858 protein-coding genes, 6 tRNA genes, 1 other RNA gene and 11 pseudogenes (2 of these 876 only partly in view) are annotated in these 903715 nt (G+C 65.3%); 436 read left to right on the forward strand and 440 right to left on the reverse strand.

Features of this window, described 5'->3' with window-relative positions; all coding sequences use genetic code 11:
* A protein-coding gene (gene amaB, locus ACSQ1W_RS05240; protein ID WP_436042058.1) for an L-piperidine-6-carboxylate dehydrogenase crosses the window boundary here: on the reverse strand, positions 1-415 show its 5' end (the start). Its footprint begins 1118 nt before the window's first position; only the first 415 of its 1533 coding nucleotides appear in the window; the start codon lies at positions 413-415; its stop codon lies off the left edge, out of view.
* A 255-nt stretch (positions 416-670) separates the two neighbouring features.
* A tRNA-Arg gene (locus tag ACSQ1W_RS05245) sits at positions 671-747 on the reverse strand.
* A gap of 107 nt (positions 748-854) precedes the next feature.
* On the opposite strand from ACSQ1W_RS05245, the gene ACSQ1W_RS05250 reads away from it, so the two are divergent.
* The 6 genes from ACSQ1W_RS05250 to ACSQ1W_RS05275 all read left to right on the forward strand — a co-directional run bounded on the left by ACSQ1W_RS05250 (position 855) and on the right by ACSQ1W_RS05275 (position 8284).
* Positions 855-1310: a GNAT family N-acetyltransferase gene (locus ACSQ1W_RS05250; protein ID WP_436042060.1), complete on the forward strand. Its 456-nt coding sequence runs from the start codon at positions 855-857 to the stop codon at positions 1308-1310.
* A 332-nt stretch (positions 1311-1642) separates the two neighbouring features.
* Positions 1643-4135, forward strand: a complete 2493-nt coding sequence (gene thrA / locus ACSQ1W_RS05255) for a bifunctional aspartate kinase/homoserine dehydrogenase I (RefSeq protein ID WP_436042062.1) — start codon at positions 1643-1645, stop codon at positions 4133-4135.
* A 31-nt stretch (positions 4136-4166) separates the two neighbouring features.
* Entirely contained in the window at positions 4167-5096 is a 930-nt protein-coding gene (locus ACSQ1W_RS05260) for a homoserine kinase (RefSeq protein ID WP_436042063.1), read from the forward strand.
* Between the two features lie 54 nt (positions 5097-5150).
* On the forward strand, positions 5151-6446 hold the full coding sequence (thrC, locus tag ACSQ1W_RS05265; RefSeq protein WP_436042064.1) for a threonine synthase: 1296 nt from the start codon (positions 5151-5153) through the stop codon (positions 6444-6446).
* A 9-nt stretch (positions 6447-6455) separates the two neighbouring features.
* Complete coding sequence (locus ACSQ1W_RS05270) at positions 6456-7493, forward strand: L,D-transpeptidase (protein WP_436042065.1); 1038 nt, start codon at positions 6456-6458, stop codon at positions 7491-7493.
* A 56-nt stretch (positions 7494-7549) separates the two neighbouring features.
* Positions 7550-8284 (forward strand): murein L,D-transpeptidase catalytic domain family protein, encoded by a 735-nt coding sequence (locus ACSQ1W_RS05275; protein ID WP_436042066.1) that lies wholly within the window; start codon positions 7550-7552, stop codon positions 8282-8284.
* Between the two features lie 7 nt (positions 8285-8291).
* Here the strand turns inward: ACSQ1W_RS05275 and ACSQ1W_RS05280 are convergent, their stop codons facing one another.
* On the reverse strand, positions 8292-9152 hold the full coding sequence (locus ACSQ1W_RS05280; RefSeq protein ID WP_436042067.1) for an MBL fold metallo-hydrolase: 861 nt from the start codon (positions 9150-9152) through the stop codon (positions 8292-8294).
* A gap of 109 nt (positions 9153-9261) precedes the next feature.
* Between ACSQ1W_RS05280 and ACSQ1W_RS05285 the strand changes: the two genes are divergently transcribed.
* The 6 genes from ACSQ1W_RS05285 to ACSQ1W_RS05310 all read left to right on the forward strand — a co-directional run bounded on the left by ACSQ1W_RS05285 (position 9262) and on the right by ACSQ1W_RS05310 (position 15276).
* A complete protein-coding gene (locus ACSQ1W_RS05285; RefSeq protein ID WP_436042068.1) occupies positions 9262-9738 on the forward strand; it encodes an OsmC family protein in 477 nt (158 codons plus the stop codon).
* 99 nt (positions 9739-9837) lie between these two features.
* Positions 9838-10872, forward strand: coding sequence for a LacI family DNA-binding transcriptional regulator (locus ACSQ1W_RS05290; RefSeq protein WP_436046105.1), 1035 nt, complete (start codon positions 9838-9840; stop codon positions 10870-10872).
* Positions 10873-11001: 129 nt separating this feature from the next.
* Positions 11002-13107 (forward strand): TonB-dependent siderophore receptor, encoded by a 2106-nt coding sequence (locus ACSQ1W_RS05295; protein WP_436042069.1) that lies wholly within the window; start codon positions 11002-11004, stop codon positions 13105-13107.
* Positions 13108-13137: 30 nt separating this feature from the next.
* Positions 13138-13422 carry a hypothetical protein gene (locus tag ACSQ1W_RS05300; RefSeq protein ID WP_436042070.1) on the forward strand — a complete coding sequence of 95 codons (285 nt, stop codon included), beginning with the start codon at positions 13138-13140 and terminating at the stop codon, positions 13420-13422.
* Positions 13422-13685, forward strand: coding sequence for a hypothetical protein (locus tag ACSQ1W_RS05305; protein WP_436042071.1), 264 nt, complete (start codon positions 13422-13424; stop codon positions 13683-13685). The genes ACSQ1W_RS05300 and ACSQ1W_RS05305 overlap by 1 nt, the downstream gene beginning before the upstream one ends.
* A gap of 10 nt (positions 13686-13695) precedes the next feature.
* Positions 13696-15276 carry a PepSY-associated TM helix domain-containing protein gene (locus ACSQ1W_RS05310; RefSeq protein WP_436042073.1) on the forward strand — a complete coding sequence of 527 codons (1581 nt, stop codon included), beginning with the start codon at positions 13696-13698 and terminating at the stop codon, positions 15274-15276.
* Between the two features lie 4 nt (positions 15277-15280).
* Here the strand turns inward: ACSQ1W_RS05310 and ACSQ1W_RS05315 are convergent, their stop codons facing one another.
* On the reverse strand, positions 15281-16900 hold the full coding sequence (locus tag ACSQ1W_RS05315; RefSeq protein ID WP_436046107.1) for an alpha-amylase family glycosyl hydrolase: 1620 nt from the start codon (positions 16898-16900) through the stop codon (positions 15281-15283).
* A gap of 68 nt (positions 16901-16968) precedes the next feature.
* Complete coding sequence (locus tag ACSQ1W_RS05320) at positions 16969-18354, reverse strand: MFS transporter (protein WP_436042074.1); 1386 nt, start codon at positions 18352-18354, stop codon at positions 16969-16971.
* A gap of 377 nt (positions 18355-18731) precedes the next feature.
* Here ACSQ1W_RS05320 and ACSQ1W_RS05325 point away from each other — a divergent pair, with 377 nt between their 5' ends.
* Both ACSQ1W_RS05325 and ACSQ1W_RS05330 read left to right on the forward strand, forming a co-directional pair.
* Positions 18732-20348: an alpha-glucosidase family protein gene (locus ACSQ1W_RS05325; protein WP_436042076.1), complete on the forward strand. Its 1617-nt coding sequence runs from the start codon at positions 18732-18734 to the stop codon at positions 20346-20348.
* Positions 20349-20667: 319 nt separating this feature from the next.
* Entirely contained in the window at positions 20668-23442 is a 2775-nt protein-coding gene (locus ACSQ1W_RS05330) for a TonB-dependent receptor (protein ID WP_436042077.1), read from the forward strand.
* A gap of 129 nt (positions 23443-23571) precedes the next feature.
* Here ACSQ1W_RS05330 and ACSQ1W_RS05335 read toward each other — a convergent pair.
* Positions 23572-23647 (reverse strand) — tRNA-Ala (locus ACSQ1W_RS05335).
* A gap of 17 nt (positions 23648-23664) precedes the next feature.
* Positions 23665-24774 (reverse strand): ribonuclease D, encoded by a 1110-nt coding sequence (gene rnd, locus ACSQ1W_RS05340; RefSeq protein WP_436042078.1) that lies wholly within the window; start codon positions 24772-24774, stop codon positions 23665-23667.
* Positions 24775-24876: 102 nt separating this feature from the next.
* Here rnd and ACSQ1W_RS05345 point away from each other — a divergent pair, with 102 nt between their 5' ends.
* From ACSQ1W_RS05345 to ACSQ1W_RS05380, 8 genes are all read left to right on the forward strand, one after another.
* Positions 24877-26748: a formylglycine-generating enzyme family protein gene (locus ACSQ1W_RS05345; RefSeq protein WP_436042079.1), complete on the forward strand. Its 1872-nt coding sequence runs from the start codon at positions 24877-24879 to the stop codon at positions 26746-26748.
* A 17-nt stretch (positions 26749-26765) separates the two neighbouring features.
* Positions 26766-27680: a M48 family metallopeptidase gene (locus ACSQ1W_RS05350; protein ID WP_436042080.1), complete on the forward strand. Its 915-nt coding sequence runs from the start codon at positions 26766-26768 to the stop codon at positions 27678-27680.
* The gene (locus tag ACSQ1W_RS05355) at positions 27677-28222 is read left to right on the forward strand and encodes an SRPBCC domain-containing protein (protein WP_436042081.1); all 546 of its coding nucleotides are present in this window, start codon (positions 27677-27679) and stop codon (positions 28220-28222) included. The genes ACSQ1W_RS05350 and ACSQ1W_RS05355 overlap by 4 nt, the downstream gene beginning before the upstream one ends.
* Before the next feature lie 34 nt (positions 28223-28256).
* Positions 28257-28496 (forward strand): hypothetical protein, encoded by a 240-nt coding sequence (locus tag ACSQ1W_RS05360; RefSeq protein ID WP_436042082.1) that lies wholly within the window; start codon positions 28257-28259, stop codon positions 28494-28496.
* 68 nt (positions 28497-28564) lie between these two features.
* Entirely contained in the window at positions 28565-28888 is a 324-nt protein-coding gene (locus tag ACSQ1W_RS05365) for a hypothetical protein (RefSeq protein WP_436042083.1), read from the forward strand.
* Between the two features lie 28 nt (positions 28889-28916).
* Positions 28917-29267, forward strand: coding sequence for a DUF7079 family protein (locus tag ACSQ1W_RS05370; protein WP_436042085.1), 351 nt, complete (start codon positions 28917-28919; stop codon positions 29265-29267).
* 132 nt (positions 29268-29399) lie between these two features.
* On the forward strand, positions 29400-29750 hold the full coding sequence (locus ACSQ1W_RS05375) for a VOC family protein (RefSeq protein ID WP_436042086.1): 351 nt from the start codon (positions 29400-29402) through the stop codon (positions 29748-29750).
* Between the two features lie 191 nt (positions 29751-29941).
* On the forward strand, positions 29942-30382 hold the full coding sequence (locus ACSQ1W_RS05380; protein ID WP_436042088.1) for a phage tail protein: 441 nt from the start codon (positions 29942-29944) through the stop codon (positions 30380-30382).
* 3 nt (positions 30383-30385) lie between these two features.
* On the opposite strand, the gene ACSQ1W_RS05385 is transcribed toward ACSQ1W_RS05380, so the two are convergent.
* The 6 genes from ACSQ1W_RS05385 to gluQRS all read right to left on the reverse strand — a co-directional run bounded on the left by ACSQ1W_RS05385 (position 30386) and on the right by gluQRS (position 34063).
* Positions 30386-30601 (reverse strand): hypothetical protein, encoded by a 216-nt coding sequence (locus ACSQ1W_RS05385; protein ID WP_436042090.1) that lies wholly within the window; start codon positions 30599-30601, stop codon positions 30386-30388.
* Between the two features lie 43 nt (positions 30602-30644).
* Entirely contained in the window at positions 30645-30815 is a 171-nt protein-coding gene (locus ACSQ1W_RS05390; RefSeq protein ID WP_157074144.1) for a hypothetical protein, read from the reverse strand.
* 47 nt (positions 30816-30862) lie between these two features.
* On the reverse strand, positions 30863-31603 hold the full coding sequence (phbB, locus tag ACSQ1W_RS05395; protein ID WP_436042092.1) for an acetoacetyl-CoA reductase: 741 nt from the start codon (positions 31601-31603) through the stop codon (positions 30863-30865).
* Positions 31604-31677: 74 nt separating this feature from the next.
* Positions 31678-32184 carry a polyhydroxyalkanoate synthesis repressor PhaR gene (gene phaR, locus ACSQ1W_RS05400; RefSeq protein WP_192268752.1) on the reverse strand — a complete coding sequence of 169 codons (507 nt, stop codon included), beginning with the start codon at positions 32182-32184 and terminating at the stop codon, positions 31678-31680.
* 175 nt (positions 32185-32359) lie between these two features.
* Complete coding sequence (locus tag ACSQ1W_RS05405; protein WP_192268750.1) at positions 32360-33100, reverse strand: beta-ketoacyl-ACP reductase; 741 nt, start codon at positions 33098-33100, stop codon at positions 32360-32362.
* Positions 33101-33145: 45 nt separating this feature from the next.
* Positions 33146-34063, reverse strand: coding sequence for a tRNA glutamyl-Q(34) synthetase GluQRS (gene gluQRS / locus ACSQ1W_RS05410; protein WP_436042095.1), 918 nt, complete (start codon positions 34061-34063; stop codon positions 33146-33148).
* 121 nt (positions 34064-34184) lie between these two features.
* Between gluQRS and htpX the strand changes: the two genes are divergently transcribed.
* On the forward strand, positions 34185-35066 hold the full coding sequence (gene htpX, locus ACSQ1W_RS05415) for a protease HtpX (protein WP_192268746.1): 882 nt from the start codon (positions 34185-34187) through the stop codon (positions 35064-35066).
* Positions 35067-35146: 80 nt separating this feature from the next.
* On the opposite strand, the gene ACSQ1W_RS05420 is transcribed toward htpX, so the two are convergent.
* Complete coding sequence (locus tag ACSQ1W_RS05420; RefSeq protein WP_436042097.1) at positions 35147-37222, reverse strand: EAL domain-containing protein; 2076 nt, start codon at positions 37220-37222, stop codon at positions 35147-35149.
* A 97-nt stretch (positions 37223-37319) separates the two neighbouring features.
* A complete protein-coding gene (epmB, locus tag ACSQ1W_RS05425; RefSeq protein ID WP_436042099.1) occupies positions 37320-38339 on the reverse strand; it encodes an EF-P beta-lysylation protein EpmB in 1020 nt (339 codons plus the stop codon).
* A gap of 103 nt (positions 38340-38442) precedes the next feature.
* Here epmB and efp point away from each other — a divergent pair, with 103 nt between their 5' ends.
* The 9 genes from efp to ACSQ1W_RS05470 all read left to right on the forward strand — a co-directional run bounded on the left by efp (position 38443) and on the right by ACSQ1W_RS05470 (position 46568).
* Complete coding sequence (gene efp, locus ACSQ1W_RS05430; RefSeq protein ID WP_192268741.1) at positions 38443-39009, forward strand: elongation factor P; 567 nt, start codon at positions 38443-38445, stop codon at positions 39007-39009.
* Positions 39009-39218, forward strand: coding sequence for a hypothetical protein (locus tag ACSQ1W_RS05435; RefSeq protein WP_436042102.1), 210 nt, complete (start codon positions 39009-39011; stop codon positions 39216-39218). The genes efp and ACSQ1W_RS05435 overlap by 1 nt, the downstream gene beginning before the upstream one ends.
* Before the next feature lie 11 nt (positions 39219-39229).
* On the forward strand, positions 39230-40570 hold the full coding sequence (locus ACSQ1W_RS05440) for a TRZ/ATZ family hydrolase (protein ID WP_436042104.1): 1341 nt from the start codon (positions 39230-39232) through the stop codon (positions 40568-40570).
* A gap of 37 nt (positions 40571-40607) precedes the next feature.
* A complete protein-coding gene (gene ubiG / locus ACSQ1W_RS05445; RefSeq protein WP_436042106.1) occupies positions 40608-41327 on the forward strand; it encodes a bifunctional 2-polyprenyl-6-hydroxyphenol methylase/3-demethylubiquinol 3-O-methyltransferase UbiG in 720 nt (239 codons plus the stop codon).
* Positions 41324-42007, forward strand: a complete 684-nt coding sequence (locus ACSQ1W_RS05450; RefSeq protein ID WP_436042108.1) for a phosphoglycolate phosphatase — start codon at positions 41324-41326, stop codon at positions 42005-42007. Before ubiG ends, ACSQ1W_RS05450 begins: the two co-directional genes overlap by 4 nt.
* 135 nt (positions 42008-42142) lie before the next feature.
* The gene (locus ACSQ1W_RS05455; RefSeq protein ID WP_436042110.1) at positions 42143-42850 is read left to right on the forward strand and encodes a squalene/phytoene synthase family protein; all 708 of its coding nucleotides are present in this window, start codon (positions 42143-42145) and stop codon (positions 42848-42850) included.
* A 115-nt stretch (positions 42851-42965) separates the two neighbouring features.
* Positions 42966-43898: a GTP cyclohydrolase FolE2 gene (gene folE2 / locus ACSQ1W_RS05460; RefSeq protein WP_436042112.1), complete on the forward strand. Its 933-nt coding sequence runs from the start codon at positions 42966-42968 to the stop codon at positions 43896-43898.
* A gap of 84 nt (positions 43899-43982) precedes the next feature.
* The gene (locus ACSQ1W_RS05465; protein ID WP_436042114.1) at positions 43983-45650 is read left to right on the forward strand and encodes a sensor domain-containing diguanylate cyclase; all 1668 of its coding nucleotides are present in this window, start codon (positions 43983-43985) and stop codon (positions 45648-45650) included.
* Positions 45651-46568 carry a hypothetical protein gene (locus ACSQ1W_RS05470; protein WP_436042116.1) on the forward strand — a complete coding sequence of 306 codons (918 nt, stop codon included), beginning with the start codon at positions 45651-45653 and terminating at the stop codon, positions 46566-46568.
* 382 nt (positions 46569-46950) lie between these two features.
* Here the strand turns inward: ACSQ1W_RS05470 and ACSQ1W_RS05475 are convergent, their stop codons facing one another.
* From ACSQ1W_RS05475 to yidD, 3 genes are read right to left on the reverse strand one after another with little or no spacing between them, the layout of a single operon-like run.
* Positions 46951-47799 (reverse strand): M23 family metallopeptidase, encoded by an 849-nt coding sequence (locus tag ACSQ1W_RS05475; RefSeq protein ID WP_436046109.1) that lies wholly within the window; start codon positions 47797-47799, stop codon positions 46951-46953.
* Positions 47800-47801: 2 nt separating this feature from the next.
* Positions 47802-49148 carry a dihydroorotase gene (locus ACSQ1W_RS05480; RefSeq protein ID WP_436042118.1) on the reverse strand — a complete coding sequence of 449 codons (1347 nt, stop codon included), beginning with the start codon at positions 49146-49148 and terminating at the stop codon, positions 47802-47804.
* The gene (yidD, locus tag ACSQ1W_RS05485) at positions 49148-49408 is read right to left on the reverse strand and encodes a membrane protein insertion efficiency factor YidD (RefSeq protein WP_436042120.1); all 261 of its coding nucleotides are present in this window, start codon (positions 49406-49408) and stop codon (positions 49148-49150) included. Before yidD ends, ACSQ1W_RS05480 begins: the two co-directional genes overlap by 1 nt.
* 95 nt (positions 49409-49503) lie before the next feature.
* Here yidD and dksA point away from each other — a divergent pair, with 95 nt between their 5' ends.
* Together dksA and ACSQ1W_RS05495 are read left to right on the forward strand one after the other, a co-directional pair.
* Entirely contained in the window at positions 49504-50610 is a 1107-nt protein-coding gene (gene dksA / locus ACSQ1W_RS05490) for an RNA polymerase-binding protein DksA (protein ID WP_436046111.1), read from the forward strand.
* A gap of 79 nt (positions 50611-50689) precedes the next feature.
* Positions 50690-51145 carry a nucleoside deaminase gene (locus ACSQ1W_RS05495; protein ID WP_436042122.1) on the forward strand — a complete coding sequence of 152 codons (456 nt, stop codon included), beginning with the start codon at positions 50690-50692 and terminating at the stop codon, positions 51143-51145.
* 18 nt (positions 51146-51163) lie between these two features.
* On the opposite strand, the gene ACSQ1W_RS05500 is transcribed toward ACSQ1W_RS05495, so the two are convergent.
* The 3 genes from ACSQ1W_RS05500 to cysS form a co-directional block, all read right to left on the reverse strand.
* Positions 51164-52405, reverse strand: coding sequence for an MFS transporter (locus tag ACSQ1W_RS05500; RefSeq protein ID WP_436042123.1), 1242 nt, complete (start codon positions 52403-52405; stop codon positions 51164-51166).
* Positions 52402-52839: a SufE family protein gene (locus tag ACSQ1W_RS05505; RefSeq protein ID WP_436042125.1), complete on the reverse strand. Its 438-nt coding sequence runs from the start codon at positions 52837-52839 to the stop codon at positions 52402-52404. Before ACSQ1W_RS05505 ends, ACSQ1W_RS05500 begins: the two co-directional genes overlap by 4 nt.
* A 157-nt stretch (positions 52840-52996) precedes the next feature.
* Complete coding sequence (cysS, locus tag ACSQ1W_RS05510; protein ID WP_436042126.1) at positions 52997-54385, reverse strand: cysteine--tRNA ligase; 1389 nt, start codon at positions 54383-54385, stop codon at positions 52997-52999.
* Positions 54386-54527: 142 nt separating this feature from the next.
* Between cysS and ACSQ1W_RS05515 the strand changes: the two genes are divergently transcribed.
* The 13 genes from ACSQ1W_RS05515 (at position 54528) to ACSQ1W_RS05575 (ending at position 66769) form a co-directional block, all read left to right on the forward strand.
* On the forward strand, positions 54528-55034 hold the full coding sequence (locus tag ACSQ1W_RS05515; RefSeq protein WP_192268711.1) for a hypothetical protein: 507 nt from the start codon (positions 54528-54530) through the stop codon (positions 55032-55034).
* Between the two features lie 272 nt (positions 55035-55306).
* Entirely contained in the window at positions 55307-56308 is a 1002-nt protein-coding gene (locus ACSQ1W_RS05520) for an N-acetylornithine carbamoyltransferase (protein ID WP_192268709.1), read from the forward strand.
* A 78-nt stretch (positions 56309-56386) separates the two neighbouring features.
* Positions 56387-57592 carry an argininosuccinate synthase gene (locus ACSQ1W_RS05525; protein ID WP_436042127.1) on the forward strand — a complete coding sequence of 402 codons (1206 nt, stop codon included), beginning with the start codon at positions 56387-56389 and terminating at the stop codon, positions 57590-57592.
* Between the two features lie 13 nt (positions 57593-57605).
* Positions 57606-58046: a GNAT family N-acetyltransferase gene (locus tag ACSQ1W_RS05530; protein ID WP_436042128.1), complete on the forward strand. Its 441-nt coding sequence runs from the start codon at positions 57606-57608 to the stop codon at positions 58044-58046.
* Positions 58043-59140, forward strand: a complete 1098-nt coding sequence (locus ACSQ1W_RS05535) for an acetylornithine deacetylase (RefSeq protein ID WP_436042129.1) — start codon at positions 58043-58045, stop codon at positions 59138-59140. The genes ACSQ1W_RS05530 and ACSQ1W_RS05535 overlap by 4 nt, the downstream gene beginning before the upstream one ends.
* A gap of 88 nt (positions 59141-59228) precedes the next feature.
* Positions 59229-60548 (forward strand): acetylglutamate kinase, encoded by a 1320-nt coding sequence (locus tag ACSQ1W_RS05540; RefSeq protein WP_436042130.1) that lies wholly within the window; start codon positions 59229-59231, stop codon positions 60546-60548.
* 1 nt (position 60549) lies between these two features.
* Positions 60550-61173 carry a GNAT family N-acetyltransferase gene (locus ACSQ1W_RS05545; protein WP_436042132.1) on the forward strand — a complete coding sequence of 208 codons (624 nt, stop codon included), beginning with the start codon at positions 60550-60552 and terminating at the stop codon, positions 61171-61173.
* On the forward strand, positions 61170-62132 hold the full coding sequence (gene argC, locus ACSQ1W_RS05550; RefSeq protein ID WP_436042134.1) for an N-acetyl-gamma-glutamyl-phosphate reductase: 963 nt from the start codon (positions 61170-61172) through the stop codon (positions 62130-62132). Before ACSQ1W_RS05545 ends, argC begins: the two co-directional genes overlap by 4 nt.
* Complete coding sequence (gene argH / locus ACSQ1W_RS05555) at positions 62129-63421, forward strand: argininosuccinate lyase (RefSeq protein WP_436042135.1); 1293 nt, start codon at positions 62129-62131, stop codon at positions 63419-63421. Before argC ends, argH begins: the two co-directional genes overlap by 4 nt.
* 14 nt (positions 63422-63435) lie before the next feature.
* Positions 63436-63675 (forward strand): YciI family protein, encoded by a 240-nt coding sequence (locus ACSQ1W_RS05560; protein WP_436046113.1) that lies wholly within the window; start codon positions 63436-63438, stop codon positions 63673-63675.
* Between the two features lie 9 nt (positions 63676-63684).
* Positions 63685-64833: a glutamate 5-kinase gene (gene proB / locus ACSQ1W_RS05565; protein WP_436042137.1), complete on the forward strand. Its 1149-nt coding sequence runs from the start codon at positions 63685-63687 to the stop codon at positions 64831-64833.
* Positions 64834-64852: 19 nt separating this feature from the next.
* Positions 64853-66118: a glutamate-5-semialdehyde dehydrogenase gene (locus ACSQ1W_RS05570; RefSeq protein ID WP_436042139.1), complete on the forward strand. Its 1266-nt coding sequence runs from the start codon at positions 64853-64855 to the stop codon at positions 66116-66118.
* Between the two features lie 75 nt (positions 66119-66193).
* The gene (locus tag ACSQ1W_RS05575) at positions 66194-66769 is read left to right on the forward strand and encodes a hypothetical protein (RefSeq protein WP_436042141.1); all 576 of its coding nucleotides are present in this window, start codon (positions 66194-66196) and stop codon (positions 66767-66769) included.
* 293 nt (positions 66770-67062) lie between these two features.
* On the opposite strand, the gene ACSQ1W_RS05580 is transcribed toward ACSQ1W_RS05575, so the two are convergent.
* Positions 67063-67139 (reverse strand) — tRNA-Pro (locus tag ACSQ1W_RS05580).
* Positions 67140-67288: 149 nt separating this feature from the next.
* Between ACSQ1W_RS05580 and hisS the strand changes: the two genes are divergently transcribed.
* Together hisS and ACSQ1W_RS05590 are read left to right on the forward strand one after the other, a co-directional pair.
* A complete protein-coding gene (gene hisS, locus ACSQ1W_RS05585; RefSeq protein ID WP_436042143.1) occupies positions 67289-68671 on the forward strand; it encodes a histidine--tRNA ligase in 1383 nt (460 codons plus the stop codon).
* A 1-nt stretch (position 68672) separates the two neighbouring features.
* The gene (locus ACSQ1W_RS05590; protein ID WP_436042145.1) at positions 68673-70562 is read left to right on the forward strand and encodes an HAL/PAL/TAL family ammonia-lyase; all 1890 of its coding nucleotides are present in this window, start codon (positions 68673-68675) and stop codon (positions 70560-70562) included.
* Between the two features lie 108 nt (positions 70563-70670).
* On the opposite strand, the gene ACSQ1W_RS05595 is transcribed toward ACSQ1W_RS05590, so the two are convergent.
* Complete coding sequence (locus tag ACSQ1W_RS05595; protein WP_436042147.1) at positions 70671-72497, reverse strand: sensor domain-containing diguanylate cyclase; 1827 nt, start codon at positions 72495-72497, stop codon at positions 70671-70673.
* A 233-nt stretch (positions 72498-72730) separates the two neighbouring features.
* Here ACSQ1W_RS05595 and ACSQ1W_RS05600 point away from each other — a divergent pair, with 233 nt between their 5' ends.
* The 11 genes from ACSQ1W_RS05600 (at position 72731) to ACSQ1W_RS05650 (ending at position 82507) form a co-directional block, all read left to right on the forward strand.
* A complete protein-coding gene (locus ACSQ1W_RS05600) occupies positions 72731-73060 on the forward strand; it encodes a YerC/YecD family TrpR-related protein (protein ID WP_192268681.1) in 330 nt (109 codons plus the stop codon).
* 8 nt (positions 73061-73068) lie between these two features.
* A complete protein-coding gene (hisG, locus tag ACSQ1W_RS05605; protein WP_436042149.1) occupies positions 73069-73983 on the forward strand; it encodes an ATP phosphoribosyltransferase in 915 nt (304 codons plus the stop codon).
* A complete protein-coding gene (hisD, locus tag ACSQ1W_RS05610) occupies positions 73980-75293 on the forward strand; it encodes a histidinol dehydrogenase (RefSeq protein ID WP_436042151.1) in 1314 nt (437 codons plus the stop codon). Before hisG ends, hisD begins: the two co-directional genes overlap by 4 nt.
* Positions 75290-76372 carry a histidinol-phosphate transaminase gene (gene hisC, locus ACSQ1W_RS05615; protein WP_436042153.1) on the forward strand — a complete coding sequence of 361 codons (1083 nt, stop codon included), beginning with the start codon at positions 75290-75292 and terminating at the stop codon, positions 76370-76372. Before hisD ends, hisC begins: the two co-directional genes overlap by 4 nt.
* Positions 76369-77442: a bifunctional histidinol-phosphatase/imidazoleglycerol-phosphate dehydratase HisB gene (gene hisB, locus ACSQ1W_RS05620; protein ID WP_436042155.1), complete on the forward strand. Its 1074-nt coding sequence runs from the start codon at positions 76369-76371 to the stop codon at positions 77440-77442. Before hisC ends, hisB begins: the two co-directional genes overlap by 4 nt.
* Entirely contained in the window at positions 77442-78041 is a 600-nt protein-coding gene (hisH, locus tag ACSQ1W_RS05625) for an imidazole glycerol phosphate synthase subunit HisH (protein WP_436042157.1), read from the forward strand. The genes hisB and hisH overlap by 1 nt, the downstream gene beginning before the upstream one ends.
* Complete coding sequence (gene hisA, locus ACSQ1W_RS05630; RefSeq protein WP_436042159.1) at positions 78038-78775, forward strand: 1-(5-phosphoribosyl)-5-[(5-phosphoribosylamino)methylideneamino]imidazole-4-carboxamide isomerase; 738 nt, start codon at positions 78038-78040, stop codon at positions 78773-78775. Before hisH ends, hisA begins: the two co-directional genes overlap by 4 nt.
* On the forward strand, positions 78769-79545 hold the full coding sequence (gene hisF / locus ACSQ1W_RS05635) for an imidazole glycerol phosphate synthase subunit HisF (protein ID WP_436042161.1): 777 nt from the start codon (positions 78769-78771) through the stop codon (positions 79543-79545). Before hisA ends, hisF begins: the two co-directional genes overlap by 7 nt.
* On the forward strand, positions 79535-80161 hold the full coding sequence (gene hisIE, locus ACSQ1W_RS05640; protein WP_436042163.1) for a bifunctional phosphoribosyl-AMP cyclohydrolase/phosphoribosyl-ATP diphosphatase HisIE: 627 nt from the start codon (positions 79535-79537) through the stop codon (positions 80159-80161). Before hisF ends, hisIE begins: the two co-directional genes overlap by 11 nt.
* A 181-nt stretch (positions 80162-80342) precedes the next feature.
* A complete protein-coding gene (locus ACSQ1W_RS05645) occupies positions 80343-81923 on the forward strand; it encodes a calcineurin-like phosphoesterase C-terminal domain-containing protein (protein ID WP_436042164.1) in 1581 nt (526 codons plus the stop codon).
* Positions 81924-81925: 2 nt separating this feature from the next.
* A complete protein-coding gene (locus ACSQ1W_RS05650) occupies positions 81926-82507 on the forward strand; it encodes a YdeI/OmpD-associated family protein (protein ID WP_436042166.1) in 582 nt (193 codons plus the stop codon).
* A 163-nt stretch (positions 82508-82670) separates the two neighbouring features.
* Here ACSQ1W_RS05650 and yddG read toward each other — a convergent pair whose 3' ends face one another.
* The 6 genes from yddG to ACSQ1W_RS05680 all read right to left on the reverse strand — a co-directional run bounded on the left by yddG (position 82671) and on the right by ACSQ1W_RS05680 (position 88608).
* Positions 82671-83552, reverse strand: coding sequence for an aromatic amino acid exporter YddG (gene yddG, locus ACSQ1W_RS05655; RefSeq protein WP_436042168.1), 882 nt, complete (start codon positions 83550-83552; stop codon positions 82671-82673).
* On the reverse strand, positions 83549-84253 hold the full coding sequence (gene mtnC, locus ACSQ1W_RS05660) for an acireductone synthase (protein WP_436042170.1): 705 nt from the start codon (positions 84251-84253) through the stop codon (positions 83549-83551). Before mtnC ends, yddG begins: the two co-directional genes overlap by 4 nt.
* Before the next feature lie 90 nt (positions 84254-84343).
* On the reverse strand, positions 84344-84904 hold the full coding sequence (locus tag ACSQ1W_RS05665; RefSeq protein WP_192268657.1) for a 1,2-dihydroxy-3-keto-5-methylthiopentene dioxygenase: 561 nt from the start codon (positions 84902-84904) through the stop codon (positions 84344-84346).
* A gap of 95 nt (positions 84905-84999) precedes the next feature.
* Positions 85000-85641: a methylthioribulose 1-phosphate dehydratase gene (locus ACSQ1W_RS05670; RefSeq protein ID WP_436042172.1), complete on the reverse strand. Its 642-nt coding sequence runs from the start codon at positions 85639-85641 to the stop codon at positions 85000-85002.
* A 27-nt stretch (positions 85642-85668) separates the two neighbouring features.
* Positions 85669-86970: an amino acid permease gene (locus ACSQ1W_RS05675; protein WP_436042174.1), complete on the reverse strand. Its 1302-nt coding sequence runs from the start codon at positions 86968-86970 to the stop codon at positions 85669-85671.
* Between the two features lie 99 nt (positions 86971-87069).
* The gene (locus ACSQ1W_RS05680) at positions 87070-88608 is read right to left on the reverse strand and encodes an amino acid permease (protein ID WP_192268651.1); all 1539 of its coding nucleotides are present in this window, start codon (positions 88606-88608) and stop codon (positions 87070-87072) included.
* A gap of 157 nt (positions 88609-88765) precedes the next feature.
* Between ACSQ1W_RS05680 and ACSQ1W_RS05685 the strand changes: the two genes are divergently transcribed.
* Positions 88766-89311, forward strand: a complete 546-nt coding sequence (locus ACSQ1W_RS05685) for an NUDIX hydrolase (protein WP_436042177.1) — start codon at positions 88766-88768, stop codon at positions 89309-89311.
* Between the two features lie 30 nt (positions 89312-89341).
* Here the strand turns inward: ACSQ1W_RS05685 and serA are convergent, their stop codons facing one another.
* The gene (gene serA, locus ACSQ1W_RS05690; RefSeq protein WP_436042179.1) at positions 89342-90583 is read right to left on the reverse strand and encodes a phosphoglycerate dehydrogenase; all 1242 of its coding nucleotides are present in this window, start codon (positions 90581-90583) and stop codon (positions 89342-89344) included.
* A gap of 192 nt (positions 90584-90775) precedes the next feature.
* Between serA and ACSQ1W_RS05695 the strand changes: the two genes are divergently transcribed.
* From ACSQ1W_RS05695 to ACSQ1W_RS05705, 3 genes are all read left to right on the forward strand, one after another.
* Positions 90776-92164: an FAD-binding oxidoreductase gene (locus ACSQ1W_RS05695; protein WP_436042181.1), complete on the forward strand. Its 1389-nt coding sequence runs from the start codon at positions 90776-90778 to the stop codon at positions 92162-92164.
* Between the two features lie 89 nt (positions 92165-92253).
* On the forward strand, positions 92254-92553 hold the full coding sequence (locus ACSQ1W_RS05700) for a DUF2388 domain-containing protein (RefSeq protein ID WP_192268643.1): 300 nt from the start codon (positions 92254-92256) through the stop codon (positions 92551-92553).
* Entirely contained in the window at positions 92553-94376 is a 1824-nt protein-coding gene (locus tag ACSQ1W_RS05705; protein ID WP_436042183.1) for a DUF7844 domain-containing protein, read from the forward strand. Before ACSQ1W_RS05700 ends, ACSQ1W_RS05705 begins: the two co-directional genes overlap by 1 nt.
* 7 nt (positions 94377-94383) lie before the next feature.
* Here the strand turns inward: ACSQ1W_RS05705 and yeiP are convergent, their stop codons facing one another.
* The 8 genes from yeiP to ACSQ1W_RS05745 all read right to left on the reverse strand — a co-directional run bounded on the left by yeiP (position 94384) and on the right by ACSQ1W_RS05745 (position 103229).
* The gene (yeiP, locus tag ACSQ1W_RS05710; protein WP_093297452.1) at positions 94384-94950 is read right to left on the reverse strand and encodes an elongation factor P-like protein YeiP; all 567 of its coding nucleotides are present in this window, start codon (positions 94948-94950) and stop codon (positions 94384-94386) included.
* A 47-nt stretch (positions 94951-94997) separates the two neighbouring features.
* The gene (locus tag ACSQ1W_RS05715; RefSeq protein WP_436042185.1) at positions 94998-95768 is read right to left on the reverse strand and encodes an SDR family NAD(P)-dependent oxidoreductase; all 771 of its coding nucleotides are present in this window, start codon (positions 95766-95768) and stop codon (positions 94998-95000) included.
* Positions 95769-95939: 171 nt separating this feature from the next.
* The gene (locus tag ACSQ1W_RS05720; RefSeq protein WP_436042186.1) at positions 95940-98498 is read right to left on the reverse strand and encodes a sensor domain-containing protein; all 2559 of its coding nucleotides are present in this window, start codon (positions 98496-98498) and stop codon (positions 95940-95942) included.
* On the reverse strand, positions 98495-99406 hold the full coding sequence (locus ACSQ1W_RS05725) for a hydroxymethylglutaryl-CoA lyase (RefSeq protein ID WP_436042187.1): 912 nt from the start codon (positions 99404-99406) through the stop codon (positions 98495-98497). The genes ACSQ1W_RS05720 and ACSQ1W_RS05725 overlap by 4 nt, the downstream gene beginning before the upstream one ends.
* A complete protein-coding gene (locus ACSQ1W_RS05730) occupies positions 99403-100032 on the reverse strand; it encodes a hypothetical protein (RefSeq protein WP_436042188.1) in 630 nt (209 codons plus the stop codon). Before ACSQ1W_RS05730 ends, ACSQ1W_RS05725 begins: the two co-directional genes overlap by 4 nt.
* Positions 100029-102020 (reverse strand): acetyl-CoA carboxylase biotin carboxylase subunit, encoded by a 1992-nt coding sequence (locus tag ACSQ1W_RS05735; protein ID WP_436042189.1) that lies wholly within the window; start codon positions 102018-102020, stop codon positions 100029-100031. Before ACSQ1W_RS05735 ends, ACSQ1W_RS05730 begins: the two co-directional genes overlap by 4 nt.
* Positions 102020-102421, reverse strand: a complete 402-nt coding sequence (locus ACSQ1W_RS05740) for a VOC family protein (protein WP_436042191.1) — start codon at positions 102419-102421, stop codon at positions 102020-102022. Before ACSQ1W_RS05740 ends, ACSQ1W_RS05735 begins: the two co-directional genes overlap by 1 nt.
* A 4-nt stretch (positions 102422-102425) precedes the next feature.
* Positions 102426-103229, reverse strand: coding sequence for an enoyl-CoA hydratase-related protein (locus ACSQ1W_RS05745; protein ID WP_436042193.1), 804 nt, complete (start codon positions 103227-103229; stop codon positions 102426-102428).
* Positions 103230-103337: 108 nt separating this feature from the next.
* Here ACSQ1W_RS05745 and ACSQ1W_RS05750 point away from each other — a divergent pair, with 108 nt between their 5' ends.
* The 3 genes from ACSQ1W_RS05750 to ACSQ1W_RS05760 are packed head-to-tail and all read left to right on the forward strand — an operon-like array spanning position 103338 to position 105679.
* On the forward strand, positions 103338-103583 hold the full coding sequence (locus ACSQ1W_RS05750) for a FeoA family protein (protein WP_436042195.1): 246 nt from the start codon (positions 103338-103340) through the stop codon (positions 103581-103583).
* The gene (gene feoB, locus ACSQ1W_RS05755; protein WP_436042197.1) at positions 103580-105442 is read left to right on the forward strand and encodes a ferrous iron transport protein B; all 1863 of its coding nucleotides are present in this window, start codon (positions 103580-103582) and stop codon (positions 105440-105442) included. The genes ACSQ1W_RS05750 and feoB overlap by 4 nt, the downstream gene beginning before the upstream one ends.
* A 3-nt stretch (positions 105443-105445) precedes the next feature.
* On the forward strand, positions 105446-105679 hold the full coding sequence (locus ACSQ1W_RS05760) for a DUF6587 family protein (RefSeq protein ID WP_436042199.1): 234 nt from the start codon (positions 105446-105448) through the stop codon (positions 105677-105679).
* 6 nt (positions 105680-105685) lie between these two features.
* Here ACSQ1W_RS05760 and ACSQ1W_RS05765 read toward each other — a convergent pair whose 3' ends face one another.
* The 9 genes from ACSQ1W_RS05765 to ACSQ1W_RS05805 form a co-directional block, all read right to left on the reverse strand.
* Positions 105686-107071, reverse strand: coding sequence for a DnaJ domain-containing protein (locus ACSQ1W_RS05765; RefSeq protein ID WP_436042201.1), 1386 nt, complete (start codon positions 107069-107071; stop codon positions 105686-105688).
* Positions 107068-108759, reverse strand: coding sequence for an Hsp70 family protein (locus tag ACSQ1W_RS05770; protein WP_436042202.1), 1692 nt, complete (start codon positions 108757-108759; stop codon positions 107068-107070). Before ACSQ1W_RS05770 ends, ACSQ1W_RS05765 begins: the two co-directional genes overlap by 4 nt.
* 66 nt (positions 108760-108825) lie before the next feature.
* A complete protein-coding gene (locus tag ACSQ1W_RS05775) occupies positions 108826-109194 on the reverse strand; it encodes a hypothetical protein (RefSeq protein WP_436042204.1) in 369 nt (122 codons plus the stop codon).
* Positions 109191-109727 carry a bactofilin family protein gene (locus ACSQ1W_RS05780; RefSeq protein ID WP_436042206.1) on the reverse strand — a complete coding sequence of 179 codons (537 nt, stop codon included), beginning with the start codon at positions 109725-109727 and terminating at the stop codon, positions 109191-109193. The genes ACSQ1W_RS05775 and ACSQ1W_RS05780 overlap by 4 nt, the downstream gene beginning before the upstream one ends.
* Positions 109728-109894: 167 nt before the next feature.
* The gene (locus ACSQ1W_RS05785; protein WP_436042208.1) at positions 109895-110644 is read right to left on the reverse strand and encodes an SDR family oxidoreductase; all 750 of its coding nucleotides are present in this window, start codon (positions 110642-110644) and stop codon (positions 109895-109897) included.
* 3 nt (positions 110645-110647) lie between these two features.
* The gene (locus tag ACSQ1W_RS05790) at positions 110648-112255 is read right to left on the reverse strand and encodes a carboxyl transferase domain-containing protein (protein WP_436042210.1); all 1608 of its coding nucleotides are present in this window, start codon (positions 112253-112255) and stop codon (positions 110648-110650) included.
* A gap of 192 nt (positions 112256-112447) precedes the next feature.
* Positions 112448-112792, reverse strand: a complete 345-nt coding sequence (locus ACSQ1W_RS05795) for a hypothetical protein (RefSeq protein ID WP_192268608.1) — start codon at positions 112790-112792, stop codon at positions 112448-112450.
* Positions 112793-112959: 167 nt separating this feature from the next.
* Positions 112960-113304, reverse strand: coding sequence for a hypothetical protein (locus ACSQ1W_RS05800; RefSeq protein ID WP_192268606.1), 345 nt, complete (start codon positions 113302-113304; stop codon positions 112960-112962).
* 172 nt (positions 113305-113476) lie between these two features.
* Positions 113477-114652 carry a thiolase family protein gene (locus ACSQ1W_RS05805; protein ID WP_436042212.1) on the reverse strand — a complete coding sequence of 392 codons (1176 nt, stop codon included), beginning with the start codon at positions 114650-114652 and terminating at the stop codon, positions 113477-113479.
* Positions 114653-114780: 128 nt separating this feature from the next.
* Between ACSQ1W_RS05805 and ACSQ1W_RS05810 the strand changes: the two genes are divergently transcribed.
* Both ACSQ1W_RS05810 and ACSQ1W_RS05815 read left to right on the forward strand, forming a co-directional pair.
* Positions 114781-115554, forward strand: coding sequence for a DUF2189 domain-containing protein (locus tag ACSQ1W_RS05810; RefSeq protein WP_436042214.1), 774 nt, complete (start codon positions 114781-114783; stop codon positions 115552-115554).
* Positions 115555-115617: 63 nt separating this feature from the next.
* Positions 115618-118506: a S8 family serine peptidase gene (locus ACSQ1W_RS05815; RefSeq protein ID WP_436042215.1), complete on the forward strand. Its 2889-nt coding sequence runs from the start codon at positions 115618-115620 to the stop codon at positions 118504-118506.
* Positions 118507-118609: 103 nt separating this feature from the next.
* Here ACSQ1W_RS05815 and ACSQ1W_RS05820 read toward each other — a convergent pair whose 3' ends face one another.
* Together ACSQ1W_RS05820 and ACSQ1W_RS05825 are read right to left on the reverse strand one after the other, a co-directional pair.
* Positions 118610-119782, reverse strand: a complete 1173-nt coding sequence (locus tag ACSQ1W_RS05820) for an isovaleryl-CoA dehydrogenase (protein ID WP_245122801.1) — start codon at positions 119780-119782, stop codon at positions 118610-118612.
* Between the two features lie 58 nt (positions 119783-119840).
* A complete protein-coding gene (locus ACSQ1W_RS05825; protein ID WP_192268595.1) occupies positions 119841-120941 on the reverse strand; it encodes a Glu/Leu/Phe/Val dehydrogenase in 1101 nt (366 codons plus the stop codon).
* A 220-nt stretch (positions 120942-121161) separates the two neighbouring features.
* Between ACSQ1W_RS05825 and ACSQ1W_RS05830 the strand changes: the two genes are divergently transcribed.
* The 3 genes from ACSQ1W_RS05830 to ACSQ1W_RS05840 all read left to right on the forward strand — a co-directional run bounded on the left by ACSQ1W_RS05830 (position 121162) and on the right by ACSQ1W_RS05840 (position 126449).
* A complete protein-coding gene (locus ACSQ1W_RS05830) occupies positions 121162-121782 on the forward strand; it encodes a TetR/AcrR family transcriptional regulator (protein WP_436042217.1) in 621 nt (206 codons plus the stop codon).
* 70 nt (positions 121783-121852) lie between these two features.
* Positions 121853-122731 (forward strand): alpha/beta hydrolase, encoded by an 879-nt coding sequence (locus ACSQ1W_RS05835; protein ID WP_436042218.1) that lies wholly within the window; start codon positions 121853-121855, stop codon positions 122729-122731.
* A gap of 121 nt (positions 122732-122852) precedes the next feature.
* The gene (locus ACSQ1W_RS05840) at positions 122853-126449 is read left to right on the forward strand and encodes a methylmalonyl-CoA mutase family protein (RefSeq protein ID WP_436042220.1); all 3597 of its coding nucleotides are present in this window, start codon (positions 122853-122855) and stop codon (positions 126447-126449) included.
* Between the two features lie 52 nt (positions 126450-126501).
* Here the strand turns inward: ACSQ1W_RS05840 and ACSQ1W_RS05845 are convergent, their stop codons facing one another.
* A complete protein-coding gene (locus tag ACSQ1W_RS05845) occupies positions 126502-126702 on the reverse strand; it encodes a hypothetical protein (RefSeq protein WP_436042222.1) in 201 nt (66 codons plus the stop codon).
* A gap of 833 nt (positions 126703-127535) precedes the next feature.
* Here ACSQ1W_RS05845 and ACSQ1W_RS05850 point away from each other — a divergent pair.
* A complete protein-coding gene (locus ACSQ1W_RS05850; RefSeq protein ID WP_436042224.1) occupies positions 127536-128624 on the forward strand; it encodes a serine hydrolase domain-containing protein in 1089 nt (362 codons plus the stop codon).
* Positions 128625-128925: 301 nt separating this feature from the next.
* Here the strand turns inward: ACSQ1W_RS05850 and ACSQ1W_RS05855 are convergent, their stop codons facing one another.
* Positions 128926-129801 (reverse strand): type II toxin-antitoxin system RelE/ParE family toxin, encoded by an 876-nt coding sequence (locus ACSQ1W_RS05855; protein ID WP_436042226.1) that lies wholly within the window; start codon positions 129799-129801, stop codon positions 128926-128928.
* Between the two features lie 124 nt (positions 129802-129925).
* Between ACSQ1W_RS05855 and ACSQ1W_RS05860 the strand changes: the two genes are divergently transcribed.
* Together ACSQ1W_RS05860 and ACSQ1W_RS05865 are read left to right on the forward strand one after the other, a co-directional pair.
* A complete protein-coding gene (locus ACSQ1W_RS05860; protein WP_436042228.1) occupies positions 129926-130339 on the forward strand; it encodes a hypothetical protein in 414 nt (137 codons plus the stop codon).
* 205 nt (positions 130340-130544) lie between these two features.
* Positions 130545-130754 carry a hypothetical protein gene (locus tag ACSQ1W_RS05865; RefSeq protein WP_436042229.1) on the forward strand — a complete coding sequence of 70 codons (210 nt, stop codon included), beginning with the start codon at positions 130545-130547 and terminating at the stop codon, positions 130752-130754.
* Between the two features lie 65 nt (positions 130755-130819).
* On the opposite strand, the gene ACSQ1W_RS05870 is transcribed toward ACSQ1W_RS05865, so the two are convergent.
* Positions 130820-131095: a hypothetical protein gene (locus tag ACSQ1W_RS05870; RefSeq protein ID WP_436042231.1), complete on the reverse strand. Its 276-nt coding sequence runs from the start codon at positions 131093-131095 to the stop codon at positions 130820-130822.
* A gap of 155 nt (positions 131096-131250) precedes the next feature.
* Between ACSQ1W_RS05870 and ACSQ1W_RS05875 the strand changes: the two genes are divergently transcribed.
* Both ACSQ1W_RS05875 and ACSQ1W_RS05880 read left to right on the forward strand, forming a co-directional pair.
* Positions 131251-132090, forward strand: a complete 840-nt coding sequence (locus ACSQ1W_RS05875) for an amidohydrolase family protein (protein ID WP_436042233.1) — start codon at positions 131251-131253, stop codon at positions 132088-132090.
* Positions 132091-132438: 348 nt separating this feature from the next.
* On the forward strand, positions 132439-132939 hold the full coding sequence (locus tag ACSQ1W_RS05880) for a hypothetical protein (protein ID WP_436042235.1): 501 nt from the start codon (positions 132439-132441) through the stop codon (positions 132937-132939).
* A gap of 255 nt (positions 132940-133194) precedes the next feature.
* On the opposite strand, the gene ACSQ1W_RS05885 is transcribed toward ACSQ1W_RS05880, so the two are convergent.
* The gene (locus ACSQ1W_RS05885) at positions 133195-133575 is read right to left on the reverse strand and encodes a hypothetical protein (RefSeq protein WP_436042236.1); all 381 of its coding nucleotides are present in this window, start codon (positions 133573-133575) and stop codon (positions 133195-133197) included.
* On the reverse strand, positions 133572-133868 hold the full coding sequence (locus ACSQ1W_RS05890) for an autorepressor SdpR family transcription factor (protein WP_436042237.1): 297 nt from the start codon (positions 133866-133868) through the stop codon (positions 133572-133574). The genes ACSQ1W_RS05885 and ACSQ1W_RS05890 overlap by 4 nt, the downstream gene beginning before the upstream one ends.
* A 121-nt stretch (positions 133869-133989) precedes the next feature.
* On the opposite strand from ACSQ1W_RS05890, the gene ACSQ1W_RS05895 reads away from it, so the two are divergent.
* Both ACSQ1W_RS05895 and ACSQ1W_RS05900 read left to right on the forward strand, forming a co-directional pair.
* Entirely contained in the window at positions 133990-134469 is a 480-nt protein-coding gene (locus ACSQ1W_RS05895; protein ID WP_436042239.1) for a nuclear transport factor 2 family protein, read from the forward strand.
* A gap of 95 nt (positions 134470-134564) precedes the next feature.
* Positions 134565-135683: a hypothetical protein gene (locus tag ACSQ1W_RS05900; RefSeq protein ID WP_436042241.1), complete on the forward strand. Its 1119-nt coding sequence runs from the start codon at positions 134565-134567 to the stop codon at positions 135681-135683.
* Between the two features lie 93 nt (positions 135684-135776).
* Here the strand turns inward: ACSQ1W_RS05900 and ACSQ1W_RS05905 are convergent, their stop codons facing one another.
* From ACSQ1W_RS05905 to ACSQ1W_RS05920, 4 genes are all read right to left on the reverse strand, one after another.
* Positions 135777-136631 (reverse strand): PA4780 family RIO1-like protein kinase, encoded by an 855-nt coding sequence (locus tag ACSQ1W_RS05905; RefSeq protein ID WP_436042243.1) that lies wholly within the window; start codon positions 136629-136631, stop codon positions 135777-135779.
* Between the two features lie 506 nt (positions 136632-137137).
* Complete coding sequence (locus ACSQ1W_RS05910; RefSeq protein WP_436042245.1) at positions 137138-137398, reverse strand: hypothetical protein; 261 nt, start codon at positions 137396-137398, stop codon at positions 137138-137140.
* Between the two features lie 10 nt (positions 137399-137408).
* Complete coding sequence (locus ACSQ1W_RS05915) at positions 137409-138734, reverse strand: TFIIB-type zinc ribbon-containing protein (protein WP_436042247.1); 1326 nt, start codon at positions 138732-138734, stop codon at positions 137409-137411.
* A 12-nt stretch (positions 138735-138746) separates the two neighbouring features.
* Entirely contained in the window at positions 138747-139895 is a 1149-nt protein-coding gene (locus ACSQ1W_RS05920; protein ID WP_436042249.1) for an SPFH domain-containing protein, read from the reverse strand.
* A gap of 170 nt (positions 139896-140065) precedes the next feature.
* Between ACSQ1W_RS05920 and ACSQ1W_RS05925 the strand changes: the two genes are divergently transcribed.
* Together ACSQ1W_RS05925 and ACSQ1W_RS05930 are read left to right on the forward strand one after the other, a co-directional pair.
* On the forward strand, positions 140066-140593 hold the full coding sequence (locus ACSQ1W_RS05925) for a hypothetical protein (RefSeq protein ID WP_436042251.1): 528 nt from the start codon (positions 140066-140068) through the stop codon (positions 140591-140593).
* A 23-nt stretch (positions 140594-140616) separates the two neighbouring features.
* A complete protein-coding gene (locus ACSQ1W_RS05930) occupies positions 140617-141285 on the forward strand; it encodes an REP-associated tyrosine transposase (protein WP_436042253.1) in 669 nt (222 codons plus the stop codon).
* 260 nt (positions 141286-141545) lie between these two features.
* On the opposite strand, the gene ACSQ1W_RS05935 is transcribed toward ACSQ1W_RS05930, so the two are convergent.
* Positions 141546-144452, reverse strand: coding sequence for a two-component regulator propeller domain-containing protein (locus ACSQ1W_RS05935; protein WP_436042255.1), 2907 nt, complete (start codon positions 144450-144452; stop codon positions 141546-141548).
* 217 nt (positions 144453-144669) lie between these two features.
* Between ACSQ1W_RS05935 and ACSQ1W_RS05940 the strand changes: the two genes are divergently transcribed.
* Positions 144670-146808, forward strand: a complete 2139-nt coding sequence (locus tag ACSQ1W_RS05940) for a prolyl oligopeptidase family serine peptidase (RefSeq protein ID WP_436042256.1) — start codon at positions 144670-144672, stop codon at positions 146806-146808.
* A 39-nt stretch (positions 146809-146847) separates the two neighbouring features.
* Here ACSQ1W_RS05940 and ACSQ1W_RS05945 read toward each other — a convergent pair whose 3' ends face one another.
* Complete coding sequence (locus ACSQ1W_RS05945; protein ID WP_436042258.1) at positions 146848-147648, reverse strand: DUF2306 domain-containing protein; 801 nt, start codon at positions 147646-147648, stop codon at positions 146848-146850.
* A 190-nt stretch (positions 147649-147838) separates the two neighbouring features.
* Here ACSQ1W_RS05945 and ACSQ1W_RS05950 point away from each other — a divergent pair, with 190 nt between their 5' ends.
* Positions 147839-148978, forward strand: coding sequence for a helix-turn-helix domain-containing protein (locus ACSQ1W_RS05950; protein WP_436042260.1), 1140 nt, complete (start codon positions 147839-147841; stop codon positions 148976-148978).
* A gap of 9 nt (positions 148979-148987) precedes the next feature.
* Here ACSQ1W_RS05950 and ACSQ1W_RS05955 read toward each other — a convergent pair whose 3' ends face one another.
* From ACSQ1W_RS05955 to ACSQ1W_RS05965, 3 genes are all read right to left on the reverse strand, one after another.
* Positions 148988-149467 (reverse strand): VOC family protein, encoded by a 480-nt coding sequence (locus ACSQ1W_RS05955; RefSeq protein WP_436042262.1) that lies wholly within the window; start codon positions 149465-149467, stop codon positions 148988-148990.
* Between the two features lie 85 nt (positions 149468-149552).
* Complete coding sequence (locus ACSQ1W_RS05960; RefSeq protein WP_436042263.1) at positions 149553-150170, reverse strand: dihydrofolate reductase family protein; 618 nt, start codon at positions 150168-150170, stop codon at positions 149553-149555.
* A gap of 119 nt (positions 150171-150289) precedes the next feature.
* The gene (locus ACSQ1W_RS05965) at positions 150290-151816 is read right to left on the reverse strand and encodes an esterase/lipase family protein (RefSeq protein WP_436042265.1); all 1527 of its coding nucleotides are present in this window, start codon (positions 151814-151816) and stop codon (positions 150290-150292) included.
* Positions 151817-151961: 145 nt separating this feature from the next.
* On the opposite strand from ACSQ1W_RS05965, the gene ACSQ1W_RS05970 reads away from it, so the two are divergent.
* Positions 151962-153011 (forward strand): S66 peptidase family protein, encoded by a 1050-nt coding sequence (locus ACSQ1W_RS05970; protein ID WP_436042267.1) that lies wholly within the window; start codon positions 151962-151964, stop codon positions 153009-153011.
* Positions 153012-153158: 147 nt separating this feature from the next.
* Positions 153159-153968 carry a GNAT family N-acetyltransferase gene (locus ACSQ1W_RS05975; protein ID WP_436042269.1) on the forward strand — a complete coding sequence of 270 codons (810 nt, stop codon included), beginning with the start codon at positions 153159-153161 and terminating at the stop codon, positions 153966-153968.
* Between the two features lie 28 nt (positions 153969-153996).
* Here ACSQ1W_RS05975 and ACSQ1W_RS05980 read toward each other — a convergent pair whose 3' ends face one another.
* From ACSQ1W_RS05980 to ACSQ1W_RS06005, 6 genes are all read right to left on the reverse strand, one after another.
* A complete protein-coding gene (locus tag ACSQ1W_RS05980) occupies positions 153997-154260 on the reverse strand; it encodes a hypothetical protein (RefSeq protein WP_436042271.1) in 264 nt (87 codons plus the stop codon).
* An 11-nt stretch (positions 154261-154271) separates the two neighbouring features.
* Positions 154272-154589, reverse strand: coding sequence for a YkgJ family cysteine cluster protein (locus tag ACSQ1W_RS05985; RefSeq protein ID WP_436042273.1), 318 nt, complete (start codon positions 154587-154589; stop codon positions 154272-154274).
* The gene (locus ACSQ1W_RS05990) at positions 154586-155248 is read right to left on the reverse strand and encodes a class I SAM-dependent methyltransferase (RefSeq protein ID WP_436042274.1); all 663 of its coding nucleotides are present in this window, start codon (positions 155246-155248) and stop codon (positions 154586-154588) included. The genes ACSQ1W_RS05985 and ACSQ1W_RS05990 overlap by 4 nt, the downstream gene beginning before the upstream one ends.
* Before the next feature lie 207 nt (positions 155249-155455).
* Positions 155456-155776: a DUF6122 family protein gene (locus tag ACSQ1W_RS05995; RefSeq protein ID WP_436042276.1), complete on the reverse strand. Its 321-nt coding sequence runs from the start codon at positions 155774-155776 to the stop codon at positions 155456-155458.
* A 7-nt stretch (positions 155777-155783) separates the two neighbouring features.
* Positions 155784-156254: a YaiI/YqxD family protein gene (locus ACSQ1W_RS06000; protein WP_436042278.1), complete on the reverse strand. Its 471-nt coding sequence runs from the start codon at positions 156252-156254 to the stop codon at positions 155784-155786.
* On the reverse strand, positions 156251-156412 hold the full coding sequence (locus tag ACSQ1W_RS06005) for a hypothetical protein (protein ID WP_436042280.1): 162 nt from the start codon (positions 156410-156412) through the stop codon (positions 156251-156253). Before ACSQ1W_RS06005 ends, ACSQ1W_RS06000 begins: the two co-directional genes overlap by 4 nt.
* A gap of 274 nt (positions 156413-156686) precedes the next feature.
* Here ACSQ1W_RS06005 and ACSQ1W_RS06010 point away from each other — a divergent pair, with 274 nt between their 5' ends.
* On the forward strand, positions 156687-157883 hold the full coding sequence (locus tag ACSQ1W_RS06010; RefSeq protein ID WP_436042281.1) for an alpha/beta hydrolase: 1197 nt from the start codon (positions 156687-156689) through the stop codon (positions 157881-157883).
* Between the two features lie 16 nt (positions 157884-157899).
* Here ACSQ1W_RS06010 and ACSQ1W_RS06015 read toward each other — a convergent pair whose 3' ends face one another.
* Together ACSQ1W_RS06015 and ACSQ1W_RS06020 are read right to left on the reverse strand one after the other, a co-directional pair.
* Positions 157900-158724, reverse strand: coding sequence for a class I SAM-dependent methyltransferase (locus tag ACSQ1W_RS06015; RefSeq protein ID WP_436042283.1), 825 nt, complete (start codon positions 158722-158724; stop codon positions 157900-157902).
* A 2-nt stretch (positions 158725-158726) separates the two neighbouring features.
* Positions 158727-159560 (reverse strand): class I SAM-dependent methyltransferase, encoded by an 834-nt coding sequence (locus tag ACSQ1W_RS06020; RefSeq protein WP_436042285.1) that lies wholly within the window; start codon positions 159558-159560, stop codon positions 158727-158729.
* Positions 159561-159783: 223 nt separating this feature from the next.
* Here ACSQ1W_RS06020 and ACSQ1W_RS06025 point away from each other — a divergent pair, with 223 nt between their 5' ends.
* Positions 159784-160329, forward strand: coding sequence for an OsmC family protein (locus tag ACSQ1W_RS06025; protein ID WP_436042287.1), 546 nt, complete (start codon positions 159784-159786; stop codon positions 160327-160329).
* Position 160330: 1 nt separating this feature from the next.
* Positions 160331-161335, forward strand: a complete 1005-nt coding sequence (locus tag ACSQ1W_RS06030; protein ID WP_436042288.1) for an AraC family transcriptional regulator — start codon at positions 160331-160333, stop codon at positions 161333-161335.
* Here ACSQ1W_RS06030 and ACSQ1W_RS06035 read toward each other — a convergent pair.
* Both ACSQ1W_RS06035 and ACSQ1W_RS06040 read right to left on the reverse strand, forming a co-directional pair.
* Positions 161317-161922, reverse strand: coding sequence for a DUF1579 domain-containing protein (locus ACSQ1W_RS06035; protein WP_436042290.1), 606 nt, complete (start codon positions 161920-161922; stop codon positions 161317-161319). The genes ACSQ1W_RS06030 and ACSQ1W_RS06035 overlap by 19 nt on opposite strands.
* 82 nt (positions 161923-162004) lie before the next feature.
* Complete coding sequence (locus tag ACSQ1W_RS06040; protein WP_436042291.1) at positions 162005-162847, reverse strand: class I SAM-dependent methyltransferase; 843 nt, start codon at positions 162845-162847, stop codon at positions 162005-162007.
* Between the two features lie 121 nt (positions 162848-162968).
* Here ACSQ1W_RS06040 and ACSQ1W_RS06045 point away from each other — a divergent pair, with 121 nt between their 5' ends.
* The 6 genes and pseudogenes from ACSQ1W_RS06045 (at position 162969) to ligD (ACSQ1W_RS06070) (ending at position 168490) form a co-directional block, all read left to right on the forward strand.
* Positions 162969-163895: a M14 family metallopeptidase gene (locus ACSQ1W_RS06045; RefSeq protein WP_436042292.1), complete on the forward strand. Its 927-nt coding sequence runs from the start codon at positions 162969-162971 to the stop codon at positions 163893-163895.
* 96 nt (positions 163896-163991) lie between these two features.
* Positions 163992-164258 (forward strand): DksA/TraR family C4-type zinc finger protein, encoded by a 267-nt coding sequence (locus ACSQ1W_RS06050; RefSeq protein WP_436042293.1) that lies wholly within the window; start codon positions 163992-163994, stop codon positions 164256-164258.
* An 81-nt stretch (positions 164259-164339) separates the two neighbouring features.
* Positions 164340-165257, forward strand: a complete 918-nt coding sequence (locus ACSQ1W_RS06055) for a Ku protein (protein WP_436042295.1) — start codon at positions 164340-164342, stop codon at positions 165255-165257.
* Between the two features lie 3 nt (positions 165258-165260).
* The gene (locus ACSQ1W_RS06060; RefSeq protein WP_436042296.1) at positions 165261-165890 is read left to right on the forward strand and encodes a GIY-YIG nuclease family protein; all 630 of its coding nucleotides are present in this window, start codon (positions 165261-165263) and stop codon (positions 165888-165890) included.
* A gap of 69 nt (positions 165891-165959) precedes the next feature.
* Positions 165960-167459, forward strand: a pseudogene (ligD, locus tag ACSQ1W_RS06065) (non-homologous end-joining DNA ligase); the annotation flags it as partial.
* Positions 167405-168490: a non-homologous end-joining DNA ligase gene (gene ligD, locus ACSQ1W_RS06070; RefSeq protein ID WP_436046115.1), complete on the forward strand. Its 1086-nt coding sequence runs from the start codon at positions 167405-167407 to the stop codon at positions 168488-168490. The pseudogene ligD (ACSQ1W_RS06065) and the gene ligD (ACSQ1W_RS06070), both read left to right, overlap by 55 nt.
* Before the next feature lie 94 nt (positions 168491-168584).
* Here the strand turns inward: ligD (ACSQ1W_RS06070) and ACSQ1W_RS06075 are convergent, their stop codons facing one another.
* On the reverse strand, positions 168585-169040 hold the full coding sequence (locus tag ACSQ1W_RS06075) for a PA2169 family four-helix-bundle protein (RefSeq protein ID WP_436042297.1): 456 nt from the start codon (positions 169038-169040) through the stop codon (positions 168585-168587).
* A 179-nt stretch (positions 169041-169219) separates the two neighbouring features.
* Here ACSQ1W_RS06075 and ACSQ1W_RS06080 point away from each other — a divergent pair, with 179 nt between their 5' ends.
* Positions 169220-170182, forward strand: coding sequence for an HDOD domain-containing protein (locus ACSQ1W_RS06080; RefSeq protein ID WP_436042298.1), 963 nt, complete (start codon positions 169220-169222; stop codon positions 170180-170182).
* Positions 170183-170287: 105 nt separating this feature from the next.
* The gene (locus tag ACSQ1W_RS06085) at positions 170288-170878 is read left to right on the forward strand and encodes a DUF6151 family protein (protein WP_436042299.1); all 591 of its coding nucleotides are present in this window, start codon (positions 170288-170290) and stop codon (positions 170876-170878) included.
* 17 nt (positions 170879-170895) lie between these two features.
* Here ACSQ1W_RS06085 and ACSQ1W_RS06090 read toward each other — a convergent pair whose 3' ends face one another.
* Complete coding sequence (locus ACSQ1W_RS06090; protein ID WP_436042300.1) at positions 170896-172971, reverse strand: putative bifunctional diguanylate cyclase/phosphodiesterase; 2076 nt, start codon at positions 172969-172971, stop codon at positions 170896-170898.
* Positions 172972-173172: 201 nt separating this feature from the next.
* Here ACSQ1W_RS06090 and ACSQ1W_RS06095 point away from each other — a divergent pair, with 201 nt between their 5' ends.
* The 3 genes from ACSQ1W_RS06095 to ACSQ1W_RS06105 all read left to right on the forward strand — a co-directional run bounded on the left by ACSQ1W_RS06095 (position 173173) and on the right by ACSQ1W_RS06105 (position 178548).
* Entirely contained in the window at positions 173173-175296 is a 2124-nt protein-coding gene (locus ACSQ1W_RS06095) for a M13 family metallopeptidase (RefSeq protein WP_436042301.1), read from the forward strand.
* Between the two features lie 118 nt (positions 175297-175414).
* A complete protein-coding gene (thpR, locus tag ACSQ1W_RS06100) occupies positions 175415-176005 on the forward strand; it encodes an RNA 2',3'-cyclic phosphodiesterase (protein WP_436042303.1) in 591 nt (196 codons plus the stop codon).
* A gap of 68 nt (positions 176006-176073) precedes the next feature.
* Positions 176074-178548 carry an alpha/beta hydrolase family protein gene (locus tag ACSQ1W_RS06105; RefSeq protein ID WP_436042304.1) on the forward strand — a complete coding sequence of 825 codons (2475 nt, stop codon included), beginning with the start codon at positions 176074-176076 and terminating at the stop codon, positions 178546-178548.
* A 10-nt stretch (positions 178549-178558) separates the two neighbouring features.
* Here the strand turns inward: ACSQ1W_RS06105 and ACSQ1W_RS06110 are convergent, their stop codons facing one another.
* Positions 178559-179644 (reverse strand): tetratricopeptide repeat protein, encoded by a 1086-nt coding sequence (locus ACSQ1W_RS06110; RefSeq protein ID WP_436042305.1) that lies wholly within the window; start codon positions 179642-179644, stop codon positions 178559-178561.
* Between the two features lie 88 nt (positions 179645-179732).
* On the opposite strand from ACSQ1W_RS06110, the gene trxC reads away from it, so the two are divergent.
* From trxC to ACSQ1W_RS06135, 5 genes are all read left to right on the forward strand, one after another.
* A complete protein-coding gene (trxC, locus tag ACSQ1W_RS06115; RefSeq protein ID WP_436042306.1) occupies positions 179733-180176 on the forward strand; it encodes a thioredoxin TrxC in 444 nt (147 codons plus the stop codon).
* Positions 180169-180747 carry a GNAT family N-acetyltransferase gene (locus ACSQ1W_RS06120; protein WP_192268482.1) on the forward strand — a complete coding sequence of 193 codons (579 nt, stop codon included), beginning with the start codon at positions 180169-180171 and terminating at the stop codon, positions 180745-180747. Before trxC ends, ACSQ1W_RS06120 begins: the two co-directional genes overlap by 8 nt.
* Positions 180744-181526 (forward strand): SAM-dependent methyltransferase, encoded by a 783-nt coding sequence (locus ACSQ1W_RS06125; protein ID WP_192268480.1) that lies wholly within the window; start codon positions 180744-180746, stop codon positions 181524-181526. Before ACSQ1W_RS06120 ends, ACSQ1W_RS06125 begins: the two co-directional genes overlap by 4 nt.
* Positions 181527-181740: 214 nt before the next feature.
* Positions 181741-181995 carry a hypothetical protein gene (locus tag ACSQ1W_RS06130; RefSeq protein WP_192268478.1) on the forward strand — a complete coding sequence of 85 codons (255 nt, stop codon included), beginning with the start codon at positions 181741-181743 and terminating at the stop codon, positions 181993-181995.
* A 50-nt stretch (positions 181996-182045) separates the two neighbouring features.
* Entirely contained in the window at positions 182046-183851 is a 1806-nt protein-coding gene (locus tag ACSQ1W_RS06135) for a tetratricopeptide repeat-containing diguanylate cyclase (RefSeq protein WP_436042307.1), read from the forward strand.
* A gap of 9 nt (positions 183852-183860) precedes the next feature.
* Here the strand turns inward: ACSQ1W_RS06135 and ACSQ1W_RS06140 are convergent, their stop codons facing one another.
* Positions 183861-184943 (reverse strand): diguanylate cyclase, encoded by a 1083-nt coding sequence (locus tag ACSQ1W_RS06140; protein WP_436042308.1) that lies wholly within the window; start codon positions 184941-184943, stop codon positions 183861-183863.
* 176 nt (positions 184944-185119) lie between these two features.
* Between ACSQ1W_RS06140 and ACSQ1W_RS06145 the strand changes: the two genes are divergently transcribed.
* Genes ACSQ1W_RS06145 through ACSQ1W_RS06155 form a run of 3 tightly spaced genes read left to right on the forward strand, consistent with a single transcriptional unit; the run spans position 185120 to position 186372 of the window.
* Positions 185120-185782 (forward strand): DUF998 domain-containing protein, encoded by a 663-nt coding sequence (locus ACSQ1W_RS06145; RefSeq protein WP_436042309.1) that lies wholly within the window; start codon positions 185120-185122, stop codon positions 185780-185782.
* Positions 185783-185811: 29 nt separating this feature from the next.
* Positions 185812-186156, forward strand: coding sequence for a RidA family protein (locus ACSQ1W_RS06150; RefSeq protein ID WP_436042310.1), 345 nt, complete (start codon positions 185812-185814; stop codon positions 186154-186156).
* Between the two features lie 3 nt (positions 186157-186159).
* Positions 186160-186372 (forward strand): hypothetical protein, encoded by a 213-nt coding sequence (locus tag ACSQ1W_RS06155; RefSeq protein ID WP_436042311.1) that lies wholly within the window; start codon positions 186160-186162, stop codon positions 186370-186372.
* Between the two features lie 176 nt (positions 186373-186548).
* On the opposite strand, the gene ACSQ1W_RS06160 is transcribed toward ACSQ1W_RS06155, so the two are convergent.
* Complete coding sequence (locus tag ACSQ1W_RS06160) at positions 186549-187811, reverse strand: TIGR03862 family flavoprotein (RefSeq protein ID WP_436042312.1); 1263 nt, start codon at positions 187809-187811, stop codon at positions 186549-186551.
* A gap of 97 nt (positions 187812-187908) precedes the next feature.
* On the opposite strand from ACSQ1W_RS06160, the gene ACSQ1W_RS06165 reads away from it, so the two are divergent.
* Entirely contained in the window at positions 187909-189519 is a 1611-nt protein-coding gene (locus ACSQ1W_RS06165; RefSeq protein WP_436042313.1) for a serine hydrolase, read from the forward strand.
* Positions 189520-189523: 4 nt separating this feature from the next.
* On the opposite strand, the gene ACSQ1W_RS06170 is transcribed toward ACSQ1W_RS06165, so the two are convergent.
* Positions 189524-189958 carry an FKBP-type peptidyl-prolyl cis-trans isomerase gene (locus tag ACSQ1W_RS06170; protein WP_436042315.1) on the reverse strand — a complete coding sequence of 145 codons (435 nt, stop codon included), beginning with the start codon at positions 189956-189958 and terminating at the stop codon, positions 189524-189526.
* A gap of 88 nt (positions 189959-190046) precedes the next feature.
* Here ACSQ1W_RS06170 and ACSQ1W_RS06175 point away from each other — a divergent pair, with 88 nt between their 5' ends.
* Positions 190047-190409: a DUF6164 family protein gene (locus ACSQ1W_RS06175; RefSeq protein WP_436042316.1), complete on the forward strand. Its 363-nt coding sequence runs from the start codon at positions 190047-190049 to the stop codon at positions 190407-190409.
* A gap of 3 nt (positions 190410-190412) precedes the next feature.
* On the opposite strand, the gene ACSQ1W_RS06180 is transcribed toward ACSQ1W_RS06175, so the two are convergent.
* From ACSQ1W_RS06180 to ACSQ1W_RS06195, 4 genes are read right to left on the reverse strand one after another with little or no spacing between them, the layout of a single operon-like run.
* Positions 190413-190970 (reverse strand): SRPBCC family protein, encoded by a 558-nt coding sequence (locus ACSQ1W_RS06180; protein WP_436042317.1) that lies wholly within the window; start codon positions 190968-190970, stop codon positions 190413-190415.
* Positions 190967-191428, reverse strand: coding sequence for an SRPBCC family protein (locus ACSQ1W_RS06185; protein WP_436042319.1), 462 nt, complete (start codon positions 191426-191428; stop codon positions 190967-190969). The genes ACSQ1W_RS06180 and ACSQ1W_RS06185 overlap by 4 nt, the downstream gene beginning before the upstream one ends.
* 18 nt (positions 191429-191446) lie before the next feature.
* Entirely contained in the window at positions 191447-191899 is a 453-nt protein-coding gene (locus ACSQ1W_RS06190; RefSeq protein WP_436042320.1) for an SRPBCC family protein, read from the reverse strand.
* On the reverse strand, positions 191896-192258 hold the full coding sequence (locus ACSQ1W_RS06195) for an ArsR/SmtB family transcription factor (protein ID WP_436042321.1): 363 nt from the start codon (positions 192256-192258) through the stop codon (positions 191896-191898). The genes ACSQ1W_RS06190 and ACSQ1W_RS06195 overlap by 4 nt, the downstream gene beginning before the upstream one ends.
* Positions 192259-192344: 86 nt before the next feature.
* Here ACSQ1W_RS06195 and ACSQ1W_RS06200 point away from each other — a divergent pair, with 86 nt between their 5' ends.
* The 4 genes from ACSQ1W_RS06200 (at position 192345) to ACSQ1W_RS06215 (ending at position 196539) form a co-directional block, all read left to right on the forward strand.
* Positions 192345-193094 (forward strand): sulfurtransferase, encoded by a 750-nt coding sequence (locus ACSQ1W_RS06200; RefSeq protein ID WP_436042322.1) that lies wholly within the window; start codon positions 192345-192347, stop codon positions 193092-193094.
* 5 nt (positions 193095-193099) lie between these two features.
* Entirely contained in the window at positions 193100-194659 is a 1560-nt protein-coding gene (locus ACSQ1W_RS06205; RefSeq protein ID WP_436046117.1) for a protein adenylyltransferase SelO, read from the forward strand.
* Positions 194660-194799: 140 nt separating this feature from the next.
* Positions 194800-195471 carry a glutathione S-transferase gene (locus ACSQ1W_RS06210; RefSeq protein WP_436042323.1) on the forward strand — a complete coding sequence of 224 codons (672 nt, stop codon included), beginning with the start codon at positions 194800-194802 and terminating at the stop codon, positions 195469-195471.
* Positions 195472-195555: 84 nt separating this feature from the next.
* Entirely contained in the window at positions 195556-196539 is a 984-nt protein-coding gene (locus ACSQ1W_RS06215) for an LLM class flavin-dependent oxidoreductase (RefSeq protein WP_436046119.1), read from the forward strand.
* A gap of 117 nt (positions 196540-196656) precedes the next feature.
* Here ACSQ1W_RS06215 and ACSQ1W_RS06220 read toward each other — a convergent pair whose 3' ends face one another.
* From ACSQ1W_RS06220 to ACSQ1W_RS06230, 3 genes are all read right to left on the reverse strand, one after another.
* Positions 196657-198261, reverse strand: a complete 1605-nt coding sequence (locus ACSQ1W_RS06220; RefSeq protein WP_436042324.1) for a carboxylesterase/lipase family protein — start codon at positions 198259-198261, stop codon at positions 196657-196659.
* Between the two features lie 69 nt (positions 198262-198330).
* A complete protein-coding gene (locus tag ACSQ1W_RS06225) occupies positions 198331-199512 on the reverse strand; it encodes an NAD(P)/FAD-dependent oxidoreductase (RefSeq protein WP_436042325.1) in 1182 nt (393 codons plus the stop codon).
* Positions 199513-199516: 4 nt separating this feature from the next.
* Positions 199517-200074, reverse strand: coding sequence for a YaeQ family protein (locus tag ACSQ1W_RS06230; RefSeq protein WP_436042326.1), 558 nt, complete (start codon positions 200072-200074; stop codon positions 199517-199519).
* 302 nt (positions 200075-200376) lie between these two features.
* On the opposite strand from ACSQ1W_RS06230, the gene ACSQ1W_RS06235 reads away from it, so the two are divergent.
* Entirely contained in the window at positions 200377-200586 is a 210-nt protein-coding gene (locus ACSQ1W_RS06235; RefSeq protein WP_162110978.1) for a cold-shock protein, read from the forward strand.
* 68 nt (positions 200587-200654) lie between these two features.
* Here ACSQ1W_RS06235 and dbpA read toward each other — a convergent pair whose 3' ends face one another.
* From dbpA to ACSQ1W_RS06255, 4 genes are read right to left on the reverse strand one after another with little or no spacing between them, the layout of a single operon-like run.
* Positions 200655-202031, reverse strand: coding sequence for an ATP-dependent RNA helicase DbpA (gene dbpA, locus ACSQ1W_RS06240; RefSeq protein ID WP_436042327.1), 1377 nt, complete (start codon positions 202029-202031; stop codon positions 200655-200657).
* Between the two features lie 41 nt (positions 202032-202072).
* Positions 202073-202507, reverse strand: coding sequence for a barstar family protein (locus ACSQ1W_RS06245; RefSeq protein WP_436042328.1), 435 nt, complete (start codon positions 202505-202507; stop codon positions 202073-202075).
* Positions 202504-203073, reverse strand: coding sequence for a ribonuclease domain-containing protein (locus ACSQ1W_RS06250; RefSeq protein ID WP_436042329.1), 570 nt, complete (start codon positions 203071-203073; stop codon positions 202504-202506). Before ACSQ1W_RS06250 ends, ACSQ1W_RS06245 begins: the two co-directional genes overlap by 4 nt.
* Before the next feature lie 7 nt (positions 203074-203080).
* The gene (locus ACSQ1W_RS06255; RefSeq protein WP_436042330.1) at positions 203081-203860 is read right to left on the reverse strand and encodes a YbaY family lipoprotein; all 780 of its coding nucleotides are present in this window, start codon (positions 203858-203860) and stop codon (positions 203081-203083) included.
* Between the two features lie 140 nt (positions 203861-204000).
* Here ACSQ1W_RS06255 and ACSQ1W_RS06260 point away from each other — a divergent pair, with 140 nt between their 5' ends.
* The 3 genes from ACSQ1W_RS06260 (at position 204001) to ACSQ1W_RS06270 (ending at position 206396) form a co-directional block, all read left to right on the forward strand.
* Complete coding sequence (locus tag ACSQ1W_RS06260; protein ID WP_436042331.1) at positions 204001-204606, forward strand: YdeI/OmpD-associated family protein; 606 nt, start codon at positions 204001-204003, stop codon at positions 204604-204606.
* A 104-nt stretch (positions 204607-204710) separates the two neighbouring features.
* A complete protein-coding gene (locus ACSQ1W_RS06265; RefSeq protein WP_436042332.1) occupies positions 204711-205592 on the forward strand; it encodes a ZIP family metal transporter in 882 nt (293 codons plus the stop codon).
* 51 nt (positions 205593-205643) lie between these two features.
* Positions 205644-206396, forward strand: coding sequence for a glutathione S-transferase family protein (locus ACSQ1W_RS06270; protein WP_436042334.1), 753 nt, complete (start codon positions 205644-205646; stop codon positions 206394-206396).
* 121 nt (positions 206397-206517) lie between these two features.
* Here the strand turns inward: ACSQ1W_RS06270 and ACSQ1W_RS06275 are convergent, their stop codons facing one another.
* Complete coding sequence (locus ACSQ1W_RS06275) at positions 206518-208272, reverse strand: M14 family metallopeptidase (RefSeq protein ID WP_436042335.1); 1755 nt, start codon at positions 208270-208272, stop codon at positions 206518-206520.
* Between the two features lie 147 nt (positions 208273-208419).
* On the opposite strand from ACSQ1W_RS06275, the gene ACSQ1W_RS06280 reads away from it, so the two are divergent.
* The 3 genes from ACSQ1W_RS06280 (at position 208420) to ACSQ1W_RS06290 (ending at position 211466) form a co-directional block, all read left to right on the forward strand.
* Positions 208420-210060 (forward strand): POT-type proton-dependent oligopeptide transporter, encoded by a 1641-nt coding sequence (locus ACSQ1W_RS06280; RefSeq protein WP_436042336.1) that lies wholly within the window; start codon positions 208420-208422, stop codon positions 210058-210060.
* 9 nt (positions 210061-210069) lie between these two features.
* Complete coding sequence (locus tag ACSQ1W_RS06285) at positions 210070-210693, forward strand: rhomboid family intramembrane serine protease (protein ID WP_436042337.1); 624 nt, start codon at positions 210070-210072, stop codon at positions 210691-210693.
* An 80-nt stretch (positions 210694-210773) separates the two neighbouring features.
* Complete coding sequence (locus ACSQ1W_RS06290; protein ID WP_436042338.1) at positions 210774-211466, forward strand: hypothetical protein; 693 nt, start codon at positions 210774-210776, stop codon at positions 211464-211466.
* Positions 211467-211613: 147 nt separating this feature from the next.
* On the opposite strand, the gene ACSQ1W_RS06295 is transcribed toward ACSQ1W_RS06290, so the two are convergent.
* A complete protein-coding gene (locus ACSQ1W_RS06295) occupies positions 211614-211817 on the reverse strand; it encodes a hypothetical protein (protein ID WP_062355340.1) in 204 nt (67 codons plus the stop codon).
* 198 nt (positions 211818-212015) lie between these two features.
* Between ACSQ1W_RS06295 and ACSQ1W_RS06300 the strand changes: the two genes are divergently transcribed.
* From ACSQ1W_RS06300 to cfa, 3 genes are all read left to right on the forward strand, one after another.
* Positions 212016-212315, forward strand: coding sequence for a GNAT family N-acetyltransferase (locus ACSQ1W_RS06300; protein ID WP_436042339.1), 300 nt, complete (start codon positions 212016-212018; stop codon positions 212313-212315).
* A gap of 75 nt (positions 212316-212390) precedes the next feature.
* On the forward strand, positions 212391-213224 hold the full coding sequence (locus ACSQ1W_RS06305) for a DUF3298 and DUF4163 domain-containing protein (protein ID WP_436046121.1): 834 nt from the start codon (positions 212391-212393) through the stop codon (positions 213222-213224).
* A 5-nt stretch (positions 213225-213229) separates the two neighbouring features.
* The gene (gene cfa, locus ACSQ1W_RS06310; protein ID WP_436042341.1) at positions 213230-214348 is read left to right on the forward strand and encodes a cyclopropane fatty acyl phospholipid synthase; all 1119 of its coding nucleotides are present in this window, start codon (positions 213230-213232) and stop codon (positions 214346-214348) included.
* A gap of 65 nt (positions 214349-214413) precedes the next feature.
* On the opposite strand, the gene pilH is transcribed toward cfa, so the two are convergent.
* From pilH to purB, 12 genes and pseudogenes are all read right to left on the reverse strand, one after another.
* Positions 214414-214806: a twitching motility response regulator PilH gene (pilH, locus tag ACSQ1W_RS06315; RefSeq protein ID WP_055942820.1), complete on the reverse strand. Its 393-nt coding sequence runs from the start codon at positions 214804-214806 to the stop codon at positions 214414-214416.
* Positions 214807-214908: 102 nt separating this feature from the next.
* Positions 214909-215904 (reverse strand): YhdH/YhfP family quinone oxidoreductase, encoded by a 996-nt coding sequence (locus tag ACSQ1W_RS06320; RefSeq protein ID WP_436042342.1) that lies wholly within the window; start codon positions 215902-215904, stop codon positions 214909-214911.
* A gap of 93 nt (positions 215905-215997) precedes the next feature.
* Positions 215998-216957 (reverse strand): hypothetical protein, encoded by a 960-nt coding sequence (locus tag ACSQ1W_RS06325; RefSeq protein WP_436042343.1) that lies wholly within the window; start codon positions 216955-216957, stop codon positions 215998-216000.
* A gap of 58 nt (positions 216958-217015) precedes the next feature.
* Entirely contained in the window at positions 217016-217609 is a 594-nt protein-coding gene (locus ACSQ1W_RS06330; protein ID WP_436042344.1) for a TIGR00730 family Rossman fold protein, read from the reverse strand.
* Between the two features lie 98 nt (positions 217610-217707).
* Positions 217708-219144: a dihydrolipoyl dehydrogenase gene (gene lpdA / locus ACSQ1W_RS06335; protein ID WP_436042345.1), complete on the reverse strand. Its 1437-nt coding sequence runs from the start codon at positions 219142-219144 to the stop codon at positions 217708-217710.
* Positions 219145-219254: 110 nt separating this feature from the next.
* The gene (gene sucB / locus ACSQ1W_RS06340; protein WP_436042346.1) at positions 219255-220478 is read right to left on the reverse strand and encodes a dihydrolipoyllysine-residue succinyltransferase; all 1224 of its coding nucleotides are present in this window, start codon (positions 220476-220478) and stop codon (positions 219255-219257) included.
* Positions 220479-220521: 43 nt separating this feature from the next.
* Positions 220522-223347 (reverse strand): 2-oxoglutarate dehydrogenase E1 component, encoded by a 2826-nt coding sequence (locus ACSQ1W_RS06345; RefSeq protein WP_343227280.1) that lies wholly within the window; start codon positions 223345-223347, stop codon positions 220522-220524.
* A gap of 186 nt (positions 223348-223533) precedes the next feature.
* A complete protein-coding gene (locus ACSQ1W_RS06350) occupies positions 223534-224445 on the reverse strand; it encodes a GNAT family N-acetyltransferase (protein ID WP_436042347.1) in 912 nt (303 codons plus the stop codon).
* Positions 224446-224447: 2 nt separating this feature from the next.
* Positions 224448-225692: pseudogene (locus ACSQ1W_RS06355) on the reverse strand (ribosomal protein uL16 3-hydroxylase); the annotation flags it as partial.
* 85 nt (positions 225693-225777) lie between these two features.
* Complete coding sequence (bla, locus tag ACSQ1W_RS06360) at positions 225778-226683, reverse strand: subclass B3 metallo-beta-lactamase (RefSeq protein ID WP_436042349.1); 906 nt, start codon at positions 226681-226683, stop codon at positions 225778-225780.
* Positions 226680-227078, reverse strand: a complete 399-nt coding sequence (locus ACSQ1W_RS06365) for a VOC family protein (RefSeq protein WP_436042350.1) — start codon at positions 227076-227078, stop codon at positions 226680-226682. The genes bla and ACSQ1W_RS06365 overlap by 4 nt, the downstream gene beginning before the upstream one ends.
* Before the next feature lie 24 nt (positions 227079-227102).
* The gene (gene purB, locus ACSQ1W_RS06370; protein WP_436042351.1) at positions 227103-228470 is read right to left on the reverse strand and encodes an adenylosuccinate lyase; all 1368 of its coding nucleotides are present in this window, start codon (positions 228468-228470) and stop codon (positions 227103-227105) included.
* Positions 228471-228609: 139 nt separating this feature from the next.
* On the opposite strand from purB, the gene ACSQ1W_RS06375 reads away from it, so the two are divergent.
* Positions 228610-230046 (forward strand): class II fumarate hydratase, encoded by a 1437-nt coding sequence (locus ACSQ1W_RS06375; RefSeq protein ID WP_436042353.1) that lies wholly within the window; start codon positions 228610-228612, stop codon positions 230044-230046.
* Positions 230047-230087: 41 nt separating this feature from the next.
* Here ACSQ1W_RS06375 and ACSQ1W_RS06380 read toward each other — a convergent pair whose 3' ends face one another.
* From ACSQ1W_RS06380 to ACSQ1W_RS06415, 8 genes are all read right to left on the reverse strand, one after another.
* Positions 230088-230741 carry a DUF2884 family protein gene (locus tag ACSQ1W_RS06380; RefSeq protein ID WP_436042354.1) on the reverse strand — a complete coding sequence of 218 codons (654 nt, stop codon included), beginning with the start codon at positions 230739-230741 and terminating at the stop codon, positions 230088-230090.
* Positions 230742-230756: 15 nt separating this feature from the next.
* Positions 230757-231593: a hypothetical protein gene (locus ACSQ1W_RS06385; protein ID WP_436042355.1), complete on the reverse strand. Its 837-nt coding sequence runs from the start codon at positions 231591-231593 to the stop codon at positions 230757-230759.
* A 62-nt stretch (positions 231594-231655) separates the two neighbouring features.
* Complete coding sequence (locus ACSQ1W_RS06390; RefSeq protein WP_436042356.1) at positions 231656-232330, reverse strand: hypothetical protein; 675 nt, start codon at positions 232328-232330, stop codon at positions 231656-231658.
* 107 nt (positions 232331-232437) lie between these two features.
* Positions 232438-233079 carry a hypothetical protein gene (locus tag ACSQ1W_RS06395; protein WP_436042357.1) on the reverse strand — a complete coding sequence of 214 codons (642 nt, stop codon included), beginning with the start codon at positions 233077-233079 and terminating at the stop codon, positions 232438-232440.
* A gap of 80 nt (positions 233080-233159) precedes the next feature.
* Positions 233160-234158 (reverse strand): ABC transporter permease, encoded by a 999-nt coding sequence (locus tag ACSQ1W_RS06400; protein WP_192268386.1) that lies wholly within the window; start codon positions 234156-234158, stop codon positions 233160-233162.
* Positions 234155-235030, reverse strand: coding sequence for an ABC transporter ATP-binding protein (locus ACSQ1W_RS06405; protein ID WP_192268384.1), 876 nt, complete (start codon positions 235028-235030; stop codon positions 234155-234157). The genes ACSQ1W_RS06400 and ACSQ1W_RS06405 overlap by 4 nt, the downstream gene beginning before the upstream one ends.
* Positions 235030-235392, reverse strand: coding sequence for a GntR family transcriptional regulator (locus tag ACSQ1W_RS06410; protein WP_062356164.1), 363 nt, complete (start codon positions 235390-235392; stop codon positions 235030-235032). Before ACSQ1W_RS06410 ends, ACSQ1W_RS06405 begins: the two co-directional genes overlap by 1 nt.
* 3 nt (positions 235393-235395) lie before the next feature.
* Complete coding sequence (locus ACSQ1W_RS06415) at positions 235396-235656, reverse strand: hypothetical protein (protein ID WP_436042358.1); 261 nt, start codon at positions 235654-235656, stop codon at positions 235396-235398.
* Between the two features lie 135 nt (positions 235657-235791).
* Between ACSQ1W_RS06415 and ACSQ1W_RS06420 the strand changes: the two genes are divergently transcribed.
* The 6 genes from ACSQ1W_RS06420 to ACSQ1W_RS06445 all read left to right on the forward strand — a co-directional run bounded on the left by ACSQ1W_RS06420 (position 235792) and on the right by ACSQ1W_RS06445 (position 240378).
* Positions 235792-236355, forward strand: coding sequence for a glutathione peroxidase (locus tag ACSQ1W_RS06420; RefSeq protein WP_436042359.1), 564 nt, complete (start codon positions 235792-235794; stop codon positions 236353-236355).
* Positions 236356-236437: 82 nt separating this feature from the next.
* Positions 236438-237373: an FKBP-type peptidyl-prolyl cis-trans isomerase gene (locus ACSQ1W_RS06425; RefSeq protein WP_436042360.1), complete on the forward strand. Its 936-nt coding sequence runs from the start codon at positions 236438-236440 to the stop codon at positions 237371-237373.
* 48 nt (positions 237374-237421) lie between these two features.
* Positions 237422-238774, forward strand: a complete 1353-nt coding sequence (locus ACSQ1W_RS06430) for a UDP-glucose dehydrogenase family protein (protein ID WP_436042361.1) — start codon at positions 237422-237424, stop codon at positions 238772-238774.
* Positions 238764-239000: a SlyX family protein gene (locus ACSQ1W_RS06435; RefSeq protein WP_192268374.1), complete on the forward strand. Its 237-nt coding sequence runs from the start codon at positions 238764-238766 to the stop codon at positions 238998-239000. Before ACSQ1W_RS06430 ends, ACSQ1W_RS06435 begins: the two co-directional genes overlap by 11 nt.
* A 35-nt stretch (positions 239001-239035) precedes the next feature.
* A complete protein-coding gene (locus tag ACSQ1W_RS06440) occupies positions 239036-239659 on the forward strand; it encodes a DUF2058 domain-containing protein (protein WP_436042362.1) in 624 nt (207 codons plus the stop codon).
* Positions 239656-240378, forward strand: coding sequence for an alpha/beta fold hydrolase (locus ACSQ1W_RS06445; RefSeq protein ID WP_436042363.1), 723 nt, complete (start codon positions 239656-239658; stop codon positions 240376-240378). The genes ACSQ1W_RS06440 and ACSQ1W_RS06445 overlap by 4 nt, the downstream gene beginning before the upstream one ends.
* On the opposite strand, the gene ACSQ1W_RS06450 is transcribed toward ACSQ1W_RS06445, so the two are convergent.
* The 5 genes from ACSQ1W_RS06450 to ACSQ1W_RS06470 all read right to left on the reverse strand — a co-directional run bounded on the left by ACSQ1W_RS06450 (position 240375) and on the right by ACSQ1W_RS06470 (position 247721).
* A complete protein-coding gene (locus ACSQ1W_RS06450; protein WP_436042364.1) occupies positions 240375-241556 on the reverse strand; it encodes an MFS transporter in 1182 nt (393 codons plus the stop codon). The genes ACSQ1W_RS06445 and ACSQ1W_RS06450 overlap by 4 nt on opposite strands.
* A gap of 39 nt (positions 241557-241595) precedes the next feature.
* On the reverse strand, positions 241596-242951 hold the full coding sequence (locus ACSQ1W_RS06455) for an amidohydrolase family protein (RefSeq protein WP_436042365.1): 1356 nt from the start codon (positions 242949-242951) through the stop codon (positions 241596-241598).
* Positions 242952-243025: 74 nt separating this feature from the next.
* Positions 243026-245713, reverse strand: coding sequence for a methionine synthase (gene metH / locus ACSQ1W_RS06460; RefSeq protein WP_436042366.1), 2688 nt, complete (start codon positions 245711-245713; stop codon positions 243026-243028).
* Positions 245710-246795 carry a homocysteine S-methyltransferase family protein gene (locus ACSQ1W_RS06465; RefSeq protein ID WP_436042367.1) on the reverse strand — a complete coding sequence of 362 codons (1086 nt, stop codon included), beginning with the start codon at positions 246793-246795 and terminating at the stop codon, positions 245710-245712. The genes metH and ACSQ1W_RS06465 overlap by 4 nt, the downstream gene beginning before the upstream one ends.
* Positions 246792-247721: an ArsR/SmtB family transcription factor gene (locus ACSQ1W_RS06470; RefSeq protein WP_436042368.1), complete on the reverse strand. Its 930-nt coding sequence runs from the start codon at positions 247719-247721 to the stop codon at positions 246792-246794. The genes ACSQ1W_RS06465 and ACSQ1W_RS06470 overlap by 4 nt, the downstream gene beginning before the upstream one ends.
* 126 nt (positions 247722-247847) lie before the next feature.
* Between ACSQ1W_RS06470 and ACSQ1W_RS06475 the strand changes: the two genes are divergently transcribed.
* Together ACSQ1W_RS06475 and ACSQ1W_RS06480 are read left to right on the forward strand one after the other, a co-directional pair.
* On the forward strand, positions 247848-248996 hold the full coding sequence (locus ACSQ1W_RS06475; protein WP_436042369.1) for an acyl-CoA dehydrogenase family protein: 1149 nt from the start codon (positions 247848-247850) through the stop codon (positions 248994-248996).
* Positions 248997-249159: 163 nt separating this feature from the next.
* A complete protein-coding gene (locus ACSQ1W_RS06480; RefSeq protein ID WP_436042370.1) occupies positions 249160-251034 on the forward strand; it encodes a DUF885 domain-containing protein in 1875 nt (624 codons plus the stop codon).
* 61 nt (positions 251035-251095) lie between these two features.
* Here ACSQ1W_RS06480 and ACSQ1W_RS06485 read toward each other — a convergent pair whose 3' ends face one another.
* Positions 251096-251998 (reverse strand): SDR family oxidoreductase, encoded by a 903-nt coding sequence (locus tag ACSQ1W_RS06485; RefSeq protein WP_436042371.1) that lies wholly within the window; start codon positions 251996-251998, stop codon positions 251096-251098.
* Positions 251999-252125: 127 nt separating this feature from the next.
* Here ACSQ1W_RS06485 and ACSQ1W_RS06490 point away from each other — a divergent pair, with 127 nt between their 5' ends.
* Complete coding sequence (locus ACSQ1W_RS06490) at positions 252126-252509, forward strand: winged helix-turn-helix transcriptional regulator (protein WP_192268354.1); 384 nt, start codon at positions 252126-252128, stop codon at positions 252507-252509.
* Between the two features lie 25 nt (positions 252510-252534).
* Here the strand turns inward: ACSQ1W_RS06490 and ACSQ1W_RS06495 are convergent, their stop codons facing one another.
* From ACSQ1W_RS06495 to ACSQ1W_RS06520, 6 genes are all read right to left on the reverse strand, one after another.
* Positions 252535-253062, reverse strand: coding sequence for a hypothetical protein (locus tag ACSQ1W_RS06495; protein WP_436042372.1), 528 nt, complete (start codon positions 253060-253062; stop codon positions 252535-252537).
* 125 nt (positions 253063-253187) lie between these two features.
* The gene (locus tag ACSQ1W_RS06500) at positions 253188-256373 is read right to left on the reverse strand and encodes an efflux RND transporter permease subunit (RefSeq protein WP_436042374.1); all 3186 of its coding nucleotides are present in this window, start codon (positions 256371-256373) and stop codon (positions 253188-253190) included.
* A 12-nt stretch (positions 256374-256385) separates the two neighbouring features.
* Entirely contained in the window at positions 256386-257522 is a 1137-nt protein-coding gene (locus ACSQ1W_RS06505) for an efflux RND transporter periplasmic adaptor subunit (protein ID WP_436042375.1), read from the reverse strand.
* 335 nt (positions 257523-257857) lie between these two features.
* Positions 257858-261022 carry a multidrug efflux RND transporter permease subunit gene (locus tag ACSQ1W_RS06510; RefSeq protein ID WP_436042376.1) on the reverse strand — a complete coding sequence of 1055 codons (3165 nt, stop codon included), beginning with the start codon at positions 261020-261022 and terminating at the stop codon, positions 257858-257860.
* Between the two features lie 15 nt (positions 261023-261037).
* A complete protein-coding gene (locus ACSQ1W_RS06515; protein ID WP_436042377.1) occupies positions 261038-262219 on the reverse strand; it encodes an efflux RND transporter periplasmic adaptor subunit in 1182 nt (393 codons plus the stop codon).
* On the reverse strand, positions 262216-262923 hold the full coding sequence (locus ACSQ1W_RS06520; protein ID WP_436042378.1) for a TetR/AcrR family transcriptional regulator: 708 nt from the start codon (positions 262921-262923) through the stop codon (positions 262216-262218). The genes ACSQ1W_RS06515 and ACSQ1W_RS06520 overlap by 4 nt, the downstream gene beginning before the upstream one ends.
* A gap of 432 nt (positions 262924-263355) precedes the next feature.
* On the opposite strand from ACSQ1W_RS06520, the gene ACSQ1W_RS06525 reads away from it, so the two are divergent.
* The 5 genes from ACSQ1W_RS06525 to ACSQ1W_RS06545 all read left to right on the forward strand — a co-directional run bounded on the left by ACSQ1W_RS06525 (position 263356) and on the right by ACSQ1W_RS06545 (position 271550).
* Positions 263356-268308 (forward strand): NAD-glutamate dehydrogenase, encoded by a 4953-nt coding sequence (locus ACSQ1W_RS06525; RefSeq protein WP_436046123.1) that lies wholly within the window; start codon positions 263356-263358, stop codon positions 268306-268308.
* A gap of 84 nt (positions 268309-268392) precedes the next feature.
* On the forward strand, positions 268393-269160 hold the full coding sequence (locus ACSQ1W_RS06530) for an NAD kinase (protein WP_192268338.1): 768 nt from the start codon (positions 268393-268395) through the stop codon (positions 269158-269160).
* A gap of 119 nt (positions 269161-269279) precedes the next feature.
* Positions 269280-269768 (forward strand): hypothetical protein, encoded by a 489-nt coding sequence (locus tag ACSQ1W_RS06535; protein ID WP_436042379.1) that lies wholly within the window; start codon positions 269280-269282, stop codon positions 269766-269768.
* A 44-nt stretch (positions 269769-269812) separates the two neighbouring features.
* Entirely contained in the window at positions 269813-270721 is a 909-nt protein-coding gene (locus ACSQ1W_RS06540; RefSeq protein ID WP_192268334.1) for a 5'-nucleotidase, read from the forward strand.
* A 172-nt stretch (positions 270722-270893) separates the two neighbouring features.
* Positions 270894-271550 (forward strand): hypothetical protein, encoded by a 657-nt coding sequence (locus ACSQ1W_RS06545; protein ID WP_436042380.1) that lies wholly within the window; start codon positions 270894-270896, stop codon positions 271548-271550.
* Between the two features lie 19 nt (positions 271551-271569).
* On the opposite strand, the gene ACSQ1W_RS06550 is transcribed toward ACSQ1W_RS06545, so the two are convergent.
* The 17 genes from ACSQ1W_RS06550 to asnS all read right to left on the reverse strand — a co-directional run bounded on the left by ACSQ1W_RS06550 (position 271570) and on the right by asnS (position 285899).
* Positions 271570-272112, reverse strand: coding sequence for a DUF2939 domain-containing protein (locus ACSQ1W_RS06550; RefSeq protein ID WP_436042381.1), 543 nt, complete (start codon positions 272110-272112; stop codon positions 271570-271572).
* Between the two features lie 31 nt (positions 272113-272143).
* Positions 272144-272830 carry a DUF2461 domain-containing protein gene (locus tag ACSQ1W_RS06555; protein WP_192268328.1) on the reverse strand — a complete coding sequence of 229 codons (687 nt, stop codon included), beginning with the start codon at positions 272828-272830 and terminating at the stop codon, positions 272144-272146.
* A gap of 59 nt (positions 272831-272889) precedes the next feature.
* A complete protein-coding gene (sbcB, locus tag ACSQ1W_RS06560) occupies positions 272890-274329 on the reverse strand; it encodes an exodeoxyribonuclease I (protein ID WP_436042383.1) in 1440 nt (479 codons plus the stop codon).
* A complete protein-coding gene (locus tag ACSQ1W_RS06565; protein ID WP_436046125.1) occupies positions 274326-275690 on the reverse strand; it encodes an FAD-dependent oxidoreductase in 1365 nt (454 codons plus the stop codon). The genes sbcB and ACSQ1W_RS06565 overlap by 4 nt, the downstream gene beginning before the upstream one ends.
* A 21-nt stretch (positions 275691-275711) precedes the next feature.
* Entirely contained in the window at positions 275712-276986 is a 1275-nt protein-coding gene (kynU, locus tag ACSQ1W_RS06570; protein ID WP_436042384.1) for a kynureninase, read from the reverse strand.
* A gap of 58 nt (positions 276987-277044) precedes the next feature.
* Positions 277045-278055, reverse strand: a complete 1011-nt coding sequence (locus tag ACSQ1W_RS06575; RefSeq protein WP_436042385.1) for an amidohydrolase family protein — start codon at positions 278053-278055, stop codon at positions 277045-277047.
* 79 nt (positions 278056-278134) lie between these two features.
* Positions 278135-278542 carry a hypothetical protein gene (locus ACSQ1W_RS06580; protein WP_436042386.1) on the reverse strand — a complete coding sequence of 136 codons (408 nt, stop codon included), beginning with the start codon at positions 278540-278542 and terminating at the stop codon, positions 278135-278137.
* Entirely contained in the window at positions 278526-279167 is a 642-nt protein-coding gene (locus ACSQ1W_RS06585) for a nucleotidyltransferase domain-containing protein (protein WP_436042388.1), read from the reverse strand. Before ACSQ1W_RS06585 ends, ACSQ1W_RS06580 begins: the two co-directional genes overlap by 17 nt.
* 44 nt (positions 279168-279211) lie before the next feature.
* Positions 279212-279760 carry a 3-hydroxyanthranilate 3,4-dioxygenase gene (locus ACSQ1W_RS06590; protein ID WP_436042390.1) on the reverse strand — a complete coding sequence of 183 codons (549 nt, stop codon included), beginning with the start codon at positions 279758-279760 and terminating at the stop codon, positions 279212-279214.
* 1 nt (position 279761) lies between these two features.
* Positions 279762-280157, reverse strand: coding sequence for a RidA family protein (locus tag ACSQ1W_RS06595; RefSeq protein ID WP_436042392.1), 396 nt, complete (start codon positions 280155-280157; stop codon positions 279762-279764).
* Entirely contained in the window at positions 280150-280824 is a 675-nt protein-coding gene (can, locus tag ACSQ1W_RS06600; RefSeq protein WP_192268311.1) for a carbonate dehydratase, read from the reverse strand. Before can ends, ACSQ1W_RS06595 begins: the two co-directional genes overlap by 8 nt.
* A 15-nt stretch (positions 280825-280839) precedes the next feature.
* Positions 280840-282261 (reverse strand): aldehyde dehydrogenase, encoded by a 1422-nt coding sequence (locus ACSQ1W_RS06605; protein ID WP_436042395.1) that lies wholly within the window; start codon positions 282259-282261, stop codon positions 280840-280842.
* Positions 282262-282305: 44 nt separating this feature from the next.
* Entirely contained in the window at positions 282306-283094 is a 789-nt protein-coding gene (locus ACSQ1W_RS06610) for an SDR family oxidoreductase (protein ID WP_436042396.1), read from the reverse strand.
* 142 nt (positions 283095-283236) lie between these two features.
* Positions 283237-283881 carry an FMN-binding negative transcriptional regulator gene (locus ACSQ1W_RS06615; protein WP_436042398.1) on the reverse strand — a complete coding sequence of 215 codons (645 nt, stop codon included), beginning with the start codon at positions 283879-283881 and terminating at the stop codon, positions 283237-283239.
* A gap of 7 nt (positions 283882-283888) precedes the next feature.
* Positions 283889-284197 (reverse strand): hypothetical protein, encoded by a 309-nt coding sequence (locus ACSQ1W_RS06620; RefSeq protein ID WP_436042400.1) that lies wholly within the window; start codon positions 284195-284197, stop codon positions 283889-283891.
* Positions 284194-284499, reverse strand: coding sequence for a hypothetical protein (locus ACSQ1W_RS06625; RefSeq protein WP_436042401.1), 306 nt, complete (start codon positions 284497-284499; stop codon positions 284194-284196). Before ACSQ1W_RS06625 ends, ACSQ1W_RS06620 begins: the two co-directional genes overlap by 4 nt.
* Positions 284499-285899, reverse strand: a complete 1401-nt coding sequence (asnS, locus tag ACSQ1W_RS06630) for an asparagine--tRNA ligase (RefSeq protein WP_436042402.1) — start codon at positions 285897-285899, stop codon at positions 284499-284501. The genes ACSQ1W_RS06625 and asnS overlap by 1 nt, the downstream gene beginning before the upstream one ends.
* Before the next feature lie 113 nt (positions 285900-286012).
* Here asnS and ACSQ1W_RS06635 point away from each other — a divergent pair, with 113 nt between their 5' ends.
* The 10 genes from ACSQ1W_RS06635 to ACSQ1W_RS06680 all read left to right on the forward strand — a co-directional run bounded on the left by ACSQ1W_RS06635 (position 286013) and on the right by ACSQ1W_RS06680 (position 296851).
* Positions 286013-286351, forward strand: coding sequence for a HesB/IscA family protein (locus tag ACSQ1W_RS06635; protein WP_436042404.1), 339 nt, complete (start codon positions 286013-286015; stop codon positions 286349-286351).
* Positions 286352-286523: 172 nt separating this feature from the next.
* Positions 286524-286949 (forward strand): 30S ribosomal protein S6, encoded by a 426-nt coding sequence (gene rpsF / locus ACSQ1W_RS06640; RefSeq protein WP_192268294.1) that lies wholly within the window; start codon positions 286524-286526, stop codon positions 286947-286949.
* A gap of 11 nt (positions 286950-286960) precedes the next feature.
* Entirely contained in the window at positions 286961-287191 is a 231-nt protein-coding gene (gene rpsR, locus ACSQ1W_RS06645; protein ID WP_056880329.1) for a 30S ribosomal protein S18, read from the forward strand.
* Positions 287192-287288: 97 nt separating this feature from the next.
* Positions 287289-287738, forward strand: coding sequence for a 50S ribosomal protein L9 (gene rplI, locus ACSQ1W_RS06650; RefSeq protein WP_192268292.1), 450 nt, complete (start codon positions 287289-287291; stop codon positions 287736-287738).
* A gap of 211 nt (positions 287739-287949) precedes the next feature.
* Positions 287950-289350: a replicative DNA helicase gene (locus ACSQ1W_RS06655; protein ID WP_192308861.1), complete on the forward strand. Its 1401-nt coding sequence runs from the start codon at positions 287950-287952 to the stop codon at positions 289348-289350.
* 42 nt (positions 289351-289392) lie between these two features.
* Positions 289393-290589 (forward strand): alanine racemase, encoded by a 1197-nt coding sequence (gene alr / locus ACSQ1W_RS06660; protein ID WP_436042406.1) that lies wholly within the window; start codon positions 289393-289395, stop codon positions 290587-290589.
* 30 nt (positions 290590-290619) lie between these two features.
* The gene (locus ACSQ1W_RS06665; protein WP_436042408.1) at positions 290620-292038 is read left to right on the forward strand and encodes a cryptochrome/photolyase family protein; all 1419 of its coding nucleotides are present in this window, start codon (positions 290620-290622) and stop codon (positions 292036-292038) included.
* Positions 292039-292097: 59 nt separating this feature from the next.
* The gene (locus ACSQ1W_RS06670) at positions 292098-293558 is read left to right on the forward strand and encodes a WS/DGAT/MGAT family O-acyltransferase (RefSeq protein WP_436042409.1); all 1461 of its coding nucleotides are present in this window, start codon (positions 292098-292100) and stop codon (positions 293556-293558) included.
* Between the two features lie 108 nt (positions 293559-293666).
* A complete protein-coding gene (locus tag ACSQ1W_RS06675; RefSeq protein WP_192268281.1) occupies positions 293667-294341 on the forward strand; it encodes an OmpA family protein in 675 nt (224 codons plus the stop codon).
* Between the two features lie 152 nt (positions 294342-294493).
* Complete coding sequence (locus ACSQ1W_RS06680; RefSeq protein ID WP_436042411.1) at positions 294494-296851, forward strand: Tex family protein; 2358 nt, start codon at positions 294494-294496, stop codon at positions 296849-296851.
* Between the two features lie 34 nt (positions 296852-296885).
* Here the strand turns inward: ACSQ1W_RS06680 and ACSQ1W_RS06685 are convergent, their stop codons facing one another.
* Positions 296886-298934 carry a hypothetical protein gene (locus ACSQ1W_RS06685; protein WP_436042413.1) on the reverse strand — a complete coding sequence of 683 codons (2049 nt, stop codon included), beginning with the start codon at positions 298932-298934 and terminating at the stop codon, positions 296886-296888.
* Between the two features lie 206 nt (positions 298935-299140).
* Between ACSQ1W_RS06685 and ACSQ1W_RS06690 the strand changes: the two genes are divergently transcribed.
* On the forward strand, positions 299141-300391 hold the full coding sequence (locus ACSQ1W_RS06690) for an exo-beta-N-acetylmuramidase NamZ family protein (protein ID WP_436042415.1): 1251 nt from the start codon (positions 299141-299143) through the stop codon (positions 300389-300391).
* A gap of 92 nt (positions 300392-300483) precedes the next feature.
* Here ACSQ1W_RS06690 and ACSQ1W_RS06695 read toward each other — a convergent pair whose 3' ends face one another.
* From ACSQ1W_RS06695 to smpB, 6 genes are all read right to left on the reverse strand, one after another.
* Positions 300484-301116, reverse strand: coding sequence for a DUF2894 domain-containing protein (locus tag ACSQ1W_RS06695; protein WP_436042417.1), 633 nt, complete (start codon positions 301114-301116; stop codon positions 300484-300486).
* Positions 301116-301757, reverse strand: a complete 642-nt coding sequence (locus ACSQ1W_RS06700; protein WP_436042419.1) for an OmpA family protein — start codon at positions 301755-301757, stop codon at positions 301116-301118. The genes ACSQ1W_RS06695 and ACSQ1W_RS06700 overlap by 1 nt, the downstream gene beginning before the upstream one ends.
* Positions 301754-303841: a DUF802 domain-containing protein gene (locus ACSQ1W_RS06705; protein WP_436042421.1), complete on the reverse strand. Its 2088-nt coding sequence runs from the start codon at positions 303839-303841 to the stop codon at positions 301754-301756. Before ACSQ1W_RS06705 ends, ACSQ1W_RS06700 begins: the two co-directional genes overlap by 4 nt.
* Positions 303838-304515 carry a DUF3348 family protein gene (locus ACSQ1W_RS06710; RefSeq protein WP_436046127.1) on the reverse strand — a complete coding sequence of 226 codons (678 nt, stop codon included), beginning with the start codon at positions 304513-304515 and terminating at the stop codon, positions 303838-303840. Before ACSQ1W_RS06710 ends, ACSQ1W_RS06705 begins: the two co-directional genes overlap by 4 nt.
* Positions 304516-304633: 118 nt before the next feature.
* Positions 304634-304987: a transfer-messenger RNA gene (gene ssrA / locus ACSQ1W_RS06715) on the reverse strand.
* Between the two features lie 232 nt (positions 304988-305219).
* Positions 305220-305708 (reverse strand): SsrA-binding protein SmpB, encoded by a 489-nt coding sequence (gene smpB, locus ACSQ1W_RS06720; RefSeq protein WP_192268265.1) that lies wholly within the window; start codon positions 305706-305708, stop codon positions 305220-305222.
* A 41-nt stretch (positions 305709-305749) separates the two neighbouring features.
* On the opposite strand from smpB, the gene ACSQ1W_RS06725 reads away from it, so the two are divergent.
* Together ACSQ1W_RS06725 and ACSQ1W_RS06730 are read left to right on the forward strand one after the other, a co-directional pair.
* Complete coding sequence (locus tag ACSQ1W_RS06725; protein ID WP_436042423.1) at positions 305750-306178, forward strand: type II toxin-antitoxin system RatA family toxin; 429 nt, start codon at positions 305750-305752, stop codon at positions 306176-306178.
* A 1-nt stretch (position 306179) separates the two neighbouring features.
* Positions 306180-306428: an RnfH family protein gene (locus ACSQ1W_RS06730; RefSeq protein ID WP_436046129.1), complete on the forward strand. Its 249-nt coding sequence runs from the start codon at positions 306180-306182 to the stop codon at positions 306426-306428.
* Positions 306429-306432: 4 nt separating this feature from the next.
* On the opposite strand, the gene ACSQ1W_RS06735 is transcribed toward ACSQ1W_RS06730, so the two are convergent.
* Positions 306433-306828, reverse strand: coding sequence for an outer membrane protein assembly factor BamE (locus tag ACSQ1W_RS06735; RefSeq protein ID WP_436042425.1), 396 nt, complete (start codon positions 306826-306828; stop codon positions 306433-306435).
* Positions 306829-306931: 103 nt separating this feature from the next.
* On the opposite strand from ACSQ1W_RS06735, the gene fur reads away from it, so the two are divergent.
* Positions 306932-307336 carry a ferric iron uptake transcriptional regulator gene (fur, locus tag ACSQ1W_RS06740; protein WP_192268259.1) on the forward strand — a complete coding sequence of 135 codons (405 nt, stop codon included), beginning with the start codon at positions 306932-306934 and terminating at the stop codon, positions 307334-307336.
* 114 nt (positions 307337-307450) lie between these two features.
* On the opposite strand, the gene recN is transcribed toward fur, so the two are convergent.
* Positions 307451-309118, reverse strand: a complete 1668-nt coding sequence (recN, locus tag ACSQ1W_RS06745) for a DNA repair protein RecN (protein WP_436042427.1) — start codon at positions 309116-309118, stop codon at positions 307451-307453.
* A gap of 88 nt (positions 309119-309206) precedes the next feature.
* Between recN and hrcA the strand changes: the two genes are divergently transcribed.
* The 13 genes from hrcA to recJ all read left to right on the forward strand — a co-directional run bounded on the left by hrcA (position 309207) and on the right by recJ (position 325851).
* The gene (hrcA, locus tag ACSQ1W_RS06750) at positions 309207-310256 is read left to right on the forward strand and encodes a heat-inducible transcriptional repressor HrcA (RefSeq protein ID WP_192268254.1); all 1050 of its coding nucleotides are present in this window, start codon (positions 309207-309209) and stop codon (positions 310254-310256) included.
* A 41-nt stretch (positions 310257-310297) separates the two neighbouring features.
* Complete coding sequence (grpE, locus tag ACSQ1W_RS06755) at positions 310298-310819, forward strand: nucleotide exchange factor GrpE (protein ID WP_436042429.1); 522 nt, start codon at positions 310298-310300, stop codon at positions 310817-310819.
* Between the two features lie 109 nt (positions 310820-310928).
* Positions 310929-312854, forward strand: a complete 1926-nt coding sequence (gene dnaK, locus ACSQ1W_RS06760; RefSeq protein ID WP_192268250.1) for a molecular chaperone DnaK — start codon at positions 310929-310931, stop codon at positions 312852-312854.
* Positions 312855-312948: 94 nt separating this feature from the next.
* The gene (gene dnaJ, locus ACSQ1W_RS06765; RefSeq protein ID WP_436042432.1) at positions 312949-314067 is read left to right on the forward strand and encodes a molecular chaperone DnaJ; all 1119 of its coding nucleotides are present in this window, start codon (positions 312949-312951) and stop codon (positions 314065-314067) included.
* A gap of 55 nt (positions 314068-314122) precedes the next feature.
* On the forward strand, positions 314123-315226 hold the full coding sequence (locus ACSQ1W_RS06770; protein ID WP_436042433.1) for a prephenate dehydrogenase: 1104 nt from the start codon (positions 314123-314125) through the stop codon (positions 315224-315226).
* Positions 315227-315368: 142 nt separating this feature from the next.
* Complete coding sequence (locus tag ACSQ1W_RS06775; protein WP_436042435.1) at positions 315369-316679, forward strand: sensor domain-containing phosphodiesterase; 1311 nt, start codon at positions 315369-315371, stop codon at positions 316677-316679.
* A gap of 56 nt (positions 316680-316735) precedes the next feature.
* Positions 316736-317455 carry a 4-hydroxy-tetrahydrodipicolinate reductase gene (gene dapB, locus ACSQ1W_RS06780; protein ID WP_436042437.1) on the forward strand — a complete coding sequence of 240 codons (720 nt, stop codon included), beginning with the start codon at positions 316736-316738 and terminating at the stop codon, positions 317453-317455.
* A 224-nt stretch (positions 317456-317679) separates the two neighbouring features.
* Entirely contained in the window at positions 317680-318807 is a 1128-nt protein-coding gene (gene carA / locus ACSQ1W_RS06785; protein WP_436042439.1) for a glutamine-hydrolyzing carbamoyl-phosphate synthase small subunit, read from the forward strand.
* Complete coding sequence (locus tag ACSQ1W_RS06790) at positions 318804-319367, forward strand: hypothetical protein (protein ID WP_436042440.1); 564 nt, start codon at positions 318804-318806, stop codon at positions 319365-319367. The genes carA and ACSQ1W_RS06790 overlap by 4 nt, the downstream gene beginning before the upstream one ends.
* An 80-nt stretch (positions 319368-319447) precedes the next feature.
* A complete protein-coding gene (carB, locus tag ACSQ1W_RS06795; RefSeq protein ID WP_192268236.1) occupies positions 319448-322693 on the forward strand; it encodes a carbamoyl-phosphate synthase large subunit in 3246 nt (1081 codons plus the stop codon).
* Positions 322694-322701: 8 nt separating this feature from the next.
* On the forward strand, positions 322702-323166 hold the full coding sequence (gene greA, locus ACSQ1W_RS06800; RefSeq protein ID WP_192271214.1) for a transcription elongation factor GreA: 465 nt from the start codon (positions 322702-322704) through the stop codon (positions 323164-323166).
* A gap of 7 nt (positions 323167-323173) precedes the next feature.
* Complete coding sequence (locus tag ACSQ1W_RS06805) at positions 323174-324127, forward strand: phosphoglycerate mutase (RefSeq protein ID WP_192268234.1); 954 nt, start codon at positions 323174-323176, stop codon at positions 324125-324127.
* Positions 324124-325851, forward strand: a complete 1728-nt coding sequence (recJ, locus tag ACSQ1W_RS06810; RefSeq protein ID WP_436042443.1) for a single-stranded-DNA-specific exonuclease RecJ — start codon at positions 324124-324126, stop codon at positions 325849-325851. The genes ACSQ1W_RS06805 and recJ overlap by 4 nt, the downstream gene beginning before the upstream one ends.
* A gap of 7 nt (positions 325852-325858) precedes the next feature.
* Here recJ and ACSQ1W_RS06815 read toward each other — a convergent pair whose 3' ends face one another.
* Positions 325859-327073, reverse strand: a complete 1215-nt coding sequence (locus ACSQ1W_RS06815) for an acyltransferase (RefSeq protein ID WP_436042445.1) — start codon at positions 327071-327073, stop codon at positions 325859-325861.
* A gap of 154 nt (positions 327074-327227) precedes the next feature.
* Here ACSQ1W_RS06815 and ACSQ1W_RS06820 point away from each other — a divergent pair, with 154 nt between their 5' ends.
* Positions 327228-328112, forward strand: a complete 885-nt coding sequence (locus ACSQ1W_RS06820; RefSeq protein ID WP_436042447.1) for a LytTR family DNA-binding domain-containing protein — start codon at positions 327228-327230, stop codon at positions 328110-328112.
* Here the strand turns inward: ACSQ1W_RS06820 and ACSQ1W_RS06825 are convergent, their stop codons facing one another.
* Positions 328113-330041: a diguanylate cyclase gene (locus tag ACSQ1W_RS06825; RefSeq protein WP_436042449.1), complete on the reverse strand. Its 1929-nt coding sequence runs from the start codon at positions 330039-330041 to the stop codon at positions 328113-328115.
* Between the two features lie 129 nt (positions 330042-330170).
* Between ACSQ1W_RS06825 and prfB the strand changes: the two genes are divergently transcribed.
* From prfB to ACSQ1W_RS06845, 4 genes are all read left to right on the forward strand, one after another.
* Positions 330171-331296 (forward strand): peptide chain release factor 2 gene (gene prfB, locus ACSQ1W_RS06830; protein ID WP_157074069.1). Its coding sequence is split into 2 segments (ribosomal slippage): positions 330171-330245 and positions 330247-331296, totalling 1125 coding nucleotides; the frame shifts between segments, so codons are not numbered across the junction.
* Positions 331297-331396: 100 nt separating this feature from the next.
* A complete protein-coding gene (gene lysS / locus ACSQ1W_RS06835) occupies positions 331397-332908 on the forward strand; it encodes a lysine--tRNA ligase (protein WP_436042451.1) in 1512 nt (503 codons plus the stop codon).
* A 407-nt stretch (positions 332909-333315) separates the two neighbouring features.
* Complete coding sequence (locus tag ACSQ1W_RS06840) at positions 333316-334398, forward strand: HD domain-containing phosphohydrolase (RefSeq protein ID WP_436046131.1); 1083 nt, start codon at positions 333316-333318, stop codon at positions 334396-334398.
* Positions 334399-334401: 3 nt separating this feature from the next.
* On the forward strand, positions 334402-336597 hold the full coding sequence (locus ACSQ1W_RS06845) for an ATP-binding protein (protein WP_436042453.1): 2196 nt from the start codon (positions 334402-334404) through the stop codon (positions 336595-336597).
* A gap of 187 nt (positions 336598-336784) precedes the next feature.
* Here ACSQ1W_RS06845 and ACSQ1W_RS06850 read toward each other — a convergent pair whose 3' ends face one another.
* Both ACSQ1W_RS06850 and ACSQ1W_RS06855 read right to left on the reverse strand, forming a co-directional pair.
* Entirely contained in the window at positions 336785-337651 is an 867-nt protein-coding gene (locus tag ACSQ1W_RS06850; RefSeq protein WP_192268215.1) for a crotonase/enoyl-CoA hydratase family protein, read from the reverse strand.
* Between the two features lie 266 nt (positions 337652-337917).
* Entirely contained in the window at positions 337918-339597 is a 1680-nt protein-coding gene (locus tag ACSQ1W_RS06855; RefSeq protein WP_436042455.1) for a long-chain fatty acid--CoA ligase, read from the reverse strand.
* Positions 339598-339711: 114 nt separating this feature from the next.
* On the opposite strand from ACSQ1W_RS06855, the gene ACSQ1W_RS06860 reads away from it, so the two are divergent.
* The gene (locus tag ACSQ1W_RS06860) at positions 339712-340152 is read left to right on the forward strand and encodes a nuclear transport factor 2 family protein (RefSeq protein WP_436042457.1); all 441 of its coding nucleotides are present in this window, start codon (positions 339712-339714) and stop codon (positions 340150-340152) included.
* Here ACSQ1W_RS06860 and ACSQ1W_RS06865 read toward each other — a convergent pair whose 3' ends face one another.
* Entirely contained in the window at positions 340153-340620 is a 468-nt protein-coding gene (locus ACSQ1W_RS06865; protein WP_436042459.1) for an LppP/LprE family lipoprotein, read from the reverse strand.
* Between the two features lie 138 nt (positions 340621-340758).
* On the opposite strand from ACSQ1W_RS06865, the gene ACSQ1W_RS06870 reads away from it, so the two are divergent.
* On the forward strand, positions 340759-343218 hold the full coding sequence (locus ACSQ1W_RS06870) for a S9 family peptidase (RefSeq protein ID WP_192268207.1): 2460 nt from the start codon (positions 340759-340761) through the stop codon (positions 343216-343218).
* 66 nt (positions 343219-343284) lie between these two features.
* Here ACSQ1W_RS06870 and acnA read toward each other — a convergent pair whose 3' ends face one another.
* The gene (gene acnA, locus ACSQ1W_RS06875) at positions 343285-346053 is read right to left on the reverse strand and encodes an aconitate hydratase AcnA (protein WP_436042461.1); all 2769 of its coding nucleotides are present in this window, start codon (positions 346051-346053) and stop codon (positions 343285-343287) included.
* Between the two features lie 215 nt (positions 346054-346268).
* Between acnA and ACSQ1W_RS06880 the strand changes: the two genes are divergently transcribed.
* From ACSQ1W_RS06880 to acnB, 3 genes are read left to right on the forward strand one after another with little or no spacing between them, the layout of a single operon-like run.
* On the forward strand, positions 346269-346475 hold the full coding sequence (locus ACSQ1W_RS06880; RefSeq protein ID WP_162337357.1) for an AbrB/MazE/SpoVT family DNA-binding domain-containing protein: 207 nt from the start codon (positions 346269-346271) through the stop codon (positions 346473-346475).
* A complete protein-coding gene (locus ACSQ1W_RS06885) occupies positions 346472-346873 on the forward strand; it encodes a type II toxin-antitoxin system VapC family toxin (protein WP_436042464.1) in 402 nt (133 codons plus the stop codon). The genes ACSQ1W_RS06880 and ACSQ1W_RS06885 overlap by 4 nt, the downstream gene beginning before the upstream one ends.
* Positions 346874-346923: 50 nt before the next feature.
* A complete protein-coding gene (gene acnB, locus ACSQ1W_RS06890; RefSeq protein WP_436042466.1) occupies positions 346924-349515 on the forward strand; it encodes a bifunctional aconitate hydratase 2/2-methylisocitrate dehydratase in 2592 nt (863 codons plus the stop codon).
* Between the two features lie 60 nt (positions 349516-349575).
* Here the strand turns inward: acnB and hflD are convergent, their stop codons facing one another.
* The 4 genes from hflD to ACSQ1W_RS06910 are packed head-to-tail and all read right to left on the reverse strand — an operon-like array spanning position 349576 to position 352243.
* Complete coding sequence (gene hflD, locus ACSQ1W_RS06895; RefSeq protein WP_436042468.1) at positions 349576-350187, reverse strand: high frequency lysogenization protein HflD; 612 nt, start codon at positions 350185-350187, stop codon at positions 349576-349578.
* Complete coding sequence (mnmA, locus tag ACSQ1W_RS06900) at positions 350184-351302, reverse strand: tRNA 2-thiouridine(34) synthase MnmA (protein ID WP_436042470.1); 1119 nt, start codon at positions 351300-351302, stop codon at positions 350184-350186. The genes hflD and mnmA overlap by 4 nt, the downstream gene beginning before the upstream one ends.
* Positions 351299-351760, reverse strand: coding sequence for an NUDIX hydrolase (locus ACSQ1W_RS06905; protein WP_436042472.1), 462 nt, complete (start codon positions 351758-351760; stop codon positions 351299-351301). The genes mnmA and ACSQ1W_RS06905 overlap by 4 nt, the downstream gene beginning before the upstream one ends.
* Positions 351761-352243 (reverse strand): hypothetical protein, encoded by a 483-nt coding sequence (locus tag ACSQ1W_RS06910; protein ID WP_436042474.1) that lies wholly within the window; start codon positions 352241-352243, stop codon positions 351761-351763.
* Between the two features lie 91 nt (positions 352244-352334).
* Here ACSQ1W_RS06910 and clpS point away from each other — a divergent pair, with 91 nt between their 5' ends.
* Both clpS and clpA read left to right on the forward strand, forming a co-directional pair.
* On the forward strand, positions 352335-352655 hold the full coding sequence (clpS, locus tag ACSQ1W_RS06915; protein ID WP_192201152.1) for an ATP-dependent Clp protease adapter ClpS: 321 nt from the start codon (positions 352335-352337) through the stop codon (positions 352653-352655).
* A gap of 151 nt (positions 352656-352806) precedes the next feature.
* Positions 352807-355089: an ATP-dependent Clp protease ATP-binding subunit ClpA gene (gene clpA / locus ACSQ1W_RS06920; RefSeq protein WP_436042476.1), complete on the forward strand. Its 2283-nt coding sequence runs from the start codon at positions 352807-352809 to the stop codon at positions 355087-355089.
* A gap of 71 nt (positions 355090-355160) precedes the next feature.
* Here the strand turns inward: clpA and ACSQ1W_RS06925 are convergent, their stop codons facing one another.
* The 6 genes from ACSQ1W_RS06925 to trxB all read right to left on the reverse strand — a co-directional run bounded on the left by ACSQ1W_RS06925 (position 355161) and on the right by trxB (position 359812).
* Positions 355161-355529 carry a hypothetical protein gene (locus ACSQ1W_RS06925; protein WP_436042478.1) on the reverse strand — a complete coding sequence of 123 codons (369 nt, stop codon included), beginning with the start codon at positions 355527-355529 and terminating at the stop codon, positions 355161-355163.
* A gap of 186 nt (positions 355530-355715) precedes the next feature.
* Complete coding sequence (gene infA, locus ACSQ1W_RS06930; RefSeq protein WP_055943174.1) at positions 355716-355934, reverse strand: translation initiation factor IF-1; 219 nt, start codon at positions 355932-355934, stop codon at positions 355716-355718.
* Between the two features lie 85 nt (positions 355935-356019).
* The gene (aat, locus tag ACSQ1W_RS06935; protein WP_436042480.1) at positions 356020-356766 is read right to left on the reverse strand and encodes a leucyl/phenylalanyl-tRNA--protein transferase; all 747 of its coding nucleotides are present in this window, start codon (positions 356764-356766) and stop codon (positions 356020-356022) included.
* A 43-nt stretch (positions 356767-356809) separates the two neighbouring features.
* On the reverse strand, positions 356810-357937 hold the full coding sequence (locus ACSQ1W_RS06940; protein ID WP_436042482.1) for a GNAT family N-acetyltransferase: 1128 nt from the start codon (positions 357935-357937) through the stop codon (positions 356810-356812).
* Positions 357938-357948: 11 nt separating this feature from the next.
* A complete protein-coding gene (locus ACSQ1W_RS06945) occupies positions 357949-358833 on the reverse strand; it encodes a metallophosphoesterase (RefSeq protein WP_436042484.1) in 885 nt (294 codons plus the stop codon).
* Positions 358834-358858: 25 nt separating this feature from the next.
* The gene (trxB, locus tag ACSQ1W_RS06950) at positions 358859-359812 is read right to left on the reverse strand and encodes a thioredoxin-disulfide reductase (protein WP_436042486.1); all 954 of its coding nucleotides are present in this window, start codon (positions 359810-359812) and stop codon (positions 358859-358861) included.
* 289 nt (positions 359813-360101) lie between these two features.
* Here trxB and ACSQ1W_RS06955 point away from each other — a divergent pair, with 289 nt between their 5' ends.
* The 9 genes from ACSQ1W_RS06955 (at position 360102) to ACSQ1W_RS06995 (ending at position 370089) form a co-directional block, all read left to right on the forward strand.
* Positions 360102-362465 carry a DNA translocase FtsK gene (locus ACSQ1W_RS06955; RefSeq protein ID WP_436042488.1) on the forward strand — a complete coding sequence of 788 codons (2364 nt, stop codon included), beginning with the start codon at positions 360102-360104 and terminating at the stop codon, positions 362463-362465.
* Positions 362466-362558: 93 nt separating this feature from the next.
* Positions 362559-363182 (forward strand): outer membrane lipoprotein chaperone LolA, encoded by a 624-nt coding sequence (gene lolA, locus ACSQ1W_RS06960; protein ID WP_436042489.1) that lies wholly within the window; start codon positions 362559-362561, stop codon positions 363180-363182.
* Positions 363183-363229: 47 nt separating this feature from the next.
* Positions 363230-364597, forward strand: coding sequence for a replication-associated recombination protein A (locus ACSQ1W_RS06965; protein WP_436042491.1), 1368 nt, complete (start codon positions 363230-363232; stop codon positions 364595-364597).
* Positions 364598-364619: 22 nt separating this feature from the next.
* On the forward strand, positions 364620-365033 hold the full coding sequence (gene crcB, locus ACSQ1W_RS06970) for a fluoride efflux transporter CrcB (protein WP_436042493.1): 414 nt from the start codon (positions 364620-364622) through the stop codon (positions 365031-365033).
* A gap of 211 nt (positions 365034-365244) precedes the next feature.
* Positions 365245-366771 carry a hypothetical protein gene (locus ACSQ1W_RS06975; RefSeq protein WP_192268173.1) on the forward strand — a complete coding sequence of 509 codons (1527 nt, stop codon included), beginning with the start codon at positions 365245-365247 and terminating at the stop codon, positions 366769-366771.
* A gap of 116 nt (positions 366772-366887) precedes the next feature.
* On the forward strand, positions 366888-367304 hold the full coding sequence (locus ACSQ1W_RS06980; protein ID WP_436042495.1) for a hypothetical protein: 417 nt from the start codon (positions 366888-366890) through the stop codon (positions 367302-367304).
* Positions 367301-368005: a C39 family peptidase gene (locus ACSQ1W_RS06985; protein ID WP_436042497.1), complete on the forward strand. Its 705-nt coding sequence runs from the start codon at positions 367301-367303 to the stop codon at positions 368003-368005. The genes ACSQ1W_RS06980 and ACSQ1W_RS06985 overlap by 4 nt, the downstream gene beginning before the upstream one ends.
* Positions 368006-368036: 31 nt before the next feature.
* A complete protein-coding gene (locus tag ACSQ1W_RS06990; RefSeq protein ID WP_436042499.1) occupies positions 368037-368510 on the forward strand; it encodes a hypothetical protein in 474 nt (157 codons plus the stop codon).
* Between the two features lie 52 nt (positions 368511-368562).
* Positions 368563-370089, forward strand: a complete 1527-nt coding sequence (locus ACSQ1W_RS06995) for a transporter (RefSeq protein ID WP_436042501.1) — start codon at positions 368563-368565, stop codon at positions 370087-370089.
* Positions 370090-370099: 10 nt separating this feature from the next.
* Here the strand turns inward: ACSQ1W_RS06995 and ACSQ1W_RS07000 are convergent, their stop codons facing one another.
* Positions 370100-370474, reverse strand: coding sequence for a DUF4345 domain-containing protein (locus tag ACSQ1W_RS07000; protein WP_436042503.1), 375 nt, complete (start codon positions 370472-370474; stop codon positions 370100-370102).
* 156 nt (positions 370475-370630) lie between these two features.
* Between ACSQ1W_RS07000 and ACSQ1W_RS07005 the strand changes: the two genes are divergently transcribed.
* Positions 370631-371077 (forward strand): hypothetical protein, encoded by a 447-nt coding sequence (locus tag ACSQ1W_RS07005; protein WP_436042505.1) that lies wholly within the window; start codon positions 370631-370633, stop codon positions 371075-371077.
* Positions 371078-371087: 10 nt separating this feature from the next.
* Here the strand turns inward: ACSQ1W_RS07005 and hemN are convergent, their stop codons facing one another.
* Together hemN and ACSQ1W_RS07015 are read right to left on the reverse strand one after the other, a co-directional pair.
* Positions 371088-372494, reverse strand: coding sequence for an oxygen-independent coproporphyrinogen III oxidase (gene hemN, locus ACSQ1W_RS07010; RefSeq protein WP_436042507.1), 1407 nt, complete (start codon positions 372492-372494; stop codon positions 371088-371090).
* Between the two features lie 45 nt (positions 372495-372539).
* Positions 372540-373775, reverse strand: a complete 1236-nt coding sequence (locus tag ACSQ1W_RS07015) for an MFS transporter (protein ID WP_436046133.1) — start codon at positions 373773-373775, stop codon at positions 372540-372542.
* 173 nt (positions 373776-373948) lie between these two features.
* Here ACSQ1W_RS07015 and ACSQ1W_RS07020 point away from each other — a divergent pair, with 173 nt between their 5' ends.
* Positions 373949-376258, forward strand: a complete 2310-nt coding sequence (locus ACSQ1W_RS07020; protein WP_436042509.1) for an FdhF/YdeP family oxidoreductase — start codon at positions 373949-373951, stop codon at positions 376256-376258.
* Complete coding sequence (gene fdhD, locus ACSQ1W_RS07025) at positions 376242-377048, forward strand: formate dehydrogenase accessory sulfurtransferase FdhD (RefSeq protein WP_436046135.1); 807 nt, start codon at positions 376242-376244, stop codon at positions 377046-377048. The genes ACSQ1W_RS07020 and fdhD overlap by 17 nt, the downstream gene beginning before the upstream one ends.
* 13 nt (positions 377049-377061) lie before the next feature.
* Here fdhD and ACSQ1W_RS07030 read toward each other — a convergent pair whose 3' ends face one another.
* Both ACSQ1W_RS07030 and ACSQ1W_RS07035 read right to left on the reverse strand, forming a co-directional pair.
* Positions 377062-377190, reverse strand: coding sequence for a hypothetical protein (locus ACSQ1W_RS07030; RefSeq protein WP_436042511.1), 129 nt, complete (start codon positions 377188-377190; stop codon positions 377062-377064).
* 183 nt (positions 377191-377373) lie between these two features.
* Positions 377374-378489 carry a hypothetical protein gene (locus ACSQ1W_RS07035; protein WP_436042513.1) on the reverse strand — a complete coding sequence of 372 codons (1116 nt, stop codon included), beginning with the start codon at positions 378487-378489 and terminating at the stop codon, positions 377374-377376.
* Between the two features lie 248 nt (positions 378490-378737).
* On the opposite strand from ACSQ1W_RS07035, the gene ACSQ1W_RS07040 reads away from it, so the two are divergent.
* From ACSQ1W_RS07040 to ACSQ1W_RS07070, 7 genes are all read left to right on the forward strand, one after another.
* Complete coding sequence (locus tag ACSQ1W_RS07040; protein ID WP_436042515.1) at positions 378738-379373, forward strand: hypothetical protein; 636 nt, start codon at positions 378738-378740, stop codon at positions 379371-379373.
* Positions 379366-381351 (forward strand): hypothetical protein, encoded by a 1986-nt coding sequence (locus ACSQ1W_RS07045; protein WP_436042517.1) that lies wholly within the window; start codon positions 379366-379368, stop codon positions 381349-381351. The genes ACSQ1W_RS07040 and ACSQ1W_RS07045 overlap by 8 nt, the downstream gene beginning before the upstream one ends.
* Positions 381341-382261: an ATP-binding protein gene (locus ACSQ1W_RS07050; RefSeq protein ID WP_436042518.1), complete on the forward strand. Its 921-nt coding sequence runs from the start codon at positions 381341-381343 to the stop codon at positions 382259-382261. Before ACSQ1W_RS07045 ends, ACSQ1W_RS07050 begins: the two co-directional genes overlap by 11 nt.
* Positions 382262-382868: 607 nt before the next feature.
* Positions 382869-383582 (forward strand): hypothetical protein, encoded by a 714-nt coding sequence (locus tag ACSQ1W_RS07055; protein WP_436042520.1) that lies wholly within the window; start codon positions 382869-382871, stop codon positions 383580-383582.
* Between the two features lie 101 nt (positions 383583-383683).
* A complete protein-coding gene (locus tag ACSQ1W_RS07060; protein ID WP_436042522.1) occupies positions 383684-384190 on the forward strand; it encodes a DNA-binding protein in 507 nt (168 codons plus the stop codon).
* Between the two features lie 371 nt (positions 384191-384561).
* A complete protein-coding gene (locus ACSQ1W_RS07065) occupies positions 384562-385551 on the forward strand; it encodes an alpha/beta hydrolase family protein (protein ID WP_436042524.1) in 990 nt (329 codons plus the stop codon).
* A gap of 217 nt (positions 385552-385768) precedes the next feature.
* Positions 385769-385954: a hypothetical protein gene (locus tag ACSQ1W_RS07070; RefSeq protein ID WP_436042526.1), complete on the forward strand. Its 186-nt coding sequence runs from the start codon at positions 385769-385771 to the stop codon at positions 385952-385954.
* On the opposite strand, the gene ACSQ1W_RS07075 is transcribed toward ACSQ1W_RS07070, so the two are convergent.
* From ACSQ1W_RS07075 to ACSQ1W_RS07090, 4 genes and pseudogenes are all read right to left on the reverse strand, one after another.
* Positions 385955-386305, reverse strand: coding sequence for a response regulator (locus ACSQ1W_RS07075; protein WP_436042528.1), 351 nt, complete (start codon positions 386303-386305; stop codon positions 385955-385957).
* Positions 386302-387449, reverse strand: a pseudogene (locus tag ACSQ1W_RS07080) (two-component system sensor histidine kinase NtrB). The gene ACSQ1W_RS07075 and the pseudogene ACSQ1W_RS07080 overlap by 4 nt, the downstream one beginning before the upstream one ends.
* A gap of 70 nt (positions 387450-387519) precedes the next feature.
* Entirely contained in the window at positions 387520-388443 is a 924-nt protein-coding gene (locus tag ACSQ1W_RS07085) for an NAD(P)/FAD-dependent oxidoreductase (protein WP_436042530.1), read from the reverse strand.
* A 38-nt stretch (positions 388444-388481) separates the two neighbouring features.
* Positions 388482-389207 (reverse strand): SOS response-associated peptidase, encoded by a 726-nt coding sequence (locus ACSQ1W_RS07090; RefSeq protein WP_436042532.1) that lies wholly within the window; start codon positions 389205-389207, stop codon positions 388482-388484.
* 113 nt (positions 389208-389320) lie between these two features.
* On the opposite strand from ACSQ1W_RS07090, the gene ACSQ1W_RS07095 reads away from it, so the two are divergent.
* Both ACSQ1W_RS07095 and ligD (ACSQ1W_RS07100) read left to right on the forward strand, forming a co-directional pair.
* Complete coding sequence (locus tag ACSQ1W_RS07095; RefSeq protein ID WP_436042534.1) at positions 389321-389500, forward strand: DUF3606 domain-containing protein; 180 nt, start codon at positions 389321-389323, stop codon at positions 389498-389500.
* Between the two features lie 90 nt (positions 389501-389590).
* Positions 389591-391576, forward strand: a pseudogene (gene ligD, locus ACSQ1W_RS07100) (DNA ligase D); the annotation flags it as partial.
* Here the strand turns inward: ligD (ACSQ1W_RS07100) and ACSQ1W_RS07105 are convergent.
* Positions 391573-391866, reverse strand: coding sequence for a hypothetical protein (locus ACSQ1W_RS07105; protein ID WP_436042536.1), 294 nt, complete (start codon positions 391864-391866; stop codon positions 391573-391575). The pseudogene ligD (ACSQ1W_RS07100) and the gene ACSQ1W_RS07105 overlap by 4 nt on opposite strands.
* Positions 391867-391984: 118 nt before the next feature.
* Between ACSQ1W_RS07105 and ACSQ1W_RS07110 the strand changes: the two genes are divergently transcribed.
* Positions 391985-392941, forward strand: coding sequence for a magnesium transporter CorA family protein (locus ACSQ1W_RS07110; RefSeq protein WP_436046137.1), 957 nt, complete (start codon positions 391985-391987; stop codon positions 392939-392941).
* Here the strand turns inward: ACSQ1W_RS07110 and ACSQ1W_RS07115 are convergent, their stop codons facing one another.
* Positions 392942-393118, reverse strand: a complete 177-nt coding sequence (locus tag ACSQ1W_RS07115; RefSeq protein WP_436042538.1) for a hypothetical protein — start codon at positions 393116-393118, stop codon at positions 392942-392944.
* A 138-nt stretch (positions 393119-393256) separates the two neighbouring features.
* Here ACSQ1W_RS07115 and ACSQ1W_RS07120 point away from each other — a divergent pair, with 138 nt between their 5' ends.
* The gene (locus tag ACSQ1W_RS07120; RefSeq protein WP_436042540.1) at positions 393257-394150 is read left to right on the forward strand and encodes an SDR family oxidoreductase; all 894 of its coding nucleotides are present in this window, start codon (positions 393257-393259) and stop codon (positions 394148-394150) included.
* A gap of 22 nt (positions 394151-394172) precedes the next feature.
* Positions 394173-394958 (forward strand): annotated as a pseudogene (gene xth, locus ACSQ1W_RS07125) (exodeoxyribonuclease III); the annotation flags it as partial.
* A 16-nt stretch (positions 394959-394974) separates the two neighbouring features.
* On the opposite strand, the gene ACSQ1W_RS07130 reads toward xth, so the two are convergent.
* Together ACSQ1W_RS07130 and ACSQ1W_RS07135 are read right to left on the reverse strand one after the other, a co-directional pair.
* A complete protein-coding gene (locus ACSQ1W_RS07130) occupies positions 394975-395529 on the reverse strand; it encodes a cysteine hydrolase family protein (RefSeq protein WP_436042541.1) in 555 nt (184 codons plus the stop codon).
* Between the two features lie 9 nt (positions 395530-395538).
* Positions 395539-396198 carry a DUF6766 family protein gene (locus ACSQ1W_RS07135; protein ID WP_436042543.1) on the reverse strand — a complete coding sequence of 220 codons (660 nt, stop codon included), beginning with the start codon at positions 396196-396198 and terminating at the stop codon, positions 395539-395541.
* 126 nt (positions 396199-396324) lie between these two features.
* Between ACSQ1W_RS07135 and ACSQ1W_RS07140 the strand changes: the two genes are divergently transcribed.
* Both ACSQ1W_RS07140 and ACSQ1W_RS07145 read left to right on the forward strand, forming a co-directional pair.
* Positions 396325-396933 (forward strand): hypothetical protein, encoded by a 609-nt coding sequence (locus tag ACSQ1W_RS07140; RefSeq protein WP_436042544.1) that lies wholly within the window; start codon positions 396325-396327, stop codon positions 396931-396933.
* Positions 396934-397293: 360 nt separating this feature from the next.
* A complete protein-coding gene (locus tag ACSQ1W_RS07145) occupies positions 397294-399420 on the forward strand; it encodes a catalase (RefSeq protein ID WP_436046139.1) in 2127 nt (708 codons plus the stop codon).
* A gap of 40 nt (positions 399421-399460) precedes the next feature.
* Here ACSQ1W_RS07145 and ACSQ1W_RS07150 read toward each other — a convergent pair whose 3' ends face one another.
* The 3 genes from ACSQ1W_RS07150 to ACSQ1W_RS07160 all read right to left on the reverse strand — a co-directional run bounded on the left by ACSQ1W_RS07150 (position 399461) and on the right by ACSQ1W_RS07160 (position 401546).
* Positions 399461-400261, reverse strand: a complete 801-nt coding sequence (locus ACSQ1W_RS07150) for a hypothetical protein (protein ID WP_436042546.1) — start codon at positions 400259-400261, stop codon at positions 399461-399463.
* Between the two features lie 43 nt (positions 400262-400304).
* A complete protein-coding gene (locus ACSQ1W_RS07155; protein ID WP_436042548.1) occupies positions 400305-401054 on the reverse strand; it encodes a hypothetical protein in 750 nt (249 codons plus the stop codon).
* Positions 401055-401201: 147 nt separating this feature from the next.
* On the reverse strand, positions 401202-401546 hold the full coding sequence (locus ACSQ1W_RS07160) for a BON domain-containing protein (protein ID WP_436042550.1): 345 nt from the start codon (positions 401544-401546) through the stop codon (positions 401202-401204).
* Positions 401547-401738: 192 nt separating this feature from the next.
* Between ACSQ1W_RS07160 and ACSQ1W_RS07165 the strand changes: the two genes are divergently transcribed.
* Entirely contained in the window at positions 401739-402734 is a 996-nt protein-coding gene (locus tag ACSQ1W_RS07165) for an SDR family oxidoreductase (RefSeq protein ID WP_436042552.1), read from the forward strand.
* A gap of 141 nt (positions 402735-402875) precedes the next feature.
* On the opposite strand, the gene ACSQ1W_RS07170 is transcribed toward ACSQ1W_RS07165, so the two are convergent.
* Positions 402876-403034 (reverse strand): hypothetical protein, encoded by a 159-nt coding sequence (locus ACSQ1W_RS07170; protein WP_436042554.1) that lies wholly within the window; start codon positions 403032-403034, stop codon positions 402876-402878.
* Between the two features lie 780 nt (positions 403035-403814).
* Between ACSQ1W_RS07170 and ACSQ1W_RS07175 the strand changes: the two genes are divergently transcribed.
* Positions 403815-404306 (forward strand): hypothetical protein, encoded by a 492-nt coding sequence (locus ACSQ1W_RS07175; RefSeq protein ID WP_436042556.1) that lies wholly within the window; start codon positions 403815-403817, stop codon positions 404304-404306.
* Here ACSQ1W_RS07175 and ACSQ1W_RS07180 read toward each other — a convergent pair.
* On the reverse strand, positions 404303-405403 hold the full coding sequence (locus ACSQ1W_RS07180) for a catalase family protein (protein WP_436042557.1): 1101 nt from the start codon (positions 405401-405403) through the stop codon (positions 404303-404305). The two genes, ACSQ1W_RS07175 and ACSQ1W_RS07180, sit on opposite strands and share 4 nt — an antisense overlap.
* Positions 405404-405416: 13 nt before the next feature.
* The gene (locus ACSQ1W_RS07185; protein WP_436042559.1) at positions 405417-405743 is read right to left on the reverse strand and encodes a hypothetical protein; all 327 of its coding nucleotides are present in this window, start codon (positions 405741-405743) and stop codon (positions 405417-405419) included.
* Between the two features lie 144 nt (positions 405744-405887).
* On the opposite strand from ACSQ1W_RS07185, the gene ACSQ1W_RS07190 reads away from it, so the two are divergent.
* Positions 405888-406784: a Ku protein gene (locus ACSQ1W_RS07190; protein ID WP_436042561.1), complete on the forward strand. Its 897-nt coding sequence runs from the start codon at positions 405888-405890 to the stop codon at positions 406782-406784.
* Positions 406785-406899: 115 nt separating this feature from the next.
* Here the strand turns inward: ACSQ1W_RS07190 and ACSQ1W_RS07195 are convergent, their stop codons facing one another.
* From ACSQ1W_RS07195 to ACSQ1W_RS07220, 6 genes are all read right to left on the reverse strand, one after another.
* Positions 406900-407412, reverse strand: a complete 513-nt coding sequence (locus ACSQ1W_RS07195) for a lipocalin family protein (RefSeq protein WP_436042563.1) — start codon at positions 407410-407412, stop codon at positions 406900-406902.
* Between the two features lie 64 nt (positions 407413-407476).
* Complete coding sequence (locus ACSQ1W_RS07200; protein WP_436042565.1) at positions 407477-408481, reverse strand: diguanylate cyclase; 1005 nt, start codon at positions 408479-408481, stop codon at positions 407477-407479.
* A gap of 21 nt (positions 408482-408502) precedes the next feature.
* Positions 408503-409027: a hypothetical protein gene (locus tag ACSQ1W_RS07205; RefSeq protein ID WP_436042567.1), complete on the reverse strand. Its 525-nt coding sequence runs from the start codon at positions 409025-409027 to the stop codon at positions 408503-408505.
* 140 nt (positions 409028-409167) lie between these two features.
* Complete coding sequence (locus ACSQ1W_RS07210) at positions 409168-409911, reverse strand: response regulator transcription factor (RefSeq protein WP_436042568.1); 744 nt, start codon at positions 409909-409911, stop codon at positions 409168-409170.
* Between the two features lie 65 nt (positions 409912-409976).
* The gene (locus tag ACSQ1W_RS07215; RefSeq protein ID WP_436042569.1) at positions 409977-410870 is read right to left on the reverse strand and encodes an NAD(P)H-hydrate dehydratase; all 894 of its coding nucleotides are present in this window, start codon (positions 410868-410870) and stop codon (positions 409977-409979) included.
* On the reverse strand, positions 410867-411634 hold the full coding sequence (locus ACSQ1W_RS07220) for a histidine phosphatase family protein (protein ID WP_436042570.1): 768 nt from the start codon (positions 411632-411634) through the stop codon (positions 410867-410869). The genes ACSQ1W_RS07215 and ACSQ1W_RS07220 overlap by 4 nt, the downstream gene beginning before the upstream one ends.
* A gap of 118 nt (positions 411635-411752) precedes the next feature.
* Between ACSQ1W_RS07220 and ACSQ1W_RS07225 the strand changes: the two genes are divergently transcribed.
* From ACSQ1W_RS07225 to ACSQ1W_RS07240, 4 genes are all read left to right on the forward strand, one after another.
* Entirely contained in the window at positions 411753-412085 is a 333-nt protein-coding gene (locus ACSQ1W_RS07225) for a hypothetical protein (protein ID WP_436042571.1), read from the forward strand.
* Between the two features lie 367 nt (positions 412086-412452).
* Entirely contained in the window at positions 412453-415251 is a 2799-nt protein-coding gene (locus ACSQ1W_RS07230; protein ID WP_436042572.1) for a PAS domain-containing protein, read from the forward strand.
* A gap of 73 nt (positions 415252-415324) precedes the next feature.
* Complete coding sequence (locus tag ACSQ1W_RS07235) at positions 415325-416281, forward strand: L,D-transpeptidase family protein (RefSeq protein WP_436042573.1); 957 nt, start codon at positions 415325-415327, stop codon at positions 416279-416281.
* Positions 416282-416283: 2 nt separating this feature from the next.
* Positions 416284-416961, forward strand: coding sequence for a M23 family metallopeptidase (locus tag ACSQ1W_RS07240; protein ID WP_436042574.1), 678 nt, complete (start codon positions 416284-416286; stop codon positions 416959-416961).
* A 562-nt stretch (positions 416962-417523) separates the two neighbouring features.
* Here ACSQ1W_RS07240 and ACSQ1W_RS07245 read toward each other — a convergent pair.
* Positions 417524-418132: a DNA-3-methyladenine glycosylase gene (locus ACSQ1W_RS07245; RefSeq protein ID WP_436042575.1), complete on the reverse strand. Its 609-nt coding sequence runs from the start codon at positions 418130-418132 to the stop codon at positions 417524-417526.
* Between the two features lie 533 nt (positions 418133-418665).
* Between ACSQ1W_RS07245 and ACSQ1W_RS07250 the strand changes: the two genes are divergently transcribed.
* The 6 genes from ACSQ1W_RS07250 (at position 418666) to ACSQ1W_RS07275 (ending at position 422534) form a co-directional block, all read left to right on the forward strand.
* Positions 418666-419145, forward strand: a complete 480-nt coding sequence (locus ACSQ1W_RS07250) for a LexA family protein (protein WP_436042577.1) — start codon at positions 418666-418668, stop codon at positions 419143-419145.
* A complete protein-coding gene (locus tag ACSQ1W_RS07255; protein WP_436042579.1) occupies positions 419129-420376 on the forward strand; it encodes a Y-family DNA polymerase in 1248 nt (415 codons plus the stop codon). The genes ACSQ1W_RS07250 and ACSQ1W_RS07255 overlap by 17 nt, the downstream gene beginning before the upstream one ends.
* 7 nt (positions 420377-420383) lie before the next feature.
* Entirely contained in the window at positions 420384-421229 is an 846-nt protein-coding gene (locus ACSQ1W_RS07260; RefSeq protein WP_436042580.1) for an endonuclease, read from the forward strand.
* 228 nt (positions 421230-421457) lie between these two features.
* Entirely contained in the window at positions 421458-421703 is a 246-nt protein-coding gene (locus ACSQ1W_RS07265) for a hypothetical protein (RefSeq protein ID WP_436042581.1), read from the forward strand.
* Between the two features lie 145 nt (positions 421704-421848).
* Positions 421849-422244 (forward strand): H-NS histone family protein, encoded by a 396-nt coding sequence (locus tag ACSQ1W_RS07270; RefSeq protein WP_436042582.1) that lies wholly within the window; start codon positions 421849-421851, stop codon positions 422242-422244.
* Between the two features lie 68 nt (positions 422245-422312).
* Positions 422313-422534, forward strand: a complete 222-nt coding sequence (locus ACSQ1W_RS07275) for a hypothetical protein (protein WP_436042583.1) — start codon at positions 422313-422315, stop codon at positions 422532-422534.
* On the opposite strand, the gene ACSQ1W_RS07280 is transcribed toward ACSQ1W_RS07275, so the two are convergent.
* Positions 422535-423206, reverse strand: coding sequence for a hypothetical protein (locus tag ACSQ1W_RS07280; protein ID WP_436042585.1), 672 nt, complete (start codon positions 423204-423206; stop codon positions 422535-422537).
* Positions 423207-423470: 264 nt separating this feature from the next.
* Here ACSQ1W_RS07280 and ACSQ1W_RS07285 point away from each other — a divergent pair, with 264 nt between their 5' ends.
* The 3 genes from ACSQ1W_RS07285 to ACSQ1W_RS07295 all read left to right on the forward strand — a co-directional run bounded on the left by ACSQ1W_RS07285 (position 423471) and on the right by ACSQ1W_RS07295 (position 426606).
* Entirely contained in the window at positions 423471-423812 is a 342-nt protein-coding gene (locus tag ACSQ1W_RS07285) for a helix-turn-helix domain-containing protein (RefSeq protein WP_436042586.1), read from the forward strand.
* Positions 423813-424471: 659 nt separating this feature from the next.
* On the forward strand, positions 424472-424714 hold the full coding sequence (locus ACSQ1W_RS07290; RefSeq protein ID WP_436042587.1) for a hypothetical protein: 243 nt from the start codon (positions 424472-424474) through the stop codon (positions 424712-424714).
* 17 nt (positions 424715-424731) lie between these two features.
* Entirely contained in the window at positions 424732-426606 is a 1875-nt protein-coding gene (locus ACSQ1W_RS07295; RefSeq protein WP_436042588.1) for a mechanosensitive ion channel family protein, read from the forward strand.
* 4 nt (positions 426607-426610) lie between these two features.
* Here the strand turns inward: ACSQ1W_RS07295 and ACSQ1W_RS07300 are convergent, their stop codons facing one another.
* The 5 genes and pseudogenes from ACSQ1W_RS07300 to ACSQ1W_RS07320 all read right to left on the reverse strand — a co-directional run bounded on the left by ACSQ1W_RS07300 (position 426611) and on the right by ACSQ1W_RS07320 (position 432719).
* Entirely contained in the window at positions 426611-428722 is a 2112-nt protein-coding gene (locus tag ACSQ1W_RS07300; RefSeq protein WP_436042589.1) for an amylo-alpha-1,6-glucosidase, read from the reverse strand.
* 3 nt (positions 428723-428725) lie between these two features.
* Positions 428726-429778, reverse strand: coding sequence for a glycosyltransferase family 4 protein (locus tag ACSQ1W_RS07305; protein WP_436042590.1), 1053 nt, complete (start codon positions 429776-429778; stop codon positions 428726-428728).
* 92 nt (positions 429779-429870) lie between these two features.
* Positions 429871-431181: pseudogene (locus ACSQ1W_RS07310) on the reverse strand (alpha,alpha-trehalose-phosphate synthase (UDP-forming)); the annotation flags it as partial.
* Positions 431174-431944 (reverse strand): trehalose-phosphatase, encoded by a 771-nt coding sequence (gene otsB / locus ACSQ1W_RS07315; protein WP_436042592.1) that lies wholly within the window; start codon positions 431942-431944, stop codon positions 431174-431176. The gene otsB and the pseudogene ACSQ1W_RS07310, both read right to left, overlap by 8 nt.
* Positions 431945-432362: 418 nt before the next feature.
* On the reverse strand, positions 432363-432719 hold the full coding sequence (locus tag ACSQ1W_RS07320) for a GNAT family N-acetyltransferase (RefSeq protein ID WP_436046141.1): 357 nt from the start codon (positions 432717-432719) through the stop codon (positions 432363-432365).
* On the opposite strand from ACSQ1W_RS07320, the gene ACSQ1W_RS07325 reads away from it, so the two are divergent.
* Positions 432601-432921, forward strand: a complete 321-nt coding sequence (locus ACSQ1W_RS07325; RefSeq protein WP_436046272.1) for a hypothetical protein — start codon at positions 432601-432603, stop codon at positions 432919-432921. The two genes, ACSQ1W_RS07320 and ACSQ1W_RS07325, sit on opposite strands and share 119 nt — an antisense overlap.
* A gap of 217 nt (positions 432922-433138) precedes the next feature.
* Here ACSQ1W_RS07325 and ACSQ1W_RS07330 read toward each other — a convergent pair whose 3' ends face one another.
* From ACSQ1W_RS07330 to ACSQ1W_RS07375, 10 genes are all read right to left on the reverse strand, one after another.
* Positions 433139-435250: a family 16 glycosylhydrolase gene (locus tag ACSQ1W_RS07330; RefSeq protein ID WP_436042593.1), complete on the reverse strand. Its 2112-nt coding sequence runs from the start codon at positions 435248-435250 to the stop codon at positions 433139-433141.
* Between the two features lie 17 nt (positions 435251-435267).
* Complete coding sequence (locus ACSQ1W_RS07335; RefSeq protein WP_436042595.1) at positions 435268-436116, reverse strand: glycosyltransferase family 32 protein; 849 nt, start codon at positions 436114-436116, stop codon at positions 435268-435270.
* Between the two features lie 70 nt (positions 436117-436186).
* Positions 436187-437812 (reverse strand): carbamoyltransferase C-terminal domain-containing protein, encoded by a 1626-nt coding sequence (locus tag ACSQ1W_RS07340; RefSeq protein WP_436042597.1) that lies wholly within the window; start codon positions 437810-437812, stop codon positions 436187-436189.
* A 179-nt stretch (positions 437813-437991) separates the two neighbouring features.
* Positions 437992-439923, reverse strand: a complete 1932-nt coding sequence (locus ACSQ1W_RS07345; RefSeq protein ID WP_436042599.1) for a UvrD-helicase domain-containing protein — start codon at positions 439921-439923, stop codon at positions 437992-437994.
* Entirely contained in the window at positions 439920-441797 is a 1878-nt protein-coding gene (locus ACSQ1W_RS07350; RefSeq protein WP_436042601.1) for an ATP-dependent nuclease, read from the reverse strand. The genes ACSQ1W_RS07345 and ACSQ1W_RS07350 overlap by 4 nt, the downstream gene beginning before the upstream one ends.
* Before the next feature lie 12 nt (positions 441798-441809).
* A complete protein-coding gene (locus ACSQ1W_RS07355) occupies positions 441810-442094 on the reverse strand; it encodes an AAA family ATPase (protein WP_436042603.1) in 285 nt (94 codons plus the stop codon).
* A 92-nt stretch (positions 442095-442186) separates the two neighbouring features.
* On the reverse strand, positions 442187-442447 hold the full coding sequence (locus tag ACSQ1W_RS07360) for a hypothetical protein (RefSeq protein ID WP_436042605.1): 261 nt from the start codon (positions 442445-442447) through the stop codon (positions 442187-442189).
* Between the two features lie 64 nt (positions 442448-442511).
* Positions 442512-445529, reverse strand: a complete 3018-nt coding sequence (locus ACSQ1W_RS07365; RefSeq protein WP_046933271.1) for a Tn3 family transposase — start codon at positions 445527-445529, stop codon at positions 442512-442514.
* Between the two features lie 24 nt (positions 445530-445553).
* Positions 445554-446822 carry a site-specific integrase gene (locus tag ACSQ1W_RS07370; RefSeq protein ID WP_046932193.1) on the reverse strand — a complete coding sequence of 423 codons (1269 nt, stop codon included), beginning with the start codon at positions 446820-446822 and terminating at the stop codon, positions 445554-445556.
* Entirely contained in the window at positions 446819-447241 is a 423-nt protein-coding gene (locus tag ACSQ1W_RS07375; RefSeq protein WP_046932166.1) for a MerR family transcriptional regulator, read from the reverse strand. The genes ACSQ1W_RS07370 and ACSQ1W_RS07375 overlap by 4 nt, the downstream gene beginning before the upstream one ends.
* Positions 447242-447340: 99 nt before the next feature.
* On the opposite strand from ACSQ1W_RS07375, the gene ACSQ1W_RS07380 reads away from it, so the two are divergent.
* The 6 genes from ACSQ1W_RS07380 (at position 447341) to ACSQ1W_RS07405 (ending at position 455258) form a co-directional block, all read left to right on the forward strand.
* Positions 447341-448525, forward strand: coding sequence for a DUF3703 domain-containing protein (locus tag ACSQ1W_RS07380; RefSeq protein ID WP_127170488.1), 1185 nt, complete (start codon positions 447341-447343; stop codon positions 448523-448525).
* The gene (locus ACSQ1W_RS07385) at positions 448522-449139 is read left to right on the forward strand and encodes a cation diffusion facilitator family transporter (RefSeq protein WP_046932167.1); all 618 of its coding nucleotides are present in this window, start codon (positions 448522-448524) and stop codon (positions 449137-449139) included. The genes ACSQ1W_RS07380 and ACSQ1W_RS07385 overlap by 4 nt, the downstream gene beginning before the upstream one ends.
* Positions 449140-449551: 412 nt before the next feature.
* Positions 449552-450829 carry a TolC family protein gene (locus ACSQ1W_RS07390; RefSeq protein WP_056878741.1) on the forward strand — a complete coding sequence of 426 codons (1278 nt, stop codon included), beginning with the start codon at positions 449552-449554 and terminating at the stop codon, positions 450827-450829.
* The gene (locus ACSQ1W_RS07395) at positions 450826-451776 is read left to right on the forward strand and encodes an efflux RND transporter periplasmic adaptor subunit (protein ID WP_436042607.1); all 951 of its coding nucleotides are present in this window, start codon (positions 450826-450828) and stop codon (positions 451774-451776) included. The genes ACSQ1W_RS07390 and ACSQ1W_RS07395 overlap by 4 nt, the downstream gene beginning before the upstream one ends.
* Before the next feature lie 8 nt (positions 451777-451784).
* A complete protein-coding gene (locus ACSQ1W_RS07400) occupies positions 451785-454973 on the forward strand; it encodes an efflux RND transporter permease subunit (protein WP_046935219.1) in 3189 nt (1062 codons plus the stop codon).
* 9 nt (positions 454974-454982) lie between these two features.
* Positions 454983-455258 carry a hypothetical protein gene (locus ACSQ1W_RS07405; protein WP_046933400.1) on the forward strand — a complete coding sequence of 92 codons (276 nt, stop codon included), beginning with the start codon at positions 454983-454985 and terminating at the stop codon, positions 455256-455258.
* A 281-nt stretch (positions 455259-455539) separates the two neighbouring features.
* Here ACSQ1W_RS07405 and ACSQ1W_RS07410 read toward each other — a convergent pair whose 3' ends face one another.
* The gene (locus ACSQ1W_RS07410) at positions 455540-456628 is read right to left on the reverse strand and encodes a UvrD-helicase domain-containing protein (protein WP_046933399.1); all 1089 of its coding nucleotides are present in this window, start codon (positions 456626-456628) and stop codon (positions 455540-455542) included.
* Positions 456606-458183 carry an ATP-dependent nuclease gene (locus ACSQ1W_RS07415; RefSeq protein WP_046932181.1) on the reverse strand — a complete coding sequence of 526 codons (1578 nt, stop codon included), beginning with the start codon at positions 458181-458183 and terminating at the stop codon, positions 456606-456608. Before ACSQ1W_RS07415 ends, ACSQ1W_RS07410 begins: the two co-directional genes overlap by 23 nt.
* 262 nt (positions 458184-458445) lie before the next feature.
* Here ACSQ1W_RS07415 and ACSQ1W_RS07420 point away from each other — a divergent pair, with 262 nt between their 5' ends.
* Entirely contained in the window at positions 458446-459498 is a 1053-nt protein-coding gene (locus ACSQ1W_RS07420; protein ID WP_054668669.1) for a DNA-binding protein, read from the forward strand.
* A gap of 20 nt (positions 459499-459518) precedes the next feature.
* Here ACSQ1W_RS07420 and ACSQ1W_RS07425 read toward each other — a convergent pair whose 3' ends face one another.
* Positions 459519-460277, reverse strand: a complete 759-nt coding sequence (locus tag ACSQ1W_RS07425; protein ID WP_228903388.1) for a hypothetical protein — start codon at positions 460275-460277, stop codon at positions 459519-459521.
* Positions 460278-460397: 120 nt separating this feature from the next.
* Between ACSQ1W_RS07425 and ACSQ1W_RS07430 the strand changes: the two genes are divergently transcribed.
* The 9 genes from ACSQ1W_RS07430 (at position 460398) to ACSQ1W_RS07470 (ending at position 469477) form a co-directional block, all read left to right on the forward strand.
* Positions 460398-460748 carry a helix-turn-helix domain-containing protein gene (locus ACSQ1W_RS07430; protein WP_046934799.1) on the forward strand — a complete coding sequence of 117 codons (351 nt, stop codon included), beginning with the start codon at positions 460398-460400 and terminating at the stop codon, positions 460746-460748.
* Positions 460749-460924: 176 nt separating this feature from the next.
* Entirely contained in the window at positions 460925-461344 is a 420-nt protein-coding gene (gene copL, locus ACSQ1W_RS07435; protein ID WP_046934798.1) for a transcriptional regulator CopL, read from the forward strand.
* A 113-nt stretch (positions 461345-461457) separates the two neighbouring features.
* Positions 461458-463326 carry a copper resistance system multicopper oxidase gene (locus tag ACSQ1W_RS07440; RefSeq protein WP_046934797.1) on the forward strand — a complete coding sequence of 623 codons (1869 nt, stop codon included), beginning with the start codon at positions 461458-461460 and terminating at the stop codon, positions 463324-463326.
* A complete protein-coding gene (locus ACSQ1W_RS07445) occupies positions 463323-464594 on the forward strand; it encodes a copper resistance protein B (protein ID WP_046934796.1) in 1272 nt (423 codons plus the stop codon). Before ACSQ1W_RS07440 ends, ACSQ1W_RS07445 begins: the two co-directional genes overlap by 4 nt.
* Positions 464595-464606: 12 nt before the next feature.
* Positions 464607-465455 carry a c-type cytochrome gene (locus ACSQ1W_RS07450; RefSeq protein ID WP_228903386.1) on the forward strand — a complete coding sequence of 283 codons (849 nt, stop codon included), beginning with the start codon at positions 464607-464609 and terminating at the stop codon, positions 465453-465455.
* Between the two features lie 70 nt (positions 465456-465525).
* Complete coding sequence (locus ACSQ1W_RS07455) at positions 465526-466068, forward strand: DUF411 domain-containing protein (RefSeq protein ID WP_080955570.1); 543 nt, start codon at positions 465526-465528, stop codon at positions 466066-466068.
* Between the two features lie 40 nt (positions 466069-466108).
* Positions 466109-468535: a heavy metal translocating P-type ATPase gene (locus ACSQ1W_RS07460; protein WP_379605912.1), complete on the forward strand. Its 2427-nt coding sequence runs from the start codon at positions 466109-466111 to the stop codon at positions 468533-468535.
* Between the two features lie 28 nt (positions 468536-468563).
* A complete protein-coding gene (locus tag ACSQ1W_RS07465) occupies positions 468564-468878 on the forward strand; it encodes a hypothetical protein (protein WP_046934794.1) in 315 nt (104 codons plus the stop codon).
* A 74-nt stretch (positions 468879-468952) separates the two neighbouring features.
* Positions 468953-469477 carry a DUF305 domain-containing protein gene (locus ACSQ1W_RS07470; protein ID WP_046934793.1) on the forward strand — a complete coding sequence of 175 codons (525 nt, stop codon included), beginning with the start codon at positions 468953-468955 and terminating at the stop codon, positions 469475-469477.
* A 75-nt stretch (positions 469478-469552) separates the two neighbouring features.
* Here the strand turns inward: ACSQ1W_RS07470 and ACSQ1W_RS07475 are convergent, their stop codons facing one another.
* Genes ACSQ1W_RS07475 through ACSQ1W_RS07485 form a run of 3 tightly spaced genes read right to left on the reverse strand, consistent with a single transcriptional unit; the run spans position 469553 to position 470433 of the window.
* Positions 469553-469765, reverse strand: a complete 213-nt coding sequence (locus ACSQ1W_RS07475; RefSeq protein ID WP_080955569.1) for a GDCCVxC domain-containing (seleno)protein — start codon at positions 469763-469765, stop codon at positions 469553-469555.
* Position 469766: 1 nt separating this feature from the next.
* Positions 469767-470060, reverse strand: a complete 294-nt coding sequence (locus tag ACSQ1W_RS07480; RefSeq protein ID WP_046934792.1) for a heavy-metal-associated domain-containing protein — start codon at positions 470058-470060, stop codon at positions 469767-469769.
* Positions 470061-470070: 10 nt separating this feature from the next.
* Complete coding sequence (locus ACSQ1W_RS07485; RefSeq protein WP_046934791.1) at positions 470071-470433, reverse strand: mercuric transporter MerT family protein; 363 nt, start codon at positions 470431-470433, stop codon at positions 470071-470073.
* 47 nt (positions 470434-470480) lie between these two features.
* Between ACSQ1W_RS07485 and ACSQ1W_RS07490 the strand changes: the two genes are divergently transcribed.
* Entirely contained in the window at positions 470481-470879 is a 399-nt protein-coding gene (locus ACSQ1W_RS07490) for a MerR family transcriptional regulator (RefSeq protein ID WP_080955572.1), read from the forward strand.
* Between the two features lie 2 nt (positions 470880-470881).
* On the opposite strand, the gene hutG is transcribed toward ACSQ1W_RS07490, so the two are convergent.
* Genes hutG through hutC form a run of 4 tightly spaced genes read right to left on the reverse strand, consistent with a single transcriptional unit; the run spans position 470882 to position 475803 of the window.
* Complete coding sequence (hutG, locus tag ACSQ1W_RS07495) at positions 470882-471847, reverse strand: formimidoylglutamase (RefSeq protein ID WP_046934806.1); 966 nt, start codon at positions 471845-471847, stop codon at positions 470882-470884.
* The gene (gene hutH, locus ACSQ1W_RS07500; RefSeq protein WP_202924162.1) at positions 471844-473382 is read right to left on the reverse strand and encodes a histidine ammonia-lyase; all 1539 of its coding nucleotides are present in this window, start codon (positions 473380-473382) and stop codon (positions 471844-471846) included. Before hutH ends, hutG begins: the two co-directional genes overlap by 4 nt.
* On the reverse strand, positions 473379-475070 hold the full coding sequence (gene hutU / locus ACSQ1W_RS07505) for a urocanate hydratase (protein WP_046934789.1): 1692 nt from the start codon (positions 475068-475070) through the stop codon (positions 473379-473381). Before hutU ends, hutH begins: the two co-directional genes overlap by 4 nt.
* Before the next feature lie 7 nt (positions 475071-475077).
* On the reverse strand, positions 475078-475803 hold the full coding sequence (hutC, locus tag ACSQ1W_RS07510; RefSeq protein WP_046934788.1) for a histidine utilization repressor: 726 nt from the start codon (positions 475801-475803) through the stop codon (positions 475078-475080).
* Positions 475804-475960: 157 nt separating this feature from the next.
* Between hutC and ACSQ1W_RS07515 the strand changes: the two genes are divergently transcribed.
* The 8 genes from ACSQ1W_RS07515 to ACSQ1W_RS07550 all read left to right on the forward strand — a co-directional run bounded on the left by ACSQ1W_RS07515 (position 475961) and on the right by ACSQ1W_RS07550 (position 487383).
* Positions 475961-476353 carry a CopL family metal-binding regulatory protein gene (locus tag ACSQ1W_RS07515; RefSeq protein ID WP_046934787.1) on the forward strand — a complete coding sequence of 131 codons (393 nt, stop codon included), beginning with the start codon at positions 475961-475963 and terminating at the stop codon, positions 476351-476353.
* A gap of 117 nt (positions 476354-476470) precedes the next feature.
* The gene (locus ACSQ1W_RS07520; protein WP_046934786.1) at positions 476471-479191 is read left to right on the forward strand and encodes a TonB-dependent receptor; all 2721 of its coding nucleotides are present in this window, start codon (positions 476471-476473) and stop codon (positions 479189-479191) included.
* Between the two features lie 50 nt (positions 479192-479241).
* Complete coding sequence (locus ACSQ1W_RS07525) at positions 479242-479949, forward strand: PepSY domain-containing protein (RefSeq protein WP_201421093.1); 708 nt, start codon at positions 479242-479244, stop codon at positions 479947-479949.
* 8 nt (positions 479950-479957) lie between these two features.
* Positions 479958-481772 carry a PepSY domain-containing protein gene (locus tag ACSQ1W_RS07530; protein ID WP_436046143.1) on the forward strand — a complete coding sequence of 605 codons (1815 nt, stop codon included), beginning with the start codon at positions 479958-479960 and terminating at the stop codon, positions 481770-481772.
* Positions 481773-481854: 82 nt separating this feature from the next.
* Positions 481855-482451, forward strand: a complete 597-nt coding sequence (locus ACSQ1W_RS07535; protein WP_200909222.1) for an RNA polymerase sigma factor — start codon at positions 481855-481857, stop codon at positions 482449-482451.
* Entirely contained in the window at positions 482448-483389 is a 942-nt protein-coding gene (locus tag ACSQ1W_RS07540) for a FecR family protein (protein ID WP_436042612.1), read from the forward strand. Before ACSQ1W_RS07535 ends, ACSQ1W_RS07540 begins: the two co-directional genes overlap by 4 nt.
* A gap of 98 nt (positions 483390-483487) precedes the next feature.
* Entirely contained in the window at positions 483488-486526 is a 3039-nt protein-coding gene (locus tag ACSQ1W_RS07545; RefSeq protein ID WP_436042614.1) for a TonB-dependent receptor, read from the forward strand.
* A gap of 26 nt (positions 486527-486552) precedes the next feature.
* Complete coding sequence (locus tag ACSQ1W_RS07550; protein WP_046932602.1) at positions 486553-487383, forward strand: DUF4198 domain-containing protein; 831 nt, start codon at positions 486553-486555, stop codon at positions 487381-487383.
* A 104-nt stretch (positions 487384-487487) separates the two neighbouring features.
* Here ACSQ1W_RS07550 and ACSQ1W_RS07555 read toward each other — a convergent pair whose 3' ends face one another.
* From ACSQ1W_RS07555 to ACSQ1W_RS07575, 5 genes are all read right to left on the reverse strand, one after another.
* Positions 487488-490628, reverse strand: coding sequence for an efflux RND transporter permease subunit (locus ACSQ1W_RS07555; RefSeq protein WP_046932604.1), 3141 nt, complete (start codon positions 490626-490628; stop codon positions 487488-487490).
* Complete coding sequence (locus ACSQ1W_RS07560; protein WP_436042617.1) at positions 490625-492139, reverse strand: efflux RND transporter periplasmic adaptor subunit; 1515 nt, start codon at positions 492137-492139, stop codon at positions 490625-490627. Before ACSQ1W_RS07560 ends, ACSQ1W_RS07555 begins: the two co-directional genes overlap by 4 nt.
* A complete protein-coding gene (locus tag ACSQ1W_RS07565; RefSeq protein ID WP_184578737.1) occupies positions 492136-493440 on the reverse strand; it encodes a TolC family protein in 1305 nt (434 codons plus the stop codon). Before ACSQ1W_RS07565 ends, ACSQ1W_RS07560 begins: the two co-directional genes overlap by 4 nt.
* Positions 493441-493514: 74 nt before the next feature.
* Complete coding sequence (locus tag ACSQ1W_RS07570; RefSeq protein WP_056878755.1) at positions 493515-493910, reverse strand: hypothetical protein; 396 nt, start codon at positions 493908-493910, stop codon at positions 493515-493517.
* Between the two features lie 304 nt (positions 493911-494214).
* The gene (locus ACSQ1W_RS07575; RefSeq protein ID WP_056878756.1) at positions 494215-494586 is read right to left on the reverse strand and encodes a hypothetical protein; all 372 of its coding nucleotides are present in this window, start codon (positions 494584-494586) and stop codon (positions 494215-494217) included.
* A 244-nt stretch (positions 494587-494830) separates the two neighbouring features.
* On the opposite strand from ACSQ1W_RS07575, the gene ACSQ1W_RS07580 reads away from it, so the two are divergent.
* The 5 genes from ACSQ1W_RS07580 (at position 494831) to ACSQ1W_RS07600 (ending at position 499494) form a co-directional block, all read left to right on the forward strand.
* Positions 494831-495463 carry a hypothetical protein gene (locus tag ACSQ1W_RS07580; protein ID WP_170298374.1) on the forward strand — a complete coding sequence of 211 codons (633 nt, stop codon included), beginning with the start codon at positions 494831-494833 and terminating at the stop codon, positions 495461-495463.
* A 69-nt stretch (positions 495464-495532) separates the two neighbouring features.
* Positions 495533-497611 carry a 2Fe-2S iron-sulfur cluster-binding protein gene (locus ACSQ1W_RS07585; RefSeq protein WP_436046145.1) on the forward strand — a complete coding sequence of 693 codons (2079 nt, stop codon included), beginning with the start codon at positions 495533-495535 and terminating at the stop codon, positions 497609-497611.
* Positions 497612-498298: a hypothetical protein gene (locus ACSQ1W_RS07590; protein ID WP_054665526.1), complete on the forward strand. Its 687-nt coding sequence runs from the start codon at positions 497612-497614 to the stop codon at positions 498296-498298.
* Positions 498295-499098 (forward strand): multiheme c-type cytochrome, encoded by an 804-nt coding sequence (locus ACSQ1W_RS07595; RefSeq protein ID WP_054665529.1) that lies wholly within the window; start codon positions 498295-498297, stop codon positions 499096-499098. The genes ACSQ1W_RS07590 and ACSQ1W_RS07595 overlap by 4 nt, the downstream gene beginning before the upstream one ends.
* A 12-nt stretch (positions 499099-499110) precedes the next feature.
* On the forward strand, positions 499111-499494 hold the full coding sequence (locus tag ACSQ1W_RS07600; RefSeq protein WP_054665533.1) for a DUF1622 domain-containing protein: 384 nt from the start codon (positions 499111-499113) through the stop codon (positions 499492-499494).
* A 113-nt stretch (positions 499495-499607) separates the two neighbouring features.
* Here the strand turns inward: ACSQ1W_RS07600 and ACSQ1W_RS07605 are convergent, their stop codons facing one another.
* On the reverse strand, positions 499608-499811 hold the full coding sequence (locus ACSQ1W_RS07605; RefSeq protein ID WP_162407209.1) for a heavy-metal-associated domain-containing protein: 204 nt from the start codon (positions 499809-499811) through the stop codon (positions 499608-499610).
* A 151-nt stretch (positions 499812-499962) separates the two neighbouring features.
* On the opposite strand from ACSQ1W_RS07605, the gene ACSQ1W_RS07610 reads away from it, so the two are divergent.
* From ACSQ1W_RS07610 to ACSQ1W_RS07635, 6 genes are all read left to right on the forward strand, one after another.
* A complete protein-coding gene (locus ACSQ1W_RS07610) occupies positions 499963-502335 on the forward strand; it encodes a heavy metal translocating P-type ATPase (RefSeq protein ID WP_287998941.1) in 2373 nt (790 codons plus the stop codon).
* A gap of 1 nt (position 502336) precedes the next feature.
* Positions 502337-502810: a Cu(I)-responsive transcriptional regulator gene (gene cueR / locus ACSQ1W_RS07615; protein WP_287998575.1), complete on the forward strand. Its 474-nt coding sequence runs from the start codon at positions 502337-502339 to the stop codon at positions 502808-502810.
* Between the two features lie 338 nt (positions 502811-503148).
* Positions 503149-505029 carry a copper resistance system multicopper oxidase gene (locus ACSQ1W_RS07620; RefSeq protein ID WP_436042622.1) on the forward strand — a complete coding sequence of 627 codons (1881 nt, stop codon included), beginning with the start codon at positions 503149-503151 and terminating at the stop codon, positions 505027-505029.
* A gap of 167 nt (positions 505030-505196) precedes the next feature.
* Complete coding sequence (locus tag ACSQ1W_RS07625; protein WP_287998579.1) at positions 505197-506072, forward strand: copper resistance protein B; 876 nt, start codon at positions 505197-505199, stop codon at positions 506070-506072.
* A gap of 126 nt (positions 506073-506198) precedes the next feature.
* On the forward strand, positions 506199-507533 hold the full coding sequence (locus ACSQ1W_RS07630) for an ABC1 kinase family protein (RefSeq protein ID WP_436042624.1): 1335 nt from the start codon (positions 506199-506201) through the stop codon (positions 507531-507533).
* Positions 507487-507786 carry a hypothetical protein gene (locus tag ACSQ1W_RS07635; protein ID WP_436042626.1) on the forward strand — a complete coding sequence of 100 codons (300 nt, stop codon included), beginning with the start codon at positions 507487-507489 and terminating at the stop codon, positions 507784-507786. The genes ACSQ1W_RS07630 and ACSQ1W_RS07635 overlap by 47 nt, the downstream gene beginning before the upstream one ends.
* Positions 507787-507848: 62 nt before the next feature.
* Here ACSQ1W_RS07635 and ACSQ1W_RS07640 read toward each other — a convergent pair whose 3' ends face one another.
* The 7 genes from ACSQ1W_RS07640 to ACSQ1W_RS07670 all read right to left on the reverse strand — a co-directional run bounded on the left by ACSQ1W_RS07640 (position 507849) and on the right by ACSQ1W_RS07670 (position 516569).
* Positions 507849-509576: a DUF3141 domain-containing protein gene (locus ACSQ1W_RS07640; protein ID WP_246194441.1), complete on the reverse strand. Its 1728-nt coding sequence runs from the start codon at positions 509574-509576 to the stop codon at positions 507849-507851.
* Positions 509577-509693: 117 nt separating this feature from the next.
* Positions 509694-511220, reverse strand: a complete 1527-nt coding sequence (locus tag ACSQ1W_RS07645; RefSeq protein WP_054665550.1) for a thymidine phosphorylase family protein — start codon at positions 511218-511220, stop codon at positions 509694-509696.
* Positions 511217-512572: an MBL fold metallo-hydrolase RNA specificity domain-containing protein gene (locus ACSQ1W_RS07650; RefSeq protein ID WP_081420139.1), complete on the reverse strand. Its 1356-nt coding sequence runs from the start codon at positions 512570-512572 to the stop codon at positions 511217-511219. Before ACSQ1W_RS07650 ends, ACSQ1W_RS07645 begins: the two co-directional genes overlap by 4 nt.
* Before the next feature lie 11 nt (positions 512573-512583).
* Positions 512584-513585: a ribose-phosphate pyrophosphokinase gene (locus tag ACSQ1W_RS07655; protein WP_054665556.1), complete on the reverse strand. Its 1002-nt coding sequence runs from the start codon at positions 513583-513585 to the stop codon at positions 512584-512586.
* A complete protein-coding gene (locus ACSQ1W_RS07660) occupies positions 513582-515534 on the reverse strand; it encodes a heavy metal translocating P-type ATPase (RefSeq protein WP_164490769.1) in 1953 nt (650 codons plus the stop codon). The genes ACSQ1W_RS07655 and ACSQ1W_RS07660 overlap by 4 nt, the downstream gene beginning before the upstream one ends.
* Before the next feature lie 134 nt (positions 515535-515668).
* Entirely contained in the window at positions 515669-516334 is a 666-nt protein-coding gene (locus ACSQ1W_RS07665; protein WP_054665562.1) for a methyltransferase family protein, read from the reverse strand.
* Positions 516324-516569, reverse strand: a complete 246-nt coding sequence (locus ACSQ1W_RS07670; RefSeq protein ID WP_054665565.1) for a DUF2933 domain-containing protein — start codon at positions 516567-516569, stop codon at positions 516324-516326. The genes ACSQ1W_RS07665 and ACSQ1W_RS07670 overlap by 11 nt, the downstream gene beginning before the upstream one ends.
* Positions 516570-516788: 219 nt before the next feature.
* On the opposite strand from ACSQ1W_RS07670, the gene ACSQ1W_RS07675 reads away from it, so the two are divergent.
* The 4 genes from ACSQ1W_RS07675 (at position 516789) to ACSQ1W_RS07690 (ending at position 519841) form a co-directional block, all read left to right on the forward strand.
* The gene (locus tag ACSQ1W_RS07675) at positions 516789-517223 is read left to right on the forward strand and encodes a hypothetical protein (protein WP_054665567.1); all 435 of its coding nucleotides are present in this window, start codon (positions 516789-516791) and stop codon (positions 517221-517223) included.
* A gap of 185 nt (positions 517224-517408) precedes the next feature.
* Positions 517409-518089, forward strand: a complete 681-nt coding sequence (locus ACSQ1W_RS07680; RefSeq protein WP_054665569.1) for a heavy metal response regulator transcription factor — start codon at positions 517409-517411, stop codon at positions 518087-518089.
* The gene (locus tag ACSQ1W_RS07685) at positions 518082-519494 is read left to right on the forward strand and encodes a Cu(+)/Ag(+) sensor histidine kinase (RefSeq protein ID WP_162407215.1); all 1413 of its coding nucleotides are present in this window, start codon (positions 518082-518084) and stop codon (positions 519492-519494) included. Before ACSQ1W_RS07680 ends, ACSQ1W_RS07685 begins: the two co-directional genes overlap by 8 nt.
* Positions 519495-519640: 146 nt before the next feature.
* Positions 519641-519841 carry a hypothetical protein gene (locus ACSQ1W_RS07690; RefSeq protein WP_155944466.1) on the forward strand — a complete coding sequence of 67 codons (201 nt, stop codon included), beginning with the start codon at positions 519641-519643 and terminating at the stop codon, positions 519839-519841.
* 271 nt (positions 519842-520112) lie between these two features.
* On the opposite strand, the gene ACSQ1W_RS07695 is transcribed toward ACSQ1W_RS07690, so the two are convergent.
* Positions 520113-520520 carry a MerR family transcriptional regulator gene (locus ACSQ1W_RS07695; RefSeq protein ID WP_436042631.1) on the reverse strand — a complete coding sequence of 136 codons (408 nt, stop codon included), beginning with the start codon at positions 520518-520520 and terminating at the stop codon, positions 520113-520115.
* Positions 520521-520620: 100 nt separating this feature from the next.
* Between ACSQ1W_RS07695 and ACSQ1W_RS07700 the strand changes: the two genes are divergently transcribed.
* Complete coding sequence (locus ACSQ1W_RS07700) at positions 520621-521259, forward strand: cation transporter (RefSeq protein WP_162407217.1); 639 nt, start codon at positions 520621-520623, stop codon at positions 521257-521259.
* On the opposite strand, the gene ACSQ1W_RS07705 is transcribed toward ACSQ1W_RS07700, so the two are convergent.
* The 11 genes from ACSQ1W_RS07705 to ACSQ1W_RS07755 form a co-directional block, all read right to left on the reverse strand.
* Positions 521256-521621, reverse strand: a complete 366-nt coding sequence (locus ACSQ1W_RS07705) for a lipid-A-disaccharide synthase N-terminal domain-containing protein (protein WP_407073747.1) — start codon at positions 521619-521621, stop codon at positions 521256-521258. The two genes, ACSQ1W_RS07700 and ACSQ1W_RS07705, sit on opposite strands and share 4 nt — an antisense overlap.
* A 5-nt stretch (positions 521622-521626) precedes the next feature.
* On the reverse strand, positions 521627-522361 hold the full coding sequence (locus tag ACSQ1W_RS07710) for a glycosyltransferase family 2 protein (protein ID WP_277729974.1): 735 nt from the start codon (positions 522359-522361) through the stop codon (positions 521627-521629).
* Between the two features lie 70 nt (positions 522362-522431).
* Positions 522432-524135, reverse strand: coding sequence for an ArnT family glycosyltransferase (locus ACSQ1W_RS07715; RefSeq protein WP_162407219.1), 1704 nt, complete (start codon positions 524133-524135; stop codon positions 522432-522434).
* Positions 524136-524198: 63 nt separating this feature from the next.
* Complete coding sequence (locus tag ACSQ1W_RS07720) at positions 524199-524945, reverse strand: hypothetical protein (RefSeq protein ID WP_436042634.1); 747 nt, start codon at positions 524943-524945, stop codon at positions 524199-524201.
* A 22-nt stretch (positions 524946-524967) separates the two neighbouring features.
* Positions 524968-525339, reverse strand: a complete 372-nt coding sequence (locus ACSQ1W_RS07725; RefSeq protein ID WP_162407221.1) for a diacylglycerol kinase — start codon at positions 525337-525339, stop codon at positions 524968-524970.
* 111 nt (positions 525340-525450) lie between these two features.
* A complete protein-coding gene (locus tag ACSQ1W_RS07730; RefSeq protein ID WP_246194443.1) occupies positions 525451-527070 on the reverse strand; it encodes a phosphoethanolamine transferase in 1620 nt (539 codons plus the stop codon).
* Between the two features lie 91 nt (positions 527071-527161).
* Positions 527162-528058: a cation diffusion facilitator family transporter gene (locus ACSQ1W_RS07735; protein ID WP_287998594.1), complete on the reverse strand. Its 897-nt coding sequence runs from the start codon at positions 528056-528058 to the stop codon at positions 527162-527164.
* Between the two features lie 81 nt (positions 528059-528139).
* The gene (locus tag ACSQ1W_RS07740) at positions 528140-531328 is read right to left on the reverse strand and encodes an efflux RND transporter permease subunit (protein WP_277729868.1); all 3189 of its coding nucleotides are present in this window, start codon (positions 531326-531328) and stop codon (positions 528140-528142) included.
* A gap of 11 nt (positions 531329-531339) precedes the next feature.
* Entirely contained in the window at positions 531340-532377 is a 1038-nt protein-coding gene (locus ACSQ1W_RS07745; RefSeq protein ID WP_277729867.1) for an efflux RND transporter periplasmic adaptor subunit, read from the reverse strand.
* Positions 532378-532387: 10 nt separating this feature from the next.
* Positions 532388-533656, reverse strand: a complete 1269-nt coding sequence (locus tag ACSQ1W_RS07750) for a TolC family protein (RefSeq protein ID WP_162407226.1) — start codon at positions 533654-533656, stop codon at positions 532388-532390.
* Positions 533657-533710: 54 nt separating this feature from the next.
* Positions 533711-534115, reverse strand: a complete 405-nt coding sequence (locus tag ACSQ1W_RS07755) for a hypothetical protein (RefSeq protein WP_277729866.1) — start codon at positions 534113-534115, stop codon at positions 533711-533713.
* 151 nt (positions 534116-534266) lie between these two features.
* On the opposite strand from ACSQ1W_RS07755, the gene ACSQ1W_RS07760 reads away from it, so the two are divergent.
* Positions 534267-534629, forward strand: coding sequence for a hypothetical protein (locus ACSQ1W_RS07760; RefSeq protein ID WP_162407228.1), 363 nt, complete (start codon positions 534267-534269; stop codon positions 534627-534629).
* Between the two features lie 137 nt (positions 534630-534766).
* On the forward strand, positions 534767-537259 hold the full coding sequence (locus ACSQ1W_RS07765; RefSeq protein WP_162407229.1) for a heavy metal translocating P-type ATPase: 2493 nt from the start codon (positions 534767-534769) through the stop codon (positions 537257-537259).
* A 105-nt stretch (positions 537260-537364) separates the two neighbouring features.
* On the opposite strand, the gene ACSQ1W_RS07770 is transcribed toward ACSQ1W_RS07765, so the two are convergent.
* A complete protein-coding gene (locus ACSQ1W_RS07770; RefSeq protein ID WP_281353321.1) occupies positions 537365-537862 on the reverse strand; it encodes a DsbA family protein in 498 nt (165 codons plus the stop codon).
* Positions 537863-538075: 213 nt separating this feature from the next.
* On the opposite strand from ACSQ1W_RS07770, the gene ACSQ1W_RS07775 reads away from it, so the two are divergent.
* Positions 538076-538348: a BPSL0761 family protein gene (locus tag ACSQ1W_RS07775; RefSeq protein ID WP_046933515.1), complete on the forward strand. Its 273-nt coding sequence runs from the start codon at positions 538076-538078 to the stop codon at positions 538346-538348.
* Positions 538349-538350: 2 nt separating this feature from the next.
* Positions 538351-539112 (forward strand): SseB family protein, encoded by a 762-nt coding sequence (locus ACSQ1W_RS07780; protein WP_162109351.1) that lies wholly within the window; start codon positions 538351-538353, stop codon positions 539110-539112.
* 398 nt (positions 539113-539510) lie between these two features.
* On the opposite strand, the gene ACSQ1W_RS07785 is transcribed toward ACSQ1W_RS07780, so the two are convergent.
* The 3 genes from ACSQ1W_RS07785 to ACSQ1W_RS07795 all read right to left on the reverse strand — a co-directional run bounded on the left by ACSQ1W_RS07785 (position 539511) and on the right by ACSQ1W_RS07795 (position 541644).
* Positions 539511-539975 carry a hypothetical protein gene (locus ACSQ1W_RS07785; RefSeq protein ID WP_436042638.1) on the reverse strand — a complete coding sequence of 155 codons (465 nt, stop codon included), beginning with the start codon at positions 539973-539975 and terminating at the stop codon, positions 539511-539513.
* 27 nt (positions 539976-540002) lie between these two features.
* Positions 540003-540434: a hypothetical protein gene (locus tag ACSQ1W_RS07790; RefSeq protein WP_436042640.1), complete on the reverse strand. Its 432-nt coding sequence runs from the start codon at positions 540432-540434 to the stop codon at positions 540003-540005.
* 121 nt (positions 540435-540555) lie between these two features.
* Complete coding sequence (locus tag ACSQ1W_RS07795) at positions 540556-541644, reverse strand: site-specific integrase (protein WP_436042642.1); 1089 nt, start codon at positions 541642-541644, stop codon at positions 540556-540558.
* A 7-nt stretch (positions 541645-541651) separates the two neighbouring features.
* Here ACSQ1W_RS07795 and ACSQ1W_RS07800 point away from each other — a divergent pair, with 7 nt between their 5' ends.
* From ACSQ1W_RS07800 to ACSQ1W_RS07845, 10 genes are all read left to right on the forward strand, one after another.
* The gene (locus tag ACSQ1W_RS07800) at positions 541652-542719 is read left to right on the forward strand and encodes a DNA-binding protein (RefSeq protein ID WP_436042644.1); all 1068 of its coding nucleotides are present in this window, start codon (positions 541652-541654) and stop codon (positions 542717-542719) included.
* Positions 542720-542789: 70 nt separating this feature from the next.
* Positions 542790-543122, forward strand: a complete 333-nt coding sequence (locus ACSQ1W_RS07805) for a hypothetical protein (protein ID WP_436042646.1) — start codon at positions 542790-542792, stop codon at positions 543120-543122.
* Positions 543123-543196: 74 nt separating this feature from the next.
* Positions 543197-543478: a hypothetical protein gene (locus ACSQ1W_RS07810; protein ID WP_436042647.1), complete on the forward strand. Its 282-nt coding sequence runs from the start codon at positions 543197-543199 to the stop codon at positions 543476-543478.
* Positions 543479-543581: 103 nt separating this feature from the next.
* The gene (locus tag ACSQ1W_RS07815; protein ID WP_436042649.1) at positions 543582-544145 is read left to right on the forward strand and encodes a (2Fe-2S)-binding protein; all 564 of its coding nucleotides are present in this window, start codon (positions 543582-543584) and stop codon (positions 544143-544145) included.
* Positions 544142-545203 (forward strand): FAD binding domain-containing protein, encoded by a 1062-nt coding sequence (locus ACSQ1W_RS07820; protein WP_436042650.1) that lies wholly within the window; start codon positions 544142-544144, stop codon positions 545201-545203. The genes ACSQ1W_RS07815 and ACSQ1W_RS07820 overlap by 4 nt, the downstream gene beginning before the upstream one ends.
* A complete protein-coding gene (locus tag ACSQ1W_RS07825; protein ID WP_436042652.1) occupies positions 545196-547490 on the forward strand; it encodes a xanthine dehydrogenase family protein molybdopterin-binding subunit in 2295 nt (764 codons plus the stop codon). The genes ACSQ1W_RS07820 and ACSQ1W_RS07825 overlap by 8 nt, the downstream gene beginning before the upstream one ends.
* 302 nt (positions 547491-547792) lie before the next feature.
* Entirely contained in the window at positions 547793-548032 is a 240-nt protein-coding gene (locus ACSQ1W_RS07830) for a hypothetical protein (protein WP_436042654.1), read from the forward strand.
* 276 nt (positions 548033-548308) lie between these two features.
* On the forward strand, positions 548309-548935 hold the full coding sequence (locus ACSQ1W_RS07835) for a DUF4142 domain-containing protein (RefSeq protein WP_436042656.1): 627 nt from the start codon (positions 548309-548311) through the stop codon (positions 548933-548935).
* A gap of 116 nt (positions 548936-549051) precedes the next feature.
* Complete coding sequence (locus tag ACSQ1W_RS07840; protein ID WP_436042658.1) at positions 549052-549738, forward strand: DUF72 domain-containing protein; 687 nt, start codon at positions 549052-549054, stop codon at positions 549736-549738.
* Entirely contained in the window at positions 549731-550474 is a 744-nt protein-coding gene (locus ACSQ1W_RS07845; protein WP_436042660.1) for a DNA-formamidopyrimidine glycosylase family protein, read from the forward strand. The genes ACSQ1W_RS07840 and ACSQ1W_RS07845 overlap by 8 nt, the downstream gene beginning before the upstream one ends.
* Positions 550475-550538: 64 nt before the next feature.
* Here ACSQ1W_RS07845 and ACSQ1W_RS07850 read toward each other — a convergent pair whose 3' ends face one another.
* The gene (locus tag ACSQ1W_RS07850; protein ID WP_436042662.1) at positions 550539-553172 is read right to left on the reverse strand and encodes an excinuclease ABC subunit A; all 2634 of its coding nucleotides are present in this window, start codon (positions 553170-553172) and stop codon (positions 550539-550541) included.
* A gap of 886 nt (positions 553173-554058) precedes the next feature.
* On the opposite strand from ACSQ1W_RS07850, the gene ACSQ1W_RS07855 reads away from it, so the two are divergent.
* Positions 554059-554331: a BPSL0761 family protein gene (locus tag ACSQ1W_RS07855; RefSeq protein WP_436042664.1), complete on the forward strand. Its 273-nt coding sequence runs from the start codon at positions 554059-554061 to the stop codon at positions 554329-554331.
* A 2-nt stretch (positions 554332-554333) separates the two neighbouring features.
* The gene (locus ACSQ1W_RS07860) at positions 554334-555269 is read left to right on the forward strand and encodes an SseB family protein (RefSeq protein ID WP_436042666.1); all 936 of its coding nucleotides are present in this window, start codon (positions 554334-554336) and stop codon (positions 555267-555269) included.
* Between the two features lie 6 nt (positions 555270-555275).
* On the opposite strand, the gene ACSQ1W_RS07865 is transcribed toward ACSQ1W_RS07860, so the two are convergent.
* From ACSQ1W_RS07865 to ACSQ1W_RS07905, 9 genes are all read right to left on the reverse strand, one after another.
* Positions 555276-555830: a hypothetical protein gene (locus ACSQ1W_RS07865; protein WP_436042668.1), complete on the reverse strand. Its 555-nt coding sequence runs from the start codon at positions 555828-555830 to the stop codon at positions 555276-555278.
* Positions 555831-556233: 403 nt separating this feature from the next.
* On the reverse strand, positions 556234-557283 hold the full coding sequence (locus tag ACSQ1W_RS07870) for a trypsin-like serine protease (RefSeq protein WP_436042669.1): 1050 nt from the start codon (positions 557281-557283) through the stop codon (positions 556234-556236).
* Positions 557280-558599, reverse strand: a complete 1320-nt coding sequence (locus ACSQ1W_RS07875) for a hypothetical protein (RefSeq protein WP_436042670.1) — start codon at positions 558597-558599, stop codon at positions 557280-557282. Before ACSQ1W_RS07875 ends, ACSQ1W_RS07870 begins: the two co-directional genes overlap by 4 nt.
* A gap of 132 nt (positions 558600-558731) precedes the next feature.
* The gene (locus ACSQ1W_RS07880; RefSeq protein ID WP_436042672.1) at positions 558732-560150 is read right to left on the reverse strand and encodes a hypothetical protein; all 1419 of its coding nucleotides are present in this window, start codon (positions 560148-560150) and stop codon (positions 558732-558734) included.
* Positions 560150-561160: an ATP-binding protein gene (locus tag ACSQ1W_RS07885; RefSeq protein WP_436042674.1), complete on the reverse strand. Its 1011-nt coding sequence runs from the start codon at positions 561158-561160 to the stop codon at positions 560150-560152. Before ACSQ1W_RS07885 ends, ACSQ1W_RS07880 begins: the two co-directional genes overlap by 1 nt.
* Positions 561161-561219: 59 nt before the next feature.
* Complete coding sequence (locus ACSQ1W_RS07890; protein ID WP_436042675.1) at positions 561220-563070, reverse strand: hypothetical protein; 1851 nt, start codon at positions 563068-563070, stop codon at positions 561220-561222.
* Positions 563063-563782: a hypothetical protein gene (locus tag ACSQ1W_RS07895; protein ID WP_436042676.1), complete on the reverse strand. Its 720-nt coding sequence runs from the start codon at positions 563780-563782 to the stop codon at positions 563063-563065. The genes ACSQ1W_RS07890 and ACSQ1W_RS07895 overlap by 8 nt, the downstream gene beginning before the upstream one ends.
* A gap of 111 nt (positions 563783-563893) precedes the next feature.
* Complete coding sequence (locus tag ACSQ1W_RS07900; protein WP_436042677.1) at positions 563894-564139, reverse strand: hypothetical protein; 246 nt, start codon at positions 564137-564139, stop codon at positions 563894-563896.
* 243 nt (positions 564140-564382) lie between these two features.
* The gene (locus ACSQ1W_RS07905) at positions 564383-564679 is read right to left on the reverse strand and encodes a hypothetical protein (RefSeq protein ID WP_436042678.1); all 297 of its coding nucleotides are present in this window, start codon (positions 564677-564679) and stop codon (positions 564383-564385) included.
* Between the two features lie 73 nt (positions 564680-564752).
* Here ACSQ1W_RS07905 and ACSQ1W_RS07910 point away from each other — a divergent pair, with 73 nt between their 5' ends.
* Positions 564753-565823, forward strand: a complete 1071-nt coding sequence (locus ACSQ1W_RS07910) for a hypothetical protein (RefSeq protein ID WP_436042679.1) — start codon at positions 564753-564755, stop codon at positions 565821-565823.
* Between the two features lie 32 nt (positions 565824-565855).
* Here the strand turns inward: ACSQ1W_RS07910 and ACSQ1W_RS07915 are convergent, their stop codons facing one another.
* Positions 565856-566632 (reverse strand): hypothetical protein, encoded by a 777-nt coding sequence (locus ACSQ1W_RS07915; protein WP_436042680.1) that lies wholly within the window; start codon positions 566630-566632, stop codon positions 565856-565858.
* A 290-nt stretch (positions 566633-566922) separates the two neighbouring features.
* Here ACSQ1W_RS07915 and ACSQ1W_RS07920 point away from each other — a divergent pair, with 290 nt between their 5' ends.
* Entirely contained in the window at positions 566923-567318 is a 396-nt protein-coding gene (locus ACSQ1W_RS07920) for an H-NS histone family protein (RefSeq protein ID WP_436042681.1), read from the forward strand.
* 19 nt (positions 567319-567337) lie between these two features.
* On the opposite strand, the gene ACSQ1W_RS07925 is transcribed toward ACSQ1W_RS07920, so the two are convergent.
* A complete protein-coding gene (locus ACSQ1W_RS07925) occupies positions 567338-568090 on the reverse strand; it encodes a hypothetical protein (protein WP_436042682.1) in 753 nt (250 codons plus the stop codon).
* A 95-nt stretch (positions 568091-568185) separates the two neighbouring features.
* Between ACSQ1W_RS07925 and ACSQ1W_RS07930 the strand changes: the two genes are divergently transcribed.
* The 9 genes from ACSQ1W_RS07930 (at position 568186) to ACSQ1W_RS07970 (ending at position 578348) form a co-directional block, all read left to right on the forward strand.
* Complete coding sequence (locus ACSQ1W_RS07930; RefSeq protein ID WP_436042683.1) at positions 568186-568512, forward strand: helix-turn-helix domain-containing protein; 327 nt, start codon at positions 568186-568188, stop codon at positions 568510-568512.
* Between the two features lie 202 nt (positions 568513-568714).
* A complete protein-coding gene (locus ACSQ1W_RS07935) occupies positions 568715-569035 on the forward strand; it encodes an ArsR/SmtB family transcription factor (RefSeq protein WP_436042685.1) in 321 nt (106 codons plus the stop codon).
* A 21-nt stretch (positions 569036-569056) separates the two neighbouring features.
* Positions 569057-569560, forward strand: a complete 504-nt coding sequence (locus tag ACSQ1W_RS07940) for an arsenate reductase ArsC (RefSeq protein ID WP_436042687.1) — start codon at positions 569057-569059, stop codon at positions 569558-569560.
* A complete protein-coding gene (locus ACSQ1W_RS07945) occupies positions 569557-570201 on the forward strand; it encodes an aquaporin (RefSeq protein ID WP_436042689.1) in 645 nt (214 codons plus the stop codon). Before ACSQ1W_RS07940 ends, ACSQ1W_RS07945 begins: the two co-directional genes overlap by 4 nt.
* A 312-nt stretch (positions 570202-570513) precedes the next feature.
* Complete coding sequence (locus tag ACSQ1W_RS07950) at positions 570514-572868, forward strand: TonB-dependent receptor (protein WP_436042690.1); 2355 nt, start codon at positions 570514-570516, stop codon at positions 572866-572868.
* 41 nt (positions 572869-572909) lie between these two features.
* Positions 572910-573587, forward strand: a complete 678-nt coding sequence (locus ACSQ1W_RS07955; protein WP_436046148.1) for a response regulator transcription factor — start codon at positions 572910-572912, stop codon at positions 573585-573587.
* Complete coding sequence (locus ACSQ1W_RS07960) at positions 573587-574810, forward strand: sensor histidine kinase (RefSeq protein ID WP_436042692.1); 1224 nt, start codon at positions 573587-573589, stop codon at positions 574808-574810. The genes ACSQ1W_RS07955 and ACSQ1W_RS07960 overlap by 1 nt, the downstream gene beginning before the upstream one ends.
* 357 nt (positions 574811-575167) lie before the next feature.
* Complete coding sequence (locus tag ACSQ1W_RS07965; RefSeq protein ID WP_436042694.1) at positions 575168-576910, forward strand: hypothetical protein; 1743 nt, start codon at positions 575168-575170, stop codon at positions 576908-576910.
* A 463-nt stretch (positions 576911-577373) separates the two neighbouring features.
* Positions 577374-578348, forward strand: a complete 975-nt coding sequence (locus ACSQ1W_RS07970; protein WP_436042696.1) for a bifunctional helix-turn-helix transcriptional regulator/GNAT family N-acetyltransferase — start codon at positions 577374-577376, stop codon at positions 578346-578348.
* A gap of 429 nt (positions 578349-578777) precedes the next feature.
* On the opposite strand, the gene ACSQ1W_RS07975 is transcribed toward ACSQ1W_RS07970, so the two are convergent.
* Together ACSQ1W_RS07975 and ACSQ1W_RS07980 are read right to left on the reverse strand one after the other, a co-directional pair.
* Entirely contained in the window at positions 578778-579959 is a 1182-nt protein-coding gene (locus ACSQ1W_RS07975) for a sensor histidine kinase (protein ID WP_436042697.1), read from the reverse strand.
* Positions 579960-579969: 10 nt separating this feature from the next.
* Positions 579970-580662, reverse strand: coding sequence for a response regulator (locus ACSQ1W_RS07980; RefSeq protein WP_436046150.1), 693 nt, complete (start codon positions 580660-580662; stop codon positions 579970-579972).
* 166 nt (positions 580663-580828) lie between these two features.
* On the opposite strand from ACSQ1W_RS07980, the gene ACSQ1W_RS07985 reads away from it, so the two are divergent.
* The 7 genes from ACSQ1W_RS07985 (at position 580829) to ACSQ1W_RS08015 (ending at position 591572) form a co-directional block, all read left to right on the forward strand.
* Positions 580829-582241: an efflux transporter outer membrane subunit gene (locus tag ACSQ1W_RS07985; protein ID WP_436042699.1), complete on the forward strand. Its 1413-nt coding sequence runs from the start codon at positions 580829-580831 to the stop codon at positions 582239-582241.
* Positions 582242-582301: 60 nt separating this feature from the next.
* Entirely contained in the window at positions 582302-583399 is a 1098-nt protein-coding gene (locus ACSQ1W_RS07990; protein ID WP_436042701.1) for an efflux RND transporter periplasmic adaptor subunit, read from the forward strand.
* On the forward strand, positions 583396-586482 hold the full coding sequence (locus ACSQ1W_RS07995) for an efflux RND transporter permease subunit (RefSeq protein WP_436042703.1): 3087 nt from the start codon (positions 583396-583398) through the stop codon (positions 586480-586482). Before ACSQ1W_RS07990 ends, ACSQ1W_RS07995 begins: the two co-directional genes overlap by 4 nt.
* Before the next feature lie 127 nt (positions 586483-586609).
* Complete coding sequence (locus ACSQ1W_RS08000) at positions 586610-587899, forward strand: NAD(P)/FAD-dependent oxidoreductase (protein ID WP_436042704.1); 1290 nt, start codon at positions 586610-586612, stop codon at positions 587897-587899.
* Between the two features lie 4 nt (positions 587900-587903).
* A complete protein-coding gene (locus tag ACSQ1W_RS08005) occupies positions 587904-589835 on the forward strand; it encodes an esterase/lipase family protein (RefSeq protein ID WP_436042706.1) in 1932 nt (643 codons plus the stop codon).
* Between the two features lie 92 nt (positions 589836-589927).
* Positions 589928-590932 carry a lipid A deacylase LpxR family protein gene (locus ACSQ1W_RS08010; RefSeq protein WP_436046151.1) on the forward strand — a complete coding sequence of 335 codons (1005 nt, stop codon included), beginning with the start codon at positions 589928-589930 and terminating at the stop codon, positions 590930-590932.
* Between the two features lie 394 nt (positions 590933-591326).
* Complete coding sequence (locus ACSQ1W_RS08015) at positions 591327-591572, forward strand: hypothetical protein (protein ID WP_436042708.1); 246 nt, start codon at positions 591327-591329, stop codon at positions 591570-591572.
* Here the strand turns inward: ACSQ1W_RS08015 and ACSQ1W_RS08020 are convergent.
* Positions 591569-591925, reverse strand: coding sequence for a helix-turn-helix transcriptional regulator (locus tag ACSQ1W_RS08020; RefSeq protein WP_436042710.1), 357 nt, complete (start codon positions 591923-591925; stop codon positions 591569-591571). The two genes, ACSQ1W_RS08015 and ACSQ1W_RS08020, sit on opposite strands and share 4 nt — an antisense overlap.
* Before the next feature lie 679 nt (positions 591926-592604).
* Here ACSQ1W_RS08020 and ACSQ1W_RS08025 point away from each other — a divergent pair.
* From ACSQ1W_RS08025 to ACSQ1W_RS08050, 6 genes are all read left to right on the forward strand, one after another.
* A complete protein-coding gene (locus ACSQ1W_RS08025; RefSeq protein ID WP_436042712.1) occupies positions 592605-592892 on the forward strand; it encodes a hypothetical protein in 288 nt (95 codons plus the stop codon).
* A 343-nt stretch (positions 592893-593235) separates the two neighbouring features.
* Positions 593236-594822: a sensor domain-containing phosphodiesterase gene (locus tag ACSQ1W_RS08030; protein ID WP_436042714.1), complete on the forward strand. Its 1587-nt coding sequence runs from the start codon at positions 593236-593238 to the stop codon at positions 594820-594822.
* Positions 594823-595133: 311 nt separating this feature from the next.
* Positions 595134-596024, forward strand: coding sequence for a hypothetical protein (locus ACSQ1W_RS08035; RefSeq protein ID WP_436042716.1), 891 nt, complete (start codon positions 595134-595136; stop codon positions 596022-596024).
* A 16-nt stretch (positions 596025-596040) separates the two neighbouring features.
* Entirely contained in the window at positions 596041-596442 is a 402-nt protein-coding gene (locus ACSQ1W_RS08040; RefSeq protein ID WP_056878796.1) for a hypothetical protein, read from the forward strand.
* Positions 596443-596511: 69 nt separating this feature from the next.
* A complete protein-coding gene (locus ACSQ1W_RS08045) occupies positions 596512-597918 on the forward strand; it encodes a phospholipase effector Tle1 domain-containing protein (RefSeq protein ID WP_436042718.1) in 1407 nt (468 codons plus the stop codon).
* A gap of 132 nt (positions 597919-598050) precedes the next feature.
* Complete coding sequence (locus ACSQ1W_RS08050) at positions 598051-598749, forward strand: hypothetical protein (protein ID WP_436042719.1); 699 nt, start codon at positions 598051-598053, stop codon at positions 598747-598749.
* A 49-nt stretch (positions 598750-598798) separates the two neighbouring features.
* Here ACSQ1W_RS08050 and ACSQ1W_RS08055 read toward each other — a convergent pair whose 3' ends face one another.
* The gene (locus tag ACSQ1W_RS08055; protein ID WP_436042721.1) at positions 598799-599458 is read right to left on the reverse strand and encodes a DUF6988 family protein; all 660 of its coding nucleotides are present in this window, start codon (positions 599456-599458) and stop codon (positions 598799-598801) included.
* A 107-nt stretch (positions 599459-599565) separates the two neighbouring features.
* Here ACSQ1W_RS08055 and ACSQ1W_RS08060 point away from each other — a divergent pair, with 107 nt between their 5' ends.
* Positions 599566-600582, forward strand: a complete 1017-nt coding sequence (locus ACSQ1W_RS08060) for a hypothetical protein (RefSeq protein WP_436042723.1) — start codon at positions 599566-599568, stop codon at positions 600580-600582.
* Between the two features lie 67 nt (positions 600583-600649).
* Here ACSQ1W_RS08060 and ACSQ1W_RS08065 read toward each other — a convergent pair whose 3' ends face one another.
* The 3 genes from ACSQ1W_RS08065 to ACSQ1W_RS08075 form a co-directional block, all read right to left on the reverse strand.
* Entirely contained in the window at positions 600650-602368 is a 1719-nt protein-coding gene (locus ACSQ1W_RS08065; RefSeq protein WP_436042724.1) for a hypothetical protein, read from the reverse strand.
* A gap of 69 nt (positions 602369-602437) precedes the next feature.
* Positions 602438-603997 (reverse strand): esterase/lipase family protein, encoded by a 1560-nt coding sequence (locus ACSQ1W_RS08070; protein WP_436042726.1) that lies wholly within the window; start codon positions 603995-603997, stop codon positions 602438-602440.
* A gap of 87 nt (positions 603998-604084) precedes the next feature.
* A complete protein-coding gene (locus ACSQ1W_RS08075) occupies positions 604085-604702 on the reverse strand; it encodes a hypothetical protein (protein WP_436042728.1) in 618 nt (205 codons plus the stop codon).
* 153 nt (positions 604703-604855) lie between these two features.
* On the opposite strand from ACSQ1W_RS08075, the gene ACSQ1W_RS08080 reads away from it, so the two are divergent.
* Complete coding sequence (locus tag ACSQ1W_RS08080) at positions 604856-605188, forward strand: hypothetical protein (RefSeq protein ID WP_436042729.1); 333 nt, start codon at positions 604856-604858, stop codon at positions 605186-605188.
* Positions 605189-605207: 19 nt separating this feature from the next.
* Here the strand turns inward: ACSQ1W_RS08080 and ACSQ1W_RS08085 are convergent, their stop codons facing one another.
* The 12 genes from ACSQ1W_RS08085 to ACSQ1W_RS08140 all read right to left on the reverse strand — a co-directional run bounded on the left by ACSQ1W_RS08085 (position 605208) and on the right by ACSQ1W_RS08140 (position 618786).
* Positions 605208-606650: a hypothetical protein gene (locus tag ACSQ1W_RS08085; RefSeq protein WP_436042731.1), complete on the reverse strand. Its 1443-nt coding sequence runs from the start codon at positions 606648-606650 to the stop codon at positions 605208-605210.
* A gap of 71 nt (positions 606651-606721) precedes the next feature.
* Positions 606722-607621, reverse strand: coding sequence for a hypothetical protein (locus ACSQ1W_RS08090; protein ID WP_436042732.1), 900 nt, complete (start codon positions 607619-607621; stop codon positions 606722-606724).
* A 42-nt stretch (positions 607622-607663) separates the two neighbouring features.
* Complete coding sequence (locus ACSQ1W_RS08095) at positions 607664-608272, reverse strand: hypothetical protein (RefSeq protein ID WP_436042734.1); 609 nt, start codon at positions 608270-608272, stop codon at positions 607664-607666.
* A complete protein-coding gene (locus ACSQ1W_RS08100) occupies positions 608269-609363 on the reverse strand; it encodes a patatin-like phospholipase family protein (RefSeq protein WP_436042736.1) in 1095 nt (364 codons plus the stop codon). The genes ACSQ1W_RS08095 and ACSQ1W_RS08100 overlap by 4 nt, the downstream gene beginning before the upstream one ends.
* Positions 609360-611606, reverse strand: a complete 2247-nt coding sequence (locus tag ACSQ1W_RS08105; RefSeq protein WP_436042737.1) for a Mov34/MPN/PAD-1 family protein — start codon at positions 611604-611606, stop codon at positions 609360-609362. The genes ACSQ1W_RS08100 and ACSQ1W_RS08105 overlap by 4 nt, the downstream gene beginning before the upstream one ends.
* Positions 611599-612762: a hypothetical protein gene (locus ACSQ1W_RS08110; RefSeq protein ID WP_436042739.1), complete on the reverse strand. Its 1164-nt coding sequence runs from the start codon at positions 612760-612762 to the stop codon at positions 611599-611601. Before ACSQ1W_RS08110 ends, ACSQ1W_RS08105 begins: the two co-directional genes overlap by 8 nt.
* 167 nt (positions 612763-612929) lie before the next feature.
* Positions 612930-613106 carry a hypothetical protein gene (locus tag ACSQ1W_RS08115; protein ID WP_436042741.1) on the reverse strand — a complete coding sequence of 59 codons (177 nt, stop codon included), beginning with the start codon at positions 613104-613106 and terminating at the stop codon, positions 612930-612932.
* Between the two features lie 444 nt (positions 613107-613550).
* Positions 613551-614504 (reverse strand): hypothetical protein, encoded by a 954-nt coding sequence (locus ACSQ1W_RS08120; RefSeq protein WP_436042742.1) that lies wholly within the window; start codon positions 614502-614504, stop codon positions 613551-613553.
* 18 nt (positions 614505-614522) lie between these two features.
* Positions 614523-615299, reverse strand: a complete 777-nt coding sequence (locus ACSQ1W_RS08125; RefSeq protein ID WP_436042744.1) for a DUF2971 domain-containing protein — start codon at positions 615297-615299, stop codon at positions 614523-614525.
* Between the two features lie 338 nt (positions 615300-615637).
* Entirely contained in the window at positions 615638-616513 is an 876-nt protein-coding gene (locus ACSQ1W_RS08130) for a toll/interleukin-1 receptor domain-containing protein (protein WP_436042745.1), read from the reverse strand.
* 18 nt (positions 616514-616531) lie between these two features.
* The gene (locus tag ACSQ1W_RS08135; protein WP_436042747.1) at positions 616532-617590 is read right to left on the reverse strand and encodes a ComEC/Rec2 family competence protein; all 1059 of its coding nucleotides are present in this window, start codon (positions 617588-617590) and stop codon (positions 616532-616534) included.
* An 86-nt stretch (positions 617591-617676) separates the two neighbouring features.
* Positions 617677-618786 (reverse strand): tyrosine-type recombinase/integrase, encoded by a 1110-nt coding sequence (locus tag ACSQ1W_RS08140; RefSeq protein ID WP_436042749.1) that lies wholly within the window; start codon positions 618784-618786, stop codon positions 617677-617679.
* Between the two features lie 106 nt (positions 618787-618892).
* Here ACSQ1W_RS08140 and ACSQ1W_RS08145 point away from each other — a divergent pair, with 106 nt between their 5' ends.
* The 8 genes from ACSQ1W_RS08145 to ACSQ1W_RS08180 all read left to right on the forward strand — a co-directional run bounded on the left by ACSQ1W_RS08145 (position 618893) and on the right by ACSQ1W_RS08180 (position 639029).
* Positions 618893-619831, forward strand: coding sequence for a DNA-binding protein (locus ACSQ1W_RS08145; protein ID WP_436042751.1), 939 nt, complete (start codon positions 618893-618895; stop codon positions 619829-619831).
* Positions 619832-619858: 27 nt separating this feature from the next.
* Complete coding sequence (locus ACSQ1W_RS08150) at positions 619859-620410, forward strand: hypothetical protein (protein ID WP_436042753.1); 552 nt, start codon at positions 619859-619861, stop codon at positions 620408-620410.
* A 218-nt stretch (positions 620411-620628) separates the two neighbouring features.
* A complete protein-coding gene (locus tag ACSQ1W_RS08155; protein ID WP_436042755.1) occupies positions 620629-622803 on the forward strand; it encodes a type I secretion system permease/ATPase in 2175 nt (724 codons plus the stop codon).
* Complete coding sequence (locus ACSQ1W_RS08160) at positions 622800-624221, forward strand: HlyD family type I secretion periplasmic adaptor subunit (protein ID WP_436042757.1); 1422 nt, start codon at positions 622800-622802, stop codon at positions 624219-624221. Before ACSQ1W_RS08155 ends, ACSQ1W_RS08160 begins: the two co-directional genes overlap by 4 nt.
* A gap of 228 nt (positions 624222-624449) precedes the next feature.
* Positions 624450-624944, forward strand: a complete 495-nt coding sequence (locus ACSQ1W_RS08165; protein WP_436042759.1) for a hypothetical protein — start codon at positions 624450-624452, stop codon at positions 624942-624944.
* 22 nt (positions 624945-624966) lie between these two features.
* Entirely contained in the window at positions 624967-633258 is an 8292-nt protein-coding gene (locus tag ACSQ1W_RS08170; RefSeq protein ID WP_436042760.1) for a calcium-binding protein, read from the forward strand.
* A 681-nt stretch (positions 633259-633939) separates the two neighbouring features.
* Positions 633940-638289: an RHS repeat-associated core domain-containing protein gene (locus ACSQ1W_RS08175; protein ID WP_436042762.1), complete on the forward strand. Its 4350-nt coding sequence runs from the start codon at positions 633940-633942 to the stop codon at positions 638287-638289.
* Between the two features lie 305 nt (positions 638290-638594).
* Positions 638595-639029, forward strand: a complete 435-nt coding sequence (locus ACSQ1W_RS08180) for a hypothetical protein (RefSeq protein ID WP_436042763.1) — start codon at positions 638595-638597, stop codon at positions 639027-639029.
* A gap of 130 nt (positions 639030-639159) precedes the next feature.
* Here ACSQ1W_RS08180 and ACSQ1W_RS08185 read toward each other — a convergent pair whose 3' ends face one another.
* The 4 genes from ACSQ1W_RS08185 to ACSQ1W_RS08200 all read right to left on the reverse strand — a co-directional run bounded on the left by ACSQ1W_RS08185 (position 639160) and on the right by ACSQ1W_RS08200 (position 646995).
* On the reverse strand, positions 639160-640515 hold the full coding sequence (locus tag ACSQ1W_RS08185) for a hypothetical protein (RefSeq protein WP_436042765.1): 1356 nt from the start codon (positions 640513-640515) through the stop codon (positions 639160-639162).
* Between the two features lie 267 nt (positions 640516-640782).
* Complete coding sequence (locus ACSQ1W_RS08190; protein ID WP_436042767.1) at positions 640783-643110, reverse strand: DEAD/DEAH box helicase; 2328 nt, start codon at positions 643108-643110, stop codon at positions 640783-640785.
* A 1-nt stretch (position 643111) separates the two neighbouring features.
* Positions 643112-644464: an ATP-binding protein gene (locus ACSQ1W_RS08195; protein WP_436042769.1), complete on the reverse strand. Its 1353-nt coding sequence runs from the start codon at positions 644462-644464 to the stop codon at positions 643112-643114.
* Positions 644461-646995, reverse strand: coding sequence for a TerB N-terminal domain-containing protein (locus ACSQ1W_RS08200; RefSeq protein ID WP_436042770.1), 2535 nt, complete (start codon positions 646993-646995; stop codon positions 644461-644463). The genes ACSQ1W_RS08195 and ACSQ1W_RS08200 overlap by 4 nt, the downstream gene beginning before the upstream one ends.
* A gap of 171 nt (positions 646996-647166) precedes the next feature.
* Between ACSQ1W_RS08200 and ACSQ1W_RS08205 the strand changes: the two genes are divergently transcribed.
* The 7 genes from ACSQ1W_RS08205 to ACSQ1W_RS08235 all read left to right on the forward strand — a co-directional run bounded on the left by ACSQ1W_RS08205 (position 647167) and on the right by ACSQ1W_RS08235 (position 652139).
* The gene (locus ACSQ1W_RS08205; RefSeq protein WP_081420128.1) at positions 647167-647733 is read left to right on the forward strand and encodes an antitoxin Xre/MbcA/ParS toxin-binding domain-containing protein; all 567 of its coding nucleotides are present in this window, start codon (positions 647167-647169) and stop codon (positions 647731-647733) included.
* Positions 647730-648206: an RES family NAD+ phosphorylase gene (locus tag ACSQ1W_RS08210; RefSeq protein WP_056878718.1), complete on the forward strand. Its 477-nt coding sequence runs from the start codon at positions 647730-647732 to the stop codon at positions 648204-648206. Before ACSQ1W_RS08205 ends, ACSQ1W_RS08210 begins: the two co-directional genes overlap by 4 nt.
* Positions 648207-648327: 121 nt before the next feature.
* Positions 648328-648765, forward strand: coding sequence for a hypothetical protein (locus ACSQ1W_RS08215; protein WP_327482803.1), 438 nt, complete (start codon positions 648328-648330; stop codon positions 648763-648765).
* Between the two features lie 88 nt (positions 648766-648853).
* Entirely contained in the window at positions 648854-649276 is a 423-nt protein-coding gene (locus ACSQ1W_RS08220) for a hypothetical protein (RefSeq protein ID WP_327482804.1), read from the forward strand.
* 159 nt (positions 649277-649435) lie between these two features.
* Positions 649436-649708, forward strand: coding sequence for a BPSL0761 family protein (locus tag ACSQ1W_RS08225; protein ID WP_436042773.1), 273 nt, complete (start codon positions 649436-649438; stop codon positions 649706-649708).
* A gap of 2 nt (positions 649709-649710) precedes the next feature.
* A complete protein-coding gene (locus ACSQ1W_RS08230; RefSeq protein ID WP_436042775.1) occupies positions 649711-650472 on the forward strand; it encodes an SseB family protein in 762 nt (253 codons plus the stop codon).
* 710 nt (positions 650473-651182) lie between these two features.
* Positions 651183-652139 carry a tyrosine-type recombinase/integrase gene (locus ACSQ1W_RS08235; protein WP_436046153.1) on the forward strand — a complete coding sequence of 319 codons (957 nt, stop codon included), beginning with the start codon at positions 651183-651185 and terminating at the stop codon, positions 652137-652139.
* On the opposite strand, the gene ACSQ1W_RS08240 is transcribed toward ACSQ1W_RS08235, so the two are convergent.
* From ACSQ1W_RS08240 to ACSQ1W_RS08365, 26 genes are read right to left on the reverse strand one after another with little or no spacing between them, the layout of a single operon-like run.
* Complete coding sequence (locus ACSQ1W_RS08240; protein WP_436042777.1) at positions 652129-652578, reverse strand: single-stranded DNA-binding protein; 450 nt, start codon at positions 652576-652578, stop codon at positions 652129-652131. The genes ACSQ1W_RS08235 and ACSQ1W_RS08240 overlap by 11 nt on opposite strands.
* Complete coding sequence (locus ACSQ1W_RS08245) at positions 652575-654413, reverse strand: DNA cytosine methyltransferase (protein ID WP_436042779.1); 1839 nt, start codon at positions 654411-654413, stop codon at positions 652575-652577. The genes ACSQ1W_RS08240 and ACSQ1W_RS08245 overlap by 4 nt, the downstream gene beginning before the upstream one ends.
* A complete protein-coding gene (locus ACSQ1W_RS08250) occupies positions 654406-654576 on the reverse strand; it encodes a hypothetical protein (RefSeq protein WP_436042780.1) in 171 nt (56 codons plus the stop codon). The genes ACSQ1W_RS08245 and ACSQ1W_RS08250 overlap by 8 nt, the downstream gene beginning before the upstream one ends.
* On the reverse strand, positions 654564-654914 hold the full coding sequence (locus ACSQ1W_RS08255) for a hypothetical protein (protein ID WP_436042782.1): 351 nt from the start codon (positions 654912-654914) through the stop codon (positions 654564-654566). The genes ACSQ1W_RS08250 and ACSQ1W_RS08255 overlap by 13 nt, the downstream gene beginning before the upstream one ends.
* Positions 654911-655198 (reverse strand): hypothetical protein, encoded by a 288-nt coding sequence (locus ACSQ1W_RS08260; RefSeq protein ID WP_436042784.1) that lies wholly within the window; start codon positions 655196-655198, stop codon positions 654911-654913. The genes ACSQ1W_RS08255 and ACSQ1W_RS08260 overlap by 4 nt, the downstream gene beginning before the upstream one ends.
* A complete protein-coding gene (locus ACSQ1W_RS08265; protein ID WP_436042786.1) occupies positions 655195-655323 on the reverse strand; it encodes a hypothetical protein in 129 nt (42 codons plus the stop codon). Before ACSQ1W_RS08265 ends, ACSQ1W_RS08260 begins: the two co-directional genes overlap by 4 nt.
* On the reverse strand, positions 655320-655901 hold the full coding sequence (locus ACSQ1W_RS08270) for a hypothetical protein (RefSeq protein WP_436042787.1): 582 nt from the start codon (positions 655899-655901) through the stop codon (positions 655320-655322). Before ACSQ1W_RS08270 ends, ACSQ1W_RS08265 begins: the two co-directional genes overlap by 4 nt.
* Positions 655894-656514 carry a hypothetical protein gene (locus ACSQ1W_RS08275; RefSeq protein WP_436042788.1) on the reverse strand — a complete coding sequence of 207 codons (621 nt, stop codon included), beginning with the start codon at positions 656512-656514 and terminating at the stop codon, positions 655894-655896. The genes ACSQ1W_RS08270 and ACSQ1W_RS08275 overlap by 8 nt, the downstream gene beginning before the upstream one ends.
* Positions 656507-656947 (reverse strand): hypothetical protein, encoded by a 441-nt coding sequence (locus tag ACSQ1W_RS08280; protein WP_436042789.1) that lies wholly within the window; start codon positions 656945-656947, stop codon positions 656507-656509. Before ACSQ1W_RS08280 ends, ACSQ1W_RS08275 begins: the two co-directional genes overlap by 8 nt.
* Positions 656944-657207: a helix-turn-helix domain-containing protein gene (locus ACSQ1W_RS08285; protein ID WP_436042791.1), complete on the reverse strand. Its 264-nt coding sequence runs from the start codon at positions 657205-657207 to the stop codon at positions 656944-656946. Before ACSQ1W_RS08285 ends, ACSQ1W_RS08280 begins: the two co-directional genes overlap by 4 nt.
* 3 nt (positions 657208-657210) lie before the next feature.
* The gene (locus ACSQ1W_RS08290) at positions 657211-658302 is read right to left on the reverse strand and encodes a hypothetical protein (RefSeq protein WP_436042793.1); all 1092 of its coding nucleotides are present in this window, start codon (positions 658300-658302) and stop codon (positions 657211-657213) included.
* Complete coding sequence (locus ACSQ1W_RS08295; protein WP_436042794.1) at positions 658302-658868, reverse strand: hypothetical protein; 567 nt, start codon at positions 658866-658868, stop codon at positions 658302-658304. Before ACSQ1W_RS08295 ends, ACSQ1W_RS08290 begins: the two co-directional genes overlap by 1 nt.
* Positions 658865-659125, reverse strand: a complete 261-nt coding sequence (locus ACSQ1W_RS08300; protein ID WP_436042795.1) for a hypothetical protein — start codon at positions 659123-659125, stop codon at positions 658865-658867. The genes ACSQ1W_RS08295 and ACSQ1W_RS08300 overlap by 4 nt, the downstream gene beginning before the upstream one ends.
* 3 nt (positions 659126-659128) lie before the next feature.
* Positions 659129-659368 carry a hypothetical protein gene (locus ACSQ1W_RS08305; RefSeq protein ID WP_436042796.1) on the reverse strand — a complete coding sequence of 80 codons (240 nt, stop codon included), beginning with the start codon at positions 659366-659368 and terminating at the stop codon, positions 659129-659131.
* Positions 659365-660351, reverse strand: a complete 987-nt coding sequence (locus ACSQ1W_RS08310; RefSeq protein WP_436042798.1) for a tyrosine-type recombinase/integrase — start codon at positions 660349-660351, stop codon at positions 659365-659367. The genes ACSQ1W_RS08305 and ACSQ1W_RS08310 overlap by 4 nt, the downstream gene beginning before the upstream one ends.
* Before the next feature lie 4 nt (positions 660352-660355).
* Positions 660356-661300 (reverse strand): recombination-associated protein RdgC, encoded by a 945-nt coding sequence (locus ACSQ1W_RS08315; RefSeq protein WP_436042800.1) that lies wholly within the window; start codon positions 661298-661300, stop codon positions 660356-660358.
* A 3-nt stretch (positions 661301-661303) separates the two neighbouring features.
* A complete protein-coding gene (locus tag ACSQ1W_RS08320; RefSeq protein ID WP_436042802.1) occupies positions 661304-661525 on the reverse strand; it encodes a hypothetical protein in 222 nt (73 codons plus the stop codon).
* Positions 661522-661770, reverse strand: coding sequence for a hypothetical protein (locus ACSQ1W_RS08325; RefSeq protein ID WP_436042803.1), 249 nt, complete (start codon positions 661768-661770; stop codon positions 661522-661524). The genes ACSQ1W_RS08320 and ACSQ1W_RS08325 overlap by 4 nt, the downstream gene beginning before the upstream one ends.
* Positions 661771-661772: 2 nt before the next feature.
* Positions 661773-662042 (reverse strand): hypothetical protein, encoded by a 270-nt coding sequence (locus ACSQ1W_RS08330; RefSeq protein ID WP_436042805.1) that lies wholly within the window; start codon positions 662040-662042, stop codon positions 661773-661775.
* Position 662043: 1 nt separating this feature from the next.
* A complete protein-coding gene (locus ACSQ1W_RS08335; protein ID WP_436042807.1) occupies positions 662044-662274 on the reverse strand; it encodes a hypothetical protein in 231 nt (76 codons plus the stop codon).
* On the reverse strand, positions 662274-662876 hold the full coding sequence (locus ACSQ1W_RS08340; protein ID WP_436042808.1) for a hypothetical protein: 603 nt from the start codon (positions 662874-662876) through the stop codon (positions 662274-662276). The genes ACSQ1W_RS08335 and ACSQ1W_RS08340 overlap by 1 nt, the downstream gene beginning before the upstream one ends.
* 10 nt (positions 662877-662886) lie before the next feature.
* Positions 662887-663135 (reverse strand): hypothetical protein, encoded by a 249-nt coding sequence (locus ACSQ1W_RS08345; protein ID WP_436042810.1) that lies wholly within the window; start codon positions 663133-663135, stop codon positions 662887-662889.
* Between the two features lie 17 nt (positions 663136-663152).
* A complete protein-coding gene (locus ACSQ1W_RS08350; protein WP_436042812.1) occupies positions 663153-663380 on the reverse strand; it encodes a hypothetical protein in 228 nt (75 codons plus the stop codon).
* On the reverse strand, positions 663377-663664 hold the full coding sequence (locus tag ACSQ1W_RS08355) for a hypothetical protein (RefSeq protein WP_436042814.1): 288 nt from the start codon (positions 663662-663664) through the stop codon (positions 663377-663379). The genes ACSQ1W_RS08350 and ACSQ1W_RS08355 overlap by 4 nt, the downstream gene beginning before the upstream one ends.
* On the reverse strand, positions 663661-664458 hold the full coding sequence (locus ACSQ1W_RS08360; protein ID WP_436042816.1) for a recombinase family protein: 798 nt from the start codon (positions 664456-664458) through the stop codon (positions 663661-663663). The genes ACSQ1W_RS08355 and ACSQ1W_RS08360 overlap by 4 nt, the downstream gene beginning before the upstream one ends.
* Positions 664458-664670: a helix-turn-helix transcriptional regulator gene (locus ACSQ1W_RS08365; protein WP_436042818.1), complete on the reverse strand. Its 213-nt coding sequence runs from the start codon at positions 664668-664670 to the stop codon at positions 664458-664460. The genes ACSQ1W_RS08360 and ACSQ1W_RS08365 overlap by 1 nt, the downstream gene beginning before the upstream one ends.
* 105 nt (positions 664671-664775) lie before the next feature.
* Here ACSQ1W_RS08365 and ACSQ1W_RS08370 point away from each other — a divergent pair, with 105 nt between their 5' ends.
* Together ACSQ1W_RS08370 and ACSQ1W_RS08375 are read left to right on the forward strand one after the other, a co-directional pair.
* The gene (locus ACSQ1W_RS08370) at positions 664776-665144 is read left to right on the forward strand and encodes a helix-turn-helix domain-containing protein (RefSeq protein WP_436042820.1); all 369 of its coding nucleotides are present in this window, start codon (positions 664776-664778) and stop codon (positions 665142-665144) included.
* Between the two features lie 48 nt (positions 665145-665192).
* Positions 665193-665597, forward strand: coding sequence for a hypothetical protein (locus tag ACSQ1W_RS08375; protein ID WP_436042822.1), 405 nt, complete (start codon positions 665193-665195; stop codon positions 665595-665597).
* Here ACSQ1W_RS08375 and ACSQ1W_RS08380 read toward each other — a convergent pair.
* The 34 genes from ACSQ1W_RS08380 to ACSQ1W_RS08545 form a co-directional block, all read right to left on the reverse strand.
* Positions 665594-665800 (reverse strand): hypothetical protein, encoded by a 207-nt coding sequence (locus tag ACSQ1W_RS08380; protein WP_436042824.1) that lies wholly within the window; start codon positions 665798-665800, stop codon positions 665594-665596. The two genes, ACSQ1W_RS08375 and ACSQ1W_RS08380, sit on opposite strands and share 4 nt — an antisense overlap.
* Positions 665793-666212 carry a hypothetical protein gene (locus ACSQ1W_RS08385; RefSeq protein ID WP_436042826.1) on the reverse strand — a complete coding sequence of 140 codons (420 nt, stop codon included), beginning with the start codon at positions 666210-666212 and terminating at the stop codon, positions 665793-665795. Before ACSQ1W_RS08385 ends, ACSQ1W_RS08380 begins: the two co-directional genes overlap by 8 nt.
* Positions 666212-666589 carry a hypothetical protein gene (locus ACSQ1W_RS08390; RefSeq protein WP_436042828.1) on the reverse strand — a complete coding sequence of 126 codons (378 nt, stop codon included), beginning with the start codon at positions 666587-666589 and terminating at the stop codon, positions 666212-666214. Before ACSQ1W_RS08390 ends, ACSQ1W_RS08385 begins: the two co-directional genes overlap by 1 nt.
* Complete coding sequence (locus ACSQ1W_RS08395) at positions 666586-667032, reverse strand: hypothetical protein (RefSeq protein WP_436042830.1); 447 nt, start codon at positions 667030-667032, stop codon at positions 666586-666588. Before ACSQ1W_RS08395 ends, ACSQ1W_RS08390 begins: the two co-directional genes overlap by 4 nt.
* Positions 667029-667583: a hypothetical protein gene (locus tag ACSQ1W_RS08400; protein ID WP_436042831.1), complete on the reverse strand. Its 555-nt coding sequence runs from the start codon at positions 667581-667583 to the stop codon at positions 667029-667031. Before ACSQ1W_RS08400 ends, ACSQ1W_RS08395 begins: the two co-directional genes overlap by 4 nt.
* A gap of 58 nt (positions 667584-667641) precedes the next feature.
* A complete protein-coding gene (locus ACSQ1W_RS08405) occupies positions 667642-668064 on the reverse strand; it encodes a hypothetical protein (RefSeq protein WP_436042833.1) in 423 nt (140 codons plus the stop codon).
* Entirely contained in the window at positions 668061-668699 is a 639-nt protein-coding gene (locus tag ACSQ1W_RS08410) for a hypothetical protein (protein ID WP_436042835.1), read from the reverse strand. Before ACSQ1W_RS08410 ends, ACSQ1W_RS08405 begins: the two co-directional genes overlap by 4 nt.
* Positions 668696-671182: a host specificity factor TipJ family phage tail protein gene (locus tag ACSQ1W_RS08415; RefSeq protein WP_436042837.1), complete on the reverse strand. Its 2487-nt coding sequence runs from the start codon at positions 671180-671182 to the stop codon at positions 668696-668698. The genes ACSQ1W_RS08410 and ACSQ1W_RS08415 overlap by 4 nt, the downstream gene beginning before the upstream one ends.
* Positions 671175-671567, reverse strand: a complete 393-nt coding sequence (locus ACSQ1W_RS08420) for a C40 family peptidase (RefSeq protein ID WP_436042839.1) — start codon at positions 671565-671567, stop codon at positions 671175-671177. Before ACSQ1W_RS08420 ends, ACSQ1W_RS08415 begins: the two co-directional genes overlap by 8 nt.
* Positions 671564-672043 (reverse strand): DUF1833 family protein, encoded by a 480-nt coding sequence (locus tag ACSQ1W_RS08425; protein ID WP_436042841.1) that lies wholly within the window; start codon positions 672041-672043, stop codon positions 671564-671566. The genes ACSQ1W_RS08420 and ACSQ1W_RS08425 overlap by 4 nt, the downstream gene beginning before the upstream one ends.
* A gap of 240 nt (positions 672044-672283) precedes the next feature.
* Positions 672284-673057, reverse strand: a complete 774-nt coding sequence (locus tag ACSQ1W_RS08430; RefSeq protein WP_436042842.1) for a hypothetical protein — start codon at positions 673055-673057, stop codon at positions 672284-672286.
* Between the two features lie 9 nt (positions 673058-673066).
* Entirely contained in the window at positions 673067-675136 is a 2070-nt protein-coding gene (locus tag ACSQ1W_RS08435) for a hypothetical protein (RefSeq protein ID WP_436042844.1), read from the reverse strand.
* Complete coding sequence (locus tag ACSQ1W_RS08440) at positions 675133-675537, reverse strand: hypothetical protein (RefSeq protein WP_436042846.1); 405 nt, start codon at positions 675535-675537, stop codon at positions 675133-675135. The genes ACSQ1W_RS08435 and ACSQ1W_RS08440 overlap by 4 nt, the downstream gene beginning before the upstream one ends.
* Complete coding sequence (locus ACSQ1W_RS08445) at positions 675530-677917, reverse strand: phage tail length tape measure family protein (RefSeq protein WP_436042848.1); 2388 nt, start codon at positions 677915-677917, stop codon at positions 675530-675532. Before ACSQ1W_RS08445 ends, ACSQ1W_RS08440 begins: the two co-directional genes overlap by 8 nt.
* Positions 677901-678269 (reverse strand): hypothetical protein, encoded by a 369-nt coding sequence (locus tag ACSQ1W_RS08450; protein ID WP_436042849.1) that lies wholly within the window; start codon positions 678267-678269, stop codon positions 677901-677903. Before ACSQ1W_RS08450 ends, ACSQ1W_RS08445 begins: the two co-directional genes overlap by 17 nt.
* A gap of 38 nt (positions 678270-678307) precedes the next feature.
* Complete coding sequence (locus ACSQ1W_RS08455) at positions 678308-678724, reverse strand: hypothetical protein (protein WP_436042851.1); 417 nt, start codon at positions 678722-678724, stop codon at positions 678308-678310.
* A gap of 25 nt (positions 678725-678749) precedes the next feature.
* Positions 678750-679745 carry a phage tail tube protein gene (locus ACSQ1W_RS08460; RefSeq protein WP_436042852.1) on the reverse strand — a complete coding sequence of 332 codons (996 nt, stop codon included), beginning with the start codon at positions 679743-679745 and terminating at the stop codon, positions 678750-678752.
* Between the two features lie 6 nt (positions 679746-679751).
* Positions 679752-680027, reverse strand: coding sequence for a hypothetical protein (locus ACSQ1W_RS08465; protein WP_436042854.1), 276 nt, complete (start codon positions 680025-680027; stop codon positions 679752-679754).
* Positions 680028-680032: 5 nt separating this feature from the next.
* Positions 680033-680527 carry a hypothetical protein gene (locus ACSQ1W_RS08470; protein ID WP_436042856.1) on the reverse strand — a complete coding sequence of 165 codons (495 nt, stop codon included), beginning with the start codon at positions 680525-680527 and terminating at the stop codon, positions 680033-680035.
* Complete coding sequence (locus tag ACSQ1W_RS08475) at positions 680524-680934, reverse strand: hypothetical protein (RefSeq protein WP_436042858.1); 411 nt, start codon at positions 680932-680934, stop codon at positions 680524-680526. The genes ACSQ1W_RS08470 and ACSQ1W_RS08475 overlap by 4 nt, the downstream gene beginning before the upstream one ends.
* Positions 680934-681380 (reverse strand): hypothetical protein, encoded by a 447-nt coding sequence (locus tag ACSQ1W_RS08480; protein WP_436042860.1) that lies wholly within the window; start codon positions 681378-681380, stop codon positions 680934-680936. The genes ACSQ1W_RS08475 and ACSQ1W_RS08480 overlap by 1 nt, the downstream gene beginning before the upstream one ends.
* 43 nt (positions 681381-681423) lie before the next feature.
* A complete protein-coding gene (locus tag ACSQ1W_RS08485) occupies positions 681424-682530 on the reverse strand; it encodes a hypothetical protein (RefSeq protein WP_436042862.1) in 1107 nt (368 codons plus the stop codon).
* A gap of 13 nt (positions 682531-682543) precedes the next feature.
* Entirely contained in the window at positions 682544-682888 is a 345-nt protein-coding gene (locus ACSQ1W_RS08490; RefSeq protein ID WP_436042863.1) for a DUF2190 family protein, read from the reverse strand.
* A gap of 15 nt (positions 682889-682903) precedes the next feature.
* Positions 682904-683986 carry a hypothetical protein gene (locus ACSQ1W_RS08495; protein ID WP_436042865.1) on the reverse strand — a complete coding sequence of 361 codons (1083 nt, stop codon included), beginning with the start codon at positions 683984-683986 and terminating at the stop codon, positions 682904-682906.
* Positions 683983-684366, reverse strand: coding sequence for a hypothetical protein (locus tag ACSQ1W_RS08500; RefSeq protein ID WP_436042866.1), 384 nt, complete (start codon positions 684364-684366; stop codon positions 683983-683985). Before ACSQ1W_RS08500 ends, ACSQ1W_RS08495 begins: the two co-directional genes overlap by 4 nt.
* Positions 684367-684466: 100 nt before the next feature.
* Complete coding sequence (locus ACSQ1W_RS08505) at positions 684467-686602, reverse strand: minor capsid protein (RefSeq protein WP_436042868.1); 2136 nt, start codon at positions 686600-686602, stop codon at positions 684467-684469.
* A 261-nt stretch (positions 686603-686863) separates the two neighbouring features.
* Positions 686864-688741, reverse strand: coding sequence for a hypothetical protein (locus ACSQ1W_RS08510; protein ID WP_436042870.1), 1878 nt, complete (start codon positions 688739-688741; stop codon positions 686864-686866).
* Entirely contained in the window at positions 688741-689466 is a 726-nt protein-coding gene (locus tag ACSQ1W_RS08515; protein WP_436042872.1) for a hypothetical protein, read from the reverse strand. Before ACSQ1W_RS08515 ends, ACSQ1W_RS08510 begins: the two co-directional genes overlap by 1 nt.
* A gap of 14 nt (positions 689467-689480) precedes the next feature.
* On the reverse strand, positions 689481-689870 hold the full coding sequence (locus ACSQ1W_RS08520; RefSeq protein WP_435998530.1) for a hypothetical protein: 390 nt from the start codon (positions 689868-689870) through the stop codon (positions 689481-689483).
* Positions 689863-691002 carry a tyrosine-type recombinase/integrase gene (locus tag ACSQ1W_RS08525; RefSeq protein WP_436042873.1) on the reverse strand — a complete coding sequence of 380 codons (1140 nt, stop codon included), beginning with the start codon at positions 691000-691002 and terminating at the stop codon, positions 689863-689865. Before ACSQ1W_RS08525 ends, ACSQ1W_RS08520 begins: the two co-directional genes overlap by 8 nt.
* Positions 691003-691339: 337 nt before the next feature.
* Positions 691340-692281: a hypothetical protein gene (locus ACSQ1W_RS08530; protein ID WP_436042875.1), complete on the reverse strand. Its 942-nt coding sequence runs from the start codon at positions 692279-692281 to the stop codon at positions 691340-691342.
* Positions 692278-692790: a hypothetical protein gene (locus ACSQ1W_RS08535; RefSeq protein ID WP_436042876.1), complete on the reverse strand. Its 513-nt coding sequence runs from the start codon at positions 692788-692790 to the stop codon at positions 692278-692280. Before ACSQ1W_RS08535 ends, ACSQ1W_RS08530 begins: the two co-directional genes overlap by 4 nt.
* Complete coding sequence (locus ACSQ1W_RS08540; RefSeq protein WP_436042877.1) at positions 692787-693752, reverse strand: DNA adenine methylase; 966 nt, start codon at positions 693750-693752, stop codon at positions 692787-692789. Before ACSQ1W_RS08540 ends, ACSQ1W_RS08535 begins: the two co-directional genes overlap by 4 nt.
* A gap of 91 nt (positions 693753-693843) precedes the next feature.
* Complete coding sequence (locus tag ACSQ1W_RS08545; RefSeq protein ID WP_436042879.1) at positions 693844-694848, reverse strand: glucokinase; 1005 nt, start codon at positions 694846-694848, stop codon at positions 693844-693846.
* Between the two features lie 157 nt (positions 694849-695005).
* Between ACSQ1W_RS08545 and ACSQ1W_RS08550 the strand changes: the two genes are divergently transcribed.
* The 6 genes from ACSQ1W_RS08550 (at position 695006) to ACSQ1W_RS08575 (ending at position 701644) form a co-directional block, all read left to right on the forward strand.
* Positions 695006-695416, forward strand: coding sequence for a CopL family metal-binding regulatory protein (locus ACSQ1W_RS08550; RefSeq protein WP_436042880.1), 411 nt, complete (start codon positions 695006-695008; stop codon positions 695414-695416).
* A 119-nt stretch (positions 695417-695535) separates the two neighbouring features.
* Positions 695536-697338 (forward strand): copper resistance system multicopper oxidase, encoded by a 1803-nt coding sequence (locus ACSQ1W_RS08555; RefSeq protein WP_436042881.1) that lies wholly within the window; start codon positions 695536-695538, stop codon positions 697336-697338.
* Complete coding sequence (locus ACSQ1W_RS08560; protein WP_436042883.1) at positions 697335-698258, forward strand: copper resistance protein B; 924 nt, start codon at positions 697335-697337, stop codon at positions 698256-698258. The genes ACSQ1W_RS08555 and ACSQ1W_RS08560 overlap by 4 nt, the downstream gene beginning before the upstream one ends.
* A gap of 11 nt (positions 698259-698269) precedes the next feature.
* Complete coding sequence (locus tag ACSQ1W_RS08565; RefSeq protein ID WP_436042885.1) at positions 698270-698779, forward strand: DUF411 domain-containing protein; 510 nt, start codon at positions 698270-698272, stop codon at positions 698777-698779.
* Between the two features lie 91 nt (positions 698780-698870).
* The gene (locus tag ACSQ1W_RS08570; protein ID WP_436042887.1) at positions 698871-699266 is read left to right on the forward strand and encodes a heavy metal-responsive transcriptional regulator; all 396 of its coding nucleotides are present in this window, start codon (positions 698871-698873) and stop codon (positions 699264-699266) included.
* On the forward strand, positions 699263-701644 hold the full coding sequence (locus ACSQ1W_RS08575; protein WP_436042889.1) for a heavy metal translocating P-type ATPase: 2382 nt from the start codon (positions 699263-699265) through the stop codon (positions 701642-701644). Before ACSQ1W_RS08570 ends, ACSQ1W_RS08575 begins: the two co-directional genes overlap by 4 nt.
* Positions 701645-701693: 49 nt before the next feature.
* Here the strand turns inward: ACSQ1W_RS08575 and ACSQ1W_RS08580 are convergent, their stop codons facing one another.
* From ACSQ1W_RS08580 to ACSQ1W_RS08680, 21 genes are all read right to left on the reverse strand, one after another.
* Positions 701694-702134 (reverse strand): excinuclease ATPase subunit, encoded by a 441-nt coding sequence (locus tag ACSQ1W_RS08580; protein ID WP_225589121.1) that lies wholly within the window; start codon positions 702132-702134, stop codon positions 701694-701696.
* 104 nt (positions 702135-702238) lie between these two features.
* Positions 702239-702778 carry a hypothetical protein gene (locus tag ACSQ1W_RS08585; RefSeq protein WP_436042891.1) on the reverse strand — a complete coding sequence of 180 codons (540 nt, stop codon included), beginning with the start codon at positions 702776-702778 and terminating at the stop codon, positions 702239-702241.
* Entirely contained in the window at positions 702775-703227 is a 453-nt protein-coding gene (locus tag ACSQ1W_RS08590) for a hypothetical protein (protein ID WP_436042893.1), read from the reverse strand. The genes ACSQ1W_RS08585 and ACSQ1W_RS08590 overlap by 4 nt, the downstream gene beginning before the upstream one ends.
* 52 nt (positions 703228-703279) lie before the next feature.
* Positions 703280-704515, reverse strand: coding sequence for a beta-ketoacyl-ACP synthase (locus ACSQ1W_RS08595; protein WP_436042895.1), 1236 nt, complete (start codon positions 704513-704515; stop codon positions 703280-703282).
* Complete coding sequence (gene fabG, locus ACSQ1W_RS08600) at positions 704512-705246, reverse strand: 3-oxoacyl-ACP reductase FabG (RefSeq protein WP_436042897.1); 735 nt, start codon at positions 705244-705246, stop codon at positions 704512-704514. Before fabG ends, ACSQ1W_RS08595 begins: the two co-directional genes overlap by 4 nt.
* Positions 705243-705698 (reverse strand): ApeP family dehydratase, encoded by a 456-nt coding sequence (locus tag ACSQ1W_RS08605; RefSeq protein WP_436042898.1) that lies wholly within the window; start codon positions 705696-705698, stop codon positions 705243-705245. The genes fabG and ACSQ1W_RS08605 overlap by 4 nt, the downstream gene beginning before the upstream one ends.
* Complete coding sequence (locus ACSQ1W_RS08610; protein ID WP_436042900.1) at positions 705698-706888, reverse strand: beta-ketoacyl-ACP synthase; 1191 nt, start codon at positions 706886-706888, stop codon at positions 705698-705700. Before ACSQ1W_RS08610 ends, ACSQ1W_RS08605 begins: the two co-directional genes overlap by 1 nt.
* Positions 706885-707433: a DUF3261 domain-containing protein gene (locus ACSQ1W_RS08615; RefSeq protein WP_436042902.1), complete on the reverse strand. Its 549-nt coding sequence runs from the start codon at positions 707431-707433 to the stop codon at positions 706885-706887. The genes ACSQ1W_RS08610 and ACSQ1W_RS08615 overlap by 4 nt, the downstream gene beginning before the upstream one ends.
* On the reverse strand, positions 707421-708653 hold the full coding sequence (locus ACSQ1W_RS08620) for an NAD(P)/FAD-dependent oxidoreductase (protein WP_436042904.1): 1233 nt from the start codon (positions 708651-708653) through the stop codon (positions 707421-707423). The genes ACSQ1W_RS08615 and ACSQ1W_RS08620 overlap by 13 nt, the downstream gene beginning before the upstream one ends.
* Positions 708650-711016, reverse strand: coding sequence for an MMPL family transporter (locus tag ACSQ1W_RS08625; protein ID WP_436042906.1), 2367 nt, complete (start codon positions 711014-711016; stop codon positions 708650-708652). The genes ACSQ1W_RS08620 and ACSQ1W_RS08625 overlap by 4 nt, the downstream gene beginning before the upstream one ends.
* Complete coding sequence (locus ACSQ1W_RS08630; RefSeq protein WP_436042908.1) at positions 711009-711632, reverse strand: LolA family protein; 624 nt, start codon at positions 711630-711632, stop codon at positions 711009-711011. Before ACSQ1W_RS08630 ends, ACSQ1W_RS08625 begins: the two co-directional genes overlap by 8 nt.
* Entirely contained in the window at positions 711629-712060 is a 432-nt protein-coding gene (locus ACSQ1W_RS08635) for an acyl-CoA thioesterase (protein ID WP_192268043.1), read from the reverse strand. The genes ACSQ1W_RS08630 and ACSQ1W_RS08635 overlap by 4 nt, the downstream gene beginning before the upstream one ends.
* Positions 712050-713603 (reverse strand): HAL/PAL/TAL family ammonia-lyase, encoded by a 1554-nt coding sequence (locus ACSQ1W_RS08640; RefSeq protein WP_436042910.1) that lies wholly within the window; start codon positions 713601-713603, stop codon positions 712050-712052. Before ACSQ1W_RS08640 ends, ACSQ1W_RS08635 begins: the two co-directional genes overlap by 11 nt.
* The gene (locus ACSQ1W_RS08645) at positions 713584-714528 is read right to left on the reverse strand and encodes an LpxL/LpxP family acyltransferase (RefSeq protein ID WP_436042911.1); all 945 of its coding nucleotides are present in this window, start codon (positions 714526-714528) and stop codon (positions 713584-713586) included. The genes ACSQ1W_RS08640 and ACSQ1W_RS08645 overlap by 20 nt, the downstream gene beginning before the upstream one ends.
* Positions 714525-715304 (reverse strand): glycosyltransferase family 2 protein, encoded by a 780-nt coding sequence (locus ACSQ1W_RS08650; protein WP_436042913.1) that lies wholly within the window; start codon positions 715302-715304, stop codon positions 714525-714527. Before ACSQ1W_RS08650 ends, ACSQ1W_RS08645 begins: the two co-directional genes overlap by 4 nt.
* Positions 715294-716979, reverse strand: a complete 1686-nt coding sequence (locus ACSQ1W_RS08655; RefSeq protein ID WP_436042914.1) for an AMP-binding protein — start codon at positions 716977-716979, stop codon at positions 715294-715296. Before ACSQ1W_RS08655 ends, ACSQ1W_RS08650 begins: the two co-directional genes overlap by 11 nt.
* Positions 716972-717523 (reverse strand): hypothetical protein, encoded by a 552-nt coding sequence (locus tag ACSQ1W_RS08660; RefSeq protein WP_192268035.1) that lies wholly within the window; start codon positions 717521-717523, stop codon positions 716972-716974. The genes ACSQ1W_RS08655 and ACSQ1W_RS08660 overlap by 8 nt, the downstream gene beginning before the upstream one ends.
* A 16-nt stretch (positions 717524-717539) precedes the next feature.
* Positions 717540-717794, reverse strand: coding sequence for an acyl carrier protein (locus ACSQ1W_RS08665; RefSeq protein ID WP_192268033.1), 255 nt, complete (start codon positions 717792-717794; stop codon positions 717540-717542).
* Positions 717795-717818: 24 nt separating this feature from the next.
* Entirely contained in the window at positions 717819-718079 is a 261-nt protein-coding gene (locus ACSQ1W_RS08670; protein ID WP_162337822.1) for a phosphopantetheine-binding protein, read from the reverse strand.
* Positions 718046-718861 carry a lysophospholipid acyltransferase family protein gene (locus tag ACSQ1W_RS08675; protein WP_436042916.1) on the reverse strand — a complete coding sequence of 272 codons (816 nt, stop codon included), beginning with the start codon at positions 718859-718861 and terminating at the stop codon, positions 718046-718048. Before ACSQ1W_RS08675 ends, ACSQ1W_RS08670 begins: the two co-directional genes overlap by 34 nt.
* A complete protein-coding gene (locus tag ACSQ1W_RS08680) occupies positions 718854-719591 on the reverse strand; it encodes a beta-ketoacyl synthase chain length factor (RefSeq protein ID WP_192268029.1) in 738 nt (245 codons plus the stop codon). The genes ACSQ1W_RS08675 and ACSQ1W_RS08680 overlap by 8 nt, the downstream gene beginning before the upstream one ends.
* Positions 719592-719730: 139 nt before the next feature.
* Between ACSQ1W_RS08680 and ACSQ1W_RS08685 the strand changes: the two genes are divergently transcribed.
* The 5 genes from ACSQ1W_RS08685 (at position 719731) to radC (ending at position 723267) form a co-directional block, all read left to right on the forward strand.
* Positions 719731-719806 (forward strand) — tRNA-Ala (locus ACSQ1W_RS08685).
* Between the two features lie 51 nt (positions 719807-719857).
* Positions 719858-719933 (forward strand) — tRNA-Glu (locus tag ACSQ1W_RS08690).
* Between the two features lie 212 nt (positions 719934-720145).
* Positions 720146-721345, forward strand: coding sequence for a tyrosine-type recombinase/integrase (locus ACSQ1W_RS08695; RefSeq protein ID WP_001062689.1), 1200 nt, complete (start codon positions 720146-720148; stop codon positions 721343-721345).
* Complete coding sequence (locus tag ACSQ1W_RS08700) at positions 721342-722406, forward strand: PDDEXK nuclease domain-containing protein (protein ID WP_003092331.1); 1065 nt, start codon at positions 721342-721344, stop codon at positions 722404-722406. Before ACSQ1W_RS08695 ends, ACSQ1W_RS08700 begins: the two co-directional genes overlap by 4 nt.
* Positions 722407-722757: 351 nt before the next feature.
* Positions 722758-723267 carry a RadC family protein gene (radC, locus tag ACSQ1W_RS08705; protein ID WP_003092330.1) on the forward strand — a complete coding sequence of 170 codons (510 nt, stop codon included), beginning with the start codon at positions 722758-722760 and terminating at the stop codon, positions 723265-723267.
* A 66-nt stretch (positions 723268-723333) separates the two neighbouring features.
* Here the strand turns inward: radC and ACSQ1W_RS08710 are convergent, their stop codons facing one another.
* Positions 723334-723489 carry a hypothetical protein gene (locus ACSQ1W_RS08710; protein ID WP_436042920.1) on the reverse strand — a complete coding sequence of 52 codons (156 nt, stop codon included), beginning with the start codon at positions 723487-723489 and terminating at the stop codon, positions 723334-723336.
* A 27-nt stretch (positions 723490-723516) separates the two neighbouring features.
* On the opposite strand from ACSQ1W_RS08710, the gene ACSQ1W_RS08715 reads away from it, so the two are divergent.
* Positions 723517-724533, forward strand: coding sequence for an IS30-like element IS1394 family transposase (locus ACSQ1W_RS08715; RefSeq protein ID WP_032728035.1), 1017 nt, complete (start codon positions 723517-723519; stop codon positions 724531-724533).
* An 11-nt stretch (positions 724534-724544) separates the two neighbouring features.
* On the opposite strand, the gene ACSQ1W_RS08720 is transcribed toward ACSQ1W_RS08715, so the two are convergent.
* Complete coding sequence (locus ACSQ1W_RS08720; protein ID WP_436042921.1) at positions 724545-726893, reverse strand: ATP-binding protein; 2349 nt, start codon at positions 726891-726893, stop codon at positions 724545-724547.
* Positions 726894-727285: 392 nt separating this feature from the next.
* Between ACSQ1W_RS08720 and ACSQ1W_RS08725 the strand changes: the two genes are divergently transcribed.
* From ACSQ1W_RS08725 to ACSQ1W_RS08740, 4 genes are all read left to right on the forward strand, one after another.
* Entirely contained in the window at positions 727286-728113 is an 828-nt protein-coding gene (locus tag ACSQ1W_RS08725; RefSeq protein ID WP_003092327.1) for a DUF932 domain-containing protein, read from the forward strand.
* 80 nt (positions 728114-728193) lie between these two features.
* The gene (locus ACSQ1W_RS08730; RefSeq protein WP_000994919.1) at positions 728194-730263 is read left to right on the forward strand and encodes a ParB/RepB/Spo0J family partition protein; all 2070 of its coding nucleotides are present in this window, start codon (positions 728194-728196) and stop codon (positions 730261-730263) included.
* A gap of 61 nt (positions 730264-730324) precedes the next feature.
* On the forward strand, positions 730325-730534 hold the full coding sequence (locus tag ACSQ1W_RS08735) for a hypothetical protein (RefSeq protein WP_022580212.1): 210 nt from the start codon (positions 730325-730327) through the stop codon (positions 730532-730534).
* Positions 730535-731309: 775 nt separating this feature from the next.
* Positions 731310-731624: a DUF736 domain-containing protein gene (locus tag ACSQ1W_RS08740; RefSeq protein WP_001273857.1), complete on the forward strand. Its 315-nt coding sequence runs from the start codon at positions 731310-731312 to the stop codon at positions 731622-731624.
* Between the two features lie 312 nt (positions 731625-731936).
* On the opposite strand, the gene ACSQ1W_RS08745 is transcribed toward ACSQ1W_RS08740, so the two are convergent.
* Complete coding sequence (locus ACSQ1W_RS08745; RefSeq protein WP_006379425.1) at positions 731937-732230, reverse strand: helix-turn-helix domain-containing protein; 294 nt, start codon at positions 732228-732230, stop codon at positions 731937-731939.
* A gap of 287 nt (positions 732231-732517) precedes the next feature.
* Between ACSQ1W_RS08745 and ACSQ1W_RS08750 the strand changes: the two genes are divergently transcribed.
* The 9 genes from ACSQ1W_RS08750 (at position 732518) to ACSQ1W_RS08790 (ending at position 739976) form a co-directional block, all read left to right on the forward strand.
* Positions 732518-732865, forward strand: coding sequence for a DUF2958 domain-containing protein (locus ACSQ1W_RS08750; RefSeq protein WP_016487838.1), 348 nt, complete (start codon positions 732518-732520; stop codon positions 732863-732865).
* Positions 732866-733207: 342 nt separating this feature from the next.
* Positions 733208-733978, forward strand: coding sequence for a DUF2285 domain-containing protein (locus ACSQ1W_RS08755; protein WP_003092318.1), 771 nt, complete (start codon positions 733208-733210; stop codon positions 733976-733978).
* Positions 733979-734089: 111 nt separating this feature from the next.
* The gene (locus ACSQ1W_RS08760) at positions 734090-734374 is read left to right on the forward strand and encodes a helix-turn-helix transcriptional regulator (RefSeq protein WP_001247107.1); all 285 of its coding nucleotides are present in this window, start codon (positions 734090-734092) and stop codon (positions 734372-734374) included.
* A gap of 14 nt (positions 734375-734388) precedes the next feature.
* Positions 734389-735246 carry a replication initiator protein A gene (locus ACSQ1W_RS08765; protein ID WP_003092315.1) on the forward strand — a complete coding sequence of 286 codons (858 nt, stop codon included), beginning with the start codon at positions 734389-734391 and terminating at the stop codon, positions 735244-735246.
* 241 nt (positions 735247-735487) lie between these two features.
* On the forward strand, positions 735488-736126 hold the full coding sequence (gene parA / locus ACSQ1W_RS08770; protein WP_003092312.1) for a ParA family partition ATPase: 639 nt from the start codon (positions 735488-735490) through the stop codon (positions 736124-736126).
* Complete coding sequence (locus tag ACSQ1W_RS08775; RefSeq protein WP_000147048.1) at positions 736123-736386, forward strand: hypothetical protein; 264 nt, start codon at positions 736123-736125, stop codon at positions 736384-736386. The genes parA and ACSQ1W_RS08775 overlap by 4 nt, the downstream gene beginning before the upstream one ends.
* On the forward strand, positions 736383-736940 hold the full coding sequence (locus ACSQ1W_RS08780) for a DUF2840 domain-containing protein (RefSeq protein WP_023093372.1): 558 nt from the start codon (positions 736383-736385) through the stop codon (positions 736938-736940). The genes ACSQ1W_RS08775 and ACSQ1W_RS08780 overlap by 4 nt, the downstream gene beginning before the upstream one ends.
* Complete coding sequence (locus ACSQ1W_RS08785) at positions 736937-737524, forward strand: S26 family signal peptidase (RefSeq protein ID WP_003092304.1); 588 nt, start codon at positions 736937-736939, stop codon at positions 737522-737524. Before ACSQ1W_RS08780 ends, ACSQ1W_RS08785 begins: the two co-directional genes overlap by 4 nt.
* A gap of 448 nt (positions 737525-737972) precedes the next feature.
* Complete coding sequence (locus ACSQ1W_RS08790; RefSeq protein ID WP_226031007.1) at positions 737973-739976, forward strand: relaxase/mobilization nuclease domain-containing protein; 2004 nt, start codon at positions 737973-737975, stop codon at positions 739974-739976.
* A gap of 66 nt (positions 739977-740042) precedes the next feature.
* On the opposite strand, the gene ACSQ1W_RS08795 is transcribed toward ACSQ1W_RS08790, so the two are convergent.
* The 3 genes and pseudogenes from ACSQ1W_RS08795 to ACSQ1W_RS08805 form a co-directional block, all read right to left on the reverse strand.
* Entirely contained in the window at positions 740043-740642 is a 600-nt protein-coding gene (locus ACSQ1W_RS08795) for an ABC-type transport auxiliary lipoprotein family protein (protein ID WP_226031008.1), read from the reverse strand.
* 92 nt (positions 740643-740734) lie between these two features.
* The gene (locus tag ACSQ1W_RS08800) at positions 740735-741664 is read right to left on the reverse strand and encodes an MlaD family protein (protein ID WP_000433686.1); all 930 of its coding nucleotides are present in this window, start codon (positions 741662-741664) and stop codon (positions 740735-740737) included.
* Between the two features lie 91 nt (positions 741665-741755).
* Positions 741756-742082: pseudogene (locus ACSQ1W_RS08805) on the reverse strand (ABC transporter ATP-binding protein); the annotation flags it as partial.
* A 52-nt stretch (positions 742083-742134) separates the two neighbouring features.
* Between ACSQ1W_RS08805 and ACSQ1W_RS08810 the strand changes: the two are divergent.
* Complete coding sequence (locus ACSQ1W_RS08810) at positions 742135-743202, forward strand: IS481 family transposase (RefSeq protein WP_306685855.1); 1068 nt, start codon at positions 742135-742137, stop codon at positions 743200-743202.
* A 37-nt stretch (positions 743203-743239) separates the two neighbouring features.
* On the opposite strand, the pseudogene ACSQ1W_RS08815 reads toward ACSQ1W_RS08810, so the two are convergent.
* The 7 genes and pseudogenes from ACSQ1W_RS08815 to ACSQ1W_RS08845 form a co-directional block, all read right to left on the reverse strand.
* Positions 743240-743752, reverse strand: a pseudogene (locus tag ACSQ1W_RS08815) (ABC transporter ATP-binding protein); the annotation flags it as partial.
* Complete coding sequence (locus ACSQ1W_RS08820) at positions 743746-744903, reverse strand: MlaE family ABC transporter permease (protein WP_000063629.1); 1158 nt, start codon at positions 744901-744903, stop codon at positions 743746-743748. The gene ACSQ1W_RS08820 and the pseudogene ACSQ1W_RS08815, both read right to left, overlap by 7 nt.
* A complete protein-coding gene (locus ACSQ1W_RS08825) occupies positions 744900-745520 on the reverse strand; it encodes a DUF3313 family protein (protein ID WP_122166040.1) in 621 nt (206 codons plus the stop codon). The genes ACSQ1W_RS08820 and ACSQ1W_RS08825 overlap by 4 nt, the downstream gene beginning before the upstream one ends.
* A gap of 15 nt (positions 745521-745535) precedes the next feature.
* Positions 745536-745883, reverse strand: coding sequence for a DMT family transporter (locus tag ACSQ1W_RS08830; RefSeq protein ID WP_038421338.1), 348 nt, complete (start codon positions 745881-745883; stop codon positions 745536-745538).
* Between the two features lie 80 nt (positions 745884-745963).
* Positions 745964-749070, reverse strand: a pseudogene (locus ACSQ1W_RS08835) (efflux RND transporter permease subunit).
* 24 nt (positions 749071-749094) lie between these two features.
* Positions 749095-750126 (reverse strand): efflux RND transporter periplasmic adaptor subunit, encoded by a 1032-nt coding sequence (locus ACSQ1W_RS08840; protein ID WP_225984323.1) that lies wholly within the window; start codon positions 750124-750126, stop codon positions 749095-749097.
* A gap of 131 nt (positions 750127-750257) precedes the next feature.
* Complete coding sequence (locus ACSQ1W_RS08845; RefSeq protein ID WP_436042932.1) at positions 750258-750899, reverse strand: TetR/AcrR family transcriptional regulator; 642 nt, start codon at positions 750897-750899, stop codon at positions 750258-750260.
* 100 nt (positions 750900-750999) lie between these two features.
* On the opposite strand from ACSQ1W_RS08845, the gene ACSQ1W_RS08850 reads away from it, so the two are divergent.
* The 4 genes from ACSQ1W_RS08850 to ACSQ1W_RS08865 all read left to right on the forward strand — a co-directional run bounded on the left by ACSQ1W_RS08850 (position 751000) and on the right by ACSQ1W_RS08865 (position 754074).
* Entirely contained in the window at positions 751000-752403 is a 1404-nt protein-coding gene (locus tag ACSQ1W_RS08850; protein WP_000078291.1) for an efflux transporter outer membrane subunit, read from the forward strand.
* Between the two features lie 93 nt (positions 752404-752496).
* The gene (locus tag ACSQ1W_RS08855; protein ID WP_000405670.1) at positions 752497-753402 is read left to right on the forward strand and encodes a LysR family transcriptional regulator; all 906 of its coding nucleotides are present in this window, start codon (positions 752497-752499) and stop codon (positions 753400-753402) included.
* 32 nt (positions 753403-753434) lie between these two features.
* Positions 753435-753698, forward strand: a complete 264-nt coding sequence (locus tag ACSQ1W_RS08860) for an EexN family lipoprotein (RefSeq protein WP_000717310.1) — start codon at positions 753435-753437, stop codon at positions 753696-753698.
* A gap of 58 nt (positions 753699-753756) precedes the next feature.
* A complete protein-coding gene (locus ACSQ1W_RS08865) occupies positions 753757-754074 on the forward strand; it encodes a DMT family transporter (protein ID WP_000539741.1) in 318 nt (105 codons plus the stop codon).
* Between the two features lie 228 nt (positions 754075-754302).
* On the opposite strand, the pseudogene ACSQ1W_RS08870 reads toward ACSQ1W_RS08865, so the two are convergent.
* The 3 genes and pseudogenes from ACSQ1W_RS08870 to ACSQ1W_RS08880 form a co-directional block, all read right to left on the reverse strand.
* Positions 754303-754482 (reverse strand): annotated as a pseudogene (locus tag ACSQ1W_RS08870) (integrase core domain-containing protein); the annotation flags it as partial.
* 101 nt (positions 754483-754583) lie between these two features.
* A complete protein-coding gene (locus ACSQ1W_RS08875) occupies positions 754584-755114 on the reverse strand; it encodes a hypothetical protein (protein ID WP_000043569.1) in 531 nt (176 codons plus the stop codon).
* A 281-nt stretch (positions 755115-755395) separates the two neighbouring features.
* Positions 755396-756301, reverse strand: coding sequence for a LysR family transcriptional regulator (locus tag ACSQ1W_RS08880; RefSeq protein ID WP_023093368.1), 906 nt, complete (start codon positions 756299-756301; stop codon positions 755396-755398).
* A 305-nt stretch (positions 756302-756606) separates the two neighbouring features.
* Between ACSQ1W_RS08880 and ACSQ1W_RS08885 the strand changes: the two genes are divergently transcribed.
* From ACSQ1W_RS08885 to ACSQ1W_RS08950, 14 genes are all read left to right on the forward strand, one after another.
* Positions 756607-758604 (forward strand): conjugal transfer protein TraG, encoded by a 1998-nt coding sequence (locus ACSQ1W_RS08885; protein WP_001163195.1) that lies wholly within the window; start codon positions 756607-756609, stop codon positions 758602-758604.
* Positions 758601-759077, forward strand: a complete 477-nt coding sequence (locus tag ACSQ1W_RS08890) for a ribbon-helix-helix protein, CopG family (protein WP_000085131.1) — start codon at positions 758601-758603, stop codon at positions 759075-759077. Before ACSQ1W_RS08885 ends, ACSQ1W_RS08890 begins: the two co-directional genes overlap by 4 nt.
* Positions 759074-760144, forward strand: coding sequence for a P-type conjugative transfer ATPase TrbB (gene trbB, locus ACSQ1W_RS08895; RefSeq protein ID WP_023093367.1), 1071 nt, complete (start codon positions 759074-759076; stop codon positions 760142-760144). Before ACSQ1W_RS08890 ends, trbB begins: the two co-directional genes overlap by 4 nt.
* Positions 760141-760527, forward strand: a complete 387-nt coding sequence (locus tag ACSQ1W_RS08900) for a TrbC/VirB2 family protein (RefSeq protein WP_000150010.1) — start codon at positions 760141-760143, stop codon at positions 760525-760527. The genes trbB and ACSQ1W_RS08900 overlap by 4 nt, the downstream gene beginning before the upstream one ends.
* A complete protein-coding gene (locus ACSQ1W_RS08905; RefSeq protein WP_003092280.1) occupies positions 760524-760793 on the forward strand; it encodes a VirB3 family type IV secretion system protein in 270 nt (89 codons plus the stop codon). The genes ACSQ1W_RS08900 and ACSQ1W_RS08905 overlap by 4 nt, the downstream gene beginning before the upstream one ends.
* A gap of 12 nt (positions 760794-760805) precedes the next feature.
* Entirely contained in the window at positions 760806-763256 is a 2451-nt protein-coding gene (trbE, locus tag ACSQ1W_RS08910; RefSeq protein WP_000933135.1) for a conjugal transfer protein TrbE, read from the forward strand.
* Complete coding sequence (trbJ, locus tag ACSQ1W_RS08915; protein ID WP_003092277.1) at positions 763253-763996, forward strand: P-type conjugative transfer protein TrbJ; 744 nt, start codon at positions 763253-763255, stop codon at positions 763994-763996. Before trbE ends, trbJ begins: the two co-directional genes overlap by 4 nt.
* Positions 763997-764008: 12 nt before the next feature.
* Positions 764009-764335 carry a hypothetical protein gene (locus ACSQ1W_RS08920; protein WP_014603538.1) on the forward strand — a complete coding sequence of 109 codons (327 nt, stop codon included), beginning with the start codon at positions 764009-764011 and terminating at the stop codon, positions 764333-764335.
* A complete protein-coding gene (trbL, locus tag ACSQ1W_RS08925) occupies positions 764332-765699 on the forward strand; it encodes a P-type conjugative transfer protein TrbL (RefSeq protein WP_023093366.1) in 1368 nt (455 codons plus the stop codon). The genes ACSQ1W_RS08920 and trbL overlap by 4 nt, the downstream gene beginning before the upstream one ends.
* 18 nt (positions 765700-765717) lie before the next feature.
* Positions 765718-766422, forward strand: a complete 705-nt coding sequence (trbF, locus tag ACSQ1W_RS08930) for a conjugal transfer protein TrbF (RefSeq protein ID WP_001211312.1) — start codon at positions 765718-765720, stop codon at positions 766420-766422.
* Positions 766419-767411: a P-type conjugative transfer protein TrbG gene (gene trbG, locus ACSQ1W_RS08935; protein ID WP_000776560.1), complete on the forward strand. Its 993-nt coding sequence runs from the start codon at positions 766419-766421 to the stop codon at positions 767409-767411. Before trbF ends, trbG begins: the two co-directional genes overlap by 4 nt.
* A gap of 2 nt (positions 767412-767413) precedes the next feature.
* Positions 767414-768694: a TrbI/VirB10 family protein gene (locus tag ACSQ1W_RS08940; protein WP_003092274.1), complete on the forward strand. Its 1281-nt coding sequence runs from the start codon at positions 767414-767416 to the stop codon at positions 768692-768694.
* Positions 768691-768936 (forward strand): DUF2274 domain-containing protein, encoded by a 246-nt coding sequence (locus ACSQ1W_RS08945; RefSeq protein ID WP_000108283.1) that lies wholly within the window; start codon positions 768691-768693, stop codon positions 768934-768936. The genes ACSQ1W_RS08940 and ACSQ1W_RS08945 overlap by 4 nt, the downstream gene beginning before the upstream one ends.
* Before the next feature lie 454 nt (positions 768937-769390).
* Positions 769391-769618 carry a hypothetical protein gene (locus tag ACSQ1W_RS08950; protein ID WP_436042941.1) on the forward strand — a complete coding sequence of 76 codons (228 nt, stop codon included), beginning with the start codon at positions 769391-769393 and terminating at the stop codon, positions 769616-769618.
* An 18-nt stretch (positions 769619-769636) separates the two neighbouring features.
* Here ACSQ1W_RS08950 and ACSQ1W_RS08955 read toward each other — a convergent pair whose 3' ends face one another.
* Complete coding sequence (locus ACSQ1W_RS08955; protein ID WP_436042943.1) at positions 769637-770119, reverse strand: DUF1249 domain-containing protein; 483 nt, start codon at positions 770117-770119, stop codon at positions 769637-769639.
* A gap of 113 nt (positions 770120-770232) precedes the next feature.
* A complete protein-coding gene (gene ppsR, locus ACSQ1W_RS08960) occupies positions 770233-771054 on the reverse strand; it encodes a posphoenolpyruvate synthetase regulatory kinase/phosphorylase PpsR (protein WP_192268023.1) in 822 nt (273 codons plus the stop codon).
* 154 nt (positions 771055-771208) lie between these two features.
* Between ppsR and ppsA the strand changes: the two genes are divergently transcribed.
* Positions 771209-773581: a phosphoenolpyruvate synthase gene (gene ppsA, locus ACSQ1W_RS08965; RefSeq protein WP_436042945.1), complete on the forward strand. Its 2373-nt coding sequence runs from the start codon at positions 771209-771211 to the stop codon at positions 773579-773581.
* Between the two features lie 93 nt (positions 773582-773674).
* The gene (locus tag ACSQ1W_RS08970) at positions 773675-774631 is read left to right on the forward strand and encodes a mechanosensitive ion channel family protein (RefSeq protein ID WP_436042947.1); all 957 of its coding nucleotides are present in this window, start codon (positions 773675-773677) and stop codon (positions 774629-774631) included.
* 57 nt (positions 774632-774688) lie between these two features.
* On the opposite strand, the gene orn is transcribed toward ACSQ1W_RS08970, so the two are convergent.
* Entirely contained in the window at positions 774689-775249 is a 561-nt protein-coding gene (gene orn, locus ACSQ1W_RS08975) for an oligoribonuclease (protein WP_436042949.1), read from the reverse strand.
* 101 nt (positions 775250-775350) lie between these two features.
* Between orn and ACSQ1W_RS08980 the strand changes: the two genes are divergently transcribed.
* Positions 775351-775815 (forward strand): DUF2721 domain-containing protein, encoded by a 465-nt coding sequence (locus ACSQ1W_RS08980; protein WP_436042950.1) that lies wholly within the window; start codon positions 775351-775353, stop codon positions 775813-775815.
* Here ACSQ1W_RS08980 and tadA read toward each other — a convergent pair.
* The 4 genes from tadA to folD form a co-directional block, all read right to left on the reverse strand.
* Complete coding sequence (gene tadA / locus ACSQ1W_RS08985; RefSeq protein WP_436042952.1) at positions 775812-776288, reverse strand: tRNA adenosine(34) deaminase TadA; 477 nt, start codon at positions 776286-776288, stop codon at positions 775812-775814. The genes ACSQ1W_RS08980 and tadA overlap by 4 nt on opposite strands.
* Positions 776288-777853 carry a glutamine-hydrolyzing GMP synthase gene (gene guaA, locus ACSQ1W_RS08990; protein WP_436042954.1) on the reverse strand — a complete coding sequence of 522 codons (1566 nt, stop codon included), beginning with the start codon at positions 777851-777853 and terminating at the stop codon, positions 776288-776290. The genes tadA and guaA overlap by 1 nt, the downstream gene beginning before the upstream one ends.
* Before the next feature lie 60 nt (positions 777854-777913).
* Positions 777914-779371 carry an IMP dehydrogenase gene (gene guaB, locus ACSQ1W_RS08995; RefSeq protein ID WP_192268005.1) on the reverse strand — a complete coding sequence of 486 codons (1458 nt, stop codon included), beginning with the start codon at positions 779369-779371 and terminating at the stop codon, positions 777914-777916.
* A gap of 121 nt (positions 779372-779492) precedes the next feature.
* A complete protein-coding gene (folD, locus tag ACSQ1W_RS09000) occupies positions 779493-780350 on the reverse strand; it encodes a bifunctional methylenetetrahydrofolate dehydrogenase/methenyltetrahydrofolate cyclohydrolase FolD (protein WP_436042956.1) in 858 nt (285 codons plus the stop codon).
* 67 nt (positions 780351-780417) lie between these two features.
* Between folD and ACSQ1W_RS09005 the strand changes: the two genes are divergently transcribed.
* Together ACSQ1W_RS09005 and ACSQ1W_RS09010 are read left to right on the forward strand one after the other, a co-directional pair.
* Positions 780418-780714, forward strand: coding sequence for a DUF1244 domain-containing protein (locus ACSQ1W_RS09005; protein ID WP_192268001.1), 297 nt, complete (start codon positions 780418-780420; stop codon positions 780712-780714).
* Positions 780707-781504 carry an alpha/beta hydrolase gene (locus ACSQ1W_RS09010; protein ID WP_436042958.1) on the forward strand — a complete coding sequence of 266 codons (798 nt, stop codon included), beginning with the start codon at positions 780707-780709 and terminating at the stop codon, positions 781502-781504. Before ACSQ1W_RS09005 ends, ACSQ1W_RS09010 begins: the two co-directional genes overlap by 8 nt.
* Positions 781505-781513: 9 nt before the next feature.
* Here the strand turns inward: ACSQ1W_RS09010 and ACSQ1W_RS09015 are convergent, their stop codons facing one another.
* The 3 genes from ACSQ1W_RS09015 to ACSQ1W_RS09025 form a co-directional block, all read right to left on the reverse strand.
* The gene (locus tag ACSQ1W_RS09015; protein ID WP_436042960.1) at positions 781514-783358 is read right to left on the reverse strand and encodes a monovalent cation:proton antiporter-2 (CPA2) family protein; all 1845 of its coding nucleotides are present in this window, start codon (positions 783356-783358) and stop codon (positions 781514-781516) included.
* A 60-nt stretch (positions 783359-783418) separates the two neighbouring features.
* The gene (locus tag ACSQ1W_RS09020) at positions 783419-783667 is read right to left on the reverse strand and encodes a hypothetical protein (protein WP_436042962.1); all 249 of its coding nucleotides are present in this window, start codon (positions 783665-783667) and stop codon (positions 783419-783421) included.
* A gap of 101 nt (positions 783668-783768) precedes the next feature.
* Positions 783769-784542, reverse strand: a complete 774-nt coding sequence (locus ACSQ1W_RS09025) for an SDR family oxidoreductase (protein ID WP_436042964.1) — start codon at positions 784540-784542, stop codon at positions 783769-783771.
* Between the two features lie 161 nt (positions 784543-784703).
* Between ACSQ1W_RS09025 and ACSQ1W_RS09030 the strand changes: the two genes are divergently transcribed.
* Complete coding sequence (locus ACSQ1W_RS09030; RefSeq protein WP_436042966.1) at positions 784704-785594, forward strand: helix-turn-helix transcriptional regulator; 891 nt, start codon at positions 784704-784706, stop codon at positions 785592-785594.
* Here ACSQ1W_RS09030 and moeB read toward each other — a convergent pair whose 3' ends face one another.
* The 9 genes from moeB to ndk form a co-directional block, all read right to left on the reverse strand.
* Complete coding sequence (moeB, locus tag ACSQ1W_RS09035) at positions 785595-786731, reverse strand: molybdopterin-synthase adenylyltransferase MoeB (protein ID WP_436042968.1); 1137 nt, start codon at positions 786729-786731, stop codon at positions 785595-785597.
* A 36-nt stretch (positions 786732-786767) separates the two neighbouring features.
* A complete protein-coding gene (locus ACSQ1W_RS09040) occupies positions 786768-787985 on the reverse strand; it encodes a molybdopterin molybdotransferase MoeA (protein WP_436042969.1) in 1218 nt (405 codons plus the stop codon).
* Positions 787982-789382, reverse strand: coding sequence for a ribosome biogenesis GTPase Der (gene der, locus ACSQ1W_RS09045; protein ID WP_436042971.1), 1401 nt, complete (start codon positions 789380-789382; stop codon positions 787982-787984). The genes ACSQ1W_RS09040 and der overlap by 4 nt, the downstream gene beginning before the upstream one ends.
* 180 nt (positions 789383-789562) lie before the next feature.
* On the reverse strand, positions 789563-790750 hold the full coding sequence (bamB, locus tag ACSQ1W_RS09050) for an outer membrane protein assembly factor BamB (RefSeq protein ID WP_436042973.1): 1188 nt from the start codon (positions 790748-790750) through the stop codon (positions 789563-789565).
* Positions 790747-791382 carry a YfgM family protein gene (locus ACSQ1W_RS09055; RefSeq protein ID WP_436042975.1) on the reverse strand — a complete coding sequence of 212 codons (636 nt, stop codon included), beginning with the start codon at positions 791380-791382 and terminating at the stop codon, positions 790747-790749. The genes bamB and ACSQ1W_RS09055 overlap by 4 nt, the downstream gene beginning before the upstream one ends.
* Before the next feature lie 61 nt (positions 791383-791443).
* Positions 791444-792259, reverse strand: coding sequence for a helix-turn-helix domain-containing protein (locus tag ACSQ1W_RS09060; protein ID WP_436042977.1), 816 nt, complete (start codon positions 792257-792259; stop codon positions 791444-791446).
* Positions 792256-793077, reverse strand: coding sequence for a type IV pilus biogenesis/stability protein PilW (gene pilW, locus ACSQ1W_RS09065; RefSeq protein WP_436042979.1), 822 nt, complete (start codon positions 793075-793077; stop codon positions 792256-792258). The genes ACSQ1W_RS09060 and pilW overlap by 4 nt, the downstream gene beginning before the upstream one ends.
* Positions 793067-794290 carry a 23S rRNA (adenine(2503)-C(2))-methyltransferase RlmN gene (gene rlmN, locus ACSQ1W_RS09070; protein ID WP_436042980.1) on the reverse strand — a complete coding sequence of 408 codons (1224 nt, stop codon included), beginning with the start codon at positions 794288-794290 and terminating at the stop codon, positions 793067-793069. Before rlmN ends, pilW begins: the two co-directional genes overlap by 11 nt.
* A gap of 10 nt (positions 794291-794300) precedes the next feature.
* A complete protein-coding gene (ndk, locus tag ACSQ1W_RS09075) occupies positions 794301-794726 on the reverse strand; it encodes a nucleoside-diphosphate kinase (protein WP_093485870.1) in 426 nt (141 codons plus the stop codon).
* Positions 794727-794948: 222 nt separating this feature from the next.
* Here ndk and ACSQ1W_RS09080 point away from each other — a divergent pair, with 222 nt between their 5' ends.
* Genes ACSQ1W_RS09080 through ACSQ1W_RS09090 form a run of 3 tightly spaced genes read left to right on the forward strand, consistent with a single transcriptional unit; the run spans position 794949 to position 799207 of the window.
* A complete protein-coding gene (locus ACSQ1W_RS09080) occupies positions 794949-795578 on the forward strand; it encodes a TetR/AcrR family transcriptional regulator (RefSeq protein ID WP_192267976.1) in 630 nt (209 codons plus the stop codon).
* A gap of 24 nt (positions 795579-795602) precedes the next feature.
* Entirely contained in the window at positions 795603-797975 is a 2373-nt protein-coding gene (locus tag ACSQ1W_RS09085; protein ID WP_436042983.1) for a 3-hydroxyacyl-CoA dehydrogenase/enoyl-CoA hydratase family protein, read from the forward strand.
* A 26-nt stretch (positions 797976-798001) separates the two neighbouring features.
* The gene (locus tag ACSQ1W_RS09090; protein ID WP_436042985.1) at positions 798002-799207 is read left to right on the forward strand and encodes an acetyl-CoA C-acyltransferase; all 1206 of its coding nucleotides are present in this window, start codon (positions 798002-798004) and stop codon (positions 799205-799207) included.
* A gap of 71 nt (positions 799208-799278) precedes the next feature.
* Here ACSQ1W_RS09090 and ACSQ1W_RS09095 read toward each other — a convergent pair whose 3' ends face one another.
* The 10 genes from ACSQ1W_RS09095 to cmk all read right to left on the reverse strand — a co-directional run bounded on the left by ACSQ1W_RS09095 (position 799279) and on the right by cmk (position 809246).
* Positions 799279-799623 (reverse strand): tRNA-binding protein, encoded by a 345-nt coding sequence (locus ACSQ1W_RS09095; RefSeq protein ID WP_436042987.1) that lies wholly within the window; start codon positions 799621-799623, stop codon positions 799279-799281.
* Positions 799620-800912 carry an NAD(P)/FAD-dependent oxidoreductase gene (locus tag ACSQ1W_RS09100; protein WP_436042989.1) on the reverse strand — a complete coding sequence of 431 codons (1293 nt, stop codon included), beginning with the start codon at positions 800910-800912 and terminating at the stop codon, positions 799620-799622. The genes ACSQ1W_RS09095 and ACSQ1W_RS09100 overlap by 4 nt, the downstream gene beginning before the upstream one ends.
* A 72-nt stretch (positions 800913-800984) precedes the next feature.
* Positions 800985-801887, reverse strand: a complete 903-nt coding sequence (galU, locus tag ACSQ1W_RS09105; RefSeq protein WP_192267969.1) for a UTP--glucose-1-phosphate uridylyltransferase GalU — start codon at positions 801885-801887, stop codon at positions 800985-800987.
* Positions 801884-803797, reverse strand: a complete 1914-nt coding sequence (locus ACSQ1W_RS09110) for a polysaccharide biosynthesis protein (protein ID WP_436046154.1) — start codon at positions 803795-803797, stop codon at positions 801884-801886. Before ACSQ1W_RS09110 ends, galU begins: the two co-directional genes overlap by 4 nt.
* Before the next feature lie 18 nt (positions 803798-803815).
* The gene (locus ACSQ1W_RS09115; RefSeq protein ID WP_436042990.1) at positions 803816-804787 is read right to left on the reverse strand and encodes a lipopolysaccharide biosynthesis protein; all 972 of its coding nucleotides are present in this window, start codon (positions 804785-804787) and stop codon (positions 803816-803818) included.
* On the reverse strand, positions 804787-805965 hold the full coding sequence (lapB, locus tag ACSQ1W_RS09120; RefSeq protein WP_192267965.1) for a lipopolysaccharide assembly protein LapB: 1179 nt from the start codon (positions 805963-805965) through the stop codon (positions 804787-804789). Before lapB ends, ACSQ1W_RS09115 begins: the two co-directional genes overlap by 1 nt.
* A 3-nt stretch (positions 805966-805968) precedes the next feature.
* On the reverse strand, positions 805969-806253 hold the full coding sequence (locus tag ACSQ1W_RS09125; protein ID WP_436042992.1) for a lipopolysaccharide assembly protein LapA domain-containing protein: 285 nt from the start codon (positions 806251-806253) through the stop codon (positions 805969-805971).
* 70 nt (positions 806254-806323) lie between these two features.
* Entirely contained in the window at positions 806324-806629 is a 306-nt protein-coding gene (locus ACSQ1W_RS09130) for an integration host factor subunit beta (protein ID WP_192267960.1), read from the reverse strand.
* Between the two features lie 97 nt (positions 806630-806726).
* A complete protein-coding gene (gene rpsA / locus ACSQ1W_RS09135) occupies positions 806727-808418 on the reverse strand; it encodes a 30S ribosomal protein S1 (RefSeq protein ID WP_192267958.1) in 1692 nt (563 codons plus the stop codon).
* A 150-nt stretch (positions 808419-808568) separates the two neighbouring features.
* Entirely contained in the window at positions 808569-809246 is a 678-nt protein-coding gene (cmk, locus tag ACSQ1W_RS09140; protein WP_192267956.1) for a (d)CMP kinase, read from the reverse strand.
* A 174-nt stretch (positions 809247-809420) separates the two neighbouring features.
* Between cmk and ykgO the strand changes: the two genes are divergently transcribed.
* The 8 genes from ykgO (at position 809421) to ACSQ1W_RS09180 (ending at position 816227) form a co-directional block, all read left to right on the forward strand.
* Complete coding sequence (gene ykgO / locus ACSQ1W_RS09145) at positions 809421-809546, forward strand: type B 50S ribosomal protein L36 (RefSeq protein WP_010342887.1); 126 nt, start codon at positions 809421-809423, stop codon at positions 809544-809546.
* Between the two features lie 122 nt (positions 809547-809668).
* Positions 809669-809998, forward strand: a complete 330-nt coding sequence (locus ACSQ1W_RS09150) for a hypothetical protein (protein WP_436042994.1) — start codon at positions 809669-809671, stop codon at positions 809996-809998.
* Positions 809999-810030: 32 nt separating this feature from the next.
* Entirely contained in the window at positions 810031-811062 is a 1032-nt protein-coding gene (locus ACSQ1W_RS09155; protein WP_436042996.1) for an agmatine deiminase family protein, read from the forward strand.
* Positions 811063-811188: 126 nt separating this feature from the next.
* Entirely contained in the window at positions 811189-812166 is a 978-nt protein-coding gene (locus ACSQ1W_RS09160; RefSeq protein ID WP_436042998.1) for an aldo/keto reductase, read from the forward strand.
* Positions 812167-812170: 4 nt separating this feature from the next.
* Complete coding sequence (locus tag ACSQ1W_RS09165; RefSeq protein ID WP_436043000.1) at positions 812171-813478, forward strand: NTP/NDP exchange transporter; 1308 nt, start codon at positions 812171-812173, stop codon at positions 813476-813478.
* An 84-nt stretch (positions 813479-813562) separates the two neighbouring features.
* Positions 813563-814447, forward strand: coding sequence for a carbon-nitrogen hydrolase (locus ACSQ1W_RS09170; protein WP_436043002.1), 885 nt, complete (start codon positions 813563-813565; stop codon positions 814445-814447).
* A 9-nt stretch (positions 814448-814456) separates the two neighbouring features.
* Positions 814457-814987, forward strand: a complete 531-nt coding sequence (locus ACSQ1W_RS09175; RefSeq protein ID WP_436043004.1) for an N-acetyltransferase family protein — start codon at positions 814457-814459, stop codon at positions 814985-814987.
* A 4-nt stretch (positions 814988-814991) separates the two neighbouring features.
* Complete coding sequence (locus ACSQ1W_RS09180) at positions 814992-816227, forward strand: TraB/GumN family protein (RefSeq protein WP_436043006.1); 1236 nt, start codon at positions 814992-814994, stop codon at positions 816225-816227.
* Positions 816228-816291: 64 nt separating this feature from the next.
* Here the strand turns inward: ACSQ1W_RS09180 and ACSQ1W_RS09185 are convergent, their stop codons facing one another.
* From ACSQ1W_RS09185 to ACSQ1W_RS09195, 3 genes are read right to left on the reverse strand one after another with little or no spacing between them, the layout of a single operon-like run.
* The gene (locus ACSQ1W_RS09185) at positions 816292-819378 is read right to left on the reverse strand and encodes an efflux RND transporter permease subunit (RefSeq protein ID WP_436043008.1); all 3087 of its coding nucleotides are present in this window, start codon (positions 819376-819378) and stop codon (positions 816292-816294) included.
* A 5-nt stretch (positions 819379-819383) separates the two neighbouring features.
* Positions 819384-822848, reverse strand: a complete 3465-nt coding sequence (locus ACSQ1W_RS09190; RefSeq protein WP_436043010.1) for an efflux RND transporter permease subunit — start codon at positions 822846-822848, stop codon at positions 819384-819386.
* Positions 822845-823987 carry an efflux RND transporter periplasmic adaptor subunit gene (locus ACSQ1W_RS09195; protein ID WP_436043012.1) on the reverse strand — a complete coding sequence of 381 codons (1143 nt, stop codon included), beginning with the start codon at positions 823985-823987 and terminating at the stop codon, positions 822845-822847. Before ACSQ1W_RS09195 ends, ACSQ1W_RS09190 begins: the two co-directional genes overlap by 4 nt.
* A gap of 366 nt (positions 823988-824353) precedes the next feature.
* On the opposite strand from ACSQ1W_RS09195, the gene ACSQ1W_RS09200 reads away from it, so the two are divergent.
* Together ACSQ1W_RS09200 and ACSQ1W_RS09205 are read left to right on the forward strand one after the other, a co-directional pair.
* Positions 824354-824749 (forward strand): c-type cytochrome, encoded by a 396-nt coding sequence (locus ACSQ1W_RS09200; protein WP_436046155.1) that lies wholly within the window; start codon positions 824354-824356, stop codon positions 824747-824749.
* Between the two features lie 7 nt (positions 824750-824756).
* Positions 824757-825212 (forward strand): c-type cytochrome, encoded by a 456-nt coding sequence (locus ACSQ1W_RS09205; protein WP_436043014.1) that lies wholly within the window; start codon positions 824757-824759, stop codon positions 825210-825212.
* 175 nt (positions 825213-825387) lie between these two features.
* Here the strand turns inward: ACSQ1W_RS09205 and ACSQ1W_RS09210 are convergent, their stop codons facing one another.
* Together ACSQ1W_RS09210 and ACSQ1W_RS09215 are read right to left on the reverse strand one after the other, a co-directional pair.
* Positions 825388-827049 carry a hypothetical protein gene (locus tag ACSQ1W_RS09210; protein WP_436043016.1) on the reverse strand — a complete coding sequence of 554 codons (1662 nt, stop codon included), beginning with the start codon at positions 827047-827049 and terminating at the stop codon, positions 825388-825390.
* A gap of 15 nt (positions 827050-827064) precedes the next feature.
* Positions 827065-827661 carry an NfuA family Fe-S biogenesis protein gene (locus tag ACSQ1W_RS09215; protein WP_436043018.1) on the reverse strand — a complete coding sequence of 199 codons (597 nt, stop codon included), beginning with the start codon at positions 827659-827661 and terminating at the stop codon, positions 827065-827067.
* Between the two features lie 93 nt (positions 827662-827754).
* Here ACSQ1W_RS09215 and ACSQ1W_RS09220 point away from each other — a divergent pair, with 93 nt between their 5' ends.
* The 3 genes from ACSQ1W_RS09220 to ACSQ1W_RS09230 are packed head-to-tail and all read left to right on the forward strand — an operon-like array spanning position 827755 to position 828915.
* Positions 827755-828102 (forward strand): 4a-hydroxytetrahydrobiopterin dehydratase, encoded by a 348-nt coding sequence (locus ACSQ1W_RS09220; protein ID WP_436043020.1) that lies wholly within the window; start codon positions 827755-827757, stop codon positions 828100-828102.
* Entirely contained in the window at positions 828102-828515 is a 414-nt protein-coding gene (locus ACSQ1W_RS09225) for an energy transducer TonB (protein WP_436043022.1), read from the forward strand. The genes ACSQ1W_RS09220 and ACSQ1W_RS09225 overlap by 1 nt, the downstream gene beginning before the upstream one ends.
* Before the next feature lie 10 nt (positions 828516-828525).
* A complete protein-coding gene (locus ACSQ1W_RS09230; protein ID WP_436043024.1) occupies positions 828526-828915 on the forward strand; it encodes a DUF1761 domain-containing protein in 390 nt (129 codons plus the stop codon).
* A gap of 10 nt (positions 828916-828925) precedes the next feature.
* Here ACSQ1W_RS09230 and ACSQ1W_RS09235 read toward each other — a convergent pair whose 3' ends face one another.
* Entirely contained in the window at positions 828926-829924 is a 999-nt protein-coding gene (locus ACSQ1W_RS09235) for an RluA family pseudouridine synthase (protein ID WP_192267922.1), read from the reverse strand.
* A gap of 386 nt (positions 829925-830310) precedes the next feature.
* Between ACSQ1W_RS09235 and rne the strand changes: the two genes are divergently transcribed.
* On the forward strand, positions 830311-833517 hold the full coding sequence (rne, locus tag ACSQ1W_RS09240) for a ribonuclease E (RefSeq protein WP_436043026.1): 3207 nt from the start codon (positions 830311-830313) through the stop codon (positions 833515-833517).
* A gap of 150 nt (positions 833518-833667) precedes the next feature.
* Entirely contained in the window at positions 833668-834426 is a 759-nt protein-coding gene (locus ACSQ1W_RS09245; RefSeq protein ID WP_436043028.1) for a hypothetical protein, read from the forward strand.
* A 26-nt stretch (positions 834427-834452) separates the two neighbouring features.
* Here the strand turns inward: ACSQ1W_RS09245 and ACSQ1W_RS09250 are convergent, their stop codons facing one another.
* Positions 834453-835100 carry a response regulator gene (locus ACSQ1W_RS09250; RefSeq protein ID WP_192267916.1) on the reverse strand — a complete coding sequence of 216 codons (648 nt, stop codon included), beginning with the start codon at positions 835098-835100 and terminating at the stop codon, positions 834453-834455.
* 167 nt (positions 835101-835267) lie between these two features.
* Here ACSQ1W_RS09250 and ACSQ1W_RS09255 point away from each other — a divergent pair, with 167 nt between their 5' ends.
* The 3 genes from ACSQ1W_RS09255 (at position 835268) to ACSQ1W_RS09265 (ending at position 837678) form a co-directional block, all read left to right on the forward strand.
* Positions 835268-836137, forward strand: coding sequence for a M28 family metallopeptidase (locus ACSQ1W_RS09255; RefSeq protein WP_436043029.1), 870 nt, complete (start codon positions 835268-835270; stop codon positions 836135-836137).
* 428 nt (positions 836138-836565) lie between these two features.
* Positions 836566-836787, forward strand: coding sequence for a hypothetical protein (locus ACSQ1W_RS09260; protein WP_192267913.1), 222 nt, complete (start codon positions 836566-836568; stop codon positions 836785-836787).
* A gap of 99 nt (positions 836788-836886) precedes the next feature.
* A complete protein-coding gene (locus ACSQ1W_RS09265; RefSeq protein WP_436043031.1) occupies positions 836887-837678 on the forward strand; it encodes an isocitrate lyase/PEP mutase family protein in 792 nt (263 codons plus the stop codon).
* Positions 837679-838080: 402 nt separating this feature from the next.
* Here ACSQ1W_RS09265 and ggpS read toward each other — a convergent pair whose 3' ends face one another.
* From ggpS to ACSQ1W_RS09285, 4 genes are all read right to left on the reverse strand, one after another.
* Positions 838081-840378, reverse strand: coding sequence for a glucosylglycerol-phosphate synthase (gene ggpS, locus ACSQ1W_RS09270; protein WP_436043033.1), 2298 nt, complete (start codon positions 840376-840378; stop codon positions 838081-838083).
* Positions 840379-840707: 329 nt separating this feature from the next.
* Positions 840708-840962, reverse strand: a complete 255-nt coding sequence (locus tag ACSQ1W_RS09275; RefSeq protein WP_436043035.1) for a hypothetical protein — start codon at positions 840960-840962, stop codon at positions 840708-840710.
* 177 nt (positions 840963-841139) lie between these two features.
* Positions 841140-841580: a hypothetical protein gene (locus ACSQ1W_RS09280; RefSeq protein ID WP_436043037.1), complete on the reverse strand. Its 441-nt coding sequence runs from the start codon at positions 841578-841580 to the stop codon at positions 841140-841142.
* Between the two features lie 42 nt (positions 841581-841622).
* Positions 841623-842111 carry an Lrp/AsnC family transcriptional regulator gene (locus ACSQ1W_RS09285; protein ID WP_436043039.1) on the reverse strand — a complete coding sequence of 163 codons (489 nt, stop codon included), beginning with the start codon at positions 842109-842111 and terminating at the stop codon, positions 841623-841625.
* Positions 842112-842184: 73 nt separating this feature from the next.
* Between ACSQ1W_RS09285 and ACSQ1W_RS09290 the strand changes: the two genes are divergently transcribed.
* The gene (locus ACSQ1W_RS09290) at positions 842185-843150 is read left to right on the forward strand and encodes a DMT family transporter (protein WP_436043041.1); all 966 of its coding nucleotides are present in this window, start codon (positions 842185-842187) and stop codon (positions 843148-843150) included.
* 298 nt (positions 843151-843448) lie between these two features.
* Here the strand turns inward: ACSQ1W_RS09290 and ACSQ1W_RS09295 are convergent, their stop codons facing one another.
* From ACSQ1W_RS09295 to ACSQ1W_RS09325, 7 genes are all read right to left on the reverse strand, one after another.
* Complete coding sequence (locus ACSQ1W_RS09295; RefSeq protein WP_436043042.1) at positions 843449-843718, reverse strand: hypothetical protein; 270 nt, start codon at positions 843716-843718, stop codon at positions 843449-843451.
* A 52-nt stretch (positions 843719-843770) separates the two neighbouring features.
* Complete coding sequence (locus ACSQ1W_RS09300) at positions 843771-844706, reverse strand: ZIP family metal transporter (protein WP_436043044.1); 936 nt, start codon at positions 844704-844706, stop codon at positions 843771-843773.
* On the reverse strand, positions 844687-845319 hold the full coding sequence (locus ACSQ1W_RS09305; RefSeq protein ID WP_436043046.1) for a superoxide dismutase: 633 nt from the start codon (positions 845317-845319) through the stop codon (positions 844687-844689). The genes ACSQ1W_RS09300 and ACSQ1W_RS09305 overlap by 20 nt, the downstream gene beginning before the upstream one ends.
* A 29-nt stretch (positions 845320-845348) precedes the next feature.
* A complete protein-coding gene (locus tag ACSQ1W_RS09310) occupies positions 845349-845843 on the reverse strand; it encodes a hypothetical protein (protein WP_436043048.1) in 495 nt (164 codons plus the stop codon).
* Positions 845844-845997: 154 nt separating this feature from the next.
* The gene (locus ACSQ1W_RS09315) at positions 845998-846279 is read right to left on the reverse strand and encodes a hypothetical protein (RefSeq protein WP_436043050.1); all 282 of its coding nucleotides are present in this window, start codon (positions 846277-846279) and stop codon (positions 845998-846000) included.
* A 145-nt stretch (positions 846280-846424) separates the two neighbouring features.
* Complete coding sequence (locus ACSQ1W_RS09320; protein ID WP_436043052.1) at positions 846425-847498, reverse strand: hypothetical protein; 1074 nt, start codon at positions 847496-847498, stop codon at positions 846425-846427.
* Between the two features lie 421 nt (positions 847499-847919).
* The gene (locus tag ACSQ1W_RS09325; protein WP_436043053.1) at positions 847920-848843 is read right to left on the reverse strand and encodes an STM4504/CBY_0614 family protein; all 924 of its coding nucleotides are present in this window, start codon (positions 848841-848843) and stop codon (positions 847920-847922) included.
* 223 nt (positions 848844-849066) lie between these two features.
* On the opposite strand from ACSQ1W_RS09325, the gene ACSQ1W_RS09330 reads away from it, so the two are divergent.
* Both ACSQ1W_RS09330 and ACSQ1W_RS09335 read left to right on the forward strand, forming a co-directional pair.
* Positions 849067-850248 (forward strand): tyrosine-type recombinase/integrase, encoded by a 1182-nt coding sequence (locus tag ACSQ1W_RS09330; RefSeq protein ID WP_436043054.1) that lies wholly within the window; start codon positions 849067-849069, stop codon positions 850246-850248.
* A gap of 125 nt (positions 850249-850373) precedes the next feature.
* Positions 850374-850574, forward strand: a complete 201-nt coding sequence (locus tag ACSQ1W_RS09335; RefSeq protein ID WP_436043055.1) for a helix-turn-helix domain-containing protein — start codon at positions 850374-850376, stop codon at positions 850572-850574.
* 537 nt (positions 850575-851111) lie between these two features.
* On the opposite strand, the gene ACSQ1W_RS09340 is transcribed toward ACSQ1W_RS09335, so the two are convergent.
* On the reverse strand, positions 851112-851963 hold the full coding sequence (locus tag ACSQ1W_RS09340) for a DUF2971 domain-containing protein (RefSeq protein ID WP_436043057.1): 852 nt from the start codon (positions 851961-851963) through the stop codon (positions 851112-851114).
* 370 nt (positions 851964-852333) lie between these two features.
* Between ACSQ1W_RS09340 and ACSQ1W_RS09345 the strand changes: the two genes are divergently transcribed.
* The 6 genes from ACSQ1W_RS09345 to ACSQ1W_RS09370 all read left to right on the forward strand — a co-directional run bounded on the left by ACSQ1W_RS09345 (position 852334) and on the right by ACSQ1W_RS09370 (position 857742).
* Positions 852334-853308, forward strand: coding sequence for a hypothetical protein (locus ACSQ1W_RS09345; RefSeq protein WP_436043059.1), 975 nt, complete (start codon positions 852334-852336; stop codon positions 853306-853308).
* On the forward strand, positions 853305-853679 hold the full coding sequence (locus ACSQ1W_RS09350) for a hypothetical protein (RefSeq protein WP_436043061.1): 375 nt from the start codon (positions 853305-853307) through the stop codon (positions 853677-853679). The genes ACSQ1W_RS09345 and ACSQ1W_RS09350 overlap by 4 nt, the downstream gene beginning before the upstream one ends.
* 2 nt (positions 853680-853681) lie before the next feature.
* Entirely contained in the window at positions 853682-853954 is a 273-nt protein-coding gene (locus tag ACSQ1W_RS09355; RefSeq protein ID WP_436043063.1) for a hypothetical protein, read from the forward strand.
* A 246-nt stretch (positions 853955-854200) separates the two neighbouring features.
* Positions 854201-854656, forward strand: a complete 456-nt coding sequence (locus ACSQ1W_RS09360) for a Mor transcription activator family protein (protein ID WP_436043064.1) — start codon at positions 854201-854203, stop codon at positions 854654-854656.
* Between the two features lie 2 nt (positions 854657-854658).
* The gene (locus ACSQ1W_RS09365) at positions 854659-857376 is read left to right on the forward strand and encodes a phage tail tape measure protein (RefSeq protein ID WP_436043067.1); all 2718 of its coding nucleotides are present in this window, start codon (positions 854659-854661) and stop codon (positions 857374-857376) included.
* Positions 857377-857469: 93 nt separating this feature from the next.
* Positions 857470-857742: a hypothetical protein gene (locus ACSQ1W_RS09370; protein WP_436043068.1), complete on the forward strand. Its 273-nt coding sequence runs from the start codon at positions 857470-857472 to the stop codon at positions 857740-857742.
* A 35-nt stretch (positions 857743-857777) separates the two neighbouring features.
* Here the strand turns inward: ACSQ1W_RS09370 and ACSQ1W_RS09375 are convergent, their stop codons facing one another.
* The 3 genes from ACSQ1W_RS09375 to ACSQ1W_RS09385 form a co-directional block, all read right to left on the reverse strand.
* A complete protein-coding gene (locus tag ACSQ1W_RS09375) occupies positions 857778-858752 on the reverse strand; it encodes a hypothetical protein (RefSeq protein WP_436043069.1) in 975 nt (324 codons plus the stop codon).
* A 173-nt stretch (positions 858753-858925) separates the two neighbouring features.
* A tRNA-Ser gene (locus tag ACSQ1W_RS09380) sits at positions 858926-859015 on the reverse strand.
* 113 nt (positions 859016-859128) lie between these two features.
* Entirely contained in the window at positions 859129-860136 is a 1008-nt protein-coding gene (locus tag ACSQ1W_RS09385; RefSeq protein ID WP_436043070.1) for a LysR family transcriptional regulator, read from the reverse strand.
* Between the two features lie 116 nt (positions 860137-860252).
* Between ACSQ1W_RS09385 and ACSQ1W_RS09390 the strand changes: the two genes are divergently transcribed.
* Together ACSQ1W_RS09390 and ACSQ1W_RS09395 are read left to right on the forward strand one after the other, a co-directional pair.
* A complete protein-coding gene (locus tag ACSQ1W_RS09390) occupies positions 860253-860831 on the forward strand; it encodes an NAD(P)H-dependent oxidoreductase (RefSeq protein WP_192267891.1) in 579 nt (192 codons plus the stop codon).
* Positions 860832-861000: 169 nt separating this feature from the next.
* Positions 861001-861735, forward strand: a complete 735-nt coding sequence (locus tag ACSQ1W_RS09395; protein WP_436043071.1) for a DNA alkylation repair protein — start codon at positions 861001-861003, stop codon at positions 861733-861735.
* A gap of 228 nt (positions 861736-861963) precedes the next feature.
* Here ACSQ1W_RS09395 and serS read toward each other — a convergent pair whose 3' ends face one another.
* A complete protein-coding gene (gene serS / locus ACSQ1W_RS09400; protein ID WP_436043072.1) occupies positions 861964-863244 on the reverse strand; it encodes a serine--tRNA ligase in 1281 nt (426 codons plus the stop codon).
* 111 nt (positions 863245-863355) lie between these two features.
* Here serS and ACSQ1W_RS09405 point away from each other — a divergent pair, with 111 nt between their 5' ends.
* From ACSQ1W_RS09405 to ACSQ1W_RS09415, 3 genes are all read left to right on the forward strand, one after another.
* Positions 863356-864003, forward strand: coding sequence for an energy transducer TonB (locus ACSQ1W_RS09405; RefSeq protein WP_192267887.1), 648 nt, complete (start codon positions 863356-863358; stop codon positions 864001-864003).
* A gap of 10 nt (positions 864004-864013) precedes the next feature.
* Entirely contained in the window at positions 864014-864433 is a 420-nt protein-coding gene (locus tag ACSQ1W_RS09410; protein WP_436043073.1) for a hypothetical protein, read from the forward strand.
* A gap of 146 nt (positions 864434-864579) precedes the next feature.
* Positions 864580-865146, forward strand: coding sequence for an energy transducer TonB (locus tag ACSQ1W_RS09415; RefSeq protein ID WP_436043075.1), 567 nt, complete (start codon positions 864580-864582; stop codon positions 865144-865146).
* Positions 865147-865386: 240 nt separating this feature from the next.
* On the opposite strand, the gene aroA is transcribed toward ACSQ1W_RS09415, so the two are convergent.
* The 3 genes from aroA to serC all read right to left on the reverse strand — a co-directional run bounded on the left by aroA (position 865387) and on the right by serC (position 869170).
* Entirely contained in the window at positions 865387-866697 is a 1311-nt protein-coding gene (gene aroA / locus ACSQ1W_RS09420; protein ID WP_436043076.1) for a 3-phosphoshikimate 1-carboxyvinyltransferase, read from the reverse strand.
* Between the two features lie 135 nt (positions 866698-866832).
* The gene (pheA, locus tag ACSQ1W_RS09425) at positions 866833-867984 is read right to left on the reverse strand and encodes a prephenate dehydratase (protein WP_436043078.1); all 1152 of its coding nucleotides are present in this window, start codon (positions 867982-867984) and stop codon (positions 866833-866835) included.
* A 97-nt stretch (positions 867985-868081) separates the two neighbouring features.
* Positions 868082-869170: a phosphoserine transaminase gene (gene serC / locus ACSQ1W_RS09430; RefSeq protein ID WP_436043080.1), complete on the reverse strand. Its 1089-nt coding sequence runs from the start codon at positions 869168-869170 to the stop codon at positions 868082-868084.
* A gap of 169 nt (positions 869171-869339) precedes the next feature.
* On the opposite strand from serC, the gene msrP reads away from it, so the two are divergent.
* Positions 869340-870308: a protein-methionine-sulfoxide reductase catalytic subunit MsrP gene (gene msrP / locus ACSQ1W_RS09435; RefSeq protein ID WP_436043082.1), complete on the forward strand. Its 969-nt coding sequence runs from the start codon at positions 869340-869342 to the stop codon at positions 870306-870308.
* Positions 870309-870947, forward strand: a complete 639-nt coding sequence (gene msrQ, locus ACSQ1W_RS09440; protein ID WP_436043083.1) for a protein-methionine-sulfoxide reductase heme-binding subunit MsrQ — start codon at positions 870309-870311, stop codon at positions 870945-870947.
* On the opposite strand, the gene ACSQ1W_RS09445 is transcribed toward msrQ, so the two are convergent.
* A complete protein-coding gene (locus ACSQ1W_RS09445) occupies positions 870916-871719 on the reverse strand; it encodes an FHA domain-containing protein (protein WP_436043085.1) in 804 nt (267 codons plus the stop codon). The genes msrQ and ACSQ1W_RS09445 overlap by 32 nt on opposite strands.
* A gap of 99 nt (positions 871720-871818) precedes the next feature.
* Between ACSQ1W_RS09445 and ACSQ1W_RS09450 the strand changes: the two genes are divergently transcribed.
* Positions 871819-872094: a polyhydroxyalkanoic acid system family protein gene (locus ACSQ1W_RS09450; protein ID WP_062358489.1), complete on the forward strand. Its 276-nt coding sequence runs from the start codon at positions 871819-871821 to the stop codon at positions 872092-872094.
* On the opposite strand, the gene ACSQ1W_RS09455 is transcribed toward ACSQ1W_RS09450, so the two are convergent.
* Positions 872091-872807, reverse strand: a complete 717-nt coding sequence (locus tag ACSQ1W_RS09455; RefSeq protein ID WP_192267870.1) for an FFLEELY motif protein — start codon at positions 872805-872807, stop codon at positions 872091-872093. The genes ACSQ1W_RS09450 and ACSQ1W_RS09455 overlap by 4 nt on opposite strands.
* Positions 872808-872894: 87 nt before the next feature.
* Here ACSQ1W_RS09455 and ACSQ1W_RS09460 point away from each other — a divergent pair, with 87 nt between their 5' ends.
* The 4 genes from ACSQ1W_RS09460 to ACSQ1W_RS09475 all read left to right on the forward strand — a co-directional run bounded on the left by ACSQ1W_RS09460 (position 872895) and on the right by ACSQ1W_RS09475 (position 876485).
* Entirely contained in the window at positions 872895-874139 is a 1245-nt protein-coding gene (locus ACSQ1W_RS09460) for a patatin-like phospholipase family protein (protein ID WP_192267868.1), read from the forward strand.
* A 93-nt stretch (positions 874140-874232) separates the two neighbouring features.
* Positions 874233-874796 carry a phasin family protein gene (locus ACSQ1W_RS09465; protein WP_436043087.1) on the forward strand — a complete coding sequence of 188 codons (564 nt, stop codon included), beginning with the start codon at positions 874233-874235 and terminating at the stop codon, positions 874794-874796.
* A gap of 243 nt (positions 874797-875039) precedes the next feature.
* Complete coding sequence (locus tag ACSQ1W_RS09470; RefSeq protein ID WP_436043089.1) at positions 875040-875984, forward strand: restriction endonuclease; 945 nt, start codon at positions 875040-875042, stop codon at positions 875982-875984.
* An 84-nt stretch (positions 875985-876068) separates the two neighbouring features.
* Positions 876069-876485 carry a group II truncated hemoglobin gene (locus ACSQ1W_RS09475; RefSeq protein ID WP_436043091.1) on the forward strand — a complete coding sequence of 139 codons (417 nt, stop codon included), beginning with the start codon at positions 876069-876071 and terminating at the stop codon, positions 876483-876485.
* Between the two features lie 19 nt (positions 876486-876504).
* Here ACSQ1W_RS09475 and ACSQ1W_RS09480 read toward each other — a convergent pair whose 3' ends face one another.
* Together ACSQ1W_RS09480 and ACSQ1W_RS09485 are read right to left on the reverse strand one after the other, a co-directional pair.
* Positions 876505-877128, reverse strand: a complete 624-nt coding sequence (locus ACSQ1W_RS09480; protein ID WP_436043093.1) for a hypothetical protein — start codon at positions 877126-877128, stop codon at positions 876505-876507.
* A 9-nt stretch (positions 877129-877137) separates the two neighbouring features.
* Positions 877138-879126: an SDR family oxidoreductase gene (locus ACSQ1W_RS09485; RefSeq protein WP_436043095.1), complete on the reverse strand. Its 1989-nt coding sequence runs from the start codon at positions 879124-879126 to the stop codon at positions 877138-877140.
* 151 nt (positions 879127-879277) lie between these two features.
* On the opposite strand from ACSQ1W_RS09485, the gene ACSQ1W_RS09490 reads away from it, so the two are divergent.
* Both ACSQ1W_RS09490 and ACSQ1W_RS09495 read left to right on the forward strand, forming a co-directional pair.
* A complete protein-coding gene (locus ACSQ1W_RS09490; protein WP_436043097.1) occupies positions 879278-879535 on the forward strand; it encodes an acyl-CoA-binding protein in 258 nt (85 codons plus the stop codon).
* Entirely contained in the window at positions 879535-880161 is a 627-nt protein-coding gene (locus tag ACSQ1W_RS09495; RefSeq protein ID WP_192267855.1) for a TetR/AcrR family transcriptional regulator, read from the forward strand. The genes ACSQ1W_RS09490 and ACSQ1W_RS09495 overlap by 1 nt, the downstream gene beginning before the upstream one ends.
* A gap of 140 nt (positions 880162-880301) precedes the next feature.
* On the opposite strand, the gene ACSQ1W_RS09500 is transcribed toward ACSQ1W_RS09495, so the two are convergent.
* Positions 880302-881255, reverse strand: a complete 954-nt coding sequence (locus ACSQ1W_RS09500) for a helix-turn-helix transcriptional regulator (RefSeq protein WP_436043099.1) — start codon at positions 881253-881255, stop codon at positions 880302-880304.
* A gap of 88 nt (positions 881256-881343) precedes the next feature.
* Between ACSQ1W_RS09500 and ACSQ1W_RS09505 the strand changes: the two genes are divergently transcribed.
* On the forward strand, positions 881344-881751 hold the full coding sequence (locus tag ACSQ1W_RS09505) for a GFA family protein (RefSeq protein ID WP_436043101.1): 408 nt from the start codon (positions 881344-881346) through the stop codon (positions 881749-881751).
* A 70-nt stretch (positions 881752-881821) separates the two neighbouring features.
* On the opposite strand, the gene ACSQ1W_RS09510 is transcribed toward ACSQ1W_RS09505, so the two are convergent.
* Positions 881822-882232, reverse strand: coding sequence for a hypothetical protein (locus ACSQ1W_RS09510; protein ID WP_192267849.1), 411 nt, complete (start codon positions 882230-882232; stop codon positions 881822-881824).
* 165 nt (positions 882233-882397) lie between these two features.
* On the opposite strand from ACSQ1W_RS09510, the gene ACSQ1W_RS09515 reads away from it, so the two are divergent.
* From ACSQ1W_RS09515 to fliJ, 21 genes and pseudogenes are all read left to right on the forward strand, one after another.
* Complete coding sequence (locus ACSQ1W_RS09515) at positions 882398-883252, forward strand: hypothetical protein (RefSeq protein ID WP_436043103.1); 855 nt, start codon at positions 882398-882400, stop codon at positions 883250-883252.
* Entirely contained in the window at positions 883236-883799 is a 564-nt protein-coding gene (locus ACSQ1W_RS09520) for a hypothetical protein (RefSeq protein WP_436043105.1), read from the forward strand. The genes ACSQ1W_RS09515 and ACSQ1W_RS09520 overlap by 17 nt, the downstream gene beginning before the upstream one ends.
* A 343-nt stretch (positions 883800-884142) precedes the next feature.
* The gene (locus ACSQ1W_RS09525; protein WP_192267843.1) at positions 884143-885351 is read left to right on the forward strand and encodes a flagellin; all 1209 of its coding nucleotides are present in this window, start codon (positions 884143-884145) and stop codon (positions 885349-885351) included.
* A gap of 81 nt (positions 885352-885432) precedes the next feature.
* Positions 885433-886635 (forward strand): flagellin, encoded by a 1203-nt coding sequence (locus ACSQ1W_RS09530; RefSeq protein ID WP_192267841.1) that lies wholly within the window; start codon positions 885433-885435, stop codon positions 886633-886635.
* Between the two features lie 84 nt (positions 886636-886719).
* Positions 886720-887937 (forward strand): flagellin, encoded by a 1218-nt coding sequence (locus tag ACSQ1W_RS09535; protein WP_192267839.1) that lies wholly within the window; start codon positions 886720-886722, stop codon positions 887935-887937.
* Positions 887938-888124: 187 nt separating this feature from the next.
* Positions 888125-889282, forward strand: coding sequence for a flagellin (locus ACSQ1W_RS09540; RefSeq protein ID WP_192267837.1), 1158 nt, complete (start codon positions 888125-888127; stop codon positions 889280-889282).
* Between the two features lie 170 nt (positions 889283-889452).
* Entirely contained in the window at positions 889453-890652 is a 1200-nt protein-coding gene (locus ACSQ1W_RS09545) for a flagellin (RefSeq protein ID WP_436043108.1), read from the forward strand.
* A 347-nt stretch (positions 890653-890999) separates the two neighbouring features.
* Positions 891000-892364 carry a flagellar filament capping protein FliD gene (gene fliD / locus ACSQ1W_RS09550; RefSeq protein ID WP_192267835.1) on the forward strand — a complete coding sequence of 455 codons (1365 nt, stop codon included), beginning with the start codon at positions 891000-891002 and terminating at the stop codon, positions 892362-892364.
* A gap of 51 nt (positions 892365-892415) precedes the next feature.
* Complete coding sequence (fliS, locus tag ACSQ1W_RS09555; RefSeq protein ID WP_192267833.1) at positions 892416-892832, forward strand: flagellar export chaperone FliS; 417 nt, start codon at positions 892416-892418, stop codon at positions 892830-892832.
* Positions 892829-893134: a hypothetical protein gene (locus ACSQ1W_RS09560; RefSeq protein WP_162338489.1), complete on the forward strand. Its 306-nt coding sequence runs from the start codon at positions 892829-892831 to the stop codon at positions 893132-893134. Before fliS ends, ACSQ1W_RS09560 begins: the two co-directional genes overlap by 4 nt.
* Positions 893135-893137: 3 nt before the next feature.
* On the forward strand, positions 893138-893728 hold the full coding sequence (locus ACSQ1W_RS09565) for a PilZ domain-containing protein (protein WP_436043111.1): 591 nt from the start codon (positions 893138-893140) through the stop codon (positions 893726-893728).
* A gap of 215 nt (positions 893729-893943) precedes the next feature.
* Entirely contained in the window at positions 893944-894576 is a 633-nt protein-coding gene (locus ACSQ1W_RS09570; protein ID WP_192267828.1) for a response regulator, read from the forward strand.
* 237 nt (positions 894577-894813) lie between these two features.
* Positions 894814-896238 (forward strand): RNA polymerase factor sigma-54, encoded by a 1425-nt coding sequence (gene rpoN / locus ACSQ1W_RS09575; protein WP_436043113.1) that lies wholly within the window; start codon positions 894814-894816, stop codon positions 896236-896238.
* A gap of 15 nt (positions 896239-896253) precedes the next feature.
* Positions 896254-896634 carry a response regulator gene (locus ACSQ1W_RS09580; protein WP_192267824.1) on the forward strand — a complete coding sequence of 127 codons (381 nt, stop codon included), beginning with the start codon at positions 896254-896256 and terminating at the stop codon, positions 896632-896634.
* A complete protein-coding gene (locus ACSQ1W_RS09585) occupies positions 896627-898096 on the forward strand; it encodes a sigma-54 dependent transcriptional regulator (RefSeq protein ID WP_436043115.1) in 1470 nt (489 codons plus the stop codon). Before ACSQ1W_RS09580 ends, ACSQ1W_RS09585 begins: the two co-directional genes overlap by 8 nt.
* Before the next feature lie 76 nt (positions 898097-898172).
* Positions 898173-898532: a flagellar hook-basal body complex protein FliE gene (gene fliE, locus ACSQ1W_RS09590; RefSeq protein WP_192267821.1), complete on the forward strand. Its 360-nt coding sequence runs from the start codon at positions 898173-898175 to the stop codon at positions 898530-898532.
* A 42-nt stretch (positions 898533-898574) separates the two neighbouring features.
* Positions 898575-900248 (forward strand): flagellar basal-body MS-ring/collar protein FliF, encoded by a 1674-nt coding sequence (gene fliF, locus ACSQ1W_RS09595; RefSeq protein ID WP_436043118.1) that lies wholly within the window; start codon positions 898575-898577, stop codon positions 900246-900248.
* 16 nt (positions 900249-900264) lie between these two features.
* On the forward strand, positions 900265-901251 hold the full coding sequence (fliG, locus tag ACSQ1W_RS09600) for a flagellar motor switch protein FliG (protein ID WP_192271183.1): 987 nt from the start codon (positions 900265-900267) through the stop codon (positions 901249-901251).
* A 77-nt stretch (positions 901252-901328) separates the two neighbouring features.
* Positions 901329-901865: pseudogene (locus ACSQ1W_RS09605) on the forward strand (FliH/SctL family protein); the annotation flags it as partial.
* On the forward strand, positions 901862-903259 hold the full coding sequence (gene fliI / locus ACSQ1W_RS09610) for a flagellar protein export ATPase FliI (protein WP_192267818.1): 1398 nt from the start codon (positions 901862-901864) through the stop codon (positions 903257-903259). The pseudogene ACSQ1W_RS09605 and the gene fliI, both read left to right, overlap by 4 nt.
* 18 nt (positions 903260-903277) lie before the next feature.
* A protein-coding gene (gene fliJ, locus ACSQ1W_RS09615) for a flagellar export protein FliJ (protein WP_192267817.1) crosses the window boundary here: on the forward strand, positions 903278-903715 show its 5' portion. 15 nt of this gene lie beyond the right edge of the window; the window shows 438 of its 453 coding nt (coding positions 1-438); the start codon lies at positions 903278-903280; the stop codon falls past the right edge of the window.

Consider the following 903715-nt stretch of genomic DNA (forward strand, 5'->3'; position numbering starts at 1 on the left):
AGTGCATGGTGTAGCCGTACAGCATGCGGCTCTGGCCTACCGCGAAGTCGGCGATGTCGATCATCTCCTGCACTTCGCCGTCGCCCTCGGGCTTGCTCTTGCCCATCTCCAGCGCGACCAGCGAGCCCAGCGCGTCCTTGTGCTTGCGCAGCGCTTCGCCGCACAGGCGGATCGCTTCGCCGCGGCGCGGCGCCGGGGTGGTGCGCCAGATCTTGAAGGCGGCCTGCGCACGCGCGACGACCTTCTCGTAGTCGGCCTGGCTGCTGGCGTGGACCTCGGCGATCACCTCGTTGGTGGTCGGGTTGATCGACTGCAGCAGGCCGGCGTCGGTGGTCGTGGACCACTCACCGCTGCCGAGGTAGGTGCCGGAGTTGGTGGTGGCGAGGCCGAGGGCCTTGAGGAGGTCAGCAGGCATGGAAGCTCCAGGGTCATTGCACGGGATGCCACCGGACGGCGTGGCACCGAAAGAGGTGCGCGATTCTACCAGAACGGGTCGGCCAGGCCGCGCGTAAGTCCGTGTTTTTCCAATGGTTCTTGTGCAACAGCAGGTTGCGTGCGCCGCCGTTGATCCGCTGCCGGGGTTTGTTCGCTTCGCCGACCCTGCGCGGAGGCGTTCGGCGATTCGCCGAGCGGACCAAGGTGACTGCAAGGTGCCGCGTGCGATGGAAGATGGTGACCCCGGCGCGATTCGAACGCACGACCTGTCCCTTAGGAGGGGACCGCTCTATCCAGCTGAGCTACGGGGCCATCGGTGGCGATTCTCGCACGAAGCGCGCTTGGGCACGACGCGCGTATCCAGCGATCCGCCCGCGTGGCACGGTGGCCTCATCCTCCCTCGCTCCGTTCGCCCCCCAATGGATATCCGCCTCGACGACCTTCGCCATCCCGCCGTCGTCGCGCTGCTGCAGGAACACCTGGACTGGATGCACCGCACCTCGCCACCGGAGAGCGTGCACGCGCTCGACCTGGGCGCCTTGCGGCGCGACGACATCTCGTTCTGGGCGGTGTGGGAGGGCGAGGCGCTGGCGGGCTGCGGTGCGTTGCGCGAACTGGCGCCGGGCCATGGCGAAGTGAAATCGATGCGTACCGCGCAGACGCATCTGCGCCGTGGCGTGGCGACCGCGATGCTGGACCACATCCTCATTGAAGCGCGTCGACGCGGCTACGCGCGCCTCAGCCTGGAGACCGGATCGATGGCGTATTTCGCGCCGGCCCGTGCCCTGTACGCGCGTGCAGGCTTCGTTGCGTGTGCGCCGTTCGGCGACTACACCGACGACCCGAACAGCGTCTTCATGACGCGCATGTTGTAGGGCAGGACGCATTGGTTTCAGTTGCATCCATCTGAAATCATTGGCTTTGTTGCGTCGCAGCGCTTGACAGCCCCCCGGGGTGGCGTGTTTCTCTTTCGCCATGCGCTCCCATGCACACCACGCGACGTTCCCGACATCGGCTCTTCCGCCGGCGGTATCGCGTGCAGGCGCCGGACGCACGGGTATTACCACCACCATTACCACCCTGACTCGTCGGGTGCGGTTGGTTGTGTTCGCGTAGTTCGCAGACCACGGCCCCGCACCCGGATCAGGATGCAGGGCCACCCGACTTCCTGATGCGTGCCGGGCCTCCTTACCGAGGTTCCTGACCCATGTCGTTCCGCAACGCCGAAGTCGAACAACCCAAACGCCGCACCGTCGTCCACAAGTTCGGCGGCACCTCCGTCGCCGATGCCGACCGCTACCGCCACGTCGCGCAGCTGCTCCTCGCCCGCGACGAGGACCTGCAGGTCACCGTCGTCTCCGCGATGAAGGGCGTCACCGACGCCCTGATCGAACTGTGCGAACTCGCCGCCGCCAACCGTCCGGAGTGGCAGGACAGCTGGCATGCGCTGCGCGCACGCCATCGCGGCGCAGCGGTGGCGCTGTTGGGCGAGGCTGCGGGGCCGGTGATCGAATGGGTGGACGAGCGATTCCAGCGACTGCACGAGATCCTCAACGCGCTCATCGTCATCGGCGGCCTGCCGGAGCTGGTCCTGCAGCGCGTGCAGGGCCTGGGCGAAGTGTGCTCGGCGCGCCTGCTGGGCGAGTACCTGACGTTGCAGGGCGAGGACTGCGCCGTGCTGGACGCGCGCGAGGTGCTGCGGGTCGACCACGGCGAGCTTGGGGTGGTGGTCGACTGGGAAACCAGCGCGCAGCGGTTGGCGGCGTGGCAGGCCTCGCATCCGCAACGCCGTGTGGTGGCGACGGGCTTCGTGGCGCGCGATCGCGAGGGCCGCTTCACCACCCTGGGACGCAACGGCAGCGACTACTCGGGCGCGATCTTCGCGGCGCTGTACGACGCGGCGGAGCTGCACATCTGGACCGATGTCGACGGCGTGCTGTCGGCCGACCCGCGCCTGGTGCCGGAAGCGGTGCAGCTGGAAGCGTTGAGCTACGACGAAGCCTGCGAGCTGGCGTACTTCGGTGCGAAGGTCGTGCATCCGCAGACGATGTCGCCGGCAATGGAGCGCGGACTGCCGATCATCATCCGCAACACCTTCCATCCGGAGCATCCGGGCACACGCATCACCGCCGAGCGGGATGCGGTCGGCCCGGTCAAGGGCCTCACGCTGAGCGCCGACCTGGCGCTGCTGAACCTGGAGGGCACCGGCCTGATCGGCGTGCCGGGCACCGCGGAACGCGTGTTTTCCGCCCTGCGCAACGCGCACGTGTCGGTGGTGATGATCTCGCAGGGCTCGTCGGAGCATTCGATCTGCTGCGTGGTCAAGGCCAGCGAGGCGGCGAAGGGGCAGGCGGCGCTGCTGGAGGTGTTCGCGCATGAACTGGACACCCGGCAGATCCAGCGCGTACAGCGCCGGGATGGTGTCAGTGTCCTGGCCGCCGTCGGCGATGGCATGGCAGGCACCCCGGGCGTATCCGCGCGGCTCTTCGGCGCGCTGGCCCACGCCCAGGTGAATATCCTGGCGATCGCGCAAGGCTCATCGGAACGCAATATTTCCGTCGCCATCGACAGCGCCGACGCCACCAAGGCCCTGCGCGCCGCACATGCCGGGTTCTGGCTGTCGCCGCAGACCTTCGCCGTCGGCGTGATCGGGCCGGGCAACGTCGGCGCCACGCTGATCGAACAGTTGCGCGCCGCGCAACCGCAGCTGCTGGGCAAGGCCAACCTCGACCTGCGCCTGCGTGCGATCGCCTCCAGCAAACGCATGCTGCTGGACGAGCGCAGCATCGGCGCCGACTGGCGTGCGCGCTTCGACGCCAGTCCGCAGGCGGCCGACCTGGACCGCTTCACCCAGCACCTGCTGTCGGCGCACATGCCGCACGCGGTGATCGTGGACTGCAGCGCCAGCCCGGAGGTCGCGGACCGCTACGCCGGGTGGCTGGCGGCCGGCATCCACGTGATCACGCCGAACAAGCAGGCCGGCGCCGGCCCGTTGGCGCGCTACCACGCGATCCGCGATGCGGCCGCGGCCAGCGGCGCGCGCTTCCGCTACGAGGCGACGGTCGGTGCAGGTCTGCCGGTGATCTCCACGCTGCGCGACCTGCTGGATACCGGCGACGCGGTGGTGTCGGTGGAAGGCATCTTCTCCGGCACGCTGGCGTGGCTGTTCAACAAGTTCGACGGCAGCGTGCCGTTCTCGCAGCTGGTCACCGAGGCGCGGGGCCTGGGCTATACCGAACCGGATCCGCGCGACGACCTGTCGGGTACCGATGTGGCGCGCAAGCTGGTGATCCTGGCGCGCGAGGCCGGTCGCGAACTGGCGCTGGAGGACGTGCAGGTCGAGAGCCTGGTGCCGGAAGCGCTGCGGCAGGCGAGCGTCGACGATTTCATGGCCCGGCTGGGCGAAGTGGATGCCACCTTCGGTGAGCGTCTGTCGAAGGCGCGCACGGCCGGCAACGTCCTGCGCTACGTCGCCCGGCTCGATGCCGAAGGCCGGGCGAACGTCGGCCTGGTCGAATTGCCGGCCACGCACGCGTTCGGCAACCTGCGCCTGACCGACAACATCGTGCAGTTCACCACCCGCCGGTACTGCGACAATCCGCTGATCGTGCAGGGTCCCGGCGCGGGCCCGGAAGTCACCGCCGCGGGCGTCTTCGCCGACGTACTGCGGGTGGCCGCGGGGCAGGGCGCGAAGCTGTGAGGCATCCGATGACGAAGGATCTGGAGTGGGCATGAGGCAGCAGGCAAGTGCGTTCTCGCCGGCATCGGTGGGTAATGTGGGCGTAGGGTTCGACATCCTGGGCCATGTGATCGAAGGCGTCGGCGATACCGTGACGGTCCGCCGCATCGAGGCGTCGGAGGTGCGCATCGCCGCGATCCGCGGCGCCACCGTCGACCTGCCGCTGGATGCGCCGGGCAATACGGCAGGCGCAGCGCTGATCTCGCTGCGCGAGGCGCTGGCGCTGCCGTTCGGTTTCGAGGTGGAGATCGAGAAGGGCATACCGCTCGGTTCCGGCATGGGCGGTTCCGCCGCCTCGTGCGTGGCCGCGCTGGTCGCGGCCAATGCGCTGCTCGACGTGCCGCTGTCGCATGAGGCGCTTTATCCGCACGCGCTGGTCGGCGAGGCGGTCGCCAGTGGCGGCAAGCACGGCGACAACCTGGGCCCCATGCTGTTGGGTGGCCTGGTGCTGTCCACGGCGGATCGTCTGGTGCGCGTGCCGGTACCTGAGCATTGGCACAGCGTGCTGGTGCACCCGGAGGCGATCCTGGAAACGCGGCGTGCGCGCGCCGCCCTGCAGGGCGCATACGAGCTGAAGGAGTTCGTCGCGCAGAGCGCCAACCTGGCACTGGTCCTGGCCGGTTGCCATGCCGGCGATCCCGCGCTGGTGCGCGACGGTCTGCGCGATGTCCTCGTCGAGCCACGGCGTGCGCCGCTGATCGTCGGCTTCGACGCGGCGAAACAGGCGGCATTGGAGGCCGGTGCGATGGGGGCCAGCATTTCCGGTGCAGGCCCCAGCGTGTTCGCATGGTTCGAATCGCGCAGGGAGGCGGAAGCGGCCGCGCCTGCGGTGCAGGCGGCATTCGCTGGCGTCGGCTTCGACAGCCAGGCTTGGGTGTCGCCGATCAATGCGACCGGCGCTGAACTGCTTTCCGCGAACTGACTCCCTTTCTCCGGCGTCCACGCTGCGCGCGGCACGCCTTCCCGACGGCAGACCATGAACTTCATCTCCACCCGCAACGCCGCTCCCGCCGCCACGCTCAGCCAGGCCATCGCCGCCGGCCTGGCGCCCGATGGCGGCCTGTACGTACCCGAAGCGCTGCCGACGCCGCGCACGCTCGTGGCCGGTCGTGATGTCGCCGACACGGCCGCGACGCTGCTGGCACCGTTCTTCGCCGGCGATGCGCTGGCGGCCGAACTGCCGGCGATCTGCCGCGAGGCGTTCGACTTCCCGGTGCCGTTGCGTCCGCTGGGTACGCCTGGCGATCACGTGCTGGAGCTGTTCCATGGTCCGACGGCGGCGTTCAAGGACTTCGGCGCGCGTTTCCTCGCCGGCACCATGGCGCGACTGCGTCGCAACGAAGCGAAGCCGCTGACGATCCTGGTGGCGACGTCCGGCGACACCGGTGCGGCGGTGGCGGCGGCTTTCCATCGCCAGCCCGGGTTGCGCGTGGTCGTGCTGTACCCGGACGGTCGCGTGTCGCCGCGGCAAGCGCATCAACTGGGGTGCTTTGGCGACAACATCACCGCCCTGCGGGTGGCCGGTTCGTTCGACGACTGCCAGGCGCTGGTGAAGCAGGCCCTGAATGACGTCGAGCTGCAGGCGCAGGCGCCGTTGAGCTCGGCCAACAGCATCAGCCTGGGACGCCTGCTGCCGCAGATGAGCTACTACGCGCATGCGGCGCTGACGCACCACGCCACGACCGGCCGCGTGCTGGACTTCGTCATTCCCACCGGCAACCTGGGCAACGCCATGGCGGCGATCCTGGCGCGCGCGCTCGGCGTGCCGCTGGGCCGCATCGTGTTGGCGACGAATGCGAACCGGGTGTTGCCCGATTTTTTCGCCGGGGGCGACTACGCACCGGCTGCCAGCGTGGCCACGCTGGCCAATGCGATGGATGTGGGCGCGCCCAGCAACTTCGAGCGCCTGCGCTGGCTTTATGCCGGCGATGATGCGGCGCTGCGTGCGGCGTTCACCTCGGCCAGCGTCGACGACGCCACGATCCGCGACGTGATCGCGCGGCGCAACCGCGACCATGGTGAAGTGCATTGCCCGCACACGGCGACGGCGGTGAAGGTGCTGGAAGATTTGCGTGTGCAGGGCGAGGCCGGTGACTGGGCCGTGGCATCCACGGCGCATCCGGCCAAGTTCGAGAGTGTGGTGGAGCCGCTGGTCGGTCGCGAAATTGATGTTCCGCCCGCGCTCGCCGACCTGCTCGCGCGGCCCGCCCATGCCGAGCCCGTTCCCAACGACTACGACGCGTTGCGGCGCGTGGTTCTCACCGGCCTGTAAGCTGCGCCGATGACACGCCTACTGCCCACACTCGCCCTTTCGATCCTGCTGGCGCTGGCGCCTGCAATCCGTGCTCAGACCGCGGCAGGTGTGTCGCCGCCCGATGTGCGAGCGCTGAAGCCCGGGGACTACCTCTGGTATCCTCAGATCGCGCCGGAGGGGCCGGTGGTGCTGGTAGTCAGCCTCGACGAGCAGCGTGCCTACGTCTACCGCAACGGCATCGCCATCGGCGTGTCGACGATCAGCTCGGGCAAGGCGGGCAAGGACACCCCGACCGGCGTGTTCACCATCCTGCAGAAGAACAAGGACCACCGGTCGAACCTCTATAACAACGCGCCGATGCCGTACATGCAGCGGCTGACCTGGGACGGCATCGCGCTGCACGGCGGTCACCTGCCGGGTTATCCCGCCTCGCATGGCTGCGTCCGTCTGCCGCAGGCGTTCGCCGAAAAGCTGTTCGGCATCACCCGCTTCGGCGATTCGGTGGTGGTGGCGAACGCGAAGGCGTCGCCGGCCAGCCTGGTGCATCCGGCGGTGCTCGCGCCGGTGACGGCCGGCGGGCAGGCGGCGCATCCGGACCTGTCGACCTACGAGGTCTACTGGAACGAGGCGGCGTCGCCCGAAGGCCCGGTCAGCATCCTGGTCAGCCTGTACGACCAGCGCGTATCGGTGCTGCGCAACGGCGTACTGATCGGCGCCGCGCCGTTGCAGATGGTGCGCGACTTCGCGCTCAACGGCACCGTGCTGCTGGTGATGACCACCGAGATGGAAGACATCCCGAGCCTGCTCGATCCGCAGCAGAAGGAACATCGCTGGGTCGCGCACCGCGTGCTGGGCGAGGCCGGCGCGCCGATGCCGCCGCTGCGTGCGCTGGGAGATTCGTTCTGGATTCCGCAGGATTTCGCCCGTCGCCTGTACGGCGTGCTGACGCCCGGTACCACGGTGCTGCTGTCCGACCTGCCGGGCGTGCGCGCAACCCCGGGTGACCAGCCGTCCGTGCCGGTCTTGGAATCGGACGAAGCCAACCCCATAACGGGCGTGCGCTGAGCCTTGCGGATGGAATCGGGACGCCGGCGTTTCTCTGTCGATACCCGAACGCTGTCATGAGTCGATTCCTCACGCTGCCGCTGTCTCTTGCCATCGCCGGACTGGCGTTCGTCGGCACGGTGCGTGCCGGATCCGCCTCGCCGGGATCATCCGAACCGCTGGTCGAGCGCCTGCATCGCGCCGCGCCATCGCTCGACCGCAAGGTGCTGTCCATGGCGGCACACGCGATGACGTGTTCGATCCGTCGCGGCGAGCCCGTGCCGATGCGCCGGCTCAGCGTGATCGATTATTCGTTGCCGTCGACGCAGCCACGTCTATGGGTGTTCGACCTGGAAGGCGCGCGGCTGCTGTTCGAAGAGCGGGTCGCGCACGGGCGCAATACCGGCGAAAACCTGGCGACGCGCTTCTCCAATGCCACCGGCAGCTACATGTCGAGCCTCGGCGCCTTCGTCACCCAGGAATCCTATCGCGGCGCCAACGGCTATTCGCTGCGACTGCAGGGCCTGGAGCCGGGCTTCAACGACAAGGCGCGCGAACGCGCGATCGTCATTCATGGCGCACCCTATGTCAGCGAGGCGCTGGTCAGCGCGCAGGGGCGACTTGGCCGCAGTCTGGGCTGTCCGGCGGTACGCGCAGCGGTGGCGCAGCCGTTGATCGACAGCATCCGCGGCGGTTCGTTCCTGTTCGCGTATTACCCCGACCCTGCCTGGCTGAAGCAGTCGCGCCTGCTCGGGGCGGATTGCGGCAATGGAGTCGCGGCCCATCCCGTCGCCTCCGCGGCGGGCGGTTGAACCACCTTCAGAGCTTCAGCGGGATCTTCAGGTAGCGCCGGCCGTTGGCTTCGCTTTCGGGCAGTCGGCCGGCGCGGATGTTGACCTGCAGCGAGGGCAGCAGCAGCGTCGGCGCGGACAGCGTCGCATCGCGCGCCTCGCGCATCGCCACGAAGCTGTCCTCGTCCACGCCCCCTCCCACGTGCACGTTGCGCGCCTTCTCGTCGGCGACCGTGGTCTCCCACGCATAGTGGTCGCGTCCCGGTGCCTTGTAGTCGTGGCACAGGTACAACGTGGTCTGCGGGGGCAGGGCCAGGAGCTTCTGGATCGAGCGGTACAGCGTGCGTGCGTCGCCGCCGGGGAAATCCGCGCGTGCGGTGCCGTAGTCGGGCATGAACAGCGTGTCGCCGACGAACGCGGCCTCGCCGATGCGATAGGACACGCAGGCCGGCGTATGACCGGGCGTATGCAGCACTTCCACCTGCAGGCCGCCCAGCGGAAACACGTCGCCGTCGCGGAACAGGCGGTCGAACTCGCGGCCGTCGCCGCTGACATCGTCCAGCCCGAACACCGGCGCGAAGGTGCGCTGTACCTCGGTGATGCGTTCGCCGATGCCGATCGGCGCGCCGGTCTTCTCCTTCAGGTAGGGCGCGGCGCTGAGGTGATCGGCGTGCGCATGTGTTTCCAGTATCCACTGCACCGACAGATCATGGTCGGCAACGAAACCCAGGATTGCGTCGGCTGACCGATGCGATGCGCGGCCGGACCGGTGGTCGTAATCCAGTACCGGGTCGATGATCGCCGCATGGCGGGTGGACGGGTCCCAGACCACGTAGGTGATGGTGTTGGTGGCCTCGTCGAACCAGGCGTGCAGGGCAGGGATGGCCATGAGGCCTCCGGCTACGATGTCGACCGGCATTCTACGTCCTCGCACGTAAAGCCAAGCCGCTGCCGCCGCGCGATGCGATGATGGCGTCGGGACCAGCCAGGGAATCGCCATGAGCGACACGCAGACCATCCGCCTGACACTCGAACAGGAAGACGACTACGCCTTCCGCATCCGTTTCGACGAGACCACCATCGCCGACCTGCTGACCGACGAGCCGGCCCCGCTGGGCAAGGGCGAGGGGCCGAATCCCACCCGCCTGCTGCTGTCGGCGGTCGCCAACTGCCTGTCGGCCAGCCTGCTGTTCGCGCTGCGCAAGTTCAAGAACACGCCCGGCAAGCTGGTCACGCAGGCGACTGCGGACCTGGTGCGCAACGAGCAGGGGCGGCTGCGCGTGGGGCATATCCACGCCGACATCCAGCTGGCCGAGGCGGGCACCGCGCATGCGTCGCTGGAGCGGATCCTGGCCCAGTTCGAGAATTTCTGCGTGGTGACCGAGAGCGTGCGCCACGGCGTCGAGGTCTCGGTCAGCATCACCGACGCGGATGGCGTGCAGTTGCATGGTGCGGCGCGGACATCTGTCAGCTGAGAGGGCTGTAACCGGTTACGCCGCTGCGCCGGGGTCGAACCGCTGCAGGCGGCGTGTCATCATCGGAGCTCCTGCCTTTCGTCGTCGACACCATCCGTGATTGCGCCCATCAAGGGAAAGGCCACTTCGCTGGACATCGCCCATCTGGCCGGCGTGTCGCAGCCGACCGTGTCGCGTGCCTTGCGTGGCAGCCCGATGGTCAACGAGGAGACGCGCAAGCGCATCCTCGCCATCGCAGAACAGTTGAACTACAAGGTCGACAAGAACGCCTCCAACCTGCGCCGTCAGCATTCCGGCACGCTCGCGCTGCTGTTCTTCGAAGACCCGACGCCCGACGAGTCGGCGATCAATCCGTTCTTCCTGTCGATGCTGGGCAGCATCACCCGTGCCTGTGCATTGCGGGGCTACGACCTGCTGATCTCGTTCCAGCAGCTGTCCAACGACTGGCAGGCGGACTACGAGGACAGCAAGAAGGCCGACGGCATCATCCTGCTGGGCTACGGCGACTACCTGGAATCGCGTGGCCGGCTGGAGCGGCTGGTCGAGCAGGGCACGCACTTCGTCCGCTGGGGCGCGGTGCAGCCGGGCACGCCGGGCGTATCGATCGGCTGCGACAACACCCAGGGCGGCCACGACATCACCGGGCACCTGCTGGCGCAGGGCCGTCGCCGCATCGCCTTCCTGGGGCATGCGTCGAACCACTATCCCGAGTTCTTCGAGCGCTACCTCGGACATCGCCAGGCGCTGGAGGCGGCCGGGTTACAGACGGATCCGGCGCTGCAGGTCGATGCCATCACGACCGAACAGTCCGGGCAGGAGGCCGCCTGCGAGCTGCTGGCGAGAGGTGTGGCCTTCGATGCGGTGTTCGGTGCCAGCGACCTGATCGCGGTCGGCGCCATGAAGGCGTTGCTGGATCGCGGCTTGCGGGTGCCGGAGGACGTGGCGGTGGCCGGTTTCGACGACATTCCGCTGGCAAGTTTCGTCAACCCGGGTCTGTCGACCGTGCAGCAGGACACCAAGCGGGCGGGTGCGCTGCTGGTGGAGAGCCTGCTGGCCCTCATCGACGGGGAGCCGGCCGAGAGCCAGACCATCCCGGTCCGGCTGGCCCTGCGAGGTTCCACGGCGCTGAAGTGATTGCCTGAACAGGGCTGCCGGCCATAAAATAAGAATGATTCTTATTCTGGCTGGCGCCGGGCATTGCCCGCGGCCTGATGTCGACCGGTAGGCGGCGACACGGGCACCGGCCGTCTCCGAGCCGTCCCCATGACCCGCACCACGTCCTTCCGTTCCCTCAGTCTCGCCATTGCCGTTGCGCTGGCGACACCCGGCCTCGCACTGGCCCAGACCGCTTCCGATGACGCCGCCACGCTGGACGCTGTCCAGGTGCAGGCGCCGATTCCGAAGGACACCGGCACCGCCACCAAGACCGCGACGTCGCTCAAGGAGATCCCACAGTCGATTTCCGTGGTCACCTCGCGCCACATGCAGGATCGCGGCATCCACGGTGTCGAAGAAGCGGTGTGGTTCACCGCCGGCGCCCAGGGCGGCGCTTACGGCAGCGACAGCCGCAGCGACTGGCTGCTGGTGCGCGGCTTCACGCCGGCGCGCTACATGGATGGCCTTGCGCTGCCGGAAGGCTCGGGTACCGGCATCACCCGCATCGAACCTTATGGCCTGGAGCAGATCGAGGTCCTGAAGGGGCCGGCTTCCGTGAACTACGGTGCCATGCCTCCCGGTGGTCTGGTCAACTACGTGAGCAAGCGTCCCACCGAAGACACGCTGCGCGAAGTGGAAGTGCAGGTGGGCAGCGACGACCTGCGGCAGGTTGCGGTCGACTTCGGTGGCAAGCTCAACGAGAGCGGCACGCTGCTGTACCGCCTGACGGCGCTGGGTCGCAACAGCGATACGCCGGTCGACTACATCCACGACGATCGCTACTACGTTGCGCCGGCCATTACCTGGAAGCCGGACGAAGCCAACGAACTGACGGTACTGGCGCGTTACCAGAAGGCCGACACCAAGGCGGGCGCCGGTTTCCTGCCTGCAGCGGGCACCTTGCTGCCGAACCCGAACGGCCGGATCAACCCAAGCCTCTACACGGGCGAGCCGAACGCGAACGACTACGTAAAAACGCTGAAGTCGCTGGGCTACGAGTTCCGCCACGACTTCGGTGGCGGCGTGGCGTTCAACCAGAGCGCACGCCTGATGGATTCGGAAGTCGAACCCAGCATCACCGTCGGCACGTTCGGCCTGCTTCCCGACCAGCGCACCCTGTCCCGTTACCTGTGGTCCACCCGTGAAGACGAGAAGACCTTCGGTCTGGACAACAACCTGCAATGGAAATTCAGCACGGGCCGCGCCGAACACACACTGCTGGCCGGCCTGGATTACCGCCGCGGGAAGTGGAGCTACGACTCCAATTTCGTGTTCGCCGCCACGGGCCTGGACGCCTACAACCCGGTGTACGGTTCCATGCCGAATCTGGCGCCGACCTTCGATCCCGTCACCACCGCCAGTACCCGCCAGACGCAGAAGCAACTGGGCCTCTACGTGCAGGACCAGATCAAGCTGGATCGCTGGGTGTTCACCGTGGGTGGACGGCAGGATTGGGTGGGCACGGACACGAATGGTGGCCACCAGAGCGATGACAAGTTCTCCGCGCGCGTCGGCGTGAACTACGTGTTCGACAATGGCCTGGCCCCGTATGTGGGCTGGTCGCAGTCGTTCCAGCCCACCATGGGTGCGGACTTCTTCGGTCGCGCGTTCGAGCCGACAACCGGTGAGCAGATCGAAGCCGGCCTGAAGTACCAGCCCGCCAACGGCAAGGTGCTGGCCACCCTGGCGCTGTACGAGGTGACGCAGGAGAACACGCTGACCATCGACCCGGATCCGACCCATCCGCTGTTCCAGATCCAGCAGGGCGAAACCAAGGTGCGCGGCGTGGAACTCGAGGGTCGCTGGAACATCGGCCGCGGCCTGAGCGTCTACGGTGCGTATGCCTACATCGATTCGGAAGTGACCAAGAGCAACGACCTGGCGACGCTGGGCAAGCAGATCGCATTGCAGCGCAAGCACTCGGCGTCGGCTGGCGGCGACTACACCATCACCAGCGGTGCGCTGTCCGGGCTGGGTTTCGGTGCCGGCGTACGCTATACGGGCAAGCACTACGGCGATGCGCCGAACCTGTGGGAAACGCCGTCGTATACGCTGTTCGACGCGGCCGTGCATTACGACTTCTCCAACTGGCGCTTCCAGTTGAACGTGCAGAACGTCGGCGACAAGGAGTACATCAGTGCGTGCAATGCCGTGTACTGGTGCTACTACGGCTATGAGCGTTCGGTCTCCGCGACGGCGCGGTACCAGTGGTAAGCCACCGATAGTCGCCGGCCAGCCATTGCCATGCCTTCACTGTCTATCGTGGCCGCCGTCCTCGCCGCCGTGCTCTCGGCGGCGGGCCTGTATGCCGGCTCACGCCATTGCCGTTGGGATGCGTGGCGCCGCCTGGGGCGTGCCGGCACGTGGGCCGGCGTGCTGCTGGCGGTCGCGTCGCTGGCGCTCTGGATCCACACACTCGGCGCCGGCGCCGGCGTCTGCGCCATGCTGGGCACCTGGATGTTCGCGATGATGGCATTGCCCTACATCGCCGGCATGCGGGTCGAACACGCCGCGCGGGGTGATGGCTGATGTGGGCGCGTGCGCTGGCCGGTATCGTGCCCGGATTCTTCCTGTCGGCCGCCATCGTCGGCCTGGTCAGTTGGCTGCTGCCGGGGCCGTGGCAATCCACGCTGGTGGCCGGTGGTCTGGTGTTCTTCCCGGTGTGGGTAGGCGTGTTCTGCGCGGGCTTCCAGTTCCGCAGCGGCGCGCGCGCCTGGGTGATCTACAGCCTGGCATCGGTGCTGGGGCTGGCGGCGTTGGCGCTGCTGCGCCATCTGGACTGGGTGCAGTAGGAGTGAGTCGTTGAAACTGAAGTCTTCCACGCTGCGCACCTTCACCACCCTGCATACCTGGGTGGGTCTGGTAGCCGGCTTCGCGCTGTTCGTCGCCTTCTATGCGGGTGCGATCACCGTCTTCCACCACGATCTGATGGTCTGGCAATCGCCGCATGCCGTCGAGCAGCCCGTCGGCACGCTGGATGACGCCCAACACCTGCTCGATGAAACACTGGAGCGCCATCCCGCTGCGCGCACCTGGGTGGGCATGATGTTCCCGGGCGAAGAGTCGGCGCAGCCGCTCGTCTACTGGCCGGATGCCAAGGGCACCTGGTACTACGCAACGCCGGACGACCTGGCCGGCAGCACCGAACCGCCCGCGGCGGCGCTGGCCGAACTGGTCAACGCATTGCACTACTCGCTGGGCATCCCGGTGGCGGGCATCTATCTGATGGGTATCGTCAGCCTGCTGTATGGTGTGGCGCTGGTGTCCGGCATCGTGATCCACCTGCCCAAGCTGGTGGAGGACCTGTTCGCGCTGCGGCCGGGGCGCAACCTCAAGCGGTTCTGGCAGGACGCGCACAATCTCATCGGTGTGCTCGGCCTGCCGATGCACGTGATGTTCGCCGCCACCGGCGCACTGCTGTGCCTGGCGATGGTCGTCGCGCTGGCGCTCAACCCGCTGATCTACGGCGGCAAACTGATGGAGGCGATGCCGGCCGCGCTGGACACCGCACCGCAGGTCGCCGCCGCCGGCAAGTCGGAACCGCTGGGCGGCCTGGCGATGTGGCATGCGCGCGCTCAGCAAGAAGCGAAGCAGCGTGGGCTGGACGCGTTCGAACCCGTCTACCTGAAGCTCACGAACGCCGGCGACGCCCATGCCGTGGTCGAGATCACCGGCGAGGCGCCCCGCACACTGGGCGCGTTGGGCGCCGTGGCCCTGAACGCAAATACGGGCGAACTGATCGCCAGCCAGTTGCCGGGCAGCCGCGACGCCAACCACGCCACGCTGTCGATCGCCTACCTGTTGCATTTCGGCGAGTACGGCAGCGCCTGGGTGCAATGGCTCTACTTCCTGCTCGGCGTCGGTGGCGCATTCCTCTTCTATTCCGGCAACCTGCTGTGGATCGAATCGCGCCGCAGGAAGCGGCAGGCGGAGCAGGGCACCGCGCAGGTCTGGATGGCCAAGGCGACGGTCGGTTTCTGCATCGGCGTCTGCGTCGCCATTTCGGCGGCGTTCGTGGCGTCGCAGGTGCTGGAAGCGAAAAGCACCGTGTGGGGCGTCGACGTCGCGACCGGCATCAATGTCGCGTGTTTCGGTACCTGGGCGGCCTGCCTGGCCTGGGCTGCGTGGCGCCCGCCGATCCGCGCCGCCGTGGAACTGCTCGGCGCGGCCGCCGTGGTCACCGCGCTGGTGCCGGTGGCGCACGGCGCCATGACCGGTGCGTGGTTCTGGCAGAGCGCGGCGGCCGGCCATACCGCGCTGTTCGCGATCGATGCGGGTGCCCTGGCGATGGCGGCCGGCTTCGCCTGGCTGGCGCGCGTGTCGCGCCAGCGTGCCCGCGTCGGAGAATCCAACAGCGTGTGGGCGTTGCCGGGCAACGCCTGAAGACCTACTGCGGGTCGGTCTTCTTGCGGGCCATCAGGTCCGCCAGACGCGCGCGCGTGTCCTCGCGCGTCAGCGGCTGCTCGAACAGGAACACGCGCACGCCGTGCGCCGGCACGTCCGCCTGCAGGCGATTGCGCACGCGCTGGGTCTTGCCGGTGAAGGCATCTCGCCAGGTGCCGGCTTCCAGGTATTCGGACACCGACAGTTTGGCGGGCGCGTCGCCCTTGTTCAGCAGCACCAGTGCGGTCTGGGTGACGCCCTCGTGCTGCAGCACGCGATAGAAGATGGCCTGGTCGCCCTTCAGGCGGACATTGAGCTGCAGGCCGCGCTGAAGTGCCGGCGTGTCGCGACGCAGGGTGGCGATGCGCTTCAGCGGGGCGAAGATCGGGCTTTGCGGTGCGGCGTCGATGCGTTCCTGGCCGAAGTAGTTGCGGTTGCCCGCATGCTCGGCATGACCACGCTCGAAGCCGGTCTCCGAACCGTAGTAGATGACCGGGATGCCGCGGGCGGTGAACAGCCAGTTGTGCGCATCGGTGAAGCCCGCGTCGGTCGCTTTCATCCGCGCCATATCGTGGTTGTCGTAGAAGGTCATCAGGTCGTACGGGTTGGCGTACGGACCGTCCTCCAGGTACAGCGCCTTGCCAAGCTCCTCGTAGCTGGTGCCCGGCTTCTCGAACACCTCCGTGAGCTTCGCCTTCAGCGGGAAGTCCAGCACGCTGTAGCTGCCGTTGCGCGTCCACGTGTGGCCAGCGATGCTGGCCGCGTCGTAATTGAAGTTTTCGCCGAACATGAAGAAGCCCGGCTTCTTGGCGCGGATGCGGTCGGCGAATTCCTTCCAGAACGCATGCGGCATCCACGCGATGGTATCCACGCGGAACGCGGCCGCGCCCTGGTCGATCCACTGCTCGTAGGCGCCGACCAGGTAGTCCATCACCGCCGGGTTGTTCTCGTTGAAGTCGGACAGCTGCGCCAGTCCGCCGCCGGTGTTGTAGAACGCGTGCATCGGCTTGCGGCGCGGGTCGAGCTTGTCCGGGTCCAGGTTCTGGTGGTCGGCGATCAGCTTGCCGTCCTTGTCCCAGATCTTGCCGTACTGCGGCTGCATCTTCGGCATCGAGTAGGCGGGTGAACCATGGTTGCCGACGATGTCCAGCACCACGTCCAGCTTCTGTTCCTTCATGCCGCGGGTGAAGCCGGCGAAATCCAGGCCGTCGCTGGGCAGGTGCTCATCCAGCTTGTAGAAGTTGATGCCCCAGTAGCCGTGGTAGCCGGTCTTGCCGCGGTCGGTGAACATGCCGGCCCACTTCACTTCTTCGCCACCGGTGAAGGCTTCGTCCGGGTTGTCGATGATCGGCGTGACCCACACCGAGGTGAAGCCGAGGTCGCGGATGTAGCCGGCATTGTCAAGCACGCCCTTGAAGTCGCCCCCGAGGTAGCCGACGTTGTCGGTCTGGCCAGCCGGTGCGCCTGGGGTGGGGCGGTCGAAGGTCGGATTCTTGCCACCCTGGTCGCGATGGTCGTTCGACGGATCGCCGTTGACGAAGCGGTCGGTCAGCACGAAGTACACCGCTTCCTTCGCGAAAGGCTCGGTGGTGCCGTAGAACTCGTCGACGGGGACGACCGCCAGCGCAGTCGCAGGCATGCACAGCAGGGCCGTCAACGCGGCGGCGAGTGGACGGGACGTGGAGGGACGCATCAATGCACCTGGGGAAAAACGGAAGAAGAGGAAACGGACGCTTCGCGGACGCCCAGCAACGCGACCGCGGCCAGCAGCAGGCTGATGCCGCTGATGACCAGCGCAAAGATCGCTTCGTTGCCGAAGAAACTGCGCAGCGCAGGTCCCAGCAGCGTCGCGGCGACGATCTGCGGGATCACGATGAACATGTTGAAGATGCCCATGTAGATGCCCATCTTCTCCGCCGGCACATGGCTGGACAGCAGGGCATACGGCATCGACAGGATGCTGGCCCACGCCACGCCGACCAGGGCGAACGAGCCGATCAGCCAGGACGGGTTCGGCACGAACCACATCGACAGGAAACCGATGCCGCCCAGCACCAGCGATCCGGCATGCACCGCCTTGCGGTTGAGCGGCAGGCGGGCGGCGTAGAAGCTCAGCAGCAGCGCGACCAGCATCGACGACAGGCCGTAGTAGCCCATGTAGGAACCGACCAGGTCGGCCGCGTTCTGGAAGGCCGCATTCGCACTCGTAAAGGCCGTCGCCTGCGCCGGCACGGCCATGTCGAAGAGGGCAGGATCGGGCGCCGGTGCCTTGAACACGTGCTCGGTCAGGCCGGGCGTGGCCATGCTCCACATCGCGAAGAACGCCAGCCAGCTGAAGAACTGCACCACGCCCAGCCGCAGCATCTGCGCGGGCATGTGGATGACGTGCTGGACGATCTCGTTGATGACGTTGCCTTGCGCCTTCTTCTCGGCGCGGAATCGCTCCATGTCCTCGGGCGGGTACTCGCGCGTGGTGAGGATGGTCGCCAGAATGCTGGCCATGAAGACGAACGCGCCGATGGCGAAGGCGATCTTCACCGAGGGCGGCACCACGCCCGGACCGGCCTCGTTGGAGACGCCGAGCTGGGCGATGAACCACGGCAGGTTGCTGGCGACCCAGGTGCCGATGCCGATGATCAGGGTCTGCAGGACGAAGCCATACGAACGCTGTTCTTCCGGCAGCTTGTCGGCCACCAGCGCACGGAACGGTTCCATGCTGATGTTGATGCTGGCGTCGAGCACCCACAACAAACCGGCGGCCATCCACAGCGTAGGCGAGTGCGGCATGAAGACCAGGGCAATCGAACTCAGGATCGCGCCAGCGAGGAAGTAGGGACGGCGGCGGCCGAGCAGCGGATGCCAGGTGCGGTCGCTGAAGTAGCCGATCACCGGCTGCACCAGCAGGCCGGTCAACGGTGCCGCGATCCACAGCAGCGGCAGCGCGTCCTTTTCCGCGCCCAGTGTCTGGAAGATGCGCGACATGAAACCGCCCTGGAGCGCGAAGCCGAACTGGATGCCGAGGAAGCCGAACGACATGTTCCATATCTGCCAGAAAGACAGGCGGGGCTTGGCGGTCATTCGGATTCCCTGGCAGTGCGATGCGGACGAACGAAGGGCGCGCGCACGTCGGCGGGCGTGGCGGCATCTTGCCGACATGCGCGCATGATTCCATGCTGCACCGCAAACAACCTTTGTGCAGCGACGTCCGCATCGCCGCATGCCTCCGCCGCGTGCGGTCGCTATGGAAACCGTTGGTGCGCTTGCGTTTCGGGGATGAGCACGCATGGCACGCGCATCGTCGGGCGGTTACCGCCTCGATTCGTCCTGCCGCCACCTGCATACGTATTCATGCGCGCCGATGACGACCGGCCTGCGCGTATCCCGAGGCGTCGTGGAATAGTGGCGCCCGCCGAGCGCACCGGAGGGGTGCGTTACGCATTGCGACGGGTGCATCGATGACGAAGAACAATTGGTGGCGGGGCGCGGTGATCTACCAGATCTATCCCCGCAGCTTCCTGGACACCAACGGGGACGGAGTAGGCGACCTGCCGGGCATCGTCGAGAAGCTCGACTACATCGCTGGCCTGGGCGTGGATGCCATCTGGATCTCGCCGTTCTTCAAGTCGCCGATGGCCGACTTCGGCTACGACATCGCCGACTACCGCGACGTCGACCCGCTGTTCGGCACGCTGGCCGACTTCGACCGCCTGCTGTCCAAGGCGCACTCGCTGGGCGTCAAGGTGATGATCGACCAGGTGCTCAGCCACTGCTCGGTCGACCATGCATGGTTCAAGGAAAGCCGCGAGAGCCGCGACAACCCGAAGGCCGACTGGTACGTGTGGGCCGATGCGAAGGAAGACGGCACGCCGCCCAACAACTGGATGTCGCTGTTCGGCGGCGTCGCCTGGCGCTGGGAGCCGCGCCGCGAGCAGTACTACCTGCACAACTTCCTCGCCAGCCAGCCCGACCTGAATTTCCACAACCCGGCCGTGCAGCAGGCCACGCTGGACAACGTGCAGTTCTGGCTGGACCGCGGCGTGGATGGCCTGCGGCTGGATGCGATCAACTTCTGCTTCCACGACGCGCAGCTGCGCGACAATCCGCCCAAGCCGAAGGAAAAGCGCGTCGGTCGCGGCTTCAGTCCCGACAATCCCTACGCCTACCAGTACCACTACCACAACAACACGCAGCCGGAGAACGTCGTCTTCCTCGAGCGCCTGCGTGAGCTGCTGGACCAGTACCCGGACGCGGCCGCACTCGGCGAGATCTCATCCGAGGATTCCTTGGCGACCACTGCCGAGTACGTGACCGACCAGCGCCTGCACATGGGCTACAGCTTCGAACTGCTGACCGAGGACGGCAGCGCGACCTACATCCGCACGACGGTCGAACGACTGGAGGCGGCGATGGCGGAAGGCTGGCCCTGCTGGGCGGTGTCCAACCACGACGTGCAGCGCGCGGTGACGCGCTGGGGCGACGGCGATGCATCGCCCGCACTCGCGGCGCAACTGGTGGCGCTGGTGTGTTCGCTGCGCGGTTCCGTCTGCCTGTACCAGGGCGAAGAGCTGGGCCTGCCAGAGGCCGACGTGCCGTACGAAGCGCTGCAGGATCCCTACGGCAAGACGTTCTGGCCGAACTTCAAGGGCCGCGATGGCTGTCGCACGCCGATGCCCTGGAACGACGAGGCGCAGGCCGGCTTCAGTCGCGGTCAGCCGTGGCTGCCGATTCCGGCAGAGCACCGCGCCATCAACGTGGCGAACCAGGACGCCGATCCTTCGTCCGTTCTCAATCTGGTGCGCGGATTCCTCGCATGGCGGCGCACGCAACCCGCGTTGCGCAGCGGCAGCATCCGCTTCCTCGATGCATCCGAACCCGTGCTCGCCTTCGTGCGTGAAGAAGAAGGTCAACGCATCCTGGTGGTGTTCAACCTGTCCGCCCGGCCGGTGCAATGGCCGTTGCCGGACGGCATCGTCGCCGAGGCGCTGGAAGGCCATGGCCTGCAGCGTGCGACGCGCGAGGGCGGGACGCTGTCGCTGCCGGCGCGTGGCGTGTACTTCGCCAACATCGCCTGACACCCTGCCTCCGACCGCGTGTTGGAGGCCGTGCGCGCCGATCGAAGGCGCCATGTTCCGCCGCCACGATGCGGCGTTCATGAACCGGGCGCGGACATGATGCGGATGCCGTTCCAATGCCTGTTTTTCCGTATGGAATGCGTGTTACGGCGGTTCGCGGAAATATGCATGAATACGTATGCAGGCCGATTTGTGCGGCCGCGCACGCCACTACCATGGCCGCACATTCCGGGGCGCGTGCCCTGGCATGGCAGACCCGGGCGATCGCAGCATGCGACGCACCCGGTTCATCGCATACAACGTCCTTGGAGAGGGGAACATGCATTTCAAGCGCAACCTGCTGAGCGCGGCGTTGGCGTCCGCCATCGCGCTCACCGCGACCGGCGTCCAGGCCCAGACGGCCGACACGCCGGCTGACCAGAACCAGACCGACGCGACCGAACTCGACACCGTCGTCGTCACCGGCATCCGCCGCGGCATCGAGAGCGCCATCTCGGTCAAGCGCGATTCCACCTCCATCGTCGAAGCGGTATCCGCCGAAGACATCGGCAAGCTGCCGGATGTCAGCATCGGTGAATCCATCGGTCGCCTGCCTGGCCTGGCGGCGCAGCGTGTTGCCGGCCGTGCGCAGGTGATCAGCGTGCGCGGCCTGTCGCCGGATTTCTCCACCACGACGCTCAATGGTCGCGAGATGGTCAGCACGGGCGACAACCGCAGCGTCGAGTTCGACCAGTATCCGTCCGAACTGGTCGCCGGCGTCACGGTCTACAAGACGCCCGACGCCGGCCTCATCGGCCAGGGCCTGTCCGGCACGATCGACATGCAGACCGTGCGTCCGCTGAGCTTCGATGCGCCGGTCGGCACGGTGGGCGTGCGCGGCCAGCGCAACGCGCTGGGTGCCGCGGCGGACTCCTCCGCTTACGGCGAGCGCATCAACGCCAGCTACATCACCCAGAACGAAGCGCGCACGTTCGGCTTCTCTATCGGCTACTCGCACACCACCACGCCGATCCAGGAAAACCAGGTCGGCCTGTACGAACCGTGGCAGGCGATCGGCGACAACTGGCGTCCGGGCGTGCCGGCCGGCACGTTCTATTCCGACGGCATCAAGGCACTGCGCCGTACCGGCGAAAGCAAGCGCGATGGCGTGATGGCGACGCTGCAGTTCCGCCCGTCCAACGCCTGGACCAGCACCCTGGACCTGTTCCATTCGGAAGCCGAACAGGTCGACACGGCCAACCAGCTCGAAGTCCACATCGGCGACTACAACGGCACGAATGGCGCGATCCGGCTGGACGTCACCAATCCGAGCATCAACGGCAGCAATACCTTCACCGGGGGCACGGTCGGCAACGTCTATCCGCTGGTACGCGGCATGTACAACAAGCGCGAAGACGAGATCAACGCGTTCGGCTGGAACAACGAATTCACCGCCGGCCAGGCACGCATCATCGCCGACATCGGTTGGTCGCGCGCCAAGCGTGACGAGCTGAACCTCGAGAACAACACGCAGTTGCTGCCGTCGCCGCAGCAGTTCGACACGCTGCAGCTCCAGATCCGCAACAACGGCTTCTCGCAGATCAATCCCGGCCGCGACTACTCGAATCCGGATTCGCTGTACCTGACCAGCACCATCTACGGCTCGGGTTACGGCAAGGTGCCGAACGTGGTCGACGAACTGCGTACGGGCAAGCTGGCGGCCTCCTTCCCGGCGCCGGCCTTCCTGTCGTGGATGTCGGACATCGACGTCGGCCTGAACTACGCCGACCGCGAGAAGAACAAGCGCCAGCCCGAAGCCAACATCAACCTCGGCCCGCAAGGCGACACGACCATCGCGTCGGACCTGCAGTACCGCCCCGTCGACCTCAGCTTCGCCGGCGTCGGCTACATTCCGTCCTGGAACGTGCCCGGTGCGGTGGCCCGCTACATGACGTTCGAGCCGAGCGGCGACGCGTTCCCGTATCTGATCGCCAAGGCGTGGGACGTGCGCGAGAAGACCAGCACCGCCTACGTGCGCGGCAACATCGACACCGAATGGGGTGGCGTGAGCGTGCGAGGCAACGCCGGCGTGCAGGTACAGCGCGTCGACCAGTCATCCGATGCCGTCCGCCTTAGCGGTGGGTCCGATACCCAGCCCATCCACATGGGCAAGACGTTCACCGACGTGCTGCCGAGCATGAACCTGGCGTTCGGCTTCGAGAACGACCAGTCCCTGCGCGTCGCGCTGGCCAAGCAGGTGGCGCGTCCGCGCGTCGACCAGTTGCGCGCTTCGCTGGAAGTCACCGCGTCCGATGGTCCGGATCCGACCAACGGTACCGGCCTGCGCAATAGCTACGCCAGCGGCGGCAATCCGCTGCTGGATCCGTGGCGCGCCTACGCGTTCGATATCTCCTACGAGAAGTACTTCGGCACCCGGGCCTACGTGGCGGCGGCGTACTTCTACAAGGACCTGCAGACCTACATCTACACCCAGACCGATCCGTTCTACGACCTGTCCGCCTATACGCCCGACATCCCGCCGAATGCGAGCAACCCGGGCGTCGACGTCAATCCGATCGGCAGCTACTCGCGGCCGGTGAACGGCGAGGGCGGCACGCTGCAGGGCCTGGAACTGACGGCGTCGTTGCCGTTCGACATGTTCAGCGAGGCGCTGCAGGGCTTCGGCGTGGTGGCCAGCGCCACCTTCAACGACAGCAACATCCAGATCCGCGATCCGGAAAGCGCGTCCAGCGTCGGCGCCGGCGACATCGACCTGCCGGGCCTGTCCGAGCGCGTCTACAACCTGACGGTGTACTTCGAGAAGAACGGCTTCGAGGCGCGCGTCAACCAGCGTCGTCGTTCCGACTTCATCGGCGAGATCGGCAACTTCAACGGCAACCGCACGCTGCGTTACGTCGTCGGCGAGAACATCACCGACGCGCAGGTCAGCTACTCGTTCCCGGAGGGGCATGCGCTGGGCGGCCTGAGCGTGCTGTTCCAGGCCAGCAACCTGACCAACGAGGCCTACCAGACCTACGCCGGCACCAAGGACCGTCCGCTCGAGTACGTCGAGTGGGGCCGCAGCTACCTGCTGGGCGTCAGCTACAAGTTCTGATCGCGCAACATCTCGCTCTCCCGGCCCGCCGGCATCTAGTCGGCGGGCTTTTTATTGGTCGGAGGAGCCTTGCAGGCAGGACGCAGGCAACAAAAAAGGCCAGGCATTCGCCTGGCCTTTCGTGTTGGATGGTGGAGCCAAGGAGGATCGAACTCCTGACCTCGTCGATGCGAACGACGCGCTCTCCCAGCTGAGCTATGGCCCCACAAGAGCGGCGCCATTCTAGCCCGTGGCGGGCGCGGGTGCCAAGCCTGACCGGTCGAGGATGGGGTCCAGCGCCGGCGCCAGCTCCTGCCGCCGCCAGCCGGACAGCGCGGCGGGCCACTGGCCGGACTCCTGGAGGGCTTCCAGGTAGCGGCGCGAGGCCAGCACGCCGTCGGGCAGGCCGAGTTCCTGGCTGCGCGCGGACACGGCGTCCTGCAGGCGCTTGACCTGCGCCTTGTCGTCGTCGGTGGCGTTGCGCGCCACCGGCATCGAGGCTTCGTCGTCCAGCGCCGTGGAGAGCGCCTGCCAGACGGCGTCGGCCAGCTTGCGCGGGGCCTTGGGCTGGGTGTCGAACAGGCGCAGCAACGCGGCCTTGTCGATGGGCGGGGTGCGCGCCAGGGCGACCGCCAGTTCGTTGTCGAGGATCCAGCTGCGCGGCTTGTCGCTGGTGCGGGCCTGCGTCTCGCGCCAGCGCAGCAGGCGCACCAGGCGGCGTTGCGCCTCGACGTCGAGGAACTGCGCGCTGCGCATCGACAGGTGCGGCCAGCGTTCGCCCTCATCGTGCGCCGCGTTGTCGACGAAACGCGCGCAGTCCTCTTCCACCCACCCCTGGCGGCCTGTCGCCGCCAGTTCGGCCTGGAGGAAATCGTGCACGGCGAAGAGGTAGCGCACGTCGTCGGCGGCATAGTGAAGCTGCGATTCACTCAGCGGACGACGCAACCAGTCAGAGCGCGTCTCGCCCTTGGGCAGCGCGATGCCGGTGACGCGCTCCACCAGCTTCTGGTAGCCGATGCCGGCGGCGACGCCCGCGATGGCCGCGGCGATCTGCGTATCGAACAGGGGTGAAGGCAGTGCGTTGCAGGCGACCTTGAATGCCACCAGGTCCTCGCTCGCGCTATGCATCACCTTGGTGATCGAAGGATCGAGCAGCCATGGCCGCAAGGCCTCGGTCATGCCCGGGGCCAGCGGGTCGACCAGCAGCACGTCGTCCTCCAGCGCGATCTGCACCAGCGCGAGCTGGGGCCAGTAGGTGCGCTCGCGGACGAATTCGGTGTCCAGGCCGATCCGTGTGGGCCGGCGCTGCAGGTGCGCATCCAGCGCGGCGGGGGTATTGATCCAGTGGGGCACGTCTTCTCCACGTGATGCGTCGTTTGCTCAGTCAGGCGACAATAACCTAAGGTCCCGGTTCAGCCGGTAACGTCTGCCGGTCATGTCGGCCGGCATTCTCTCATGGGGGCCGGAGGCTCCCATCACGGAGGGTGTTTGCGCGCGATCCTCGCCGCCTTGTTGTTGTCGCTGCCGTGGCTCGCCGGTTGTTCGCGCGATGCCGCGAACCCGGACGGCGCGGACGACGGTGCCGATGCGATCCGCATGCCCAGCGTCACCGTCAGCGGCGACGACAGCGCCGTCGATGAATTGAACTGGCGTCCGCCCCCGGTTGCGCTGGCGCCGGAGGGCACCGCCGAAGCGCACCAGCGCGCCGCGGAAGCCTTGTCCGAGGGACGCCTGTTCGACGGGCCCGAGGATGCGATCCCGCTCTATCTCGCGCTGCTGCGGCTCGATGCCGCCGACACGCGCGCGAAGAACGGCCTTGGCCGAAGCCTGGACCGCCTGCTGGAGCAGGGCGCACAGGCGCTGCGGCACGCCGAGGACCGGACCGAGTCGTTGCGCCGTGCGCGCCAGATCGCCGCCGTGGCGCGGACGGTGGCGCCGGGCGATGCCGCGGTCGCCGCGTATCTGGCGAAGGTGGATGAGGCCGACCAGCTCACGCGGCTCAACCTCGCCAGCGAACGCGCCCTGCGCGAAGGCCGGCTGGGGGAGGCCGGCGGCGGAGCACTGGCCGGCTTCCGCGAAGTGCTCAAATGGAAGCCCGGCCAGCCACGCGCCACGCAGGGCGTGGCCGCGGTCGAGAGTGCGATGGTCCGGCATGCCGAGGATGCAGCGCTGGCCAGCGATTTCACCACCGCACTGCGTTGGCTGGAGCACGCGTCGAAGGTCCGCGAGGACGCGCAGACCGTGGCCGACGCACGCGTGCGCGTGGAGGCCGTCCGTCTGGCCCGCATCGTCGAGTTGCGCGACGCTGGCGTGCGCGACATGGCCACGCCGATCGGCCTGAAGGATGCGCGCATCAAGCTGGCCGAGGTGTTGCGCATCGCCGAGCCGGGCAACCGCGTGGCCGCCGACTTCCGCTTGCGTATCGATCTGGCCACGCACTATGGCCAGTTCCGCCCCGGCCAGGCCTTCACCGACGGGCTCCACTACGGGGGGCGTGGCCCGGAAATGGTGGTGGTGCCGCATGGCGGCTTCCTGATGGGGGCCGCCGCGGAAGAGAACGGCGCGGCCGATGCCGAGAAGCCGGCACACTACGTGCGCTTCGACCGTGGTTTCGCGATGGCACGGCACGCCGTGACGGTGGGCGAGTTCCGTCGCTTCGTCGAAGCCACGCAGTACCGCCCGCGCGCCACGCGCCGCGGGCATTCGATCGTCTACGACGAGCGCAGCGGCAACTTCGTGCGCCGCAGCGGCGTGGACTGGCAATCCGACTATGCGGGCCTGCGCGCCACCGACGACATGCCGGTGCTGCACGTCAGCGTGTACGACGCCGAAGCCTATGCCGAGTGGCTGGCCGGACAGACCGGACACAGCTACCGCCTGCCCAGCGAAGCCGAGTACGAATACGCGCTGCGCGCCGGCGAACAGGGCCGCTATCCGTGGGGCAACGGCCAGCCCCCGCGCGGGTTCGGCAACCTGACCGGCGGCAACGACACCTCGCCCAGCGGGCGCACGTGGAGCAACGCCTTCGTCGGCTACGGCGACGGTTACTGGGGGCCGGCGCCGGTGGGGCGCTTCCGCGCCAATGCGTTCGGCCTGAAGGACCTGGGCGGCAACACCAGCGAATGGGTAGGCGACTGCTGGCATGCCAGCTATCGCCGCGCACCGGCCGATGGCGCGGCGTGGTTCAATCCCGGCTGCCGGTCGCGGGTGGTGCGCGGCGGCTCCTGGGCCAGCTCCCCGGCGCAGGCGCGGGCCGCATGGCGTTCGTCCTCGGATTCGGATATGACTAATGCGCGGGTGGGCTTCCGCGTCGTTCGCGGCATCTAGCCGCCAGGGAGAGGGTGATGAGGCAAGATCCTTACGGTCGCTCGCAATACGGGCGAGGCGGCGGCGGACGCCGTGGCGGCGGGCTGGGCAACCTGCGCTGGCTGATCCTGCTGGGCTTCCTGGTCTACGGCGGCTGCTACTACTTCAGCAACCGCGTCGTCGATCCGTACACCGGCGAGAAGGTGCTGATCGACAACTCGATCGGCGTGGAAGAAGAAAAGGCCCTGGGCCTGCAGGCCTACCAGGAGATCCTGCAGCAGGAGCGCCCGGTCGATCCGAATTCGCAGATCGCGCAGCAGGTGCGCACCATCGCCCAGCGCCTGATCGCGAAGATTCCCGAGGTGGAAGCCGCCATCGCGGCGGAGAAGGGCACCCAGCCCAGCGGCAACTGGAAGACCTTCGACTGGGACGTCAACGTCATCGAGTCCGAACAGGCCAATGCCTTCTGCCTGCCCGGCGGCAAGATGGCCGTCTACACCGGCCTGATCCCGGTCGCGCAGAACGCCGACGCCGTCGCGGTGGTGATGGGCCACGAGATCGCCCACGCGCTGCTGCGCCACGGTGCGCAGCGCATGTCGCAGCAGAAGCTCACCCAGATCGGCCAGATGGCCGGCGCGATGAGCGGCATGGATCCGCAACAGCAGCAGATGGTGATGGCCGCGATGGGCTACGGCTACCTGCTGCCGTATGCGCGCGAGCACGAGACGCAGGCAGATGAAGTGGGCCTGATGCTGGCCGCGGCGGCCTGCTTCAACCCCGAGGAAGCCGTGCCGCTGTGGCAGCGCATGGGCGAAGCCAGCGGCGGACAGGCGCCGCCGGAGTTCTCGTCCACGCACCCGAATCCGGGTACGCGCATCCAGAACCTTACCGCGCTCATGCCGAAGGCGATGGAGTACCGGCAGAAATTCTGCCCACAGGGCGCGGCGCGGTGAAACGCTTGCTGCGCAGCGCGTTGCTGGCCGCGGCGATGATGGCCGCGCCGACGTACGCCGCAGTCAAGGATGCGACGCCCGAGGGTTTCACCGTCGAGAATTCGGTGTGGGTGCCGGCGAAGCCGCAGGTTGCCTATGCCGCGCTGGTGAACGATGTCGGACGCTGGTGGCCCGCGGATCACACATGGTGGGGCGACGCCTCGAAGCTTTCCATCAGCGATAAGGCCGGCGGCTGTTTCTGCGAGATCAGCGACGCGCAGCAGGCCTGGCACATGACGGTGACGTTCGCCGATCCCGGCAAGCTGCTGCGCATGACCGGTGGCCTCGGTCCGCTGCAGGGCATGGGGCTCAACGGTGCGCTCGAGTGGCGCTTCGCCGAAGAGAACAATGGCACCCGCATCACCCTGTGGTACCGCGTCGGCGGCTATACGCCGGACGATCTTGGCAAGTTCGCACCCGTCGTCGACAAGGTGCAGGGCGTGCAGCTGGGCGGACTCGCCACCTTCCTCGGCGTACCGCCGGCGCCAGCCCCTTCACGTTGAGCTTCATCCCATCCCTCAAGGAGAGCAGGACCGCATGAGCATTCGTCTGACGGAAAAGGACACTGGCCGCACGCTGGGCACGATCTCGCAGGAAGACTTCCAGCTGCTGGTCGACCACATGGAAGAGGAATCCTCGACGGATCAGGACTACTACGTCGAACACACCGCCATCGACGCGCTGGAAAGCCTGGGCGCGAGTGCCGGCTTCATCGCGCTGCTGCGCAGTGCGGTGGGTGAGTCCGAGGGGATTGATGTGGTGTGGGCCGAGGCGTAAGGGAACGCTTGGCTACGCGTGAGCCGCACTCCACGGATTCGTCTGGCGCGGCCGGAGCGTCCGCCTTTGTGGTGCTCAGCGTCGGCGTCCTGCAGCTCATCACAGGTGTTGCGGTGCTGGTGTGGGCATTGCCGCTGTTCGCAGACCCGCCGTTCCTCAGTCAAGGGCTGGTAAAGGAGTATCACGACATCCGGCAGATGCTTCCCCGTGATGACGCCACGCTGGCGACGCTGAAGGGTCTTCGTGGGAAGCTGGAATGGTTGTTCCTCCGTCAGACCGAAGGCGCCATGTTGGGCATGGCCTTGGGCGCCTTCCTGCTGATGTGCGGATCGGTTCTGGTGGGTGCAGCAGGGTGGCCACGGATTGCGCGGATGCTCGGCAGGGCACGATGATCGCGGCGAGCTGACGTCGAGGCGCCTGATGAGGTTCTCAGCGAGCGAGCTCGAGATCGGTCGACCCCTCTGGATCGCCCTGAGCGATCTCTACCTCGATACCGTGCCGGAATGGGGTCGCATCGCCGGATACTGCGCGCGCTCGCCCTTCAGCATCGCCGAACTGCAGCGCATCCTCGTCGACGAAGTGCATCCCGTTGTCCACGCGAACCTGTGGTCGGTGGACGGGGTCTACGAGGACTGGCTGGTGGCGTCCATCGTGGCCCGCAGGCGCAGGCCGTTGTTCCGGCTTCCCTGGCCGGAAGACTGCCGATACCCTTGGCGTGAGCTGAAACCACTGATCATCGCGTTGCGTCGACATCCCGAACGCGAATCCTGACGTTTGCGTGGGATGGGTTGGCGAAGCGGCTTTCAACGGCGAAGCCGGTCTACCCATCATTCCCGATGTTCATCTGTCCGCGTGATGGGTATCGCCTGCGGCTCCACCCATCCTACAAAGGAGCAGATTTCCGTGCCCCGCATCATCCCCATGCAGCCCGTCCGCCATCTGCCGCGGGCGATCGCGTTCTACGAACAACTGGGCTTCACCGTCGAGGATCGTCGCGATGACTGGGGCTGGGCGAAGCTGCGCTGGGGCGAGTGCCAGGTGATGCTCGACCAGTCGATCAACGTCGCGGCGGACGCACCTCGGGGTGCGGTGCTGTACCTGTATCCGGACGACCTGGTGGCGTTCCACCGGCAGGCGCGCGACAACGGGCTGGATGTCCCCGACCTGGACGACACGTTCTACGGCATGCGCGAGTTCCGCATCGACGATCCGGATGGCAACCGCCTGTGGATCGGACAGGCGGCGACGGCCTAGGTCATCGGGGACACGGGGAAGCATCCAGGGCGCTTCTTTTTCACATTCGCCGGCGCGGATGGCAGTCCGAGTGCCACCCCGGGCGAGCACGAACGCGACGTCGCTGACCGCTGGCGTGAGGTGACTGCGTTGGAGAGAGAAGTCGGTCGCGGCTGAGCGGCCGATCTCCCTCTCTCACATGGAACCTGCCCATGGCCGTACAGCGTGACCGTCCCTATGCCGGAATGAACTTCCATGTCGACCTCGGCCTGGGCGACGGGCCCGACGCCGGAGTGTCGGAGGTGCTGTTCCCCGCGGCGCGGCTGCAGCTCAACGAGTACCGCAACGGCAACGACAAGGTGTTGGAAGCGACCAAGCTGTCCACGCTGACGCACTACGAGAACCTGGTGCTGCGGCGTGGCGTGATCGGTTCGCTGGCGTGGTACCAGTGGTGGAACGAGGCGCGCAATGGCGGCGATGCCCGACGCAACATCACGGTCACGCTGCTGGACGAGCAGGGCAACCCGGCGATGAGCTGGCGCTTCCTGCGCGCGCGGCCGGCGGGTTACCTGACCTCGCCGCTGGACGCGGCGGAGGCGGAGACGGTGTTCGAGACGCTGGAGATCGCGTTCGACCGCTTCGAGATCGAGTAGCGGTCAGTCCAGTGGACCGCGCGGCGTGTCGCGGAAATACTCCAGCACGAAGCCGATGACCAGCCCGAGCAGGGCGCAACCGACCGCCATCGCCGCCGAGGACGGCGCCTTGCCGGTCAGGAAGAACACGCCCGCGCCCGCGGCGATGCCCAGCAGGGCGGGAACGGCGAAGCGCGGCGCCGACCACAGGCCGGACAGCAGGGACCCGATCAGTTCCATGATGTGCTCCCGGCGACGGATGTCGGGAGCATAGCGCCGGACGTCAGAGCTTGCTGAAGAGCGTTGCGGCCACCAGCAGGCCGAAGCCGGCGACCACCAGCCAGAACGCGTGCGGGGCCAGCACGGGCACGTAGCCGAACTTCGCGGCGATACCGCCGCTGCCGAGCAGCAGCGCGATCAGCCAGACGCCGAAGGTGGGAGGAGTGAGTTTCATCGGGAATCCTTTTCGTCTTGTCGGAGTAGCGCTGGTGCGGGCGGCGCTCAGAAGCTCATGAACAACCCGCCGTTGACCGGCAGGTTGGCGCCGGTGATGTACCCGGCATCGTCGGCGGTGAGGAAGGCGACCGCGCGTGCGATGTCGTCCGGCTGGCCGATACGGCCGACCGGCACCGCAGCGACGGTGCGGTCGCGCACGTCGTCGGGCATCGCGCGGGTCATCGGCGTTTCCACGTAGCCGGGCGAGACGCTGTTGACGGTGACGCCCTTGCGCGCCACTTCGCGTGCCAGCGACATCGAAAAGCCGTGCAGGCCGGCCTTCGCCGCCGCGTAGTTCACCTGGCCGAAGTTGCCGGTCTGGCCGCTAACCGAACTGATGTTGACGATGCGGCCGAAGCCGCGCGCCTGCATGCCGTCGACCGCATGGCGGCACAGGTTGAACACGCTGTCCAGGTTCACCCCGATCACCGCGTCCCACTGCGCCTTGTCCATCTTGCGCAGCGTCGCATCGCGGGTGATGCCGGCGTTGTTGACCAGGATGTCGAGCGCACCATGGCGCGCTTCGATGTCCTGCACGAAGCCCGCGCACGCCTCGAAGTCGGCCACGTCGACGGTGGCGGTCTCGATGTCCAGTGAAGCGGTCTGCGTGTGGAAGTGCTCCAGCCGTTCGGGCGAAGCGGGCAGGTCGGCGGCGATGACCTTGCGGCCGGCGCGGGCCAGTGCCTGGCAGATCGCCAGTCCCAGCCCACCCATGCCCCCGGTCACCACGGCGATGCGTTGCGTCATGCGGAGTTCCTGTGTCCGGACTCAAAAAAAGGCCCGCGCAACAGGGCGCGGGCCGGGTTTCACTACAGTGGATATCAGCGCGCGCGCGTCTTCGGCGTTTCGCGCGGGGTGTCCTTCGGCTTCACCGTCGTCGGGCGGCCCATGCCACCTCCCGTGAGGTTGCGCTGGAATTCCTGCCACAGCTCCATGTTGCGCTCGGTGAGCTGGTTCATCATGGTCCACGGCGTCTGGCCGAGCAGGTTGCCCATCTGGCTGCGGAACTGCTGCTGCTGCTCCATGAACAGCTGCATGCTGCGCTCCAGGTAGTTGCCCATGAAGCCCTGCAGCGAATCGCCGTAGAAACGGATGATGTGGCTGAGCAGCTGGGTGGACAGGATCGGCTCGCCGTCCTGTTCCTGCTCGCTGATGATCTGCAGCAGGACGGTACGGGTCAGGTCGTCGCCGCTCTTGGCGTCGCGGACCTCGAAATCCTCGCCGTCGACGATGAGCTGGCGCACGTCCTCAATGGTGATGTAGCTGGAGATCTCGGTGTCGTACAGGCGACGGTTGGGGTACTTCTTGATGATGCGGATCGCAGCCATTGAGTCTTCGCTCTAAACGCGTATGACGGCAGCATGACGCAGCGCAACAGCCCTTGCAACAGGCCACAAGGCAGGGATCCCCTGTTCAGGAAAGGAAACATGTTGCGCAGCATCAGGACGGACGACGCCCCTTGCGGGGCGTCGTGGAAACCGGTGGAGGTGGAATGCCGCAGGCTTACCAGCCCATGTGATGACCACCGTTGATGTCGAGATTCGAGCCGGTGATCCAGCTGGCCTGCTCGTCAACCAGGAAGGCCACCGCGTACGCGATCTCCTCGGGTTTGCCGAGGCGGCCGGTGGGGATGTCGGCGGCGATCTTGGCACGGACTTCCTCCGGCACCGCCATCACCATGTCGGTGGCCACGTAGCCGGGCGAGACCGTGTTGACGGTGATGCCGAGCTTGGCGTTCTCGCGCGCCAGCGAAATGGTGAAGCCGTGCATGCCGGCCTTGGCGGCCGCGTAGTTGGCCTGGCCGTACTGACCCTTCAGTCCGTTGATCGAGCTGATCTGGATGATGCGGCCCCACTTGCGGTCGCGCATGCCGTCGATCACCGGGCGGGTGACGTTGAACACCGAGTTGAGGTTGGTGTTGATGACATCGCCCCATTGGGTGGCGGACATCTTGTGGAAGGTACCGTCGCGGGTGATGCCGGCGTTGTTGACCAGCACCTCGACCGGGCCGAGCGTCTGCTCGACTTCCTTCACCATGGCCTGCGCTTCGTCCGGCGACGTCACGTCGCCTTTCACCAGCGCGAAGTCGTAACCGTCCGCCTTCATCTGCGCCTGCCACGCGCGCGCTTTTTCCTCGTTGCGGTAGTTGGTGGCGACCTTGTGGCCCATGTCGGCCAGCTTCTTGCAGATGGCGGTACCGATACCTCCGGTGCCACCGGTGACCAGGGCGACGCGCGATGTCATGTGGGGAATCTCCTTGGACCGTCGCAGGCCGACGGCCACCCGATTCTAGACAGCGCCTGCGACAGGATTGTTGTGCGCTGCAGCGAACGTCAGTGACGTCACTTTTGGCAGGCGATCCGGGCGGAATTCGCGGTGGGCGAACCGCATGGCGGAGGCCACGTCCGAAACACCCCCAAGCACGCTCGCCGGCTGGCCCAGCGCTTCCCACGCGGCCCGCAGGGCAGGCAGCGGGGCGCCGTCGTCGATGGGCAGCGACGCCATCGATTTCGACAGCTTGTTGCCATTCGCGTCGACGATCAGCGGCAGGTGCAGGTAGCGCGGACTGGGCAGGCCCAGTGCGCGTTGCAGCAGGATCTGCCGGGGCGTGGAGTCGAGTAGGTCGGCGCCGCGGACGACATCGGTGATGCGCTGGTCCGCATCGTCGACGACCACGGCCAGCTGATACGCCCAGAACCCGTCGGCGCGGCGCAGGACGACGTCGCCCACCTCGCGGTCGAGATGCTGTTCGACCGTTCCCTGCAGGCCGTCATCGAAGACCACGACGGTGCCGTCGGGTACGTGCAGCCGGATGGCCGGCGTGCGGGTGGGATCGCTCGCCACACAATGCCGATGGATGCCGCCGGTCGCGGCCAGGTCGGAGCGGCTGCAGCGGCATTCAAAGGCACTGCCGCTTGCCAGCAGTCGTGTCAGCGCATCGTGGTAGAGGTCGTGCCGTGCGCTCTGCCAGACGACCGGCTCGTCCGAGGTCAGTCCGAATGCCGCCAACGTCGCCAGTTGCCGCTCGGCCGCGCCGGCGACTTCGCGCGGCGGATCGAGATCCTCCACGCGCACCAGCCACCTGCCGTCGTGATGGCGCGCCAGCAACCAGCTTCCCAGCGCGGCGGCCAGCGATCCGAAATGCAGCGCGCCGGTAGGCGAGGGCGCGAAACGGCCGCGATACGGGGAGGGAACGTTGTCGCTCATTCGTAAGTTGGAGGAGGAAAACTGAACCGCGCAGTCAGGAAGTCGCTTGAATTCAAGCGGGCACAGCCGCAATTCTGCGGTCGTAACCGTTTGCATACCACTCATTCCGGAGATCCCTGTCGTGTTCACGCGCGTCGCGTTGTTCCTCGCTACCAATCTGGCCGTGCTGGCCCTGGCCAGCGTCGTCATGTCCCTGCTGGGCGTCAATTCCAACCAGATGGGCGGCCTGCTGGTGTTTGCGGCGATCTTCGGTTTCGGCGGTTCGCTGATCTCGCTGCTGACCTCCAAGTGGATGGCCAAGCGCGCCACCGGCGCGGTGGTCATCGAGCAGCCGCGCAACGATGCCGAGCGCTGGCTGGTCAGCACCGTGCAGCGGCAGGCGCAGGCCGCCGGCATAGGCATGCCCGAGGTCGCCATCTACGACGCGCCGGAGATCAACGCCTTCGCCACCGGCGCCAACCGCAACAACGCACTGGTGGCAGTGTCCACCGGCCTGCTGCGCTCGATGACGCAGGACGAAGCCGAAGCCGTGCTGGGCCATGAAGTCGCGCACGTCGCCAATGGCGACATGGTGACGATGGCCCTGCTGCAGGGCGTGCTGAATACGTTCGTCATCGTGCTGGCGCGCGTGGTGGGTGGCATCGTGGACAGCTTCCTGTCCGGCAATCGCGAAGGCGGTGGCCGTGGCTTCGCCTACTACATCATCGTGATGGCGCTGGAAGTCGTGTTCGGCCTGTTCGCCACGATGATCGCGATGTGGTTCTCGCGTCGCCGCGAGTTCCGCGCCGACCAGGGCGGCGCCACGTACGCGGGCCGCCAGAAGATGATTGCCGCGCTCGAGCGCCTCAACCAGCAACAGCGTCCCAGCACGCTGCCGGCGCAGGTGGAAGCGTTCGGCATCGCCGGTGGCATCGGCCAGGGCATGAAGAAGTTGTTCCTGAGCCATCCGCCGCTGGAAGAGCGCATCGCCGCGCTGCGTGCGCAGCAGGGCACCTTCGCCTGATTCCTGCGCTGTCGCCGTGAACGGAAAACCCGCCGGAAGGCGGGTTTTTCTTTTGCGAGGAACCGCGGAGAAGGCCGCTTTCAGCTGAAGTCGTAGTTCATCGCCGGGCCGGGTGCGGCCAGGAAGTTGCCTTCCACGTAGTCCACGCTCGCCGTGAACAGGAAGGCCATGGTCGCGGCGTCCTGCACGTGTTCGGCTACGGTCAGGATGCCCAGTGCCTGCGCGCGCTCGGCGATCTCGCGGATCTTCTGCTGGTGCTCGGTGTTCTTGCCCAGGTCCTCGCTGAAGACGCGGTCGATCTTGAGGAAGGTCGGCTGGAAGTGCGACAGCAGCTGGAACGAATCCAGACCGGCGCCGAAATGCTCCAGGCCCACCTGGCAGCCCAGCTTGGCGGCGGCCGACTGGAAGGCCTGCGCCTGGCGCAGGTGGGTGAACACCTTCGCCTCCGGCGTCTGCAACCACAGGCGGTCGCCGGGCACGTCGTGCGCGGCGAGCTGCCTGGCGATGAGGTCGAGCAGGCGGTTGTCGGCAAAAGACGCGGGGCTGACCTTCACCACCAGGCGGGTGTCGCGGCCAGCGCGCATGCGTTCGGCCAGTACCTCGATGGCGCGGTTCACCACCCAGCGATCGATCGCATCGAGCAGGCCGTTTTCTTCCGCGATACCGATGAAGGACTGCGGTGGCACGACTTCGCCGTTGGATTCCAGCCGCAACAGCGCTTCGTACACTTCGCCGGGCTCGCCCTGAAGGTTGACCACCGGCTGGTAGTGCAGGCGGAAGCTGCCGTCCTGCAGCGCTTCCTGCAGCCGCTTGATCCAGTTCTGCACGCGCTCTTCCTCGGCGCGGTCCACGGCGCCGGGGTCGAAGATCTCGAAGCGGTTGCCGCCCAGGTTGGTGGCGGTCTGCAGGCCGTCGGTCGCGCGCGTCAGCACCGGCCCCACACTGGCGATCTTCTCGCCGATCTGCACGCCGCCGATGCTGGCGGTGACCGAGGCCGAGCGTTCGCCGACATTGAACACGTGCGAGGCGTAGGAGGCCCGCAGCTTTTCCGCGAGTGCCGCGGTCTGCGCGTGGTTGCCCCGCAGCAGGACGGCGAAGGTGCGCTCGCCGAAGCGGGCGGCCAGGGTGCCTTCGTCCAGCTTCTCGGACAGACGTGCCGCCAGGGCGGCGGCCAGGGCGTCGGCCGAATCGATGCCGATCTCCTGCAGCAGGCGCTGGTAGTGGTCGGGTTCGAGCAGCAGCAGGGCGTACTGGTCCTCGCCGCGGGCCACCTGGGCCACCGCGTTCTCCAGCTCGCGCAGGAAGGTGGGGCGGTTGAGCAGGCCGGTGACCATGTCGCGCTGGCGCAGGTCCTCGACCTCGCGGGCGAGTTCCGGGTCGAACTCCTCGCGCCGGCGGAAGACCACCTGCACGCACGCCTCGCCTTCGTACGTGGCGGTGGCGAACTCCAGCGTGGCCGGGAAACTGTCGCCGTCGATGCTGCGGGCTTCCAGTTCGAAACGCGGCGGTGGCGCCTCGCCCTTGCTGAGCTTCTTCAGCAGGGCCTTGAAGTCGTTGACGTACTGCGGACCCACCAGGTCGAGCAGCGACAGGCCTTCCACGTCCTCGAACGATTCGAAGCCGAACATCTCCAGGTAGGCATCGTTGGCACGGATGTGCATGCCTTCGTGGATGTAGGCGATGGGGTCGCGCGAGGACGAGATCAGCGCATCGCAGCGGCGCTCGGTTTCGCGCATCTGGCTTTCCAGCCGGCGCTGCGAACGGCGCGCATCCAGATCGGCCCATTCGCGGCGCAGCACCGTGAGCACGTGCTCCGGGCGGCCCCGCAGGGCGACCGCGCGGGCACCGGCCGCCTGGTCGGCGAGCAGGTCGGTTTCGCTGATCGTATCGGCCAGCACGATCACCGGGATGTCCTTGCCGCTGGCGTCGACCTGGCCCAGCACCGTGGCCAGCGGAATGCCCTTGGCGCTGCGCGAGGCGATCAGCAGGTCCATCGGCTGGCCGGCCACCATCTGCCCCAGTTCGCCCGCGTCGATCGGTCGCAGGGGACGCACGGCGATGCCGCCGTTGCGCAGCGTGGAGACGATCGCCTCCGCGTCCTCGGCGCTGTCGTCCACCAGGGTCAGTCGTAGCGTGGTGTCTTTGCCGATCTGCATGCAACGTGTCCGCGAGGGGTGCGCGTTTAATACCTGAACACGTGAGACGAGTCCAATGCAGCCGTCGCAGATGCAGACATGGCCCGCGGCCGGATCGTCAGAGCGGACGCTTGCCGGTATCGCCGGCGACTTCCCGTACCAGCCGCGGCACCAGGTAGCCGGAGAGGCGGGCCGCCAGGGCCGCATGCAGGGCTCTGGCCCGCGCGTCGTCCACTTCGAAATGGGCCGCACCCGCGACCCGGTCGAGCTGGTGCAGGTAGTACGGCAGCACGCCGGCCGCGAAGCCCCGTTCGCTGAGCGCGACGAGGGCGTCGACATCGTCGTTCACGCCCCGCAGCAGCACCGCCTGGTTGAGCAGGTGCACACCGGCAGCGCGCAGGCGTGCGAGCGCCACGTCGACCGCGGCATCGAACTCGTTGGCATGGTTGGCATGGATGACCACGGTGACCGGCCACGGCAGGCCGGACAGCCAAGCGATCAGGCCCTCGTCGATGCGCTCGGGCAGGACCACGGGCAGCCGGCTGTGGATGCGCAGGCGCCGCAGGTGCGGGACGCCGGCCAATGCCTCGGTCAGCTCGGCGAGCTTGGCGTTCGACAGCGACAGCGGATCGCCGCCGGACAGCAGCACTTCCTCGATGCTGTCGTCGTGGCGGATCAGGTCGACGGCTTCGCGCCAGCCGTCGCGGGCGGCGGTTTCATCCGAGTAGGGGAAATGGCGGCGGAAGCAGTAGCGGCAGTTGATCGCGCAGCTGCCGGTGGCGACCAGCAGGGCACGGCCGCGGTACTTCTGGATCACCCCGGTCCCGCTGCGGGCGGCACCGTCGCCGACCGCGTCCAGGCCGTAGCCGGGAACGGGCTGCATTTCGTCGTCCAGCGGCAGCACCTGGCGCAGCAGCGGGTCGTGCGGGTCCCCGTGGCGCATGCGGGCCACGAAGCCGCGCGGCACCCGCAACGGGAACTGTGCGGCGGCTTCGTCCGATACCCGGTTGGCCAGCGCGTCCAGTCCCAGTAGCGCCAGCAGCTCGCGCGGATCGCGCACGGCATCGCGCCAGGCCTGCTGCCAGCGGGATGCGGCCCACTGGGCGGGCTGTCGGGGTTCGGGGGCTGCGGTTATCATGTCGGGTCTGAAAACAAGCACCCGCCGGGTCCGGCGGGTTCCCACATTCTATCCGGCCGGCCGCCTCGCGCGGCGGGTACGCCTTACCTCCAGGAGCAGCAGCATGGCCAGTTACGGCATGAACGACGTCAAGAACGGGATGAAGATCCTGATCAACAACGACCCGGCGATCATCACCGACACCGAGTACGTCAAGCCGGGCAAGGGCCAGGCGTTCACCCGCGTGAAGTACCGCCTGATCAAGAGCGGTCGCGTGCAGGAAATCACCATGAAGAGCACCGACTCGGTCGAGGCGGCGGACGTGGTGGATACCGACATGCAGTACCTGTACACCGACGGCGAGTACTGGCACTTCATGCAGCAGGAGACCTTCGAGCAGGTGCAGGCCGACAAGGCCGGCATGGGCGGCGCCGAGAAGTGGCTGAAGGGCGAGGAAGACTGCGTGGTGACGCTGTGGAACGGCAACCCGATCCAGGTGACCCCGCCGAACTTCGTCGAACTGCAGATCACCGAGACCGACCCGGGCGTGAAGGGCGATACCGCCGGTACCGGCGGCAAGCCGGCGACGCTGGAAACCGGCGCGGTCGTGCGCGTGCCGCTGTTCGTCGGCCAGGAAGAGATCATCAAGGTCGACACCCGCACCGGTGAATACGTCAGCCGCGTGAAGTGATGGGACAGCTCGCGCTCTACCTCGGCGTCTGGGCCATCGGCGTACTGCTCGCCGGGCTGGGCGTGATGCTGTGCTGGAACGCCAGCCTGGCGGCGCTGTTTCCCGGCGTGCCACGGCTGGGCTACGGCCGTGCGCTGGCGCTGATGCTGCTGTGCTGGCTGCTGTTCGGCGCCGGCGCCATCGGCCTGACCTATACGTTGGGATTCTGAACCGAGGTTCCATGAACGACCGTATTCCCGATGCCTGCGACCTGTTGATCGAAGCCGGCTTCGTGGTGCCGGTCGTCCCGCACGGCGTGGTGCTGGAAAACCATGCGGTCGCTGTGACCGGCGGTCGCATCGTGGCCATCCTGCCGGTGGCCGAGGCGCGCCAGCGCTTCCTGCCGCGCGAGACGGTGTCGCGCCCGGACGCCGCGCTGATCCCGGGCCTGGTCAACGCGCATACGCACAACCCGATGACGCTGCTGCGCGGCGTCGCCGACGACCTGCCGTTGAAGGTCTGGTTGCAGGAACACATCTGGCCGATCGAGGGCGCAGTGATCGGTCCGGACTTCGTGGCCGACGGCATCACCCTGGCGATCGCCGAGATGCTCCGCGGCGGTACCACCTGCGTCAACGAGAACTACTTCTTCCCCGACGTGCAGGCGGCCACGTACAAGCACCACGGTTTCCGTGCGCGTGTCGGCTTGCCGGTGATCGATTTTCCGACGGCGTGGGCGTCCTCGGACGACGAGTACTTCGAGAAAGCCGGCGAAGTGCACGACCAGTGGCGCGACGACGCGCTGATCGCCACCGCGTTCGCGCCGCATGCGCCGTACACGGTGAACGACGCCAACTTCGAGCGTGTGCGCATGCTGTCCGACCAGCTCGACGTGCCGGTGCACCTGCACCTGCACGAGACCGCGCAGGAAGTCGAGCAGTCGCTGGAAAAGTACGGCCAGCGCCCGATCGCGCGCCTGGACCGGCTGGGGCTGGTCAACGACCGCCTGATCGCCATCCACATGACCCAGCTGACCGAGGCGGAAATCCACCTCTGCGCCGAGCGCGGCGTCAGCGTGGTGCACTGCCCGGAATCCAACCTCAAGCTGGCGTCCGGCTTCTGCCCGGCCTGTGCGCTGGAGCGCGCGGGCGTGACGCTGGCGGTGGGTACCGACGGCTGCGCCAGCAACAACGACCTGGACATGTTCAGCGAAACCCGCACCGCCGCTCTGCTGGCCAAGGCGGTGGCGCAGGACGCGGCGGCGCTGGATGCGTTCAGTGCGCTGCGTGCGGCCACCCTGGGCGGCGCGAAGGCGATCGGGTTCGACGACCTTATCGGCTCGATCGAGCCGGGCAAGGAGGCCGACCTGGTCTGCGTCGACCTGTCCGCACTGGAAACCCAGCCGCTGCACCACGTGGTGTCGCAGCTGATCTACGCGACCGGGCGACAGCAGGTCAGCGACGTGTGGATCGCTGGCCGGCCGAAGCTGCGGCAGCGCGTACTGGTCGACATCGACATCGATGGCGTCATCGCCAATGCGCGGCAATGGCGCGAACGGATCGCCGGCATCCGCCTGTCCTGATCCGGCGCTGTCGTCGGGTCGGCCTTACAATGGCGCCATGACGACCACGACTTCGCCCCGCGACGACAACTTCACCCAAGCCGAGCTCGACAAGTTCGGCGCGTTGGCCAACCGCTGGTGGGATCCGGATGGCCCGCAGAAGGCCTTGCACGCCTTGAACCCCGTCCGCCTGCAGTACGTGCGCGAGCGCGCGACGCTGACGAATGCCGCCGCACTGGACGTCGGCTGCGGTGGCGGCCTGCTGAGCGAGGCGCTGGCGCGCGAGGGCGCCCAGGTCACCGCGATCGACCTGGCCCCTGAACTGGTGAAGGTGGGGAGGCTGCACAAGCTCGAATCCGGCGTGCAGGTCGACTACCAGCTGCGCTCGGTCGAGTCGCTGGCCGAAGAGCGGCCGGGCAGCTTCGATGTGGTCACCTGCATGGAGATGCTGGAGCACGTGCCGGATCCGTTGTCGATCATCCGCGCCTGCCACACCCTGCTCAAGCCGGGCGGCCACCTGTTCCTGTCCACGCTGAACCGCACGCCGGCCGCGTTCGCCTTGGCCATTGTCGGCGCCGAATACATCGCGCGCCTGCTGCCGAAGGGCACGCACCACTACAAGGAATTCATCCGCCCGTCCGAACTGGCCGCATGGCTGCGCGCAGCCGGCTTCCAGTTGCAGGACGTCACCGGCCTGGCCTACGAGCCATGGCGCCAGCGCGCCCGCCTGACCTCGCGCACCGACGTCAACTACCTCGCCAGCGCGGTGAAGCCGTGACGGCGACGGGGTTTCCGCGCGCTGCGCTGTTCGATCTGGATGGCACGTTGCTCGACAGCGCGCCGGACATGCTGGCGACCGCCAATCGCATGCGCGCGTCGCGCGGCTTCGGTCCGATGACCATCGAGGGTTTGCGTCCGCATGTGTCGAAAGGATCGCGCGCCATGCTGGCGGCTGCATTCCCCGACATGGAGCAGGGCCCGCGCGAGGCGCTGGTGCCGGAATTCCTGACGATCTACCAGGAGGAGCTCGGCCGCCACAGCATGCTGTTCGACGGCGTGGCGGAGATGCTCGACGCCCTGGAGGCCGCGGGCAGCGTCTGGGGCATCGTCACCAACAAGCCGGAGTACCTGGCGCGCGACATCCTGCCGCAACTGGGGTGGAGCGATCGCTGCGCGGTGCTGATCGGTGGGGACACGCTGGCCGAGAAGAAGCCGCATCCGCTGCCGTTGCAGGTCGCCGCCGAACGCATCGGCATGGCCATCGCGGACTGCGTCTACGTGGGCGACGACGAGCGTGACATCCAGGCGTCGCGTGCGGCGGGCATGCCATCGATCGCGGCGCTGTGGGGCTACCGGCAGGCGCATGAGGATCCCGGGCAATGGAAGGCGGACGTCATGGTCGAGCTGCCGGCAGCGCTGATCGCGCCATCGGCATGGCCCGCGCCCAGCGTGTCGTAGGAGCGACGTAAGTCGCGACCGCACGTCTACAGGCGTCCGTCGTACACCAGCACAACCGTATACGGCCGTTGCCGATTGCCCGCTCGCTCCGGCATCACGGTCGCGACTCACGTCGCTCCTACAGGTTTTCATCACATGTCCGATTCCGCCGCCCTCGACAGCTTCCTGGAAAAGTGGCGTATCCGCTGGCCCGAATGGTCGGTCGGGGAGATCTTCGTCGCGCCTGCGCGCCGGGACGTCGCGGTGGCTTGGTTCGCGTTGCTGCAGGAATTCGATGACGTTCTCAACATCAGCGGCGATCCGCTGCCGGCCGATGCCAAGCTGGCATGGTGGAGCGAAGAACTGCGCGGCTGGAGCGGGCAGCGTTCGCGCCATCCGCTTGGGCGCCGGCTGGAGCCGCTGCATGCCCCCTGGACGCAGCTCGCCGACGCGTTGCCGGCCCTGGTGGCCGCGCGGGAGACGCCAGCGTCCGCGGCAGATGCCTTCGCCGCGCTGGCGGGCTACGGCGCCGCGGTCGCGGCGGTGGAAGCCCAAGTGCTGGATCGTGCGCCCGACGCGGACGCGGTCATTGCCCAGATGCTCGCTGCGCGCGTGGCCGACATGGGCAGCATTGCGGTGCCGGCCGCCCTGCGGCAGCCGGATGACGCGGTCGCCGTGCAGGCATGGGCGAAGGCGATCCTGCAACGCTGGCAGGCATCGCGCCAGGGTGCGCGGGAGCGTCGAGTCCTGACGGCGTATGCACGGGGCAGACTGGAACGCCTGTCCAGGAAGGGCGTGCCCGCACCGCTGCCGTCGCGCCCCGTTCTGCTGTTCGCCGGCTGGCGTGCGGCGCGCGGCGACTGAAGGCCGCGCATATCGCTGCGATAGCCACAGGAATGGCCCGTAACGGACTGTTTCATCGGGAAATTCAGGGGCAGGGCGTACAATTGCGCGGCATCCACTCCCCCGTGCAATGACCATGGCTCCCTCGCTTCCCGTGGCGCCCCGCGCCGATCTTCCCGATGTCGCCCCCCAGCGCGTACCGCTTGCGCGCCCCCTGGACTGGGTGGGCATGGAGAACATCGCGCTGCCGGTCCGCATCGCCGACGGACTGGGCGGGCAGCTGCAGGTGGCGGCCAGCATCGACCTGTCGGTGAACCTGGCCAATCCCGACGCACGCGGCATCCACATGTCGCGCCTGTACCTGCAGCTGCAGGATGGGTTGGCGCGTGAAGCGATCACGCCGGCCGGGCTGCGGCACCTGCTGCAGGACGGTGTGGCCTCGCAGGCCGGGTTGGCCACCAGTGCACGGCTGAAGATCCGGTACGACGCGCTCCTGCAGCGCAAGGCGCTGGAAAGCGACTACGCCGGCTGGAAGCGCTATCCGGTGGAAATCGAGGCGACGCTGGTCGATGGACATCTCAACCTGGCACTGTCCTTCGCGGTCGAGTACTCCAGCACGTGCCCGGCGTCCGCCGCGCTGTCGCGACAGGCCAACGCCGAGCGCTTCACCCGTGATTTCGATGCCTCATCCGCGCTGTCGGTCGATGTCGTGCACGACTGGCTGGCGTCCGAGCGTGGCCTGGCTGCTACACCGCACGCGCAGCGCAGCCGCGCCAGCGTGCGGGTGGAACTGCGTCCGCAGTTCGATGAGTTGCCGCTGGTGCCCTTGGTGGATGCCATCGAAGCCGCACTCGGCACGCCGGTGCAGACGGCGGTCAAGCGCGTCGACGAGCAGGCCTTCGCCCGCCTCAATGCCGAGAACCTGATGTTCTGCGAAGACGCCGCCCGCCGCGTGGCATCGGTACTGTCCGCCGACGCCCGCGTGGCCCGCTACGACGCCACGGTCGCTCATTACGAGAGCCTGCACCCCCACGACGCCGTCGCCCGCGTGGCCGGCAGCAACGACTGACACCCGGGCCGGGCCGCCCACACTCAAGTCACAATCCGCCGGATCCGCGTTATGCTCCGCCGCTGACTGAACGGCGGAATGGATATGGGGAATCCACGGCGCCAGGCCAGAGGATGGTTGCTCTGGTTCTGCCTGATCGGGTGGGGCGTTCCCGCCACAGCACAGACGCTCTCGCTGGCCAGGCTCGACGCCGATGCGCCTGCGGGCGAGGTCGTGTCCGGGCAACGGGATGCCGGCTTCGCCGCCGCCCGCGATGGCGTGATCTTCGAACCCGGGTCGTCCCCGCGCTGGTGGCGGGTGACCAGTTCCGTCGACGTGGACGCGGCGTTGCAGCCGCACCTGGTGGTGCGTGCGCCGTACCAGAACCGGGTGGAGCTGTGGACCGGCGATGGTCCGCCGGTCGTACGGGGCCTGTTCGGCGAGGAGGCCGATCTGGCGTTCTCGGCCCGCGCCCTGGCATTCCCGCTATCGGATGGCCTTCGTGCCGGCCAGCCCCTGTACCTGCGGGTGGTGACCGTGGGCGGCACGCCGATGCCACTGTCGATCGAACCGCTGCACGAGGTGCACAGGCAGGACCTGGAGCACGTGGCATGGCGCGCGATGGTGCTCGGGGCGATGGGCGTGCTGGCGGTGCTCGCCTTGGGTTTCTGTATCGGGTTGGGCGAGCGCAGTTACGGGTTCCTTGCGCTGACGCTGCTTTCGCAGGCGCTGTTCCTCGCCCTGGCGGGCGGCGAACTGCGCAGCGTCGACGTTTTCGGTCATGTGCTCGGGTCGGATCCGCGCATGTCGCGGGTGGTCGGCATGCTGGCGGTGATCGCCAGCAACACGTTCCTGGCGTTCTATCTGGATCTCGCCACCCGCGGTCTGGTGATCCTGCGTGTGCTGCGTGCATGCAACCTGCTGTTGGGCTGCCTGATCCTCGCGTCGCTGGTCAGCACCAGCCCGCTGGTGCCCAAGGTGGGCAACCTGGTGCTGTTGGTGGCGACGGCGGGTGTGCTGTTCGCCAGCGTGCGAGGCACCCTGCGCAACGAACGGCCGGCCTTCTTCCTGCTGCTTTCGTGGCTGCCGATGATGCTGCTGACCGCGGCGCGGGTGGGCGAACTGCTCGGCTGGTGGGTGGGGCCGGCGTGGCTGATCCACGCGTTTCCGCTGGGGTTCGCCTTGGCTGGCCTGGTGCTCACGGTCGGTCTGGCCGACCGCATGCAGCAACTGCGGCGCGACCGCGATCATGCCAGCCGGCTGGCCGCGCAGGACACGCTGACGGGCGTGCTGTCGCGCACGGCGATCATCGAGCAACTGCAGCGCGAAGTGGACCTGGCCCATGCGCAGGACACGCCGCTGTCGGTGGTGTTCTTCGACATCGACCACTTCAAGCGGATCAACGACGAGCACGGCCACCCCGTGGGCGACCAGAGCCTTCGATTGGTGGCGACGCGTACGCGCGGGAAGCTGCGCAAGCGCGACTTCCTCGGCCGGTACGGCGGCGACGAGATGCTGGTGCTGCTGCCCGACACGACGTTCGACAACGCCCTGGTCGTGGCGGAACACCTGCGAGCCGCGGTGAACAACCGGCCCCTGACCATCGACGGACGCGTCATCGATACCAGCCTCAGCCTGGGCGTGGCCCAGCTGGCCGCGGGCGAGACGTTCGAACGCCTGCTGGAGCGCGTGGACGTGGCGCTGTACTCCAGCAAATCGGCGGGACGCGATCGCGTCACCGGCGACCTTTTTTCGCAACCAGGAGATGCCTGAGTGGATCCGCAGCCCGTTGCCGCCCGCTTCCCCGTCGAGCAGTTGCAGGTCGGCGACCTGCTGCTGATGCTCGGCAAGAGCCAGCTGTCCAAGCTGATCGCCTGGTTCGGCGACAGCACCTACAGCCATGTGTCGCTGGTGTCCGCGGATGGCCTGTTGATCGAGGGCATCCGGCCCGCGGTGAAGGAGAGTCCGTTGGCCGACCGCCTGGCGCCGGACGGTCCGGTGGTGTTCGTGGACGCCTATCGTTCGCTCGCGGCGGATGGCGGTGCGCTGGGTACGGAGGACCGTGCAGCGGTGCTGCGCCATGCGCGCTCGTTGATCGGCACCACGTTCGCACAGGATGACCTGGTGACCATCGGGCTGCTGGTCGCCCTGCGCGGCAAGCCCCGGCATCTGCCCGTCTGGTTGCGCTGGCTGATCCGCGAAGCCACAGAACACGCGATCCGCGCCGATTCGGACCGGATGCTGTGCAGCGAGTTCGCCTACCGCGCCTTCGCCGATGCGGACACGACGCCCGCACGCCGCCTGGCGCGTCCCATCGTGCCCGGTGAACCCAGCGACCTGCCGTTCCCCGATGTCGACTACGCCAAACTGCAGGAAGAAGTGCGCGAGATGCTGAAGCCGAAACACAAGGTGCTTGGGCAGAACGCGATTGGCGCCGAAGCGCTCGCGGGATCGGCGCCGGTGTGGGACACCATCGATGCCCTGGAACTGGATGACGACGCGCTGGAGGCTTCGATCGCCGCGCTGCGTGCGCAGGTCGGTCTGGCCGCGCCGCACCACGTCGATGTGGCAAATGCGGCCGAGGGTCTGTTGGGCGTAGCGTGGCCTGAGCGTGGTCCACCGAACCCCAAGCTCGTCCGCCCGCGCGACCTGGCAGACAGCCCTGCCAGCCAGTTCCTCGGGCGGCTCTGAACGAAACCGCGTGCGGCTACTTCCCGCGTTCGAGAACGCGCAGCGGGTCGATGCGGGTATCGAACCGCGCCATCGGGATCTTCGAGAGGGATAAAGCCGAGCGCGTCGCAACGCGCCCGGATGGCGAACGGTGGTCGGTCACTTGCCGCGTTCGAGAACGAGCAGGGGGTCGATACGGGTATCGAACCGCACCACCGGGAGCTTCGAGAGGGATAGAGCTGACCGCGTCGCAACGCGCCCGGATGGCGAACGGTGGTCGGTCACTTGCCGCGTTCCAGAACGAGCAGGGGGTCGATGCGGGTATCGAACCGCGCCACCAGGATCTTCGAAAGGGATAACGCCGAGCGCGTCGCAACGCGCCCGGGGGGTGAACCGTGTGCGTTTACTTGCCGCGTTCCAGAACGAGCAGCGGGTCGATGCGGGTATCGAACCAGTTCATCCCCCAATGCAGATGCGGCCCCGTCGCACGCCCGGTCGCACCCACGGCGCCGATCACCTGGCCGGGCTCGATACGGTCGCCCGCCTTCACGTCGATGCGCGACAGATGGAGGAAGTTGGAACTGACGCCGTGGCCGTGGTCAAGCAGCAGGGTGCCGCCGGTGAGGTAGAGGTCGGGCGATGCGAAGGTCACGATGCCGCCCGCAGGCGCCTTGACCGGCGTGCCGGTCGGCGCCGCGATATCCATGCCGGAATGGCCGGCGCCGGGCTGGCCGTTGTAGACGCGGGCATTGCCGAAGCGGCCGCTGATGCGGCCCTGCACGGGCCACTGGAACGGCAAGGCGAAGTCGGCGCGCTCGTCGTCGCGACCGCGTGCGGCGGTGACCAGCGCCTGTTCGCGCTGAATACGTGCGGCGATGTCGGGCGGCGGATTGACGGTCTTCGGCGGCACGCCGTTGACGCGTTCGACCGGCCAGTCGCGCGGGGAGACCGTGATGCTGACGGATTCCGCACGCCCCGACGGCGTGGTGACATCGACCTTCAGCGGGCCTGCTTCGTCACGACCTACGCCGAACACCACGGTGCCATAGCCGGTGGCGCGCAGGATGCGTTCCCGATACCGCACCTGGCTGCCCGGCGGTACCTTGCCGAACACCAGCGCACCCTGCGACACGCCGGCGGGAAACACGACGCGTTCTTCCTGCGATACCGGTGCCGCGGGATTCGCATCCTGTGCAGCGACGAGCGGAATCCATCCGGCACACACAGCGGCGAACAGCGCCGCGACCGCCAGCTTCAACGTGCGAACTCCAGGCGTTGGCCGTTGGGCGTGCCGACCAGGTGCTCGCCGTTCCAGACCATGCGGCCGTTGACCCAGGTGGCGCCGATGCGCGAACGGAAGCTGCGGCCTTCGAACGGCGACCAGCCCACCTTCGACAGCACGTCCTCGCGTTTCACGGTGAAGGGCTCGTCGTCGATCAGCACGAGGTCGGCGAAATAGCCTTCGCGCAGGTAGCCGCGCTCCTTCACGTCGAACAGCTGCGCCGGCGCGTGGGCGAACTTCTGCACGACGCGGGTGACGTCCATGCGCTGCTCGTGCACCAGTTCCAGTGCGGCCACCAGCGCGTACTGCACCAGCGGCAGCCCAGACGGCGCCTGCACGTACGGCTTTTCCTTCTCTTCCAGCGTGTGCGGCGCGTGGTCCGTCGCCAGCACGTCGACGATGTCGTCCACCAGCGCCCGGATCAGTGCCTCGCGGTCGCTGGCGTCCTTGATCGCGGGGTTGCACTTGATCAGGTTGCCCAGCGCGGCATAGTCCGCGCGATCGAAGCGCAGGAAGTGGATGCAGGTCTCCGCGGTGATCTTCTTGCGCGTGCCGTCGGCGGCGATCAGCGGGCCGGGGGTGAACAATGCCAGTTCATCGGCGGTGGAGATGTGCAGCACATGCAGGCGGGTGCCGTGCTTGCGCGCCAGCGACATCGCCAGGCGCGTCGACTTGATGCAGGCCTCGCGGCTGCGGATATCGGGATGGTGTTCGGCGCTCAGCGCATCGCCGTACTTGGCCTGGAAGGCGGCCAGGTTGGCGTCGATGGTCGGCGTGTCTTCGCAGTGGGTGATGATGGGCGTGGGCGCTTCGCGGAAGATCGCGTCCAGCGTTTCCGGGTTGTCGACCAGCATGTTGCCGGTCGATGCGCCCATGAACACCTTGATGCCCGGCGCCGTCTTCGGGTCCAGCGTGCGGATCGCCTCGAGGTTGTCGTTGCTGGCGCCCATGTAGAAGCCGTAGTTGCCCCAGGCGCGTCCCTTGGCGCGCTGGTACTTGTCCTCCAGCGCGGCGGCGTCGAGCGTCGGCGGGCTGGTGTTGGGCATGTCCATGAACGTGGTCAGGCCGCCGGCCACGGCTGCGGCGGACTCCGTGGCCATGTCGCCCTTGTGCGGCATGCCCGGTTCGCGGAAGTGGACCTGGTCGTCGATCATCCCCGGCAGCAGCCAGCGCCCTGCGGCGTCGATGACGGCGTCTTCCCCCTGCGGACGGATCTCGGCGGCGATCCGGGCGATGCGCCCGTTCTCGATGCGCAGGTCACCCTCGGTGACGCGGCCTTCATTGACCAGACGGGCGTTGACGATGACGGTAGCGGGCATCAGGGGTTCCTGGAGGGGCAGGGGGAGGAAGGACGCTCGTGGTCGCACGACGGTACAGGATCGTATCCGCCGGGGTGCAGGGGATGGCAGCGGCCGATCCGGCGGACCGCCAGCCAGCCGCCCTTCAGCGGGCCGAACCGGCCGATCGCCTCCATGGCGTACTCCGAGCACGACGGCACGAAGCGGCAGCGCGGTCCCAGCAGCGGGCTGATGAAGCGCTTGTAGCCCTTCAGCAGCAGGATGAGCAGGCGGGCGAGCATGGCCCGATGATACCGCGTCGGGTTGCCGCTGCCTCCCGGGTAGGCTATAAAAGCGCGCTTTCCCGATGCTCGGGAAGAACAAGGAAGCGCTGTTCGTGGCTGCAAAGAAACCTGCGAAGAAGGCCGCCAAGGCCGCCAAGAAACCCGCTCAGACCGTCGCCAAGAAGCCTGTCGCGAAGAAGGCTGTCGCCAAGAAACCGGCCCCCAAGCCGGTAGCGAAGAAAGCGGCCCCCAAGCCTGTCGCCAAGAAAGCGGCCGCCAAGAAGGCCGCTCCGGCCAAGAAGGCAGCCCCGGCGAAGAAGCCGGCGGCCAAGCCTGCGGCGAAGCAGGCGGCACCGGTCAAGAAGGCGGTCGCCAAAGCGACCAAGCCCGCAGTCGCCAAGAAACCCGCGCCCGCGCCGGCCACCAAGGCGGCGCCGGTGAAGGCAACGGCCAAGGCCGCGAAGCCCGCTCCCTCCGCACCGAAGCCTGCCGCCAAGCCGGCTCCGGCAAAGTCCGCCCCCACCGCGGCTGCGACCAAGACTCCAGTGCCTGCGCCCGCCCCCAAGGCGGCCGCCCAGGCTCCGGCGCCCGCCGCCAAGGTTCCGTCCCCCCCGAAGCCTGTGCCAGCCCCGAAACCGAATACCAAGAACGCCAAAGCCTCCACCGCCGTCGAAGCGCCCGTGAGCCCCCGTCCCGCCGTTGCCCGCCCCGTGGGCAAGGTCGCGGTCGCCGTGGCCGCCCGCCCTGCGGCGCCGGTCGTGCGCGGCAAGGTGAAAGAAGTGCCTTACAAGACCGACGAAGCCACCGGCCGTCCGATCGTGCCGACCGGCTACAAGCCCTCGTCCGACGAGGAGTACATGAGCCCCCTGCAGCTCGAGTATTTCCGCCAGCGCCTGCTCAACTGGCGTGCCGACCTGGTCGAGGAATCCAAGCAGACCATCGAGAACCTCAAGGACGAAGTCCGCGACATCGGCGACGAAGCCGAGCGCGCGACCCGCGAAACCGAGAACTCGCTGGAACTGCGTACCCGCGACCGCTACCGCAAGCTGATCGGCAAGATCGACAGCACGCTCAAGCGCCTGGAGGGTGGTGACTACGGTTACTGCGTCGACACCGGTGAAGAGATCGGCCTGGACCGCCTTGAAGCGCGTCTGACCGCCGAGCGCACCATCGACGCGCAGGAGCGTTGGGAGCACCTGCAGAAGCAGCAGGGCGATTGAGCCCCGCCGCCGACGCACATCGCAGAACCCCGCTCCGGCGGGGTTTTGCGTCTCTGGAGTCTGTCGCACAGGAGCGCATATGCAGCACGAAGACTTCATGCGCCAGGCCGTGGCGCTGGCCCGCGCCAACATCGCCGACGGCGGCCGTCCGTTCGGTGCAGTCGTGGCCAGAGGGGGCGATGTCGTCGCCTGCGCGGCCAACGGCATCCATCGTGACCACGACCCGACCGCGCACGCGGAGTTGCTGGCGATCCGCGATGCGGCGCACCGGCTCGGTACTCCGCGTCTGGAAGGGTGTGTGGTCTACGCCAGCGGCCATCCCTGTCCGATGTGCTTGGCTGCGATGCACCTGTGCGGCATTTCGCAGGCGTGGTACGCCTACGGCAACGAGGACGGCGAGCCCCATGGCTTGTCCACTGCCGAGGTGTATCGCGAGATGGCACGGGCGCCGGCGGAGCATCTGACGCTCCAGCTCGGTGCGCTCAGGCCCGAAGGCGAGCAGGGCCTGTACGACGAATGGGCCGCGCGGCGCTGACGTCGCGCAGCGACGCCGTCACTGCAGCTCGCGCAGGTCCAGCCGGCGCAGGCGCGGGGCCTTCCACGCGGTCACACCCGCCACCGACAGGATCGCGAAGCCGCCCAGGATCACCGCCGGCACCAGCCCCAGCAGTTTGGCCATCGTGCCGGCGTAGAACGCGCCGAGTTCGTTCGACGAACTGACGAAGATGCCGTTGATCGAGGAGACGCGCCCGCGCATTTCATCCGGCGTGGACAGCTGCAGGATGGTCGAACGCACCACTACCGACACGCCGTCGCACATGCCGTAGAACAGCAGGATGACGGCCGACAGCCAGAAGCTGCGCGACAGGCCGAAGGCGATCACGCTCAGACCGAAGCCGGCCACCGCGAACAGCAGCACACGGCCTGCATTCTTCTGCAGCGGATGACGTGCCAGCCACAGGCCGACGCAGACCGACCCGGCCGCCGGCGCCGCGCGCAGGATACCGAGGCCTTCGGGTCCGTAATGCAGGATGTCGTGGATGAAGGCCGGCAGCATCGCCACCACGCCGCCCAGCAGGACGGAAAACATGTCCAGCGCCATCGCGCCGAGCATGATCTGGTTGTTCAACACGAAACGCGCGCCCTGCGCGATGCTGGCGAACACGGGCAGGCTTACTGCCGGCGGTCCCGGCTCTTCCACGCGCAGGCGCGCCAGCACGGTAGCCGCCAGCAGCGCGAAGACCACTGCCATCGCGTACGACAGTGTCTTGCCGCCGAAGCCGACCAGCAGACCACCCAGTGCGGGCCCGGTGACCAGCGCCGCCTGGAAAATCACGCTGCCCAGGCCTGCCGCGCGCACGAAATCCTCACGCGGCAGTACTTTCGCGAACAGCGCGTTGTAGACCGGGCTGAGGAAGGAGCGCGCCATGCCGGTCAGCGCGATGGCCGCGTAGATCGGCCACGTCCCGTGGAACGGCAGCCAGCCTGCGGAGACCGCCACCAGGATCACGGCCGTGGTCGCCAGCGCCGCACATGCCACGATGCCGACGCGCCGCCGTGGGAGGTGATCGACGAGGTAGCCGGCGAACGGGGCCACGCAGAAGAAGGGCAGCACTTCCGCCAGACCGACCAGGCCCAGCGAGAACGTGTCGCGGGTCAGTTCGTAGATATGCCAGCCGACGGTGACGGCGACGATCTGGTACGACAGCAGGGCGCAGATGCGGTACGCCAGCACCGCCGCATAGCCGCGGTTGCGGAGCAGCGAGAACGCAGAGGGCGTGCCGGTGGCGCTCACTTCGCGTGGGCGGCCGTCTCGCGGATGAAGGCCAGCAGCGAGGCCAGGCCGTTGCTGCGGGTGGGGGAGAGGTGCTTGGCCAGGCCGATATCGGCGATGTAGTCCGGCGAGGTGGCGAGGATCTCGGCCGCCGGGCGACCGGCATACACGCGCAGGGCCAGGAAGATCAGCCCGGACACGATGGCCGAATCGCTGACGGCGTGGAAATCCAGCTTCGACGCCTCGCCTTCGGGCACGATCCAGACCATCGACTGGCAGCCGAGCAGTCGGTGCTCCTCGCGCTTCCATTCCTCGGGGAAGGCGGGCAGCTTGCGGCCCAGGTCGATCAGGTACTGGTAGCGTTCGGACCAGTCACCGAAGAAGGCGAATTCGTCCTTGATGGCCGCCTGTGCGTCGGCAGCGGTGGGTTCGAGCGGGAAGATCGTGTCGGTCATGGGGCTTTCTATCATTCTCTGAAGCCCCTCTCCCGCCGGGAGAGGGGTTGGGGAGAGGGTGCGGCGAAGTCCATTGAGCACCGGCATCCAGACTTCGTCGAACCTTCATCCGGCGCTTCGCGCCACCTTCTCCCGGGGGAGTAGGGAAGGGAGGGCGTCACGCCCGCTTCCAGCGCACACCCTGAGGCGTGTCTTCCAGCAGGATGCCTTCGGCCGCCAGCTGGTCGCGGATGGCGTCGGAGCGGGCGAAGTCGCGGGCCTTCTTGGCCGCTGCGCGCTCGTCGATCAGCGCCTGGATGCGGGCATCGTCGTCGGAAGAGGTGCCGCGACCGAACCATTCGGCCGGATCCTGCTGCAGCAGGCCGAGCACGCGGCCGGCGCCGAGCAGTTCGCTCTTGAGCCGGTGCTTGTCCGCGTCGTTCGAGGCCTTGCGGGCTTCCGCGGCGATGCGGGCGACTTCTGCCAGCGCCTGCGGCGTGTTGAGGTCGTCGTCCAGTGCGTCTTCGATGACCTGCGGCGTGACAGCGGCGGCATCGATGTCGCCCAAGTCGCGCAACGTGCCATACAGCCGGTCCAGCGTGTTTTTCGACTGCTCCACCAGCGCTTCGGACCAGTCCAGCGGCTGCCGGTAGTGCGCGGAGAGCAGCGCGTAGCGCAGCGCTTCCGGCGGGTGCTGCTGCAGCAGGTCGTGGACCTTTTCGATGTTGCCCAGCGACTTGCTCATCTTGGCGCCGCCGAAGTTGAGCATGCCGTTATGCACCCAGAAGCGGGCGAACGTCTTGTGCGAGCCGTCGGCGTGCTTGTGCGCGCACTCGCTCTGCGCCACTTCGTTCTCGTGGTGCGGGAACTGCAGGTCCACGCCGCCGGCATGGATGTCGATGGTCTCGCCCAGGTGGGCCGCGGCCATCGCCGAGCATTCGATATGCCAGCCCGGACGACCGATGCCCCAGGGCGAGTCCCAGCCCGGCAGGTCCGGCGTGGACGGCTTCCACAGCACGAAATCGCCCGGGTCGCGCTTGTACGGGGCGACTTCGACACGGGCGCCGGCCAGCATTTCCTCGGGGTCGCGACGCGACAGCTTGCCGTATTCGGCGAAGCTGCCGACGGAGAACAGCACATGGCCTTCGGCCGCATACGCATGCCCGCCGGCGATCAACTGCTCGATCATCGCGACGATCTGGCCGATATGGTCGGTGGCGGCCGGCTCGATGTCCGGGGCGAACTCGCCGGTCACGCCCAGGCCCGCCATGTCCTCGCGGTAGGCGGCGGCGTAGCGGTCGGTGATGGCCGAGATGGCCACGCCCAGTTCCTTGGCCGCCGCATTGATCTTGTCGTCCACGTCGGTGATGTTGCGGGCGTAGCGCAACTGGCCGAAGCGCCGGCGCAGCAGGGCCGCCAGCACGCCGAACACGACCGGGCCGCGTGCGTTGCCGATGTGGACGTAGTTGTAGACGGTGGGCCCGCAGACGTACATCGTGGGGATCGGGCCAAGGGGTGCGAAGTCCTCGACCCGGCGGGTGAGGTTGTTGTGCAGGCGCAGGGTCATGGGGACAGGGCAGGGGAGAGCCGTGGAATTCTACCGCCTGCGCCGTGCGCGAGGGTCTTGCGAGGTCCCGGGCGGCCGATGTTCAGCCTCACTCAAGGCGTGATTCTTACACTGGGGCCCCTGGATACCGCTTGCAGGCCACATGCCCCGCCTCCGCACCGCCCTTCTCCTGTCCTGTTGCCTGCTCGCCGCCCCGGTCGTTGCGCAGGAACGGGTGATCCCGACGGAGAACGTGCGTCTGGACTATGCGCAGGTGCTGGGCGTGGAGCCGGTCTACCAGACCCTGCGGGCGACCCGCACCGAGCAGCGTTGCGATGAAGTGCCCGCATCCAAGACTGAAGCCGCTGCACCGGAAGCAAAGGACGAGGGTCGCTGGAGCCGGATGGTCAGTTCGGTGCGGGGCTGGTTCGGCGGCGATGACGAGCCGGCTCAGACGCCTCCGGTGACGCTGCCCGCGGTCAAGGTCAATTGCCGCGTCGTGCCCATCGAGCGCGAGTTCCAGCGTCCCATCGCCTACGACGTGGACTACATCTACAAGGGCGTGAAGTACCGCTCGCGGCTGGCCGAGGATCCCGGCAACCGCCTGCGCATCCGCATTTCCGTGGTGCCCTATGTGGCGCCCGTCCAGCCGACCGCCAGCGGCCCCTGATTCGTGCACGGTTGCACACGCAACCGAATCCGTCCTTGCGCTGCGCCGCAGCACATGCGAGCATTCGCGCCCATGAAGATGAACGCACACGCCCATGCTGACAGCGCGGCCTCCCAGGCCTCGAGCATGACCTCGCGTGCCCGTCGACCGGAATCCTGCATCTAGCTGGGTACCCCGGACGTCGTCGCTTGTTCACCGGAAACCCAGCCAGAGGCTGGGTTTTTTCGTTTCCGAAGCCCGTTTTGCCACATTCCCGAAACCAGGATGCCGTAATGAAGCACTTCTTGAACACGCAGGACTGGAGCCGCAGCGATCTCGACGCGCTGCTGACGCAGGCCGCCCTCTACAAGCAGAACAAGCTGGGCGACGCGCTGAAGGGCAAGTCCATCGCGCTGGTGTTCTTCAACCCGTCCATGCGCACCCGCACCAGTTTCGAACTTGGCGCGTTCCAGCTGGGAGGCCATGCGGTGGTGCTGCAGCCGGGCAAGGATGCGTGGCCGATCGAGTTCAACCTGGGCACGGTGATGGATGGCGACACCGAGGAGCACATCGCCGAAGTGGCGAAGGTGCTGGGCCGCTACGTCGACCTGATCGGCGTGCGGGCGTTCCCGAAGTTCGTCGACTGGGCCTACGATCGCGAGGACATCGTGCTGAAATCGTTCGCCAAGTATTCGCCCGTACCGGTGATCAACATGGAGACGATCACCCATCCCTGCCAGGAGCTGGCGCATGCGCTGGCGCTGCAGGAGCACTTCGGCACCTCCGACCTGCGCGGCAAGAAGTACGTGCTCACCTGGACCTACCACCCGAAGCCGCTGAACACCGCCGTGGCCAACTCGGCGCTGACCATCGCCACGCGCATGGGCATGGACGTGACCCTGCTGTGCCCGACGCCGGACTACGTGCTGGACGAGCGCTACATGGGCTGGGCCGAGCAGAACGTCGCCGAGAGCGGTGGCTCGCTGCAGGTCAGCCACGACATCGACAGTGCCTATGCTGGCGCCGATGTGGTCTACGCCAAGAGCTGGGGCGCACTGCCGTTCTTCGGCAACTGGGAGCCCGAGAAGCCCATCCGCGACCAGTACAAGCACTTCATCGTCGACGAGCGGAAGATGGCGCTGACCAACAACGGCGTCTTCAGCCACTGCCTGCCGTTGCGCCGCAACGTGAAGGCGACCGATGGCGTGATGGATTCGCCGCAGTGCATCGCCATCGACGAAGCCGAAAACCGCCTGCATGTGCAGAAGGCCATCATGGCGGCATTGATCAAGTAGGGCGGGCCCACGCCCGCCGCTTCGACACCGACACCACACCATCCGGTGGGCCAAGGCCCACCCTACGAGAGTTCCAAGATGACCACCCCCCACGACTCCAACGACATCGTCCTCGCCTTTTCCGGCGGCCTCGACACCAGCTTCTGCGTGCCCTACCTGAAGGAGCGCGGCTGGAACGTGCACACCGTGTTCGCCGACACCGGCGGCGTGGATGCCGAAGAGCGCGCCTTCATCGAGCAGCGCGCCGCCGAGCTGGGCGTGGCCAGCCATGTCACCGTCGATGGCGGTCCTGCGATCTGGGACGGCTTCGTCAAGCCGTTCGTGTGGGCGGGCGAGGGCTACCAGGGCCAGTATCCGCTGCTGGTGTCCGACCGCTACCTGATCGTCGACGCCGCGCTGAAGCGTGCGGCGGAGCTGGGCACCAACGCCATCGCGCACGGCTGCACGGGCATGGGCAACGACCAGGTGCGCTTCGACCTGGCGGTGAAGGCCAGCGGCGACTACCGCATCGTGGCGCCGATCCGCGAGATCCAGAAGGAGCACACCCAGACCCGTGCCTACGAACAGGCCTATCTGGAAGAGCGCGGCTTCGGCGTGCGCGCCAAGCAGAAGAGCTACACGATCAACGAGAACCTGCTGGGCCTGACCATGTCCGGCGGCGAGATCGACAAGTGGGAAGCGCCCGGCGAAGGCGCGCGTGGCTGGTGCGCACCGCGCGCCGAGTGGCCCGAAGCGCCACTGCGGGTGACGATCGGCTTCAAGCACGGCGAAGCCGTCAGCCTGGACGGCCAGCCCGTCGCCGGCGCCGCGCTGCTGGCGAAGTTGAATGCGCTGTTTGCGCCATACGGCGTGGGCCGCGGCGTGTACACCGGCGACACCGTGATCGGCCTGAAGGGCCGCATCGTGTTCGAGGCGCCGGGCCTGGTGTCGCTGCTGGCCGCGCACCGCGCGCTGGAAGAGACCGTGCTGACCAAGCAGCAGAATCGCTTCAAGCCCGAGGTCGCGCGCAAGTGGGTGGAGCTGGTGTACGAAGGCTTCTACCACGATCCGCTGAAGGCGGACCTGGAAGCCTTCCTGCAGTCGTCGCAGTCCATCGTCAACGGCGAAGTGGTGCTGGAGACCCGCGGTGGCCGCGTCGATGCGGTGGCGGTGAAATCGCCGCACATCCTCAATGCCAAGGGCGCGACCTACGCGCAATCGGCCGACTGGGGCGTGGAGGAGGCGGAAGGCTTCATCAAGCTGTTCGGCATGAGCTCGACCCTGTGGGCCGAGATCAACCGCTGACCGGAACGCGTCGATGAGCGCCCTGCGCGTCAGCACGGACAAGGCGGAGCTGGACCTGCCGTTGATCCACCGTTTCCTTTCGACCGAGGCTTACTGGAGCCTGGGGATCCCGGAGGAAACGGTGGCGCGCGCGGTCGCGGGCTCGCTCTGTTTCGGCGGCCACGTCGACGGCGTCGGGCAGGTGGCGTTCGCGCGGGTCGTTTCCGATTTCGCGACCTTCGCCTACCTGGCCGATGTGTTCGTGCTGCCGGCGCATCGCGGTCGTGGCTACAGCAAGCAGCTGGTCGCCGAGGTCATGGTGCATCCGCAACTGCAGGGACTGCGCCGGTTCATGCTGGCCACCTCCGACGCGCACGGGCTGTACGCACAGTACGGCTTCGACACACCGGCCAGGCCGCAGACGCTGATGGAAGTGTCCAGGCCGGATATCTACAACGAGATCAGAACCGCATGACCTTGCTCGCGACCACGCTCAAGCACCTCGAAGCACTGGTGTCGTTCGACACCAGGAACCCGCCGCGCGACATCGGCACGGACGGGATCTTCGACTACCTGCGCGCGCAGCTGCCGGACTTCCGCATCGAGGTGACCGACCATGGCGCCGGTGCGGTGTCGTTCTTCGCCGTGCGTGGCCAACCGAAGCGGGTGTTCAACGTGCACCTGGATACGGTGCCGTCGTCGCCGGCGTGGAGCGCCAGTCCGCATGTGCTGCGGATCGAAGGCGATCGCGCGATCGGCCTCGGCGCCTGCGACATCAAGGGCGCCGCCGCCGCATTGGTGGCGGCGGCACAGGTGACGAAGGGCGATGCCGCCTTCCTGTTCACCACCGACGAAGAAGCCAACGACGCGCGCTGCATCGCCGCCTTCCTGGCACGCGACCACGGCTTCGGCGAGGCCATCATTGCCGAGCCGACCCGCTGCGAAGCGGTGCTCGCGCACCGCGGTATCAGTGCCGTGCGCATGGCGTTCAAGGGACAGGCGGGCCATGCGTCGGCGGAGAACGCGCTGTCGTTGAGCGCACTGCACAACGCCATGCGCTGGGGCACGACGGCGCTGGATTTCGTGCAGGAGCAGCATCACCTGCGCTTTGGTGGGCTGACCGGGCTGCGCTTCAACATCGGCCGGGTCGAAGGTGGCATCAAGGCCAACATGATCGCGCCCAGTGCGGAGGTGCGGTTCGGCTTCCGTCCGCTGCCGTCGCAGGACATGGATCGGCTGCACGCGACCTTCCGCGGCTTCGCCAACGCCGACGCGCTGGACGAGTACGAAGAGACGTTCCGCGGCCCATCGTTGCCGTCCGGCGATGTAGCCCGTGCGGAAGAGCGCCGCCTGGCAGCGCGGGACCTCGCGGACGAACTCGGGCTGCCGATCGGCAACGCGGTGGACTTCTGGACCGAGGCCTCGCTGTTTTCGGCCGCAGGTCTGACCGCCTTCGTCTATGGACCGGGCGACATCGCCCAGGCGCATACGGCCGACGAATGGGTGGCGCTGGAGCAGTTGCAGCGCTACGCCGACAGCGTGGCAAGAATTCTGGATCAAACGAACTGACATGTAGGAGGGGCTTCAGCCCCGACCGGTAATTCCAGCATGACAGTCGGGGCTGAAGCCCCTCCTACAAGAAGCTATTGAAATCGACATGGAATCGAACAAGCAAACCCGTCAGACCATCATCCGGCTGCTGTCCAGCATGGGCAGCGCGAAGGAGATCTCGCAGTACGTCAAGCGCTTCTCGCAGCTGGACGCCAAGCGCTTCGCGGTGGTGAAGGTCGGCGGCGCAGTCCTGCGCGACGACCTGGAAGCGCTGACGTCGTCGCTGACGTTCCTGCAGGAAGTCGGCCTGACCCCGATCGTCGTGCACGGCGCCGGTCCGCAGCTGGACGAGGAAATGACGGCCGCCGGCATCACCAAGCAGACCGTCAACGGCCTGCGGGTGACCACGCCGGAAGTGCTGGCCATCGTGCGCAAGGTGTTCCTGCAGCAGAACCTCGCGCTGGTCGAGGCGCTGCAGCAACTGGGTGCGCGCGCCACCTCCATCGTCTCCGGTGTGTTCGAGGCCGAGTACAAGGACCAGGCCACCTACGGGCTGGTCGGCGACGTCACCCGCATCAACCAGTCGCCGATCGAAGCCAGCCTGAAGGCCGGCTCCATCCCGGTGATTGCCAGCATGGGCGAAACCATCGGCGGCCAGATCCTCAACATCAACGCCGACTTCGCCGCCAATGAGCTGGTGCAGGTGCTGCAGCCGTACAAGATCATCTTCCTGACCGGCACCGGCGGCCTGCTGGATGCGGAGGGCAGGGTGATCGACTCGATCAACCTGTCCACCGAGTACGACGAACTGATGGCGCAGCCGTGGATCAACGGCGGCATGCGGGTGAAGATCGAACAGATCAAGGACCTGCTGGGCCGCCTGCCGCTGACCTCGTCGGTGTCGATCACCAAGCCTGCCGAACTGGCCAAGGAACTGTTCACCCACCGTGGTTCCGGCACGCTGGTGCGTCGCGGCGAACGCGTGCTGCGCTTCGGGAACGGCTGGGACGGCGTGGACCTGCCGCGGCTGAAGACGCTGATCGAATCCAGCTTCGGCCGCACGCTGCTGCCGGATTACTTCGAACGCACGACGCCGTACCGCGTCTACATCAGCGAGAACTACCGCACCGCGCTGATCCTGACCCGCGAGGAGGGCTTCGCGTATCTCGACAAGTTCGCGGTGCTCGACGATGCGCAGGGCGAAGGCCTGGGGCGCGCGGTCTGGCACGTCATGCGCGAGGAGAATCCGCAGCTGTTCTGGCGTTCGCGCCACAACAACCAGGTCAACATCTTCTACTACGCCGAATCGGACGGCTGCTACAAGCAGGAGAAGTGGAAGGTGTTCTGGTACGGCATCGAGGATTTCGGCGATATCGAGCGTTGCGTGGCGCATTGCCGCACGCGCTTGCCGACGCTGAAGGACTGAGATGGCTGCCGCCTCACTTCCCGCCGCTTGGAAGCAGGTCCCCGTGCTGACGGGGCGTCACGCGCGCCTGGAACCGATGTCGCGCGACCACGTCGACGGCCTGCGTGCGGCGTTGGCGGGCGACGCGCTGGCTGCCTTGTGGTTCACCAGCGTACCGAAGGCCGACGAGGCGGCGAGCTACGTCGACGCGGTGCTGGCGGCGCAGATCGACGGCCGCGTGCTGCCGTTCGTGGTGCTGGATGCCGATGACCGCGTCGTCGGCAGCACACGCTACTACGGGCTGGAAGCGGACGTGCCCAAGCTCAGCATCGGCTACACCTGGTACGCACCGGACGTCCAGCGTACCGGCGTCAATACCGAGACCAAGCTGTTGCTGCTGACGCACGCTTTCGAAACGCTGGGCTGCATCAGCGTGGTGTTCGAGACCAGCTGGTTCAACCATCGTTCGCGCGCGGCCATCGCCCGCCTGGGCGCCAAGCAGGATGGCGTGTTGCGCAACCACAAGCGCCACGCCGACGGGTCGCCGCGCGATACCGTCGTCTTTTCCATCATCGACAGCGAATGGCCCGCAGTGAAACGCAACCTGCAGGCACGGCTGGCGCAGCACGAACAGGAATCCCCATGAGCAGCAAGAAGACCGTCGGCATCGTCGGCGCCCGCGGCCACACCGGCGCGGAACTGATCCGCCTGATCGCCCGCCATCCACAGCTGGAACTGGCGTTCGTATCCTCGCGCGAGCTGGACGGGCAGAAGGTCAGCGACCATATCGCCGGGTTCGTCGGCGACCTGCGCTACGAGAACCTGAACCACGACCAGGTCGGCGGCAAGGGCGCGGACGCCGTGATCCTGGCGCTGCCCAACGGCAAGGCCGCCGAACTGGTTGCTGCCATCGATGCGCAGGCGCCGGACACGGTCGTCGTCGACCTGTCGGCCGACTTCCGCTTCGACGAACACTGGTACTACGGTCTGCCCGAACTGACCCGGCAGAAGTACGCCGGCCAGAAGCGCATCAGCAATCCCGGCTGCTACGCCACCGCGATGCAGCTGGCCATCGCGCCGCTGCTGGATCGCCTGGCGGGGCCGCCGCAGTGCTTCGGCGTGTCGGGCTACTCCGGTGCGGGTACGTCGCCCTCGGACAAGAACAACACCGAACTGCTGCGCGACAACCTGATGCCGTACGCGCTGACCGACCACATGCACGAGCGCGAGGTCAGTCGGCAGCTCGGCGTGCCGGTGGAGTTCATGCCGCATGTGGCGCCGCATTTCCGTGGCATCACGATGACGGTCAATCTCTGGCTGCAGCAGGCCATGAAGATCGACGACGTCCGTTCGCTGTACCGCGAGCGCTACGCCGCCGAGCCGCTGATCCGCGTCCTCGACGAAGCGCCGTGGGTCAGCCGGATCGCCGGCCGGCACGGCGTCGAGATCGGCGGTTTCACCCTGGCGCCGGGCGGCAAGCGCCTGGTCGTGGTCGCCACGCTGGACAACCTGCTCAAGGGCGCGGCGACGCAGGCGATGCAGAACCTCAATCTCGCTTTCGGCTTCGATGAGCTGGAGAGCATTCCGCAGGAGACGACGGCATGAGCGACCTGTTGTGGCAGAAGCCCGGCGTGGCGGTGGACGCGGAGATCCAGCGTTTCCTTGCCGGCGATGACGTGGTGCTGGACCGGGAGTTCTTCCTGCACGACATCCAGGCCAGCGCCGCGCATGCCGAAGGCCTGCAGCGCGCCGGCATCCTGTCGGGCGACGAACTGGCGGGACTGAAGCGCGAGCTGGCGATCCTGGCCGATGACTTCCGCCGTGGCGACTTCGTGCTCGATGAGCGCTTCGAGGACGGCCACTCCGCCATCGAGGCGCGCCTGACCGAACGCCTCGGCGATGCCGGCCGCAAGATCCATACCGGCCGCAGCCGCAACGACCAGATCCTGGTCGCCACGCGCCTGTGGCTGAAGGAAAAGCTGGCACGTGTGGCCGTGCTGTCGCGCGAGATCGCCAAGGTCGCGCTTGACCGTGCGCAGGCCGAACGTGACCTGCCGATCCCCGGCTACACGCACATCCAGCGGGCGGTGGTGTCGTCGGCCGGCATGTGGTGGGCGGGCTGGGCCGAAGCCTTCATCGACAACACCACACGCGCCCGCGACACGTTGCGGCTGGTCGACGCCAATCCGCTGGGTACCGCCGCCGGCTATGGCGTCAACCTCAAGCTGGACCGCGAGCACACCACGGCTGCTCTCGGCTTCGCGCGCATGCAGGTCAGCCCCATCTACGCCCAGCTGTCGCGCGGCAAGTTCGAACTGGCCGCGCTGGAAGCCCTGGGCGGCGCCACCCTGGACCTGCGCCGCATCGCGTGGGACCTGTCGCTGTTCACCAGCGCCGAGTTCGGTTTCGTCGCGCTGCCGGCGCAGTACACCACCGGCAGTTCCATCATGCCGAACAAGCGCAATCCCGATGTCATCGAGCTGATGCGCGCGACCCACGCCAGCGTCGCTGCCGCGCGTACCGAGATCGAGCACTTGCTGTCGCTGCCGTCGGGTTACCACCGCGATCTGCAGGCCAGCAAGGGCGCGATCTTCCACGGCTTCGGCCGCGGCCTGCCGGCGCTGGAGCTGCTGCCGGCGCTGCTGGCCAACCTGGGGTGGCGCGAAGACAAACTGCGCGCCGCGATCGATTCCGGGATGTACGCCACCGACGTCGCCGTCGAGGCGGCAGTCGCGGGCGTGCCATTCCGCGAAGCGTACAAGGCCGCGGCCGCGTCGGCCGACAGTGCAGGGCAGGGACGTACGCCGGAAGGCAGCCTGGCCGCGCGCGTCTCGCCCGGCGCGGCGGCCGATCTGCGCCTGGACGAACTGCTCGCCCGCTGGGACGCCCTGTGACGCGCTACCTCGTCATGGCGATGCGTCGCCCCTCGTTCGACGATGCGGTCATTGCGCCGCATCTCGCATTTCTCGACGAGTTGCGCGCCAGCGGACAGCTGGAAATGACCGGCGGCTTCAGCGACAGGAGCGGCGGCGCCTACGTGCTGGTCAACGTGGCGTCGCTGGACGAGGCAAAGGCGATCGCGGCGCGCGATCCCCTCGCGCTGACCGGCACGTCCGACCTCACCGTCTACGAATGGAACACACGCTGAGCTGATGCCATGACGCACGCCACGCCGCTTCCGTTCTCCGAACAGCCGTTGCCGGCCTGGCGCCGCGCCGTGCTGAAGGTCGGCAGCAGCCTGCTGGCGGCCGATGGCGAGGGGCTCAGCCCGCGCCATGCACTGAACCTGGCGCAGTTCGTGTCGTCCAGCATTGCCGCGGGGCGCGAAGTGGTCATCGTGTCGTCCGGTGCGGTCGCCGCGGGACGTGGCCTGCTGCATCGCAAGCCGCAGGCCGGCGTGGCGATGGCGGAACGGCAGGCGCTGGCGGCACTGGGCCAGGCGCAGTTGATCGCGTTGTGGCAGCGCTTCTTCGACCGTCCTGTGGCGCAGGTGCTGCTGACCCACGACGACCTGCGCAACCGCCGTCGTTATCTCAACGCCCGCGCCACGCTGCAGGAACTGCTCGCACTGGGCGCGTTGCCGGTGGTCAACGAGAACGACACCGTATCGGTGGACGAACTCAAGCTCGGCGACAACGACAACCTCGCCGCGGTCGTCGCGGCGTTGATCGATGCCGACGCGCTGTTCATCGCCACCGACATCGACGGCTTCTATACCGCCAATCCGCGTACGCACGCCGATGCGCGTCCGATCCTCGATGTCGAGGCGCTGACGCCGGAGTTCTTCGCGATGGCCGGTGGCGCGGGCAGCGGCGTCGGCACCGGCGGCATGCATACCAAGCTGGAAGCCGCGGCCAAGGCCGCGGCGGCCGGCATCGAGACCTTCCTGTTCAACGGCACGCAGGCGGCGACCGTCTCCACGCTGGCACGCGGCGCGCTGCTCGGTACGCGCTTCCGGCCCGCGCAGAACCGGCTGGCGGCCCGCAAGTACTGGCTGCGCAACGTGCCGGTCGAATCCGGCGCCATCGTGGTCGACGCCGGTGCGGCGAACGCGATGGGCCAGAAGGGCGCGTCGCTGCTGCCGGGCGGCGTAACCACGGCGGAAGGTGATTTCCGCCGTGGCGACATGGTCGAGCTGGTGCTGCGCGACGACGGCGGCGACCGTCGCATCGCGCGCGGCGTCAGCCAGTACTCGGCCGTCGATATCCGGCGCATCGCGCGCCGGCACTCGCGCGACATCGAAGGCATCCTCGGTTACACCTACGGCGAGAACGTCGTCCATCGCGACGACCTGGTCCTGGTGTGAGCATGCAGACGGAAACCCCATGACCGGCCAGATCACCCAGCAAGCCCTGCAATGCCGCGATGCGGCCCACGCCATCGCGTCGCTGCCGACCGAGGCGAAGAATGCGCTGCTGCAGGCGATGGCCGATGCATTGCTGACCGACGCGGCGGCGATCCTGGCGGCCAACGCGCAGGACATCGAGGCGGCTTCGGCCAAGGGCATCGGCACCGCCATGCTGGATCGCCTGCGCCTGGATGGCGTGCGATTGCAGGGCATCGCGGCTGCCGTGCGCGAAGTGGCGGCGTTGCCCGATCCGGTCGGGCAGGTGACCCGTGCCTATGATCGTCCGAACGGCATCCATGTCGAGCGCGTGCGCGTGCCGCTGGGCGTGATCGCGATGATCTACGAGGCGCGCCCGAACGTCACCGCCGATGCCGCGGCGCTGTGCCTGAAAGCGGGCAATGCGGTGATCCTGCGTGGCGGCTCGGAGGCGATCCATTCCAACACCGCCATCGCGGCGGCGCTGAAGCGTGCGTTGCGCGAGGCAGGGTTACCGGAGGCGGTGCTGACGCTGGTCGAAGACCTGCGTCGCGAGACCATCCTGGAGCTGATCCAGCTCAGCGACATCGTCGATCTGGTCATCCCGCGCGGGGGCGAGGGGCTGATCCGCTTCGTCGCCGAACACGCGCGCGTACCGGTGATCAAGCATTACAAGGGTGTCTGCCACCAGTACGTCGATGCGGGCGCGGACGAGGACCTGGCGCTGGCCTTGTTGATCGATGGCAAGGTGTCGAGACCGTCGGCCTGCAACTCGCTGGAGACGCTGCTGGTCCATCGCGATATCGCGCCGACCTTTTTGCCGCGTGCGGCCAAGGAGCTGCGGGCTCGCGGCGTCGAGGTCCGGGCGGATGCGGCGGCCAGGGATCTGATGCCGGATGCGACCAGTGCGACGGACGACGATTTCGCCGCCGAGTTCCTCGATCTGGTGATCGCGGTCGGCGTAGTGAATGACCTGGACGCCGCCATCGCCCATATCCGCCGCCATACGTCCGACCACACCGAGGTGATCGTCACTCGCGATCCCGTCCATGCGGAGCAGTTTCTCAACGCATTGCGCTCAGCCGTGGTGATGGTCAACGCCTCGTCTCGTTTCTCGGATGGCGGCGAACTGGGACTGGGTGCGGAGATCGGCATTTCCACCACGCGGCTCCATTCGTACGGCCCGATGGGGCTGGAGGCGCTGACGGTGGAGCGGTTCGTCGTGCGTGGGGAAGGGCAGGTGCGGCATCCCGATTTGCTCAGCTGAGATCGGGCGAGTCCAGATGTTAGGGTTTGACGTTCATCACAACCTAGACTCCGCAGCCGGAAGATGGAGATGACGATGCCGACGTATTACCTGATTTCGTCCAGCGATTCTGACAAAAAATGGGGCGGCAAGGAACTTCTGAGAGACAGCATCATTGATGTCGACGGTGCTGAGGTTGGAAACGAAGTTGCATTCGGGAAGAGTTCTTTTGATCAGACCTGTTTCGGAGAGTTCCTAAGGACTGGGACTATCTCGCCCGTTCAGTTTGTTTTTACGGCGCGAATACTGGTGATCTCCGATGTGGTACGTAAGTTCGAAAGCAGCGATGTTGAATCGATGGAGTTCATTGAACGGTCGACTGGCAGAGATTTTCGAATTTTCCGGCCGAAACTCGCGGTCGATGCGACCGATTTCTCGAGATCCAACATTGATCCATGGCCAGATCACGCCGTTCTGCGACCATGGCACGATCCGAGAGGCAGAATGTTTCTCCGTCCCGCAATTGATTGGGGAAAGATTCCGCTAGGCACGGATGCATTCCGTTTGGCCGATTGGCCAGGAGTGTCAAACATCGTTGTCTCGGATGTGTATAAGCGCCGTATTGAGGATGTCATCGAGGATGGGTACATCTCGTTTGAGCAGATGAGCTAGCGCATAGGTTGGGGTGAACGAAGTGAAGCCCAACATCGATACGCGGGCATCTCCCGGTGTTGGGGTTCGCAGGCTCACCCCAACCTATAGGCTTTCATAGGAACGGTGGACGCAACGCCGACTGGCGGAGAGGGAGGGATTCGAACCTTGGACACCGGTAGCGATTTGCTTGTGATGTCGGAAGTAGGAGTCGAACCAACCATTGCCCGCGATGAGATCAGCAGCTTGCTGGAAAATCGCGGGCATGAAAAAACCGCCACTAGGGCGGTTTCGTCGTAACACTCTGAATCTATTGGTCGGGGAGACAGGATTCGAACCTGCGACCTCTACGTCCCGAACGTAGCGCTCTACCAGACTGAGCTACACCCCGACTGAGCGCGAAATTATAGGGGGGTGAACCGGCCCGGGCAAGCCCCCGGAACGATCCTCTGACGAAAGTTGGGTGGACGGGCTGCGAAAGGCTGCGGCGGATACGCCAACGAAAGTAAAATGCGCCGTTCACGAAAGCCGGAGTTCCCCTTGATCAAGCCCCGTACCCCGCCTGGCGTCATGGAGCTGCTCCCGCGCGAGCAGATCGCGTTCCAGCGCATGCTGGACACCATCCGCCGGAACTACGAGCGCTTCGGCTTCCTGCCGGTGGAGACCCCGGTCTTCGAACTGTCCGAGACCCTGCTGACCAAGTCCGGCGGCGAGACCGAACGGCAGGTCTACTTCGTCCAGTCGACCGGCGCCCTGGCCAAGGAAGGCGAAGGCCTGCCCGAACTGGCCCTGCGCTTCGACCTGACCGTGCCCCTGGCCCGCTACGTGGCCGAACACGAACACGAACTGACCTTCCCGTTCCGCCGCTACCAGATCCAGCGCGTCTACCGCGGCGAGCGCGCCCAGCGCGGCCGCTTCCGCGAGTTCTACCAGTGCGACATCGACGTCATCGGCAAGGACGCGCTGAGCGTGCGCTTCGACGCCGAGATCCTGGCGGTGATCCACGCGGTCTTCAGCGAACTGGGCATCGGCGCCTTCACCATCCAGCTGAACAACCGCAAGCTGATGCGCGGCTTCTTCGAGGCACAGGGCGTGACCGACGGCGAACAGCAGGCCCTGGTGCTGCGCGAAGTCGACAAGCTGGACAAGCGCGGCGCCGACTACGTGCGCGAGACGCTGACCGGCGAAGGCTTCGGCATGTCGGCCGAGGGCGTCGACCGCATCCTCGATTTCGTCGCGGTGCGCAGCACCGGCCATGCCGATGCGCTGGCGAAGTTAGATGCGTTGGGGCAGGGCAGCGACACCTTCAACCAGGGCGTCGCCGAACTGCGCGAAGTGCTGGAACTGGTCAAGGCGCTGGGCGTGTCCGAGGACGCGTACTGCCTGAATTTCTCCATCGCCCGCGGCCTCGACTACTACACCGGCACCGTCTACGAGACCCAGCTGGACGGTTATCCGCAGATCGGCTCGATCTGCTCCGGCGGCCGCTACGAAGACCTCGCCAGCCACTACACCAAGTCGAAGCTGCCCGGCGTGGGCATCTCGATCGGCCTGACGCGCCTGTTCTGGCAGCTGCGCGAGGCCGGCCTGATCGCCGGCAGCGACGAGAGCAGCGTGCAGGCCATGGTCGCCCTGATGGACGACGGCCAACTGGCCGGTTCGCTCGACATCGCGCGTCGCCTGCGCGCGGCGGGCATCAATACCGAAGTGCAGATGGAGAGCCGCAAGCTGGCCAAGCAGTTCCAGTACGCCTCGCGTGCCGGCATCCGCTTCGTGGTGCTGGCGGGCGAAGACGAACTCGCCCGCGGCGTGGTGACGGTCAAGGACCTGCAGCGCGAACAGCAGTTCGAAGTGACGCGCGAGGAACTGGCCAGCAGCCTGAAGGTCGAGCTGGAACAGGCGCGCGCACTGGCGGGGCGCTGACATGAAACCGATCCTGCTGGATGGCAAATCCCTCACACGCGACCGTCTGGTCGAGATCGCGTTCGGCGCCAGCGTCGAGCTGGACAAAGGCGCGCTGAAGGACGTCGCGCGCGCGGCCGACTTCCTGGCCGAACAGGTCCGTCGCGAAGAGCCGATCTATGGCGTCTCCACCGGCTTCGGCAGCAACGCCGACAAGCTGCTCGGCGCGCATCCGTTGCGCGACGAACTGCCGGGCGCCGCCAAGTCCGGCCGATCGCTGCACGAGGAACTGCAGTACAACCTGATCGTCACGCATGCCGTATGCGTCGGCGAGCCGATGGCGCCGGAGATCGTCCGCGCCATGCTCGGCATCCGCATCAACACGCTGCTGAAGGGCCACTCCGGCATCCGCGTGGAAACCCTGCAGGCACTGGCGGCGATGCTCAATGCCGGCATCGTGCCGGTGGTGCCGTCGCTGGGCTCGGTCGGCGCCTCGGGCGACCTGGCGCCGCTGTCGCACCTGGCCATCGTGCTGCTGGGCGGTGGCGAGGCCTTCTACGAAGGTGAGCGCATCACCGGTGCCGAGGCGCTGAAGCGCGCGAGCCTGTCGCCCGTAAGCCTGTCGTACAAGGAAGGCCTGGCGCTCAACAACGGCACCGCGCAGATGCTGGCGATGGGCGTGCTGGCGACCTACCGGCTGGACCAGTTGCTCGACACCGCCGATCTTGCCGCCGCGATGACGATCGACGCGTTCGCCGGCCGCCTGGGCGCCTTCGCCGAGGAAGTGCATGCGCTGCGTCCGCATCCGGGCCAGGTGCACGTCGCCAGCCGCCTGCGCGAGCTGCTCGAGGGCTCGACGCTGGCCGATATTCCTTACCACCTGGTACCGAGGTTCCGCCCGTGGTTGCCGCGCAGCTGGGACACCGCCGAGGCGCAGGCGCTGCGCTTCGATATCGGCTGGGACTGGGTGCCGACCGACCAGCGCCACGGTCGCGAAAAGTTCTACCTGCGTTTCATGCCGTTCCGCGGCGGCAAGAAGCACCAGCCGCAGGACAGCTATTCGCTGCGCTGCATCCCGCAGGTGCACGGCGCCGTGCGCGATGCGGTCGAGCAGGCCCGGCGCGTGCTCGAGATCGAACTCAACGCAGTCACCGACAATCCATTGGTGTTCCCCGACAAGCAGGCCGAGCACGTCGAAGAGCAGGTGATCTCGGCCGGCCACTTCCACGGCATGCCGCTGGCGCTGGCGATGAGCTACGTGAAGGCGGCCATCCCGACGCTGGCGTCGATTTCCGAGCGCCGCCTCAACAAATTGGTCGATCCGTCGACCAACGACGGCCTGCCGGCGTTCCTGATCGGCAACGAGGACGGCACCGAATCGGGCCACATGATCGTGCAGTACTCGGCGGCGGCCATCGTCAACGACCTGGCCAGTCGCGCGCATCCGGCCAGCGTGTTCTCGGTGCCGACCAGTGCGAATGCGGAAGACCATGTGTCGATGGGCGCCAACGAGGCGCGCCACGTGCTGGCGATGGTGCAGGACCTGGGCAAGGTGCTGGCGCTTGAGCTGTACACCGCGGCGCAGGCGCTGGACCTGCGTCGCGACATGATCAACGCAGCCCGCGCCCTGTCGGACCGCACCGATGCCGAGGGCCTGGCCGTGAAGGTGGCCGGTGGTCCGCAGGCGGGTGCGGAGGGGCGCGAGGAGTTCCTGCACGAAGTCGAGGCGCTGCGTGCTGCCCTGGCGTCGAGCGAGGCGTTCCACCCGGGCCATGCCGTCGCGGCCGCGCATGCCGCGATCCGCGCGAAGATCCCGTTCCTCGACCGCGACCGTGCGCTGGATGGCGAGGTCGCCACCGCCGTGCGTCTGGTGGAATCGGGCGAGATCCTGGCAGCGGTCCGTAATCGCTGAGGCACAGGGGAGAGTGAGTGTGGGAGCGACGTAAGTCGCGATAGCTTTGAAAAGCTCGCGACTTACGTCGCTCCCACATCAGAAATCCCAGACCAGAAAATCCCGGCCCTACAGCGTCCGCACGCAGTCTCGCCCTTCGGCCTTGGCTGCGTACAGCGCCTGGTCGGCGACCTGCAGCGCCGACTCCAGGCTGTCGCGCGCTTCCAGGTCGACGCAATGCACGCCGATACTCGCGGACACGGCGATCTCGAGATCACCGCTGCGGCACGGCTGCGCGCGCAATGCATGCCGCAGTTCTTCCGCCACCACGCTGGCTTCACCCAGCCCCATTCCGGGCAGGGCGGCGATGAATTCCTCGCCACCGAACCGGGCCAGCAGCGCACCGTGCGGACGCAGGGTCTCGGCCAGCGTGTTCGACGTGCAGCGCAGGCAGTCGTCGCCGACCAGGTGGCCGTAGGTGTCGTTGATGCGTTTGAAGTGGTCCAGGTCGATCATCAGCAGCGAGATCGGTCGCTGCGAGTTGCGCGACTGCGACAACAGGTGCTCGAAGGCTTCGCGGAAGTGCGTGCGGTTGTAGAGGTCGGTCAGGCCATCGAGGCGGCTGGACTCGCGCAGCCGGTGATGCGCGCTCTCCAGTTCCGACATCGCCTGGCGCAGTTCGCCTGTCCGCTCGATGACCTGCGCCTCCAGCGAGTTCTTCGCGTCGCGCACGATGCGCTCGTTCTCGTTGCGCAGCGCGGCGTAGCGGTAGCCCAGCGCCACCGACAGCAGCAGCATCTCCAGCGCCGAACCGATCTGCACGCCGTACTCGGTGATGAAGGTCTTCGGCAGCAGGCCGAACGCCAACGCCACGAAGATCCCGGTGCCGAGCAGGAACATCGCCCACGCCAGCAGGAACACCTTGGCGGGTCGGTAGCCGGTACGCACCACCATCAGCGTGATCACCGCGATCCAGACGATGCTGGGAAACACCGCCGCCGAGGCGATCGGCGTGGCCACGTGGTAAGGCAACTGCGTGGCAGCGATGCCCAGCAGCACGAAGAACGCGATGATGCCCTTGCTGATGCGGTCGCCCAGCCGCCATCGCGTATTGAGGTCGAGGAAGGTGCGCGAGAACTGCTGCATGCCGATCTGCGCCAGGCAGACCGAGAGCGGCACCGACTTGTCCGCCAGCCAGGTGGAATGCGGCCACAGGTACTCGAAGCCCAGGCCGTTGAGGGTGAACAGCACCAGCCCGAAGGCGCTGATGTGGAACAGGTACCAGAAGTAGCTGCCGTCGCGCAGCACCAGCCACAGCACCAGGTTGTAGAAGAACAGCGCCAGCAGGATGCCGTAGTAGATGCCGATGCCCAGCTGGCCGTCGCGCGACAGCTCCGCAAAGGCGGCGGGCGTGTACAGGAACAGCGGCACCTGCATCGAACTCTGGCTCTGCACCCGCACCAGCAGGTCGACTTCTTCGCCGGTCGGCAGGTCGAGCCAGAAATTGGGGTGGCGGTAGCGGATGCTGCGTTGTTCGAACGGGAAGGCGTCGCCGCCGGCGTGATGCACGGTGCGGCCGTCCGGATAGCGGGCATACACGTCGATGCGGTCGCTCAGCGCGTACTGCTGGACCAGCAGCCAGCGTTGCTCGCGCGGGTTCTCGTTGGTCACGCGGACGTGGAACCAGAACGCGCCGGTCTGGAAGCCGAAGGAGGCATCGCCATTGGGTAGCGGGTCGAAGCGGCCGTCGTCGAGCAGGCGGTGCGTCTGGTCCAGCGTCGCTGCGCCGCCGGTGTCGTGCAGGTAGGTCGTCTGCGGCGCGAGGGGCAGGTAGGTGGTGTCGCGGGTGATGCGCGCCGGGGTCTCGGCGGCCACCAGCAGCGGCGCGAGGACAAGCAGCAGGAACCAGCCCGCCAGCCCGTGGCGCGCGAATCGCGAGTTGCGTGATGGCGGCATACCCGTCCCCCCCGGGGTGCCCGGCAGGCGGTCGGTCTTCCCGGTCCGGCGTTCAGGCGTCCTTGGCAGTGTACTCATCGTCCGTGTCCGCTCCAGTCCATCGCGGGTCCCCGTCCTGTCCTGCCCAAGACAACGCAATCGACGCGTGTATCCAGACAACAGACGGGTTGACGCTCTGCAACAATCCAATTAATGTACTAGCGCATTAATACATTGAAACGAGCCCCAGATCCATGAAACGCCGTTCCGCCAACGAAGACATCGCGTCCGCCTCCGGCCCGCTGCAGGCGCTGGCCGAGGCGCTGGCCGCGCTGGAACAGGCGGGCGAGGTGCGGGCCTTCCTGGAAGACCTGTGCACCCCGGCCGAGCTGGAAGCCATGTCCGACCGCTGGCGGGTGGTGCCCCTGCTGCTGAAGGGCGTGCCGTACCGCGAGATCCACGACCTGACCCAGGTCAGCGTGACCACCATCGGCCGCGTCGCCCGCACGCTGGAGCGGGGGGCCGGTGGCTATGCCGCCGCCGTCCAGCGCCAGCAGGCCGCGACGGCCTCCGCTTCCCACTGAGTTCTCCCATGAGTCCCTCCCTGACCCCCGCGACGCGCGAGCGCCTGCGTATCGCCATCCAGAAGAGCGGGCGGCTGGCCGAGCCGGCGCGCACGCTGCTGGCCGCCTGCGGCCTGAGCTGGCGCGAAAGCCGCGACAAGCTGTTCTGCTATGGCGAATCCCTCCCGGTGGACCTGCTGCTGGTCCGCGACGACGACATCCCCGGCCTGATCGCCGATGGCGTCTGCGACTTCGGCATCGTCGGCCGCAACGAACTGGACGAGCAGGCCGGCGAGCGCGCCCTCAACGGTCTGCCGCAGGCCTACCGCGAACTGCGTCCGCTGGGCTTCGGCAGCTGCCGGCTGATGCTGGCCATTCCCGATAGCTGGGAATGGGAAGGTCCGCAGCAGTTGCAGGGCCTGCGCATCGCCACCAGCTATCCGTCGATCCTGCGCCAGTGGCTGCAGGCGCGCGGCATCGACGCGGCGGTGGTCGAACTGTCCGGCTCGGTGGAAATCGCGCCGAAGCTCGGCACGGCCGACCTGATCTGCGATCTCGTCTCCAGCGGCGCCACGCTGGCCGCCAACCAGCTGAAGCCGGTGGAAACCCTGCTCGACAGTGAGGCGGTGCTGGCAGGCCCGGCGCGCGAATTCGACGATGCCCGTGCCGGCCTCGCCGACATGCTGCTGCGTCGCCTGGACGGCGTGTTGAAGTTGAAGGACAGCAAGCTGCTGATGTTCCGCGCCGAGCGCGACACCGTGCCCGCGCTGTCGCGCCTGCTGGGCGACAGCGACGGCCTGATTACCCTGCCGGGCGGCGACGAAGGTCCGCTGTCGCTGCAAGCGATGTGCCACGGCACGGTCACCTGGCAACGGCTGGAGGAACTGCAGCGCGCCGGTGCGCAGGGACTGATGGTGCTGTCCGTCGAGAGGTCGCTGGCATGACCGCATCGCCCGCTCCCGTGTACGACTGGACCGTGCTGGACGATGCCGCGCGCGATGCGCTGCTCGCACGCCCGGTGCAGTCCGTCGCGCAGCGCACGCGCGATGCCGTGGCCGGCCTACTGGCCGACGTGCAGGCACGCGGAGACGTCGCGCTGCGCGAGGTCACCGCGCGCTTCGACGGCGTGGAGCTGGCCACGTTCGAAGTCAGCGAGGAAGAATTCGCTGCCGCGCACACTGCGGTGTCCGCCGAGCTGCGCCAGGCGATGCAGGAGGCCGCGGACCGCATCGAGGCGTTCCACCGTGCCGGCATGGCGCAACCATATGTCGTGGAAACAGCGCCTGGCGTGATCTGCGAACGCGTGATCCGGCCGATTCACCGCGTGGGCCTGTACGTCCCGGCTGGCAGTGCCCCGTTGCCGTCGACCGCGTTGATGCTGGGTGTTCCGTCGCGCTTGGCGGGTTGCCGCGAGGTCGTGCTGTGTACGCCGCCGCGCAAGGACGGTACCGCCGATCCTGCGGTACTGGTCGCCGCGCAGCTGACCGGTGTGCGCCGCGTGTTCAAGCTGGGCGGTGCCCAGGCGATCGCCGCGATGGCGTTCGGCACCGACAGCGTGCCGGCCTGCGACAAGCTGTTCGGCCCGGGCAACAGCTACGTGACCGAAGCCAAGCAGCAGGTGGCGCAGGCGGGCGCGGCGGCCATCGACATGCCGGCAGGACCTTCCGAAGTGCTGGTGATCGCGGACGCAGGCGCGGATGCGGCCTTCGTCGCCGCGGACCTGCTGTCGCAGGCCGAACACGGCCCGGATTCGCAGGTGCTGTTGCTGGCCGACGACGACGGACTGATCGAACGGGTGCAGGCCGAACTGGTGACGCAGCTTGCCGCGCTGGACCGCGCCGACATCGCACGGCAGGCGCTGTCGGCGTCGCGCCTGGTCAAGGTCGCCACGCTGGACGACGCGTTTGCGATCAGCAACCGCTATGCACCGGAACACCTGATCGTCGCCTTGCGCGATCCGCGCGCGTGGCTGGACAAGGTGGAAGCGGCCGGGTCGGTCTTCCTTGGCGACTACACGCCGGAAGCGCTGGGCGACTACTGCAGCGGCACCAACCACGTGCTGCCCACCAGCGGCGCGGCGCGTGCCTACAGCGGCGTCAGCGTGGCCAGTTTCCAGAACTTCGTCAGCGTGCAGTCGGCGAGCCGTGCGGGCATCGCCGCGATCGGCGACTGCGCACTGACGCTCGCGCGGGCCGAAGGCCTGGACGCGCACGCCAACGCGGTTGCGCTGCGCCTGCGCAAGGCGGCCGCATGAGCGATGTACTGTCTCTGGTCCGTCCTGACCTGCGCGGCTTCGCCGGCTACAAGTCCGCGCGCAGCGAGGCGCTGCGGGGCGATGTCTGGTTGAACGCCAATGAATCCGCGTGGGCGAATCCCGCCGACGGGCAGGGCCGCAGCCGGCGCTATCCCGATCCGCAGCCGCCGGCGTTGCGTGCGCGTCTGGCGCAGGTTTATGGGGTTTCGTCGGAACAACTGCTGGTCGGTCGCGGCAGCGACGAGGCGATCGACCTGTTGGTGCGCGCGCTGTGCGTGCCGGAGCGGGATGCCATCGTGGTGACGCCGCCGGTGTTCGGCATGTACGCGGTCTGCGCGCGCCTGCAGGGAGCACCGATTCTCGACGTGCCGCTGCTGGACGGCGACGCGGGCCTGGTCGCCGACCTGGATGCCATTCGCGACACGGCGCTGGAGCAGGGTGCGAAGCTGGTGTTCCTGTGCTCGCCTTCCAATCCGGCCGGCTCGGCCATTCCGCTCGACGACATCGCGTCGCTGACCCGCGCGTTGGAAGGCAAGGCGCTGGTCGTCGTGGACGAGGCGTATGGCGAGTTCGCCGACAGCGCATCCGCGACCACGTTGCTGGCGACGCATTCCAACCTGGCCGTGCTGCGTACCTTGTCCAAGGCACATGCCCTGGCGGCCGCGCGCATCGGCGTCGTGATCGGCGATGCCGACCTGATCGCCGTGCTGCAACGCTGCCAGGCACCGTATCCGGTGCCGACCCCGTGCGCGGACCTCGCCTTGGACGGCCTGTCGGACGCCGCGCTGGCGCAGACCCGTGAACGCATCGCACTGGTGCGCAGCGAGCGCGAGCGTCTGCATGCTGCACTTGAGCGCATGGCCGGTGTCCGTCGCGTCTACGCCTCGCAGGGCAACTACCTGTTGGCGCGATTCGACGATGCCGAGGGCGCGTTCCGCACGCTGCTGGCCGCGGGTGTGGTGGTGCGCGACCAGCGCGCCGCACCACAACTGGGTGATGCGCTTCGCATCACCATCGGCTCACCGACCCAGAACGACCGCGTCATCGCGGCCCTCAATGCCCAGGAGCAGGCCGCGTGACGCCGATCCTCTTCATCGACCGCGACGGCACCCTGATCGAGGAGCCCGAGGACTTCCAGATCGATGCGTACGAGAAGGTACGCTTCGTGGCCGGCGTCATTCCCGCATTGCTGAAGCTGCGCGATGCCGGCTACCAGTTCGTCATCGTCAGCAACCAGGATGGATTGGGCAGCGATCAGTATCCGCGCGCCCGCTTCGACGGTCCGCAGGCGCTGATGATGCAGGTGTTCGAAAGCCAGGGCATCCGCTTCCGCGACGTGCTGATCGATGAAAGCTGGCCGCACGAGAACAAGCCCACGCGCAAGCCCGGCATCGGCCTGATGGTGCCGTACCTGCAGGACCGCAGCATCGACTGGGCGAGTTCGGGCATGGTCGGCGACCGGCCGACCGATATCCAGTTCGCCGACAACCTGAAGATCCGCGGCTTCCAGCTGAAGACCGCGCAGTTCGGCGGCGAATGGGACTGGGCCGGCATCGCGCATGAACTGGCGGATGCGCCGCGCCGCGCCGTCGTCCAGCGCAACACCAAGGAGACGAAGATCCGCGTCGAAGTCGACCTGGACCGCGTCGCCGAACCGGTCGCGAAGACCGGCCTGCCGTTCTTCGACCACATGCTGGAACAGATCGGCAAGCACGGCGGTTTCGCACTGGATGTGCGCGCCGACGGCGACCTGCACATCGACGAACACCACACCGTCGAGGACACCGGTCTCGCACTCGGCCAGGCGTTGAAGGAAGCGTTGGGCGACAAGCGCGGCATCGGCCGCTACGGCTTCACCCTGCCGATGGACGAGACGCTGGCCAGCGCCGCACTCGACTTCAGCGGCCGGCCGTACTTCGTCTTCAGTGGCGAGTTCAAGCGCGAGCGCGTCGGCGACCTGCCGACCGAGCTGGTGCCGCACTTCTTCCGCTCGCTCTGCGATGCGTCCGGCCTGAACCTCAACCTGAAGGTCGAAGGCGACAACGACCACCACAAGGTCGAAGCCAGCTTCAAGGCGCTGGCGCGTGCGCTGCGCCAGGCGGTGAAGCGCGAGGGCGCCGAGCTTCCGACCACCAAGGGCGCGTTGTGATGAAGGTGGTCCTGGTCGATGCCGGTGGCTCCAACATCGGATCGGTGCGCTATGCGCTGCAGCGCCTGGGCGTCGAGGCGCAACTGACCGTTGATGCGGACACCATCCGTGCGGCAGACAGGGTGATCCTGCCCGGCGTGGGTGCCGCGGCGGTCTGCATGGCGCGATTGAAGGCGCAGGGTCTGGTCGATGTGTTGCGCACCCTGGACAAGCCGCTGCTCGGCGTATGCGTCGGTGTGCAACTGCTGTTCGCGCATTCCGAAGAGGACGACACGGCATGCCTCGGCCTGTTGCCCGGGCGGGTCCGCAAGTTGCCCGCCGCGCCCGGCATCCGTGTGCCGCACATGGGCTGGAATACGTTGCAGCGCGCCCGTGACGCCTCGCTGCTGGAAGGAATCGCGGATGGCGACCACGCCTACTTCGTCCACAGCTACGCGGCCCCGGTCGACGACGATTGCCTGTGCAGCAGCGAGCATGGGCAGCGCTTCGCCGCGGTCGTGCAGCGGGACAATGTGGCGGGTGCGCAGTTCCATCCCGAGCGCTCCGGCGCCGTGGGCGCGCGCCTGCTGAAGAATTTCATCGAGTACGGACTGCAATGACCGGTTTCACCGTATATCCCGCCATCGACGTGCGTGAAGGCCGCGTCGTGCGGCTGGCGCAGGGCGACTATGCCCGCGAGACACGTTACGAGGGCGCGCCACTGGACGTGGCGCTGCGTTACGCCGTGCAGGGCGCCGACTGGCTGCATCTCGTCGATCTGGATGCTGCACGCGCTGGCGGCTACACGCTGGCGCCGCTGCTGGGCGAGATCGCACGGCATACGCCGCTGAAGGTGCAGACCGGCGGCGGTGTCCGCCAGCGTGACGACGTCGCACGCATCCTCGATGCCGGCGCCGACCGCGTGGTCATCGGTTCGCTGTCGGTGCGCGAGCCGGAGACGGTGCTGACCTGGCTGGCCGAGTTCGGCAGCGATCGCATCACGGTGGCGCTGGATACACGTCGCGACGCGGAGGGCGTCTGGCGCCTGCCGGTGCATGGCTGGACCGAGACGGCGTCCGAAACGCTCGACGAGCTCGCCGCACGCTACGCCGCCGCGGGCCTGCGCCACCTGCTGTGCACGGACATTGCGCGCGACGGCATGCTGACCGGTCCCAATCTGGATCTGTACGCCCATCTGCGCGCGACGGTACCCGCGCTTTCCGTGCAGGCCTCGGGCGGCGTCAGTGCGCTCGCCGATGTCAATGGCGCACGCGACGCGGGTTGCACGGGCATCGTGCTCGGGCGTGCGCTGCTGGAAGGCCGCTTTACGCTGCCGGAGGCCCTGGCGTGCTGAGCCGGCGCATCATTCCATGCCTGGACGTGCGCGAAGGCCGCGTCGTGAAGGGCGTGAAGTTCCGCGACCATGTCGACATGGGCGACATTGCCGACCTGGCGTTGCGCTACCGCGACCAGGGTGCCGACGAACTGGTGTTCTACGACATCAGCGCCAGTCCGGAGGGCCGGTCGGTCGACCATGCATGGATCGAACGGGTATCGCGCCTGCTCGACATCCCGTTCTGCGTGGCCGGTGGCATCCGCGATGTCGAGACCGCGCGGCGCGTGCTCTACAGCGGTGCCGACAAGGTGTCGGTCAACACGCCGGCGCTGGAGCGGCCTGACTTGATTGGCGAACTGGCCGAGGCGTTCGGGGTGCAGTGCGTGGTCGTGGGCGTGGACTCGATCCTCGAGGCGGACGGCGAGTGGCGGGTACGCCGCTACACCGGCGACCCATCGAAGATGCAGGGCGCCGGCCTGCGCACGCTGGACTGGGTGGTGCAGGCGCAGCGGTTGGGGGCAGGCGAGATCGTATTGAACTGCATGGATCAGGATGGCGTGCGCCGTGGATACGATCTGGTGCAGCTTGAGGCGGTGCGTGCTGTATGCGACGTGCCCTTGATCGCATCCGGTGGCGCCGGCGAGGTGGCGCATTTCACCGACGTGTTCAAACAGGCCGATGTGGATGGTGCATTGGCTGCCAGCGTATTCCATAGTGGCCATATCGCGATTCCCGCGTTGAAGGACGTATTGGCCGGGCAAGGCATCGAGGTGCGACGTGGCAACTGAGGACGTGCAAGGGAAGGTCGATCCGGCGACGCTCGACTGGACCAAGGGTGATGGTCTGCTGCCCGTCGTCGTGCAGGACGCCTCGAACCTGCGCGTGCTGATGCTGGGCTACATGAATCGCGAGGCGCTGGACGCCACGCTGGCGAGCCGTCGCGTGACGTTTTTCAGCCGCAGCAAGCAGCGCCTGTGGACCAAAGGCGAGAGCTCGGGGCACGTGCTGGAACTGGTCTCGGTCGATGTCGACTGCGACAACGACACGCTGCTGGTGCTCGCGCACCCGCAGGGGCCGACCTGCCATTTGCAGCGCGCCAGTTGCTTCCCCTCGGCACCTTCGGCGTTCCTGTCGGAACTGGACGCCCTGGTCGCGCAGCGCGAACGCGAACGGCCCGCCGACAGCTACACCACGCGCCTGTTCGAGTCCGGTGTCCGTCGTATCGCGCAGAAGGTCGGCGAGGAAGGTGTGGAAACGGCGCTGGCCGCCGTGGCGCAGGACGAAGCCGCACTGCTCGGCGAAAGCGCGGACCTGCTGTACCACCTGACCGTGCTGCTCCGGTCGCGCGGCCTCTCGCTGGCCGATGCCATCGAGGTCCTGCGGGCGCGCCACGCGTCGCCGTGACGCGGCCTTGCTTCCTGTAGGAGCGACGCAAGTCGCGACCGCACGACTGAGATACCGCGAGTACGTGCAGCGCGCGATGGGAATCCACGTTTGATCCCGGACAACGGTCGCGACTTACGTCGCTCCTACAGAGGAGCCGCGGCTGCGCCATAATCCGCCGGTCGCCCTTGCCGGAGTTCCCGTGCGCGCCTCGTTGACCGTCCTGCTGCTGGCCTGTCTGGCCGTTTCCGCCCATGCGCTGCCACCCCCCTGCAGCAGCGGCGTGGTGTTCGAGGACCGGAACGGCAACGGCGTACGCGATGCCGGCGAGCCCGGCGTCGCCGGCGTCAGGCTGTCCGATGGTGTGCAGGTCGTTACCACCAACGCGCGAGGCGAGTACGACGTCCCTTACGAAGACGGACGCACGCTGTTCGTCATCAAGCCTTCCGGTTACGACCTGGCGGTACGCCCGGACGGAATGCCTGATTTCTGGCACAACCGGCAGTACCACAAGGGGCCGGCGCTGAAGTATGGCGGCGTTCCGCAACGCCAGCCTGGTTGCAGGAATTTCGGATTGCGTCCACGCGACACGGCGGGCGAGGGCGCGTTCGAGGCATTGTTGTTTGCCGACAGCCAGACTGCTTCGGTGCAGGACGTGGACTACTACTGGCGCGATATCGTGCAGCCACTGGTCGGCAAGCACGGGGCTTCGCTGGGCCTGACGCTGGGCGACATCGTCAATGACGACTTGGCACTGTACCCGGAGCTCCTGCGCACGACGATGAGCCTGCAGGTGCCCTGGCTGTTCATCCCGGGCAATCACGACCTGGATTTCGACGCTGCGAATGACGCGGATTCGTTGCGCACGTTCCGCCATCACCTCGGCCCGGACACGTTCGCGTGGGAAGAAGAGGCGGTCACCTTCATCGGCTTGGACGACATCATCTACCAGCCCGGCAAGTCGCCCTCTTATTTCGGTGGACTGCGCGAGGACCAGTTCGCCTTCCTGCAGGCCTACCTGCCGACGGTGCGCAAGGACCGGCTGCTGGTGATCGGCGTGCACATCCCGTTTTTCGAGGAGGGTGTACGCGGATTCCGTGCTGCCGACCGCGAACGGTTGTTCGCGCTGCTGAAGGATTTCCCGCACGTGTTGCTGCTGAGCGGGCATACCCATACGCAGCGGCACTGGTATCACGATGCCGCCACTGGCTGGCACGGCCTGCAGCCGCTGCACGAGTACAACGTCGGCGCCGCCTGCGGGGCCTACTGGTCCGGAGTGAAGGATGCCGAGGGCATTCCGGACAGCCGGATGGCCGACGGGACGCCCAACGGCTACGCACGACTGCGCGTCCAGGCCGGCGGCGAGTACGCGCTGTCCTGGCACCCGGCACGCGCCGCCGCCGACAGCGGCATCGGCCTGCATGCGCCGAAAGTCCTGCGGAAGGGCGCCTATCCGGCCTGGGGCGTCTACGCCAACGTCTACATGGGTGATGCGGACACGCGGGTGGAGTACCGGGTCGACGGCGGCGAGTGGAAGCCGATGAAGCGCGTCGAGCAGCCGGATCCCGCGCTGCTGGTGGAGAACATGCGCGACGATCTGGCCGATGCGTTGCGGGGCTACGATCGCTCTCCCGAAGCCGAACCGTCGCACCATCTATGGCGCGGCGCGCTGCCCACGGATATTGCCGAGGGCGAGCATCGTGTCGACGTGCGCGCGTTCGACCGCTGGCGCGGCGAAACCACCGCACACACGACCTACCGTCTGCAGACCGTCACGCCCTGACCATGGCCAGCCCGGACCTGCCCATCGAGCACTTCGCCGATCCCGCCGCGTGGGAGCGCTGGCTGGAGGGTCATCCGCAGTCGTCCGGGGTGTGGCTGAAGATCGCCAAGAAGGACGCCGGCATTCCGTCGGTGACGTATGCCGAAGCGCTCGACGTCGCGCTGTGCCATGGCTGGATCGATGGGCAGAAGAAAGGCTTCGATGCGCAGTTCTTCCTGCAGCGCTTCACCCCGCGGCGTGCGCGCAGCACGTGGTCGAAAATCAACGTGGCCAAGATCGATGCCCTCATCGCGGCCGGACGCATGCGGCCGGCGGGATTACGCGAAGTCGAGGCGGCGAAGGCGGACGGGCGCTGGGACGCGGCCTACGACGGCGCGAAGTCGATGGAGGTGCCGCCGGAGCTGGCGAAGGCGCTGGCGCTCGCCAAGCATCGCAAGGCGAAGGCCTTCTTCGATACGCTGGACAAGACCAATCGCTACGCCGTGTGCTGGCGCGTGCAGACAGCCGTGAAGCCGGAGACAAAGCGTGCCCGCGTCGAGAAGCTGGTCGCGATGCTCGCGCGCGGCGAGAAGATCCACGACTGAACCGCAGAAACGGAAACGCCTCCCGGCGGGAGGCGTTCTGGGACCTGGCGGCGCGCGAAGGCTGGCGGGCGAGGTTCACGTGGCTGGCTTGCGGATGGCTGGCTTGCGACGTGGCGCGCAGTCTAGGCAATCGCGCGGCGCCATGTAGAAACGCGAATCGCTCTCATCGAGGGGCGCGGCTGGCACGGACGCTCAGCCACGCGCCGGCCAGCAGCAAGGCGACTGCGACCGCCTGTATCCAGTGCGCTTCCGCGCGGCCCGATGCCACCAGCAGCAGGGTGGACAGCAGGGGGGCGAGGTAGGAGAGGCTGCCCAGCAACGCAATATCGCCGTGCTTGGTGCCGTGGTCCCAGAGCCAGAACGCCGCGCCCACCGGCCCGATGCCCATCAGCAACAGCACGACCCACTGGCCTGCGGTCGGCACGACAGTCTGTTCGCTGAGCAGGTGCGCGATGGCGCCCAGCACGGCGACGCCCGCACAGCCCACGGTGATGGCCGCCGTGGGCACGTCGGCGTAGCGGCGGTTGAGCACCGAGTACAGCGACCAGATCAACGCCGCGCCCAGTGCCGCCAGATAGCCCGGAACGTGTGCGGGTTCGACCTGCAGGCCACGGCCACGGGTGACCAGCAGGACCGCAGCGACCAATCCGAGCGCGGTGCCCAGCCATTGGCCCGGCCGCACCGCGACGCCGCCGAGGAGGCCCGCGAATACCACGATCAGCAGCGGCCACATGTAGTTCAGCAGGTTGGCTTCCACGGCCGGCGCACGCTTCAGCGCGATGAAATAGAGCGCGTGGTAACCGAACAGTGCGAGCGTGGACAGCGCGAGGGCTGGCAGCGGCTGGCGGAGTTCGCGCCAGCCCGCGGCACCGCGCAACGTTGCGCGGACCAGGCCCAGGAAGGCCGCGATGCCGAAGCCGATCGCCAGCACCTGGAACGGCGGCAGGTTGCCGGTCGCGGTCGTCAGCAGGGCCAGCGATGCCCACAGCAGGATCGCGACCAGCCCGACCAGCGTGGCTCGTCGCTGTGCTGCGGCGTCGCTCACGCGGCGGGCAGCGTGATGTCGGTGAATGACTCGACCCGCACATGGCCGCTCGCGGCGTCGCCGGTACGCGGCTGCGGATAGTCGTCCAGCCGGTCCACCAGCCGGGTCTGCAATCCCGCGTCACGCGCCGCGTCCAGTTCCTCGACCACATCGGACAGGAACAGGATGCGCTCCGGCGCGATGCCGATACGGTCGGCGATCGCGCGGTAGCTGCCGGCCTCGCGCTTGCCGCCGATCTCGGTGTCGAACCAGCCGGAGAACAGCGGCGTCAGGTCGCCCGCATCGCTGTGGCCGAAGAACAGCTTCTGCGCCGGCACCGAGCCGGACGAATACACGTAGAGCGGGTAGCCCTGCGCATGCCACTCGCGCAGCGCGGGCGCGGCATCGGGGTAGATATGCGCGGTGAAGTCGGCGTCGCGGTAGCCGGCTTCCCAGATCAGGCCCTGCAACGCCTTCAGCGCCGTGTGCTTGCGATCCTGGTCGATCCAGCCCTGCAGCGTCTCGACGATGACATCGTCGCTGCAGATGCTGCCGTGCTCGGTAGCGACGGCATCCAGCCAGCGCCGCACGTCCGGCTCCTGGCCGTGCTCGCGCACGAAGCCCGGCAGGGTGCGGCGTGCGTACGGGAACAGCACATCTTTGACGAACGAGATGCTGCTGGTGGTGCCTTCGATGTCGGTGAGGATCGCGGAAACGGGCATTGTGTTCTTGGAGGTCTTCTGTAGAGCGGAGCTCGCTCCGCTGCTCTTGTTCGAACGGTTGTGCAGCCGAGCAAGCTCGGCTCTACACGATCAATGACCGTCGGTGAGGCCTTCGTAGCGCGGGAATTCCTGCGCCAGCGTGGTGCCGGTGAAATGGCCCACCCAGCCGTCCGGCTCGGTGAAGAATCGGATGGCCACGAAGCTCGGTTCCGGCCCCATGTCGAACCAGTGCAGCGTGCTGTCGGGCACGCCGATCAGGTCGTCCTGCACGCATTCGACTTCGTAGACCTTGTCGCCCACGTGCAGCGTGAACAACCCCGATCCGGCGACGAAGAAGCGCACTTCGTCCTCCTTGTGGAAGTGCTCGTCGAGGAATTTCGCACGCATCGCCTCGCGCTGCGGATTGTCCGGCGCGATGCTGACCACATCGACGGTCTTGAAGCCGCGCTCGGCGACCAGCCGGTCGATATCGGCACGGTACGCATCGATCACGTCTTCCGCCGGTGCACCGGGCGCGATCGCCTTGGTCGCTTTCCAGCGTTCGAAGGTCACGCCGAGCTTCTTCAGTTCGGTGGCGATGAAGTCGGGGTCGTAACTGGCGAACTCCGGCGTGGCCGGGTCGGATTCCTTGAAGATGCGCAGGCGGCTCATGGCGATGGCGTGAGGCGGCGAGGGGGACGTTAGGGTAGCAAACCCGCTCCCCGCGTCCTGTTGCAGAATCGGAACGCAGCGATAACCGTCGGTTATCAGCGCCGGCAGCCGAGCTTGCGCAGCTCCAGTTCGGCGGCGAACAGGAACTCGAACGCTTCCAGATGGCGGCGCGCCTCGGCCATGGTCCGGCCCCACGCATACAGGCCGTGGCCGTCGATCAGGTAGCCCCACAGCGGCTGGCGGTCGAGCAGCGCGTCCACCTGGGCGGCCAGCGTCGGCATGTCCTGGGTATTGGCGAACACGGGCACGTCGATGGCCATCTCGTGCGTGCTGTTGCCATGGAAGGCCTTCAGCAGCTCGAAGCCTTCCAGGCGGACATGGCCGGCGCCGGCGAACAGGCGGGACGCCACGGTCTGCACCAGCGAATGGGTGTGCAGCACGCAGCCGATCTCGGGGTAGCGACGGTAGAGCTGCGTGTGCAGCAGCGTTTCCGCCGACGGACGATGGTCGCTGCCGACCGCCTGGCCGTCGAAGTCCACCACCATGATGTCCGCTTCCACCAGCCGGCCCTTGTCGCGGCCGGAGACGGTGATCGCCGCGTGCTGCTCGTCAAGCCGCTGCGAAAAATTGCTGCTGGTGGCCGGCGTCCAGCCCAGCTGCGCCAGTTCGCGCACGTTGGAGATGATGGACTGCGCGCGGTCGCGCAACTGGTCGGCGTCGTAGGGCAGGGCGTTCATGCCCGCCAGTTTACCGCCTGCACCGGCTCATGGTCCCGGCGACGCCGGACGTCGTGCGAATCCCCGGTATGCGGCCAGCGCCAGCAGGGCGATGACGATGCCGCCGACCAGCGTCTTGACCGGTGTCGAGTACACCAGCAGGCCGCAGGCCAGCAGCGCGCCCATGCCGACGAGGCGGTCGCCACGCGACGCGGGACGTGCCGACGTGCCCAGCATCAGGCTGAGCGCGGCGGCGACATAGGCCATCACCACCAGCGTCACCACCATGTTGATGATGGTTTCGAACTGGCCTGAGACGGTGGGCGACAGCGTCAACACCGCCAGCGCGGTCATCGACAGCGTGATGATCAGCAGCCCCCAGCCCGCCGATCCATTCGCGCGCAGGCGACCGAAGATGGCCGGCAGGAAGCCGCGTTGCGCGGCGCGTGCGCCGGATTCGCCCGTTACCAGCATCCAGCCGCCCAGCGTGCCGGTGGCCTTCAGGGCGGCGGCGGCGGCGATCACCGGAATGGCCCATTCGCCGAACATGCGCCCGGCCACGAGCGCGAACGGCGCACCCGAATCGGCCAGTTCGGCGGCGGGCACGATGCCCATCATCAGTACCGACGATGCCAGGTAGACCAGGCCGGCGATGACGATGCCGCCCATCGTGGCGATGGGCACGTTGCGGGCCGGGTCACGCACCACGCCGGCCACCATCGCGCCGGTTTCCAGGCCGACGAAGGCCCAGAAGATCGGTGCCAGCGAGCCGAACACCACATGCGCATCCGATTCGCCGGAGACATTCCATGCCGCCTGGTAGATCCCGGCATCGAAGCTGCCCCAGCCCCAGATCAGGATCGCGGCGACCGGCAGCAGGCCCAGCACCACGCACAACGACTGGAAGCGCGCGATGGCACGCGGGCCGAACAGGTTCAGCGCGAACATCAGCCAGATCAGCGCGATCTGGCCCAGCACGCGTGTCAGCGTGCCGTCGCCGACCGGCAGCAGCAGCGCGAGGTAACCAAACGCGGCCACCGCGATGGCGTTGTTGCCGATCCACGACGAGATCCAGTACAGCGTGGCCGCCAGGAAACCCATGTCGCGGCCCAGCGCCGGGCGCACGTAGTCGTCCGGGCAGTCCAGCTTCGGGTAGTCGCGCACCAGGCGTGCGAACGTGGCCCCCAACAGCACCGCCAGCACGGTGGCCAGCAGCCAGCTCAGCGCGGTCACGCCGCCGGACCGTGCCAGCGTGGCGGGCAGCAGGAAGAAGCCGGAGCCGATCATGTTGTTGGCGACGGAGAAGGTCGCCAGGACCGGGCCGATCTTGCGGGGTTGGGTGTCGGACATGCAGGTGTCGTCGAAGACGGGGAGGGCGGGAACGGGTTTCCCCACGCCCAAACGAAGGATGGCGCGTTTCCGCGCCATCCGGGAGTGCCTCAGCCTTTGTCAGGCCTGGGGGCCTTCGTGGAACGGCGGCTCGGGATCGATGCGCGGGCCGCCATCGGGGCCCTTGTCGCCGCGACCCAGGTCGCTGTGCCGGTAGCCGTACGCCCAGTAGATGATCAGGCCCAGGATCGCCCAGCCGAAGAACAGGCCGATGGTGTACATCGACAGGTTCAGGAACAGCAGCAGGCAGCCGGCGATCGCCAGCGGGCAGATCAGCCACACCATCGGCGTGCGGAACGGACGGTGGCGCTTCGGATCGCGCTTGCGCAGGATCAGCACCGCAGCCGCCACGGCCATGAACGCGAACAGCGTGCCCGAGTTGGAGATGTCGGCCAGGATGCCGACCGGGAACAGCGCCGCGAACAGTGCGACGAACGCGCCGGTGATCAGCGTCACCACGTGCGGGGTGTGGAACTTCGGGTGCACCTTCGACAGCACCGGCGGCAGCAGGCCGTCGCGCGACATGGTGAAGAAGATGCGGGTCTGGCCGTACAGCATCATCAGGATGACCGACGGCAGGGCCAGCGCGGCGGCCATGCCGATCGCGTTGCCGATGCCGGCAAAGCCCATCACCTTCAGCACGTGGGCCAGCGGTTCCTTGCTGCAGACCAGCGCGTCGCTGCCGACGCAGGCCGCGGCCATTTCGGGCGTGCCCGGGTGGAAGGCCACGCCGTTGGCGTCGAACATCGGCTGCGCGCCATTGGCGCCGACCGCGCCGTAGCTGACCAGCATGTAGAACACGGTGCATACCGCCAGCGACCCGATCAGGCCGATCGGGATGTTGCGGTTCGGATTCTTGGTTTCCTCGGCGGCGGTGGAGACCGCATCGAAGCCGACGTAGGCGAAGAAGATGGAGGCTGCCGCGCCCAGCACGCCGATGCCGCCCATCGGGCTGCCCCAGCCGGTCGGGAAGAACGGTTCGAAGTTGGTGTCCTGCGCCGCGGGGACCGCGATCGCGATGAAGACGGTCAGGGCGGCGACCTTGATCAGCACCAGGATGGCGTTGACCTTGGCCGACTTCGAGGTGCCGATCACCAGCAGGCCGGTCACGGCGAGCGCGATGCAGAAGGCCAGCAGGTTGAAGCTGCCGCCGTCCATGGGGCCGCTCTGCAGCGCCCGTGGAAGCTCCCACCCCGCGCTGTTCAGCAGGCCGTTGACGTAGCCCGACCAGCCCACCGAGACGGCGCCGGCCGCGACGGCATACTCCAGGACGAGTGCCCAGCCGACCGTCCAGGCGATCGCTTCGCCCAGTACGCCGTAGGTATAGGTGTAGGCCGAGCCGGAGACCGGCACCATCGAGGCCAGTTCGGAATAGGCCAGTGCCGCGAGGCCGCAGACCACGGCGGCGATCACGAACGCGATCATCATGCCCGGGCCGGCCTTCTGGCCCGCTTCGGCGGTGAGGACGAAAATACCGGTGCCGATGATGGCGCCGATGCCCAGCATCGTCAGTTGGAAGCCGCCGAGCTGGCGTTTGAGCGCCTTCTTTTCAGCCGTTTCAAGAATTTTGTCGAGCGGCTTGACGCGCCAAAAGAGCATCGTGTGGTCCCCATGTCTGAACGGCTGTGCCCTGCCTGGCGGCAGGGGATTGATCCGCCGTACCTTGCCAAACCGGCCTCTTGTTCACAAGCGCGACTGCAACATGGCGAGCGATAATGCCGGGTCACGTTCGGTCGAACCAGAAGAAAACTCTGCCATGTCAGCCGCTTACAGCGATCTCCGGGGTCATATCATCGATTACGCCCGCCGCTGGCCAGCCGAACGCGAGGTGGCTGGGCAGTTCCTGGCGCTGCTGGACGATCCGGCCAATCCGTTCGTGCGGGAGCGGCTGGAGGGTCACCTGACCGGCGGCGTGTGGCTGGTCAGCGGTGATGGCCGGCGCATCCTGATGACCCACCACCGCAAGCTGGATCGCTGGCTGCAACTGGGCGGGCACGCCGATGGCGACACCGACATGGCGCGCGTGGCGCTGAAGGAGGCGGAGGAGGAGTCCGGCCTGGCCGATCTCTGCGTCGAGGGCGCGATCTTCGACCTGGACCGCCACTGGATTCCCGAGCGCAAGGACGTCCCCGGACACTGGCACTACGACGTGCGCTACGTGGTCCGTGCCACCGGCAGCGAGAACTATGCGGTCAGCGAGGAGTCGCTGGACCTGGCCTGGCGCGACATCGCGTCCATGATCGACGATGCCGATGTGTCGATCAGCCGCATGGCCCGCAAATGGCTGGCGCAGAACGCGTAGGGCGGGCCCGCACCCGCCGTCCTCCGTGCGTCAGTACAGCACGCGCACCCTCAGCGTGCCGTCGATCGCCGCCATCGCATCGCGCAGGCTGGCGGTCTGCTCCTCGTCGGCGGTGACGTCGATCACCACGTAGCCGACCTTGGGATCGGTGCGCAGGAACTGGCCGTCGATGTTGATGCCACGGTCGCGGAAGATGTCGTTGATCTGCGACAGCACGCCCGGCGCGTTGCGGTGGATGTGCAGGATGCGGCGGCTGCCGTCGTGGCCGGGCAGGGTGACCTCGGGGAAGTTCACCGACGACAGCGTGCTGCCGTTGTCGCTGTAGCGCACCAGCTTGGCCGCCACCTCGATGCCGATGTTGTCCTGCGCCTCCAGCGTGCTGCCGCCGACGTGCGGAGTGAGGATGACGTTGTCGAGGCCGCGCAGCGGCGACTCGAACAGTTCAGCGTTGCCCTTGGGCTCCAGCGGGAACACGTCGACCGCCGCACCGCCGATCTTGCCCGATTTCAGCGCATCGGCCAGTGCGTCGATGTCGACCACGGTGCCGCGCGAGGCGTTGATCACGTGCGCGCCATGCTTGAGCTTGGCGATCTGTGCGGCGCCGAACATGTCCTTGGTCGCGGCCGTCTCCGGCACGTGCAGCGTCACCACGTCGCTCTGCGCCAGCAGGTCGTCCAGGCTCACGGCCGAGCGGGCATTGCCGAGCGACAGCTTGGTCTCGATGTCGTGGAAGAGCACCTGCATGCCCAGGGCTTCGGCCAGCACGCCGACCTGGGTGCCGATGTGGCCGTAGCCGATGATGCCCAGCGTCTTGCCGCGTACCTCGTGGCTGCCGGCGGCCGACTTGCTCCAGCCGCCGCGGTGGCATTCGGCGTTCTTCTGCGGAATGCCGCGCATCAGCAGGATGGCCTGCGCGATCACCAGCTCGGCCACGCTGCGGGTATTGGAATAGGGCGCGTTGAAGACCGGGATGCCGGCCAGCTCCGCGGCCTCCAGGTCCACTTGGTTGGTGCCGATGCAGAAGCAGCCCACCGCGATCAGGCGGCGCGCCTGCGCCAGCACGTCCTCGCTCAGGTGGGTACGCGAGCGGATGCCGACGATGTGCGCCTCGGCAATGCGACGCTTCAGTTCGTCTTCCGGCAGCGACTTCTCGTGGAACTCGATCTGCGAATAGCCGGCCGCGCGGAACGTCTCGACGGCCGTCTGACTGACCCCTTCCAGCAACAGCACGCGGATGTCCTGCTTCGGGTACGAGGTCTTCTTGATCGACATTGCCGGAAAGGTCGCAGCGGAGGGGAAAGGGCCGTCACTATGCCAGATGGAAGACGTCGATGGTGCGGCGCGCCATGGAAAGCTCGGTTGTTGTTTCTTCGCTTGGTTGCCCTTGAAACCAAGGGTGGTATCGGCTGGACGCCACACCGCATCGCTGGCACGCTGGGCGCCCCCGAAAGTCCTGCCCCCGCAATGAGCGATCCGCGCCTGGAAGCCCTGCAGCATGCCGTCCCGGCGCTGCGACTGAAGACCGAGCCTGCCGACCTGGAGCACTACGGTCGCGACTGGACCCGCCGCTGGACGCCGACGCCGCTGGCGATCGCGCTGCCGGCCACGGTCGAGGAGGTGCAGGCCGTGGTGCGCTGGGCCAACGAGCATCGCGTCGCCGTCGTGCCGTCGGGCGGTCGCACCGGTCTGTCGGGTGGCGCCGTTGCCGCGAACGGCGAACTGGTGCTGAGCCTGGAGCGCATGAACCAGGCGCTGGACTTCAATGCCGTGGACCGCACGCTGACCGTGCAGGCCGGCATGCCGCTGGAAGCCGTGCACAACGCGGCGCGCGACCATGGCCTGGTCTATCCGGTGGATTTCGCCGCACGTGGTTCCTGCGCGATCGGCGGCAACATCGCCACCAACGCCGGTGGCATCCGCGTGATCCGCTACGGCAACACCCGCGAATGGATCGCCGGCCTCAAGGTCGTCACCGGCGCCGGCGAGGTGCTGGAGCTCAACAAGGCGCTGATCAAGAACTCCAGCGGCTACGACCTGCGCCACCTGTGGATCGGATCGGAAGGCACGCTCGGTATCGTGGTCGAAGCCACGGTGCGGCTGACCGATCCGCCGCCGCCGACCAACGTCATGCTGCTGGCGCTGCCATCGTTCGAGGTACTGATGCAGGTGTTCGCCGCGTTCCGCGAGCGGCTGCAACTGGAAGCGTTCGAGTTCTTCACCGACCGCGCGCTGCACCATGTGCTGGCGCATGGCGCGCAGAAGCCCTTCGATGACGTGCATCCGTACTACGTGGTCACCGAATTCGCGATCGGCGACGAGGCAAAGGAAGCGGCCGCCATGGCGGCCTTCGAAGCCTGCATGGAGCAGGGCTGGGTCAGCGACGGCGTGATCAGCCAGTCCGACGCACAGGCGGCCCAGTTGTGGCGCCTGCGCGAAGGCATCACCGAAGCGCTGTCGCGCTACGTGCCCTACAAGAACGACGTATCGGTACGCATTTCGGCGATGCCGGCCTTCCTGGCCGAAACGCAGTCGCTGCTGGGCGAGGCCTATCCGCAGTTCGACGTGGTGTGGTTCGGCCATATCGGCGATGGCAATCTGCACATCAACGTGCTGAAGCCGGACGGCATGGAGAACGCGGACTTCGTCACGCAATGCGAGCAGGTGACGAAGCTGCTGGCCGCGTCGCTGAAGCGCCACCACGGCAGCATTTCGGCCGAACACGGCATCGGGCTGGTTAAGAAGGGCTATCTGGAAAGCACGCGCAGTGCCGAAGAGATCGCGGTGATGCGCGGCATCAAACGGGTGCTGGATCCGAATGGGCTGATGAACCCGGGCAAGCTGTTCGACAGCTGACAATAGTCGCGGATTCATCCTCGCCACATCGATTGCGGGTAGTCTTTGCGCACCGCGCCGGCCACGGCGTTCCCCCGTTTGGAAATTCCATGTCCCGATTGATCCTGGCCGGCGTGTTGCTGGCGTTCTCCGTTCCGACGCTCGCCGGCAGCTTCGCCGGTTCTTCCGCGGGTGCTTCCTCGGCCGGTTCGTCGGCGTCGTCCGACAGCTCGTCGGGCGACGACAAGATCGTCGTGCAGGCGCGCGAAGACGCTGCCAGTTTCGTCGCCAGCGATGGCCGTATCCGCGGCGCCCAGCTCGAAGCCGCGCTGCGCCATCTGCGCGAGAAGGACGAAGCCGCGCGCAAGGCCAGCGACATGCAGCTGGCGCAGGCGATCCTGGCCCGCTGATGCATCCGCGTCGGCCCTGGGGCCGGCGCATCGCCGTGCTCCTGCTGGGAGCATGGCTGGGGCCGGCCGCTGCGGCGATCCCGCTCAAGATCGATGCCACGGGGCTGACACCCGACGACGTCACCGCGACGCAGTCGCTCATCGACGATGTCCTGCCGCGCCTGCCAGAAACATGGCGCGATGGTCTGCCTTCCGGCCTCGTCCTGCAGTGGCGCGATGATTTTCCGGACCATGTCGCGGGACGACGGGTGGGTGGTCGCGTGTTGCTGCCGCGCCAATTGCTCGATGCATGGCGAGCGCGCGACACGGTGCCGGCGGACGATGCTTCCGTGCGTGCCGTCCGCGAGTCGCTGGTGCACGAGCTGGCCCACAGTTACGACCGCGCGCGGCGCAACGTCCTGTCCGGTGATCCGCGCCTGCGCGATCTGGCCGGGTGGCAGCGCAGCGTGTTCCCGTTCGCAGGGCGCCGTTCAAGCAACGACTTCGTCGCGCGGACGCCGGATCCCTACGAACGGGAGCGCCCGTCCGAATTCGTGGCGGTGAACCTGGAGCACTTCATCCTCGACCCGGCGTACGCCTGCAGGCGTCCGGCGTTGCATCGCCTTTTCGCTGCACATTTCAATGTGTCGACCGTCGTGGACGCATGTGCGCCCGGACTTCCGTTCCTCGATGTGGATGCCGAAGCCGGCGACGCTTCGTTGCTGTCCTTGGATCCGGCACGCGTCTACGCGATCGACTATCTGCTCGCCGAGGGCAACACCCAGGCCATGAGCCGCTGGGGCCACAGCATGCTGCGGCTGGTGATCTGCGCGCCCGGTCGCACTCCCGGACCCGACTGCCGCTTCGACCTCTCGCATCATCGCGTGCTGTCGTTCCGTGCCTTCGTCGGCGACGTGCAGATCTCCGGCTGGCGTGGCCTGACCGGCTCGTACCCGTCGCGGCTGTTCCTGCTGCCGCTGGACCAGGTGATCGAGGAGTACACCCGGGTCGAGTTGCGTGGCTTGCAGTCCATTCCCCTGCAACTGGAGACGAACGAAATCGCCTCGCTGCTGGAGCGCGCCGCCCAGCTGCACTGGAGTTACGACGGCCGCTACTACTTCATCAGCAACAACTGCGCCGTGGAAACGTGGAAGCTGCTGCATGACGGCGTGCCACGCCTGGCCAACGAGCCGCTGGCGAGCATCACGCCTACCGGGCTGCTCAGGAAGCTGGAGCGTCGCGGCATCGCGGATCCGCGCGTGCTCGAGGATGCCGACGAAGCACGCCGGCTCGGCCACTACTTCGAGCCGATGAGCGCGCGGTACGACGCGCTGTTCGCGGTCGCGCGCGACGCACTGTCGCTGCCGCACCGCGATGCGCAGGCCTGGCTGGCGCTGTCGCCGGGCGAACGCGCCGTCTGGTTGCCGCAGGCCGACCTGCGCGTCAGTGCGGCGTTGTTTGTGCTGGAGAACGCGGCGCAGCGTCGCCACCAATTGCTGCTGCGCGACGCACTGAAGCGGCGGTATCTGGGGCGCGACGCGCCGGACGACATCGCACGGGCACTGGACGCGTTGCGCACGTGGCTCGGCGACACCGGCTTCGTCAGTCGGCCTTCTGAACTGGTGCCCGAAGGCTACGGGCTGCCGCAGGCCGACGAGCGCGCGAGCGTGGCGGAGGAGGCGAGAATCCGCGTGGCACGCCTGCGCGAGCAGGATGGCGTGCTGCGCACCGAACTGGAGCGATGGCTGCCCGCCGACCAGCGCGACGTACTGCGGGGCATCGAGGCGAACCTCGAGACGATCGGCGCGCGCCTGCGCGCAGGGGATGCGGCAGGCGCGTCGTGACCCGGCCTCAGTCGGCGCGGCCGCCGAATTCGCCGGTCGTCGTGTTGACCAGGATGCGCTCACCGTTGGTGATGTACTCCGGCACCATGATCTCGATGCCGGTGCTCAGCTTGGCCGGCTTCGGACGCTTGGTGGCGGTACCACCCTTCAGTTCCGGCGGCGTCTCGACCACTTCCAGCGTCACGTGCTGCGGCAGCTGCAGCGCGACCGGCAGTTCGTCGATGACCTGCACATAGCAGCCGCTGAGGCCGTCGGTGATGTAGCCGGCGTCGTCGCCGATGACGTTCGCATCCAGCGTGTAGGGCGTGTAGTCCTCGTCGTCGAGGAAGACGAAGGCGTCGCCGTCCTTGTAGGAATACGTCGCCTGGCGGCGCAGCAGCTCCACTTCGGACAGGTTGTCGTCGGCATCGAAGCTGGCATCCAGCTTGTTGCCGCCCGGCACGCTGTACATGATGAAGCGGAAGCGCACGTTGCCGCCGCGGCCCTGCGGCGAGCTGCGCTCGATGTCGCGGATCTGGTACACGCCGCCGTTGTGTTCGACGACGTTGCCCTTCTTGATGTCGAAAGCCTTCATGGATCAACCGTATCTGGGGAATGGGAAAGTGGAGGGCGCGGGCCCGTTTACTTCGGCGCCAGGCGCACCGCGCCGTCGAGGCGGATGGTCTCGCCGTTGAGGTACGGGTTGCCGAGGATGTAGGCGACCAGGTCGGCGAACTCCTCCGGCTTGCCGAGGCGGGACGGGAAGGGGATCGACGCGCTGAGCGACTGCTGCACGGCCTCCGGCATGCCATCGACCATCGGCGTCCAGAAGATGCCCGGGGCGACGGTCATCACGCGGATGCCGAAGCGCGACAGTTCGCGGGCCATCGGCAGGGTCATGCCGACCACACCGCCCTTGGAGGCCGAGTAGGCGGCCTGGCCGATCTGGCCTTCGTACGCCGCCACGCTGGCGGTGTTGACGATGATGCCGCGCTCGCCGTCGGCGTTCGGGGTGTTGTGCTGCATGAGGTCCGCGGCGGCCTTGGCCACGTTGAAGCTGCCGACCAGGTTGACCATCACGGTGGCCTGGAAGGTCGACAGCGGCATGGGCGCTTCCTTGCCCAGGACACGGCCGGCACCGAGGATGCCGGCACAGTTGATCGCCGCATTCAGGCCGCCCAGAAATTCCTTCGCCGCCGCCACGTTCGCCGCCACGCCCGCTTCATCGGTCACGTCGGTGCGGAAGTAGCGGACGTTGGCCTCGCCGAGTTCGGCGACGGCGGCCGCACCCTTGTCGTCGTTGACATCGAACAGCGCCGCCTTGCCGCCCCGGGCGACGAGGTGGCGGGCCACGGACAGGCCGAGGCCGGAGACACCGCCGGTGATGACGGCGCGGGTATCGGAAAGCTGCATGCGGTGAACCTGCTGCGGAAAGGGCCGCATTTTACGCGATGGCGGGGGAGGGGCGGGGAGCCCACGACCGGGTAACGCCTGTGGGAGCGACGTCAGTCGCGATAAGGCCCTCCCTGTAGAGCTTCATCGCGACTGACGTCGCTCCCACACCAATCTCTCCCGACGAGGCGCTCAGGCGTGCAGCGCCCGCTCCAGCGGGGCGTCGGCGAGGCGGCGCGCAAACTCGTCCGGCGACAGGCCCGGCGCGAACAGGAAGCCCTGGCCCACCGGCACCCCGAGGTTCAGCAGGAACTGGCGCTGGGCTTCGGACTCCACGCCTTCGGCCACCAGTCCCAACCCCAGGCTGCGTGCGATCGCCGAGACCGCCTGGCAGACCGCGACGTCGGAGCGGTTGTTCGGTACGCCCTCGGTGAACAGCGGACTCAGCTTCAGGCCGTGGATCGGCAGGCGGCGCAGGTAGTTCAGTGCGCTGTAGCCCTCGCCGAAATCGTCGATGGTCAGCAGCACGCCCAACTGGCGCAGGTCGGCGAAGGTGCGCAGCGTGGCAGGGGCGTCCTCGATCAGCACCCGCTCGGTGAATTCCAGCTCCAGCGCGCTGCCCGGCAGGTCGAACTCCGCCAGGATGGCGCGCACGCGATCGGCGAGGTCGTCGCCGGCGAACTGGCGGTACGACACGTTGACCGCCACGCGCACGATGCCCAGGCCCATGTCGCGCCAGGCGGCCACCTGCCGGCAGGCCTCGCGCAGCACCCAGCTGCCGATGCGCACGATGTCGCCGGTGGTCTCGGCATGGCTGATGAAGACGTCCGGCCGCAACTCGCCCAACTGGTGGTTCTGCCAGCGGATCAGCGCCTCGCCGGCGATGATGCGGCCGTTGCGCAGGTCGACCTGCGGCTGGTAGACAAGGCGGAACTCCTCGTTGTCGACCGCGCGGCGCAACTGCGTCTCGATCTGCAGGCGATCCTGCTGCCGCTGGGCCAGTTCCTGGGTGAAGCTCTGCCAGCCGTTGCGCGCGCGATGCTTGCTGTCGTACATCGCGATGTCGGCGTTCTGGATCAGCTGCTGCGGGCGCAGGCCGTCGCCGGGCGCCACCGCCAGGCCGATGCTGGCGGTGATGGCGAACTCGTCCTTGCCGAAGCGGAACGCATCCGCGAATGCACCGAGCACCGCATGTGCCATCGCTTCCGGCTGGTGGGGGTCTTCACCGGCGTCGCAGATCACCAGGAACTCGTCGCCGCCGAAGCGCGCGATCATCCCCTCGGTGCCGACTGCGCCGCGGATGCGGTCCGATGCCTGCACCAGCAGTTCGTCGCCGGCGTTGTGGCCCAGCACGTCGTTGACCATCTTGAACCGGTCGAGGTCGATGTAGAGCACTGCGACGCGCGCGCGCTCGGGATCGGCCAGGCGCGCGCCGAGCTCGGTCAGCACGGCGTCGCGGTTCATCAGGCCGGTCAGCGGATCGGTGCGCGCCTGGATGCGCAACATCTCCTCGGCCTGCTTGTCCTGCGAGATGTCCTGCATGGTGCCGGTGATGCGCGAGGCGCCGGGATCGCCCGGTTCGGCATCGCCGATCACGCGGATCCAGAACGGATGGCCATCGGCCTGGGTGCCCTGCAGTTCCAGGTCGAAACCCTGGCCGCCGGCGGTGATCAGGTCCAGCGCACCGCGCAGGCGGCGACGGTCGGTTTCGCGCAGACAGGACAGCATGTCGTTGAGCGTGACCAGCGGGCGTGCCGCGCCGAGGATGCGCTGGGCCTCGTCGGTCAGGTACATGCGGTCGCGACCGAGGTCCCACTCCCAGCCGCCGATGTGGGCGAGCGATTGCGCGCGGTCGAACAGCGCGCTGTCGCGCTTGAGTTCGGTGACGTCGCTGAACAGCGTGCTGACCTGCGACGGTACGCTCGCGCCGGGCGCGAACTGCGGCACCGAGGTGGCGGTGAGCCAGAGCAACTGCTTCTTTTCGCGGTGGTACAGGCCGAGCAGTACGCTCTCGACCATCTGGCCGGTGTCGAGCGCACGCTGAGCGGGGAGCTCATGGCGCGCCATCTCGCGGCCGTGTTCGTCGACGATGTGCCAGCGACCCAGCGCCAGTTCCTGATCGGCGCGCTGGTCCTCGCGGATGCCGAAGATGCGCATCGCGGCACCATTGCAGTACTGCACTTCCAGGTCGCGGTTGTGCACCACGATGCCCTTGTCGATGGTCTCCATCAGCTCGCGGTAGCGCAGTTCCGCCAGCCGGCGGCTGCTGATGTCGCGGGCGACCGCGACGATGCTCTTGCGGCCGTCGAAGTTGATGTTGGCCGAGTGCACTTCGACGGGGAACCGGGTGCCGTCGCCGCGCATGTTGGTGACTTCGATGACGTAGGTCTCGCCGCGGTTCAGCGTTTCCCACACCGGTACCAGATGGTCGCGCGGCAGGTCGGGATTGAGCACGTTGATGTTGCGCCCGACGATCCCGTCGCGCGGACGCTTGTATGCCGTCGCCCCGGCCTGGTTGAGATCCAGGATGGTGCCGTCCTCGGCGATGATGCTGACCGGGTCGGGGACCGCGTCGAACAGGTTGCGGTAACGCGAGCGCTCGGTATCCGCTTCGTGCTGCTTGGCGAGCAGCGCCTCGCGCGCGTCCTGGAGCAGGCGGGCTGTGGACGGGTTGGTCTCGGCCGCAGCCGCGCGGTCGAGCGCGGCGGCCAGCGCCATCACGTCGACGTCGCTGGCCGGGCGATGGTTCATGCGGCCGCCAGGGCCTTGCCGACGCGGCTGCCGGTCTCGCGCCCCAGCCGGGCCGACAGCCAGCGGCCGGTGTCCGCCAGCAGGTCCAGGTCCACGCCGGTGCGCAGTCCGAGGCCATGCAGCAGGTAGACCACGTCCTCGCTGGCGACATTGCCGCTGGCACCCTTGGCGTAAGGGCAGCCGCCCGCGCCGGAGACCGCTGAATCCACAACGCGGACGCCGACGTCGAGACACGCGAGGATGTTCGCCAGCGCCTGCCCGTAGGTGTCGTGGAAGTGCACGGCCAAAGCGGACATCGGCACCTCGGCGGCGACCGCCGACAGCATGTCGACCGCCTTGCGCGGCGTGCCGACGCCGATGGTGTCGCCCAGCGAGATTTCGTAGCAGCCCATCGCATGCAACTGGCGCGCCACGCGCACCACATCGGCCAGCGGTACGTCGCCCTGGTAGGGACAGCCGAGCACGGTGGACACGTAGCCGCGTACCTTCACGCCATCGGCGGCGGCGCGCTCGAGCACCGGGCGGAACCGTTCGATGGATTCGTCGATGGAGGCGTTGATGTTCTTGCGGTTGAACGCCTCGGACGCCGCGGTGAAGACCGCCACCTCCTCGACGCCGACGGCGCGTGCGCGGTCGTAACCGGTCTCGTTCGGGACCAGCACGGGATAGGCCGTGCCGGGACGCCGCTGGATGGCGGCGAACACCTCGGCGGCATCGGCCAGCTGAGGCACCCATTTGGGGCTGACGAAGCTGGTGGCCTCGATGCTGAGCAGGCCGGTGCGCGACAGCCGGTCGATCAGGTCGACCTTGTCGACGGTGGCGACCAGGGTCTTCTCGTTCTGCAGGCCATCGCGGGGGCCGACCTCGACGATGCGGACGAAATCGGTGCTGGGGGGCAGGGCACTCATGAGCGCTTCCCGTCCTTGGCACGGCGCATGCGCAGCGTCTTGTCGCGGCCGTCGAAGGCGTCGAACAGTGCGGGCTCGGACTGCAGCAACCTGCGCAGTTGCTCGGGTCCGCCTTCGAATACGTAGGTGCTGGCGTCGGCCTCGCGCGCCTTCAGCGAACCCTCCTGCACGCGTTGCATGATGTCCACCGTGTCGAGCATCGCGATCTGCAGCGTATCGTTGCGGATGCGGTATTTCAGCAGTGTGACCGCGCCGGGCGGCATGCCCTTCGGGATCGGCGGTGCGGCCGCCTTGCCGGTGCCGAACAAGCCTTCCAGTTCCTTGAAGCCGAGGGCGAGGTAGCGTTCGCCCTCGAGTTCGAATCCGAGCGCGTCGAACTGCGGTGCATCGGCGCGCGCGGCATCGTGCAGGCGCACGCGGCAGGTGGCGTCCACGTCCGCGTAATCGTCCTTGCCCAGCGGCACGCGGTCCTGCGGGCTGTCGGGCAAGGGAATCCAGCGGCCGACGAGGGCCGGATCGCAGGCCAGCGGTGCCGGCGGCTGCTCGAACATCACGCAGCCGCCCAGCATGCAGGCCGCCAGCAGGGCGACGGCCGTGCGCCACGATGACGGCGGGACGGACCTCACTCCAGCGTCACCAGCACGGTATCGGCGTCGACGAAATCGCCAGCCGCCGCGCGCAGTTCCGCCACCACGCCGGCGCGCGGTGCCTTGACGGCCAGCTCCATCTTCATCGCTTCCATCACCAGCAGCTCCTGTCCTGCGTCCACGCTGTCCCCGACCCGCGCCTTGACCACCACCACCCGGCCCGGCATCGGCGCGATGATGCGGCCGTCCCCGCCGCTGTCCCCACCTGCCGTCCGCTGGTACGCCGGCAGCGTCTCCAGCGTGGCGCGCCGTTCCCCGTCGTGCAGGGTGAGGCGGGTGCCGTGGCGGTGGACGCGGAAGCGTCGTGCCTGATCATGGATACGCAACTCGAGCAGTCCAGCGGTCAGCCTGGCACCGGCGACCGCATGCGTCGCGCCATCCACCTCGACGGCATAGCGGCCGCCATGGCCGTGTGCGAGCGTCTCCCAGCGCTGGTCGCGGTGCTGGAGGGCCAGTGGCCGGCGGCCGGCGTGGCCCAAGCGCCAGCCATCGGCGATGGCCCAAGGGGAGCCCGGGTCGCCCGATACGGCGGCGTCGATGCGGGCGGACGCCTCCTGTTCCAGCAGGACGGCGACGGCGGCCGCCACCTGCAGGTCGGTCGTCAGTGTCGGTGCGGGCATGAACTCGCCCAGATGGCGGTCCAGATACCCGGTATCGATGCGCCCCTCCACCACGGCAGGGTGCCGGGCGAGCTGCTCGAGGAAGCCGATGTTCGATTTGGGCCCGACGATGTCGCACTCGGCCAGCGCGGCGCGCAGCCGCGCCAGCGCGGTGGGCCGGTCCTCGCCCCAGACGATCAGCTTGGCGATCATCGGGTCGTAGAAGATGGTCACCGTGTCACCTTCGATGACGCCGGCATCGAGGCGCACCTGGGCCGAGGGTGCGGGCAGGACCAGCGACTCCAGCCGTCCGGATCCCGGCAGGAAGCCGGCCTCCGGATCTTCCGCGTACAGGCGCACTTCGATGGCATGGCCGCGCTGCACGATGGCGTCCTGCGCCAGCGGCAGCGGTTCGCCCGCGGCCACGCGCAGCTGCCACTCCACCAGGTCCAGGCCGGTGACCATCTCGGTGACCGGATGCTCCACCTGCAGGCGGGTATTGATCTCCATGAAGTAGAACTGGCCGTCGGGGTCGACGATGAATTCCACCGTACCCGCGTTGGCGTAATCGATGGCCTGCGCGGCTTTCACCGCCGCATCGCCCATCGCGGTGCGCAACGCCGGCGTCAGGAACGGCGAGGGCGACTCTTCCAGCACCTTCTGGTAGCGGCGCTGGGCGGAGCATTCGCGCTCGTTGAGATGCAGGGTGTGGCCATGCGTGTCGGCGAATACCTGGATTTCGATATGGCGTGGCGACTGCACGTAGCGTTCCAGCAGCACGCGGTCGCGGCCGAACGCATTCGCGGCCTCGCGCTGGCAGCTTTCCAACTGGGCGATGAAGTCCTCCAGCCGGTGCACCACGCGCATGCCCTTGCCACCACCGCCGTGCGCGGCCTTGATCATCAGCGGAAAACCGATGCGCGCCGCTTCGCGTGACAGCGTATTCGGCGACTGGTCCTCGCCCGTATAGCCGGGGACGACCGGTACGCCGGCAGCGGCCATCAGTTCCTTGGCACCGGCCTTGCTGCCCATCTTTCGCATGGACGCGCCGGACGGGCCGATGAACACCATGCCGGCGGCCGCGACGGCATCGGCGAAGTCGGCGTTCTCCGACAGGAAGCCATAGCCCGGATGGATGGCCTGGGCGCCGGTCGTCTTCGCCGCCTCCAGGATGGCGTCGCCGCGCAGGTAGCTGTCGGCGGGGCGCGGTCCGCCGATCAGGCAGGCCTCGTCGGCCTGGCGCACGTGCTGGGCGTCGGCGTCGGCTTCGGAGTACACGGCGACGGTGCGGATACCGAGCCGGCGGCAGGTGCGGATGACGCGGCAGGCGATTTCGCCGCGGTTGGCGATCAGGATCTTGGAGAACATCAGGACTGTGTTTCCGCAGGCAGGTGGCAGACGGCTTCGATGTTGTGGCCGTCGGGATCGATGGCGAAGGCGCCGTAATAGTGCGCGTGGTAGTGCGGACGCAGGCCGGGCGCGCCGTTGTCCCGCGCGCCGGCCGCGAGTGCGGCAGCGTGGAAAGCGTCCACCTGCGCACGGCTCTGTGCGGTGAACGCGATGTGGGCGCCCCGGCCGGGCTCGCCGCTGCCCTTGCCGACCCAGAAATGCGGACGGCCCGGCGGACCGAAGCCGCAGCCTTCGTAACCGCCCGTCATGTCGCGCGTCACCTCCATCACGACGCCATGGCCGAGCGTGGCGAGCACATCCTGGTAGAAGGCGCGGCTGCGTGCGTAGTCGGCGACGTCGATGCCCAGATGATCGATCATGCGGTCACTCCTTGAGGGTCCACGCCGGCGCGCGCTTGTCGAGGAAAGCGGACAACCCCTCCTGGCCCTCCGCCGATACGCGCAGTCCGGCGATGAGGTCGGCGTTGTCAGCGTCGAGCCGGTCGCGGTCGAAGCAGTCCGCCACGCGAACGACCAGACGCTTCGCGCCCGCAGCGGCGTGCGGGCCGGCCTTCAACAGCAGCGCAAGCTGGCGTTCGATGGCGGCGTCCAGCGCGTCGGCGGCGACCACGTCGTGCAACAGCCCGATCCGCAGCGCCGTGGCGGCGTCGAAGATCTCGGCGGTGGCGAACCAGCGACGTGCCTCGCGCGGCCCGATGGCGGCGATGACGTACGGCGAGATCACCGCGGGCAGCAGCCCCAGCTTGCTTTCGGTCAGGCCGAACTTCGCCTCCGGCACGCCGATGGCAATGTCGCAGCACGCGACCAGGCCGACACCGCCGCCGAACGCCGCGCCATGGACCCGGGCGATCGTGGGCTTCGGCAGTTCGTCCAGCGTGCGCATCAGGCGGGCGAGGGCGAGGGCGTCCTCGCGGTTCGCGCCTTCGCTGGCCGCCGCCATGCCGCGCATCCAGTTCAGGTCGGCGCCGGCGGAGAACGAGGCGCCGCTGCCCTCCAGTACCACGGCCCGGACAGCGGGGTCGGCACCCATCTGGACCAGCGTCTCCGTCAGCGCCGCGATCAGGCCTGCATCGAAGGCGTTGTGCAGGGCGGGGCGATCCAGCCGGATGCGCGCCACGGCGCCGGCGCGGGTCAGTACGAGAGGGTGTTCCTGCGGTGATGCCGCCATGCCTGCCATTCCCTGCAAAGTCGCCGAATGATAGCGGCACAGTCCGTTGCGGCCGTCGTGCAGTGCGGCGATGCTACAATGAGAACAGTTCGCATTTGAGGCTGCTGCGTGATCCTGACCGACCTTCCCCGGCGTACGCCCGCCATCGTCGAATCCGTCGAGGACCATGGTCCGCAGGACAACATCGCCCGTCGCCTGCGCGAGCTGGGCTTCGTCAACGGCGAGGAAGTCGAAATCGTGGCGAAGGGTCCGCTGGGCGCCGAACCGCTGCTGGTGCAGGTGGGCTTTACCCGCTTCGCCCTGCGTCGCTCGGAAGCCGCGCGCGTGCGATTGCGCGCCGGAGCGGCAGCATGAGCGCGCCCGACGCATCGACGCTGCGGCTGGCGCTGGTCGGCAATCCCAACTGCGGCAAGACCGCGTTGTTCAACCAGTTGACCGGCAGCCGGCAAAAGGTCGCCAACTACGCCGGCGTCACCGTCGAGCGCAAGGAAGGGCGCCTGCATTCGAGCGACTCCGGTCGCAGCTACGCCGTGCTGGACCTGCCGGGCGCGTACAGCCTGCATGCTGCGAGCCTCGACGAGGCCGTCACCCGTGATGTCTGCCGCGGCTTCTATCCCGGCGAGGCCGCGCCGGACGTGCTGGTCTGCGTGGTGGATGCCACCAACCTGCGCCTGCACCTGCGTTTCGCGCTGGAAGTGCGCGAACTCGGCAAGCCGATGATCCTGGCGGTCAACATGATGGATGCCGCGCAGCGTCGCGGCATCGCCATCGACCTGTCCGCACTGGAGCGCGAACTCGGTGTGCCGGTGGTCGAGACCGTCGCGGTGAGGCACGGCGGCGCGCGCGCGCTGGTCGAGCAGATCGATCGCATGGCGGCACAGCCGCACGAGCCGCGCACGCGTCTGGGCGATGGCGCCGACCTGCATGCGGAAACACGTCGCCTGTTGTCGCTCGCGGTCACCATGCCGGAACGCACGGCGAAGATCGATGATGCGCTGGACCGCTGGCTGCTGCAGCCCGTGTTCGGCTTCGCCGTCCTCGTCGTCGTGATGTTCCTGATCTTCCAGGCCGTGTTCGCGTGGGCGACGCCGTTTGCGGATGCCATCGAAGCGGGCACCGGGTGGCTGGGCGAGGTCGTGGGAGGGCTGCTGCCGGAAGGGCCACTCAACAGCCTGATGGTGGATGGCATCATCGCGGGCCTGGGCGGAGTGGTCGTGTTCCTGCCGCAGATCCTGATCCTGTTCGCCTTCATCCTGGCGCTGGAAGAGAGTGGCTACCTGCCGCGCGCCGCCTTCCTGCTGGATCGCCTGATGCGTGGGGCGGGGCTGTCGGGCCGCTCGTTCATTCCCTTGCTGTCGAGCTTCGCCTGCGCTGTGCCCGGCATCATGGCCACGCGCAGCATCCAGGATCCGCGCGACCGCATCGCGACGATCCTGGTCGCGCCCCTGATGACGTGCTCCGCGCGCCTGCCGGTCTATACGCTGCTGATCGCTGCGTTCATCCCAGACGAGAAGGTGGGCATCTTCAATCAGCAGGGTCTGGTGATGTTCGGGCTGTACGCCGCCGGCATCTTCAGCGCGCTGGTGGTCTCCTGGGTGATGAAGAAGTGGCGGCGCGACAAGAGCGAGCATGCGCTGCTGCTGGAGTTGCCGTCCTATCGCATCCCGCATCCGCGCGACCTGCTGATCGGGCTGTACGAGCGCGCCATGATCTTCCTCAAGCGCGTCGGCGGCATCATCCTGGCGCTGACGATCCTGCTGTGGGTCTTGCTGACGTTCCCGGAGGCGCCGGCCGATGCCGTAGGGCCGGCCATCGACTACAGCTTTGCCGGACGCATCGGCCACGCCATGGCGGTGTTCTTCGCGCCGCTGGGCTTCAACTGGCAGATCTGTATCGCGCTGATCCCGGGCATGGGCGCGCGCGAGGTCGCGGTGTCCTCACTGGCGACGATCTACTCGCTTTCCGCCGCGGATGACGATGCCGCCATCCAGGCGCTGACGCCGGTCATCAGCGACGGCTGGTCGCTGGCCACCGCACTGTCGCTGCTGGTGTGGTTCATCTATGCGCCGATGTGCATCTCGACGCTCGCCACCATCAAGCGCGAAACGGGATCGTGGAAGCAGATGGGCTTCGCGACGTTCTACCTGTTCGCACTCGCCTATCTCGCCTCGCTGGTGACCTACCAGGTCGCCAAGGCGCTGGGTGCGGGCTGAGCCATGGATGTCTCGCTCGCCCTGCAGTACGCCATCATCGCGGTCGCGGTGGTGGTCAGTGCATGGGTCGTGCTGAAGAAGCAGTTCCCCGGTCCGCTGCGCAAGGCGCGGGTCGCGCTGGCGCTGCCGCTGTTGCGTGAGGATCGCGCGGGCTGGGTCCGCGGGCTGGGGCGCTGGATCGCGCCCCCCGGCATGACCACCGGCAAGACCTGCGGCGGGTGCGACGGCTGCGGCTGAAGGCGATCAGGAAAGCCGCAACACCAGACCCAGTACCACCATCGACACGAAGACGACGAAGGACGTGACCGTCGTCCACCGGTTCCCCGCGGCGTCCGCCAGGCTGATCCGGTGCCGCCGGGCGAAGGCCCAGTCGCAGATGTTCACGCCGATGGCAGCCCCCGCAAGCGCTGCCACCCAGGGGGACAACGCCTCGCCGATGGGCAGCGCACGCACCAGCCAGCTGACGCCGATGCCGAAGCGCAGCACGTCGAAGAACTGCCGGAAGTGCAGCAGCGCCGCCGGCAACACCAGCGCGAAACCCAAGGCCGGTATGCCGGGCAACAGCAGTGCCGCCAGCAAGCCGGCGACGGCGAGCCAGACTGGCATCAGGGCGATCCAGGGCGCGTGCATCGTGGACGGACGGTCGCGCAGCGCCCACAGCACGCGCATGGCGTGCCACATGCACAGCATGCCGGCGACGGCGGCGAACGTCATGCCCGTCACCCGCGTCGCGCGATCGGGCTCGACGGCAGTCAAGTGGCATAGGCCGGCGATCAGCAACGTGGCGACCAGCGCCGAGAGCAGGACCGTCGCCCAGCGCCAGGCGCCGGCATAGAAGGGATCCGCCAGACGGCTGAAGAAGCCTTGCTGGCGCCTGTCCAGTCCGGGAACATCATCGCCGTAGTCCGCCGTCAGTCGCTGGGACAGTCGCGCGGCGCGGATCGAAAAGCCCGGCATGCAGGCCAGCAGCAGTGCCAGCGGCCACCGGAACGGACGTTTCAGTTGCCGGATGGTCAACGGCCGGTCTTCGTCGAAGGCCTGCGTATCCTCGTTTTCCACCGCCCGCATGACGTGCGTGCGCTTTTCCACCCATTCCGGTGGCGTGAAGCCGAAGAACTCACCCAGCACCGCCAGGTTGCCCGGGGACACCGGCTTGTCCTCGTAGGCGATCTGTTCGAATACATCCGACCCGATGCGTCGCTTGACCTCCAGCGAGTACAGGTCGGGATGCTGCGCCAGATGCTGCCGCAGGAGACTGGGCAACTCGTGCGTGGCGCGCGCCATCAGCTCGTCACGCAATCGCGCTTCGTCGACGCGCGCCGTGGACGGGCTGGATGGCCCCGCGTTGCCGACAGGAGGCGTGACGTGCGGCGCCTGCCCATCGGAGTGGTCCGTCTCGATGATCGGCAGCAGCGCGGCCGTCCCGGCCAAGCCGTCCTCGTGGGCCTGCTGGACCGTAGTGTCGTGCTGGTACGACAGCGCTGCCTGGTACGCCTCGTTGAGCCGCTGGAATCCGGCGGGATCTTCGTCCGGCCTGTGGCGCTTCAGCAGGCGCGCGTACGCACGCTTGATGGTGCGTTCGTCCGCGTCGTCATCGATCTCGAGCAGGTCGTACGGCCATTCGCTCACGCCTGCGCCTCGATGTGCTCCAGCATCCGCGCGAAATCGGCACGATGCTCGCGGATCTGCATCGGATCCTGGCCATCCAGGACGGCGCGGAAGCGGACCAGCGCATCCTGCAGGTCGTGGCGCGCCCACAGCAGCTCCTCGTACAGCCGCTCCGCACGCGCGATCACCGCGAGGTTTTCCTGCTGGTCGCGCGGGTGCACCTTCAGCTCGGACAGGGTGGCGAGGCGGTCCCGGATCTCGGACGCCGACAGCACGCCGGGGTTCTGCTCCAGCACCACCTCGTGCGTTTCGCCGGTGGCCAGCACGGTCGCCTCCACCTGCAGCAGGCCGTTGACGTCGTAGGTGAAGCGGATATCGACCGGGTTGTCGTGGGCGGCCTTCGCCGGCACCTTCACGGTGATCGTGCCGAGCTTGACGTTGTTCTCCACGCGCGGGCTTTCGCCCTGGTAGATATTGAATTCCACCTGGGTCTGCAGGTCGCGCATCGGCTGGTAGCGTTCGACGCGACTGACCGGCACCGTAGCGTTGCGGTGGATGATCGGCGAGAACAGGCCGGTGGTGACCTGGCCGTGGCCATCGTCGCGGCCGGTGTCGACGCCGAGCGAGTGCGGGCAGACATCGGTCAGGATGACTTCCTCGAGCTTCTCGTCGCGCGCCTTCATGCCGGCTGCCACGGCGGCCCCGCGCGCGATGGCTTCGTCGGGGTTGATATGGCGCAACGGCAGCCGGCCGAACATGCGCGAGACGAGTCGGGCGGTCAACGGCATGCGCGAGGCGCCGCCGACCAGCACGAGGTGGTCCAGCTGCCCCGGGCCGAGCCGGGCGTCGCGCATGGCGCGCTCCAGCGGCGCGCGCATGCGCTGCACCAGCGGCTCGCACAGGCGGGCGAAGGCGGCTTCGTCGACTTGCCACTGGCGCGGTTCTCCGCCCAGGGTGAAGTCCACGGTCAGGGCCTGGCTGGTGGTGTTGGAGAGCTCGCGCTTGGCCAGTTCCAGGCGCCGGCGCAGGTGCGCGTCCTCGGCCGCGGTCAGTTTCTGCGGGTCGAACCCGGTGTCGCGCAGGCAGGCGTCGCGCATGACGGACAGGAAATCCTCGCCGCCGAGGAAGTTGTCGCCCGCACTGGCGTGCACTTCCATCACCCCGTCGAACATCTCAAGAATGGAAACGTCGAACGTGCCGCCGCCCAGGTCGAATACCAGGAAGCGGCCACCGTCGCGCTGCTGCAGGCCATAGGCCATGGCGGCGGCGGTGGGTTCGTTGATCAGTCGCTCGACCTTGATGCCGGCCAGCTCACCCGCGATCCGCGTCGCCTTGCGCTGGGCGTCGCCGAAGTACGCGGGAACGCTGATCACGGCTTCGGTGACCGGCGTGCCCAGGTGGCTCTCGGCATCCGCCAGCAACGAGCGCAGCACGATCGCCGACAACTCCTCCGGGCGCAGGGCGTGCTTGCCGAGGCGGGTGATGCGGTTGGTGCCCATCCAGCGCTTGAAGCTGGCGACGCTGCGCTGCGGATGGGTGATGAGGCGGTCGACCGCCGGCCGCCCTACGATCAGGGCTTCTTCGGCATCCACGCTGACCACGGACGGCGTGAGCAGCTCGCCCAGCGCGTTCGGGATCAGGACAGGACCCTCCGGTCCGTAATACCCGATCAGCGAGTGCGTGGTCCCCAAATCGATGCCGACGATCATCCAGTCCCCCGCTGGCGTCCATGTCGGCGTCGAGTGTAGCCGGGCGCTCCGCCGGCGGGGAGGGCGTCAGTGCCGCGTGCGCCGCCCGGCCGCCTTGCCGGTCGCGGGGTTCAGTTCCACCGACAGCACGAAGCTGCGTTGTTCGTGCGGCTGCATGGCGCCGACACCGACGACCTGGCGGGTGACTTCATCGCCACGTTCGTTGCGGATGGACAGCACCACGCTGTATTCCCAGGCGGCGCCCTCGGCCGGCGGCTGCAGCGTGCCTTCGATCCGCAGCGGGGTGAGTGCCGGAGTGGCGTTGGCACCTGCGCCCGGTTCGAAGCGCAGGTGGTGGCGGCAGCCCGGACAGACGGCCGCGCTTTCGAGGATGGTCGCCTTGCAGTGCGGACAGGTGCGGGTGGCGCCGGCACTGCCCGGGCGGGGTTGGCTCATGCGGCGGGGCCGGGCTCCGTGCCGTTCGACTTGCCGCCCTTGGTGGGCGTGTCGTCCCAGCCGAACTCGGCATTGCCGCGCATGCGCGAACCGGCGGCCACGGTGAGGGCGCCTGCCTTCACGTCACCGACCAGCACGCCCGACGACAGCAGCTCCACCCGCGACGCGGATTCGATGTTGCCTTCCAGTTCGCCGGCGATGGTCACCTTCTTCGCCCGCACGCCGCCATTGAGCTTGGCACCGGTTTCGATGGTCAGGTCGCCCTGCACGTTGACGTCGCCCTTGAACCTGCCGGCGATGCGGATGTGGCCCGTGCCCTCGATCTTGCCCTCGATGGTCAGGTCGGCGGCGATCAGCGATTCCTTCAGCGCCTCCTGCGGTGCGGTGCGTTCGACCGGACGCGTGCCCGGCGGCGCGGTGACGGCCGGCGAGAAGTCGGCGGCCGCCGGGGTGTCGCGCAACGGCGCCGCAGGCGCCTCGGGGGGCAGGGGGGCGTCCTTCTTCGCGGGCGCTTGGTCTTTCCAGATGGACATGCAGGGGATGCTCCGGGTGGCAGGGCCCTGGACTATCGCCAATTGACGGAACGTCACGCTGTGATCACGCCTGCCAAACGGCGATGGCGATGCCGTCGTAGTACACCGGTTCACGTCCCAGATGGCGTTGTCTACGCTTCGCTCACAAGTCTGAAGCGAGGCGTCGCTCAGCGACCGCCGGCGACGTCGACGAAGGTGCCGGTGGTGTACGACGCCTGCGGCGACAGCAGCCACAGGATGGCCTGCGCCACCTCGTCCGGCTGGCCGCCACGCCGCATCGGCACGAACGCCTTGACCCGTTCCACCCGGTCCGGCTCACCGCCGTCGGCATGCATGCCGGTGTAGATGAAGCCCGGCCGGACCGCGTTGACGCGGATGCCTTCCTGCGCGACTTCCTGCGCCAGGCCGACCGTCAGCGCGTCCATCGCGCCCTTGGACGCCGCATAGTCGACGTACTCGCCGGGCGAACCGGTCTTCGCCGCGACCGACGACACGTTGACGATCGCGCCCCCGTGGCCACCGTGGCGCGTGGACATGCGGCGCAGTGCCTCGCGGCAGCAGAGCAGGGTGCCGGTGACGTTGGTGGCGAGGATGCGGCCGATACGCGCGGCGTCCATCGCCTCCACGCGCATCTGCGTCTCGAGGATGCCGGCATTGTTGACCAGTGCGGTCACCGGCCCCAGCGTTTCATCCAGCCGCTGGAACATCGCCACCACGTCCGCTTCGTCCGATACGTCCGCCTGCAGCGCGACGGCGCGACCGCCAGCCGCGGCGATCTGCGCCACGACCGACGCCGCCGCGGCCTCATCGCGCCGGTAGTTCACGCCGACGGCATACCCGTGCCGGGCCGCGAGCAGCGCCGTCGCCGCGCCGATGCCGCGGCTTCCGCCAGTGACGAGGACGACCTGCGACGCCACCGGTTACATCCGGAACACGCCGAACTTCGCCGGCTCGATCGGCGCGTTCAGCGAGGCGGAAATACCGAGACCGAGCACGCGGCGGGTGTCGGCGGGATCGATGATGCCGTCGTCCCACAGGCGCGCAGTGGCGTACCACGGGCTGCCCTGCGATTCGTACTGGTCGCGGATGGGCGCCTTGAACGCATCCTCTTCGTCCGCGCTCCATGCCTTGCCGGCGGCCTCGATGCCGTCGCGCTTCACCGTCGCCAGCACGCTGGCGGCCTGTTCGCCGCCCATCACGCTGATGCGCGCGTTGGGCCACATCCAGAGGAAACGCGCACCGTACGCGCGGCCGCACATCGCGTAGTTGCCGGCGCCGAAGCTGCCGCCGATCACCACGGTGAACTTCGGCACGGACGAGCACGCGACGGCGGTGACCATCTTCGCGCCATCCTTCGCGATGCCGGCGTTCTCGTACTTGCGGCCGACCATGAAGCCGGTGATGTTCTGCAGGAACACCAGCGGAATACCGCGCTGGTTGCACAGTTCGATGAAGTGCGCGCCCTTCAGCGCGCTCTCGCCGAACAGGATGCCGTTGTTGGCGACGATGCCGACCGGATACCCGTGCAGATGGGCGAAGCCGGTGACCAGCGTCTTGCCGTAGCGCGCCTTGAACTCGTCCAGTTCGCTGCCGTCGGTGATGCGTGCGATGACCTCGCGGATGTCGAACGGGCGGCGGGTGTCCTTCGGCACGATGCCGTAGAGCTCATCGGCGGCATAAAGCGGCTCGCGCGCCTCCCGCACGGCGACCGGCAGCGTCTTGCTGCGGTTGAGGTGACCGACGATGCCGCGCGCGATTTCCAGCGCATGGCGGTCGTCTTCGGCGAAATGGTCGGCCACGCCGGAGACGCTGGTGTGGACGTCGGCACCGCCGAGGGCTTCGGCATCGACCACTTCGCCCGTCGCGGCCTTCACCAGCGGCGGGCCGCCGAGGAAGATGGTGCCCTGTTCCTTGACGATGACGCTCTCGTCGCACATCGCCGGCACGTAGGCGCCGCCGGCGGTGCAGCTGCCCATGACCACGGCGATCTGGGGAATGTTCTCGGCGGAGAGCCTGGCCTGGTTGTAGAAGATGCGGCCGAAGTGCTCCTTGTCGGGGAACACCTCGTCCTGCAGCGGCAGGAAGGCGCCGCCGGAATCGACCAGGTAGATGCAGGGGAGCCGGTTCTCGCGTGCGATTTCCTGCGCGCGCAGGTGCTTCTTCACCGTCATCGGGAAATAGGTGCCGCCCTTGACCGTCGCGTCGTTGGCGACGATCACCACCTCATTGCCCATCACCCGGCCGATGCCGCAGACCATGCCGGCCGCCGGCGCGGCCCCGTCGTACATGTCCTCGGCGGCGAGGGGCGCGATCTCGAGGAACGGTGAACCGGGGTCGAGCAGGCCGGTGATGCGATCGCGCGCCAGCAGCTTGCCGCGCTCGGTATGCTTGTTGCGGGCCTTCTCGCCGCCGCCGTCGGCGGCGCGTGCCAGCCGACGATCGAGTTCCTGCACCAGCACGCGATGGTAGGCGGCGTTGGCGATGAAGTCGGGCGAGCGCGGATCGAGTTGCGAGGTGATGGCAGGCATGCGGCACGCAGGTGCAGGAAAGGCGGCATCAGACCACGAAGCCCCCTCATGCGCCAAACCGCACTGCAAAAAAAGCAGGCAGCTGCCGCCGTCATCGTGATGTATCGACGGTCCGGTCGCGCGGGGCTGGCCGCCGGAAACGACAAGGCCCGCTTGCGCGGGCCTTGTCCGATTCGCGATGACGCGAGTCGATTACTTCTTGGCTTCTTCAGCCTTGGCTTCGGCGCTGTCTGCCACTTCGGCAGCCTTGTCGGCGGTCGCCTGGGCGGCGTCGGCGGTGGCCGAAGCAGCGGCAGCGGCAGCGTCGGTGGCGGCGGCTTCGGTGGTGGCGGCAGCGTCGGAGGCGGCAGCGGCGGTGGCGTCGGCAGCGGCTTCGACGGCGTCGCCGGCGGCGGTCGCGGCGTCGGCGGCAGCGGCGCCGGCCTGATCGGCGGCGGCAGCGGCGTCGGCGGCGGCCTGGTCGGCGGTTTCGCTCTTCGTGCAGGCGCTCAGGGCCAGGACGGCGGCAGCCAGCAGGACAGTGGTCTTGATCTTCATGCGGATCCCCAAATCGGTATGTGTGGAAGAAGGTGGCGCCGGGTGGCGCTATCCGTTCGTCCTCGAACCGAGGGGCGAACCGGGACGCCATGCCCGGATACAGAAAAAGCCGCCAGCGAACTGGCGGCTCTTTCAGTCTAACGCTAAATCAGGCAACTACCAGCAGATTACTGCTTGGTGGCTTCCTTGGCAGCGTCGGTCGCGGCTTCGGCGGTGTCGGCAGCCTGGGCAGCGGCGTCGGCAGCAGCGTCAGCAGCTTCCGTCGTGGTGGCGGCAGCAGCGTCGGTCGCGGCGGTGGCGGCGGCGTCGGCGGCGGTCACAGCGGCGTCGGCCGACTGCTGGGCGGCGTCGGCGGTCACTTCGCCAGCAGCAGCGGCGGCGTCAGCGGCAGCCTGGGCTTCGGTCGCGGTCGCAGCGGCGTCAGCAGCGGCGTCGGCGGCCTGTTCCTGGTTCGAGCACGCAGCCAGGGCGAAACCCAGAGCCAGCGCGATCAGAGCCTTGTTCATGGTCATCGTTGCATTTCCTCGTCGTTAGTTAGGCAACGCGCAATTGCGCGCCTGCAACATGATGACAAGCCCGTTACCCGTGTCAAGCGGCTGGCCGGTTATCTTTGTCAATCCGTTGTTAAATTGAATGGGCGGAACGGAAACGTCCGTCGCCGCCCACGAAACTGCGCAAAAACCGTCAGACGATTTCGACCGCGATCGCGGTCGCTTCGCCGCCGCCGATGCACAGGGTCGCGACGCCGCGCTTGGCGCCCCGCACGCGCAACGCGTTGATCAGGGTGACCACCAGACGGGCGCCGGATGCGCCGATCGGGTGGCCCAGCGCGCAGGCACCGCCGTTGACGTTGACCTTGGCGTGCGGGATGCCCAGTTCCTTGATCGGCGCCATCGCCACGACCGCGAACGCCTCGTTGACCTCGAACAGGTCCACCTGGTCCACGGTCCAGCCGACTTGCTTGAGCAGCTTGTCGATGGCGGCGACCGGGGCGGTGGTGAACCATTCCGGCGCCTGCGAATAGGTGGCATGGCCCACGATCTTCGCCAGCGGCTGCAGGCCGCGCTTGGCGGCTTCGTCGGCGCTCAGCAGCACCGTGGCGGCGGCGCCGTCGGAGATGCTGGACGAACTGGCTGCGGTGACGCTGCCGTCCTTCTTGAAGGCGGGCTTGAGGGTCGGGATCTTGGCGATGTCGGACTTGCCCGGCTGCTCGTCGGTGGTCACCTCGACCTCGCCCTTGCGGGTGGCGACCTTCACCGGAGCGATTTCGTCGTTGAACGCGCCCGAGGCCTGCGCGGCCTGCGCACGGGTGACCGACTCGATCGCGTAGGCGTCCTGCTCCTCGCGGGTGAAGCCGAACTTGGCGACGGTGGCCTCGGCGAACACACCCATCGGCTGGCCGTCGTACGGGCTGGTCAGGCCGTCCCACGCCATGTGGTCGACCGCCTGGAAGTTGCCGTACCGGTTGCCGGTGCGCGAGTTGGGAATCATGTGCGGGGCATTGCTCATGGATTCCATGCCGCCCGCGACGACGATGCTGGCCGACCCGGCCTTGATCAGGTCGTGGCCGAGCATGATCGCTTTCATGCCCGAACCGCAGACCTTGTTGATGGTGGTGGCACCGGCCGCGTCCGGAATACCGGCGGCGCGCGAAGCCTGGCGGGCAGGTGCCTGCCCGAGGTTGGCCGGCAGCACGCAACCCATGATGACCTCGGACACGTCGGCGGCCGGAATGCCGGACTGTTCCAGCGCGGCCGCGATGGCGGTGGCGCCCAGCGTCGGGGTGGGGACGCCGTTGAACTGGCCAAGGAACGAGCCGATGGCGGTGCGCTTGGCGGCGGCGATGACGATGTCGGACATGGGGGACTTCCCGCGTGGAGTGAGATCCCGATTATCCCGCCCCGCCCCGACGGCGGGCAAATCGGCCGTTGGTACAGGGCCCCGCGTCCTGCCGCGCCGGGCGTATGCTGGCGGCCAGGGGAGGACGCATGACCGAAGGATCATCGACAGAACCGGCCGCACGGCCCTTCGTCGTGCCATGCGCGGACCTCGACGCCGGCGCACCGTGGCGCTGGTTGCGGGCCGGATGGCGCGACGTGCGCCGCGCACCCGGGCTGACCCTGCTGTTCGGCGTGGTGATCGTGCTGGTCAGCCTGGGCATCTCCTGGCTGGCCTACCTGCTCGGGCGGTTCGCGCTGCTGGCGACGCTGCTGTCGGGGTTCGTGTTCGTGGCGCCGCTGCTCTGCGTGGGTCTGTATTGCGTCAGCCGGGCGCTTGAACAGGGGCGTACACCGCGGCTGCGCGACTCGTTCGTGCTGGCGAAGCGCGTGCTGGGCCAGGCGGGGGTGTATGCGCTGGGGCAGGGCGTGATCATCCTGCTCTGGTCGCGCGCCGGCATGATGGTCAGCGCGTTCTTTCCGTTCGACGGCAGCGATCCGACGGCGTTCTGGGAGTTCCTGGCGCTGGGCTCGGCGGTAGGCGCGGTGTTCGCGGCGCTGACCTTCGCCGTCACCGCCTTCTCGCTGCCGATGATCGCCGACCGCGACGTGGACATGGTCACGGCGGCCGTCTCGAGTGTGCATGCCGTGATGCGCAACAAGCACGTGATGGTCCTCTGGGGGCTGGTGCTGGTGACGCTGACGGCGATCGGCTTCGCCACGGCGCTGTTGGGCCTGGGCCTGCTCATGCCCTGGCTGGCGTACGCCAGTTGGCACGGCTACCGGGAGACGCTGGACGCGTCCGCCTGGGCTGCATTGGAGTAGGCCACCGGGTAAAGTCGGCTCGGGCGATGCAGGGGTGCACCGCCACCAGCAGGGAGAACGGGGATGAAGGGATCGCATGACGGCTCGTCTGTCCGCGCGCGCGCGGCAGGCATGGGGATGCTCGCACTGGCGCTGGCCGCATGCGGGGGCGGTGGGGGCGGCTCGACGGTGCGGCCGGATCCGCCGCCACCGACCGGCGTGGGGTTCACGCCGAACGTGGTCATCGATGGCTCGTTGACCCAGGTTAATCCGCCCGCGGTGCCGACGCAGTCTCCGCCGGCGGCCCTGCCGCAGTACAGTCAGCATCTCGATCTGATCGGAGCGGCAGGCTCGCTGGGCGCGGGACTGACCGGGCGGGGCGTCACCATCGGCTTCGTCGACACCGGCGTCAACCGCAACCATCCCGCCTTGAGCGGGCGGGTCAACGCCAACTTCGTCAACGTCAATCCCGCGACCAACAACACCAGGGTGGACGATGTGGTGGGCCATGGCACCGTCGTGGCGCAGATCGCTGCCGGGCGCGGCATCGGCAACTGGGGTGGTGGTGTGGCACCCGGCGCGAACATCGTGTCTTCGCGCATCATCAACGACACCCGTCCGGACGACGACGGCACCGGCGAGGGCAACGAGATCCGCGCCGGGCAGGGGTATGGCGACTTCTTCAGAGACATCAACACCCAGTTGGCAGGCGCGGGTGCGCGGATCATCAACAATTCCTGGGGTGGGCTGTACTGGAACGATGCGGCGCTGACGAGCGAACTGGCGTCCGCCTACCGCGATTTCGTCATCGGGCGCGGCGGGCTGATCGTGTTCGCCAACGGCAATGCCGGTGACATTCCCGCGCTGCGCGGCAATCCGTCCGACAACGCCGCGCTGCCCAGTCTTTCCGCCGCGGCAGCCGACCTGGAGCGCGGCTGGCTGACCGTTGCCGCCCTGGATCCGGACAATCCCACCCGCCTGACCGACTACTCGCAGGCCTGCGGCATCGCGATGAACTACTGCCTGGCCGCGCCGGGCAACGTGGTCTTCATCGACCCCGCGGCGCGCACGGGCGACACCAGCTACAGCCTCTACCTGGGCGGCGGCACGTCGTACGCGGCACCGCAGGTGTCGGGTGCGGCGGCGGTGGTGTGGTCGGCGTTCCCGTACTTCAACAACGACCTGGTGCGACAGACATTGCTGGGTACCGCGCGGGACCTCGGGGCGACCGGCGTGGATGCCGAGTTCGGCTGGGGACTGCTGGATGTAGGGCGCGCGGCGAACGGGCCGGCGCAGTTCGCCTGGGGCGACGTCACCGTGTCCTTCACCGGCACATCGGTCTGGCGCAACGCGATTTCCGGCCCGGGAGGACTGATCAAGCAAGGCACCGGCACGCTGATCCTGGCCGATCGTGCGTTCTATACCGGCGACACGCGGGTGGAAGCCGGCAGCCTGTACCTGGTCAATGGCAATGGCTTTTCCAACATCCATGTCAGTCCCGGCGCCACGGTCTGGTCGGGTGGCTATGCGTCGTCGGTCAACAACAACGGCACCTATCTGGCAGGGGCGAACAATACGGTCGGCGCGTACCGGTTTTCCCAAGGGCCGAACGGCAACCTGGGCGTGTGGCTGGGTAACCCGTTCAGCGCGTCGATCGAGGCGAGGCTCGATGGCCAGATCAGCGTGCTGGGGGTGAAGAGCGGCTACACCACGTCGGCGCGCGAGGTGTTGCTGAATTCGTCGCAGATCATCGGCCGTTTCAGCAGTCTGAAGGCCGCGCCCAGCGTATTCCTCGAGGCGGCGCTGGCCTACGACGCGAACAACGTCTACCTGGACATCACGCGCATCGACGTATCGCGCGCCATCGCGGGGATGTCCCTGCCGAAGTCGGCGCAGGCCGCGGCCGCGCGGATGGAGATGGCGATGTCGGCCATCGACGGACAACTCGCCGGACAGGCGGCATCCGGCATCGATCAGGGCTTCATCGACAGTGCCGGGATCTTCCAGCAGACCGGCAGCATCGCGCACGCCGATGCCTCGCTGCGCAGCCTGTCCGGCGACCTGCATGCGGTCGCGGACGCAATGACCTACGACGTGATCGGCGCCGGTCGCCGCGCGTTGGGCGCGCGTGCGGAAGCGCGCGCATCGGGCGTGGCCCCTGGGCAGGACTGGTACCAGTCGCTGGGCGCACCGGGGCAGGGTGCGCTGGGCGTGGCGCGTTACCAGGCCGATGGCTGGCTGCTGGGCAGTGACGGGTCGCTGGGTCGGCAGGGTTTCGCCGGCATGGCGTTCGGCGAAGCACGCGCCAGCGGCGGCGCGCAGGCGGGCCGGGATCGCGGCCGCGATCGCCAGACCCAGGCGCTCGCCTACGCCGGCAGCGACTGGAACGGCACGCATGTGGTCGGCCTGGTCGGTGCAGGACGGTTCGACCGGCAGATCGATCGCGGCCTGCTGGTCGGCGAGAAGATGCAGGGCGTGGCCAGCGGTTATGCCGGCCGCTACTTCACGGCGAGCGTGGAGGCGGGCCGCCGGATCGGCCATGCCCGGGCGTGGCTGTCGCCGTATGCCGGCATGGAATTCACCCGCCTGCAACGCGACGGCTTCATCGAACTGGGTGCGGAGGGCTTCGGCCTGACGACGCGCGACAGCCGCACCGATCGCCTGCAGGCGCTGGCCGGCGCACGTGCGTACCGCGGCTGGGACACCTCGGTGCTGGGCGCCGTGTCGCTGCAGGCGTACGCCGAGTGGCAGCGCACGCTGGACGGACGCGGCCTCGATGTCGACGCCAGCTTCGTCGGCGTCGACAGCTGGGCGCCGCTGGCGATGCAGGAGCGCACCAGCACGCACATGGGCGTGGCGGTGGAACTGTCGCCGTGGCGCAAGGCGATGCTGTCGTTCGGCTATGACCTGCGCAACGGCAGCGACGAGCGCAGCGACAGGCAATGGTCGTCGCGGCTGCGCGTGGGGTTCTGACGGCGTTGCCGGCAGGGTGGGCGTAGGGCGGGTGCACGCCCGCCGCCCCGATGGATCAACAAGCGGTGGACCCACGTCCACCGCTCTGGTGCGGCAGATGAGATCAGCCGCGGCCGTCGAACAACTCGCGGCCGATCAGCATCCGGCGGATCTCGTTGGTGCCGGCGCCGATGGCGTACAGCTTGGCGTCGCGCAGCAGGCGACCGGCCGGATACTCGTTGATGTAGCCGTTGCCGCCCAGCGACTGGATCGCCTCCAGCGTGACCTGCACCGCGGCTTCCGACGCATGCAGCAGGCAGCCTGCCGCCGCGGCGCGCGAGCCCTGGCCTTCGTCGAAGCCGCGCGCCACCTGGTAGGCGAAGGCACGGCTGGACTGCAGTGCGGTGTACATGTCGGCCAACTTGCCCTGCATCAGCCCGAACGTGCCGATGGCCGCATCGAACTGCTTGCGCTCGCGCACGTAGGGCAGGGTGATGTCGAGCGCGGCCTGCATCAGGCCGATCGGACCGCCGCTCAGCACCAGGCGTTCGGTGTTCAGGCCACTCATCAGCACGCGCACGCCCTGGTTGACCTCACCCAGCACGTTTTCGGCAGGAATCTCGCAGTTCTCGAACACCAGTTCGCAGGTGTTGCTGCCGCGCATGCCCAGCTTGTCCAGCTTCTGCGCGGTGGAAAAGCCCTTCATGCCACGCTCGACGATGAAGGCGGTCATGCACTTGCTGCCCGCGTCCTTGCCGGCGGTGCGCATGTAGACCAGCAGCACGTCCGCTTCCGGGCCGTTGGTGATCCACATCTTGTTGCCGTTGGCGACCCACACGCCGTCCTTGAGTTCGGCGCGGCAGCTCATCGAGCCGACCACGTCGGAACCGGCGCCGGGTTCGCTCATTGCCAGCGCGCCCTTCCACTCGCCGCTGCACAGCTTGGGAAGGTACTTGGCGCGCTGCGCGGCGTTGCCGTTGAGGTAGAGGTTGGAGACGCACAGGTTGGAGTGCGCGCCATAGCTCAGGCCGACCGAACCCGAAGCCCGCGAGATCTCCTCCATCGCGACCAGATGGGCCAGGTAGCCCATGCCGCTGCCGCCGAACTCGGGATCGACGGTGATGCCCAGCAGGCCCAGTTCGCCCAGCTTGGGCCACAGGTCCTGCGGGAACGCGTTGTCGTGGTCGATCTGCGCCGCACGCGGCGCGATCTCGGTCTGTGCGAACCGTTGCACGGCTTCGCGCAGCGCATCCAATTCTTCGCCCAGCGGAAACCCGCTGACGGTATCCGGTCGCATTCGGTCCTCCCTCCTATTGCGGCCCAACTTCCAGGTTGTGTGTGTGGAACGTCCTGCGTCAGTGCTCGCCGCGCAGGTGCCCCATGAAGCGCGGGGCGGTGCGGCCCAGCGGCAGCTTGAGCTTGCCGATCGCGGTCATGCGCGCCTCGGCGATGCGGTCGGCGGCGTACTGCGGCGCGATGTTTTCCTTCTCCGCCAGATCGAAGATCCTGCCGACGGTGTGATAGATGGTCCGCATCATGCGCATGGCGCGTTCGCGATTGTAGCCGTCGATCTCCAGCGACACGTTCATCACGCCGCCCGCGTTCACCGCGTAATCCGGTGCGTACAGGATGCCGCGCTTGGCCGCTTCCACGCCGGTGACGTGCGACATCTGGTTGTTGGCGGTGCCGCAGATGACCTTGGCCTTCAGGCGGGGCAGGGTCTGTTCGTTGATCGCGTACTCCAGCGCGCACGGGCTGAACACGTCGACCGGCAGGTCGTAGATCTCGTCTGGCTTGACCGCCTCGGCGCCGTATTCCTCCACCGCGTGTTCGACCAGCGCCGGGTTGAGGTCGGTGACGAACAGCTTGGCGCCGCGCTCCTTCAACAGCTTCACGTACTCCATGCCGATGTGGCCCAGGCCCTGCACGGCGATGCTGTACTTGCCGATCTCCTCGTTGCCGAACTTCCGGTTCAGCGTGGCCATCAGGCCCTGCAGCGCGCCGTAGGCGGTGAACGGGGCGGGGTCGCCGGAACCGCCGTGCACTTGGTGCACGCCGACCACGTACTCGGTCTCGCGGTAGACGTTCTCCATGTCGTTGACGTCGGTGCCGACGTCCTCGGCGGTGATGTAGCGGCCGCCCAGCGAGTCGACGTAGCGGCCGAAGCTGCGGAACAGCACCTCGGTCTTGTCCACGCTGCTGTCGCCGATGATCACCGCCTTGCCGCCGCCGACGTTCAGGCCGGCCAGGGCGTTCTTGTAGGTCATCGTGCGGCTCAGGCGCAGCGCGTCGTTCAGCGCCAGCGCGCTGTCGGCGTAGGGCCGCATGCGCACACCGCCCAGCGCCGGGCCCAGCACGGTGCTGTGGATGGCGATGATGGCCTTCAGCCCGGCGTCCGGGTTGTGGCAGAAAACGACCTGTTCGTGGCCGGAGGTGTCGAGGGTTTCGAAGATCATGGGTGGGCTCCGGTGCGCGGGTGGGGCCGGCGCGGGCTTGCCTTCTGGGCGGCTAACGGGTTGTCAGAAAAGAAAAAAGCGACGTTTCCGGATCGTGCCGTGGTCGTCGCAGGGCGCCAGTCTAATCCAATCGGTCTCCGGCGAGATGACAGGCGGGGGCGGGCTGCGGATGACCTCCGGCCTATTGCTGGAATAGAACGACCGTGCTATTTGTATTTACATGAGCCCGCAAGCCGCCACCCACAAAGGCAATGCCACCCGCGAGATGATCGTCGCGCGGGCCTACGACATCGCCGCCAAGCATGGCCTGGAAGGGCTGTCGATCGGCGAGCTGGCCACGGCGGCGGGCATGTCGAAGAGCGGCGTGTTCGCGCATTTCGGCTCGCGCGAGGACCTGCAGCTGACCGTGCTGGAGTGGACGGCCGAGCGCTACGCGCGCGCCGTGATCGTCCCGGCGGTCGGCCTGCCGCGTGGTCTGCCACGGCTGCGGGCCATCATGGAAAACTGGTTCCGCTGGGTCTGCGACAACCCCGATGGCTGCGTCATCCTCGCCGCCGCCCACGAGTACGACGCCCGCCCGGGCCTGCTGCACGACCGCATTGTCGACTGGCTGCGCCAGCTGCGCGTGCAGCTGATGAAAGCGATCGGCATGTGCGTGGAGACCGGCGAACTGTCGCGCGATACCGATCCCGTCCTGCTGGCGTTCGAACTGTTCGCCATCGCCCAGGGCCTGCACGACGCCCGCCTCTACGACGCCGAGCAGGCGCCGTTGCTTGCCCGCCGCTCGCTGGACCGCCTGCTGGCGTCCTACGGCGCCCCCGCTGTTTCCACTCCCGCCTGATTCCCCCGAGGTCTCCACCATGGCCGCTGTCTCTGTCTCCCGGAATAGCACGACCGTTCGTAAATCATGGATGCTGTCCCTGCTGAGCGCGCGCTTCGCGGTCGGCAGCTGGCTTGCGCCGCGCAGCACGCTGGCGCGCGCCTTCCACCTGTTCTGCACACCGATGCCCGGTGCGCGTACCCGGGCGCGCCAGGCGGAAACCGGCGGTGCCCGCCTGGGCGAACTCGCCTTCGGCCGCGAACGCCTGGCCACCTATACCTGGGGCGATCCGCAGCACCAGCCGACCGTGCTGCTCGTGCACGGCTGGTCCAGCTTCGGCCTGCGCTTCCTGCCGTGGGTGGAACCGCTGCGCCGTGCCGGCTATGCGGTGGTGACGTTCGACCAGCCCGCGCACGGCCGCAGCAGCGGCAGGCGCACGACGTTGCCGATGTTCGCCGAGGCCGCACGCCGGGTCGCCGACAGCGTCGGCCCGCTCGCGGCCATCGTCGGCCATTCGCTGGGCGGTGCGGCGGCGGCGATCGCGATGGCGCGCGGCCTGCAGGCCGAACGCGTGATCCTGCTCGCGCCCGCGGCCGACCCCTTCGACGCCGCCCGCCGTTTCGGCGGCATGGTCGGGCTGGCGCAGTTCCTCAGCCGGCGCCTGTTCGACGAGTACCAGGAACTCACCGCGCACGACATCCGCGACCTGCACGCACAGGCGACCGCGCCGCAGATCGCGCGGCCGGGCCTGATCGTGCACGACCTGGAAGACACCGACGTGCCGTGGTGCGAAGGCGAGCGCTATGCGCGCTACTGGCCGCGGGCCACGCTGGTCAGCACCACCGGGCTGGGCCATCACCGCGTGACCATCGCACCGGAAACCCTCGACGCGTCGTTGCGCTTCCTGCGCGGCGAAGCCGTCGGCCAGCGCGTCGTCTCCACGCGCGAGCTGCCGTTCGGCCTGTGCTGACGCACGCGACCGCACGCCCCCGTAGGGTGTGCGGCGCTTGTCCACTGGTATGCCTTTGGTGAGGTGTCCACACGCGAACGGCTACAATCGGCGGTCTATCAGCACGTGAGTGAGGGCACGCGTGAGCACACCCGCCAGCCAGTTTCCCGCCGCACAGCCCGACGCCACGCCGTTGCGCTTCGTCACCGCCGCCAGCCTGTTCGACGGGCACGACGCGGCCATCAACATCATGCGCCGCCTGATCCAGGGCGAGGGCGCGGAAGTCATCCACCTGGGCCACAACCGCAGCGTCGAGGACGTCGTCCGCGCCGCGCTGCAGGAAGACGCCGACGGCATCGCGCTGTCCAGCTACCAGGGCGGCCATGTCGAGTACTTCAAGTACATGGTCGACATGCTCAAGGAGCGCGGCGCCGGCCACGTGCGCGTGTTCGGTGGCGGCGGCGGCACCATCACGCCGGAAGAGATCGCCGAACTGCAGGCCTACGGCGTGGAGCGCATCTACCACCCGAACGACGGCATGAAGATGGGCCTGGTGGAAATGATCCAGGACGTGGTCAAGCGCGCCGAGGAAGGCCGCGTGCAGGCCGCCGAAGATCGCGACGCTGCGCCGAACGCGCCCAAGCTTACCGACGAAGCCGGCATCGGCCGCGTGCTCAGCGCCATCGAGGACGGTCGCTACACCGACGTCGAACTGGAGAAGCTGCGCGCGCAGTGGGCCAAGGGCCCGCACGCGCCGTTCCCCGCGCGGCCCACGCCGGTGGTCGGCATCACCGGCACCGGCGGCGCCGGCAAGTCGTCGGTCACCGACGAACTGATGAACCGCTTCCTGTCCTGCTTCCCGCAGATGCACATCGCGGTGGTCTCGGTCGATCCCACCCGTCGCCGCACCGGTGGCGCGCTGCTCGGCGACCGCATCCGCATGAACGCGCTGCGCAGCGAGCGCATCTACATGCGCTCGATGGCCACGCGCCGCCAGCACGTCGCGACCAACGCGGTGCTGAAGGACTGCATCGCGTTCCTGAAGTCGCTCGGCTTCGACCTGGTGATCGTCGAGACCGCCGGCATCGGCCAGAGCGATTCGGAGATCGTCGACCTGGTCGACTTCCCGATGTACGTGATGACCAGCGACTACGGCGCGGCCAGCCAGCTGGAGAAGATCGACATGATCGACTTCGCCGAGCTGATCGTGCTGAACAAGTACGACAAGCGCGGCGCCGAGGACGCCCTGCGCGACGTGCGCAAGCAGTGGAAGCGCAACCGCGTGGCGTTCCAGACGCCGGACGCGGAGGTGCCGGTCTATCCCACCATCGCCAGCCAGTTCAATGATCCCGGCGTCAGCTGGATGTTCGCCAACCTGTGCCGCCTGCTGCGCGAGAAGCTGCAGCTGCCGGCGGAGAAGTGGACGCCCGCGCTCGATACCGAGCTGAAGGAACCGCGCGCCACCGTGCTGATCCCCGGCAGCCGCGTGCGCTACCTGGCCGAGATCGCCGAGCAGGGCCGCGGCATCAACCGCCGCATCGAGTCCGAAGCCGAGACCGCCAGCCGCGCGCAGCATTACTGGAATGCGCTGAAGGATCTCGAGGATGCGGCGTTGCCGAAGGCGCTGGAGCTTTACCCGGCGGATGCTGTTGTAGGAGGGGCTTCAGCCCCGACCTCCGCCAGCCATCCGGTCGGGGCTGAAGCCCCTCCTACAGTGGACCGCTCGCTGCTGACGCTCCGCCAGCGCTACAACGACGCCATCCAGTCGCTGTCGTCCGAAGCCTTGAAGCTGCTGCGCGAGTGGCCGGCGCGGCACAAGGCGGTGACCGATCCGGTCAACGAGTACCAGGTGCGCGGCAAGACCATCCGCATCGACAACTACCGCGAATCGCTCAGCCACCAGCAGATCCCGAAGATCGCGCCGCCGCCGTACCAGGGCTGGGGCGAACTGCTGACCTTCCTGCAGAAGGAAAACCTGCCGGGCAGCTATCCGTACACCGGCGGCGTGTATCCGTACCGCCGCACCGGCGAGGATCCCATCCGCATGTTCGCTGGCGAGGGCACGCCGGAGCGCACCAACCGCCGCTTCCATTACCTGTCGGTCGGCCAGCCGGCCGCGCGCCTGTCCACCGCCTTCGACAGCGTCACGCTGTACGGCGAAGACCCGGCGCCGCGTCCGGACATCTACGGCAAGATCGGCAACTCCGGCGTCAACATCCCCACGCTGGACGACATGAAGAAGCTGTACTCCGGCTTCGACCTGTGCGCCCCCACCACCTCGGTGTCGATGACCATCAACGGTCCGGCGCCGATGATCCTGGCGATGTTCATGAACACCGCCATCGACCAGCAGGTGGAGAAGTACCTGAAGGCCGACGACGCGCGCTGGACCGAGGCGCAGGCGAAGATCGACGCGTTCTTCGCCGGTCGCGCGCGGCCGCAGTACCACGGCGAGTTGCCGCCGACCAACGACGGCCTGGGCCTGGGCCTGCTCGGCATCACCGGCGACCAGTTGCTCGATGAGGAAACCTACGCGCGCATCAAGGCCGAGACGCTGGCCACCGTGCGCGGCACGGTGCAGGCCGACATCCTCAAGGAAGACCAGGCGCAGAACACCTGCATCTTCAGCACCGAGTTCGCCCTGCGCATGATGGGCGACATCCAGCAGTACTTCGTCGACCACGCGGTGCGCAATTTCTACTCGGTGAGCATCAGCGGCTACCACATCGCCGAGGCCGGGGCGAACCCGATCAGCCAGCTCGCCTTCACGCTGTCGAACGGCTTCACCATCGTCGAGTACTACCTGGCGCGCGGCATGAAGATCGACGACTTCGCGCCCAACCTGTCGTTCTTCTTCAGCAACGGCATGGACCCGGAGTACACCGTCATCGGCCGCGTCGCCCGCCGCATCTGGGCACGTGCCATGCGTGAGCGCTACGGCGCCAACGAGCGCAGCCAGATGATGAAGTACCACATCCAGACCTCCGGCCGCTCGCTGCACGCGCAGGAGATCCAGTTCAACGACATCCGCACCACGCTGCAGGCGTTGTACGCGCTGTTCGATAACTGCAATAGCCTGCACACGAACGCCTATGACGAGGCGATCACCACGCCGACTGAAGAGAGCGTGCGCCGTGCGGTGGCCATCCAGATGATCATCAACAAGGAGCTGGGGCTGAACTTCAACGAGAACCCCTGGCAGGGCAGCTTCGTCGTCGACCAGCTCACCGACATCGTGGAAGAGGCGGTCTACAAGGAGTTCGAGGCGATCAGCGAGCGCGGTGGCGTGCTGGGTGCGATGGACACCATGTACCAGCGCGGCAAGATCCAGGAAGAGTCGCTGTACTACGAGCACAAGAAGCACGACGGCAGCCTGCCGCTGGTGGGCGTCAACACCTTCCTGCCGCGCGAGCACGGCGGCGAGATCGCCACCGAGATCGAGCTGATCCGCTCGACCGAGGAGGAGAAGGGCCAGCAGATCGCCAACGTCCGCGCGTGGCAGGCCTCGCGCAATGCGCTGGCGCCGGAAGGCGAGACCGACCACAGCCACGCCTCGGCGCTGGAAGAACACGCCGAGCCGGAAGTGCACGACGGCCACGGCCTGGCCTACCTGCAGCGCACCGCGCGCGAGCGCCGCAACGTGTTCGCCGCGCTGGTCGAAGCGGTGAAGACGCACAGCCTGGGGCAGATCAGCCACGCGCTGTACGACGTGGGCGGTGAGTACCGGCGGAACATGTAAAGCCGGTTTGGCGAGGTGAATAGAGAAACCCGCCTTTCGGCGGGTTTCTTGTTTACGTCGTATGGCAAGGCCTGGAGCACCAGTAACAGCCATTGGATTGCGTGTAATAGGTCTTGGCTTTCTTTACCGCCTCCTTGCAGGTGTCGTGGATACCAAGGTCGATACGGTTTGAAGGCAGGACGCTGCAGGTGTCCACGTGCACTTCATGGTCACCGTTGTTCTGCTGCTCGCGATTGACGTAGTAGCGGGGCATTGCGATGACTCCTGGGCGGGTTGTGGCGTCAGGCTAGGAACGCCGCGTCGCAGGAGTTGAGACGGAACGGCTTGCTGACAGGCCGTTCGTCGGCGGGTAGAAGCGGCTGCCTCTGCTCTTATCGTCATCCCCGCGCAGGCGGGGACCCAGTGCCTTCGCTTCATCGCATCAACGTCACTGGGCCCCCGCCTGCGCGGGGGTGACGATCGAAATCCGTAGGGCGGGCTCAAGCCCGCCATGTGGATGCATCCGTCGTGGTGTTCTCCGGCGGAGTGCCCCGGTGTCGGACGCTCCGCGACGGCGGGCTTGAGCCCGCCCTACGACTGTCTCGCGGAGTCCGCGGTTGCTTCCCTCTCCCTGCGCAGCGGGGAGAGGGTGCCGAAGGCGGGTGAGGGGCGAACGGAGTGGGGAAGCTTCGGCGCTCATGGACCTACCGCGCTCGGCCCCTCATCCGCCCCCGTATCAAGTACGGGGCAGGCTCTCCGGGCACCTTCTCCCCGCTGTGCAGGGAGAAGGGAACAGCAGTGGCTTGCGGGGTTGGCGGTAAACGCCCGGTCCGTGCCAGATCAGTTCGCCGCGGCGATAGATCCACATCAACGAAAACCCCGCCTCGGCGGGGTTTTCTGCATGGCGCGGTCGCAGGCCGCGACATGTGGGCGTGAGACGCGTGGACGTGGCGGGCCTGCGGTTCGCACCGCTATTTCAACGCTTCGTCGGCAGCGGCGCCGGTTCGGCGCGCCGGCCTGTCGGTGTCGGGCGCGCGTCGGTACGTTACGCCGCAGCACGCGCCTCGCGCGTCGCGATTCCCCCACGCCGACTGTCCGAGGCTCTCCATGCCGTTTTCCTTCCTGCGTTGCGCCACCGTGCTGGCGGCCGTCACCTGTGCGGCCTGCGCCAGCGCATCTCCCGTCGCCACGTCCCGCGATGCCGATCTCGACGCCACATTGGCCACGATCGTGAAGGACACGGGCGTGCCCAGCGTGTCGGTGGCCCGCATCGAGGACGGCAGGATCGTCGCGGTGGGCGTGGCAGGCGAACGCGCGGCCGGCCAGGCGGCGACCCGCACCACCCGCTACAACGTCGCGTCGCTGACCAAGCCCGTCGCCGCCGAGGTGGTGCTGCGGCTCGCGTCCGAAGGGCGTTTCTCGCTCGACGACCGCATCGCCGATGCCTGGGTCGATCCGGACATCGCCCACGATCCGCGGCACGGCCTGCTGACGCCGCGTTTCGCGCTGGCGCACCAGACCGGATTCCCGAACTGGCGCGATGCGTCCGGGCTGGCCTTCATCGCCGATCCCGGCGGTGCGCCGGGCTATTCGGGCGAGGGCTACGAGTACGTCGCGCACTATGTGCAGGCGTTGACCGGCGACCGGCTCGACCAGCAGGCCCAACGGCTCGTGTTCGAACCGTTGGGCCTGCGCGCCATCGCCTTCACGTCCAGCGGTGCGGACGTCGCCCAGATCGCCAGCAGCCGGCGCGAGGGCCAATGGCATCCGCCGGTCTTCCGCGCGCGCCCGTCGGCCGCCGATGACCTGCTGACCACCGCCGCCGACTACGCGGGGTTCGTGGTGTCGGTGATGAAGGGCGAGGGCGTCAGCCCGTCGCTGTTGGCGGAACGGCATCGCGTGCAGGCCGATCGCCGCGACGAAACCTGCGCCGGCATTCCCGCGCAGGTCTGTCCCGACCGCGCGGGGTTCACGCTGGGCTGGGAGCTGTTCGACTTCGGCGGCGCGCTGTACTACCTGCATACCGGGATGGACGAGGACACGTTCGCCCTTGCGTACTGGACGCCGTCGACCCGCAGCGGCACGGTGATCCTGACCAACAGCCGGGACGGCTACCGCGCGGTGCTGCCGGTGCTGGACGCGATCGGCGCGGACGCCACCTTCGTGGACATGCTGCGCGCGCAGGCCTCGCGCTGATCCTGGTGCGGCAGTTCCGTAGGGCGGGCTCAAGCCCGCCATGTCGATGTGTCCGCCGTAGCGCGCTCCGGCGGAGCACCCCGGTGTCGGACGGTCCGCGACGGCGGGCTTGAGCCCGCCCTACGCCTGCCTCGCGAAGTCCGCGGTTGTTCCCCTCGCCCTGCGCAGCGGGGAGAGGGTGCCGAAGGCGGGTGAGGGGCGAACGGTGTGGGAAGGCTTCGGCGCTCGTTGAAGCGCCGCGCTCTGCCCCTCATCCGCCCTCCGGGCACCTTCTCCCCGCACGCGGGGAGAAGGGAACACATCACCGGTACACGCCCGGTCCGCGCCAGATCAGTTCGCCGCGGCGGTAGATGCGCATCACGTCCACCACGTCGCGGGCGTCGCCGGTGGTGGCCAGGTCGGGGTCGCCGGGTCGTACCAGGCGGCAGCCGCCGGAGCCGCGGGTGGCGACGATCTCCAGGGCGCAGACCATCAGGTCGGCGCGGCCGGGCAGGGGGAAGGAGATTTCCTTCATGCCCTGCAGTTGCCATTCGGCGATCTTGCGTTCGTTGCGCAGGTCGTAATAGATCTGGTGGCCGTCCACTTCCATGCTGGGGGTGGCGGCGTTGCCTTGCTGGTTGCCCTGGCGTTGCCCGGCGCCGACGGTGGGGCCGAGGTTTTCGGGGGCGGTGTCCTGGGCGAGCATGCCGGGGGGCTGGCCCCAGCGGGCGGAGCGGCGCCAGGCGGGCGGGCTGGACGGGGGTTGTGCCCGGGGCGGTGCGACGGCCTGTTGGCTGGACGGGGGCTGGGGCTGGGATTCGTCGGGGGCGACGGGGTTCTCGGCTTCGGTCACGCGGGTGGTGTCCACCGGGGAAGTGACGGCGGTGGTGACCAGGGGCTTGAGGGGTTTGCGGCGTTTGTTGGGGGTCTGGGGGCCGGTCGGGGGAACGGGCGGGTTGGGGGTGGTCTCGGTGGGTTCGCCCAGGAAGTCGACTTTGACGCGGGCGCCGCCGGCGCTGCTGCTCTCGGGCTGGGACAGTTCGATCTTGGAGGAGTACAGCAGGGCGGCCACGAACAGCAGGTGCACGAGCAGGCTCACGAGGGAGCCGATGCTGCGCTCGTTCCGTTTGATGTGGCGGTCTTCCCTGTCCAGCGGACTCAACGACGCCGCGCGCGTGCGGCTTGGCGCATCGGTCATGCGGGGGAGAGGGGGGCAGGGGTGGGGGACTTCATGGGGGGATGCGTAGGACTTGGAAGTGACATTACCTGTTCTGGCCAGTCCTGGCCATTGAGCGACGCGTTCTCTTTCTAAGAAGGATTTCATGAGGCCGGCTGCTCATGTGATTATCGAGAAATTTGGAGTCGATTTGGAGCGCAGGAGAACTGCCACAACTCGAAATCAGAAAGGTGGATTTTTGCTGGTTAGTGCTTTGAAGCCTGGCGGAGAAAAATTTCTGCTGCTTCCGGTGATGGATCCTAAGATGTTTCCTCCCTTCGTTCGGCATACAAGGGCCGAATACATTTCGAAGTGGGGTAAGTCTTATGGAAAAAAGCAGTTTCACGTAAATCCAGATCCTGCCGCCCTAGAGAAGGTATGTTCGGATCTTGGATCGGTAGCGTATTTGGAGGCTCCAGCTTGCTTGTATTGCATCAAAGATAGCGTGGTGGAAAGTCTCGAGAAGTCTTCCAAGCGACGAGAGAGCTCACTTGCCGCTTCCGTGTTGGATGATTTTTAGAATAGTCACCCTTTGCGTAGGACGTGCTTAAGCCACCCATATGTCCGCCGGCGTTGGCCGAGGTGCGGCGCGGAGGAAGCTGGAACATCTGCGTAGGGTGGGCCCTGGCCCACCACCGTGTGGCTTGCGTTGACCGGACTTCCCCGACACGAGCGTGCGGTCTGCGGCTACGGTGATGATGTGCGCGCCCACGCACGCTGGGCGCATGCCGAACTACCGCCGCGTATGGGTGCCGGGCGGCACCTACTTCTTCACCGTCAATCTGCTGGAGCGTCGCCGCCGCCCGCTGGTCGAGCACATCGACCTGTTGCGCGACGCCGTCCGCGCGGCCAAGGCGGCACGACCATTCCCTCTGCTGGCCATCGCGGTGCTTCCCGACCAGCCGAGGGCGTGGAACGGGGTGGGGGAGCGGTAGCGGGTGTGCGGGATGCCGGGCTTGAGCCCGCTCCGCGGAGGCTGACGGAACCCACTCGGCGCGTATCACACAAAGCCGCCCGGTGGCCGGTGGGCCGGCGTGTAGTCCATCCCCGCGCCCCGACGTTCCATCGAAAACATCGACCGTTCCATCAGAACGATCCGACGTTCCATCGAAAACATCGGCTCATCTAACAGAAAGACCCAACGCTTCATCAAGAACATCCAACGTTCCATCAAAACGATGCAACGCTGGATCGAAAAGATGGAACGTTCCAGCGAAAACATCGGCTCATCTAACAGGAAGACCCAGCACTTCATCAAAAACATCCAACGTTCCATGGAAAACATGCAACGTTGGATCGAAAACACCCAACGGACACCGGACCCCATGGCGGACGGTGACCCCGCCCGCCGGGGCCATCCGACCCCCGAACGGGTCTCTCACATCGCCCCATGGCACCCTGTGCCCCATTCCGACACCTGTGAGACGACCGATGCGGCGCCTGCTGGCCCTGACCCTCTGCCTGTTCACCGGCCATGCCCTGGCCGCGAACCCCGTCTTCGACGTCCACGTCCACCTGCGTGACGGCGAAACCTCCCTGCAGCAGTACCGCGACGACGTCCGCGCCGCCGGCCTGCAACTGTCCGGCATCGGCGTGATGTGGTTCGGCGGCCCCCACCAGGCCCGGCAGGGCGACCTGGCGAAGATCCGCGCCGGCAACGACCGCGTCATCGCCCTGGCGGCCGCCCATCCCGACGTCCTGCCCATCGCCACCGTCCACCCCTACGACGGCGACGCCGCGATGGCCGAACTGGCCCGCGTCGCCGCCGCCGGCGTGAAGGTGCTGAAGATCCACGCCCACACCCAGGGCTTCGACGTTGCCGATCCCCGCGTCGAAGCCCTCGCGCGCCGCGCCGGCGACCTCGGCCTCACCGTGCTGATGGACAACGCCAACATCCTGCCCGGCGACAGCGAAAAGCTGTTCAACCTGGTGGTGCGCGTGCCGAAGACCAAGTTCATCCTCGCCCACATCGGCGGCCTGAACTTCCGCTTCTGGAACATCCTCGCCCTCGCACGCACCGCCGACGGCTTCGGCTTCGAGAACCTCTACTTCGACATCTCCGCCACCGTGCTGGTCGTGGCCGATTCCCCCGTCGAAGAAGAATTCCTGTGGACCCTGCGCAACGTCGGCCTCGACCACGTCCTGCTCGGCTCCGACTACCCGCAGATCGGCCTCGACGTCACCGCCAAGGCGCTGGATCGCCTGAACCTGAGCGATGAAGAGAAAGCGAAGATCCGCAGCGGGAACGCGATGAAGCTGTTCGGGCGGTGACGTAGGGCGGGCTCAAGCCCGCCGTGTTGATGCGTCCGCCGCGATAGTCCCCGGCGGAACATGGCGGTGGGGTTCCTCGATGGATATCGCGATGCCGGGCGATCCGCGATGGCGGGCTTGAGCCCGCCCTACGAATGCGGAGCATCGCGTGCGCGGACGGCAAAGCGCCCCTCATCCGCCTTCGGCACCTTCTCCCCGTTGTACGGGGAGAAGGGATGGGCGGACGTGCGACGGCTTTTCCTTCGCCCCGCGTGCGGGGAGAAGGTGCCCGGGGGGCGGATGAGGGGCGAGCGCGGCATCTCATGGCGCGCGTTACCATGCGACAACGCTGATCAGGAGGGAGTCTGTATGCGCAAGTGGACGGTGGTGATGGTGCTGGGCCTGGTGGCCTGCACGGGACTGGGCGCGAAAGCGGGCAGCGATGCGGCATCATCCGCCGCGAACGGCCCGTTCCAGGGCGAATGGGCGGCCTGCCACGGCGAGACCCCGCCGGATCAGTGCAGCCGCTACGTGCTGCTGCAACGGGGTGACCGCGTCTGCGGTACCTGGTTCCATTTCGCCACCGGAAAAGAGTACAGAGGCAGGATCGTCGCGCACGCGGACTCGTCCACGGAGGCGCGGCGCACCCACGTGTGCGGTCGCCAGAGCGTCGAGTCCGATACCGAATGCGAGGACGGCTGGCAGCGCATCGACAAACCGCTGCGGCTCTGCGACGGCGTGCTCTCCGACTCGACGCGCGCGGACGGTTCCTGCTTCGCCGACTACCAGTCCGTTCCGCTGGCCGACGACGCGCGCGCTGCCTTGCAGGCGGAACCGTGGATGCAGGCCTGCCTGTCGGGCGAGCCGTGACGTAACCCGCGCGATGTAGGGCGGGCTCAAGCCCGCCATGTGGATGCGTCCGCCTTGGGGTTGCCCGGCGAAACGTCACCGTGTCGTTCCCCGATGAGATATCGCGATGTCGGAAACGTCGCGATGGCGGGCTTGAGCCCGCCCTACGGGATCTCGCGCATCGCGTATGCGGACGACAAAGCGCCCCTCATCCGCCTTCGGCACCTTCTCCCCGTGGCATGGGGAGAAGGGAGCAACGGCGTGCGGCGCTATCGCTCAGGCGTGCGAGGTGGGCGCCTTGTTCCGCAGCGAGAGGCAGTAGGCCGCGGTGATCGCAATGCCGGCCAACACCGCCGCCGAGCCGCCGATCACGGCGATGTCCTTCGGTGCGGCGATCCAGAACCCGGCATAGACCAGGCCGCTGAGCGCCATCGACCAGCCGGCCACGCGCTGCGCTTGCCACGCGCGGGCGCTGGGCACGAAGCGCTTGGGCATCTGGTTGCCGAACCACGCCACCATCAAGCCGACCGCGCCCATCACGATGCGATCGACCATCTCGCCTTCGATGTAGCCGCGCGAGCGGGCGAACGTGGCGCACAGCGCCAGCACCACGATGCCGATGCCCCACGCCAGGCTGGTGATCACTTCTCTGTTCATCGCGCAGACTCCTTCTTGGACTTGGGCGCGGGACTGCCCGCACCGAACGAATGGACGAAGCCGAGCAGGGCGTCTTCCAGCACCGACAGCTTCAGGTGGTAGATCACGGACTTGCCGACCTTTTCCGCATGCACCAGGTCGGCTTCCTTCAGCACCGCGAAGTGCGCCGACATCGTCGGCTTGGACACATCGAACTGGTCGCTCAGCTCGCCCGCACTCAGCGGACCCTTGCGCAGCAACTGCAGCACCTGGCGGCGGGTGGGATCGGAAAGGGCGCGGAAGACCTGGCTCATGATGTGATAGTTAGCTAATCGTCTAACTATGTCAACCGCCGTCTGTCGGTATGACCTGTCGGTCGCATCCGGCGCGTTGGAGCGGGAAAGGTGTCCCTGCACCGTCCCCCGGAGTTCCACCATGCGCATTGCCGTCGCGTTGCTGTGCCTGCTGGCCACCGTACCCGCGCACGCCGGCTGGAAAGCCGCCAGTCCTGCTGTCGAAGAGGCGGCGAAACAACCGCGCATCGCCGCCGCCATCGCCGCGGCGATGCGTTTCGACCAGGCGATCCTGACGCACGACGCCCAAGTCTTCGCCACCACCTTCACCGACGACGCGGTGGTCAACAACCCGTTCAACCGCATCGCGCGCAAGCCCGACGCCGTGGCCAACTTCGCCACCGGCCTGATCGACTACACCACGCTGGACCGCGTGATCGAGTACGCCGCCACCCGCGGCGCGCACGACGTGGTGCTGATGGGCGAGGAACACCTGACGCCGGTCGGCAAGGCGAAGTTCACCGGCAAACAGGTCAAGCGCCGCACCACCGAAGTCTGGACCGACGAAAGCGGCGAATGGAAGCTGGCGCTGCGGCAGGCGACGATCTATTCGGCGGAGTAGGGCCTTTATTCGTTCGTCTCTGAGGGGGCGATTTGCCGGCATCCAGAAGCAGTACCTTTCGCCAAATTCCGTTATGGAAAGATCGGAGAGAATGGATGAGCGCATCTTCATTAATGTCATTTCTGATCCTGCTGGGCGCCAGCTTCCTTCTAGGCGGTTGCGCCACGAAATCCAACTACACCAGTCTTGATCTCGACTTGCTTCCATGTGAATCGGGTGACGCTCCGCGTTTCTTTCATTCCGTTGAGTTTGATGCCATGGGAAAGCTGCGGTATCCCGAGCAGATCAGGGGGATTGAGCGGCGATACGCCGGGCATGTAACCGATGTGGTCGTCTTCGTGCATGGTTGGAACAAGAATCCGACCTCGGCGGAGAGCGACTACCAGGATTTCCTTTGCCGTCTGCATGGAAAAATGCGTGATGTCATTGGGGACAGAAAGCGCGTTGGAGGCTTAGTCGTGATCGGAGTTTTCTGGCCATCGACGATCAGCGGACAACAAAAGGATCCGCTTCTAGCCAAGCCAGCTTCTTACTTCAAGATGCGAGACAGGGCCGACCACATCGCCAGGACCGGTCTATATGAGCTGTTCTTGACGATTGGAAAGCTCAATGGGCAGAGTCTTTCTGGCATGCCGGAGCGAGTTCAGCTCGTAGGTCATAGCTTCGGTGCGCGTATGGTTCTGGCCTCGCTTTCCGAACTCAACGACAAAGGAGAGCTGGATAACTTTCTGGGTTCTTCGAAAAGCGCAAATGTGGTGCTCCTGAATGCCGCCGTAGCCCCTGACCGGTTCTTGTGGTTACCCGGAGCCATGCGGGCATCTGCGGTTGAGGCAGAGATGAACTCCCGGGCTGAGGTTGCCAGATCCCAGCTTTTCAATGTCCATTCCCACAATGACGACGCTACCAGGCACCTGTTCCCGATCGCGTCCTTGTTCAACGATGAACCTGCAGTATGCGCGGCGGGTGCGTGTGGCGTTCCCGAGTTTATGACGGTAACGCTCGGTGAATCTGGAGACCTTGAGTTACCTGAGGATGACTGTCCCGATGCACTGCGTAGCATCAATGCATGGAATGTGGATGCTACGGCGGTGGTTGCCAGCCACACGGGCATTTACAAGGGGCGTATAGCCACGCTGCTGTCTCGCCTCACCTATGATGATGAGCTGAAGGATGCACTCCCGGTGCATGGATGTGTGCAGGGATCTGTTCAATAGTGCATCTGCTCAGGCCCCTTGCAAGGAGGATTTCGCGCTTCGGTCGTTGGCGCCGTCGGCGAGTTGTCAACACATGGGCGTTGCCGGCCCGCCTCAATCCTCGTCCTGTGCCTCGCGCCCCTGCTGGCGGATCAGCGCCAGTTCGCGGGCGTCGTTGATCGCATCGCGCACGCCGTCGAGGTCGACGCTGCGCTCGTCCGGGGTGAACTGGCCGGTCAGGGGCGTGTCGGGCAGCAGCGTGCCGGCTTCGAACAAGACCCACATCTCTTCGCCGTACCAGGTATCGAGCAGCTCCGGCGCCCAGCGGCCCAGCGTGGCGGTGAGGTTGTTGACGTCGCGCAGCAGCATCGTGCGCGCGGCGTTGTTGCCCCCCGCGCTGACCACCTGCGGGAAGTCGATCACCACCGGGCCGTCGGGCCCGACCAGCACGTTGTAGGCCGACAGGTCGCCGTGGATCAGGCCGCAGCAGAGCATCCGTACGACCTGCCGCACCAGCACGGCGTGGTACTCGCGGGCCTGTTCGGGCGTCAGTTCCACTTCGCCCAGGCGCGGGGCCGAAAAGCCTTCGGCGTCGGTGACCAGTTCCATCACCAGCACGCCGTGGAAGAAGCCGTACGGCTCCGGCACGCGCACGCCGGCGGCACGCAGCTGGTACAGCGCGTCGACCTCGGCGTTCTTCCACTCGGCCTCCTGCTGTTTGCGGCCATAGCGGCTGCCGCTGGCGACCGCACGGGCCTCGCGGCTGCCGCGCGACTTGCGGCCTTCCTGGTATTGCGCGCGCTTCTGGAAACTGCGCTGCGCCATGTCCTTGTAGACCTTCGCGCAGCGGACGTCGTCGCCCGCGCGCACCACGTAGACCGAGGCCTCCTTGCCGCTCTTGAGCGGGCGGAGGACTTCGTCGATCACGCCTTCGTCGATCAGCATCAGCAGGCTGGCAGGGGTCTTCACGGCATCCTTGTGTGAACGGGCTCGCGGCCGGAGCACGCGACGGGCGCGCAGTGTGCCCCAAAGCGGCGCGGCGTGCAGGGTCTCGGGGCGCGGAAGCGTGAGACGGCCGCAACGTGAGAGGAAGCGGTCGCTGTTGGGCGAGCGGGGCATCAAGTGCTCCGTGCGTCGCGTGCGCGGACGGCAAAGCGCCCCTCATCCGCCTTCGGCACCTTCTCCCCGTAGTACGGGGAGAAGGGAACGGCTGGACATGCGGCTTTTCCCTTCGCCCCGCGTGCGGGGAGAAGGTGCCCGGAGGGCGGATGAGGGGCGAGCGCGATGCATCATCGTGCACAGCACAACCGTGGCTCGCGGGCCTGCCATGCGTCTGTGATCAGCAGCGTAGGGCGGGCTCAAGCCCGCCGCGTTGATGTCGCCGCCGTGGTGCTGTCAGGCGGAACATCGCTGTGATGCCCTTCGCCGGGGCCTCGCGATGCCGGACGGTCCACGATGGCGGGCTTGAGCCCGCCCTACGAGGGATCGCGCTTCACCCGCTGCACGCGCTGCCGGTACGCACGCACGTTGTCGCCGTCGATGCGGGTGCGCTGGGTGCCGATGACGGTGTCGACCTTGCGGTCTTCGCCGGTCACCGGCTTGGCCTCGATGTCGGTCTCATGCTCGAAGGCATGCGACTTGTCGGTGTTGCGGTAGTACCGGTAGATCGCCCAGTACAGCGCCGCGGCGCCCGTGGGGCCGAGGGCCAGCAGCCATAGGCCGTTGTCGTCGCTCATGTGTCGTCGCTCATGATCCGGCCCAGATGATCCACAGGGCAATGCCCTCCAGGAAGGTGCCCACGGTCAGCGCGGTGAGCAGCAGCTTCCACTGCTGCACGGGCACGCTGCCCATCGTTTCGCCGGTGCGGCCGTTGACCGCGATGTAGTGCAGCATGCCGCCGTTGCTGCCGGGCTGGTGGTACGAGTACAGCCATACCGGCAGGTACATCGACACCCAGCGCGTGCCGTGCACGTCGAGCTGTTCCTGTTCCCAGCGCACGCCGCGGTCGTAACGGCCGACCGAGCTTTCCACCTGCGCGCGCGCGATCGACAGCAACTGGTCCTCCAGCCGCGGACGCAGCTGCTCCACATCGGTGTCGCGCTTCTCCGAGGTGAAGCCGGACAGGTAGGAGGCGTTCCACTTCACCGCGTTCTTGGTGTCGAACGGCAGGATGGTGTTGATGATGTTCTGCGTGTTGACCTTGGTGTCCAGGTTGCCGCGCTCGCGCGAGGATTCCAGCGGCAGGTCGTCGACGGTGAAGTCCACCGCGCGTTCCACCCGGTAGATGTCGGCGTCGTAGTAGGTCTTCTTGTTCTTGTCGGTGCCGCGCGTGTACTTGCGCGTCTGGATCTCGCCCTTGCCGGACACCGCCGCGCTCGCGTTGCCATCGACGATCATGTACGGCAGGTACACGCCGACGACGTTCTCCGGCGAGAACTGCTCCTTGAACGCCTTCAGCGCGAACAGCTTGCGCTTGTCGACGAACTGGCGGATGCGCGCGACCGCATCGTCCTTCCTGATGTGGAACGGCAGCACCGCGTCGGGCACGGCGCCATTGGGAATCTGCTCGTTGACGCCGAACACGTGGCGGCACCAGTGGCAGCGCGCCGTCATGGCGCTCTGCGTGTTCACCGTGACCTCGGCGCCGCAGCCGGTGCACTTGAAGGTCATCAGGACGGCGGCGTCGGCCTGGATGTCGCGCGCGCCGGAGGCGATGACGGTGCCGCGCAGCTCGGCGATGCCTTCGCCGAAGCCGAACGCTTCCTCGACGCGCTCGCCGACCCACTCGTTGCGGCAGTACAGGCAGACCAGCACGTCGCTGCCCGGCTTGTGGCGGATGTCGGTGGCGCCGCACTTCGGGCAGCGGTTCTGTCCGTCCTTCAGCTCGGCCGCGGCGGTGTCGATGGCGACCGGATCGGGCGCTTCGAGTTCCTCGCGGATCGCATCGGGCAGGGTGGCGGGATCGACCGGGAAACTCCCGGACAACGGTGGCACCTCCTGCGGCGAGCCGGGGCCCAGCGCAGGAGGCACCGGCGGCAGCGGCGGAGGCGCCGGACGGTGCGGGGTGGACATGCGTGCGTCCGCTTACAGGCCCAGGGCCTTCGCCTTCAGCGCGTCGTAGTCGGACTGCGTGATCAGGCCCAGGTCGAGCATCTCCTTGGCCTTCTTCAGCTTGGCGACCGGATCGTCCGCAGCCGCTGCCGCCGGCGCGGCCGGCTGCTGCAGGTTGCCCACGCCCATCATGCCGGTGGCCATGCCCACGCCCATCAGGCCCGCCGCGCCACCGGTCTCGCCGGCGGACTGGATGCCCTGGGCGACGCTGGCCTGCAGATTGGAGTTGCCGCGCGCGCCGGACAGCGCATCGGCGCGCTGCACGGTCTTCAGCAGCTCGCGCGTGTTGGCGTCGTACTCGATGGAGACGATGGCGGTCTTGACGATGGCCAGGCCGCGGTCGGAACTCCACTGGTAGCCCTGTTCGACGGCGGCCGACAGGCTCTGCGCGAAGCCCAGCGAATCCTGCTGCAGCTTGGTGATGCGGTTGCCCTTGGACGGATCGTTCGTATACAGGCTGAAGGCGGGCGCCAGCGAGCCGACCACTTCGTTGAACAGCTGGGTGGCCGCGGCATTGTCGAGGTCGGTGAAATCGAACACTTGGCCGGCCGCGAGGTACTTGGCCGGCACGAAGTTCTTCACGAACAGGATGGGGTCGACGATCTTCAGCGTGTACGAGCCGCGCGTGACCGCGCCGACCTGGGTGTTGAGGAAGCCGTCGTCCCAGTAGATCTCGGACTGTGTGCCGAAGCGGTTGTCGGGCAGTTCCTTCAGCGAGACGAAGAACGCGGCCTGCTGCGAGCCCGGCTGGCCGCCGAACTTGAAGCGTTCCCAGCTCTGGGTGATGAAGGTCGAGACGATGCCGTCGCCGGCGAAGATCGACTTGGAGTTGATGTCATCCGAACGCCATTCGTAACCGCCCGGCTCGGCGACGAACGCGGTGATGGCGCCGTCCTGCATCAGCAGCAGGCCGTAGCCTTCGGGCACGACGATCTTCGAGCCGTTGGTGATGATGTTGGACGAACCGCTGGTGTTGGACCCGCGCCCGGCATTGGTGCCCTGGGGCACCGCGGCGAACAGCGCCGCCGTCGACGGCAGGCCTGCCGGCACCGTGTAGAAATCCTTCCACTGGTCGCCCAGCACGCCACCGACCGCACCCACCACCGCCTGTACAAGACCCATGACATCGCTCCGTGATTCGAAGGCGGGAAGGGGCACCCGCCATGCCGGTCCGAGTATACAGAGCGATACGCGGTGTCCATGGCGCAGAGGTCATGGGCGCGCGAACGTTGCGAAATCGTTACGCGGCCTGCGTGCGCCGATGGCGGCTCCGGTTCCGGCTACGATGCGGCATGCCCGCCGACGATGCCGATGTCTTCGAAGCCGACCTGCCGCTGGTGCGGCGCGAGTTCCCGTGGGCGGTCCGTGTGGGTTGCGTCGCCGCCGGTGCGTTTGCCGTCGTGATGCCGCTGTGGGAACTCGGGGGTGCGCTGTGGCCGCTCAACCTGCTGACGCCGTTCTTCGCCATCATCATCGGCGGCGCGGGCTATGTCGGCGCGCAGTTCATGCGCGCCGGCCTGTCGGGCTGGGGCGATGTGTGGACCTATCCACGCGACGAGATCCACGTGCAGCGGCGCGAATGGGGCCGCCACACCACGACCCGCCTGAGCACCGCCAACGTGGCCACCGTCGAGGTGCGCCGGAGCGAGGACGCCGATCACGACGACGCGCCGTGGCAGGTGGTCATCGTGCCGAAATCGACGGTCTCGGGACTGGCCGCCATCGCCGGTGCGGGCGGTGTGTTCGATGCGGGGCGTTTCGGCTCCGAGGCCTATGCCGAGCGCGTGCGGCGTGCGCTGGTGGGGCATCTGGGGCTGTGACGTAGGGCGGGCTCAAGCCCGCCATGCTGATGTTTCCGTCCTGGCGCTCCTTGGCGGAGTACATCGATGCCGGACGGTCCGCGATGGCAGGCTTGAGCCCGCCCTACGATGTGTCGGCCCTGGTATTCCCCGACGGTGCACCGCGGTGTCGGACGATGGCTGCGTATCCGACAGCCCGTCACGCTTCGCGCATGCCCAACTATCGCCGCGCACGGGTGCCGGGTGGCACGTACTTCTTCACCGTCAACCTGCTGGACCGGCGTCGCCGGCTGCTGGTCGAGCATCTTGGGCTACTGGGTGAAGCGTTCCGGGAGACGCGGCGCGTTCGGCCATTCGATCTGCTGGCGATCGTCGTTCTGCCCGACCACCTGCATTGTGTCTGGCGACTGCCGGAAGGCGATGCCGACAACGCGAACCGATGGGCGCAGATCAAGTCCCATGTCAGCCGTCGCTTGCCGAAGCAGGAACCCTGCTCGCAGAACCGCACGTCCCGGCGCGAGCGCGGCTTGTGGCAACGTCGCTATTGGGAGCATCTGATCCGTGACGAAGACGACCTGTGCCATCATGTCGACTACGTTCATCTGAATCCGGTGAAGCACGGACACGTATCGCGTGCCTGCGATTGGCGGTATTCCTCGTTTCGGCGATGGGCGGCCCGCGGCGTCTATCCATGGGAGTGGATGGGCGAATGATGGCTGGCGTCGCGTCAGCGATGCGTCGTGTGATGGGCGTAGGGCGGGCTCAAGCCCGCCATGTTGATGCGTCCGTCGCGGTGTTCCTTCGTCGGAGTACCACAACATCTGATGGTCCGAGACGGCGGGCTTGAGTCCGCCCTACGATGCGTGGTGCGGTAGCGTAGGCCTAGGCCCGCCATGTTGATGTGTCCGTCGTGGTGTTCTTCGGCGGAGTACATCGATGCCGGACAGTCCGCGACGGCGGGCTTGAGCCCGCCCTACGGGGATGTTTGCGCAGGCAATGCCCGGTTCCTGCCGTCGGCCTTGGCGCAATAAAGCGCGGCATCCGCCGCATGCAGCAGCGCATCCGGGTTGCCGCCGTGCGCCGGGTGCTGGCTGGCGGCGCCGATGCTGATGGTGACGATCGCGGCGACGCTGGACGCGCGATGGGGCAGGGCGAGCTGCTGCACATCGCTCACCAGTTGGCGCGCGAGCGCGAGCGCACAGTCCGCGTCGCAATCCGGCAGCAGCACGGCGAACTCTTCGCCGCCGTAGCGCGCCACCAGATCGTCGCCACTGCGCAGGCCGTCGGCGAGGTGCGATGCGAGGGCGGCCAGCGCGCTGTCGCCGCCCATGTGGCCGTAGCTGTCGTTGTAGGCCTTGAACTCGTCCACGTCGATCAGCAGCACCGCCAGCGGCGCATCGCGTTCGGCATGGTCGTCCCAGGCCAGCTGCAGGCGACGGGTGAACTCGCGGCGGTTGGCGATGCCGGTGAGCGCATCGCTGGCGGCCAGCAGTTCGAGCCGGGCATTGGCTTCGCGCAGGGCGTCGGTGCGCACCGCCACTTCGTGGGTCAGCGCACGTTCGCGCTCGCGCGCCGAGCGCAGGCGCCGCCGCACGAGCGCGCCGAGCAGGCCCACTGCGAGCAGCGCCACCAGCGTGCGCAGCCACCAGGTCTGGTGCCACTGCGGCAGCAGGGTGAAACGCAACTGCGCACCGGCCTCGTTCCACACGCCGTCGTTGTTGCTGGCCATCACCCGGAACACGTAATCGCCGGGCGGCAGGTTGGTGTAGTAGGCGGCGCGGCCGGCGCCGGGTTCGCTCCAGGCGCGGTCGAAGCCTTCCAGCCGGTAGCGGTAGCGCACGGCCAAGGGCGCCACGTAGCTCATCGCGGCGAAGTGCAGTTCCAGCCGCTCCACGCCCGGGCCGAGCCGGCCGGCGCGTTGCGGATCCAGGTCCACGCCATCCACCAGCAGGCGCTCGATCGAGACCGGTGGCGGTTGCGGATTGCCCTGCATGCGGTCCGGATCGACGATCACCACGCCCTTGGCGGTGCCGAACCACAGCCGGCCGTCCTCGCTGCGGTCCGCCGGTGTCTGTGACGCGCCGTTGCCCTGCGCATTGAGCATGCCGTCGCTGATGCCGTACCAGTGCGGGGCGAGCTGCTGCACCTCGCCACGGTCGAGCGCGGCGAAACCGGCCTTGGCCAACCGGCCGATGCCGCGGTTCGAACTGAACCACAGGTTGCCGCTTCCGTCGTCGAGCAGGGCGAACACCGCATCGCCATGGAAGCCGGCGCGCTCCAGGTAGCGGGTGACCTTGCCGTCGCGGATGCGCATGATGCCCACGCTGGTGCCCAGCCACACGCTGCCGTCGGCACCCTGGCGGAAGGCGAACACGCTGGTGCCGGGCAGGCCGTCGGTTCCGCAGGTATCCACGGTGCCGCGGGTCAGGCAGCGCAGGCCGCTGCGCAGGCCGATCCACAGCCGGCCATCGGTGTCCTCGTACAGGGCACGGGTGTCGTCGCCGCGGGTGCCTTCCACCACGTCGACCTTGCTGCCGTCGATGCGCGCCACGCCCTGCAGCGTGCCGGTCCACATGCCGCCCTGGCGCGCGGGGGCGAAGGCGAACACGATGGTGCCCGGCAGGCCGTCGGCCAGGCCGAAATTGCGGGCGTGGCCGCGCGCGTCGAAGCGGGTGACGCCTTCGGTGCCGGCCACCCACAGCTGGCCCTGCGCGTCGGAGAGGATGGCGCGCACCAGCTGGCTGGGCAGCTGGCGGTTGTAGTCGGTGGCCGGCTGCAGTGCCGACCCCTGGTAGCGGGACAGGCCGGCGCCGTCGGTGCCGACCCAGAGCGGCCCGCCGGGCACCTGGTGCACCGCGCGCACCGCGTTGGAGACCATCTGCCCGGTCACCGTGACCAGCTTGGACGGGCTGAGCCGGTGCAGGCCGCTGGAGGTGGTGCCGATCCACAGGTTGCCTTCGCGGTCCTCGAACATCGACCGCACGGTCTCGCCCTGCAGGCCGGCGAGGGTGTTGTCGCAACTGAAGCTGTCGGTGGTCAGGCGGCACAGGCCCACGTCCAGCGGTGCGAACCAGACGTTGCCGTCGCGGTCGCCGTACAGGCTGTAGATGCGCTTCCCGTCGATCGACGCGGCGCGCGGATCGCGATGGAAACGGCCATCGCGGAAGAACGCGGGTCCCGCCTGGGTGCCGACCCAGGCCGTGCCGGACGCATCGACGGCCAGGCTGTACACCGCATTGCTGGGCAGCCCGTCGCGCGCGTCGTAGAGCCGCGCGTGGCCGTCGTGCCAGTGGACGACGCCGACGCCGTCGGCCGCGATCCAGATGCCGCCGGCGCGGTCGGCGACGATGGCGCGATAGAAGCCGCGCGGCGGGAAACCGTCGGCATCGCCCAGCAGGCGCGGGGCTCCATTCGCCATCCGCACCACGCCGGCGTTGGTGGTCAGCCACAGGCCGCCCGCCGTGTCGTCGACGATGCCGAACACGCTGTCGATGCCGTCGGGCATCGGCACCGGCTCCAGGGCGCGGCCCTGCCGGCGGTACAGGCCGCCGTTGAGGGTACCGACCCACAGGCCGCCCTTGCGGTCCGCACTGACGGCAGTAATGGCCGAGCTCTTCAGCGCCGGCGCGACGCGCGGGTCGATGGTCTCGAAGCCGTCGCCGCTGTGTCGCGCCAGCCCGCCGTAGGTGGCCAGCCAGATCGCGCCATCGGCCTGCTGCGCGATGGACAGCACCGTGCCCTGGGGCAGCTCGTTCTCGTACCAGACATGGGTGAACTGGCCGATCGCCCGCCGCGCTTCCAGCGCCTGGACGGGAAACAGCAGGAGCGCGCACAGCGCGGCGACGAGCAGGGCGCTGGCGCGCCGCACATCAAGGAACATGCGGAATTCCGGGCATCGGTCCCCCCACCGGTGGCGCGCCATGCTATCAGTAACCTCGATAACGGCGGCGATGGCCGAGGATTGAGCGTCGCGACCGCGCCGCGCCGTGCGGTCCGGTACCGGCATGGCGATGCGCGGCCTGTCCGGTTCTCCCCGGCGCCGTCGTGCTTACCTCGTCAGCCCGCCGGGGAGCCGCGGGCCCTTCCGGAGAGACCGAATGCCGACTGCACGTGCGTTGCGTCCGCTGCTGTTGTTCGTGGCGATGATCCCGTTCACCGCTGCGCTGGCGCAGGCGCCTGTCGCCAAGGTCCAGCCGGTCACCGACGACTACTACGGCACCCAGGTCACCGATCCCTACCGCTGGATGGAGAGCGGCAAGGACCCGGACTGGATGCCGTGGCTGCAGGCGCAGGCGAAGCACACGCAGGGTGCGTTCGCCGCGATGCCGGGTCGGGCTGCGCTGCTGGCCGACGTCGCGGCGCGCTCCGGAGAACTGACCACGGTCGGGCAGGCCGAGCAGGCCGGCGGCCGCGTCTTCCACGAGATCCGCGCGGCCGGCGAGCAGGACACCAAGCTGATGGTGCGCGAGGCCGATGGCCGCACCCGCGTGCTGCTGGACCCGAGCACCCTCAAGAACGCCGACGGCGACCAGGTGATCGATCGCTGGTCTGCCTCGCCAACCGGCCGGCACGTGCTCGTGGCGCTGTCCAAGCGCGGTACCGAGCATTCCACGCTGCGCGTGCTGGAGGTCGACGGCGGCGCCTTCCTGCCGGTCGCGATCCCGCATGCCTGGATGATGGGGTGGACGCACGACGGCGAGGCCTTCAGCTACCTCAAGTTCCTCGGCGAACCCGGCACGCCCACGTACTTCGTCGGCAACGAACCGCGCCTGCATCGCCTGGATGGCACGTCCGAAGACACCGTGCTGGCCGTGCGCGGGCAGGGTGGCATCAGCGCGAAGGCCGAGCAGTTCCTGCCGGTGATTTTCGATCCGGCGAGCCGCACCGCCCTGGCGATGGTCCGCGACGGCCGCAGCGAGGTGGCGATCTACCGCGCCGATGCCGATCGCGCGATGGCGGGACAGGCGACCTGGACGCCGGTCGCGGGATTCGACGACGTGGTCGTGGACTTCAGCCTGGATGGCGACCGGCTTTACCTCATCTCGAAGAAGCAGGCGTCCGGCGGGCAGGTGCTGCAGATGTCGGCGACGGCGCCGGACCTGGCCACTGCACGTGCCGTGGCCTTGCCGGGTAAGCCGGTGATCGAATCGATCCTGGCGGTGCGCGACGGCCTGCTGGTGCGTACCGTGGACGGTCCTGCCTCCGGGCTGTGGCGCGTTGGCGGTGACGGCAAGGCGCAGCAGGTCGCACTTCCGTTCGACGGCCAGGTGACCGCGCTGCAGGGCTGGGCGCAGTCGCCCGATGTGCTGGTGGCGATGACCGGCTGGTTTACCCCGGCCACGATTTACCGCTTGGACCTGCGCGATGGCCAGTTGAAGGATCTGGCGCTGGTGCCGCGGCCGCCGTTCGATACCACCAGCTACGAGGCGAAGCGCAGCCAGGTGGCCGTGCGCGACGGCACGCAGGTACCGTACACGCTGGTGATGAAGCGAGGCGCCACCCTCGACGCCACCACGCCGGTGTTGCTGGAAGCGTACGGCTCGTACGGCTACGCCGCGCTGCCGCGCTTCAATGCGCGCCTGCTGGCGTTCCTCGATCGCGGCGGCGTGTATGCGCTGGCCAACGTGCGCGGCGGCGGCGAGTTCGGCCGCGACTGGCACTACGCCGGCAAGGCGGCCACCAAGGCCACGACGTGGCGCGATGCCATCGACGTGGCGCAGAGGCTGGTCGCCGACCAGATCGGTTCGTCGACGTCGATCACGCTGATCGGCACCTCCGCCGGCGGCGTGATGCTGGGCGGTGCCATCAACGAGCGCCCGGACCTGTTCGCGGGCGCCATCGCCAATGTCGGTTTCATGAACCCGGTCCGCTACGTCTCGGAGCAGAACTACGCCGACATCGAGGAGTGGGGCGGACCGATCACCGATGCCTCGACGTTCAGGACGATGTACGACCTGGACCCGTACCAGCACATCCGTGCCGGCCAGGCGTACCCGCCCACGCTGGTGGTGTCGGGCCTCAACGATCCCCGCGCGGCCACCTTCCACAGTGCCAAGTACGCGGCGCGTCTTGCGGCCGCGCAGGACGGCAGGGTGCCGGTGCTGCTGCGCCTGGACTTCGGCGCGGGCCACGGCATGGGCTCCAGCCGCAGCCAGCTGGACGAGGTGTGGACGGACATCTACGCCTTCACCCTGGCGCAGGCCGGACGCACGGATTTCGCGTCGCCTGCCAAGTGACCCGGCCGCCCGGGTGCAGGTCATGCGCTCGGGTTCCGCCTACAGCACCGGCCACCACATGAAGGCGGCGGCCGCGACACTGCCGGCCAGCGTCAGCAGGGCGAGCATGCCGAGTACGCCCCCCATGGCGATCTGGAATCTCGCGCTTCGCGAGCGCTCGGCACGGAAGTACAGTTCCAGCACGGCCAGCGGCAGCAGCCAGCTGGCGACGCTGACGCCGATGAAGACCGGGCCCTGATAGTCGATCTTGACGCCGAGCGGGGTCAGCAGCAGGCCGGCCAGCATGATGCCGATACGCAGGAACCACACGCCGTTGACCAGCAGCCAGGCGCGCAGGGCGTGGCGGCGGTGGGTGGCGATATCGCGGCGCAGGGCGCTGCGCCAGGCCAGCACGGCGAAGCCGAGGATCAACAGGCCATTGAGGGAGGTCGACAGATCGCTGCCGATGCCGAGCCGCGAACCGCGCACCCACACCAACCAGAAGCCGGCCAGCGTGACCGCGAGGGCGACGGCGAGGAACAGGCGTCCGTTCCAGCGGTGCACGGCCGGCCAGCGCCGGCGCAGGACCGGAATCAGTTGCCAAGTGCCGGCGAATGTCACCAGTCCGCCCAGTAGCGCATGGCCGAGGAACTGGACATTGCCGACGATGTCACCCGGCACGTAGCCGGTGACATGCGGCTTGGCGTTGACGCCGGCGACATCGCCGGTGGCGAGGGCGCCGCCAAAGAACAGGGCGATGAAGACGACGAAGGCCCATTGGCCGAGGGTGGCGGTGGCGAACCAGAACATCGCGCCGCCAGACAGCAGGCGCGATGGGGTGGGGCGAAGCGATGCGTTCACGGGGCGTCTCCAGCGGTAGATGCCCGGCACGATGGCGACCGCTGCGGGTGTCGTCCCGCCGATTCGCGAATCGGCCAGCCGGATCGGCGATGGAAAATCGGTGTTCACGCGAGGGTGGGGCGTGACCGATGGCGCTTGCCGCCGACGGGCCTGTCGTCGACCCTGAAGGCGGACACGGGAGGACGATGCGATGCATGGCTGGCAGGCGATGGTGACGGGAATCGCGGTGGCGGTGGCGACGATCTCTTTGCTGGTGCTCCTGCTGCGGCGCTCCCGGCGCGACGCCGAGGTGCTGTTCGCGGTCGTCAGCGGCTCGATGGCGCTGTCGCTGATGTCGCCCTGGATGCACGGCGCACCGACCTGGATGCTGTGGGCGGTCGCCATCGGCGGCAGCGCGACCTGCAACGGATTCTGGCTGGTGTCGCGGGCGCTGTTCCGCGGCGACGGCGGCGTGGGCCGTGTGCAGGTGGGCGTGGCCGCCGGTGTCGCCTTGCTGATCGCGGGGTATCGCGTCGCCAGCCTGGGCGTGCAGGGCGAGATGTCGCCGTGGGCATCGGCACTGGACAGTCTGCTGACGCTGGCCAGTTCGACCCTGCTGGTGCTGACCTTCGTGGAAGCGTTGCGTGGCTGGTCGCCGCGGTTGCCGCGCGCCGAGCGCCGGCTGCGTCTGGGGTTCATGGCGGTGTTCGCCGGCTGCGTGCTGTCGACGACGCTGATCGGTGCGCTCGGCAAGACCTGGCCCGCCTTCGCGGACACGCGATCCGGGGCGATCGCGCTGTGCGTCATGGTGATCGTGCTGTTCACCCACGTCGCGCTGCGCCACCGCCGGCGCGCTCCGTTGGCGACACGGACCCCGCCAGCGGCAGCGTCGGGAGCGCAGGAGGACGAGTCGTCGGCACCGCGCACGCAGGGTCCATTGACGGCGGAGGACGTGCGACTGGCAGCCGCCCTGCAGCACCAGCTGGAGGTGCTGCAGGTCTACCGCGAACCGGAACTCAAGGTGCTGGACCTGGCCGGGCGGTTGCGCGTGCCGGAGCATCGATTGAGCCGGCTCATCACGCAGGCGCTGGGCGAGAAGAACTTCAACCAGTTGGTCAACCGGTACCGCATCGCCTACGCCTGCCGCCGGCTGGCGGAGCCGGAGGCGGCCGACAGCATCCTCGATATCAGCGGCGATGCGGGCTTCGCCTCGCTGGGCCCGTTCAATCGCGCCTTCAAGGCGGCGATGGACTGCACGCCCAGCGCCTATCGTGCGGCCTGCCGTGTGCAGGTGGTCGAGGCCGTCGCCGACGACAGCACGGAGACCGCGCTGCCGTCGGCGCCACGCTGAGGACGGAGCTCAGCCGCGTACCGCCGCCTCGATCTTCGCGACGTCGATCTTCTGCATCGTCATCATGGCGGCGAACGCGCGCTTGGCCACCGCGCGGTCCGGGTTCGCCATGGCATCGGTCAGCACGCGCGGGGTGATCTGCCAGTTCAGGCCCCACTTGTCCTTGCACCAGCCGCAGGCGCTCTCGCGGCCGCCGTTGCCGACGATGGCGTTCCACAGGCGGTCGGTTTCTTCCTGGTCGTCGGTGGCGATCTGGAACGAGAACGCCTCGCTGTGCTTGAACGCATCGCCGCCGTTCAGGCCAATGCACGGAATGCCGAACACGGTGAACTCCACCGTCAGCACGTCGCCTTCCTTGCCGGACGGATAGTCGCCCGGCGCGCGGTGCACGGCCTTCACCTCGCTGTCGGCGAAGGTCTTCGCGTAGAAGTTCGCCGCTTCCTCGGCGTCGTTGTCGTACCAGAGGCAAATGGTGTTCTTCGGGGTCATGGCAATCTCCAGGAGCGGATGCAGGACAAAGGGGTGGGGCGATCATCACGCCCCGGTGGAAACGTCGGGTGAAAAGCGGGCGCGATCAGTCGTTTGCGAACGAGCCGGTGCGCACGTCGCCGTTGCGCAGGTAGCGGCTGACGGTCACGCCGGTCTTCGTGGTGCGCGAGGCGGCCAGCCGGAACGACGCGGCCTGCGTACGGTCGTCGAACAGGCGCTTGCCGCGCCCCAGCAGGACCGGATACGTCAGCAGGCGCAGCTCGTCGACGACATCGCTGGCCAGCAGCTGGTGCAGCAGGTCGCTGCTGCCCTGGGTCACCAGGTCCGGTCCATCGCGATGCTTGAGCGCGCGCACCGCCGAGACGACGTCCGCGCCCAGCGCATGGCTGTGCTGCCAGGCGAGCGTGTCCGGATGATGGGTGGCGACGTACTTGGTGGCGCCATTGAAGGCATCGGCGATGCCGCCGTGCGGCGCGTCGCTGGGTACCTGCGGCCAGTAGCCGGCGAAGATGTCGTAGGTGCGCCTTCCCAGCAGCAGCGCGAACGGCTGCGCGAACAGGCCGTCCATCGCCTCGTCTTCGCCCGCGTACGGCCACACCCAGCCGCCGTGGGCGAAGCCGCCGCTGGTGTCCTCGTCCGGCCCGCCCGGGGCCTGCATGACGCCGTCGAGGCTGACCATGACGGCCGCGATGAGTCTGCTCATGTCGTGCTTCCCGGCGGATCGTCAGGTCCGCCTCTCCACCCTGCGACGAACGGGCACGGACGGAATCGACACGGCTGCCGGATCCGGCCGCCGGCGGCACCGGGCGGACGGGACGTCGTTTACACCCAGGGCGACAGCGCGATGCTCAGCTGGGCCTGGAAGCCTTTGCTCGACGCCACCGGGACCGCGAACAGCGTAGGCGCGGTCTGCGCCACGCCGACGGCCTTCTTGCCCATGCGGGCGACTTCGGCCGCGTTCTTGGGCCCTGTCGCCCAGTGCTCGTCGGCCCAGACATAGCGTAGCGCCCAGGTACCGTCGTCGTTGCGCTTGGCGAAGAGCACCAGGGTGTCGCGGAACAGGAACTCGCCGGGGATGTGCTGCTTGAGGAACAGCGCGCCGTCCACTTCGTAACCGGCGGTCGACACGGCCAGGTCGATCGAGAACGACACTTCGCTGCCGGCAGTGATCTTCGAACTGTCCAGGTAGACCGAGAACAGCGTGGGCGCGCGGGCGTTGCGGATCAGGTTGCCGTCCTGGTCGAACAGTTCGGCGTACTCGCGCCGCACCGCGCTCTCGTGCGCCTTGGTGCGCGAGGTCAGGTCGTAGGTGTAGGCGCCGCGCGGCGCCACCGTGGTCTCGATGTAGTACGACGAGGCGATCTTCTTGCCGCGCTTGCGCGCCTGTTCGATCTCCGGTGGGAACGGCAGCGCGGTGATGTCCAGCCGTGCGGTGGCGCTGAGGTCGCCGAACAGGAAGCGCGACAGGTTCTGGTAGCCCTCTTCGGAATTGACGATGCCGAAGAAGCCGCTGTGGCTGCGGTTGACGAAGGCGCGTGGACTGTTGGCGACGTAGGCGTTCTCGATCCGCACCAGGCCGTCGCTCATCTGCCCGGCGGCCATCGCGGACAGCCCGTGGGCGACGGCATAGTCGCGGCTGTTGGTGCCGACCAGGCTGAAGAAGCGCTCCGGCGGGAAGCCGGAGTCGCCGAGCGTGTTGACCTTGTCCTTGGGTACGTTGAGGTACTTGGCCATCACGCCGCGGTTGAAGTTGTTCATGTCGTTGATCGACAGCAGGCTGGGCACGTTGATGCCGCCGACCTCGATGCCGTTGTGCGGGGTGGCGTAGGTGAACACCTTGTCCACCAGTCCGCGCACCTCGGCGGTGGCGACGTCGGGGTTCTGCAGCAGGCAGCGGCAGATCAGGCCGCCCATCGAGTGCGCGACCAGGTAGACGCGGAACGCCTTGCGGTCGGCCTCGTTGTTGCCGCAGATGCGTTCGCGCAGGTCGACGATGCGCGCGGCCAGCGCCTTGGCGGCCTCGGGGATCGACAACGCCTTGCCGTCGCCGAACGCAGGATCGGCGGCGTCGTAGTAGCGATGGATCACGATGCTGCGCGGCGACAGCTTGCCGGCGTTCTCGGCACCAGCGGCATAGGTGTCGCGGTAGTCGTAATCCTTCATCAACCGCACCAGCGGTGATTCGAACACGAACTTCACGATGCGCCCGTCCTGCGCCTGGCGGATCTTGGTCGAACCGGCCTCGAAGCCCATGTAGGGCGTGGAGGTGGTCTGGATCACCTCGTCGCGGGTCATCGCATAGCCGCGCACATAGATGATCGGATAGAACGGCCGCTGGATCCTGGCCATGGGCTTGCCTCCCTTCGTGTCATCGCATGATTACCCGAGGTTCACGACAAAGCCGGCGTCCGAAGGACAGGGGCCGTGCATGCGTCCACCGGTCCGCAGCGGTTAGGATGAAGCTCCGATCCATGCGATGTCCAATCGAGGTGGCATGAACAGGCGACATTTCCTTGGCAGTGCGGCACTGATGGCCGCTGCGTCCACCGTACCGTTCGCGCTCGGCTCCACGGCGTCGGCGGCGACCCCGCGATCGCGCCTGTTGCCGCCGGCGCTGAATCCCGGCGACACGGTCGCGCTGGTGAGTCCGTCGGGTGCCACCGACGAGCCGTTCGACCTGCAGCTCGCGCAGGAAGCGATGGAAGCGCTGGGCCTGAAGGTCAAGGTGGCGCCACACCTGGCATCCCGCTACGGACACCTTGCCGGCACTGATGCGGAGCGGGCCGGGGATCTCAACGCGATGTTCGCCGACCGCGAGGTGAAGGCGATCGTCTGCGCCCGCGGCGGTTCCGGTGCCGCGCGCCTGCTTCCGCTGCTCGACTACGCGGCGATCCGTCGCAACCCGAAGATCCTGCTCGGCTACTCCGACATCACCGCGCTGCACAACGCGCTGCTGTCCCAGGCCGGGCTGGTCAGCTTCCACGGTCCCATCGGCATCGGCAGCTGGAATGCGTTCAATGCCGAGCAGTTCCGCCGCGTGTTCTTCCAGCGCGAACGGATGCAGTACGCGAACAGTGCCGACAAGGGCGACGAACTCGTGCAGCGACGCAATCGCACCGTCACCCTCACCGGCGGCAAGGCGCAGGGCGAACTGGTGGGCGGCAACCTGACCGTGCTCACGGCGCTCGCCGGCTCGCCGTACCTGCCCGACTTCAGCGGCAAGATCCTGTTCCTGGAGGACGTATCCGAGGCGCCGTACCGCATCGACCGCATGCTCAGCACGCTGCGGCTGATGGGCGCGCTGGACAAGGTGAAGGGCATCATCTTCGGCGAATGCACCGACTGCGATCCCGGCGGCGGCTACGGCTCGCTGACGCTGCCGCAGATCTTCGACGACTACTTCACGCCGTTGAAGGTGCCGGTCTATCGCGGCGCGATGATCGGCCACATCCGCCAGCAGTTCATCGTCCCCGTCGGCGGAAAGGTCGAGATGGATGCGGATGCGGGCACGTTCCGGATGCTGGAGCCGGTGTTCGCCAGCTGACGCCGGTCGGTCCCGGCTTGTGTCCGGGACCGGGCGGTGTGACTATCGGGACGCAGGGGGCCTCGAGGCGATCGGCATTACGGCAGGCCGCACCCACGGTATGCGGTCGGGTGGTGAGCGTTCGCTTCACTTGCAGGGAATCCCGCCATGCCGTCATCGCCTCCCGTCGTGTCGATCGCGGCCTGCGCCGACACGATCGGCGCGCGTGTCGCCGGCCACCTCGACCACCTTTGGCGGCTGGCCATGCAACCGCAGGGCGGGGTGGCCGATGCGGACTGGTTCCGCCTGATCTCCGGTGAACCTCATCCGTTGGGCAACGTGGCCATCCTTGCGTGGGACGACCATGACGAGGCGGCGATCGCCGCGGTCACGCCGCTGCTGGCCATCGCGGAGCCCTCGGCCGTCATCTGCCTGCACGGCGCCAGCGAGCATCTCGCCGGCGTGCTGTCGGCGCGCGGCTTCCAGGCGCACGGTGCGATGCCGGCGATGGCGGTGGACATCGGCGCGCTGGCGCCGACCTCGTTGCCGCCGGGCCATACGTTCCAGCGCATCGTGGCGGACCGGCGCTTCCGCGAATGGACCGACGTGGTCGCCAGCGGCTACGAACTGCCGCGGGACCTGGCACGGATGCTCTCGCCCGAAGCCCTCGGCGCCGACGCGACCGACAACGCGGCGATCCAGTTCTTCGCCATCCTGGAAGGCGATCGCATCGTCGCCACGTCGATGATGTTCCTCGACGACGGCCTGGCCGGCCTCTACTGCGTGGCCACGCTCGCCGACGCGCGCGGGCGCGGACTGGGCACGCATGTCACTGCTGAGCCGCTGCGGCGTGCGCAGGCGCTGGGGTACCGCGTGGGTGCGCTGCAGTCGTCCGACGCGGGGTATACGGTCTATCGGCGCCTCGGTTTCCGGGACGTCGGCGCGGTGCCGCTGTTCGTCCGCATGCCGGCCGGCTGAGCGGCGTTCGCTTCCGTCGTCGACGGATTCAGCGGCGGGGCTTGGCTGCCTTGCTGTCGGTCGCTAGCGGGGCATCGGTCGTATCGGCTTGACCGATCTTCCGCAGCGTCGCGGTCGTCCCCAGCACTTCGATGGTGCCGCCTGCACGGCGGAAAGCGTCCATGTCGGCTTCCAGGGTGTCGTGGGTCAGCGCGCCGCGGTCGCCCGCGGGGCGACGGGCGAATACCCGGCTCGGTCCGCGCGGCGTATCGCCCTGCGTGTCGTCGGAAACGGTTTTGCGTGGACGGCCCATGGTGTCTTCCTTCAGTACAGCGTGAGCGGGATACCCCGCGTGGTGCGATCCAGGTAATCCGCGCGCACGTCGCGGCAATAGGCGCCCGACATGACGAAACGTCGGCAGATCTCCGGGCGGGTGTCGTAGATCGAGCAGCACATGCGTGCACTGTCGATCGCCACGCACCAGCCTTCTTCGTCGCGTGCCATCACATGCAGGCCGGCGTCGGTATGCGTGGTCAGGTGGGCGGGAATGCGGTCTTCCGGCTGCAGTACCACCGTCAGCCGGCAGCACACCGCGTCGCAGCGTTCGCACAGCGGTACCTTCGGTGCGGCGACGGCATTCATGCGTTCAGCTCGCGACGGTAGTGCAGCAGGCGGCCGCGGTGCGGCGGGCCATCGGCATCGTCCATCGGGCACGGTTCGGACTCGACGCTGAAGCCCTGTCCATCCAGCAGGCGGCTGAAGCGGGCGCTGTTGCCGCGGCCCGGATCGGTGATCAGCACTTCCGCGCGCGGCGACGCATGCCGTTCGATGACATGGCTGAGCACGTCCGCACTGTCGCGCTCGTACAGCACGTCGCTGGCGATGATCAGGTCGAACCGTCCCAGCGTCGGCAAAGGCGTATCCCAGCGCAGTTGCCGGTAGTGCAGGGCAGGCAGGCCGTTCAGGGCCGCGTTGTAGGCGAGGAACACCTCCGCCAGCGGATGCACGTCGGAGGCGACCACGTCCGCACCACGCTGCTGCAATACCAGGCTGGCAAGGCCGATGCCGCATCCCAGTTCGAGGATGCGCTTGCCGGCGATGTCGAACCGCTGCATCGCCTGCGCCAGCAGGCGGCCGGCGGGCCACACCTGGCCGAACAGGCTCCATTGCGCCGCGGAGATGCCATTGCGTGCGCCATGCCCATCGGGATCACCGAACTGCTGCTTGTCGCTCAATACGCGCAGGCGATACACATGGCCGCCGACGGCGTGGCGGGTCTCGCGGACCTGATAGCCCGACATGGGCGCTCCCGTGGGGGCATCCGCGCGCGCAGGGAGCGGGATGCGTGAAGGAAAGCGCAGCGGGCGACGTTGTCGGCGGTCGGACGGGACGCAGAAGGGTGTAACGGGGCCATCCTACGCTGTCGGCTCCGTTCGCGCCTGAAGCACGCCGCTGGAACTGAACGGGCGGGTCAGGTGGCGACCGACGGCATCGGACTGGCGGACGGCCTACATCAGCAGGCAGTCGATCCCGTCGAGCACGATATGGATCAGCAGGCCGATGCCGAACCAGCGGGTCCTCTTCGGCAGCACCAGTCCGGCATAGACCGCGATGGCCGGCCAGGTGTGCAGCGGATGGAAGCCGATGCTGCAGCGGCCGGGCGCATAGATGGGATCGGCGAGCAGATGGTCGAGATCGATCACCCAGCCTGCCAGCATCCACAGGGCGGCGCGTTTCCAGTCCTTCGGCCAGAACACCCGCGCGACGACGACCGGCACGATGACATGCAGCAGCAGGTGGAGCGGGGCGCGGATCTCGAAATCGGACACGACGGATTCAGGGGCGCGTGGCCAGCCAGCGGTCGAGCTGGTTGGCGAACGCCTGGCGGTCGCGGGCGTTGAAGGCGGCCGGGCCGCCGGTCTGCACGCCTGCGCCGCGCAGTTCGTCCATGAAATTCCGCATCGACAGGCGCTCGGCGATGTTGTCGGGCGTGAACCGGTCGCCGCGCGGATTGATCGCCTGCGCGTCCTTGGCCAGCACGCGCGCCGCCAGCGGGATGTCCTGGGTGACCACCAGGTCGCCGGCCTGCGCGCGTTCGACGATGGCGTCGTCGGCCACGTCGTAGCCACCCTGGACCTGCAGGGCGCGGATGAAGCGCGAGGGAGGGGTGCGCAGCCACTGGTTGGCGACCAGCGTGACCTGCACGCGGGCGCGCTCGGCGGCGCGGAACAGGATGTCCTTCACCGGCGCGGGGCAGGCATCGGCATCCACCCAGATCTGGGCGGCGGGGCCCCCACCGTCCGTCATTCCGGTGCGTTGTCGGACTCGGATTCCGGTGCCTCGGGGGCACCGTCGGCGCGGCCGGCGTCGCGTTCGGCACGCTTCCTGGCGTCCTTCTCGTCTTTCTTCTTCTTCTTGGCCAGCTCGCGCTGGCGCTTCTCGAACGAATAATTGGGTTTGGCCATGCTGGGGGGGTCCTGTAATGAGGGGTGGGCGCCGGAAAAGGCCGGGCGCCAAGGCCTACACGATAGCCGGCTTCCACGCGGGTGTCCTGCGGCACGTGGCCGCTGAGCGGTTTTGCGGGGGTGTCCGGGTGCGGCCGGCCCTGCGTGACGCCGGCTGCTGGGGCCTTCCGGCGCGGTGGGCGACGCTCGTGGACGGTGCGGGCGCTGCGCTACCATCGCGGGCGTCGGGCGTCCCGGGGAAAGGGCGTCCATGGCGTCTTCCATGGGGTGATCGATGCGGCGGATTCTTTGCCTGGTGCTGGTGGCGTTGCTGCTGGCCGGCTGTTCGAAGAAGGTAAGGGAACTGCCGCCGCCTCCGCCGGACGACGTGCCGGCGTTGCCGCCACCCCCTCCGCCGCCACCTCCACCTCCACCGCCGCCGACCGGTACGCCGTCGCCGACCCCACGAGTAACGCCGCCGCCCAAGGCGGACTTCGTCAATATCGATGTGTTCTACGCCACCAACCGCATGCCCGCGACCGCCTTCGCGACCGCCGCGCCGGGCGACCGCTTCACCGCCGGCGTCGCGCGCGAGCTGACCTACGGCACCGCGCGCATCAGCATTCCCAAGGTGCACGTGGCGGGCGAACTGGAATCCCCGCGCTGGTACCTGCTGGAGTTCAAGGAGGATCCGAAGCAGCACGTCATCCTGCAGGACGTGGCGCGGCTGGACCGGGCGCCGTTCTTCGCCCGCCTGCGTGGACGCGTGGACGACTCGCGCGGCAGCAATGCCTTCGTGTTCGTGCACGGCTACAACGTCGGCTTCCGCGATGCGGCGCGGCGCACCGCGCAGCTGGCCTACGACCTGCGTTTCGATGGTGCGCCGGTGTTCTACAGCTGGCCGTCGCAGGCGGCGCTGGCAGGCTACTTCACCGACGAGCAGAGCATCGCGCGCTCGGTGCCGCTGATCGAAGGGTTCCTGGCCGACATGGCGGACCGCTCGGGGGCGCAGAACCTGTACGTCATCGGCCACAGCATGGGCACGCGTGGCGTCACCCAGGCCATCCGCAACCTGGTGACGAAGCGGCCCGAACTGCGCGGGCGCTTCCGCGGCATCATCCTGGCGGCGCCGGACATCGACGCCAAGGTGTTCCGCACCGAGCTGGCGCCGGCGCTGAGTGCGGCCAGTGGACGGGTGACGCTGTACGCCTCGTCCGAAGACATGGCGCTGAAGGCGTCCAAGCAGGTGAACCGTGGGCCGCGGGCCGGCGACACCAGCGAGGGCGTGGTGCTGGTCGGCGGCGTGGACACCATCGACGTGTCCGGCGTTGACCAGAGCATGCTGGCCCATTCCTACTTCATGGAGTCGGACAAGGTGATGGGCGACATCCGCGAGATGTTCCGCGCCAACCAGCCCGCCGCGCAGCGCAAGCCGCTGCAGTCGGTGAAGCTGGGCACCGGCATGTTCTGGAAGATCCTGCCGCCGCCGTGATTCCGGAAGCCCGGCGTCACCGCAGCGGCTTGCGCGCCACCGCCAGCACGAACTCCCCCGGCATGCGATAGCCGGTGCCGCAGCGCCAGGGCGCGATCGCGCGCAGGTAGCGTGCCTGCACGCGCCGGCGCGTGGGCGCGTCGAAGCGCGACCAGGCCATCGCCACCGGACCACCGACGAAAGCGGCGTCGCAGGCTTCCTCGCCGCTGGCGTAGCTCAGCACGGCGTCGACCCGCTGCTCCTGCACGTCGACCAAGCCGGTGCGTGCGCACAGGTCGTCCAGCATGCCCGCGTGGCCGAGCTGGAAGAACAGCGGGCAGACTTCGCTGGACACCTCCTCGTCGACGATGGGGAAAATCGACGACCAGCCGCAACGGGCACGCTGGCCCCACACGGCGATCGCCACGCGGCCGCCGGGACTCAGCAGCCGGTGGATTTCGCGCATCGCCTGCCCGGGATCGGGCATGTACATCAGTCCGAGCGCGCAATAGGCCACATCGAAGCTGCCGGCCGGCGCGTCGAGTTGCTCGCCGTCCATGCGCGCGAACGCCGCGTTCGCCACGCCCAGGTCCCAGGCGCGCTGCGTGGCCTGTTCCACCATGCGCTCTGAGATGTCGGTGCCGAGCACGCGGCCGGTGGGACCGACCTGGCGGGCGGCAGCCAGGGCGATCACGCCGGTCCCGCACGCCACGTCGAGCACGGCCTCGCCGCGCGCCGGCGCGGCAAGGTCGAGCAGGCGCCGATGCGCCGCCGACAACGAGGCTTCCCACAACGCCTCGTAGCGGCTCGCGGCCAGGTCCCATCCATAACGCTGGATGCGGCGCTGCAGTTTCGCCTGCATGTTCACCGGCGCGTGACCACGATTTCCAGGTATTCGCTGGGCACGACCAGGCCATCGCCGGTGCCGGCGCGCATGCGTTCCATCAGCGCGATCAGGTCGTCTTCCAGTTCCGCGGCACGGTCCGCCGACAGCGCCTGGAAGGCCTTCTGCACCGGCCCGTACCAGGTGCGGAACACATCGACCATGTGCGCGGCAGAGCGGTAGCGGAAGTTGAACAGGCGCGGCGTCGCCGAGATGGCGCTGACGCGCTCGCCGAACAGCGCATGCAGGTGTGCGTGCGTGCCCCACAGCGACGGCGGCTGCACGCCGGCCGGCAGGGGCAGGTGACGGCCGAGCACCTTGAACATCTGGCCGATGAAGCCGTCCGGCGTCCAGTTGGCCAGGCCGATGCGCCCACCGGGGCGGCAGACGCGCAGCAGTTCGTTCGCGGCCTGTGCATGGTCGGGGGTGAACATCACGCCGAACGTGGACAGCACCACGTCGAACTGGTCGTCCGCGAAGGGCAGCGCTTCGGCATCCGCCGGCAGGAACTCGACCTGCAACTGCTCCGCGTCGGCGCGGGCACGGCCGAGGTCGAGCAGGGCGGGCACGTAGTCGGTGGAGACGACGCGGCCACCCCGGCGCGCGGCGGCCAGCGTGGCGTTGCCGTTGCCGGCGGCGACGTCGAGGACCTGTTCGTCCCAGCGCAGGTCGACGGCCTCGGCCAATTGCTCGCCGACGATCTGCAAGGTGGTGCCGACCACGGCGTAGTTGCCGCTGGACCAGGCGGCCTGCTGGCGCTGCTTGATCGAGGCCAGGTCGGGGGAAGCGGGGAGGGAAGCGGGAACAGCGTTCATCAGGAGCACTCCGGTTGGGGAGGCGCAGGTTGCCGTCGGCTCGCTGCGGCGTCCTGACCCCGCGTCTGCCGGAACTGGCTGTGCGTCCGCGCCGGATTCCGGCCATTCCCGGCGGCCTGGATTCCTTGCCGTGCGTCCGACGGCTGGCCTCGGCGGGCGGCGGGTGGCGTTATCGGGAGCAGAATCCGCCCCTGTACCGCAGACCGTGAATCGACCTCCCGCCATGGACACGCACCACGACATCAACGCAGCCCTGCAGCGCGCCGTTGCCGTCTTCACCCGCCGGCCCGACAAGGGCCTGCACGACGATGTCAGCGCCCGCGCATGCTGGAAGGGCGGCATGCGTGTCACCGCCACGCACGCGTCGGGCCTGCAGATCGGTACCGACATGCCGGCCGAACTCGGCGGCGGCGGCGAACTCCCATCGCCGGGTTGGTATTTCCGCGCCGGCATCGCGGCCTGCGCGACGACCGCGATCGCGATGGTGGCCGCCGAGCAGGGCATCGTCCTCGATCGGCTCGACGTCGAGGTCGGCAGTCGCACCGACACGCGCGGATTGCTGGGCATGCGCGATGTCGAAGGCGGCGCCGTGCAGGCAGGGCCGGTGTCGGTGCGGGTGGAGGTCAACGTGGCCGCGGCCGGCGTGCCGCCCGGTCGCCTGCATGCGCTGGTGGAAGAAGCCTTGCGCCGTTCGCCGATGCAGGGTGCGATCGCCGGCCAGCCGACGATGACGGTGGCCGTCAGTGTCGGCGAAGCAGGGACGACCTGAGATGGACGCGCTGTCGGAGATCCTGCGCGTGGTGCAGATGTCCGGGGCGTTCTTCGTCAACGCGCGCTTCAGCGCGCCCTGGTGCTACCAGTCGCCGAAGGCGGCGCTCGCCGCGCCGTGGCTGGATCCGTCGGCCGAACAGGTGGTGATCTTCCATCTGATCACCGAAGGCGAATGCCTGATCGAAATGGACGGTGCCGCGCCGGTCGCGGTACGCGCGGGCGATGTGGTGATGTTCCCGAACGGCTGCGCGCACCGCATGGCGTCCGCACCGGGCCTGCCACCGCCGCGCACCGCCGCCAACCTGAAGAAGCTGTTCTCCAGCCGGCCGCGAAAGCTGGCCTACGGCGGCGGCGGCGCCCCGACGCGCATCGTCTGCGGCTACCTGGCCTGCGATACGCGACTCGCGCGCCTGTTGCTGGATGGCTTGCCAGCGGTCGTGCGCGTGAACCTGCGCGACACGCATGCCGGTCCCTGGCTGGAGTCGTCGGTGCGCTATGCGTTGGCCGAATCGACGTCGCCGCGGCCGGGCGGCAACGGCCTGCTCGCCAAGCTGGCCGAACTGCTGTTCATCGAGATGCTTCGGCAGCACGTGCAGCAGAGCGAGGGCCACGCCGGCTGGCTGGCCGGACTGGGCGACCGCGTCGTCGGCGGCGCACTCAATGCGATGCACGCGCGGCCTGCGCACGACTGGACGCTGGCGGACCTCGCGCGCGCGGCAGGGACGTCGCGCTCGGTGCTGGCTGAACGCTTCCAGCATCTGGTCGGCACCTCGCCGATGCAGTACCTCACGCAGTGGCGGATGGTGATGGCGGCCAACCTGCTCCGTCGCAGCAATGCACCGCTGTCGCGCGTGGCCGAAGAGGTCGGCTACCAGAACGACACCTCGTTCAGCCGCGCGTTCCGGCGCGAATACGGCCAGCCGCCCGCGGCGTGGCGACGCAGCCTGGCCGACACGGGACAGGCCGCGCACGCACAGAGGCGGGCCTATGGCCGCTTCTTGTAGGTGATCTCCATCATCTTGACCTCCTTGCCGTCCGGGCCGGGACCATACATCTCGAACACCTCGGTGGTCTTGTCGGTCCAGCGGCTGGTCATGCGGCTGGTCTGCGGCTTCTTCGTCACCGGATCGTGGTGCGTGCCGGTGTAGGTACAGGCCAGCTGCGCGTCGCACGTACCCTCGCTGAGCATGACGCCGGTGCTCATGCTGTCGTTCCAGGTCGCCCAGTACTTGCCGGTGACGTTGTCGAAACCATGCAGGCCCTGGCCGGTGAACGGCTGGCCCATCATCGACGAGGTCACTTCCTCCACCAGCACGCGGTTGCCCAGGATCATGCGACGCGTCGCCGTGCCGGGATCGGTGCTTGGCGGCGCACCGGGCGCATACCAGCTCTTCACCGTCAGGTCGTAGTTGCCCGCCATGGCGGCCAGCTTGCCGTGTTCGATGCCGGGCGTGCCGGCCTTCTGGTAGGCCTCCATCTGCGCCTGCATCTCGGGCGTCATCGCCGGGGCTTTCTTGTCCTGTGCGCAAGCGGCCGAGGCCGCCAGCAGTCCCACCGAAACAACAACGGACAACAGGGTCGTGCGATGCATGGAACGCCTCCTTCCCGGGGTGTCGGTGGCGACGTTGTGCGCCCGTCCGCGCTCAGGCGGCGTGAAGGCGGCCGCTATGCGGTCAGCGGCGCACGGCCACCACGCCATCCAGCGCCCGTTGCGCCTTGAAGCCGGCCTTCTCCAGGCGTTTGGCCACCTCGCCGGGCACGTCGCGGCCGGTGGTCAGCTTGTTGGGGCTGCCGGTGTAGTGGAACAGGGTGCCGCCCCGGCGCAGGACGCGTGCGAGCTGGTCGTAGAACGCCTGCGAGTACAGCTCGCCGGCGATGCCGAAGCGCGGCGGGTCGTGCAGCAGCGCGTCGACGGATGCCGTCGGTATCCCTGCGATCGCCTGCGACACATCGGCATGGGTGAGCTGCAGGCGGCCGCCGGCGCCGACGCTGTCCGGATCGGGCGACCAGGGATTCAGCGTGCGCAGCCACAGCACGTCGGCGTTCTTCTCGAACGACACGATGCGGGCGGCACCGGCGTCGAGGCAGCAGGCGGCGAAGTAACCCAGCCCGCCGCAGGTATCCAATACGGTCTTGCCGCGCGGCTCGACCAGCGCGACCTTGCGCTTCGCGTCGTCGAGCGGGGATTCCTTCGAGGTCGGCAGCATCTTGATGCCGTCGATCTCGAAGGTGGGTACGCCCCATTCGGTGGGCACCAGCTTGATCAGCGATCCCTGGTAGCGCGATACCGGCTCGAAGTCCTCGCCGTCCCACCAGTACAGCGTGCGCTCCTTGAGCTTGCCGGCATACGGATAGGCGACGCCGCCCCAATCCCAGCGGTCGGCTTCCAGGCGTGCGTCGCCCTGCGAACGGCCGAGATCGAGCGAGCCCGTCCAGCGTTCCTCGCCGCGCTCGCGGGCGGCGAGCAGGGCAGTGGCGGTATCGCGGGTGAGCAGGGGACCGGTGTAGCGGGGCATCGGGCGTTCGTGCAGGGAATGTCACGGCATTTTCGCCGCGTTGGCGCGCAGAAGACAGTCCAGCGAGTGATGTAGACCCCACTGGTATAGTGCGGACCCTTGTTCTGCAGCCGCGATTGCCATGACCACATTCGACCGCTTCCATCCCATCGGCACCCCGGGCCAGCCCTGGGACGCGGCGGACAAGGCGCAGTGGCGCGCGCAGCAGCGCGTGCGCCGCCGGTACGTGGACGATGTCGTCGTCGCGATCGACGCGCTGCGCGAACGCTTCGACGTGCAGCAGTACGGCACCCTCGACTACGGCCCCGGCGAGACCTATCCGTTGTTCGCCGTGCGCAGCCGCGGTTGGGACGAGGTGTTGCCGACGATGCTGGTGACCGGCGGCGTGCACGGCTACGAGACCAGCGGCGTGCACGGCGCGCTGCAGTTCCTGGAGCAGCGCGCAGCCGACTACGCGGGCAAGGCGAATATTCTGGTCGTGCCGTGCGTCAGTCCGTGGGGTTACGAACGCAACCACCGCTGGAACGCCGATGCGCTGGACCCGAACCGCTCGTTCCGTGCCGACAGCCCCGCACAGGAATCCGCGGCGTTGATCGCGCTGGTGGCACCGCTGAAGGACCGTGTGCTGATGCACATCGACCTGCACGAGACCACCGACAGCGACGAGACCGAGTTCCGTCCCGCGCTGGCGGCGCGCGATGGCAAGCCTTACGAGCCGGGCGAGATCCCGGACGGCTTCTACCTGGTGGACGACAGCGAGCGTCGGCAGCCGGATTTCCAGCGGGCGGTGATCGCCGCCGTGGCAGCGGTGACCCATATCGCGCCGGCCGATGCGCAGGGCGAGATCATCGGTTCCCCGGTCGTCGCCGAGGGCGTGATCGAGTACCCGGTGACGTCGCTGGGCCTGTGCACCGGCATCACCGAGGCGCGCTACACCACCATCACCGAGGTGTACCCCGACAGCCCCAAGGCCACGCCGCAGCAATGCAACGACGCGCAGGTGGCGGCGGTGGTGGCCGCGATCGACTACGCGCTGGCGCACGGTTGAGGCGGGGCCGCATCGGCCCCATTCCTGTTCGTGAGTAACCCGTTGCCGGCGGCGGCGTAAGCTGTCCCGGCAACCGCGATCCGCGAGGAGACCACCATGGCAACCGGATGGGCCGGCGATGGCGCCGTGCAGGACCAGATCGATGCGACCGTCAAGGACGGCATCGAGCGTGCACGCCGCGCGTTGCCCAAGGGGCCAAGCCTGACGCACTGCGAGGAATGCGATAAACCGATTCCGGTGGCGCGCCAGAAGGCCGTGCCGGGCGTGCGCCTGTGCGTGGACTGCCAGGAAGCGGCCGACCAGGAAGAGCAGGGCGCCGGCCTGTACAACCGGCGCGGCAGCAAGGACAGCCAGCTGCGCTGATCCGCGTGCTGCGGATGTCTTCACATCCGTTTCCGTCCTGGCTGCACACGATGGCTGCCCCTCCGTCCCCGCAGGCACGCCATGGCTCGCCCCATCTGGACCGGCACGCTGTCGTTCGGCCTCCTCAACGTCCCCGTCTCGCTGATGTCCGGCGAACGCAAGGTGGACATCAGCTTTCGCATGCTCGACTCCCGCGACAAGAAGCCCATCCGCTTCGAGCGCGTCAACGCCGACACCGGCGAGGAAGTGCCGTGGAAGGACATCGTCAAGGCCTTCGAGTACGACAAGGGCAGCTACGTGGTCGTCGAGAAGGAAGACATCGCCTCGGCCGCGCCGCAGACGCATGAATCGGTCGACGTCGAGGCCTTCGTCGACCGCGATGCGATCGGCCTGCGCTTCTTCGAGAAGCCTTACATCCTGGTGCCGGGCAAGAAGGCGGAGAAGGGCTACGTGCTGTTGCGCGACACGCTGGAGCGCACCGGCAAGGTGGGCGTGGCGCGGGTGGTGATCCGCACGCGCGAGTACCTGTGCGCGGTGGTACCGGAGGGCGATGCGCTGGTGCTGATGATGCTGCGCTATCCGCAGGAACTCGTGGACCCGGAGGAGTACAAGCTGCCGGGCGGCAAGGCGAGCGACTACCGCATCACCGCCAAGGAGCGCGAGATGGCCGAGACGCTGATCGGCTCGATGTCGGCGACATGGAAGCCCGACGATTACCAGGACGAGTTCCGTAAGCGCCTGGAGGCGATCATCAAGAAGCGCATCAAGGCCCGGGGCGCCACCACGAAGATCGTGGACGAAGAAGCGGCCGAGCGCGAGGACACCGCCACCAACGTGGTGGACTTCATGGCGCTGCTGCAGCAGAGCCTGGACAGCAAGAAGCGCACGCCGGCCAAGAAGGCTGCGAAGAAAGCGCCCGCCAGGAAGACAGCAAAGAAGGCCGCCAAGAGCGCGAAGAAGGCGCCCGCCAAGCGCGCACGCAAGGCGGCCTCGCGCTGATCCATGGCGGGCGGGCGCCGCATCGTGCCGGTGGACGGCGTCGGCACCGGGGCCAGCGGACGCGCATGCCTGTACGTGTTGCCCTGCGCGTACGAAGACCACGCCAAGCTGGGCATCGCCATCGATCCGCTGGCCCGCATGCGGGCGTTCTCGCCGCGCTGGTACGAATTCTTCGACCTCGACCGCGGTTGGCTGGCCGAGGCCGGCAGCGTGCGCGAGGCGCGCAGTTGGGAAACCCGCTGGAAGCGCGTGCTGCGCGAGCATCTGGCGCTGCCGCCGTTGCAGGTGCCGGCGAAGGCGGCCGGGCATACCGAATGGTTCCGTGGCGCGCTGACGGTGCTGGAGGGTGTACGCGATGACCTGGTCCTGCAAGGGTTCGTCGTGCACGCGCCGCTACGCGATTGGGTCGCGCAACGCCTTCGGGCCGGGCGCGACGGGCTGGACGCCGGTGAACAGGCGGCGATCGCGCGCTGTGGCACGCCCGAGGCGTGGCCCTCCGCCACGGCGTGGCCGCCGCTGGCCGCCTTGCGGGATGCACTGGACGCTTATGCGGTGGTCGGGGTGCCGCTGGACGATGCCGTATCTCCGGCGCTGCAGGCCTGGCTGATGCGCAACACACTGGCGCCGCGCTGAGGGGCGCATCCGGTCTTGCACGTGCTGTTGACGGCGCACGCGGCATAACGGGCGCAGTCGAGGATGCCGATGAGCCTGCAGGAGTACCGCCGCAAGCGTCGTTTCGACCGCACACCGGAACCGGCGTCGGACGGGCGCCGCGTGCGCGGCAAGCGGCCCATCTTCGTGGTCCAGCTGCATCACGCCAGCCACCGCCACTACGATTTCCGCCTGCAGGTCGGCGACACGCTGAAGAGCTGGGCCGTGCCCAAGGGCCCCAGTTTCGACCCGGACGTGAAGCGGCTGGCGGCCGAGGTCGAGGACCACCCGATCGACTATGCCGACTTCGAGGGCGACATCCCGAAGGGGCAGTACGGCGGCGGCCACGTCGCCACCTTCGACCGTGGCCTGTGGACGACCGATGGCGATGCCGAAGCGCAACTCGCCAAGGGCCATCTGCGCTTCCGCATGTTCGGCGACAAGCTCAAGGGCGGCTGGCATCTGGTCCGGACGCACAGGCAGGCGCGCCAGCCGCAGTGGCTGCTGTTCAAGGAGCGCGACGATTTCGCCGGCACGCAGGAGGCCGACGACCTGCTGCAGGACGTGACGCCCGTAGGCGGGAAGTCCGCGCCACCGGTGCACAAGGTACGCCAGCGTGCCGTCGTCGCCTCGCGCGGGACCGAGCGTTGGGCGCGGCGTGCGGCGCGGCTGGATGGCGCGCGCGCGACCAGCCACCGTCCTGGCTTCCGCACGCCGCAGCTGGCGAAACTGCAGGAACATGTTCCCCAGGGCGATACGTGGCTGCACGAGGCCAAGTGGGACGGTTATCGGCTGGTCGCCCAGATCGCGAAGGGCAGGGCCAGGCTGTGGTCGCGCAACGAGATCGAATGGACCGCGAAGGCGCCCGAGATCGTCGCGGCCCTCGAAGCGCTCGCCCTGGATGATGCGGTGCTCGATGGCGAACTGGTGGCAGGGGGCGGACGGCAGGAGGACTTCGGCCTGCTGCAGGCCACCCTGTCCGGCGAGAAGCAGGCGGCGCTGTCGTACGTGCTCTTCGACATCCTGCAGGTCGATGGCGTGGACCTGGCCCGCTGCCCGCAGTACCAGCGCAAGGCGCTGCTGGCGGAAATCCTGAAGTCGCCGCCCGACCGGCTGGTGTACAGCTCGCATATCGTCGGGCGCGGCGACGACGCGCTGGCGATGGCGCTGGAGCGCGGGCTGGAGGGCATCATCAGCAAGCGTGCCGATGCGCCGTATCACGCCGGTCGCGGCGATGCCTGGCGCAAGATCAAGCAGCGCGCCTCCGACGAATTCGCGGTCGTCGGTTACACCGCGCCGAAGGGCAGCCGCAGCGGCCTGGGTGCGCTGTTGCTGGCGGCGCCGGAGGGTGCGCGTGGCTGGCGTTATGCGGGCCGCGTGGGCACCGGTTTCAGCCGCGAGCTGCTGGGTACGCTGGCGGCACAGTTGGCGCCGCGTGCACGCAGCACGCCCACCGCACGCGTGGAGAGCGACGATCCGGAACTGCGCCGGGCCCGATGGGTCGCGCCCACGCTGGTCGCGGAGGTCTTCCACCATGGCCTGGGCAACCAGGGCCTGTTGCGGCAGCCTTCGCTGAAGACGATCCGTCGCGACAAGCGCGCGGCCGACCTGCGCGATCCACCGCCTCCCGCACGGAGCGTATCCGCCATGCCTGCCTCGCGCCGCGCTTCAAAGGCCGCCGACGGGGTGGAACTGACGCATCCCGAACGCGTCGTTTTCCCCGACAGCGGCATCACCAAGCAACAGGTCTTCGACTATTACCACGCGATGGCGCGCTGGCTGCTGCCCGAGATCGAAGGCCGCCCCCTGTCCATCGTGCGCTGCCCGCAGGGCGCGGGGCGGCCGTGTTTCTTCCAGAAGCACCAACGCCGGGCATGGAGCAGGTGGACGTGGTGCCGCTGGAGGAAGAGGGTGGCGCACGCGCGGACTATCTCGTGGTGCGCGATGAAACCGGTCTGCTGGAACTCGCGCAGTTCAATGCGCTCGAGTTCCATCCGTGGGGCGCGCGGGCGGAGGCGCCCGATCTGGCCGACCGCATCGTCTTCGATCTCGATCCGGGGCCGGATGTGGCATGGGCACGCGTGGTGGACGCGGCACGGCTGGTCCGCAAGCGCCTGCGCGGGCTGGGATTGACGTCGTACGTGCGTACGTCCGGCGGCAAGGGCCTGCATGTGGTCGTGCCGTTGAAACCCGCCTGTCCGTGGACGCAGGCGAAGGACTTCGCGCATGCCTTCGCCGAGTCGATGGCGGCCTCCGAGCCGTTGGCGTATGTCGCGACCGCGGCGAAGAAGTTCCGCAAGGGTCGCATCTTCATCGACTACCTGCGCAACGGACGCGGTGCGACGAGCGTGGCCTCGTTCTCGCTGCGGGCGCGCGACGGTGCCCCGGTGGCGATGCCCCTGCGCTGGGAGGAGCTGGGGCGCATCAAGGGCGGTGACGCCTATACGCTGGCCTCCGCGCCGCGCCGGATGGCGCGCATCGGCGAACATCCGTGGGGCGACTACATGCGCGGGAAGCAGGATCTTGCAGCGGTCGCGGCGAGGCTGACCCAGGGCGCGCGCAAACGGGCGAAGTCCCGCTGAGGTCTCTCGACTGCCGCGAACAGGCAGGCCATGCGTCTCCAGCGAGAAGCCCCGCCAGAGCGGGGCTTCGTATCGGTGCCGCTTGCCCGCCGGCTCAGCTGGCGCGCTTCAGTACCTGCTTGCGATCCCGCATCACGTTGTGGCATTCGCGCACGCTGGGCAGCAGGGCCTGCGCTTCAGCGCGCGCCGCGGCCGGGGTGTCGTCGTCGCTGATGGTTTCGTTGAACGCCTTGAGCAGGCGGTCCTCGGATTCCTCGAGCTCGGCGACGTAGCCGTACGTGGTGTCGCCCAGGGCCGCGCGGACCTTGCCGTAGAACTGCTGCATGCTGCCGACCATCGTGCCGTGCTCGGCGGGCGTGCCGCCGGTCGCCGCGACGGTGGCGCTCAGGCGCGCCACGATGTCCTGCTTGACGCCGGCGATGCGCGTGAACAGCGATGCGAGTTCCGCATCCTTCACCTTGCCTGCGGCTTCGGTGTAGAAGCTGTGGCCGTCGCGCGCGATCTGGATCAGATCATTGAGGCTGTGCTGAATCTTCTTCTGCGTATTCATGGGAACTCCTCAGTGGGATGGGGGAGGGCGAGCCGCCTTCCGGAGCTCCACCGTGGCGTACCGGGGATCAACATCGCGTGACCTCGCGACACCACGATTCATGAACATGGCGAGCGTGCGAAGCCGCCGTAAAGATCGCTAAAGATTTCCGTTACGCGGCCGATGGCATGAGATCGAACATGCGAAAAGGGCCGGTGCGCGTGCCGCTGCTTGCGAGAGTGACGAAGTGGTGGTCGAGGGGCCGGCGTGCGCAGGCCGCGTCACCGCGCATGCGTGGCGTGACGGAGCGGGCCGATACCGTCGCATCGTTGTCGCACGAGGCGCCGCCGCGCGACTGGGCCGGACCGCTGCTGCGCCTCGCCGGGGTGGATGCCGCAGCGCCGCGGTCGCCGGACGAGGGGGAGCCTGTCATCGCCGCCACTGCACGTGCGCTGGCGCGCTTCGCCGAGGATCCGCAGCGCCTGCCGCGGCGACCGCAGCTGCTGCCGCACCTGCTCAGCACCCTCAACGACGAAGAGGCGTCGAGCCGGGATATCGCGGGCATCATCGCGCGCGATCCCGCACTGGCGGCCAACCTGCTGAAACTGGCGAACAGCGCGCTCTATCGCAGCCACGCGGCACCCGTGGAAAGCCTGGACCGTGCGGTGGCGATGGTCGGTGTCGACGGCCTGCGCCACCTGGTCGCCGTCGCGCTGATGCAGCCGGTGATGAAGATGGAGGGCGGCGTTTTCGGGCGCCTGCCGGACCTGATCTGGGACCACACGCAGCGCACCGCGCTGATCGCCGCCGACGCCGCGCGCGCAGGCGGTCGCGAGGACGTCTTTGCTGCGCAGTTGCTGGCGCTGTTGCAGGGGCTGGGCGCGATCGTGGTCGTGCAGGCGCTCCGGGATGCCGTCGAGCGTAATGCGGGCGCATTGCCCGCTGCCGACGCGCTGGCCGAGCTGTTGCATCGCTGGTCGCCCCGTCTGGGGCGTGCGGTCGCAGGCGCGTGGGGGCTGTCGGAGCGTGTCATGCTGGCATTGCATGAGCAGGATGCCGGCGATATCGCGGCCGCCAGCGGGCTGGCCCGCGCGCTCTCGCGGGCGGCACCTGAAGCCAGCAGGGTGATGGAACTCCCGCCGGCATCCGACGCGGCAGCCTGACGTTTCGTTTGCCCACCAGTCAGGCAACGCACGCGCGCTTGACGCGATCCTTATCTCGCATGCGGTATCCCTCGATCAGGCAAAGTCCAACGACGAGGTGTATCCATGACACTCGAATTGCGTTGCCGATGCGGAAAAGTGCAGGGCACGGTGAATGCGCGCCGCGCGTACGCACGCGCCACGTGCTACTGCCACGACTGCCAGGCGTATGCACGCCATCTCGGCCAGCCTGGCGTGATGGATGCGCAGGGCGGGACCGACATCATCGCGATGAATCCCGATGCGGTGACGTTCACCTCGGGCGAAGAGCACATCGCGGGCCTGTGCCTGCGCGAAGGCGGCCTGCTGCGCTGGTACGCGGGCTGTTGCCGCACGCCGTTGGGCAATACACCGCGGGACGGCAAGACGGCCTACGTCGGCATGGTGGCCGCGTGCCTGCCCGATGCGGTGGAGCGGGACGCGGCCTTCGGCCCACGCGACCGGATCGTACTGAATGCAGGCTCCGCCATGGACCGCGTGCGGCCGACGCCGTTCGCCCTGGTGGTCGGGGGCCTGCGGATCGCCGCCGGCATCACGATGGCGAAACTGCGCAGGCAGACGCCGTCGCTGTTCTTCGACATGAACGGGCAGCCGCACAGGACCGCGCATCCACTCAGTGCGCAGGAGCGCAGGTCCGCGCGCCCGGAACCTGCCTGAGCGTCGCGCGTATAACGTCAGGCGAACTGGCGGTCGACGCGCGCGGTGAACAGCAGGTCGGCTTCCACGGGCTCGCCCATCAGGTATCCCTGGTAGAGGTCGCAGCCGAGGCGCCGCAGATGCTGGCGTTGTCCCGGCGTTTCGACGCCTTCCGCCACCACGCGCAGGTTCAGCGTTTTCCCCAGCGCGATGATCGATGCCACGATGGCCACGTCGTCGGCATTGGTTTCCAGTTCGTGCACGAAGGCGCGGTCGATCTTCAGTTCGTCCGCCGGCAGGCGCTTCAGGTACAGCAGGCTCGAGTAGCCGGTGCCGAAATCGTCGATGGAGATCTTCACGCCCATCCGCGTCAGTTCGTCGAGGATGCCCAGGCTGGCATCCGCGTCGCGCATCGCAGTGGTTTCGGTGATCTCCAGCGTGAGGCTGTCGGCCGGCACGCCGTGCCGGGCCAGCGCGCTGGCGACGGCTTCGACCAGCGAGGGCGACGAGAACTGGAGCGGCGACAGGTTGATCGCCACGTTGTCGATCACGTGGCCGGCTTCGCGCCAGGCCCGCATCTGACGGCAGGCCTCGTCGAGTACCCAATCGCCCAGTGCGAGGATCAGGCCGCTGCGCTCCGCCGCGGGAATGAAGGCGCCCGGCGAGAGCAGTCCCAGTTCCGGATGCTGCCAGCGCAGCAAGGCCTCGGCGCCCACCATGCGGTAATCCGGCGCGGCGAACTTCGGCTGGTAGTGGAGGACCAGTTCGTCGCGCTCGACGGCGCGGCGCAGCTCGTTCAGCAGCTTGACCTGCTGGTGGGCACTGATGTTCATCGACGGCGCAAAGAACGTGTATCCGTTCCGGCCGTTGTCCTTGGTGTGGTACATCGCGGCGTCGGCATGCGCCATCAGCTCGCGCTCGCTGTCGCCGTCGGAGGGGTACAGCGCGATGCCGATGCTGCCGGTGACATGCAGGTCGACGCCCTGCACCGGCAGCGCCGTCGTCGCGACGGTATCGATGATGCGCTGGGCCACCATGGCGGCGCCTTCGGGGTCGGTGGTGGCGATGATCAGCACGAACTCGTCGCCGCCAAGGCGTGCGAGGGTGTCCTGGCTGCGCAGCAGGCCGCGCACGCGGGCGGCCACGTCCGCGAGCAGCGCATCGCCGGCCTGGTGGCCGTAGGCGTCGTTGATGCCCTTGAAGCCGTCCAGGTCGAGGAACATGACGGCGAACTGTTCGTGCTTGCGCTTGGCCTTCTCGATCGCCTGCTCGATCCGGTCCTGCAGCAGGATGCGGTTGGGCAGGCGCGTGAGCGGGTCGTGCAGCGCCGCCTGCACCAGTTCCTCGTTGGCGCGCGCCAGCGAGTTCGCCAGGTGGTGCGTGCGTGCGTGCATCTGCCGGTCCAGTACCGAAACGAGCAGCGCGATGCCCATGATGGAGACGGTCGCCACGACCACCAGGATCGCCAGCCACTGCGCGGGCACGCCACCGTCACGCGCGGCGCCGCACCAGCTGTCGGCAGGGAACTCGGCCGCCGCCATGCCGGTGTAATGCATACCGACGATCGCGAAGCCCATCACCACCGCGGCCAGCACCCGCAGCAGGTGCTTGCGGCGCCCGCCGCGACGCAGGTGGAAGGCGATCCACAGCGCGGCCCCGGAGGCGACCACGGCGATCACGATGGACAGGGTGAACCAGCCGGGGTGGTAATCGATGCCCGGTTGCATCTGCAGCGCCGCCATGCCGATGTAGTGCATCAGCGCGATGCCGATGCCCATCAGCATCGCGCCCAGCAGCAGGCGCCGGAACGGCAGTTGCGCCTGCGAGACCAGCCACAGCGCGAACGCCGAGGAGCCGATGGCCGCCAGCATCGAGCAGAACGTCAGGGTGATGTCGTAGCCCAGCGGGATCGGCAGGTCGAAGGCCAGCATGCCGACGAAGTGCATCGACCACACGCCCAATCCCATCGCGAAGGCACCGCCGGCCAGCCACCAGCGTGCGGCCACTCCGTGGGTGGTGGCGACCCGGCCCGCCATGTCGAGCGCGGTGTACGAGGCGAGGATGGCAACCAGCAGGGAGAAGAGGACGAGGATCTCGTTGTAGGTGCCGGTCATGGGATGGTTCGTTGCCCAAGGCATGAGCGTATCGGTCATTACTATCGGCACTGCATCCCGCTTCTTGAGCAGCCGGGACCCGGCGGACGCAGCGGATCGGTCGTTCCAGCACCTTTGGCACAGTCGGCGGCGGGACCCCGCCGATATCCTTCCAGCACGCCCGCGCGCGATGCGCGCCTGTCCCGCTGCCGGAGAACCCTGTTGAAGAAGACCCTGCTGTCCGCCGCCACGCTGCTGGCCCTCGCCGCTGCCGCCCCGCTGGCGGCCCACGAAGACCATGGCTGCCTGGATGACGGCTGCACGCTGCAGTCGCTGTTCGCCGAACCCGACGCCGGTGGGGCCGCGGCGGCCGGAACGACGATCGCCGCCAAGCGCTTCGGCAGTTGGGGCCTGGATACCGCCGGCATGGACCGCCAGGCCAAGCCCGGCACCGATTTCTTTCGCTATGTCAGCGGCACCTGGGCCGATACCACGCCGATTCCGGCCGATCGCTCCAGTTACGGCGGTTTCGCCATCCTGCGCGACCTGTCCGAGGCGCGCCTGCGCGTGCTGGTCGAAGGCTACGCGCTGGGCGATCCGGCCACCGGGGGCGACCCGGCCAAGATCGCCGCGCTGTACCGCGGCTTCATGGACGAGCAGGCCATCGATGCGCTGGGCGCCAAGCCGCTGCAGCCGGTCCTGGCCGAGATCCGCGCAGCGAAGGACAAGGACGCCGTGGCGCGCCTGATGGGTCAGCGCGGCGGCTTCTTCGACAGTTTCTTCAACCTCAGCGTCAGCGACGACCAGAAGGACCCCGACCGCTACACGCTGTACCTGAGCCAGGGCGGCCTGGGCCTGGGCGATCGCGAGATGTACCTGCGCGACAACTTCAAGCCGCAGCGCGAGCGTTACGAGGCCTACATCGCGCAGATGCTGCAGTTGGCAGGCTGGGCCAAGCCGCAGGAGAACGCGAAGGCGATCCTGGCGCTGGAGACCCGCATCGCCGACGCGCACTGGACACGTGCCGAAAGCCGCAACCGCGACAAGACCTATAACCCGCTGGAAATGACGGCGTTCGCGACGACCTCGCCTGGCTTCCCCTGGGCCTCGTTCTTCAAGGCCGCGGGCGTCGATGGCGCGGGCCGCGTGGTGATCCGCCAGGATTCCGCCATCCCGAAGATCGCCGCGATTTTCGCCGACGCCGATGTCGCCACGCTGCAGGCCTGGCAGGCCTTCCATGCCGCCGACAACGCGGCGCCGCTGCTGTCGAAGGACTTCTCGGTCGCGCAGTATGAATTCCGCGACAAGTTCCTGTCCGGCCAGCCGCAGCAGCGCGAGCGCTGGAAGCGCGGCGTGGCCTTCGCGGAATCGGCGATGGGCGAGGCGATCGGCCGCGACTACGTGACGCTGTATTTCCCACCGGACGCCAAGGCGAAGATGGACGCGCTGGTCGCCAACGTGAAGGCGGCGATGGGCGCGCGTCTCGACGCGCTGGCCTGGATGAGCCCGGCCACCAAGGCCGAGGCGCACGCCAAGCTGGCCGGGTTCGGCCTGAAGATCGGCCATCCCGACACCTACCGCGACTACAGCGCGCTGGTAGTGAAGAACGGTGACCTGTTCGGCAATGCGCAGCGCGCCGGCCAGTTCGAGTGGGACTACCGCCGCGCGCGCATCGGCCAGCCGGTGGACAAGGGCGAGTGGGGCATGACCCCGCAGACGGTGAACGCCTACTACAACTCGGTGAAGAACGAGATCGTGTTCCCGGCCGCCATCCTGCAGCCGCCGTTCTTCGATCCCGATGCCGACCCCGCGGTGAACTACGGCGGCATCGGCGGCGTGATCGGCCACGAGATCATCCACGGCTTCGACGACCAGGGGCGCAAGTCCGACGGCAAGGGTGTGCTGCGCGACTGGTGGACGGCCGACGACGCGGCCAAGTTCGAAGTGCAGGCCGCCAAGCTCGGTGCGCAGTACGAGGCCTACACCTTCGCGCCGTTGCCCGGCATGCACATCAACGGGCGCGTGGCGATGGGCGAGAACATCGGCGATCTCGGTGGCCTGACCATCGCGCTGGAGGCCTACCACCGTTCGCTGGGCGGCAAGCCGGCGCCGGTGATCGACGGCTTCACCGGCGACCAGCGCTTCTTCATGGGCTGGGGCCAGGTCTGGCGCACGCTGTGGCGCGATGATGCGCTGCGCCAGCAACTGGTCAACGGTACGCACTCGCCCGGGCACATCCGCGCGTTCGCCCCGCTGCGCAACATCGATGCGTGGTACGACGCGTTCGGCATCAAGCAGGGCGATCCGCTGTACATCGCGCCGCAGGACCGCGTGCGGATCTGGTGATCGGCTGACGTCCACCGGCAGGCGTGCATGCGCGCCTGCCCGGCGTGGCGGACGCCGCAGGGTTGCATGGTGACAGCGTCGCACCGATGATGCGGGAGTTGTTCCACGCCCCCGCGCCATGTCCTCCCGTTCCGCTCCCACCTCGCAAGGCGACCTGTTCGGCGGCCCGCAGCCGGGCCGGCTGCATCGGCTGTTCTTCGCGCTGGTGCCCTCGGCAGGCGAGCGCGAAGGCCTGCGGCATCGCGCGGAAGACCTCAAGGCCGCCTTCCCGCAGGCGCGCTGGGTGAATCCCGACCGCTACCACCTGACGCTGCATTTCCTCGGCGAAAGCGATGGCCCGCGCGAGGACATGGTGCGCACGGCGCGCGATGCGATGCAGGACTGGCAGCCGGAACCGGTCGGCATCACCCTCGACCACCTGCTGTGCCTGGGCAATCCGAAGAACCCGGCATTGACGCTGGCCGCGCTGGCACCGTCGCCCGCCGTCGTCGCTTTCTGGCGCCACCTGCAACAGCGCCTGTTGCGGGCCGGCTTCAAGCAGCACGTGGGACGCAGCTTCGTCCCGCACCTGACGCTGGCCTACGTGCCGCCCCGCACCGCGCCGGTCGACGTGGCGCCGATGGTCCTGCACCCGCAGGCCGTCCACCTGCTGCAGAGCATCGAGGGCGAGGCCGACTACGACAAGCTGGGCGAGTGGCCGCTGGGCTGAAGTGGCGCGCGTCGAGGCGCTAACATGGCGGCGCGATGGGGATCGCGTGAGGACAGACAGGGGGGGTGATGGAGCGTCCGATATGGCGTCGCGGTGTCGCGATGCTGGTTTTCCTGCTGGGCCTGTCGGCGTTCGCCGCGCAGGCCAGCATGCGCGAAGTCGAGCCCGGCAGTGCGCCGGCGTTGAAGGCGGGCGAAGGGCTGGTGCTGATGGCGGTGGATACGCCGGTGCCGGTGCACTCCGTACGCATGAACCGCGACGGCAAGATCTTCGGCTCGGGTGCGATGCGCCAGCTGAAGGCCGGTCGCAGCTTCCGCCTGTACGCGGTGCCGGCCGGCGCGTACGGCTGGCGCGAACTGCAGATGATCTACGGCTACAGCTACAAGCTGGCCGACGACGAGGATTTCCGATTCAAGGTCGAGGCCGGGCGGATCACCTACCCGGGTGACCTGCTGTTCCAGCCCACCTCGGTCTGGCGCGCGCAGTTCGCCATGGCCAATCGCGCGTTGGCCGCGATCGACTGGCTGCGGAAGGAGCATGCCGCGATATACGCGGCGTACCCGTTCGAGTTCACCGGACGCTACCCGGATCCGTTCCCGGCCTTCTACAAGGCGGTGCAGGCGAGCGGGACGCAGGACACCACCGCCGACCTCGGCGAACCGCCGGCGCCATCCGCCTTGCCGCTGCCGGTGGCCACGCTGTTCAAGCGGGACCGCATCCTGGAAGCCAGCATCAACCCGGCCGGCACGCTGCTGGCGCTGCATGTGCATGAAGGCAAGGACGACTGGGGCGTGGATCTCGTCGACCTGAAGGCGGGCAAGGTGTCGAGGCTCGCGAAAAGCGCGCTGGCGTTCGACCGGATGGAATGGGCCAGCGACGATCTGCTGCTGCTGACCATCGACAAGCCGAGAGGACTGCAGATGGTCACGGTGGTGCGCGTCGACCGGGACGATGCCGGCAACCGTCGCTACACGCAGATCAAGCTGCCGCGCGATGGCGTGATCGTCGATCCGTTGCCCGCCGACCCGGCCCACATCCTGTTCGCCAGCTACTCCAACCAGGGCGAGCCGATGGTGCACCGGCTGCCGATCGGGAGCCAGCAGTCGGTGGATGCTTTCCGGTTCATCTATCGCGATCGCGTCAACCAGGGCCTGACGGACGACGTGGGCTGGTTCACGGACGGGTTCGGCCGGCTGCGGTTGGTGATGGCCCGCAAGGACGATGGCTACGTGTTGCTGCGCAAGGAGGAAGGCGAGTACCGGCAGGTCCTGGCGCTGAGCGAGGACATGGACTTCGATCCGGTCGCGCTGTCGCACGACGCCGCCGTGGTCTACGGTTTCACCGAGAAGGACCGCGGCCAGCGCGACCTGGTCGAGTACGACCTGGCGAAGAAGGCCGTGACCCGGACGCTGTTCACGCGGCCGGGCCAGGATGTGCGCAGGGTGCTGTTCGATGCCAGGCGCGTACCCATCGGCGTGCAGTACTACGAAAGCGGCAGGATCGTCAGCCACTACTTCCAGTCGGACGATGTGCACATGGAAGGCCTGCTGCAGAAAGCCTTCCCGGGCAGGCTGGTGCAGGTACTCGACCGCAACCGCGACGGCCGCCATGTGGTGCTCAGTGTCGATGGCCCGGACCATCCGCCGCAGCTGTTCCACCTGGATGCGGTCGCCGGCCAGGTGTCGCTGATCGACGACTTCGCACCGTCGCTCGCCGAACTGCGTTTCGCGCCGGCGGAGGTCCTGCAGGTCAGGCACGCCGACGGCACGCGGATCGATGCCTTCCTGACGCTGCCGGCAGGGTCGGGCAAGCGCCCCCTGGTGGTGATGCCCCACGGCGGGCCGATCAGCGTGGCCGACAGCCTGCACTTCGACCGCGACGTGCAGTTCATCGCGTCATTGGGTTACGCCGTGCTGCAGGTCAATTTCCGCGGCTCGGAGGGCTACGGAAAGGCGTTTCGCGAAGGCGGTTACCGCGGCCACGGCACGGTGATCGAGGACGACATCGAAGCCGCGCTCCAGCATGCCTTGGCGCGCTATCCGCTCGATCCGGCGCGCATGTGCATGGTGGGCGCCAGCTACGGTGGTTATTCCTCGCTGGTCGCCGCGGTGCGATGGCCCGACCGCTTCCGGTGCGCGGTGTCGATTTCAGGCGTCAGCGACCGCGTGCTGTTCTTCACCGCCAGCGATTCGGCCAGGCGCGCCAAGACGCGCGAGCACATGGAGAAGACCATCGGCAATCCGCACACCGACCTGGCGCGGATGCAGGAGACCTCGCCGCTTTACCAGTACGCGCGCATCCGCACGCCGGTGATGTTGATCCATGGCCTGGAAGACGAGCGGGTGGACTACGAACACAGTCGCCGGCTCGCGCGCATGCTGCGCCTGGGCGGACACCCCGCCGTCGGCCTGGTGTTCGAGAAGGAAGGTCACGGCTTCGACTCGCAGGAGAACGAGGAGAAATCCTGGACGGCCGTGGCCGGCTTCCTGCAGAAGCACTTGGGCGCGACGGATGCACCAGTGAGGTCGGCGGCGGCGCCCTGAGCGAAGGCGCTCAGCGTGAGAGGCGGCGCAGGGCGTCCAGCTTGGCGTGGTAGAGCTTGCGGTTGTCGCCTTCGGCGAGGCGTTCGGCACGCGCCAGCGCCTTGCCTGCCCGGCGGTTGTCGCCCATCTGGAAGTACACGCGCGCCAGGCCGAAATGGAAGCGGTGTTCGTCCGGGAACAGCTTGATCGCCTGCCGGTAGTCGCGGACGGCCCGTTCGAAATGGCCTTCGCGCTCGTGCCGGACGCCCTGCATGAAATGGTGGAACGGATCCAGGGCCTGCACGCGTTCCAGGCGAGCCTGCAGGCGTGCGGCGGCCGCGGTGTTGCCGGTGCGCTGGTAATGCGCGGCCAGGTTGGACAGGGCGCCGGGTTCCTGCGGGTTCAGTTGCAGCGCATGCAGGTAGTGCTGTTCGGCCTGCACCGGGTCGCCATGGCGCAAGTGCAGGACGCCGGTGTTGCTCCAGGTCACGGCGTAGGCGGGGTCCAGCGTCTTGGCCACGCTGGCGTAGCGCAGGGCGTCGTCCAGCCGGCCGGCCTCCAGCAGGTCGGCGGCGCGGTTGTTGTAGTAGTGGACCAGCAGACGCGCGTCGCTGATCTGGCGCGGTGGCTTGCGCGCGATCACCTGGTCCCAGGCGACGTCGACGGTCAGCTGGCGGCCTTGGATGTGCACGCCGGCATTGACGTGGTGGGTGCGATAGAGCGTGTCCTGTTCCTGCCGCCAGGCCAGGGTCTCGTCGATCTGCTGGCCGTAGGCCTGCAGGCCGGCTTCGCGCGCGAGCGCGATGGCCAGCAGGGTGAAGCTGAGGCAGTTCGCCTTGCGGGTGGCGTAGGCCTCGGACACCGTGTGGTTGGCGTCGATGTCGTAGCTCATGCCCAGGTCGTCGGGCGAGAACAGGAACTCGACCATCCGCCGCAGGCGTTGTTCGGAACCGCGCGGCGTCGACAGGACCCTGGCGCGGAACTGCTGCCGCAGCGGGTCGGGCAGGGCCATGATCTCGGCCGGTGTGGGCGGTTGGGCGGCGGGAACGGGGGGCGCGACAGGCGGGGGCGCCAGTCCGGCCACGGCCAGCGTGGCGGCCAACAGGGTGGCGATCATGGAACGGCCCTCCCGACGGAGACGATGGCGGCAGTCTATGCGCTGTGGCGATGCAGCATGGACACATTGCGGGCGTTAGGATGTGCGCATGGACCTCGTTGCCCACCTGATCGCCTGCCCCCACTGCGCCGCGATGAACCGCGTGCCGGTGGAGCGGCTGGCCGAGGCGCCGCAGTGCGGTCGCTGCCACGACGCGTTGTTCACCGGTGTGCCGCTGGCGCTGGGCGAGGCGGACTTCGATCGCCATGCGCTGCGCAGCACCTTGCCGCTGCTGGTCGATTTCTGGGCGCCGTGGTGCGGGCCGTGCCTGCAGATGGCACCGCATTTCGAGCGTGCGGCAGGCGTGCTGGAACCGGCGATGCGCCTGGCCAAGGTGGACACGGACGCCAGCCCGGGGCTGGGCAACCGCTTCGGCATCCGCAGCATCCCGACGATGGTGCTGCTGCAGGGCGGCCGCGAGATCGCGCGGCAGAGCGGGGCGATGCAGGTAGAGGCGATCGTGCGGTGGGTGAGGGGACAGGTGGGTGCCTGATACGCGCGAATGTTCGTTCGGACTGGAGAATGAACGTGTCAGCCTGAGGCTGCTCGATGCGCGGGATCGCGAGCTGTACGTGGCGGTCTATACCGATCCCGTGATGATGGCGCAGGTAGGTGCACCCCTTGACGGCGAGGCCGCGCGCGTCGCGTTCGACAGGACATGCAGGGCGAACCTCGAGGCTGCATTGCGTCATCGTTGCTGGGTCATCACGGCCGCTCCGGATGGCGCGGTCGCCGGTCTGCTGGGATTGGGCAGGAAGGCGGACGTTGTCGAGATCGGCGGCATGATCCTGCCCGAGTGGCAGGGCCGCGGCATTTCAGGGCATGCCTTCCCGCTTGGCATGCAGGTGGCGTTCTCTGAACCCACTGTCGCGCACATGATGATTCGTTACCGCTCCACGAACACGTTCGCGGCCGGCTTGATGTACAAGATTGGATTCAACAAGATCGCCGATGCTCATCCGGACGATGGCCTGGAGCGCTGGTGGCTGACACGCGAAGAATGGGTGCGGTGGCGGGCGATGTCGTCGCGTCCGTCCCCGTGCGTCGCCGAGGAGAATGAATGAAATCGGGGAGCTTGGCCTGCGTGGGCCTGGGGATGACATTGGGGGCGCACTTGGCGCCACGGTCGCGCAACTACATCGAACAGGCGGATGTCGTCTTCCTGTCCGTTTCAGACCCTGTGGTCGAACTGTGGGTGCAGGAAATGCATCCCGATGTGCGTAGCCTGCAGCCTTTCTACGCCGAGGGTAAGGCGAGGACGGAGACGTACCGCCAGATGATCGACGCGATGATGGCCGAGGTGCGCGCCGGGCACCGTGTCTGCGGTGCGTTCTACGGCCACCCAGGCGTCTTCGCTCAGGTTCCGCACCGGGCCATCGCGCAGGCGCGCGCGGAAGGGTTCGATGCGGTGATGGAGGCTGCAGTGTCGGCCGAAGATTGTCTGTATGCGGACCTGGGGATAGATCCCGGTAACGTGGGTTGTCAGCACTACGAGGCAAGCCAGTTCCTTCTTTACCAGCGTGTGTTCGATCCCACGGCGTATCTTGTGCTGTGGCAGATTGGTGTCGTTGGCGACCGCAGCGTGTCCAGAACGTCCACCGGGGCGCCCCACCGCGCATTGCTGCTTGAGCTGCTGACCCCGTCCTACGGACCCTCCCACGAAGTCATCGCTTACGAAGCCGCGACGCTGCCAATATCGTCGCCGAGGGCCGACCGCATGTCGTTGGAGGCGCTGTTGTCCGCCGATCTCACTCCCGCGACGACCTTGGTGATTCCGCCCACGGGCCCGATGCGCCCCAATCAGGCCATGCTCGACCGGCTGAAGGTGCTTGAAGCCGGATAGACCACCCGCAGGCTCGATTTGCCCCTCGGGGCCAGGACTTGGGTAGAGGTGGTCGCCAAAAGAGGCTATCTTCGGCATCCGGGCGGGGCTGTGAGTTGGCCGTCGTCCTGGCAGGCGGCCTGTGCCGGCGGGGAACCGGTCATCGGTTTATCGGCCTGGCCGCGGAAAATCAACAGCCTTTTGGGGGAGACTACCTGTGTCGGTCGTAATTGGAATGCTTGAGAAGATGGGGGCCTCGGCCGCGTTTGGCCGGGTACCGCTGGAGTTGCTGGATACTGCGGAAGGGGATGCGCTCGCGCCTGCCGAACGCCTTGCATTGCGCGGTCAGGACGCGACCGCACTGAACAGGCTGCTGGATGGTCGCGCAACCATGTTCTGCATGATCGCTACGCCGGATGGCTCGGAAGAACGCGATGTTCCCGACGGGGCCGAGGAATTGCCGGACAGTCAGGAACCTGAGGAAGAATGAGTACGGGACGGCCGGGCATCGCCCGGCCGTCCAAGCCAAGGAGTCTGAAGATGGACGCACGTAGGTTCCGGTACGGATTACTGGGTTGCTTGCTCGGGCTGCTAAGCGCACCCGCATTCGCTGCGCCCTCATTCGACGCGCTGTTGAAGCAGGCAGACGAAGTCAGGACGGGCGACCCGACCGCCTTCTACAAACTCCTCTCGCAACTCGAGCTTCAGCAGGAAAGTGCGACCAAGGAACAGCGCAACAAGCTGCGCCTGATGAAGGCGCACGGCTTCCTCATGAAGGGCCAGTCCGAACTGGCGATCCAGGAGTTGCAGGAGCTGGGCACGGGCAGCGAAGACGTCAATCTCCGCTTTCGTGCGGGCGCCATGCTGGCGAACACCTATGCCGTCACACGGCGTTTCGAGCAGGGACTGAGCGCACTCAACGAAGCCCTGCCGCTGGCATCCCAGGTCACCGACCGCGACAGTCGCCACCATGGCCTCATGGCGGCCGGCATTCTCTACAACCAGGTCGGCGAGTACAGCCTGGGCCGTGACTATGCCCAGCAAGTGCTGGAAGACGATCCGAAAGGGCGTAGCAAATGCCTTGCCGGCAATCTGGTCGTCGAATCGCTGCTTGGCCTGCATCAGCCGGTGCAGGAGGAGACGATTTTCTCCGCGATCCAGGCGTGCGAGCAACAGGAAGAATCGCTGCTGGCGGGATTCTCCCGAACCTATCTCGCGCGCAAATGGGTCGCGGACGGCAAACTCAAGAATGCCATCGACGTGCTGGAGAGACACCTGTCCGACGTCGAGGCCACGAAGTATCCGCGCTTGATCGGCGAGTACCACTCCATGCTGGCCGATTACCGCATGAAGCTGGGCGAAATAGGCGCAGCCGAAAAGCACGCGAATACGGCCGTCGCGCAAGGAACGGCGATCAACGGATCATTGCCGTTGGTCGTCGCCCATCGAGTGCTGTACGAGATCGCGAACATGCGCGGCGATCCGGCGATGGCGCTCGAGCAGTACAAGAAGTACGCCAATGCCGACAAGGCATACCTCAACGAGGTCAAGACGCGCGAACTGGCTTACCAGCTGGTGCGCCAGCAGATCCTGCAGAAGAACCAGCAGATCAGCGTGCTCGACCAGAAGAACCAGGTGCTCCAGCTGCAGCGCAAGGTCGACCAGCAGGCCGCGCAGAACACGCGGCTGATCGTGATCCTGCTGGTGCTGCTGATCGCCTCGATCGGCTATTGGGCATTCAAGATCAAGCGCGTGCAGCTGTCCCTGAAGAAGATGGCCGAGACCGATGCCCTGACCGGCATCTGCAACCGCCACCACTTCACCCTGCGCGCCGAGCGCGCGCTGGCCGAGTGCGCCCGCAACGGCGAGCAGGCCTCGCTGATCATGTTCGACCTGGACCACTTCAAGAACATCAACGACCGCTTCGGCCATGGCACCGGCGATTGGGCGTTGAAGGAAGTGGCCGAGGCCAGCAAGGGCTTCTGCCGCCGCATCGACGTGCTGGGCCGCCTTGGCGGTGAAGAGTTCGCCATCCTGATGTACGGCTGCGACCTGCGTGCCGCCGCCCGCGTGGCCGAGGACTGCCGCGTGCGCCTGGCCCAGATCGAGACCCGCGAGACCGGGCACGTGTTCGCCATCACCGGCAGCTTCGGCGTGACCTCAAGCCAGCTGTCGGGCTACAGCCTGGCCAAGCTGCTCTCGCAGGCCGACAAGCAGCTGTATCGCGCCAAGCACGCCGGCCGCAACCGCGTCTGCGTGTACGACGCGGAGCAGGAGAACGTCCGCGCCGCCAGCAACGTGCTGGAGATGCCGCACCGCGACCGCGCCGAGCACCTCGGCGCCTGAGGCTCAGGATCAGGGTGTGTCGACGATCGCCCGCAGGCCGTCGTCGATCGCCAGCTGGTTGCGGCCCCGGCTCTTGGCCTGGTACAGCGCCCGGTCGGCCGCTTCCAGCCAGGCCCGCAGGCCGGCAGCTCCCGTCGTCTTCGCCAGGCCCAGGCTGACGGTGGGGCGAAGCCCCGGCGCACTGTCCACCTGCAACGCCTGCACGCCTTCGCGGATGCGCTGCGCCACGATGCCGGCCGCCTCCACGTCGGTGCCGCGCAGCAGCACCGCGAACTCGTCGCCGCCCAGCCGGCCGGCCGCGTCGTGGCCACGGATGCTGTGGCGGATCACCTCCGCCGTCGCCCGCAGCACGTCGTCGCCGGCGGCATGGCCGTAGCGGTCGTTGATCGTCTTGAAGTGGTCGATGTCGATCATCAGCAGCGTGGCCGGCTCGCCGGTCGCCGCGCACTGGTCGAGCAGCAGTGCCGCCTGTTCCTGCCAGTAACGGCGGCTGTCCAGCGCGGTCAGCGTGTCGCGCCGGCTCAGTTCGTCCAGCTGCCGGTTCTGCCGCTTCACCTTGCGCACCAGGCGGTAGCTGGCCTGGCTGACGGCGATCGTGTGGATCAGCAGCATCGGCAGGCACGCAACCATCACCGGCATGCTGGTGACCGCCTGCACCTCGAACCCGGTCGCCGTGCCTGCGGCCACCGCACCGGCGGCCATCAGCGGCAGCGACCAGTACCAGAGCCGGTCGATGCCCGTGCTGATCTTGTCCACCGTGGCCAGGGTCACCAGCAGGACGCTGGGCAGCAGGTTGAAGCCCATCAGCGGCACCCACATGCCGGCCAGGATCGAGTCGACCAGCAGGTTGCGGATCTCGCCGCGGAACGGCACCGGGTGGCGCAGCGCCAGCCACAGCGCGAGCTGCGGCCACAGCACGGTGGTGAACAGCAGGAACACCCAGTGTCCCGCGGCCGCCTGGTTCTCCAGCAGGACCATGCCGATCGGCAGCGCGCTCAACCCCATGCCGAGCACCCGCAGCCGGTAGATCCGGCGCGGCAGGCGTTGGGTATGACGCTCCGGATCGGTCCCGGGCGGTGCGGTGAACGGCATTGGCGCTGGAGTCCCCTTGCTCGTGGCGGCCATCCCCGGGGCGCCGGGGGAAGGCGGAGTGTAGGTCAAAGCGTGATGGCGGGCACGCTACGGAGTCATGCCTACCAGAGCGGCCACCCGCACGGATTCTTGAGCGGCTGGACGATAATCCGGTGCCTTCCCTGCGTGATCCGCCGATGCCCGAGCCCCGACCTGCCGCCCGGCGGCTGTCCCCTCCAACGCCGATCCGGCTGGCCGGGTTGGCCGCGATGACCGGTGCGGTCGGGTTCCTGATGGTGGCGGGGTCACTGCAACTGGTGCGGGGCGACCTGGACTGGCAGCGGGCCACCCTGAGCCAGTATCTGCTCGGCCCTTGGGGGCTGCTGCTGCGCACCACGTACTGCGTGCTCGCTGCGACCATCGTGGTGCTCGCGATGGGCTTGCGCGCGCAATTGTCGGCGAGGGCGCGCAGCTCGGCGCCGCTGCTGCTGTTCTGCATGGGCGCCGCGGGGCTGGCGGGCGTGGCGATCGGCGATTCCTGGCTGCCGCAGTCGGCGCCGGACTTCCATCACTGGTTCCATCACACCTGCGCGATCACCGCGTTCCTCTGCGTCACCACCGGCATGCTGCTGCAGGCGTGGCGGTTTCGCCTGGACGAGGCGTGGCGTCGGTACTTTCCGCTGGCCGCCGCGTGGTCATCGATCTGCTACGCCCTGTTGTGGTTGCATGTGCTCTGGCCGCCTGCAGGTCCGGGCTGGGTGCAGAAACTGCTGATCGCGTTGATCGTCGTCGCCATGTGGCTCGGCGGGTGGTGGCTATGGCGCGCGGCATCCGGTGCGGCGGTGCGCCGGCGGCGCTAAGCTGCCCATTCAACAACGGAGGAAACCCCATGATCCAACGCTTCGACGTAGGTCCGCGACTGTCCGAGATGGCCATCCACAATGGCGTGGTGTACCTGGCCGGCCAGATCGCCGAAGACGCCACCCAAGGCATCGCCGGACAGACCCAGCAGGTGCTGGGCGAGATCGACGCGTTGCTGGCGCGTGCAGGGACCGACAAGTCGAAGGTCCTGCGTGCCGAAATCTTCATCAAGGACCTGCAGGACTTCGAGGCGATGAACCGCGTGTGGGATGCGTGGGTGCCGGAAGGCAACCCACCGCCGCGCGCGACCGTGCAGGCCAACCTCGCGCGTCCTGCATGGCTGATCGAGATCGTGGTGACTGCCGCGGTCTGAGGCATGGCGACGCGCAAGCCCGGCCCCTGGCAACGCCCTGCGCCGAAGCGGCGTGGTGGCGGCTTGAAACTGACGCCGGCGCAGGTGGAGGAAGCCCGCGCTCGCGCTGCGGCGGCGGGTCGGCGCTATCCCAATCTGGTCGACAACATGCACGTGGCGGCGAAGGCGCGCCGCGAAGGTGGCGCGGAAAAACCGGCGGGCGACGAAGCAGAATGAGGGTGCATGCCGCGTGAGGACAAGCATGCACATCCGGCCGTAAATGTCTGTAATAAAACTGCTTTGAAACGCTAACCGGACTTCAACACCTCGTCGCGTATCGTGCCGCCCACGTTCCGCAGCCGCTGCGGCACGCACTTCCCGGGGTGCGCGCCGCAGCCCCTGCGGACGACCACTCAGGCGCTGCGTTGCGCCAGCCAGTCGATCACGCCGTGCGCGGCGTGCCGGCCGCTGGCGAAGCAGGCCGTCAGCAGGTAACCGCCGGTGGGCGCCTCCCAGTCGAGCATCTCGCCGGCGGCGAACACGCCGGGCAGGGCACGCAGCATCAGCTGCGGGCCCAGTGCCTCCAGCGGAATCCCGCCGGCACTGCTGATCGCCTCGGCGATCGGACGCGGGCGCTGCAGGCGGAACGGAAAACGTTTCAGCGTCCGCGCGATGCGCGCGGGGTCCGCGAGCGCCGCCTTGTCCAGCACTTCGTACAGCAGCGCCGCGCGCACGCCGGCAACGCCGGCTTCGCGCCGCAGGTGTTCGCTCAGGCTGCGCGAGCCGCGCGGCCTGGCGAGACGGCGGGCGAGGTCCGCTTCCTCCCGACCGGGCAGCAGGTCCAGCACCAGCGTGGCGTGGCCATCGCGCGCGATGGCGTCGCGCAGCATCGGCGACAGGGCGTAGACCAGGCTGCCTTCGATGCCGGTCGCGGTGAGGACGCATTCCCCCTGGCGCTGGTGGGCCTTGCCGTCGGCATCCTGCCAGTGCGCGACGACCGGCTTCAGCGGCTCACCGGCGAAGCGCGCGGCCAGATGCTCGCTCCAGCCGATGTCGAAACCGCAGTTCGATGGCTGCAGCGGCGCGATGGCGATACCTTCGGCTTCCAGCGGTTCCACCCACGCGCCGTCGGAGCCCAGCTCGGGCCAACTGCCGCCGCCCATCGCCAGCACGGTGGCATCGGCCTGTACGGCGATCTCTCCCTCGGGCGTCGCGAAGCGCAGCGTGCCGGCGTCGTCCCAGCCGAGCCAGCGGTGCTGCACGTGGAAGCGCACGCCCTGTTCGCGCAGCCGCCGCACCCAGCCGCGCAGCAGCGGTGCCGCTTTCAGGTCGGACGGGAACACGCGCCCCGAGGTGCCGACGAAGGTCTCCACGCCCAGGCCGCGCGCCCACGCGCGCAGGGCATCGGCATCGAAGTCGCGTAGCCACGTGGCGACGTCGTCGCGACGCCCGGCATAGCGCGTGACGAACACCTCGAAGGGATCGGAGTGGGTCAGGTTCATCCCGCCCTTGCCGGCGATCAGGAACTTGCGTCCCACCGAGCCCTTGGCGTCGTACAGGTCGACCTGCAGCCCGGCGGCGCGCAGGGTTTCGGCCGCCATCAACCCGGCAGGACCGCCACCGATGACGGTGATGGTGGGCGGGGAGGCGGCATCTTCGGGGCGTTGCGCAGGCATCCGCATAGTATGCCGTGACCGTCCGTCGCTTCCGGCAGGCGCAGGGCGCGTACGCCATGCGGTATCGTCGCGCGGACCTCCAGACACGGGATACACGATGCGTTCGAACCTGCCGGCGGCCACGGGTCGCGCCCTCTGGCTGCTCTGCCTGCTCGCGTCCGGCGCGGCCGCGAAGGAAGCCGCACCGCCGCCCGCGCTGCAGGACATCGACGCGTATGTCGAATCGGTCCGCGACGCCTTCGACGTGCCCGGCATCGCGGTGGCGGTGGTCAAGGACGGCGAGGTGGTGCTGGCCAAAGGCTGGGGCGAACGCGAAATGGGCAAGGCGGCGCGGGTCGATGCGCACACCCTGTTCGCCATCGCCTCCAACACCAAGGCCTTCACCGCTGCTTCGCTGTCGATGCTGGCCGACGAGGGCAAGCTGACGCTGGAGGACCGGGTGATCGACCACCTGCCGTGGTTCCGCATGGCCGATCCCTACGTCACCCGCGAGATGCGCATCCGCGACCTGCTGGTCCATCGCAGTGGCCTGGGCCTGGGCGCGGGCGACCTGCTGTTCTGGCCCACCACCACCTACAGCAACCGCGAGGTCGCCGAGCGCCTGCGCGACGTGCCGCTCACCGGCGGCTTCCGCGAGCGCTACGCCTACGACAACATCCTCTACGGCGTGGCGCAGCTGGTGATCGAGCAGGCCAGTGGCCAGTCGTACGACCAGTTCCTGCGGACGCGCTTCTTCCAGCCGCTGGGCATGCGCGGGACGCGCTACAACAGCGATGCGCTGAAGCCCGGCGACAACGTCGCCACCGGCCATGCCAAGGCCGACTTCACCACGCTGCAGCCGGCGCCGCGGATGACCTGGCGGAATGTCGCTGGCGCCGGCGGGATCTATTCAAGCGTCACCGACATGGCCCGATGGATGAACGCGCAGCTCGCCGGTGGCACCTACCGCGACGCCAGCGGCCGCGCGCAGGCGCTGTTCACGCCGGCACGCCAGCAGGCGATGTGGTCGCTGGTCACGCCGATCCCGATTGCCGAACCGAAGATCGAGGCGCTGAAGGCCGCGAAGCCGAACTTCCTTGGCTACGGCGAGGGCTGGATGGTGTCCGACTTCCAGGGCCGCAAGCTCGTCTGGCATACCGGTGGCTGGCCGGGCATGGTCTCGCGGGTGACCCTGGTGCCGGAGCAGAAGCTGGGCGTGGTGGTGCTGACCAACCAGGAAGTGGGCGCCGCCTTCAACGCGATCACGCTGAAAGTGCTGGATGCCTACCTGGCCAACAGCGGCACCGACTGGTTGGCGGCCTACCGGGCGCAGGTGGCGCAGTCCAAGGACAACGCCGACGAACACTGGCAGAAGCTGCTGGCCGCACGCGATGCGGGCGCGAAGCCCTCGTTGCCGCTGGCGAAGTACGCCGGCACGCTGCGCGACGCGTGGTACGGCGACGTGGTGGTGACGCAGGAGGGCAACGGCTTGGTCCTGCGTTTCAGTCGCACGCCGGAACTGGTCGGCGACCTGCAGCCGTGGCAGCACGATACCTTCGTGGTGCGCTGGCGCGAGCGCTGGCTCAACGCCGATGCCTTCCTGACCTACTCGCTGAAGCCGGACGGCGGCATCCGCGAGGCACGCATGGAGGCGATCTCACCGCTGACGGATTTCAGCTTCGATTTCCACGACCTGCGGTTGGTGCCGGTCGCGGACGACAAGCACTGACGGATCAGTCGTGCGGCTTGACGTCGAGCAGCTCGACATCGAACACCAGCGAGGCGCCCGGCGGGATGACGCCGCCGGCGCCCTTGCTGCCGTAGCCCAGGTCGGCAGGAATCTTCAGCGTGCGCTTGCCGCCGATCTTCATGCCGGCCACGCCTTCGTCCCAGCCACGGATCACCTGACCGGCGCCGAGCAGGAAGGTGAAGGGTTTGCCGCGGTCGACCGAGCTGTCGAACTTCATGCCGCGCTGCTGCGGGGCGTTCTCGTCGTACAGCCAGCCGGTGTAGTGCACGCTGACATCGCTCCCGCTGGTCGCCACGGCACCGGTGCCGGCGAGCGTGTCGATGCGCTCCAAGTCGGCGACGCTGCCTCCCGGGGGCGGGCCGGCAGGCGCACAGGCGGCGAGCAGGGTCAGCGAAACAGCGAGCAGCAGGGTACGCATCGAGGACGTCATCCGGTGGGGCGGGAGGCGCGCAGGGTAACCGATCCTGCGCGACGGGCTGCGTAGACGCACCGGGTACACTGCCGGCATGGCGAAACTTTTCCTGAACCTGCGCAACGTGCCCGGCGACGAAGCCGACGAGGTACGCGACCTTCTGCGCTCGAACGCGATCGATTTCTACGAAACCCAGCCCAGCCCGTGGGGGATCTCCGCAGGCGGGCTGTGGATCGAGGACGCGGACCAGCTGGCGCGTGCGAAGGCGCTGATGGCGAACTACCAGGCGCGGCGTCGCGATCAGGCCCGCATGCAACAGGCCGCGGATGAGCGCGAAGGACGCGCCGAGACGTTCATGGGACAGCTTCAGGCGCGGCCGGCCTATGTCATCGGCATGCTGGCGGCGATGGTGGCGATCATCGTGCTGACGCTGGCCGTGCCCTGGCTGCTGCTCTGACGCTCAGGCCGTCCCGCGCGGCAGGCGCCGTGCGTACTCGACTTCCAGTGCCTCGTAGGTGATCCAGAAATCCGCAGGGGCGCGATGCTCCAGCAGGTCGACCAGGATGCCGGCATGGGCGTGCCAGCCCGAGGCGACGCTGACCAGGGTGTCGTGCCCCACCAGCCGCCGATGGGTGATGGTCAGCAGCACGCGATCGCCGATTGGCTCCAACTGGTAGCGCACTTCCGACGGCATGCCATGGGCTTCGCCCCAGGTGTGCGCCAGCAGGCGCGGCGGCTCGCAGGCGGTGATGCGCCCTGGCTGGTGATGGCCACCGTCGCCGGTGCGGAAGCGTTCCGGTGTCGGGCCGTGTTGCGCCGGCAAGGTGTCATGGCGGAACTCGAGGTTCACTGAACCGCCTACCCGTAGCTCCATCCGTCCGCGCGCCAGCCATTGCCCGCGCGCGTCGCTGTCGGTGAGGTAGTGCCAGACGCGTTCGATGGGGCCGGGCAGTGAGCGTTGCAGGCGCACCGTGTCGGAGGCCACCAGGGTGCCGAAGCTCGCGTCCGGACCGCTCATGGAGCGCGTTCGCCGACATGCGCGTCCGGTGCATGATCAGCCACGAGGTCCAGCGCGATGCCGTGCTCGAGGAAGGCCTTGCAGCCCGCCAGCACCAGCGCGAAACCCTCCTGCTGGTCGAGCGCGTCGCGCATCTGCGCATCCGCATCGCCCGCGAAACCGGAGGCTTCGATCTTCACCAGCGTGGTGCCGTCGCCGCGGTCGTCGAACGTCCACTCGACCGGGTTCGGCCAGCGGATGCCCAGCCGCCGTGGACGCTCGAAGCGGTCCACCGTCACCAACGCCTCCGCGCCGTACATGTCCCAGTGCCAGGTGATGTTGGCGCCTGCGCGGAGCGGTGCGCTCGCGCGGGTGAACCAGAACCTCGAGGTGACGGCGGGATCGGTGAAGGCGTCGAAGACGGTGGCGGCGGGCACGCGAACCAGCATCTGCGTGCGGGCGATGGGAGGAGATGGCATGGCGCCCTCGCTTGTACTTCAGAAGATGGCGTGCAGGGCGTCGAGCATCGTGCTCCAGCCTTGCTGCGTGCGGTCGGCGTAGTCCGCCCAGGCGCGTGGCAAGTGATGGGTGAGGCGCAGCTCGCAGCCGTCAGGCGTCGGCGAGATGGCGATCTCCACGACGCTGCCGTCCTGGTCGGCTTCGCCGGCGATGGTCCAGGTGAAAGACAGCCGGTGCGGTCGGTCGATGACCAGGTACTCGCCCACGTGGTCGATGCGTTCGCCGCTGCGTTCGACCAGCATCGAGAAGCGGCCGCCGACGCGGGGATCCACGTCCAGGCGCAGCAGTTTTTCCTCGCGGATGTCCGGGCCGAACATCCATTGGCCCAGCAGGCGAGGCGTCAGCCAGGCGTCGAAGACGCGTTCGGCGGGTGCGGCAAAGGAACGTTGCACGGTGACATTGACCGTGTCGGGCGTGGGAGCTCGCGTCATGGCTGTTTCCGGGTGGAGGAGGGAAGGGAGGCGGTGCCTGCCTGCAGGACGGCATCGAGGGCGTCGAGGCGGGCGCTCCAGAACTGCTCGTACTGCCGCAGCCAGGCCTCGCCTTCGGCCAGTGCCTGTGGCCGCAGGTGACACAGATGCGTGCGGCCCTGGATTTGCCGCGTCACCAGGCCGGCGCGTTCCAGCACCTTGATGTGCTTGGAGGCTGCGGCCAGCGAAATCTGGAACGGCGCTGCCAGTTCGCCGACGCTGCGCGGCTGTCCACCCAGGCTGCGCAACATGCGGCGACGGGTGCCGTCCGCGAGGGCGTGGAAGACGGCGTCGAGCCGGGGAGAGTCATGTTCAACCATGTGGTTGAGTATTCGGGCGATGCCCGGAACTGTCAACCATATGGTTGAATAAAGGACGGGTGGCCGACGGACGGTAAAATCGCACCATGATCACCAACATCGCCGCCTACCACTTCGTCCCCATCGAGGCGCCCGACGAGTTCGCGGCCACCCTGCATGCACGCGCCGAGGCGCTGTCGCTGCGGGGATCCGTACTGGTGGCGGGCGAGGGGCTGAACCTGTTCCTGGCCGGCGGGGCCGACGCGATCGCATCCTTCCTCGCACCGCTGCGCGAAGACCCACGCTTCGCCGGGCTGCGGGTGAAGTACAGCCGCAGCCTGCAGATTCCCTTCGCCCGGCTCAAGGTCAAGGTGAAGCCCGAGATCATCAGCTTCCGCCGTCCGGGCACCACGCCCGAGGACGCACGGGCACCGGTCGTCGAACCCCGCACGCTGGCGCGCTGGCTGGAACAGGGACATGACGACGCGGGCCGCCGCGTGGTGATGCTGGACACCCGCAACGCGCAGGAAATCGAGTACGGCACCTTCGCCGGCGCGCTGACCCTGCCGATCGACAAGTTCACCGATCTTCCCGCCGCACTGGCTCCGCATCGCGACGCCTTGCGGGACGCCACCGTGGTCAGTTTCTGCACCGGCGGCATCCGCTGCGAGAAGGCCGCGCTGTGGATGCAGGGCGACGGCATGGACAACGTGCTGCAGCTGGACGACGGCATCCTCGGCTACTTCGAGCAGGTCGGCGGCTTCGGCTACGACGGCGCCTGCTTCGTGTTCGACGAACGCGTGGCGCTGCGCCCGGACCTGACGCCTTTGGTGGACGACGCCGCGGACGCCGCATGAGCGGCCTGGACGCCCTGCGTTTCGACAATCGTTTCGTACGCGAGCTCCCGGGCGACGCAAAGCAGGGATTCCGTCGCCGCGAGGTGCGGGGTGCGCTGTGGTCGGCGATCGAACCGACGCCGGTCGCCGCACCGACGCTGCTGGCCCATTCGCGTGAAGTCGCGACACTGCTCGGGCTCGACGACGCCGATGTCGCATCGCCGGCTTTCGCGCAGGTGTTCGGTGGCAATGCGCTGTTGCCCGGGATGCAGCCGTATGCCGGCAACTATGGTGGCCACCAGTTCGGCAACTGGGCAGGCCAGCTGGGCGACGGTCGCGCCATCACCCTGGGCGAGACGGTCAACGTGGATGGCGAACGTTGGGAACTGCAGCTCAAAGGCGCAGGCCCGACGCCTTACTCGCGCACCGCCGATGGCCGTGCGGTGCTGCGGTCCTCGATCCGCGAATTCCTGTGCAGCGAGGCCATGCACCATCTCGGCGTGCCCACGACGCGTGCCCTGAGCCTGGTCGGCACCGGCGAGCAGGTGGTACGCGACATGTTATACGACGGCCATCCGACGCCCGAACCGGGCGCGGTGGTGTGCCGCGTGGCGCCCTCGTTCCTGCGCTTCGGGCACTACCAGTTGCCGGCATCGCGCGGCGAGATCGACTTGCTGCGCACGCTGGCCGACTTCACGATCCGCCGCGATTTCCCGCATCTCTCCGGCGAAGGCGAGGCGCTCTACGCCGCGTGGTTCGCCGAGATTTGCGAGCGCACGGCGGTGATGGTGGCGCACTGGATGCGGGTGGGTTTCGTCCACGGCGTAATGAACACCGACAACATGTCCGTGCTGGGCCTGACCATCGATTACGGTCCCTACGGCTGGATCGACAACTACGACCCGGATTGGACGCCGAACACCACCGATGCGCAGGGACGCCGTTACCGCTTCGGCTGGCAGCCGCGGGTCGCGTGGTGGAACCTGAGCCGTTTCGCGCAGGCACTGTCGCCACTGTTCGATGGCGTGGAGGCGTTGCAGGCGGGCTTGCAGCGCTTCGCCGACGTCTATGCACGCGTCGACCGGGAGACCATCGCGGCGAAACTGGGGCTGGCGGACTGCCGCGATGACGACGTCGCCCGGATGGAGACATTGCAGGCGTTGCTGCATCAGGGCGAGATGGACATGACGCTCTTTTTCCGCGCTCTGATGGATGCCGATCCGGCCGATGCGACGCTCTCGGCGTTCGATGACGTCTTCTACAACCCGGCGAAGCGCGAGGACGCGATGCCGGGGCTGAGGGACTGGTTCGACGGCTACGCCGGACGCATCGCCGCGGACGCGATGGAGCCCGCGCTGCGCCGGGAGCAGATGCGGCTGGCCAACCCGCGGTACGTGCTGCGCAATTATCTGGCCCAACAGGCCATCGATGCAGCGGATGCCGGCGACCTGTCGGGCGTACACGACCTGCTCGACGTCATGCGCCGGCCGTACGACGACCAGCCGGGACGCGAACGGTTCGCGCAGAAGAGGCCCGACTGGGCGAGACAGCGGGCGGGATGCTCGATGCTGTCGTGCAGCTCGTAGAGTGCAATGACAGGTATGACAGGTGTGGGAGCGACGCAAGTCGCGATGATGGAGCAGGGAAAGCGATCGCGACTTACGTCGCTCCCACAACGGTATATGCCGCGCGGTAGGATGGCGGACCCTTCGCGGAGCGCCGGCGCATGATCACCGTCCACCATCTCGACAACTCGCGTTCGCAGCGCGTGCTGTGGCTGCTTGAGGAACTGGGCCTGGACTACACGGTGGTCCGATACCAGCGCGACGCGAAGACGATGCTGGCGCCGCCTGAACTCAAGAAGATCCATCCGCTCGGCAAATCGCCGGTGGTGGTGGATGGCGAACACGTGCTTGCCGAATCCGGTGCCGTGCTCGAATACCTGGTGGAGCGCTACGACGCCGCGCGCCGGTTTGCGCCATCACCGGGGACGGCGGAGCATCTGCGCTACCGCTACTGGCTGCACTATGCCGAAGGCTCGGCGATGCCGCCGATGCTGCTGAGCCTGGTGTTCTCGCGCCTGAAGAAGGCGCCCATGCCGTTCTTCGCACGCCCGATCGCGCGCGGCATCGCCGACAAGGCGATGCGGACGTTCGTGGGACCGCAGGTGACGCTGCACGTGGACTACATGGAGCGCGAACTCGGCAAGGCGGCATGGTTCGCCGGTGAGCAATTCAGCGCGGCCGACATCCAGATGAGTTTTCCGGTCGAAGCGGCCGCGGTACGCGCCGGCCTGGAGAAGCATCCGAATCTTGCGGGGTTCCTCGCCCGCATCCATGCGCGCCCCGCCTACCAGCGCGCGCTGGAGCAGGGCGGTCCGTTCGATCTGCTCGGCTGAGCGGGATACAGCATCCCGCGGCGGGTGGTGGAATCCCCCGCCATGCGGCCACATGACGATGGCATCGTCATTACCGGCACACCCATGATCCCGTACTCGCTTCTCGATCTGGCTCCCGTCTGCGAAGGCAGCGACACCACCCAGGCCTTCGTCCACATGCGCGACCTGGCGCAGCATGCCGAGCGCTGGGGCTACACGCGCTATTGGCTCGCCGAGCACCACAACATGCCGGGCATCGCCAGTGCGGCGACGGCGGTGCTGATCGGACACGTCGCGGGTGCGACGTCGACCATCCGCGTCGGTTCCGGCGGCATCATGCTGCCGAACCATTCGCCGCTGCAGGTGGCCGAGCAGTTCGGCACGCTGGCGTCGCTGTACCCGGGACGCATCGATCTGGGCCTGGGGCGCGCGCCCGGCACCGACCAGCCGACGGCGCGTGCGTTGCGCCGCTACTTCGACAGCGCAGAGCAGTTCCCGCAGGACGTGCAGGAACTGCTGCGCTACTTCGAGCCGGTGCAGGAAGGACAGGCCGTTCGCGCGGTGCCGGGTGCCGGACTCGACGTGCCGGTCTGGTTGCTGGGTTCCAGCCTATTCGGGGCGCAGCTGTCCGCCGCCCTCGGGCTGCCGTATGCGTTCGCCTCGCACTTCGCCCCCGACGCGATGGACCAGGCGCTGTTGCTGTACCACCGCGACTTCCGTCCGTCCAAACATCTGGCCAAACCGCACGCGATGCTGGCGTTGAACGTGGTGGCCGCCGAGACCGACGAGGAAGCGCGCTACCTGTTCACCACCCAACAGCAGGCTTTCGTGAACCTGCGCCGCGGCCGCGCCGGACTGGTGCCACCGCCGATCGACGATATCGAAGCGTTCTGGCAACCGCACGAGAAAGCGGGCGTCGCGCAGGCGCTGGCCTGCGCCGTCGTCGGCAATCCCGATACCGTGCGCAAGGGCATCGCCGAGTTCATCCAGCGCCATCGCCCGGACGAACTGATGCTGACCGCCAACATCTTCGACCACGCCAAGCGCCTGCGTTCGTTCGAGATCGCGGCCGACGTGATGCGGTCGTAGGGCGGGCTCAAGCCCGCCATCGCATGGCGTTGGTGATGGGATGTTCGGCGGAGTCGCCGCGGCCTCGATCCTTGTCGATGCGCGCGGTTGGAGGGTAATGTCGGGCCTGGGCCCGCCCTACGTCGTGCCTCGCTGTATGAAGGGCACGCGTTCGTAGAGCCGCCGCTCATCGCCGCGCGGGTCGTCCTGCATGCCACTGTCGTCGTCGAACACCATCGTCTGCCGCTGTGGCAGCGTGTACGGCGGCCACGATGGAATGCCCGCGTGGTTCGGGTCGCCGCGGCGGGCGAGGGCGATCAGCGCGCTGCTCAGGCGCGCCGCCATCGTGCGGGCGCGGGCATCGGTGCCGGTCTTCGAGCCTTCGGCGCCGGTGTTGTCGAACACCAACGGGATGTCGAGCGTGTGGAAGGCGCGCAGCCGTCCGTCGTCTGCCGGCGAGCGCCAGTCGAGCTGGTAGACCCAGGCGGGCGATCCCTGCCGTGCGCGTTCCTCGGCTTCGATGATGGCGCCGCGCCACGAGCGCCCGGCGGTGGTTGCGGCGAAGAAGACCTCCGACGGCGTGTAAGCCGGATACAGCCGCCGGTACTCGGCGATCACCACGTCCGGCGACAGGTCCACATACTGCTGCTCGCGCAGTTTCTGCGGCAACTGCTCCCACGTCAGTGCGAAATTCGCGGGTTCGTTGCCGAGGAAGGCGCGCGTTTCGTCGCGCGTGTTGCCGACGACCATCGGGATGCGCGACGACTGCGAGGGCGCATCCGGGTAGAAGGGATGGCGGGGCAGGCTGCGCGAATCCAGCACCGGGCCGAAGTAGAGCGATGTGTTCTCTGCGCGCGACGGATCGCGGACCCGCGTGGCGTCCAGCAGACGCGCCATCGGCATCGTCAGCAACCCGTCGATGTCGCCGGGCCGCAGGCCGAGTTCGGCCAGGAACAGCGCGCTGCGCTGCGCCGCCGCGCGCGGACCGGCGGCGGTCACCTGCTGGCCGCTCATCGTCATCGCCTTGTGGAACAGGCCGTCGGCCGCCGGCATCGCCATCAGCGTGGCGATCTTGGCGCCGCCCCCGGACTGGCCGAACACGCTCACGTTGCCGGCATCGCCCCCGAACTCGTGCGCGTGTTCCCGCACCCAGCGCAGTGCATCGATCAGGTCGAGCTGGCCGACGTTGCCCGAGTCCAGCATGCGTTCGTCGCCGGTTTCGCCCAGGTAGAGATAACCGAACGCATTGAGCCGATGGTTGACGGTGACCACGACGACATCGCCGCGGCGACACAGGTTCACGCCGTCGTAGAGCGGATGGGATCCCGAGCCGTTGTTGTAGCCGCCGCCATGGAGGTAGAACAGGATGGGTCGCCTGCCACTGTCGCGCAGGGCGGGGGTATAGACGTTGAGGAACAGGCAGTCCTCGCTGACGGCCTGGCCATCGGCATCGCCGCGCTGCGGGGCGGATGCGCCGAAGCGGATCGCGTCGCGCACGCCGGTCCATGCGGTTTCCCGCAGCGCACGCTGGAAGCGCCGCGTGCCGGTGTCGGCCCCGTAGGGCACGCCGCGGAAGACGTGCACGCCCCGGTCGACGATGCCGGCGATGCGGCCGCTGCGGGTCGTCGCCAGGACCGGGTTGCGGGCGGTGGCGGGCAGGGTCGTCGCCAGGGTGACGAGCGCCGACGTGCCGGCCAGCTGCGCCAGGAAGCGGCGCCGCGGCGTTTCGGGAGATGCGGTCATGGAAACCTTCGGATGACACCGGTTTCCAAAGGCTAGCAAAGGCGGCCCTGGCGGGAACGCCGCAGTGCGTCAGGCCGCCATGCCCGCCGCGTGGCCCGAGGCCCAGGCCCACTGGAAATTGTAGCCGCCCAGCCAGCCGGTGACGTCCAGCACCTCGCCCACGAAGAACAGCCCGGGCACGTGCTTGGACATCATCGTGCTGCTGGACACGCCGTCGGTGTCCACCCCGCCCAGCGTGACCTCCGCGGTGCGATAGCCCTCGGTACCGCTGGCGACCAGCGGCCAGTCGGCCAGCAGGGTGGCGACGTCCTTCAGTTGGGGGACATTGAACTGTTTCATCGGCCGGTTGGGCAGCCAGACCTCGCACAGGCGCTGGGCAAAGCGGCGCGGCAGCGCGTCGGACAGGACGGTCTTCAGTTCGGCGTCGGGGCGCTGCTTCTGCTGGGCATGCAGCCAGTCCAGCGCATCGCGGTCGGGCAGCAGGTCCAGCCGCAGGTCGTCGCCCGGTTGCCAGAAGGAGGAGATCTGCAGGATCGACGGCCCGCTGACGCCACGGTGGGTCAGCAGCATGAAGTTGCGGAAGCGTGCCTTGCCGCAGCGCGCCTCGACGGGAAACGACACGCCGCTGAGATCGGCCAGACGCTCCTGGTGCTTGCCGCTGAGCGTCAGCGGCACGAGGCCGGCGCGGGTCGGCAGCACGTCGTGACCGAACTGGCGTGCCAGGTCGTAACCGAAGCCCGTAGCGCCCATGCTGGGAATCGACAGGCCGCCACTGGCAATGACCAGCGACGGCGCAGCGAAGCGGCCCAGCGCCGTCTCCAGCCGGAACACGCCCTCCGCGTGCTCGACCTTGTGCACGCCGCAGCCGGTCTCGATGCGCACGCCGGCCGCCAGGCATTCGTCCACCAGCAGCTTCACGATCAGCTTGGACGAGACATCGCAGAACAGCTGGCCCAGTTCCTTCTCGTGGTAGGCGATGCGGTGCCGCTCGACCAGTTCGATGAAGTCCGTGGGTGTGTAGCGCGCCAGCGCCGACTTGCAGAAGTGCGGATTGGCCGACAGGAAATTCGCGGGTGTGGTGCCGGTGTTGGTGAAGTTGCAGCGCCCGCCACCGGACATCAGGATCTTCTTGCCGACCTTGTTGGCGTGCTCCACCACCAGCACGCGCAGGCCACGCTGGCCGGCGGTCAGCGCGGTCATCAGGCCGGCGGCGCCACCGCCGATGACCAGCACGTCATGGGTGGGCAGCATGCGCTCAGGCGGCCCGGGCGAGGCCTGCCTGGCGGATCGACGGCATGACGCTGAGCACGTTGTCGTCGGTCATCCACTGCATTTCGCCGTCCTGGATCATCACGTTGAAGCGCATCGTGCGTGCCATCAGTGCCGTCATGGCATCCACGGACTCGGCAGGGATATCCAGCACGGTCAGGTTGCGGTGGCGCGCCAGCAGCGCGCTGTTCCGGTCCCACCAGAGATCGGCCGCACGGCCACCGTAGTTGACGACGATCACCTCATTGGCGCGCCCGCACGCCTTGCGGATACGGGACTCGTCCGGCTGGCCCAGATCGATCCACTGTTCGATCAGCCCCGTGTAGTCCTTGCGCCACAGGTCCGGTTCTTCGTCGTTGCTGAGGCCCTTGCCGAACTCCAGGCGGTCTTTGGCGAGCAGGGCGAACGCCAGCACCCGGACCATCAGCCGCTCATCGGTTTCGGAGGGGTGCTGGGCCAGCGTCAGCGCGTGGGTGCCGTAGTAGTGCCGGTCCATGTCGCTGATCTGCAGTTCGGCTTTGACGACGGTGGCTTTGAGCGCCATGGCGGGGGTCCGGAAAAGGGGCGCCATCATACGCTGGTGGCCGGCGAGACCCGGCGCAACCGGTTTCACAGCCTGGTCGGGCGACCCCTGTTCAGCTTTCTTGAAGCAGGGATTCGCTTTTACGTTGAAACCCCGGTAGAGTGCGCGGCACTGTGCTTGCCAGGGTCACCGTGAATCGTGAGCCTGATGCGGTAGATACATCTGCTACATCTTCCCGCTTTACCAACGCCTGCAAACCCAGTCCCGTCCCGGCCATCGCCGGGGTTGTGGTCCTTTCATCCATGTTTCAGGAGTTAGTAAAGATGTCTGATCGTCAGACCGGCACCGTCAAGTGGTTCAACGACGCCAAGGGCTTCGGCTTCATCACCCCGCAGAGCGGCCCCGACCTGTTCGTGCACTTCCGCTCGATCCAGGGCAATGGCTTCAAGTCGCTGAAGGAAGGCCAGGCGGTCTCCTTCGTCGCCGTGCAGGGCCAGAAGGGCATGCAGGCCGACCAGGTGCAGGCGCTGTAATCCAGCCCTGAACCCTTCGGTTCAAGAAAACGCCGGTGCGCAAGCGCCGGCGTTTTTGTTTGTGGGCGTCAGAGTTTGCGGACGCGGAAGCTGCGCCCCTTGATCTTGCCTGCGTTGAGGCGCGCCAGCGCGGCACCGGCCTTGTCCCGTGCGACCGCCACGTAGGTGCGGGTGGGGAAGACGTTGATCTTGCCGATCGCCGATGCCGACAGGCCGGCATCGCCGGTCAGTGCGCCGAGCACGTCGCCGGGCCGCAGCTTGTCGGTCTTGCCGGCATCGATCCGCAGCGTGGTCATCGCCGCAGGCGGTGCGGCGTGCGCCTTCGGTGCGCTGGGCACGTGGCGGTCCCACATCAGCGGTGCGCCCAGGCGTTCCTGGATGACGGCGGCACGCGGCAGCTCGCGTGGCGTGCACAGGCTGATCGCCAGGCCGTCACGCCCCGCACGACCGGTGCGGCCGATGCGGTGCACGTAGGTGTCGGCATCGCTGGGCATGTCGTAGTTGACCACCAGCGCCAGGTCCTCGATGTCCAGCCCGCGCGCGGCGACGTCGCTGGCGACCAGCACGTTGCAGCTGCGGTTGGCGAAGCGCACCAGCACCTCGTCGCGGTCGCGCTGTTCCATGTCGCCGTGGAGGGCGAGGGCGGAGAAGCCGAAGTGCTGCAGCGAGCCGGCGACTTCGTCCACGTCCTTGCGCATGTTGCAGAAGACCACGCCGGACTCCACGCGGTACTGCGCGAGCAGGCCGGCCAGCGCCGTCTGCTTGCGCGCGGGATCGACCTGCAGGAAGCGCTGTTCGATCACCGCCTGTTCCTGCGGTGCGTCGACGGTCACTTCCAGCGGATCGCGCAGCGTGGTGCGGGCGATCGCGCGGATGGCATCGGTGAAGGTGGCCGAGAACAGCAGGCTCTGCCGGTCCTTCGGGGTCTTGCCGGTGATCTCGCGGATCGGTTCCTCGAAGCCCATGTCGAGCATGCGGTCGGCTTCGTCCAGCACCAGCGTGCGCACGCCGCCCAGATGCAGGGCCTTCTTGCGCAGCAGTTCCTGGATGCGCCCGGGCGTGCCAACCACCACGTGCGGGTCGTGCGCCTCGAGCGAACGCAGCTGCGGCTCCAGCGGCATGCCGCCGCACAGCGTCAACACCTTCAGGTTGGGCAGGCCGACGGCGAGCTTGCGCAGCTGCTGCGCCACCTGGTCGGCCAGTTCGCGCGTCGGGCACAACACCAGCGCCTGCGTGCGTACCGTGGCGATGTCCAGCTTGTGCAGCAGGCCCAGACCGAACGCGGCGGTCTTGCCGCTGCCGGTCGGCGCCTGCGCGATGACGTCGCGCCCGTCGAGGATGGCGGGCAGGCTGCGGGCCTGGATCGGGGTGGGCTGGGTGTAGCCGAGCGCCTGGACGCCCTGCTGCAGGCCGGGCGCCAGCGGGAGAGAGGTGAAATCGAGCATGCGGCATTTTCGCAGATCGGCGCGGCCGCTGCCCGGACCGGCTACTGCAGGTCGGGGAAATCCTCGTCAGGCAGCGCGATGAAGGCCCAGAACGGCACCTCGTCCGCGGCCCACGACTGCGAGGCCTCGTCGAGGATGTCGAGCAGGGTGTCGAAGTCGGGCTCGGCGCGATTGCGCAGTTCGTGCGCCTGTTCGAACAGCAGCACGTAGCCCGGCGCTTCCAGCCAGGTCAGGTCGCGCAGGCTGTCGGACAGCGCGTCCCAGTTGCGGCCCGAGGTCTGCGGGAAGTCCAGCACGGTGGCGATGCGCAGCAGCAGCGCGGACTTGCTGTCGCAGCCGGACAGATCGATGCGGCGGGCGAGCAGGCCGGCATCGCGACCGACGGCGGACAACGGACCCAGATCGTCCTCGGTGACGAAGAACACGCCTGCGCGCGCGGGATCGGCCAGGCCGGGATCGAAGCCGGATTCGCTCATGGCGCGTCTCCGCTGCCGATCTCGAACCGACGGAAACTCTCGTAGTGGTCGTCGGTGTAGTAGTACTCGCTGGGCGGCTTGCCGCCGGTGACGATGCGACGCGCGCCGCGGTGGTCGAGACCGGGCGTATCCACGGTGTACTCGCGGTAATAGCCGCGCGCCTGCCGCGGCAGCCGCCCCTCGCGGTTCTGGAAGACGCTGCCATCCTGGCGATGCGGAAACGGCCCGCCGCGCTGGATCAGGTCGAGCGTCTGCCGCGCTTCCACCGGCAGGAAGGCGGGCAGGGTGTCGATGCTTCGCGGAGTAGCTGGCGCTACGCGCGGCGCAACGTCGGGTACCTCGCCGGCCAGTTCGCCGGGACGCGTCTGCTCCACCGGGGGCAGGGCCAGCACGGCGCTGGTGTGTTTCGGATCGGGGGCCGCTTCGCTGGCGGCGACCGGTGTGGTGGGCGCATCGTCGCGCTGCGACCACCACCAGGCGCCCGCGCCCAGTACGAGCAGCGCGAGCAGGGCGAACAGGGGGAGGCGTTGGCGGCTCTGGCGGCGTGCGCGGGAACGTCGACTCATGCGGGCATCATTCCGTCAGGAAGCGGCCGCAGCCGCGATAGGTCTTTCCGGCGATGGTCAGGATCGCCGAGGCCGGATACTCGGTGTCGCTCATGCCGTCGCTGCAGGATTCCCTCTTCGTCGTCAGCGATACGGCCAGGCCATCGCCGGTGCTGCCGACGTAGCCGTCGGACGTCCTGCGGGTCTGGGCGACCTCCACCTTGCGTTCGCCGTAGTCCAGATCGGCGGACAAGCGAGGCGTCGTACCACCGCCGACTTCCACCGACCAGCCGGGTTCGGTGCCGATGCCGCGGAACACGCTGCCGCGCGCTTTGGCCTGCTCCCATGGCGTGCCGGCCACCGGTGCCACCGGCTCGCCGCCGGCTCGCACCATGCGGAACTCGACCGGCGCGGAAGCGCCCGGCGTCACCGGCACGCGCGTGTCGGTGACGAACCACAGCGTGCCCCGGGCATCGCGCAGGCCGGCGTGCAGGCCGTACAGCCCGTTCGGCCGCAGCTTGGCGGGGTCGTAGGGCAGGGAGAAGACGAACGGAGGGCCTTTGACATCGGCGAAGTCGGCGCTGGCGATGACCGCGGCGGGCGTGTCGGCCAACTGGTTGTCGATCAATTGCACGCTGAGGACCGCGCCGGGCGGCGGCGCGATCCGCTCGAGATAGAGTGCGCGGCCCTGGATCGCGGTGGCGGGCTGCGGAGCGACGGACGTGTCGCCGGACGTCGGTGCGGTGGCTGGCGACTGGCAGGCCGCGAGCGCGAGCAGGCAGGCGGTGGTCAGCAGGGGACGGAACATCGCACGCGCTCCTCATGGTCCGGTGGCGGGCCGTCAGCTTAGCGATGACGGACGTAATGGTTCGTCAACGCGGGAAACGGTAGTGCGCGGCCGGCGGCGCGGGAGCGCGCTACAGTGGCGCGACTCCGGAGGTCGCCGTCATGTCAGCTCACGATCCGCGCGTGGATGCGTACATCGCGAAGGCGGCACCGTTCGCCCGTCCCATCCTCGCGCACCTGCGCGCCGTGGTGCATGCAGCCTGCCCGTCGGTGCAGGAGGACATCAAATGGAGCATGCCATCGTTCCAGTACGGCGGCCGCATCCTGTGCCAGATGGCAGCGTTCAAGCAGCACGCGTCGTTCGGTTTCTGGCAGCACGCGGCGGTGACGGAAGGCAAGGCGCGCGACGGCATGGGCAGCCTGGGACGGTTGGCGACGATCGAGGACGTGCCGTCGAAGCGCGAACTGACGGCGCTGTTGCGCAAGGCGATGGCCCTGATCGACGAAGGCGCGGCCTCGACGGCGACGCGCGCAAAACCCGCACCGCGCGCCGCGTTGGAAGCGCCGGCCGATCTGCGCGATGCGCTGGCAGGCAACCCCGGGGCGAAGGCCACGTTCGACGGTTTCAGTGCGAGTGCGCGTCGCGACTACATCGAGTGGATCACCGAGGCCAAGCGCGAGGACACGCGTGCACGCCGGCTGGCGCAGGCGATCGAATGGATCGCCGAAGGCAAGCTGCGGAACTGGAAGTACGCGAGGCCGAAGTGAGCGATCGGCGGGGCCGATCGTGAGGGTTCAGTTTTGCGATGAGCGCCGGCGCATCCGTGGGACTAGTATCGGCCTCGACGCCGCACCGGGCATGGAGCAACCGCATGAATCGCGTCCTGCAGCCGTTCGCCTACACCCGCGCGAGTACCGCGTGGCCGTTCGTGGTCGCCGTGCTGTCGATCGTGATGGTGTCCCTGTGGCTGGTCGGCACGATCCCCGTGGACGATGCCAGCGGCATACGGCGCGCGTTGCGGGGCGGCGCCCTGTGCGCGTTGGCTACGGCACTGGGTGCGATGCCGGTCTGGGTGGTGAAGCGTCTGCCGCAGCGGCTGGCGGACGGCCTGCTCGGGTTCGGCGCGGGCGTGATGCTGGCGGCCACGGCGTTCTCGCTGGTGTTGCCGGGACTTGATGCGGCGACGCGCGCGGGCTATTCGGCCTGGGGCGCGGCCGGTCTGATCAGTGCGGGTGTGATGCTGGGTGCGCTGGCCTTGCTGGCGCTGGATCGGAGCACGGTGGAGGATCCGCGCGACGCGAACCGGCACCTCGTGCCGTCGCGGGTGATGCTGTTCGTGCTGGCCATCGTGCTGCACAACGTGCCCGAAGGCATGGCGGTCGGTGTGGCGGCCGGTGGCGGCCTGAGTGGGGCGGAAGGCCTGGCGATGGGCATCTCGCTGCAGGATGTGCCGGAAGGACTCGTGGTGGCGTTGATCCTGGCCGGCGCCGGCATGGCGCGCAGCAAGGCGGTCTTCATCGGCGCCCTGTCGGGCGTGGCGGAGCCGGTCGCGGCGGTCCTGAGCGCATGGGCGGTAGCGTTCTCCGCGATGTTGCTGCCGTGGGGTCTGGCGTTCGCCGCCGGGGCCATGCTGATCGCGGTCGGCCATAGCGTGATTCCGGAATCGAACCGCCATGGCCACGGGGCGACGGCGTCGCTGGGCCTGGCGATCGGCTTCTGCCTGATGATGGCACTGGATACCGCGCTGGGTTGACCACGCGCCGCGGGTTGCGCAGGCTGCCGTCGTCCCCGACGGAGTACCGGCATGAGCGAACCGCTGACGATCATCGGCAACTACCTGTCGCCTTACGTGCGCAAGGTGCTGGTGTGCCTGGAGCTGAAGGGCATCCCATACCGCATCGACCCGATCGCGCCGTTCGTGGGCAACGAAGCGTTCAGCCGGCTCAGCCCGCTGCGGCGCATCCCCGTGCTGATCGATGGCGAACTCGTACTCAACGATTCCACCGTCATCTGCGAATACTTGCAGGATCGTTTCCCCGGGACGTCGCTGTACCCCGCCGATCCGGTACGGCGGGCGAGGGCACGCTGGCTGGAGGAATACGCGGACTCCTATCTTGGCGACGTGATCGTCTGGCGCATGTTCTTCCAGAAGGGCGTGCGTCGGTTCCTGTTCAACGAAGGTACCGACGAGGACGTCGTGCGCCGGGCCCGCGAAGAAGAACTGCCGGTGGGACTGGACTACCTCGAGGCGCAGCTGCCGGAGGACGGCTGGTTGTTCGGTGAAATGTGTATCGCCGACATCAGCATCGCGGCGTTCTTCCGCAATGCCGTGTTCGTGCGCTACCAGGTCGATGCGGCGCGCTGGCCACGCGTGGCCGCGTTCCTGGAGCGCGCGTGGGCGCTTCCGGCGTTCCGCACGCTGGCGGGCTACGAAGACGGCATGCTGCGCACGCCGCTGCCGGAGCAGCGCGAGTTGCTGGCCGCGATGGGGGCGCCGCTGACCGAGACGACATGCGGTGACGCGTCACCGCGGTATGGACTGATGCGCTTGGGGTAAGTGTTTCTCCCTGTAGGAGCGACGCAAGTCGCGACCGCACGCCTGCGCCCGACGTGATGGTTCGAAGGCGCTGAATGTTTCAGGTCGCGACTTGCGTCGCTCCTACAGCAACAGCGAGCTGTCAGGGGGTCGCGTCCACGCGCAGCACCGGATACAGCTGGTAACGCTCGTCCCATGACGGGTGGCGACGGTAGAAGAACTCCAGCCGCGCGTTGGGGTCGGCGGCGAAGGCCTTGTCCTCGCGCAACTTCTTCTCGAACTCCGCCTTCACCGCCGGATCGCGCAGCATCTCGCGTGCGACGGTTTCGGCCACATAGTCCTCCATGTACTCCTTGCGCTCGAAGGCGTTGTTGAAGCGTCCCCACGCAAGCAGGGAGTCAGGCGCGAGCGGTTCCAGCAGCGCCATCACCAGGCGCGACTTCGCCTGCGCGATGGGTACGAACAGTGAACCCATCGGCACGCTACGCGGCTCGCGCTGCCAACCACCTTCGACCGTCAGTCGCTGGTGGGTTTCCACCGAGCCGCTGCCGAAACTGCTCCTGCTGGCGCGGAACACGCCCGCATCGCCGTTCCACGCCTTGCCCAGCAGGCGGTAGTCGACACCATGCGTCTTCAGCACCGTCGCCACCCAGGCCGCATCGGCGGCGGGCACCAGATAACCGGCCTTCGGCGCATCGATGACGACACCCGGTCGGATGTCGTCCTTCAGCGGCACCTTCCAGATCTGGGGCGTGGTCTCGTCGTAGCGCGTCATCAGTGCGCCCGAGACCTCGGACCTGGTGCGCGTGTAGGCGTAACCGCGGAAATCCACGTTGCGTGCCGTGGGCGCCGCGACATAGGTCAGCGGTTCCCGTTGTCCACCCAATCCGGCGGCGGCGGTGTCCGCCTGTTTCGCCGCGGACAGCCAGGCGGCGCCGTCACGGGCGACCTGGTCGAGTACCGACACCACGGTGTTGCGGGTGATGCGCACGCGAACCGGATACTCCTTCCACGAATGCGTTTCGACCAGCATCGCAATGCGATTGCGCAGCAGGTAGTAGCCATGCGAGAAGCGCGGCGGCGGCACGCTGTCCTCAAAGCCGGAGGTGGGATCGTCCTGCACCACGAAAGACGGGTAGTAGGGCAGGGGCAGCGATCCCTGCTTGGCCAGGTCGTCGATCACGCCGGTGCGCAGCGCCAGGCCCGCGCTGCGCAGTCCGGCATCGCCGGCGTGCACGGGCTCGACCTGGATCGAGATGTCGTGTTCGAACTGGGCGCCGTTCGTGGCATGCAGGTCCACGGTCACCAGCGGATCCCAGCGCTGCACCAGCTGCAGCATCGCCTGCATCTCGGGCGTGTCGGCCTTCAGGTAGTCGCGGTTGAGGTTGTAGTTCTGTGCGGTGGTGCGCCAGCCCATTTCCTTCGGACCGCGCTGATTGGGCCGGTTCCAGGCGCCGAAGCGCTCATGACCGTCGACGTTGAACACCGGCACGAAGACCCACACCAACTTGTCCAGCGCGTCCACCGCGGCCTTGCCTTCCAGCACGTCGCGCAGTGCGAGAAATCCTGCGTCCTTGCCGTCGATCTCACCGGCGTGGATGCCGCCCTGCATCAGCACGACCGGCAGGCCGCGGCGCTGTGCCTGTTCCGGCGTCAGCGCGCCGCTGGTGGAGGCGACCAGCGCCTTCATCGGCCGACCTTCCGGCGTGGTGCCGAAGGTGGTGCAGCGCACGGCCTTCGGATACTGGCGCGCGAAGGCATCGCACAGGGCGCTCACTTCTTCATAGCGACCGGTCTCGATGAAGCCGGAGCGCTCTGACACCGTCGTCAACGTGGACTGGGCATTCGCCAGCAGTGTCATGGCCAGCAGCAGGGAGGCGCAGAGCGGTCGCAGCATGGGGAACTCCTGAACAGGGCAGGGCGCATGATGCCCGGCAATCGCGGTCAGTCCCAGTCCCCATTCGCCTGCTTGCGGCGGGCCCGTGGTTCGACCCTGCGCGGGCGGATACGGTAACCTTCCGGGACTTTTTCACCGGAAGATCGGATGAGCACGACCGCAGAAGCCAGCCAGGGCCGCATGCCCCGCCAGATCCCCTACATCATCGGCAACGAGGCGTGCGAGCGGTTCAGCTTCTACGGGATGCGCAACATCCTGGTGGAATTCCTCGTTGGCAGCATCATCCTGGCCTACTTGCCGGTGATCGACCGTGAAGGTCATGCCAAAGACATCTTCCACAGCTTCGTCATCGGCGTGTACTTTTTTCCGTTGTTGGGCGGCTGGCTGTCGGATCGCTACTTCGGCAAGTACAACACCGTCCTCTGGTTCTCGCTGATCTACTGTGCTGGTCACGCATGCCTGGCGTTGTTTGAGGAAAGTCGTACGGGCTTCTTTGCGGGCCTGTTTCTGATCGCCTTGGGGTCGGGTGGCATCAAGCCGCTGGTGGTCTCGTTCTGCGGCGACCAGTTCGACCAGAGCAACAAGGACAAGGCGAAGATCGTCTTCGATGCGTTCTACTGGATCATTAATTTCGGCTCATTCTTCGCGTCGCTGCTCGCCCCGTTCCTTCTGCACCGTTACGGACCGGCGGTGGCTTTCGGCATCCCGGGCGTGTTGATGTTCATCGCCACCGTGATCTTCTGGCTGGGCCGGAACAAATATGTGCATGTGCCGCCCTCTGGCGCTGACCCACACGCTTTCCTGAAGGTCGTGACGACGGCGTTGAAGGCGCGTCGTCCGGGGGAGGGGCGTTGGGGGTTGTATGTCGCGCTTCTTGGCTTGGTGGGTGCAGTGCTGTTGTTGCTGTTGTGGGCGCTTTCCTGGACGTCGGCTGCGCCCTCGTGGTGGCCGGACTTCGGCTTTGTCATCTCGGCCTGTCTGGCACTGGGACTGGTGATTGCGCTGGGGGGAGTCGGGGCAGCAATGCAGCTTGAGCGCGCGCGCAGCCTGCATCCTGACGCTGCGGTCGACGGCGTACGCGCCGTCCTGCGTATTCTGATCGTGTTCGCGCTGGTTACGCCGTTCTGGTCACTGTTCGATCAGAAGGCTTCGACCTGGATTATCCAGGGTCGGGAGATGGTGATGCCCACCTTCTCTTGGTTGCCCCAAAAGGCAGGTGATGTGTTGCGTGAGTGGTTCGTTTCGCCGTCGCAAATGCAGGCACTGAACCCATTGCTGGTGATGCTGCTTATCCCGTTCAACAACCTAGTGTTGTATCCCGCGCTGCGGAAGATGGGGTTCAACGTCACGGCACTGAGGCGCATGGGCTGGGGTATCGGATTTTCAGGCGTAGCGTGGATCGCGGCTGGCGTGTTGCAGCTATGGATTGATGGCGGCGACCCGGTCGCACTTGCTTGGCAGTCGCTGCCTTACCTGTTGCTGACTTTCGGAGAAGTGCTGGTGTCGGCCACTGCGCTGGAGTTCGCCTACAGCCAGGCGCCGCACGCGATGAAGGGCGTGATCATGGCGTTCTGGTACTTGACCAGCACGTTCGGCAGCCTATGGGTGTTGCTCACCAATTTCGGTGTGCGAAACGAAGCGGTACTTGGTCGGATCGCCAGCACGGGTCTCAGCGAAAATGCGTTCCTGATGTTCTTCTTCGCGGGGTTCGCCTTCGTCGCGGCATTGGCGTTCGCGCTGTACGCCCGGACCTACCCGATGCAGGACAACTACCGCACGGCGGCCTGAGGACAGACGATGAACGCCCCCATCACGCTGCTGCTGATCGCGATCACCTGCGTGGTCAGCCTGCTGGCACTGCGTACGCCGTCGATGATGATGCGGCTGGTCCTGTGGCCGCCGGCGCTGGACCGCCAGCGCCAGTACGACCGTCTGATCACGCACGGCTTCCTGCATGCGGATTACTGGCACCTGCTGTTCAACATGGTGACGCTGTTCTTCGTGGGGCGGCTGATGGAGCCCCTGATCGGTCGGCTCAGCGGCAACAGCCTGGTGTACGCCGGCTTCTACCTGTCCGCACTGGTGGTCGCGATCCTGCCGACGTACCTCAAGCACCAGAAGGATCCCAACTACTACGCGCTGGGCGCCTCGGGGGCGGTATCCGCGCTGCTGTTCTCCTTCATCCTGATCGACCCATGGGCGATGCTCATCGTCTTCATCATCCCGATGCCGGCCATCATCTTCGCCGTGCTCTATGTCGGCTACAGCATCTGGATGGACCGGCGGGGGGGAGGCCGGACCAACCACGGCGCGCATCTGGCCGGTGCCGTCTACGGCGTGCTTTTCATGTTCGCCATGGAGCCTCGCGTCATGCAGCACTTCCTCGAGCAGATGTCGCAGCCGCGTTTCGGTTTCGGTTAAGCCGCCATTGCACCTTTGCTCACCTGCATTGAAGGTGGGCCGTGCTATCCCGGTGGCGTGTCCCACCCGTGGAGGAGCGCATGGCGACCCGCAAGGCAGCAGCCAAGAAGGCAGTGAAGAAGGCAATCAAGAAGGCCACGAAGAAAGCCACAAAGAAGGCCGTCAGGAAAACCGCAAAGAAGACGGCGGCCAAGAAAAGCATGGTCCGCAAGGCGGTGAAGAAGCCCGCGAAGAAGGCGGCGGCCAGCAAGCGTGTGGCGAAGAAGGCGGTCAAGAAGGCCGCATCACGCAAGACCGTCAAGAAGGCTGCCAAGAAGACGACGGCACGCAAGGTCGCCAAGAAGACGACACGCGCGGTCGCGAAGAAACCCACCGCCAGGAAGGCGACCAAGAAGGTGGTGAAGAAGGCGGCAGCCAAGCGGCCGGTGGCGAAGAAGGTCGTCGCAAAAAAAAGCGCGACGGCGCGCAAGGCGCCCGCGAAGAAGACGGCACCGCGCAAACGCACGCCGCGAAAGATCACGCCGGCGCAGGCATTGGCCACGGCGCGCACGCTGCTGGAACAGAAACACGAACACGACCGCCAGCCCGCGCCTTGGCAGCAGCTGGACCAGAACGGCCAGCCGGGCACGACGGGCGCGGGGTTCGTATCGAACGAGGCGGCAGCCAAGGCGCACGAACTGCATGCTGCCGAAAGCCGCATGAAAGCGATCCAGGGCAGCGCGGGCACACAGGACCGGCGCAACCAGGGCAAGCGCGATCATCGCGGCGAGTAGGGCGCGCCGTTCGTGTCGATGAGGAAAGGGGATCTCGTTCTGCCTGCACCGTGCGTGCAGGTGGGACGGGACTCCGGCGCGGCAGTCGCACCCGAAGGCGGACCCCTGCGCCGCGCCGGAGCGCCCGGTAGGTGTGTTGCGGGTGGATCAGTCCATCAACGAGTGCACAGCGTGCACGCCGGCGGTCTCGCTGCCGGAATAGGTCGACATCAGTCGCTCGTACACGGCGTTGTTGAGTTTTTCGAACTCCCACGCGTCGGTGTGGCCGGTGACGGTGAGCTGGTACAGGCCTTCCAGCAGGGTGAAGTCGCTGGCATTGGAGACATCGGGCAGTGCGTCGATCAGGCTCATGGCGGAACTCCGAGATGCAGGTCTATGGCCCGTATCACGCAGCAATCGTGCCAACCTTTTATTTGAGAACTCCGTCACGCTCGTGCGCGTCAACCTTCTTTTCACAAGGGTGAATGTGACGCACCGCGTCCAGTTCTGCCAAAGGGTCAGCCGGGCATTGCGTCACAATGTAGGTGAGTCCCCTACCACGGAGCCGCCATGACCGGCGACCAGCCTTCCCTCGACCTCCATCACGACCCGGCCGCGCGCCGCTTTTCCACCCGGCTCGACGGGCACGAGGCCGAACTCCTGTACTCGCTGCGGGATGGCCGCATGGTCATCGACCACACCGGCGTGCCGGAAGCGATCGGCGGTCGGGGCGTTGCGGCCGCGCTGGTCCGGGCCGCGCTGGATCACGCACGTGCCCAGGGCTGGCGCGTGGTGCCGGCCTGTTCCTACTCCGCGGCCTACGTCCAGCGGCATCCCGAGTACGTTGATCTGATCGATGCGCGATCGTGATGGAGGACCGCGGTGGGGCGGCCTAGAATGACGGCCATCACACGCGGAAGGAGCCCGAACGTGTCATTCCCCCCCATGCCCCGCCACCTGGCCCGTCAGGCCGGTCTTGTCCTGCTGACGGTCCTCGCCGTGGCCGCCTGCAAGCGCGAAGCCACCGCGCCGACCGCCGCGGCCGGCGATCCCCAGCCCCCCGTGACCACGCCGGGCGAGACGGTCGACGCGCCGGTCGAGCTGAAGGACGTCATCGAGACCAACGACCGTTATGTCGTGGGGATCAGCTATCCGGCCTCGATCAACCGCTACCCCGGCCTGGCCAAGGCGCTGTCCGCCTACACGGAAGCCGAGCGCGCCGAACTGATGGAAGCGGTCGAGGCTTTCGGCAACGACAAGCCGTCGGCGCCCTACGAGCTGTCGCTGGCGTTCGAGCAGGTGGTGGATACCCCGCGGATCGTGGCGGTGGCCGCCGACGGCAGCCGCTACACCGGCGGCGCGCATGGCCAGCCGCTGATCGCACGCTTCGTCTGGCTGCCGCCACAGGACGCACGCCTGACCGCCCAGGCACTGATTCCCGACGCGAAGGGATGGCAGGCGATCAGCGACTACGTGCGCGAACAGCTGCATACCGCGGTGGTGAACCGCGCGGACGAGGACGAACTGGCGCCCACCGATCGGGCGGCGTTGATCAAGAGCACGTTCCGGATGATCGACGAAGGCACCGAGCCGGAAGCCGGCAACTTCAGCGAGTTCGTGCCGGTGCTCGATGCGTCGGGCCATGTCACCGCTCTGCGTTTCGTTTTCCCACCGTACCAGGTGGGTCCGTATGCCGATGGCACGCAGATGGTCGACGTGCCCGCGACCTTGCTGCTGCCGTATGTCGCCCCGGCGTACGCGGAGCTGTTCGCCCGCTGACCGCCATGCCGCACGACCGCTTCGAGCGCAGGATCGCAGACCTGTTGGCCGAAGCGGATGTGCGGATCGGCGGCAGCCGCCCTTGGGATATCCACGTCCGTGACCCGCGCTTCCACGCCCGCGTGCTGGGGCAGGGCTCGCTGGGGCTGGGCGAAAGCTACATGGACGGCTGGTGGGATGCCGTCTCGCTCGACGGACTGCTGTTCCGTCTTCTCGCGGCGCACGTGGATGACCGTGTGCATGGTGCAGGCGAGGTCTTCGATGCCCTGCGTGCCCGGCTGACCAACCTGCAGTCGCCACGCCGCAGCGGCGAGGTAGGGCGAAGGCACTACGACCTCGGCAACGATCTGTATGCCGCCATGCTCGGCCGGCGCCTGGTCTACAGCTGCGGCTACTGGCGCGATGCCGGGGACCTTGATGCCGCACAGGACGCCAAGCTCGACCTGGTCTGCCGCAAGTTGCAGTTGCGGCCGGGGATGCGGGTGCTCGACATCGGCTGCGGCTGGGGCGAGGCATTGAACTTCGCGGTGGAACGGTACGGCGTACACGGTGTCGGCATCACCATTTCGCGCGAGCAGGCCGAGTACGCGCGGCGGTTGTGCGCAGGATTGCCGATCGAGATCCGGCTCCAGGACTATCGCGAACTCGACGAGCCGGTCGACGCCGCGTTCTCGCTGGGCATGTTCGAACACGTCGGGGTGAAGAACTACGGCGACTACTTCGACGTCATCCGTCGTTGCCTGCCGGCGGATGGCCTGTTCCTGCTGCACACGATCGGCGGCAGCCGTTCGGTGCAGCGGACCGATCCCTGGATCGCGCGCTACGTCTTCCCCAATTCGATGCTGCCCTCTGCGGCGCAGATCACGCACGCGATCGAGGGTCGGTTCGTACTGGAGGACTGGCACAACTTCGGCGCCGATTACGACCGCACGCTGCAGGCGTGGCGCGACAACGTCGAATCGGCATGGGCCGTGCTGGATCCGCGCTACGACGAACGCTTCCGGCGACTGTGGCGGTACTACCTGGCGGTCTCCATGGCCACGTTCCGCAGCCGCCGATCGCAGTTGTGGCAACTCGTGCTGTCGCCCCGCGGCGTGCCGGGCGGGTATGTCGCCCCGCGCTAGCAGGCGCGGAAACGAAAAGAGCAGGCCGGAGCCTGCTCTTCATCGATACGACGTGGCGATCCGTCTCAGGCCGACGGCGCGGACGGCAGTTCGCGCGCATTGAAGATGCGCTCGATCACCTCGGCCAGTTCGTCCTCGGAGAACGGCTTGGTCAGGTAGGCCTTCGCGCCCTGGCGCAGGCCCCACATGCGGTCGGTGTCCTGGTCCTTGGTGGTGACCAGGATCACCGGGATGTGCTTGGTGGTGGCCTCGCGGCTCAGTGTGCGGGTGGCCTGGAACCCGTTGAGGTTCGGCATCACCACATCCATCAGCACCATGTCGGGCAGCTCGCGCTTGGCGACTTCCACGCCCGCGGCGCCGTCTTCGGCGGTGATGGATTCGTGTCCCAGTTTCTCGACGATGCGCTGGATGCCCAGCAGTTGCGACGGTGAATCGTCGACGATCAGAATCTTTGCCATGGATGTCCCCAGTGTTCCCCGCCACCGATTTTAGACCTTGTCGGTGACAACACAATGGGGTTGGCGGCCAACGGACAACGTCCGTCGCGCCGCCGCTGCCGTTCATCCCATTCGTACCAGCGTGCGCCCGAACGAGCGTCCGTCCAGCATGGTGCGGAATACCTCGGGAAGCCCGTCCAGCGTGGTTTCGCGCGTGCAGATCGTGTCCAGGTGCCGCGGCTTCCAGTCACTGGCCAGGTGCTGCCAGACCTGTTCGCGGATGTCGCGCGCGGTACCGGCCGAGGCGACGCCCAGCAGCGACACGCCTCGAATTATGAAGGGCATCACAGTTATGGGGAGATCGGCCGTCGCGGCGAGGCCTGCACTGGCGACGTTGCCATAGGGCGTCGTCTGCGCCAGCAGGCTGGCCAGCATCGAACCACCGACGTTGTCGAGGCCGCCGCCGAAGCGTGCCGACTCCATGGGGCGCGAGGTGGCCAGCGCATCGCGGCCCAGCACCTCGGTGGCGCCGATCGATTTCAGGTACGCGGCGTTCTCGGGCTTGCCGCTGACGGCGTGCACCTCGAAGCCGGCCTTGCTGAAGATGTCGACCGCCAGCGAGCCGACGCCCCCGGTGGCGCCGGTGACGGCGAGCGGGCCCAGGTCCGGCGTCTGCCGGTTCTCGCGCATGCGGTACAGGGCCAGCGCGGCAGTGAAGCCGGCGGTGCCCAGGACCATGCTCTCGCGCAGGCTGAGACCTGAAGGCAGGGGCACGACCCACTTCGCGTCGAGCCGCGCGTATTCGGCATAACCACCGTCGCGGGTTTCGCTGAGCCCGGAGCCGGTCACCAGCACCGCATCGCCTTCCTTGAAAGCAGGATCGGTGGACGCCACCACATGGCCGGCCACATCGATGCCGCCGACCAGCGGGAAGCGGCGCAGGATCTTGCCTTCGCCGGTGCCGGCCAGCGCGTCCTTGTAGTTGACCGACGAGTACGCGGTCTTGATCACGACTTCGCCCGGATTCAACGCATCCAGCGCGATGGTTTCGATGCCGCTGCGATAGCCGGCGTCGTCGTTGTGGATGCGGAAGGCGTTGAAGGTGGTGGGTAGCGGCATGATCCGTCTCTCTTGCGGGGCATGCCGGAATTTTTGCGGCTGGCGGCCGCAATTGCAAAGCGGCCGTGGCAAGACTTTGGTGGTAGGGCTTGCCTAACCGTGGTGGCTGGAGGTCTCCACCGGCTGGTGTGGCGTTTCCACGGTATCTGCCCACTCGCGCAGCTTCTTGTACAGCGGATCGTCGGTACGCAGCACGTCGATCCTGCCGCTGTCCACCCGCCAGAGCCGGTCGTTCTGCGTCGTCAGCACTACCAATGGCTTGCGGTACTGGAGGCTCATGAAGACATGGAACATGGTCGGCGTCGCCGACAGTTCATGACTGACGACGAGGTGCTGCGCGACCTTCATGTTTTCCGGCGAGAGTTCGATGCAGCCTCGCGTCTGCGCGAAGTGATCGAGGACGCGCGTGCCGTCCGCAGTGGCGCGGAACATGTGGTAGCCCCCGAGGTGGTAGCGAGTGTCCTCCATCGGTGGCATCAGGAAGACCAGGATCCGGACTTCGCCGTCTTCTTCGACCTCGAACGTTACCGTGTTGTAGTGGGCGTCGGTGCACGTGTTGTAGGGTTGCGACCTGGCCAACGCCAGCGCCTGCAAGCGACGCCGTTGGCTTTCGCTGGCAGGACGCAACGAGGACGGCGCCTGGACGTCGCGCGCACCGAACGGCTCCCAATACATGCGAGCTTCCGCGAATACCGCCAACTGGCCGTCGACTTCGGTGAAGTAGCCAGTCCAGACACTGTCCTCGCGCTCCTCGGTCAGCCAGCCACGGCCGTTGCCCGTGATCGTATTGAAGAGCCCGGCATCACGCACCGCGTCGGTGGTCAGCCAGGCCGCCATGTCATGACGACGGATGGTCTTGCCGATGTATTCAGCGACGCTGACGTTGAACCGGTACTCCGCAGGGATGGTGCAGGCGATCCGACGGTCGTCCTGGGATGCGTCCGGCGGTAGCGCCTTCGCGTCTCCGCAGTCGTATGCTTCCGCGGGTGCCGCGGCGACGGTCGCCGGCCAGAAGAACATGGCGATGACCGCTGCGATAATGCCTCGCTCCATCTCCTGCTCCTCCAGTGCTTCTGCCGGATGTTAGGGCAGATCAGGAGCAAAGGGGGACTCACCGCAGCGACTTGCGCCGCTTCTCGTCCATCCACTTGTCCGCCTGCGCTGGCGCGTACGCGCGCATCCAGGCGACCATCGTGTCGATGTCGTCGCCATGCCACAGGTCGGCGCGCTGTTCCGGGTGCAGGAAGCGTTCTTCTACCATGCGGTCGATCATGCCCATCAGCGGCGAGTAGAAGCCGTCGACATCGAGGAAGGCGCAGGGCTTGTCGCCGATGCCAAGCTGGCGCCAGGTCAGCATCTCGAACATCTCGTCGAGCGTGCCGAAACCACCGGGCAGGGCGACGAACGCATCGGAGAGGTCGAACATGCGCTTCTTGCGCTCGTGCATGTTGGCGACGACTTCCAGCTTGGTCACGCCCTTGTGCGCGACTTCCCAGTTGACCAGTTGCTCGGGGATCACGCCGATCACCTCGCCACCGGCGGCGAGAACGGCATCGGCGACGATGCCCATCAGGCCGACGTTGCCACCGCCGTACACCAGCTGCAGGCCTTCCTTCGCGATGCGGTCGCCCAGTGCGATCGCGCGTTCGGCGTAGGCGGGCTTGTTGCCGGCGTTGGAACCGCAGTAGACGCAGATGCTCTTCATGGTCGTGTGTCCTGTGTTGCCTGTTGTCTGAAACGCAAAACGCCAGGCATCGCCTGGCGCATGCGGGTCACGGCGGCCATGTCGCCGCCGTGCGGGCCTCAATTGGGCTTGTGGATCGCGCGCTTGTGCACGGCCATCGCGGCATCGTGCACCGCTTCGGACAGCGACGGGTGCGCGTGGCAGATGCGGGCCAGGTCGTCCGCGGAGCCCTTGAACTCCATGGTGAGCACGCCTTCGTGCACCAGTTCGGACACGTTGGCGCCGACCAGGTGCATGCCCAGCACGCGATCGGTTTCCGCGTCGGCGATGACCTTCACGAAGCCGGTCGGTTCCGCCATCGCCACCGCGCGGCCCACCGCGGCGAACGGGAACGAGCCGGCCTTGTAGGCCACGCCTTCGGCCTTGAGCTGCTGCTCGGTCTTGCCGACCCAGGCGATCTCGGGCGAGGTGTAGATGACCCAGGGAATGGTGTCGAAATTGACGTGGCCCGGCAGGCCGGCGATCAGCTCGGCGACCGCGATGCCTTCCTCGAAGCCCTTGTGCGCCAGCATCGGCCCACGCACGCAGTCGCCGATCGCCCAGACGCCGTCCACGCCGGTGTGGCAGTGCGCGTCCACTTCCACCTGGCCGCGTTCGTTGAGCTTCACGCCGGTGCCGTCGGCCAGCAGGCCCTTGCTCGCGGCGCGTCGGCCCACGGCGACCAGCAGCTTGTCCACGGTCAGCGTCTTCTCGCCTTCGGCGTCGCTGTAGGTGACCACGACTTCCTTCTTCTTGCCCTTGCCGGTGACTTCGGTCTTCGAGACCTTGGCACCAAGACGGATGTCGAGGCCCTGCTTCTTGAACTCGCGCGCGGCGACCTTCGACACTTCGCCGTCGGCGACGGCGAGGAAATCGGGCAGGGCTTCGAGGATGGTGACCTCGGCGCCGAGGCGCTTCCACACGCTGCCCAGCTCCAGTCCGATCACGCCCGCACCGATCACGGCCAGACGCTTCGGCACCTCGGTGAAGTCCAGCGCACCGACGTTGTCGACGATGTACTCGTTGTCGAACTTGGCGAACGGCAGCTCGATGGAGTCCGAACCGGCCGCGATGATGATGTTGGTGCCCTTCAGCTCGACTTCGCTGCCGTCGTGCTGCTTCACCTTGACGAGGTTGCCCGGCTGCAACTGGCCGAAGCCATAGTAAGCGGTGACCTTGTTGGCCTTGAACAGTTGCGCGATGCCGCCGGTGAACTGCTTCACGATGGCGTCCTTGCGGCCGACCATGGTGCCGACGTCGATCTTGGCGTCCTTGACGCTGATGCCGTGCTGTTCGAACTGGTGGGTCAGGTTGTGGTACTGGTGCGAGGAATCCAGCAGCGCCTTGGACGGGATGCAGCCCACGCGCAGGCAGGTGCCGCCCAGGGCGGGCTTGCCGTCCTTGCCCAGCGCGGCGTCGATGCAGGCGACCTTCATGCCCAGCTGCGCGGCGCGGATGGCGGCGTGGTAGCCGGCCGGACCGGCACCGATGACGACGACGTCGAATTGTTCAGCCATTTCAGTGTCCTTTGCCTAAGGCGTCCGAATGTGGACGGTGGCGATATCTCGTGGAAGGAAATGGGGCCCCGCAGGGCCCCTTTCCAGCCCCCCGTGGGGAGCCGCGCGGATTACATGCCCAGGAGCATGCGGTGCGGATTTTCCAACTGGTTCTTGATGTCGACCAAGAACAGCACCGCGTCCTTGCCGTCGATGATGCGGTGGTCGTAGGACAGCGCGATGTACATCATCGGCGCGGCGACGACCTGGCCGTTCTCGACGATGGCGCGGTCCTTGATGGCGTGCATGCCCAGGATGGCGCTCTGCGGCGGGTTGACGATCGGCGTGGACATCAGCGAGCCGAAGGTGCCGCCGTTGGTGATGGTGAAGGTGCCGCCCTGCAGGTCTTCCAGCGCCAGCTTGCCGTCGCGCGCCTTCTTGGCGTAGTCGGCGATGCCCTTCTCGATGTCGCCGAAGCCCATGCGCTCGACATTGCGCAGCACCGGCGTGACCAGCCCCTTCTCGGTGGACACGGCGATCGAGATGTCGGAATAGCCGTGGTAGATGATGTCGTTGCCGTCGACCGAGGCGTTGACGATCGGATGGCGCTGCAGCGCGTTGGCCGCGGCCTTGGCGAAGAAGCTCATGAAGCCGAGCTTGATGCCGTTGGCCTTGACGAAGTCGTCCTGCAGTTCCTTGCGCATCTCCATGACCTTGGCCAGGTTGACCTCGTTGAACGAGGTCAGCATGGCGATGGAGTTCTTGGACTGCATCAGGCGCTCGGCGATGCGCGTGCGGATGCGGGTCATCGGCACGCGCTCTTCCGGACGCGCGCCACCGGACACGCCGCCGGTCTTGCCGCTGGCGTAGTTGACCAAGTCTTCCTTGGTCACGGCGCCGTGGCGACCGGTACCTTCCACGTTCGCCGGGTCGATGCCCTGGGTGATGGCGGTGAAGCGCGCGCCCGGGGGCAGTGCATCGGCGCCGGCCGGGGCCGGCTTGGTGCTGGAGGGGGCAGCGGCGTCGGCCTTGGCGGCCTCGGCCTTCGGCTGGACTTCCTGCGCGCCGGCGGCGGGCTTCTTCTCTTCGGCGGCGGGGGCCGGCGCAGCGGCCGCGGCGCCTTCCTCGATGATCGCCAGCAGCTGCTGGCTGGTCACCGTGTCGCCTTCCTTGAACTTGATCTCCTTCAGCACGCCGTCGACGGGCGAGGGCACTTCCAGCACGACCTTGTCGGTTTCCAGGTCCATCAGGTTCTCGTCGCGCTTGACCGCGTCGCCGACCTTCTTGTGCCAGGCGGCGATGGTGGCGTCGGAGACGGACTCGGGGAGAACCGGAACTTTGACTTCAGTGGCCATGGGATGGGACGTCCTGGTGGTTTGTTCTAATGGGGGTGAGGGCTTATTCGGCGACGTTGCTGGTGCCGAGCGTGTTGACCAGTGCGTCGGCGACCAGCTTCAGCTGCTCCTCGACGTGCTCGGCGAAATGGCCGGCGGCGGGCGAGGGCGAACGCGGGCGGCCCGCGTAGTCCAGCGTCTGCTTGTCGGTCAGGCAGGCCTGCAGGTGGTGCTTGATCTGGTACCACGCACCCTGGTTCTGCGGCTCTTCCTGGCACCAGACCACCTCGGTGGCCTTGCCGTAGCGCTTGAGTTCGGCGGCCAGCTGCTCGCGCGGGAACGGATACAGCTGTTCGACGCGCAGGATCGCCACGTCGTCCTGGCCGCGCTTCTGCGCATCTTCCAGCAGGTCGTAATAGACCTTGCCGGAACAGGCCACGACGCGCTTGACCTTCTTGGCGTCGGCGGTCGCGTCCGGGATCAGGTGCTGGAACTCGCCGTTGGCCAGCTCGTCCAGCGTGGACACGGCCAGCTTGTGGCGCAGCAGCGACTTCGGCGTCATCACCACCAGCGGCTTGCGCGTGGTCATGCGCATCTGCCGGCGCAGCATGTGGTACGCCTGCGCAGGCGTGGTCGGCACGCAGACCAGCATGTTCTCCAGCGCGCACAGCTGCAGGAAGCGCTCCAGTCGCGCGGAGCTGTGCTCCGGACCCTGGCCTTCGTAACCGTGCGGCAGCAGCAGGGTCAGGCCGCTGATGCGGCCCCACTTGGCTTCACCGGCGGCGATGAACTGGTCGATCACCACCTGCGCGCCGTTGGCGAAGTCGCCGAACTGCGCTTCCCAGATGCACAGCGTGTTGGGATCGGTGGTCGAGAAGCCGTACTCGAACGCCATCACCGCTTCTTCGCTGAGCAGCGAGTCGATGATGGTGGCCTGCTCCGGCTGCTCCACCAGCTGGCGCAGCGGCAGGTAGTAACTGTCGGTCTTCTGGTCGTGCAGGATCGCGTGGCGGTGGAAGAACGTGCCGCGGCCGGCGTCCTGGCCCACCAGGCGCAGGCCGTTGCCTTCCGACAGCAGCGTGGCGTAGGCGAGGTTCTCGGCGAAGCCCCAGTCCGCCAACTGTTCGCCGGCGGCCATCTTCACGCGGTCCTCGTAGATCTTCGCCACGCGCGGGTGCAGCGCCACGCCGGCGGGGATCGTGGTGATGATCTTGGCCAGCGAATCCAGCGCCTTGCGCTTGACCTTGGTATCGACCGGATCGCTGAGCTTGCCGGACAGGTACTTCGACCAGTCGATCGCCAGCTCGTCGCCCTTCTGCTTGGCGAGCTCGGTGGTGTACTCGCCCGAATCCAGCTTGTTGCGGTACGCGTCGGCCAGCGCCTTGCCGCCCTCGGCCGGGATGACGCCGGCGCCTTCCAGCTTGGCGGCGTACATCTCGCGCGTGGTCGCGTGCTTGCGGATGGTCTGGTACATCACCGGCTGCGTCGCCGCGGGCTCGTCGGCCTCGTTGTGGCCGTGGCGGCGGTAGCAGACCAGGTCGATCACCACGTCCTTCTTGAACTGCTGGCGGAAGTCGTAGGCCAGCTGCGCCACGAATACCACCGCTTCCGGATCATCGCCGTTTACGTGGAAGACCGGCGCGCCGACCATCTTGGCGACGTCGGTGCAGTACAGCGTGGAGCGCGAGTCTTCCTTGTTGCTGGTGGTGAAGCCGATCTGGTTGTTGATGACGATGTGCAGGGTGCCGCCGACGGCGAAACCGCGCGCCTGCGACATCTGGAACAGTTCCATCACCACGCCCTGGCCGGCGAACGCAGCATCGCCGTGCATGATGATCGGCAGCACGCTCTGGCGCGCGGCGTCGTTGCGGCGTTCCTGGCGCGAACGGACGCTGCCGGCCACGACCGGGTCGACGATCTCCAGGTGCGACGGATTGAAGGCCAGCGCCAGGTGGACCGGGCCGCCCGGGGTGGCGATGTCGGCGGAGAAGCCCATGTGGTACTTCACGTCGCCGGCGTGGGCGAGGTCGTTGTCGTGCTCGAACTTGCCCTCGAACTCGTCGAACAGCTTGCGCGGGCTCTTGCCCAGCGTGTTGACCAGCACGTTGAGGCGGCCGCGGTGGGCCATGCCGACCACGATGTCCTTGACCCCGCCTTCGCCAGCGTTGCGGATCATGGTGTCCATCAGCGGGATCAGTGCGTCGCCGCCTTCCAGCGAGAAGCGCTTCTGGCCGACGTACTTGGTATGCAGGTAGCGCTCCAGGCCTTCGGCCGCGGTCAGGCGCTCCAGCGTGCGGCGCTTGGCGTCGTCGGACAGGCCGAACTGGCCGCCGGCGGTCTCCAGGCGCTGGTACAGCCACTGGCGCTGCTCGACCTCGGAGATGTGCATGAACTCCACGCCGATGGGACCGGTGTAGGTCGCCTTCAGGCGCGCAAGCAGGTCGCGCAGTTTCATGCGCGAGTTGCCGCCGACGTTGCCGGTGCTGAACTCGCTGTCCAGGTCGCGATCGGACAGGTCGTGGAAGGACAGCTCCAGGTCCGGCGGGTTGACCGGCGGGGTCAGGCCCAGCGGGTCGATCTGGGCACCGAGGTGACCCCGCGAACGATAAGCCGTGATCAGGCGGCCCACATTGCGCTCGCGCTCATCGCCACCGCCGGCCGCAACCACGCCCTTGCTGGCCTGGCGGGCCGCGTCGGCCACCTGCTGGATGACCACCGAGTGCGGGACATCACCGGCCTCGCGGCCCTTGAATCCGTCGAAATAGGCCTTCCACTTGGGGCCCACGCTGTCCGGGGCGACGAGGTACTGCTCGTACAGGTCTTCGACGTAGGAGGCGTTGCCCCCGTTGAGCTGCGAGGATTGCGCGAACTGCTTCAGGAGATTGTCCACGATGGTGATGGCGTGCTGTGGGGTAGTCGAGGGGCGCTTGCCGTCCATGTCGCGCGAAGTCTCACGGTCATGAGCGAAAACCGGGAAATTATACCCCCATGCCGGGAAGGGGGCGTAACCGGATTGGACTAAAGACGCAGGTTGCAGGCCCGCGAGGGCGATGCCTGGCGCGAGGGAACAGGGCTGTCAGATGCCCAGCGCGCGGTATTCGCCGACCGGGCGCGCGCGTTCCCACATCTGCGAGAACTCCTCGCGCAGCTGGCGCGCGCGGCCCGCGTGCGCCAGTCCCGCTTCGCCATCGAAGCGATGGCCGAGCGGCCTGAAGTAGTAGCCGTGATCGTCGTTGGCGACGAAGGCGGCGGTGTAGGGCAGGTCAACCGGGTCCTGCACCTCGCGGAACACGAACACACTGGGCAATCGCTGGCCCAGGCCGATCAGGGGCGCCAAAGCCCGCTGCGGGGCGGCGGCATCCTGCAGCAGCAGCTGCACCTGGGCGCCGGTCTGGCGCGTGGCGAAGCGGCGCAGGGCCTCAACGACGGCCGGCGCATCCCACAGGCCCGGATCCAGCGCACGGCTGTACACCACCAGCGCCCGTCGGGCCTGGGCGATGACGGCCGTGGTGATGGCCACGGCCTCGTGGCGACGGGCGATCGCTGCCGGTCCGGCCAGCACGCGCCGCATGGCCTGGTGTTGGATGCCGGCCTCGATGAAGCGCTCTCCCTCCGGCAGGAAGCCATGCCGGACATAGAACGCCTCGGCCGCGACCTGGGCATGCAGCGATACGTCGGGCCATTGGCGTCGGCGGGCTTCATCCAGCAGGGCGACCAGCAGGGCGTCGCCCACGCCACGACCGCGCCAGGCCGACAGCACGGCCATGCGGCCGATCCGGTGCTCGGGCGTCAGTCGCGCCGTCCCGATCGGGGTACCCGAGGCATCACGGGCCACCACGTGGTGGCTGAGCGGATCAAGCGCGTCCCGTTCCAGGTCGCGCGGCACCTGTTGTTCCTGCACGAACACCACGTCCCGCACCTGGTGGACCACGCCTGGGTCCGCGGCGTAGTCGACGGTGTCGACGTGGTAGTCGCGCGTGGCGCTCATGCGTCCTCGTCCCCGTTGTCCGGATCGTCGTCGGGCACCGCCAGCTGATAGTGGCCCTGCGCTGCCAGCGCCATCACCGCATCGCGGCCGGCCTCGCTGAGCGCCGCATAGGTGTTGCCGTCCAGGCCTTCCAGTGCCGCCAACTGCTGGGCTTCCTTGACCGGCAAGACATAGTCGACGCCGTTGCAGAACAGGGTCGCGCCCTTGCGGCGGCGGCGCCAGGCGAAACGCGAGAACGGGTGGCGCAGCAGCTGGGCGCCCTGCTGCAGGTCCCACTCCATCTCGATGCGTGACGGCGCATCCGGCGCCGGCATGACATCGCCGGAGGCACGGTAGGTCGTGATGAAGCGGCCGAACCAGTCGCCGACCAGGTCGGGATCGTTCATGCGCAGCGCGTTCAGCGCTTCGACCACGCGCTCCATCGCGCGGGCGTCGATTTCGTTGGGGTCCTGCGGTGCCGCCAGGTCTTCGTCGTGGTAACGGATGGCGTCGTCGGCATCGGCAATCAGCGTGTCCAGGTAGTCGCCGATCAGTTCGGCCGACGACGGCGCGCGCATGCCCACCGAAAACGTCAGGCAGGCGTTCTCCGCCACGCCGTGGTGCGGCACCTGCGGTGGCAGGTACAGCATGTCGCCCGGCGACAGCACCCATTCGTGGGTGGGATCGAACTGGCGCAGCAGCTTGATCGCCACATCGTCCTGGAACCCCAGGTCGGGCGCCGGCTTCCCCATCGCCACACTAGCATCGATCATCCAGCGCCGTTCGCCCTGTGCCTGCAGCAGGAACACGTCGTAGTGGTCCACGTGCGCGCCGACCGAGCCTCCGGTCGCCGCGAAGCTGATCATGATGTCGTCCACGCGCCAGCGCGGCAGGAAGCGGAACTGCTCCAGCAGTTGCCGGATATCGACGTCCCACTTGTCCACGTCCTGCACCAGCAGGGTCCAGTCATGGTCGGGCAGGCCGGGGAAGTCCTCTTCCTGGAACGGCCCCGTGCGTACGTCCCACACGCCCGTCGCCTTGTCCAGGCTGATCAGGCGCGCCAGCACGCCGTCCTCGCAGGCCAGGCCGGCAAGATCTTCGGGCTGCACCGGCGTTTCGAAATCGGGGAAGGCGTTGCGGATCAGCAGCGGGCGCTTGTGCCAGTAGTCGCGCAGGAAGCGGTCGGCCGGCATGCCGAGCGGGTACTGACGGGTGGCGTCGATCTCGAACGGAAGCGATGCGGCGCGGGGAGAGGTCTTCTTGGTCATCGGGTCGTTGTCGCGCGGCGATGCGCCGTGCAGGGAAAGGAGAAGGTAGCGTCGCCGATGGCGAAGCCGGGGACATTGATGCCGATCAAGGGCGTGCGGATGCGGCCTTCGCGGCTTCGTCGGCCAACCGCTTGTCCAGCCGCTCGGAGGCTTTCTGCGCGTAGGCATGGCAGGCGCCACGGTCCGCCAACGCCGCATTGGCCGCGGGTCCGATCCGCGTCCACAGGCGGCTGGCGGACGGATGCGGCGTGATCAGGACATCGCAGTCGAGCGCGGCCACCCGCGCGAGCGTCGCGCGGAACGCGGCCACGTACCCGGGATGCGCCGCTTCGTCCGTGTAGCGGTACACATCGTCGGAGATGGCGGTCAGGCTGTCGGCGTAGACCATCTGTCGGCAGTTGTCGCCATCGCACGAACGCCAGGTCCAGCTGGTACCGCCGGGCGTATGGCCGGGCGATGCGACCGCCTGCAGGGCCAGCGGTCCGACACGCACCACGCCGTCGTCGGCGAGGGTAACGACATCCGCCACCGGGGCCATGGGTTCGGCCACCTCCAGCTGCGGGTCCGTCCGGTCCGGCATGCCGCGCTTCAGCGTGCCCACGGCCGGCGCGCGTGCGTACACGGGTGCACCGGTGGCGCGCTGCAACTCCGCCAGACTGCCCGCATGGTCGAAGTGCTCGTGCGAGAACACGATCGCGCGCACGTCCTCGGGCTTGAAGCCCAGCGCACGGATGTTGGCCAGAATCTGCGGGCCGGCCTGCGGCGTGGCGGCATCGACCAGGATGTGGCCTTCACCCGAGGTCACCAGCAACGCGCTGATGCCGCAGGTGCCGACATACCAGGTGTTGCCGTACACGTGCAGTGGCGTGGCCGGGTCGTTCCAGCCGGCGTCGTCTCTGCAGGCCGTGGCCGCAGGAGCATCGGAGGCGAATGCCGCCGCAGGCAGGGCAAGGGCGAGCAGGCCGCCGAGCAGGGGGGAGCGCATCGTCATGTGGCGATCTCGTCGTAGCCGCGGTTGACGAACTGCAGCAGGCACCAGCCATGGCCCCAGGGATCGGCCAGGCGCACGATGCGGCCCCAGTTCGCTTCACGGATGTCGGTTTCCTGCGCCAGTCCGGCCTGCAGGGCGCGGTCGAGCGCAGGTTCAAGGTGGTCCACCACCACGTCCAGGTGCACGGGCGTCCAGTGGCGGGCGTAGTCGCGGCGCGCATCGGCTGCCGCGATGGAGCCGGCGGCATTCTGCAGCACGTAGATCGGCGCCTGCGCACCCAGCAGTTCCACACCGCCATCGCCGAAGCGGCGGCCGGTGGAGAGCCCGAAGGCCCGGATGTAGAGCGCTTCGGCGGCGGGCAAGTCGGGAACGTCGATGTTGATCAGCAGGTGCATCGAAGTTCCCTCTTATCCCGGAGGTCAGATGGTGCGGGCGAGCCGCTCTGCGAGGCCCGTGTAGCTGCCCGGCGTCATGTCGCGCAGGCGCTGCTTGTCGTCGGCAGGCAGGTCGAGCGACTCGATGAAGGCACGCATGGAGTCGGCGGTGATGCCCTGGCCGCGGGTGAGCGCCTTCAGTTGTTCGTACGGGTTCGGCAGGCCGTGGCGGCGCATGACGGTCTGCACGGCTTCGGCCAGCACTTCCCAGGCGGCGTCGAGATCGGCATCCAGGCGTTGCGGGTTCACTTCCAGCTTGCCCAGGCCCTTGGCCAGCGAATCCAGCGCCACCTGCGTGTGGCCGAATGCCGTGCCGAGCGCGCGCAGGACGGTGGAGTCGGTCAGGTCGCGCTGCCAGCGGCTGATCGGCAGCTTGGCGCTGAAGTGCTCGAACAGCGCATTGGCGATGCCGAAGTTGCCTTCCGCGTTCTCGAAGTCGATCGGGTTGACCTTGTGCGGCATCGTCGACGAACCGACTTCGCCTTCCTTCAGGCGCTGCTTGAAGTAGCCCAGCGAGATGTAGCCCCAGATGTCGCGGGCCAGGTCGACCAGGATCGTATTGGCGCGACGCGCGGCGTCGCCGATCTCGGCGACGTTGTCGTGCGGCTCGATCTGGGTGGTGTAGGGATTGAACACCAGGCCCAGGCCTTCGACGAAGCGCTGTGCGAAGGCCGGCCAGTCGACATCGGGATAGCTGGCCACGTGGGCGTTGTAGTTGCCGACGGCGCCATTGATCTTGCCGGTCAGTTCCACCGCGGCGATCTGCGTGCGCTGGCGCTCGATGCGCGCCACGACGTTCGCGATCTCCTTGCCCAGCGTGGTCGGCGAGGCGGTCTGGCCGTGCGTGCGCGACAGCATCGGCTGCGCGGCCTGCGCATGGGCCAGCGTGCGCAGGGTGGCGGTGACGCCGTCGAGTGTCGGCAGCAGCACCTCGCGGCGGGCCTGTTCCAGCATCAGGCCGTAGGACAGGTTGTTGATGTCTTCGCTGGTGCAGGCGAAGTGGACGAACTCCAGTGCCGGCGCCAGGTCGGCATCGTCCTTCAACTGTTCCTTGATGAAGTACTCCACCGCCTTGACGTCATGGTTGGTGGTGCGTTCGATCTCCTTGACGCGGGCCGCATGGGCCACGCTGAAGCCGTCGGCCAGGGCGCGCAGCTTGGCCTGTTGATCGGCGGAGAACGCGGGCAGTTCGGCAATGCCGGGTTCGGCCGCCAACGCCAGCAGCCATTCCACTTCGACCTTCACGCGGGCGCGGATCAGGCCGTACTCGGAAAAGATCGGGCGCAGGGCGTCGACCTTGCCGGCGTAGCGGCCATCGAGCGGGGACAGGGCGAGCAGGGACGAATCCGACATGGGCGCGGGGAATGCCTGAAAGGGAGCGTTCCATTTTACCCCGGGAAGGCGGCCATCCGGCCTGGCGTATCCTGTGACCCCCGCCAGCCACCGGCTCCTCGCCGGCGCGCAAGCCGTGAATCCCTCCAGGAGACGGTTGATGACCAGCAAGAAGCCCGCGGGCAAGTCCCGCGTTGCACGAACCCGCATCGAACACGACAGCATGGGCGAGCTGAAGGTGCCCGCCGAGGCGCTGTGGGGCGCGCAGACCCAGCGCGCCGTGCAGAACTTCCCCATTTCAGGGCGGCCGATGCCGCGCGGTTTCATCCGTGCGCTGGGCCTGGTCAAGGGCGCGGCGGCAGAGGTCAACGCCGGCCTGGGCCTGCTGCCGAAAGGCGTCGCGGCGTCGGTGCAGGCGGCGGCGCAGGCCGTGGCGTCCGGCGAGCACGATGCGCACTTTCCCATCGATATCTATCAGACCGGCTCCGGCACCTCGTCCAACATGAATGCCAACGAGGTGATCGCCACGCTGGCTTCGCGTGCGGGCAAGGCGACCGTGCATCCGAACGACCACGTCAATCTCGGGCAGAGCTCCAATGACGTGATCCCCACGGCCCTGCGCGTGGCGGCGCAGCTGGCCGTGCTGGAAGACCTGCTGCCGGCCATCGCGCACCTGCGCAAGACCATCGATGCGCGCGGCAAGGCGCTGGGCAAGGTGGTCAAGACCGGGCGCACGCACCTGATGGACGCCATGCCGCTGACCTTCGGCCAGGAATTCTCGGCCTGGTCGGCGCAGCTCTCGTCTGCGCAGGCCCGCATCGAGGACGCGCTGAAGCGCATACGCCGCCTGCCGCTGGGCGGCACCGCCATCGGCACCGGCATCAATGCCGATCCGCGCTTCGGTACGCGCGTGGCGACAGCGCTTTCGACGATGACGAAGACGCGTTTCGAAAGTGCCGCCAACAAGTTCGAAGGCCTGGCTGCGCAGGACGACGCGGTCGAACTGTCCGGCCAGCTCAGTGCGCTCGCCGTCGCGCTGACCAAGATCGCCAACGACCTGCGCTGGATGAACTCCGGGCCGCTGGCGGGGCTGGGCGAGATCGAACTGCCGGCGCTGCAGCCGGGCAGTTCCATCATGCCGGGCAAGGTCAATCCGGTGATCCCGGAAGCGACCGTGATGGTGTGCGCGCAGGTGATGGGCTACCACACGGCGGTGACGGTCGCCGGGCAGACCGGCAACTTCCAGCTCAATGTCACCCTGCCGCTGATCGCAAACAACCTGCTGGACGGCATCCAGTTGTTGTCGAATGTGTCGCGCCTGCTCGCCGACGACTGCATCGCCGGCCTCACGGTACGCACCGGGCGTGTGCAGGAAGCGCTGGACCGCAACCCGATCCTGGTGACCGCGCTCAATCCGGTGATCGGTTACGAGAAGGGCGCGGCGATCGCCAAGCAGGCCTACAAGCAGAACCGGCCGGTGCTGGACGTCGCGCGCGAGGTCACCGGGCTGCCGGAAAAAACGCTGAAGCCACTGCTCGATCCGGCCGTGCTGGCGAAGGGCGGCATCCACGGCAAGCCCGGGGGCGGCGGCGGCTGACGCCGACGGGGGCGCCTGCCTGGGCAGGCGCCGGGTGATGGTCAGGGCGTGGGGGCGGGGGCCGGTTCCGCAGCCGCGGCATCGGCTTCCTGTGCGGCGTTGCCTTGCGTGGCCTTCACGGCCTGACCGACAACGCGTCCCACGTCCTTGCCGGCTTCATAGCTATCGTCGTGCGAGCTGCGGCATTCCTGGATATCGTCCAGTTCCATGCCCGCATAGGGCTGGAACGCCGGCAAGGCCACCACAAGATCCTGCTGCGCCTTGTACAGCCCGGGCAGGCGGTCGCAGATCTTCATCGCCTCGGCTTCCACCTTCTTGGACTCGGCTTCCATCTCACGGTCGATCCGGTCTGGATCGCCGCTGAAGATGCCCCGGACGGCGGCGCCTACCGCCTTGCCGGCGAGCTTGGCGCCTTCCTTGCCGGTGGCGATGCCCGCATCGGCGATGCCGCCGAGTTCGCGGTGATACGCCACGAGCAGGGCGCGCTGCTGGTCGTTCACCGGCACCGGCTTGCCGTCGACGATGAAGTCGCCTTTCGCCGACACCTCGGCGCGGGGGTGGCCGCTGGCGTTGAGCTTGAGGTTCTGCCCCCACAGGGCGCTGGACTTATCGCCGCCATCGTCCGTACCGCCGCCTTTCGAGCAGGCGGCGAGCAGCAGGGCGGCGGAGAGGGCGATCGCGAACGTACGGACCATGGTCTTTCCTTGAAGTCAGTGGCGCTTGGGAATGTCGATCGTACCTTTGACGCCTTCGTGGTCGACGTCGCCGCTGCCCACGGAACGGACGGTCAGGTTGCCGCTGACGTTGCGCGCCTCCACGCCGCCGGAGCCCACCGAAGCCACGACCACGTCGCCGGTGATGTCGCGCAGTTCCGCGCCGCCGGAACCGATCGAGCCGATCTCGACACTGCCGCCGCGCGACAGGTCGAAACCGCCCGAGCCGATGCTGCCCACGTGGGTGGCGCCCTGGATGTTGTCGGCTTCCACGTCGCCCGAGCCGATCGATACGACCTTCAGGCTGCCGGCGCCGTGGATGTCGACGTCGCCCGAGCCTACCGATGCCGCGGCCAGCCCGCGGATGCTGCGGCCGACCGCGTGCCCGGAGCCGACATCGGCGCTGAACACCGGTGCGCCAACGACCTCGGCCTCGCCCGAGCCGACCTTCACCTGCACGGGCAGATGGTCGGGCAGGGTGGCCGTCAGGTTCATGTAGGCGTAGTTGCTGCCGAAGAAGACGCCGCTGAACTTGCCGTCGTGGTACATCCTCACGATCAGCTTATCGCCGGCACGTCGCTGTTCGATCTTCAGGTTGTCCAGACGGTCCGCATGGCTGCTGCAGGCCCGGCCTTTCATTGCCGCCGGTGCTCCGGCGCGCGACTCGACCGTCAGATCATGCGGACCGACCTCGAACACCACGGTCCGGGCGTCGCCGATGTCGAGGGTGAGCTGGCGCGGTGCTTCATGCTTGCAATAGCGGTCGGCCGCCAGGGCGGGAGCGGACAGGGCCAGCAAGGCGAGCAACGGGGAGGCGGTCAGGGCGATACGCATCGTCGGGTCTCCGGAACAGGATCGGAACGTCGGCCGCGAGCGCCAGGCGCCCGCAGGAAGGGTCAGCGCCGGGCGAACTCCTGGCGCACATCCTTCTCGCAGTTCTCCGCATCGTCCACGTCCAGCGTGGCGTAGGGGCGGAATTGCGGCAGGCTGGCGGACAGGCGCTGCTGGGTGTCCCACAAGGCCGGCAGGCTGCGGCAGATCTGGCGCACGCCCGGTTCGACCGTCTCGCGGACGGTCTTCTCGACACGACGTTCCAGGCTGCCGGTCATGGCGCCGACCAGCAGGCTGAACACGCCGCGGTCGACCGCGTCCAGCGCCACCTGCGCGCTGCGCTCGCCGATATCGATGCCGGCCTTGGCGATCTCGATGACCTGGCCGCGGTAGCGCAGCAGTTCCAGCCGCTGCGTGCTGTCGATGGCGACGGGCTTGCCTTCGATCAGGAAATCGCCCCGGGGGGTGATTTCCGCCTTGGGCAGCGGGTGATCGTCGTTGGAGCCGCGCTTGCCGGATTTGCCGAAGTGCAGGTTGTCGCCCAGTGTCAGGTTGCCGGTCTCGAGCTTGCGGCGGGCGGCGGCCAGTTCGGTGCGCACTTCGTTGCGCGCTTCGGCCAGGTCCGCGCTGATATCGCTATCGGCGCGGGTGTTCTTCGCGCTCGCCGGCTGTGCGGCCAGCGGCAGAAGGCTGGCCAACACCAGCGACATCAGGACGTGTGGGATACGCGAGGCAGGCATGTCCGGTTCCTCTCCAGGGCGAAGCTCGATGGTCGTGGATGGCATGACGGCGGTGGGCGAGACCCGGTGCGCCGGCCATGACGATGTTGCGGCGGTGGTGGAGGGCCTCAGAAGGTCCAGTTGCCGTCGCCGTTCGCATCCCCGCAGTCGTCCACGTCGGACTGGTCCATCGTGGCGTAAGGCGTGAACTCGGGCAGGGCGGCCGCCAGCGCCTGCTGGGCCGACAACAGGCCGGGCATGCGGGTGCACAGCTGCGCCACCATCGGCTTGAGCTTGGCCTTGGCCTGTTCGCCGACCTGCTTGCCGATGTCGTCGCCGTTCTGGCCCGCCAGCATGCCCTTGAGGGCCGAAGCCGCCGCATCGATGCCGACGCGCGCGCCCTCCATGCCGATGGCCATGCCGTCGCCGACCACGCCGAGCAGTTCGCCGCGGTAAGCCAGCACCAGCGCCTTCTGTTCCGGCGTGGTGGCGATCGACTTGCCTTCGATCAGCAACTCGCCGGCCGGGGTGATCTCCGCCTTCGGCAGGTCCTGCTTCGCATCGCGGTTGAGCGAGATGTTTTCGCGCGCCAGGCGGTCGCGCGCCGCGGCGATTTCCTGGCGGGCCTTTTCCATTTCCTTGCTGGCGTCGCCCAGGCCGTTGGCGACTTCGCCCAGCGCCTTGGCGGCGACGCCGGTGGGTGCGCTGTCCTTGTCCGCGGGCTGGCAGGCGGCCAGTGCCAGTACGCCGACGACGAGAAGGGGGCGCATGAGGGAAAGAGAGGTATGCATGTCCGTGTCCTTGGGAGGGGCGGGCCGGACTCGGCCCGCCCGGGAGTGGGTGGGTGTGCTTACTCGCTCTCGCGCCAGCGGCGCAGGTAGATCGCACCGGCGATCAGGGCCACGCCGATCACCGCACCGATCCACAGGTCGGCGGTCGCGAAGGCCTGCCAGCTGCGGGTCAGGTCGATGGCGTTGGCCAGTTCGTCCGGCGAGTTGAAGTCGGCGTTCGGATTGGCGACGCCGCCCGGCAGGGTGGGGAACCAGGTGCCCGGCAGGACGCTCAGCAGGCCGCGATAGACGACCGTGTACCAGATCAGGTCGTGGCGGATCTCCAGGCTCGGCAGGATGTCGGTCATGCTGATGATCACGCAGGCCAGCACCGGCACCAGCACCGCCCACAGGAACGGCTTGCTGCGCGCCCAGGCCGAGCAGAACATCAGCCAGCCGATCGTCGGCAGCGCCCACAGCATGTACACCGGCAGTGAAGCGATCACGCCGCCGATGACGCGCAGGGGATGCGAGTGGGTGAACACCGCGGCACCCGCCGGCAGGCCGTTGACGGTGATGGTCAGCGCCGAGATCAGCCACAACGCCAGGCCGATCAGGATGCCCACGCCCACCGCCAGCAGCGGTGCCAGGACCAGCGCCCACGCCAGCTTAGAGAGAACCATGTGCGTGTCGGATACCGGCAGCGACTTCCAGAACAGCACGCTGCGGTCCCGGCGGTCGTCGTACAGCGTGCCCAGCGCGTAGAAGAAGACCACGAAGGCCAGTACCACGCAGGCGAGGATCACGCCGCCCAGCAGCATGCCGTCGCCGACACCGCCGAGGATCTGGTGGGCCTTCTCCGGCGCTTCCTCGATGCTGAAGCCGCCATCGCTCAGCTTGCCGCGGGCGGCGATGCTGCCGATCACGGCCAGGATCAGGTTCAGCACCACGAAAATGCCGCCGGTGATGACCGGTGCCCAGAAGAAGCCGCCGCGGTTTTCCCAGAACTCACGCTTCAGCAACCACGTGAACGCGCCCGGCTTGGAGGATTTGCCCAACGTCGAAGTCACGGCGTTCATGCGTAGGTTCCTTTCATGATGGCGACGAACAGGTCGGCCAGGCCTGGGGTGCGGGTTTCGCCGAGGGCGGCGAGATGTCCTTTCGGTACGCCATCGAACAGCAGCACGGTCTTGCCGAAGGGCAGGGCGCGTTCGTCGATGGGCTTGAGGGCGCGGGCTTGGTCGACGGCATCGCCGCTGACCAGCACCTCGGTGTACCGCTCGGCGACTTCTTCCATCTGCGAGGTCAGCACGATCTTGCCGTCGCGGATGAACATCACGTCGGTGAGGATGTGTTCGATCTCCTCCACCTGGTGGGTCGTGACGATGATCGTCTTCTGCTCGTCGAAGTAGTCCTCCAGCAGGCGCTGGTAGAACTGCTTGCGGTACAGGATGTCCAGGCCGAGCGTAGGCTCGTCCAGCACCAGCAGTTTGGCGTCGATGGCCATCACCAGCGCCAGGTGCAGCTGCACGATCATGCCCTTGGACATCTCGCGCACGCGCAGGTTGGGTTTGAGCTGGGTGTTGGCGATGAAGCGCTCGCACTTGGCACGGTCGAAGCGCGGATGCACGCCGGCCACGAAGTCGATGGCCTCCTTCACCTTCATCCAGCGCGGCAGCACGGCGACGTCGGCGATGAAGCAGACGTCCTTCATCAGCTCATCGCGGTCCTTGCGCGGGTCCAGGCCCAGCACCTTCAGCTGGCCCTCGAACGGCGTCAGGCCCAGGATGGCCTTCAGCGCCGTCGTCTTGCCGGCCCCGTTCGGCCCGATGAGGCCGATGATCTTGCCCGCTTCGATCTCGAAGCTGGTGTTGTCCAGCGCAAGCTTGTTCTTGTAGGCCTTGCGCAGGCCGTGGGCCGACACCACGGCATTGGCGATTGCAGCATTCATCACTTGATCCCCTTGGATTGCAGCAACTCTTCGATGGACAGGCCCAGGCGCTCGATGCGCTCGGCGACCGCGGGCCACTCCTCGGTCAGGAACCGCTCGCGCTCGCTGCCGCGCAGCTTCCTGGCCGCTTCGTCGGTGACGAACATGCCCAGGCCGCGGCGCTTCTCGACCAGCGCTTCATCCGCCAGTTCCTGGTAGGCACGCGAAACGGTAATCGGATTGAGCTGGTACTCGGCCGCCACCTGGCGGACGGAGGGCAGCGCGTCGCCGGGCTTCAGGATGCCGTCCAGCATCATGGCGATCACGCGGTCCTTCAGCTGACGGTAGATGGGAGCACCGTCGCTCCATTGGATGGGCGCCATGGGTCAGCTCCTCGGACGCAGGGATTGGCCGAAGGAGAAGTACGGCATGGCCAGCGAAGCCCGCGCGCGCCGCTTGTGCTGGGTCGGCTCCGCGGTGCCGTCGTCGCCGGTGATTTCGCGGACGTCCGATTCCAGCGCGCCCACCAGCGTCGAGGCATCCACCTCGGACGTGCGGGCGCCGGACATGGCCGCCAAAGCACCCGCCGCCAGCAGCAGGCCGCCGACGGCCAGGCTGGGCAGCGTGTGGGTCAGTTTCTGGTTCATGGCATCTCCCCGTGAGTTGGGTGAGTGGTGTTGTATTCAACTATAACACCAAAACACGGCCCGTCAACTGTCCGGGAACGTTTTGTCACCCAACTGAAGGCATACTTGTGATGTTCGCACTAGCGGGGTCGTCAAATGAAACTCAAGTTGTTGAAAATACTGGCATTGATGGCCCTGGTCGGCGGGTCCGCAGCGGCCCTGGCGGCGGGCCTGCTGGACGTCAGCTACCGTCCGCTGGCCGGCAAGGAGGCGGTGAACCTGAAGAAGGCGTATGCGGGGCAGGTGCTGCTGATCGTCAACACCGCGAGTAAATGCGGTTACACGCCGCAGTACGAAGGGCTCGAGTCCCTGCATCAGCGCTACGCGGCGCAGGGCTTTGCGGTGCTCGGGTTCCCGTCCAACGACTTCAAGGGTCAGGAGCCGGGCAGCGAGAAGGAGATCCAGGAGTTCTGCACGCTGACCTACGGCGTCAAGTTCCCCATGTTCGAGAAGGTCGTGGTGACCGGCGACCAGGCCACGCCGCTGTACAAGTCGCTCGCGCAGGCGACAGGCACGGCGCCCGCATGGAACTTCCACAAGTATCTGATCGGTCGGGACGGCCGCGTGGTCGCGAATTTCCCCAGCAAGACGGCGCCGGACGATCCTGCCGTCGTCGCTGCCATCGAGCGCGAGCTGAAGGCACAGCGCACTGCGCGCTGATGCGGTGCCTCCGCAGGTGGCGGGCGTGCCACAATATCGTTTTGGCGCCACCACCGTGGTGCAGGTTCCAGGAGCAGAAAGGATGAAGCGGTCGGTCCGCGGCGCAGCCGTGTTGTTGGCAATCTCGATGTCGATGCTGGGAGGCAGTGTGTCTGCACAGGAAAAAACCGCGCTGGTGTCCGAGCGCGACAAGGTCAGCTACGCCATCGGCGTGGACGTGGGTAACTCGCTGCAGCCGGTCGGGCCGTTCCTCGACACCGCCGCGTTCCAGCGCGCGATCGTCAACACCTTCGAAGGCAAGCCGAACCTCATCTCCGAGCAGGAAGCGCAGGCGACCGACCGGCTGCTGCGCGTCAACCTGGCCGTCGCCGACGGCCAGCCCATCCCGGGCATGCCGCCGGGCAGCACGCCGCCGCCGGTCGACAAGACCAAGGTAGGCCTGTTCCTGGGCACCTATGTGGTGGGTCCGTCGCTGCTGCCGTTCAAGGACGAAATCGACCCCGCAACGCTGGCGCAGGCGGTGCGCACGATCACCGGCAAGACCGGTACGCCGCTGTTGTCGGTGGAGCAGGCGCAGGCCGAAATGCAGGCCTACCTCAGCAAGCGCCAGGCGACCGCAGGACAGCGCAACCGTGAAGAGGGCGCCGCATTCCTGGCCGCCAACAAGGTCAAGCCGGGCGTGGTCACCACGCCGTCGGGCCTGCAGTACATGGTGCTGCGCCCGGGCAACGGCCAGCGCCCGATGTCGACCAGCCGCGTGCGTGTCAACTACGAAGGCAAGCTGCTCAATGGTGTGGTCTTCGACAGCTCCTACGCGCGTGGCGAACCCGCCGAGTTCGGTCTCAACCAGGTGATCGCCGGCTGGACCGAGGGCGTGGCGTTGATGCCGGTGGGCGCGAAGTACCGCTTCTGGATCCCGTCCAGCCTGGCCTACGGTCCGAACGGTGCCCCTGGCGGCAAGATCGGTCCCGACGCGACGCTGACGTTCGAAGTCGAACTGATGGGTGTCCTGCAGTAAACCGAATCGCCGTATTCGGCACTGAACTTTCACTGACGGGATGGGCTGATGCGTGTAGCGATCTTCGGTACGGGTTACGTTGGGCTTGTGACGGGGACCTGTCTGGCGGAAGTCGGCCACGACGTGGTCTGCGTGGACATCGATCCGGCCAAGGTCGACGGCCTGAACAAGGGCGTGGTGCCGATCTACGAGCCCGGCCTGTCGCCGATGGTGAAGGCGAACCACGAAGCCGGGCGGCTGCGCTTCACCACCGATGCCGCCGATGCGATTTCGCACGGTGAAGTGGTCTTCATCGCCGTCGGTACGCCGCCGGACGAAGACGGCAGCGCCGACCTGCAGTACGTGCTGGCCGTGGCACGCACGATCGGCCTCAATCTCCAGCGTCCCTGCACGGTGGTCAACAAGTCCACCGTACCGGTCGGCACCGCCGACAAGGTACGCGCTGCCATCGAGGCGGAACTGGCGGCGCGCGGCGTCGACATTGCGTTCGACGTGGTATCCAATCCGGAATTCCTCAAGGAAGGCGATGCGGTCAAGGACTGCATGCGCCCGGACCGCATCGTCGTCGGTGCAGCAAGCCCGCAGGCGGTGGAGAAGCTGCGCCGCCTCTACGCGCCGTTCAACCGCAACCACGAGCGCATCGTGGTGATGGACGTGCGGTCTGCCGAGCTGACCAAGTACGCGGCCAACGCGATGCTGGCCGCGAAGATCAGCTTCATGAACGAAATCGCGAACATCGCCGAGCGCGTAGGTGCCGATGTGGAGCAGGTGCGCCAGGGCATCGGTTCCGATCCGCGCATCGGCTGGCACTTCATCTATCCCGGCGCCGGCTATGGCGGTTCCTGTTTCCCGAAGGACGTGCAGGCCCTGGCCCGCACCGCACAGCAGAACGGCTACGTGCCGGAGCTGCTGCAGGCGGTGGAGTCGGTCAACGAGCGGCAGAAGGGCCATCTGTTCGAACTGATCCAGCGCCATTACGACCGTGGCGAGGACGAGGGCGTGCGGGGCAAGACGTTCGCGGTGTGGGGGCTGTCGTTCAAGCCCAACACCGACGACATGCGCGCGGCGAGCAGCCGGCGCCTGCTGGCGGAGTTGTGGGAGGCCGGCGCCCGCGTGCAGGCCTACGATCCGGAGGCGCGCGACGAAGCGTCCCGCATCTTCGGAGAACGCGATGATCTCGTGCTGTGCGAGGACGCGCGCGCTGCGATCGAGGGTGCGGACGCGCTGGTGGTCGTGACCGAGTGGAAGCAGTTCCGCAGCCCGGATTTCGCCCGTCTCCAGGAGACGCTCGGCGATGCCGTGATCTTCGACGGCCGCAACCTGTACGAGCCGGCCGAAGTGGAAGCGGCCGGCCTGGCCTATTACGGCATCGGACGCGGCAGGTCCGTGCGTGCAGGCTGACCTGCCCTTGTCGGGCGACACGCTGGAGCGCCGCCTGGTCGAACTGGAAACCCGGTTGGCGTTCCAGGAGCACTCGCTCAACGAAATGAGCGAGGCGCTGGCCGATGCGCGTGCCGAGAACCAGCGGACGGCATTGCTGCTGCGGACCATGGTGGAAGAACTGGGCAAGGTGCGCACCTCACTGTTCGAGGACGCTGCCAGTGAACCGCCGCCGCCGCATTATTGATACGCTTGCGGCATAGCAGTCCCCGCGAACGACCGATGACCGATTCACTCCGTGACCAGTTGCTGGGCCTGGGCTTCAAGCCCGCGCCCAAGCCCGAGCGCAAACCAGAACGCCGTCCCGATCCACGCCGCGACGCCCACAAGGCGGGGGGCAAGCCTGCCGGCCATCAGAAGCCGGGGCAGGGCGGCAAACCGCGATCGCCGCAGGGAGCCGGCAAACCCAGGCGCAGCCAGGAAGACATCGATCTGGCCAAGGCCTACGCCATCCGCGCCCAGCGCGAGAAGGACGAGCGCATCGAAGCCGAGCGGGTGAAGCAGGAAGAGGCGCGCGTGCGCCGCGAAGCCAAGGCGAGGCTCGAGACTTTTCTCAAGGACAAGTCGCTCAACCATGCCGACGCCGACATCGCGCGGCATTTCCCTTACGGCGGCAAGATCAAGCGCATCTACGTCAACGCGGAACAGCTGAAGGCGCTGAACGCCGGTGAGCTCGGCGTGGTGCAGCAGAACGGCCGCTACCTGCTGGTGACCTCGGCGGTGCTCGCCGAAGCGGAAGCCATCTTCGCGCCGGCCATCGCATTGAAGGTCGATCCCGATGCGCCGGCGGAAGCCGATCCCTACGCCGATCCGCAGTACCAGGTGCCCGACGACCTGGTGTGGTGACAGCGTCTAGCCGGCCACGGCTTTGCCTGTTGCCGGGACTGGATGGCACCGGACGGCTCTATGCCCCTTTGGTGGCGTCGTTGGCCCAGGCCGGCGACATCGAGGTGTTGGCTTACGACAGTGGGCAGTTCCAGGGCTATTCGGCACTGGCCGATGCGATCGAGTCCGCGCTGCTGCGACGGAACGATGACGTCGTGCTTGTGGCGGAGTCCTTTGCGGGTCCGCTGGGCGTCCTGCTCGCGCATCGTCATCCGGGCCGCGTGCGAGCGCTGGTGATGGCGGCGAGCTTCGTTCGTGCTCCTCTTTTCCTCAGCCGGGTCGCCGCAGCGCTCGTGGAGCGCCTGCCCGCGGTCGCGCCGCCCTTGTTCGTGTTGGAAAGGCTGCTGACAGGTGGCGGATTGCCGCCGCCGTTGCGCGCCGAGTTCGAAGCGATCGTGGCCAGCGTGCCGCTCCCCGTGCTTCGTCAGCGTGCGGTGGCCGCGCTGCGCGTGGACGTCAGCCGCGAACTGGCGGCGTTGGAGATGCCGGTGCTGTATCTGCAGGCAAGGCACGATAGGTTGATCTGGCCGCACGCGGGCCGTGACGTGCTTCGGTTGGCACGTCACGCGCGTCACGCGGTGGTCGATGCGCCGCATTTCCTGTTCCAGATGGCGCCGGTACCCGCAGCTGCCGAGATCGGTCGCCTGCTGGACGGGTTGCGCGACGACGCGTGCGTCTAGCGCGGCATCGGATCGCGCACCAGCCACCGCCACACGATGAAGGCCGCCACCAGCGCGATGGCAGATGAGCAGAGGAAGGCCGCTTCGCCGCCGATGCGCCACAACTGGCCTGCGAGCAGCGCGCCGCACACACCGCCGACGCCCGACGACAGGCCATAGAAGACGCCTTGCCCGTGCCCGTTCATGCGGCCGGGGAAGAAGCGCACGAGCAGTTGCATGGCGGCGGCGAAGAACGCGCCGAAGTTCAGCGCATGGGTCAGCTGGGCGACCACCATCACCGGGGCGTTGTCCGGGAAGAGCGCGGTGACCAGCCAGCGCACCGAGGCGCTGAGCAAAGCCAGCAGCAGCACGCGGCTGGCATCCCAGCGCCGGAAGATGCGGCTGGAGAGGAAGAACACCCCGATCTCCGCCAGCACGCCGACGGTCCAGAGCACGCCCTGTGTCGCGGTCGGATAGCCGTGTTCGGACAGGTAGATCGAGAAGAACGTGTAGAACGGGCCGAACGAGATCTGGGTCAGGAACGCCGCGGCGAAGAAGGCGATCACCTGGGGTTGCCTCAGCCTCGCGCGTAAGCCGCCGTCCGTATCGTGTGCCGGCAGGCTCGGGTCGTGCGCGTAACGGTTCAGCAGGGCGGATCCCAGCACGCCCGCCAGCACCGGCAGCATCAGCCACGGCAGCGCGCCCACGCCGAGCCGCCGCTCGTCGATCAACCAGCCGAACGAAGCTACGACGACGATGAAGCCGATCGATCCCCAGACACGGATCAGGCCGTAGCGATCGCTGCGCACGCCGAGGTGCGACATCGTGATCGACTCGAACTGCGGCATCACCGCGTTGTAGGCGAAGCAGAAGCCCAGCATCACCGCGAACAGGCCGGCATGTTCCAGGGGCAGCAGGAACAGGGCGAAGCAACCGACCGCCAGCACACAGCCCGCGTGCAGCCAGCGGATGGGGTGGGGCGAGCGTGCCGCCAGCGTGGTCCACAGGCTGGGCGACACGATGCGCGTGGCGTACCACAGGCTCATCAACACGCTGATGGCGGCCACGCCGAGGCCGCGGGATTCGAGATACAGGCTCCAGTACGGCGTGAAGGCGCCCAGCGCGGCGTAGTAGAAGAAATAGAAGCTGGACAGGCGCGCCGCCGGATACGGAGCCGTCGCAGTGGATGCGGGAATCATGTCATCGTCCGTGCGACGGCTCGCGTTCCGGGGTGGCGATTATGGCGCGTGCGTGACGTCGGATGGACCGTCAGATACCTGGCGGCCGGCCTGCCAGATGGCGTGGATGCGGCGCGTGTTGAGGATGTCCTGCAGCGGATCGGCATCCAGTACCAGCAGGTCGGCCCGCTTGCCGATCGCGACGATGCCCCGGTCGTCCAGGCCCTGCAGGCGTGCGGCCTCCGAGGTGGCGACGGCCAGCGCCTGTGCAGGGGTGAAACCGGCCGTCGTCATCAGTTCGAGTTCGCCATGCTCGGCAAACCCGATCACGCGCTGCGGCATGGCGCCCGAGTCGGTACCGAAGCCGATGCCCACGCCGCCCTCACGGAGCGTGCGGAGGTTGCGCAGGTTCATGGCCACGGCCTTGCGTGCCCCCGGAATGTTGGCGCCTGCCAACTGCTGCGCTTGCCATTGCGGGTCCTGCCAGCGCGTCGCCACCGCCTCCGGCAGTGCATGGCGCAGGAACGGCGTCTGCAGCCAGGCGGGATGTTCGGCATAGAGGTAGTTGGCTTCGTCGATGTTGACGGTCGGGATGTACCACGTGCCCTTGTCCTTCATCGTCTTTACCAGCGCGGGCGAGATGGCCTCGTCGCGGATGCCGTGCGCGATGATGTCCACGCCGGCGTCCACCAGGTCGGCTGCTTGCGCGTGGTCGTGGATGTGGGCGGCCACTCGCAGGTCGACGCGATGGGCCTCATCGATGGCCGCGCGGTAGATCTCCGGCGCCATCATCGGGAAACGGCCGCCCAGGTCGTCGACCCATAACTTGATGACGTCCACGCCCGCGGCCTTCTGCGCCCGCACCGCGGCACGCGCTTCGTCGGGCGTGGCGGGACGCGCGACCGGATCGTTTGCCAGGCCCATGATCTGCGCCGGCGGCGCACCGGCTACCGCGCCAATACCCGCGCCGGCACCGTAAAGCTGTGCGCCCAGCCTGGGGTCGCTTCGAACTTCTGCGCGGATCGATGCGAAGGCATCGCCGTTCATGCCCAGCGAGGTGACCGTGGTCACGCCATAGCGCTGGAACTGCTGCAGGTCGCGAATGACGACGTCCCGCGTGTAGAAGCGGTCGCCATGCTCCAGCCCGTCGGTGTTGCCGACATGGGAGTGGTTGCTGACCAGGCCGGGCAGGAGATGCTTGCCGGTGTAGTCGATGCGGCGGGCATCGCGTCGCTGCGCATCGCTGGCCCTGCCGACCTGCACGATGCGATTCCCTTGCAGGACCACGTCGACGATGCCGAGATCCTTGCGACCGTCGAAGACACGCGCATTCTCCAGGATCACGGTGTCCGCCGCGGCGGCGGGCAGCGCGGCGAGGGTGGCGATCAGGCCCAGCAGGATCGTTCGACGGCGCATGGCGGTTCCAAGGGTGGGAGAAGGCCAGCTTAGTCCCCACCTCGTGACGCTGCCATCCTGCGAACGTCGTGGCCCTACTCGGGGTCGTAGTCGAGGTTGGACGCCAGCCAGCGTTCCACCTGCGCCAGCTCCACGCCCTTGCGCTTCGCGTAGTCCGCGGCCTGCTCCTTCGACACGCGGCCGACCACGAAGTACTGGCTCTGCGGATGGCTGAAGTAGTAGCCGGATACCGCGGCGGTGGGCAGCATCGCGAAGCTCTCCGTCAACGACATGCCGGCGTTGCCACCGGCATCGAGCAGGCGGAACAGCGTGCCTTTCTCGCTGTGCTCCGGGCAGGCCGGATAACCGGGCGCAGGGCGGATGCCGACGTACTTCTCGGCGATCAGGGCGTCGTTGTCCAGTGATTCGTCGGCCACGTAACCCCAGAACTCCTTGCGCACGCGCAGGTGCAGGCGTTCGGCCAGCGCCTCGGCCAGGCGGTCGGCCAGCGCCTTCAACAGGATCGCGTTGTAGTCGTCGTGGTCGGCCTCGAAACGCGCCACGTGCGCGTCGATGCCGATGCCCGCGGTGACCGCGAACATGCCCATCCAGTCCTGCCGGCCGGAATCCTTCGGCGCGATGAAGTCGGCCAGGCAGAAATCCGGGCGTTCGACCGGCTTGTCGACCTGCTGGCGGAGGAAGTGCAGGCGTTCGCTGCGGCCTTCGACCTGCAGCTCGACGTCGTCGCCGATGCTGTTCGCCGGCCACAGGCCGAACACGGCCTTCGCGGTCAGCCACTTCTCGTCGACGAGCTTCGCCAGCATCGCGCGCGCGTCGCGATACAACTCGCTGGCCTGCGGGCCGACCACGGCATCGGTCAGGATCGCCGGGTACTTGCCGAACAGTTCCCAGGCATTGAAGAACGGCGTCCAGTCGATGCAGTCCACCAGCTCGGCCAGCGGGTAGTCGTCGAACACGTGCAGGCCGGGCTGTTTCGGTGCAGGCGGGGTGTAGGCATCCCAGCCGCCATCGAACTTCTGCCCGCGCGCCTTCTCCAGCGAGACCAGGCGCTTGGCATCGCCGCGGTTCCTGTGGCGTTCGCGGATCTCGGCATAGTCGGCGTCGTTCGCGGCGACGAAGGCCGCGCGCATGTCGCGCGAGATCAGCGACTGGGCGACGCCCACGGCGCGCGATGCATCCTTCACCCAGACCGTCGGTGCGGTGTAGTGGGGGTCGATCTTCAGTGCCGTATGTGCACGCGACGTCGTGGCGCCTCCGATCAGCAGCGGCATCTCGAAGCCCTGGCGCTGCATTTCGCGCGCCACGTGGGTCATCTCCTCCAGCGACGGGGTAATCAGGCCGGACAGGCCGATCAGGTCTGCATTCTCCGCCTTTGCCGTATCGAGGATCTTCTGCGTGGGCACCATCACACCCAGATCCACGACGTCGAAGTTGTTGCAGGCCAGTACCACGCCGACGATGTTCTTGCCGATGTCGTGCACGTCGCCCTTGACCGTGGCCATGACGATCTTGCCGTTGGATTTGCCGACGTCGCCGGTGCGCAGTTTCTCGGCTTCGATGAAGGGCAGCAGGTAGGCTACGGCCTTCTTCATCACGCGGGCGGACTTCACCACCTGCGGCAGGAACATCTTGCCGGCGCCGAACAGGTCGCCGACCACGTTCATGCCGTCCATCAGCGGGCCTTCGATCACGTCGAGCGGACGCGTGGCCTGCTGGCGGGCTTCCTCGGTGTCCTGGTCGACGAAGGCATCGATGCCGTGCACCAGCGCGTGCGCCAGGCGCTCGCGCACCGGCTTCTCGCGCCAGGCCAGGTTCTCGACCGGCGCCTCGCCTTTCTTGCCCTTGTAGCGGTCGGCGATCTCCAGCAGTCGCTCGGTCGAATCCTTGCGCCGGTTGAGGATCACGTCCTCCACGCGCTCGCGCAGTTCGGCGTCCAGATCGTCGTACACCGGCAGGCCGCCGGCATTGACGATGCCCATGTCCATGCCGGCCTGGATGGCGTGGTACAGGAACACCGAGTGGATCGCCGCGCGTACGGGCTCGTTGCCGCGGAACGAGAACGACACGTTCGAGACGCCGCCAGAGACGTGGCAGTGCGGCAGGGTCTGCTTGATGATCCGCGTCGCCTCGATGAAGTCGACGGCGTAGTTGTCGTGTTCCTCGATGCCGGTGGCGACGGCGAAGATGTTGGGGTCGAAGATGATGTCTTCGGGCGGGAAGCCGACCTCTTCCGTCAGGATCCGGTAGGCACGCGTGCAGATCTCGATCTTGCGCGCGCAGGTATCGGCCTGGCCAGTCTCGTCGAAGGCCATGACCACCGCGGCGGCGCCATAGCGCAGCACCTTGCGCGCATGGTCGACGAAAGCTTCTTCGCCTTCCTTCAGCGAGATCGAATTGACCACGCCCTTGCCCTGCAGGCATTTCAGGCCGGCCTCGATGACGCTCCACTTGGACGAGTCGACCATCACCGGGATGCGGGCGATGTCGGGCTCGGAGGCGATCAGGTTGAGAAACCGGTCCATCGCCTTCTCGGAGTCGATCAGGCCCTCGTCCATGTTGACGTCGAGGATCTGGGCGCCGCTGGCGACCTGCTGGCGCGCGACCTCGACGGCTTCCTCGTAGCGTTCTTCCTTGATCAGCTTGCGGAACTGCGCGCTGCCGGTGACGTTGGTGCGCTCGCCGACGTTGACGAACAGCAGATCCGGCGTGATGACCAGCGGTTCCAGGCCGGACAGGCGCGTGTGGCGCGCGGGCGCGCTCATGCTGCCTGCTCCAGTCTCGCCGGCAGCCTGCGTGGCGGGAGTCCCGCGACGGCCTCGGCGATCGCCCTGATGTGTGGGGGCGTGGTGCCGCAGCAGCCGCCGACAAGGTTCAGCAGGCCGGACTGTGCGAACTCCTTCAGCGTGGCAGCCATCTCTTCCGGTGTCTCGTCGTACTCGCCGAAGGCGTTGGGCAGGCCGGCGTTCGGATGCGCACTGACGTAGGCATCAGCGACCGTCGCCAGCGTCTCGACATGCTCGCGCAGGTCCTTGGCGCCCAGTGCGCAGTTCAGGCCGATCGACAGCGGACGGCTGTGCGCCACAGAGGTGTAGAAGGCTTCGGCCGTCTGCCCGGACAGCGTGCGTCCGGAGGCGTCGGTGATCGTGCCGGAGATCATCACCGGCAGTCGCCCGCCGCGTGCGTCGAAGACTTCCTCGATCGCGTACAGCGCTGCCTTGGCGTTGAGCGTGTCGAAGATGGTTTCCACCATCAGCGTATCGGCGCCGCCGTCGATCAGGCCTTCGATGGCCTCCCGGTAGGTCGCGCGCAGTTCGTCGAAACTGGTGTTGCGGAAGCCCGGATCGTTGACGTCGGGGCTGATCGACGCGGTGCGGCTGGTGGGTCCGAGCACCCCGATGACGAAGCGCGGTTTGTCCGGCGTGATGGCTTCGATGGCGTCGCAGCACTGACGCGCCACCTGCGCGCCGGCCTTGTTCAGCTCGTAGACCAGGTGTTCGAGGTGGTAGTCGGCCTGGCTGATCGAGGTGGCGTTGAAGGTGTTGGTTTCGATCAGGTCGGCACCGGCCTCGAGATAGGCGGTGTGCACCCCGGCGATGATCTCGGGTTTGGTCAGCAACAGCAGATCGTTGTTGCCCTTGAGGTCATGGTCGCAACCGGGGCCGTGCTCGTGCGTGTGCTGCGCATCGCAACCGTCGGCGAAGCGCTGGCCGCGGTAGTCCGCTTCCTGCAGGCCGTGGCGCTGGATCATGGTGCCCATGGCGCCGTCGATGATGAGGATGCGCTGCGCGAGCGCGTCCTGCAGCATCCTGGTGCGCGCAGGATGGAGCCATGGCAGGGTCTTCATGGCTTCACCGCCGTCAGCGAAATGACTTCGAAGTGGGGAGGGCGGCGCTCGCGGGTAACCGTCTCGGCGTTGGCGATGTCCAGGCCCGCCTTCTCGGCGAACTTGCGCAGTTCCTTCTCGCTGAAGCCTAGGTTGACGTGTCCGTACGCTTCCACGACCGACCGGTGCTCGTGCTTGCCCAGGCTGCTGAGCAGCAGGCGACCACCCCGTCGCAGCACGCGCGCGGCTTCCGCGACCGCTTGCGCCGGTTTGGCGGAATAGGTGAGCGCATGCATCAGCACTACCAGGTCGAAACTGCCGTCCTTGAACGGTAGTGCGTGCATGTCGCCCTCGCGGACTTCCACGTTCGGGAAGCGGCGCAGGCGCTCGCCGGCCGCCGCGACCACGCGCGTGCTGGTATCGATGCAGACGTAACGCTTGGAGTGTGGCGAGAGCAGTTCAGCGAGCACGCCGTCACCGGAGGCGATATCCAGCACGTCGCCGGTCTCGAGCAGGGGCAGGGCGGTACGAGCCAACGCCTCCCAAGTGCGCCCCGGCGAGTAGTGACGCTCCATGTCGCCGGCGACGCTGTCGGCCCAGTTCTGGTCGGCGGCGCGGTTGGCGAGCACCGCCGCGATGCGTTCGGCATCCTGCCGCAGCAGCGGGTCGTCGCTGCCATCGCGCAGGCTGCGCCAGAGTTCGCGCTGCACGGTGTCCAGGTTGTCTTCGTCGAAGCGGTAGTACGCCGACACGCCGGCGCGCCGGTCGCGCGCCAGACCCGCCTCCTTGAGCTTGGCCAGATGGGTGGATACACGCGGCTGGGCGAGCTGCGTGATCGCCGACAGTTCGGCGACGGTCAGTTCCTCGCGGGCCAGCAGCGCCAGCAGGCGCACCCGGGTGGCGTCGGCGAACACCTTCAGCCGGGTGGACCAGGCTTCCAGATCCATAAATATCTTCCTATCGCGATATAGAGATATTCTGACGAGCGAACCGGGTCGCGGTCAACCCGCGGCATACGCCCACGCATGGTCGCGGGTTACAATTGGTATCTAACATTTGGTCGAGGGGTACCCGTGGATTTCGCATTCACCGAAGAGCAGTTGATGATCCAGGACGTCGCGCGCCGGATCGCCCAGGAAAAGATCGGCCCGAGCGCCGAGCACCACGACCGGACCGGCGAGTTCCCGCTCGACAACATCCGCCTGCTAGGCGAGAACGGCCTGATGGGCATCGAGGTGCCGGCCGAATACGGTGGCGCGGGCATGGACCCGATCGCCTATGTGCTGGCAATGATCGAGATCGCGGCAGCCGATGCGGCCCACTCGACGATCGTGTCGGTGAACAACTCGCTGTTCTGCAACGGCATCCTGAAGTTCGGCACCGAAGAGCAGAAGCAGCTTTACGTGCGCGCCATCGCTGAGGGCCGCGAGATCGGCGCCTTCGCATTGACCGAACCTCAGTCGGGTTCCGATGCCACCGCGATGCGCTGCCGTGCCGTGAAGCAGGCCGACGGCAGCTTCGTCATCACTGGCAAGAAGAGCTGGATCACGTCCGGTCCGGTGGCCAAGTACATCGTGCTGTTCGCGATGAGCGAGCCCGACAAGGGCGCGCGCGGCATCACCGCCTTCATGATCGACACCGAGAAGGCCGGTTTCCATCGCGGCAAGACCGAGCCGAAGCTGGGCATCCGTGCATCGGCGACCTGCGAGATCGAGTTCACCGATTACGTCGCACCCGCTGCCGACGTGCTGGGCAGCGAGGGCGAGGGTTTCAAGATCGCGATGAGCGTGCTGGACGCCGGCCGCATCGGTATCGCCTCGCAGGCCATCGGCATCGCGCGCGCCGCTTACGAGGCCACGATCGCCTATGTGAAGGAGCGAAAGGCCTTCGGTGCGCCGATCGGCACCTTCCAGATGACCCAGGCCAAGATCGCAGACATGAAGTGCAAGCTGGACGCGGCCACGCTGCTTACCCTGCGCGCGGCGTGGGTGAAGGGCCAGGACCAGCGCTTCAGCAACGAGGCCGCCATCGCCAAGCTCACCGCTTCGGAGGCCGCCATGTGGATCACCCATCAGGCGCTGCAGATCCACGGCGGCATGGGCTATTCGAAGGAAATGCCGATCGAGCGTTACTTCCGCGACGCCAAGATCACCGAGATCTACGAAGGCACCAGCGAGATCCAGCGCCTGGTCATCGCACGCAACGAGACCGGCCTGCGCTGAATCCGTTGTCCTGTCGTGAAGAACGCCGCCGCCAGGCGGCGTTCTTGTTTCCGGGACACCGGTCTCCCGACCCCCGTCTTTGGTCATGGGACCGCTGGGGCGGTGGTCCGCTAGAGTGGCCTGATGCGGGGGTGCGTCCCCCGTTTTCCTCCTGGAGACCCCGATGCGCAAAACCCTGATCGTCTGTGCCCTCACGCTGGCTCTGGCCGCCTGCGACAAGGGCAACGCCCCCGCCGGTGCAGCCGCCGATGCCGCGGCGCCCGTGGCGTCCGCCGCCGATATCGCCGCCGAGAGCAAGCGGTTGAACGAGTGGTTCGAGAAGAAGTATGAGGAGCAGCTGAAGTTCAGCCCCATCCAGCTGACCTTCCAGGGGCGCAAGGATCTGTACGACCAGGTCGACGACATGTCCGAGCAGGCGCAGCGCGACCAGGTCGCGTGGCAACAGGCCAGCGTCGAGGAAATGGAGAAGACGTTCGCCTACGCCAAGCTCGACGACGAGACCAAGTTCTCGTACGACCTGTGGAAGCTGCAGTACGAGAATGCGCGTGACGGCCTGCCGTTCCTGCAGGACGGCTATGCGTTCGACCAGATGAACGGCGCGCAGGGCTTCTGGCCGACGTTCCTGATCAGCTTCCACAAGGTCGACGAGGAGTCGGACTACACCGCCTACATCGCCCGCCTCAAGGTGACCCAGCGTGCGTTCGACCAGTTGCTGGAGCGCGCGCGCGCGTCGGCCGGGCAGGGCGTCCGTCCGCCCAAGTTCGCCTATGAAGGCGTGATCGACCAGGCGAAGAAGGTCGTCGCCGGTGCGCCGTTCTCCGCCGGCCCGGATTCGGCGATCTGGGCCGATGCCCAGGCCAAGGCCGATGCGCTGGTGAAGGCCGGCAAGATCGACGCTGCCCGCGCCACCGCGCTGAAGGACGAAGCACGCAAGGCGCTGCTCGAGCAGTTCAAGCCGGCCTACGACGGCGTGATCGCGTGGAGCGAGGAGGAGCTGCCGAAGGCGGCCGTCAACGCGACCGGCGTGGGCACCACCCACAAGAACGGCAAGGCGTACTACGAGTATCAGCTGCGCCAGATGACCACCACGGGCATGACGGCCGAGCAGATCCACGAGCTGGGCCTGAAGGAAGTCGAGCGCATCAAGGGCGAGATGACCGCGTTGAAGGACAAGGTCGGTTTCAAGGGCGACCTGGATGCGTTCTTCACCTTCATCGACACCGACAAGCAGTTCAAGTACCCGAACACCGATGCCGGCCGCCAGGCCTACATCGACGACGCCACGCGCGCCATCGACAACATCAAGAAGGTGCTGCCCGAGTACTTCGGCCTGCTGCCGAAGGCCGACCTGGTGGTCAAGCGCGTCGAACCGTTCCGCGAGCAGGACGGCGCCGCGCAGCACTACTACCCGGGTACGCCGGATGGTTCGCGTCCGGGCGTGTACTACGCGCATCTGTCGGACATGAACGCCATGCCGAAGACCGAGCTCGAAGTGATCGCGTACCACGAAGGCTTGCCGGGCCACCACATGCAGATCGCCATCGCGCAGGAGCTGACCGGCGTGCCGAAGTTCCGCACGCAGTACGGCGTCACCGCCTATGCGGAAGGCTGGGGCCTGTATTCGGAATGGCTGGCCAAGGAAATGCCGGGCACCTATCAGGATCCGTATTCGGAGTATGGCCGCCTGAGCTCGGAGATGTGGCGCGCGATCCGTCTGGTGGTCGATACGGGCCTGCATGCCAAGGGCTGGACCGAGCAGCAGGCGGTGGAGTACTTCGACGACAACAGCGCCGTGCCGCGTGCGGCGATCGAGTCCGAGATCAAGCGCTATCTGATCATGCCGGGCCAGGCCACGGCCTACAAGATCGGCATGATCAAGATCCAGGAACTGCGCAAGAAGGCCGAAACCGAACTGGGCGCGAAGTTCGACATCAAGGGCTTCCACGACACCGTGCTGGGTGGCGGCGCATTGCCGCTGAACCTGCTGGAGCGTCGCGTCGACCAGTGGATCGCGAAGGAGAAGGCCAAGCAGGCCTGATTCTCCAGCGCTGTCTGGTAACAGGAACCCCGGCCTTGCGCCGGGGTTCTTCTTTTGGGGCTCAGTGCGCCTTGGTCACCCGCTCGAGGTTTGCCGGCAGCCATGCGTCCAACGCGGTCGGCGACTGGCCGGTCAGCCGGACGTAGTCGTCCGTGACTTCACCGAGATCGCCGGCGGCGGTCGCAACGTCGAACGACGCGAACACGTCGGCGAGGACCGGCGGAAAACCATGCGCGCGCAGCCCTTCGATCTGCTGCGCCGGCGTGATGTCGACCACCGACAGCGGTTTGCCGGTCAGGGCGGCTACGCGCGCAGCGATGTCGCGGGCGCTGTGTGCCTGCGCGCCGGTGAGGGTCAGGATGCGGTTCGTCGTGTCGCCGGATGCCAGTGCGGCCGCCGCGGCACGGGCCAGATCGTCGCGGGCGATGTAGGCGATGCGTCCGTCCCCGGATGCGCTCGCCCATTCGCCGGATGCCAGCGCGCCCGGGAGCGTGTAGGCCAGGTTCTCGAAGTACCAGCCGTTGCGCAGCACCGTCCAGGTGAGCGGCGAGGCGGACAGTGCCTGCTCCGTGCCCCAGTGGTCCGGTGCGAAGGACACATGGGAGATATCGGCGGACGGCAGCGAGGTGTAGACGACATGCGGCACACCCGCCTCGACCGCGGCCTGCACGGCGGTGCGATGCTGGGTCAGGCGCTTGCCGGGTTCCATCAATGCGTCGGTACTGACGAGCAGCAGGCGGTCGGCCCCCTCGAATGCGGTCGCCAGCGTGCCGGGCTGATCGAAGTCCGCCGTCCGCACGGTGACGCCACGCGCAGCCACATCCGACAGCGCGTCCGGGTTGCGGGAGGTGGCGATGAGGCGCTCCGCCGGGAACTGCAGGGTGTCCAGCAGGTGGCGGACGACGGCGCCCCCCAGTTGTCCGGAGGCGCCGGTGACCAGCAGGGTGGGGAGAGGGGTATTCATGGTGGTTCCTTGCTTGGTAACGGAAAGGATGTTGGTTACCCTATGGTACTAATGGCTTTCGCCCCGGCAAGCAGGGAGCGCGAAGTAACCCGGTTACCGCGCGGTAACCATGCACCGGATGTCGTCCATGACGCTGCACCGCCAATCCCTGATCCTCACCGAGAACTGCCCGATCCGCGACGTGCTGGACCGGCTCGGCGACCGCTGGACCGTGCTGGTGCTGCACGAACTGGCCGGCGGCACGCTGCGCTTCAGCGAAGTACGCAAGCGCATCGCCGACATCTCGCCACGGATGCTGGCGCAGACGCTGCGTCGCCTCGAACAGGATGGCCTGGTGCGACGCGAGGTCTTCCCGACGGTGCCGCCCCGCGTCGACTACGCGCTGACGGCCCTGGGCGCGTCGTTCTTCGAGCGTATCGAGATGTTGGCCCAGTGGGCTTCCGATCACCATGACGAAGTGCGCGCGGCGCGCCAGGCGTATGTCGCGCCGGCGGCCAATGCGCCACTCTGAACACCGTCGCGTGGCCGGAGCCGTCTCAGGGCGAAGAGGGTGTCGGGCACGTCTTTCCGCAGGGCAGTAACGCGGGGCACGAGCCATCGGTGGCCGCGCAGACCTCGAACGGCGTGCCGCGCGTGCCGGAGCGCGAGATCGGCGTGACTTCCAGCCGCCATCGGAGATGGCCGTCGGCATCCGGCACGATGTCGCCGCCCATCCAGGTGAGATTGGCGGTGTCGCCCCAGACCATCGGCGCCAAAGGGTGCGTATCGGGCAGTGGTCCGCCACCGTTGAACCCGGAGAGTGGTCTGATCAGGTAACCGAAGTGCCGCAGCTTGCGGGCGGGCATTCCCGACACGTCGAGGTTCGCGAGCTGGATATCCGCGCAGCTGCCGGAGCCGAACCGGACCAGGTACAGGCGGGCGTTGAGGACGCCGGGAGACGGGGGCGCGGTCCACATCGCGCTGCGGTCCACGACGAACTCGGGCGATGTGGTCACGCTGCAGGCCTGCGCGGTACGCGGCACCAGGACCATCATCCACAGGACAACAAGCATCGGCTTGAGCATGGCAGTCCTTCGCCGGTCAGGAACGGAGCGAGCATACACCTGCGTCGCGCACGGTCGGCCGTAGGCCCCAAAAAGAAACCCCGGCATCGCCGGGGTTTCGGGTCTTGCAAGGCGTTCGCCGCCGATCAGTGACCGGCCGCGGGTTCCGGCGGCTGTCCATCGGCGTCGTCCCGCTGCATCGCAGTCTCACGGTCGCGGTCATGCGCATGGTCGCGCGCCAGGTACAGGTAGAACGCCGGCAGCACGAACAGCGTGAACAGCGTACCGATGGTCATGCCCGAGGCGATCACCACGCCCATCGAGAAGCGCGACGCGGCACCCGGGCCGCTCGCGATCAGCAGCGGGATCATCGCGAACACCAGCGCAGCTGTGGTCATCAGCACCGGACGCAGGCGAATCGCCGCGGCTTCCTCGATCGCTTCGCGCTTGGACAGGCCGCGTTCCATCTGCAGCTTGTTGGCGAACTCCACGATCAGGATGCCGTGCTTGGAGATCACGCCGACCAGCGTCACCAGACCCACCTGGGTATAGATGTTGATGCTCATACCGGGGAAGGCTTCGATGCCCGAGAACTGGAGGACCTGCGACACCAGGGACAGGACATTCAACGTCAGCAGGGCACCACAGATTGCCATCGGGACGGTCAGCAGCATGATCAGCGCATCGCGGAAGCTTTCGAACTGCGCGGCCAGCACCAGGAAGATCACGATCAGCGCCAGCGCCAGCGTGACCAGCATGGCGGCGCCTTCCTGCTTGAACTGGCGCGATTCACCGGCGTAGTCCACCGAGTAGCCCTGCGGCAATACGTCCTTTGCCGCCTGGTCGAGAATCGCCAGCGCTTCACCCTTGGTGACGCCGGGACGCGGCGCGAAGGTGATGGACACGGCGTTGAGCTGCTGGAACCGCTTCAGCGACTGCGGCTGTGCGCTTTCCTTCAGCGTCACCAGCGTCGACAGCGGGATCAGCTCGCCATCGCGGGTACGTGTGTAGTAGTTCTCCAGGTCGCTGGCGTTGAGGCGGTCGCTGCGCTGCACCTGCGGGATCACCAGGTACGAGCGGTTCTGCATGGCGAAGCGGTTGGTATAACCGCCCGACAGCATGGCGGCCATGTCCGCGGCCAGCGTCCGCATGTCGATGCCCAGACTCGCGGCCTTGTCGCGGTCGATGTTGACCTCGATGCGCGGCTTGTCGATCTTCAGATCCTTGTCCAGGAAGATGAAGCGCTTGCTCTCCATCGCCTTCGCCAGGATCTGATCGGCGAGTTCGGCCAGTTGGCTCAGTTCGCCGACGCCACCGATGATGAACTCGCCACCGCCGCCGTCGCCGCCTGCGCTGGGCAACGAGGGGGGGACCAGCGCGAAGATGTTCAGGCCGCTGACCTGGCTCATCTTCGGCTGCAGTTCCTGCTGCAGCACCGCGTTGGTCGACCGGTCGCGTTCGCTCCACGGCTTCAGCACGAAGCCCGCCATCGCGCTGGGGCTCGCACCGCCGCCGCTGCCACCGAAGCCACCGTTGAACAGGAAGTAATCCTGCACTTCGGGCACGCCCTTGGCGATCGACGTCACTTCCTCGGTGTAGCGCTCCACGTAGTCCAGGGTGGAGTAGGGGTCGGCGCTGGCGACGGAGAAGATGAAGCCTTCGTCCTCCAGCGGCGCCGGCTCCTTCGGCGCGGTCATGTACAGGAACGCGCACGAGACCAGCACGAGGATGCCGAACACGCCGACGACCGATTTGGTTTCCATCGTGCCGTGCAGGCGGCGCTGGTAGCCGGCGTTGAGCTTCTCGAAGCGCTCATCCAGCCACTTTTCCAGTTTGCCCTTGCCGCCATCGCTGTGCGGCTTGAGGATCTTGGCGCACATCATCGGCGTCAGCGTCAGCGCGATCACGCCCGACAGCAGCACCGAGCCGGCCAGGGTGAAGGCGAACTCGGTGAACAGCACGCCGGTCATGCCGCCCTGGAAGCCGATGGGCAGGTACACGGCCACCAGCGTGGTGGTCATCGCGACCACCGGCCATGCCAGTTCGCGCGCACCGCGGATCGCCGCGTCGTGCGGCGACATGCCTTCCTCGATATGCCGGTGGATGTTCTCCAGCACGATGATGGCGTCGTCCACCACGATGCCGATCGCCAGCACCATCGCCAGCAACGTCAGCAGGTTGATGGTGAAGCCCATCAGCAGCATCAGGAACAGGGCGCCCACCAGCGACAGCGGCACCGTCACCGCCGGGATCAACACGCTGCGCAAGGAGCCCAGGAACAGGAAGATCACCACGATCACGATGATCACCGCTTCCACGATGGTGCTGACCACCTCGTCGATGGCGTCCTGGATCTGCTCGGTGCTGTCGTAGGGGATCGTGGCCTTGATGCCTTCCGGCAGCTGCGGGACGATTTCGCTGTCCCACATCGCCCGCACGTTCTTGATGACGTCCAGCGAATTGGCGTCCGGGGCCACGAAGATGCCCATGAACGTGGCGGCTTCACCGTTGATGCGGACCGAGGTGCCGTAGCTTTCCGATCCCAGCTGCACGTCGGCCACGTCGCCGAGGCGCACGATGGCGCCGTTCTGCTCGCGGATGATCAGCTGGCGGAACTCGTCGGCATTGCGCAGGTCGGTACGCGCCGTCATGTCGATGGCGACCATCTGGCCCTTGGTCGAACCCACCGCCGCCAGCACGTTGTTGGACGACAGCGCGGTCGACACGTCGCTGGCGGTCACCTGCAGCGCGGTCATGCGGTCGGGCTTCAGCCACACGCGCATCGCGAACGTGCCCGCACCGAGGATGTCGGCACGCTGCACGCCGGACACGGTGACCAGCTTGGGCTGGACCACGCGGGTCAGGTAGTCGGTGATCTGGTTGTTGTCGAGCGTTTCGCTGGCGAAGGACACGTACATCGCCGCGATCTGCTGCCCCTGCTGCAGGTCGATCACCGGGTCCTCGGACTCAGGCGGCAACTGGCCGCGCATCTTGTTGACCTTGGCGGCGATCTGGGTCAGCGCTTCGTTCGCGTCCTGGTCCAGCTGGATGTACGCCTGGATCACGCTGACGCCGGCGGAACTGGTCGAGGTCAGGTACTCGATGCCTTCGGCACTGGCGACTTCCCGCTCCAGCGGCGTGGTGATGAAGCCCTGGATCAGGTCCGCATCCGCACCGTAGTAGGTGGTGCTGATGTTGACCACGGCGTTGCGCAGTTCGGGGTACTGGCGCACGTTCAATTCGCTGAACGAGCGCAGGCCGAACAGCAGGATGAAGAGGCTGACGACGATCGCCAGCACCGGCTTGTTGATGAAGATGTCGGTGAATTTCATGCCGTCGCTCCGTCAACGGTTTTCGGGCTTGGGCTGGGCCTCGGTCACCGGCTGCACCTTGTTGTTGACCGTCACTTCGGCATCGTTACGCAGCTTCAGCAGGCCGCTGGTGGCGACGCGCTCGCCCGGCTTCAGGCCTTCGGTCACCGCGATCAGGTCGCCGCGGGCAGCGCCGGTCTTCACGAAACGCTGGCGCACGATCAGCTTCTTGCCGGTCAGGTCGTTGCCCTGCATGTCCTTCTCGCCCTTGGCGCGGTCGACCTCCTGGATCACGTACACGGCGTTGCCGTACGGGTTGAAGCTGATCGCCGTCTGCGGCACCACCACGACCTTGCGGGCATCGCCGGTGTCGAAGCCGACGTGGGCGAACGCGCCCGGGCGCAGGTTGTACTCGCCATTGGCCAGCGTCGCCTGCACCTTGAAGTTGCGCGTGGCCGGGTCGACCTGCGGTTCGACCGCCGTCACTTCGCCTTCGAACACCTGACCGGGCAGGGCATCGACGGTTGCGCGGATCTTCGCCCCCGGCAGTACCTGGCCCACGCGCTGCTCCGGCAGGGTGAAGTCGAGGTAGATCGGGTCCAGCGACTGCAGGCTGACGATGGCGTCTCCCGGGTTGAGGTACTGGCCCAGGTTGACCTTGCGGATGCCCAGCACGCCGTCGAACGGGGCGCGGATGGTCTTCTGTGCGATCAGGGCGCGCTGCGCCTCGACCTGCGCCAGCGAGGTCGCCGCCACGGTGGAGCGTTCTTCGGCCTCGGCTTGCGAGACCAGCTTGTCGCGGGCCAGCGCCTGCCAGCGGTCGCGCTGCACCGAGGCGAGCTTGGACGAGGCTTCCAGCGACTTCAGCACGGCCAGCTCATTGGCGCTGTTGAGCTGCGCGAGCACGGTGCCGGCCTTGACCGGCTTGCCCACGTCGATCGAGAGGCTGCGCACCACGCCGCCGGCCTCGGTGGTGACGTCGGTGCCGTTGATCGCGACGAACGTGCCGACGGCCTGTTGTGCGTCGATCCACTCTTCCTGCTTGGCGGTCCAGTCGGTGACGGCCGCCGCGGGCTGCGGCATGTTGTCGAAGAATTCGTTCGTCTTGGCGCTGAACCCTCCTTTGACGATGAACACGCCGCCGAACACGACGGCGACACCTATCAGCATGAGGACCATGCGCAAGGTGGTGGAGGGCTTTTTCCGTGCGTGGGGGTCTTTCCGTGTCATGGTCGGGTCGTCTTCAATGCGGGGGAGTCAGGGGAGCGACGAGCGGGCGGCGGCAGGCTCGACACGATGGCGCACGGGATTATCACGGTTTGAGACGCACGCTAGAAGTGGGTTTAGGCCCTTGCGCGGACGCGGAATCGGTGTGCACACGGCGGGCCTGGTAGTGCCCTCGACAGACTGAAACTGCAATTACGCCCGCGTCGCTATCCCTTCCCGTAACGAAACAGCCCCGGCGTTTGCCGGGGCTGTTCGAGTGGAGCGTACCGCCTGCGCGATCAGCGCGAAGCGGGATTCTCCTGTTCCAGCAGGTATTCCTTCGACGGCTCGTCCATCCTGTCGCCCAGCACGCGACGGACCGCCACGAAGAACACCGGGATCAGCAGCAGGCCGAGGAAGGTGGCGAACACCATGCCGCCGATGACACCGGTGCCGATCGCATGACGGGCATTGGCGCCCGCGCCGCTCGAGATCGCCATCGGCAATACGCCCATGATGAAGGCGAACGAGGTCATCAGGATCGGGCGGAAGCGCAGGTGCGAGGCCGTGATGACCGCATCGCGCAGGGTCTTGCCCTGCTTGCGTTCCATGACGGCGAACTCGACGATCAGGATCGCGTTCTTGGCCGCCAGACCGATGATGGTGATCAGGCCGATCTTGAAGAACAGGTCGTTCGACAGCCCACGCATCATGGTGAACGCCAGCGCGCCGAGGGCGCCGAGCGGCACCACCAGCAGCACCGCCACCGGGATCGACCAGCTCTCGTACAGCGCGGCGAGGCAGAGGAACACCACCACGATCGACAGCACCATCAGCAGCGTGGCGCTGTTGCCGGCCAGGATCTCCTGGTACGACATGCCGCTCCAGTCGTAACCGAAGCCCTGCGGCAGCTGCTCGGTGACGATGTTCTCCATGGTCGTCATCGCCTGGCCGGACGAACTGCCGGGGGCGGCCGCGCCGTTGATGTTCACCGCGGAGTAGCCGTTGTAGCGCGACAGCGACGGCGGCACCGAGGCCCACGACGACTGCACCACGTTCGACAGCGGGATCATCGCGCGACCGCCGCTGGCGTCGGTCTGCTGGCTGCTCGGCGAATAGATCCTGGCCAGCGAGTCCGCACCGGTGCGGTAGGGGGCGTCGGCGCGCATGTTCACGCGCTTGATGCGGCCTTCATAGAAGAAGTCGTTGACGTACACCGGCGCCAGCATCAGCTGGATGCCGTTGTAGATGTCGCTCAACGACATGCCCATCGCCTGCGACTGCACGCGGTCTACGTGCAACTGCAGTTGCGGGGCGTTCTCCAGCGTGTTGGGACGCACCGCCATCAGCCCCTTGTCCTGCGCCGCCGCGCCCAGCAGCTGGTTGCGGGCGGCCATCAGGGCTTCCTCGCCCAGGCCCGCACGATCCTGCAGCCACATGTCGAAGCCGCCGAACTGGCCGAGGCCCTGGATGGTCGGCAGGTTCACCACGAAGATCTGCGCGCCCTTGATGCCGTACAGGCGCTGGTTGGCCTGCTGGATGAACTCCGGCACGGTGACGTCACGGTCGTCCCAGTGCTTGAGGCGGATGAAGGCCATGCCCACGTTCTCGCCCTGGCCCAGGAAGCTGAAGCCGGAGATCTCCATGACGCTGTCGAAGCCGTCCATCTGCTGCAGCGTGCCGCGGATCTGGGTGAACACCTGCTTGGTCTTCTGCAGCGAGTTGCCAGGTGGCAGCTGCACGATGGCCAGCGCGTAGCCCTGGTCTTCCTCGGGCACGAAGCTGCTGGGCAGCTTGGTGAACATGAAGCCGGCCAGCACCGTCAACAGGGCGAACACGATCATCCAGCGCGGCGCATGCTTGATGGCCGCGCCGATGTGGCCGACGTAGGTCTTCTCGATCTTGCCGTAGTACTTCTCGAAGGTACGGAAGACGATGTTCTTCTTCTCGTGGCTGTCGTGCTCGTGCTGCTTCAGGAACGTCGCGCACAGCGCCGGGGTGAAGCCCAGCGCCAGGAAGGCAGAGAAGGCCATCGAGATGGCGATGGTCAGCGCGAACTGCTTGTAGATCTCGCCCGAGGCACCGCCCTGCAGCGCCGACGGGATGAACACCGCCGCCAGCACCACGGTGATCGCGATGACGGCGCCGGTGATTTGCCCCATCGCCTTGATCGTCGCTTCGCGCGGCGGGAGTTTTTCCTCCGCCATGATGCGCTCGACGTTCTCGATCACCACGATGGCGTCGTCCACCACGATGCCGATGGCCAGCACCAGCGCGAACATGGTCAGCTGGTTGATGGTGAAGCCGATCAGGCTGAGGCCCCAGAAGGTGCCCAGCAGGGCGACCGGGATGACCAGTGTGGGGATGATGGTGGCGCGGAAGTTCTGCAGGAACACCAGCATCACCAGGAACACCAGGATCACCGCCTCGATCAGCGTCTTGACGACTTCCTCGATCGAGATCTTGACGAAGGTGGTGGTGTCGTACGGCGAGAACCAGCTGACGCCGGGCGGGAAGCTGGGCTGCAGCTCGTCCATCTTGGCGCGCACGGCCTCGGCCACGTTCAGTGCATTGGCGCCCGGCAGCAACTGGATGGCGAAGGCGCCGACGGGCTTGCCGTTGAACTGGGTATCGAAGCCGAAGTTCTGCGCGCCGAATTCCACCCGCGCCACGTCCTTCAGCCGTACGGTCGAACCGTCACTGTTGGCGCGCAGGATGATCTGCTCGAACTGGTCCGGTGAGGTGAAGCGGCCTTCCGCCGACACCGTCGCGGTGAACGCCTGGCCTTCGGGTGCGGGATCGGAGCCGACCGAACCGGCGGCGAACTGCACGTTCTGGCTGCGTACCGCGGTCAGCACTTCGGTGGCCGACAGGTTGTAGCCCTGCAGCTTGCCCGGGTCCAGCCACAGGTTCATGGCGTACTCGGAACCGAAGTGCTGCGTGCTGCCGACGCCGGGGACGCGCGAGATCTGGTCCAGCACGCGCGAGGCGACGATGTCGTTCAGGCGGTTGCGGTCGATGCTCGGGTTGTCGGACTGCAGGCCCACCACCATCAGGAAGCCGGCGTTGGCCTTGGCCACCACCACGCCCTGTGCGGTGACTTCGCTCGGCAGTCGCGGCGTCGCCAGCGAGACCTTGTTCTGCACCTGCACCTGGGCGATGTCCGCGTCGGTACCGGTCTCGAACGTCAAGGTGATCGTGGCGCGACCGGATGAGCTGGAACTGGAGCTGAAATAAAGCAGGTTGTCGATGCCGGTGAGCTGCTGCTCGATGACCTGGGTCACCGAGCGCTCGGTGGTCTCGGCGCTGGCGCCGGGGTAGGTGGCGCCCACCGTGACCTGCGGCGGTGCGATGGAGGGATAGGACTCGACGCCGAGGTTGAGGATCGCGATCACGCCGGCGAGCGAGATCAGGATCGACACGACCCAGGCGAAGATCGGATGGTTGATGAAGAACTTGGGCATGGGGGCGGGTCCTTCTTATTCGGCCTTGCCTTGCGCCGGCGCGGGCTTGGCCTGCGCGGCTTTCGCGGCGGCGGCCTGTTCGGCGGTCACGCCCTTCGCGGGGGCGCCTTCCTTGACCTTCTGCAGGCCTTCGACGATGAGCTGGTCGCCGGCCGCCAGACCGTCGGTGACCAGCCAGTCGGCGCCGATGGCCTGCTGGGTGGTGATGTTCTTGCGCACGACGTTGCCGTCCTTGCCGATCACCATGGCGAAGGCGCTGACGGTGTCGCGCTGGATGGCGCCCTGCGGGACCAGGAACGCGCCCTTCTGTTCGCCCAGCGTCGCGCGCAGGGTGACGAAGGTGCCGGGCAACAGCGTGCGGTCGGCGTTCGGCACGGTGGCGCGCAGCGAGACGCTGCCGGTGGCGGGGTCGACGACGGTATCGGAGAAGTCCAGCGTGCCGGTCTGGTCGATGGCCTGGCCGTTCGGCAGGATCACCTGCACCGTGCGCTGGCCTTCGCCCGCCAGCTGCACCTTGCCGTCGCCCTGTGCCTGGCGCAGGGTCTGCAGCTCGCTCGAGCTCATCGAGAAGTTGGCGTACAGCGAATCAATCTGGTCGATGGTGGTGAGCAGCGTGGCGTCGCCCTGGCCGACCAGTGCGCCTTCGGTGACCTGCTGCTTGCCGGCGCGGCCGGAGATCGGCGCGGTGACCGAGGCATAGCCCAGGTTGATGCGGGCAGCTTCCACATTCGCGCGGGCCTGCTGCACGGCGGCGGCGGCGCTGCGCTCGGCGGCTTCGGCGTTGTCCAGGTCCGACTTGGATACGAACTTCTGTGGCGCCAGCTGGCGTGCGCGGTCGGCGGACACCTTGGCGTTCGCGTAGGTCGCCTGTGCCGACGCCAGGCTTGCCTGCGCCGCGCTGAGCGATGCCTGCAGCGGAGCAGGATCGATGAGGAACAGCGTCTGGCCTTCCTTCACATCGCTGCCTTCCTGGTAGACCCGCTTCTGCACCACGCCGGCCACGCGGGCGCGCACGTCGGAGCTGCGGATCGGCGAGAGGCGGCCCACCAGGTCGCGCTGCAGCGGCACGTCCTTTGGCGTGGCGCTCATCACCACCACTTCGGGCGGCGGCATCTGCTGCTGTTCGGGCTTGCTGCAGGCCGCGAGGACCGCCAGCAGCGCGCTGGCCAGGGCGAGGGAACGGATGGGGGACGTCATGAGGAAACTCCGTTTCTTTTTCTTGGAGACGTGGGAGAGGAATGCGGTGAGCGGATACGGCGGCCCGCAGGAGAGGGCGCCGGAGCGTCGTCGTCGGGCGTGGGGGCGAAGGCCCGCAGGAAGGTGTCGATCGAGAATTCGGCCCAGCGGCGGCGCGCACGGTCGCCTGCGCGGTGGGCCACGCCGAAACGCTGCCGTTCGAAATCCATTCCCACGATCATGCTGAGCAGCAGCTCCGCGGCGTAGTGCGGATCGTCATGCCTCAGCCGGCCCTGGTCCATCGCATGCTGCAGCCAGGTGGCGAGGCGCTGGACCAGAGTATCGCAGGCCTGCTGGTAGAGATCGCGCGATTCGTCGGGAAACTGGTGCGCTTCCGCGGTCAGCAGGCGGCTGGTGGAGACGATGATGGGGTCGTTGAGGTGCCGGAGGTGTTCCATCGCGAACGCCAGCAGCGCGGCGCGCGGGTCCTCGACCACGGGCGACAGCGGTACGGTCGCCAGGTCCTGGTGTTCGGCGATCACGCTTCGCAACAGTTCCTGCTTGCTGCCGAAATGCGCGTAAAGCGTCTGCTTGGAGCAGCCCGCGCGTGCCGCCACGGTATCCATGCTCATGCGGAAGCCCTGCTCGGACATGAGCTCGCGCACGGCCTGGTGGACGCGGGCGCGACGTTGATCGGGCGCGGCAGGGGTGGGGGCGGGGCGCATGGGGGCTAGACTATACCGTCCAGTTTAGAATTTTGACAGGCTTGAAAGCACCGCATTTCCGTGCACAAAGGCGCATACGGAATTTGTAAAGAACACGTGATGGATCGGGGGCCTGCTTCCGCGCACTGCCGAATCCTGGGGTCGTTCTCGTCGATCCGCCGAGCCTCATGCAACCGGTCGCTGCACCAGGCTCGCGCTAGACAATCCCACGTGCGATTGCAAGCCACGCTTATGACGCCTCGCAGCAAGTTTTGTCATGGCGCCCGGAGATACAATGACCATTCGACTACCACTTGTTGAGTCATTCTCTGCATGAACGCTGCGCGCAGCCCCAAAAAAGCCTCGAAAAAGACGTCCAAACCGGAAGCCGCAAAGGCCACGAAGTCGGTGAGCCCGAAGGCGACGCCCACCAAGAAGGTGGCTGCCCGACCGGTGAAGGCGGCGAAGGCCGCAGGGGAGCAGGGCAAGGCAGCGGTGAAGTCGGGCGACACGTTCTCGCTGTCCCCCATTCTCGATGCCATCCGCAAGCGCGTATCCGGTGCCGCGGCGCAGGCCGAGGCGCTTACGTTCGCCGACGCGTTCTACAAGCGCATGGAAGAGGACGAGTACCCGCACCACAGCGCCGATGGCTGGGCGGCGATCGCCGCGGACACGCTCGCGTTCGCGCGCAGCCGCAAGCCGGGCACTGCCAACGTGCGCATCTTCAATGCTTCCCTGAAGACGCATGGCTGGGAGTCGCCGCACACCGTGCTGCAGATCGTCAACGACGACATGCCGTTCCTCGTCGATTCGGTGAGCATGGCGTTGGCCGAGATGGGCGTGGGCGTGCATGTGCTTGGCCACCCGCTGGTCCGCTTCACCCGCGACAAGGCCGGCAAGGTCTCCGCGGTGGGCGAGGGCAAGCACGAGTCGCTGATGCTGCTGGAGATCGATCGCCTGCCGCCGGAAGACATGGCGCAGGTCGAGAAGCGCATCCGCAGTGTCCTGGAGGAGGTCCGCGCCATCGTGCGCGACTGGTCCAGCATGCGCGAGAAGATGCTGGCGCTGGCCGACGACATGGCCACCCGCCGCATGCCGGTGGACGATGATGGCCGTCGAGAAGCGCAGGAGTTCATGCGCTGGGCCGCCGCCGACCACTTCACCTTCTTCGGCTACCGCGAGTACCGCGTCGAGAAGCGCACCGGCATCCTCGCCGCCGTCGAGGACAGCGGCCTGGGCCTGCTGCGCGAGGGCGACACCACGCCGCCGCGCAACATCAAGACGCTGGCCGCGCACTACCTGCCGCAGGGCGGTTCGGTGGATGCGCTGATCCTCACCAAGACCAACCGCCGTTCCACCGTGCACCGTCCGGGCAACATGGACTACATCGGCGTGTTGGAGTTCGACGCGCAGGGCAACCCGATTGCCGAACAGCGCTTCATCGGCCTGTACACCTCGAGTGCGTACAACCGTCGCCCGTGGGAAATCCCGCTGGTGCGCGAGCGCCACGAGTACGTGATGCAGAAGTCCGGCCTGTCGCCCAGCGGCCACAGCGGCAAGGCGCTGCGCCATATCCTGGAGACGCTGCCGCGCGAGGAGCTGTTCCAGTCCAGCGACGAGGAACTGTTCCGCACCTCGATGGGCATCCTCGGCCTTCAGGAGCGCGTACGCAGCAAGCTGTTCCTGCGCCGCGACCGCTACGGCCGTTTCTACTCGGCGCTGGTCTACATCCCGCGCGAGCGCTTCAACACCGACGTGCGCCTGCGCATCGAGTCGCTGCTGAAGGACGCCATGCGCGGTGAGTACGTCGACAGCAGCGTGCTATTGGGCGAATCCCCGCTGGCGCAGTTGCACATCACCATCCGCCCGAAGGCCGGCGAGCAGGTCGAGGTGGACACGTCCGCGCTCGAAGGCGACATCGCCCACCTGTTGCGCAATTGGCAGGACGATCTGCGCGAGACGCTGATCGGCCGTCACGGCGAGTCGAAGGGTTTGCTGCTGGCCGGCGGTTATGGCCGTGCGCTGCCGGCGGGCTACATCGAAGTCGTGTCGCCGGAAGGGGCCGCGCGCGATGTCGAGCACCTCGCCGCGCTCGACGGCAAGGACGACCTGCGCCTGAGCCTGCACGAGTCCCGCCGCAAGCGTCCCGGCCAGGGCCGCCTGCGCCTGAACCTGTACAAGCAGGAATCCGACATCCCGCTGTCCGATGCGCTCCCACTGATGGAGAACATGGGTCTGCGCGTGATCTCCGAGCATCCATTCCGCCTGGAGACCGCACAGGGTGCGCGCTACATCCAGGAGTTCGAGGTCGAGCCGGTAGGCGGTGAGTTCGACGTCGAGCGGCTGGCGCCGACGTTCGAAGATGCGTTCGCCCGCGTGTGGCGCGGCGATGCCGAGAACGACGGGTTCAACAAGCTGGTGCTGGGCGCCGGCCTGGCCTGGCGTCAGGTCGCGCTGCTGCGCGGTTACTGCAAGTATCTGCTGCAGACCGGCGTGCCGTTCTCGCAGAGCTATGTGGAAGAGACGCTCAACCGCTATCCGCTGCTCGCACGCCTGCTGGTGGAACTGTTCGAGGCTCGCTTCGATCCTTCGACCGGCAACGAGAGCAAGGCGCAGATCAAGGAAGGCCAGGAGCGCTTCGCTGCGCAGCTGAAGCCGCTGGCGGGCAACGACGAGTCCGCGCAGAAGACGCTCGCCATCCTGGTCGATGCACGCGACGGCAAGCGCGAACAGCGGGCCGACGCGGCGCACCAGGCGCTGCTGAAATTGATGGACCGCGTGTCCAGCCTGGACGAGGACCGTATCCTGCGCGGCTTCATGGGTGCCATCGAAGCGACCCTGCGCACCAGCTTCTACCAGGTCGGCAAGGACGGTACGCCGGCGCACACCATCAGCTTCAAGTTCGACTCGGCCAAAGTGCCGGACCTGCCGAAGCCGCGTCCTTACCGCGAGATCTTTGTTTATGGACCCCGCGTGGAGGGCGTGCACCTGCGCTTCGGCCCGGTCGCGCGTGGTGGCCTGCGCTGGTCCGACCGTCGCGAGGACTTCCGCACCGAGGTGCTGGGCCTGGTGAAGGCGCAGATGGTGAAGAACACCGTCATCGTGCCGGTCGGCGCGAAGGGCGGCTTCTTCGCCAAGCGTCCGCCGGTGGGCGGCGACCGCGATGCCGTGCTGGCTGAAGGCATCGCCTGCTACAAGCTCTTCATCCAGGGCCTGCTGGACATCACCGACAACATCGTCGGCAACAGGATCGTGCCGCCGGTCGACGTGGTGCGCCATGACCAGGACGATCCGTACCTGGTGGTCGCCGCCGACAAGGGCACGGCGACGTTCTCCGACATCGCCAACGGCCTGGCCATCGCGCACGGCTTCTGGATGGGCGATGCGTTCGCATCGGGTGGCTCGGTCGGTTACGACCACAAGGGCATGGGCATCACCGCGCGCGGCGCGTGGGAGTCGGTCAAGCGCCACTTCCGCGCGATGAATCGCGACAGCCAGAGCGAGGACTTCACCTGCGTCGGCATCGGCGACATGTCGGGTGACGTGTTCGGCAACGGCATGCTGCTGTCGGAACACATCCGCCTGCTGGCCGCGTTCGATCACCGCCACATCTTCCTTGACCCCAATCCGGATGCTGCCAGGTCGTTCAAGGAACGCGACCGCATGTTCAAGGTGCCGCGCTCGAGCTGGGCCGACTACGACGCCAAGCTGATCTCCAAGGGCGGTGGCATCCACCCGCGCAGCGCGAAGTCGATCGAGATCACGCCGGAAGTGCGTGTTTCGCTGGGCATCGCCGACGGCGTGAAGTCGATGACGCCGAACGAGCTGATGAGCGCGATCCTGAAGTCGCCGGTCGACCTGCTGTGGAACGGCGGCATCGGCACCTACGTCAAGGCCGCCAGCGAGACCCACGCCGACGTCGGCGACCGCGCCAACAACGGCCTGCGCGTCGATGGCCGCGACCTGCGCTGCAAGGTGGTGGGCGAGGGCGGCAACCTGGGCCTGACCCAGCTGGGCCGCATCGAAGCCGCGCAGCATGGCGTGCTGCTCAACACCGACTTCATCGACAACTCCGCCGGCGTGGACACCTCGGACCATGAGGTGAACATCAAAATCCTGCTCAACGGCGTGGTGCAGGCAAAGAAGCTGTCGATGGACGCGCGCAACAAGCTGCTCGCGGACATGACGGACGAAGTCGCCGACCTGGTGCTGTGGGACAACTACCGCCAGAACCAGGCCATCAGCCTGATGGAGCGCATGAGCGTGTCGCGCCTGGGCTCGAAGCAGCACTTCATCCAGACGCTGGAATCCCAGGGCCTGCTGGATCGCCAGATCGAGTTCCTGCCGTCCGATGCGGAGCTGGCGGAGCGCAAAGCACGCGGGCAGGGCCTGACCCGCCCCGAGCTGTCGGTGCTGCTGTCCTATTCGAAGCTGGTGGCGTTCCAGCAGCTGCTGGAATCCGACATCCCCGAAGATCCGTACCTGTCCAAGGAGCTGCAGCGCTACTTCCCGCAGCCGCTGCAGAAGAAGTACGCCTCGGAGATGGAGAAGCACCGCCTGAAGCGCGAGATCATCGCCACGGCGGTCACCAACACCACCATCAACCGCATGGGCGCCACCTTCCTGCTGCGCATGCAGGAAGACACCGGCCGTTCGCCGGCGGAAGTCGCCAAGGCCTTCACCATCACCCGCGAGACGCTGGACGCGCGGGCGTTGTGGAACCAGATCGACGCGCTCGACGGACAGGTGCCGGAGTCGGTGCAGATCGACGCCCTGCAGGTCATCTGGCAGGTGCAGCGCAACTTCACCCGCTGGCTGCTGACCCGTCAGGGACCGATCCCCGCGATCGCCACCGCGGTGGAGCGTTACCACGACGGCTTCAACGAGATCCGCGCGGCCGATGGCGTGCTGCCGGATTCGCTGCGTCCGGCGTACAACGCCAGCCTGCAGGAATGGAAGGACAAGGGCCTGCCGGCGGCACTGGCTGGCCAGATCGCCGCGCTGCCGTACCTGGAGCCCTCCTGCGACATCATCGAACTGGCGCGCGCGCGCAAGCTCAAGCCGGTCGAGGTGTCGAAGGTCCACTACCGCCTGGGCGAGGCCCTGCATCTGCCGTGGCTGCAGGACCAGATCGAGGCCCTCAAGGTGGATGGACGCTGGCACGCGGTGGCCCGTGGTGTGTTGCGCGACGAACTCGCCGCGCACCAGCGCACGCTGGCCAACCAGGTGCTGTCGCTGCCGGGCGCCAATGCCGACGCCAAGGTCAAGGCGTGGCTGGGCCGCGACGACGCGGGCCTGCGCTTCACGCTCAGCATGCTCAACGAGCTGGCCGCGCAGAAGACATTGGACTATCCGACCGCCTCGGTGGCGGTGCAGCGTCTGGGGCAACTGGCCTCGCAGGGCTGAGTTTCGCTCACGGCAATGGAAACGGGGCGGCCTTCGGGCCGCCTTTTTTCTGTACGCTGTGCAGGCCCGACGATGGAGTTTCGGATGTCCGACCCCCGCATCGCCTTCCTCGCCAGCCCCACGCCCGAAGCGCAGGAGGCATTGGCGACGCTGCAGCGCGAACACGGCGCACACGCGCCCGACCAGGCCGACGTGCTGTGCGCGCTCGGCGGAGACGGCTTCATGCTGCAGACGCTGCATCGTCATGGGGCGCTGGGAAAGCCGGTGTTCGGCATGAAGCTGGGGACCGTCGGTTTCCTGATGAACCACTATCGTCCGGACGGCCTCATCGAGCGCATCGGCGCGGCCGAGCCGGCCAAGCTGCGCCCGCTGGAGATGCAGGCGTTGACCGAGTCGGGTACGTCGACCTCGTCGCTGGCTTACAACGAGGTGTCGCTGCTGCGCCAGACCCGGCAGGCGGCGCATATCTGCATCGATCTCAATGGCGAGACGCGGCTGGACGAACTGATCTGCGACGGCGTGCTGACGGCCACGCCAGCCGGCAGTACGGCGTACAACTTCTCTGCTCACGGCCCGATCCTGCCACTGGGTTCGCACACCATCGCGTTGACGCCGATCGCCCCGTTCCGCCCGCGCCGCTGGCGCGGCGCCATATTGAAAGCGGACACCGAAGTGCGTTTCCGCGTGCTGGATCCGTACAAGCGGCCCGTCAGCGCCACCGCGGACTCGCATGAAGTCCGCGACGTGGTCGAGGTGACCATCCGGGAATCGCGCGATCGCACGGTGACGCTGTTGTTCGATCGCGAACACAACCTCGAAGAGCGCATCCTCAGCGAACAGTTCATGACCTGAGTCGCATTGTCCGGACGGACAGGCTGGTTTCGCCGCATTGCGGCTTGCCGCGTCACCTCACACATGCTATCCAGCGCCCCGTAGCGGTTCGGTTCGCATCCACCCGGGGAGGGGTTTCGATGCCATTGAAGTGCGCTGTGGCGCTGTGCGCCTTGCTGGTCGTGTCCGATGCGGCCGCCTGCAACCTGTCGACCGGCGTCGCGCCCTTTGCAAAGGGCCAGGTGGCGTCCGTCAGGGACGATGCCGGCCTGAAGTCGCCGGTGCTGGAACTGGTCAGCCTGACGCGCGGCGTCGACGGCCGGGCCTCCTGCGACGCCAGCGGCTTGCTGACGTTGAGCGTGGAGTGGCCGCGGGGCACGGACTACAAGCTGCGCGACCTCGGGTTCGAGTTCCGGGTGGTGGGGGACGACGCGCTCGCGATCTTCCCCCGCGATGCCGTGTCGAGCCGGGTGGATGGCCGGCGCAGCGAGTTCGTGTTCCTGTGGCGCGATGGGCCGCCCGCGCAGCAGGCGCCCATCGACCTGGTGGTGGAAGTGCGCGCGGTGACCGCGGACAACCGCCGTGGACCGCCCGCGCAACTGCGTATCGCGGCGGCGCCCGGAAGCTAGGGGCCGTCTCGCCTCCTGCGCCATGGATCGCCGATACTGTGCACATGGCCGACAACACCCCCCGCCTGCTGACCGTCGCCGTCACCTCGCGCGCCCTGTTCGATCTGGAAGAAAGCCACGCGCTGTACGAGCGCGAGGGCGTACAGGCCTATGCCGATTTCCAGCGCACGCACGAGGACGACGTGCTGGCGCCCGGCATCGCTTTCCCGGTCGTACGCAAGCTGCTGGCCCTGAATGCCGGTGCGTCCGTCGACACGCCGCGCGTCGAGGTGATCCTGCTGTCGCGCAACTCGGCCGATACCGGGCTGCGCATCTTCAACTCCATCCAGCACTATGGCCTGGGCATCGTGCGCGCCACGTTCACCGCGGGCGAACCGACCTGGCCCTACGTAAAGCCGTTCGGCACCGATCTGTTCCTGTCGGCCAATCCGGACTCGGTGCGGCGCTCGCTGGAACACGGCATCGCGGCGGCCACCATCCTGCCTGCCGGTGCTCCACAGCTGCGCCATGAGCACCAGTTGCGGATCGCCTTCGACGGGGATGCGGTCATCTTCGGCGACGAGAGCGAGCGCATCTCGCGCGAACAGGGTGTGGAAGCCTTCGGCAGGCACGAGCAGGAGCGCGCACGCGAGCCGCTGTCCGGCGGCCCGTTCCGCAACTTCCTGTCGGCGCTTCATCAGTTGCAGCAGGTGTTCCCGGCGGACGAGCGCTCGCCGATCCGCACGGCGCTGGTTACCGCACGCTCCGCGCCTGCGCACGAACGCGTGATCCGTACCCTGCGCGAGTGGGGCGTGCGCCTCGACGAGGCACTGTTCCTCGGCGGCCGTCACAAGGGACCGTTCCTGGAAGCCTTCGGCGCCGACATCTTCTTCGACGACTCGCAGCACAATATCGACAGCGCCCGCCACCATGTGGCGGCGGGGCACGTACCGCACGGCGTCGCGAATCCGTGACGCCCATCGCATCGCTCCTGTCCGGGCGCTGCAGGCCTCCCCGATTGCTTGAACACAAGTCACTTCGCAGCCTCGCGGAGTGCTCAAGCGGGGGTGTGTCGTGTGCCTCGAAGAACGGGACGGGCGCCTGCAACTGGTCCACTGCAGGTACGAGTGGGGAAGCGAGCGGATCATGGAAAGGAAGGTCTACGATCTCGGGCTGTCCACGGCTTCCTGCCGTGTCATCGCCTGCGGAGGCGACGGACCGGATTTCTGGGCCTATGTCGCCGACCGGGGCCACCTGCATTACGTGAGCTACTGGTTGCCCAACAAGATCCGGGTACTGCGCGTACCGCGTGCTTCCTTCGATGGTCTCCAGGTGCTGTCTTCGCACTATGCGCGTATCGAAGAGAGGGTCTACTGCCGCGGCGCATGGGTGGAGGATGCCGATGCCGAGCGCTTCAGGCTGGTGCCGGGCACCCGCTTCGCGCACGACGATGCACGCATCTACGCGTTCACCATCACCGAGGGGCTGGATGTGATGGAGCATGCGGAACGGCCGTTGTACTTCGTGTCGTGCTGCGAATACTTCGCTGATCGTCGCCACTTCTACTGGCAGAGCAGCTGGACCCGGCGGATAGAGCGGGTAAGCGGTTACGCACGGGTGGATGACTACGAGAAGCGGCGGGTCCTCGCCCAGCAATGGCGGGACAGCGGCCTGCAGGGTGAGCCCGACGAAGAGACGCAGGCTGCGGACCTCGACCGCACGCGCACGGTCGCCGACCTGTTCCGTCTTGCGCTTCCGGACGCCGACGCCGAATGGACCGATGCAGCTCCGGCAAACGCCTGAGGGCTCATCTCCACGCAGGTCAGAGCGGCAGCCGGATGTCCGTCAGCCGCCAGCGCAGTCCCTGGCGCGTGATGACGAAGACGACCGGCTCGCCATTCTCGTCATGGACGGTCGCCGTGAAGCGCGACAACGACTCGTAGTGATGCTCGGCTTCCTTCAACGGTTCCGCTGGTACCGGCGGAGCATAGGTATCGCCACCGACGGTTTCGCCGATGGCGCGTTTCCACGTCGCCCGCCCCTGCAGCACGGCGGCGATGCCCATCGGCGTGACCAGGGTGTCCACGCCGCGTCCGAGCACCTGGTTGGCGATGGACAATGCAGCGGCCCCGAACAGGTTGGACGACACCTCCGGTCCCGCCTTGCGCGCCAGATAGTCCTCCACCTGCGCACGCAGGTTCACGCGCAACGCGGGGAAGTCGACGTGCCGTTCGAGCTTCGCCGTGTCCTGCTCGGCCAATGCGGTGCGGATGCCGTGGATGGCCAGGTAGGGACCGGCGACGACATACGCCACCATGCCCAGCACCACAGCCAGCAAGACACCTCCCACGAGCCACTTCTTCATCGGCGAGCCCTTCATCGGTGAGTCCTGCGGATCAGAACTCCAGGTCCAGCGCGGCGCACAGGTAATCCACGAACGGCCCCAGCGTTTTCAGGTCCCCGGCCAGCGTCTGTCGCAGGCGCGGCCCGGTCATCGTGGCATCGTCCAGCGAACGCCAGAAGACGAAGTTGCGATGCTTCAGGTCTTCGATGAACTCGAAGTCGGCCGGGAAGCCGCGCGGCGGCCGCACCAGCTTTTCGCTCTCTTCGAACTCGAAGCGGCGGCGGAACGCGGGGTCGTGAGCGGCCTTCTTCCAGCTGCCGGGATTGTCGAGGATGAACTGGCGCACACGGCGCTGCGTATCCGGCTCCGGATGCCACAGACCCGCGCCGACGAAGCACTCGCCCGGCTGCAGATGCAGGTAGAACGACGGGGCGGGCACCTGCTTGTGGCGTTCGTGGAACAGCCGTGCGCCCTGCCAGGACTTGTACGGCGATTTGTCGTTGGAGAAACGCGCATCTCGGTAGATGCGGAACAGCGAGCCGCCCACGGTCTTGGGGTCGGCACGGAAGTGCAGGCTGACAGCGGCGAGTTCCGGCTGCAGGTCCGTCAACAGCCGCAGGAACGGCTGGCGGACGTGGTCTTCGTACTGCGCCTTGTGGTCGTTGAACCAGGTCTTGTCGTTGTGGCGCGCCAGCCCGCGCAGGAACTTGAAACTGGCATCGGAGAAATAGGTGGCCATGGCCGCCATTCTAGACACGCCGGTGTCATGGAACCGACAAGGCTGCCCTCGATGTCCGCTTACAGGGTGGCCTCGAGCTCGTTGCGCCACTGCTGGATCCTGTCCAGCAGGGCCAATCGGTCGGCATTACCGGCCTCGGCCTGCCGCAACTGGGCGACTTCGGCATCGAAGGTCTCGAAGCTGTATTCCGACAGGCCGCTGTCCGTCGTCAACCGCTGGCGACGGTAATCGTCCCAGCGCTGGCGCTCGCCGGCGGACAGGGTCCCGGGCCAGTTGCGCGCGCGGAAGCGGAACAGCAGCTCCGGCAACCTCGAATCGCGGAAGCCAAAGTCGCGCTCGCCGAGCAGCGACGGCGGGGTAGTTCGCACGTCGGTGAAGCGGCGCTTGTCCGCATCGGCGAGGAAGCCGTCGTACAGCGAGCCATCCACGTCGCCGGCCTCGAAGGCCCGCTCCCTGGCGAACACACGACGCACGGTTTCCGCCAGATCCGGACCCGCTTCTCGCAGCATCGCGGCATGGCGCTCGCAGCGTGCCGGGTCGATGCCGAGGCGGTCCATGTCCGCTGGCCGCAGGTGCGACCAGGCGACCAGTGCCGGCGCGCGGTTCAGATGGACTTCCTTCAGCGGGATGCGCTGTTCGCCCTCCGGCAGATCCGCGGCCGGGGTGTATAGGCGGTCGCCGATGTCCTCCGGCGACATCGACAGCAGCGGCGTCGGGTCGCTGTCCAGGTCGAACACCACCACCCGGTTGTCTATGCGCGGATGCCGGGCCAGCGGCAGCACCGGCGCGGCGCACAGCCGGCTGGCCGGATAGCGCTGCGACACATGCAGGACCGGCAACATGGCGGTGGTATCGAGCAGGCGCGCGGCGAAGCGCTTGTCGCGCAACTGAAGGGCGTAATCCCAGAGGCGAGGCTGCGACTGCCGCATGAGCCGGGCCAGGCCGATGGTGGCGTAGACGTCGGACAGTGCTTCGTGCGCATCGCCGTCACGTACGCGATTGGCGAGGGCAAGCTGCTCCAGTTTGAACGACGTAGCACCATCATCGCGCTTGGGCCAGACGATGCCGTCCGGCCGCAGGGCGTGCATCAACCGCATCACGTCGAGCAGGTCCCAGCGCGAGTTGCCGCCACGCCATTCGCGCTCATACGGCTCGTGGAAATTGCGGAACAGGCCATGGCGCACGAACTCGTCGTCGAAGCGCAGGCTGTTGTAGCCGAGCGTACAGGTCTCCGGCCGGCTCATTTCGTCGGCGATGCGGGCGAAGGCTTCCGCTTCGTTGACGCCCTCGCTGCGCGCATGCTGCGGGGTGATGCCGGTGATCAGCGTGGCGATGGGCGAGGGCAGCAGATCGTCCGCCGGCTGCACGAAGAAACTGATCGGCTCGTCCATCACTTCCAGAGCAGGGGTCGTGCGTACCGCCGCGAACTGTGCAAGGCGGCTGCGACGCGGGTCCGCGCCGAAGGTTTCGAGATCATAGAAGAGAAAGCTCGCGCTCACCCCTCGGCCTCCTCCAGCAGCGGCAGCTGCGCATGCACATCCGCATCCACCGCCGGCCAGTCGACGCCGTCGAGCGATGCACGTCCGGCGGTATGCCGCACCAGCAGGTCGCGCTGCACGTGGCTGCGATGCTGGGCCAGCGCGTACGGAATGCGCATGAAGCTGACCATCGTGTAGTGCGGGACGAAACGCTGCGGGTGGCGCTGCTGCAGGGCCAGTTCCAGCTCGCGCTGCAGCAGGAAGCCGCTGTCGTCGACTTTGTCGCGCATCTCCACGTAGTTCTCGAGCGCCATCTCCTGGATGGCGAGCGCGTTTGGCTTGCGCTCGGCCTCGAAGGCGGCGAATGCCTTGGCGAGGTCGCCAGAGGCCTGCAGGTGGCGGGACAGCGAGACGCAGTCCTCGAAGGCGCAGTTCATGCCCTGACCATGGAACGGCACCATCGCGTGCGCGGCATCGCCCAACAGCACCGCCTGGCCTCCGAGATGCCAGCGGTCCAGGTACAGCGTGGCGAGCAGGCCCGTGGGGTTGGCTTCCCAGTCCTGCTCCAGCTCGGGGATCAACGGCACGGCATCCGCGAAATCGCGCAGGAACAGCGCTTTCGCCTCTCTGCCGTTGCGCACGCTGGCGAAACTGGGGTCGCCCTGGTTGGGCAGGAACAGCGTCACCGTGAACGTTCGCTCGTCGTTCGGCAACGCGATGCACATGTAGTGCCCACGCGGCCAGATATGCAGCGCATTGGGCTCCATCATGAAGCCGCCCTCGGCGGACGGCGGGATTTCCAGTTCCTTGTAGGAATGGTCGAGGAACTCGGTGCGTTCGCCGAGATCCTCCCGACGCTGCATGGCGCCCCGGAGCGACGACCCTGCGCCATCGGCGCCGACCAGGGCGGTGAATGCGACGGCATGGACGCCCCCGTTTTGCTCGTCGGCAAAGTGGGCGACGGACGCATCGAAATCGACGGCGTTCAGGCGGCGATCGAAGTGGAGGGCGGCGCCAGCGTTCTCCGCCAGATCCAGCAGCGTGATGTTCAGGTCGCCGCGGTGGATCGACCAGATCACCTCGGAGTCATCGCGGCCGTACCGCTGCAGCTGCAGCCGTCCGTCCAACGCATGCACCATGCGGCCACGCATCATCACCGCCTGTCGCATCACCGCATCGTCGGCGTCGGCCATCCGCAGCGCATGGCGGCCGCGCTCGGTCAGCGCGAGGTTGATCGAGCGACCTCCGGCGTAACCCTGCACGCGGGGATCGCCGCGCTTCTCGAACACGTCCACGCGCCAGCCGGCGCGCGCCATCAGCGTGGCCAGCAGCGCGCCGGCGAGACCGGCGCCGATGATGGTGATGTGGCGTGGCGCTTCAATGCCCAAGGTCGTGTCTCCGGATCAGAACCCCCGCCACGTCTCGACTTCCTCGACGAAGCGGTGGACGTCCATGTAGCGGTTGTAGAGCGGGGCGGGCGAGATGCGGATCACGTCCGGTTCGCGCCAGTCGCCGACCGTGCCGACAGACAGCAGATACTCGAACAGTTCACGCCCGCGCTCGCGGCCGCCGATCACGCGCAACGACAGCTGCGCGCCACGCTGCGCCGTGTCCGCCGGCGTGATGATCTGCAGCACGTCCGACAGCCGCGCCTGGATCAGCACCTCAAGCAGGCCGGTGATCTTCAACGACTTGGTGCGGATCGCCTCCATGCCGCCGGCCTTCTCGAACAGCTCCAGCGACGCACGCAGCGGCGCCAGCCCGAGGATCGGCGGGTTGCTGAGTTGCCAGCCCTCGGCACCGGGCGTCGGCACGAAGGCGGGGCCCATGCGGAAGCGGGTTTCCTTCTCGTGGCCCCACCAGCCGGCGAACCGCGGCCGGTCGGTGTTCGCATGACGCGCATGCACGAAGCAGCCGGCCACCGCGCCGGGACCCGAGTTCAGGTACTTGTAGTGGCACCACACGGCGAAGTCGACACCGCTGTCGTGCAGCTGCAGCGGCAGGTTGCCGACCGCGTGCGCCAGGTCGACACCGACAACGGCGCCCTGCGCATGGCCAAGGCGCGCGATCTCCTTCAGGTCGAACGCCTGCCCGGTGCGGTACTGGATGCCAGGCCACAGCACCAGCGCCAGGCGCGGGCCGTGCTCGGCGATGGCGCGTTCGATCGCCGCCATCGACAGCGTGCCGTCGGGCTGGTCCGGCTCGACTTCGATCAGGTCGGTCGCCGGGTCGAAACCGTGGAAGCGCACCTGCGACTCCATCGCGTGCCTGTCGGACGGGAAGGCGCCTGCTTCCATCAGGATCGCCGGCCGCTCCGCGGTGGGGCGGTAGAAACTGACCATCATCAGGTGCAGGTTGGTGGTCAATGTGTTCATGGCCACCACCTCGGCCGGCTCGGCGCCGACCACGCGCGCGAGCGGTTCACGCACCAGCTCGTGGTAGGTCATCCATTGCGCGTTGCCGGTGAAGTGGCCTTCGACGGCTTCGTTCGCCCACTTGTCCAGCGCCTCGTTGAGGTGGACGCGTGCGCCCTTCGGCTGCAGGCCCAGCGAATTGCCGCAGAAGTAGATCTGGTCGTTGTGCTTGTGGCGGGGAATCAGGAATTCATTGCGCATCGCACGCAGGGGATCGGCGGCGTCAAGGGCGATGATGTGGGTACGGGACAACGGGTCGGTCATGGGTGCGTCGGATCAGGTGGAACGGTGCCGGCGGCATGCCGCCGGTGCGGAAGGGAGGTCATGCGAATCTCGATGCCGGCAGGCCGAGCCATTCCAGCGCGGTCCCGTGGTACAGACGCGCTTCCTGGGATGCGTCCAGGCCAAGCGCGGCGATGCCGGCACCGGGTTCCTGCTCGCCCAGCGGGAACGGGTAGTCGGTGCCGAGCATCACGCGCTCGTGGCCGACGGTGTCCAGCAGGTAGCGCAGGGCGCGCGGATCGGCGACCCAGGAATCGAAGTAGACGCGGCCCAGATAGTCGCGCGGATTGCGCGGGTTGTCGGTGGCCACCAGGTCCGGCCGCATGTTGAAGCCGTGCTCGATGCGGCCGATGGTGTAGGGGAAGCTGCCGCCGCCATGCGCGAAACAGACCTTCAATTCCGGCAGGCGTTCCAGCACGCCGCCGAAGATCAGGCTGCACGCGGCGCGCGACTGTTCGGCCGGCATGCCCACCAGCCAGGGCAGCCAGTACTTCGGCATCGAGGCGGCGCCCATCATGTCCCAGGGATGCACGAGGATCGCGGCGCCCAGCTCGCTCGCGGCCTGGAAAAACTCGAACAGCTCCGGCGCATCCAGGTTCCAGTCGTTGACATGGCTGCCGATCTGCACGCCCTGCAGGCCCAGCTGGTCCATGCAGCGTTCCAGTTCCTGCACGGCCAGGCGCGGCGACTGCAGCGGCACGGTACCGATGCCGGCGTAGTGGCGCGGATAGTCGCGGCAGGCGGCCGCGGTGTGGTCGTTGAGTGCCTGGTGCAGTTCCAGCGCGTGGTGCGGCTTGGCCCAGTAGCTGAACATCACCGGCACCGTGCTGATGACCTGCACCTGCACGCCGAACCGGGCGTAGTCGGCGATGCGTTCTTCCGGGTCCCAGGTCTTGGGCCAGATTTCCCGGAAAAATTTGCCGTCCTTGTAGATGCGGTGGCGACCGTCGTCGCCGTGGTGGATCACCGGGAAGCGCAGGTCGCCGTACTTGGCCGCGAGGTCGGGCCAGTCGCGGGGCAGGAAATGCGCGTGGGTGTCGATCTTCAGCATCGTCGGATTGTAGGGGCTGTCCGCCGGGGATTCGCGCTGCAGTGCCGCGATGTAACAGGAACGTGCGCGGCGTCGGCGTTCATCGTTCCAGTGCGTCGGAGACACGCTCGCAGGCGGCGACCAGGTCGTTGACCAGGCGGCGGTCCACCTCGACGTGACCTTCGTACTCGGCGAGGTTGCGCAGGTCGTGTGCCTTGGCCAGCACGCGCCAGACTTCGGGGCCGAGCCCCAGCGTGTGCGGCAACACCTGGAAGACGATGTAGCGGTGGCGCGCGCGGAAGCCCGCACGGCGCAGCGCCGCCAGGCTCAGTGCATGGGCGGCGTTGTAGGCCAGGTCGAAGCGGCTCTCCAGCGAGAGCGCCTCGTTATGGGCATCGGCCAGCCGTGCCAGTCCCGAGCGCAGCAGGCCGGCGGTTTCCTTCCTGTCGGGCGGCTCGGCACTGAGCGGGCCGCTGTGCGTGGCCAGTTTCTCAAGCGGCGAGGTCATGTTCGCCCCCGATCAGCCATTGCCGCGGCTGTGCCATCACACGGGTGACGAAGCTATTCCCGGCATCAAGGCGACTGTGCAGTTCATCGCGGTCATACACCGTGGGATTGACCTGCCGGCCCAGACGCTCGGCCACCGGATGAAGTGCCAGCATGAGTTCGGCATAGGCCAGGTCGTCGGCGATCACCATCAGGTCGATGTCGCTGCGGGCAGTGTCGTTGCCTTTGGCGATCGAGCCGTACAGGAACGCGGCGTGGATGCGGTCGGTCAACGGTGCCAGCGCTTCGCGGAGCGGTTCGGCCAGGCCGAAGGTCTTGCGGACGATGGACACCAGTTCGTCGTGGATCGGCGCGTCGGGATTGGCGCGGTAGCGCTTCTGGTTGCCGACGTGCTCGACGGTCAGCAGCCCGCTGCCGGCCAGCCGGGCCAACTCGCGCTGGACCGCACCGCTGCCGGCACCGGTGGCCTGGATCAGCTCGTTGACGGCATAGGTGCGCCCGGACTCCCCGAACAGGCAGGCCAGCACTCGCTGCTGCGTCGTGGTGAACAGGGCGCCCGACAGGCTGGCGGTCGCGTAGCGCGCGGCCGCCTCGCTGACCTTTCCGGATCCGGGGGTGTCGTTCATGCCCATATCGGGCACGATAATGCCCAGATTGGGCAAGTGCAAGCTCAGGTGATGTCGGCCTGCGAGTCCGCCTGCATCTCGTAGCGGCTCGGGCGGGGATTCAGGTGACCGCAGGCCTTGCAGGTCCGCAGGTCGTCGCTGCGGTAGAAGGCTTCGAACACGCGGAAGAAGTCCTGCTCGATGTCGTTGAGGTGGAAGTACTCCTCATACACCTTGTGGTTGCAGCGCTCGCAGAACCAGAGCAGGCCGTCGTCCTCGTGCGGCAGGCGCTTGCGCTCGATCACCAGTCCGACCGAGCCCGGCATGCGCTGCGGCGAATGTGGCACGCGCGGCGGCAACAGGAAGATTTCGCCGGCGCGGATCGGGATATCGCGGACGGCGCCGTCTTCCTGGATGCGCAGCACCATCTCGCCTTCCAACTGGTAGAACCACTCCGGGCCTTCGTCCCAGTGGTAGTCGGTGCGCGCATTCGGCCCGCCCACCACCATCACGATGAAGTCGCCGTCGTAGATGACCTTGTTGCCGACCGGTGGTTTCAGCAGGTGGCGATGTTCGTCTATCCAGGCCTGGAAGTTGAGCGGGATGGGCAGCATGTCAGCGGCGCTCCGGCAGGTGCGCGATGCACTTCAGCTCGATGGAGATCGGCGTGGGCAGGGCGGTGATACCCAGCGTGGTGCGGCAGGGTGCGCTGGCGGCCTCCGGGAAGTACTTCGCCCACACCCGGTTATAGCCGGCGAAATCGCCCGCCATGTCGGTCAGGTAGACCGTCACGTCGGCCAGGTCTTCCCAGCGGGCACCGCTGGCGTCGAGCACCGCGCGCACGTTGGCGAAGACGGCATGCGTCTGCGCTTCGATGCCGGAAGGAATCGCGTTGGTCGCCGGCTCGCGCGGGCCGATGCCGGACAGGAACAGCAGGTCGCCGACGCGCCTCGCATGCGGATAGTGCCCCACGGGCTTCGGCGCGCCGCCGGCCTGCACGACGTCATTCATCGCGCTTGCCCTTCGGCGGTACACCGGCGAGGGCACGCTGGTAGGAGGGTTGCAGTTCGTCCTGCGCCGCCACGTCCATGCCCAGTTCGCGCACGCGCCCGTCGAACAGGCTGTAGACCCAGCCGTGGATCGCGAGGGGCTGTCCACGCGCCCAGGCGTCCTGCACCACCGTGGTCTGGCAGACATTGAAGACCTGCTCGATGACATTCAGTTCGCACAGGCGGGCGTGACGCAGCGACTCGGTGTCGACCTGCTCCAGCAGCGCCTGGTGCTTGAGTGCGACGTCGGCCACGTGGCGCAGCCAGTTGTCGGCCAGGCCCACGCGCAGGCCGGTCATCGCCGCGTGCACGCCGCCGCAGCCGTAGTGGCCGACCAGCAGGATGTGTTCGACCTTGAGGATGTCCACGGCGAACTGGATCACCGACAGCGCGTTGAGGTCGCCGTGCGACATCACGTTGGCGATGTTGCGGTGGACGAAGACTTCGCCCGGGTCCAGGCCCAGGATCTGGTTGGCCGGCACGCGTGAATCGGAGCAGCCGATCCACAGGTATCGCGGCGACTGCTGCTGCGACAGGCGCTTGAAGAAGCCGGGGTCCTCCTGCTTGATGCGGTCGGCCCAGTCGCGGTTGTTCTGCAGCAGTTTCTCGAGTTCGGAAAGGTCGGACATTCGGTTCGATGATCCTCAGCGCAACGCCACGCAGACGTTCTTGGGTTCGGTGAAGAAACGCATGGCCTCCAGCCCGCCTTCGCGGCCCAGGCCCGACGAGCCCGTGCCGCCGAACGGCGTGCGCAGGTCGCGCGTCATCCAGGTGTTGATCCAGACGATGCCGGCGCGCAGTTGCGCGGCCAGGCGGTGGGCGCGGTCCAGGTCGCGCGTCCACACGGTCGCGGCCAGTCCGTAGTCGCTGGCATTGGCGAGCGCAAGCGCATGCGCCTCGTCGGTGAAGGGCTGCAAGGTCACCACCGGCCCGAAGATCTCCTCGCGGTTGGTGGTGGCTTCGGGGCCCAGGCCCTCGATCACGGTCGGTGCGATGTACCAGCCCGGCCGCTCCAGTGCGTGGCCGCCGGCGAGGACGCGTCCACCTTCGAGGCGGGCGCGCTGGATACAGGCCAGTACCTTGTCGAATTGCGCCTGCGACACCATCGCACCGAGGCGCGTGGCGGGATCGTCGAGCGGACCGGCTTTCAGGTCGCGCACGCGCTCGAGCAGGGCGTCGCGGAACTCGTCGTAGATCGCCTGTTGCACCAGCAGGCGCGAGCCGCACAGGCAGATCTGACCCGCGTTCTGGAACGCAGAGCGGAGCAGGGTGTCCAGGTGCGAGCGCCAGTCGCTGTTGGCGAACACGAGCGTCGCGTTCTTGCCGCCCAGTTCCAGCGACACTTTCTTGAGCTCCGGTCCGGCCAGTCCCGCGATGCGCCGGCCCACTGCCGTGCTGCCGGTAAACGAGACGGCTTTGACGGCGGGGTGCAGTACCAGCGGTTCGCCGACGGCTGGCCCGGTGCCATGCACGATGTTCAGCACGCCGCGTGGCAGGCCGATCTCGGCGGCCAGGGCTCCCAGCATGGTGGCGGTCGCCGGGGTGATTTCCGACGGTTTGGCCACCACCGTGTTGCCTGCTGCCAGTGCCGGCGCGATTTTCCAGGTGAACAGGTAGAGCGGCAGGTTCCAGGGCGAGATCGTCGCGACTACGCCCAGCGGTTGCCGAAGCGTGTAATTCAGTCCCGCCTCACCGTGGTGCGACTCGCTGGCGAACTGGGTGGCCGCGTGCGCGAAGAAGCGCAGGTTGGCGACGGCGCGCGGGATCTCGATGTCGCGCGCCAGCGCCAACGGCTTGCCGGTGTCGCGCGATTCCACGGTGGCGAAGGCGTCGCGCCGCTGTTCCAGGGCGTCGGCCAGTTTCTCGAGCCAGCGCGACCGCTCGCTCGTCGCGAGTGCTGCCCACGCGGGGAATGCCGCCTCGGCGGCCTGCACGGCCAGCAGCGCGTCGTTCTCGCTGCCATCGGCGACCTCGGCATAGATCTGGCCCGAGGCCGGTTCGAACACGGGACGCCAGGCGCTGCCGGGGCGCGGTTCGCCTTCGATGATGTGGCCGAAGCGGTCCATGCCCACTAGCTTAACCCGGCTGACAAGCCCCCCGTCCCGCGACCTTAGATCGACTGCATGCGGCCGCCATCCACCGCGAGGCTGACGCCGGTGATGTAGCCGGCGGCGGGTGAGGCGAGGAACGCGATGGCGGCGGCGATCTCGTGCGCCTCGGCGAAGCGGCCGGCCGGCACGGTGGCCAGCATGGCGGCGCTGATGGCCGGCTCATCCTTGCCGGTGGACTGCACACGGTCTCGCAGGATCTGCTCCAGCCGCTGCGTGCGGGTGTAGCCCGGCAGCACGTTGTTGACGGTGATGCCGTCGGCACCCAGCTCCTTCGACAGCGTCTTGGCCCAGCTGGCGACGGCGCCGCGGATGGTGTTGGACACGCCGAGGTTGGTGATCGGTTCCTTCACGGAAGTGGAGACGACGTTGACGATGCGGCCCCAGCCGGCGGCGCGCATGGCAGGTACCGTCAGCTGCGCAAGCGCCTGGTTGGCCAGGAGATGGCGCTGGAATGCCGCCAGGTAGTCGTCGGCGCCCGCATCGAGGGCGCGCCCACCCGGCGGGCCGCCGGTGTTGTTGACGAGGATGTGCACCGGCCGCGCTTCCACGAGGCGGCCGACGTTCTCCCGCAATGTCGCGGCATCGGCCACATCGAGGGCGATGGTTGCATGCTGCTGGCTGGTCGCGACGCGGGGCAGTGCAGCCGCCACCTCGGCCAGTGCCTCGGGGCGCCGGGCCAGCACGGTCACGTCCGCGCCCAGCAGGGCGAGCTCATGCGCGGCTGCACGACCGATGCCTTCGGAGGCGCCGCAAACCAGCGCGTGCCTGCCGGCGAGGTTGAGGTCCATGCTTTGTTCCCGGTAATGGCAAGGCGTCGAGTGTAGCCCTGCGGAGCATGGACTGCGGGATCCTGGATGTGGGATGTGGGAGCGACGTAAGTCGCGATGCTTTTGCCTACCGGTGTGCGGGACAGAGATCCCGCTTTGCGACTTACGTCGCTCCCATATCCTGCTTCCAACGGCCCAGGCGCTCAAGCATCAGCTCGGAGACCACGGTGTTGTCTTCGCCACCCAGTCGCTGCAGCGCGGCCGCCACGCCCTCGACGTTGGCGGCCGGATGGTTCTGGCTCAGCTTGAACTTCAGTTCGACGCGCTGGACCTCGAAGCGGAAGCCGATGATCCCGCGCAGCTGGCGGACGTGGTCGTCGCGGTCGTGTTCGAAGCGCCAGTCGTTGCCGACCTGGGCCTCATTGATCTGACTGAGCCGATCGACGATCGACGCCAGCGCGGCCGTGTCGTCGGTGATCTCCATCGCGCCATGCAGGTGCGCGACCGCGTAATTCCAGGTCGGGACGCGAGCGGCTTCTTCCTTGTCCGTGTACCAGCCCGGGGACACATAGGCATGCGGACCGTGCACGATCATCAGCGCGGGACCGGCATGTCGTGCTTGGGGGTTCGGTCGTGCCCAATGACCCTCGATGACGATCCGGTCGCCTTCACGCGCGTAAAGCACGGGAAGGTGGGTGACGACAGGCAGTCCATCGGCCACGGTCACCAGCGTGATGAACGCATCGCGCGCGATCAGTCGGTCGAGTTCGACCAGGTCGGTTTCGACGAATGCGCGCGGTGTGTACACGAGGGCGTCAGGCGCGTGCGCCGAGCGACAACACCATCTGCGGCACCAGCGCGGCATCGTCGTCGCCCTGTGGGGGCTGCATGCCTGCCAGCGAGAAGCCGCGCGCGAGCGCATCTTCTTCGTCCAGGCCGTCGAAGGCCACGAACTCGGCATCGAACAGGGCGGCGCGGGCACTGTCCTCGCTGTCGTAGGGCAGGGTATTGCCGTCGCTGTCCAGCACCTCGGCGGTGCCGGCTTCCAGCAGGCGCAGGCGCGCCCAGATCAGCGTGCGGCCCAGCGAGGCGAGGTACCAGTCTTCACGGACGAACGGATTCATGCGAAGGCCTCCGCCCACAGCGCGAGCAGACCCGCCATCAGCAGGCCGAACATGATGACGCACAGCGAGATGCGGGCTGGCGTCGCCAGTCCGGACAACGAGCTGTCGGCAATCCGGCGATAGTCACCGGCCAGCAGCCAGCGCAGTGCCACCGGCTTCAGGAAGGCCCCTTCGCCCCACTGCGCGCCGAGCGCGCCATGGCGGTCGCGCACGTGCACCAGCGTCAGCGGCCAGAAGATCACGAACGCGCAGAACCCGGCGATGGCCACGCCAACAAAACAGAGAGCGAAGAACAGGATCATCAGAACTCCGCGTTGCCCGGCGCGCGCGGGTAGGCGATGGCGTCACGGATGTTGGACAGCCCGCAGACGTACACCACCAGCCGTTCGAAGCCGAGGCCGAAACCGGCGTGCGGCACCGAGCCGTAACGGCGGAAGTCGCGGTACCAGCCGTAATGCGCCGGATCCAGGCCGAACTGCGCCATGCGTGCGTCCAGCACGTCCAGGCGCTCTTCGCGCTGGCTGCCACCGATGATCTCGCCGATGCCCGGCGCCAGCACGTCCATCGCGGCGACGGTCTTGCCGTCGTCGTTCAGGCGCATGTAGAAGGCCTTGAAGTGCTCGGGGTAATTGGTCACCACCACTGGGCGGCCCACGTGCTGCTCGGTTAGCCAGCGCTCGTGCTCGGTCTGCAGATCCAGGCCCCATTCGACCGGGAACTCGAACTTCTGTCCGGACTTCTGCAGCAGCGCGATCGCATCGGTGTAGTCGATGCGCTCGAACGGCGAGTTCACGAAAGCCTCGAGACGGGTCAGCGCGGTCGGTTCGACACGCTCGGCGATGAAAGCCAGGTCGTCGGCGCGTTCGCTCAGCACGGCGCGGAACAGGTACTTCAGGAAGTCCTCGGCCAGCTGGGCGTTGGCGGCCAGGTCGTTGAAGGCGACCTCCGGCTCGATCATCCAGAACTCGGCCAGGTGGCGGGTGGTGTTGCTGTTCTCGGCGCGGAACGTCGGGCCAAAGGTGTAGACCTTGCTCATCGCCAGCGCGTAGGCCTCGGCGTTGAGCTGGCCGGAGACGGTCAGGAAGGTTTCCTTGCCGAAGAAGTCGCGCGAGAAATCCACCGCGCCTTCCTTGTCGCGCGGCAGGTTGACCAGGTCCAGCGTGGACACGCGGAACATCTGGCCGGCACCCTCGGCGTCGGAGGTGGTGATGATTGGCGTGCTGATCCAGAAGTAGCCGTTCTCGTGGAAGAAGCGGTGCACCGCCTGGGCCAGCGAGTTGCGGATGCGGGTGACCGCGCCGAACAGGTTGGTGCGCGGACGCAGGTGGGCGAATTCGCGCAGGTACTCCAGCGAGTGCTGCTTGGGCTGCATGGGGTAGGTGAGGGGATCCTCCACCCAGCCCACCACCTCGACCGACGAAGCCTGGATCTCGAAGCTCTGGCCCTGGCCCTGCGAGGCGACCAGCGTGCCGGTGGCGACCACGGCGCAGCCGGCCGTCAGGTGCTTGATCTCGGATTCGTAGTTGGCCAGCGAATCGGGCGCCACCACCTGGATGGGCGCGAAGCAGGAGCCATCACTGACGTTGACGAAGGACAGGCCCGCCTTGGAATCGCGCCGCGTGCGCACCCAGCCGCGCACCGTGACTTCGCCGCCGGCCGGGAGCTCGCCCGCCAGCGCATGTTCGACGCTCACCACCGTCATGGCTTGAATCCTTCGATAACAGACTTATTAATGGAACGCGGAGTTTACAAGAGCTGCGCAGCCCTCGGCATGCCGGCGGCTATAATCGTCCGTGTTGCGAGCAGGAGATACGCATGGCCATCACTCTGACCCCGGTTGCACTGGAACGTGTGGAGCGTTTCGTCGAACAGACGCCGGCGGCGCTGGGCCTGCGTTTCGGCGTAACCCGCACCGGCTGCTCGGGCTGGGGCCACGTGGCCGACCTGGCCCGCGACGAGCGCGAGGGCGACACCGTGTTCGAGTTCGCCGGCGTGAAGATCTATGTGGATGCCACCAGCCTGCCTCTGGTCGACGGCACCGAGATCGACTTCGCCAAGCAGGGGCTGTCCGAGACATTCGTCTTCAGGAACCCCAATGCGGCCGCCGAATGCGGCTGCGGCGAGAGCTTCACCACGGCCGCGGACGCTGCCTGATCGCGTCCCGGGGGCACGACTTGCCCCTAAGTGATTGACCTGCCATAATTTCCGGCTCCCGGAGGCCTGCTGGTCGCCGGTTCCTCGCTCCACCGTGCCCCGATCCGGGCATCGGGGGGCTGTCCCGTCCGGCCGTTTTCCTGGCCGGGCATACATCCGAAAGGTAAAAACGATGCGTCACTATGAAGTCGTGTTCCTGGTCCACCCGGACCAGAGCGAGCAGGTGCCGGCCATGATCGAGCGCTACAAGGCGCTGATCGAAGGCGGCAACGGCACCATCCACCGTCTGGAAGACTGGGGCCGCCGTCAGCTGGCCTACCCGATCCAGAACCTGGTGAAGGCCCACTACGTGCTGCTCAACATCGAGGCCGACCAGGCCGTGCTGAACGAGCTGGTCGAGAGCTTCCGCTTCAACGATGCGGTGCTGCGCAACCTGGTCATCAAGCGCGATGGCCCGGACACCGAGCAGTCCCTGATCATGAAGAACAAGGACGAGAAGGGCGACAAGCCCGAACGTGGCGAGCGTCGCCGCCGTGACGACGAAGAAGGCGAGGCCCCCGCTGCCTCGACCGATTCCGACAACGCCGAAGCCGCCTGAGGAGCACACCCATGTCAAAGTTCTTCCGCCGCCGCAAGTTCTGCAAGTTCACCGCCGAAGGCGTGAAAGAGATCGACTACAAGGATCTCAACACCCTGCGCCAGTACCTGACCGAGAACGGCAAGATCGTGCCGAGCCGCGTCACCGGTACCAAGTCCCGCTACCAGCGTCAGCTGTCCGCCGCGGTCAAGCGCGCCCGTTTCCTGGCGCTGATCCCGTACACGGACAACCACGACGTGTAATCCAGAGCCTCCCCGCCCGGGGAGGTTCTTCTTCCAACTGTCATTCGGACAGCCAATCGCTGCAGGCAACGCCTGCTAACGAATACGGAGCAATACGATGGAACTGATTCTTCTGCAGAAAGTGACCAACCTGGGCGTCCTGGGTGACAAGGTCAACGTGAAGCCGGGCTACGGCCGCAACTACCTGGTGCCGCAGGGCAAGGCCGTGCCGGCCACCGCCGCCAACGTCGCCGAGTTCGAAGCCAAGCGCGCCGATTACGAAGCCAAGGCCAAGGCCGTGCATGACGACGCCGAAAGCCGCGCCGCCAAGCTGGAAGGCGCCAGCGTCACGATCACCGCCAATGCCGCGACCGAAGGCAAGCTGTTCGGTTCGGTCGGCCCGCGCGACATCGCCGACGCCTTCACCGCCGCTGGCCTGCCGCTCGAGAAGAGCGAAGTCATCATGGGCGAAGGCGCGCTGCGCAACATCGGCGAGTACGACATCGTCGTGAAGCTGCACGCCGACGTGCAGACGACCGTCAAGGTCGTGGTGCAGGCCGAAGCCTGATCCACCCCGCGCATCATCCGTGATGCCGACAGACGGGCGCCGAAAGGCGCCCGTCCTGTTTCTGCCGGCCGGCGATGTATGCCGTCGCAGGAACTGAGACGGCAGGCGACCAGTCTGCTGTCACTTATCCACAGGTTGTTCCGTCGCGAGCCCACAGGCAGGGCTCCTAGCATGTCGGGTCCGGCCTTCCACGCTCTGGTTGTCACTACCCATGTCCGCACGCCCCGGCTTCCGCTCCGACCCCCACGATGCGCGCATCGAACAGTTGCGTGTGCCGCCGAACTCCATCGAGGCGGAACAGGCGGTGCTGGGCGGCCTGATGTTGGCGCCGGAAGCCTACGACCGCATCAACGACAAGCTGACGCCGAACGACTTCTACAGGCGCGATCACCAGCTGATCTACCGCGCCATCGGCGAGCTCGCCGAGCGTAACCGGCCGTTCGACGCGGTGACGCTGGGCGAATGGTTCGAGTCGCAGGGCCAATTGGAGCTGATCGCCGGCGGCGCCTACCTGGTCGAACTGGCCAGCACCACGCCGTCGGCTGCCAACATCACCGCCTACGCCGAGATCGTCCGCGACAAGGCGGTGATGCGCCAGCTGATCGAGGTGGGTACCGAGATCGTCAACGACGCCTTCCAGCCCGACGGCAAGGAAAGCGACGAGATGCTGGCCGTGGCCGAGCAGAAGGTGTTCGCCATCGCCGAGCAGGGCGCGCGCGGCCGGACCGACTTCGTGGCGATGAACGATGCGCTGAAGGACGCGTTCGAAGTCCTGCGCGTGCGCTCGGAGAGCGGTGGCACGGTGACCGGCCTGCCGACGGGCTATACCGAGTTCGACCAGATGACCGCGGGCCTGCAGCCGACCGACCTGGTGATCCTGGCGGCGCGCCCGGCGATGGGCAAGACCACGTTCGCTCTGAATATCGCCGAGTACGCCGCGATCAAGTCGAAGAAGGCCGTCGCGGTGTTCTCGATGGAAATGTCGGCCGGCCAGCTGGCCATGCGCCTGATCTCGTCGGTCGGCCGCATCAACGCCACCCGTCTGCGCACCGGCGCGCTGGAAGACGAGGACTGGAGCCGCGTCACCAGCGCCATCCGCATCCTCAAGGACCAGGCCAAGGTCTTCATCGACGATACGCCGGGCCTGTCACCGGACGTGCTGCGCTCCAAGGCGCGCCGGCTGAAGCGCGAGCACGACCTGGGCCTGATCGTCATCGACTACCTGCAGCTGATGTCGGTGCCGGGCAACAGCGAGAACCGCGCGACGGAGATCTCCGAGATCTCGCGCTCGCTGAAGGGCCTGGCGAAGGAACTCAACGTACCGGTGATCGCGCTGTCGCAGCTCAACCGCTCGCTGGAAACGCGTACCGACAAGCGCCCGGTGATGGCCGACCTGCGCGAATCGGGCGCCATCGAGCAGGACGCGGACATGATCGTCTTCATCTACCGCGACGACTACTACAACAAGGAAACCTCGCCGGACAAAGGCCTGGCCGAGATCATCATCGGCAAGCAGCGTTCGGGCCCGACCGGCTCATGCAAGCTGCGGTTCTTCGGCGAGTACACCCGCTTCGACAATTTGAGCCACGACAACATCGGCGCGTTCGAGTAACGGCTGCTGCGGCGGCCTGCGCGGCACCGCTACAATCGTGGCATGCCCGCACCCGACTTCCCCGACATGACGGATCCGGCGGCCTCGTTCCGCCCGGAAGCCAACGACCGGCCCACGCGCATCCGCGTGGACCTGGAGGCGATCGGCCACAACTTCCAGGCCCTGCAGGCACATGCGGGCGTGCCGGTGATGGGCATCGTCAAGGCGAATGCCTACGGACACGGTCTGGTGCCGGTCGCCGCACATTTGCAGGCACAGGGCATCGGCCAGCTGGGTGTCGCACTGGTGGAGGAGGGGTTGGCGCTTCGGCGCGCGGGGGTCACCGTGCCCGTTCTCGTCATGGGCGGTATCCACGCGCCCCAGGTCAGCCAGTTCCTTGCCTGCGATCTGGAAGTGACCGTGTCGTCGATCGCCAAGCTGCGGCAGGTCGAAGCGGCCGCCGAGTCGAGCGGACGCAAGGCCGTGGTGCACCTCAAGGTCGACACCGGGATGGAGCGGATCGGCGTGCACAGCGAGAACGCAGGCGCCTTCATCGAGGCCGCGGTTTCGTCGCGCTGGTGCACGGTGAAAGGCATCTACTCGCATCTGGCGTGCTCGGACGATCCGGCGTCGCCGATGACGCGCGAGCAGTTGCAGCGCTTCATGCACGCCTGTAGGCACTTCGATCGCATCGGCGCACCGATGCCGATCCGCCACCTGGCCAACTCCGGCGGCGTCCTGCATTTCCCTGAGACCTGCCTGGATATGGTGCGTCCGGGTATCGCGCTTTACGGCGTAATGCCGGACCCTGCCTCGCGCGCGACAGTGGCGCTGAGGCCGGCCCTGTCGCTGGTGTCCAAGGTGGTGTACTTCAAAGTCGTGAACGCCGGGCGCACCGTCAGCTACGGCGCCACGTGGACCGCTGCCGCCGATACCCGCGTGGTGACCGTCCCGATCGGCTACGGTGACGGCTACCCCCGGTCGCTGTCGTCGCGCGGCGAGGTGCTGGTGCGTGGCGAACGCCACCCCATCATCGGCCGCGTCTGCATGGACCAGTTCATGGTCGATCTTGGTGCCGGCGGCAGCGCCTACAACGAAGACGAAGTCGTGCTGATCGGGCCGCAAGGGGGCGATGCGATCTCCTGCGAAGCCGTGGCGGTGGCGGCGGGCACGATCCCGTACGAGATATTGACCGGACTCAACGCCCGCATCCCGCGCGAGTACATCGGCCGTGCATCCGGCGTGGCGTCTGCAACGTAAGCGCGCCGGTCATCGTTCCGGATTCACTGCATGCCGAATGCCATCGTCTGGTTCCGCCATGACCTCCGCCTGGACGACAACCCGGCGCTGCGCACTGCGCTCGAGGAGGGCTTCACGCCGATCCCGCTCTACATCCGTGCACCAGGGGAAGAAGGGGAATGGGCGCAGGGCGGTGCGTCTGATGCATGGCTGCATCGCTCGCTGGCCGCGCTGGATGCCGACCTGCGCCAGCGGGGCTCGCGCCTGCTGTTGAGACGGGGTCGCAGCGCGACCGTACTGGACGGGGTGTTGGCGGAGACCGGCGCGGAAGCCGTGTTCTGGAATCGCAAGTACGAACCGGCCACGCAGCCACGCGATGCCGCCCTCAAGAAGGCGCTGCACCAGCGTGGATTGCGCGTTGAGAGTTTCAACGGAAGCCTGCTGTTCGAGCCATGGGAGCTCGCCACGCTACAGGGCGGACCCTACAAGGTGTTCACGCCGTTCTGGCGCTCGGCACTCGCGAAGTGGCGAGCGCCCGCGCTCTGGGATGCACCCGATGCCTTGCCGGCCGTCGACGGCACGCCTGCGGGAGATGCACTCGATGCCTGGCGCCTGCGGCCCGCGCTGGGCTGGGACGCCGGTTTCTGGGAGACGTGGACACCGGGTGAAGCCGGGGCGCGGGAAGCCGTGGAGATCTTCATCGACGGTGCGCTCAACGGCTACCGCAGCGATCGCGATCGTCCTGACCGCATCGGCACGTCCCGCCTCTCCCCGCATCTGCATTTCGGCGAGATCGCGCCATGGCGCATCACCGCGGAACTGGAGCGCGCCCGCACCGCCGCCAACAGCGCTGACATGGACGGCTACATTCGTGAACTGGGCTGGCGCGAGTTCGCCTATCACCTGCTGCACCACTTCCCGCAGACCACCACGCAGAATCTCAATCCGCGCTTTGAGCACTTCGACTGGGCGAAGGTCGATCCGGTGGCACTCGAGGCCTGGCAGCGTGGCCGCACCGGCGTGCCGATCGTCGATGCCGGCCTACGCGAGTTGTGGACCACCGGCTACATGCATAACCGCGTGCGCATGATCGTCGCCAGCTACCTCACCAAGCACCTGCGCTATCACTGGCTGCACGGGGCGCGCTGGTTCTGGGACACGCTGGTGGATGCCGATTTGGCGAACAACACGCTGGGCTGGCAATGGGTCGCGGGCACCGGCGCTGACGCTGCGCCTTACTTCCGCGTATTCAATCCGGTGACACAGGCGGAGAAATTTGACCCGAAAGGCATGTACATCGCCCGTTGGGTGCCGGAGCTGGCTGAGGTTCCGATGCCATTGCGCTTCGCGCCATGGCAGAAGCCCGACGTCCTGGCGAAGTTGGCGCCCGGCTATCCGCGCCATCCGATCGTCGATCTGGCCGCCGGCCGCGACGGGGCCTTGGCCGCGTACCGCAAGACCGGCGACTGAGCCGCGTTGACGCCTTTCGGCGCCGCGTGCTTCACTCGGCGCGGGAGAGGAGGGCAAGCATGGCCACGAAGAAAGCGCCGGCAAAGCCGCGTCGCGAGCCGATGTCGCGGGTGGATACCGCCTGGTTGCGGATGTGTCGTCCGACCAACCCGATGATGATCACCGGCGTGCTGATGTTCGACGAGCCGATGACGCTCGACACGCTCAAGCAGGTCATCAGGAAACGATTCCTGGCCTATCCGCGCTTCCTGCAGAAGGCCGTGGATACGCCGGCAGGCGCCTCGTGGGTCACCGATCCCGACTTCGACCTGGATTGGCACGTACGTCTTTCGGCATTGCCGGGCCGGCACGATCCCAAGTCGGAGAAGAAGGCGCTGGAGCGCTTCACCAGCCAGATGGCCTCCACGCCGCTCGACAAGACCAAGCCGCTCTGGCAGTTCCACCTGATCGAACGCTACGACACCGGGTCCGCGCTGGTCGCGCGCATCCACCACAGCTACGCGGACGGCATCGCGCTGGTGCAGGTACTGCTGTCGTTGACCGATACCAGCCGCAAGCCCGATGCGGGCAAGGACCTGCGCTCGGCCTGGCTGAAGAAGGACGGCGCCGAGGTCGTGCGCCGCGTCGGTGCCATTGACCGCTATGTGCAGATCGGCGGCAAGGTGATCGGCAAGGGCATGGAGATGATGCAGGACCCGACACTGGCGACGATGCTGGCGAAGGAGGGTGGCGAGATCGGCCGCGAACTGCTGCATGCGTTGTCGCTGTCGGACGACCCACCGACGCTGCTGCGCGGCAAGCTGGGGGTCAGCAAGCGCGTTGCGTGGGCCGAGCCACTGGATCTGGAGGAAGTGAAGGCGGTCGGTCGTGCCTGCGACTGCACGGTCAACGATGTGCTGATGGCCGCCGCGGCCGGTGCGCTGCGCAGCTACATGCTGGAACGCGGTGAGCAGCTCGACGGCGTGACCCTGCGCGCAACGGTGCCGGTCAACCTGCGACCGCTCGAGCACGCCCGCAAGCTGGGCAACCACTTCGGCCTCGTGTTCCTGGACCTGCCGGTCGGCGAGGACAACCCGATCCGTCGCCTCGAACGGGTTGCGGAATGCATGCGGGATCTCAAGAACTCGCGGCAAGCCATTGTTGCTTTTGGACTTCTTGCCGCGCTTGGCATGGCGCCGTCGGCCATCCAGGGCGTCGCGCTGGAGCTGTTCTCGCGCAAGGCGACCGCGGTCGCCACCAACGTCCCCGGGCCCCAACAGCCGCTCTACATGGGCGGCTCGCGGCTCCGCGACATGATGTTTTGGGTGCCGCAGACCGGGTCCATCGGCATCGGCGTATCCATCCTCAGCTACAACGGCCGGGTGCACTTCGGCCTGATCGCGGACGCCAAGCTGATCCCCGATCCGGACGCCGTGATCCGCCGCTTCGGACCGGAGTTCGACAAGCTGTTGTATCTGTCGTTGATGGGGAGCTGGGACCACACGCTCGATGCACCTGCCGCCCGCGCACTGTTGTCCTGATCCCCGCCGCCACCTGAATGAACAGGGCTCAAATCGCATGAAGTGAACACTCCGCTGGTTAGGCTTGCCCCCGTTCCGCGTCACCCCGCAAGCCACCCAGGAGGACTCATGAATGCGATGCTGAAGACCGGCGCCCTTGCGGCACTGACCGTCACGATGCTTGGCGGTTGCGCCAGCTACACCGGCCAGACCAACGATCCCAACGACCCTAACCGCACGCAGCGCGGCGCGCTGATCGGCGCCGGCATCGGCGCGGTCGCCGGCCTGCTCAGTGGCGGCGATGCCACCGAGCGCCGCCAGCGTGCGCTGGTCGGTGCGGGCGTGGGCGGCCTCACCGGCGGCGCCATCGGCGCCTACCAGGACCGCCAGGAAGCCGAACTGCGACGCCAGACCGCCGGCACCGGCATCGATGTCAGCCGCGATGGCGACGTCATCAAGCTCAACCTGCCGGACGGCGTGACCTTCGACTTCGGCAAGGCCGACCTGAAGTCGCAGTTCTATCCGGCGCTCAACAACGTGGCGTCGACGTTGCGCGAGTACAACCAGACCATCGTGGAAGTCAGCGGCCACACCGACAGCGTAGGCTCCGATGCCGTCAACCAGCGCCTTTCGGAGCAGCGTGCCGCGTCGGTCGGCAACTACCTGATCGGCCAAGGCTTGCAGCGCGAGCGTTTCGAGATCGTGGGCATGGGCAAGCGCTATCCGATCGCCAGCAACGACACCGACTCGGGGCGTGCCGCCAACCGCCGCGTCGAGGTTCGCGTGCTGCCGGTGCGTTCGTAAAGCGTCAACGCGAGATGTGCGAAACGGGCCGCGCAAGCGGCCCGTTTTCTTTGGCGGGTCTGCCATCCGCTGTCAACCCGTTTCCAGCACCGCCATCCGTTGCCACAATCGGGGTCCCACCCGATCCATCGGGTCATTCAAGTACGGACGCAATGCAAGACCGCAATCCCCAGATCGCCCAGCACATCGCTGCCACCATCGCCACCGAGATCGGCGCGCAGACCGCCCAGGCCAAGGCTGCCATCGCGCTGCTGGATGAGGGCGCCACGGTGCCGTTCATCGCACGCTATCGCAAGGAAGTCACGGGCGGCCTCGACGACACCCAGTTGCGCAACCTCGAAGTGCGCCTGACCTACCTTCGCGAACTGGAGGATCGTCGCGCCGCCGTGCTCGCCAGCATCGACGAGCAGGGCAAGCTGACGGATGAACTCCGTGCGGAGATCGAAGCCGCGGACACGAAGTCCCGGCTGGAAGATCTCTATCTGCCGTACAAGCCCAAGCGTCGCACCCGCGCGCAGATCGCGCGCGAAGCCGGCCTGGAGCCGTTGGCCGACGGTCTGCTCGCAGACCCGACGCAGGTGCCCGAGACCGCAGCGGGCGCCTATATCGATGCCGAGAAAGGCGTCGCCGACGCGAAGGCGGCGCTCGATGGCGCGCGCGCGATCCTGATGGAGCGCTGGGGCGAGAACGCCGGGCTGGTGGGCGAGCTGCGTGGCTGGATGGCCGACGTCGGCGTGATCCGCGCCAAGGTCGCCGAGGGCAAGGAAAACGAAGGTGCGAAGTACCGCGATTACTTCGACCACGCCGAATCACTGGCGAAGATTCCTTCGCACCGCCTGCTGGCGCTGTTCCGTGCGCGCCGCGAAGAGATCCTGCTGCTCGATCTCGATCCGGGCATGGAGGCCGAGGCCGGCCATCAGCAGGCCGAAGGTCGCGTGGCGGTGCACGCCGGTGTGGCCGCGCAGGGCCGCGCCGCCGACAAGTGGCTGCTGGATGCCTGCCGCCTGACCTGGCGCGCCAAGCTGCACATGCACCTGCTGCTCGACCTGTTCAACCAGGCGCGCGAGAAGGCCGAAGCCGAGGCCATCACCGTGTTCGGCGACAACCTCAAGGATCTGCTGCTGGCCGCACCTGCAGGACCGAAAGCCGTATTGGGTCTCGATCCCGGACTGCGCACCGGCGTGAAGGTCGCCGTGGTCGACCGTACCGGCAAGCTGGTCGACACCGCGACCATCTATCCGCACGAACCCAAGCGTCAATGGGACCAGTCGCTGCACGTGCTGCGCGCGCTGTGCACGAAGCACCGGGTCGACCTGATCGCCATCGGCAACGGCACCGCCAGCCGCGAGACCGACAAGCTGGCCGGCGATCTCATCAAGCAGGCCGCCGAGCTGAAGATGGACAAGATCGTCGTCAGCGAAGCAGGCGCGTCGGTCTACTCGGCGTCCGAGTTCGCGGCGAAGGAGTTTCCTGATCTGGACGTCAGCATCCGTGGCGCAGTGTCCATCGCGCGCCGCCTGCAGGATCCGCTGGCGGAGCTGGTCAAGATCGAGCCGAAGGCGATCGGCGTCGGCCAGTACCAGCACGACGTCGACCAGTTCCGCCTGGCGCGTGCGCTGGACGCGCGCGTCGAGGACTGCGTCAACGCGGTGGGTGTGGACGTCAACACGGCGTCGGCGGCACTGTTGACGCGCGTGTCCGGTCTGTCGTCGACGGTAGCCGAGAACATCGTCCGCTTCCGCGACGAGCACGGTGCCTTCCGCACCCGAAAAGCGCTCCTGGGCGTGCCGCGTCTGGGCGAGAAAACCTTCGAGCAGTGTGCCGGCTTCCTGCGCATCGCCGATGGCGACGAGCCGCTGGACGCCTCGTCGGTGCACCCGGAAGCCTATCCGGTGGTGGAACGCATCCTCGCCGGCAGCGGCCGGCAGGTGAAGCAGATTGTCGGCGACATCGTGTTTCTGCGTGCGGTGAAGGCCGAGCAGTACACCGACGACAAGTTCGGCGTGCCGACCATCCGCGACATCCTGAAGGAACTGGAGAAGCCCGGCCGCGACCCGCGTCCCGAGTTCAAGGCCGCGCGCTTCGCCGACGGCGTGGAAGACATCAAGGACCTGCGCGAAGGCATGATCCTGGAAGGCGTGGTCAGCAACGTGGCCGCGTTTGGTGCCTTCGTCGACATCGGCGTGCATCAGGACGGCCTGATCCACATCTCCGCGCTGGCCGACCGCTACGTGAAGGATCCCCGCGAGGTGGTGAAGGCCGGCGACATCGTCAAGGTGAAGGTGTTGGAGGTCGACGTGGCCCGCAAGCGCATCGCGCTGACGCGCCGCCTGGACGACACGCCTGCACCGCAGGCGCCGCGTGAGGCGCGCAGCAATGATCCGCGTGCGCCGCGCGGGCAGGATCGTGGGAATCCGCAACGCCGTGGCCCGGCTCCTGCAAAAACGACGGCGGCACCCGCGGACAACGCGCTGGCCGCGGCGTTCGCCCGCGCAAAGGGGCAGGGCTGATCAAGGCGCGCTCCCGGACAGGGAGCGCGTTTCCTCAGGGCGTGGAAGCCGCGTACGGTGCGAGATGGCGGTTCAGGCCGCCACTGCGCAACGCCGTCGCCGCGGCGCTCCAGTCGACCGGCTTGCCGGTCTTCAGTGCGTCCAGCACCGCGACCACGGACAACTCCACCTCCGGCAGCGCGGATGCACCGGCGGCGTTGCGTCGCTGTTCGATGGCTTCGAACAGCACCGCGTTGGCCTCCGCGTAGGACAACGGTGCGGTGGTGCCGTGCGCGTCGCGCCACGCCGGCGTGGCGAGCACGCCGTTGACGTGCGAGAGAATCAGCCACGTCGCGCGGCCGATCAGTTTCAGGTTGCCGGGCTGTACGCTGGTCATGGTGTTGCCGACCACGCGGCCCCGCTTGGCCATCACGCCGGTGGAATGCGCGTTGAGCAGCATCTTCAGCACGATGGTCTGGTTGAGTTCGAAGGCATCGCGCTGCGGTACCGTCACCGCGATCACCGGCACCGGACGGGGCAGGGCGGCGACATCGCGCAGCACGTCCGAATCCAGCGGTCGCGCGGACACCGAGAACAGGACCAGTTCCGCACCGGCCGCCGTCGCCGCCTCCAGCCACGCGCGGTTGGCAGCCTGATGCGCTTCGTCACCGAGCAGGATCAGCGCGCCGGAATCACCCGCGGCGGGCGCATTGCGCTGCATGTTCGCCGCCGAGTACGACAGGTCGTACAGCGCCTGCTGTTCGTCGCCGGCATTGGACAGGCCACGCAGCGCGGCTTCTTTCAGATAGGGATCGGCGATGCCGTTCTCGAACGGCGGCAGGTACAGCGCCTTGTCGAGGCCATGGAACGGCCGGTGCAGCAGTGCCTGCCATGCCTGCGCGCCGTCGTCGGCCGGCGTCCACACCTGGATCCAGGAACGACGCTCGGTCGCATTGACCGCATCCAGCGGCCCCAGGCGGAATGTCGGCGCGCGTTCGGTCACGTCCACGAACACCGGCATCAGTGCGCGCGTGGCCAGGTAGGTGGCGCGGTGGCCGTTCGCGTAGCTCGCGGCTTCGCGATCGGTCCATGCGGCCAGCCTGGGCGCAGCGGCCGCGGCGGTCTGCTGCAGCGTGGTGAAGCCGCGCAGGCGGTCGGCGATGCTGGCCTCGCCGAAGCCCAGCGACGCCAGTTCGTCGGCCGACAGCACGTCGCGCAGCAGCGCGCGGGTGGCGTCTTCCAGCACTACACCCAGCACGTACAGGCTGGTGGTGGTGGCCTGCATGCGGGTGGAACCCGTGATCGCCTGCGGACCTGTCGGCAGCGCGATCTTGGTGATACGCGCATCATCGAGCACGCGGCGGCTGCGTTCGAACGGGCGCAGCACCTCGTCCGGATTGTTGTAGACGAACCATGTTCGCCGCGCATCCGTACCGGCCTGGTCGGCGGCGGCCAGCGCGGTGCCGATCACGGCGGACGTTTCACCGCCTTCGGTGACCGCGAACACCAGATCCTGCGGCCGGATACCGTTGTCTTGCAGCTGCAGTCGGCCGATCTCGGGAATGTCCTCGAAGCCTTCCAGCGAGGCGATCAGTGCACGGTCGCCACCGGTGATCTCGCCGCGCACGCGCTCGCCAAGGGCGGGATAACGTGCATCGATCTTCGCCGTGAGCGGCGATTGCGCGGTGCGCTGCCAGAAGGGACGCCACAGTCCGCTTTCCAGCGTTTCGGCGAGGCGGCCGGTCGACCCGGTGCCGTAGAAGTACAGGCGATGCCCCTCGCGCAGCGCACGGGTGATCTCGCCCGATGCGGCTTCCAGCGCGGCCAGGCGCGCCGGATCCTCGGCCACGCCCCGCAGCGCCTTGGCTATGTCTTCGTCCACCTCCAGCAGCGAGGCCAGGCCATCGGCGGTATCGGCGGCGATGCGCGTGCTCAGGTCGAAGCTGCGTGGATGGCGCTGCTCGGTCAGCAGGCTGTGCAACTGGAACTGCTGCTTGTTCGCAACGAAGTCCTGCGATTGCGCTGACGGCGACACACCCAGGCGGTTCGATGCGGGTTGGGCCGCCGCGGGGGCCAGCACGCCGGCCATGACAAGGAAAGACATGCTGTGCATGATGCGTTTCGCCATACGGGACATCGGATCCCTCACCTGACAACGGAAGAATGCGTCGGTACCGGCGGCAGATCCCCTTCGCACGGCGCCGGACGCAGGCTGCTATCGTCGCGACAACGATAGCAAACGGTCGCGACACTATGCCCCGGTTTCCTCGTCCGCTGCATGCTGCACTGCGCCCCACGGCGCGCGGACTGATGCTTGCCTTGCTCTGCGCCGGTGCTGTGGCGCCCGCGCTGTCGGCCGAATCCGTGGTCAGCGAACCCGCCTGCGACTGCGCGGTCACCGCGCCACGCCTTGGTATCGAGGTGCTGTTGGAGCAGCGCCTCGACCTGCTGCGCGGCAAGCGTGTGGGGCTGGTGACCAACGCCACCGGCATAGATGCGCAGCTGCGCAGCAGCGTGGACCGCCTCGCCGCGCAATCGGATTTCAAGCTGGTGGCGCTGTTCGGTCCCGAACACGGCGTGCGCGGAGACGTGCAGGCCGGCGACAAGGTCGCGTCCACGCGCGATGCCGTCACTGGCCTGCCGGTGCACAGTCTGTACGGGGAACACCGCGAGCCCACGCCCGTGATGCTCGACGGCATCGACGTCCTGGTGTTCGACATCCAGGATGTCGGCACGCGCTTCTACACGTACCCGTACACGTTGGCCGGGGTGATGCGCGCCGCGAAGCGCGCGGGCATTCCCGTCGTCGTTGCCGACCGTCCCGATCCCATGGGCGGGGTCCTGGTGGAAGGCCCGGTGCTGGAGCCCGCGCTGGCGTCGTTCGTCGGCCTGTTCCCGATTCCCCTGCGGCACGGCATGACCCTCGGCGAACTGGCCATGCTGTTCAACAGCGAGTTCGGCATCGGCGCCGAGTTGCACGTGGTGGCGATGCACGGCTGGCAGCGGGGCGACGAACCGCTGCGAAGCGCGCTGCCTTGGGTGCCGCCGTCCCCCAACATGCCGACACCCGACACCGCGCTGGTCTATCCGGGTATGGGCCTGCTGGAAGGCACCAACGTGTCCGAAGGCCGTGGCACAACGCGCCCGTTCGAGACCGTGGGTGCGCCCTGGGTCGATGCGCGGGCGCTCGCGGAGCGACTCAACGCCATGCAATTGCCGGGCGTGCATTTCCGCCCCACCTGGTTCACGCCTACGTTCTCCAAGCATGCCGGCGAGGCCTGCGCGGGCATACAGCTGCACGTCACCGACCACGCCGCTTTCCGTCCGGTGCGTACCGGTGTTGCCGTGCTGAAGGCGCTGCACGACCAGCATCCGAAGGATTTCGCATTCCTGCCCGGCGATCCGCCGTTTTTCGACCGGCTTGCCGGCGTGCCGTGGCTACGCGGGGCCATCGCACGCGGAGAGGGCATCGATGCCATCGAGGCCCGCTGGGCGCCTGCACTCGAACAGTTCCGGGCAGTGCGGCAGCGCTATCTGCTGTACCCGGAGCGTGAGCGGTAGCGAAGATGTGCCGTGGGCGCGATGTCGGTCGCGATGACGCGCTACGGATGATTCATCGCGACTGAGATCGCTCCCGCGACAAACGCCCGGACTCAGGCCGGGCGCTTGCGGGTCCGGCTGCGGCGAGCGGGCCTGCCGCTGTCCGCGCCGAGCGGCGCCACGGGACTGCGTTCCTGCTGCAGGCGCTCCAGCGACGACAGCGTGTCGGTGTAGGCGATGAAATGCTGCAGATAACCCGGCGATACATCGCGCATGAAGTGCAGCGCACGGTGCACCAGTTTGCCGGAGTTGAGCGGGCCGGCGTCGGCAGGCAGATCGTCCAGCGACGCGCGCAGCTGGCTGTCGGTGCGCACCTGGGTCCACACGCGGCGGGCCTCCTCGAGCACCGCTGGTGCGTGGCCGGCCGGCGTACCGGTGTGCGTGTCCGCGGTCGGCTGCCCAGGGGTGCGCGACTGCAATGCGGTCACCAGCAGGCGCAGTGCGCCGTCTTCGGATGGCGCGGTCTCGCGTGGCGACCTCGGCGTCCATGTTGCGAGATCGCTGGCATAGGTCGCGATCAGGCCGGACAGGCGTGCGTCCAGCAGGCGTCGGGCCGCGCCTTCGTGGGCGCGCGCCCGTGTCGCCAGCGCGTCGATGAAGGCGAAGCGCACCGGGTCCATGCGCTCGGCGCCGCGAGCGCGCCAGCCTTCCAGCTGCGCGGCGGCGGACAGGGCGTCGCCGTCCATCAGGGCGTGGCCTGGCGCTTGGCGGGGCGCGCGATCGGCGCGATCTCGACGCGACGGTTACGTGCGCGACCTTCCTCGCTGTCGTTCGCGCTGACCGGCTGCTCGGCACCGAACGCGGCCGCGAAGACTGACGACGACGGCACGCCGTCGGCGATCAGCGTGCGGGTGACGGTCAGCGAACGCTGTGCGGACAGCTCCCAGTTGTCGGCGAACTGGCGGTTGTTGCCGCTCACCTGGCGGTCGTCGGTGAAGCCGCTGACCATCAGGATCTCGTCGCGCGTGCGCAGGTAGCCGGCCAGCGGCGCGGCCAGGCCCTTCAGCAGTTCGCGGCCTTCCGGCTGCAACTGGTCGGAGTTCAGCGCGAACAGCACGTTGCCGCGGATGCCGATGCGGCCGTCCACGATCGTCACCCGGCCTTCGGCCAGCGGTTCGGCAAGCGCCTCTTCCAGCGCCTTGCGCTGCTGCGCTTCCAGCTCGCGGCGCTTCACTTCCTCGTCCAGTCGCTGCGACAGCTGCGCCTGCACGGCGATCACACCGACCAGCACCAGCACGAACGCGCCCAACAGCACCGACATCAGGTCGCCAAAGCTGGCCCAGACAGGCGCGCCGAGCTCGGCGTCGTCTCCGGTCTCGACGCTCACGCGGCTTCTGCCGGCTGCGCGCCGCCCAACTGCTGCAGGTCGAGAGTGATCTGCCGCTGCGCGGACAGGCTGAGGTCGATGACCTCGCGCGCCTGCGCCACGTAGTACGCGAGCTGATCGTCGCTGCGCGCCAGCGAACGGTCGAGCGCGCTTTCGATGCCCTGCAGCCGAACCAGCAGCTCCTCGTTCGACTGGCCGAAGGCTTGCACCGCGGTGCCGAGCGCGTCGCCGAGGCTGGCGACTTCGGTGGCGCCGGCGGCGACCTGCGCGACGATGCCGCCCAGCTTGCCGGTCTCGGCTTCGACATGGTCGGTGAAGCGGGTGCCTACGCGGTCGAGCAGGTCGGCCGAGGTGGCAACCAGCGCATCGATGGCGCCGCGCTGTTCGGTGGAGGCGTGGTTCACCGCGTCGAGCAGGGTCTGCAATGTGCCCATCAGCTGATTGCGCTCTTCCAGCATCGCGGTGTCGCGGACCATGCTGTCGGACAGCTTCTGCCGCAGTTCGGCGATGACGTCCGCCGCCGCACGTGGCGCCTCCGACGCGACCTGCACGAGTTGCGAGATCTCGGCGATGGTCTGGGCGGAATGCGCTTGCGCCTGCGCGGTGATGTCCTGCGTGCTGCGCGACAGGGCGTCGCAGATGTCCTGCTGCAGAGTTGCAGTCCGTGCGCCGGCCTGTTCCCACTGTGTCTGCAGGATGGCGCCGGTCGTCGCCAGCCGCTCCGCCCACGCTGCGAGACGTGGTTCATCCTGCGCGACGAGCGCCTGCTGGACATCGGCATGCGACGACGCGATCGCGTCGAGGAGCGACGTGGCGTGGCGCCGCATGTCGTCGGCGTTGGCGGCCAGGGCCTGCTCGTTGCGCGCGGCGATGCCGGCGCTGGTGGCTTCCTGCTGTGCGAGCACCTGGTTCCAGCGGTCCGACTGTGTTGCGGCGCTGCGCTCCAGCTGCGACGACACGCCGTCGATCAGCGCGGAGGCGCGCGTGTCGAATGCAAGGGACAGGCGCTCGGTCAGCGCCTGCATGTCGCCGGTGAGCGCAGCGTTCGAGCGCTGCTGCTGCTCGAGCGCTGTCGTCCAACTGGCCGCTGCCGCCGTTGCGGCGGCACCGAAGCCAGCACTCAGTCCATCCAGTTGGCGCTGTACGGCCTCGGTGACGGTGGTCTGCATCGCCACACTTTCGCGGGCGAGCCCGGCCAGCGTCGCTTCGGTCGACGGTTGCAGTGCGGCGACCACGGCACGTGCGCTCGCATCGACCCCGGACTTCAGTGTCTGCTCGAACGAGGTGGCCCACTGCGCCTGTGCCGCTTCGGTACGTTCGTGGAAGGCCTGCTGGTGGGTGGCCAGGCGTTCGCCAGCGGCGGCGTTCTGCGTTTCGATCGACGCCACCATCGCGTGCAGGCGTTCAACCAGGTCCGGCATCAGCGCAGCCTGCTGCTGCAGCAGTCGGAGCGATTCCTCCCGTTGGAATGCCTGCGAATGCGTGTGCAGCGAGGAGGCGATTTCCGCATCGAGCAGATGCGCCGCGTGCAGCCGCTCGCGACGGCTGAGCGCGGCAAGCAGGCCGAGTACGGCCGAAGCCGCCACACCGGCGATCGAGGTGCCGAACGCGAAGCCCAGGCCTTTCACCGGTGCCGCCAGAGAGCCGCGGATAGCGTCGATGTCGGTGGCGCTCTCCAGCGCCAGGCCGGTGCCGCGCAGCGTGGCCATCATGCCGAGCAGCGTGCCGAGCATGCCCAGCAGCACCAGCAGACCGACCAGGTACGGCGTCAGGGCCGGAGCGGGCAGCGCGACGCGTTCGCCTTCGACGCGTTGGCGCACCGAGGGGCGCAGGCTCGCGTGCAGTGACGACAGCCACGCCGATAGTCCGTCCTTGGCGGCCGAGGTGTCCGCGACGGCGCGCAGCAGGGTGTCGGTCGCCTGCCGGTAGCGATGCAGTTCCAGCACGCCCGCCAGGTAGCAGGCGCCGATCACCAGGGTGACGACCACGCCCAGTGCATGCGTACCGACGTAGCCGGCCCCGATCCAGGTGACGATGGCGAGGCCCAGCAGGGAAAGGGGCGCGAACAGGAAATGTCGGTTCATGGTGTTCCGGAAACAGGTGAAGAACGAAGCGCGGCGAGCAGCGCTTCGATGGGATGGAAGCGAACGTCGAGCTCGGCGAGCAGTACGTCCTGCAGGTCGCGGCGGAACGTGGCCAGCCACGTGTCGTCCGCCGCGTCGGCATTGGCCTGCTTCAACCGGTCGAAATGCTGGCCGAGCAGGGTGGGGGTGGCGGCCAGCAGGGTCTGCTCGCGCGGGCTGAGGGTCATCTCCATGACCGCGTCGACCTCGGCCAGCCGCGCCTGGTCGGCGGTGCCCTTCGCCAGCGCATCGCGCAGGCGCCCACGCAGCTGGCCGGTAGCGGCCTGCATCGAGCGCTGCAGGTCCAGGCAGTGGCGGTGGAACGGCGCTACGTCGTCCCCAGCCAGCAGGTCCAGCCGGTCTCGGCGCAGGATCGCGGTGGTCAGGGTCGCGCGAGCACGCGCGCAGGCGGCTTCCTCTGCATCGACCGGGATCGCGTCGCTGGGGCCAGCCGTCGATCCGTCGAGGGCCCGCGACAGCGCGATGGCGCGGTTCCAGTCGAGCCACTGGCCGAGTCGCTCGGACAATGCGGGGGCAGCAGGGAGGTCGAGGTCGCCCAGCCGGGCGAGGCGCCGGACGAAGGCGGGGGCCGAGACGGCGACCCGGGATTGCGGTAATGCCACGCTGACACTCAAAAAAGACGGCAATTTTACAGGAAGCACCAAGCCGGCAGGCCGGATCCAGGCCCAATCTGAGTCGAGCGAACCGACGGGCAAAGAAAAAGCCGGAACCTCGCGGTTCCGGCTTTCTGAATGGTGGAGGTGGGCGGAATTGAACCGCCGTCCGAAGGCACTCCATCCCCGGTACTACATGCTTATCCCCCCGTTGGATCTCGTCCTGCGACAGCACGGTGGGCGAAGCGCACCGCAGGACCAGCCTGTTTTAGGTTGACCGGGTGCTGACAGGCAGCCACTCCCGGCGATTCCGTGATAATGACCTTACGCTGCGAGCACGGACACAAGCAGTTTCAGGGCTTACGCCTTAAGCGGCGAGAGCGTAGTTGTCGTCGTTGGCAACTAGAGTTTTGCCGCTGGATTTACGAGGAAAGCTGCCCCCTCGGCATGCACCAGGCAACTTCGCAACCCCCGTCGAAGCCAGTGCACCCCCGGGAGTCAGAAACGTCCTGACGATGCAAGTGTAGGGGCGGGGTAGGCAGGAGACAAGGTTCGGGGTGTATTGGGTCAACCGAGCTTCACTTGCGATACCAGGTGTGGGAGCGACGTAAGTCGCGAGCTCTTGGCTGGCAACTCACCGGGGCATCGTCTTTTCCAGGTCTCGAAGCGCTATCGGGAAAAGCGATCGCGACTGACGTCGCTCCCACATCCAGCTCCCCCGGGTCTCACGCATCCTTGTTGTGCTGGCGCATCACGCGGGACTTCTCGCGTGCCCAGTCGCGGTCCTTCTCGCTCGCACGCTTGTCGTGGGTCTGCTTGCCCTTGGCCAGGGCGATCTCGGCCTTCACCTTGTTGCCTTTCCAGTACAGCGAGGTCGGCACCAGCGTGTAGCCGTCGCGCTCGACCTTGCCGATCAGGCTGTCGATCTCGTTCCGGTGCAGCAGCAGCTTGCGGGTACGACGGTCGTCGGCCACCACATGACTGGAGGCCTGGATCAGCGGCGTGATCTGCGCACCGAACAGGAAGATCTCGCCATGACGGACGATCGCATAGGCCTCGGTGATGTTGGCGCGACCGGCGCGGATCGCCTTCAGTTCCCATCCCTGCAGGGCGAGGCCCGCCTCGTAGCGCTCCTCGAAGTGGTACTCATGACGGGCGCGCTTGTTCAGCGCGATCGTGCCCGTTGCTTTATTCTTGTCCGGTTTCTTTGCCATCCGTCCTATTGTCGCCGAAGGCGGAACCCTACGCGAGCCACATGCATACGATCCGCCGCAGCGCCCTGGTCGAACACTCGGCCACCCGGATGTTCGACCTGGTCAACGACGTGGCCGCCTATCCGCGCCGGTTCGACTGGTGCAGCGCCGCCGACCTGATCGAGCAGGGCGAGGCGAGGCTGGTCGCCCGGCTGGACCTTGGGCTGGGCTCGCTGAGGACCTGGTTCACCACCGAAAACACGCTGGACCGCCCGCACCGCATCGACATGGACCTGGTCGACGGGCCGTTCCGCAAGCTACACGGACGCTGGGACTTCCATGCGCTGGACGAGTCAGCCTGCAAGGTGACGCTGACCCTGGAGTTCGAGCCGTCCAGCCGCCTGCTGGCGCCTGCGATGGCGCTGGGCTTCCAGGGACTGGCGGACCGCATGGTGGACGACTTCGTGCGTGCCGCCGATCGGAGCGCATGACGTGCGGGTGGAAGTGATCCGGGCATGGCCGCACCGGTTCGAATCGGTGGCGCTGGAGGTCTCAGCCGGGGCGACCGTGGCGGATGCGCTGGCGGCCAGCGGCTTTGCGGATGCGGAGCATACGGGCGTCGCGGTGCACGGTGTGAATGCCACGAGCGCCACCGTATTGAACGAAGGCGACCGCGTGGAAGTGCTGCGGCCGTTGCTGATCGACCCGAAAGAGGCGCGCCGGCGTCGGGCGCGCGGTTGAGCGCTTAGCGGCGGCGGCCGCCCTTCTTCTTTTCCTTGGCGAGGTTCGGACCGAACTTGCGCACGTCGCGCGACAGCTGCAGGTCGGCCTCGGGGAAATACTCGCCTTCCCAACTGGCCAGCACGCCGCCATTGAAGATCAGCGTGAGGTTCTTGATGTCGGTGGTGCCGCGGCGGTTGGTGCGGTTGCTCGCGGTGTAGTCCCAGCGGTCGGCGTGGAACGGGTCGGCGATCGACGGGCTGCCCAGCAGCGACTGCACCTGCTGCTTGCTCTGTCCTGCCTGCAGCTGGTCCACGGCCGTCTTCTCGATCAGGTTGCCCTGGTAGATCGGCTGCTTGTAGAGGATGCCGCAGCCAGTGGTGGCGGAAGCGAGGACGGCAACCAGCAGGAATTTGCGCATTGGGACAGGTACGGTGGGAAACCGGGCCGATGATACACTCCCGCGGACCGCCGCAACCGAGCTTCAGGCAGCTGGCGCTAAACCGAGAGTGAACGGAGACGCCATGGAATCGCAGGATCTACGCAAAGTCGGCCTCAAGGTCACCCACCCGCGCATGCGCATCCTGGAGTTGCTGGAGCAGAAGAACGCCCAGCACCATCTGAGCGCGGAAGACATCTATCGCCAATTGCTCGAGCACGGCGATGAGATCGGCCTGGCGACGGTGTATCGCGTGCTGACCCAGTTCGAGGCCGCAGGTCTGGTGCTGAAGCACAACTTCGAGGGCGGCCAAGCCGTCTACGAACTCGATCGTGGCGGGCATCACGACCACATGGTGGACGTGGACACCGGCAAGATCATCGAATTCGAAAGCGTCGAGATCGAAAAACTCCAGCGGGAGATCGCGGCCAAGCACGGCTATATCCTGGAAGAGCACTCGCTGGTGCTCTACGTGCGCAAGAAGCGCTGACGGCGGGAGATTCGTGGCGGCGAGTGTGGGAGCGACGCAAGTCGCGAAGCAGCGTCGTCGGTGAAGCCACATCGCGACTTACGTCGCTCCCACAGCAAGAATGGCCGGATGCCTTCAGACCGCGTTGGCCAATAGCCGCTTGGCGGCCGCGTGGGCTTCCTTGCTGACTTCCACGCCACCCAGCATGCGGGCCAGCTCCTCTTCGCGCTGTTTCGCGCCCAGCTTCTCGACGGCGCTCTGGGTCATGCCGTCCACGGGTGCCTTGCTAACCCGGTAGTGGGCATGGCCCTGCGCGGCGACCTGGGGCAGGTGGGTGACGCACAGGACCTGCCGCTCGGCACCGAGTGCACGCAGTTTCTGGCCGACGATCTCGGCCACGGCGCCGCCGATGCCGGTGTCCACTTCATCGAAGATCATGGTGGGCACGGCGTCCAGACCGAGCGCGGCGACTTCGATCGCCAGCGAGATGCGTGCGAGTTCGCCGCCTGAAGCGACCTTGCGCAGGGGGCGCGGTGGCTGACCCGCATTGGCCGAGACCAGGAATTCGACACGCTCGGCACCGGTCGGATCGGGACGTTCGCCTTCCAGGGGTTCCAGCGCGATCTCGAACCGGCCTCCGCCCATGCCCAGTTCGGCGATCAGTGCCGTAGTAGTGTCGCCCAGGGACTTCGCGGCTTGCTGACGCGTACGGGTCAGCGTGGCGGCGGCATCGCGCCACTGCGCCTTGGCCGTCTCGATCTCACCGTTGAGCAGGAGCAGGCGCTCGCCAGCGCCGCGCAGCGAGTCCAGTTCGGCGGCCAGGCGGTCGTTCTGCTCCTGCAGGCCGTCCAGCGGCACGCGGTGCTTGCGCGCGAGGTCGTGCACGCGGGCGAGCTTGCGTTCCAGTGCGTCGAACTGCATCGGTTCGGCGTCGAGGTCGTCGCGCACCTGGCCAAGCAGGGACAGGGCTTCCTCGATCTGGATTGCGGCGCCGTCCAACAGCGCATCCACGTCGCGCAGGCGCGGCTCGTGTTCGGCCTGCCGGGCGAGATCGGCCCGGACCTGCTGCAACTGGCGCGTCAACGAGGGCGTATCGTCGCCGGCCAACTGGCCCAGCGCCGCGTCGCAGGCCTGGATCAGGCCGGCCGCGTGCGCCTGGCGGCGGTGACTGACCACCAGCGCGTCCAGCGCGGCGGGCGACAGATCTTCGCGCTGCAGCTCGACCAGTTGATGTTCCAGATAGTTGATCCGGTCGGACACATCCCCCTGGCCCGACAACTGCTCGCGTTCGCGTAGCAGGGCCGTCCAGCAACGGGCGGCGTCGCGCACCGTGGTGCGCTCGCGGTCGTTGCGGGCGAAGGCATCGAGCAGGTCCAACTGGCTGTTGCGGGCGAGCAGGGCCTGGTGTTCGTGTTGGCCATGGATCTCGACCAGGCGGCCGGCCAGTTCGGCCAGCTGCGACAGGGTCACGCTGCGGCCGTTGATCCAGGCCCGCGAGCCGCCGTCGGCCCGGATCACCCGGCGCAACTGGCACTGGCCGTCATCGTCCAGCTCGTTGTCGGCCAGCCAGGCCTGCGCCGGCGAACCGGGGGCGGCGGCGAATTCGGCGGACAGCTCGGCACGCTCGGCGCCATGGCGGACCACGCCGCTGTCGGCACGCAGGCCGGACAGGAAGCCGAGGGCATCCACCAGCAGCGACTTGCCGGCGCCGGTTTCACCGGAAATGACGGTCATGCCGTCACCGAACTCCAGTTCGGCGGCGCGGACCACGGCGAAATCCTTCAGGGCGAGATGTCTGAGCATGCGGCGGATTGTAAGCGGAGCCGGCTCACCGACTGAGACACCCGGCGGCCGGCTTGCAAAGGCGAGGGCGCGACGTTATCTAGCTGCCATGAACACGCCATCGCCCCCGCTGGATCCGCGCGCCCGCCAGTTGCTGCGCACGCTGATCTCGCGCTACATCCACGATGGCGAACCGGTGGGGTCGCAGACGCTGGCCCGCCATGCCGGGCTGGAGGTCAGTCCGGCGACCATCCGCAACATCCTGTCCGAGCTGGAGGAAGTCGGGCTGCTGAGCTCGCCCCACACCTCGGCCGGCCGGATCCCGACGGCACAGGGCTACCGGGTGTTCGTCGACAGCCTGGTGCAGGTGAAGTCGCTAGGGGACGGCGAGGTGGCGCGCCTGCGCGCCGAACTGTCCGCCGGCGCCGGCACCCAGGCGCTGCTGGGCAACGCGTCCGAGCTGCTGTCGGCCATGACCCATTTCGTCGGCGTGGTCAGTGTGCCGCGGCGCGAGCAGTTCGCCTTCCGCTATATCGACTTTGTGCCGCTGGACGGGCAGCGGGTGATGGCCATCCTGGTGTTCGCCGACAACGATGTGCAGAACCGGGTCATCGAGACGCGGCGCCCCTACGAGCGCTCCGAGCTTGAGCGCATCTCCAATTACCTGAACACCCAGTTCGCGGGCCGGCCGCTGTCCGAGATCCGCGCCAACCTGCTGCGCGATCTTCGCCGGGCGCAGACCGAAATGGAGGGGCTGCTGGCCGAATCCATCGAACTGGCCGAGCAGGCGCTGGCCCCGCCCGGCGACGACGTGGTGCTGGCAGGCCAGACCCGGTTGATGGGCGTGCAGGAGCTGTCCGACCTTGAGCGGCTGCGCGATCTGTTCGAGGCCTTCGCCCGCAAGCGCGAGATCCTGCAGCTGCTGGAACGCACGATCCGGGCACCGGGCGTGCGGATCTTCATCGGCGAGGACACCGGGCTGGCGCCGCATGACGGGGTTTCGGTGGTCACCGCGCCGTACATGGCGGGCGGGCAGGTGCTGGGCGTGCTGGGCGTCATCGGGCCCACGCGCATGGCCTACGATCGGGTGATTCCGGTGGTGCAGGCAGCGGCCGATGTCTTGGGTGCGGCCTTGAATCCGGAATCCACGGCCCCATAGGTTCCCGGTTGGGCGGCTGGACCTGCCGCCAGGGAACCGAAATGAACGAGCAGCACGAATACGACCTTCCGTCCGGCCAGGTGCCGGATGCCGCCGAGACCGACGCCGCCCTGCTGGCAGAGCTGGAAACGCTGCGCAACGAGCTGGACCAGCTGCGCGCCACCACGCTGCTGGAGCGCGCCGACCTGGAAAACCAGCGCAAGCGCGTGGCCCGCGATATCGAGCAGGCCCGCAAGTTCGCCAACGAGCGCCTGCTGGGCGACCTGCTGCCGGTGTTCGACAGCCTGGACGCTGGCCTGGCCGCCGCCGGCGCCGAGTCCAGTCCGCTGAAGGACGGTCTGGAGCTCACCTTCAAGCAGTTGCTGAAGGTCGCCGGCGACAACGGCCTGACCCTGGTCGACCCTACCGGCGAAGCCTTCGATCCGGAACATCACCAGGCGATCAGCCAGGCCGATGCACCCGGTGCGGCGCCGGGCAGCGTCGTGCAGGTGTTCCAGAAGGGTTACGTGCTCAACGGCCGCCTGCTGCGCCCGGCGCTGGTGGTCGTGGCCAAGCACGACTGAATGCCCTCGCGACGGCGCTTGAACCGCGTCATCGCACCCCTATATCGGGACCATCCACCCGGCCGATCGCCGGGTCCAACATCAGAATTCGCTAGGGAGTGAGATTCAAATGGGCAAGATCATCGGCATCGACCTGGGCACGACCAATTCGTGCGTGGCGATCATGGACGGCGGCAAGGCCCGCGTCATCGAGAATTCGGAAGGCGACCGCACCACCCCCTCCATCGTGGCCTACACGAAGGACGGCGAAGTGCTGGTCGGCGCCTCGGCCAAGCGCCAGGCCGTGACCAACCCGAAGAACACCTTCTACGCGGTGAAGCGCCTGATCGGCCGCAAGTTCACCGACGCGGAAGTGAAGAAGGACCTGGACCTGGTCCCGTACGACATCATCGCGCACGAGAACGGCGATGCCTGGGTGCAGACGAGCGACGGCAAGAAGCTGTCGGCGCAGGAAATCTCCGCGCGCATCCTGGAGAAGATGAAGAAGACGGCCGAAGCCTTCCTCGGCGAGACCGTCACCGAAGCCGTCATCACCGTGCCGGCCTACTTCAACGACAGCCAGCGTCAGGCCACCAAGGACGCGGGCAAGATCGCCGGCCTGGACGTCAAGCGCATCATCAACGAACCCACCGCCGCCGCACTGGCCTACGGCCTGGATAAGGGCGAGGGCGGGGCGGACCGCAAGATCGTGGTCTATGACCTCGGCGGCGGCACGTTCGACGTGTCGATCATCGAGATCGCCAACGTCGATGGCGAGAAGCAGTTCGAAGTGCTGGCCACCAACGGCGACACCTTCCTGGGCGGCGAAGACTTCGACAAGCGCGTCATCGACTACCTCGTCGAGGAATTCCAGAAGGACCAGGGCATCGACCTGCGCAAGGATCCGCTGGCGCTGCAGCGCCTGAAGGACGCGGCCGAGCGCGCCAAGATCGAACTGTCCAGCTCGCAGCAGACCGAAGTGAACCTGCCGTACGTGACGGCCGACGCCTCGGGTCCGAAGCACCTGAACATCAAGCTGACCCGCGCCAAGCTGGAAGCCCTGGTCGAAGACCTGGTGAAGAAGACCATCGAGCCGTGCCGCATCGCGCTGAACGACGCCGGCCTGCGCGCCAGCGACATCGGCGAGGTGATCCTGGTCGGTGGCCAGACCCGCATGCCGAAGGTGCAGCAGGCGGTGGCCGAGTTCTTCGGCAAGGAACCGCGCAAGGACGTCAACCCCGATGAGGCCGTGGCGCTGGGCGCCGCGATCCAGGGCGGCGTGCTGGCCGGCGACGTCAAGGACGTGCTGCTGCTCGACGTGACCCCGCTGTCGCTGGGCATCGAGACGCTGGGCGGCGTGTTCACCAAGATCATCGAGAAGAACACCACCATCCCGACCAAGGCCTCGCAGACCTTCTCCACCGCCGAGGACAACCAGTCCGCGGTGACGGTGCACGTGCTGCAGGGCGAGCGCGAGCAGGCCCGCTTCAACAAGTCGCTGGCCAAGTTCGACCTGTCCGGCATCGACGCCGCGCCGCGTGGCATGCCGCAGGTGGAGGTGTCGTTCGACATCGACGCCAACGGTATCCTGCACGTGTCGGCCAAGGACAAGAAGACCAACAAGGAACAGAAGGTCGAGATCAAGGCCGGTTCGGGCCTGTCCGAGGACGAGATCGCGCGCATGGTCGCCGATGCCGAGGCGCACCGCGAGGAGGACAAGAAGTTCCAGGAGCTGGTCCAGGCGCGTAACCACGCCGACGGCCTGATCCACGCCACCCGCAGCGCCATCACCGAGCACGGCAGCAAGGTGCCGGGCGATGTGATCGGCCGCGTGGAGTCCGCCATCGCCGAACTGGAAACCGCGATGAAGGGCGACGAGAAGACCCAGATCGAGGCCAAGGCCAAGGCGCTGGAAGAAGCCGGCCAGTCGCTGTATGCGGCGGCCGCATCGACCGACCAGCCGGGCGGTGGCGCCGGTCCGGCCGGCGGTGCATCGGCGGCGGCCGACGACGTGGTCGACGCGGAGTTCACCGAAGTGAAGGACGACAAGAAGTAATCCCGGCCCACGGGATGCGGCGGACGGGAGACGTGGCCTGCCACGGCCTCCCGTTTTGCCATCCGGCGACCTAGCGAGATCAGCCTGACAGCACATGAGCAAGCGCGACTACTACGAAGTCCTGGGTGTGGCCCGGGACGCCAGCGACGAAGACCTGAAGAAGGTCTATCGCCGCTGCGCGATGAAGCACCACCCGGATCGCAACCCGGGCGACGCGGCGGCCGAAGCCGCGTTCAAGGAGTGCAAGGAGGCCTATGAAGTGTTGTCGGACGGCGCCAAGCGCCGCGCCTACGATGCGCACGGTCATGCCGCCTTCGAACATGGCATGGGCGGCGGCGGTCCGGGCGGCCCGGACATGGGCGACATCTTCGGCGACATTTTCGGCAACATTTTCGGCGGCGGTGGCGCACGCGCGGCGCGGCGTGGTGCCGATGTCGGCTACGTGATGGAGCTGGACCTGGAAGAGGCCGTCGCCGGTGTCGAGAAGCGCATCGAAATTCCGTCGCTGGCACCCTGCGAGCCCTGCAAGGGCTCGGGCTCGGCGGATGGCAAGATCGAGACCTGCACCACCTGCGGCGGACGCGGCAACGTGCGCATGCAGCGCGGCATCTTCGCCATGCAGCAGGCCTGTCCTGCCTGTGGCGGGCGTGGCCAGACCATCAACAATCCCTGCACCAGCTGCCACGGCGCTGGACGGGTCGAGGAAGAGAAGGTCCTCTCGGTCAAGATTCCGGCCGGCGTGGACAGCGGCGACCGCATCCGCCTGAGCGGCGAAGGCGAAGCAGGACCGCCCGGCACGCCGGCGGGCGATCTGTACGTGGAAGTGCGCGTGCGTGAGCACGACATCTTCCAGCGCGATGGCGACGACCTGCATTGCGAAGTGCCGATCCGCATTTCCCAGGCTGCGCTGGGCGACACGGTGCGTGTGCCGACGCTGCATGGCGAGGCGGAGATCCGCATTCCGGCCGAAACCCAGACCGGCAAGCTGTTCCGTCTGCGCGGCAAGGGCGTCAAGTCCGTGCGCAGCCGCAGCGAAGGCGACCTGTACTGCCGCGTGGTGGTCGAAACGCCGGTGAACCTGACCAACGAGCAGCGCGAACTGCTCGAGAAGTTCGAGGCCACCTTCATCGGCGACGAAGCGCGCAAGCATTCGCCGAAGTCGGCGACGTTCCTCGATGGCGTGAAGGGATTCTGGGACCGCATGACCTCCTGAGGCGCGGCCGTCCCGGCAAGCTTCTAGAATAGGGCTCCTTCGTGGAGCCCATTTCGTGTCCGCACCCCTCATTGGCATCGTTGGCAGTGCCGGCGCCTACGGTCGCTGGCTGCAGCAGTTCTTCCGTACCCGGATGGGTTTGGACGTCATCGGCCATGACCCTGCGGACGCATCGTCGACGGGGGAGTCCGAGCTGGTGCGTCGCGCCGACGTGCTGGTGTTCTCCGCGCCGATCCGCCACACCGCGTCGCTGATCGCCCGGTACGTGTCACTGGCGGACGGCAGCGAAGCCGGCAAGCTGTGGCTCGACGTCACCTCGATCAAGACCGTACCCGTGGAGGCGATGCTGCGCTCGCGCGCCGAGGTCGTCGGCCTGCATCCGATGACCGCGCCGCCCAAGGCGCCCACGCTGAAGGGCAGGGTGATGGTCGTCTGCGACGCGCGCCTCGAGCGCTGGCGTCCCTGGCTGGACGGCCTGCTGCTCGCCCTCGAGGCCGAGTGCGTGCAGGCATCGCCCGAGCAGCACGACCGCGTGATGGCACTGGTGCAGGCCATGGTGCACGCCACGCATCTCGCGCAGGCCGGTGTGCTGAACGGGCAGGCGCCACACGTGGGCAGCTTGGCCGCCGTGATGCCGTTCCGCTCGGCATCCTTCGAGATGGATGCCGCCATCGTCGCGCGCATCCTGTCGTTGAATCCCGCGATCTACGAGGACATCCAGTTCGGTAATCCGCACGCCGGCGAAGTCCTGCAGGCACTCGGCGCGCAGATCACGCGCATGGCGACCCTGGTGGGCGAGGGCAGCGATGCCGCGCGCGCGGCATTCCGTGATGAATTCCTGCGCGACAACCGCAGCGCGATCGGCGAGGCCACGCTGGCCGCCGGCAATTACAGTTACGAACGGATCGGCTACCTGCTGGCCGATCTCGCGGCGGGCCAGGCACTCAGTGTGCACCTGCCCGAGGATCGCCCCGGATCGCTGCGTGCCTTGCTGCACGTCTTCGAGCGGCATGGTGTCAGTCTTTCGTCGATCCATTCCTCGCGTACGCCCGGGGGAGAAGTGCACTTCCGCATCGGATTCGATGAAGTCGATCCCGTTGCCCTGGAAAGGACAGTGTTCGACATCGTGGCGCAGGGGCTCGGGCGCGTCCTTTCGTAGCGTCGTGTTTAGCGATTCTGGACAACCTGCTGCGTAGTAAATTCGTTTACTCGACAACTGTGAGATGAGAGGCCTAGCATCGGTCCCATCGTGATGCGTGGACGCGTGCGCATCCCATCATCATCCGCAGGGAGCGACGGAGATGGCTCGCAACAACAAACTGATTTCGCTCTCGTCGGCGCGGCCACCGGTCCCGACGATGGCCGACGAGGATGCGGTCGCGCTGTTGACGCGGATCGTGTCGGCGCAGAGCGAGATCGCCGCTGCCGGCCCGGACCCGCAGGACGTCGTGGATGCGATCACGTATCGCGCGCAAGAACTGACGCGATCGGCGGGTGCCGTGCTCGAGATCCGGGATGGCGAGAACATGCGCTACTGGTCGGCGAGCGGCATCGCGGGCAACCAGGTCGGCCTGATGCTTCCGGTGAAAGGCAGCCTGTCGGGACGGTGCCTGGAGGAAGGGCGCGTCATGCGTTGTGACGACAGCGAGACCGACCCCCGCGTCAACCGCGAAGCCTGCCGCAACGTCGGGCTACGTTCGATGCTGGTCGCGCCGCTGTATTTCCGTCGCCAGGCCGTGGGCGTGCTCAAGGTGGTCTCGACGACGCCGGGCGCATACAGCGATACCGACCAGCGCACGCTCGACCAACTGAGCACGCTGGTGGCCGCCAGCCTGTACAAGGCTATCGAGCACGCGCAGATGCGGGCTGCGCTGGAACAGAGGAAAGGGCAGGGTGATCGCGACCGCCAGCAATCCCGGGAAGGCCGCGAACGCCTGGAGGCCGTGCTGGAGGGCGCGCAGCTCACGGCTGCCCTGCAGCCCATCGTGCGCCTCGCCGATGGCGCGATCGTCGGATACGAGGCGCTCGCGCGCTTCCCGGTGGAGTACGACCTGTCGACCGGACGCTGGTTCGAGGAAGCCGCACGCCACGGAATGAGCATCCAGCTGGAGCTGGCGGCGGCGCGGGTCGCGCTGGATCAGCTTGAACGGCTTCCGGCCGACGCTTACCTGGCGATCAACGTATCGCCGGAAACGGTCTGCAGCGACGAGTTGAAGTCGATGATCCAGGCGCACGACATGCGTCGCCTCGTACTGGAGATCACCGAGCACACGCCGGTGGAAGATTACGAGCGGCTCAATGCCTGCCTGTCCGCCCTGCAGGCCCTGGGCCTGCGCATCGCGGTGGACGATACCGGTGCCGGCTTCTCCAGCCTTCGGCATGTGCTTCGCCTGGCGCCGGATATCATCAAGCTCGACTTCACGCTGGTGCGCGAGGTCGACCTGCGGCCGCGCATGCAGGCCCTGATCGCGGCGCTGCTGGCGTTTGCCCGCGGTACCCAGGCCGAACTCGTGGCCGAGGGCGTGGAAACCGCGGAGCAGCTCGACACGCTGAAGAAGCTCGGCGTGCCTTACGCGCAGGGCTACCATCTGGGCCACCCGCAGGTGCCCTGACCCGCGAGCATGCCCTGGCGGTCGCCAGCCCGACGGACCGGGGCTACCATGCGGACATGAATACTTCACCGACCCGTCTCCTGATCCATGGCGCATCCGGTAGGATGGGGCAGGCGCTGCTCCGTCTTGCGGCAGTCGAGCCCGAGCGCTACCAGATCGTTGGCGCAGTGACGCGGCGGACACCGTCGCCGCGCGTCGTCGACGGCGTTCCCCATTTCGCGGCCAGTGAACTGGCGGGCGTGCCCGCGTTCGATGTCGCCATCGATTTCAGCCTGCCGGAAGGCTTCGATCCGGTCCTCGCGCTGTGCGTCGAGCGCAAGGCGGCGCTGGTGTCGGGCACCACCGGCATCTCGTCCGCGCAGCTGGACGCGCTGGCCGCTGCGGCCGCCACCATTCCGCTGGTCTGGGCGACCAACTTCAGCCTCGGCGTGGCCATCATGGCGGAACTCGTCGAGCGGGCCGCGGCGGCGCTGCAAGGCTGGGACGTCGATGTCGTGGAGTCGCACCACGTGCACAAGAAAGACGCACCCTCCGGTACCGCCCTGACCCTGGGCCAGGCCGCCGGCAGCGCGGGTGCACAGGTGCACTACGCCAGCCTGAGGGCCGGCGACATCGTCGGCGAACATACCGTGCAGTTCGCCGGCCTCGGCGAGCGCATCGAGCTGACGCACCGGGCCACGCACCGCGACATCTTCGCCCGCGGCGCCCTGCACGTGGCGGGAAGGGTGCGTGGTCGCACGCCGGGCGCCTACCGGGTGCGCGATCTGCTGGACTGACGGGCATCCCGGCGATCCTGCCCGGCCGCTGAACCTGAATACGACACGCTCGGCAAGCTTCCGGCGTGGCAGCGGGCGAAAAAACGGTAGCGCTGAACAGGCCGTTTCCGTACAATTCCCGCTCGCCTGTTACCCATCGCCACGGACCGGATGAACGCCGCGTCTGCGGTTTCTTGCAGCCGCAAGCCGGTGGGACAGGGTTCCTCCACCCCAAGGCGAACCCCGTGACACGACCCGCAATTCTCGTACTCGAAGACGGCACCGTATTCGAGGGCGAATCCGTAGGCGCAGACGGCCTTTCGGTCGGCGAAGTGGTATTCAACACCGCGATGACCGGCTATCAGGAAATCCTGACCGACCCGTCCTACGCCCGCCAGCTCGTCACCCTGACCTACCCCCATATCGGCAACACCGGCTGTACCGACCAGGACGACGAGGCATCGAAGGTCTGGTGCGCCGGCCTGATCGTGCGCGACGTGCCGCGTCGCCCCAGCAACTGGCGCAACCAGCAGGCATTGCCCGAGTGGCTGTCCACGCGCGGCATCGTCGCCATCGCCGGCATCGACACCCGCAAGCTGACGCGCATCCTGCGCGAGCGCGGCGCCCAGAACGGCGCGCTGATGGCAGGCGACGACCTCGATGTCGAAAAGGCGCTCGAGGCGGCACGCAAGTTCCCCGGCCTGAAGGGCATGGACCTGGCCAAGGTGGTGACCACCGACACGCCGTATCCGTGGCGCGACGGCCAGCTGGACCTGGACCGCAATGCCTTCGTGCAGGCGCCGGCGAAGTTCAAGGTCGTGGCCTACGACTTCGGCGTGAAGCACAACATCCTGCGCATGCTCGCCGAGCGTGGCTGCGACGTCACCGTGGTGCCCGCGCAGACCAGCGCTGCAGACGCGCTGGCGCTGCAGCCGGATGGCGTGTTCCTGTCCAACGGCCCGGGCGATCCGGCGCCGTGCGACTACGCCATCACCGCCATCCGCGAGTTCATCGCCAAGAAGATCCCGACCTTCGGCATCTGCCTGGGCCACCAGCTGCTGGCGCTCGCCGCCGGTGCGCAGACCATGAAGATGGGCCACGGGCACCACGGTGCGAACCACCCGGTGCAGGACCTCGACACGGGCCGCGTGATGATCACCTCGCAAAACCATGGCTTCGCCGTCGACGAGGCCTCGCTGCCGGCCAACGTGCGCGTGATCCACCGCTCGCTGTTCGACGGCACCAACCAGGGCATCGAACTGACCGATGCGCCGGCGTTCTCGTTCCAGGGACATCCCGAAGCATCGCCCGGCCCGCACGACGTGGCGCCGCTGTTCGACCGCTTCGTGCAGTCCATGGATGCATCGCGATGAGCCTGCGACGCAACGGTCTCGGGCTCCTGCTGGCCGCCCTGGCGTTGCCGGCGGCCGCGGCCGTGCCCACCCATGAGCAGGTGAAGCAGCTGCAGCAGTTGTTCGGCTTCGACAGCGCGATCGTGCGGGTGATGGAAACGGAGGTCGGCAAGGAGCCCGCGTTCGCCGCGTTGACGCCTGCGCAGCGCACGTGCCTGCTGGCGCGGATCGAACCGATCATGTCGGTGAAACTCGTCGATGCGTTCCGCACCCTGTTCGGCGACGAGCAGACGGCTGGGCAGTGGATCGCTTTCGCGCAGACCGACGGCGGCGGCAAGCTCATGCAGTTCGTGCGCAAGGGGGTGGAGGCCAGCATCAACGGCCAGCCGGCTCCCGAAGCCGAATCGGTTCTGGGCGGAATGCCGCAGGCGCAGATGGCGCAGGTGGTCGAATTCATGGGCACACCGGCGGCCAAGGTGCTGGAGCGCGAGTTTCCGGATCTGGATATGACCGACGCCGAGCTCGAAGCCTTCAAGGACGACGCGCGGACCCATTGCGGCATCGAGGACGTCACCCTCTGAGCATCCACCGGATGCGCTGAATACCCATACCGTCGCGCTGCGCATCGCGCGCGACGGCCACGCAAGAGATCGAGGACAGCATGCCCAAGCGCAACGACCTTAAAACCATCCTGATCATCGGCGCAGGCCCGATCGTCATCGGCCAGGCCTGCGAGTTCGACTACTCCGGCGCGCAGGCCTGCAAGGCGCTGCGCGAAGAGGGTTACCGGGTGGTGCTGGTCAACAGCAACCCCGCGACCATCATGACCGACCCGGAAATGGCGGACGCGGTCTACATCGAGCCGATCAACTGGCAGACGGTCGAGAAGATCATCGCCAAGGAGAAGCCTGATGCGCTGCTGCCGACGATGGGCGGCCAGACTGCGCTGAACTGTGCGCTGGACCTGGCCGACAACGGGGTGCTGGAGAAGTACAACGTCGAACTGATCGGCGCCAAGCGCGAAGCGATCCGCATGGCCGAGGATCGCGAGCTGTTCCGCGTGGCGATGGGCGAGATCGGTCTGGAGTGCCCGAAGGCCGCCGTCGCCCACACGCTGGAAGAAGCGCTGGAGATCCAGACCCGTGTCGGTTACCCCACCATCATCCGCCCCAGCTTCACCCTGGGCGGCAGCGGCGGCGGCATCGCCTACAACCGCGAAGAGCTGGTTGACATCGTCACCCGCGGCCTGGAGCTGTCGCCGACTACAGAAGTGCTGGTGGAAGAGTCGGTGCTGGGCTGGAAGGAATTCGAGATGGAAGTGGTCCGCGACACCGCGGACAACTGCATCATCGTCTGCTCGATCGAGAACCTCGACCCGATGGGCGTGCACACCGGCGACAGCATCACCGTCGCGCCGGCACAGACGCTGACGGACAAGGAATACCAGCGCCTGCGCGACGCCTCCATCGCGGTGCTGCGCAAGATCGGCGTGGATACCGGTGGTTCGAACGTGCAGTTCGGCATCAACGCGCAGACCGGCCGCGTGGTCGTCATCGAGATGAACCCGCGCGTGTCGCGCTCGTCGGCGCTGGCATCGAAGGCCACCGGCTTCCCGATCGCCAAGGTCGCGGCCAAGCTGGCCGTCGGCTACACGCTGGACGAATTGAAGAACGAGATCACCGGCGGCTTGACGCCTGCCTCGTTCGAGCCGGCCATCGACTACGTGGTCACCAAGATCCCGCGCTTCGCCTTCGAGAAGTTCCCGCAGGCCGACGCACGCTTGACCACCCAGATGAAGTCGGTGGGCGAGGTGATGGCGATGGGCCGGACCTTCCAGGAATCGCTGCAGAAGGCGTTGCGCGGTTTGGAGACCGGCAAGGTCGGCCTCGACCCCACCGGCCTGGATCTGGCGGACGAGGACGATCTGGCCAAGCTGCGCCGCGAACTGAAGGCACCGGGACCGGAGCGCCTGTTCTACGTGGCCGATGCGTTCCGCGCCGGCATGACGGTTGAGCAGGTGCATGCCCTGTCGTTCATCGACCCATGGTTCCTCGATCAGATGGAAGAGATCATCGCCACCGAGCAGCAGCTCGCTGCCGATGGGCTGGGTTCGCTGGACAAGGCGCGCATGCGCAAGCTGAAGCGCATGGGCTTCTCCGATGCGCGGCTGGCGCAACTGGCCGGCACCGATGAAGCCGCCGTGCGCGTGCTGCGCAAGGCGTTGGGCGTGAAGCCGGTCTACAAGCGCGTGGACTCCTGCGCGGCCGAGTTCGCCACCGGCACGGCCTACCTGTATTCGACCTACGAGGACGAATGCGAAGCGCAGCCGACCAACCGCGACAAGATCATGATCCTCGGCGGTGGCCCCAACCGCATCGGCCAGGGTATCGAGTTCGACTACTGCTGCGTGCACGCGGCACTCGCGCTGCGCGAGGACGGGTTCGAGACCATCATGGTCAACTGCAATCCGGAAACCGTCTCCACCGACTACGACACCTCCGACCGTCTGTATTTCGAACCGCTGACGCTGGAAGACGTGCTGGAGATCGTCGAGCTTGAACAGCCGAAGGGCGTCATCGTGCAGTACGGCGGCCAGACGCCGCTGAAGCTGGCGCGTGCGCTGGAAGCCAACGGCGTGCCGGTCATCGGCACCAGCCCGGATTCCATCGACCTGGCCGAAGACCGCGAGCGTTTCCAGCAGCTGGTCGACAAGCTGGGCCTGAAGCAGCCGCCGAACCGCATCGCCCGCAACGACCAGGAAGCGTTGCTGCTGGCGCGCGAGATCGGCTACCCGCTGGTCGTGCGCCCGTCGTACGTGCTGGGCGGTCGCGCGATGGAAATCGTCTATGGCGAATCCGACCTGGCCCGCTACGTGCGCGACGCGGTGAAGGTCTCCAACGACTCGCCGGTGCTGCTGGACCGCTTCCTCGACAACGCGGTGGAAGTGGACGTGGACATCATCGCCGATGCCGACGGCAACGTGCTGATCGGTGGCGTGATGGAGCACATCGAGGAAGCCGGCGTGCACTCGGGCGACTCGTCGTGTTCGTTGCCGCCGTACTCGCTGTCGGCCAAGACGCAGGACGAACTGCGCCGCCAGGTGGTCGAGCTGGCGAAGGCCCTGAAGGTCGTCGGCCTGATGAACACCCAGTTCGCCATCCAGTCCAGCGAAGACGGCAGCGACGATATCGTCTACCTGCTGGAAGTGAACCCGCGCGCGTCGCGCACCGTGCCGTTCGTGTCCAAGGCCACCGGCATGCCGCTGGCCAAGATCGCGGCCCGCTGCATGGCCGGCAAGACGCTGGCCGGGCAGGGCGCCACGAAGGAAATCGTGCCGGACTACTACTCGGTCAAGGAGGCGATCTTCCCGTTCGCCAAGTTCCAGGGCGTGGACCCGATCCTCGGCCCGGAAATGCGCTCCACCGGTGAGGTGATGGGCGTGGGCCGCAGTTTCGGTGCCGCCATGGCGCGTGCGCAGGAAGCCGGCGGCATCAAGGCGCCGCCGGTCGGCAAGGTGTTCATCTCGGTGCGCGACCCGGACAAGAAGCGCGTGCTGCCGGTGGCGCAGGAGCTGGTCGGCCGGGGTTACAGCATCGTGGCTACGGCGGGCACGGCGGCATGGCTGGGTGAGCACGGCATCGCCTGCGAGCAGATCAACAAGGTGCTCGAGGGCCGTCCGCACGTGGTCGACCTGATCAAGAACGGCGAAATCGTGTATATCGTCAACACCACGGAAGGACGCCAGGCGATCGCCGACTCCTTCTCGATCCGACGCGAGGCCCTGCAGCATCGCGTCACCTATTCAACTACCGTCGCCGGTGCCAAGGCGCTGGTGCATTCGCTGGAGTTCCGCGGCACCGGCCCGGTCCTGGCGTTGCAGGAACTGCACAAGGAGCTTCAAGGGTGAGAGCCCCATTGACGATGCAAGGCGCACAGCGCCTGCGCCAGGAACTGGACCTGCTGAAGACGGTCAAGCGCCCTGAAGTAATCACCGCCATCGCCGAAGCGCGTGCGCACGGCGATCTCAAGGAGAACGCCGAGTACCACGCTGCGCGCGAACAGCAGGGTTTCATCGAAGGCCGCATCAAGCAGCTGGAAGGCGAGCTGTCGCACTCCGAGATCATCGACGTCAGCAAGCTCAACGCGGGTTCGCGCATCGTGTTCGGCGCCAAGGTGGTGCTGGCCGACGTGGATACGGACGAAGAGAAGCGTTACCAGATCGTCGGCGACCTCGAAGCCGACATCAAGCTGGGCCTGATCGCGATTTCGTCGCCACTGGCCCGCGCCCTGATCGGCAAGCACGAAGGCGACAGCGTCACCATCGATGCGCCCGCCGGACAGCGCGAGTACGAAATCGTCAGCGTCTCCTACGCCGACTGACGGACCGATGGCCCAGGCCACCCTGCTGCTGCCTGCGCGTACCCGCCTGGTCGGGCAGGTCCTGCCGCCCGATATCGCCAAGGCGCTCGGGCGTGCCGACCGTAGCGAGGGCGACGCCGGCGAACGCGCGCAGCTGCGTCGCCAGTTCCAGCTGGTGCCCGACCACTGGCCTGTCGCCGCATTGACGCGGCAACGCGACGCGCGCGATGCGGCCGGCGCCATGTGGCTGCGTGCCGATCCGGCGCGCGTGTCGCCAGACATGACCGGCGCCCGCATGCTTGCCTACGGCGAAGCGCTGGGGCTGACCGATGAAGACACCGTCCAGCTGCTGCCGGCCTTGAAGCCCCTGTTCGGCGATGCCGGCATGTTGCTCGATGCGCCGAACGCGTCGCGCTGGTATCTGCGCCTTCCCGTGGAAGCGAAGTTGCCCGCCTTTGCGCCGGCCAGCGACGTACTCGGCGACGATCTGTTCGCCCATCTGCCCGAAGGTGATGCCGGGCGCCGGTGGCGTGCACTGCTCAGCGAGGCGCAGGTGCTGCTGCACAACCACCCATGGAACGCACAGCGTGCGGCGCAGGGCAAGCCGCCGGTGAACTCGCTGTGGTTCTGGGGGGGCGGCGTGCTGCCGGATGCCGTGCGTACCGGGTTCCGCCAGGTGAAGGGCAACGACGTACTTCTGCAGTCGCTCGCGCAGGTCGCGGGCATCGAGGCAGGTCACGCCAACGGCGAGGGCGGTGTCGATGCCTTGATCGACCTGCGCCACCTGCGCAATCTCGATCTGCTGTGCAGCGACGCGTTGCGCCCGTTGCTCGATGCGCTGCGCAAGCGCGAACTGGATGCGCTGAACCTCGACTTCGAGGATGGCGCCCTGTTCTCCCTGCGCCGCGAGCAGCGCTGGCGACTGTGGCGGGGCGCCTTGCAGCGACTGGACACGGTGCGCCCCGACCACGTGCCGGCATGACGCCGTCCCCGCGTATCCGCCGTCGTGCCATCGCGACGGGTGGGCAGTGGCCGGACAACGTGCCCCCCTTGCTGCGGCGCATCTACGAAGCGCGCGGCGCCTTGTCGATCGACCAGGCACAGCCCCGGCTGGCGCAGCTGTTGCCGCCCGACCTGCTGGGCGGACTGGGCGAGGCTACCGCGCTGCTGGCAGACGCGATCGCGCAGGACCGGCACATCGTCATCGTCGGCGACTTCGATTGCGATGGCGCCACCGCCTGCGCGGTCGGTGTGCGCGGCCTGTGTCTGCTGGGCGCGACGCGGGTGACGCCGGCCGTGCCCAACCGCATGGTCCATGGCTATGGCCTGTCGCCGTCGCTGGTGGACGAACTGGCCGCGTTGCAGCCCGACCTGCTGGTGACGGTCGATCACGGCATCGCGTGTCATGCAGGTATCGCCGAAGCGAAAGCACGCGGCTGGCAGGTGCTGGTCACCGACCATCACCTGCCGGGCGAGGTGTTGCCGCCTGCCGACGTCATCGTCAATCCGAACCTGCGTGGCGATCCATTCCCCAGCAAGATGCTGGCCGGCGTCGGCGTGATGTTCTACGTACTGCTGGCGTTGCGACGCGTGCTGCGCGAGCGCGGCGCGTTCGTGGGCGCCGATCCGGATCTTTCCACGCTGCTGGATCTCGTCGCCATCGGCACGGTCGCCGACCTGGTACCGCTGGACGCGAACAACCGCGCACTCGTCGGTGCCGGCCTGCGCCGCTTGCGCGCAGGGCAGGGGTGCGCCGGCCTGCAGGCGCTGATGCGGGCGGCCGGCCGCGATCCTGCACGGCTGAGTGCGGCCGACATCGGCTTCGCCATCGCTCCGCGCCTGAATGCGGCCGGTCGCCTGGAGGACATGGCGCTCGGCATCGCCTGCTTGCTGACGGACGACGCCACCCAGGCAGACGAGATGGCACGCGTGCTGGAGAGCATCAACGCCGAACGCCGCGGCGTGCAGCAGCAGATGGTCGAGGAGGCGCAGGCGGCGCTGTCCCGGATCGAGACTGGCGAGGATGCGCCGGTGCCGCTGGCGCCCTGCCTGTTCGACCCGGAATGGCATCCCGGCGTCGTCGGCCTGGTTGCGTCCAAGATCAAGGAGCGGCTGCACCGCCCGGTGATCGCGTTCGCACCGGCCGAGCCCGGCAGCACCACCTTGCGGGGTTCCGCGCGGTCGATCCCGGGTTTCCATATCCGTGATGCGCTGGCCGCCGTCGATGCCGCGCATCCTGGCCTGGTTCAGCGCTTCGGCGGCCACGCCATGGCGGCGGGCCTGTCGTTGGACGAAAGCGCGCTGCCGCAGTTCCAGGCTGCCTTTCACCAGCACGCGGCGGCGATGCTCGACGACGACCTGTTGCGCGAGGAAGTGCTGAGCGATGGCGAACTGGCCTCGGGCGAGCTCGATCGCGCGCATGCCGACGTGCTGCGCAGCGCCGGGCCGTGGGGGCAGGGCTTTCCCGAGCCGGTGTTCGATGGCGTGTTCGACGTGCTGGACTGGCGCGTGGTCGGCGAAAAGCACCTGAAATTCTCGCTCCGGGCCGCCGGACACGCCTTGCCGCTGAGCGCCATCCAGTTCAACGGCTGGCACGACGATCCGCCTCCCGCGCGCATCCACGCGGCCTACCAGTTGGATACCGACGACTGGCGCGACCGTCGCGGCATCCAGTTGCTGCTGCGCCATTGGACACCGGCCGCCTGACCACGCGTCAGGACGGCTGCGGATCCCGTGTGGCGGAGGGATGCGTCGTCGGTGCGTTGCGCTTCAATCCGAACAGCGGCCGAAGCGGCGGGACACGGCGCACCACTTCGTAACCGGCGAAGCACAAGCCCAGGGTCAGCACCACGAGCGCAGGGCCTTCCAACAGCGGAGGCAGTTCGAACCGTTGGGCGTTGTAGGCCAGCAGCACGATGATCGTCTGATGCAGGATGTAGACCGGGAACACCGCCTGCGACAGGTAGCGCAACGCGCGGCTGTCACCGGGATTCCAGCGTCGCGCGAAGCCGAGGATCGCGGCGATCGCACACCATTGGTTCAGTCCCCACGCGCCCCGCATCACGATGCGCAGCCATTGCGGGGGTTCGACGTCGGCGAAGGCAGAGAAGTAGAGGACGATGGAAGCCCAACTGATCAACCACAGGGCCAGCGCCGCCCAGCGCACGCGCACGAACGCACTCCACACCGCGTCGCAACGTGCGACAAGGAAGCCCAGCAGGAAGATGCCGAAGTACTGGACGTGGTTGTACCCGTCGTCGATGAGGGCATGGGTCGAGCCGAAGGTGCCGATCAGGGCGATCCTTGCTGAGGCGAAGAACAGCGCCGGCCACAGCAGGATCCCGAGATTCGAGGCGAGGACGGCGGCGAGCCGGTCCGACATGCGCTGTACCGCGGCTGGCGCGCATCGCGTCAGCGCCCAGATGAGGACCGTGTAGACCCACAGGTACGCGACGAACCACAGGTGGTTCCAGGTCGGCAACCGCAGGCAGCCGTCGTCGTCGCAGAAGCTGCCGTCGGCCGCGAGGTAGCGCCCCCAGAACGCGAGGTAGCCGTCGTGGTAGCCACCGGGATATCGCGAATCGAGCAGTTCGTAGTACGCCTGCGGGGGCACGATCACGAGCATCCCGAAGACCAGTGGCACCAGCAACCGCCATGAGCGCGGGCCGAGGAAACCCGTGCGCGTGCCGCCGGCGTCGGCTTCGCTCCGGGCCTTGCCGAGCAGGAAAGCGGTGGCCGTGCCGGACACCAGGAACAGCAAGGACAGTCGCCACGGCGAGCTGAGCATCATGAACGGCTCCAGGGCATCACTGGCGGCCGGGCTCTTCACGTGCCAGTCCCAGGTCACGTAGTACATGCCCACGTGGTACAGCACGAGCAGCCCGAAGGCGCAGACGCGGACCCAGTCCAGATCGTGGCGGCGTTGCATGGTGGTCTCTCTTCATTGCGGATGACCAGCGTCGCCGGTCGGCTATCTCGAGGCCATCGCAAAGGGATGCGTCGCGGTCGCGCAGGGGCCAGTGGCGGGTGGCGAGGGACCAATCGCGGACGGTATGCGTTGTCACGAACGTTAGAATGCGGGCATGACCGAGCAGGCCACGCTGACGTACGAACGGTATCTGCCCTGGCGCCGCTGGGCCGAGATCGGCTTCTGGGTCGCGATGATCGGGGCGAACTGCATCGCCAACAGCATCACCACGCTGATGGACTTCCGCCGGGGAGACTCGGGCGTGCAAGCCTGGGAGCCTGCGGTGTGGGAGGCCAGCAGTGCGGTCATGTGGCTGCTGGTGGTGCTACCGGCGATGGCCTGGTTCACCCGCCGCTATCCCTTCCAATGGGGCGACTGGCGGCGGCAACTGGTGCGCTACGCGGCTGCCAGCTTCATCGTCTGCCTGGTACACGTGGTCGGCATGGTGGCGCTGCGCATGTTGGCCTACCGGACCCAGGGGATGACCTACGACTTCGGGCCATGGCCGCGCGAGTTGTTCTACGAGTACCTGAAGGACATCCGCAGCTTCGCCTACATCGTGCTGACCATGGAGGCGTATCGCCTGCTGTTGCGTCGCTGGCAGGGCGAGGCCAGTCTGCTCGCCGAGCCCGACGAAGGTCCGCCGCTGGAACCGGTGGACAGGCCGGAACGCTTCCTCATCCGCAAGCTCGGGCGGGAATTCCTGGTGGCCGCCAACGACATCGAGTGGATGCAGGCCGCCGGCAACTACGTCAATCTGCGCGTACGCGGGCACGATTATCCGTTGCGCAGCACCATCGGCGGCATCGAGACGCGACTGGATCCGCGGATGTTCGCCCGTATCCACCGCAGCTACATCGTCAGCCTGGACCAGGTGGCCTCGATCGAGCCGCTGGACACCGGCGATGCGCGCGTGCACATGAAGGACGGCAGCGCCCTGCCATGCAGTCGGCGCTACCGGCAGGACCTGCGCCAACGCACCGGCGCTGCCGACGCCTAGCTACGCCGCGCGCGTCGCCGGCACCTGCGGCAGGCGTTCCACCGCATAGCTGGCGACCAGTTCGATGGCGCCGCCGCGGACGGCTTCCTCGGGCGCTTCCAGCAATGCCTGCAGCGTGGCGCCGGCCGGCAACGCGCGTCCCCACAGGCCGGCCCAGGCGTTGCGGCGGTCCTTGGCGGCATACAGGGCACGGTCCGCCATGCGCAGCGCATAGTCCCAGCCGCCAGCTGCGTTGTCGAAGAACGGGAATGGCGCGAAGCCCAGCGATACGGTCAACGGCCACTGCTGCCGCGGTGCCAGCTCGTGCACTTCGCACAGCGCTTCGTGCAGGCGCGAGGCCACGGTGCAGGCTTGCGCCTCGGTCAGGTCGGCGCAGGCCATCAGGAATTCCTCGCCGCCCCAGCGGGCGATGACATCGTCGACGCGCCCGATTTCACGCAGGCGGCGCGCCAGGGCGACCAGCACCTGGTCGCCGGCATGGTGGCCGAAGCCGTCGTTGACCTTCTTGAAATGGTCGATGTCGATCAGGAACAGCACGTGACGGGTGCCGGCCACCGGGCGTTGCGACGAGATCGCCTTCATCGCTTCGGTCGCGGCCCGCCGGTTGCGCAGGCCGGTGAGGGAATCGGTGGCGCTGACCTTGCGCAGCTGCCGGTTCTTGCGACGCTGCAACAGGCCGAATCCCACACCGGCAAGCACCAGCAGCACCAGCAGGGCGACGCCATAGCGGCGCAGCAGCGTCGACTTCTCGTCGTTCAGCACGCGGATCTGTGCCTGGTGGCGCATGGTCGCCAGTTCGCGTTGCGCGGCGGCGCTCTCGCTGCGGGCCTGCAAATCGGCCAGCAGCTCCAGCCGTTGTTCCTTCAGCGTCTGCATTTCAAGTGCGTGCAGGCGTGCGCCGACGTCCATGGCGTCGTCCGCCTGGCCCTGAGCGGCATGCGCGGCCATCCAGGCGCGCAGCACTTCGCGCTGCTTCTGCGGCTGCGGCGTGCCGTCCACGTTCGACCAGGCACGCTTCGCGGTCTCCAACGCACCCGCGTAGTCGCCCGACAGGCGTTGCAACGTCGACAGCTTCGCCAGCGATCCCGCCAGGCCGGGTTTGTCGACACTGTCCTGCTGTGCCTTGATCGCGGCGTCGAGCAAAGGCCGCGCCTGCGCGAGGCGGCCCTGTGCGATCCAGAGGCCGGCCCGCGCGGCGCGCAGACGGTCGACCACCGACTGCGCCTGCTTGCGGCGCGCCAGCGCCTCGCCTTCGTCGATCACGGCCATCGCCTCCTCGGTGCGGCCGAGGCGGACCAGGTTGAGCGCGTGGTTGTGCAGGATCAGCGGATCCTCCAGGCCGACCGAACCCGCGGCCGCCAATGCCTTCCGGTAGTAGCCGTCCGCGACTTCCGGCGAATCGAGGTAATCCGCATGGATCAGGCCGATGTTGGTCAGCGTAGTGGCCTGGAAAAGGGCGGCCTCCTCGGCCGGCAGCTGCGCGGCAAGGCCCTGCGCATGCAGGTAGGCGGCTTCCGCGCGATGGATCTGGCCTGCGCCGTGGAACACGGAGCCGGCCTGCGAGTAGGCGCGTGCACGGAACTGCGCGGGCAGGCGGGGGTGCTCCTTTACCAGCCGCTCCATCTGCGCACCGGCCTCCACGGCGCGGGTCCTGTCGCCCGCGAGCCCGGCCGCGATGCCGAGGCAGCTGTAGATCTTCACTTCATCCTCGACCGCCAGGTCGGGCTCGCGCAGCAGCGACTCCGCCAGCGCGACCGCGACCGGAGGCGCATCGCGTCGCAACTGCAGGCAGCGCTTCACCTCGTCGGCGCGTCGGTCGACGACCGGCTGCGTGCCTTGGGCACGTGAAGACGGCAGGCCGAGCAGCAAGACGAGGCCGAGCAGGCAAGGCAGCAGCGGGACGGGCAGGGTAGTGGCGGGAGTCGGCATGTGCGGACGGCTCTCGGGAGGACGCGCCTGCAGCGATGCAAGTCCCGTTCCAGCCGCCGGGCGTCGGCTCGTCGTCGGGTGAGCCTCTGGTATCCTTGCCGACCGTTTCCAGCCCCCGCCCCACGACCCATGATCGAGCTCAATCCCATCCGCCAGCGCATCGCCGACCTGCAGGACAGGCTGGCCTCGCTCCGGGGGTATCTTTGACTACGATGCCAAGCGCGAGCGCCTGGAAGAAGTAAACCGCGAGCTGGAAAGCCCGGACATCTGGAACAACGCGGAGTACGCCCAGCAGCTCGGTCGCGAGCGCTCGCTGCTGGACAAGACGGTCAACGGCATCCGCGACATCGAGGAAGGCCTGACCGGTGGCAGCGAGCTGCTGGAACTGGCCGAGATGGAGAACGACGAGGACACCGCGCAGGCCGTGGTGGCCGATGTCGAGCGCTATGCCGTGCATGTGGGCAAGCTGGAGTTCCAGCGCATGTTCTCCGGCAAGATGGACAGCTCCAACGCCTTCGTCGACATCCAGGCCGGCGCCGGCGGCACCGAGGCGCAGGATTGGGCGGAAATCCTGCTGCGCATGTACCTGCGCTGGTGCGAATCGCGTGGCTGGAAGACCGAGCTGATGGAGGCCAGCGGTGGTGACGTCGCCGGCATCAAGTCGGCCACGCTGCGGGTGGAAGGCGATTTCGCCTACGGCTGGCTGAAGACCGAGACCGGCGTCCACCGACTGGTGCGCAAGTCCCCGTTCGACTCGGACAACCGCCGCCATACCAGCTTCACCTCGGTGTTCGTGTCGCCGGAAGTCGACGACAACATCGACATCGACATCAATCCGGCCGACCTGAAGACCGATGTGTACCGCTCGTCCGGCGCCGGTGGCCAGCACGTCAACAAGACCGAATCGGCGGTGCGCATCACCCACGTGCCGACCGGCATCGTGGTCGCCTGCCAGACCGGCCGCAGCCAGCACCAGAACCGCGACAACGCGATGAAGATGCTGGCCGCCAAGCTGTACGAGCTGGAAATCCAGAAGCGCAACGCCGAGCGCGATGCGGTGGAAGCCACCAAGTCCGATATCGGCTGGGGCAGCCAGATCCGCAACTACGTGCTGGACCAGAGCCGCATCAAGGACCTGCGTACCGGTATCGAGCGTTCGGATACGCAGAAGGTCCTGGACGGCGACCTGGACGAGTTCGTCGAGGCCAGCCTGAAGTCCGGCCTGGAAGCGGGCTCCAAACGCATCGACGCTTGATTCGGCCAATCCCCCTGTGGGAGCGACGTCAGTCGCGAATGGCCACCGAGAAAGCTCGCGACTGACGTCGCTCCCACGTTCTAGAAGACGACACGACCCCATGACAGAACAAGCCGCTCCGCAGGACGAGAACAGCCTCATCGCCGAGCGTCGCGCCAAACTGACCGCATTGCGCGGGCAGGGCATCGCGTTCCCGAACGACTTCCGCCGCACCGACTATGCAGGCGACCTGCAGACGCAGTACGAGGACGCCGATCTGTGGTCCGGCGAGGCACTGGAAGGCAGCGGCCGGCAGGTGAAGCTGGCCGGCCGCCTGATGGCCAAGCGCGTGATGGGCAAGGCCAGCTTCGTGCAGATCCAGGACGAGTCCGGCCGCATCCAGCTGTTCCTGCAGGCCAACACGCTGGGCGCGGCCTACGATGCGTTCAAGGGCTGGGACATCGGCGATATCGTCGGTGTCGAGGGTGGGCTCACCCGCACCCGGACCGGCGAACTGTCGGTGAAAGCCGAGGCCCTGCGCCTGCTGACCAAGTCGCTGCGTCCGCTCCCGGACAAGTGGCACGGTCTGTCGGACGTGGAGCAGCGTTACCGCCAACGCTACGTCGACCTGATCGTTACCCCGGAAGCACGCGCGGTGTTCATCAAGCGCTCGCGCATCATCCGCGCGATCCGTGAATGGCTGGATACCCGGCGCTTCCTCGAGGTCGAGACGCCGATGATGCATTACATCCCCGGCGGCGCTGCGGCCAAGCCGTTCACCACCCACCACAACGCGCTGGACCTGGACCTGTACCTGCGCGTGGCACCGGAGCTGTACCTGAAGCGCCTGGTGGTCGGCGGCCTTGAGCGGGTCTACGAGATCAACCGCAACTTCCGCAACGAGGGTGTCAGCACCCGCCACAACCCCGAATTCACCATGCTCGAACTGTACGAGGCCTATGCCTCGTACACCGAGATCATGGACCTGACCGAAGGCGTCATCCGCGACGTGGCGCACGAGGTGCTGGGTACCGGGCAGGTCGTCTGGGACGGGCAGGACATCGATCTGGAGCCGGCGTTCCGCCGCTGGCGCATGGACGAGGCCGTCCGCCACCACAACCCCGAGATCAGCGCCGCCGACTGCACCGATCGCGACGCGCTCGTGCGTCACTGCGAGCGCCTGAAGATCCATGTGAAGCCGTCGTACGGCTGGGGCAAGCTGCTGCTGGAGATCTTCGAGAAGACGGTGGAGCACACCCTGGTGCAGCCGACCTTCATCACCGACCATCCGGTGGAGGTGTCGCCGCTGGCCCGCGCCAACGACGACCAGCCGGGCTATACGGACCGGTTCGAGCTGTTCATCAGCGGCAAGGAGATCGCCAACGGCTTCTCCGAACTCAACGATCCCGAGGACCAGGCGGCGCGCTTCATGGCGCAGGTCCAGGCCAAGGAAGGCGGCGACGACGAGGCGATGCACTTCGATGCCGACTACATCCGCGCACTGGAAGTCGGGCTGCCGCCGACCGGCGGCCTGGGTATCGGCGTCGACCGCCTGGTCATGCTGCTGACCGGCTCCGATTCGATCCGTGACGTCTTGCTGTTCCCGTATATGCGTCCTGAAAGCCAAGGCTGAACACGACGTCCCGGCGCGCCAACGAAGTGACGCTCCGGGGCAGAATACGCACCCGTCCGGATGACGCGGCGGGGCCACTGCTGCGGAAAGGGCGGTCGTCGGATGGCCGTTCCGCCGCCAGCTACCCGCCACGGACTGGCCGGGAGGGCGGCAAATCCGTGACGGAGGTCAATTTGTTGAGTCCCGACAGGTCGTGGCGGCAGCTGGCACGCTTCCTGCGTCGCTTTACGCGCAGGACGGTCAATTTTCCGCCGCCCGCGCCGATAGAGATCAGGGGAGGGGGCCCCGTGATTCGCATCGGTTCCCTTCGTGGTTCACGGACCCCGCCCGGGACCGTGCCGCCGGACAGGACTGACGACATGTTGGATGCGAGCCCCGCCGGAGTATCCTTGCCCGACAGCCACGCGATGTGGCCACAAGGGGTGGGTAACGCTTTGAACATCGTCATCGTCGACGATCAGACGTCTGCGCGCACGATGCTGCGCCATGTCATCGAGGACATCGCGTCCGAGCTGGCCGTCCATGATTTCGGCGATCCGCTGGCCGCACTGGAATGGTGCGAGAAGAACCGTACCGACCTGCTGCTGGATTACCGCATGCCGGGCATGGACGGGCTGGAGTTCGCACGGCGCTTCCGCCGGCTGCCGATGCACCGCGACATCGCGATCATCCTGATCACGGTAGTCGGCGACGAACCGATCCGCCAGGCGGCGCTGGAAGCGGGCGTCATCGATTTCCTGGTCAAGCCGGTGCGGCCGCGCGAACTGCGCGCCCGCTGCCGCAACCTGCTGCAGCTCCGCCAGCAGTCCGAGAACGTCAAGCAGCGCGCCCTGTCGCTGGAGCAGCGCCTGCTGTCCAGCATGCACGAGGTCGAGGAGCGCGAACGCGAGACCCTGTCGCGCCTGGCGCGCGCCATCGAGTACCGCGACAGCGGCACCAGCGCCTACCTGGAACGCATGGCCCACGTGGCCGGCCTGATCGCCGAGCAGCTCGGCTTGCCGGAAGACGAGGTGCGCACCATCGAGATGGCGGCGCCGCTGCACGACATGGGCAAGATCGCGATCCCGGATTCTGTGCTGATGAAAGCCGGTCCGCTGACCGCGGACGAAACCGAGGTCATGCGCCGCCACCCCAAGATCGGTCACCAGCTGCTGTCCGGCAGCCAGAACCGCTTCATCCAGACCGGTGCGCTGATCGCGCTGCGGCACCACGAGCGCTACGACGGCAGCGGCTATCCCGATGGCCTCGTCGGCGAGCAGATCCCGTTGGAAGCGAGGATAGTGGCGGTTGCGGACGTGTTCGATGCCCTGATCTCGCCGCGGCCGTACAAGAAGGCATGGGAAAAGGACGCCGCGCTGGCTTACCTGTACGCCCAGCGCGGTCGCCTGTTCGATCCCGCATGTGTCGACGCGCTGATCCGTGGGCGGGCGCGGCTGGACGACATCTGCGAACGCTATTCGACGGTGCAGAGCCGTCCAGGGATGGAGTGAGCCATGACCAATCCCATCAGCTGGATCAAGTCCCGACTGGCGCATCGCGGCGACAGCGAGCACGGCCAGGCGCTGATCCGCGTCGCGTTGATCTCCATCATCCTGGCCTACGCGCTGCTGCCGTCCTCGCGCGCCGCATTGCCGGCTGACCAGTACACCATCGTCCTGACCATCATCACCTCCGGCCTGGTCAACGGCCTGGGCATCTTCGCGTGGCTGCTCGTGCAGCCGGGCCAGTCGCACGTCCGTCGCGGCCTGGGCATGGTCGCCGACTACGGCCTGCTGGCCGCGGCGATGAACGGCATGGGCGAGCCGCTGTCGTGGGCGTACGTCGTGCTGATGTGGATCACGGTCGGCAACGGCCTGCGCTACGGCAACCGCTACCTGGTCGTCGCGGTGGCAATGGCCAGCACCGCGTTCGCCGCGGTGGTCGCCATGAACGACTACTGGAACGCCAACCTGACGCTGGGCGTGGGCCTGGTGCTTGGCCTCATCGCGGTGCCGATGTACCTGTCCGGCCTGCTGCGCGACCTGACCCGCGCCACCGACGAAGCGCGCCGCGCGAACGAGGCCAAGAGCCGCTTCCTCGCGAACATGAGCCATGAGTTCCGCACGCCGCTGAACGGTCTGGCGGGCATGTCCGAACTGCTGGCGACGACGCGCCTGGATGCGGAGCAGCGCGAGTGCCTGTCCACGATCCAGGCCTCCACGCGCACCTTGCTGGGCCTGGTCGAGGACGTGCTGGACATCTCCGCGATCGAGGCGGGCAAGGTCAAGCTCAACGTGGTGGAGTTCTCGCCACGCGAACTGGTCGACAACATCGGTCTGATCCTGATGCCGCAGGCGCGCGGCAAGCAGGTGCGCTACGAAGGCGTCGTCGACGATGCGATCCCGCTCAAGCTGCGCGGCGACGCCGGCCACCTGCGGCAGGTGCTGCTGAACCTGGCCGGCAACGCGGTCAAGTTCACCGACGAGGGCGAAGTACGCGTGGTCGTCACGCCGACCCTGGTCGAAGGCAGCCAGGTGCGCCTGCGCTTCACGGTCACCGACACCGGCATCGGCGTACCGCTCGCGCTGCGCGAGCGACTGTTCGAGGCGTTCGAGCAGGCCGACGTCAGCCTGTCGCGCCGCTACGGTGGCACCGGTCTGGGCACCACGATCGCCAAGGGCCTGACCGAGGCGATGGGCGGCACCATCGGGTTCGAGAGCCATGAACAACGCGGCAGCTGCTTCTGGGTCGAACTGCCGTTCGAAGCGGTACCCGAGCGCGTTGTGGTGCCTGCGGTGCACGGCCATGCGGAGTGGCTCCAGGAAGAACCGGAAACGTCGAGCGCGGAGAACATCATCGCGTTCTCCGATCCGTTCCTGCGCCATCGCGCACGCGTGCGCAGCATGCAGATCCTCGTGGCCGACGACCACGAAGCCAATCGCATGGTCGTGCAGCGGCTGCTGCAGAAGGCGGGCCATCGCATCACCTGCGTCAACGGCGGCGAAGAAGTGCTGGACGCGCTGGAGTCGGCTTCCTATGACGCCGTCATCTGCGATCTGCACATGCCCGGGTTGAGCGGCCTGGACCTGTTGAAGCAGCTACGCGTGATGGAGGCCGGCAGCGGCAGCCGCACTCCGGTGCTGATCCTCAGCGCGGACGTCACGCCCGAATCGATCCAGCGCTGCGAGCAGGCCGGCGCACGCGCGTTCCTGGCCAAGCCGGTCGTCGCGACGCGCCTGCTGGACGCACTGGCCGACATCGCCACCTCCGGCCGGGTCACCGCCACCGCGGTCTCCATGGCACCCGCGCGTGCTGCGGAAGTCTCGGACGGCGTGCTCGATGTCAGCGTACTGGACGAACTGACGGCGCTCGGCATGGGCGAGGCGTTCGAGCGCGAATTCATCGAGCAGTGCCTCAACGACGCGGACGGATGCATCGGCGCCATGGCGCATGCGATGGAGCGCGGCGATGGCGAGCACCTGCGCGAGCATGCGCATGCGCTGAAAGGTGTGGCCAGCAACCTAGGGCTGGTGAAACTGGCGGCCGCGGCGGGCGAAATGATGAGTCTGGCCGACTGGCAGATCACACGCGAATGGCGTCATCGCCTGGCGGCGCTGAACTCCCACCTGAGCCACGGCCGTGCCGCCCTCGATGCCCGGCAGCGTATCCGGGGTGCGGTGGACAAGGGCAGCGAAAGCACGTCGCCGTGACGCGGCTGCCCCGCCGCCCATGACGGCGGTGGGTGGCAATGGTGGAGCGTCGCGTTATCGGGTCCGCCGGTGGCGGGTCCCTGGCGAGTACGGTGACCCGGACTCGCCCTTGAAGACGCAGAATGCGCTTCAACCCCCTGATTTCCCCTGTGGTCGTCTGCGGTGAAAGCAGCGTTGCAGGATGTACTCAGGCCGCGCGGATGGAGCGCTTTTCCTGTGCGCGCACGATGCGCTCCATCATCTTCAGCGACTTGTCGCCGAGCGTCAGGGCGGTGTCGACCCACACTTCGGTGATGCCCATCAGCTCGTCATAACCGACCGGCTGCGCCAGGTTGCGGCAGGCGTTCAACGCCAGGTGCGCGTGCGGCGAACGGCGCTGCTTGTCGATGATCGTCTGCACGGCGGCCGCACCCTGGCCCTTGGGCACGAGCACATCGACCACGCCCAGCTTGTACAGCTCGTCGCTCGTGTAGATGTTGCCTTCCAGGATGATCTTCTCGGCGACCTGCGGCGACACCCGCTTGCACAGGAAGGAGTAGGCGCCCATGCCCGGGAACAGACCGAACAGCACTTCCGGCAGGCCCATGTCCACGCCTTCCTCGGCCACGATGGTGTGGCAGGACAGCGCGATTTCCAGACCGCCGCCCAGTGCGTCGCCCTGGATCAGCGCGATGGTGCGCACGTCGCCGCCGAGGCCGGTGTTGAGATGGTGGACGCCATCGATGCAGCGACGCGCATAGCTCAGCAGGCGATCGCGGTTGTTCTCGCGGATCAGCTGGGAGAACAGCTCCAGGTCGCCGCCCAGGTTGAACGCGCTCGCGTCGGAGGCGACGACGAGATGACGCAGCTTGCCCGGCTGGCGCTGGGATTCGCGCAGGGTGATGGAGTTCATGAAGCTCAGCACGTCGTCGAGCATCTGGCTGCGGAAGCAGGGGCGCACGCCCGGTGCGACATCCGAATGCATGTACATCCAGTGCGCGTCACCGCTCGGTTCGGATTCGACGCGGATGGTCGGGAAGGCACGGGTACGCTGCAGTTTTTCGACGTTGTTCATGGAGAGCTCCTTGGAGGGGTATTGCCCGCGCGGCAGGGGAAGCGGGTGACGGATTAATGTGACGCAGGTGGCATCACGCGCCGATCCTACACCTGAACGAATAATTAAAATCCAGTGCACACGCGCGCTTGCGGCATGTTGCCGGCGTCAAGTCGCCACCAGTCTCGATATTTGTGACAGGCGTCTAGAATCCACCCCTAAAGTCCTGAACCCAAAGAAAAAGGCCGGCACAAGGCCGGCCTTTTCAATAAAGCTGAACAGGGCTTTCAGGGCGTCTTGGCAGGCTCGCGCAGTTCCTTGCGCAGGATCTTGCCGACGTTGGTCTTCGGCAGTTCCGTGCGGAACTCGATGTGGCGCGGCTGCTTGTAGCCGGTCAGGTTGTCGCGGCAGAACGCCTTGACCTGCTCGGCGGTCAGGGCAGGGTCCTTCTTCACGATGAAGACCTTCACCGCTTCGCCCGACTTGTCGTCCGGCACGCCGATCGCCGCCACTTCCAGCACGCCCTCCAGGCCCGCAATGACGTCCTCGACCTCGTTCGGATACACGTTGAAGCCCGACACCAGGATCATGTCCTTCTTGCGGTCGACGATGTAGAAGAACCCGTTCTCGTCCATCTTCGCCATGTCGCCGGTGTGCAGCCAACCGTCGGCGTCCATAACGTTCGCGGTTTCTTCGGGACGCTGCCAGTAGCCCTTCATCACCTGCGGCCCCTTGATGCACAGTTCGCCCACTTCGCCCAGCGGCACGACGTTGCCGTCGTCGTCCTTCAGGCAGGCATCGGTGGACGGCACCGGCAGACCGATGGCGCCGTTGTAATCGTGCAGATCCATCGGATTGATGCAGGCAGCGGGTGAGGTTTCGGTCAGGCCGTAGGCCTCGACCAGCGTGACGCCGGTGACCTTCTTCCATTTCTCCGCGACGGCGCGCTGCACCGCCATGCCGCCACCGAGCGTCATCTTGAGATTGGAGAAATCCACCTCGTCGAAGCCCGGCGTATTGAGCAAGCCATTGAACAACGTGTTGACGCCGGTGATCGCGGTGAAGCGCGTGGCTTTCAGTTCCTTGACGAAGCCCGGCATGTCGCGCGGGTTGGTGATCAGGTGGTTGAGGCCGCCGAGCTTCATGAAGACCAGGCAGTTCGCCGTCAATGCGAAGATGTGGTACAGCGGCAGCGCGGTGATGATCACCTCGTTGCCGTAGTCCAGACCGGTGCCCACCCACACGCCGGCCTGCTGCATGTTCGCCACCAGGTTGCGGTGCGTCAGCATCGCGCCCTTGGCGACGCCGGTGGTGCCGCCGGTGTACTGCAGGAACGCGATGTCGCCGGAGTCGATGTCGACCTCGGGCAGCGTGTGCAACTGGCCGAGCGTCAGCGTGTCCTTGAAGCGCACGGTGCCGGGAATGTCGTAGTCCGGCACCATCTTCTTCACGTACTTGAGGACGAAGTTGACGATGGCGCCTTTCGGGAACCCGACCAGGTCGCCGAGCGCGGTGGTGACCACCTGCTTGACCTGCGTCCCGGCGAGGGCTTCCTGTGCGGTCTTGCCGAAGTTGTCGACGACCAGCAGTACGCTGGCGCCCGAATCCACCAGCTGGTGCTTCAGCTCGCGCGGGGTGTACATCGGATTGACGTTGACCACCGTCAGGCCGGCGCGCAACACGCCGAAGATCGCGATGGGGTACTGCAGGCAGTTCGGCATCATGATGGCGACGCGGTCGCCCTTCTTGAGCTTGAGCTCGCCGAGCAGGTACGCGGCGAACTGCCGGCTGAGCTTGTCGATCTCGCCGTAGGTCAGGGTCTTGCCGAAGTTGCGGAACGCGGGGCGGTCGCGGTACTTGCTGATGGCCTCATCGAAGACGGAGACGATGGAGCGGTACTGCTCCAGGTCCACCTGCTGCGGCACGCCTTGCGGGTAGCTCTTGAACCACGGACGTTCCTGACTCATCGTTCCATTCCCTCCCCAGGGTCTTCGGGCCGCCTCGCGGCGTTCAATGGGCAAACGCCGGAGATGGCGCCTGCTGGGAGCATACCGTTCCGGATGGAAAAGGCGAAGGTTTCGATGACGAAGAGCGGATTCACCGCGTGCGGGTGGCTGCTTGCCTGCATGCTGATGCTGGCCGCCTGCGCTGGCGATGCGCCGGAAGCGCAGTTGCGGCGGCAGTTCGATGCGATGCAGGCGGCGGTGGAAGCCGGTAAGGCCGGCGATTTCATCGACAGCGTCAGTCCGGATTTCACCGGTGAGGAAGGGATCGATCGTGCTGCGCTGCACAACATGCTCCGTGCCCACACGCTGATGAATGCGCGCATCGGCGCCACCACGGGACCGCTCGATGTCAGGGTGGAGGGCGACAACGCGGAAGTCGCGTTCAACGTGCTGCTGACCTCCAGCAGCGGACGCATGCTGCCGAACCAGGCCGGCACCTATCGCGTCACGACAGCCTGGCGGCGCGAGGATGGCGACTGGCGCGTGTACCACGCCCGCTGGGAACGCGGGCAGTGATCACTTCACCGGCGTGAGCTTCCCGGGCGTCCAGCGATAGCGCAGCGTCTTGCTGACGCTCGGGCAGCAGCGGGGATCGTTGGGGCCAGGCCACTTCGTCGTGAGCTGGATAAGGCCGTCGGTGACCGTCATGCCTTCGACCAGGCCCAGGGGATCGTGCGTTTCGCCCGCTGCCGCGTAGCGTGCCCGCTGTTTGGCCAGCACCGCGACACCGTTGTTCGAATAGGTAGGGCCGTACATCGTCCACAGGACGACGACTTCATCCTGGCCATCGCCATTGAGATCGGCCGCAAGGACCTCGGTGGCTTCATAGCTTTCCATGTGGCCCGCCTGTTTGCCGGCGACGAACTGGTCGGCGATCTTCTTCGACGCGTCCGCGCCGGAAGCGGCGGCGAAACGCGTGGCCGGCAGCATGCCGATGCAGAGGCAGGCGCACCCGATGAGTGCGCGCGGAAGCTTGGTCTTCAATGCCCGTCCCCTACGGCCTTCGGAAGAAGGCCTTCAACAGCCGCAACGCAAGGAGGGCGAGCAACCGGCAATAGGTCGGGTTGCCCGCGCGCGCTCGGGACGGGATCATCGAGCCTTACAGAAAAGGGGAAGAGATCCATGTCGATTCGCTGGAAGATCCTGGCATGCCTGTGGCTGGCCGCCGGCAACGCCGTTGCGCAGGACGCGCTGCCTTACCAGACGCCGCCTGCGGAGATCCTGCAACTGGCAGACGTACAGCGTCCCCCCAGCGTCGTGGCGGACAGCGGCAAGACGCGGCTGGTGCTGTTCTATCGGGATGCGTTCAAATCGCTGGCCGAACTGTCCGACGAGGAACTGCGGCTGGGCGGCCTGCGGGTCAATCCGCGAACCAACATCGCCAGCACCGCCACCTACTTCAACAACCTGCAGGTGCAGGAACTCGCCGGAGGCCCGGCGCGGCAGGTGACCGGCCTTCCGGCGCTGCCACGCCTGGCCAACTTCGTCTGGTCACCCGATGAAACGCGGCTGGCCTTCACCCACACCACGCGTACCGGCGTCGAAGTGTGGGTGCTCGAGCTGGCGTCGGCACGGGCGACGCGCCTGACCGAAGCGCGCGTGAACGGCAACGTCGGCAATCCGCTCACCTGGTTCCGCGACAACCAGGCGCTGCTGGTCCGCATGCTGCCGGTGCAACGTCCCGCCTTGATCGACACGTCTCGCCAGGTGCCCACCGGCCCCACCGTGTCGATCAGTGACGGCAGCAAGGCGCAGAACCGTACCTACCAGGACCTGCTGAAGAACCCGCAGGATGAAGCGAACTTCTCCGTCCTCGCCACGTCCGAACTGCACCGTGTTCCACTGAAGGGGCGCGCGACCCTGTGGCGCAGCGCCGGCATGTACACCGGCGAGTCGTTTTCGCCGGACGGCCGCTATGTACTGCTGCGGACGCTCAAGAAGCCGTTCTCGTATCTGGTGCCCTACAGCCGTTTCCCATTCAGCGCCGACGTCGTGGAGACCACCGGCAAGCCGGCCGTGACGGTCGTCGACGCGCCGCTCGCCGAAAACCTGCCGAAAGGTTTCATGGCCGTGCGCGCGGGCCGTCGCGACATCGACTGGCGCGCGGACCAGCCGGCGACGCTGGTATGGGCGGAGGCGTTGGACAAGGGCGATCCGGGAGTGAACGTGCCGTTCCGCGACGAGGCCTTCGCGTGGGAAGCGCCGTTCACCGCGGCGCCACGTTCGATCTTCAAGACCATCGATCGCGTGCAGGGCGTGCTGTGGGGCGATGATCGCCACGCCATCGTGACCGACTACTGGTGGAACACGCGCAACACGCGCACCTATCTTTTCGATCCCTCGCAAGCCGGTGCGCCGCTACGCGAACTCGCCAGCCGCAACTACCAGGACCAGTACAGCGATCCGGGCGAGTTCGAGACCCGGCGCAACGCGGCGGGCCAGCGCGTGCTGGCGCTGGACGCCGGCCAGGCGCACCTGATCGGCGACGGCTTCACCCCGGAGGGCCAGTTCCCGTTCATCGACCGCATGGAACTGGCGACGGGCAAGAAGGAGCGCGTCTATACCTCGCGCCTGACCGGCCAGAAGGAAGCGATCCAGGCACTGCTGGATCCGGCGGCCGGTACCGTGCTGGTGCGACTGGAGTCGCCGACCGAGTTCCCGAACTACTACATCCGCCATCTCAAGCAGCGCATCGCGCCGGTCCCGGTGACGCACTTCGAGAATCCGTTCAAGGGCCTGCAGGGCGTGCACAAGGAGGTCCTGACCTACGCGCGTGCCGACGGCCTGCCGCTCACCGGCACGCTTTACCTGCCTGCGGGCTACGACCGTGCCGCAAAGACGCAGAAGCTGCCGCTGGTGATGTGGGCCTATCCGGCCGAGTACAAGGACCGCGACAGCGCGGGCCAGAACACGACCAACCCGAACGAGTTCATCTTCCCGAGCTACGGTTCGCCGGTGTACTGGGTGACGCGCGGTTACGCGGTGCTCGACGATGCCGCGTTCCCGATCGTTGGAGAGGGAAAGGAGGAGCCGAACGACTCCTTCGTCACCCAACTGGTGGCGAACGCGAAGGCGGCGATCGATGCCGTGGATGCCCTGGGCTACATCGACCGCACGCGCGTGGCCGTCGGCGGGCATTCCTACGGCGCCTTCATGACCGCGAACCTGCTGACGCACTCGGACCTGTTCGCTGCCGGCATCGCGCGCAGCGGTGCCTACAACCGCACGCTGACGCCGTTCGGCTTCCAGCAGGAAGAGCGCAATTACTGGGAGGCGCCGGAGGTCTACAACGGCATGTCGCCCTTCATGCACGTGGACAAGATGAAGACGCCGCTGCTGCTGGTGCACGGCGAGGCGGACAACAACTCGGGCACGTTCACGATGCAGAGCGAGCGCTACTTCAATGCGCTGAAGGGCTTCGGCGCACCGACGCGGCTGGTGCTGCTGCCGAAAGAAAGCCACGGCTATGCGGCGAAGGAATCGATCCTCCATCTGCTATGGGAGCAGGATCAGTGGCTGGAGCGCTACGTGAAGAACAAGGGGCAGGCTGCCGGGGCCGCGCCTGCCGCAGGAACACGCTGACGCCGCTCCTTCATGCAAGAAGAAGGCCGCCCGAGGGCGGCCTTCCTGTTTCCGGCGATGCCTTTTTTAGGCGGCCTTGCGTGCCGCGAGTTGGCGGAGCACGTAGTGCAACAGGCCGCCGTGGCGGAAGTAGTCGACTTCCTTCGGCGTGAGCATCAGTACCTTGACCTGGAACTCGACGGTCTTGCCGTCAGCCTTGCGGGCGGTGACCTTGGCGGTCTTCGCAGCGCCGTCCTGCAGGCCGGTGACATCGAAAACCTCGGAGCCATCCAGGCCCAGCGACTGTGCGTTCTCGCCGTCGTTGAACTGCAGCGGCAGCACGCCCATGCCGACCAGATTGGAGCGGTGGATGCGTTCGAAGCTCTCGGCGATCACCGCTTTCACGCCCAGCAGGTTGGTGCCCTTGGCGGCCCAGTCGCGCGACGAGCCGGTGCCGTACTCCTTGCCGGCGATCACGACCAGCGGCACGCCCTGGGCCTGGTACTTCATCGACGCGTCGTAGATGGACATCTTCTCCGGCGGGGTGCTGTCGAAGTACAGCGTGTTGCCGCCTTCCTCGCCGCCGAACATCAGGTTCTTGATGCGGATGTTGGCGAACGTGCCGCGCACCATCACGTCGTCGTTGCCGCGGCGGCTGCCGTAGCTGTTGAAGTCCGCCGGCTGCACGCCGCGCGAGATCAGGAAGCGGCCCGCAGGCGAATCCTTCTTGATGTTGCCGGCCGGCGAGATGTGGTCGGTGGTGATGGAATCGCCGAACAGGCCGAGCACGCGCGCGCCGTGCACATCATCGATGCTGCCGATCTCCATCGACATGCCGTCGAAGTAGGGCGGGTTCTTGATGTAGGTGGAATCGCCATCCCATGCGTACAGATCGCCGTCGGGCGAGGCGATGGTGTTCCAGCGCGAATCGCCCTTGAACACGTCGGCGTAGTTCTTGGCGAACATCTCCGGACCGATGGTCTTGGCGATGAAGTCGCCGATCTCCTTGTTGCTCGGCCAGATGTCCTTGAGAAAGACCGGCTGGCCGTCGCTGCCGGTACCCAGCGGCTCGGTGGTGAGGTCGATGTTGGTGGTACCGGCGATGGCGTAGGCCACGACCAGCGGCGGGCTGGCCAGGTAGTTCATCTTCACTTCGGGATGCACACGGCCCTCGAAGTTGCGGTTGCCGGACAGCACGGATGCCGCGACGAGATCGTCGGCCGCGATCGCCGCCGACACGTCATCCGGCAGCGGGCCGGAGTTGCCGATGCAGGTGGTGCAGCCGTAACCGACCACGTAGAAGCCGAGCTTCTCCAGATCGTCCAGCACGCCGGCTTTTTCCAGGTAGTCCGTCACCACGCGCGACCCCGGTCCGAGCGAGGTCTTCACCCACGGCTGCGCCTTCAGGCCCTTGGCGGCCGCATTGCGGGCCAGCAGACCGGCGCCCAGCATCACCGCCGGGTTGGACGTATTCGTGCAGGAGGTGATGGCGGCGATGACGACATCGCCGTCGCGCAGCTTCAGCGCCGCGCCGCTGTCGGGTGAGGATTCGTGCGCCGATGCGTGCGCGCCGACCGCCGTTCCGCCACCCCCTTCGTTCTTCAACCGGTCTTCCTGCACCAGGTCGATGCGCTTGCGACGCGCATCGGCGAACGGCACCAGATTGTCGCGGAAGTTCTGCTTAACGTCCTGCAGCAGCACACGGTCCTGCGGGCGCTTCGGGCCGGCCAGCGACGGCTTCACATCGCCCATGTCCAGGTGCAGCGTGGCGCTGTACTCGGCATGCGGGCTGTCCGGCGTATGCCACAGGCCCTGCGCTTTCGCGTAGGCCTCGACCAGCGCGATCTGCTCTTCGCTGCGGCCGGACAGGCGCAGGTAGTTCAGCGACTCGTGGTCGATCGGGAAGATGCCGCAGGTCGCACCGTACTCCGGTGCCATGTTGCCGATGGTGGCGCGGTCGGCCAGCGGGAGGTGCTGCAGGCCGTCGCCGTAGAACTCGACGAACTTGCCCACCACGCCGAGCTTGCGCAGCATCTGGGTGACGGTCAGCACCAGGTCGGTGGCGGTGGCGCCTTCCGGCAGCTTGCCGGTCAGCTTGAAGCCGACGACCTGCGGGATCAGCATCGACGAGGGCTGGCCGAGCATCGCGGCTTCCGCCTCGATGCCGCCCACGCCCCAACCGAGCACGCCGATGCCGTTGATCATCGTGGTGTGGCTGTCGGTGCCGAAGACGGTGTCGGGGTAGGCGATGGCCTGGCCGTCCTTCTCGCCGGTCATCACCACGCGCGCAAGGTTCTCCAGGTTCACCTGATGGACGATGCCGGTATTCGGCGGCACCACCTTGAAGTTGTCGAACGCCTTCTGGCCCCAGCGCAGGAAGCCGTAGCGTTCCTTGTTGCGGTCGAATTCGATCTTGCCGTTGAGGTCCAGGGCATCCGGACTGCCGAACACATCGACCTGCACCGAGTGGTCGATGACCAGTTCGGAGGGGATCAGCGGATTGATCTGGTCGGGACTGCCGCCCAGCTTGACCACGGCATCGCGCATCGCGGCCAAGTCGACCACGCAGGGCACGCCGGTGAAGTCCTGCAGGACCACACGGGCCGGCATGAAGGCGATCTCGGTATTGGGCTCCTTGCTGGCCTCCCAGTTGGCGACGGCCTGGATGTGGTCGGGCAGCACCGTCACGCCGTCCTCGCAGCGCAGCAGGTTCTCCAGCAGGATCTTCATGGAGTAGGGCAGGCGGGCGAAGCCACCCTTCGGATCCAGCCGCTCGGCCAGGGCCGGCAGGCTGTAGTAGGCGTAGGACGTGCCGTTGACCTGGAGGGTACGGCGGGTGGCGAAGGAATCACTCATCGCGGAGGCTCCTGTAGCTGGGGAAGAGGGGGCAGGAGACCAGCATAAGCCGCCGGCGCTGCGTGTCTTGTTGAGGCTTGCCCGGATTATCCGTCATGAGTGAGACGGTGGTGATCCGACCAAAGGGGCAGGTATCGGGCGGGATGGCGGGCGTCCGGGCTGGGGTATGCCAAGTAAAGTATGTATAATTTCTCCATACTCAAGAGGGCCCGCCGATGGAAGCCACCGTTGCAGAGCGCGGCCAGATCACCCTGCCGAAGGCCGTGCGCGATGCGCTGGGCCTGACCAAGGGCAGCGTGCTGAAGGTCGAACTGGAAGGTAGCCGCATCGTGTTGCGGAAGAGCGTCGACGACGCCATTTCGCGCGTGCGCGGCAAGTTCGCCCTCGACGCCGACGGCACGCCGGGCGCCACGAACGAATGATCGCCGTCGACGCCCCCGTTCTGATCGAGCTGCTGACCGACGGCGCCCGTGCAGACGCCGTCGAAGCCGGCCTGCGCCAGAGTCTGGGCAGTGGCCGGGTGGTGGTCTGCGATGCCGCGCTGGCGCAGCTGTGCGCCTCGCTGCGCAACGGCGCCGACGCGCTGGCCGCGCTGGAGGAGATGGGCGTGCATTTCAACGCCGTCGAAGCCAAGTCCGCGCTGCGTGCCGGCGAGATGCAACGCCGGCATCGCCAGCGTGATGGCGAAGCGCGGCCGATCGCCGACTTCCTGGTCGGCGCCCACGCGCTGCTGCAGTGCGACGGGCTGATCACCTTCGACACCGCTTTCCACCGCGATTATTTCAAGGGCCTGAAGCTGATCGTGCCCGTCACCGAATAAGCCTTACCGTTTTCCCTTTCCACCGCACCATCGAACGACCGGAGTCACCCATGTTGGAAGCCTATCGCCACCACGTAGCCGAGCGCGCCGCGCTGGGCATCCCGCCGCTGCCGCTGTCGGCCCAGCAGACGGCCGAGGTCATCGAGCTGCTGAAGAACCCGCCCGCCGGGGAAGAAGCCTTCCTGGTCGACCTGATCACGAACCGCGTCCCGGCCGGCGTCGACGATGCCGCCAAGGTCAAGGCGTCGTACCTGGCCGCCGTTGCCTTCGGCAGCGAGAAGACCCCGCTGGTCACCGCGCAGCGCGCCACCGAACTGCTGGGCACGATGCTGGGCGGCTACAACATCCATCCGCTGATCGAGCTGCTGGACAACGCCGAGCTGGGCGCCACCGCCGCCGAGGGCTTGAAGCACACGCTGTTGATGTTCGACAGCTTCCATGACGTGCAGGAAAAGGCCGAGGCGGGCAACGCCCACGCGCAGGCCGTGCTGAAGAGCTGGGCCGAGGCCGAGTGGTTCACCAGCAAGCCGGAAGTGCCGCAGAGCCTGACCATCACCGTGTTCAAGGTGCCGGGCGAGACCAACACCGACGACCTGTCGCCGGCACCGGACGCCACCACGCGCCCGGACATCCCGATGCACGCGCTGGCGATGCTCAAGAACAAGCGCCCCGACGCGCCGTTCGTGCCGGAAGAAGACGGCAAGCGTGGTCCGATCCAGGAAATCCTGTCGCTGAAGGACAAGGGCCACCTGGTCGCCTACGTCGGTGACGTGGTCGGTACCGGTTCCTCGCGCAAGTCGGCGACCAACAGCGTGCTGTGGTTCACCGGCGAGGACATCCCGTTCATCCCGAACAAGCGCTTCGGCGGCGTCTGCCTGGGCAGCAAGATCGCCCCGATCTTCTACAACACGATGGAAGACGCCGGCGCGCTGCCGATCGAGCTCGACGTGTCGCAGATGAACCACGGCGACGTGGTGGAACTGCGCCCTTACGATGGCAAGGCGCTGAAGAACGGCGAAGTGATCGCCGAGTTCCAGGTGAAGTCCGACGTGCTGTTCGACGAGGTGCGCGCCGGCGGCCGCATTCCGCTGATCATCGGCCGTGGCCTGACGGCGAAAGCGCGCGAAGCGCTGAAGCTGCCGGCGACGGACCTGTTCCGCCAGCCGCAGCAGCCGGTCGACAGCGGCAAGGGCTTCTCGCTGGCGCAGAAGATGGTCGGCCGCGCCTGTGGCCTGCCGGAAGGCCAGGGCGTGCGCCCGGGTGCCTACTGCGAACCGAAGATGACCTCGGTCGGCTCGCAGGACACCACCGGCCCGATGACCCGCGACGAGCTGAAGGACCTGGCCTGCCTGGGCTTCTCGGCCGACCTGGTGATGCAGTCGTTCTGCCACACCGCCGCGTATCCGAAGCCGGTCGACGTCAAGACCCACCACACGCTGCCGGAGTTCATCTCCACGCGCGGCGGCATCTCGCTGCGCCCGGGCGACGGCGTGATCCACAGCTGGCTCAACCGCATGCTGATGCCCGACACCGTCGGCACCGGCGGCGACTCGCACACGCGTTTCCCGGTGGGCATTTCGTTCCCGGCCGGCTCGGGCCTGGTCGCGTTCGCCGCGGCCACCGGCGTCATGCCGCTGGACATGCCGGAGTCCGTGCTGGTCCGTTTCAAGGGCGAGATGCAGCCCGGCGTCACCCTGCGTGATCTGGTCAATGCCATCCCGTACTACGCGCTCAAGTCCGGTCTGCTGACGGTGGCCAAGGCGGGCAAGAAGAACATCTTCTCCGGCCGTATCCTCGAGATCGAAGGCTTGCCGGACCTGAAGGTGGAGCAGGCGTTCGAACTGTCCGACGCGTCGGCCGAGCGTTCCGCCGCCGGCTGCACCGTGCGTCTGAACAAGGAGCCGATCATCGAGTACCTCACCAGCAACATCACGCTGCTGAAGTGGATGATCGCCGAAGGCTACGCCGACGCACGTTCGCTGGCCCGCCGCATCGCGAAGATGGAAGAGTGGCTGGCCGACCCGCAGCTGCTCGAGCCGGATGCCGATGCCGAGTACGCCGCGATCATCGATATCGACCTGGCCGACGTGCACGAGCCGCTGCTGGCCTGCCCGAACGATCCCGACGATGTGAAGACGCTGTCGGACGTCGCGGGCACGGTGATCGACGAAGTGTTCATCGGTTCGTGCATGACCAACATCGGCCACTTCCGTGCGGCTGCCAAGCTGCTGGAAGGCAAGCGCGATATCCCGACCCGCCTGTGGGTCGCGCCGCCGACCAAGATGGATGCCTCGGAACTGACCAAGGAAGGTGTCTACGGCACGTTCGGCACCGCCGGTGCGCGCATGGAAATGCCGGGCTGCTCGCTGTGCATGGGCAACCAGGCACAGGTGCGCGAGGGCGCGACCGTGTTCTCCACCTCGACCCGCAACTTCCCGAACCGCCTGGGCCGCAACTCCAACGTGTTCCTGGGTTCGGCGGAACTGGCCGCGATCTGCTCGCGCCTGGGCAAGATCCCGACCAAGGCCGAGTACATGGCCGACATCGGCGTCATCAACGAGAAGGGCGCCGAGATCTACCGCTACATGAACTTCGACCAGATCGAGGAGTACCAGGACGTGGCGAAGACCGTCGCGGCCTGATCACGGCAGCAACGAAAAGGCCCGGCATTGCCGGGCCTTTTTCATGGACGCGCTGAGCGGTCAGGGCAGCCAGTCGTCCACCGCTTCCAGCATCTGCCGGCGGCTGAAGACGAAGTCCCACATCGTGCCGCCCATCTGGCGCCACAGCACCGCCGAGCGTACGGCGGCGAGCAGGATCGCGCGGATTTCAGCGACCACGCCCGGCTGACCGAGGTAGTGGGGGTTGCCCTGCACCATCACGCGTGGGCGCAGATGGCTGATGGTATCGGCATACAGGCCGCCCAATGCCGACAGGACATCGGGATGCGTGCTGCCTTGTTGTGCGGCACGCGGCGCGATCTCGGCCAGCCCGCGGGTGACCGCATGCACGGTGTTGTCCTCCCGTACGAAGCGGCGCTCCAGTTGCAGCACGGCCATCGCCAGGCGCGACAGGCCGTCGTCCTGCGCTTCCTTCGTCAGGTAACCGCGCAACACCCGCAGGCCTGGCGTGACATCGCCCACGCGCCCGTACACGGCCAATGGCGTGGCCGCATCGATGCGGAACACGCTGTCCAGCGCCGCCTGCACGGCAGCACCTTCGGACTGGCCGGTTTCGGCGATGCGGCGGACCTGATGGAGGGCCTGCGCCAACCCGGCGAGGGCCAGCACGCGGTCGGAATATCGGTTGCTCAAGCTGCTTGCTCCGCAAGTTTCATTTCGAGGGGGGCATCCGTTCGTGCGATCACGGCACCACCCAGGCATTCGTCGCCAGCGTAGAGGACCAGCGACTGTCCCGGCGTGACGGCGCGCTGCGGTTGCATGAACCGCACGCTCACGCTGCCATCGTCCAGCACGTCCACCTCACAGTCCTCGTCGGGCTGGCGGTAGCGCGTCTGCGCGGTGCAGGCGAACCGTCCCGCAGGCGGGCTGCCGGCCACCCAGTGCGCAGTCTCCGTCCACAGGCGCGTGGACATCAGGTACGGACTCTGCGTGTCCTGGTCGACGTACAGCACGTTGTTCGCCACGTCCTTGCCGACCACGTACCACGGCGCCTGCGGGCGACCGCGCACGCCGCCGATCTGCAGGCCTTCGCGCTGGCCCAGGGTGAAATAGAACACGCCCGGGTGCTCGCCGATCACCTGGCCCTGGGGGTCCCGCATCGCGCCCGTGCGTGCAGGCAGGTAGCGTCCCAGGAATTCGCGGAAGTCGCGTTCACCGATGAAGCAGATGCCGGTGGAATCCTTTTTGTCGTGCGTCTGCAGGCCAGCTTCGCGCGCGATGCGCCGCAGCTCGGTCTTCTGCAGTTCGCCGATCGGAAACAGCGTCGCCGACAACTGCGACTGTCCCAACTGATGCAGGAAATAGCTCTGGTCCTTGCTCCGGTCCACACCGCGCAGCAACCGCCAGCGGCCCGCCTGCCGGTCGACGCGCGCATAGTGGCCAGTCGCGATCTTCTCGGCACCCAGTTCGCGCGCGGCATCGAGAAAGTGCTTGAACTTCACTTCGCGATTGCACAGCACATCGGGATTGGGCGTGCGACCGGCGGCGTACTCCGCAAGGAAGTGCTCGAACACGCCCTGCCAGTACTCGCTGGAGAAGTCGCGGAAGTGGAACGGGATCCCCAGGCGGCCGCACACCGCGACGGCGTCGCGGCGGTCATCCTCGGCGCGGCAGTCGCCGCTGCCATCATCGGCCCAGTTCTGCATGAAGAGGCCCGCGACCGGCTCGCCCTGCTGCACCAGCTGCAGGGCGGCGACGGACGAATCCACGCCCCCGGAGACGCCGACGATGACGCGTGGCGTGCTCATCCGATCTGCTGCAGCGTCGACAGCGGCAGGCGACGTCCGCCCAGATAATCCTGCACGACCTGCCATACCAGCGGGCTGCGATGGCGCTCGGACTGCGCCTGGAGTTCCGCTGGCGTCAGCCACACGGCTTGCACGATGCCATCGTCGAGCGGGCGTTCCGGCAGGTGGCGCACCGGTTCGGCGGCGAAGGCGAAACGCAGGTAATGGCGGCCGGTTTCGGCCTTCCATTGGTAGGCACCGATGAAGGCGGTGAGCGCGACCTCCCAGCCGGTTTCCTCGAGCGTCTCGCGAAGGGCGGCCTCCAGCAGGCTTTCGTCCGGCTCCAGGTGTCCGGCAGGCTGGTTGAACACCAGGCGGCCCTGCGCGCGCTCTTCGACCATCAGCAGCCTGCCGTCACGCACCACGACCGTGGCCACGGTGACATCGGGTTGCCAGAAGCGTCCCTCGCGGTAGCTCACTTACAGGTCGTCCTTGTCGCCGGAAAGTTCCAGCTCTTTGTTGTCGGCGGTTTCCGCCGCGATGTCCATGGCGGCTTCGAGGCCTGCGGCGTCGACGGTGTCGGGGAGCTTGATGACGAAGTAGAGGACGTCGCCGGAAAGTTCCCAGCCGCCGATCTTCTTGGTGCGGCTCTCCGCGAGCAATGCCAGCGCCTTGGCGCCGTCGATGCCGTCGGCGGCCACACGGGCGGCGGGCGAGAAGACTTCACGGACTTCAAAGCCTCCGACCTGTTCGGTGCGCCCCGATACGAAGACCAGTTGGGTGCGGTTGTCCTCCTTGTAGGAGTACGTCACCTTGTAGTCGCCATCGCCGTCCACCTCGAACGGGATGCCACTCGCCTTCAGGCGGGCGTCTACCGTGGCATCGGCAGCCAGGACCGGCGCGGCGAAGACGGCGGCGCAGATCAGGAAAATGGCGGGCAAACGGGACAGCATCGGCTTCACGGTCGATTCTTCTGTGCAGGAGGGTACATTGTGGCGGGGGTCACGCATGGCGTCCATGCGGGCGACGGCGGCTGGCGCCTATAATTGGCGCATGTCCCGCAAGAACGAAAACGAACGCGATCATGGCCTGATGGTGGAAACCAGCCGGCCCGAGGTCGCGCCACCGCCCCTTTACCAGGTCCTGCTGCTCAACGACGACTACACCCCGATGGATTTCGTGGTCACCGTCCTGCAGCAGTTCTTCGTCATGGATCTCGAGAAAGCCACCCAGGTGATGCTGCACGTGCATACGCGCGGCCGCGGCGTCTGCGGCGTGTACACCCGCGAGGTGGCCGAATCCAAGGTGGCCCAGGTCAACGAGTTTTCGCGTATGAACCAGCATCCCCTCCTGTGCACGATGGAGAAGTCCTGAGGGGACCGGCGCGGGTACGCCGGGCCGGTTACGGTGTGGGGGCACCGCCAGGTCGACGCAAGGCAACGATCCCTGAACACTGAAATCCGGTAGGGTGATGGAAAACCGCCCGCCAAGCCGCATATTGTCGGCATAGGCCCCGGAGGCAACCATGTTCAGCAAAGACCTCGAGCAGACCATTGGCCAGTGCTACAAGCGCGCCCGTGAAGCTCGGCACGAATTCATGACCGTCGAGCACCTGCTGCTCGCGCTCCTCGAAAACCCGTCGGCACAGGCCGTCCTCAAGGCGACCGGCGCGGACGCCAACCGCCTGCGTGCCGACCTTGAGCAGGCCATCGAAGCCTCCGTGTCCCGCCTGGCGGAGGACGACGGCCGCGATACCCAGCCCACGCTCGGCTTCCAGCGCGTATTGCAGCGCGCCGTCTACCACGTGCAGTCCTCGGGCAAGAAGGAGGTCACCGGCGCCAACGTGCTGGTGGCGATCTTCGGCGAGAAGGACTCGCATGCGGTCTACTTCCTCAACCAGCAGGACGTCACCCGTCTCGACATCGTCAATTACCTCTCTCACGGCATCGCCAAGCAGGGCGAGGAGAACGAGGCCGGCGGGCAGCCGGAGGGCGAAGGCAAGGCTGAAGGAGCGGACGGCGAGGGCAAGGGCGACGCCCTGACCGAGTTCGCCAGCAATCTGAACGACATGGCGCGCCAAGGCCGGATCGACCCGCTGGTCGGCCGTGGCGACGAGATCGAGCGGACCATCCAGGTGCTCTGTCGCCGCCGCAAGAACAATCCGCTCTACGTCGGCGAAGCCGGCGTGGGTAAGACCGCCCTGGCCGAAGGCCTGGCCAAGCGCATCGTCGAGGGCGAAGTACCGGATGTCCTGTTGGACGCCGTCATCTACTCGCTGGACCTCGGCGCGCTGGTCGCCGGCACCAAGTACCGCGGCGATTTCGAGAAGCGCCTGAAGGGCGTGCTGGCGGCGATCAAGAAGATCCCGGGCGCCATCCTGTTCGTCGACGAGATCCACACCATCATCGGCGCCGGATCGGCCAGTGGCGGCACGATGGACGCGTCGAACCTGATCAAGCCGGCGCTGGCGTCGGGTGACCTGCGCTGCATCGGCTCGACCACGTTCCAGGAGTACCGCGGGATCTTCGAGAAGGACCGTGCGTTGGCGCGCCGCTTCCAGAAGATCGACATCGTCGAGCCGACGGTGGGCGAAACCTACGAGATCCTGCAGGGACTGAAGCCGAAGTACGAGTCGCACCACGGCGTGACCTACGCCGACGACGCGCTGCAGGCCGCGGTGGATCTGTCGGTGAAACACATCGGCGACCGCCTGTTGCCGGACAAGGCGATCGACGTCATCGACGAGGCGGGCGCACGCCAGCGCCTGCTGCCGGAAGGCACGCGCAAGGAACTGATCGACGTCGAGGAAATCGAGACCATCGTCGCCAAGATGGCGCGCATTCCCGCCAAGCAGGTGTCGTCGTCCGACAAGGATGTGCTGCAGCACCTGGAGCGCAATCTGAAGATGGTCATCTTCGGTCAGGATCCCGCGATCGAGACGCTGGCGTCGTCCATCAAGCTGGCGCGCAGCGGTCTGGCCAACCCGGAAAAGCCGATCGGCAACTTCCTGTTCGCCGGTCCCACCGGCGTCGGCAAGACCGAGGTGACCAAGCAGCTGGCGCTGCAACTGGGCATTGAACTGGTGCGCTTCGACATGTCCGAGTACATGGAGCCGCATTCGGTCAGCCGATTGATCGGCGCGCCTCCGGGCTATGTCGGTTTTGACCAGGGTGGCCTGCTGACCGAGAAGATCGTCAAGACGCCGCACTGCGTGCTGCTGCTGGACGAAGTGGAGAAGGCGCACCCGGACATCTTCAATATCCTGCTGCAGGTCATGGACCGCGGCGTGCTGACGGATACCAACGGCCGCGAGGCGAATTTCAAGAACGTCATCCTGGTGATGACCACGAACGCCGGCGCGGCGCAGGCATCGCGCCGTACCATTGGCTTCACTCAGCAGGATCATTCGACGGACGCGATGGAAGTGATCCGCCGCAGCTTCACCCCGGAGTTCCGCAACCGGCTGGATGCCATCGTGCAGTTCCAGGGTCTGGGCTTCGACCACATCCTGCGGGTGGTGGACAAGTTCGTCATCGAACTGGAAATGCTGCTGCAGGAGAAGCATGTCAGCCTGTCAGCGACCCCGACGGCGCGCGACTGGCTTGCACAGCATGGTTTCGACCCGTTGATGGGTGCGCGTCCGATGGCCCGCCTGATCCAGGACAAGGTCAAGCGTCCGCTCGCCGACGAACTGCTGTTCGGCAAGCTGGTCAACGGCGGCCGGGTCAGCATCGACGTACGCGACGGCGAGCTGGTTGTCGATGCGCAGGCGGAGCCGGAGCGGTTGCTGCCCGCCACCGTGTCATGACGACCCGGGCGCAGGAACGGAACAGGTAGAAACGAAAAGGCGGCCCATGGCCGCCTTTTCGTTGCAGGTGATCAGCGTGACGAGCGCTTCTTCCGCTTGGCGAACTCCTCGGCCGTCATGGTCTCTACCGACGCCACCCGGCAGGTGTCGCGGGTGGTCTTCACGCGGGTATCGGCGGCGCACAGGCGATTGGCCTGGCCACCCGTGCTGATGTCGACCCGGGGCGTCATCAGGATCGAATCGCAGCTGTGCTGGAAGGCGACGCGGTAGTGATCACTGCCGTTGCGGAGGAAAAACTGCTGTCCGCCGGCGGCACGCACGATTTCCTGGTCATCGCCGAGATCGACGCAATCGGTGATGGCTTCGCCAGCGAACGCGGCGCTCGGAGCGATGGCCAATGCCAGCGCGAACAGCAGGGGGGTAGGACGACGGGAGTTCATGGCGGCTCTCTTCTGGGTCCGCGCCCGGAGTGGACGCTGCATCATGCTGAAGGCGTCGCCATCACGTGGAATCTGCCTGAAGTCCGCATGACGACCGGCCGGGTGCCGATGGTCATGGAGGGCTCGCGTGCTCCAAGAACGCGAAAAGCGGCCATCGGCCGCTTTTCAATCAATTACTTACCACAATTACTTCATGCGGTAGGTGATTCGACCCTTGGTGAGGTCGTAGGGGGTCATTTCGACCTTCACCTTGTCGCCGGTCAGGATGCGGATGTAGTTCTTGCGCATGCGGCCGGAGATGTGGGCGATGATTTCGTGCCCGTTCTCCAGCTTGACCCGGAACATGGTGTTGGGCAGCGTTTCGGCAACGGTGCCTTCGAATTCAATGGAATCGTCTTTCGACATGTAGACCTGTGTGTGCCGCGAGGAATGGCGGGTGCCATGAAGCCGGGCATTGTACGCCAGCTGCGTCCCCGGTGCAAAAATTCCGTTATGGGACCGGGGGTTGCGACAACGCGGAGGCCGGCAGCAGGCCGAATCGTTCGGTCCAGCCGTCCTCGGCCGCGGGCTGATCCACCAACTCGGCGACCTGCTCGAGGAAGGCCGCACGCGGCATCAGGCGTCCCCCCAGGGAGTGGAGGTGGTCATTTTCCACTTGGGCATCGATCAACGGCCATCCCCACGCGTGCAGGCGCGATGCCAAGGCCGCAAGCGCAATTTTTGAGCCCCCGGAGCGGCTGCTGAACATGCTTTCGCCAAAGAACATCCGGCCGATCGCGACCCCGTAGATACCGCCCACCAGCGCGTCACCGTCGAACACCTCTACCGAGTGGGCATGTCCCTGCCGATGCAGATCTAGGTAGGCCTGCCGCATGCCGGACGTGATCCACGTGCCATGCTGTCCGGGTCGCGGCGCATGCGCGCACGCGGTGATCACCTGATCAAAGCAGGTGTCCGTGCGGACCTGCCAGGTGCTGTGCCTGAGGGCGCGACGGAAACGTGAGGACAGGCGCACGCCGTCGGTATGGAACACCATGCGCGGGTCAGGTGACCACCACAGCGGGGGCTGGCCGAGCGAGAACCACGGAAAGATGCCGTGCCGGTAGGCGTTGAGCAGACGCGGCAACGAAAGATCGCCACCGATCGCCAGCAGGCCGTCCGGATCACGCATGGCGCTGGCGGCTGGCGGGAACGGCGCGTGAGGGTCGGAGGACAGGACAAACGGCCGCTGGCGCATGCCCGGATTGTAAGCGCACGCTGCTGGCGCAGATCGCCGGATCTCACCCTCGATGCTTGAAGGGTGTTTGTGTCTCCAGGGTCCGGGCGTAGCGGCGCACCGCCAGCGTATCTTCCGCGCACCAGCGGGCGAGGGCGGCGGCGAAGTCGGGACGGGCGATCCAGTGCCGCGAGTGCACGACCGCCGGCAGGAAGCCGCGTGCGATCTTGTGCTCGCCCTGTGCGCCCGGCTCGAACACGGTCAGCCCTTCGCGCAGACAGTAGTCGATGCCCTGGTAGTAGCACGTCTCGAAGTGGAGGCCGGGAATGCTGGCCATGGCGCCCCAGTAACGGCCATACAACGTGTCGGGGCCTCGCAGGCACAGGGCACCGGCGACGGGACGCCCATCATGGTCCGCCAGGAACATCACCAGATTGCGCGGCATGGTGGCGGCCAGATGCTGGAGGAAGGCCAGCGTAAGTGCCGGTGAATTGCCATAGTCATGAAAGGTCTGCAGGTAGAAACCGAACATGGCCTGCAGGTCCGCCTCGCTGGCCTCATCGCCATGCACCACGCGGAACGACACGCCTGCGCGCTGCACCTTGGCCCGCTCCTGGCGGATGTTCTTGCGGTGCTTGTGGTCGAAGTCGGCCAGGAAGCTGGCGAAGTCGGACCAGTGCCCCGGATTGCGCCAGTGGTACTGCACGTCGATGCGCGGGAGCCAGGCACCGGGGAACGCGGCATCCTCGGCGGGCAGGGGAAAATTGACATGTGCGGACGACAGATCGAGCCGTCCCGCCTCTTCTCGTATCGCGGCAAGCAACGCTTCGCGTGCCGCATCATCCCGTGCGAGCAGGCGCGGGCCGGTGACGGGGGAGTAGGGCACGGCGCCCAGCCATTTCGGGTAGTAGTCGAACCCGTGCTGCGCGTACGCGTGCGCCCACGCGTGGTCGAACACGAATTCGCCGTGCGAATTTTCCTTCAGATAGCCAGGTGCTGCGGCGAGTAGCTGGCCGTTCTCCCACAGCGTGGCGTGGTGAGGCGTCCAACCCCAGTCTTCGCGCAGGCAGCCGTGGACCTCGAGCCCATGCAGGAACGCGTGCGAAACGAAGGGGTTGCGCCCGTCGTGCAGCGCATCCCAGACGGACGCAGGCACCTCGGCGAGCGAAGGAAGGAAACGGACGTCGACCATCGATGCCGATGCTACGGACGCAGGTCCAGCACGTCGATGGTGGGTGGATTGAACAACCGCATCGGCAGGCCAATTTCGCCCGTGCCGACCGTGGTGTACACGCGGACGCGCCCCCGCGGCGTGGTCAGGAACTGTTCGCCACGGTCGAAGCCGTAGCGGCTCGGGATCACATGACGGTACAGCCAGGGAATCCGGATCTGCCCGCCGTGGGTATGACCGGCCAGCACCAACGCCACCTCCGGCCCAAGATTGATCGCGCTGTCCGGGTTGTGGGTCAGCACGAGAGTGGGCATCGGGGAGGGAGCGGACGCCAGGAAGGCCGGATCGTCCCGGCCTGCCCAGCGGTCGCCGAGTCCGGCGAGGCGGAATCCACGAACCGAGACGACGTCCCCCTCGACCACGCGGACACCGAGCTTCGCCAATGCGGCCCGCAGTTCGGTGTCGATATCGGGACCGGGCGCCTGCTGATCATGGTTGCCCAGTACTGCATAGACCGGAACATGCAGGCCAGCCAACGGCGCGAACAGGCGCGCCAGCGACTCGCCGTCGGGCTCGTAGGTGAAGTCGCCCGCGATCACCACCGCGTCGGCCGGCAGCGTGTTGATCCGGTCTACCAGCCGCTGCAGATAGGCGCTGTCCTTGTACACACCCAGGTGGATGTCGCTGATCAACACCAGTCGCACCTGTGCGCCGGTGCCCGCCAGCACGGTCTCCTGCACCCGGATGCGCTGTGGCTCGACGAAGCGCGCCCAGGCAAACAGCAGGCAACCTGCCAGGAGCAGGACAACCAGCGTGCGGCCCCGGCGCTCCCGCAACCGCCAGGCCAGCCAGGCGATGAACGGCCAGACCAGCCAGCTGCCGTAGAACAGGCATTGCTTGATCAGCAGTTTGTCCATCCCTGACGATACCGCGCCGTGCGGATCAGCCGTCCTTGTCCAGGAACCGCTCGGCGTCCAGTGCCGCCATGCAGCCGAAACCGGCCGAGGTGATGGCCTGGCGGTAATGCTGGTCGGTCACGTCGCCGGCCGCGAACACGCCGGGAATGGTCGTGGAGGTGGCATTGCCCTCGATGCCGGAACGGATCTTCAGGTAGCCATTGCTCATGTCCAGCTGGCCTTCGAACAGACCGGTATTCGGCGTATGCCCGATGGCCACGAAGAAGCCGTGCACGTCGATGTCGCGCGCGCTGCCGTCCTGCACCGACTTCACCCGGATCCCGGTAACGCCGGCATCGTTGCCCAGCACCTCGTCGACGGTGTGGTGCCACACCGGCTCGATCTTGCCGGCCTGGATCTTGGCGAACAGCTTGTCCTGCATGATCTTTTCGGCGCGCAGCGTGTCGCGGCGATGCACCAGGTAGACCTTGCGGGCGATGTTCGACAGGTACAGCGCCTCTTCGACCGCAGTGTTGCCGCCGCCGATCACCGCCACGTCCTGGTCGCGGTAAAAGAAGCCGTCGCAGGTGGCGCAGGCGGACACGCCACGGCCCTTGAACTTCTCTTCCGACTCCAGGCCCAGGTACTTGGCGGTTGCGCCGGTCGCGATGATCAGGGCGTCGGCGGTGTACTCGCCGCTGTCGCCGACCAGTTTGAACGGGCGCTTGGACAGGTCGGCGGTGTGGATATGGTCGAAGATCACCTCGGTCTCGAAGCGTTCCGCGTGCGCCTGCATGCGCGCCATCAGGTCCGGGCCCATCAGGCCGTGGGCATCGCCGGGCCAGTTGTCCACTTCGGTGGTGGTCATCAGCTGTCCACCCTGTTGCAGACCGGTGACCACGACGGGCTTGAGGTTGGCGCGGGCGGCGTAGACGGCCGCGGTCCAGCCGGCGGGGCCGGAGCCCAGGATCAACAGGCGGCAGTGCTTCGAAGTGCTCATGTATACTCGCGAAAAGGTGGTGATCGGGCAGGCAACGACGCAGTCGCACATCGTTCGCAGGCACATAGAGTGGCGTTGCGTATCCGGCGAATCAAGGCGCGCAGATGGAAAGCGGTGATGCAGGCCGGACCCTGGACCGATCAGACGAAGACGCTGCGCGACCGCGCGGCGTTTTTGCTATCCGGCCCTTGGCGATCCCTTGTGGCGGTACGCGTGCCCCGCTGTTGCGGGACGCACGATTCGTTTACTATCAATCACTAACAGAAATTTTCTAAGGTCTGGTCCAAAGGTGGCGAAGCAGCTCCCGGACAACGGCAAATCCAAGAGCGGCGCCGCGGCCGCACGCAAGCAGGCATCGCCGCCGAATCCGCGCCGGCAACGCCTGTGGCGCGATCTCGCGCTGATCGCGATCGCGCCGTTGCTGCTGTATCTGCTGGCCAGCCTCTTCACCTTTTCGCCGCAGGACCCCAGCTGGTCGCAGTCGGGCAGCCTGACCGCACCGGTTCACAACATGGGCGGACTGGCGGGCGCCTACCTCGCCGACATGCTGCTGTGGCTGTTCGGCTACGTGGCGTTCCTGCTGCCGCTGATCCTTGGCGCTGTGGCCTGGATCGCACTGTTCGGCATGGACACCGATGGTGATGGCGAAGCCGACCTCGGGCCGGCGTTGCGCCTGATCGGCATGGTGGGTTTCCTGATTTCGGCGACGGGCCTGCTGCATCTCCGCGGTGTGTCGGCCGAACATTTCTCTGCGGGCGCGGGCGGCATCCTCGGCACGCTGGTCGGCAAGTCGCTGCTGAAACTGTTCGGCGGCCTGGGCGGCAACCTGTTCCTGCTGGTGCTGTTCCTGACGTCGGTAACGCTGGCCACCGGGTTGTCGTGGTTCGCGGTGATGGAGCGCATCGGCAAGTACGTGCTGATGCTGCCCGACCTGTTCCGCCGCGGCAGCCAGCAGGCCAACGAGTGGCAGCAGACCCGCGCGATGCGCGAAGAGCGCGAAGTCGTCCGCAAGACCGACGCCGTGGCCCGTGCCAAGCGCGAGCCGGTGAAGATCGAGCCGCCCGCACCGGCAGTGGTCGAAAAGAGTGAACGCGCGAAACGCGAGCAGCAGATCCCGCTGTTCCATGGCACCGGGGGCGACGAATCCGGCCTGCCGCCGCTGTCGTTGCTGGACGATCCCAAGCCGCAGACCAAGGGCTACTCCGAGGAAACACTCGAGACGCTGTCGCGGCAGATCGAATTCAAGCTCAAGGACTTCCGCATCGACGTGCAGGTCGTCGGCGCCTATCCGGGCCCGGTGATCACCCGCTTCGAAATGGAGCCGGCGCCGGGCGTGAAGGTCAGCCAGATCAGCTCGCTGGACAAGGACATCGCCCGCGGCCTGTCGGTGAAGTCGGTGCGTGTCGTTGACGTGATTCCCGGCAAGTCGGTGATCGGCCTGGAAATCCCGAACACCAGCCGCGAGATGATCTTCCTTTCCGAGCTGCTGCGGTCGAAGGAATACGACAAGTCCGGCAGCGTGCTGACGCTCGCGCTGGGCAAGGACATCGCCGGCCGGCCGACCGTCGCCGACCTGGCGCGCATGCCGCACCTGCTGGTCGCCGGTACCACCGGCTCGGGCAAGTCCGTCGCCGTCAATGCGATGGTGTTGAGCCTGCTGTACAAGGCCTCGCCGAAAGACCTGCGCATGCTGATGATCGACCCGAAGATGCTGGAGCTCAGCGTCTACCAGGGGATTCCGCACCTGCTGGCGCCGGTGGTCACCGACATGAAGGAGGCCGCCAACGGCCTGCGCTGGTGCGTGGCGGAGATGGAGCGCCGCTACAAGCTGATGAGCGCGGTGGGCGTGCGCAACCTGGCCGGTTTCAACAAGAAGGTGAAGGACGCGCAGGACGCGGGCCAACCCTTGATGGATCCGTTGTTCAAGCCGAATCCGGACCTGGCCGAAGCGCCGCGCCCGCTCGAGCCAATGCCCTTCATCGTCATCTTCATCGACGAATTCGCCGACATGATGATGATCGTCGGCAAGAAGGTCGAAGAGCTGATCGCCCGTCTGGCGCAGAAGGCGCGTGCGGCCGGCATCCACCTGATCCTGGCCACCCAGCGTCCGTCGGTAGACGTCATTACCGGTCTGATCAAGGCGAACATCCCGACCCGCATCGCGTTCCAGGTCAGTTCGAAGATCGACTCCCGCACCATCCTCGACCAGTCCGGCGCGGAAACACTGCTGGGCCACGGCGACATGCTTTACCTGCCGCCGGGCACCGCGATGCCGGAGCGCATCCATGGCGCCTTCGTCAGCGACGAGGAAGTCCACCGCGTGGTCGAACATCTCAAGGCGAGCGGCAGCGCCGATTACATCGAGGGTGTGCTGGAAGAGATCCAGACCATGGGCGATGGCATCGTCGTCGGTCCGACCGGCCTGCCGGAGTCCGGCGGCGGTGGCGGAGACGAGTCCGATCCGCTGTACGACGAGGCGGTGAAGATCGTCACCGAGAGCCGTCGTGCCTCGATCTCCGGCGTGCAGCGACGACTGAAGATCGGCTACAACCGCGCCGCGCGCCTGATCGAAGCCATGGAAGCCGCTGGCGTGGTGACGCCGCCCGAACACAACGGCGACCGCCAGGTGTTGGCGCCGCCACCGCCGCGCTGACTGAACGACGCGCCGACCGCCGCTCGTGGTCGGCAGCCTGTTCAGTTTTGTCCCGGCACACTCCGTCCAACGTCCCTCATCCCGGAACGCACCATGCTCCGCACTGCACGTTACGCCGTCCTCGCCACCGCCTTGCTCGCCACCACGGCCCTCGCCGGCGCGCGCGACGAGCTGAAGACCTTCACCACCGGCCTGAAGGGCCTGGATGGCCAGTTCACCCAAAAGGTCTACGACGGAGGCGGCAAGCTGAAGGAAACTTCGAACGGTCGTGTCGCGCTGTCGGCGCCGCGCCTGTTCCGCTGGGAATACAACAAGCCGTACGAGCAGCTGATCGTTGCCGATGGCAAGAAGGTGTGGGTCTACGATCCGGACCTCCAGCAGGCCACGGTGCGCGAGCAGGGCATCGAAGAAGAGAACAGCCCGCTCGCGGCACTGATCGATCCGGGCAAGCTCGACCAGCAGTTCAATGTGGCCGAAGCCGCGGGGCAGGGTGGCGTGCAGTGGCTCACCCTGACGCCCAAGCAGGAAGGCGATGCCAGCTTCCAGACCGCGCGGCTCGCCTTCTCCGGCGGCACGCTGGTGAAGATGGAAGTGAAGGACGCGGTCGGCCAGCGCACCGAGATCAGCTTCAGCGGCTGGAAGCGCAACCCGGCGTTCGCCGGCGGCACCTTCAAGTACGCGCCCGCGAAGGGCGTGGATGTGGTGGGCGGCCCCTGACCGGGCCACTGAGCGGGACCCGGTGGGCCACGACGTTACAATGACGCGTGGCCAGGACACGTACCCCTCTTGAACCGCAGGTCGACCTGCTGAGCACGGATACCGATGCGCTGCGGCCGCTGGCCGAGCGCATGCGTCCGCGCACCCTGGACGAGATGGTCGGGCAACGGCGCCTGCTGGCGCCGGGCAGCGCGCTGCGGCGCGCGGTCGAGTCCGGCCACGTGCACTCGATGATCCTGTGGGGCCCGCCGGGTTGTGGGAAGACCACGCTTTCGCTGCTGCTGGCGCACTATGCCGATGCCGAATTCAAGGCGATCTCGGCGGTGCTGTCAGGCCTGCCCGAGGTCCGCCAGGTGCTGGCGGAGGCGGCGCAGCGATTCGCAGGCGGGCGCCGCACGGTGCTGTTCGTCGACGAAGTGCACCGGTTCAACAAGGCGCAACAGGACGCCTTCCTGCCGCATATCGAGCGCGGCACCATCCTGTTCGTCGGCGCAACCACCGAAAATCCGTCCTTCGAATTGAACTCTGCGTTGCTGTCGCGCTGCCGCGTGCACGTGATGGAAGCCGTATCGCCGGACGACATCCGCCATGCACTGCGTATGGCGCTCGCGGACACCGAGCGCGGGCTGGGCGAACTGGCGCTGGAGGTCGACGACGCCGCCTTGCTGGAGATCGCCACCGCCGCCGATGGCGACGTGCGCCGTGGCCTGACGCTGCTGGAGATCGCCGCGGAACTCGCCGCCGACGAAGGTGGACGCATCACGCCGCAGACGCTGGCGCAGGTGCTGGCCGACCGCACGCGCCGCTTCGACAAGGGCGGCGAACAGTTCTACGACCAGATCTCGGCATTGCACAAGTCGGTGCGCAGTTCCAATCCGGACGGTGCGGTGTACTGGCTCGCGCGCATGCTGGATGGCGGCTGCGACCCGGCCTATCTCGCGCGGCGGATGACGCGGATGGCGGTCGAAGACATCGGCCTGGCCGATCCGCGCGCCCTGCAGATGGCGATCGATGCGTGGGATACCTACGATCGCCTCGGCAGCCCGGAGGGCGATCTGGCGCTGGCGCAACTGGTGATCTACCTAGCGAGCACCGCCAAATCCAACGCCGGCTACATGGCCTTCAACGCCGCCAAGGCCGATGTCCGCGAGCACGGCACGCAGGACGTGCCGATGCACCTGCGCAATGCGCCGACCAAACTGATGAAGTCGCTCGGCTATGGCACGGGCTACCAGTACGACCACGATGCCGACGGCGGTATCGCGCTGGATCAGACCGCGTTCCCCGATGCGATGGGCGAGCGGGTGTACTACCAGCCGGTGGAGCGCGGCCTGGAAATCAAGCTGAAGGAAAAACTCGACCGCCTGCGCGAGGCCCGCCGCCAGGCGCGCCAGCGGTCCGGTCGCGACGACTGAGTTCGAAGACGAGGCGCGACGCATGCCGGTACAGGCCTGGGTGTGGTGGCAGCAACTGATGCTGGTGATGGCCGGTGGCGCGCTCGGCGCCGCGGCGCGGTTCTGGCTGGGCGGCCTGCTGCTGCGGCAGCTCGGCAGCGGATTTCCGTGGGGCACGTTCGCGGTGAACATGGTCGGCTCGTTCGCCGCCGGGTTCCTCGCCCTCTGGCTCGAAGGACGGGGCCCATCGGCGCTTTACTGGCGCGCCTTCCTCATCGTCGGCGTGCTGGGTGCGCTGACCACCTACTCTGCGCTGATGGTCGAGTGCCTGATGTTCGCGCGGTCGGAGCGGCAGGGTGCCGCCTTCGGCTATCTCGTCGTGACGCTTGTGCTGGGCCTGCTGCTGGTATGGCTGGGCGCGCGCACCGCAGGCGCGATCCGTGCCGCGGCCTGGTGAAGGTCGATTGCCGGAACGATGACCGGACGCCACGCCGGCCAGGGCGCGCCCATGTATGACCGTCCAGGTCTGCCTGCGGACAGACGGTCGCGTCGCTAATGTTTTTTTAACCTGGGTGCCGGAACGCGCTAACGAATCGTGTGCAAGTGTGACCCGCGTCGCTTTTTAGGGGCTTCCCCTGGGCTCCGGAGCGGCCACAAGGAGACTCAACATGTGCACACGCAAGACTCTGATCGCGTCGGCGGTACTGCTGGCGCTCGGCATGACGGGACAGGCCTTCGCCCAGCAGACCAACACCGAGAACGGGACCGGCGATGACATCCTGGTCAATCTCGCTGCGGATATGAGCAACAACAGCACGAACACCGACAACTCCGACAACAGCGACAACTCGGACAATTCGGACAATTCGGACAACAGCGACAACCGTTCCTACGATGGCGACAACCGCGACAACCGCGGGCGCGCCAATGCGGAAGGCTATGGCTCCACGGCCGCGAACAACGGCAGCACGGCGACCTCGACGTTCTCCAACTCGTTCAACCAGAGCAAGGCGGTGGCCGAAACCAAGCTGATCGGGTCGGTGTCCGGCGTGACCGTGCACGACATCGGCAACGTCGCCCAGAACTGGGGCAATGCCAATGGCGGAAGCGGTGGCCGCGGCGGTGCCGGTTACGGCGGCGACGGCTACGGCGGCGAAGCCGGTGGCGGCAGCGGCAGTGGCGGCGATGGCGGCAACGGTGGCGCAGGTGGTGACGGCGGCAGCGGCGGCAGCGCCAGCATCGGCGATGCGACCGCGGGCGACTCGTCCAATGGCAGCGCCAGCATCGGCGACGCGACGGCCGGCAATGGTGGACGCGGCGGCAACGCCGACGACACGCGCGGCGCGAACGGCGGCGACGGCAGTGGCTGGGGCGCGGACGGCAACGCGACCGCGGGCAACGGTCGTGGCCGCGGTGGTGATGCCGGCGGCTGGGGGGGTGACGGCGACGGCGCCAGCGGTGCGTCCGGCGGCGACGCCGGCAGCGTCAGCGGCGACAGTGGCGCAATGGCAGGTGCATCCGGCGGCGATGCCGGTGCAGGCAGCGGTAACGTGCGCGAACGCGGCGCCGGCGACGGCACCAGTGGCGACGGCACGGCGACGGGTGGGGCCGGCACGTCCGGTGATGCCACCGCGACCGGCGGGGCCAGTACTGCAACGGCAGGCGCGGGCACCTCCGGCGACGGCACGGGCACCGGTGGCGACGGTTCCGGTACGGGCGGTGCAGGTTCCGGCACGGGCGGCGACGCGACCGCGACCGGCGGTGCGGGCAACGGCTGGGGCGGTGCAGGCGGCAGCGTGACGGCGACCGCAGGCAACGGCGGTGCCGGTGGCGATGCCAGCAACGGCGATGCCACCAACGGCAGTGCCTCGTCCAGCGCGAGCAATGGCGATGCCACGGCCGGCAACGGCGCCAGTGGCGCGGTCGGTGCGACCGGCGGCGCAGGCGGCGTGGGCAATGGCGGCGACGGCATGGGCGGCGACGGCAACGGCGGCGTCGGCAACGGCGCGACCGGCGGTGCGGGCGGCGCAGGTGGTTCCGTGGCGGTCGATGCCGGCACGTTCGACATGTCCAACAACATGACGAGCGTCGGCCAGTCCGCCGCCGGCATCATGGTGGCCGCGCAGAACAGCGGCATGGCCTCGCTGATTCAGCAGGGCATCACTGTCCAGGCGAACCTGACCGTAGGCCCATAAGCGCTCCGCAGACGTCCCGGCTCCACCGCCGGGACGTTCCGCGTGGGCGACGGTGTCCTGCAGGACGCGGGACACCGCACTGCCGCGCGGCGGACGCATGTCGAAGGAGACCGACCATGCTTACGCACCAGCAGGCCAGGCTGCGCTTCGCAACCTGGGGAATGTTCGCCGTCGCGTTCGGCGCAGCGGCGCAGGACACCGCCACACCGATAGACACGCCACCCCCGGTGGCCACCATGCCGGCGCCGGAGGTACCCGTCGCGGAGGTCAGCGAGCTCGGACACCCCGTCGCGATGGGGCGGCTGTCGACGATGCGCGGCGGCGACGCCAGCCAGACGGAAAATCTGATCGATGTCGACGGCTCCGTCGACGACAACACCGCCCACCACATCACCAGCGGGTCGAACAGCATCGCCGACGGTGCATTCAACAATGCCAGCGGCATCAACACGGTGATCCAGAACACCGGCAGCAACGTGCTGATCCAGAACGCGATGATCGTGACCGTCGATTTCGCCGGCGGTCCGCAATGAAACGTGGCACGCGACGCTGGCGTTGGCCCGTCTACGCCGCGCTGGCCTGCGCGTTCGCCGGGTTGGGCGGTGCGTCGGCCGCGACCAGCGACCTGCGCGTGCCCGGGGGCGCCTACAGCGTGCGGCTGACCAGCCTCAAGGAAGCCCGCTTCAAGACCACGCTGCCGCAGCAGTACGACTTCAGCTGCGGCTCGGCGGCCACCGCGACGCTGCTGACGCACCAGTACGGCCATCCCGTCAGCGAGGTCGACGTGTTCGTGCAGATGTACAACAACGGCGACCAGGCACTCATCCGCAAGGAAGGATTCTCGCTGCTGGACATGCGCCGCTACCTGCGCTCGAAGGGCTACGAAGCCGACGGTTTCGAGCTGCCGCTCGACAAGCTGCAGGAAGAGGGCGTACCCGCCATCGTCCTGCTCAACGACCGTGGCTACCGGCATTTCGTGGTGGTCAAAGGCCTGCGCGACGGCCGCGTACTGCTGGGCGATCCAGCCCGCGGAACACGCGCGATGCCGCGTTCGCGCTTCGAGACGTTGTGGGACAACCGGGTGATGTTCGTCGTGCACAACCGGCGCGAACGCGCCCGCTTCAACCAGGCCAGCGACTGGAAGACCGCACCCCCGGCGCCGCTCGACATGGGAATCCAGCGCGATGGCCTGCGCAACATCACCGTGCCCAGGCGTGGTCCGGGAGACATCTGACATGGACGGGAAACGACGCGCAGCACGACGCATGGCACTCCTGCTCGCCGTCCTGCTGGTACCGGTGGGTGCACGTGGGCACGGCGGCGACCTCGGCAGCGACTGGCAGCCGGTGGATCCTGCGCGGCTGGCGCAGATGCGCGGCGGCTTCCAGATGCCGACCGGCATGATGCTGTCGTTCGGCATCGAACGCGTCGTCTTCCTCAATGGCGAACTGACCGCGCGCATCGCGGTGCAGGTTCCGGACGTGGCGCGCATCACACCGGAACAGGCGCAGGCGCTGGCCGAGTTCAATCGGGGACTCGTCGTGCAGATCGGCGACGGCAACCGCTTCGACCCCGCGCAGGTCGCGGGTGGACTGGTGATCCAGAACACCCTCGACGGGCAGGACATCCGCACCGTCACCCGCATCGACGTAGGCGTCGACACGCTGGGGGCATACCAGAACCTCAATGCCGGCAGCGCGCTCACCGATGCGCTGATCCGCTCGCCCGGCGGGCCCTGACGCGCGTCTCGCGCCGTCCACCGCGACCATCGCACACGACAAGGGGAACATCATGAAAGGGACGTCTCTGATCGAGGTCGCACCGCTGGCACTGGCGGTCGGACTGGGCGTGCAGGCCGGGCAGGCGAGGGCGCAGGATGTCCCGCTGCCGGCGACGCAGGCACCCCCGGTGCCGACCCAGCCGTACGAAATCACGGCTGATGCGCGGTTGGATGCCCTGCAGCGGCAGCTCAACGAGCAGACCCAACGCCTGCAGCAGATGCGCGAGCTGATGCAGGCGCAGGAGCAGCAGATCTTCAGCCTGCAGAACGCGTTGAACGACGAGATCCTGGCCAACGCGCGTGCGCGCGGCGCGCCCGCGCCGGTCATCGTGCCCTCATTGAACCAGGCCCCGACGTTCCGCGATGCGCCTGCGGGTTCGCCTACCTACATCGTCGTCGGTCCCGCGCCGGCGCCGGGTTCCACACCGGAGACGGGCGGCACTTCGCCTGCCTACGACACCGGCACGCAGGTGGCCCAGGCCGCTGCGCCGGCACGCAATCCGCAGGGCGCACAGGCGCAGACCACGTCCGGCGATGCACAGGCGCCGCAGCGCGTGGGGCAGGCGCCGGAGAGCGATTCGCGGCCGCCGGAGGTGGCGCAGATCTTCGACCAGCCCGGCGTGCTGACGCCTAAGGGCAAGCTGGTGGTGGAGCCGGCCATCCAGTACGGCTACTCGGCGAACGACCGGGTGGCGCTGGTGGGCTACACCATCATTCCGGCGATCCTGATCGGCCTGATCGATGTACGCCAGGTCAAGACCACCACCGCGGTCGCCACGCTGACCGGACGTTACGGCGTCAGTCGGCGCATGGAAGTGGAAGCCAAGCTGCCTTACGTCTACATCCACAGCGATACGGTCAGCCGCGAGATCTTTACCGGCTCCGCGCAGGACCGTGTGTTCAATGCGCGCGGCAGCGGCCTGGGCGACGTGGAACTGACCGGCCGCTACCAGCTCAACCGCGGCGGCGCCGACAAGCCGTTCTACATCGGCTGGCTGCGCTACAAGAGCCGCACGGGCCGCGACCTGTTCGACGTGACCACCGACTGCGTGACCCGCTGCGTCGCCAATACCACCGGCACCGGCCTGCCGCTGGACCTGCCCACCGGCAGCGGCTTCAACGCGATACAGCCCGGCATCACCTGGCTGTACCCGTCCGATCCGGTCGTGTTCTTCGGCAGCCTCAGCTACCTGCACAACTTCAAGCGCAGCGACGTATCGCGGCGCGTGCTGGGCGGCCAGACCGAGTTCCTCGGCGACATCAAGGCCGGCGACATCCTCGGCTTCAACCTCGGCATGGGCCTGGCGCTCAACGAGAAAGCGGCCATCAGCATCGGCTATGACACCAGCATCGTCGACAAGACCCAGCAGAACGGCGAGGACGTCGCGGGTGCCGTGCGAACCACGCTGGGCACGCTGCTGCTGGGTGGCACCTACCGCTTCAGCGACCGCATGTCGCTCAACGTGGCGCTGGGCGTGGGCATCACCCGCGACACGCCCGACATGACGTTCACCGCGCGCGTGCCGATCAACTTCTGACCACGGCGTGTCAGCCGGGCCGGCCCTGCCACCACAGCCACAGGGCCACCGCCAGCATCAGCCATTCGACTGCGGCCAACACCAACGTGGTGGTCTCCACCGGCCACCAGCGCACCAGGCCGATGCTGCGGAAAAGCACGATCGGGACGTACAGGGCGAGGGCCAGCACAAGGCCCGTACGCATCTGCTGGCTCCATGCGAACCAGGCGAACAGGATGGCCAGTCCCAGTTGCAGGCCGCCGTAGATCGTCAGGTATTCCACCTGTCCGGAGCGGCTGAGCGAGGTATAGCCCACCGCGGCCGCGGTGCGCGCCGGTGCGACCGTGCACCAGACGGCGAGCAGCAGGTAGACCAGGGCATTGAGGTAGAGATAGGCCGTCGCCATGGAATCATTCCTGGGGGGATGTCCGTCTTCATGCAGGGTCAGCGGTGACGGGCCGGTGAAAGCGGGACGAATCCCGACGGCCTGCTGCGGGATGCGCCGATACCCGGCGGTGGACCACGCCCGGATGCTGCAGGCGACTTCCCGCAGGAGCCGCTCATGCCGAACCCATTCCCGAACGCCTGGCGCATCGTGCTGGCCTGCGTCCTCTGCCTGGCCCATTCGCCCGCATGGAGCAGCGGCACCATCCACAAATGCGCGGGCCCCGATGGCCAGTCGTCCTACCAGTCTACGCCCTGCGCGCCTACGCAGCGCACCGAATGGGTTCGTGATTATCCGGTGGCACCATCGCCGCCTGCCGCGCCTGCTACGGCTGCATCTGCGCCACGACCGGCGAACAGAGAGGGTCGCCCGCGCGCGGCCACGCGCAGCACCGGACGCCGGCAACGGGCCGTGCAGGGCGCGGTGATTTCACTCCACAAGGATCCAGCCGCGTGCGCGCGCGCGAAGAAGTCGCGCGACCAGGCCTACGCCCGCCTGGGCCTGAAGCGCGACTTCGCAACGAGCCGGAAACTCGATGACCGCGTCAACGAGGCCTGCCGCTGACGGTCACCGATCAGACCGTCCGTGAGAACCGGGGTGCGTCCGGGGCAGGCGTCGCGGGCAGGTAGCGGTCGAAGCACATGGCGATCACGCGCAGCAGCAGCCGGCCTTTCGGCGTGGCCTGGAAGCCGACCCGTGTGAACGTAAGCAGGCCATCGTCGGCCAGCGCCTGCAGCCGGGGCAGGGCGTCGGCGAAGTACTCCGCGAATTCGATGTCGAAGCGCTTGCCGATGCGCGCGAAGTCGAGTCGCCCGTGGCACATGAGCTCCTGGATCACATCCGCCCGCAGCACGTCGTCGCGCTCCAGCGGCATTCCGCGCCAGACCGGCAGCCGGCCATCGTCGATGGCGCGCTCCCAACTGGCGATATCGCGTGGATTCTGGCTGAAGCTGTCGCCGATGTGGCTGATGGCGCTGACGCCGAAACCGAGCAGGTCGCTCTGCGCGTGCGTCGTGTAGCCCATGAAGTTCCGGTGCAGGCCGCCGCGCTCCTGCGCACGCGCCAGGTCGTCGTCCGGCAGCGCGAAGTGATCCATCCCGATGTAGACATAGCCGGCAGCCACCAGACGTTCGATCGCGCATTGCAGCAGCGCGAGCTTCTCTTCCGGCGCGGGAAGGTCGTCGGCCGCGATCCGCTGCTGCGGTTTGAACAGCTGCGGCAGATGCGCGTAGCTGTACACCGCGATCCGGTCGGGACGCGCGCCGACCACGATGTCCAGGGTGCGCTCGAACCCGGCACGCGTCTGCTTCGGCAGACCGTAGATCAGATCGATGTTGACCGAGCGCATGCCGTGGTCGCGGCACGCGGCGACGATGGCGAGCGTCTCGTTCACGCTCTGCACCCGATTGACGGCTTTCTGCACCTTGGGATCGAAGTCCTGCACGCCCAGGCTCGCACGGTTGAAACCTACGCGCGCCAGTTCGCCGATGTCCGCGGGCGTGACGAAGCGTGGATCCAGTTCGATGGAGAAGTCCATGGTGCCGTCGGTGGAGAAGCTGAACTGGCTGCGCAGCTCCGCCACGCAATCCGCGATCTGCGCCGGCGTCAGGAAGTTGGGCGTGCCGCCGCCGAAGTGCAGCTGCACCACCGGACGGCCGCTGTCGAACAGCGGCGCCATGCGCGCGATCTCGCGGTACAGGTAGTCCAGATAAAGCTCGCCGCGCGCCTTGTCGCGCGTGATCACCCGGTTGCAGCCGCAGTAGAAGCAGGGGCTGGTGCAGAACGGCACGTGCACGTACAACGACAACGGGCGGGCATGTTCCCGACGGTTGGTGGCGGCGGCATGGTCGCGCAGTTGCTCGGCACCGAATCCCGCACTGAACTGGGGTGCCGTCGGGTAGGAGGTGTAGCGCGGTCCCGGCGTGTCGTAGCGCCGCAGCAGGTCCGCATCGAACAGCGGGGAAGGAGAGACGATGCCCATGGCGCACAGGCTAGGACGCGCGCCCCGCTGCCGCATTGATCGGGATCAATTCACCCGTGAATCGTGCGGCCTGGCCTCGGGCGCATCGGGGATCTCGGGCAGCATCTCCAGCGCGGCCGGCGTGGTGCGGAGCATCGGATGGAACCTGCCCGCATGCAGCAGCTCCCGCACCTTGAACAGGCGACGGCCGCCCGCCACCAATGCCAGCACGCCCAGCGTACCGGCGAAGAACAGCGGCAGCGCCGAGGGACCCGACCACTGCATCAGCGCCCCCGCCACGGCAGGACCGATGGCGGCACCGATGCCGTTGAGCAGCAGCAGTGCACTGCAACCGGCCAGCAACTGCTCCGCCGGCAGGCGCTCCAGCAGGTGCGCGACGGCCAGCGGATACAGCGCGAACGCCAGTCCACCGAACAGGAAGAACAGGGCATGCGCCTGCGCATCGAAACGCAGCGCGAGCAGCGCGGTAGCCGCACCGGCTGCAGCGACCAGGGCCAGCGTGCTGCGCCGGTCGCCACGATCGGAGAGGCGGCCGATCGGCAGCTGCAATGCGGCACCGCCAACGATGGTGACCGCCATGAACGTGCCGATTCCGGCCCGGTCGAGGCCAAGCGAGGCGGCATACACCGCGCCCATGCCCCAGAACGCACCCAGCGCCAGTCCGGCAAGCACCGCGCCCGCCGCAGCACTCGGCGCGACGCGACAGATCTGCAGCAGATGGATCTTCGGCGCCACCGTCATCACCGGCGGCACCAGACGGGTGGCGCTCACCGGCAGGATCGCGAGCGCAAACAGGATCGCCACCACACTGAACAACACCGCGCTGCGGGGAGGCTGCAGGTCCAGCAGCAACTGGCCAGCGGCCAGCGCCAGCAGCGACACCACCATGTACACGCCGAACACGCGGCTGCGATGCTCCGGTGCGGCCTGCGCGTTCAGCCAGCTCTCGATCACCGTGCACAGGCCCACCAGCGCCATGCCCGTGATCACGCGCAGCAGCATCCAGCCCACCGGCTCCATCCACAGCGGATACACCAGCACCGCGGCGGCGGCCAGCGCGGCATGGAAGGCGAACGCGCGGATATGGCCGACGCGGCGGATCAATGGCGGCGCCGTGAACGTGCCGAGGAAGAAGCCGACGAAATAGCCCGACATCACCAGCCCGGTCGTCCGTTCGCCCCATCCCTCGGTCTGGCTGCGCATCGCCAGCAGCGTGCCCAGCAGTCCGTTGCCGCCCAGCAACAGGGCGACACTGGCGAGCAGGGCGGTGATGGGAAGCACGATACGGAGCACGAGGCGGAATCGATACCGGGTCGAGGACGTTCCGCATGCTAGCAACCCCATGCTGAGCGACCGGTTCACATGTGCTGCAGGCGCTTATCGCGCGTGTTGCGCGACGCCATCGGGTATCCTGCTGCGGTATCGGCGACGGCATGCAACGACGGGATGTTCCGATGACTGAGCGCAAGATTCCGGGCATCGACGAGTACGAAGGCGCTGCCGGCGGCTGGGGTGCGCTTGCTGCCGTCGCGCGGGCGGTGAAGAGCCAGATGGCCGTCGGTCGCGAAACCTCGGCCCTGCGCCGCGTCAACCAGCCGACCGGCTTCGATTGCCCGGGCTGCGCTTGGCCCGATCCGAAGCACACCTCGTCGTTCGAATTCTGCGAGAACGGCGCCAAGGCGGTGTCGTGGGAAGCGACCGGCAAGCGGGCGACGCCCGAATTCTTCGCCAGCCACACGCTGGCCGAACTGTGGGAGTGGAGCGACCACGCGCTGGAGGACGAGGGCCGCCTGACGCATCCGATGGTGTACGACGCGGTTGCGGACCGCTACGTGGCGATCAGCTGGGAAGACGCCTTCGCGAAGATCGGCGATGCACTGCGTGCGTTGCCGCATCCCGACACGGCCGAGTTCTATACCTCCGGACGCACGTCCAACGAAGCCGCCTTCCTCTACCAGCTGATGGTGCGCGAGTACGGCACCAACAACTTCCCCGACTGCTCGAACATGTGCCACGAGGCGACCAGCGTCGGCCTGCCGGAATCCATCGGCGTGGGCAAGGGCACGGTGACGCTGGACGACTTCGCGCACTGCGATGCACTTTTCAGCTTCGGCCACAATCCCGGAACGAACCACCCGCGCATGCTGGGCACGCTGCGCGAGGTCTCCAGGCGTGGTGTACCCATCGTCGCGGTGAACCCGCTACGTGAGCGGGGCCTGGAACGCTTCACCTCGCCGCAGCATCCGGCGGAGATGCTGACCAACACCGCCACGCCCATCGCGCAGACCTACTACCAGGTGAAGATCGGCGGCGACCTGGCCTTGCTGAAAGGCATGATGAAGTGGCTGCTGCAGGCCGATGCGGACGATCTCGCCGCCGGTGGCGCGGGCGTGCTCGACCACGCCTTCATCGCTGAGCACACCGAGGGCCTCGATGCCTTGCGCGAGGACCTGGCGCGCACGTCGTGGGACGAGATCGTCGAACATGCCGGCCTGTCGCGCGATGACATCGCTGCGGCCGCGGCCCTCTATGCGAAGGCGGAACGGGTGATCCTCTGCTACGGCATGGGCATGACCCAGCACCGGCGCGGTACGCAGAACGTGCAGCAGATGGCCAATCTGATGCTGCTGCGCGGGAACATCGGCAAGTCCGGCGCCGGCATCGCGCCGATCCGCGGGCATTCCAACGTGCAGGGCGACCGCACCGTCGGCATCACCGAAAAGCCGACGCAGGCGCTGGTCGATGCCATCAAGCAGCGTTACGGCTTCGAGTTCCCGCTGACGCATGGCCACGATGCGGTGGAAGCGGTACGCGCCATCCGCGATGGCCGCTCGCGGGCGCTCGTGTGCATGGGCGGCAACCTCGCCGTCGCGATGCCTGACCCCGAGACGACGATTCCCGCGATGCGCACGCTCGACCTTGCGGTGCATATCGCGACCAAGTTGAACCGCTCGCACCTGATTCCGGCGAAGCAGGCCTTCCTGCTGCCCTGCCTGGGGCGTACCGAGCGCGACGTGCAGGCCAGTGGACTGCAATCGGTGACGGTGGAGGATTCGATGTCGATGGTGCACGCCTCGCAGGGCGGCCTGCCGCCGGCATCGGAGCACCTGCTGTCCGAACCCGCCATCGTTGCCGGCATCGCGAAGGCGACGTTGCCGCAGACGAAGGTGGATTGGGATGGCCTGGTCGGCGACTACGACCGCATCCGCGACGACATCGAAACGGTGTTCCCGATGTTCAGTGACTTCAACCGCCGCGTGCGCGAGCCCGGCGGCTTCCGCCTGTACATCGGTGCATCCGAGCGCGACTGGGGCGCCGGCAGAAAGGCCCGCTTCCTGGTGGCGCCCGGTCTGGACGAAGATCCGGGCGAAGACCGCCACGACCTGCTGACGCTGACCACGATCCGGTCCCATGACCAGTACAACACCACGATCTACGGCTTCGACGACCGCTACCGCGGGGTCAGCGGGCGGCGCGACGTTGTGTTCATGAACCGTCACGACATGCAGGTGCGCGGCCTTCAGCAGGGCGACCGCATCGACGTGGAATCGCACATGTCGCGCGAGAGCGCGGCGACGCGCAAGGTGTCCGGCTTCATCGCGGTGGAGTACGACCTGCCGCGCGGATCGGCCGCGATGTACTACCCGGAAGGCAACCGGCTGGTGCCGCTGGACAGCCACGATCCGCAATCGGGTACGCCGGCCTACAAGTCGATTCCGGTGCGGGTGCGCAAGCTGTCTGTTCCCGATCCGCATGCCGACTGATCGCATCGAGGGCGTGGCGCGGCGCGAGGTCGTCGACGTCACCGGGGGCGTACCGACGACGCGGCACGATCAGTTGGCTGAAGAAGTGCCGCTCGCCATCCGCGCCAACGGCGAACCGCTGGCGGTGATGATGGGCTCACCGTGCGCCCTGGAGGATTTCGCACGCGGCTTCGCGCTGACCGAACTCGGCGTCGCCGGCGATGGTTTGCTGTCGGTCGACGTGCAGACGCTGCTGGAAGGTATCCAGATCGACATCCACACCCGGGAACCGCTGCCGGTGGGTACGGAACGCTGGCTACCCGGCCGCAGCGGCTGCGGCATCTGCGGCAACCGGACCCTGGAAGACGTGGTCAGGCATCCGGACGCGGTGAAGCAGGGGAGCGTCATCGCGTCGTCGGCCCTGGCCGTCGCACTCGCGGAACTGGAAAAGCGTCAGCCCTTGAATGCGGCCACCGGCGCCATCCACGCGGCGGCATGGGCAAGCGTGGACGGCACGCTGATGCTGGTCCGCGAGGATGTGGGCCGCCACAACGCGCTGGACAAGCTGATCGGTGCGATGCTGCACGAAAGCATCGACGCGGCCTCAGGTTTCGCGCTGGTGACCAGTCGTGCGAGCTACGAGATGGTCGCGAAGGCGGCGATGGCCGGCATGCCATTGTTGGCCGCGATATCGGCGCCTACCGCGCTGGCCGTCGACCTGGCGCTGGGATGCGGACTCACGTTGGTGGGCTTCCTGCGCGACGGACGGCATGTGGTCTACAGCCATCCGGAGCGGCTCACGACCCCGTGAGCAGGCAGGGTCGTCAGTAGTAGCCGGCGATGTTGAGGAACCAGCCCTGGTAGTCGTAGTCGAGCTGGGTCAGGTCGCCGCTGAAGTCGGTGAAGTTGTAACCCACGCCGACCTTGAAATGGTCGCTGATCTGGCGGTCCACGCCGACAACCGGACTCGGTAAAACTGTGACTGCATTTCTATGCTCGCGCTCCTTACAGAACAGCCACTTATCCATTCTTGAGGATCGGGTCTGGGTCCGATATGGCCGTAACATAGCACCGGCAAAGCAGTGACTATTCTGGGTGGAACAGCAAAGCTGTGACTTTCCCGAGCCCCTGAATTCTCAGAGAACCCTTGCACGAGACGATCCGCTGGTCAGGTGCGTACCTGAGCTGACGCGATCGGCGCGTCCGCGGCCTGGGGCGGCCCGCGTCCTCTCACGACCGGCGGCGGGGTTGATCAGCAACGAGTCTTCATACTCGCGCGCGATACGACGGTGCACGTTTAGCATGCTGCCTACCAAGACTTTAAGAGCTGCATCTACGTTTGTGTAAGTGGGATAGAAGCCTTCGTAAGCACCCTCGCGGTAGCACTCAGGCAGGGGGCGTCCGAGACAGCGGGCAGAACCAAAGCTAACCGCCTCGAGGCATGCACATGCGTCGCGCAGGTGCTGGCCCTTTTCCATCAGGAAGGGCAAGAGCGGAATATCCTCGAGCACGGCCGGCGTTGGGGAAGGCGCACATCGATCTCCCCACGTCGCAAGTTGAGACACTGTGTCGAGGAGCGGGGAACGAAGGCGTTCCGAAAGCATGTCCGCGTCGTCAAATCCTCTCGTGGAGAACGACGCCGCGAACTCGCCCACCGCCTTCTCGGCGAGCGCCTTTGTCCAGTTGTTCTTTAGTGGCGCTCTTCGCCAGGTGAGTTCATGGAGGTAGGCGAATAAGAAAAGGAGCGTGGACGGTGTGGCGGCTTTTTCCAGTCCGCCCATGCACTCTCGCTCAAGCTCTTGATAGAGCGGGGGGACTTGCTGTTTCAGCGAAAACAAGATGTGTGGTGGAACGAAGACAAGGTCGCGCTGATTGATGTACACGAGCAGCTTGGTGCGCGAGTCGAGAATCGACGGGGGTTCTGACTTCATGTACAGCATGAGGTCGCGCAGAAGCCATTCCTCGGATTTCGGCACACGCTCACACGCGCGCCTGAAAAGATTGAACTTCTCGCAGCTGTCGTTGCGCTCTTGCCAGTACTTTCCGTCCGGATTCTTGCCTTGCGTGTGGATCTCTTCGAAAAGGCGCGGGGCTAGCCGGTCGGACAGCACGCCGGTCAGATCGGACGGGGGGAGTAGCAGCGTTCGGTTCAACCATCGAACGCTGCAATCCAGCGATTTCATCAGGTAGCGCGTCCACGTCATGGCGCCGGTGCGCCGGAAAGCGGTAACAAACTCTGAGTCCATCTGCAAGGCCAGGATTCAAATTGAAACCAAGCCCGGAGGTTACTACCGCGGGCCCTGCAATGGACTAGGCTAAGTTTCACTTAGTGTCGAGATATAACATTTTTCTAACAAAAAGAGCCCGCCACTGCGAATGGCGAGCTCTTGGGCCAGGTCGTAGGAGGACCTGTTAATGCCAGATCCAATATACGCCCCTTCCCGCCACGCGGGTCAAGGTCGTACCCGGTTGCCTCTCGTCGGTCTGCGTAGGCAAGCCGATGGGTAAGACACCGGCTCAGAAGAAGCGCAACCAGTACTTGGCCTCCGTGCGCGCCAGAGGAGCCAGCGGCCACAACCTGTGGTTCGTCAGACCCTCGCAGGACACGCAGGCGCTCCCGTTGACGCTGAGTTCGGACATCGAGCTGGAAGCCTTCTATTATCTGGAAGGCTCGCCAGATGTGGCGTCCGTCGACTACTCCCCTCTGCGCCATGTGCAAACGCGCGTGCAGCCGGGGAGGCGGCACTTCGCCACCATCACCACACTGGAGGGTGCCGAGCTCGACGTCGAACTGGCCGTTGAAGCTGACAAGGCCTCGGTGGCCGGGCGGCGACTCATCAGCCTGTCGGTGCTTAATGCAGCCAAGGTGCGTGTCCAGAGCTGGCGGGCCATCGTGCCTACGATCAACCGGTGTCGATCGCACTCCTTGGACCCGCTGATCATTCGTTGTCGACGTCTGCTGGAAGAACATAGCGAGCTCACGGTTCGGGATCTGTGCCAGCAGCTAGCCTCGGAAAGCACCGCGCTGGTCACCGGCGCCGTGGCCACGCTGCTGCGCTCACGCGAGATCGAAAGCGACGTGGATACCCAGCCGTGGGGACCCTGCACCGCGCTGCGGGTCCGTCGTCATGGGTAAACGCCTGACGCTGAAGACGACGCCTCCCGAGCGGTTGGTGCTCGCTAGTTGGGCAATGCCTTCATTGGAAGGCTTGGACGCGGCACAGAAGGAGCGGTTCCACTCGCTTCAAAAGGCCATCACCGACTACGTGGGAGGCGCAAGGATCACGCTCGTGCTGCAGGATCTGTCGATCTGGAAGGAGGTGTTCTATCGCGCCTATGAAAAATGCGTCGCACTTGATGAGCGAGGCACGCCCTTCGGCTGGGTCGGCCTGCTGCCCTACCTTGAGATCACGCCGCGGCAGCGACGGAAGCCTTTGCCGAAGCATCTAAGCAAAGGCCTGGCCGGGGCGCTTGCGCTGTTCCTACGCCAGCACAGCGACATTGCGGAAGCGTTGGAGTCGTACCTCCTGCTTAATGCCAAACGGAAGCCGGGTGGAGAGGCCGGCGTCAGGCACAAGTCGGTCCATATGGAATTCCTACGCCTATGTGAGGCCAAGGATCCTGACAAGCAGTCTTGGCCGTTCACCTCCCGTCGGCGCGGGGCAGGGGCCGTGCGGGCGTTCACCGAGACTTTTTTGAGCCAGCACTACGACGCGATTGTCGCCACCCAGTACGGCGACAAAGCGGCAACCAAAGCTAAGTCTGGCAACGGCCACGTCTCGCGCCTGGTGGCCTGCATGCCCATGGACATCGTCGAGATGGACGAGCATGCCATGGGCTGCCTCGGCACCGTCAGGATCGAGACACCCGAGGGCTCTCGGTTCCTGGATGCAGGAAGGATGACCCTCTTGCTGCTGGTCGATCGCCACAAGGGCTGGATTATGGCCTTCAAGGTAATCTTCCGCGAGGCGGCCAACGCTGGCGATGCGATGGACGTACTGCACGCGGGCATGGTCGGCGAGCCGGACTGGGCCCACCGCAAGGACAACCAGCTCGCAACACGCCCCTTGGCCGAGTTGGACGAGCGCTTCGGCTGGTGTGGGTTCAACTGCCTTCTGCTGGACAACGCGCTTATACATCTGGCCGATGAGCTGGTTTCGCGCGTAATGTCGGTAAGCGGATGCGCAGTGAACTTTGGACCGGTGAAGACACCGGCCAGGCGCCAGTTAGTGGAGCGCGTCTTCAACGAACTGGAGCGCGCCGGCTTCAAACGGCTTCCCCAGACCACCGGTGGCGGACCCCAAGATCCTAAGCGGCAAAAAGCGGAAGAGGCCGCCCGCGCGTGTGTACTGTCAGAACGCGAGATCGTAGGCTTCGTAGCAAACCTGGTGCGCAAGTTCAACGCGAAACAGGGCAAAGCCAATCTGGCGGCCAGTCCCGCCCAGCGCATGCACGCGCTCATCTGCGGGCCCGAACGTGATCAGTATTTGTTTCCTTTCCTGCCGCCACTGAGGGAAGGCGAGGCAGATCTGTCCAAGTCGATTCTCAAAGTGGCGATTCGGGGCAACAAAGCCACCGGCCGTCGTCCCTACTTCTCCTTCTTGGAGGTCGAGTACACCAACCCGGCTATTGCAAAGGATTGGACGCTGTTGGAGGAGCAGGTCGAGCTGGAACTGCATGTCGCGCGTAATAACGTCCGATTCATTGATGCGTTCTGCCGGCAGCGTCCCTTGGGTACTTGCCAGGCCGGGGGCCGCTGGCGTTGGAGTGATCACTCGATCGATCTGCGGCGCCAGATCAATCAGCTGGTTCGTGAGGGCTACATCGAGAACGACAGTAACGACGATGTAGTGGCCGCCTTTATGAAAAAGATGGCGAACGAATATGCCAAAGCCCAGGGCAATTCCAAGCCTTTCAAGTCGGCCGTTCGACATATCGGGGATCATCACGCACGACGCGAAGTATCGGAGGACTCAGCCCACAGCGAGATCCAGGCAACGGCTGCCGAGACAGCAGTCAACGAGCTCTTGGATCGAGCCAGTGAAGCTACAGCGTCACAGTATTTGGCCTGGGATGACATCGGTGCCCTAAATGGAGAAGGAAATGACGCTTGAAGAGGTTCTACGATTGCGGGATCAGGTCTGGGATGAGCATCCCTTAATTGTTGAAGGAGCTGTGCTGCCGACTCTTGCGATCATGGATGTTCTTGCCCGGGTGTGGGCCCTAGGTAGGAAGATCAGAGGGTCGATCGCATTTTTTGCCCAGCCGCTGACGGGAAAGAGTTCCTGCGCCGAGATGGTGAAGGCGGAAATGCGTCGAAAAAAGCCGGGCTGCGGAGTTCTAATATTCGAGGTCGTAGAAGATACGCACCCGGCCGAAGGTCGTTTGCTCTCTGAGATTCTCAACCAGATCGACTACGCGCCCAAGATTTCGCGGGAACTGGCTGAAAAGCGCACACAAGTCCATCGTGCACTGCTCGCTCTGTCAGGCGAGGCGCGCCACCTTTTCTTGATATTCGATGAAGCACAGGAGTTGAGTTGCGACGAGTTCGCTTGGCTGAAATCGGTAATCAATCGTTTGGTGCGTAGCCGCGTCAAGGTCACCGTCGTATTGTTCGGTCAGGTCGAACTAAAGGATCGGCGTCAACAGCTGAAGGCGGCTCGATCTGATCTCGAGAAGCGATTTATGTCGACCCTCAATGAGCTGAAGGGAATTCAGAATGCCAGTGAATTGGTCCCCATACTCAAAGCGATCGACCAAGGCTCCGAGTTTCCTTCCGGATCGGGCTTGAACTATCTGCAGTTGCTGATGCCTAGGTTCTACCAAGGGGGAGGGAGATTGTCGCCGCATTGCGCCACTGTCTGGCGTGAGATGAAGAAGCATCGCTTACCCGGAGTGGGCACGGTAGTCACTATGTCCACTGTTGCCGGTTTCCTGGCCAACCTGTTTATTGTTCTGCGCAGCCAGGACAGTGAGTCCCTGCAGATCACACCCGAACTTCTAATGACCGTTCCCGGTGCATGAGGCACAAGATTCTGGGCCATTTGTTCCAAGTTTGCCGACTCATTGGGCTGGCTCACTCCCTGGAGCATTGGAGGCTATAGCTCGTTTCAACCAGTGCAAAGTAGCTCAGATCGCTCGAATCGCGGGCATGTTAGCTAAAGAGGAACTCGGAACAACTGCGCCTCGACTAGCTTCGATGCCCGCCTTCTTGCGATGGGCGTGGTCGAACCGCCATCGCCAGAGCGTGAGGCATCCGTTCCTGCGCCTCATCTTGAATCGGGCCCAACAGGACATCGAGCAAGTGGCGCCGGGCTGGATGTGCGAAGTACTCGTGTGGTGCCCGCAATGCGCCCGCGATGGAGTACACCTTATTGCTCACCAACATAGGGCAGTCTCGCACTGCCCGGTCCATGGTACAAAGCTCCAGTGGTTCTGCAGCTACTGTGGCATGTCAAAGAGCTACTGCGTGTTCGCAGGGTCAAGCATCTTCCAATGTAGACACTGCGGGCATCACGAAGCACGGCCGCAGGTTATTGATGACGACGAGCTTGGAGAGCGATCCGTCATGGAGCCGCTACCTGCCCATCACCTCAGCCCATCCATTTGCCTTCCTGGCATCTCGAGCAACATGCAGACTGTCGGCGTTCGCGGACTTGGACCGCAGGACATTGTCATTCTCCATGCAGAGCGATCTCTGGATCCTGGACAACGCTCGCTCCAAAGCCAGGTGTTGGACAAGTACTTCCGATTTAATGCGCCCAAGATAACGTCGGATGAGGTCGTCTTGGACCATGCTGAAGGCGTGCGTCAAGTGATGGATCGTGCTCGAATCTTGGCGATTCTGGCAGGACACACCTGCCTGAACAGAGGATTTGGTCCTGTCAAGGAGACAGCACAGACGTGCCCTTGCGAAGTAGGGTACCGGTTGTGGGAAAAGAGACTAAATCCTGAGCTGTATTCGAAGACGCATGAACAGACCGGCATGCAGGCCATTGAGTACGAGAGTTCTCATTTGGGGCTCTGTCTCTCAGCTGCATGGTTCGCCCAGACGCAATCCAAGCTTTCAGGCAAATGCAGCTCTTACCGAATGCTGTTGTCATTTCTTGAGCCAAGCGTGGCGGGCGTCGGTGGTGGCTATGTAAGCCGAGAGGTGCCTCGTGTCGGCGTACTGTCCAGCGATTTCCAATGGTTCTCCATTCGGTGCACTCGCCCTGCCCAAGACTTGGGACGTCTGCGTCAACAGTTAGAAGGTATGGGCAGAACCACTGAATCGGACAATCCTGATGAAGTGGTTCTTGACGCAAGCTGGTTGGCTCTCCATTCGCTATCTCTGTGGTCGTGAACTCAATGGTGATGGAGATGAGGGATGGTTGGTCCCGCTCAATCGCGAACCCGTGCTCGCCTTAGACGATCAACTCAGTAATAGAGGAAGGTTGAATACCGATGACTGACGAGAAGAAGCAGCCTCCGGCTAACGCGGCCGTCACGCCAGCGAAGCGGCGTTCAAGAGCGCGACATGGTGTTCTTGGGTTTGGCCCGGAAATTATCGACTACTCGCGATTTCCCGGCATCAGACCCAAGCGCCTGACACCGGAGCGGGTTTTCACGGTGTGTGAGCAATTGGGGGGCTACGCCACGACGCGCAATGTGCAGCGTATTCTGGGCGGCTCACTGCGTGATATCGCGCCGCTTCTCCGACAGTGGCGTGCCAAGGAGGTGCCGGAGCTAGGGCCAGGAAATCAGGAGGGCGACGTCAAGGCCGTGGGCGCCTACATAGTAAACTTGATGCGAGATCAGACGGCGGTACTTTCTATCCTTCAGAAGGATGCATCCAGGTCCATGCAGGTGAAACTCCAGACAATGACGGATCGTCTGGAAGAGTTGATCAGACGGGTGGCAGCATTAGAAGCGGTCCATCGCCAGCCTCACCCGCCTCGACATCGAAAGTAGCTTGGCTGATCGACTCTGGCTGCAGCGACATGTGCGAGGCCCTTTTATACATCCCACGAGCCAACGCTGGAGCATGCCTGCATCGAGTAAGTCGTCACTCATGTCGTGCCGGCGTGGGCGGCCGAGCGTGCCGGCGGCGATGTCCTGCAGCAGCTCAAGGCACGCCGCTGGTGGGCAGTTCGGCGCGCAGCTCTTCGCCACCCTTGGGCCAGATGAAAGCCGGCAACAGATCACGCTGGTCCTACTGATAGCCGGCACGCCCCCCATGCTTGTGCTGAAGGGCACCAGGCATCGCCGCGGGCACTGCACTCGCTTTAAACCCTTCCCATCGCTTCAGCATCCTAGGACGAACCCGCCCCTTGGAAGTGCCGATGAAGCTGCTGCGATATCTCCTGTTGCCTTTGATTGCGCTGGCCTGCACTCCCGCCCTAGCCGCGAACGGCATCGCCTTCCGCGATGTGTACGAACCCACCACCGGAACCACGATGCCGGCGATGATCTTCTATCCGTCGAAGGTCACGGCGCCCGCGGTGGCCTCCGAACTGGGGCCATATCACGTGGCCGCCACGCCCGGCCTGCCCATCGCCGAAGGCCGGCATCCGCTGGTCCTCATTTCACATGGACACGGCGGCAGCGCGCTGGGCCATCACGATCTGGCGACCACGCTGGCCGAGGCGGGGTTTGTGGTGGCCTCAATCGAGCATGCCGGTGACAGCCACCGCGACCAGAGCGGCTTCGGCACCGAACGCGTCCTGTTGGGCCGCGCGTGGCAGATGTCCGCGATGCTCGACCTGCTGCTGTCCGACCCTCAACTTGGCCCCCATATCGATGCCGACCGCGTCGGCGTGGCTGGCTTCTCGGCCGGTGGCTACACCAGCCTGATGCTGCTCGGCGCCACCCCCGATTTCGCGCGCCGCGCGGACTATTGTGCGGCGCAGCCAGCCGACGCAGAGCTCTGCGTCGAAGTGCCCGCCGTAATCGAACGTCTGCCGGCATCACGCTCTACGGGGGATCCGCGCATTCGCGCCGGGTTCGTGATGGCGCCCTTAGCGATCTTCTTCGACGATGCAGCGCTAAAGCGCGTCAACGCCCCAGTCTTCCTGTATGGCGCGATGGCCGACCGCGTGCTGCTGCCCGACCACAACTTGTTGCCGGTACGCGCGGCATTGCCCAAGTTGCATGCCTTCCGTGGCATCGTTGGTGCCGGCCACTACGTGTTTCTGGCGCCCTGCAATTCCGGGATGATCAAGGCCTTGCCCGCGTTGTGCGTGGACGCGCCAGGCATTGATCGGCCGGCGCTGCACGCGCAGATCAACGCCGACGCGGTCGGCTTCTTCCGTCAGTCCCTCGCGCCACGCTGACCTCAGCGGCCGCGCTCCATCGCGGGTTGTCTGGGCTTGTTAACCCGCAGGAGGAGAGCATTCGGCGCAGATTGCCTTGCTCTCCGGGCACGCTCAGTGCGCTCGGCCCTGCCTAAAGGATGCCCCATAGCCTGCCTAAGACCTCCCAGTACGTCGTCTCTAAAGCCATGAGAACGCCTCAGGCCATGCTGATCGTCTACACCTAGACTATCTGTGCATGACCGGATTGGGTGACGGCGGCAAGTTTGACTTGATCCTGGGCGTACTGCTCGGAGCGCTCGTGATCGCCCTGATCTTGGGATTCAATGTGCGTGATCTGCCACGCCGTCGTGCGTGGGCTGTGACAGGCGGAGCGTTTGTAGTGTGCTGCCTCACCGGCTTGTTGGTGGTTTGGACGCTGTAGTTATGTCGCGCCCTTGTTGAGCAAATCCATCAGTTGCTTGACCCGGTAGGGCTTAGACAGGAACTGGGTGTTCTTGGGTAACGCTGGAAAATTGGAGAGCGGATGACCGGAGGTCAGGATGATCCGCATGTCGGGGTAGGCCTTCAACACCTCATAGGCCACATCAATCCCTGAAATGTTACCTGGCATGGCAATGTCGGACACCAGCACATCGAATTGATTCCCCTCGCTTAGGACTTCCAACGCCTTGCCTCCCGACTCAGCCTCGGTCACCGCCACGCCATGATGATCCAACGCTTCGGATACGAGTGAGAGGAGGTCAGTTTCGTCTTCTACCAGCAAGACTTTCATGAGGTGCTGGACCTTGGCAGGGGCAGGTATACGTACACGGTAGTGCCTTGACCCACCTCGCTCTTCAGGGCGGCATGCCCGCCCGATTGTGAGGCGAATCCGAATATCTGGCTCAAGCCAAGACCGCTGCCTTTGCCGATTTCCTTGGTGGTGAAAAAGGGTTCGAACACACGTTGCTGATGTTCGGTCGGGATCCCTTCACCATTGTCTTCAACACTGAAAAACAACATTTCTTGCGCGTGTGCAGCTGCAGGATCGGATACCACCTGTGTACCGGTTGTGATCACGATCTCTCCGCCGTTGGGCATCGCATCGCGACTGTTAACCACCATGTTCAGAATGGCCGCTTCCAGCTGCGTCTTGTCGACCTCGATGAGGGAAGGTCGTCTCCCAGCACATATCGAAGCTCGATATTTTCCGGACAGCTGCGCCGCAACAGCTCAGCCATCTCTCGGATGATCTGATTTACGTCACCGGGCATGGGCGTGAGGTTTTGGCCGCGACCGAAGGTCAGCAGCTGACGCGTTAGCAGGGTGCCGCGTTCTGATGCGCGCAAAGCCGCTTCCACGTTGCGCGTCAGGCGAGGGTCATCGCTCACGCGCATGGCAATCAAATCCAAGGCATTGATCACCACGGCCAGCAGATTATTGAAATCATGAGCCAGCCCTAGGGTCAGCTTGCCGATGGCTTCCATCTTCTGGGCTTGCGCCAGGGATTGTTGGGCGTCATGCAGCAAACGCTGGGTCTCCATGCGCTCGGTAATATCGCGGGTGACCTTCGCATAGCCGATGAGCTCGCCTTCGGACCAGATGGGATCAATCACCACGCTGGCATAAAAGCGGGTACCGTCCTTGCGGACACGCCAGCCCTCAGCTGAGAACCGCCCCTGTTCCCGCGCGGTGTCTAAACCGCGCTGGGGTGCCCCATTGGCGGCATCCTCAGGGGTATAGAAGCGAGAGAAGTGGGACCCGACGATTTCCTGCGGAGAATAGCCCTTGATCCGCTCCCCGCCTTGATTCCACGTCTTGATATACCCGTCCTTATCGAGCATGTAGATCGCGTAATCGGTGACCCCATTGAGCAGCAGGCGAAACTGCCGGACCTCATCTTCCAACGCACTTGCAGACTGCATTTCCCCATCCACCTTCGGCTCGGTAGTCATGGCGTTCTACGACGCTCGTTGACCGCACATGCTGCAACGCGGCAGGCGATCGCTATGGCCGAGGACTCACAGGCAGCCTGCGATGGATCGCGGTGGCGGCAATAGCGGCGTGTCCGAAGGCCACGGAGATCTGATTTAAGTCCGTTACGACATCCCCGATGGCGTAGACCCCCGGGAGCGCGGTTTGCATGGCGTCGTCGGTAACCAGCTCACCTTTGGTACCTGTGCTCAGACCCAATTGCTGCGCCAAACTCACGCGTCCAGGTGCACCCATGGCGACGTACACCGTGTCGAAACGGTGCCGGCCGCCGGCCTGGTCCAGCACGTGGGCGTGGGCGTCGGCAAAGGAGAGTGTCCTCAATGGGGGTAGGGTGGCGATCTGCAGATGCTGCGAGCGCTGCATGGCTTCGGCTGAAGCCTCGCCAGCCGCGGTGGGGATGGCCGTAACGTCTGCGGAGAAGGCGCGCAGGAAGCACGCATGGGCTAGCGCATCCTCCAAAGGCCCGATAACGCCAATCCGGCAATCGGTCGCCTCGTAACCGTCGCAAATGGCGCACAGCCGCAACAAGCCTTTGCTTAGCGCATCTGTGCTCTCGTCGGCACTCAATGACGGCAGGATATCTTCCACGCCAGTGGCCAAGATGAGGGCGTGCGTGCGCCATTGGCGATCAGCGCTGCCCACCACCCAGTCCTTGCCCGCCTGCTGGATGAGCTCCACGGTTGCCCGCACCAGGCAGGCCCCGTACTCAGTGGCTTGAAGCCGTAAGCGCTCCAGCAGCTCATTGCCGGACACGCCTCGGGGAAAGCCCGGGCAGTTGTGCGTGGTGGGGATCCAACTGGCCCGGCTGCGCCCGTCATCGATCACGACCACTGAGCGGTGGAAGCGACGCAGGTAGGTCGCCGCTGTCAACCCTGCCGGCCCTCCGCCCACGATCACGCAATCCACTGCAGATTCGGTTTCGTCGGTACGTGCCATGGGTCCGCTTTTAATCGAGGGTGTAGAAAAGGTCGGGCTTACTCATCTTCATCATAGTCTTCATCCTCATCCGGCGAGAGGGAGGCGTGGTCATCCGGATCCACTGGCTCCAGCAGCGTATAGCCTTCTTCCTCCACCTGACGGATCGCACGCGAGACGGGATAGCTTTCCAGCAACGGATGCTCTGCTCGACGCAGCAGGCTGCGCGGTGATCCGATCGATCCGCGCACCCATGCCAGAGCGTCGGCCATTGCCAGGAACACGGGACCGTCTTGGGTTAGCGGAGGGGGAATAGCCATGTTCGGTGCCGTAAGGATGGCAAAGCTGTGCAGAAAGCTTCCATCCTCTCCCTTCCAGGTTTCCCACAGACCAGCTGCGAGCAGGGCGTTACCGTCCCGGCGCTGGATGAAGTGCGGCCAGGCAGGCTTCCGCTGTCGGTCCCATTTGTAGTAGCCGGTCATCGGGACCAGACAGGGTCTTTCTTTCCATGCCTGGCTGAAAATCCGACTCTTGGGCGCACGCTCCAGCCGTGCCGTCACGGTGGTGTAGGGCGTGGAGGCCTGCTTGGACCACCTCGGCACCAGCCCCCACGTCATTGGGGCTACGCACAGCTTCTTGTCGGCATTGATGGCCAATACCAAGGCGGTCTTGCCCTTGGCGATGTTGTAGTGGTCGGCACCGTGAACCAGCGCATCAGCGAGCACGTCGGGAAGGCTCGCCGGTAGGGCGTCTCGCGTCGCAATGGCCTGAACAAATCGTCGCATGGCGCCACCCTAGACCACAGCGCGTTGATGCGGCGTTGCATCGGGCTGGGTCCTCACAGGCGCTCCACATTCTGGCGTGTACGAAATGGGGCATTCCACCAAAGGGCAATGCCATGGCCGATGACAAGAGCAAGACCGGTTCCCCCGACCGCGATCGAGTCAACCTCAACGAAGACTATGAGGTCCAGTACTGGACCAAAGCCTTGCAGATTACGCCGGAAAAACTGCGATCTGTCGTCGAGGCTGTAGGCAACAGTGCCGATGCCGTTCGCGAGCATTTGGGCAGGAAATGACCCTGCGCACCTGCTAGTGAGCACTTTAGCGCGTCCTTATCACACTGCCGTATGGCCACCCGCAAAGACCGTGCCGCCCTGGCGGCCAAGCTTCCAAACGCCCGGAAAGCCCCCGCGCCCGACGCCGCGTTCGAGCCCCAGCTGGCCAAGCTGGGAGAGGCAGCGCCCGAAGGCGAGCAGTGGATCCATGAGATCAAGTGGGATGGCTACCGCATCCTAGCCACGATCAAGGCAGGAAAGGTGCGCTTGTGGTCCCGTAATGCCATCGAATGGACCGGCAAGCTTCCGTTGATCGTAAAGGCGATCCAAGCGCTCGGATTTCGATCGGCGTGTCTGGATGGCGAACTGATCGCCGGTAACGGCACCAAACAGGATTTCAACCTGCTGCAGTCTACGTTGTCGGGCGACAGTGCTGAGCCCCTTGTCTACACCCTGTTCGACTTGTTGCACGTGGATGGGATTGACGTGGCCGATGCGCCGTTGCTTGAGCGCAAGCAGCTGCTGCAAAGCATCCTCGGCAAGGCCAAACTGCCGCTGGCCTATAGCAGTCACGTGGTGGGGCAGGGCACGCAGGCCTACCAGATGGCCTCTGAGCAGCAGTTTGAGGGGATCATTTCTAAGCGTGCCGATCGGGGCTACCAACACGGCCGCAGCGATGACTGGCGCAAGACCAAGCATTTGGCCAGTGACGAGTTTGCCGTGGTGGGCTTCACGCAACCCAAGGGCTCGCGCACCGGCTTCGGCTCGCTGTTGTTGGCCAAGCCGGATCCAGAACATGGCTGGCGTTACGTGGGCAGGGTGGGGTCGGGCTTTTCCGACACGCTCATGCGTCAAGTTACCCGGCAACTGGCAAGGGCGGGCAGCACTACGCCCACGGCCTACGTGGGTACGACCGATACTGATCTGCGCACCGCAACCTGGTTTGCGCCCCGCTTTGTCGTGGAGGTCTTCTACCGCGGCATCGGGCGTCAGCAGCTGCTGCGACAACCCTCCCTGAAAGCCGTACGCCAGGACAAGGAGATTTCCGACTTGAGCGACTCCGACCGCACAGCCATCCCCCGCAAACGCGCCGGTAGCGCAAAGGCCTCAAGACCGACCAAGGCGGGCGCAAACCCCACGTCCAACGCCAAGGACGCAACGACTACCGCGAAAACCAAGGCTAAAGCCAAGCCGAACACCAAGGGAAAGGCATCCATGGGATCGATGCCGGAATTGTCCAGTCCAGACAAGGTGCTGTTCCCCGACAGCGGCATCACCAAGCAGGACGTGTGGAACTACTATCAGGCTGTGGCAGATCTGCTGTTACCGCAGATCAAGGGTAGGCCCTTGTCACTCATCCGGTGCCCGTCCGGCGTGACGGAGCAATGCTTCTTCCAGCGCCACCATACTGCCGGATTGACGCGCGTATCCACGGTCAAGCTCAAAGAAGAGTCTGGTGAGAAAGCCGACTATCTGGTGGTGGAGGATGTGCCCGGCCTGATGGAGGTGGTGCAGTTCAATACGCTGGAGTTCCATCCGTGGGGGGCGCACGCCAAGAAACCTGACCGTGCTGATCGGGTGATCTTTGATCTTGATCCAGGCCCAAAAGTGCCTTTTTCGGAAGTAAAGCAGGCGGCCAGCGACATTCGAAAGCTGCTCTCCCAGCTCTCGCTGAAATCATTCTTGCGCGCGTCCGGGGGTAACGGGCTGCATGTAGTGGTGCCGCTAAATCCCGGTTGCGACTGGGACCTGACCAAACGCTTTGCTCGTGGCTTTGCAGAGGCCTTGGCCCAATCCGAGCCGGACCGGTTTGTGGCCACGGCCAGCAAGAAGCTGAGGGACAAGCGCATCTTCATCGATTATCTGCGCAATGGTCGAAGTGCTACCGCAGTGGCCTCCTATTCGCTGCGTGCCCGGCCCGGCGCACCGGTGGCGATGCCGCTAGCGTGGAGCGAGTTGGGCAAATTGCAGGCGGCCAATGCGTTCACGATGGAGTTGGCCTTGGACAAGCTGCGTCGTCGCCGCACCGACCCTTGGGCAGACATCGATCAGATCAAGCAGAACCTGGCGCGCTGGGCCAAAACGCAAGGCACCTAGCGCTCGGGGCGGCCGCCCGCTTGTGAGGCCACCTTGCGCCCGCGCTTTCGCCACATGACCCATTGACCTATCAGGGCCGTCAGCAGAATGAGGGAGTTGGTGGTGATGAAGACCCAGTTGTCCAGCAGCCAGCTATAGATGATGAAACCAATAGAGGCCGCGCTCTGACCTAGAAACAACCAGCGCGAGACACCCTCGGCCTCATCGTCCTGCGCTTGCTTATGGATCTGCTTGATCAACGTAGCCAGCAAGATGCCCGAGGCCATCCATCCAATCACATCTGGTGCCATTGCAGCTTCTCCCTGTCAGCCTAGCCAACACCGTAAGACACAGACGATGAAATCCCCATCATCCGCCTTACCTTCCACCGCACCAGACCAAGCCCCTGAACAAGCACCCGTGCGCGCCATGCTGTTTGATGCGGCCGCGGGCAACCGTGACGTCGAACGACTGGACCAGGTACTGGCGCTATCGCCGACGCAGGAGCAGCTGTTGTGGATCGATCTGCAGGATCCGGATGAGACGGTATTGCAAACCGTTGCACGGCAGTTCTCGTTACCGGAAGCGGCCATCGCCGGCTATCTGGGAACCGAGACCAATCCAGCCCTGGAGAACTGCGGCCCGTGTTTCTGGTTACGCGTGGTGGCCGTGGCCGATGGGCCCAACGATGAGTACAGCGGCACGGTGCTGACGATCATCGCAGGGGCGAACATGGTACTGACCTTGCATCGCACGCCGGTGGTATTTCTGGAGAACTTCAAGGAGGGCAAAAGCTGCCGGGGCGGTATGGGCGCATTGGGTTCGGGGAGCTTCGTGGCCGCGCTATTGGATTGGCATCTGGGCACCTACTTCGAGGCAGTTTCCCGATTTGAATCAGCGGTGGAGCGACTAGAAGTGGACATCCTATCCACCAATCCGCGCGATTGCGTGCCTGAGCCACGCACGTTGCGTAAGGGCGCTTCGCGCCTGCGTCGGATGCTGGCCCCGCATCGGGTCGTCTTTACGGCCTTGCCGCGCCCGGACTTTCGCCCCGAGCAAGACGAACAGACCGATCGCCACTTTCGTGCCTTGGATACCCACTACGAGCGGGCGATGGACATCGTGGAAAATGCCCGCGATCTGGTCGTGGGCAGCTTCGAACTATTCAGCAGTCAGACGGCGCTGGTCGCCAACGAGACCATGAAGATACTGACCTTCGTGACAGTGGTCATCGGAGTGCTGGCGGTGATCGGCGGCATCTTGGGCATGAACTTTGAAGCCCCGTTTTTCAAAACAGGCGTGCTGGGTTTTACCGTGGCCGTGGTGATGATGCTCGTACTAGCTGCCACCTCCATCTTGCTGGGCAGGCGCCGCCGCTGGTTCTAGTCATGCCGGCGCTTTGGCCGGCACAAAGGGCGAAACCGGATCGCTGGCGGGGAAGGTCTCCTCCAGTGCTTGATCGTGGTTGTCGCTTTCGTGTTGCTTGCGCTCGGTGCGTTGGTGCTTGGACTCCTGACACTCCACCTCTTCCCCCGGTTGGGGGTTGTCTTTACGGTCTCGCATGGCAGGCTCCTAGGGTCGATTTGCGGACATTGGGCGCCCAGTGGCGTATTTGCCATGTGTACGTGTGCGCTCGGGATGTTCACGATCGTATGACAAGGGCTCAGGTGCACTGACATGCTACCTGATGCTGGAGTCGACATGTCCCACACCCTCAAACCCCTCAAGGACCAGGTCATCGTCATTACCGGCGCCAGCAGCGGGATCGGACTGGCGACGGCGATCGCCGCTGCCGAGCAGGGTGCCAAAGTGGCTCTGATCGCCCGCAGCCAGGAGACGCTCAATGAGATTGTCATGAGCATCGAAGGCGAGGGCGGGCAGGCTCTGGCCTTGCCGCTGGATGTGGCCGACCAAACCTCCGTACTCAACGCCGCGGACGTGATAGTGGCGCGCTTTGGCCGCATCGACACGTGGGTCAACAATGCCGGTGTGGCCATCTATGGTCGCATCGAGGACATTGCCGATGCCGACAACCGGCGTTTGTTCGAGACCAATTTCTGGGGGCTGGTGTACGGCTGTCTGGCCGCCTTGCCCTACCTGAAGCAAAGCGGCGGCGCACTGATCAACGTGGGCAGTGAAGTCTCCGATGCCGTGGTTCCGCTGCAGGGCATGTACAGCACCAGCAAACATGCCGTGAAAGGCTTCACAGATGCGCTGCGGGTGGAGACCGAGCTCGTCGAGGAAGCGCCGGTGTCCATCACGCTTATTCAGCCCACCGCCGTGAACACCCCGTACCCGGAGCATGCCCGCAACTACATGGACAGGGAGCCCAAGTTGCCCTCGCCGCAGATCGATCCGCACCGCGTGGCCGAGGCGATTTTGGAGGCCGCCACGGACGGAGGACGCGACATCAAAGTGGGTGCCATGTCCAAGATGAATACGCTGATGGCAAATCTCATGCCACAGTTGGCCGACCGCATGAGCGCCATGCAAGCCAAGCGCCAACAGAAGGACGAGCCGCCGCGCAATCCGGAAGGCACGCTGTTCGAAGCCGGGCACTCGGGCCGGATCTACGGCACGCCGCCCAGCAAGTAAGCCATTGGGCTCGGGTACCACCATGGCCGCCAAGAAGTCTCTGAAGATCGCCACGTTCAACGTCAACGGCATTTCCAGCCGGTTGCCGCATCTGCTGGCCTGGCTGGCCAAGGAAAAGCCCGACATTGTCGGCCTGCAAGAACTCAAGGCCGTGGATGGCGCGTTTCCGGAAAGCGCGATTCGTGAGGCCGGCTATGGGTGCATTTGGCAGGGCCAGCGGTCATGGAATGGCGTGGCCTTGCTCGCCCGCGGGCAAGATCCGGTGGAAAGCCGACGCGGGTTGCCGTGGGATGCCAAGGACGTACAGAGCCGCTACATTGAGGCAGCGATTCACGGAATTGTCGTGGGCTGCCTGTACCTGCCCAACGGAAACCCGCAGCCGGGGCCCAAGTTCGACTACAAGCTCAAATGGATGGGGCGGCTCTACCGACATGCCAAATCGCTGGTGGATCTACCCCATCCGGTGGCACTGATTGGGGACTTCAACGTTGTACCCACCGACGAAGATATTTACGACCCCAAAGGTTGGCGGCGCGATGCCTTGCTGCAGCCCGAATCACGTCAGGAGTATGCCCGCCTGCTGGCGCAGGGCTGGACCGACAGCCTGCTGAAGGCTCACGGACCGGGGAGCGGCATCTACACGTTCTGGGATTACTTCCGGCAGCATGCCGAGCGCGATCGTGGGCTGCGCATTGATCATCTGCTGCTGAATCCAGTCCTGGCCAAGCGTTTGAAGAAGGCAGGCGTGGATCGCTGGGTCAGGCTGCAGGACAAAGCCAGTGATCACGCCCCCACCTGGGTTCAAGTAGCACGCTAAGCCAGGCTTACGTGGCCAGCAGACTACGTACGAGCGTCTTGGCAGGCCGCGTATCGATCTGCATCGCATCTTCCATCAGTGCCAAGGCCCGTCTTGAGCGCTCCGGACTCTTGGCTGCGACCGCATCGCGGGGGACGTGAAGGGTATAGCCGCGCATGTGGGCATCCTGCACGCTTGCCAGGACACATGAATCGGTGGCCACGCCCACGATCACTAAGCTCTTGGCGCCCAGATCGGCCAGGATGGCCGGCAGGGTCGTGCACAGAAAGGCTGAGTGTCGGGGCTTGAGCACGTAGTAATCCGAGGGCTGTGGCTCCAGTGCCGAGGCAATCTGCCCAGGCGCTCCTGGCAACTGGCGACAACTGGTCACCAGATCGGAAAACTCGCTGTTCCAGTCCATGAAGTTGTCGTTGACGAACAGCACGGGCCAGTCGTGAGCATGGAAGGTGGCGCGCATTACTTGGATGGACGAACTCGCGGTGGCCGCATGCCGAGCCAAGGCCGGCCCGCCGTCGAAGTCGAAGCGATTGATCATGTCGATGATCAACAGGGCAGGGCGCATAACGTTTCGCTACACGCCAGTCTGACGGTGAGGCGCAGAGACTGGCTTTGACTGCGGTGAGTCTTTCTGACGGAGGAAAATGGTCAGCAGCACTAACGCGGCCACGGCCAGGAATTCGCTTTGCCAGTTTTGGAACGACTCGAACCAGAACTGAGCACTGGCCAAGTGATCCCATACAGCCACGGGTACTTGGCCCTCAAGCTTCCGCTGCACGTTCTCATGTCGCCAGCTTCCTTCCAGATGCAAGACGAACGACAGCAAGAACAACACGGCAAAGGCAATGGCCAATGAGTGCTCGTAGAGTTTGAGCCACACGCCGCCTGCGCGTACCGGCGAAGGCGTAGGGCCCGCCTCGATGCGCTCTTCTTCCTGATCAGGATCCAATGGGCGGGATTCAGCAGATCCCTTCTGGCGAAGCGAGACACTCAGGAGCACGTACATCCCCATCTGCAAGAATTCGCTCTCCCAGTTCTCGAAGGTCGCCGAGACAAAGTGGCCACTGCCCAGATACGCAAGTAATGAGAGCGTCCCGGCTCCGGCATCAGAGAGCTCTTCGTTGTAGACGACGTGACCTGTCAGGATCTGGCCAAGCCACGTGGCCAGCATGAACAAAAGAACGAGGATCGATAGACCGTTTCTTCGAATAAATGACGCCTCAATCGTGCTCATAACACCTCTCCGGTTATGAAGGGTGCGCTCTGCTCTGTGGCGGAAGGGTGAAGGTTGTAATTTCACATCTCGTTGGCGGTGACGGGAGAAGTATTGGCGATCATCCCCAGCTAATGGAGTCATGACATGGCAAGCAAGGGTTACGATCAAGCCGGCGTCAAAGAGCTGCTTCTTCAGGCGCTGGAAACCGAGCGCGGCGGCATCAAGATCTACACCGCCGCCATCCAGGCCGCGGTCAATGATGACCTGCGAAAGGAATGGCAGGAATATCTGGAAGAGACCCAGCGCCACGAGCAGGTGCTGACGCGCGTGTTCAGCGAGCTGGGCATGGACACGGAAGAGAAGAGTCCAGGGCGTGAGGTGTGTGCACACTTGGGCGCATCGCTGGTAGCCGCCATTGAGATGGCACGGTCCAACGCTGATCCGGCTGCCGCGGAGCTGGTTGCATGCGAATGTGTTGTCTTGGCCGAGACCAAGGATCACTCCAATTGGGAGTTAATCGGCAAGGTGGCCGAGTCGGCCCAAGACAAGGTGGCCAAGGTCCTCAAGATGGCCTACGAGGCAGTGGAAGAAGACGAAGACCACCACCTGTACCACACGAAAGGCTGGTGTCGTGAGCTGTGGATCCAGAGCTTGGGCATGCCCGCTGTGCTGCCCCCGCCGGAAGAGGTCAAGAAGGTAGAGACCGCCATTGGTGCGGCCCGCGCAGAGCAGGCGCGCGAAGACATGCTCTAACTGCCAAGAAAAGCCCGCCATTTGGCGGGCTTTTTTCTCATCCTCTCTGACTTGGCCTGCCCCGGCCAACTCGTATCTCCAGGAACAAGACACATGGCAACCTCACGCAAGCCGGCCCCCAAGTCCAAGAAAAAAGTCTCTGGCGCCTCGGCGGCCCGGAATTCTGACAGTGCCTCTTCCCGCGCGCCGGCGCTGGGATCACTGGAACTGGCTGCCGAGCAGGCGGCTGAGGTAGACGCCACCGCCGCCGCGATGCCTTTCAACGAGAACAAGGCTGCCGAACATGGCCGCTCAGCAGCGATGGATCCGCCCGAAGGCACCCAGATCATTCCTCCTTCCTCCTTGGTCACGGCCAGCACGTTGGCAGAGACCAATACCTCCGAAAAGGTGGGCTCCCGGCCGGAGGAGGGTACCAATCCGACGGTGGGCTCCCTGGATCGTGTCCGCGTGGACGGTAGCGGCCAACGCCTGACCACGAACCTAGGCGTGCCGATAGCCGACAACCAGAACTCACTCAAGGCCGGCTTGCGCGGGCCAGCGCTGCTCAAGGATTTCATCCTGCGCGAGAAGATCACGCACTTTGATCACGAGCGCATTCCCGAGCGCATCGTGCACGCACGCGGCTCAGCGGCCCACGGCTACTTTGAATCCTACAAACAGCAGCGCAAACTCACGCGCGCCGCTCCGTTCCAGGAAGCCGGCAAGATTACCCCAGTGTTCGTGCGCTTCTCGACGGTGGCCGGAGAGCGGGGCAGCAAGGACACGGCGCGTGATGTGCGCGGATTTGCGGTCAAGTTCTACACCGACGAGGGCAACTGGGATCTGGTGGGCAACAACATGCCCGTGTTCTTCATCCAGGACGCGATGAAGTTTCCCGATCTGGTGCATGCGGTGAAGGCTGAGCCCCACCATGGCATGCCGCAAGCGGCCTCGGCCCATGACACGTTCTGGGACTTCGTGTCCCTGATGCCCGAGTCCACCCATATGCTGATGTGGCTGATGTCCGATCGTGCGATTCCGCGCAGTTATCGGATGATGCAGGGCTTTGGCGTGCATACCTTCCGTTTCGTAAACGATGATGGCCAATCGTCTTTCGTCAAATTCCATTGGACGCCGCTGCAGGGCACGCATGCCCTGCTATGGGACGAGGCGGTCAAGATCTCCGGCGCCGATCCGGATTTCCATCGACGCGATCTGTGGGAGGCCATTGAGGCCGGCGCCTATCCGGAGTGGGAACTCGGTGTACAGGTGTTTTCCGAAGCCGATGCCGAGCGCTTCTCCTTCGACGTGCTGGATTCGACCAAACTGATTCCCGAGGAACTGGTGCCGATCCAGCCGCTGGGCCGAATGGTGCTCAACCGGAACCCGGACAACTTCTTTGCCGAGACCGAGCAAGTGGCTTTCTGCACGGCCCACGTCATTCCGGGCATCGACTTCACCAATGATCCGCTGCTTGCTGGGCGAATTCACTCGTACGTGGATACCCAGATTTCGCGCCTAGGCGGTCCCAACTTCCACGAGATTCCGATCAACGCCCCGATTGCGCCGGTGCACAACAACCAGCGCGATGGTATGCATCGCCAGGCCATTCACCGCGGCCGTGTGGCGTATGAGCCCAACTCCCTGGGGGGCGGGTGCCCGTTCCAAGCCGGTGCGGCAGGGTTTGTCTCCTTCCCCGAGCCGGTCGAGCAGGACGAAGTGCGCGGCAAACCGGAAAAGTTTGCCGAACACTTCAATCAGGCAGCTTTGTTCTTCAACAGTCAGAGCCCGGTGGAACAGGCACACATTGCCGCCGCCTTCCGATTCGAGCTCTCCAAGCTGACCGTGCCGGCCATACGCCAACGCGTCGTGTCCATGTTGCGCAACGCCTCCGAAGAGCTTGCCGCCCAGGTTGCCGAAGGTCTGGGCATGCCGCTGCCCGAGGCAATGCCGCGAGCGCTGCCCAAGCCACCCAAGGCTGAAGTAACCACCTCCCAGCCCCTGTCCATGTTCGCCCGGCCAGGTAATGCGGGGGTGTCGACGCGCAAGGTCGCCATCTTCGTAGGCGATGGCGTGGATGGCGACCAAGTCGCGGCCGCTCAGCAGGCATTGTTGGCCGCCGGCGCCGTGGGGCGCCTGGTCGGGCATCGTGTGGGCATGTACACAGCCAAGGACGGCAGCCAGATCGATGCCGACGCTTCCTTTGAGAACGAGCCCTCGGTCCTATTCGACGGGGTCATCATCCCGGACGGGGAAGGCACGGCCAAGGTGTGGGCACGGGATGGTCGGGCCGCTGAGTTTGTGAAAGACCAGTTCCGCCACTTGAAGACGATTGCGGCGCTGGGCGAGGCCGTGGCCTTCGTCGAGGGGGCAGGCATCCTCAACGACGAGCAGGATCCGGGGCTTTTCCTCCAAAGTGAGCCCGAGGAGGGCGTCATCGAGCAGTTCCTGCAGGCCCTAGCCCAGCACAAGCATTTCGGCCGGGAAACCGATCCGCCGATGCTTTGATACGAACGGTGGCTCATCTCGGAGGGGTGAGCCACCAGTTTTAGCGGGCGGGTTCAAAAGCCAGTTCGGTGACGAATACGCCCTGCACGTGGGCAGGCTTGTGCTGGAAGGGTCCACAGGAAGTGGTACGGCATGCTCTGAGTGCGTCCAGCATGGTGGAAGGATTGCGCAGCGAGGGCACCAGCAACAACGTGGCATGGACCGACGCCTGCCGAGCGTCGTCGGCTCGCCAACCGGCCAGACGAGCGCGGCGGACGAGGGGTGAAGGCCCTTGGGCTACCGCACGCAACGTATAGGGCCAGATTGCACTATTCTCTTGCGGTAGCGTGCGATGACCTTGCCGCGGATCGCGGCTCCAATAGTGCAAGGCGAAGCGCTGATGAAGCCAGGCCACGAAGATGGCCGAAGCCTGGAACAGGCGATGGCCCGAGCCCTGCACGGCCTCCCATTCGGCGCGTAGTGTCCAACCTCGGCTCGGACGCAGTGCTGTGAGGATTTCCAGAAGCCGTGCGCGTTGCCTGAATTCAGCCGCGCGGCAGCAGGCATGTACGCCCGCCATGTCATGAAAGGCCGCGGCGCTCGCCAGTTCGCTGCTCACCAAGGTCTGGTGCATGGCATCGAGCTCCTCGCGATGGAATTGCTCGATAAGTCGCAGCACCTCCCTTTCCCCGATAGTCAGTAGGGAAGATGGCCCGTCCGTGGCGACCAAGTGAATCACCAGGGCCAAGCATTCGAGCAGGCCCAGAAAATCGCCGGTCTCCAGATAGTAAGACGCCCCCAGCAGCGGGGGCGTCAGGTCGGCCTCGGGAGGATCACCGTCCAGAACGTACAGCTGTTCCACGGGACGAGGGATCAAGAAGGCCGCAAAGCTGTGGCACTAGAGATCAGGTCGGGCGCTGACGGTCAAGATTGAACGCGTCAGCCACAGCGGCCTTGGCACGTTCCCATGTCAGTCGCGAAGAGCCCTTGAAGCGATCCCATCCCCGTTCAAGATCCGAGGCGAGGTTGTCGTCCCAGTCGCGGTCAGCATACTGGCTGCGGGCGTACGTGCCATAGCGATATGCCGGGCGGAAGTCATCGAACTCGTCGCCAGCCTGACGATAGTCCGAGTTCTCGAACCGTTTGGCGTGCACCTCATCGCTGCGGCTGTAGGCGCTGTAGGTACGATCAGCACGTTCCCAGGCGTCTTTGGCTGCCGGTCGGGCACGATCCCAATCCAGGCGCGAGTCACCTCGCTGGCTATCCCAATCGGCCTGCAGGCGGCGCTCGGTGTCTTCCCACGTGTCGTTGGGATAGTCCCCGCGCGCCGCGGCACCGGCCTGATAGACACCGGCGTAGTCGCGCTGGAAATCGTGCTCGCTGGAGTAGTAGGGACGCAGGGGCGCCTCCTTGCTCCAGTATTCCACTTCACCGGTCGGATCCAGCCGCTCCGCCACGCTCTTGCCGGCGGCAGCGCCGGCCACAGTGCCCACGGCTGCACCGATCAAGGTGCCGATCGGACCAAACACGGTACCGGCCAGTGCACCGGCGGCCACACCGCCAGCAGCGCCGCCCACGCCAACACCCACCGGGTGGGCACCCGGTGCGCCGGTGATGGGATCTCGATTTGCATCTCGGGAAGTATCGCGTGTCATCTGGATGTCCTCGGTTCATCGCGAGCACGCACGTCGCGTGCCTGCTGGGGGATGGAGTTGCTATAGATGCGACTTTGGGGTGGCGTGTTGGCCCAACGTTGACCGCCGCATGCTGATGAGACGATCAAGTCGGTGGCGACCCGTGACTCAGCGAGTGGTGACCTTCAGGCCTGCAGCCTCCACGTTCTTCACGCCCTTGATAGCGCGCGTGACTTTGATGGCCTTGTCCTTCTCAGCTTGCGTGGACACGGTGCCGGACAAGGTCACAACACCGTTGACGGTATCGACCTTGACCTCGGTGCCGGGAACATTCGAGCTGGCCAGCAGGTCGGCTTTGACTTTCGTGGTGATCCAGGTGTCATCGACCGGCTGGTGGGAATCATGCTGTGCGGTAGCGGCTTTGGGCTTGTCATGCTCCCCCGCCATAGCAAGGGCAGGCAGGGACAGAACCAGAATGCTGAGTGCTGCAAGGGTCAACGAGCGTTTCATCATCAGATCTCCCAGAGAAAAGGTCAGTGCAAGAACGAAGTGCCAGGCAGTGGCTGAAGCGACAGATTGGTGCCTAGTGAGTGCATGCTGAGCGTGTGCCCGTCGACTGGCCGTGAAGCTTGACGGCGTGATTCTTTGCCGGTTTCGTAACGATTCCCGACATAGCCTGTGTGCAGGTTTTCAGAGGGAAACGTAATGCCATCCACCAAGTCGTCCAGTCGAGCACGCAACGGCGCCAAAGCCACTGTTGAGCGGCAACGCGCGCTTCAGGCCGAGGCGTTGGCCAAGGCGGCCAAAGCCGCAAAGGCGAAGAAAAAGCCGGTTCAGGCGGGTGCGAGAAAGCAGCCCAAGCCGCCGATGAGCCGCCAGCATCTTGATAAGCCTGGGTTGGAGTCTGAGCTGCAACTGCAGCCCAAATTCTTGGCCCCTGACTACATTGGCAGTGCCAAGCTAAAAGGGCTGTCTGCACTCATCACGGGAGGCGACTCTGGCATTGGGCGGGCAGTGGCGGTGTTGTTCGCGCGAGAGGGTGCGGATGTCGCGATCGTTTATCTAAGCGAACATGAAGATGCTGAAGTCACCGCGGAGCATGTTCAAGCCGAGGGTCAGCGCTGTGTGCTCATCCCTGGGGATGTCAGAGATCCGAAGTTTTGCGAGGAGGCCGTAGCGGCGACGGTCAAATCCTTCGGCAGACTCGACATACTGGTGAACAATGCAGCCTTCCAACAGCACGCAATGCGTTTGGAGGATGTCTCGCCTGCCCAGCTCGCCGAGACGCTGGAGACCAATATCGGCGGATACTTCAACATGGCACGCGCCGCATTGCCTCACATGGGGCAGGGCAGCAGCATCATCAACTCGGGGTCCGAGACGGGGCTGTTGGGTAGCAAACACCTATTGGACTATTCGGCCACTAAAGGCGCTATCCACGCCTTTACCAAGTCCCTGGCCAGCAATCTTCTACCGCGCGGTATTCGCGTCAATGCGGTAGCACCGGGTCCGGTGTGGACGCCGCTTAACCCGGCAGATAAGACTGCAAAAGACGTGGCCACCTTTGGGCAAGACAGTGACATGGGACGTCCGGCGCAGCCGGAGGAGGTTTCCCCGGCCTATGTGTTCCTGGCTTCGCCCACTACCGCTTCCTACATCAATGGCATCATCCTGCCGGTGATGGGGGGGCCTTCAGGATAGATAAGGACTCGGGTCTGCATCGACGCCTTCGACAAACATTGGTTCAACGCGCAGGTGAAAGCTTTCTGCCACCGGTGATAAAGGTGGCCACCATTCCGAGAAAAGAGCGAGAGAACAGGTGCTCCCTCGCTCCGGGAGGAATCAATCGTCGTCGCGATCGTTCTGCGGCTTCTTCTGGGTGCCCTGTTGCTTCTGCTGGCCTGGCTGGTTATCCCGGTCCCTGTTCTGTGTCTGCTGGCCCTGCTGGTTCTGATTGCGACCGGGTGTCTGCTGCTTGTCTTTTTGGGTCTGGTTCGGCATTTCCATAGTCCTAAAAGGCGCGACCGGTTGGACGCCCCTGAAGCTTGCGGCGGCATCCGTGAGCGCCGTATGCATGACCAGTTAACCGCCTTCTACGTCCCTGAATAGCTAAGCTCGGAGACGTTCGCCTGGCCTATTCAGCTATTGGCAAAGGTAGCGATCGATGACCCGTGCTTATCGCCGGATCAGGCAGCGAGCCAGATCCATCGGGATCCCAGCGTTAAAGACGATCAAGCCTACCCTTCGTTTGAGTCAACACCCCTTCAAACCGTTCCAACTCCCGCTCATCGGAAGGGGCACGCGCGTACAGTTCGGGCTCGTCCAGGACATCCAGCATCGCAGCGTGGGCACTGCCATCTTCGGTGAAGCTAAGTAGGGATTCATAGACACACGCGCCCGAGTCCGTGCGCCAGCAGCGCAGAACAGAGCCCTCCAGCCAGATAGCCCATCGCTCATTCATGTCAGACGGCCACAAGGCGCCTTGTCTCAGCCGGGCGACTTCGCTGGGATCGAACACATGCCCGCAACGAATAGGCCACCTTGCCCCTGTAAGCGGTGTCAAATCCTTTCGCCAACCCATATGCCTTCATCCCCACATCAAAGTACTGCATCCACCATCGGCCAGTAATCACAGCGTGCCAAGCGTGGTCCGAGGTACGCAGTGGGCTCGCAAACAATCAGCCATCCGCCCAGGCTGCGTGGCCGACTCTCAGTGAACAGACTACCCGCGGACCGCGTCAGCGCCAACGGGACGGATCGGGCGTTCGGACAATCAACAAGTTGCATCCGCTCAACGAGAAAAGCCGTAGCAGCTTCAAGGCGGATGTGCGCGGGCCTTGGCTCACATTTGACATGACCTTGACCCCACAACGTCTCCACTTACAACCTTCATCGAGGATATTGGATATGGGACGCTTCGATACGCAGCGATACACCCAGTTGCTGTCGGTGCTCACACCGAACTCAGGCGTTGCCCAGTGCATGCACTATCCTGGAATGACGCCCATTCCGGACGGCTACGACGAATTCGCGCACACGCACGCCGAGCAACTAGACGCCGCGTGGTCCGACCTGTGTCCCGCCTATGCATTGGCGATCGTTGCCTTGGGTAGCTACCAACTCCCCCGCGACGATGCGGAGATGGAGGTACTCTGGGATGAGCTCGGGGGAGGTTCCACTAAGCTGTGGCCTGACGTACGTCCGGTGGTAGAACGGGCATGGCTATGGTTGGAGGCGCACGCCTCGCAGCCAAGAGATCCGCGCCTTTCTTAGGGTCGGGTACCGGCCTGAAGCGAGGGGGGCTCAGAGATCGGGCAGCGATTGAAGGTTGTACGGAACTCACGCGAATGGGCCATGACCTCGCGTCGTGCGCGGTTCACGCCGCCCAATGGACGATGTTCAACAACCGCGTTCCACGGGCTGAATGCCAAACGATGCTCTTGCTCTTCCGCTTCGGCCGACCAGGCCGGCTGAGGGGGGATGATCAGGCTGGCCACGGTCTGCCAAGGGCTATCTTCTTCCGACCATGCAGTTGCGGCATCTTCAATCGGCATGCGATCCAGATTCCGACGCAGCTGCACTCGAAAGTCCCATACCAAATCTAGCAACCCCTGGCTGGTTACCTCATTAATCGCAGCGCGCTGCGCATCTGTTGAGCACTCAATGGGCGCATCCCGGAGCCCCTGCAATGCTGCAGCTCTGGGGAGCAAAGAAAATTTGGCCATGTAACGGCCGTACAAGAAGGGCACTTGGGAAAAATAGGTCTCACCCAAAGGGTGATGTTGGGGTTCTCCACCTAACCCCTTGAGCTTGCCACTTTCAAGGCCTACCCATTCCAGCGCGGCTTCTGTGCCGCGCAACGTGGTGGAGATGACCTCCTTGGTACGCGGCATTTTCTCGGTGGTGGATGCCAAGAGTTTGGCCGCGCCAACGAACTTGGCAGGGGTGGGCGCTGTGAAGCTCTCGCCATTGACCATGAGAAAGTCTTGGGAGTGACCGGCCAAGCTTTCAGGTAATCGCTGACCTGGAACATCGAGAACCTTGATGGCCAACGCCCGTGGCGTGGACACCGTGTCGGGCAACTGCTCGGCCGGTGGGGACGAGAACCGGACGATGGCTTGGTGCAGACCTGGGTGGGCGAAGATGCCTTGTGCCAACTCTTCTGGAAGCTCGGCGTGGATGCGAAAGGCGGCTCGCAGCAATGCTTGGCCTTTGGCATGCACGGCGCGATGGGCCGTTCCTTCCTGCTCGGCCACCGTGGCCGCCATGCGCAGGAATATCTCTTTCAACTCAGCGATGGCCTCTGCTTCGTCTTCTGGACGCGCTTCCATGGTCGGGTCATAGGCGATCGGCGGTCCATAAGCGGCCATGGAATGTTCCTGGTTAGTTCGTGGAGGGGAATGAGCGGTCGTGCTCAGCGACTTGCACGCGGGCGACAACGCGCGCCAAAAGGACCAAACGCTGCCGCACCCACGTGTCCGCCCATCGCCTTGCGTTCTCTTTGGTGACCAAGGTGGCCTGTTGGGGAACAACGTAGACCGGTGCAAGCACTACCTTGGCCCGCCAGCCAGCACCACATGGCTCGATGTCGATAATGGGCACGGAGGCGAATAGCAGCGTGCTCTTGGCGGGCGTGTCGACCCACCAGAAATCCTCGGACAGTGCCGCTTCGTCGGGCGAATGGACGCGGGCGGGGTGGGGCGCAGACATGTCCGCTCTACGAGACTCAGTTACCGACACCATAGTCTTGGCCTGTGTAAAAGCGGTGAACTGGCGCGCTCCAACGTGATGCTGACGCGGCGTTCACGGCCGGGCTCCTTAGATGCCCTTTGATCTCCTTCCCTGGTGCTCACCATGGCGCGCCCCATCTGGACTGGCTCCCTGTCGTTTGGCCTGCTCAACATTCCGGTGTCCCTGATGTCGGGAGAGCGGCGGACGGATTTAAGCTTCCGTATGCTGGATTCCCGTGACAAGAAACCCATCCGGTTCGAGCGCGTCAATGCCGACACAGGCGAGGAAGTGCCGTGGAAGGACATCATCAAGGCCTTCGAGTACGACAAGGGAAGCTATGTGGTGATCGACAAGGAAGACATTGCCGCCGCCGCGCCTGAGACGCATGAGTCGGTAGATGTGGAAGCCTTTGTGGATGCAGCCAGCATCAATCTGCGCTTCTTTGAGAAACCTTACATCCTGGTGCCCGGGAAGAAAGCCGAAAAAGGCTACGTACTTCTACGAGAGACGCTCAAGAATACGGGAAAAGTGGGTATTGCCCGCGTGGTGATCCGCACGCGGGAATACATTTGCGCGGTGATGCCTGATGCCGAAGCGCTAGTCCTGATCTTGCTGCGTTACCCGCAGGAACTGGTGGAGTTTGATGAGTACAAGCTGCCGACCGGTACACCAGCTGACTTTCGGGTTGCACCAAAGGAACTGGAGATGGCCGAGCAATTGATCAACTCCATGACCGCGGACTGGACGCCGGGCGACTATCACGACGAATTTCGGGAACGCTTGTCCGCGATTATAAAGAAGCGAATCAAGTCGGCAGGCGCTACCACCAAGTTCGAAGAGCCCGAGCAACGCGAGGATGCGGCCACCAATGTAGTGGATTTCATGTCCTTGCTTCAGCAGAGCCTGGACACCAAGAAACGCACGCCTGCCAAAGTCGCCTCCAAAACACCAGCCTCCAAAGCCAAAAAAACTAGCAAGGCGGTCAAGAAGGCGCCTGCAAAGAAAAAGGCTCGGGCTTAGGCTGGGAGGAGGGCACTCCTTGTTGCGAAGCCCCCGTATTCTCAAAAAAAGGGCCCCTGGTGAGGGCCCTTTTGTGGAACGTGCGACGGCTCGATCAGCCGACGCTACACCAGCATTAGAGTTCCGCGTCTTGCACAGGGCGACCGTGCTGCGGAGTCGTGATGAGGTCATCCAAATCGAACCCCTGCTGGCGCGCAGTGGCCAAATACTCCTGGACGACAGCAGGTTGCAGCTGAGGCGACCGAGCAAGCAGCCACAGATACTTCCTGTCAGGCGAGCCGACTAGCACTACCTGATACTCATTGTCCAGACGCAGAATCCAGTAGTCGCCCTTGGTAAAGGGAATCCATTTCAGTCCGTCCGGCATGAAGGAGACTTTGAGCTTCGCCCCGTGCGAGCCTTCCTCCACCACCGCTTCGCCGATGGACTGATGGACTTGACCGTCACGCGAGCGGGCGCGGTTGTCCACCCGCACACTGCCATCTTCCTTAACGCTATAGGTGGCGGTGACATCCGTGTAGTCCTCGGGCTCGTGGCGCATGGGAAGACGCGCGATCTCATACCACGTCCCTACGTAGCGGCTCAGATCCACCAACGTTACCGTGGACGGTTCGGTCGTATCGTTCATGGCACATCTCATCCTGAAGGGAAGCTCAGGCTAAAAGTGCGGCCGTGAAGACGCCGTTCGTCTGTCAGGACGGTTCAAGCGAAATGACGGCAAGCTCATCACCCAACCCATCGGCGACTTGGTTACGCCCTCGCTGCTTTGCGACGTAAAGCGCAACGTCTGCATTTTCCAAGAGGATGTGGGGGTGAGGGCCGTCAGATGAGGGGGCAGCACAGGCCACGCCGATACTCAGGCTGAGCAAGCCAGTGGGGCATGCCAGGTGCGGAATGCATGCTTGGGCAACGTGCTCACGTATGTGTTCGGCGCAGGCCAGCGCTTTCTTTCGGGAGCAATCGTTGAGCAGGATCACGAACTCCTCCCCGCCATATCGGGCCACCAGCGCGTCAGGATGGATATGCGCACCCGTCTGTAAGAGCTGAGCCACCTTCTCGAGACACGCATCGCCTGCGGCATGGCCCAAGGTGTCATTGAACAGTTTGAAGAAATCGATATCGATAAAGAGAAGACCCAGTGGCTTTCCGCTCGTGGCATGAAGGTGCCACTGTGCATCCAAGCTCTGGTTGAACTTCCTGCGGTTCGGTAGCCCTGTCAGAGCATCGTGTTCGGCGAGCCAGAACATGCGCGCATTGGCCTTCTCCAGATCCGCCTGCACCCGTTGGTAGGCATGTTGGGTCAGCACGGAGCGCCCCACATAAAGCAGCAGCGCAGCGCAGGCCAATGCCGCGGCGAGCATGGGGTGGTAGTCGGCCAACACGATGCTGATAAGCACAATGGCCATCGGGGCTACGGCCGGTACCAAGAGCAGGGCCAGCGTCTTGACCGGGCCAGGCTTGCGCAGTTCATCGTCGTCAGCCGCTGTGCGCCGTTCGGCGATGATGTGATGAACAACGAAGACCACGGCAGCCAGGTCGCCGAGCAGGAACCAGGGTGAGCCGGGGGGCGGGGCCAAACCATTGATGATTACTTGATTGACCAACAGCGCCATGCCCGCATAGATCGAGAGTAGGACCGCTGCACTTGCGGCGAAGCGCCGTTCGGCTTGCGTCGGTTGCAGCGGAATGAAGGCCACTGAGCACCGCAATCACCACGTTCACCAGTTCGTGGTACGTGTAGGCGCGCTCACCGCTGACAGCCGGGACGGTAAACGTCGCCCCGGCGGCGATCTGGGGGAAGTACAACAGGCTGATCGCGAGGATAAGCAGCATCGCCTGTACCCCATCAAACACGCCGGTATGGGCCAGGACTTGCGATTGCTCATCAGCACAATGGCCAACAGCCACGGAATGGCGCGCAGTGAGAACACCATCAGGTAGGGCGAAGCCACCGCTGTGTCGGCATTGGACATCTGGCTGTAGGCACTCAGTCCATAGGCCAGAATCCATAACGCCATGCCCGCCGCCAGCAAGCACCAGCGCAGGCGCAGTAGTTCGGTACGCCGTTTGGCCTGGGCCAGGCAGAAGGCGGCCGCCACGGCCACAGCCAAGGACACCCCTAAGGGGGTAACCCACTTCTGCTCAGGCAGAAGCAGGGCAAGCGCCAGATGCGCGCCCGCCGCCGCCAACAACAAGCTGGTCCACGAGACAATGATTGGAAGCTTCGGAGCAGGGTAGGTCATGGGCGCAAGCCTGGGCTTGGCCGCTATGATGCAAGACTTGTTCCCTAGGGCTTGATCCTGCTGCTCGCACCGACCCGCAGGCCCCTTCTGGGACGGGGCTTCCAGGCTGCCCGTTCTCGGCCTGCCGTGCTCAGGACTACCTACGCGCTGGCTGCTGCCCTATCAACAGACACGTCGTCTTCTTCCTGCCCAGATGCGTCCAGGTCTGCAAGCCGATAACCGGCCTGTTTGACTGTCTGGAGCAGGGCAGGACTGAAATCCCGGTCGATGGCACGGCGCAGGTTGTACAGGTGGCTGCGCAGCACATCCGAGTCAGGGAGCTCATCGCCCCAGATCTCGCGCTCGATTTCGCGACGACTGACCACGCGCGGGGATTCGCGCATGAGAATCTGTAGCAACTTCATGCCCACCGACGCAATGGCGATCGGCTTGCCCCCGCGCCGGACCTGCTGGCTCATCGGATCCAAGGTCAGGTCCGCCACCTGCAAGACCTGCCCGCACAATTCCTTGCGGTTGCGGCGGATCACCGCCTTCAGCCGCGCTTCCAACTCCTGTGCAGAAAACGGCTTGGTCAGGTAATCGTCGACCCCTTGCTCCAGGCCCGCGATCTTGTCTTCCAAGGTATCCCGCGCGGTCACCATGATGATCGGCGTGCCGACGCGGTCGGTTTCTCGAAGACGTTTGACGACTTCCAGCCCATCCATGCGGGGCAGGTTACCGTCGAGCACAATGGCGTCGTACCGGTTCTCGCTGGCCAGACGGTAGCCTTCCAGCCCATCCATGGCGTAGTCCACGTCAAAGGACCGGGATTCCAGATACCCGCCCACCGTTTGGACAAGCGCCCGATTGTCTTCCACCAGCAAAACGACCCCTGAGCTCTGCATGGATCACCCTTACTATTCAGTTTGGTGAAAGTGCCCAAGTGGCCGTCAACATGTCGTGAAGGCCCTCAAGGTCCCACCGCGGGGGGCGCTGCGAGCTGATCCATCAGGGCGGGCACCATTTCGGCCAATTCGCGGGCGAAAAAACCCACGCTGCCGATCTGGGCGCTACGAAGTTCCCCGGCACGGCCATGAAGCCAGACGCCCCAGGCCGCTGCTTGTTCTGGCGGCGCACCGCGGGCCACAAGACCGGCAATAAGACCCGCAAGCACGTCCCCTGAGCCCGAGGTGCCAAGCCCTTTGCAGCCTCCCCGATGCACCCATAGGCGGCCGTTAGGCGCTGATATCCAGGTAATGGGGCCCTTAAGCACCAGAAGCACATTGAAGTTCGTGGCGAACTGCAGCGCGATCTCAGGAGCGCGCGACTGCACCTGCTCGATATCCACATCGATCAGGGACGCCATCTCCCCGGCATGGGGGGTCAGGATCGGCACGTGAGTGAAAGCATGCCCGCGCCGAAAACTTGCGATCGCGCCAGCATCGACAACCGGCGAGCAATCAACCGAAGCACTCAGCCGCTTGACCATGGTCTGCAACGCCGGCATGTCGTCCATACCAGGTCCAATCAAGATGGCATCGGCCCGCGCCGCCGTGTGCTCCATCGCCGCGGTGCTGGTACACGCGCCGCCTGCTGTCGTAGGCAAGGGGAGGACTTTGGCCTCCGGCAGTGCCACGCTCAAGGCTAGTGCAACCTCTTGGGGTACGGCCAGTGCCAGTTTTCCAGCACCGGCGCGCAGGGACGCCTCACCGGCTAGCAGGGCGGCGCCGGGCACATAAGGGGACCCGGCAATCACCAAGACTCGCCCCCGATCCTCCTTGCTCTGACTTCCTTCCGCAGAGGGCAATGGCCAGGTGCGTAGAAGCGCTTCATCAATGTGCGTTGCCGCCGCAGCCGGGCTCATTTCGGGCCGGCCGGGGCGTCAGCGGCCACCGTCACCTCCGCGGTGGCGGCCAACTGAGGCGGTACGAAGTTGGCGCGGTAGAGCCCGAAACGCACGGCCTCCTCCCCAGATGAGAAACCGTATTCAGTCACCGAACAGTTCGGAACATCGGCCAACTCATCGATCTCCAAAATTGCCTTCTCATCCAGGCATTCGAGCAAGTAGCGAAAGCAATTCACGATGACCTGATGGGCCACGATCACCACGCGATCGCCCACGTGGTCCCGGCGCAACACTTCCACCACGCTGCGAAGGCGGAGGATGACATCGCACCAGCTTTCGCCCCCGGGCGGTCGAAAATAGAACTTGCCCACCAACGCGCGTTGGTCGGCCAAATCAGGAAATTGCTGGCGGATACCTTGCACGGTGTACCGATCAAGGATCCCAAACTCCTTCTCCCTCAGTCGCTCATCGACATGGATCTCATCCATCTGCGCGGATAGCGCTTGGGCGACCGCGTCGCAGGTCTGACGCGCGCGCACAAACGGCGAGCTCATGAAGTGCGTGGGGCGTTCGCTTGCATCGAGCGTGGCAAACCAGTCGGCGAGCGCGACGGCCTGCCGCTCACCCAGTTCTGACAGCGGCGTGTCGGCATCCCGGTGTTCCAGATCAATCAGACTGGCTCCGCTAAGTTCGGCTTCATCACGGGCCACATTGCCGGCGCTTTGTCCATGGCGCACGATCCACAGCCGTTCGGGCCAATCGGTATGTTGAAGTCGGGGCATCCGGCGCCTCCTGCAGGTGAAAGAACCATAGCGAGCGGATTGTTAACGAGCTGCGCATGGCGGTGTGCACGGCGCGAGGTAGGCTGAGCACGGTGAACCTGTCCTGGTAGCAGCGTCCGTGAGCGCAGCGTCATCATCCCGCCCCCTGCATACCCCCGATGGCCGATACATTGTCGTTCGCCAACGTCTGTGGCGCGCCGCCAATCCCACGCTGTCAGCGCAGAGGCGACAGCACTTGACGGAGGCGTTGATGCACGCGCGACGAGCGGTCAAGACCGCCCAGCGCGATGGCGATGCTTCGGCATTGATCCAAGCGCGGCAGGCAGTGCAAGCGGCCAAGGTGGCGCTGGGGGAGCGGGGCCCGGTGTGGTGGACAGACGGAGCCAGCGACTACAACCGATACCTGGTGAAGAACACGCCTTACGCGGCCTGGTTTAGCCAGTTGCCCTGATCGAACTGCAAAGCGTGTTCTATCCCATGGTCCCGACCCTTCGATAGTTGGGACACTTCTACCGGGGACGGTCGCTTGCTGTCCTTGCTCTTGGGAAAGGGGTGGAGGGTGCCATGCGACTGACCGCATTGCCGATTGCAAGGACGCTCGCCTGACTGCTGACGCCTTAGGTCAGAGATGGGTTGTTCTTTTGATGACCCTGACCGCAGGGAAGGGCCTGAGGGAAGCTTGCAATCGTTGAGTACGGTGGTCTGTCCTAGAGCCATCAGTCCTCGGATAGACTAGCTCCTCACTATGCAGCAGCCTTCGGTCACTCGCCCACCCTGTGGCGGAGTAGACCGTCACCTTCGTAGTCGAGAATCCAATGATGACACCCCCCTCTGCGATGGATGCGACGGCAGATCGCATGGAAAACGAGCGCGGCAAGATGGCCCTGGCGGCCGGCGCTGTCTTAGGAACCTGGCAATGGGACGTCACGAGCGACCAGGTGAGGGTCGATTCGGCATTAGAACTGGCTTTCGGCCTTCAGGAAGCAAGCGCCCAGGGCAAGGTCAAGTTAGGCGATCTGATTGCTGCAGTTCACCCTGACGACCAGCCCGCGCTGGAAGCGGCGATCGCCTTGGCCATGCAGGTCGGCGGGCGCTACAGCCATCAGTACCGGATCAAGGCCGCACAGGGTCAATGGCGCTGGGTGGAGGCCGTGGGTTGGATAAATCTGGATGCCGAGGGCAAGGCCAGCAGCTTTCCGGGCATCCTGATCGATATCGACGAAAAGCGCATGCTCCAGCAGGAGCGGGACCGCGCAGAGACTTTGCTCAGCACCTTTGTCGAAGCCGTACCGGGTGTGGTGTACGCCAAGGATCGGCAAGGACGATTGCTCATTGGAAACCGCGGGACGAGCGATCTGATCGGTAAGCCGCCTGAGCACTACATCGGCAAGACCGATGCCGAGTTGCTGGAGAATCCCGAGCAAGCGGCGGCCGTGATGGATGCGGACGAACGGGTAATGTCCACCGGGCAGGCAGAGCAGTTGGAAGAGGAAGTGAGCTATCCGGATGGAAGGCGAGCCTACTGGTTGTCGACCAAGGCGCCGATGCTGGATGCGGAAGGTCAAGTCGTAGGCTTGATCGGGGCGTCGCTGGATATCACCGATCGCAAGACTGTGGAGGCTCAACGCCGCGAAATCCAGGAGCGTTATCGACTGGCGGCTCGTGCGACCAACGATGCGATCTGGGATTGGCAGATGGTCGATGGCCATGTGATCTGGAATGAGGCCGTTACCACGCTCTTCGGTCATCCGATCACCGAAAGCTCGGCCCAATGGTGGCTGGATCACATCCACCCTGAGGACCGCCAGCGCATTGATCACAGCATTCATGAGGTGATCGACAACGGTGGGGAGTCCTGGTCAGCCGAGTACCGCTTTGCGCGGGCAGACGGCAGCTATGCTCACATCTTGGATCGTGGCACCGTCCTGCGCTCCGCGTCAGGCGAGGCCTTGCGCATGATCGGTGCGATGCTCGATCTGAGCGAGCGCCGTGCCGCGCAAACCGCCTTGGCCGAGAGCGAAGAACGGCTGCGCCTGGCTACTGAAGCCTCGGGAATCGGGTTCTGGGACGTAGATCTGATCCACGACGTGCTTATTTGGCCCGCGCGTACCAAAGCCATGTTCGGCATCTCAGCCGAGGTTCCCGTCTCCATGGCCGATTTCTATGCCGGCCTGCACCCGCAGGACAGCGAAAAGATTCAGGAGGCTTTCGCCAATGCGGCCGATCCTGCCTTGCGCGCGCTCTACGATGTTGAGTACCGCACAGTCGGCAAAGAGGATGGCGTTGTCCGTTGGGTAGCGGCCAAAGGCCGCGGCGTTTTTGAAGGCGATCGATGTGTGCGCGTGGTCGGTGTTGCGATCGATATCACCGCCAAGAAGGATATCGAGACGCAGCTTCTTGAACTCAACAACACGCTGGAGTCTCGCGTCCAGGAAGAAGTCGCTGAGCGGGCGAAAGTCGAAGAGGCGCTGCGGCAAAGTCAGAAGATGGAGGCGGTAGGCCAGCTCACCGGCGGTATCGCCCATGACTTCAACAATATGCTGGCGGCGATCATTGGACCGCTGGATCTGCTGAGCGATCGCATCAGTCCTGACGATGCGCGTGCTAAGCGGTACGTGGACATGGCCATGGAAGCCTCCCGCCGTGCAGCACAGTTGACTCAGCGATTGCTGGCATTTTCCCGTCAGCAACCTTTGCGTCCTGAGTCGCTGGATGCCAACAAATTGGTAGCCGGGATGTCGGATCTGCTGAGTCACGCGTTGGGCAGCAGCGTCCAGCTGGAGACCGTGCTCTCAGGTGGCCTTTGGCGCACGAGTGCTGATCCCAATCAGCTGGAAAACGTGATTCTCAACCTGGCCGTAAATGCACGCGACGCGATGCCTGAGGGCGGACGTTTGACGGTGGAGACGGCCAATTGCTACCTCGACCATGCCTACGTGGCCGATCACCCCGGTATCAGCGCAGGGCAGTACGTGCTCATCTGTGTTTCCGACACCGGCAGCGGTATGCCTGCGGAGGTGATCGCCAAGGCGTTCGATCCCTTCTTTACGACCAAGGAAGTCGGGCGCGGCACCGGGCTGGGCCTTTCGCAGGTGTATGGCTTCGTCAAACAGACCGGTGGCCACGTCAAGATTTATTCGGAGTTGGGCAGCGGCACCACGATCAAGGTGTATCTGCCCCGACTGCAGGGGACCGGCGCTGAGCTCAGTGCGGCGGTGGTTTCCCAGCCGCTGCCACGCGGAGAAAGCAAAGAAGTCATTCTCGTGGTCGAGGACGAAGCAGCGGTCAGGCAGTTTTCGGTGGAAGCACTGAGCGAATTGGGCTATCACGTGCTGGAAGCCGACGGTGCGGCGGCGGCGCTGCAGATCCTGGAAAGCGAACCGGGCATCGCATTGCTTTTCACCGACGTCGTCATGCCGGTGACCAATGGGCGAAAGCTCGCCGATGAGGCGTGTCGGCGGTGGCCCCACCTCAAAGTCCTGTTCACGACTGGCTATAGCCGCAATGCCGTCGTACATAACGGCGTGCTGGACCCAGGCGTGCATCTGATCGTCAAGCCCTTCACGGTCCAGGAACTGGCAACGCGCGTGCGCGACGTGCTGGAAGGGCGGAGCTAAAGGTTACGCAGGCGCCTCGACATATCCTCGACGCCCGCTGCAGCACGATGGCTGCGACCTGCCGGAGTCCGCCATGATCCTTTCAAGAATTGCCGCTGTCTGCCTGATGGGCTTCGCCTCGTGGGCTGCGGCCGCCGCTCCTGACCGCCCTTTGTCTGAACAGGCCAATGACAGCAGTACACGCGGCGGCGTGGCAGGGCTGTTGCGGGCTCAGGTGCTGCTCGATCGCGCCCATTTCTCCCCAGGCGAGATCGATGGACAGGCCGGCTCGAATCAGCGACGCGCCGTGCGCGGATATCAACAGGCCAAGGGACTTCCTGTCACGGGGGAATTGGACGAAGCCACTTGGGCCATGCTCAATCAAGGTGCACCAGCGGCGGTCGTGAGTTACACGCTGACGGCCAAGGACGTAGAAGGGCCCTACGCCAAGGTGCCCCAAGACATGATGGCGCAATCCAAGCTTGCACATGTGGGATATGAATCTCTTGAGGAGGCCTTGGGGGAGCGCTTCCATGTAGCGCCGTCCTTGCTCAAACAGCTCAATCCCGGGGCTGACTTCACCAAGGCAAGCACCGTATTACAGGTGCCCAACGTGGCAGAGCTGACCCCCTTGCCAAAAGCGGCCAAGGTCGTAGTCGACAAGTCTGATTCCACGCTGGCGTTAGTCGATGCCAACGGTAAGCTCATTGCGCAGTTCCCGGTGTCGTCGGGCAGCGAAAAGGACCCTCTGCCGGTGGGGCAGTGGAAGGTCGTGGCTACCGCTGTAAATCCGACGTTCCACTACAACCCGGAGCTGTTCTGGGATGCCGATCCGGCCCATGCCAAAGCAAAAATCGCGGCAGGCCCGAACAACCCGGTAGGTACGCACTGGATTGATCTATCCAAACCGCATTACGGCCTGCACGGCACGCCCGTACCGGCCACCGTCGGTAAGGCGCAATCCCATGGCTGCGTGCGCCTGACCAACTGGGACGTCAAGCGAGTAGCGGCCGCTCTTAGTCCATCCACGCCCGTAGTCATGCAGGAGTAGGCGTGAAGTACCTGCTCGCCCTGCTTCTCATCGTCATTATGGGCGCGCTCGTGTGGTCGGGGGTGGTTATCACACCCACAGCCGAACGCGGGTCTGCGGCGACTGCTCCCTCTGTCGTCGCCGATTCCCCCCAACTCCCGCCAGCGGCAGCGCCCGGGGCAGTCCCACCGTCGGTATCTGAAGGGACCGAGCCCACAATAGGGCGTACCGCTACACAAGTCTCTGTCGCGCCCAACACGCTGGTTCCCTCACTGCTGATTCCCGTGCAGGGCGTCAACGCAAACGCGCTGACAGATACCTTCAACGATGCCCGAAGCCAAGGACGATCTCACGATGCCATCGACATCATGGCACCGGCAGGCACGCCCGTGCTGGCAGTTGCCGATGGTCATGTCGAAAAGCTCTTCACCAGTGAGCGGGGCGGGCTGACGATCTATCAGTTCGAGCCCACCGGTCGTTTGGCCTACTACTACGCCCACCTTCAGGCGTACGCTCCGAATCTGGCCCAGAAGCGGTCCATCAAGCGAGGCGACATCCTCGGCTATGTGGGCTCCACCGGTAATGCGAGCCCACAAGCGCCACATCTGCATTTTGCCGTCTTCATCCTGGGGCCTGAGAAGCGATGGTGGGAAGGGCAAGCCATCAACCCGTATCCGCTGCTAAGCGGCACGGCGAACTAATGAGATCGACCCGGGCGGCCAGCATAGCTTTTCGATGCTGTCTCCCAGCTCGGTCAGTACGCGAAACGGCAAGAAATAGTCCGCCGTTTTGATGTGGCGATCAGACCCGTCAGCCTTGCTCACCCTGCTCGGCTAACTCACCTTATCCCGTCACTCGTGCCCAGCTCGGTGCTTGCCAGGCGTAGATACGGCGTGGGGGAGTGGGCGCCACGGGCGGTACCAGATCAAGGCGTCCGCACGCGGCGGCCACGGCTCTTTGTCGCTGCAGCACCCACCGGGTCGCCCAACTTTTCCCATAGTCAGCATGCCGCACAGCTACCTGCTGGGGTGGGATACCAGGTACCTCTAGCAACGTGTCCACTCGCCACCCCAAGCCCACCGGCGCGACCCTTGCCAGCGCGACCGTGTCCAGGAAGAGCGTGTGCTGATCGTGATCCTGCTGCCAGAAAAAGTCCGGGGGCAGCTTGTTGCTGACTGTCATGGCAGTCTCCAGAACGGGGGCAGACCGGGAACGTGCCGCAAAACACGTGGATGTAGCGTCAATGGAGAGGCCGCGCCATGGCTATGTGCTGCGTCGATAAGCCGCGCGAACCTTGGAGACGTGAGTACTGCCAGGTACGTGCCACCGCCAAGGATGCTCCACCGCCTTGGAAATGCCGATGCGGGGTGTCGCAGCGGGAGTGGCCGGTGGTGGCATACCGTCATCGATCAACCATACGCCGCTGTCACGCGTGACCAGGTCGGCGCCATTGAGCTCACCGGTAATGCCCAAGGCTTGAGCCAGGCGACCCGGTCCACTGCCCAGTTCGCGATCTCGACGCAGGTTGCCACGTGCCTGGCGAATGGCGTCCATCCGCTGCACGGGTTCAATTGCGCGAAGCAATACGCCAACGCCTTCTCCCGGCTCGCCACACACGGTGTTGGCACACCAGTGGATTCCGTAGCTGAAGTACACGTACAGATGGCCTGCAGGCCCAAACATGGTGGCGTTGCGCTGTGTCTTGCCGCGATAGGTATGAGCGGCCGGATCATTGGCACCGCAGTAAGCCTCCACCTCAACAATACGGCCAGCACGTCCATCACTCACAACGATCAGCTTGTTCAACAGCTCAGGAGCGACTTCGCGCGGGTCACGTTGATAGAACTCCCTGGGAAGCGGGCTCCGGGTCATGAGCGCTGTGGCACGGCCATTGCGGCACTTACGGCAGCCGCAATGGCATCGCGGTGGCATTGTGCCCAGCGGGCCAGCCACGCTTTACCCCGCTGCAGGGAGGGGACCGCGATACGGGAAGGCGGCTCAGTGGCCGTGGCAACCTGATGCAGCAGGGTTCGCACCACCCAGGCGTGTCCGGCCGGCTCCACCTGAGCCAAGGGCACTTGATGCATGGTCAGTACCCAGCGCGGGCCCTCTTCGCGCCAGGCGAATGGGCTAGGGGGCAGGGGATCGCAGGTCACGGGTAAGCTCCGGCGAGGAGGTCAGAGACCTGACGCTAGGGCGGGTAGCGTGCAGGTAGCGTCAAGTTTCCCCTGCGCGTGAAACGCCGCTTCCCACCGCGCTTCGGCGTTCCACACACCGATCACCTCGAAGTGGATCAACGCCTTGGGCGCGTTCAGCGAAATACTAATAGCGGGCGCGTTGGACGCTGACTAGCCTTGGGCGCAGCGTCTCGCATCGTGCGACGCACGAGGAAGAGGATGCGCCCCATGTTGAACACCGTTACTGACACGCTTGCCCACCGTCTGGGAGCGGCCACCATCGATCCCATCCCAGTGCCACTGCCCATCGCCGCGGCGGCCGCTCGCGCGGGGTTTCCCTCGCCTGCGGAGGACTTTCAAGACGATACGATCGACCTGAACGACATGCTCGTGCGCAATCCGCTGGCCACCTTCCTTTACCGCGCGGAAGGGTGGTCCATGCTGCACGCAGGCATTTGTGATGGCGATCTATTGGTGGTGGATCGATCGGTAACACCTATTGATGGCGACCTGGTCATCGCGATCTGGGAGGGCAACCAACCTGCCTGCAAAATCCTGAAGGTGTGCGCCGATCATCTGGAGCTGCACAGCCGCAATCCCCACTACGCCCCTATCGTTCTGGCGCCCGGCACCGAGGCCGAGGTCTTCGCCGTCGTCAGTGTGGCCCGTCAGGTACACCGAGGACGACATCGTGTTCGCTCTGGTTGACGGCAACAACTTCTACGCTAGCTGTGAACGCGTATTTGATCCGGGTATTCGGGCCAAGCCCGTGGTGGTGCTTAGCAATAATGACGGGTGCGCCATTGCGCGCAGTGCCGAGGCCAAAGCGCTTGGGATCCGGATGGGACATCCGATTCACCTGGTGCCCCCTCCATTGCGAAAGCAACTGGTGGTGCGCTCGGCCAATTTCACTTTGTATGGCGATATGAGCGCCCGGGTGGTGTCGGTACTGCGCGACGCGGCAGCGCGGGTGGAGGTGTACTCCATTGACGAGTCGTTTTTGGACCTATCAGGGATTGCCGATCCTGAGGCCTTCAGTCGGGGGCTACGCCAGAGGGTGCACCGTTGGACGGGCATTCCGAACTGTATTGGCGTGGCACCGACCAAGACCCTGGCCAAGCTGGCGAACAAGATGGCCAAGGCCGGCGCGGGTGTGGTCGTACTCGACACCCTAGATCAGCAGGCGCGGGCCTTGGAACATTTCCCAGTAGGCGACGTCTGGGGTGTGGGCCGACGCTGGTCGGAGAAGCTGGCAAGCTTGGGCATTGCCACTGCAGCTCAATTGCGGGATGCCCCCACCGACCTGATCCTGGAGCGTTTCGGCGTTGTGATGACACGCACCCAGCGGGAGCTGCAAGGTCAACCCTGTATGGCGTTGGAAGAGGTAGAGGCGGATCGTCAGCAGATTCTTGTCAGTCGATCCTTTGCGGATCGTGTAGAGGATCATGAAGCCGTGGCCCAGGCCGCCGCCACGTTTGCCGTGCGCGCCTGCGAGAAGCTGAGGCGACGTGGCTTGGTCACATCGGCCGTGGGGGTGTTTGCGCAGACCGATGCTTTTAGACCTGAGCTCAAGCAACACAACCCAACGCGCATGGCGAGCTTGCCGAGCGCAACCTCGGACTCCCGCGTAGTGCTAAGCGCCATCCGCCGATTGATGATAGGCATGCTACGAGCCGGCTACGGCTACAAGAAGGCCGGCGTGACGCTGACGGATCTGGCCAAGCCCCGCGACCTGCAAGGTGATCTCTTCACAGCGGCCATCGTGGGGGATGACCGCCTGATGGCCACCCTTGATCAAATCAATCGCAAGTTCGGTCGCGGCGTGGCAGGCCTGGGTGCCAGCGGATGGCAGGTCAAACCGGTGTGGGGAATGCGTCAGCAGATGCTGTCGCCTTGCTATACCACCTGTGCCCGTGATCTGCCTCGAGCCCTCTGCTAAGCCCGCCATGCTGTTCAGATCTCAAGAGCGTCACCGCTTTCCTTACCAGTATCCGACTCACCTGCAGTCGCAGGTCGACGCGTTGCCGCGTGCGGCCGGGGTTTACTACTTTCATGGCGACGGTCAATCGGTCCCGCTTTACATCGGCAAAAGCGTCAACATCCGTACCCGGGTGATGAACCATCTTCGTACCCCTGAGGAGGCGCGCCTGCTCGTGCAAACCCGGTCGATCACGCACGTAAGGACGGCGGGAGATCTGGGGGCACAGCTACTGGAATCGCAGCAGATCAAAGCCCTCCAGCCCCTCTACAACAAGAAGTTGCGCCGCCTGCAGCGGCTTTGCTCGATTGCATTGGATCTTGCCGGGGTGCGCTTTGTTTATTCCAATGAATCGGATTTTTCGTTGCGTGAGGGCCTCTACGGTCTCTTTGGGAGCAAGATCAGGGCAGTTGAGGCGCTGCGGACCTTGGCTGACGAACATAGCCTCTGTTATGCGCGTATTGGGATTGAGAGGACGTTGGGCGGACGGTCGTGTTTTCGATCCACGATCGGCCGCTGCGCGGGGGTGTGCAGCGGTAAGGAGGACGGGAAGGTGCACGACGCGCGTCTACGTGCAGCACTGACCTCGATCGAGGTAGCCAAATGGCCGTATCAAGGACGCATTGCAGTGGAAGAGCGAGATGAAGGCGGACGACAGCTTCATGTCATCGATCGTTGGCGCTACTGCGGCAGTGCGCGAACACTCAAACAGGCGCGGCAGCTCACACTCACCGATCGCCAGTTCGATCGGGATGACTACCACATCCTTGCTAAACCGCTCATCAGTGGCCAGTTGCGAATTAAGACCCTCTGACAAATAGGCGAGGGCGCCTCCCTAGCGCGCACTTCACCAAATTGATCACGACGGCAACTATCGTCCCCCGCACGCTAGCAGGCACGCAGGCAAGCGGGGTCCGGGGCGAGGCTATGCCGATAGACGGCCAAGCTGAATAATTCAGGTAGGCGTCTTAGACGTCTGCTACCGTGGGATCAGCTGGCAGCAGCAGCTCATTTTCGCGGACGGGAACCGCTCAGTGAACCTATGAGATTGAACCTCTACCGTGTGGACGGTGGCTACTTCGTATGTCCGGCCGATGCGCCTGTTCCTGCATCGCATGCTTCGGAAATCGGGGAGCGAGAGCCGGATATGCGCTTTCTTTCGCGTGATACGGCGGGTCGCAAGTTTATTGAAGATCATATGCGCATGAATGGTGCTGTCCTGATGGATCAGCGTGTAGCGGACATCATGCTTGCCGGCTATTCCGCATGGACATATCGGAGTTTCTAGAAGCGTGTGCTTGGCCCCTGCCTCGGCTGAGAGTCGAAGCTAGTTTCGGCCTGCTAGGGGTTGCCGCTGTTAGACGGGGGTTCGGTGCGCTTATGTCCTACACTGGTCGCAGGGCGAACAAGCCGTTCGCATTCTGAGAAGCTTGATGAGCAAACAGACGCTGGATTCTATCGCCACTGCCAAAGCCAAACTGGAAGAGGAGCTGCGGAAGTTGGAAGAGCAGGAGGTGCAATTGCGCCAGCAGCAGTCCACTGACGCCTACAACGAGGTGATCAGTCTGCTGTCCCAGTACGGGAGTGTGTTCACGGCCAAGCAGAAAGCCGAGATCGTGACGGCTGTGGGTGGTAGTAGCCCGGGACGAGCAAAAAAAACGACGACCAGCAAAGAGGTCGCGCCCAAGTACTGGTTACCCCACTCCCGTGAAACCTGGACGGGCAGGGGGCGCCCGCCACGCGCCTTTACCGCGTGGGAGGGGACAGCGGCCTACAAAGAGTGGAAGGCCCGCCATCCGAACGAGAAGTTCCCGAAGTTTCCGGGATGAGAGGGCTTGAAATTAGTCATCGGCTATTTTTAGAATTTTTACGGGAGGCGTTTTTTCGTCGGTGAACCATGAAGACGATCCTCGATAATGGGGCGGCGCTTGAACTGAGCGTCGAGCAAAGGCGGACAGATTTTGGCATTGCCTATTGGCAGGCCCGCTATAGCTTTGCCACGGGTGCTGGTTCGGCACGATTTCACGGAATTACGGTGGGATTCCATCCCAGCGAAGATGCCGCCGAGCACGCGGCGTTGAGAGAAGCGCGGACCCAGCGATGGGGCCGAATGCCCTGATCATCCGGGCTTTTCCGGTAGCTTGAGCACCGCAAGCATCGTCTGCAGCGTAGGCGGTGCGATCCAGTATTGATCCTCTAGCGGGGTCGCCACCGATGAAAAGACGCGCGTGAGGGCACTGTCCGGTAAGGAGTGCGAGGGGGAGAAGCACAGCTTGCCTTCGTAGGATCCCTGAGCCAGTTTGAGTCGCCGCGGCAACTCACTCGTTAGGGTGTATTTGACGATCTCCACATTTCCTGGGTACTGCAGCGACACCGACGCCATGCTCCGCACCGTGGCCCAGCACGCATACCGCCAATGGCCCAAGCTGTAGCGCGCATCGTTGGGCTCCAGCAGAGAAGGCAGCCCTGCCAAGTAGAAGTCACCGAAGTGGTGAATCCGTAGCTGATGTTGCAGGTAGGCATAGATTTCCTGGGGTAGGAGTTCCTGCCATACCCCCAACCAAGCCGGAGCGAAAGCGGGGTTTCTTGCCTCAGTGAGCAGGAACTGCCGCAGTTCCCCCTCCACCTCCTCCAACGGTGCATGCGCCCAGGTGTAGGCCCACGTGTGTTTGTCAGCGCCTACTACCGGATAGCCCTCGCTCTGACCGGGCAGATCGACCCGAATCAGGCCCAGCGTGGCAAGCACCGTGAGCACGGCGTGCGTACCCTCGACGGTCGGGGCCAGCCGCATGGGGGAGTGGTGGGCCTGAAGCAGTGCCAGGAGATACAAGGCGCCACGGCCCCCCAAGTGCGCCACATCGAGGATATGAGGCGCATCCGGGCGCACTGAGGTGGTACGAGCCGGCTTTGTTCTCTTCATGGATCCGACAGACCGGTCGAAAGGGGCTCACAGCTGAGGCAGGGGGTCTTGTCGCGTTGCCTACCCTCTAAGAATATCTTAGTATCCAAGCGTGCGTCACTTCGCCATCCTTATGCCTTCCTTGAGGGGGCGAAAGTGACCAGGCGGACGGTTGAACACCCGGTTTTCTCACGGCGGCTAGCATTTGCTCGGGAAAGGGCCGGCTTATCCCAAAAACAGCTCGGCATACTGGCCGGCTTGGATCCCGCCGTGGCCTCACCGCGTATCAACCAGTACGAACGGGGTAAGCATGAGCCCCAACTCAAGACAGCCAAGCAGCTGGCGGACGTGCTAGGTATTCCGGCAGCATTTTTCTTCACTGAAGACGAGCTTCTGGCTCAACTCCTGCTGCAGTGGAATGAGCTTTCACTCAGTAAAAAGAAGGCCTTAATTAAGAGCATTGAGCCGGCCACTGGCACCCGAAAATTATCGCGCTAGGCAGACATCGGTAATATGTCTGTCCCGCAAGGGTCTTGTTCCTTGCCCCGTCCGCCAAGCCGTCATTTTGTTGATAGATTGTGGCCGTCCTGCTGTAAGTGATGAATTGCTACCAGCCGTCTCGATTTGGAGCCGGAGGCAAAGTACGGCGACTATGGCATGAGGCGAGCCTACGGGGCAGAAGATGCGAATCGAGTGCCGAAGCGCCCCATCATTTGCAGTCGAGTGCGAATCTTTGACGCACCCATTGGACCGAACAAGATCATGGCCGGACTCCACCACAACGCCCAACTAAGCAGAGTCCTCTTCGGATCATTAGTAGAACAACTAGGCTCAACGTTTGCCCTATATTTTCCGCGGAGGCTCAGGCGGTCAGCAATGGAAGAAAGGTCCTCTACTACGAGCGACCATGCAAAACGCACGTTAGTGAGATGAATGCGCGGCGTTCATATAGGAAGACGGGCACTGGCGACGCAGCGGAGAGGTCCGGGTTCCGCGATCGCTGCACCGTCGCGGGCCATGCCCTTTCTTGACATCTCGTTCGCGTCGCCTGCGCTAAAACATGTGTGTGCCCGGTCCGCTTGAGCGCAGTGCCCTGCGGACTGCGGCGCACCTCTCCCTGATGATCGACACGAAGCGGCCTCGCCGCCGGAGTCAGCATGGCCGAGTTATCGCTGCCGTCCCCTCGGGACGACGACGTATGGGACCGCCTGCAGTGGCGGATACATGAGCTGTTGCGCTTGGAGACCGATCCACTGCTGCGCGAAGCGTTGTACCGCCGCAGCGAGACCTGCATCCGCGAGTACGGCGACGCCGACGACGGCTTCCGCGCCGCACGTCTGCGCCAGTTCCAGCTCGCGTATCTTCTCAGTGCGGAGCGTGGCCCGCTGTCGCTCTGTTGAGCCACTGCATGGATTGGATGTCGTCAGCGCCCGCGCGCACGCCTTCGTCGTTCCCTTCCACCCCTGATCTGGGCGAACGACTACTGTGGGGCGATCTGGTGGCCGGCAGTCGACGGATCGGTGAAGGCCTGCGCGACGCGGCCCGTCTATGGCACGACGCGCTGAGTGAGGCCGCCGCGCAGTGGCCGCTTCTGCTTGTCGGCACTGTCGTGCTCGGCACTCTGCTGTTGGCTGTCCGGCAGTGGTTGCTGCCTGCGGTGCGCACACGCATGTTGAGCCGCTGGAGCGGCCACCGCCTGGGCGAGTCACTGTCGGCCCTCGTGACCGTAGTCCTCGGCGGCCTGGTCGCCTGGCTCGCAGCGTCCCTGCTATTGCAGCTCTTCGTATGGGCGGCGCAACCGGATCCCGCGGTGCGCGCAATGGCACGTACGCTCGTCGCGGTGGCGACGCTCATGGCGATCATCACGGCGACAGGCCGGGGTCTGCTGCGCATCGCAAGCGCGGGGCAGCCTGCGTGGCCCGGCGCCAGCCTCCTGCAACCGGCTCCCTACGTAGTCGCCTTCGCATTGCTGGCCGCTGCCCTGTTCGACCAGTACGCGCTGCTGGGGCCGGCAGCCCCGGCGATGGCCGGGGCTGCCCGGTTCGCATCCGTGCCGGTGCTCGCACTGGCGATCGCGTTCCTGTTGTCGCGCAGCGCCCGGGCATTGGGCACGTATGAAGACAACGGGCAGGTGGCTCAGCGCCGCATCGTCCACGTCGCGCGGGCCCTCGTGCTGCTCGGTTGGGTCCTGCTGTTCCTGGTGGTTGCCGGGCTGCTGACCGGTTATGTCGCGCTCGCCGCCTTCGTCGCCAAGCAGTCCTTGTGGAGCCTGGTCGTGCTGGGCTGGCTGCTGCTGGCATGGTGCACGATCCGCGACGCCAGCGACCTGCTGACCGGCCGGCGCGAGGGGCTCATGCACTGGTCGCGCCGCCTGGGTCTCGGCACGCGGCGACTGCAGCAGGCGGTGGTGCTGGCGGGCGGGGTGATGACGCTTGTCGTTGCCTGCCTGGCGTTGATGCTGCTGAGCGCGCCCTACGGTTTGGGTCCGGACGATCTGTTCGGCCGCATCTTCGACGAGGGCGGGCGGTTGCGTCTGGGCAACCTGAGCTTCAGTCCGGTGCAACTGCTGCGCGCGGTCCTCGTACTTGCGCTGGCCGTTGTCGCGGCGCGCCTGCTGGCGCGCTGGATGTCATCCCGCCTGCTGCCTACCACCCGTCTCGATGCCGGCGTGCAGACGTCGGTCACGACGCTGGTCGAATACGTCGGCGTGATCGTCGGCATCGGGCTTGCGCTAGGGGCGCTGGGGGTGGAGGCCAACCGCATCACCTGGATCGTCAGTGCACTGACCGTGGGCATCGGCTTCGGCCTGCAGGCGATCGTGCAGAACTTCATTTCCGGCCTGATCCTGCTGATCGAACGACCGGTCAAGGTTGGCGACTGGGTGGTCGTGGGCGATGCCGAGGGTGACGTGCGCCGCATCAATGTACGCGCCACCGAGATCGCCTTGGCGGACCGCACCACGGTGCTCGTGCCGAACTCGGAGCTGATCACAAAGACCGTGCGCAACCGGACCTTCACCGCCGGAGACGGGCTGGTGAAGCTGGTGCTGCCAGTGCCGGCCGTCGCCAACATCGAGCAGGTGGTCGACATCATCAGAGAGGTGGTGCTGGAACAGCGGGAGCTCAAGTCAGCACCCGCGCCCCAGGTGCAACTGGAGGACATCAAGGACAACAAGGTGTGGATCGGCGTCTCTGCCTATGTCGACGGGCCGCGCCAGGTCAACCGTATCCGCGCGGAGGTGCTGTATGTGCTGGTACAACGCCTGCAGGCCAGTGGGGTGGCACTGGCCTGATGGGTCAGGTGCGCACCTGCAGTGATACGGTGCCGAGGGGATCGCCCTCCACGAACGCCGCCACCCGGTTCCCTGCACTGCGGAACACAAGGTCGACCCGCTGATCGCCGACAGCAAGGTCGTTGATGGTGACGTCCTGAATGCCGAAAGGTAGTTCGGCGCGATGCACATGGATGGTCTTGCCTGCGCTGTCCACTTCCACGCCCAGGCAGGCCTGCAGCAGCATGAACGCCGAGCCCGCCGCCCATGCCTGCGGCAGGCACGCGACCGGATAGGCGACGGGCGGCGCGCCCTGGGTGCGGGCGAAACCGCAGAACAGCTCCGGCATGCGCATGTCGAAGTGGACCGCCGCTTCGAAGGCGCCGCGCAACAGCCGCGTCGCGGCCCCGCGCACGCCGGCCATGGCCAGCCCGCTGGCGCAGATCGCCGAGTCGTGCGGCCACACCGAACCGTTGTGGTAGGAGATTGGATTGAACCGCGCTTCGCCGCGTGCGACGGTGCGGATGCCCCAGCCGGTGAAGAAGGCCGGCGACATAAGCTGGTCCGCCACGGCGGATGCGCGCTCCGGTGGCGGCAGGCCGAACTGCAGCAGATGCCCCGCATTGCTGGTGCGCACGGCGCATAGCGCACCGTCGCCATCCAGCGCCAGCCCGTAGTAGGCCGCGTCGTCCATCCAGAAATGGCGCTCCACGGTGAAGCGCAGCTCCTGCGCCCGGCGTGCCCAGTGCGCGGAGGCGCGGCTGTCCCAGCGCTCGCCCAGTTCCGCCATCGTCCGCAGTGCCGCGTAGGCGTACCCCTGCACCTCGACCAGCGCGATGGGACCCTCGGCGAGCCTGCCGTCGGCATGGAACACCGAATCGCCGCTGTCCTTCCATCCCTGGTTGGCCAGCCCGCGATCGCTGGCGCGGGAATACACCAGCAGGCGGCGTGGGTCCGCATCGCAGACGCGTTCGATCCACTGGACGGCGGCGAGCAGGGCCGGCCAGAGTTCCTTGATCGTCTGCAGGTCGCCGGTACGACGGAGATAGGCGCCTGCCAGTGCGATGAACAGCGGCGTGGTGTCGACGCCACCGTAGTAAAGGCCGAACGGAAGTTCTTTCAGCGCGGACATCTCGCCCTTGCGCGTCTCGTGCATGATCTTGCCCGGCGCGGCATCGAGGAACGGCGACTCTTCCTTCGCCTGATGCCGGGCCAGGAAACGCAGCACGCCCTTGGCCAGCCCCGGGTCCAGCCACAACGTCTGCATCGCGGTGATCACGGCGTCGCGGCCGAACGGCGTGGAAAACCACGGAATGCCGGCGTAGGGGTAGGGACCGGTCTCCAGTTCGCTGGTCAACAGCGCCAGGTCCGATCGGGAACGCCGCATCCACTGGTCGAACAGCGGACCACTGCTGGACACCCGGGCGCCGCGCCGCTGCCGACGGCGCATGTGGCGTCGCGCTTCGGACGCTTCATCGCGGTAGCGCTGGCGTGCCGGGGTGGCTTCCTGGTCAGCGCCGATCTCCGTGTACAGTTCTTCCGATGCGCCGGGCGCGAGTGTCAGCACGAACTCCATGCAACCGGGCTCGGGTTGCGCAGGGGGGCGCGAGAACAGCACCGACGACGTGCGTTGCACGCCATCAAGCCCCTCGTAACGGAACGCATAACCCCACTCGCTGCTCTCCGGCCCGAGCAGGCGGCCACGCGCCGGCCGACGGCTGCCGCGCACTTCGAACATATCGACGAAGTCCGCATCCAGACGAAATCGCAGCGGCAGGCGCGCCGGCAGGTTGCCGTAGTTCATGCAGGTGATGCGCTCGAACATCCGCTGCCGGCACAGGAAACGGCTGCGCGTGATATGGATCAGCCCTTCGGGTGCACCCATCTCGTCGATTGCAGACAACGCGCGATTGGTCAGATGCGCGACGAACAGGACATTGTCCTGGGTCACGGCCGAACTAAGCAGTGCCGGCTCCTGCTCGCCCAACAACATTTCGTAGCGGGACACGATCCGTGTGTCGTGGACGAAGAAGCCCTCGGCAGGCGCCACGATGTTCCCCACGCTGTTGGCGACGAGAAAGCTGTCGCCGTCCTTGAGGACGTAGCGCGCAAGCGGGACGGACTCGTTGGTCTCCATGCCTCAGGCCTTGAGGCGTCGAGGCGTGCCCTCCGCCATCCGCAGGTAGAGATCCTCGTAGTCGGCCGCCATTCTATTCACGTCGAAGCGCCGCTCGAAGTGCCGGCGCACGTCCGTCCTGTTCAGATCCCGGCAACGTCCGACCGCGGCGACGCCCTCTTCAATGCTGTCGACGATGAAGCCGGTCTGGCCCTCGTCGACCACCTCCGGCACGGAGCCCTCTCGCCATGCGATCACCGGGGTTCCGCACGCCATCGCCTCAATCATCACCAGCCCGAACGGCTCGGGCCAGTCGATGGGGAACAGCAGGGCGGCGGCGTTGCCGAGGAACTCGGGTTTGCCGGCGTCATCGATCTCGCCGATGAACTCCACGCCGCCACTGGCCAGCATCGGCTCTATCGTCTCGTGGAAGTAGCGTTTGTCCGCTACGTCGACCTTGGCGGCGATCCGCAGCGGCAGGCCCGCGCGCCGGGCGATCTCGATGGCCCGATCGGGCCGCTTCTCGGGCGAGATGCGTCCCAGAAAAGCCAGATAGTCGCCGCGAGGTTGCATGGGCGGCAGCAGCAGGGAAGACGGCATGCCGTGATGGATGGTCTGCCACCAGTTGGCCCACGACATCGGCGTGCGTTGATGATCCGAGATCGAGACAAGCGGAAACTGCGACCAGCGCCGATAGGCCTTCGGCAGATCCTGCTTGTCCTGTCGTCCATGCAGGGTGAACACGCACTTGTGTGCGATGTCGTCGAAGAAGGGGAAGGGCAGAAGATCGATGTGGAAATGCAGTACGTCGAACTCATCTGCCCGTTCGCGAAGGCCGTCCAGCATCTCCATGTGCGCGGCCACCGCCGACTTCAGTGGTGCCGGGTCCAAGCGCAAGGCGACATCGCGGAAACTGACCAGCCTGGCCGAGGTTGACGAGTCGCCGCTGGCGAACAGGGTAACGTCGTGCCCGCGCGCGACGAGCGCCTCGGTGAGGTACGACACCACGCGCTCGGTGCCGCCATAGAGCTGCGGCGGCACCGATTCCAACAAGGGCGATATCTGCGCGATCCTCATGACAGTGCTCCATCGCTGACCGGCAGCAGGGCAGCCGACGCCGGCATGGACAGCTGCGGCAGCGCGCCGGGCACTGGTCGCGACTCCTTGTGGAGCCGCGCCAGGAAGGCCTGCGCCCAGGCACCGATGCTGTTGGTGCGGAGCGTCTCGTACATGGCCGACCAGCGTTTGACGCGCTCGGCCTTGGACATCGTCCGGGCCTGCGCGATGGCGTCCGCCATGTCGCCGGCATCGTGCGGGTTGACCAGCAGCGCGTCGGTCAGCTCCTGTGCCGCGCCGGCGAAGCGCGACAGGACCAGTACGCCAGGATCGCGCGGGTCCTGCGCGGCGACGTATTCTTTCGCGACGAGATTCATCCCGTCCCGCAACGGTGTCACCAGCGCCATGTCGGCGGCGCGGTAGAAGCCCGCCAGCACATCGTGCGGATAGCAATGGTTGACGTAGCGGATGGGCGTCCAATCCGGACGCGCCAGCCGGCCGTTGATGTGGCCAGCGACACGTTCGAGATCTTCGCGCAAGGCCCGGTACTCCGGAACATCTTCACGGCTCGGCGGCGCGATCTGCAGGTAGGTCAGCTGGCCGACATCGGCGGGGTGGCTGTCGAGGTAGCTGCCGAATGCCTGAAAACGCTCCGGAAGACCCTTTGAGTAGTCCAGGCGATCCACGCCGATCGCCAGCCGACGGTCCGCCAGGCTGCGGTGCAGCGATGCGACCGCGTCGCGACCACTGGCCGACACGGCATCGCGCGCGACCTGGGCGGCATCGATCCCGATGGGGAAGGCTTCGACCACGCAGGTGCGCGCGTCGATGCCCATGGTGTCGAAGTAACGGCGCAGGTTGTCGGCGTCCGCGTCCGTCTGCACGCCCACCAGGTCGTACTCGGCCAGGGCGGAGAACAGTTCACGGTGGTCCGGCAGCATGCACAGGACGTCCCACGACGGGAGGGGAATATGCAGGAAGAAGCCGAGACGCTGGCCCAGTCCGCGTGCGCGCAACGACCGTGCGAGCGGAATGAGGTGGTAATCGTGCACCCAGACTTCGTCGTCGGCGCGCAGTTCGCGTGCCAATGCACCGGCGAAGCGGTCGTTGACCGCTAGGTAGTGCGCATACTCGCCGCGGTCGAAATGGATGAGGTCAACGCGATAGTGGAGCAGGGGCCAGAGCGCGCGGTTCGCGAACCCGTGGTAGTACCCATCGAACTCCTGCTCGGGAATATCGAGCAGGCAGAACCGGATGCCGTCGCCGATCTGCATGCGCGGCGGCGCTTCGCCGAACTCGCCGCTCCAGCCGCACCACACGCCGCGGCGCTGCTTCAGCACGCTGTGCAGCGCGACCGCCAACCCGCCTGCATGGACCGCGCCGGGGTAGGCGACGCGATTGGATACCACGAACAATCTACTCACGTTGTTTCTCCTTGAAATGGTGCTCCGCGTCGTCGTGGGCCAGCCACGCGAGGACATCGTCGGGATCTGCGAGCGTGAATCGTGCAGCGCTGGGCCTGGGTGTTGCGCCGACGCGGATGCTGATGCCTCCCAAAGCGTTGACGGCCTGGAAACCAGGCTCGTCGGCCGGATCGTCGCCCGCGAACACGGGAAGACGGCCGGCAAATGGCGGGTGTGCCATGAAGGCTGCGATGGCCTTGCCCTTATCCATGCCCCGCGGCCTGATTTCGATGCCGTGCGCCCCGACATGCAGTTGATGCGTCGGGGTAGCGGCGGCAAGACGTTGCGCGAACGCGGCAAGGTCCGTCGCAGCCGCAGGGTGGGCGCGCCAATGCAGGTACAGGCACGGCCCGTGCGATTCGATCAGCGCACCCGGATAACGATCGACGATGCCCGCGGCCTCCATCGTCCAATGCGCCGGTATCGGCGTCCAGGCGGAATCGGCTGGCGCGGGTCGGACCTGGAGTCCGTGCAACCCTGCGGCGCGTGCGGGGACCTGCGGGTGGAACAAGGCGTCGAGTGCGGCGAGACTGCGTCCCGTCACCAAGGCGACCGCACCATCGAGCTTGTCGTGCAACGCGGTCAGGATCGTGGCGACGCGCGCGTCGAGGACCACGGCATCGGCGCGTGCCACATGAGCGGTGAGCGTTCCGTCGACATCGAGGAACAGCGCCCAATCGTCGCGGGGAGAAGGAGGAGTTCGGTCGCCATCGTCTGGGGTCATGAACACAATCTAGAAGCGATGGCGTGATACCAATGTGCAGTGAAATGTAAACGCGTGGTGTCGGGTATTCAGTCGCGCGTCTGGGGAATGAACGGTGATACAGGGTCGCTGGCGGGAAGCGTCTCCTCAAGTGCTTCACCTTGGTTGTCGCTGCGTGCGACTTCCCCTCTTCTGCTGCACGGTGACATCGCGACATTTCGATGGCGCGTCCGAGGATGGTAGCCACCGCGATCGATTCATCAAGAATTCATTCGGAGGCGCGACGCGGGTTCTTCCGAACTGGAGCGCGGGGCTATGTGCCGCCTTGAACGAGCAGCAATCAGTGTCGTCCAACTTGCTTGAGCGGTCGGCCGCGTTTCACAGGGCTTCCATCAGTCTGTGTCTGGCCTACAGCTGTCATGACGGCTGCTATATCCACTTACAGCCAAAAGCTGTCGTTCACATGCGTGAGAACGATGGGGGGTAAGAACAGGTACCAATACAAGTCAGAATCGCTCCTGACATCGTCGCCCCACTGGCTGTACAGATAACGATCGCCCCCTCTTAGAACAAATCGGTACTTCACGTAGAAGCGGCAAGCCGAGACGTTAGAAGATTGAGTTTCGAGAAGGATGGCATGGAAGTTCATGCCCGCCGCCCAGGCAACCGCTTCGTCCATGAGTCGCCTGCCCACGCCCGCGCGTCGGTACGGACGTGAAACAGCTATGCCATCGATGTTCGCGCAGTCATTTCCATCCAACGGTGGCGAGCAGATAGCCCGCAAGCTGGCTGCCATCATTCGCCGCGAGCAGCAATCGAGCCGTAGCAGAATCGGACTCTTACAGCGATTTGTCGAGGCCGTAAGCCCTTGTGCGCCGATCTACGGGCATTCCGGACCCGTCAAACGGAGGGACGGCCTCGTGTTCTGTCTCAAAGGAGAAATCCGCCTCCGCGAGGACCTGCGGCGCGATTCGCTCAACGTGTTCGATTTTCATTAAGCCGGTTCGACGTTGGGGTGGGACAGATACGGAATGCTTCGACCTTACTTCGTCGAGAACGGAAATTAGCATCAGTGCGGCGTGATCTTCTGGCTCGGGTCCGCCATGGGTCGGAAGCGGACATCGGCGGGGCAGGGGATTAGGAAGATTTATCGGGGGTAGCCCAGAGAGGGTTTCTTGGCACGATGTACCACCTAACGACCTTTCGTGATCTGCATTAGGACCAGGCAGACACATGCCTGAAGATTGCTGTGGAGGGCAGGGCCATCTCATCAATCGTCCCGGCGAGCTCCTCGGAACGAGGAGCCCACAAGTTGGCGTGTAAACACATGGGTAGGTGCGGCAGCGGCGTAGGGTCCCATCCCACTCGTTTGTGCACCACCCTTCCGTCCACCGACCACGCAATGTAGCCCGGTCGCCAGTCGATCGTGTAGCGATGAAACTCTTCCGTCGCATCAAACCCGAGCTCAATGCGACATGGCGTGCCACGATAGCCAAACGCCATGTTCGCCCCCTCGTCGCCGGGATTGAAGTACACATTGACCAGCATGCCTGTGGGGTCGCCACCCGCGAGTTCGATATCGATCTCTTGGCGCGGTTGGCTGCGATGCAAGAAGAATCCGGTGACTAGGCCTGGGCCAGAAGCTGCTTTTATAACGGCCTCGAAGCGCCCGTGCCCAAAGGCGTTTATGGAGGCGAACGCGCCTGAGCGGTAACGTCGTCCACCCACGGCGTTGCCCTTGCTCAGGGTCAGGTGTAGCCCGTCATCCTGGTGTACGACGCCCTCCATCCCGAACGAAGCCAGATTTCCTGGGAAGGTTTCGACGAGCGTCCGAAACGGAGAGCGATCCCGCGCGGTAGTTGCGTCCGCGAGACACTGTCCGCGATCCGGTGCTATTTCTGCGCTGGGAGGGGATGGTCGCCAATCGCTACGCGGTGGCAAAACCCAAGGCGAAGGATCCAGTCGGTACGCGTTTCCTCGGATTGAGTCGGGGAGAGCCCGTCGAGCAGCATCAGAACGATCATCTCTGAAAACACGTAATCCGCGTTCCGCGCCCATGGGGAATGCCTCGGCAGGCCGGTCAAGCCCAAGGAAGGCGCAGATACTCAGCCATCGATCACCGTTTGAGGCATCCGGCGAGAGGATAAGTGTCCGAGCATTCGGCAGACGTCCGAACCTGCTCGCTAATGGCGGCGATTCCAGCAGAAATTTGACCTTAGAATCGGCGATCGTCGTAGACAGCGCGCCAGGGGCGAGCGGCGGGTCAACGATCGCGTCGAAGGTTCCAAACAGAAGGGGGAGATCGTGCGCCTGGATCTCTTCCTCATCGCCGTCATATACCCGCACCCTTAATCCCAGCATCGACAGCGCCATGGCGAGACTTTCGTGCAAGCCGCCCGACGTCCAGGCAACAAGCGGCCCGAAACTATCTCGAGTGGGGGGACCCGGAGCCGGGCCTGCATCGATGGTCCCGGCGCGCGCCAAGTAGGGAAGGATGGAGTAGGAATTGTCCGAGCCAGCGTCCTGTCGTTGCAAAATGACGGGAGAATGTAGCGCGAGCGCGCCTAACGCTTCGAAACGAAAATTCATCCAAAGATCGACCGGACCTACCACGGGCATGGCTCGCAATAGGGTCGCAGCGCCCTCGCGAGAAAGAACGTAGCCAGAAAGAAACCATAAGCCTCGCACTGGCCGAAACACCACGTCATCCAGATTGATTCGCTCCGCTGTGCCACCGGCATCGTCGTAGGAGAAATAGATGAGTTTGGGCCCCTCGTTGGCGCCGCAGTGGCGGTGGGCGGCGCTCCATCCCTGATCGATCAATGTGGCGGCGTCGCGTCTGAACCAGACATCGTCTTCGAGCACGAGAACGTAATCGTCAGCGCCGGCCACGATGGCCTTCCACACCTCCACGTGGGATCTCGCAACCGCGACTTCCTGACGCGTCATTCTGACCAGTTCATCTGGGCCGAAGCAGGCCAACAGTCGAGGGTCAGGTTGAACGTGAAGCTGGTCACCAATACGGTAGATCGTGTCGACATCGCCAGTAGCCGCGACAGCTCGGCCGTCACGCGCATCCACGGCGGCCAAACGTCGTGTGATCGAAAGCAGCGAGGTACCCTCAAACGTTCGAAAACGAGCCAGCTCGCGACATACACGTTGCCATCGCTGCGGCTGGCGGTCGAGATTAATCACCATGATGGCCCCGATCCGCGCCTCGCCCATGCCGAAGGCAAGGATGCGCCTTGCCGGGAGGAGGCTCACCAGCGATCGCGAGAGGCTGAAGATTAGCCTGCTAAATGCACCCGACACGTCCCTGATGTTCATCACTATTCCTTTCGGCGTTATGTATCCAGAGCATCCATGTGGCGCCAGTTACGAGCGTCCCCCCGGTAACTCAGGTCCCACCGCGTTTCGGCAATGGCATCCCAGTCCTCCAGCAATACAAAGTCCAAAGGTTCGTAGGAGAGCACAAGTTCGCATGCATGTGCCACCAAGGCGGCCGTCAGGTTTCCGGGGCCGGTGGTCGACTGTATTTCTGGACGCGGATCGTCGCCGAGGAGCTTGTTGGTCGCGCGCTCGAGTGCGCGCTTCAGAACGGGGTGGCCGGCCGGTGCCGCAAGTGGATCATTGTTGACATAGAAGATCCGATCCGCCGTCCGCAAATCGCTTTGCCATATCATGGAAGCCGGAATCATGGCGGCTGAGGCGATGTCGTAACAAAGCGGCTGTAACTTCAACGCATCATCGGTGAAGAGTGTTCTCCAACGGTCGCCTAGCAGAACATCGTCCGCATCGACGTACAGGCCACCTTCGGCAAGGACAAAGCACAATCTCAGATAATCGCAACGCATCGCCGGGTGCCGGCAACGTGCAAAGGCTTGCAGGTGACGTCGGTCGTATCGCTCGGCGATGTAGTTTGCGGCCGAAGCGTCGCTGAACATCCGGAACTGGAAGCCTTCGCTATGCAAGCGGTCCCAACTGGCCAGGCATGCGGTGACGTCATCTGGAATTTCGTTGGGATCGTGCCAGTACCTGATCAAAGTTCGGGGCACACTTACGGCATTCTTCGATCCGTCAACCTTTGCCATTGCCGGGTGACGCAGCACATGGAGTGTCAGCTCGCGCACGAAAGCCGAACGTAGGCGGTCATCCTCCTCGAATCCAGGCGGGTAACCTCCGATCGTGATCATGAAAGGCCACAATCTAGATCGATAGCGTGCAGGCGGTATGCCTTATGACCCGGCCGCGGCAGGCAATGACTCACAGTGCTTCGCTCTGATTAGAAGTCGCGCTCATGTATGCCTGATAATGGCTGGAGGACTTCCTCAAATAAACGCGACTGTCGACCACGAATCCGTCCAAATCGTGCTCGCACGCATATGTGTCTAGATCGCGAAGGTTGTTGATGAAGCCACGACCATTGAAGTTCAAGGATGTGTTGCACAAGACGCCGTAGCCCGTGCGCGACCGGAACGCACTGAGTAGGTCATGCATCGGCCCGTTCGTTGCGGCGGTTACTGTCTGGATTCTGGCTGTGCCATTAACATGAGTGACAGCGGCAAGTGCTTCTGTCGCAGTCCGGTAAGTGAACAGCATGTATGGACTAGCCTGGTCGCTGCCAAACCACCTCTTGGCCTCGTCAAGCAGGCAGACCGGTGCGATAGGGCGGAATGACTCGCGCTGTTTGAGCGCATTAAGCCTTATCCGTGTGGTTTCACGGAATGGCGCAGCAATGATAGATCGGTTGCCTAGCGCGCGGGGACCAATCTCGTAACGTCCGTTGACCCACCCAAGAATGAAATCGCTCTCCAGGAGCTCGGCGATCTCGTCGGGCGTGGTGTCGTGAATCTCGTACTTTTCAGTGTCGACAGGCCCGTCGTTGCGAAACGGGAGTCCGCTGTAGACGTTCCATTCGATTTTCGGATTCCCCGTGAAGTGAAATTGGGCATCGATCGCCGTCCCTATAGCGGAGCCCGAATCGTTGGGGACGGGCGGCACGAACACGTCAGAGAAGAAGCCGGTCGCCCTCCACTGACTGTTCCAGTCACAGTTGAGGCCACAACCACCGGCAATCACTAGCGGGCGACCCTTGGTCAGATTGTTCTGCGCAAATGAATAGAATCTGTTGAAGATTGCATCGCTGTAGATGCCCACGAAGTTTCGAAATTCGGGGTCATCCAAGCCGGCATCGCGATGCGGGGCATCGGATAGTTCTTCGTACGCACTCAACGCCTGGAAAGGACGATCCAGCAGGAAACTGAGCAACCTCTTCTCATCGACCGTCGGCTCACTCCTGGTTGAGAAAGATGCCAGCGCCATGAGTTTCCCGGCGTCGGACAGGCGAGGATAGGGTCGATCTTTGGCGAAGGTCGGATCGGCTAAGCCGTAGAGGAGCCCGTATCGATTGCCCGGCTGGTCTAGCACGTCACCGACTAGCGAGATATTGAATGCAGCATCGATCTCATAGAAGGCCCCGATGCCACCCTCCCAGACTAAGGCGTAGCAAGGTGTGCCTTTAGGTAGCGGTGACATCCCAAAGGCGCAGAGTATGTGGGACCTTTCGTGCGACGACGAAAAATATCTCACTGCTCGATTCATGAACCGGGTTTGCCCCACGAGCACGTCCGTTGCGGCGACGCCCTTATACCCAGCATTTCGGTTCGATCTGTGAAGAAACTCATGATGATCGCGTGGCCACCATCCTCCGACACACATTACATCAGGAGCATCGTCCATTTCGCCGATAACGTTGAGGATGTTCGCGCCAGATAGCGGAGAGTATCGATAGTTCGAATCCTTCTCTTCTTCAATGGACAAGACTAATCGGGCGTCTTGAAGAAGGGCGACGGCGCCATCGTGGCCTGGGTTGTACGAGAAGATTCGCATACTTCATCCACCTTGTGGCCATGTTGGGCAGACAGGTCACCCCGCCGTTCGTCACCGGGTCATGCTTCTCGTGCCCCAGGTGCTCAGTCATCTCGGCTTCGAGCGCCACCGCACACCTTCCCCCGAAACCTTCGTCCATGTTTCCTAGATCATAGGGCCGAACCGGCGGCCGGCAAGTATCAGAGCTGGCTGGCCTCGTGGATGTCTTCAGGGGCGAACAGATCGGCGGCGCGCAAGGTGGCGGCGGCGCGTGCGGGGTCAGCCGTGTACAGGACCACCACCAAGTCCTTGGTGGCCCGCGAGCAACAGACATACAGGAGCCGGCGGGTCCGCTCGAAGACACTCTCCTTGCCCTGCGCGCGATTGTCGAGATCGGCCTGCGAGGGCGGACGGAGGCCCAGCAGCTTTTCATAGGAGAACTGGCGGTGCTGGCTTTCATCGTCGTCGATGAGCACGATCACCCGGCCAAACTCGGCACCCTTCACGCCCTGATGCGTGGCATAGCGTGAGATCTGTGTCTGGTAACGATGGTACCCTGCTGCCTGCGATGCAGGGCAGGCGAAGTACCTTCGCAACACGCTAGCCTCGCGAGCCCGCTCTTGCGCCGCTGTGTCGGCGGCGTCCGCCGGCGGGGCGGCCTCATCGGCCTGTGGCGGCGCATCGATGTACGCGGCAAGGCGATCATCGAGAGACAGCATCGACTGCGCGACGGCGAAGCGCAGCACGTCCAGAATGGTTGCCGTGGAGGCCGCGGCCATCATCTCGGCCAAATCCTCGGTGGCCTGCTTGAGCCGGGCGAAGACGTCACGCGGATCGCCCTCGCCGCGCATCGCAGCCGCGGACAGTATCGGTGAGTGATTGCGGAGGGTCGCAATCACGTCGAACGCGTTTCCCGCCACGCTCGCTTCGGCAAGCGGCAGGAGAACGTCGCGAAACGGGCGCAGCGGCCAGGTGGTGCCGTCGCGAAATCCATCGCTCAATGCAATCGGGGCATCGTCCACGAACGCGGCGTGCAGATCAGCGAAGTCCAGGCGATTGGCGGCCATGCGATGCTCGATCACCAGGATACGAACGTCGCTTTCCACACCATCGTCCTGCCAGCCTCCGTCCCCGTCGGCGTCCGCGAGCCACTGGCGCACGCGGATTAGGTTTGCCTGGCGATGCTGATCGGTCGGGAGCACGAACATCCGGGCTGAGCCCGAAACCGCGCGCAATGCGCCTCCGTCATGCTCGTGGCGGCCGCCTACTTGCTCTAAGCCGTCTGCTGGGGCGCGAATGCGGTTGATTACGTCCAGCACCTTTCCCGGGCAACGGAAATTCTGCGGCTTGGTGATCTGCCGCCATGCGGCCTCTGTCGGGATGTTACCGACACCGGTGGCGTAGATCTTCTGCATCGGATCACCGAAGAAGCCGAGAGTGAACCGGCCCGGATGGGCGATGGCGACGGTGCGCAAGGCATCCACGACATTGGGAAACGTGTCCTGGCTCTCGTCGACGAAGAAAAAGGGGTGCTTGCGGGCCAGCAGCGCCTGTAGCAGCGGGAAGCGCTGGATCAGTGCCGGCCCCATCTTGATGATGTCGTCGTGACCGAGAATGCCCCGCCGATAGTTACTGCCGGTGCCGTAAGTGAACTGCCGCACCTCGCCCATCTGTGGAATGCCTTGCTCCAACCGGTCGATGGCCTGGGCATTACGTTCGCGTGTGCGCGCTTGGACTCGGACGCCGAAGTTATCGCGCTCCTCGCGCAGCTCGTCCAAGCGAGCTCGCATGTGGTCGATGACCCACGCCGCGATATTGGTCTGGAAGGGCTTGATCAAGTCCCACAGAAAGCTGTGGATGGTCGAGACGTGGTAGAGGGGCAGATTGCCCACATCACGCCAGATCTCCGCGACCGCCACCTCGGTGTAGGTGATGCAGGCCACCTGCTGGCCGTTCGCGCGGAGGGTTGCGCCGTGTCGGACGGCGATGAAATCTAGGGCCTTCACCAATGAGGTGGTCTTGCCGGAGCCCGCACCGGCCAGCATCACGAAACAAGGGCGACCTGCTGCCGCCAGGACTTCCTTCAAAGTCGTGTCCGCGGGCGTGTCCGGGTTGTGGATGCGCCGGGTCATGCCGCCTCCGCGCCGGGCCCTTCGACTCCCTCCGGCTCAGCCACCACGGCTTCCACTCGCCCGTTGAGCCAGCGCAGGCCATCGGCGATGTAGGTCGGGACCTGCCAAGGCCCCTCGGCCATCATCAAGGCCAACGCAAAATCGGTCTTGCGAAAGCCGCTGCCGCGAATCCGCTTGTGCAGTTTGGTCGTGACTTCGCCGACGGTCTGCTCCGCACGGCGCACGACCTTCAGGCCGAGTGGCTTTTGCGCTTCCTGCTGACACCAGTCGAGGTTCTCGAACGCGAAGGCTTCCTCGAACGTGCGTCCGGCTATGCGTCGGTGACCGTCCGCCCAAGTCACCGTGAGCTCAGTTTGGTAGGCCACGCGCACGGATGCGGGTTCGGTTGCGGTCGGTGGGGGGCACTTCTTGGCGTCACCAGCGGCCAGCAGCTCCGCGATCGTGGTGAGGCCGGGCAACCACTGCCGCAGCGACTGATTGGAGGTTACCGCGCCAGCCTCGTCGGCCATGCACGCCTCGCCGGCATTGTCTTCATCCTCGTCAGCTTCGTCATCTGGTGATTGCGGTGCCGCGACCGACTCAACGCTGTCGAGATCGGTGATGACCAGTGTGTGCAACCCCAGAAAGTGGATCAGGCTGCGGAATCGGTGCGCAAACGCCCCGCCCAGTTCCAGGATGCACAGGTACTTGGACTGCAACTCCGGGGCGACACGATCGATCATCAGCGGCAGGAGCAGGCGCTCGACACTGCCCTCCACCAGGACTGCAGCATCGGCGAAGAAGAGATCACAATGGGTCAGGCGCATGTAGCGCAGAAGAAAATCGCGGCTGGCGGCTTCATCCTCGTAGAAGCGGGACAGACTCAGCACGGTCGAGTAATGGCCGTCGGTCATGCGACGGAAGTACCGAATCGGCCTGAAGTTGCTCTCGTAGATGATGTGCGGCGAGTGCGTGGTGACGACGATCTGCGTAGTCAGGTCGGCTTCGGGCAGGATCTTGCGGATCTTCTTGATAAACACCTGCTGGAGCTGGGCGTGCAGGTGCGCTTCAGGCTCTTCGATGAGGACCAGGTGGACAGGGGGGCGCGGATCCTCCTCGTCAGCCCAGCGCTGATGCTGGTCAAGAATCTCGATGATCATGTAGATCAGGTTCTTGAACCCGAGGCCGTTGTATTTATCAGGCAGGGTCTTGGCGTTCTCACCCGGAGCAGCATCGCCGGGATCGCGCAGGGTGTAGTGCACCGCCGTGCTGCGGCTGAGGATGCTCTCAGGATCAAACGCGGAGCGGATGACCAGGTTCGGGTCCGCGAAACCGGGGTAGCCCAGCTCATTGAGGCTGGCCAAGGTGCCACCGAACACCAGCTCCAAGTGGTCGTTGAGCTCCTTCTCGGAACGTGCCAACGCCGCGACCGCGCGGAAGTCGTCGCCGTACTTGGCCAGGTTCCGCTCATAGAACCGGCTCAGCCGCCGCGATAGGTTTTCCGCCTGCGCCTTGGGCTCGTCCGACAGGTGTCGCTGCGCGCCGATGAGGTCGACACGAATCAGGTTTTTGATGATGGTCGCGCCCGCCTCGCTGGCGTCACCGAGCTCCATGGGCGTGTAGCCAGGCAGCGGACGATGATCAGCATCCAACTGCTGGGGATCGAGTACGTAGTAGTGGATCTTGTACTCGTCGCCGAGCTTGCGCTCGAGGTAGGCATGAAGGGACCGGGGCCAAGGGTGGTAGGCCGCTTCGTCCCGCGCCGCATACTCGGCCGCTTTGGCATTTGCTTGCCGGTAGTTGGCGAGCAGCTCGGCCTGGTTGCGGGGGGCGAACTCGAGGCGTACACCGACCGGCGCATCCTGCCAGTCAAGGTTCGGTAGCAGCCGGATCACCCGGTGCAGGTCCTACGGAGCTACCTTGAACCACAAGTCGAGGGTGATGGTCGGCAGGGGGGCATCCGCATCGGCAGCGGCGCCGATCGCGTCAAAGGCTTTCCAGCACTCGGCGCTGAAGTCGTGCACCGCGAACCGATCCTTGCGGGCGCTGCCCAGGAACGCATCAAGGACCTGAGCGGCGGATGTCTTACCGCTGTTGTTCGCCCCGACGAAAATCGACGTCTCCGGATCGATCTCGATTCGCACATCCCGCAAACGGCGGTAGTTCCTGACGCAAACTGACTCCAGATGCATGCCATCCCCCGTGACGTGCCTTTCCTTGACGCTCGCATCTTAACGTTTCGACGGCGGCGCCGGCGTCGGAGCCCCTAGCGTCGCGGCCCGGCTCAGGATGCCCGTGCGAAGTGCTCGAGCACGGCGAGCTCGACCGCCGTCCCTTGTGCATCGAACCAGCCCAGCAGCTTCTTCAGTTCGGCGCGGCCGTCGGGTGCGAGCACCAGTTGGTTGATCATCGCGCGCACGCCGAGCCGGTTGCGGTACTTGCGCCAAGTTGCCGTCGGGTTCCAGGACGAGGGTCGGCAGGGATTCGTGAGAAATACAGCCGAATCCGTTTTAAGTTTTTGATGTTGCGTGCTTTTCTTCTTCATACGCCGCTGAGGCCACGAAGTGGCCTATTAGCACTTCGCGTCGAAACTGAATAGACAGAGTCCGCTACCCTCTCGGCTCGGCGATCTGCGTCCAGTGGGGCTCCAAAACGATCTCGGTGAATTGGAGAGGCGCGACCTTACGTTCCAGGTCGAGCGTGTAGTCTCCGAACCGATTGATGTGGCTGGTCCGATACGGCGACAAGCCGCCCAGAACCTCGGGATTCAACTCCATCCCCTCCTCCTGCAGGCTGGCCAACGTGCGTGTCATCTGGTCTACGTTGTGCAGGATGATCATATTGGCCACGAGCTGGTTGTACTTCACGACCTTTCGCTGCTCATGAAGCACGTTCTCGGCAATGATCCCTTCTCCGCCGAAGAAAACCCATTTGACGAAGCCATTGAACTCTTCGCTTTTGTTGGTGGCCGCCTGGATAGTCCGACGCATGTCCACGTCATCGATGTAGCGCAGCAAGAACAGCGTGCGAATGACCTTCCCAAGCTCCCGGAAGGCGAAGTACAACTTGTTCTTCCGGCTGTAGGTTCCCAGCCGGCGAAGGATCGTCGAAGCGGTGATCTTGCCCAACTTGATCGACACCGTGACCCGCAGCATGTCGTGCAGATGCGTTTCGATCAGGCCCCAGTCGATGCTGTCGCCGAACAGCGCCTGGATGTTCTTGTACGGGCGACCCGCCTCCGCGCGGAAGAAGGTCAGATCCTTGATGTTGCGAATACGTGGCATCAACTGAATGCCCAACAGGTAGGACAAACCAAAGACCGGATAACTCTGGGCCTGGGTATCCCCATGCACGATTTCAGGCTGGATATCAGACGTGTTGGCCAGCAATCCGTCCAGAATGTAGATCGCTTCGTGCACACCGCACGGAATGAAGTGACTGAACAGCGCCACGTACTTGTCAGAGACGTGGTAGTAGCCGATGCCGCCATAACCACCGTAGCGGATGTGGTACTCCGAGAGCAGGTTCTGCTCGTACATGCTCCACTTGGTGCCATCGGCCGACGCACTCTTGCCCGAGCCCCAGTAGCCAGGCAGATCGAACTTGTTGAACGTATTGATCACCTGCACGATCGCCTTGTCCAACGTGTCTTCAGTGACGTACTTGAGGTTAAGCCAGGAAATCTGGCGCCGACTGAAGCCCTTGATTGAGCGCGCAGTCTGGGTCGGGCCCAGGTTGCACCCGTAGCAGAACAGCGTAGTGATCACCCGGCGCATGAGATCGTCCACGCGCGCATTGGTGCCCGCAATCGGCCGGAAATGACGGTGCAGCTTGAGCCATTGAGCCGCATCGATCAGCACGTCTACGATACTCATCGCCGGCAGCCTCTCGGTGATAAGAGCATCGACCGTGGCAATGGCGCTGGAGATCTCAGGCCGTTGCAGCTTCCGGAGCACCAGGCGCCCATCCACCACATCGGCGTGGACGTTCTCCGGAAAACGTGCATCCACCGTGTCGGCCAGTGAGCTCAGCTCTTGCTGCAAATGGCGCACGAACTCGCTGGCCTCGGTGGCCAGACCAGATACCTCACCGTAGGCCTCCAGTTCCTGGGCGAATGTGGCCTCATCCACCAGTTGCTCTCGGTAATCGTCGTAGCGCTCCCCGTGGGGAATGAACAGATCACCGGATTTGAGTTCGTCTTTGATCTGGGCCAGCACAGCTAGCTCAAAGTACTTGCGATGCACCCAGCCCGGCCCCAGCGAGTCCGCTTTGCGGCCGAAGACGTGCCTGCGCCAGTTGACTGACAACCAGCCCAGATCCTTTTCAACATCCAGACCGATCGAGCTGGCCTCAATCATGTCCCGCCGCTGACCGCGGAGCGACAGCAGAGCAGCGATCATGCGTTCCATGCCCGCGTCCTGGCTGGTGGAGCGCAGTTGCATGATCTCCAGGCAGTTGAACAGCAACGGGCGGACAACGCTGTAAGGCTGGATCAGGAATGGCAGGTAGTTGCGGCCTGCGTACGCCATATGTTCATCGCATTCGGCCAGCAGTGTGGAAATGTCCGCCACCAGACTCAGTCCGATGGCATCCACACGCTGTGTGTCCGTTCCGTCGATCTGATAAGCCTGCAGGATCTCCTTGAGCTGCGCGATAAGCGTATCAGCACGCTTGCCGTGCTCTACTTGGTAGGCCAACAGTCTTTGCTGGGCCGTGTTCTCCAGGTTCTGCATCAGCCGGATGTACAGGTCGGCCGCATCGTCCAATGTCTTGGCGTACTGGGACCGAATGAAGATCGTCGCCAAGGCATAGCGCTTGGCCGGCTTGAGTTCGGCCAGTTCGCTGGCATCGAGCGCACGCGCCATGGCGCGGAACTGCTTCAGCTTCGGAACCGGAATATCCACGGCCGGCAACTGCTGGGCCAGATGTTGCAGGCGTTGGATATGTTGCAGATAAAAGCGCACTTCCTTATTGGTGGGCCGTTTGGGCTCGCGCTTTAGCGCATTCCAGCCGGTATATGTGGCATTGGCCGGTGCGGCCAACAGTTCCTTGATCAAGCTCTTGGCTGGCGCGGTCAAGGCCTCATTGATGCTGCGGTAATACTGCTCATGCACCTGCTCGCGGGCCTGAACCGCAATCTTCTCCAGCGTACTGAAGCCCGGCAGCTCAAAGCGATGGTGAACCAGCTCCTCCAGCAGCACGTTGATGATGTCGGCGATGACATGCTTGGTTTGAGCGGCGGCCTGGGCCACCGTTGCCAGCCATTCCCTCCCGCTGACATCCAGCGGACGAACGCGCAGGAACTTTCGCAGGCGCGCCATATGGGCGCGTTTAGCGCCGGAGACGTCGTAGCGATTCAAGTCTCGGATGGATAGCGCCCGGCGCAGCCCGGCTGCCTGGGCAATATGTTGCCGAATCCGTTCTGGGACATCGGCTAGGATCACGAAGTAGCCCAGCCGCTGGAACATCTTCAGGTGAATGAGCACAGCCAACTGAGTGGTTGGCTGGGTCGCCATGCTACGTGCGAGGCGCACTTCGCCGCCGCTGGGCGTGTAAATCTCGTCCAGTTCCTTGGCCGTGGGATCAGGTTTCAGGCGCGGATACGCGGTCTCGTGCAGCGTCGCCATGCAGTGCCCTGGTCAGGGTTGAGGTCAATCCCAGTGACGCCCGTCCTCGGCGCGCACGGAGGCTTCCAGAAAGCAGTGGTGGTTATCGGCAACGCGATGCATCTCATCCAGCAGCATGGCCATCCTCTCGTCCATGTCCGCGGCGTCGACCACCGGCATCGTGAGTCGGTACTCGCTTCCCTCGGCATCAAGCCGATGGGCTTGAAACGGGGATAGGCACATCGCCTCAATGCGTGCCCGAGCGCGGCCAGCGCCCCTGCCTCGGGGCGTAAACGGGCTCACTAGCAGGCGCAGCGTCAGGCTCACGGTCGCGGCCGGCGCTGGCAGCGCCGCCGAGGCGAGCGCGGGGGGCGGCGCGGCCTGGAGGCCGGCTTCAACGCGTTGGCGGGCGAACGGATCGCGGCCCTGGATGTAACGCATGGCCGAGTGCACGTCTCGCCATCCGACGTACTCCATCAGGGCTTTCACGTCCCAGCCGTTGTCATTGGCCCAGCCCGCAAAGCCCCGGCGAAGGGAATGGCTGCTGTAGCCTCCCACGGCCTCCAGACCTGCGGACTGAAACAGGTCGCGCAGCAAGGGGATCAGGCTGTTCGGATGCAACCCTTGGCTGCCGACGTTGCCCCATTGATCGACACGCCGGAACAGCGGGCCTTGAGTTAGCGCGGCTGCCTGCACCCAGGCCTGCGTGGCACTGACCGCGCACAAGCGCGACAGAGCAGGCACCTTGTACGTATTGCCTGCCGACTGTCTGTCGCCCTTGCTGCGCGGCAGGAAGCAGATCATTCCCTGCTCGGGTACCAGTTCCAAGTACTCAATCTGCAGCCGGATCAACTCATCGCCGCGGAATCCTCGCCAAAAGCCCAGTAACACCAGCGCCTTGTCGCGCATGGCACGCAAGGCATACGCGTGGTCGGCGCGCTCCTGGGCCGCCAGCGTGGCTTGGTCCAGCCACCCGACTACTTGGGTCAGCTGGGCCAGCTGCAACGGCGTGGCCTGCTTTTCGATTCGGGGGTGTAGCGTCTGAATGCCCTTGAGGACCTTGCGTACCAGCGGCGTACGCGTGGGATCGACGAACCCGTGCTCGGCGTGCCAATGCGCCAGTGCTGCCAGTCGTTGCTTCAGCGTGTTGATTGCTGCCTTGGGGGCCTGCTCGGCCAGATAGCGGGCCACGCTATCGGGCGTCGCCGGCAGATGGCCACCCCATTCGACCTCGAAGTGGCGCAGCGCCGAGGCATAGCTGCGCTGCGTGTTCTGACGCGTGGCCGCTTCGAGGTAGCGGTCCACATCGCTCACGCCTGGCAGCACTCCGCCGACGCGCAACCGGCCGGTTGTCGCAGCGTAGAGAGGATCGTGCACTCGGCACGTTGTCCGCCATGGCAACTGGCGATCACCCGCTCCAGTTCCCGGGCCATCCTGCGCAGATCCTCCATCCGGGCCTGGATATCAGCCAAATGACTGCGTGCCAGCCGATCTACGTCCATGCAGGACATCTGGTCGTCCCCGGACAACTGCAGCAGGCTGCGGATCTCTTCCAGACTGAAACCCAGATCCCGGCCGCGGGTAATGAAGCGCAAACGCTCGATATCGGCAGGCTCGTAAACGCGATACCCGCTGCCGGTGCGACCAGGTTGGGGTAACAGGCCGATCCGCTCGTAATAGCGGATGGTTTCCAGATGGCACCCACTGGCCTCGGCGGCCTGACTGATCTTCATGTGGCGACTTGACTCTGTAGTAGCTACGGACTTTACCTTGCCCCCTGTCCAGCCGCCAGCCTCCCGCCCGCGCGCCTCTACCCGTGTCCGGAGCTCTCCATGTTGCGCTCACGCCTGATCCGGTATGCCGCGTATCCCGCCCTGATGGGCGCGGTTCTGGCCGGCACGGCCGCAGTATTGGCCGATGGCCTGCCGGCTTGGCCAACCTTGGCGATCCTGGCGACCGCGGGCATTGCCATGGTGGCGCTGCTGGAGTGGCTGCAGCCCTACGAGCCGTCTTGGCGCCATAGCCAAGGCGACCTCAAAGCCGACTTGATGCATGGCGCCGTCAACTTTGGCCTGCTGGCCGGCACCGCCTATGGATTGCATGCCTTTCGCGGCCTGCTGCCCGCCGGCAGCCTATGGCCGACCCAGTGGCCCCTGATCGGGCAGATGCTGCTGGCGGGGCTGGTGATCGACTTGGGCCTGTATGCCATGCACCGCTTCAGTCATCGGGTGCGATGGGCATGGAAACTGCACGCTATCCACCACAGCGCTGAGCGCTTGTATTGGCTCAATGGAGAACGTCGTCACCCGTTGAGTGCACTGCTGATGGCCGGCCCGGGCTTGGGGTTGACTGTCGCCTTGGGTGCGCCGCCGCTGGTGATCAGTGCGTGGCTGACACTGATGAGTGTTCAACTGGCTTTCCAACACGCCAACTTGGACTACCGCGTTGGCCCGCTACGTCGCTGGCTAGGCGTGGCCGAAGTACATCGGTGGCATCACAAGCGTGACTATGAAGATGCCCAGGTCAACTTCGGCGAGTTCTTCATGATCTGGGATCGTCTGTGCGGCACCTTCCTTGATCGCCCTGAAACGCTGCGCGCCGGCGAGGTCGGGTTGCGCGAGGAAACGATGCCTGCCAGCTATTGGGCGCAGATGTGCTGGCCGTTTAACGAGGCTCCAGATCAACGGGATACGGCCTTTGCGCAATATCTTTGGCAAGGCGATCAAGCGCTACAACAAGGCGATCTCACGACGGCCTACAAACGGTACGAATTGGCCCACGTGCTCTCGCAGCACCGCACGCGCTTGCACGTGCGTAGTCATTGGGCGTTCGCAAGATGGGCGTGGCAAGCCCACGACATGCGCGAAATGGCTGGACAACTGCTGCGCCTGATGGCCGCTGCGACCCTGACATGGGTGTGGATGCCTAAAGGCAATACCGGTGGCGCTCGGGTAAACGCCTTGCGCACGATGCCGATTCCTTCAGAACTGCGTAATTACATGGAGAACACCCGATGAGTGACTGTGGCTGCCATCACGAGGCCAAGAACGCCCAGGAGCGACGTGTACTGTGGATTGCCTTGGTCCTCAACGCGGCCATGGCCGTCATTGGTGGCATCGCCGGCTGGATTGCCCATTCCACAGGTCTGCTGGCTGACGCGCTGGATATGCTGTCTGATGCCACCGCGTACGCCATTGGATTGGTGGCCATCGGACGCACGGCCCGCTTCAAGGCCAATGCCGCTTGGCTCAGTGGCAGCATTCTGCTGGTGCTGGGTATTGGCGTGCTGGTGGAGGTCGGACGACGGGTACTACAGGGCGCCGAACCACTCAGCGGATGGATGATCGGCACCGCGCTGCTATCGCTTGTAGTCAACGTCATCGTGTTGCGCATGCTCTCGCCGCTGAAGTCCGGGGAGGTCCATCTGCGAGCAACGTGGCTGTTTACCCGAGCCGACGTGGTGGCCAACATCGGCGTCATTCTTGCGGGCGTACTGGTGTGGTGGCTGGCCAATCCCTATCCCGACTATGTGATTGGCACCCTTATCGGTTTGTACGTGATCAAGGAAGCCATCGAGATCCTGCGTGACGCACGTCGGGCCAGCACGCAAGTGGGCAAGCCGACCGCGTGAAGATGCGTGTGCGAGCTCTGCCCGCGTTCCGCTGGCTGCTGGCGCTGAGCCTGGCACTGGGTGCCATATGGCACCCGGTGCTTACGGCGGTGGGCGAAATGCACGAGGCAGCCCATACGTGGTCCGGCGCTCACGCAGTGCTGATGACGTCCCACGCGGCCGCTGATGAGAGCGCCTTGGGCAAATCGCTCCATCAGTTGCATCAACTCGCGCATTGCTGCGCGCACGCAGTCGCCGCTCCGGCGATGACTTGGGCGCCACCTCCTGCTCCGATGCAGCAGGCCGTAGAGCCACACGCGGTGGAGACGGTGCCCACAGGGCCATTGGTCGATCCGTTCCGACCGCCTATTGCGGGCCAAGCGCTGGCGTAGGCCAGTCCTTAACCCTTGGTCTGAACTTCTGGAGTGTTGCTATGCAAGTGCGACGTGCGGCGCTGGCCGCTTGGTTGCTGCTGGGTGCAGGGATACCTGCCTGGGCGGTCGACCCCATGACATTGGACGACGCATTCGACCGCGTTGCCCAAGCCCATCCAGACCTGCGCCTGGTGCAGGCACGTACCGCGGTACTGGCGGCCGAGCACGAGGGCGCCAATCAGCGCCCGCCTTGGACATTGGGTGCCGAGGTGGAGAATGCCCTGGGTACCGGAGATGCGAGAGGCTTGGACAGCGCCGAGTTCACCGTGAGTCTGAGCTCGGTGCTGGAGCGAGGCGGGAAACTGGATGCGCGCAGGGCCCTGGCGCAGAGCCGCATCGATGCGCTGGCTGTTCAGCGGGAAGCTCGTCGGCTGGATCTGTTGGCTGAAACGGCGCGGCGCTATCTGGCATTGGTTGCAGCGGACAAGGCCGCCAAGATTGCCCAAGTCGATATCCAACAGCGCCAGCGTACCGTGGCCGCTGCTCGTCAACGTGTGCAGGCCGGCGCCTCACCCGAGTCGGTGCTGTTGACTGCACAGGCTGCCTTGGCAAGAGCCGAGCTGGCCCAAGCAAGGGCCTCCCAGCAAGCCAGCGCTGCACGCCAGCATCTGGCCGCCCTCTGGGGGGAGCGTGAACCCGTGTCGGCGCCGGTCGCTGGCAACCCGCTCGCACTACCGGCGATCGGTTCTCTGGAAACCCTTTCCTCAGAACTGCAGCGTTCTCCCGAGCTGGCCCAGTTTGTCGACGAGCGGCGCATTGCCGAAGCACGTTTGAATCTGGCTCGCACAGCAGGCACGTCGGATCTGGCTTGGCAAGTCGGCGTGCGTCGGATGCAGGACACAAGCGACACCGCGCTCGTGGGGGGCATCTCGCTGCCTTTGGGTGCTCGAAGCCGGGCGCAACCAGAGATTCGTGCCGCTGAGGCGGAGTTGGAAGTGCTTTCGATCGAACGTGAGGCGCAGGGAATGGCGTTGTATTCCACCCTGGTCGAAGCCCACGGCCGTTACACCGTCGCCCGTGACGAAGTGGCCCGTCTTCAAGACGATGTGCTGCCCAAGCTGACCAAGGCTGAGCAAGCGGCCGAGCGTGCATATCGCGCTGGGGCCATCAGCTATCTGGAATGGGCGCAGCTGCAGTCCGAAAGGACCGCAGCTCTGCAGCAACAACTGGACGTCGCGCTCGATGCGCAACGTGCCCTCATCGAAATCCAACGGCTCACCGGCCAGGCCATGGTTGCCTCTGCCGCTGCCGCCACCTCCGGAGAGTTGACCCCATGAGCCGTTTCCCCTGGATCGCGCTGGCCCTGACATTGGCCCTGACGGCTTGTAGTGGCCCGGCACCCAATGCCCGTGGCGAGGCCGAAGAAGGCCATGAGGCCGAAGAACAAGGCGAGCACGAAGAACTGCCCCAACAGACCACGATCGAGGCCCAAACGGCACAGTCCGCCGGCATCCGCGCCGCCCGCGTGGGTCCTGGCCAGATCGCCGATGAGCAGGAAGTCCAAGGGCTGCTTACGCCGGTCGAAGGTCGCATCGCCCTGGTGACTGCACGTTTCCCCGGTCCTGTGCGTGCCGTTCGCGTAGGCGTGGGCGACCAGGTCAAGGCAGGACAGGTGCTCGCGACGGTGGAGAGCAACTTGAGCCTGACGACCTATTCCGTTTCCGCCCCCATAAGCGGCGTGGTGATGGCGCGGACCGCCTCGGTCGGCACGTCTGCCGCCGAAGGCGCGCCCTTGTTCGAGATCGCAGATCTGTCCACCTTGTGGGTAGATCTGCATATCTTCGGACGGGACGCCGGGCACATCGAAGCTGGTGTGCCGGTGACCGTGAGCCGATTGAGTGATAGCGTTTCCGAGCAGACGACCTTGGAACGCGTGCTGCCCGGCACCGCCACGGCCAGCCAAAGCACGATCGCACGCGCGAGCTTGCGCAATGCCGATGGACGCTGGCGGCCAGGTTCCGCCGTTAAAGCACGCATTACCGTTGATCGCGCAGAAGCGGATCTGGTAGTCCCCGTGACCGCGCTGCAGACCGCCGAAGATCGGGACGTGGTGTACGTGCAACAGGGCGAGGTCTATCACACGCGCCCGGTGAAGCTAGGCCGACGCGACGCCGAACGGGTGGAAGTCTTAGAAGGCCTGAAGGCCGGTGAGCAGGTGGTGGTGGCCCAGAGCTTCCTGGTCAAGGCCGACATCGAGAAGTCCACCGTCGAAGAAGAAGAGTGAGGCCCGCCATGCTCGAACGCCTCATCCATTTTTCCATTCGCCATCGCTGGCTGATGCTGGTACTGACCGCAGCGCTTATTGCGCTCGGCGTGTGGAGCTATCGTCAGCTGTCCATTGACGCCACGCCCGACATCACCAACGTCCAGGTCCAGATCAACACCCAGGCGCCAGGTTACTCGCCGCTGGAAGCCGAGCAACGGGTGACATTCCCCATTGAAACGGCGATGGCCGGCTTGCCCCAGTTGGACTACAGCCGCTCGTTGTCTCGCTATGGGTTATCGCAGGTGACGGTCGTCTTCAAGGATGGGACGGACCTGTACTTCGCGCGCCAGCAGGTCGCCGAGCGCCTGCAGCAAATCACGTCTCAGCTTCCTGAGGGGCTAGATCCTGAGATGGGGCCGATCTCTACCGGTCTAGGTGAGATCTTCATGTACACGGTGGAAGCCGAGCCCGATGCCCGCAAGCCCGATGGCTCCCCGTACACGGCCACGGACCTGCGGACGCTGCAGGATTGGGTGATCCGCCCGCAACTGCGCACCACGCCTGGGGTGACCGAGGTCAACACCATCGGTGGCTTTGAACGGCAGATCCACATCACTCCCGATCCAGCGCAACTGGTAGCCCTGGGATTCACGCTCCAAGACGTTGTTGGCGCGGTGATGCGCAACAACCAGAACGTGGGAGCCGGCTACATCGAGCGCAACGGGCAGCAGTTCCTGGTGCGCGTACCGGGCCAGCTACGGGATGTGGACGCGGTCGGCAGCATCGTGCTGGATCGTCGTGATGGCGTCCCGATCCGCGTGCGCGATGTCGCCACCGTTGGCGAAGGCAAGGAGCTGCGCACCGGCGCGGCCACGCAGAACGGGCATGAGGTGGTCGTCGGTACGGCCTTTATGCTGTTTGGCGCCAACAGTCGCGACGTTTCTCGGGCCGCTGTGGCCAAGCTGGAGGCTGCCAACGCCAGTCTGCCCGAAGGTGTGCACGCCAAGGCGGTGTATGACCGCACGGCGTTGGTAGATCGCACCATAGGGACCGTTGCCAAGAACCTGATCGAAGGCGCGCTTCTGGTGGTGGTGGTGTTGTTCCTGCTACTGGGCAATGTCCGGGCGTCGTTGATCACCGCAGCTGTGATCCCGCTGGCCATGCTGTTCACCATCATCGGCATGGTGCGAGGCAACGTATCGGGCAATCTGATGAGCCTGGGCGCGTTGGACTTCGGGCTTATCGTGGATGGTGCGGTCATCATCATCGAGAACTGCCTGCGTCGTTTCGGCGAGGCGCAGAATGCGCTGGGCAGGCAACTCAACGATCAAGAGCGATATGACCTGACGGCTTCGGCAACGGCGGAAGTCATTCGACCGAGCCTGTTCGGCCTGGGCATTATCGCGGCCGTCTATCTGCCGATCTTTGCCCTCTCCGGCGTCGAGGGGAAGATGTTCCACCCCATGGCCATTACCGTCGTCCTGGCGCTGACCGGCGCGATGATGCTGTCGCTGACGTTCGTGCCAGCGGCCATTGCAACCTTCCTGCGTGGACGCGTGGCCGAGCACGATAACCGACTGATGCGCTGGTCACGAGCTCGCTACACGCCGCTGCTGGATTGGGCGCTACGCCGTCGATTGGCCGTACTGGGCGGCGCCACGGTACTGGTGGTCGCGTGCGGCATCCTGGCCACGCGGCTGGGATCGGAGTTCGTGCCCAGCCTGGATGAGGGCGACATCACGCTGCAGCCGATGCGGATTCCAGGCACGAGTCTGGAGCAATCGGTGGCGATGCAGGAAACATTGGAGAAGCGATTGGCGCAGTTTCCCGAGGTGGCCAACATTTTCTCCAAGATCGGTACCGCCGAGGTAGCCACCGATCCGATGCCCCCCTCGATGGCCGACACGTTCCTCATGCTCAAGCCGCGGGATCAGTGGCCAGATCCCCGCAAGCCCAAGGCAGAGTTGATCGAAGAACTGGAGCAAGCCGCCAAGAAAATCCCCGGTAGCAACTATGAGTTCACCCAGCCCATCCAGATGCGCACGAACGAACTGATCTCCGGCGTCCGCTCGGACGTGGCGATCAAGGTCTATGGCGATGATCTGGATCAGCTCGCACGACTTGCTGGCCGCATCGAGCGGGCAATGCGTGAAGTGCCTGGTGCTGAGGACGTGAAGTCTGAGCAAGTGAGCGGACTGCCGTTGCTCACGGTAACCCCAGACCCGGTAGCGCTGGCACGGTATGGATTGAATCCAGGAGATGTGCAGGAGACGGTGGCCACCGCTATCGGTGGTCAGGTAGCGGGCCAGTTCATTGAAGGCGATCGTCGCTTCGCTCTCGTGGTCCGGCTACCCGAAACATTGCGCTCAGATCCGGCGGTGCTGGCAGACCTGCCGATTCCGTTGCCCGAGGACAATAGTCCCGATGAGTCCAGCCGTGAGGCGACATGGCGTGGCGGTAGCCCTCGGACCGTGCCGTTACGTGAGGTCGCTACCATCCAAGTCGAGCGTGGACCGAACCAGGTGAACCGCGAGAACGGCAAGCGACGCGTGGTCATCACGGCCAATGTGCGCGAACGCGATCTGGGAAGTTTCGTGGGAGATTTGCGCACCAAAATCGGCGAGGAAGTGAAGATGCCGGAAGGCTACTGGGTGGCCTATGGAGGCACGTTCGAGCAATTGATCTCCGCCAGCCAGCGCCTTTCCGTAGTCGTTCCGGTCACCTTGGCTCTCATATTTGCTCTGCTGTTCATGGCCTTTGGGTCGGCAAAGGACGCTGCGATCGTGTTCAGCGGGGTACCGCTGGCGCTGACCGGCGGCGTCATCGCGCTGGCGCTGCGCGGAATTCCGTTGTCCATCTCCGCCGGCGTGGGCTTCATCGCCCTATCGGGCGTGGCGGTGTTGAACGGCTTGGTCATGATTGCCTTCATCCGACGCCTGCGCGAACAAGGCGATCCGCTGGATGAGGCCGTGCGCGATGGTGCGCTCGGCAGGCTGCGTCCGGTGCTGATGACCGCGCTGGTGGCTTCTTTGGGCTTCTTGCCGATGGCTCTCAATGTCGGTGCGGGTTCGGAAGTCCAGCGGCCCCTGGCGACCGTGGTGATCGGTGGCATCTTGTCCTCGACCGCCTTGACCCTGTTTGTATTGCCCGTGCTGTACCGGTGGTTACACCGAGAGCGCGACCGGCCCGTTCTCCCGACCACGGCGCTCGCATGAGGCAGCATCATGCCCAAGCCTGACCTGGAAATTGTGCGTGCGGCGATGTTCGCCGATCCCGGGGTGAAGGCGGTCGACGATCTGCGGTGGATGCCTGCCGCATCCGGGCTGGGCATTCAGGCCACGGTGACAGTGGCCTCATCGGCGGTGGACCTGGCCACAGTGCAGGCCGTCGTGGGCCAGATTCTCGCCACTCAGTTCGGCGTAACAGAACTACACCTGACATTCAACGATCCCAGGCCGGCACCGACGCAACCGACCCGTGGGCCTATCGAAAAGAGGTAAAGCGGAGGGCGGCATTGCCGCCCTCCGAACCCTCAACCAATCCAACCGAAGGCAAACACCGTTCCCAAGGTCGTGCTGAGCGCTGCTACGCCCCACAACCCAAACGCTGATCCGTCGCAATCGCGTGCAGGTGGCGGCCAGCCTGGGGTCGGCTGGGCACGGAGGAGCGCGTGCTCGCCATAGCAGTGCGCCAGAGAGCGCCAGCAGGCCAAAGGCCAGGCCGAACACCAACGCCTTGTGCAGCCCACCGGGCGCGCCGGCAGCGTGGGAGCAGCACCCGACTAGTCTCGGGACTCATAGACTTGGTGCCCTGGCCAGGCGCAGGCGCCTGCCAGGACAAAGGCCACGCTTTGCCGGGCCCGCGTGAACGCCACGTAGTACTTCGCCGGTGAGGTGATACGGGAGGCGTCAGCGGTGCGCAGGAACTGGGCCAGGGGGCCATTGGGATAGATCAGCACGCGGGAGTATGTCCGTCCCTTGGCTTGTCCAAAGTTGACCGCAGGATAGCCATCGCAGGCTTCCCGCCGGTCGTAACGCAGGACGGTGGGCGCGAACTGCAGTACATATTTTTGCACCAGAGTGGGTGCCACCACATAAATGCCCTCATGCCCGGTCAGCTCGCTATTTCCTGACTCGGTGCGCGGCATCTGCGGATACAGCGCATCGGCCAGATCACACAGCGACTGCGCACAGCGGTGGCTGATCACCCGATGCTGGATCTGACACAAGTTCCGCGCCTGCCAGGCTTGGAAAAGCCCCATCATGGCCACACCACGGTATTGCTGGTGACGCGGAGAATGGTTGGTGGCGTAGGTCGCCTGGCGGGTATCACCCACCAGCGTGATCTCGATGCCGCTGGAGAGCAGGCGCTCGACCAGGTCCAGGTCGTAGCCGGCCAAGTCCTGGACCTCATCGATGTAGAGCTCGTCGTACATGGCCGCCAAACGCTCGATGACACGGCCTTGGGTAAGCTCATCGCAGCGCACGGCAAAGTCAGCGGCGCGATCGGAATATATTCGATCGCCGGCCAGATAGTGACGAGCCACCTGACTACGGGGAGCACGATTGTTGGTCCTGCCCTCAACGAAGAGGATGGACTCCACGCGGGGCTGGGCACACAGCGCCGCCTGATAGGGCCGAATGCACTCGCGCAGCAGAAAGCTGTACCAACTGTAGAGCGACACGTGCGCCGGCACGGCGCCAGCCTGCCGTTCAAACGCGCGCCTGATCTCTTCCAGGTTCTCAAGCGTGTAGGTCAGGATGGCGATCCGGCGTTGCGGGCGCGCCAGGGACTGGCGCACCAACATCGTCGTCTTGCCCGAACCGGCCGCCGAGAGCAGTACCTGATTAGGCGATGGCACGCTGGACATAGTCCGGAAACACGATCGAGTGGGGACTATTGAAGATGGCCAACGCTGTATCGGTCTTGTTGCCCTTCATGAACTTCAACAGCGCCGCCTCATCGGCGAACGTTTTATCCAACACCAGATTCAATTGCGCCAGCGTATTTGCCTTGATCAATTGTTGCTCCAGCGAGGGTGCGTCCTCATCGGAGTCATAGTAGATGTAGTTCAGGAAATCAGCGTAGCGTTCCTGCAGCAGGGCTACGTCGCCGTCGTTGTCGGTAACGACAGCGGTTGGGATATCCAGGCGTTGGGCGATCTGCAGAAATCGCTTGAAGGCCAGGGAGTTGACCGAGATCACGTCCACGCCACGGGCCAACGGCGACACGCCGTGGTGATCCTTGAAGGCTCGCTGGACGATCAACTCGTCCGAGGGGCCCTCGACAAGGATCGCCTGCTTGGCCAGGATCAACCGCAGGGTGTCATGACCCGGCAGCTTCATGAAGTAGTCGTGCGTATCGGTCGGCAGTTGGTCCAGTTTTATGTGTCCGCGTGCACTGAAGAGGATCACGTTGTCCACGCCGAGCTTGTTCAACACGAAGCTGCTATGCGTTGCAATGATGACTTGCTGGGCGGTGGACAGAGCTGCGATCTTGTCGATCAGTTGGGTCATACTGGAGAAGGACAGATGATTCTCGGGCTCTTCTACCAGCAGCACGTGCGCAGCACCGGCCGCGCGCATGGCCAGTTTCATTTTGACCGCACTCTGTTCGCCTTTGCCGGCGTGGGTGAAAGGAAGATCGTCCAGGTAGGGAGACAGACTGGCCTCCCACGTCGACCGCGCCGAGGTGTCCACACCCACGGTCAGCGTCTTATTGCTGACATCGCCCGCATTTTCGGCCAGGAACGTGTTGATGGCCGCCACGTCCGTTTCCTGGGAAAAGCTCTGCCGCATGCGGCGATAACTCAGCGACAAGGCCACGCGCTGAGCCGGAGAAAGCACCTGGTCGATGATGCTGCCGATGTAGCGATCCGTGCCTGAAAAGGTCTTGGCACTGGTGGTATCGATTATCGTGGAGTCGAATGGGATGCTGCGGGCGGTGACGCCATTGTTGGCGAAGGAATACCAGCGGACGGTGTAGTACTCCACCGGCAAGCTGCCCCCCTGGTGCTCGCGCAAATAGGCATCGAACTCGGGGCGATAGTCTTCGTTGAGTTCGATCAGCAGCCGAATGCCGGCCATGTCAGCGCCGAGGGAGTTGTTGGTACCCCGCAATGAAGCCAGGGTGGCATCCCGTCCGAGGTAAGCCTCGATCACGATCCGCGGAGGCGAACCAGGCTGTCCATCCCGCAGACGTGCCAGATACTCGTCGACAGCCGGTTGGTGGAACAGGTAGGGGGTGATTTCGTAGGCGATGCCTCGTCCGTGCAATTGGCCGGTCACGACAGCATGAATAGCTTCCAATAGCGTGGACTTGCCGACCTCGTTGTTGCCCACGATCAGGTTCATGTGGGGGTTGAGCGGCAAATCCAGGTGGCCAAACGCCTTGAAGTTCTCGATGACGACTCGTTCGATCGGCATGGTTCATCCCTGTACGACTGCAGCGCGAGCACGGCGCCCGGAGCCATCCGGACACGCCGGCATGGCGTTCATACTAAACCGGGCCAGTGGGGCGGATTTCGTACGGGTGAGACACCCCGGAGGCGGCTGGCGGCCGATCACGCGGGATAATTCAACATTATCCCGCCTGAGCAAAGCCGCCGCCGAACGACCGCCTGCACTCTTTATTAGTATGTAATTACATGGTATGTAATACATTACGAAATAATTGGAGAACAGCATCATGGCGCGCGCAGGACTCTACAAAGGGGATGTCCAGAAAGCGCGTGACGCGCTGCTGGCCCAAGGCAAGAAGCCTTCCGTGGACGCGGTTCGGGTGGCTCTGGGCAACACGGGCTCCAAGACCACGATCCATCGCTACTTGCGTGAACTGGAAGAGGAGGAGGGCGGCGGTCCGTCACGTGCGGTGGCCGTGAGTGAGGCCTTGCAAGACTTGGTCGCGCGCCTGGCTGCGCGACTTCAAGAGGAGGCAGAAGCGATCCTCACCAGGGAGCGAGAACGCCATGGGGCCGAACTCCAGCGTCAGCAACAAGCGCTTTCCACCGCCCAACAGGAAGCCGCTGCCCTGGGCAGTCAGCTGCAGCGCACTGAGACCAGCTTGACGCAAGAGCAAGCCGCTCACGCCCTACTTCAGCAGAATCTGCGCGACAAGGTCGCGGAAATCGCCCAGTTGAATGAGCGCATCGCCGGCATGACGGTGCGGCTGGCTGATTACGAGGCGCATACGCGTTCTCTGGAGGACAAGCATGCCCACGCCCGGGAAGCGCTCGAGCACTACCGCGCCTCAACCAAAGAGCAGCGCGAGCAAGAGCTTCGCCGTCACGAGCATCAGATCCAAGAGCTGCAAGTAGCCTTACGTCAGGCCAATGAAGCCTTGGGCGCGAAGAATCAGGAGCTGTTGGTGCTTAACCGCGACAATGGCCAATGGCTGGAGCGCCATGGGCGGATTGAGCGTGAGCTTGTCCAGTTGAGGCAGGTCCACGAAGGCCAACACAGCGAGATCGTGGCGTTGCGCCAGACCGCAACGGACCACATGGCACTGCAGGAGCGCTGGAAGACTGACGTCAAGGCCTTGGATGCCCTGCGCAGCGAGCTAGCTCAAGTCCAAGACACCCTTGCGCAGGAGCGTGAGCGCCGCCAGAGCGCTGAAGCCGATGCGTTGCGTGCCAACGCGCGTCTTGAAGCGCTGGAGCCCCTGCTGAATCAACTGACGCCGGCACAAAATACGGTGAAGAGAACCCGGCGCAGCAGTACGCAGGGTGGGGGAGCGGACTAACGAGGCTACTCGTTTGCCTGCTAGCGGCCGGGATAGCGCTCCCCAGTCCAGTACGCCCATTCCATAGGTACGACCCAGTCTACGAACAGCTTGGCTACTGAGGACTCCGGTGCCAGATGGTAGGGCTTGAACATGCCTTGCTGGGGCGAACTGGTCATCAGGTAGCGCAAGCGCTTCTTGACCTCTTGAAAGATGGCCTCGCGCACATGGGCGCTGTCGTGCACGCCAAGACGCATTGCCACCGACGCGCCTTGGCGTACCGCCGCCCAGCAACAATAGCGCCACTGCGCGATCGGCAGACCCCGCGGTCCGGATTGAAACACGAACCCCACATCACGTGCCCAGCCTGGGTCGAAGTGATGTTTGAGCAATTGCTGCTCTAGAAACTGCTCGGTCTCCCAGAGTGCAAGTTCATCCCACAGCTCTAGTTTTGCGTCCGCCAGTTCTACATCGTGTGCCATATCACCGAGTTGGTCTTCCAGCACCGGGAGCAGGTGCCTGCGCTCGTGGGTAGACCAGGCGAAAGCCCATTGCAGATCTTCGATGGGCGTGACCTCGGCATCGGGTCGGATCTGCCATCGATCCGCTGGCCAGGGAACTTGGATCAGGGCCAAGTCTCGCAAGGCGTCCAGCACCAGCAAGGTGGAGCGGCGTGTGGGCGCCACCGGTATGCGTCGTAGCTGCGCGGCCAGCAGCGCGGCAAGGAAAAGGGTGCCACGAAGCCCCAACGCCTCGATGCTGGCGACCCCAGATGGCGTCATTGACGAGGTTCCGGGCATGCGGGTTCCGGGGGTGAGGGAGCGGCGTGGCTCCTGGCGATGGCAGCGCTACCGGGGTCGCCGGTTGCCTCAAAGCTAAGAATATCTTAGTATGCAAGGCAGGGTACATCCGCCATCCTTATGGGGTCTCCATGGGGTGCGCGCGTGACTTTGTCAGTCGACTCAACACCGACCTTCGCTCGACGCCTCAAACAAGCCCGCCTGCACACGGGCTTGTCGCAGAAGGAGTTGGGCATCCGGGCCGGTCTGGATCCTCACGTGGCCAGCCCCCGAATCAACCAGTACGAGCGTGGCAAGCACGAGCCGAAGCTGGAGACCGCTGAGCGGTTGGCTCAAGCGTTGGGGATCCCCGCCGCGTTGCTGTACACCGATGATGATCTGCTGGCCAAGTTGCTCCTACGCTGGGGCTCGCTCAGCAAGCAGCAGAAGCGCGAGCTGGTGAAGCTGATCGAGAGCACATCCGAGAAGTAGGCCGTACGGTCGCTCGCTTTATGGGCAGCACTTCGCTTCAACCCGGCCCTTTGGAGCGCCCCCGGATGGAACACCAGTGGGCGCGGCTAGCGCGACTAACGGGGCGCGGCATCTCAGGCCTGCCTGAGATTTTGTTCACGACCGATACACGCGCGCCTTGTCTAAAGTGATTTACCATGTCGCCCGTGTCAGCCTCCTCACTTCTACTGCGACTGATCCTGATCGCCATGCTCGTGCTTAACGGGGCGTGGTCGGCGTTTGCGTCGGTCAGTATGAATCCGGTGATGGAAGAGCAGGCCAGCGAAGTCGCTGCCGCGGTGCAAGTCGACGAAGACTGCGTCGCCCATCACAGTGCTGAGCATCATCCCGATGCCACATCGATTGAAAAGGCTGGCACTGGGCACGGCGATCATGCCGGCCCCGACTGTTGCAAGTCGTCTGCGTGCCGGTGCGCCTGCGTGCACGCGTGCGCGAGCGCATTGCCTGCGCGCCTGCATGTTTCGGTACAACTGGCCTTGGGCCTGGATGTCATGCCGCTGCCCTTGGGGCATCCGGCGCCTGCCTTGCCTCATCTGATCCGACCACCGATCGGCTAAGCGTCCCTAGGCGCCGCAATGGCGCCGTTGGTGTGGCTTGCATGCCTGTATAGGCCAGCCACCCGCTCTGTACCACCGCCTGCCGGTGGCAACACGACGCTTGGAGCATTTACATGTCGCATGATGATTTTCGTGGTCCACATGGTGGACCGCTGCTGCCTTCGCGGCGGCGATTTGTCCAAGGCTTGGCCTTGGGAGGCGCAGTCGCAGGATTGGGGTTCTGGCCCAAAGCCAGTTGGGCGCTCAAGGGCCCCGGACAAGCCAACGTATTGTCGGGCACCGAGTTTGACCTGACCATCGGCGAGACGCCGATGAACTTCACCGGCAAGACCCGCACCGCGATCACGGTCAACGGGTCCGTTCCGGCGCCGTTGCTGCGGTGGCGGGAAGGCACCACGGTCAACCTGCGTGTCTCCAATGCATTGCCGGCCAACTCCCTCCATGGCACGGATACTTCCATCCATTGGCACGGCATCATTCTGCCGGCCAACATGGACGGCGTGCCGGGCCTGAGCTTTGACGGCATCGGACGTGGTGAGACCTACCACTATAGGTTCACCCTGCATCAGGGCGGAACCTACTGGTACCACAGCCACTCAGGTTTCCAGGAACAAGCTGGGCTTTATGGACCGATCGTGATCGATCCACTGGAGCCAGAGCCTTTCAGCTTCGATCGCGACTACGTCGTGATGCTGAGCGATTGGACAGACCTGGACCCGACGGCCCTGTTCGATCGTTTGAAGAAGATGCCGGGCCATGACAACTACTACAAGCGCACGGTCGGCGATTTCGCGCGCGATGTGAAGCGCAATGGTCTGTCGGCCACGTTGGAAGATCGCAAGATGTGGGGCGTGATGCGAATGACGCCCACGGATCTGTCCGACGTCAACGCCAACACCTACACCTACCTGATGAACGGCACGACCTCTCTGGGCAACTGGACCGGGTTGTTCCGCAGTGGCGAGAAGGTGCGTCTGCGTTTCATCAATGGCTCTGCCATGACGTACTTCGATGTGCGTATTCCGGGGTTGAAGATGACCGTGGTCGCGGCGGATGGCTTGTACGTCCATCCGGTTTCGGTCGACGAGTTCCGCATTGCAGTAGCAGAAACCTTCGATGTGATCGTGGAGCCCTCCGGGCAGGACGCATTCACCATCTTTGCCCAGGACTCCGGTCGCACCGGCTACGTCAGCGGCACGCTCGCCGTGCGCGAAGGACTACGCGCGCCTCTTCCGTCTGTGGATCCCCGGCCGCTGCTGACGATGGCAGACATGGGCATGGATCATGGATCGATGGATATGTCTGGCGGCAGCAAGGGCATGGAAGGCGGCTGTGGTGCAGCCATGGGCATGCCCGGCATGACCCCACCTGCCAGCGGCAATGAGGCCTCGGCCCATGCGGGTCACGCGATGCCCGCCGCCGGCGATGGTGCCATGGCCGGCATGCAGCATGGGGGCATGCAATCACACCCTGCCAGCGAGACCAACAATCCCCTGTTGGACAACCAAGCCATGAGCGTGACTTCGCGCTTGGACGATCCGGGCAATGGCCTGCGCGATAACGGCCGTCATGTACTGACGTATTCCATGCTCAAGAGCACCTTTGAAGACCCTGACGGACGCGACCCCGGTCGCGAGATCGAGCTGCATCTGACCGGACACATGGAGAAATTCTCCTGGGGTTTCAATGGTCAGAAGTTTTCCGATGTCGAGCCGCTACGGCTGAACTACGGCGAGCGCATGCGCATCGTATTGGTCAACGACACGATGATGACCCACCCGATCCATTTGCACGGCATGTGGAGCGATGTGGAAGACGATAGCGGCAACTTCATGGTGCGCAAGCACACGGTGGACATGCCGCCAGGCAGCCGACGTACGTATCGCGTGCGTGCCGATGCGTTGGGCAGCTGGGCGTTCCATTGCCACCTGCTCTATCACATGGAAGCCGGAATGATGCGCACGGTGAGGGTCGACGAATGAACATCAATAGACGCAATACCACCCTGACTGCGCTGACCCTGGCTATCTCGCTGGCCCTGGCCAATGCGGCCAGCGCCCAATCCATGCAGCACGGCTCCATGCCGATGGAGCAGGGCGCGCAGACCCAGGCTCAGGATCACTCTGCACATCAGGCGCCGACATCAAAGCCTGCGCCAGCCCCCAAACCTACAACACCGGCCAAGACCAGCGAAGCGACTATCGATCATGCGGCGATGGGCCATGCCGCGCCGCCGGCTCAAGCAGCCGAGCCTGCCATGCAGGGCATGGACCACTCGCAGATGGGGCACAGCTCGCCCGCGAGTACACCTGCAGCGCCCAAAGCGCAGACGCAGCCGATGCAGGGCATGGATCACAGTCAGATGGCACAGCCCGCTGCGTCCGACGCCTCCAGCACGTCCACGCCTGCGATGCAGGGGATGGACCATTCGCAGATGGGCCACGGTTCGCCCGCATCCGCTACGCCAGAAGCTGGCATGCAATCGATGGAGGGCATGGACCACAGTCAGATGGGACATGGGCCTGTCGCACCAACGCAGCCGCGCACCCCGATTCCTGCGGTGACCGAGGCTGATCGTCAGGCGGCCATCGCGCCCGCACACGCGCATCCGGTGCATGACAATTCGATCAAGAGCTACGTACTGCTCAATCGCCTGGAAGCCTGGGATGCCGATCCGGGCACCGGGCTGGGTTGGGAGGGTCAGGGTTGGATCGGTACGGACCTCAATCGCGTCTGGTTCCGCAGTGAAGGCGAACGCACAGATGGTCAGACCGAGTCGGCTGATCTGGAAGTGCTCTACGGCCGCAGTATCTCCACGTGGTGGGATGTGGTAGCCGGTGTGCGCCATGACTTCAAGCCGGGGGCTTCGCAGAACTTCGCCGCTATCGGCGTACAGGGCTTGGCACCGATGAAGTTCGAAGTATCCGCCACAGCCTATCTCGGCGAAGGCGGCCAGACTGCTGCCAATGTCGAGGCCGAGTACGAACTGCTGCTGACCAATCGGCTGATCCTGCAGCCGCTGGTGGAGGTCACGGCGTATGGCAAGAACGATCCATTGCGCGGAATAGGTTCGGGTCTGAGTACCGCTGAGGCGGGCCTGCGACTTCGTTATGAGTTCACCCGAAAGTTCGCTCCCTACATCGGCGTGGTGTACGAGCGTGCGTTTGGCAATACCGCAGACATGCGACGCGAGCATGGCGAGTCTTTTGAAGACACGCGCTTGGTCATCGGCCTTCGTACCTGGTTCTAAGGGGAACTGACAATGAAATCCAACAAGAAGATGTGGGTATGGCTCGGCGCCGGCGTGGCATTGGTTGCGGTGGTCGCAACCGCCGCGGTCTCTCTGGGCGTGTACAACGTGGCCGCTGATGATCCGCATAGTCGCCCGGTGTATGCGCTACTTGAAACGGCGCGTGAGCGTTCCATTGAGGTGCGCGCCGCCAAGCTTCAGGTACCCACGAACCTGGATGATCCTGAGCGTATCCGCCAGGGTGCGGGCAACTACAACGCTATGTGTGTGACCTGTCATCTTTCGCCAGATGCGGCGGCCACCGAGATGAGCAAGGGTCTGTACCCCGCGCCACCAAACCTAAGCAAGCACCCGGTGGGTCCAGCTGAGGCGTTCTGGGTGATCAAGCACGGCATCAAGGCCAGCGGCATGCCTGCGTGGGGCGGCAGCATGGACGACGAGTTCATCTGGAACATGTCGGCCTTCCTGCAGAAGCTGCCCAAGCTGGACAAGGCCGGCTACCAGGCGTTGGTAGCCAGCAGTGATGGCCATTCACACGGTGGCGGTGAGACCGGCGGGCACTCGCATGGCGAGGAAGCGGGTGCAGATCACCATGGCGGCGGTGATAGCGAAGAGATGGGTGATGGCCATGGCCATGGCCAGGGGCATGAAGCAGGTGGCATGGGCATGGACATGAGCAAGCCTAAGGAAGGCACCACGCATGTGCATGCCGACGGCAAGACGCACGTGCATGCGGCCGAGCCGGCAAAGCAACCTGCGCAGGCCAAGTCCGAGGGCGAGCACGATCAGCACGGCTCCATGCCAGCCAAACCAGCCGAGCCAGCTCCCAAGGCCGATGACGGCCACGATCACCAGCATTGATCCCTTCATGGAGCTGCCCCGGCTCCACGCCCGAGCGCCTCGGCGCTCGGGCATCTCTTAAGGAAGCATGATGAACACTTCACGCAGCTGTCTCTTTCTGCTGGCCACGGCCTTGTCGCTGACCGCATGCGCGCGCCCCGAATCGGCTGTCAATTCAGAGGCGGCATCGGACGCCCAATCTCCGACATCGGCGGCTGCGCAGCAGGTCACTCAACCGCAGCGTCCGTTGCCGTTGGTCAAAGTACATAAGAGTGCGACCTGCGGTTGCTGCCAACTGTGGGTGGAGCATCTGGAGAAAGCAGGTTTTACGGTTGAGGTGCACAACAGCGAAGACCTGAACCCGATCAAGGCGCGCTTGGGCGTTCCTTATGGACGCGGCTCGTGCCATACCGCCGAGATCGATGGCTACATCGTCGAAGGTCATGTGCCGGTGCAAGACATCCTGCGCCTGTTGCGTGAGCGCCCGGTAGGCCGTGGATTAGTGCTACCGGGGATGCCTGCCGGTTCTCCTGGCATGGAGATGCCCGACGGACGTGTTCAACCCTATACGGTGGAATTTGTACTGCCCGATGGCACCACGCAGCCTTACGTCCTGCACGGTCAACGCAGCTGACAGTTTGCTCGCGATCCCTTCTTCCAGCCCAGAGTGATCCATGTCCCCTCATTCCCACGATGAAGCCGGCAAGGCGATGCCGCAGGGTGCCAGCGATGGTCCAGACTCGGTGCGTGATCCGGTATGCGGTATGCAGGTCTCCGCGGCTAGAACGCCGTACCACGCTCTGCATGGCGGAACGAAGTATCACTTCTGCTCAGCCAGATGCCGAGAGCGGTTCATCACTAATCCCGACCGTTATACGGACGGTGCTGCCCAGCAAGTTGAAATGACCGCCCCAGCAGCGGTGGCTCCCCCCCGCGATACCCATGCCACGGTCTATACCTGTCCGATGCATCCGCAGATTCGTCAGCCAGGTCCCGGCACCTGTCCGATCTGCGGCATGGCACTGGAGCCGGAGATGCCGTCGCTGGAGGAGGACGACAATCCGGAGTTACGCGATTTCACCCGACGCTTCTGGTGGACGTTGCCTTTGACGTTGATCGTCCTGGTCTTGGCCATGCTGGGACATCGTCTGCCCGGCTTGTCCACGCAGGCGCGCACCTGGATTGAGCTCGTGCTGAGCGCCCCGGTGGTGCTCTGGGCGGGGTGGCCTTTCTTTGTGCGCTGCCTACAGTCCATCGGCAATCGCAGCCCCAACATGTGGACGCTGATCGGCATCGGCGTGGCCGCCGCGTTTGGCTACAGCGTGGTGGCCACCGTGACGCCGGGCCTGTTTCCGGACTCTTTCCGCGAGCATGGACGGGTGGGGGTCTACTTCGAAGCAGCGGCGGTCATCGTCTCGCTCACGCTGCTCGGCCAGCTGCTGGAACTGCGGGCGCGCTCCAAAACCTCGGCAGCCATCAAGTCGCTGCTGGGGTTGGCGCCCAAGACGGCACGCCGCGTCAAGCCCGATGGGGGCGAAGAGGACGTTGCGCTGGATCACGTGCATGTGGGTGATCTGCTTCGCGTACGACCGGGCGAGAAGGTGCCGGTCGATGGGGAAGTCATCGAAGGTCGCACCAGTGTCGATGAGTCGATGCTGACCGGTGAACCCATTCCGGTGGAGAAGACTGTCGGTGACCACGTCATAGGCGCCACGCTCAACGGGACGGGCGCCCTGGTCATCCGGGCGGACAAAGTCGGATCCGGGACGGTACTGTCGCAGATTGTGCAGTTGGTGGCCCAGGCCCAGCGCTCTCGCGCGCCGATGCAGCGTATGGCGGACAAGGTGGCGTACTGGTTCGTTCTGGCCGTGCTGGCCACGGCGGTGCTTACCTTCTTCGGATGGGGCCTGTTTGGACCCGAACCGTCATGGACCTTTGCCGTCCTCAATGCCGTATCGGTTCTGATCATTGCGTGCCCGTGTGCCCTGGGTTTGGCTACCCCCATGTCGATCATGGTCGCCACCGGCCGCGCTGCGCAGGTCGGAGTCCTGTTCCGCGACGCTCAGGCGATCGAACAGCTACGTCTGATCGACACCTTGATCGTGGACAAGACCGGTACGTTGACCGAGGGACGTCCAGCCTTTCGCGACACGCTCTCCTACGCCGGTTTCGACGCCGATCAGATCCTTCGTTTGGCCGGCAGCCTGGAGCAGGGCAGTGAGCACCCCCTGGCCGAGGCCATCGTGGCTGAAGCCCAACGACGTGGCTTGAACCTGGTGGCCGCCCAGGATTTTGATTCGCTCACCGGCCAAGGCGTTCGCGGGCGCGTGGCCGATCAGGATGTCGTGCTCGGCAACCAAAGCCTGATGGCATCGGTTGGCGCCGATGTAGCCCCCTTGCAGAGCAGCGCCGAGCGTCTTCGCAAAGAAGGCGCCAGCGTGATGTTCCTGGCGGTCAATGGGCGGTTGGCCGGCGCCATTGCGGTGGCTGATCCCATCAAAGCCACGACCTTGCCTGCCTTGAACCTGCTACGTGCCGATGGCCTGCACGTGGTGATGGCCTCCGGTGACGCACAGGCCACGGCCGAGGCCGTGGGGCGCACGCTGGGCATCGACGATGTGCGTGGCGGCGTCAAACCTCAGGACAAGGCCGAACTGGTCCAGCAACTCAAAGCCCAAGGGCGTCGTGTGGCCATGGCCGGCGATGGCATCAACGATGCGCCGGCCCTGGCGGCAGCCGATGTGGGCATCGCGATGGGGACGGGCACGGATGTGGCCATGTCCAGCGCCCAGCTCACCCTGGTCAAGGGTGATTTGAGGCGCATCGTGCAAGCCCGTGCCATCTCGTCTTCGACAGTGGCCAACATGAAGCAGAACCTGGGCTTCGCCTTCGTCTACAACGCCATCGGCGTGCCCATCGCCGCCGGCCTGCTGTACCCCAGCTTCGGCCTTTTGCTCAGTCCGATGATGGCGGCCCTGGCCATGAGCCTGAGCTCGGTTTCGGTGGTCACCAATGCCTTGCGTTTGTCCGGCTCCACCGTTGTTGCCACCTCTCACCCTGACCGCGCCGATGAGCCTGCGCGCGGCCATTCCTGTCACTGATGGCTCATATCCCACAAGGAGTACTGCAATGAAGCGTTATGCCTCCCTCTCGATGATGGCCCTGTTCCTGATGGCCGGCGCGGCCTTCGCCGGTGGCCAGACCACCACGCCCACCACCGACCACGGCCAGCACAAGCCGATGGATCATAAGAAGCAGGAGCATGGTCAGCACAAGCCGGCCGCGGCCGATGCCGACTTCACTAAGCTCGATGCCAACAAGGACGGCTCGTTGTCCAAGGAAGAGCTGGCCAAGCACAAGCTGGCACCCCACTTTGGCATGCTCGATAGCAACAAGGACGGCAAGCTGAGCCCGCAGGAATTCGCTGCCGGCAAGGGTATGTAACTGCTATCTCCCCGGGGGCTGGGTCCTTGGCCCCCGGGATTCGGCGATGTTCTGCTATTCCCACGGAGATCGACATGTCTTCTTCGCACGGTAAGCACGAAAGCACGCACACGCAGCATCTAGGGCAACACGCCTCGCAAGGAAGTCCCGGTCAGACGCATCAGGGGCACTACGGTCGCCTGCTGCTGATGATGGCCCTGTCGTTCCTGGCTATGTACGCCCTGATGTATGCCATGGTCGATCAGTGGGCCAACGTCTATCACAACGTCAACCAGCTCTACATGGCAGGGCTAATGGCTGCGCCGATGCTGTTGATCGAGCTTTGGCTCATGTCCAGCATGTACCCCGATCGTCGGCGTAACCTGATCCTGGCCAGCGTGACCGTGGCGTTCATGCTGTTCTGTTGGTGGGGAATCCGTACGCAGGCCGCGGTGACTGATCGGCAGTTCATCCGCTCTATGATTCCCCATCATGCCGGCGCCATCCTGATGTGCGAAGAAAACCGCCTGAAGGATCCCGAGCTGACCAGACTCTGCCTGGACATCATCACCTCGCAGAAGCAAGAGATCGCCCAGATGAAGCAACTTCTCGCCAATTGATCGCGGTGACGTCTGCTGCCTACTTGCGCCGCTCAAAGACTAGGTAAAACGGTGTCCCCGCCCAGGAGGGGTTAGCTAGGCTGCGCCAGAACAGCAGGAGCTGTGCCGTTGAATAGGCGGGCACGGCACCGTGCCGTAAGAACAGAAAACGCAGCAATCGCCTGTTTTGGGCTGAATCAACTTATTGCAGTTCACGCATTCATAGAAGAACTGACATGAGTCTGTGGACATGGTCTCTGTTGCCCGATGACCGCATACAGGGCAAGTCAAGGTGCTGGCCAGTTGCATGTCAGCCACTTTCCGATCCTGTCTTGATGGTCGCTGGAAAACCGGCGTCAGTGATCGCCTTTGCTATTCTCGCTGAATCCACGATTTTCGCATCAAAAATAACGGTCACTGTTCCAGCCCGTGTGTCTACCTGAGTGGACGTTACCCCAGGCACCTTGTCCAAGGCCTTCTCGATGGTAATGCTGCATGCCGGACACGTCATGTTCTCCACATGCAACATGACCCGTTGAGGTGTGATGGCCCAAGCCGCCGACATCCAGATCGTCATGATCAGACCAAGAAGCATTGCGCGCATAAAGTGCTCCTTACAAGAACCAGCTAATGTAATAGGGAAAGAGTAGCAACAGCACGATCCCGCTGGCGGCCATCCAGAGCCAACGACGGCGGCGCCTTAGTGATGGGGTATCCGTGCAGCCACCGTCATTGCTGCACCGCTGCGCGCCTGAGCGATACTGGGTCCAAAACGCCCAAGCCAAGCAAAGTATGGTGAGCGCGCTCAACCAAGGGCGCCAGACGTCAAAGGCCGTGAGGTTAGCGATCCATGCTCCGCTGATTCCCATTAAGACCAGCACCAGCGGCACCACGCAGCATATTGACGCGCCAACAGCGGCAACCGCCGCGCCCCAAAGAGGTGGCAAAAAGGACTTGGGAGGACGATGCTGACTCATGGCAGTATGTTATTCTCCGTACCATGGTACGGAGTCAAGCAGTGATCATGAGTGCCATGACCATCGGTCGGCTGGCAAAGGCCGCGGATGTACATATCGAGACGATTCGCTATTACCAGCGGCGGGGCTTGCTTCCTGAGCCCGAACGTCCACAACGCGGTGTACGGCGCTATGGTGAGGCTGATGTTAGCCGGCTTAGATTTATCCGACGAGCTCAGGCGGCCGGGTTCCGTCTTGATGAGATAGCTAGTTTGTTGCAGATCGAGGGCAGGGGCGCGTGTGAGCAAACCCGATTGCTGACGGAACAGAAGTTGAGCGAAGTCCGCCAGCGCATTGAAGATTTGCGTTTGTTGGAGACCGGGCTGAAACAATTGGTAGACGAATGCCAAGCCTCCGCGGGTGATGCTTGCCCCGCGCTAGATCGGTTGGCAAGGACAAGTCGGTAGCCTCAAGCCATAGAGTTCAGCTGCCCGCTCCTGTTGAGCGCCGGTCGTACCGCGCTACAGGCGCGGTGGATTAGGCGAGCGGCTATGCGCGCAGTAGCTTGATCTAAGTCCAAGGGCGGACACAGCTCAGCCACATCCATCAACCGCACCTTTCCTGAAGCCAGGATCAAGTCCATCAATGCTTCCACGACCTCTAGGCTCACGCCTCTTGGATTAGGCGCGCTCACACCCGGAGCAGTGGCTTGCGGCAATACATCCAGGCACAGGGTCAGGTAGATTACGTCCACCGCATCACACCAGCGATTCACCACTTCCGCTTGTGCGTGCCAATTCCACGCGTTTAGGGCGTCATCGGTGATGTAGTGGGCGCCCTCACGTTCGGCCGTAGCGAACAAGCGCGGTGTATTGCTGGAGCGACTGACGCCAATGCAGTGGTACTGGAGCGGCGTGGCACTCCTGTGGGCGTGCTCCAATGCTTGAAGGAAGGGCGTGCCGGAACTCGCACACCCCTGCTCGCGTAAATCGAAATGAGCATCGAAGTTGAAAATGCCGATTCGCGATGGTGATGGTCCGAGGTGGCCGCACAGGGCCGCATAGCTGGCATAGCCAATTTCGTGACCTCCGCCTAAGCCGACGACCCAATGCCCGCTATCCAAGAGTTGTTGGGCGCGCTGGGAGTAGTGGGCCTGTGCCAGCTCCAGGGCACGATCCTCGCAGACGATATTGCCTGCGTCGTAAAGAGGGCAGGGTTGTAGCACGGGCAGGTTGGCCAACGTCCTGCGAAGTGCATCGGGCCCTTGTGCAGCACCTGGCCGTCCGGCATTGCGACGAATGCCTTCATCGCTGGCAAAGCCCAGCAGGGCAATGCCAGGAGCGCCAAGATCCGGGTCCGACGCCACCACCTGATGCCAGCGCTGGGTATCGGCCGACAACGGCAGATCCACGCGCCCCGCCCATGCAGGATTCACCTGCCCGTCTCCTGCAATGGCCACTCCAGGAACGGTTGCAGCCCCCCTCGTTGGATGAAGGCCTCGATGGCCTGCATCTCGGGGGCCAGATAGCGGTCCTCGTCGTAGCGGGGTACCAGGGCGCGTACCTGCGCGTGCACCGCTTCCAAAGCCTGCGAAGACTGCAGCGGCCGTCGGAACTCGATGCCTTGGCAGGCGGCAAGCATTTCGATGGCCACGATGCGACGCACGTTATCGGCCACCTCGCGAGACTTGCGCGCGGCGAAGGTCGCCATGCTGACATGGTCCTCCTGGTTGGCCGAGGTCGGCAAAGAATCCACGCTGGCGGGATGGGAGAGGGTTTTGTTTTCGCTGGCCAGTGCAGCGGCGGTCACGTGGGCGATCATGAAACCTGAATTGACGCCCGGGTTGGCCACCAGGAATGCGGGCAGACCTGACAAAGTCGAATCGATCAACAAGGCAATCCGGCGCTCGGCTAAGGCACCGATCTCCGACACTGCCATGGTCAGTTGATCCGCAGCAAAGGCCACGGGCTCGGCGTGGAAGTTGCCACCCGAGATCACTTCGCTGGTATCGGTGAAGACCAGTGGGTTATCAGAGACCGCGTTGGCCTCTGTCCACAACACTTGTGCCACATGTTGCATCACGTCGCGTATGGCCCCCATCACCTGAGGCTGGCACCTGAGACTGTAAGGATCCTGCACACGCGTGTCGTTCTGACGATGCGACTCACGGATCGCGCTACCGGCCAGCAGGCGAAGGTAGTGCTTGGCCACGACAATCTGGCCCGGCTGGCCACGCACGGCATGGATGCGCGGATCGAAGGGCGAGTCAGAGCCGCAGGCGGCATCGACGCTCATCGCGCCGCTCAACACGGCAGCTGAGTAGATCTGCTCTGCCGCGAACAGCGCCATCAATGCAATGCCGGTGGATACCTGCGTGCCGTTGAGCAGGGCCAGCCCCTCCTTGGCCGCCAGCCGGATCGGGGTGATGCCCGCGTGTTCCAGCGCCTGGCTGGCGGGCAGCACCTGTCCGTCAACCCGCACGTGGCCTTCGCCCATGGCTGCCAACGTCAGGTGCGCCAACGGTGCCAGATCGCCGGAGGCGCCTACTGAGCCTTGGGCAGGAATGCAGGGCCAGATCTGTGCGTTGTAGATCGCCACTAGCGTAGCCAGCGTCTGCTCGCGTACGCCCGAGTAGCCTCGGGCCAGAGACGCGATCTTGGTGGCGAAGATCAGTCGTACGCAGGCGTCATCGAGCAGCGGGCCCATGCCAACGGCATGGGAGCGCACCAGGTTGGTCTGCAGTTGCTCCAATTGCTCGCGCGCTATGTGGACCTTGGCCAGCTTGCCAAAGCCGGTGTTGATGCCATAGGCAGGCTCACCGGCCACCACGATGGCCTGGACGGCTTGGGAAGAGGCGCGCACCTGATCCCAACAGGCGGGGTCCAGTGCGATGGGGGCGGCACCTTCGGCGATCTGCCGCAGCTGCGCCAAGGTCACTTGGCCAGGCGTCAAGTTCAGCATGATGCTCACTCCAGGATGGCCGGCAAGATCAACTCATGCTCACGCGCGCACGCCAATGCTTGCTCGTAGCCGGCATCAGCATGGCGCATGACCCCGGTGGCCGGATCGTTCCATAGCACGCGCGCTAGCCGCCGGTCGGCTTGTTCAGTGCCATCGCAGACGATGACTACACCCGAATGCTGCGAAAACCCCATGCCCACGCCGCCTCCGTGATGCAGGCTTACCCACGTGGCGCCGCCACTGGTGGCCAGCAGGGCATTGAGCAGCGGCCAATCCGATACCGCATCGGAACCATCACGCATGCCTTCGGTTTCGCGGTTGGGGCTGGCGACCGAGCCACAATCCAGATGATCACGCCCAATCACGATGGGCGCCTTCAATTCGCCGTTACGCACCATTTCATTGAATGCCAAAGCCGCTTTGTGTCGCTCGCCCAGACCCAGCCAGCAAATGCGGGCAGGCAGGCCTTGGAACGCGATGCGCTCCCGCGCCTGATCCAGCCACTGGTGAAGATGCGTGTTATCCGGAAACAGCTCTTTGACCTTGGCATCGGTCTTGTAGATATCTTCCGGGTCGCCGCTGAGGGCCACCCATCGGAAAGGCCCCATGCCCCGGCAGAAGAGCGGACGGATACAGGCGGGCACGAAGCCAGGGAAGGCGAAGGCATTGTCCACGCCTTGATCCAGGGCCACTTGCCGGATGTTGTTGCCGTAGTCGATCGTCGGCACGCCCAGCGCGTGGAAATCAAGCATGGCGCGTACGTGCGTGGCGCACGAGGCGGCCGCGGCCTGCGCCAATTCACGGCGTTGGCCGTCGCTGCCCGCCCGGGCCTGCTCCCACTGCGACACCGTCCATCCCGACGGCAGATACCCGTTGATCAGGTCATGCGCCGAGGTCTGATCGGTCACCGCATGGGGGCGGGCGCCGCCATTGCGTGCAAGAGCGACGAACTGCGGGAGTAATTCGGCCGCATTGCCCAGCAATCCCACCGACACGGGGACTGGACTGCTTTCAATGATCTGCAGGGCCTGCTCGATGGAGGTGGCCTTGTGATCGACATAGCGTGTGCGAATGCGAAAATCGATTCGCGACTCCTGACACTCGATCACGATGCTGCTGGCGCCGGCTAGCGTTGCGGCCAATGCTTGCGCGCCGCCCATACCGCCCAAGCCTGCGGTGAGGATCCACTTGTTCTGCCAGTTGCCACCGTAGTGCTGGCGACCCAGCTCAACGAACGTCTCGTAGGTTCCCTGCACGATGCCCTGGCTACCGATGTAGATCCAGCTGCCGGCGGTCATCTGCCCGTACATCATCAAGCCCTTCTTATCGAGCTCGTTGAAATGCTCCCAAGTCGCCCAGTGGGGCACCAGGTTGGAGTTGGCGATCAGTACGCGCGGTGCATCCTTATGCGTGCGGAACACGCCTACCGGTTTTCCCGATTGCACCAACAAGGATTCATCATCCTCAAGCGATCGCAACGTTTCCAAGATACGGTCAAAGCTTCTCCAGTCGCGCGCAGCACGACCGATGCCGCCGTAGACCACCAGGTCTTCCGGGCGCTCGGCAACATCGGGGTCCAGATTGTTCTGGATCATGCGGTAGGCCGCTTCAGTCAGCCAGCTCTTGCAGTGCAGCTGGGTGCCGATCGGAGCGCGAACGGTGCGCGCAGGGGAAGCGGAGCGTTCCAAGGTATCCATCAAATCCTCAAGGGGTCAGGGGGGCGCCAACCTGGAAGGTGCCCACAAAGCGGTAACGAGATGCCGGGTGAATCAACCGCACAAAGCTGGCCACCTGTCCGCGCGACCACGTACGTCGGGTCAGCACCAGCAACGGATCGCCTTCGTTGATCTTCAGTTGCGCAGCCAGACGCTTGCTGGCCGTCTCGGCTTCAATCACATGTTCGGCGCGCTCCAGCGGCGCAACGCGCATCAAGTACTGATGCGGAATCTCGGTGTGGAAATCGATGTCCAGGTAATCCGGCGCCACGCTGGGTTGCACAAAGCGATCCTCCAACTGCACCGGCTTGTCATCGCTGTGGTGGAGCAGGCGACTGTGGAACAGCTCCGTGCCCGGCGTCAGGCCGAAGTTGGTCGTCACACTGGAGCGCGCCTCGACCGTCTCGCAGATCAGCACTTGGACCGAGTGTGTCTGGCCGCGTGACTGAATCTCGTCGCGAATATTGCGCACCTCGAACATCGCCGATTCGGCCTTGGGGCCGGCGACGAACGTGCCGACACCTTGCACCCGGGTTAGTACGCCGGCATCGGTCAACTCGCGCAGCGCTCGATTCACTGTCATGCGAGACAAGCCGAACTTGGCCGTCAGTTCGTTCTCGCTGGGGACGCGACTGCGCGCGGGCCAGTCGCCGTTGGTGATGTGACGCAGGATGAAGTGCTTGAGCTTCTGGTAGTGCGGCTTGGGTTCGTCCATGGCCCAAGCATTACATGTCTATACAACCAGTCCAACCACTTTCGATGCTGTACTGCACAAGCAGTTGACACTAAGAATTTCCTCGTGCTATTGCTGTGGTATAGACAACCTGCGGGTTCGCCACACGCTCATGCCTTCGCTTCGCGTGCTACTGCGTATGTTCCTGATCCTCGTGCTCTGCGCGGATGGGATCCTGAGCGCGCAGGCCACCACGCGGATGGCCGTGCGGCATATTCCTCCCCCAGGTGCGGTGAATGGCACCCACTCGGTGCATGGCGGCGCGCGTGTCAATGAACGCGCCAAGATTAGTAACGATTGCAACAAAATTCTTCCCGGTGGCAAGCGAGCCGGGCAGGGTGATCAGAACGATCATCAGTGCGACTGCAGCACCACCTCCTGCGACTGCAGCTGTGTGCTCACCTTCTTCGCCGGGCGTGTGCCGGTCATCTTTGCCGCCCAGCACGCCCTGACGAGCACCTACCTACCTACGCCTGAGTTGCCGCCGCTGCGACGACAGGTATCCCGGCTGTTCCGACCTCCCATCGGCTAATGCTGCTTGGTCGCCATTGATTGGCGACGTCTACGCACGCCCTGATGTCGCATAGGCCCCCACGTCTGGGGCACCAGGGTCATACGCATGCATTGCCCTTCGGGGGAGAGAGAACCCATGTACTTCAAGCGCAATCCTTTGGCGGTATCCGTCGGTGCCCTTCTGTGCGCCGGTTTTTCCACGGTGGCTCTGGCTCAGCAGGCTGAACAGGGCGCCACGAGCGAGTCGGCCAAGACGCTGGACACCGTCCAGGTCACCGGCAGTCACATCAAGCGGCTCCAGATTTCCGGCGTCGGCCCGGTCAGCGTCGTGGATGCCGAAGCCATCGAGCGCTCCGGCGCCACTTCAGTGGAGACGCTGCTGCAGCGCCTGCCGGCCTCGGCCGGTTTTGCCGGCAGCCAGTCCAATGCCTACTGGGCCGAGAACGGCTACGGCACTACCCAGGTCAATCTGCGCGGCTTGGGCATTAACCGCACGCTGGTTCTGCTCAATGGTCGTCGTGTGGTCAATGGCGGCACCGGTGCCAACAGCTCGGTGGACCTGAACATCATCCCCGTAGCGCTGATCGAGCGGATCGAGGTCCTCAAGGACGGTGCCTCAGCCATCTACGGTGCCGATGCCGTGGCGGGTGTGGTGAACATCATCACCAAGAAGAACTACGACGGTGCCGAGGCGGCGGTGCGGTACGGACAGACCTTCGAAAGTGATGGCGAAGAAAAGTCGTTCGATTTCGCCTGGGGTATTACGTCAGACCGCGGTTCGTTGATGGCCGGCATCAACTACTCGGAGACCGGCGCGGTCAACATGGCCTCACGCGCACCGTGCGGCTTGGGTGAGGTCGACGGGCAACTCGAATGTGTGGGCAGCTCGGCCACCATCGGTGGGCGCGCATTGCTAGCCGACGGCTCGCGCGTGAACTTCAACCAGGATCCCAATGGTGACGGGGACTTCTATGAACCGTATTCGGCGGCCAAGCATAACTACAACGGCAATCCCTATCTCAATGCCGTCAATCCGATCAAGCGTTTGAGCTTCAGCCTGTTCGGCGACAGCACTGTGAATGAAACCACGCGCGTGTTCACCGAGTTGATGTTCACCAACCGCCAGTCCGACCAGTTGGCCACGCCCGGCAGCCTGGGTGTCTATCGACCGATCAATATTGCGGCCGGCCACCCGACCAACCCGACCGGCCAAGACCTGCTGCTGCAGCGCCGCCGTCTGGAAGAGGCCGGCCCACGCGAGTTCTTCCAGGAAACCAATACCTTCCGCGTGGTCGCGGGCATTGAAGGCCAGTTGGGCATGAACTGGGACTGGTCGGCCGCGCTGAATTGGGGCCGCAACACTGGTGTGGATGGCTCGACCAATGTGGCGAACCTGGACCGGGTGGATGACACGCTCAACACCGCGCTGTGCAGCAACACGCCCGGCGCGGCGATCCCCTGCGGTGACTATCTCGGCTACGGCGACCTGACCCCCGAGGTGCTCAACTACATCCTGTTCAGGACGCGCGACAACGGCGGCAACGACCAGAAGAGCTTCACCGCCAACATCAGCGGCCAGCTATTCGAGATGCCGGCCGGTTGGGTGGGCTTTGCCTCTGGCATCGAGGTTCGCAAGGAGCGTGGTTGGCGCGATCCCGATCCGCTGACGGTACTGGGCATTGCCAACACGAACCAACAGGATCCGATCGCCGGTGAGTACACGGCCAAGGAAGCCTTCGCCGAGTTTGCCGTGCCGCTGCTTCAGGACAGCGTGATCGCCGAGAGCCTGACGCTCAATGCCGCCGTGCGCTATTCCGACTATGACCTGTTCGGCGAAGACGTGAATTACAAGGTGGGCCTGGATTGGCAGATCGTGCCGTCCTTGAAGGTGCGCGCCAACTACGCCACGGCTTTCCGTATCCCCAACATCCCCGAATTGTTTGGTGGCGTAGCCGAGGGCAACCTGACCACGACCGATCCCTGTAGCGGCTGGAGCAGCTTGCCGGCTGATTCGGTAGTGCGTCAGAACTGTCAGGCGTACGGCGTGCCGGCAGGTTACGTACAGCCGGGCAACACGATCCTGACCACCTCCGGCGGCAATCCTGACCTGGAGCCGGAAGATGCCAAGTCCCTGACCGTGGGTGCGGTCTGGACGCCGAGCTTCTTGCCGGGACTGACGCTGACGGTGGACTACTTCAACATCAAGATCGACAACGCGATCCAGCGTATCGATGGCTCAACCAAGCTGTCGATCTGCTACAACACCCCGGGCTTGGCGCATCCGTTCTGCGGCAATGACAACTTCACCCGCAATCCGATCACCGGTGAAGTGGACTTCCTGTCGTCCCAGCCGGTCAATGCGGCCAACGAACGGGTACGGGGCATCGACCTGGGTGGTCTGTACGAGTTCGCGGTTGCTGGGTTCGATTCGACCTTGAGCGTGGATGTGTCCTATCTGGACCAGTACGACGTGCGGCCGTTCCCGGGCGCGGATGTGATCGAGTACGCCGGCAAGATCACCGGTGGCCGTGGCAGCTTTACTCACTGGCGCGCCTTGACCTCGCTGACGATGGAACGCGAAGCCTGGTCCGGTTCTTACAGCTTGCAGTACATCGGCAAGGCCGATGACATCAATGCCAGCCCCGGCGACATTGGCGATCACGCACCCAGCGTGACCTACCACAATGTCCAGCTCAAGTACGCACCGAACAAGACCTTCGATGTGTCCTTCGGCATCGACAACCTGTACGACAAGAAAGCCCCGTTTATCCAGAGCTACACCGACGCCAATACCGACACGATGACGTATGACCTGCTGGGTCGTCGTTGGTATGCCCGCGTGGGATACCACTGGTAAGACCTGCTTGGCCTGCTCCCGTCCTGGTGACGGGAGCAGGCGTTGTCCTCTTGTCGAACGAGATCACTATGAAATCGGCTTTCTGGGCACGCAAGGCCCACAAATGGATTGGCCTGATCATTGGCGTGCAAGCGCTGCTGTGGATGATCAGTGGCGTGTACATGACGGTCATCTCCCTGGACATCATCCATGGCGATCACTTGGCCCATGCCCATCAGCAGCCGCTGGTGGCACCCACTCACTTGTCCGGTGAGGAACTGCAGCGGCGCTATCCGGGCATGACGCAGGTCAAGCTCAAGCGACTGCTTGAGCGGGATGTCTACGAGATTCACGCCCGCGATCTGGTGTACCTGCTGGACGCTACGACGGGGGAGGTGCTCTCCCCAGGTGATCAGCAGATGGCGATCGCCTTGGCAAAAGACGTCTATCAGGGCCAGGCACCCGTAGCTCGGGTCGAGTGGGTTACCCAGGCGCCGCAAGAAGTGGCCACCCGCCCGGTTCCCATGTGGGCGGTGCACTACGCCGATGCCGGTGAAACTACCCTGTATTTCTCGCCCTACAGCGGCGAGTTACTGGCGCGGCGGCACAGCCTGTGGCGCTGGTTTGATTTCCTGTGGATGTTCCACATCATGGACTACGAGGCCCGTTCGGACGTCAACAACACCTTGTTGCGCGTGGCCTCGGCGGTTGGCTTGGTGTTCGTGCTCAGCGGTGCCTGGTTGCTGTTCTACAGCTTTCGCAGGAGGGCCGCAGCATGACGCCCTGGATGAGAACGCTGCACAAATGGGTCGGCTTGATCATCGGCCTGCAGTTGCTGCTTTGGATGGCCAGTGGCGTGATGATGAGCTGGCTGGACCATGACCAGGTGCAGGGCCATGAGTTCCAGGCTCACGAGCATGCGGCCCATGAGTGGCCTGCCAATGCCCGCTCGCCGGCCAGTTTCCTGGGTGGAAACAAGAAGATCAGTCGCGTCAGTTCGGGCTGGTTGCTGGATACCCCGGTCTATCAGTTGGCCGATGCCCAGGGCATTACCTTGGCCAACGCCGTGTCCGGCCAACCCATTGCCTTGGACGCGGCCTGGGCCACACGCCTGGCGCAAGCCTCCTATACCGGCCCTGGCACGTTGAAAGCACCGCGCCTGTTGGAGTGGAGTGGTGAGGTACGCGATCACGAAGGCCGACTGTGGCGCGTGGATACCGACGATGGCCAGGACACCACGGTGTACCTGTCTGCCCAGACGGGCGAGGTGCTTTACCACCGCAACAAGACCTGGCGCCTGTTCGATGTGTTCTGGATGTTGCACATCATGGACTACACCGGGCGCAAGAACTTCAACAACCCGTTGGTGGTCACCGCCGCGATCGGCGGTCTGTGGTTGGCCCTGACCGGTATCTGGCTGCTGTTTGCCAGCTTCCATTGGAGCGAGTTCGTGCCGCGCCGCTGGCGTCCGGCCCGCGAGTTGTCGGTATTCGGTCCGGATGGGACACGGCTGCGTACCGTCCGGGCGTCGGCAGGCGACAACGTCTACGTCTCGCTGGCGCGCGAAGGCGTGCAACTGCCGTCCAACTGCGGAGGAGGGCAGAGCTGTGGCCTGTGCGAGGTGCGCTTCCGCGGCGCGGCACCCAAAGCCACCGCGGCCGATCGCGCCCACCTGGGCGCCAGCAAGGTCAAGATGGGCTATCGCCTGGCCTGCAATCTGGCCGTGACGGAAGACACCGATGTCGAGGTGGCTGGCGGGGCCAGCCTGTGGACCGAGTATGGCGCCACCGTGGAGCAGGTCACGGCAGTGACGCCGTTCCTGCGCGAGATCGTGCTCAAGCCCGACGAGGCCCCCGGTCCGGAATATCAACCTGGCGCTTATTTGCAGGTGCATGTGCCCAACTACGAGGTACCGGTGAACAAGCTCGTGCGGCCCGAGCACCACCATCAGGAGTGGGCGGGCGTGGACCTGCCCGAGAAGTTGGTCAACCGCGAACCGGTCCGTCGGGCGTATTCGCTTGCTTTGCCTGTCGATCAGGCACAGGGGCGACTGACCTTGCTGGCCCGCTTCAGTCCTGGACGATCGGACAAGAAACGCCATCCTCCTGGCAGGGGCTCGACCTACCTGTATACGCTCTCGCCCGGGGATCGGGTCTGCTTCAGCGGCCCCTTCGGCGACTTTGCGCTCAAGCCTCACGGACGGGAGAAAGTGTTCATCGGCGGCGGCGCTGGCATGGCCCCGCTGCGCGCGATGATTCGGACGCTGTTGGCGGGGCAGGGCGTTGAGCGGATCCACTTCTGGTATGGGGCGCGCAGTCTCAAGGAAGCGCCCTACATCGAGGAGATGGAGCGCCTGGCCCAACAGCACGACAACTTCAGCTGGCACTTGGTGCTGTCGGATGAAGCGCAGAACGACGATGCGCTATTGCGGGGCCTGGTGCATGAGGTAGCGCATGACCGCCTGCTCAAGGCTCATCAGGCTTTGGCCGATTGCGAGTTCTACCTGTGCGGACCGCCAGCCATGCTTAAGGCCACACGCGAGCTGCTGACTCGGCTGGGTGTACCCGACAGCCAGGTGGCCTTCGACGACTTCAAGATCTGAGGCAGTCCCGCCGGCCGAACGTGCCGGCGGGGTGAGGCGTACCGGATTTTTCCCATGCACTCGTCCCAGTGATTGGACGTGCTTGAGCCTGCCTGATGAATCAGCGAGTACCCCGGTGACCACGGCGCTGGATGAGTGGTTCATATCCCATGTCCTGCCCCTGGAAGGCTTGATCCATGCCTTCCTGCGCCGGCATGGACATGAGGACAGCGAGATTCCTGATCTTAGGCAGGAGGCTTACGCACGCATCTATGAAGCCGCGCGACGGGGCTTGCCCGCGCAGACCAAGCCCTTTGTCATGACCACCGTACGTAACCTGCTCATCGATCGTATTCGCCGCTCTCGCATCGTATCCATTGAAGCGATGGCCGATGTGGAGCAGGCGGTCATGCAAAGCGATGAGGTCACGCCGGAGCGACACTTAGGCGCTCGTGATGAACTGCGCCGCTTGCAGCAAGGCTTGCAGAAACTGCCCCACAAATGTCGACAGATCGTGGAACTTCGCAAGATCTACGGCCTATCCCAGCGCGAAGTGGCCGGACGGTTAGGGATCGCCGAAGATACGGTGGAGCGTCAGACCCTGTTGGGCATGCGGGCCTTGGCCGACTTCATGCTCGGCGGTACCGGCAAGATTCAGCGTCCGTCACGGCGCTTCAACAAGGAACGTTCGCAGCCATGAGCCCACACAAGGACATCGAACAGGTCGCGGCGCAATGGATCAACCGTGCCGAGTCCCCGCAATGGACTGCACAGGACCAGATGCAGCTGCAAGCCTGGCTGGAACAGGACACCGCCCATCGTGTGGCCTGGCTTCGTTTGAAGTCGGTGTGGACGCGCGCAGACCGGTTGGCGGCGGTACGCGCCGTGCAGCCGCCACGCATACACCGTTGGCGAGAGCCGATGCGCTGGGCCATTGCCGCCAGTGTTGCCATGCTGGCGGTGCTGTTCACCCTCATGGGGTGGGGCCCTGGCACGCGCTACAGCACCGAGGTTGGCGGCCGGGAGGTGATCGCCCTGTCGGACGGTTCCCGCCTGGAGCTCAACACGCACACGCAGCTGCGCGCGCAGGTGGACCCCTCGCTGCGCCACGTGTGGCTGGACAAGGGCGAGGCATTTTTTGATGTGAAGCCCGATCCCGCGCACCCGTTCGTCATCCACGCCGGCGAGCATCGTGTCGTGGTATTGGGAACAAAGTTCTCGGTCAGGCAGGAACGCGAACGCCTGGAAGTGGCCGTGCTGGAAGGCAAGGTGCGCGTTGAGCCGCTGGTGGCCAAACCGGGACGGCCGCCGGTGATCGTGCAGGGCGGGGGGCTGCTGTATAGCAAGCCGGCGGGCACGCTGGTGGCGGTCAACGCCCAGGACAAGGTGCGCCGGTCCTTGAGCTGGCGCCATGGCACCCTGGAGTTCGATCAAACCACGTTGGCGGATGTGGCGGCCCAGTTCAATCGCTACAACGATAAGCAGTTGGTACTGATGGATCCGGAAACGGCCCACATGCGTGTGGGCGGCAGTTTCGATGCCACAGGTGTGGATGCCTTCGCACGTCTGCTGGCCACCGGCTTCAACCTGCGCGTGGAGACGCAGGGTGATCAGATTCGCGTGTCCCAACCGCACTGAGACGCCAGCAGACATCAATCTGAAATATTTCATACCGGAAGCGTGCCGTCCTCTCGTCACAGATATCAGGCCGATTCGCGCCGACCTGGGGAAAATGCATGGCACGTACGAAAGTGGCGAGGACAGCGTTGGCTGTCATGTGTGGTCTGGTCATCGCGGCCTCCGCCGCTGCACAAACGAGCAGTTTTGATATTCCAGAAGGGGATCTGAAAGTCGCGCTGGAAGCCTATGCCCGGCAATCGGGTGTTCGTCTGGTCTACTTGAGCGAAGATGTTCGTGATCGACGCACCGCAGGCGCGCGTGGGGACATGTCCCAGGATGCAGCGCTGAACCGCCTGCTCGCCGGAACCGGACTGACGGTCAAGCGCGATCAAAGCGGCGCGCTGGCGATCGTGCGAGAAGGTGCCAACACGCCGACGCCTACGCGCAACGCACCGACCTCCGGTGTAGGGCAAGCCGGTCCCGATGCCTCCTATAGCGCCTCCCTCTCCGGCGGCGCCGACGCCTCAACGCCGTCGGCCGCTTCACCCACCACCTTTGATGCGGTCCAGGTGACCGGCAGTCACATCAAACGCGCCCAGATGTCTGGAGTGGGCCCCACCACGGTCATTGATGCCGAGACCATCCAGAGCTCCGGTGCCGTCTCGGTCGAGACGCTGCTGCAGCGCTTGCCTGCATCGGCCGGTGCAGCCGGCTCGCAATCCAACAACTTCTGGACGGGTAACGGTAACGGCACCACCCAGATCAACCTGCGTGGCTTGGGCGTCAACCGCACCTTGGTACTGCTCAACGGCCGACGCGTGGTCAACGGTGGTACCGGCGCCAACAATTCGGTGGATCTGAACGTGGTGCCCTTGGCCCTGGTTGATCGCATCGAGATCCTGAAGGACGGCGCATCGGCGATCTACGGCGCCGATGCCGTGGCCGGTGTGGTGAACATCATCACGCGCAAGGAAATGGATGGCGTGGAGCTATCCACCCGCTATGGTCAGACTTTCCAGGGCGATGGCGAGATCGGCTCCTTCAACCTGGCCTTCGGTACCATCGGCGAGCGCAGCTCAATGTCGGGTGCCCTGACCTATGCCGAAAGCGGCACGATCACCATGGCTTCGCGGGCACCGTGTCCGTTGGGTGTGGTGGCCGGCACCCTGCAGTGCGTGGGCAACTCGTCCACCATCGGTGGGCGAGCCCGGCTGGCCGATGGTCGCGTGGTCAACTTCAACCAGGACCCCAACGGGGATCCACGCTCCTACGAGCTCTATGATCCGGCCAAGCACAATTACAACTACAACTTGTTGCTCAATGCGGTCAGCCCGATCAAGCGAGTGGGCTTGAGTGGCTTTGGTCAGTTCGACCTGACCGAGAACACCCGTCTGTTCACGGAACTGATGGCGACCAATCGCCAGTCCAATCAGCGTGCCTCACCCAATACCCTGGGGGTGTATCGCACCATCCGGATCGCCGCCACTAATCCCACCAATCCCACCGGCCAGAACCTGACCCTGGAACGTCGGCGTCTGGAAGAAGCCGGGGCGCGCATCACCGAGCAGGAGGTCGATACGTTTCGCACCGTGCTTGGTTTGGAGGGGCAGTGGGGCGATAACTGGGCGTGGAATGTCGCGATGAACTGGGGCCGCAACTCTGCTACGGACAGCTCGACCAATATCGCCAACCTGGATCGGGTAGAGAACACTCTCAACACCAGCCTGTGCAGCAACACACCAGGGGCGGCTATTCCGTGCGGCAACTACTTGGGCTACGGCAACCTGACGCCCGAAGTGCTGGATTACATCCTGTTTACCCAGCGCGGCTCCGGTGGCAACAGCCAGCAGGGCTTTAGCGGCACCATTTCCGGCGCCCTGTTCGATTTGCCCGCCGGTAGCGTCGCCTTCGCTTCGGGCGTTGAGTTTCGCAAGGAACGGGGATGGCTGTACCCAGATCCGCTGGTAGTCAACGGCAGCGCCAACATCGTGCGTCAGGATCCGATCGAAGGTGAGTACTCGGCCAAGGAAGCCTTTGTCGAGTTTGCCGTCCCGCTGCTGCAGGACGTCCCGTTGGTGGACTACGCGACCCTGAACCTGGCCGGCCGCTATTCCGACTACGACCTGTTCGGCAGCGACACCAACTACAAGGTGGGGCTGGATTGGCAGGTGGCCGAACCGCTGAAGATTCGTCTCAACTACGCGACGGCTTTTCGTATCCCCAGCATCCCGGAGTTGTTTGGCGGCATCGGCCAAGGCAGCCTGACCACCCTGGATCCGTGCAGCAACTGGAGCACCTTGCCCGCGGACTCGGTGATTCGGGCCAACTGCCAGGCCGCCGGGGTGCCCACCAACTTTCGTCAGTTGGGCAACACCATCCTCACCACGACCGGCGGCAATCCCGACCTCAAGCCTGAAGATGCGCGGACCTTCACGGCAGGCTTTGTGTGGACCCCAGGCTTTGCGCCGGGGCTGACGCTCACGGCCGATTACTACCGTATCCGCATCGAGAATGCGATCCGTAGCATTGAAGGCTCGGTCAAGCTGCGTGCGTGCTACACCACGCCGAACTTGGCCCATCCGTTCTGCTCACCGGCCAACTTCACTCGTGATCCGGTCACCGGTGAGGTCAACTACCTCTCGTCCCAGCAGGTCAATGCGGCCAGCGAGGAATCCGAAGGCGTGGATATCGGTGTGCTGTATCAATTCGATGTGGCCGGCTGGCAGGCAAGCGCGAGTCTGGATGCCTCGTATCTTGAGCGCTACGACGTCACTCCCTTCGCCGGTGCCACCACCATTGAGTACGCCGGCAAGATCACCAGCGGCTTGGGTAGCTACACCCAGTGGCGTGGCTTGGGCTCACTGCGCATGGGCAAGAACCGTTGGACTGGCGTCTATTCGGCGCAGTACATCGGCAGTGCGGACGACATCATCGCCGTGCCCGGCACGATCGGCTCGCATGTGTCCAGCGTGGTGTACCACAACCTGCAACTGAGCTACGGCATCAAGAAGAAATGGGACATCTCGGCCGGCGTTGAGAACGTGTTCGATAAAAAGGCGCCGTTCGTGCAGAACAACCCCAACGCCAACACCGACACCATGACGTACGACTTGCTGGGTCGTCGCTGGAATGTCCGCTTTGGTTACCACTGGTAAGTCACGATCCCAAGGAGCTACACATCATGAGAAACACGCAACTATCTGCCGCACTACTGCTATTCGCGGTGGCCGGTAGCGCCGGCGCGCACGACCTGTTTGTCGCTTTCTCCAAGCCCGGCACCGCAGCGGGCGAGGCGAACACCGCCCTGGTCAACAACGGCACCTTCGATGAAAGTGCTGGCGCAGTCACCCGGGCGCGTCTACAGAACGTTTCGCTGAGCCAGGGTGGCGCCAAGGCGGCCCCGGACTTGGCCAGTTGGAAAGAGGTCGGCAAGCAAAGCCAGCTCACCGTGCATCCGGCGGGCGAGGGCACCTATCTGCTAGGGGTCTCGACGATGGCTTCCACCAGCACCCGTACGGCCAGCGAGTTCGGCAAGTACCTGGAGTTGGAAGACTTGCCCGATACCTTGGCCACCTATGATGCGAGCAAGTTCCCCAACGGGGTCACCTACAGCTATACCAAGCATGCCCGCGCCATTGGACAAGTAGGCACGAAACTGACTGACGACTTCGCCGCCTCGCTGGGCTATCCGTTGGAGATCCGCCTGGCCCGCAATCCTGGAAGCGTGAAGGTCGGCGAACAGCTGTCGTTCCAGGTACTGCAGCAGGGCACGCCAGTGCCCAACCTGCGCGTGTACGTCGGCCATCGCGCTGACGCACCGGTCAAGGGCGGGCACGGTAGCGCCACGCTGCTGCGTACCGATGCCCAAGGCCAAGCCAGTTTCAAGGTGACCTCCGCCAAGACCTGGTACATCCACACCAATCACATGGTGCCCTCTACACAAAAGAGCTTGGATTTTGTGTCGGATCGGGCGTCGCTGAGCTTTGATATTTCCCCGCACGCCGGGCACTGATAAGTAAGCACGTAGGCGGTACTCTCCCCTTTGACGCCAGTCATGACTTCTTCCATGACTGGCGTCTTTTTGTGGGGACGCACCTCAAGTGCTCAGTCTGTCTCTCATTGGTCGCCCCGCGCCGCGCGCAGTCCACGTCGCCGCACCAGATAGAACGCTGCGGGAATCACCACCATGGAGAGCACCGGTGCGGTGAGCATGCCACCCAGCATCGGCGCGGCGATACGTTGCATGACCTCCGAACCGGCACCGGCACCGATGAACAGCGGAAACAAGCCGGCCAGGATGACGGCCACCGTCATCGCCTTGGGGCGTACGCGCTGCACGGCACCTTCGTAGATAGCTTCTTGCAGAGTCGACACATCTTCCGGCGCACCGCTGGCCAAGCGCTGCTCCCAGGCATGGCGCAGGTACAGCAGCATGATGACGCCGAACTCAGCGGCAACGCCGCCCAGGGCGATGAATCCGATCATGCTGGCCACCGAAATCGCATGGCCCAGCCCCCAGATCAACCAGAAACCGCCCACCAATGCCAAGGGCAAGCTGAGCAGGATGATGGATACATCGCTGAGCCTGCGGAACACCATCCAGATGACCAGGAAGATGATCGCCAACGCCGCGGGCACCACCCACTGCAGGCGTGCCAATGCCCGTTGCAGGTACTCGTACTGCCCTGACCAGGCCACCCCATAGCCGGCAGGCAAGCTCACCTGGGACTGCACCGCGGCTTGCAGGTCCTGGACCACCGATCCCAGGTCGCGATCGGCCACATCCACGTAGATATAGCCCACCAACCGGCCGTTATCGCTCTTGAGCATCGGCGGGCCTGGGCTGACCGACAGCTCCGCCACCTGGCTCAAGGTCAGTTGCACACCGCCTGGCGCGATCAGCGGCAGATCCTGCAAGGCCTGCAACGAGTCACGCTGGCCACGGGGGTAGCGTAAGACGATGGGATAGCGCTCGCGCCCCTCGATCGTTTCCCCGATTGGATCACCGCCAACGACCGTGGCAATCAGTTGCTGGAGTTGGCCTTGCGTGAATCCATAACGTGCAGCGATCTCCGGGCGCACCTGTACATCGACATAGCGCCCGCCGGTGACGCGTTCGGCCAGTGCCGAACTCACGCCGGGCACAGTCTTGGCCACCTGCTCGATCTGCTGGCTCAGGCGTTCGATCTGCTCCACATCCGGTCCGGAGACCTTGATCCCAATCGGGCTTTTGATGCCGGTGGCCAACATATCGATGCGATTGCGAATGGGCGGTACCCATAGATTGGTCAGACCGGGAATCTTGACCGCGGCATCCAATTCCTGGCGTAGCTTCTGAGGGGTCATGCCCGGGCGCCATTGATCCCGCGGCTTGAAGGTCACGGTGGTCTCAAACATTTCGATAGGTGCCGGATCGGTCGCACTTTCGGCACGGCCCGCCTTGCCGAACACGTGCTCGACCTCCGGTACGGTTTTGATCATCCGTCCTGAGAGCTGAAGCAACTGGCGCGCCTTGTCAGCTGACAGGCCTGGCAGCGCTGTGGGCATGTACAACAGGCTGCCTTCTTCCAAGGGCGGCATGAACTCACTGCCCAGCCGGCTGAAGGGGATCAAGGTGAGCACCAGCAGCAGGCCGCTGAGCAGCAAGGTGACACCGGGATGTTTGAGGACCCACAGCAGGATGGGCCGGTAGCCGGCGATCAGGATGCGATTGATGGGGTTCTGCTGTTCCGGGCGGATGCGGCCGCGGATCAGGTAGCCCATCAGCACGGGGATCAAGGTCACCGACAACCCTGCTGCGGCGGCCATCGCGTAGGTCTTGGTGTAGGCCAGGGGCGAGAACAATCGCCCTTCCTGCGCCTGCAGGGCAAAAACCGGCACGAAGGATAGAGTGATGACCAGCAAGCTGGCGAACAGGGCCGGTCCGACCTCGGCCGCCGAGCGGGCCATCAACTGCCAGCGCTCCTCACCGTGGGGTTCCCGGCCGTGCGCTTCGCGCCAGTGCTCCAGGTGCTTGTGTGCATTTTCGATCATCACCACCGCTGCATCGACCATCGCACCAATGGCGATGGCGATGCCGCCTAACGACAGCAAGTTGGCGGAGATTCCCTGGGCGTGCATCACGATGAAGGCCGCCAGGATACCCAAGGGCAGGGTGATGACGGCCACCAACGCCGAGCGTAGGTGCCACAGGAACAGCAGGCATACCAGCGCTACGACCAGGAACTCCTCGCCAAGCTTATGGGTGAGGTTGCGCACTGCATCCTGGATCAGCTCGGAGCGGTCGTACACCGGGACCACTTCCACGCCCTCGGGCAAGCTGGATTGCAACGCCTGTAGTCGCGCTTTGACGTTCCGGATGGCCCCCAAGGCATCCTTGCCGGTGCGCAGGACGATCACGCCGCCGGCCACCTCACCTTGACCATCCAACTCTGCGATACCACGACGGAAGACCGGCCCCCGACTGATCGTGGCCACCTCGCCGAGCAAGACGGGGATGCCGTCGTTGCCGGTTACCGGCACCTGTTCGAACGCCTCCTGTGTGCGCAGGTAGCCTTCGCTACGCACCATCAGTTCGGCTTCGCCTTGTTCGATCACCGAGCCCCCGGTAGCGCCGTTGGCCGCATCCACCGCCTCGATGAGCTCGGCCACCGTCAGTCCACGGGCCGCCAACGCCTGCGGATCGGGCTGGATCTGCCAGGCGCGCACCGCACCGCCCACACTGGCTACTTCAGCCACGTCCGGCACGGTTTTTAGCTCATAACGAAGAAACCAGTCCTGCAACGCACGCAGCTGCCCCACATCACGTTGACCTGTCCGATCCACCAAGGCGTACTGGTAGATCCAGCCCAGTCCTGTCGCATCAGGACCCAGCGCCGGATTCACATTCGGCGGAAGTCGATCGCGTACCTGGCTCAAGTACTCGAGCACTCGAGAGCGCGCCCAGTAAAGATCAGTGGCATCGTCAAACAGGATGTAGACGAATGAATCACCGAAGAAGGAGAAGCCGCGTACCGCCTTCACGCCCGGCACGGACAACATCGTGGTGGCCAACGGGTAGGTGACCTGGTCTTCGATGATGCGCGGGGTTTGCCCCGCCCATTGCGTGCGGATGATGACCTGGGTATCGGACAGGTCCGGCAGCGCATCCAGCGGCGTGTTCTTTACCGACCAGATACCGACCACCGCCAGCAGCGCGGCGGCAACCAGCACCAGCACGCGATTGGCGATGCAAGCATGGATCAGGCGCGCGATCATGGTGTGCCCTCCATCGCTTCGGACATGACCTCGCTTGCCTGGCAATCAGCGGCTGCGGCGGGGCCGAACTTGGGTACCAACTGCATATCCATGAACGGTGACTTGCCCGGCTTGTCGAAATGCTTCTCCGGCACCATCGGGTCATACCAGTACTGCACCGGGCAGCGCGGCGGCGTAGAGGTGGAGGTGTCTGGCGCGACAGGCGCCGGCTGTCTGGACGGTGACGGCACGACAGTGCGTGGTTCGTGCCCGGCGTCATGGCGCTCGTGCACACCTGATGCGCTGGCAGGGCGTGTCGGTTGTGCAGCACCCAGGCGCTCCAACGCACCGGAGAGACTGGCTTCGGAGTCGAGCAAGAACTGACCCGAGACGACCACGCGTTCACCACCGGCCAAGCCTGCCACGATCTGCGTGCGCCCTTGCACGCTACGTCCCACACTCACCCGCACTGGCCGGAAGCTCCCGTCCGGATCCTGCACGATGACCCGGCTGTCCCGCCCGGTGGCGATCAGCGCCTCCGTGGGAACGACTGGCAGGGCCTGCTCGGCGTCGGGCTGCACCAGAACCTCGGCGAACATGCCCGGCACCAGCCGACGCTGCGGGTTGCGCAGCACAATTCGCGCCCGCTGCGTGCGACTAGCCATGTCGACCTGGGGAAGCAACGCCTGGATCTGTCCGGCAAAGCGCTCTGCCGGCCAGGCACTGACCGTGGCCTGCACTGAGGTCCCCGGCCGCAAGGTGCCCAGCGCTGCCTGGGGTACCGAGGCCTCCAGCCACAACGTGTCCAGCCCATTGATCTTGAACAGTGGCGTACCGGGCATCACCGTCTGTCCCTCGCGTGCCAGGATCTCGGTCACGACACCACTGTGGTCTGCGCCAAGCACGACGCCACTTCTGGCCGAGGCGCCAGAAGGAACACCCAACGAACGCAACCGTTGTTGCGCCGCACCCTGCAGCTCACGCGCGCCCGCGGACTGAGCTTGGCTCAGGGCATGTGCTTCGGCGATGGCCGCGTTCCATGCCGGGGCCTGCACCGTGGCCAGCGCTTGACCACGACGAACCTCGGTAAACGGCGCCTTTACCTGCACGTGGGTGATCAAGCCTTCCATGCGCGCACTGACCACGGTTTCCTGGGTCAGATCCCACGTCAGCGTGCCCGGCACGCGTACGGCACTTCCTAGTGACTCTACCGCCACTTCTTGAGTGCGTATGCCCACGTTCTGCTGCAGGCGCGGATCGATCTGCGTTCCGCCCCCCATGGCCTCATCTGCGTATTTGGGCAGCAACTCCATATCCATGAACGGAGATTTGCCCGGCTTGTCGAATCGCTGCTCCGGCGCCATGGGGTCGTACCAGTACAGCACCTTGCGTGCTTGATCTGCGCCGCTCTTGCCGGTGGGCGGGGTGGTATCAGAGGTTCGAGTCATCCAGGCATAGCCGCCGGCAAAGCCGAGCGCGAGCAACCCGAGGGCCACGGCGAGTTGTGTGAGACGCGTTTTGGTCGGGCTCATGGCGTGTTCTCCTCATGGGGCAGCAGATAGGCCAGTGCCGCCCAGGCACGGCCCTGTTCGCCCAGCAGGCGGGCGTTCTCCAGTTGCAGTTCGATCTCATCGCGCCGCGCTTCCAGCCACGGCTGCAGGTCGGCACCGGCGCCGTAGGCAGCCAACGCTGTGCGTGCACGATCGCGCGCCAAAGGCAGGCTCTGCGTGTTCTGACGCTCCAACTGGCCGGTTAACCCGCGCCATCGCGCCATCGCGCGGTGTACCGACTCGGCTTGGATGCGCCGGGCCTCATCGCGCTCTGCCGACACCGCCTCCAGCTCGGCCCGTCGCGCCGCGATGCCTCGTGCTTGGCGGTTCTTCTGGAACAGCGGCAGACCCACGCCCACTTCCACCATGAGCATGTTGCTGCGCGCCATGCCGTCGGGTGCGCGCTCGCGACGTCCGTAGGTGAGTTCCACACTCCAATCCGGGCGGGTTTCGGCCACGGCCGCATCCACCTGGGCCTGGGCTAAGCTCTGGCGTGCTTCCCAGCCCAGTAGTGGCGTGTGCTGGTCCAGTTTGGCCAGCAGTTGGGCGGGCTCCAATGGCAACTGCGAAAAATCCGGCGCCGTACCACTGGCCAAGATCGCCTCTGGTGCCACACCCAACCACCGCACCAGGCCGGCCTGCGCCGCAGCATGCTCCGCATGTACCTGGTCCAGGCGATTTTCCAACTGCAGTAGGGCGGCCTGAGCGGCAAGCACGTCACTAGCCCCGGCCGTGCCGCCTGCCAAGCGAGCACGCGCCGCACGCTCGGCGATGCGCGCCGGCTCGCGCAAACCTTCCAACGCATCTACGGCTTGCTGCGTACTCCACAGCTCGATCCAGGCCTGCGCGGTCGCTTGGACCACCATCTGCTGTTCGGCCATCGACAGTGAGCGCGCTTGCGCCAGCGTCGCTTGCGCCAGCGCTTGCTCGGCACGTCGTTTCGCACGCGCAGGAAACTCCTGCATCAGACCGACTTGCTGGGTAGTCATCTCATCGGCCCGCAGGCTGAAGGCATCGGGTCCGCTGACGGGCCAGTTCGCAAGCCCCACGATCAAACGTGGGTCGGGCAGCGCGCCAGCACGCGCGGCTTCTTCGGTACTGGCATCGATCTGGGATCGGCGCACCTGCAGGGTAGGGGCGTTAGCAAGCGCCCGTTGTAGGGCTTCTGTGTAGCTGATCGGGATTGCGGGCGGTGCTGCCACCACAGGACCACTGAGGGCCAGGGCAAACACGAATCCACACGCCATCCTGCGCCTTGCACGCAAGAAGAAAGACATCTCCATAAGACCTCCGGACAAACGACAACGAGCGCGCTGCAACGCATGCAGCACGAGCACGGGTCAATCCAGGAGGGGGCTTAAATCAGCAGGCTACAGAAGCGCTGCAGGGGAGGCGGATCGGACACGCACACCGGAACATCCCGATAGAACTGCGCGTGTACCGGTGGCAACAGAGCCTGCACCAGCGCGAAGGCGACCAGCGCCGGCTGGTAAGGCACTTGAGGGGCCTTCGCATCGGCCGTGGCGATGTGATCGCGCTGGCAATGCTGGTCGCACAACGCCGGAGCATCGGGATCCGGCGCGGACATCTCTTCGCAACCGACCATCAGGGTCGCTTGTCCAGCTTCCACCGATTCCAGCGGACAGGCGTAGGCCACCAGCGCCAGCTGCTGCAACAGCAGCGCCCACAGTCCCAGCCATGCCAGTCGGGCACGAGGACGGGAACGCCGCCATCGCCTGAGCAGCTTCACCATGACAACTCCCGCACGCCCGAAGCCGCGCCTGCGGACACTGGGCGGATCAGGGTAGGGGACGTGCGAGCTCTCATGATGGCCAGACTAGCCCTCTTGGGGCCGACTGGCATTGATCAAGATCAAGCCGCAGCAAGGTTCCAACATAAGGCAAGCTGCACAAATAGCGGTATCCGAATGGCCTCCGCGGCCTGCCTGGCTCCGGATCTAACACCATTCGTCCTGAATAGTCACCTTGCACTTTGAAAATTCCCCGCTCCAATCAACTCAGAGGAGAGCGGGGTAAAGGAAGCTTGCAGTCTGCCATTTACCTCGCTGCCGCCTCGGCTTCGTGGAGCTTTGCAAGCTCCTCGTATTCCGTAGCGGCTTCTTCCTTCAACTTGACCAGCTTATCGCAGTGTCTGGCCAGAGTTTGGTCCGTGGCCGTCCCACTCTTGAAGGCTTGATGATTATGGCGATACGTGTTGCGCATCGTCTTGTGCGTTTCGGCTTCTGCCAGGGCTTCGCGGGCCAGCGTGCGGTAATACGCGGCGATGGCCAGATGGTTCTCCGGCTTGTCCGCGATATCGTTCAGGAGCGTTATGACCGGTTCTTCGGTGGGCTGCTGCGCATAGACCGGAATGGCTACGGCGAACATCGCACACAACATCATGACCCAAGACGCTTTGACAGACTTCATTGAAATCTCCTGATGGGCTGGGGAGGTATGCCCGGTGCCAGCCTAGGAAAGCTCTTCTTTCATCTGAATGACCCATTCATTACATTTCTGCAATGCGCTGGTCACTTCGGAGGCGGCTGAGTGCGTCCACGAGAGGAGCGAATTCAATACGCGCATCATTGATCCAAAGGTCTTGGTTGAATGACGAGACGATTGCAGCATCGTAATGGCGGGGTCATCCCGTCGACAGCTTGCCGTACGTAGGGTGGAAGCGAACAAGCCGGCCACAGACGCGGACCGGTTTCTTTTGTGGGTGCGCCGCATCCGCCGGTTCCCGATGGGAATCGCCGCCAACTTATCGGAGGTTGTCATGAGGCATTATCGTCGGCCGTCACTGGTGATCGTTTGTTTGCTTGGTGGGATGCTCGCCGGCTCAGCGCTGGCCGATGACGACAAGCACAAGCATGGTCAGTCAGGCGCCATGGGGCAGTCGCCCGCCAGCATGAGCGCCCCAGCGGCGCCCCATCCCCCGGCGGCACATGCTCCGGGTCCGCAGTCGCCTGCTTCCCCGAATTCGCCTGCCACGCCCGACGTCATGGCTTCGCATATGGAGGAAATGGCAACGATGATGCGTGAACGGGGAAAGGCCATGGAAGCGATGGGCCGCCAGATGCAGGAAGGCAGCACGCAGATGCATCAGCAGGCCATGTCGATGAAGGCAGGAGACACGTCCACGCACAATGACATGGACATGTCCGCCGCGATGCAGCACATGGAACAGATGAAGAAGGATATGGAGAACTGCGAGCGGCAGATGCAGCAAGTCGATTCGACCATGCAGAAGATGGATTCGAGCATGGGCGGCGGCATGGCCAAGAAGAAGATGGGCCATATGTAGGAGGCGGCCGCTGTGTCGACGGAGAGCTTCATGGGGTGGAGGCGAATCGTTGCCCTGGCCGTGCTGGCGATGTCGCTGGCGTATGCTGCGGCCGGCGCTCAGACAACCGCCGATCCGCACGCTGTTCATCCACCGAACAAGACCAACAGCACGGCGGCCGCTGGAACGACAGCCGCGCAAGACAGCAGTTCGATGGGTGGCATGCCGATGGAACCCGCGCCGTCGGCTGACGCGCCGATGGGCGACGACGATCACGCTGACCAAGCCGCAAACATGGCGGCGCCGCAACCGGCTGTCGGGGGCGCATCGATGCAAGGCAGCAGCCCGATGCAGGGCATGCCGATGGGCACCCCACCCCCGGCTGACGCAGGCATGGGCGATGACGACCATGCCGCGCATCACCCTGACGCGGCTGGCGGCATGCCGGCTGCGGCAGGTGCGTCGATGGGCGGCTCCATGGGCGGCATGATGGACGACATGATGCGCGGCTGCCGCGGAGACGAGTGCGGTCGCGATCGGCGCCTCAACAAGCTGCTGTATCCCCAACTGATGGCTCTGCCGGACCTTCCGCCGGAGCGGCGTGCCAGCGTCGAGCAGCTCGCCCACCATCGGATGCACGAAGGCATCCAGCAGTTGGCGACCCTGTCGTCGGAGGCGTCGCATGCGGTTCAACGCAACGACTACGCCGGCTTGCAGGAGGCGTCTGATCGGATGCGCGTGGCCTGGGGCGAGTTTGACAGCGGCCTGTCGGCCTACCGCGCGCTGGCCGAAGGACAGGCGCCGCGCGGCATCGCGTTGGACTGGTTCCGTCGCGAAATGAATCTGACCGATCCCCTGACCACGGTCCCGGCGCACGGGGTCTTCGGCCTGTCGGGCTTTCACTACTTCACGATGGCGCTGCTGTCGGCTTTTGCCTTGCTGGGTGCGTGGATGTACGTCGCCCGCAACCGGCGTACGAACGCGGTGCTGGCCACGTTGCGCACGGGAGCACCGGCGTCTCCGGCGTCCTCCCCGGCACCGCGTGCCGGCGCATCGCCAGGCCCCGCGGTACAGGCACCTGCCGTTGCTTCGCCCGAAGGCGCCCCGCAGGCGCGCACGCCTGCGTCCACCACGGGCAGTTGGGTCGGCAAGCTGCGGGTCGCGCGCATCTTCCCGGAGACATCCCGGGTCAAGACGTTCCGCCTGGCACCCGTCGAGGGGACAGGTGCCCTGCCTTTCGAGTTCGAGCCCGGCCAGTTCCTCACGCTCTCCGTGCCCTCGGAAGGGAAACAGGTCAAGCGCTCTTATTCGATCGCCTCATCGCCATGCTGCCATGGCTGGTGCGACCTGACCGTCAAGCACGAAAGCGGCGGCATCGTGTCCGGATACCTCCACGAACACGTCCAGGAAGGCGATCTGCTCGATGCGTCCGGCCCGTACGGCCGCTTCACCTTCCGCGGCGTCGAGTCCGACAGCGTCGTGCTCTTGGGGGGCGGTGTCGGCATCACGCCGTTGATGAGCTCGATCCGCTACCTGACCGACCAGAGCTGGAACGGCCGGATCGACCTGGTCTACGCCTGCAAGGACCTGGAGAACGTGATCTTCCACGACGAGCTGAACCAGCTTGCCCGTCGGCATCCGAACCTGCATGTGTCCATCGTGTTGAGTGAGGAGTCATCAGAGGAGTGGACCGGCGCACGCGGGTTCATCACCGCCGAACTGCTGGGGCAGATCCCCGAGATCCGCTCGCGCCGCATCCACCTGTGCGGTCCGCCGGTGATGATGGATGCGGTGCGCAACGAGCTGGGCAAGCTGGGCATCGATCCGGCGTCGATACACTCCGAGCTGTTCCTGAGCCCGCCCAAGCCGGCGACGCCCGAACCGGGCCAAGCCGGCGACACCGCTGCGGCCGTGACATGCCGCTTCGAGCGATCCGGGAAAAGGGCGCCGCTGATCGCCGGCCAGACCGTCCTCGAGGCCGCCGAAGAAGTCGGCGTCCCGATCGAGTACGCGTGCCGGCAGGGCTACTGCGGCATCTGCAAGGTGAAACTGCTCTCGGGCGAGGTCACCATGGCGGTGGACGACAGCCTGACCCCGCTCGACCGCTCGTCGGGGATGATCCTGGCCTGCCAGGCGAAAGCGTCGGCCGACATCTCGGTGGATGCCTAGATGGGCAGGCACGATCGCATCGCCGCGACGATCATCGTGTCGATGCTGGCGGTGCTGTGGCTGGGCTTCCTGGTACACCGCGCTCCGTTCTTCGCCGGTAGCCTGTGGGGTGGCGTGTTCGGCGTCGTGGGCGCCGCGTTCTTGCTGGTGCCGCTCGTCTACACCGTGGTCAAGCGCAGCGCCACGCTACGCCGCGCATTCACCCGCGAGCACAGCTTCGCCGCATTGCTGCAGGCGCACGTGTATTTCGGCCTGATCGGCGCGCTGCTGGCCATCATCCATAGCGGGCACAAGTTCCAGAGCGTGCTCGGGATCGCGCTGACGGCGTCGATGCTGCTGAGCGTGCTCACCGGGTTCATCGGCCAGCATTACCTGCGCTACGTCGCCGAGAACATCCGCGAGAAGAAGACACAGCTCGACGGCCTGTGGCGCCTCCTGGATGGGGCGTACTGGGCCTACGCGCAGGCGCCGGCAGGCGGCGCCGGCACGGCCAAGGCCGGCGCCGAACTGCTGCCGCTGGCGTCCGGCGCCGGCGACCTGCAGTACTCAATCCAGTTCCAGGAGCGGGTGCGCAAGCTGTTCACCGGCTGGCTGTCGGCGCACATCGCGTTCTCGATCGTCTTCTATCTCCTGCTGGCGCTGCACATTTGGGCCGGCATCTACTTCGGGCTGCGCTGGTTCAGATGAGTCGAAAGGGAACGATCATCGTCGCGCTGCTCGCGGTGCTGGCGTCGGTGGCAGCACTCGCGCTGTGGAAGGCGGTGCCGCAGACGCTGCACGTCGCGACGTGGCAGAGCATGGCCTCGCCTGGCCCACTGTCCAGCGCGCATGCGTTCCTGCAGGAGGATTGCGCGGCGTGCCACACGCCGGTCAAGGGGGTGCAGGATGCGACCTGCGTTGCCTGCCATGCCAACGAAACCGCCCTCCTGCAGCGGCAGCCGACGGCGTTCCATGCCGACATCGCCGAGACGAACAACTGCGTGGCCTGCCACAAGGAACATGACGCCGGTCGCAGCCTGCGCGGCATGGACCATGCGGCGCTGACCGACATCATCGTGCGATGGCTCGATCGTGCTCCGGAGCGCCACGAGGGCGCGCTGCTGCTCGCGCACGTGAAGGCGCACAGGCCAGAGGCGCTGCCCGGCAACGTCTCGCTCGCCAGCGGCATGACCTACAAGGAGACGCTGCTGGACTGCGCGAGCTGCCACAAGACCACGGACCCTCACGTCCAGGTGTTCGGAAACGATTGCGCGACATGCCACGGCACCGGCACGTGGTCGATCGCCGGGTTCAGGCATCCCTTGCCCAGTTCCACCGAGTGCGGCCAGTGCCATCTCGCGCCGCTCAGCCACTACAAGGAGCACTTCTCGATGATGTCCAAGCCGATTGCGGGTGTCCGGAATGCGCAGCCCGAGCAATGCTACCTCTGCCACCAGACCACGTCTTGGAACGACATTCGCGGGGTGGGCATCTACGACCACCATTGACCGGACAGGCCGATGAGCGTCGACTTGCCACATGCCGCCATCGGAATCGCGGTGGCTGGATTCGAGTTGTTCGGTGTCGGCGTCATCACGCTGGGAAGCCTGTTGGCGTGTGGGCGGTTCGCCTTCCTTCACACGAAGGTCGGGATGACGGCGCGCTATCACGCCCTGCGGCAGGAGCTCGGCGGCACGATCGTCTTGGGCCTGGAGTTCCTCGTGGCCGCGGACATCATCCGCACCGTCACCATCGATCCCTCGCTCCAGGGCGTGGCGATCCTTGCGCTGATCGTGCTGATCCGCACCTTCCTGAGCGTTGCACTGCAAATCGAGATCGAACGAGGATGGTCGTGGCGGCGCCGTCGACCGGCGGCGCCCGACCACCCGGATGATCCCGGCTGAGCGAACCGGCCCACACGCTCAAGGCACAGCGTCGTGCGACGACCGCGCTGGCGAGAGCCCCTTCGCTGCTTGCAGCCGATCAATGGGACTTGAACGCTCCGCCGGGCGGCGCGTCAGGGATCGACGCCAATCGCCTGGTAGCCCGCCTTGGTCAGGGCGGCTTTCACGATCTCGCTAGGCTGCTCGGACACGACCTGCACCCGTCGGGTATGAACGTCAGCCTGAACCCGGGCATCCGGGTCGACGGACTGGATGGCGCGCGTCACACCTCGGACGCAGCCGCCGCACGTCATGTTCTGGATGTGAAATGCGTGCATGGGGCACCTCCTGCTGATTTGTGTACGGTTAGGATGGGCCTTGCCATCGTTGGAAGGTCAAGGGTTTTCGCGGGCCATGCAGGGGTTGACCTTCCCACCGTAGGAACCCGCAGACTTGTTTACTGACCATTGCACCGGCGAGATGAACACCATGGATTCCGTTGCCCCAAGCGCCTCCCTGCGAACGAACGCTGTGCGGAAGACCGAACTCGCCATCGAGGGCATGACCTGCGCGTCCTGTGTCGGACGTGTGGAGCGCGCCTTGCGCGCCGTCCCTGGCGTGATGGCGGCGCGCGTCAATCTGGCGACGGAGCGCGCAGTCGTGGAAGGCGGCGCGGACTCCCCACTGCTGATCCAGGCCATCGACGACGCAGGGTATGCGGCACGGCCGATCGACCGGGCGGCCTTGCGCGAGGCCGATGACGCAGCCCGCAAGGAGGCCGAGCAGGCGGCACTGAAACGCGCGGTGGTCGTGTCCATTGCGCTGACCTTGCCGGTCGTCGCGCTGGAGATGGGCTCGCACCTCGTTCCCGGCCTGCATCACCTGATCGTGCGCACCATCGGCATGCAGTGGAACTGGATCATCCAGTTCGCGCTGACGACGCTGGTGATCCTCGGGCCAGGCCGGCGCTTCTATCAGCAGGGTTTCCCCGCGCTGTTGCGCCTGGCGCCGGACATGAACTCGCTGGTGGCGGTCGGCACCTTGGCCGCTTACGCCTACTCGCTGGTCGCGACCTTCACGCCCGCGCTGTTGCCCGCGCAGGCGGTCAACGTCTACTACGAGGCGGCGGCCGTCATCGTCACCCTGATTCTCATCGGCCGGTCCCTGGAAGCGCGGGCCAGAGGGCGCGCCTCCCAGGCGATCCAGCGGCTGGTCGGGTTGCAGGCGCGGACCGCGCGCGTGCGCCGTGACGGGCAGACGGCCGAGATCGCTCTCGGCGAGGTGGCGCCGGGGGATACCGTCGAAGTGCGGCCCGGCGAACGTGTACCGGTCGACGGCGAGGTGATCGAGGGCGACAGCTACGTCGATGAGTCCATGATCACGGGCGAGCCGGTGCCGGTGGCGAAGACCGCCGGCAGCGCGGTGGTCGGGGGCACGGTCAACCAGAACGGCGCGCTGGCGTTCCGCGCGACCGCAGTGGGCGAGTCCACGGTGCTCTCCCGGATCATCCGCATGGTCGAGGAAGCACAGGGCTCCAAGCTACCCATCCAGGCTCTGGTCGACCAGGTGACGTCGTGGTTCGTCCCGGCCGTGATCGGCGTGGCGCTGCTGACATTCCTGCTCTGGCTCGCCTTCGGCCCCTCACCGGCGCTGACGTTCGCGCTGGTCAACGCCGTCGCCGTGCTGATCATCGCCTGTCCCTGCGCGATGGGGCTGGCCACGCCCACCTCGATCATGGTCGGCACCGGGCGCGGCGCGGAAATGGGCGTGTTGTTCCGCAAGGGCGAGGCCTTGCAGTTGCTCAAGGATGCCAAGGTCGTCGCGCTGGACAAGACCGGTACGCTGACCGAAGGCCGGCCGGTGCTCACCGATCTGGAACTCGCCGAGGGCTTCGACCGGGCGCAGGTGCTGGCGCGGATCGCGGCCGTCGAGGCGATGTCGGAACACCCGGTCGGCCGCGCCATCGTGGAGGCCGCCCAAGCCGAAGGCCTGGTCTTGCCGGAGGTCGCCGGCTTCAGGTCCGAGACCGGGTACGGCGTCGAGGCCAAGGTGGACGGATTGGGTGTCCAGATCGGTGCCGACCGCTACATGCACCGGCTGGGGCTGGATGTGACCGCCTTCGCCGGCAACGCGCAACGGGTGGGCGACGAGGGCAAATCGCCGCTCTACGCAGCGATCGGCGGCAAGCTCGCGGCCGTCATCGCCGTGGCCGATCCGATCAAGGACACAACCCCCGAGGCCATCGCCGCGCTCCACGTGTTGGGTCTCAAGGTGGCCATGATCACCGGCGACAACCGGCGCACGGCCGAGGCCATCGCCCGCCATCTGGGCATCGACGAGGTGGTCGCCGAGGTGCTGCCGGAGGGCAAGGTGGAGTCGGTGCGCAGGCTCAGGGCCTTGCATGGCCATCTGGTGTTCGTGGGCGATGGCATCAACGACGCGCCGGCCTTGGCGGAGGCCGAGGTGGGTATCGCCATCGGCACGGGCACCGATATCGCGATCGAGGCGGCCGACGTGGTGCTGATGTCGGGCAGCCTCAAGGGCGTGCCCAACGCCATCGCGCTGTCGAAGAGGACGATCCGCAACATCCGGCAGAACCTGTTCTGGGCGTTCGCCTACAACGCGGCCCTGATCCCGGTTGCCGCGGGTGTGCTGTATCCGGCGTACGGCGTCTTGCTCTCGCCGGTCTTCGCGGCAGGCGCCATGGCGTTGTCGAGCGTCTTCGTCCTCGGCAACGCACTCAGGTTACGGCGATTCCAACCGCCGACGACGGCCGCGTCGGCTGGCCAACTGCCGGCTTCGAGGGGTGCCGCCGCTTCGGCGAGTTTCGGGGCGGCGGGCTTGGGACCGAAAGGAGAATGAGGTGAACATCGGTGACGCGGCGAAGGCCTCGGGTGTATCGGCCAAGATGATCCGCTACTACGAGCAGATCGGGTTGATTCCACCGGCTGGCCGCACGCACGCAGGCTACCGGGATTACACCGAAAAGGACGTCCACGTGCTGCGCTTCGTCCGGCGCGCGAGGGATCTGGGATTCTCCGTCGCCGAGATCGATGGCCTGTTGCAGCTCTGGCGCAACCGCCGCCGGCGCAGCGCCGACGTCAAGCGTATCGCCCTGGACCACATCGAGGATCTGCAACGGCGGATCGCCGACATGCAAGAGATGGCAGCGACACTCCAGCAGCTGGCGACATGCTGCTCGGGGGACGACCGTCCCGATTGCCCGATCCTGGCCGATCTCGAACAGGCGTCTGCGGCGGCGGCGAAAGAACCCAAGCGCCGACGCGGCGCGGTCGACGACCGTGGTGTCGGCAAGCGCAAGGCCCAGCGGGGGTAAGGCGCAACCGCCCAAGCATCGAGGCCTCTGGCAGGGCGAATGACCATGAAATGACGGGAATGTAATGGATGGGTCATCCCGCCGAAAGTGACCCCCTCCTAGGCTGGTCACCATGACGCGAGCACCACGCCCTTGCGTTCAACCCCGACCGTTGCCTGGATCCTGTGCGGCCCATCTGGCAAGCATTCCGGCCACCGTCACGTGGCTTGTCATGCGCACGCTGACCCGCGTTCCTCACCACGCTGGCGCTTTCTCCGGCGCGCGTGGCCGGCACCCAGATCGTGGCGATGGGCCGGGCGGGCTCGATGTCAGCCGATACCGATCATAGGAGGTCATGCATGCGATCCAGACTTTCAGGCACGAACGCCGCCGAGCAGCTGCTGCTGTCTCGAAGGCAGTTCGTTCAAGGATTGGCAGCGGGTGGCGCAGTGCTGGGCCTGGGACTTTGGCCGAAGCAGAGCTGGGCGCTCCGCTCCCCTGGCCAGCTCGAAGTCCTGTCGGGCACGCAGTTCGACCTGACCATAGGCGATACCCTGGTCAACTACACGGGCAAGACGCGGCCCGCCATCACCGTCAACGGCTCGGTGCCTGCACCGATCCTGCGCTGGCGCGAAGGCACGCGGGTGCAGCTCAGGGCCCGGAATGACCTTCCCCCCGGCTCGATCCACGGCGACGCGACGTCGATCCACTGGCACGGCATCCTGCTGCCCGCCAACATGGATGGGGTTCCCGGCTTCAGCTTCGACGGCATCAACCGCGGCGAGAGCTACCTGTACGAGTTCGATGTCCGCCAGAGCGGAACCTACTGGTACCACAGTCATTCGGGGTTCCAGGAACAGGGCGGCATGTACGGGCCGCTGATCATCGACCCCATCGATCCGCCTCCGTTCTCCTACGATCGAGACTACGTGGTCTTCCTGTCCGATTGGACCGACATGGACCCGGCGCGCCTGTTCGCCCGGCTGAAGAAGCTGTCGGAGTACGACAATTACTACCAGCGTACGGTGGGCGACTTCTTCCGCGACGTGCGCCGGGACGGCTTGAGCGCGACGCTAAGCGATCGCGAGGCATGGGGACGCATGCGCATGACGCCGACCGACCTGTCCGACGTCAACGCGCATACCTACACCTACCTGATAAACGGGACCACGTCGCTGGGCAACTGGACGGGACTTTTCCGTGCCGGTGAGAAGGTGCGCCTGCGTTTCATCAACGGTGCGGCGATGACCTACTTCGACGTCCGCATCCCGGGCCTGAAGATGACGGTCGTCGAGGTCGACGGCCAGTACGTCCACCCGCTGACGGTGGACGAGCTGCGCATCGCCACTGCCGAAACCTTCGACGTGATCGTCGAGCCTACCGGGCAGGACGCCTTCACGATCTTCGCCCAAGACTCCGCGCGCACCGGCTACGTCAGTGGCACGCTTGCGGTCCGCGAGGGCTTGCGTGCTCCGGTACCGGCGGTGGACCCGCGGCCGCTGCTGACCATGGCCGACATGGGGCATGGCGGCCACGGTGCCCATTCCGGACTGGCGGCCGCATCGGCCGATCCGCATGCCGGGCATGGCGCCGCGCCGGCGCCGGACCCCCACGCGGGCCACGGGGCGGGGGCCGTGGCCGCCGATCCGCATGCCGGGCACGGCGTTCCGGCCGCACCAGGCGCGCACTCCGCGCATGAAGGCGGCGGCATGCAGATGCAGACTCATCCGGCCAGCGAAACGGGCAATCCCCTGGTGGACATGCGGACCATGACGCCGGAGCCGCGACTGTCCGATCCTGGGATCGGTCTGCGCGGCAACGACCGTAAGGTGGCGACGTATGCCGACCTGAAGAGCCTGTTCGAGGACCCCGACGGTCGCGAGCCGGGGCGCACGGTGGAGCTGCACCTGACCGGCCACATGGAGCGCTTTGCCTGGTCGTTCGATGGGATCAAGTTCGCCGACGCCGAGCCGCTGCGCCTCAACTACGGCGAACGCATGCGCATCGTGCTGGTGAACGACACCATGATGTCGCATCCGATCCATCTGCATGGCCTGTGGAGCGATCTTGAGGACGAACAGGGCAACTTCCACTTGCGCAAGCACACCATCGACATGCCGCCGGGCACGAAGCGCAGCTACCGGGTGCGCGCCGACGCGCTCGGTCGCTGGGCCTACCACTGCCATCTCTTCTTCCACATGGAATCCGGGATGTTCCGGGAAGTGAGGGTCGAAGAATGACGAGCGTGAGAACATCGATGCGTTGGGCTGCGCTGGCCGCAGCATTGCTGCTCCCTCCTGTCGGCGCCCACGCGCAGCACGCCGGTCATGGCCAGCCTGTCCCGTCGAGTCCGACTGCGAACCAGCAGGAAGAGGACGCGACGACAGCGCAGTCTCCCAATGCCGGCATGGACCACTCGCAGATGGATCATGGACAGCATGGTCGCCCACAGGTCGACCACTCGCAGATGGATCATTCGCAGCATGATCGTCCGCAGGTCGACCATTCGCAGGTCGACCATTCGCAGATGGATCATTCCCGGATGGGGGTGTTCGACTCGCCACGCGAACCCATCCCCGCCGTCACGGATGCCGATCGCCTGGCGGCATTTCCGACGCTGAAGGACTACCACAAGCATGGAACCAGCCTGAACTCCTTCTGGCTTATGGATCAGCTGGAAGGGGCGAACACGGATGAAGGCAGGGAGATCGCCTGGGAGGGAATCGGCTGGGTCGGTAGCGACATCAACCGCCTCTGGCTGAGGACCAAGGGGCACGCCCTGGACGAGAACCTGCAGCGCGCGCGGGTGGAGGCGATGTACGGACGCGCGATCCATCCCTGGTGGGATGCCGTGGTGGGCGTGCGCCGGGATTTCGGTGACTTCGGCGGAGGCGGAACGCCGCGCACCTGGGCCGCGTTCGGCGTTCAGGGGCTGGCGCCCTATAAGTTCGAGGTTTCCGCAACGGGTTACGTCGCAGAAGGCGGCAAGACGGCGGCGATCGTCGAGGCCGAGTACGACATGCTGTTCACCAACCGGCTGATCGCAAGCTGGGGTGTCGAAGCCAACTGGTTCGGGCAGTCCGATCCGGCGGAAGTCATCGGGTCAGGCTTGAGCACGGTAGAAGGAGGTGTGCGATTGCGCTACGAGATCACGCGGCAGTTCGCGCCCTATATCGGGTTCGAGCGCGAATGGAGCTTCGGCGAGACGTCCGACCTGCGCAGGCTCAGCGGTCATTCCCGAACCGACAACCGCTGGGTGGTCGGCCTGCGCTTGTGGTTCTGACGTAGATGCGTTTGGGGTTGGGGAGATGGCGGGGTGGTGCCATCGTAGGAGGGCCTGGAATGCAACCCGCATCAGGCCATCGAACACGAAATCGAAGGTCATATGCGTCCACCCCGAATCTCATCGTTGCGTCGTGGCATTCAGATTGTGGTCGCTGCCCTTGGATTCGGTTTGGCATGGTGGCGCCTGCGGAAGACCACGCCATCGGTGCTGGCGGAGCGTTTGCGCGAGACGCTGGAGGGGCTGGGCACGACTTTCGTGAAGCTCGGTCAAGGCTTGAGCTTGCGTCGCGACATGCTGCCCGACGCGTACCGCGTGGTGCTGGAGGACTTGCATAACCGGGTGCCGCCGTTCTCGTCGCAGCTTGCCGAAGCTGCCATCAAAGATGCGTTCGGCCAACCGGCGGCAACGCTGTTCGCACGGTTCGATGCAATTCCCTTTGCTGCAGCGTCCGTGGCCCAGGTTCATCGAGCCCGTACGCACGACGGGCAAGAGGCCGTGGTCAAGGTTCGCCGCCCCGGTGTCGTCTCCCAGGTCAAGACCGATCTTCTGCTGCTGCGCTTGCTGGTGAGGATTTTGCTTCCTGTGTGGCCGCAGCTCAGGCGGCAACAGCCGCTGGCGCTGATCGACGAACTCGGCATGCAGTTGCTTGCAGAAATCGATCTGGATCACGAAGCGCGGAATATGCGGCGTTTGCAGTCAGCAATCGCGGGGCTGCCAGGCGTCATGATGCCCCGCGTCGTCGAGCCCTATGTCTCGCCTAACGTACTAGTTCAGGAATACAGCAGCGGCGGCGTCGTCACCGACTTCGCCGGAAGCGACCGAGGGCGCGCCATTGCCGATCAGTTGTTCAATGCCTATCTGCACCTCTTGTTCGTTCGCGGCGTGTACCACGCCGACCCACATCCAGGAAACCTGTTCGCGATGGCGGACGGGCGCCTGTGCTTTCATGACCTCGGCTCGATCGGATATCTGGATCCGGCGGCGCGACGTGCGCTTGCACGCATGATCGCTGCCGTACCCTATGCGGACGCGGACGAGGTGTTGGACTCGGCGCTTCTCCTGGGCTTCATCGTTGTGCCCGTGGACCGTCGCGAGTACACGCGCGCCATCGGCGAGATTCTCAACGAACTGGAGAGCCTGCCCGTTACCGAGTGGTCGCTGGCCGAGATGGTGTGGCGGATCTCACGCCTGGGCGGAGGAGAGCGTTTCCGGCTGCCCCGGCATCTGCTGGTCCTGATCCGAACACTGTTCCTGGTCGAGAACACGATTCGCCAGCTCGATCCGGAGTTCAACCTGCTGGGAAGTTTCGAGTTCCACCGCGAAACCCTTGCCGCTTCGTTGAGCAAGGAGGCGGCCCGCAGCCGGCGGCCGGTGGCCGGTGGCCGAGCGTGCTGCGCGCACGGCCGACAGCTTGTCGACGATCGCATCGGAACTGCTCAGGTCGGCGATGATGGATGATGGGAGGCCGAGCCTGACCATGTACCACCGGGGGCTTGAGGCATTGCAGGCCAACATCAGCCGGACCGGCAACAGACTGTCGGTCGCGTTGATCACACTGGGGCTTTACCTTGCTGGATCGCTCTTGATGCAGCACAGCATTGGGCCTCGCATCTCGGGCGACATGCCGTTGTTCGCGGTCGTCGCGTATTTGCTGGCCCTATTGCTGTCGCTACGCCTGGTTCTGGCGATCTCGCGCTCCGGTCACTTGTGACGACTGGCGCCTAAGCCTTCATCCGCCGATCCACTACGCAACCAAGCCGCGAGCGCGAATCGTCAGGCCGCGCCGAGCCTTCCCGGCATGGCGCCGAACACAAGCGCGAACCACCATTCCATCGCCTCGTCGCGATGCTTGCGCCCATCTTCGATGGCCTGGGTAACCTGCGCGCTCGCCGCCTGCTCCTGCGCTGCGAAGGGGTTGTCCGCGGGCAATGGCGTCCGCTCCTTCCTGATCAGGGGCGCCAGGGCCGCGACGGCGTGCATCCAGGGGCTGAAGGCCTCCGAAAGCAGGTAGCGGCTGGTGCGCATCGGATGCAGCCATTCCAGCGCCGAGGCGCTCCAGGGATTGCTCATGGCGCTCAAGACGGGACTCACGAACGTCTTGTAGAACAATTCGTTCGTCTCCGACATCCCTCGCACTTTCTCGAACGCTGCATTAGGGACATCGAACCGCAGGTCCTCGACCTGTCGCTCCTCGAAACGGACGGTGTACTGCGACCGCGCGCAATCCGGGTCGCCGGTGGGGCTGTCGATCTTCATCTCGTAGAGGCCCGGGGCCAATGCCTCGACGTCCGCCAGGGTCTCCAGGATGGCCCGATGCTCGAAGCGGGCGACCTTCGCGGAGACGAAGATCCCCAGATGACCAACATGCGGGTTGGTCAGGTAGACGATGCGCTGATCCGCCTGCTTGAGCGCGTCCGTGTCGGGATAGACCACGGGAATCCAGCCCAGTGCCTGGTGAGGCGGCGTGATGTTGTCACCGTAGGAGGCGAAGACCACCAGCGGGTTGCGGATGCGCTTCAGGTCGACGGCGCAGTGCTCGTCGATCCGCAGCTTGCCTTCCTCGAGACGGTTGCCGATGAACAGGTTCTCGACAATGGCGACGATCTCTTCGCGGCTCATGAAGTACCAGGCATTCCACCAGCGCTCGAACTGGAGGAAGCGATCACGCTCGGTATCCACATGCGCGAAGAGGTTGGCGTACTTCTCCCACACGCCTTCCGGCTTGAGATTCTCGAAGTTCTGGATGAGCCAGGCGCCGTCGAAACGACCATTGCCTAGATCCGCGAGCAGATGGGTCATCCACACGCCGCCCACGAATCCTCCGGCGAGCCGCATCGGGTTCATACCCGCGGCGCCCGCCCAGTAGGACAGCGGCGATCCGTTGAGCACGACTGGCCCGCTCAGGCCCTGGCAGTCCGCCGCGAGCAGCGTGAGTGCCCAACCCGCCTGGCAGTTGCCGTACAGCACAGGAGGCTGGCCGGGATGGCGCCTCGCCACTTCCTCCACGAAGCGCCGCAGCGCCTGCAACACGTCCGCGAGCGTCTGGCCGGGACATGGTTCAGGATAAAACGAGACGAAGTAAACGGCATGGCCGCGATGCAGCGCGATACCGACTTCGGAGTCGGTCTTGAAGCCGCCGATGCCTGGGCCATGTCCGGCACGCGGATCGACGACCACCACGGGCGGCCTGGAGGCATCCAGGCAGTCTTCGATGCAGTGGTCCCCGGCCCGCGTGATGCGAAGGAGCGCGTAGTTGGCCGGATGCTCGAAGCGCCGGGCATCGAGCAGCGTTTCGTAGTCGAAGTCCAGCAGCGGAGGCTTGCCCGCGCGCTCGTGGGCGATCATGTCGTCGGCCCGCTGGCGCAGTGTGTCCCAGAACAGCACCGCGCGCTCGAACACGTCACGCGAGTAGCCCACTGCCTGAGCGAAGTCGTACACGGCAGAACCTGCAAGCGCTTGTTCGGCGGAATGATCTGTCGACACCGACGGCACGGCTGCCACGGGTGATGCGTGAACAGCCCTTTCGCTTCTGGATCTGCCCGCAGCGCGCTTCGCTGAACGAGTCCGGGTTTCACGTGGGCGCATCTTGGCCTCCAATGGAGATACTGCCGCGACGTCTCAAGTCGCGATTTCGATGATGTCCGGGTTCCGGGACGCATATTCCATGGCATAGGCCAGTTCACCCGCGGTGTCGGCGTGCAACTGAAGCAGCGGCTGTCCGATGCCGACGTCAGCTCCCAGCATGACCTCCATGGTGACGCCGGCGGCCTTGGCCTCGGGCGCACCGGCCAACTTAGCGAGCTGGGCAATCTTGCGGTTGTTGATCTGGACGATCCTCCCAGCACGCGCCGCAGTCAGGGGCCGGATGTGCAAGGCCCTGGGCGGCTCGCGCATGCCGCCCTGCGCCTGGCAGATCCGCTGGAACTTCGTCCAGGCCTGACCGTCAGCCAAGGTGGCCAAGGCCAGCGCATAGCCTGCTCCTGGCTCTGCCGCGCCGCCGATTTCGAGCGCGGCGCCGGCGAGCACTGCGGCCCGGTGCCGCAGATCGCCGGGCGCATCGGGTTTGTTCTGAAGGACGGCGAGAATATCGTGCGCTTCGAGGGCGGGGCCGATCCCTCGGCCCACCGGCTGGCTGCCGTCGGTGCGGATGCACGTCGCGGCCAACCCGAAGTGCGCGGCGACCGCGATCAGGCGGTCGCCCAGCCGATCTGCGGCTTCCTCCGTGCGGACCTTGGCGGTCGGCCCGACCGGGATATCGAGCACGACGTGATTGGAGCCCGCCGCGATCTTCTTGGACAGCACGGAGGCGATCAATTGCCCCTCGGTGTCCACGTCCAGTTCCCGTTCCACGCGAACGAAGATGTCGTCGGCGGGACTGAGATGCACAGCACCGCCCCAGGCGATGCAGCCGCCTTCCTGATCCACGACGCGCCGCATGGTGGCCAGGTCAAGATCCACAGGCGCCAATGTTTCCATGGTGTCGGCGGTGCCCGCCGGCGACGTGATCGCGCGCGATGAGGTCTTGGGCATCACCAGGCCGTGGGCTGCCACGATGGCGACGACGATCGGCGTGGTCCGGTTGCCTGGCAGTCCGCCGATGCAGTGCTTGTCCACCACCACCGGAGCGTTCCACGTCAGGCGCTCCCCGGCATCGATCATCGCGGCGGTCAGATCGACCGTTTCCTGTTCGTCCAGCGGCAGGGCCGCACTGGCCGTCAGGAACGCGGCTAGATGCACGTCCGTGTAGCGTCCCGCCGTCACGTCCGCGACGACGGCTTGCAGCGCGGCCGCATCGAGCCGATGGCCATAGATCCGCCGTCGAACGCTGGCCAAGGAGTCCAGGGCGGGGGCATGGGAGACCTCAATGGGGGCGCCCTCGGCGACGCCCAGCCGTTCCCAGGCGGATTCGGAGAGTGCGGCTTCGCCTGGCGCAACCAGATCGCCATCGGCCTGATAGAGCACTGCCTGCACCTGTCGCCCACCGGCCGAAAGCAACACCTGCGATCGTGAGGCGAGTCCCTCGGCGCGGCACACGTGGCAATCCGTGCGCATGACCGCAATCGACTGGTGTTGGGCATAAAGCCCCAGGCGCCGAGCGCGTAGCGTCGGCGGCGAATCGGCCACCTGGGCATCACGCGCGTTCATAGTTCGAACACCTGCCCGAAGCGCGGCACCGAGACAGGCCAGCCGTTCTCCTTGTCGATGCGTACGCGCAGTGCCTCGGAGGCCTCCGGTTCGCCATGCACGACGAAGATCCGCGAAGGCGCGTGCCGAAAACCGGAGAGCCAGCGCATCAGCTCGTTGGCATCGGCGTGCGCGGACAATTCCGGCAGGTTGGCGACCTGCGCATTGACCGGCACCCATTGACCGTGAATCCTGATTTCGCGTGTGCCTTGCAGCATCGCCTGGCCGCGCGTTCCTGCGGCCTGGTAGCCGGAGAACAGGATCGTGTTCTCGCGCTTGGGCGCGAACGCCGCGAGGTGGTGCAGCACGCGGCCGCCGGTCGCCATGCCGCTGGCCGAGATGACGACCTTGGGGAATCGGCTGGCGGTGATCTGCTTGGATTCCTCGACCTCGCGGGTATACGTGGCGATCCCGCAGGCGGCATGACAGATCTCGGCGGGCAGGCGGTGGTCGGCGAGGTGATCGCAGAGCAGCTCGCTGGCGTTGATCGCCATCGGACTGTCCAGATAGATGGGCACCGAACCCAGGCGCCCGGCCTGGCGCAGCTTCCAGAGGTAATAGAGCAGCAATTGTGCGCGGCCCACCGCGAACGCGGGAATGACAACCGTGCCGCCGCGGCCGACCGTTGTCTCGATGACGGCCCCGAGTGCTTCGGCGGCATCGCTCGGGGCATGGGTCCGGTTGCCGTAGGTGGACTCGATCACCACATAATCGGCTTCGGTCACGGGCTGCGGATCGAACAGCATCGGGTCGTCGTAGCGGCCGAGGTCACCCGAGAACACGATGCGCTTGCCGCCCCAGTCGATCTCCGCCGTAGCGGCACCCAGGATATGCCCGGCGTAGCGGAACGTCAGCGTCGCACCGTCGGGAAGCGGGGCCGGCTTGCCGAACGGCACATTGGAGAACTGCTTGAGCGCGCGCTCGGCATCCTGCACGGTATACAGCGGCAGGGCGGGCTTGTGCTTGCTGAAACCCTTGCGATTGGCGTACTCGGCATCCTTTTCCTGCAGATGGCCGCTGTCCTTGAGGATCAATTCGGCCACGTCGCGGGTTGCGGCGGTGGCGTAGATGCGTCCGCGAAAGCCATCGCGCACGAGTCTTGGCAGATAACCGGAGTGGTCGAGATGCGCATGCGTCAACACCACCGCGTCGAGTTCCTTCGGCGCGATCGGCAACGGCTCCCAGTTCAGCTCGCGCAGATTCTTGAGGCCTTGGAACAGGCCACAGTCGACCAGGATGTGTTTCCCGTTGTGGCTCAGCAGGTGCTTGGAGCCGGTGACGGTGCCAGCACCGCCGAACGAGGTGAGCTTCAAGAGAGGAATCCTCAGAGTGTGGAAGTCGCGGTGAAGGAGTCGGCACCCGTCGTCGGGTCGATGTCATCGAGAGGTTCGGGTGGACGGCGATGGCGCACGAGGCTGGTCGCTGCCTCCGTGTCGGTGGCAAGGGCCTGTGCGATCAGCGGGGCCAGTGCAATCGCATTGCTCTGATGACGCACGGCATCGGTGGAGACGATGCGGCTGCATAGCTGCGCGAGTTGTGGATAGGCATCCTCGGCGAAGATGGCATGCACCACAGCGACCACGGGCAGCGCGAAGCCTTGCTGAGGCAGCTGCCGCGCGGCCTCGATCAGCGTGCGTCCGGAGGACGCAATGTCATCGACCAGCACGGGCTGGCGATCGCGCCAGGCGGACAGGTCGGACAATGCGACCTCGACATTGCGGTCGCCGTGGCGGATCTTGCGCAGGACTGCATGGGGTGCGCCGATGCGCTGGGCGATGGCCGCCACCCACTGCTCACTTTCCTCGTCCGGACCGATCACCAACGGCCTTTCCACCTCGCCGGTGATCCAGTCGGCCAGCAGCGGAGCGGCATGAAGGGTGTCGGCGGGCACGGTGTAGAGCGCCGACAGCGCCGGGTAACGGTGCAGATGGGGATCGACCGTTACCAGGCGGTCGAAGCTCGACGACACGAGACGGGCAAAGCTCCGGGAGGTGATCGCTTCTCCGGGGTGGAAGCGGCGATCCTGCCGCATGTAGGCCAGGTAAGGTGCGACCAGGATCACGTCGCGGGCACCGAGGTCGCGGGCGGCGTCGGCGGCGAAGACAAGCGACAGGAAGCCGGGATCGGGCTGGGCCAGGGTCTGCACGAGGACGACCGACTTGTCCGCCACCTCCGCGGCGATGCGCACGTAGCTTTCGCCGTCGGGGAATCGCCGGGTTTCCAGCTCTCCCAGCTCCCACCTTCCAGCGACCGCCAACTGGCGGGCGAATGCTTCGTTGCCGGGAAGGGGAAGGATCACTCGGCTGGAGGAATCTGTCGTAGTCATGTTTGTCGCCTGTAGAAACGGAGAAGCTGGGCATTGATGGCGACGATCACCGTGCTGGCCGACATGAAGACGGCGGCGATGGCAGGCGTCATCAGGAAGCCCGTACCGAAGGTGATGCCCGCCGCCATGGGCACCGCAATCGTGTTGTAGCCGGTCGCCCAGATCAGGTTCTGCACCATCTTGCGGTAAGTGGCGCGAGACAGGCCAAGGATGGCGCCGACATCGCGCGGATCGCTGCGCACGAGCACGACGTCGGCCGACTCCACGGCGACGTCGGTGCCCGCGCCGATGGCCACGCCCAGGTCGGCCTGGACCAGCGCCGGGGCGTCGTTTACGCCATCGCCCACCATGGCGACCGATAGCCCGCGGGCCTGAAGCTCCTGGATCTTCTGCGACTTCTGATCCGGGAGCACCTCGGCGAAGTACTCCGAGATCCCAAGTTCCTTGGACACCGATTCGGCCACGCCTCGGGCATCACCTGTCAGCATCACCGAGCGAATCCCCAGCCGGGTCAATTCGGCGATGGCATCCCGGGATTCGGACCGAACGATATCGGCAAGCGCGAACAGTGCGCGCGGCTGACCATCGCGTTCGAGTACGACGACGGTCTTGCCTGCCGATTCGAGCTGTCCCAGCCGCTCGTGGGTAATGGCGTTGCCCTGGCGGGCCAGATGACCTGGGCTGACGATGCGCACGCGCTCGTCGCCCACGTTGGCTACGATGCCTTCGCCGGTGATGTTGCGCACGTCGCTGGCCTTGGGGATGGCGATGTCGCGGCGCTTTGCCTCGGCCACGATGCCATGGGCGATGGGATGTTCCGACTGGCTCTCGGCCGCCGCGGCGAAGGCCAACTCCTGGCGCTCATCGCCCTCCTGCAGCATCACGATGTCGCTGACCCCGAATCGTCCCTCGGTCAGCGTGCCCGTCTTGTCGAACACGACCGCATCCAGTCGGCGCGCTCGCTCAAACGCCGCCCTGTCACGGATCAGCAGGCCGTTGCTCGCGCTCAGCGACGTGCTGACCGCGACCACCAGGGGCACAGCCAGTCCGAGCGCGTGCGGGCAGGCGACGACCATGACGGTGACCATGCGCTCGATGGCGAAGTTGAGCGGCGCGTCGAGCACCAGCCACCAGACCAGCAGCGTGCCGACGCCCACGGCCAAGGCGATGTAGGTCAGCCAGGCGGCAGCGCGGTTGGCGATGTCCTGCGTGCGCGAGCGGGTCTGCTGCGCCTTCTTGACCAGGTCGATCACCTGCGACAGATACGTGGCATCGCCAGTTGCGGTGACGCGTATGATGACGGCGTTCGCGCCGTTGATGGCCCCGCCGATCGCGGTGGCACCGACTCCTTTGGCGACCGGGCGGGATTCGCCGGTGAGCATGGCTTCGTTGAAGTCCGAGGAGCCCTCGGTGATCTCCCCGTCCACCGGCACCTTGGCGCCGGGACGGACGATCACGCGGTCGCCTGGCTGTAACGCACTGATCGGCACGTCGTGCAGGCTGCCATCGGCATCGATGCGGGTGGCACTGTCGGGCAACAGCTTGACCAGTTCCTCCAGGGCACGCGACGCCCCCATGACCGAGCGCATCTCGACCCAGTGGCCCAGCAGCATGATCGCGATCAGCGTCACCAGTTCCCAGTAGAACTCCTGCCCGGGAAAGCCGAAGGTCACTGCCACCGAGAAGATGTAGGCGGCCGAAATGGCCAACGCGATCAGCGTCATCATCCCGGGCTGACGCTTGCGCAGTTCGGAGACGACGCCGACCAGGAAGGGCCAGCCGCCGTAGAGATAGGCGACGGTCGACAGGGCGAACAGGAGGTAACGATCGCCTGTGAATGCCAACGCCTCGCCCAGGCCGAGCGCGTGCTGGATCATGGGCGACAGCGCGAGGACAAACGGGGTCAGCAGCAGCGTGACCCAGAAGCGTCTGCGGAAGTCGGCGACCATGGCGCCATGGTCATGGCCGGCATGGCCTGCGTGACTCGAACCGGCGGCGCTTACGACGGCGCCGGTGCCGGGTGGAGACGCATGGACGTGTGCGCCGTGATCGTGCTGGTGGTGTGCGTGCGGGTCATGGTGACTCATTCGATCTGGCCTTCTTTATTGTTGAACAAGCGCCCAAGCCGCGGCACGAATGCAGGCACGTCGCTCGCGTAGCGTCGATACTGATCCCCGAACGTCGCTTCGACCTCGCGCTCCTCCCGCTTGGCGAGCCGCCAGTACATGACCAGCAGAATCGGCAGCATCACGCCCGTCACGAGTGTGGGCCATTGCAGGAAGAATCCGATCAGCACCAGGATGAAGCCCACGTACTGCGGATGCCGCACATGGGCGTACGGCCCGGTGGTGGCAAGCGATCCGGCGCGTTGAGCCTCGTGCAACACCCGCCAGCCCGCGGCGATCAGCCAGAACCCGCTGCCGATCAGCACGTAACTGGCCAGGTGGAACGGATTGAGATGAGGATCTCCCGACCAACCGAAGAGTGCGGGCCAGATGTGGCCGGCGTCGTGGGACAGCGGGTCCAGTCCCGGGAAACGATTGCCCACCCAACCCGCCAACAGGTAGAGCGTCAGCGGAAAGCCGTACATTTCCACGAACAGGGCGACGATGAAGGCGGAAAACGCGCCCAGCGAGCGCCAGTCGCGCGCCGTCGTCGGCTTGAAGAAGCTCAGGGCGAACAGAATGAAGATGCCGGCGTTCACCAGCGCCAGAAACCAGAGGCCGTAGGCGGGCGGGTTACCGGTCATCGCGGTCGCCCTCCTCCCGATGCGTCTGGTGGCCACCGTGACCGCCGTGACCGCGGTGCAGGAAGAAGTGCATGCCGATGCAGATCACCAGGGGCAGCAAGAGGGGGAGCGCACCGAGTACGTGCGCCCGATGCTCCAGCCACAGGAAGAGTCCCGCGATAGAGAGAAAGACGCACACGGTCAGGACGGCGGGGCTGCGCCAACCGCCTCGCTTCCGATCAGGAATTTCGCTCATCTCGATGCTCCAGGGCGCCAGTTAAGAATGGACGGGACAATTGGCGACGATGCCTCCTGAGCGTAGAAAGGCGTCGCTGTCGGGTCAGTTACGCGTTGATTACATTCATGTAATCACCACGTCATCGTTGTGGCAGATGGCGTCTTGCAGTGTCAGTAGCAGCCTGGCTTGCCGACCTGGTCGGGTCGGCGCTCGAAGCGGTCGTGGAGATTGGACGCGATGAAGCAGCACATTGTCGATCGGAGGGACGCGCTGAGCGGCATCCTGCTCCTGGTGCTCGGCCTCCTCACCATGGGGACTGCGGTGTTCTTCCTAGTGTTGCGCCCCGCGCTTCTGCCCGAGGATATCCGGCACACCGGTATCGACCCAGGCACGTTGCCCCCGGCGTTCCTGGAATGGCTCGGCACCGTGTTCCGCACCTGGGGTGGTTTCATTGCCGGATTTGGCGTCCTGCTGCTGGGGATTGGAGGCTTCCTGCTCTCCGGCCGGGCGCGATGCCTGTACTGGGCCACGGCCATCGGTGCCGTCGTCGCGTTTGGGCGCTTCCTGTTCAGCAACATCCTCCTGGATTCGGATTTCCTCTGGTTCATTTCGGCCCTGTTCGCGCTGGCCGCCGCAACCGCGATCAGCCTGCTGCTGAGGCGCGGACGCTGACACGATCGTTTGGCATTCACTCGTTCAACGCCGCTCCGGCCCAAATGGTGACGAAATGATTACTGATATGTAATCTTTGCGTCATCCTTATGGCAGCTTCGCCTCGGTAGATTCCAGTGACCCATCATGATCCATCCGTCGTGGCGGGAGCCGGAAGCACGAACGAGTGCGGGCATAGGGCTGACATGAAACTTCTGGTTGTCGAAGACGAGCACAAGACGGCGGACTACGTCCGTCAAGGGCTGATGGAGGCCGGGTTCGTCGTCGACTTGGCGCGCGATGGGCCCGACGGCCTGCACATGGCCACGACCGAGCATTACGACCTGATCGTGCTCGACGTCATGTTGCCGGGCATGGATGGGCGGAAAATCCTGCAAACCATCCGGGCGGCAGGCAACCAGGTGCCGGTGCTGTTCCTGACCGCTCGCAGCAGCGTCGACGATCGCGTCCAGGGATTGGAGTTGGGCGCCGACGACTACTTGGTCAAGCCGTTCGTGTTCTCGGAACTGCTCGCGCGCGTCCGGACGTTGTTGCGCAGAGGGGGTTCGCCTATTCCGCACGATCGCATCCAGATTGCGGATCTGGAGTTGGATCTGGCGCGCCGTCGTGCCACGAGGGCCGGGCAGCGTATCAACCTGACCAGCAAGGAGTTCGCCTTGCTCGAACTGCTGGCGCGTCGCCAAGGCGAGGTGCTGCCGCGTTCGCTGATCGCCTCGCAGGTCTGGGACATGAATTTCGACAGCGACACCAACGTCATCGACGTCGCGATCCGGCGGCTGCGCGCCAAGATCGACGACAGCTTCGAGCCCAAGCTCATCCAGACCGTACGTGGCATGGGCTACACGTTGGACCTGCCGGATGCCTGACCGGTTTGCCTTTCTGCGGCGTCCGGCTTCGCTCTCCGCACGGGTCACCGGCCTCGTCGGCATCGCAATGATGGTGGTGCTCCTGCTGTTCAGCTGGGTCAGCGTGGGATCCCTCGACCGGCATTTCGCCGAAATGGATGAGGAAGAGTTGGGCGTGATCGCCAGTTCGGTCATCCGGGCACTGGGCGAGGTGCAGGACGGAAGCGATACGCAGGCCTTGCGCCGTGCGGTTCGGGGGCATCACGGGGTCTACTACTATGTCGCTGATGCCGGCGGAAAGACGCTGTACGCGCCGAAGGACGGTCCGGACCTGGCGAGCTTCGCCCGGCGCACACCTCCCGTCCCTCTGGCGGACAGGCAAAGCATGACGATATGGGAAGAGAACGGGAAGTCCTATCGAGGTGGCGTCATCCAGGTCGGGGGCGACACCAGTCTGAGCGGTACCTACACGATCGCCGTGGCGATGAACATCGGCGGCCATCTCGAATTCATCCGGAGCTTCAAGCGCATCCAGTGGTGGACCATCTGCGTGGTCATGTGCATCGCGATCCTTGTCGCCTGGTTCGCGGTTCGCTGGGGGCACATTCCGATCCACAGGGCGAACGAGAAGATTCGCGCGATCACCTCGTCCAAGCTGTATCTGCGATTGGATCCCAAGGCTGTACCGGTCGAGCTGGAAGAAACCATCGCGTCCTTCAACGACATGCTCGGGCGCATCGAGGATGGGTTCGAGCAACTGGCGAACTTCTCGGCCGACATCGCCCACGAGTTGCGCACGCCGGTCACGAACCTGACCACGCAGACGGAAGTGGCGCTCGGTCAGGCCCGCTCGGCCGACGAGTATCGGGAGATTCTCTATTCCAACCTGGAAGAGTTCGGGCGCCTGAACCGCATGATCAACGACATGCTGTTCCTGGCTCAGACCGAGAACGATCCGGGCAATCTGAATCTGGAGAGCGTGGTCCTTGAGGACGCCGTCCGGGGGCTGTTCGAGTACTTCGAGGCCTTGGTGGAAGAGCGAGGCGTGAAGCTCGAACTTCGCGGCCGCACGACACCGATCCGCGGTGATCGGGAAATGCTTCGCCGGGCGCTCAGCAATCTGATCTCCAATGCGATCCGGTACACGCCCAGTGGCGAAACCATCACCGTGAGGTTCTCGCAGAAGGATCGGGACGTCATCATCAGCGTGGAGAATCCCGGCGAGAAGATTCCACCCGAGGAGCTCTCGCGCATCTTCAACCGCTTCTACCGGGTGGGGCACGCCGCCCACCGAAAGGGCGAAGGCGCCGGGCTGGGACTGGCCATCGTCAAATCCATCGTCGAGGCGCATGGCGGGTCGGTCAGCGCGCTGTCCGACGAGAAGCTGACCAAGTTCTACATCCTCTTGCCGTTGACCGAGAGCTGAAAACACGTTCTTCATCGCCGCGCGCAGGCGGGTGATGGGGCATCGAGAGCTGCGGACTTCTGCCGTGCCGCGAGGTTCAGGGACGGGGACAATCGGGGGAGCCAGCGCCGCGCTGGGGCCAGAGCCGTGAAAGGCTGAGCGTCAGCATGAGCGAAGCCGCGGCCAGCCCCCAGGCAACGACAAACTGCCCATCCGTGCTGATGGCGGCGACGGCGATCGGCGCCAGAATCGGCCCGATGCTGGTCGCCGATTGCTGCGGACCGAGCCTCGATGCAGAAGGCGTGCCTTCACCGCCGATCCACAGGCTGGCGACCAGCCTGCCATCGCAACGAGAACCGCCAGAGTGATCGGGCTCCTTGCCAGCGGAAACAGGAGCATAGGCGTGCCGAACAGCATCAGCATCAGGAAGGCGAGCATCGCCGGTCGCGCAATCAGCCAGGGAAGATAGATGTGGAAGAGCTGAGCGGCGAGCATCGCAAAGCCGCACAGGGCGAGGGCGAATCTACGTATCTCTCCACGCATCGTGGCGGCGTCAGTGGGTTCTGAACAATTTCCTTGATATGGGATTGCTAACATAAGCGCAGCGCTTTTGGCCGATAGTAAAAAAACGCTACACAGTTACACCTCAAAACTTTGCGTTGGCTGACGTAGCGTCGAAAGAATCGTGCACTCGGTCCGCTGTCCCCCGTGGCAACTGATGATGACACGCTCAAGTTCATCGGCCATCCGGCGAAGATCTTCCTGGCGCGCACGAATATCGGTCAGATGTGTACGCGCCAGGCGATCGACGTCGTCGCAGGACAAACGCTCATCGCTGGCCAGTTGCAGGAGGCTGCGGATCTCTTCCAGACTGAAGCCCAGATCCCGCCCTCGCGCGATGAACCGCAGGCGCTCGATATCGGCGCTCGTATAAGCCCTATAACCACTGTCCGTGCGAGTGGGGTGGGGCAGCAGCCCGATCTTCTCGTAGTAGCGGATGGTTTCAAGGTGGCATCCGCTGGCTTCGGCAGCCTGACTGATCTTCATGGAAGGATCGCTTGACTCTGTAGTTACTACAGACTTTACGCTAGCCGGGCCCAAACTGTGATTTTCCGGTTGCAGGAGTGGCCCCTCAACGGAGCGCGTGATGTCTGAATGCTGTGGCTGCGGCAAGGTAGTCGATGTAGCGGGTATGCAAGCCAAGCAGCGCAAGGTGCTGGTGATCGTGCTGCTGATCAACCTGGCGACCTTCGTCATGATGGCCCTCGCCGCGTGGCACTCCCACTCTTCGTCCCTGTTGTCCGGAAGCCTGGACAACCTCGGGGATGCGCTGACCTATGCGGTGAGCCTGGCGGTGGTGGGCGCATCGGCACACCTGAAGGGCCGGGTGGCCCTGCTCAAAGGCTTCTTGATCCTAGGGGCCGCGATCGCGGTAGGCGTACAGATCGTCTGGCGCTTGGCCCATCCGGGTGTTCCGATCTTTGAGAGCATGGGGGTGGCTGCGTTGCTTAACTTGGCGGCCAATGCGGTCTGCCTGTGGTTGCTGAACCCCTATCGCGCCGGCGATATCAACATGGCCTCGGCGTGGGAGTGTTCGCGCAATGATATCTACGAGGGCGTCGCCGTCATCCTGGCCGCGGCGCTGGTGTGGGCCTTCGGCGCGGGGTGGCCCGACCTAGTGATTGCTGCAGCGTTGCTGGTTCTGTTCCTGCGCTCGGCGGTGCGCGTGTTGCGGGCTGCGTGGCGCGAAAGTCGACCAAGCGCGCAGCCCAGTGCCACGATCTAGCAGGAGTGATCGTCCTCGGAAGGGGACGAGGCGGGTTTGGCTACGGCGCTCGTACCAATGCTACGGTGATGGCGTATGTCCAGATACAGGCTATACGCGGCGGTGAAGGCCGGCAGCAGGTTCTGCACGACGCCCACGGCATCCTGCTTGGACGAGAACAGGAAGTAGCTCAAAGCCATCAGGCTGCCGCACAAACTCATGTACCAGAACAGGCGCGGGATCACCGGCCGGCCGGCGCGTTTGGACGCCACGAACTGGATCAGCCAGCGCACGCCGAAGAAGGCCGCACCGGTCAGGCCAATGAGCTTCCAGGGCGTTGTATGTAGGCCCGTCCAGCTCAACCATAGGATTTCCTGATCCATTACGTTCATGACTTGGAGCCAGCACTGAGCTCGCTGGTGGCGGTTACATGGCTGCGCTGGATCAGCCAGGCCACGCCCATCAGGTCGCGGATGCCCACCAGCGCACGGCCCAGGTTGGTGTACTTGGACTGGCCCGATCCCCGCGGTCGGTGGGAGACCGGCACACTGAGTGTCTTCCAGCCGGCGCGCTGCATCAGTGCCGGCAGGTAGCGGTGCATGTGATCGAAATAGGGTAGGTCCAAGAATGCAGCGCGGTCGAACAGCTTGATGCCACAGCCGGTATCGGGCGTGTCATCCCGCAACAGTGATTGCCGGATGCGATTGGCCCAGCGCGAGGCCCAGCGCTTGCTGGCCGTGTCCTTGCGCTCGGTGCGCCAGCCAGCGAACAGGCGTATCTGCGGCGAAGCCGCTTGGCGAGCGGTCAGTAGTTTCAGGATGTCGGCCGGATCGTTCTGGCCGTCGCCATCGAGCGTGGCGATCCAGGGCGAGAGCGCGTGCTTGACGCCATTGCGGATGGCGGTGCTTTGCCCACTGCGTTGATGGTGCAGCAACACCCGCAGTTCGGGCACCTCGGCTTTGAGCCAGACGAGTACCTCACGCGTGTCATCGTCGGAGCGATCGTCCACACAGATGATGTCGAAGGCGATCTTGCCGCGCAGGTGATGCACCACCTCCTGCACGAGCGGCCCGATGTTGCCGCGTTCGTTGAAGACGGGAATGACGACTGACAGACTGGGCATCCGGGGCAGGGACGGGCTTTGCATGGCGAAGGACTCAGCAGAAGGGCGTGCGGGAAAGGAGAAGGATGACTCAGTCTTCGCTGACATCGGCTGACCACGTGGCCGGGACTTCGCAGTCCAGAATCCAGGCCGTACCCGGTGCCAGAATCCAGGCGCGTCGATTGGAGGCGCCGATGTCGATGACCTGCATTGGATCCAGGCAAGGCCCAATGGCTTCCTTGCGCAGGAACAGCCAGCGTCGCGTCGGGTCCTGCAGCAGCCAGGTGTGCGCCTGCTGCCACTGCTCCACCCAGGGCTTCTTGAAACCGAACTCGGTAACCGGCCGGTCGGCCTGGAGCAGATGCTGTTCGCGCCAGCCGAGCATGGCCAGTTCCGCATCCAGATCGATGGTGGCCTCCACGCGTTGCATCAGCGCTTTGGCAGAACTGTCAGGACTGAGCGCCGGCATGAATCCCACGCCATAGGCGATCCACAGCGAGGCGGTGACCGCCACCAGCGCAAACACCACCCTCCGGCGTGCGGCGACCATCACGACCAGGCTCACGACGGTGAAGGCCAGCAGCCAGCCACTGACCTGCTTGACGGTGCTCATGTCCATGCCGCGTCCTTCGAGCAGGCCTTGCACGCGTTCGGGCGAGGCGGTCAGTAACCACAGGCCCAAGGCGCCCGTCAGGGTGATCACCACCGACAGGTACGACCACAGCACCGCGCGTACGCCACGCCGGCGCAGCAAGCCGGCCAACAACGGCGATGCGGCGAGCGCCAGGGCAGGCAGCATCGGGAAGATGTAGACCTCGCGCTTGCCCGGGCTGGCACTGAAGAAGACCAGCACCAGCAGCGCCCAACCGAGCAGTAGCGCGTAACGCGGGTCCACGCGACGCACACGCCGCCACCACGCCGGCAGCAACCACGGCGCGAGCAGCACGCCTGGCAGCCACAGCGTGAGCATGGTCTGTAGGTAGTACCAAGCGGGTTTTACGTGGTGCCAGGCATTGGCGTAGCGGGTGCCGGTCTGCTTGAACAGCATTTCCCGCGCGTAGGTGTGCAGGGCCGGATCCGATGAGGCCGCCACCGTGGCCAGCATCGGTACCAGCCACACACCCGCGCCCAGCACAAAACCCGCAATGCCGGCCAGCACATGCACCCCTCGGTGCGAGGGCAGGAGGTGGGGCGACTTCCACCGCACCCACAGCCAAGGCACGAACACCAACAACGGCAGAAAGCCCACGCCCTTGGTGACCGTGCCCAAGCCAGCGGCGAAGGTGGCCACCATCAGCAGCCAGGGGCTGGGCTTTTCAAGCAGGTAGCGCACCAGCGCCCATAGCGAGAGCGTGGTCATGCCCACCAGCACCATGTCGATCTGCGCGCGCTTGGCTTGCAGCACGAACTGCAGGCAGACGAACAGGCCCAACACGGTGTAGTCGGTCGTGCGCTTTCCCCACAGGCGCCGAGCAAGATCGCCGGTCAGCCACAGCGTCAGCAGCGCGGCCAGCAAGGACGGCAGCAGGAATGCCACATCCCAACTGCGCACCAGCACATAACTGGCCGCCTGCAGCCACATGAAGGTGGGCGGCTTCTCGGCGTAGAGCTCAATCCCGCGCTGCGGGAACAGCCATTGGCTGGTCTCCACCATGGTCTTGGCCGCCAGTACGAAGCGCGGCTCGTCTGCGGGCATCGGCTCGCGTAAGCCCAGGCCGGCCAGCAACGCCGCGATGACCAGCAGGATCAGCAGCCACGTCTGGCGAGGGGAGAGGTCGCTAAGGGAATGACGCATCGGCGTATCGCTCGTGCAAACAGAGGAAGAGAACGGGAAACCTTCGGTGCGGGATCGCGCGATCTAGAAGCGGCGTCGACGCTTTCGTCCGCCGTGCGGCGGCGGCCCGGACGGCCCTTTGCGCAAAGGCGGCGACGTCCCGTCCGGTGGGGACGGCCGGTTCTGATGGCGGGGAAAGGGATTGCCGAAGCTCTCGATCACCGGCGATGACAGGGCGCGTGCCTGCTCGATCGAAGCTCTGAATTTGGCCGCCGACACCCAGGCCGCGATCGCTGCCAGGGCCGACGTCACCCCCAACCACGGCGCGGCGCCCTGCATGCCCGTGCGGGTGGCGACAGCCGACTGCAGGACCGCCGTGATGGTGAACAGGGCGCCGTAGATCACGCTCAGCACAATGCCCGTGCGCCGCCGGCGCACGGGCATGGCCTGCAGGGGTCTGGCCATCAGCGCCGACGCGATGGCGAGCGCGTAGAACGGCGCCTCCAGGGCGGCGACCACGGTGCCGGCGGTGCCCACGGATCGATAGGCGATGAGCAAGCCGAGCAACATCACCGGCGCGGCCACCAGCAACTCACGCAGGCGTGGCCGCATCGCGGCCGCGAACTCGGACAGATACCGGCGATCGTCGCGCTTGAACGCCACCAGCAGATCCAGCGCGTGCAGGGTGACCACCACCCAGAACAGCGCGCCCGTCAGCACCACGGTGCTGCTGAGAATCACGGTGAGGCCATCGGGGTGGGGAATCGACATCGCCGACTTCAGTCCCCAGCCCAGGGCAATCACCAGTGCGGCTAACAGTACGTATGCCATATCACGCTCCAAAGGCGTCGCATCAGCTGGCCAAGATGGCCAGCCATGTCAGCGCCGCCATGGCCAAAGTCAGGAAGACGGCGGCCGAACCCATGTCCTTGGCGCGACCGGCCAGTTCGTGGTGTTCGGGGCCGTAGCGCTCGATCACTGCCTCGATGGCCGAGTTGAGAAGCTCCACGGGCAGTACCAGCAGGACGGAGATCGCCAGCAAGGCGCGCTCCACACCGTTCTCACCCAGCAGCAGTCCCAGCGGTGCCATCACAAGGGCGATTACCACTTCAAGTCGGAAGGAGGATTCATGCAGCCAAGCGGCGCGCAGTCCTTGAAAAGACCAGCACGTGGCCATCATCAAACGCTTGGGACCACGCGGCAGGTGGCCATACCCATCAGCCATGGGACGTTCCTCGAGAAAGAGTGAGTGCGCGCTTCGATCGCAATCTCGCGCAAAGCATCGGAAGGCCCGGCGATGTTCGCCGGGCAGAGGTGGGAGTACAGTCGGAAGGCCTCATGGCGAGGCTCCCGCCGTGGCCTGACATCCGAAGAACACATCCAGCGTCGGCTCGTAGGCCTCGGTCTTGACCTGCATCAATGCCAGGACGGAATGGAACAGGTTGTCGTGGCTGATCGGCTGGCTTGCCCGACTGCGCACGCACGCGGTGTTGACGCCCTTACCGCCGGCCATGCCCGGTGAAAGCCAGGCCACCATCGGCACCTTGATCTGGGTGTCCGGCGCAATGGAGTAGGGCAAGCCGTGCAGATAGACGTTGCCTTCGCCCAGCGACTCGCCGTGATCGGAGACATAGATCATCGCCGTGTCGTGCGTGGTGTCTTGCGAGAGCATCTGGATCGTCTTGGACAGGAAGTCATCCGTTTCCAGGATGGCGTTGTCGTAGGCGTTGACGATCTCTTGCCGCGTGCAGCTGCCCAGATCCGAGGAACGACAGTCAGGCCGAAACTGACGGAGTGCTTCCGGATAGCGTTTGAAGTACGCCGGCCCGTGATTGCCCAGTTGATGCAGAACCACCACCGTGTCGCCGGGGTTGTCATCGATCACATCGTGCAAACCTTGCAGCATCACCGCATCACGGCAGGCCTGGTCATCGCACAGCGAGCTCTCCGGCGGCTTGCGGTAGGACTCGAAGGACAAACCATCGCAGACGCCCTTGCAGCCGGTCTGGTTGTCCCGCCACAACGTCTTGACGCCGGCCCGCTCCAGCACGTGTAGCAGCGACTCGGAACCCACGATGTTCTCGCGGTCGTAGTTGCGCCGGCCAGCAAGGGAGAACATGCAGGGCACGGAGACTTCCGTGTTGGACCCGCACGCAGTGACGTCGCTGAAGTTGATGACGTTCAACTTCGACAGCTGAGGCGTGGTCTGCCGTTCGTAGCCGTTTAAGCCCCAGTTCTGGGCGCGCACGGTCTCGCCAACCACGACCACCAACAGGTGGGACTTGGTCGAGGGCGCGTGCGCCTGCTGCCGGGCATCGGCCGCCACGACCTGGCGCGGCAGCTTTGGGCTCCCGGCCTCTTGGCTGAGCACGCGCGTGATGGACGCCAGGTAGTTGCCCGGCGCGATCAGGTAGCGCAGCGCTTTGTCATTGCGCATCAGCGAGGACACGTCCTGGAAGGTGGCCATCACCCCCACGCACGTGAGTAACAACATCGCACCCAGGAACAGCATCCGGCGTAGCAGGGCCTGCTTGAGCGTGAAGCGCGGCAAGTGCACCAGCCACAAAGCGGCCGCCGGCAGCACGCCCATCAGCGAGACCGTGCCCACCATGTCCCAGGTCAACAGCTCACGGGCCTCTGCCACATCGGTCCGGATCACGTTGCGGACCATGCTCGGATCCAGATAGACCGCGTACGTGCTGGCGAAGTAAGCCGCCGAGGCGGTGGTCACCAGCAGGATCGCCAGAACAGGTCGGGCAATCCAGCGGTTGAGCACCAAGCCGAACAGCAACGCATGCAAGCCAACCAGGGCAGCGGTCACCCCGATGTAGAAACGCAGTTCTCTCGCCCCGCTTAGGACGTCTGACTCTTTGACACTGGCCCAGAAGGCGCCGTTTGCGGTGAACGCAAAGAAGACGGCAACCGTCAGGATGACCAGCTCCAGGCTCAGCGCCACCCGCCAACGCGGACGGTGTGCGCTTGTTGAACCTCGGAGCGATGTGTCTTGGAATCGGGCGAAAACCTTGCGGAAACTCGCTCGATTCCGGTCAGGCATGACCCACCTCGCTTTTGCACGAAGTGCGTTCCACCTGCAAAGTCACGTCGTGGATATCGAACTGCTGCTCGATCACCCGGGTGAGCTCGACTTGGATCGTGTCCGGATCGGGCACTCCCGCCGCCAGTACGATGTGAGCCGTCAGCACGACCTGCCCAGTCCCCAACGACCACACATGAAGATCATGGACCTCTTGCACGGCCGGCATCTCGATCAGCCGCTTGCGGATGGCCGCCACATCCATGCCTTCCGGCACACCCTGCATCAGGATATGGCCCGCCTGCTTGAGCAGGGTCCAGGTACGGGGTAGCACCCACAGGCCGATCAACACCGCAATGATCGGATCGACCAGCGTCCAACCCGTGACCTTGATGACGATCGCGCCAATGATGACGCCCACCGACCCGAGCATATCGCTCCAAACCTCCAGGTAGGCACCCTTCACATTCAAGCTGGTGCCGCTGCCAGCGCGTAGCAGGCGCATGGAGATCAGGTTGACGATCAAACCCAGCATGGCGATGACCAACATGCCCGTGGACGCAACTTCCGGCGGCTCACGAAAACGTCCCACCGCCTCCCACAGGATGTAGCCGGCGACCACGAACAACAGACCGCCGTTGATGATCGCGCCGATGGCTTCCATACGGGCATAGCCATAGGTGCGGCGAGCATCAGCCGGACGTCGACTCATACGCACCGCGATCAACGACACGGTGAGGGCGATGACATCGGTCATCATGTGCGCCGCATCGGATAGCAGCGCCAAACTATTTGTTACCAGACCGCCGATTATCTCGGCGATGAGGAACGTGGAAGTCAGGCCGAGCGCCCACCATAGGGGCTTCTCGTACCGGATCTCGGACGTTTCATGATCATGCCCTGTGCTCATGCGTGTTCTCCTGGGAACAGATGCAAAAGAGCGGCTAGGAACGGGGTAGGGCGGCGGTGCGTACACCGCCGCCGTGCCCTGTCACGATTTCATGTGCGCCGGGGTGCGATTGAAGCGGGTGTGCACCCATCGGTAGAACACCGGTAGTACCACCAGCGTCAGCAACGTGGAGGAGATGATTCCGCCAATGACCACGGTGGCCAGCGGACGCTGCACTTCCGAGCCCGCACCGACATTCAGGGCCATCGGCACGAAGCCAAGCGAGGCCACCAACGCCGTCATCAGGACCGGTCGCAGACGCGTGAGCGCACCTTCGCGGATGGCTTCGGCCATCGGCTGACCGCTCTCGCGGAGGCTTCGGATGAAGCTGATCATCACCAGGCCGTTGAGCACCGCCACACCTGAGAGCGCGATAAAGCCCACGCCCGCCGAGATCGACAGAGGAATCCCGCGCAGCGCCAACGCCAGCACGCCACCGGTCAAGGCCAGCGGAACACCGCTGAAGACGATGAGCGCGTCCTTGGCCGAACCAAAGGCCATGAATAGCAGGGCAAAGATCAGCACCAGGGTCACCGGCACCACGATGGACAGACGCTTACTGGCCGAGATCAGCTGCTCGAAGCTGCCGCCGTACTCGATCCAGTAGCCGGTAGGCACCGTCACCTGTTGATCGATGGTGGACTGCAGTTCGGAGACGAAGCTGCCCAGATCGCGGTCACGGACATTGGCGGTCACGATGATGCGCCGCTTGCCGTTCTCACGATTGATCTGGTTGGCTCCCTCGGAGATCTCCACGCGTGCCACCGAACTCAGCGGTACGACCTGCGCCTGAGCGGCGTTGGCCTGTGTACCCACCGACTCATCAGCCTGGTTGGCCGCGATGGCCGCCGTCAGCGAGATGGGCAGTGCTGAGAGCGCAGTGGGATCCAGTCGCTGCTGTTCTGGCAAACGGACCACGATGTCGAAGCGTCGATCACCCTCAAACAGCTGGCCGGCGACTTCACCCCCGATGGCCGTGGCCACGTTGCGCTGCACGTCAGCCGGATTCAGGCCATAGCGTGCCAAGGCATCCCGATCGGGCAGCACCGAGAGCATGGGCAGGCCAGCAGCCTGTTCCAGGCGAACGTCAGCTGCACCGGGTACCTTGCGGGCGGCGGCCTCGATCTTCTGGCCCACTTCCAGCAACGTATCCAGGTCATCGCCGTACAGGTTGATCGCCACGTCCGCGCGCACGCCCGAAATCAGCTCGTTGGTACGCATTTGGATCGGCTGGGTGAACTCGTAGTTGTTGCCGGGGATCTTCTTCATCTCCGCCTCAACTTCCGCCACCAGGTCCGCCTTGAGCTTGCGCGGGTTGGGCCACTGATCACGCGGCTTGACCATCACGAAGGTGTCAGCCACCGACGGCGGCATCGGGTCGGAGGCGACCTCAGCCGTACCAATCTTCGACCACACTCGCTCCACTTCTGGGAACTGCAGCAAACGTTCTTCCACGATGCGTTGCATGCCCAAGGACTGGGTCATGCTGGTGCCGGGAATACGCATGGCCTGAAGCGCGAAGTCGCCCTCATCCAAGCTGGGAACAAACTCGCTACCCATGCGAGAGGCGAGCAGCCCACTGCCAACCAGCAGGGCGATCGCACCGATGGCCACCAGCTTGCCGCTACGCAGGCTCAGATCCAGCAAAGGTTCGTAGCGCCCACGGAACCAGCGCATCAGCCAGTTCTCTTTCTCTTCGACCTTGCCACCGAGCAACATCGCCACGGCAGCGGGCACGAAGGTCAGGGACAGGATCATCGCGCCCGTCAGCGCCAGCACCACGGTGATGGCCATCGGGTGGAACATCTTTCCTTCCACACCGGTCAGGGCAAAGATCGGCAGGTAGACGGCGGTGATGATGCCCAGACCGAACAAGCTCGGTCGGATCACTTCGGCCGATGCGCTGGAGGCCACTTCAAAACGCTCTTCCAGCGTCATCTCACGCCCGAGTTCATGCTGACGTTCGCCAAAGCGACGCAGGCAGTTCTCGATGATGATGACCGCGCCGTCGACGATCAGACCGAAGTCCAGTGCGCCCAGGCTCATCAGGTTGGCCGACACGCCACCGCGCTCCATACCGGTCAAGGTGAACAGCATCGACAGTGGAATCACCGCAGCCGTGATCAGAGCAGCTCGGAAGTTGCCTAGCAGCAGGAACAGGATGACGATGACCAGCAACGCGCCTTCGATCAGGTTCTTGGCGACCGTGGTAATCGTGCGATCCACCAGCGAGGTACGGTCGTACACCGGCGTGGCAGTAACGCCCTTGGGCAGACTCTTGGCCGCTTCCTGAAGCTTGGCGGCCGCGGCTTGGGAGACGTCACGGCTGTTGGAGCCCACGAGCATGACCACCGAGCCGAGCACGACCTCGTGGCCGTTCTGGGTTGCCGCACCAGTACGCAGTTCTTCACCGTCGGCCACATTGGCCAGATCACGAACCCGAATGGGCACACCGTCACGACGGGTGACGACGATCTTCTGAATGGCAGGAATGTCCGAGACCTGTGCCGGCACACGCACCAGGAACTGCTGGCCGTTACGTTCGATGTAGCCGGCGCCCACATTCTGGTTGTTGGCCTGCAGGGCCGTCACTACATCTTCAAAGGTCAGGTCCAGCGAGCGCAGCTTGGCAGGATCAGGCGTGACGTGAACCTCACGCTTGAAGCCGCCCATGGTGTTGACTTCGGTCACACCCGGAACGTTGCGTAGTTGCGGACGAATCACCCAGTCTTGCAGCGTACGCAGATCGGTGGCGGTGTAGGGCGTGCCATCGGGTTTGCGGGCTTTGGGATCGGCATCGATGGTGTAGGAGAAGATCTCGCCCATACCGGTGGCAATCGGACCCAGGGTGGGTTCGATACCTTCGGGCATTTGCGCCTTCACTTGCGCCACGCGCTCGGAGACCTGCTGACGCGCAAAGTAAATGTCCGTCCCGTCCTTGAACACGACGGTGACCTGGGACAGCCCGTAGCGGGAGATCGAGCGGAAGTACTCCATCTTCGGCAGACCGGCCATGGCCGTCTCGATGGGGAACGTGACGCGTTGCTCGGCCTCCAGTGGCGAGTAACCGGCCGCTTCGGTGTTGATCTGAACCTGGACGTTGGTGATGTCGGGGGTGACATCGATAGGGATCTGACGGGCACTCCAGATGCCGATGGCGATCAAGGCCACCGTCAACGTCATGACCAGCCAGCGATGATTAATCGCGACTTTTATGATTTTTTCGAGCATGACGGTCTCCTTTAGTGCGCGTGTGTCGCGCCGGACTTTTCGATGTCCGCCTTGACCAGGTAGCTCTGGGTCACCACGATGTCCTCGCCGGCCTTCACGCCTTCCAGCACGGCCACTTGCGTGGAGTCACGATCACCCAGCTTCACCGGCCGCGCCGTGTAGGTATCGCCGTCACGCACAAACACCACGTCCTTGCCGTCCATGCTCTGGATGGCCGACTGCGGAATCACGACGCCCGCATCGCTGGTGGACATCGTGATTTGCGCCTTGACCGCGGTGCCTGGACGCCAGAAGCCATCCTCGTTGGGCAGTGCGGCACGGGCGACCAGGCTCTGGCTCGCCGTTGACGTGCTGGGCAGCACGCGTTCGATGGTCGTCGTAGCGCTGACGTTGTCGTACAGGCGACTGACCGTGACGGCCACGCCCGGACGCAGGTACTGCGCATCGGCCCCGAACACATGCAGGTCGACCCACACCTTGGACAGATCGCCGATCTCAAACAGCGGCTGGCCTTCGGCGGCTACGCCACCGACACTTCCTTGTCGACTGAGGACGACGCCGCTGATCGGTGCGGTGATGGTGTAGGTGGTGAGGCTCAGATTGCTGTGCACCACGGCCAGCGCCTGGCCTTGACGCACGGTATCGCCCACATTGGCGCGCAGGGTACGCACCACGCCGGGGTAGCGCGCAGTGACCTGGGCCACGCCGCCTTCCATCGGCGTCAGCACGCCTTGGACTTCCAGTTCGTTCTTGATGGCACCCTCACTGACTTTGGCCACTTTCACGCCACTCTTGTCAGCTTCTTCCTGCGGGATCGTGGTCTTCTCGGCACCTTCTTCTTCATGACCGCCGGCTTCCTCACCGTGGCCAGCTTCCCCTTCCTCGTGCCCGGCTTCGCCTTCGGCGCCGTGATCGTCACCCTCAGCGCTGGCCTCTTTGGCAGGCGCCGTTTTCTCTTCCGTGGCGTCCTTGGAACCACCGCAAGCGGCCAGCATCAGGACAGCGCCCAGCAGCAACGTCGGAGCTGCAATCTTTGCAACGTTCTTCATGTGGAAATCCTTATGGAGTGGTGGTGCCGCTGGCGACGATCGGCTGCCCGGTTAGGCGCTGGATCTCGATCAGGGCAGCTTGTGCATCGACGGCCACTTGCAGCTGGCGCACGCTGGCTTCCACGCGTTGCGCCTGCAGCTGCGACCACTCCAGATAGCTGATCGCACCGGCTTTCCACGCGTACTCGGCGGCCTTCTCAGCCTTCTCCAAGCGCGGGATCACGTCGGTACGCAGGCGACCGACTTCCAACCGTGCCGTGGAGTAATTGCCGTAGGCGTTGGTGAGCGCGGAGTACAGATCGATACGCAGGGACTCGCGTTCGATCGGCGTCATGGCCAGTTCGGCTTCAGCCGCCCGGATGCCCGGTGCGGCACGGCGTGCCGACCCCAGCGGAATGCTGATGCCGGCCATGAACCCCACATCACTCGTAGATCGGTTGTAGCGTCCACCGGCCTGCCACTGCAGATCAGGCGTAGCTTGCGTACGAGCCAGACGTAGCTGGGCCTCACGCACACGCTCCACGCCCGCCAACTCAGCAAGCTCGGGCGTGTTCTGCAGGTAGTCACTCAGTGCATTGAAGCTCTGCAGTTCCGGCAGCACCAAAGGATTGCCCGCGGCCACGGTGAAGCTGGGCGTGCGCTCATTCCACAGGGCCGCCAGGTTCTGGCGCGTGGCCGCTTCATCGGCAATGGCACGATCCCGATCCAGCTCGGCCGTGGCCAAGGCCGCCTGTGCGGTGAGCACGACGGACTCAGGTGACGCACCTGCGGTCAGGCGGGTACGTGCTGCATCGACAGCGCGCCTACGTTGAACAATGTCCAACTCGGCGATGCTCTTGCGCTTGGTCGCCGCGGTGACCGCCAGATAACGCTGCGCCGTCTCGGCCAGCAGGTCCAGCCTTGCCATCTCACGCTGCGGCGCCAACGTATCAATGTTGGCCAGCGCCAGGGCTTGCCGGGCGTTGAGCTTGCCGCCGCGCTCGATCACCCCAGCCAGGGTGACCGTGAGCTCGGCCTCGCTGAAACCGCGATAGTTGCCGGTGCCGAGCGTGTTTTCGATGGTTGCGCCGAGGGTCATCGGGGGCTTGAGGGCCGCCGATGCCAAGTTGGCATCCAGGACCTGACGACGTCCGTCGAAGATGCGCAGGTCAGGGTGTGTCGTGGCAACGCGCGCAATGGCGTCGTCCAACGAAAGGGTAGAAGAGGGCGCCGTCCCCGTCTGCGCGTACGCAACGGGCACGACCAAAAAGGCAGCGCACGCTGCCAGTCGCAACCACATGAGGTATCTCCGATTAGGCGAAAGAACGATGCACCGGCAAGCCGGCGTGCAGCGTTAGGCCGTAATCGGGGGACGGGTTAGGGACAGCGGCTGCAGGGAATCCAGCGGCTGGATCTCGTGCACAGGCGCGATCGCCTGAGGAGCGAGCGGATCGACCACAAGGGCGGGCGAGGGAATAGCCACCGGGTGGCCGCACGCATGGGCGCCATGGACCAGCGCGTGCAGCAGATCGCCGGCCGAACCCTCGTCCTGATCGCCGGCATCCTGATCAACCACCGCGCTGGTGGCGTCATCGCTGACATCGCAGTGCTCCGGATCGGCATGATCGGCCACGGCCTGGGCCGACTCGTGGATATCGCCCACGGCCGCCAGCACCGGATTGGCCACCACCGCGAACAACAGCAGTGCCAGCGCCGGCAGGCGCAGGAATCGGCTGAGTTGGCGTAGGGCACGCGTCATGGTGCGCGCATGGTAGTCAGTCCCTTGCGCGTTAGACAATCACGCAATTCAGGAAACTGTCATCGCGCTGCAGCGTTAGGGTGTAACAGCGCTTGGCGTGCGCGACCGGGTTGGGTATCGTCGGGCCATTCGTGCAGCCCGGGACCTCCGCGTGCGCCTTCTGACCGCCCATCCCCGATCCTGGCTCGCCTTGGGCGCGCTGTGGCTGGTCGTGGCGGCGGTGCTGGCCCATCCGGTCCTGACCCAGCTCGGGCAGCTGCATGGTCTGGAGCACAGCGTACCGCACCTGCGCGCAGCCGCGCATGCGCACGATGCCAAGGGCGAGGTGCCCGATGAGCACGCCAAGGGGGCGCACAGCCTGTTCCATCACTCGGACGTGTGCGCACACGCGGTGATCCTGCCGGACTTCCCGGCCCCTGGGCCGCTCATCCCCGGCCAGGCCTATACGCCCATCGCCGCGGTCTTGGCGCTGGCCCAGCGCTCTACGCATCCCTTACGCCCACCCATCGCGTGATCGCGCCGGCGCACGCCGCCTTGGCGTAGCCGCTGCTTCGGGATCGCGTGCGCCGGTCGCAACGACCGTGCTGTCGCGTGGCACTCACTTGCGCTGTGGACACTCAGGTTCATCTGCGCAGCACTGACGAGATCGATATGGATACCTCCCTTGGCAAGTTGCGCCTGGACATTCCCGTTGTGCTTCCCCACGTGCGAGATGCCGCCGATGCGTGCATCGAGCGCCTGCAGAGCGAACTGCTCGCACGCCCCGGTGTGGATCGCGTCCACATTCGACCTGCCGAAGGGGAGGGGCTGGGCCAGCTATGCGTGCACTTCGATCCGCAGGTGATGTCGCTGGCCCGCATTCGCGAGCTGACACAGGCCGCGGGCGCACGCGTCACCGAAAGCTTCGGTCACCTCACCTGGACGGTCACCGGCATCGGACATGAGCGACGCGCCCGCACTGTGGCCGAACAGATGAGCTCGGTGTTCGGCGTGCTGGAAGCCCGCGCCAGCTCGGCCGGCACGGTGTACCTGGAGTTCGAGCGCGAGAAGATCGACGAGAGCGGGTTGGAGGCCTCTCTCAAGCGCATGGGCGTTACACGCGTGGTGACGGGCAAGCCGTCCCAGCACGAGGATCATGCCGGTCATGCGCATGACGGCAAACAAGGGGAGCACGGAGAGGAGAAGCACGACCACGACCACACCGGCGGCCTGCTCGGCCCCAACACCGAGCTGATCTTCGCCCTGACCTGTGGTGCGTTGCTGCTGGTGGGCTTTCTGATCGAGAAGTTCGCCGCTTCATTGCCGGGGTGGTTGCCCACAGCCTGCTATATCGGTGCGTATGTCTTTGGCGGCGCCTACACGCTGCGCGAGGCCTACGACAACCTCAAGCTCAAGCGCTTTGAAATCGACACCTTGATGCTGGTCGCCGCCGCCGGCGCCGCCGCGCTGGGCTCCTGGGCCGAAGGTGCGTTGCTGCTATTCCTTTTCAGCTTGGGTCATGCGCTGGAGCACTACGCGATGGGACGCGCCAAGCGCGCCATCGAGGCGCTGGCCGAGCTCGCGCCGGATACGGCGATCGTCATCCGCGGCGAGTCCACCACCGAGATTCCGGTCGGCGACCTCCAGCTCGGTGATCGGGTACTGGTGCGTCCCAACGAGCGCCTGCCGGCCGATGGATTCCTGCTGAAGGGCAACTCTAGCATCAACCAGGCACCGGTGACCGGCGAGTCCATCCCGGTGGACAAGCGGCCGGTGGAAGATGCCGCGCTGGCACGAAGCAGGCCCGACAGCGTCGATGCGGCCAGTCGGGTCTTCGCAGGCACCATCAATGGGGCCGGTGCGATCGAAGTGGAAGTGACCAAGCGCGCCGAGGACTCCGCGCTGGCGCGGGTGGTGAAGATGGTGAGCGAGGCCGAGACACGCAAGTCGGCCACCCAGCGCTTCACCGATCGCTTCGAGCGGATCTTCGTACCTGCGGTACTGGCGCTGGCGTTCCTGCTGCTGTTTGCCTGGGTGGTGGTGGATGAGCCGTTCCGCGACAGCTTCTATCGCGCCATGGCCGTGCTGGTGGCCGCCAGTCCGTGCGCGTTGGCCATCGCCACCCCGAGCGCGGTCCTGTCCGGTATCGCCCGCGCGGCGCGTGGGGGCGTGCTGATCAAGGGCGGCGCGCCGCTGGAGGATCTGGGTTCGTTGAAGGCGATGGCCTTCGACAAGACCGGCACCCTGACCGAAGGGCGCCCGCGCATCACCGATGTGGTGGCGGTTGACGGGGCGTCGGAGACCGAGCTGCTGCAGGTAGCGGTCGCGGTGGAGTCGCTGAGCGATCATCCGTTGGCCGCCGCGATCGCGCGTGATGGTCGCAGCCGATTGGATAGAGGCAAGTTGCCAACGGCCTCGGACTTGGAAAACCTGATCGGCCGCGGCGTCAAAGCCCGTCTGGGCGATCAGCCGGTATGGATCGGCAAGGCCGAGATGTTCGGCGCGGACGGGGTTCCCGCCCTGGGTGCCGCCGCGGCAGCGGCCATCGCCGCGTTGCGCGAGCAGGGCAGGACGACCATGGTCGTGCGGTTGGGCGATCGGGAGCTCGGCGCGATCGGCTTGATGGACACGCCACGCGAGGCGGCCAAGCAGGCGCTGATGCGCCTGAAGGCCATGGGCATCGAGCGCATGATCATGATCTCCGGCGATCACCAGAAGGTGGCCCAGGCCGTGGCCAAGGAGGTCGGCCTGGACGAGGCGTGGGGCGACCTGATGCCCGAAGACAAGGTCGAGGCGATCCGCAAGCTGCGCGATCAGGACAAGGTCGCCATGGTTGGCGACGGCGTCAACGATGCGCCTGCGATGGCCAATGCCACCGTCGGCATCGCCATGGGCGCGGCCGGCTCGGACGTGGCCCTGGAAACGGCCGATGTGGCATTGATGGCCGATGACCTGAAGCACCTGCCATTCGCCGTGGGTTTAAGTCGTCACACGCGCGGCATCATCCGGCAGAACGTCTTCGTCAGCCTCGGCATCGTCGCCTTCCTGGTGCCGGCCACAATTTTCGGGCTCGGCATCGGTCCGGCGGTGGCCGTGCACGAAGGCTCCACACTCTTGGTGGTCTTCAACGCACTGCGTCTGTTGGCCTATAAGGACAGGTCCTAGCGCCACAGCCTCAAGCTGATGACATCACGGTCGCGGCGGTGCCACATCGTGATCCTTCGCCGCGTCGTCATGGCCTGCCGAGTACCTCGGCAGGCCGCGCCAAGATCAGGGCTTCTTTCGGGTGCGCTGGAGCTCGGCTGCCACGAGCGCGCTCAATTGCTGAGGACCCAGTTCGGATAGCAGCTTGCCGTTGACGAAGAACGTTGGCGTGCCACGAATGTCGGCCGCTTCCACAGCGGCCACATCGCGTTTGATCAGGGTCTCGACCGCCCCGGTCGCCAGATAGCGCTGTGCACGCGCACGGTCCAAACCGACGGCGACAGCAAACTCCCATACCTTTTTCGGATCCGGCGCGCCATGGCTGGCCCACACAGGCTGGTTTCTCATCAAGGTCTCCAGCACCGGCTCGAACTTCTTCTGTTCCCGGGCCGCTTCCAGCACACCAATGGCTTCCTTGGAGACCTGTCCATGGAAGGGCACATAGCGGATCACCAGACGCACGTCCTTAGGATGGGCGGCCAGCAGTTGCTTCACGTGGGGATACATCGCACGGCAGGAGTCGCAGAACTCCACGATCGTGCCTGGCGCAGTCACCGGCCCCATGGGCGGTGCGCCGGCAGGCCAGTAGAAAGAGCGCGCGGAATCAATCAAGGATACCGGCCGCACCCCGGCTTTACATAAGCGACGTTATGCGAAGTAAGTTATTGATTGTACCGGATTAATTTGGAAATCGCAAGGTCTGTAGTTGCACCGTGCGCTAGCCGGCCACAGACGCGATAAGCTAAGCATTCCTTAGTTCCAGCCATTCTTGATGTCATGACGACGCCATCTGAGCGCACCCGCAATGTGTTGCAGGCGGGCGCGTTCCTCCGGCAGCTAGCGGCCAGCCAAGCCGTGCCCAAAGAGGTGCGGCAAGAGGCATATCGACTGCTGCGGCACTATCCAACCGTCAGCGACATCGAGGCGATTGCTGAGCACGAAGAGCGGCTGCGAGCGCTGACCCAGTCGGCCTTCGTACGACCCTACCTGAGCAGCGAGATCGAGGCGGATTGGTTCTCCGGATACCCGCTTGGCCCTCATCGCATCTGACTATGAAGCAACCGAGCAGGCCGCGTGCAAGAGGGACTACGTCCGCAGAGGCAGCGCTGGAGGCTTCCTTTGAACGGGCCCGCGACAGCGCAGCCGAGGAACGCGCATTCTTCAAGCGACTGATGGATGCGATCGTGTACGTGCATGCGCCCGTCTCGGATGACGCGCGGACACTGCGGCTGGTCCAGTTCCGCCATCCTGACGGTTTCGATGCGATCCCCTTCTTTACCTCGCTCGACAAGGCGCAGGCGGCCAGTTCGGCTGCTGTCAGAATTCTGGGAGTTCCAGGCCGTGAGCTGCTAACCGGTACTCGCGGCGCTACGTTGATGCTCAATCCCAACGACGACGGCGTTGTCCTCTACCCGGAAGAGGTTGCGGCATTGTTGGATACGGGCTTTCTGGCCAGGGTGGAACGGCTGGAGCCGGCGGAGTTCGCGGTGAGACCTGCCCAAGCCGCACCGGCTTGGCTCGCTCCGGCCATCAGCGGCAGCCTTGAACACGCCGACTTCGTCTCGTCGGCGTATCTCCTGGAAACTCACTCGTCGGGGGGCGTCGAACAGCCTCCCGGTCTGTTGATCTGGCTGGTGGTCGACCTGGCTTTCGCCGAGCGGGCGGCTCGTCTGGTGACCACCGCCATACAGCCCTTATGCTCAGATTTGGACGTCATCATCGACTTGGCGGTCCACGACGTATCGCAGCCTTTGCCGGCGGGCCTGGATGATCCCCAGATCGTGCCCATGTTCACGAGAATCAAGCCAACTTGAGCGCAGCTCATCGGCCTATGAGCCCTGAAGACAAACTGCTAGCACTCCTTCCGGAATTGACCGAGGAAGAGAAGGATCGGCGGACCCGCGAAGGTATCGCCGACGTCGACGCTGGACGTACGATCCCGCACGAGGAACTACTGCAATGGATCAGGCGATGGTCGGAGCCTTCTTGAGGGTTTCCGTTGGGTCAGGAGCGTGGAAACTCTTGAATCCAATATTCAAGAAGGGCACGCGTGCCTAAGCAGCACTTCAGAAATGCCTGGGTCACGCGGCTTCTGGTTCGATCAAGCCTAAGTCTGTAATCCACGCACTGCCTGACGTCGAGGGGTGTTTCCTCGTTGAATCATGGTGTTAGAGCCGATTCGGCTGTTTTTCTCACGAATCCCTGCCGACCCTCAGGACAGGCTGAACCCGTCAAAGCCCACGCTCATAGACGATTGACCGAGCCCCGCGCCGACCAGGGCGTCGTCGACCCCGCGCGCAATCTCGACCAGCGTGCGCTCGTAGGTGGAGATAGGGGCGCCACTGGGGTTGTTGACGTGCTGCTGGTACAGCCCGAGCCAGTCGCGCACTGGCCGGAAGCGGTCGCGCAGCGCCACGGCACCGGCAATCAGGGCCGCGGGGCTGTCGACCTCACGGATTATCTGCAACGGGATGGGATCGAGCATCAGCCGCAGTGACATCAGCGACTCGTTGCGCGTCTCACGCCGCTGCAGCTTGGTCCGGCTGGTACGCACCATGTCGAGGGTGCGATCGGCGGCGCTGGCGTCAGGTAGTGCGACGCCGGCAATCTGATAGAAGCGGCGCCGTGCCGGGTGCGGCGTGTACGGCGTGTCGAACTTAACCGCACGCGCCAGCATGCCCGCGCCGCCCCACAAGATCTGCGACTACAGCGGGTGCGAGCTGACCCCGTGCTCGCGGTAGGCGGTCGTGTACTGCGCGTGCAGTTCGCGGAGCGGCGCCGTAAACGCCAGACGCTCGACAAACGCGTCGCGCACCGCTCCCAATTCCGGATCCCGCGGCTGGAAGTCGTAGCCACGCAGGGCCCCCTGACGGGTGGCGGGGGCAAACACATGGCCGGCGCGCTTCCATGTGTCGACGTGAGCGGCCTCGACCAGGATCTGGTCGCGCAGGACCAGGTCGGTGAGCAGGTCGAACAGGCACTCCAGCGCGATGGCCGCCGCGGGCGCCGACGTCAATCGCGGGGCGCCGTCGGCCGTGACCTGCAGCAGCTGACACTGATTGGGATCGAGTCCGTCGGTGAGCAGCTCCGCCACCATCTGCAGAGACCAGTTGTCGGCAATAACCGCTTGTCCCATGCTTCCATACCGGCTGAAGTGTTTCGGTATCGTACCCAGAATTGGCCCAACTTCCGCTGCCCAGGCTCTCGATCAATCCACGACGCTCGAACGAAATTCCGCAGCGATCACTTATCCGGCTTTAGCCATCTTCAAGTAAGCGAGCGGCAGGATTCGCGGATGCGCCGCCGGTCTGGAAGTATCCAATCACACTTGAGACCGCCCGGTGCTCGGTCAGCTGCATGATCGCCGGCAGCGCCACGCCTTGGCGACTGGCCTCCGTCACGAACCCCGAACGCAAGCTATGCCCGCCAAAATCCCCCTCCAGCCCGGCCAGGCGCGCTCGCCGCTGCACGATCTCACCTACGGCGGCCGGGGAGAGGGCAGGGCCGATACGCCTCTTCCAGAGTCGGCGGAAAATCGCCCCTTCGATGAGGCCGGCGGCCTCCAACCAGTCTTCTAGCGCTAGAGCGGCACGATCCAGTACCGGTTTGTCCGGCGAGGAAGATGCGGTGACGCCGGCCTGCTGGGTCTTGCTGTGCTCCAGCCGGTAGATATAGCCCTTGTCGCCAACCCGGCGCAGATCGCGCAGGTCGGCGGCAGCGATCTCGCTGCGCCGGCGTCCGCCGCTGGCGAACCCAAAGCAGAGCAGGGCGCGGTCCCGGATCCCCTCCAGGCTGTCGTCGCAGGTGGCCAGCATCGCCTCCATCTCGGCCAGGGTGATGGCGGTCTTCTTGCGCGGCCGCTCGCCACGCTTGACCGAAGCGCGGGCCGCACGGCTGAGCACGGTGCGGATCGCCGGCTGCTCGCAGGGATTGGGCTGCTGTTTGAGTCGGTGCGCGGTGGACAGCACCGCGACCCGGTGCCGGACCGTGGATAAGGTCCAAGGACCGGATTTGGCCTTCAGGCCGGCCGCCACCAAGGCCTGGTCAACCGCCGGCGGCAGTTCCCACGCCAGCTCGCCGTCGGCGTTGCGCCGGACCACATGGTCGACTACGAACTGCAGCACGGCCGCCTCGGGCACTGGCAGGTTCATTTCGATTCCATAGCGTTGCGCATGCCAGCCCGCCCAATAGCGCAGCGCGCTGGTGTAACTGCGGGTCGTGTTCTCGGCGGCCGCTTCGGCGAGCAGTTCGCGCACCGCCTCGGCGGCCTGCTGGGCCAGCTGAGCGGGCAGGGTCAGGCTGGCAGCCGATTGCGCGAGGGCAGGAATCGCGTGAATATCTTTCATAGTATGTATGTTTTACTACGATAAATGGCATGTAGCCACGATAATCATCACTTATCGTGAGTACGCGTTCAATGGGTCTGCTGGCGGAATAGGAGACAGTTCAATGGCAAGGGGCATCACCGAATCCAACGTTCACACCGCGGCGGACGAACTGGTCGCCGCCGGCGAGCGGCCAACCGTCGATCGCATTCGCGCCCACCTCGGCACGGGTTCACCGAATACGGTGACGCGCTGGCTAGAGACTTGGTGGCAGGGGCTGGCACCGCGCCTGCAGGCTCATAACGCTCAGCTGGCCCTACCACAGGCCCCTGCAGCGGTCGGCCGGTTAGCCCAGCAGCTTTGGGAGCAGGCCTTGGCAGCAGGCGAAGCTCAGGCTCAGGAAGCCTTGGCGAATGATCATGCCCAGTTAGTGCAGCTTCGCGAGGACTTGAGATCCAAAGACCAAGACCGAGAGGCACGAATGGCGGAACTGGTAGAGCAGGCGGGGCGGGCGGCCCAGCGAGCCGAACTCGCCGAGCAGCGGTTGATCGACCTGCAGCATGGTTTTGATGCGCAGCATGCGCAAATAGCCGAGCTCACGGCTCAACGCCTCTTCCAGCAACAGCGCGCTGATCGTCTAGAACAAGAACTGGAGGCAGCCCAGCAGGCGGCCACGGAGCGTGACAACGCCTGGACCACCGAGCGTGATGGCTTGGCCGCCCATGTACGGTCAGTGGAGGATCGCGCTCACGCCGAGATTGATCGAGCGCGACAAGAATGCAAGGAAATCCGGACGCAATGGTCAGCCGATCAGCGCGCCGCAGAGGAGCGCACGCACCTGCTCCGGCAGCAGCACGATGAGGCTAAAGCCGCCAGCATTGCGGCGGGGCGAGAGGCGAGCGAACTGCGAGGTCGGGCGCAAGCGTTGGAACAACAGCTAGCACGCCTGGCGGACCTGCCAGCCGCATTGGAAGCCAGCTTGTCGCAAGCACGGGGGCGCACGTTCAAGCGAGGGGCAGGCAAGGCGCCGTCGGCGGGACCGGCCAAGCGCGCCCGCAAATCCGCGCCCGCTCCCGCTAGCTCGAAGCCAAAGTGATTGTTTCTGTGGAAGGCATGATCTATGAGCTTCACTTGTTCTATGCGGCCCGGCAGGTTCAATACGTGTCATGAATTCCGGCATCGCTAAGTTGGAGAGCGTTCGTGACGACCGCGGTCATCGATGGGCGGCATCCGTCCTGGACGATGAACGTCTCCCGCAATTGATTGTGGGCACCAAGGTGCACATTGAAACCGCAGCCACGGGCAACGTAATGTATGGCTTCGCCGTTGGTGATGACACCGTCGCGGTCTCCGAATGGGGCGACAACGGCAACTTCGAGTTTCATGTGCTCGAGCGTTACGAAGGAAGACTCTCGTGCTTCACGTTGCCGTGCGCCGTCATGGGACCCAGGGCAAGACGAATTCGGATTGGCTCGGAGAGGTGGATGATCTGTGGGTAATCCAATATCAGGTCGCTGCTGCCGTAGACCCCTGATGCGGCAGTAGACAAAGATTCAACCGCAAGGTTACGGCTATGAAGCAACGCTACCGTCACCATATCGAGCGCTTCTGCCAATCGCGAGGCATCGAGATCCCCTCATCCTTCTACCGGGAAACCACTAGCCGGTATGCAGCGATCGATGAATCCACTGTGCCCTCCAGCTTGGTGGCAAAGACCTGGTTTAACAAAGAGAGCCTGTCGTACTACCTCAGCGGCTTGGCATCGCCGGCCACTATGCGAGCTTTCGACTTTCATGAGGGGTATGAGATGGTTTTTGACGGGCGAGACGTCAGACGCGGTCCGCCGATTCAATAGTTTTCATGGCAAGCGTCCGCACGACGGTGGCCCCTTACTGAGGACGTAGTTCGCCCCATCTTCACTAGGGTAGGGCCACTGTGCGGTGTATCACGAGGCCACCATGACCACCCCTCGCACGCCGCAGGCACTGCCCGGCCATCCTGGCGCCCCCAGTCGCCACCCGATCACGCTTCACGTTAATGATCATGCATACCCCTTGGACGTTGAAGCGTGGTCGACGCTTCTAGATGTGCTTCGTGAGCAGTTGGGTCTTACGGGTACGAAGAAGGGTTGCGATCACGGGCAGTGTGGTGCCTGTACGGTGCTAATCGACGGGAGAAGGATCAACAGCTGCCTGGTGCTGGCCGCCTTACAGGACGGCAAGGCCATCATAACGGTGGAAGGCTTGGCCCATGGCGAGGAGCTGCACCCTCTTCAGGACGCCTTTCTTCAACACGATGCCTTCCAATGCGGCTACTGCACTCCCGGCCAATTGTGTTCGGCTGTCGGGCTCATCAATGAGGGGCGTGCACGTACGCGGGATGACGTCCGTGAGCTAATGAGTGGCAACGTCTGCCGATGCGGCGCCTACACCCAGATCACCACGGCCGTGTGCGAGGTAGCGGGCATCGACAAAGCACGTGACCCGAACGAGCCGATCGTGGTGGGGAGTGTGCCGGCATGAATCCCTTTGAGCTGATGTCGGTTTCGGAGAAAACCACGGCGCGACGCGCGCTCGGACCGGTGGACCCAGGACAAGCCCGCATCAAGCGCCCCCAGTTTCTGGCCGGGGGCACGAACGTACTGGATCTGATGAAGGCGGGTGTCACCCAACCCAGCCGTCTGGTCAGCATTGCGCACTTGGGCCTGGACGGCATTGCCTGGTCCGAGAGTGAAGGCCTGCGATTGGGAGCCACCGCGCATAACGCCGACACGGCCTACCATCCGCTGGTCAGCCAGCATGCCCCTCTATTGGCGTCGGCGATTCTGGCCGGCGCGTCACCGCAGATCCGCAATGCAGCCACTAACGGCGGAAATCTGCTTCAACGCACTCGCTGCATGTACTTCTATGACGTAGCGCTTCCCTGCAACAAGCGCGCTCCCGGCAGTGGCTGTAGCGCCATTGGCGGGGTAACACGCCAGCACGCGATCCTGGGCGCGAGCCCAGCCTGCATTGCGACTCATCCTTCCGACATGTGCGTGGCATTAGCTGCGTTGGACGCGCTCGTCGAGGTGGAAGGAGATTCCGGAACGCAGCTGATTCCCTTCACACGCTTCCACCGGTTACCGGGCGAGAACCCTGAACACGACACCGAGCTGCCTGCCGATGCGCTAATTACTGCCATCTTGATCCCGCCCAATCGGTACGCCGGAAATTCGGTCTACCTCAAAATTCGCGATCGCGCCTCTTACGCGTTTGCCCTTGTTTCGGTTGCCGTGGGTTTGGACCTGTCCGAGGATGGCACAGTGCGATCGGCACGCATTGCCCTGGGCGGTGTGGCTCACAAGCCGTGGCGGATTGAGGAGGCCGAGGCACTGCTGGCTGACCAGCGTCCTCGCGGAGCAATATTGGATCGAGTGGCAGAGCGCATTCTGGCCGGTGCGGTGGGGCAGGGTGGAAACGACTTCAAGATCGAGCTCGCACGGCGCTTGATTGCGCGCGCCATTACGGTCGCGGCCCAAGGAACTGTGACCAACGATACCGCGTGTAAGGACCAACGTGAGGAGCGCCAGCATGGATAATCCTCTGGACGACCTTCATACGCCCACAGCCCCGCTCGGAACCGGCCATGTTCGAAAGGGGCAGCCGCTCACCCGGATCGACGGGCCTGACAAGGTTCGCGGACAAGCGCGCTATGCGGCTGAGTTTCCCGCACCGGACTTGGCGTATGGCGTGGTTGTGAATACCGCAGTGGCCAAGGGGCGAATTACCGCCATTCATCTCGACGCGGCCTTGGCGGTGGAAGGTGTTTTGGACGTCCTGACGCATGAGCGGCGCCCGTCCATGCGCGCAGCGCGGCTGTTCCACAAGGACATGGTCGCGCCTGGAGGCAAGCCTTTCCGTCCGCTTTACGACGATCGTGTGGTCTATAGCGGACAGCCGGTGGCACTGGTGGTGGCTACTACGTTTGAGGCCGCCCGCCTTGCGGCCATGCTAGTGCGGGTGGACGTCGAGGCCGAGCCACACGAGACCTCTTTGCGCGCCCACCTGGACAAAGGCCACCCACCCAAGGGGCTGAAGTTCGGGTTCAAGCCGCCGCCGAAGGAGAAAGGTGATGCCTCGGCCGCTTGGCATGACGCTCCCTTTCGGATCCAGGCGACCTCCTACGCCGAAGCCCAACACCACAATCCCATGGAGCTCTTCGCCACGACCGTGGTGAGAGATGCAACAGGCCGGATGGTGGCCCATGACAAGACGCAGGGCTCGCAGAACAGCCGCTGGTACGCTTCGCACGCCTTAGGCATTCGAAAGTCGCGGCTGACCGTACGCAATGCCTATGTGGGAGGCGCGTTTGGTTCGGGCCTTCGACCCAACTATGCGTTGTTGCTTGCAGTTATGGCCTCCGAGCATTTGGACCGGTCCGTCCGGGTCGTGCTGTCGCGCCAACAGATGTTTACCTTCGGCCATCGGCCTGAAACCTGGCAACAGATTCGCCTGTCGGCCGATGGCGAGGGACGGCTGCAGTCCATTGAGCACGATGCGATGACTGAAACCTCGCGCTCAGAGGACTACACCGAAGTAGTGGTCAACTGGTCAGGACAGTTGTATGCCTGCGAAAACATTCGACTTTCGCACAAGCTGGTCGATCTGGATCGTTTTACTCCGATGGACATGCGCGCTCCCGGTGCCGCCCATGGGGTCCACGCGCTCGAAGTAGCGATTGACGCGATGGCGTATGAGGTCGGCATCGACCCGCTCAAGTTCCGGCTAATCAACTACACCGATGTACACCCAACCGAAGACAAGCCCTTCTCTTCAAAAGCGCTTCGAGAATGCTTCGCGCTAGGCGCAGAGCGATTTGGCTGGTCAGATAGGCCGCTCGAACCCAGAGCGAGGAAGATCGGCACCGAGTACGTAGGGTGGGGCATGGCCACCGGAACGTGGGATGCCTTGCAGATGTTTGCCCGCGCCAAGGCGATATTGAATCGGGACGGGCACCTGTTAGTCAGCAGCGCGGCTACGGACATTGGCACGGGGACGTATACGGTTATGGCGCAGATTGCCGCCGACGCCATGGGTCTGCCCCTTGAGCAGGTTACCTTCCAGCTAGGCGATTCGACCCTGCCCGTTGCACCAGTTCAGGGAGGCTCGGCTCACGTGGCGACCGTGGGATCGGCGATCGAGGGCGTGTGTGACAAATTGCGTGCAGAACTGCTAAAGGTCGCCAAGCGCCACTGGAATGAAGAATTCCGTGGCTGCAAGGTTGAGGATGTGGAGTGTGTGCAGGGTAGGCTGCGGCGGAAGGGCGCCGACGCGGGAGTCTCGTTGGAAGACCTGATGGCGTTGGTGAAGGGCGGCGAGATCGAGGCGAGCTATCTGCTGCTGCCAAATCAACTGGAGCAGTCGAAGTTCGCACGTGCTACGCACTCCGCGGTGTTCTGCGAGGTTCGTGTAGATGAAGCCTTGGGGACGGTTCGTGTCACTCGCGTGGTCAGCGCTATCGCTGCGGGCCGCATCATGAATCCGTTGGCGGCCCGAAGCCAAATCTTAGGCGGTGTTGTATGGGGCATCAGTCATGCACTGCATGAGGGCACTCATGATGACAGTCGATTGGGCCGATTCATCAATCGCGATTTCGCCGAATATCATGTCGCCGTCAATGCCGACATTCACGACATCGACGTGATCTTCGCTGATGAAGATGACCGCGTAGTCAGTAGACTGGGTGCAAAAGGGGTAGGAGAGATTGGCCTAGTGGGCGTGTCGGCTGCCATCGCCAACGCGATCTACCACGCGGTGGGCGTGCGACTTTACGACACCCCCATCACACCCGACAAGGTGATGGAAGCGCTGGGAATCGACGAATAGCAGTTTGTCGCCGTCGATAGCAATTCCCAACACTGGAAGGTGAGTCGCTCCAGCTCAGACAGGCGCTCTAACGGCTGTAGAAGTAGGGGGGCGTCAATAGCTACTGCCGCCATGTCAAAACATTTCGATCCGTCGCCGCCTCAATTCGGCAGGTGTCGCAGGCGGTTCGTAATGCTCTTGGACACCTCTGGTTGAATGGCCGGAAAGCATGCGGTCCCTATACAGGCAACGCGCACACTACCGTCACGCTTCGGCGCGCACGTTGTTCTCACTTCGGCATTGGGCCGAGCTGGAGAACTCCGATGGGTAACAACAATCCCCAAATGCAGCAGAACCAAGGTGGCCAAGGCCAAGGCCAAGGGCAAGGGCAGGGTCAGGGTCAGAATCCCAACCAAGGTGGCCAGGGCGGTCAGGGCGGCAAGGGCGGCAAGGGCGGCCAGCAGCAAGACGATCAGCGGCAAGGTCAGGGCGGACAAAATGATGAGCGGGACGATCAGGCTCAGCGCGATCGGAACCAATCGTCAAACGGCGAGGAAGAATAAGAAGACGCCAGACGCTCGCCTGATTTGTGCCCGTGGTTGGTCGAGCGGGGCGTTCGGCGATGCTCGCCCCCACACGTCATCTGAGAGCAAAGAGCCCCTCGGGGCTCTTTGGCCTTGTAGCTACAGCCTGAGACCCGGCGAAGGCGGCCGCTTAGGTGTAGACAAGGTACCGATAAATCTTGCCAATGGCCGCCCACGTCGGGCGTGCACGGCAGCCACTGGCGAACGTCACGATCTTACGTATCACGCCCCACAACTTCTTTTTGGAGACTACAGATGAAAATGTATCAACCTAGTGCGCTGGCGGCTGCCTGCATAGCCATTCTTGTTCTCACCAGCTGCCGCAACGAGCCGGATGCCCCGACGGTCAATGAAGATTCCACTGAAGCGGCTTCAGTGCCATTGGAAGCGACTGTCGAGAGTGCCTCAGCAGAAGCGGATCAAGCGACAGCAGATCCAGATCCTACGCGGGCGGCTGAGAGCGCATCTCTGGGCGTCCTCAATGCTATCAACGATCATGAAATTTCGGCAGGCAAACAGGCGCAAGCAAAGGGCGTGTCGGGCGATGTCGCTGAGTATGCGAAGATGATGATCGAGGAGCACTCAAAGAACCGCACCGAAACTAGTGCCCTTGGTCCCGACGAGCAGGCATCGGATGCTCAGGCCCAGCGTCAGGCCGGAGAGAAAGAATTGGCGTCGCTAGAAGCTAAAGCGGGCGCCGACTATGCCAGCGCGTATATCGCGGCAATGGTGAAAGGACACCAGGACGCATTGAAAGCCCTTGACGATAAGCTGATCCCAAGTGCGACGCGGCCAGAGGTCAGGGCGCACTTGAGCTCAACCCGAGAACACGTGGCTCATCATCTGGAGAAGGCGAAAGAGCTCCAGAACACAGCAAAATAGAGATCGGACCGTTCTAACCTCCGATGAGCATCCACCCACCTTTGGGGCGAGCGATTGGCTGTGCGGGTTGGTCTATAGCGGGCAAATATCAAAGCCTTTTTGGCCCAGGCGACAGCATGTTGGCGCGCTATGCCACGCGATTCTCGGCGGTCGAGATCAATAGCTCGTTCTACCGCCCGCACATGGCCAAGACCTATCAGCGATGGTCAGAGTCTGTTCCAGCGGGCTTTCGCTTCTCAGTCAAGATTCCTCGTGAAATCTCTCATGAGCTTGCACTGAGAAGCACTACAGAAGCACTAGAGCGCTTCTTGGGTGAAGTCCACGGACTGGGCGAAAAGCTTGCGGGATTCTTACTCCAGCTTCCGCCCAGCTTGATCTTCGACGGGCGCACCGCCAGCAACTTCTTTCGATTGCTACGGGCCCGTAGCGACGTACCCGTCGCCTGCGAGCCCCGGCACCGGAGCTGGTTTAGTGAAAAGGCGACCTCGCTGCTCGTTCGGTACGCCATTGACCTAGTCTGCGCAGACCCATCGCCAATTCCCATAACCCAAGCGTCGGGCTCAACCCAGCATTGGCGCTATTGGCGACTTCATGGATCTCCCCGCCTCTACTACAGCAGCTACTCCGATAAGGCCCTGCAAGGCCTCGCTAGCGAGTTGTCAGAGGCAGGAGAGGTTAAACCGTCACAGTGGGTGATCTTCGACAATACCGCGCACGGATTCTCAATTCCCAATGCAATGCGCTTGAAAGCCTTACTTGATGAAGAGGGGAAGGCTGACAGCATAGGAGACCACCGTGCCTGAAGGCCCCTCGATCGTGATTCTTAAGGAAGCCGCAGCCAAGTTCCGTGGAAAGACAGTTCGAAAAGCTACAGGCAACAGCAAACTTGACCTGAGCAGAATGGAGGGACGCCGAGTACGTGCATTGAGAAGCTGGGGCAAGCACTTCCTGGTCGAATTCAGCGGATTCAGTATGCGAGTTCACATGCTGATGTTTGGAACATACCGGATTGACGAAAGCAAGCCAGTCGTTCCTCGCATGTCATTACAGTTCGACAACGGCGTGCTCAACTTTTACTCGTCCTCCCTTCAGTACATTGAAGGTCGCTTGGAGGAGACCTATGACTGGCGCATAGATGTAATGCATGAGGAGTGGAATCCTAGGCACGCTCGAGCCAGCCTGAAGTCACAGCCTGACACACTTGTCTGCGATGCCCTTCTTGATCAGAAGATCTTCGCTGGGGTTGGCAATATCATCAAGAACGAGGTTCTTTTTCGTATTGGCCTTCATCCAGCCAGCAATATCGGGGCTGTTCCGCCAAAAATGCTCGGGCGATTGATTACGCAGGCTCGCCAGTACAGTTTCGTTTTTCTAGAATGGAAGAAATCGTTCGTCCTGCGCAAGCACTGGTTGGTCCACACCAAGAGCCTATGTCCCCGTTGCGGCGGGCCGATCCAGAAGCAATATCTGGGAGTTACTCAGCGCCGTACGTTCTTTTGCCCTCGCTGCCAGCCCTTGTTCCGCTCTAACGAGCATTAGGTGCCTGCCTACCACGGCCTGTTCCCATGCGGCGTCTGGCTGATCAAAATGGGCCGTTGAGCGCTTACTTTGAGAGCGAGTTTTTGAGGTACGGCGCGGTGGCACTTCGATTCGACGCGGCCACCTTGCTTGGCACGCCTTCAGCAACGATCTTGCCACCTTGGCTACCTGCGCCGGGCCCGATGTCGATGACCCAGTCGCTGTCGGCGACCACCCGCATCTCGTGTTCAACCACCACGACGGTATTGCCAGCATCGACCAGTCCGTGCAGCTGCATCATCAGCTTATCCACATCGGCGGGATGCAGACCCGTGGTGGGTTCATCCAACACGTATAACGTGTCACCGCGCTGGCTGCGCTGCAGTTCCGTGGCCAACTTGATCCGCTGCGCCTCTCCCCCGGACAACTGCGTCGCCGGCTGCCCCAATGTTAAGTATCCCAGGCCGATGTCCCGAAGCAGCTGCAGAGGCCGCAGGATGGCCGGTTCTTCTGTGAAGAGCTCGATCGCGGCATCCACCGTCAGCGCCAATACCTGAGAGATGTTATGGCCACGCCAGGTGATTTCTAATGTCTTGGCATTGAATCGCTTGCCATGGCACGTGGGGCAGGGCGCGTAGACGCTGGGCATGAAAAGCAACTCAACATGCACCGAACCTTCACCCTCGCAGGTGGGGCAGCGGCCCTGCGCAATATTGAAAGAGAATCGTCCCGCATCGAAACGTCGCCTCTTGGCGGCCGGGGTAGCGGCAAACAGCTTGCGAACGTTATCGAACAGACCTGTGTAGGTAGCCAGATTGGAGCGCGGCGTACGTCCGATCGGCTTCGGGTCCACGTTCACCAAGCGGCGGATGACGTCGGCACCGGAGGTGATTCGACCCCGTGTCTTTGCTAGGTCGTGGAAGAGGGACGGCTCGGCTTCTTCACCGTCGCTCGGAGCCGCGTGACCAAGGTGCTCACCCATCAGTTCGACTAGGGCCTGGCTGACCAGACTGGACTTGCCTGACCCCGAGACGCCCGTCACTGAGGTGAGCGCGCCTAGCGGAAAGCGTACGTCAATGCCGCGCAGGTTGTTGCGATGTAAACCAGTTAGTACCAGCCATCCGGTCGGCTTGCGCTTTACGCTGTCTGCCGCCCCTGAAGCTGGAAATAGATAGCGCCGAGTCTGGGAATTTGCGACGTCCCGAAGGCCGGAGGGCGGGCCACTGTAAAGGATGTGGCCACCTTCGCTTCCTGCGCCTGGTCCCACATCGACCAGCCAATCCGCGCGTCGGAGCATGTCCAAGTCATGTTCAACTATGAAAAGCGTATTCCCTACCGCCTTCAAGTCGTCCAAGGCGTCGTGGAGTGCAGCAGCATCGGCCGGATGCAGCCCTGCTGAAGGCTCGTCCAGCACGTAGACGACGCCGAACAACTGGGAACGGATCTGTGTCGCCAGGCGCAACCGTTGCAGCTCCCCGGAGGACAAGGTGGGAGTCACGCGATCCAGTGATAGGTATCCCAGGCCCAATGCCTGCAATGACGCGATGCGCTGCATCAAATCTTGCGCGATCCGCTGAGCGGCGATCTGCTTCTCTTCAGAAAGGTCAGGTGTACGACGCACGTCCGAGCTTCCAGAATGTGCCAGGCCGCCTTTAGCCACGCGCTGGGCTGTATCCCGTTCACTGGCGGACTTGCTTCTGGACTTTGTGCTAGTAGGCGATGCGAACTTGCCTTGGGCGGCCGGTGCAAGGGCCTTCACGATCTGGTCCAACGGCAGTTGCGAGAGCGTGCCGATGTCCATACCCGCGAAAGTGACGGACAACGCTTCTCGCTTCAGCCGCTTGCCTTTACAGACTGGGCAGACCGTACCTTTCAGGTATCGGGCGACCCGCTTCTTCATCTGCGCGCTCTGGGTTGTGGCAAAAGTCTGAAGCACGTATTTGCGGGCGCCAATGAACGTGCCCATGTAGCTCGGTTCGGTCTTGCGCCGCAGGGCGGCTCGAGTTTCTGCGGGAGTGAACCCCGCATACACCGGGACGCTGGGCTGTTCCTCGGTGTAGAGGATCCAGTCTCGCGCCTTCTTGGGTAGGTCCCTCCAGGGCTTATCAACGTCGTAGCCCAAGGTCACCAGAATGTCCCTCAAATTCTGTCCATGCCACGCCGGCGGCCACGAGGCAATAGCCCGATCGCGGATGCTTAAGCTCGGATCCGGCACCATTGACGATTCGGGTACGTCGTAGACATGGCCTAGGCCGTGACAGTGAGAACAGGCGCCCTGTGGCGTATTGGGAGAGAAATCCTCTGCGTACAGCATCGGCTGCTTGGCAGGGTAGGTGCCTGCGCGTGAGTACAGCATCCGGAGCGAGCTGGAGATCGTGGTCACGCTACCCACGGTGGAGCGCACGTTCGGTGTGCCCCGTTGCTGCTGCAAGGCCACCGCCGGAGGTAGTCCCTCGATCGCGTCCACATCAGGGACACCGACTTGGTCAATCAAGCGCCTAGCATACGGTGAGACGGATTCCAGATAACGCCGCTGCGCTTCGGCATACAACGTGCCGAAAGCCAGAGAAGACTTCCCCGAGCCTGAAATACCGGAGAACACTACCAAGGCGTCACGCGGTATATCGACATCGATGTTTTTTAGGTTGTGTTCCCGTGCGCCGCGAACATGTATGAAGTCGTCCGATTTCCCGGCCTTCAATCGTTTGCGTCTACTCATGTTTGAGGATTGCCTCAACTTTGTTTCCTAACCTGTTTGCGAGATTAGAAGCAATCAGACGCTCGTCAACGGCCCTTACGGGAAAGGCGGGCGCGGTTACCCTTCGCAATGCGCACGTAAGGAACAAGGCCTGCGGCAGCGACCTGAGCCGCAATCTGGTCATACCGAGCTAACAAGTCCTGCCTATTTTGAGTTGGCGCCCATATGCTCCATGTCCACGAAAAGGCGCTCCACTGAATTTGGGCTAGTTCCATTCCCATGGCCATCCAAGATAACCATGCGGCTTCAAATTTTTCGGACGTCATTCGGGTTAGCTCACGTCGACGACCGCTCGATCCTGAGAAGCTGCCGGTAGCGAAATAGGCCATGCGCCGCGCAATCACTTCCGGTGCAAGACCCCCCAGATCAACCAACTGCTTTGCAAGCCTGTTAGAGGTCATTTTTGCTATGCCCGTGCCTTGTGAGACGAAACATACTCCCAAGGTAGTGACGCCCCGTGAAAGCAGCAGTCGCCAGTTCGGACACAGTTCTCAGATCGGACTTAAGAGGGGCCAGGCGAGTAGATCGTGGGGTCGGAGGCCACAACTGGAGAAGGGGCCACTTGTTGCCCTTAGCGCGCTCGCTCAGGCATCTCAAGTTGATAAATCAACACGACGGGGAGGGGAGGGCACAGTTCTTCAAAGCACTGGCGGACAACGATAGACACGCACTGAAGCAATGCTCGTCTTCAGACGACCTTCCACGCGGCGTACATAACCGACGTTATGCTAAGTAACTTGTTGATTTTATTACTTATTTAAACATAAAGCAAGTGAGCTGAGCGCCTGGTCCACAGCATCAACGGAAGCCTGTAAGCTAAGTATTCCTTAGTACCATCAGGCCCCGCATGACCATGCCCGCCGAACGCACCCGCAACGTGCTGCAGGCCGGCGCGTTCCTGAGAGAACTCGCCGCCAGCAAGGCCGTGCCCAAATCGGTGCGGGAAGAGGCGTACCGATTGCTTCGGCACTATCCGACGGTCAGCGACATCGAGGCCATTGCCCAGCACGAGGAACGGCTGCTGGAGCTGACCCGGTCAGCTTTTGTACGCCCGTATTTGACCAGTCAGTTCGATGCAGACTGGTTTCGCGGCTTCCCCCTTGGTCCACATCGCATCTGATCATGAAGCGATCAACCAGGCTCGAGAGACGCGCGTCAGCCGCAGAGGCAGACCTGGAGGCTGCGCTCGAGCGAGCCCGTGGCGACTCAGCCGCGGAGATTGCCTTCTTCAAGCAGCTGATGGATGCCCTGGTGTACGTGCATGCGCCTGTCTCGGATGATGCTCGAACCCCGAGGTTGGTCCAGTTCCGGCACCCCGACGGCTTTGACGCCATCCCATTCTTTACCTCGCTGGGAAAGGCGGAGGTGGCCAGCTCAGCGGCTGTCAAAATCTTAGGGGTTTCAGGGCGCGACCTGTTGGAGGGCTCGCGTGGCGCGACATTGATGCTTAATCCCAACGACGGCGGCATTGTCCTGTATCCGGAGGAGATCGCGACATGGTTGGATACGGGCTTTCTGGCCAACATTGAAAAGTTAGTTCCGTTCGAGTTGGACGTTCGACCCGCGCGAAGCGCACCCTCATGGCTGGGTCCGGCAATAGCCCAAAGCCTTGAGCAAGCCAGCTTTGTCTCGGCAGCCTACTTGCTGGAAACCCGTCCAGCTCCGGCTTCAAATCAGTCCCCAGGGCTCCTGATCTGGCTCGTGGCTGATATCGCCTTTTCTGAGAGGGCTGCACGCTTGGTTACCACAACCATCCAGCCCCTATGCTCAGAGGTGGACGTCATCATTGATCTTATGGTCCATGACGCGTCGCAGCCCTTGCCAGCGGCCTTGGATGATCCACAGGTCTTGCCCATATTCGCGAGAATCCCGCCAACCTCACCCCAGCTCGCCTTACCCTCTAGCCCCGAAGAGAAGCTACTAGCAGAGCTTCCAGAGCTGAGCGAGGAGGAGAAGGATCAGCGGACTCGCGCGGGGTTGGCTGATGTCGACGCGGGACGGACAATTCCTCACGAAGAACTGCTGCGATCGGTTAGGCGACCGTCGAAGTTTTCTTAGGGGACGTCAGAGTGCGCCCGATCTAAATGCTTCGTATACAGAATCCGGATAACCCAGTGGAGCGTGCGCAATGAAGCGGAATGTATCGAGGTTCCTGATCATTTCCATGGACTCGGGATACTTTACTAAACACTCATCACCTGCAATGCGATAGCTCAGAACAAGACTGCTGTCAAAAAGTACGTAGTGGAGTCCAAGCGACTGATTGACTCCGTAGCACCCCATGTAATGTTTTTCTTGAAGTAGGGACGTATGCAACTTAGTGGCCAAGACGTCATCTAAGTCTGGAAAATAGACCACATAGACACGGTGTTTCCCCAACGTTGACTTCAACGGCTGTCTTAGAAGGCCAGGCTTCGCGTTGGTCTCATCAAGACGTGTCCCAATCCGAACTGGATCCCGAGAATCGCGGCAGGCGATGTACCACAGCAAATTACCGTCTAGAACATGGACAGGTGCGAAATTCTGCTGCGGCAACCCAGATGCCAATGAGAGGGCTACCGCCCATTCCGCATCGTTGTCGGGTTCGGGCGGTGGATTGAACAAGAATGCAGTGGCCACTTGCATTTCCTTGCAGACAATTGGCCAATCTAAGCACGTAACCCAGTTCAGGCGTAGCCTCGGGCTAGAGGGAGCAATGAACCTGTGACTAGGCCGAAGCGTATGCTAAAGCTGTGACTAGATCGTAATTGCTCGGAAAAGTCACAACGTTACCGAGCCCGGTTGGAGGGCCTTGTCTGACGCGCTGAAATCGCCCCACCGCTAAGTACTTGATCTACTTAATTCCGGTAAAGCTGAAGGGGGAATTTGTTGCCCTCTTTGCAGCCAACTACTTGCCGCGATGTTGATGAAGTAACGGCAATTGCCTCACATATTGGCGATGTGCCTACAACTTGCCCCGCAATTGACGGCAGAGCCTGTGGGGCAACTTGTCCGTCGTAGAGACGAGCAGCCTGCTCACGCGTCAGGGGCTTGCGGTTGCCACGATAGGGGCGATGCCGTACGTAACAGCAGTCTTGTCAATCCAGCGGCGCACCGCGGGTGTGATCAGGGTATGGATTGAGCCGCTGCCGCAGCCTGTCTGACTCTTGGCTCCTCGCGAGACAATGCCCGCCAGTACATAGCGCGCCTCCAGCAGCTGTTTGCCTTTGGCGTCCGGCTCGTCATCGAACAGGCGCCAGAACGCGCCGCCGCCGCTGTCCCCCTTGCAGGCATCGGAGCCGGCGTCTACAACTATCTTGTCCGGACCGACCCACTGTCCAGGGCCGATCACCATCTCGGCCATGCCTGCCGTCGGTGGATGACAGTCATAGATGGCGCTGTCGGGCTGACGCTGTGCATCGATCCCATTGCAATCGCTGGTCACGACGGTGGCAAAGCCATGCAGCCGTTGACGCGCCAGATCGCCATCGGCAGTACGTTTGCCGTATCCCACGACATTGACCAGGCCGCCCGTACCCACAACAGAGGTTGCCGGGAGCCGTGCTACATCAACTGGCAGGGGCTTTGCGAGCACCAAGATGGTCAAATCCGGTCGGCCAGGGGCGTGAGCACACGGGCTCTGATCATCGAACGGAACGACCTTGGGCGCTGCCAAGGCGTAGTGTTGACCTGTCTTGGTTAGCTGGCCGGTATTGACGCCGGTCGCCCACGAGGGGCGATGCTGTTTGCCCTGACAGAAGCAGTGAGCCGCCGTGAGCACCATCCGGGGTGCGATGGCCACGCCTGAGCAGGCATAGGTTCCCGATATGCCTACCGCCACGACAGAGGCGTGGTGCTCGTCGTCGGCCTTGAGGCCTTTCAGGATGTACTTCTGATTGGCTCCCAAGGTTTTGTCCAGCAATTTCTCCCTCAGGCTTCGGGCCAGCGCATAAGGGGATGCTGGCTTTGCCTCGCCCGTGAACTTGGGCAGATGCTGCGCATCCGCCTTGGGTCCCACAGCCTCTGCAGCGGGAACGACAACGACGCCACTCAGAAGGGCGATCGCAAAAGCGAGCCTCCAGCGCCGATTCATGGCGTCGCGAAGGAATCGGGCGGTTCTCTCACGTAAAGGCCATCCTCGGGAAAGTCTCTGGCACGTGTGGCATCGACATGATCAACCTCGAAGGGCGACTCCAGCTCAGCCTCCTTGGCGGCGCGCGCGGCGATACGCTGATCGGTCAGTGCCTTGTCGTACAAGGGCAGTCCATCTTCCCGCTTGTAGGTCGGCGGAGCTGCACCTTCTGCTTTGCGCGCATTCCACCAATCTCGGTAAGCCCGCACGGACTTCAGGGCCGCCGCTTCGGCCAATACGGCCGCAGATACCTTACCTTCCTCGGCCAACGTTTCCTTCTCGCTGTTGGCTTCCCGCTGGCTCGGGATTACGGCCACATTGGCGGCCTGAACGATCTTCTCCTTGTGCGGCTCAAGCAGTTTCGAGAGCGTCCTGAAGAAGGCAGAGCCATCGGTGCTCTCGGTGCGCGCTGCCCATAGCGTCCGGGGGTTCTCCACCTTGCCGGAGGATTTCGGGATCACAATCCAAGGACTGGTAGGTGCCACGGCATCGGCAGCCCGCGGATAAAGCCGCAGGTAGCGGCCCTGGTCGGGCACCTTGATCCGCCCAAAATCAAAAGTGACGGCAGAGGTGGTGCTCTTGATGGATTCGCCGGTAAGACTGGTGGTGCCAGGGGCGGTGAAGGCCAGCGTGAGCACTACATCGCTACCCTTGGCACGTGCGCGCTTGGCATCGAGTGGCTTCTCGATCAGCAGCGCCCGGGTAACGATGCGAAAGGCCGTCGTATCGGCCTTGTCATCGGTGAGAACCTCGCCTTCCCAGAAGAAGTCGACGTTGCCGTCAATGTTGGCTTGGCGCGCCAATTCCTGCCTGATGAGACTCGCCACCACCGCAGCCTCCTGGCCGGGCGCGGCGGCGCCTGATGCCGGCGAAGCGGTGGCAGGCGCACTCCATTGCAAGTCGCCACCAATGACCTGGAAGCACGGTTCCTGATCACTATCGATCGCACTGCGCAGCAGAATCGGGGCTAGCGCCGTCTTGGTCACGGCCTTGCTCTCTCCCGCTTTCTTGATCGCGTTGAACAACACGTCAAACCCCAGGGAGATAGCGCTACTGGCCATGCCCTCCAGGATGGGGCTCAAGCCACTCAGGTTGGGATCAGCGCCCACGGTCAGGCACGCTCCTTGGCGTACCAGCATGCGAGGTTCGGGTTCCATCCAGGAAGCCGCCTCTTCCGCGTGCTTGATCAGCGTCTTTGGCGTATCCGCCGCATGTGCCGAAGGAGTTCCAAACAGGATCGTCGCCGCGAGCAGCGCGCAGGCATGCAGTGCTTTCACGTTATCCCCTCAGTGCAAGACATGGCGGGGTCCACCCCGACCCAACCCAGGCTAGGGTGCGCCATGGACGTGCTAAATGCATTTACAAATGCGGCTTCGGCGAATGGAGGACCTTGCCCGTGCTCAGCCGGCTTAGAGTAGAAGGGGACGCGAGGCTGGCCGTTCACCACGTCGCTCCACACGAGCAGGTGCCGCCGCGGATTTTTGCTCAATCCAATTCAGGCGGGCGGCCCTCAAGCGGCCGGAGTCACCGACCATTTCCAGAATCGGCCACGCGGCGCGTGGGATGCTGGCATCCAGTTTGGCGCCCAGATCCGCGTGCAAGCCGTAGATGTAGGCCTGCGTGAGGATCTTGGCCAGAGCATGGGCAAGATGCCCGCGTCCGCGGATCTGATCCATGGCCGCGGAGCGGGCGGCCTGCAACGAGTAGGACGCCAGGGCTGAGCCTGATGGACCCAGATGTGCGGTGGCCTGATCTAGCAAATGTCCGCAGAAGGCAGCGATGTGCGCATCGACGGTGGAGAGGTTGAGCCACATGGCCGAGCCACTCTGGTCGCGGGGTTTGATGAAGCAGTCCGGTCGCAGGAACACGTTCTCCCGCAACGTGGCACTGGCTTCAAGCGCGTTGGCATCCACCAACTCAAACGGCGTCCGACTTTCCGGTGGCAGCGCCTCCACCACGGCTTTAGTGGCCTCGCACAGGAGCGGATACATCGTGGCAGGCAGCGGTGCCAGGGTCAGCGGACGCTCGCCGCCCCAGCAGGACCAGCCCCAGAAGTGCCGCGGCGCCGGATCGGCGCCGGGCCCGCTGAAAACCTCGATCGCCGCAGGCGGGCCGGTATCGATGCGTTGAAGGCGCGTGGGCGGGGCCGCCAAGGCTGCAAACCCTTGGTCCCACTCCGTGCAGTTGGCCGGAACGCAGATCCACCGGCAGACGCGCCGGCGTTGTGCCCATGCCGAGTAGTCCTCCAGCCAGGCTTGGGCCTTGTCGGTGGGGAAGTCCCACATGTGCACGCTGGCCACCACAGGATCGAACGGATCGTACCCGCACGTGCAGACGCCAAGCCGGGCCTTGTCATCAAAGCGGGCGTGATAGGGCGCATCGCAACGTGGGCAGGTATGTTCCAGCGGCTGCCGGTGCCAAGGACAATGCGTGATGGAGGGCAACTGGAACAGCGCGCAATGGTAGCCATGAGCCGCACACTGCGGGCACTGTCGCAGCGGGCGTGGCCGACGTTCGAACAGATCGCCGGTTTGCACCGGCGACCATTGCTCCGGGCTCCAGTAAGCGGCCATGTTCGTGTCTTGCAGATGCAGGCGACGTAGAAAGGTGGACCTGGCTTGGGTCGGGCGCTGCGTTGCCAGCAGCACATCGGTGACCTGGCGATTGCGAAACCCCAGCGTGCTGGTGACCTGCGAAGGCAGCGGTGTGGCCAGTCGAGTCACGCGATGGACCAACCCGAATCCGGACAGATACGGGTAGGGCTCCACCTCGGCCCCCAGCGCGGCCGGCAAGGCCGGCCGCGCGTGGATGATCTCAGCCCAGCCCATTACGCGGCATCCTGGTCCAACGGCTGACGCAGGCTGTCCGGCAGGCGGATCCGCGCCCGCACGAACTCCAGGCGCAGATAGCCGGTGGCCAGCAGGGCACTGCGCACCTGCTCGGCGGTCAGCGCCTTGAAGCCTTCCTGCCGGGCGGCCACCTCGGACAACAGGTAGTGCACGACCAGGGTGAAGGTGGCCATCGGCCAGGCCTCGCTTTCGGGCAACTGGTACGCCTTCCTCAGGGCCTTCATCTCCGCCACGATCAGTCCAGCCTCCGAGGCGAGCGTCCACCCCCGATCGAACGCCTCGCGCGCGAAGTACCGGGTGAAGGACATCTCCGGCGTGGGCCAAGTCACGCTCTTGTCGTAGCGCGAGAGCGCATGGGCGATCTCACGCAGCCCCATCAACGGCTGGAACGGCATGGTATCCATGAACCAACGACGCACGGTGTGGGAGGGACGGTCCAGCCAGTCATCACCGATGTCCACGCCTTCGGCATCGCTTTGGCGCACCAGCACCAGGAACAAGCTCAACCTGTCATCGGCCAGTTGCGCGTCCAAGTCTTCCAGGTACTGGAACTCGCCATCGGTGATGCGCTGGGCGTTATCGATAAACAGCACCATGCGCCGCACACGTGCCTGCCCACAGCGCGTGCGGATGAAGTTGCGCATCCGATCCTGGGCCATGGTGGGCTCCACACGCAGCGCGGTGGAGACGTTCAAGCGGTAGTTCATCACGCCCCAGAAGGCGCGATCGCTGCGGCGCGGGCCGCTGGGCATCAGCATGCGGGCCGCCACCCCGATAGGCTGCTTGTCGGGCCCGATAAGCCAGCGTGAGGCGTTATCGGTCAGGTACTGCTGGGCGGTGGATTTGCCCAGTCCGCCGCCGCCGTAAGCCGAGCAGCCGTGATGGCCCTGGCTGATGTTGGTGACGATGAAGTTGGCCAGGCGCGTAGTGGGCATGGTGTTGATCTGGTAGCCGTTGGTGATGAAGATCGGATGCGGTTCGTCGGACATCGGGGACTCCGTCAAGAAGAAAAAAGGCAAACAACAGGGCCGTGCGAGGTCTGCTCGGCTCAGTCGTCATCCAGGCTGATCCAGCCGCCCGGCGGCACGCGGGGGGCCTGATGCAACACCGGGTTTTGCCCCGTCGGTGGTTTGCCGGCGTGCAGTTGCTCCATGCGCGCCAGTTGGTCGACGGCTTGCTGCGAATTGGCGGCCTGCGCGCGCAGGAAATCCACGTACGCCTTCACCGCGCAGTCCGTCCCCACGATCGAGAAGTCTCTGCGCAACTTTGACCACTGCATAACCATCTTGCGCGTGGTCTCATCGTGGAGCGTGCGATTCCACGGGGCGGCGGCGCGGACCACGCACATCGGGGCCGTCACCGAGCGCATCAGCACGATCGTGCGCAGATCGTGGCGGTCGACTCGGGCCAGGACCCGCTGGCCGATCATTTCCCACTTGCCGTCCAACTCTGTGCTGCGATAGCGCACGTAGGCGTAGTTCACGTGGGGCATCACGCCCCGGTCGCGATTGCCGTGTACGACCAACGGGATCAACACACTGCTCATGGCCGCGGCATCGTCGCGTCCGCTGTCCGGTGCAAAATCGAACGCCCGGCGCTGCTGCATCTGCAGGAACTGCAGCGGTGTCAATTCGCCCAACGCCGGGTGCGGAGTGGCGTTGTAGTTGGCGATGATCACGTCCAGCAACTCCTCGAACAGATGGAGCTGGATGGGGTGATCGCCCGGGGCGAAGTTGCTGATGCGGATCTTCTTCTCGCCCAGCCGCGTGGCCGGCTCAAAGCCGCCGGGCACATCGCGCAGCGCGCCTCGCTCCAGGCGAGAGAACAGCTGCTCCACGATCGGGCGCGAGCGCGGTTCGTGGGCCCGGCCAAAGACCAGCATGCCGCCACGCGCCCGGGTGATCCCCTGTTCCAGATCCGCTGCCAGATGCGCCTTGGCGTTGTCCATGGCCACCGAGCGCGAGCGCCAGCCACCGAGCGCGCCTAGCAGGCCCGAGGGCAAGCCGGCGCCGGGGGCGTACTCAAGGCCGGGAATGGTCAGCGTGCGGCGCTCCCACGGACGCAGGCTCACCGCCAGGCACGCAGCCACATCCAGGTTGTTGTAGGCCCGTCCCACCCGCAGCGTCCACCCCACGATCGCCCGCGAGGCCACCTCGACCTCCACCAGCAGCCACATCGAGGTGATCTCAGCCTTGGCCACGCCCCCGTTGGGCAGGGCCACCCCCAGGACCGCTTCGATATCGATGCGATGGCCGTCCAGCTCGGTGCGGGTAAAGGGCGTGGACAGGAAAATGTCCTGCAGCCGGGTCACCTCCGGCACCTCGGTATCCCAGTCCCCGCCCGTGACCTGCATCCGGCGGCTACGCAGGAAGCGAAGCAGGGCACGCCGGCCCTGGTCGGGCTGGTTGAGCGGATAGTGGTCGGCCAGATCCCTTCGCCTGAGCTCGGCCACGATCTGCTTGTGCAGACGCAAGAACACCTTGGGCGGGCGGCCGGGCGGCAGGGGGTGATCGAAATCGTCGACCCATTTTCGAATGGCCGGCTGCGCGCCCAGCAGGCGGGTCATGGCGTGGGCACCGGCCAGGCGCGGCATCTGCGTGGCGCTCTCGCCCAGCGGACGACGCTGGTAGGTCCCCCAAGGCACGCAGACCCGGTAGCCGTACGCCTGGCCATCGGGCGCGATCTCCGGTGCCAGCGTCACCATGCTGCGCAGGCGCTTGCGGCAAAGATGGTGCGCGCCGGCCGCGCGGGAGAGTGAGAGCTCCCCAGTCAGCACCGCGGTGATGGCCGCGCACGCTTCGCGATAGCGCGCGCGCAGGCCTTCGGCCAACTCGTGCTCCACTGGGCGGTACCACTGCGTCAAAATCTGCGGGTCGTAAACGGGGCTGGGCTCACGCATGGGGCACCTCCAGCACCGCATCCACGCCGCCGGGCTGGTAGTCGACCAGGCGCACGCTGCCCTCATGCACCATGGCCGCCACCACGGCCCGCACGTGCGAGGGCTCGTAGTCCAGCGCCTTGAGCAGACTGGACAGGTTCGTCCGCTCTACGTTGCGCATCAGTCCCTCGATGCGGGCGCGGATCATCGAGCGGTTCAACAACCGGCCGTACTGCCAGACCAAGGGCAACAACTCGAAGGCGGTGGCCAACCAGGTCCGGCTGGACAGCAACTCGTCCTCGGTCACGAAATGCAGCGTGATGCCTTGGCGCTGGGCGGCGGCCTCCAGGACGCTGCGATCGCGAATGGACAGCGTGCCCACGGTACTGCCCACGGTTCCGCTGTCGGGGACCACCAGATAGAACGCCTCCTGGCCGGTCTTGCTGCGCGTCCAGAAGGTGATGTCGATTTCGTGCTTGTCCGAGACCTTCAGACGGCGCGGACGCTCGATGTAGTGGCTCAGGGCGGGATCAAATTCCAGGCGCAATGCCAGCGCCACGTTGACCATGTCGGCGATCGTGGCAATGCGTTGGTTGCGGGGAGAGAAATAGACGAACACCTCGCGCCGACTGCGCTCGCCACGCTTGAGCGGGCGAGGGTGATAGGGCAGGTGGGGCGTGGTGGCATGGGCCTGGATGGGCGCCGATTGGGTCGCTTTGGTTCCTGCGGTCATGACAGATCCTTGGCGCATCCGTTGCAGATGCGCGCATAGGGCTTGGCCGGCGCACGGCCAGCCAAGCAGTTCAGGGAAGGGGCCTGCCGCCGGGGCAGACAGGCCGACGGACTAGCGCAGCGTGCGCAGGCGCAGGCGATAGCTCAGGATCTTGCCGGTGAGCCGGTCCTGACGTATCTCGAGCTCGTAGTGGTGCCCGCTGGGCAAGTGCACCTGGGCCACACTGCACAACGGCGGGTCCTCATCCAAGGCAGAGGCGACAGCGCGGGGGGCACGCCGCTGACGCTGGCGCAGCGCGAGCACCGCCTTGGCCGTGTGGCCGCGACGGGTCAGGGGATAGGTGTGGAACTGAGGCATGTTGGACACTCGGGTAAGGCTACCGGTAGGCAGCAGTTGACCGTGCCCCGTAAAAGTGCCAAGCTCAGAAACAGGACGCTTCTGAAAGTCTCGGCGGGACCCTTGCAGGGGTCCCGTTTTCTTTTTGGGGATCCTGAAACTGGGTGGTGATGGATTGGCGTTGGTCTGTACGGCGTGCTCCTTTGGCCGGGATGGCCTGATCAACCAGGGATATGACCCGCCACGAGCGGGCGAACCAAACGTCTAGCTCTGTGGAACGTCGCCGGCAGCCGCCTGCCCGCTCACGGCAGCGTGGCGCAGCTGCGCCAACCACAAGGCAATGTCTTTGCTCAGCGCGTACTTGCCGCGGCGGCCGGCAATGGAGAACACCGGCACGGGTAGCCGCCCGCGCGCCAGGGCCTGTCTGAAAGCGTCCTGAGAGGAGTAGCCCAGCGCTTGGCGCAGCTCGTCTTGGCCCACGACCGGGCCATAGCGCTGTAGCAGACCTTGCTCAAACTCGCTGGCCAGCACCGCGAGAGGCTCGTTGTCGCGCTCTGTCATGCCTGAAGGGTAACCATTGCCCCTGGCGCCGACCAGAAGTCAAACTGCGCCTCCGATTTGACTCGGTCCGCCGATGCCCCTACCCGATGGCGTCAAAGAGGTGCGTCTCTACAGCGCGGTGCGGGTAGCGACCGTGCTGCGGTGGGCCGCCAGTGATCACCCACGCGCCCCGGCCGCCGCCTTGGGCGTGGTGAAAGTCGCCCGCTGGTTCGAGGGGCTGCGCGCGCATCTGGGGTCCCTCAACGCCTACAGCGTCGGCAAGCAACTGCAGCCCGGCGTGTACACGAAGCTGAGCCACAGCAACCTGTGGTCCAAGTACGCCGCAGGAAAACATGTGCCCCGCAAGGTGCTGGGCAAGGTGGAAGAGAAGCTTCGCGGATCACGGCAGGTGGTGGACTGGCCGGGCTGGCGTGCGCTGGATGTGATGCAGCCGATCGGCACGCAGGCGGTGGCGTTGATCCGCACGCTCAATCCCCGCATTCAGACCGCCTGTTTTGACAAGGCTGAGCTGAAACTCGATCGCTATGAGTTGCGGACCAATACGGACAAGCTTCTGAAAAAGCTTGAGCAACGCGCCTGTTGGGATGCGGTGGCCGCCGCCACCATCGTGCTTCGCCTGGCCCACGAGCAAGGCGATCAGCAGGGTGCCCACCGAGCTGGGCGGAGCCTGTACTACCTGCTACTGATGACGGCCGTGACCAGTTCTGCGTACTGGATCGCGCCTGAGATTTTCGCCTACTTCATCCACTTCATCTTTCCGCTTGCCGCCACGAGCGTGGTGGCTTATGACCTTCACCACGACGCGATGTGGCAACGCATGCAGTGGCTATATGAGATGGTGCTGGAGCACGAGGATGAGGGACGACCGCTGGCCGGTTTTGGCGCCGACACCCGTCGCCTGCGGCGTGTCTTTGTGTCGCCCAAGTATGGGTTCGACCGGATGCTTGGCTTTGCGCCCCGGCTGAAACACGTTGCGTCGGAGGTGGACGAAAGCAAGCGCCGCACGCTCGCCTACCTGCAGGTCTTCTGGCAGTGGGGTGAACGCGTGTTGGCCCACGGGCGCCGGCAGCCGATGCCCCCGGAGCATCTCGTCGAACAACTGGAAGCGGCGTGGCCGACAACCGACACCACTGATCAGGCGTAAAGCCTTGGTCGATCGTACTCGCCGCCGCTGGCTTACGTACGCTTGGGCTTAGTTCGCTTCTTGCTCTGGCGGCGCTGGGCAGCAGCCTGTGCACTGGCCTTCTTCATGTCGCGCTCGAACTTCTCCGCCACCACTGCCGCCTGATCGTAAATGCCGGGCCGACCGCCACGAAACGCGGCGAACATCTTTTCTAAGGTGGGCGAGAGGCTTATCTTGCGGTGCTTGAGGAAATAGCTAACCTGCTTAGCCATGACGTAAGTGGAAAAGCCAGCCGCGATGATGTTCAGCTGTAACCATAGGGAGGCAGCGGCTGGGATCTGTCCAGAGTAAATCCGGATCAGGATCCAGCTCGAGAGCACCAGCATCGCGGCAGGCATGCTCATCAGGAACAGCCGCCCACCCATGCTGAATCGGAGAATACCCACCGGATCCCTGGCGCGGGCCAAGGTGTCTATCGCGGTGATGAACAATGGCAGGCCCAGGCAGGCTATGTCGATATTGGACAGCGCGTAGCCTGGCGTGGCCATCGAGAAGATGACAAACAGCACGCCGGCCAACACGAGCAGGGAAGTGAGGTCAGCGTGCAACTCGGCATAGAAGCTACGCAAGAATTCGTTGTTGTGCCGGTAGTGGGAATTGAACAGGTCTATGACGAACACTGTGGCAACCCCCCAGAACACATCGAGCACGACCACCGCCATAAGCGCCAGCGACAGGGGCCAGTCGCAGGGACCGGTCAGGTAGGGGACCAACGATAGCCCTCCCCACAGCAGGGAGATCAGCAGTGACAGAAGCAGTATGCGGTGCATGTCCGGTATCGCAGCAGAGCTTGGCAATCTATCGGCACGCGTCGTGTGGGCTTGAGACCACTGACGGCAATGTCTAGCACGCTAGCCCAGGGGTGGCGTATAGCGTGGTCAGCGGGCACCTGGGCTGCGCCCCAGCTCGTCGGCGAACACGCGTGCAAGCGCGTATAACGCAGCGGTTCAGGGGCAGCGATTGCCATCACGGCAACCCCGATGAAGCCGTCTTACGCGGGCCGTGTTTACACTTCGGACTCGAACGCCCCTTTCACCTTGCTAAGAGGTCATCGTTACGCATGAGCAAACCCACCCTGGACTCCATCGCCACTGCCAAAGCCAAGCTTGAGGAAGAGCTTCGCCAACTGGAGCAACAGGAGGCCCAACTGCGTGAGCAGCAAGCCGCCGATGCCTTTGCCGAGGTGATGAATCTGCTGGGACAGTACAACCGGCATTTCAGCGCCAAGCAGAAAGCCGAGCTGGTGACCGCTATTGGTGCCAGCAGTCCGGCCCGGGTTAAGAAGGCAGCGGCCAATTTGGAAGTAGCTCCCAAATATTGGCTGCCACACACTCAGGAAACCTGGAGTGGCCGCGGACGGCCGCCGCGGTCTTTCAGCGCGTGGGAGGGCACCGCCGCCTACAAGGAATGGAAGGCTAAGCATCCCAACGAAAAATTCCCCAAGTACCCGGGGTGAGCCACGCCATCGGTTCGCACTAGCGGCAGGACGCTGATCGCCGACCGGCGTCCTGCAGGGCCACCGTGCTGGGCAGATCGGTCCAGTAAGCTTGGCCCAACTCGAACCACTGGCAGGCCAAGCCTTGGGCCAGCGCCGTGGGCGGGTGGGGTGGGGATGGCGTGAAGCCGCATCGTCCATAGCGGCCGCAGGCCAGTGCGGCCGCACGCCGTAGTAATTCCTGGTACATGCCCTCGCGTACAAGCGAAGACGCCATACTGCCTTGGCAGGCCAGCGTGGCGCCTTGCCGTACCGCCGCCCAAGCGCAGTATCGCCATTGCGACGCACTCAAGGACAGGCCGGACAGGCGCTGGGCAAAGGCAATGTCCTGTTGCCAGTGGGCGTCGAACTGGCACCGTGCCAACTGCTGGGCATAGAAGGCTTGGGCTTCATCGCGAACCAGGCGCTGCCAAAGTGCCACGCCCAACTCCAGCACCAACTCTTCCCGCGGTACCGAGGCCAGGTAATCCTCCAGCGCGGGCAGGGCACCTTCGGGCGGGTAAGGACTCCAGATCCAGCGCCAACCAATACCTTCCATAGGTGTGACGTAGAAACCCGGCTGCGGCCCCGGAGCAGACAGCACCAGCACCTGGTGCGCGGCCAGCACCTGCAGGGCTTCAACGGCCAGGTCGGCCGTGGGGGCCAGCGCCAGTCGATGCTGCTGGGCGTGGAGCAGGGACCACAGGTAAACCGCGCCCGGCAGCCCCAGGTCGTCCAGCGTTTGAGGCGTCATGGAGTTGGCCGCATTGCAGGGTAGCTAAGATTAACTTAGTATCCAGAAAGCGGCACTTCGGCCATCCTTTTGTAAGGATGTGACCAGGGGCCCGTGTGTCCAAAGCGGCTGACAAGCGATCGATCTTTGCCCGGCGGCTGGCGCAGGCGCGCCTGAGCCGGGGCCTGACTCAGGCTCAGCTAGGTGTTCTGGCTGGCATGGAGGTCGAAGTGGCGAGCCCCCGGATCAATCAATACGAGCGCGGCGTCCACGAGCCGCGCTCCCCTATGGTCAAGAAATTGGCCCAGGCGCTGGGGATTCCGCCGGCCTTTCTGTACACCGACGACGAGTTGCTCGCCAAGGTGTTGCTGCGTTGGCCCTCGCTGACCAAGCGGCAAAAACGCGAGCTGGTTAAGGCGCTAGAAGCCACGCCCGAAAAATAAGCGCCCTGTTGGATTAGTCGCTTCGACGCATAAGTCCCAAGGTGGCGAGCGTAGTAGTCCGTAGCCCGTATCAGCACATCCCGGGGTAACCACCTTCGGGCAGTGAGGCCTAGGGTCCAATTGCGGCAACCTTGAGAGCAGTTCTGTCATCTGACTGCAATAGGCGGCCACAATACTTCATACATTCCGGAAATATAGAAGTATGGATACAGCCCAGACCGTCCAGGCCCTTCGTGCGCTCGCCCATGACCATCGCCTTGCGGGCTACCGTGCGCTTGTACAAGCAGGGCCGGCAGGAATGGCAGTTGGCGAGCTGCGCGATCAGCTTGACCTTCCTCCGGCCACCCTCACCGCGCACTTGAACCAGCTGCGTGCCGCTGGGCTGGTGACGGACGAACGCGAGGGACGGAGCATCCGGATACGCGCCGACTACGACCGCATGAACGGTCTGATCGGCTTCCTGACGGAGAACTGCTGTGGCGGCACGTCCTGCGCGCCGGCAGTGAAGAAGAAGCTCCGTTGATCTGCATCCAGGGAACACGAAATGACCGACAAGACCTACCACGTGCTGTTCCTGTGCACGGGCAACTCCGCGCGCAGCATCATGGCCGAGGCGATCCTCAACGTGCTGGGACACGGGCGCTTCAAGGCCTACAGCGCCGGCAGCCACCCCAGCGGCCAGGTCCTGCCGATGGCGCGGGAACTCGCTGAAGCGATCGGCTTTGATGCAAGCCAGGTACGCAGCAAGAGCTGGGATGAGTTCGCCGTGGACGGCGCGCCGGAGATGGACATCGTCATCACCGTCTGCGACAACGCCGCCGGCGAAGCGTGCCCGGTCTGGCTGGGGCATCCCGCCTTAGCCCATTGGGGCGTGCCCGACCCGGTCACCGCCACGGGCGATGAAGAAGACCGCCGCCGCGCCTACACCGCGGCGTTCGCCACCTTGCGCCGTCGCATCGAGCTGCTGCTGTCGCTGCCGCTGCACAGCCTGGATCGCATGGCCGCGCAGGCGAAACTGCGGGAGATCGGCGGCGTCGGCGGCCAATGATCCGGCAGCGTCTTTTCTCCGAGTTCCTGGCGACGTGCCTGCTGCTGGTCATCGTGGTGGGCTCGGGCATCATGGCCGAGCGCCTGGCCGGCGGAAACGATGCGATCGCCCTGCTGGCGAACACGCTGGCCACCGTCGGTGGACTCTACGTGCTCATCGAAGTGTTCGGCCCGGTCAGTGGCGCGCACATGAACCCGGCGGTCAGCGTGGTCATGGCAATACGCGGTGACCTTGCATGGACGCGGCTGCCGGCATACATCGCGGTCCAGCTGGCGGGCGCCGCGTGCGGTGCGTGGCTGGCCAATGCGATGTTCGACCTGCCGCTGGGGTTCTCCGAGAAGGCGCGAGGCGGCGCAGGTCCGTGGCTGGGCGAGATCGTCGCGACCGCGGGGTTGTTGCTGGTGGTGCTGCGGGCGCCATCGTCGCGGGTTGCCGCGATCGTGGCCGCCTACATCGGCGCGGCCTACTGGTTCACGTCGTCCACGTCGTTCGCCAATCCTGCGGCGGCCTTCGGCCGCATGTTCAGTGACAGCTTCGCCGGCATCGCGCCCGCTGACGTGCCGGCATTCGTCGCGGCGCAGGCCTTGGGCGCGGCACTCGGCGTGTCGATCCACGCGCTCCTCGGCAAGGATCATGGCTGATCTCGACGACTTCTCTCCCCTTCGGGCGAATCTTCGATCCGGCGGACTTACCCTCTGACACGGAATCCGACATCCATCCCAAGGCGCAACAACTGCGGCAACGGGTGAAGTGGGCGGGAGGCGTGGTCTGGAGTTCGCCAGAGCGGCACGACGCGCGCTTACGATCCAACGGCGACAATCTAACGCTTCTCGCCAAGAGGTGACCTTTTGGCGACATTTGCGTTGCTAGTTTCGCACTGCTTCACCAAGTGAACATTGGCCACTTCTTGGGGGTAGTGCGAAATGAAAAGGTACTTGAGACGGACATTGTGGTTGGCTCTTTCGACGCACTTGATTGGATTCTCCCTGCCCACCCTCGCGGCGGAAGCGCCCGGTGCTCTGACCATCATCGTGCGGGATCAATACACCGAACGGCCGCTTTCTGGCGTGCAGGTCACGATCACGGAACGGGAAACCGCCGTAGCGCGATCCCTGGAAACGGATGCGCAAGGTCATATCGTCGTTGAGCAGCTTGATCCCGGCCTCTATTCGGTGAACGTAAACGAGGTCGGGTTCGCTCCCATATACGAGCCCAGCGTACGCGTCATTACGAGGAAGAACTCCAAGATTGAGCTTGACCTCGGCGCGCCGACGCTAGAAGAAGTGGTGGTACAAGCACGGGCACTTGATGCTTTTGCGTCACCCTCCAGCACCTATCTCGACCGCGAGGCGTTGCGGGATGCCGTCGGCGGCGGCGCGGATCCACTGCTCTCGCTTGACGGCCTGCCGGGCCTGGCCTCGGCCAGTGAGTTCGCGGCCTTCAGCGTGCGCGGGCGGGGCCCACGGGACAACCTGATCTTTGTCGACGAGTTCCCCTTCGACAAGGCGGTGCACTTCGATGCGACGCTGGGTGAGGACGAGGACATCGGCGGCGGCGGCCGATTCTCGATCTTCGCACCTAACGTCATCAGCGGTGCCGAATTCTCACCGGGGGGTTGGGGACCTGCATATGGAGGGCGGGCGGGGTCGCTGCTGAAGCTCGATGTCGCTAGCGGCAGTCCAAGCCCCTCAGCGAGTCTGCGCCTCGACCTGGCAGGCAATGAAGTTGGCTACGACGGCCCGCTGGGTATCACGGAAGATGCCACGGTCCTCGTGTCGGCGCGACGGCTGGATTTCGGCGCCTTCTTCGAGGACATCGAAGAATTGGACATCGGCAATCCCGTGCTGAGGGACATCCTCGTCAAGTCGGCCGTGCCGATCAGCCCGTCGAATACGCTTGAGGTGCTCCTCATCGATACGCGCGAGACATACAGCCGCGACGTGACTCACGTCTTCGAGTCGCCCAACTTCGAAGACGCATCGCTCCTGGATTTTAAGCAGGACAGCGATCTGTACGGCCTTACATTGCGGTCATTGATCGGCCAAGGCGCTGTCTGGACCAACAAGGTGTACCGCCGGGCCAGCAACAAGGTCAGCTCGGAGGGCGAAGCATTTCCGGATCTCGTTCCCGCCGGATCGCCCGCCTCCAGCTTCCCGGTGCGGGAGGACATCATTACCGTTACCGAGGACGAGATCGAGGTCGGCTGGCGCAGCGACTTCGCGACGGTGAACGGGTGGGGCGCTTTCAATGCAGGCGTCCAGCTGACCCGGATCGAGCTGGATTACAGCACCGTACTGGACGGCGACTGGATCCGCTACGTTTATGACAGCAACGACGCTCGGCCGGATCCAGGGCAGCGCTTCATCGTGTTGACGCCGGCGAACATCAATGCGTTGCTGAGCCGAAAAGCGACCAGCTACGCGGGCTACGCGGATCAGGTCTTCAAGCACGATGCGTGGGCGCTCAGCACGGGCCTGCGGCTGGAACGGGACGGTCTGACAGACGAAAGCCTCGTCTCGCCCAGGCTCAGGCTTACCTGGCAGCCGGGCAAGCGTGCCCGATACTTTGCCACTTCAGGGCTCTTTCATCAGTCGCCCCGGTACCTGGACTTCGCCGCCAATGCCGAAAACAAGCTCGAGAACGAGAAGATCACGCACGGGAGCGTCGGCTTCGAGTACTTCCCGAACGACAGGTGGTCGGTACTGACGGAAGCTTACTACCAGGATCTTGCGAATCTCGTGGTCGATCAGGACCGGGCAAGCGGAACGTTCGCAAACATTGGCGATGGCACGTCTTACGGCTTCGATGTCGTGGTGAAGGGCACGATTCGCGAGGGTCTTTACGCTACCGCGACCTACTCCTACAACGATGCGAAGGTAGACCGGAAGGACGGTCGGGGTGCCGTCGCCGACGAGTTCAGTCGCAAACATGTGGCCACCCTGGGGATGACGTGGGAAATCACCGATCGCTGGAAGGTGGCTGCGCGCTACAAGTATCTGTCAGGGAGGCCGGAGGATGCCTTCATCATCCACGAAGACGTGCTGGGCCCCGGGCAACCGATGCGGTACTCGAGGGAGACGACCGAGCGCGGCGTCGGTCGCAAACCCGGTTACGGCGTGCTGAATGCCCGTGTCGACTACCGGCGCGCATTCGGTCCCATCGACGTCACGGCCTTTCTCGATGTCATCAACGTCACCTCGGCATCCTCGACAGACGACACCGAGTTCGACTACCGCAGGGGCGTCAACGTGAAGGACGACAGCGAGGCCGAGCCGCTGATCGGACTTCGGCTAGACTACGCGTGGTAAACGGGAGGCAGCAGATGGCACGCGCTCTTGATGCTGCGCCCATTAGGGCATTGATTGTCGAGGACAACCGCGACATCTGCGGGAACATTGCCACGTACCTAGAAAAGCTGGGGTATGTCCTGGACTTCGCCCATGACGGCGTCACCGCGATGAGCCTGGCGCTGGCCCATCCGTTCGACGTCATCGTCCTGGACCTCATGATTCCAAGGATGGACGGCCTCACCTTCTGCCAGAGACTGCGGGCCGATGCCGAGATCGAAACGCCCGTCCTCATGCTGACGGCAAGGGACACGCTCGACGACAGGCTCAAGGGCTTCGATGCCGGCGCCGACGACTACCTGGTCAAGCCATTCGCGCTGCAGGAGCTGCACGCGCGTATCCGAGCCCTGTACAAGCGGAGCCACCGGAATGCCGACAACTTGCTGGCCGTGGGGGATCTGACATTGAACCGGTCCACGCTGCAGGTGCATCGGGCGGGACGCCGGGTCGATATCAACCCCGCCGGCATGAAGTTGCTCCGACGATTGATGGAGAAGTCCCCAGCCGTCGTGGAGCGCGACGAGCTCGAAACGCTGTTGTGGGCCGACGAGCGCCCGGATGTTGATCTGCTTCGCTCGCACATGCACAAGCTGCGTCAGGCAATCGACAGACAATTCGATAACCCGCTGATCCATACAGTGCATCGCATCGGGTATCGAATCGCAGAGGACTCCCAGTGATGCCGCGGCAAAGCTTACGTAAACGGGTCGAGTATGCGTTCGCGTGGTGTGTCGTTGGACTCAGTGTGGCATGGGGACTGGCGTTCTACGCGGCCATCCGATTCAGTGAAGATCGGGTGGTGGTCAATCAACTGCAACGTGCTGCCGAGAACTATCCCGACCTCACCATGAGTCTTCGGGGCTACGACGATGCCGGGAGCTTGCCGGAACCCCTGAGGGAATGGGCGCAGGCAGGCCCTGACGAGGGCATGTACGAGTTCGTCGCCGAAGAGCTGCATGTCGCGGTCGTCCCCGCCAACAATGCACGGGGGCGCGCATTCGTGGTGTTCGATGTCGCCGGGATCGAGGCGGCCTCGTCTGAAGACTGGTGGTGGCTGCTCGGCATCACCGGTGTCGTGGGTGTACTCGGCGCTCTGGGTTTCGGGTTGGGCGTCCTGGTGATGCGAAGAGCGGTCGCCCCTGTGGTGCAGCTCGCCGATGTGGTCGTGGGCATTGACCTGGAACACCTGTCGGCCGGAGACCACAAGCTCATTGAGTCCAGTAGGTTCGGGAGAGACGAGGTTGGCGTCCTGGCCGGCGCCATCGAAAAGACGCTTGAGCGCATCAGCGCGTTCGTTGTGCGCGAGCGGGACTTCACCGGTTCCGCCAGCCACGAATTGCGGACGCCCATCACCGTGATCTCGGGCGCAGTCGAGCTGCTGGAGCAAAGCGATCTGTCGGAGGAAGACGTGAAGGCAGTGGATCGGATCCGGCGCGCGACGCTCGAGATGAAGTCCACGATCGAGATGTTCCTGTGTATCGCTCGCGAATCCGACGACGGGCTGTATGGCGAAGAGTTCTTGGTCTCACCCTTGGTCAACCGGGCGGTGGACCAGCAGCGCTACCTGCTCAACGGCAAGTGTGTTGAAGTCGACGTCGAAAGCGGGGCAACACCCATCATTCGCGGGCATCCGCAGGCCTTCCTCATCGCCATCACCAACATGGTTCGCAATGCTTTCGAGCAAACGCCGAACGGGCAGGGGCCCATCACGGTTCTCCTCACGGAGCACGAGCTTCTAATCACCAACCGGGTAGGCGGTGATGAGGTTGGCCGGCTCGAGTCGGCCGGCTCTGACGGACAAGGATTGGGACTGGGCATCGTCCAACGACTATGTGAGCACAACGGCTGGGAGTTCTTCCTGCAAGTGGACGAGGCGCAAGTATCCGCATGTCTTTCTTGGTGAGCAGGACCGCTTACTCGCTAACGCCTATGGGTTGGATTCCGTAGGGGAGACCATGTGTGCCGCCCGTGATGTCCGCTTCTGGCCGTTAGCGGACCTGCTGGCGTGGACTGCACCTGTCGGCCACAAGCAGCCATCCGCATGTCGACGTTAGTGTGGCTGCCAAGCGCGCAGGGAAGAATTACTGCCGACGTTTTGCAGCGCGGTTGATTCCATCGCGTATTCGCTAGTGCATGCATGTATCTGACGAGCGGGGCGCCTGGTTGCGCCACGATGGGTGTGCGTGAGCGCAGACTGTCGGTGGTGACGTGATGTGTTTCCTGCTCATGGCAGGCACGGACAGAGCGATGCTCCATCGAGTTGAAGATCGAAGCGCTACAGCAAGGAATTTTGGTGACGTGCGTCCATCGACGTGGGCGCATGCCTTTCGGAAGTACAGATCTCTCTCGCGACGTCAGGAAAGACAGGCGGAGGATTCACATGTTCTCGAGTACAGGCGTGCACCCTCGCTGGCGTTCACGGATGTGCGCTACCTGCGCGCTTTCCGTGTTGTTCTGCCTTCTGCCCATGCACGCATGCGCGGATGAAGTGCGCCAGGGTGTATTGCAACTCCGCTGGGGCGATGCGGCGCGCGCGGCACCGGGAAGTACGTCGCTGCCACCGCAATTCGAGGTCTGGCTGGATGCGGGACCGCGACACCGCTACCGGCTGGACGCTGATCAGGCCAGGCGCGCGGCGGGCGATCTCTATGCGTTGGCCAATCGCCGGGTTGCGGTGTCCTACGCACCCGGACGGGGCGACGCACAGCCCCGCGCGGATGGGCGCATCGAGCGCGCTGCCATGCTGATCGATGCCATCGTGCCTGCCGATCGGCTGTCGGTGCGTGCGCAGGCGAGGGGCGTGGATGGCCGCGCGGTCCTTTCGATGCCACTGCGAGGCAGTACGCGATGGATCACCCTGATGTGCAAGTTCGGCGATATCGACACGGAGCAGAAGCCGCGTGAGTTCTTCCGGTCGCAGTACGGCAATGCGCCCGGCCAGTTGGGTCATTTCTGGTCGGAGGTGTCGTACGGCAACATCGATCTTGCCGGAAGCGACGCGTACGGTTGGTACACGCTGTCCAAGCCCCGGTCCGCCTATGTGGACATCGCGGGTGGCAAGCCGAAGGTCGATCTGTCGCTGCTGTTTGCGGACTGCACGGCAAAGGCGGATCCCGAGGTCGATTTCCACGGCGTCCACGGCATCAACCTGATGTTCAACGGCGAACTGGATGGCTACGCATGGGGCGGGGGTGCCTGCGCGACGCTGGATGAGCTCTACGTCTGTCCGCGTTCGACATGGAACCCACCCTGGTCCTTCTCCCATCTGGCTTCGATGGCGCACGAGATGGGACATGGCTACGGCCTGCCGCACTCCAACAACAGCGACGGCGACGGCGACACCTACGACAATCCCTGGGATCTCATGAGTGACGCGTGGCGGATGGCCGGCAGCGATGCGACCTATGGCCTGCTGCCCAAGCACATCAACATGTTCCAGCGGCAGCGGCTGGCCTGGGTGACGGCGGCACATACGCTGACCCTTCCGGCGGAAGATGTCGGCACCCATGACATCGTGCTCGATGCCGCCAGCCTGTACCCCGCCACCGGTATCCAACTGCTTGTACTGGCGTTGCCCGCCCAGCCGGATCCCTTTTCGACCGTCATCTATACGGTGGAGGCGCGACGCCGTACCGGCAGCTACGAGTCCGGGCTGGCGGGCGATGCGGTGATCATCCACCGGGTGAACGATTATGGCATTGCCTACAGCATGGACGCCGACGTGCCGCCCGCCGATCACTCGGCCAACGAGGGCTCAATGCTGAAGCCGGGCGAGCGTTGGACCATGCCGGAAGGGCAGCATTGGGTGGAGGTGCTGGAAGCGACCGCGAACGGATTCATCGTACGCGTCGGTCCACGGCCCCGCATCATGAGTTCACCCCTGCCGCCGCTGGTGCATGGTCCGGACAGCGCCGGGAACGCCGGGGCGGGCGTCTCGGCACCCCGCGCGAGACCCGCCCAGCGACGGATGATGGACATCCTCCATGCGCTGAAAGTGCGGTGATGGGACATACGGTGATGTCCGGTTCCGACCCGAAGCTGACATTCGTGCCTCCACGACTGGATGCCTGCCACGATGATCGCCATGCCTGATGCACTGCCCGCCCTGGAACGAGGCGAGTTGGTTCGACTTGTTCCCAAGTGGTATGCCTGGTCCCACCTCGCTCTACTACGTTAGTCGAACTCTTCTGCCTGCCAGGACGCGGGCTTTCATCGATTATGTGAGCGAAGTATTCCAAAGCCAGCAGCTAGCGGAGCGATTCGCAGGAAGCATCGGCTAAGCCACTACGCCGTCCGCGCCGGACCACGGATTCAAAGCATCGACTCAACACGCTGAAGTCCGAGTAGACGATTGGGAGCACGCTACCCGAACACCCGGAAAGCAATGATTGACGGGCTTTCGAATATAGTTGCATCATGCAACCTAATAGAGATAACTGGCAGACGTAGACGTGAGCAGTGCGCTAGTGAATCGAATCAGGTCATCCTCACGCACCTTGGTCAGGGAATGGGGCTTCCTGCGGGCAACAATCGCTGGGACCAGCTATTCGCCCTCGGCGGTCCATGCCTTGATCGAGATCGACGAGAAAGGCCAGAGCACTGCAGCATCGCTAGTGGAGCTACTCGGGCTGGAAAAATCGAGTGTAAGCCGTTTGGTTGGCAAGCTCGTTGCGGCAGGAGAGTTGATGGAGGTCGCTGGAGATTTGGATGGTCGAATCAAGCGCCTCCGATTAACAAGCCGAGGCCGCCGCACGGTCGCGAGCATCCATGCGTACGGCCAAGCTCAGGTCGAAGCGGCGCTTGGGAGGCTGAGCGCAACGCAGCGCCGCGTCGTGGCAACGGGGTTGGCAGACTATGCCGATGCACTTACCGCGCAACGGCGCAACTTGCCAGGCGCTGCTAGCGCGACGGATGTCGTGCAGGTCGTCGCCGGCTATCGACCCGGCGCCATTGGTCGAATCGCAGAGATGCACGCCGCTTACTACGCCCGCCACCATGGGTTCGGACAATTCTTCGAAAGTAAGGTCGCAGCAGGTGTCGCAGAATTCGCCGCTCGGCTCGATCATGAAACCAACCAGCTGTGGCTGGCCATCAAGGACGAGCGCATCGTGGGGTCGATAGCGATTGACGGCCAGGATTTGGGAGAAGATCAAGCGCATCTTCGCTGGTTCATCCTAGATGACGTCGCGCGCGGCACCGGTGTGGGCCAAAGATTGCTCGAACAGGCTATAGCATTCTGCGATGAGGCAAACTTCAAGTCCACACACTTGTGGACATTTGCGGGCCTCGACAGGGCACGCAGTATCTACGAGAAGCACGGCTTCACTTTGGCCAAGGAGTGGAAAGGTAACCAGTGGGGCGTTGAGTTAGTCGAGCAGCAGTTTACTCGTCCAGGTGACTGCCGTGACCGGGGGAGGGGCTCTGGGGATGCCTCTGGTTGAATCCACTAGGCAGGCTTGCGGGTCGGGTGAAGGTCGGTTTCTGACGCAGTGTTCCAGATGCTGCTGCCGCCCGTTGCTATGCACGAAGGAACAATCGGCCGATACGTTCTTAGCTGGGCTCGCCCAAGGACCGCTTGCATGAGGGGCTCGATTTTTCACCGTATGAGACATTGCCACTGTCCACGGGCGGTAAAGTGCCGGCAAGCTGCAATGATGGCAAGCCAACACGTCTTGGTTGTGCTGACTAAAGACCCATGATACCCGCGCCCAGTCAGAAGCCATCATGAGAATGTGGTGTGAACCTGTGCTCAGGTGATCGGCGACAGCAACGCTCTAGGTATCCCTCCGTCCAGCAGCCAAACACTGTTGCGCGCTAGGTTGCCATTCCGCATGCAGCCGGAACCCGGACACCGCAGGCTTGTGACGATGCTACGAGAGCGGAAACCGTGCGGTGCACAAGAGCCCACTGGGAAGCACGGCTTCAAAGTGCAGTGACCCGCCATGCGAGTGGCAGATCGCTGCCGCGATAGCCAGGCCCAGCCCGGTACCTCCTGAGTCACGTGTGCGTGATTGGTCCGCACGCCAGAATCGATCCACCAGCTTTGGAAGCGAGTCGGCCGCCACACCGGGGCCGGAATCCGCTACCTCAAGAATGCCCATCTCAAGCTGCCGTCGCACTTGAACGCGCAAACTCCGACCTTGCTTGGCGTGGCGCAAGACGTTCTGGATGAGAATGGTGGCAACCTGAGCGATCCTACCCCTGTCCCCTTGGACCACGACCGTCGTATCCATGCTGCACTCAGTAAGGATGGATGCCTCCTTTAGCGGAGCTTCCAACCATCGCAGGACTTCGTGCACGATCTCCGCCAGAGACACCTGCTCTGTCTGCAGCGAGAGCTGTCCGGCCCGGGCCAAGGACACCAAGTGCAGGTCACCGACCAGGCGGTTAATTTGCTCCAGCTGGCGATGCACCATCAGCAGTTGCTGGTCGTCCCGTGGAAAAATGCTATCCAGCATGCCTTGGACGCGCCCCATAGCGGCGTTGAGCGGGGTTCGCAATTCATGCGCCAGCATGGCGCTGGATTCGCGCATCTCGCGCTCGTATTGCTCCAACTGGCCGGACATCGCGTTGAAATCGTCAGCTAAGCCGCGCACCTCGGCTGGCGCATCCTGTACCAAAGTCACTTTCGCACCAAACTCGCCATCACTCACGCGATGCGCAGCGGTACTTACATACAGAAACTGGCGGGCCGACGGCTTGGCCAAGCCGAAGCCCACAATCACGATCACCGGGATGAACCCCAAGACGAGAATGCCGACCAAGATCCAGTCACGATTGCTGGTGCCCGGCATGACATCCCGGATGGTGTAGTAGGAGCGGACCAACGTCCACAGTCGCTCCTCGTTCTCCGAGGGTGAGGCGCTCAGCCGCTCCAATTCCTGGCGAACTTCGGGCGGGGCATGCCTGAGTGCATGATAGTCAACGTAGGCATAACGTAGCCAAAGAGTGCCGGCGATGGCCACGACCACACCGACAGCCAAGGCGCTCATTCGCAGGCCTAGCCAGGTCCGCAAAGGGAGGGCCTTGCGATGGGGGTGGCGGTTAGGCATGGCAGGAGCCCTATTGAAACCGGTATCCGACAGCGCGGACGGTCACCAAGACATTGTGGATGCCGCGCGCATCCAGTTTCCGCCTCAAGTTGTGGACGTGGGCATCCACTACGCGCTCGAGCGCGTTACTGTCGGGCAGGCACGCGTCCAGTAACTCTGCGCGCGAGAATGCCTTGGATGGTGTCTTGAGGAGCTTGGCCAGCAGCGCGAACTCAGTGGGTGTCAGTTCCAGAAGGGCAGGTGAGTCGTTTGGTTGGCTCACACTTGCCGTACGAGCATCCAGATCCACCGTGAGCCCTTCGTATCGAAGCGTATGCGCATCGATTCTTTCGCGCTGGTAGGTTCGGCGCAAGACCGCATGGGTCCGCGCCAGCACTTCCTTGGGACTATAAGGTTTAACGACGTAGTCGTCGGCACCGTAACGCAGCGCGCCCAGCTTATCGGATTCATCCCCTATGGCTGTCACCATGATGACGGGCACATCGCTCGACCGCCGGATCTGGGCCAGCACCTCGGTGCCGCTGCGTTTGGGCAGCATGACATCCAGCAGAACCAGATCAGGGCGCCATTGGGCATGCAACTGCAGGGCGCGCTCACCATCGGATGCCACGGCGACCTCGAAGCCGTCCCTGCGCAAGTAGGCTTCCAGAATACTGGCGCCGTCAGGGTCATCCTCAACGACAAGGATCCGCTTGCCGAGCATCCCGGCCTCCGGCGTAAGGGGCGTCTTCATCAATTCTTGATAATTCCTAAAACAGGCCTTGAAAGCCCAGGGGCACACTGCCGGCCGTCCATAGACTACCGCGACCTGCGTCATGCCCCCAATCTTTCCGCCCCCCGCCTCGGTACGCCGTCCGGTCCTGTTAACGGTGGCATTCCTGCTCACCGCCGGGTGTTCGCTCACTCCGGCCTATGTTCGACCTGAGGTACAGCTTCCGGCGACCTTGGGGGCCTTGGGGACGACGGGGGGGCCGGGCCCGGTCGTCCAGCGCGTACCGTTGACGGAGCAGGAGCGCCGGATCGCGCAGACCTTGGCGTCAGGGCCGGAACTGGAAGACATTCTGCAACGAGGGCTGGCTCGTAATGCCGACTACCAGATTGCTGACCTCACCGTAGAGCGCGCACGCGCGGAACTGAGGATCCAACGGGCGCAACGCGTGCCTCAGGTGGATGTCACCGCACAGGCGCAACGACAGCATTTCGACGATGACGCTCTGGATGCCCGGTACCAGCAAGATCTCAAGAGCGTGGGAGTCGGCGTTAACGCGTTTGAGCTCGACCTGTTCGGTCGGGTGAAGGCCATGTCGGCCGCCAGCCGCGAACGCTTCGTGGCATCAGAGCACGGTCGACAGGCGTTGCGCGGGGCCGTTGTCGCCGAGATATTGCGCGCCTACGTGGCCGAGCAGGCTGCCGCAACCGATCAGGTGCATGCACGGAGCCTGCAGGAAGCCGCCCAGACGTTGCTGCAGTTCGCGGTGGCGCGCCAGCAAGTCGGCGTTGCCTCGACCGACGAGGTCAATGCCCATCGCGCAGCGGCTGATCAGGCCGAGGTCGACGTCCAACGGGCGGTCGACCGTCAGCGTTCAGCGTTACGGGCACTGCAGATATTGGTGGGCTACGACCTGGTGCCGAACCGCATCGCCTTCGATGCAATCACGGCTTCAAGCGAGGTTCCACAAGCGCTTGGCTCGCTGGACTCGGCCATCTTGTTGACCCGCCCCGATGTGCAGCAGGCCGAAGCCGAACTGCGCGCGGCCAATGCCGACATCGGGGCCGCGCGGGCGGCATTCTTCCCCTCGATCACCCTGAGCACGGGCGTCGGAACAGCCAGTGAGGACCTGGGCGGACTCTTCGAGGGCGGGAGCCGGAGCTGGACATTCATTCCGCAGCTTTCCCTTCCGATCTTCGACCTCGGCCGCCGACGGGCCAATCTGGATCTTGCCCATCTGCGCAAACGCACCGAAATTGTGGAATACGAACGCACCGTCCAGGCCGCCTTCCGGGAAGTCGCCGATGCGCTGGACGCCGTGCAGACCAGCGCCAGTGCACAAGCGCGCAGCACTCAGAAGGCCCAAGAGAGCCATCAGCGTGCCGCGCGGGCACTGACCCGCGTGTCGCGAGGACTGCACGACCCGGCCGTCGCAGTGAATGCCCGCGCCGAGGCCTTACGCGAGGCCCGATCGCATCTGGATACCGTACGAGACCAGGCGTTTGCGCAAATCACGTTGTTCTCCGCGCTCTACGAGGTGGAGTACGCGCCGCCGGCCACGGCCTCCAAGTAGGCCCGAATCTTCCAACACCCCTTCGACGCGGTTCGCCGCACCGACCCGAGCTGAGATCCTATGAAGCCTGTTGCCCTGCTAGCCCTATGCGCCGTCCTGGGCGTCCCTGTGTTGAGTGGCTGTTCCGACGAGCGCGCCCGTGCGGAAGAGGCCCCTCGAGCCGTCAAGCTGGAGACGGTGGGCGCGCACGGCGACAGCCTGCGCCGATTCACCGCCACGGTTCGCCAGCAAGAGCGCGTAGATGCCGCCTTCGAGAACGGGGGGCGCATTGCCCAGATCCTGGTGGATGTGGGTGACCACTTCCACAAGGGCCAAGTGTTGGCGCGGCTGGACGCGGAGACCTTGCGCCTGCGTGTCCAGCAGGCCGATGCAAACGTTCGTTCGGCCAATGCACAGGTCACCGAGAGGCAGGTGCAGGTCCATCAGCAGCAGGCCCTGTTTGAGGACGGCGCCGCCTCGCAGGCCAGCCTGACCACGGCCACCGTAGCGCTTGAGTTGGCCCGATCCCAATGGCAGGTGGCACTGTCCGATCGGGGACTGGCCGAGCGGGCCTTGCGCATGGCAGAGCTGAAAGCGCCCTTTGACGGCAGCGTCATCAGCCGACGCGCTCAGGCGCACGCCGATGTGGCCGCCGGTGAGGCTGTGCTGCAACTGGAAGGCGCCTCCACGCTGCAGGTGGTGGCCAACCTGCCCGAGTCGCTTGCACGGACACTGCGGCGGGGCGATACGGTTCAGGCCGAATCAGCCGGTCAACCGATTTCGCTGAAGGTGCGCAGCATTTCTGCGCGTGTGGAGAGCGCGGCTACCGTGGAGGTGCTGCTGGATGTCGCCGGCGATGCCCTTTTCCTGCGCAGCGGCGAGAGCCTGCTTCTTAGTCCGCAGATGCCGTCCTCCTCCCAGGTTGCGGTGCCCTTGGCAGCGCTGACGATGGCCAGCGACGGCCAGAGCGCAAACGTCTTCGTATACATCCCCCAGCAGGGCACCTTAAGGCGTCGCCAGGTGGCCTTGGGGAGGGTGGAAGGCGACCGCGTTGTGATCAAGGCGGGTCTGAAGGCGGGCGAGCAGATCGTCACGGCCGGCACGGCCTTCTTGACCGATGGCCAGCAGGTGGTTCCGTTTCGTTCCAGCTCCCGTCTCGGCGCCGGAGCGCAGTCATGAAGTTGACGCAGTCCGCGTTGGGATCGAGCCGCCTGACCTTGTTCGTGGCGGTGATGCTGCTACTGGGCGGCATTTTTACCTTCCTGGGCTTCCCCTCCCAGGAGGAGCCGTCGATCACCGTACGAGAAGCACTGGTGAGCGTGGTTCAGCCCGGCCTGCCGACAGAGCAGGTCGAGCGCTTGCTGGCTCGGCCGGTGGAGGAGCGGCTGCGCGAGATCGCGGGTATCAAGCGCGTGGTAACGACCGTGCGTCCGGGCATGGCGATCATCCAGCTGACCGCCTACGACGATGTGGCGGACCTGCCGGCCCTCTGGCAGCGGGTGCGTTCCAAGGCCGCCGAGGCGGAGGCCGCCCTGCCTGAGGGAGCATACGGTCCGTTCATCGACGATGAATTTGGTCGCGTCGCCGTGGCCTCGGTGGCCATCACGGCCCCCGGATTCAGTACCAGCGAGATGCGTGCGCCTCTGCGTGATTTGCGCGCGCACCTGTACACAATTGCCGGCGTCGAGCGGGTGTCGATGCACGGTTTGCAGGAGGATCAGGTCTACATCGATTTCGATCGGGCCAAGCTGGCCGAAGCGGGTCTGACGCCGGCCCAGGTGAGCGCCCAGCTGCAGGGGCAGAACATCGTGTCACCCGGTGGCCTGGTATCGGCCTCTGGCATGTCATTCTCAATGACCACCACAGGCGAGATCAGCACTGTTGAGGACTTGCAGGGGTTCCTGGTCACTGCCCAACGTGAGGGTGTGGCCCGCGAGGTGACCCTGGGTCAACTGGCCCGCATTCACGTCATGCCGGTCGATCCCCCCCAAAGCGCGGCCGTGTACCAGGGCCAGCCGGCGGTTGTGGTGGCGGTCTCCATGGGCAAGGGCCTCAACGTGGCCAAGGTGGGTCAGGAACTGCGAAAAAAACTCGAAGAGACGGCAGATTTGCTGCCTGCCGGCTTCCAGCAGCATGTGGTGACCTTCCAGGCCGACGTGGTCGATCGGGAAATGGGCAAGATGCACCACGTGATGGCAGAGACGATCATCATTGTGATGGCGGTGGTCATGCTGTTCCTGGGCTGGCGAACCGGCCTGATCGTGGGCGCCATCGTGCCGTTGACCATTCTGGGCTCGCTGATCGTCATGCGGGTCCTGTCGATCGAACTGCAGTCCGTCTCGATTGCGGCCATCATCATTGCCTTGGGCTTGCTGGTTGACAACGGCATCGTAATCGCCGAGGACATCGAGCGTCGGCTGGGAGAAGGGGAGGGCCGTTGGCAGGCGTGCGAGGCCGCTGGCAGGACGCTGGCGATCCCGCTGCTCACCTCATCGCTGGTGATCGTGCTGGCGTTTTCGCCCTTCTTCTTTGGCAACACCGCCACCAATGAGTACCTGCGCTCGCTGCCGGTCGTGCTGGGCGTGACGTTGCTGGGGTCCTGGCTGCTGAGCATCACCGTCACCCCCTTGCTGTGCCTGTTCTTCGCCAAGGCGCATGTCGCGCAGGACCATGCACCGCAGAACTACGACTCGCGCTTCTACCGCGGCTACCGGCGCATTATCGAGACATTGTTGCAACATCGCCTGCTCTTTATCGGCAGCATGGTGGGTCTGCTGGCCACCGCGATCGTCGTGTTGGGCTCCATTCCCTACGATTTCCTTCCCAAGTCTGATCGCCTTCAGTTCCAGATCCCGGTGACACTGGAGCCGGGTGCGGATTCGCGCCAGACCATGCAGGCCGTCCAGTCGATTAGCCGCTGGTTGGCTGATAAGAAGGTCAATCCGGAAATCGTCGACAGTATCGGATATGTGGCCGACGGCGGGCCACGCATCGTGCTTGGCCTCAATCCACCCCTGCCAGCGCCCAACATCGGCTACTTCACGGTCAGCATCAAACCTGAGACGGATATTGATCACGTTATTGCGCGCACGCGTTCGCATATCCGCGCCAACTTCCCGCAATTGCGGGCCGAACCCAAGCGCTTCTCACTGGGGGCCACCGAAGCGGGACTGGCCGTTTATCGGGTCACCGGGCCTGATGAAGACGTGCTACGCGCGGTGGCCGGGCAGATTGCACAGGCATTGAAGGCGCTGCCTGGCACCATCGATGTGTACGACGACTGGCAGGCGCGGATTCCGCGTTACGTGGTCGACGTAGATTCGCTCAAGGCAAGCCGGGCAGGCATTACTCATCAAGATGTGGCCAAGGCGCTGGAGATGCGTTTCTCGGGGACAACCATTTCGGTCGTGCGCGAGGAGGGCGTTAATACGCCGATCGTGATGCGCGGCAGCGCCACCGAGCGCAACGGTCGCGCCGATCCGGGTGATACGCCGATCTTCCCGCAGAACGGTGGCGTGCCGGTGCCGCTGTCAGCGATCGCCACGGTCACCTTGTCGTCGGAGCCATCGACGCTTGTCAGACGCAACTTGGAGCGCACCATAACCGTCACCGGTCAGAATCCTGCCATGACGGCAACCGAAATCGTCTCTTCGTTGCAGGCCTCGATTGAGAAGATCGATCTGCCACCGGGTTACCGGATTTCGCTCGGAGGAGAGATCGAGGATTCGGCCGAAGCCAATGACGCGCTGACACAGTTCCTACCGCATGCCCTGGGCGGCATCCTGCTGCTCTTCATCTGGCAGTTCAATTCGTTCCGGAAGCTGTTCATCGTGATCGCAAGCGTGCCGTTCGTGCTGATCGGCGCAACATTGGCCCTGGTCGTGACCGGTTTCCCGTTCGGCTTCATGGCCACCTTCGGCTTGCTTGCACTGGCCGGCATCATCGTCAACAACGCGGTGCTACTGCTGGAGCGTATCGAAGCAGAACTCAAGTCCGGACTCAGTCGGCGCGAGGCGGTAGTGGCAGCGGCAGTCAAGCGCCTGCGGCCGATTGTCATGACCAAGCTGGTGTGCATCGTGGGTCTGGTGCCATTGATGCTGTTCGCCGGCCCCCTATGGACCAGCATGGCGATCACCATGATTGGCGGGTTGGCCCTGGGCACGCTGGTGACCCTTGGCCTGATCCCGATCCTATACGAGACCTTGTTCTCGCTCAGAGTGCCGAGCCTGGATGCGCGTGGCGCCCCGGAAGCGCAGCCATGAACACCCCTCAATCCGCACATGAATGCACCGGCGCGGCAATCGTCGCCCGGCCTCCTCTCGGTCGTACTCCCGCTACTGATAGCGGAGTGCGTGCAGGCACGGGTAGGGCATTGAAGGAGCGCACCCCATGAAGACGCCCCGCATTGTCATCGTGGGGGGCGGGATTGGCGGCATGCTACTTGCAACACGCCTGGGTCGTCGGCTGGGCCGCAGTGGCAAGGCGCACATTTGTCTGGTCGACCGTGAGTTCACCCACGTTTGGAAGCCGCTGCTGCACACCATTGCCGCCGGCACACGTGATGTTCACCAGCAGCGCGTCCATTTCCTTGCCCACGCCCAGCAGAATGGTTACCACTTCGAACCCGGTGAACTGATCGGCGTGGCGCGTCATGCCCGTTATGTGCGCTTGGGGCCGTTACGCGAGGCCAAGGGCGCCATTGCCGTGGGTCCTCGTGAGCTGCCCTACGACCTGCTGGTACTGGCCTTGGGGAGCGGCGCCAATGACTATGCAACGCCGGGCGTGCGCGAGCATGCGTACTTCATCGACGGTCAGGCGCAAGCCGATGCCTTCAACCACGCCTTGCGCATGCAGCTGCTTCGGTCAGCCTTGCACGACACCGATGTCAGGATCGCTATCGTAGGCGGCGGCGCCACCGGGGTGGAACTGGCCGCCGAACTCAGCGATCTGATGGAACAGGCCTCGGGCCTGGGCGATGGACAGATGCGCCAACGGCTGCAGCTAACGCTGTATGAAGCGGGCCCCAGGATTCTGGCGGCCTTTCCGGAGCGGATTTCCAGAGCCAGCACGGACATCTTGCAAGGCCTGGATTTCACCATCTGCACAGGAACGCGCGTTCGGGCGCTAACCGAAACCCACGTCGTGCTGCAGCACGGCCAGCCGCAGCCGGCGGATCTGGTGGTGTGGGCGGCCGGTGTCAAAGCGCCGAGCGTGTTGACCCAAGTGGCTGGTCTGTCCTTGAACCACCAGCAGCAGGTGCAGGTCAGGCCCAATCTGCAAGCGAGCATGGATGAGCGCATTTATGCGCTTGGCGATTGTGCCAGCTTGCTCCCGCTAGATGCCGCGCATGCCCTGCCGCCCACCGCACAGGTCGCCGCCCAACAGGCCGCGCACTTGGCGCGCCATATCGAACGGGCATTGCATGGAGGGACGGTGCCGGCCTTCACGTATCGCGACCAGGGTGCCTTGGTGTCATTGGGCAAATACAGCGCCTACGGCACCTTGGGTGCCGCCGGTCTGTACCCGGGCTGTTTCATTCGAGGACGACTGGCCCAGCTCGGTCATGCGTGGCTGCATCGACGTCATCAGGCCAGCGTCCTGGGGTGGCACCGAGCACCACTTGCCTGGTTGGCCGAGGCGACCAATGCCTGGGCCCATCCCTCCATTCGCCTGAGCTAAGAACATGTCTTCGTCCATCTACGGTCCTGTGGGGTCCAGGTTGCTTCGAGTGCTGGCGCTGTTGGGGTGCTGCATGACGTTCTTCGGCGGGTTGAGTGGCTGCGCCATGGTCAAGGCCAAGCCCATGAAGGCCCAGCACTACATAGAAGCCAAGCGTGGTGACATCCTGACGACCGGCCAGTTGAGTGGCTCCACTCGCCAGACCTTGAACATCCTGGGGCTGGAAGAGCGCTTCTGTCTTGCACAGCCAAGAGAGTGCGCGCAGGAACTGAGCCAGGCCGATGGTGCATCTCGTGAGAACGGCCTGGCCGCCGCTGCGGAGGTGTGGATGGCGCGTGCATTGCTGGGCAGGGCGGAAGCATCCGTCGGCGCCGAAAGGGACGCCCGGCTCTCGGCTTGGCTGGAAGTCGCACGCCACGCCTATGCCTATCTCTTCTTTACCGAGCGCACGCCTGCCGAACGTGGACTCGAGGAGCGGCAAACCCAAGTGCGCGACTACTACAACTATGCGGTCGAACGGGTGGTGAGCGCCGTCTTTGCGCACGTGAAGCAGGGCCATCAGGACGCCATGACCACGGGTATGTTGCCGGCGCCGGCGCCTTGGACCCTGTCGTTGCAGTTGGACCAAGTCGAGCCGAAAGACAGGCTCGCTATCCCAGAAGCGATGCTGCCCGCCTCAGCGCTACGGTTCAAGGGTATCCGCAACCAGTACCGCCGCGATGGATTCGGCACGGAGATGGTGGCTGTGATGGCCGATGAGCCCGTCGATCTGGAGATGGGTGAGGACTTGGCCGTACGCCCAGGGCAGGTCAGCTTCATGCCTACGCCCAATGTCACGCTCGTTCTGCGCTTTGGCGGCCATTCCTTGTCCGAGGTCTTGGGCACCACCGATGCCACCTTGTACGCGTTGGACCCGCTACTGCACAACGACGTTGCACTAGGCGGCTTCGATGTGCCGCTGGCGGCCAACTACACGGCTGGCTACGGCGTCTGGCTGGCCCAGTCCGGGTTTGCCGGAAACTCTCTACGTACCCTGTTCGGCATGAAGGCCGGGCTGGAGCGCCCGCACCTGTTCCTGTTGCAGCCCTACGATCCGCAGCGCCGCGTCCTGTTGCTGGTGCATGGCTTGGCGAGCAGTCCGGAGGCATGGGTGAATCTGGGCAACGATGTGCTGGGCGATGAGACGCTGCGCAAGCAATACCAGATCTGGCTGATGTACTACCCCACCAATCTGCCTTTGGCTTACAACCACATGGCGATTCGGGCCACCGTACTTCGCACGCTCAACCATCTGGACCCGGACCGCAACGATCCTGCATCGAGCCAGATGGTCCTGGTGGGACATAGCATGGGAGGGGTGATTTCCCGTTTGATGGTCTCCACCACGCAAGGCGACCGTCTCTGGAACGCCTTGGCGATGGATGAACTCCCTGACGGTGTGGATCCGGCGCAGATTCGCGCCGAAGTCGGGCCGCTCCTGACCTTCGATTTCATGCCCGAAATTGGTGCTGCGGTTTTCGTCGCGGCCCCGCACCGGGGAAGCCCCAAGGCCAATGGCATGATGGCTGCATTGGTCCGTAAATTATCGCGGGTGCCGTTGGCGCTGCAGGCACGCTATCAACACACTGCCAAGATCGCCACGGATCTGCCGGACAGGCTACCCCTGAGTATCGACAACCTGAGTCAAAGTGATCCCTTCATTAAGGCGATCGCTGATCTGCCGATTCGACCGGGGCTGGAGTACCACTCGATCATTGCACGGGAAAAGAGGGCCGGACCTCTCTTGGCGTCCAGTGATGGCGTCGTCCCCTACACCAGTGCTCACCTGGACGGAGCTTTGTCCGAGAGCATCGTCCAACATGGACACAGTGTTCAGGAGAATCCGCAAGCCATCCTGCTTCTTCGTCGTATTCTTCGTCGGCTGGCGGATCGGTGATGCCACGATCCGTCCTTGTCGCGGCTGCGATCAGATCCAGCGTTGCAAGCCTATACCGTGTGCGTGCGACCGGCAGCATCCTGACGCTGCTCATGCTCCCAGTCATGGCGCTGGCTGACTCCGCCTATGCTGCACCGTGCCAAGCCAGGACCGCGCTACCGCCCACCGTCAACTTTCGTGTCGACAACGATCTGTTTGGCAATCAGGACCAGGGATACAGCAACGGCGTACAGCTCACCCTGGTTTCGCCCAATCTGACGGACTACACCGATGACCCCTGCCTGCCGCGTTTGGCACACCTGATCAACCGTCATCTGACCAAGCTGACGCCTGCGCAGTTTGATCAACAGAACATGGTGGTGACTTTCAGCCACGCACTTTTCACGCCGACGGACTTCACTCGAACCGATCTCATCCGCGAAGATCGCCCATATGCAGCCGCCTTGCTGGTGGGGCTGGGCTACAACGCCCGTGTTGGAGACGCATTACGCACTACACATCTCCAGTTCGGGCTCGTCGGCCCGTCGGCGCGCGGCGAAGAAGTGCAGAATGAGATCCATCGCATGATCGGGGACGAGCCCTTTCGTGGTTGGAAGCATCAATTGCGGGACGAGCCCGTCTTTCGAATCATCCATGAACGCATGCAGCGCTACTCCCCGGGAAAGGGGGTGTGGGGGTGGGATGCGATCACTCACTATGGGGGCAGTCTCGGAAATCTAGCCACCTACGCCAATGCCGGTGCCGAGATTAGGGTAGGGCGCCACTTGCCCGACGATTTCGGCAGTACACCGCTACGACCGGCGGGAGAGAACACGGCGCCAGGCCGCTACCGAACCTGGGGTTCCTTGCTGGGCGTCCATCTGTTCCTGACAGCCGATGCCCGCTGGGTCCTGCGCGACATCACGCTAGACGGCAACACGTTCAAGAGGAGCCATAGCGTGGACAAGCGGCCATGGGTAGGCGAAGTGGGCATTGGTTTGGCCTTGACCAAAGGACGGTGGAAGTTTGCCTTAGCCCGCTATGACGTCACGCGGGAATTCGCGGGCCAGAAAGACACTCCCAAGTTCGGAAGCTTCACGATCACTCGTGCCTTGTAGCACCACTGATCCAGCGAGTGACTCAAACCAGGATCGGGAAACCTCTGCCAGCGGCCAGTGGTGCGCCCAACAGGCCCAAACCGCACATTGGCTAAGCCAGTTCGGCGGGCCCGTGTCGTAGCCGCATGGTGCTCCACGCTGGGCACCCCCACCACCTCCCATGCCGGCGATGAAAATCATCATCCGGGCCGCGACCGGAGCAGGGTTGGCCATGATCCATCCTTCGGCCATCTCCGCCTCAGCATTGGCCCCGCGGGCCCGCGACTTGGACCAAAGTCGCGGCCGCCGAACGCCGATCTGAAGCCAAAAACTCGGGCAACGATGGAGACCCTCTGCTAACGTAAGCGTATGCCGCAAATCGTGGCACTGATCGCCTCAGGGACTGACCAGGAACATGAGACTTCATCTTTACCGCGTTGAAGGCGGCTATCTGGTGTGCCCGGCGGACGGGCCGATTCCAGCCTCCCATGCCTTCGAGCTCAAGGGTCGTCAACCCGACATGCGCTTTCTCGCACGCGATACGGCCGGACGTCAGTTCATTGATGAGCACATGCGGACCAACGGGGCGGTGATACTGGATCAGCGAGTGGCCGATATCATGCTCGGCGGCTATCCGGAGTGGGCCATCCGCACCTTTTAGCGGGACCGGGCCAACTCGGAAAGCAGTTGGATCACCAGGGCCTGTTTGTGGGCCGGCACACGTCGCAGCCATTGCAGGCACTGGGCTTCGAACTCATTGCTGGCCTGTTCGGTAGGGGAGGTTGGCCGGGCTCGACGCTGACGGGCGCGCGCCACCCCGCGCCCGGTGGCAAGCCACTCAAATCCCACGCCAGTGATGTCCGCGATCTGCGTCAGGTGCACGATGCTGGGGTTAGTGCCCCCGTCTACGCGCTCCCACTGCGCCACCGCGCTGCGGTTGATACCCAGATGCGTGGCCAACTGGGATTGGGACAGCGAAGCATCAACGCGCGCGCTCAGGATGCGGACTGACATGGAGCTGGACATTGGAGACCGCCCTAGACGACCCGCGTCGCTGTTGTTGAACCAGCGAGCCGGGACTACGGTCACACCCTATCAGCAGGGGCGGGCTGCATAGCGTGATGCGCGTTGGCAAATCACATGGGTTGGACTACCGGTGTGCGCTCGACCCGCGTCATGCACCGTTTTCCATAACATATCTAGGTTTTCGCCGCCTCTGCCGCGCTGGCGCGGCGAACCTCAACACTTACCGTTTCACTACGCGCATACTGCGGAGATTGTTTAATAGTCCCCGTGACGCCACGCTCTCTGGTCGCCTTTGTGGCTAACGGTGCGGCTCCAGTTGATGTGCAGGGACGGGCACTTTCCAGCAACCAGATGACTGTAGCTGGATAAACTCCTCTCCACTGGCGTAGCGGATCTCCTTGCCTGTCAAGCTCGGGTCCTGCGGCGGCGATGCCAAGTTAGGCCCGAGAAGTGAAATGATCAGGACCACTTCCAAGCTTACGAGCGCTGTAAATCGCTGTATCTCTAAATATCGGCCAAGGTGCAAACCTCGTGCGAGACTACGTCTGCCATGGAATGGATATTGGATGAGCCGTCGGCGCTTGGACGACCGGTAGTCACGCACAAGTAGGTCAGCTGAACTGCCACGATCATTCGAATTTTTGGTCCGTGGCTGCCCGGAGCATGCATGGGGCTTAAACAACGCTATAGGCGCGGGATTGAGGCATTTTGCCGTTCACAGGGGATCGTGATTCCACAAAGCTTCTACCGCCACGCTGCCAGTCGTTATGTTGCCATCGATCTGGCGGCCTCGCCGCCACGTCTGGTGGCCAACACCTGGTTCAACATGGAAGCCTTGGCTTACTTCCTGCAGAACCAGCCCGACGCCGGCCGTATGCGCGTGCTGGACTTTCACGATCGACGCGAGATGAACTACGACGGCGACATGTTGCGTCGCGGTGAGCCCTTTCAATAGCCGGTGGTGGCATCGCTCGGTTGCGGGCGATCAGGCAAGATTTGATCGAAGTGGCCTTTTCTTTCCGGCAGCGAAATCGGGCAGCGGGTGAGTCCTCCGATGCCCCCGGGGGATCCCGACTCCGTCGCCCCTCTTACTCGGCGATGCCGTGACGGCCAACGCGATCCTGCTCAATCACGCCTATGCGGCGGTGAAGTGGGGTCCCTTGCAGGGTCTATCTGGCCTGCACACCTTGCGCATCAGCAAAGGGAGGGAGGGAGAGGCGCGTACGCGAGACGTCCCGCACGGCCTGCAAAGCCATGGACGGCTTACACTGACGGCCTGTGACCGACGGAGATCAGGCATGCAAATTCGCCGCACGGTCATTGAGCGCATCACCGAGGCGGTGTGCTTTGATCATGTTTACCCGGTATTCCAGCCGATTGTGAATCTGCGCACGATGCGGACGGTGGGATTTGAGGTCCTGGCCCGCTGGACGGACGAAGAACTGGGCGTAGTGGGGCCGGACGAATTCATTCCCGCTGCCCAAGGGAAATCGCTGCTCTCGGTCATGACCTACAACCTGATCCGAGCTAGTTGTCGGGCGGCCAGCGCGTGGGAAGGCACGTTCTACCTGGCCTTCAACGTGCCGCCCAGTCTGCTGCAGGATCCTCAGGCCATGGGCTTGCTGGTCGATGCCATCGGCGAGACGGACTTTGCCTTCGAGCGCGTACGGATCGAGATGACCGAGGCCGAACTGATCGAGGATGAGCGCGGGGCGCGGCAGGCGGTACAGGCGCTCAAGACACTGGGGATGAAAGTGGTGCTGGATGATTTCGGGACAGGCTTTTCCAGCTTGCTGCGCCTGCACGAGTTCGAGTTCGATGAGATCAAGATCGACGGCAGCTTTGTCAGAGCCTTGGACATCGATGCCGACAGCCGCAAGATCGTGGCGGCGGTCGTCGGGCTGGGGCATAGCCTGGAAATACCGGTGGTGGCCGAGGCAGCGGAAACCCCGGAGCAGGCCGACTACTTGCGCCGGCTTGGCTGCGATTTCGCGCAGGGCTGGCTCATAGGACGGCCTGCGCCCGCCGATGCGGTGCCGGCCGTGCTCAGCCATCGTGCCGTGGCCGAGCGCACCCAACGCGGCCTACATCTATCGCCTTATCACCGCCAGTACCAGTTGGAGGCGCTCTACGCCTCGGCACCGGTGGGGTTGTGCTTCATCGACATGAGCAAGCGGTATGTCGCGGCTAACGATGCCTTCTGCCGCATGATCAAGAAGGACAACGAGCAGGTCGTGGGCAAGACGATCCGTGAGGTCTACACACCAGAGATTGCCGAGTTGGTGGAAAGCACGATCGACGGGCTGCTGAAAGGGCGTCCCGGAGAGCCGATCGAATTCAAGTTTCCCGACCGCGCCGAAGTGTTCCTGATCCACCCGCAGCGGGTCACCGATGAGTCTGGCTTCGTGCTCGGGCTGTCCGTGGTCTCCATCGACATCACGGCCCGCAAGCAGGCCGAGCAAGCCCTGCGTGACAGCGAACGACAGTATCGCGACTCGGTCGAACTCAGTCCGATGGTGATGTGGATTGCCGAGCCCGATGGGCGGCTCAGCTACATCAGCCCGATGGCGGACGAGCCGGAACATCGCACGCTGGAGGAGCGCTCCGAGGCGTGGTATGGCCGCATGAATCCGGCTGATCGGGAGCGTGTTCGGGCGGAATGGTTAGCGTGGCTACCCAAGGGAGACCTGTTTGAAACCACCTTCCGGATCCAGTGGCCGCCGGGCCATTGGCGCTGGGTACGTAGTCGCGCCAGGCCCCAATGGGTGAACGGGCAGATCGTGCGCTGGTTCGGCACGTTCAACGACATTACGCGTGAGGTGGAGCTCGAAGCTCGCGTAGCGCAACTCGAAGCCGCGCTGGCGAAAGCTCTGTCATCCACCTAAGACAAAGGCCCTAGGTCCCGACCGTTCTGAAGGTACATCTGTGTAGTTGGGATGCTGCAGCGGGCCTTGCATAGCTGACTGGGCAGGGGAAGAATAGGGTGACGTCCGTCACGAATGTCGGCAGTCGACGGATGTTGGGGAGTAGGGGATGCCTTGGCGGACGCAACGCGGCTACAGGGCAAGAGTGAATCTGTCGTGGTCATTGCAGCGAGATCAACGCAGCTCCTCGCGTGTGTTGATCTGCTCGCAACGCTGCGACACCGCCCCTGCGCTGGGAAGCTTCTGACAACGTTGGCCAAAGGAGAAGGCTCATGCAAGTAGGCAGGCGCAATCGCACGATCCTGGCATTGCTCATCTGTGCGGGCCTGGCCAGTGGCTGCGCGAACCTCGGGGCAGTGCGGGAGTTCGCGGCCAGCTCGGCCAACATGACAGGCTACAAGACCGTCACCGAGCATTATGTCAGCAGTGCCGATCGCCAACTGGCTGACCTTCCGCCAGACAAGCGATTCGATAGCACTCGAAAGAACCTTCGGACACTGAAGGCGGTCACCGGGCAGGACAAGGAAACCCTGCTCAAACTGCACGCGATCACGACCGGTTACATGAGTGCATTGGCCCAGCTGGCCGGTGAGGACGCTTACTCGATCTCTCCGGAGATCAAGCAGGTGTCCGGCGCCATCCAAGCTTCGGACTCGCTGAAGATCAATGCAGATCATGTCAGCGCCTATAGCAACATCGCCCAGCGCGTTGCCGATTGGGCGTTGGCTGCCAAGCAGGCCAAAGACATCAAGCAGATGGTCCGCCAGAACGGCGCAGACATGGACAAGCTGCTGGAGGCGATGCAACTGGCCACGCAGGCTTACGGCATCGTGCTGGAGCAGGAAATCCAGTCCTATGAACTGGTGGCGGACTATCGACAAGCGCAGTGGTCGGCCAAGCTGCCGGGCGATGTCGGGCTGACCCCCGAACGGCGCGAGGTGATTGCTACCGTGCTGCGTCGGTCCACCCAGGCTGACCTTGCTGCCCAGCAACAGGCGCTGAAGGCACAGCAAGCGGCCGCGGCGGGACTGGACCGGGTCCGGCAAGCGCATGAGGTCATGCTGAAGAACGTGGACAGGCTCAGCGCCAAAGATGTCCAAGCCATCTTGCGCCAGGCCTCCTCCGACTTGAAGTCCATCCGTCAAAGCATCTCAGACTTTTAAGCCAAGGAGATCGATCATGGCAACCAAACTTGCAGCAACCAAGAAGCCTGCCTTTGAGATCGCCAACCTGCTCGACGATGCGGCCGATGCCATCCGGGATCGCAGCAAGCAGGCCTATGGCGCCGGAAAGATGAGCCTGGATGAGTACATGGATGCACGCGCCCAAGAGCTGGAGTTGCGCTCGGAGTTGCAGGTCATCGTGGCCACCAATCTGAGCGCGGCCCTTCAGCAGGCTTCCGAGGCGGGGGAGAACATTGAGCAGGCCATCGTGGATGCCAAGACGCGTATTGAGACCATCCGCTCGGTCAAGAACGGGTTGAAGATCGTGGCCGCCCTGGTGACCTTGGCCGCTGCGCTGGCGTCCGGCGAGGTTAAGACCATCGTCAAGGCGGGCAAGGCCGTGGCCGATCTCACCTAGCAACCCGTCGATGAGTCCATCCGAATCTGTCGTCGCTTGTCTCTAATCAATACGGGAGTCGTGCCTGGCATGCCCAAGAACATCCTGATCTTCGCTGATGGAACCGGACAAGCCGGCGGTGTGCGGCCCGATCAGCAGTTGAGCAATATCTACAAACTCTATCGCGCCACGCGCGTGGGACCGGACAGCCCGATCGATCCGCGCGAGCAGGTCGCTTTCTACGATCCGGGGCTGGGCACGGCCGTGGCCGGCGGTCAGGTGCGACTGAGCCTGTGGCAGCGACTGAAATCGGTGTCCGGCCTAGCCGTCGGACTGGGGTTTAGCGGCAATGTGATTGATTGCTACGAAGCGGTTCTCAAGCGCTATGAGCCCGGCGACCGAATCTTCCTGTTCGGCTTCAGTCGTGGCGGCTACACCGTGCGCGCGTTGGCCAATGTGCTCAATCTGTGCGGCGTACCCACCCAGGACGGGCAGGGCGGGCCGCTGCCGCGCACGGGCCGGCGTTTGCGTGCCATTGCCAGAGAAGCGGTGGTGCGGGTGTACGAGCATGGTGCCGGGCGCGATCGCAAGAAGTACGAAACCCAGCGCGAGGCCTTGGCCCATCGCTTCCGGCTCAAGTACGGGGCTGGCGAGCATCCTGCCCGCGGCGACGTGTTCCCGGAGTTTGTCGGCGTCTTTGATGCAGTGGCCGCGTTAGGGCTGCCGTGGCCGGCTCGGATCGGACTGGCAAGCCTGGGCGTGCTGATGCTGGCCGCCGCCAGCGGCGCGCTGGCGTGGCTGACGGCTACTTGGCTTCACTGGGACGGGGCGGTGACGTTCTGGGCGTTGATCGCGCTGGGTATCGTGGCCGTGGGGCTGGCTTATCTGAGCACGACGTTGCGCTGGGCGCCCAAGGGCGTCAAAAGCGACGCGCCGCCTGTGCATTTGGCCCTGTGGAATTCGGAGAACTACGACCGTTTGCTGGATCCGCGGATCCCGCAGGTCCGACACGCATTGGCCATCGACGAAACGCGCGTGCAATTCGGGCGGGTCACGTGGGGTGGCTCAGCCAACCAGGCGCAGGTCGATGAATTCCGGTTCAAGCAGCGATGGTTCGCTGGCAACCACTCCGACATCGGCGGCAGCTATGCGGAAGAAGAATCGCGCTTGTCGGACATTTCGTTGAAATGGATGGTCGAGCAGGCACTGGCGTTGCCCCATCCGATCCTGGTGGACTGGACCAAGCTGCATCTATACCCGGATGCAACCGGTGCGCAGCACTGCGAGGTCTTCGCCCAACAGCAAGGGCCCTGGTGGGCACGGCTGGTTCCTTGGCCCAGTGCACCTCGGCACATCAAAGAAGGAGCCGAATTGGATCCGACCGTGCTGGAACGATTCGAGGCTGCATGCGTACTGGCCTGCGACCAGAAGGCAGCGTATCGGCCCGAAGCGCTGCGCCACCACAACGCGGTGAAACACTACTACCCAGCCCGATGAATCCTGTCGTGTGCGGGGCACGTCCATGGGGCCGGCCGTGATGCGGATGGGAGGTGCCATCTCGGATGCACCGGGCGGGGAACGGACGCGGATACTGGATACCGCGACGAAGTCAGGCCTCAGGGGATACCGATGAAGTACGAAGTTGTATTGGCGGTGGTACGCCACGCGGAAAGTGCCTTGACCGGCAGTCGCTTGGATCATACGGATCGATGGCTTCAGAGCGCCATTGAGACGGTCTTGGACGGGCCAGGGCTGGTGATCGCGGGCGGACAAATTCTGCTATGGCGAATTTTCTGGGTCCTCTTCACCACCGCCGTGTTCGTGACAGTGCTGCGCGTTCTGGACAGTCAGGACGTCGCATCCGTCTTCCTGCCGTCCTTTTTTCTGGCCATGGGGGTGGTCTATTTCAGTACGCCCAGTCGCTCCATGGCGGCCGGCGTTAATCCCAAACGGGTGGCGGATGTCAGGCAATTCATTCTGTCCATCGCCGACCAGCCACAGCAACTCCAGTCTCTGAGCGAGTGCATTGAGGTAGTGCGTACGCATACGATGCAGAAGTTGGCCCGATTCAATGTCTTGGCAGGCATTGCTTGGGGTGTTCTGTTCTGGTTCGTCGGCACGCACGCTTTGGCGCCAGGGCTACCCGCAGAAGCGGTCAGCCGGGGCTTGTCCCATAGCATGGTGGGGGTGCTGGTGTTTGCTTTGGTGCTATGCGCTGGCATCTGCCATGCCACCGCTGTCCGTGCGGTATGCCAGATCCTCGATTTCGCCATGATTGAAGCCAAAGCCGAGATGGCTTCAACCCAGGGTGCGCCGCAAAAGAACTAGCCCGGGCGGTACCACCGAGGCTCGCGCGCCACCAAAGCCGATTTGGCTATCACGCGTACGGTGCCTTTGGAAACGGCCCCCACGGCTCCTCAGGTACGTGCCTGCCACTCATCGCGATGATCTCCAGCCTGAGCTGGTCGCGTCGCTTGCCCAGGTACTCAAACAGCTCGGGGGCGTCATTGATAACGGTGGCCACTGCGGCAGCGGCTACAGCAAACATGTCGGCCACCATCAGCGTGTGGCGCGTGCGCTGAGAGCTGAAGCCTGTCATCCAGTCGCGTTGACCAAGCTGTGACATGCCGCCATGGGTGTAGCTGTCCAGATATCGGCCTTCCCGCGGAAGCATCTCAGCCAAGCGATCCACCCCTTCCAGCCCTTTCACCTTGCGCAGGGACTGCAGCATCTTGGGCAGGGTCGGCGTGTCTCTTTCGCCAGCCATGATCATCGTTAGCAGGGGGGGCGGGCAGGCGTACACAATCCAGAATGCGCATGCACCGGCCTCCATCAATGGTCTTAGCAGGGCGGCGGCACTGGAGTAGTTGCCCACCGCAGACAGCGTGGTGATGGAAGTATGGTGCTCTAGCGCCAATGCCAGCGCAGATCGGGCCAAACGGTGCCGGGACGATCCCGGTTCCTGGCGCGGTACCCGCGCGTGGATCGCAATGGCCTGTTCGGTGGATTGCTTGCCGCGCAACGCCAACGGATCCATGAGGGTGTCTCGCTTTAGCGATAGTCTTAGACGCCATTGTGTGCCCAATCGGCTAGCCTGAGGCACGGACGCTTGAAGGCTGGCGCCCACGAAGAATGAGGAGATCCATGTCCAAGGGCGACATCCCCATCAGCAACCTGGTCATGAGCCAGGTTCAGGCCACTCGCGTGCTGCACTTCACCGGTGGGCTGATTTGCTTGCCGCTGGAGGAAGGGGGATGGGCATTAGGGCCTATCGGCGCGTCCCAGGAGGGGCTGAGTTTTCTCTCGCCGATGCCAGAAGGGCAAGTGCACATGCTCGCCCGCCAGGCGGGCACCTACTTCGTGGGCACCAAGGTTGTCTACAAGGACAGTGGTCCCGAGCGTGACGAATGCTGGTACTGCCATATCGGAAACACAGGCGCCACCGAGCAAAGCGCTGACACCTGGTCCGCTATCGCGTTTCGTGCCTCACAAGCCAAGGACGAGAGCACGGCGGAGCTTGCGCGCTACATGAGTATCTGCATGCGCTCGGCCAGTCGCCGTCTTTGCGAAATCAGTGATCTTCATCATGAACAGCTGCGCTGGGCCCTCATGCGAGGGCGAGACTCGGGCGAACGCTTCTCGAATACGGCGCTTTACGATCTGCACTTGGCCATTCATTCCTTCCTGGCAGAACTGAGCTCAACGCGTGACTACCTGTCCATCTTGGCAGCGCGTCGCGTAGGAGCCCCCAAGCACGTAGATAGCCTGAGGCACCTGCGCAACTGGCTCGGTACGCCCACCGGCAGCGCTGCGAACGCGGACGGCATGATCGCGTTGATTCTCGATGCGCTCGGAACCGAAGCACGGATGGGTTGGCTAAGACGAATGACCAAGCTGCGCAATCAAGTGACGCATCAACGACCGATGGGAGCTGATCCTCTGGCCGGTGCGTTACGCTTTCAGCGAGTCGCAACCGCCTCGGGCCTATTGCCGCAGATTCGGATAACGCCCTGGTCTGCGGAGGAGATTGCGGAGGGCGAAGATCCTTTCATTGAGATTCTTCGCTTCTGGCTCGGCATGGAAGCTCTCGCCCACGGATGCACGAAGTTCATGGACTATCCTGCCGAGCATCCTCATTTCTTTGCGGCAGACCTGCAATAGGCCTAAGTGTTCAAGGGCACGTTGCGCCATGGTTTTGCGGTGGAGGGTTACCGTGAATCAGCCAACGCTATGCCTTCTTTGCCATGACGCGGGAAGTCTGGTTCTTTCGCCAGATCTCCTGTTGAGTTGGCAGATGGTTGAGCGCGGCAAGCTTGAGTGCACGCAGGAGCACTTTCGTAATGGGGCGGTTGGAAGGCGACCTTCGGGTTTGTGGACTAAGTATCAGGTCCACTAGCGCGTCGGCCACCTCCAGTTTGGGCAGATCTCTACCCGTAACCAGTTGGTAGTGCGTCGCCAGTGCCTTGCCCGGGTTGGGCTGCGTTCGGCACCCGGCCACCTCTTTCGCAGTGAATGCGTGCTTACCTCGGCTCAAGCGGGTCAGCGCCAGGGCCAACTCCGTGCTGGAGAAGTTGTCAAACTCGAAGGCCTGTTTCCATACATGCACATACTCGGGGCGCGTGATTCGTTTGCGATGTCCAAAAAGGGAGTAAGACGTTCTGGCTGCGCGCTTCAGTTTGCTGGCATTGTTCTCATTGTCCAGCAGAATGAGCGTCAGGGTCTGGTGATGATGGAGGTAGTCAACCAAGCGAAGTAGCGCCCGGAAGCGATCCTCTTTCGTGCCTGTGGCGTTGTCAACGCCGCGCACGTTGACGATTTCAAGCGCCAGCGTTCCTGCGGCGATCCCGAAGTACTCATTGAGCAGGCGCTGGACCACATGTTCCTCGCTTTGGCCTTCTACGAACAGCACCAACTTAGGTTGAGGATTGAGCCCGTACTGGTTGACGGTGTACTCCAGTGATCTTCGGATGTCGGGACGCACTTCTTGTTTGGTCAGCTCGCCTCGGGGAATGGCGTTGACTTGATGGGGCAGAGGTAGCATTCGCCCATAGAGGTCGCGATACAAACGCTGAAGCATCAGGGCGCCTTCGCGCAAGGTCTGGGCCAGCAGGGCGCCACCTTTGAGCTTCCTGCGCTGATCCAGCGCAACGAACTGCACCAAGGGGGACCATTGGTCCAGCGGATCTATTGAGTTCTTCGAGGAACTCAGCGTGCGGTAGGCGTGCTCGAGCTTCTCTGGTGTCAGTGCGAAGCGGGCGGCTACCTCCTGCGGGTCCCATGCGCGCGCGTACTCTTCCCAACTCCATTGCGGATCGTGGATCTGGATCCACCGGTCAACGTAGGAGCCGCTACCCGTGCGCACGGTACGTTGGTCGCCTAACGCGTGGGGGTAATAGCGATTGGAAATGTACTGGCAAAGCAGCGCAATCGCCGGTCGAAAACGGTGCGTGCGATCGTGGTCGAGGATCTGGCGCGATTGCGTCAGCCAATGCTGGAAGCGTTGGCGGGTCAGGGCAGGCTTCGATCCGGGAATGAGGTAGCCGTCCAACTGGAGGTGTACGGTCATGCCATCCAGTACCAGGCGCAGCCAGTCGACTTGGAAGATCGAGTAGTAGCCCTCCTGGTTGGTGCTCTGGTCGGCAGGGACGCGATGATCTCTGGGGATGGCGGTCGTATCCCAGGCCCAGCCCTTGTCGAACCAGTTGGTGTGCTGAGCCGTGGGGATGTGGAAGCATCGTGCAGGCCCGGGCGGAACGCGAACCCGAAACACCGGCGCGAACACGCCCAAACGCTCCAGTCGAAGAAGGCGGCCGCGGTCCAACGCTATGCCGCGGTCGCGGCAAAAGCGCAGAAAACTATCGGTATTAAGTAAGGGGCAGGCCAAGAGGCTCGCCCTGTCCACGATCAACCGCCCCATCTGTGGGGGGACGTCAAGCAAGTCGGTCATTGCAAACCCGGTCCGGTTAGCGGCACTGCTCCATGTTCACCGATCGATGCGTTACGCGCGCGAGGACGCTCAACTTTGAGCGTGCCGGCGAATTGAATGCAATCGTGCTTCCGGCAAGGTGGACTCGCTGGCAGGAGATTCCAGATACTTTCTCTTCCGGCGTACCCGGGGCGGAGATTGGGGAGAGCCGTTATGGCTCTTGTTGCCGTGTGAGTCGTTGAATATCCAGACCAGGTCCATGCGCTCCACGTCCAGTTGAGCGGGGGTGTGCAGGTATCCTTCGGCCCATGCCGCCAGGGCATAGACACCGGTACTCGCGGGCAGCTCCAACATGAAGCGCTGCGGGAACTCCAAACCGGTATCCAGAAGCACCACGAGCGGATGGTCCATGCTCGATCCTGCTGCTGTGGCCTCACTGGCGAGCTGGTCCTGAAGCTCATCGGGTGTTTCGGTCGAGTTCTCCACATCGATCCAACTCACGCACAAACGCCCGCCCAAAGGCGGTGCGTCTATCTCCACCTCCACACTCGCGCGTGCGGAAGAAATCGCATTGAGCGAGGCGCTGATCGCCGGCTGCGCCTGCGGCTCGATGGGGGCGGTACGTCTCTGCAGTTGCTCACCGCCGGCGGGGCCTCCGCCGGACGGGGGGCGGAGAAGAAGCTGTTTGAGTACGTCCAGCAAGCTTTTGTCTTGGAAGGTCGCAGCGTGCTTGGCGCCCAGCGGCGCGAACTGAACGGTAGAGTCCTGACGACCGCTCCACGAGGGCACGGTGCCATCGCCAGCCCGGGTGTTGAAAGGCACGACTTCACCGGCGCTGGGCGCCTTGCGTACGGCCCAGACTGTTTTGTGTTCCGCGCCGCAGAAATTGAACTTGCGGGTACTGCCGGCGCTGGCGTGTGCCAATGCTCGCTGAAGAGCGATGGCCGCGAGAACATTGTCCGTGCCCAACGACACGGTTGGATCCAGGGCTTGACAGTCGCCAACGACTTCCAATGGCGCGTCCAGCTGCCATGTTGCGGAGGTCGTCTGATGGGGGAACAGTTGATAGGCAGAGGGAAAGGCCGGGTCGGCCATCAGCGTCTGGCAGTCGGCGGCGGTAATCCCGCTCACGCCTTCCACTCCGAACGCATTGAGCAATGCCTCGGGCGCTCCATGAAACGGCGTCCCGAAGGTCACGAACAGCCGTACGTTACGTCGCCAGCTCAGATCCCCTTCAGTCAGGCATTCGAGCGCATAGGTGCAGATCAGCCCGCCCATGCTATGGGCCAACAGGACGATCGAGGCCTGCGGATCGGCGCGGACCTGTGTCTGCAGCCAGAAGGACAGTCGCAGGGCGGTGGCCGGAATGCTGTGGGTCCAGTTGTAGGGGAAGGGGATGACGCGTCCCTTGCTCCGCGGCGCTATCGGGCCCTCGGTGTACCCCCACGCGTCCAGCGGCTGAAGCAGCTTCTCGTAGAAGCCGAAGATCATCACGCGACGAATGATGTCGCGGGTAACGACGGCGGGGTCCAGGAGCTGGGCTGGGTTATCGACGCGATGGGAGATTCCGATTGTGGGCGGCCAGAGGCGTTCTTCACCCAGCCACAAGTCCGACCCCATGATGCCCGGTACGACCACGACGGTATCCATACTTCGCTCCTGTCATTGGAACGGTGGACTGCTAGAGGCAACTGCTCTGAGTGGCAACGTCAGAGCGCCTTGGAAACGGACAACGCGTTAGCGCATGTGGAGCAGCGTCTGTGATTCCGCGACGTGGGCCAACGCTTTGGCTAAGGCCTCACCCGTAGCGGTGCCGGCGATGAGGGCGCTGCCGGTATCGGACCCTTTGCCCACGAACTCGAGCCCCAGCCCATAGTACCCCCGACGTCCGTACCAACTGCGATACGGCGACACCGTACAACGAACCCCATACGGCAGTGGCGGCGCATGGAACTGGGCTTGGATCATGCGCGCCAAAGTCAACAGGTTTTCTTGCGTCTGATTGTGCCATTCGAGGCGGTAAGCCAGATGGATCCAAGCCCCGGCCACGTACGGATAGCCGCCATTGCAAGAGGGATCCTCAACAGGGCGCTGGCTGGCATCGCAGGCCGTCGTGCGCAGGAGCGACCAAGTCGCGTTAGCGCAGCTCAGCAAGGTTGCGAGCACGGGCAGTGCCCGCACTTCCGGTATCTGGTTCACGCGATCTGGAAAGAGCACCAGATCGATCGCCGGGTAACATTGGGTCCCATCATCCCGCAACTCGTGTCGGAGCGGATGGGCTGTCGTTGCCTGTGACGATACATACAGGGCCCAGCTATCCGCACGTTCCACAGGTGTCGAGCGCGCAACATTCATCTGGATGCTCTTAAAAGATAGGTAAAGAGGGGCCCCAACACCCACGGGTATCGAGCCAGTTTCAACGTTAGCACTACTGGGGAATGCACCGATCTCACCTTCTGAGATCGCGATGACCTAGTGTCCCTATTGGGAACCACAGGAATGTTCTAGATGGATATTTTCGGATTTCTGCGGGCCTATTGGCCCTCGCTGCTCGCCCTTGTGATGTCCACGCTCGCCATGATCTTGCTGCTACCACTCAAGGACAGCGCGCAAACGATAGGCATCTTCCTGGTCCTGCGTTGGCTACCCTTGGCTGGAATTGCCTTTGCATTGCTCTTTGCCAGTTGGATCACATATCGATTCTGGCAAGCAGAGCGCGGCGAGGGGCCAACATGCCCATACTGCGGTGGGCCGTTGGGCGCGGAAAAGATCAAGCCTTTCAGTCCCCACCGGACCTGTCTGGCCTGTGGGAAACACGCTAACCAGCGACATTATCAGTAGGGGCGTCTTGCCACCGGTATCAAGACTGGTGGAGTGCAGCCGAGCATGTTGCCCCGCAAGGCGGCATCGTTTTGGGTGTCGGCGGCCCTTGCCAGCCAATCACGGCCGCGCGCAGATGGTTACTGGAGGGCGCGCGGCGAGCCGTTGCCAGAACCTCGCCCCCGGCCACGTTCGCCACGTCATGCGCGGTAGCCCATGCTCCCAAATCCCACCCTTGGGCGGCATGCGCAGCGAGTGATTCCGTGCGGGGATGGGCAAAGGAATTATCAGGCCCAAAGGAGTAGGCGAGACGGGCATAGGGCACGCTGGGCCGCGGCGGCTTGGCTCCCATGGGGCGGGCTCCATGATGGGGTACTGCCACGCCAACATAGTTGGACGCCAAGTGCGGTGCCAGGTACTCGTAGTCGACATCGCCGGTCATTAGCCATCGGCGGCGAGGGCTCCGATCGGTGACCTCCAGCGCGATCCCGCGTCCATTTCTGTCATGGCCACTGCCTTGTATGAGCGTCAGGCTCCGCCCATCGCTAAGTACTATCGGGTTGGACTTCCATGCCCCTGGCTCAAGGATGACCAAGGTTCCACCGGCCTCAAGAATGGATGCCGCGAAGGCGATATGGCGCGGGCCGATTGTTAAATCGTGAGGGGCTATCCAGGTACGTTGAAGGAAGACCTCCCGATTCCCTGACGGTGCGAAGGCGCGCGCGCCCGCCCAGTGATCAGTATCCCAATGCGATAGGATGATGGCGGCGGGAGATGTGTGGCACAACACCAAACCAGTCGGTCGAGTCTTGGCATTGCGATAAACGCCGCAGCCGATGTCATGCATCAGCGTAACGGGGCCATTCTGCGCTACAAGGCCGTTGGCCGATCCTTGGCCTACATCATAGACCGCCCATACGTCGGCCCGGACAGATTGCAAGTGGGGCTCAAGTTGATCCGGCGAGTGCCGGGGCCAGGATTTCATTGAAAAGGCTTGTTGCAGTGATGCGGCAAGTGATGGCTCTGCAGCGGAAATGCGTCCCACCGGCGTGGTAAGCGCCTCGGCGAAAAGGTTGGGATAGAACAGGCCCTCGCGAGCGCCAACAAGGCCAGGGCCGAGTTCGATCTCGAGCCAATCGCTGCTCTGTGTGCTGAATACATCGGCGCCAAAGGTAAAGAACGCCTCCTCACGCGTCAGCAAGATCTCTAGTTGGCCCAGCGCCAAGTCATGGTACATCCCCAGCCCATCCGGCTGGGGTGGCTCACGAACGCCATCCGGGCGTTGCCGCGCGATCAGGTCTCCCAGCGTCCAATCTGTCGAGAGCGCCCGGTCCATGAAACGGTCAGCGCTGTCGGCGGAAACCGTGTCGATTCCTATGACCAGATACTGCTCCTCGATCTGCTCTACCGAGTCCAACCGGGCATAGACGCGGGCAGGGATATCCCCCGGGTGCCTACGTTCGTTGTTGAAATGCGGGTTCATTGACTCACTCCATGACTAGTTGAACAGCGCACGATGTTGTTCCACGCCTGATTCTCAGATGTCACGCACACCTACAACGTATATCGGGTCTCCACCGTCAAGCTGCCGAGGTAGTAGTCGTGCACGTGGGGACGCTGCAGGTTGTCCAGGGTTGGGCCGAGGTAGGAACCGTTGGACACATAGAAGTGAACTTTGTCATCGACACACTCCATTGTGATGTCGCCTGCACGGTTCTGGGTGATGGTCTGGTAGCCGGTGTAGTAATGAAGATGACGAGAAGGCGCCTCACCAATAACGATGATCTGAGGATCAAGACGCTCCAACCAGGCATCCGGAATCTTTCCCGACCAGCGGCCGTGGTGGGCCGCAAACACGATGGTGGTCTTCTGCAGGTCGATGCTGTCGGTGATGTCCTCCATGAACTGGGTCTCCAGATCGCCCAACCACATCACGCTGGCTCCGCCAGCGGCTTGGTATCGGACCACGGCTGAGGTGTTGTTGTACGACTCGCCAGCATCACAGGCCGCCAAGGCTCGCTTGAAATAGGGGTTCTGCAGGTCTGGCCACAAGATGCTGATGCCGGAGGAGTCGCGCGTCTCGTCGCCAAGGTTCATCCACTTGCGCGAGCAGTCCTTGTGAATGTAGAACGCCTTGGAGCTATCACGAAGGGCGCAGTAGCGCGTGAATGAAGTTGTATCTTCGTCCTTGATGGCCTGGTTCTTCACTACGTAGAAGTTCCAGATCGGCATCGCATCATCAAGCAGATGCAAGCCACCGAAATGGTCCTCATCGGGGTGGGTGCAGATGAAACGGGAGATGCCCACGCCGGCGGAGGCATTCTTCAGCTCTGCAATGATGCGATCCGCATTGTCCGCGGACAGATCGCAATCGATGATGGTGAAGTTGTCACTGTTGTGGCGGATATAGAACATGTCCCCGGCGCCAACAGCGAAGCTCTTTATGACGGACATCGACAACCTCCATGTCAGGCGGGGTGTGGCGGGTTAGCTGCGCTAGGTGCTGCTCTCTATCGCCAGCACGGTTCGGACAAATCGAATGCCGCTCTGTTGCGCGCACACGCATGCGAGCACGTACTGGATGGAAAAAATCGCCGCAGCCGGCGCCATCGCCATGGGCAGCCCCATGATCTTCAGCAAGGCCGGGGTTCCCAGGGCCAACAGGAAAGACAGGGTCGCCAGATCACGAAACAGCAAGAAGCGCTTGTTCGCATCGAGAACCGCCGGATCATCCCGATGCTGGCGGTAGAGGCGGTACCAAAGCGTGTTCTGGGCAACTGGCTCGGTCGGGAAATCCCCTAGACGATTGCGTAACGCGCCCTGGTTGATGCGCGAATCGCCTTCCAGGTATTTACTGAAGGCCCGATGGCCGGGCAGGGCATGTCGTGGTCGCCAGAACGCGAGCGATGCCTTCAGATCGGCCGAGAACAGCGTTGTCAGCAAAAGCACTGCCGGGGGTACGAGCAGGCTACCCAACATGCTGGTGACGTTATGCGGGTCCATGCGTAGGTCCTGCCAGAACGGCACGAGCAATGCGCCGAGGATCACCATGTCCAGGGCGACGAATGCACCCAGCCACGGCAGGAGGCCCTTCTTTGCGCTCATGCGTGCTCCGTTGCTGAAACTGCAGGAACGAGCTGCTCGGCGAGCAGTCCTTTGGCCACCGCGTAGCCGCGGTCGGCAAGGCGATCAAACGTAGCCAATGAAAGCTTGGTGAGCGTAGTAGGGAAACCCGCCACGAAAGCACGCTCTTGATCAGTCCCTATCGCTGGACTGGCCAGGAATACGAGCGCTCCTCGCCCAGCGCCCTGCAGCAGATAGTGGACGAAAGTTCGCACACGCAAGGCACGTGACTGATCGGACATGATGTCGGCCACGCGCTTGAGCCGGAAAGGACTGAAGGGTCCGTGGGCGAAACCCGGCGCCAGCGGCGCGCCTGCATCTGACACCAGAATGAACTGGCCCGCGTGCTTAGGCTCGCCGCGCCCTGCATCGAAGAAGGGCTCCAAGCCCAGGTTGTCGTAGACCCCGCCGTCATAGAGATGCAGGAAGCGATGGGCGGGAGTTGCCACCGTGGCCGAACTCTCGGGAGCATTCCACTGCCGCTTGCGCCAGGTATAGCGGTGCGTGGATAGGCGCAGGGGTCCAAAGCCTCCTGGGAAGGCTGCGGATACGGCCATGGCATCGGCCAGGGTGAAATCATCTGCCGAGGCATAGCCGCTCTTGTAGTCACCCAGGCTATCGCGCTTGAAGCGAAAGCGAGCCCCGTTCTCCGCGTTGGTCCCGTTGATCGACCAAACGGGCAATGCGGGCAGATCGCTCAGACGCGCCTGGATCTTCCATTCGTGGCGCAAGGCAGCGGCCAGCGCATTGGCGCGAGATAGGAGGTACTGCCAGTTGCGGGGGCGCAGGAGCTGGCGGGCGGAGCCCCATTGCAGACTGCGATTGCAGAGTTGCGTGCGTAGCGCGGGGTAGACCTGTTGAAGGTAGTCGCCCGAGGAGGGCCATTGCAGACCGGCGCTCTGGAGAATCAAGCCAGTGATCAAGCTGCCGCCAGACACGGTAGAAATGTGCTCTACCGACTCCAGCGCGTCCTGTTCGGCCAAGTACTTCAGCACGCCCATATGGAAGACCATGGCCCGAATGCCCCCGCCAGAGAGCACCAGGCTGATCGGCTTGCCGAACGGATCGCTCATCGGCGCTCGGCTCCGGTCAAGACGGAAAGATCATGCTCACCGACGATAAGCTGGACGGCCGGCAATCCTTCACTCCCCATCTGCAGTGTCAGATGGGCCAACTGGTAAAGATCATCGGAGCTGGGGCTGGCGGAGTGGCCGCGTGGATGGCTGTGCCACTCGCCCACGTAGCGCACCACCCCGGCGGTGCGGTGCGCGGCCTGCTCCACGATAGCCTTCAACCCCTCCAGTCCGCGTTCAAACGAATGCGGCGTGCTCTTGCTATCACCCGGCGCGGGAATGGCAGCTACCAATACCAAGGCTCCCACGTTGAGATCGTGGTAGCCCAGCAGGATGCCGCCGGTCTCATTGGGCAAGGCGGCCTCGCGCTGGTGGCGAAGCTCTGCCTCCAGCCCTCTATCAAGATAGACGGTCAGATGCTCATCGACGGGTAGCGCCTTTTCGTGCTGCGGCTCCAGTGTGTAGGCGAGGAGATCCCCGTGCGCGGATGTTCGCTGCCACACGCGCAGAGCGCCTTCCCGGGAGGTCAACAGGATAGGCAGTTGCTCGGCCAAGAGCCCGGCATGGGCCATGACCCGCGCATAGGGCAGTACGGTGGACAGGTCCCGGCAGCTGGCGCCACTCCAGAACGCCCCCAAGTGTCCGTCCAGATGTGACGCACCCCATTCGCTCTGCAATATCGCGCGGTAGTACTGGGCTTCCAGCGTCCTGAGCCGGATGTGGCGATCGGCATCTTCCAGCATGAGCACCGCCGCTTGGCCGCTGGGCGTAATGAACACGGAGGCGTGCCGCGGTACTTGCTCACGCGTACTGGCCAGGCGTGGATAGTCCAGATCTGCGGAAGCATCAAGCACGAGCTCGGCATCGCGCAGTGCGGTCTGGACTTCTTTGTTATCTGAATCCAGCGCATCGGCTGCAATCGCATGCAGGGGGTATGCGCCTCGCCATGCGGCCTCGTGCAACTCCTGCACGGCATACACCTTAAGCCTCCCAAGCTGGTGATTGAGGGCCATATGGCGAGACAAGTTGTGGGGCTTTACGTGATCGCTATCGATCACCGTCCACGTCCCCCAACCAGAACGTCCCCACAGATGCAGCAAAGCACTGCCAAGGGAGCCGGCTCCTACCAATGTGATCCGCGGACCGGGCTCATCCAAGCCCGCCTGCAATCGCGCACGCTGAGGATCATTCTCTCGAAGGACCGCTACGGGCGTCACGCCATGGCTTCGCCATCCTGCAGCGTCTTCGGTGGATTCCAGCAAACCCGCTGCGCTGAAGTACTTGCCTTCGTGCTTGAACAGCGCTCCGCAGGCCACGCCCACTGCAAAGGGATCGGCATCGATCAGAAAGGCGCGCCTTGTCAGCGTCTCGATATGCTCCGGTACATCGCGGTAGAGAGGGATGGTGACCATCACCACGGTCAGTGGGTGTTCCTTTCTTGCCGGCACCCCCGCAGCGCCCACCATGGCTTGAAAACGCTCACTCATCGCCGGCAGCAGCGCTGCACCCCGGTGCTCTAAGCTGTCGCTCAACTGCCCCAGGTTCGACGGTGAGATCTCAACCGCCCCCGCTTGCACAGGTGTCAACGTTATCGAGATCAAGTTGACCGTACGGCTGGCCGGGTCCACCTGATCGGCTGGGCGCAGCAGAAGCGTATGCCCCCCATCGGGGCGAGGAGGCTGGGATAGCAAGACGAACTCGGTTGCAGGAGCATACCGATCGATATCCCATGGCAAGACCAATTCATCCCTGCCGGCGAAGAACAACTGATCCAAGGGCTGGTCAGCCAAATGAAGTTCGCCGCGGGCATTCTGGACAAACCACCACAGGATGCGCTCCAGGAACGCCTCCGGCGTCCAACTCCGCAATACAGCCCTCGGAGGCTCGAAATACAGGCACAAGTTGGCAGGCGTATCCGGCGCAGCACGATTCTGGTGCGCCAGGCGTGGGAAGTTCTTGCGCAGTGCCAACACCTGCGGCACCGCAGCGGTGCTGGTGGGCACCACCAGCGTCAGCCGTTCCCGAAACTGCAAGCCGTAGTCGTTATGGGGCGGAACGCCGTCGCATGTCACCTCCACGGTGATCAGTTCGTCGACCAGACCATCAATGGCCAGGCACTCGACGCTAATGAGGCGGAACTCCCGATGACGTTCAACGGCCACCAGCAGCGCACGCGCCCGTTCGCTGAGGCTGGACCTGTCCTCAACCGGTGTTCCGCCCAGCGCGTAGTACGCGTCAGTCATGGGCACCGGCGCGGGGCGGACGAGAGGTGATGATCGCCGCAGATCCTGCAATGGTGGCGCGCACCAGACTCACGCCACCGGCCTCAACATCGAACACGATGGGTTGAGGGCGGTTGGCGTTGGGCTCTTCCATGGTGACCAGGAAGCGCCGTCCCCCGACCTCGCCCAGGTAGCGTTCATAGGCTTTGCGTGCCTGGATATGGGGTGGTTGGACTTGTGAGTACGCTTCCTTGTAGTCCGGAACGGGCTTGCTGCAACTGACGACGTAGGCATCGGCTTTGCCCATCAGCAGCAGGTCCTTCACCAGCGGTACCGGCTCCGTCTCCCGGTCGCCCTTTTCGTCACTCAGCGCACGATAGCTGCAGTGGTGGGGCAGGTTGAACAGATCCCACTCCAAACGATCGTCATTGCCGTGATATCGCGTGGTCGAGACGATATCTTCCAGGTCGCAGTACTCGGCATCGCCCACTTCCAGATAGTCGTAGGTGCGACCTCCGATCTGAAAGCGGACGTTGAACACCAGCGCTGCGCTGTTGCGGATGATGTCGCCGTCATCGCAATGCTGGATGAAGGGGGAGTGGCAAAAGAACTCCACCTGATCGTGGGCAAGCGAGAAACCGGGCACCAGGGTGCCGGCGTCAATGAAGAGATGGTCGCGCGCGGTGACCGCTTCGCCGCGGGCCTTGAGCTTGGGCTCGAGCCAATCCATCAACGCCTGCGGCCGGGAGAACACCAAGATGTCCTTGCCCTCAAGCAGGCGATGGCGTGCTTCCTGACGCAGCAGCACATACTCTTCGGATTGGTGATCCTTGTCGGCCTCCTCAAGCAACATGGCCGCCGGTACCCATAGTTGCTTGATCTTGATGCGGCCGTCGCCCTGATAACGGGCGGCATGCTGCAGTTCGAAGAAGTCGGTGCTGCCTTGGATGTGGTCGTTGTCGGCGTGAGTGAAGGCGACCACGTCGAAGTAGTCGCGATCGACGGCCTTCAGGTCCTTCTTCAACTCGCGCTTGAGATCAATTTCCGGGGTGTCGTCTTCTTCACTCTTGTCGCGGTGGCAAAAGTCGAAGAGCACGCGACGGCCACCGGCCAGGACGATCTGGGTGGTGTCCCCGTTGCCGACGGGATAGAAGATGACTTGATGCTTGGCTTGCATGGAGGCCTCCAGCTTGTACCCACCGTGGGTGAGCAAACATGGCCCGGGGACGTCGCAGCGTGTGCGACGCTTCAGGACTCCCCGAGTGGGCCCTTCCTTGGGAAGCTTCGGTCAGGTTTGTGACGAGAAGCTCTAAATTCAAGTGATCGGCCGCACAAACGTAATGACTATTTCAGATGCGCGGCGGAGTTGGCCGTCGCGCTGTCGCTCTGGAGATAGCCCATGACACTTGCCACGGCCCGGTGTTCGGTCATGGCCATCAAGGCGGGTAGGGCAATCGGCTGGCCGGCGCCCTCGGTGGCAAACCCCGCGCGCAGGCGGCCGTCGCCGAGGTAGCAATCCATCGGCCAAACGAGAGCGGAGCTGGACGATGGCGGCCACCGCCTTGGCGCTCAAGCCGACCCGATGCAAGGGCCCCCCAGCCGCCGGAAGTTCGGCCCTTCGGAAACAGCCGGAGGCCTGCAGCGAGGCGGCGAGCGCCTGGGCCGCCTCGTCCGGCGTGGACCTGTTCGACGATCCGGCTGGCTCGGTCTTGCGATGGTTCAGCCCGTAAAGTAGCCGTCATCGGGCAGGGCCCTTGGGCGGCGGCCGCAACCTCGCTGCGCGGGCGCCCATCCGAGGCAGGGCCGAAGCAGGGCAGGGCGCGATCACGCTGACAGGGCACCGACATCTATCAAGCTCCAGCGCCCGGCAACTTGAAATCCGCCTGCTCCTGCGAACTGGACATTCATCAGATCAAAGCATCGACAGCTGATTAGCGAGCGGGTCGAGACATCTAGTCGATCAACTCAATTGTCAGAGCTGTGGTCAGCGTCTGCCCGCCACAATGCATGCGGGAACACGTCTAGAGGAATATCCCTATCGGCGGGGCTTAGTAGGCTTATTTTCATTAAGTCTTCGGAATCTTTAGAGACCGTTACCACGGTATCACCGTTCTCGCCAGGGAACAGGAAGTCGGCTGGGAACGTTCCTGTAGCAACAGCTTGACCATTGAAATCCACTGGACGCCATTCGACCGATTCGTAGCGCGGATGGATGCTCATAGTTGCCGCTACTTCTGTGAGGGTGAAAGACCTTCCCTCGTGGACGATGTGCGTGTCTTCTGGAACACGGAAGGTGAAGTTGAAATGATCAGTTCTCTTCATCACCTCGCCAAGGTTCGACATGATTCTCCTTGTCAGCCCAGCACCCCTCGCAGCCTCAAGGACCAAGCGCCCAAGAGGCATCTCAGTGCCTTGTAACTTCACGACATCATCTGGGCCGATTTGGAGCGAGCTCTTGTCAACTATGGGATCACTGAACTTCACCGAGATCTCCCGCAGCGCAAACCGGACATCCGCAATCGTGCCGCCCCTGAGCTTGGAAAACAGGGACTTCCACTCGAAAGAATGAGCCTCACCGATCGTCAGAAGGGTGACATTGTCCTTTAGCGCCTTCCTGTGGACCTGCCCAGTAAAGCCGGACTCGGATACCAGCACCGTCTTGGAAATTGGTAGGTCAGCATGTTTTGCTCGCATTTCGCGATACCACTCTACGGTGGCTTTCCGTTTTGTTGAAGTGCATTCTATGCCTACGAGGATGCAGTGACTTCCGACCACCTCCTCAATGACGATATCAACTTCTACATCGGCACCCGTGTCTCTGTCCTGCAGAATTCGCGACTCGGTGACAGTCCCAGAGCGCGACAGATGGCCCTGGATTGCGCGGACAAGGCGCTGGAATGCATTGGATCGTATTGGCATGACTTTAATAATGCCCAATCAGAGTTGTGCAAGTTGTAGCGCGAATTTTTCACTAACGGTTGATAGCCTTCCGAACTCAACATGTCGAAGTGGCCCCTTACTGCACAAAGCAACAACCTTATCGACGAACACTTGATCCGAACGGCATCCGAATATCACTCGTTTTAGGGCGCTTGGCTTGAACGAGACCAGTCCGGCGGTATGCGGCTTCATAAGCCTAACCTCGCCTTCGTATTCCCAAGCCTTGCTCTTTGTGGATATGAGTCGAGTCACAGCATCATGCGGATCCAGGAAGTGATTTATCGGTTCATATTCGACGGTGTAAACGACATTGATCGGAGTAGTGAAGAAGTCATAATCCTCTTCGATATCGAACTCCAACACTAGGCCTTTGTGCTCCTCAGCATAGTGTGACCACATTAGGATGTTGTCGAATGTTCTTGAAAGGCAGAAAACTCCCATGTGATCGATAACTCTAGCCCTCGCGGCTGTCATGATCGCTTCCAGTTCGGCCGTCGACACAGGAAAACTGGAAAGGTGGTCGCGATTGGGGCGGCCTTCGAGGATGTGGTTACGGAACCTAACGGCTTCTTCAGGGGTGTGAACGCTCACTTCTGACAAGTTGCAATCGAATGGATCATTGAAGGAACTCGGCTTTGGGAACCAAAGCTTCATCGATTCAAAGATAGCAAGGGTGTTCTCGCCTGTGCCCCGGTACTTGTACAGGGATTTGGGGAACTTTCCTTGCGCGATCGCTTGGCGAACAAGACTCTTATTTGAAGCATGGCTATTCATTAGAACTCAGTCCTGGAGAGGTGCTATAGGATCAGTGCGCACTCGGAGCACGATTCAGAAAAATGCGAGGCTAGAGCGCGTCACATGCCTTATCGAAGCATCTCCGGATACGGTACGCATCCCTGCCAGCTTCGTGTTGGGCACCCAAGCGCCGGAAATAGACCGACACAGCCCGCGGAAAACTGCCAACGATACAGGGGGGGGGCGCCGCTTTGTCGCTTTTATAGACCCCATTGGCTTGGCGTGTGGTGTGGACCGATGGCGATGGAAATCGCTTTACGAGCTTACTCATAAGCGAGCCACCTAGGATTGTTCGGACGCGAGTGGGTGAAGTGCGCTTACATGCCGTAGTACTTAGAGCTAAAGCTAACCGTCAGTGGGGCATCGTCGTAAAGACAGGAAACGCTCACTTTCAGGCGTTTCTTGTGGTCGTAATAGGTGTGTGAGTGCGTCTTTCTCCTCACAAGTTCCAGCTCGGATGGATTGATGCTGAGCGCTCCCAGTACGATTTCCGAGTCAAACTCCTGATCCTGACGGTGAGGAGCAGTTCTCTTCAAGTCAATGTCCACATAGCTGATGAAGTTTCCTTCAGCTTCTAGCAACATGCGACATTCCGCTGTTTCAAGAACAATGTTTCCAACCTGGTTTGGAGTGCCACCTGTTGCTTGCGCGGCGTCTTGGATCGTCATACCCATGTATTGAAAGGGTCGATGAAACGGCCGCGTTAGCATTGGCAAAGACTTTGCCCATGCCATATCGATAGCCTGGCCTAAGTTCGCCATGCCTGTGGTGGGTGCGTAAGCATTCCGATTGAAGACAAGCCCCATGCTCTTGACCAGATCTTCCAGGGAAGATGCATAGCTGGCCTCATCGGCAAAGTTTGCATAACGCTTGCCCAGCAAGAAACCTGGCAGGTCGCATTGCCGATACATCAAAGGCAGGACCTTGAGTCGACGCCCCGCAATCTCGAGATTCATTGCCACGTCGACTTCTCGCTGAACCCAGGGGGAGGCGACCGAGTCGGGGGAAAGTATCACCGCCAAATACTCGGTGCTATCGATACCCGTTCTGATCTTTTCGATCAGCGATTCGCCGACTTTGATCTCCGCTTCGTCCAGCCAGTAGCGAATGCCTTGATTGCCCAAGTCAGCGGCCAGACGCCTAACGAAGGGCTTGTCAGCATGGTTATGGCTAAGAAAGATCGCAGGTGGCATAGGCATAAGTGGAGCCGCTTAAAGTGGTTCAACTTCAAAAGAAAAGGATTCAGCCACTGCGGGGCTGGTATTCGCGTGTCCGGGCCCATGAAAATGGGAAAGTCCGGTTTTTCGTGTCGAGTAGACGGGGTAGCCACGCCTCATGAATGCGTTCTTCACTTGCGCGCGCGGGTAGTCATGCTTGTTCGCGCCTACGGAACAGTACGCTGTACCAATGACGGTGCCGGGTGGTTGCTTTTTGCCCAGCCAGCGGTCCAGGACATCAGGCGTTACGTTGTGCCGGCTTCCATGATGAGGCACTTGGATAAATCCCGGTCGCGGCAGCCCGAGTTGCTGGGCACACACCCATGCCTCAGTCAGCCCGATAGGACCGACGTCTGCGGTCAGAAGAATGCCTTTACCATCGAGTGTGGCATGTTGAACAACACAGCTTTCATTGGACGCTGATGTGCTGGCGGTCCTGGCAAGAGTTTCAATATCCCAATCTTCAAATAGTCTCTTCGCCTTCTCAACGAGGGATCGCAGTAGGCCATACGTTTCCAGGCTCGCGGCCTCAGTAGAGTACCTGTCGGGAGTCTTGCCAAAGTCTGGTATCAACCGGATGTATCGGTCACGGCTGGGTGCAAGCACAGTGAACTTACCGATTCGAGCGCCTTGGAAGGCGTCGTGAATCCGAGTTCCTTGGAGTCTGGCCAACCGCTCCAGCTCTACCAGGTAAGGGTGACGGTCCCGAATGTCCTGAATCAGCCCTTGCAACGTGAAGTTGCCATGGAAGTGATGAAGAATCTGATCAGCGTAAAGCCAAGGCCGATTCATCCAAAGATGCTCGACTTTAATCTTCTTCATAACACCGATAAGGCCACATGCGTGGTCATTGTCGGCATGCGAAAGCACCATGTGGTTTATGAAGAAACCAGGGTAGTAAGTCTTGATGTGATCAATGACGGTGTCGGCCGTATCGGTCCGCCCACCGTCAGTAACATGGAGCAGGTAACCCTCAGCGTCGTTACCGTAGCGAACCACAATCGCGTCGCCTGATCCTTCTCCGACAGGTAGGAAATCAATCTCAAAGTTCATGCCACGCCCAACTCATCCATGAAGCGCGCAATCTAACAATATTTCACGTGCCCTTCACTTACTCGGCGCCGGCCCCGATTCGCTCTTCAAGGCTCCCACAGTTGAGGCGACGTACTTGAATCCTCCAGGAGCAGCGCCGCCGGATTGCTTGATGCAGCCCCGGCTTGGAAATAGCCCATCACACTGGCCACGGCCCGATGCTCGGTCATGGCCATCAGGGCGGGCAGGGCAATGCCCTGGCGGGCGCCTTCGGTCACAAAGCCCGAGCGCAAGCTGTGACCCCCGAAATCCCCCTCCAAGCCCGCCAGGCGCGCACGCCGCTGGATGATCGCGGCCACGGCCTTGTCGCTCAGGCCGGGCCCCACCCGCGGGCCCCAGAGGCGGCGGAACATCGGCCCTTCGGTGATCGCTGCAGCCTCCAGCCACGCCGCCAGCGCATGGGCAGCCGCGCCCAGCACAGGCTTATCGGGGCTGGAGCCGACCGTCGGTCCGGCCTGCTGGGTCTTGCTGTGGCCCAACCAGTACACATAGCCGCCCTCGGGCAACGCTCGCAGATCGGCCAGGTCGGCCGCCGCGATCTCGCTGCGCCGGCGCCCGCCGGAGGCGAAGCCGAAGCAGAGCAGGGCGCGATCGCGTAGCCCCTCGAGCGAGTCGTCACAGGTTGCCAGCAGCGCCTCGAGCTCGGGTCGCGCTAGCGCGGTCTTCTTGCGCGCTCGTACGCCTTGCTTGACCGCGGCCCGCCGGCTGCGTGCGAGCAGGTGGCGCACACCCGGTGCCTCGGCCGGATTGGGCGCGGCCTGGCGCAACCGGTGGGCGGTGGACAGCACGGCGACGCGGTGGATGACGGTGGCCAGCGACCACGCGCCCGGGCGTTGTTTCAGGCCGCTGGATACCAGCACCTCATCCAGCGCCGCAGGCAGCTCCCACACCGGGCCGCTCGCGGTGCGGCGGGGCAGGTGGTCGACGATGAACTGGATCACCGCCGCCTCCGGGACCGGCAGCGTCAACGCTTGGCCGTAGCGGCCCTGGAACCAGCCGGCCCAGTAGCGCAGGGCGCTGGCATAGCTGCGGGTGGTGTTGGCCGAGGCCGCGGCGGCGAGGATCTCGCGCACGGCGTGGGCGGCTTGTGCGGCCAAGCGGTCGGGTTGAAGCGGTGTGTGCCGTCGGACCAGCGGCGAGCTATCGTTATTTTTCATATGTACTATGTATGTAATACTATGATATTACACCATTACTTCCGGTAAATATAACTTATCGGATGTACAGCGCGACCAGCCCGTTTCTTGCAGGAGGAGACCTTCGATGGCCCGCGGCATCACCGAATCCGACGTGCATACCGCCGCCGATGAACTGGTCGCCGCCGGCGAACGGCCTACCGTCGATCGCATCCGCGCGCACCTGGGCACCGGCTCGCCCAACACAGTCACGCGTTGGTTGGAGACGTGGTGGCGGGGGCTGGCGCCGCGGTTGCATGCGCATAGCGCGCAGCAGGCGATACCGGAGTTGCCAGCACCGGTCAGTCGCCTGGCGCAGCAGCTCTGGGAGCAAGCGGTGGGCATTGCCCGAACTGACGCCGAACAGGCCATGGCGCAGGACCGGCTTCAGTTGGATGCGCAGCGCCGCGACCTTGAAAGCCGGGAAGGGGAACGGCAGACGCAGCTACGCGACGCGGCAGACGCGGCAGACCAGGCGAGCCAAGCGCTGGCGGCCGCCCAGCAGCGTCTGGCTGACCTGCAGCGGGCGAGCGATCTGCAGCAGGAGCAGATCCGCGACCTGAGCGGGCAACGCGCAAACCTGGAGGCACGCAGTGCGCGTTTGGAGGCTGACCTCCACACCGCTCAACAGCGCGCAACCCAGCGCGAGGAAAGTCTGATCGCCGAACGCGATACCCAAGCCCAGCACCTGCGGGCGCTGGAAGATCGGGCCCACAGCGAGATCGATCGCGCTCGCCAGGAAACGAAGGACGTGCGCAGCCAGCTGGCAGCCCTGCAACGCAGTAGCGAGGCACTTCGTCAGCAGCGGGACGACGCACAGGCCGCCACCGCTGCCGCGCAGCGCGAGGCCGGGGTGCAGCGCGGCCGGGCCGACACGCTAGAGCAGCAGTTGGCGGGGTTGGGCGAATTGCCTGCAGCATTGCAAGCCACGCTGGCACAGCTGCAGCCGCCCAAACCGCGGCCACGCAAAGCGAGCGCACCACCCAAGGCCCAAGTAGGTCATCGGCGACGCAAAACCTCGTCTTAGCGCAGCTCGCCGACGGGAGCAAACCAAATGATTGATCCAAAGACGCTGCGGGTGCGCGGGTATGGCGGCATGGAGAAGGAGTCGTTCGAGGCCTATCTAGAACGCTGGCCGGCTGCGCTGAGCAATTTTCCGGAGGACGTCATCCGCGAGTGGGTCTGGCGGCATTGGGATGACTTTGAACGCCTGTGGGTCAGCCGCGGTATCGAACGCTTTGCATTTCAGCCGCGCCAGTATGACAACCAGGCCATTCTGGACATTGGCCGCTTCGACTCCTGGGACGATCTGGCTGCGCGCCAGTTGGACCCCAAAGAAGATCTGGACTTCTGGGTCGGGCGCTACATGACCGAACACGGCACATTCCCCGCACCGATCATCGTCGCCACCAATAGCGAAGGTCTCACCCATCCTCGGGGCATGCCGATGCCGGCGCGTCTGCTTGTTGAAGGCCATAGGCGACTGGGAATGTTGCGTGGTCTGTTGGCCCTCGGCGTCCCAGGCGTCCAAGCCGTGCATTCCGTCTGGGAGCTCACACTACCGCGTGATTGCTTTGCACCGCCGCACAGTTCCGAGCACGATTGACGGCCAGGACTCCGCAGCACTGGTAAATGCACATACAGAAATGCATTTACGCCTAAACAACCAATCGAGCTTGTTGACAAGGGCGCGCTCGGAAAATCAGGATACGTCCGAGAGCCGCGTGCCACTGACGGCGTAGGCATCTCGGGCTCCATTCGCTCTGGTAGCCATTCCGCCAGAGAGCGTAGGGAACGCGCTGACAGTGATTTGGGGATCTACTGATGGCTCAGGGAAGCAGCCCACTGGTGCTGGTGGACGAATTGCCGTCCGACGAGGAAGACAACTCACCCATAGACCTGGGTCTCGCTGGGCTGGTGCTGCTTGCTCAGTATCACGGCGTGGCGGCCGATGCCAGTCAACTCAAGCATGAGTACGGACAAGGGAACGAGCCGTTTGATGCAACCGGCCTCCTGCTGGCCGCAAAGCGACTAGGACTCAAGGCGAAGATATCCGCCGTACCCGTCCATCGTCTGGACAAAGTGTCGTTGCCGGCGATGGCGTTCCAGCCCGACGGCCAGCACTTCATCGTTGCCAAAGCCAATGATCAACAAATCCTCATTCAGGATCTGAAGCTGCAGCGACCCCAAGTGTTGTCCCGAGAGCAGTTTTCCGAACGCTTCAGTGGGCAATTGTTGCTAGTGGCCTCGCGCGCCTCCGTGCTGGGCGAGTTGGCCAAGTTCGACTTCCGCTGGTTCGTGCCTGCGGTGGTCAAGTATCGGCGGATACTGCTGGAAGTCTTCGTCGTTTCGCTGTTTATCCAACTGTTCGCACTGATCACGCCGTTGTTCTTTCAGGTCGTCATGGACAAGGTGCTTGTCCATCAGAGCCTGACGACACTGGAGGTCATCGCGATCGGTCTGGTGGCAATTGCCGTCTTTGACGTGACGCTGAATGGTCTGAGGACGTACGTCTTCTCGCATACCACCAGCAAGATCGATGTCGAACTGGGAGCTCGCCTTTTCCGCCACATACTTAACCTGCCGCTTGCCTACTTCGAATCGCGCCGTGTAGGCGAAACGGTAGCCCGCGTCCGTGAGCTTGAGAACATTCGCAACTTCCTGACCGGGCAAGCATTGACCTCGGTACTGGACCTTCTGTTCACCGGTGTGTTCCTGGCGGTGATGTTCTACTACAGCTTCTGGCTGACCCTGATCGTCGTGCTTTCCCTGCCTGTGTATGCACTGTGGTCGGCCGCCATCACGCCGGTGCTGAGAAAGCGCCTAGACGAGAAATTCGCCCGGGGTGCTGAGAACCAGTCCTTCTTGGTCGAAACCATCAACGGAATAGGCACGGTCAAGGCCACGGCCGTGGATCCGCGCATGACCCGCACATGGGATGCGCAGTTGGCGGGCTACGTGAGTGCCGGATTCAAGGTGGCGCGCCTGGCCAACGTCGGTCAGCAGGGCATCCAGTTGGTACAGAAGCTGGTAGGCGTCGCTATCCTGTTCTTCGGCGCCCGCTTGGTCATCCAAGGGGATCTGTCGGTTGGCCAGCTGATCGCCTTCAACATGCTCTCCGGGCAGGTTGCCGCGCCCATCCTTCGGCTGGCCCAGCTTTGGCAGGATTTCCAGCAGGTCGGAATCTCGGTCCAGCGGTTGGGCGACATCCTCAATACCCGGACCGAAGTGCCCGGTAGCCGCATGACGCTGCCGGCGATTCAGGGGCGTGTGACGTTTGAGGGCGTTGGTTTCCGTTACCGGCCGGATACGGCAGAGGTTCTGGCAGGCATCGACCTGGACATCGCGCCGGGGGAGGTCATTGGCATCGTGGGACGCTCAGGCTCCGGCAAGAGCACGTTGACCAAGCTGGTGCAGCGCCTCTATGTGCCCGAGCGCGGACGCGTCCTGATTGATGGCCATGATCTGGCGTTGGCCGATCCGGCGTGGCTGCGCCGGCAGTTGGGGGTGGTGCTGCAGGAGAACTTCCTGTTCAACCGGAGCATCCGCGAGAACATCGCCTTGGGCGATCCTGGCATGGCGCTGGAGAGGGTGATCCACGCCGCACAGCTGGCCGGTGCGCACGATTTCATCACCCAGCTGCCGGAAGGCTACGACACGAAGGTGGGCGACAACGGGGCAGGGCTTTCGGGTGGGCAGCGCCAGCGCATCGCCATTGCTCGAGCCCTGGTTACCAATCCTCGGATCCTGATCTTCGACGAAGCCACCAGTGCATTGGACTACGAGTCCGAGCATGCCGTCATGCAGAACATGCGGGCCATATGCCAAGGGCGCACGGTTCTCATCATCGCCCACCGTCTCTCTACCGTGAGGATGGCCAACCGGATCGTCGTTGTCGAGAAGGGCAAGATCGTGGAGTCCGGTCGTCACGACGATCTGGTGGACCGCCCGGGTGGCCAGTACGCGCACCTCTACAAGCTCCAGCAAGGTGTCGCATGAAGCACATCCTGAGTGCGGCCAAAGAGTTCCTGGCTCGTTATGGCCAGGCGTTCTCAGCGGCCTGGAAGGTGCGCGCACAACTGGACCCACCGAAGCGGTCGGACGACGAACTAGCCTTCCTGCCCGCTCAGCTGGAGCTGGTCGAGAGCCCGGCATCGCCAGCAGCACGCTGGACGATGCGGATCATCATGACCTTGTTCTGTGTGGCTCTGCTTTGGTCGATCTTCGGAAAGCTGGACATCGTCGCGGTCGCTTCAGGCAAGACCGTCGTCAACTCTCGTACCAAGGTCATCCAGACCGCCGAAACCGCCGTGGTGCGCCGCATCCTGGTCCGGGATGGACAGGCGGTACGGAAGGGCGATGTGCTGGTCGAGCTGGATGCCACTGCGACCGGAGCGGATTTCGAGCAGGCGGGCGACGCGCTGGTCAATGCTCGCTTGGCTGCGCTCCGTTTTGAGGCAATGACAAAGGCGCTCGAGTCGGGTCTTCTTCCCGGTGCTCCTGAGGAGCCCGGCCTGCCAAATGATCGTGTGCGTGCTGAGTGGTTGCTGGCGGCAAGCGAGCTGGCGGAGTACCAGGCGCGGCGACAGAGCTTGCAAGCAAGCATCGCCCAGCGTCAGGCACAAGAGAACACCGTGCGCTCCCAGATCTCACCGATGGAGCAAAGTCTGGCGATCTCCAGAGAGCGCGTGGCCGACTTGGAGAAGCTGCTGGATGGGCAGTACGTCAGTCGGCACGAGTTTCTGGCGCGAAAACAGGAGATGGTCGAGATGGAGCGCTCGCTGACGGCACAACGAGCAACCTTGTTCGAGACAGGTTCGGCACTCGCCGGAGCGCGTGAGGAACTACAGGTGCTGGAGGCTGACACGCGTCAGCAAATGTTCGAAGGCCTTCGCCAGGCACGCGAGCAAGTGGGGCAGTACCGGCCTCAGGTCGCCAAGACGCAGCAGCGAGACAGGCTGATGCAGCTGCGCGCTCCCGTAGACGGCAACGTACAGCAGTTGACGGTACATACCATCGGGGGTGTCGTGACGCCCGCGCAAGCCCTCATGGCCGTGGTGCCCAGCGAGGAGTCGCTGGAAGTGGAGGCCACCGTTCTGAACAAGGACATCGGCTTCATTCGGCCGGGCCAGCGGGCGACAGTCAAAGTAGAAAGCTTTCCTTATACCCGCTATGGATACTTAGACGGGGTGGTCGAAACCATTTCCCATGATGCAGCGCAGGATGAAAAGCTGGGATTGGTTTTTCCAGCCCGGGTTCGACTGACAGATACCACACTAGTGGTGGATGGTGTGAAAGTGGCGCTTACGCCGGGCATGAGCTTGAGTGTCGAGATTAAGACGGGAAGAAGGCGATTGATCGACTACCTGTTGAGCCCTCTGAAGCAACATCGTGAGGAATCACTCAGGGAAAGGTGACTTCTAGGGTCTTATGAAAGCCGCACGAGAGGTTGGGCTTCTTACTTAAGATTGCGAATCAAACTCGGAGGACCTGTGGCTACACTGAATCTTAATGGAGAGCAGCTTCGGCCGCGTTTGTCACACAAGTCGCCACGCGACGCGATTCTTCGAGTACTCATTGTTCTACTGACAGTTCTTCTCGCTGGTTGCAATGACGTAACGCTGCATTGGCAGGAGCACGCTGATGTGAGCGACGGGCTACGTGTGCTGGTCGAGCGAACCGCCGACGGAGAGAAGTACTCGGAACTCGGTGGGCCTAAGGCCTGGAAGCAGTCGGCGATGACGGTGGAGGTGCTCGATATTTCAGGCGGAGTTGCCCCGCTTCCGCCGAAATGGGTGGGCAAAGACGTTCCGATGATCCTTGACTATGAACAAGAATCCGGTGCGTGGTCTTTGATTACGACCTTCTCCTTCTGCGAGAGTTGGTACGAGGCCGGCCGCCCCAGGCCGCCATACCTTGAGTATCAATCCAAGAATGGTGGCCATTGGACACCGGTGGCGCTCGAAGAAAGATTCCTAGAGAAGAAGGCGAACCTCCTGACGGGGCCGCGCGCCGATGGCGAACCTCGGTTGGTGACGGACTCGGACAAGGAGCTTAGGCGCCGCAGTGCGGCTCCAAAATTTCAAAGGGTTCTGCGTACATGGGGAAAAGAGCAAGAGAACTACTGTGACACCTACTAAAACGGACTTAGGAGATTAGGTGATGGCTACGAACCTGGAACTGGCGCAACTGGCTACGCATGTGTATGCACGGCCCGACTCCAACAAGACCCCTCTTACGGGCGGGTGGTCACAGTTTGCTAGACAAGAAGACGACGAGTGGGGCTTCTCGGCAAGCTCCTATGTTCGAGGCGGCGAGATCGTCATCTCCTTCGCTGGGACGAATCAATCGCCAATAGACTGGACAACGAACGTTCCAGCGGGGGTTGGCATTACTGCACCCCAAGTCCTCACCGCGATCAGCTACGTGCTCAATGTCATGTCGCAGAATCCAGGTGCGACGTTCACGTTCACGGGTCATTCTCTGGGCGGAGGGTTGGCTTCGGTAATGGCGGTGATGTTCGACGTTGCCGCAACTGTCTTCGATCCAGCTCCATTTGAACTCACTGCTAGAAGCGAAGAGTTCCTCGCCCTCATAGATGGATGGCCACACCCGAGTGGGTACAGGAATGCAGCGCTCGATGCTTACACGTCCAGCGGCGGAGCGCTGTTCCCTCAGCGGGAGCCCCAAGTCGTCGGGTACAGCGTGGCTGGAGAAGTGCTGGAACTTCTGCGAGCAGCTCTCCCCACCGTGCAAGGCTCCCATCACACATACGTCGTAGGCAAGCCTCCACTGACTGAAGCCAATCCCATCAGTACGATGATTGGATTGCATTCCATGGATCTGCTGAGCGCTGTGATGAGATCCAGCTTGTTCAATACCGGCGTCGTGGAGCAGACAAGATCGTTCCAGGTGTTCTCTGATGAGGGGCTCTACGGCTCTGACAGTCGACTCGAACGGCCTGACTTCATGGCCAGGATCCACAATCGACACCTTGCCAACGCAGCAGGTGGTGAAGGTGCACTGGATGTTCTTGGTCAAGATCTCCAAGACATAGGAGACGTAGGGGCAGCATTCGAGGAGACATTGAATCGGGGCATCCTGGCCGCGCTGGCTGAGTACCATTACTTCCAGACTGGCGGCAGCTATGAAGGATTCATTGAAAGAGTGCACGCGGGCACTCAGTTTGATCTTGCGAATATCTCATCGACATCTGATCGAAAAGGACAAGACCGCCTCCGTAACAACGTTACGGAATGGCTCGCAGAGGAGGGAGAAGTATCAACTGACGTATCTAGGTTCAGTAGCTTTGTTGTGCAATCGGGTCAGGGAGGCCTCCAGTTCGAAGCGCAGCAGGACATGGATGATCTGATCCTCGGCGGCACTGGAAATGACACGGCCTCGGCGGGCGGTGGCGACGATTTCATCTTCGGCTGGGACGGATCAGATACTCTCCGCGGAGGATCGGGTAGTGACGAGATCCATGGCGGTGACGGAAACGACATCCTGTACTCTGGATCGAGTACCGAAGATTCGGACACAAGCGAGAACCGACTGTACGGCGGCGATAATGATGACACTCTCTACGGTTCCGGAGGAAGAGACTATCTGGATGGCGGCGAGGGTGTTGACCTTCTGCAGGGTGGCGATGGAGTAGACACGTACAAGGTTGACGACTACGACACCATCTACGACTCGGATGGCAAGGGGTCTGTCTTTTACGGCAACAAGCAACTGACGGGCGGAACTCGCCCTGAGGACGGGCCAGATAATGTCTACTATGGGAACGGAGATATCTATGTTCTCAATGGTACGACGTTGATCATCAACGGCATGCTGACCATCCAGAACTTCGACAAGGAGAACAACAGCCTCCAGATCGTACTGAAGGACCCTGAGGACGAGGAGGAGACAGACGACGAGCGTCCCAGTACCGATGAGGCTTCAACAAGAACGTCACCGATCGTGATTGATCTTGATGGCGACGGCGTCGAGACACTCGAGCTTGGCGCGGTTAACTTTGACCACGATGGTGATGGTCTGCGGGAGCAGTCAGGCTGGGTGTCCCCCGATGACGGAGTTCTCGCACACGACAGAAATGGCGACGGGCGCATCAACAACGGCGGGGAGCTGTTTGGCAGCCATAGTGTCCTCGAAAGCGGGGAACTCGCCAGTAACGGCTTTCAGGCGCTGGCTGAGTACGATGACAACGGCGATGGGGTCATCAACTCGCAGGATGGCTCCTATGCGCAGCTGAGGGTATGGAGAGATCTGAACGGGAACGGCGTCAGTGATGTCGGCGAGCTTCAGAGCCTGTCGGAGGCGGGTGTGGTATCCATCGCTACGAGCTACAACGTATCGACACAGGTTGATGCGCATGGTCATGAACACCGACAGATCGGCGCTGTGGTGTTGAGCGACGGGACAGCGTCAACCGCTTCAGATGTTTGGTTCCGAGTGGACGCGGGGGAACGAACCAACAGCGGTGAGATCGAGCTTTCGGCCGATCTGCTGATGCTACCCAACGCAAGAGGCTTCGGCAGGGTTCAAGACCTTCGGCAAGCCATGGCGTTGGACCCACAGCTAAAGGAGATCCTCCTCCAGTACCTATCTGAGACGGACCCCAACGCGAAGAATCAGCTACTGGATAGCTTGATCTATCGCTGGGCTGGTGCAGCGGACGTGGATCCATACAGCCGGGATCCAAGCCGTGTGTATGGTCACGTCATGGATGCGCGCCAGCTGGTCACGCTCGAGAATCTTGTTGGGCATGGCTATATGGGGATATGGTGCTGGGGCGAGTACGATCCAAATCCTCATGGCCAGGCGGCGCCACTGCTCATAAGTGAGTACTTGGAGTTCAAGCGCTTCACGGCGGCACAACTTCTAGCACAAACCGAGTTTTCGGAAGAGCTGGATATCATCCAATCCGCCTTCGGATCCGATGCCAATGGGGTCTCTGTTGACTGGGATGCACTGCAGGGAAAGCTGACCGCCCTCTTGGCGTCGGGCCAGGAAACCCGAATCCGCGCTCTGGTGACCGTTCTGACAGATCTTGGTGTTTACTCATCGGGCTATCGTGCCCAGCGCGACGCCGCATTCCAGGCCATCGCCGCAACCAACCCTCAACTGGCGCCATTCTTCGATCTGAACAGTCAGATCGGCACGCTGAGTAACGATGCGCTTTTCGGCAGCGGTATCTTCTATGGCCTAGCAGGTGATGATCGGCTCTACGGCGGCCACAACGGGGACAGCTATCATTTCTCGAGGGGTCACGGGAACGACACCATCCTAGATAGCGGAGGGCTGGATCAGATCGTGCTTAGCGAGGGAATTTCTGCTTCGGATCTGATCTTTACCAGAAACGTCACCACGGTCTGGATGCATGTAAGAAACTCAGATGGAAGTGACGCTGGGTCCGTCAGGATAGATAACTTTTTTGACTTTGATGGCACCGTAGATTTCGGCGCAGTTGAGCTGATCCGCTTCGCCGACGGCAGCAGCATGACCCAACAGCAGATCCTTGCGATTCTCACAGCCTCATCTGTATCCACAGGCGATGACCTCGTATTCGGTACATCTGCAAGCGACACAATCGACTCGCTTTCCGGGCACGACAGTATCCACGGCCTAGCCGGGAATGATCACATTTCTGGCGGGGAAGGCAACGACAATCTGATGGGTGATAACGGAAACGATGTCCTTGTGGGAGGTGTCGGGGACGACTCCCTGGTTGGTGGCCGCGGCAGTGACACCTATGTCTTCGAGGTAGGTCACGGAAACGACACTATCAGCAATGCCGCAGAGGCCGCCGGCGTCAAGGTTGACCGGATTGCGCTCGGTGCAGGTATCGGTCCGGCGTCGGTAACTGTCAGGCGAGCAGAGGGTGACCTCATCATCCAGACCTCGCCGAGCGATAGCATTCGAGTGGTCGGATACTTCAGTGGTCACGGGAACAGTGGTGTAGCCATTGACCAGATCGTGTTCGATGACGGGACGATTTGGGGCATTGAGGAGATCAAGGGTCGGGTACTTGAAGCGAGCTCTGGTTCTGACACCGTGTATGGATATGACACGAACGATAGTCTCGTGGGTCTTGCTGGAGACGATCGTTTGTTCGGGAATGGAGGTGACGACATTCTGGACGGTGGCGACGGGCACGACTCCCTTGAGGGTGGATCAGGTAATGATCAGATTCTCGGCGGTCAGGGCATTGACGTTATGCAGGGCGGCGATGGAAACGACCACGTCGACGGAGGGGAAGGAAACGACACACTCTCCGGCGGTAGTGGTGACGACATTCTTCTTGGCGGCCTCGGTAGTGACCATCTCGAAGGTGGAGCTGGGCGAGATTCGCTCAATGGAGGCGATGGAAATGATCAGCTCAATGGCAACGTAGGAGACGATGTACTGGAGGGTGGGCTTGGCGATGACATCCTCTACGGCGAAGCCGGCACCGATCTCCTTTCAGGTGGGCTTGGCAATGATCGACTCGAAGGCGGAGAGGGCGACGACAACTACTACTTCGCAGCCGGGGGTGGCCACGACGTCATCAATGATAGCAATGGTCTAACGACCATTTTCCTCGCCGGACTACCTCTGAACGAGCTTGTCTTCCGGCGCGAGGGGACTTCCCTGGCTGTTTACTTCCTCAACTCCGTTGATGATCGTATCCACCTTGAGAACTTCTTCGACCCAGCCACTCAGCTGGCTAGGTTCGGACTTCGCTTCGATATGGGAGGTGGCCAGACCTGGAGCTTAAGCCCGACGGAGTTGGATGCCGCATCGATGGCCGGCACTGCGCTTGACGATGTCCTTCATGGAAACTCTCTGGAGAACTCAATCAGTGGCCTCGCTGGAAACGACACAATCTTCGGAAGCGGGGGGATCGACAATCTGCAGGGAGGCGCTGGCAACGACACTCTGTACGGGCAGGATGGGTCAGATGTGCTGCTCGGCGGGGACGGAGATGACGTTCTCAATGGCGGTTCGGGCGCTGACCAGCTCTCCGGTGGTGTCGGAGACGACACCTACGTCATCGACGACGCTGGGGATACTGTCACGGAGCTCGAGAACGACGGAAATGACGTCGTGAGTAGCAGCATCAGCTACACCCTCAATCAAAACATCGAGAGGTTGGTCCTCACTGGAAGCGGCCACATAAATGCTACGGGTAATGATACGGACAACGAAGTTGCCGGTAACGGGGGGAACAATCGATTGACTGGCCTCGCGGGGAATGATGTGCTGGCAGGTGCTGCTGGGGACGACATTCTGGACGGTGGGCTCGGTGACGACCAGCTTGAGGGCGGCGACGGGTACGACATGCTGTACGGTGGGGCCGGGTTGGATACGCTAGATGGAGGCGAGGGGATCGACCAAGCGGTTGGCGGCCTGGGTGATGATCTGTATCGGGTTAATGATGCTAGTGACATCATCGTTGAGCACGATGGAGAGGGTGCAGATACGGTCGAATCGACGGCCTATAGCTACACGCTATCGATGAACGTTGAGCACCTGACGTTGACCGAGGGCACTGGTTCCTACGAGGGTTTTGGCAACTCGTTGGCCAATGTACTGACGGGCAATAGCAACGATAACCGCCTCGACGGTGGAGCCGGTGCCGATAGCTTGATTGGCGGCCTGGGCAACGATACCTACGTCATTGATTCGGCGAGCGATGTGATCGTCGAGAACGCCGACGAAGGGATCGACACAGTCGAGTCGAGCATCAGCTACACGCTCAGCTCGACGCTGGATAATCTGACCCTGCTGGGAAGCGCCGACCTCAATGCCACGGGCAATGACGGCGACAACGTCATCCAAGGTAACGAGGGTAGCAACCTCATTGAAGGCGGAGATGGTGCGGATACCCTCTCTGGTGGCGCAGGCGACGACTATTACGTCGCTGTATCGGCGGATGATAGTGTCCACGAGTACGCTGGTGAGGGTGTTGATACCGTAGAGCGCGTGTTCGAGACCAACTTGGTTCTAGAAAGCAATGTTGAGAACCTGATCCTTGGTGCCGGCATCACAACCGGCAACGGCAACGGGCTGGATAACACCATTACCGGCAATGCCGAGGACAACACCCTGGGTGGCTGGGATGGTGATGACTTCCTGCATGGACTGGACGGTAATGACGCGCTCTTTGGTGGCGATGGGACCGACACGCTCTTGGGCGGCATTGGGAACGACTATCTGGATGGCGGTGCGGGCGTGGATCTCCTCGAGGGCGGTTCGGGCAACGATGTCTACATCATCGATGACAGTGCCGATGTGGTGGTCGAGGCCGCAGGCGCGGGCACCGATCAGGTACAGACGACCGCTTCATATGCACTGTCAGCCAACATCGAGAACCTGTTCCTGATGGAAGGCGGTGCCATCGATGGCACAGGCAACGCACTGGACAACTACATTGCGGGCAATAGCGATGCCAATGTGATCGACGGCGGTGCTGGCAGCGACACGCTCGTGGCTGGTGGCGGCGACGATACGCTGATCGGTGGAACCGGCGATGACAAGTATGTCTTTGATGAAAGCTCGGGAAGCGACGTCATCGATAACAGCGATGGCGGCTTCGATGGCGTATTCTTTACCGGTGGAGTGGCCAGGGAACGCCTGTCCTTCTCACGCGATGGTGACGACCTGCTGATCTTCATCGATGCGGCCACCGCCCCATCAGTGCGCGTGCTGAACCACTTCCTGGGGGGCGATGCCGCCATCGACTACGTACAGCCCGATGGCGGCTTCTACCTGACCACCACGGAGATCAACCAGATCGTGGCAGGAGGTGGCACCGGTGGCGAGTACGACCAGGTGATCGAGGGTACGGCTTCGGGCGAGCAGCTGGTGGGTGGCACCGGCAAGGACCTCATCAAGGGCTTGGCGGGCAACGATCAGCTATTCGGCATGGGCGGAAACGACACTCTGCAGGGCGGCGACGGCGACGACTACCTAGCTGGCGGTAATGGCAGTGGCAGCGGCTCCGGCAATGATCGCCTCGAGGGCGGGGCAGGGGCGGACACCCTGGCGGGCCAAGATGGGGCCAACGCCCTGATTGGTGGTGCCGGCAACGATAGTTATGTCTACGGCGGAGGCCAAGACACCATCGACAATACTGGTGGTGGATACGATGGCGTCTTCTTCAACAACGGCATTCTGGCCGACGATCTGGCTTTCACCCGCGACGGGGATGACCTGCTGATCACCGTCGATGGCAATGCCAGTGCCACGGTTCGGGTTACCAATCACTTCCTGGGCGGCGACTATGCCATCGACTTCGTCCAGCCGGCTTCGGGCAGCTCGCTCAACACCGCCGCAATCAATGCCTTGGCTGAAGATGACGGTGGCAACCCGGGCGGGGGCGGCAATGAAGGCAACGACAATGACTACTCCAATGTGGTCACCGGCACAGGGTCAGGCGAGCAGTTGCTTGGGACCTCAGGTCGCGATCTGATTCGTGGGCTGGGCGGCAATGACACCCTCTTTGGCTTCGGCGGTGACGACAAGTTCGAAGGCGGTGATGGGGATGATTACATCTCCGGAGGTAATGGTTCGTTCAATGGCTCGGGTAATGACATCCTGATCGGCGGCAATGGCAATGACACGCTGGTTGGTGAGGATGGCGCTGACATGCTGATTGGCGGAGCCGGCGATGATGATTACTACTACTCCGCTGGCTCGGGGAGCGACACGATCGACAACGTAGGCGGCGGCACTGATTGGGTGTTCTTCAACGGTATCGCGCGCGAACGACTTTCCTTCCACCAAGACGGCGATGATTTGCTGATCCGGGTCGATGCCAGCGCAGCGTCACAGGTTCGGGTGCTGGGGCACTTCCTTGGCGGTGGCCAAGCCATCAGTTACGTGCAGCCGGGTAGCGGGTATGCCATCCCAGCATCCCAAATCCCAGGACTGCTCACGTCGCTGCCGCAGGGCTTTGCTGCAGTTTCCTCAGGCAATTCATCTGCCCTCATCGCACAAGAGTCAAATACCTCCAGTGCCGACCTTACATCAGGCCATGGCCGTGCGACGCAAAGCTTGCCTGCCCGTACGGACAGCCAGGTTGGTATCCAACGGGTTGCCGTGATTCAGGAAATACCGCTTGGCGCAGCTGAGACAGGTCGCAAGCCGGCAATCACCGGCGGTTCCGGGCAGCCGACGCTGGTTGATCCGCCGGCAACGACGGGAGGCGGTCTGGTCCCGCTGCTGGAGCGTTGGGAGCACCGGGAAATGCCGTGGGATGGGCACTTCTCGAATGACGCTGGCTGGGGCGAGCAATGGCCGCATGACGTTCCTGCCGTACATGGCGACCCGAGCCCCGATATCCGACAACTCGAAGGGCTCATTTCGGCCATGGCCGGCTTTGGTTCCGGCGGAGGAGCAGACATGTTGTCCATGTCACGGCCCGAGCATCGCGACACGACTATGTTCGCCGTTCATATGATCTAAGTCCTTTATCCCACGCGCTCTCGTGTGAAGAGGGCCGCGCGCTGCGCGGCCCTCTTTTTCTCTCTGCGTTAGCGTTATTCTTAGGGAAGCACGACGCGGCCGTCGAAACTGGGGACATCAGAGTGCCGCCAATGGTGAGGGTTGACGCGGGCGCTGGGGACGGTCAATTGCGCTCAACAAGAGAGTGCATTTCGAGGCCTACTTGAAGTGCCCACCGGCTGAGCCAAGCGATTCTCATCGAGGCGTTCATAAAGGGTGTATAGCCCACCTGATCGCAAAAATGAGCGCCTGTGGCTGACGCGCGAAACTCCCTACCGCAGCGCCGCAAATTGACCTAGGAAATGACTATCCAATCCAGTGATTGATGGAGGTTCGCCGAGAACGCCGAGGCTTGCGCGCATCTACATGCATTTACCGAAACGGGAGATCGTGAGGCTCTTGCAACCACCCACAATTGGGCGTATCTGTCGACCAAGAATGGGGGGGTTGTTAGCGTGCAGTCGCGGTATGGGGAGTGGCTTGCAATGGCTGTTTCCGTTGCTTGGGCGAGCGCTGCCGTAACGTACGCGCCACTCTCACTGATCAAAAAGTCGGATCGACTTCGAATCCGTACTTCGCACTGGAATAAGACGAAACTTCAACCAACATGTCATCGCGCGCGAGATTGTCAAGGAGAAGGACATGAAGATCTTTGTTGGATGCGGAGATAGCAACAAAATCATCAAGCGCGGTCGGCACATCGCTGCACTAATGTTCGCAGCCTCACTATTGCTCGCCCCGCTATCGATATACGCAGCGAACGACAACACGAGAACGGAAGATCGCATCAATGTCATCGGATATCGCGATCTCTACGATATCTTCAACACTAACAACCTCTATAACAGTGTCACGTGGGGCGCAAGCAATTTCCAGGCATCCAACTTCATGTACATCCCTCCGACTGGAGTGCCTGCGGGGATGATCTCATCGGCGATGCCAGAAGAGTCCACAGGATGCGACACAGCGGAGGGCTCAGACAAGCCGCCCGAAACAGCAGGCAATCCAGTTGTCCTGATAAATGGAAACAAGATCGAGAATGAATTCGACTTCAGGTCAGGCGGGGAAGCTGGCCTGTTCCTCCAGCGGACCTACAATCACTACTGGAAAGGTGTCGGACTGTTCGGGAAGCACTGGATCAGCAATTTCGACTACAAGCTCACATTCGGCACGGCCGCGTACACGACTTGCCATCCTCGGCCAGGCGGCAGCACGTGCACGATCGGCACCGCAACCTACGTCGTTTCCTGGCGCCCGGACGGCCGGCTAGTTCGCCATTCCAAGCAAAGCGACGGGACATTCACCGGCCCCCAGGCTACATCGCGAATCATTCAGCAACCCAACGGACAGTTCGTGCTGTACGGCGAGGGCGGCCAAGTCGAAACCTACTCCTCTGCAGGCTACATCACCTCTTTGGTCAATGCTCAAGGCATCGGCTGGACGTTCACTTACACCAACGGAACATTTCCCTATCGCGTCACCCACACATCAGGTCGATATGTCGAGTTCGTTTGGACCAGCGGCCAGTTAACCGCCGTCAGGGATACGGCCGGCAACTACTACGGCTATGCGTACAACGCCAATCAGTTTGGCGCTGGTATCCACCGCCTTGTGTCAGTTGCAAGACCGGGTACGCCTACAGCGAACGTCGTTTATCACTACGAGTTCGCCTCTGACCCCGGAGCACTAACTGGAAAGTCGTACAACGGAGTTCGGTACTCGACATTCGCCTATTATGGTGGCGGCGCTATCTCGCAGACCAAGCACGGAACTTCAGATACCTGGAACTTCTCCTATCAAGATCTCTCGGCACAGCCGATGTCGATCTTTATCACTACGGCGACCAATCCGCTAGGCAAGACGACAAAACACATCTACTCGTACGGAAAGCTTTGGAAGACGGGCGGGGAGCCAAGCACAAACTGCCCTTCATCTGTCGTTGAAACAACTTACAACAGCACGAGCGGATTTCCCGAGACCATTCTGGATGCTGAGGGAAATGCGACATACATGGAACACAATGCGAAGGGGCAACTCACTAAGCAAGTAGAGGCTTTTGGTTCATCCATCGCCAGGACGACGCTTAACGAATGGGATCCTGTTCACAACCGCTTGATCAGCACCACGCTCGTAGGTGTAAGAAAGACTACCTACTCGTACACGACTAACAACAGGCTATCCTCCGTTGTCGTCTCCAATCTTCTCGCGCCTTCCCCTGCGACAAATCTTAATCAAACGCGAGCCACGACATACTCGTACACCTATCACGCGAACGGAATGCTCGCCTCTCAGACGGAAGATGGCCCACTGCCAGGAAGCGGGGACTCTATTGTTTACAGTTACAACGCACTTGGTGACCTGGCATCGATAGTCAACGGGCTAGGACATGTCGAAACGTACAGTCTTCACAATGGCCTGGGCCAACCGGGCCGCATAGCAAATCCCAACGGGTCGCTAACCGACATGACGTATGACGCACGTGGGCGGATTACGCGTTCACGCCAGTATCCCGATGGTTCTACGCCAGCAGACACTAGCTATGTCTACAGTGCAGGAGATCTGCTTACCTCGCTCACCACACCCGACGGCGTGACGAACCAATACGAATACGACACTGTGCGGCGCTTGGTTAGAACGTATCGCGATTTGCCAGCGGTGCTTTCAGGTGGCTTCACAAGAGAGCAAACGAGCTATGCCTACAACAACTTCTCTCTCCCGACGTCCGTAAGTGTTCATGGACTGAATGCAGGTGGGGCTTCAACCCTAATAAGAAAGAGCACACTTGAGTATGACGAACTGGGTCGCGTCCTGAGAGTGAAAGGTGAGAACGGTAGATTGACGTCTTACACGTACGACCTGAATGGCAATATTCTTTCTGTGAAGAACGGCAGCAATCAGACGAGCTACTCATATGACGATCTAGACCGTCGCGTTTCCGTACTCGACCCTGCGAATGGATCTTCCGTTTTTGCCTACAACGCTTCCGATCAGATTACGCTGGTAACCGATCCCCGAGGGAACCAGACATCCTTCATATTTGACGGATTTGATCAGCTTTGGAAGAGGGTCAGCCCAGATAGCGGCGTTACGCTTACGGAGTACGACGCGGCGGGGCGCGCGACCAAGCTTACCGAGGCCGATGGAGGGCAAACCTTGCTTTCTCATGACGCTCTCGGGCGCTTGATTTCGGCAACTGAAAATGGAAGCACGATGTCGCGTACGTATGACACATGCCCATTGGGAGTCGGGCGCCTGTGTCAATCCACAAGCACTCATGGGGTAATCGGATACGCCTACAACAGCTACGGAAATGTGCTGAGTAAGTCCGAGGTCATAGGTACCAGCGCAATCGACTTCACCCAGTACTACTCTTACGATGCTGTTGGCCGCTTGGCCGGAATCTCCTATCCGGGCGGCTACAACGTCGGCTATGGGTACGCATCAGGAAAGCTGACAACGATTGTTGGTGGCACTGGCGGGAGCAATCCTCAACTTCTAAGCCAGATCAAGTACCGCCCCTACGGGGGATATGACAGCTGGACTTATGGAAATGGACTCTCTCGGAACTTCTATTACGATCAGAACTATGTTGTAGGTGACGACCGGCTGACCGGATTGACCACCATGGATGGGGGCTACACTATTCAGAGCCTCCTACTTGCCTATGACGCAAGTGATCGCATCTCATCGATCACCAACTACACCAACTCCGGAAATCTTGGAGTATTTGAGTATGACACTGTCGGAAGGCTGACAAAGGAATCTACATTCTCGGGGACCGGCTACCAGGGCTTCTCCTATGATGGCAACGGGAACAGAACCGTCTTTGGCCAGAGCGGGACGGGGGTAATGATCCCTCCTGTCAACTATCAGATAGAACCAAACAGCAACCGCATCCAGTTCGTTAAGACGACCCCGTATGCTTACGACCCTAGAGGGAACGTCACCTCAATCGGAGCGATCACGTATTCCCACGACGTATGGGGACATCTGTCATCCATAAACGACAACGGAGCTGTGACCACCTATCGAACCAATCCCGAAGGGTTGAGGAACTACAAATCGTCCTCTGCCACCGGCACTTCTTCTGGCTACCTTTATGGCCCCAGTGGCCAGTTGGAAGTCGAGTACAACTGGGGTGGAGCCGGGTGGACACACTACATCCGTCTAGCCGGAGAGGTTGTCGCCATGAGGAAGTCCGGGTCTCAATTTTATATACACAATGACCACCTCCAGCGAGCCGAATCTATAACGAATGCTTCAAAGGCGGTCGTCTGGCGAGCGAACAACGTGGCTTTCAATCGGATCGTAACGATCGATACGATCGGCGGCTATAACCTGGGATTTCCTGGTCAGTATTACGATCAGGAAACCGGGCATTGGTACAACATGGCTCGCTACTACGATTCCTCTACTGGGCGCTACCTGCAGAGCGATCCGATTGGCCTGGAGGGAGGTCTGAACACTTACGCGTACGTGGGGGGAAATCCTGTTAGCTTCACGGACAGCACAGGGTTGGCATGCGATCAGCGCGGCTGCTGGGTTACGCCCACTGAGCAAGCATATGCTGATGCCGGAAACTGGAGTTTGTACTATCAGGCGGCGGCGGCCGGCGGCGACAAGTATGCGGCACGTGCATTTGAAGTAGCCTCAAATATTGGCTTCCTGTCAAACATAACAAACACGAGACTCTCGAATTCGATTCTAGAGAGAACGAAAGAGAAGACTTGCGAAGCGGCGCGCGCGGACATGGAGAAGAAAATGGAGGCCATTCGGGTTGGGCTTGCCCGCGCGCATGCCAATGCGCTGAAGGGCGCCACACGCGACAACCCCAGGATGTTGGATCGCGTCACCGATGTTGGAGGCTTCCATGACAGGGTTTTCGCAGAGAACGGCGCAGGCCCAGTTTTTGGAGGAGCTACTTACGACTCATTATTCGGAAGGGGCGGGTTTGGATACGACTGGTGCCCATCACCGAGTTGCAAGCCATGACGCCTCAGTTGATTCCAGTACTACTTTCCCCTCTCTTCGTTGCCCTAAATCTTTATGCTCTGTGGCTCGGATTTCGTGGGAAGACTGGCTATCACATGGCAGTTAGAGCATCCGGCGCCATCGGAACAGTTGCGTTCGTTGTCGCCCTGGTCGCGATGCTTGATCAGATCACTCAAGTTTGGGTTCGACGTCCGGATTCAATTTCAGGATGGGTCTATGTAGGCAGCGGGGTCGTGTTCTATTGCTGTGCGATTGCTTCACTCGCTTTCATGATCAAGGACAAGAGCCGCCGGAGATCCAAGTAGATGAACCTGCACCTTGCTAGACTCTCATCCTACAAGCAGAGTATCCGCATGAGGTCTGATCGAACCAGGCTCGTAGTTTTCGCCATGCTTCTCGCAGCCCCTGTTCTGCTTTGCGCGCAGAGGGCTAGCAGCTTCGCCGAAGCCAATGAGCGCGCTGACGCTCAGCGGGCTGAGCTCCCAGATGTTTCCGCCGCCTACGCGACCGAATGGGCAGAGTTCAACAACAGCCATAAACTCGACGAGCGCGACGGCTGCTATTTCAAAGCCACGGGACCGTTAGTTCAGATTCTTGAGATCGATAAATCAGGAAAGATCGTTGGCTATTACACAGATGTAGACAATGAGCGTTCCCGATGCTGGAAGAAATCATACTTGGGCATCGTTTTTCCTCCGCCGCCCGTTTCCCCTTACTGGCATAAGCTCACCATGCACTAGTTGATGCGACATACCCTTAGTTCGGCGCCCGATCGGATAGGGCGAAGACCTTCTGAGGCGCCAGGTTCCGGCTCGATCATTGGGCTCATTCCTTTCAGAATTGCAGAGCAAGTCCTCACCAGATCACTGATCAATCCTGCTGTTCGATCTCGGGACCAGATGATCCCACTGCTGCTGGCGGCAGTTCGTCAGCCAAGGCGCGATCCAACTTGGCGCGAATGAGAACCGGCGGTTCCGCCTCCCTCCAGCCACCCGGCGGGGCCGAGAACGGCTCGGTCAGACAACGGGCATGTTCGGCCGCAAACCAGGTCAAGGACTGTTGCTCGAACACGATGCGAGCAAGCAGACGCTCAGACAGCCAGAAGATGCCTTCACTGGGAGGCTTGCCCACTCGCGTCAGTTCCAAAGCGTGTTCCCCATCCAGAAGTGGCTTCGCTGTCACCCCATGGGTCGCGAAGCAAGCACAAAGCACGTCCAGGTTGATCTGGACCAGCAGCAACAAACTTCCAGATAAGAAGGTCAAGGCGTTGGCCGGCGACAGCGACAGCAGGAATGGGTAAAACAGGCACCAGTGCTCGTCGGTACCGTCAACAAGCCATGAGAGCGTGCTTAATGGCGGTTCGTTAACAAGTGCCTGCAGCTCGTGTCGGGTGATGTCAGCATGCAGGAGGGTGTAGGTCAGCCCAGGTTCTGGGCTGACCGGCGCACAGGCATCCGTGCCGAAGGCAGTGATGCATGCATCAAGTTGCGCGCTGTACGTCACTTCCTGCGTCGCTAGTGCTCGCCGGGTAACGTTGGGCATCCCGGCATACTCGACTGCTCCATCGTTGGCTAGGAAGTCCATCAGTTTCTTCTGCTGGATGGCCTGACGTTTACCCCGACTATTCAAACGAGCGCTGCTCTTGCACTCCATCACGAACGGCTCCTGCCCTGCCAACAAGCACAGATCGCCGAATCGCAAGACATTCGTCAGGTCGCATAGGACGGCGGGCACGCCGTGCTCCAGTGCCTTCTTAAGCAAAGCCCATTCATTGGCGAATCCAGTCTTCCCGGACAGACTACCCGCTGACGGCTTCAGGTGATTGGTTTCGGCATCCAAGCAAAGATGTTTGAGTGAGTACTTGTTCTGATAGATATGAGCGATGGCATCTCCAAAGTTGCGCCACATCCGCAGTCGCCTCTGCGCTTGGCCTATCGCGCCTTCGACCTGATTCAGGTCGCCACGCAGCGCGTTGGCGTGCTCTTTGGCCGGCTGCCCCGTCTTCAACGCCCTGACCAAATCAGCTCGACACGCTTTCAGCCGACTCAGACGAGCCTCATTACGCCGAATGCGGGCGACCAGGTGAACCTGCATCGGAAGCAAAAGATCCAACCGGCTGGGATCATGCTGCAGGGTATGCGTCCATAGAACCAGTTTGATCAGCGAGGTTCGCTCCACCACGCCTATAACCCACCTGTCACGAGCAAGTACCTGAGAAGAATCCATGGCTCACCTGGGGCTTCCGCAGCGGTGGAATCGGCCACCGCGGCAGGGCGCGATGGTGCGTAGGTAGCGCGTGTCACACTGCCGCGGCTGCAACTGATATAGCGTCAAAGGGGCGCCCGAGTGCTCACTGATCTAGGAACGCACTGATATCTACTGACATACAGAGAATGTCTAGACATCCGAGAATCCGAAGCTTGTACGACTCCAAGACGGCTTGTGTCATCAAGGGAACCTTCGGACCCCAGACGTGCATCCGGAGTACGGCGATCATTTAGTCAGTGCCTCGTGCCACTGCTTCATCACAGCGATCGCACCCCCTAAGTCCAGTTCGGCAGCCGCATAGCCACGAACCAGTAGCTCAGGCTGCAGAAATTGGTCGAATTTGTTCCGCTCCAAACCTTCCTTGCGAGCCGCCAAGATCGTCGCATCTGCCGGTATCCGCTGCAGGGCCAACTCGATCAGCTGAGGCACAGCTTCTTCGGCAAGCCCAATCAATTCTACGAACGGCCCAGCGCTGACAGCCTCTACGTCCAGCCACTGCAACCACAATGCGATGGCCAGGCCAATCCGGTGTCCAGCCCAATGGGCAAGATGGACGGCATCCCCAGAGGCGGTCAGAGGACTCTGGCCAAATCCAAACAAGTTGTAGGCTTCGCGAGCATCCATCAACCCCTGCTGAGCCACCGGGTCCAGATAGACCGGTATGGAGGACTCCTCAAGGAGCTGTCGCATGCGTTGATGCACGATACGGTGTACGCCCAGCGGACCGCCACCAAAGCTGGGAGGTTTACCCCCCTTGGAGGGCGCCAGCAGGACAACGCGAGCCTCGGTATCAACCTCCAGGATGCGCCAGCGCCGACCGGCAAACAGCATCAAACGCCCCGGCACGAGCGGCTCAATGACCGGCACCGTGCCCAATCGCTTGCCATTGCACAGCAGCTGGTACTCCTCGGGGGTGAAGAAAGTGGCGTAGAAGCTGAAGTGCTCCATGATCCGCTCACCGACCGCGCCCGGGAGCAGGCTGCCATCATTGACCTGCTCAATGAGCTGCGCGCTCCCCAACGATCTCAACACCTCGGCGAACATGGCTTGATCGATGTTGGAGAATGCGCCGCGCTGACACAGTTCCCGGTACAGCTCGGCCGCCGTACAGCCGCCGCCGCTTTGCGCGATGTATGACAGGATCTGTTGGACCAGGGTCGATAGATGGAGGTCTTCCTGCATCGGAGGCTCGAAGCGCCCAGCCAGCATCAGCTCGATCGCCGCGATAGCTTGCAGCAGGCTCAGGCGCAGCCAGTCCACGGGATGACTGCGTGAGGTCAGGGCTGGCAGGACGACATACTGGCGCAGGATCTGCGGCTGACCCGGGCGGCGTCCGGAGCGTCCAATGCGCTGTTTCAGAGCCGCCACCGAGGGTGCCGGGCCGATCTGGGCCACCGATACGACATCGCCCAGGTCCACGCCCATCTCCAGCGTGGACGTGCACACGGCCGTGGTGGGCAGCGTACCTTCCCGCAACCGTTCCTCCACACTCAAACGCAGTTCGCGTGATAACGCGCCGTGATGCGGAAAGAACTCATTGGGTAGCGCACGACCTTCAGCGCGCTCACGCAGCTGGTCGGCCACGATCTCCACCTGCGCACGCGCATTGGCGAACACCAAATGGCTCTCGCCCCGCAGGCGTTCGAACAGGTGGTCCGCAATCTCGTCCAGCGCGGTCGTGTAGCGATCGGCTGGTGCTTGCTCGTTGTCCTCCAGTTCCTCAAAGGTCTCAGGCGGGGCCGGCAGCTGCACCCGCTCATCCATCGGCTGGCGTGCGATCTGGGCCAGCAGCTTCTCTACCGCATCCCCAGCGGCCTCCATGGTGGGCATTGGGCCTCCGTCATGCTCTCGTCGCTGCTGGATGGCGCGCACCTGCAAGCGCAGCTCACCCCCGTCGGAGGCCGTAGTCAGCACCTGGCATGGAAATCCTCCCCGCGAGCGCAAGAAGTTGCCGGCGCGTTCTGGCTCTCCCAAGGTGGCCGACAAGGCAATACGGGGCAGGGGATGGGGCACTAGGCGTTCCACGCGCTGGAGCAGCGAGCGCAGTTGGGCCCCGCGTTCGCTGCCGAAGAACGCGTGCAACTCGTCGACAACCAGATAGCGGAGCTCGCCCAGCAAGCCGCCGAATTGTGCGCCACGACGCATCAGCAGAGCCTCCAAGCTTTCCGGCGTGGTGATCAGGATATTGGCCGGTCGCTTCCAGAAGCTCGCGCGTCCAGCTGACACATCGCCATGCCAAGGCTGCACACGCAGATCCACCGCCTCGGCCATCGAGGTGAGGCGACGGGTCTGATCGTTGATCAGGGCGCGCAGCGGCGACACGCACAGACAGCGCAGTCCTGGGCCTTCGAACTGCGCCAGATCACTCATGATCGGAAGAAAAGCGGCTTCGGTCTTGCCCCCGGCGGTTGGCGCCGAGATCACCACATCACTCTGTCTCCCCAGCACGAGCGGAATGGCCTGCGCCTGGATCTGGCGCAGGGCCGGCCATCCTTGTTGCCATACCCAGCGTTGGATCCCTGGATGCAGCTGCTCGAACGGGTCGATGGCCATCTCAGAGCCGGAACGATGAGAGCTCATCGTCCGGATCGGCCGCTCCCGCATGCACTGCAGCCGGAGCAGGAGCCGTACCGTCCTCTTCGATGTCGCGATCGGTATTGAGCTCCTGACTGACATCCAGCTCTTCGATTAGATGGTTCCAATCCAGGTCCGCATGCTGCTCCAGGACACTGAGCAAATCGAGAAAGGCCCTGACGGTATTGCGCGGCGTCTGGAAGTACGCCGCGCCGATACGCTGATTGCAGTGGCTCAGGAAGGCGGGCAGGGCCTCATCAGGCAGCGCGTACTGGGCTGCATCGCCGCTGGCATGCAGGTGTCGCAGCTTGGTGAGCAGGACGTACAGATCTTCCGGGGTAAGGTTGGCCAGCCGGATTACCGGACCGCCGAAATCCTGCAGCCCTTGCTGGGCGGCAAACGCATTCTCGGATAGACGCGATTGAAGTGCCTGGTAACTGTACAAGCCGCGACGGGCATCCATCAGCGTTTCTGGTGTGCCACCAAACACAAAGCCCACGCCTTCGCTGCTGCCCTGCAAGGTATCGTTGAGGATGCGCAGGATCTGCTCGTGGTTGGTATTGCGTGCCGTGGCGTGCGGCAGCTTGTACAGGTTCACCAGTTCGTCCAGACATACCAATAGGCCGCCATATCCAGCCAAGCGGATGAACCGCGCCAGTAGCTTGATCCCATCATAGACCTGGTCATCTTCGATGATGGTGCGTACCCCCAGCGCTTGGCGCGCATCGGTCTTGGTGGTGAACTCACCGCGCAGCCAGCGCACCGCATCGGCCTTGAGTTGCTCGTTGCCCTGGTCGTGGCCACGCCAGTAACACTCGATGACTTGAGCGAAGTCGTAGCCACCCACCAACTCGGTCAGCGACTGAAGCCGCTGCTGGATGATCGACTCCACCGCTTCGCCCGTGCTCTTGGCCTGTTGCAAGGCTGTGGTGATGAACCGCTCCACGACGCTCGCCATCGCGCCGCCTTCGGGCTTGGTCCGCGTGGCGATGTTGCGGGTCAGCTCGCTGTACAACGAGCGCGCCTGGCCACCGCTGCCATACAAGCGACGATCCGGATTGAGGTCGGCGGCCATCGTGACCAGACCCTTCTCCAGCGCCACCGCGCGCACCAGGCTCAGGAAGAAGGTCTTGCCCGCGCCAAAGTCGCCGATCACAAAGCGAATCGCGCTACCGGCCTGATTGATGCGATCAATATCCTTGATCAGGGCCTCGACTTCACGGGCGCGACCCACCTGGATGTACTGCAGACCACGACGCGGCACCACGCCGGCCCGCAGGGCTTGGAGCACGGCATCGCGATCACGAGGCGGAATTCGAACAGCGCTTGTCATGGGCGTAGCTTCTTATGGTCGGACAGGGTTTGCGCGAGCTGATCGCGCACGTAATCGTTCACGAACAGCGGGTCTTCTCCTTCCAGCAGCGGTTCGCCGGCGAGGGAGAACGCCGCTTCATTGAGCATTTCGACCGCACCATCGGGCAGCAAGCCCAATGCATCGCAGGCGGCTTCGAAGTCGGCACGAGACCATTGGTCGCCGGCCACCCCCAGTACGCGCTCCAGCAAGGCCATATGCTCAGCATCCAGCCCAGGTATTGAGTCACTTGGAGCTTCTGCTACTGGTGTCGCGGACACACTCGCTGGAGTGACTGAGGGAGTAGGGGAGCTTATCTCGGCCGTGGCGGCTGTCTCGGCGTCATCGAAGATCTGCGCTAGCACCGATTGCACTCGGCGGGTTTCGGCAAGCTTCTGGGCAATCACATCGGCGTTGAGTCCACCGCCTGCGGCAGTCTTGGGACGTCCGCCGACACTGGCGTGGTGGAGGTCGGCCGGTACTCGGGCCGGATCCAGTTCCAGAGCGCGGTAGAACCGCTCGATCACCCGTATTTCGGCCGGGCTGACGTGGCCATCAGCCGCGGCGATCTCCAGCAACACGCCTGCGAAAGCCTTGCGCTCGCTGGCTGGCAGAAGACGCACACGGTTCTCCAGACGCGCCAAGGTGACCGGATTGAGCTGCAGCCACCTTAGGTGTGCCTCGATGCGTCGCCGCTCACTCTCGGGCAACGCAAACTGCCGCTCGATCGCGGCGACAGCTACATCCAGCTCGGACTGGTTGATCTCACTGCCTTGGCCGGCTACGGCAAGCGCGGCCTGCAGCATCAACAAGGCGGCCGCATACGCAGCGCTGGGCGTGCGCGCTGCCTGGTTAGGCAATCGGAACACGATCACGTGGCCATCAGGTGTGGGCGAAGGGCCATGGAAGCGGACATCAGGCTCGATCGCAAACCCCAAGGCTTCCAACGCTTGAATCAGCGAGGTCGCCTCGCGCTTGCCCAGCCGTTCGGGTGAGCCCATCCCGCATCCCTGGGTCAGGCGCGAGGTCGCCATCACGGCCACGGCTTGCTGGGCCAACGCCGCGTCCAGGTCCGACACCAAGGCGCGGAACGTCGGCGGGACCTGGTTGCCGCGCAAGGGTTCGGGCATCGCCGCGAGCTCGGCCATGGGCGTGCCGTTCTTGCTGCGTCGCACTCGTCGCAACGCTTCCAACTCGCCCATCGCCTGTTGGACCAGCGTGATCACGGGTCGCACCGGCGCTTGGCTGCGGGTGATATCTGGCAGCTCGGTCTGGATTGTCTCAGTGCCTTCGCCAGGACCTGCCCAACGGTAGTTCAATGCCAATCTGGAGCGCCCTGGCTTGATGACCAAGCCCTCGCCGAAACGCTGCGAATAAAGCTGGGCGAAGCGTGTTTTCATCTCTGGCCGCACAACATCCCACGTAGTGGAGCGCGCCTCATCCGTCAGCGCCTGGGCCCATGCGAAAGCAAGTCCCGATGGCAGTGGCTGATGACGCACCACTGCCTGCGCTGCGCGCACATGCTGCTCGAGCGTCCAGTCATCGCCCTCATCGATGTTTGCGTTAACCAATCCCAGCTTGAAGCGACCCACCGCCAGCAGTTCTTGGCTGTAGCGGCGGAACGAGCCGTGGTGGCCATAGTGCTGCTGAAGTCGCTGCACTTCCTCCAGGATCTGCTGGCCCTCGGCTTGGGCATTAGCTCCACCCGCTAGACCACGCAGCAATCGGTGCTCCAGACCATAGAAGTACAAAAACACGTAGCCAATACCGACCGTAGCGGCACGACGCTCGGAGTTCAGAAAAGCGAGCAGCGTGCCGCGTTCACGATCACTCAGTCCGGCATACCGCGGCCAGTATCCCAGTCCTTCCCCGCGCCAATCGGCCAGGCCAGAGAAGGGCAGAGTGGGATCGATGGTGGGCAGCCGACTGTCTTGGTAGCCGCGGGGCGTACCGAGATAGAAGCCGCCACCGGAGATCGATTGACCTCGGATGGTCACCGACTCACCGAAGGGTATCCAGCGTGGCGGTGCGGGTTGCCGAAGGGGGCTCGCCAGATCCGCAACGGCGCGTAGCGGGGAGGTGGTGCGGACGGCGACCGGCTCCAGCGCGGGCGCCGGCCGGCTAGGCGGCACGGCGGCACCGGGGATAGGCGCTTCCTTCACCGGGGGTGGCGCCGCCTCCACAGCGGATGGGGGCGGGGGAGGGGCCGGAACGCGAGGCTGAGGGGATACGGGCAAGTGGGTACTCGACCGTGAGGCTGCGCGCTTTGGCGGGGACTGGTCAAGGATTTCCGCTAGGGTTTTTCCCCCTTCTTCTGGTGGAGGGGGCAACTCAAAGGCCTGTTGGGCTATTCGCCAGTGGCGGTAGAGGCGCCAGCCGACCCAGCCAAGTAGGGCAACTACGGCGAACCAGAACAGCGCGATCCAGACTTCTTTTGGGATCAGCAGAATGACCACTAGGGCACCAAGCAGTAACGCCCCAATCCCGCCCCCATGCCCCTTGCGTCGCGCCACTGTCAGCCCCCGCCATCCGTTTGCAGAACATTGCCCCTCTTCACACTCTACACCCCGTCGTGTATCGGGCTGGATCGCCCCCTCCAAGCCGAGCGGGCATTAAGGCTTGACTGGAACGCTCGTGATACAATTGCTCCAAAGATCGGCTAATTTTAGCCAGAAGGAGATGCCATGAGCAATGCACAGGGCAAGTCGCCATCCCTTGCAACTCGTAAAGTGAGCCGCGGAGTCATTGGCAAGCTCAAAGAGCAAGGTGCCGTCGATTCAGCCATCAAGCAAAAAAAAATTCCGGTAAAGGCGGCGGGTTTCCGAAACTACTTGCGCCGAGCAACGCTTGCCGAGCGAATCAAGCTAGAGCGAGAGGGCGTCCCCTCGGAAGTTGTCAGCGACCTGATCACCGTCATTGGGGTTAGCACCAACAACTTTCAGCGCTATGCAGGCATTCCCAAAGCCACTTTTACCCTACGCATGAGAGACAAGCTGCTCTTTTCGGGCACGCAAGGTCAATCTGTTGTCGGAATCCTCGACTTGATAAATCAAGTCGAGGACATGCTTGCTGCCGATCCTGATAATCCTGATGCCAAGAACTTCGATGTCGAAAGATGGGTAGGGGAGTGGATCGAACGTCCTCAACCGGCTTTGGGGGGACTGGCGCCTGCCGAAGTGATGGACACCCCCACTGGTCGCGCCTCCGTCATGCGTGTGCTGGGGGCAATCCAAAGCGGCGCCTATCAATGAAGCTGTTCCGGATCGGCTCCTCTGGCCCTACATGGAAGCCGGACGACATGACGGGAGCCGGTGCTGCAGCGGCTCCGGGGCGCTGGAATCGGCCTGGCGAGAAAGTGATCTACGCTGCGCAGACATTGGCGATGGCGGTGCTGGAAACGGCTGCACACATAGACGACGGCGGGCTTCCGCTGAATAAGTATGTGATCGAAATCGACGTCCCGGATGACCTATGGCTAGGCCGCACGATCGTTGATCCAGCGGATCTGGGTGGAGGATGGGACGCCATTCCTCATGGTTTGGCGTCTATCGAGGCTGGGTCAGGATGGTACGTGGGTGCATCGAGCGCAATTATCGAGCTGCCGTCCGTGATTGTTCCCGAGGAGCGAATCGTCTTGATCAATGCCCAGCATGCTGACGCTGCAAGGATCACCACCAAAGTGACTCGTCGTTATCAGTACAATTTATTGTTTCGTCACAAGTAGGCGCCCATGCATCGACTGGCAGGCTCCCTCCGAACCCCCTGAAGCACTTCGCAGGCACAGAACTTATTGTGTGTGATTGCATAGTGCAATCATCCTAAGCCAGGCAACTAACGGAGAATCAATGTCTCGCCATACTTACTCGATGGGAACCTGGACTAAGGGTAGTACTGCGCCCGACTGGGATGAGAACGAAGACTTTTCAGCGTACATAGCGCGCATTGGATACTCTCAGATCATGCACCGGTTCGGACATGAACACGGCGCCTCTATTGAGATCCACAACTCGACCGATGGCGAGCGCTTCTATGCCAGCGTCAGTCATGACGGTAGCAGCGTCTACGAAGTTTTTATCCCCGATTTCCCGAGCCTGATGCTCTTTCTGAAGGATTTCGGATCGGCTTTCGCAGTGTTCGGTATCGAGTCCCATCAAGAAGAGACGAGAGCTATGCTTGATAAGCTTTTCAATGTCTATCATGGCCACAACGCATACGACATCTGCAGCCAGTGCGCCCCAACGGAGTGGAGGACGAGGCTAGATCGCAAACGGTCCAACCCATGAGTCTCTGAGACGTGAGCAATCGATCGGCCAGGTCTCAGCATCTGCGACGGACACCTCGCAAGATTCTTCGAATGCCAGGAATACCGACATGTTAGACAGGATCGTAGCCTCTCAGTTGGACTCGCAACTTGCACGTTGCGAGCAAGATCTTCAGCTAGCTATCCAAAAGCTCATCAATGAGCACGCTGCCCGCGGATTCTCGACGATGCAAGGACCGCTTGCTGGACGCATCATTGATGCTTGTGATCATGCGTTGGTGCAGGTGCATGCTGTTGCGCAATTGATCCAACGTGAGTACGTGATTTCCGGCAAGACGACCGATGAGCGAGCCGAACGTTTGCGGGCATTGTTGGGCCATCTGGAACCACGATTGATGCGCTTGGCGTTGACACCGGCCAGTTACGTAGAAGCACTGGGGGGAGTGACGCCCCCCGAATTGGCCTCGCGGGTGCCATGGGTGTTGGGCAGGCTGCGAGCATCGGCGTTCGAAGAGGCGTGCGTTATCACTTAGCGGGCCGGAACGGGCCGCGCCTAACATAAGGAATGTTATGCGAAGTAAGTAGTTGATTATATTACATATTTCAATCAAAAGCAAGTGACCTGAGCGCTTAATCCACAGCATCCGCAGAAGCCTGTAAGCTAAGTATTCCTTAGTACGATATGACCCCGCATGACCATGCCCGCCGAACGCACCCGCAACGTGCTGCAGGCCGGCGCGTTCCTGAGAGAACTCGCCGCCAGCCAGGCCGTGCCCAAATCGGTGCGGGAAGAGGCGTACCGATTGCTTCGGCACTATCCGACGGTCAGCGACATCGAGGCCATTGCCCAGCATGAGGAGCGGCTGCGGGAGCTGACCCAGTCGGCCTTCGTACGCCCATATCTGACGAGTGAATTCGAGGCAGACTGGTTTCGCGGCTTTGCCCTTGGCCCGCATCGCATCTGATCATGAAGCGAGCAACCAGGCCGCAGGGAAGAAGACCGTCTGCCGCGGAGGCAGACCTGGAGGCTGCGCTCGAGCGAGCCCGTGGCGACTCAGATGAGGAGCTTGCCTTCTTCAAACAGCTGATGGATGCCATGGTCTACGTGCATGCGCCTGTCTCGGACGATGCTCCAACCCCGAGGCTGGTCCAGTTCCGGCACCCGGACGGCTTTGACGCCATCCCATTCTTTACCTCGCTGGGCAAGGCGGAGGTGGCCAGCTCCGCGGCCGTCAAAATCCTGGGGGTACCGGGGCGCGACCTGTTGGAGGGTTCGCGTGGCGCGACGTTGATGCTCAATCCCAACGACGGCGGCATTGTCCTGTATCCGGAAGAGATCGCGACATGGTTGGATACGGGCTTCCTGGCGAGGGTAGAGAAACCGGTGCCGTTCGAATTCGACGTAAGACCGGCGCAACGTGCACCCGCCTGGCTGGCTCCAACGATCGCCCAAAGCCTTGAGCACGCCAGCTTTGTCTCGGCGGCCTACCTCCTTGAAACCCGTCCAGCCCCGAATGCCAACCAGCCGTCAGGGCTATTGATCTGGCTGGTGGCTGACATGGCCTTTGCCGAGAGGTCAGCCCGCCTGGTGACCACGGCCATCCAGCCCTTATGCTCAGAGGTGGATGTCGTCATTGATCTGATGGTCCACGACGCGTCGCAGCCTTTGCCGGAGGCCTTGGATAATTCGCAGGTCCTGCCCATATTCACGAGAACCAGGTCCGCCTGAGTCCAAATGCAACCCGATGATGAGCTGCCAGCGCTACCTCCGGAGCTAACGGAGGCAGAGAAGGATCGCCGGACCCGCGAAGCCTTGGCTGACGTCGACGCTGGGCGGACGATCCCGCACGAGGAAGTCCTGCGATGGGTCAGAGGGCTGTCAAAGCGTTCTTGAGCGTACCCATGGTCTCAGGAGCGTCGAAACTGGGGACACGCCGGATGCCTCAGTTGGGCAACAGCTTGTTGCCAAATTGCCGCGTGGTGGCGGGGGGCTCCCGGCCGACCAAGAATGTGGCGTTTTTAGGGAGCCTTTTTTCGGGCCTGAGGCGTCTTGTGGGAAACAGCCTCAATTGGAGGCAAGTTGCCGGCACGTATTTGGGGTCCGAACCGACCATCGGTGGAGCTACCGGCAACAAGCATGGGGCAACTTGTTTGGCGGTTCTCAGATCACGGGGCAACTTGTAGGAGCCTCAACAAATCTGCGGCGATTGTTGGACCCAATTGAGGCGATTGCTGGGCGTAGCGGGGGCAGATTCGCTGCGGCAATCAGGCCTCTCAGGAACCAGCCCAGCAGGCGCATCCACCAACCCACCTCCCCAATCAAATTTCGCATAATGCCTATTATGTAATAGCTAAGGCGATGCCTTAGATACGCGCTGCATCTATCTGAATATTCGACGGTTTATCCGCTCTTCTGAATGGGTGGGATTTCCGTTGGTGGTGCTAAAACACGGATATTGTCAGATTGACCGGCTGCTGGATCGCTTCGTCATCACCCTGCGCAGCATGGGTCGAAGCCCGGCGACGGTGCGTGCGTACCGCGCGACGGTGGCGCGCTATGCGGCGTTCGCGGTGCACGTGCCCGGCGAGTTGGACCCGGTGGCACGCTACGTGGCCACGCGGCGCACGCGTGATCACCTGAAACAGGCGTCGTTGAACCTGGAACTGTCGGCCCTGCGCACGTGGTTCAACTGGCTGAAGGTCGCCGATCCGGACGCCTGGCAGCCCGATGGCTACCCACGCCAGAAGCGTGCACCGCAGCGATTGCCGCGGGCGTTGTCGGATCACGAAGTGGGCCTGCTGCTGGCGGCGCCGGACCTGTCCACGTTCGTGGGCTTTCGGGATCACTTCATCATGGCCACGCTTTACCAGTGCGGCCTGCGCGCCAGCGAATTGGCCACGCTGGAACTTGGCAGCGTGCGCATCGATGGCTTCCTGTACGTCCGCGGGAAAGGTGGCGTCGACCGCCTGGTGCCGTTCGGTCCGTCCTGGTACGGCCTCCTGCAGACTTACCTGCGCCTGCGCGCCACGGTGCGGCCAGGCAAGCGCAGCGCCTTGTTCGTGACGCGCCATGGAAAGGCGCTCCGCGACGGCCGCAGCGTGTGGGTCGTGGTCAACCGGTATGCACGTCGCGCCTTGGGCCTGGCGTGCGGCTTCGCGCGTCTGGAAGCGGCCTACACCGGGCAGCCGTGGTCCGGCCATTACCCGCACCTGCTGCGCGCAGCGTTCGCCACGGAATTGCACAAGCGAGGCGTAAACATCATGGCGCTGGCGCAGCTGCTGGGCCACGCCGATGCTGACACCACCACGCATTACCTCGGCATCGACATCAGCACGCTGCGCACTGCGGCTGCGCATCATCCGCGTTCCAGGCGGCTGCCGGCGGTCAGAACCTGAAGTCGTCATCGTCCACCCAGTCCTGTGCGGCTGGGGCGGCCGGTTCCGGTTCGGGCGTCGCAGCGCGTCCCCGGTGCGCTGCCCGCGTGCTTTCGTGTTCCGGCTGGTGGTGGATGTCCACGCCGCTGGGCGAGGCGTACACCCACGTGCTGTACCGGTCGCTGCCGTCGCCGGCCGTCCACTTTTCGGTGTGCAACCTGCCCTGCACCGTTACCAGGCCGCCCTTTTTCAGGAAGCGCTGCACGGCTTCGGCCGCTTGGCCGAACACCTTGATGCGTATCCACTCGGTGTGTTCGGTGCGGTTGCCGGCGCGGTCCTTGTAGGACTCGCTGACCGCCACGCGCAGTTCGGCCACCATGCCGCCGCTGGGTGGCGCCTTCACCGCCGGATCTGCACCCAGTCGACCGGTGACCACCACCACCTGATGCCCACGGCTCACGCGGCCATCCTGTCGGCATCGGCCGGGTCTAGGTTGGCGACGGCGATCGCGTGCAGCGGCGGCGGGCTGACGCTGTTGCCTACCATGGCCACGCTGCGGCTGCCGGAAAGCGGCGTGCCGCAGGCCATGCGGTCGATGATGTAGTCCGCCGGGAACCCCTGCGCGCGGAAGAGTTCGTGCCGCTGAAGCATGCGCAGACCGATGTCGACGATGACGTGCGGCACTCCCTGCACGGTCACCGTGACCAGCGCAAGTCGGTCGCGCGTCGTGATTGTGTCGATGGGCTCTGGCAGCGCCAGCGCTTGGCCGTTGCCGTAGTAGTTGATCAGGAACGCCGCGACGCGCAGCGCGCCGGCTTCGTGTTCCGGGCTCAGTTCGCAGGACAACAGTGCGTGATGCTCGCCGCCTGCACTGATCGTGCGCAGCGGGTCGTCTGCCGCGGCGCCCACGTTTTCGCCGCGCATGGTGACCATGCTGGTTGCCACCAGGCGCTGCTGCGTCCCGCTGCTGGTGATGGTCGACAGCGGTTCGTCTGCGGCCTTGCCGTCGCCGTCGTAGAAGCCGCCATTGGCCTGTTCCAGGTGCGCCGTCATCACGCCCATGGCGTGCGCCGCACCGGCGGGCCGTGCGGCGCCTGCGCCACTGGTGATCGTGGGCAGCGGGGCATCGATGGGCGCGCCCTCGCTGTCGTGGCGGAACTTCACCAGGGCGGCCGACGCCACAGCGTGCGAACCGCCCTTCGGCCAGGCGGTAATCGTGCGCAGCGGTGCATCGGCGCGCGTCACGCCATCGGCGGATGCGTTGGCGCATTCGACCAGCGTTGGCGTGCACACACACGCGTCAGCCTTCGCGGTGATCGTCTGCATGGGCTCGCCGGTGGCGCGCTCCATGGTCTGCCCCATGCGCCCGCCCACGCCGACAATGAACGGCTCGGCAGCGTCCAGCACGTAGCGCTTCACGCCCCGGGCGATGCGCTTCATGGTGGCATCGGCCAGCGGCCTGGCGCGGGTGAAGATGGACGGGCAAGGAATCGACCAGTCGATGCAGTCGGCGGCCGTCACGTACGGGTGCGCCCTGCCCGGCCCGTGGGTAGGCTCCGGCCAGCGGATCGGTTCACCGTCGCAGCGGAACACGGCGAACAACCGTTCGCGGCTGGTGCCGGCGCCGTAGTCGCATGCCTTCAGTTTCCGCCACTCGGCGACATAGCCCAGCGCACGCATCACGCCGATGAACTGGCGCCAGGTCTGCCCCTCTCGCCGCTTGTCGGGGATCAGGAACTGCTGCTGCAGCGGCACGCGCTCGCCCTTGGCGGCCACGGTACCGTCCAGCTTCACCACGCGGCAGGTGGCCTTGTCGCGCTTGGCCACCAGCGGCCCCCACTTCAGCATCTGCATGACGTTCTCCATGCTGATGATCCGCGGCGGCTTGCCTGCGCGCTTCAGGCTGCCTGCCCACTTCGGGATGACCCACGCCAGCGAACGCGTGGCGCGGTCGCGCGGCTGGCCGCCCTTGGCCTGGCTGAAGTGCGTGCAGTCGGGGCTGGCGTGCAGCCAGCCCACGGGGCGGCCGGCGGCTTCCTTCACCGGGTCCGCCTGCCATACGTCTTCGCACAGGTGCTTCGTGTACGGGTGATTGGCGGCGTGCATGCCGATGGCATAGGGGTTGTGGTTGATCGCCACGTCGACGGCGCGGGCCAGCGCGCCTTCCAGCGCCTTGCTGGCGCCGCCGCCACCAGCGAACAGATCCACCACGATTTCGCCCGCGCGCAGGCGCGACACGGCGGTGATGTCGGGCAGGTGGAAGCCCAGCTGCGTGCGTGCGCCCCCGTCAGCCATGGGTGGCCTCCGTCGCGGCAGCCGCGTCCAGCAGCAGGCGCATCACGTGCGGGGTCACCAGTGCGGGACAGCCGGCCGGCGCGCGGCGCAATGCGTGTTCGCCGGCTTCGATGGCATCGGCCAGGGTGGTGATGGGTTTGGGTGGCGTGGTCAGTTGGGGCATGTGATTTCACCGTTCTGAATCATGCGCATGGCCTCTTTGGCCTCTGCGGGGCTGAATTGGTACAGCTGGATCAGGCGCTTTTCCTGCAGGGTTGGAACCCTGAAGGGCGTGCGCGCACGCTCGGCATCGCGCACGTACCGGATCGCGTTGGCCCGAAGCTCGCGTGCGACTTCGATAGAAACGCGCAGCTGGTGCGCGATCATCGTCAGCGGCGTGCGGCTCGGGTCTTCGTCTGACAGGTTCAGCACGTCGCGGTAGTCGGTCGCGGGCTTTGCCGGCATCGCTTTCTCGACGGCCACGCGCAGGTGGCCAGGGTGGCGGATCTGGCGCGCCGTCATGCGGGCGCCCCCCTGCCCGGCCTGGGCTTGTCCGGCAGCGCACCCAGGCGCTTCAGTAGGGCCGTGTGTTGGTCGCGCGTCAGTTCGGTGGTGCTGCGCGCACCGACGCCTTCCAGGTGCATGCGGTAGGTTTCGACGTCCAGACCCTTGCGGCCGTGGGCGTATCGCCGCAGCGCGATGGTGCGCGCCTTCGTCATGGTGAACTTGCTGTCCAGGAACACGCCGCAGCACGAAGGCGCGTCGGTCTTCCGGCCGCAGGCTGGGCACTCGCGGACGGGCTTCATGCGCTCCCCTGGTCGGTCGGCGGTTTCGACTGCTGGGTGGCCGAACACCACAGGCATGTCTGCGTGCCGTCCGGCTGCGGGATGGACCAGAAGTGCTCGCCGGTCGGCCAAATGCAGGGCGTCATGCGTCGCACCCCTTCCCCACTTCGCCCGGCTTGCCCTCGGCGGTGAACTTCTGCCACGGCACCCAGCCGCGTTCCGGGCAATGGAAGCCCCAGTCACGACACCGCGGACCGAACAGAAACAGCGTCCAGCATGGTTGGGCGGTGCCGGTGGTCGTGTCGGTGTGCAGTTCGATGCGGTGCGTGTGCCGCGTGCGCATGAAGCGCAGGGTTCCCGGGCCGTACTCGCGGCGATGGTGGATGCCGCCATCGGCGATGGTGTGTTCGATGTACCCGCGCCGCAGGATGAAGCTGACCGCCCATGACGGGTGGTCGTGCAGGGCGCGGTCGTCGTCGTCCCGCAGGAACTTGTGCAGGTACAGGTTGGGCAGGCGCTTGACCACGGCGTGGACGGCGCGCTGCCACCACGTCATCTGCTCCGGCGCGATGCCAGCGAACCAGCCACGCCACGGCGTCACGTACCAGCGCAGCAGATAGGCGCCGTCTGGGTTGTCATCGCCAACCACCAGGTTGGGCGGTCGCTGACCGGCGATGGCGAACAGCAGCCAGTGGTATAGGGCTTCGGCGATGCGCTTACGCATTTGGAATCCTCCCGCTGGAAGCGCAGTAGTTTTGCCACGCCGCCATTGCCGCAAGCGCCGGGTGATTCCATGACGTGCCCGACGCCATCTTCACCCCGTCGCTGGTGAACATGAATCCCCATATACCCGGCAACTCTTCGACGACCTCATATCCATCTGGCGTGGAAAGGATCTCCGACAGTTGTCGGAGTCCTGCGGTCTCGGAATTCGCCTCGGCTTGCGCGGTGCGCTTGGCCGCAAGCGCGTAACCGGCCGCATCCATAAGCTCTTCGGCCATGTGTTGCAGCCAGTCGGATAGGGGAAGGTCCGTGCGGTCCAGTGTCGCGCCGTACTTCTCGCGGCCCCTCTGATCGCGCGCGATCAACTGGCGCGTTACCTCGCTCACCCGTGGCGTCACCGCCTCCAATCGCTTGCTCGTCGATTTGGACAGGCTCCCGTCCGGCAAAGCATCAGGGTGTCGTTGTGGTTCGGACGCAGAGTGTGCGATAGCGGCCTCAATCTCACGCGCCAGTTCCAACGGTTCGTTGCTCCCGTCGTCCTCGTACTTTGACGCTTCGTCGCGCAGGAATGGAACGGCGCGGCGGGCTAGGTCTGCGATCGTTGCGTTACCCATGCAGGCGCCCTCCCCTGATCAGGTGGCGCGCCACCGGGCCCATCGGCGGGTTACGCCGCCGGTCATCTCTGGCTGGGCGAAAGTCACCCAGGTGCACCCTGGCTTCGCTGACCTGCTGCAGGGCGTCAAGCGAAATGGCATTGATGCATTCCAGGTGTTCCTGCGCGGCCTGTTCGGCGAGGCGCGCCCACCGCAGCAGTTCGGTGCGGCGGGTGTCGCGCTGTTCCTCGGCGGCGCGCTCGCGCATGGCCTTGGCCATCTGCACCAATGCCTGGCCGTTCACGTCTGCGCGTTCGGCGAGGCCGTCGACGGACAGCGGCGACACCAGCTGCCGGCGGCGGCGCCACATGGCGTGGCCCAGCACGCCCAGGGCGATACCGGACACCAGCGTGGCGACCAGCACCAGCAGCACGGGAATCAATGGGTTACTCATGGGTGCATCACTCCCCTGCCCGGGTGTACGGGCAGCAACGTGCGCTGGGCGTCGCCCAGCGAATACAGGGCCACCCGGCAGGGCTTGCCGTGGCGGTTCGTCACGGTGATGTCCGTGCTGCGGATGTCGTGGCCCTGCTCGCGCAGGTCGAACACCCGGGCGCTCGCCCGGGCGATGCCCAGGCGGTTCAGCGCGTCCATCGCCGTCATCGGGCCTTCCTTCAGCGCGGCCAGCAGCGCGTTGTTCTGGTCGGCGCTCATGGCTTACAGCCTCACCGGCATCAGCACGTGGGCGACCTGGTCGCGTTCGGTGCCGCCGGGCTGGAACAGCATGGCCGCACCCTTGACCCCTGGACGCAGGTGGACGGTGTCGGTGGTGATGCCCTGCAGCAGCGACAGCATCAGCCGCAGGTCGAACCCCTCGCGGAAGCTGCCGCGCGTCGACTTGACCAGGTCCGTCAGGTCTTCGTGGCTTTCGCCGCTGGTGTTGGTCATCAGGAAACGGCCTTCCTGCAGTTCCAACGCCACGTTTGCCATCACCACCTGCTTGTCGCCGACCCGCAGCGCAAAGGGCATGAAGCGCCGCAGTGCGGCGACCAGCCCGGCCCGGTCGATGACCACTTCCGGGTGCTTGTCGTTGGGCAGCGGCAGCAGCGGTTCCGGATCGGGCAGGCGCCCCACGTGCTGCAGCCGCACCACCACCGTCAGATGCCCGTTGTCGATGCGCAGGCTGCCCGCCTGGTTGTCCTGCACGTTGGCGATGTGCAGCGTTGCGCCGGTGGCCAGCACGTCCAGCACGCGCCTCAGCTGGTTGTCCGGAATGGAAATGGTGGGGCCGTCGTACGGGAAGGCGACGCGGCCCAGCAGCTTGCCGTCCGTGGCCCACACCCGGCCGCGCTCGATGTGCGCCGCCTTTGCCATCGGGCGGACATCGCCATCGTCCGGCGCGTATTCCACCTGGCGCAACGCGGCGGCCAGCGCGACCGGGTCGATGTCGACGGGCTGGAACACCATGTCTTCCTGCGCCGGAAACTCCGTCACGTCGTCGCGGTACGGCACTTTGTAGTGGCTGCGCCCGCGGCTGACCTTGCCCTCGTGGTCCAGGCGGACTTCACCGCCGGCACTGGCCGCTGCGTACAGCATGGGCGATGACAGCAGGGCTTCGCCCGCTTCATCCACGCGCGCCGGGATGCGGTCGCGCATGTAGGTGTTCAGGTCGGTGGACTCGATGGTGATGCCGTCGCGGTCGGTACGGATCAGCACGTGGGACAGCACGTCCAGTGTTGTTTTGCCGGTCACGGCCACGCCCTGCTTCAGGATCGTGGAAAGGTCGGCGGCTTGTACGGTGGCGCGCATCAGGCGTTCTCCAAGGTCTTTGCAGCGGCCTTGTCGGGCTCGCGCTGCGCTTGTTGTTCGGTGTGGTAGGCGGCAAGCGTCTTGCGCACCCATGAAATGGGGCGGGTGGTGGCCTTTGGGTTGGGCTCCGAAGACTCGGGCAGCGGCGTGTCGTTGAGGTCCGCAAACACAGACAGGGGACCATCGCCGCATCCTTGGCCGTCGCAGGTTTCACACTCGACGCTGCCGCCGCCATCGCAGACTTTGCAATCGCCTGCCACGTTGCAGTGGGGACAGACCACCTCACCTTCCCCCTTGCATGGGGTGCAGGTAACGGTTCCTTCGCCCTCGCATTCGTGACAGGTGTTGTTTCCATACCCGATCAAGCGAAGACGGCCGCTGTCGAACACGCCTCCCGTCAGCGTGAAGTCCTCAATGTGAAGCCCTCGGACGATGGCCGCCTCGATCACCGCACGGGGCGCGTGCCCGTTGCGGCTCCGCTCCACAAGTTCCATGGCATCCGCCAGTTCCCAGTCGCCCGCCTTCGCGCGGGCCAGCGCATCGCGCTGCAGCTGCGTCATGCTCATGGCCGCGCCCTCAGATGGGTGACGTTGGACAGCGGCAGCGGCGCCTGCAGCAGCGCGTGCGGGACGGGGTGGCCGTTGGCGCGGCACCACTCCACCAGCGCCGTGTCGAACTCGGCGTGCTTGCCGGTGGTGCTGCAGGCGCACTCCACCAGGTGGCCGCCGCCGGCCTCGGCACGGCGCACGTCGTGCATGTGGCGGGCGCGGTGGCCGTTGCGGCAGTTCGGCAGCGGTTCGGTGTGGCTGATCATTCTTTGCATGGATCACCCCCTGTACTCATGGGCGGGAACATCGGGCATGCCCTGCTCCCAGATACCCAGCAGTCGCTTGATTTCCTGCACGCTGAAATCGCGCTGCACTGTGCTGATGTAGCTGGCCCTACCTTCAGTGAAGACCAGAAGCGTGAAGCCGACACGTTCACCGGCCGCGCGCTCGATATCCTTGTCCAGGCGCTTTGCGATGTCCTGCAGCCCCTCGCTAAGGCGGATGGTTGCGGGCCTCATGCGATCGCTCCCAGCGGCGCCAACTCGCGCACCGCGTTGCGCTGCACCTCGGCCGCATGTGTGCCGTACACGTTGACGGTGGTGGACTTGTGGCGGTGCCTGGCCTGCGCACTGCCGACATCCAGCCCCAGCTTTTCCACGATGTCGCCGATGCGGCGGTGCCGGAACAGATGCGGGTGCAGGCGCGGCAGGCCGGCGGCGGCTCCGCGGGCCCGCACCATGGTGTAGACGCTCTGGCGAGCGATGCGCACGCCGTTCTGGTTGACGAACATGGCCCGTTCGCCCGGCTTGGCCAGCTTGCCGCGCACGCGCAGCCACGCGCGGATGGCTTCGACCGTCTGCGGTTCCAGCCCCACCACGTCGGCGTCGGTATCCGCCCCACCCTTCGGCCGCACGTGCACGCGGCGAGCGATCAGGTCCACCCAGTGCAGGCGCGGGTGCGTGTCGTCCTCCACGTCGATGCAGGCCACCTCGCTGGCGCGCAGCGCGGCGTCCAGCATCAGCAGGCACATGGCGCGGTCGCGCAGGTCCAGCGGCGCCTGCGTGCCGATCGCGGCCACGACGCGCTTCAGCGGTTCCAGTTCCGGCGCCACCACGGCGCGCGGGCGGAAGGTGATGCGCACGTCGGTGGTCGGGTCGCGCAGCGCGTAGCCCTCGCCGATGGCCCACTGGAACAGGCTGTGCAGGGTCATATGCTTACGGTGGGCAGTGCGGCGTGACCACCCGCGTTCCTGCATGCCGGCGTCAATCCACCGATTGACCAGGCGTTCGTCCACCTGCCCGCCCAGCGCCACGCCCATACGCAGGGCGAACACCACGAAGTGCCGCAGGTCGCTGCCGTAAGCCAGCAGCGTGTTGCGCGCGGCACCACGCACGCGCAGACGTTCCAGGAACAGGTCGACCATCGGCGTCAGGTGCAGCGACGACGGCGTGGTGGGCGGCGTGGGGCTGCTGCTGCGGCCCCGGAAGGCGATGACGTTCATGGCGTCAGCCCTCCGCCTTCGACAACTTCAGCGCCGGTTCCAGCACGTCGAACAGCCGGCCCAGTTCGCCCGCCATCAGCGCGAAGCGCGCGTCCAGTTCGGCGCGCAGGTCGTCGTGTTCGGTGTTTTCCAGCCGGTCGACGGCGCCGTCGAGGAACTTCAGCTTGCGCACCACCAGGTCTTCGCCCAGGACGAAGCTGACGCAGTCGTCCATGGTCAGCGCCAGCTTGGCGCACTGCATGCCCGTCGCCAGGTGGGCCGTGACTTCGTCGGAACGCAGGTCGGTGTCCTGGCACTTGATGACGGAGCCGCCCTCCATCGCCGTGCGCAGTTCCGCGTCTTCACCCATCCACAGGCCATCGGGTAACGGTTCGCCCGCCAGCCAGCCGGTCATCACGGCGCGCGGCGCCACTTCGGCGTTCAGCGGCAGCGCCGGGAAGCTGCCCAGCGCCCGGCGGATCTCCGACACCGCGCCCTCGCCCACCTTGCGGGACGCCGTATCCACCGCCACCACGCCGCGGCGCATGTCGATGCACACGTCGACGCGTGACGGCTTCACGAACGCCTTGGGCAGAAGTTCGTGCAGCAGGTCATCCTTGATGCGCTTGCGCGTCTTGCCGCCAGGCTTCCGCCCTTCCTTGGCCTCGATCTCGGCCAGCTTTTTCTGCAGCGCTTCATTGACCACGGCGCCGGGCAGGATTTTGTCTTCGCCGCCCACCGACAGCCAGATGGCATCGCCTACGCGGTGCACCAACTCATCGCTATCCCTTCCGAACGGCGACACGAAGCCGCGCGAGGAGAGTTCCAGCGGGCCGACAGGCTTAAGGGCGCACTCAGCGAAACGCGCCGTGTAGTCATCGTGGTGGAGTTCGCTAAACCAGTGATCGAGGTCAAGCGACCCTGACGCCGGCGTGGGAAAACGGAACATCACCAGGTTGCGGAAGAACATGGGTCAGCCCTCCCCGCTCGCGTCGGCGCTGCTCACGGCGTCGACAATCACGAATCCTGACTTCCCTTCCAGCCAGACACGTCCCTGCTCGATGTCGACGTCACGCACGATGTAAACGCGCCCGTCGTGCTGCTCGTTGATGATCGGGTGGTAGTGGACCTGCGCCCCGACCTTGATGAAACCGGCCATGCGCCGTCGGTGGATCTCTCTGTCCAGCGCGCTCATGCCTTAATCTCCGACAGCCGCTGCGCACGCAGCGCATCGGTGGCCGCCCAGCCCGCGCGGCGCGCGGCGTAGCGATCGCCGCCGGTGGCGGACCAGGCGCGGTCGACGGCCGCCAGCGCGGGGCCTGACGGCACGCCGCAGCGGTGCGCGTCGCGCCGCATGTTGACGCGCACCATCAAGCGATGGCTGACCTTCGGAAACTGCGGGGGTTGCGGCGTCGCGCCGCCTGTGATGCACTGGTGCACGGTCAATCTCCTAGACGGGTTTGGTCATCCGAAGCCCTCGGCGTTCCAGCGCTGGGGGCTTCCTTGTTTGCGGGCCGTGCCCGCGCTGCCGCGACCAGCTTTTCCAGCGAACCGCGGCGATACAGGCGCGTGCCCATGGGCGTGGACTGCATGACGGCGGGCACGCGCAGCGCGCCGTCATCGGAAACGAATTCCAGGGCGGGCGACTTGCCCTTCGGCACCGGGTCGAACCCGATGTAGCGGCAGCACCCTTCGAACTTCCGGGCTTCCATGTCACGCATGGGCGCGGTCCTCGGCCTCTTCCTGATTCAGGACGTTGGCCGCCCGCTGCGCGATCTCTTCGCTGGGGAACTGGCGCGGGTAGTTGCCCGGCGTCAGCGCCACCTGCGGCTTACCGACCGGCTTGCCCTCGCCGTCGACCTGGTCGAAGCGGATCAGGCGCCACCAGCCGTGGCGGTCCGGGTCGGAGCCGGGGAACCACTGCTGCCACTGGTTGGCGGCCATCAGCCCACCACCTTCAGCGACGGCTTGGCGCCAGGCAGCTTGCCCATGGCGTCGGTGATCATGGCGGCGGCGGTCAGATGCGCGCCCATGCTTTCGTGCAACTCGGCCAGGGCCTTGGCGAAGTGGTGCTGGTCCTCCGCCCCGATGGCATTGTTGTCGGCCAGCATGGGCGCGATGGCCTGCACGGCATCAGCAGCGCGGCGCATCAGTTCGGCGGGCGCGCCCACCTGCCCCACCACGTCGTGCGGCATGGGCGGCTTGCGCGCGAGGATCAGCCCGTCACGGCCCAGCAGTTCGGCCAGCACGTGGTCGCGGTACGGATCGGGCAGCGCATTGATCAGCGATTCTTCGATGTCCACGCACATGCGGATCTCGCCCGACAGGATGCGGCGCACCGTCTGCGTGTTCAGGCGCGTGGCCCGTTCGTGGTTGTCGGCGGTGGTGGCCACGTGGAATTCCACGTCGCGGTCTTCCACCGCCACGGTGTCGTGGTAGTGCAGGACCACTTCGGCCGCATAGGCGTTCCACTGCGTGCGGCTTTCCAGCACGGCGGCATTGACCAGCGTGGCGATGACTTGGGAACGGGTGGCGCGCTTGCCCATGGCGATGGCCTCAGATCACCGGCGCCGGCATGTCGCAGCCGGGCGTAGCGCCGTTGTCCAGCGTGATGACGGGGGCGTCGACGGCGTCCAGGCGCTGGTCGTCGAACCAGTGGCCCTCGGCTTTCTTCGTCGGGTCTTCGCCCTTCGGCTGCAGCAGCGTCTGATTGCAGCCCGTCAGGTATTCGCAGTGACCGATGGCGGTACCCGTGAAGCCGGTGATGCGGTCGGTGTAGGTGGCGCCCAGAGTGATGTTTCGCACGTGCTTCTCCAATGCGCCTATGCGCGCAGGTTGACTTCGGAAAGGACCGCACCCTGCGCCTGCTGGAAGATGCCCAGCAGCGCGTCCTGACGGCGGTTGATCAGATCGTCCATGCGGCCGTAGATCACGGCGGGCGTGGCGGAATTGGTGACGACTTCTCGGGCCTCGCGCAGCACGGTGATTTCGTGCTGCAGGCGGGCGACTTCGCGCGCTTCGTCAAGCGTCAGCGGGGTGTCCAGGCTCATGCGTGTACCTGATGGGCTAGGCGCCGGTCGGCGCGTTCGATACGGGCCACTTCACGACGGCACGCGTCGAAGATCCCCGCGAACTCCGCACCCAGCGGCGACCGGGTGAAGTGGATGGAAACGTCGGCCGCCTCGCGCATCAGGCGCGATGCCAGCTGGCGGCGCAGCGAAAGCGCGTAAGACTTTTGGCAGCACGACAGCGTGGTGTTCTTCAGCGCGGCGGTGCCCTGGTAAACCCAGCCCGGGCGGGTCGGATTGGGGTGGCGGCTGGGGCGCGTGGTCATGCCTGCTCGCCCCCCGAAACTGCAGCTTCGTGAACCACCGGCATGGGCGGGATATGTTTCAACCCGCCATGCGAATTGATCACCCGAGACACCGACGTTTTCTGCCAGCGCTTGCCGCCATTAGGTGCGCGTATGCCGCGCCTGAACAGTTCGTCGGCGATGGCGTCCAGGCTCATCTGCGCCGGGCCGTCGTGCGGTCCGCGCAGATCCATGATCAGTTCGCGGTGCGGCCAGGTGGCCGGGTCGCGGAAAAGCGATTGCCCCACTACGCGGCCGGCGTCATCGCTCCACGTGCCGCCCATGGCCACGCATCCATACGGCGTGGTGCCGTACACCCTGCCCCGCTCGCGCAGCGACTGCTGCGTGGCGCGCGTGCGCTCGCGGACCAGGTCGCGTTCGTATTCGGCCGCCCCCATCAGGATGGTCAGGACGAACTTGCCCACCGCCGTGGTGGTGTCCACCTTTTCGCTGATGGACTGCAGCGCCACGCCGGTGCGGTCCAGTTCGTCGCGCACGAAGTTCAACCCGTGCTGCGCGTTGCGGAACAGCCTGTCCAGGCGATACACCACCACCACGTCCCCCTCACCGGCGCGCAGGCGGCGCAGCAGTTCGCGGCCGCCAGGGCGCTTGTGCAGCGCGGTGCCGGCGCTGATGCCCCGGTCTTCCACCACGTCGACCAGCGTGTGCCCGAACAGGCCACACCACTGGCGGATCATGTCGGGCTGCAGGGCCAGGCTGTGCCCCTGCCCCGCCTGCTCTTCGGTGGACACGCGGATGTAGCCCAGGGCGCGCATCAGGCGACCCTCGCGGAGGCATACACGTCTTCCAGCGGAATCTTGAGGCGCTTGGCCACATCCATGGCGACGGCCGGTTCAGGTAGCGCTTGGCCCTGCTCCCACTTGCATACGGTGGCCTTCGTCACGCCGACTGCACGGCCAAGCGCTTCCTGCGTCAATTTGTGACGAGCGCGGCCCTTTCGGATCGGGTGGGTGTCAGTCTGGGACACGGAGAGAGTATCCATTTGCGATATGGCGAGAGTATCGCAACAGGAAATTCCGCTTGTCAACCCCTAGGAAACGACAAAAGTTTCCTGAGTCGCCAGACTCTACAGATGTCGAGTTTCGGTGAGCGCCTGAAGCGGGTCCGGGAAGCCAAGGGCTGGTCCCAGGAGCGTGTCGGCTTTGAATTGGAAGTAACGAAGGCCACCGTGTCGAAGTGGGAAACCGGCCGCGCCGAACCCAGCCTGGACAACCTGGCCAAGATTCACCGTCTATTCCATGGTGTGGGTGCGACGCTGGATCACCTCGTCGTGGGCGCCGACGAAGAGGCGGAGGGGCTAAGGGTCGGTGACCAGCAAGGCATCTATGCCTTGCCTCACGTCCGCGCCGAGTCGGAGGACGAGGCCAGTCTTTTGATCAGGTTCCGTGAGTTGAAATCACGGCAACGGAAGGGGCTTCTTGATCTTCTTGGCTGCGCGTGATGCGCCGGCTATAGTCGCCGGCACACTTCATGGAAAGGGGGAAAGTGCATGCGTAGTATCGTGATGGGCTTGCTGGCTGGCGCTCTCTTGGCAGGTTGTGCGACCGGGGGCGCGAACAGGGCAGCCCTGCAGGCTGAGTTCAATTCCACCATTCCGACGTGCGATTCAAAGGAAGCGTGTGACGCCATGTGGGAGGCGGCGCAGCTTTGGATTGCCAAGAACTCGCGCCTGAAGATCCAGACGGCGACCAACGTGCTGATCGAAACCTATGGCGGCGGCCAGAACTCTGCAGTTCTCGCCATGCGTGCCACAAAGGAACCCGCTGGCGGCGGTAAATCTCGGATCGTGTTCGACGGCGGGTGCAACAACATGTTCGGTTGCGTCCCCAACGTCTTCGAGGCCGGCGTTCGATTCAACAAGGCGGTCGCGGCGACCAGTCAAGCGTCGCCCTAACGCACCTGCCCCGCCGCTTCCATCTTCCGGATGCAGCGCCGCTCACCGCGCCAGCGGATGCGGTCGGTAGTGGCCACGCCCATCACGCGGTTGCCCCACAGCTTCCACGCCAGCAGCACCGCGTCGGTGATGGGCTGACCGGGCGCCGGGTCGGTGGGCTCGGGCGGGAACTCGCCGGACGGTTCGTCCAGGCAGTCAGTCACCCGCGGCGGCGTTGGCTTCGTCGATAGCCGGCTGGATGCTTGGCATCCCACCAGCAGGCATGCGGCAATCACCAGCGACAGCAACGCCGGCCAGTGCGGTTTCCCGTGCATACGTGTTCCTCTGCGTCTGCGCAGCGCTGCGCGTGGTGTCGGCCCGGGTGTCGGCGGCGATCGCGCGGGCCTGCGCCTCGGCCTGCGTGGCGCGTTTCTGTTCGGCCTCGATGGCGAGGCGGGCGGCATGTTCCATCTGCGCGCGGCACTCCGCCTTCGCGGCGCCGGCCTTGCGCCATTGCCAGGCGTTGACGCCGACCGACACGGCCAGCGCCGCCCACGACAGCAGCAGCACCAGCAGCAGGCCGGCGATCCACTGGCCCGCCGCGCCCCAGGCCGCGACCCGATCGCGCAGCGCCATCAGCGCTTCAGCCGGGCGTTGCGGTGCGCGATCGCCAGGCGTTCGGACCACCACAGCGACAGCCGTAGCGGAACGGTCTGCACGGTGATGGCCAGGCTGCGCGCCTGATCTGAAATGCCGAAGGCCTTGTCGTACTGCGCCAGCGCGATCATGGCGATGCCCACGCGCAGCAGCACCGACCACCAGCCCGGCACGTGGGGCTGCACCAGCGGCGCCATGCCGGTGGCGAATGCGCCCACCATGGCGAGCAACAGACCGACCTGTGCCGCGGCCTTCCGCACGCACGTGGGCCGGTCAGCGACCAGCAGGAAGGTGCCGCACACCCAGAAGATGACGAAGCACACCAGCGCGTTGACGGTCAGCAGTATCCAGATCATGGGGTGTCCTCATTCCGAGATTTCCCCCTGGTGAAAACCGCCACCCAGGCATTCAGCCCCGCCTGGAAGGTCCGTTCGAAGTAGTCGGCCGCCTTGATGCGCACCACCTGCATCAGGAACGCCGCCAGTCCCGCCACCGCCTCCACCGGGATGGCGGTCACGCCATACGGCGCCAGCTGCGGGATGTGCGTCAGCGCCACGGCGATCCATCCCCCGATGAAGGCATCGGCCGCGATCCCCAGCAGCCGCAGCGGCACCGCCTCCACGTCCTGCCCCTTGCGCTTCAGATAGCTGAAGCCAGACCCCAGCATCGCCGCCGTCAGCGCCGCCACCGGGATGCCCAACACCGGGTACCGGCTGAAGGCATCGATGCCCGGCCACAGCGGCACGGTGACGGCCAGCGCCAGCGTCAGCAGGGCGTCGGGGATGGCGTGGTGGTTCATGCGTAGTGCGCCTGTGCGGCTGCGACCGCCATGCGATGGTTCAGCGGCCACTTGCCGGCATGCGGCTTGCCGGGGCGCCAGGTGCGGAACCGGTACAGATCCCACGCGCCCTTCGTGTCGGTCAGGGCCGGCAGGCGCTTGGGGTCGGTGAACAGCAGCAGACGCGCCACGCAGCACGCCAGCAGGTCGTCGGTTTCCAGCGCAAGCCAGATGGCCCGGGGTTCGAATGCGACACCGCGCGCCACGCATATCTGCGCCAGCCAGTATCGGCTGGCCGGGTGCAGGTACACGCCCCACACGCCACCCTTCGACGCCTTCGTCCCCAGTTCGAACTGCCACAGCCCGCGCGCGGGGCCCTTCACGTTGGGGCGCTTGGCGTCGATGACCTGCCAGCGGTGTTCCAGCGCTGATTCCTGCAGGGCGATGGCCAGCAGCATCACGATGGCTTCGATGCTGGTCATGGCGGCCGGCAGCAGTTTCAACGCCGGCAGGATCACGCGCTTGACGGCGATGTCCTGTCGGATCGGCAGCGGGAGTTGCGGCGCGGTCATGTCAGCCATTGCACGTGCCCCCACGCGGCAGGTCTACCGCGCGGGTTAACGCTTCTTTCTACAACAGGCTTCCCGCATCCGCGGTGCCAGAGACCACAGCCGCCGACAAGCTCACAGCAATGCTGACGCTGGCCAACAGCGACGCGGACCATGCAATAAGCGGAAGCTCCTCGCCTTCCGCACGTGGCGTCAACGGTTCGCCCATCACCGCCAGCAGGCATTCACGGACTATCACGCCATCACCCAGGCGATCTACGACGTCCATAGGCGCCGAGTGCTTCAGTTCGGTGGCGATCGGCCGGCCGCGCGCATCACTGAGGGTATTTCCCGCCGAATCGATGGCTCGCGCCTGCGCATGGTAGGCCACGCCGGAAGCCACGCGCTTGCGCTCGCAGCGCACAGCGACCAGTTGCTGGCTTGCCAGTTGCACCACGGTTTCGTCGGTGGACAGGGTGATATCGCCGCGTTTGATGTACGTCATGGTTCGAGAGTCTCGAAGGGGGAAGTGCCTGTGCCGCCACCGCCGCCGCCAATGCCGCCACCGCCGCCCACGCCTCCGCCACCCACCGTGTCGAAGGTCACGCGAATCCCGGTGATGAAGATACGGCCGTAGTCAGCCATGGAATCGACGCTGCTGTCGGTGGTGCCCAGCGTCCGCGTTCCGCCCTGGAAGCGAGGGTCGTCGTAGTAGAGATACACCACGCGCGACGAACCGGCGGCACCCATGACCGTGGCGCTGCTAGCACCGTAGTTGACCTGTTGGTCGCCCACCTGCAGAACGCCGGCGGTGACATTGATGGTGGCTTCGGTTTCGGTGGCCGTGAAGGTCACTTCCGTTCCCTCCACCCATCGCGACGACACGTTGCCCACGGTGACCGGCGGGAAGTTCAACGGCCCTTCGTTGGTGATGCCCTCCACCACGAAGTCCATGGGCGCCCATTCCGACGCCATGCCGTAGGCGCTGATAGCGCGGGCGAACCCCTCATAGCTGACGCCACGCGTCAATCCGGCGAGGCGCACATGCTCACTCGCCGCATCAACGCGGCGGGTCGACCAAGCGCCGTCACTGCCCGCGGGACGCCAGCGGAGTTCGTAGAAGGCGGCGGGCGTGCTCAAGCGCTTGCCCTCACCGCCTCGAAGGCCTGCCGCCATGGCGGCAGGCGCGAATAACCGCTGCCACCTCGGATGCCGACCACGCCTTCGGGCGACGTGGTCCCGGCGTCGCCCGGGTCCGACACCAGTCCGTTCGTGATGACCACGGTGATGCGCGGGGGTGCCGGGGGCTCGCGATAACTCAGGCCGGTGGCCTCACTCAGGATCGCTTCGGGCGGATTGTCCACGTAGTCGTACAGCGCCGGCGCGTGATCCACAAGGCGGATCACAGCGGACAGGCTGTCGCCCGGCGTGATGCCGGTGACCAGCAGATCACGCGCCTGCCGCGTGGCAGACCCCACGATGGCAACATCGCCATACGCCAGGCCTGCCGGTAGGCCGTCCGGACACACGAACGTATCGGTGACCGGCGCATGCGGCACGCAGGCGCGTGAATGCATCGCGCCATCCGACGTGCGGAACTGCAGGTAGTAGCTGCCGGCGGGCAGTTCCTTGCTGGTTTCGTCCAGCCTCACCCGGTTTTCCGCGGCATCGATCGCGACGATGCGGCCCCAACCCTCGCCCCACTCCACCACGTCATCCATCACGGTGACCAGGTCGCCGCGGGTGTGCCGGATCATTTCGATGTCGGTTTCCATCTGGTAGATCGCGGGCCGATAACGCGCCTGCCCCAGCTGCTGTCTGCCTGCGCGCCACGCGGCCTGCGCGCCACGCGCCGCCTTCAGGTCGAGCTGTTCGAAGCGCGTGGCCTCGGGCAGCGCGGACGGGTTGCCGCGCGCGTCGAGTCCGCGATAGCTGTAGCCATCGTCCAAGACAATGATCTCGTCGGTGATGTAGCCCGCATCGGGATTGACGAACTTAACCCGCAGGCCGTGGGCCATCTCGAAGAACGTGCGCTGGCCGCTGAACTTAACGTAATTGGCAGGCGTGAACATCCCCACCGGGATGGCATCAGGATCGTCGAACACCACGCTGATCTTGCCATCGCGGAACGCCCGTGCGCCCATGCCAGCGGCCAGCACGTCGCCCACCAGGTCCAGCAGCGTGGCGGAGGCATCCACCACGCTGCTGCATTCCAGTTCGCGTGCTTCGCAGTAATCCGCGAATGCGATGATGGCGGGCAGGTCCACCATGTCCGCGCTGGCGCGGATGGCCACCGCAGGGCAGTGGCGCACCAGCCAATGCATGACCCATGCGGGGTTGCGGCTGTATTCCTCCACCCACGCGGTGCCGTTCCACACCGGGATGCGCTGCCGCACCACGCAATTGAGCGTCTGCACCGTGCCGTTCAACTGGTCGGTGGCCTTGATGCGCAGCGCCAGTTTGGTGGTTCCGGTGGTGCTGGGGTTGGTCTTCTTCAGCGTGCGCAGTGCGCCCACGGTGGCATCGCCGGTGCGCTGGCCTTCCAGCGCGCCATCCCACAGGGTGGTGCCGCGGCTGATGCGGACTTCGTACTGGCCCTTCGGCACCGGCCACCACACCGCCACAGTGAAGGGGTTGCGGTTGCTGGTCTTGACGTTGCCTGCGTTCCAGTTCTGCCGGCGGCCTGCGGTGATGGGAGACGTCAGCCACGTGCCGCTGCCCATCGCACGGTATTCGAACGTGATGGGCGCGGTGGCCTGTTTGATCTTGCCCTTCTTGTCGGCCCCGTAGAGCCCCTGGAAGTCGATCACCACGCCGATTTCGTCAGCCTGCGGCTGCGTGGTGCGGGTGATCACGTCGCCGTCGTTGAGGGTGGCGCCCACCGGGTCTTCGTAGATGTCGTCGGTGTACAGGGTGGGCGTGCGGGTGACCTCGTACTCCACGCCCTCGTAACTGTCGATGGGCGTCTCGCCAATGCGGATGTCGCTGACATCGATATCCCCATGCCCCAGGTCCAGCATCATGCGCAGGTACTTATCGGCGCCCGCCTCTTCCGTATACGGGAATGCGGCATGCGTGGGGAAGAATCGCATTTCGCCGATCACCAGTGGCACCACGCCGTAGGGGTTGGCGTTGTTCTGCGTGCCCGTCAGGGCGAACTGGCGTTCCGGCGCGCCCTGCGACGACTCCATCTTCGGCTTGGGGGGCGGCACCAGCGCATTCAACGCCATGGTGCCCAGCATGGTCAGACCCGATGCGATCATGGCCGACGTGACGCCTGCGGCGGCCAGCCCCGGCATCGCCGCAAGGATAAGCGGCGCCACGTACCACGCCACCACGATGATCACCACCATCAGCACGGCGCGCAGGATCTTGTTGCCGCCGCCGCCCGCCGGCATGACGGTGCAATGGATCTGCGTGCCGGGCTTGGGCTTCAGCCGCCCCCACCAGGCGCGCGGTACTTCAATGCCATTGACATCGACCCGCAGCGTGGCGGGCAGCGGCGCGCCGTCCATGGCTTCGTCCAGGATCTGGCGTAGCGTGCGGCCCGCCCTGACCTGTGCGATCGCGGGGCGCTGGCAGAACGGATGCGGACGGGCGATCAGGGTGGCGGCGTTACTCACGGGAATAGAACCCCTCGATACGGCGTGCCCACATGGGCGACGACAGACGTTCAACGCACGACGTTTCCCCCTCTGGCGCGTGCAGAAACCGGTCCGGCGCCACCACCAGGCCGACATGCCAGGGGCGGCCTACGATGTTGAACACCACCACATCCCCCACGGTTGGCGTGTCGCGGCGCACCCATCCGGTCATGGCGCCTTGGCGTATGGCCGCCGTCACGCCCGCGTGATCGCGGTGGCTGGGGTAGTCGCCCCCGTAGTCCGGCAGCGTGATGCCACGTTCCGCCTGCAGTACATGGCGCACCAATCCCCAGCAGTCGAATGCCGGACCGCGGCCGTGGTCGGCGAAGGGCAAGCCGAGGTAAGGGGCCGGATTGATGGTCACCGGAACAGCCCCGGCGAATTACTGGGCGTGTACTGCTGGCCAGGGACCGCCTGCATCCAGATGTCTTCCTGATAGGCCAGCGCGCCATTCAGGACCATCTGGTCCCAGGACGCCTCGCCCATCTGGAATTCCACCGGGCCGTATTCCACCACCTCCGGCTGCGAAGCCAGCACCAGCATGAAGGTCACGCGCGGCCGCCCGGTGATGGCCGATATGCGCTTCAGCACTTCGCGATCCACGTTGTCCACGCGTACGGCGGCGCGAGGCATCTGGCCATCGGTGTCTTCCGGCAGCACGAATTCGAACGGGTAAGGCAGGTACGTGCCGTCACTGCGTACAACCGGCGCACTGTCGGTGCAGATGCGGATGGGTGCCTCCAGCGATTCGTGGTCCAGGATGGCCAGCGCCACGAATACCTCCCCGGTTTCCCGAGCAAGCGCGGCACGGACGGCGGCGGTTGATAGGGTGCGGGGCATATCATTCCACCTTCACTGCATTACTGCGAATGGCCTGCATGAGGCCCATTACGACGCCCTTGTACAGGCTGCTGTCGCCGCTGGTGGTCAGGCCTGTGGTCATATCGAGATGCCGACAGCAGCCGCACGGGGCGGAGCGGGGGTGCCGGTCGTTGGATTGCCCTCGGTGAACTTGTTGTCGCTGGTGGCGCCTTCGCCATCGATGCGGTGCATGGATTTCTCCCGGTTCGATAGCGTGTGTTAGATGGAGATGCCGCGCTTGGCCAAGTAAGCCTTCGCGTGGTCATAGACTGCCTGCAACTCTGCCAGCGCCAATGCACGGCTGTAGACTGCCGCAAATGCAATGTCGGAGGCGCCGGTACCGAGGCCACTGTTGTTGCCATAGCCGATCCTGAACGGTCCAGCACCAATGTCGGGAATAGTGTTCGGCGCTGACGCGGTGACCGTAGCCGAAGTTCCGTTGGAGAGGTTTCGTACCACGGACTGATTGGTGCTGTCCGTGTGTATCCCCGCGACGCATCGCCACGTATTGATAGCCTGGTTACTCAACGAAGCAATAAGGGTGGTCTGGCCATTGTGGGCGCTTGTGCCGTCGAACTGATTCTGATTGAAGCTGATCCCTACGTTGTTGTCGCCCAAGGTGCCGGCCTGCGTCCACAACGACGCTCCAAACGTGCTGCCGGTCAGCGGCGCCTTACGCGCCGACGAGTTGTTCGACATCACCTGGGCACTGACTTCAGCGGTGAGCCGGAAAGCTGCGACCAGTGTCAGATCGGCGCTCTGAAGTGCCTGCGTCTGAATGAAGCCAAGCGGGTTGAGTGTTGCGTAGCCACCAGCAAACACAGGATCGCCGACGACGGCGCCCGGAGCTTTGCCGGGTGCGAGATTCCTTGCCGACGTCGTAGCATCCACCCCGAGATAGTTCCAATACTCAAGACCGTCAGGAACCGGTGGAACAAAGCCAACCGGATTGGCTTCGAAGCTGACGCCGTTGGCGCGAAGGATGACGCCCATGTTCTCTCCTTAACCGGCCAAGACCGGAATCTGAAACGCCACGCACCAGTTGTGCAGGGGATAGGGTTTACCGACCAGGGCCGGAATGTTCGCCGCCGGGTACTGTCCGGTGCCCTCCTCGTAGACGTAGCTGGCGTCAGCGACGGTGGGATCGCTGTCGCGCAGGCAGCCGTGACCGTTGTTGGCATCCTTACCTGCGTAACGGACCTGCACCGTGCCGTCCGTGTCTTCCGCCAGGGCGATCTTCACCACGCTGTCGGCGATGATGGCGATGGACGAGATGGTCACATTACCGTTGACGTCGAGGACCTCGAAGCCCTTGAACGGAAAATCCGTGGCTGTGGTTTGCACGTAGGGAAGATCAAACGTCAACGGGGCTACGGGGACATGGAAGCTGATCAGGATCTCGCGGCTGCGCTTGATCGCCGAGATCGGCGACAGCGGCTTCCAGTCCTGACCCAGCGCCACGACGCGATGCCACACCTTGCCGAACTGCGCACCGATCCAGCGATAGCCATTGGCGTCCATATGGCCGCCCTTGTCGGTATAGGGGTACACCGGGCACGCCAGCACCCAGTTACGTCGCTCCTGCGACAGCTCCCACTGTGCCATGCCAATGCTCAGCCCATCGGCGTCGCGCGTGTACGCCGCGCCCGTTTGATAGGTGACGAAAAGCGGTGGCGCGGACTGGCCGGCGATGGCATTGACCACGTCGGCCTCGATGTCGTCGTACAGGTCGCTCAGGTTTGCTTTGTAGGCCGCCTTACTGGTCGCGCCACCAAAGTCGGTCACGTAGTTGTATTCGCCCTGCAGGAAGGCAACGCCGACCACCCCATAGGACTTGCCCTGGCCAGATGCCAACAGGCTCACCTTGCTGGACGCTTCGGTCATGCGCAGATATAGCTCGGGCGCGGCACCTTTCCCGAGCTGCTCGATGGTCTTGCCCGATACACCGCACGACGTTCCGACGAAGGTGTGAGCGGTGTCGTTTACCACCATCAGCCGTAGGTTGTGCTGGTGCTTGGCGAAATTGACCATCTCAACCAGCGGATCTTCGCCCAGGTTCTGCGCGCCAGGCGCCAACGCCGCCACGGCCGCATCCGACATGACGGCACCCGCGCCGTCCTGCACCGCGGCCACCAGCGGCTGCAGCACATCGACCCCACCGACGGACGTCCACCCCGCGCTGCTCCCAGACAGCGGCCGGCTGCAGTTGCCCAGCATCAGATTGCCGTGACGACCCACCTTGCTGAGCGCCGGCCAGCCTTCCTGGCCCGTGCTGAGGCTTTGGCCGTACATGATGAAGTGGTTGTAGTCCCACACTGGCCGCGCCACCTCGGTGTTGAACTCGGCCAGGGCATTGCGCACCGACGAATGTGCTACCGCGTTCAGCGCGTTGATCTCCGCCTGCGAGAACTCGCCGGCGCCTGGCGTGGTGCCCACGGAAGGCAGCAATGCTTCGCCCGTCTTGGTGATCGCGAAGCCGATGAAGCCGGATTTGTCCGCGACCGCCAGGGCGAAGTCCTCGGTCACACCGATGAATTCATTGCCGAACTGCACGCCAGCATCTGACAGCTCCACGGATTCATTGCTGATGCTTTTGGCCGTGACTTTGAAGCCCGCATAACCGTCGTCGTCGGCGACCGCGAATATCACTGCGGCACTATCCCTGATGCGCTGGTTCAACTCCTGGGACACCAGCGACACCCGGTCCGCCGAGAGCTCCCAGCTTCCGCTTCCGCTGGCGCCCGTCTTGCGGTACGTGCCGTTGTTCGCGGCCGTCGCGTCATTGGTCACCAACGCCAGCGTGCCGGCCACATGCGCCAGATCGGCATTCATGAGGGCCCTTGTCTCAAAGCCGAGCATGCCGGCCGACTGACCCAATTCAAGCGTACTGATCCGCTCGACCAGCGCCGTAGGCGCCCGCGGGTTGCCCGATTCGTCCAGGGTGGCGATGCCATGCGGCCCGCCGACGCGGAAGCCGCGCGTGGCGCCCAGTTGCGCGCCAACCACGTGATCGCCTGAACCCGGCGTGGTGATCGGCACATCGGCGACGGGGATGATATTCGGATCGCTCACGTACTCAGTCCTTCAATGTCCAGCAGGTACGTGCCCTGCAGGGTGGTCATCAGTTCCAGGTCGATGGTGGCCGTCCAGTACATTCCACTTCGGCGCGGCGCGTAACGCGGGCGACGGGTGAATCGGTAGACGGCCACGTTCTCTTCGCCATCGGGCCGCCTGAAATCCATCCACTGGAACGGCAGCACGTCCGACAGCGTGATGGCCACGAAGTCGTCCAGCGTCTGCACCTGCGCCTGCGTCAGCACCAGCTGGAACGTCACGTCCACCGGCCGCGCGGTGGTGGCGCGGCGCACCTTGGGCACGCCCGCGCGCATCTCGGTGCGGATCTGGTTGTCCTGCGGCGTGTAGGTGCAGCCATCGACCTGCGGCCGCGGCAGCGATGACGGCCAGTTATCCATAGCGCGTTCCCTGCGACAGGCCCGACATCATGGATTTGTGCGTGGGGCTTCCCTTCTGTGCCAAGCCCTGATTGACCTTGTTGACCGCCATGTCCACCAGCAGCTTGCCTTCCTTCCAGGTGAAGGCTGGCTCGCTGACTTCCGCGCCGGCATGGTTGTTGGTCACGTTGAACTGGATGGAAGGCATGCTGGCGCCGCCCGCACCACCGGCTGCAGCGTATTGCGCAGGGATGACGTCGCCGCCTGCGCCCGCCACCAGGAAACGGCGGCCGTTCTGCTCAACCAGTTCCGGCTTGCCGTGTTCGGCGATTTCGTACAGCTTGCCGCGTTGCATCTTGCCGCCAGTGGCCATGCCGCCACCGAAGAACGATCCGAAGAATGACGCCACCGTGCCCCAGAAACCGGCGCCTTCACCACTCGCAGTTCCGCCACCCTGGCCGCTGCTCTGGAAATACTCCATCACCTTGCTGGCGATCAGCTCCGCCGCCAGCGCCAGCAGCATCTGCTTCCAGCGCTCCTGGATGCGATCGGCATTGCCGCTGAAGGCGTCGTACAGGTCGTTGCCCAGCACGTCCTGCGTGCGGCTGCTGAAGTCGGACAAGACATCGTCGGTGGTGCGGAAGGTCTGCGCGGCGCGCTTGGCGGCGTCTTCTGCCGCGTCGCGCGCGGCGGTGGCGTCGGCGGCGGCGCGGTCGTAGACGGTCTGGTCGATGGTGCCGGCGTCCAGCAGTTCGCGATAGCGCGCCAGTTGCGCGTTCAGCACTTCCTGCGGGGTGCGCATCTCTTCGGTCAGGCGCTTGCCTTCGTCGGCCAGTTCGTTGGCGCGCTCCTGCGCGTCGATCTGTTCGGCGGCCAGGCGCAACTGTTCGGCCAGCTGCGGGTTCAGCGCGTCCAGGCCATCCTGTTTGATCTGATAGTTGACCCGGGCCAACTCGCTGGTCTGGCCGTTCAGCGCGATTTCCTGCTGCAGGCGTTCCAGCATGCGGTCGTATTCCGCATTCAGTTGCTTTGTGGCTTTCTCCGCTTCGGTCAACTGTGCGGCGCGGGGTTTCTTTCCGTCGCCGCCGCCGGTTGGTGCCCGTCCACCACCGCCATCCGATGGCCGAAGCATCGACGCAGGAATATCCCCCTGGTCGGAAAAGTTCACACGGGTCCGCGACGGGTCGCCGAAGATCCGTTCGTTGAACTCGATCTGGGCCTGCAGCGCGGCCTGCCTGTTGCGCAGTTCCTTGTCGGTACCGCCGCCGATACCCTCGAACCCCACCAGGCGCGCCGGCAAACGGGTCACGATGCTGGCGCGCTGCGTCAGCCAGTCGCCCGTCAGACGGCCTTCCTTCATGGCGGCGTCGGCGGACTGTCGACGGGCAAGCTCGCGCTCTACCATGGCCAATTCGGCACGCTGGTTGCCCAGGTTCTCGCCACCCATCAACTTGCTGAAGCCGCCGCCCTGAATGGTCAGCAGGCGCTGGGCCGCGCCGAATGCATTGTCCAACCAGCCCACCAGCGACGCCAGGCCAGCAACCAGCCCCAGCGCACCTTCGGTCATGTTGGCGAAGCCGGAGCGCACGTCGCCCGAATTCAAGGTGGTGATCAGTCCCTCGACGCTGGACCGCACGCCCTCCAATCCTTCCCCGCCCGTATCGCCTGTCAGCAGATCCGCCAGCGTGTTCTTCAGCGCAATCATCGAGCCGCCGAAGGTATCGCGGGCCGCTTGCGCAGCCCCGCCATAGCTGTCGGTCAGGATGTCCAGGATGATCTGCTGGGCCTCGGCGGTCCTGCCGGCCTCGTCCAGTTCCTTGATGGCCTTGCGCACGCTGTCGGTAAACGCGGCACCGAAGCCCTGCTGCGCCAGCGCCGCAGCCGCCTTCTGCGGCGATTCAAGCGCCCGACCGATGGTCTCGGCGGACTGCTCCACACCCATCCCCAGGCGAGCCGCCTGGTCGATGGCAACCTGCAGCGCCTCGGGGAAGTTCTTGCTGGCAATGCCGCTGTAGGACAGCAAGCGGGTTTCGGCCTTGACGATCTCGCCGGCACTGAACGTCGACGCGGCGGCGATGGCCTCCGACATGTCGACCAGCTGGTCGCGCGTGTACGTGGCGCCCTGCCCCGTCGATCGCAGCACCGCTTCCAGTTGCGCCATTTCCTGTTCAGCGGCGACGGTGTTGCGAATGATCAGGCCGATGCCAGCGACAGCGGTGGCGCCGGCATACTTGATGGCGGTGCCGATCTTTGCGCCGAACTCTTCCCACTCTTCGCCGGAGTCTTCCACGGCGACCGTGGTCGCCTTGACCTCTTCGCGCAGGCTCTTCAGCGAGGCGCGCACCTCGCCGTCGCCGCCGACATCGAACTGGACCTGGAAGCGGCTAGTGCGCTGACTCACGCTGCGCGCGCTCCCGCTCGGCCACGTCGACGCGCGCCGCCACGAAGGCCCGTTCGATCACCAGCAGATCGTCCAGCAGCTGCGGCAGGTCCGCGCGCGCCACACCGATGCGCGGCAGCGAGGCACGGATGATCGTCAGGCAGTCGCCCATGCGCAGGCCCGTGGGCAGGCCGCTGGGCGCGTAGCTCCACTGTCCGCGACAGCGCAGATAGGTCAACGCCGCCGGCACTGCATCGGGCAGCAGGCGCGGCTGCGGACAGTCGCCGCAGATCACCTTGCAATCCTTGCAGTAGCTGGATGTGAACCACTCGTCGTATTTCCTCTCGAAGTCCCACAGCCGCTGGTCTTCCACGCCTGGACCCGCGCCGGCAATCCACCGGGCCCAGGCTTCTAGTTTTTTGCCACCCCTTCACGGCTGGCGCGGAACAGCGCTTCGCGCGCCGCCTGGAAGAACCACTGGTAATCCATGCAGGCCGCCAGGCGTTCAGCACTGAACGCCTGCGGCTCGCCCGCGTCGTCGACCACGTCGCGCCAGTCGTCGATGCGGTCGGCCAGTTCCTGCAGGTCGCTGGCCTCCACCTGCGTGACCGCGTCGAATACGCGCTGCAGGTCTTCCGTCGTGCGGATCTTCTCCGCGGTGGCCACCAGCTCGCTGGCCGTGCGCACCATGGCGCTGCGCTCGCGCTCGCGCAGTTCCTTGCGCGTCAGCAGGCGCATGCGCAGATGGATCTGCGTGCCCTCGCTACCCTCGCCGATGGGAAGCACCACCGGCACCCACACTTTTCCGATATCCGCCAGTCGAAACACCGCCGCCGCTCCTGTGGTTGTTGCGTCAGATCACCGCGCGGGGGCTTTTCAGCACCCAGGTGACGGCCAGTTCCGCGCCGGTCTCGCGGTAGGCCTGGAAAGTGAAGTTCTGCTTCAACCCGCGCGGGCCGCTGATGGGCGCGGCGGGCGCTTCGATCACCGACACCGGGATGGTCAGTTCCAGCTGTTCGTTGCCGGCAGTGCCGGCGCCGGTGCCGCGCTTCAGCGTGACCTTCAGCGCCAGATCGGTACCGGCCAGCGCCTTCGTGCGCAGGGCGGGGGTGTCGAACTGCGCCACGCCGTCGCCGCTGACCAGCGCCTTCCCTTCCGGCAGGTCGTGCCGCTGGCCGCCGTCGTTGAGGCAGTACAGGTCCGTGTCCAGGTCGTTGTTCCAGGTCACGTTGAGCGTTTCCACGCACACCTGCGTGGCGCCGCCGTCCAGTTCCAGCGTCACGCCCGACACGCCCCAGCCCGCGTGGCCGTAGTCGGTCGGCGACGCATCGATGGGGTCGGTAGGCTGCGTGGACAGGCTGGCGCCGCGCAGGTTGAACGTGGCCTGCTGGAACGGCGATCCGGTGCTGAACGCGAACGTCGCCGACTCGATGCGCATGTCCATGTCGCGTTCGTAGCGGCCTGGCGTGGCGATGCGGCTGCTGTAGTCGCGCTCGATCAGCAGCGCCGGCGGGAGGGCGTTGGCGCCTCCGGCCACCTGGAAGGTGTGCGTGTACGGCGCAGCTGCACCCACCGTCGTAGGGTTGCCCACCAGGTGCTTCAGCCAGAAGCCGATGCTGGTGCCCAGCGTGACCACGGCGCTGCCGCTGCCATCCACCCGGCCGCGCTCGCCACGCAGGTTGCCGCGCAGGCCGCCGGCCAGCGTGGGGTCGTTTTCCAGCGGCTGGTTGGCGGCGTAGTCGTACGTGCGCACGTACAGGATTTCCGCGTCGGGAGACACGGGCACTTCCTTGAAGGCGGACTGGGTAAGGCCCAGCAGTTTGGTCAGTGCACCGGTGGCCTGTGGCATGGGGGCTTACTCCGCGGAAGGCGTGGAAGAGGCGCCGCCGCCCTCGCCTGCCGCTGCGGCGGCAGCGTCGGCGTCGGCGGGGGCGGCAGCGTTCTGGTCGGCGTCGGCCAGCTGGCAGCCTTTGGCCAGCAGGGCGTCCGCCTGTTCGGGGGTGCAGTCGACGATCTCGCCGCCTTTCCAGTCGCCCAGCTTCACGGCACCGGGGCGCAGCACGATGCGCACGCGCACGGCGGTGGCTGACTCGGCGGCCTGCGATGTTTCACGGGAAGCACGGTTCTTCATGGCGGTCACTCGCGGTGGATGACCCCATGCACGCGCACCACCAGGGTGACGGCATGCAGGGGGTGGTTGTAGTTGCGGTCGGTCACCACGTCGGCCACGTAGGCCATGTCGCAGGTGTCGTCCAGGGACGGGTTGCGCAGCAACAGCTGCACCAGCGCCGGCGCGATCGCGTCCGTCTGGTCCACGCTGGTGTCGAACGCCTGCTGGTGCCACACCAGCGTCAGCAGCAGGTCGGCTACCCACTCCTGCTGGTGGCTGTTGATGGTCAGGCCCATGGCATCGCCATCGGCCGACGCCGGCACGGGCTGCTGGTCGCCGGCATCCTGCACCCAGCACGGCAGGTGTTCGGCGCCGATCTGGTCGAAGCGGCGGTTTCCCTTCAGGCACTTGGGCGTTACGGCGGCGCCGTTGGCGGCCAGCCCCAGCGCCTGCATGGCGGTGATGAACTGCGGGTCCCCCGACATAAGGGCCTGCAGCGCCTGGCGGGCGGCGGCGATCATGCGCTATCCCCCAGCACCTTGTCGGCGATGGCCAGCGCGGCGTCGACGTCCAGATCCTTTTCCATGGCGTCGTCGAAATACGGCCGCGCCGGGATGACCTTGGCATGCGGGTTGCCGTACGGCCTGAAGCCGTCGTGCAGACTGCGCGCGTATACGTTGGCGTTGAACACGATGGCCGACCGGTCGCTCAGTTCGATGGCGAAGCCGCGTGCGTGCGTGCCGGTCCGGCGCGGGATGGGGTACGCGCCGGGCGCTGCCGACTTCGCCCCGGTGGACCGCTTCACGGCGGCGCGCTGCAACTGGATGGCCAGGCTGCGCATCAGCGCACGCGCGGCCGCGCGGCTGTTGCGCGCCGTGCCGTCCAACAGCTTGACCGTATCGCTGGCGTCGACGACGGTACGAAACATCAGGCGCCCCCCGCCGCGTAAGGGCCGGTTTCCACGTGCGCCAGTGCAGCGCCGGTGCCGGCTGCGGTGATGCCCAGGGCCAGCGCCATGTGGTCGTCCGCGCATTCGAAGGCGCGATTGGCTTGCCGTTCGTACGCTTCGCGGTTGGCGTGCACCAGGTTCTCGCGCGACGCCATCGCGTTGCTGTCGACGAAGGCGGCGCGGCGCTTCCACAGGTGACCCGACACCCAGCACAGTTCGGCGGCGCGCAGACGTTCGTGCGTGGCGCTGTCGGCCGGCACCACCGAATAGCCGGCGCCGAAGCGACCGATGGCCCACTGCTCTGCCCGCGCGATCAGGCGGGACAGGTAACCTGCAGATTCCGCTTCCCAATCCGCAGGCGTGCCGAACTGCTCGGCGCGGAAGCCGGCGTCGGTGATGTCCTGGATCTTGACCTTGGCCGCCATGCGTACCGATGGCCCGGGCTACCCCGGGCCATCGCTTCTCCGGTCAGGCCAGCGCCACGCGGGCGATCTGGTCGGCGTCGCCGACGATGGCGTTGTACTGGCCCTTGCCGTACCAGTCTTCGGCCGACGCCGCGGGCTCGCGCTTGCTTTCCACGGTCAGCGGCTTCCAGTCGGCGCGCTTGTTCTTGCGGCCCGGCAGCACCACGTAGTAGTTGGCGTCGTTGGCCGGCACCTTCGTGGTGACGATCACGTTGCGGACGCTGAACGCGATCGGCTGCTTCTGCGTGCCGAAGGCGATCATGGGGCTGCCGCGCGTCGCGTCGAGGAACGCCAGCACGTAGCCGACATTCTCCGGGCTGACCAGGATGTCCACCTGCGGATTGCTGCCCAGGGCGTAACCCTTGGCCTGGCACTTGCGCAGGATGCCCGCCACCGCCTTGTTGAAGGTGGTGGCCGCATCGGTGGCGAACGCCACGTTGATGCCGGCGCCCTGCCCGGTGATCAGGCCATAGTGGCGGCTGGCCTTCTGGTCGTAGTACGTCGAAACGAACTCGTTGACCGCCTCTTCCACGTGGTAGTACTTGCTGAACTGCAGCCACTCATCCAGCAGGCTGAAGCCCTCCACGTAGCTCAGATACGGCACCGACACCTTGGCTTCGGTGATCTCGCGGCGCGGCTTGATGATGCCGCCGGGCTTCTGCTGGGACCAGGTGAACCCCATGCTGGCGTTCATCAGCTCGAAGTGGTCCTGGTTGGACCCCAGCAGGCCGGGCACGTCGTCGAACAGCACCTGATAGCCCAGGTCCATATCGCGCACGTTGTCCTGGAAGAACTGCACCACGCTGCCGGTGACCTGCTGCAGCACGGGGTTGTCGCCCGGCGTGGCCCACTTCGCACCCACCACGGGGGTGGCGCGGTCCGACTGCAGGAACGCCTTGACGCGGGCGTCGTCCAGACCCTTGCCGTCTTCCACGCCCGCGATGCGCGACATGGGGTTCAGCGATGCCTTGGCCACTTCGGCCGGCGACATGCACGCCAGCATGATGGGCGCGTACAGCAGCGCGGCTTTCAGGCTGTTGAACAGCGCGGTGCGCTGTGCGCCTTCGTTGCCCTTGGCCTGCAGGGCCGCGTAATCGATGTTCAGTTTCATGTCGGCGTGGCCCTTAGAAGCTCTGGAAGAGGAACAGCGGGGTGACGGTGTCGGCCGCCAGCGCCGGAGCGAGGGCGTAGCCGCAGGCCGTGTTGCCCGATGCGGTGGTGGTGAAGCGCTTGTTGGTGTTGTCCCAGTAGATCGCCTGGCCCACCGCCCACGCCTCGCCCGTGGCCTTCGGTGCGCCCGAAACCTCCGAGTCGTAGATGTGTTCGTTGCTGGCCGCAGCGTCCGCGGAGTTCATCGGAATGAACACGCGGGCGTTGTGCACATGCGGCACCTTGGCGACGGTGGCGCCCGTGGCAGCGAACTGCAGGCCACGGATCTGGTTGGACGGGCTGCGCAGCTGAAGACCCATGGTCGTGCTCTCCGGTCAGGCGGTGAACGCGGCGGCGAACACCGGCGGGGCACCCTTCGTGCCTTCGTCGGTGGTGCGCTCCGGCGCGGGGGGATCGTTGGGGGCGATGCGGCCACCCTTGGCGGCGCTCGCCTGCACGGCGTCGGCCCGCTTCTGCAGCGAGGCCAGCGGCTGGCCGGCGTAGATCGCCTTGGCGGCCGCCACCGATTCTTCGTCGTCGCCACACAGGCCGGCCGCGCGCTCGCCCTTGACGATGGTGTCGATCAGGCTGTCGCGGTGCGCCTTGCCCGCATCGACCAGCGCCGCCAGGTCGCCCGGCTTGTCGATCAGGTGCGCGTTGTCGCCCAGCGCTTCGCGCGCCTTCGTGACGACGCTGTGCGACGGCTCGGCGGCCTTGAACTTGTTTTCGAAATCGGCGGCGCGCGTGTTGGCCGCGTCCAGTTCCTGCTGGGTGGGCATGTCGGTTTCCTCGGTACGTGATGCGCCCTTGATGGCGCGGGCGCCGGGTTGCGCACCCAGCCAGACCAGCGAGCCTTCCAGCGCTTCGCCGGGGGAAGTCAGACGGCGGGCCTGCATTTCGCGGCCCGCTTCGTCACGGAAGTAGTCGCCACGCTTGGCGGTGAAGCCGATGGACACGTCCGACACGATGCCGGCGTCTGCCTTCAGCAGCAGATCCTTGTTGCCCTCGGTGCGCACCATGTAGGCGCTCGCCATCAGGATGGTGGCGGTGGTGACGCCGGGCGGCCACGTCAGGTCCGGCTGGCGCAGCAGCGTGCGCGCCTCGGCGTGACTCATGGTCTGCAGTTCGGCGTGGAAAAACCGCCCTTCGCCGGGACCGGAATCACCATCCCAGCCTGACGGGTGCTTGATGAAAAGCCCCTTGCCCGGCAACGTGCGGGCGAAGTCGGCCAGCAGCGAGTCATCGAATGCCTCGTCGTCGCGGTCGATGGCGTTGTGCGCCAGGGCGAACGTGCGCACGTACAGCTGTTCCGGCGGCAGGTCCGCCAGCATGTACGGGCGGATGGCGGCCAGCTGGTCGGCGGTCGGATCACCGGCCGCCTTGATGCACAGCGTCAGCGATTTGTGCAGGCCGCTCACTTGGTCTTCGGCGCCTTCACCGGCTTGGTGGTCGCCGACTGCGGCTTCAGGTGGGCGTTGCGCCACGAAGCCTGTTCGATGTCCAGCGGGCCGGCGTAGTCCTCGCGCTGCCAGGCGGGCACTTCGTCGGACGTTGCCGGCGCAGCTTCAGCCTGGGCGGTCTGCGACGGACTCGGATCGCGGTTCGCTTCGGCGGCCGCGGCTTCCAGCTTGGCCACCTGTTCGTCGATGGCTTCCAGCGCGTCCTTGCGGTTGGCTTCCTTCGCTTCCAGTTCGCGCAGTGCGGCCAGGTCGGCCAGCGTCAGGCCCGTCAGGCGTTCGGAGAATTCCGGAATCGGCAGATTCTGGATCTCGGCGAGCTCTTCGGGTTTCTTGTCCACGGCTTCACTCCGCAATGGCCCCATGCGGGGCCGGTGGATTGCTTGTGCGGGTGAAGGTTGGGAGACGTGCCGATGCGCCGTCTCCCCCGTTGGTTAACGGTCAGGCGTTCGGAACGATGGCGCAGCGGCAGTTCGGGTGCGAGTCGCGCACCGGCACCGGCGCCTTGTCCAGCGTGTACGGCCCAGCCGCGGCCAATTCACGACAGATGGTCGACACGGCTTCGTCCTCCGCGGTGCTGTAGTCCACCAGCGTGATGCCCTGTTGCTCGTACAGCGCCAGCGAACCATCAGACTGCGCCATGGCAATTTCGCTGCGCGCCAGCCGTTCCCAGTTGTAGTCGCCCCCATCGAAGCGGCGCTGCAACTCGCGGGCAACGTTCACAGGGTTCTGTCCGTCGAACTCGCCGGACGCCAGGGCCGCGACGATGCGGGACTGGTACTGCCGCGCGAAGCCGTCACGCACCAGCTGCAGTCCGGTCTGCGTCAGCGAGTCGCGCACGCGATCCCTCAGTCGCGCGATCGCGGCCTGCACCACCGGGTCATCCATCAACGCTTTGGCGCCTTTCGCGCTGTCCAGGTCGTCGGCGCCATTGCGCACACCGCGATCCCACGCGCCAAGCTGCGCTTCCAGCAACGCCTTCGCCATCGCCGGCACGCGCGCATTGCCCTGCGCCAGCAGCATGGCTTCCGTCCCGGGCGCCAGTTCGAACGCCTCGCCATCCGGCGTATCCAGGCCCAACGTGCGCAGGGCATCAGCGGCCAGTGCGTGCCACTGGCGTTTCAGCGCGCTGGACGCTGTGGCTTCCAGCGCGGGCAGCGCCGGGTCGTTGCGTGCCCATGGCTCGCCCTCCGTGGTGTCGTCGGACTTAGTGCGCGCCTTGCCGGTGCGCGAACTGCGCGGCGTGCGCAGGTTGTTGTCGATGCCGCGGCGTAGCTCGGCAGGGTCCACCTGGCCGCTCTCGCCCAGCATCAGGGCCGTCTGGGCCCGCAGGAAGCCGGCCTGCGCGCGCTTCTGCTCGTCCATCAGGTTGGGCAGGCGCTGCACCAGATCCCAGTCGCCGGGCTTCCACGTGCGGCCGCGCGCGCGCAGCATGGCTTCGATGGGACGGCGCAGCTGCGGCTTGCGCACCGCGAAGCGTGTTTCCGATTCCTGCAGCACCACGACGGACTGTTGTTCGCCGATGCCGGCGGCCTGCGACCAGGTGATGCCCAGCATCCAGGGCGGCAGGCCGAACCCGGCCACGATTTGTTCCAGCATGCTGCGGGCAGGCGCTTCGATTTCCAGCACTTCGCCAGCGCCGCCGATCACCTCGACCTTGATTTCGTCGTCGCGCGCGGCCGCCGTGGCCAGGTCCATGCTGTTGCCACGCTTCTTGGCCAGCATGGCCTTGCCCAGGTTATCGGCAATGGTGTTGGCGCGCTTCTGCGCTTCCGTGGCATCCACCTTGGCGTTCTTCGTGCCGTAGTGGACGTGATAGCTGGGGTCGCCGAAGCGCTCCCATGCGCGACCTGTGGCGTTCTGCATCTTCAGCAGGATCTGCGCCACGAACGGGATGCTGCGCAGAATGCTGGTGCCGTAGGGGTTATCGGCTTCCGGCTTGTTCAACGCGAACACCAGCTGGCGCGCATCAAGTTCCACGAAGCCCAGCGTGCGCAGTCCCGACAGCACGTCATGCCGAACGCTGCCGCGCAGGATCTGTTCCACCTGGCCAAGCCCATCGGGGCGGCGATCGCTATCCGGGTCCGGTGCGCGGTAGAACGTGCGCAGTGCGCCTTCGTGGCGCACGAAGCACACGCCCTTGCTGTCCGCCACGCGCAGGCCGATCACCTCGCGGCCGCGGCCGTCGTAGATGAACTCGCCGATGCCGACACCCTGTTCGTAGTGTTCGTCGCCCTGCGACCGGTAGAACGCCTGGTATCCCGTTTCCAGGTCGTTGACGGGCACGTTGTTCATCCACTGCTCGATTTCCTGCACCAGCTTATCGTTGGCACCCTCCACCGTGATAATGCCGTCCATCGTGGTCAGCCGGCTGATGCCGCCGTCCAGGATCGGGATCGCCTCGCGTAGCGCTTCCAGCAGGTACGGGTTGCGGGACCGGGGCTGCCACTTGCCCATGATGTCCTGCCACACGCCCATCCCCTCGCCTTCGCGCAGCGACGCCGCGATGCCGCCATTGGTGGCCGCCTTGCGGCGGGCGGACCACGGCCATTCCGGCCACAGATTCATGATGCGCATGGTGTCTTCCAGTCGGTGTTCCCGGTCAGCGGGAACGTGGTGATGATGGTTTCCGGCGGCGTGCACACGAACCTGCGCCGGCTTTCGAAACCAGGTAATACCGCCCACCGCCGCGCGTACGCTTTCGCGTGTCGTCCGACAGCTGATTGGCAAGTTTTCGCCGTGTCGCTTTTCCAGGTCGGCGCGACGTGGTGAACTCGGCCACCATGTCGCGACCGGGGAACCTCTCTTCCCACCGCTTGCGGGCGTGGTCTGTCACGATCATGCGGCACGCTCGATTGCACCCGATGCGAACAGGTCGTGCCCCAGACCTTCATCGATCAATGCACGCAGCTTGCGCAGCATCTGCTGGCGCCTGGCGTCGGGCACGTGGTCGTCTTTCTTGCTGTAGATCGGCCACTTGGCGCCCTCGCGCGCAGTCTGCGTGGCCATGGCGTTCAACGCATCGTTGTCGTACGGCAGCGCGTAGCCGCCGGCCTGCAGGCGGGCGCTGATGCACTGCGTGGCCCAGTGCTTGGCGGGGGCCACCAGCGTGCGCCGCTCGCCGGTACGCTGGTCGTCGTCTTCCAGCGCCTCGCCGTCTTCGCCGATGCACTCGACGTTCTGCTGGAAGTGGAACCCAACCATGCGGCCGTCGAACATGGCGTCCAGGAATCGGTCGACGGTGCACAGGTCTTTCACCACCACCGTGCCCGCACTGCCAAGGTCGACACCCCAGAACGGCAGGTGGTTGAACAGGCTGTCCAGCACGAAGATCAGGTCTTCCTGCAGGTGATACGGAAACCCCTGCAGCTTGATGCGGACACAGTCCCGCATGACGGGCCCCACCTCTTCGCTGACGATCAGTTCCGTGGGGTCGTTGCGCTCGCCCAAGTCACCGCCAGCCCAGAAAGAGCCGTGCGCAGTGAACGGGATGTGTGGGCGCAGGATGTCCGCCATGGCTGCCCGGCGGCTTGCGTCCGTACCGCGCAGGATGGGGGCCAGGTCGATGGCGTCGTCGCGCAGGGTGTCGTACGTGCCCACCTTGCGCCCATCGCTTACCGACAGCTTCACGCCCATAACCTCGATGGACAGCGTGTCGGCCTCCGCATCGGCGTGCAGCTTGATCACGCGATAGTCCGGCAGATCCACCACGTTGGGCATCAGACTGCCCCATGGCCACACGGGGTTCTCTGCCTGGCCGTGTTCGCCCAGCACGTTGCGCTGGAAGCCCGGCGTATTCCGACCACCGAAGCGGCGGACCATTTCGGCGTCACGCTCGGCGGACCAGAACGGCGCAGGCTTCATCGTCTGCTGCCAGCGGAACAGGCGGTAACCCGATTTGCCGACCGGCAGGTCAGGTACGGCGGTCTGCGTGAGCCGGAAAAACTCGCTGGCGCGGTCGCCGTCCGGCACCGAATAGACGCGGGCCCGGCAGCCCGGTTTCAGCGCACGCCAGAACTCGCTGAAGATCACTTTGGACTTGACCTTGGCGCCTTCGTCGAACAGGCCGAAGGCGTTGACGTGCACGCCGCGGAACGCTTCGCCGTCATGACCGCCGGGGCGGTAGTACGTGCGCGCAATGCTCGGCTTGTCCGGTCGCACCGGATTGGGTGCGAGGAACCGGTGCATGGTGTGGGGCGTGCGCTTGGGCTTCAGCCAGAAGTGCTGGATAAGGGTTTTCTGGCCGGCGCCGTCAGCCACGCCGAACTGCTCTTCCAGCGCCAGGATGATTTCGTCCAGGTGCGTCTGCTGGGGCGCCGCGATCAGCGACCACGGGTTCGGAACGCGACCGCCCATCGCGGTGCAGCCCGCCCACGCCGTCAGCGCGATGATCTCGCGCGTCTTGCCGCACTCGGCGCCGTCCTGGTGGATCACGTCCTGCATCCATGCCCGCATGCTGGGGCGCTGGTAGTCCCAGAAGCGATACGGATCACCGCTGTCCGGTTCGAACAGGAACGTTTCCGCCCAGCGCAGCGGATCTTCGAACGTGAAGACCACCAGCGCTTCGTCGACGGTGATGCCGTAGTCGCCGCGTTCAAGCGCTCTCCATGCCCAGCCGCGTTCGGCCATCCATGCATCGAACTCGTCGGCGTCGTAGACGCCGCGGTCCAGCATCTGCGCCTGAAGGATGCCGACGTTGACGGGTTTGACCGCCATCAGCCACCACCTGGTGGCAGCGCCTTTGCGCCCTTCGCTGCCGCAGCGCGCTGGAAGATGCCGCCCAGCACGGTTTGCATGGCGTCGGTGGCCTCTTCCTGCACCTTGGCCTTGGCCTTCGCCTGCGGCGTGACCAGCAGTTCCGGCAGGCTGATGCCCAGCGTTTCCAGCGTCTTGATCATCATCGGGTAGCCCGGATTGGCGACGTACTTGCCGATGACCGGATCGCCCTTGGCGTCGTAGATCACCTTGCCTTCGTCGGTCACCATCGGGATGCCGATCACCAGACCCTGCGTGGAAACCGTCGACCGCAGTTCGTGCAGCATCTGCAGCGCGGCGGATACTTCCGCCGCCATCAGTCCGTGCATGCCATCCATGCTGCCGGACTGCAACGCATCGATGATGGCGGTGAACGCCTGCACATAAACCTGCTTGTCCAGACAGCTGCCGCCTGCCTTCGTTTGGCCTTCATCCACCAGCGAACACGGATACTTCGGGCACGTCGTCTGGCACGGCTTGCCGGTGGCCCCCAGCAGCGACTGCAGCCCGCTGTCGAAGTGCGACACGTGGATGGCGCTGTTCAAACCGTGCTTCCACGCGTTGCGGCTGGAACGCGCCTTGCCCTCCATGGTGCGCGGGCCGGTGCTTTTCTTCGCGGCATCGCGCCGCTGCTGCAACTGGGCAGCGGTCAGGGGCTTGCGTTCGCGGATGATGGATTTGCTCACGGGATGGGTTCGTATCACGCCGCGCCCCCTCGCGTCTCCCGCCCGAGTTTCCGCCGCAGCACCTTGTGCACGTACGGCGCGGAGACTCCCAGCAGCCTGGCAATCTCCGCCTGCGGCCACGGGTCGGATTCGCGCGACGCCATGTTGACGATCAGCGCATCACGCTCCGCGGTCCACAACCGCTGGAAGAACTTGACGCGCTTGCACACGCTGACTTCGCCGCCGCCCATCTCGTCCAGCAGCACCAGGAAGGCGCGCAGGCCGGCGTCTTCACCCACCACGGCCATCATGCGGCGTGCCAGGTCCAGCCATTCGTTTTCCACGGCGCCGGCTTGCGCCACCAACCGGCGTTCGAACTCGGTAGCCCGTTCGCCGGCATCACTGAATCGGATTTCGTCAATCACTCGACAGTTCCCCTGCTGCCAGGCGCGCCCACATGGGTGTGCCTGTTGGTTTGGTCCCCAGCACGCGGTGCTGGCGCGCTGAACTCAGGCGCGTGCGTCGCGCGCGCTCCGACACGGCGAGATACCCGCGCGTCGTTTCGATGCTTTCGTGGCCCATCAGGGCACGGATGGTTTCGATATCCGCGCCGTCGTCGTACAGCTGCGTGGCAAACGTCACGCGGAAGCGATGGATGCCCCAGTCGCGCAGCTTCGCCGCCTTCGCGTGCTTGCCGACCATCGCTTCGAAGCTGCGCAGCGCAAGCGCGTGCCCCTGCGTGGGCCCAGTCAACGCGACGAACACCGCATCGCGGTCGATGTCGAACGGCAACCCGTCGCGCGCGGCCAGCCATTCGTGCAGCGCGGTGACCACCGGCCCTTCGAACGGCACTTCGCGTTCCTTGGCGCCCTTACCCTCGATCCGCACCACGCCGCGAGCGGCGCTCAATTCCAGGTGCGCCAGCTTCAGGCTGGCCAACTCTTCGCGCCGCAGACCTGTGGTCAGCAGCAGCAGCGTGGCGCAGCGGTCCCGTACCGACCGCAGCGGGTTGGCGCTGGCGATCGCGGCGAACAGGCCGCGCAGCTGGTCGTCGGTGTACTTCTTCGCCGGCTTGGGCTTGACCTTGGGGCCCTGCAGGTCGGCGGCGGCGTTCGCCTTCGCCAAGCCGCAGGCGCGACGCCAGTCGAAAAAGTTGCGTAGCGCCTGCACTTGCTGTGCACGCCACGTATTTCCGTTTTTGCATTCCACGGCCAGCCAGCGCTGCCAGCGGTTCAGGTCTTCCAGCGTGGCCTGGGTGAAGTCGATCCCGTTGCCGGCCGCCCACGCCAGGAAGCGGCCGGCGGTTCGACCGTAGGACTGCCCCGTGGTCGCCGGACGCGACCCGCAGTCGATGGTCAGGTGGACCAGCCACAACCACAGTTCGGCCAGGCTGCGCGGCGGCAGGCCGCGCCGCTCCACTCGCCGCATGACCTCGGCGAAGCGTGGTTCGCTCGCCAGCAGCCATGCACGGTGCGCGGGCAACTCGCGGCCATTGGGGAGCCCTGCCAGCGCTTCGGCGACGCCATCGGGCAGCGGCGCGATGTCCGGCGCGCTCACGCGTCACCGCCGGGGGTCGTCGCCCTTGGGAACCCTTCCCATTTTTCGAGGCGGCAGTAGTTGAGCCGACCCCCTCGGCGGGCCCGTGGAACAAAGGGGGGGTGCCCCCCCTGCTGCGGTGCCGCGTAGCGCCCCGGTCCGGACACCACGCCAGACCCCTTACAGATCAATGACTTACGTTCGCCGCTCGCCGGTCTGTTCCAAAGCCCGTGGAACGTTCCACGGCGAGCCGGTCCAGCGGTTCCGCCTACTGCCACAAGGGATGCAGCCAGCCCGTGCGGATGTTCCACGCCAAGGGTAACAACAGTGTTTGCGCGCAATGATTGGGAAGGGAAGATCACGAAGCAGCCCCCAGCGCGGCCTTCGGCTGCAGTTCGCGCCACCGCGCCAGCAGCGGCGCCGCGCGTTCGGTGTAGTCGTCGGCACTAAGCATCCCCGTGTGGTCACGGTGATGGCGCAGGTCGATCAGCTTGGCGTCGATCTCGCGGAGTTCGTCCGCTCGCGCCCTGGCCTCAGGGTCAACCGCGGCAATTGCCGGTGCACCTGGTACCTCGCTGGCCTGCTGTTGCTTGTCCAGCTGTCGACCGATCGCGGTACGCGCGATGTAGGCCACCGACTTGCCCTGCTTCTCGCGGGCGACGTTGGCGATCTGCTCCGGTGTTACCCCTGCCGCCTTCGCTTCCAGCAGTTCGGGAACGAACGCCCCGCATTCGCTGTACCCCGCTACTCCACGAAGCGCGCGCGCCAGGTCGTCTGCCCCACCCTGGGATCTATCCTCTCGCAGAGATTTATCTATACCTGAAGATGCAGAAGCAAAAGCAGAAGCAGGGCCGTCACCTTGCCGGTCACCCACCCGACCGGTTGGTGACCGGCTGGGTTGGTTGGTTTCGGTGAAGCGAGTCGTGGCGCCACGCTGCGTTCGCCGCCACTCATCGCGGACAAAACGCGCGGAAAACCAACAACTTCCGCCGTCTGCCTTCACCAGAATCACGGACGGAAGATCACGCCCCGCATGCCTCGGCGTGTGCACGAAGTCGGTATCGAAACGGTCGCTGCCTTTCAGCACGCTTTTTGTCGCCAATTCGCGCGCATAACGCAGCGGAACGTTCGCGGCCGATGCCAGTTCGGCCAGGGGCCAGCGCAGCACCCCGTATTCGTCGGACTGGTGCAGCACGGCCAGGATGCGCACCCACGCGCCCTGGGCGGCGAGCGAACAGCGCCCCAGCGCCATGTCGCCCACCCATTCCTTCCAGTAAAGCTGTGTTGCGGGTGCCTTCATGCCGACACCATCCTGGCCACCATCACCCTGGCGTGGCGCAGCACCGCTGCCGGGTTCGGCAGCCGCAGCGTCTGGATGTAGTCGTGGTCGGGAACATCGGCCCCGTTGCCCGCGGGGTTCAGCACCACGTCCATGCCGTCACCGAACACCAGGTCTTCCAGGTATTCCCACGCGGTGCGTTCGTCCCATTCCGGGGTTTCGTAGCCGCTCGACCAGCCCACAAGGGGTGTGCCGTCCCAGCAGGTGTCGGGCTCCGAAAGCTTCACGTACGGATAGCGTAATCCTGCCCGCCTGCTCGGCTCGGTCAGGATGTCGGTCTGTCGGAACAGATCCCGGTGGGCCGATTCGCAGCGATCCCAGTGCTTGCGATCAAAGCCGGAGGACTGCACGCAGCCTTCGCCTCGACTTGCTGGGTAGTGATCGAGGGTGCCCATGTACGGGCACTTTTCCAGCTGTAGCAGTAGTGGTGCTGCGCGCTTCGACAGCTTTTTCAGGATGCGCAGGTTCATGCCGCCCCCCCAGTGATCAGCTGCTTCTGCTGCGGAAGGCGGCGCGCCTGGTCGGCTGCTGGGTTTAGCCATAGGCACTCGACGCGTGGCCTGGCCCCGTCTGCCAGCGCAGGCCTATCGATGCGTCGCCAGTCGCGGAACAGGTGGTCGTAGAGCGGTGACGGGTAGCCCGACAGGACAACCATGCCGGCCAGGCCATGCAGAAATTCGGCCAACTCGACGTGTTCTTCGTCGGCCAATTCGTACTTGTAGGACTTCCGTGGATCGGTGTGCTTCACCTTCGTGCTTCGGGTGCTGTGCACGTACGGCGGATCCACGTAATGAAGCGCAGTTGGCCTGTCGTGGTGGGCGATAACCGTCTTTGCGTCCCGGTTTTCGATCACCACGCCCTGCAGCCTGGCGGTAATCGCCGTCAGTGCGTCGGGATAGTTTCGCCAGTCCATAGCCGGCGACGTGCCCGACCTTGAAGACGTGGACCTGAAGCCGCTTCGCTCGCCGCAGGCCGCATCGGAACTAAAGCCTTGGAAGGCGCGCACGATGGTCCGCCGGGCCCACTCCAACGGTTCGTCCGTGGGTTGGTAGGACAGGTCGAACTCTTCCCGGCTGAATGGCGTAAGTTCCAGTGCCCGCCGCAGTTCGGCGCCGCGTTCGCGGGCAACCCGGAACACATTGACCACTTCGCCGTCTAGGTCGTTGTAGACCTCAGCATGCGATCGGTGCTTGCGCAACAAGACCGACGCCGCACCGCCGAAGGCTTCGGTGTAAGTGTGGTGTGCTGGCAGGTGGTCAATGATCCACGGCGCGAGCATCCACTTGCCGCCGTGGTAGCGGACGATTGGGCGCAAAGCGTCCGATGAAACCGGGGCTTCGTGCGTGCCAGGAACGCTCCGGCTATCGTCGCCGGCAGTGCAAGGATGGGCGCGTTCTGGCCCATCGTTGTATGGTTGGGAAGCTGGGTTCACCGATGTTTCCTGTATCGGTAAACCGCTGAAGATTCAGATGGTTAGCGCGTAAGCTAATGCCTATTATGTACAAGACAGCATGCAGGGCAGATCAGATCCCAGCGCGGTTCTGCCGATACCAGGCCACCGCGCCCGCCAGGCCCAGCTGCCCATGCTCCACCCGCCACACCGGCACCCGTTCCAACTGCTCGGTCATCACGCCCTTGTTGAGGTAACGCTGCAGGAAGCGCCCGTCGTGCAGGAACTGGGGAATGTGCGCGGTCACGCCGCCGGCGAGATAGACGACCCGCGCACCGAAGATGATCGCCAGGTCGCCGACGACGCTGCCCAGCCAACCAGAGAACGTCTGCAGCGTTTCCTTCGCAAGATCATCCGCATCCGCGGCGGCCACGAGCGCGCCGGCATCCCCGTGCACAGGCGTCTCGCCCCGAAGTTCGCACAGGCACCGGTATAGGTTCATCAGGCCAGGACCAGACAGCACATGCTCGTTATGCAGGTACGGGCGGTCCTTCAGCAATCGGCGGACGATATCCAGCTCCAGGGCGTTGCCGGCAGCCAGCGAGGCCTGGCCGACTTCCGTCGGCAGCACGCGCGGCGGCTGGCCCTCGATCCAGACAGCGGCGCCGAGCCCGGTGCCCGGACCGATCACCAGGGCCGGTGACGACGTACCAGAGCCGGTCGCTGGCGTAAGCGGCGACAGCGTGTCCGGCGACAGCGTGGGAACCGCATTGGCCACGGCCTCGAAATCGTTGATGAGCCGTACCCAGGCCAGTCCTGCACCGGCACGCGTCTGTTCCACCGAGACGGCCCATGGCAGGTTGGAATTGATCAGGCGATCGCCTTCCAGCACGCCCGCGATCGCCACGACCGCACCATGGCACGGGGTGCCCGCTGCATAGTCGTGCAGGATGGAAGCGAGATCAGGGTGTTCCGCGCATGCGTAGCGCCGGTAGTCGCGAATCTCGTTGCTGCCGTCGGCCTCGATCCAGCCCAGCCGTGCATACGTGCCGCCCACGTCCGCCACGATGATGCGGGTGGAAATGGAATCCTTCTGGGAGGAATCGGTCGGGACGCCCGCCGGCACCTTGCTCGTCATTACCGTGCCCGCCATGCGATCGCTACGTTGTCCGGAGTCTTCAATAACGCGGCAAGGATATCGCGTCGCCACGTCCCTGGGCAGCGTGGACGATCGTCTCGCCGCCGCGGAATCCCTACGCCGCGGTACGTCCGGCGGCATGGCGTATGATGGCGGCATGTCCCGCGTCGCTGCCCTGCTCCGTGCCCTGCTCTGCCTTGCGCTGCTGCTCAACGGCACGGCGTATGCGCATGCCGCCACGCGCATGGCGATGGGCGACATGGCCGCGGCCGCACAATCCGGCCACGACGACATGCCGCCATGCCACGAGAACATGGACATGGGCATGGCGATGGGCCACGCGGGTGCATCCACGGCCGACCATCATGACGATGACGCGGGCCTGCCCGAGTGTTGCAAGGCCGGTAACTGCGACGGGTTCTGTGCCCAGCATGCGCCCGCGCTGACCTGGCTGGCTCCGCTGGGAGCACCGCGGTATCCGTCAGCCGATGCACCGGTCTACCGTGCCGATGTCCATGCCTCCGTGCGCCTGTCGCACCGTCACCGACCTCCCATCCTGGCGGCCTGACGCCGCCACGTTGCGGCTTGCCGCAGGACCGGACAGCGCCTGACGCGCCCCGGTCCCACGACCACGCCGGACTACACCGACAGCGGTCGGTCGTACCGTCGATGCACAGGATGGTTCGAATGAAACACGATGACTCCACACCGGGGCGCCTGGGAGCGTTCCGGCCTACGCGCCGCCAGTTCGTTACCGGCCTTGCGACCGGCGGCGTCGCACTCGGCTTCGGCCTTGCCCGCATGCCCGCCTCCGCCGGGATCCCCGCACGACGCGGCGGTGCCGCGCTGGTGGCCGGCACCGACTTCGCACTGAGCATCGGCGCGATGCCGGTGAACATTACCGGCCGCACGCGGCCCGCGATCACGGTCAACAACAGCCTGCCCGCCCCCACGCTGCGCTGGCGGGAAGGCGACACCGTCACCGTCCGGGTCACCAACCGGCTGCACGACATGACCTCGATCCACTGGCACGGCATCCTGCTGCCATCGAACATGGATGGCGTGCCGGGCCTGAGCTTCAACGGCATCGCACCGGGCGAGACGTTCCAGTACCGCTTCCAGCTGAAGCAGTCGGGCACCTACTGGTACCACAGCCACTCGATGTTCCAGGAGCAGGCCGGCCTGTACGGCGCGCTGATCATCGATCCGCGCGAACCGGCGCCGTACCACTACGACCGCGAACATGTCGTGCTGCTGTCGGACTGGACCGACCTCGATCCGGCGGCACTGTACCGGCGGACGAAGAAGATGCCGGAGCACGACAACTACTACCAGCGCACGCTGGTGGACTTCGTGCGCGATGCGCGCCGCGACGGACTGGCGAAGACCATCGAGGACCGCGGCCTGTGGGGGCGCATGCGGATGACGCCCACCGACATCTCCGACATCAACGCGCACACCTACACCTACCTGGTGAACGGCGCGGCGCCGGACGGCAACTGGACCGGGCTGTTCAAGCTGGGCGAAAAGGTGCTGCTGCGCTTCATCAACGGCAGTGCGATGACCTATTTCGACGTGCGTATCCCCGGTCTGAAGATGACCGTCGTCGCTGCCGACGGACAGTACATCCACCCGGTCAGCGTCGACGAGTTCCGTATCGCCGTGGCGGAGACATTCGACGTGATCGTCGAACCGGTGGGCCAGGACGCCTTCACCCTCTTCGCGCAGGACATGGGCCGCACCGGCTATGCGCGCGGCACGCTGGCCGTGCGCGACGGGCTGGAAGCACCGATTCCCGCACGCGATCCGCGTCCACTGCTGACGATGGCCGACATGGGCCACGACATGGGAAGCCATGGCACCCACAAGGGCATGGAAGGGGGATGCGGCGCGATGATGGGCGAAGGCGGCTGTGGCGCGAACATGGCTGCGATGGACCACGGCGCGCATGCATCGGCATCGGGCGCACCGAACCATCCCGCCAGCGAGACCGGCAATCCGCTGGTCGACATGCAGTCGTCCGCCAGTGAACCCAAGCTCGACGATCCCGGCATCGGGCTGCGCGACAACGGCCGCCAGGTGCTGACCTATGGCGCGATGCGCAGCCTGTTCGACGATCCCGATGGTCGCGAACCCTCGCGGACCGTCGAACTGCACCTGACCGGGCACATGGAAAAGTTCGCCTGGTCGTTCGACGGCATTCCATTCGCCAGCGCCGAACCGCTGAAACTGAAGTACGGCGAGCGCATGCGCATCGTGCTGGTCAACGACACGATGATGCAGCATCCGATCCATCTGCACGGCGTGTGGAGCGACCTGGAAAATGCCGACGGCGATTTCCATCTGCGCAAGCACACCATCGACATGCCGCCCGGCACACGGCGCAGCTATCGGGTGCGTGCCGACGCGCTAGGACGCTGGGCCTTCCATTGCCATCTGCTGTACCACATGGAAGCCGGGATGATGCGGGAAGTGAGGATCGAGGCATGAAGACCCTCTCCCCTGCCCCGCTCATTCTCGCCGGCGCGCTTGCCTCCGCGCTCGGTGTGGCTGCGCCTGCCTTCGCGCAGCATCACGATCATGCGCAGCACACGACCGACGACGCGACAACGCAGGCCTCGCCGACGCAGGACGAACACGCGCAGCACGACCATGGCGCGATGTCGCATGCAGCACCGGCGGCCATCGCGACGTCCCCGCGCGAGCCGATCCCCGCCATCACTGCGGACGATCTGGCGGCGGCGTTCCCGGCCATCGACCACCACGCCATGCAGCACGCACCGGCGTTCAACCACAAGGTGACCTTCAACCGGCTGGAAGCCTGGGACGCCGACGAAGGCACCGGCCAGGCCTGGGAAGGCATCGCCTGGTTCGGCACCGACACCGATCGCCTGTGGCTGCGCAGCGAAGGCGAACGCATCGGCGGCCATACCGAAAGCGCGGACCTGGAAGTGCTGTATGGCCGCAGCGTTTCGCCCTGGTGGGACGTGGTGGCGGGTGTCCGCCACGACTTCAAGCCCGGCGATGCGCGTACCTGGGCTGCCGTCGGCGTGCAGGGCATGGCGCCCTACCGGTTCGAAGTTGCGGCGACCGCGTACATCGGCGAAGACGGCCAGGTCGCCGCCAACGTCGAGGCCGAGTACACGTTGCGCATCACCAACCGTTTGGTCCTGCAGCCGCTGGTGGAGGTGGACATCGCGGCGAAGGACGATCTGGACTACGGCATCGGGCGTGGTGTCTCCGGCATCGAAGCGGGGTTGCGGCTCCGCTACGAAATCCGCCGTCGCTTCGCCCCGTATGTGGGCGTGGTGCACGAACGCGTCTTTGGCGATACCGCCGACCATCGACGCGCCGATGGCGAATCCCCCCGCGACACCCGCTTCGTGGCGGGCGTCAGGCTCTGGTTCTGATGGAGGCCACCATGCGATATCGCACTCCCCTGCTCCGCGGCGCATCGATCGCGCTGCTCGCAGTCGCCAGTGCCTGTACGCAGGCGATACCGTCGCCGGTGAGCACGGCCGTCGCTGCATCGCCGCCGCCCGCGGAAACCCTGCCGCGCATCACCGTGCACCGGGATGCGTACTGCGGTTGCTGCCACCTGTGGGTGGAACACCTGCGCAAGGAGGGCTTCGAGGTGGACGACCGCGTCGAGGACGACATGGGCCGGGTGAAGCAGCGCCTGGGCATCGCGCCGGCGCATGCGTCCTGCCACACCGCCGAGGTCGGCGGCTACGTGGTGGAGGGCCATGTGCCGGCATCCGACATCCGCCGGCTCCTGAGGGAACGCCCACGCCTCCACGGCCTCGTCCTGCCCGGCATGCCGATGGGCTCCCCGGGCATGGAGGTCGAGGGCGTCGACGCCGAGGCGTACACGGTGCTCGCCGTCGGTCATGACGGCACCACGTCCACCTACGCGCGGCACAGGCCGTGAGCAGCCAGGGGCGGCCGGGACGCCGCCCCCGAGGCTTGACTCTGGAGTGTGCTCCAGGGTGCAGACTGCAGGCACTTCGAGGAGTCCCCGCATGAACATCGGACAGTTGTCCCGCCGCACCGGCGTGCCCATCGATACGGTGCGCTACTACGAGAAACAGGCCCTGCTGCCGGCGCCCGTGCGCAGCGCGTCCGGCTACCGCCATTACGAGGATGGCGACGTGCTGCGGCTCACCTTCATCCGCCGCGCCAAGACGCTCGGTTTCACGCTGGAAGAGATCCGCGACCTGCTGGCGTTGAGCCAGGCGCACGATGGCGACATGTCCGCCATCCGCGCGGCGGCGGCCAGCAAGCTGGCCGATGTGGAGCATCGCCTGGCGGAACTGACGCGCGTGCGTGACGGCCTACGCACGCTGGTCGAGGCGTGCCCGGGACACGGCGCCCTGGGCCAGTGCCCCATCCTGTCCGCGCTGGGCGGTGATGCATGAGCGGTCCTTCGCACTCCCCTGCCCATGCCGGTGCCGTACCGGCGAAGTCCGCCTGCTGCGGTGGTCACAAGGACTCGCTGCCCGCCGGTACTCCACAGGCCATCGATCCGGTCTGCGGCATGCAGGTGGACGCGGCCGCGACGCCGCACCACGCCGACCACGCGGGCGCGCGTTTCCATTTCTGCTCCGCCGGCTGCCGCACGAAATTCATCGCGGACCCGTCCCGCTACCTGCATCCCACGGGGACGGACGAGGCACCTGCACTCCCAGGCGCGCAGTACACCTGTCCGATGCATCCGGAGATCGTGCAGGACGGTCCCGGCATCTGCCCGCTCTGCGGCATGGCGCTGGAACCGATGCTGCCCTCGCTGGACGAAGGCGAGAATCCGGAACTCACGGATTTCCGTCGCCGCTTCTGGTGGACGCTGCCTTTCAGCATGGCCACGCTGGTGCTGGCCATGGGCGGCATGTACCTCACCGTCATCCCGCCCACCGTACGGACCTGGCTGGAGTTCGTGCTCAGCACGCCCGTGGTGCTGTGGGCCGCGTGGCCGTTCTTCCAGCGCTGGGCGCAGTCGATCCGGCACCGCAGTCCCAACATGTGGACGCTGATCGGCACCGGCGTCGCGGCCGCGTACGGCTACAGCGTGGTCTCGGTGCTGACGCCGCAGCTGTTCCCGCCTTCGTTCCGCGAACATGGCCAGGTGGGCGTCTATTTCGAGGCGGCTGCGGTGATCGTCTCGCTGACCCTGCTCGGCCAGTTGCTGGAGTTGAAGGCGCGCGCGCAGACCTCGGCCGCCATCCGTGCGCTGCTTGGGCTGGTCCCGAAGACCGCGCGCCGGCTGCGCGAAGACGGCAGCGAGGAAGACATCGACCTGTCGCACGTCCATGTCGGCGACCGTCTGCGTGTCCGGCCGGGCGAGAAGGTACCGGTGGATGGCGTGGTGCTGGAAGGCCGCAGCCACGTGGACGAGTCGATGCTGACCGGCGAACCGATGCCGGTGGAGCGCACGCCCGGCGACCCGGTCATCGGCGCCACGCTCAATGGCAGCGGCAGCCTGGTGATGCGCGCGGAGAAGATCGGCAGCGACAGCGTGCTCGCGCAGATCGTGCATCTGGTGGCGCAGGCGCAGCGCTCACGCGCACCGATGCAGCGACTGGCCGACCGGGTGTCGTTCTGGTTCGTGCTGGCGGTGCTGGCCGCAGCACTGGCGACGCTGCTGGGCTGGGGCCTGTTCGGGCCCTCGCCGTCGTGGACGCATGCCGTGCTGAGCGCTGTGTCCGTGCTGATCATCGCGTGCCCCTGCGCGCTGGGGTTGGCCACGCCGATGTCGGTGATGGTGGCCAGCGGCCGCGCTGCGCAGGCGGGCGTGCTGTTCCGCGACGCCGAAGCCATCGAGACGTTGCGCAAGGTCGACACGCTGATCGTCGACAAGACCGGCACGCTGACGGAGGGGCGTCCAGCCTTCCATTCGGTGCACGCATCCTCGCCGTTCGACGGGGACCAGGTGCTGCAGCTGGCGGCGAGCCTCGATGCCGGCAGCGAGCATCCGTTGGCGCAGGCGGTCGTGCAGGAGGCACGCCGCCGCGGTCTGTCGCTGTCGACGGCCGAGGATTTCGAGTCCGGCAGCGGCATCGGTGTGCGTGGGCGCGTCGAGGGTCACCGCCTCGCCTTCGGCAACGCCACGCTGATGCGGGAAGAAAGTGTGTCCACGGACGCGCTGCAGGCGCATGCGGAGCGCCTGCGCGCGGAAGGCGGCAGCGTGATGTTCCTGTCGGTGGACGGCATCCTTGCCGGTTGCGTGGCCGTAGCGGACCCGATCAAGGCCAGCACGCCGGAAGCGCTGCGCACGCTTCGCAGGCACGGCCTCCGCATCATCATGGCGACCGGCGACGGTGAGCGCACGGCACGTGCCATCGCCGCGCGACTCGGCATCGAGGAGGTTCACGGCGATGTCCGACCGGCCGACAAGGCCGCACTGGTGGCGCGCCTGAAGCAGGAGGGGCGGCAGGTCGCGATGGCCGGTGACGGTATCAACGATGCTCCTGCGCTCGCGGCGGCCGATGTCGGCATCGCCATGGGAACGGGCACCGACGTGGCCATGTCCAGCGCCCAGGTGACGCTGGTGAAAGGCGACCTGCGCGGCATCGCGCGTGCCAAGGCCTTGTCCGAAGCGACCGTGCGCAACATGCGGCAGAACCTGGCGTTCGCCTTCGCCTACAACGCCCTGGGCGTGCCGGTCGCCGCCGGTGTGCTGGGGCTGTTCGGCGGCCCGCTGATGTCGCCGATGCTGGCGGCCCTGGCGATGAGCCTCAGCTCCGCGTCGGTGGTCGGCAACGCGCTGCGCCTGCGGCATGCGCGGCTCGCCGATGGCTGAAAAGCACAGGGCCGCCCTGCGGTGGCCCTGTGTGGCAACGCATGCGACGTTACTTGATCTTGACGTACGTGGCCTTGAACGCGACGCCGCTCATGATGCCGCCCGCATGGCACTCGTAGTTGGTGGCACTGCGGAACTCCTTCTTCTTGAAGTAGCTGACGATATCGATGACCGCGTTGGCGCCGCGGTCCTTGGCGCCTTCCTGCAGTGCCTTGAGCGCCGACAGCGCCACCCAGCGGCAGGACTCGGCATCGGACTTGCCCACACCGTTGGTCTTCTTGTTGGTGACGTCTTCGCCGAAACGGGACACCACGGCCGGCGTCTTCTGGCCGGCAAGATAGAAGCGCACACTGCCATCGATGCCCGCCGCCTTGGCTTCGGGCGAGTTGATCAGCTCCTGCAGCGGCAGTTCGAGTCGGGTATCGGCCGCGAAAGCGGGCGTTGCCGCCAGCATCAGGCAGGTCAGTCCGGTGGTCAGAAGTCGTTTCAAGGTCTAGCTCCTGGGGGATGGGCGGCCGGGCCGCTGAAGAGTGAAGCTTGCCAACCGGGATGTTCGGGTGGCGTGGAGGGCCGCACGGGCGCCATAACAGGGTGTCACTGGATCGGCGGGACGTCCTCTTCGGGGCCGATTTCGATCCTGTTCTGTTCATCCGTGAACTGCACGCTGAAATTTCCGCGGCGTAGCCATGTTGCGATGTCGCCTGCCAACGCATCGCTGATCTTGCTCAGCGACGAACATCCGCCACGAAACAGCGTCATCGTCTGCCGATAAGGCTGGTACTGACCGACGAGCTTCCCGTCCTGGAACAACTCCGCGCGCACCGTTGCCCACTTGGGTCCGGAGAAGCCACCACCGTCCGCAGACCGCATGTGCATGATGCGAAGCCGCAGCGTCCGACCCGGCAGGTTTTGGAGTTCCTGATCGGTCAGCTCCACCAGACCCTTCGAGTACTCGACCAGATGGGAAGGAAGCTCCGCCGCCCAGTCGCACTCTTTCATGAACTCCGGCGAGCCGACGTAACCATCCCGAAGCGTGATGCGTGGGTTGGTGAAAATGACGTCGCCTGCGATCGCCGGCGTTGCGAATGCGATCAGGCACAGCGCGAACACGACCTGCAAGCGGGCGGCCATCACGGGCTGGCCGCCTCGGTAGCGGCGGCATCAGGCTGGTGAAACACGGGAGAGTTCTGGATGTCGAAGGCGAGATTGCGGATCCAGCGGTTGTAGTTGCCGTGGATCTCGGGCGTACCTCGCTTGACCTCGTAGTTCATCTCCTTGCTGGAGACGTACTCGATCTTGAAGCCATTGGCGTCGTAGCGCACCGCCACGATGACCTCGTGCGTGCGTGGCGCATAGCGCAGCGTGACCTTGCCGGGCTCGCTGTCGCTGACGGTCCAGCCGCGCGACTTGCCGGCGTGGATGATCGCGGCCTTGATGCGTGCGGCGGTGGGCGCGATGCCGTTGGTGGATTCCACTTTCTCGTACGCCGGGATCACCATCGGGTCCTGCTTGCCGGCGATGGCGGGCGCACAGGCAGCAGCCAGTACGGCCGCCAGCAACAATGAAACGGAACGCTTGCTCATCCTTCCCCCTGTTGTCGTGAAAACGCCGGTGCGGGCACCCCTGCCCGCTCGCTTACCAGCGCTTGAAGATCAGCGACGTATTGATGCCGCCGAAAGCGAAATTGTTGTTCATCACGTAATCGGTCTGCAGTTCGCGGCCCTCGCCGGTGATGTAGTCGAGGTCGGCGCAACGCGGGTCGCGCGCTTCCAGGTTCAGCGTGGGGGCGAACCATCCCTCGCGCATCATCTGCAGCGTGATCCACGACTCGTAGGCGCCGCAGGCACCGAGCGTGTGGCCGACGTAGCTCTTCAGCGAACTGATCGGCATGCGACTGCCGAACACGGACGCGGTCGCCGCGGTCTCGGCGATGTCGCCATGGTCGGTGGCCGTGCCGTGCGCGTTGACGTAACCGATGGCGTCCGGCGACAGGCCGGCATCGTCCAGCGCCAGCCGCATGGCCTGCGCCATCGTGTCGGCGCTGGGCTGGGTGACGTGCTGGCCATCGCTGTTGGTGCCGTAGCCGACGATCTCGGCCAGGATCGTCGCACCGCGCGCCTGCGCGTGTTCGAGGTCTTCCAGGATCAGCGTGCAGGCGCCCTCGCCCAACACCAGGCCGTCGCGGTTCGCGTCGAACGGGCGCGGCGTCAGTTCCGGTTCGTGGTTGCGCACACTGGTGGCGAACAGGGTGTCGAACACCGCCGCCGCTGTCGCATCGAGCTGCTCGGCACCACCGGCGATCATCGCGACCTGCTTGCCGCTGCGCACGGCCTCGTACGCGCAGCCGACACCCTGGCTGCCGGACGTGCAGGCGCTGGAGGTCGTATACACGCGCCCGGTCAAGCCGAAGAACACGCCGATGTTCACCGGCGCGGTGTGGCTCATCATCTTCAGGTAGGTGGTCGCGTTGATGCCTTCGGTGGTGTACTCGTTGAGCATCCGGCCGAAATCGCCGACCGCCTCATGGCTGCCCGCGGACGAGCCGTACGACACGCCCACCCTGCCGCTTTTCAGCACCGGGTCGCCCAGCAGGCCGGCCTCTTCCAGCGCCAGTTCGGTAGCGCGCACGGACATCAGCGCCACGCGCCCCATGCTGCGCGTGGTCTTGCGGTTGTAGTGCGCTGGCAACTCGAAGGGTTCGGCCGGCGCCGCCAGGCGGGTGTTCAGCCCTTCGTACTTCGCCCAGTCGTCCATGTGGCGCACGGCGTTGCGGCATTCGCGCAGGCGCAGGTGCACGCTGGGCCAGTCGTGGCCGAGCGGACTGATGGCGCCGGCACCGGTGACCACCACGCGTCGATCGTTGCGACTCATCCGACCAGTCCTCCGTTGACCGAGATCACCTGGCGCGTGACGTAAGAAGCCTGCGGCGACATCAGGAACGACACCACGGCGGCGACCTCCTCCGGCTTGCCCACACGCTTCATCGGGATCATTTTCAATGCCTCGTCGACGACCTCGCCGCTGACCATCTCGGTATCGATCAGGCCGGGTGCCACACAGTTCACCGTGATCTCGCGGCTGGCCAGTTCCAGCGCCAGTGCCTTGGTCGCGCCGATGATGCCGGCCTTGGCCGCGCTGTAGTTCACCTGGCCACGATTGCCCACCAGGCCCGACACCGACGACAGCGTGACGATGCGGCCGGGCTTGCGCCGCCGCACCATCGGCATGACCAGCGGATTGAGGATGTTGTAGAAGCCGTCGAGGTTGGTGCGCAGCACGTCGTCCCAATCCTCCGCGCTCATCGCCGGGAAGGCGGTGTCGCGCGCGATGCCGGCGTTGCAGACGACGCCGTGATAGGTGCCGTGTTCGCCGATGTCCGCCTCAAGCACCTGCGCAGCGGCAGCGCGGTCGGCCACATCGAAGGCGAGCACGCGCGCAGCGCGGCCCAACCCGCGGATCTGGCCGGCGACGGCCTCCGCTTCGTCCACCCGGCTGCGGCAATGCACGACGACATCGAAGCCGTCCTGCGCCAACCGCAGCGCGATCGCCCGCCCGATGCCCCGGCTCCCCCCGGTGACCAGGACCGTATTCTCTGCACTCATTCCTGCGTACTCTCCAGATAAGCCATCGCGTCCGGTGGTTCGAACACCGACACGTTGGCGGTCGCCAGTTCCTCGCCCTCCCCCAGGATGCGGCAGCGGAACATGCCCAGCCCATTGTCGCCCAGCAATTCGCGGATCGCCTCCACCCGCAGCACGATCCCGGCCGGGAACCACGAGGTGCGGCTCTCGTAGCGGCGGGTGCCCAGCAGGAATCCGATGGACGGCTCACGTCCCGCGGCCCGCGCATGGCAGCCGGCCCAGGCCGCGATGGTCTGCGCCATGTATTCCACGCCCACCCAGGCAGGCACGCCTTCTGCGTGGCTGAACGGACCTTCTTCGGGCACGCGCAGTTCGACGGCCACGGTGTCCTCGTCCCAGTCGACCAGCCGGTCGACCAGGCGCATCGTTCCGCGATGTGGCACCACGCGTTCGATGTCGTACAGCTCGCGCATCATTCCCCTCCGAACACCAGCACGGCATTGCTGCCGCCGAATGCGAACGACTGACTCAACACGTGGCGCAGCGGCCCCTTCGCACGGTCGCCCGGCGCAACGAAGGCCAGCGGCGGCAGCGCGGGATCCGCCGCCCCGTCCCACCAGTGCGGCGGCAGGCGGTACGCGGGATTGTCGGTCATCGCCAGCCAGCACAGGCCCGCTTCGACCGCACCGGCCGCGCCCAGCGTGTGGCCGGTCAATGGCTTGGTGGAACTGACCGGTACGCCGCTCCCCAGCGCCGCCGTTACGGCCCGGCTTTCCATCGCGTCGTTCTGCGGCGTGGCTGTGCCATGCAGGTTCACGTAGTCGATCTGCGCCGGCGACAGCTTCGCCCGCGCCAGCGCCTGCCCGATCGCCTCGATGGCGCCGATGCCCTGCGGCTCGGGCGCCGAGATGTGGTGGGCATCCGCGGTTTCCCCCCATCCCGCCAACCGCACCGGTCCCGGCGCGCGCGTCATCAGGAACAGCGCCGCGCCCTCGCCGATGTTGATGCCGTGGCGATGCGTGGAGAACGGATTGCAGCGCTCGGCCGAGACCGATTCCAGCGCCATGAACCCGCGCACGGTGAATTCGCACAGCGAGTCGGCGCCACCCGTGATAACCGCATCGACCAGGCCTGCACGCAGCAGGCGGGCGGCAGACGCCATCGCCTTCGCGCTGGAGGAACAGGCGGTGGAGATCGTCCAGGCCGGGCCGCGGGCGCCGGACTCGGCGGCAAGGAAGCGCGACGGCGCGCCGATTTCCTGCTGCACATAGTGGAAGCCTGCGGGCCACTGGCGGTGCTGCTGCCAGTGCGCCATCGCCTGCTCGGCTTCACCGATGCCCGAGGTGCTGGTGCCGACCACGATGGCCACGCGCGCAGGGCCATATCGTTCGATGGCCTGCTGCACGGAGTCCTGGATCTGCATGTAGGCCGCGCGCAGCAGCGCATTGTTGCGGCCACGAAGCTGCACGGGGTGGTGGTCGAGCGAGGGCAGCGTATCGACTACCTTGCCCAGTGCCAGCGCATGTCCGGGCACGAGCGTGTCGTCGACGGCGACGCCAGCCGGCGCATCGGCACGGAAGAGCGCCGTGCGCACCGAGGCGACGTCCGTGCCGAGCGCACAGACGATGCCCAGGTGGTTCAGGAAGACCGGGGCGTCGCTCACGGCTCGTGGACTCCGCCAGCCACCGATTCGATCGTCAGCTCGTAGCCATCCGCCTCATTGCGGACGCGCACGGTGGTGGCATCCACCTGTTCGCGCTGCAGCCAGGTCCGGCCATCCTTGCGCAGCTCGCGGGTGCCATCGCGTTCGGCCAGCTCCCATCCTGCAGGCAGCGCCGCACGGATGGCTTCTGCCGGCCACAGGCTGAACTGCACGTCATCGAGCACGCGTTCGCCTCGCACCGCGGCCGGCAGCCATGCAGCGCGCTGCTCGACCAGGTCTTTGCCATCCCATTGCAGGCGCACGCCGGTCCGTCCCATGGCCTGCACGGCGAGGCGCACTTCGCCAGCGTCCACTTCGAGCAGTGCATCCAGCTCGCGTACGTGCGCGCCGAAGCGGAACACCAGGTGCTGCTGCGCCGCCAGTTCGTGACCTAGCGACGCCGGCGCCAGCCTCAGCGCAGGCAGGGTGAAGGCAGATGGCGGCGGGCGCGTCGCGCACGCTGCCAGTACCAGGCCCATCAACAGGAGGGCGATCAGCCGGTGCACAGCTGCTCCAGCACCTGCAGCCGCCGCTGCGTATCGGCCACGTAGGGATTCTTCTTGTCCCACGCATAGCCGGCAAGGATCGAACAGATCATGCGGCGGATGTCGGGCTGCGGGTCCGGGTGGAAGATGATCTTCTGGAAGCCGCCGGCGTACCACGATTCCACGAAACGGCGGAACGTCTGCACGCCGCCACGCAGCGGCACCGAATAGTCGGCTTCCCAGTCCACGGTTTCGCCGGCGTAGTGCCGGCGCAGGCATTCGCTCGCCAACTGCGCCGACTTGAACGCGATGGTCACGCCCGACGAGAACACCGGATCGAGGAACTCGCCCGCGTTGCCGAGCAACGCATAACCCGGTCCCCACAGCGACGACACGTTGGCCGAGTACCCGGTGATCTGCCGCACCGGCAGCACCGCCCATTCCGCGTTCTTCAGCAGGCGCGTGAGGTTGGGGTCCTCGCCGACGATGGCCTGCAGGCGCTCGAGATCGGTGCCCTGGTAGCGGTTGAGGAAGTCCATTTCCGCCACGACGCCCAGCGAGCAGCAGCCGTTGGAGAACGGGATGGTCCAGTACCACACGTCGACATGCTCGGGATGCGTGGTAATCAGGATCTTGTTGCGGTCGAAACCGGCGTCGTGCGGGATGTGGTCGCGCACATGGGTGAAGATGGCGCCGCGCACCGGGAAGTTCGACGGCGACTCCAGCTTCAGCAGGCGCGGCAGCAGGCGCCCGAAGCCGCTGGCATCGAGCATGAAGTCCGCTTCAATCACGTACTCCTCGCCTTCGGGCGAACGCACGGTGACGCGTGGCGTCTCGCCCGGCTCGGCGGACAGCACCTCATGGCGGTAACGTACTTCCGCGCCCATGCGCTCGGCGCCCTTCGCCAGCACATGGTCGAAGTCGGCGCGTTGCACCTGATAGGTGGTACCCCAGCCCGGCGAGAACTTGTCGCGGAAATCGAACTCGGTGGTGCGCTCGCCGCGCACGAACGCCGCACCGTTCTTGTACTGGAAGCCGGCCTGCACCACGTCCTGCAGCAGACCCGCCGCTTCGATGTACTCCATGCTCTGCGGCAGCAGGCTCTCGCCGATGGAGAAGCGTGGGAACTGCTCGCGCTCGACGATCAGGACCTTGCGTCCTTGTTGCCGCAGCATCGCCGCGGCCACGGAACCGGCCGGGCCGGCGCCGATGATCAGGATGTCAGTGCGTTCCGTTTTCATGCAACCGTGTTTCCATGCGAGGAGGAGTCATCCGGCGGCGGCCGGAACAGGGGCGACAGCAGCCAGACCAGGCCGATGCCGAACAGCAGGGTCAGACCGAACGCGCGCAACGCCGGCGTGGCCGACAGGCCCAGCAGACCGAACGAGAGCCAGGTGCTCGCCGCGCCGACGCAGACCGCCAGCCACGCGCTGGCATCGCCACGGTGCTCGACCAGGAAGATCCCGTAGTCGATGCCCATGCCGAGCAGCAGCATCAGCGCCAGCACGTTGAACAGTTGCAGCGGCTGGCCCAGCCAGCCCAGCAGCGCCACCGTCAGCACGCCCGCCAGCAAGGTCGGCGTGATCACGCGCCACGCCTGGCCGCGATAGCGGAGCGCCAGCACGGCGAACACGACGACGACACCGGCCAGCAGCAGCCAGGACATCATGTGGCGGTAGTGCGTGAGCAGGCGTGAAATATCCGCGGTGCGGTCTACCCAGCGCACGCCCTCCAGGCCTTCCGCCTGCGCCGCGAACGTGGCCAGTGCATCCGTCCGCGACAGGTCGTTGACCATCACCACCGACGCCACGCCCTGCCCCACCTGTCCCAGCCAGAGATGGCGGACGGGAAGCGCGGCGGGCGATGCGAGGAAGGCGTCGATGCCCAACGCCGACGGCGCTAGCTCACCGCGTGCGAGCGCCTCGCCGGTCGCCCTCGAGAGGCGCGCCAGCACGTCCTGCTCGACGCGCGCGGTCAACGCCGCGTCCTCATCCTGCCGGCGCTGCGAGGGCAGCCAGTCGCTCAGGGCACGGTGTCCGCCCACCTTGCCCTGGGCTTCGGCCTGGCGAAGGCGCGCGACGAGCTGTTCTTCGCGCTGCAGCACCTGCTCGGCATCGCGTCCCTGCACGAGGAAGAACTGCGCGGGGCTGGGCATGCCCAGCAAGCGGCCGACGTCGCGCTGCTGGGCGATCAGTTCCGGCGGCGACGACTGCAGGCCCCGCAGGTCGTCATTGCCCTGTACCCGCAACAGGCCGGGCACGGCGACGATCAGCACGACGACCGCCAGCACGATGCCGGCGCGTCGGCTGCCCAGGCGCGGCCAGCGCGCCAGCGTGCCGCCCAGCCAGCGCGAGAAGCCGGTGGTGCGGACCTGTCCGCCATCGAGCCAGGGGAAGAAGAAGATCACCGTCAAGAAGGCGGCCGTCAGGCCGACCACCGAGAACAGCGCCATCTGCCGCAGGCCGGGGAACGGCGCGAGGCCGAGTGCCAGATAGGCCATGGCGCTGGTCAGCAACGCCAGCCACAGGCCCGGCAACAGGTACCTAAGGAGCGACCAGCGGCGCTCGCTGGCCACGCCCTGGCGCGACGCGAACCAGTGGATGCCGTAGTCCTCCGCCACGCCGACCAGGCTGGCACCGAAGATCAGCGTGAGCAGATGGACCTTGCCGAACACCAGCACCGTCACCGTCAGCGCGACCGCGCAGCCCACCAGCAGCGACATCGCCACCAGCAGCAGCGGGCGCAGGGAGCGGAACGCCAGCCAGACCAGCAGCAGCACCGCGGCCAGCGATCCCCAGCCGATGGTGTTGACCTCGCGGTTCGCCTGGACGGCGGCGGATTCGGCGTGCAGCGGCACGCCAGCCTTCAGCACGCGAAGATCCGGGGTGGAGGCCATCGCGGCAGCCGTCGCGCCATCCAGCACATCCTGCAGATGGCGTTCGCCATCCAGCCGGAACGCCGATCCTTTCAGGGTGAACTGCATCACCGCCCAATAGCGGTCCTCGGCCTGCAGAAGGCCATCGCCATCCAGCGCCATGCCGGAGGCCGCGGCCTGCGCCTGCCACCATTGCGGCCACAGCCCCAGCGGATCACTGCGCCACTCGGTCAGGCGTGGCGCGCCCATCGGCCCGTACAGCGCCACCAAAGCGGACTCGGCGAGCGCATCCGCCGGGGTCTGCGCGAGCGCCTCCCGCTGGGCGGGCGTCAGCAAGCGATCGCGATACGGCGCGAGCGTATCGCGCGCCTGCGCGAACCAGTCCTCCGGCGAGCCCCCGGCCACGAGCAGCGCTTGTGCCGCGGGTTGCGCGAGAGCGGCGTCGAATGCCTGGCGCGCTTTCAGCGCGGCGTCCGAGTCCTTCGCTCCCAGCATGACCACGACGTCACGCGAACTGTTCTCGGCGATGCGGCGCGTGGCGTCGGCTACCGTTGGATCGCCCGCTTCCTGCGGCAGCAATGCCAGCACGTCGCTATCGATGCGCGGCGATTGCCAGAACCCCCACTGGTGCCACGCCACGGCGGCCAGCACCAGCAGCCACGCGAGCGCCAGCCACCGCCAGCCACGCAGCGGGTGGCCCGGCGTTACGGGAAGTGCGGAGTCACTCAAACCGGGCCGCCTCGTCGCGCGACAGCGTGGCGGGCGTTTCGCTCATACCGCTGAAGCGCAGGCGGGTGAGGTCGCCATTGGGTTCGCGCAGTTCCACTTCGCGGACATAGCGGTCGCCGGACAGCCGTACCGAGGTGAACGCCTGCGCCAGTTGCCGCGAGCGCGGTACCAGCGTCATCTTCCAGCCCGTGGCGGCCGGCTCTTCCTTCACCTCGAAGGTCGAGGTCAGCGCCTTCATGTCGCCGCTCATCAACGCGAACATCATCGCGTTGACGCTGCGCAGCCCCGGCTGCTGTCTGCCATCCACTTCCACCCGGCGGCTGCCGTCGCGCTGGCGACTGAGGATGCGGTCCTGGGTGATGACGATCTCCGACGGGAACGGCGCGGTGGTGGTCCACAGCACGCCTTTCTCGCGCGCCAGCAGGAAGCGGCCGCTCGAGCGCAACGGGTTCTTGAACCCGGCGACCTGCTTCTCCTGCGCGAACTCGCCGCGCAGCATCGGCACCTGAGCCACCTGGGCGCGCACCTGCGCCAGCGGATCGGCCGCGCGCGCGGAAGGAACAAGGCCGCTGGCCAGTGCAAAGGCGAGCAGCAGTACGACGCGATGCCTCTTCATGGTGCCTGGACTCCCAACCGTTCCCACAACACGGGCGGGCACTGATAGCGCATCTCGCCTGAAGCGGCGTCGACCGCCACCTGGATCGTATGCGCACGCGTCAGCACGTCGCCGCTCGCCGCGTCGCGGATTTCGTAGTCCATCTTCAACCGGTTTTCCCATTCGCTGATGCGCGCGGTCACGATCAGCGGCTGTGCGTACAGCAGCGGCCGGATGTACTTCACGCGGGTGTCGACGATCGGCCACAGGTAGCCGGACGCCTGCATCTGCGGGTAGTCGTAGTCGAACCGCTGCAGCAGCGCGCAGCGGGCGATCTCCAGGTACTTGAAGTAGTGCCCGTGCCAGACCACCTGCATGGCATCGCAATCATGGAAGGCCGGCGCGAGCCGGACTTCGATCGCCAGGTCCTCGCGCGCATCAGCCGGCATAGACGTCCCAGCGCCCATCACGGATGTCGACCAGCAGCTGGCGCAGCTCGCCATCGAGCGCGCGATCCTCTTCGACCAGCGCGATGCGGTGCTGCAGGTCGGCGTACATCGCCGCCGGCCCTTCGCCCAGCGTCGACTGGAGGCCCACGCGTTCGCGCAGCGCCAGCGCCTGGCGGGCGGCGATCAGCATGCCGGCGACCACCTGCTCGGTCAGTTCGATCACGCGCAGGCAATCGCGTGCGGCGATGGTGCCCATGCTGACCTTGTCCTGGTTGTGGCATTCGGTGGAGCGCGAGAACACAGAGGCCGGCATCGTCAGCTTCAACGCCTCGGCGGTCCAGGCCGACACGCTGATCTGCAGCGCCTTCAGGCCGTGATTGATGGCGGCGCGGGGTCCTGTGGCGCCGGACAGGTTGGCCGGCAGACCATGGTTGTAGCGCGCGTCGACGATCAGCGCGAGCTGGCGGTCCAGCAGATCGGCGACGTTGGCCACCGTGTTCTTCAGCGAGTCCATCGCAAAGGCGATGTGTCCCCCGTAGAAGTGGCCGCCGTGCAGGATCTGCTCCCGATCCGGATCGATCAGCGGATTGTCGTTGGCGCTGTTGAGTTCGGTTTCGATCAACTGGCGCAGGAACGGCAACGCGTCTTCCAGCACGCCGATCACGTGCGGCGCGCAGCGCAACGAATAGCGATCCTGCAGGCGCTGCTCGTTCCGTGGCGGACGGTCGCTGTGCAGGTCCTCGCGCAAGCGCTGCGCGACGCGCGACTGCCCGGGATGCGGCTTGGCCGCGAACAGCACGGCGTCAAAATGGTGGGCATTGCCGTCGCTGGCCAGCACGTTGAACGCGGTCAACCGCGTCGCCAGCCGCGACAGGTACTCGGCGCGATGGAACGCCAGACACGCCAGCGCGGTCATGACGGCGGTGCCGTTCATGATCGCCAGGCCCTCCTTGGGACGCAGCGTCAGCGGCGTCATGCCGATCTCGGCCAGCGCATCGCGCGCATCGCGACGCTTGCCGTTGTGCATGACCTCGCGTTCGCCGCACAGCACGGCTGCCACGTACGACAGTGGCGTCAGGTCGCCGCTGGCGCCGACCGACCCTTCGGCGGGAATCAGCGGCAGCACGTCGTGGCACAATAGCGTCTCGAGCCCCTGCAACAACGGCAGACTGACACCGGACATGCCGCGTACCAGCGACGCCAGCCGCGCGGCGAGCACCGCACGGGTTTCGGTTTCGTCGAGGAAGCGGCCGAGTCCGCAGCCGTGGTAGGTGTACAGGTGGTGCGGCAGTTCCGCGACCAGGGCGGGCGGGATGTTCACCGTGCACGAGTCGCCGTAGCCGGTGGTGACGCCATAGATGACGCCCTCCTCTTCCAGAAGGCGGCTGAGGAAGTCTGCGCCGCGCGCGATCCGCGCCCGGAAGACGGTGTCCGTGGACAGCACGGCATGGGTCTTCCGCTGTGCCAGCGCCACCACGTCCTCGATACGCAGCGGTGCGTCGCCGAACACCGGCGCCACGGATTCATTCAGTGCGGAGGTCATGCGGTACCTGATCCCAGAAGGGGTAAAAGTTGAACCAGTCGTACGGGGACAGGCGGACCTGCCGCTCCATCCATGTCGAGAACTGCGCAGCGTAGCCGGCCAGGGCCGCATCGCGCGAGCCGCGCGGCAGCGTGATCCGGTCGGCGAAGGCCTCCAGGCGCACGCTGTAGCCGTCGCCCTCGTGCGTGCACGCCATGGTGAACACCGGGCACCGCAACGCCGAGCCCAGCACGTAGGCCCCGATGGGAAACGGCGCGTCGTGTCCCAGGAACGGGACCATGACGCTGCGGCCGCCACGCAGGGGCACGCGGTCGCCAGCGATGGCGATGAACTCCCCGCGCGCCACGCGTTCGGCCAGCTTCACCGCATCGGCCGGCCCCAGGTCGGTGACCTGCAACAGCTCGACGCGACTACCCGCATCGAGGCGACGGATCAGCCGGTTGAAGCGCTCGGCATGGGCGGTATGCACCAGTGCGGTCAGGCGGAAACCGGGCACCTGGTCGGCCATGACCTGGCACAGCTCCAGGCATCCGAGGTGCGCAGTGACGATCAGTCCGCCCTCGCCCGTTTTCACCCGTGCCAAGACGTCCTGCCTCAGCATCCGCACCTTGTCGACGGGATAGCGCTGGCCCAGCGCCAGGATCTTGTCCAGCATCGTCTCGGCGAACATCGCGAAGTGATGCAGGCTCTGCCGCGCGCCGGGTCGCGGCGACGGCACGCCCAGGTGGTTGTGCGCACGCCGCAGGTATTGAAGCGATGCGCGTCGCGCCGTGCCGTTGAGCAGCCAGTGGACGAACACCACCGGATACACGCACACACGGAACGGCCAGCGGCCCAGCCAGCGGTGCACCGCGCAGAGCAACAGGATGCCGCGCACCGAGGTGGATTCGCCGATGTCGGCCCAGTGTTCGCTGCGACCGCTCATGCCGCGACTACCCGGGCACGACGCACCAGCAGGCGCGGCAACCGGCGCAACATGCCGAAGAACAGGCGCGTGTGCATGCGGCTGATGCGCACGTTGTCGCGCCACACGTCGAAGTGGGACACGCCGTCGAGCGGGTAGGTCACCCGCGTCGGCAGGTTACGTACCGCGATGTTCCGCCAGAACAGCCTCACCAGCACTTCCACGTCGAAATCCATGCGGCGGCCGATGGTCTCCTCGTCGATCAGCCGCAGTACCGGCGGCAGCGGATAGACGCGGAAGCCGCACATCGAATCCCGGATACCGAACGACAAGGTGTTGATCCACACCCAGACATGGGTGAGATAGCGCCCGTAGAGCCGTCCCTTCGGCACGCTCGCGTCGTACAGCGGCACGCCGCAGACGACATCGTCCGAGTGCGCCTGCGCATCGGCGAGGAAACGCGGGATGTCGGCCGGGTCGTGCTGGCCGTCCGCATCGATCTGCAGGACATGCGAGTGCCCGCGGATGCCCGCGTCGCGAAAACCGGCCAGTACCGCCCCGCCCTTGCCTTGGTTGACGGGCAGCCGCAGCAATCTCACCTGCGGCGCATGCAGCGCCGCCAGCCGGTCGAGTTCACGTGCGCAGGCCTCGCCCGAGCCGTCGTCCACCAGCAGGCACGGCGTCCCGGTCGCCAGCACGCCCTCCACCATCGTGGCGATCGCATGCTCGTGGTCGAACACCGGGATCACCACCAACGGGTGGAAACCGGCCGACATCGGCGCAGGGTCATTCGCCATCGGCAAACACCACGCGACCGCTCGCATGCGCCCCATGCACGGAGGTGTAGCGGAACACCAGCGTGCCCCGCTCCGCCTGCCATTCGAGATCCAGCCGGATCAGGTCGCCGGGACGCGCGACCCGCTGGAATTTCAGGGCCTCCATGCGCAGGAACCGCGACGGCACGTCGAAAGCTTCGCTCGCCAGTTGCACGGCCCAGTCGAGCTGCGCCACGCCCGGCAGGATCGCTGCCTGGCTGAAATGGCCGTCGAACACCGCCAGCGACGCATCCAGCGACAACTCCACCTGCGCCCGGTTCGCTTCCCGCAAGGTCCAGTGCGCGTCCGGGCGTTCGGGACGGAACAGCGCGGCCAACGCCGCCTCGGTCACCTTGCCCTGCGCGTTGACGGGCAGCGCGATGGTGAAACGCCAGCGACGCGGTCGCGTCACCGCATCCTGGGTAGCCGCGAGATGCCGCGACAACGACTGCGAGAGGGCACGGCGCGCCGTGGCATCGTCCGGCACGGGGACGCCGTCGGCCATCGCGACGACCGCCGCGAGGGCATTGCGCGCGCCGCCCAGCAGCAGCACGCGTGCCTCCCTCACCGCGGGATGCGTCTGGATCTGGCGTTCGAGCGCGTCGAGCGACACGCGCCGCTCCTCCACCTTCACGATACGGTCGGCCCGGCCCAGCAGGCGGAAGCCGCCGGCACCGTCGGGCTCCGCACGATCCTGGCTGCGCCACCACGCATCGCCGGACAGGTGGGACGAATGCACTTCGAGCACGCCGTCCTGCACGCGCCAGTCGACACCGGGCAGCGGGCACCAGACCGGCACTTCCGTCTCCCAGCGACGCCAGGCGATGCCGCCGGTTTCACTGCTGCCGAGGATCTCGGTGGGTGGCACGCCGAGCAGGCGGGCAACCTCGTGCGCCGCCTCGGCGGGCAACGCACCGCCCGAGGAGAACACGGCACGCAATTTCCCGTGCAGCGATGCCCACGGCAGCTGCGCCGGCAAGCGCTTCAGATGCGCGGGACTGGCGACCAGTACCGCGTCCTGCCCTTCCATCGCCGCCAACAGGTCTTCGGGAAAGAACGCCCGCGACACGATGGCGCGTCCGGCCGCCAACGGCCACAGCACGCGGAACAGCAACCCGTAGATGTGCTGGTGCGAGACCGTACCGTGCACGGCCACGCCGTCCAGCGACCGGCCGAGCGCCGCCTCCAGCGCATGCACCTCGGCGTCGAGCTGACGCAGCCGCTTCTCGATGGCGACCGGCTCACCGGTGCTGCCCGAGGTGAACACGACCAGACGCGTGGCGTCCGCATCGAGCGCTCCCACGACGGCATCGCTATCCGGCGCGTGATCCGGCGTCGGCATATCGCTCTCGATCCAGTCGCCGACGAAACCGTCCACCCGCGTCCGCAGGCGCGACTGGGTGCCGGTCAGCGCATCGCCGGGCAGCACCACGGTCTTGCCGGCGTGCCATGCGCCGTACAGCGCTGCGGCGAAACGCGCGGCGTCCTCGAAATGGAGCGCCCAGATGTCGCCGGCACGCGCGCGGAAACTCGCCTGCCAGTGCAGCACGTCACGATGGAAGTCTGCATGGTCCGCGGACACGGCGCCTGCAGCGAGGAACGCGCGTCCCGGCATGGGCCGCACGGCGACGTCGGCGAGCGCGCGCCACTCAGCCATGCCGGTACCCCGCCTTCACGCGCTGCCGCACCAGCCATTCGGCCCCGAACAGCAGGCCGATGAGCGCGTATGCAATCAGGCCGTTGTACAGCGCCCAGGCGCGGTCCGACATCCACAACGCCGTGACCAGCGCGAGCGCGCCATTGAAGACGAAGAACCCGCACCACACCTGGGTGACGCGGCGCGTATAGGCCACGCCAGCGGGCGGCAGATCGGGCTCGGTCAGCCGCGCGATGCGTTCGACGGCCGAAGGCGGGAACGCCAGGCTGGTCGCGAACACCACCAGCATCACGGCGTTGATCAGCGCCGGGTACAGCTTCAGCGGCAGCGCCTCATTGAAGGCCGTGGCCAGTGCCGCCAGCATCGCGGCGCCGGCCGCAGCGACCAGCCAGATCGCCTGCCGGGTCGCGATGGCACGAAGCACGGCGAGGACCAGCAGCAGCACCGCCAGCCAACGCGGCTCGAAGCGGCCCATCGCCCAGTACACCACCAGGGGATACGCCACCGACAACGCCACGAAGATGGCCGCGCCTATCCGGGACACGGGAACGCGCCTACGCTCAGGCAGCTTGGTCGCGAATCAGGCCGTACAGCACGTCCACGATGTCCTGCACCGTGCGCACCGACTTGAAAGCCTCGGGCTGCAGGCTGCGCCCAAGCAAGGGCTTGAGCTGCACGATCAGGTCCACCGCATCGATGCTGTCGATGTCGAGGTCGTCGTAGAGCCGAGCCTCCGGCGTGATGCGCGCGGGCTCGATCTCGAAGCTGTCATGCAGGATCGTGACGATCCGGTCGAAAAGTTCGTTTTTGGTCATCTTGCCAGTCCTGCCCGTCCCTGCTCAGGCCTTGCCCTGCGAGGCGACGAAATCCGCCAGGGCACGCACGCTGGCGAAATGCCGGCGGGTTTCCTGCGAGTCTGCGGAGAGTGCGACGCCGTAGCGCTTCTGCAGCGCCAGCCCGAGTTCCAGGGCGTCGATCGAGTCCAGCCCGAGACCTTCGACGAACAGCGGCGCGCCGGTGTCGATGTCGTCGGGCGTGATGTCTTCCAGCGACAGCGACGAAATGATCAATTCCTTGATCTCGTGCTCAAGTGCCTGCACGCGATGGATCTCCCGCAAAGTAGTTGGCCAGATGTTCCGTGAGCCGCCGGGCTGCCAGCGCCTCTCCCCCCGCCGATGGATCCGCCCCCGCCACTCCGTTCAGGAATGGGGCGATCGGCAGGTCTTCCTGAACATCGATCACCATATGGAATCGCACCGGCGGCACACGATACCACTTCTCCCCTTTCCCAAGCGTCAGCGGCGAGCAGGATATCCGCACGGGCGTGATGTCCAGCGCCCCGCACGGCGATGTTCGCGGCGCCCCGCTGCAGCTTCAACGGTTGCCCCGGGGTGGTCCGCGTGCCCTCGGGGAAGATCACCAGCGCACCGCCGGCCCGCACGGCGGCGATGCAGTCCTCGACCAGGCCGGCGCCGTCGTCGTTGGCCACGTAGCCTGCCGCCCGCACAGGCCCGCGCATGAACGGATTGCGGGCCACCGCGGACTTCACCACGCAGTCGGCGTTGGGCAGCAGGGACACCAGCAGGACCACGTCGATCAGGGTGGGATGGTTCGCCAGCACCAGCAAGCCATCGCGGGCCAACCGTTCCCGCCCCCGGATCTCGTACGTCATCACGCCCATGCGACGCATGAACTCGACATGGGCGGCGAAACTGCGCTGAACGATGCGACGCGACCAACGCCGGCGCCGTTCCGGGTCGCGCACCAGCCACAGCATCGGCGGCAGGACACATACCCCGAGGAGCAAACCGCCCACCCCGAACGCGAGGAAGCTCAGGCCGGTGCCCGCTACACGCCACGCATGATCGAGGCGGTCACGCATCGCGTCGCCACTGCCACACCGAACCGTCGCAATGCCAGCGCAGCGATGCGTCCCCCGCCAGGAGGAAACGCAGTACGTCCAGGCCATGCGGCAGCGTGGAGGCCAGCGGGCTCCCGCCACCGTCGTCGCCCTCCCATTCCAGCGTCAAGGTCGGAGCGGAAACATCGCGGCCACCGATCCGCCAGCACCACGCGAAGCCGGCATCGGGCTCGTCCGCGAAACCGGCATAGACCGGGGGCAACGGGGCGTCATACACCACGAGCATGACCTCGGGCGCGCCATCGGCCAGCAGTGCCGCCGCTTCGACGCAGGCGGCCTCCACCGTCGCCATGCCGCCGGCCAGTGCGAGATAGTTGCCTCGCTCGCGCCGCAGGATCGAGTACAGCGCCGCGATCGCGTTGTGCACCGACAGGCCGAAGGTGGTGGGCGATGGCGGTTGCGCCGTCGCGAGGGCTTCCAGCAGTTCCATCGAACGCGCCACATCGCCGTGGCGCGAGGCGAACACCAGCGGCAGGCCACTGTCCTCCGCCTGCTGGCACCAGAACGCGGTCTGGATCGCCATGCGTCCGAGCCGCTCGATGCGTCGCCGCTGCATGGCCGGCACCTCGGCCAGCGCCGGCGTGGCATCGCCCGTCGGCAGCCACGGCGCAGCGGCCCACGCGCGCCATGCGTCGCGATCCACCAGTCCCGGCGCCCACGCCGACCACTCCCTCACTGAAAAGCCGATCATTCGCAGCGCAATGCCTTGCCGATTCCGATCAGCCTATTTCAACCCGCCTGCCCCGACGTTCGCCAGTCGTGAAATTTTTCGTAACGGATGCTTGCGCATCGGAAAGAGGCTGGCTATTATTCCGCTCCTGCCAGCACGTGGGGCCATAGCTCAGCTGGGAGAGCGCCTGCATGGCATGCAGGAGGTCGGCGGTTCGATCCCGCCTGGCTCCACCAATTTCCGGACAATAGGCCGTCCGGAAAGAAAATCTGGCAACACTTTCGTGCGTCCCCATCGTCTAGAGGCCTAGGACATTACCCTTTCACGGTAGCGACCGGGGTTCGAATCCCCGTGGGGACGCCAATCTCTTCAAGGCCCGGGAAACCGGGCCTTTTTTTGTTTCACGATGACTCCAGCCCGGTAGTTCGCTGGACTGCGACGTAGCCCGATACAGCAGGTTTATCAATAGCTTACGCGCTTCCATCATATGCCGGTGCTTTCTGAAACTTGACCCGGTTCTCCCTCGCGCCGCTCCTATCTGGCTCCTGGAATCCGGGTCGTTCCAAGGAGTCATCATGGCAAAGATCAAGCTCACCAAGACCGCCGTAGAGTCGGCGCAACCCCAGGCGAAGGACATCGAACTACGGGATACCGTCGTGCCCGGCTTCCTTTGCAAGATTACCTCGACGGGACGCCGGGTGTTCATGCTCCAGTACCGCACGAACTCTGGCCAGCCCCGCAAGCCCTCGCTGGGACTCTACGGGGAGCTAACCGTCGAACAGGCGCGGGTCAAAGCGCAGGACTGGCTGGCCGAGGTTCGCCGGGGTGGTGATCCCGGCGGTGCCAAGGCCGAGGCGCGCAAGGCGCCCACGATGGCCGAGTTGTGCAAAAAGTTCATGGAGGACTACTCCAAGAAGCGCAACAAGGTCAGCACGCAGGACGGCTACCAGGGCGTCATCGACCGCAACATCATCCCGCTGCTGGGCCGCAAGAAGGTGCATGACGTGAAGCGGCCCGACATTGCGGGGCTCATGGAAAAGCTGGCCTACAAGCCGACCGAGGCCAACAAGACCTTCGGCGTGCTGCGCAAGATGTTCAACTTGGCCGAAGTCTGGGGCTTCCGCCCGGACGGCACGAATCCGTGCCGCCACGTCCCGATGTACCCGCCGGGCAAGGAAACCCGGCTCATCGTGGACGAGGAAATGGTGCGGATCTTCCGCCAGTTGGAGAAACTGGAGGCGGAGGGGCTGGAGAACTACGTCATCCCGTTGGCGATCCGGCTGCAATTCGAGTTTGCGGCGCGGCGCTCCGAAATCTGCCCGCTCGAATGGAGCTGGCTGGACTTCGAGAACCGGCGCGTGGTGTGGCCCGACAGCAAGGTTGGCGGCATTTCCAAGCCCATGAGCGAGGAAGCCTATCGGCTGCTTTCGACGGCGCCGCGTCTGGAAGGCTGCCCTTACGTCCTGCCGTCGCCGAACGACCCGGCCAAGCACCTGACCTTTGGCGAGCACTATGGCGGCTGGTGCCGGACGCTCAAGGCCGCCAGCGTGCCGCACGTAGGCACGCACGGCATCCGTCATCGCTCGACCACCGACATTGCCAATTCCGGTGTGCCGACCAAAGTGGGAATGAAGCTGACGGGCCACAAGACCGTGGCGATGTTCATGCACTACGTCCACACCGAGGACAAGCCGGTGCGCGAGGCGGCCGAGCTGGTGGCCAGCCGCCGCCAAGCCATCACGGGCGCGCGGCAGCTTGCGGAGGCGGTGGCATGAACGGGCGCCGGCCATCAGCAGCATCGCTCGCAGCGCCCGCGGCGCTGCTGGGCGACATTCGGGCACTGATCGAGGCGGCGCGCTTGCGCGCCGCCTCGACGGTGAATAGCGAGCTTACGATGCTCTACTGGCGCATCGGCCAACGCATCCACACGCAGGTCTTGGACAGGCGCCGGGGCGCCTACGGCAAGGAAGTTCTGCCCACCTTGGCTGCGCAGTTGGTGGAGGAGTACGGCAGCAGCTTTGCAGAGCAGAACTTGCGCCGCATGGTGCAGTTCGCCGCCACCTTCCCCGACGAGCGAATTCTCGTATCACTGATACGAGAATTGAGCTGGACGCACTTCATCGCCCTGATGCCGCTGAAAGACCCGCTCCAGCGGGACTACTACGCACAGATGGCCAGCACCCAACGCTGGAGCGTGCGGACGCTGCGCGAGCGTATCGACTCGATGCTGTACGAGCGCACGGCGCTTTCCCAAAAGCCGGAAGAAACCATAGCGCAGGAGTTGGCGACCCTGCGCGATGCGCAGCGCATGTCGCCGGCCCTGGTCATGCGCGACCCGTACATCCTCGACTTCCTGGGCCTGCGGGACACTTGGCAGGAAGGCGACTTGGAAGCGGCGATCATCCGTGAAATGGAGTCCTTCCTGCTGGAGCTGGGCGCGGGCTTCTCATTCGTCGCCCGGCAGAAGCGCATTCCGATCGACGACGAGGATTTCCACCTTGACCTTCTGTTCTACAACCGCAAGCTGCGGCGGCTGGTTGCGGTGGAGTTGAAGGTAGGTGACTTCAAGGCGGCCTACAAAGGGCAGATGGAGCTTTACCTTCGGTGGCTAGACAAGCACGAACGGGAGCCGGAGGAAGCCTCGCCGCTCGGGATCATCCTTTGCACCGGCAAGAAGCGCGAGCAGATCGAATTGCTGGAGCTGGACAAGTCCGGCATCCACGTTGCCGAGTATCTGACCGCCTTGCCGCCGAGGGGCGTGCTGGTGGAGCGGCTGCAACAGGCAACGCAACGGGCGCAGTTGCAAATCGAGCAGCGCAAGACGGACAACGAGTAGTCCTGTCCCAAGCAGTCGGGCGTCCCGGCGTGCCGCCGTCGCGCTGTCGTGCTGCGCATCGAGCTTCGCTGCGCGAGTCTCGCCCCTGTCGGGCTTCCATCACTGACGCCTCCGTCCCGGCTCGTTGATCCGGGCCTGCGCGCTCCGCTTGCCAAAAATCGACTCTGTGCAGTGGGCGGGTGTGGGCGGTCTTGCTGTTCCCTTCACCGTATCACGGCGTTCTCGCCGTCAAGGGCGGCGCGCGCCATGCGCGCTTGCGTCCTGGCGGCCGTCTGCGACCCCTGACTGCTTGCGCTGCGCCGTGCTGCCGCCGGTTCCGGGCAATTCCGCCCGAGCAACCGGAGCACGATCATGTCGCAACTGTCCTTTCCCTCGTTCGATTCCTGTCTGCTGGTGCGCGACGCGCACGGGCGCTATCTACCGGCATCGGCCGACGACATTCTGGAAGCTGCGCGCCAGGTCATTGACCGGAAAATGCGGCGCGGAGCAGAGTTCACTTCGCCGGCGGCGGTCAAGGAATACTTGCGTACAAAGTTGGCCAGCTTCGAGCATGAGGTGTTCGTAGTGCTGTTCATGGATACGCGCCATCGTCTGATCGAATACAGGGAGATGTTCCACGGCACTATTGACGGTGCGTCGGTGTATCCGCGCGAAGTGGTCAAGGAGGCGCTGCGGCTCAATGCGGCGGCGGTCGTCGTTTCGCACAACCATCCGAGCGGAAACCCCGAGCCGAGCGCGGCTGACCGGGCGCTGACCCAGCGGCTCAAGGAAGCGTTGGGTCTGGTGGACGTGCGCGTGCTCGATCACATCATCGTTGCGGGCAACGAAACGGCATCGTTCGCCGAGCATGGGCTGATCTAGCCCAAGGGGCTTCGGCCCCTTTTTGCTGCGCCTGGTGGCATAGCTATGGCCCTCGCGGCCTGATGCTCAGGCCGTCGCAACCTGAATCATCTCGTCGTAATGTTTCTTGTCCACCTCTTCCAGCCACTGGAAGATGTTCCCGATGACGCTGTGGCTTTCGCCTGCCAAGTTTTCTGCGGATTCCTCTGTTATCTCGGCGGCCGCAAAAACTGAGTGCAACACCCGACCATTTCGGTAAGGTGTTGCCCCATGTCCTATCACGAACTCAGCGCCACAGAGCGCGTCACGATCCAGATCGGCCTGTGCAATGGCTTCAGCCAGCGCAGGCTTGCCCGGCTGATGAACCGCAGCCCCTCGACGGTCAGCCGTGAGATCCGGCGCAACCGGAATGCTCAAGGCGAGTACGTTGCAGACGATGCCCAGCGCTTGATGCATACACGCCGCGTGGTCTGTCGACCCGCAAAACGGCTGGTGCCCGGCAACGAGTTGTTCGAGCTGGTCGCCCACCTGCTGCGACAGCGCTTTTCTCCCGAGCAGATTGCCGGCAAGCTGCGAACCATGAAATCCCCAAGCTTCGAAGACGCCTACGTCTGCCGCGAGACAATCTACAACGCGATCTATGCCCTGCCGGTCGGCGAGCTGCGCAAGGAGCTGATCATCTGTCTGCGGCAGGGCAAGACTACCCGCCGGCCGCGCTCCGGCGGGGTGGATCGACGTGGCCAGATCCCCGACATGGTCAGCATCCACGTACGCCCACCGGAGATCGAAGACCGCCTGATGCCCGGTCACTGGGAGGGCGATCTGATCAAGGGCAAGGCCAACGCCTCGGCGGTAGCCACCCTGGTCGAGCGCACCAGCGGCTACCTGATCCTGGCGAAGATGAACGATGCGACGGCGACCTCGGCGGTGGAGGGCTTCAGCGCGGCGCTGAACCGCATGCCGCTGGCTGTACGCAAGAGCATGACCTACGACCAGGGGCGAGAGATGGCGCGGCACGCGGAAATCACCCAGAAGACCGGTGTGGCGATCTACTTCTGCGACCCACACAGCCCCTGGCAGCGCGGCAGCAACGAGAACATCAACGGCCTGATCCGCCAGTACCTGCCCAAGGGCACGGACTTGTCGGTGTACAGCCAGGAGCAGTTGGATGCCATTGCCTACGAACTGAACATCCGACCGCGCAAGCGCTTCAATTGGAAATGCCCGATTGAGGTCATGACAGAAGTAGTGGCGTTGCAGCATGATGCACCTGCTTCAATCCAGTAACCGTGTTGCACTCAGCTTCTGCAACCGCCCCCAATAACGTCGCTATGTGAATACTTATTGATAAAGCGGTAGATTTTTTCTTTAAGCTCTGGTGTCGTGATGGTGCAATCTTTTAGGCCAGCCTCCATCAATTGACTAATGTCGCTTCGACGCCTTGGATATTTGAAGGTGAAAAACGATTCAACAAGCTTTCGGGCGAGGTTGGCGGTCAAGAACGCCTCATCTCGATTGAGTGTTGTGTGCGCCCTATATTCGTAGAGCTTCTTGAAGATATAGTGGTACTCGGAACCGTAGTTCTTGAGTGAGTCGTCGGCATCCACAAGTAGGGAGTGACGAGGGGAGCCAGGTGGCGCATCCAGGCGATAAAAGAAGCAATTCTCGGCGTTGCCTTTTTTGACTCGATTCCTATTGGTGCCAGTGAACCAGTCTCTCACTAGCTTAAAGTAAGTGAAGTTGTGAGTCAGCACAAAAAGTTGCTTGGCTTCAGTGCATTGCGTTCTCAAAAACGAGTAGGCGTGAAACAAGTGATTAGAATCAAAGCTTGAGACCGGATCGTCAACGACGACGATCGTATCCTTGATGTTATTTCCATTTTCTTTGAGCTTCGTGATGAAATAGACAAATGCAATCGCAGTTTTCTCACCTTCGCTCAAATTCCCATCGTGCTCACCAACCCCGTTTCTGATGATCTCATAGCCTTTCTTCTTCTGATTGAAGTTCAGGCAAAGCTCAGAGCGGCCAATGAAGCGATGCAGGATGTCATTGAACTCCTTTGCCCCGACCGTTTCATTCGAGAGCGCCGCTTCTATGGCTCCGACCTCTAGACTAATTTTTTCAATTTCCTTATGGTCGTTCTTTGCTTCTGACTCAAGGTCATTGCACTTCTTCTCACTTCCAGCATAGTCAAACTCTTGCACCTCAGCCGCAGCAAAGTGAAGCTCCAGTGCCACCTTGCTTTTTGAGGTCTCAGATTTGAAATTTGAAGTCTTATTGTTGTGCTTTCCAACGAGAGCAACAATCGATTTCAGGATGTCATTGAAATTGGTGACATCGTCTTCAACCACATCCGAGATCTGAATGTCTGTCTTCCCAGGGTCTGTGATCTTGGCCTTCAGGGCTTCCCGCCAGGCGTCGATTTGCTGGTCGATCTTTTCAGCAGCAGTTGCGTAGTCCTTTTGAAGCTTCTCTGCCTCGGCCGATAGTTCTTTATAAAACTCGGTCGATGCGGGAAACTGATTAGCTGGAGCGCCTTGAGATTCAATCCATGTCGCCGCGTTCTGAAGTCGGCTCTGAAACTCCGTGAACTCCTTGCTGAAGTGGGCAGCAAGCGCCTCGGCACGAAGCTGGGCGAACGGAGAGCCGCAGAACTCGCAGGATTGCGAGTCGTGGTTTTTATGGATTTCCAAGCCTGCTTGAACCCATTCGCGGATTTCCGGGTTATCGGTCAGCCGCTGGATTGCTTGATTGACCGCCGTAGTCCCAATCAAATCTCTGATGCGGCCCGCCGCTTTCTTAAAGTAGTCCGGCTCAATGGCCGTTGAGGCGAAAGCAATGCTTGGAAGCTGATCTGGCTTGGCGGCATTCGTAAGGTCGATAACCCTCTCATCTGGAAGAACCGACTCCGCCTTGATAATTGTCTCGCCGTTATTCTGTATGAAGTTGAAGAGCTTGCGGCGGTCGTAATTCAAGTAATAACTGTCGCTCGTATCAATCGCCTGAAGTCCAAGCTTCATTTTCTTGGCAGCATTGGTCAGGAACTTCTCTAATGCCTCACGCTGCTTCTTGATATCGCTTTGCTTGTCGTCGTGAGCCTTCTTTTTCGACTGAAGCTCGCTCTTCAGCTTCTCCAGCTTCTGCAAGTCATCAATCTTCTCTTTCGCAATAAGAAGGATGCTCTTTACGGATTTGTCCCAATCAATGTTCTCATGCACGAAGCGTTGATTGAAAACATGAATATTCAATTGGGATGAGTGGAGTGTGGATTCCGTGATCGTTGAGCCATCCTCCAGAACTACTGAAAATTGGCCCGTGCTGAAGCGGGGAACCATCGAGCGAAGCTCAAAGCAAGAGAATAGATTCGATAACGTTGACTTGCCTGTTCCATTCCAACCATAGACCAGGTTGTACCGGCCGAACTTTTGGATCTTCGTTCCATTGAAGTCGCTGAAGATTCCGAACTGTTTGAGGCGGTTGATGCAGACAATCATCTCTATATCTCCGTGTTCTTGCTTTCCCATCATTTGCTTGCGAAACAAATGGTAAACGAAGAGTCCTCTTGCGTCTCCGCTTCGCGGATCGCGCTGCTCCAGGTTCGCTAGTCGCTCATCCCTGGCGGGACTGGCTTCGCCAGCCTTCCGCATCGCTGACGCCTACGGCCCGGCTTCCAGCTTCGGGCCTGCGCGCTTCGCTTGCGTGCGGTCAGCACAAAGGGATGGCCGTTGCCTTGTCCAGCCGTCTCCCCTGACTTCATCACCTTACCCGCGACCGTAGCCCGCGACCGTGTGCCGTCAAGGCGCGCAGGGCCGTGTCCTCGGCTGCGCCTGCGGGCCGCACCAACCCTGCGCTTGGCTCCTTGACGGCCCCCGTCCGCGCGCTCCTTTGGGCGCGGGCGATGAACTCAGGAAAGACGGTGGCAACAGGGCCAACCGGGTTCCTCGTGCCGACCGCACCAAACAGCCGAAAGGCTGGGCTCCGAATCTAGAAATCCGGTGTGCGGTGTGAACAGCAAACCTCTTTTGTCAGGAGAAAGACCATGCAACTCGCATCCCGTTTCGCTTTCCGCTCCCCCTCGCTGCGCAGCGATTACCCGCTGTCCGACGACCAGATTCACCGCGTGGCCCCGTCCATCTTCGCGGATGCCCCGCACGAGAGCCGTTCGCAGCGGTACGCCTATATCCCCACCGCCGCCGTGCTGACCGAGCTTCGCAAAGAAGGCTTCCAGCCTTTCATGGTGACGCAAACCCGCGTGCGCGACGAAGGCAAGCGCGAGCACACCAAACACATGATTCGCTTGCGCCATGCCAGCCAGATCAACGGCGCGGAGGCCAACGAAATCGTGCTGCTGAACTCGCACGACGGCACCAGCAGCTATCAGATGCTGGCCGGAATGTTCCGGTTCGTGTGCAGCAATGGCCTTGTCTGCGGCAACACCGTGGCCGATGTGCGAGTGCCCCATAAAGGCGACGTGGCCGGTCTGGTCATTGAGGGGGCTTACGAAGTCTTGAGCGGTTTCGATCGGGTGAAGGAATCGCGCGATGCCATGCGCGGCATCACCTTGGACGATGGCGAATCCGAAGTGTTCGCCCGCGCCGCGCTCGCCCTCAAGTACGACGACCCCGACAAGCCCGCGCCCATCACGGAATCGCAAATCCTGATGCCGCGCCGCTTCGACGACCGCCGCCCCGACCTGTGGAGCGTGTTCAACCGCACCCAAGAAAACCTGACCCAAGGCGGGCTGCGTGGCCGCAGCGCCAACGGGCGCCGACAGCAAACCCGCCCGGTGCAGGGCATCGACCAAAACATCCGACTAAATCGCGCCCTCTGGCTGCTGGCCGATGGCATGCGCCAGTTGAAAGCCTGAATCCCCACGCGGCAGGGGCAGGCAGCAGCCCTTGTCGCTTTCTTCGCTGCTGCATCCCTGAACCGATAGGAGTTATCACCATGAACGCCGTTACCCAAACCGAAGCCCGCGCCATCAACACCGCCGCCGCTATCCCGCTGGAAGCCGCTGATCCGACCAAGAACCTGATTCTGGTTCCGCTGTCGCGGCTGGTGTCGCGTCCCACTGGCCGCAACGTGCGCAAGACCCCGCGCATGTCCATTCCCGAACTCGCCGCCAGCATCCAGCGTGTCGGCCTGCTGCAAAACCTCATCGTGATTGCCGCCGCCGATGGCGAGCATTACGAGGTCGTGGCCGGTGACCGTCGCCTCGCAGCGTTGAAGCTGCTGGCGAAAAAGCACCGCATTAGCAAGGAATGGGAGGTGCCTTGCCTGCTGGTGGCCGATGGCACCGCCCGCACGGCCAGCCTCACCGAGAACGTGCAGCGCGAAGCCATGCACCCCGCCGACCAGTTCGAGGCGTTCGCCGCGCTCGTGGCCGAAGGCCGCAGCATCGAGGACATTGCAGCGGATTTCAGCGTCACGCCGCTGGTGGTGCAGCGCCGTCTGAAACTCGCCAACGTGTCGCCGCGCCTGCTGGCCGACTACCGGGCCGAGGCCGTGAGCCTTGACCAGTTGATGGCCCTCGCCATCACCGACGACCATGCTGCGCAGGAAGCCGCGTTCTACGATGCGCCCACATGGCAGCGCGGCCCGCACAACCTGCGCGACCGCCTGACCGAACGCGAAATCGACGCCTACCGGCATCCGCTGGTGCGCTTTGTCGGGCTGGACGGCTACGAGCAGGAAGGCGGTGGCATCCGCCGCGACCTGTTCGCGGAGGGCGACAAAGGCGTGTATCTGACCGATGCCGCACTGCTGGAACGGCTGGCGCAGGACAAGCTGGCAGGTATCGCCGCCAAGGTGCAGGCCGAGGGCTGGGCGTGGGTGGATGCCACGCCGGGCATGACCCATGCCGATCTGCAAGCCTTCCAGCGTGCGCCAAGGGAACGCCGCAGTCCGAACAAGCGCGACGCGCAGCGCATCGAGAAGCTGCAAACCAAGCTGCACGAACTGGCCGAGGCGGTGGATGCCGCGCTGGACGACGAGGACGAGGAAAAGGCCGATGCCTTGCAGGAAGAAGGCGAACGCCTGGGCGAGCAGTTGCAGGCGCTGGAAGATGGCTTGCTGGACTATGCGGCCAACGTGAAGGCCGCAGCCGGTGCCATTGTCACCATCGACCGCGACGGGCAGGCCGCGATTCATCGCGGGCTGCTGCGCGAAGCGGAGGCCAAGGCACTGCGCACGCTGGAGCGGCTGCGGCAGGGTTTCGGCAGCGAAGGCGAAGCCGCGAACGAGGACGCAGGCGAGGACGACGAGCAGCCCAAGACCGCCGCCATGTCTGACCGACTGGCGCAGCGGTTGAGCGCGCACCGTACCGCTGCGCTGCAAATCGAAGTTGCACGGCATCCGCAAGCAGCGCTGGCCGCCGTGGTGCATGGCATGGTGCAGACCGTCTTGCAGGAAAGGCACTACGGGCACGACCTGCCGCTGGGTGTGCGCCTCACGGTGCAAGACCGGCTGGAAGGCATGGCCCCGGACTGGCCGGAATCACCCGCCGCCGTGGCGCTGCGCGAACTGCAACAGGTGGCAGGCGAAACCTTGCCGGAGGACAGCGCCGAACTGTTCGCCGCGCTGCTGGCGAAATCACAGGATGAACTGGTGCGGCTGTTGGCCGTGTGCTTAGCTTCCACGGTGGACGTGGTGACGCCTCGCGCCACGCCGCACCAGCCCGGCGCGGAACTGGCGCAGGCCGTGGGGCTGGATATGGCCGCGTGGTGGCAGCCCACCAATGAGGGTTACTTCCGGCATGTGCCGAAGGCCGCGATTCTGGAAGCCGTTGGCGGGTTCGCGCCCTCGCACGTCACCCGACTGGCGAAGTTGAAGAAGGGCGACATTGCCAGCGAAGCCGAACGGCTGGCCGCTGGCACCGGCTGGATGCCCGCCATCTTCCGCTCCGAAGGCCCGCAGCAGACCGGGCAGGACGCGCCGGCGGATGGCGAAGCCGAAGCACAGGAAGAAGTGGCCGCCGTGGCGGATGACCAGCCGCAGGCCGAGGCTTTGGCCGCGTGACTTCGCACCGTAGATAGCGCCCCGGTTCCGGCCGGGGCGCTTCATGTTGAGGATGCCTGCCATGACCCACCAACCCGCAAACCGCCCCCGCATAGCTGCGACCTATGCCTCCGGCACGGTGCGCGCCCGCCGCTGGCACGGCGACGGCGACGTGCGCGGCTACCGTCCGCCGCGTGGCTGGACGGCCCGCGCCGACCTGACCGATCTGCATCCCCTCACGGGCCGCGCCTTGCCGCGCGCCGTGTGGTGGATCATCGAAACCAAGGAATAACGAGCCGCACCGGCCCCAAGCCGTGCCGCCTTGGGGCCGGTGGTCGAAAACTCCGGGCGCGGCGGTGGCCGCGCCCGGTTTCACTGCTCAAAGCCAAAACGCCCCATCGCCGCCTTCGGACAGGCGGCGATGGGGCCACGCACAAGGGCGCTCGTGCGCGAAATCCACGAAGCCAGCAAGTGTGGCGGCGCATCGCGCCGCCAACGATTCGACCGAGCCCCGCCGCAATGGGCGGGGCTGGTGTGGCTACGCCCCGGCTTGCTGCGGCAGGTTGCACGAAAGCGTGCCGTCCCCGACGCTGGCGGTTCGTTGTCTGTACGTCACGAAAGACGGTTCACCGACACGCCGCCCAGCCTCGCTTCTATGGAGCTTCCACACCACGCCTCAGTATGTGGCCGTGAGCTGCGGCAGGGGCGCTCTGGCCTTGTCGTCGGGGCATTGACCTGGCCCGCGTCAGGGCGCAAGCCGGTGCAGCCGTCACGCGGGGATGCCGAGTTGGCCACGTCTCCATTCGGGAGCGGGCGGCCTGTGCGTCCTTGTCTTGTTGTGAATCCTGGCGGTGGCGCGGCTGCGCCTTGTGCTTGATGGCCGCAACCTTGCAGCGAAAACAATTTCCCCTGCGCTGCGCGCATTCCTCGCGGGACAAATTCTTTTCGCTTCCAGGTTCTCCACGTTGTTGCGACCGCTGTGCGGTGCGACCAGCCCATCCCCCGCCGGCCGGATCACAACAAGGACGCACTGGCGCGACCTTGTTCAACCCGAAAGGAGAAACATCATGGCTAACATCGGCACCTTCACCGCAGAGAAAGACGGCTTCACCGGCACGCTTCGCACCCTGACGCTCAACGTCAAGGTCAAGCTGGTTCCCAACGACAAGGGCGACACCGAGAACGCCCCCGACTTCCACCTGCAAGCGGCTGGCCACGAAGTCGGCGCAGCGTGGAAGAAGACCAGCGAGGCCGGGCGGGAATACCTGTCCGTATCCATCGACGACCCTTCGTTCCCGGCGACGGTCTATGCCCGCCTGATCGAGAACGAGGACGGCACGCACGACCTGATCTGGTCGCGCAACAAGCCGAAGGCGGCCTGACAGCCGCTTACCGCGTCCCGCCCACTGCGGCGGGGCGCGATGCTGCTGATCGCAGCACCGCACGCGCAGGATTTCTGCTGCTGCCGCGTGCTGGATACGCCCGTCACGGCGGGCCTGCATGCGTGCCTTGTGGCTCGCAATCCGTGTCAACGAGCGGTGTGTGGCGTGTCGGCGCTGTAAGCGCCGCCGGGCTTTCGGGCTTCGCCCCGTGCCGGCAAGCCGTCACGGCCATCCGGCTTCAATCCCTCACGCCTTCGCGCCTGCGGCGCTGCGCGCTCCGCTTGCTGCAATTCAGTACCACACGCCAACGCGCTAAGGCGTGTCGGGCTCTTCCAATATCGCCCTGAGTTCCTGGCGCACCTGTGCCAGCAATTCATCAGCTTCGCGGGTGCTGTCACCGGCATAAGCCAATGTGAGCAGCGTGAGCGGATGCACTTCCATGACCTCGCACAGATCGGCCAGCTTCTGGATGGTTGGGCTTTTCAGGTCGCGCTCCAGCGTGCTCATGTAGGTGCGACTGGACACGTTGGAGAACGCTTCCTGGCTCAAACCACGCGCCTTCCTTACCGTCCGAATCGCCGCTGCCAATGAGTTCTTCGCTGCCACCTATGGTTTCCCCAAAAAACCAAGATGACAGCCCATTGCGCCCTATAGGACTACAATCTATAGTGTTCATTTGGTGGTGATGTTTTCCTTTTCCGTGCTTTTACGGAGATCCGCATCTGCGGATTTCCTCAGACCCAGGGAACCGCATCCGTGTCTTTCCTGACTTCCACCAATACGCCTTCGTGCCTCTCCGCTTTTGCGGCTTCGTGCGCTTGCGCATACGTGCATCCGTCCGCAGGCACAGATGCGCCTCGGCGATTGCGTGTGTTCGTGGAAGGGGCGCGGCCTTGACCACGCTTGTCACCGAGGAAGACCGGGTGCACCTACTGGCCCACGGCCTCACCCGCGCCGCAGGCCAGGAATGTGACCCGCTGCCCGTGGTGCGCCTGTTCACACCGGACGCACATGCGACCTGGCTATTGGCCGCGCTCGATCCGACCGATGGCGATACGGCCTACGGCCTGATCGACCTCGGGATCGGGATGCCTGCCCTGGCGACGGTGAAGCTGTCCGATCTGGCGTCCATCGTCGGGCCGCTCAAGCAGCCCGTGATACGAGATCGGTATTTCCAGCCGACGCGGCCGCTGTCGGAATACGTTCGACTGGCTCAGGAAAACGGTTCGATCACCGATTGACGCATTCCAGCGCGACCAGGCAAAAAGTATCGCATTGTGACTATTTCGGTCTTAGCCAAGACCTGGCAAGTCTTGATCCGCATGCTTGCACCAGGGTGGTGCGCTCCTGACCAAAACAGTCATGATGCCAGGCGCGAGATTCGGCACGGTGTTCAATGCTGCACCCCATTTCCGGGCGGTGCAGTCGTCGCATTTAGACGATTTCGGCAATGCACTGGAGCGAATCTGTCTTGACACCAGCAGTTAAAGCGTAACCCGAGTTTGATGACCACTTGATGGCGATTCGATAGCTCCCGCACAGCGGAATTGTGGCGACGTTCCCAGAAACAGGGAGGTTTCGCCATGACTGACCGCAGCAGCCAACACTGGTATCCCACGGCCGCGTATCTCTACACGCTGCACCTCGATGGCCCAGCGCTGGCTTGGGAGTATTTGCGCAGGAATCCAAGCTACCGGCGCGACTGGCTACGCCGGCGTCGCAAGCCTGATGCGGCGCAGGCCTGGGGCCTGCGCCTGCTGGAAGATCCCGGCCTGGATGCGCGCGACGCACATCCTGCTTGGTTCCCCGATCACGATGCCGTGGTGCAGCTATACCCCGACGCCGACCCACCACCCGATGCGCATACCTTCGAGTTCTGGCGCATTCCTGGGCGCAAGCAACTGACCCACGACGGCAAGCGCCTGGTGCTCGTATCGCATTGGCCAGGCTGCTGCGTTCGGCTGGCACTCGCACCCGACCTGGAAGATGGTTCGGCCTATCTCTACGCCACACGCGCCTGCGCCACGCCCTGTGCGCGCTACCGCACGCTCGCTGCGAAGCTGGATGCGCTATCTGCCGCAACCGTGGCCACGCCTGTGGCAACAGCCCGCTCCCGCCCCACGCCCGCCGCGCTGCTGGAACTGCATACCTTGCAAGCGCTCGACGCGACCCTCGCGGGAGCCTCCTTGCGCGAGGTGGGCGAAGGTCTGTTCGGCGCGGATGCCGTCGCGGCCGACTGGCACAAAGACAGTGCATTGCGTGCCCGCGTACGGCGGCTGGTACGCCGCGGCGATGAGCTGATGCACGGCGGCTACCGCCGACTAGCGCAGCTTCCAATGTTCCCGTCGCATTAGGGGGGACGTTTCTCGACCCGTGCGAATCGTCCCTTAGCAAGAAGCCTTGCTTTCTTGAGAGTGCCTCTATCCGGCCGCGTGGTGTGGCCGGGCTTGATGGAGGTACATCCCATGCGACCTGCTCCCTCGCGGCCTGCCGCCGCTGCCGTCACTGCGACCTCGCAGCCTCAACGCTACCTGACAAACGACGAAGCCGCCGACTACCTGCGGCTGTCGCCGCGCACGCTGGAGAAGCAGCGGGTGATCGGCGGCGGCCCCAAGTTCCGCAAGTTCGGCCGCCGCGTCATGTACGCGGTGTCCGACCTCGATGCCTGGGCCGACCAGCGCAGCTACGAGGCCACGTCCGATCCCGAATACGCCGAGCGCCACGCGGGCGACTACCGTGATGGCCGCTGATCGTCGGCGCGTGGGTGGCCTTCGCCATGTCCAGCCCGCCAGGGCAAGCCTTGCCGCAGCGCGAACAGCTCGATCTGTTCCGCGCGCTGCCGGGCGACATGGCGCCACGCGATTCCCAGGACTTGATGGCCTTTCCGTTCTTCTCGCTTGCCAAGTCGCGGCGCACGGCGCCGATCGACTTCCGCAGCGGGAACGTCACCATTCGCGTGGAAGGCACGCAGGAGCACGGCATCGCAACGATATGGGATGCCGACGTGCTGATATGGGCCGCCTCGCAGATCGTGGAGGCGCGCGACGCGGGCCTGCGCCCGTCGCGCTGGATACGCGCCACGCCTTACGAGATTTTGCGCTTCATCGGGCGCGGCACGTCCCTCAACGACTACCAGCGCCTGAAGGCCGCCCTCGACCGGCTGCAATCGACCACGGTGGCCACGTCCATCCGCGAAACCACGGGAAGGCGCTTGCATCGCTTCTCGTGGATCAACGAGTGGAAGGAACTCGCCGACGCCAGCGGCACCCCGCTGGGCATCGAGCTGATCTTGCCGGACTGGTTCTATGCCGGCGTGCTCGACGCCGCCCTGGTGCTGACCATCGACCCGGCCTATTTCCGCTTGAAGGGCGGTATCGAACGCTGGCTGTACCGCCTGGTGCGCAAGCATGGCGGGCGGCAGGAGCACGGCTGGCAATTCGACTTCCGACACCTGTACCGCAAATCCGGCAGCGCGGCCCGCTTCTCGGACTTCGCCTACGACGTGCGCGCCCTGGTGGCGCGGCAGTCGTTGCCCGGCTACGTCCTCGGCATCGAGCGGATGCCGGACGACAACACCGAGCTGCTGACCTTCCGGCCCGTGCCGCACGCGGCACGGGGATAACTGCGGGAGAACCTGTGGACGGCCTCGTGCTATCAGGAGTACCGGGTATCGTGCTATCAGGAGTACGACCCTCGTGCTATCAGGAGTACGAAAACGCCGGAAAGCCAACAACGGCGCGGGTTTGCGTTCCCTCTAACTTACCTAACAAGAAATACATAACTTTTAGTAGAAGCGCGCCGTTTCGGTGGACAACCACGAAACGGCACGGCCAGGCCGGCTTTCCAGCTCGGAGGGCCGCGCCATGATCTTCGCGTTTCTCAACCAGAAAGGCGGCGTCGGCAAGACCACGCTCGCCACGCACATCGCCGGCGAACTGGCGATGCGCGGCCTGCATGTCATCCTGCTGGATGCCGACCCGCAGGGGTCATCGCTCGACTGGACGCAGCGGCGTAGCCAGCAGGGCCTGCCCCGTCTGTTCAGCGCCGTGGGCCTTGCCCGCGAAACGCTGCATCAGGAAGCGCCAGAACTCGCCAGGCGGGCCGATCACATCATCATCGACGGCCCGCCGCGCATCGCCGCCCTCGCGCGTTCCGCGCTGCTGGCGGCCGAGCGCGTGCTGATCCCCGTGCAGCCCAGCCCCTACGACGTATGGGCTTCTGCCGAGATGGTCGCACTGATCCGCGAAGCACAGGTGTTCCGGCCAGCGCTGCGCGCGGCCTTCGTCATCAACCGGCGCGTCAGCACCACCATCATCGGCAGGGAGGCACGGCAATCGCTGGCCGAACAGCCGCTGCCCGCGCTGCGCTCGGAGATCCACCAGCGCATCGTCTTTGCCGACAGCGTAGCCGCTGGCCGGCTCGCCCGCGAAACCGCGCCCGACAGCGCCGCTGCCCGCGAGATCGCCGCGCTCACCGACGAACTGCTGCGGTGGCCGACATGACTGGGAAGCCACCACCACGCAGCAAGCGCGTCGGCATCGGTGCGCGTCCCCCAGCGAATCCGCACGCCGAAGCGTGGATTCGCCAGGGCGACGCAGATGCCGTGCAGAAAGGCGACCTCTACACCGCTCGACTGACGCTCGACATCACGCCCGCCATGCGGGCGCGCATCAAGGTGTCGGCCTTCACGCGAGGCGTGACCGTAGCCGAACTGCTGCGCGACCTGCTGGAGCGGGAGTTTCCCCCGGAGGGCACGCCGTGAACGCATCCGCTTCGACCGCCCACACCCCCAAAGCAAGTGCGCCCACGGCTGCGCCGCCGCCGGCGCCTTCGACACTCGCCGGCCAGGCCGGCAACGTGCCGCTGACGCGCGTGGCGCTGGCCTACATCGAACCGCGCTTCAAGCTCTACCTGCGCTTCGGCGAACCGGCGCGCACGCTCCAGCTCGACCGCTGGCGGCGCTGCGCCGTGTTCCTGCCGAACGCGGTTCTGTGCCGCATCCGTTGGCAGGCCAACGACTACGGCACGATCCGCTGGCAGCTCATGGTGATGCAGACCGCCACGCCGCTGGACGCCGTGCAGCGCATCCCCGGCGTGCAGCCGGGCGCGCGTCTGCTGCTGCACGCCGAAGGCGATGCCAACGTGCGCGCCGTGCTGGAACGCATCGACGGCATCGAGGCGCTGGGCATCGCAGCCGCAGACACATCGCCCGCGTACTGGCGCACGCTCGCGAACCGGCTCGCAGCGCGCTCGGCGCTACCCACATACACCGCAGAACGGCACGCCGCCTGGCTGGCCGGGAGGGCATTGCCATGACCACGATTTCCACGACCGGCCCCGTGCCGCATCCTCGCTCGCGCCTGCGCGCTCGCCTCGTGCTGGCAGGCTTCGCCACCGTCGGCCTCGCTGCGCTGGCCTGGGCGGCGTTCGTGCAGCCCCTGCCGCGAATGGCCTACAACCCGTCCGACAGCGTGGCGGTCGGTTGGTATCGCATCGAACCGTTCGACCCGCGCACCGCCTCGCGGCCACGTCCGCTGTCCGTGGACAGCATCGTGCTGATGCCGCTGCCCGACAGGGCCGCCATGCTGGCTGCGCAGCGCGGCTACCTGCCGACCCGCGTTCCGCTGCTCAAACGTGTGGGCGCAGTCGCGCCACAACACGTTTGCATCGTCGCCGGCCAGGTTCGCATCGACGGCGTGCCGGTGGCCGCCGCCCTGCCTGCCGACCGGCTGGGCCGGCCGCTGCCATCCTTGCAGCTTTGCCGCCGTCTCCAACCGGGCGAACTGTTCCTGTTGAGCGCGACCAACCCGGCGTCGTTCGACAGCCGCTATTTCGGGCCGGTCAGCGCGTTCGCCGTGATCGGCGTTGCGCATCCGATCTGGCTGGAGACACGTCCATGATGGCCGCCGATTCGCTGCACTTTGCCGCGCCTCTCATCGTGCCATCGGGCATGTCGTTCTACTGTTCGTCGCCGTGTCGTCGCGCGTGCAGTGCGGGTGCATTCGCACCGCACTTCGCGCTGCCTTCGGCGCAGCCGCCCAACGTGCAGGCGTCTTGCCTCGAACGCGCCTGGCCTGCGGCCATTGGCGTGTTCGCCGGCGGGCTGGCTGCTCGTGCAGCAGCGCCGCCGGGCCGCCGATGCCCGGAGCGGGAGCGAGGGGCAAAGGCGGAAGGCAAGACAAAAGGGTTCGGCACTCTGCCGCCCGCAAAGCCAGTCTGCACGTGGGGGTGGCGCGGCACGGCGCGGCTTCGCCGCCGTGCCGCGTGGGGCGCGAGGCACGCGCCGATGCAGGCATGTCCGCGTGCTTCGCACGCTCGGACACGCCGGAGCTTGCAGGGAGCACAGCCATGACCGACCGCGGCGACCATGATTTCTGGGTGCGCCCTGGCGCGCCGAAGAACCGAGGCAAAGGCCAGGGCCAGAGCTTCGTTTCCAAGGTGCTCAAGCAGGCTGGCAAGGCCAGCGGCGGCAAGTCGGCGGTGCGCCGTCCTACCGCTGGCGGGAGCGGCCAGCACGCCGGCCAGCGGCCCGGCTCACGGCTTGGACGCGGCCATACGGCGGCGCGCTTCGCAGGCGCAAAGCTGACCCCTATGTCACGGCGCGTGACCATCAAGACGCTGCTGGTCAACCAGCGCAACGCCAGTCCGCAGTCGCTCGCCAAGCACCTGCGCTACATCGAGCGCGACGGTGCCGGCCGGAACGGCGAGCCGGGCCGTGCCTACGGGCCGCAGACCGACGAAGCCGGCCTCGATGCCTTCAAGGAACGCTGCCAGGACGACCGACATCATTTCCGCTTCATCGTCTCACCTGAAGACAGTGCGGAGCTGGACGACCTGCGCACCTACACCCGGCACCTGATGAACCGGATGGAGGCCGACCTGGGGACGCGGCTGGATTGGGTGGCGGTCGATCACTGGAACACCGACAACCCGCACACGCACCTGATCGTGCGCGGACGCGACGATACCGGCAAAGACCTCATCATCGCGGGCGACTACATCGCCCACGGCTTCCGCCATCGCGCCGCCGAGCTGGCGACGGAATGGCTGGGGCCGCGCACCGAACTGGAGATCCAGCAGACCTTGCAGCGCGAGGTGGAGCAAGAGCGGTGGACGAGCCTCGACCGCACGTTGCAGCGCGAGGCCGGCGAGGATGGCCGGGTGCAGATCGAACGCTTCAACGAACCCCGGCTGCAACGCCAGCGCCTGCTGCTGATCGGCCGCCTGCAACACTTGCAGCGCCTGGGCCTGGCCGACGAGGTGCAGCCCGGCACCTGGGCCGTCCATGCGGACGCGGAGAAGACCTTGCGTGCCCTGGGCGAGCGTGGCGACATCATCCGAACGATGCAGCGGGCCATGAGCGGCAAGCCTCGCGAGCTGGCGGTGTTCGAGCCGGGCGACGACGGCCGCACTATCGTCGGTCGCGTGGCTGCTAAGGGTCTGGCCGACGAGCTGCACGACCGCGGCTATCTGGTCATCGACGGGTTGGACGGCAAAGCCCACTACGTCGCGTTGGACGCCCGCGACGAGCTGGCGAACTATCCCATCGGCGCGGTGGTGGAGGTACGCGGTTCCGCCGAGGTGCGGGCGGCCGACAAGAACATCGCCACGCTGGCGAGCAATGGCCTGTACCGCACCGATCACCACCTGGCGATCGAGCAAGGCCGAGCCAAGCCCGGCCGCGACCCGCAAGAGGCTGTGGCGGCCCATATCCGCCGGCTGGAAGCCCTACGGCGGGCCGGCATCGTGGAGCGCGTGGCCGAGGGGTTATGGAAGGTGCCGGACGACTTGGCCGAGCGTGGCCGCCAGTACGACGCGCAGCGGCTGGGCGGCGTGGCGGTCGAACTGAAATCGCATCTGCCGATTGAACGGCAGGCCCGCGTCATCGGCGCGACCTGGCTGGATCAGCAGTTGATCGGCGGCGGCAAGGGACTGGGCGACCTGGGCTTTGGCGGCGATGCTAGGCAAGCCTTGCAGCAGCGCGCCGACTTCCTCGAAGAACAGGGGCTGGCCCAGCGGCGCGGGCAGCGGCTGATTCTCTCCCGGAATCTGCTGGAAACGCTGCGCAATCGGGAGCTGGCGCAGGCCGCCCAGCACATTGCCGCCGATAGCGGATTGGAGCATCGGCACGTCACAGACGGGCAGCGCGTAGCCGGCATCTACCGGCGCTCGGTCATGCTCGCCAGCGGTCGCTATGCGCTGCTCGATGACGGCATGGGATTCAGTCTGGTGCCTTGGCGGCCGATAATCGAGCCACGACTGGGGCAGCAGATCGCCGCGACTGTACGCGGCGGCGGTGTGTCATGGGAGGTTGGACGGCAAAGAGGTCCTGGGATTGGATCGGGGCCGTAGGCTGTCGTACCGAGTTAAGGTGTCGAGCAGCGTTTTGGCCCTAGCTTCTGTGCTCCGTTAAGACGACTAGTCTGTGCTTATCGACGACGCTGTGGGTGCATGGTTGCTTGCCAATTCCGGTGCAACTCGCAAACGCGCTGCCCCGACCTGAACTGCCCATTCAACGATCTGCCCGGCCAATATATCCGTGGCGTCACCGAACGCGCTCACCACATCGGCCTCTCGCTTGCTGCCTGTGGCTTGGATTGCTTCGAAGCGTCTACTGGCAATAGCAGTCCGTTTGGCCGGATCGACCAGTTGCACATCGAGCCGAACCGCGGCGATCGCTTCAGTGCCGCGGTATTCGAGCTGGAACGCCCGCAGCGTACTGCGCAACTCCATATCGGCGCTCATTGGGGTGCTATCGGTAATCACGGAAGTCGACCGCCCATCGCGCATGAAGGCTTCGACGATTCGGTCACGCAGCAGCACCGGTGCGGGGTCGGCCCAACGCACTCCTTGCCAAGCCGACAAGCGACCATCGGGCTGCGCAATGAACAGCCGCTCCGAATCCAGGACGCGACTACTCTCAGGGGCGTAGACGCGCAGCGCCCCGGGTCCCGGAACGGCGCGCGGCGTACTCTCCGCCTGGGCGATGTGATAGTCGGGCAATTTGTAGGTGACCATTGGAGCTGCTTTGGGAAGCACACTGCACGCGGACAAGCCGAGTACTAGCGTCATAGTCACGGCAGCGACGGGAATCATCCTGGCGGAAGTGTTCACGGCTTGGTTTCCTCAATGTTCTCTCCACCGAGCAGGTATTGCGCCGGATTGCGATCCAGTCGGCGCAGCACGGTGTTTAGATTGGCCAGCGCCTGCTGGAGTTCGTGCATGGCAGGACCTGTGGCGGCCAAGCCCTGGTTCAGCGATTCCTGATTGTTTTGCAGTAGCGTCTCAACCCTGAAAGCGGCGCGTTCGAGGGATGCCGTTGCATCACGCGTGTTCACCATGATTTGCTTACCATCGTTATTTAGTAGCAGGTTGGCATCGCGAAGAGTGCTATTTGCTTGGCGCACGGCAGCTGTCGATTCTCTGCTTGCTTCGGTCAGATTGCTGATTAACGTCGCGATCTCGGCCCTCTGGTCAGCGACCGCGCCCGTGGTCTGTTCAAGATTCACCAGACTGCGGTGCACAAGAGCCAAATTCTCCTTCGACAGTAACTCCTGCGTGCGCAGCAAGATGCCGTTGAGTGTCGTCATGCTGTTCCCCTCACCGGAGACCAGGGATGCCATCGCCGAACGTGGTGCGAGGATCAACGGTTCCTCGTCCTCTCTCCGATCCAGCAATGGCACGTTTGGCCCACCGTCGCTCAACTCGATCACCGCGTTGCCGGTAATTCCCGTGATGACCAATTCAGCGCGGGTATCCTGCCGGACCGGGATGGTGGCATTGATGCGTACGCGCGCTATCGCCCGCCTTGGGTCTCGCGGTGAAAGAGAAAGTGCAACGACTTCGCCAATCGTGATTCCGCTGTACTGAACCTGGCTGCCGGGCGTAAGCCCGGTCACTGGCTCATCGAACATAATCCGGTAATACTGGTAATCGTGGTCGGAACGTGTGTCGCTGAGCCAAAGCGCGAAGCCAATACCAATCGCACCGAGCAGCACGACGAACAGACCAATGAATACATGATGGGCACGTGGTTCCATGATCAGACCACCTCGTTCTCAGAGTTTAAATATTGCGTGCGCCCAGCCCAATGCGTGCGCGACGGAAGAATGATGCAGATGCGGAGGGGTTTCATGGCTGCGTCTCTTGGCTGGAAGCACCAGTGGCCTGTGCGGCCGCACGGCCACGGGGGCCGTGAAAGTATTCCTGTATCCACGGGTGCTTGAAGCGCTCGACTGCCTCGATGCCGTCGTTGATGAGTACCTTCTGGTTCGCCAGGACCGCGACACGGTCGCATATGGTGTACAGCGTATCGAGGTCGTGGGTTACCAGAAACACCGTGAGGCCCAGTGCATTGCGCAGGGTCAGAATCAATTGGTCGAAAGATGCAGCCCCGATTGGATCCAGTCCTGCGGTGGGTTCGTCAAGAAACAGGATGTTCGCATCAAGTGTAAAAGCTACGACTTGATCTGACATTAATCTAGCTCAACGAGAGCAAAGGAGGTGTCAGATGACCCAAGAGCAGAAGATCATACGCAACAAGCTGGGCTTGTTGAAACTGGCGCAGACGCTGGGCAGCGTATCGCAGGCTTGCAAGGTGCTGGGCTTCAGCCGCGACAGCTTCTATCGATTCAAGGAGCTGTACGAGACGGGCGGCGAAACCGCGCTGGCGGAGATATCGCGGCAGAAGCCGAACCTGAAGAATCGGGTGGATCCAAAGATCGAGGAAGCTGTTGTGGCGTTTGCCGTGGAGCAACCCGCGTTCGGCCAAGTCCGCGTGGCCAATGAGTTGCGCAAGCGGGGCTTGTCGGTATCGCCTGCAGGGGTGCGCACGATCTGGTTGCGCCATGATCTGCAAACCTTTCAGCAGCGTCTGAAGGCGCTGTCGGCCAAGGTGGCGCAGGAAGGCCTGATTCTTACCGAAGATCAGCTGCGCGCACTTGAGAAAGCCAAGGAGGAAAAAGCCGCGCATGGCGAGATCGAGACAGAGCATCCAGGCTACCTGGGCGCGCAGGATACTTACTACGTGGGCAATATCAAGGGCGTGGGGCGTATCTACCAGCAGACTTTCATCGACACCTACAGCAAGGTGGCGATGGTCAAACTGTACGATCGCAAACATGCGATCACCGCGGCGGACATGCTCAACGATCGGGTGTTGCCGTTCTTCGAGGAGCACGACGTGCCGTTGCTGCGCATCCTGACCGATCGTGGCAGTGAATACTGCGGTAACCGGGAGACCCACGAATATCAGTTGTATCTGGATATCGAGGCGATTGATCACACCCGTACCAAGGCCAAGAGTCCGCAGACCAACGGTATTTGTGAGCGGTTCCATCAGACGATCCAGAACGAATTCTATGCGAGCGCGTTCCGGCGCAAGCTCTATCACGATCTGAACGAACTGCAGAGCGATGTCGACGCATGGATGCAGACCTACAATACCGAACGCACGCACTCGGGGAAATACTGCTACGGCAAGACGCCGATGCAGACGTTCGCAGAAAGTGCGTCATTGGCGCGCGACAGGCAACTGGATCGGATCATGCCGACAAAGCCCATCGTACAAACCGCTTAGGTGACGTGTCTGTCAGATCAAGTCTTGGTTAGGACACATCAAGCGCCAAGGCTCTCGCCAGTGCTGCTCGTTTCACCATGCCTCCGGACAACGAGGCCGGATACTTGTCTCCCGCTCCGGCAGGCAACCCCACCAAGCCCAGCTTGCTTCTTGCCAAACGCTCGGCAAGAGGCCGCGCCAGACCGACATGCTCGATCAAAGGAAGAGCGACGTTCTCCAAGACGGTCAGCGATGAATACAACGCGCCCTTCTGGAACAGAATGCCGAACCTTCGCTCCATACGCGCGCGCGCAAGCCATTGGGCTCGCAGTAGGTCGCGCCCCCCGATACGGACCACGCCCGAATGCGGCTTCTGCAGCCCGACGACGCTACGCAAGAGCACGGATTTCCCGGTGCCTGACCCTCCCACCACGCCAAGGATTTCCCCGCGCCGCACGTCCAGGTCTAGGTCCTGATGGACCTGCTGGGTTCCAAACCTGTTGTCCAGGCCGCGCACTTCAATAGCGTGTCGCACACCGTTGTCGGTGTCTTGCTTCACCGCGCTCACCAGCCCATCTCCATGAAGAACAGTGCAGCGATGGCGTCTATCAGGATCACCATGAAGATTGATTGCACGACACTAGACGTCGTGTGGTCGCCTACCGACTCAGCGCTACCGGCGACCTTGAACCCTTCATGGCAGCCGATAGCGGCGATCATCACCGCGAAGAGCGGGGACTTGCTCATTCCGACAAGAAAATGGCGCACCTCGATTTTTTCCTGCACGATGGCAAGGAACTGTGCGGGAGGAATTTCCAAGCTCAGTGCGCATACGGTGGCGCCGCCCGCAATGCCAGCCAAGATGCCTACTAAGGTGAGCAGTGGCAAGGACACAAGAAGCGCCAGCACGCGTGGCAGCACCAGTAACTCGATGGGGTCGAGCGCGTTGGAGCGAAGCGCATCGATCTCTTCATTTGCCTTCATCGAACCGATTTGGGCGGTGTACGCGCTTGCGGTACGGCCTGCAATCAATATGGCCGGGAGCAGCACTCCGAACTCGCGCATGAACGAGAAGGCGACCAGATGCACCGAGAAGATGCTCGCACCGAAGTTGGCCAGCACCGTTGCTCCCAGGAACGCCACCACCATTCCTACCATGAAGCTCAGTAGCGCCACGATGGGAATGGCGTCCACCGCTGATCGCTGGATTTGAGCGATCACCGAGGTCGCGCGCCAGCGACGCGGGTGACGAACGGTACGGCTCCATGTTTCGATGATCTGGCCCACGAACCCGGCCAGACCAAGACACGCACGACAGCCCTGTTCCAAGGTCAGGCCTATGCGTCCCAGACCGCGGAGCAGAGGATTCCCGCTCACCGCTGCTTTCTCCGTCTTCTGCTGATCGGTAGCAGCGGCGGCCAGCGCTCTCATTAGGGCGAGGCGATCCGAGGACAGATTTGGAGCTGCCTCCGGCCGGTCGAGTATCGAGTCTGGCCCGAGAATTTCCACCAGCAGAGCCGCGCCGGCGGTGTCCAGTCTCTGGACTTGCGTCCAGTCGAGTAAGGGAGTGGCGTACCCCTCGGCATGACTGATGCGGGCGGCGGACACGGATTTTGCCAGACTGGCGTAGTGCTCTATCGTCCAGTCGCCACCCGCCAGCCATTTGTGATCACCGCCGACCATGGCATCCTGCCGGAGCCAAGCCTGTGAAGCGTTGCTCATGGCTGCGTGTCCCGCCAAGCGCTGTCGATGCGCTCGATGCAGTTCGTGATCGCCGCTTTGGCATGACCCAGCAATGTGTACGAACCGGCGAACTCTTTAATGACGTTGCCGCGCTCGAAGCAACTGGCGGCAGCAACCCGGCGTCCCGTCCTTAAATCGACTGCTTCGAACTCTAGGCTGGCACCACCCGTCGTCACGGGTCCAACCAGCAGGGTCGTCATTGCATTGACTGCCCGATTCGGTGTCTGCAGTTCGGTGACCGCTACACGCACCCGAACCTGTCCCGCGCCACCTGGGGGGGCGGGACTTTTGCCTGCCTGGCGTTTCAGTTCGCTCGTCACATGGTCTAGCACTTCGCGCTGCTGCGCGTCATCGAGCCCATCGATGCGACCCGAGGCGGTCTTGATCTGCGCTTCTTCCACCACGACAGCGGCATAACGCTTGGGCTCGAATCCCGCTGCGCGGTACATCAGTACGTTCTCGTATCGTGTCGGCGATAACTTCTCGTAGTCGCCGAGAAATCCGGAGCGCGTCATGCTGTTGGTCGCGCATCCAGAGAGCGCGCCTGCTACGCAAAAAAAGATGCCGCCGCGGATCAATGCAGTTTTGCTCTTCATAATGGGTCTCCTTGATCAAACGAAACTAAGACAGGCAATGCCTGCTGCGATGAGGGCGGTGCCAGACCAGCGCGTTACCGATGCGACATCGCCTAGTAGGAGGGCGCCGACGCCCAAGTTTCCAAGTAGCCCGATTCCTGCCCAGGCTGCAGAGGCCGCGCTGATCGGAATCCGCTTGAGCGCGAACCACAAAAGTGCGCCGCTGGCCGCCATGCACGTCACTGCCACACAGAGGCCGACCCAGCGCATCGGACCGCCCGCCGTGATGGCCCGCAGGCCCAGTGGATAGCCCGCTCCTAGAACCCCTGCGGCAATGACAATCGACCAGGATTTCCAGATCAGCGGATGGGTGCTGAATCGCATAAGCCTAGCGAGACATACGCATGAAGCGTGGGTGCATACGAATTCTGAGAATGCGCAGCACGCGGCGGCTCGCAAGAGACTCATGAGCGATCTCCATGCGCGGTGGCGACACTCAGGTTCCACGGCCCAATTCGCTTGATTCCAAACAGGACTTCGTAAAGCAGCGGAATCAAGCCCAACGTCACCAGCGTTCCGAGTGCCAGCCCACCGATCATCGCGATCGCCATCCCTTTCCATAATGGTCCGGAGAATAGCATGAGTGGCACCAGTCCCGAAATGCAGGTGACCTTGGTCATCACGATTGGACGAAGCCGTTGTATCGCGGCCCCAACCAAGGCTTCATGGCGTGGCAGGCCTTCCGCTAGCCCCTGGTCGATGCGTTCCAGCAAGAGCACGGCGTTGTTGACAATGATCCCGAACAGGGCCAGTACGCCGAAGGTCGCCATGAAGCTGAAAGGTGTGCCGGTCAGCTTCAGAGCCAATACCACGCCGATAAGCGTGAAAGGGATCGTCGCGAGGATCACACCGAGCTTGCGGAAAGAATTGAACTGCCATACGAACAGCATCAGCATCGCCAGAAATGCGAGGGGCATGTAGGTCGACAGCGCGGCGTTCGATTCGGCGGCTTCCTCGATCTCGCCGCCAAGTTCAACCGAGTAGCCCGCGGGCAGGTCCAGGGCAGCGACGCTAGGCGCCAGGCGGTTGATGATCTCCTGGGCGGTGTAAGAGGTGTTCTGTCCTTGCACGGTGATCGTGCGGATGAGATTGCGCCGTTGGATGACCGAGGGCTCGCTCGCGAGCGATACGTCTGCGACCTGAGCCAGCGTCACCGCTGGACCGCCGTTGGTGGGATAGATGAGCGTCGCGCCTACGTCTGCCGTGCTGCGACGCTCGCTTACGATACTGCGCAGGACGATCGGGACGGAGGTGTCACCGTCGCGAATAACCGAGATCGATCTGCCGCTGTAGCGGACATCCAGCCCGCCAGCGATGTCTTCAGTCGTCACGCCCGCCCGACGCGCGCGGTCCTGGTCGACCCGTACGTCGATGCGGCCAACGCGCGTATCCCAATCGTTCTTGACGTTGATGGTGCCGGGCAGCTTGCGCAGCGCTGCTTCGATTTTGGACGCGGCCCCCAACAATACCTCCTCATCCGGACCGCTGACGCGATAAATGGCAGTCCCTGACTCGGTCGCACCGAGCGAGAAACGCTTGGGCTCGGCGCGCACGTCGCCATGTGCTTGCGCAAAGTAGCTGCGGGTGCGGGCGAGGACGGCGTCGATGTCGCTCTTCGGCTTCAATGTGACAACGAAGTACGCGATGTTCGATGCCGGCAGTGGTGGATTCAGGCTAAGGATGAAGCGCGGGCCACCATCGGCGACGTAGCCGATGTGATCGGAGACTTCTGGATTGATGTTCGTGTCGCCCAGCCAACCACTGATCTGCTTCACGCGGGCGAGCGTTTCGCGCGAGTCGGTACCGGGGGCGAGCTGCACCGGAATCTGGAACTGAAGCCGGTCGGACTTGGGCATGAAATCGTACGGCAGGGTGGTGAAGCCATACAGCGCAATGGCAAGCGCCGCGATCATCGACGCTACATAGACCGCCTTATGGTGGAGCACCCACTCCAGTACGCGCCGGTAGCCACGGTAGAAGCGGGTGTCATAGGCGTCGCCCTGCTCCTGCTTGTGATGGGGTTTGGCGAAGTGGTAGCACAATAGGGGCGTGACAGTCAGGCACAGCAGCCACGAAGCGAACAACGTCAGTGCCAGCACGACCACGAGATTGTGCAGATACTCGCTCGTGGCGTTCTGGCCAAAAAAGAACGGCGAGAACACGATCACGATCACGAGCGAGGACGTGAGCAGCGGAATGGCGAGCGTGCGGCCCCCGCCTCGAGGCAGGCATGCTTACGATCTTCGCCACCGGCCAGGCGGCGTTCGATGTCTTCGGCAATCACAATGCCGTTGTCCACCAACAAGCCGAGCGCAATGATGATGGCGCCCATCGAGACGTTCTGAAGCTCGATGTTCATCGCGCGCATGACGATGAGTGCACTGAGGATCGTCAACGGCACGATCATGCCCACGATGATCCCGGTGCGCCAACCGAGAAATAGCACGACGACACCGAGGACGACGATGATCGTCTCCATCATGACGTGGTTCATTTTGCCCATCTCGTGCTTGACGACATCGGCCTGGAAAGTGACGTATGACAGATCGAAACCCGCCGGCAGCAGCTTCTCCTGGTCTGCAACCCGTGCTTTGAGCGCTTTTCCGAACTGCTCCACGTTCTGACCGGAGGCCATCGAAACCGCCATGACGACAGCGGGCTGGCCTTTGTAGATGGCAGCAGATTCCGGCGGATCGGCTGGCCGCACACTCACCTGCGCCAGTTCACCCAATGCGATCGTCGGCACGGGCGCCGTACTACTTTGCGGTCGTGGCAGCGCGATCGGCATTGCTCGCAGGGAGGGAGCGTCACGCACTTCGCCACTGACCGCCAAGGTTGCATTGATGCCGCCGACAACAATTTGTCCACCCGAAGCGACGACGTTCTGTTTGACGAGTTGGTCGATCACCCCCTGTGGTGTCAGCTCCAATCGCGCGAGCCTAGGCCGATCGAATTCGAGATAGACGCGCTCTTCCTGCAGGCCGTAGAAAGTGATGCGCTCAATACCAGGCACGGTGTACAGGCGGTCGCGCATCTGCTTGAGCGCGACGCGCATCTCGCTCATGGAGTAACCTGGTGCAGTGACCGCAATCGAGGCAACCGCGACGCGGCCGAAGTCTTCGTCGACGAAAGGCCCCATCGTGCTCTGTGGTAAGGCATCCTTCGAATCGGCGACCTTGGCCCGGACGCGCTGCCAGATCGGTGCCAAGTCGGTGTAGCGGTCCCAGATCGTGACCTGGATCATGGCGCTGCCTGCGCGCACGGTGCTCGTCACGCGCTTGACCTCTGCCAGTTCGCGCAAGCGCTCCTCGATCGGCCGGGCAATGAGTTGCTCAACGCGTTCGGCGGGCAGCCCCGGGTTCAACGCCGTGACCATCGCATCGCGGACCGTGACAGTCGGCTCCTCCTGAGAAGGAAAATTCAGGAAGGTCGCGATGCCGGCGACGAAAATGATGAGCGCTACAAAGTAGGTAAGTCGACTGGCGCGCAGCGCCATCTCGGTGATCTTCATGATGAAGTAACCTGGTGGATCGCGTTAGCGCTTGGTCAATTGAGTGGTGGCTTCCAGTGGTGTCACTGGCTGTCCATCGGTGAGCCATCCTCCTCCGGCGGCAACCACCGTCTCGCCGGGCTTGAGTCCAGCGAGGACGCGCGCGCTGTCTCCTTCCTGTACCGGCGTGAAGCGCACCGCGCGACGGTGCACCTTCTTATCTTCAGGGGTGTAGACGAAGACGGAAGCCTCGCCCGGCTTCGTGCCGAGCACCAGCGAGGCATAAGGTATGGATACAGTCTCGGGCCGAGAGGTCTTGGAGGTTGCCGCAGGTGCGTCGAGCACGACCTGTACGGGAATACCTGGCCGAAGTGCGCGCGCTTGCGCGTTATCTTCAGGCACTAGCACCACGGGTAGGAGCGAGCCATTTTCGGCGCGCAGACCGACACGACGTACCACCGCTCGGATTGGTTGTTCGGCTCCGCTCCAGCTCAGTTCTGCGCGTTGGCCGACATCTATGTGAGGTGCCTGTGTAGTAGACGCGTTCGCGATGATCTCAGTGCCACTGCGCACGCCGTCGACCTGAAATACCGGCGCACCAGCAGCAATGTCGGTGAACGCCAAAGCCAGCTTTTCCGCCACGACACCATCGAAAGGAGCGACGATCATCGTGCCACGTTGTGCTCGTTCGGCCAGGCCAAGCGCCGCCTTGGCAGTGCGCGCTTGACCCTCTGCGACCGCTAGCTGCGCCTTCGCGCTCTCGAACGCAGCAGGGGAGATGACTTCGCTTTCGAGCAACCGGCGCTGTTGATCTGTCTGTACACGTCGATCCATCAGGCCGGCTTCGGCGGCCGCCAGGGATGCTTGCGCTTGTGTCACGCGAAGCCGGTCAGGTTGCGCATCAAGTTCTGCCAGGACTTGGCCGCGGGAGAACCGTTCACCCACGTCGACGTTCAACTTGGCGATCCGTCCTCCTGTTTCAAATCCTAGGATGCTGCGCTCGGTTGCTCGCGCCGAGCCAGTCAATTCGATGCGAGAGCTATGCGGGAGATCCGACTGCGCGGCGGCGAGCTTCACTGCGCGCGGAGGCTCGGATACGGTGGATTGCGAGTTTCCGCACCCTGAGAGCAGAGTCGAAATGGATAGTGTGCAAGCAACCGCCAAGGAGCGCGGTGCGCACGCGGTCATGACACCGCTACGGACGCGACTCATGTGCGTCCTTTTGCCGGGACAAGTTCGAGATGGCCCCAGGCGAGATCCTGGAGCGCCCGAAAGAAATGCCGCCGCTCTGCGGGTGCGAGTATTGGCAAACCCAGAAGATCGGCGAACAGGGCGCCATCCAATGCCAGCATGATGAGTGCCGCGGTCTCGGTGCCACGCGGGGATCGACGCACGCGTTCGTACTGCACGCGGTACCACTCGCGCAGTGGGTCGAGAAGTGTTGGATCTTCCGCAGCTGCCGCGAGCAGCGCTGCGCCCATCTTCTGCATCTCGTCGTCGGGCATCGCTTCCACCTGGCTCGACAGCCAGGGGTCCGGATCTCCGGCAAACCTGCGCTCGTGATTGGCTTGTACCGCGTCGAACGCCCGGATCATCTCGTCGATCAGTGTCACGAACAAATCGCGTTTGGTCTTGAAGTGATAGAGAAACGCCCCTTTGCTCAACCCGGCCCGCACAACGACGGCGTCCAGTGTCAAGCGACTGGCACCTTCCTCCAGCACCAGTTCGCGGGCGGCCTGCAGGATGCGGTCGCGAGTTCGCTGGGCTCCTTGCTGGAGGCCGGGCTGCGCATCGGCGCTGCTATGGGCAGTGGACGGGGGGGGCAACTTTGTTTTCGCGCGGGGCGGCATGGTCGTGCTCCAAAAAAGCTTGAGTCATATACAGTCCAGACGGTATAGTAGAAGCCATACAACAGTCCGTCAAGACTTTTTCGGAGCGCAAGGAGCTGCCATGTCTCAAATTCTTGAACGCTATCGCCTCATTGCCATGATTTCTCCGCTACTGCTTCTTGCGGCCTGCAGCCATGCCCCGCACTCTGCCGATCCACCTCGCCTGGATGTACCGGCCCATTTCTCAAATGAAGAGGGAGGTGAAGGCATCTTGGACAAATCGTCCCGCCGTACTCTTCCCGTCGATTGGTGGACGGCCTACGGCGATCCGCACCTCAATGCCTTGGTCCGGGCGGCGCTGGAGCGCAATACCGAACTGACGATTGCGCGAGCGCGCGTGGACGAGGCATCGGCCGCCACGCGGCGAGCACGGGCCTCCCTGCTCCCCTCGTTGTCCGCGGGCACGCAGGCAACTCGAGGACGCGACTATTCAGAGAACGTTGCAATCGGCAATGATGGCCGCGCCACGTTGTCCGCATCGTGGGAGGCAGACCTGTCGGGACGGCTTTCGCAGGCAGCAGAAGGTGCGCGCCTGGATGCGGTGGCAGCCGAACAAGCGTGGGTTGCCACGCGGTGGCAGGTCGCGTTTGAAACAGTGTCGGCGGCTGTGCAGCAGCGCCAAGCCAGTGAGCTCGAAGCGCTAGCCGCGGCGCGGCTGGCATCCGCAGAACGACTCGTCTTGCTGATGCAACGGAAGTTCGAGGCCGGACAAGCTACCGGCTTCGACATCGAGCGTACCCGCGCCGGCGTCGTCGCACTGCGCGTGGAGCAAGAGCAACTGCGGCGTGCGCGCGGCGAGGCGACGCATGCACTCGATGTACTAGTGGGACAAACGCCCGGAGCGCCTGCAGCTTCCCCAACTCTTGCGTCGCTCGCCGTCCCGGACTGGACACCGACACGCATACCTGCGGACCTGCTGAGTGAGCGGCCCGACGTGCGCGCCGCCGAAGCGAAGTTCGCCGCCGAAACCGCGCGCTGGAACGCAGCCGAAGGCGAACGCTTCCCCAGGCTGGTGTTGGACCTGAGCGGCGGACGGCAGCGCGTAGAGAGTGTGGGAACCCGCATCACTGGAAACATTTTTTCACTTGGGGCCGGGGTGTCGTTGCCGATCTTCGATGGTGGCGCGATCCGTGCCGGCATCGAGACCGGAGAGGCGCGCAGCCGAGCTGCCCGTGCGGAGTTCGAGCGCACTTTGTTGAGTGCTTTGCAGGACGTAGAGAACGCATATCTCGGTTGGCATACGCAGCACGCAGCACTGGAGCATCAGGCCGAGGGTGTCGCAGTCGCGGAGCGTCAGCTCGATCGCAGCCGACGTCTGTTCGAGGCGGGACAAGTGGACGCCACGGTGGTGGCCGAGGCTGAGGCCGGGGTGCTGTCAGCGCAGGCTTCGCTGATCCGCACGCGGGCCGAGACAGCCATGCAATGGGGCGTCCTGGCAAAAGCATTATCCGGCTCTCCTGTTTGATCGCAGAAACATGCTGGAGCAGCTTGCGAAGGCTAGCTAAATAGCGTGACGCAAGGCGAAGGTGGTGAGGCCTGAGTGATGAGGAATGCGAACATGGAAATTCGACACCTGCGCTACTTTCTGGCGGTGGCAGAGGAGCTGCACTTTGCCCGAGCCGCAGAGCGCCTCCACATAGAGACATCGCCGCTGTCGCGCGCCATCAAGGAACTTGAGGAAGAGTTGGGCGTAGCGCTATTTGCGAGAACCACTCGGAGCACCCGCTTGACTCGTGCGGGCAGGCTCTTCTTTGAGAGCGTGCCGCGTGTCTTCGCAGCTTTGCAGCAGGCGCGCGACAGTGTGAACGCCGCAGCCAATGGCTTTCATTGCCAGCTCCGTATTGCATTGTCTGATGGAATCACGCCATCGCGCCTGCCTGCGTTGTTGGCGCTCTGCCGGCAGGAAGAGCCGGAAGTGGAAGTTCGCTTCTTCGAGGTGCCTTTGGCACAGCAAATCAAGGGATTGTGTGGCGAACTGTACGATCTCGGCTTCGCTCAATCGGATGAAGTCGGCGAAGGCATCATCGCCGTGCCGGTGTGGAGTGACCCTCTGATGGTAGCTGTGCCCGCACGGCACCCCTTGCTATCCCACAAACAGATTCCCCTAGAAGAGCTGTTGCGGTATCCGCTGGTGCTCTGCGACGCGGTGGCGTGTGAGGGCCATGCTCGGCAAGTTGAACGGGTGCTACGTCGCGTGGACATAGAGCCACTGATTGCCGAACGCGTGACTTCCAGCGATCTAATGATGGTCCTGGTTTCGGCGGGACTTGCACTAGGCCTCACAGGAGGCGCGCATATCACAGCCAGCAGGGAACAGGGGGTGGTCGCACGGCCGCTGACTGGACGTTCGCCAATGCTCACGACCTATCTACTACGGCCGGCCAGCGAGCCGTCAGAAATGCTGACTCGCTTCATGGAACGCGTTCATTCGATCAAATCTCCAGATGCCAAAGGTCGGCGGTAAACCATCACACAATCTCCCAAAGAAAATTAACCATGAAGAAGATTGCTCTCATATTGCTTTCCTCGACATTGGCAGCCTGCAGCCCATCTGGGAAACCAGATAAAGCCAACCTTCCGACAGTCGATGAATTAGCGCTCAATCCTGAGCGTCTGAAAGAGTTGCGCAAGCAATGCAAGTTGGATCGACCAATGCTGGGCGACCAACTATGTAACCGGGTTGCCGAGGCTACGCGAAAGCGCTTTTACGAAGATGGCGATGTGCCCCACACCACGCCTAAAGAGCCGCCGAAGTTCTAAGCTGGTGGTCATGCCGGAGTATGTATGCCGGATATGAAAAATTTGAAGGAGAATCGCAATGGGTTGGATCTATCTTGTTTTGGCTGGATTGTTTGAAATCGGATGGCCGGTCGGGCTGAAAATGGCGCAAGAGCCAACATCGCGTTGGAGTGGGGTCGCAGTAGCCGTCTCTTTCATGACAATTAGCGGCGCCTTCCTATGGCTTGCTCAGCGTCAGATACCGATTGGGACTGCTTATGCGGTGTGGACGGGTATCGGAGCGGCGGGAACTTTCTTAGTCGGAATTCATTTCTATGGCGACCCAACCTCCCTGATGCGATACCTTGGCGTGGCGTTGATCATCCTGGGCGTTATCACGCTCAAGTTATCGAGTTGATCGCTAGCTCCATTGGTAGCGTAGTCGCTAGGCGACCCAGCTCCCAGAGTGGATCGGGCGCTGGGAACTCGTACGGTCACCTCCTCTCTCTAGTCGCTATGTGACGAGCTTGCCGGCGCCTCGGGAGAGTTCGAGCCAGTGCGCGTAAGGCGGTGGGAGCACCCATTCCGGGTGGCTCCACCTTCAGTGCCTGCGCCAAGGTGACCTGAGTACGAACTTTGTAGCCAGTCAGGCAGTGAGTTCGGAGGGGATGCTATCGGATTGGATCCAGTTGCGCCGGATCGTCGCCGGCGGTTTGTAAGCATGCGCGCTATGCGGCCGCTGCTCGTTGTAGAACTGTCGCCAACGTTCGATCAGCACCTTCGCTTCGGTCCGACTGCGGAACCATTCGCGGTTGAGCAGTTCGTCGCCCATCGTTGCCTGCGAAGTCAGGACCAGCAGAATCCTGAGGGGAGTTCTCATCATGGTTTTCTCCGTTCAGACGCTTGGGATCAAGCGGCCGGAGACCACTACGCCTGCTTGGCTTTGCGCGCTGCCTCGACCAAGCTGTCGAGCCAGTCCTGATGGCCGTTGATCATCGGGTTGGGTTTGGCGTTGTGCAGCTCCTCGGCCGGTTTGCCCTTCTGAGTTTCCTGCGTGAGGATGCGCACGCGCCTGCCGTCCAGGTTCTCAACCAGCCAGGCGTGATGCACATCCAGGCGCGTATCTGTGCCTTCCTCGCCGGACCAGCCGTGCCAGGCCACGCGGCCGGGTTGCCCATCCGCAGGTGGCACGTATTCGTTGCACTGCCCCTCTACCGGGAAGCCGAAGGTCTCGAAGTAAAACCGATCGCCGTCGGCCAGTACCGGGCCTTTGCCGTCATGAAAGCACACGTTAGCCGAGTTGGCGTAGTAGCTTGGCCACAGCGATGGTGTGACGAGTAGAGGCCATACGTCGGCCGCGCTCAAGCCGGCGGCGATGATCTCATTGGAGGCGAAATTCTCAGTAAAGCCCGGCGTGTAGCCTTCGGGCCAGAGGATGGCGTTCTGTTGCTTGCTCATATCGAAGCTCCTTCACAAAATGTCGATGACGCAACAGGGGTGGCTGCGTCATTCAAGTGGTCATGGAGCAAATCATGAGCCTCCATCTGCAATAAGTGAAATCCTAAGTTTCTATTTTTGATATCATAAAATATGATATCAAGGCCTAGGTTCTGCCATCCACCGACTAGGCTATCTCGCAGCGGCGCTACGAAAGGGCGCGTCTCCAATTGAGCCGACTGATTGCTTATTTGTAGTGCGAGGTAGAGTTGTGCTGAGCATGACGATAGGAGCGATCTTGCCTACTTGTTGTTAGCACAGGAAGTGAACAGCAGTGCTCGTATCCAGCGATGTGCTGGATCGTGATGGGTGCGTTCGTGCCAAGCAGCCGTCTTGGTGAACCCCGGTATCTTCACCGGCGGCAGGGAGATAGCCAGCTTGTCCATACCGGCGACCAAGCGGCTCGGCAAGATCGCAACCATGTCACTGGCACGCAGGATGTCTGGCAAGATCAGAAAGCTCTTGACCGACAGTGTGACGCTGCGTCGTTTGCCCAACTGTTCTAGCGCATCGTCGGTGACGCCGCGGAAACCTCCACCATCGTAGGAAACAAGCGCATGGTCGAGAGCACAGAACTGTTTAACGGTCAGCTTGCGCCCCATAGCCGCAGGATGGTCTTCCCGCAGGACACACACATAGTGTTCCTTGAACAGCTCTCGGGCATGCAGATTTGGCGGAGTGATCTCTGGCGTCAGGAGGGCTAAATCGATCTGACCGCGCTCAAGCTGGTTCTGTAGCTGCCCGCTCTCGACTGGCACTAATGAGACTCGTACACGCGGTGCGTGCCGTTTAAGTGCCGATAGAAATGGGACAGCAACGGCACGCAGCGCATAGTCCGTCGCGGCGATGGAGAAGGTCAGTTGTGCGGTGGCCGGATTGAAGGAAGGTGGCTGGAGCAGCGCGTCGATTTCGGCGAGCACCTGCTTGACAGGCATCCCTAGATCCAGCGCCCGCTGCGTTGGAACGATACCCCGCTGCGAGCGCGCGAAAAGCGGGTCACCGAAGCTCTCGCGCAACCGCGTCAGCATGCCACTCAAGGCCGGCTGGGTTAGTCCCAGACGGGCCGCCGCCCGTGTCACATTGCGTTCGTCTAACAATGCGTCCAGCGCCTTGAGCAAGTTGAGATCCATACTCTTGATATTTTTCATTTTTATTCCAATCTTAAATATCATCGTTTTTCATGATATCTAAATATTGCCTATGAGTGGAAGCAAGGCCCATTGACGGCTTTTTTTGGGTAACTTGCTTGGAACTCTGTATGCGCCGCAGTGCGCTTTCGCTTGCGGCGCTTTTCTTTGACTCGCCACCGCGCTCATTCTTTCTTTTCCCTCGACCATTGTGCTGCGAACGGTCTTTGACCGGCACTAGCCCAGAACCGATCCTGACGCCTGCGACACCCCCTGTGCAACGCTTTCAATGAGACACCAGCGCAGGAGAAATCGGAGGACAGGTCATGCAAGGGACGAACGTTCTGTTCGGCCAGATCGCTGTGGTAATCGGCATCGTGATCGCCGGCGTCTGGGGCGCCACACAATGGACAGCAGCGACCCTTGGCTATCAAGTACGCCTCGGATCGCCCTGGTTCGATCTTCTAGGTGTACCGGTTTATCACCCGTGGCGCTTGTTCGAATGGTGGTTCTTCTTTGATGCCTACGCGCCGCACGTCTTCGACACAGGCGGTGCGATTGCGGGTGGTAGCGGTTTGTTCGCTTTACTCGTCGCCATCGCCATGTCGGTATGGCGTTCTCGGCAGTCGCGGCTGGTTACGACTTATGGTTCGGCACGCTGGGCCGATGCCGTCGACATCCGCAAAGCTGGACTGACCCTCCCGGCGGGCGTCTTCCTCGGCCAACACGACGACCAATACCTCCGACATGAGGGGCCGGAACATGTCCTGAGCTTCGCACCCACGCGCTCGGGCAAGGGCGTGGGCTTGGTGGTGCCTACGTTGCTTTCGTGGCCGGCGTCCGCCGTCATTCACGACATTAAGGGAGAGAACTGGAAGATCACGGCGGGCTGGCGTTCGCGCTTTTCGCACTGCCTGCTTTTCAACCCCACCGATAGGCAGTCGGCCGCCTACAACCCGCTGCTTGAAGTCCGGCGCGGCGCACATGAAGTGCGCGACGTGCAGAACATCGCCGACATTCTGGTTGACCCTGAAGGTGCGTTAGAGAAGCGCAATCATTGGGAGAAGACCAGCCACGCGCTACTGGTCGGTGCAATCTTGCATGTTCTGTACGCAGGCGAGGACAAGACGCTGCGCGGCGTCGCCAACTTCCTCAGCGACCCGGCGTGTCCGTTCGAGCTGACGCTGCACCGGATGATGACGACGAAGCACCTGGGCGATGCGCCTCACCCGGTTGTCGCATCCGCTGCCCGCGAAGTGCTCAACAAGTCGGACAACGAGCGATCGGGCGTGCTCTCCACCGCCATGTCGTTTCTCGGCCTGTACCGCGACCCGACCGTGGCCGAAGTCACATCGCGCTGCGATTGGCGCATCGCCGACCTGATTTCCGCCGAGCACCCGGTATCGCTCTATCTGGTGGTGCCGCCCTCCGACATAAGCCGCACCAAGCCGCTGATCCGGCTCATCTTGAACCAGATCGGGCGGCGGCTGACCGAATCGCTCGACGGCAGCGATGGCATCGCGCGCCGGCACAAGCTGCTGCTGATGCTGGACGAGTTTCCGGCGCTGGGTCGCCTCGATTTTTTCGAGTCCGCGCTTGCCTTCATGGCCGGCTACGGCATCCGCAGCTTTCTCATCGCTCAAAGCCTGAACCAGATCGACAAGGCGTATGGGCAGAACCATTCCATCCTCGACAACTGCCATGTCCGGGTGACTTTCGCCACCAACGACGAAAGGACGGCGAAAAGGATTTCCGAAACCCTCGGCACCGCCACCGAGCTTCGCGCGCAGCGCAACTACGCGGGCCACCGCCTCGCTCCGTGGCTGGGGCACCTGATGGTGTCGCGTCAGGAAACTGCACGTCCGCTGCTGACGCCCGGCGAGGTGATGCAGCTTCCACCTGAGGACGCCGTAGTCATGGTGTCCAGCGTTGCCCCGATCCGCGCGAAGAAGCTGCGTTACTACGTCGACGCCAATTTCAAGGATCGCGTCCTGCCACCGCCCGTGCTCGCAGTCGGGAGGTACGCCGACGCGCCGCCAGCCCGCCCCGACGACTGGAGCGGCTTGGCGATCCCGGCCGTACCTACGGCGCCGACCTCGGTATCCGCCGATGGTCCGGGCGGCACCGATGACGGCGGCCCGCGCCGCCAGCTCGAACTCTCCGAAACCGTCGCCTACGAGCCCGAGTTGGACGCGTGTGCGAACGACCTGGAGCTGCTCGATGACGACGACCTGGCGCTCCCGCTTCCCGGCCAGCTCGACCCGGCCATGCAGCGCACGGCCCGGCTGGCTTCTCTCGACCCCAACGACGGAATCGACCTATGAGCCAATACCGCCTCAATCTTTTCATCCAGCCCGAGCACGCCAAGCGCCTGGATGAACTTGCCGCCAAGAAAGGCGTGTCCAAGTCCTCCATCGTCGCAGCGGCCTTGGCGTCCTGGCTGTCACCCGATGCGGGCGACCAGCGTGAGGCCGCCATTGCCAAGCGGCTGGATCGACTGTCGCGGCAGACCGAACGCATGGAGCGCGACCAGAACATCCAGATCGAAACGCTGGCGCTGTTCATCCGCTATTTCTTGACCATCAGCACGCCGGTGCCAGAAGCCCACAAGGACGCGGCCCGCGCCCAGGGCAAAGCGCGCTTCGAGCAGTTCGTCGAGCAGTTGGGTCGCCACCTGCTGCGTGGCCGCAGTCTGGTGCGCGACGTGGTGGAGGAACTGCACCCCGATCCGATGCGGATGGATGACGCAGCAGCGATGGCGTCCGCCGATGAGCGAGCTGCAGAGCGTGCGTCATGAGTGCCGTTCCGCAGATTCCGCCTGAATCTCGCTCATCCGCCGCGGCGTCCCAGGATCGCCGCATCCAGATGCTGCGCACGGCGATGGGGCCGCTGATCGCCGCTGCGCTCGAAGATCCGGATGTTGTGGAAATCATGCTCAACCCCGATCGCACCCTGTGGGTGGATCGGCTGTCGTCGGGTCGCTCGCCGCTGGGCGTGGAGATGCCCGAGGCCGATGGTGAACGCATCATCCGCCTGGTCGCCGCGCATGTCGGCGCGGAGGTGCATCGCGGCCAGCCGCTCTTGACCGCCGAGTTGCCGGAAACCGGCGAGCGTTTCGAGGGCATCCTGCCTCCGGCCGCCCCGGGGCCAGCCTTCGCGCTACGCAAGCGGGCCGTGAGCATCATCGGCCTGGATCGCTACGTGGCCGACGGCATCCTGACCGCCGGGCAGGCCGAGTTCCTGCGCCGCGCCGTGCGCGAGCGGCAGAACATCCTGATCGCCGGCGGCACCAGCACCGGCAAGACCACGCTGGCGAACGCGCTGCTGGCCGAGATCGCCGCCACAGGCGACCGCGTGCTGGTGCTCGAAGACACCATCGAGCTGCAATGCGCGGCCCGCGACCATGTGCCGCTGCGCACCCGCGCCGGCGTCGTCACAATGACCGAGCTGGTGCGGGCCACGATGCGCCTGCGGCCTGACCGCGTGATCGTCGGCGAAGTGCGTGGCGGCGAAGCCCTGGACTTGGTGAAGGTCTGGGGCACCGGCCACCCCGGCGGCATTGCCACCATCCATGCCGGCTCCGCCTTGGGCGCACTGCTGCGTCTGGAGCAACTGATCCTCGAAGTGGCAGTGAATCCGCCCCGCGCCCTGATCGCCGAGGCGGTCAACGTGGTGATTCACATCGCAGGCCGTGGCCGCAAACGTCACGTCGAAACCATCTCCCGTGTCGTCGGCTTCGACGGTGCGGGCTATCGCCTGACAGATGCGCTGGAAACGCCGTTTCCCGAGCTGCCGCCGGTTCCTCTTGCAGCCGCTGCCGCTGCGCCTTCCTCGACCCCTGACCAACCTGGAGAACTGCCATGACGCACGTTGATGCTTTCCGTCTTTCCGTAAATCCTATTTCTCGCCTGTCCAGCATGGCGCGGCTGCGCCACCTGGCCCGTCCCGCAGGGCAAGGGCTGCTGCTGGCCGCGCTGATGCTGTTGCTGGCGGGCACGGCGCAGGCCGCCGGTTCCTCGATGCCGTGGGAAGGGCCGCTGACCTCCATCCTCGAATCCATCCAAGGGCCAGTCGCCCGGATCGTGGCGGTGATCATCATCATCTCGACGGGGCTTGCGCTGGCGTTCGGTGATACCAGCGGCGGCTTTCGCAAGCTGATCCAGATCGTGTTCGGCCTGTCCATCGCGTTCGCCGCGTCCTCGTTCTTCCTGTCGTTCTTCAGCTTCTCCGGAGGGGCCGTCGTATGAGTAAGGCCACCGATCTTCCGGGCTTTGAAGTGCCGCTGCATCGCTCGCTGACCGAGCCGATCCTGCTGGGCGGTGCGCCGCGCACCGTGGCGATTGCCAACGGCACGCTAGCCGCCGCCGTCGGGCTGGGCCTGCAACTGTGGATTCCCGGCGTGGTGCTCTGGATCGTCGGCCACTCGCTGGCCGTATGGGGTGCGCGCGTCGATCCGCAGTTCATGCAGGTCTTCGCGCGGCATATCAAACACCGCCCGCTTCTGGACGTGTGAGGGGAGGACGCCATGCTGAACCTTGCCGAATATCGTCAGCGCCCGGCCTTGCTTGCCGACTGGCTGCCCTGGGCCGGGCTGGTCGCGCCGGGCGTTGTGCTGAACAAAGATGGTTCGTTTCAACGCACGTTCCAGTTTCGCGGCCCCGACTTGGACAGTGCGACACAGGGCGAGCTGATTGCCACGTCGGCGCGGCAGAACAACGCGCTTCGCCGTACCGGGTCTGGCTGGGCCTTCTATATCGAGGCCGAGCGGATGCGGGCATCGAGCTATCCGCAATCCTCCTTTCCCGAACCACTGTCCTGGCTGGTGGATGAGGAGCGACGCGCGGCGTTCGAGGAGTCGGATGGCCATTTCGAGAGCGTCTATCACTTCACGTTGCAACACCTACCGCCGCAAGAGTCTCGCGCCCGTGCGGCTGGGATGCTGTACGAGAACCGGCCCACTGAGGGTGTGGACTGGCGTGGTCGGCTTGATTCCTTCGTGGCAGAGACCGATCGCGTGTTCGACCTGCTCGATGGTGTGATGCCGGAGATTGCCTGGCTGGACGATAGCCAGACGCTGACCTACCTGCATGCCACAGTCTCCACGCGGCGCTATCGCGTCGGCGTGCCCGACGTGCCGTTCCATATCGACGCACTGCTGGCCGATGCCGCGCTGGTCGGCGGCCTGGCGCCCATGCTGGGCGATCAGCACCTGCGCGTGGTGTCGGTACGAGGCTTCCCGACCTCGACCTGGCCGGGGATCTTGGACGACCTCAACCGCCTGGGCTTTGCGTATCGCTGGAGTACGCGCTTCCTGTGCCTGGACAAAGCCGAGGCGGAACGGGAATTGGGGCGCTTGCGGCGCCAATGGTTCGCCAAGCGCAAGAACGTCATCGCGCTGCTGCGCGAAACGATCTTTCAGCAGGAAAGCCCGCTGGTCGATACCGATGCCAGCAACAAGGCCGCCGACGCCGATGCCGCCTTGCAGGAGCTGGGCAGCGATCAAGTCGCCTTCGGCTACCTCACCGCCACGGTGACGGTGCTCGACGCCGACCCGGCCGTGGCCGACGAGAAGCTGCGCATGGTGGAGCGCGTCATCCAGGGCCGGGGTTTCGTGACCATCCCCGAAACCCTCAACGCAGTCGATGCCTGGCTGTCGTCCGTCCCCGGCAACGCATACGCGAACGTGCGTCAGCCCATCGTTTCGACGCTGAACCTGGCGCACATGATGCCGATGTCAGCGGTATGGGCTGGGCCGGAGAAGAACGAACACCTCGATGGCCCGCCGCTGATCGTCACCCGCACCGATGGCGCGACGCCGTTCCGGCTGGTGACGCACATCGGCGACGTGGGGCACACCCTTGTCGCCGGGCCGACCGGCATGGGCAAGTCGGTGCTGCTCGCCATATTGGCCATGCAGTTCCGGCGCTACTTCGGCTCGCGGATCTTCGCCTTCGACATGGGGCGCTCGATGCGCGCCACCATCCTCGGCCTTGGCGGTGAGCACTACGACCTCGGTGCCGATGGCGGCATCGCCTTCCAGCCACTCGCGCGAATAGCCCACGAGGGCTACCGCACCTGGGCCGCCGAATGGGTGGAGGGCCGGCTGCTGCACGAAGGCGTGACGGTCGGCCCGGACGAGAAGGCTGCCATTTGGTCGGCGCTGCGAAGCCTTGCCGGTGCGCCAGTGGAGCAGCGCACCATGACCGGCTTGTCGGTGTTATTGCAGTCCAACGCGCTGCGCCAAGCGCTCGCGCCCTATGTGTTGGGCGGCGCCCACGGCAAGCTGCTGGACGCTGACCACGACCGGCTGGGCATGGCCGACGTGCAGGGCTTTGAGATGGAAGAACTGATGCACAGCCCCGCCGCCGTGCAAGCAGTGCTGCGCTACCTGTTCGCCCGCTTCGACGAACGTTTTGACGGCGCGCCCACGCTGCTGATCCTCGATGAAGCGTGGCTGTTCCTCGATGAGCCGTCCTTCGCGGCCCGCATCCGGCAATGGCTCAAGACGCTCAGAAAAAAGAACGTCAGCGTCATCTTTGCCACGCAGTCGCTGGCCGACATCAAGGACTCGACCATCGCGCCAGCCATCATCGAAAGCTGCGCGAGCAGGATCTTCTTACCTAACCCGCAGGCCACCGAGCCGCAGATTCGCACGATCTACGAAGGCTTCGGCTTGAACAGCCGCCAGATTGAGATCGTGGCGACCGCACAGCCCAAGCGCGATTACTACTACCAGTCGCGCCTCGGCAATCGCCTGTTCGACCTCGACCTGGGGCCTGTCGCGCTCGCATTCGCGGGCGCATCCACCCCTCAAGACCAACGCGATATTGACCGCGTGCTGACGCAGGCCGGCGCTCCCGGCTTCGCCGGCGCGTGGCTGCGCCATCGCGGCCTCGGCTGGGCCGCCGACCTGCTGCCGTCCGCTCCGGCGGCAGCTTCCTTTCTCGCTTCTCAACCGCTGGAGGTTTCACCATGAAGACCAAGCCCCGTTTGCTCTCTGTCTCACTCGCTGCCGTGCTGTCGGTATCGCTGCTGGCCGTGCAGCCCGCATCCGCGCTGACGGTGTTCGACCCGTCCAACTTCGTGCAGAACACGCTGACCGCCGTGCGCACGCTGGAACAGATCAACAACCAGATCAACCAGCTTCAGAACGAGGCGCAGATGTTGATGAACCAGGCCAGGAACCTGGCAAATCTCGACTTCAACATCGTCAACCGCCTGCGCTCGACGCTCGCCACCACCGAGCGCCTGATCGCCGAGGCGCGCGGCTTGGCCTACGACGTGCAGAGCATGGATGCCACGTTCGCCCGCCTGTACCCGGAACAGTACGCCGCCACCATCAGCGGCGACCGCATGGCACAGGACGCCCGCGAACGCTGGCAGAACACCTTGAACGGCTTGCACACCGCGATGCGGATGCAGGCGCAGGTGTCGCAGAACCTCGCCCAAGACGAAAGCGCGCTGGCCGATCTCGTGAGCCAGAGCCAGTCGGCCACCGGCGCGCTGCAAGCGATGCAGGCGACGAACCAGCTCCTGGCTTTGCAGGCCAAGCAGTCGATCCAGGCGCAGCAGCTCCAGATCACGCAAGACCGGGCCGCTTCACTGGAACTGGCGCGGCAAGCGGCGGCTATGGAGCGCGCCCGCGAAGTGCGGCGGCGCTTTCTGGGCACCGGCACGCCGTACACGCCGCAGTCCGTCAACTTCTATAACAACTGACCGGAGGCGGCCATGCGATGCGCTTCCGTCCTGATGGCCGTGCTGCTGACCGCGTGCGGCCAGCAGCCGGCCGAGAACCTGGCCGACGCCCTGGCCGCAGATCCGGTGCGGCTCAAGGCGTTGCGCGGGCAATGCGCGGCCGACCGGCAGGCCGTGGGCGAGGATGCCTGCCGCGCCGCCGCTGAAGCCTTCCGGCGGCGCTTCTTCGCCGGCCATACCGGGCCGGATGAATACAACTCGCTGGCTGAACTCCCGCCGATTCCGCCGAGCTTCGATACGCCCGCAGATGAATTGCCAGAGGGCGCCGTTCCGCTCACTCCGCCCGAGGATTCGCCATGAACGACGTGACCATCATCGACCGTTTCCTCGATACGTTCTCGCGCTACATCGACTCGGGCTTCGGCTTATTGCAGGGCGAAGTGGCATTTCTCACCGCCACGCTCATCGTCATCGACATGACGATCGCTGGCCTGTATTGGGCCATGAGCCACGCCACCGGCCAGGGCGACGACGTGATCGCCAAGCTGCTGCGCAAGGTGCTCTGTGTCGGCGCGTTCGCCTACATCATCGGCAACTTCAACTGGCTGGCGAGCATCGTGTTCCGCTCGTTCGCCGGCTTGGGAATTACCGCTACCGGCTCGGCCATCACGATGGAGAACTTCCTTCAGCCGGGCCGGCTGGCGAAGACCGGCATCGACGCAGCCGCGCCGATTCTGGAACAGATCGGGGACATGGCTGGGTTCCCCGAGGTGTTCGTGAACATCGACCCTATCGTGGTTCTGTTCATCGCCTGGCTGGTGGTGATCCTCTGCTTCTTCGTGCTGGCCGTACAGCTTTTCATCACGCTGATCGAGTTCAAACTGACTACGCTCGCCGGCTTCGTCTTGATCCCGTTTGCACTCTGGAACAAGACCTCGTTCCTCGCGGAAAAGGTGCTAGGCAACGTGGTGTCGTCAGGCATCAAGGTCTTGGTGCTGGCCGTCATCGTCGGCATCGGTTCAGGCCTGTTCGCCGAGTTCCAGGTGCATCCCGACGAACCATCCATCGACCACGCGCTGGTCGTGATGCTGGCCTCGCTCGCGCTGCTGGCGCTGGGCATTTTCGGCCCCGGTATCGCCACCGGCCTGGTGTCCGGTGCGCCACAGCTTGGTGCGGGCGCGATGGCTGGTGCTGCGGTCGGGGCTGTCGGCACCGGCGTTGCCATCGGCGCCGCCGTAACGGGCGTGGGCGGCGCCGTCATGGCCGGGGCACGAATGGCCCCGGCGGCCGCAAAGCTGGCCGGTGCCGGTGCGCGTGCCGCGACTTCGGCGGCCGGCAGTGCCCGATCGGCGTTCCAGGCCGGTTCCGCTGCGGCCGGCGGCGGTGCCAAGGGCGCGGCGGCTGGCCTCGGCAATGTCGCCAAGACTGGCGCACAAGCCGCAGGCCGCAGCGTCACCTCTGGTGCTTCCGCTGTTGGGCAGAAGGTGGCCGACTCCTTCCGCGCTGGCTGGAACGGCACAGAAGCCGGCAGCGACGGTGCTGGCCCCGGCCAGACCGCAGACGGCACCGCAGGCTCGCAGAAGCAACAGCAACCGGCCTGGGCCAAGCGGATGCACCGCCGCCAGCAGGCTACCCATGCCGCGACCACTGCCGCCCACACGCTGCGCGGCGGCGACGGCGGCGGCTCCGGGCAAGGCCCGAGCCTGCGGGATTCCGATACCTAACCTTCAAGGAGAACACCCATGCGATTCAAACGACCGCAGGTGCGCTACGCCGATACGCCGCAGCCTGCCACCCCGTATCAAGCCGCCGCCCAGGTGTGGGACGACCGTATCGGCTCCGCCCGCGTGCAGGCGAAGAATTGGCGCCTGATGGCCTTCGGCTGCCTAGTGCTCGCGCTGTTGATGGCCGGCGGCCTGGTGTGGCGCTCGGCGCAGTCCATCGTGACGCCCTATGTCATCGAGGTCGATCAAGCCGGGCAGGTGCGCGCCGTGGGAGAGGCCGCCACGCCGTACCGGCCCGGCGACGCGCAGATCGCGCACCACCTGGCGCGCTTCGTGACGCTGGTTCGCTCGCTGTCCATCGACCCCATCGTGGTGCGGCAGAACTGGCTCGATGCCTACGACTACACCACCGACAAGGGCGCGGCGGTGCTCAACGACTACGCCCGCACCAATGACCCATTCGCCCGCATCGGCAAGGAATCGGTAACGGTGCAAATCACCAGCGTGGTTCGCGCGAGCGACACGTCTTTCAACGTGCGCTGGACAGAGCAGCGCTATGTCAACGGTGCGCCCGCCGGCACCGAACGCTGGAACGCCGTGCTTTCGACCGTCCTGCAAACCCCGCGTACTGAACAGCGCCTGCTCAAGAACCCATTGGGTATCTACGTCAACGGCCTGTCATGGAGCCGCGAACTGGATTCTTCCGAAGGAGCCAAACCATGAAACTTCGTTTCCGCCTTTACGTTGTTCCTTTGACGCTGCTGGCCCTCGCGGGCTGCGCCTCGCAGGGGAAGCCGCCGCCATCCATCTCGCTCGACGAGACGGTGCTGGCCCAGCCGTTGCCCGAACCGCCCAAGCCCGTCGAAGTCGTCGCCGTCCCTGAACCGCTGGCGCTGCCGGCGCAGTTGAAGCCCCTGCCGGAACTCGATGAGGCCCCCGTTGCGCCGGAGCCGGCCGACGAAAAGGTGCGCGTTTCCCGTGCCAATGCAGAAGCGCGTATCGCGCCTACCCGTGAGGGCTACGTCAACGCGATTCAGGTGTGGCCGTTCACCGATGGCGCGCTTTATCAGGTCTATGCGTCGCCGGGGCGCGTGACGGTGGTTTCGCTTCAACCGGGCGAGGAACTGGTAACGGTCGCCGCCGGCGATACCGTGCGCTGGATCGTGGGCGACACGTCCAGCGGCGGCGGGGCCGATCTGCGCGTCAATGTGCTGGTCAAGCCTATCCGCTCCGGTCTGAAAACCAATCTCGTCATCACCACCAGTCGGCGCACCTACCTGCTGGAGCTGACCTCGACCGAGAGGGCATGGATGGCGTCGGTGTCCTGGGACTATCCGAAAGACCGAATGCTCGCGTTGCAGCGCCAGGCGCAGGCAGCGCAGGCAACAACGCCTGTCGATACGGGCCTGTCGCTGGACAAGATCCGCTTCCGCTACGCGGTATCGGGCAGCAACCCGCCGTGGAAGCCTCTGCGCGCCTTCGATGATGGAGAGAAGGTCTATATCCAGTTCCCGCCGGGCATCGCCCAGGGCGAGCTGCCGCCGCTGTTTGTCATCGGCGCGCAGGGCGACGGGCAACTGGTGAACTACCGTTTTCGCTCGCCGTACTACGTCGTGGATCGCCTGTTCGGCGCGGCCGAACTGCGGCTGGGCGGCGATGGCGGCGACGTGGTGCGGATCGAGCGCACCGATGGTGTTGCACGGAGGAACTGACCATGAGCCAGGATGACACTCCCGACCTTGCCGCGCCGCAGGCGGACAAGGTGGCGCCGGAGGCAGTGGCGCTGCGCGCCCAGCCGCGTCCAGTCACACGCCTGAACCGGCGCTCGCTGGCCATCCTTGCCGGCGTCCTAGCGGTCGCCGTGCTCGGCGCGCTGATGTGGTCGCTGCAACCTCATCGACGCAGCACAGGCGAGCAGACCGAGCTTTACAACGTCGATCGCGTGTCAAAGTCGGAAGGACTGGATGCGCTGCCGACGGACTATTCCAAGCTGCCGCCGGCGTTGCTGCCTGCCGTTCCCGAACTAGGGCCACCGCTGCCGGGCGATCTTGGCCCGGCTATCGTGAAGTCGCAGCAACCGGCGACGGCTGCCTACGCGGCCCCCGGTCACGACCCGAACGATGCCCTGCGAAAAGAAGCCGAGGCGGCCGCGGCCTCGTCCGTGTTCTTCCGCTCGGGTGGGCAGAATGCGGCGCCGGTAGCGCAGACACAGGTGGCCGCTGCGCCGGGCTTCGCCGCCAATGCGGCGTTTGACCCGCTGGCGGCCGGGCCGGCCTCCACGGCGGCCCAACCTGCTGACCCGACAGCGGTGCAAAACCGGCAAGACCAGAAAGAGGCTTTCATGAAAGCTGGCCCCACTGAAACCCGTAATTCCGGCAATCTGACTCTGCCAATTTCGCCGTATCAGGTTATGGCCGGAACAGTGGTCGCAGGTGCCTTGGTGACGGGCATCAAGTCGGACTTGCCCGGCGACGTGATCGCCACGGTGACGGAGCCGGTCTATGACACAGCCACCGGGCGCTTCCTGCTGATTCCGCAGGGTTCGCGCATCCTGGGCAAATACAACAGCCAGGTCAGCTACGGGCAGAGCCGCGTTCAAGTCGTCTGGAACCGGATCATCCTGCCGGACACGTCTTCGCTCACGCTCGACAACCTGGCCGGCACCGACCCAGCCGGCTATGCCGGGCTGGAGGACGATGTGGACTACCACTGGGGCCGCATCTTTGCCGGTGCGGCACTCACCACGCTGCTGGGCGTCGGTGCCGAGCTGGCCGCGCCGGAGAACCGGCAGGATGGTGATCGCGTCATCATCGCTGGGCGCGACAGCGCGCAGGACAGCATCAATCAGGTCGGCCAGGAGATGACCCGGCGCAACCTCAACATCCAGCCGACCTTAACGCAACGGCCGGGCCTGCCGGTTCGCATCATCGTCAACCGGGATCTGGTGCTGCGGCCGTACCAGCCGCTGTTCTTCAACCGGGGGACTTCACGATGAGCACGACCAAGAAGCTGCGGCTCGGCCCGCTGCCGAAGACCGAGAGCACCAAGCTGACTTTCGTTTGCCCGACCAGCTTGAAAGTCGACCTCGACCGCTACGCCGCGCTACACGCGCAGGCGTATGGCGAGGCCGTTGATGCGGCGACGCTGATCCCGCATATGCTGGAAGCGTTCATGGCGGGGGATCGAGGATTCAGGAAGGGCACGGCGACCCGCAGCACACCACCGAAGCCGCCATGATTGCACCGCATGCTATTCAACGGCATCCATCGAACGCGCAGCCCAGGCTGCGCGTTCTTCATTCTGGATGCCGCCGAGCCTGTTGGGCTATGATGATGCGACAGGCCCGCCGTTCCTCGGCAATCCAGCACTACACAGTGCGATGCGGCTTTCTCTCCCAACGCTCCTATGTCGCTCCTAGCCGACAACGCCGCTCTTCTTCTAAGCGGCCCCGAAAGGAGCTAACCTACTGTCCCATATACGGTTTCAAGTCCTTCTTGATTTGCGCGAAAGAATTGACACCGGCACTTTTTTGTCCGGTGTTTGGCGACTGAGCGCGCTTGCGCTCATTTTTACAAGAACCTCACCGGTGCCAGCGTAGAAGCTGCTGCAACGCCCGCTCGCCACCTCGCGGCCGAGCGTTGCAGTCGCTGTCGCAGTCGAAGTGCATTCCGACCTTCGCGGAGTTGCCGCAATGACGCACGATACCCTCGCCGACGAACTGGTCGCGCAATTGCCCCTCCATCGCGATACGCGCTGGACGGCGGGCTCACTTGGATTGGACGAGGCTGCGTTCGACGCGGTCGCGCAACGGCTGCTCGAACTGGAATCATCGGGCGCCGTCGACGTGATGAACATGTCGCGCGACGCCAGCCACGGCCTGCGCCGGCTCAACGCCATCCGTTTTACCCGCGTGGCCTGACCGACCGCGCTGCGCGCGTCAGGCCACGTCGCGTGCGATCCCCACCGGATGCAGGGTGGCGACGCCGTGCCCCTGCTCACCGAGGTACTCGAGCCACTTGCCAAGGAAGGTATTCATCCGCATGCGATGGCTGATGACTTCCGCGGGCGGCGGATACAGACCGATCACGTCCTGCCAGCGCTTGCCGACATAGCAGTGCGTCGCTTCGGCCTGGTGCGCGTCACGATACAGGCGGACGAACGCGGAGGGATCCGGTTCACCGGTCAGTGGATCACAGATGCCGTAGGTCAACCGCAGCTCCACGGTGTAGCGATGCGTCTCGATGACCTCGAGTCGCACGTCCAACCCATCGCCGATGCTCGACACGTACGTCCCCACCTGCAGGTGCTCAGGCGCGAACAGACGCACGAGGCGAGCATGGTTCTCCGCATACAGCGCCATCAGCCAGCCGAAACGGCCCAGCCGGGGAATGCGCGAGGTTCGTGCGAGGGCCTGAGACATGGGTCGATCCTACACGCCGGATCGCCATCGCGGCAGCATTGACGCGCCGTCGCGTGCGGCCTAAGTTAAGGGTTCGAGGCGTGCGTTTCCCGCCGGTCGCCATCCCCTTCGCCTCAATACATTTCCCGCTGCAGACCCAGCGTGGACAGCACCTTGCTGGAAATTTCCTCGATCGACTTGTTGGTCGTGCTGAGCGTGGGCAGGCGTTCCACCTGGAACATCGCTTCGGCGGCCGCGACCTCGCGCTTGCAGGTTTCCATCTTCGCGTAGCCGGAGTTCGGCCGGCGCTCCTGCCGGATCTGGTGCAGGCGATCGGGGTCGATGGTCAGCGCGAACAGCTTGCGCCGGTACGGACGCAGGCGGGCCGGCAGGCGGTCGGTTTCCAGATCGCCGTCGGTCAACGGATAGTTGGCCGCGCGGATGCCGTAATGCAGCGCCAGATAGACGCAGGTCGGCGTCTTGCCTGCGCGGGACACCGCCACCAGGATCACGTCGGCCTCGTCGTAGTTCACCGCCATGCCGTCGTCGTGGGTCAGGGCGAAGTTCATCGCGTTGATGCGGCGGTGGTAGGTCTCGAAATCGACCAGACCGTGGGCCTGGCCGACGCGCGACTGCCGCTGCTCGCCCAGTTCGCGCTCCAGCGGCTCGATGAACGGCGCAAATACATCCAGCATCAGCGCACCGCTCTCGGCGATGAGCGCGCTCAGGCCCGGATCGACGCAGGAGCTGACCACGATGGGGCGCGCACCCATCCGCTCCCCGGTCCGGCGGATGCGATCCGCCGCGTCCCGTGCCTTCTCTTCGTCGTCGACGAAGGACAGCCGGTCGGTCTGGAACCGCATCCCGGCGAACTGGGTCAACAGGCTGTGGCCGATGGTCTCGGCGGTGATACCGGTGCCATCGGAGACGTAGAACACGGGGCGCAACTCAGACATGCCCTTCCCTTCCCTGCTTCACCATGGAAACCCCCGTCAGATCAAGCTTGTCTGCAATTGGTATGCACTGCATCATATCGCCTCTTTCCCCATGGACACGGCACCCCACGCCGATGGTCATCGGCATGGCGCGGCCTGCTTCGGAGCATTGCGCTTGAACGAGAACATCCTGTGGTTGCATGAGCTGCGCCTGGCCGACCTGGCCCGCGTCGGTGGCAAGAATTCGTCGCTGGGCGAAATGATCGGCCATCTGGCCAACCTCGGCGTCTCGGTCCCGGGAGGCTATGCGACCACGGCGGAGGCCTTCAAGGCCTTCATCGCGCACAACGACCTGTCCAAGCGCATCTTCGACAAGCTGGCCACGCTGGATGTCGAGGACGTGCCCGCGCTGACGGCGGCCGGCAAGGAAATCCGCGGCTGGGTCATCGACGCACCGCTGCAGCCCGACCTGGACGCCGACATCCGTACGGCGTACACAAAACTCTCCTCCGAAAACGGTGGCGGCGACGTCGCCGTGGCCGTGCGCTCCTCGGCCACCGCCGAGGACCTGCCCGACGCCTCCTTCGCCGGACAGCAGGAAACCTTCCTCAACGTCACCGGTGCCGACGATGTCGTGCACAAGGTGAAGGAAGTCTTCGCCAGCCTCTACAACGACCGCGCCATCGCCTACCGCGTGCACCACGGCTTCAAGCACGAAGACGTGTTCCTGTCCGCCGGCGTGCAGCTGATGGTGCGCTCGGGTGTCGGCGCGTCGGGCGTGCTGTTCACGCTGGATACCGAGTCCGGCTTCCGCGACGTGGTGTTCGTCACCTCCAGCTTCGGCCTGGGCGAGATGGTCGTGCAGGGCGCGGTGAACCCGGACGAGTTCTATGTCTACAAGCCCACGCTCAAACAGGGCAAGCCGGCGATCCTGCGCCGTGCGCTGGGCAGCAAGGCGCTGCGGATGGTGTATTCGGACGTCCCCGGCGAGCGCGTGCGTACCGAAGACACACCGGCGAACCTGCGCAACACCTTTTCGATCACCGACGAGGACGTGCACGAGCTGTCCAAGCAGGCGCTGGTCATCGAGCAGCACTACGGCCGCCCGATGGACATCGAGTGGGCGAAGGACGGCGTGACCGGCAAGCTGTTCATCGTGCAGGCGCGCCCGGAAACGGTGAAGTCGCGCGCCAAGGCCACGCAGATCGAACGCTATGCACTGGAGAAGCGCGGTGACGTGATCGCCGAGGGCCGCGCCATCGGCCAGAAGATCGGCAGCGGCGTCGCCCGCGTGGTGCGCTCGCTGGACGATATGAGCCGCGTACAGCCGGGCGACGTGCTGGTCGCCGACATGACCGATCCCGACTGGGAGCCGGTGATGAAGCGTGCCAGCGCCATCGTCACCAACCGCGGCGGCCGCACCTGCCACGCCGCCATCATCGCGCGCGAGCTGGGCGTACCGGCCGTCGTCGGCACCGGCAACGCGCTGGACCTGATCGAGGATGGCGTCGAGGTTACCGTCAGCTGCGCCGAGGGCGATACCGGCTTCATCTATGCCGGTGCCCTGCCCTTCGAGCGCACGACGACCGACCTCGCCGCGATGCCGCCGGCGCCGCTGAAGATCATGATGAACGTGGCCAACCCGGAGCGCGCGTTCGATTTCGGCCAGTTGCCCAACGCCGGCATCGGCCTGGCGCGCCTGGAAATGATCATCGCCAGCCACATCGGCGTGCATCCTTTGGCGCTGCTGGAGTACGACCGCCAGGATCTCGACGTCCGCAAGAAAATCGACGCCAAGACCGCCGGCTATGCCGATCCGGTGAGCTTCTACGTGGACCGGCTGGCGGAAGGCATCGCCACCATTACGGCGTCGGTCGCTCCGCATCCGGTCATCGTGCGCCTGTCGGACTTCAAGTCCAACGAGTACGCCAACCTCATCGGCGGCACGCGCTACGAGCCGCACGAAGAAAACCCGATGATCGGTTTCCGTGGCGCCAGCCGCTACGTCGATCCGTCGTTCGAGCCGGCGTTCGCGCTGGAATGCCAGGCAGTCCGCCGCGTGCGCGACAACATGGGCCTGGACAACCTGTGGGTGATGATCCCGTTCGTCCGTACGCTGGAAGAAGGGCGCAAGGTGATCGAGGTGCTGTCCAAGCACGGCCTGCGCCAGGGCGAGAACGGGCTCAAGATCATCATGATGTGCGAGGTGCCGTCGAACGCCCTGCTGGCCGAGGAGTTCCTGGACATCTTCGACGGTTTCTCGATCGGCTCGAACGACCTGACCCAGTTGACGCTGGGCCTGGATCGCGACTCCAGCATCGTCGCCAACCTGTTCGACGAACGGAATCCGGCGGTGAAGAAGATGCTGTCGATGGCCATCAAGGCCGCGCGCAGCAAGGGCAAGTATGTCGGCATCTGCGGCCAGGGTCCCAGCGACCATCCGGACCTCGCTGAGTGGCTGATGGCGGAAGGTATCGAATCGGTGTCGTTGAATCCCGACACCGTGGTAGACACCTGGCTGCGGCTGGCGAAGACCAAGGCGGGCTGACGCAACCGCAACCGCCTTCACGCAAAGGCGGTTACCATCTTCCTGTAGACCCGGCACGCCCCTGATGGGGCGTGCTGCTTTTCAGGAGTGCCCATGCCCACACCCGCTGCAACCGCCACCGCGCCCGCCCTCACCGAGATCCCGACCGAACCCGCCGCGCTGATGCGCGAGCTCCGCGGCATTGACTGGCTGCAGTTGCTGGAAACGTGGGGTCTGAAGCTGCTGGCCGCCGTGATCATCTTCCTGGTCGGCATGTGGCTGGCCAAGCGATTGAGCGCAGGGCTGGAGCGCGTCCTCGGCCGCACGCACGCGGATGCCACGCTGGGCGGCTTCCTGCGCCGCGCCAGCTACGCCGCGATGATGGTGCTGGTCATCATCACGGCGCTCACGTCGCTGGGCGTGAATCCGACTTCGATGCTCGCCGTGCTCGGCGCCGCCGGCCTTGCGGTCGGCCTGGCGCTGAAGGATTCGCTGTCGAACATCGCCTCGGGCGTCATGCTGATCGTGCTGCGCCCGTTCCGCGACGGCGATTTCGTGCAGGCCGCCGGACTGGAAGGCGTAATCGAGGAAGTCCGTATCTTCCAGACGCGCATGCGCACGCTCGACAACCGCCTGATCGTGCTGCCGAACAGCCTGATCACCACAGCGCCGATCATCAATTTCACCGCCAAGCCGCATCGCCGCATCGACATCCCGGTCGGCGTGGGTTACGACGACGACCTTAAGCGCGCCAAGCAGATCCTGCTGAAGATCGCGCAGGACCATCCCAGTGTGCTGCCGGAGCCGGCGCCCAGCGTCATCGTGTCCAAGCTGAGCGAAAGCAGCGTCGACCTGATCCTGCTGGCGTGGACCAAGACCAAGGACTTCGGCGAGACCAAGAGCGACCTGACAGAGGCCGTGCGTACCGAGATCATCGGCAACGGGCTGAACATCCCGTACCCGCAGCGCGACCTGCATGTGTACCACCACAACAGCGATGGCACGCCGCTGACCGACATCATCACCAAGGGTGTCGCCGATGACGGCGACGTGGCGAAGACCACGCCGTAGAGTGGAGCTTGCTCCGCTGAAAGTCCCCATGCAGCCGAGCAAGCTCGGCTCTGCATGTCACTCCGCCAGCGCCGCCATGTGCTTGCGGTAGTGGCGCAACTCGTCGATGGAATCGCGCACGTCGCTCAGCGCGGTATGGCTGGACTGCTTGCGCACCCCTTCCAGCACCTGTGGCGCCCAACGGCGCGCGAGCTCTTTCAGCGTGCTGACGTCGAGGTTGCGGTAGTGGAAGTACTTCTCCAGCCGCGGCATCAGCCGGTGCAGGAAGCGGCGATCCTGGCAGATCGAGTTGCCGCACATCGGGGACGCGCCCGCCGGCAACCATTCGTTGAGGAAGGCCACCGTCTGCGCTTCGGCCTGGCCCAGCGAGACCTGGCTTTCCACCACCCGCTTCCACAGGCCGGAGCGGCCGTGCTGGTTGCGGTTCCAGTCGTCCATCGCTTCCAGTACCGCCACCGGGTGGGCGATCGCGAACTCGGGGCCTTCGGCCAGCACGTTCAACTTCGAATCGGTGACCACCGTGGCGATCTCAAGGATGGAGTCGCGGTCGGTGTCGAGCCCGGTCATTTCCAGGTCGATCCAGATCAGGCGGTCGGTGTTCGCGTTGTTCGAGGCCATGCAGCAATCCATCACGGGAAGGAGGTCCGGCCGTTCCACACCGGGAATGCGGACGTACCGCATCGTGTCATGATAACGCAGACCACTCCGGCGACCGGCCCATGAACCCTTCCACCGATCACGCCGTACTCACCGCGATGCTCGCGCCGGCATTCTTCCTCACGGCCACGGCCTCGTTGCTGCTGTCGGCCAACAACCGCCTCGCGCGCATCATCGATCGCGCCCGCACGCTGCTGCGTGAGCTGGCGGATGTCGAAGACGAGACCGACCGCGCCTTGCTGGAGAAGCGTATCGCGCTGCAGCGCCTGCGCAGCCTGATCATCCTGCGCGCGGGCCAGCTGCTCTATGCCGCGATCAGCTGCTTCGTCGGCACCAGCCTGGCGGTGGCGGTGGACACGTTCACCGGCCACCGGCTCGGATCGCTGCCGACGTGGCTGGCGGCGCTGGGCGTGGTGGCGATGCTCGCCGCCAGCCTGCTGCTGGCGCGCGAATCCACGCTGGCGGTCACCGCGATCAACGAAGAGATGGACCACCGCAAGGTGAAGCGGAAGTTCCCGACGCCCTAGACCAGCGGGCGTCCGCGCTTGGCGCGGAAATAGTTGGTCAGGCGGCGTCCGGCTTCGTCGCCCAGCACGCCGCCGGTGATCTCCACCCGATGGTTGTGCCGCGGATCCGCGATCAGGTCGAACACGCTGCCGCAGGCGCCGGTCTTCGGATCGGACGCGCCGTACACCACACGCGCCACGCGTGCATGCACCAGCGCCATCGCGCACATAGCGCAGGGCTCGAGCGTCACGTACAAGGTACTTCCGACCAGCCGGTGGTTGCCCAGCTCCCTCCCCGCCTCGCGCATCGCCACGATCTCGGCGTGCGCGGTGGGATCGTGGTCGAGGATGTTGCGGTTCCAGCCCTCTCCGAGGATGCGTCCCTCCGCGTCGACCAGCACGGCACCCACGGGAATCTCGTCGAACTCGCGCTCCGCGCGATCCGCCAGCCCGAAGGCGTGGCGCATCCAGTGCTCGTCGGCGGACTCGCCCATCACTCCCACTCGATGGTGGCCGGCGGCTTGCCCGAGATGTCGTAGACCACGCGCGAGACGCCGCGCAGTTCATTGATGATGCGGTTGCTGACCGTGCCAAGGAATTGGTACGGCAGGTGCGCCCAGTGCGCGGTCATGAAGTCGATCGTCTCGACCGCACGCAACGCGATGACCCACTCATAGGCGCGCGCGTCGCCGACCACGCCCACCGACTTGACCGGCAGGAATACCGCGAACGCCTGCGAGGTCTTGTCGTACAGGTCGGCCTTGCGCAGCTCATCGATGAAGATCGCATCGGCCTTGGCCAGCAGTTCGGCGTACTCGGGCTTCACCTCACCCAGGATGCGCACGCCCAGGCCGGGACCCGGGAACGGATGGCGATAGACCATCGTGCGCGGCAGACCGAGTTCGACGCCGAGGCGACGCACTTCGTCCTTGAACAGCTCGCGCAACGGCTCCACCAGGCCCAGCTTCATGTGCTCGGGCAGTCCGCCCACGTTGTGGTGGCTCTTGATGACGTGTGCCTTGCCGGTCTTGCTGCCGGCCGACTCGATGACGTCCGGGTAGATCGTGCCCTGCGCCAACCACTTGGCGTTCTTCAGCTTGTTCGATTCTTCCTCGAATATCTCGACGAACAGGTTGCCGATGATCTTGCGCTTGGCTTCCGGGTCGGCGACGCCTTCCAGCGCCTTGAAATAGCGGTCGGCGGCATTGACGCGCACGACCTTCACGCCCATGTGCTCGGCGAACATCGCCATCACCTGGTCGCCTTCCTGCCAGCGCAGCAGGCCGGTATCGACGAACACGCAGGTCAGCTGGTCGCCGATGGCCTTGTGCAGCAGCGCGGCGACGACCGACGAATCGACGCCACCGGACAGGCCCAGGATCACCTCGTCCGACCCCACCTGCTCGCGCACGCGGGCGATCTGGTCGTCGATGATGTTGGCTGCCGTCCACAACGTCTTGCAGCCGCAGATATCGGCCACGAAACGGCGCAGCAGCGTCTGGCCCTGCTTGGTGTGGGTCACTTCCGGATGGAACTGCACGCCGTACCACCGCTTCTCTTCCAGCGCCATCGCCGCGACCGGAATGCGGTCGGTGGTGGCGGTGATCGTCCAGCCCGGCGGCGCCTGGGCGACGTGGTCGCCGTGGCTCATCCACACGTCGATGCGCGGCTCGCCCTGATGGTCGCTCAGTCCGCCGAGCAGCGCGTCATGCGCGACCAGCTGCACTTCGGCATGGCCGAACTCGCGCGCATCGGCGGCTTCCGTCGCGCCGCCCAGCTGCGCCGCCAGCGTCTGCATGCCGTAGCAGATGCCCAGGATCGGCAGGCCGCTGTCGAATACCTGCTGCGGCGCGGCCGGCGCGCCGTGCTGGGTGGTGGACTCCGGACCACCCGACAGGATGATGCCCTTGGCGCCGAACTTCGCGATTTCTTCCGGGTCGTGGTCCCACGCCCAGATTTCGCAGTAGACGCCGATCTCGCGGATGCGGCGGGCGATCAGCTGCGTGTACTGCGCGCCGAAGTCAAGGATGAGGATCTTGTCGGTATGGATATTCGTCATGGTGTCCTGCAGCTGTAAACGAAGAAGGGAAACGCTGGCGTCTCCCTTCCCTGGCAACGATCAGCCCATCCGGTAGTTCGGTGGCTCTTTGGTGATCTGCACGTCGTGCACGTGGCTCTCGCGCTGGCCGGCACCGGTGATGACGACGAACTTCGGCTTGCTCCGCATGTCCTCGATGGTCGCGCAGCCCACGTAGCCCATCGTGGCGCGGAGGCCGCCGACCAGCTGGTGGATGATGCCGCCGACCGAGCCGCGGTACGGCACGCGGCCTTCGATGCCTTCCGGCACGAGCTTGTCAGCGTCGCTGGCGTCCTGGAAGTAGCGGTCCTTGGACCCCTTCTCCATTGCGCCCAGGCTGCCCATGCCGCGGTAGCTCTTGTAGCTGCGGCCCTGGAACAGTTCGACTTCGCCCGGGGCTTCCTCGGTGCCGGCGAACAGTCCACCGATCATCACCGTCGACGCACCGGCGGCGATCGCCTTGCCGATGTCGCCCGAGTAGCGGATGCCGCCGTCGGCGATCAGCGGGATGCGGTCCTGCAGCGCCTCGGCGACCATGTCAATCGCGGTGATCTGCGGCACGCCCACGCCGGCCACCATGCGGGTGGTGCAGATGGAGCCCGGACCCACACCGACCTTCACTGCGTCGGCACCGGCGTCCATCAGTGCCAGCGCGGCGTCGCCGGTAACGATGTTGCCGCCAATGACCTGCAACGACGGGAAGCGCTTCTTGACCCAGCTGACGCGGTCCAGCACGCCCTGCGAATGGCCGTGCGCGGTGTCGACGATGATGACGTCCACGCCCGCGGCGACCAGGGCTTCGACGCGCTGGTCGGTATCGCCGCCGACGCCCACCGCGGCACCGACGACGAGGCGGCTGGCGCTGTCCTTGGCGGCGTTGGGATTGTCGGTCTTCTTCTGGATGTCCTTGACGGTGATCAGGCCGCGCAGGTCGAACGCGTCGTTGACCACCAGCACCTTCTCGATGCGGTGCTTGTGCAGCAGCTGCAGCACCTCGCCGTCGCTGGCGCCCTCGCGCACGGTGACCAGGCGATCCTTCTTGGTCATGATGTGGCGGACCGGATCGTCGAGCTTGGTCTCGAAGCGCATGTCGCGGCTGGTGACGATGCCGACCAGCTGGCCGCCGTCGACGACCGGCACGCCGGAGATGTTGCGCGCGCGGGTGAGCTTGAGCACCTCGGCGATCGTCGTCTCGGGCCCGACGGTGAAGGGCTCCTTGATGACGCCGGCCTCGAACTTCTTGACCTTGGCCACTTCCGCGGCCTGCTGTTCGACGGTGAGGTTCTTGTGCAGGATGCCGATGCCACCCAGTTGGGCCATGGCGATGGCCAGACGGGCCTCGGTGACGGTATCCATGGCGGCCGAGACGATCGGCAGCTTCAGCCGCAGGTCGCGCGTCAGGCGCGTTTCCAGGCTGACATCCTTGGGCAGGACGGTGGAATGGGCGGGGACGAGGGAGACGTCGTCGTACGTCAGTGCTTCAGCCTGGATGCGCAGCATCGGCGGGCCCGGATAGTTGGGGAAGCGCGATATTGTACCGCACAACGCCGGTCATGGGCCTGCGTCCCGTGGTCGCGAATGGAACGGGCCGGTGCGGCGGCCGCAACGCTGGCCAGTGGGCTCAGAGCCCCGCTTCAGCCGCTTCCAGCGTGTTCTGCATCAGTGTGGCGACGGTCATCGGCCCTACTCCGCCCGGCACCGGGGTGATCCAGCTGGCGCGCTCGACCGCCGCATCGAAGCCGACGTCGCCGACCAGCCGTCCGTCATCCAGCCGGTTGATGCCGACGTCGATGACCACGGCGCCCGGCTTGACCCATTCGCCCGGTACCAGGCCCGGCTTGCCCGCGGCCACGACCAGGATATCGGCATCGCCGACCCGGGCCTGCAGAACGTCGCGCGGAGTGAATTTGTGGCAACTGGTGACGGTGCAGCCGGCGATCAGCAGTTCCAACGCCATCGGACGGCCGACATGGTTGCTGACGCCGACGATGGTCGCGTTGCGACCGCGGACCGGCTGGTCGGTATAGCCCAGCAGGGTCGTGATGCCGCGCGGCGTGCACGGGCGCAGGCCGAACTGGCGCAGCGCCAGATGGCCCACATTGGCGGGATGGAAGCCGTCCACATCTTTGCGCGGATCGATCCGCTCGATCAGGCGCGTGGCATCCGGGATGCCCGGCAGCGGCAGCTGTACCAGGATGCCGTGGATCTTGGGGTCGGCGTTCAACTGGTCGATCAGCGCGAGCAATTGCGCCTCGGACGTGCCCGCGGGCAGGTCGTAGTCGAACGCCTCGATACCGACTTTCTCGGCCGCGCGTCGCTTGTTGCGCACGTAGACCGTGGAGGCCGGATCGCCGCCCACCAGCACCACCGCCAGGCCCGGCCTGCCGAGACCCGCCGCCACGCGCACGTCGACCCGGACTTTCAGTTCGTCCAGCAGGTTCTCGGCGATGCGGCGGCCGTCCAGGATTCGGGCAGTCATGGGAAGGGGCGGTGTAGAGTCGGCGCGTATTGTCCCCGATTACCCCACCCCAGCGCGACCCGCACCCATGACAGACACGACCGCCCTCGACGCCGCTGCGTTCCGCCGCCTGCTGCAACACCTCAACCAGGACCGTCCGGACGTGCAGAACATCGACCTGATGATCCTCGCCGGCTTCTGCCGCAACTGCCTGGCCGACTGGTACCGCGACGCCGCGGTGGATGCGGGCATCGCGATGGACAAGGAGCAGGCGCGCGAGCGCGTCTATGGCATGCCGTTCGCGGACTGGAAGGCGAAGCACCAGCGCGAGGCCACGCCGGAGCAGCTGGCCGCCTTCAAGGCCGCGCAGGAGCGCCATGGCTGAGCGCCGCGTCCGCCGCATGCTCCTGTGGGTCGCCCTTGCCCTGCTGGCGGTGTATCTGGCCTTGTGCGCCCTGCTCTACCTGCAGCAGCGCCGGTTGATCTACTACCCGCAGTTCACCCGGGTCGCTGCGGACCAGACCGATTTCGCGATCTCCCGACCCGACGCCGTCCTGCGGGGCTGGACCGTCAATCCCGGTCACCGGGACGCGGTGCTTTACTTCGGTGGCAATGCCGAAGCGGTGGAGGCCAACCGCGGTGTATTTGCCCAGTGGCTGCCGTCCCGCACGGTTTATCTGGTAGCCCACCGAGGCTACGGCGCGAGCGACGGTGAACCCTCGGAAGCAGCGCTGCTGGCCGATGCGCACGCAGTGTTTGACGACATCGCGGGGCGCCATACGGGGGGCGACGTGGCCGTGATCGGCCGCAGCCTGGGGAGTGGCGTGGCAACGTACGTGGCGGCGGAGCGCCCCGTCCGGAATCTGGTGCTGGTCACGCCGTTCGACAGCCTGGCCGCCGTCGCGCAATCGCACTATCCGGCCTTCCCGGTCCGCCTGCTGCTGAAGGACCGCTACGACTCCGCCGCCCGCCTGCCTCGCTATGGCGGGCGGCTGCTGGTGCTGCGGGCGGGCCGGGATGCCGTCGTGCCGCCGCCGCATACGGACCGGCTGTTGCAAGCATTCAAGGGACGCGCGCAGGTGGTCGACTTCCCGACCGCGAACCACGACGACCTGTCCAACGATCCTGCGTACTGGTCCGCGATCCGCGGCTTTCTCGCGCCTGCGGACGACTGACGCCGCCCGCTACTCCTCTTCTTCCTCGCCGATCGCCTCGGCGGCTTCCTCGTTCAACGCCTTCGCCTCGCGCTTGGGCTTGGTGAAGGGCGTCGGCGTGGGCTTGACCGGCCGGGCGTTGCTGTAAAGCGCGGGGATACCGGACCTCAGGTCGCCCCCACCGGCGATCTCCAGCTCGAAACGTTCGGCGTCGCGGCGCCGGATCTCCTCTGCGATCTCGTCCGCGTCTTCCTGCGACGTCCCTACGCTCATCAACGCGGCCTTGCCGAACTCCACCGCGGACTCGAAGGTCTCGCGGATCTGGAAGTCGACGCCCGCCGCGATCAGCGCTAGCGAATGTTCGCGGTCGAACGAGCGGGCCAACACCTGCGCCTGCGGGAACTCATGCCGGACCAGTTCGACGATGCGGCTGGCGGCTTCCTTGTCGTCGATGCAGATCGCGATCGACTGCGCGGTCTGCGCGCCGCAGGCACGCAGCACGTCCAGGCGGGTACCGTCTCCGTAGTAGATCTTGAAGCCGAACTCCTCGGCGCTGCGGATCATCTCGATGTCGGTGTCGATGATGGTCACGTCCACATCGCGCGCCAGCAACGACTGGCTCATGACCTGGCCGAAGCGGCCGAAGCCGATGATCAGCACGCTGCCGCTGAGCCCCTTGGCCTCCTCGATGCCTTCCATCGACGGCTTCTCGGGATGGGTGAAGCGGCGCAGCAGCAGCACGAACAGCGGCGTCAACGCCATCGACAGCACGACGATCGCCGTCAGGTTGGCGTTGACCGTGGCATCGATGATGCCGGCCGCCGCTGCGGCGGCAAACAGCACGAAGGCGAACTCGCCGCCTTGCGCCATCAGCACGGCGCGATCCAGGGATTCGACGTGCGAACTGCGGGTCACGCGCGCGACGATGTAGATGCAGAGGGCCTTCACCACCATCATCGCCAGCACCGCGCTGACGATCAGCGGCCAGTTGGCAGCCACCACCGCCAGGTCCAGCGCCATGCCGACGCCGAGGAAGAACAGGCCAAGCAGGATGCCGCGGAACGGCTCGATGTCGGCTTCGATCTGGTGGCGGAAGGTGGATTCGGACAGCAGTACGCCGGCAAGGAAAGCACCCATCGCCATCGACAGGCCGCCCAGTTGCATCAGCAGCGCCGCACCCAGCACCACCAGCAGCGCGGCCGCGGTCATCACTTCGCGCGCCTTCGCGGCGGCGAGGATGCGGAAGAAGGGATTCAGCAGCCAGATGCCGGCGGCGATCAGGCCGGCCAGCGAGGCCACGCCGATGCCGATCGCCGCCCAGCTCGACCCCTCCTGCGGTTCGACGACCTGCGGGGACATGAAAGCCACCAGCACCAGCAACGGCACGATCAACAGGTCTTCGAACAGCAGGATGGACACGACCTTCTGCCCGTTGGGCAGGGCCACGTCACCGCGTTCGGCGAGCAACTGCATCACCACCGCCGTCGACGTCAGCACGAAGCCCATGCCGCCGATGAACGACACCGGCAACGAATAGCCGAACAGCAGGCCGACGCCGGTCAGCAGCAGCGTGCACACGCCGATCTGCAGCGCGCCCAGCCCGAAGATCTGCTTGCGCAGGCTCCACAGGTGACTGGGCCGCATCTCCAGGCCGATGACGAACAGGAACATCACCACGCCCAGTTCGGCGACGTGCAGGATCGACTGGGGATCGGTGAACCACTTCAGTCCGAACGGTCCGATCGCCAGGCCTGCAGCCAGGTACCCGAGCACCGACCCCAGACCCAGGCGCCGGAAGATCGGCACCGCAACCACCGCTGCGCCCAGCAGGGCGACGACACTGACCAGTTGGCTGGCACCGGATTCTGCACTCATGCGGGAAGTCTACCGGATGGTGTCTGCCTTGCCGTCCCTATCCTGGGGTATGCACATGCTTCAGTGCCGGGTCTTTCTCGCCAGCCACCATGCCAGCGCGACCGGCACGACATAGATCGCGGCCTGGATCGGCAGTTCTTCCTGCAACGAATAGCCGTGCGACATGCCAGTCCGCAGGTTCCACCACACGGCCGCCAGCCAGCCCACGCTGAAGACTGCCGCCACGGGGCGACGCCTGCCGGGGCGGGCCAGCCACATCGCAATACCCACCAGCAGCACGCCGACGGCGATGAAGATCAGGGTGCGCATGACGCTCTTCCTCTGCGTTAGTCGTCCGGTGCGCTCACGTTATCGCAAGCGCACGCCGTACGACACGGGCCAGGCAGCACGAGGCCGCCTTCCCGCACGGCTTACTTGGTGGTGTAGCCGCCATTGATCAGGATGGTCTGGCCGGTGATCCACCAGCCGTCGCTGACCAGATGGCGGATGAAGGGCACCACGTCCTCGATATCGGTCAGCCCGGTCTTGCTGTGCGGCGACAGGGCGGCCGCGGTCTTGTGGTAAGCGACGGCGTCTGCGCCTTCGGCCGGGTAGAAGAACGACGTATCCATCGGGCCGGGACCGATCGCCGTCACCGAGATGCCGCGTTCGCCGAACTCCTTGGCCGCCGCGCGGGTGAAGTGCTCCACCGGCGCTTTGGTGCCGGCGTACGACGCGTAGAACGGCGTGAATGCGCCGAGCAGCGAGGTGACCAGCGTGACCACCTTGCCGTTGTCGTTGACGTGCTTGCCAGCCTCTTTCAGGAAGAAGAACGCGCTCTTGGCGTTGACCGCCGACATCTCGTCGTACTCGGCCTCGGAAATCTCGGCGATCGGCTTCTTCAGGACCTTGCCGACGGTGTTGATGGCAATGTCCGGACGCCCGACGGCGGCGATGGCATCGGCGAACAGGCGTTCCATGGCCGCCGCCGTGGTCAGGTCGCCCTGCAGCGCGACGGCTTTCGCCCCTGCAGCCTGGACGGCGGCAACGGTCGCATCGGCATCGGCCTTGCTGGCCGGACTGTTGTAATGGACGGCGACGGCCGCAGCGCCCTGCTGCGCAAGATCGCGGGCGATCAGGCCGCCGAGATTCTTGGCGCCGCCGGCGATCAGGACGACTTTGCCGCGGATGGAATGGTCGGTCATGGGAATGCTCCTGGCAGGGAAGGACACCCACCGCCGCTGCAGTGGGCAGCGCGGCGAGGCGCGTCTAAGATGCGATGGAAGCGTTCCGGCGGGCTTTCACGATGTCCCATCCGCTATCAAATTCTCCGGCGTCAACTCACATTAGTGAGCCGCATGAGGCGATGCCGCCCGCGAACGATCCGGCGTCCGGCGCTGCGCCGCAGTACCGGGTGCTGGCGCAGGCACACTGGCCGGATGTGGAACTGGTGCTCTGCCGGGAGGACATCCGCCAGCGCACGCTGTGGGCGATCGACGCGCCACGCCATACGGTCATCGTCCACCTGGGCGGCACGATGCGCGAACTGGATACCGAGATCGACGGCGTCGGCGCCACGCATGCCCCGCCCTCTCCCGGCGACATCTGGTTGGTGCCCGCGGGAAAGCGCTACGCCAGCCAGGCGATGGGACAGGTCATCACCTACGCCGAACTGCGCATCTCACCGACGGCGGACGTCGACATCGGTGCCGACCGGCGCGTCCCCATCGAGGGACTCATGCCCAGGCTGGGCCATCGCGACGAATTCCTCCACTACAGCGTCGCGCGGCTGGGCAGGCTCAGCCAGCAGGACGACGATGTGTCGGCCATGATGGCCGAGCGGTTGCAACTGCTGTTGCGCCAGCACCTGTACGACGGTTACCGGTTGCCCGCCGTACCGGCGCCGGCTCCGGCATCGCTCGCACCCCGCACGGCGCGGCAGCTCAGCGACCACATCGAGGACACGCTGGGCCAGCGCATCGCACTGGCCGACCTCGCCTCACTGGCCGGCATGAGCGTGCACCAGTTGCTGATCGCGTTCCGGCGCACCTTCGGCACGACCCCGGCGCAGTACATCCTGGCGCAACGCTTGCGCCGAGCGCGCTGGTACCTGCTCAACGGCAACGACGACATCACCGACATCGCGCTCACCTGCGGGTTCGCCAGCCACAGCCACCTGAGCGCAGCGTTCAAGCGCGACACCGGCATCACCCCGCGGCAGTTCCGCGACGGACTGCGCATGCGCGCGACCTACTGATCAGGACGTGCGACAGAACGCGGCGTAATCGATGTAACCGGGAAACGGCCGATCGGCCGCGCAGACCGGGCACGCCGGATCGTGGCGCAGGCGGGTTTCGCGGAATCGCATGGCCAGCGCATCGAAGTGCAGCAACCTGCCGGCCAGCGTCTCGCCGGTACCGAGCAGCAGCTTGATCACTTCCGTGGCCTGCAGCAGCCCGATCACTCCGGGCAACACGCCCAGTACACCAGCCTCGGCACAGTTCGGCGCGAACTCCGGCGGCGGTGGTTCCGGGAACAGGCAGCGATAACAGGGCTGTCCGCCACGGTGACGCCCGGCGTCGAACACGCTCACCTGCCCTTCGAACCGTTGTACGGCGCCGTACACAAGCGGCTTGCCCAGCTTCACGCAGGCGTCGTTGAGCAGGTAGCGGGCGGGGAAGTTGTCCGCTCCATCCAGCACCACGTCAACACCGTCGAGCAGACGTTCGACGTTCTCCGCGGTGACGCGCTCGGCCACCGCCTCCACCTGCGTGCGCGGGTTCAACGCGGCCAACGTTGCCTGCGCCGACGCGACCTTCGTATCGCCGATACGCGCCTCGGTATGCAGGATCTGGCGCTGCAGGTTGCTGCGGTCGACCACGTCATCGTCCGCGATACGCAGGTGCCCTACCCCGGCCGCGGCCAGGTAGAACGCCGCCGGCGAGCCAAGTCCGCCCGCGCCGATCATCAGCACGCGTGCCTGCTGCAGGCGCTGCTGGCCGGCGACGCCCACCTCGGGCAGCAGCAGATGGCGCGAATAGCGCTCGTTGAAGTCGCGCGCATCGTCAGACTGCGCCGGCACGACGATCGCAAGGTGCTGTTCCCTCCATCGAGACGTGCCACCCGCGACCGAAGCCAGCGTGGTGTAGCCAGCGGCTTCCAGCACGCGCGCCGTGTCCATCGAGCGCCCACCCCTTTGGCAGATCAGGACGACGCTCGCATGGGGGTCGGGCAAATGGGCTGCGGGATCGCGTTCCAGTTCCGCCTTCGCGATGCCGAGCGCCCCTTCCGCCTGGCCGCTGGCGCGTTCGTGTTCCTCGCGCACGTCGATGAACACGCTCCCCTGTGCGAGCAGCGCGGCAACGTCACGGGGTTCGATTTCGCGGATGGCCATGCGTCGATTATCGCGCAAGTCGCCGGGTCAGCGTTCTCAACAACCGATCACGTCCACGACGTCTCCGGCGCGGTAGTCGCGCACGCCTTCGGGCAGCACGATCAGGGCATTGCTGTCGGCCGCCGCACGCAGCTGGTGCGAAGCATCGGCCGCATTCGGCATGACCTGCAACCGGCCATCGGAGGCGCTGTCCAGCCAGCCGCGCAGGAACTCCAATCGCTCGTGCGTCTTCCGCCACGGCGTGCCGAGGACCGCCTTCCACCGTGGCCGTGGCTCGCGCCGGCGCTGCAGGCCATCCAGCAGCCCACGGCCCAACGTCATGAACGTCGCCAGCACCGAGACCGGGTTACCGGGCAGGCCCAGGAAAAGCGCACGGTCCATTTCGCCGAACAGTACCGGCATGCCCGGCTTCATGCGGACTTTCCAGAAGTGGGTACGGCCATGCGCGGCCAGCAGCCCGGGCAGATGATCCTTCTCGCCCGCGGACACGCCACCGCAGGTGATGACCACGTCGAACGCCGCAGCCGCGTCGGTGAGCAGGGTCGTCATCCGTTCGGGATCGTCGGGCAGCGTCGGCCACGCGGTTGGCTCCAGACCCTCCGCGCGCAGCAGACCCATCAGCAGTTCGCGGTTGCTGTTGTATATCTGCCCGGGCGCCAACGGCAGGCCCGGCTCCACCAGTTCGTCGCCGGTGGTGAAGACGGCCACGGTCGGGCGCTGCGTGACGGCCAGCGATGCGATGCCCAACGCCGCGGCCAGCGAGACGCGCGCCGGCGTCAGCCACTGTCCCTCGGAGAGCACGTGCGTGCCAGCGACCACGTCCTCGCCGGCTCTGCGAACATCGTTGCCTTGCGGCAATCCTGCCGGTACACGGACCTGGCCATCGGCCTCGATACAGACTTCCTTCATGGCGACGGTATCGGTACCGGCCGGAAGCGGAGCACCGGTGGTGATGCGAATGCATTCGCCTGTTCCGACGCGGACATCCTGCAAGCGGCCGGCAAACTGCTCACCCGCGAGCCGCAGCGTCGTCGCTTCATCCTGCGCAAGGCTGGCATGGGCGAAAGCGAAGCCGTCCATGCGGCTGTTGTCGAATGGCGGCAGCGAGAGCGGTGCGGTGATGTCCTCGGCCAACACGCGGCCAGCGGCCCGGCCAACGGGAACGCGTTCGGCCTTCAGCATCCGGTTGGCAGCGACGTCGCGGATGATCTCCGCGGCGGTGGCGAAATCGATGCGGGTCGGGTAACCCGTCACTTGCCGCGCTTGACGTGCCGGATCAGGCGGCGCTTCTTGGCGATCTGCTTCTCGGTCAGCACGTTCTTCTTGCCCTCGTAGGGGTTGGCGCCCTCGCGGAAGACAAAACGGACCGGCGTACCGACCAGCTTGAAACGCTTGCGGAAAAAGTTTTCCAGATAGCGCTTGTAGGACTCCGGCAGCACCTTCAGGCGCGTGCCGTGGACGATGAAAGTCGGTGGATTCGCGCCGCCCGGGTGCACGTAACGCAGCTTGGAGACATGTCCGCGGATGCTTGGCGGCGGATTGGTCTCGTAGGCGATCTCGAGCGCCTTGTTGACCTCGCTGGTACCGAACTCCTTGGTCGCCGACGCATGCGCGCGGTGGATCGCCTTGAACAGTTCGCGCAGGCCCGAGCCATGCAGGGCGGAGATGCGCACCACTTCGGCCCACTCGACGAAGCCCAGCTTGCGGGCGAGCAGCGCTTCGGCCTGCTCACGCTGGTAGGCGGTCAGTCCATCCCACTTGTTGATTCCCACCACCAGCGCACGGCCAGCATCGAGCACGGCACCGAGCACGCTCGCGTCCTGGTCGGTGACGCCCTCAGTCGCGTCCAGCAGCAGCACGGCTACCTGGCATTGCTCGATGGCCTGCAGCGTCTTGACCACGCTGAATTTCTCGACCGCCTCCTCCACCTTGCCCTTTCGACGCAGGCCAGCGGTGTCGATCAAACGGTACTGGCGGCCATCGCGCTCCATGTCAACGGCGATGGAATCGCGTGTGGTGCCAGGCACCTCGGACGCGATCATGCGCTCTTCGCCCAGCAGGCGGTTCACCAACGTCGACTTGCCCACGTTCGGGCGTCCCACGAAAGCCACGCGCATGCGGTTCGGATCGTTGTCCAAGCCCGCAGCACCGCCTTCTTCCGGCAGGCGCTGGTGCACTTCTTCCAGCAGGTCATCGATGCCCTGGCGGTGCGAGGCAGAGATCGTAATGACGTCGGCGAACCCATAGCGTGCGAAATCCGCGATCGCGGTGGTCTCGTTGATGCCGTCGATCTTGTTGATGACCAGCAACGTGGGGCGTGACGTCTTGCGCAGCCAAGCCAGGATGTCATCGTCCAGCGCGGAGGCGCCCTCGCGACCATCGACGATGAACAGGACCAGGTCGGCCTCTTCGGCCGCGGCACGTGCCTGCCGTGCGGTCGCACCGGCCAGACCTTCCTCTTCGCCCGCGATGCCGCCGGTATCGACCACCAGGAACGGGTCGTCCTCATCGAGGCGGCAGACACCGTAGTTGCGGTCGCGGGTCACGCCCGGCTGGTCGTGGACCAGCGCGTCACGACTGCGGGTCAGCGCGTTGAACAGAGTGGATTTGCCGACGTTGGGACGGCCCACCAGGGCGACGAGGGGCAGCATGCAGGGGGCAACCGTGAAGAAAAGGGGCGCCGGACGCTCGCCGTCGCGCGGGTGGCGCGACCGCTCCGGTCGATCAAGGGGTCGCCATGGTAGCGGAATACGCCCCCCTTCGCGAAAAAGGGCCGCAATGCGGCCCTTTCCTGAAACTCGAAGGAGCGGCCTGGCCGCTCCTTCATCGGGTCACTTGAACCCGAATGCGGTCAGCCCGCCTTCCACATCCTGCACCAGCAGGATGCCGTCAGCCACGACCGGCTTGCCACGGATGGCCTTGCCGCCGACGCGCGCACGCGCCGCGACATCGCCGTTGTCCGTCTTCAGCCAGTGCAGGTAGCCGTCGTAATCACCGACCACCGCGTAATCGCCATGGATCGTCGGCGCGGTGAGTGACCGGCGTGCCAGCGTGGTGTTCGACCACAGCGCACTGCCGCTGTACTTGTCCAGACCCCACACCGTACCGGCCGGGTCGGACACGACGACGGCGCTGCTGGTCACGCCCAGACCACCGGCGCCGCCATTGTCGCGGGTCCACAGCGGACGCCCGGATGGGCCTTCGAGGGCGACCGTTTCCTTCTTGAAGCTAGTGACGTACAGCGTGCTGCCTTCCAGCACGGGGGCGCCGTCGACGTCAGCCATGCGTTCCAGCTCGCTGCGGCCCTCCGGAATGCCGACGGCCTGCGTCCACATCGGGCGACCGTCGTTGCCGGCCAATGCCGTGACCGTGCCGTCGTCGCTGGCCGCGAACACCACGCCCGGACCCGTTACGACCGGCGCGTTGCCGCGCACCGTGAGACTGGGGAGTTCGTTGTTCCAGAACCAGCGACGCTCGCCGCTTTCCACCGACAACGCCGTGACTCGTCCGTCATTGGTGCGGACGTAGACCATGCCCTGACCGATGGCCGGTGCCGCGATGACCTCGTTGGGCACTTTCGCCTGCCACTTCTCCGCGCCCGTTGCAGCGTCCAGGGCAATGACCTGTCCGTCGAGGGTGCCCACGACCACCAGCCCGTCCCCCGCACCCGGCCCGCCGGAAAGACGCAGGTCGGACTTGTACTGCCACACCTGCTTACCCGTCTGCAGGTCGAAGGCACGCACGCCGCCTTCCACCGCTGCGGCATAGACACGACCGTCGTCGACCACCGGCACCTGCTGCAGGCCGAGGCGCTTCTCGCCCTTGCCCACGTTAGCGCTCCACAGCTTGGAAACCGACGTAGCAGGCGTGAAGTCGACCAGCTCCGCAGGATCAACCGGCTTTTCGCCTTCCTTGTCCTTGCCGGAGAACCAGCCCTTCACCGTGCTGCAGCCGCCGAGCGCGGCCACGATCGTGGCGGCCGCGACCAGACGAACCACGGGACCGGTAGCGCGCTTCATGCTGCACCTCCGGTCTTGGGCGGCGTGCCGCCGGCTTCGATCAACTTCAGCTCCACCAGCCGGCGCTGCGGAGAAACCGCGTCCAGCGTGGTCAGCGCGCGGGTATAGGCATCCTGCGCTTCCTTGGACTTGCCGGCCGCCAGCAACGCATCGCCGCGCACTTCGAGGCTGGAGGCATCGTCTGCCTTGTCCAGTACCTTCAGCGCATCATCATGCTTGCCCGCATCGATCAGCAGGCGTGCGAGCCGCAGATTCACCAACGGCCGCAACGCATTGTCGGGGGTAAGGGTGCGCAGCGTCGCGATAGCGGCGTCGCGTTCGCCAGCCTGGATCTGCGCCTTGGCCAATTGCAGCCCGGCGACGTCGGCGTACAGCGCGTCCTCCTTGACCAGCGCATCCACCGCGCCCTGGGTCTGCTTCAGATCGCCTTTGGCGAGACCTTCGACGGCAGCCTGGTAGCTCTGGTACGCCTGCTCCTTCTTGCCGGCCTGGTCCTTCTGCCACCACTGCCAGCCGAGGATCACACCCAGCCCCAGGACCACGCCGCCCAACAGGCCGGCACCGTTGTTCTTCAGCCAGCTGCGGACACGTTCGCTTTGTTCGTGCTCGTCGAGCAGATCGTCAATCGCCATGCGCTCTCTTGCCCCGTCTCAGGCGGGGTCTCGGTCTAGGTTGGACAAACCCGCACGCGGGTCAGTCAACGACCGGCGCCAGGGAACCCTCAGAGGATACCGTAAAGCGTGCGACATTCGCTCGCTGGTACGGCGCCAGATCCACCGTACTACCCGCTTGCTGAACGTCGACCGCCGTCGCGTCGCCCAGCTTGATGCGACCCACCTCGCCCTGCGCGTAGCGGCGCTCATCGCCCGCACGCAGCAACGCGTGCTCGACCTTGCGGCCATCGGGCGCGTTGACCTCTACCCAGCTGTCGCCCTTGAACGACAGCGAGAGCCAAGGCGTCGCCGCACGAGGCAACGGCGCCATCGAGGCGACGTAAGGAGCCGCCTGAGGCTTGGCCGCAGGCGGCGGTGCGTCCGCCGTCGGACCCGCACGCGGCGCGACCGGCACCACGTCCAGCGATGCGGTGGCGGCATCCGGCGAGGGACCGGATGATGGGCGCAACGCCATCCATACCGGCGTGGCGATGACGAGCGTCAGCACGACATAGACCGCACGCCGCTTGAAACTCTCGAAGAAGTACTGGAAACGAGGGGTGTGGGAATGGCTGACCAGCTCGGCCGGCCTTGCCACCACCGTCTCCGCCTGCTGCAGGAACGGCTCCACATCCACTTTCAACAGGCGACCATAGCTGCGCAATTGACCCCGGACGAACACCACGCCCCCGGACTGATCCCATTGCCCTGCTTCAAGCGACTGGATCACCCGCACGGGCATCTTCAGCCGCTGACTGATCTCCTGCACCGACAGGCCGGCCCGCTCGCGTGCCGCCTTCAAGACCACGCCGCACCCCTGCGGCGTGGGCACATCCCCGACTACCGATTGCATCATGGCCCTGCATTTCCCCCGATTGTGACGTCCTGCGCGTCGGGGAACTCCGCCCGAATCCGCTGAACATATCGACTGGCAGCGGCCTTGTCGCCGAGTCTATCCTCGATTTGTGATGCGAGTTTCAACACAGCAGCGCTGGCGGGCGCCGCCGCCAACCGGCGTTCGACGAACGCGCGGGCCGACATGTACTGCTGCTGGCGGAACTCGAGTTCGCCCATGGCTTCCAGTGCGACCGCATTTGCCGGCTCCTGCGCGAGCGCCTGACGCAGGTCGCGCGCCGCGCGCTCGTCCTGACCGGACTTCAGCGCGCAGCTTCCCGCATTGGCCATGGCCGAGGCAGGCGTGGCGTAATCGGGAGCCTGGATCGCACGGTCGAACCACACCAGCGACTCCGCAGCAAACCCGTTTGCGCACAGCCAGGTACCGTAATTGTTCAGCGCCGCGCCCTGTGAAGGAGCCAACTCCGCAGCGCGCTTGTAGTGCTTTCCAGCCGCGTCGCTGTTGCCGCGCTGGTCTTCGACCACTGCCAGCACGGTCGTCGCATCAGCCGAACCGGCATCCAGCTTCAGCGCTGCGCGCGCGTCCTTCTCCGCCGCCTCAGGCTCGCCCGCCTGCAGTCGCTGCACCGCACGGGCCAGCAGTGTCTGCAAGGCTTGGCGGCGCTTCACCTCAGGACTGTCGCCAACCGAGTACTCAGGCGTTGTCTGCTGCCCGGACATGGGCTCCATTTTGCCCTTGGGTCGGACGAAGGTCAGGCGGCTGCAGGCCGTAGCCAGCACTAGAGTGATCAGCAGCAGGCAGATCGCCTTAGGCCGCATCGTCGATGCCCTGTTCCTGCAACTGCCGGCGGAATTCTGCCTGGCGGCGGGTCCGGTCCATGACCTGTCCCTTCAGCTGACCGCAGGCGGCGTCGATATCGTCGCCCCGGGTCCGGCGGACCATGGTCAGCACCTGGGAATCGAGCAGCAGCTTCTGGAACGCGCGGATATCTTCCTCCGGCGCACGCTCATAGCGTGTTCCAGGGAACGGATTGAACGGGATGAGGTTGACCTTGCCGGCATCCTTCAGCTGCGCGGCATTGCTGAACTTGCGCATCAGCTGCGCCAGCTGGCGCGCATGTTCTGGCTGATCGTTGACGCCCTTCATCAGGGTGTACTCGAACGTCACCGAGTCGCGCTTCTTGTTGGCGCGCAGGTAGCGCACACACGAAGCCATCAGCTCGGCGATCGGATACTTCTTGTTGAGCGGCACCAGCTGTTCGCGCAGCGCATCGTTGGGTGCATGCAGCGAGACCGCGAGCGATACGTCGGTCTCGGTGGACAGTCGGTCGATCATCGGCACCAGACCCGACGTCGACAGTGTCACGCGCTTGCTGGCCAAGCCGTAGCCCAGATCGTCGCGCATGATGTTCATCGCGCGCACGACGTTGTCGAAATTGAGCAGAGGCTCGCCCATGCCCATCATCACCACATTGGTGAGGCGACGGTTCTGTGCAGGCACGTTACCCAGGTGGCGCGCCGTGACCCATACCTGCCCGATGATCTCGGCGGTCGTCAGGTTGCGGTTGAACCCCTGCGTGGCGGTCGAGCAAAAAGTACAGTTCAAACCGCAACCGACCTGCGAGGACACACACAGCGTGCCGCGGCTCTTGTCGGGAATGTAGACGGTTTCGACGGCATTCTTGCCGTCCACGCCCATACCGAGCAGCCACTTGTGGGTGCCGTCGGTGGAGGGCTTGTCGAACACCACTTGCGGCACAACGACTTCAGCATGCTCCTGCAGCTTGGCGCGCAGGTTCTTGCCGAGATCGGTCATCTCATTGAAGTCGGTGACGTACCGGTGATGGATCCACTTCATCACCTGATGCGCACGGAACTTCTGCTCGCCCAGCTTACCGACGAAGAACTGCTCAAGACCCTCACGATCCAGGTCCATCAGGTTCTGTTTCGCGGACACGGACGCGCCGATAGCCACGGACGGAGCGTCCGTGGCCAGCTTCAACTCGATCGGCGGCAGTTCGTGGCTGCTCATCGTCTATCGCTTAGCGCGAGAACACTTCGGTCGCAGCGAAGAAATACGCGATCTCGATGTTCGCGTTCTCGACCGAGTCCGAGCCGTGCGCGGCATTGGCATCGATGGAATCGGCGAAGTCGGCGCGGATCGTGCCCGGCGCGGCGTCCTTCGGATTGGTGGCACCGAGGATGTCGCGATGCTTCAGCACGGCGTTCTCACCTTCCAGCACCTGGATGGCGACCGGACCGGAGATCATGAACTCGACCAGCGCGTTGAAGAACGGACGCTCGCGGTGCACGGCGTAGAAACCTTCGGCTTCACGACGCGACAGGTGCTTCATCTTCGCGGCGACGATCTTCAGACCGTTCTTTTCGAAACGGGCATAGATTTCGCCGATGACGTTCTTGGCAACGGCATCGGGCTTGACGATCGACAGGGTGCGCTCCAGCGCCATGGGGATTATCTCCGTTGGGCGGGCCACTGAAGGCCCAAGGTTAACATGAAAAACCCGCGTCGAAACGCGGGCTTAGACCAGAAAGCGTAGCGAGATTCTAACGTATCCAACGGAAGTGTGCAGCCGGGGACGGGCAGATTTGCTGCTCCGCAGCATGACACCCCGACCCGCCCAGACAGACAATGACTCAAACAAGCGTTTGATTCAGTCCCGGAGGGGATCATGGGCAACACCACGCATTTCTCGACCAAGGAGCGGATTCTGGGAGCGGCCGAAGAGCTGTTCGCCCAGCACGGGTTCGCCGGCACCTCGCTGCGGCAGGTCACCAGCCGCGCGGACGTCAACATCGCCGCGGTCAACTATCACTTCGGCAGCAAGGAGAACCTCGTCAACGAGGTGTTCCGCAGGCGCATGGACGACATGACCGTGGCGCGCCTTTCGCTGCTGGAAAAGGCACTGGCCGACCGCCCCGGCGAGCTTGAGCCCATCCTGGCCGCCTTTGTCGAGCCCGCCCTGGCTCTGGCCCAGGACCGGCATGGCGGTGGTGCCTTCGTCCGGGTCATCGCGCGCGCCTACGCCGAGAAGAACGACGGCCTGCGCAAGTTCCTCTCCGACCACTACGGTCACGTGCTGCGCGAGTTCGGCAAGGCCATCGCCACCTGCGTGCCCGACCTCAGCAAGGAGGAGCTGTACTGGCGACTCGACTTCTTCTCCGGGGCATTGACCTACGCCATGGCCGATTTCGGCCTGATCAAGCGCCCCACGGGTGTCACGGAGGCAGCGCATCGTGAGCGTGCCGCCCGTGAACTGATCCGCTTCGCCGAGGCCGGCCTGCGCGCCGACCGCACCTAAACCCCTGCAATCCAAGGAAATCCCATGTCCAATCCCCTGCTTGTTCGCAAGGCGGCCGTGCTGGGCGCCGGCGTGATGGGCGCGCAGATCGCCGCGCACCTCACCAATGCCGGCGTCGACACCGTCCTGTTCGACCTGCCCCCCAAGGACGGCCATCCCGACGGCATCGTGCACAAGGCGGTCGCCAATCTCGCGAAACTGAGCCCCGCTCCGCTGGCCAGCAAGTCCCTGGCCGAATCCATCACGGCGGCCAACTACGAGACTGGCCTGGAGCACCTGAAGGGCTGCGACCTGATCATCGAGGCCATCGCCGAGCGGATGGACTGGAAGCAGGACCTGTACAAGAAGATCGCACCGTTCGTGGCGGACCATGCCGTTCTGGCCAGCAATACCTCGGGCCTGGGCATCAACAAGCTGGCGGAGGTGCTTCCTGAGCAACTCCGCCACCGCTTCTGCGGCGTCCACTTCTTCAACCCGCCGCGCTACATGCACCTGGCCGAGCTGATCCCGGCCAAATCCACCGATGCCTCGGTGCTCGAAGGCCTGGAAAGCTTCCTGACCAGCACGCTCGGCAAGGGCGTGGTGTACGCCAAGGACACCCCCAACTTCATCGGCAACCGCATCGGCGTGTTCTCGATCCTCGCTACCGCCCACCACACCGGCGAGTTCAAGCTGGGTTTCGACGAGGTGGACGCCATCACTGGCCCGCTGATCGGGCGGCCGAAGTCGGCGACCTACCGCACCTCGGACGTGGTCGGTCTGGACACGATGGCCCACGTCATCAAGACGATGGCCGACACCCTGCCGGATGATCCGTGGCACGGCTACTTCAAGTCGCCGAAGTGGCTGGAAGCGCTGATCGCGAAGGGCGCGCTGGGCCAGAAAACCGGCGCGGGCATCTTCCGCAAGGTCGGCAAGGACATCGTCGTCCTCGACCTGGAGAAGCAGGACTACCGCGCTTCCGACCGCACGGCGGCACCGGAGGTGGTCGAGATCCTGAAGATCAGGAATCCGGCCGAGAAGTTCGCCAAGCTGCGCGAAAGCCAGCATCCGCAGGCGCAGTTCCTGTGGGCGGTGTTCCGCGACCTGTTCCATTACAGCGCCTACCACCTGGCCGACATCGCCGAGACCGCGCGCGACGTCGATCTCGCCATCCGCTGGGGCTACGGCTGGTCGCTCGGCCCGTTCGAAACCTGGCAGGCCGCTGGCTGGAAGCAGGTTGCGCAGTGGATCGCCGACGACATCGTGGCCGGCAAGGCCATGAGCAGCGCGCCGCTGCCGAACTGGGTGTTCGACGGCCGCGAAGGCGTGCATGCGGCGGAGGGCAGCTACAGCCCGGTCAAGAACGCCAAGCTGCCACGCTCCTCGCTTGCCGTGTACAAGCGCCAACGCTTCCCCGATCCGCTGCTGGGTGAAACCTTCCCGCAGGGCGAGACGGTGTTCGAGAACGACGGCGTGCGCTTGTGGACCGACGGCGACGGTATCGGCGTGGTCAGTTTCAAGACCAAGATGCATACCGTGTCCGACGCCGTGCTGGACGGCCTGCAACAGGCGATCACGATTGCCGAGCAGAAGTTCAAGGGCCTGGTGATCTGGCAGCCGAAGGAGCCGTTCTCCGCCGGTGCCGATCTCGCCGGCGCACTGGGCGCCCTGCAGGCCGGCAAGATCGCCGACTTCGAGGCGATGGTCGCCAACTTCCAGGCCACCAGCCAGCGCATCAAGTATTCGCTGGTGCCGGTCGTGGCGGCGGTGCGCGGGCTGGCGCTGGGCGGTGGCTGCGAGTTCCAGATGCACAGTGCACGCACCGTCGCGCAGCTGGAGAGCTACATCGGCCTGGTCGAGGCCGGCGTCGGCCTGCTGCCGGCCGGTGGCGGCTTGAAGGAAATCGCGGTGCGCGCGTCGCAGGCGGCGGGCCCGGGCGGTGATGTGTTCGCCGAACTCAAGAAGACCTTCGAGACCGTCGCGATGGCCAAGGTGTCCGCCTCCGCCGTCGAGGCGAAGGAACTGGGGCTGGTGCGTGCCGGCGACAAGGTCGCGTTCAACGCCTACGAACTGCTGCATATCGCCAAGCAGGAAGCGCTGGCGCTGGCCGAGACCGGTTACCGTCCGCCCCTGCCCGCCCGCCGCATCCAGGTGGCCGGCGATGTCGGCATCGCGACCTTCAAGATGATGCTGGTCAACATGCTGGAAGGCCGCTTCATCAGCCCGTACGACTACGAGATCGCCGTGCGCATCGCCACCGTGCTGTGCGGTGGCGAAGTCGACCGCGGTGCACTCGTCGACGAGGAGTGGCTGCTGAAGCTGGAACGCCAGCATTTCGTCGAACTGGCCCAGCAGGAAAAGACCCAGGCCCGCATCGCGCACATGCTGAAGACCGGCAAGCCGCTGCGTAACTGACCGCCGACGACACAGGACATAGAGACATGAGCAAGCAAGTACAGGAAGCCTACATCGTCGCCGCCACCCGTACCCCGGTCGGCAAGGCGCCCAAGGGCGTGTTCCGCAACACCCGTCCCGACGACATGCTGGCGCACGTGCTGAAGTCGGTCGTGGCGCAGGCGCCGGGCATCGACCTCAATCGCATCGACGACGCCATCATCGGCTGCGCGATGCCCGAGGGCGAGCAAGGCATGAACGTGGCGCGCATCGGCCTGCTGTTGGCCGGCCTGCCGAACACGATCGCGGCGCAGACCATCAACCGCTTCTGCTCGTCCGGCCTGCAGGCCGTGGCGATGGCCGCGGACCAGATCCGGTTGGGCAATGCCGACCTGATGCTGGCCGGCGGCACCGAGAGCATGAGCATGGTGCCGATGATGGGCAACAAGATCGCCATGGCCCCCAGCGTGTTCGACAACGACCACGTGGCCATCGCCTACGGCATGGGTATCACCGCCGAGAAGGTCGCCGAGGAGTGGAAAATCTCGCGCGAGGACCAGGACGCCTTCGCCGTCGCTTCGCACCAGAAGGCGCTGGCCGCGCAGGCCGCCGGCGAGTTCAAGGACGAGATCAGCCCCTACGAAGTGGTCTCGCGCCAGCCCGACCTGGCCGGCAACGCCGTGCGCCTGAAGAAGCTGCTGGTCGAACAGGACGAAGGCCCGCGCGCCGATACCTCGCTGGAAGGCCTGGCCAAGCTGCGCACCGTGTTCCGTAATCCGCAGTTCGGCGGCACCGTGACCGCAGGCACCTCGTCGCAGATGAGCGACGGTGCCGCCGGCGTGTTGCTGGCCTCGGAGCAGGCGATCAAGGACTACGGCCTGACGCCGCTCGCCCGCTTCGTCAGCTTCTCGGTCGCCGGCGTGCGCCCGGAAGTGATGGGCATCGGCCCGATCGCCGCGATTCCGAAGGCGCTGAAGCAGGCCGGCCTGACCAAGGACCAGTTGGACTGGATCGAACTCAACGAAGCCTTCGCCGCGCAGGCGCTGGCGGTGATCCGCGACAGCGAGTTGGACGCGTCGAAAATCAACCCGCTGGGCGGCGCCATCGCCCTGGGCCATCCGCTGGGCGCGACCGGTGCGATCCGCACCGCCACCATCGTCCATGGCATGCGCCGCCAGCAGAAGAAGTACGGCATGGTGACCATGTGCATCGGCACCGGCATGGGTGCCGCGGGCATCTTCGAATCGCTGTAAGCGGGTCGTTCGCCCGCAAGAACGAGGAATGGCGCCGTGAGGCGCCATTCCTTTGCATTCGGTGAGCGTGGTCAGGCCAGGCGCGTGCCGTCGGGCACTGGACGTTCGACCGTCGTGACCACCACGCCTTCGTCGGTGTGGAATCCGGTCAGCAGGAACTCCGAAATGAAAGGGCCGACCTGCTTGGGCGGGAAATTGATGACACCCACGATCTGGCGTCCGACCAGATCTTCGGGCGCATACAGCGACCGGATCTGCGCACTGGTCTTCTTAACGCCATGCGGTCCGAAGTCGACCCATACCTTCCACGCCGGCTTTCGCGCCTCCGGAAACGGCTCGACCCTCTGCACGGTGCCCGCGCACAACTGGACACGCATGAAGTCGTCCCACCCGATCGAGTCTGCAGCTCCGCTCATGGTCGCTGCCCCTGTTCCATCCGCGCCTTCCACGCATCCTTCGCTTCAGCCCACCAATAGCTGAGCTGGGCACCCAGGAATCCTGCCGGCTTCATCGCCGATACCAGGCCATAGGCACCGAACTCACGCCAACGTCCGTCGCCTTCCGCAATGGCAGAGGCTATGACTTCGCCAGCCAGCGTCGTCGGGGCCACACCGTGCCCGCCGAACGCCTGCGCCACCCAGAGACCGGGCTCGACCTGCCCGATCTGCGGCATCTCGTGACGGGCGTAGCTCATGAGGCCCGACCAGGCGTAGTCGATACCCACGCCTTCCAGTTGCGGAAAGACCTTCAACATGTCGCGGTACAGCAGGCGTCTGACCGCGTGTGGCGAGCGGTCCAGGATGGAGATGCGCCCTCCCCACAGCAAGCGGGAATCGGGCAGCGGCCGGTAGTAGTCGAACGCGAAGCGAGTGTCGTAGACCGCGGCACGCGTACGCATCGCTTCCTCCAGCCGTGCACCCAGCGGCGCCGTAACCATGACGTAGGTCGCGATGGGGAGAACACCGGCGTCCACCCGCCTGTGCAAACCCGCCAGATACCCACCGCAGGCAAGCACTACCTGCCTGGCATCGATGCTTCCCGAAGGCGTCGTGACGCGCCAACCGTCGCGGGTACGGTCCAGCGACACCGCCGGCGACCGGGCGAACAGCGAAACGCCCTGCTCAGCCGCAACGCGCGCGAGCCCGTTGGCATACTTCAATGGATGGAAGTGGAACGCCTGAGGTTCGTACAGGGCGTCGTGATAGCGGGTCGTGCGCAGCTGGTGACGGACCTCGTCGCGATCCATCCATTGCCAGTCCTGACCGAAGATATCCAGGAGCAGCGCCTGCCGTTGCCTGAGCACCTCCCGGTCGTCGAACCAGTTCGCCCAGATGATCCCTGCCTGGGTGTCATCGCAGGCGATGCCATATCGGGTGATACGACGACGGATCAGTTCCACCGCCTGCGTCGTCCCTGTGTACAAGGCGTTCGCACGCGCCGGCCCAAGATCGCGTAGCAGCGAGGCTTCACCACGCGAAAAGCCGCCGAACACGAAGCCACCATTGCGCCCCGAGGCACCGAATGCCGGCGTATCCGCTTCCACCAGCACGACATCGCGTACACCGCGTTCGGCCAAACCCAGCGCTGTGTTCAGACCGGCGAAACCACCGCCCACGACGCAGATCTCAGCCTCGATGCGTGACTGCAGCACTTGCAGCGCCGGAGCAGTGCCTGCCGTCTCCGCATAATAGTTGCGCGATGCCATCTGCACGGAGCCACCTCCAAACGCGGGCAGCCGCGCGGCGCACTACGCCGCACCCACCCCACGGCAATCCGCTCAGCCCAGGTCCTGCACGCCCAACTCGTTCAGGGCACTCTGCATCATGCTTCGCGCTGCGTCGCTGAGCTTCTCATGGTCGAGTGCGTAGCGGATCGTGGCCTCGATCAGGCCGATGTGGGTGCCGCAGTCGAAACGCGTGCCCTGGAACCGATAGGCATGAACGGGCTTCTCCGCAAGCAGCGCCGCGATCGCATCGGTCAGCTGGATCTCTCCGCCCGCGCCCGGCGTCGTGCTCTCCAGCAGCGAAAAGATGCGTGCGTCAAGAACGTAACGCCCCACGACGGCCAGCGTGCTCGGCGCGACGTCGGGCTTCGGCTTCTCGACGATGGCACTGATGCGCCCCTCGCGGCCGTTGAAGGCCTCGGTCGCGACGATGCCGTAGCTGCCCGTCTGCTCCCGCGGCACGTCCTGCACGGCGATGACGCTGCTGCCACCGGCTTCGGCCGCATCGGCCATCTGCTTCAGCGCACCGGGACCGCGGTTCCAGATCAGGTCGTCGGGGAGCAGGACCGCGAACGGTTCGTCGCCGACGATCGGCTTGGCGCACAACACCGCATGCCCAAGGCCCAGAGCCTCGGCCTGGGTGACGAATACCGCACGCACGTGCGGCGGCAGCACGTTGCGAACCAGTTCCAACTGTTCCGCTTTGCCGGAGCGCTCTAGCTTCTGTTCGAGTTCGTAGGCCTTGTCGAAATAGTCCGCCACCGCATGCTTGTAGCGGTTGGTCACGAAGATGAGCGTGTCGCAACCAGCCTCGACGGCTTCGTCAACGGCGTACTGGATCAGCGGCCGATCGATGATCGGCAGCATCTCCTTCGGAACGGTCTTGGTCGCTGGCAGGAAGCGGGTGCCGAGCCCAGCGACGGGAAACACGGCCTTGCGGATTCTGGCTCGGGTCATCGGATCCTACGCGCGTCACGGCTGGGAAAGACCACGATATTACCCGACGCTTCATCCTGATCGCTCGCCAGAGGCGCGAATTCCGGAACAGCGACCCTGAGTACCTCGCCAAGCTCTGCGGTGTCGTAACGGGTGTACGCGGCGCGCAGCCGTTGCAGGGCGAGCTCCAGGAACTCCGGCGACACGTCGCGCGCCAGCGCCTTCATGATCTTGGAATGCGACGTGGGCTGGTAACGTTCGTCGGCATGGAACAGCGTCTCATGCAGCTTTTCGCCCGGGCGCAATCCCGTGTAGACGATGGCGATGTCGCGCCCCGGCTGCTTGCCGGCCAGGCGGATCATCTGCTCCGCCAGGAGCCGGATCGGCACCGGATCCCCCATGTCCAACGTGTAGATCGATGCGTGCGCCGCACCGGATGCCGCCTGCAGGATCAGCTGGCAGGCCTCCGGAATGGTCATGAAGTAACGCGTGACGTCCGGATCGGTGACCGTCACCGGCCCCCCCTTTCGGATCTGTTCGCGGAACAGAGGTACTACGCTGCCAGCCGAATCCAGGACGTTGCCGAACCGCACCGTTACGTAACGCGTACTGGAACGACCGTCGTCCAGCGCTTGGCACGCCATCTCAGCAAGCCGCTTGGTCGCGCCGAGCACGTTCACCGGATCTACCGCCTTGTCGGTCGAGATCAGCACGAACGTGCCGACCCCCGACTCCCGGCACGCCCGCGCCACGGTTTCCGTCGCGAGTACGTTGTTTCCGACCGCTTCCCGCAGGTGTCCTTCAAGCAAGGGCACCTGCTTGTACGCGGCGGCATGGAACACGGCATCCGGCTCGGCGATACGCAGTGCATGCGCGATCACGGCAGGGTCACCGCAATTGCCCAGCACGGGAAGAACCTCAAGATCGGGGAACGCGCGCCGCAGATCACCCTGGATGGTGATAAGCGCCAACTCGTCGATCTCCACCAGGGCGATCCGTTGTGCGCCATGTCGCGCGCACTGGCGGCACAGCTCCGAGCCGATCGAGCCGCCGGCGCCCGTCACCATGACGGTGCGCCCACCCAGCCAGCCGCGTATCAGCTTCCAGTCCGGCGTGACCGACTTGCGGCCCAACAGGTCTTCGATCGCGACTTCCTTCAAATCGCCCGGCATGGACTGTCCTTCCAGGACATTGACCAGGCGCGGGACCATCCGGAACGGGAGCCCGGTGCTCTCGCAGATCGCCACGACGCGCTGCATTGCGGGGGCGTCCAGCGATGGCATGGCGATGACAAGCATCCGTGCCGCGGTCTCGCGTGCGACGGCGGCGGCATTCTCCAGTCCACCGAGCACTGGAATACCGAGCAGCTTCGATCCATGGAGCCGTGGAGCGTCGTCCAGGAAGGCTACCGGGTGGTACACACCGGTACGCCGAAGCTCGCGAACGAGCGCTTCGCCCGCGCGACCAGCCCCGAGGACGAGTACGCGAGATGCGCTCTCGGTCGTGCGCTGGACCTGACTGTCCTTCCAGGCGCGATAGGCCAATCGCGGCAGGCCGAGAAATCCCACCAGCGCAAAGGGGTAGAAGCCGAGAACGGCCCGGGGCGTAGATCCGAAACGATTGTAGAAAAACAGGCCCAGCACGACGCCGAGGAAGCCCAGCGCACAGGCCTTGACGATGTTCCACAGGTCCGGAAGGCTGGCGAAGCGCCAAAGCCCGCGATAGAGCCCCATCCACCAGAACACGGCCCCCTGGGCCAGCAGCACGACCGCGATCTCGTTCGACCAGAGCGGAAACTCGGGCGTGTGCGGCAGCATGGCGTAGCGCAGCCGGTGCAGCACCTGCCAACACAGCCAGACCATGGCCAGATCGTGGGTCGCCACGAGCGCACGGGGTATGAAGCCCCCCAATCGATCCCGCCAGGATTCCATCAGTTCCTTCTCCAACGACTAATCACGCCATCCCCGGCGCAACAGAACCCAGAGCGTCCCGCCAACAACGTAGGTCAACGCCACGATCAGGAGGGTGGCGGCCCATGTGGTCGACGGCCATGCGAGGCTTAACAATATGCTAATACTACCGAACGCCATGTAAACCAAGGTGACAGCGGTATGTCCAAAGCGCCTTGAGTACCTCTGGTAGAGGTGTCCCACATGCGGCGACCACCACTGCTCCCCACGAAGCATGCGCCCCGCCAATGTGAAGCCCGCGTCGATAAGGAATGCGCACAACGGAATCAGCAACAACGGGGCGGTAACCGGTGGCATCGTGGTCAACGCGGCGGCGGCCAGCCCCGCCAGTACGAAACCCAATGCACCGCTGCCCACATCCCCCAGGAATATCCGCGCGTTCGGAAAATTGAATGGCAGAAAGCCCAGGCAACCCGCCAGGAGCGCCAACGCCAGCCAGCGCCACTCGCCCGCCAACAGTCCCGCATATGCCAGCGCCGTCAGCCCCGCCTGGGTGGTGGCCAGACCGTTGATGCCGTCCATGAAGTTCCACACATTGACCAGCACCATTGCGGTCCCAAAGGCCAACAGCGCCGGTAGCCAGTGTCCGCTGTGCCACCCCGCCCCGGCGGCGAGCATCAGGGCAGCCACCGCCTGGACCGCCAGCCTCAACCAAGGGGACAGCGGCCGATGGTCGTCCCACCAGCCAATACCGGCCACGATCAGCAGGCCCGGTAGAAAACCGATCCACAGCGCGCGAAAGGACGTATCGCGCGACATGAGATAGATCCCGACGGCCAGCACTACCAGCACGATGGAGATGCCGCCGCCTCGTGGGGTGGCGACCTGATGGCTGCGCCTGTCACCGGGCTGGTCCATCAGATTGCCGCGCAGGGCGTAGCGCCGCGCGCACCATGTGGCTGCGGCGGTAATCAATGCGATCAGTGCCAGCCAGACGGCCAGAGGCGGCATCAAACCACCGCGTAGTTCAACAGCGGCTTCACCGTGCCCCACTCCTTGCAACTCGGGCATTGCCAGTGGTGCGTCCGCGCACCGAAACCGCATCGCGTGCAGCGATAGCTCGGATTACGCACCAGTAACTGATCGGTGATGTGCTTCAGATCATGCAGGGTGGCTGCGGGATCGGCGCCCTCTGCCAGCGTGAGATCGATCAGTGAAGCTTCACCCCTGACCGATGGCCTGTCCTTCAGCTGGCGCGCAAGATAGGCGCGCGCGGCCGCAACGCCGTCCTGACGCTCCACCAGTTTCGTCAGCGCGAGCACCGGCGCGATACCCCGATAGTGCTCGCACATCTCGGACAGGAACGCGCGAGCGCCCGAAAGATCGCCGACCTGGTCGTAGCTGGTCAGCAGACTGGGAAGAACCTCGGGGAGGTAATCCGGATCGTGCCGCGCGGCGCGCTCGAAGGCACGGATTGCCGCTTCGGCATTGCCCGCGTCCACCTCGATACGCCCTTCGATGATGCCGGCGCGCACGCTACCGGCATCCGCCTGGTAAGCGCGCGCAACAGCGGCACGCGCTGCCTCGATATTGTTCGCCGTGCGCTGGCGTTCGGCCAGTTCGCACTCGAACTGGGCCACCAGCTTGCCCATCGGCTCCGTCGTGACCTCTTCGTAGCGCCGGGCGTTGTCGATCGCCTTTTCCCAATCACGCTCCGCTTGATAGATGCCGATCAAATGCTTGAGCGCCTGCGGCGCACGTTGATCGATCTGTGCCAGATCCGTAAAGACGGTTTCCGCCCGATCGAGAAGACCCGACCGCATGTAATCCTCACCCAAGGCAAGCAAGGCCTGCACGCGCTGCGCGTCGCTCAGGTCGGCACGTTGCACGAGGCCCTGGTGAAGGCGGATGGCGCGATCCACTTCGCCACGGCGACGGAACAGATGCCCCAGTGCGACCTGGGTTTCGAACGTTTCCTTGTCCAGTTCCGCGATATGCAGGAACAGTTCGATCGCCTTGTCAGGCTGCTCGTTGAGCAGGTAGTTGAGACCGCGGAAATAGGTACTCGACAGGCGGCTGACCTGCGTGTCTCCATGCCGTTGCCCGCCACGTCGGCCGATGATCCAGCCGCTGAGCGCGGCCAGCGGCAGGAACAGGAAGAACCAGAACCACTCGGTAAGGAAGGCCATGGCTCAGCGACCGCTGTCGGCGGTCGAGGTGCCGCCGTCGCTCACTGCAGCAGCTGCTGAGCGGTTCGCCTTGCGCAGTTTCGCGTACAACGGCCACACCAGCGTGGCGACCACGATCAGGCCACCCACCACCACGCCCAGCAGCAAGGACAGCATGATGCCGACGCCGGACGAGGTCTGGAATTCGGTGAACAGGAGTTTCAGCGTGATCGGCTGCGTGTTGAGCACGCCGATGATGAGTCCGTAGGCCAGGAACAGCAGTGCGACGACCAGGCGGAACATGTTCATCAGGCGACTCCTTGCAGGACGGCGCCTAGCTTAACGGAGTCGGCGCAGGACGACACGCGCCGGAGCGGGACTACTCGCCGCCCTCTTCGACGGGCGTGACGTCGCTGACGCGTTCGCGCAGCTCCTTGCCCGGTTTGAAATGGGGGACGTGCTTGGCCGGGAGCGCGACCGATTCGCCGGTCTTGGGATTACGGCCCATGCGTGGTGGCCGGTAGTGCAGCGAAAAACTGCCGAAGCCGCGGATCTCGATGCGATCGCCCTGCGACAGGGCACCGCCCATCATCTCCAGCAATGCCTTGACGGCCAAGTCCACGTCCTCTGCCTTGAGGTGCGGCTGACGGCGGCTGAGGATCTCGATGAGTTCGGATTTGGTCATCGCGTGCGGAATTCGGGCGGATGTACCCGCACCGGCCCGGGATCTCCGGGCCGGTGGGGAACGTTACTGCGGGTGATACTGCAACGGCGCGAGCCGCTTACTCGGACTTGCCACCGTCCAGCTGTGCACGCAGCAGCGCGCCCAGGCTGGTGGTACCGGTGGAGGCCTCGGCGGCCGACTTGTTGTACTCGGCCAGTGCTTCGGCGGTCTCGGCTTCGTCCTTCGCCTTGATCGACAGCTGCAGCGTGCGGCCCTTGCGGTCCATGCCGATGAACTTGGCTTCGACCTTGTCGCCCACCTTCAGGTGCTGGCTGGCGTCGTCCACGCGGTCGTAGCTGATGTCGCGCGCCATGACGTAGCCTTCGATGCCATCGGCGAGCTCGACCGTGGCGCCCTTGGCGTCCACTTCCTTCACCGTGCCTTCGACCTTCGAACCCTTCGGGTGCGCGGCCATGTACTGGCCGAACGGATCCTGCTCCAACTGCTTCACACCCAGGCTGATGCGCTCGCGCTCCGGGTCCACGGCCAGCACCACGGCTTCCAGCGTGTCGCCCTTCTTGAAGTTGCGCACGATGTCTTCGCCGGTGGTGTTCCAGCTGATGTCGGACAGGTGGATCAGGCCGTCGATGCCGCCGTCCAGGCCGATGAAGATGCCGAAATCGGTGATCGACTTGATCTGGCCGGACACCTTGTCGTTCTTCTTGTGGGTAGCCGCGAAGGTTTCCCACGGATTGGCGGCGACCTGCTTCATGCCCAGCGAGATGCGGCGACGCTCTTCGTCCACGTCCAGCACCATCACTTCGACTTCGTCACCGACCTGCACAACCTTGGACGGGTTGACGTTCTTGTTGGTCCAATCCATCTCGGACACGTGCACCAGGCCTTCGACGCCCGGCTCGATCTCGACGAACGCGCCGTAATCGGTGACGTTGGAGACCTTGCCGAACACGCGGCTGTTGGCCGGGTAACGGCGGGCGATGTTGTCCCACGGATCCTCGCCCAGCTGCTTCAGGCCCAGCGAGACGCGGTTGCGCTCACGGTCGTACTTCAGCACGCGGACGTCCAGTTCCTGGCCGACTTCCACGACTTCGGACGGATGACGCACGCGCTTCCACGCCATGTCGGTGATGTGCAGCAGGCCGTCGATACCGCCCAGGTCGACGAACGCGCCGTAGTCGGTGAGGTTTTTGACCACACCCTTCAGCACCACGCCTTCCTGCAGCTTGTCCATCAGCTGCTCGCGCTCTTCCGAATGCTCGCTCTCGACCACCGCACGGCGGGAGACGACCACATTGTTGCGCTTGCGATCCAGCTTGATGAGCTTGAACTCGAGTTCCTTGCCTTCCAGGTAGCCCGGGTCGCGCACGGGGCGCACGTCGACCAGCGAACCCGGCAGGAACGCGCGGACGTCCTTGATGTCGACAGTGAAACCACCCTTGACCTTGCCGCTGATGCGGCCGGTGATGGTCTCGTTCTTCTCGAGCGCCTGCTCCAGTTCGTCCCACACCATGGCGCGCTTGGCCTTCTCGCGCGAGAGGACGGTTTCGCCGAAACCGTTCTCGATCGAGTCGAGGGCCACCTTCACTTCATCGCCCACGCCCACGTCGATTTCGCCGGCGTCGTTCCGGAACTGTTCGATCGGCACGATGCCTTCGGACTTCAGGCCAGCGTTGATCACCACGACGTCGTTGCGGACTTCCACGACGACGCCGGTGACGATGGCGCCCGGCTTCAGCTTGGCCAGTTGGGTCTGGCTCTGTTCAAACAGTTCGGCAAATGATTCGGTCATTGAAAAATACTCGGTTGATGACACAGACCGGCGCACGCGAGTACGGACGGTCCACCCGTTGTCGGCCTGCGCGGGATGCGTATGGCCGTGAGTGTTGTGGTTGGAAAAACCGCGCGGAGGATTCCGCACGGACCTTCTGCAGCGCGAGGCTCAACCTGCGCGTGCGGGCACCAGGGCCAGCACGCGCTCGACAACCGCGTCGATGCCAAGGCCGGTGGTGTCGATGAGAACGGCGTCGTCGGCCGGCCTCAGGGGCGCCACCGTGCGCTGGGCGTCACGGGCATCGCGGGCGAGGATCTCGCGCAGCAGACCGTCGATTGTGACGGAAACCCCTTTGTCTTTCAACTGCTTATAGCGCCTTTCGGCCCGTTCGTCGGCACTGGCGGTCAGAAAGACCTTGTAAGGGGCGTCCGGGAAGATGACCGTCCCCATATCCCGCCCGTCCGCCACCAGCCCCGGGGCCTGACGGAAGGCCCGCTGGCGTTCCTTCAGGGCCGAGCGGACCTCCGGGATAGCGGCGATGGCGGATGCCAGCGCACCGGTCGTTTCCAGACGGAGCTCGTCGGTCGCGTCCAGATCATCGACGATCACCCGCAAGCCGGCCTCGGTCTCCCGGAAGCTCACCCGGGTATCGAAGGCACAGCGGACCAGTGCGGCGGGGTCGGAGACGTCCAGATCGGCCCAGCTCGCCGCTACGCCCACCGCCCGGTACAGGGCGCCGGAATCCAAGTAGTGCCAGCCCAGCCGAGACGCCGCGATCCGACTGACTGTCCCCTTGCCAGCGCCGGAGGGGCCATCAATGGTCAGAACGGGAGCGAGGTCGGGCATACGGGCTTCCAGGAGTCAGAGGACCTCCATTATGAGCGCTCGGCGACCCCGCGCCGACGACGTCCGAGCGGGTCTTACGCATCGACCCATGCAACCGCTTGATCCGGCTATGGAATTACCGTTAGAATGCCGGGCTTCGTTTCACCCCATACATTTACGCCGAGGTTTCAACTCATGAAGGTCCTGTCCTCCCTGAAGTCGGCGAAGGCCCGTCACCGCGACTGCAAGGTGGTCCGCCGCCGCGGCAAGGTCTTCGTGATCTGCAAGTCCAACCCCCGCTTCAAGGCGCGTCAGCGCTGAGAACGGCCGATCTGCCCGATCGCTGCAAGGCGATCCGGGCAATCCGCAGAAAGCCGCCTTCGGGCGGTTTTTTGTTTTCGGCCTTTTGTTATAAAAGGCGAGTCACCTAGGGGAACCCAACCATGAGCCGTCGCGTCCTTGCCCTGCCCTTGATCGCCCTGTTCGGCCTGTCCGGCCCGGCGCTTGCCGACACCCTGCTGATCGAGCGTGCGCAGGAAACGCCTGCCGCCGCAGCGCCTGTGCGCGGCCAGACCACGACCGACGTGGAGGCCCGCTTCGGCGCCCCGCAGCAGAAACTCGAGCCGCGCGGCGGCCAGAAGCGCCAATGGCCGGTGATTCACCGATGGGTGTATCCGGGCTTCACCGTATACTTCGAGAAGAGCCGCGTCATCGACGTGGTGATCAACAAGGCCAGTGCCGAGGAAATCGGCCCGAAGCCCCCCATCCGCTGACACACGCGCGGCTCGGCCGCGACATTGACGCCATGACTGATGCCTTTCGCTTCCCCGCGGAGTGGGAACCCCAATCCGCGGTCCTGATCGCGTGGCCGCACGCCGAGACCGACTGGGCCGACCGCCTTGCCGAGGTAGAAGAAACCTACGTCGCCCTCGTCGCTGCGATCACCCGTTTCCAGTCCGTGGCGATCTGCGTCGCCGACGACGACCTGCAGACTTACGCCGAAGCCCGCCTGCGCTCCGCTCGCGTGGACATGGCGCGCGTGCGCTTCGTGCCGGCCGAGTACGACGACACCTGGCTGCGCGATTCCGGCCCGATCACCCTGCGCGATGGCGACCGTTTCAAGCTGCTCGACTTCCGCTTCACAGGGTGGGGCGGCAAGTACGAAGCGAGCCGGGACGATCGCCTGGTCGGCGAGCTCTCCGGTATGCAGCTGTTTCATAACTATTTCGTACAAAGCATTGATTTTGCTTTGGAAGGTGGTGCCATCGAGACCGACGGTGCCGGCACGCTACTGACCACATGGCAGTGCCTGCACGAGCGGCATCCCGACGCCTCGCGCGAGGCGCTGACGGACAAGCTGGCGCGCTGGCTGAAGCAGGACCGGGTGCTTTGGCTGGACCATGGCTACCTGGAGGGCGACGACACCGACGCCCACATCGATACCCTCGCCCGCTTCGCGCCGGGTGACGCCATTGTCTATCAGGCCTGCGATGACGCCAGCGACGCGCATTACGCGGAACTGCAGGCCATGGCTGCCGACATCACTGCCCTGCGCACGGCCGAAGGACATCCTTACCGCATGTTCCCGCTCCCCTGGGCACAGCCGGTGATCGACAACGGCCGCCGCCTTGCGGCGTCCTACGCGAACTACCTGATCATCAACGGCGCGGTGCTGATGCCGGCTTACGGCGACGCGGCCGACGATGCCGCCGCCGCGGTCCTGGCGCAGGCCTACCCGGACCGCGAGATCGTACAGGTGCCCTGCCGGTCGCTGATCTGGCAGAACGGCAGCCTGCACTGCATCACCATGCAGTTGCCTGCGGGATTGCTGGACTGAGTATCGACCCGGCTGCACGGTTCGCAGCACCGTGACTTCAGTTGGGCGCAGATTGAACGCTTCGTTTACATATCGCCTTACACGATCCCGGATAACCACCGTTTCCCCCTGATCGAGGAGACGGCCGTGTATTCACGACGCAAGTTCCTGACCACCACCGCGCTGGCCACCGCCGGCCTCGGACTGGCGGCCTGCCGCGACGCGGCCCAGGCTGGCGGCAATGGCGTGACACCAGCCGCCCCCTCGCCGGCGAACGCCGCGGCACCCGTCGCGCTGGGACCGCTGAACACCCGCGCCATCCCGTCCTCGGGCGAACGCGTCCCCGTCATCGGCATGGGGACATCCGGGAGCTTCGAAGTCGGCCAGAGCGCAGCCGAACGGGATCCGCTGAAGGAAGTGCTGGCGCGGTTCTTCGCCGCCGGCGCGACCCTGATCGATACCGCTCCCACCTACAGCGTCGCCGAAGACGTCATGGGCGCGTTACTCGCCGAGCAGGGCCTCACCGAAAAAGCCTGGCTGGCGACCAAGCTTTCAGGCGTGACCGGACGCGACGCCGGCATGGCGCAGTTCGAAGACACGCTACGTCGACTGAAGACAGACAAGGTGGCACTGCTGCAGGTCCACAACCTGGGCGACCTGAAGACGCAACTGGCCGTCGCGCGCGAGCTGAAGGCGCAGGGCAAGGTGAAGTACGTCGGCGTGACCCATTACGTCGAGCGTGCACAGGAAGAACTCGCCAACATCGTCCAGGCCGAGAAGCCGGATTTCCTGCAGATCAACTATTCGGTCGCCAGCCGCGGCGCCGAAAAACGCGTACTGCCGCTGGCGCAGGAACTCGGCGTGGCGGTGCTGATCAACCGTGCGTTCGAGGACGGCAAGCTGTTCGCGCAAGTGAAGGACAAGCCCGTGCCGCCCGCGCTGGCCGAGGCCGGCGTGACATCGTGGGCGCAGGCCTTCCTGAAATTCGCCCTGAGTCATCCGGCGGTGACCGCGGTGATTCCGGCGACCGGAAAGCCCGATCGCCAGACCGACAACCTGAAAGCAGGTACCGGCCCCGATCTGACGGCGGCGCAGCGCGATGCCCTGATCGCCGCGGTGGCCTGAGCCGATGTCGACACCCCCCGCGCCCGGCGCTGCCGGCTGGATCGCCCGTCTGTTCAATGTCCGCGAGCACGAGGCGCCCGTGGTCGGCGCCGGGCTGGCGATGTTCTTCCTGCTGTTTGCCGGCTATTTCATGCTGCGGCCCATCCGCGAAACGATGGGCGTCGCAGGTGGCGTCGACAACCTCCAATGGCTGTTCACCGGTACCTTCGTCGCCACATTGATCGTGCTGCCGCTGTACGGCTGGATCGCGTCGAAAGTCGCGCGGCGGCGCATCGTGCCATGGGTGTTCGGCATGGTGGTGGCCAGCCTGCTGGGGTACGGCGTCGCGATGCTGGCGACGCCGGACGATGTCTGGCTGGCGCGCACGTTCTACATCTGGGTGTCGGTCATCAACCTGCTGATGATCTCGCTGGCGTGGAGCGTACTGGCGGACGTGATGGAGAGCCACGAAGCCAAACGCCTGTTCGCACTGATCGCCGCTGGCGCGAGTCTCGGCGGACTGGCCGGGCCGCTGCTGACCACCCTGCTGGTCAAGCCCCTGGGGCACGGCGGCCTGATGCTCTTCTCTGCCGTACTTATCGGGGCCAGCGCCGCGACGGCGACCTGGTTGCACCGCTGGCGCGATCGCCATCCATTGCCCGCCGGTGCCAGTTCCTCCGAACAGCGGCAACGGCCGCTGGGCGGCAATCCGTTCGCCGGTGCGACCGCGGTGTTCCGTTCGCCGTACCTGCTCGGCATCGCGTTCTTCGTACTGCTGCTGGCGACGGTCACCACGTTCCTCTATTTCGAACAGGCAAAGCTGGTCGCCGAACGGTTCACCGACAAGGAAGAGCAGACCCAGGTTTTCGGTCTGATCGATACCGTGGTGCAGACCTTGGCCATCCTCAGCCAGTTGTTCATCACCGGCCGCATCGCGCAGAAGCTGGGCGTGGGCGTGTTGCTGGTGGCCGTGCCGGTGATCATGGCCGGCGGCTTCCTGTGGCTGGCGCTGTCGCCCGTGTTCGCGGTCTTCGTGGTGGTCATGGTGGTCCGGCGAGCGGGCGAGTACGCCTTCGTGCGGCCCGGCCGCGAGATGCTCTACACCGTCGTCCTCGCGGAACAGAAGTACAAGGCAAAGAACTTCATCGACACCGTGGTCTATCGCGGTGGCGATGCGCTGAGCGGCTGGGTCAAGCGGGCACTGGACGTGCTGGCGGAGCATCCCGCGGCCGCCATGTTCATCGGTGCCGGTGTGGCGGTGGCATGGGCGGTTACCGGCGTGGCGCTGGGCAGGCGGCAGAAGCAGTTGGAAGCCTCGCGCGACACGCCCTGAATCCGTGTATTCACCCCTGGGACGCCTGCCATCACGGAGGACGCGGTACCATGCGCCCTCCCCCGATAGCCCCCGCCTCGCCCGATGAGCCGTACTACCCTGCCCGTTGCCCTGATCCAGGAAAAGAACCACGGTGATGCCGACGCCAACCTGTCGGTGATCGAGGCGCGCGTCGCCGAGGCGTCCAAGCAAGGCGCCAGGCTCGTGCTGCTGCAGGAACTGCACAACGGTGCGTACTTCTGCCAGCACGAGTCGGTACAGGAGTTCGATCTGGCCGAACCGATCCCCGGCCCCAGCACCGAGCGTCTCGGGAAGCTGGCGAAGCAGCATGGCGTGGTACTGGTGTCGTCGTTGTTCGAACGTCGCGCTGCCGGGCTGTACCACAACACCGCCGTCGTCTATGAGAAGGACGGCAGCATCGCGGGCAAGTACCGCAAGATGCACATCCCCGACGATCCGGGATTCTACGAGAAGTTCTATTTCACCCCGGGAGACATCGGCTTCACGCCCATCGACACCTCCGTCGGTCGTCTCGGTGTGCTGGTGTGCTGGGACCAGTGGTATCCGGAAGCCGCTCGCCTGATGGCGCTGGCCGGCGCTGACCTGCTGCTGTACCCCACCGCGATCGGCTGGGACCCGGACGACGAACAACCCGAGAAGAACCGCCAGCGCGATGCCTGGGTACTGAGCCATCGCGGCCACGCGGTCGCCAACGGGCTGCCCGTGCTGAGCTGCAACCGGGTCGGTCACGAGCCTTCACCGCTGGGCGCGTCCGGCATCCAGTTCTGGGGCAACAGCCACGTGCTCGGTCCGCAGGGCGAATTCATCGCCGAAGCCGGCACCGACGAAACCATCCTGATGGCCGAGGTCGACATGGCGCGCAGCGAGCACGTCCGTCGCATCTGGCCGTTCCTGCGCGACCGCCGCATCGATGCGTACGGCGACCTGCTCAAGCGCTACATCGACTGAGGTCCGGGCGTGCCGCTGATCGTCCGTGACGCCACGCCGGCCGACGTGCCGGCCATCGCCGCCCTGTACGCCGACGAAGTCCGCGACCACGTCAACACCTACGAGTACGACGTGCCGGACGAAGCCGAGATGGCGCGCCGCATGCAGGGAGTGCTGGACGCCGGCTATCCGTACCTCGTCGCAGAACTCGATGGCCGCTTCGTCGGCTACGCCTACGCCGGCAGCTACCGCGCCCGCGCCGGTTATCGCAAGACCGTGGAGAACTCGGTCTACGTCGTACCCGGCCAGCAAGGCCAGGGTATCGGCGCCGCGCTGATGCAGGCGTTGATCGATGACTGCGAAGCGCGTGGTTACCGGCAGATGATCGCCGTGATCGGCGAACCCACCAATACCGCTTCCATCCGCCTGCACGAGAAGTTCGGCTTCACCCTGGTCGGCGTCTTCCGCGGCATCGCCTGGAAGCACGACCGCTGGCTGGACACCGTGCAGATGCAGCGCGCCCTTGGCGCCGGCACCATCGCGCCCCCGCAAGACGAATGACACGATGACCGAACCGAACGCTACCGTCGCCGACCCGCTGCACGGCCAACCCCTCGAGATCGTCGAGCGCGACGGCGTGCGCTACACCCTACTCGGTACCGCCCACGTGTCGCGCGCCAGCGTCGATGCCGTCCGCGCTGCCGTCGCCAGTGGCGACTACGACAGCGTGGCGGTGGAACTGGACGCCGGCCGCCTGCAGTCGCTGACCGATCCCGACACACTGGCGCGGCTGGACCTGGTGAAGGTCATCCGCGAAGGCAAGACGCATCTGTTCGCCGCCAACCTCGCGCTCGCGGCGTACCAGCGCCGGCTGGCCGAACAACTTGATGTCGAGCCGGGCGAAGAACTGAAAGCAGGCGCACTGGATGCAAAGGCGCGCGGACTGCCGGTCCACCTGATCGACCGCGAAGTCGGGCTGACCTTCAAGCGCGCCCTGCAGTCGCTGGGCTGGTGGCAGCGCACGAAGGTGGGAGCAGGCATCCTCGCCAGCATGTTCGGCGACGAGGAAGTCGGCGACGACGAGATCGAGAAGCTCAAACAGGGCGACCTGATGGAATCGAGCTTCGGCGAGTTCGCCGCCGAAAGCCCGCAGCTGTACCAGGCCATCATCGCCGAGCGCGACCAGTACATGGCATCGGCGCTGCGCCAGGTCGCCGCCGACAAACCCGCCGATTCGACATCGCCTTACCGCGTGCTTGCGGTGGTCGGCGCGGGCCACCTGCCCGGCCTGACCCGGCACCTGAAGGACGACACCGCCGATCCTTCCGAAATACGTCAATCGCTTGAGGTCGTGAAAGCCAAGTCGCGATTCCCCTGGATGGAAGTCATCATCGGCTTCTTCCTCGTCGGTGGCTTCGCCTGGGGCTTCTGGCAGGGTGGCGTCGATGTCGGCTCGGACCTGCTGCTGCAATGGGTGCTGGCGACCGGCATCCTCGGTGCCATCGGCTGCGCGATCGCGGGCGGCCATCCGCTCAGCATCCTGGCGGCCTTCATTTCCTCGCCGCTCACGCCGCTGCATCCTGCGCTCGCGTCGGGCACGGTCAGTGCGTTCGTGGAAGCGACACTGCGCAAGCCGACCTACGCGGATTTCATGGCGTTGCGCGACGACGTGCAAACGATGCGTGGCTGGTGGAAGAACCGCGTGGCGCGCGTGCTGTTGAATTTCTTCCTGACCAGCCTCGGCACCGCCATCGGCGTGTGGACCGGCGGTCTTCGGATGCTGGGCAAGCTGGTCGGCTGAGTCCGCCCGCGATCCGATCCAAAAAAAGCCGGGCATTGCCCGGCTTTTTCTTCTGCTGCCCGCGTCAGTCTCCGTGCGGGCTGGTGGCGCTCGCCACGACAGGCGCCTCGCCACGGCGCTGGCGAGCCCGCTTGATCGAACGGGCTGTCCCGCTGCGCAGGTCGTCCAGCAGCGCGTAGATGGTCGGTAGGAACAGCAGGCTGACCACGGTGGAGAACGCCAGCCCCCCGGCGATCGCGCGCGCCATCGGGTGGTAAGGCGGCATGCCGTCGGCCGTATCCGTGTTCAGCGCAATCGGGATCATCGCGAGGATCGCGGTGCCCATCGTCATCATGATCGGACGCAGGCGTTCGCGACTGCCTTCCACCAGCGCATCCGTTCGCGCCATGCCGCGGCGCCGGAGGTTGTTGATGTGCTCGATCATCACGATGCCGTTGTTCACCACCACGCCCATCAACACCAGGATGCCGATCACGGCCATGATGTTCATCTCGGTTCCCGTCAACCAGAACAGCCAGTACACGCCGAAGATCGAGAACAGCACGCAGGACATGATGGCGACGGGGAACAGCAGCGACTCGAACACCGCCGCCATGATCACCAGCATCAACACCAGCGCGATCATGATGGCGGTCACCATCTGGTCCATGCCGTCGAAGTTGATATTGAAGCCCGCGCCGTTGAACGTGTAGCCGTACCCCGGCGGGAACTCCATGCCGTCCAGCGTGGCCTCCAGGGACTTGCGTGCGTCCTCCATCGACACGTCCTTGGCCAGTCCCGCCTCGATCCGCAGCATCGTCTGCCGGTTCAGGCGCTGGATGGACGTGGCCGCGGGGTTGACGTTGACGTCGACCATCGCCAGCAGCGGGACTTCCTGGCCCGAGGCACTGCGCACCATGAACGAGGACAGGTCCTCGATGCCGTAGTGGTCCGATCCGGCGAAGCGCACGTTGACCGGGATCTCCACGTCGTCGCGGTGGAAATCGCGCAGCGACGAGCCACGCAATGCCATGCCGACGAACTGCGCGACCTGTTGCGCGCTGAAGCCGTAGGATGCCGCACGCTCCCGGTTCACCTGCACGGCCAACTCGGAATTGGCGTCGCCTACATCCACGCGCACGTCGCGCAGTTTCGGATCGCGCGCCAGGATGGGCATGATGTCCTCGGCCAGCTCCTGCAGGGTCTGGCTGGAGTCGCCGATCAGGCTGAAGCGTATGCCCTGGCCTTCGCTGCCCATGCCGCCCGGCCAGCCGATGCCGAGCTTGGCCCGTGCCGATTGCGGAAGACCCTTGCGGACCTCCTCCTCGATCTTCTTGCTGACCTCGCGATCGTCGATGTCCAGATAGAGCCGCGTCTGCGCCCAGCCCTGCTCGGAGTAGCGGCTGTACACCCGCTTGATGTGGAATTCCTTGCGGTTGGCGTTGACGAAATCCTCCACCCGCTGCACTTCCTTGCCCATCTCCTCCTTCGAATAGGATCCCTTCCACTGGTAGAAGATGTTGATCTCGTCCGGATCGTTCTCGTCACCACCGCCGCTGGTGTTCATCATCGGGAACACGCTGATCGCCGAGATCAGCAGGATGCCGGCGACACTCCAGCCGCGGTGCTCCAGCGTCCAGCGCAGTACGCGCGCATAGCGGTTCTGCAGACGGCTGATCAGCGGCGACTTCACTGCAGGCGGCGTCTTCATCCGTGCCGACAGCATCGGGATCAGACTCACCGCCACCAGCCACGAGGCCAGCAGCGACACCGAGATCGTCACCGCCAGCTGCGACAGGTAGATCGTGATGATGTTCTTCTCGCCGAACATCATCGGCAGGAACACCACGCAGTGGCACAGGGTGCCCGCCGACAGCGCGATGGCTACGTGGCGGGTACCGATGATCGACGCGACCTCGGGTTGGTTGGGGAACTTCTCGCGCTCCTGGTAGATGCTCTCCACCACCACCACGGCGTTGTCGACCAGCATGCCGACCGCGAGCAGCAGGCCCATCATCGAGATGATGTTCAGGCTGATGCCGGTGAAGTACATGAAGCCCAGCGTCATGATGAAGCAGATCGGGATGGCCATGGACACCATCAGCGTCGACGGCCAATGGCGCAGGAACGCGTACAGCACGATCACCGACAGCACCAGGCCGATCGCCCCCGCCTCCGCCAGCGCCAGCAGCGAACTGGTCACCGCCTTGCCCGAATCCCAGGCGACCTCGATGTCGACCCCGTGCATCGCCGGGTCCTGCCGCAGCGCCTCCACTTCCTTGCCCACCGTCCTCGACAGGTCCACGAGGTTCGCCGAACGCTCCTTGTAGATGTCCACGCCCACGCTGGGCTTGCCTTCCATCTTGCGCACGTAGCTCATGCGCTGCGGCTGCAGGCTGACATCGGCGATATCGGACAGGCGCGTGCCACGGCCATCGATCGGGAGGTCACGCAAGGCCTGCAGTTCGAGCAACTCGCCGCGCGGCTGCACGCGCAGACGGCGGCCGGCTTCGGTGATCTGCCCGGCGGACACCGAGAAGTTGGCCGCCTGCAACTTGCTGACCAGCTCGTTGAGCGCGACCCCATGAGCACTGATGCGGTCCTTGTCCAGCGCGACCAGCACTTCCTGCCTTGCCACGCCCTCGACCTCGACGCGCGCCACACCCGGCAACCGCTCCAGATGCTGCTTGATGCTGCGCTCCAGCAGGTCGGCGCGGGCCGTCAGGTCTTCCTGGCTACTGAGGCGAAGGCTGATCGCCTCCTGGTCGCTGGTGCTCCAGCGTTGCACGTAATAGCGGCGGAAATCATCCGGCAACTCGTCCCGCACCGCATCGATGCGTTCGCGCGCCTCGGAGGCGGCCATCGCGATGTCCCGGTCCCAATCGCTGAATTCGACCTGGATCTGGCCGCCTTCGGCATTGGCGCGCGAATTCATCGTCTTGATGCCCGGCATCGTGGCGATGGCTTCCTCCACCGGGCGCAGCAGGTTGCGCTCGACCTCTTCGGGGGTCGATCCGGGATACGGCAACGACACGAAGAAGAACGGAATGGTGGCTTCCGGCTCGGCCTCCAGCGGCAACCGGAACGAGGCGATCAGGCCGATCACCACCATCGACACGAACAGCATGATGGTGGTGACGGGACGGCGGATGGACAGCTCGGTGATGTTCATCCGGATCAGCCCTCGACGCCGCCGATGGGATCATCCTCGTGCGAGATCACCTGTTCGGCCTGCGCGGCGACCAGTCGCGCGCGACGACCGCGTTCGGCGTAGAACTCATCCGGCTTGCGGTCCAGCAGGTCGTACACCACCGGGATCACCAGCAGCGTCAGCAGTGTGGACACCAGCAGGCCGCCGATCACCGTGATCGCCATCGGCGAGCGCACCTCGGCGCCTTGGCCGAAGGCGAGCGCCAGCGGCAGGAAGCCGAACACCGCGCACAGCGTGGTCATCATGATCGGGCGCAGGCGCGAGCGTGCGCCTTCCACCAGCGCCACGCGCTTGGCCACGCCTTCCTCGCGCAGCTGGTTGACCTTGTCGATCAGGATGATGGCGTTCTTCACTACCAGGCCGACCAGCAGGATCAGGCCGATGAACACCACCACCGAGACCGGCGAGCGGGACAGCAGCAGGGCCGCCACCGCACCGACCAGCGCCAGCGGGATGGTGAACAGGATGACGAACGGATGCAGCAGCGATTCGAACTGCGACGCCATGACCAAGTAGACGAGGAAGATCGCCAGGCCGAAGGCGAACAGCAGCGACTTGATCGACTCGCCCAGTTCCTCGCCCTGGCCGCCGATGCGCATGCCCACTTCGGTACCCAGCGGGTTCTTCGCCACCATGTCCCGCACTTCCGTGATGGCCTTGCCCAGGTCGATGTCGCGCAGGTTGGCGGACACGATGGCCACGCGCCGCTGGTCGGCGCGGTGGATCTCGCTCGGACCGGTGGTGGCGATGACATCGGCCACCGAGATCAGTTCCACCGGCTTGTTGCCGCTGGGATTGACGATCAGGCGACGGATGTCGTCGACCGAGGCGCGCTCGGACTCCTGCACGCGTACCAGCACGTCGATCTTGCGGTCGCGGAAGCTGTAGCGCGTGGCGACGTTGCCGCGCACCTTGTTGACCACGGCATCGGCGATCTGTCGCGTCGTCAGGCCCAGCGCAGCGGCACGATCCTGGTCGAACACGATCTGGATTTCCGGAAAGCCCTGCTCCACCGTCGACTTCACGTCGGCGTAGTGCGGGCTCTGCCGCAGCATCTCGGCCAGGCGGTTGCCCGCCACGCGGATCGACTCCAGGTTGTTGCCCTCGATCTCGATCTCGAGCGGGGCAGCCAGGGCGAACAGCTCCGGACGGGCGAAGTCGACCTGGGACTCGGGCCACTGCTTCATCGTCCCGCGCAGGCTTTCGATCAGACCCTGCTCGCGTGCGTTGTCGGTCATGACCACCGACAGCTTGCCGATGTTTTCACCGCTTTCGGTGGGACTGGCGTCCAGTCGCGTGCCAGTGCCCGACACGCCGTACAGCAGGCGCACGCCATCTTCACCCGCGTGCGCACGCTGCACCTCGCGCACCAGGGCGTCGGTCTGTGCGAGCGGCGTGCCCGGCGGCAGCTTGGCGGTCATTTCGAAGCGGTCCTGCGCCAGCTGCGGGATCAGGTCCACACCCAGCATCGGCAATGCAGCGAGGGTCAGCGCGAATGCCAGCGCGGCGCCACCCAGGACGGGGACGGGACGCTTCAACGCAGCCGGCAGAATCCGCAGGTAACCGGCTTCGGCGCGGCCATAAGGCGCCATCGCCAGATCGCTGGCCTTGCGCATCACCGGCCCGATCACCGCGGCGAGGCCGCGGAAGATCCGCACCACCAGCCACACCAGCGAGAAGAAGCCATACCGGAACAGCGCGCCGACGCCGCGTCCTGCATAGGCTGCCGGTTTCTTCCAGCGGCTCTCGGGACGCCACGCCTCACGCGGTGTTTCGGCCGGGAATTCCAGCGGTGGACGGCCCTTCAGCGCGCTCAGCATCGGGATCAGCGTCATCGACACCACCAGCGACACCGCGATGGCGATCGACACCGTCAACGCCTGGTCGCGGAACAGCTGGCCGGCGATGCCCTCGACGAACACCAGCGGCAGGAACACCGCGATCGTGGTGAGCGTCGATGCCACCACCGCCATGAACACTTCACGCGTGCCCTTGATCGCCGCTTCCAGGATGCCCATGCCACGTTCGCGAGCCTTGGCGATGGACTCCAGCACCACGATCGAGTCGTCGACGACCAGGCCCGTGGCCAGGGCCAAACCACCCAGCGACATGACGTTCAGGCTCAGGCCCAGCTGGCCCATGAAGAAGAACGTGGCGATGATCGAAATGGGCAGCGACAGCGAGATGACGAAGGTGCTCCAGCCATCGCGCAGGAACAGGAAGATGATCAGGATCGACAGCAGGCCGCCGATCACCGCATCGACCTTGACGTCCTTGATGGCATGGCGGATGAAGACCGACTGGTCCTCAACGGCCGTCATCTCGATGTCCTTGGGCATCTCCTTGCGGATGATCTCCAGGCGCTGTTCCAGCGCATCGGCGGTCGATACGGTGTTGGCGTCGCCTTCCTTGTAGATCGCCAGCTCCACCGCCTCGTGGCCGGCGCTGCGGATCACCGCTTCGCGCTCCTTGTAACCCTGGCGCACGTCGGCCACGTCCTTCAGGCGCACGCTGGGCGCGCCACCGCTGCTGTCGCTGCGCAGCGCAGCGATCACGTTGGGATCGCTGCTGCCCAGGATCGCCGTCATCAGCTGCTGGTTGGTGCCGGTCGAGCTGCTGGACGAGGCCCCTGCCGCCGTGGTCAGCAGCATCTCGCGCATCTGTTCGACCGTGGCGAACTGGTTGACGGTACGCACGAGGTAGCGCTGCGAGCCCTCCTCCAGGCGACCGCCGGAGAGGTTCACGTTTTCCTGCTGCAGGCGCTGGATCACGGTATCGAGCGACAGGCCCAACTGGGCCAGCTTGCGCTGGTCGATGTCGACCTGGACTTCGTCCTCCAGGCCGCCGCCGACCTTGACGGCGGCGACGCCCGTGACGGGTTCGAGCTTGCGCTTGAGGTCCTCGTCGGCGTAACGACGCAGCTCCATCAGTCGGCGGATCGCATCGGCCTCGTTGCCGGCTTCCTGCTTCGACGACAGCGCGAGGCGCATGATCGGCTGCGTGGACGGATTGAAGCGCAGCAGCACCGGAGCCTTGGCCTCCAGCGGCAGTTGCAGCGTTTCCATCTTGTCGCGCACGTCCAGGCCGGCCTGCTGCATGTCGGTGCCCCAGGCGAACTCCAGCACCACGTCGCTCTGCCCGGTGCGCGAGATCGACTTGAGCTTGCGCAGGCCCTTGACGATGCCCAGGGCCTCTTCCGCCGGTTGCGAGATCAGCGTTTCCACTTCCGCCGGCGCCGCACCTTCATAGTCGGTGCGCACGGTCAGCGTCGGATAGCTCAGGTCCGGCAGCAGCTCGACCTTCAGGCTGGACAGCGAGATCAGGCCGAACAGCACCAGGGTGAGCGTCATCATCGCGATGGTGACGCGGCGGCGCGTGGAGAACTCGATCAGGTCGAAGCCACCGCCGGACGAAGGTCCGTGCGCACTCATTGCTTGCTCGCCTCTGCGGCCGGCGCCTTGGCCACGGTGGCGGGCTTCTTGTCCTGGCCGATCACCTGCACGGCACTGCCTTCGCGCAACGCGGCCTTGCCCGCGATAACGACCTGCTCGCCGGGCTTCAGCCCTTCGCGCACTTCGACCCAGCCGGCATCGTTGTAACCCAGCTTCAGCACGGTGCGCTGGGCCTTGCCATTACGCACGACATACACGGCAGGCTCGCCGCCGTCTTCCAGCAGGGCGGTGCGCGGCACCACCAACGCATCGGCGCGCTGGTCGTAATTGATGTTGAGGCGACTGAACATGCCCGGCTGCAATTCGCCATCACCGGGGAACGAAGCCACGACGCGGAACGTACCGGTTCCGTTGTCGACCACCGGTGCGACGCGAGCCACCGTGCCGGTGAACTGCTTGCCCGGCAACGCATCCACCGCCAGTCCGACGGCCTGCCCCGGCTTGAGCTTGGCGATCTCGCGCTCGGGCACGTTCAACGTGGCTTCCAGCCGCGAGGCGTCGACGATGCGGATGATCGGCGAGTTGATCTGCACGAAGTTGCCGGACTTGATGGAGCGCGAGGCGATCACGCCGGAGATCGGCGCGGTGATCGTGGTGTAGGACAGTTCCAGCGACGCGGCCCGGTAGACGGCGCGCGCGTTCTCCAGGTCGTACTTGATCTGGTCCACGTCGTTGGCGCTGATCATCCGCTGTTCGACCAGTTGCTGGGCGCGCCGGTAGTTGTTCTCCAGCTTGTGCATCTGCGCTGCGGCCTGGGCGACCTGCAGGCGCGGCCGGTCGGGGTCCAGCCGCACCAGCGCCTGGCCGGCGCGGACCACCTGCCCTTCCTCGACCAGCACGGCCAGCGCGACGCCCGAGGTCTTGGCGACGACCTGGGACTCGCCCAGCGCCTCCAGCGTGGTGGTGCCGCTGTAGCTGGCAGCCACCGCGCGCCGGGTGGCCTGGGCCACCTCGACCGGGACGGCCTCGGACTCCTTCTTCTCCTCGCCGTTCTTGGCCTGGGCCTCGGCCGCGGGGCCGCCCCCCTTGCAGGCGGACAGGACCAGCAGGCCGCAGAGCACGGGGACCAGTGCAAGGCGCAGGTAGGAACGGCCGGAGTGGGGGCGGGGTCGGGACATGGGGCGGTACCGTCGTGGCGTTGTGGTGGTGTTGTATGAAGGTATATCACCCCTGAATGACTTCCATGCGCCGAAGGTCATGGTGACTTGCGTCCGCATTCGTGCTGCATGCGGACCGGTACCTGGAAGGATTGCCGCGAGTCGGCATGAGAGGGATGAGGACGATGCGCCAGAACGATGCGAGCCCCACGTCATCGTCAACGTCGATATGCGCCCACGCACGGCAACCATCCGGCGGTAAACCACGGCATAGCGAGCTGCATGGCAGCCGTGCCTGTGCGCGACATTCGGTCGCAGGCTATACTGCGTTCAGCCAAGCGCTGCGGTGGTCCGTGGCGCGCGCAACCTGAGAGTTCTCCGAGAATGATGCGACCGCTGCCGCTCGCCGCTTGCCTTGCCTTGGCCGCCCTTCCGCTGGCCGCCCTGACCGCCCAACAGGAAGCCCCGGCCACTGCGCCGGCCGCCACTGAAGCCGCAGCACCGGCGGCAGCTCCCGCCGCCAAGCCGCTGGTCGGCAACGCCGACACCGGCCGCACCCTCACCTATACCTGCCAGGGCTGCCATGGCATCGAGGGTTACAAGAACGCCTATCCCAGCTTCAAGGTGCCCAAGATCGGCGGCCAGTCGGCCGACTATCTGGCGAACGCGCTGATCGAGTACCGCAACGGCAACCGCAAGCACCCCACGATGCAGGCCCAGGCGCAGAGCTTCTCCGACCAGGACATCGCCGACATCGCCGCTTTCCTCTCCACCGTCAAGTAAGCCCACCATGCCCAACGCCAAGCACGCCCAGCGTCTAGCCATCGTCCTGTTTGCGGCCCTCACCGTGGTGGCTTGCTCGAAGGAAAACACCGAGGCTTCGGCCGAGAATCCCGGCCATGCCAGCGGCCAGCACGGCTCCAGTTCTTCGGCAGGCCTGCCGAAGGGCCACATCGCCAAGGGCGAGGAGCTGGCGAAGGCCAAGGGCCAGGCCACCGGCCAGAGCTGTGTGGACTGCCATGGCGCCGAGGGCAATGCGCCGATCGACGACACCTATCCCAAGCTGGGCGGCCAGTACGGCGACTACCTGGCGCATGCGCTGCAGGCCTACCGCAGCGGCGACCGCCAGCACGCGCTGATGACGCCGCAGGCCGCGAGCCTGAGCGACCAGGACATTTCCGACCTGGCCGCCTACTTCGGTTCGCGCCCCTCGCAGCTGCGCGACCTGCACAAGGTGCACCGCTAAGCCGCTTTCTGCCCTCGTCGGGAATGCGAAAACGGAGCCGAGAGGCTCCGTTTTTGTATGCGGCGACACCCTGGCCTTCTGTGGGAGCGACGCAAGTCGCGATGAACCACCGCAGCGCCCTATCGCGACTTACGTCGCTCACACGCCACGCGATACATCTTTCGTCATCCGGACATCAGCTGTCGGTCGGGATCGGCGTCCGCTTGACCGGGATCTCCGGCGGCGGACGCGCCTTCGGCGGTTCCGGGAACAGGCTGCCCAGGCCGCAGCCACCGCCCAGCTGCAGTACCGAGATCGAGCACTTGAGCTTCATGTTGGTGCCCGGAATCGGAATGTCCACTTCGCGCACGTTGCGACGCACCCACTCGGCCAGCAGCGACTCGCTGGGCACCCAGTACTTGTCGAAGCTGGTGGGCTCGTAGTCGTACGGCGGCCGCTGCAACCAGGTGCCTGCTTGCTCCAGCCGCTCGCGGGTCCATTGATCGTTGCCGCCGCCCGGCGCTCCGCGATCGGCGGCAGCGGTGTCGCCGGCATTGCCCGGCACACGCAGGCTGCCGTCGGCGTTGTACAGACCAGCCTGATCGCGTCCGTCCGCGGCGCTGTCGCCCGCCACGTTGCGGCGAGAATTGCCCCAGTCATCGGTGCGCGCGGGCGTGTTCCAGCCACCGGAGCTCGTTGCAGCAGCAGGGCCTGGCGTACGGGACGCAGGCGATGTCGTCCCTCGCGGTGACGTCGCGCTGCTGGACGTGCTCGGCGCGGTCGATCTCGAAGGTGTTGTAGCGGCCGAGGTGCCTGCATTGGAGGGCGCTTGCGCGGCGGGCGCCGGTGCGGGTGCCGGTCGGGGCGACGGCTCCCGGACTTCCGATTGCCGCACGCTGCGTTCCTGCGCCGCGATGGCACGTGGCGTCACTTCCCGCGACGGGACCGGTACCGCGCGCACCTGCGGAGCGGGCGCGGTCATCTCGCGCTCCTCCACTTCAGCGTCGCGCGTGGCTATCGTCGGCACATCGACGCTGCGCGTAGGCACGTCGCGCCGTACGACCGGCGCGGTGATCGGCGTTGGAATGTCGCGGGTGGGGACGCCGACTTCACGTATCGCGGGTTGCGTGATCTCCGGCTGCCTGGGCGTGGGCGGCGGCCGCACGAAGGCGCGAGTGGGTTCGGCCACCTCGGTCACCTGCAGCGGTTGGTCCGCGATCTCGGGCACCGGCACATCGCGCGCGGGAACCGGCGGTACGTCCACAGCGACGTGAGGCGCGGCAGCGTCCGAGGATGGCGGTGACGACGCGGCCGGCTGAGGTGGACTGGGCGACGGTGCCGCTGAAGGTGGCGAGGCCGGGGCAGCGCTGGCCGGTTGTTCGGCGACCGCTTCGCCCACCTCGGTCGCGCCGCCGATCGCCTCGGGACTGCCCTCGCCGATCATTTCCAGACGCACGCGACTGCTGTCGCCGGCCTCTTCCGGCGGTGGCGGGATCTGTACCAGCGCCACCCACAGCAGGAACAGGAAGAACAACAGGTGCAGCGTGCTGCTGGTGAACGCCGCTGCCCAGCGCATCCATCGCTCTTCGCGTGGAGGCGGCCCCCACCCCTGGTAGAACAGCGAACGCAGGGCGTAGAACCGGCTGGGCAGGAACGGCGCGGCGCGCCTGGCCTTCGGTGTGTGCGAGGCCAGCAGATCGAGAATGGCGTCGGCCTTCTCGCGCGTGATGCGGCCCAGCCGCTCGGGTAGCGCGCGCAGCCACAGGCCCCACCCGAAAGGCAGGCCGGTCTGGCGTTCGACGATGGGTGCCGCCTTGCGCGGCAGCAGGTGTGCGATGACGTCGGTGGCGTTCGTCACCGGCGCTCGGCTCCGTCAGGCCGCGTTGCCGCGCGGGATGTACGGCGCATCACCGGTCCCGTGATCGGTCGCGTCGCGGACCGCGGTGACGCCGGGCACGCGCGCCATCAAGGTCTTCTCGATGCCCTGCTTGAGCGTGACGTCGGCCATGCCGCAGCCGTGGCAGCCGCCGCCGAAGCGAAGCCACACCACCCCGTCACCGCCGACTTCCTCCACCGCCACCCGCCCCTTGTGCGCGGCCAGCTGCGGATTGATCTCATTGTCGACCACCCAGCGCACGCGCTCGACCAGGGATGCGGCATCACCAGGGGCTTCGCCCTTGATGCGCGGCGCCTTGATGGTCAGCTGCGTGCTGGCACCCTTCATCACGTAGTCGATGTCGGCGCCGTCCAGCCAGTGCACGCTGGCCGCATCCACGTAGAGGGTGAAACCGTCGCAATCGACGGCCCATTCGTCACCGGCGAGGTCGCGCGGTTCGGCGAACTCCAGCCGTGCGTCGGCCTGTGCGGTACCCGGATGGACGGCGCTCAGGCGCACGCCCAATCCGGGCAGGGCCTCGCGCTCGATCAGCTTGCGGAAGTGCGCCTGCGCGCTGTCGGAAATCTGGATCATGCGGCTATTCTAGCCCCCTGCCCCATGGGCATTCACATCCATAGGCCGGTCGTCGTGGTTCATTCAGACTGGTCGCCCCGCAGGAGATGCGCCATGTCCGACCTCATCCCCCTCGCCCGCGCGCACTGCGTGCCGTTGCGCGGCAGCGAGCACCGCCTGCCGCCCGCCCGCATCGCGGAACTGCTGCCCCAGGTGCCCGGCTGGGAGGTGGTGGAAGACGGCCACGCGTTGTTGCGCACGTTTCCGTTCGACAACTACTACGAGACGATGGCGTTCGTGAATGCCCTCGCCTTCGTCGCGCATGCCGAGGATCACCACCCGGACCTGGGCGTGCACTACAACCGGGCTGTCGTGCGTTACTCGACCCACGACGTGGGTGGCTTGAGCGAGAACGACTTCATCTGCGCGGCCAAGGCCAGCGCCTTGCTGGGAGAATCCTGATGGAACGTCGCACCCTGCTGTTGCCCGTCCTGCTGCTCGCCGGCGTGTTCGCCCTGTCGGCTTGCACGAAGAAGCAGGACGAATCCGCCGCACCGCTGATCGCACCGACCGAACTGGCCGCGATCGACACGCCGCCACCCGCCTACCCGGCCGAAGCCGAGTGCAACAGCGACGGTGGCACCACCGTGCTGCGCGTGACCATCGAACAGGATGGCGTGCCGACGCGGGTGGGCCAGGTGCAGAGCAGCGGCAACGCCGCGCTCGACAAGGCCGCGCTGGAAGCGGTGCAGACGTGGAAATTCCGCGCCGCCACGCGCAACGGCAAGCCGGTCACGCACACGATCAACGTCCCGGTGACGTTCCCGCCCGTGCTGGAAAAGCCGACGCGGTGCTTCGGGCAGGGCGCGGGCTGACTCGCTCGTGATGGACGGCATCAACCTCTGGGCCGTGACGGCGGCCGCGCTCTCCAGTTTCCTGCTGGGTGGCATCTGGTATGGGCCGTTGTTCGGCAAGGCATGGAATACCGCCGCGGGCATGGATCCGCAGAAGCAGGGACATCCCGGGAAAATCTTCGGCGGCGCGTTCGTGTTCTCGCTTGTCGCGGCAACGGTGTTCGCCTGGCTGCTGGGACCGGCGCCGGCCCTGGCGACGGCGGTTTGCACGGGAGCACTGGCAGGCATCGGCCTCGTCGCCGCGAGCTTCGGCATCAACTACCTGTTCGCGCAACGCGGCACGACGCTGTGGCTGATCGATGCGGGCTACCACACGCTGCAGTTCACCCTGTTCGGACTGATCCTCGGTCTCTGGCACTGAGCGGGAACGCTCAGCCCAGTTGATCCAGTGCGGCGGCCAAGTCATCGGCCAGCGGCGCATTGAGCACGTAGGGCGTCCTGCCCCCGTCCAGCGCGAACTGCAGCGAGGCGGCGTGCAGGAACAGGCGCTTCAGGCCCACCTGCTCGCGCAGGCGCTTGTTGACCGCGGGATCGCCGTACTTGTCGTCGCCGGCAACCGGATGGCCGATATGCTGGGCATGCACGCGGATCTGGTGGGTGCGGCCGGTCTCGATGCGAACCTCGCAATAGGAATGCCCGCCACGCCGTTCCAGCACCCGGAAATGGCTCAGCGACTCCTTGCCGTCACGGTGCACCTGCACATGGCGCTCGCCGCCCTGGCGCAGGCCGATGTGCAACGCGGCGTCGACGCTCATCACGCCGTCCGGCATGCGGCCGACCAGCAGGGTCAGGTAGCGCTTTTCGATGCTGCGGGTGCCGTCCTCGCTGTCCTCGCGGAGCAGCGCCTGCAGTTCGGACAGCGCCGAACGCTTCTTGGCCATCACCAGCAGGCCGGAGGTGTCACGGTCCAGCCGGTGGACCAGTTCCAGCGTCTGGTTCGGTCGCAGCGCACGCATGGTTTCGATGGCGCCATGGCTGATGCCGCTGCCGCCGTGGCTGGCCACGCCGGAGGGCTTGTTGATGACCAGCAGCCGCTCGTCCTCGAACACGATGGCCGCCTCCATCCGCTTCAGGAAGCCGGCCGGCGGCGCCACTTTTTCTCCCACCTCGGTGAGACTCACCGGTGGAATGCGGACCTCGTCCCCGCCCTCCAGCTTGCGCTCGGCCTTCGCCCGCCCGCCGTTCACCCGCACCTGCCCACTGCGCACCAGCTTGTAGACCAGGCTGCGCGGCGCGCCTTTCAGCTGGCCGAGCAGGAAGTTGTCCAGCCGCTGCCCGCCCCGGTCCTCCGGCACCGTGACCGTCCGCACGGCGGTCTTGGCGCCTGCGGCCGGCTTCTCGGAGGGGGGGCTGGGGTTGGAGCCATTCATTCTGTTACACTCGGAGGGCGAGATAAGGGTTTGATTTCGCAGGGAGTTGCTGTTGGGCCAGAAGCCCGTCTCCCCGCGATTCCGGCAAGTGCGCGGCCACCGCCCCAGGGGCGGCCATGTTAGCGGCTGATCGGCAGGCCCGGATACCGCCGGGTGCGTGACGGCACCTGATGCTGAACATGTCCCGCGTGGCGCCCCCTTCCCAGGGAAGCTGCCTCCGGCCCCGCAACACCTATTAGAAAGAAAAGCGCTCCCGCGGCCTGCCGTGGTGTCGTAGCGCTGGAAACCCGAATCTGCCCCGCTGCGCCTGCGCAAGGGGCGGTGCAACGTTCCAGAGGCGAAACGCCATGGCGTTCCGCGCGGTAGCAGCGCGCGAGGAACGCACAATGAAACGCATGTTGATCAACGCCACGCAGGCCGAAGAGCTGCGCGTGGCCATCGTCGACGGTCAGACCCTGTACGACATCGATATCGAACAGCCGTCGAAGGAACAGAAGAAGTCCAACATCTACAAGGGCCGCATCACCCGGCTCGAGCCCTCCCTGGAAGCCGCCTTCGTCGATTACGGCGCGGACCGCCATGGCTTCCTGCCGCTGAAGGAAATCTCCCGCGACTACTTCCAGGCCGGCGTCGACCACAACAAGGCCGGCATCCGCGAACTGCTGAAGGAAGGCCAGGAAGTCGTCGTCCAGGTGGACAAGGACGAGCGCGGCAACAAGGGCGCCGCCCTGACCACGTTCATCTCGCTGGCCGGCCGCTACATGGTGCTGATGCCGAACTCGCCCACCGCCGGTGGCGTGTCGCGCCGCATCGAGGGCGATGACCGCGCCGAGCTGAAGAAGGCGATGGACGCCCTGGCGATCCCGGACGACATGGGCGTGATCATCCGCACCGCCGGCGTAGGCCGTGACGCCGAAGAGCTGCAGTGGGACCTGGACTACCTGCTGAGCGTCTGGAAGGCGATCGCCGAAGCCGCGCTGACCAAGCCGGCCCCGTTCCTGATCTACCAGGAAAGCCGCCTGATCGTCCGCGCCCTGCGCGACTACCTGCGCAGCGACGTGGGCGAAATCCTGGTCGACACCGACGAACTGTACGAAACCGCCCGCGAGTTCATGCAGCAGGTGATGCCGCACAACCTGCGCAAGCTGAAGCCGTACAAGGACGACATCCCGCTGTTCAACCGCTTCCAGATCGAATCGCAGATCGAAGGCGCGTACGAGCGCAACGTCCGCCTGCCCTCCGGCGGCTCGATCGTGGTCGACCAGACCGAGGCGCTGACCGCCATCGACGTCAACTCGGCGCGCGCCACCAAGGGCGGCGACATCGAGGAGACCGCGTTCCACACCAACATGGAAGCGGCCGAGGAAGTCGCCCGCCAGCTGCGCCTGCGCGACCTGGGCGGCCTGGTGGTGATCGACTTCATCGACATGTCGAGCAACAAGCACCAGCGCGAAGTCGAGAACAAGCTGCAGAACGCGCTGAAGTACGACCGCGCGCGCGTGCAGATCGGCCGCATCTCGCGTTTCGGCCTGCTCGAAATGAGCCGCCAGCGCCTGCGTCCTTCGCTGGGCGAGTCCAGCCAGATCGTCTGCCCGCGTTGCGAAGGCCACGGCCGCATGCGCAGCGTCGAGTCGCTGTCGCTGTCGATCATCCGCGTGGCCGAAGAGCACGCGATGAAGGACAACACCGGGCAGGTGCTGATCCAGGCCCCGCTCGAGATCGCCAACTTCCTGCTCAACGAGAAGCGCAGCGCGCTGCGCGAGATCGAACAGCGCCACGACGCGCCGGTCATCATCGTCGCCGACGAAGCGCTGCACACGCCGCACTACGAAGTCACCCGCATCCGCGAGAACGAACTGGGCGAAGAAAGCAGCAAGCCCAGCTACCACCGCGGCACCCAGCGCAAGCTGCCGGTGCATGCGCTGACCAAGGCGCAGCTCAACATTCCGGCTGCGCCCGCCGTCACCCACGTCAAGCACACGCAGCCGGCTCCGGTGCGCGAAGAGCGTGAAGCCCCGGCACCGGCGCCCGCGCCGGCCCCCGTGGCCGCGCCGGTCGCCGTCGCCGCGCCCGCCTCGGGCGGCGTGGTCGGCTTCTTCAAGCGCCTGTTCGGCGGTGGCGAAGCCGCGGCACCTGCCCCGCAGGCCCGTCCGCAGCAGGACAACCGTCAGCGCAATGACCGCAATGGCAACAACGGCCGTCGCGAGAACCGCGACAACCGGGGCGACAACCGCGGCCAGCAGAACCAGGGCCGCGGCGGCAAGCAGGACAACAACCGCCGCGACGAGCGCAACAAGGGCGACAAGACGCAGGGCGGCAACGCCCAGCAGCAGAAGCCGCGCAACGAGCAGCAGGGCCAGAAGCAGCAGAAGCCGCAGGGCCAGCCGCAGAACGCCCAGGGCGCTACCCAGCAGCAACCCAAGGCGCCCAAGCAGCCGCAGGGCCAGCAGGGTGGCAAGCCGCAGCAGGAAGGCCAGGGTCAGCGCCAGCCGCGTGCCCCGCAGCAGGACACCGCGAAGCCGGCAGCACCGGTCGCCGCCGATGTGGTGACGACGGCCGCCGCCGTGGTTGTCGGCACGCAGGACGTCGTGCGCACGGCAGCCGACGCCGTACCGACGCCGGTTCCGGCCACCGACGTGCCCCCCGCGATCGACACCGATGCGACGCAGGTCGTCGCGGTCGATGGCGAGGCCGCACCGTCCGCTGACGGCGACACGGGTGAAGGCGGCCGTCGCCGTCGTGGCCGTCGTGGTGGCCGCCGCCGTCGCCGTGGCAATGGCGAAGCCGGTGCCGCGGGCGAAGAAGGCATGCTGGCCGACGATCTGGGCAGCGACGACGACGCCCCGGTCGCCGACCGTTCGCAGCCTGAGTTCGATTTCGACGATGAGGAGCCGGTGGCCGCCGCACCGCGTGCACCGAAGCCGCAACCGGCCGCGCCAGTTGCCGCTGCCGCCGTCGCTGCGCCGGTCGTAGCGACCGTGGTCGCCGCTCCGGAACCGGTGGTCGCCGCCGATCCGACGCCCGCCGTCGTACCCGCCCCGGTCGTGGTCGAAACCGTCGCGGCCGCCGAGGTGATCGAGGAAGTGAAGGCCGAAGCCGCGCGCGTCCAGCCCGAAGTGACCGTCACGGTGCAGCACGAAGCGCCAGCGGCCGTTGCCATCGTCGAGACGGTCAAGGCCGAGATCGCCGCCGAACCGGCTCCCGTGGTTGCCGAACCCGTGGTCGTCGAGACGGTCGCGACCCCGGCGCCGGTCGTCACCGCCGTCGAGACCGTGGAAGCGGTCGTGGAGACACCGGTGGTCGCCGCCGTGCGCAACGAGCCCGTGCAGATCGACCTGGTCGATGCCGTGAACGAAGCCACTGCCGAAGCCGAAGCGCCGGTCGAAGCCGCTGCGCCGACCCCGCCGCCGGCCGCGCCGAAGCCGGTCGCCGCACCGGCCACCGGTTCGCTGTTCTTCGTCGCCGATGCGGATACCCCGCCGTCGGTCACCCGCAGCCTGTTCGAGCCGGTGGTCACGCCGGTCAAGCCGGTCGACGAGATCGCCCAGGCCGACAAGCAGGACGACGACAGCACGGAAGAACGCAACGCCTGACGTACTGCGTTTCTCCGCAGAGGGAAAAACACACTGGCCGCGCAAGCGGCCAGTGTCGTTTCCGGGAGCCCGTGCTGTCGCCACGGCGACTAGCGAACCCGCGACCGCAGAAGTACAGTCGCCCTACGTTCCCCAGCAAGGATGCCGGTCATGCGTCGAATCTGCCTGTCCGCGTGCGTGTCACGCGTCGTGCTGGTCCTCCTGTTGGCATTGACCACGCCTGGTGGCGCAAACGCCCAACAACGCAGCGTCCGTGGCTGGACCGATGGCCCCTACCAGGCCAAGGGCACGGGAGGATCGCAGGCGCTTCTGTTCGACTGGCGGTTCCTGGATGTCTACTGCATCGACATGCCCCGGCTGCACCCGGCCGAGGATGTCGTCTACGGCACCCTGGGAGGCGGCGCGATCTCGTACTACCGGCTGCGCTACCAGGACGGCCCTAGCGCGTTCGTCGTGACCTCCACCGTTCCGAAGGACCGCACCCCCTCGGACGAATACAACCTGCAGTTGCGCCGCGAACAGGACAACGCACGCAGCATCGGCGCGGCCACCTCGCCGGATCGCTACCGCGTCGATACGGGAACATCGGCCTTCGGCCCCACCGTGCGGGTGAGGTTGCTCAACATCGGCCTGGATGACCCGGACGAGCCATTTCCGGTTGCGCGTCCCCTGTTGAATGTGCCCGATGAAACGCTGTACTCGCTTTCGGTCCATCGCCTGTTCGTGCATGGCGGCAACCGCTACGAGATCGCCGTGCTTGCCGTGCCTGCCGAGGGCGAAAGCCGCGCGGCACTGGAAGCGCGCGCCGACCGTCTGGCGGACACCATGGTGACGTCCCTGCAGACCTGCACGGCCAGACTCGAAACCAGTAAACCGGAAGCCGACAAACCTGCGTCGCCTGCACGCTGAACGGCGGCCGCAGGCGCGACTACCCGCTACAACGCGCGCGTCGGATCCATCAGGCCCCACTGCGCGGCAAGCCGCGCCAGGGCGATGTTGTCCTGCACGCCGGTCTTCTCGAACAGGCGCGTCTTGTGCGTGTTCACCGTCTTGGCGCTGAGGCTCAGGCGGCGTGCGATCTCTTCCTGGCGCAGGCCCTGGGTCAGCAGCATCGCCACCTCCAGTTCGCGCGGCGACAGCGCATCGAACGGCGACGCATCGCCACCGACGGTATGCAGCGCCAGGTTCTGCGCCACGTTGCTGCCCAGGTAGCGCTTGCCGCGCGCCACGTCACGCACGGCGCGGATCAGTTCGGCCGCATCGCCGGCCTTGCCGAGGTAACCGGATGCGCCGGCTTCGAGCAGGCGCTTGGGCAGCGGGCCGTCCTCGAGCACCGACACGATGATCACGCGCACGCCGATGTCGGCGCGCACGATGCGTTCGGTCACTTCCAGTCCGCTGTAGCCCGGCAGGTGCAGGTCGCACAGCACCACGTCGGGCTTGAGCTGCCTTATCAACGGCAGTGCCGCCTCGCCGGTCTCCGCTTCGCCCACGACCTCGATGTCCGCGTCGGCGCCGAGGATCAGGCGCATGCCGGTGCGTACCAGGGCGTGGTCGTCGATCAGGAAAACGCGGATGGTCATGAAAACGGCTGCCTTGGAGGGACGGGTCGAGCGTAGGGGGGCCGTCCGTCGCCGCGCAATTAACATTGTATCGGGTGTCGACGCCCTACATGCATGTAGCGCCATCGAGCCCGCGCTCGGGGTGCGGCATACTCAGGTTTCCATCGTTTTCCATCGGGGATTCCACCATGCACCATCGCCGCCGCAGCCTGCGCTGCGCCCTCTTCTTCTCGCTGCTCGCCTGCGCACCGGCCTGGGCCGATGACGTCTCCGGCCGCTGGCACCAGCAGGTCGAAGCCATCAGTGCGGGCAAGGGCACCGTCGCGCGCGGCGACGCCATCGGCGCGCGCCTGGACACGCTCGGCATCGCGTGGAAGCGCGAGGCGTTCGTACGCGGCGACCAGGCCGGCGAGAACCTCGTCGCCGACCTCGGCGGCCCCGACAACGCTCCGCTGCTGCTGATCGGCGCGCACTACGACAAGGTCGCCGTCGGCCATGGCGCGACCGACAACGCCTCCGGCGTGGCCGCGGTGCTGGAACTGGCGCAGGCCTTGAAGGCCAAGCCGCTGCAACACCATCGCGTGCAGGTGGTGTTCTGGGATCTCGAAGAGAAAGGCCTGCTGGGCGCGCATGCGTGGGTCGAAACGGCGGGCCGCGAACAGCCCGCGCTGTACGTCAACTTCGACGTGTTCGGCTGGGGCGACACGCTATGGATGATGGCGCCCGACAGCGGCACGCCCTTGGTCGCCACACTGCGCGAGGCCAGCGCGAAGGAGAAGCTCGGCTTCTCGCCCGGCGACAAGTACCCACCGACCGACCACCTGGCCTTTCTCAAGGCGGGCTGGCCGGCGGTGTCCTTCTCGCTGGTCGGCGGCGACGAGATCGATCCGATCCTGGCGGTCTTCGGCGGCGGCAAGCCGGCGCAGGTGCCGAAGGTGATGCAGGTGATCCACAGCGAGCGCGATACCACCGCCGAGCTCGACGCCTCACGCGTGGACGACGCACTGCGCGTGGTCGAACAGGGCCTGCGGACCTGGGACCACCAGAACGCGCACTGATCGCGTTCCTGCCGCCGGACACACGAACGGGCCCTTGCGGGCCCGTTTGCGTTTGCGGCGAGAACACGCCTGGCTCTCCGGGCGGCGACGATGTCGGACTCGCGGTCCACCGCCAGGCGCAGCACGGAACAGGGGGTGTCCGGAGAAGCTGCGTTCGGTTCTCTCGTGGTGCCCTGGGTGTCAGCCTTGCGACTCGGAAGCAGGGTTTTGCGCGGGAAGCAGAGGGGGTGGATCCGCCGCCCGACCACTGCCGTCGTTGTACGGACAGAAATGCGAAGGCCGCGTGTAGGCCGTTCAGTCCGACCGCACAGTTTTCTCACGCGGCGTGCACGCCGCTTAACCCTGGCGAACGGCATGCTGCGCGTATGCACCGACGTCACGGAACGCCCCGTACGTTGTCGCACAGACACCATGCTTCAGCGCTCGCCATGATGACCTTCGACCTGTTCCACACCCCGGCCGACGACGGCACCTTCGAGTTGTCCGTCAACGAGTCGCCGCCCCTGCATTTCAGCAGTCGCGGCGCCGCACTGGGGTACGCCGTCAAGCTCGCCAACCAGCGCCACCGGCAGGGTCTGGATTACGCCATCAACATCGAAGGTGGCGACGGCCGCTGGCGGTTGTTCGAAGGCTGGCGGCTCTGCGCCTGAGCCGAGGTCACCGGCGCAAGGTCGATGACCGCATGGGGTGAGTCCGCCCGGCACCGGCGTGGCACCCTGTCGCCCCATTCCGACGACACCCGTGACGCCATGACCGCCGCACGCCTCCGCGCCCTGCACACGCACGGCCTGCTCCGCCTCGCCAATGCCTGGGATGCCGGCACCGCGCGCCTGATCGAACACCTCGGCGCCCCCGCCGTCGCCACCACCAGCGCCGGCCTGGCATGGGCGCAGGGCTATCCCGACGGCGATGCGCTCGACGTGGACGCCCTGCTGCACGCCGTCACCGGCATCGCCCGCGTCATCGACGTGCCGCTCACCGTCGATGTCGAAGGCGGCTACTCCGACGATCCGGCCCATGTCGCCGATACCGTCCTGCGCGTGGTCCGCGCCGGTGCCGCCGGCATCAACCTCGAGGATGGCGCCGGCGATCCGGCCCTGCTGGCGACGAAGATCCGCGCCATCCGCCAGACCTGCACGGCGCAGGGCGCCGACGTCTTCATCAATGCGCGCACCGATGTCTACCTGCGCGGTCTGGCCACCGAAGGCATGCATGTGGACGAGACCCTGCGGCGTGCCACGGCCTATCGCGAGGCCGGTGCCGATGGCCTGTTCGTGCCGGGACTGGTCGACGTCGACGCCATCCGCACCATCGCCGCGCACTGCGGTCTGCCGCTCAACGTGATGTTGCGCCCGCAACTGCAGGACCTCGCCGCGCTCGAAACCCTCGGCGTGCGTCGCGTCAGCACCGGCTCGGCGCTGGCAGAGTCGATGTACGGGCGACTGGCCGCCCAGGTCGGCACGTTCCTGCGCGAGGACCGCACGGCCCTGCCCGATCCGCAGGCGATGGGCTACGGCGCGATCAACGGTCTGTTCGGTTGATCCGCACAGGTGGGTAGGATTTTTCCTACAGCACGCCGGGACAACACCCGACTGTGAATGTGAACGGCGTGGGCGACGATACGCACGTCCCCGGCAGCACGCCCTGCGCAGGCCAGGAATGGCCGCTCTGCAATGGAACACGGGCGCTGCCTTGAGCAAGCAGCACTGCCGGAGCCGGGGACTCCCCCTTTCAGACCCGATCGCCCATGGTCGGGTTTTCTTTTGCCCGCCTCAGCGGGCCCAGAGTTCGGGCGCCTGCAACAACCCGAACAGCACCAGCGCCGTCGCCGCGATCAGCAACCACGTCATGCTTCGCACGACCAACATGCGCATCGTGGGTCTCCTCCCCCTGTGTCAGCTCGACTATCGCGACGTACATGGAGCGAGTCAAACGTAAATGCATTAAGCCGCCTGAGCGGTAGGCGTTTCCGCGTCGACCTCGTCCTCGCGGCCTCGTGCCGCCGCCAGGAACTCGCGGCCCCAGCGCGACAGGTCGTGATGGCGCACGATGTCGAACAGCCGGCGCTGGCGATCCTCACGCTCGCCCGTCGTCATCAGCAGCGCCTGCCGCAGCATGCGCGCCATGTCCGCCGGATCGTGCGGATTGGTCAGCACCGCGCCTTTCAGTTCCGCCGCCGCCCCGGCGAACTCCGACAACACCAGCACGCCGTCGCCGCCTTCCAGGCCCTGCACGGCGACGAACTCCTTCGCCACCAGGTTCAGGCCATCGCGCAGCGGCGTGATCCACATGACGTCGGCCGCGGCGTAGTGCGCCACCACGTCGGCGAACGGCAGCACGCGCGAGAAGAAGCGCACCGGCGTCCAGTCCAGTTGCGACAGCCGCCCGTTGATGCGCCCCACCGCCTGCTCGATCTGCTGTTGCAGCGGGCGGTACACGGTCATCTCTTTTGCGGCCGGCACGCACACCAGCACCAGCGTCACCTCGCCGCGCAGTTCCGGCGACTCATCCAGCAGGCGCTCGAACGCGTGCAGCTTCTGCAGGATGCCCTTGGTGTAGTCCAGCCGCTCGATCGACAGCACCAGCTTGCGCCGGCCGATCTCGTCGCGGATCCGCACGATGTCGTCCGCCACCTGCTCGGTTTCGAGACTGGCGCGGATGCGGCCCACGTCGGTGCCGATCGGATGTGCGCCGATGCGCACGGTGCGACCGTCGATGCGCAGCTCGGTGGCCATGTCCTCCACCCCGACGGCGCAGCCGAAGGTCAGGAAGCGCGGCGCGCACGACGCACGCGCGGTCACTTCCACCGGGAACGTGCTGCGCACCGCATCGGTGAAGTTCTCCGCGTGGCGCGGGATGTGGAAGCCCACGTAGTCGCAGGCCAGCAGGCTGCCGAGGATCTCGCGGCGCCACGGCAGGATCGCGAAGATGTCCGCCGACGGGAACTGCGTGTGGTGGAAGAAGGCGATCTTCACGTCCGGGCGCAGCTCGCGCAGCACCGACGGCACCATCCACAGGTTGTAGTCGTGCAGCCACACCGTCGCGCCGGGCGCGGCCTCCGCCGCGGCGGCCTCGGCGAAGCGCCGGTTGACGCGCTTGAACAGCGACCAGTCGTCCTCGTTGAAACGCGCGCGTTCCCAGAAACTGTTGATCACCGGCCAGAACGCTTCCTTCGAGAAGCGCTTGTAGAACACGTCCACCTCGTGCTTCGTCAGCGGCACATGGGTCGCGGTCAGGCCGGGATAGCGCTCGGCATCCACGGTCGCACGCGGCTCGATCGGCGGCGCCTTCGGATCGTCCACCGTCCAGGCCACCCACGAACCCGGGCGTCCATCGGCGAAGAAGCTCAGCAGGCTGGGAATGATTCCGTTCGGCGAGGTGTGCGGCTTGCGCAGGCGCTGGCCGTCGACGATGTGCTCCTCGTACGGCAGGCGGTGGTAGACCATCACCAGTTCTGCCTTGCCGGGCGCGTGTGTGGGCGGCGCATAGCCCTCGGCCTCGATCAGGTCGAAATGCGCCATCGCCTGCAGGATGCCGCCGCAGCCCGGCGCCTCGGCATGCAGCACGTTGTCCATGCCGGTGGTCGCGGCGACCAGCGCCGGCTCCGATTCACCGACGCAGACACCGGGAAAGCCTTCGCCGTACATCGACAGGTCGTTGAGCGTGTCGCCGGCGACCAGCACGCGGGCGTGCGCGAGTTCGAGTTCGTCGACCAGCGCGGTCAGCGTGCTGCCCTTGCGCGTACCGCGCGGCAGGATATCGAGATAGCGGTCGGCCGAGTACAGCACTTCGCAGCCTAGCGATGCGGCGACGGCTTCCACATCGGCCTGGATCGTCGACAGCTGTTCGGGATGGCAGTAATACGAGCAACGACGCTCCTGCGGCACTTCCTGGCGCACCAGCATCGGGAAGCGGCGCATCGCATCGGCGACCACGTGTTCGCCCGGCCAGCGTGCTTCGATCTGCGACTGCAGCGGCTGGATCGGCTGCATGTCGGCGGTGCGCAGCACGGTCGCGCCGACATCGCAGATCACGTAATCGGGGGTCGGCAGGCCGGGATCGGCGAGCAGCGGCAGGATTGCCTCGCGGCCACGTCCGGTCACCCAGGCCAGCTTGATGTCCGGATGCGCATCGACCAGGTGGTACAGCCGCTTGCGGGCATCCGCATCGCCAGCGAGGAAAGTGCCATCGAGGTCGGTGGCGAGCAGCAACGGCTGCGAAGGGGTTTTCAACAGGGTCATGCGGGTGCACTCCATGTTCGCGGGTCAGGCCGCGCACAGGGCACGACGCGAAGCGTCAAGGGACGCAGGCGGGGAAACGCACCGGGAATACGCCGCGAAGCGGCGCAGGAAGAGAGTCGTCGCGTGCCAGGCACGCTGCGCGCAGGAGCGCTACAGATGCGCGTCCGTCCCCAGACATGGACGCGGACATCGACTGATGCGATGCAGCATTGTAGTCCGCATCTCACATTGAGAGGTCAACGTGATGTTAAGAATGTTAAATCGACGCGCGTCGAGGCCATTCTGCGCATGCCGGCGCTACTCGCGGCCTTCAGAGGGCGAATCCGTACTCACGGCACGATGACGCGCTGCGGCTGAAAGAGGCTCTCGCCTATCGGCAAGGTCCAACGTTGGATCGAAACGATCCTCCCATCCATCGTCAGGATCGAACGTTGGATCGAAATGATCGGCTGATCCATCAAAGAGATCGAGCGTTGGATCGAATTGATCCACTCATCCATCAAGAAGATCGGACGTTGGATCGAATTGATGCGCTCATCCATCACGAAGATCGAGCATTGGATCGAAATGATCGGCCGATCCATCAACGAGATCGAACGTTGGATCGAAACGATCCGTTCGCCCGGCAATGCGATCCGACGACCTCCGGGTAATCGCGGAGCGGCTTGTCGAAGTACTCGCCGATCGGATCACACGGACAAGACGCGTAGGCTCGAGCGCCAGACGTCATGCGAGCGAACGGCACCGCGCAGGTGACGCCCTCAGTCCAGCGCCGCCGCATCCCATTCCTCCCCGTCATCCCTCTTCAGCCCGCAGGTACAGCCATCCATGCCCGCAGGTTGATCCTGCAGTGCCCACCGGTTCTTTCGTCCGACGTAGGAGAGACAGACATTGCCGGAGAGGTGTTTCGCGAAATCCAGTCGGAATGCGTGCACCACCGACTGGTCGCGTCTTACCACCACCGAGTACAGCTTGGACCGCGACAGCCTCACCGACGTCAGGCCATCGCGCGCCGGCGCGGGTATCCGCGCTTGGCCATTGAACGAGATCGTGAGTGCCGCACCGGGATAGTCCTGGGGTTGGAGTGGCGCAAGGCAAAGCTGGGCGCTATCCGACGTGAAGGGCTCCGACGCCAATGCCGTGCCCAGGACGCTCACCCCGGCAAGCAACGTCAGCAACGAAGGGAGTCCGATCTTGTGCATGAGATGTCTCCCTACGTGGATGGGCCGGCGCTTACCGTGCCTTCACGGCACCACGATGGCCGTCCCCGTCTTCACCCGGTCCAGCACCATCAGCGTACGGAAATCGACGACCAGCTCGTTCTCGGCGAACAGGCGACGGGTCAACGCCTCGTAGGTCGGCATGTTCGGCGCGACGATGATCAACACGAAGCTGATGCCGCCGGTGACGTAGAAGCACTGCTGCACTTCCGGCGTCTCGCGGAACAGCGCCTTGGCGCGGTCGGAGGTGGCCGCGCGCTCGTCCTTCAGCTTCACCTCGACGATGGCGGTGATGGTGGCGGCGACGGCATCGGGATCGACCACGGCCACGTTGGCGGCAATCACGCCCGACTTCTCCATCGCGGCGATGCGGCGCTGCACGGCGGCGGTCGACAGCGCCACCGCCTCGGCGATGGCGCGCTGCGGCGTCTTGTTGTCGCGCTGGACGATGTCGAGGATCGCGCGGTCGTAGCGATCCAGGCCGGAGGCGGGAATGGCGGGTTTGCGCGGCATGATCGAGTAAATGTTGCGTTTGATGGCCCGATATCGAGCCGGATCATCGCAGGTCCGCGAGTAGATTGCTCGCATGGATACCGCTTCCGCTGCCCGCCCCCTCTCCTCTGCTTCGAACGGCACGCTGGCCGGCCTCGCCTGTGGTGTCGGTGCCGGCGCGCTGTGGGGTCTGGTGTTCCTCGCGCCGGAACTGGTGCGCGACTTCACCCCACTGCAGCTCACGATCGGCCGCTACCTGGCGTACGGACTGATCGCGCTCGCGCTGGTGCTGCCGCGCTGGCAGCGACTGGTGGTTGCCTTGCCGCGCCGCCAGTGGGCGACGCTGGGGTGGCTGGCGCTGGCGGGCAACACGGTCTACTACCTGCTGCTGTCCAGCGCGGTGCAGTCGGGCGGCATCGCGATGACCTCGCTGGTGATCGGTTTCCTGCCCGTGGCGGTCACGGTGATCGGGAGCCGCGACCACGGTGCGGTGCCGCTGCGCAGACTGATGCCGTCGCTGCTGCTGTGCGCGACCGGTGCACTCTGCATCGGATGGCAGGCGCTGGTGGCGCCGGCCAGCGGCTCGGCGGGAACGCAGGTGTTCGGGCTGCTTTGCGCGATCGGCGCGTTGGTGTCGTGGACCGCCTATGCGGTGGGCAATGCGCGTGCACTCGCGCGGTTGCCGCAGGTCTCGGCGCACGACTGGAACCTGTTGACGGGGCTGGTGACAGGCGCGCAGAGCCTGCTGCTGGTGCCGCTCGCGCTGGCGATGGGCTCCGCGGCGCACGGCATCGAGGCGTGGGCGCGCTTCGGTGCGGTGTCGGTCGGCGTGGCGGTGCTGGCGTCGATCGCCGGCAATGCGCTGTGGAATCGCATGAGCCGGCTGCTGCCGCTGACGCTGGTCGGACAGATGATCCTGTTCGAAACCCTGTTCGCCCTGCTCTATGGCTGGCTGTGGGAGCAGCGCTGGCCCGACACGCTGGAGATCGCCGCGCTGTGCTGCGTGGTGGCGAGCGTGGCCACGTGCATGGCCGCGCATCGGCCGAAAAAGCGGTTGTAGGATAGGTGGAGCGAAGCGGTTTTCAACGGCGCAGCCGTCATCGACGCCATGGTCATGCTCCCGGACCATCTGCATGCCGTCTGGACGTTACCGCCTGGGGATGCCGACTTTCCGATGCGTTGGCGCCTGATCAAGACACGGTTCTCGCATGGCCTGCGGCAAGGCGAGCATCTTCGCGCGAGCCGTGTCGGCAAGGATGATGGCTGGGCCGGAGACGTCGGAGAGAGGGCGTGATGGGTAGACCGGCTGCGCCGTTGAAAGCCGCCTCGCTACACTCATCCCACGCGGCTCGCTGGGCTCACCGCGATTCCGAGATGCGCAGGATCTTGCCGGCGTTGTCCACCGTGAAGACGATGGTCTTGCCATCGCGGAAGTAGGTCCAGTTCTCGCCCTCGCGCGCGCCGTACTGGTTCTCCAGCGGCGTCACCATGTCGGGCCTGCCAGCGATCTCGATCAGCCTGCCGACGCTGTCGCCGCTGGCGACAACGCGGTTGCCGAAGGCGTAGGTATTGGCGAAAGCGACGCCGGCGACCAGCATCAATGCCAGGAAGAGTGCGGTCTTGCGCATGGGATTCCCCTGTCCGTTTGGGTGGCCCGAGTATAGGGCAGCCGGCGCCGGGTCACCCCAACGCCGTATCCAGCACCATCATCATCACGAAGCCGATCATCAGGCCGGTGGTGGCAAAGCTCTCGTGGCCCTTGCGGTGGGACTCGGGGATGATCTCGTGGCTGATGACGAACAGCATCGCACCGGCGGCGAAGCCCAGGCCCCACGGCAGCATCAGCTGCGAGTGCGCGGCCACCGATGCGCCGAGCACCGCGCCCAGCGGTTCGACCAGGCCACTCGCGGCCCCGATGAACACCGACAGCCAACGCTTGTAGCCGGCCGAAAGCAGCGCGACCGCGACGACGAGACCTTCCGGTACGTCCTGCAACGCGATGCCGATGGCCAGTGCGTTCGCACGTGCCACGCCGTCGTTGCCTGCATAGCCCACGCCGATGGCCAGGCCTTCGGGCAGGTTGTGCAATGCGATGGCGAACACGAACAGCCAGGTGCGCCGCAGTTTCTCCGAGACCTGCCCTTCCCTGCCCTTGATGAAGTGCTCATGCGGCAGCAGCCGGTCGAGCGCCATCATCACGCCGCCGCCCAGCAGGATCGCCAGCCCGATCACCGCGCTCGCTGCCGCTTCGCCGCCCCCGAACAGCGGCGTGCCTTGCGCTGCTTCCAGTCCGGGCATGATCAGCGAGAACGCGCATGCAGCCAGCATCACGCCGGCGCCGAAGCCGAGCAGCGTGTCCTGCGTGCGTGTGGACAGGTTCTGCGAGAACAGCACCGGCAGCGCGCCGAGCGCGGTCGCCATCGCCGCGACCGAGCCGCCCATGAAGGCGTCGCGAATGACCGGCGAGCTGTCGACGAACTGCCAGAAGTTCCAGCCCAGCGCGATCACGCCGAGCACGAGGATGGCGATGCCGAGTGCGCGGCGCAGGTCGCGCGCGCGCAGCGGCTGCGGCGCCTTCAGGCCGCCCAAGGGCGCGTCAGCGTCCGGCTTCGGCATGACGCCTCGCCACTTCGTCCCAGCGGACGACGTTGTAGAACGCCGCGATGTAGTCGGGGCGACGGTTCTGGTACTTCAGGTAGTAGGCGTGTTCCCACACGTCCAGGCCGAGGATGGGCGTACCGCCGGAGCCGATGCCGGCCATCAGCGGGCTGTCCTGGTTGCCGCTGCTCTCCACCGACAGGCGACCGTCGCGGCCGACCACCAGCCACGCCCAGCCGCTGCCGAAGCGGGTCAGCGCGGCCTTGGTGAAGGCTTCCTTGAAGGCGTCGAGGCCACCGAGGTCCTTGTCGATCGCCGCGGCCAGCTCGCCGGTCGGTGCACCGCCACCGCCCTCGCCGGCCGGCGCCATCACCGTCCAGAACAGGCTGTGGTTGGCGTGGCCGCCGCCGTTGTTGCGCACGGGCAGTTGCAGCGCGGCGGGCAGTTTGGACAGGTCGGCGATCAGTTCTTCCACCGGGGTGTTTTCGTACGGCGTGTCCTTCACTGCGTTGTTGAGATTGGTGATGTAGGTCTGGTGGTGTTTGCTGTGGTGGATCTCCATGGTCTGCGCATCGATGTGCGGTTCCAGGGCGTCGTAGGCGTAAGGCAAGGCGGGCAGCGTGTGCGGCATGGTCGGGGTCTCCGTGGGAAATGTCGGGATCAGTGGCGGGCGCCGTCGAACGGCGGGAAGGCGACGGTGGCGCTGGCGCATAGCAAGGCATCGGTGCGCGTGCACTGGCCGTGGGTGCGCTGCCAGTGCAGCAGCGCGATGCGAGCTTCGGTCAGGTGGCGGATGGCGTGCAGGCGGACGTCGTCGCGCGCGCCGGCATCGCAGGCGATGCGCATCAGCGCGTCATGCGCGGCGCACAGGTGATCGAGCGCGGCGGCGTGATCGCTGCGGCGTTCGAAGGTATCGGCGAGGTTGTGGTGGGCCACGACGAGGGCGGCGAGGCAGTCGTCGGGCGTGGCGGTCAGTGCGGCGCCGGACGCGAGCGTGGTGGCGAGCTGGAGGGCGCGGGTGTAGTCGAGGGCGGCCAGGTCGAGCCGGCCGGCGGCGAAGGCGGTGTTGCCCTGCCGTGTCAGCCGGCGCCACTGCGCAAGGCCTTCGAGGCTCTGCGGCGTCGGATGTGTCGAGACGGGGGTGTGCCCACGCATGGCTGGCTCCTCGATTCCAAGGGGCCCTTTGCGTATGCATGCGTAATCAGGCAGGACGATGATAGGCAGGTGCGCGGCCCATCGTCCAGTCGGGGCGGCGCGGCGGGGTCAGGACGCTGCGTATCTCGTGTGCGTGCGGGGCGCACGCGGGGTGTCAGGCGGTGACGATCTTCATCAGGGCCACGCTGGCGATGCCGGCCACCAGCCAGATGGCGACGCGCTTGAGCACGGCGCCGTCGATGCCCGCCCTGCCCTCGGCGGTCTGCATCGGTTTGGTGCCCACGACCAGCACGTGCATGGGCAGCGCGATCACCAGTAGGAACGCGAACACCCAGTACATCGTCTCGTCCCCCAGCTTCGGCCAGATCAACGGCATGGCGACACCGGCGAAAATGCCGGCGATGGCGGCGGTGATGGGGGTTGGGGTGATGGGCATGGGTATTGGCTGTTTCGGGCGTAGTTGGAGTCTAGCGGACCCTAGGCGCAAGGACCGCCTCCCGAAGGGCGCAGGATGGATTACATAAGTTAGTTTCCTCAGCGGAGGCTGCCTACCCATCACACGCACGTCAAAGGTACGGTCTTCAGTCAGAAGATGGCAGCCTAGGAACTCTTGCAAGCATCAGGTTTGGAACAAGTTCGCGTTCAATAGCTGAGGTTTCTGTTTTATCGGCTACATAAGCATCGGGCACCGCTGTCATCGCATAGGTACTCTTGCCCCCATAGAGCCCATCAAACAATCCTGAGCGACTCACTTCGAATTCGGCCTCAAAAGATACTATCGCCATTCCATCTGGATAAATCGCCCCGTCGGATAGCACCTCAAATGAGCGCCCCACAAAATCAAGAGCTTGCAACGACTCTCCATTTGTCGACTGAGACTGACTAGACCGATACAGGAACCTCGTGAGCACTTCATGCGCCACGGCTTCATCCAAGGCGAAGAAGTGCTCGGGCATCACGCCCGGTGACAATCGCCGCTTATTGATCAAACTCCTAGCTAACAGAGGGGGACCAAGCCAATCGCGACCACGCCAGCTAAATCGCGTGAAATTAATAGACCCTTTCCCTTGACCTGATCGAAGACGTCGTCCGAGAGCATCGCTATGGACAAGATTTAGTACGGTGGCGTAGTTGTTCCGTTGCACCAACTCAATCGATCCAGCTGTTTCTGGTGAAATTTCATTGCCGAATCCGGTCGAAGTCGCTGCGGAAACTTCTGTGTGGTGAACGTGTAGCGTTGCCTTGGTCGATGACCGCATGTGAGCCCCTATGCAATAGCCATGACTAGCAATTACGCCACCCACACCAAATCCAAGGTGCGGCTCGACCTGCTTTTCGTATCCGCCTCTAACAGTGCCATCAAACACCTTGGAGGCTGAACCCCGTGTACCTTTCGCCTCCACTAGCGCCACCCCATGACTTGGACATGCGAACACGAAGTCCGGACTTTTCTTAAGGCCCGTTTTTCCGCCACCTAAATTTTCAAAGTGATCGCACCATACGTAACCGTCCTTGACCATCGCTAGATAGGCAATACCCGCCGCTACCGTACCGGCGAAATAGCTCTTGGCGTAGTCCTTCAGGTTGTTGGCAGTACCCAGAATGGCGAAGTTGGAGCTAACGTCATCAACATGCTGCTCCAACAGCTTAGCCATGACCTGGGATTCATTGGTAACGATCACGGGATTGATCACATTAAGGTAGCTACACCTCGCCATTGCCCCAAACAGCTCTAACGGCCCAAAGGTCATACTACTTATGCTAGGCGCCCGCCCGACAACGCCGTATGTCCCGCAGGGGTGACCGACTACCTTTGCCAAACCCAACGCTTTGTTCTTGGTACTCCACACCATGTTCAACCTCCAGAGCAGCGCCAAGAAGCCACGAGAACGCAGGATGGATGGAGCGCAGCGATACCCATCATCACAAACTTCCATAGACCACGAAACCAGAGAAGGATAGGACTTTCGCGGAATCTAGCGAGTCAGATTTCAGTGAGTCAGCCTACAGGTATCGCCGCGCTCAACTAGTCGGGCTTTGCATTAGTGCAGCGACGCACGCACCTACGAGCAGACCCTATTTTTTGGTTTGATGCGCCTCGACCATAAAAAGGATGGTGGTAGCAGTGAGGTTCAACGTGTACCGAGCCAAATACTCGGGCACTGCGACCGGCGATGCCCCCTGTCCGTGGCCGCCATTCTTGTTTCGTACTGTCGGCACACCGCTTTCCAACAGTGAACGGATGGACGAAAACTGCGAATCAAAGTATGCGGGGAACAGGCCGTTTCCCATACATGTAGTTATCAGATTCTTCGCCGTGTCCGCCGGCTGTGTCGGCCAGCCGCGAAGCTTGCAGATCGTCTTCATCACGCTCTCAAATGACTTCAATGCGTCGACAAGGCATTCCTTGTAGCGTCCGTGCCGAAAGTGCTCGTGAGCTTTCAGAAACTCTTCGTTAGCACCTTTGAAGTTCTTATCACGCAGAATCGCCAGCGCCGGCTTTACAGCCTCAGCATGCAGAAGCTGGGAATCAACTCGGATGATCTCGCCAGATTCGAATTGGTAACCAACTCCGTGCTCCTTGAAGCGCTCGTTAAGCTCCGCCACGGCCGCAGCAGGCTCGATACTTCGACGAGTATTGTTCACATAGGACCAGTTCTCTGGAATGACAAGTTGGATGAACTTAAAACAAAGCTCCACGACATCTAACGCGCGCTCGGTCGACTTCTCTTGCAAGAAATAGTTAAAAACCGAATGCTGATCTGATTTCGGGTGCTCAATCAGTTGAAAAACGCCGAGTTCTCGACAGAGTGCTTTATTGACAAACTCATATGCCTCCCGAGCGTGGGCGGTGCTATATCCGTCTTCCCCAAAAGCATCTCTAATTATGTGGACAATCTGCACCCGCAACGGTTGCGGCAGACCGTTGTAAACGTACACATCCGGCACTTCACCACGGGCGCGCTTTTGACGTTTTGAGAAAAGATCGAAGACCCCCACAACCATCTCCCAGGCTACGGAACATCAACAAATTTGGCGGAGAGAGTGTCCCTCAAGCCAACTTTTCCAATGATGACATTGGGAACATTTGGTCGCAATGCACAGCGTTTAAACGCCTTAAAACAAGCACTTTTCTGAAGACACTCGCCCCGGACCATCCACAGAAGATCAATGCAAACTGATACAATCCAGGCTCCAAGTATGGGTAGGAGTATGGGTCAGGATGCCTCGCACGCTTCAGCGGTTGTCCGCCCTTACGGTCAAAACAGCCAACCGTCCCGGCTACTACTGCGACGGGGGTGGCCTCTATCTTCAGGTGTCGAAGGCGGGCGCTAAGTCGTGGGTGTTTCGGTACAGACGCAATGGTCGAGCGCGTGAGCTTGGCTTGGGCGCCCTACTTCTGACCCCGCTCTCCACGGCCCGAAAGAAAGCCGAGGCGATGCGCCTCACGCTGGGACAGGGACAGGAGCCAGTCGCGACACGCGAGGCCGCCAGGCGCGAGGCCGCAAACCGCATGACCTTCAGCGAGTGCGCAACTGCGTACATCACCGCGCACCGCCGGGGCTGGTCGAATCCGAAGCATGCGGAACAGTGGCAATCTACCCTAGACACCTATGCTGTCCCCGTCTTCGGTCCGATCGACGTGTCGCAGGTCGACACTCACCAAGTCATCCGGGCCTTAGAACCGATATGGCAGGCCAAGACTGAAACAGCATCCAGGCTGCGCGGACGTATCGAGCGTATCTTGGCGTGGGCGACTACACGCGGCTATCGAACCGGCGAGAATCCTGCCCGCTGGCGTGGTCACCTAGATACTCTGCTGCCAAAGCCCGGCGCGATCAAAGATGTCGCTCATCATGCCGCCCTGCCCTATGCCGACGCCGCCGATTTCATGGCGACCTTGGCGGCGGAAGCTGGGACCGCCGCCAAGGCGCTACGGTTCGCGATTCTTACCGCCTGTCGCACGAATGAGGTCATCGGCGCGACCTGGGCGGAGGTCGACATTGCATCCTCCGTTTGGGCAATTCCCGGCCACCGGATGAAAGCGGGCAAAGAACACCGCGTGCCGCTATCGCGCGCCGCGCTCAAACTGCTCGCCGGGCTAACACCAGGCCAGCCAACCGATTACATCTTCCCTGGCGCCAAGAATGGCAAACCACTTTCGAACATGGCGATGCTCAACACGCTCAAGCGCATGGAGCGGAGCGACCTGACCGTTCACGGCTTCCGATCGACGTTCCGGGACTGGGCCGCTGAGGCCACCAGCTTTCCTAGGGAGCTTGCGGAGAAGGCTCTAGCACATACCGTCCGGAGTGAGGTCGAAGCCGCATACCAACGAGGCGACCTGCTACAGAAGCGCCGCGAAATGATGGAGCATTGGGCTGCTCACTGCGCTGCTAGTTGAATCAACTTCATTCATCGCGTTTAAACGCTTCATCGCGAACATTCCTGCAATGGGATGCAAGTCTTGTCGCGTCAATTCTATGCGCGCTCACCTAAGACCAGGTGACACTATAGAGACCACTACGCATGCAGACAGCAGAACCGAGAAACGACACCCTTTCAAACTCCATCGCCACCGTCGCCAAGCGCATCGGTATTAGCAAATCCGGCGTATACAACCTACTAGCCGCAGGCCAGCTGCGCTCGTTCAAGATCGGGCATCGCACTTTGATTGCCGAGTCCGAACTTCAGCGATTCGTTGCCAGGAGTATGGGGGTGGCCGCTTGAAGATCGAAAAAGGCATTCCGCTCTGCGATCCTACGCACCGAGGCGGCCCGCGAAACCCGAAGTATCCATTTCGCGACATGGAAGTCGGTGACAGCTTTGCGGTCCCCACAAAGCAAGACCGCGAGCGAGCAAAGGCGACACTGTGGTACTTCACGCGATCAAGCTTGGGAAAGGGACGGAAATTCGCGTCGAGGAAGGTCGACGAGGGCTATCGCATCTGGCGAATCGTGTAGTCAAAGGCCCCGGCAATGTCGGGGCTTTCTCTTGCGCCAGACAGATTCGTGCGCCCGCTGCTCTAGCCGGAAGATTGCCAGGCTTCAAGAAAGTTTACGGATAGGAAAGAAGTAGTGCTCGCCTAAACCCGCCTAGGACCCGCCTAGTGCTCTTGGTAAACCTATTGATATCGCTACAATTATTCACCAAGCGGGTATAGGGGCATGGCTATTACATACAAAGTCTAGAAGAGCAGAGGTGGGGCATCAGGGAGGCGATTTGCCTATATGGGAAAAGCCGTACCCGCCGTACCCGCCGTACCCGCTACTCAATGCGATCGAAAACGAGATCGAACGAAGTTCGGCTCTTACGCGCCTTGAAAATCTCGGTGTCGGGCAGGTGTAGTCTGGCGAGCTGGACAATCTCATCCGCGTCGTTCTCACCCATGTTGCAGCCGAGATAGATCGCCTCGAACAAACGCGGGTCTTGCACTGGGTCGATGTAGCCGGTACCCACTGGCTCATTGAGTAGAGGCCAGTAACACCGCCACTCCTTCTCATAACTCCAGTCAGAGTGTTTCACGTAAACCAACTTCCAGGCCAACTCAGTCAGATTGATAGGAGCTGCCCGGGTGAAGTGGTCTGCCATCTGAACCGAGTCTCCAATGCAGACGTAATCATCCGAATACGTCACTGGCTTCGCAATTCGAAATGGATGATCTATGTCGTCCAGGACGCGGAACTTGAACCCTACGCCCTTATGTTCCTCCGCATAGTGAGACCACATCACCACGTTGTTTATCTTCTCTGTCAAACAGAACGTTCGACCATGCTGCATATGAGCCGCAATGTCGTCCGACATCGTGGCCAAAGTTTCACTTAGAGTGTGTGCGGCCTGAATGGCACCTGGCCTAAGAAATGCTAGAAATTCGTCGCGCCTCTCGATTGGAGTATTGGCGCGCGTCTGCATGGCTAGCCGGTGAAGCGTACTATAGGGATCGTAGAACTCCGGGACTTCTGGCGAAAACGCTAGTTCGCCTAGACGCTGCACGAATCTATCCGCAAACCTGTCGGGGTCAACGTTCGCGGTTAGCCTAGTCTGCGTATCAAAAGGATCGTTGAACTGAAGCGGTGTTCGCCACCGGATCGTTCGATGCTTAATCATGATCTTAGCCACGGCTCGTGTGGCGAGCTTGAAGAAGCTATCCCGGTCGTGAGTCCTCGGCATTTGGCGCCCCCCCCATTTGGGTCGAGCCTATCAAATTCAGGGTCCTTCCGAGGCCCCACGGCCCCTGCGGGGTCGACGACACCGCGCCGTTTCAATTGTGCGTGCCCCTTCGAAGTGACTTTTATGTTTACTTCGGGCGTATCAGCGTGCCGGAAAACAACCCTTTCTCGGAGTCGGCGGAAGTAAAGCAAAGACCGTTCGACCTGGCGTTCTACGCGGCGGCGCCTGGCCGGCGACCGTCGCGAACATTCCTGCAATGGGATCGCGCATCTCCGCGATTGACACTACTCCCATACACCGACGCGGGAACCGAACAAGCATGCAGAAATCGCCACGCAAACTGGCCGATGCGATCGCTAACGCGATGAGGGACGCCGACTCCGCGCAGCCCTATCGCGAGCGCTACAACTCCGGACTGCCGGCTGAGTACCGGCACTTGGGGCCGGACCCGACTCCGATCCCGACTTCGATGGTCCGTGGCACGACCATTAGCATGACCATGTCCGCTCTGCCGCCGCTGTTCGACAAATCCGGCCGCTTGCGGCGCGCTCCCAAGGGCGCACCTGCCGGTGTCAGCTCGACGCTTTCGGGTGCCGTTTCAGCTCAGTCCGTGGTGGGTTGGGCGGGAGCGCACGTTCTAGTCATGGCGCAAAACCTAGTCTCGCACGCAGTCGACAATGCCGGCGCTGTGGCTACTCACTCTGTTCCGGTCGAGTTCCGATTGATCGAACCAGCGAAGTTCGGTGTCGTCGATGTCGACGCGGAAGATGATGCGCCGATCATTGAGCTACCCGTTGCGGCGGCGGCCATGAAGTGGGAGGACGCTGTCACCCTTGCTACTCGATTCGAAATCCCTCGGTCGGAGCGTCGTCGTCACGATCCGCAAGACTTGGAGTCCGAAATTGCTACCGCACTGTCCCTGGGTGTAGCACGGGCCGCCGATGAAACCCTGCTTGCATCACTGGCCGCAGGCTCCCTGACCCCATTCACCCTCGCAAAAGCGGCATCGGCGGGTATTCGCTTCGAAGAGTTGCGGGCAATCGCGGGCGCATCTGGCGCGGGCACTTTCATCGGTGCCGATGGCACCCTCCGTGCCGCCGGAGTTCCCGCTGAGCTGACGCCGGACATGCCGGGAATCCTCGTGGGCGCATGGGACCGTGCCGGCATCATCGTCGAAGATGAAGTGACCGTGCTGTTTGAGCGCCTTGGCAAGGCCGGCCACCTGGCATGCACGGCATTCGTTCGCATGGTCCCTCTCGTTCCAGACAACTCCTACTTCTGGACGGTCGCGTGAAGCGGCTGTCCTCCATCTTCGCTGGCGGTCGTGCGGAAGTTCCCTTGAAGGACAACGCGTCGGGCCGGCCGCCAGCGACTCAAATGCAGTTGCTACTTGCAGCCATTGATGGCGCGACGCTGGTGCGTCGCCAGCCGGATACTGACGGTGAGCGCTTCATTGTCGGCTGTGAAGCATTGGGCGGGATGTTTATGCATTCACGGGAGGAAGTCGAAAGACGAATCCTTGCGAAGTTTCCCCAGCTTCCGTTCGACGATGTGAGCGCTGCCGCTCGCTATCTGAACGACCGAATCCGCGCGGAAATTCAATTAATCACGCAGGACCGACGCCGCGCCCATTCCTGGGCTTTGGGCTGGGTCGAGGAACGCTAAGCATGCAAATCGAACGCACTGTCAGTTTGATCGTAACGAACAAGGTCGTGAGAATGACCGGAACCGTCGCAATCGGCGGCGAGGTCCGTCGACCGGGTGTAATCGTCGAGGCTTCGCTCAACGAAGCGAACGACCTGATCCGGCGCGGCAAAGCGGTCCCGGCCACAGAAGCCGAAGTCGAGTCCGCAGAGACGATCGTCGCTACAGGCACGATTGACCAGCCAGCAGGACCCGATGGCCTAGCCTGGCGCGCTGCTGCCACTTGGGGCCGCTGAAGGTGACGCGCTCTAGTCTTACGAAAGAAGCGTCAGCGCTCGTCGCAGAGGCATGGGCGCTGTACTACGAAACGGGTAATCCGAGAGACGAGAGGATCGCTCGGATGATTAGCGAAGCGGCAGGACAGCCGGCGCCACCACGGTCGAAACCTGCGCCACTGAGCCGGAGAGCCGCCAAACGACGACTTCGTCAGCGCTCCACGTCCGTTGACCCGAACTACCCGATTCTTCCGCAGGTGCGAAACTTTGTCCGATGAGAGCTGGTGGGCTACCGCCCCGGAGCGCTTCACGCTCGCCCAGGCATATCACCTAGTCGCGGAGGTCATCGGCTGGGATGCAGCGGTCAATTTCGGCATGAAGGTTTGGGACGCGAAGCGCCCACCATCTAGCACCGCGACAAGCTCTGTGCATGGAGGCGGACGCGGCGTCATCTTCATTCCGAAGACGATCAACGTCTTCTTCGGTCGCAACCTAGTCGACATGGTCGGTACAGAGAACGCCCTGAAGCTCGCCGCTGCGTTCGGCGGCGAGCGCCTGGAGTTCCCCTGCATTGCCAGGGCCTCCATTCGGGGCCGGAATCGCGCCATCGCCCAGCGGATCGCCGAAGGCGCCCGCACCCGTACCGTTGCCGTCGAGTTCGACCTGACGGAACAGCATATTCGGCGGATTGCCAAAGCAACGTCGATTCGCAAGGTAGCCTAAGCATGTCAAGAACTCTTAAAACATCTATCGTCATCGGTGGCGCGATCAGTGGTTCATTCCGCTCCGCACTGTCGTCGACGAAGTCGGGCCTGAAGGCCATCGGCGAGGCAATTGCCGACGTGGAGCGCCGTCAGCGTTTGATGTCGCGCAGCATCGGCGAGTTTGGCCGCATGGGTAAGGACGTCGGCCGCATGCGGCAGGAGTACGCGAGCCTTACCCGTGAGACGGACAAGCTGCGCGCAGCACAGTCGCGGCTTGCGAGCGTGCAAGAGCGCATCGACGCGAACAACGATCGCCGCCGCCATCTGCGCGGCGAGCTGGGTTCCGCCGCAGCGACGTTCGGCGTTGTCGCAGCCGCAACCCTGGCGCCAGTGCGAAGCGCGGTCAACTTCGAAACCGCGATGCTCGGCGTTGCGAAGCAACTGGAAGGCGCGCGCGACGAAGCCGGCAACCTGACGCCGGTTTTCTTCAGCATGTCCCGCCAGGTGCAGCAGCTCGGGCGCGAAATCCCGTTGGCGACGAATGAGCTTGCGGATATGGTCGCCGCCGGCTTGCGCATGGGCGTCGCGAGCGATGAAGTGGTCGAGTTCACGCGAACCGCCGCGATGATGGCCGATGCCTTCGAATTGCCGGCGGGCCAGCTCGCCGACGACATGGGCAAGATCGCGGGCCTGTTCCATATCCCGATTCCCCGCATCGGCGAGCTAGCCGACGCAATCAATTTCCTGGACGACAGGTCCCAGGCAACCGGCTCGGAAATCATCGACGTCCTTCGTCGAACCGGCGGCATGGCGCAAGCGCTGAAGATGCCAGCCCGCGAGGCGGCCGCCCTGGGTTCTACGTTCCTGACGCTAGGCAGCTCTGCGGAAGTCGCCGGCACCGCGTCGAACGCGATGATGCGGATTCTCGGCGCCGCGACTGCGCAGTCGAAGCGCGTTCAAGTCGGCATGTCCTCTATCGGCCTTGATCCCAAGCGGCTTCAATCGGACATGGCGAAGGACGCGACGGGAACGATCCTGCGCCTGCTGGACACGTTGAACGCGCTCAATGACGAACAGCGCATGGTTGCGGCGACCCGCATATTCGGCGCCGAGTATGGCGACGACGTCGCGAAGCTCGCGACCGGCGCGAACGAGTACCGCCGACAGCTTCAGCTTGTGAACGGCGAACAGGCGAACGGCAGCATGTCGCGCGAGTTTGCCGCGCGCCTGGGAACGACCGCTGCCCAATGGCAGATCACGAAGAATCGGTTGCGCGAAGTGTCAGTCGTGATTGGCAACGCTCTCGTTCCGTCGATCTCACGCCTGATGGAGGCTGCGGCGCCGATGATCGAAGGCTTCGCAGATTGGTCGCGGGCGAATCCTGGACTCATTAGGGGGATCGTCGGTTCCGCGCTGGCGCTGTCGGGCCTGCGCGTGGTCACAACTGGCGTCGCCTACGCCTGGACAGCGGTGAAGGGGCCGGTCCTGTCGGTCATGGGTTTCATTGCGCGTTTCCGCGCTACCGGCGCCCTTGCGGCGATGGGTCGGTTCGGCCCTGCCGCGATGCGAGCAGCCGGCGCCTTGCGGCTGGTTGGCGGAGCTATTGCGGCGATCAGTGGTGGGCCAGTAACCCTCGCGATTGGCGCGTTGACTGCTGGCGCTCTGGTGGTGCGCAAATACTGGCAGCCGATCAAGGCGTTCATGTCGGGCATGTTCGACGGCGTTCGCGAAGCGATGGCGCCCGTCCTGTCTGAGCTGGGCGCGGCGATCGCGCCGCTGAAGCCCGTATGGGATGCCATGTCGGTGTCCATCGGCAAGGCGTGGAACTGGATCGTCAAGCTGCTGGAACCCGTGAACATGACGTCGGGCGAGCTGTCCGCAGCGACGAACGCCGGCCGGGTGTTCGGTCACGCCATTTCAGGCGCAGCGGTGGGCGCGATTCGCGTGCTGACGCAGGTCGTGCGCGTTGCCGTGAGTATCGGCAGTGCGATCGGAACCGCTACTGGTGCGATCGTTGGCGCATTCAGTTCCGCATGGGATCGGGTGAAGGGAATCGTCGGGTCCGCTGTCGACTGGATCATGAAGCGGATTCGCCCGGTCTTGATGGCGTCGACGCTGGTCGGTGGCGCAATTTCGGGCGTGGCGAATGCTGTCGGCCTGGTCGGCGATTCGGTCGCGCCTCCCGCTACCACGGTCGCCCCCGCAACCGCAGGCCCTTCCGCCGCTCCCCGCGCATCTTCCGCGCCTTCCGTCACCGTCGTGGCCGGCGCCCCCGGCATGCCCGGCAAGGCTGGTGCCCCCGGCCTTCCCGGCGCGGCCGCGAAGCCCGCCGCCCCCGGTGAACCTGGCAAGCCTGGCCTACCGGGTGCGGCTGCGAAGCCTGGTATTCCCGGAGTTCCTGGTCTACCTGGAAAGTCTGGCGCCCCCGGCCTTCCCGGCGCGGCTGCGAAGCAGGCCGCCGCGCCCGCCCCTGGCGTGCCCGGCAAGCCCGGCGAGCCTGGCAAGGCTGCCCCGGCCGTCAACGTTGCGCCTGTGCGCGGCCGTACCGCGCCCCCGATCGCTGCCGCCGCGAATCCCGCGCGCCCGACCGTGACCGTGACCGATCAATCCCAGCACCATTACAACATCACGCAGCAGCCCGGCGAGTCCGGCGAAGACCTTGCACGCCGGTTCGAAGCCGAGCGCCGTCGACAAGACGCGATCAACCAGCGCGGTCGTTTAGTCGACGGTGCAGGATGACAGGGACAGAAAGCGACACAAAAACAGGATGATTGACGCCCTCAATTATCCGCTGTCCATGATCCAGACAAACGATTTCCCTGCGGCGCTGTGATGACGGATGCTTTCACCGCGCCGCAGGGGTGCGCACTAAACAGCAGGGATTTCATGCGATACAACGCGATAGTCGACAGCGAAACGCTAGCCATCGTCGATAGCAGGACTCAGGAGGCCACCGACGCCGTCGCCGTCATACCGAACTACTTTCCGGACCTCGAACGCTTGGTACAGATGGTGCCGCGCGATCTTGCTGGAAAACTAGCGAGAATGGCGGCATGGCGCGCAGCGGGCTTTGATGGTGTTCCCGATAGCAAATTCGATGCGTAACGAATGGGCCTGCGTGAAGACGCAGGCCCATTTCTTCATTCGGCACTAGGCTTGATAACTTCTAAGATGCGAGAGGGCCCTTCCGAAGAAGCTTCGCCTTTCAAAAATCCTGTTTGAGCGTGCGTAAAGATGGAGCGTGTCGTTTCCAAGAGGACGGCATCCTTGATCGCAGGATTATCGCTCGCTTGAACAAAGGCTTGGAATGTCTTCAGTGCGTGAGCTTTATGCCTACTGACGGCAGCCTGATGTTTGTTTGCTTTGTAGTTTCCCGCGCACCAGGCGGTGATCGCAATGAGCATCGCTAGGATCACCAGCTTTGAAGTCGTGTATTGAACGAGCGCAGCCCCATTCAAATCGGGGCGAAACAGAAAGAATGCGGTGGCCGCGACTAGCGTAGTTACGGCAGCCCAGGTGGATCGTGTCAACCAAGTTCCCGCGTCCGTCTCGCGCGACTCCGCTTCATTCGCGAAATCTTGCGTGAACTGACCTACGCCGGCCTCAGCGGACGCTTCTCGCGTCGCTTGAATTATCCGATCAAGCTCACCCCTTTGATCCGTCAGGTACTTATCAAAATCTCCTTTCGCTTGTCCCGCTTGCGAAACAGAGGTGGTGATTTGACCCAACTGCGCGGGAATGTCGCCCTTCAGGTAAGCAAGGAAAGGGATCCATTGGTGTGTGGTGACGTAAAGCTGCTGCTGAACGGCGGCGAGATTGTTGACGATGTTGTTTCGCGCGTCTGCGGGGCTTCCCTCACCAAGGGAAAAATTGTTGTTCCGCTCGATCCATACCCATACCTGGTCAAGCACATTTGCAATGTCAGTTATCGCATTGGATGGGAGTCGCGACAGCGGCAGATCGCGCAGTATGGAAACAATCTCGTAAATCGAATCTACGTCGCCCGCTGCTGCACTGAAATCTATGCTGCCCCACTCTGTTCGTTGAATTAGCAACCGCTTGTCCACTGCGCCGAAACGGCTAAGTTTCGGTTCCAACTGCGATGCGTCAGCCATATGCCCCCCGGCGGTTATTCAGTCCCTTGCGACAACCCCTCGCCGCCAGACAAGGCTAAACCTCATTCAGGTTGAACAACAACAGCGTCACGCTCCCGCATATGGGTAGACGCATGGGTCAAGGAAAGAGGCTATTAAATTATCTTTTAAAATCAATGTCTTGTTGATTTAAATGGCGGAGAGAGTGGGATTCGAACCCACGGTAGGCTTACACCTACGGCAGTTTTCAAGACTGCTGCCTTAAACCGCTCGGCCATCTCTCCGTTTTCTGGAACTGTCCGCGACCCCGTCGCGGTGCATCGCCGCCCTACCCCGGCGGCGCGCCCGGCCCCTTGCAGGCCGTGGCGCATTTTCGCACGAACCCCGCCGCCGTGGCTTACGAGGCCTTCTTCACCTTGGTGGCCTTGGTGTTATCGATGGCCATCGCGATGGCCTTTTCCTTCTCCTCGGCGCACTTGCCACCGCAATCCAGACGCGACGACTCGATCTGCTGCGGCAGATGCTCGGCCAGGAAATCGATGAACACCCGCACCGCCGGCAACAGCCCCCGGCGCGACGCGAACACCGCATGGCAGATGCCCTGCGGCAGGCTCCATTCCGGCAGCACCACCTCCAGCTCGCCCTTGCGCACCGCCTCCGCACACACCGTCTCCGGCAGCAGCGTGATGCCGTAGCCGTCCTTTGCCATCGACTGCAGCAACGGGAAATCGAAGCCGGCCAGGCGCGGATTCAGTTCGATCCGGCGCACCTCGCCATTCGGACCATGCAGCTCCCAACGCTGGCGCGCCTCGTCCTCGCTGATGCTCAGCGTGACGTGCTCGGCCAGGTCTTCCGGCACCTTCGGGCGGCCGGCGCGGTTGAGGTACTTCGGGCTGGCGACCAGCAACTCCTGGATCTGGCCGAAGCTGCGCATCACCAGGCTGCCGTCGTCGTCGAGCTTGGCGCGCACGCGCAGCGCCACGTCGTAGCCTTCGTTGATGATGTCGACCCGGCGGTTGTTGACGTGCAGCTGCAGCCGCACCTTCGGGTACTTGTCGAGGAAGGCCGGCAGGATCTTCGGCAACTGCATCTGCGCCACCGCCACCGGCACGCTGACCCGCACCACGCCGCGCGGCTCTGCGCTCAGGCGATCGACCACTTCGCGCGCCGCCTGCGCTTCGGCCAGCATCGTCTGTGCGTGGCGGTGCACGCTGGTGCCGACGTCGGTCACCGCGAAGCGGCGCGTCGAGCGCTGCAGCAGGCGCACGCCCAGGTCGGTTTCCAGCTGGCTGATGCGCCGGCTCAGGCGGGACTTGGGAATGCCCAGTGCACGCTCGGCTGCGGCGAAGCCACCGTGGTCCACCACCATGGCGAAGTAATAGAGGTCGTTGAGGTCGTGCTGCATGACTATAATTCCGCCTTTAGAACAATCAGTGACGTTAGACCACGTTTATCCCATTAATGCAACGACCTACAGTGATCTCCAAGGCGGCACTGGCCGCATCCGACTGGAGAACCACCGTGAAACTATTGCACATCGACAGCAGCGCGCTGGCCGCCAACTCCGTCAGCCGACAACTGACCGCCGCCATCGTAGCCCGTTGGCAGGACAGCGTGCCCGGGCTGGAGGTCACCTACCGCGACCTCGACGCCGACCCGCTGGCCCACCTGACCAATGCCGTACTGGGTGGGGGCGATGCCGCCGCCGCACAAGCCAGCGAGGCCGCCATGCAGCAATTCCTGGCCGCCGACGTCATCGTGCTGGGCGTGCCCCGCTACAACTTCGGCGTGCCGTCCACGCTGAAAGCCTGGATCGACCGCGTGGCCGTGGCCGGCCGCACCTTCAAGTACACCGAGAACGGCCCGGTGGGCCTGGTCGGCGGCAAGAAGGTCATCGTGGCCGAGGCCAGTGGCGGCGAATACGCCGGCACCGCGATCGACTTCGTGGCGCCGTACATCAAGCAGGTCTTCGCCTTCCTCGGCATCACCGACGTCGAGTTCATCCGCGCCGAGCGCGTGGCTTACTCGCCCGAGCACAAGGCGCAGGCCATCGAAGCCGCGCTGGCCAGCATTCCTACCCCGCTGCGCCAGGCCGCCTGAGTTATCCCTAAACCGCACTCCTCTCCGTTCGGCCCGCGTAAGCGGGCCGTTTTCTTTGGGGCGGGTAAAAAGCGCGACCGCCCACGTGCATGCACGAGGCAGCCGGACCGGCATCTGGATCGCGGGACGGGACCGGTATGCTGCCGGCTCCCGTCCCCGCGACCCGCCGATGCCCGCCCGGAAGTCCGCCCCGGAACAGATCGACGCCGTACAGGCGATCGCCCTGCTGAAAGCCACCTCCAGCCCGATACATCGCGCCGGGCTGGCGCGTTACGGGATTTCCGATACGCATGCGCTGGGCGTGCCGATGCGCGACATCCAGGCGCTGGGCAAGCGCATCGGCCGCCAGCACGCGCTGGCGCAACCGCTGTGGGACAGCGGCATCTACGAAGCCCGCCTGCTGGTCGCCTTCATCGCCGATCCGGCGCAACTGACGGTCACGCAGATGGACCGCTGGTGTCGTCAGTTCGACAACTGGGCGGTCTGCGACACGCTCTGCCTGCATTTGTTCGACCGCAGCCCGCAGGCGTGGTCGCGGGTGTCCGCCTGGGCACGCAAGCGGAACGAGTTCGAGAAACGCGCGGCGTTCGCCCTGCTCGCCGGGCTGGCGGTGCACGATCGCAGCACCGCTGATGCGCCTTTCCTGGACGGCCTCGCGCTGGTCGATGCCGCCGCGGACGATGCGCGTAACTTCGTCAGCAAGGGCGTGAGCTGGGCGTTGCGGGCCATCGGCCATCGCAATGCGGTACTGCATGCCGAAGCGACGGCGCTTGCGAAACGGTTGGCGGCGTCCGACGACGCGACGCGACGCTGGATCGGCAAAGACGCGCTGCGCGATCTCGGCCGGCCGCTGGTGCGGGCCAAGGTGGCGAAGGCGACGAAGGGGCGCGCTAAGAAGGTCTGAAACTCCCCTCTCCTTGCGAAGCGGGGAGAGGGTGCCGAAGGCGGGTGAGGGGCGAGCGAAGGCAGCGTGCCGGTGGCTCGCGGTGACATCCAACGTTCGATCAGCCGCAGGCTGCAAGACGGAGGCTTCTGCGCCAACAGCTGCCCCTCATCCGCCCTTCGGGCACCTTCTCCCCGCTTGCGGGGAGAAGGAATGTTTGCCGCCTTCCCCGCGTGCGGGGAGAAGGACTCAGGCGATCTGCTCGGCGCCGCCCATGTACGGGCGCAGCACCTCGGGCACGGTGATCGAGCCGTCGGCGTTCTGGTAGTTCTCCATCACCGCGATCAGCGCGCGGCCGACGGCGGTGCCGGAGCCGTTGAGCGTGTGCACAGGCTCGGGCTTGCCGGTGGCGGGATTGCGCCAGCGCGCCTGCATGCGGCGGGCCTGGAAGTCCTCGCAGTTCGAGCACGAGGAGATTTCGCGGTACATGGCCTGCGACGGCAGCCAGACTTCCAGGTCGTAGGTCTTGGTGGCGCCGAAGCCCATGTCACCGGTGCACAGCAGCATGCGGCGGTACGGCAGGCCCAGCTTCTCCAGCACGGTCTCGGCGGCGCGGGTCATGCGCTCCTGCTCGTCGTAGCTCTCCGACGGGCGCGCGATGGAGACCAGCTCCACCTTCTCGAACTGGTGCTGGCGGATCATGCCGCGCACGTCGCGGCCGCCGCTGCCGGCTTCCGAGCGGAAGCACATCGAGTGCGCTGTCATGCGCAGCGGCAGGCGGGCATCGTCGAGGATCTCGTCGCGGACGATGTTGGTCAGCGGCACTTCCGAGGTCGGGATCAGGTAGCGCTTGTGTTCGCCAAGCTGGGTGGCGAACAGGTCTTCCTCGAACTTCGGCAGCTGGCCGGTGCCGCGCATCGAGTCGGCGTTGACGATCACCGGCACGCTGGTTTCTTCGTAGCCGTGCTCGTTCGTGTGCAGGTCGAGCATGAACTGCGCCAGCGCCCGGTGCAGGCGCGCCAGCTGGCCGCGCAGCACGGTGAAGCGCGCGCCGGACAGCTTGGCGGCCGTGTCGGCATCCAGCCAGCCGTGGCGGGCACCGAGTTCCACATGGTCCTTGACGTCGAACTCGAACGTGCGCGGCGTACCCCAGCGGTGCTGTTCGACGTTGCCAGCCTCGTCGCTGCCAACCGGCACGCTGGTGTGCGGCAGGTTGGGAATGCCCAGCGCGATGGCCTCGATCTCGCTGCGGATCTCGTCCAGCTTCACTTCCGAGGCCTTCAGCTCGTCGCCGAAGCCGGCCACTTCCGCCATCAGCGCGGCTACGTCCTCGCCCTTGGCCTTGGCCTGGCCGATGGCCTTGGAGCGGGTGTTGCGCAGGTTCTGCAGCTCCTCGGTCCGCTTCTGGATCTGCTTGCGCGAGGCTTCCAGGTCGGCGATGCGGGACACGTCCAGGTCGAAACCGCGGGTCTCCTTGAGGCGCTGGGCGAGTTCGGCGGGCTGGGTGCGGAGCAGGGCGGGATCGAGCATGGAAACAGCTGTCTGGCGTGGGAAGCCGGCATTATCGCCCATCTGCGACCGCCTGCCCGCGCGGTTAACCGCGGCTGTGCAAGAATCGGCGCGACTTTTCCGGTGACTCCCATGTCGGCCCAGCAACCGCACGACCCTCACTTCACCTTCCGCCTGCCCCGCACTGCCCTGCGCAACGCCGGCATCGCCTTCGGCATCGGCCTGCTGCTGTTCGTGATCGTCTGGTGGGCCGGCCGCGACGACGGCTTCTATACCCCGGAGGCCACCACGCCGGGCAAGCCGCTGCCGATCGAAGTGCTGCCGGAGCCGCTGGCCAACGGCGCCGGCGCCAGCGGCATGGAAGAGCCGGCACCGCGGCCGGCCGCGGAAGAGCGTCCGCAGTTGGTGGAAGAAGCGCCGATGCCGGCCCCGGTCTCCGAGACCCCGCTGCCGGCCACGCCCAGCGACGCTACGGCCCCGGCCGCGCCGGTCGCCCTCGCCCCCGGCGAGGTGCCGGTACCGATTCCCGGCCAGACCCCGGCCCCGGAGTATCCGTCGTCGGCGATGCGCAACGGCGACCAGGGCACGGTCATGGTCCGCGTCGAAGTGGGCGCCGATGGCATCCCGACCTCGGTCGAGGTCGCCGAGCGCAGCGGCTCGCGCGATCTGGATCGCGCCGCACTCACCGCGGTGCGCCAGTGGCGCTTCCAGCCGGCGCAGCGCGATGGGCAGCCGGTGCCCGGCGCGGTGACAGTGCCGATCGATTTCAAGATGCGGTGATCGTTACGCCATGCAGCGGCGCTGGAAGCTGATCTGCGCGCTTCTTCTGATCGTTGCTGCGGCCAGCCTGTCACTGGTCGCTTGGCAGCATTCAATGAAGACTCCAGCGACAACGATCAGCGAGGAGGCAGGCGTCGTGCTGATGCAGGGTCGGCCGGGCTACCTGCACAAGATCCTGCTATCGGACTCAGGGCACTATTCGATGACGACAGAATGCGATGTCTGCGACGAACGACCGAGTGTCGGCACATGGGAAAGAATCGGAGAGAGCTACATCCTTCGAAATCCCGCAGGATCCGTCGTGCTCGAACTGGCACCCGACAAGGTGCGTGGCTGCGACGTACTGGTTCCACGCGCGCAGGACACCATGGTGCGCAAGCAACGCGTCTTCTACTTTCGACTTGGCGACACTTGCCTGCAAGTCCTTTGACGTGACGACTGCGTTGCTGAACGCTTGTTTCTCTACCTGAACTCAATCCCGCCCGCTTCATCGCTCAATCACGCATCGCAAACATCGTCGCGCAAAGACTCGGCACCGTTCCAACGCGGAACCCACAACGCGAAACGGAGGTTCACATGTCGATGCCCACCAACAACGAATACCGCGCCACCGATACGATCGAAGACACCACGGTCGAACCGCGCCGCACCACCTCGCCCGTCCTGCTGCTGTTGCTCGCCTTCGCGGTGACCGCCGGCGGCCTGATCTGGTGGAGCCAGTCGCGTGCGCCTACCGGCGCCTCGGTCGCGACCGTGCCTGGCAACGTGATCGACGATCCGGCCGCCACCACGCCTGCCAACGAGCGTGCGACGGCCAGCGCCGAGAAGGCGCGCGCCGAGCGTGCCGCCGCCAACCGCCCGGCCCCGATCAGCCGCGATGCCCGCCCGCTGGCCGGCAACGCCGAGCCGAAGTATCCCGCTTCGATGCTGCGTGCCGGCGTCGGCGGCACCGTCGTGGTGCTGGCCGAGGTGGATGCGCAGGGCAATCCGGTCAACGTCAGCGTGGTCGAGCGCAGCGGCGAGCGTGACCTCGACCGTGCGGCCCTGAGCGCCGTGAAGCAGTGGCGCTTCGAGCCGGCCATGCGTAATGGCAAGGCCATCGCCACCAGCGTGAAGGTCCCGGTCGACTTCAAGCCGATCTAACCGCTTCACGCATCACCGACGAGGATAAGGAAAAGGGGCGCGGGCAAGGCGCCCCTTTTCTGTGCGCGCCGTTCTTTGCTTATTGTAGGAGCGACGTAAGTCGCGACCGCGAATGATCGGCGCCAGAGTAGTGACACCAGAGGAACGCTTCCGCTCCGGCAATACTGGCGCAGGGGCTTGCATGGGGGCTGCAGGCGCGCGGTCGCGACTTACGTCGCTCCTACAGAAGGCAACAGCCCACTAGGCCTTGCGCAGCGCGAACCCCGCCCCGGTCGCCAGCCCGTCGTAGTTCGGGAACGACGTCGCCACATTCGCCACGTCGCCGACACGCACCTCGCCCTTCGCCAGCTGACCGGCGATCGAGAACGCCATCGCGATGCGATGGTCGCCGTGGCTGTCCACCGCCCCACCCTGCAGCTCGCCGGGGAAGATCGTGGCGCCATCCGGCGTTTCATCCACGCGCAACCCCAGCGTGCGCAGGCCATTGGCCATGGCAGCGAGGCGGTCGGATTCCTTCACCCTTAGCTCGGCTGCACCACTGACGACGGTGGGACCTTGCGCCGCCGCCGCAGCGACGAACAGCGCCGGGAACTCGTCGATCATGTCCGGCACCAGCGCCTCGGGCACGGCGATGCCGCGCAGCGGTGCATGACGCACCACCAGGTCGGCGACCGGTTCGCCGCCATGCTCGCTGGCGTTCTCCTCGGTGATGTCGGCGCCCATCAGGCGCAGCGCCTGCAGCAGGCCGGTGCGGCGCGGATTCAGACCGACGGCACGCAGGCGCAGTTCCGAGCCCGGGATGATGCTGGCCGCGACCAGGAAGAACGCCGCCGACGAGAAATCCGCCGGCACCGCGATGTCGGTGGCCTTCAGGCGCTGGCCACCACGCAGGCGCGCGAAGCCGGGCGAGAAGTCGATGTCCACGCCGAACGCCTTGAGCATGCGCTCGGTGTAGTCGCGGGTCGGATGCGGCTCGCGCACGACGGTCTCGCCGTCGGCGTACAGGCCGGCCAGCAGCACCGCCGACTTCACCTGCGCGCTGGCGACTTCCAGCGTGTAGTCGATGCCGGTCAACGGCTGGTTGCCGTGGATGCGCAGCGGCGGCAGGCCACCTTCGTCGGTATCGATGCGCGCGCCCATGGTCGACAACGGCCCGGTGACGCGGCGCATCGGACGCTTGGAAAGCGACGCATCGCCGACCAGCACGCTGTCGAAGCGCTGCGCGGCCAGCAGACCGGCGAGCAGGCGCATGCCGGTGCCGGCGTTGCCGCAGTCCAGCTCACCGTCGGCGGCCTTCAACCCGTCCACGCCGACGCCGTGCACGATGCGCTGCGACGGCGATGGCGTTTCGATGCGCACGCCCAGCCGCGAGAAGATCGCCGCGGTGGCGCGGGTGTCCTCGCCTTCGAGGAAGCCGTCGATCGTCGACGTGCCGTCCGCCAGCGCGGCGAACATCACTGCGCGGTGCGAGACCGACTTGTCGCCGGGGATGTCGAGGGTGCCGCGCAGCGGTTGGCCGGCGGAGGCGATCCAGTCTTGAGTGTTGCTCATCGTGTGTCTCTGGGTTCAGCCCCCTCCCCCGCTTGCGGGGGAGGGTTGGGGTGGGGGCGAGCGGGGTCAGGCGTTTCGGGTTCGCCCCATCCGCCCTTCGGGCACCTTCCCCCGCAAGCGGAGGAAGGACCTGCCTTACGGCACGGCGACCGGGTACGAGCCCAGCACCTTGATCTGCGCGGAATGCTGTTTCAGTTCGGCCAGCGCCTGCTTCATCGCCTCGTCGTCGATATGGCCGGCCAGGTCGATGAAGAAGCCGTATTCCCACTTGGCGTGGTGCGACGGGCGCGACTCGATCCTGTTCATGCTGATGCCATGGCGCGCGAACGGACTGAGCACGTCGAACAGCGCGCCGGGCTTGTCGTGGATGAAGACCAGCACGGAGGTACGGTCGTGGCCGGACGGCGGGAAGATGCTGCGGCCGATCACCAGGAAGCGCGTGGTGTTGTCCTTGTCGTCCTGGATCGGGCTCATGACGACCTTCTTCAGGCCGTACACGTGCGCCGCGCTCTCGCCACCGATGGCGGCCGCGTCGTCGTTGCCGCGCGCGCGGCGCGCGCCCTCGGCATTGCTGGAGACCGGGACCTTCTCGACCTTCGGCAGGTTGGCACGCAGCCAGCCGGCGGTCTGCGCGAACGACTGCGGGTGCGCGTAGATGCGCTCGATATCGTCGATGCGGCCAGTGCGCGACATCAGGAACTGGTGCACGCGCAGCTCGACTTCGCCGCAGATCTTCAGGTCCGAGGTCAGGAACATGTCCAGCGTGATCTGGATGGTGCCCTGCCCCGAGTTCTCCACCGGCACCACGCCGAAATCGGCGGCGCCGCTGGCGACTTCCTGGAAGACCTCTTCGATGCTGGCCAGCGGCAGCCCATGCGCCGAGCGGCCGAAATGCTTGAGCACAGCCTGCTGGCTGAAGGTGCCTTCCGGACCCAGGTAGCCGATCTTCAGCGGCTCCTGCTGCGCCAGGCAGGCGGACATGATCTCGCGGAAGACATGCACCAGCACTTCGTCGCTGAGCGGGCCTTCGTTGCGGTCCACCACCATGCGCAGCACCTGCGCCTCGCGCTCGGGGCGGTAGTAATCGACCGCCGCGGCGAGCTTGCCCTTGGCCTTGCCGACCTGGTGGGCGAAGCCCGCGCGCTCGGCGATCAGCGACTGGATCTGGCGGTCGATGCCGTCGATCTTGGCGCGTACGTCGGACAGCGCTGGTGCGGGGGTGGCGTCGACTTTCTTGACCTTCGCCGGTGCAGCTTTTTTCGTGGGCTTGGTGGGTTTGGAGGCCATGTTTCGTGTTCCCTGAAGATGCCTTCTGTAGGAGCGACGTAAGTCGCGACCGGAAAGTTGGCGGTCGCGACTTACGTCGCTCCTACAACAGCGCTACTTATCCATTGCGTTGCTGGAAATCCCGCATGAAATCAACCAGCGCCTGCGCGCCCTCCACCGGTAGCGCGTTGTACAGCGAGGCACGGATGCCGCCGACCGCCTTGTGGCCTTTCAGCGCCAGCAGCCCGGCGGCCTTGGACTCGGCCACGAAGCGCGCATTGAGCGTGTCGTCCGGCAGAAAGAACGGGATGTTCATCCGCGAACGCGCGGCCGGCGCCACCTCGTTCCGGTAGAAGCCGCCCGACGCATCGATGGCGCCGTAGACCAGCGACGATTTCACCGCATTGCGGCGGGCGAACTCGGCCACGCCACCCTCGGCCAGCATCCACTTGAACACCAGGCCGGCCAGGTACCAGTTCCAGGTCGGTGGCGTGTTGAGCATGGAGTCGCGTGCGGCGTGCGAGCGGTAGTCGAAGATGTCGGCGCGCGGCTGGCCGCTGCGCTCGAACAGGTCCTTGCGGATGATGACCACCGCCACGCCGACGGGGCCTAGGTTCTTCTGCGCACCGGCATAGATGACGCCGTACTTCGACACATCCAGCGGCTCGGAGGCAATCGACGAGCTGAAGTCGGCGAACAGCGGCACGCCGCCGACGTCCGGCGTGTCGCCGCGAAACTCCACGCCGTGGATGGTTTCGTTGGCGGTGATGTGCACGTAGGCGGCATCGGGGGTGAGCCGCCAGGTATCGCGTGCCGGGATGTCGTGGAAGCCACCCGCCTCGCCGTCGGCGGCGATGTTGACCGTGCAGTAGGGGCTGGCCTGCTTGATCGCGGTCTTGCCCCAGTGGCCGGTGACGACGTAATCGACCACCTGACCGGGCGCGGCGAAGTTCAGCGCCAGCAGCGCCTGGTGGGTGGTCGCACCGCCGGACAGGAACAGCACCGCGTAATCGTCCGAGATGCCGACCAGGGCGCGCAGGTCGGCTTCGGCCTGCGCGGCCACGGCGATGAAGTCCTGGCTGCGGTGGCTGATTTCCACGATGGACGCGCCGATGCCGTTCCAGTCGAGCATCTCGGCCTGGGCCTGCCGCAGTACCGATTCGGGCAGCGTGGCGGGACCGGCACTGAAGTTGAACGCGCGCGTCATGGGGCACCCGGAAGAATGAATCCCTAGTATGCCGCAGCGCATCAGTTGCAGGGGCAACCAGCCCGGCCGCATCCTTTTCTTCATCGGCTGCGTACTACCCTGCACAGCGCCACCGGTGAACCAATCCAGCACCGCCGGGTCGAAGTGCCGCCCCCAGAGGAATACCCCCATGTCCCTGCGCGATGCCCTGCGGATTCCCGCCGCCCAGATCACCGACGAGCGCGTCTATCTGGAACGCCGTCGCCTGCTGCAAGCCCTGGCAGCGGCCCCGGCCCTGGCGCTGGCCGGCTGCGCCGAGGCAGAACCGCCACCGGCGCCGAAGATCACCGTGACGCCCGAGCAGGCGCGTTCGGGATTCCGCACGACCGAAACGCTGACCCGTTTCGAGGACGTCAGCAGCTACAACAACTTCTACGAGTTCGGCACCGGCAAGGCAGATCCTTCCAACGCGCGCAAGACCCTGAAGACCTCGCCGTGGTCCGTGGTGGTCGGCGGCGAGTGCGCCAAGCCCGGCAGAATCGCGCTGGAAGACCTCGTGAAGGGCCTGACGCCCGAAGAACGCATCTACCGCCTGCGCTGCGTGGAGGGCTGGTCGATGGTGATCCCGTGGCTGGGCGTGCCGCTGGGCGAGGTGCTGAAGAAATTCCAACCCACCTCCAAGGCCAGGTACGTCGCCTTCACCACCCTCGCCGACCCCGTGCAGATGCCGGGCGTGCGCTACGGCTCGATCAACTGGCCGTACCGCGAAGGCCTGCGCATCGACGAAGCCATGCATCCGCTGACCCTGCTCGCCACCGGCCTGTACGGGAAGCCGCTGCCCCAGCAGAACGGCGCGCCGCTGCGGCTGGTGGTGCCGTGGAAGTACGGCTTCAAGAGCATCAAGTCGATCGTCGAGATCAAGTTCGTCGAGAAGATGCCCGAGACCGCCTGGCACGACCTGCAACCCTCGGAGTACGGGTTCTTCTCCAACGTCAATCCGAACGTCGATCATCCGCGCTGGAGCCAGAAGACCGAACGCCGCATCGCCGGCACCCAGAGCAAGCTGTTCGCCGAGCGCATCCCGACCCGCATGTTCAACGGCTATGCCGACCAGGTGGCATCGATGTATGCCGGACTCGATCTGAAGAAGTGGTACTGAATGGCACCGGCACGCAAGCCGTCCGCCGGCCTGATCGCCGCCAAGGCGGCCGTACATGCGCTGGCGCTCACACCGCTCGCGATCCTCGCCTGGCAGTTCCATGACGTCTGGCAGACCGGCAGCGACGCGCTAGGTGCGGATCCGGTCGCCGAAATCGAACACCGCACAGGCCTGTGGGCGCTGCGCTTCCTGATGATCGCGCTGGCCGTCACCCCGCTGCGGCAACTGACCGGCCAATCGGTCCTGTTGCGCTTCCGCCGCATGCTGGGCCTGTACGCGTTCTTCTACGCCACGCTGCACCTGGGCGTGTACCTGGGCCTGGACCTGCGCGGCTACTGGACGCAGATCTTCGAAGAGATCGTCAAACGTCCCTACATCACCGTGGGTTTCACGGCCTGGCTGCTGCTGGTGCCGTTGGCGATCACTTCGACGCAGGGCTGGATGCGCCGGCTCGGCCGCCGCTGGGGCCAGTTGCACAAGCTGGTCTACGCCATCGGCGTGCTGGCCGTGCTGCACTTCTGGTGGCTGGTGAAGTCCGATATCCGCGAGCCGCTGCTGTACGCGGCCATCCTGGCGGCCCTGCTCGGCTGGCGGGTCTGGAAATCGCTCAGCCGGCGCCGAACAGCAGCAGTGCGCTGAGCGCACCCGCCATCAGCAGGGCCGCGAGCAGCAGCCAGGGCCAGCGCAGCGCGGAGGAAGCGGGCTTTGCGGGTACCACATGCTCGGCGGACGTGTGGGCGGCATCTTCGACGGTGGCAGGATCCTCGAGCTTCGCGCTCGGCGCCCACGGAACCTCCAGCACGAAGCGGTGCTGGGCATCGAAGACGACCTGGTCGCCCGCCACGAGCAGCGCATCGCGCACCGCCACGCCGTTGACCCGCGTGCCTTCGGACGAGCCCAGGTCGCGCAGCAGCACACGCTCACCGCGCAGTTCCAATCGGGCATGCCGCTCCGCGAAGGCAGGATCGTCGATGCGGATGTGCGCGTCGCGGGCGCGCCCGACCACGCGCGGTTCTTCCAGCGACACGCTCCTGCCGTGGTACTTGCCGCCCAGGCCGCGCAGCACCACACGCATGTCGCCCTGGCCGGCATCGCTGTCGCGCAGGTCCGACGCCGATGCGTAACCCGACTGCAGCAGCAATTCCACCCCTTCCACGAACACCGCATCCCCGGGACGCAGCACCGCCATGCGCCTGACCGGACGGCCATTGATATGCACGCCGCGCATGCCGTTGGCGACCTGCAACCACAGGCCGCGCCGGTCCACGCAGATCTGCGCGAGCAACGCGCCCTGCAGTGCGTCGCCGACCCCGATCGTGCCGGCCGCCTCGCGCACGATGCGGTGCACGCCGGTAGTCAGCGGACGGTCCGGCGCGGGGCGGTTGCTGAAATGAAGTCGGAGGTTCTGCACGCGACGGGAGCCTAGCAGGTTGGCGCGCGGCCGGCAGCCCCGGCTTGGCATCTCACTGCGGTGCCGCGCAGAATAGGTTCACGTCACAGGAGTCCGCGCATGGCCAGCATCGATATCCAGCACCCGCATTCCAAAACGCCTGCGCAGGCGCGCAAGGCCATCGAAGGCGTCGCGAAGAAACTGGCCGAGCGCTTCGACATGGAGTACGGCTGGGACGGCGACACCCTGAACTTCAGCCGCTCGGGCGTGGACGGCAAGATCGCGTTGCTGGCCGACAAGCTGCGTGTCACCGCGAGTCTGGGCTTCCTGCTGTCGGCGATGAAGGGCCCGATCGAAGCCGAGATCCGCCGGGTGCTCAGCGAGAAGTTCGACTAGTCGCGGAACGGATCCGGGTCGCCCGAGAACAGCCGGCGCGACACCGCACGCTCCGCGCGTTCGATGTCGCGCACAAAGGCCTTGCCGTCACCCAGCGCCGCGAAGGCGGCGAAACCGCGCTCCAGGAAGCCCTGCAGTTCGCCCAGCCCGGTCGCCTTGGCCGGGCCGCGCGACAGCTTGAGCAGCGTGGCCACGCCCGGGGTCTTCACGGCGCGCGCCAGGCCCACGCCCACCTCCGCGATCAGGTCGATCTGGTGCCGGCGCAGGCGCGACAGGCCCACCTCACGATAAGCCTGGCCATAGAGGTCGGCATCGAGCTTGCGACGGTTCGGCGCGATCCGGTGCAGCGCCTCGGCCATGCGCATGTCCAGCGCATGCGTCAGCACGCCCAGCTCGATGCCATGGGCGACGGTCTCCAGCACGGCGCCGGGCAGCAGGCGCTGCATCATCGGCATCACCTTGGCGACGTTGGCATCGCGCCCGCTGAAATCGTGGTCCCCGTAGACGTCGGTCAGGAAGAACATGGCCGCTGCCCGCCGCGTCGGGTCGTTGAGGAAGTGCGCGAAGCTGTCCTCCAGCCGCGCGGCCTGCCAGCGCCGCACCTCGGGCAGCCAGCGCAGCCGGTTGCGGGGTTCGCGCGCCGGGTCGTGCGCGGCCTGATGCCAGGCCAGGCGCCTGCCGACGCGCTCGATCAGCGGATTTGCTCGAGCCATGGCGGGGATGATCCGGGCAGGCCGCGGCCGCCGCAACCCGCAGGCCGGTCGGATACACTCCGGCGGCAAGGTCATCACGGGTAGTACATGCTTTCGATCCACAGCGCGCGGCAACGGGGCCACAACGGCAAGATCGGGCTGGCCATCGCCGGCGGCGGCCCCATCGGCGGCATGTACGAGCTCGGCGCGTTGCGCGCCCTGGACGAAGCGCTGGACGGCCTGGACCTGACCCGGATGGATTGCTATGTGGGGGTCAGCTCGGGCGCCTTCCTGGCCGCCGGACTGGCCAACCGGATGGGCACGGCCGAGATGTGCCGCATCTTCATCACCGGCACCAGCGACGACGCCGAGTTCCGCCCCGAGACCTTCCTGCGCCCCAACGTCGGCGAGTACCTGCGGCGGGCGGCCAGCCTGCCCGGCCTGTACGCCGACTGGCTGTCGCGGCTGATGCGCAACCCGCGCCGCGCCACGCGCTGGTCCGACCTGTTCCTGCGCTTCGGCGGGCTGGTGCCGACCGGCATCTTCGACAACGAGGAAGTGGAGCGCTTCCTGCGCGACATCTTCAGCCGGCGCGGCCGCAGCAACGATTTCCGCAGCCTCGACGCCGACCTGTTCGTGGTCGCGGTCGACCTGGACAGCGGCGAAGCGGTGCGCTTCGGCGAGAAAGGCTGGGACGACGTTCCGATCTCGCGCGCCGTACAGGCCAGCTCCGCCCTGCCCGGCCTGTATCCGCCGGTGGAGATCGGCGGTCGCCATTTCCTCGACGGCGCGCTGCGCCGCACGATGCATGCCAGCACGGTGCTGGACCGCGACATCGACCTGATGATCGGCATCAACCCGCTGGTGCCGTTCGACGCCAACCAGGCCGTCCCGCAGGCGGACCAGGCCGAGCAGGTCGGCCTGGCCAGTGGCGGCCTGCCCGCGGTGCTGTCGCAGACACTGCGGACGCTGCTGCAGTCGCGCATGCAGATCGGCATGGAGAAGTACCCGCACCGTTACCCGGACATCGACCAGCTGGTGTTCGAGCCGAACGCGGACGACAGCGAACTGTTCTTCACCAACCTCTTCAGCTTTTCCTCCCGTCATCGCGTCTGCCAGCTGGCCTACCGCAACACGCTGGCCGACCTGCGCAAGCGCGCCGCCGTGCTCAAGCCGATGCTGGCGGCGCACGGCATCCGCTACAACGAGGACATCGTCAACGATCGCCATCGCTCGATCCTGGACGGGCTGGACGTGACCCCGCGCATGACTGAAACCACCGCCCGCCTGCGCCGCGCGCTCGACGACGTGGACCAGCTGGTTTCGCGGCACCGGGCGGCACGGCGTTCCTGATCCGCTCACGGCCGCGTCACCCGCTGGTGTGAAAACTCTAGACGCGGCGTCGAACCTGCACGCACTCCCGATACCCACCCACGACGGAACGCCATGGCCACGCTGAAGAAATCCGCACGGAAGAAGACCGCTTCCGCTTCCAAGAACGAAGACCTGCAGGCGCAGGCCGAGCAGATGTCCAAGCGCCTCGGCGAGTCCGCACAGCAGGTCTGGCTGGCCGGCGTCGGTGCTTTCGGGCGCGCCCAGGCCGAGGGCACCAAGCTGTTCGAAACGCTGGTGAAGGAAGGCCTCTCGCTGGAGCATGTCACCCGCAAGGCGGCCGGCGGCAAGGCGCAGGCGATGCGCGATGCCGTCGAGACCACGGTTGGCCAGGCGCGCGAACGCGCCTCCGATACATGGGATCGCCTGGAGAAGGTGTTCGAGGAGCGTGTGCACCGCGCGCTGCGTCGACTGGAAGTCCCCAGCCGCGAAGATCTGTCCACGCTGATCGACCGCGTCGATGCGCTGAATGCCGAGTTGCGCAAGCTGGGCGGCGTGCCGGCGACGAAGCCGGCCCGTGCCGCGCGTCCGCGCAAGTCTGCCAGCGTCAAGAAATCGGCACCGGCCGCTAAGAAAACGCCCGCCAAGCGTGCATCGCGCAAGAAGGCTGCACCATAAGGCGGCACATGATGTTTCGTGCGCATTCCTGAACATTTTTTTGTTGCGCGGCAACATCGAATGACGTAACAATCATTCCGCCCGCCAGTCCATCGAAGTTCGTTTGCTCCCCTCCCCTTACGGCTTCGGACTGGCGGGCGCTTCCACGCCCCGCGGCGGGCGTGGTGCAGGCCCCTCACAGACATGCGCAGGGCCGGCCCGGTAGAATCGCGGGTCTAATAACAACAACGCTGCCCGCGCAACATGTCCATCTGGCTTATCGGCTTGGCCGTCACCCTCGTGAGCGGCGTCACCGCCACCCTTTACTTCTGGCTGGTCCGCCGCCCCCACGACGAAATGTCCTACGGCCTGCACGCGCTGTCCGGGCTGCGCTGGCGCGAGTTCTCCAAACTCGTCCTCGCGGCGATGGCCGAACGGGGCCTGGAAGCGGTGCCCGAGCAACAGGAATCGCGCGAACCGCAATCGACCTTCCTGCTCGCCCGGGGCGAGGAACGCTGGCTGCTGTCCTGCAAGCATGGCTCGGCCTACCGCATTGCCGCTGCCCCGGTGCAGGAACTCGCCGCCAGCATCCGGCTCGGCGCCGCCCAGGGCGGCATCCTGGCTACCGAGGGCAAGGTCGAAAAGGAAGGCCGCGACGCCGCACAGGGCACCAGCATCGAGCTGCTCGACGGCCCCCGCCTGTGGCCCGAAGTCCGGCACCTGGTCGAGCCCGCGCTGCTCGACCAGATCACCCACTACGCCTCCAGTCGCGCCAAGCGCCATACCAGCATCTCGTGGCTGGGTGCCGTCACCCTCGGAGCGCTGGCCATGGTTGCCTGGTCCGGCACGCATCCGGCAAGCGACAAAGCGGCATCTCCGCCGGCACCTGCGGCTGTGGTGGCCCCCGAGGTGCCCGCTGCACCGCCTCCGGCGGCCCCGGAAAGTTTTCAGGAACCGACCGAAGCGGAGCTGGAAGCCCAGATGGCCAACGTGCTGAAGGCGCTGTCGAAGACTCCGGGCATCACCCGCGGTGTCTGGCAGACCAGGCTGACGCTGAGCATCGACCGCGTGGCCAGCGAGAAGGAAGTCTGGCCGTGGATCTGCCTGGAACTGGAGCGCTACCCGGCCCTACGCGCCAGCCGCGTGCAGCTCAACCCGCCGCCGGGCAGCAGCGAGCCGGTGCGCTGGCGCCAGTGCAAGACGATGTGAGCGCACGCGCGACGCGACGTTCGGTCGCTGTGCGCGTGGCACGTCCCGTCGGATGATCCTGCGATCCTTCCGCAAGTACTCTTGATGACAGACGCTCCGACTCTCTACGACCGCATCGGCGGCGAAGCCGGCCTGCGCCGGATGACGCAGCGCATGTACGCGCTGATGGACGCGCTGCCCGAAGCGGCTGCCGTGCGCGCACAGCACCCCGCATCGCTCGAAGGTAGCGAGCAGAAGCTGTTCGAATTCCTCAGCGGCTGGCTGGGCGGACCGCCGCTGTTCACGCAGAAGCACGGTTCACCGATGCTGCGCGCGCGCCACCTGCCGTTCCGGATCGGTATGGAGGAAGCCAGCGGCTGGCTGGCCTGCTTCCATGGCGCGATGACGGAGACCGTCGAAGACGCGGAACTGCGCGAGGTCATGTGGTCGCGCATCGAACCGCTGGCGCTGCATATGCGCAACCTGCAGGCGGTGCCGTTGCGATGGGCAGAAGGTAGCTGAGTACCGCGTACCCGGCGTCTCAGATGCAAATGCCCATCGGCGCAGCAGGATCACGACCCGGTTCGGCCGACAGCAACTGATAGAAGATCTCGCTCCCGACGTCGACTTTTCTTTCGAAGCCCGCCGAGTAGGCAGCACGTCGCTTGCCATCGACACAGACCATTGTGCCGCCTTCGAAGCAAGGCATTCCGCAATTGAATTCCGATTCGCTTTCCAGGCCAACCAGCCGGCTGGCGGCAGCTTTCAGGTGTTCGACGGTCGCCGCATCCAAGGAGGCCTGGTGTCTGCGGCTGAATGTTCCATCGATGAAGTACCCCGCGTCACCGAGGCCATCGTAGTAGACGCTTCCCTCGTGCGTCGCTTGAATCAGGAGGGCGGTCCGGGACGCACATCCGCTGGATACGATCAGTACTTTCAGCTCGCCCTGCGAACACTGGAAGTCCGTCCGTGGTATCAGGGTTGCTCCGAGCGCCGTCTCGATGGGCCACGCCGCTTCATTGAACTGTCTTTCGGCCTGCATGTCCCGATCGACCTTTGCGGAGACGCTCAACTCCCGCAGCCACGGCACTGATGCGATCAAGACAAGCAGGATGGCCAGGCTGCCGGCAATGCGTAGAACAGCGCCTGGCCGTGGAGCATTCACCCCAAGTCCCTACCAGTGCACGCCCCGCATCAGCGAGGCAAACGCGATCTGCTCCTGACTGGGCGCCGCTTCCTTCAGCGCCTTGCGGTCGCCCTTGGCGGCGGCCGAATCCGGGAACAGTTCGAACGCGGTGTTCATCACCACCTCGTAGGCCTTCGGTGCCACCGCATTGACCAGCGCCGCGAAGATACCCAGGCGCGTCGCGATGCGGCTCGGCTTCTCGATGATGGCCTTGACCAGCAGGTCGGCGGCTTCCTCGGGAGACAACGTGGGCACGCTGTCGTACATCTTGGTCGGCGCGATCATCGGGGTCTTCACCAGCGGCATGTTGATGGTGGTGAAGCTGATGCCCTTGCCCGACAGTTCGCCCTGTGCGCAACGGCTGAACGCATCCAGTGCCGCTTTCGATGCCACGTACGCCGAGAAGCGTGGCGAGTTGGCCAGCACACCGATCGAACTGATATTGATGATGTGGCCCTTGCGGCGCTCGGTCATCTTCGGCAGGAAGCCCATGATCAGGCGGATGCTGCCGAAATAGTTCAGCTGCATGGTGCGCTCGAAATCATGGAAGCGATCGTAGCTGGCCTCGATGGAACGACGGATGGAACGGCCGGCGTTGTTGATCAGGATGTCGACGTGGCCGTGCTCGTCCAGCACCGTCTTCACCAGCCGGTCGCAGTCGGCCATGTCGGCCAGGTCGGCGGTGTAGGCAAACACCTTGCCGCCCGCTTTCTTCATGTCGTCGCGGGCCTTGAACAGCTCCTCTTCGCCACGCGCCACAATGATCGTGGTCGCGCCGGCTTCGGCCACACGCTGGGCCGTGGACAGGCCGATGCCCGACGAGCCGCCCGTGATCACCACGACCTTGTTGCGGACCTTGCCCTTCAGCGAGCGATCGATGAACAGGTCCGGATCGAGGTGGCGCTCCCAGTAGTCCCACAGGCGCCAGGCGTAGTCGTCCAGGCGCGGCACCGCAATGCCGCTGCCCTTCAACGCGCGCTCGGTCTCGCGGCTGTCGAAGCGGGTCGGATAGGTAATGAACTTCAGTACTTCCTTCGGGATCTTGAAGTCGCGCAGCAGCATGCCGATGAAGCGACGCACCGGCGGCAGGTTGCCCACCGCCATGCGGATGCTGCCGGGCACGAAGGCGAACATGCGCGCGTCGATGCGCATCGTCATTTCCGGCGCGTGGCCGGCGCGGCAGAACGTGTTCAGCACCTCGCCCACGCGCATCGGCTCGGGATCGGTCAGGTGGAAGGTGTGGCCGTCCAGCTTGGGCTTGTGCGCGATGTGGTCCATCGCATCGGCGACGAAGTCCACCGGCACGATGTTGATGCGGCCGCCCTCGATGCCGAGCACCGGCACCCACTGCGGCAGCAGCTCGCGCAGCTTCTTGATCAGCGTGAAGAAATAATAAGGTCCGTCGATCTTGTCGATCTCGCCGGTCTTCGAATGGCCCACCACCATTCCCGGCCGGTAGATGCGCCACTTGATGCGGGTTTCCTTGCGGACCAGGCCTTCGGAATCGTGCTTGGTACGCAGGTAGGGATCGTCCAGGCCTTCGGCTTCGTCAAACATGTCCTCGCGGAAGATGCCCGGATACAGGCCCGCGGCGGCGATGGAACTGGTGTGGTGGAAGCAGCCGACCTTCAGCGCGGCGGCCAGGTCGAGCGCGTGCTGGGTGCCGTCGATGTTCGCGGCCTGCTGGGCTTCGCGGGTCGCGGTCAGGTCGTACACGGCGGCCAGATGAAAGAAATGCTTCACCTTGCCGCTCAGGGCGCGCAACTGGGCGGGCGTCAGCCCGCACTTGGGCTTGGTCATGTCGCCATGCACCACGGACACGCGCTTCATGTCCCAGCCGGCTTTCTTGGCGATGGCGTCGAACTTCTTCTGCGAGTCCTTGCGGACCAGCACGTGCACGGTCCCGCTGCGCTTGAGGAGGTTGCCGACCAAGTAGCGGCCAATGAATCCCGTGGCGCCCGTGACGAAATAGCTCATGACGACCCAATCCTCGAATTGTGTGGGCCAGCCCCTCCGACCGCCCTGCGGGTTAACTTGCCAGAGCCGCCCACGTTCGACAATCCCGTCACGGATTGACCGCCCCCACCGCCCGTGGTCAGATGGCTGCGATCACTGGGAGGGATCATCCATGGCAGATCTGAAGAGTTCGTTCGAGCAGGCATCCAAGGACATCCAGACGCTGACCGAGCGCCCGGACAACGACACGCTGCTGCGGCTGTACGGGCTGTACAAGCAGGGATCGGAGGGCGACGTGAAGGGCGACAAGCCCGGTTTCTTCGACTTCGTCGGCACCGCCAAGTACGAAGCATGGGCGAAGCTGAAGGGCACGGCGCAGGAAGACGCGCAGAAGAAGTACGTGGACCTGGTGAAGAAGCTCATCGCGTAGTGGCACGCGACACCCGCCAGCGCATCCTCGACGCCGCCCTGGCGATGTTCAACACGCAGGGCGAGCCGCACGTCACCACCAACCACATCGCCGACGAGCTGGAGATCAGCCCCGGCAACCTGTACTACCACTTCCGCAACAAGGACGACATCATCGAGCAGCTCTTCGCACGGTACGAAGAGCGCATGGATGCCGCCCTGACGCCGCCGACCGACCGGCTGCCGGGGCTGGAGGACATCTGGCTGCAGCTGCACCTGGTGTTCGAATGCATCTGGGACTACCGCTTCCTCTACCGCGACCTGGTCGAGATCCTCAGCCGCAACCGCCGCCTGCGGCTGCGCTTCGCCCGCATCCTCAAACGCGCCGACGACAGTGCGCACGCGGTGATGCGCGGCATGGGTCATGCCGGCGTGATGCGCGCGTCGGCGGCGGAACTCGCCGCCACCGCCACCAACGTACTGGTGATCTCCACCTTCTGGCTGAACTACGCCGCCACGCGTGGCGAGAAGGACGAGCAGGCCGCCATCCGTCAGGGCATCGTGCAGGTGATGATGCTGGTGGCGCCTTTCCTGCGCGACGCCGAGCGCGTCCACCTGAATACGCTGACCCAGGCCTATACGGAATGAGGGGCCGTACCGCGTGGCGCTGTGTCCACGGGAATTCTTCGTAGCGTCGAGCTTGCTCGACGCCGCGTGCCGTCCGGCACGCAACAGAAGCCAAAGCAGCGGAGCAAGCTCCGCTCTACATCACCCCGGACGGTTTCCGATCAGGCTACCGCCAACGCGTCGCTCAAACGCGCCGACGCCGCGCGCAGCTCGGGCAACAGCCCGCGATCGTCGACGATGTCGAAGTCCGGCCCGATCAGGGCCATGAGCGCCAGCAGCGCATCGATCGACTCGGCGCCCAGTTCGAGCATGCAGTGCTGCGCATCGCCAGCTTCGAGGATGCCGCACCAAGGCGGCACGCGCGTGGCCTGCTCTTCGATGGAGCGTGGCAGCCGCAGGCGGATCTGGTAGCGGGTGAACGGCTGGGTGATCGACTTGGCCACGTAGTCCGCGACATCACCCGGAAACTCGCGTGGGGGGAACTGCATACCGGTATCGTGCAGCGACTGCACGCGATCCACACGGAACGTCCGCCAGTCTTCACGCTTCAGGTCCCAGGCCACCAGGTACCAGCGACTGCCGGTGTGCACCAGCCGCAACGGTTCGATCAGGCGTTCGGTGGCGCGCTGGCTGCGGTCCCGGTAGTGCATGCGCAGGCGGAAGCCGTCACGGCACGCGCCAGCGATCCGCAGCAACAGGTCCACGTCGGACGTCGGTACGCCGCCTGCCAGCGACAGCGTGACCGAATACAGCGCGCTGGCGCGCTTGCGCAGCCGCGCGGGCAGCCACTGGTCGAGCTTGGACAGCAGGCGCAGCGCGGTGTCTTCCATCCGTCCCACGCTGGCCGCCGCCGTGCGAAGGGCCACGGCCACCGCGACCGCTTCGTCGTCCTCCAGCAGTACGGGCGGCATCGCCGAACCGGAGCCAAGCCGGTAGCCCCCGCCCAGTCCCGGCGAGGCGTCGATCGGATAGCCGAGTTCGCGCAGGCGCTCGACGTCGCGGCGGAGCGTGCGGCGGTCGACCTCCAGCCGCTGGCTCAGCTCCGCGCCGGTCCAGTGGCGACGGGACTGCATCAACGACAGCAGGCGGAGAAGACGGTTGGAGGTGCTGAGCATGGGGCCAGTATGCGCCCCGATTGAGGACTGATCCTGTCCTCGATCTCCGCGACACTGGCGCCCACCATCCCGCAGGGAGCAAGGCCAGATGACCGTCCAGACCTACCGTGGAAGCTGCCATTGCGGCGCCGTCCGCTACGACGTGGACCTCGATCTCACCCACGGCAGCGGGCGCTGCAACTGCTCGATCTGCGCCAAGACCCGGTACTGGGGCGCCATCGTCAAGCCGGACGCCTTCCGCCTGCAGCAGGGCGAGGATGCGCTGACCCGTTATCCGTTCGGCACCGGGATGGTGGAACACCTGTTCTGCCGGCATTGCGGCGTGAAATCGTTCGGCCGCGGCGAGCTGGAGGTGCTGGGCGGCCGCTATTACTCGGTGAACCTGGCCTGCCTGGACGACGTGGAACCGGCAGCGCTGGCCGAGATTCCGATCCGGTACTCCAATGGGCGCGACAACGACTGGTTCTCCGAACCCGCCGTCACCCGCCATCTCTGATCAGGAACGCCTTAACAGGAACGCCCCGGCATGCCGGGGCGTTCTGCTTGGCGGAGCGACGCCTTACGCGTCAGGCGCGGCTGCGGCGGACGGTCCGCTTCGCCGCCGGCTTGCGAACCGGCGTGGAGCGCGTCTTCCTGGCCGCCGGCTTCTTGCGCGCACGCGGCGCCGCCTTGCGGGCCGGCTTCTTCAGGCCGAGCTTGGTCAGCACGGGCTCGAGACGGGCTTCTACATCGGCGCTGAAACGCTCGACGCTGGCTTCACCCTGTTCACGCACCTCGGCGAGCCGGCCCAGGACATCGCGCTGTGCCTGGCCAGCGAACGTCTCGGCCTGCTTGCGTGCAGCCTGCAGGCGATCGGAGGCGTCCGTCGCGGCAGCCACGGCCTCGCGACGGGCGACGGCGATCAATCCCAGGCCGGCGAGCCAGACGTGGCGGAGGGTGGGTTCGGGGGTCTTGCGGGTGGTCTTCTTGGCGGCCATGGGGGCTGTCCACATGCCGACCCCGATGGCCGGCTTCCATGACGGGATGCTGTCCGGCCTGCGTCGAGCAATCACACTATTGGCCGCTGGCGGGACGGATTGCGTAGGGGTTGCCTGCGGACCGCGTTCGCGGCGATGCTCGCCGCACTTTGGGAGGGACGACCGATGGCAGCGAAATCTTCGAAGTGGGCCCCGTTTCCGCACGACGCCAAGGCCTACGCCTATGCCGGCGATGCGTTGAAGAAGGCCTGGCCCGCCCTGCATGCCGGCGATCAGGAGCCCTACCCCGACGAGAAACGCGCCAAGGCGCTGATCGCTGCCGCCGGCAAGGCGGCCAAGGGCATCGAGCCCGCCGACCTGGCGCAGCGCCTGCAGGATGCGTGGCGCGCCTTCCACCGCGGCGACTTCCAGGCCGCCTACGAGGCCGGCGAAGCGCTCGGCCCGATCGGCGCCTCCGTCGCCGTCAAGGCGATGGGCATCCATGCCACCTATCTGGTGGACGACGAAGCCGAGCAACTCAAGCGCTTCGAGCAGGCTGCGAAGCTGGCCGAGGCCGCGATCAAGGCCCTGCCCGATGAAGCCAACAGCCATTACCGCCACGCGTTCGCGCTGGGCCGCTACAGCCAGGGTCTGAGCATCGCCAAAGCGCTCAAGCAGGGCATCGCCGGCAAGGTGCGGGCGGCCCTCGACGCGACGCTGGAACGCGAACCCAAGCACGCCGAGGCGCACACCGCGCTGGCGCTGTACCACGCCGAGATCATCGACAAGATCGGTGCGATGATCGGCGGCCTGACCTATGGCGCCAAGGCCGCCGAGGCCGAATCGCACATCAAGACCGCGCTCAAGCTGACGCCCGATTCGCCCATCGCGCACGTCGAGTACGCCAACGTGCTGCTGCTCCTGCATGGCGACAAGAAGGAGGACGCGGCCGCGTCTTCCTTCGAGAAGGCCGGCAAGCTGAAGCCGCGCGACGCCATGGAAGCGCTGGACGCCGCCCACGCGAATGCGCAGATCGAGTAAGGCCCTGCCCCTCGTGCTGGCCGCCCTCTGGCTGGCCGGCGCGACGTTCCCGGTGTCCGCTCAATCGGTCGCCGGGCCGCCACCCGCACCGGCGACCGGCCCGACGGACACGCTGCGGGATGCGCTCACCTGCCGCACGGCGACCGCCGACCTGCCCGCGCTGCTGCAACGCCTGCGACGGGAGCGACCATTGGAGTTCATCCAGACCGAGCGCCAGTACAGCGCGCCGATGATGGATCTCTACCGGCTCGACGCGCCCGTGGAAGCGTGGGGCCATCGCAGCGATGCCGTGGTCATCACCGACAATCGCGTCCTGCTGCTGGTGGACAGCCCGATCGAACAGGCGAGCGCGCAACTGGAACGTGCGCTGGAAGAAAGCAGGGACGCACCGCTGTCCGCGGCGCTGGACGATGCGCATGCGCTGGTCGTCTACCCCGGCGAGCATCCCGGACTGCAAGGGCGCTCGCTCGTCGGTTGCGAATACCGGATGCCGGCACTTTCGCTTCTCGCCGATCCTGCCGACGCGTGGCGCACGCCCACGCCGTGATCTCCCGCGTGCGCGCTCCGCGCACGCCTTCCTCATCCCCGCGGGTACGCATGCCATCGCATGCGCCGTCCCTGCGTGCCGGTGCATTCCCGCGCCCGCAAGGGCGCCCTTAACGGCAGCCACCAGGCCTTCTTTAGGGCCTGCGTCACGCTTTTCGCATTCGGCGAAAACGTCGATTCCATGCGGGTTTCCGCGACCTAACACATTTTTTCGCGTACCCCCTAAAGGTTTTTTTGGCAGCGCCGTTATTCATTTCGCAACACGAAGACGACTAGCCCAACAAAACAAACCGGCAGCGTCTTTTTCCCTTCAACGCCGTGAATCCAAATAAGAGGAGACGAACATGGCACAGGTAATCAACACGAACACGATGTCGCTCAACGCTCAGCGCAACCTGAGCACCAGCGGCGCCTCTCTGGCCACCACCATCCAGCGCCTGTCATCGGGCCTGCGCATCAACAGTGCGAAGGACGACGCCGCCGGTCTGGCCATTTCCGAACGCTTCAGCACCCAGATCCGCGGCCTCGACGTCGCCGTGCGCAATGCCAACGACGGCATCTCGCTGGCCCAGGTCGCCGAGGGTTCGCTGACCGAGATCGGCAACAACCTGCAGCGCATCCGCGAGTTGGCCGTGCAGTCGTCCAACGCCAGCAACTCGGCGTCCGACCGTGCCGCGCTGAACGCCGAAGTGAAGCAGCTGACCGCCGAAATCGACCGTGTCGCCAAGCAGGCCGACTTCAACGGCACCAAGCTGCTGGACGGCTCGTTCACCAGCCAGCTGTTCCAGGTCGGCGCCAACGCCGGCCAGGCCATCGCCATCGACAAGGTCGTCGACGCCCGCGCCCAGACGCTGGGCGGCGTGACCTTCGCCAACCTCTACACCGGAACCGCGCTTGGCGCGGATGCGGCCACGGCCGATACCACCTTCTCGCAGCTGCAGGTCACCACGACCACCGGCGGCGTCACCAAGACCGTCGACATCGGCGCCTTCGAAGTGAAGGCCGGCCAGTCGATCACCCAGGGCGCGGCCGCCGCGCTGAACGCCAAGCTGGGCGAGACCGGCGTCTACGCCGAGGTCAAGGCCGGCGTCATCAACCTGACCGGCATCAAGGGCGGCCAGGCGTTCGACCTCGCCTTCGCCGGCCCCGCCGTGACCGGCGCCACCATCTCGACGGCCGCCAACCTCGGCCTGACCGAGACCAGCACCAACGGTGGCGACCTCGCAGCGGCCAGCACGTTCGTCCAGGCCCTGGACATCACCACCTTCGCCGGCGCGCAGCGCGCCCTGGAAGTGGTGGACAAGGCCCTGACCTCGGTCAACGGTGCGCGCGCCGACCTGGGTGCCATCCAGAACCGCTTCACCTCGGTGGTCGCCAACCTGCAGACCAGCTCGGAAAACCTGGCCGCGTCGCGCAGCCGCATCCGCGACACCGACTTCGCCAAGGAAACCGCGGAACTGACCCGCACCCAGATCCTGCAGCAGGCCGGCACGGCCATGCTGGCCCAGGCCAACCAGGTGCCGCAGAACGTGATGTCCCTGCTGAGGAACTAAGCCTTTGACGTCCCGGGTTGCACGGCCGGGAAGCGTTGACCACTCCACCCCCCGTGCGACACACGCCTAAGGAAAACTCTCATGGCACAGGTAATCAACACCAACACGATGTCGTTGAATGCTCAGCGTAACCTGAGCACCAGCGGCGCCTCGCTGGCCACGACCATCCAGCGTCTGTCGTCGGGTCTCCGCATCAACAGCGCCAAGGACGACGCGGCCGGTCTGGCCATCTCCGAACGCTTCAGCACGCAGATCCGCGGCCTGGACGTCGCGGTCCGCAACGCCAACGACGGCATCTCGCTGGCCCAGGTCGCCGAAGGTTCGCTGACCGAAATCGGCAACAACCTGCAGCGCATCCGTGAGCTGTCGGTGCAGTCGGCCAACGCGACGAACTCCTCGTCCGACCGCGCCGCGCTGAATGCCGAAGTCAAGCAGCTGACCGCCGAAATCGACCGCGTCGCCAAGCAGTCCGAGTTCAACGGCACCAAGCTGCTGGACGGTTCGTTCTCCAGCCAGTTGTTCCAGGTCGGCGCCAACGCGGGCCAGGCCATCGCCATCGACAAGGTCGTCGACGCCAAGGCCAACGCCCTGGGCGGTGCCCGCTTCGACAGCAATGCACTGACGCTGGGCAACCTGACCACGAACGCCAACGTCAGCATCTCCGGCCTGCAGATCAACGGCGTCGCCATCGACACCGTGCAGGTCACGCAGGGTGCGGACGGTGCGGCAACGGCCGCGGCGGCGCGTACCGCCGTCGCGACGGCGATCAACGCCAAGATGGGCGAAACCGGCGTGTATGCCGAAGTCAACGGCACCACCGGCCTGACCCTGACCTCGGTCAAGGACAGCAGCAACGCGGACGGTTCGTTCAAGGCGATCACCGCCACCGTCGGCACCTGGACCGGCACCAACGCCGCCGACATCGGCCAGACCTACACCGCGACCGTCGCCGCCTCGGCGCCCGCCCGGCAGTTCGCCAGCAACCTGGACATCAGCTCGGTCAAGGGTGCGCAGCAGGCGCTGGAAATCGTCGACAAGGCGCTGACCTCGGTCAACTCGGCCCGCGCCGACCTGGGTGCGGTGCAGAACCGCTTCACCTCGGTCGTCGCCAACCTGCAGACCAGCTCCGAGAACCTGGCCGCGTCGCGTAGCCGCATCCGCGATACCGACTTCGCCAAGGAAACCGCCGAACTGACCCGCACCCAGATCCTGCAGCAGGCCGGCACGGCCATGCTGGCCCAGGCCAACCAGGTGCCGCAGAACGTGATGTCGCTGCTCCGCTAAGCGGAGATCTCCCCGGGCGGATGACTCTCTCCATCCGCCCGGGTCCAGCGGCCCTTCCCGTCCCAACGCCTTGAGGAACCTCCCGTGGCACAAGTGATCAACACCAATACGATGTCGCTCAATGCTCAGCGCAACCTGAGCACCAGCGGCGCCTCCCTGGCCACCACCATCCAGCGCCTGTCGTCGGGCCTGCGCATCAACAGTGCGAAGGACGACGCCGCCGGTCTGGCCATCTCCGAACGCTTCAGCACGCAGATCCGCGGCCTGGACGTCGCGGTCCGCAACGCCAACGACGGCATCTCGCTGGCCCAGGTCGCCGAAGGTTCGCTGACCGAAATCGGCAACAACCTGCAGCGCATCCGTGAGCTGTCGGTGCAGTCGGCCAACGCGACGAACTCCTCGTCCGACCGCGCCGCGCTGAATGCCGAAGTCAAGCAGCTGACCGCTGAAATCGACCGCGTCGCCAAGCAGTCCGACTTCAACGGCACCAAGCTGCTGGATGGTTCGTTCTCCAGCCAGCTGTTCCAGGTCGGCGCCAATGCCGGCCAGGCCATCGCCATCGACAAGGTCGTCAACGCCAAGGCCGATGCGCTGGGTGGCTCGCTGTTCGCCACCGCCAGCTTCACCGCCACGGCGGCGGGTACGACCGGCTCCGGTCCGTACAGCCACAATGCCGTCACGATCGCCGCCTTCACGGTGACCAACGGTGGCAACACGGTCAGCTTCGATGCGATCGACGTCGCCGCCTCGGGTGCCACGCATGCCACGGCCGCGGCCGCAGGCGTCGCCAGCCAGGTCGCGCAGGGCAGCGCCATCGCGGCCGCCGTCAACGCCAAGACCGCCGACACGGGGCTGACCGCAGAGGTCAACACCACGACGGGCGCCGTCACGTTCTCGTCCTGGAAGGAAGGTGCCGTCGGCAACCAGATCACCAGCACGCTGGCGGGTGGCACGCTGACCAACACGGCCATCGCCGCCGGCGACGCCAAGTTCGCGGACGACCTGGACATCTCCACCTTCGCCGGTGCGCAGCGTGCGCTGCAGATCGTCGACAAGGCGCTGAACTCGGTCAACGGCGCGCGCGCCGACCTGGGTGCCATCCAGAACCGTTTCACCTCGGTGGTCGCCAACCTGCAGACCAGCTCGGAAAACCTGGCCGCCTCGCGCAGCCGCATCCGCGACACCGACTTCGCCAAGGAAACCGCCGAACTGACCCGCACCCAGATCCTGCAGCAGGCCGGTACGGCCATGCTGGCCCAGGCCAACCAGGTGCCGCAGAACGTGATGTCCCTGCTCCGCTAAACCGCTTCACAGGAATCGTTGCCTGGCGCAGGCGCCCCGGATGGATTCGTCTCCCTCCGATTGACGCCGGGAAGAAGGGCTTGCTCCTTCTTCCGCCCTCCACCGGCTTGGTGGCGGGCGCCGGGCATTCCTCCCCGCATCAACCGCACGTCCCCATCTTCACCCTCCCATTTTCCAGGACCCCGTCATGGCACAGGTCATCAACACCAATACGATGTCGCTCAATGCTCAGCGCAACCTGAGCACCAGCGGCGCCTCGCTCGCCACCACCATCCAGCGCCTCTCGTCCGGTCTGCGCATCAACAGCGCGAAGGACGACGCCGCCGGTCTGGCGATCTCCGAACGCTTCAGCACGCAGATCCGCGGCCTGGACGTCGCCGTCCGCAACGCCAACGACGGCATCTCGCTGGCCCAGGTCGCCGAAGGTTCGCTGACCGAAATCGGCAACAACCTGCAGCGCATCCGTGAACTGTCGGTGCAGTCGGCCAACGCGACGAACTCCTCGTCCGACCGTGCCGCGCTGAACGCCGAAGTCAAGCAGCTGTCCGCCGAAATCGACCGCGTCGCCAAGCAGTCCGAGTTCAACGGCACCAAGCTGCTGGACGGTTCGTTCTCCAGCCAGCTGTTCCAGGTGGGCGCCAACGCCGGCCAGGCCATCGCCATCGACAAGGTCGTCGACGCCAAGGCCGCCTCGCTGGGTAACGTCAAGTTCGCCGCCGACGTGCAGGGCACCGCCATCGCCACCGCCGCCGCCGACGGCAGCGTCACCGGCATGACGATCAACACCGTCGCGATCGACACCGTGTCGTACAAGGCCGGTGCCACCGGCACCGACATCGCCAAGGCCCTGTCCACCGCGATCAACGCCAAGATGGGTGAAACCGGCGTCTACGCGACGGTCGGTGGCACCAACAACGACCAGGTCACGCTGTCGTCGGTGAAGTCGGGCAAGGATCTGGTCATCGGCGGCACGCCGGCCAACTCCGGCCTGACGGCCGCGACCACGACCGCCGCCGCGACCGCCAGCGCCACCGTCATCTCCAGCCTGGACATCAGCTCGGTCAAGGGCGCGCAGCAGGCCCTGGACGTGGTCGACGAAGCGCTGAAGTCGGTCAACTCGGCCCGTGCCGACCTGGGTGCGGTGCAGAACCGCTTCACCTCGGTGGTCGCCAACCTGCAGACCAGCTCGGAAAACCTGGCCGCCTCGCGCAGCCGCATCCGCGATACCGACTTCGCCAAGGAAACCGCCGAACTGACCCGCACCCAGATCCTGCAGCAGGCCGGTACGGCCATGCTGGCCCAGGCCAACCAGGTGCCGCAGAACGTGATGTCGCTGCTCCGCTAAACCGCTTCACAGGAATCGTTGCCTGGCGCAGGCACCCCGGAAGGATTCGTCTCCCTCCGTTTCGCGCCGGGAAGGAAGGTTCGCCTTCCTTCCGCCTTCCACCGGTTTGGTGGCGGGCGCCGGGCCTTCCTTCTCCGTCGTAGCTCCCCTCTTCTTCCCGGGTTCGCGTCATGGCACAGGTCATCAATACCAACACGATGTCGCTCAATGCCCAGCGCAACCTGAGCACCAGCGGTGCCTCGCTCGCCACCACCATCCAGCGTCTTTCGTCCGGCCTGCGCATCAACAGCGCGAAGGACGACGCCGCCGGCTTGGCGATCTCCGAACGCTTCTCCACCCAGATCCGTGGTCTGGATGTCGCCGTCCGCAACGCCAACGACGGCATTTCGCTGGCCCAGGTCGCCGAAGGTTCGCTGACCGAGATCGGCAACAACCTGCAACGCATCCGCGAACTGGCCGTGCAATCGTCCAACGCGACCAATTCCTCCTCCGACCGCGCCGCGCTGAACGCCGAGGTCAAACAGCTGACGCTCGAGATCGATCGCGTCGCCAAGCAGTCGGAGTTCAACGGCACCAAGCTGCTGGACGGTTCGTTCTCCAGCCAGCTGTTCCAGGTCGGCGCCAATGCGGGCCAGGCCATCGCCATCGACAAGGTGGTCGACGCCAAATCCACGTCGCTGGGCAAGGCGCAGTTCGGCTGGACCGGCGGTTCGGGTGTCATGACCGGCACGGCCACCGCGGATGGCAAGATCACCGCGATCTCGGTGACCAATTCAGCCGGCAAGACCGTCGCCATCGACGATGTCGACGTGAAGGCTGGCGACACCGGCGCCCAGGTCACCGCCAAGGTGATAGGGGCGATCAACGCCAAGGTCGGCGAGCACGGCATCTGGGCCGAAGCCACCGGCACCAGCGGCGCGTTCTACACCGTGGGCGAATCCGTCAACGCCAGCGGCGCGCCGGCCGCGATCAACATCGCCTACGGTGCCAGCGGCGCCGCCGGCATCACCTCCGGCGTGGGCGTCAATGGCGGTGTCCCTGGTGCAGGCGACGTGAAGGGCCTGTCCGATCTGGACGTCACCTCGTATCTCAATGCTTCCCGCGCGGTCACCATCGTCGACAAGGCGCTGACCGTCGTGAACTCGGCGCGCGCCGACCTGGGCGCGGTGCAGAACCGCTTCACCTCGGTCGTCGCCAACCTGCAGACCAGCTCCGAGAACCTGGCCGCCTCGCGCAGCCGCATCCGCGATACCGACTTCGCCAAGGAAACCGCCGAACTGACCCGCACCCAGATCCTGCAACAGGCCGGCACGGCCATGCTGGCCCAGGCCAACCAGGTGCCGCAGAACGTGATGTCGCTGCTGCGCTGATGCGCAGCCAGCCGTACCGATCTCGATAGTTCCCTGTCGTCACGGACGGATTCGTCTCCCTCCGTTTGGCAGTACCCCAGCCCCCTTCCACCGTGGAGGGGGTCTTTTTTTGTGCCAATGCCCCATGCGTCGACCCGCTTTCTGGCACAAACCCTGCATCGCCCTGCACGACCGCATTTCTCACCAGCACGCCGGACCCACGGCGGCGGTGGGAGACGGAGAGATGCGGCTAAAGAACGGCTCAGTCGGGCCGTTATTGGTAGTGCACGGGCGGGTCCCATTCGTCATCGGATGGCGGCCCGCCCGGCCTCCCTTTTTGCGGAAAGGGCCAGACAGGAGACAGGGCAATGGCAGATTATTCATTGGGTTACGGCGGCGTCGGCTCCGGGATGAACATCACCGGCATGGTCGAACAGCTGGTCGCGGCCGATCGCAAGCCCGCCGACAATCGCCTGAACCGCATCGAGAGCCAGGCCAAGTTCAAGCTGTCCGCCATCGGCACCGTCAGCTCCGCTTTCAGCACGCTGGATACCGCGCTCAAGGCGCTGAAATCCGCCACCGCCTTCGACGTGCGCACGGTCAAGTCGGCCACCGACACGGTCGCCGGCGCCAGCGTCTCCAGTGGCACGCCCAACGGCACCTACAACGTGGAGGTGGTCGAACTGGCCACCGCCAACAAATGGATCACCAACACACCGGTCGCCGCCAGCCAGACCTTCGGCGCCGGACAGTTGACGCTGACCGTCGGTGGCGAATCGCTGGCGATCGATATCGCCGAGGGCGCCAGCCTGCAGGACGTGCGCGGCGCCATCAACGATGCCGTGCGCAGCAAGGGCGTGCAGGCCAGCGTACTGACCTCCAACGACGGCCAGTACCTGTCGGTGTCGTCGGACAAGACCGGCGCCGCCAACGGCTTCACCCTCGCCTTCACCTCCGGCGGCAGCGACCTGCAGTCGCTCGTCGGCAGCCTGCAGGAACGCGTGCCGGCGACGGATGCCGAAGTGAAGATCGACGGCCTGACCGTCACCGCCAACGGCAACAAGATCACCGAGGCCGTCCCCGGCCTGACCCTGGACCTGAAAACCAAGGGCACCACCACGGTCACCGTATCCACGGATACCGCGGCCGCCAGCAAACTGATCCAGGACTTCGTGACGGCGTACAACACCGCCATCACCGCCATCAATGCGTCCACCAAGTACAACGCGGACACCAACGAGCCGTCGGCGCTGACCGGCGATGCGCAGATGCGCAGCGCCTCCGGGCAGCTGCGCAACCTGATGGGCAACCTGCTGGGCGACCTCGCCTCGAAGGGCCTCGATGCGAAGACGCTGGGCCTGCAGACCAAGGGCTATCCGTCCTCGGACGGCACGCTGGTGTTCGACAGCAGCAAGTTCACCGCCGCCCTGGCCGCAGACCCGGAAAAGATCCGCACCGCGTTCACCGGCGAGACCGCGTTCGCCGGCACCCTGCAGAAGGCCGTCGGCAGCTACATCGGCAGCGAGGGTGCCTTCACCCTGCGCACCAATGGCCTGAACGCGCAGATCAAGGATGTCGCCACCCAGCGCACGGCGCTCGATGCCCGCATGGAAGCCGTCGGCAACCGTTACAAGGCGCAGTTCGTCGCCATGGATGCGCTGGTCGGCCAGATGAGCACCACCAGCAGTTACCTGTCCCAGCAACTGGCCGCACTCGCCAACCAGTCCGGATAACACCGTGGGTCCGTGGCGCAGCGTGCACCCCGGTCCCCAGGAGAAAATGGAATGTCACTTCAGTCCTATGCCGCGCAATACCGCAACACCGGCCTCAGCAGCGCCGTGATGGAAGCGGATCCGCACCGCCTGGTCGCCCTGCTGCTGTCCGGCGCCTGCGAGCGCCTGCGCCTGGCGGAAGCCTGCGTGATCCGCGGCGACCTCGCGCGCAAGGGCAAGGCGATCGGCGAAGTCAGTGCCATCATCGGCCATCTCAACGGCTCGCTCGACCACGAAGCCGGCGGCGAGATCGCCGGCAGCCTGTCGGCGCTGTACGACTACGTGCAGACGCGACTGATCGAGGCCAACCTGCACAACGACGCCGCCGCCCTGCGCGAGTCGCTGGAACTGCTGGGCGAGATCGAATCGGCCTGGAACGCGATCCCCAACGAGCAGCGCCGGATTCCCGCGATGGCCGCCGCAGGATGAGCGCTGCCCCGGCCCTCGACGACCTGTTCGCCCAGCTGGACGGGATGCGGCACGCGCTGCATGCCGGCGAACTGGAGGACGTGGAGCGCCTGCTCAACCGGCACGACCATGATGTACGGGCATTCCTGCATGCCGATGGCGGCAGGACCGCCGGCTACGACGCGCTGGCCGTGCTGCTGCGCGCACAACTCGAACTGCAGAAGTCCATGCAGGATGCGCGCGAACAGGCGCGCGTCCGCATGCACGCCACCCAGCGCGCGGATCGCGCCGCGCGCGCCTACCTGTCCGTCGTCGAGGGCTGAGCCATGGGCACGTCGATCATCCTGGTGGAGCATCCTGCCGAGCACACGCTGTTCGACGGCGCGCTCACCTGCGATGTCGTGCTGCCGGCGCGTTTCGATGCCGGCGCGCGTCCCGTGATGCAGGCGCCGTCCGAGGCCCTGCTGAAGGGTCTCGCCGTCGCCGAGGATGTCCGCGGCGACGATCCCGAAGAACGCAAGGAAGCCACGCCCAGCCAGCAGCGCATCGAAGCCAAGCTCGACCTGGTGCTGTCGCTGTTGGGCCGGCTGGCGCGCCGGCACGAGGAAAGTCTGCCTGTCACGGCGCTGCGCTGGTCGCACCGCGGCGTACGGCTGGATGCGGTCGCGCCGGTGCTGCACGCGGTGGAGACCGTCGGCGTCGTCACCCTGCAACCCGCCGCCTGGCTGAGCGACCAGATCGAACTGCCGGTGAAGGTGCTGGACCACGTCGAAGGCACGCAGGGCGCGCACCACCTGTGGTTGCAGTTCGAGGGCCTGAATGCCGGCCTGGCCGAAGCGATGGACCGTCACCTCTTCCGTCTGCATCGCCGCCAGGTGGCCGAAGCCCGGCAGCAGCTGCACACGACGCGGACGTAAACACGTTTCGCGCAGTCACACGCGACGGCATCGTCTGCCGCACAGCGTGCGCCGGCGACAGCCTTGCGGAATCCGTGGTTTTGCCGACGCTCGCGACGTCACAAGTGTGACCCTCGTCGATGTTTCACATCCCCATCGCGTTTGTGAATTGGCGTGGGCACCCGGCGCGGCTATCGTGACTTGACCCTGCAACGCGACAGCCTCTGATTTCTCCCGTGCGTGTACTTATCGTCGACGACCACACCCTGGTCCGCGCCGGCATCGGACGCCTGCTGCAGGCGCTGCCCGATGTCGATGTCGTGGCCGAGGCCTGCAATGCGCAACAGGCGCTGGACATGGCGGCCATCCATCGCCCCGACCTGATCCTGCTCGACCTGTCGCTGCCCGATCGCAGCGGTCTGGAGCTGTTGCCCCTGCTGCGCGATTCGCTGCCGCAGACGCGCGTGGTGATGATGTCCATGCACAACGATCCCACCCAGGTACGGGTGGCGTTGGACCGCGGCTGCGCCGGCTTCGTCGTCAAGGAAGCGGCGCCGATGGAACTGGAACTCGCCCTGCGCGCCGCCGCCAATGGCCAGGTGTTCCTCAGCCCGCAGGTGTCGTCGAAGATGCTGGCGCCGATGCTCAATCCGCAGCGTCCCACCGGCATCGCGGCGCTGTCGCCGCGGCAGCGCGAAATCCTGCGCCAGCTCGGCAGCGGCATGAGCAGCAAGGAAATCGCCGCCCAGCTCGGCATCAGCGTCAAGACGGTGGAAACGCACCGCGCACGCATGATGGAGTCGCTGGGCTGCCGTCGCGCCAACGATCTGCTGCTGCTGGCCGCGCGCCACCAGAACGAACTGGCCTGAGCCTTGCAGTACCCCGGGGGCGACGCCCTTTCCGTGACGGAATTCCGTGATCGCAGCGCCCCGCCAGGCGCCCATTCCCGCCATTGAACCGACGTCGTAGGGGAAACCCTGACGGCGCGTGGGGCGTGCCCGCAGCACAACCAGAAACGCCCTGATTTTTTTTCCGTCACCCGCCCCGCAAAGTGTCAACACGATGTGAAGCCGCCTCGGCACGCCATCGAATCGGGGACCACGGGAATGAAGACGGGACTTTCCACCCAACTCGGGCAGCAGCTCCACCTGACGCCGCAACTGCTGCAGTCGATCCGGCTGCTGCAGCTGGATGGCCTGCAGCTGGAGATGGAAGTGCGCCGCGCGCTGGACCTGAATCCGCTGCTGGAAGTGGAAGAGGTGCAGGACGCCGACCAGGCCGGCGACATCGAGGTGCTGCCGGCGCAGGAAGCCGCCGCCCTCGAAACCGCGGCCTTCGACGAACTGCCCGAATCCAACCTGTGGGACGTGCCCGGCGCCAACTGGCAGGACGGCGACGACGACCGCATGCAGCGCGTGGAGGCCGGCGAGTCCAGCGATCCGCACGTGCGCGTGCTCGACCGCCTGGCGCTGGAACTGGACGACCGCGCGCTCGACGTGGTCGCCTTCTGGCTGGAGCACACCAACGACGCCGGTTACCTGGAGCAGGCACCCGATGCGCTGGCGCTGCTGGCCTCTGCCCGTTTCGACCTGACCACCGACGCGGCACTCGCCCTGCGCGACCGCCTGCTGCGCGGCGAATTCCCCGGCCTGACCGCGGCCGACGTGCGCGAATGCCTGCAGGTCCAGCTGGACTGCCTGCAGGGCCGCGTGCCGGCCCGCCATGTCGCCCACCGCATCGTCACCGACGGCATGGCGCTGCTGGCTGCCCACGAGTACGACGCCCTCGCCCGCCTGCTGGACCTCGATCTCGACCAGGTCATGGAAGGCGTGCGCCTGGTGCTGTCGCTGGATGCACGTCCGGGCGCCTCGCTGGCCCCCGCGCCGACCGGCTACATCGTCCCGGACGTGGTCGCCTGGCACGCCGATTGCGCCTGGCGCGTCGCGCTGAACCCGGCCACCACGCCGCGCATCCGCGTGAACGCGATGCAGGAACGGGCGCTGGACCAGGCCGAGCCGACCGAAGGCGCCGTCAAGCTGCGCGAAATGCTGCAGGAAGCGCGCTGGCTGACCCGCGGCCTGTCGATCCGCTACGACACCCTGCTGCGCACCGCACGCGCCATCGTCGAGCGCCAGGCCGGCTTCCTGACCCAGGGCGACGAGGCGATGGCCCCGCTGACGCTGAAGGAAGTCGCCGACGCCATCGGCATGCACGAGTCCACCATCTCGCGCATCACCACCGGCAAGTACATGCAGACCCCGCGCGGCACCTTCGAGCTGAAGCACTTCTTCGCCGTACGCCTGGAAGGCGCCAACGTGTCCGGCCCGGCCGTGCGCGCGATGGTGCGCCGCCTGATCGACTCCGAGCCGGCCGGCAAGCCGTTGGCCGACGAGGCCATCGCCGGCCTGCTGGCCCGCCAGGGCATCCACATCGCCCGTCGAACTGTGGCGAAGTACCGGGAACAGCTCGATATCGCTCCCGCCCGGGAACGCCGACGCGCTACCGTATCCGTCCTGGCCAAGGCTGGATAACGGAGCACGACCGCAATGAGCAAGATCACCGTACTGCTGGTGGACGACCACGAAGGTTTCATCAACGCCGCCCTGCGCCACCTGCGCAAGGTGGAGTGGCTGGACGTCGTGGGCCGCGCCAGCAATGGCCTGGAAGCCATCGAACGCTCCGAGACCCTGCGTCCGGACGTGGTGCTGATGGACCTGGCCATGCCGGAGATGGGCGGCCTGCAGGCCACCCGCCTGATCAAGACGCAGGACGCACCGCCCTTCATCGTGATCGCCAGCCATTTCGACGATGCCGAGCACCGCGAACACGCGATGCGCGCCGGCGCCGACGACTTCGTCAGCAAGCTTTCCTACATCCAGGAAGTCTTGCCCATCCTCGAAAAATTCAAAGACAGCCGCCATGAGTGAATCCCGCATCCTCGTCATCGACGCCGACGCTACCCGTGCCGAACGCCTGGCCGGACTGCTCGAGTTCATGGACCTGACGCCCCGCTGGGTTTCCAGCGCCGGTGACGTGGATGTCCGCCGCGCCCGCCAGCACGACTGGCTGGCGGTGGTGGTCGGCTCGCTCGACGACCAGAAGGCCGCCGACAGCTTCTTCGCCTGGCTGGGCAAGGCCCAGCTGCCGCCGCCGGTGCTGCTGCTGGAAGGCGACACCGCCGGCTTCGCCGCCGCGCATGGCCTGCACGAGGCCGGTGTGTGGGCCCTGGAAAGCCCGATCCGCCACGCGCAACTGGAAGCCTGCCTGCGCCGCGCCAGCCTCAAGCGACTGGATACCGAACACCAGGCCCAGCAGGTCAGCACCAGCGGCCCGACCGGCAACAGCCCGGCCGTCGTCCGCCTGCGCCGCATGATCGAGCAGGTCGCCAGCTTCGACACCACGGTGCTGGTGCTGGGCGAATCCGGTACCGGCAAGGAGGTCGTCTCGCGCGCCATCCACGACCAGTCGCCGCGTCGCGACGGACCGTTCGTGGCCATCAATTGCGGCGCGATTCCGCCGGACCTGCTGGAAAGCGAGCTGTTCGGCCACGAGAAGGGCGCGTTCACCGGCGCGCTGACCGCGCGCAAGGGCCGCTTCGAGATGGCCGAGGGCGGCACCCTGCTGCTGGACGAGATCGGCGACATGAGCCTGCCGATGCAGGTCAAGCTGCTGCGCGTGCTGCAGGAGCGCAGCTTCGAGCGCGTCGGCGGCAACCAGACCATCCGCTGCAATGTCCGCGTGATCGCCGCCACCCACCGCAACCTGGAAACGCGCATCGCCGACGGCCACTTCCGCGAGGACCTGTTCTACCGCCTCAACGTGTTCCCGATCGAGATGCCGGCGCTGCGTGAGCGCGCCGAGGACCTGCCCGACCTGGTGATGACCATCGCGGCGCAACTGTCGCGTACCGGCCGCGGCGAAGTGCGTTTCGCCAGCGATACCCTGCAGGCGCTGCGCTCGTACGCCTGGCCGGGCAACGTGCGCGAACTGACCAACCTGGTCGAGCGCCTCGCCGTGCTGCATCCGGGCGGACTGGTCCGCGTGGCCGATCTGCCCAAGCGCTACCAGCCGGAAGGCGTGGACGTGCTGGCCGTCGAGACCCCGGTACCCATCGTCGCGGCGCCCGCGCCCGTCGCCGCCGCGCCGCTGCCGACGGCCGTGGTGGCCGCCGCGGTGACGCCCGCCGACCGCCTGCCGGAAGCCGGCATCGACCTGCGCGAACACATCGCCCAGATCGAACTGAACCTGATCCGCGACGCGCTGGACCGCGCCGGTGGCGTGGTCGCGCACGCCGCCCAGCTGCTGGGCCTGCGCCGTACCACCTTGGTGGAAAAGCTGCGCAAGTACGGCATCGAGCGCGAAGAAGTCGCGCTGGCGACGGAAAACTGACTGGCCGCGGGCGCGGTTTCCGGCACGGGTCTTGCAACACATCACGCAAGACACCCGACGACCGAAGCACCCGCCCATGTCCGACGTCACCTCCATCCTCTCGCAGATCCGCAGTTACCAGCACCAGGTCGGTACCCGCGCGCTTGAGCCGATGCCGAATCCGGGGGCCTTCACCCCGAACCGGGTGGGACTGGAGCAGCCGGGCGTCAAGGCGCCGAGCTTCGGCGACACCCTGCAGAACGCGCTGGAAGGCGTCAACAACGCGCAGAAGACCTCCGGCGCGCTGGCGCAGGCCTTCGAGCTGGGTGATCCGCGCGCGGACCTGGCGCGGGTGATGGTGGCGGCCCAGCAATCGCAGGTCGCGTTCCGCGCCACCGTGGAAGTACGTAACCGCCTGGTGCAGGCGTACCAGGACGTCATGAACATGCCGCTGTAACGCGGCGCCCCTCCACCTCTCCACTAGAACCGACCCGTCGCCATGGCCCTCACGCTGTCCAAGGAAGCCCTGAAGGAATCGCTGACCGCCGACAAGGCGGGCGCGGCGCTGACCAAGATCCAGGACGCGCGCGTGTTCAAGCAGATGGGCACGCTGCTGCTGATCGCCGGCGCCGTCGCGGTCGGCATGATGGTGTTCTTCTGGTCGCAGAAGCCGGCCTACACCCCGCTTTACACCGGGCTGGACGCCAAGGCCACCGCCGAAGCGGCCGACATGCTGCGCGCGGCGCAGATCCCGTTCCAGCTCAACCAGGCCACCGGCGCGATCTCCGTGCCGGAGGAAAACCTGCACGACGCCCGCCTGAAGCTGGCCGGCGCCGGCCTGGCCGAAAGCGGCCGCCTCGGTTTCGAGATGATGGAGCGCGACCCGGGCTTCGGCGTCAGCCAGTTCGTCGAGAACGCGCGCTACCAGCACGCGCTGGAGACCGAACTGGTCCGCACCATCACCACGCTGCGCCCGGTGCGCGACGCCCGCGTCCACCTCGCCATTCCCAAACCGTCCGCCTTCACCCGCCAGCGTGAAGTGGCCAGCGCCTCGGTGGTGCTGGACCTCCGTTCCGGCGCCATGCTGGAACGCAACCAGGTGGACGCCATCGTGCACCTGGTGTCGTCGTCGATCCCCGACCTGGCGCCCGAGCGCGTCACCGTGGTCGACCAGAGCGGTCGCATGCTGACCATCAGCGATCCGAACAGCGAAGCCGCGCTCAACGCCGCGCAGTTCGAACGCGTGCGCAAGCTGGAAACCTCGTTCAACGACCGCATCCGCGAACTGCTGGAGCCGCTGACCGGCCCCGGCCGCGTCAACGCCGAAGTCGCCGTCGACATGGATTTCTCGGTCACCGAGGAAGCCCGCGAGACCTTCGCCAATGATCCGGCCAAGATCCGCAGCGAGCAGATCAGCCAGAACACCACCAACGCCGGCACCGGTCCCGAAGGCGTGCCCGGCGCGACCAGCAACACCCCGCCGGGACCGAATGCCGCCGCCGCTGCCCCCAATCCCGCCGCGCCGGTGGAGACCGCGAGCAGCGCGACACGCAACTTCGAGATGGACCGCACCCTGCAGCACACCCGCCAGCCCGCCGGCCGCGTGCGCCGCGTCACCGCCGCCGTGCTGGTCGACCACGTGCCGCGCACCGGCGAGAACGGCAAGGCCGTGATGACCGCGCTGGACGCCGCCACGCTGACCCGCATCGAAGCGCTGGTGAAGGAAGCCGTCGGCTTCGACGCCGCCCGCGGCGACTCGGTGTCGGTCATGAACGCCCCGTTCGTGCGCGAAGCCGAAGCCCCGGTCGACGTCCCGTTCTGGGAAAGCCCGTGGCTGCACAATCCGATGGTGCGCGACATCGCGCGCTACGGCCTGGGCGCGCTGGTGGTCATCGTGCTGCTGTTCGGCGTGCTGCGCCCGGCCATGCGCCAGATCATCAGCCCCGCCGCCAGGCACAAGCGCGATGAAGAGGACGGCATCGACGTCGACATCGTCGACGACCGCGACGACGACGGCGTGGTCGCCACGCTGTCGCACGAGCACGCGCCGCCGATGCGCGCCCTGCCCTCCGACGCCTACGAAGACCGCCTGCGCCAGGCGCGCGAAGCGGTGAAGACCGACTCCAAGCAGGTCGCGCAAGTGGTCAAGGACTGGGTGGCCAGCGATGAATAACGCACCCGAAGCCGCCCTGACCGGCGTGCAGCGCGCTGCCGTGCTGCTGCTCTCGCTGGGCGAGGAAGACGCCGCCGAAGTACTCAAGCACATGAACGCCAAGGAGGTGCAGAAGCTTGGCATCGCCATGGCCACCATCTCCGGCATCAGCCGCGAGCAGGTGATGCAGGTGATGTCGAACTTCGGCGATGCACTGGACAAGCAGACCTCGCTGGGCATGGGCGCCGACGACTACGTGCGCAAGGTGCTGGTGCAGGCACTGGGCGAGGACAAGGCCGGCAGCCTGATCGACCGCATCCTGCTGGGCCGCAACACCACCGGCCTGGACACGCTGAAGTGGATGGACCCGCGCGCGATCGCCGACCTGGTGCGCAACGAACATCCGCAGATCATCGCCATCGTGCTGGCGCACCTGGACAGCGACCAGGCCGCCGACACGCTCAAGCTGCTGGCCGAACGCACCCGCACCGACGTGCTGCTGCGCATCGCCACGCTGGACGGCATTCCGCCGAACGCACTGAACGAGCTCAACGAGATCATGGAGCGCCAGTTCGCCGGCAACCAGAACCTCAAGGCATCCAGCATCGGCGGCGTGAAGGTCGCGGCGAACATCCTCAACTTCATGGATTCCGGCCAGGACCAGGTGATCCTGGGCAGCATCACCCAGGTCGATGCCGACCTCGGCGCACGCATCCAGGACCTGATGTTCGTTTTCGACAACCTGGCCGACCTCGGCGACCGCGAACTGCAGGCGTTGCTGCGCGAAGTGCCGAACGACCGCCTGGGCCTGGCGCTGCGCGGCGCCGACGCCAAGGTCAAGGAAAAGATCACCCGCAACATGTCCCAGCGCGCCGCGCAGATCCTGCTCGAGGACATGGAAGCGCGCGGCCCCGTGCGCCTGTCCGACGTGGAAGGCGCGCAGAAGGAAATCCTCGCCATCGTGCGCCGGCTGGCTGACCAGGGCGTCATCGCCCTCACCGCCAGCGCCGAGGAAATGGTATGAGCACGCCCTCGCCGCTGCGCTGGATGCCCGCGCCGCTCGATGTGGTGCTGTCCAATGCCGCCGCCGAACAGGACGCGCCGCCGCTCGTGCCGCCGACGCTGGAGGAGATCCAGTCCATCCAGGAGGCCGCCTTCCGCGAAGGGCTGGAACGCGGCCACGCCGAAGGCCATGCCGAGGGTTTCTCCCACGGCCAGGCCGAGGTGCGCCGGCTCGCCGCGCAGATGGAGGGCATCCTCGACAACTTCTCGCGCCCGCTCGACCGGCTGGAAAACGAGGTGGTCGCCGCGCTGTCCGAACTCGCCGTGCGCATCGCCGGCGCGCTGGTCGGCCGCGCCTACCAGACCGACCCGGTCCTGCTGCAGGAACTCGCCACCAGCGCGCTGGATGCGGTCGGCGGTTCGCAGCGCGAGGTCGAACTGCGCCTGCACCCCGACGACATCGCCGCGCTGACGCCGGTGCTGGCGATGACGGCCCACACGCGCCTGACCGCGGACACGTCGCTGAGTCGCGGCGACCTGCGCGTGCATGCCGAAAGCGTCCGCATCGACGGCACGCTGGAAGCGCGTCTGCGCGGCGCGCTGGAAACCGTCCTCAACCGCGGAGCACGCGCATGAGCGCACAGCCGCTGGAATGGCTGACCGCACGCGACCTGCGCCTGTCGGCGCGGCTGTCGCAGATCAATCCCGAACTCGGCGGGCGCGGCCTGATCCGCGAGGGCATCCTGCGCCGCGCCGTCGGCCTGACCCTGGAAGCGATCGGCTGCGAAGCGCCGATGGGCGCCACCTGCAAGGTCGAAGTCGTCGATGGCGGCTGGGTGGACGCCGAAGTCGTCGGCTTCTCCGGCGAACGTACCTACCTGATGCCCAGCGCCGAACTGCACGGCCTGCTGCCGAACGCGCGCGTGGTGCCCTCGCGCCGCCGCGGCGGCGTGGAAGTCGGCGAAGGCCTGCTGGGCCGCGTGATCGACAGCGATGGCGTGCCGCTCGACGGTCGCGGTCCTATCCGCGCCGAAGGCACGGTCAGCCTCGCCGGCATGGCGATCAATCCGCTCTCGCGCGAACCGATCACGCAGCCGCTCGATGTCGGCGTGCGTGCGATCAATGCGCTGCTACCGATCGGCCGCGGCCAGCGCGTCGGCCTGTTCGCCGGCTCCGGCGTCGGCAAGTCCACGCTGCTGGGCATGATGACCAAGTACACCGCCGCAGACGTCATCGTGGTCGGTCTTATCGGCGAACGTGGTCGCGAAGTCCGCGATTTCGTCGAGACCACGCTGGGCCCGGCCGGCCTCGCGCGTGCCGTGGTCGTCGCCAGTCCCGCCGACCGGCCGCCGCTGGCGCGCCTGCAGGGCGCCTACCGCGCCACCGCCATCGCCGAGTGGTTCCGCGACCAGGGCCTGAACGTGCTGCTGCTGATGGATTCGCTGACCCGCTTCGCCCAGGCGCAGCGCGAGATCGGCCTGTCGGTCGGCGAACCGCCCACTACGCGCGGTTATCCGCCGTCCGTGTTCGCGCGCCTGCCGGCGCTGGTCGAACGTGCCGGCAACGGCGCCAAGGGGCGAGGCTCCATCACCGCGTTCTACACCGTACTGACCGAAGGCGACGATCCGCAGGACCCGATCGCCGACGCCGCACGCGCCATTCTCGACGGCCACATCCTGCTGTCGCGCCGCGTCGCCGACAGCGGCCTGTACCCGGCGATCGACGTGGAGTCGTCGGTCAGCCGCGTGGTCACCGAGATCGCCGACGAAACCTGGCGCGACCGCATCCGCAAGCTCAAGCGCCTGCTGTCGGCGTACACCAGCAACCGCGACCTGATCGCCATCGGCGCCTACCAGCGCGGCAACGACCCGACCGTCGACGAAGCGCTGGAGCGCTGGCCGGAGATCGTCGAGTTCCTCGGCCAGGACGTGGCGCGCGCCGCCGACCTGCCGAGCAGCCGTGCCGCCCTGGAATCCCTGATCCAACGCAACGCCCCCGTCGGCATCCCGCTGCCGACCGGCCCGCAGTAACGCAAGGAACCCCGCGCCATGATGCAATCCCGCCGAATCGACCCGCTGCTGCGCCGCGCACAGGAGCACGAGGATTCCGTCGCCCGCGACCTGGCCGACCGCCAGAACACGCTGGCGCAGCACGAATCCCGGCTGGAGGAGCTGCGCCAGTACGCCGAGGACTACGCCAACAGCCAGATGGCCGCCACCAGTCCGGCGCAGCTGGCCAATCGCCGCGCGTTCCTCGACCGCATCGACCAGGCACTCAAGCAGCAATTGCAGAACGTGGACCGGAGCCGCGCCAGCGTCGACATCGAACGCGACCGCCTGCTGCTGGCCAGCCGCGACAAACAGGTGCTGGAACAGCTGGCCGCCAGCTACCGCGTGCAGGAAAAGCTGATCGTCGATCGCCGCGACCAACGCGAGATGGACGACGTAGGCGCCCGCCGTGCACGCCTGGCCGCGACTACGCGAGAG

This window comes from Pseudoxanthomonas sp. LjRoot143 (assembly GCF_964252945.1).
GTDB lineage: Bacteria > Pseudomonadota > Gammaproteobacteria > Xanthomonadales > Xanthomonadaceae > Pseudoxanthomonas_A.

Coding starts and splice junctions, on each gene's coding strand:
- ACSQ1W_RS09405 (WP_192267887.1), top strand. CDS start 863,356: ATGTCGGCCCAGCAACCGCACGACCCTCACTTCACCTTCCGCCTGCCC.
- ACSQ1W_RS08800 (WP_000433686.1), bottom strand. CDS start 741,664: ATGGAACCACGTGCCCATCATGTATTCATTGGTCTGTTCGTCGTGCTG.
- ACSQ1W_RS08505 (WP_436042868.1), bottom strand. CDS start 686,602: ATGCGCATCATGAATCTGTGGCCGGAATGGCCGTGGTCCGCCCGCCGC.
- ACSQ1W_RS05440 (WP_436042104.1), top strand. CDS start 39,230: ATGAACGACCGTATTCCCGATGCCTGCGACCTGTTGATCGAAGCCGGC.
- ACSQ1W_RS07375 (WP_046932166.1), bottom strand. CDS start 447,241: ATGAAGATCAGTCAGGCCGCCGAGGCCAGTGGGTGCCATCTGGAAACC.
- ACSQ1W_RS08075 (WP_436042728.1), bottom strand. CDS start 604,702: ATGAATGTTGCGCGCTCGACACCTGTGGAACGTGCGGATAGCTGGGCC.
- ACSQ1W_RS05480 (WP_436042118.1), bottom strand. CDS start 49,148: ATGCCCGCTACCGTCATCGTCAACGCCCGTCTGGTCAATGAAGGCCGC.
- ACSQ1W_RS08820 (WP_000063629.1), bottom strand. CDS start 744,903: ATGAGCAACGCTTCACAGGCTTGGCTCCGGCAGGATGCCATGGTCGGC.
- ACSQ1W_RS07235 (WP_436042573.1), top strand. CDS start 415,325: ATGATCCTTTCAAGAATTGCCGCTGTCTGCCTGATGGGCTTCGCCTCG.
- ACSQ1W_RS08545 (WP_436042879.1), bottom strand. CDS start 694,848: ATGACGAGCAAGGTGCCGGCGGGCGTCCCGACCGATTCCTCCCAGAAG.
- ACSQ1W_RS08700 (WP_003092331.1), top strand. CDS start 721,342: ATGAACGGGCGCCGGCCATCAGCAGCATCGCTCGCAGCGCCCGCGGCG.
- ACSQ1W_RS07870 (WP_436042669.1), bottom strand. CDS start 557,283: ATGAATCGGCGCTGGAGGCTCGCTTTTGCGATCGCCCTTCTGAGTGGC.
- alr (WP_436042406.1), top strand. CDS start 289,393: ATGCCCGCACCCGACTTCCCCGACATGACGGATCCGGCGGCCTCGTTC.
- ACSQ1W_RS05805 (WP_436042212.1), bottom strand. CDS start 114,652: ATGTCCGACATCGTCATCGCCGCCGCCAAGCGCACCGCCATCGGCTCG.
- carB (WP_192268236.1), top strand. CDS start 319,448: ATGCCCAAGCGCAACGACCTTAAAACCATCCTGATCATCGGCGCAGGC.
- thrA (WP_436042062.1), top strand. CDS start 1,643: ATGTCGTTCCGCAACGCCGAAGTCGAACAACCCAAACGCCGCACCGTC.
- ACSQ1W_RS08850 (WP_000078291.1), top strand. CDS start 751,000: ATGTCTCAAATTCTTGAACGCTATCGCCTCATTGCCATGATTTCTCCG.
- ACSQ1W_RS08620 (WP_436042904.1), bottom strand. CDS start 708,653: ATGAAAACGGAACGCACTGACATCCTGATCATCGGCGCCGGCCCGGCC.
- can (WP_192268311.1), bottom strand. CDS start 280,824: ATGTCCGACCTTTCCGAACTCGAGAAACTGCTGCAGAACAACCGCGAC.
- ACSQ1W_RS05680 (WP_192268651.1), bottom strand. CDS start 88,608: ATGCTCTTTTGGCGCGTCAAGCCGCTCGACAAAATTCTTGAAACGGCT.
- ACSQ1W_RS09225 (WP_436043022.1), top strand. CDS start 828,102: ATGGAACGTCGCACCCTGCTGTTGCCCGTCCTGCTGCTCGCCGGCGTG.
- ACSQ1W_RS06410 (WP_062356164.1), bottom strand. CDS start 235,392: ATGGCGCCCATCCAATGGAGCGACGGTGCTCCCATCTACCGTCAGCTG.
- ACSQ1W_RS06395 (WP_436042357.1), bottom strand. CDS start 233,079: ATGCGCCCCCTTCTCGTCGTCGGCGTACTGGCACTGGCCGCCTGCCAG.
- ACSQ1W_RS05810 (WP_436042214.1), top strand. CDS start 114,781: ATGACCGAAGGATCATCGACAGAACCGGCCGCACGGCCCTTCGTCGTG.
- ACSQ1W_RS08085 (WP_436042731.1), bottom strand. CDS start 606,650: ATGAACCCGCATTTCAACAACGAACGTAGGCACCCGGGGGATATCCCT.
- ACSQ1W_RS07060 (WP_436042522.1), top strand. CDS start 383,684: ATGACTGACGAGAAGAAGCAGCCTCCGGCTAACGCGGCCGTCACGCCA.
- ACSQ1W_RS08425 (WP_436042841.1), bottom strand. CDS start 672,043: ATGCCCCGCACCCTATCAACCGCCGCCGTCCGTGCCGCGCTTGCTCGG.
- ACSQ1W_RS05935 (WP_436042255.1), bottom strand. CDS start 144,452: ATGTTCCTTGATGTGCGGCGCGCCAGCGCCCTGCTCGTCGCCGCGCTG.
- ACSQ1W_RS05780 (WP_436042206.1), bottom strand. CDS start 109,727: ATGTCCATCTGGAAAGACCAAGCGCCCGCGAAGAAGGACGCCCCCCTG.
- ACSQ1W_RS06210 (WP_436042323.1), top strand. CDS start 194,800: ATGATCACCGTCCACCATCTCGACAACTCGCGTTCGCAGCGCGTGCTG.
- ACSQ1W_RS05875 (WP_436042233.1), top strand. CDS start 131,251: ATGCGGCGCCTGCTGGCCCTGACCCTCTGCCTGTTCACCGGCCATGCC.
- ACSQ1W_RS06775 (WP_436042435.1), top strand. CDS start 315,369: ATGGCTCGCAACAACAAACTGATTTCGCTCTCGTCGGCGCGGCCACCG.
- ACSQ1W_RS08735 (WP_022580212.1), top strand. CDS start 730,325: ATGACCCACCAACCCGCAAACCGCCCCCGCATAGCTGCGACCTATGCC.
- ACSQ1W_RS09375 (WP_436043069.1), bottom strand. CDS start 858,752: ATGGCTGACGCATCGCAGTTGGAACCGAAACTTAGCCGTTTCGGCGCA.
- ACSQ1W_RS07975 (WP_436042697.1), bottom strand. CDS start 579,959: ATGCCTAACCGCCACCCCCATCGCAAGGCCCTCCCTTTGCGGACCTGG.
- ACSQ1W_RS06980 (WP_436042495.1), top strand. CDS start 366,888: ATGCTTACGCACCAGCAGGCCAGGCTGCGCTTCGCAACCTGGGGAATG.
- ACSQ1W_RS07745 (WP_277729867.1), bottom strand. CDS start 532,377: ATGAAGAACGTTGCAAAGATTGCAGCTCCGACGTTGCTGCTGGGCGCT.
- ACSQ1W_RS09215 (WP_436043018.1), bottom strand. CDS start 827,661: ATGATCCAGATTTCCGACAGCGCGCAGGCGCACTTCCGCAAGCTGATC.
- ACSQ1W_RS09310 (WP_436043048.1), bottom strand. CDS start 845,843: ATGCGTGGGCACACCCCCGTCTCGACACATCCGACGCCGCAGAGCCTC.
- ACSQ1W_RS06250 (WP_436042329.1), bottom strand. CDS start 203,073: ATGAGTCGACGTTCCCGCGCACGCCGCCAGAGCCGCCAACGCCTCCCC.
- ACSQ1W_RS07595 (WP_054665529.1), top strand. CDS start 498,295: ATGAGTCGAAAGGGAACGATCATCGTCGCGCTGCTCGCGGTGCTGGCG.
- rpsA (WP_192267958.1), bottom strand. CDS start 808,418: ATGACCGAATCATTTGCCGAACTGTTTGAACAGAGCCAGACCCAACTG.
- ACSQ1W_RS08025 (WP_436042712.1), top strand. CDS start 592,605: ATGGGGCTTAAACAACGCTATAGGCGCGGGATTGAGGCATTTTGCCGT.
- ACSQ1W_RS07185 (WP_436042559.1), bottom strand. CDS start 405,743: ATGTCTGCGCCCCACCCCGCCCGCGTCCATTCGCCCGACGAAGCGGCA.
- ACSQ1W_RS06000 (WP_436042278.1), bottom strand. CDS start 156,254: ATGACGGACGGTGGGGGCCCCGCCGCCCAGATCTGGGTGGATGCCGAT.
- ACSQ1W_RS07700 (WP_162407217.1), top strand. CDS start 520,621: ATGTCTGAATGCTGTGGCTGCGGCAAGGTAGTCGATGTAGCGGGTATG.
- acnB (WP_436042466.1), top strand. CDS start 346,924: ATGTTGGAAGCCTATCGCCACCACGTAGCCGAGCGCGCCGCGCTGGGC.
- ACSQ1W_RS07740 (WP_277729868.1), bottom strand. CDS start 531,328: ATGCTCGAAAAAATCATAAAAGTCGCGATTAATCATCGCTGGCTGGTC.
- ACSQ1W_RS07420 (WP_054668669.1), top strand. CDS start 458,446: ATGGCGCGCGCAGGACTCTACAAAGGGGATGTCCAGAAAGCGCGTGAC.
- ACSQ1W_RS07790 (WP_436042640.1), bottom strand. CDS start 540,434: ATGGGACAAGCGGTTATTGCCGACAACTGGTCTCTGCAGATGGTGGCG.
- ACSQ1W_RS09490 (WP_436043097.1), top strand. CDS start 879,278: ATGGCAGATCTGAAGAGTTCGTTCGAGCAGGCATCCAAGGACATCCAG.
- ACSQ1W_RS07755 (WP_277729866.1), bottom strand. CDS start 534,115: ATGACGCGTGCCCTACGCCAACTCAGCCGATTCCTGCGCCTGCCGGCG.
- ACSQ1W_RS09580 (WP_192267824.1), top strand. CDS start 896,254: ATGAGCAAGATCACCGTACTGCTGGTGGACGACCACGAAGGTTTCATC.
- ACSQ1W_RS07455 (WP_080955570.1), top strand. CDS start 465,526: ATGAACACTTCACGCAGCTGTCTCTTTCTGCTGGCCACGGCCTTGTCG.
- ACSQ1W_RS07105 (WP_436042536.1), bottom strand. CDS start 391,866: ATGGCACCAGATGTGATTGGATGGATGGCCTCGGGCATCTTGCTGGCT.
- ACSQ1W_RS07065 (WP_436042524.1), top strand. CDS start 384,562: ATGAAGCTGCTGCGATATCTCCTGTTGCCTTTGATTGCGCTGGCCTGC.
- guaA (WP_436042954.1), bottom strand. CDS start 777,853: ATGACGAATATCCATACCGACAAGATCCTCATCCTTGACTTCGGCGCG.
- cmk (WP_192267956.1), bottom strand. CDS start 809,246: ATGCCCGACCTCGCTCCCGTTCTGACCATTGATGGCCCCTCCGGCGCT.
- ACSQ1W_RS06605 (WP_436042395.1), bottom strand. CDS start 282,261: ATGGACCGCTTCGGCCACATCATCGAAGGCGAACCGCGCCCCGGCAGC.
- ACSQ1W_RS06190 (WP_436042320.1), bottom strand. CDS start 191,899: ATGACGCGAGCTCCCACGCCCGACACGGTCAATGTCACCGTGCAACGT.
- rne (WP_436043026.1), top strand. CDS start 830,311: ATGAAACGCATGTTGATCAACGCCACGCAGGCCGAAGAGCTGCGCGTG.
- ACSQ1W_RS07290 (WP_436042587.1), top strand. CDS start 424,472: ATGGCCGAGTTATCGCTGCCGTCCCCTCGGGACGACGACGTATGGGAC.
- ACSQ1W_RS08785 (WP_003092304.1), top strand. CDS start 736,937: ATGACCACGATTTCCACGACCGGCCCCGTGCCGCATCCTCGCTCGCGC.
- ACSQ1W_RS06885 (WP_436042464.1), top strand. CDS start 346,472: ATGATCGCCGTCGACGCCCCCGTTCTGATCGAGCTGCTGACCGACGGC.
- ACSQ1W_RS05520 (WP_192268709.1), top strand. CDS start 55,307: ATGAAGCACTTCTTGAACACGCAGGACTGGAGCCGCAGCGATCTCGAC.
- ACSQ1W_RS07205 (WP_436042567.1), bottom strand. CDS start 409,027: ATGACCTACCCTGCTCCGAAGCTTCCAATCATTGTCTCGTGGACCAGC.
- ACSQ1W_RS08100 (WP_436042736.1), bottom strand. CDS start 609,363: ATGAGCGATCCGTTCGGCAAGCCGATCAGCCTGGTGCTCTCTGGCGGG.
- ggpS (WP_436043033.1), bottom strand. CDS start 840,378: ATGACCCTGTTGAAAACCCCTTCGCAGCCGTTGCTGCTCGCCACCGAC.
- trxB (WP_436042486.1), bottom strand. CDS start 359,812: ATGAGCACTTCGAAGCACTGCCGCCTGTTGATCCTGGGCTCCGGCCCC.
- ACSQ1W_RS06540 (WP_192268334.1), top strand. CDS start 269,813: ATGGCCGACAACACCCCCCGCCTGCTGACCGTCGCCGTCACCTCGCGC.
- proB (WP_436042137.1), top strand. CDS start 63,685: ATGACGCACGCCACGCCGCTTCCGTTCTCCGAACAGCCGTTGCCGGCC.
- ACSQ1W_RS09245 (WP_436043028.1), top strand. CDS start 833,668: ATGCGTCGAATCTGCCTGTCCGCGTGCGTGTCACGCGTCGTGCTGGTC.
- ACSQ1W_RS08095 (WP_436042734.1), bottom strand. CDS start 608,272: ATGAGCGCAAAGAAGGGCCTCCTGCCGTGGCTGGGTGCATTCGTCGCC.
- ACSQ1W_RS09465 (WP_436043087.1), top strand. CDS start 874,233: ATGGCCACGCTGAAGAAATCCGCACGGAAGAAGACCGCTTCCGCTTCC.
- dbpA (WP_436042327.1), bottom strand. CDS start 202,031: ATGCTCGATTTCACCTCTCTCCCGCTGGCGCCCGGCCTGCAGCAGGGC.
- ACSQ1W_RS08760 (WP_001247107.1), top strand. CDS start 734,090: ATGCGACCTGCTCCCTCGCGGCCTGCCGCCGCTGCCGTCACTGCGACC.
- ACSQ1W_RS08890 (WP_000085131.1), top strand. CDS start 758,601: ATGAGCCAATACCGCCTCAATCTTTTCATCCAGCCCGAGCACGCCAAG.
- ACSQ1W_RS05835 (WP_436042218.1), top strand. CDS start 121,853: ATGCTGTCCCTGCTGAGCGCGCGCTTCGCGGTCGGCAGCTGGCTTGCG.
- ACSQ1W_RS07280 (WP_436042585.1), bottom strand. CDS start 423,206: ATGCGGCTGGCCCCGACCGTCGAGGGTACGCACGCCGTGCTCACGGTG.
- ACSQ1W_RS09500 (WP_436043099.1), bottom strand. CDS start 881,255: ATGCTCAGCACCTCCAACCGTCTTCTCCGCCTGCTGTCGTTGATGCAG.
- ACSQ1W_RS07460 (WP_379605912.1), top strand. CDS start 466,109: ATGTCCCCTCATTCCCACGATGAAGCCGGCAAGGCGATGCCGCAGGGT.
- crcB (WP_436042493.1), top strand. CDS start 364,620: ATGCCGGTACAGGCCTGGGTGTGGTGGCAGCAACTGATGCTGGTGATG.
- ACSQ1W_RS07800 (WP_436042644.1), top strand. CDS start 541,652: ATGTTTTACTACGATAAATGGCATGTAGCCACGATAATCATCACTTAT.
- ACSQ1W_RS08215 (WP_327482803.1), top strand. CDS start 648,328: ATGTCTCGCCATACTTACTCGATGGGAACCTGGACTAAGGGTAGTACT.
- ACSQ1W_RS07410 (WP_046933399.1), bottom strand. CDS start 456,628: ATGTCCAGCGTGCCATCGCCTAATCAGGTACTGCTCTCGGCGGCCGGT.
- ACSQ1W_RS08875 (WP_000043569.1), bottom strand. CDS start 755,114: ATGAGCAAGCAACAGAACGCCATCCTCTGGCCCGAAGGCTACACGCCG.
- ACSQ1W_RS08000 (WP_436042704.1), top strand. CDS start 586,610: ATGAAGACGCCCCGCATTGTCATCGTGGGGGGCGGGATTGGCGGCATG.
- copL (WP_046934798.1), top strand. CDS start 460,925: ATGTCGCCCGTGTCAGCCTCCTCACTTCTACTGCGACTGATCCTGATC.
- ACSQ1W_RS06350 (WP_436042347.1), bottom strand. CDS start 224,445: ATGAGCGCCACGCGCGACTACCACGTCGACACCGTCGACTACGCCGCG.
- ACSQ1W_RS06030 (WP_436042288.1), top strand. CDS start 160,331: ATGGACGCGCTGTCGGAGATCCTGCGCGTGGTGCAGATGTCCGGGGCG.
- ACSQ1W_RS09395 (WP_436043071.1), top strand. CDS start 861,001: ATGCCCGCCCGGAAGTCCGCCCCGGAACAGATCGACGCCGTACAGGCG.
- ACSQ1W_RS06735 (WP_436042425.1), bottom strand. CDS start 306,828: ATGCGCAAATTCCTGCTGGTTGCCGTCCTCGCTTCCGCCACCACTGGC.
- ACSQ1W_RS07300 (WP_436042589.1), bottom strand. CDS start 428,722: ATGGAGACCAACGAGTCCGTCCCGCTTGCGCGCTACGTCCTCAAGGAC.
- ACSQ1W_RS06575 (WP_436042385.1), bottom strand. CDS start 278,055: ATGCTGAAGATCGACACCCACGCGCATTTCCTGCCCCGCGACTGGCCC.
- ACSQ1W_RS06515 (WP_436042377.1), bottom strand. CDS start 262,219: ATGACGTCCCCCATCCGTTCCCTCGCCCTGGCCAGCGCGCTGCTGGCG.
- ACSQ1W_RS09305 (WP_436043046.1), bottom strand. CDS start 845,319: ATGCCGCACACGCTGCCCGCCTTGCCTTACGCCTACGACGCCCTGGAA.
- ACSQ1W_RS05865 (WP_436042229.1), top strand. CDS start 130,545: ATGCCGAACTACCGCCGCGTATGGGTGCCGGGCGGCACCTACTTCTTC.
- ACSQ1W_RS08050 (WP_436042719.1), top strand. CDS start 598,051: ATGAAGTACGAAGTTGTATTGGCGGTGGTACGCCACGCGGAAAGTGCC.
- clpA (WP_436042476.1), top strand. CDS start 352,807: ATGTTCAGCAAAGACCTCGAGCAGACCATTGGCCAGTGCTACAAGCGC.
- ACSQ1W_RS08190 (WP_436042767.1), bottom strand. CDS start 643,110: ATGGCCATCGACCCGTTCGAGCAGCTGCATCCAGGGATCCAACGCTGG.
- ACSQ1W_RS06140 (WP_436042308.1), bottom strand. CDS start 184,943: ATGCCGTTCACCGCACCGCCCGGGACCGATCCGGAGCGTCATACCCAA.
- ACSQ1W_RS06225 (WP_436042325.1), bottom strand. CDS start 199,512: ATGCTGCCCACCCATGACGTGCTGGTCATCGGCGGTGGCGCCGCCGGC.
- ACSQ1W_RS05880 (WP_436042235.1), top strand. CDS start 132,439: ATGCGCAAGTGGACGGTGGTGATGGTGCTGGGCCTGGTGGCCTGCACG.
- ACSQ1W_RS07485 (WP_046934791.1), bottom strand. CDS start 470,433: ATGAGTCAGCATCGTCCTCCCAAGTCCTTTTTGCCACCTCTTTGGGGC.
- ACSQ1W_RS06075 (WP_436042297.1), bottom strand. CDS start 169,040: ATGAATACGCAGAAGAAGATTCAGCACAGCCTCAATGATCTGATCCAG.
- ACSQ1W_RS06235 (WP_162110978.1), top strand. CDS start 200,377: ATGTCTGATCGTCAGACCGGCACCGTCAAGTGGTTCAACGACGCCAAG.
- purB (WP_436042351.1), bottom strand. CDS start 228,470: ATGTCGGATTCGTCCCTGCTCGCCCTGTCCCCGCTCGATGGCCGCTAC.
- ACSQ1W_RS08370 (WP_436042820.1), top strand. CDS start 664,776: ATGTCGAGTTTCGGTGAGCGCCTGAAGCGGGTCCGGGAAGCCAAGGGC.
- ACSQ1W_RS08775 (WP_000147048.1), top strand. CDS start 736,123: ATGACTGGGAAGCCACCACCACGCAGCAAGCGCGTCGGCATCGGTGCG.
- ACSQ1W_RS09205 (WP_436043014.1), top strand. CDS start 824,757: ATGCCCAACGCCAAGCACGCCCAGCGTCTAGCCATCGTCCTGTTTGCG.
- ACSQ1W_RS08480 (WP_436042860.1), bottom strand. CDS start 681,380: ATGGCGGCCAAGGTCAAGATCCAGGACATCACCGACGCCGGCTTCCGC.
- ACSQ1W_RS06195 (WP_436042321.1), bottom strand. CDS start 192,258: ATGGTTGAACATGACTCTCCCCGGCTCGACGCCGTCTTCCACGCCCTC.
- ACSQ1W_RS08225 (WP_436042773.1), top strand. CDS start 649,436: ATGACCATGCCCGCCGAACGCACCCGCAACGTGCTGCAGGCCGGCGCG.
- ACSQ1W_RS08015 (WP_436042708.1), top strand. CDS start 591,327: ATGAGACTTCATCTTTACCGCGTTGAAGGCGGCTATCTGGTGTGCCCG.
- ACSQ1W_RS06090 (WP_436042300.1), bottom strand. CDS start 172,971: ATGACCGGCACCTACAACGAGATCCTCGTCCTCTTCTCCCTGCTGGTT.
- ACSQ1W_RS09560 (WP_162338489.1), top strand. CDS start 892,829: ATGAGCGCTGCCCCGGCCCTCGACGACCTGTTCGCCCAGCTGGACGGG.
- ACSQ1W_RS05405 (WP_192268750.1), bottom strand. CDS start 33,100: ATGACATCGCGCGTCGCCCTGGTCACCGGTGGCACCGGAGGTATCGGT.
- ACSQ1W_RS07600 (WP_054665533.1), top strand. CDS start 499,111: ATGAGCGTCGACTTGCCACATGCCGCCATCGGAATCGCGGTGGCTGGA.
- thpR (WP_436042303.1), top strand. CDS start 175,415: ATGTCCTCCCGTTCCGCTCCCACCTCGCAAGGCGACCTGTTCGGCGGC.
- ACSQ1W_RS05360 (WP_436042082.1), top strand. CDS start 28,257: ATGAGCATTCGTCTGACGGAAAAGGACACTGGCCGCACGCTGGGCACG.
- ACSQ1W_RS08265 (WP_436042786.1), bottom strand. CDS start 655,323: ATGACGCCCTGCATTTGGCCGACCGGCGAGCACTTCTGGTCCATCCCG.
- ACSQ1W_RS07590 (WP_054665526.1), top strand. CDS start 497,612: ATGGGCAGGCACGATCGCATCGCCGCGACGATCATCGTGTCGATGCTG.
- ACSQ1W_RS08475 (WP_436042858.1), bottom strand. CDS start 680,934: ATGTTTCGTACCGTCGTCGACGCCAGCGATACGGTCAAGCTGTTGGAC.
- ACSQ1W_RS06390 (WP_436042356.1), bottom strand. CDS start 232,330: ATGCCTGCCTCGCGTATCCCACACGTCCTGATGTCGCTGGTGTTGGCC.
- argH (WP_436042135.1), top strand. CDS start 62,129: ATGAGCGACCTGTTGTGGCAGAAGCCCGGCGTGGCGGTGGACGCGGAG.
- ACSQ1W_RS07395 (WP_436042607.1), top strand. CDS start 450,826: ATGAGCCGTTTCCCCTGGATCGCGCTGGCCCTGACATTGGCCCTGACG.
- ACSQ1W_RS08005 (WP_436042706.1), top strand. CDS start 587,904: ATGTCTTCGTCCATCTACGGTCCTGTGGGGTCCAGGTTGCTTCGAGTG.
- ACSQ1W_RS06815 (WP_436042445.1), bottom strand. CDS start 327,073: ATGCAACGCCGCCACGATCTGGACTGGGTCCGCGTCTGCGCCTTCGGG.
- ACSQ1W_RS07250 (WP_436042577.1), top strand. CDS start 418,666: ATGTTGAACACCGTTACTGACACGCTTGCCCACCGTCTGGGAGCGGCC.
- ACSQ1W_RS08650 (WP_436042913.1), bottom strand. CDS start 715,304: ATGGCGAATGACCCTGCGCCGATGTCGGCCGGTTTCCACCCGTTGGTG.
- ACSQ1W_RS07680 (WP_054665569.1), top strand. CDS start 517,409: ATGAAACTTCTGGTTGTCGAAGACGAGCACAAGACGGCGGACTACGTC.
- ACSQ1W_RS05685 (WP_436042177.1), top strand. CDS start 88,766: ATGTCAGCCGCTTACAGCGATCTCCGGGGTCATATCATCGATTACGCC.
- ACSQ1W_RS05890 (WP_436042237.1), bottom strand. CDS start 133,868: ATGAGCCAGGTCTTCCGCGCCCTTTCCGATCCCACCCGCCGCCAGGTG.
- acnA (WP_436042461.1), bottom strand. CDS start 346,053: ATGAGTGATTCCTTCGCCACCCGCCGTACCCTCCAGGTCAACGGCACG.
- ACSQ1W_RS09585 (WP_436043115.1), top strand. CDS start 896,627: ATGAGTGAATCCCGCATCCTCGTCATCGACGCCGACGCTACCCGTGCC.
- ACSQ1W_RS05275 (WP_436042066.1), top strand. CDS start 7,550: ATGAGTCGATTCCTCACGCTGCCGCTGTCTCTTGCCATCGCCGGACTG.
- ACSQ1W_RS08560 (WP_436042883.1), top strand. CDS start 697,335: ATGAAGACCCTCTCCCCTGCCCCGCTCATTCTCGCCGGCGCGCTTGCC.
- ACSQ1W_RS08295 (WP_436042794.1), bottom strand. CDS start 658,868: ATGAGCATGACGCAGCTGCAGCGCGATGCGCTGGCCCGCGCGAAGGCG.
- ACSQ1W_RS05970 (WP_436042267.1), top strand. CDS start 151,962: ATGAACAGGCGACATTTCCTTGGCAGTGCGGCACTGATGGCCGCTGCG.
- ACSQ1W_RS08720 (WP_436042921.1), bottom strand. CDS start 726,893: ATGCGGAAGGCTGGCGAAGCCAGTCCCGCCAGGGATGAGCGACTAGCG.
- ACSQ1W_RS08715 (WP_032728035.1), top strand. CDS start 723,517: ATGTCCTATCACGAACTCAGCGCCACAGAGCGCGTCACGATCCAGATC.
- ACSQ1W_RS07385 (WP_046932167.1), top strand. CDS start 448,522: ATGAGTGACTGTGGCTGCCATCACGAGGCCAAGAACGCCCAGGAGCGA.
- ACSQ1W_RS07040 (WP_436042515.1), top strand. CDS start 378,738: ATGGGTAAGACACCGGCTCAGAAGAAGCGCAACCAGTACTTGGCCTCC.
- ACSQ1W_RS07465 (WP_046934794.1), top strand. CDS start 468,564: ATGAAGCGTTATGCCTCCCTCTCGATGATGGCCCTGTTCCTGATGGCC.
- fabG (WP_436042897.1), bottom strand. CDS start 705,246: ATGAGTGCAGAGAATACGGTCCTGGTCACCGGGGGGAGCCGGGGCATC.
- ACSQ1W_RS08315 (WP_436042800.1), bottom strand. CDS start 661,300: ATGTTCTTCCGCAACCTGGTGATGTTCCGTTTTCCCACGCCGGCGTCA.
- ACSQ1W_RS08550 (WP_436042880.1), top strand. CDS start 695,006: ATGTCCCGCGTCGCTGCCCTGCTCCGTGCCCTGCTCTGCCTTGCGCTG.
- ACSQ1W_RS05250 (WP_436042060.1), top strand. CDS start 855: ATGGATATCCGCCTCGACGACCTTCGCCATCCCGCCGTCGTCGCGCTG.
- ACSQ1W_RS07960 (WP_436042692.1), top strand. CDS start 573,587: ATGCCGCGGCAAAGCTTACGTAAACGGGTCGAGTATGCGTTCGCGTGG.
- ACSQ1W_RS09415 (WP_436043075.1), top strand. CDS start 864,580: ATGTCGATGCCCACCAACAACGAATACCGCGCCACCGATACGATCGAA.
- trbG (WP_000776560.1), top strand. CDS start 766,419: ATGAAACTTCGTTTCCGCCTTTACGTTGTTCCTTTGACGCTGCTGGCC.
- ACSQ1W_RS06590 (WP_436042390.1), bottom strand. CDS start 279,760: ATGCTGCCCATCCCGCTCAACTTCCAGGCCTGGATAGACGAACATCGC.
- ACSQ1W_RS06820 (WP_436042447.1), top strand. CDS start 327,228: ATGACCGAGCAGGCCACGCTGACGTACGAACGGTATCTGCCCTGGCGC.
- radC (WP_003092330.1), top strand. CDS start 722,758: ATGTCGCAACTGTCCTTTCCCTCGTTCGATTCCTGTCTGCTGGTGCGC.
- ACSQ1W_RS06545 (WP_436042380.1), top strand. CDS start 270,894: ATGGAAAGGAAGGTCTACGATCTCGGGCTGTCCACGGCTTCCTGCCGT.
- ACSQ1W_RS08055 (WP_436042721.1), bottom strand. CDS start 599,458: ATGGATCCGTTGGCGTTGCGCGGCAAGCAATCCACCGAACAGGCCATT.
- feoB (WP_436042197.1), top strand. CDS start 103,580: ATGAGCGCGCCCGACGCATCGACGCTGCGGCTGGCGCTGGTCGGCAAT.
- ACSQ1W_RS08490 (WP_436042863.1), bottom strand. CDS start 682,888: ATGGGTCTTCAGCTGCGCAGCCCGTCCAACCAGATCCGTGGCCTGCAG.
- ACSQ1W_RS07000 (WP_436042503.1), bottom strand. CDS start 370,474: ATGGCGACGGCCTATCTCTACCTCAATGCCCTGGTCTACCTGCTGCTC.
- ACSQ1W_RS06655 (WP_192308861.1), top strand. CDS start 287,950: ATGTCCGCACGCCCCGGCTTCCGCTCCGACCCCCACGATGCGCGCATC.
- ACSQ1W_RS07770 (WP_281353321.1), bottom strand. CDS start 537,862: ATGGGGCCGGTGACTGCGCCAGGCACGATCGTGGAGTTCTGCGACTCC.
- hisC (WP_436042153.1), top strand. CDS start 75,290: ATGAGCGATGTACTGTCTCTGGTCCGTCCTGACCTGCGCGGCTTCGCC.
- ACSQ1W_RS05390 (WP_157074144.1), bottom strand. CDS start 30,815: ATGAAACTCACTCCTCCCACCTTCGGCGTCTGGCTGATCGCGCTGCTG.
- ACSQ1W_RS05985 (WP_436042273.1), bottom strand. CDS start 154,589: ATGAATGCCGTCGCCGCACCGAAGGTACCGCTGTGCGAACGCTGCGAC.
- ACSQ1W_RS07425 (WP_228903388.1), bottom strand. CDS start 460,277: ATGCCCGGAACCTCGTCAATGACGCCATCTGGGGTCGCCAGCATCGAG.
- ACSQ1W_RS08730 (WP_000994919.1), top strand. CDS start 728,194: ATGAACGCCGTTACCCAAACCGAAGCCCGCGCCATCAACACCGCCGCC.
- ACSQ1W_RS06005 (WP_436042280.1), bottom strand. CDS start 156,412: ATGGCCAAACCCAATTATTCGTTCGAGAAGCGCCAGCGCGAGCTGGCC.
- ACSQ1W_RS09010 (WP_436042958.1), top strand. CDS start 780,707: ATGGCTGAGCGCCGCGTCCGCCGCATGCTCCTGTGGGTCGCCCTTGCC.
- ACSQ1W_RS05530 (WP_436042128.1), top strand. CDS start 57,606: ATGAGCGCCCTGCGCGTCAGCACGGACAAGGCGGAGCTGGACCTGCCG.
- ACSQ1W_RS06925 (WP_436042478.1), bottom strand. CDS start 355,529: ATGAACTCCCGTCGTCCTACCCCCCTGCTGTTCGCGCTGGCATTGGCC.
- ACSQ1W_RS07210 (WP_436042568.1), bottom strand. CDS start 409,911: ATGCAGAGCTCAGGGGTCGTTTTGCTGGTGGAAGACAATCGGGCGCTT.
- ACSQ1W_RS07705 (WP_407073747.1), bottom strand. CDS start 521,621: ATGGATCAGGAAATCCTATGGTTGAGCTGGACGGGCCTACATACAACG.
- ACSQ1W_RS07365 (WP_046933271.1), bottom strand. CDS start 445,529: ATGGCGACGCTGCACGAGACCGCGTATCCGCGCCTGAAACCTGATCCC.
- ACSQ1W_RS08010 (WP_436046151.1), top strand. CDS start 589,928: ATGCTCCCAGTCATGGCGCTGGCTGACTCCGCCTATGCTGCACCGTGC.
- ACSQ1W_RS08440 (WP_436042846.1), bottom strand. CDS start 675,537: ATGGATAACTGGCCGTCATCGCTGCCGCGGCCGCAGGTCGATGGCTGC.
- ACSQ1W_RS05385 (WP_436042090.1), bottom strand. CDS start 30,601: ATGGAACTGATCGGGTCCCTGCTGTCCGGCCTGTGGTCGGCGCCGCGC.
- cysS (WP_436042126.1), bottom strand. CDS start 54,385: ATGACCCTGCGCCTGCACAACAACCTCACCCGCCGGGTCGAGGACTTC.
- ACSQ1W_RS09170 (WP_436043002.1), top strand. CDS start 813,563: ATGAGCCGTACTACCCTGCCCGTTGCCCTGATCCAGGAAAAGAACCAC.
- ACSQ1W_RS09125 (WP_436042992.1), bottom strand. CDS start 806,253: ATGAACATGTTCCGCCTGGTCGTCGCACTGCTGTTCCTGGCCTACGGA.
- ACSQ1W_RS05775 (WP_436042204.1), bottom strand. CDS start 109,194: ATGAGCCAACCCCGCCCGGGCAGTGCCGGCGCCACCCGCACCTGTCCG.
- ACSQ1W_RS06430 (WP_436042361.1), top strand. CDS start 237,422: ATGCGTGTAGCGATCTTCGGTACGGGTTACGTTGGGCTTGTGACGGGG.
- ACSQ1W_RS07230 (WP_436042572.1), top strand. CDS start 412,453: ATGACACCCCCCTCTGCGATGGATGCGACGGCAGATCGCATGGAAAAC.
- ACSQ1W_RS05915 (WP_436042247.1), bottom strand. CDS start 138,734: ATGTCCACCCCGCACCGTCCGGCGCCTCCGCCGCTGCCGCCGGTGCCT.
- ACSQ1W_RS08155 (WP_436042755.1), top strand. CDS start 620,629: ATGGCTCAGGGAAGCAGCCCACTGGTGCTGGTGGACGAATTGCCGTCC.
- ACSQ1W_RS08680 (WP_192268029.1), bottom strand. CDS start 719,591: ATGATCGGCTTTTCAGTGAGGGAGTGGTCGGCGTGGGCGCCGGGACTG.
- ACSQ1W_RS07295 (WP_436042588.1), top strand. CDS start 424,732: ATGTCGTCAGCGCCCGCGCGCACGCCTTCGTCGTTCCCTTCCACCCCT.
- ACSQ1W_RS07795 (WP_436042642.1), bottom strand. CDS start 541,644: ATGAAAGATATTCACGCGATTCCTGCCCTCGCGCAATCGGCTGCCAGC.
- ACSQ1W_RS06050 (WP_436042293.1), top strand. CDS start 163,992: ATGGCAACCGGATGGGCCGGCGATGGCGCCGTGCAGGACCAGATCGAT.
- ACSQ1W_RS08125 (WP_436042744.1), bottom strand. CDS start 615,299: ATGAATAGCCATGCTTCAAATAAGAGTCTTGTTCGCCAAGCGATCGCG.
- ACSQ1W_RS05850 (WP_436042224.1), top strand. CDS start 127,536: ATGCCGTTTTCCTTCCTGCGTTGCGCCACCGTGCTGGCGGCCGTCACC.
- ACSQ1W_RS08945 (WP_000108283.1), top strand. CDS start 768,691: ATGAGCACGACCAAGAAGCTGCGGCTCGGCCCGCTGCCGAAGACCGAG.
- ACSQ1W_RS06260 (WP_436042331.1), top strand. CDS start 204,001: ATGTCAGCTCACGATCCGCGCGTGGATGCGTACATCGCGAAGGCGGCA.
- ACSQ1W_RS06215 (WP_436046119.1), top strand. CDS start 195,556: ATGATCCCGTACTCGCTTCTCGATCTGGCTCCCGTCTGCGAAGGCAGC.
- ACSQ1W_RS08865 (WP_000539741.1), top strand. CDS start 753,757: ATGGGTTGGATCTATCTTGTTTTGGCTGGATTGTTTGAAATCGGATGG.
- ACSQ1W_RS09155 (WP_436042996.1), top strand. CDS start 810,031: ATGACTGATGCCTTTCGCTTCCCCGCGGAGTGGGAACCCCAATCCGCG.
- ACSQ1W_RS06180 (WP_436042317.1), bottom strand. CDS start 190,970: ATGAGCGGTCCGGACGCGAGCTTCGGCACCCTGGTGGCCTCCGACACG.
- ACSQ1W_RS06665 (WP_436042408.1), top strand. CDS start 290,620: ATGCCGAATGCCATCGTCTGGTTCCGCCATGACCTCCGCCTGGACGAC.
- ACSQ1W_RS08575 (WP_436042889.1), top strand. CDS start 699,263: ATGAGCGGTCCTTCGCACTCCCCTGCCCATGCCGGTGCCGTACCGGCG.
- ACSQ1W_RS05990 (WP_436042274.1), bottom strand. CDS start 155,248: ATGTCGGGCTATCAGGTCCGCGAGACCCGCCACGCCGTCGGCGGCCAT.
- ACSQ1W_RS07155 (WP_436042548.1), bottom strand. CDS start 401,054: ATGACACGCGATACTTCCCGAGATGCAAATCGAGATCCCATCACCGGC.
- ACSQ1W_RS07990 (WP_436042701.1), top strand. CDS start 582,302: ATGAAGCCTGTTGCCCTGCTAGCCCTATGCGCCGTCCTGGGCGTCCCT.
- ACSQ1W_RS05740 (WP_436042191.1), bottom strand. CDS start 102,421: ATGATCGATCATCTGGGCATCGACGTCGCCGACTACGCACGCAGCCGC.
- ACSQ1W_RS09200 (WP_436046155.1), top strand. CDS start 824,354: ATGCGACCGCTGCCGCTCGCCGCTTGCCTTGCCTTGGCCGCCCTTCCG.
- ACSQ1W_RS09335 (WP_436043055.1), top strand. CDS start 850,374: ATGCAGACAGCAGAACCGAGAAACGACACCCTTTCAAACTCCATCGCC.
- ACSQ1W_RS07655 (WP_054665556.1), bottom strand. CDS start 513,585: ATGACTACGACAGATTCCTCCAGCCGAGTGATCCTTCCCCTTCCCGGC.
- efp (WP_192268741.1), top strand. CDS start 38,443: ATGGCCAGTTACGGCATGAACGACGTCAAGAACGGGATGAAGATCCTG.
- ACSQ1W_RS07900 (WP_436042677.1), bottom strand. CDS start 564,139: ATGCCTCAGTTCCACACCTATCCCCTGACCCGTCGCGGCCACACGGCC.
- ACSQ1W_RS08640 (WP_436042910.1), bottom strand. CDS start 713,603: ATGACCTCCGCACTGAATGAATCCGTGGCGCCGGTGTTCGGCGACGCA.
- ACSQ1W_RS06420 (WP_436042359.1), top strand. CDS start 235,792: ATGAAACTCAAGTTGTTGAAAATACTGGCATTGATGGCCCTGGTCGGC.
- ACSQ1W_RS07430 (WP_046934799.1), top strand. CDS start 460,398: ATGGGGTCTCCATGGGGTGCGCGCGTGACTTTGTCAGTCGACTCAACA.
- ACSQ1W_RS07020 (WP_436042509.1), top strand. CDS start 373,949: ATGACTGAGCGCAAGATTCCGGGCATCGACGAGTACGAAGGCGCTGCC.
- ACSQ1W_RS07545 (WP_436042614.1), top strand. CDS start 483,488: ATGGCACGTACGAAAGTGGCGAGGACAGCGTTGGCTGTCATGTGTGGT.
- ACSQ1W_RS07735 (WP_287998594.1), bottom strand. CDS start 528,058: ATGAGCACAGGGCATGATCATGAAACGTCCGAGATCCGGTACGAGAAG.
- ACSQ1W_RS08270 (WP_436042787.1), bottom strand. CDS start 655,901: ATGCGTAAGCGCATCGCCGAAGCCCTATACCACTGGCTGCTGTTCGCC.
- ACSQ1W_RS07695 (WP_436042631.1), bottom strand. CDS start 520,520: ATGAAGATCAGTCAGGCTGCCGAAGCCAGCGGATGCCACCTTGAAACC.
- ACSQ1W_RS05330 (WP_436042077.1), top strand. CDS start 20,668: ATGCATTTCAAGCGCAACCTGCTGAGCGCGGCGTTGGCGTCCGCCATC.
- ACSQ1W_RS06635 (WP_436042404.1), top strand. CDS start 286,013: ATGGCCATCACTCTGACCCCGGTTGCACTGGAACGTGTGGAGCGTTTC.
- ACSQ1W_RS05295 (WP_436042069.1), top strand. CDS start 11,002: ATGACCCGCACCACGTCCTTCCGTTCCCTCAGTCTCGCCATTGCCGTT.
- ACSQ1W_RS07480 (WP_046934792.1), bottom strand. CDS start 470,060: ATGCGCGCAATGCTTCTTGGTCTGATCATGACGATCTGGATGTCGGCG.
- cfa (WP_436042341.1), top strand. CDS start 213,230: ATGCCGCACGACCGCTTCGAGCGCAGGATCGCAGACCTGTTGGCCGAA.
- ACSQ1W_RS05285 (WP_436042068.1), top strand. CDS start 9,262: ATGAGCGACACGCAGACCATCCGCCTGACACTCGAACAGGAAGACGAC.
- ACSQ1W_RS05845 (WP_436042222.1), bottom strand. CDS start 126,702: ATGCCCCGCTACTACGTCAATCGCGAGCAGCAGAACAACGGTGACCAT.
- ACSQ1W_RS05885 (WP_436042236.1), bottom strand. CDS start 133,575: ATGAACAGAGAAGTGATCACCAGCCTGGCGTGGGGCATCGGCATCGTG.
- ACSQ1W_RS06200 (WP_436042322.1), top strand. CDS start 192,345: ATGATCACCAACATCGCCGCCTACCACTTCGTCCCCATCGAGGCGCCC.
- ACSQ1W_RS05420 (WP_436042097.1), bottom strand. CDS start 37,222: ATGCAGATCGGCAAAGACACCACGCTACGACTGACCCTGGTGGACGAC.
- hemN (WP_436042507.1), bottom strand. CDS start 372,494: ATGGGCATCGTCTCTCCTTCCCCGCTGTTCGATGCGGACCTGCTGCGG.
- pilH (WP_055942820.1), bottom strand. CDS start 214,806: ATGGCAAAGATTCTGATCGTCGACGATTCACCGTCGCAACTGCTGGGC.
- ACSQ1W_RS08880 (WP_023093368.1), bottom strand. CDS start 756,301: ATGAAAAATATCAAGAGTATGGATCTCAACTTGCTCAAGGCGCTGGAC.
- ACSQ1W_RS08080 (WP_436042729.1), top strand. CDS start 604,856: ATGGATATTTTCGGATTTCTGCGGGCCTATTGGCCCTCGCTGCTCGCC.
- ACSQ1W_RS08900 (WP_000150010.1), top strand. CDS start 760,141: ATGACGCACGTTGATGCTTTCCGTCTTTCCGTAAATCCTATTTCTCGC.
- ACSQ1W_RS07220 (WP_436042570.1), bottom strand. CDS start 411,634: ATGCCCCGACTTCAACATACCGATTGGCCCGAACGGCTGTGGATCGTG.
- ACSQ1W_RS07005 (WP_436042505.1), top strand. CDS start 370,631: ATGCCGAACCCATTCCCGAACGCCTGGCGCATCGTGCTGGCCTGCGTC.
- ACSQ1W_RS05770 (WP_436042202.1), bottom strand. CDS start 108,759: ATGATCGTCGGCATCGATTTGGGGACCACGCACTCGCTGATCGGGTAT.
- ACSQ1W_RS06440 (WP_436042362.1), top strand. CDS start 239,036: ATGACCGATTCACTCCGTGACCAGTTGCTGGGCCTGGGCTTCAAGCCC.
- ACSQ1W_RS05855 (WP_436042226.1), bottom strand. CDS start 129,801: ATGACCGATGCGCCAAGCCGCACGCGCGCGGCGTCGTTGAGTCCGCTG.
- ACSQ1W_RS07980 (WP_436046150.1), bottom strand. CDS start 580,662: ATGCTCGGCAAGCGGATCCTTGTCGTTGAGGATGACCCTGACGGCGCC.
- ACSQ1W_RS07995 (WP_436042703.1), top strand. CDS start 583,396: ATGAAGTTGACGCAGTCCGCGTTGGGATCGAGCCGCCTGACCTTGTTC.
- ACSQ1W_RS08830 (WP_038421338.1), bottom strand. CDS start 745,883: ATGCGATTCAGCACCCATCCGCTGATCTGGAAATCCTGGTCGATTGTC.
- ACSQ1W_RS09085 (WP_436042983.1), top strand. CDS start 795,603: ATGTCCAATCCCCTGCTTGTTCGCAAGGCGGCCGTGCTGGGCGCCGGC.
- ACSQ1W_RS06135 (WP_436042307.1), top strand. CDS start 182,046: ATGGACGCACGTAGGTTCCGGTACGGATTACTGGGTTGCTTGCTCGGG.
- ACSQ1W_RS08335 (WP_436042807.1), bottom strand. CDS start 662,274: ATGGCCGCCAACCAGTGGCAGCAGTGGTTCCCCGGCTCCGACCCGGAC.
- ACSQ1W_RS07390 (WP_056878741.1), top strand. CDS start 449,552: ATGCAAGTGCGACGTGCGGCGCTGGCCGCTTGGTTGCTGCTGGGTGCA.
- ACSQ1W_RS07400 (WP_046935219.1), top strand. CDS start 451,785: ATGCTCGAACGCCTCATCCATTTTTCCATTCGCCATCGCTGGCTGATG.
- ACSQ1W_RS07585 (WP_436046145.1), top strand. CDS start 495,533: ATGTCGCTGGCGTATGCTGCGGCCGGCGCTCAGACAACCGCCGATCCG.
- ACSQ1W_RS09110 (WP_436046154.1), bottom strand. CDS start 803,797: ATGGAATCCTGGCGGGATCGATTGGGGGGCTTCATACCCCGTGCGCTC.
- ACSQ1W_RS08605 (WP_436042898.1), bottom strand. CDS start 705,698: ATGCGCGAGCTGTACGACATCGAACGCGTGGTGCCACATCGCGGAACG.
- ACSQ1W_RS07710 (WP_277729974.1), bottom strand. CDS start 522,361: ATGCCCAGTCTGTCAGTCGTCATTCCCGTCTTCAACGAACGCGGCAAC.
- mnmA (WP_436042470.1), bottom strand. CDS start 351,302: ATGAGCACGCCACGCGTCATCGTCGGCGTCTCCGGGGGCGTGGATTCG.
- msrP (WP_436043082.1), top strand. CDS start 869,340: ATGTCCCTGCGCGATGCCCTGCGGATTCCCGCCGCCCAGATCACCGAC.
- ACSQ1W_RS05575 (WP_436042141.1), top strand. CDS start 66,194: ATGCCGACGTATTACCTGATTTCGTCCAGCGATTCTGACAAAAAATGG.
- ACSQ1W_RS06085 (WP_436042299.1), top strand. CDS start 170,288: ATGACACTCGAATTGCGTTGCCGATGCGGAAAAGTGCAGGGCACGGTG.
- ACSQ1W_RS05720 (WP_436042186.1), bottom strand. CDS start 98,498: ATGAACCATCGCCCGGCCAGCGACGTCGACGTGATGGCGCTGGCCGCC.
- ACSQ1W_RS08135 (WP_436042747.1), bottom strand. CDS start 617,590: ATGAACTTTGAGATTGATTTCCTACCTGTCGGAGAAGGATCAGGCGAC.
- ACSQ1W_RS07670 (WP_054665565.1), bottom strand. CDS start 516,569: ATGAGCGAAATTCCTGATCGGAAGCGAGGCGGTTGGCGCAGCCCCGCC.
- ykgO (WP_010342887.1), top strand. CDS start 809,421: ATGAAGGTCCTGTCCTCCCTGAAGTCGGCGAAGGCCCGTCACCGCGAC.
- ACSQ1W_RS05925 (WP_436042251.1), top strand. CDS start 140,066: ATGCCCGCCGACGATGCCGATGTCTTCGAAGCCGACCTGCCGCTGGTG.
- ACSQ1W_RS09450 (WP_062358489.1), top strand. CDS start 871,819: ATGGCCAGCATCGATATCCAGCACCCGCATTCCAAAACGCCTGCGCAG.
- ACSQ1W_RS07685 (WP_162407215.1), top strand. CDS start 518,082: ATGCCTGACCGGTTTGCCTTTCTGCGGCGTCCGGCTTCGCTCTCCGCA.
- dapB (WP_436042437.1), top strand. CDS start 316,736: ATGAATACTTCACCGACCCGTCTCCTGATCCATGGCGCATCCGGTAGG.
- ACSQ1W_RS08980 (WP_436042950.1), top strand. CDS start 775,351: ATGAACCCTTCCACCGATCACGCCGTACTCACCGCGATGCTCGCGCCG.
- ACSQ1W_RS07610 (WP_287998941.1), top strand. CDS start 499,963: ATGGATTCCGTTGCCCCAAGCGCCTCCCTGCGAACGAACGCTGTGCGG.
- ACSQ1W_RS08385 (WP_436042826.1), bottom strand. CDS start 666,212: ATGGCGCTGCGCGATCGGGTCGCGGCCTGGGGCGCGGCGGGCCAGTGG.
- ACSQ1W_RS07785 (WP_436042638.1), bottom strand. CDS start 539,975: ATGCTGGCGCGTGCGGTTAAGTTCGACACGCCGTACACGCCGCACCCG.
- ACSQ1W_RS05725 (WP_436042187.1), bottom strand. CDS start 99,406: ATGAGTGCCCTGCCCCCCAGCACCGATTTCGTCCGCATCGTCGAGGTC.
- ACSQ1W_RS07560 (WP_436042617.1), bottom strand. CDS start 492,139: ATGAGCCCGACCAAAACGCGTCTCACACAACTCGCCGTGGCCCTCGGG.
- ACSQ1W_RS05860 (WP_436042228.1), top strand. CDS start 129,926: ATGAGGCCGGCTGCTCATGTGATTATCGAGAAATTTGGAGTCGATTTG.
- ACSQ1W_RS05675 (WP_436042174.1), bottom strand. CDS start 86,970: ATGTCCGACACCCAACCCCGCAAGATCGGCCCGGTCCTGGCGACCTTC.
- ACSQ1W_RS08970 (WP_436042947.1), top strand. CDS start 773,675: ATGCCCACACCCGCTGCAACCGCCACCGCGCCCGCCCTCACCGAGATC.
- pheA (WP_436043078.1), bottom strand. CDS start 867,984: ATGGCCTCCAAACCCACCAAGCCCACGAAAAAAGCTGCACCGGCGAAG.
- tadA (WP_436042952.1), bottom strand. CDS start 776,288: ATGGGCGAGTCCGCCGACGAGCACTGGATGCGCCACGCCTTCGGGCTG.
- hisD (WP_436042151.1), top strand. CDS start 73,980: ATGACCGCATCGCCCGCTCCCGTGTACGACTGGACCGTGCTGGACGAT.
- lysS (WP_436042451.1), top strand. CDS start 331,397: ATGACAGAACAAGCCGCTCCGCAGGACGAGAACAGCCTCATCGCCGAG.
- ACSQ1W_RS08110 (WP_436042739.1), bottom strand. CDS start 612,762: ATGCAAGCCAAGCATCAAGTCATCTTCTATCCCGTCGGCAACGGGGAC.
- ACSQ1W_RS07140 (WP_436042544.1), top strand. CDS start 396,325: ATGGCAAGCAAGGGTTACGATCAAGCCGGCGTCAAAGAGCTGCTTCTT.
- ACSQ1W_RS06705 (WP_436042421.1), bottom strand. CDS start 303,841: ATGAACCGACATTTCCTGTTCGCGCCCCTTTCCCTGCTGGGCCTCGCC.
- ACSQ1W_RS08595 (WP_436042895.1), bottom strand. CDS start 704,515: ATGAGTCGCAACGATCGACGCGTGGTGGTCACCGGTGCCGGCGCCATC.
- ACSQ1W_RS06265 (WP_436042332.1), top strand. CDS start 204,711: ATGAATCGCGTCCTGCAGCCGTTCGCCTACACCCGCGCGAGTACCGCG.
- ACSQ1W_RS09130 (WP_192267960.1), bottom strand. CDS start 806,629: ATGACCAAATCCGAACTCATCGAGATCCTCAGCCGCCGTCAGCCGCAC.
- ACSQ1W_RS09485 (WP_436043095.1), bottom strand. CDS start 879,126: ATGAGCTATTTCGTCACGGGCGCCACGGGATTCATTGGCCGCTACTTG.
- ACSQ1W_RS05300 (WP_436042070.1), top strand. CDS start 13,138: ATGCCTTCACTGTCTATCGTGGCCGCCGTCCTCGCCGCCGTGCTCTCG.
- ACSQ1W_RS09190 (WP_436043010.1), bottom strand. CDS start 822,848: ATGAGTGCGCACGGACCTTCGTCCGGCGGTGGCTTCGACCTGATCGAG.
- ACSQ1W_RS08175 (WP_436042762.1), top strand. CDS start 633,940: ATGAAGATCTTTGTTGGATGCGGAGATAGCAACAAAATCATCAAGCGC.
- ACSQ1W_RS05670 (WP_436042172.1), bottom strand. CDS start 85,641: ATGAACGCCCTGCCCTACGACGCCGACCAGTTGCGCGACCGCGCGCAG.
- ACSQ1W_RS05280 (WP_436042067.1), bottom strand. CDS start 9,152: ATGGCCATCCCTGCCCTGCACGCCTGGTTCGACGAGGCCACCAACACC.
- ACSQ1W_RS08205 (WP_081420128.1), top strand. CDS start 647,167: ATGAGCAATGCACAGGGCAAGTCGCCATCCCTTGCAACTCGTAAAGTG.
- ACSQ1W_RS08655 (WP_436042914.1), bottom strand. CDS start 716,979: ATGGCTGAGTGGCGCGCGCTCGCCGACGTCGCCGTGCGGCCCATGCCG.
- ACSQ1W_RS09460 (WP_192267868.1), top strand. CDS start 872,895: ATGCTTTCGATCCACAGCGCGCGGCAACGGGGCCACAACGGCAAGATC.
- ACSQ1W_RS07340 (WP_436042597.1), bottom strand. CDS start 437,812: ATGCGAATCTTCTCGTACAACCCAGGCCACGATGGCGCCGTCGCCCTT.
- ACSQ1W_RS07775 (WP_046933515.1), top strand. CDS start 538,076: ATGACGACGCCATCTGAGCGCACCCGCAATGTGTTGCAGGCGGGCGCG.
- ACSQ1W_RS05570 (WP_436042139.1), top strand. CDS start 64,853: ATGACCGGCCAGATCACCCAGCAAGCCCTGCAATGCCGCGATGCGGCC.
- trbF (WP_001211312.1), top strand. CDS start 765,718: ATGCGATTCAAACGACCGCAGGTGCGCTACGCCGATACGCCGCAGCCT.
- ACSQ1W_RS08330 (WP_436042805.1), bottom strand. CDS start 662,042: ATGGAAGCCCGGAAGTTCGAAGGGTGCTGCCGCTACATCGGGTTCGAC.
- ACSQ1W_RS06290 (WP_436042338.1), top strand. CDS start 210,774: ATGGCGACCCGCAAGGCAGCAGCCAAGAAGGCAGTGAAGAAGGCAATC.
- ACSQ1W_RS08375 (WP_436042822.1), top strand. CDS start 665,193: ATGCGTAGTATCGTGATGGGCTTGCTGGCTGGCGCTCTCTTGGCAGGT.
- ACSQ1W_RS08825 (WP_122166040.1), bottom strand. CDS start 745,520: ATGAAGAGCAAAACTGCATTGATCCGCGGCGGCATCTTTTTTTGCGTA.
- ACSQ1W_RS06320 (WP_436042342.1), bottom strand. CDS start 215,904: ATGCCGCTACCCACCACCTTCAACGCCTTCCGCATCCACAACGACGAC.
- ACSQ1W_RS06365 (WP_436042350.1), bottom strand. CDS start 227,078: ATGCACCTGCTGATCAACATCGACGTTCCCGACTTGCCCGCCGCCGAA.
- ACSQ1W_RS06330 (WP_436042344.1), bottom strand. CDS start 217,609: ATGAAGAGCATCTGCGTCTACTGCGGTTCCAACGCCGGCAACAAGCCC.
- ACSQ1W_RS06425 (WP_436042360.1), top strand. CDS start 236,438: ATGAAGCGGTCGGTCCGCGGCGCAGCCGTGTTGTTGGCAATCTCGATG.
- ACSQ1W_RS05760 (WP_436042199.1), top strand. CDS start 105,446: ATGGATGTCTCGCTCGCCCTGCAGTACGCCATCATCGCGGTCGCGGTG.
- ACSQ1W_RS08725 (WP_003092327.1), top strand. CDS start 727,286: ATGCAACTCGCATCCCGTTTCGCTTTCCGCTCCCCCTCGCTGCGCAGC.
- ACSQ1W_RS09250 (WP_192267916.1), bottom strand. CDS start 835,100: ATGACCATCCGCGTTTTCCTGATCGACGACCACGCCCTGGTACGCACC.
- ACSQ1W_RS06165 (WP_436042313.1), top strand. CDS start 187,909: ATGCGTTCGAACCTGCCGGCGGCCACGGGTCGCGCCCTCTGGCTGCTC.
- ACSQ1W_RS06285 (WP_436042337.1), top strand. CDS start 210,070: ATGAACGCCCCCATCACGCTGCTGCTGATCGCGATCACCTGCGTGGTC.
- ACSQ1W_RS05830 (WP_436042217.1), top strand. CDS start 121,162: ATGAGCCCGCAAGCCGCCACCCACAAAGGCAATGCCACCCGCGAGATG.
- ACSQ1W_RS06455 (WP_436042365.1), bottom strand. CDS start 242,951: ATGCGCCGTCGAACGATCCTGCTGGGCCTGATCGCCACCCTCGCCGCG.
- ACSQ1W_RS08300 (WP_436042795.1), bottom strand. CDS start 659,125: ATGCAAAGAATGATCAGCCACACCGAACCGCTGCCGAACTGCCGCAAC.
- ACSQ1W_RS06520 (WP_436042378.1), bottom strand. CDS start 262,923: ATGCGCCCCGCCCCCACCCCTGCCGCGCCCGATCAACGTCGCGCCCGC.
- orn (WP_436042949.1), bottom strand. CDS start 775,249: ATGGCCTCGAACAACGCGAACACCGACCGCCTGATCTGGATCGACCTG.
- ACSQ1W_RS07050 (WP_436042518.1), top strand. CDS start 381,341: ATGACGCTTGAAGAGGTTCTACGATTGCGGGATCAGGTCTGGGATGAG.
- rpsR (WP_056880329.1), top strand. CDS start 286,961: ATGTCAAAGTTCTTCCGCCGCCGCAAGTTCTGCAAGTTCACCGCCGAA.
- rpsF (WP_192268294.1), top strand. CDS start 286,524: ATGCGTCACTATGAAGTCGTGTTCCTGGTCCACCCGGACCAGAGCGAG.
- ACSQ1W_RS09005 (WP_192268001.1), top strand. CDS start 780,418: ATGACAGACACGACCGCCCTCGACGCCGCTGCGTTCCGCCGCCTGCTG.
- ACSQ1W_RS06685 (WP_436042413.1), bottom strand. CDS start 298,934: ATGTCTTTCCTTGTCATGGCCGGCGTGCTGGCCCCCGCGGCGGCCCAA.
- ACSQ1W_RS08180 (WP_436042763.1), top strand. CDS start 638,595: ATGAACCTGCACCTTGCTAGACTCTCATCCTACAAGCAGAGTATCCGC.
- ACSQ1W_RS08090 (WP_436042732.1), bottom strand. CDS start 607,621: ATGTCCGTCATAAAGAGCTTCGCTGTTGGCGCCGGGGACATGTTCTAT.
- sucB (WP_436042346.1), bottom strand. CDS start 220,478: ATGGCCACTGAAGTCAAAGTTCCGGTTCTCCCCGAGTCCGTCTCCGAC.
- ACSQ1W_RS07660 (WP_164490769.1), bottom strand. CDS start 515,534: ATGGTCGCCGACTTCCGCAGACGCTTCTGGGTCACGCTGCTGCTGACC.
- ACSQ1W_RS08635 (WP_192268043.1), bottom strand. CDS start 712,060: ATGCCGGCTGATGCGCGCGAGGACCTGGCGATCGAAGTCCGGCTCGCG.
- ACSQ1W_RS08395 (WP_436042830.1), bottom strand. CDS start 667,032: ATGAACCACCACGCCATCCCCGACGCCCTGCTGACGCTGGCGCTGGCC.
- ACSQ1W_RS07360 (WP_436042605.1), bottom strand. CDS start 442,447: ATGAAGAAGAAAAGCACGCAACATCAAAAACTTAAAACGGATTCGGCT.
- ACSQ1W_RS08105 (WP_436042737.1), bottom strand. CDS start 611,606: ATGACTGACGCGTACTACGCGCTGGGCGGAACACCGGTTGAGGACAGG.
- ACSQ1W_RS05650 (WP_436042166.1), top strand. CDS start 81,926: ATGGCCAGCCCGGACCTGCCCATCGAGCACTTCGCCGATCCCGCCGCG.
- ACSQ1W_RS07215 (WP_436042569.1), bottom strand. CDS start 410,870: ATGAGCCCGGCTGCGGCGGCAACGCACATTGATGAAGCGCTTCTACGC.
- ACSQ1W_RS07625 (WP_287998579.1), top strand. CDS start 505,197: ATGGACCACTCGCAGATGGATCATGGACAGCATGGTCGCCCACAGGTC.
- infA (WP_055943174.1), bottom strand. CDS start 355,934: ATGTCGAAAGACGATTCCATTGAATTCGAAGGCACCGTTGCCGAAACG.
- parA (WP_003092312.1), top strand. CDS start 735,488: ATGATCTTCGCGTTTCTCAACCAGAAAGGCGGCGTCGGCAAGACCACG.
- ACSQ1W_RS08245 (WP_436042779.1), bottom strand. CDS start 654,413: ATGGCTGACGGGGGCGCACGCACGCAGCTGGGCTTCCACCTGCCCGAC.
- ACSQ1W_RS05590 (WP_436042145.1), top strand. CDS start 68,673: ATGAAACCGATCCTGCTGGATGGCAAATCCCTCACACGCGACCGTCTG.
- ACSQ1W_RS07855 (WP_436042664.1), top strand. CDS start 554,059: ATGACCATGCCCGCCGAACGCACCCGCAACGTGCTGCAGGCCGGCGCG.
- ACSQ1W_RS07245 (WP_436042575.1), bottom strand. CDS start 418,132: ATGACCCGGAGCCCGCTTCCCAGGGAGTTCTATCAACGTGACCCGCGC.
- ACSQ1W_RS07895 (WP_436042676.1), bottom strand. CDS start 563,782: ATGACCGCAGGAACCAAAGCGACCCAATCGGCGCCCATCCAGGCCCAT.
- ACSQ1W_RS06855 (WP_436042455.1), bottom strand. CDS start 339,597: ATGAGTCAGGAACGTCCGTGGTTCAAGAGCTACCCGCAAGGCGTGCCG.
- ACSQ1W_RS06825 (WP_436042449.1), bottom strand. CDS start 330,041: ATGCCGACTCCCGCCACTACCCTGCCCGTCCCGCTGCTGCCTTGCCTG.
- ACSQ1W_RS09100 (WP_436042989.1), bottom strand. CDS start 800,912: ATGGCATCGCGCAACTATTATGCGGAGACGGCAGGCACTGCTCCGGCG.
- ACSQ1W_RS08160 (WP_436042757.1), top strand. CDS start 622,800: ATGAAGCACATCCTGAGTGCGGCCAAAGAGTTCCTGGCTCGTTATGGC.
- ACSQ1W_RS06860 (WP_436042457.1), top strand. CDS start 339,712: ATGACGAAGAGCGGATTCACCGCGTGCGGGTGGCTGCTTGCCTGCATG.
- ACSQ1W_RS06985 (WP_436042497.1), top strand. CDS start 367,301: ATGAAACGTGGCACGCGACGCTGGCGTTGGCCCGTCTACGCCGCGCTG.
- mtnC (WP_436042170.1), bottom strand. CDS start 84,253: ATGCCCGTTTCCGCGATCCTCACCGACATCGAAGGCACCACCAGCAGC.
- metH (WP_436042366.1), bottom strand. CDS start 245,713: ATGAGCGCGCCCGCGCGCCACACGCGCCTGTCCGGCCTGGAACCGCTG.
- ACSQ1W_RS07070 (WP_436042526.1), top strand. CDS start 385,769: ATGACCGGATTGGGTGACGGCGGCAAGTTTGACTTGATCCTGGGCGTA.
- ACSQ1W_RS08260 (WP_436042784.1), bottom strand. CDS start 655,198: ATGAAGCCCGTCCGCGAGTGCCCAGCCTGCGGCCGGAAGACCGACGCG.
- ACSQ1W_RS07330 (WP_436042593.1), bottom strand. CDS start 435,250: ATGAACATCAGGGACGTGTCGGGTGCATTTAGCAGGCTAATCTTCAGC.
- ACSQ1W_RS09295 (WP_436043042.1), bottom strand. CDS start 843,718: ATGCGCAAGACCGCACTCTTCCTGGCATTGATGCTGGTCGCCGGCGTC.
- ACSQ1W_RS05820 (WP_245122801.1), bottom strand. CDS start 119,782: ATGCGACCGGATACCGTCAGCGGGTTTCCGCTGGGCGAAGAATTGGAT.
- ACSQ1W_RS08115 (WP_436042741.1), bottom strand. CDS start 613,106: ATGGATTGCTACCTCGGCGACGGCCGCCTGCGCGCGGGGTTTGCCACC.
- ACSQ1W_RS05270 (WP_436042065.1), top strand. CDS start 6,456: ATGACACGCCTACTGCCCACACTCGCCCTTTCGATCCTGCTGGCGCTG.
- ACSQ1W_RS07335 (WP_436042595.1), bottom strand. CDS start 436,116: ATGATCACGATCGGAGGTTACCCGCCTGGATTCGAGGAGGATGACCGC.
- folD (WP_436042956.1), bottom strand. CDS start 780,350: ATGACTGCCCGAATCCTGGACGGCCGCCGCATCGCCGAGAACCTGCTG.
- ACSQ1W_RS07645 (WP_054665550.1), bottom strand. CDS start 511,220: ATGAACGCGCGTGATGCCCAGGTGGCCGATTCGCCGCCGACGCTACGC.
- ACSQ1W_RS07850 (WP_436042662.1), bottom strand. CDS start 553,172: ATGAGTAGACGCAAACGATTGAAGGCCGGGAAATCGGACGACTTCATA.
- ACSQ1W_RS07915 (WP_436042680.1), bottom strand. CDS start 566,632: ATGCACCGCATACTGCTTCTGTCACTGCTGATCTCCCTGCTGTGGGGA.
- ACSQ1W_RS08255 (WP_436042782.1), bottom strand. CDS start 654,914: ATGACGGCGCGCCAGATCCGCCACCCTGGCCACCTGCGCGTGGCCGTC.
- otsB (WP_436042592.1), bottom strand. CDS start 431,944: ATGACCCCAGACGATGGCGACCGAACTCCTCCTTCTCCCCGCGACGAT.
- gluQRS (WP_436042095.1), bottom strand. CDS start 34,063: ATGAGCGACAACGTTCCCTCCCCGTATCGCGGCCGTTTCGCGCCCTCG.
- dnaK (WP_192268250.1), top strand. CDS start 310,929: ATGGGCAAGATCATCGGCATCGACCTGGGCACGACCAATTCGTGCGTG.
- ACSQ1W_RS09365 (WP_436043067.1), top strand. CDS start 854,659: ATGTCAAGAACTCTTAAAACATCTATCGTCATCGGTGGCGCGATCAGT.
- ACSQ1W_RS06465 (WP_436042367.1), bottom strand. CDS start 246,795: ATGAAGACCCTGCCATGGCTCCATCCTGCGCGCACCAGGATGCTGCAG.
- ACSQ1W_RS07160 (WP_436042550.1), bottom strand. CDS start 401,546: ATGATGAAACGCTCGTTGACCCTTGCAGCACTCAGCATTCTGGTTCTG.
- ACSQ1W_RS07355 (WP_436042603.1), bottom strand. CDS start 442,094: ATGCATCTGGAGTCAGTTTGCGTCAGGAACTACCGCCGTTTGCGGGAT.
- ACSQ1W_RS07440 (WP_046934797.1), top strand. CDS start 461,458: ATGTCGCATGATGATTTTCGTGGTCCACATGGTGGACCGCTGCTGCCT.
- ACSQ1W_RS05665 (WP_192268657.1), bottom strand. CDS start 84,904: ATGAGCCGCCTGCGCATCTTCAAGGAATCCGACCCGGCCACGCCGGAG.
- ACSQ1W_RS09385 (WP_436043070.1), bottom strand. CDS start 860,136: ATGCAGCACGACCTCAACGACCTCTATTACTTCGCCATGGTGGTGGAC.
- ACSQ1W_RS07620 (WP_436042622.1), top strand. CDS start 503,149: ATGCGATCCAGACTTTCAGGCACGAACGCCGCCGAGCAGCTGCTGCTG.
- ACSQ1W_RS09410 (WP_436043073.1), top strand. CDS start 864,014: ATGCAGCGGCGCTGGAAGCTGATCTGCGCGCTTCTTCTGATCGTTGCT.
- ACSQ1W_RS07415 (WP_046932181.1), bottom strand. CDS start 458,183: ATGCCGATCGAACGAGTCGTCATCGAGAACTTCAAGGCGTTTGGCCAC.
- ACSQ1W_RS05345 (WP_436042079.1), top strand. CDS start 24,877: ATGGGGGCCGGAGGCTCCCATCACGGAGGGTGTTTGCGCGCGATCCTC.
- ACSQ1W_RS09020 (WP_436042962.1), bottom strand. CDS start 783,667: ATGCGCACCCTGATCTTCATCGCCGTCGGCGTGCTGCTGGTGGGTATT.
- ACSQ1W_RS06035 (WP_436042290.1), bottom strand. CDS start 161,922: ATGCATCGCACGACCCTGTTGTCCGTTGTTGTTTCGGTGGGACTGCTG.
- ACSQ1W_RS07320 (WP_436046141.1), bottom strand. CDS start 432,719: ATGGCAGCCAGCTTGCGGGCTATCTGCTCGCCACCGTTGGATGGAAAT.
- ACSQ1W_RS09505 (WP_436043101.1), top strand. CDS start 881,344: ATGACCGTCCAGACCTACCGTGGAAGCTGCCATTGCGGCGCCGTCCGC.
- ACSQ1W_RS07085 (WP_436042530.1), bottom strand. CDS start 388,443: ATGGCACGTACCGACGAAACCGAATCTGCAGTGGATTGCGTGATCGTG.
- ACSQ1W_RS09275 (WP_436043035.1), bottom strand. CDS start 840,962: ATGGATCGGCCGATCATTTCGATCCAATGCTCGATCTTCGTGATGGAT.
- ACSQ1W_RS09515 (WP_436043103.1), top strand. CDS start 882,398: ATGGCAGCGAAATCTTCGAAGTGGGCCCCGTTTCCGCACGACGCCAAG.
- epmB (WP_436042099.1), bottom strand. CDS start 38,339: ATGATAACCGCAGCCCCCGAACCCCGACAGCCCGCCCAGTGGGCCGCA.
- ACSQ1W_RS07605 (WP_162407209.1), bottom strand. CDS start 499,811: ATGCACGCATTTCACATCCAGAACATGACGTGCGGCGGCTGCGTCCGA.
- serA (WP_436042179.1), bottom strand. CDS start 90,583: ATGTCGATCAAGAAGACCTCGTACCCGAAGCAGGACATCCGCGTGCTG.
- kynU (WP_436042384.1), bottom strand. CDS start 276,986: ATGACCGACCCGTTGTCCCGTACCCACATCATCGCCCTTGACGCCGCC.
- ACSQ1W_RS08645 (WP_436042911.1), bottom strand. CDS start 714,528: ATGAGCGGTCGCAGCGAACACTGGGCCGACATCGGCGAATCCACCTCG.
- ACSQ1W_RS06220 (WP_436042324.1), bottom strand. CDS start 198,261: ATGACCGCATCTCCCGAAACGCCGCGGCGCCGCTTCCTGGCGCAGCTG.
- ACSQ1W_RS07725 (WP_162407221.1), bottom strand. CDS start 525,339: ATGGCTGATGGGTATGGCCACCTGCCGCGTGGTCCCAAGCGTTTGATG.
- ACSQ1W_RS09565 (WP_436043111.1), top strand. CDS start 893,138: ATGGGCACGTCGATCATCCTGGTGGAGCATCCTGCCGAGCACACGCTG.
- ACSQ1W_RS05515 (WP_192268711.1), top strand. CDS start 54,528: ATGCCCCGCCTCCGCACCGCCCTTCTCCTGTCCTGTTGCCTGCTCGCC.
- ACSQ1W_RS07265 (WP_436042581.1), top strand. CDS start 421,458: ATGAGATTGAACCTCTACCGTGTGGACGGTGGCTACTTCGTATGTCCG.
- clpS (WP_192201152.1), top strand. CDS start 352,335: ATGTCCCGCAAGAACGAAAACGAACGCGATCATGGCCTGATGGTGGAA.
- ACSQ1W_RS05735 (WP_436042189.1), bottom strand. CDS start 102,020: ATGTTCTCCAAGATCCTGATCGCCAACCGCGGCGAAATCGCCTGCCGC.
- ACSQ1W_RS06625 (WP_436042401.1), bottom strand. CDS start 284,499: ATGATCCTGTTCTTCGCTCTCTGTTTTGTTGGCGTGGCCATCGCCGGG.
- ACSQ1W_RS06680 (WP_436042411.1), top strand. CDS start 294,494: ATGCAAGACCGCAATCCCCAGATCGCCCAGCACATCGCTGCCACCATC.
- ACSQ1W_RS08350 (WP_436042812.1), bottom strand. CDS start 663,380: ATGAGCCTGGACACCCCGCTGACGCTTGACGAAGCGCGCGAAGTCGCC.
- ACSQ1W_RS09080 (WP_192267976.1), top strand. CDS start 794,949: ATGGGCAACACCACGCATTTCTCGACCAAGGAGCGGATTCTGGGAGCG.
- rpoN (WP_436043113.1), top strand. CDS start 894,814: ATGAAGACGGGACTTTCCACCCAACTCGGGCAGCAGCTCCACCTGACG.
- ACSQ1W_RS06080 (WP_436042298.1), top strand. CDS start 169,220: ATGCGAAAAGGGCCGGTGCGCGTGCCGCTGCTTGCGAGAGTGACGAAG.
- ACSQ1W_RS05435 (WP_436042102.1), top strand. CDS start 39,009: ATGGGACAGCTCGCGCTCTACCTCGGCGTCTGGGCCATCGGCGTACTG.
- ACSQ1W_RS07550 (WP_046932602.1), top strand. CDS start 486,553: ATGAGAAACACGCAACTATCTGCCGCACTACTGCTATTCGCGGTGGCC.
- ACSQ1W_RS08230 (WP_436042775.1), top strand. CDS start 649,711: ATGAAGCGAGCAACCAGGCCGCAGGGAAGAAGACCGTCTGCCGCGGAG.
- ACSQ1W_RS07305 (WP_436042590.1), bottom strand. CDS start 429,778: ATGAGGATCGCGCAGATATCGCCCTTGTTGGAATCGGTGCCGCCGCAG.
- ACSQ1W_RS05800 (WP_192268606.1), bottom strand. CDS start 113,304: ATGACCATGAACAAGGCTCTGATCGCGCTGGCTCTGGGTTTCGCCCTG.
- lapB (WP_192267965.1), bottom strand. CDS start 805,965: ATGGCCTTCCTTACCGAGTGGTTCTGGTTCTTCCTGTTCCTGCCGCTG.
- rplI (WP_192268292.1), top strand. CDS start 287,289: ATGGAACTGATTCTTCTGCAGAAAGTGACCAACCTGGGCGTCCTGGGT.
- yidD (WP_436042120.1), bottom strand. CDS start 49,408: ATGCTCGCCCGCCTGCTCATCCTGCTGCTGAAGGGCTACAAGCGCTTC.
- ACSQ1W_RS08390 (WP_436042828.1), bottom strand. CDS start 666,589: ATGATCTGGATACTGCTGACCGTCAACGCGCTGGTGTGCTTCGTCATC.
- ACSQ1W_RS08430 (WP_436042842.1), bottom strand. CDS start 673,057: ATGGGCGTCATCCTTCGCGCCAACGGCGTCAGCTTCGAAGCCAATCCG.
- ACSQ1W_RS05495 (WP_436042122.1), top strand. CDS start 50,690: ATGCAGCACGAAGACTTCATGCGCCAGGCCGTGGCGCTGGCCCGCGCC.
- phaR (WP_192268752.1), bottom strand. CDS start 32,184: ATGGCTGCGATCCGCATCATCAAGAAGTACCCCAACCGTCGCCTGTAC.
- ACSQ1W_RS09180 (WP_436043006.1), top strand. CDS start 814,992: ATGACCGAACCGAACGCTACCGTCGCCGACCCGCTGCACGGCCAACCC.
- ACSQ1W_RS07445 (WP_046934796.1), top strand. CDS start 463,323: ATGAACATCAATAGACGCAATACCACCCTGACTGCGCTGACCCTGGCT.
- ACSQ1W_RS07165 (WP_436042552.1), top strand. CDS start 401,739: ATGCCATCCACCAAGTCGTCCAGTCGAGCACGCAACGGCGCCAAAGCC.
- ACSQ1W_RS06725 (WP_436042423.1), top strand. CDS start 305,750: ATGCATACGATCCGCCGCAGCGCCCTGGTCGAACACTCGGCCACCCGG.
- lpdA (WP_436042345.1), bottom strand. CDS start 219,144: ATGGCTGAACAATTCGACGTCGTCGTCATCGGTGCCGGTCCGGCCGGC.
- ACSQ1W_RS06110 (WP_436042305.1), bottom strand. CDS start 179,644: ATGATCGCCACCCTGTTGGCCGCCACGCTGGCCGTGGCCGGACTGGCG.
- ACSQ1W_RS06840 (WP_436046131.1), top strand. CDS start 333,316: ATGTGGCCACAAGGGGTGGGTAACGCTTTGAACATCGTCATCGTCGAC.
- ACSQ1W_RS08210 (WP_056878718.1), top strand. CDS start 647,730: ATGAAGCTGTTCCGGATCGGCTCCTCTGGCCCTACATGGAAGCCGGAC.
- ACSQ1W_RS07835 (WP_436042656.1), top strand. CDS start 548,309: ATGAAAATGTATCAACCTAGTGCGCTGGCGGCTGCCTGCATAGCCATT.
- ACSQ1W_RS09330 (WP_436043054.1), top strand. CDS start 849,067: ATGCCTCGCACGCTTCAGCGGTTGTCCGCCCTTACGGTCAAAACAGCC.
- ACSQ1W_RS06555 (WP_192268328.1), bottom strand. CDS start 272,830: ATGGCCACCTATTTCTCCGATGCCAGTTTCAAGTTCCTGCGCGGGCTG.
- ACSQ1W_RS06185 (WP_436042319.1), bottom strand. CDS start 191,428: ATGCCATCTCCTCCCATCGCCCGCACGCAGATGCTGGTTCGCGTGCCC.
- ACSQ1W_RS06015 (WP_436042283.1), bottom strand. CDS start 158,724: ATGCAGGCGAAACTGCAGCGCCGCATCCAGCGTTATGGATGGGACCTG.
- trxC (WP_436042306.1), top strand. CDS start 179,733: ATGGACCTCGTTGCCCACCTGATCGCCTGCCCCCACTGCGCCGCGATG.
- ACSQ1W_RS06695 (WP_436042417.1), bottom strand. CDS start 301,116: ATGGACGGCGACGCCCTGTCCGCCGCCGCGCAGCTGGAAGGCTGGCGC.
- ACSQ1W_RS06325 (WP_436042343.1), bottom strand. CDS start 216,957: ATGGAGCGAGGCATTATCGCAGCGGTCATCGCCATGTTCTTCTGGCCG.
- ACSQ1W_RS06020 (WP_436042285.1), bottom strand. CDS start 159,560: ATGAACGCTGTTCCCGCTTCCCTCCCCGCTTCCCCCGACCTGGCCTCG.
- ACSQ1W_RS05870 (WP_436042231.1), bottom strand. CDS start 131,095: ATGGAACGTTGGATGTTTTTGATGAAGTGCTGGGTCTTCCTGTTAGAT.
- ACSQ1W_RS07675 (WP_054665567.1), top strand. CDS start 516,789: ATGAAGCAGCACATTGTCGATCGGAGGGACGCGCTGAGCGGCATCCTG.
- ACSQ1W_RS06175 (WP_436042316.1), top strand. CDS start 190,047: ATGGCGAAACTTTTCCTGAACCTGCGCAACGTGCCCGGCGACGAAGCC.
- recJ (WP_436042443.1), top strand. CDS start 324,124: ATGACGCCGTCCCCGCGTATCCGCCGTCGTGCCATCGCGACGGGTGGG.
- lolA (WP_436042489.1), top strand. CDS start 362,559: ATGCTCCGCACTGCACGTTACGCCGTCCTCGCCACCGCCTTGCTCGCC.
- phbB (WP_436042092.1), bottom strand. CDS start 31,603: ATGACGCAACGCATCGCCGTGGTGACCGGGGGCATGGGTGGGCTGGGA.
- ACSQ1W_RS07880 (WP_436042672.1), bottom strand. CDS start 560,150: ATGGGCTGGGCTGAGATCATCCACGCGCGGCCGGCCTTGCCGGCCGCG.
- ACSQ1W_RS07515 (WP_046934787.1), top strand. CDS start 475,961: ATGTTCCTGATCCTCGTGCTCTGCGCGGATGGGATCCTGAGCGCGCAG.
- ACSQ1W_RS08855 (WP_000405670.1), top strand. CDS start 752,497: ATGGAAATTCGACACCTGCGCTACTTTCTGGCGGTGGCAGAGGAGCTG.
- ACSQ1W_RS09285 (WP_436043039.1), bottom strand. CDS start 842,111: ATGCCGCGCAAACCCGCCATTCCCGCCTCCGGCCTGGATCGCTACGAC.
- ligD (WP_436046115.1), top strand. CDS start 167,405: ATGGGTCGCGCCCACGCTGGTCGCGGAGGTCTTCCACCATGGCCTGGG.
- ACSQ1W_RS08665 (WP_192268033.1), bottom strand. CDS start 717,794: ATGACCAAAAACGAACTTTTCGACCGGATCGTCACGATCCTGCATGAC.
- ACSQ1W_RS05695 (WP_436042181.1), top strand. CDS start 90,776: ATGAGCGATCCGCGCCTGGAAGCCCTGCAGCATGCCGTCCCGGCGCTG.
- ACSQ1W_RS08590 (WP_436042893.1), bottom strand. CDS start 703,227: ATGAGCAAGCGTTCCGTTTCATTGTTGCTGGCGGCCGTACTGGCTGCT.
- ACSQ1W_RS06305 (WP_436046121.1), top strand. CDS start 212,391: ATGCCCCGCCACCTGGCCCGTCAGGCCGGTCTTGTCCTGCTGACGGTC.
- ACSQ1W_RS06025 (WP_436042287.1), top strand. CDS start 159,784: ATGGACACGCACCACGACATCAACGCAGCCCTGCAGCGCGCCGTTGCC.
- aat (WP_436042480.1), bottom strand. CDS start 356,766: ATGCGCCAGCGGCCGTTTGTCCTGTCCTCCGACCCTCACGCGCCGTTC.
- ACSQ1W_RS07380 (WP_127170488.1), top strand. CDS start 447,341: ATGTTGCGCTCACGCCTGATCCGGTATGCCGCGTATCCCGCCCTGATG.
- ACSQ1W_RS07120 (WP_436042540.1), top strand. CDS start 393,257: ATGTCCCACACCCTCAAACCCCTCAAGGACCAGGTCATCGTCATTACC.
- ACSQ1W_RS07520 (WP_046934786.1), top strand. CDS start 476,471: ATGTACTTCAAGCGCAATCCTTTGGCGGTATCCGTCGGTGCCCTTCTG.
- ACSQ1W_RS09090 (WP_436042985.1), top strand. CDS start 798,002: ATGAGCAAGCAAGTACAGGAAGCCTACATCGTCGCCGCCACCCGTACC.
- ACSQ1W_RS06675 (WP_192268281.1), top strand. CDS start 293,667: ATGAATGCGATGCTGAAGACCGGCGCCCTTGCGGCACTGACCGTCACG.
- ACSQ1W_RS07275 (WP_436042583.1), top strand. CDS start 422,313: ATGAAGACGATCCTCGATAATGGGGCGGCGCTTGAACTGAGCGTCGAG.
- ACSQ1W_RS06975 (WP_192268173.1), top strand. CDS start 365,245: ATGTGCACACGCAAGACTCTGATCGCGTCGGCGGTACTGCTGGCGCTC.
- ACSQ1W_RS06130 (WP_192268478.1), top strand. CDS start 181,741: ATGCTTGAGAAGATGGGGGCCTCGGCCGCGTTTGGCCGGGTACCGCTG.
- ACSQ1W_RS08150 (WP_436042753.1), top strand. CDS start 619,859: ATGATTGATCCAAAGACGCTGCGGGTGCGCGGGTATGGCGGCATGGAG.
- ACSQ1W_RS09095 (WP_436042987.1), bottom strand. CDS start 799,623: ATGAGCGGAGCTGCAGACTCGATCGGGTGGGACGACTTCATGCGTGTC.
- ACSQ1W_RS09260 (WP_192267913.1), top strand. CDS start 836,566: ATGATGACCTTCGACCTGTTCCACACCCCGGCCGACGACGGCACCTTC.
- ACSQ1W_RS06245 (WP_436042328.1), bottom strand. CDS start 202,507: ATGAGCGAATCCGGCTTCGATCCCGGCCTGGCCGATCCCGCGCGCGCA.
- fliE (WP_192267821.1), top strand. CDS start 898,173: ATGTCCGACGTCACCTCCATCCTCTCGCAGATCCGCAGTTACCAGCAC.
- msrQ (WP_436043083.1), top strand. CDS start 870,309: ATGGCACCGGCACGCAAGCCGTCCGCCGGCCTGATCGCCGCCAAGGCG.
- ACSQ1W_RS08905 (WP_003092280.1), top strand. CDS start 760,524: ATGAGTAAGGCCACCGATCTTCCGGGCTTTGAAGTGCCGCTGCATCGC.
- ACSQ1W_RS08250 (WP_436042780.1), bottom strand. CDS start 654,576: ATGCCCCAACTGACCACGCCACCCAAACCCATCACCACCCTGGCCGAT.
- ACSQ1W_RS09300 (WP_436043044.1), bottom strand. CDS start 844,706: ATGCCGAAGCCGGACGCTGACGCGCCCTTGGGCGGCCTGAAGGCGCCG.
- ACSQ1W_RS07470 (WP_046934793.1), top strand. CDS start 468,953: ATGTCTTCTTCGCACGGTAAGCACGAAAGCACGCACACGCAGCATCTA.
- trbB (WP_023093367.1), top strand. CDS start 759,074: ATGAGTGCCGTTCCGCAGATTCCGCCTGAATCTCGCTCATCCGCCGCG.
- ACSQ1W_RS09030 (WP_436042966.1), top strand. CDS start 784,704: ATGCCGCCCGCGAACGATCCGGCGTCCGGCGCTGCGCCGCAGTACCGG.
- ACSQ1W_RS07055 (WP_436042520.1), top strand. CDS start 382,869: ATGCAGACTGTCGGCGTTCGCGGACTTGGACCGCAGGACATTGTCATT.
- ppsR (WP_192268023.1), bottom strand. CDS start 771,054: ATGTCTGAGTTGCGCCCCGTGTTCTACGTCTCCGATGGCACCGGTATC.
- ACSQ1W_RS08020 (WP_436042710.1), bottom strand. CDS start 591,925: ATGTCAGTCCGCATCCTGAGCGCGCGCGTTGATGCTTCGCTGTCCCAA.
- guaB (WP_192268005.1), bottom strand. CDS start 779,371: ATGCTGCGCATCCAGGCTGAAGCACTGACGTACGACGACGTCTCCCTC.
- ACSQ1W_RS09345 (WP_436043059.1), top strand. CDS start 852,334: ATGCAGAAATCGCCACGCAAACTGGCCGATGCGATCGCTAACGCGATG.
- ACSQ1W_RS06530 (WP_192268338.1), top strand. CDS start 268,393: ATGTCCGACCCCCGCATCGCCTTCCTCGCCAGCCCCACGCCCGAAGCG.
- ACSQ1W_RS05540 (WP_436042130.1), top strand. CDS start 59,229: ATGGAATCGAACAAGCAAACCCGTCAGACCATCATCCGGCTGCTGTCC.
- ACSQ1W_RS05370 (WP_436042085.1), top strand. CDS start 28,917: ATGAGGTTCTCAGCGAGCGAGCTCGAGATCGGTCGACCCCTCTGGATC.
- ACSQ1W_RS07575 (WP_056878756.1), bottom strand. CDS start 494,586: ATGAAGTCTGTCAAAGCGTCTTGGGTCATGATGTTGTGTGCGATGTTC.
- ACSQ1W_RS09280 (WP_436043037.1), bottom strand. CDS start 841,580: ATGCACAAGATCGGACTCCCTTCGTTGCTGACGTTGCTTGCCGGGGTG.
- ACSQ1W_RS07935 (WP_436042685.1), top strand. CDS start 568,715: ATGGATACAGCCCAGACCGTCCAGGCCCTTCGTGCGCTCGCCCATGAC.
- ACSQ1W_RS06040 (WP_436042291.1), bottom strand. CDS start 162,847: ATGCCCCGCTACACCGGTCCCCTGCTCACCCGCGATACCGCCACTGCC.
- ACSQ1W_RS06255 (WP_436042330.1), bottom strand. CDS start 203,860: ATGTTCCGTCCCCTGCTGACCACCGCCTGCCTGCTCGCGCTCGCGGCC.
- ACSQ1W_RS09060 (WP_436042977.1), bottom strand. CDS start 792,259: ATGATGCAATCGGTAGTCGGGGATGTGCCCACGCCGCAGGGGTGCGGC.
- ACSQ1W_RS05910 (WP_436042245.1), bottom strand. CDS start 137,398: ATGAGCGACGACAACGGCCTATGGCTGCTGGCCCTCGGCCCCACGGGC.
- hutU (WP_046934789.1), bottom strand. CDS start 475,070: ATGGATACCTTGGAACGCTCCGCTTCCCCTGCGCGCACCGTTCGCGCT.
- ACSQ1W_RS09230 (WP_436043024.1), top strand. CDS start 828,526: ATGGACGGCATCAACCTCTGGGCCGTGACGGCGGCCGCGCTCTCCAGT.
- ACSQ1W_RS08955 (WP_436042943.1), bottom strand. CDS start 770,119: ATGTCTCAGGCCCTCGCACGAACCTCGCGCATTCCCCGGCTGGGCCGT.
- ACSQ1W_RS08510 (WP_436042870.1), bottom strand. CDS start 688,741: ATGGCGGTCAAACCCGTCAACGTCGGCATCCTTCAGGCGCAGATGCTG.
- ACSQ1W_RS05705 (WP_436042183.1), top strand. CDS start 92,553: ATGCATCCGCGTCGGCCCTGGGGCCGGCGCATCGCCGTGCTCCTGCTG.
- ACSQ1W_RS08305 (WP_436042796.1), bottom strand. CDS start 659,368: ATGAGGCCCGCAACCATCCGCCTTAGCGAGGGGCTGCAGGACATCGCA.
- ACSQ1W_RS05895 (WP_436042239.1), top strand. CDS start 133,990: ATGCGCATTGCCGTCGCGTTGCTGTGCCTGCTGGCCACCGTACCCGCG.
- ACSQ1W_RS08465 (WP_436042854.1), bottom strand. CDS start 680,027: ATGAAGAACCGTGCTTCCCGTGAAACATCGCAGGCCGCCGAGTCAGCC.
- ACSQ1W_RS06405 (WP_192268384.1), bottom strand. CDS start 235,030: ATGAATGCTGCAATCGCCAATGCCGTGGTGTCGGCCCACGGCCTGCGC.
- ACSQ1W_RS05930 (WP_436042253.1), top strand. CDS start 140,617: ATGCTGATGTTTCCGTCCTGGCGCTCCTTGGCGGAGTACATCGATGCC.
- smpB (WP_192268265.1), bottom strand. CDS start 305,708: ATGGCAAAGAAACCGGACAAGAATAAAGCAACGGGCACGATCGCGCTG.
- ACSQ1W_RS07195 (WP_436042563.1), bottom strand. CDS start 407,412: ATGAACGATACGACCGAACCGTCCACGGTAACGTTGGTGGATCTGAGC.
- ACSQ1W_RS05595 (WP_436042147.1), bottom strand. CDS start 72,497: ATGCCGCCATCACGCAACTCGCGATTCGCGCGCCACGGGCTGGCGGGC.
- ACSQ1W_RS06160 (WP_436042312.1), bottom strand. CDS start 187,811: ATGCCTGCGCAACGCCCCGAAGATGCCGCCTCCCCGCCCACCATCACC.
- hisG (WP_436042149.1), top strand. CDS start 73,069: ATGAGTCCCTCCCTGACCCCCGCGACGCGCGAGCGCCTGCGTATCGCC.
- ACSQ1W_RS09185 (WP_436043008.1), bottom strand. CDS start 819,378: ATGAACATCACCGAGCTGTCCATCCGCCGTCCCGTCACCACCATCATG.
- ACSQ1W_RS07475 (WP_080955569.1), bottom strand. CDS start 469,765: ATGCAACTGGCCAGCACCTTGACTTGCCCTGTATGCGGTCATCGGGCA.
- ACSQ1W_RS06940 (WP_436042482.1), bottom strand. CDS start 357,937: ATGGTCGACGTCCGTTTCCTTCCTTCGCTCGCCGAGGTGCCTGCGTCC.
- ACSQ1W_RS07750 (WP_162407226.1), bottom strand. CDS start 533,656: ATGTGGTTGCGACTGGCAGCGTGCGCTGCCTTTTTGGTCGTGCCCGTT.
- hisA (WP_436042159.1), top strand. CDS start 78,038: ATGACCGGTTTCACCGTATATCCCGCCATCGACGTGCGTGAAGGCCGC.
- ACSQ1W_RS08320 (WP_436042802.1), bottom strand. CDS start 661,525: ATGAGCGCGCTGGACAGAGAGATCCACCGACGGCGCATGGCCGGTTTC.
- ACSQ1W_RS08845 (WP_436042932.1), bottom strand. CDS start 750,899: ATGCCGCCCCGCGCGAAAACAAAGTTGCCCCCCCCGTCCACTGCCCAT.
- ACSQ1W_RS07190 (WP_436042561.1), top strand. CDS start 405,888: ATGGCGCGCCCCATCTGGACTGGCTCCCTGTCGTTTGGCCTGCTCAAC.
- ACSQ1W_RS08070 (WP_436042726.1), bottom strand. CDS start 603,997: ATGGATACCGTCGTGGTCGTACCGGGCATCATGGGGTCGGACTTGTGG.
- bamB (WP_436042973.1), bottom strand. CDS start 790,750: ATGAAGCGCGCTACCGGTCCCGTGGTTCGTCTGGTCGCGGCCGCCACG.
- ACSQ1W_RS05965 (WP_436042265.1), bottom strand. CDS start 151,816: ATGGCCAGGATCCAGCGGCCGTTCTATCCGATCATCTATGTGCGCGGC.
- ACSQ1W_RS07925 (WP_436042682.1), bottom strand. CDS start 568,090: ATGACGCCTCAAACGCTGGACGACCTGGGGCTGCCGGGCGCGGTTTAC.
- ACSQ1W_RS09235 (WP_192267922.1), bottom strand. CDS start 829,924: ATGAATGGCTCCAACCCCAGCCCCCCCTCCGAGAAGCCGGCCGCAGGC.
- ACSQ1W_RS06535 (WP_436042379.1), top strand. CDS start 269,280: ATGCCATTGAAGTGCGCTGTGGCGCTGTGCGCCTTGCTGGTCGTGTCC.
- ACSQ1W_RS07910 (WP_436042679.1), top strand. CDS start 564,753: ATGCCCCTACCCGATGGCGTCAAAGAGGTGCGTCTCTACAGCGCGGTG.
- ACSQ1W_RS07130 (WP_436042541.1), bottom strand. CDS start 395,529: ATGCGCCCTGCCCTGTTGATCATCGACATGATCAATCGCTTCGACTTC.
- trbJ (WP_003092277.1), top strand. CDS start 763,253: ATGAAGACCAAGCCCCGTTTGCTCTCTGTCTCACTCGCTGCCGTGCTG.
- ACSQ1W_RS06170 (WP_436042315.1), bottom strand. CDS start 189,958: ATGCGTACCCTGCTGCTCGCTGTTTCGCTGACCCTGCTCGCCGCCTGT.
- ACSQ1W_RS07450 (WP_228903386.1), top strand. CDS start 464,607: ATGAAATCCAACAAGAAGATGTGGGTATGGCTCGGCGCCGGCGTGGCA.
- ACSQ1W_RS06280 (WP_436042336.1), top strand. CDS start 208,420: ATGAGCACGACCGCAGAAGCCAGCCAGGGCCGCATGCCCCGCCAGATC.
- ACSQ1W_RS06995 (WP_436042501.1), top strand. CDS start 368,563: ATGAAAGGGACGTCTCTGATCGAGGTCGCACCGCTGGCACTGGCGGTC.
- ACSQ1W_RS08400 (WP_436042831.1), bottom strand. CDS start 667,583: ATGACCGCGCCGCAACTCCCGCTGCCGATCCGACAGGACATCGCCGTC.
- ACSQ1W_RS05455 (WP_436042110.1), top strand. CDS start 42,143: ATGTCCGATTCCGCCGCCCTCGACAGCTTCCTGGAAAAGTGGCGTATC.
- ACSQ1W_RS05900 (WP_436042241.1), top strand. CDS start 134,565: ATGAGCGCATCTTCATTAATGTCATTTCTGATCCTGCTGGGCGCCAGC.
- ACSQ1W_RS08470 (WP_436042856.1), bottom strand. CDS start 680,527: ATGATCGCCGCCGCCCGCCAGGCGCTGCAGGCCCTTATGTCGGGGGAC.
- hutC (WP_046934788.1), bottom strand. CDS start 475,803: ATGGACGAACCCAAGCCGCACTACCAGAAGCTCAAGCACTTCATCCTG.
- ACSQ1W_RS08565 (WP_436042885.1), top strand. CDS start 698,270: ATGCGATATCGCACTCCCCTGCTCCGCGGCGCATCGATCGCGCTGCTC.
- ACSQ1W_RS09470 (WP_436043089.1), top strand. CDS start 875,040: ATGTCCATCTGGCTTATCGGCTTGGCCGTCACCCTCGTGAGCGGCGTC.
- dnaJ (WP_436042432.1), top strand. CDS start 312,949: ATGAGCAAGCGCGACTACTACGAAGTCCTGGGTGTGGCCCGGGACGCC.
- ACSQ1W_RS08675 (WP_436042916.1), bottom strand. CDS start 718,861: ATGCGTGACCGCCTCGATCATGCGTGGCGTGTAGCGGGCACCGGCCTG.
- ACSQ1W_RS06300 (WP_436042339.1), top strand. CDS start 212,016: ATGACCGGCGACCAGCCTTCCCTCGACCTCCATCACGACCCGGCCGCG.
- ACSQ1W_RS07115 (WP_436042538.1), bottom strand. CDS start 393,118: ATGCGAGACCGTAAAGACAACCCCCAACCGGGGGAAGAGGTGGAGTGT.
- ACSQ1W_RS06845 (WP_436042453.1), top strand. CDS start 334,402: ATGACCAATCCCATCAGCTGGATCAAGTCCCGACTGGCGCATCGCGGC.
- ACSQ1W_RS06105 (WP_436042304.1), top strand. CDS start 176,074: ATGGAGCGTCCGATATGGCGTCGCGGTGTCGCGATGCTGGTTTTCCTG.
- ACSQ1W_RS08810 (WP_306685855.1), top strand. CDS start 742,135: ATGACCCAAGAGCAGAAGATCATACGCAACAAGCTGGGCTTGTTGAAA.
- fliI (WP_192267818.1), top strand. CDS start 901,862: ATGAGCGCACAGCCGCTGGAATGGCTGACCGCACGCGACCTGCGCCTG.
- ACSQ1W_RS06500 (WP_436042374.1), bottom strand. CDS start 256,373: ATGAAATTCACCGACATCTTCATCAACAAGCCGGTGCTGGCGATCGTC.
- ACSQ1W_RS09115 (WP_436042990.1), bottom strand. CDS start 804,787: ATGCCGCCTCTGGCCGTCTGGCTGGCACTGATCGCATTGATTACCGCC.
- ACSQ1W_RS06805 (WP_192268234.1), top strand. CDS start 323,174: ATGGCCCAGGCCACCCTGCTGCTGCCTGCGCGTACCCGCCTGGTCGGG.
- fur (WP_192268259.1), top strand. CDS start 306,932: ATGGAATCGCAGGATCTACGCAAAGTCGGCCTCAAGGTCACCCACCCG.
- ACSQ1W_RS08485 (WP_436042862.1), bottom strand. CDS start 682,530: ATGAAACTGAACATCGATTACGCGGCCCTGCAGGCCAAGGGCAACGAA.
- ACSQ1W_RS06145 (WP_436042309.1), top strand. CDS start 185,120: ATGCCCGAGCCCCGACCTGCCGCCCGGCGGCTGTCCCCTCCAACGCCG.
- ACSQ1W_RS07815 (WP_436042649.1), top strand. CDS start 543,582: ATGACCACCCCTCGCACGCCGCAGGCACTGCCCGGCCATCCTGGCGCC.
- ACSQ1W_RS06585 (WP_436042388.1), bottom strand. CDS start 279,167: ATGAACGACACCCCCGGATCCGGAAAGGTCAGCGAGGCGGCCGCGCGC.
- ACSQ1W_RS09530 (WP_192267841.1), top strand. CDS start 885,433: ATGGCACAGGTAATCAACACCAACACGATGTCGTTGAATGCTCAGCGT.
- ACSQ1W_RS08695 (WP_001062689.1), top strand. CDS start 720,146: ATGGCAAAGATCAAGCTCACCAAGACCGCCGTAGAGTCGGCGCAACCC.
- ACSQ1W_RS06610 (WP_436042396.1), bottom strand. CDS start 283,094: ATGGACCTCAACCTCGCCGGCAGGCACGCGCTGGTTTGCGGCGCCTCC.
- ACSQ1W_RS07075 (WP_436042528.1), bottom strand. CDS start 386,305: ATGAAAGTCTTGCTGGTAGAAGACGAAACTGACCTCCTCTCACTCGTA.
- ACSQ1W_RS08555 (WP_436042881.1), top strand. CDS start 695,536: ATGAAACACGATGACTCCACACCGGGGCGCCTGGGAGCGTTCCGGCCT.
- ACSQ1W_RS05745 (WP_436042193.1), bottom strand. CDS start 103,229: ATGGCGGCATCACCGCAGGAACACCCTCTCGTACTGACCCGCGCCGGC.
- ACSQ1W_RS07715 (WP_162407219.1), bottom strand. CDS start 524,135: ATGCGTCATTCCCTTAGCGACCTCTCCCCTCGCCAGACGTGGCTGCTG.
- ACSQ1W_RS05325 (WP_436042076.1), top strand. CDS start 18,732: ATGACGAAGAACAATTGGTGGCGGGGCGCGGTGATCTACCAGATCTAT.
- ACSQ1W_RS05955 (WP_436042262.1), bottom strand. CDS start 149,467: ATGACCCCGAAGAACACCATTTGCCTCTGGTACGACAACGACGCCGAG.
- der (WP_436042971.1), bottom strand. CDS start 789,382: ATGCTGCCCCTCGTCGCCCTGGTGGGCCGTCCCAACGTCGGCAAATCC.
- ACSQ1W_RS06850 (WP_192268215.1), bottom strand. CDS start 337,651: ATGAACAACGTCGAAAAACTGCAGCGTACCCGTGCCTTCCCGACCATC.
- ACSQ1W_RS05465 (WP_436042114.1), top strand. CDS start 43,983: ATGGGGAATCCACGGCGCCAGGCCAGAGGATGGTTGCTCTGGTTCTGC.
- ACSQ1W_RS06990 (WP_436042499.1), top strand. CDS start 368,037: ATGGCACTCCTGCTCGCCGTCCTGCTGGTACCGGTGGGTGCACGTGGG.
- ACSQ1W_RS09315 (WP_436043050.1), bottom strand. CDS start 846,279: ATGCCCATCACCCCAACCCCCATCACCGCCGCCATCGCCGGCATTTTC.
- ACSQ1W_RS05505 (WP_436042125.1), bottom strand. CDS start 52,839: ATGACCGACACGATCTTCCCGCTCGAACCCACCGCTGCCGACGCACAG.
- ACSQ1W_RS05535 (WP_436042129.1), top strand. CDS start 58,043: ATGACCTTGCTCGCGACCACGCTCAAGCACCTCGAAGCACTGGTGTCG.
- ubiG (WP_436042106.1), top strand. CDS start 40,608: ATGACGACCACGACTTCGCCCCGCGACGACAACTTCACCCAAGCCGAG.
- ACSQ1W_RS06945 (WP_436042484.1), bottom strand. CDS start 358,833: ATGGACAAACTGCTGATCAAGCAATGCCTGTTCTACGGCAGCTGGCTG.
- fliD (WP_192267835.1), top strand. CDS start 891,000: ATGGCAGATTATTCATTGGGTTACGGCGGCGTCGGCTCCGGGATGAAC.
- ACSQ1W_RS08280 (WP_436042789.1), bottom strand. CDS start 656,947: ATGAGTAACCCATTGATTCCCGTGCTGCTGGTGCTGGTCGCCACGCTG.
- ACSQ1W_RS05815 (WP_436042215.1), top strand. CDS start 115,618: ATGAAGGGATCGCATGACGGCTCGTCTGTCCGCGCGCGCGCGGCAGGC.
- ACSQ1W_RS07540 (WP_436042612.1), top strand. CDS start 482,448: ATGAGCCCACACAAGGACATCGAACAGGTCGCGGCGCAATGGATCAAC.
- ACSQ1W_RS09520 (WP_436043105.1), top strand. CDS start 883,236: ATGCGCAGATCGAGTAAGGCCCTGCCCCTCGTGCTGGCCGCCCTCTGG.
- ACSQ1W_RS06150 (WP_436042310.1), top strand. CDS start 185,812: ATGATCCAACGCTTCGACGTAGGTCCGCGACTGTCCGAGATGGCCATC.
- ACSQ1W_RS08220 (WP_327482804.1), top strand. CDS start 648,854: ATGTTAGACAGGATCGTAGCCTCTCAGTTGGACTCGCAACTTGCACGT.
- ACSQ1W_RS07270 (WP_436042582.1), top strand. CDS start 421,849: ATGAGCAAACAGACGCTGGATTCTATCGCCACTGCCAAAGCCAAACTG.
- ACSQ1W_RS07780 (WP_162109351.1), top strand. CDS start 538,351: ATGAAGCAACCGAGCAGGCCGCGTGCAAGAGGGACTACGTCCGCAGAG.
- ACSQ1W_RS07805 (WP_436042646.1), top strand. CDS start 542,790: ATGAATTCCGGCATCGCTAAGTTGGAGAGCGTTCGTGACGACCGCGGT.
- ACSQ1W_RS06495 (WP_436042372.1), bottom strand. CDS start 253,062: ATGCTCAAGCCGATGCTTGTTGTCCTGTGGATGATGGTCCTGGTGCCG.
- trbE (WP_000933135.1), top strand. CDS start 760,806: ATGCTGAACCTTGCCGAATATCGTCAGCGCCCGGCCTTGCTTGCCGAC.
- ACSQ1W_RS06055 (WP_436042295.1), top strand. CDS start 164,340: ATGGCTCGCCCCATCTGGACCGGCACGCTGTCGTTCGGCCTCCTCAAC.
- ACSQ1W_RS05700 (WP_192268643.1), top strand. CDS start 92,254: ATGTCCCGATTGATCCTGGCCGGCGTGTTGCTGGCGTTCTCCGTTCCG.
- ACSQ1W_RS08040 (WP_056878796.1), top strand. CDS start 596,041: ATGGCAACCAAACTTGCAGCAACCAAGAAGCCTGCCTTTGAGATCGCC.
- ACSQ1W_RS09220 (WP_436043020.1), top strand. CDS start 827,755: ATGTCCGACCTCATCCCCCTCGCCCGCGCGCACTGCGTGCCGTTGCGC.
- ACSQ1W_RS09455 (WP_192267870.1), bottom strand. CDS start 872,807: ATGGCTCGAGCAAATCCGCTGATCGAGCGCGTCGGCAGGCGCCTGGCC.
- ACSQ1W_RS08275 (WP_436042788.1), bottom strand. CDS start 656,514: ATGGGTAACGCAACGATCGCAGACCTAGCCCGCCGCGCCGTTCCATTC.
- thrC (WP_436042064.1), top strand. CDS start 5,151: ATGAACTTCATCTCCACCCGCAACGCCGCTCCCGCCGCCACGCTCAGC.
- ACSQ1W_RS05560 (WP_436046113.1), top strand. CDS start 63,436: ATGGCGATGCGTCGCCCCTCGTTCGACGATGCGGTCATTGCGCCGCAT.
- ACSQ1W_RS07825 (WP_436042652.1), top strand. CDS start 545,196: ATGGATAATCCTCTGGACGACCTTCATACGCCCACAGCCCCGCTCGGA.
- ACSQ1W_RS08950 (WP_436042941.1), top strand. CDS start 769,391: ATGACGCACGATACCCTCGCCGACGAACTGGTCGCGCAATTGCCCCTC.
- ACSQ1W_RS08530 (WP_436042875.1), bottom strand. CDS start 692,281: ATGAAGGCACCCGCAACACAGCTTTACTGGAAGGAATGGGTGGGCGAC.
- ACSQ1W_RS07920 (WP_436042681.1), top strand. CDS start 566,923: ATGAGCAAACCCACCCTGGACTCCATCGCCACTGCCAAAGCCAAGCTT.
- ACSQ1W_RS06510 (WP_436042376.1), bottom strand. CDS start 261,022: ATGCCCAAGTTCTTCATCAACCATCCGATCTTCGCCTGGGTCGTGTCG.
- ACSQ1W_RS07405 (WP_046933400.1), top strand. CDS start 454,983: ATGCCCAAGCCTGACCTGGAAATTGTGCGTGCGGCGATGTTCGCCGAT.
- ACSQ1W_RS09545 (WP_436043108.1), top strand. CDS start 889,453: ATGGCACAGGTCATCAATACCAACACGATGTCGCTCAATGCCCAGCGC.
- ACSQ1W_RS08360 (WP_436042816.1), bottom strand. CDS start 664,458: ATGCGCGCCCTGGGCTACATCCGCGTGTCCACCGAAGAGCAGGCGGGG.
- ACSQ1W_RS07820 (WP_436042650.1), top strand. CDS start 544,142: ATGAATCCCTTTGAGCTGATGTCGGTTTCGGAGAAAACCACGGCGCGA.
- ACSQ1W_RS08045 (WP_436042718.1), top strand. CDS start 596,512: ATGCCCAAGAACATCCTGATCTTCGCTGATGGAACCGGACAAGCCGGC.
- ACSQ1W_RS08920 (WP_014603538.1), top strand. CDS start 764,009: ATGCGATGCGCTTCCGTCCTGATGGCCGTGCTGCTGACCGCGTGCGGC.
- ACSQ1W_RS05545 (WP_436042132.1), top strand. CDS start 60,550: ATGGCTGCCGCCTCACTTCCCGCCGCTTGGAAGCAGGTCCCCGTGCTG.
- ACSQ1W_RS06125 (WP_192268480.1), top strand. CDS start 180,744: ATGAAATCGGGGAGCTTGGCCTGCGTGGGCCTGGGGATGACATTGGGG.
- ACSQ1W_RS07885 (WP_436042674.1), bottom strand. CDS start 561,160: ATGTCCGACGAACCGCATCCGATCTTCATCACCAACGGCTACCAGATC.
- ACSQ1W_RS09370 (WP_436043068.1), top strand. CDS start 857,470: ATGACGGATGCTTTCACCGCGCCGCAGGGGTGCGCACTAAACAGCAGG.
- ACSQ1W_RS07345 (WP_436042599.1), bottom strand. CDS start 439,923: ATGACCCGGCGCATCCACAACCCGGACACGCCCGCGGACACGACTTTG.
- ACSQ1W_RS09540 (WP_192267837.1), top strand. CDS start 888,125: ATGGCACAGGTCATCAACACCAATACGATGTCGCTCAATGCTCAGCGC.
- ACSQ1W_RS07860 (WP_436042666.1), top strand. CDS start 554,334: ATGAAGCGATCAACCAGGCTCGAGAGACGCGCGTCAGCCGCAGAGGCA.
- ACSQ1W_RS08535 (WP_436042876.1), bottom strand. CDS start 692,790: ATGAACCTGCGCATCCTGAAAAAGCTGTCGAAGCGCGCAGCACCACTA.
- ACSQ1W_RS07765 (WP_162407229.1), top strand. CDS start 534,767: ATGGATACCTCCCTTGGCAAGTTGCGCCTGGACATTCCCGTTGTGCTT.
- ACSQ1W_RS07720 (WP_436042634.1), bottom strand. CDS start 524,945: ATGGCATACGTACTGTTAGCCGCACTGGTGATTGCCCTGGGCTGGGGA.
- ACSQ1W_RS08285 (WP_436042791.1), bottom strand. CDS start 657,207: ATGAGCGCCGACCAGAACAACGCGCTGCTGGCCGCGCTGAAGGAAGGC.
- ACSQ1W_RS06275 (WP_436042335.1), bottom strand. CDS start 208,272: ATGCTGCGACCGCTCTGCGCCTCCCTGCTGCTGGCCATGACACTGCTG.
- ACSQ1W_RS06880 (WP_162337357.1), top strand. CDS start 346,269: ATGGAAGCCACCGTTGCAGAGCGCGGCCAGATCACCCTGCCGAAGGCC.
- grpE (WP_436042429.1), top strand. CDS start 310,298: ATGAACGAGCAGCACGAATACGACCTTCCGTCCGGCCAGGTGCCGGAT.
- ACSQ1W_RS05950 (WP_436042260.1), top strand. CDS start 147,839: ATGCATGGCTGGCAGGCGATGGTGACGGGAATCGCGGTGGCGGTGGCG.
- ACSQ1W_RS06060 (WP_436042296.1), top strand. CDS start 165,261: ATGGCGGGCGGGCGCCGCATCGTGCCGGTGGACGGCGTCGGCACCGGG.
- ACSQ1W_RS07260 (WP_436042580.1), top strand. CDS start 420,384: ATGCTGTTCAGATCTCAAGAGCGTCACCGCTTTCCTTACCAGTATCCG.
- ACSQ1W_RS05305 (WP_436042071.1), top strand. CDS start 13,422: ATGTGGGCGCGTGCGCTGGCCGGTATCGTGCCCGGATTCTTCCTGTCG.
- ACSQ1W_RS06790 (WP_436042440.1), top strand. CDS start 318,804: ATGAGCCTGCGACGCAACGGTCTCGGGCTCCTGCTGGCCGCCCTGGCG.
- ACSQ1W_RS05790 (WP_436042210.1), bottom strand. CDS start 112,255: ATGCCTGCCATCACCTCGCAACTCGATCCGCGCTCGCCCGACTTCATC.
- ACSQ1W_RS07905 (WP_436042678.1), bottom strand. CDS start 564,679: ATGACAGAGCGCGACAACGAGCCTCTCGCGGTGCTGGCCAGCGAGTTT.
- ACSQ1W_RS07090 (WP_436042532.1), bottom strand. CDS start 389,207: ATGCGACGATTTGTTCAGGCCATTGCGACGCGAGACGCCCTACCGGCG.
- ACSQ1W_RS06505 (WP_436042375.1), bottom strand. CDS start 257,522: ATGCTGATAGGTGTCGCCGTCGTGTTCGGCGGCGTGTTCATCGTCAAA.
- ACSQ1W_RS05525 (WP_436042127.1), top strand. CDS start 56,387: ATGACCACCCCCCACGACTCCAACGACATCGTCCTCGCCTTTTCCGGC.
- ACSQ1W_RS08030 (WP_436042714.1), top strand. CDS start 593,236: ATGCAAATTCGCCGCACGGTCATTGAGCGCATCACCGAGGCGGTGTGC.
- ACSQ1W_RS09150 (WP_436042994.1), top strand. CDS start 809,669: ATGAGCCGTCGCGTCCTTGCCCTGCCCTTGATCGCCCTGTTCGGCCTG.
- ACSQ1W_RS05380 (WP_436042088.1), top strand. CDS start 29,942: ATGGCCGTACAGCGTGACCGTCCCTATGCCGGAATGAACTTCCATGTC.
- hrcA (WP_192268254.1), top strand. CDS start 309,207: ATGAACACGCCATCGCCCCCGCTGGATCCGCGCGCCCGCCAGTTGCTG.
- ACSQ1W_RS06295 (WP_062355340.1), bottom strand. CDS start 211,817: ATGAGCCTGATCGACGCACTGCCCGATGTCTCCAATGCCAGCGACTTC.
- ACSQ1W_RS07110 (WP_436046137.1), top strand. CDS start 391,985: ATGCTGTTTGATGCGGCCGCGGGCAACCGTGACGTCGAACGACTGGAC.
- serC (WP_436043080.1), bottom strand. CDS start 869,170: ATGACGCGCGCGTTCAACTTCAGTGCCGGTCCCGCCACGCTGCCCGAA.
- ACSQ1W_RS09015 (WP_436042960.1), bottom strand. CDS start 783,358: ATGAGTGCAGAATCCGGTGCCAGCCAACTGGTCAGTGTCGTCGCCCTG.
- ACSQ1W_RS06045 (WP_436042292.1), top strand. CDS start 162,969: ATGACCACATTCGACCGCTTCCATCCCATCGGCACCCCGGGCCAGCCC.
- ACSQ1W_RS05320 (WP_436042074.1), bottom strand. CDS start 18,354: ATGACCGCCAAGCCCCGCCTGTCTTTCTGGCAGATATGGAACATGTCG.
- ACSQ1W_RS08130 (WP_436042745.1), bottom strand. CDS start 616,513: ATGCCACCTGCGATCTTTCTTAGCCATAACCATGCTGACAAGCCCTTC.
- ACSQ1W_RS07830 (WP_436042654.1), top strand. CDS start 547,793: ATGGGTAACAACAATCCCCAAATGCAGCAGAACCAAGGTGGCCAAGGC.
- ACSQ1W_RS08790 (WP_226031007.1), top strand. CDS start 737,973: ATGACCGACCGCGGCGACCATGATTTCTGGGTGCGCCCTGGCGCGCCG.
- ACSQ1W_RS09510 (WP_192267849.1), bottom strand. CDS start 882,232: ATGGCCGCCAAGAAGACCACCCGCAAGACCCCCGAACCCACCCTCCGC.
- ACSQ1W_RS06270 (WP_436042334.1), top strand. CDS start 205,644: ATGAGCGAACCGCTGACGATCATCGGCAACTACCTGTCGCCTTACGTG.
- ACSQ1W_RS08170 (WP_436042760.1), top strand. CDS start 624,967: ATGGCTACGAACCTGGAACTGGCGCAACTGGCTACGCATGTGTATGCA.
- pilW (WP_436042979.1), bottom strand. CDS start 793,077: ATGCGGCCTAAGGCGATCTGCCTGCTGCTGATCACTCTAGTGCTGGCT.
- yeiP (WP_093297452.1), bottom strand. CDS start 94,950: ATGAAGGCTTTCGACATCAAGAAGGGCAACGTCGTCGAACACAACGGC.
- ACSQ1W_RS08120 (WP_436042742.1), bottom strand. CDS start 614,504: ATGCCAATACGATCCAATGCATTCCAGCGCCTTGTCCGCGCAATCCAG.
- ACSQ1W_RS08405 (WP_436042833.1), bottom strand. CDS start 668,064: ATGACGTACATCAAACGCGGCGATATCACCCTGTCCACCGACGAAACC.
- ACSQ1W_RS07940 (WP_436042687.1), top strand. CDS start 569,057: ATGACCGACAAGACCTACCACGTGCTGTTCCTGTGCACGGGCAACTCC.
- ACSQ1W_RS07840 (WP_436042658.1), top strand. CDS start 549,052: ATGTTGGCGCGCTATGCCACGCGATTCTCGGCGGTCGAGATCAATAGC.
- ndk (WP_093485870.1), bottom strand. CDS start 794,726: ATGGCGCTGGAGCGCACCCTGTCGATCGTCAAGCCCGATGCCGTTGCC.
- ACSQ1W_RS09525 (WP_192267843.1), top strand. CDS start 884,143: ATGGCACAGGTAATCAACACGAACACGATGTCGCTCAACGCTCAGCGC.
- ACSQ1W_RS06620 (WP_436042400.1), bottom strand. CDS start 284,197: ATGAATCCGTTCGTCCGTGAAGACTGGTACCTCGCCTCGCTGGGCCGC.
- ACSQ1W_RS09195 (WP_436043012.1), bottom strand. CDS start 823,987: ATGTCCCGACCCCGCCCCCACTCCGGCCGTTCCTACCTGCGCCTTGCA.
- ACSQ1W_RS08355 (WP_436042814.1), bottom strand. CDS start 663,664: ATGACCACGCGCCCCAGCCGCCACCCCAATCCGACCCGCCCGGGCTGG.
- ACSQ1W_RS06580 (WP_436042386.1), bottom strand. CDS start 278,542: ATGACCTCGCCGCTTGAGAAACTGGCCACGCACAGCGGCCCGCTCAGT.
- ACSQ1W_RS06470 (WP_436042368.1), bottom strand. CDS start 247,721: ATGGATCTGGAAGCCTGGTCCACCCGGCTGAAGGTGTTCGCCGACGCC.
- ACSQ1W_RS08140 (WP_436042749.1), bottom strand. CDS start 618,786: ATGAAAAATAACGATAGCTCGCCGCTGGTCCGACGGCACACACCGCTT.
- ACSQ1W_RS08755 (WP_003092318.1), top strand. CDS start 733,208: ATGACTGACCGCAGCAGCCAACACTGGTATCCCACGGCCGCGTATCTC.
- ACSQ1W_RS09165 (WP_436043000.1), top strand. CDS start 812,171: ATGTCGACACCCCCCGCGCCCGGCGCTGCCGGCTGGATCGCCCGTCTG.
- ACSQ1W_RS08860 (WP_000717310.1), top strand. CDS start 753,435: ATGAAGAAGATTGCTCTCATATTGCTTTCCTCGACATTGGCAGCCTGC.
- moeB (WP_436042968.1), bottom strand. CDS start 786,731: ATGGCCATCCGCGAAATCGAACCCCGTGACGTTGCCGCGCTGCTCGCA.
- ACSQ1W_RS06490 (WP_192268354.1), top strand. CDS start 252,126: ATGACGCTGCACCGCCAATCCCTGATCCTCACCGAGAACTGCCCGATC.
- ACSQ1W_RS06485 (WP_436042371.1), bottom strand. CDS start 251,998: ATGAATACCCCTCTCCCCACCCTGCTGGTCACCGGCGCCTCCGGACAA.
- ACSQ1W_RS06400 (WP_192268386.1), bottom strand. CDS start 234,158: ATGAACGCCGTGACTTCGACGTTGGGCAAATCCTCCAAGCCGGGCGCG.
- ACSQ1W_RS05795 (WP_192268608.1), bottom strand. CDS start 112,792: ATGAAGATCAAGACCACTGTCCTGCTGGCTGCCGCCGTCCTGGCCCTG.
- ACSQ1W_RS08570 (WP_436042887.1), top strand. CDS start 698,871: ATGAACATCGGACAGTTGTCCCGCCGCACCGGCGTGCCCATCGATACG.
- ACSQ1W_RS08195 (WP_436042769.1), bottom strand. CDS start 644,464: ATGACAAGCGCTGTTCGAATTCCGCCTCGTGATCGCGATGCCGTGCTC.
- ACSQ1W_RS07555 (WP_046932604.1), bottom strand. CDS start 490,628: ATGATCGCGCGCCTGATCCATGCTTGCATCGCCAATCGCGTGCTGGTG.
- asnS (WP_436042402.1), bottom strand. CDS start 285,899: ATGACGGTGGTGAGCGTCGAACATGCGCTGGCGGGCGAGCTCCCGGCC.
- serS (WP_436043072.1), bottom strand. CDS start 863,244: ATGCTCGATCCCGCCCTGCTCCGCACCCAGCCCGCCGAACTCGCCCAG.
- ACSQ1W_RS06550 (WP_436042381.1), bottom strand. CDS start 272,112: ATGAAGAAGTGGCTCGTGGGAGGTGTCTTGCTGGCTGTGGTGCTGGGC.
- ACSQ1W_RS05600 (WP_192268681.1), top strand. CDS start 72,731: ATGAAACGCCGTTCCGCCAACGAAGACATCGCGTCCGCCTCCGGCCCG.
- ACSQ1W_RS08145 (WP_436042751.1), top strand. CDS start 618,893: ATGGCCCGCGGCATCACCGAATCCGACGTGCATACCGCCGCCGATGAA.
- ACSQ1W_RS09055 (WP_436042975.1), bottom strand. CDS start 791,382: ATGGCGATTGACGATCTGCTCGACGAGCACGAACAAAGCGAACGTGTC.
- ACSQ1W_RS06385 (WP_436042355.1), bottom strand. CDS start 231,593: ATGCGTATCGCCCTGACCGCCTCCCCGTTGCTCGCCTTGCTGGCCCTG.
- ACSQ1W_RS05940 (WP_436042256.1), top strand. CDS start 144,670: ATGCCGACTGCACGTGCGTTGCGTCCGCTGCTGTTGTTCGTGGCGATG.
- ACSQ1W_RS07135 (WP_436042543.1), bottom strand. CDS start 396,198: ATGAGCACGATTGAGGCGTCATTTATTCGAAGAAACGGTCTATCGATC.
- galU (WP_192267969.1), bottom strand. CDS start 801,887: ATGACCCGAGCCAGAATCCGCAAGGCCGTGTTTCCCGTCGCTGGGCTC.
- hisH (WP_436042157.1), top strand. CDS start 77,442: ATGAAGGTGGTCCTGGTCGATGCCGGTGGCTCCAACATCGGATCGGTG.
- ACSQ1W_RS07180 (WP_436042557.1), bottom strand. CDS start 405,403: ATGGCCGCTTATGGACCGCCGATCGCCTATGACCCGACCATGGAAGCG.
- ACSQ1W_RS06690 (WP_436042415.1), top strand. CDS start 299,141: ATGCTTGCCTTGCTCTGCGCCGGTGCTGTGGCGCCCGCGCTGTCGGCC.
- ACSQ1W_RS08885 (WP_001163195.1), top strand. CDS start 756,607: ATGCAAGGGACGAACGTTCTGTTCGGCCAGATCGCTGTGGTAATCGGC.
- ACSQ1W_RS07530 (WP_436046143.1), top strand. CDS start 479,958: ATGAGAACGCTGCACAAATGGGTCGGCTTGATCATCGGCCTGCAGTTG.
- ACSQ1W_RS09255 (WP_436043029.1), top strand. CDS start 835,268: ATGCACCATCGCCGCCGCAGCCTGCGCTGCGCCCTCTTCTTCTCGCTG.
- ACSQ1W_RS06595 (WP_436042392.1), bottom strand. CDS start 280,157: ATGAATGACGTCGTGCAGGCCGGCGGCGCGCCGAAGCCCGTGGGGCAC.
- bla (WP_436042349.1), bottom strand. CDS start 226,683: ATGACGATGCGCTCCCCCCTGCTCGGCGGCCTGCTCGCCCTTGCCCTG.
- ACSQ1W_RS08630 (WP_436042908.1), bottom strand. CDS start 711,632: ATGAAGAGGCATCGCGTCGTACTGCTGCTCGCCTTTGCACTGGCCAGC.
- ACSQ1W_RS06010 (WP_436042281.1), top strand. CDS start 156,687: ATGCGGCGGATTCTTTGCCTGGTGCTGGTGGCGTTGCTGCTGGCCGGC.
- ACSQ1W_RS05960 (WP_436042263.1), bottom strand. CDS start 150,170: ATGAGCAGACTCATCGCGGCCGTCATGGTCAGCCTCGACGGCGTCATG.
- ACSQ1W_RS06480 (WP_436042370.1), top strand. CDS start 249,160: ATGCGCAAAACCCTGATCGTCTGTGCCCTCACGCTGGCTCTGGCCGCC.
- ACSQ1W_RS09355 (WP_436043063.1), top strand. CDS start 853,682: ATGCAAATCGAACGCACTGTCAGTTTGATCGTAACGAACAAGGTCGTG.
- ACSQ1W_RS07665 (WP_054665562.1), bottom strand. CDS start 516,334: ATGACCGGTAACCCGCCCGCCTACGGCCTCTGGTTTCTGGCGCTGGTG.
- ACSQ1W_RS08740 (WP_001273857.1), top strand. CDS start 731,310: ATGGCTAACATCGGCACCTTCACCGCAGAGAAAGACGGCTTCACCGGC.
- ACSQ1W_RS05350 (WP_436042080.1), top strand. CDS start 26,766: ATGAGGCAAGATCCTTACGGTCGCTCGCAATACGGGCGAGGCGGCGGC.
- ACSQ1W_RS05975 (WP_436042269.1), top strand. CDS start 153,159: ATGCCGTCATCGCCTCCCGTCGTGTCGATCGCGGCCTGCGCCGACACG.
- ACSQ1W_RS07570 (WP_056878755.1), bottom strand. CDS start 493,910: ATGGTGAAGCTGCTCAGGCGATGGCGGCGTTCCCGTCCTCGTGCCCGA.
- ACSQ1W_RS07325 (WP_436046272.1), top strand. CDS start 432,601: ATGAGTCGCCTGCCCACGCCCGCGCGTCGGTACGGACGTGAAACAGCT.
- ACSQ1W_RS06155 (WP_436042311.1), top strand. CDS start 186,160: ATGGCGACGCGCAAGCCCGGCCCCTGGCAACGCCCTGCGCCGAAGCGG.
- ACSQ1W_RS09265 (WP_436043031.1), top strand. CDS start 836,887: ATGACCGCCGCACGCCTCCGCGCCCTGCACACGCACGGCCTGCTCCGC.
- ACSQ1W_RS07565 (WP_184578737.1), bottom strand. CDS start 493,440: ATGGAGATGTCTTTCTTCTTGCGTGCAAGGCGCAGGATGGCGTGTGGA.
- ACSQ1W_RS09475 (WP_436043091.1), top strand. CDS start 876,069: ATGACAGACGCTCCGACTCTCTACGACCGCATCGGCGGCGAAGCCGGC.
- ACSQ1W_RS08460 (WP_436042852.1), bottom strand. CDS start 679,745: ATGCCACAGGCCACCGGTGCACTGACCAAACTGCTGGGCCTTACCCAG.
- ACSQ1W_RS05260 (WP_436042063.1), top strand. CDS start 4,167: ATGAGGCAGCAGGCAAGTGCGTTCTCGCCGGCATCGGTGGGTAATGTG.
- ACSQ1W_RS07690 (WP_155944466.1), top strand. CDS start 519,641: ATGAGCGAAGCCGCGGCCAGCCCCCAGGCAACGACAAACTGCCCATCC.
- ACSQ1W_RS06380 (WP_436042354.1), bottom strand. CDS start 230,741: ATGGTCCGTACGTTCGCGATCGCCCTCTCCGCCGCCCTGCTGCTCGCC.
- ACSQ1W_RS05920 (WP_436042249.1), bottom strand. CDS start 139,895: ATGGGTCTTGTACAGGCGGTGGTGGGTGCGGTCGGTGGCGTGCTGGGC.
- ACSQ1W_RS07945 (WP_436042689.1), top strand. CDS start 569,557: ATGATCCGGCAGCGTCTTTTCTCCGAGTTCCTGGCGACGTGCCTGCTG.
- ACSQ1W_RS07490 (WP_080955572.1), top strand. CDS start 470,481: ATGAGTGCCATGACCATCGGTCGGCTGGCAAAGGCCGCGGATGTACAT.
- ACSQ1W_RS07890 (WP_436042675.1), bottom strand. CDS start 563,070: ATGCGTGAGCCCAGCCCCGTTTACGACCCGCAGATTTTGACGCAGTGG.
- ACSQ1W_RS09025 (WP_436042964.1), bottom strand. CDS start 784,542: ATGACCGACCATTCCATCCGCGGCAAAGTCGTCCTGATCGCCGGCGGC.
- ACSQ1W_RS08940 (WP_003092274.1), top strand. CDS start 767,414: ATGAGCCAGGATGACACTCCCGACCTTGCCGCGCCGCAGGCGGACAAG.
- ACSQ1W_RS07095 (WP_436042534.1), top strand. CDS start 389,321: ATGGCCGATGACAAGAGCAAGACCGGTTCCCCCGACCGCGATCGAGTC.
- ACSQ1W_RS06230 (WP_436042326.1), bottom strand. CDS start 200,074: ATGGCGCTCAAAGCCACCGTCGTCAAAGCCGAACTGCAGATCAGCGAC.
- ACSQ1W_RS05980 (WP_436042271.1), bottom strand. CDS start 154,260: ATGGGCCGTCCACGCAAAACCGTTTCCGACGACACGCAGGGCGATACG.
- rlmN (WP_436042980.1), bottom strand. CDS start 794,290: ATGAGCAGCCACGAACTGCCGCCGATCGAGTTGAAGCTGGCCACGGAC.
- ACSQ1W_RS06450 (WP_436042364.1), bottom strand. CDS start 241,556: ATGATTCCCGCATCCACTGCGACGGCTCCGTATCCGGCGGCGCGCCTG.
- ACSQ1W_RS08290 (WP_436042793.1), bottom strand. CDS start 658,302: ATGCGCGCCACCGTACAAGCCGCCGACCTTTCCACGATCCTGAAGCAG.
- folE2 (WP_436042112.1), top strand. CDS start 42,966: ATGGCTCCCTCGCTTCCCGTGGCGCCCCGCGCCGATCTTCCCGATGTC.
- ACSQ1W_RS08185 (WP_436042765.1), bottom strand. CDS start 640,515: ATGGATTCTTCTCAGGTACTTGCTCGTGACAGGTGGGTTATAGGCGTG.
- ACSQ1W_RS09290 (WP_436043041.1), top strand. CDS start 842,185: ATGGATACCGCTTCCGCTGCCCGCCCCCTCTCCTCTGCTTCGAACGGC.
- ACSQ1W_RS08340 (WP_436042808.1), bottom strand. CDS start 662,876: ATGGGCAAGCGCGCCACCCGTTCCCAAGTCATCGCCACGCTGGTCAAT.
- argC (WP_436042134.1), top strand. CDS start 61,170: ATGAGCAGCAAGAAGACCGTCGGCATCGTCGGCGCCCGCGGCCACACC.
- fliS (WP_192267833.1), top strand. CDS start 892,416: ATGTCACTTCAGTCCTATGCCGCGCAATACCGCAACACCGGCCTCAGC.
- ACSQ1W_RS09320 (WP_436043052.1), bottom strand. CDS start 847,498: ATGGCTAAGCTGTTGGAGCAGCATGTTGATGACGTTAGCTCCAACTTC.
- aroA (WP_436043076.1), bottom strand. CDS start 866,697: ATGAGCAACACTCAAGACTGGATCGCCTCCGCCGGCCAACCGCTGCGC.
- ACSQ1W_RS05715 (WP_436042185.1), bottom strand. CDS start 95,768: ATGCAGCTTTCCGATACCCGCGCCGTCATCACCGGCGGTGTCTCCGGC.
- trbL (WP_023093366.1), top strand. CDS start 764,332: ATGAACGACGTGACCATCATCGACCGTTTCCTCGATACGTTCTCGCGC.
- ACSQ1W_RS06670 (WP_436042409.1), top strand. CDS start 292,098: ATGGCCACGAAGAAAGCGCCGGCAAAGCCGCGTCGCGAGCCGATGTCG.
- ACSQ1W_RS08060 (WP_436042723.1), top strand. CDS start 599,566: ATGTCCAAGGGCGACATCCCCATCAGCAACCTGGTCATGAGCCAGGTT.
- ACSQ1W_RS08035 (WP_436042716.1), top strand. CDS start 595,134: ATGCAAGTAGGCAGGCGCAATCGCACGATCCTGGCATTGCTCATCTGT.
- ACSQ1W_RS06415 (WP_436042358.1), bottom strand. CDS start 235,656: ATGAACCAGAAACTGACCCACACGCTGCCCAGCCTGGCCGTCGGCGGC.
- ACSQ1W_RS07170 (WP_436042554.1), bottom strand. CDS start 403,034: ATGCCGAACCAGACCCAAAAAGACAAGCAGCAGACACCCGGTCGCAAT.
- ACSQ1W_RS05825 (WP_192268595.1), bottom strand. CDS start 120,941: ATGATCTTCGAAACCCTCGACACCTCCGGCCACGAACAGGTCGTTTTC.
- recN (WP_436042427.1), bottom strand. CDS start 309,118: ATGCTCAGACATCTCGCCCTGAAGGATTTCGCCGTGGTCCGCGCCGCC.
- ACSQ1W_RS06870 (WP_192268207.1), top strand. CDS start 340,759: ATGTCGATTCGCTGGAAGATCCTGGCATGCCTGTGGCTGGCCGCCGGC.
- ACSQ1W_RS07810 (WP_436042647.1), top strand. CDS start 543,197: ATGAAGCAACGCTACCGTCACCATATCGAGCGCTTCTGCCAATCGCGA.
- ACSQ1W_RS08065 (WP_436042724.1), bottom strand. CDS start 602,368: ATGACCGACTTGCTTGACGTCCCCCCACAGATGGGGCGGTTGATCGTG.
- ACSQ1W_RS08795 (WP_226031008.1), bottom strand. CDS start 740,642: ATGGTCACCTACAAATTGCCCGACTATCACATCGCCCAGGCGGAGAGT.
- ACSQ1W_RS06375 (WP_436042353.1), top strand. CDS start 228,610: ATGACCAGCAAGAAGCCCGCGGGCAAGTCCCGCGTTGCACGAACCCGC.
- ACSQ1W_RS08310 (WP_436042798.1), bottom strand. CDS start 660,351: ATGAACGTCATCGCCTTCCGGGGCCGCAGCAGCAGCCCCACGCCGCCC.
- fliF (WP_436043118.1), top strand. CDS start 898,575: ATGGCCCTCACGCTGTCCAAGGAAGCCCTGAAGGAATCGCTGACCGCC.
- ACSQ1W_RS07045 (WP_436042517.1), top strand. CDS start 379,366: ATGGGTAAACGCCTGACGCTGAAGACGACGCCTCCCGAGCGGTTGGTG.